Consider the following 919210-nt stretch of genomic DNA (forward strand, 5'->3'; position numbering starts at 1 on the left):
CACGGCTTCTTCTCCTGCTATGAGGCCTTCATCCACATCGTGGATTCGATGTTCAACCAGCATGCCAAATGGCTGAAGGTCTCGCGGGCGCTACCCTGGCGGCGGCCGATCGCGTCGTTGAACTATCTCCTTACCTCGCATGTCTGGCGTCAGGACCACAATGGATTCAGTCACCAGGATCCCGGCTTCGTCGATCTCGTCACCAACAAGAAGGCCGACATCGTCCGCGTCTACTTCCCGCCTGATGCGAACACCCTGCTCTGGGTCGCAGACCACTGCCTGCGCACCTATGACCGCATCAATGTGATTGTCGCCGGCAAGCAACCCGCCCCGCAATGGCTTTCGATGCGCGATGCGATCACCCATTGCGAAGCGGGCATCGGCATCTGGAAATGGGCCGGCACCGAAGCAGTCAACGCTGAGCCAGACGTAGTGATGGCCTGCGCCGGCGACGTTCCGACGCTGGAGACGCTCGCCGCCGTCGACCTGCTCCGCAAGGCGCTGCCGCAGTTGAAGATCCGCGTCGTCAACGTGGTCGACCTGATGACGCTGCAGCCGACGGAGCAGCATCCGCACGGCCTGTCCGAGCGCGACTTCGACAGCCTGTTCACCCGCGACAAGCCTGTCATCTTCGCCTATCACGGCTATCCCTATCTGATCCATCGCCTGACCTACAGCCGCATCAATCACAACGGAATGCACGTGCGGGGCTTTGCGGAGGAAGGCACCACCACGACGCCGTTCGACATGGTGGTATTGAACGGCCTCGACCGCTTCCATCTCGCCATCGAAGCAATCGAACGCGTGCCGGGGCTCGACATCGCGGCCGCCCACGTCAAGCAGCAGCTCCGTGACGTCCTGATCGAGCATACGCGCTACGTGCGCGAGCATGGCGAGGACATGCCGCAGATCCGTGACTGGGTCTGGCCCTACGGCACGACAGGCCATAAATCCGTTGACTGAGGCAGCGAATACGCGAGAGAGGCCGTCTATGTGCGACAGCGTCCTGGTTCTCAACGCCGGCTCGTCCAGCATCAAGTTCGGCCTGTTCGACGTCGCGCCGGCCGAGCCAAAGCTGCAATGCAAGGGCCTGCTTGACGAGCAGGAGAAGGTCCCGCGCATCGTGGTGAGCGATGCCTCGGGCAACCAGCTGTTCGAGAAGCGCCGCGCAAGCGGCACGTTGGAAGGCAACGGTCTGTTCGGCGATATCTTTGCCTGGATCGAGGACTATCTCGACGGCGGCAGGCTCGCCGCGGTCGGCCATCGCATCGTCCATGGCGGGCGCGAGTTCCACGGGCCGGTCGTCGTCGCAGGGCAGACTCTCGCTGCGCTGGAGGCGTTGACGCCGCTGGCGCCGCTGCACCAGCCGCGCTGTCTGGCGCCGGTCCGGGCCGTGCTCTCGCTGCAGCCGGAGCTGACGCAGATCGCCTGCTTCGATACGGCTTTCCATCACCGCCTGGCGCCGCCAGTGAGCCGCTTTGCCATTCCGCGGCAATTTGAGGAGCGCGGCATCCGCCGCTACGGCTTCCACGGCCTCTCCTTCGAATACGTCGCCAGCCGGCTCGCCGCGATCGCGCCGCAATCGGCCGACAAGCGCGTCGTCGTGGCACACCTCGGCAATGGTGCGAGCCTCTGCGCCTTGCGAAAGGGCGACAGTGTCGACACCACAATGGGATTGACCCCACTCGACGGTCTCGTGATGGGGACCCGCTGTGGAACGATCGACCCCGGCGTGCTGCTTTATCTCATGCAGGAAGAGAAAATGTCGGTCCACGACGTGCAGCACCTGCTCTACGAACGTTCGGGTCTGCTCGGCGTCTCCGGGGTGTCAGCCGACATGCGCGCCCTGCTGGCGAGCCACGATCCTGCGGCTCGCGAAGCCGTCGATCTCTTCACATTTCGTGTCGCCGCAGAAGTCGCCGTGATGGCAACTACCCTCGCCGGTCTCGATGGCCTGGTATTCACCGGCGGAATCGGTGAGCACGCCCCGGAAATCCGTCAGAGCATCTGCGATCGCCTCTCCTGGCTCGGGGTCAGCATCGATGCAGCCGCAAATTCTCAGGGCGCGCAGCGTATCGCCGCGAAGGGCAGCCCGGTCGATGTTCTGGTCATTCCGACCAATGAGGAAGTCAGTATTGCCCGCCATTGCCGCAGCCTGCTGGTCACAGTTCGCTAGGTCGCGACGACCTTGTGGCAGCAGCCGCGAGCAAATCTGATCCAGGACGTTCGTTGTGGGGCCCTGCAACGATCTGGCTCAGTCTGTCGCCGCAACCCACATCACGAGCTCCCTTGCGAGGGCGCCGAAAGCCTTATCGAAGGCAGCGGCCGCCTCGGACGGTGTCAGCGAGCTAATTGCTTCGGATCCTTCGAGAAGCTTTGCAGCCTTTACCTGACCATTTCGATCCACGATCTTCGCGGACAAAGAGATCGTCGCGCGCGGTTGAGGCCCCTGCACAATTTCGAACCGGCGCAGGTCGATCAGCAGACGCGGCGCACCTTCTATGCCGCTGTCGGCGCGCAGTGGCGCATGCTCGACGTCATAATTCTCGAAGCTCTGCAGCAACCGCGCCTGCACCAGCACCGGGAGACTGTCGCTCCACTGCGCACCTTCGAATCCCTGGGTTTCCTCATCGGGCGTGAACAAAAGGCGCTGAGTCTGGAGGCGGGCGATCGCGGTCGGCTCCGCCATCACCAGCTGCACAGGCAGATTCGCATGGCGTTGCGCGCCGAAGCCGTCCACCGCGTGAAGGTCGTACGCCACCTTGCGCGGCGCGGGCGCACCGCCGGTCATGCGCTCAAGTCCGGCAACGATTCCATCGAGCTTCGGCGTGTTGCGCGCGAGGCCTTCGGCAAACGTGCTGAGGTTGTCGATCGTGCTGTGCAGCGGCGCGGCGTTGTCGGACAGGACGGCATCGACCCTGCGTAGCGCATCGCGGGCGGCCTGCGTCATGCTCCGCCCGGCGCCCTTTTCGGCCACCAGCGGTTCGCGTGCCGGCGGCGCCTGGGGGTCATCTCCGCCTTCCAGCGCAATCACCGGAACACCGGTCAATCCCTGGAAATCGAGGCCGACACGCGTGTCGGTGTGCACGGGCGTGCGCTCGGCGACGGCGATCCTGGCGCGAACCTCGCGCGGGCGTTCCGGAACCAGTTCAAGGGCTGTGACCTCACCGACGCGGATGCCATTGAAGAGAACGCCTGCCCCGACGAGCAGACCCGGCACTGGGTCGGTAAAGACGAGCTGATATGTCTCCCGCTTTCCGATTCCACCGAAATTGTTCAGCCAGTAGACGAAGCCGAACACGGCGACGATTGCCGACAATACGAATGCACCGACGATAATGTAGGGCGCGCGGATTTCCATTTTGCGTCTCTCTCTGCCTAGTTGCCGAGGCCCAGCTTCTGTGCCCGGGCTCCGTGAAAATAGGCCTGGACCCAGGGATGATCGGACTTGAGTACCGATGACAGCCGCCCGATTGCTGCGATCCTGCCGTCGGCAAGCGCGGCGACGCGGTCGCAGATGGCTTGCAGACTGTTCAAGTCGTGCGTCACCATGAACACGGTGAAACGCAGCGTCCGATGCAGCGTCCGGATCAGGGTATCGAATTCGCCCGCAGCGATGGGATCGAGACCGGACGTTGGCTCATCGAGAAACAACAGCGAGGGGTCGAGCGCCAGTGCCCGCGCGAGCGCAACCCGCTTGGTCATGCCGCCCGAGAGCTCGGACGGATACTTGTCCCCGTCTTCGCGCGTCAGGCCGACCATCTCGAGCTTGGCGTCCGCAATTTCGTCCAGCAGCCCTGGCGACAGCCGCGCGCACTCGCGCAGCGGAAACTGGATGTTCTGGCGAGCCGTCAAGGCCGAGAACAGCGCCCCCTGCTGGAACAGCACGCCCCAGCGGCGTTCGTGTTCGCTTGCGCCCGCGAAATCGATCTGCCCGCTCCGCTTCGGAAGCAAACCGACCAATGTCCGCATCAGCACCGACTTTCCGCCGCCGGACGCGCCCACGAGGCCGAGAATTTCGCCGTCGTTCACGTCGAGATCGAGATGATCGAGAATGATCTTCTCGCCGAAGCCGACCACGAGGTCGCGGATATGGATCGCTGGCGCGTCGACCATTGCTACATCCCGATCGAAGCAAAGAAGACCGCGAACAACCCGTCGAGCACGATCACCAGGAAGATCGATTTCACGACCGACGCCGTCGTCTGCTGTCCGAGCGACTCCGCGCTGCCCTTGACGCTCAATCCCTCCACCGCCGCGACAAGCCCGATCACGAGTGCCATGAATGGCGCCTTGATGATGCCGACCTCGAAATGAGTGACTGAAACCGCGTCGTGAAGGCGTGCGATGAAGATCGCTGGACTCATGCCACCATAGAGCCAGGCGATGAGCCCGCCGCCATAGAGCGCTGCGAGCGAGCCGATAAAGGCGAGAATCGGCAGCGCCACCACCAGTGCCAGGATCCGCGGCAGGATCAGGACTGCGATAGGATCGAGCCCCATGGTGCTGAGGGCATCGATCTCCTCGCGCATCTTCATCGCACCGATCTCGGCGGTATAGGCACTGCCAGAGCGTCCGGCGACCATGATGGCCACGATCAGCACGCCAATCTCGCGCAGCACGAGGATGCCAACCATGTCGACGACGTAGGATTCCGCACCGAAGCGGCGAAAATGGAAGATGCCTTGCTGAGCAATGATGGCGCCGATCAGGAACGTGATCAGCACCATGATCGGCACCGCTTGCCAGCCCACCCGGCCGAGCTGATAGACGGTCGACGTCAGTCGGAACGATCGCGGATGCCTGAGAATGCCGAGCAACGCTGCGCTGAGGGCGCCGAGCATATGCAGGAATGCCGCCGAATCGGACGCCAGCCGCCTGCTGCCGCGGCCAAGCTGATCGAGCCTCTGCAGCACGGGATTGACCGATCTGCGTTCGGCGAGGCCGGAACGGTTCAGTCCTCGTACCTCTTCCAGCAGGTCGCCATATGGACCATCGGCACCGGTGAGCGCTGCCCTGGTGCCACCGCCGCGGGCCAGCCTTTCGAGCAGCCAAGCCCCCACCGTGTCGAGCGCAGTGACGCGACGCAGATCAATCGCCCCAATGTCGGCGCGCGCCGCCCCCTCGCACAGCCGCTCCAGCCGCTCGACATTGGCAACGTTCCAGGCCCCACATGCGGTAAACACGCGCGGATCGTCCGCATTCGCTGAAAGTGCCGGGGCGTTGAGCAAGATTCGGACTCCAATTTACAGGTCACCTTAGGCTGCTGGAGACGGCTGTGTTTGACCCAGCGCAACCGGCCTCACCGTGTGCTCCCAGACATGCGCTTGACCCAAATCAACGGCTTGGCGAGCCGCAGGACTAGAATTGAATAGGTTGCCGGGCAGCCTCGGACATGTTCAGGGAGATTTCTGATGAATCGCGCCGCCTTCACGCCTCTCCAAAACACTGCGTTGCCGCACTCGTTCAGGCAGGTTCGGCTCGAACGCGCGCGCGAGCACGATCACCCCGAGGGCGCGTCCGCGATCGGCTATATCATCGTCGCCCCGCTCGACACGGCGTCGCGGATCGATGTCGAAGCCTGGAAAGCCCACCGCGAGGCCTGCCGCGTCGTTCGCCAGCGCCCCGCGGAAGACGATCAGCTCGGTCACCTCGTTCATGGTCCGGGCGGCAACTGGCGCTTCCACTACGACGTGGCTGCTTCGACAGCCGATGAAGCCGGCCATCATTTCGGCAATGAGCGCTTCCGACTCGGCGAGTATGTCTCCGTCCGCGAGGCGGATGGCATGCATCCCTATCGTGTCGTTGCCGTCACGCCGCTTTGATCGCGACTGCGCCGGATCAGAATGTCGGCCCCCAAGGCATCCACCACCGGAAGGGAGAGGTCGAGGACGACATTGACAATCCGGTGGTCGGTCGGCTCTGTCACGGCCGTGAACCCGAGCTCGTGGCACATGTTCAGCATGGTGGTGTTCTCGGCCAGCACTTCACCTGACAGCCGCTTCAGCCCTTCCGACCGCGCATACTGAATCAGAAGCTGCATCAGCGCCCACCCAAATCCTCTGCCCTTGAGATCGGACTGCAACAGGATAGCGTACTCGGCATTCTCGTAGAGCGAGTCCGAATGAAGCTGGACTGCTCCCACCATAGCGCCGGTGCTCGGATCCAGCGCCGCAAAGGCCATCGCACGCGCGTAGTCGAGTTGGGTCAGCCGCGCAATGAACGCGTGCGAGAAATTCTTCATCGCCTGAAAGAAACGAAGCCTGAGATCCTCGGCGGTCACTCGCTTGAAGAAGCTCTCCACCATGGGCTCATCCTCCGGCCGCAACGGCCGCACCACGACGCGCGAGCCATCCCTCAGGGCAAGCTCACCCTCCCACTGCGACGGATAGGGCCGCACTGCGAGACGGGTCTGGCCGGCAAACAGCCGCGCGGGCTTACGGATTGCGACGCGCGCGTCGAGCGCCAGCACGCCGGTTTCATCCGCCAGCAGCGGATTGATATCGAGCTCTGCGACTTCCGGAATATCGGCCGCCATCTGCGCCAGCTTGACGAGGGTAAGCGGGACGACATTTTCCGGAACGGCAGGTACGTCGCGGTAGGCGGCAAGCAGCCGCGAGACCCGGGTGCGGCCCACGAGGTCGCATGCCAGGTTCATGTCGAGGGGTGGCAGCGCCAACGCCTTGTCGTCGATCACCTCGACCGCGGTTCCACCGCGGCCAAACACGATGACCGGGCCGAAGGTCGGATCGTCGGCAATGCCGAGGATCAGCTCACGTGCCGCCCGCCGCTCGATCATGGGCTGGATCGTCACACCTTGCAGGGCAGCATCCGGACGCGCGGCATGAGCGCGCGCCAGCACCGATCTGGCCGCCTCTACGACGCTCTCGCGAGTCCGCAAGCCGAGAATGACACCGCCGATGTCCGACTTGTGCCTGATGTCGCGAGAGAACAGCTTCACCACTACGGCAAGCCCTTGCGCAAGAAAGGGCGCGGCCTTGTCCACGGCTTCGTCGGCATCACGGGCCACAACGGTCGGAACAATCGGAATCTCGTACGCCTCGAACAGGGCCACGATTTCAACAGGGTCAAGCCATCCTCGCCCCTCGGACAGCGCTTTCGCAATCACGCGCCGTGCCGCTACCGTCTCCGGCGCAAACGTCGCGGCGATACTGGGCGGAGTTGCGGCCAGCGCGATGGAGGCCTCGCGATATCTCACCAAGTACATGAAAGCGCGCACCGCGTCATCTTCGGTGGGAAATTGCGGGACGCGGGCAGCCTCGAAGGTTGTCGCGGTGCGCTCATCGGCACCATCCCACGATGCAAGCACCAGCGCGGCAACGTCACTCTTCCTGGTCCGACGTTCACGAACACATTGTGCCACCGCTTCGGCGATTCCTTCGGTCGGCGCGACCGCCGTTTCCACGTTCATGACCAGCACGGCGTCGCTGTTAGTGTCCTCGAGCAATGCGTCGAGTGCAGACACGTAGCGGGCAGCATCGGCGTCACCGGAGATATCAACGGGGTTGGCGCGAGACCAGCCCTGTGGCAGAACCCGATCGAGCGCCGCAATCGTCTCCGCCGACAAGCTCGCCGGAACGCCCCCGAGCTCAACGAGCCGGTCGATCGCGAGGATGCCGAGCCCACCGCCATTGGTCAGGATCGACAGCCGGTTGCCGCGCGGAACGAAGCCGCGGCCAAGCAATTCGGCGCAGTCGAACAATTCCCGAAGGTCGTACACGCGCAGCATGCCGGCCCGGCGGAACGCCGCGTCATAGACTGCGTCCGAACCGGCCAGCGCGCCGGTATGGGTGGCCGCGGCCTTGGCGCCCTGCGCCATCCGGCCTGCTTTCACGACAATCAGCGGTTTGAGCCGCGCCGCGGCACGGGCGGCCGACATGAACTTGCGCGCATCCTTGATGGCCTCGATGTAGAGCAGGATCGCGCTGGTGTGATCGTCCTGCGCGAAATAGTCGAGCAAATCAGCGACATCGACATCGAGCTGGTCTCCGATCGATACAATGCCGGAGAAGCCGAGCCGCCGCTCTGCCGCCCATTCAATCATCGCGGCAGCAACGGCGCCGGACTGCGAGATCAGGGCAAGACGCCCGTCGGCAGGCTGATGCGCGGCAAAGCTCGCGTTGAGCTTCGCGCGCGGCACCATGACGCCGAGGCAGTTCGGCCCGATCAGGCGCATGCCGTGCATGCGCGCGGTCCGCGCGACCGTCTCGGCAAGCGAGCCGGCGCCGTGCCCTAGACCGGCGGTCAGGATCACCGCAGCGGCGACACCGACCGCAGCAGCGTCCGAGATGATTCCGGGAATCGCGGCCGCGGGCGCCGTGATCGCGAGGAGATCCGGAACGAACGGAAGTGACTTGAGATCGAGGGACGTAGTCTCGCCGTCGATCGCGGCGTAGTTCGGATTGACCACGGCGATGCGGCCGGAAAAGCCGCACGCCTTGAGGTTCATGAGCACCGCCAGACCGAGAGAAGATGGACGCGAACTGCCACCGACAAGCGCGATCGTTCGAGGCGAAAGAACCCGCTCTAGACCAAACGTAGACATCGGGCAGTCTCGCAAGGAACGAGCGGAGGCGCCCGCCGCTTCGTGCAGCGCGCCAGAGCCCGCATGACATCCTCACGAGCAATGATCCCGACCAGGTGGCGATACTTATCAATCACGGGGAGGCTCTTGAGCCGATGTGCGACCATCAGCTGTAGAACGCGCTGCAGACTTGTCTCCGGCTCAACCGCGATGACGTCGGACGACATGATCTCATCGACCGTCGTTCCCATCCGATCGTCGTAACGTGGCAAGATGTGATCTGTCGGACACGCGAACACCTTCAGGGCATCGAGTTTGGTGACGAAACCGACCACGGCATCGTCGCGGAGCACGGGATAGGCGTCATAGTCGTCTTTCGCGAACAACCGGTACAGGTCGCCCACGGTCATTTCGGGAGCGACACTTCGTACCGACCTCGTCATGTTGCTCGCAACCGTTTCCTGAAGAAATTCGTACATGGCTGATCCCCTTGGATGGATGACTATTTCGCGGACGCGTCGCTGCCTGATGAGCGACGCGCTCAGCAAGGCGGCTACGCCGCCGTCTTGATGTCGATCTGCCTGCTTTGCTTGGGAGCCGGCTTCTTGACGGTGACCTTGAGCACGCCCTTGGCGATTTCGGCGCTGACGTCCTCCGCCTTGATGCCCTCGGGCAATGCAACGGAGCGTGAGAACGCGCCGAAGCTGCGCTCGATCAGGTGATAGTCCTTGTCCTTCTCCTGGCGCTCGCTTTTCTTCTCGCCCCGGATCGTGAGCACGTTGTCGGCGAGGTTGAGCTGAACGTCCTTGGTCTCGAGGCCGGGCAACTCGGCGGAGATCTCGACGGTCTTGTCGGTCTCGCTGACGTCCATGCGCAGCATCATCGCCTGCGGCGCGGCGAACGCCGGGAAATTGCGGCCGAAACCGTCGAACAGCCGGTCGATCTCCTGCTGCAAAAACGTGAAGGGGTTGTTTTCCCGCCGCGCCATGGCGCGCTCGGCTCCAACGGGGATCACGTCGTTAGCCATCAGTACCTCCTGTTTGAGTGTTGCAAACTAAAGTTAGTCAGGAACGGCCACCTGGCCGTTGACCAGGATCAAAACCGGACCAATGTCATGTGATCAAAGGAGCGGCACATACCCAAGCGAGTTCCGTCATGCACGCCATGATCCTTCCCGCGCGCGGCGCGCGGCTGCAATATACCGAGCGACCCGATCCGATTCCCCGCCCGCGCGAGGTGCGCGTCAAGATCAACGCCTGCGGCGTTTGCCGCACCGACCTGCATGTCGTCGACGGAGAACTGCCCGACATCGCCTATCCGATCGTTCCGGGCCATGAGGTGGTTGGCCGTATCGATGCGATCGGTGACGGCGTAGACCATGCGCATCTCGGCACACGCGTCGGCGTTCCCTGGCTTGGATCGACCTGCGGGCATTGTCCCTACTGCCGGGAGGGCAAGGAAAACCTCTGCGACGCTCCCCTGTTCACCGGCTATACGCGGGACGGCGGCTTTGCCGCGCACCTGGTGGCAGACGCGCGTTACTGCTTTCCGCTCGGCGAAGACGGCGAGGATGCGGAGCTGGCACCGCTGCTCTGCGCCGGTCTGATCGGCTGGCGGTCCCTGGTGATGGCTGGCGACGGCCGCAAGCTCGGCATCTACGGTTTTGGCGCGGCCGGACATATCGTGGCGCAAGTGGCGTGCTGGCAAGGGCGGGATGTGTACGCTTTCACCCGCGCGGGCGACGCCGAGGCCCAGCACTTGGCATTATCGCTCGGCGCACGCTGGGCCGGCGCTTCCGAAGATCGGCCGCCGGCCGAGCTTGATGCCGCAATCATCTATGCCCCGATCGGGCCGCTTGTCCCGCTCGCCCTGCGCACGCTGCGTAAAGGCGGACGCGTGGTTTGCGCCGGCATTCACATGTCGGATATTCCGAGCTTTCCCTACGACATCCTTTGGGGCGAACGGCAGATCGTTTCTGTCGCCAACCTGACGCGACAGGATGGCGTCGACTTTCCTAAGACGGCGGCAAGCGCTGAAGTCCGAACACACGTCACCGTCTTTCCCTTGGAACAGGCGAATGAAGCACTGGCGCGCTTGCGGGACGGCAGGCTCGTCGGCGCAGCCGTTTTGAAACCATGACAACGCCGACATCAGCACCCGACGCGGCCACAGGCGAGACTGGCCAAGCCGCTGTATTGTCGTTCCTGGCCAGGTCTGACCAGCCGGCCGTGCCGGTAAAGCGGATCGACACCCATTGTTCGATCGTCCTTCTCGAACCCTCGCGTGTCCTGAAGATCAAGCGAGCGGTCAAGCTGCCCTATCTCGACTTCTCGACATTGGAGAAGCGGCGGCGCGCTTGCGAAGATGAGATTGCGGTCAACAAGCGCCACGCCCCCGCCATCTATCGCAGGGTGGTTCCGATCACGCGCCAGCGCGATGGGCTTGTGGTCGGGGGGACCGGTCCGGTTGTCGAATGGGCCGTCGAAATGGCTCGCTTCGACGAGAACAAGACACTCGATCATCTCGCAGAGCGGGATGAAATCCGCCCGGAGCTTGGCGAGAGACTGGCCGCCATCCTGCTCGAATCCCATCGAACCGCAACGGGACGCGAAGGATCCCCATGGCTTGCCTCGCTGCCGGTCATCATTGACCGAAATACGGAGCAGTTTTGCGCCGCGCCGGCTCTGTCCCGGGAGGAAATCGATCGATTGCACGAACTGAGCCATCGGCCCTCGCGCGCAACCTCCAACCGTTGCGCCGCCGCGCCGCCGCTGGGCAGGTCCGGCACTGTCACGGCGATGCACATCTCGGCAACATCGTCCTGCTCGACGGCGAGTTCATTCTGTTCGATGCGATCGAGTTTGACCCCAATATCGCGACAACCGACGTCCTCTATGACCTCGCATTTCCACTGATGGACCTGCTGCACTTCAAACGGGAGACCGTGGCCGACAGGCTATTGAATAGCTACATGCAGACCGCCTGGGACACGCAATCGGGCGCGTTGCGTTTGCTACCGCTGTTCCTATCAATGCGCGCAGCGATCCGGGCCAACGTGCTCTTCACCAAGGCACGGCAACATCAGCTCGATCAAGCGATCGACGCCCAAGCGAGGCGCTATTTCGAGCTTGCACGCCGGCTCATCGAACCGGAGCCGCCCCGCCTAATTGCAGTTGGCGGGAAGTCCGGTACCGGCAAGAGCGTGCTGGCGCGCGACATGGCGCATCTGATCGCGCCGCCCCCGGGCGCCTTGGTTCTGCGATCGGATGTCATTCGCAAGCAGCTCTATCACGTCGCCGAGCACGCCACATTATCGGCGGAGACCTATACTCCCGAAGCATCGAACCGCGTATACGAGACCATGCTCAAGCATGCCGCGCACACATTAGGCCAGGGAGCTTCGGTAATACTCGATGCGGCCTTTCTGAAGCCGGTGGAACGTGGTGCAGCTGAAGCCGTTGCTCGCGACGCAAAAGTTGACTTTCGCGGCATTTTCTTGACCGCCGGGCGCGCCACACGGCTGCACCGCGTGGCATCGCGGCAGAACGACGCGTCGGACGCGACGTCCGATGTAGTCCTGATCCAAGACAACATTGAAACCGGAATGATCGATTGGCATATTGTAGACGCTTCCGGCACGCCCTCCACCACGCTTGAACGCAGTATTTCCCGCCTGCTGGCGCCCCCAACGGACGGGGCGAGCGGTACATCGCCTAAGGGAAACTCCTGAATTGGCCGATGCCGTCAGGTCTGGCAACATTCTCCCATTGACAGGAGGAGTTCCATGAAACGGCGATTAACCTTCGTCTTTGTCGGTAGTGCGATCCTCGCGGTCGTGCTCGCTCTATTCTGCAATTGGTACTTTCCGGATGTGGTACCGCTTGCCTCGACGGAGCCGGTACCCACAAGCTGGCGGCTTGACGCCGCCTTTGCCGTCTCCACCGTCAGATGGACCGCGGCATTTCTTGCTGCTGCATCTGCAATAGCCCTGATGTTCATGAACATCACCAAGGGCTCTTCCGGGCTCGAAGGACGATAGACGTTTCCATTCCGGACGCGTCGACGAAATCCGCCATCTGCTTTCCGAGGGCCGGCCTTGAACAGCCGGCCCTCGGCGCGCTCAGTCGTTTCAAGCCCTACTGCATCACCGATTCAGCGCGTACGTGAAGTGCAATATTAGCGGGGAATGGCGGATACCGGCGAACGATGGCGGACGCCCAAATCCTAAGGCCATCGACCGAGCTCGAGCTGTCACGTTTGCCGCCACAGGCTCCAGAGGCTACCGGCCAACAGGAGCCCGATCACCAGCAGGATAGCCACGAACATTTGCATGACATCAAAGTTCAGAGAATCGCGCGCGACGAACAACGCGGTGATGGCTCCCGCTAGTATGAAGAAAACGCGGAGGATCAGACTCATGGCTTCCTCGCTGCAACCTGATGCGACCTTTTCATCGTAACGGCTCGCGGCGGTGAGGATTTGCGACAGATCAAGCCGGTGCGACGTTCAATGCTGGAGGACGTACTGTCCCGGCGCATCACCAAGCGACGATACGCCTTCGGGCGCGTGAAGCACCGATTGCGCCGGCACCCACACACCGGAATGCGCCGTGAGGAAGCGAACCCACTCCAGCCACCAGGATCCGTCGCGATTCACCGCCGTCCGCAGCCACTCGTCGGGGCCGACATAGGGTTGATCCGCCTTCTTCTCCAATAACTGATAGCTGTGCCCCTCCTCCGACGGTGGAGCAACGATGCCGGCGTTGTGACCGCCGCTCGCCAGCACGAAGGTGATATCGGCATCGGCCAACAGGTGAATTTTGTGAACCGACCGCCAGGGCGCGACGTGATCGCGGACAGTGCCGACCGCGAACATGGGGGCACGAAGATCGGAAAGCGCCACCGGCTGTCCGTCCACCGAATAGCGGCCTTCGGCAAGGTCGTTGTTGAGAAACAGCTTGCGCAGATAGTCCGAATGCATCCGGTAGGGCATGCGGGTTGCGTCCGCGTTCCATGACATCAGGTCACTCGGCGCAGCGCGCTCGCCCATGAGATAATCGCGGACCAGGCGCGACCAGATCATGTCGTTCGACCGCAGCAACTGGAACGCCCCGGCCATCTGCGCCGTATCGAGCACGCCGCGCTGCCGCATCATATCCTCGAGGAACGCGATCTGGCTTTCATTGATGAAGAGCGTCAGTTCGCCGGCGTCGGTGAAATCGACCTGGGCTGCCAAGAGCGTTACCGAGCGCAGGCAGCCGTGCCGCTCCCTCTGCAGCCGAGCTGCTGCGATTGCGAGCAGCGTCCCACCGAGGCAGTAGCCAGCGGCATGGATCGGACGTTCGGGAACAAGCTGATTGATCACGTCGATCGCAGCGTCGATCCCAAGCTTGCGATAGTGATCGAGACCAAGTTCACGATCGGCCGGCTCCGGATTTCGCCACGAGATCATGAACACGGTGAAGCCGCGCTCGACCAGGAACCGTACGAGCGAATTCTGCGGCGAGAGATCGAGGATGTAATATTTCATGATCCAGGCCGGCACGATCAACACCGGCTCGGGGCAAACGTCGGCTGTTGCGGGCACGTATTGGATGAGCTCGATCAGCTCATTCCGGTAGACAACCTTGCCCTTGGTCGCGGCGACGTCCTTGCCGACCACAAATGGGGCCGGTCCGGACGGCTTGGCACTCAACAGATCCCTGCAGTCTTCCAACCAGTTATGCCAGCCCGACACGAAGTTGCCGCCACCCGAATCCATGGCCTCGCGCAGGACGTCGGGGTTGCTGAACGGAAAGTTGGACGGCGAAACAACATCGAGGCATTGCCGGACGGTAAAATCTACGACCGCTGCATTTGCCTTTGAGACGCCGTGCAGGCCGCTGGCCGCCGAATGCCACCCTTGCTCACCCAGCAGGAATGCCTGCGCCATGACGTTGAAGGCCGGCAATGTCCAGTCCTGGCCGGCAAATCGGTTGTCACCCGGTTGAGGCTTGACCATGAACCAGGGCTGCCAGGCAGCATGCGGCGTCGACACCATGCGCGCGAAGCGCGCGCCGTCAGCTAGCGCATTCAGCGCGAGTTGAAGCCGTTTGCCGGGTGAGGCCGCAAGGTGGAGTTGCCAATCGGCGAAGGCGAGCGCGAGGCCGGCCGGTGAAAGCCCCCCGGTCCATCGCGCCATCGCCGCGTGAACGAGTTGGTCGAGCGATTCGGCACCGGTCAACGGCCCGACTGCGGGTTGTACTAAAGCAGGCGTTCCGACACCCGTCACATCGTCATTGGCAGGAGTTGTGGGCTGGTCGAGAATTGCATGGACTGTCATCGCTCGCCTCCTTGCTCGAGCTGGATGAGCTCGGGCGCAATCTATCTTTCGGTCTGGCATCTGCTCAGACGCCGGCGCTTGCCGCTCAGCCGAGGCGGGATCGCTTGCGACCCAGCGCCACGATCTCGGCGTCGGTGGGATGATCGCTCGGCTCGACATGCAAATTGAGGTCGGGCCGCTCCGCCTTGAGATATTGCGTCAGCTCGGCCTTCTCGATACCTGGACCGATGACGAGCAAATCGCTGCAACCGCTTACGGCCGCGCCCACCCTGGCAAGAAATGTCGCATCGACCTGGACGCGACCATCGCCGATCGTGTTGGCCTTGTGATGCAGATGCTGCGACGGCAACTGCGCATAGACGGCCGTCGCGCTGACGCCGGTCAACCCAACGCCGAAAACCTTCGCAACAAGGTGATCGATCCAGACGACAGCATGCGCATGTGATTGCAGGGTCATCTCGCTCATGAAGTAACTCCGGTGCTAGCCTTTTCTACTTCTCTCAATCGGCGCGCCAATGCCGCAAGCAGCTCCCTGCGACTGACAATACCAACGACCGTTCTGGCGCAAAGCACCGGAATCTGGGCGACATTGTAGACATCCATCTGCGCGACGACGTCCTCGATCGATGCCTCGAGATCGACGGTAATCGGTGAACAACTCATGAGCGAGCCGACCTGCACGGTGCGCATGCGCTCGCGTTCGGGTGAATTCTCCGCAATGCCAAGCAGAGCCTCCAGCCAGTTTCCTGACGGCGGGCTGATACCAAGCTCGTCTCGGTGGAGGAAATCGCCCTCCGACACCATGCCGACGAGGTCGCCGACGTCGTCGATCACCGGCAGGCCGCGCTGATCGGTTTCAAGCAGCAGCTCGACGGCACTGAGCACTGTGGTGGTCGGCTTGATCGACGCGAATGAACTGCGCATCACATCGGTTGCGAGCATTGTCATCTCTCCCATTCAGCACATGTGTTGGCCGCCATTGATCGACAGCGTCGAACCCGTGATGAACCCTGCTTCGTCGGCGGCAAGAAACGCAACGGCACGGGCAATTTCTTCCGGCTGTCCTAGCCGCCCGACCGGGATCTGCGGCAGGATGGAGTTCTGCATGACATCGGCGGGCACGGCGGCCAGCATCTCGGTATTGATGTAGCCCGGACAGATCGCATTGACCGTGATTCCGAACCGCGCGCTTTCGAGCGCGAGCGCGCGGGTGAAGCCAAGCTCGGCCGCCTTCGCCGCGGCATAGTTCGTCTGGCCGATCTGACCCTTCTGCCCATTGATCGACGAGATGTTGATGATCCGCCCGAACTTGCGCGCCCGCATGCCCTCGATGAGGGGCCGGCACATGTTGAACAACGAATCGAGATCGGTTCGGATCACCGCGTCCCATTGCGGCTTGGTCATTCGGTGTAGTGTGGCGTCGCGCACGATACCGGCGTTGTTGACCAGGACGTCGATTGGGCCCAGCGCCGCCTCCACCTCACGGACACCGGCTGCGCAGGCCTTGAAGTTCGCGACATCCCATTGGAATAGGGGAATTCCGGTCTGATCCTGAAACGACCATGCGGCCCCTGCGTTTCCGGCATAGCAGGCCGCAACCCGACATCCGGCAGCAGCGAGGGCCCGCGAGATCGCGGCGCCAATTCCCCTGCTTCCACCCGTAACCAATGCGACGCGCACCATGCCGGCTCCTCCAAGCTGGACGTAACGTTTGCGCGAAGTGCGCGTGCGATGAATTGATCTCGCTCAATCAGAATCCACGAACGCGCATGAGGCAGATCAAATTGGCCAGCCTCGATCCGTGCTCTGATGGCACTTGCTTTTCCACCCCCTTGGAGAACGGCCATGTTCAAGAACATCCTCGTCCACATTCCGACGGAGCTGTCGCCACGTCCAGCGGTCGACGGATCAGTCTCGCTCGCGCTCGGCACGAGCGCGCATCTCGACGCAATGGCGATCGGCTACGAAACTGCCAGCGTACCGTTCGTCGTCGAAGGGAGCGTGGCGGTAGCCTCGCTGTTCGACGCTGAACATGCACAGGCCCTGGAACGCGCCGAGGCAGCGCTGCGCGTCTTCGAGATCGAGGCGCGAAATGCTGGGATATCCTACGCAACCCGCGCCGTAGGGGCGCTCCCCATCGATGCGCGCGAGATGATCTGCGCCAGCGCGCGACTGCATGACCTGACCGTGGCGGTGCAGCCGCAGGGCGAGTACAACAGCTACGACAACGTGATTCCACGGGAGCTATTATTCCAGGCCGGTGGTCCCGTCCTGTTCATGCCCTACACGTTCCATGGCGCATTCTCGGCGAAACGAATCGGGATCTGCTGGGACGGCAGCCGGCTTGCTGCCCGCGCCCTCCATGACGCGATGCCGTTGCTGCGCGCGGCTGATGCTCTCGCTATCATCACCATCGATGGCACCGATCCAATTCCCTCAGAAGCCTCCACCGATCATCTGGTGCGGTATCTCGCAAAGGAAGGGCTGCCGGCCAAGATCACGTCGTTGGCGGCGTCCAGGTCAGAAGTTCAGTCGATCCTGGTGTCGATCGCGGCGGATGAGAGCCTCGACCTTCTGGTGATGGGCGGATACGGCCACTCCCGCTTGCAGGAAACTCTGCTCGGCGGTGTGACGCGCAACATGCTCCGCGCAATGACCATTCCCGTCCTGATGTCCCACTAAGCGCGAGCCGTCTCGTGAAACATCCTGCCAGGACATTTCTGCGTCATGTCGCTCGCGGCCTCGCCGTTATCGGCGCGATCTGCGCCGCGCTGACCTCGGCCGCTGCCGACGAGGCACAAGGCCGGCGCCTGGCGCAGTTTTACTGCGCCCGCTGCCATTCGATCGACCGGGTCAGCCCGAGCCCGCTGAAGATAGCTCCGCCGTTCCGGACCTTGCACGAGCGCTATCCGGTTGAGATGCTGCAAGAGTCGCTGGCGGAAGGAATCATCACTGGCCATCCGACCATGCCCCAGTTCAGCTTCGAGCCGGACCAAGTGGGCGATTTCATCCTGTTCTTGAAATCTCTGGAGCGCGGCCCGGCAGAGCGTTGAGCCAGGTCAACGTGCGGGACACGCGAAGCTTTATTGTTCATTTCTCAACACGGAGGTCCAAACATGCGTGCGCATCAGATCATGACCAAGCACATCATCGCCGTCAGCCCGCACACGAAGATCCTGGATGCGGCCAACATCATGCTGCGATGCCATCTCAGCGGTCTGCCGGTGATGGACGAAGACGGCACCCTCAGGGGCATGGTGTCCGAGGGAGATTTCCTGGAACGCAGCGAGATCGGCACAGGACACAAGCGCTCAGCATGGCTGGAACTGTTCACGGGGGCGGGTCGCGCCGCGACCGATTTCGTGCATGAGCGCGGCCGCAAGGTCGAAGATGTCATGACGGCGACCCCGATCACCGTAGAGGAGCAGACGCCGATTGAGGAGATCGTGCATCTGATGCACAAGCATGGCGTGAAGCGGGTACCGGTCGTGAACGGCAAGACCATGGTCGGAATCGTCACCCGGGCGGACATCCTGCAGGCTGTCGCATCGCTGGCGCGCGAAGTTCCCGACCCGACCGCCGACGACAGCCATATCCGCGAACGGATCCTGCGCGAAATCAACGCCACCGGCTGGCGCCCGGCCGGCTTCCAGGTCTGGGTGCGCAACGGCGTCGTGCATCTGAACGGTCTGATCTTCGATGACCGCGCGCGTCAGGCCGCGATCGTGCTCGCCGAGAACACCTCGGGCGTCAAGGAGGTCCATGATCACCTCTGCTTCGTCGACGGTTATTCCGGCTACTACGTGGAGTCGCCGGAGGACATCAAGGCGGCAGGTTGATTCAAGTCGAGGAGCCCAACATGGCAATGAGCACACTGCTTGTCGTCTCTGCCGTCTGTCTCATCTTCGGGATCTTTGCGCTCGCGCTCGCGCTGACCGATCGCAGCACGACGCGCTGGCTTCGGGAAGAGGACGGGAATCGAGCCACCACACGCGCTGCCCATCCCGACAAGAACGGCCGCTAGCCTCTCCTCTTGAGCGACGCGCCGCGCGACCGATGTCTCGGCGCGCGGCGGCTACTTTGTCCGGCACCTACGTATAAATACGTAAGTGACTTCTACTTAGGGGAAATATCCAAATTTCCCGATCCAGGAGATGCGATCAATCTGCCTCCATCGATCTTCCCATCCATGGAGTGCCGCCATGCAGACCCAGAACGCCATTTCTATCGAGAACAGCCGTCACCCGACCAGCATCCTCAACCGACAGGCGCGCGTTGAAGGGCCCTTCGGCATGATTGGGACGCCGATGCGGTTCGCACGCAACAGCGAGATTTACGGCGAGGATGAGGCCTCGGAATATCTCTACCAGGTCGTCTCCGGCGCCGTCCGAACTTACAGTATTCTGGAAGACGGGCGTCGCCAGATCGGCGCTTTTTATCTCCCCGGCGATATCTTCGGCTTCGAGGCCGGCGAGACGCATATCTCCTCGGCTGAGGCCGTCTCCGAGGCCCGGATCATCGTGGTCAAGCGCGCCGCGCTCATGGTCCGTGCCGGCAACGAAAAGGATCTGGCACGGCAGCTGTGGGATGCGACGGCCCAGGAGCTGCGCCGTTTCCAGGAGCATCTGATGCTCCTGATCTGCAGCGCCGAAGATCGGGTCGTCGGCTTCCTTCATGACATGGCGCGCCGCGCCTTCAAGAATGCCGCCATCGAGCTTCCGATGTCGCGCCAGGATATCGCGGACTATCTCGGTCTGACGATCGAAACGGTGTCACGCACCTTTACCCAGCTCGAGCAGAACGGCGTGATCTCACTTCCGACCTCGCGACGGGTGGAACTGCGCAAGTGTGCGATGTCGAACCGGATCATGGCGGCGTGAGCGAAGGGCGCTCCAGACTCCGATGACCGGCCGCGAGTAAGAGGCAAGGAATCGAATGCGGTCGAACCTGGCGATCACCTATGGGCAGGACAAGCTGCCGCGCTACACCAGCTATCCCACGGCTCCGCATTTTTCTGCGGAGGTCGGCGAGACTGATTACAGGTCATGGCTCAGGTCGGTTCCAGCCCGCCGGCCGGCTTCGATCTACCTGCATGTACCGTTCTGCCGGTCGATGTGCTGGTACTGCGGGTGCCACACCTCCATCACCAATCGCGACGAACCGATCGCCCTCTACGCCGCCGGCCTTCGCACCGAGGCGCACCTAGTCGCGGAAGCGATCGGCCAGCGACTGCCCGTCTCCCACATCCATTTCGGTGGCGGCACCCCGACGATCATGACGCCCGAAACCTTCGCTGATCTCGTCGGCGCGCTGCGTTACTCGTTCTTCGTGCAGCCCGACACCGAGATCGCCGTCGAGATCGATCCGCGCACCCTGACCGAGCCGATGGCGGAGGCATTGGGCTACAGCGGCGTCAACCGCGCGAGCCTTGGCGTCCAGAGCTTCGATCCTGTCGTTCAGCACGCCATCAATCGTTCGCAGAGCCTTGAGCAGACCGCGGAAGCGCTCGAGCGGCTGCGCCGCGCCGCCGTCAGCCGCATCAACTTCGACCTGCTCTACGGCCTGCCCTCTCAGACTGTCGCCTCCTGCCTGGATACTGTCGACAAATGCGTCGCGCTTCGGCCTGACCGGTTTTCCGTGTTCGGATATGCCCATATTCCCTCCTTCAAGAAGCACCAGCGCACGATCGACGAAGCGTCGCTTCCGGATAGTCTCGAGCGGCATTGTCAGTCCGAAGCAATCGCGCAGGCGCTTACCGATGCCGGATACATCCGCATCGGCCTCGACCACTTCGCGCTCCCTGGCGACAATCTGGCCATGGCAAAGCGCGAGGGCCGGCTGCGGCGTAACTTCCAAGGCTATACGGACGATTCTGCCGAGACCCTGATTGGTCTGGGCGCCAGCGCAATCGGCCGCATGCCGCAGGGCTTCGTGCAGAATGCTGTCGCGACACGCGACTACCTTGCGCGCATCGCCGAGGACCGGCTTGCCACCGTCAAGGGCTACATGCTGACCGCAGAGGACCGTTTCCGTGCCGACATCATCGAACGCATCATGTGCGACATGGCCGTCGACCTGCCGGGTATGTGCCGCCGGCACCGCTGGGATCTTGGTTCAGCCGTCGTTGATCGTTCCCGGCTCGACAGGCTGATCTCTGACGGCGCCGTGACGATGATGGGTGATCGCCTCTCGATTAACAATGACGCGGAATTCCTGGTCCGAAGCGTCGCCTCGGCGTTCGACGCTCACCTTGGCCACGCCGCGGCCCGGCATAGCCGAGCGGTCTAGATTGCGACCATGGCGGGGGTTGAACAATCAGAAATCACGGACCGTCACCAACTGTGGGCGGCTTGCCCAACTCGATTGCCTGCCCAATGCCGGGCATATCAGCGCAATTGCACGATCGTCCGGTTGATAAGGATCAACACACGTTGCTCCTTCCAGGAGTTAGCTGGGGTTTGTCAGCTCATGTCGGAGGATCTACGTCGTGCGCGTACGGGAGATCATGTCACGGAACGTCATCACAATCGATGCCGATGCATCGGTGATCGATGCCATCAAGACGATGCTGTCCCATCACATCAGCGGCCTTCCTGTCGTCGATCGCGATGGAACCCTCGTCGGGATCCTGTCCGACGGTGATTTCATCCGGCGCGTGGAAGTGGGAACGGTGAAACACCGCGGCCGCTGGCTTGCGATGCTCGCGGGCACGAACCAGGTCGCGCTCGACTTCGCCCGCCAACACGGCCGCACGGTCAATCAGATCATGTCGCCCAACCCGATTACTATCGAGGAGGACACCCCGCTCGAGCAGGTCGTTCAACTCATGGAATCGCACGGCGTCACGCGATTCCCGGTCGTGCGTGATACAAAGCTGGTCGGGATGGTCACACGCACGGATTTCATGACCGCCATCGCGAACCTTCGCCTCGACCTATCCTCCTCTTCCGGCAACGACGACCAGATTTGCGCATCCGTCATTGCGGCACTGGCGCATGCGCCCTGGCGGCCCGCTGCACTGAACGTGAGTGTGCGCGACGGGGTCGTCAGCTTGCGCGGTAACATCCGGAACGACAATGCGCGCAACGCCACGACCGTTGCGGTGGAGAACGTTGCGGGCGTGAAGCGGGTCGACGACCAATTGGTGAAAATCACCTACCCGCCGCCGGAGGAGGACTATGGCGGCGGCGACTTTGTCTCGTTGGAGGAAGAGCCTTCGACGGAAGACGATCAGCCCCTGTAGGCCGGCGCCCCGATGACCGTGCCCATGGTGCCTTGGGGGTCACCAGATTAGGCGCCAGCTCGGTTTTCAGGCACGATAGATCGCCTCCCGGTGAATTTCCTTACCCCACTCGTCGATGACCACCACGTGCCGATCGACGTCGCCAGAGGGGTTCTCGCTTCGAAGCCTGCTCGCCATCTGCTTGCTGTGCGTGATCGCGGCGTCGACGTTCGCGAATTCAAGTCCGACCCGATCACGGACCGGGATACCGTCCTTCGTGTCGAAGTAGTAGGTTCTCATCAGGATCTACAGGCCTCGACCAAACACCCCCGCCCAAAGAAGCTGCCAGCTTACGCCTGCCAGCAGCTTCAGTGGGGCTGGCTGTGCGCAGTTAGGGGTGAATCTGCGCGACCCAAGCAAAGCGGATTCCGGGCGTGTCGGACTTGATCTCCATCAACCCGGCTTGCGATTTTCTGTCGCGCCTCGCGACGCAATCTCCCTCGATGCAGGCGGGAGCGGCCCGGCCCCGCAGTCGCCCAATAAGGCCACCCAGTGCCGCGCCCATCATCGTGACCCGGTCCTTATTCCGCGGCCTTAGCCTTTGGGTTTTGCTTGCGCCACTCGGCCAGCTTGGCCTCTTCCTCAGCCAGCAGCTTGTGAAGCATTTCGATCTTCCGTGCGTCAGCCTCTGTGGCCAGCAGGTCCTTGTAGTGGGCGATGTTCGCCCTGAATACGAAATCAGCCATGGCTCATTCCCCTCCCACAGGAGCCAAAAACGACCTTGTCGAACTGACACGTGCATAACAACATACGTTACTGTGTACACCGTGGAGCTACGGTGTCCCTATCGAATTCGCTGTCGGACAAACGTCAGCAATTCCGCCCCACTGAGACCGCCCTGCCAAGTAATTCGAGCCATTGCGGTCGAAAACAGGCCAGAAACGACAAAGGGCACTCCGGGACGGTCAAGGCGCGAGCGTGCTGCCAGATTCTGGCTTCGCCTCCATCGAATCGCGAGTTTCAATACTTAGCCAATGGATTACCGGCAATGCGTGTCTTGGCCGGGCCGGCTTGAGCCACATCAATCCCGGACCCAACCGGCCGCACTAGGTTGCGTTGCCAATCCTTCCAGTACCGCGAGATCCTCATGCCGCTCAAGCCGTCTGCGTATGGCCCAGCCGTTGAAGCGTTCTGGCGGGAGCCAACCAATTCGCTCTTGCGCAGTCTCGACACCGAACGGTGCGGTCTGCGCCAACAGGAGGCCGAAAAGCGGCTCGCCCTGATCGGCCCGAACCTCGCAGAGCCATCGGGCACGCGATCGATCCTGCAGAAGATCGTACATCGTTTGGTCAATCCGCTGATTGCCATCCTGATCGTGGCGGCAGCCGTGTCGGGGTTCAGCGGCGACCTCGCGAGCTTTGTGATCATCACGCTCGTGGTGGGCCTGTCACTGACGCTGGATATCGTGCAGGAGCACCGCGCGGAGGTCGCCGCCGAAGCGTTGCGGCGCTCGGTTGCCATCCAGGCCGATGTCATTCGCGACGGCGCAATCGTCGCGTTGCCGGTGAGCGAGCTCGTCCCCGGAGACGTCGTGGAGCTGCGGACCGGTGACCTCGTACCAGCCGACGGGGTCGCGCTTATGGCCCGCGATTTCCAGCTGAACGAGGCCCTCATGACCGGTGAACCGTTTCCGGCCGCCAAGACCACCGAGCCATGTGCTACCAATCTGCCTGCGGAAGCGAGCAATGCCCTGTTCGCCGGCACCAGCGTCGTTGGCGGTAGCGGGGTAATGCTCGTCGTCGAGACCGGGCGTCGTACGCGCTTCGGCATGATCAGCGCCGAGCTGTTGGCGAACGATCCCCCAAGCGCCCTCGAGCAGGGCGTCCAGAAGCTTGGCCTGCTCATTCTCAAGCTGACGCTTTTCTTGACGCTGTTCGTGCTGCTCGCCCACCTCGTGGCGCATCGGCCGGCCGTGGAATCATTCCTGTTTGCCGTCGCGCTGGCCGTCGGCCTGACACCCGAGCTCTTGCCGATGGTGATGACCGTGACGTTGGCGCGCGGGGCGCAGCGGATGGCGAAGCGGCACGTGATCGTCAAGAGACTGTCCGCGATCCACGATCTCGGTGCGATGGATACGCTATGCGTCGACAAGACCGGCACGCTGACCGAAGCCAAGATCACGCTCGCGGCACATCTGGATCCTGCGGGACGCCCCAGCGATCGGGTGCTCGAGCTGGCCCGATTGAACAGCGCGTTCCAGATCGGCATCCACAGCCCGCTGGATGAGGCGTTACTTGCCGCAGACAGCCCGCCGGGAAGCAGCGCCTGGACCCGGCTCGCCGAGATTCCCTTTGACTACGAGCGGCGCTGCCTCTCGGTCCTTGCGGCGCGAGACAACCACCGATTTCTGATCGTCAAGGGCGCGCCGGAAGCGATCGTGGCCCGCGCGGTCGCGGTCGAGGTCGATGGCTTGGCCCGACCGCTGGATGATAGCCACCGTGCTCAGCTCGTTCGTCTGGAGGATGACCATGCCCGGCAGGGCTTTCGGCTGCTCGGCGTCGCTATCCGAACCATGCCGCCGGACCGCGTCAATGTCACGACCGAGGACGAAGCTGTCCTGACGGTGGTCGGTTTCTGCGCCTTCGCGGACCCTCCCAAGCGCGATGCGGCCGACTCGGTCCGGGATCTGAGGGCACGCGGCGTCGGCATCAAGGTGCTCTCGGGAGACCACGCTGCGGTGGTCGCGCATGTCGCGGATGCCGTCGGTCTCCCCTCCGGTCGCATCCTGACCGGCGGCGAGATCGCCGATTTGAGCGATCAGGCGCTCGCCGCGCAGGTCGAGGATGTCGACTTGTTTGCCAGGATCGATCCCGAGCAGAAGAGACGGATTATCCGGGCCTTGCGTCAACGCGGTCACGTCGTCGGCTTCATGGGCGACGGCGTCAACGACGCTCCGGCGATTCACGCAGCCCATGTCGGAATTTCTGTCGCCGGCGCGACTGAAGTGGCACGCGCCGCCGCGGACATGATCCTGCTGGCTCCTGACCTCTCGGTGCTGGGTGCAGGCGTGATTGAGGGACGGCGAACGTTCGCAAACATCTCCAAATATGTGCGCATGGGAACCAGCTCGAATTTCGGCAACATGCTATCGATGGCGCTGGCATCCATTGCCCTGCCGTTCCTGCCGCTGTTGCCGCTGCAGATCCTCCTGAACAACCTGCTCTACGATCTCTCCGAGATCGGCATTCCATTCGATGAAATCGACGAGGAGGATGCCGAGAGACCCCAATCATGGAATATGGCGGATATCCTGCGGTTCACCTTCGTCATGGGCTCGATTTCATCGCTGTTCGACGTTGCGACTTTCACCATTCTCCTGAAGGTCTTCCACACCGACGCGGCCGCATTCCAAACCGGCTGGTTCCTGGAATCCATTGCTACCCAGATCCTCGTGATTTTTCTGATCCGCACGCGGCGGCCGCCATGGCGCGCCAGCCGCCCGCATCGCATCCTGGCGTTGGGCTCGCTGGGCGCACTTGCTTTCGGCATCTTCCTGGCGCTGGGACCGTTCGGTTCCTTGTTCGGTTTCGCGGACCTGCCGCCTCTGCTCCTCGGCACGATTGCTTTGATAACGATCAGCTACCTCGCCATGGCCGAGGCTGGAAAGCATCTTGCGCTCCCAGCCGCGGCACAGCCAAATCGCGCTATGCTGGCGCGACAGCATCCCGCCAGCGATGCCGCACTGAATGGATGACCCACAGACACGACCCATTAGCGGGAGCGCGGATCAGAGTTGATCCGCATCAAGGCCATTCTTCCTCCCAAGAGCGATCCTTGCACTGGTATGACAAATGGCTTTGACCACAAATGGATCGATCACGGCAACGGAACGCACAGAGACTTGACGACACGAGCGATAGCAATGCTCGGGCCGCTACAGCCTCTACACCGGCCCCAACATTCAACCAGCTGATCCGACGCCGCCAGCGTCGAAACGGCCAGACCGTCTCATGGTACGGCCGTTTGCTGATCGTTGGAGCATTGCTGGTCGCCGCCGGCTGGCAGATCTTCCAGCTGCTTCTGACTATCGTCACTCTCGACTGAAAGTTCGTTGAACGGATTGCGGGCTCAGCGGGACATCGGGGGCGCGTCCTGCACCAATTCGACCGAACGATACGCATCGGAGTTCGATTTTCGGAAGTACACCGAGCCGTCTCCCGGAACGCTCACGCAATGGTGCTTCTTGGCAAATTGTGCGGACTTGGCGGCAGCGACCTCGTTGATCCCAAACAACCGCTCATAATCATGATCGGAGATTCTCAACACAGCGCCAGCGCCGAGACGATCGAGCCGCGATCGCAACTCGGCAAAGGTCAGGTCTTTATTCATGCGCTATCTCTAGATCGAGCTGGACTTCTGCCGAGTGTTGATTCCCAGCAATGTGTAGAGCGGACAGTACGAAAAGAATGCTGTCGCGATCAGAACGAATCCGAGCGTGCCGGCAACCAGCCACCCCGCTCCAAGCGAGCCGTCCTTGAGCGTATATGCGATCACAGCCAGGCCGATGATGATCCGGGCGTACTGATCAATGAGTCCGACGTTGCGTGTCATGGCGATGTGCCTCCTTTGATACAGCTTCATTTTGAACGCATTCCGGCTCACGGCTCTTGATCGTGATCAATTCACACGGTGCAGACCACCAACGAGCGCCAGACCGGGCGGACACAGCCGGTCTGGCAATTGACACTGTGCCGTTCGAGATAGCTCGCGACATCTCGCAAGCGGCGGGTGGCTGCGTCCCTGCTTGTCAGACGTCGGTCGCCTGCCTAATCTGGACCCCGCCGGACGCTGCGAGCCGAGCACGCGAGCGCCTCATATCCGGCCGCGAAGTGATCGCCGGTCGCCTGGTCCTGATGTCGTGCAACGGGGCGCTTCGTCCGCTCGGCGCGGCACGCCCAATATGAAGTGTCGTCCTGAGGCTTTCCGGCACGCGGCTTCTTCTGCGCGACCTCAACAGCATCCTTCGCCGCCTGACGTGGGGGCTGCGCTTCGGTCCTGTGTTGCTGCGACGGCCGCTGCTTGGCATTTCCAGAGCACATCGTGCAACTCTCCGGGCTATCGAAGTACGACGGCTCCGGTCCCTTCCGGTAGTTCGCCAACCGCCTCGCCGCGCATGGCCTCGATCGGGATCAGTCCATCGCCGGCTCGGCAACCCTCGCGCGCTCCTGAAACTGGTCGTACGCCCCCAGAGCGTCAGCGGCATACATCAAGGACGGCCCACCGCCCATGTAGACCGCAATTGCGAGCGCCTCCTCGATCTCCTTGCGGCTGACCCCAAACTTGACCAGGGCCTCGGCGTGGAAGCCGATGCAGCCGTCGCAATGAGCGGCAACGCCCAGCGCGAGCGCGATCAATTCCTTTGTTCGTGCATCAAGCGCGCCATTTCTGGTTGCCGCCTGCGCCATCGCCGAGAACGCTCGCATGGTCTCCGGAATGCCCTTGCGGAGCTGGTCCAGATTGCTGGAGATGTGCTTGCAGACGTCGGCATAGTCCTTTTGCATGCGACCCTCGGTCTTCGAGATTGGAACGGTCCAGGAAAAGGGCGGCTTTACCGACGGGGATGCACCGGCGAACGCCGCCCTTCATCCCAGCAGCCCGGCAACACGAACTGGCCTCTCTGAAGGACCTGCGCGTTCGGCCTGCAAGGACCCGCACTTTGTAACGCAGCGATCACGCGTGACATTGCGCCAGATCAAACCGCGCCTAGTTTGCCGCTTGCCTCAGATCAACACGTCCAACCATCAGAAACTAATCGCGGGCCGCCTAGAGATCGAACACGTCACCCAGACGCGGCAGCTCGACCCGCTGGCCCGGCAAAAGCGTTGCGAGCGCCTGCATTGCGGGCTCTTCGCCGTGGACCAGGAACGTTGCCTCGCATCCCTCGATCGCGCTTCGCCATGCGAGCAGCTCCTGCTGGTCCGCATGAGCCGAAAATCCGTTTATCGTGTAGATCGTGCTGCGCACCGCAATGTCTTCGCCGAACAGCCGCACGGACTTGGCCCCATCGATGATCTGTCGCGCAATCGTTCCCGAGGCGGCGTATCCGACAAATACGACCGCCGATTCCTTGCGCCAGATATTGTGCCGGAGATGATGGCGAATTCTGCCGCCGGTGCACATGCCGGACCCGGCCATGATGACGGCACCGCCGGTTACCCTGTTGATGGCGACTGAATCGGCGCTCTCGCGGACCAGATGCAGGTTTGCCGGTTGCAGTGGATCCCGCCCATCCCGAAACATGGAAGCGGCCTCGGAGCTGAGACATTCGGAATGCCGCTTGAATATCTCGGTCGCCGAGATCGCCATCGGCGAATCCAGAAAGATTTGCATCGCCGGTGGCAGCCTGCTGCGCTCCATCCCCTGGCGCAGCACATTGAGGATCTCCTGGGCGCGCTCGAGCGCGAAAGTCGGGATGATGACGTTACCGCCACGCGCCAGCGTGCTGCTGATCGCGCCGTAAAGCTCCTCGATGGAGTCGTTCAGCGATCGATGGCGCCTGTCTCCATACGTCGATTCCATGACGACAATATCGGCGCGAGCGGGGGGACTGGGGGTGCGCAGCAGGGGGCGATCGGCATTGCCAAGATCGCCCGAGAACAAGACCGAACGCGCGCGGCCATGCTCGGCAGCCTCGATCAGGATGCTCGCAGAGCCCAGGATATGGCCGGCATCGAAGAAAGTCGCTCGGAGTCCCTCCGCGAGTTGCAGCGGTCGTCCATATTCAGCCGTCCTTCCAAACCGGTCGAAGCAATCGAGTGCATCGACGACAGTGTAGAGCGGCGACGGCATATCCTCTTCGCCGCGCCTGCGCCGTTGACGGGCTCTCCGCTGCGCGTCTTCTTCCTGGAGATGCGCGGCGTCGACAAGCACGAGGCGAGCCAGCTCGCGACTGGCCGCAGTCGTGATCACTTCACCCCTGAACCCTCGCTTGGCGAGCAATGGAATCCTGCCGCAGTGATCGAGATGAGCATGGGTCAGGAGCACATAGTCGATGGTTGCTGGGTCGAACCCGAAGGCGGCAATATTGTCTTCCACCAGGTCGAGGCCTCCCTGAAAAAGACCGCAATCGATCAGAATGCGTCGGTTCAGGCATTCGACCAGGTGACAGGATCCGGTCACCGCTCGATGGGCGCCATGAAACGATAACTTCACGATCCGACCTCTTGACTGATCGACTTGCCCCGTGAGGCGACTTCTCCAACCGGAAGCAGCGGCTGGCCAGCTACCTCGTACCACCGCAGGATACCCTGCCAGGCTTCCTCGGCGGTCTCTGCAAACCAAAACAGTTTCCTGTCTTCCGGATCGATGACCCCCTCCTCGACAAGGAAGTCCGGATCAAACGCGCGACGCCAATACGACTCGCCAACCAGCACGACCGGCACCGGCGCAATCTTTCGGGTTTGCGCCAACGACAACACTTCGAACAGCTCGTCCATCGTTCCAAAGCCACCCGGGAATGCCACCAGCGCCCGCGCACGCATCAGGAGATGCAACTTTCGCATCGCAAAATAGTGAAACCTGAAGCAGAGCTCGGGCGTGACATACGGGTTAGGGCACTGCTCCTTCGGCAAGGTGATGTTCAGTCCAATCGACTGGGCCCCGACATCGTGCGCCCCCGGTTGGCGGCTTCCATGATGCCCGGGCCGCCGCCTGTCATGATCATGAGGCGGCCGCCGATGGCCTTTTCACTTGAGACACCGACGATTTGTCCGAACTCGCGCGCGATTCCGTAATAATTGCTCTTCGCCGCAAGGCTCCGTGCCGTCTTGAGACGGCGCTGCAAGCCGTCATCGTCGGGATTCAGCGCGAGCGCATCAGCTATCGAGGCGACGGCCCGGCGCGCCGCCTTTGCTTCGCAAATGCGAGTGCTGCCAAAGACAACGATCGTATGAGCGATCTGATGCTCCCGGAGCAGGGTCTCCGTCTTGAGGAAATCGAGTTGGAGGCGAACGCCGCGCGTGGCTTCACTCTGCAGGAAATCTTCGTCCTGATCCGCCTCCCGATAGCTTGGCGATTGCAGGATGCTGCGCGGAACGCCAGGCGCGCGGCTGTCCTCTTCGGCGCCCTTGGGCTGCCCACCCGGAAGTACCGCAGCCCTGTCGACACGGTGAGCCAATTTCGTGCTCGGACGAATCGATGGCAGATCGTCAGCCATGCGTCGGCATGCCGTCCGCCTCGGAGGATGTGAGCGCCGCATCGTGCTTCAGCGCCTCCCGAACCTCGTCGTCTTCCAACGCATCCAGTAGCCAGCGGCGATCGACCGGCTTCGCGCAACCAATATCCGATCCAGATTTCACAGGTTGCTCGACGGCCGGCAACTTCATTCGGTCAGTCATGGCGAACCTCGTCAGCATTCGATGGCTATCGCCTACTATCCGCGATCGATTGCACGGATTCCTTGAGCAAAGTCAATTCAGCGATAGCTTTCTTTGATGGTGAGGCGCGGAATTGAGCCGACCTTCTCGCTGTTATTGCACTCGATCAGAGGCGCGCTCGGATCAATCGCACGCTCTACAATTGCCTGCCGTGGCTTCCGCGTCAGTCGCCCTCGGATCGCGCGAGTATTCGCTCAAGCGCGATGATCAGCTGCACGCGGCCAACGATGCCAACGACCCGCGCATCCCGGAGAACCATGACTTGCGATATCTGATGCTTGTCCATTTCGGCGACGATCTCGTCCACGGTCGCGCATTCGTCGACGCAAACGGGCTTGTGGCTCATCACAGCATCGACGCTCAGGGCCCGAGTCCGCTCGCGGAGCAGCCGCCCTTCCTCTCTGCTCAGCATCCATTCGAGCCAGAATCCCTCTGGCCAATGCACGCCGAGTTCGCGACGGTGCAGGAAGTCACCTTCTGAGATAACACCGACCAGCGCCCCCGAGCCTTCGAGCACAGGCAAGGCGCGCTGGCCAGTTTCCAACAGCGAACGGACAGCATCGAGCAATGGCGCGCCCGGTTTGATTGTCGCGAAAGAAGTGCGCATTACATCTAAAGCCAACATGGCAAACTCCCGGAGCTTCGTGTACGCGATGATCTGCCAGCATCGGTCAAAACACGACGGGCCAGACTGACCTGGATCAACGAAGCCGTGCAGTTTTTCTAGCCGCTGGTTTCGCCGCAGGACCATTAGGCGACTCTCAGCTCATATGGCGATCGCCGTCGAGGGTGAGGTCGTCGCCTGAATGGCCACGTCGGAAGCTACTCGCAGAAGCTCGCGGCTGTTGCGGTGCCTACCGGCAACGCGCCGCATCCATGTTAACTCGCGATCGGAGGAGCGGCGGCATACCAGGGAATATTTGACCCAGATCAAGCCGTTAGACCGATAGCTAGGTAACCTTGCATTGGGAGCGCACGAATCGAGCTATGAGCGAAAACTCTCTATTTGCTTTCGCACTAACGGTCACGCTCATCGAACTGACACCGGGGCCTAACATGGGCTATCTCGCGGTGCTGGCCGCGTCGGCTGGTCGTAGGGCCGGTCTTGCCGCAACAGCCGGTGTCGCTTTCGGCCTGTTAGGAGTTGGAATCGCATCGTCGCTCGGCCTTGCAGCTATCGTCGCTGCCTCCACCCCGCTTTACGAAGCCCTTCGTTGGGGCGGCGCGCTCTACCTGTTTTGGCTTGCCTGGCAAGGATGGCGCGATGCGCCGCAAGTGATCACCAAGCCAATCGAAGCGGCGGAGAATACCAAATTCTTCATCAGGGGCTTGATTACCAATCTACTCAATCCCAAGGCCGGTGTTTTCTATCTATCGATTTTTCCGACTTTCATCGATGAGGCACGTCCGTTGCTGCTGCAAACAGCGGTTCTGCTGACGGTATACGTCACGATAGCGACTGTAATTCACACGGCTGTCGTGATTTCAGCGAACGCCATCCAGCCAAGCATCGAAAAGCGGGCAAACACAATGCTCATCAGGCGGATAATGTCAGTGTTACTGGCCGTTGTCGCAATCTGGCTGTTCTATACGACAAGACGGACTTACGCTTGAACTCGCTCTTGAAACACTGTCGGCCGCACAGTGCCTATCGTGCAGGCGACGCAAGCGCGTCCATAATATGCTCTTCAATTTCCCCGACGGGACGCTTGGTCAGATCCTTGGGAATTTCCGCAATGATATAGCGTCTCACGTCGGGTGCGAGTGTCGCCCGAAGCTGTGCCAGCGTGCGCGGTGGAGCGACGATGACAAGCGCTATGGCCTTTCCGCTCCGGACAATCTCCTCCGCAGCCCGCGCAACCCGTTTTGTGAACCGATACTCCTCGAGCTCGTGCCAGTCCGTCGGTTCGACAGCTCCTCGTTGACCGGAGACGATCCCCTTGACGAAGTGTCCCGGGCGGTCCGTGCCTTGCAGATACGTTGCCGGGTTCTGATCTTCGAAGACAATCTCCGCCTTCAGGTTGGGGAACCGTTCGTCGCCTTCGTTGCGAAGCATCAACGCCTTGCGCCCGTCTCCCACAAGCACGAGCGCGTTCTGTGGAATTCCCGCCATCTCGACATCCTCCGCTTCAACGAAGCCTCTCTAATGCCGGGAGGCGCCAGATCGATTGATCGGGGTCAAATCACGCATGCGTGCGATCCCGCAGAATAAGACATCTTACCGTCTACAGAGAGCACGATCATGCAAGCACGCGACGTCATGGTGTCACCCGTCATCACGGTGCACTCCAACGCAACGGTGCAGCGGATTGCTTCCCTGCTGCTCCGGCACCGCATCAGCGCCGCTCCCGTTGTGGGCAGGGACAGCGAACTCGTCGGGATCGTCACGGAAAGCGACTTCATGCATCGGACCGAAGCCGGCACCGAGCGCCCGTATTCGTGGTGGCTGCGGCTTCTGCTCGGAGACGCCCAAATGGGGTCGGACTACGTGAAATCCCATGCGGTCAGGATCGCGGACATCATGACCCGTAAGGTCGTGACCGCGGCGCCGGACACACCTCTACACGAAATTGCGATGCTACTCGAGAAACGTGACATCAAGCGTGTCCCCATCGTCGATGAAGCCGGCCAACTCCTCGGCATCGTCAGCCGGGCCAACCGGCTCCAGGCCGTCCCGAGCGCCCGGCCGAAGCTGGAGATATCACCGACCGATTCCATCATCAGGAAGAAATTGCTCGGCGAACTTCGCGAGCAACCATGGGCACACACCTTCAATCTGACCGCGACCGTTCAGAACGGCGTCGTCGACCTGTGGGATATGCGCCATCCGCCGCAGAGCGCGCGGCGATCCGGATTGCCGCCGAAGCAATCCCCGGTGTCGTTGCTGTGAACGATCACCTGCTGGAAACACCGACCATGGTCTACTGATCCCGGTGCACGATCATCGAGCAGCCACCATTCGGTAGTCAAGTCGGTCGCACTTCGAAAAGATCCGCGATCCCGCGGAATGCCTAAATTCATTCTGATGTAGAGGCGATCGATGGCATCCGAGGGAATCGCAAAGGCGCGCTCGGATTCGGTCTCGACGGTGGTGGCGGCAACAATGCCGATCACTTCGCCCCGCAGATTGAACAGCGGCCCGCCTGCACTGCCGCGATCCAGTAACGCGTCGGTCTGAATGAGATCCTGGCAGGGAATACCAGGCAACGAACGATGCAGAGCGCTGACGATGCCGAAACTAATGCTTTGAGTGAACCTCGAGGAGCCACTGACCGCAACAACGAAATCCCCGGGCTCTGCGTCGATCGATCGACCGATGCGAGCCGCGGTCAGGCCGGAGGCTGAAATCCTCAGCATCGATCTTGGCGATGCAGCGTGCGGTCCAGGGGTTGGCGTCGACGCCGCAACATCTGCTGATCGACGCGAAGCGGCTGAAGGAAATCGACATCCCGCAGCAGGCGATCATAAAAGGCGACGCCAAGTCCGCCAGTATCGCCGCCGCGTCAATCCTCGCGAAGGTCGAGCGCGACGCGGTGATGCGGATGCTCGACACGCGCCATCCCGGTTATGGGTTCGCCGACCACAAGGGGTATCCGGTCAAAGAGCATTATGCGGCGCTTGATCGGCTCGGCGCGTGCGCGGCCCATCGGCGGTCGTTCGGGCCGGTGCGCAAGGCTCTCGGTTTGCCGCCTCTGCCGCCGTGGCCCTCCGCATCCGAACGCGCGGCCAACTAACGTAGTACGAGGCGTCGCCTCGGCGTTATTTTCGCGACCGTGACCTTTCGCGCACGACATCGCCCGGCTTCTTGTCGGAACGAAGCCCGAGATAGACCGGCTGGCGGAGCTCGCCCTTGCTCGTCCATTCCGCAAACTTCACCTCGGCGACAAGTGACGGCCGGACCCAGGTCGTTACGGCTTCGTCCTTCACTTTTATAGGAAAAGGCGACTTCGACGTTTTCAACTTTGCGAGCTTCCCGTAAAGTTCCTCGAGGGTTGCGTGACTGAAGCCTGTGCCGACGTGCCCGATGTATCTCCATGCATTTTCTTCGCGCACCGCCAAAGTCAACGCGCCGAAGAATGGCCGAGTGCGACGCGGAGCGGTGAAGCCCGCGATCACGACCTCCTGCCGCTGGGCGGTCTTCACCTTCAGCCAGTCGGCGGTCCGGCTGCCAGAGGCGTACGGGCTGTCAGCGCGCTTGGCCATGATGCCTTCGAGATGCCTGCGTTCGGCTTCGGCGAAAAACTTCTTTCCGTTGCCTATGCGGTGCGCGCTGAACGCGATCAGCTTGTGGTGCGGCAGGACGGCCTTGAGCCGTTTCTTCCGCTCGAGCAACGGCAGCTTTCGCAGATCCTCGCCGTCCGCGTACATGAGGTCGAACGCGCAATACAGGAGCTTGGCTTCATGGCGTAGCGCGTTCTGCAGCAGTTGGAAATGCGAGACGCCGTCCTTGCCGATGGCGACGAGCTCGCCGTCGATGACCGCGTCGGCCTTCACGCCTTCAAGCGCTCTCGCGACCTCCACGTAGGAATGACTGATGATCTTTCCGTTGCGGCTATAGAGCGCGACCTTGCCGCCGCGGATCTCCGAGACCATCCGGAAGCCGTCATACTTGTCTTCGAATATCCAATCGGGATCGTCAAAGGGGGCATCCGTGAGCGTAGCCAGCATAGGCTGAAGGCGCTTCGGCAGCTTCGATTCTCGGCTCATGGGCGCTGCCGGTCTAGGGGCAAGGTCGCCGCCGCAGGCGCCGGTGCTGCGGTCAGCTTCAACGTGAGCAGCACTGACCATTTGATCGACGGTCTCAAGGGCATACGGAAGGTCTCCAGACGGTTAACCGCAACGATCGCCTGGCGTTCCGGAGGTGGAACATAGCTCCGCTCCGGCAGTTTTATGCACGCGGGCCAGGAAAAAGGAATGAAATGCGCACTGACGACCGAGCTCCGGAATCCGCCGAATCCCCGAGCTTAGAGGCCGAAGCGGCCGCCTGGCGCAGCAGACGCATCGGAAATCCAGACTCCGTCGCCGGCAAAATCCCTGTTGTTCGCATCCGCCGACGTGCGTTGATGACAGCTCGGGCCGCGTCGGTCGACCGTCCGTCCGCAGCCGAACCGCGATAGCGGTCTTTCTCGCGGCGCCATCATGGAAACAAAAGCAAAAGAGGGCGCAAAGCAACCAACGGGGGGCAAACCACGTCTGGCGGCGGCCAGGACGGCGGCGCAGAAGCCGCTTCCGCTTGGCGCGAGTGCACGCACAAACGCCCGGGTCGTGTTCGCCCTGGTCCTGGTAGCGCTTGCGTTGTGGACGGCCTCCAGCTTTTTGCCGCCATTGATGTGGGCGACCGTACTCGCCGTATCATTATGGCCCGTGTATCTGAAGTTTGCGACGCGGTTCATGGACGGTCCGTCAGCGACGGCAGCGTTCGTGTTCACTGTGCTCGTCGCGCTGATCCTGGTCACGCCGATATCGCTTGCGGTCTATACGATCGCAGAGCAGAGCGACATGCTCCTCGACTGGTTCAAGCGCGCGCGCGAGGGAGGGATCGAGGTGCCGGACTGGGTCGCCCGCCTGCCTATCGCCGCCGAAAGCACGCAGCAATGGTGGCGTGCCAATCTGTCGGACCCGAAAGCGGCCTCGGCCTGGCTGAAGTCGCTCAACGCGGAGAACGTGTCCGATCTCTTCACGACGTTCGGCGGTCAGCTCATCCATCGCCTATTCATGTTGTTCTTCTCGCTATTGGCTTTGTTCGCGCTACTGCGGCATGGACGCGCGGTGGCCAGCCGCGTGCTGGAAACCTGCGATCGTCTCTTTGGCGAAGCTGGAGAGGGCCTCGTCGAAAAAATGGTGGACGCGACGCGGGCGACCGTGAACGGGACAGTGCTGGTCGCCGTCGGCGAGGGCGTCGCAATCGGCCTCGTCTATTTCGTGGCCGGCGTTCCTAACGCGCTGACCTTTCTGATCCTTACGACCGCGTTCGCCATGATCCCGTTCGGCGCGTGGGTGGCGTTCACCGTGGCGGCGATCGTAACGATATCGACGGGCGGCAGTGGATTCTCCGCGGCGGTGGTATTCGTCTGGGGTTCGATCGTCATGCTCGCAGGCGACCACTTTGTGTGGCCGACCTTGGTCAGCGGCTCCGCAAGACTGCCCTTCCTGCTCGCCTTCGTCGGGATCTTCGGCGGCTTGGCCGCGTTCGGCCTGATCGGATTGTTCGTTGGCCCGGTCATCATGGCAGCTTTCCTGGCGATGTGGCGTGAATGGATTTTCCGACCGGTGCCGCAAGCTTAGGATAGCGCGTCCCAAACATCACGGCACTTCGGTATCGAACGAAGTTCGGCCCGCGCCGGACAACTATTGGAAATCCCGCGTCTTCACCTTGATCGAGTCGATATGCAGGTCGGGTACGTAGATGTCGCGCGGCTTCGGCGGCAGGCTCCGCGGATCGATGCCGGGACTGCCGTTGTGGAATTTGTCGCCGCGTCCGTGCGGCAGCGGGAAGCCGTCGTCTCGGTCACCGACCCCGGCAAGTTCAGAGGAGAGATCGGTGAGATGGTTGGCGACGAGATGCACGACCTCGCCCTCGCGCTGGATACGACCCTTTACGCTGATCATGCCGGCTGCAAGATGATGCGGCGCTGGCGCTCATAGAGCGATGGCCAGATCACCAGGTTGGCGACGCCGGTCTCGTCCTCGATGGTGATGAACATGACGCCCTTGGCGGACCCCGGTTTCTGACGCACCAGCACCAGGCCCGCGTGGTCATCCGTTTTCCGTCGCAGCGTTCATCGCCTCGTGACACGTGACGATCCGGCGGCTTGCGAGATCGGGACGCAGGAAGCTAGCCCGGGTGCTGCCGAAGTGTGAGGCCGACATGCCAGTAGTCTTCGACGACCTCAGTGCTGGACATCATCGGGCGCAGCGTCACCGCCGGCTCCCGGACCTCCTCGACGGTCCGGGCCTCGCGCCGCGAGGCCGCGGCGAACAGTTCCAGCGGTTCGTCGCGGAGCGCCTTCAGCGCCCAGAGGGCTTCCGGCCGAGCCACTTTCGTTCATGGCGTCGGCCTCGGCCAGTTGACCAGCGAAGCGACCGGAACGTCGGACCGGCGCCAAAGATCGTCGATCGAAGAGAACGAATCGTCGGCGCGGGACGCGACGATCTCGGCGCCGTCCTTGTTGGCCAGGCCGCGAACGATTTCAGTCACCTCGTGATGCTCGCGGACCGGCCGTAAGCGACCCGAAGGCGCCTCGCGGAAACTGTCAGGCGGCTCGGCGCTTCTTCGGAGACGTTGCCTTGGACTTGCGTGCCGGCTTCTTTTCGACGGCAGTTACGCAGGCGACGTCTCCCAGTGATGCGGCCAGGACATCGCGCTGCGCTTCGAGCCAGAACGCGTCGGCCCTGCCATCCGGACAACCCGCTTCCATCCACATGTGGTAGGCGTGCTCTCTGACTTTTTGTTCCAAATCCTGCATCTCGCTGCTCCATTCCAAGGACGGGATAGTGATGGCGCCCGACAGTTAAAAAGGTTCAAAGAGGTCGCCCTGATACCGACATCCAGGTCCCGCATACGGCTTCGAACCTCCGCCGGGCCAACGCGTTGTCAGCCGGTTGCCTTCCGTTTCGGCTGTCGACCCGAACCGCGACCGAAGGTGATCCGGATGACCCACACGCTGCAATCTCCGGCCATGATCCGGACCAACATCCCGTTTCGCCTCGACCGGCTCCCCTGGAGCCGGTTCCACCTGCTGGTCGTCATCGGGCTCGGCATTACGTGGATCCTCGACGGGCTGGAGGTCACCATCGTGGGTTCGCTGGGGCCGGCTCTGCAGAGCGCCGACACCCTGCACCTCAGCAGCGCAAACCTCGGCGCGATCGCTTCCTTCTACGTCGTGGGTGCGGTGGTGGGCGCGCTGGTCTTCGGCTGGATCACGGATCGGCATGGCCGCCGGCTGGTGTTCTACGTCACCTTGATCGTCTACCTGACCGGCGTGCTGCTCAGCGCATTCGCCTGGGATTTCTGGAGCTTTGCAGTCTTCCGGATGATCACCGGGCTCGGCATCGGCGGCGAGTACGCCGCGGTGAATTCGGCGATCGACGAGCTCATTCCGGCAAAATACCGCGGCCGCGTCGACCTCCTCGTCAACGGCAGCTTCTGGCTTGGCGCGGCCGGTGGCGCGCTCGCCGCCCCGTTCCTGCTCGATCATCGCCTTTTCGCGCCGGATGTCGGTTGGCGGCTGGGCTTCGGTATCGGAGCCGTGCTCGGCCTCGGCATCCTGCTGCTCCGGCGCTTCGTGCCTGAGAGCCCGAGATGGCTGGTAACGCATGGACAAAACGAACTCGCCGAGAAGACGGTCGGCGACATCGAGAAGGACGTCGAGACGGCGACGGGACAGCATCCGCCGATGCCAACGGAAACCATCGAGGTCCATCCCAAGAAGGTCTTCGGGATCGGACTGATCCTGTCGTCGATGGCCGGACAATACCGCAAGCGGAGCATTCTCGCGCTGGTGCTGATGGTCGCCCAGTCGTTTCTCTACAACTCCGTATTCTTCACCTTCGGCCTGGTGCTGTCTCATTTCTACAAGGTGCCGAGCGGGCGCGTCGGCCTGTATCTTCTCCCGCTCGCACTCGGCAACTTCTGCGGACCGCTGTTTCTCGGACCACTGTTCGACACGGTAGGCCGGAAGGTGATGATCGCGGGCACGTTCGCGGCCAGCGGGCTGCTGCTCCTGGCCACCGCGTACCTGTTCGCTGCCGGATTCCTCACGCCGCTCACGCAGACGATCGCCTGGTTCTCAATCTTCTTCTTCGCCTCGGCGGCCGCGAGTTCGGCCTATCTGACCGCAAGCGAGATATTTCCGCTTGAGACGCGCGCGCTGGCGATTGCATGCTTCTATGCGCTCGGCACCGCCATCGGCGGCAGCACGTCGCCGCTTCTGTTCGGCTGGCTGATCGCGTCAGGTTCGGCCTGGCGGGTGAGCGCCGGATACGCATTGGCCGCTGCCCTGCTCCTGGCCGCCGCCGCGACCGAGTTGGTGCTGGGAATCGACGCGGAGGGGAAGTCGCTGGAAAGCATCGCAGATCCGCTGTCCAGCTAGGAACGGCGACCAACCCAAACGCGCGAGCTTGTCGTGCGAAGGGGGAGAAAAATGACGCCACCGCGCCGAAAACCGGGTGAGGCCTGGCTTGGTTTGCGGGCCGTGCGGCTGCCGCCACAACGGCCTAATCCCTCGACGGCTTTGGTTGCGTTTCACTGACCGGATCAGGAGCGGGAAAGTGTCCTCAACCCTCTTCGAGCTTCTTGTTTTCTATCGGCCTGTGCGGCCCGCTTCGGATCTCGCGTGCTTGTCGTGGGGCGCCGCGTTGAAGCGCCTTCAAAGAGCGATGGGGCGGATATATGCGCGGCCAAAGAAGAGCCGTGCGCCAAGCGTCGATCATCTCGACGACTTCAGAACGGCCCGGCGGCTCGAGAAGTCGATTGGTTTACCTGCAGATTAAAGTGAAGCGGGGCTGACTCCCGATTTGTCCCTCGTCAGTGCTGTGCCGGGATCTTCGTTGGTCTCAAACGGAACGAATTATCGAGTGCGGATTCAATCGTCAGGAAACATACGATGGCACTGACGAAAGAACGACGTTCCGATTTCAGGACAGTGGATAGATGGGCGACCCGAATTCTTTTCGAGGATTGAGACGAGCTACTCGGTGGCGCGCATCTGTCGCTAGTGATCTCGGCCTGCCTGCGGTAGCTACGAGGGAATCCAAAGCTTCGGTAATTTCGCTAACTGCTTGATTTATCTGGTACAGTTGGGTGGGCTCGAACCACCGACCTCCTGTTCCACAGGGAGCGGTTCTATCCGGCGGACCTCCAGCCCGCCTTGGCCGAGAGCAGTTCACAATGTCGAGAGCCGGATCGTTGCCTGGGCGACAAAAACACCGTTTGAAAAACCGTTTTAGTTCGGCCGTCTCAAACGGTTTTTCCCGCTAAGTCCTTGAGGGTCATGGTGGGCGCACCAGGGCTCGAACCTGGGACCCGCTGATTAAGAGTCTGCTCCCTTGCGGGTCAACACAGGTACTTAACACCCTGAGTGATCAGATTCCCAACTGATGGGATCTTATTCCTGAATATTCAGATCCTCACCATATTGAATATTGTATTCAAAAACGCTAATAGCCGTCAGGGTTGGAAACTGACGGGAAGGGGCGCTCACCATGCTGTGGCAAGGCAGCTCGAGGTTCACGATGGCAATTGTCTTGCTGCTGCCAGCAGTCACGACATTGCCGGCAGCGGCACAGACCCCGGCAGGCAACAAGGCCGTTCACCTCATAATCCAGCCAGAGCCGCCGATCCTGATGCAGGGGCTGAGCCAGAACACCCCCACGAACATGGTCGCGGGCAACATCTACGAGTCATTGTTGCGCTTCGATGAGACGTTCAACCCGCAACCGTCCCTGGCCAAAAGCTGGAGCGCCTCGGCGGACAAGACGACCTACACGTTCCACCTCCAGGAGGGCGTCGTCTGGCACGACGGCAAGCCGTTCACCGCTGACGATGTTGTTTTCACGCTCGACAAGTTCCTGCGCGACGTCAGCCCGCGCTGGCGGCCAGTGGCCAATACCCAGGTCGCCAAGATTGAGAAGATCGATGATCTCACCGTGGCAATCCAGCTGAAGCAGCCATTCTCCCCGCTTCCGCTGGTGCTTGAGGTGTCGTCGACACCGATCGTGCCGAAGCACATCTACGATGGCACCGACTACCGCGCCAATCCGGCCAACAACACCCCGATCGGCACCGGCCCGTACGTCTTCAAGGAATGGAAGAAGGGATCCTTCATCCATCTCGTCAGGAACAAGCAATACTGGCTGAAAGGAAAGCCGTATTTCGACGACATCTATTGGGAGATCATCCCGGATGCGGCGGCGCGGGCGGTGGCCTATGAGACTGGCAAGGTCGACGTGTTGCCCGGCGGCGCAGTCGACATCTACGACGTGAAACGGCTGTCAAAACTGCCGAACACCTGCACGACCACCAAGGGCTGGGAAATGTTCGCACCCATCGCCTGGGTCGCAATCAACGTGCGCAACGGTATCCTTGCCAACAAGCAGTTCCGCCAGGGTTTGATGTATGCCATCGACCGCGAGTTCGGCAGGGATACGGTGTGGGACGGCATCGGCAAGCTTCCGACCGGCCCGATCTCCTCGAAAACGCGGTTCTATTCCTCGGACGTCGCCAAATATCGCTACGATCCCGACAAGGCAAAGCAGCTGATCAAGGCCTCCGGCTACAAAGGCGAGAGACTGAAGCTGCTCGGCATTCCCTATGGGGAAATCTGGAATCGCTGGGCGGAGGCTGTAAAGCAGAACCTGCTCGATGCCGGTGTCAACGTCGAGATCGAGGCAACCGATGTTCCCGGCTGGACCCAGAAGCTCTCGAACTGGGACTACGACCTCGCTTTCAACTTCGTTTATCAGCTCGGCGACCCCGCGATCGGCGTGGCCCGCAACTACATCACAAGCAACATCGTCAAGGGCAACCCCTTCGCCAATGTCACGGGTTACTCCAATCCGGACGTCGACAAGCTGTTCGCTGATGCCGCCGTGGCGCCGACCGACGACGAGCGCCAGAAGCTTTATACCAAGGTGCAGCAGCTCATCGTCGACGACGTGCCGATCCTGTGGCTCCTGGAACTGGAAAGCCCGACGATCTACCGCTGTGACATCAAGGATCTGGTGACGACCGCGGTCGGCGTCGATGACGGATTCCGCGACGCGCGAAGGGACTGAGGTGTTCGTGGGCCGCTACAACGAACTCCTGAAGTTCCTGGGCCTGCGGCTCATCAAGGGCTGCATGGTGCTGTTTGCGATCGCGATCCTGAACTTCTTTTTGATTCATGCGGCCCCCGGTGATCCGGCGACAGTGCTTGCCGGCCAGTCGGGCGCCGCCGATGAGGAGGTGCTGCGGCAGCTTCGGGAGCGCTTCGGCCTCGACCAGCCCCTGACGCACCAGCTTTGGATCTATCTGAAGGGCTACGCGACCCTTGACCTCGGTTTCAGTTACCGTCAGCAGCAACCGGTTCTGACTCTTGTGCTCGAGCGTTTGAGCGCGACGTTGCTGCTCACCGGGGCCGCGTTCACAATCTCGCTGATATCGGGTGTGATAATGGGCATGCTGGCGGCACGCCGCGTCGGCAGTTGGACGGATAGCGCCATCACGACGCTGGCGCTGGTTTTCTATGCGACACCGCTATTCTGGGTCGCGCTGATGAGCCAGATCGTGTTCTCGCTCAAGCTCGGCCTGTTGCCCAATGTCGGTTACGAGACGATTGGCGCGGGCTATACCGGCGTTGCGCGGGTCGCCGACATTGGCACGCATCTCATCTTGCCGGCGTTAACCCTCGGCCTGTTCTTCACTGCCCTCTACGCCCGGATGATGCGCGCCTCGATGCTGGAGATCGCCGGCGCCGACTTCGTCAAGACGGCGCGCGCCAAGGGGCTCGCACCGTTCGTGATCCTGCGCCGCCACATCGCACGCAACGCCGTGCTTCCGGTAGTGACACTGGCAGGGCTTCAGGCGGGCCAGCTGGTCGGCGGCGCGGTGCTGACGGAAACGGTTTTTGCCTGGCCGGGAATGGGCCGGTTGATGTTCGACGCGCTGGTGCAGCGCGACTATGCCGTGCTGCTCGGCGTGTTCTTCGTATCTTCGGCAATGGTGGTGCTGTTCAACATCATCACCGACATCCTTTACCGGATCGCGGATCCGCGCATCGAGGCAGCCTAGATGAGCTTTGTCAGTCGCTTCGCGCAGAACCGCGGCGCGGTGATCGGGATCCTGCTTCTCTTCGTCCTGATCGCCTTCGCGATCGTCGGCCCCTACCTCTATCCGCAGTCGCCCTGGCGCGTGGTAGGCCGGCCGTTCCTGGCGCCGTTCACGATCGAACGCTTGCCGCTCGGCACTGATACGCTCGGCCGCGACATCGCCGCTGGCCTGGTCCATGGCGCCGGCGTGTCGCTGACGATCGGTGTGGTGTCGACGCTGGTAGCGCTTCTGATCGGCGTTCCGCTCGGGGCCTTCGCCGGCTATGCCGGCGGCATTGTCGATGATATCCTGATGCGCTTCACCGAGTTCTTTCAGACGATTCCGAGCTTTGCGCTCGCGATCGTCCTCGTGGCGATTCTTCAGCCGACACTCGGCTCGATCGTGCTTGCGATCGGTCTCGTTTCCTGGCCGCCGGTGGCGCGGCTGGTGCGCGGGGAGGTCCTGTCGCTGAAGACCCGCGAATATGTGCTTGCCGCCGTGACGCTTGGCCAGACCACGCCGCGCATCATATTCAGCCAGATCCTGCCCAACGCTGTCGCGCCGATCGTCGTGATGGGTTCACTGATGATCGCGTCCGCCGTGCTGCTCGAATCCGCACTCTCGTTCCTCGGGCTTGGCGACCCCAACCGTATGAGCTGGGGCTACATGATCGGCGCCGGACGCGCCCGATTGCTCGATGCCTGGTGGATCAGCTTCTTTCCCGGCGTAGCCATCTTCCTGACCGTGCTGGCGCTCAATCTCGCCGGCGAAGGCCTCAATGACGCGCTCAATCCGCGGCTCGCGCGAGAACGATCTTGACCCCGCCGCTGCTCTCCATCGAGCGACTGACACTGTCGCTGCCTGCTTACGCCGATCGCACCCATGCGATCGATAACGTCTCGCTGTCGATCGCGCCGGGCGAAACCGTGTGCGTCGTCGGCGAGTCCGGCTCCGGCAAGTCGATGCTGGCCCATGCCGTGATGGGCTTGCTGCCCAAGGCGGTGAAGCCCGCCGGGGGCAGCATCACGATCGAGGGGTGCGATCTGCTGTCGCTTGACGAGCGATCGATGCGAGATGTCCGCGGCCGCAAGATCGGGATGATCTTCCAGGAGCCGATGACCTCGCTCAACCCGATCATGCCGATCGGACGGCAGATCGAGGAAACATTCGAGGCGCACGGCTTGCTGGATCCGTCGCATCGCCGTGCGCGCGTGATCGAGCTTCTCACTGAGGTCGGCCTGCCCGACCCCGCCCAGATCGCCCGGGCCTATCCGCACGAACTGTCCGGCGGTCAACGCCAGCGCGTCATGATCGCGATGGCGCTGGCACTCGAACCGCGGCTTCTGATCGCGGACGAGCCGACCACCGCGCTCGATGTCACGACGCAAGCGCAGATCCTCAAGCTGATCGCCGAGCTGCGCCGCAAACGCGGCACGGCGGTGCTCTTCATCACCCATGATTTCGGGGTGGTCGCCGACATCGCCGATCGCATCGTCGTGCTGCAGCAGGGGATGCTGGTCGAACAGGGCAGCGCAGACGCGGTCCTCAATCAGCCGCAACATCAGTATACGCAGCGGCTGATCGCGGCCGTGCCGTCGCTGCGACCGCCTGCGCGCGCCGCAGCGCCCACCCGCGCGCCAGTTCTGGTGGTCGAGAATCTCGGCAAGACGTATCGTAAGCGCGGCCTGTTCCAGTCCTCCCGTACTGTGGCGGCCGCCGATGACATATCCTTTGTGCTGACACGCGGCGAAACGCTCGGCCTGGTCGGGGAATCCGGCTCGGGCAAATCCACGATCGGCCGCTGCTGCATCCGCCTGATCGAGCCCGATCGCGGCCGCGTCCTGCTCAACGGAGTGGCGCTGAGCGATCTGAAGCCTGCCGAGCTTCGCACGCAACGCAGCCGCATCCAGATGGTGTTTCAGGACCCCTACGCCTCGCTCAACCCCCGCCAGACCATCGGGCGGATCATCGCCGACGGGCCGCTTGCGCATGGCACTAGATTCGATGAAGCGACGCGGCGCGCCAGAGAGTTGCTCGAGCTCGTGGGCCTCTCAGCCGGCGCGATTGACCGCTATCCCCATGAATTCTCGGGTGGTCAACGCCAGCGTATCGGACTTGCGCGCGCGTTGGCGCTCGAGCCCGATGTACTGGTCGCGGACGAGGCGGTATCGGCGCTCGACGTTTCGGTGCAGGAGCAGATCCTGGCCTTGATCAAACGTGTCCAGGACCAGCTTGGCCTCGCCATTCTCTTCGTCACGCACGACTTGCGTGTCGCAGCCCAGATTTGCGACCGCGTCATCGTCCTGCAGCGCGGGCGCATCGTTGAGAGCGGCCCGACGGCGACGCTGTTTACAAGCCCCAAGCATCAATACACCCAACAACTGCTCGCCGCCATTCCGGGCGGGACCCGCTTCAGGAACTGACAGAAACAACACCAACCTGATGGGGACAGACGTGAGCAAAGCCCCGCCACATCACGAGTGACCAGCCATGGCAATCCAGCGCGAAACGACGTTTGAAGGCATCCCAGTCGCTTATTGGGAAGGTGGCAGCGGCTTCCCGCTGCTGCTGATCCACGGTTCGGGTCCGGGCGCGTCCACTGCAGGCAACTGGCGGCTGGTGTTGCCGATACTGGAACAGCATTTCCACGTCATCGCCGTCGACCTCATCGGGTTTGGGCAGAGCGGCCGCAAGCCGGCGCCGCCCTATTTCGATCTCGATCTTTGGCGCCGCCAGGCGGCCCACGCGCTCGGACTGTTCGACAATGGCCTGGTGGGCGTGCTCGGCCATTCGCTGGCCGGCTCGATCGGCCTGTGGCTTGCCGCTCATGATCGGCGCGTTTCGCATCTGATGACCACGGGCACGATGGGCACCGTCTTCCCGCTCAACGAGCACCTGGTCAGGACGTGGTCTTTTCCCGCGACACGAGACGCAATCAGACAGGCAGCGCGGTCGCTGATATTCGACGAGGAGGTCATCACCGACGCCTATGTCAATGGCCGCGTCGAGGTGCTGCACAAAGGTGATTATGGCGATTATTTCGCGGCCATGTTCGAGGGCGACAAGCAGCGCTACATCGATGCCGCGGCACTTGATGGCCGCCTGCTGCGCGACATCAGCGCGCGCATTTGCATGGTGCATGGACGCAATGATCTGCCCATTCCCTGGCAGGCCACCACGTCCCGCCTCGCCGAGTTCATGCCGCAGGCGGACGTCTCGCTGTTTGCCCGCTGCGGGCACTCACCGGCGCTCGAGCACCCGGGAAAACTGGTTGCGCTGGCGCGCGATTTCTTCAGATAGCCCTGATCAGGCGCGTGGCGGTGTTCTCACAGTGCTGCCGGCACAGCTTGCGCAATCGCGCAGCATCGCCTGCCTGCAGGGCGTCGAACATCGCGCGGTGCTCGATTTCCGCCTCGTCCACATCCTTGGTCAGGTTGATCTCGACGCGGATATAAGGCTCGACCTGGTCACGCAGCATCGAGGCAAAGCGGCTGGCATGGCGGCGATGCGCTGACGACAGCAGCAGGGTGTGAAACTCGGAGTTCGCATCGAGCCATTTGTCGGTCCGGCTCGGCGAGCGAGCGGAAATTCTCTCCATCCGTGCGAGCGCCTGCGACACCGCCAGAACATCCTCATCGGTTCGCGTCTTCGCAGCGACGCCAGCGAGATGTTCCTCGACCGCGGCGCGAAGTTCGAAGATCTCCTGGATTTCGGAGCGGTCGAGCGAGAGTACGGCATAGCCGCGACGAGGCCGCAGCACGACGAGGCCTTCGACCTCGAGCCGTGTCATCGCCTCACGCAAGGGAACACGGCTGGCGCCAAGCCTTTGCGCCAATTCCTCCTGGCGCAGCACCACGCCGGGCGGAAAGACACCCGTCAGGATTCCCTCGCGGAGCCGGCCATAGAGCGTCTCCGACACCGACGGGAGTGCTTCCTGGAGTGCGACCTTCGGCATTAGCCCCTCTCTCGATCTTGAATATTGTATTCAAAAATGCTTTGCTCGTCGTATGCCGTTGTGGCGTGGCGCGAAGGGAAAAGTCAACATGCGACCGAACTTGCGAGGGGCTCCGAGCGGAAAATCCGTCCCTTGCGGATGTCACGTCCACCCCGCAGCCGCAGTTGAAGACACCTCCCCGGACAGCGGCTTCCCGATCTGGCTCAACCGCCCTGCCCTCGTATCGGGATGGTCGCGTCAGGAGGCGCGATCACACACCATGGTGGGAAGCACCCAATGAGGCTCATCACTTTCAGAAAAGACGGCACCGATCGCGTCGGAGCTCTCACGCCCGGCGATGCAACGGTCATCGACCTCACGGCAGCAGGCATCGCTGGTTCGATGCTCGATCTGATCGACCGATTCGACGCTCTGCGCGACCGCATCGGGACCGCGGTCAAATCGCTTCCGGAACATCCATTTGACGGTACCCGCGAACTGCTCGCGCCGATTCCCCAACCACGACGCAACATCTTTTGCGTCGGCAAGAACTACCACGAACACGCGGTGGAATTCGGCTCCAGCGGTTTCGATTCCGGCTCGGTCGGCGGCAGCGAGGTGCCTGACTATCCGATCATCTTCACAAAGCCACCCTCATCGGTGGTCGGTCCGGGCGCGAGCATCGACAGCGCGCTCGATCCTTTTGCCTCGGTCGACTATGAAGCCGAGCTCGCTGTTGTCATCGGCCGTGGCGGCCGCGTGACCGCTGCGCACGATCCGATGGAATTCGTATTCGGCTACACCATCCTCAATGACGTCACATCCCGCGAGTTGCAGAAGCGCCACAAGCAGTGGGTGCTTGGCAAGGGCATCGATACATTCGCCCCGATGGGGCCGACGATCGTCACGCGGGATGCGATTGCCAATCTCGCCGACCTCAGGATCGAGCTCTCCGTCAACGGCGAACGCCGTCAGTCGGCGCAGATCCGCGAGCTGATCTTCGACATTCCAACCCTTGTCAGGACGATCGGACGATCAATCAGCCTTGTGCCCGGCGACATCATCGCGACGGGCACACCGGTCGGGGTCGGCATCGGATTCAAGCCGCCGCGCTACCTCAAGCCAGGCGACACGGTCCGCATCACGGTCCCGGGGATCGGCGTGCTAGAAAATCCGGTGATTTGACTGCGCTTGCAATAAGGACGGAGAACGACAATGGCGGCGGACATCAACATTTACAACCCAGAAGAGCTCGGCCCTCCAATGGGCCAATACACCCATGTGACGCGGGTGAAGGCCAACGAGTTTCTGTTCATCGCCGGCATGCTGTCCGGCGATTCCGGCGGCAACATCATCGGCGCCGGCGACTTCGACCGGCAAGCCACCCAGGTCTTCAAGAACGTCGAGGCAGCCCTCAGATCGGCAGGCGCCTCCTGGAGCAATGTCGTGCAGTTCACGACCTATCTCGTGCACTCGCAGGACATCCCGAAGTTCATGGAATTCCGCCTGCGAGAATTCCCGAAGATGTTCCCGGACGGCAAATATCCGCCAAACACACTTCTGATCGTCGACCGACTGGTGCAGGAGCCGTTCCTTGTCGAGGTGCAGACCATCGCCGCGATCTGAGCCATGACGACATTGGCCGGCTGCGCGCCAGCCATAACCCTTCTCAATCGGAGGCCAGTGTATGGACAAGACACGTTCGCCGGAGCGCCAAGAATTTCGCATCGAGGGGCTACCCGCGCCGCTCAGCCACTACACCGACGCCGTCAGGCACGGTGACATTCTGTTCGTCTCCGGGCTAACCGCGCATGACGGAGACGGCAAGCTTGTCGGCGGCACCGACAGCGCCGCGCAGACCCGCCAGATCCTGACCAATCTCGGCAAGGTACTGGACGCGGCAGGAGCGACCTTCTCCGACGTGCTCAAGGTGACGGTGTTTCTGACCGATATCAATGATCGGGCTGCGATCAACCCGGTACGGCAGGAGTTCTTCGGCCAAAGCCGCCCGGCGAGCACGCTGATCGAGGTGAGCCGGCTCGCGTTGCCCGAGATGAAAGTCGAGATCGAGGCCGTGGTCGGACTGAGTTCGTAACAAAGGATCGGCCAATCCATTTGCGCCAGCTGTGAGAGAAGGCTCTGACAATGCGTCACAACGTGCTCGCCCTCTTCGCCGCGCTCCTCCTTGGATTGGTCTCGACAGCTCGTGCAGATCCGGACAAACCGATCAAGATCGGCGTGCTGAGCGACATGTCCGGCCCCTATGCCGACCAGGCCGGTCCCGGATCGGTCCAAGCAGCGCGCATGGCGATCGAGGACGCGGGCGGCAGTGTCAGCGGACGTCCGATCGAGCTCGTCTTTGCCGATCACCAGCACAAGACCGATATCGCGACCGCGATCGTCCGGCGCTGGATCGACGTCGATGGCGTCGATGTCATCGTCGACATGCCGAATTCCGCGGTCGCGCTCGCCGTGCAGCAGATTGTCAGGGAAAAGAACAAGATCGCCCTCTACGCGACCGCGGCTACGACCGAACTGACCGGCAAACAATGCTCGCCGAACGGCATTCAGTGGGTCTATGACGCCTATTCCAATGCAGCGGGTCTCGTCAAAGCGCTCGCTGCCAAAGGCGAGAAGAGCTGGTTCTTCGTTACTGTCGACTATGCGCTCGGAATTTCCCTGCAGGCCGAAGCCGCAAAGGCGCTCGCCGCGTCTGGCGGCACGGTGGTTGGCAGCGTGCGGCATCCACTGAACAATGCCGATTTCAGCTCGTTTTTGCTGCAGGCTCAGGCCTCGAACGCGCGGGTGATCGCATTAGCCAATGCCGGCGCGGATACGATCAATTCGGTCAAGCAGGCCGCGGAATTCGGTCTCAACAAGGACCACATCATCGTAACGCCGCTGGTCTACATTTCCGATATCCACAGCATGGGCCTGCAGGCGACCCAGGGCCTGACCTACATTGAGGGCTTCTATTGGGATCAGAACGACGACACGCGAGCCTTCGCGAAGCGCTTCTTCGAAAGGCGGAAGGCGATGCCGACGATGACCCATGCCGGCGTCTATTCTTCGATCGCGCACTATCTCAAGGCGGTAAAAGCGGCGGGCACGTCCGACACCTCGACGGTGCTGGCCAGGATGCGCGCAACACCGGTGGACGATTTCTTCGTCAAAGGCGGGATTGTTCGCGCCGATGGGCGGATGGTCCATGACATGCTGCTTGTGCAGGTCAAGTCACCCATCAGAATCCAAATTCCCCTACGACTACTACAAGGTGCTGGCGACCATTCCGGGTGACCAGGCATTCCGGCCGCTTTCCGAAAGCGAGTGTCCGCTGATCAAGTAGAATTGCCTCTCGCCTGCCGGAGTTGTTGCATCGCCACGGGAAACGCTAACGCGTAGCCAGGCCGCGCGCATTTGCGACCTGCATCGGCTCGAATTCGTGGACTTTCTCGGGCCGCAGCCTGCGATAGACCGGCGCCACACTGCGATCCTCATCCACTAACGTCAAGCGGTCGATCTCGGTCAGATCCTCGGGCGTAAACTCGATCTCCAGTGCCCCGAAGTTCTGGGAAATGTGTTCGGGTTTGTCCGCTCCGGCGATGATCGTCGACATCGCCGGGCGCGACAACAGCCAAGCCAGCGACATCTGTGGCAGCGTCCACCCCCTCGATTCGGCGAACGCCTTGAGCTTTTCCTGGACGTCCCAGTTGCGTCGGCTGTTCCATGCCGCGTAGCTCGGGCTCGCGGCGGCACGCGTGCCGGGAACGGCCGGCGCATCTCGCCGGTACATGCCGGTCAGCAACCCTCCTGCCAACGGAAAGTACGAGTTCATGCCGATGCCGTATTTGACGCAGAACGGCACCATGCGCTTCTCGATGTCGCGGTAGAGCAGGCTGTAGTGATCCTGCGTCGAGATGAACTTCTGAAGATTGTGTTTCTCGGCGATCCACAACGCCTCGCAGATTTCCCATTCGAAGAAATTGGCGACGCCGAGATACCGCACCTTTCCGGCATGGACCAGATCGTCCAGCGCGCCGAGCGTCTCCTCGATCGGTGTGCGGCGGTCCGGCCAGTGCACCTGGTAAAGATCGATGTAGTCGGTCTTGAGCCGCCGCAGGCTTGCTTCGCAGGCCCGCACGATGTGAAGCCGCGACGTCCCGATATCGTTTGGACCGTGATCCATCCGGTTGCTGAACTTGGTGGCGATCACCGCGCGTTCCCGGCGGCCGGACAGCGCCGCGCCGAGCCTCTCCTCGGACGTGCCGATGCCGTAGCTGTCGGCTGTGTCGAAATAGTTGATTCCGCGGTCCATCGCGTGGTGCACCACGGCTTCGGCACCCTTCGCATCGACGAACTCGCCGAAGGAAAAGCAGCCGATACCCATCTCGGATACAGTTAGTCCGGATTTGCCGACCCTGCGGTACTTCATGCCGCCGGCGCTTTGCACCTCAAGCCCGATCGCGGTGACTTTCGCACCTGCACGTGTCGATTCGGATGCTGAGACGGTCATTGGAGCCTCCCGTTTTTCTTGCGCTATTTGTTGTTGTCCTGCCAGACGAACAGGCGCCCACCCAGCGCGAGCAACAGCCGGTCAACGGCAAATCCCATGCCTGCGATGACCAGGATGCCGCTCCACATCAGCGCGGGATCGAACGAGCGTTCGGCAAACATGATGAGATAGCCGAGGCCGTCATTGGCCGCGATCAGCTCGGAAGCGACGATCAACAGGAACGCCGTCGACGTCGCGACGCGAAGGCCGGCAAACACGATGGGCAGCGCGGCCGGCAGGACAACATGCCAGATCAATTGGCGCTGGCTGGCGCCCTTGGTCAGCGCGTTCCAGATGAAGAACTTGTCGACATTCTTCACACCGGTATAGGTGTTGATCACGATCGGGAAGAAGCAGCCGAGGAAGATCAGTCCGATCTTTGAGGCATCGCCGATCCCGAGGAAGATCATCATCAGCGGGAATAGCGCGAGCTTGGGTGTCGGAAACAGCGCCGAGATCAGCGGGTCGAGAAAGCTTTCGATGACGCGGACGCGCCCCATCAGGACGCCGGCGCCGATGCCGGCGACCGCGGCCAGGCCGAGCCCGGCACCGGCCCGCATGAAGCTGACCCCGATGTGATGCAGGAGCTCATGCGTGACGAAGACCTCCTGGTAGAAAGTCCTGGCGACATCCTCGAGCGGCGGCATGAACATCGGATCGAGCAGATCGAGGCGCGACAGGATTTCCCAGATCAGGAAGATCAGGAACACGGGATAGTAGCGGAGGACCGCCGCAATCTTGATCCGGCGAAGCTCGCCGGCGGGCGACCCCGGCGCACCCGGCCCCTCGCCTTCAGCACGCGAGGCGGAATCGGATACCGTCACGATCGTCATCCGATCACCTCCATGGTTTCCTTGCGAATGGCCGACCAGATATGGCCGCGCAGCCTGCCGAATTCCGGCAGCATGCGCGTCTCCTGCCGCGGACGTGGCAGATCAACTTGGACGACCTCCTTGCCCCGTCCCGGCAGTGGCGACATCACGACGATCCGGTCCGAGAGCAGCACCGCCTCATCGATGCTGTGGGTCACGAACAGCACGGTCTTGCGGTCGCGCTCCCACAGTTGCAGCAACTGATCCTGCAGAACCTCGCGCGAGAGCGAATCCAGCGCGCCGAACGGCTCGTCCATCAGGAACACACTCGGGCCACAAGCGAGCATCTGGGCGATCGCGATGCGTTGCTTCATGCCGCCGGAGAGCTCCCGCGGATAGAAGTTTGCGAATTTGCTCAAGCCGACCATGTCGAGATAACGCGCCACCAGCGAACGCCGCTCGTTCTCCGCGACGCCGCGCATCTGCGGACCGAATGCGACGTTTTCGGCAACCGTCCGCCACGGAAAGATGCTGGAATTCTGGAGCACCAGCCCCCGGTCCGGGTCAGGGCCGACGATCGGCTTGCCGTCTACCAGCACCTGACCGTCGCTGGATCGGAGCAGGCCTGCGATGATGTAGAGCAAGGTCGACTTGCCGCAGCCCGAAGGGCCGACGATGCTGACGAATTCGCCGCGATGTGCCTGCAGATCGACCCGGTCGAGCGCCAGGTAGGTCGCGGCCTCGGCCTGAGCTGAAGCGCTGGCTGATCCGCCGCACATCAACGTGAACGGCAGTCGCATCGGGGTGAGTGACGGCCACGCTCGTCATTGGCTGACCACCTTGTCCTCGTCCCATTTCATGCCGAGCCGCTCATAGGCTTTGCGCAGGTAGCTGATGTCGACGATCTGCTCGTAGGTCACCACCGGCTTGCCGCGAAGCTGGCCGGACTCGGTCAGGATCTTGCCGTAGGCCACGAACGTCGCCTTGGGCAGATCGAGAGGGTTCAACAGATCCCGTTCGCGGCCGGTCGACGCGATGCGCAGCTTGTAGAAGGCCTCATTGGTCTCGGTATCGAGCTTCAACGCCTTCGCCATGATTTCCTTGACCTTCACGCCACCATTTTGCGTGACGTCGTCCTCGATGAATTTCCGCGTCGCCAGCATACCCATCAGGAACCGCACGGCCTCCTCCTCGTGATCCCTGAGCCAGTCGGCGCGCGCGGTGATGACTTGCGACATATCGATCGCGATTTGCGTGATCTCGTCGCTGGTCATCAACTGCGTGGTTGGTATGCGTTGCGACACATGATAGGCGCCGATCGCCGTCATGACGGCGGCATCCACCTCGTTGTGAACCAGCGCGCCCTCCATCTGCGTATACGGCATGCTGAGGAACTTGACGCTGTTCAGGTCCACGCCGGCTCCGCGGAACCTGTCGCGCAGGGCGAGGTACCAGTTCGACGACAGGCCGAACACCGCGATCCGCTTGCCCGCCAGGTCCTTGAGTGATTGCACTCCGGTGTCCTTGCGAGCGGTCAGATTGACCGCCGACCAGCGGTTTCCCTGCTTGTCGGTGAACGCATATTCGACGGCCGCGATCACCTTGAGCGGTGCGCCGAGTGAGGTCATCTGTAACGTCGGGACAGGCGCGACGGCTGCAAGATCGACCTGTCGTGCCGTCAGTGCTTCGAGTTCCGGCGCATTGTCGTTGAAACTCTGGAGGTCCAGTTTCAGCCCCTGGGCTTCGTAGGTCCGCTGCTCGAAGCCGACCCAGAACGGCGCAACCGGCGTCGAGGCCTGCCACCCGAAGCGCAGCGGCCTGGGCTTGAGGTCTTGCGCCTGAACTGCGGCCGCGGCGAACAGGGTCAGCGCAAGTGCCGTCAGTGCCGTTCTAAACATCGCTCCCTCCCTTGGTTCGGCGATTTTCTCGCCTTCTTGATCATCGGCCGCGGCAAGGCCCCAATGCTGGTCCGCCGCGCGATTGCATGCGCCGATACGCCAGCGCATACGGTTTCACTGCGCTCAGGATCAGCAGCAGGATAACCGGGCCGACCATGAGGGTGAATCCGGCCATCGCGTATCGCAGCATGGCCTCGTCGTGAAAGAACCTGTCGGTAATCAGCGCGATCGCGGTGGGACCGAAGCCGCCGCCGACCACGCTGATCGCGAACAGATAGAGCGCGCTGATCTGGCCGCGCATCTCGTTCGGCGTAACGATCTGGATTGCCGCGTTCTGGCCGGGAGCCGTCATGCTCAAGGCGGTAAAGCCGAGAAAGCCAAGCGCAAGCGACAACCATGGATCCGGCATCAACGGCATGGCAACGAACATCGGCAAGGTCAGGCCGTAGGCGAGCAGGCACGACACCACCAGCGCGTCCTGTGGTCGCCGCTTGTTGAGATATTCCGCCAGCAGCGTGCCGAGACACAGCCCGAGCGGCGTCGCGATCAGGATGGCACCGCCGAGCAGCGGGCCGACCCGTTCCGGTCCCCAGCCATAGGTCCGCTGGAAGAAGGCCGGCCGCCATGCCTGCAATCCGTAACTCTCGACCGAGGCGATGGCGATGCTGAGAAACAGCGGCGCGTAGAACTTCCAGTTCAGACGGAGAAAGCGCACGACGTCACGCAGCCGCACTGCGCTGTTGGATCTCCGGTCGCGCCGCTCCGGCTCGTGCACGGTCCCCCACATCACGAGCGCGAGCAGCAGCCCTGGCAATCCGGTCGCGAGCAGCACGAGATGCCAGTCGCGCACGACGATACCGCCCGGTAGCGACAAGGGCGGCAGGCCGGCAAAGGCAGCGAGCAGAACCCCGCCAAGCGCGAGCGCGCCGGCCATGCCGCCGGTGATGCCGAGTTGAAAGATCGCAAACGCGCGCGGCAGCTTGTTGTGCGGCACGAGGTCCGCGATCATCGACATCGAGCACGGCCCCTTGACCGACTCGGCGGCCCCGACAAGCGCGCGTGCCGCGAACAGCTGCCAGAGCTGCTGAGCGAGGCCGCATAGCACGGTGGCAAGGCTCCACAGCGTCAAACCCGTGGTCAGGATCACCTTGCGGCTTCGGGTATCGGCAAGCCGCGACAACGGAAAGCTGAACAGCACATAGGCGAACGAAAAGGTCAGGCCGATCAGAAGACTGATCTCGGTGTCGGACAGATGCAGATCGCGCTTGATCGGTCCGACCAGCAGGTTGACGATACCGCGATCGATGTTCGACATCATCGAGACCAGAGAAAGCACGACGACGCTGTACCAGGCGCGCGACGACGCCGGTAACGTATAAGTCCGCTCAGCGGCCTGATGCGCTACGACTTCGCTTTCCAACGCCAAGATCGTCTCCCTGCCAACAATCCGAGTTCTTGTCACGATCGGTCTGCAGATACCGAATTGCCGAGATCGCGGCCGTCGCGGCGTCGCCGGCGACCGACGCAAGCAGGCGCACGGAACGGCTTCGAATGTCGCCAGCAGCGAACAGGCCCGGCAGCGAGGTCCGCATCATCAGGTCGGTCTCGATGTGGCCGTCGTTGTCGAGCGCAACGAGGTCCCGCAGCAAGGCGCTGCGCGGCTCGTGCCCAGGATAGACGAACACTGCGCCGCACGGTTTGCGTTCGATCTGCTCGCCGCGACGGATGACGATCACCCTCACCTGCCGATCGCCTTCGATCGCAACGACGTCTGCGTCGCTGACTATGCTGACGTGGGGCAGCGCTGCGAGTTGTGCGACCGCGGGGGAACGAGCGGACGGCGATCGTCCGCGGTGAACAAGCGTAAGCTCGGACGCATGGCCCGCGAGCACCAGCGCCTCATCGACTGCCGAATCGCCTCCGCCGACCACGGCGACCGCCTGGCCCGTGAACAGCGGGCCGTCGCAGGCCGCGCAGTGCGAGACGCCGCGGCCAGCAAACTCCGCTTCACCCGCGACCCCCAATTGGCGCAGTGACGACCCGGCGGCCATGATCACGGCGCGGGCTACGACTTCATCTTCGCCGCAAACCACGCGAAAGGCGCCGTCGCCGGGAATGAGCGCAGACACGCGGTCGAGCCGAACGGCAGCGCCGACCGCCTCCGCCTGCTGCTGCAGCAGAGGACCGAGCTCATATCCTGCGACACCGTCCGGATATCCCGGAAAGTTTCGGATCCTCTCGATCGTCGCAACCTGGCCGCCCGGCATCGATTGTTCGATGACCAACGTATTTGCGCCATGCCCCGCCGCAATCATGGCTGCGGTCAGGCCGGCTACGCCCGCTCCGATGACGACGACGTCTGCGTCTTGCATGACGGTTTGTGCCTGCGGATGTTTGCTCAGCGCCAGTCGTCGACCGATACGGTGGCGCGGTTCTTTGCGCCCATGATCTGCCAGTAGCCGTTGGTCTCACCGCCCACCACGACGACGTTGATCTCCTCCTCGAGGAACATCGGGATCAGTGCATCCGGCGCAGCCTTCAGCCGCGTCGCCAGCGGCTCGACGCCGAGCGTGGCGTTCGGATAGATGTAGTTCTGCACGAGTTGCATGTCCCAGTAGCGGCCGGCGGGCATTTGCGCCGTCTCGTGAACAAAGCGGATCAGCTTGTCCTTGGTGTCAAAGCCGCCACGGTCGATGAATTGGCGCGCCGTGATCGGATCCAGCAGCAGCACCGGCGCCGTCACGGCATCGACGGCGACGAGCATGTCGCGCACGTGCTCGCGCCAATATTCCTTGCGCAAGCCGAGACCGAAAGTCGTCGAGCGGCAGCCAAAGAACACGCTGACGACGCTGTCTTCCGCCTTGAAGCCGCGCTGCACATGCAGCGGCTCCCAGGGGCTGCGCTCCTCGTTTTCGGCAAAGGTGATGCTGTTATAGGTATAGGCGTTGCCGAGCGATCCCATGAACGTGTCGCCGGGGACCGATCCGCCTTGCAGGTTTTGCGACAACAGCCCGTAGGCGCGCCCGATCGTCGCGTTGGCGTGATTGTACGGCCCCATCGCGCCGATGCCGCAATTCATGCCGATTGCGTGGCGGATCGGACCATTGACGATCGCCATCGCCGAGCCCGAGCTCGATGTGCTGCCACGCGCCGTCACTTGCGAGGCGGCGAGCGCCAGGATCACCGGAAAATACTCCGGGCGGGCTCCCGCCATCACGGCGTTCACGGCGACTTTCTCGACGGTGTATTCCCACGCGCCACGATTGTGCGTCGGCTGCATACGGCCAACGACCTTGTCCGCGGGCTGGCTGGTGCCGGCGAGCATCGCCGCGACCCGCTCCTCGGTCGGCAGCACGATCGGCAGCTTGTCCGTCCAGTGATTGCGCAGAAAGATCTCGTGCAACTCGGCTTCGGTCGCGGGCTCGACGAGGCGAGGCGTCGATCGGTCGGCCTCGACCGGGTGACGGTACGCCGCATGGCTGGTCAGAGCCTCGATGATCTCGCGCATCACCGGACGACCCGTCACGGGATCTTCGCCTTCGACATAAGAACGTAATTCAGTCGCGCTCTTTCCCATCACCGGTTGCGGCACGAACACCGTCGCCGCATCGGGCAGGCCGGCCATCCTGGTCACCGAGCGCACGACCTTGTCGAAGGTCGCCGTATGAAGCGCGACCGTCGGAATGCCGAATTTGGTCTCGAGGGTTACCGCGTGGGTCGAAACTGCCGGCGAGCAAGTGCTGCAATGGCCGACGCCGATGATCGCGGCGTGTCCGTTTGCCTTGATCTCGGTCCACAATTCCTGGTCGTCGCGGCCATAATAGCCGGCAAGCGAGACGAGCCTGACCGTGACTGAGGGCATGTTGCCGGCAAACCAGTTGGCGACCTCCTTCAGAAGTTCGATGGAGTCATCGAAGCGGCTGTCGACCAGATAGAGCGTCTTTCCGTCGAGGCTTTCGAGCCGGGGCGCCAGCGACTTGCTGGTGATCTTCGGCGGATAGCCTACCGGATTGTGACAGATGATCTTGTTCTGGATGATGGTAGGCGCGGAAACAGCGATATTCATGACGCTACGAATCCTTCCCTTGCCGCTGGGCGGCGCGCTCTTTTGCTCAGTTTCGGACTGTCACCGTCCGAATTGGGCCCAATTCTGCCTCAAAAAAATTAGTTGTCAATAAGATCGTCTGAAATGAGATCATTTATCGACCTTGAGGCGGCCCGAGATGGCGGGCATAACGAGCCACGCGCCCTCTTAAGGAACGGACCACGACGTTGAGCACCGTTGAACTGCCGGAAACGCCGCCGCGCGAGGACATCAAAGAAGAGGAATTACAGCTTGGCCTGCACAGCCAAAGGCTCGGATTCCGCGTGCGCCGGTTGCATCACCTGCTGAGCCAGCGCGTCGAGGACGCCTTCGTGCCCTACGGCCTTCGCCCCGGCTCCCTCACGATGATGGTGCTGATATCGGCTAATCCCGGCTATTCGCAGGTCGAGTTGTCGCGGATCGGCAACCTCGACAAGTCGGCGATCGTGATGATCGTCGACGAACTTGAAAAGCGCGGATTGGCGATCCGCGGCCGATCCTCCAGCGACCGGCGACGCAATTCGTTGTTTCTGACGGCGCAGGGCGAAAAGCTGATGAAGGAAATGCACGAGATCGCGATGGCGACGGAGCAGCCGCTGCGTGACGGCCTGTCGGCGGAAGAATACGATCAGTTGTTCGAGTTGCTCGAGAAGGCCCGCACCATTGTTGCAGCATCGACTTGATGAGCGACCGCTCACGTCGACGATGACGATCGCTGCCCTACGCCGAATAGCGTCCCCTCAGCACGTGTTTGAGAACCTTGCCGGAGCCATTGCGCGGTAGCGCATCGATGATTTCGAGACGCTTGGGAATCTTGAAGCCGCCGAGCTTGCCCTGGCAGTGTGCCCGAACCCCATCGAGCGTGATCGTGCGGCTGGCTCGCGGTGCGACAATTGCCAGGACGGCTTCGCCCCAGCGAGGATCAGGCACGCCCACGACTGCGACCTCGGCAACATCGGGATGTTGCGCGAGCACGTTTTCGACCTCGAGCGCATAGACGTTCTCGCCGCCGGAGACGATCATGTCGACCTTGCGATCGACAATGTAGAAATACCCCTCTTCATCGCGTGTCGCGACATCTCCGGTTCGCAACCAGCCATCGACGATGGTCTTCGCCGTGGCTTCAGGCCGGTTCCAGTAGCCGGTCATCAGGGCATTCGACCGGACGCACAACTCGCCAATGGCCCGGTCGAAGCCGTTCTGACCGAGAAGGGCGACATCGTATCCGAGCAGCGGCCGGCCGCAGGACCGCAGCAGATCTTCATTCCCGCTGACACGGGCGCGCCGGTGGGTCGCGGCATCGAGCACGGTAACGATCACAGCCGCCTCGGTTTGCCCATAGGTCTGAAGGAAATCCACCGCGAACAGACCCATCGCCTTTAGCAGCGCGTTCGATGCGATCGACGATCCGCCATACATGATCTGGCGAAGGTGCGGCAGCGATCCGCCGATGCCGGCTGCATTCTCGCAGACTGCATTGAGCATCGCGGGAACGAATCCAGCCGCCGTCACGCCCTCCTCACGAATGAGCCTCAACGCCATGGCGGGATCGAACGTCGGCAGCACGACGATTGTTGCCCCGGCCAGCATATAGGCCATTTGGTAAATGGCGCCGCCTGCGTGGAATTGCGGTATCGCCTGCAGCTTTCGGTCATCGGATTTGGCACCGAGGGCCGCCAGAAAATAATAGGTCCCGCTCAGGAATTGGCGGTGGGTCAACAGGACGCCTTTCGGGCGCCCCGTGGTACCGCTGGTGTACATCAGTGCGAAAGGATCGTCCGCAAACAAAAGCGATCTCGCCGACGGCCGTGCCTCACGCACGAGCGCTTCGTAACGGCCGTCGGCGCTCTCACCCAGAGGAAACAGCGTCAGCTCGGCGCCGAAGACGTCGCGCAGATGATCCGCAACCGCGCCGAACCCCGACGAGTAGAACAGGAACCTGGCGCCGCTGTCGCGCACGATGAACTCGACCTCGGGCGGCGCGAGACGGAAATTGACTGGGACCCAGGTGGCCCCGAGCTCAGCAAGAGCGTAGACGATTTCGACATGTTCTGCGGAGTTCACCGACAACACGCCGACCGCCGTGCCTCGCGAGACGCCAAAGGCCGCAAGCGCGCTCGCAAGCCGACCGACCCGGTCGGCAAGCTGACCATAAGTGACGCGTTTCTCGCCGCAGACCACGGCAAGGTGATCCGGCTGCGCGACGGCATGGTGCTGGACGATATCCGCGACATTCATGTCGGCATCCCCGCTGGTTCAGATCGGACTGCCAGGATCGAACTTCGGCGGCCGCTTCTCGAGGTGCGAAGCGAGGCCCTCGCGGACTTCCGATCCGGCAAAGCCCAGGAATTCCAGCGCAACCGAGGTATCGAAGACCGGGCCCATCATCCGCAGCCAGTTGTTGAGCGCATATTTGGTCCATCGTACCGCGGTCGGCGCTCCCTCGGCCAGCCGCTGTGCAACCTTGAGCGCCGTGGCCTGCAGCTCGCTATCGTCGACGACCAGCGACACGAGGCCGAGCCGTTCGGCAGTCTCGCCATCGATCGGCTCGCAGGTCATCAGGTAATATTTCGCCTTGGCCATTCCGCACAGCAGCGGCCATATCATCGCGGCGTGGTCGCCGGCGGCGACGCCGAGTCGGGTATGTCCGTCGATGATCCTTGCAGAGCGCGCCGCGATCGAGATGTCCGCCAGCAATGCCGCCGCAAGCCCTGCGCCGACGGTCGGACCATGGATTGCGCTCACGATCGGTTTCGAGCAGTTGATGATATTGTAGACGAGCTTCGTTGCGCCCTTCCAGTTACGTGCTCGCGTTTCCGGATCATTGATGTTTCGATCCAGCATCTTGAAATCACCGCCGGCGGAAAAGGCGCGTCCAGCGCCGTTGAGGATGACCACCGACACGTCGTCGTCGTCTTCCACATCGAGCCAGATCCGGACGAGCTCGTGATGCAGCAGCTCGTCGGTGGCGTTGAGCCGCTCCGGCCGGTTGAGCGTGACCTTCAGCACGCGCTCAGCCACGTGCTCGCAAATCAGATGCTGATACTTGAAATACTTGTTTGCCATCTTGCGTTCCCTGTTAGGCGTTCAGCGGCAGGCTGCCATCGTCGTGAACGATCGAGCCATCGAACACGGTCCGCAGCACCTTCGTTCCGGCGATATCGTCGACGGGGCACAAGAGTGGATTTCTGTCGATGATCGTGAGGTCCGCCCGATCGCCCGGACGAAGCCGGCCAATGCCCTGCCACTGCAGCACGCGGGCGGCGTCCCAGGTCCACATGCCGATTGCTTCCTCGCGCGTGATCCGCTGCCCTTCGCCAAGGTTGCGATGGCCCGAGCCGCAAAATTCGTGGGTCAGCGCGAGCTGGATCTGCTCGAACGCATTCTTCGGACCCCAGTCGGTCGAACCAGCGACCGCAAAGCCGGCATCGAAGAAGCGACGTAGCGGCATCAGGTCCCCGAGCCTGCCGTCGCCGATCTTTTCACGGAACAGGTCGCCCTTGCCCCAGCAGAACGACATCGACGTCGTGAGATCGAAGTTCAGCCTGCGGTAGCGCTCGATCTGCTCCGGCCGGATGAAGACCGAGTGCACCAGAATCCATTTCAGCGGAACGATGTCGAACTGCTTTGCCAGGCGCTCGAGCATGGCGAGGTTTTCCTCGTTGGCCTGGTCGCCCATGCACATCGTGTTCAGCCGCAGCCGGTGCTCGGCGCAAAACCGCATCGCGCGTTCAGCCTTCTCGGGTGCGATATTGTGAAAGCCGCAGGTGTGCTCGCCATAGGGACCGATGTAACTCGACGACATCATCATTCCGCCGGGAAAGCATGTGCCGTCCCACATGATCGTCACGCCGTTGAACCGGAAGTACGGATCCTCGAGCTCGATGGCCTGCGCCGCGTCGGCAAGACGGCGGTCGAACTCCTCCGCGCTCCTCGGCCTGCTCCACGGCATGCCGTAGGATTCGGCCTCCTGCGACACCATCACGCGCATCCGCAACTCACCCGATGCCCGCAGCTCGCGGTAGGCATCGATCAGCGGCTTGTCCATCATGTGATTTTCATAGACTGCCGTCACGCCCATGCGGTTATAGGCGGCCATTGCGGTTTTGGTGCCCGGGACCAGATACTCGTATTTCAGGAACGGGATCTTCATCCAGAGATCATTGGCGAACGGATCATAGGAATAGTAGTTCGTCACCGATCCACGCAGCCGCCCTGTGGGGTTGCCGTCCTGTTTTTCGATCCAGACGTTGCCGACACGGTCCGGTGTCTGCGTCGTGATATCGAGCTTGGCCAGCGCCAGACTGTTGAAGGCAATGACGTTCGGGACCCGCGGGGCCCATGCCTGGATCACGACCGGATGGAGCGAGGAAGCCCGGTCCAGAACTTCACGGGTCGGAAGGTCCCCCTCCGGCAGATCACGGTGCGATCGGCGGATGAAATAATGCGGCTCGCCGACCGGCGTCGTCATGATCCATTGTCCGGGCGGCGTCACCTTCGCCCGGGCAGCGATCCGCGCCACGATGTCCTCGTGCGACCTGGCGTTCTGGATGTCGACCAGCGGCTCATGCAGTGAGCCATAGTGCAGCAGATGCGGGTGCGCATCGATCAGGCCCGGCAGCAACGTCGCCCCGTCGAGGTCGGTGCGGTCGGCGTCCGCGGCGGCGAGCGCCGCCACGTCGTGCTTCGATCCCACAGCGACGACCCGCGTGCCCTCGGTGAGAAGCGCTTCGACCGCCTCACCGGAATTGTGTGCAAACGGAATGATCTCGCCGTTGGTGTAGAGGGTCTGCTTCTTGGTGCGAGGTGACACGCTGGTTCTCCGGCCAATCTGGCGCGCGCTGGGAGCTGATGCGGTGGAGTTCCGCGAGACCTATTTGGCGGCCTCGCGCAGCAGCGGGCATTCGCTTTCAGAAAGCGGACGAAACGCGTCCTTGCCTTCGATGGTGCCGAGGATCTTGTAGGCATCCTGGGGAAAGGCGGATTCCGCTGGTGTCTTGACCTGCGCCAGATACATCTTGACGAGCGCGCGGCCGTCGGGACGGATCGCGACGTTGTCGTTGAAGAAGTCGCTCACCGGGAGCTCCCGCATCTTGGCGGCAACCTTGTCGGCATCCGTCGTGCCTGCCGCTTGCACCGCCTTGAGGTAGTGAAGCGTGGCGCTGTATGCGCCGGCATGGGTCATGGTCGGGTACTTGCCCTTCAGCGCGCTGCGGAAGCGCTTGGTCCAGGCGCGGGTCTTCTCATCGAGATCCCAGTAGAAGGATTCGGTGACTACAAGACCCTGCGCTGCCTTGATCCCGAGCGCCTCGATGTCAGGCAGCAGGACGAGAAGCCCGGCGAGTTGCTGACCGCCTTGCGGCAGCCCGAACTCGGCGGCCTGCTTCAGCGCATTGACCGTATCGGCACCGGCGCTTGCAAACGCGACTACGTCGGCCTTGGAAGCCTGCGCCTGCAGCAGGAACGAGCTGAAATCGTTGGTCCCGAGCGGAAAGCGCGCACGCCCGAGCACCTTGCCGCCGGATGCCTCGACGAGCGCGGAGGCCTCCTGCTCGAGCACACGGCCGAAGGCGTAGTCGACGGTCAGGAAGAACCAGGTCTTCTTACCTTGACCGAGCACGGCACGCGCGGTCCCGTTCGACAGCGCATAGGTGTCGTAGCTGAAGTGAAAACCGTATGGCGAGCAGGCCTTGCCGGTGAAGTCCGATGAACCGGGATCGGTGATCAGGAAAATGCGTTTCTGGTCGCGCGCGATGCCCTGGATCGCCAGCCCGACCGCGGACGTCGATCCGCCGGCAATCGCTTCGACGCCCTCCCATTCATACCATTTGCGGGCCAATGCCGAGCCGACGTCGGGCTTGTTGAGCGTGTCGGCACTGATCACCTCAATGGGACGTCCGAGGACCTTGCCTCCAAAATCCTCGACGGCAAGCTTGACCCCGATCACGTCGCCTTCGCCATCATAGTCCGACAGCGGACCACTCATGTCGGACAGTACGCCGATCTTGAGCACTTTCGAATTCTGGGCCTTCGGGCTCTGCGCGTTGGCCGGCGCGATCGCCAGCATCGCGGCAAGCACGCCGAACGTGATCGCCTTCATGTCCACCTCCCCCTGATTTGCCGTTCACCACGCAGTCAGTTGCTGCATGGCCCGCCCCCCGAAAACTTCCATCGCCCTTGCCCCATGTCAAGAAAAATGATTTGTGAGTCACAAATCGCAAATGGCGGTACTATAGTGAGTTATTGCCCGTTGCCGCGTGCTATGGCACCGCAGACACGACGATTTGGGAGACATGAGAATGAGCGCTGCGGATCAGGATGGGCCGCAATCCCGCCAGCGGACGGCTAAGAAGTCCCGCAGCGAGCGGGTGAAGGAGAACCGAAGGGCCCTTGTCCAGGCGGCGGCCGAGATCGTCGGCGAACGGGGGTATGAGGCAACCTCGATCGCCAAGATCACCGAGCGCGCCGGCCTCGCGCATGGCACGTTCTATCGCTACTTCGAGTCACGCCAGGATCTGTTCGACCAATTGCTTCCCGACGTCGGCGACGAGTTGATCGACTTTCTCAAGGGCCGCGCCTCCGGAGCCAGCAACCTGATGGACGTCGAAGAGCGCGGCCTCCGCGGCTTCTTCGACTTCCTGCTGGAGAATCCCGGCTTCTACCGGCTACTGAACGAGGCAGAGGTCTCCGCGCCCTCCGCATTCGATCATCACGTCACTAATCTCGCCGCCCACTATGTCACGGCGCTCGAACGGAGCCGTGCGCGTGGCGAACTTGTGGGCTACGAGCCGCGTGAGCTCGAGGTCCTCGCCTATATTCTGATGGCCGCCCGGTTCTACATGTATCTCCGTTTCTCGAAGACTGCCTCAGGCCCGCAACCAATTCCGGATTGGGTGGTTGCGACCTATATGAAGTTCATCACCCACGGGCTTCGGAGACCAGAGCCGAAGTCCGGCGACAAGGCTTAATCTTCGCGCGAATGCGGTGCTACACGCGACTAGGCAGAATAGCGTTGCCTATGAGAACTCGATGACGCAGTGTCGCAGCTCAATGGAGTCCTGCGTGATGAATTCCGTCTGGCGCGATGCAGGGGAATGCGCGCCTCACCACAGCGGAGCTGGCCGAACGGGCTGGGCTCTCCACGACGCCCTGCTGGAACAGACTGAAGCGGCTAGAGACGCAGGGCTATATCGACGGCTATGTCGCGCTTCTCAATCAACAAAAACTCGGACTGCCGGAAACGGTCATTATCGAGATCACGCTCGATCGCCACGACGAAGAAGTTTTGGAGCGCTTCGGACAACTGCTCGCTGACCTCCCCGAGGTGATCGAAGCCTACCTCACCACAGGGGATTACGATTATCTCGTGAAAGTCGCGGTTGAAAGTACTGCCGGTTATGAACGCTTCCTGCGCGAGAAGCTCTATCGGATTCCCGGTATACGCCACAGCCGATCGTCGTTCGCGCTGCGCTGCCTCAAGAAGCTGACTTCGGTTCAGATGTGATCAATTCATAGCATGCACTTCGCAAGCTAGCAGAATGTCCCTCGCCAATTTCGTGATAAAGGCTACGGCTCCACTTCCGGTAATTGCCCCCATCAAAAGAACTTGTACTACCCGCAATGCCTGCGGGAGCTCTGCTCAAGTCCGTAATGGACAAGACCGAGCGGCGAAGCCCCCTCATTCTGACCAATTCCTACGGCCGCCCCCGGACATCCGACGGCTTCCGCACGTCGTGGTCGAAGGCCTGCGACCGCGCGGGGATCGATGAGTTTACCTTCCATGATCTGAGAGGAACCGCGGTGGTCAGGTTGGCCGTCGCCGGCGCGATCATGCCGCAGATCGCGACCTTTGGGGCGTCGAGTTTTTGTGTCTGTCCGTTCAACGATGATGCTACTCATCTGAAACCCAACCAAGCTGTTGATTTTAAAGAGGCAAATTTGGGCGTTTTGTCTAAGCGCGTTGAAATCATTGCATAATCAAGCAGGTTGTTGATTTCGCCAGTCGCAATGGGCGGAGGCGAGGCTTTAGGCCAAAGATTGCGGATGCTACCGCAGATTCCCTCCGTGTGGGGAGAGGCCGGGCGGCCTCCTGACCGCCCCTCATCCTCTCGAGCTGAGCGTCCAAACAGCCGCCTTTTGGTTCAAATTCGCTGCCGCTCCATTCCGACAAACGGAAAACCCAGTGTGGGTTCAATGCGGGTTGGGCGGCCCAGTTATCGGAATGAGCGTTGATTTTGCAGCGAAATCATACGCGTCCTAATCAGCGGCTGTGTAGGCCCATGGTCAGAGCTTAGTCAGGGCGCTATGCGGAAGATTGAAGCTGATACCGTAGATCCGTCGAGTGTGGGGAAAGGCGGTAGCGCTCTCCTGACTCGACCCCCGGCGCCTCATCTTGTAGGTTCTCGCGAGGTGCGCGCATTTGCTACCGGGCCATTCCGACAATTGGAAATCCAATTGTGGGTTCAATGCACCTTCAACGAGGCGTTTGTCGGAATGGCCCTTGGTCTTACAGAGAAATCATTCGCCTCTTAATCAGCGGGTCCCAGGTTCGAGCCCTGGTGCGCCCACCAAGCTTTTCAATGACTTAGCTGTCTTGATCAGTTTGCGATCTCTCGCCGTTTACACCGCCGTTGACAGTTTTGTTCTGGCTTCGAGCTTGAGCACGGCAGCTTCAGCCAGCTGAATGTTGCGGCCGAGGTAATGCGCGTCGAGAATCGCCTCGACATCCTTCAGGCTGTGCCCGGTAATCCCTCATGGTGAAGCGGCAGATCGTCTGTGAGAACGGTGAGGCGCAATAGACGATATGCCCAAATCGAACGGACCGAGCGCGGATTTTGTCAGTGGGTGGCTGCAAGCTAGAGCTGTCCAGCTACCTACAGGCGTTCCTCGACAACGACATCGGTGCTGGCGATTTGGCACATCTGACATCGACAGATCTTGTCGAACTCGGAGTTACGTCGGTCGGTCATCGCCGCAGGCTGCTCGACGCGATCGCAAGGCTTGCGGTGGAGGTGCAGCGACCGGAGCCGAAGGAAAAGCCTGCCCCGCGCGTCCCCGCGGCCCTACCGCAGCCACTTGCCATCGCCGAACGACGGCAAGTGACGACGCTGTTCTGTGACCTCGTCGGCTACACTAGAATTTCCTCTGATTTCGACCCCGAGATCGTGCTGGAGCTCCTCACCAGCTACAAGGACACTTGCGCCACTTTGATCGAGAGCTATGGCGGACACGTGCTGCGCTATGTCGGGGACGGCGTGCTCGCGACCTTCGGTTATCCGCGTGCACACGAGGACGATGCGGCGCGTGCCGTCACCACCGGGCTGATGCTCGCCGAGGGGATCGGCAAGCTGGTCACACCGAACGGAGATCGACTAGAAGCTCGGATCGGGATTGCGACCGGGTTGGTAGTCGTCGGAGACCTGATCGGGGATGCCGCCGTTGAGCGGGACTCGCTGGTCGGCCAGGCACCCAACCTTGCCGCACGGCTGAAAGGCGAAGCTTTGGCCGGCGACGTACTCATCGCGGAAACGACCGCAAAACTCATCGGCGGACAATTCCGCCTGCACAATCTCGGCCCGCGAAGCCTGAAGGGCTTCGACGCGCCGCTCAACGCCTACCGCGTACTCGGCGAGCACTGGGGAGCGACCCGCTTCGAAGCCGTGCACGGCGCGATCAACCTGCCGATGATCAGTCGCGAGGATGAGGTCTCCCGACTCGTTGACTTCGCCGCCATTGCTCTGCTCGGCCAAGGCCAGATCGTCGTCATCACTGGCGAGGCCGGCATCGGCAAGTCCCGGCTGATCGAGGAGATGCACCGCCGGCTCGAGATCCGGCCGGAACAACGTGTGGTGCTGCAATGCTCGCCGATCCACACAAACCGGCCATTCCATCCGATCGCCCGCTATTTCGACTACATGACCAGCGTCGAAGCGCCCGATGCCGATGTGCGCCAGTTGGACAAGCTCGACAAACTGCTGCGCGGCCTCGGCCAGGCAACGCCCGAACGGCTGGCGCTGATCGCCGAGCTGTTGCGGCGCGAAAGCAGCGACCGCAAGCTGTTGCTGCGGCTTGCGCCCACGGAAATCCGCGCGCGCACCATCGCGGCGCTGCTTGATATCGTTGAGGCGATCTCGCACGACAGTCCCATTATCGTCATCGAGGACGTGCACTGGGCGGATCCCTCGACCAACGAATGGCTGGAACAGCTGGCCGGCATGATCCGCAGTCTCCCGGTACTGTTGGTTGCGACCATGCGTCAGGAGCGGATCCCGCAATGGGCAGAGCGTTCGGGCGCGAGCATGATGCAGTTGGTGCGGCTGCAGCCCGACGAGATCCGGAGGATCGTTAACTGCATTGCAGCCGAGCGCAGAATGCCAACGAGTGTAGTCGATGCGATTGTGGCGCGCTCGGACGGCATTCCGATCTTTGCCGAGGAATTGGCCCGCAGCCTCCAGGCGATGGAGGACGCGTCCCCCGGCACGACGAATGCGACTGACATTCCGGTCACGCTGAACGAAATCCTGCTCGCGCGGCTCGATCTGCTCGAGAATGGCCGCGAGACCGCACAGCTTGCAGCCGCGATCGGGCGCGATATCCCGCTCGATCTCTTGATCGCTGTGTCACCTTTCGGCGCGGACGTTACGCGGGCGAGCATTGAGCGGCTGGTCGGAAGTGGCATTTTCGTCCTGCGCCCCAGCGGCTTTGGCGATGCCGTCGATTTCCGCCACGCGTTGCTCCGCGACGCCGCCTATCATCTGCTGCTGCGGCGCGACCGGGTGCGCGTCCACAAGCTAATTGCCAACACGATCGAGGCGGAATTTCCCGCGATTGCCGACAGCATGCCGCACGTGCTGGCGCACCAGTTCGCGGAAGCCGGCGACCATTCCGCCGCCATCATCTATCTGGAAAGGGCGGGCCGCGATGCCGCGCGGCGTTCGGCAGCCATGGAGGCGGTCGCACATTTCACGGCGGCGCTGGAGCAGACCTCAAAACTCCCAGCTGGCCGCGAGCGTGACGTCCGCGAATTCGACTTGCGCCTCGGCATTCTGGGACCGCTCATCGCAGCACGAGGCTACGGCGCACGCGAGGTCGAGCGGCAAATAGCGCATGCCGTCGAACTGTCGGCGCGCATTGGCGGCGGCGATCGCATCGTTCCGGCGCTGTTCCTGAACTGGATTGCCCGCTTCAACGAGACCGACGTGCGGCTCGAAGTAGCGCGCCAGATCGCGCAAATAGCAGCGCATGGTAGCATGCTGGATAGGCTGATCGCGCATCGCTGCATGGGCACGACCTTGCTGTTCCGCGGCGAGTTCGCGGCAGCGATCGCCGAATTCGACCAATTTCAAGGAATATTCGATCCCGAATTGCACAACGATGCGCTGAACAAGATCGGCGCCACGGTTCATGCCGTCATCATCAAGGTCGGGCTTGCCGAAGCCTGGACTATGCTTGGCGACGCTGAACGGGCCAGCATGTGGCGAAAGGCTGCGCTCGACGACGCCGAAGCGAGCGGTCACTACCAAACGATCTGCCATACAACCGCTTTCGCCGGCGGCCTGCTCGCCGCGTTGATGGAGGACGCCGACAATCTTGCCTTCCACGCCACGCGGTTGCGGGACCTGACGCTCCAGCATGACCTGCCTTACTGGCGGCCACACGCCGATCTGCTGGCGGGCGTAGCCGAGATTCGTCGGGGGATGGTCGAAAAGGGTTTCCGTCTGGCGCAGCACGGCATGGAACGAATGATCGCCGAGCGTTTGCCCTCGCTGTCGGCGTGGTGCGTGGTGTTTGCCGGCGGTTGTGTCAGGGCAAACCGTCCGCAGGACGGACTGGCGGCGCTCGCGGGCATCGCCGAGGAGATCGATACCGGCGAGCGCTGGACCGCTGGCGAGTTTCCCCGGTTGCGCGGCCTGTTACGGCTGCAGTCCGGCGACAGCACGGGCGGACTTGAGGACCTCGCGGAAGCACAGCGGACCGCCGCTCAGCAAGGTTCGGTGCTGGTTCAACGCCGCATCATGGCTGATCGCGAGCGGCTGGCGAAAGCCGGGTGAGCTTGCGCCTGATCTGCCGCAAGCGGGTGCCTCTCACCGGGGTAAGCTTTTCGCGCGCCGTCTGGCGCAAGAACAATGGCCGGCGTTGCTGGTGACCTCAGCATCTCGGAGCGAGCGCTGCGTGTGGTTTGCAAGAGGCATAGGATCCCGATGCCAACGCGCGGACACTTCAACCACAAGAACGCGAAGGATCGTCCGCCGAACCCGAAACTGCCGCCACTGAGGCGTGAACAACCCGTCGATATCGGATCGCGCTGACTTGGCGACGCGCGACGAGTCCATCGCATTCTCATTTTATTATATCTGCCAATACCTTAGCCGCCTTATTCTGAGCAAAACTCGGCGAATGGCTGCGGTTTTTCGGAAGCTTTGCCGTTCATTGCGTTGGTCAGGAGCCATTCGTGTGGATCCGAATTCTAGCGGTTGGAGTAATTGGCCTGGTCGGAATGGGTGCGGTTGCAGCACTCGGGAGAAATCCTGCGCCAGAGCCTCGCGCCGATGACTATCCAGTCGCTGAGACCGCCGGGAAAGCCGATCGGCTTCCGCTCATCGCCGAACAAGAAACAGTCATGAGCGCAGTGAAGGTTCCGCCTGCGCAGCCCGCCTCGCCTCCGCTTCCCGCCTCGATCGCTTTGGTAGCGCCACCGTCGCCTCAAGTAGCAAAACCGGAACCGGCTCCGCCCATCATCCCTCGACACTGGCACGATCCGACGGATCCCAAACTTAAGTCACGAAAACAGGCGGTGACCGGCAAGCAGTATCAAACCCTCCAGGACGAAGGCCCGGGACGAGCTGTCGAAGCAAAAAACTGCAGCGGGAACGGACTGGACAGCCTGCTACAGTCGATCAGGCTAAAGCCACGCTGCGAATAGCGGCTCGCCCCGGGCGTGACGCCTTTATGAGGTGCAGCAACGGCCCCAGCATTACGGTTGCTGGAGCCGTCATTCTGTCTGGTGGGGGCGCTGGCGCCAGTAAACAGGCCGCCTCGGTTCAGCACTGCACCGGTACATCCGCGGCAGCTGGAACTGTGTCCGACGTCGTAGCGTTCCTGCCGGGGTCTGGCGCATCCGGCTTGCGCCATCCAGTGAGGATGGCATTCCAAATCGGGGCCGCCGCCAATCCGTCATCGCCTACTGGCGACGTGCACGGACGAATTTGAGCTCGGCTGCGGCGGTCCCATGGTAGCCCAAACGGCAGTGGCAATGGCCAATGCAGCCAGCACGGTCTTTGTCGCGATCTTCTCGCGCCTTATGCCTAAAAGCCCTCCGACCTTTGTGCTGCGCATCTTTAGAAACTTGCCCGTGAATGTTCATCACCCGATAGGGTGAATTCTCACAATCAACTGACGGCGTTCACTCGAGCGGAAGAGAAAGCGCCGTAGTCGACCTTTGCTCACAACCTGTTCGTCCCCTGAGTGGTAACTTAGCAGCAGCCACCTCGGTCGTCCGGCCTATGAATTGGGCCAGGTTGGCGTCCGACGACCACTCCACATAACCAACGAGCGCAGAGCCAAGCGTCGCTACGATAAGCACTCCGCACATCGAAGCTGCGGCCGTTCCCGACCAGTTTTCGTTGCTGAATAATGGCATCGCGATTCTCCGACACCGGGGTTGCCTAGGTAGATAGATCGACACGCGATTTTCGATTGTGATCGGCCTCACATCTCACGCGCACTTGATGCCGTGACACAGCTATCGGTGGCGGGGCGTAAGCGGACAGCGACCCCTGCGGGGAGCGCCAGGGTCGCCAAGAACCTCCCGGACGGGGCAACCCGATCGCGGGAGCAGATGCATGACATTTCCAGCTTGGCGGCTTAGTTTAAGTGGGTCGCCCGATAACCTCCGCGTGAACGAAACATCGTTCCTGACCGATCGAAGTGAGCGCGAAACAATCCGCGCTCACCATTCCGGTGCGTTGTTCCTTTGACCTGACAATTTTTGGGGTAAAGCATTGAAGCGAGAGACAGGTATTCAATTTCAGGATCTCGATCAGGTTTTACGAAACGCACAACTTCGACGGTCCGCTGATCTGGTTCGCTGGATTCGACAATACTCCCGTGAACGACGGCTTGCCCGCCAACAGCAGGAGACGGAGCGCCGCCCGAATGCGAAATCAATTTCCAAGGAGCACGAAGCCGGCCTGAAACAATCCCGTCCTAACCTGCCCTTGTTGAACCATTGTGGATTTGGTCATGTGGGTTTTTATCAACGTCCTCTATCGCAGCTTTTGCCTCGCACGCCTTCATGAGATGCGCCGATTGGCGCATTGAAGAAGACCGCGGAAGATGGAAGGCGAAAAACTCGAGACGAAGACTGTGTTCGCCGCGCGAGCGATCGGCATTGCATATGGGTGGCTTTAGGACCGCCATCGCCAAGCACCAATTCGTCTGTGGGCAGCGTTGCGTCCTGAATCTCCGTGGCGGCTATATCAGCCCGGCCCGAAAATCATATAGAGCAGCATCGTGCCCACAACGGCTGTCCAGCCGATCGAAGTGGCTAGCGCCCACACCTGTATCGGCATTGGAGTGTTCCTCCTGCAATGAAAATCAAAAATGAAGAGGCCGCTGGCCGCCGACAGCGGCCTCTTGGACCCGATCTCAAATGAACGTCTTGGAAATAGAAATTGCCGCCGAAGGTCCGACGTTCTTAAACGACGAATTTCCAGCCCCGTGAAGTCCGAACAGGTATATCCACAAAAGGAACTGTCGTGACGTTGCGGGGCCGACACAGTTCTGTGACCTTGGAGCTAGCGCGTCGGGCTGCTTCCTCCGCAAGAAGTCGGTCAAGGTGCCGGCAACCCCAACCCGACTGGCTGGCGGCCGTGGTGCTTCTATTCACGGTATAACGGAGTTCGCCAAACCGATGCCGGGTGCCTATATTTCTGACCATGCCCGTCACCCAAAACTCGCTCGAGATCCCGCCAGACCTCGCCCGCCAGTTTGCCGCGGATGGGCCTTCCATGCCGAGCGCGCCCCTCTCAAGCGTGACGAGATCGCGGCCGATAGCCGGCACTCCTCCTGCAACACATGCCAAAGGGCACGAAGCTCCGACTCGCCGATGTCCTCAAGCTATTTGAATGCGATGATTAAGCCAGCACGCCATCCTCTTACTGTGGCAATCGCAGTTTGGCTCGTGCCTTACGTGCTCGCCGCGAACGCGAACGCACAAAGCTGCCTCACCGGCCCCATCAAAACGAAGGACGGCTCGTTGCAAACGTGGACTGTCGATAATCGCTGCGGCTCACCCGTAACGATGCGCTATTTTGTGAAGGGCTCTCTCGACAGCGTTGCAAGAATCGCGGTCGTCCCGGCCTGCAGTAAGCAACGAATCGTTCAAACCTTCGAGACAGATCAGATCGAGTTCCTGGACACGGCATACAATCCCGGCTGGGAGAAGGTCTGCCCACCACTGGACAAGGAAAGTCGTTCCCAAAAACGACCGGACAAATCGACCAACGATGCAGATCAAATCCATTTTCCACCCATAAGCCCCGCACCCTTGGCCGGTCCAAAGCCAGTAGGCCCTGCGGGAGATAAGCCTGGTCCGAGAGGATGACGCGAGTATCTCCGTCTGTTGAGAATTGGCCGCTGCGTCCAAGGGAACTTACCATTCTGCCGATAGCGGCAGCCTGCGTTGGCCCGGTTGAGAGCATGAAATGAATTGGGTTAAAGCGTTGCTGTTGCTCTCCGTGCTTTTGCTCGGATGCGCCGATTTCGCGACTACTAACAAGATTCTGGAACTCGGCTTCAGCGAGGCCAATCCGTTTATGCAGATGGCCCAGACCTGGTTAGGTGTCTGGTGGTTAGTCCCAAAATTGAGCTTTACGCTCCTCCTCATGGCGTTGCTTTGGCGCAGCAAGAACGTTTTCAACATTGCTCTGGTAGTAGCGTTTTGCGCGCCCCCCGTAATCAACAACCTCCTCATCATCGCAGGCACGAACTGATTTCCGCTGAGGGGACGTGGCGCACCCACGAGCCTTTCATCAGGCCGGCGTCAACTCTCCGATGCTCGGCATGAATTGTGCTGTTGTTTGGCTGCCGGGAATTTCAATGTCCCGGTTTGGGAATAAACGGTCACTCGGTGTGTGTTTTTGAGACCGGGGCCGCCATTTTGGGAGGTATCGTTGCATTACACAGCGCTTCAACAAAACAGGTTCCTCGTGCGGAGAGGAAGCAGTGACGACTGGATGGTTTATGATCGAGAGCTGAGGGGGCCAGCGCAGCCAACAAAAAATGGCCCGTTCGCCGAGAGGCTGACCAAGGAACAGGCCGAACAACTAAAGCAGATGCTGACCGACAGTCTGCGCGGAGCCGAGGCGATATAGTCATATTGGATACTGGTCCGTAGCAAAAACAGAAACGGACCCCGAACAGACGACAGTTTTGTAACTACTAAGGCTTATGAACAGAATTGGGCATGGCGAACGCGGCGCGGCTAGAAAGCGGCGACGCGATGGAGGAACTAAGGTCCGTCTGAAAATTCGACTTTGACTGCTGGACCTTAACGCGCGTGCCCTTCCGCGCTTACCAGGAACGATCGAGCAACACCTCGAAATGCCGGCGCGAGTGCAAAGGGGGTCAAGCACCTATCCCGCACATCCGCGTCCAGCCCGATGATCGCGTCCTGAAAACGGCTTTTTCCGATCGCGACATCCAGTTGATCGGGGTCAAGCTCGAGGCGATGCGTCAATTCTCTAAAGGTTTCCGCACTACCGTAAGCGCTGTTCCGAACACACAGCTTCGAGACGTTAGCTGATCTCTACGTTTTTCGTTTGTGGAGGGCTGCCAGCCGTTCCGCCTCAGCTAGTGCTGCTGCCTTGGTTTTAAATGGACCAACGTCGTGTTCTTGCGTGTCGGGTAGCCAAGCAGGCAAGAACCACCAACCACCCGGGCGGTAACTCGTGCTGTTCCTAATCGACCCGATATGATCGGCTGTAAACCAACCGGGATCGACCCCGTCCTGTTGCCACAAGATGTTCTTGTCGCTCACCGGCGCGCCTCAAGAATGTTGGTTCGTCGATTTTCTTCGCTTAGGCCGGATTCTAGCCGCTTCCGTAGTTCCATGGCAACAAACTGTCGAGCTGGCGGTTCGGGTGACCATTGACGATTCTGGTGAGGACATCGGTGATATAGGTCAGCGGGTCAATGCGATTCAGCTTACAGGTTTCGATCAACGAGGCGATGACGGCCCAGTGCTGAGCACCGCCGTCGGAGCCTGCGAACAGCGCATTTTTCCGGTTCAGCGTGATCGGGCGGATCGAGCGCTCGACGATGTTGTTGTCGAGCTCGATACGGCCATCATTGATGAAGCGCGTCAGGCCCTCCCAGCGTGAGAGCGCATAGCGGATGGCGTCGGCCAACTTGCCCTTTTGGCTGATCAACGCGAGCTTTGCGCGGAGCCACCGCTCGAAGGATTCCGCCAGCGGGCGGCCTTTCTGCCGCCGAACGAGACAGCGTTCCTCGGCGCTGCGGCCACGGATGTCCTTCTCGATGGCATAAAACTCGGCGATATGCTGAAGCGCCTCGCTCGCAATGGGCGCGGGGCCAGGAGCGGCAAGTTCGTAGAAGTTACGCCGCATATGCGACCAGCAGAATGCAAGCTGAACGTCGCCACGTTCGGCCAGCTTGCCATAGCCGGCATAGCCATCGACCTGCAGGATCCCACTGAAGCCTGCCAGATGGGCGATCGGTCGGTCGGCCTTGCGGTCGGGGGCATAGACATAGGCGACGCCCGGCGGATCGGCACCGCCCCATGGCCGGTCGTCCGCCGCATAGGCCCAGAGCTGACCGGTCTTGGTGCGCCCCCGGCCGGGATCGAGCACCGGCATCGTCGTCTCGTCAGCGAACAGCTTTGCCCGTTGCTTAAGTTTGCCAAGGAGGCGCTCATGCAACGGACGCAAATGGAAGGCTGCCTGCCCGACCCAGTCCGCCAGCGTCGAACGGTCGAGCTCAATGCCTTGGCGGGCGTAAATCTGTGCCTGCCGATAGAGCGGCAGGTGATCGGCATATTTGGACACCAGCACCTGGGCGACGGTGGCCTCGGTCGGCAATCCGCTCTCGATCAGCCGCGCTGGGGCCGGCGCCTGCATGATGCCGTCCTCGCAAGTCCGGCAGGCGTATTTGGGTCGCCGGGTTACAAGGATCCGGAACTGCGCCGGGACCAGGTCCAGCCGCTCAGTTCTATCTTCGCCGATCCGATGTAACTCACCCTGGCAGCAGGGACAGGTCCTATCCTCGATGTCGACGACGACCTCAATCCGGGGCAGGTGCGCCGGCAAGGCACCACGGTTGCCGCGGCGCTTACGAACCCGCACCTCACGGCCTTCAGGTGCGCTGACGTCCTGCGCCGTCTTGCCGTACGCGGCCACCTGCTCGACGTCTTCCAGGCCCAGCAGCATCTGATCTTCAGGCAGCGTCTCGGCTCGCGGGCCAAACCGATGCCGCTGCAATTCCTTGATGATCTGGCGCAGCCGTTCGCTCTCGCACCGCTCGGCAAGCAGCATCGCTTTCAGCATCTCGGGATCGTCAGGCAGGGCGTCGCTCACACCCAATTCAGAGCATATTCATCGCCATCTGGCGACGCGTCCGACGCTCCTGATTCACTTCGCCGCAGCGCTGCCAGCAACTATCCCGCTTGCGTTGGCGCCGACGTCTCCCGTGCCTCATGCACAAGCCGCCAGTCGAGCCCTTCCAGCAGCGCCGACAACTGCGCCGCCGACAGACGCATCACGCCGTCCTCGATCTTCGGCCAGCGGAAGATCCCTTCCTCGAGCCTCTTAGCGAACAGACACAGACCCGTTCCGTCCCAGAACACCAGCTTGATGCGATCCGCTCGCTTGGCCCGGAACACATAGACCGCACCCGAGAAGGGGTCAGCCCGCATGCTCTCACGCACCAGGGTCGCAAGCCCTTCCATCCCCTTGCGGAAGTCTACCGGTTTGGTCGCCACCATCACCCGGACAGCACCCGATGGGCCGATCACCGGTTTGCCTTCAGCGACTGCACGATCGACGCAATCATAGTCGCGTCCGCGCCACGACCGGCTCGGATCGTTATGCCGTCAACTTCGATCTCGATGATCCCGGAATCCGCCTTGGGCTTACAGCGCACCACCTTGCGCTCTCGGCTAAAGTCAGGTGTCGGCACCACGGCATCCACCACCGCCGGCACAAACTGTACTTCTTCTGTCCCGGATTGACCGCCCACGGCTTCTCTCAACTGGCGTCGCCAGCCAAACAATTGCTGCGGCGACAATCCATGCCGTCGCGCTACCGAGCAGACCGAGTCGCCACTCGTCACGATCTCTGCAACAATCCGTGCCTTGTCCTCGTCGCTCCACTTCCGCCGACGACCGGCTCCGGTGAAGACCTCCAGCCGCCGCGCCGGCTCGGTGATAGCATTATGCACTGTGTCCATTCTAAGCCTAACGGTCCAAACCGACCGCAGACTCGCAGATCACCCCCTCATCTGGTAGGTGGCCCCTGAACAGCGCTTACGCACTACCGAGGGCAACACGCTTTCATCCGCAGTCAACGCGTGTGGCGTCGATCATCCGAGCAATAGAGCGCCCCCGCCGACGACGAAGAACACTATCGCCAAGCCTATGAGGCTGTACTCAACGCCATCCACCTCGATCGACCTTTCGAACGAGTGACCCGGTGGGCCCCAGCCCAGGGGGTGAGCTGGGGCTACCGGGGCTAGGAAGCTGTGGCGGCACAGCCTCTGCGCACAACGTTACGGCTTTCCCGAACTTCATCCACAAGGAACCGCAATTGCTGCGGCGCGCTACTACTATTGCCCCACGCACACGGTCACATACTTCTCATACAGCGCACCGGCGCGGGTTACGGCGCTGCCGTTTAGCTCATTTTGATCAAGCCCATTGGCACAATTCGCATAACGCAAACAGAACTGCTGGAGCCTGTTACTGGTCGCTCCGCTAGCGCACCCGGGATAGCCTCGCTCAGCCGGTGAGAAATGCCTTGGCCGCCAGAAGGCGGAGAAGAGCGTGGAGGATCTGTTCGACAGCCGAAGGACCCGAAAGCAACGCCGGTAATCCCTGCCACCAGGGAGGAGCGTGACGTTTGGGTGCGCGCCCCTTGGGATGAAGCGAACGCCTTGCAGCGGCCGCTGTCGAATGACGCCGTCCAAATCCTCGCCCGCGGCGACACGAAGGAAGACGTCTCTGTATCGTCATGACGCAACTGGGCCGAGCGCAGCTTTGAGATCGAGCATTGCACGAAATGGTACGCTCGCCTTTCCTACAAGCGCCGTTCCGTCGACTGTGGCCGAATTATCACCGTAGGTTCCTGTAAAGCCGCAGGTGACTTCGCGGCCACCGAACAGAAAATTGACACCGATCGCATCGGTGTGCTGGACCGTTGTCAGTTCGCCGCGCCATTTGCCGTTTTTGAACGTGTATGTCCCGGAGTAATAGAAATTGCTATCGCCGCCCATGATGCGGCCGTCGAGTAGAACTATGACGCCGCTAGCATGCGCGTTGGATCCGTCCTGCATGATGATTTGGATCGAATACAAGCCATTCCTGACATCCGACATCCGGCGCCCTCCCCGCGACCAAAATAACGTCGTCTGACTACAGGGGCGATGACTTCTATCGTCGCATCGAGCGGATTACAGAACCGTCTCGATCAAACCCAACGTCATCGCCTCCTGCGCCTCCAAATACCAGTTTGACGGCGCCTTCTGCATGACCTCGTCGATCGTCACGTTCGATCCCAGGATGAGATTCTGAAAGCCCTCGTTCTGCATAGCGATCGAGCATTCGATTTCGTTGAGCGTTGCCCTTACAACTGCGATGCACGTCGTTAAAGGGCCATCGATCACCAAGCTCTTCGAAAGCTTGCGTTCGTGAATCATCAGACGCGTGCCGCGCGCAAGGTATCGGTTCGGCCGCGCGAAGAAGCTCATGAATGTAACGCCAGCCGAATAAATCATAGCCTTACCAAGGAAGACAAAGCGCCGTTGCGGCTCAGTCTCGCTCGCGAACCGCACGTCCTCCCCCATCATTCGGGCGACCTCCGGATCCCCACCTAAGGTCGACAGTTCGATGACAACAAGGTCTTTATCGGCCGCGTTGTCGAACTGCGTTCGAAAAGCGGTGTACATGTTATAGTCGACGACGCCAGAAAGGCTGATCGCCGGCGACTTAAAGGCGGTGGTCGGAAGGGTTGCGAGTTCCATCTAACAACCCCATCACGGCTTTGGTCTCTGACCACATGCAGGTGCCGTGCCGGACGGGATTAGCCTTCAGGGTCGCCATACAGCGCCCGATCGCGCCAGGCGACTGATTGCAACATTCGACAGGCGATCTGCGATGGATCGCCACAACTATCCGTCAAAAACTCCGCTGACGTCCGGCTTTTCAATCCCTGCGTCGATATCATCCGATCGGTTGCATTCGCAGCGCATTGCGGCGCCGCACTGGCAGCCGTTGGGTCACCCGTCCACGCGAGATGCGGATGGTCCTCGCACACCAGCCAAGGCCGTGCGCGCCGCCACTGCTTCGTCAATCCGTCTGTTCATTGGACCTCTCCTGCCTCTTAAACCGAGAGGAACTTCAGGCGTTCCTTCGGTTATGCGCCCCACCATGAGACCTTCGGAGAAAGACTGCCGCGACAGGCTCCGTACCAGGCAGACAATGCATGATTGGAACGAATATCCGTGAAGAAAGTCGATCTTCTGCACTTTATCGAAAGAGCAAACGATGACAAACGAGCCGGTGCAAGACACTGGTGGCCCAAGCACGATCAATAAGGCCACAGAGGCCGTTCAGGCCGTGACGAATACCGTCAGGGATACCACTCGGACCTTAGCCAACGCGATCGAAAGCGGGCGGCAGCCGGGTCGACCGCTCGACCGACTGGCGCATTGGGCGCGCGAGGCTCCTTTGCAAGCGCTTAGCGTCGCATTCCTCTTCGGCGTCCTGTTCGGCCGCCGGCGCGGCTGAGGGCAAAGTAGGAAATTATGACGAAGGCTAGTCACTGAAGACACCCCCTGCGCAAACTCGAATTGCACGAGAAATGTTGCGGCTGTGGCCGGACCAACTGTAGCCCGGAATCTACTGGACTTGTATCGATCGCGGCACCATCTCAGAGATATGGTTGTGGGTTGGTACGAGGGCATGAAGGATGGCGGGGCGATACGTTGGTCGCCGCTATCTCAACTGCCGTTGACGATCTCTGAAACCCCACCGCAACGCGCTTGGCAGGCAGTCACGATCGCTGTATCGGCGACCCCGCCGCCGGAAGATCAGCGCGATCTCGTTCGATGCGTCGTTCGTAGTGGGCCGCCAGTTGCAACAGCCGCAGCTTGATGAGGGGATCGGCCTGTTCAGCTAGCGCACGAACAGTCCGCGCTCTTTCCTTGCAAAACTCGTCGTCCATGGCGTCCCGCCAAAATCACCGCGGGATACTGCCAGTCAAACTGTCGGGTTGACTGTGACGTAGGTTACATTGCTGTCGCGCTTTCCCCGCAATTCACCGCGTCGTGATAGTCGGCTCGGTAACGAATGCAACGCCAATCCATGCGCCTTTTCGCCAAACGACGTTGCACGCGTAGGTCTTGCTAGGCGGAACGACAAGCGTGAATTGGTCAGGAAGGGGCGACGGCGGATCATCCACTTTCAGCGCCGCGCCGTTCTCTGTGATGTTGCCAACAACACAAGACAGTGACAGATCACCAACCCTGATCAACGCATTGTCCAACGATGGATTACGCACAGACTTTCGTCTGTCAGGAAGACCTATCATCTCCGAGCCCATCAATAACTAATGCAAATTCGACCGATGCTGCGCGAGAAGGATTGCGTTTCTGCTAACGATCGTAGTGCTGGGCTAAAGCTGGCGATGCGGCTCACGCCGTCTGCCGATTTGATCGGCCTTTGCCGCGACGACGCCGCGTTCGTTGACGACGGTTTCGAGGAGGGTCAGACAGCTTCGGCGCATCTGTCGCCTCCGGCGCGGCGGCTTCGGTGGCTGGCAGATCGTCCACTGACCGAAGTGGCGACCTTCGAACTGCGACGGCGGTTTCGAGCGCGGCGAGGAATAGCCGCCCCTGCTCCGTGATCTCCCAACCCGCGTCATCGCGCACCACGAACTTGGCCAAGAAGATGTTCAGGTCCGGCGCATGCTCCGCCAACCGCTTCATGCGATCGGTCCAGTCCTTGCCGCTATTCATCAGGATCGCAACAGCCTGCCGCAGGTCGGCAACGGAGGCTCGCCCGGCGGACTGGCCGGCCAGCACTTTCAAGACGGTCAGTTGGAAGGACACTTCCACGTCTCCGGTCTGGCTGGCCGTGCAGTATGACGGAGATTCGTTAATCGCCAGTCAAGAAGCCGGTGCGCGAAAGCTTCGCGATGAAAGCCGATGATGACTGTCGTTACCCGGATTTGGGCGTGTACGCATAAATCGGGGACGACCGCTTCGAGAGGTACGCGGACAGGTGGTCCTGCCGCAGAAGCGACCACGCCTCTTTGCACCGCCGGCGTAGAGGTGGGACAGTTTTTGCCATCTACGAGACACATTTCCAAGAGAGCTTCGCGATGCGCGAGGCTGCACCAAATGTCCGCACCTCGTTCATTTGCACATTCCCGTCGCCGGTCGCCCCCCAGCATCTCGGACAGCTTTTCTTGTCGCCCGCATTGCTCACCCAGGGAGCATTTTTGGCGCGGCGTAATGCTCGCGTTGGAGAACCGATGTCCATGCTATCGACGAGCCAAACATACTCCTAGCAGGAATGCGAGAGCGAGTGATCGAAGCGGAGCCGCTCTCGTCGCTTCAGTCATATGGCGGAGCCACCGGTCCTGCTGCGGTAGAGGTTCGAACGCGGCGTCTTCAGCCATTCGACGGATCGCTTCCGAGGCCTGATCTATTCGTTGTTCAGGCGTAGCAGCATGTGCAATGGGGTTTCCATCTGTCATGTACGCTTCCTCGCGGCCGGTCAAAGCGCTGGCCATTGTCCGTCATCACACGCACCAACGGACATCTCGCAGGAGCACCAACGTGCCGTGAACGCTGACTGTTCCTGTCGTTCGGGGTTCGCTCCCGGATATTCGCCTCAGGCCGATTCCGAGCCCGCAGTTGGGGCCGTCCGTAACTTGGAAAAACGGACGGCCCCTGCCGGCCACTTCCAATTGCCCTGCCTCAAAACAGAAGCGATAGCCGACCAACCAGAAACGTAAATGAGGCTGCCCCAGTTTCGCGCCGCAACGCGGCCATTCGTTTTCATCTGACCCATTTGAGTTAAGGTCGCTTCCGTTCGCCCAAGACTTGGAAGCCAAGAGGCTTCAGATGCACCGACGTTGAGCCCGCGCCTCAACTCTCTCTGCCTGGCCAGTATTTCGCCTTGGTGGCGATCCAACGCTCCGCATCGGCCAGTCTTGACCGCCACAAACCAACGACCATCCCTCGCCTTTTCAGGCTGAAAATAAGGCGTCTTGACCGTCATGCCGATGGATATGCGACGCTGACCATCAACATTCCAGAGCGTTGCGGCTGCGCGTGAGCATAGTCCATTTGGAGCATGACCTTATTGCACGAACTGTATGACCCAAACGGACTATCAGGTCGCAAGCACAACGTGCATGAAATTGGCCAGCTCCGTACTCGCACGGATACAACAAAAATGCATTTCAGGCCCATCATCGCTCGGCGAATAGCGTTTGGGGGACTTCGCTATGCCAACGATGTCCAGGCAAGAGACAGAAGCGCTCGCATGCAAATGTGAGGTTTGCGGTCGCCACATGGCCTTGTTGGCTGAGCTACCGTCTGTTGGCAAGTATGAAGCCGTCCACGTATTTCGTTGCTATGGCTGCAATTCGGTGAGGTCAGAGCATGACGTTCGGCGCTGGTTCGAATTGCTACGCCGATTGCGGATTGCGGCGCCAGGGCGCAATCGAGTCGCCCTACTGCAACTCTGCCTCCGCTGACGCGACCGATCTCTTCGCCAGGTTGCGGTGGTGGTAACCATACCGCCGCACGTCGTCGCGAATGCTTCGGCTGACGGACCGCACGAGACGCTTCCGTTTGCGCCATCGCCCGGAGATCGCCAACGGGATAGATCCGCCTCGAGCAACAACCAGAAGCTCGTTGCTCCTGCTCAGATAAACGTCATACATGGAATCCCCGCCTTTGTGCGCAAGCCCGGTAGTTGCGAGCAACTTCGATTGAGAAGCAGCAGATCCTGATTGGCCGATTATGCCGGACGGCCTTCCAGAAGTCCCCGCAGTGCCTGGCGGGCGACACGCTCGAGAGCTCCAAGCGTCTTCTTCCCTTGCGCGACTGCGCGCAGCAGCTTCCGCGCAATGAACTTCCTGGCCTCGTGGCCACCGCCGTTCGGGAGGTTGCGGCAGGCGTTTTCCAGAGCAACGTCGAGGTTAGCGGTCGTGCGCTCGTCAAACTTCTTCATGAAAATGCCCAATACGAAAAACAAACATACCGGCAAAGCACCAGGCGCTCGCTGCCTGTGGTGACACCGCCAGGTTCGACAACAGGTCCGCTAGCATGAGCCCGACGACGATTGGCTAGCCAGTTGGGAACGGCAGTTTTCCCCGCTCTCCCCATCATTCCCGCGCGGGGCAGCTTGGGGTATTGTTCCCGAATGAGCTCGTCGGACTGGGCGCGGAACAGCGGCGAGGCCCGCCAGCGCAAGATCATGCATATCGATATGGACGCGTTCTACGCGTCGGTGGAGCAACGGGACAATCCCGACCTGCGCGGCAAGCCGTTGGCCGTAGGCGGCTCCGCGGAACGCGGCGTCGTGGCCGCAGCGAGCTATGAGGCCCGAAAGTTCGGGGTTCACTCGGCGATGCCGTCGATCACCGCGAAGCGTCAATGTCCGGACCTGATTTTCGTGAAGCCGCGGTTCGAGGTCTACAAGGTCGTCAGCCGGCAGATCCGGGATATTTTCGCCGAGCACACGGAAATCATCGAGCCGCTGTCGTTGGATGAGGCCTATCTCGACGTTACCGAGAACATTCAGAATATCCCACTCGCAACCGAGATCGCGACCGCGATCAGGGCCAGGATCCTTGCCGAAACCGGTCTCACAGCCTCCGCCGGAATCTCGTACAATAAATTCTTGGCGAAGCTCGCCTCCGACCAACGCAAACCCGACGGCCAGTTTGTCATCTCGCCCAAGGTCGGCCCTGCCTTCGTGGAGGAGCTTTCGGTCGGCAAATTCCACGGCATCGGCCCGGCGACGACAGCCAAGTTCAACGCGCTCGGCATCTTCTCAGGGCTCGACATCCGCAATCAAACACTCGAATTCTTGAACGCGAACTTCGGTAAGTCGGGCACCTATTATTACTGGATCTCGCGCGGCGTCGACGATCGCCCGGTGCAGGCGAACCGGGTCCGGAAGTCGATTGGCGCCGAGAACACATTCTCGGTCGATCTGACCGCGTTCGATGCCCTGGCGGCGGAGCTACAGCCGCTCATCGACAAGATCTGGCGGCACTGCGAAAGCACCGGCGTCCGGGGGCGCACAGTGACGCTCAAGGTCAAGTTCTTTGATTTCGAGATCATTACGCGCAGCCGATCCGTATCAGCCCCGGTATCGAGCCGCGCTGACCTCGAGCGTCTGGCCATCGGCCTGCTGCAGCACGAAATGCCCTTCCCGAAGCCCGTCCGCTTACTGGGCGTCTCGCTCTCCGCGCTCCATGACCAAGATCAGGTGGGACCCCAACTGGACCTGCCAATTTGACGCGATCGATGAATGCGGTCGATTTCCTCGTGGTCACGCTGAATGTCGAACCATCGCGGCGTGGGACAGGCCGAGCATCGGGCCTTCACCCTGGATATCCCTGCGCCGCACAGTTCAACGGGCCACGAGTTCGTGGATGACCGGTCGCAGATTGTCAGACGTAACATCGAGCGTCGCAAGCGTGATCGGCAACTTGAAGCGCCCTGGCCCGGCGCTGCCGGGATTGACGTAGAGCACATTGTTGACCGTATCGACTTTCGGCACATGAGAATGGCCGGAGATGATGATGTCTATGCCGCGCTCAACGGGGTTGATTGGCAGCGTCTTGAGATCGTGCAATACGAAGATCGTCCGGCCCGCAAGCTCTATGAGCTCGGTGTCAGGGTATCCGCCGGCCCAATCGCCGTTGTCGACGTTCCCCCTGATCGCAGTGACCGGCGCGATCCGACGCAGCGCCGTGATGATGCCGGCCTGACCAATGTCACCGCCATGGATGATGCGGTCGACGCCAGCCAGCGCACGCTCCGCTTCCGGCCGCAACAGGCCGTGCGTATCCGAGATGATGCCGACCCTGAACGCTCTGGTGGTCGCCGGGATCGCGGTTTTCGCAGCGGGGGAGTCGATGTTGTTCAAAGGGATCGCCTAGATGGTAATGGTTGTGAAATCCGTCGCAATACGGCTATTTGGAAAGGCCCGCGATGCCTCCGCCAGGATCTCTTCATCCGGATAGCGTCCCGAGATGTGTGTCAGGACGAGTTGCTTCCTTCGCGCTGGACGGCCAGTTCGTCCATGTCCATCGAGTAAGAAACGTCAACAGCAATAACAAGCTCGAGATCCACCGACACGGAAGTTCCGCCGCCATCGCTTTGTTGAGAGCCGAGATTTCGCGGTCCGGCCGCGCCCGCCGAAATAGCTCCGACGATGAGGATAGCTCCGATTGACATCGCCCAGCGCATCGCAACCTCCAGCACGGGCCAATGGTGACACGGATGGCGGAACCATTCAAATCCGCCGTAAGGAAACCCAATCTCCAAGAAATGTGCGTCGCGCTTGTCTATTCGATGCGCCGCGAATTGCGCGCTCAGCGTACGAGAGACGTCGGCCGTTCATGCCGGACGAGAGCGCATGTATGGATATGACGAGACCGACGTTGATCCGCTCCGGTCTATTGCTGTTGTGATGACATTTTGGGTTCGCTACCAAGGGGATGGAACTTCACTGGCGACCCCGATCAGACGCCAGCACAGCCCCACATGAAGAAACGACATAAACTATAATTATTTCAATATCTTATTTCGATATCACATCGGGCGAGCCGTCCGTGGCTTTACACTCTTCCGTGTGCGGTTGAACGTGCTTGCCTCCCTGAACGACCATACTAGGAATGGATTGAACCTAAGATTGGTACCTGTGCTGAGGTTGGCCTTCCGACGCCCGCGGAGCTTAACGCGGCCGCATTTCTCCGGGGCCAACTTCGATTGAACTGGTTCGGGCGATTCTGGACGGTGGCCATGAGCTTGTACACGCACTTCAGAGTTCTTGTTTTACTTGCCGCTTCGCTTCTTCTGGTTTCGCAGCCTGCGTGGGCAACGAAGCGGGTGGCTCTGGTAGTCGGAAATTCGAGCTATCAAAATGCGCCCTTACTTCCGAATCCTGCCAATGATGCCACCGCTATCGCCGCGACCCTAAAGAACGCCGGGTTCGATTTGGTGGAGTCTCGTATCGACCTGACCTCGAGCGACATGCGGCGGGCACTGAGGGATTTCGCCGATCAAGCTCGCGATGCAGATATCGCCATCGTCTATTATGCAGGTCACGGAATCGAGATCGACGGGACGAATTATCTGATTCCGACGGATGCCAGACTTGAACGCGACACTGATATCTATGACGAGGCCTTCTCGCTCGATCGCGTCCTACTAGCAATCGAGCCCGCGAAACAGCTGCGCGTCGTGATCGTTGACGCTTGTCGCAACAATCCATTCGCCGACACCATGAAACGAACCGTCGCTTCGCGCGCGATCAGCCGCGGGCTCGCCCGGGTGGAACCCGCGGTATCCAATACGCTGATCGCATTTGCGGCCAAAGCCGGATTGACGGCACTCGATGGCAACAGCAAGAACAGTCCTTACGCGACGGCGCTAGTTAAATATATCGCAAAGCCTGGACTGGACTTGCGCAGGGCTTTCGGCTTCGTCCGGGATGATGTCTTGCAAGCTACAGGCAACCGACAGGAACCTTACGTTTACGGCTCACTTGGGGGCGACGACGTAGCGCTCGTACCAAAAGCAGAGGAGCAGGTGCCGCCGCCGATCAGCGCCTCGTCGGAAATTCGTCGCGACTACGAATTGGCTCTGCAACTCGGCAACAAGGCCGCTATGAGCGCGTTCCTCGCCCAGCATCCCGACGGCTATTACGCAAATCTTGCCAAGCTTCAGCTCAATCAGATCGACGCGGAGGACGCGCGCATTGCCGCGACCCAGAAATCGCAGGAAGCGGAGCAGCAGAAAGCTCGGCTTGCATCCCAAGGTGCCCAGCTGGCCGTGCAGGAAAAGGCAGCCGCAGATTTCAAAGCCGCAGAAGATGCCCGTATCGCGGCAGAAAGAACAAAGCTGGCAGCGCAGGAACAAGCTGCTGAGGCTGAACGGAATCGGACCGCATCCCAATCGTCGAAGGTTGCCATGCTTTCCGCTAATGGACCCGTCCCCGACGGTGCCAAGCCGGACAATCCTGCACCCGCTGTCCTATCCCCGAATAGCGAGGGCACGAAGGTTGCCGCCTTGAACACGGCGCCGCCGCAGGAGGATCTTGCCAAATCGGTCCAGAGCGAATTGAGCCGGGTTGGGTGTTTCACGGGCTCCATCGACGGTGAATGGAACGCCGCATCGCGTCGCTCCCTGAGCCTGTTCAACCGGCACGCCGGGACCAAATTTGACGTCAAGCTCGCAAGCCTCGATGCGCTCGATGCAATCAAGCTGAAACCGGCCCGGGTTTGCCCGTTGATCTGCGAGCACGGCTACAAGGCGGACGGCGATCAGTGCCGCAAGGTCACTTGTGCCGAAGGCTCGTTTCTGAACGACGATAACGAATGCGAGAAGCGCCGCGGGAAGAAGCCGCTGGCGAAGCGCAACATGGACGAGCGCCCTTCGCGCGCGGATCGTCCGGCACGCGATATCTCGGAGCCGCAAGCCGATTTCCCCAAGCGAAAGCAAGCGACTGCCAGGCCCGCTGGTGGCAGCGGCCAGATCGTGTGTGATGCTTATCTATGCCGCCCGGTCCGTCATGGGTGTCACCTCGATTACCGTGGCGGCGGAGGTCCTGGCGGCGGTACCGGTAATGTTGAGGTCTGCAACTAGGACAATGTGCACGGCGGCGCTCTCTCGAGACCCTGTACGGGCCGCCGTCTCCTCCGCAATTGATAATGCTGGCGGCAACAGAGCCAAACCGCAGGGCCCTGCACAGCAAGGAGCCGAACACCAGCTCGGCCACAAGAATATTCATCACATGATCGCGTGGGACGGTTTACTCAATCGCCCGAGTAAGCCGTATCGTCTCAACCGTTTAGCTACTTGATAGAGTATGATTTGATGTCGAACGACCAATTGTTCGCTACCAGTTTTCCGCTTCCGCTGTCCGGCACACGCAGCTGACTGGTCCAATCCGACAGATAGCTCAACGTATCGGCCGGCCCCTGAAGCTTGCGCTGAACATCTGGCAAATCAAGCAATTCCACGCGTCGCTCGCTCAGGATCGCAACGATCACAGCGGACCCGGCGGGCGGCGCGACGATATATTCAAATCCACGTTGCTGTGCCGCACGAGTCGGAACAATGAATTGGACACCAGGCCTCACAAGATTCATGTCGCGTTCGACCGACTGCGCCAATAGCTCGGCGGTCGGAAAGATCTGTGACATCCGGCCTTCTGCATCAACATCCACCAGCATCAGATAGCCAGGCCTTTTGGCGGTTACGCCGAACGACACCTTGCCGCCAATGTTAACGTTTGGACCCGGTAGGATTTCAAGCAACACGCTGGCAGCGTTTGCCGGGCCCCGGAGGGCCTGTACATGCCAGAGCAATGGAGTATCTCTCGCGGCAGATGGAAATATCGATGGCAGCGGCGCGGCGCCCGCTATGCCGCTTCCCGCCAGCGAGAGTACCAGCGCGAGCCATGATTGCTTCTGGAAAACCAGCTTCGCTGACGACATGACCTGCAGTCACAGTATTGTCAGGGAACGCTGAAAAAGCCGATAGACGCGATCCGCGCGTCCGCCGGCAGATAGCGCTCCAGACTCTTGATCATCTGCCCCGAGGCACGACGGCGGTTGAGCTGCATCAGGACCGTCTCCAGATCGACCATCCGCTGCTGCGAAGTCACAGCAACAATCTGCTCGGCACCGAACGGCTCGCCCACCCGGAGAGGCAGCCGCAGATTTGCCGATCGCGCCAGCGCGGCGTCAGAACCCACCGGATACAGCATTTGGATAGTTCCGTCACCGGACACGTTGAACAGCAGCACCGCTCGTGAACCGACGTCGGACAATTCGACCTCGACGGTCTGTCCGCTGCGCTGCTGACGATCATCCGGCCAAATGCGCATCACTTGCGGCGACTGCGTCGCCATGCGCTTAAGCTCCCGAATGGCTGCAGTTCGGTTGACTACCGTCGTCAAGCCGGCAACGTCAACACCATAGGCGACTACATCGCCCCACGCGATAACGTCATGCGATACGGGGTCCCAGATCAAGTCGGGATTATCGGTCGGTTGAACGGCCTGCACACTGGCATCCTGCGGCTTGACGCTGGCGAAATAGTTCATCTTGCCGTCAAGCGCCGCCAAACGGATCGGCGTGGTAAGGCAGAAGGGCGGCAGCGCGGCGCTCGGCGCGGCCGGACTGGCCGCGGCGACGCCGGTTGGAGCGGTTTGTGACGTGGCCGTAACGGCCGGCGGCGCGGAGGTTTGTTTGTCGACGGGCGTGACGGTAGCAGCCTGACCGGAGGCAGCTCTCGCGGCCGCCCCCTGGATCAGCACCACGCCGCGCGTCAATTCGAAGGCGACGTCGGTTTCCGGCCTCTGCGTCGGCGACGATACCGTCACGATGTTCTGGCGTTGGTCAGACAGTTGATAGACCACCTGCCGAACATTGCTGAAAAGCTCCTTCAGCGTCACTTTGCCATCATGATTGATGTCCGCATTGCCCTCCACTGCCCGCGCGACGGCATAACTCAGTGCGCCGCGCAGGCCATCGATCCCGGGGATCCGCACTTCCGGAGCCTTGGTGTTTCGATCGACGGCGGCAATGAATGCAGTGTGGTCGAGATCGAGTTCGGACTTCGGGTCGTCGCTGCTCGACACCGGCTTCAATTCATCAACCAGGAGCGTGTAGCGCGGCACCTGTCGAAAGCTCATCTCTGCCGCACGCGGATCGATGTCGCGCACCATTCCACCGCCGTGGCAGGTATCCGCAACGAAGATCACTTTCGCGCCACGCAATTCGAACTGCCGGATGAAATGGTTGAATTCGCTTCCCAGAATGCGCTCGGCTGATCCGGCCGGAGTGGTCGCGAATTCGGGCAGCAGGAACACGTTCTCCATTCCGTCCGGTTCGGAGCCCTTGACGCGCTCCGGCTCCTGCGTGCCGTGACCTGCGATAGACAGGAAGACGAGATCGTTGCTCTTTGTCCGCTCTACGAGTGAGCTGATCTCACGCAGCACGCTTGCCCGATCCGCTTGTGCATTGGTCAGTTCAACCACATCGCTGACGCCCATGGTCCTCAGGCTGGACACGATGTCATTGGCGTCGGCGACCGCGCCCTTTAATTTGCGTACATGCTGGTAGTCGTCGATGCCGATAACGAGCGCCCGAAGAGCCGCGCCGTCGGGATTGCTTATCGACAGTTCACCCGCCGCGTGTGCGCGCTGGAGTGGCAGGCCGATCAACGCTGCGAGCAGGATGGCTGCACACAGCCAACCGGTCCTTTGATCAAAGCCCCTGAGCCTTCGCATCGTGATCCACCTCGATATCAAGCAGGTCCGCCCTGGAACCGCATCGGCGTGGCAGAACGGCAGGATGCCGTCCGGACCTCCAGAAATCAGCACACAGGCGGTGATCCATGTTCATCTGTAGCCTTAGGGCGACCACAGGTTCAGCGCCGCTTGTTCGCCGTCTTGCGGCCCGTCGGCGCCTCAGTCTCCTGATAGGCGTTTGCGGAAACAGCGGTCTGATCATCTGCGAACGCGCGAAAACGGACCGGAACGTAACCGCGCGCGAGCAGGCTTGCGAGCGGATAGACGTTGCGGCAGACCCTGCCGTTGCAGCCACCCGTCGAGGATTCCATGACCTCCGCCTTGCGATCCGGCGTGAACCGCAGGAACAACATCACGTGGGAACCCGGCTTGTTCAGGGCGTCGCCAGGCTTGAGGTCCCAGGGGTTGGTCACGGGTGCGGCGATCGCGGGGATGGCGGCGGTCGTGTAGTGGACGGAAAGTCCCCATGTGGCGCTGACGAACGCCGAGCAGTCGACGCCCGCCACGTCCGGCCGCGGCTCGTTGCGGGTGCAGACATTGCCCGCAAGCGTCCCGCTTTCGATCCGCTGCCGGAAATTCGCGAGCGAACCATGGCAACCCCAGCAATAGGGCACGCCCCGCACTTCCTGATTTACCTTGCCCTGCAGATACCATGGCCGGCGAACCCGGCTGAAACCGGAGCACTGGCTGTCGGGATCGCTGCCGTAGTTCGCCGGGGTCAGCTTCCACTGAATGCCCTCAAAGGCGAAGGCCGTCTCGATCGCCTGCTGGCGATTGGACGGTCGCACGGCGACGGTTGCATTGAACTTGAAATCCGGCTGCGCCGCCGGCGCGGCCGCCGTGCGCGACGGCCTGACGTCAATGACGGACACTTTCACCAGCGGCCGGAAACCGACACCAACCACCTCGACACCTTCCGGCTTGGTGCGCAGAAAATAGACATCGCCGTCGCCCGAGATGGTGACGAACCGCCGGGTCACGGGCGTGTTCTCGAGTGGCAACTCGTAGATACCCTCAAGCCGTCCGTTCGCGGCATATCGCGCCACGAATGTGGAGGCATTCTTGCCCGATGGAGGAATGTCCTCGGCGAGCACGTAGAAGCGGTCACTGTTATCGATCTCAAGAAACTCCACGGTGCCGAGCTGGTTGCGGACACGCAGGCCAAGCTGACCTATGGTCTCGTTGGAGACCATGGTCTGGATTTCCACCCGAACGCTGTTATTCCCTTTGTCGGGAATGACATCGGCGATCACCGATCCCTTGCTGCGCGAGGCGATATACTGCCGGTCGGGCCGCCGCGTCGTCCTCACGATAGCCGCACGCGTATTCTGATCGAGCAGGTCGGTCGGGCTGCTCAACGCCTGCGAGCCCATCTGTGCGAAAGCCGAAATGGCGACCTGGTCGTCCGTTCCGCGAGATGAGACCTCCTCCAGCTGAATCACGTCCCCGCCCAGCCCGCGGGTGGACTGTCCTGGTGCGGCCTTCAGCATCCTCACGCCGCCGTCCCAAACCATGACGTCGTCATTGCGAACGACGAGGTCGGTGGGCTGGACATCCCTTGGCATCTTTAGGATGTCAGGAGCCGCGTTCGGCTGCTTAGGGTCGAACTGCAGAATGCGGCCGTTGATCTGATCAAGCACAAACAGGTTTCCCTGTCCGTCCGCGCTGAGCGCTTGCGGGCCTGCGAGTTCGACGTCTTGGCCGGCCGGGACGATCCCGACCATGGATGCAGCCGAACCGCCGGCAAAGCTTCGCACGACGGCATCGTCGGCCCTTGCCCCGCTAGCAACGCTGATCGCGCCGACGATAGAGAGCCAGATCCAGCTAGATCGACGAAGCATATCCGCCTCAATGTAACCGAACCGAATGCAGCGTCAGTCCGACTAATCCAAGACTGCGCGAGTGCAGCATCAATTAGTGGCGAGCAACCCCAATCCCGTTCAACTCTCTCACTGGACGGTGATAGTTCTAATCATTCAGCCTGCAGTGCAAAATCATGGCCAGAAACAGATTTGAGCAAGTCAGCGAAGTCCAGCCCGACGCGATTACTCTGGTTTTAAGGCGCGACGATGGAGGTGCCTCAGGGTCAATCGTGTTGTCGGCCGCTGCAAGCGGGGGACGCCTGAGCAGCGACCAGGTCAGCGCCCAAATGCCGGCCCAGGACGCCTTTCGCGGCGCAGTCCGGCTCGCCAATGACATGAAGCTAGCGATCGTGGTTTGCGACCAGGATGGCGTCTGGAAGCCGGAATGGGGAGACCTTTACCAGGCGATCGATTGACCCCACCCGGGCAGCCGCTGCGGCGCCGCAGGAGGCCGGCATGGCAAATGGAGCGTTAAGCGGGCGGTCGTTGAGGTCGCGAGCCTTGATGATCGCCCTGTTGGCCGCAACCAGCTGGCCCGCGCGAGCGAACGATTCCGCGGCCGAATTGTCCATCGGCGGGCTGCAATTCGTTCGCACCAAGGATGTGGCCATGGCGAGCGAGGAGCTTCGCATCGGGCTGGACAGGGTCAGCGTTCGCTACCAATTCGTCAACCAGGCGAGCAAGCCGGTTGCACTCACTGTCGCCTTTCCGCTGCCCGACATCGATTTGTCCGACGCCGAGAACATCGCTTTTCCATCGAACGATCCGGTCAACTTCGTGGATTTCGAGACCAGGATCGACGGCAACGCGGTGCTGCTGACCATCGACCAGCGCGCCATGGTCGGCAATAAGGATGTCACCGCCCTCCTCCGACAATTTAAGCTGCCTCTGCTGCCGCTCGGTGATCGGGATATCCGGATCGCCGACCTGCCGGCGGCAACTCGAACCAAGCTGATCGATGACGGCCTGCTGATGCCTGCCGGCATGAGCGACAACGGTCGCCAGCAATACATGGCTGGCTGGATAACCAAGACTTCGGCCGTTCGCGAGCAGGTGTTTCCGGCGGCGCGCACCGTCATCGTCGAACACCAATATCGCCCGAGCGTCGGTTCCAGCCCTGACACGGTCCTGCGCTCGGGCCTGCGTAGCAGCCCGGCGCTAGCTCCGGAAGTCGAGCGATACAGGAGAGATTATTGCGTTACGGATGCGTTCCTTGCCGAATTGGACAAGCGCACCGGTAACGGCCAGGCCAATACCTCAAAGCTGCAGGAGCGGCGTATTTCCTACGTGCTCAAGACGGGGGCGAATTGGGCGGGTCCAATCCGATCCTTCACATTGACGATCGATCCGGGCAGCGACGACAATCTGGTCAGTTTCTGCCCCGGGCGGCTCAAGCCGTCATCTGCCAACAACTCGCGTCAATTTTCGGCGAGCGACTTCAAGCCGGATGCCGACCTGAAGATCCTGATGATCGGCAAGTTCTGAAGAACGGCTCAGTTCGTGAGCATCACATAGCGAGCGGCCGCAGTCATGGTCACGTTGCCGCGCTGGGCTTCGCTCGTTGCCTGCAGGAAGAATGTGTCGGCGGCCATTGGTCGCGGCTGGCGCAACGAATCCAGAACCCGCGGGGTCGCAACGACCAACAGGAGTTGTGGACCGGTCGTACGCTCCATCGGCAGGGCAAAGGAAAGCGAATCGATGCCCGGCTTCAGGAGATAGGACAGGCTGCGCACCTCGCCGCGATCCGAGATCAAGAGCAGTTCCACCACCCGATTGGCAAAGTTCTCGACGGTCCCACTGAGGGTCTCGCCGGCTTTCAGCTCCGTCGCCGACAGGTTGATGCGCGGCGCACGCGCTTGATCGCTTCCGACCTGACTCAGGAACTTGACGGCCGGACATTGCGCCTGATTGACCTGCCTGACGCCGACCGAAGCCTCAAATCCCTGTTCCTTTCGAAACGCTTTGTCGAACGTATCAAACGGCGCGGTCGTAGCGCCGAAGCCTTCAATGACGGCTGCGCTTGAGCTCACTGCAACAGGTAGGATGAAGAAGCAATCGCCACCCGCATATTGGGCAACATATTTGCGGATGCGCTCGGCTCGACCCGGCCCATCGAGAGACGGAGACGGTGTCACCGCCGGCTGAGGCGGCAACTTCACCGGCTCCTGACGTGCCGGCTGTAGCGGAGCAGCCTCGCTCGGCGGCGCGGGGGTCCCGGCGAGTTTTGGAGGTGGCGGCAAGGCCGCCACGCCCGACGTCTTCCAGACAAATTTATAGAAGCTGTACCCGCCGCCTCCCAGCAGAAGCAGCAGCCCCGCGACGCCGGCGCCGAGCCAGATGCGGCGAGGCTTCCGCGTGGTTGGCGGCACCCGCTCCTGCTGCGCAGACGTCCCGGCTTCTAACTTCGCCAATGGATCGAAGCCGTAGAGCGGTGCGGCGGACGAATGAGCCGATGCCGATGGCATCCAGTTGGCGACCTCCGCCATGGTCGGGCGCAAGGCCGGGTCCGGCTGCAGCATCTTCTCGAGAAGCGGCCTGATACGCATGTCCACTGCGCCAAGATCGGGCACACGTCGACGCTTCTCGACCAGTTGAAACTGGCTCCCGCCCATATCGAGCTTCTGTCCGGTCAAGGCATGGAACAGCACGAGGCCAAAGCTGTAGACATCAGACTTCGCGGTGACATCGTTGCCGTACAAGCCGACCTGCTCCGGCGACGCGTAATTGTCCTTGCCGGCGAAGCCGGAACCGATGATGGTCTTGTCACCCATCTGCGTTGACCGGGCGATACCAAAGTCGATGATCTTCGCCCGCCTTACATCATCGAGCGGCACGATGATGTTGTCGGGGGAAACATCGCGATGGACAATACCGTGCTCATGAGCGGCCTGAAGGCCCAATGCGACCCGCTGCGCCAACTTGATCAGCGCTTCGAAGGTCAGCGGTCCATCGTCGAGCATGTTCGACAGCGAGCGCCCGTTCACAAATTCCATCGCGAGGTACGGGCGCTGCAGCACGGGTTCGACCGTGAACAGAAAGTAGCGAACGATTGCTTCATGCGGAAGATTGTGAAGTGCCGCTGCCTCCCGGCGGAACAGCGCAAGTGCCGCTTCATTGTCGACCATGTCGGGCAGCAACATCTTGACCGCAACAGGCGATCCGGTCTGGATCTCGCGGCATCGGTAGACCTCCCCCATGCCGCCTGACCCGATCATCGCTTCGATTTCGTAAATGCCGTTGAGCCGGGTGCCGGCCGGTACACCGCGGTAGTTTGACCGAAATGGACCGTTCGCGGTCATGGTCGCGGCTCCCGATCGAGCGGCGTCCTCGTGGGCTCCGAGGAGCGTGGCACGAGCAATCGCGCGATCACGATCGTAACGTTATCGAGCCCGCCGCGCTCGAGCGCGAGCGCGAGCATGTCTTCGCAGGCTGCCTGAGCAAGTCGACTCGCCGCGTACTGCTGGATCTCGTCATCCTGCACGTGTCGGGTCAAGCCGTCACTGCAAATCACGAAGACGTCTTCCGGTTCAGCCGGACCGGTCACCACCTCGAACTCGGGGTCGGCGACAACGCCGACTGCTCGGGTGATGGCACTGTTCGGCCAACCCTGGACCTCTTCGCGCGATAGCGCACCACCGGCGATCAGCTCCTCTAACTCGCTATGATCGTGCGACACCTGTTTGATGCCGCCGCGATTGATCCGGTATACCCGGCTGTCACCCGCCCATATACAGGCATAATGGCCGTCGCGTATGAGCAGAACTGCCGTTGTGGTCCCGACAATGGCGCCCTGCCTTGCATGGCTGAGTGCTAGGATCTGCTGGTTGGCGCTGAACAGACGCGCCTCGCATTGCGCCAACAGGTCCGCCGCCGAGTCCGGCGCGCCGATGGTATCAAGCGACTGCACCACGATGTTGCTGGCAAGATCGCCAGCCTCGTGACCGCCCATACCATCGGCGACGGCCCATAGGCCGATGTCGGTTCTTACGAGGCATGAATCCTCATTCCGCGCTCGCACCCGTCCGGCGTGAGTGACGCTACCGACATCGAACAGGGACGGGATGTGTACCATCGTGCGTCATCCCGTCTCGGATACTGCGCGGCCGATGTCACCGGTCAGCAGCGTGGAATAGTGAAACGGATCCGGTAATCCGCGGCAACAGAGCGCGGTCGGCGAGAACCCTTCGCCTCCGGCGGTCCACCAGAAACTGGCCGAGGCATAGACTTGAGGGTTCGCGCCGCAAAGCGTGCCGAACGAATCGGCGAACCCATCGACCGTCGAAACCATTCCAAGCGTCGCGCCGCTCGATGACACGTTTGACGGTCCATCAGTCCCCGGCGTCCGCAGACGCGGGAGCGCGAGACGATCGAGCACATCGGAGATCTGCTCGAACGTCGCAGCCCGGTCCAGGGTCGAGAGCAGGAACGTCTCCACTTGGCCAAACCACTCGTCCTGCGGATCGATGTGTGGTGGCGGCAGCGCGGTGTCGCCATCGGGCACCACATGCAGCGTCAACGGATAGTATCGTCCGACGCCGTCAAGCGACGGCATGATCGCTCCTGCGACGGTGGTACCGCAGATTGCGGCGCCAAGCCAGAATCGCCAAATTGGCGCGGTCAGGAATGCTTCCTGCCAGGCGGCGCCGAGTTGATGGCGGCTCGCTGAGATGGCAGCTTGCACCCACGGCTCCCAGGCTTCCAGGAAGCTCCGCGGCGTCGAGATCGCGATGAAATCACGCTTCGCTCCGATCTTGCCGAATAAGCCGCATCGCATGGTCATATTCCGGTCGGGCAACGAAACTCACGGAGCACTGACAAGTTTAGCGGATTGCGCAACGATCCGGTCGAAATCTGATAGTTGAGCTCACGTCCGGCGACAATGAAAGTTGCACTGGCGGTTTCCGCCTTGGCGACCAGCGAGCCGGCCTCCAGCATTCGGAACAATGACCAGGGGCCGATACGCTCAAGGACCGATGGCGAGCCGGTCTCGTTGCTGACCGAAATTGCCGTGCGCGGCGATGGGCCCGGCCAGAGCACCGTAGTCGGTGAATTGCTCTGCTGCGGCGGTGGAGCAGCGGGTTGCGGCGTACCGAACATGGAGGGAGCTGCGGCTGGTCCTTGCGTGGTGGGGCTGGTGATCGTCGTGCCACCGATCTCGGTCTTGACCGTGATGCCCGGTCCGGCCGCAGCCGGCGGCCGGATCGCAAAGGACACCGCCGGCACAGCGCCGCCAGTCTGGAAAAAGGCATCGCGGATATAGGCGGCACTCTGGAACTGCTTCAATGTGTCGGGCGAGAACGATCGGCCGACAGGACTCTCCTTTCGCCAAACCCAGTCCGAACGCGACGTATCTGCATAGGGCGCCAGGAATTGAGTGAAAAACTTGTCCATGATGCCGTTCGGGCTGAACAGCTTGGCGAAATCCGCGAGCGGCACTTCCTGACCGCTGCTCCGTACAAACGGATAGCGGTTGGTCACCGTCTGCTGACAGACCGGCGTGACTTGATCGCGCAACGACTGCAGGATCTGCCCGGCCGTGGAGGCGGCGATACTGCCTTCGAACTCCGCGGCCGCCGCCCGCAGCATATCGGAAAACGGTGGCGGCATGCGCGAGGCGTTGTTGCGCAGCGCTGCTACCTGGGTCTGAAGCCCCGCCGTTGCCTGCGCCGTCAGTTGCGGATTCTCGACCATCAGCGTCAGATTTTGCGCGATGTCGTTCAGGTTTGCGATTGTCGAGTCGATCGGTCGGCGGGTGCTCTCCCCTTCAAGCACTGCATGGTAGGGTTTGAACTGCGACTCGATCGCCGCGCCAGGCGTACCATCCTGGGCATTGTTGAAGAGCGCCGGCGTGGTCGCCGCAGGCGGCACGGCTGGCGTGCCTGCGCTCGCCGGCTTCGGGCGCTCCTTGGTCAGCATCGTCTCGTCACGCACCGACTCCAGGATTTGCCGCATTGGCGATGTGGGCGCCGAAAGCGCCCTCAGCACTTCGTATTTCGGCTTGTCCGCGAGCAATTTCTTCAGACGCAGACTACCAAGCGCAGTGCGCCACGTCGTTACGAACTCATTGGAGTAGATGCTGAGCAAATCGCCAGCCAGGTTGTCATACTGCTGGTCAATCGCCGACTGCTGGCCGGCGTCACCCAAGACCCACCGCTCCCGCTTCATGCGCTCTGACAATCCGGGCAGTCGAGCGATGAACTTCTGATTAAAGCCATTGTAGGTGAAGAACTCGGGTACCCGCACGTTGTCCAAGGGCTGTCCGGTCGTGGTTTCGAAGACAACTGCCACGTCCGGACCGCCTCGGCGGCTGACGATCCAGTCGCCGGCGGTCGATCCACGAGCCTCCGACTTCAAGAACTCGTAGGCACGTTGCGACACGCTGAGGCGCGCTAGCGAGTTCTGGGCCTGCTTGATCAACCGGCCGTCGAGCTCGACCAGCGGCGGCTGCTCGGTTTCAAGGTCGAACATCGCAGCAAGATTTTCATCGAGCAGACGCCGTCCTTCCGCATTGGTCGCGCCGGGATAGAGGTTGTCCGCCCAGTCGCGCTGCATCCAGGAGCGGATGAGCTCGCGGTCTGGGGATTGAAGGCCGCCGAGCATCAGGTAGACCTTCAGCGCCTCATAGACGAAGGCAGGCTCGCCGATCCGCGCATTGAGCTGCTCCTCCAAACGGTAGAGCAAGCGAGGCCTGAACATGCGCTCAAGCGCAGTGTGATAGGCTGCCTTTGCGGGCGACAACAGGCGCGCGTGCTGACTGAGCCCGTAACGCGCCGAGAGTGCTACCGGCTCGTTCCGTGAGGCATAGCCAGCCGGCGCGTTCCGCAGCCGATAAAGGAGCGGCAGCACCTTGTCGAGATCATGGTCGGCAATCAACGTTTGCTTGATCAGCGGCGCACCGGCGGCGGCATACTCGTTGTCCGCCTGCAAGCTCTGCTCGATCAGGTCGGAGTTGCGTTTGTAGCTGGTCAGCCACGCACCGATCAGTCCGATCGCCACCAAACCTATCACCGATAGTGCCGCGGTCTTGAGGATCAAGGCGCGGCGCACCGCGGCACGGTCGGTCGAGACCCAGTCGGCCTCGCCGATGATGACCTTCGAAATCAAATCGGCGAGGAAGTAGCTCTTGCCGGTCCCGGAATAGGCTCCAGCACCGACTTCTTCCGCACCGAATGTACGCGCCAACGATCCGATCAATTGATCGATCGGCGTACCCTGCTGGGTGCCGGACGTGAAATAGAACCCACGCAGATTGGCGTTCACGTGATATCGCGTCGGCTCAAATATCTGGTTGAGGAAATCGTGGATTTGCGGCTTGAGCCGCGCCATCTGCGCCGGGAAGCCAAACAACTGCACCCGGTGCTGCGGGGTCGGCTCGTCCTGCAAGCGGTCGAGCGTTTCCTCGCTCAGGCGCTCCAGCAGGCGATCGAACTCGACCGGGACCTGCCCCACCAGATTCTGGGTCTTGTCGGCGGTCTGGAAGGTGGCGCCCCATACCTGGCGCCGGCCGGCCTCGCCGAGATAGGCGAAATATTCGGTGAAACCGGCAACGAGATCGGCCTTGGTGAACAGCGCGTAAACCGGGAAGCTCACTTTCAGCCTTTGATGCAGTTCGAGCAGCCGCATCCTGATAGCATCGGCATGCAGCGCGAGTTCCTGCTTCGGCAGCGTCAGCACGTCCTCCAGACTGATCGCGACGAGAACGCCATTGATCGGCTGGCGCGACCGACTTTTTTTCAGGATGTCCAGAAAGGACAGCCAGCTCTCCTTGTCGGCCTTGCTGTTTGAGTCCTGGGTTGTGTAGCGACCGGCGGTATCGATCAGCACCGCTTCCTCGGTGAACCACCAATCGCAGTACCGGGTGCCGCCGACTCCGGCGATCGCCGCCGGCGTTGCCCCTCGCGCGAGCGGAAACTTGAGCCCCGAATTGACCAGCGCGGTGGTCTTTCCCGCACCGGGCGGACCGATGATGACGTACCAGGGCAGATCGTAGAGATACCCGGACTTGTTGCCGCTTGTGGTCTTGAGCGTTGCGAGCGCATCCTTCATGCGCTCCTTGAGCACCGGCTCGTCGCTGACAGCCTGGTCCGCACCGCTGACGCCGTCGGCGATCTCCTTAGCATTCTTGCGTCGCTTGAAGAAATGAAGACCGGTGACGCCTGCCGCCGCAGCGCCGAGCAGCAGAATCGCGATCTGGCGAATGATGTGATTCTCCAGCGGATGCCAGTCGCCGAAAGCAAGGAAGGGACCGGCAAGGTAGATCACCGCCCCAAGCGAGCTGAGCCCGACTCCATAGAGAACGATGCGTAGAATGTCCTTGGCGAGCATATTTGCCGGTACCTGTCGCTTACGCGTGAACTTGTGGCGTCCGCCTATTCGCTACGTTCGATGAAGATTTCGACCCGACGGTTCTTGGACCGTCCCTCCGGTGTCGAATTGCTGGCAATCGGTGAATCGAATCCCTTGCCGTCGACGTCGATGCGCGAACCATCCGCGAGGCCGGGTTTCAGCGCGGCGGCAACCGCCTTGGCGCGCTCGAGCGACAATTCGAAATTCGAGGGGAAACGGACGGTGCGGATCGGCGAGCTGTCGGTATGGCCAACCACTCGGATGCGGCCGGGCTCCTTGTCGAGCGTCGCCGCAACGCGGGCCGCGATCGGCTTGAAGCCATCCAGGATGGTTGCCTGGCCCGAGGCAAACAATGCGAGATCGCAGACCCTGATCACGATGAAGCTCGCCGTCTGATCCGCCGTCATGGCGCACGCCGTCTTCTCCTGTGCAAGCGCGTTGCGAATGCGCTGCAGCTGGGTAATGCGATCTGGGGGTGGCGGCGGCGGTGGAGGTGGCGGCGGCGCAACGACGCGGCGCTTGAGCTCGATTGGATCGCCGGGATGCAATGCCAGCGCGACTTCGGCGGCATTCTCTGCACGGCCAGCCAGCAATGTCCTCAGCACAAAATAGGATCCCGTCAGCAGCGCGGCGACCACGGCCGCCACCAGCCAAACCGGAATGCGCAGGTGCTTCCGCCGACCGGCCAAGGCCTGGCCGCGCCAGTGCGGCGACAAATCGTTGGTCGGCTTGGGGCGAACCCGGCGCAACGTCTCATAGAGGTTGCGCTGGATCACCTGGAGGTTCGCAAGCCCGCCCGGCGAGGTCCGGTGGATGCCCTGGAACCCGAGCGCAAGGCAGGCGTGCTGGAGTTCGAGCACCGGATAATTGACCAGCGGATCAGTCTTCAAATGGTCGAGAATCTCGAAGAAGCGTACGCCGCCGACGCGTTCGCCGAAGAACCGGCTGAGCATCGAGTATTGCGCCCAGACGTGCCGATCGTCGGTCGGAATGTGCTGCACGATATCGTCGGCGGTAGCGCACAGGATATACTTCGCGGTATTGGCTTGGTGTTCGGAAATGCCGGCCGAGCGGATATCCTTCTCGAAGAACTTGATGGCGTCGGCGACCTGCTCCATTAGGCTCGCGAATGACGCCCTCATCAGCGCTACTCGCAGCCGGCCAAGCAACTGCAGCAAGGGGCCGCCGGCGCGCATCACCGGATTGGCGTTTGGCGCGACCAGATCGTCGACACGCAAGGGCGGTCCGGGCGGCAAGATCGGTTGCTGCGCCGGAGCCTGCGCCGGTGTCGAAATCCATTCCTCCGAGGGCTGACTGGTCGGCGGGGCGGCGTAGGTTGCGCCCTGCGGTACGGGAGAAAATGAGGGCGGCGAAGGGCTACCCGGCGAGGCCACGGGCGATGGCGAGTACGCCGGACGGCTTGCAGGCCCCTCCCCTGCTGGAGGTTGAGGAGCCGGAGCAGGCGGCACCTTCCCGCCGGGGTTCGGACGGATGATGGTCCGCTCGCCCCGACCGAAAGGATTAACCGGCTTGTCCCTGTCGGTCATGGCCGCTCTTCCAGGATGGCCCAAAGGTACAACTCAAGCTCCGGCCAGTCGCCGGAGAAATGCATCCCGATCGAGGCAGCTGTGCTGAACTCCGGCCACAGCGGCGACTTGCGATCGAGATAGAAATAGACGTGGTCTGTGATGGCTCGGATGTGCCGGTGGCGGCGTCGGTAAATGCACCAAGGTCAAACCCGGCAGGTTTGCGTGTACGATCTCGGTCATCTTGGTGTTGGGCCCGACCTTGAACAGGTGCGGGAATTCATTCTGAATCTCGACGAGAGGCCGCCGCGCGGCAACCTCCAGAACCAAGGTAGCATTTCGGAACAACGCGCGATCACGGATCGGCGATACAAATGCGTTCTGGGCGCGTTCGATGATCTCCAGACGGATCGCCCGCCTGCCCAGCCGCGCGCTCAGGAAATCCTGGATGTCGCGCACCAGCGGCGTGAAGACGTATTCGAGGTTGTCGTGATCGTATGCCGGGTAGTCCCGCGCACGTCGTTCGGTGGTCGCGAAAGTCGCAAGCTCACCGGCAAACCTCAGCAGTTCTTCGTACAGCCGCTCGGGATGTACGCTGCCGGACCGCTTGAAATGAGTTAGCACGGGAATGGTCCGGTTCAGAACCTGCAGCACCAGGTAATCGACGCTCTGCAAGCCGCCGCCGGACGATGGATCGACCGCGTAGCGTGCAAGCTCGTCGAGTTTGGTCTCAACCCAGCCAATGATGCGATTGAGCCAACCATCGATAACCGGATGTGCGGCGCAGACCAGCATCGGCGGCACAAATTTGTCGTCGAACAGGATGTTCTTGTCGCGCACCTCGAGGATGCGGGCGATGCCGAGACCCATGTATCCCGGCTTGCTGGTTTTGCGCAGCTCGAACGACAGCCGCGGATAGACGATATCGATCTCTTCTTCGATGCGCAGCGCCGAGGTTGAATCGATAAACGTTTCGGAACTCCGAACGTAACGACTTGCGCTGTCAGTGCGATCCTCATCCACCTCCCGCGTATTGGGCGCTGCGACCGGCATCATCAGCCAGACGATCTGGCCTGCGGCCGAATCCGGCACTTCGATCGCTTCCGGGATCGGACTGTCGGCAGGGATATCGAAAGGCGTTCCATCGGGCATGACGCCGGCCGCACGGCGCACGGCGAATTTGCTCTGCTGAGTAAGATCGTTGTCGATCTCGAGCTGCGCAAAGCCCCATGGGTACGGTGTTGTGTAACGAACGCGCTTTTCCAGCAGATGCTCGAGATAGCGATCGCCCTGCTGCAGATGATGCGGCCGCAGAAACAGACCTTCCGACCAGAAAACTTTGCTGTACCAGGACATTCCTGCATCCACTTGGCAATGATCGGCGACGGCATCGTCACCGACAGTTCACTTTGACCCCGACTTGTCTGCGCGGTCGTAATATTCAGAGAAATGAAGCATGAAAGTATCGATCGGCGCGCTTTCGTCGCGACCAAGATGCGCCTTCCAGCGCGTCAAGAATTCATCCCACAACTTACTCTTGTTCGAGCCGAAAAAGGATCTTGCGCCGCGCTGAAGCTCGAGCTCGCGCGCCACCAGCGTTGGATCGATACTGGCGATCAGCCCCCCGACGGCATGCTGCATTGCCGCATAAGTCTTCAATTGATGGGATTTGAGATCTTTGAAGCCCTGCGCGAAGGCATGCGGCGCATCGAGGTAACTGCGCGTCGGCGGCCCGAACAGGATACGCATCGCGTCTTCCGCGGTCGGCGAGAATTTCAGCGGATTGTTCTCGATAGCCTGGATGGTGGTTTGACTGGTGCTGCGCGTCAGTTGCTTGGCCTGGGTCCGCGCCTGCAGCAGGGCCATCAGATTTTCCACGGTCATGCGCAGTATGATCCCCAGCTGCTCCGCGAGTTCGGCCTCGGTCTTGTCGGCAAAGAAATTCTCCGGCAGTCCGGCAGCACGGGCCACCAGGCGTGCGAATTCGGGATTGCCGATCGAGGTGGCCGAAGCCGGTACCGGCTCGGCCACCTGCGGCCGCGGCGCTCCCGCATGCCCTGCCGGTGGCGCCGACGGTGGCGGGACAGCTGCTTCATCGTCGACCCAGACCGATGGTCGGCGCGGCGTCGGCATCGCGCGCAGCACGTCGGCCGGCGGTTGAGGCGTGGCGACCGGACCGGCTGCCCAGCTCATGTCGTCGTGCGAAGGCGGCCCTCGTTGAGGCATCTGGGGCGAATGCCGGACGGGGTCGACGCCCGCCGGCGGAACGCTCGCCGCCCAGTCCAGGAACTCCGCATTGACGGGCCGCGCTGCTTCGCGCGGCTTTCTCAACTGCTGGGGGTCGATTGGCGGCGGCACGTCGCGGCCGGGAGCCCACAGCTCGTGGTAATCGGCGTGCTGCTGCGCGAGAGAAGCTTGCTGCTGCGTGCCATGGCTCGGAGTGCCCTCGGCACGCTCGTCCAGGTCCAGCGAAACGCCAATGACATAGTGGCCGATGACGAGGCGATCGCCATTGCGTAGCCGATGCGCTCCCCGCATGCGCTGGTCTGCGCCGTTAAGAAAGGTGCCGTTGGTCGAGACGTCGTGCAACCAGTAGCCGCCGTCGCGATAATGGACCTCACAATGCTTTCCCGAAATCATCCGAGACGGATCGGGCAAAGTCCAATCGAGATGACGATCGCGGCCTATATCGACCGAGCGCTGGCCGGTGACCGTAAATGAAACGGGTCCGCCATCGGGGAGGTTGGGCTCGTTCTCGATGTTGAAGCGAAGCACCATCACATCGTCTCGTCAGCGCAGAGGGCGCGGTTCGCCGCGGGCCAATTGAATACCATCCTCCAGGCAGGCCGTCATTATCCGGTCCCTGGACTCATGGGTAAGCCGGCAAAGTCCGATCAAAAGAGCCGCGCGAACCGCCCGCGCCGTCTGATCTGGCTTGGCTTCGACCGGGGCAAATTCCGCAGGGACGACGCTCCCGCCAGACCAGCCCGCCGCCAGCGCCAGCCAGGTCGCCGGCTGCTCGGGATCGTTGGCGTTGCCGACCGCCAACGCCTTGTTACGCGATTGCTCGTCTGGCTGCTGGACCCAGGTCTCGGCAAAGCTGAGTGACCTGCCTTCGTTGCCGTCGAAGTTGTCGAACATCTGCCGCAGCGAGCGACATCCCCAGGCGACGGCCACGCGCCTGGGGAGCAGGTACGCGCAGAAGGATACAGCCTGATGCCAGTTGCCTGCATCAGCGACCTCCTGCAGGAAATCCAACGAGAACTTGTCCGGGGTGGCGCTGCCGACGTCGTATCGCGCCAGCGGATAGGCTTCAAACAGATCGCGGACTGTGCTGAACCGAACTTGACCCATGGCCGTCAGCCGACAATGGTTGGTGTGCCGTGGGCAACCAACGGGCCGCCGGCCGCGAGCGTCATGGCGGCCTGCGCGGTCATGGTGATGGTCGGTGCGTTGATGACGATTCCGGCGGGGGACAGGATGATTTGGCTGGGACCAACCTGGAGGGTGATGTTGACATTGGCCGTGAGGGTGATGCTCAGCCCCGCGTTGACGGACTGATCCATCGCCAGCTTGATGTGCTGACCACCCAATTCGATATCAAGCTTGTCATTGCCGTTCTTGAGTGTGGTCTTGCGGGTATCGCCGCCGAACGCGGCTTCACCGATGGTCCTGGTCTCGGTGTCGCGGACCGTTACGTCGTAGTCCTTTTCGGCGTGCAGGGTGATCTTCTCGGACCCTTTCTTGTCCTCAAAGTTCCATTCGTTGTAACCGCCCCCTCCCTTGGTCGAGTCGGACTTCAACCCCGCGATCGTCTTCTTGGACGGTAGATCGTAGGGCAGCTTGTATTCATCGTTATACACCGTGCCGATCACCAAGGGCCGGTCGGGGTCTCCTTCCAGGAATTCCACGACGACTTCCTGGCCGACGCGCGGGATGATCTGACCGCCCCAGCGCTTGCCGGACCAGACTTGGGCCACGCGCAACCGGCACGACCGCTTCTTCTTTCGATCCCAGAAAAAGCGAACATAGATTTCGCCCAACGACTCGACGTCGATTTCCTCGCTCGAATTGTCGTCCTTGGTGACGACCTTGGCCGTCTGGATACCGTTGATCCTCGGCTTCGGCGTCATCATGGGAGATCGAAACGGCCGATCGCTTGGCAGAAATTCATAGCTGCCGAAGTAGACGTGCTGTCCGCCGTCGCCGGGACCGCCAGTGCGGTAGGACTCGATGGAAAACGAGTGAGCTGCTCGTACGACGAGATATTCAACGTTCTGCGAGTCTCTCGAATGCTTCTCGAGCTTGGTTAGTCCTCCCGGGAACAGGTTGACGGCGTCGCCGTTGCCGCGGCGGCGCCGATCCATCGCCTGCTCGGCCTGGAGCTGAATCTTGGCGTATCGCTCGCCGTCGGATTTCTCCTTGAACTTGCCGGGATAGTCGTAGAACTCCATCTCGGATCGCGTGTAGTGCTCAGAACCCTTGGCGTCGCTGATCATCTGCGCGTTGGGTTTCTGGTAGTTGTAGTCGTTGAGCTCGAACTTGCCGGTACGAAATCTGCGCTCGGAAACCCATTCATAAATATGCTGCTCCTCGCGGCGGTCGGATCCGGTCAGCGGGACATAAGGGATTTTTGCGAGACCGTTGATTGGGCTGTGCGAGGACTTGGAGTCAGCCAGCACCAGCGTATGCTTGCCACCCTCATGCTTGAAAAAGTAGTAGATGCCGTGCTGCTCCATCAGCCGGCATACAAAATCCAGATCGGTCTCGCGATACTGAACGCAGTACTCGAGCTTTGGACATGAGCCTTCTTCAGTAAGCTTGGACTCATAATCCGTGAAGCCGCGCTCGTTGAAGACCTCCTTGATGATGTCAGGCGCCTTTTTGTCCTGAAAAATCCTGCAATCGGTGGTGCGCGACAGCAGCCATAACCAGGGTCTCAGCACGATCCGGTAGTTGAAATAGTCGTTCTTGACCCCGAGCCACTGCGCTTCCGTGAGAATGCCACTAAACTCGCGCTCCTTCCCGTGCAACTTGATCGTAAGCGTGCACTGCTGGCCGATCGCGCGATCAAAGTCGAGATCGGCGTCCTCGCTGAAGCACTCGATACGATGTTCGAACAGTTCACTCAGACCTTCAGAGGACTCGAACCTGACAAAAACCAGAACGTCCTTGCCAAGGGGGGTCTTGAGCTCGCAAAGGCGGGTATCCTGGGTAAGCTGGCCCATGTGGGCGTTAAACTCCTTGGTTGACCGCACGATCCGCGCAACCGGCGCATCAGGTCGTCAAGCACGAAACAACCGAAATCCGAGCCAGCCATCGGTAGGACGACCGACCAGTCCGCCTGGGGTCGCCCGCTCCTGACGCGCCAAAGTACGCGCCCGATGGAACTATCCCGGCATTCATGTAGTCGGCTCCAAGAGCTTGTTGGTTCACGCGAAACGGTCCTGGCCGCCGGGAATGAACCGAGGTCATCGTTGATCTGACCAAACAGACGACGGGGTCATGATCCCCGTCCGATCCGCCACTTGTGACGGTCTTGGTAAAGGGGCTAGGGCCCGTAGACGGACCATCTTTGCATGCTCGATGTCACATCCCTGACCCAGCCCATAGCCCCGGACGATCCCTGCGGGCCTGACCTCGATGCGGCCGGGGATGTCCAGTACCTCAATTTCTTCGCAGGTGCGGAATCGCTGCTTCCGATGTCGTATTTCGAGGTCGTCAACGCCAATGGAGAGCGCGGACGATTCGACCCAAAGGCCATCGACATTGCCGGCCAATTCGCCGCTGCGCAGCCGCTCTTGGCACGCACCCGCGATCTGCGCCTGACCATGCTGCTCGCCAAATTCTCCATCTTGAACCGCGATCTCGACGGCTTTCTCAGCTGCCTGAAGGCGACCACCGTGCTGCTGCGTGAACAATGGGATGCGGTTCACCCGAGGGGCGAGGACGGCGACTATGCTTTTCGCGCCGTCACCGTCGAGGCGATCGACGTGTTTCCGACGGTGATCAACCCGCTCCAATTCCTTCCCCTGATCGAAAATCGCAGGCACGGCAGCCTCAACTACCGTGCCTATCAGATTGCCAAGGGCGAAATTCCCGCCGCTGAGGCCGACGTCGACATGCCCGATCTCGGAAGCATTGAACGCATCATCGGCGAGACCGAGCTCGACACCCTCAAAGCGGTGAGTACCCGCTGTTCCGCGGTCGCTGCCGAGATTGCCGGCATCAAATCGATTTGGCACGAGAAGTTGAATTCGGGGCAACCCATCAGTCTCGACAGGTTGGCGGGCGTCGCGAATGGCATGGCCAACTGGCTCGCGGCGCTGGTCACCGCACGCGATCCGGCAGCGGCCGCCCCCTCGCCGGACGAGGCTGCCCAAGACGGCCCGCAGCTTCCGATCGAAATCGCCGGCGCCGTGACCTCGCCCGGACAGGCATCCGCGGCGCTGGCGGCCGCTGCCGAATATTTCGCTCGAAGGGAACCGTCGAGCCCGGCACTCCTGCTGGTGCGGCAGGCACAGGACATGGTTGGCAAATCGTTTATCGAAGTGATGCGGATGCTGATGCCCGCCCACGTCGAGAGCGCCGCCATCAATATCGGTCGCGACAAGGTATTTGACCTGCCGATCGAGCGCATGGCGGAGTTCGCCACATCGCTCCCATCCACGACGGAAAACGACACCCAAGACGTTGTTTTTGCAACAGAAAACAGAGCCCAAGCGTTGGACTTGCTGAGCAAGGTAGCGTCTTTCTTCCGGACCGCGGAGCCGTCCAGCCCGATCCCCTTCCTGGTCGATCGTGCACGCGAACTCGCACAACGAGATTTCCTCAGCCTGCTGAACGAAGTCCTGCCAGAGGGCGCTCTGAAGGCGATCGACAAATCGAATTGAACCCGCCTTCCATTCGAAGGGACTAACTAAACGAAAGGAAGCTTTGCCGAAGAAGACCCGGGCACTTCCCTGCCTGCGTCGCGCAAGTCGGCTTCCGCAGAGATTTTTGTGAAGAGGGCACCCCAATGGCAACCGACAGCGGCCAAAAATTTATTCGCCGAAACCGCGCACCGCGCGTGCACATCACTTACGAAGATCCATACGACGCCGAACGCTTAATCGAACTGCCGTTTGTCATGGGCGTCCTGTCCGATCTTTCCGGCAACAACCCCGGCGTCGAGAAGGCGAAGGTCGAGGAGCGCAAGTTCCTTGAGTTCGACATGGACAATTTCGACAATCGCATGACGGCGATCCAGCCCGGCGTGACGACGCGCGTCGTCAATCGTCTGAGCGATGACTCTGACGAGAAGATCTCCGTCAACCTGCGCTTCAACAAGATGTCCGACTTCACGCCTGTGGCGGTCGCTCGCCAGGTGCCGGCGACGGCCAAACTGCTCGAAGCACGTGAACAGCTCGCCAACCTGCTGCGCTACATGGATGGCAAGGTGGGTGCCGAGGACCAGCTGAAGAAACTCCTCGCCGATCCTCAACTGATGGCCGCACTGCGCGAGCGCGCGGCCAGCCAGTCCACCGAACCCGACACCAACAGCTAAGGGAAGGATGGGGACCATGGCAAAAGAAGCTACCCATAAAGAGACCACCACCCAGGTCGGGACCGTCGAGGCTGACGAGTTTGCTGCCCTGCTGAAGCAAAGCTTCAAGCCGCGCACCGAACGTGCGGCGACCGAGGTCGAGAACGCGGTGTCCACGCTCGTTCAAGAGGCGCTCAAGGACACCAGCGTCATCAAGTCGGACGTGCTCGACACCATCGAGGAGATGATCGCGCGGATTGATCAGAAGCTGACCGCGCAGATGAACGAGATCCTGCACGCACCCGAATTCCAGGCGATCGAAAGTGCCTGGCGCGGCCTCCATTACCTCGTCTTCAGTTCCGAGACCGACGCCAACCTCAAGATCCGGGTGATGAACGTCTCCAAGAGCGAGCTGTATCGGAACCTGCGACTCTATCCCGATGCGCGCTGGGACCAGAGCCCGCTGTTCAAGCAGATCTACGAGTACGAATTCGGCCAGCTCGGCGGCGAGCCGTTCGGCTGCCTGATCGGCGACTACTATTTCAGCCACCTCCCGACCGACGTGCAGCTGCTCCGCGACCTCAGCAAGATCGCCGGCGCCGCGCATGCCCCCTTCTTCAGCGGCGCCGAGCCTACCCTGATGGGAATGGACTCGTGGACCGAACTGTCCAACCCTCGCGACATCGGCAAGGTGTTCGACACACCGGAATACGCCGCATGGAAGGGACTGCGCGATCAGGACGATTCCCGCTATCTCGGCCTTTGCATGCCGCGCGCGCTGGGTCGCCTCCCCTACGGCGCCAAATCGGAGCCCGTGGAAGAATTCGCCTTCGAAGAGGAGACGGACGGACACACCGGTGATAAGTACGGCTGGATCAACGCCGCCTATGCGATGGCAGTCAACATCAACCGCGCCTTCAAGGAGTTCGGCTGGTGCACGCGCATCCGCGGTGTGCAGTCGGGCGGCGAGGTCATCAACCTGCCGACGCACACATTCCCGACTGACGATGGTGGCGTTGACCTGAAATGCCCCACCGAAATCGCGATCAGCGATCGCCGCGAGCACGAGCTTGCAAAGGCGGGCCTTATCCCGCTGATCCACCGCAAGAACACCGACAAGGCCGCCTTCATCGGTGCCCAGTCGCTCTACAAGCCGAAGAAATACTTCGGCGAGAAGGGTGTGGACGCAACCGCATCCGACAACCTGTCGTCACGTCTGCCTTACATGTTCGCAGTGTCCCGCTTTGCGCACTACCTGAAATGCATGGTTCGCGACAAGATCGGATCCATGAAGGAAAAGGATGAGCTGACGGTCTGGCTGCAAACCTGGATCAACGAGTACGTTGATGCCAATCCGGCCCTATCGTCAGAGGCGCAGAAGGCGCGCAAGCCGCTGGCCGCTGCGAAGGTCGAGGTCATAGCAAACGAGGAGAACCCGGGATACTACAACGCGCGCTTCTTTCTCCGTCCACACTTTCAATTGGAAGCGATGGACGTCGGCCTCAGCCTTGTTTCCCGCCTTCCAGGCCCGAGCTCCTGACGCCGCGTTATCGCAACTGTCACTCATCCAGGTTTTTGAAAGGGCTATGATATGGCTGTCGATATCTTTTTGAAACTCGACCCGATCAAGGGCGAGTCGCTCGACGACAAACACAAGGACGAAATCGACATTTTGAGCTGGTCCTTTGGCGAGAGCCAGAGCGGCACCTTCCACAGCGGGTCAGGCGGTGGCGCCGGCAAGGTCAACGTTCAGGATCTCCACTTCACGCACTTCGTCGACAAGGCGACGCCTGAGCTGTTCAAGGTCTGCGCCAACGGCAAGCACATCGATACCGCGATCCTCACTGTCCGCAAGGCCGGTGAAAATCCGCTGGAGTATCTCAAGATCGAGATGAAGCACGTGCTGGTCTCCAGCGTATCGACCGGCGGATCCCATGGCGAAGATCGTCTCACCGAAAATGTGAGCTTGAACTTCGCGAAGGTGAAGATGACCTACAAGACCCAGACGGACAAGGGTGGCGCCGGCGCATCGCCGACCTTCGGCTGGGACGTTCCGGCCAACAAGGAATGGGCCTGATCGTAAGCTCCCTGTCTGGCGCCGGTTGCCAAGTATGGCAATCGGCGTTGGCCGTACGGAGATTGTCAATGACTGTTACGCCAAAGAAGGACCGGCTCTCTCCGCCATTGATGCTGGCCTTTCGTGCGGCTTATGACGCTCGTGATGCGCGCAAGCCACTCGAACTGCGCGATCAGTTCGGTGAGCGAGTCATAGCGGGACGGCGCAGCACTGGTCGTTTCCCGATCTCGGAGACGGTGCTACGGCGGGAGGTTTCGCATGACGTTGAAACGCTCCTTAATACCATTGCCCTCGAATCGACGCTCGATCTGACTGGCCGCGGCCACGTTCGCACCTCGATTTTAAACTATGGTTTTCCCGACATCGCAAACCGTTCGATCGACGAGGTCACGGACGAAGAGCTCAGCGACGCCCTGCGCATGTCACTTACGACGTACGAGCCGCGACTCGATCGCAGGTCCATCCGGGTGCGCCGTGACACCTCCGTGGGCCCCGAACAGCTCAAGCTGCGCTTTGTCGTGCAATCCGACCTGAAGTGCGAGCCGCTCAACGTGCCCGTAGAATTCGTCGCGGACGTTGACCTCGACAGCGGCGACATCCAGATCAATCGACTATAGCATGAATCGCGAATTCCTCGACTTCTACAACCGTGAACTGTCGCTGCTGTACGAGCATGCGGAAGACTTTGCCGAGGAATATCCTGGCATCGCCGAACGCCTCGGCGGGCTGATCCGCGATCGCTCAGATCCAATGATTTCGGGGCTGCTCGAAGGAGCTGCGTTCCTTGCTGCTCGCGTTCAGCTCAAGCTCAAGCACGAATTTCCGGAGTTCACGGCAAACCTGCTCGAACAGCTGGTTCCGAACTATCTCGCGCCAACTCCATCTGCCATGCTGGTCAAGGCACAGCCACCCTATGCCGATCCGGCATTGCGCGACGGCAGGAAAATCGCGCGGGGCGCCTACTTCGATGCGAGCTATCGCGAAAGGGAACGGAGCCTCGCCTGCCGATTCAGGCTTTGCCGCGATATCGTACTTTGGCCCTTTGACGTCACCGGTGCCGAATATTTTGCGACCGCGGGCGCATTGCAGGCCCTCGGGATTCCAATCGGCGGAGAGGTCATTGCGGGGCTCAGGCTCTCCATGACCCACCGTACCGCCGCGCGGCTCGACGAAGAGCCGGCGGACGCGGAGGCTCGCAACAAGCCGGAAACCTGGTTCGCGGGCTGCCGCACCAGCGAATTGCCCATCTATCTTACCGGCGCCGAATCCGACGCTGTCGCGCTCTACGAACAGCTGACCTCGAACTGCATCAGCGTCTACTTTCGCTATCTCGACGATTTCGGCGATCCGGTCGTCATCCGGGCCCCGAACGACTGTGTGCAACAGGTCGGCTTCGGCGAGAACGAATCCCTGTTTCCTAACGATAACCGGGTCTTTCGCGGCTCGGAGTTGTTGCGGGAGTATTTCGTGTTTCCGCGCAAGTTCCTTGGCATCAATCTGACGGGACTTCGCGCTGTGATGCCTCGGTTGCGCGGCAAGTCAATCGATATCGTCTTCGCGTTCGATGAGCACAACTCACGGCTTGCGGCCTACGTCCGGGCAGAGACTTTCAGTCTCTACACTGCCCCGGCAATCAACCTGTTCGAGAAAACCAGCGATCGCATCCCTGTCAAATCGAATACGCACGAATACCACGTGGTGCCCGACCGAAGCCGCTATCTCGAATACGAGCCGCACCAGGTACTGGAGGTTTACGCGCACTTCCCCGCAGAAAAAGACAAGCGGCAGGTGCGTCCGCTGTACTCCGCCGCAGTCGACCGCACGGCCACATCGGTCGAGGGACTTTATTTTACCGTTCGTCGGCTACCGCGGCGCCGCACCGTCGAGGAAAAGACATATGGCACGGCCTCCGACTACACCGGGACAGACATGTTCCTTTCGCTGCTCGAGCCTGGTGACCTGAGCGGCGACGGATCTGCCGCCGAACTGAGCGTCCGGGCGTTGTGCTCCAACCGGCATCTCACGGAACATCTGCCGGTCGGCCAAGGCGGAGCGGACTTTCGCCTGCTGGATGACACCTCGCTCGAGCTGATGTGCATCGCCGGGCCCACCCGGCCACGCGAGCCAGTGGTGGCGCAGTTGCGCAGTCGCAGTGAAATCGCCAATAGCGGTGTTGTCAGTTGGCGCCTGATCAACATGCTGAGTTTGAACTATCTCGGCCTCGTAGAACGCAGCGGCGGCAAGAACGCCGGAGCACTGCGGGAGATGCTGTCATTATTCGCCGACCAGTTCGACGACGCTACGGAACGAAAGATTCGTGGCGTGCGCAGCGTCGAGAGCAGGCCCGTGGTGCGGCGAGTGCGTGAGCGTACCGGCAGTGGCGCAGCGCGCGGCCTGGAGATCACCGTCACACTCGACGAGAAGGCATTCGAAGGCAGTGGCGTGTTCCTGCTCGGGGCGGTCCTGGAGCGCTTTTTCGCCGACTATTCGGGCTTCAACACTTTCACCCAAACGGTCATATCGACTTCGGAACGCGGCGAGATCATGCGCTGGCCGACCCGCATGGGCACCCGGAGGCCGCTGTGATGCTAATCGATCAAATGAAGGCCGAGCCCTGGCGGTTCGATTTCTTCCAGACGCTCCGCCAGCTCGAGCGATCCAATCCAGATCGACCGCGGATCGGCGACAGTGCCGCGCGTCGCGAGGAATTTGTTGACCTCGGTCAAACCCCCTATCTGGAATTTCCCGCGTCCAATCTGAGCTCAGTCGACGACCGCGATGGCAGGCTCAGAATCCTGGTCAAATTCCTCGGTCTCCTCGGACCGCAAGGCGCGCTGCCTCTGGCCACCACCGACGAGAGCGTCGGTTGGCAGTTGATGCGAGACGACGCCTTTCCGCGCTTTCTCGACCTTCTCAATGGACGCTTTCTGCAATTGTTCTTTCGTGCCTGGGCGGACGCGCGGCCGATCGCGCAGCATGACAGGCCATCGGATGACCGCTTCATCGCCTATGTGGGCTCCTTTGCCGGCCTTGGCTCTGATATCTTTACCAATCGAGACACGGTACCGGACATGGCGAAGCTCAGCTTCGCTGGACTGGTCGCACCCAGGGCGAAATCCGCGTCACGACTGGCCCGGCTGCTGCAGGGGCTGTTCGATGTCAGGGTTGAGATCGACGAATTTGTCGGCACCTGGCTCCCATTCGAGGCAAGCCACTGCAGCCGCCTCGGCGCGGCGCACGCCAGGCTCGGCCACGACGCGCTTCTGGGCTCGCGGGTGTTCAGCGTCGAAGACAAGATCAGGGTTCGCGTTTTCGTGAAGGATTTTGCTCAATACGAGCAGTTCCTGCCCACTGAAGCGCCTAACTTGTCCGAGCCCCTAGCTGACGCCGTGTACTTCTATATCGGCGACGAACTCGAGTGGGAGGTAGAACTTGCCATTCCGGCGGGAGCAGTCGTCCCGATGAAGCTTGGACAGAGCGGACGCCTTGGGTGGACCAGCTGGGTTTCACCGAACCGGGCCTCGACCGAGGAATATCGCCGCGATGCTCGCTTTCACCTTGCCGAGCGTCTGAGAGCCCGGCGAAGCACCGCGACAGACGCCCCGCCGATTTGAACCTAGGCACCGGTCCGACTGTCCTAACATCATGGAATTCGCGCCAATTTCCAAGATGAGCCGGGCATCGCCCCGGGGCAATTGAGCAGGAGGCCCACCGTGACCGACATCAGCCTCGAGGCCGTGACTGGAAAGCTGAACCGCGCCGGCTACGATGCTTTCATACAGGCCCTGCGTCACGCTAAGAGCGCGAGCAACCGCAACGTCGAGCTCGCACACTGGCTGTTTCACATCCTGCAACAGGAAAGGACCGACTTCAGCCTCGCGGCGGACCACTACAAGCTGGACCGCGCGCGGCTGCTGTCTGATCTCGCAGGCGTCATCAACGGCTTCCGCAAGAACGAAACCGATATGCCGGGGATCGCCAATTCGGTCATCGATATTCTCGACCGTGGCTGGCACTACGCCACGCTGTTCTTCGGCGAGACTCAGATCCGCACTGGCCATCTCCTGGTCGCCGGACTGAAATCGAATGAGATCCGTCGTGCCCTCAACAACATCTCGCAGGAGTTCGCCAAGATAAACGTAGACGCATTGGCAGCGGAGCACCGCGCCGTCTGCGGAGGCTCTGAGGAAGAAACGATGCGTCCGATGGACGGCACCGGATTGGCCGGTGCCGGCTCTGACGGTGCCGACCGGGCAAATCCCAAGGGAACAACGCCGCTCGACAGGTTCTCCCAGGATCTCACCGCCAAAGCCAGATCGGGCGAGATGGACCCAATCCTCGGGCGAGACGACGAAATCCGCCAATTGATCGACGTGCTGATGCGCCGGCGGCAAAACAATCCGATCCTCACCGGCGAAGCCGGCGTCGGCAAGACCGCCGTGGTCGAGGGATTTGCCCAGCGCATTGCCGCTGGCGAGGTGCCACCGCCACTGCGCAACGTCAGGCTCTGCGCGCTGGATATCGGCCTGATGCAGGCCGGCGCCTCGATGAAGGGTGAATTCGAGCAACGCCTGCGCTCGGTGATCGACGAGGTGCAGAACTCGCCGACCCCGATTATCCTGTTCATTGACGAAGCTCACACGCTGATCGGCGCCGGTGGCGCGGCCGGCACCGGCGACGCAGCCAATCTCCTCAAGCCTCCCCTCGCCCGCGGCACGCTGCGTACCATCGCCGCCACCACCTGGGCAGAATATCGCCAATATATCGAAAAGGATCCCGCGCTCACACGACGCTTCCAGCCGATCCAGGTCGATGAGCCGGATGTCGAGACCTGCTGCATCATGCTGCGCGGTCTCCTCGGCCCGATGGAAAAGCACCACGGCGTTCGCATTTCGGACGCTGCGATCGTGACCGCGGTCAACCTGTCGCATCGCTACATTCCGTCCCGACAGTTGCCGGACAAGGCGGTCAGCCTGCTGGACACAGCTTCGGCGCGAGTCGCCATCAGTCAAAGTGCGACGCCGGCTCTGATCGAGGACGCTCGCGTCGCTATCGCCGCTCGCGAAGCCGAACGGTCAGCGCTGGTCAGCGATGGTGACCTCGGGGACGAGAACAGCGAGCGGATTGCCGAGGTCGACGGCGACATAGCCGCGCTGAAGGACAAGCTGAGCGGCCTTGAAGCCGACTGGGCAATGGAACAGGAACTCGTCAAGGACATTCGCGGCATTCGCGAGATCCTCTCCGAGAACGGAGACGCCGATCGAGCAGCGAAACGCGTGGAGTTGCGTGGCAAGTTTGAGACACTGGAGGGCATCAATCCGGAAAAGCGGATGATCTATGCCCATGTCGACCAGCAGTCGGTCGCCTCTGTCGTGTCTGACTGGACCGGCATTCCGACCGGCAGAATGATGCGCGACGAAATCGAGACCGTCCTGAAGCTACCTGAAATTCTCAATCGCCGCGTCGTCGGCCAGTCTCACGGGCTGACGATGATCGCGAAACGAATTGAGACCAGCCGCGCCAAGTTGGACAACCCGTCCAAGCCGATTGGCGTTTTCATGCTGGCCGGACCGTCCCGGCGTGGGCAAGACGGAAACCGCCCTCGCACTTGCCGAAACCCTTTATGGCGGCGAGCAGAACATGATCACGATCAACATGTCGGAGTTCCAGGAGGCGCACACGGTCTCGACCTTGAAAGGCGCGCCTCCGGGCTATGTCGGTTATGGTGAAGGCGGTCGGCTCACCGAAGCGGTTCGCCGCAAGCCCTACAGCGTGATCCTGCTCGACGAGGTGGAGAAGGCCCATCCTGACGTCCATGAGATCTTCTTCCAGGTGTTCGACAAGGGGGTCATGGAGGACGGCAACGGCCGGCGAATCGACTTCAAGAACACACTGATCATTCTGACCACAAACGTCGGCACTGATCTCATCATGGGCCTGGCGCGAGACCCAAAGTATCGCAACGAGCCGGAAGAACTCGCCAGGCTGCTGCGGCCCGAATTGCTGAAGGTGTTCCCTGCCGCGTTACTTGGACGCATAGTTTCGATCCCGTACTTTCCGCTTTCGGACGAGATGCTTGCCGGAATCGTCAGATTGCAGCTCGACCGGATCGGACAGCGCCTCCGCGATAATCACAAGGCTGCCTTCGGCTACGACGATGCGGTCGTCGAGCACATCGTATCCCGTTGCAACGATCCGGACTCCGGCGGGCGGATGATCGATAACATCATCACCAACACGCTGTTGCCAGAACTGTCGCGTGAATTCCTCAGCAAGTCTCTCGCCAAGGAGGAAATCAAGCAGACGCGCGTCTCGATCGTGAACGACAAGTTTGCATACTCGTGGAACTGACTGCGATGAACATCCAGACCGAACACCGCCAGCCAACCACCGGCATCACACCATACGATGAGGTGTACTATCCCGGGCATGTCTACGGGCTCACTCACCCAAACCAACTGGCAACGATCGCGACCGTCTACGGCATGCAGCCGGCTCCGGTCGAGCACTGCCGGGTTCTGGAGCTCGGCTGCGGCGTTGGCGGCAATCTGCTGCCCATGGCCTTCCAATATCCGGATAGCGAGTTCGTCGGTATCGACCTGAGTGGCGTTACCATCGAACGCGGGCAGCGAAACATCGCCGCATTGGGCCTGAACAACATCAGGCTTCTGCATTGCGACATCATGGATGTCGACGCGGCCTTCGGACAGTTCGACTACATCATCGCTCATGGCGTGTATTCATGGGTACCGCCGATCGTGCGCGAGAAGATGATGACCATTTTCAAACGGAATTTGGCACCCGAGGGGCTCTGCTACGTCAGCTATAACGCGCACCCGTTCTCGCACCTTCGCGACATGGTTCGCGACATGATGCGCTACCACACCCGGAGCATAACGGGGATGAAGGAGAAGGTTGGACAAGCGCGCGCCATCGTGAAGTTTCTCAGCGAGGGGACGAAGTCCAACTCAGTGCACGGTGCGGTCATGCGCGATCAATGCAACCGTGTTCTCAAGGCTCCGGATGAATTGCTTTTTCACGACGATCTCGACCAGGGCGCGACAGCCTTCCTACTACACGAAGTCGTCGAAGATGCTGGCCGACATGGGCTGCAGTATCTGAGCGACGCCGATTTTTCACGACGCTATCTTGCGGGTTACACTGAAGAGGTGCGCGCCACGCTGCAGCGCTTTCCCGAAAACGAATTCATGGCGCGCGATCAATATCAGGACTTCATCGACGGCAACGGGTTTCGGCGTACGTTGCTCTGCCACGAGGGCATCTCCCTTCGCCGCCGGGTCGATCTCGACTTCATCACCCGGTTCTATCTGCTAAGCACCGCGAGCCAACGTCGACCCGACACCTGCCTGACCGACGATTCCGAAATGGAGTTTGAAAATCAGGACGGCAGCCAAATCACGGTGACCAATCCGCTCCTGAAGGCTGCACATCTTTGTCTCGGCCGGGCCTGGCCTCGCGCGCTCTCGTTCACTGAACTGCTCGATGGCGCCCGGGCGCTGTTGGAAGGCCGGCAAACAAGCGACGACCAACGGATATTGACGGATGCGCTCTATATCCTAGCTTGCAGCGGCGAGATCTCCTTTCTGAAATCACCGCCCTTTCTCGTGACGGAAGTCACGGATTGCCCGCAGGCGAGCCTACTCGCTCGCAGACAAGCGCAGACCGGACCGCTGGTCACCAACCTGCTCCACCAAACGGTGCAGTTGGAAGACGACAGGACGCGCCACTTCCTGCAACTGCTCGACGGCTCTCGAACGATCGAGCAAATCACGGCCGAAATGACCGAAACCTTCGGACCGACCATCCAGGTCAAGCAAGTGGATGATGCCGGGCAGCCCGCCGAGCCGTTGCTACTCTCAACCCGACAGAGTGTTGACCGCTCGCTGGCGACGGTCGGCAAACTAGGTCTGCTGGTTGCCTAACACCTTCAACGGCGGTTAACCTCGGCACGAACTGGCAGCGATTAGCCCGCCGGCCAGCAGTTTGTGGAGCGGATCCGGCCCCGTCCCATCAGCCGTCGTGGGTGTATTGTTGGCCGAGGAGCCATCCGGTGAGAATGCCGCCAGGCCCACTGGCATAGACCGAATTAAGGCCCACACCGGCGCGCAGCATCCGCCATTCATGTTCGCCGACCCAGGGAATGCCGGGATCACCTTTCTGATATTGTGATAGCAGCGTTCGGGCAACTTCGGCGGCGTTGGCGTAGATCGGGCCGTTCGCCCAGCGAGGTCGCGGTAGACCTGTCATGCGGCAATAAAGCGCAGTGCAGACATAGGCGGACGCCTCCTCCGCATTGGCGTCAAGGCCGGTGCGCAGCAGATCGTAAGCCGCATGCAAGGCCTCATGGACGATATAGGCTTCGTCCATCCGGCCCGTTGCCGACACCACCTCCAGCGTATTCGCCGCGACGACAGTACCGTCCGCTCGTGTTCGCGCGACATCGTTATATTGCGCCGCAACACCTGCCGCGAGGTCCGTCGGGACCCTGACGCTGACCTGTCCCAACCGGATCGCGCGCGCGACGTGATGGAACGTTTGCGGTGCAATCGTTACGTGGCTGCCACGGATCGGAAACCGGAAGCGCATGCGCGCGACCGCCGGGCCGTGGAGTACGTCTAGCACCCTGCTCCGAAGTGACATCGGATCGTCCTTGCTCTTTACACCGCTCCACGAATAGTGGTCGGCTTTTCCGGTTGGGAGGTTCAGTTGAACCCGGTCCCGTCCGGGCCAGACCAATCGGAGACAGGCTTTGCTCTGAGGATGGCCCCGTGACGACCACCGACCCGACAACGACCGACACCTACCGGAAGATCGCCGCGCGGCTAACCATGCTTCGGCCACAGATCGATCTGTCAAAATATTTCGCGGGGCCGAATCCCAATGTCCGCCTCTACGACGAAAAAGCCTATATCCGCCGTCAATTGGAGAAGTACGGCGTAGCGGCCGCGACGAGCACGCTCGACGGCGTCACGTTTCTGCCGAAGGATTGGGAAGACCTGGTCAAGGTGCTGCGGATTGCCAAGACGTCGGATGGATTCGACGCCTTCGCCGAAGGGAAAAGCCCGGAGAAACCGTCGCATTGGGCGCTCGATCTGTCGATGGCGGCCACGATCGGCAAGGGATTTCGGGAAATCTGGCGCCCAAAGCTGTCCGACCGGCCGCTCTCGGCGCGAGATCTTCCGGGCCGGCACGGCTTCGGGCTTGGGCGCGGCCGAGCGCAATGGAGCGACGACTACAGTGCGCAGTTCGGCAAGGACCCGCAGCCGCAAGACATCACATCGCTACATTTCGCGGTAGCGCCCGACCGCGTCAACGTTCACATCGACGAGACGGGCTTCGTGTTTGAGGGAGCAGACGGCGCTCTCACGGTCGGACCGAATTTCGGCCATCACGCCGTCAATGAGCTGTTCTGGAAGAGCAACCCCAATTTGCCGCGCTGGGCGATCGATCACATCGACCTGATCCTGCCGAACAGCGCCAATGACTTTTCGCGATTTGGCATATCGGTCGACCTGTATCAGCGCAAGGACCTGCGCGTCACCGTCACCGGTTCCTGCGGAATTTTCGGGGGCTTCGAGTGCTCGGGAACGTTGAGCGTCAGTGGGACGCACGATTTGCTCGGCTCCAAGCCGAGAGGCACGCGCTGACGCGGACCGTAGATCTGCGGTCCGGATCTGGGAGGCGATATGCCGCAGTTGAAAGACAAGGTCGGTCGGTTTGCGGCGACGGGTCGCAGCTGCCAGAACTGGAAGCAAGACCAGGAGCTGGTCATCTCGCTGCTCAACAAGATCGCCATTTCCGACGGGGGTGCGGAGACCACGCTCAAGCCGCAAGTGGTCGTGACAGGTCATGCCAGCGACAGCCTCTACACCTCAATTCTGTATTTCCAGCAAAAGAACTTCCCGGGCACGCCTGACGGCTATATTCGGCCTGGCGGGCCAACTTTCAGCAGGCTCGTTGACCTCTCGACGAAGGCGGCCGCCAAGCCTCCCTCTCCAAAAGGTCAATGGGATGGAATCACGACCCCATCCGTCGATGCCGCGCTTCGCAAGGGTTTGATCGACGATTCAAAGCTAGATTACGCGGAAGTGGTTGACATCATCAGGGCGACAGTCGCGGACGGCACGGTCACCGCATTCGAGCTGGACGACCTGATGACCATTGCGAGCACCTCCAGAACGCTCTCGCCGACTTCAAAAAAGCTCATCACGCTCTTCGTCGGCGACGAAAAGAAGAAGTGGCTGGGGGTTGGTCCGTACGACCTCAATTCGGATCAAAAGAAGCTCGCCGCGGAGATGGTCTGCGATTTCCTGAAGAACACGAGGACGACGTTCTTTCCGAAGCTCGACCCGCACCGCGTCGGGATAGGCATTCTCAGGCGCATTGCGAAGCCGAGCCTCATCGATCAGGATCAGGCAAGCCTGTGCGGACCGTCCGCATTGATGTTCAGCTACGCATCCGACAAGCCGGGGCAGTATGCGCGGTTCGCCATCGACATGTATCAGAAGGGGCAAGCGAGCCTCGGCCGCCTGCTGATCAAGCCTGGAAAGGACGTGAAGAACTACACGCCGCCCTACTCGCTGGACCACGTTGATTGGCTGACATGCGCCTCCATTCGCGACTCCGAAAATTGGTTCCTCGATTTTGACGACACCGGCAGAATAAGCGATGTCGCTGGAATCACCGTACCGAGCGAAATGGAGCAATGGTTCCGCAAGGCTGGATACCAGGACGTGCGCGAGGAGACCAATCTGAAATTCAGCAAGGGCATCGACAACGTCATGGAAGCCAACGCCCTGCTCGCCGGCGGATACCGCGTATGCCTATTCATAAGCGCCAATATGATCGAATATGACGACCAGTCTGACGAAGGCTCCGTGCTCACGCGGCACTGGGTCGTCTTGCGCGACAGGGTTCAAGTGTCGAACGGAAACGTGACGACAACGATCTTCACCTGGGGCAAGGGAGACTACGCGATCCCGCACCCGAGCAAGGGCGGGGCTCTGAAGCCCCTGCCCCTTGCGGATTTTCTGATGAATTATTACGGCTACGTTGCGGCCAAGGCGTAAGCGGCGCTCGCTGGCATTCGCCATCTACCGAGACGATTCCCTCAATCGTCCAGACCTCTCCAGGTGACATCGGATTCGCCGCGTAGCGCGGCGTCAGGCCTGCTGATCGGCAGCCTTGGTCGACGGCTTCGAGCCCGCGCGACGAGCCAATGGCCCGTTTATGTTGGAATCAGTCTTGCCGGGATCGCTCGGCCATAAACTCGCCGTCAACGTGGTGGCCCGGAGCGCCGTGACATTGCGGCTTCGATGGGAGATTTTTCACGGTCGACCGACCATCGGCCTGCGCGGCCGCGTCCGTCCTTTGATCCGGATTTGGTCGTACCAGTAAATCCAATTGTACTTCCTTACCAACCCGCCCATGGGTGGCAGATGGGCGAGCCTCCAGTACAGGTCGGGCTGGCTGAGCCTGAACCGCTCGATTAGCTGCACAGGCGATGGAGATGTGTTCTGCGGATTATCAAGGAAGACAGCCGCTTCCCACAACGCATCATCGGGCGCAGGATCCTTGCCTTTATAGGGGCCTTCGGTCGGCCCATAAAACGCTCTGAAGAGCGGGGGCCCGCCCTTATCGGACACGTATATGTTCGTCAAAATGACCGCGAGATACTCTTCAGAATCCTGGTACCAATGGTCTGCTGGGGCAAAGTTCATCACGCCGGCTATCATTCGTGAGGCGTGAACGAGTTCGTGGTACAGCACCTCGTCGGTTGCCATCGCGGGGGCATGGCCATGGTGAGCCTTCTTGAATTTCTTTCGAAGAAGCTCTGCTTTCTCGGGCGAAAACAGGACATCACAATTTGCGCCTCCGCCTTTCCCGACGACTTTGAACAGGTCCTTTTTCTTTGGATCGGCACTTAGGCGGGTACCGCGGGCAATAATATATTGCTGTTGATCAAGGTCGTCGGCCACCGTCAGTGCGTTGGCGTCATCCAGGTTATATGGGCGAATTCTCGCGAACGATGGTTTGCTGGTGCCGAATTCGTCAAGCAGGGCCCGGCCGGTCGGGTGGCTTTGTATTTGTTTCAGGAGACCGACAATCTGACGCCTGTAGCTGTTCTTGGCCGCCAAGTATTTCTGCTTCAGCGAATCGAATTTGCCGGCATGGCTGTCGGCAGTCTCATGGTTCACCACCATCCACGATCCCATGCTTCGGAAGGCGATGAGAATGCCGTTCGGCAGTCCTTCATCAACTTCGGGATCGCCTAGATCCCACTGCAACATCGAAGCATCGAGTGGCGATGCGTGCTTCTCGATATATTTGTTGAACTTTCTGTACTGCTCGTTCTGCTGAAAGGTAAAACCTAAGAAATCGTAATCCAGCTCCGTAAGATCAACATCGTCGGCCATGGCGGCTCTCCATATTATGCTTTCGACAACGCGATGGTCCGCCGAGAACTACGCTGAATAGTCGCAAATCAGACACCAACGGTTCGTCCGCTCACGAACACACGACCGTGATAGGCAACGACCCGGTTCCACGCCGGGTTGAACCGATTTGAACAAGGGCGAGACATAGATCTTAAGGACGTTGTATCGACCTTCTACGGGGGGCCGCATCGTGGCGTGTACGGAACCGGAGATTACGCCTTGGCCCGAACGGGTCCGGCGCACGGGTGAGCTAAAGATATTCCCTGGGCCGAGCTTCACCCCAAGCGTTTGGGTCAATGATCTCGATACAGCGATCACGACGATCAACGAGCTTCTCAAGCAGAACGGCGTCTATCTTGCGTTCAGAAAGGCTGACGGTGCAGCTGGCAGCCCGATCGTGGCCGAAACGTATCCGGGCTCCGGCCTCCACGGCAGCGCCGTACAGACCATCGTCGACTCCCGTAGTGGCCCTTCGATGAATTCAGTGAAGCTGCGGGTGCCTGCAACCCCGAAAGTCGGCCGCGCGGACGCTGGCCAGGCAATGCGGCTGCACATCCTTGTGCACGAACTCGTCCATTGTATTGGTCTCTCGAATTGCGCACATAGTAACGATGACGTCTTCATAGGGACACTGGTCATCGATAGCAGCGGCACGGTCCCGCCCCCGAAACTAGGCGGCCACACGATCTCAAGAATTAAGAAGGCGTGGCCAGAGACGTGGGTCAGCGTGCAAGGCGGCGCTCTCGCCAAACAATCGGCCGATGAGTTGAGAAAATCGATGGAAGGGATCAAACTCTAGTAGGAGTCACCGGTTCTGAGCTGGATGGCGAATTGGTACAGAGCAGCGTGCGGTCGAGGCTGCCCGAACCGGCAAAGCGACGGGCCGGAATGCGCATCAATCACGAGCTTAACGACAGGATCGGGCATGTTGGAGAACGGCAAGCCGATTGAGACATCGAAGTGGACCTGGCCTACATGGAGAGCCCGGTTATGTTGCGTCATATCGCCCAGGCTTTCTAACCCGTCTTATTCGTCAGAGGGCGCCTGAGAGGCTGGCGAGCGTGGTGTAAAGCGCTGATGAAGCGTAGGATTCGGTTGCGAAGCCAACCCCATCACCTTCCACCGCGAACGCCACGCCCGCCATGACCGATGATACGAGTCTACCCTTCTCGTTTCCAGCCGTTCACGCCAAGAAAGTCACAGCTGCCTTCGATGGCGGTCGGCTGACCTCGAACGGGGGCGTGATGCTTCTTGCGATGGCCGAGCGACGTCTCGGTTTGGCCAACAATTTGGCCCGGGTGTTCCCGGATCGGCGCGATCCGACGCGGGTCGTGCACAGCCTTGTCGATATGTTTCGCGCTCGCATGTTCGCGATCTGCTGCGGCTACGAGGACGCCGATGACCTCGATCATCTGCGGTCCGATCCCGCATTCAAGCTGGCCTGTGGACGGCTACCAGACAGCGGTCGCGATCTGTGTTCCCAACCGACGCTGTCGCGGCTGGAGAATGCTCCCCGCCTGCGCGACGTGATCCGACTGACCTACACTTTGGTCGACGCATGGATGGATAGCTACCCGCGCGAGCCTGCATCCGTCACGCTCGACATCGATGATACCTGCGATGTCGTCCACGGCCATCAGCAGCTCTCGCTGTTCAACGCTCATTATGACGAACGCTGCTTCCTGCCGATCCACGTCTACGACACGGAGAAGAGCCGGCCCGTGGCGGTCGTGCTGCGGCCCGGCAAGACGCCGGGCGGCGTCGAGGTGCGTGCCCATCTGCGCCGCCTGGTGCGGCACATCCGCACGCGATGGCACAAGACGCGAATTACGTTCCGTGGCGACGGGCACTATGCTCGGCCGGAGGCGATGACGTGGTGCGAGAACAACGGCATCGACTACATCTTCGGTCTGTCCGGTACCAGGCCGCTCGCCAGAAAAGTCGACGAGGTCGCCGACGATATCCGCACCCGACGCGCCATCGAGAACCTAGCTGTTCTGCGCGGCTATACCGAGACGCGCCACAAGGCAAAGTCCTGGGATCGCGAACGGCGCACCGTCGCCCGTATTGAGGCGACGATGCTCGGCCTCGACATCCGCTTCGTCGTCACCAGCCTCGATGTCGGCTCGGCCGAGTGGATCTACGACAGCCTGTATTGCGCGCGCGGCCAAGCCGAGAATCTGATCAAGCTGCATAAGACACAGCTCGCCTCCGATCGCACCAGCTGCCGTTCGGCGCTCGCCAATCAAGTCCGCCTCGTTCTCCACACCGCCGCTTATTGGCTGATGCTGACCGTGCGCGACGCGATTCCCAAAGCCCGGGAATTGGCCACAGCCGAGTTCGCGACGCTGCGTCTTCGTCTCTTGAAACTCGCTGCCCGTGTCGTCGAGACCACGAGCCGCATTCGCCTTGCGTTTGCCGCGGCATGTCCCGAAGCCGACCTGATCCGCGGCTTGCCAAGCGCGCTGCTGCCGCTCGGTCCTTGACCGGCGGGGCGTCCGCCCCCCGTTCGCCCAACCTACACCTCAAGCGCGTTGCAAAGTACCGGTCGTCAGGCGGTGAAAAGCCGAAGGCAATCCCGCGCGCCTCGTCAGAGCAGATGTGCGGCCACATCAATCGGACTAAAAAAACGCACTCTCACGAATAGGACGGGCTAAATATGCCCGCGGCTCAAGTGTCCGGATCGCCCTTCAGCACGTTTGCTGAAGCCGAGCGGGCCTGCAATGCGTTCCTGGGTCGCCTCATTATCGAGGGATAACTACCGGAGCCTCCCGATCACGGAAAAGGATCGGCGTTGATCGGGATTTCAGCGCCAATAGGATTGCGAGGCGAGAAAGCGAAGTGTGGCAGGATCACTGGCTTGTAGCGGGCCACCGTCGGCGCATAGTCCTCCGATGATCGAGCAGCGACCAGCCTTCATGGCTTGCAAAAATCCCGGCACCGGCTGGAGGATCGATATTCTGTGGCCCGATGGCGAAACGGAAGTTATCAAGGGTTTTGTTACGGAGCATGACGCGACCAGGTGGATTTCTGAGCACTCGACGACGTGGCAAGAAAATCCGAACCAACCGCGCTAGACGATTGACCCACCATTGGTGATCGCCACCCATAGGCGACCGATCCCTAGCGGCTTCTCTGCGAACGCGATCGACGCAGTCACCGGTAATTGCCGAGGTCCGGTCGATGATGAATGTTCAATGGCCCAGTGAGCTGACCGTTCCTACGCGGGTGATTCCGGGACAACACTGAGGCGGACCAGACAAAATTGCGCCGCCCGCTTGAAATAAATACGGACGGCGTTTCCCTAGCCCCGAGAGGGTACGAACAAAATCCCGGATAGTGCATCTTTCGAGTGCGATTACCTCTTTATTTGCGGAGCCTGTCCTTCTGTATCGCGGCAGAACTTCTGTCGGTCTGTCTGCTCCAGAAGTAATTCAGGACCGCCTTGATTGCCGTATCGCTCTTGTTCGCCCATCGCTTACGAAAATTGACTATCCTGCTCGCGCCGCTTTGCGCATTGGAATGGTATCGGCCCCTCATGTCGACGTTCGCAAAGCCGGCGACCGCAGCCAGTCGCTCAACTGTGAGCCGGTTTCGGCCAGACGAGCCTTGCGGATTAGGCGTTGGCGCTCGATGCCTGGGGGAGTTCCCCGAGCCTCCTTGCGGAGCCGCTCTGCCTGGATGCCAAGACGCTGTTCAAGTGATTGAGTGTGTATGAGATGTCGATTCATGGACATGGCGCACTCCATTCCGTTAGAGGAAGGCGGGAGCGCGATCGGGCGTTCTCGTCACCGACATAAGCCACGGGTTCGGGCGGTGATGGACTTACTGTCTGCCCGTCTAGAAGGAATAGCGAGTGTTTATTTCAGGCCTATTGTCGCAACTCGCAGAGCGAATGGCGCCCAAAGGAACTGGTGGGGCCGGAACATTTGCGGGGCTCTACGGTAAGGCCGCCAACTGAGGCGGCCTTAGGCGAGCAGCACGTAGACGAACCCGGCGGCGACTATCACCAGCCAAGCGAGCGAGAGACGGAAATAGAGTAGGTCGCAGTCCATGCCGCGCCCAGCCTAGATCGCTCGACTGACATGAGCCTTACGGGCTTGGATTTCATCCAACGCCCACGAGCCGTACATGTACGGATATGCAGCGCCAGAGTAAGAGCGTCTTATCTTCCATTGCTCGATAGGGATATATTCGCGTTCGCCCGGCGCTTTGGCAAAGGCGCCGGGCTTTCGCCCTCATTGCACGATAAAGGCGCCTGTGAGCGTTACTGCGGGCGAACAACGCCGCACCGACGATCGCGACGCCAAGACAGATGCGCGCCGGATCTTTCAACGATGCTGGCGAACTGCACGTCCGACAGCTTCAGGCGCCCGCGCAGGACCTTGACTTGCACTTTGTCTTTCAGATCAAGCGAATTACGACAATAAGTGAGATTGAGTCCGTTCCTGGGGCTACTCGCTCCTGGGGCTACTCGCTTATGGGTGGGGTACCGCCACCGGGCGGGCACCACGCCGCCTCAGTCGCTATATGGCGACCGTCCCGCTCCTCGCGAAGATCCCGTCGCCACGAAAGCAACAGCTGGTGGAGACCAAACGTTCCAGCCCATTTCGAAAGTATCTTCGCTCGAAAAGTGGACTGTCGGTGAGGCGGAAGGAATCAGCCGTGAAAGTTGTCAGGCCGAAGATGCGGCAAATAAAGCTGATTTGGCCGGCCCCCGCGCCTCGCAATTCGGCGAGCGGATACTTAAATTCCAAACATCACCGCCCGGCCCACGGCATTTACCGGTGACTGTGAGCTTCGCGCTCCCGCCTCACCCGAGCAGGCGGTTCGATGTCCGATACTCCAAAATTCAGTTTTCGTAGCTGGCTGGTACCGCCGGTTCTGCTGCCGATCTTGACGGCCCTGCTGGTCGCTATGTCGGTCATTTTGCACCGGGAGGCCGTCTTCAATTGATTGGCAAATCGCGAAGTACATCGCGGGACAGGAGACTGCATTGTCGAACACCGCAACGTTCAGGAACGCAAACGGACTTCCCGCGACATTCGCCGGATCAAAGACTGGGACGGATGATGCCCCATTTGTTTTTATCAAAGTCGGAGATGAAGAGCGACGCATGCGCTGGGCAGAATGGGACGCACTTCCCGCCTGGACCGGTCCACCTCCTCCACGAACTGTAAAGGACTGAAGCCAGCCGATTTTTCCTGCCATTCATCGCGCATACCCTATTCCGACGAACGGAGATACCAAGTTGGCAGTCGTAAATCGTATCGCGTTCATCGGAAACTCATTACCCCGGCGCTGTGGCATCGCGACCTTTACCACCGATCTGCAGTGCGCCGTTGCGGCCTCGCGAAGTGATCTGGAAACCGTCATCGTGGCGATGACCGATCACGGGCAGCTCTACGATTACCCGAGTACGGTCGGCCTTCAGATCAATGATGATCGGCCGGATGACTACGTCCGCGCCGCCGAATACCTGAACAGCGGTGGGTTCGGGGCGGTGTCTCTACAGCATGAGTTCGGCATTTTCGGCGGCGAAGCCGGCAGTCAGATCTTGAGCCTGCTGTCGCGCCTGACCATTCCGATCGTGACAACGCTACATACGGTCCTGCCCGAACCGACAAGGGCCCAGCGCGAGGTCATCGCACGGATCGTCGAGGCGTCATCCAAGGTCGTGGTGATGGCTGAGAAAGGCCGGGAGCTGTTACGCTCGGTCTATCAGGTCCCCGACGAGAAGATCGAATTCGTACCACACGGTATTCCGGAATTTGCATTCGCCGAACCCGACGCGGCCAAGGCGAGGCTCGGCTTCAGCAACAAGTCCGTCATCCTGACGTTCGGCCTGTTGTCGCCGAACAAGGGTATCGAAGTCATGATCGATGCGATGCCCGCGATCCTGAAAACCCGCCCAGATGCCGTTTACGTCGTGCTTGGTGCAACGCATCCGAATCTCGTGCGCGATCAGGGCGAGGCCTATCGCGAGAGCCTATTGGCGCATGCACGCCAAGCTGGCGTCGAGGATCACGTGATTCTTCTCAATCAGTTTGTCGACCAGAAGAGGTTGCTCGATTTTATCTCGATGGCCGATGTTTATGTGACGCCGTATCTGAACGAAGCCCAGATGACGTCGGGCACGCTCGCCTATAGTTTCGGGCTCGGCAAAGCCGTCGTTTCCACCCCGTATTGGCATGCCCGCGAACTGCTCGCTAATGGCCGCGGCATTCTGGTTCCCTTTGGCGACGCGGCCGCGATCGGCATCGAAATCGCAAAGCTCTTGACCAACGACGTGCTGCGGCAAGCGATGTGTAGGCGCGCCTATTCGACGAGCCGCTCCATGACTTGGGAACGGACCGCCGAACGCTACATGTCGGTGTTTGAAAATGCCGGCCGGAAGCATCGGCTGAAGACGATTGCGCGTTCGGATACCAGTTCGCTGTTGCGCGACAGCCGTGCTCCGCCGGAAATGCGAATCGACCACTTCCTGTCGATGTGCGACGACACCGGGCTGTTTCAGCACGCCATTCACAATGTACCGGACCGCACCCACGGCTACTGCGTCGACGACAATGCCCGCGCCCTGCTGGTCGCCTGTGCCCTCAACAACCCGGGTGAAGAGCGACTGCCAGAAGCCCTGACGGCCCGATTTGCCGCCTTCGTCCAGCACGCTTGGAATCCCGGCACACAACGTTTTCGCAATTTCATGGGCTTTAATCGCTGCTGGCTGGAGGACAAAGGATCCGAGGATAGTCACGGACGAACGCTTTGGGCCTTGGGCGTTTGCGCGCTTACGGACGCCAACCTGTCGCGGCGATCCTGGGCCGCATCGCTATTTTCTGAAGCGCTGACGGCGGCGGAGGGGTTTCGCTCACCGCGGGCATGGGCATTTGTGTTGCTTGGGCTCAATGCCTACTGCTCTGCCGTTCCGAATGATTTACGCGCGACCCGTCTGCGTACTGTCCTCGCCAATCAGTTGATCTTTATTTTCGATACCGTGGCAACTCATGACTGGGTCTGGTTCGAGGATGGGTTGGCCTACGATAACGCTCGATTGTCCCAGGCACTCATACTGACCGGTATGGCGAGCAAAACATCGCGGTATGTCAATATCGGACTGGAGTCGCTGCGCTGGCTTGTGCGCCAACAAACCTCACCGAAGGGGCATTTTCGCCCGGTCGGCACGGCGGGATTTGGTGATCGACGGCAGCCGCCGCAAGTCTTCGACCAGCAGCCGCTGGAGGCTGCGGCGACCATCGCGGCTTGCCTTGCCGCGTGGCGCGTGGATCATGATGTACAATGGAAAAACGAGGCGGCGCGGGTATTCGCCTGGTTTCTCGGCAGTAATGATTTGTCGGTCTCCCTGGTTGATCTGGAAACGGGAAGCTGCCGCGATGGCCTGCACCCCGATCGTCCGAACGAAAACCGGGGTGGAGAATCCGTGGTGTCGTATCTGCTCGGCCTTTCCGAGATCCGACAAATTGCCCGCTTGAGCGAAAGTCGCGGCAGGCCTGCCCCGCTGGTCGCGTGAGGGCGCGCTGCTAACCATTGCGCATTCAATCATTCGAGGACCTCTTGTCGAAAGTTCCTTTCCTAAACCGCCAAGCCATTCATCTGCGGCCTGATCCCGCACGTGTCATCGTTCGGTCTTTCAAGCCCGCAACGGAGCCGCGCGACCTTAATCCGACGGACAAAACCCGTGCCAACCATATCGTTGAACGGGTTCTCGCGCTGGCCCCCGACGCAGCAGACCGTCAATTGTCGGACGTTCTGGAGAACTTCCTCGGTCGTCACCGCAACCTCTTGCAGACCTTTGAGGCACGCGCCGCGGAGATGGAAGAAGCGTTGGCCGACCACGTAGCGTTCACGCAGATCCAGCGCCAACTCGTCGGCGCTTATTTCCTCAACGAATATTCGTTCGAAGCATCGGCCTTGTTCAATCCGAGCATCGTGGCACATCCCGATCAGTCAGCGTCGCCTGTTGGCAGTCTTCGCTTCATCCTCAGCCTTCGTGCCGTTGGCGAGGGTCATGTGTCCTCCCTGACATTCCGATCGGGGTTTGTCACGGCAGACGGCACCGTCAACATCGACCCGACGGCGCGTCTTGCGTCGAGCCCTGACGTCGTGAAGCTGACGTCGGGCGCAGGCAGCAACAATGTCGATGTCTCTTTCACGGTCGGAAACGACATCAGTGAGCGGGTGATCTTTCCAGTCACGGAAGCTCAATCAAACGGAATCGAGGACGCCCGCTTTGTGCAATTCGGCGGTGAACCGAAGATCTACTACGCGACCTACACCGCCTATAGCGGGCGGGCGATCCGATCAGAACTTCTCGAGACGTCCGATTTTGTATCGTTCCGGCTGACAAACTTGAAGGGTAGCGCCGCGCGCAACAAGGGCATGGCCCTATTCCCGCAGAAAATCGACGGAAAATACGCGATGATCGCGCGCCAGGACAACGAAAACCTATATCTGATCTACTCCGACGATCTTTATACTTGGGATGGCGGCCAACCAATCCTGAAGCCGCTCTACCCTTGGGAGTTCGTGCAGATAGGTAATTGTGGATCGCCGATCGAGCTCGATGAAGGGTGGCTGCTGCTCACGCACGGTGTCGGTCCGGTGCGCAAATATTCGATAGGAGCCGCGTTGCTTGACAAAAAGGATCCGTCGAAGGTGCTCGCGCGGCTGCGTGAACCGCTATTGCGTCCGCATCCTTCCGAACGCGAGGGTTATGTTCCGAACGTCGTCTACACATGCGGTGCGATGCGCCATCGTGACAAAATCATCTTTCCTTATGCCGTCTCGGACACCTTCTGCAATTTCGCGACGATCGATATTGCTTCTTTAATTTCAGCTATGGACAGAAGTGCACTGGGACAACGTTCCTCTTTCTTGAGCTTAGCTGGTCCGACGTGAGCCGGAGAACGCGTTGCCTTCGAGAAGCCTGCCTCGCTATCGGTCGATAGATCCGAATAGTCCCCGCCCCTTCTAAGTCAGCCTATCCCGAGACTGGTTAGTGCCAAGGGGCGAGGCGTCTCATGTCCGTTTGGGGTCAAACGGGTCGTTTTTGCAGTCGGCCACATACTTCCGGCCAACGCTCACTCTACCTGAGAAACTCAAGCTATCGTCAATATCGCGGGCGGAAGCCCTTGTGTCCCAGTGGCGCGGTCTTATGTGACGGGTGGCTAGCACTCGTCCATTGCGACTGCCAATCCAGAAAATAATCAAAAGGCCAAGGAGGATCGCATGCAATTCCGTCCGCTCCACGACCGCGTCGTGGTCAAGCGCATCGACGCCGAAGAGAAGACCGCAGGCGGCATCATCATTCCCGACACAGTCAAGGAAAAGCCCTCCCAGGGCGAAGTCATCGCCGTCGGCCCCGGTGGCCGCGACGAGGCCGGCAAGCTGATCCCGATCGACATCCAGGTCGGCGACCGCGTGCTGTTCGGCAAGTGGTCGGGCACCGAGGTCAAGATCGACGACCAGGAGCTCTTGATCATGAAAGAGAGCGACATCATGGGCGTGCTCACCGACGCTCCCGCCTCGAAGAAGAAGGCCGCCTAAGCGCGAAACTCGCCCTCACCCTGAGGAACCGGCGCAGCCGGCGCCTCGAAGGATGCGGCCGCAAGCTAAAATCTCATCCCTCAAGAGCTGGCGCGGTTGCGCGGCCCTTGGGATTGGGACAGCTGAAAACGGAGATCATTATGTCAGCCAAGGAAGTTAAATTCGGGGTCGACGCCCGCGACCGCATGCTGCGCGGTGTCGACATCCTCAACAACGCCGTAAAGGTTACGCTCGGTCCGAAGGGCCGCAACGTCGTGCTCGAGAAGTCATTCGGCGCTCCCCGCATCACCAAGGACGGCGTCACCGTCGCCAAGGAGATCGAGCTTGACGACAAGTTCGAGAACATGGGCGCCCAGATGGTGCGTGAAGTCGCCTCCAAGTCCGCAGACGCGGCCGGCGACGGCACCACCACCGCCACCGTGCTGGCGGCTGCGATCGTCCGTGAAGGCGCCAAGTCGGTTGCCGCCGGCATGAACCCGATGGACCTGAAGCGTGGTATCGACCTGGCTGTGGAAGCCGTGGTCGCCGACCTCGTCAAGAACTCGAAGAAGGTCACCTCGAACGAGGAGATCGCCCAGGTCGGCACCATTTCGGCCAACGGCGATGCCGAGATCGGCAAGTTCCTCGCCGACGCCATGAAGAAGGTTGGCCACGAGGGCGTGATTACGGTCGAGGAAGCCAAGTCGCTTGAGACCGAGCTCGATGTCGTCGAGGGCATGCAGTTCGACCGCGGCTACATCTCGCCCTACTTCGTCACCAACGCCGACAAGATGCGCGTTGAAATGGAAGATGCCTACGTCCTGATCAACGAGAAGAAGCTATCTCAGTTGAATGAATTGCTTCCGCTGCTGGAAGCCGTGGTGCAAAGCGGCAAGCCGCTTGTAATTGTCGCGGAAGACGTCGAAGGCGAAGCGCTCGCCACCCTCGTCGTCAACCGCCTGCGTGGCGGCCTGAAGGTCGCGGCCGTCAAGGCTCCGGGCTTCGGCGATCGCCGCAAGGCCATGCTGCAGGACATCGCGATCCTGACCGGCGGTCAGGCGATTTCGGAAGATCTCGGCATCAAGATGGAGAACGTCACGCTCGCCATGCTCGGTCGCGCCAAGAGGGTGATGATCGACAAGGAGAACACCACAATCATTAGCGGCGCCGGTAAGAAGGCCGACATCGAGGCCCGCGTGCAGCAAATCAAGGCGCAGATCGAGGAGACCACTTCGGACTACGACCGCGAGAAGCTGCAGGAACGTCTGGCCAAGCTCGCGGGCGGCGTCGCGGTGATCCGCGTCGGCGGTGCGACTGAGGTCGAGGTAAAGGAGCGCAAGGATCGCGTTGATGACGCGATGCATGCGACCCGTGCGGCGGTTGAAGAAGGCATCGTGCCGGGCGGCGGCGTCGCCCTGCTCCGTGCTTCCCAGCACCTCAAGGGACTTCGCACCAAGAACGACGACCAGAAGACCGGCGTCGAGATCGTCCGCAAGGCGCTGTCCTATCCGGCTCGCCAGATCGCGATCAACGCAGGCGAGGACGGCTCCGTAATCGTCGGCAAGATCCTTGAGAAGGACCAGTACGGCTACGGCTACGACTCCCAGACCGGCGAATATGTCAATTTGATCTCCAAGGGCATCATCGACCCGACCAAGGTTGTTCGCGTAGCCATCCAGAACGCGGCCTCCGTTGCCGCGCTCCTGATTACCACCGAAGCCATGGTGGCCGAAGTGCCGAAGAAGAACGCAGGCGCCGGCGGTATGCCTCCAGGCGGCGGTATGGGCGGTATGGATTTCTAACTCCAATCCGTTCAGTGCTTAAAAGAAAAAGAAAGGCCAGGCAGGGATGCCCGGCCTTTCTATCGTCGATGACGATAACGGGGATGGCAAGGTCTCAGGGGAGCAAGCCGAAATTTGAAAGCGCCCATTTTTCAAGGATGGTGCGGACAATGCAGACTGGACCATCAAGAAATGCGGGTGAAATCCTGGCGAGCGAGTGCGCCCCCTGCAACCCCTGCACTTCTTGGCGCTTCCGCGATCGTGCCGCCGGTCCGCTACCGATGCCGCTAACAGCTGGCAGCGGACAGAGTTTGCTTGCACCCGCTAGCCGACAGGATCGAAAGCCATATCTATGCGTTGACTCGTTAAGCCCAAATGGGAGGTCAACAATGACTAACGACCGAAGCCGACGGGCACCAACAGCTGCAGACCGCGAAGCCCATAAGATCTTCAAAACGGTCAGGGCGAAGGAAACTATGACCGAATACGCAAAAGCGCAAAAAGCACTCCACGACAATCGAGAGCGCCTAAAGGCGGAACGGCTGGCGCGGGATGCTGAAGCGGCCAACCGCACAAAAGCAGGTTAAGCGTCATCTGGATGACCGCGGAGGACCAAGCTTGGGCCCCTGCCTGGTGGAGGGTGAAAATGGCCCTGCACTTTCGCCGCGTGGAAACTGCTGAGGATCTGGAAATTTGGATCGCAAGCAGCGACGACTATTCATTCGTTATCAGCAGCGAGAGCCGAAGTGGACCTGGCCTACATGGAGAGCCAGGTTATGTTGCGTCATACCGCCCAGGCTTTCTGAATATGCCCGCGGCTCAAGTGTCCGGATGGCCCTTCAGCACGTTCGCTGAAGCCGAGCGGGCCTGCAATGCGTTCCTGGGTCGCCTCATTATCGAGGGATAACTACCGGAGCCTCCCGATCACGGAAAGGATCGGCGTTAATCGGGATTTCAGCGCCAATAGAATTGCGCGGCCAGAAAGCGAAGTGTGGCAGGATCACTGGCTTGTAGCTGGCCACCGTCGGCGCATAGTCCCCCGATGATCGAGCAGCGACCAGCTTTCATGGCTTGCAAGAATCCCGGCACCGGCTGGAGGATCGATATTCTATGGCCCGATGGCGAAACGGAAGTTATCAAGGGTTTTATGACGGAGCACGACGCGACCAGGTGGATTTCTGAGCACTCGACGACGTGGCAAGAAAATCCGAACCAACCGCGCTAGACGATTGACCCACCATTGGTGATCGCCACCCATAGGCGACCGATTCCTAGTGGCTTCTCTGCGAACGCGATCTGACATTTTCGGCCTTTTTTGCCTTTTGAGATCACTGCAGAATTTCCCTTGGTCAGAATGGGGGAGCAAGTGGTCGGGTTCCCCAAGGACAGCCGACAGAATCTAAAATCGATCACGGGCGCTGCGGCTGCAATGCGCCCGCAGTTTTGGCCGCGCGCACCAATTGAAGGAACTCGGAGCGATAGCCGTAAGGATCGTCGCCGCGTGCTGCCGAGGCGATGCGCAGCACGTCGTCATACCCGAACTGGCCGGTGTGCTTTCCGCCACGTAGAATCTCGCCGAACGCGGCCACACTGGTTGCAAAGCGGGCATCGAGTGGCGCGTTCTCGAAGCGAGCGTATTCGGATCCGCTATCGACGGGAGTGTTGATCAGCGCGCTTCGATCGGATCGCGGCAGCTTGTAACGAATCTTGACGAAAGCATATTCGGCCGGCGACGGCGAGCCGCTCGTCGGAGCTCGCGCACCGTATCGAAGATCGTCGACCAATCGAGGACCGCCGACAGGCACGACGTCGTAAAGCGCCGTCACGGTTTGTCCCGAGCCGACGTCACCGGCGTCGACCTTGTCGTTTGTGAAATCATCGCGATTGAGAAGTCGCGTCTCGTAGCCGATCAGTCGATATTCGGCGACGGTCGCAGGATTGAACTCAATCTGGATTTTCACATCCTTGCCGATCGGAAACAGCGTCGAACTCGCCTCTTCGACCAGCACCTTGCGGGCTTCGTTGATCGTATCAATGTAGGCAGCGACGCCATTGCCGTTCTGCGCCAGCGTCTGCGCCAACGCGTCGTTGTAGTTGCCGGCACCAACGCCGAGCACGGAGAGGAAAATGCCCTTTTCACGCTGACGCTCGACGAAGCCTTTCAATTCATCCTTGTTCGTAATCCCGACATTGAAGTCGCCGTCAGTGGCGAGGATGACGCGGTTGACGCTGCTGGCGTCAAAGTTCTGCTCGGCAAGCGCATAGGCTTTTCTGATGCCTTCGGCGCCGGCGGGGGTGCTGCCGCCTGCCTCGAGTCGATCGATCGCCGCCAGAATTTTCGCTTTCTCGGACACGGATGTGGGTTCGAGCGCCATGCCGGCATTCCCTGCGTAGGTCACAATCGCGATGCGATCCTCGGGCTGCAGCTGGGTCACGAGCATGGCGAGCGACTGTTTCACGAGCGGCAAGCGGTTCTGCGGCTCCATCGAGCCCGATGTATCGATCAGGAAAACGAGATTCGCGCGCGGTCGGTTTGTCTGTTGCAGCGCATAACCCTTGACGCCGATGCGAATGAGCTTGCGGCCTTCCGCCCAGGGGTTCGGAAACACGGCGACGTTGGCCCGGAACGGTTCGTCGGCCGATGTCGGCGCTTCATAGGCATAGGGAAAGTAGTTGATCAGCTCCTCGGTCCGAACGGACGCGGGTGGCGGCAGGATATTGCGGTTAAGCTGCGCGCGGACGAACGCGTATGACGCCGTATCGACATCAATGGAGAATGTCGAGACAGGTGTATCGCGCGCGACCTTGAACGCGTTTTCCGGCGCATTCGCAAACTGGTCGCGGCCGACAGGTTCCGAGGCGCCAGGAGCACGCTCGCGCTGGCTGCGCTCGCGCAAGACGTCGGCCGCTGCCGTCTGCTGCGCAGATGCTAACGGCGGCGCCCGCATGGCGCTCTGATCGATGTTGATATCCTCGCGGCTGCGCCAAGTGTAACCCTGCATGGGAGCGGGCGTCCGACCAGGCGCCGCCGCTGGAGGTGGAGGCAGCAGGCGCGTGACCTTGTCCTCCATGCGCGGCCTGACGGGAGCCGACGCAGCGGCCGCCGAAGGCAGGTTGCCCTGCGGGTCAAGCTTTCCAGCCTCGGTGACGGTTTGGATCTGCGTTTGCGGTGGGGCCTGGTTGTCGCTTTCCTTCTTCGCTTGCACCATTGACGCCGCTTGAGCGGCGTCGTTGCTCGCCGCCTTCTGTTCGACGGGTGCAGCGAAATGCGCCAATTGCGGTGACCGCGTGAGATGCAGATAGGCGCCCGATCCGGCAACAATGCAGGCCAGGCTGGCGGCCAGGAGATATCGCGTACGCTTCATGGAAGTCCTCTCGCGTGACGGCCGCAAGGACGCGGCGGTTCGCTCGATGAGACGGATGTCGGTCGACATTCCTTGGACGCTTCCGGCGTTTTTTTGATCGAAGCGCAGCAGCGCCTGTTGCACGGCCGCGGCATGCGCGTCCGGTGCAGGCGACGGTGGGTCGGGCAAACGCATGATGTTGTGATCAGAACTCATCGCTAATGTCCTTCACGAGGCTCGCCTGTCGTCTGACCTCGTGCATGCGGCCTGAGATCGTCGACTCGGAGACACCGAGGGCCGTGGCCGCCTCGGCATGCGTCATGCCTTCGCCCACCACAAGAACGACCGTCTCCCGCAGCAGCGGCGAAAGCCGCGCCAGTTCGCTCGCCAGCCAGCTACGACGAAAAAGATCCCGGCCATCTGGCGGCGCCGCTATTCCGGCAAGCACGGCGAGATGGCCTTTCAGGCGCATCAATGTCGAATGGCGCCGATGGTGGTCATGGCAGGCGTTGCGCACGATCCCGACCAACCAGGTTGTGAACTTCGCCTCACCCCTGAAAGAAGCGATCCGTTCCACCAGCGCGCAGCAGACATCCTGGCAAATGTCCTGCGCGTCGGTCTGCGAGCCGGTCATGCGCCACGCAACGCGGTGCATGAGGTCGTAGTGTCGCCGCAACACGGCTTCGAATGCGGCACGGTTGCCCTGCGCGGCCAGACTGACGAGGTCTTCATCCGTGGCGCCGCCATCCAGCGGCTCAGTCACCTCTGCGGTCATAAGCTGAACGACGTCCCCCATGCCCTTTCCTCAAGGTCGACGGGATTGAGCAAGAAAATTGGGACCGTTAGACGGTTCCTCGGCCAGTCCTGTCCGGGACCACGATCGCATGCGCCTTATCACGACCATAGTAACTCCCCCACGGACCGGGGCGCCGGGAAAGAGATTTTGCAAGCCTTCACCAATTGAGACGAACGAGGTGGCGGAATCCTTGGGCTAGATCAGAAAAAATTTCGGACGGCGCGACACCAGAGCCTTACGGCGCTCCGCGGACGTGGCAACCCAAGCGATCGCCCGCCGCATGGTCCCGTCGTTTCACCTGGCGGGCGGCTGAGTTTGGCCCGTCAATGTGGGATGCACGAAACAACCGATCGGAAAGCGAGCATCGGGGCATCTGGAGCAGCCCGCTTGTCAGAATGAATCCGCCTCTCGCTAACGCTATGAAGGAGCTTGGAGCGGGTGAAGGGAATCGAACGCTCGTATTCAGTTTCGAAGTCTTCGAATTTCCGCAATGTTTTCTAACGCCATTCCGACATCTTGCAGCCTGTCGGTCCGTTGAGATCATTAGAGATTTTCGCGTTGTCGGAATGCCTATGCGTGTCGGCAACAGGGATCGGACGATGCCCGCCAATCTCGGCGCGCGCGCCGAGCTCCGGATGGCGCCGACCCTCATCTTGGCAGCCACTTCATTGGGACGTGCCTCGCGACCCCCTTGTTAAGCTTTGATTAATCACGTGAGCTCCACGCTGCGCCCCGGCACAAGGAGTCGCAAATGGCAATGTTTCGAATTCAACTCGCCGATGGCAAAAAGAGCCTCAAGACCGACCTCAAGGCGCTTAACGAGGACGCGGCCCGCAGCGTAGCCGAGAAATGGTTCGACGGAGCGCGTTGGCGCATCGTCAAAATCCGGCGCTTGACCGACTAAGCAGCCTCCGTATCCGTCGCGCCAGGCCGAAAACCTTGCAGAGCGCCGGAAAATGAGGAGTCCGCCAACCGGGGCGGCGCGATTCTTTGATCTCAACGCGATCGGAGGTTCGCTAACTTCGCTCCGATTGCAGGTCAGCTTAACCCGGCTTGCTCATAACGGTCTGGTTGCAGGTTCGAGTCCTGCCGGGCTGACCAAGAAGATCAATATCTTACTGGGTCCTGGTAGCCGGCAGCGCGACTACCGCACCAGATACGTGCACTTTCCGTTCGCGCGCAGGTTCAGCACCGCAATCATTTGGCGGCGTCAGACAGATAGTCTGGGTGGACGATGAGTGTGCTGGGCGTCGGCCGAAATGGTCGACGCGTAGGTTCGAATCGGGGACGCGCAACCAACGATACCGACATCGTTGATAGTGGACGTTTGATCTTCGTGCTTGGTGGGGCGCACCGCGGCTCGAACCTGTGACCTGCCTCACTAAGAGTCTCGCGCTAGTGACGCTATTTGTCCTTATCGGTTGCGGCTTTGCTCAGAACTTGGCTGATACGTCGTGGTTTGACCTTTGCATGCGGTAGTTGCCCACCAAATCGCTTTTGATTGAAAGGCACGGCGCCAGAACCAGCAACGATCTCGACGTCTTCAAGCTGCAACGGCTCGCCGCGCGCCGACAGCAAGGCGGGATATTCGATCTTCTGCCCGCTCGTGCGATCCCTGAAGACCACCTGCGGTCCGGCCGGCTCCGCCAGCCAGTCGTCGCCCCATTTCTTGAGCGCGAGATAAGTCGGGAAAAAATCGCGGCCCTTCTCGGTCAATACATATTCGTACCGCCCGCCATGCTCCGGCAGCGGCCCACGCGTCATCATGCCGAGATCGACGAATTTCTTCAGCCGCGCGCTGAGAATGTTCGGCGCCACGCCGAGATAATTTTGAAACTCGTCGAACCGCTTGGTGCCATAATAGGCTTCCCGCAGCAGTAGGATCGACCAGCGGTCGCCCACCACCTCCATGGCGCGGGCGATCGAGCATTCCTTGTTGGTGGAACGGGAGCGCTTCACGATGTGTCTCGCAGTCTTTTGCTCCGGTGATTCCCGATCACTTATAGCAGGAGGGAAGTGCGGTCCGCCTCCCCTTCTTCGATCCTTAGGCCGTTGTGCCAGGGATCAAGCCGCCTGCCCAGCCGGCTGCGGTGGTTTGGCCGCGACTTCCGGCTCAAGGGCGCGACGGTGCGTCACGAGTACCCCGGTCTCAGAAAGCCTTTGCAGTTCCGCCTCGCTCACGCCGAGCTCGCGGAATACCTCCTTGTTGTGTTCGCCTTGGAAAGCCGGCGTGCCAATAGGTGTCAGTTCATCCCCGGAAAAGCGCCAGGGGCGGCCCGGCAATTTGTATTCGCCGCCGCTGCGATCCGGCACGAGCTGGACCGCTCCCCAGTAGTCGCTCCAGTCCGATTTCGTCAGCTCCTTGATCGAGCGAATTTCGCCCATCGCGATCTTCGCCTCGTCGAACTGTGCGTCGAGCGTCGCCATATCCGGGAATGTCAGCATCCAGGACTGGATGATCTGACGCAACGCGCCGAAATTCAGCCGCCGGGCCGCGGCGCTCGAAAACCGCGGGTCGTCCATCAGATCGACGCGCCGCATCGCACGCAGCCAGGACGGAAACGTCCGGCTGCCGATAATGCTGGTGGCGACGGTGAAATGCTCACCCCTCGGCCCCGTGAAAAAGGAGCAATCAGTGGCGCCGAGCACTGCAGGCTCTGCACCGATGTCCTCATCCGACAGATCGACATGCGCGCGTTCATTGACCGCAAGCAAGGTCGCTGCCATCGCCACGTCAATATACTGGCCCTGCCCGGTTGTCTGCCGACTGTGGAGTGCCGCGAGGATGGCGATCACCGCCTGCAATCCAGCATAGACGTCGGCATGCGACAGACTGTCCGTGCGCGGCTCTGTCAAGGCCTCGCCATAGTGCCGAACACTATTCTCGGTAAAGCCGGCCTCAGCCTGCACCGTCGGAGCATAGGCCATCCGGCTGCGCCAGGGGCCACCCTGGCCGTAACCAGTGATCGACGCGTAGATCAACCGCGGATTTCGCGTCGACAGGGTCGCGTAGTCAAGGCCGAAGAAGCCGAGCGTTCCCGCGCGAAAATTCTCCACCACGATATCGGCGCTATCGCAGAGCTTCAGCGCCAGATCATAGGCGCCAGGTACGTTCAGATTGATGCTGACGTTGCGCTTGCCGGCGTTCTGCTGCGCATAATAGCCCGACATGCCGTCGGTGGATGGAAACGCAAAGCGCGACACGTCCGGGCTTGGCGGCTCGACCTTGACGACCTCGGCGCCGAGGTCCTGCAAGGTCCGCGCGCACAGCGGACCTGCGAGCACACGGGAAAAGTCGACGACGCGAATTCCGCTGAGAGGACCACTCATGATCAGCGCCCCGCGAATTTGGCAAGGCCAGGGCCGTTCTTACGGAACGAGGCAAGGCCGGCTTTCAGATCATCCGACGCCCAGATCGGCGCCTGCACTCTTGCCATGGCCTCGTCGGCCGCGGCCACCCCGTCGTTGACGGCGATGTGGGCCAGCTCCTTGGTCGCCGCGTGGGCCAGCGTCGGACCTTGCGCGAATTCCTCGGCGACCGCCATGGTCGCCTTCTCCAGCGATTCTTCCGGAACGGTAAGATTGATCAGGCCCCACTTTTCCAGGGTTGGCGCATCATAGCGACGCGCCAGCATCGACATCTCCTTGGCGCGCAGTGCACCGATCCGCTGCACCTGACGCTGGATGCCGCCCAGCAATGGATGCAGTCCAAGCGTAGCCTCCACCGAACCGATCTTCGCCGACGACGCCGCGATGATGTAGTCGCAAGACAGCGCCAGCTCGAGGCCACCGCCGAGACAGACGCCATGGATGCTCGCGATCAACGGGATCGGCAGCAATTCCATGAAGCGGAGAAACTCGACACCGTTCAGGCGGCGGTTCTCGCTGCTTGATTCGCCACTGCCTTGCTCCACGCGCTTGTCGAAAATATCGAGATCGGCGCCGGCGGAAAAATGTCGAAGCCCGCTGCGAAGGACGATCGCCCGGCTACCGGCTTTTTGCGCCTCTTCGACCTGCTCGACGACGGCATTGATGAGCTTTGGTCCAAGCAAATTGTAGGGCCGATAGACCATGGTCAATACGGAAGTATTGCCGCGCTGCTCGCGCGTAATCAGTGCATCCTCGGACACCACACACCTCCCTGGTTGAACGCTACGATGCGCGCTGCTCTTTCGTTGCGGCGAGCTTACATCATGACTTTCAATTTGCAAGTCATGATGGCGAATTAAATGATACCAATCATTTCACAAAGGCTGTGCGGCGCGGCTTGCAGACCAGAGGCAGGTTCGCCGGCTCTTATTTCCGGAAATGGGTCAGGCGCCACCGCACCAGTTCATCGGCGCCGGGGCCTGCTTGCGGCTGCACGTCCTGAAGCCTGATGGCTTGCCCGGTCTCGCTGTCGACCCTCGCAAGCTTCACCGGGTGCCCGGTTTTTCGATCGACGAATTTGAGTGGCGGCCCCGCGTCCCCGGAAACCGCCCATTTGTCCCCCACCTGTAACAGCGCCTGCAGCACAAGGATGGTGTCCCGGCCCTTCGCAGTCAGACAGTACTCGTATCGCTCGGGATTGGTCTGGTATTGGCGCCGCTCGACCAATTCGTGGCCCTCAAGGTGCTTTAGCCGATCGGACAAGGTCGCGTTGGTTACGCCGGTGGAGCGGCGCAGGTCCTCGTACCGGCTGAGCCCGAGCGACAGATCGCGCAGGATCAAGACGGCCCAGCGATCACCGATCGCGTCCATGACGCCGGCGATCGAGCACGCCATCCCATCAAAGCTCTTCGACTTCATAAAACGCTTGCCTCTTATTAACTCTTATCATTAGAGTGACTAATTGTCGACGGCTATCTTCGCTTCCGCAGGCCAGCCCCCGTCTATGGGGGCCACCAATTTCGACGGAATGGAACCATGATCATGCGCGAGCTTCGCGACCTTGTCATCGATGCCCACGGCGGCATCGAACGCTGGAATAATGTGAAAGCCATCGAAGGCGACATGTCGATCAGCGGCGGCCTTTGGGCACGAAAGGGGTGGCCGGTGGCGCTGAAGAACGTCCGCGTCACGGCCGCCACCGGCAAACAATGGATCAGCTACCACCCCTTCCTCGGCGAAGGTATGCGCAGTTCATGCACCCCCGACCATACCGTCATCGAAACGCTCGACGGCAAATCCGTCAAGGATCGCAAAAATCCCCGCGCCGCGTTTGACGGCCATACCGTCGAGACCCGGTGGGACGAATTGCATCTTGCTTATTTCAGCGGCTACGCGATGTGGAATTACCTCAATACGCCCTTTATCTTCGCGCTGCCCGGATTTCGCGCTGAAGAAATCGAGCCCTGGGATGAGAACGGCGAAACACGCAGGCGGCTCAAGGTCACCTTTCCGGATCATATCGCGACGCATTGCGCCGAGCAGGTTTTCCACATCAATGGTGAAGGCTTGATCTGCCGGATGGACTACAGCGCGGCCGTTGCCGGTGGCGTACCGACGGCGCATTACCTCGACGACCATCGTGATTTTTCCGGAATCAAGGTGGCGACGAAGCGGCGAGCGGTCCGCCGGAATGCAGACGGCACCGCGGTTCCCGATCCGGTGTTCGTGGCGATAGATATCGCCGACGTCAGATTCTCATGATTGGACCGTCGGAGAAAACAATGACTGACCACACCGAAGAGCTTCACGTTGTGACAGTCGACGTGAATGGCGTACGCCGGACCGCTTCGGTTGAAGCCCGCAAGCTTCTGGTTCACTTGCTCCGCGACGATCTCGGCCTCACGGGAACCCATGTTGGTTGCGACACGTCGCAATGCGGTGCATGCACCGTCGATATCGACGGACAGGCCGTCAAATCCTGCACGGTTCTGGCTGTGATGACCAGCGGCTCGTCGATCACGACAATCGAAGGGCTCGCGCGCGGCGGCGGGGCGTTGCATCCGGTGCAGGCAGCTTTCCATGAGCACCACGCCCTGCAATGCGGTTTCTGCACGCCGGGGATGATCATGAGCGTCCGCCAGATGCTTGGGCAGAATCCGAATCCGACCGAAAGCGAAATCCGTCACGGCCTCGCCGGCAACATCTGCCGCTGTACCGGCTACAACAACATCGTTCGCGCGGTTCAATCCCTTGCCTCGGAGGCGCCTCGCCATGACTGACACAACCGCGATCAGATATGTCGGTCAGCCCTTGCGACGGCGTGAAGACTTCAAGTTCGTTACCGGCAAGGGACGTTACAGCGACGACATCAAGGCACCGGGCATGCTGCATATTGCCGTGCTGCGATCGCCGCATGCGCATGCAATCATCAAGCACGTCGATCTAATGGCGGCAAAAGCGGCGCCGGGCGTCCGCCTCGCCTTGTCAGGCACCGATCTCGCCGGCAAGATCGGCTCGATCGTTCCCAACTGGATCATACCCGGCACGAAGGTGCCAGACCGGCCCGTCGTCGCCATCGACCGGGTTCGTTTCGTCGGCGAATGCGTCGCACTCGTCGTCGCCGAAACCCAGGCGATGGCGCACGATGCCATCGGGCTGATCGATGTCGACTACGAAACGCTTCCCTCCGTCGTCGACGAGGAAGCGGCGATCCGCGACAGCGCGCCGCAACTCCACGACAACGTGCCCAACAATATCACCACGATCTACAAGATCGGCGGTGGCGACTATGGCAAGGCTGCGCGGGAGGCCGACCAGGTCATCACGCTTCGCGTCGCCAACAACCGCCTGATCCCGACCTGCATGGAGACGCGCTCCATCCTGGCCGAGCCAAATGTCGACGGTAGCCTGACAGTCTACCTCCAGAGCCAGGTGCCGCACATGCATCGCCGCTGGATCGCCGACACCGTCGGCATTTCCGAACATCAATTGCGGATCGTGGCGCCCGACATCGGCGGCGGCTTCGGCGCAAAAATGCACCTCTATCCGGAGGAACTCCTCTGCCCGTATCTGGCGCGGCTCCTCGGCGTGCCCGTCAAATGGTGGGAATCGCGCTCCGAAAGCCATCAATCCACCAACCATGGCCGGGCGCATACCGAGGCGCTTGAGATAGCCTTCCGCAACGACGGCAAGATCCTCGGTCTGAAGGTCGAGACACTGGGCAATGTCGGCGCCTATCTGTCGAACATGGCATCAGGCGGCCCCACCGTGAACACGATCAATTTCGGGACCGGCGCCTACAAGATCGAGCACTACGAGGCGCGCTCCAGGGTGGTTGTGACGAACACCGTGCCGGTTGATGCCTATCGCGGATATGGCCGGCCCGAGGGGGCCTACATCGCCGAACGCGCGATCGATGCGGTCGCACGCCATCTCAATCTCGACCAGGTAGAGGTGCGCCGGCTTAATTTCATTCAGCCCGCCGACTTTCCGTATCGGCCCTATAGCGGACCCGCCACGATCTACGACAGCGGCAATTATGAAGGCTGCCTCGTCAAAGCGATGGAAGCCTTCAACTACGACTTCCGCAGCGCCGAACGCGATCAATTGCGCGCCAAAGGCCGTTATCGCGGCATTGGCGTTGCGGCCTATACCCACATGTGCGGTATGGCGCCGTCACGCCGGCTCTCGCTGATCGGCTTCAACCGTGGCGGCTGGGAAAGCGCCCGGGTCAGCGTGGATTCAAGCGGCCGGGTGACAATCTTCTCGGGATCCATGAGTCAGGGCCACGGCCATGTCACATCACTGGCGCAGATTGCCGCAGACGTCCTGCAGATTCCGATCGAAGACATCGACGTGGTGCAAGGCGACACGCGGCAAGTCCAGGCCGGTCATGGCACTTTCAACTCGCGGTCGATGGCGGTGGGCGGATCCGGCGTTCACGTCTCCTCTACCCGCGTCGTCGCCAAGGCGAAAAAGATTGCCGCGGGCATGCTCGAAGTCGATGAAGCGGATGTTTCCTATCAGGCCGGCAAGTTCAGTGTCCCCGGAACCGACATCGCGTCTTTGAAGTTCGGCACAGTGGCGAGGATGGCGCATGTCGGCCATAAGCTTCCGGATGGAATGGAGCCGGGTCTCGACGAGACCGTGTTTTACGATCCGAAGGGCATGGGCGCGCCTTCGGGCGTCCACATGGCCTATGTCGACGTCGATCCGGAGACCGGAATCGTCGACATTCTCGATTATGTCGCCGTTGATGATGCCGGCACTATCATCAATCCGCTGCTTGCCGCCGGACAGATTCATGGCGGCGTCGTGCAAGGCATCGCGCAGGCGCTCTATGAAGAAGTCAGCTACGATGCCGATACCGGGCAATTGATGACGGGATCGCTGTTGGATTATGCAGTGCCCCGCGCGGAGCACGTTCCCAGCATACGATCGCTGTTTCAGGAGACACCCTCGCCGACCAACCCGATCGGCGTCAAGGGCATCGGCGAGAGCGGATCGATCGCAGCACCCCCATGCATGGTTCACGCCGTGCTCGATGCGCTTTCACCGTTCGGGATCAAACATCTGGATATGCCGATGACGCCGCCGCGAGTCTGGTCGGCGATCCAGAAGGCACGCGCCGGAGCAGACCGATGATCCCGGCCTCATTCGACTATGTCCGTGCAACGTCGCTCTCTCACGCCATCGGCCTGCTGCAAGACGACCCCGACGGCAACAAGCTCGTGGCCGGTGGCCATACGCTGATTCCGACGTTGAAATTGCGGTTGGCATCGCCCGCGCTGTTGATCGATATCAGCGGCATCGATGAGTTAAGAGGAATCGAAGTTGCCGACCGCATCAGGATCGGCGCCCTGACCACGCATGCCGAACTGCTGGCTTCAAAACCTCTGCGAGAGGTGCTGCCGATCTTCCATCAAGCCGCCGACATGATCGCCGACCCGCAAGTGCGTAATCGCGGCACGATTGGCGGTTCACTGGCAAACGCCGATCCTGCGGCCGACTGGCCGGCGGTCGTCATCGCGCTGAAGGGCGAACTGGAGCTGGCCGGCCCGACCAGACGCAGGCGTATCGCGGCAAGGGACTTCTTCGTCGATATCATGACCACCGCACTCGAGCCAGGAGAAGTGCTCGTTGCTATCCATATGCCACGTCCGAACCCCGGCGCGAAATTCCGGTATCGCAAGATACGCCATCCGGCCAGCGGCTATGCCGTGGTCGGTGTCGCCGCCACGCTGTGCTTGCGCGACGACATCGTTTCAGAAGCCATGATCGCCATCACCGGAGCGACTAGCCGGGCCTTTGCGGCCGATTCTGCGAGCACGCATCTGATCGGCAAGCCGCTATCGACTGAAAACATCGCAATGGCCGCATTGCTTGCCGGCGAACAGGCTGAGTGCCTGTCAGACCATTACGCCTCGGCGGATTATCGCAAGCATCTGGTTAAGACCGAGGTCAGCAGGGCGTTGGCATCGCTGAATGGTGCCTGAGCGGGCCGGCTGATCTGCGCCGTAGAAGTTGACGACAAGCGCAACTTGTCGGCCGAACGACGGTGTTACGTGCGAGCTCTTCGTGCGGCGTGAGGCGCAGTGAGACTAAACACCGTCCGGTCGATTCGCCCAGCGTGTCCTGGCGTCCTAGTGCTTTTGCCAGACGGTAGGAGAGAAAGTTTGATCCGCCGATACAACGCGCCTTTCCTGAGCGGACGATCGTATCCACGGGCCAGCGCATCGGCGCCTTTGAGATCGCGCACTATCGCCCCAAGGAGCGGTCCAATAGCGTGAAGATCGTGCACCCTAAGAATGGCGAGGAAGCCTGGTGGCCCCTGTTCGATGATCGGGGCGAAGCACTTTTCCCCGAACTGATGGCCGAGCTTGATGCCATCAAGCAGGTCACGGTTTCGGGTCTGGTCTTCAGGCGCGATCATGCGCACCGCAAGTCGCGTACTCCGCTACCGTGGATAACCGAGCGCAAGGATCTCCGATACCTGCGCAGCGTCGCGAAAGACATCGTCGCCGCGGCCGGCATTCGAGGTGAACTTTCATTCACCTCGTTCCGCCACGGCGGCTTCACCGAGGGGGCCGACAGCGACCTGACTGACGCGGAACTGCGCGCAGCCGGCCGCCACAGGTCTGCACGGCAATTGCCGACCTATGCAAAGCGAACCCGCAAACAGCTGATCTGGGGACCAGGAAGCGTCGCGAGGAGCGAACAAAAGCAGCCGGTTTGTCGGAATAACCGCGGCTGCTTGTCGGAATGACAACTACGAGGGCTAACCTAAGCTATTGAAAAGCTTGGTGGGCGCACCAGGGCTCGAACCTGGGACCCGCTGATTAAGAGTCAGCTGCTCTACCAACTGAGCTATGCGCCCGGAACTTGTCCGGAAATGACCCTCGCAAGAGAGGCCGTCGTTTAGCAAAGCGATTCCGCGATGTCCAGCAAGCTCAAGCAACTTTTCCCGACTTTCTGACAACCGAAAGGCCGTCGGATTCCGGCGGCCTTTCATAGGCTTGGCGAGGATGTCGGCGGCTGGCTCTCAGAGCCGGCCGGAGCGTTCCTGATCCGGACCGTCATCGCGGTCGAAATGATGGTCGCGGCCGCCATGCTCCCAGCGGTCCATGCCACGCTCGAGGCGATGGCGGCGCCAGCCCTCGGCGCCGAAGCCGCGTCCTTCCATGTGGGTGAGCATGGTCAGCCGCCGCTTCTGGTTGTCGTCGAGCGTCTTGTAGAGCGGATCGGCGGTATCGGCGATCTTCTTCAGCGACGTCGCGGTTGCGGCCATGTTGTCGGCACGCTCGCGCAGCCGCGTGATCGGATCATCCGGCTTGGCGGCCTTGTCCGCATCGCTCTTCTCCGCAGCCATCCGCGCGTTGGCGCGATCAAGCCGCATCTTGGCGAAGTCGCGCACCGCGGTTTCGACCGGCGGCCACAGCTTCTCCTGATCGGCGGTCAGCTTTAGCCCGGCGTGCACCGCGGCAATGCGCGCGTCGAGGAAAGCGGCCCGATCTTCGGGGCTCATCCGCGTCTGGCCATGGAACCACGGACGATGCTGGGCATAGACCGCGGTTGAACCGGCAATCGTGAGCGCCGCGATGCCGGCGAGCAGAACTTTCTTCATCCGAACCTCCTTTGAAGGTTGCTTGAAGATGCTGCCGCCGCCCCTCGCCTTCAACTTACGGATTGGACAGAGAGACCTTTCTTGCCAAGATGTAATCCGCTTCATTGCCCGTCAGAAACATCCAAAGCGCGAGATCGCGCTTTGGTTTCTTGTTGTCACTGGATCATTCCCAACAGCCGCGGCAGCCACAGCGAGATCTCCGGCACGTAGGTGATCAGGCCGAGGAACACCAGCATCGCGCATAGCCACGGCAGCACCGAGATCGTGATCTCGCTGATGCCCATCTTGGCGATGCTGCTCGCGATGTAGAGGTTGAGCCCGACCGGCGGATGGCACAGCCCGACCTCGGTGTTGACGATCATCAGGATGCCGAGATGCACCGGATGCACGCCGAGCTTGGTCGCCAGCGGAAACAGGATCGGCGCCATGATCAGGAGGATCGACGACGGATCCATCACGTTGCCGGCGAGCAGCAGGATGACGTTGACCACGAGCAGGAACATCCAGACCGAGAAATTCTTGTCGATGATCCAGGCCGCCATCTCCTGCGGGATCTGCTCATGCGTCATCAGGAACGAGAACAGCACCGCGTTGGTGATGATGTAGAGCAGCATCGAGCTCATGCTCGCCGCCTGCAGCAGCACCTTCGGCACCTCGGAGAGCTTCAGCTCCTTGTAGACGAACACGGTGATGAAGAAGGCGTAGGTGGCGGCGACCGCCGCCGCTTCGGTCGGCGTGAAGATGCCGCCATAGATGCCGCCGAGCACGATGACGATCAGCGACAGGCCCCAGATGCTCTCGCGGAACGCCTTGAATTGTTGGCCGATGGTCGCCTTCGGCATCTTCGGATAACCGTTGCGCTGGGCGACGAAGAAGGTCACCGCGGCCAGCATCAACGCCAGCAGGATGCCCGGCACGATGCCGGCCATGAACAGCGCGCCGATCGAGGTGTTGGTGGAGACGCCGTAGAGCACCAGGATGATCGAGGGCGGCACCAGGATGCCGAGCGCACCCGAGGTCGAGATCACGCCGACGCCGAACCGCTTCGGATAGCCATGATCGACCATCGCGGGCATCATGATCGAGCCGATCGCCACCACGGTGGCGACGCTCGAGCCCGAGATCGCCGCGAACATCGCGCAGGCCGCTACGCCCGCAAGACCGAGACCGCCCGGCAGATGGCCGACCAGCGAGGTCGTGAAATCGATCATCCGCCGCGCGACACCGCCGCGGGTCAGGAAGGTGCCGGCCAGGATGAAGAACGGGATCGCCATGATGCCGAAATTGTCCAACCCTGAGAACAATTTCAGGCCGACGCTCTCGATCGGCACTTCCGTCATCGTGAACAGGAAGGTGAGCACCGACAGGCCGAGCGAAATCGAGATCGGCATGCCCGTCAGCATCAGGGCAAACAGCAGTCCGAAAATAAGTGCGGCGCTCATCACGCTTCTCCAAGCGCGATCGGCGCGGTCTTGCTGGTCTCGACGCCATCGACATGGGCGGCGTCATGGTGCGGCAGCTCATTGGTCCGGATGTAATTCCAGCACACCTGCAGGAAGCGGAAAGACATCAGATAGGAGCCGAGCGGAATGCAGGCGTAGACGATCCAGCTTGGAATTTCGAGGTCGGGCGACACCTGGTCGGTGTGCATCAGCTCGTAGACGAACTTGGCGCCCATGGTGCCGACGATCCCGGTGAACAGCGCGCCGCCGAGCAGCCCGAACAGGATGACGATCTTACGCCAGCGGTCATTGAGGCGGTTGATCAGCACATCGACGCCGACATGGATGCCGGTGCGCACGCCATAGGCGGCGCCGAACTTCGCCATCCAGATGAACATGTAGATGCACAGTTCCTGCGACCATGCGAGGTTGATGCCGAACAGATACGGATAGAGAACCGGCACGTCGACCAGGAAGCGATGCACGACCGTGATGAAGGTCAGAAGCGTCGCAGCGCCCATCAGGCTCGCGATGATGATTTCCTCGAGCCGGTCCAGAATTTTCAGCAGCATTGATCTCCCCTGACATGGCCGCCCCCCGCGGCCAGAGCATTTGTCTCCCTCTCCCCGTTCTTACGGGGCCGGGACGAGCGAAGCTCGCCCTGAGAGGGTTGGGTGAAGGGTTCCCTCCGCGCGCACGTTGATAATTGCGTTCGCGGAGACTCCCCCTCACCCGAAATTCAAGCTGCGCTTGAATTTCGACCTCTCCCCGCACGCGGGGCGAGGTGCAAACACCGCCTTAGTTCATCGGGCTGCGGCCCGTTTCCTTCAGGAATTCGTCGATCAGCGGTTGGCCGACGCGCGAGGCCACATCCTTGTAGACCGGCATCATCGCCTTGCGCATCGCCTCGTCCTGCTCCGGCGTCAAGGTGATGATCTCGGTCTTGCCGGCCTTCTTGATCTCGGCGAGCGCGTCCTCGTTCTCCTTGGCCGACTGGTTGTTGCCGAACTCGGTGGCTTCCTTCATCGCCTTGTTGAGTTGGTCGCGGATGTCGGCCGGCAGGCCGTCCCAGAACTTCTTGTTCACGACCACGACGTAGCCGATGTAGCCGTGATTGGTGACGGTCGCGTACTTCTGCACCTCATGCATTTTCTGGGTGTAGATGTTCGACCAGGTGTTCTCCTGGCCGTCGACCACGCCGGTCTGCAGCGCCTGGTAGACGTCCGAGAACGCCATCACCTGCGGAATCGAACCGAGCGCGCGGAACTGGGCCTCCAGCACCTTCGACGACTGGATACGGAATTTCAGTCCCTTGTAGTCGGCGGGCGCGACCAGCTTCTTGTTCGCGCTCATCTGCTTGAAGCCGTTGTCCCAATAGGCCAGACCGGTCATGCCCTTGGAATCCAGCTTCTTGAGCAGCTGGGCGCCGAGCGGACCGTCGGTGACCTTGCGCAGCGATTTCAGGTCGGGGAGGATGTAGGGCAGATCGAAGACTTCGAATTCCTTGATGCCGATCGGGCCGAACTTCGAGTTCGACGGCGCCAGCATCTGCACCGCGCCGAGCTGCAGTGCCTCGAGCTCTTCCTTGTCCTTGTAGAGCGTCGAGTTCGGATAGACCTCGACCTTTACCTTGCCGCCGGTGTACTTCTCGGCGAGTTCCTTGAACTTGTCGGCCGCCTTGCCCTTCGGCGTATCCGACGCCACCACGTGGCTGAACTTGATGACGATCGGCGACTGCGCCGAGGCCTGCCCGACAAAGGTCAAAGCCGCGATCGATGCCGCAGCCAATATGAATTTACGCATGTTTCCTCCCGCGTATTGCGGAGCACGAATACCGGCCCCGAGACATCCGGTCGCACCATTACAGACAAGCAACGGTGATTGCCATTGCCCCTTTAGCAGGGGCTGATTTGCGCCATTGCTGCACTGCAAAATCCGATGCGGCGGTATCCCTTTCGGCTCTTGCGACCGTTCAATGACACCGCCCGCACGCTGTGCCCGGCCATGGCGGCGCGGTCAATGCGAGGTTTGGCAATGGCAAGTTCGCCGGGCGCGAATGCTGGTGCCCACGCTCACTGCGCGCGGTCATTAACTCCGTCACCCTGAGGAGCGCGCAGCGCGTCTCGAAGGGTCGACGGCCACCAGCCGGGCCGTGCATCCTTCGAGGCTCACCCAGCGGCGCAATTGCGCCGCAAGGCTCGCACCTCAGGATGACGGGACGGGTCAGTTCGCGTGATACGTTGCGTTCGCGGCAACAGCCGCCCGCATCCTCATTGCGTGATGGTGTTCGCGAGTTCCGTAAGAGGTCCCGGTTCGACCCGGACATCCCCAGCGAACGGACGCTCCTGCAGGCCAATGAGTCCCAGCGCCATCACCACGGCGATCGAGAACACGCTGAGCGCCGTGATCTGCGCACCGGCCTTGTTCAGATGCACCAGCCCGATCGCCATCTGCGTGACCACGCCGAGGACGATCACCAGGATCCATTTGGCATCGATCGTACGATCGGATGCCAGCGCAAGCCGTTCAGAGCGGGCGCTTCCTGCGCGAACCGCGGCATTGAGCAAGGCGGTCTGCACCGGTGCGCCCGCTTTCTGCGCGATCCTGGGATCGCTGACTTCCTGCAGCAGCGCGTTATAGGCGGACTCGGCTGTGCGGGCCTCATGGTCCTCCGTCATCGCCGGCCACTCATCGTTCACCAGGGCCGCGACGTATTTGGCAAGGACGGATCTGACGTTGCGCATGTCCAGGGCAGAGGCGATGCTGAGCGCATCGACGTTGCGCAACTCCCCCGCCTCCGCTTGCACCGCACGGGCCGCTTGACGGTTGCGATCGGCAATATCACTGGCGAGAAATCCGGTCAGCAGCGCAAACAGCACGCCGACCGCACCAAAGAACGGCGCCACGACGCCTTCGACGCGGCGCCTCGCCTGAGCGGTTGCCGGGCTGAAACTGGCGATGACGATGGCAGCGCCCGTCGCCGCATAGAGGACGACGAGAACGGCAAACAACTCGTATGTCGGAAAGTCCAGCCAGGCCTTGATCATCGTTGCGCGCAACGCCCCCCCGCGGCGACTGCGGCCAGAATAGGGTTGCGTGAAGCTCACGTCATCCAAGAACGCCAGCACCGGAAGGCGTACCCCTGAATGGAAGTGGCGATGTCCCGGCACCGTCTCCTCCAAGCCGAAGAAGACATCGGTCAGCATCGCCATAATGTCCGCGCCCTGGGCCACAAGCTGACATCGGAGGGCGCATAAAATGAAGCAGCCGTCAAACGATGCGACCTCGAGATGACTACTTCACTTCTTTCATCACGGGCTTGTCTTTGGCCTTGATGCGGATCACTAGCGTCTTTGAAGGTTTGTCCGTGGCGTTCCGACCGAAGTGCTTTGTGTTCGGTGGCGTGTACACAACCTCACCAGCCTTAACTATCTTGGTGCCGACGCCGTCGATTTCAAAAGTCTGCTCACCCTCGATCACGTAAACGAACTCGTGACCTTCCTCATGCTGGTGCAGTGGGAGCCGGAAGCCGGAAGGCCACTCCGATGCGTAGATGATCACCTCTTGCCCCGGTAGATTGACCAAGTCCGTCTTGAATACTTGCTTGGTCACGTATCCAGGCACCTGAGCACGGATGGTCTCGGGCAAGCCCAATCCAATGACGATGCCACCCACCAAAAGGCCAGCCGAGAGAAAAATGCGTTTCATTATGCGCTCCCGGTACGAGCCACCTCGTGCTGGCGCTTCCTGAAATTAGGACGCCCAAGAGTGGAACCTGAGACGCTAGTGCTCAAGGTGCCATTAAGCAAATCGGGCGAGCGTCCGGTGCGGGCACGGGCGATGTCCGTTCGGGGTCAAAAGCTGACATCGTTCAGTGCTGCCGCAACGTCCGCTTCGGGCCATCAAGCGACATAGAATTCGCCGGTGGAGCACTTTTTCCCCAATCATCCCGGGTTTTGCTGTCCGCTTCCCTTTAGGGCGCGTGCCAATTCGCGGACATCCTTCAGTTCTTCAAGGCCATCGACAAGTGACGCGACACGCTCCGCGCCTGCCTTACCAACGACAGGGACCGCAAGATTCATGAATTTGCGTTCGAGCGACGATCGCGATAGCGGGCGTACAGCGTCGCCTTCGGGAACTTCCACTGTCTCGCGCAAAGACTGACCGTCTGTGAAGATGATCTCTATGCTTGCGCCACGCCCCTTGGGGAGTTTGGCAATGAGCGCCTCTCCGGGCTTCACGGAAGTCTTCTCCACCAACGCCAATACGTCACGGGCTCGCCAGCGGTCCTTTTCGAATTGCGCTACCGTCACATCACCATCGAGGAGAGCCAGGGCGAGGCAAACGGGAAGACTGTGATCGGCGGTACCCTTCGTCTGCGGCCGAAATTTCGCGGCATCCGCGACGCGCTCGATTATCCCGGGATAGGTCTCAACCGTGATCGCCCGTATATCTTGTGCTCGACCTTTGATCCTCGCAGAGAGTGATGCGCCAGCTTCTGCCACGGCTTGCAACTCAATTTGGATCGGAAAGCGTTTGAATGCCACGCGCGGCAGACGGTATCGCGCAAGCTCAAGGTCGACGGCAAATCCCTCTTTGGCAGGCTTCATTTTCGACGCCAGCCACTCCAGCGTGCCGGACGGGCCGGTGAAGCCCTGCGCGGCAAGCCGCGTTGCGAAAACGCCGTCGGCCGCAGTGGCGGCGAGCCCCATGGCCTTCATCATGCTGATCGCGCCACTATTGACGACAAAGCTTGTGAAGCCACGGGCGCCCGAAATTCCAACCGCATTGGCGATGAGTTCCTGGGGAAGTCCCCAGGTCTTGCCCGCAATCACAGGGATCCCGTAGGAAGCCGCACACAAAGGATGAAAACCACGCTCAATGAAGGAAATGGCGTCATTGACGCGCATGCTGGTCTCATATCCAGCGACCATCGCCTCGATGAGATCACGGCCGCTTCGTCCGCTCTCCTCGCAAAGCGCAATGGCCGTCGGAAGCACCTCGCTCGGATGAAGTGGCTCAGTGCCTATATAGGTATCATTCAGGTCGAGGGAGCGAACAAGGACGCCGTTGACGAACAGTGCGCCTTCTGCGGTAGCGGATCGCGGATAGCCGATCACGGTGGCTGTATTGCCGTCTCCGAAAGTCTTGCGAATTGTCGCCTCGGCGATATTTGCGGGTTCGGATCCTACTGATCCAAGCGCGCAGCCGAGCGTGTCGAGAAGCACGCGCTTGGCCGACGTGATCACGTCCGTCGGGAGTGTTTCATATCTGATGGAAACTCCAAACTCGGCAAATTTCTGCTCAAGTGTTGCCTTCTGGTTATCGCCGTCGCCGGCGGCAAGTGCTGAACCGATAAGACTATAACTGTCGGACCGAACGCTCCCGAGAGAGAGACCGGCGGTAGCAGCAATTGTGGTTTGTTTCAGAAAATCACGACGTCTCATGAATGTCTCCATTCTGAAATTGCAGTCGCGGTAACGTTCAGCAAAACAGCGATTGATCTACCCGGGGAAGCCACCCCGATAAACGTCCAGTATGGGCACCTACCCCGAGTTTAGAAAGTCAAAGAAGTCGGCTATGGGTCAAACGGCGACGTCGAGCAGTGCCGCCCCGATATCCGGCCTGGGCCAACAACAGACGTGGCAACGGCTTCGGGCGAAGCAGTCCGCGTCCTCCCTGGCACCCATGTCAAGGGCGGTCATTGGCAGAAATTCTTTTGACCCTCAGTGGCCAAGTTCTGGAATTTCGGCTAGTTGAATCCACGTGGCAATGCAATTAGGACGGCATGTCTGTCATCGAGAGGACAAGGTCATGAAATTGTCGTCAAGGTTTGTCGCGCCCACCGCCGTCGCTTTCCTGTCAACTGTCTTGCTGTGCGGCCCTGCTGCGTCGCAAACCGCGACAGGCTCCAGCGCCCCGCTTCCCTCCATCACGGTCGACGCGCCGAAGCCGGCGGCAAGGCCAATCAGGCCGAAGGAAGTCGCAAGCAGCCGAGTGGCTGCTCGCCGGACATCGCTGGCCGGTCACTCGTCATCCCAAGGCGCGCGAACGCCGTCGCCTGCGCCGGATACAGTCTTGGGGAGGATCGCCAGTCTGGAGAAGGTCGCCAGCAACTGCAACGGTGGCTGCGAATCCAGCCTTCCCCACGGCAAAGACCCCTGGGTTGGGTGTAGCGAGTCGGGCGGCGGACAGACATATGGACCGTTCTCGGCAACGTGCCGAGACAACCTCACCTACAAATCCTACGTGGATTGCGTCGAGACCAAGGTGTTCCTGGGCGATTACCGAAATCGAGCTTACTGGGTTTGCAGCAGCCTGTCCGCCGCCGGGAAGTTTCAGGTCGCCGAGCTCAAGCGATCCAGACATCCGCGCTAGGCAACGCGCTCGCATGGACGCAGCGAACTTTGCTGCGTCCATGGATGCCGGACAGCAGGGCCGCCTCTCGGCTGGTCCTCAGCGCGACGCGGTGCTGATGTTCTCGCCAAAGAACTTCCATGTCTTGCCGTCGAACTTCGCGAGCTTGAACGTGTCGAAGGTGGAATAGTCGGTCGGCGACACCGAGACCGTGATGCCCGGCAGCAAGAGCGGCAGCGAGACCTTGCTCAGGTTGGTGGCCTGCCTCAACAGGTTCTCGCGCGTCAGCACGTCGCCGCAGTTCTTCAGGATGATAGCCGTGAACTGCGCCGACAGATAACCGATCTGGTTGCTGCCATCGATCGGATTGCCTTCCGGATACCACTGCTTCATGAATGCGAGATAGTCCTGCACGCCCTTGTCGGTGTCCCATGCGGGGTCGCCCACCACCTTGGTCGCCAGCGCCGTCATGAGGCCGGTGGATGCTTCGAGGCCTGCAGGCTCGAGCACACCGCCAATCGAGCTCGCGACGGAGACGATGAAGTGCGTCGGCTTCCAGCCGAGATCGGCAACCTTGCGGATCGCCTGCGCGCCGAATTTCGGCGTCGTGATCGTCATCAGCACGTCGGCGCCCGCAGCCTTTAGATTCACGATCTGGGAATCGATCGTGGGATCGGTCACCTCGTAGCTGAGCTCCTTGACGATGAGACCGGCCTTCGCTCCCAAGCCCTCCTTGAAGCCCTTCAGATAGTCCTTGCCGAAGTCGTCATTCTGGTAGATCACGCCGATCTTCGCGTTGGGCAGCTCCTTGAGGATGTACTTGGCGTAGATCTTCGCTTCCTGCGCATAGGGCGGATAGAACGGCGTGGTCCAGGGGAATTCCTTCGGATCGTTCCACTTGGAGGCCCCGGTGGAGATCAACAGATGTGGGATCTTCTTGCCGTTCAAATATTTTTGGATCGACGAGTTTGTCGGCGTACCCAGTGAGCCGATATTGGCAAGGATCTCATCCTGCTCCACGAGCTTGCGCGTCTGCTCCACCGTCTTCGGCGGGCTATAGCCGTCGTCCATGCTCAGCAGCGTGATCTTCCGGCCGTTGATTCCGCCCTGGCTGTTGATCATCTTCCAGTATGCGGCCTCGGCCCTGCCCTGCGTGCCATACGCCGAAGCCGGACCGCTGTAAGGCATGGTCTGCCCGATCTTGATTTCGGTATCGCTGGCGCCGGGATCGTATTTCTTGTCGGCAGAAAGAACCGCCGACGTGGAAACAAGGCTGAGCGCGGCGACGGCCGCGAGCGTGATGCAACGCATGTGTTCTCCCCATTCGCGTCGCTGTTTGCCGCGACGTCCGGCGAGATCATGAACATGCCGGCGCGAGATGTCGACCCCTGAAGTCGGGACATCGAACTGCCCTAACCGTCTGGTGTCACAGCCCCATCCAGTTCATCACCGCTCCGAACGTTGCCCAGAGCGTCCATCCGAGCCCAAGCAGGCAGATCATCGCCGCCGCCATCGCAATCGTCAGCAGCAGGCCGTCCTCCTGCAGGTAGGCGACTGCGATCAGGACGACCACCATTCCCGGAATGACGTTGACCAGAGGCAGCGGCCAGCCTGCCGAGAAGGCCAGCAGAAACACGACCAGTCCGACGAGGCGGTCGATCACGTCGCGACGCGCGTCCCAGCGCGGCCGGCTGATGCGCTCGATCGCTTGCAGCATCGGACGGACCAGGACGGTGAACCGCTTGAAGCGCTTGAAGTCGAACTGCCGCTTCGACAGGAAACGCGGAAACGACGGCGCGCTGCGGCCACGCATCATCTCGACCGCCGGAAACAGCAGCGCCAGCGTCGCAACCGTCGCAACGCCGGGGATGATCACCAGCAGCCCCAGAAGCAGCAGGAGCAGGCCGAACGACCGCTTATCCAGGTTGCTGAGGAGCCATTCGAGATCGACGGGGCCGTCCGGTGCTTGAGCGACGAGTTCCTCAAGAAGTTGGGACGTGTGCGTGGGCGCCAATGGGGCTCCGGACGAGGGGGACATAGCTGCCAAAGTGGTCAGACTCGGCATCGATTGCAACAGCTGCCGAAGCAGACTAGGAAGCATGGGTGACCAACGATTCCGATCAGGCATGGCAGCCCCATGCGCCGTCAAGCCCGATTCCCGCCACTCGCCGCCGCTGGCCGTGGTTCCTGCTGATCGTCATCATCGCCTGTGCGGGCGCCGGGGGCGTCTACGCCTGGCCCCAGATCGCGCCGCTGGTCCCGTCCCTGGGCAGCGCTGCGGCCAGCGACAGAGTGGCAGCAGGCGACAAGGAGACGTTGCCGGATCTGCTCGCGACCCAGCAGAAGCTCGAGGATGACATCGGCGCACTCGGCAAGTCGGTGGCGGACCAGCAGAAGCAGCTGAAGACCGTCGTCGACCAGCTGGCGGCCCTGACATCGAAGGTCGATGCGCTCCAGCGTCCCGCTCCGGCTCCCGTGCCACTGCCGGCCACGGCAGCGGCCGACCAGCCGCGTGCAGCACCGGTCGCACAGGCTGCCCCGAAGCCCCGAAAGCCGCCGCCGGTTCGGGCGCCGAAACCGGCAGGTCCGATTTCGACCGGTGGCGCGCCGCTCAACGTGGCGCCCGGTGCCGGGGCTCGCTGAGCCGCGCCGCGGTCAGCGGTACGATGAGATGCATCGGCGGCTCATTACCAAGAAGGTGAGCGCTGGACGTCAGCGCAAGGGCTGCCTATCCGCGCGGCCGCTCCATGCCCGCCCGCTTGATGGCCGCGCGCAAGATAGCGGTATCCGAGGAAAGGAAATCGATCAGGCGCCTGGCTGCGTCAGACGATTTTGGGTCGCTGACGATCGCGGCCGTGAAGGTCTGCACAAGCTGGAGATCCGGAGGCAGCAGACCGACAACCTCGATGCCGGTCTCCTGAACCAGTTCGCTGGTCGGCCCAATCGAGCAATTTGCCTTGCCCGCGCGCAGCGCTTCGGCGGCCTCGGTTCCACGCGCCTCGAGGGTGAGCCGCACCGTGTCCGGCAGGTTCAGCCTAGGGCAGACGTTGTCGCGGAAGAATTGTCCACTCGTGCTGCTTGGCGCCACCACCTGGCCCGCATCGATCAAAGCCTGCCTCAGCGCGACAGGCTTGCCGATGTCCGGCTTCGGAGCGCCTGAGCGAACCGCGGCCGCCAAAGGCGCCGTCGCGAGGCCGGCGTCGGATCCCGCACGAATCCGCCCGTCTTCGTTCAGCGTGCGAAGTCCCTCTCGCGACAGGATCACGACGTCCGCTTTGATGCCGTGCGCGAGCTGATGCCTGATCGTTTTCGGACCAGTGCCCTCCGATGCACCGGATCCGGTTTCCACCTTGATGCCGGTGTTGCGCTCGAATTCGGGCAGGACTTCCCGATAGACCGCTGCGAAGCCGCCGGAAATGATGACCCTGATCGTGTCCGGCGTATCGGTGCTTGCCGTCGTCAATGCTGCGGCACCCTGTCGGCGGCCCGTCTGCTCATTTCTGAAGGCTTGCGGCGAACAGCTTGGCCGCCTCGGCCTTCGATTCCTGATCGGCCTTGGCGTCGTACCGGAGCGGCAGGTTGAACTTCTTGCCGAGTTCGGTCGCTTCAGGGTTCGTGAATGCGTGCACGGCGCCCGGATACTCGATGATCCGGTAATCGGCCTTCGCTACGTCGAAATCCTTCTTCAGCGCATCGTACTGCTCGCGCTTCACGAACGGGTCGTCCGCGCCGTTCAGAATCAAGATCTTCGCCTTGACGGTACCCGGCGCCGGTGCGGGCGTATTGAGTCCGAGCGAAGCGTGAAAGCCCGCAACGGCGGCGAGATCGGCGCCGGTGCGCGCCATGTTCAGCACCACCGCGCCGCCGAAGCAGTAACCGACCGCGCCGATCCGCTGCGGATTGACCGAAGCCTGCTTGGCGAGCTGCTCGCGCGCGGCGTTGAAGCGCTGCTCCATCACCTTCGCATCCTTCATCACCGAGCCTGCGAGCGCGCCGGCGTCCTTCGGGTTGTCAGCGGTCTTGGCGTCGCCGTACATGTCCGCAATGAAGGCTGTGTAGCCCTGCTCGGCGAACTTCCGCGCCTCGTTGTGGATATGCGGGGTGATGCCCCACCATTCGTGCACCATCACGATGCCGGGCCGCTTGGCCTGGGTCGCGTCGTCATAAACGACGAAGCCCTTCATCGTGGTCTCGCCGTCGTTATAGGTGACCGGCTCTTCCTTGACTGCGGCGTGTGCGCTCGCGACCATTGCGATGGCGCAAAGGGCTCCGACGATGATCGTTCGCATGCTGATCTCCCTGCGGGTTGGCGTCGCCGCGTTGCGTTTGTTGTGGCCCAGACGGCTATTCCGCCGCCGTCCGGATATCGATCTTCTCGGCGCGGACGGCGCAGAACTTGAACTCCGGAATCTTTCCGAACGGATCGAGCGCCGGGTTGGTCAGCAAATTCGCCGCCGCTTCCGCGTAGCAGAACGGCATGAAGACCATGTTCTCGGGCACGTCGCGGTCGGCGCGCACCTTGACCTCGACCGCGCCGCGGCGCGTCTCGAGGCGGATGAAGTCGCCGGGCGCGAGCCCCTTCTTGCGCATGTCCTTCGGCGTCATGAATGCGACCGCTTCGGGCTCGATCTGGTCGAGCACTTGGGCACGGCGCGTCATCGAGCCGGTGTGCCAGTGTTCGAGCACGCGCCCGGTCGACAGCACCATCGGGTACTCGTCGTCGGGCAGTTCATCCGGCGGGATCACCTTGGCCGGCACGATCTTGCCGCGGCCGCTCTCGGTCGGGAAACCGGTGGTGAAGATGATCTCATTGCCCGGCTTGTCGGGATCGTCGACCGGATAGGTCACCGCGCCCTCACGGACCAGCCGCTCCCAGGTGATGTTCTTCAGCGACGGCATCAATTGCGCCATCTCGGTGAAGACCTCGCCCGGCCCGGCGTAATTCCAGGGCAATCCCATCCGCTTGGCAATTTCCTGGATGATCCAGAGATCCTGCCGCGCGTCGCCCGGCGGCTTGATCACCTCGCGCGCCAGCTGCACGCGGCGGTCGGTGTTGGTGAAGGAGCCGGATTTCTCGGCGAACGCCGAAGCCGGCAGGATGACATCGGCATGGAACGCCGTCTCAGTGACGAACAGGTCCTGCACGACGAGATGATCGAGCTTGGCCAGCGCCTGGCGCGCGTGCTGGAGATCCGGATCTGACATCGCGGGGTTTTCGCCCTCGACATACATGCCGTGGATTTCGCCGGCATGGATCGCGTTCATGATCTCGACCACCGTCAGCCCGCGCACCGGATCGAGCTCTTGCCCCCACAGCTTCTCGAACGCGCCGCGCATGTCGTCGCGGCCGACCGGCTGATAGTCCGGCAGGAACATCGGGATCAGGCCGGCGTCGGAGGCGCCCTGCACGTTGTTCTGGCCGCGCAGCGGATGCAGCCCGGTGCCGGGGCGGCCGACCTGACCGGTGATCAAAGCGAGTGCGATCAGGCAGCGCGCATTGTCGGTGCCGTGGACATGCTGGCTGATGCCCATGCCCCAGAAGATGATCGACGATTTGGCACGGGCGTAGGCACGCGCCACCTCGCGCAGCGTCTCGGCGGGAATGCCGCAGATCTGAGACATGCGCTCCGGCGTGAACTCCTGGATCTTCGCCTTCAGCTCGTCATAGCCCTCGGTATAGCCGGCGATGTACTGCTCGTCGGTCAGGCCTTCGGTGATGATCGTGTGGATCATCGCGTTCAGCATCGCGACGTCGCTACCCGGCTTGAAGGCGAGGTGCTGCGTGGCGTGGCGCGACAGCGTCTGCCGCCGCGGATCCATCACGTACAGCTTGGCGCCGCGCTTGGCGGCGTTCTTGATGAAGGTCGCGGCGACCGGATGGTTCACGGTCGGATTGGCGCCGATCACCCAGATCACCTCGGCGTCGGCGGCGGCCGAGAACGGCGCCGACACCGCGCCCGAGCTCAGTCCCTCGAACAAGGCCGCCACCGACGAGGCGTGACACAGCCGCGTGCAGTGATCGACATTGTTGGAGCCGAAGCCGGTGCGGACCAGCTTCTGGAACAGATAGGCTTCCTCGTTCGAGCCCTTGGCCGAGCCGAACCCGGCGAGCGCCTTGGCGCCCTTCTCGTCGCGGATTTTCTTCAAGCCCGCCGCGGCAAGATCGAGCGCCTCTTCCCAGGATGCCTCGCGGAAATGGGTGTAGGGATTGGCCGGATCGACCTGGTCGTTGGCATCCTTCTTCACGCCCGGCAGCCGCACCAGCGGCTTGGTCAGCCGGTTCGGATGATGGATGTAGTCGAAGCCGAAGCGGCCCTTGACGCAGAGCCGGTTGTGATTGGCGGGACCGTCACGGCCTTCCGCGTAGATCACCTTCTCGTCCTTGACCTCGTAGGTGACCTGACAGCCGACGCCGCAATACGGGCACAGCGAGTCCACCTTGCGGTCGGGATAGACGACGCGCGTTTGCTTGTCGTCGAGCATGACAGCCGGCATCAGCGCGCCGGTCGGACACGCCTGGACGCATTCGCCGCAGGCGACGCAGGTCGATTCTCCCATCGGATCGTCGAAGTCGAACACGATCTTCGAGCCGTGACTACGATAAGCCATGCCGATCACGTCGTTGACCTGCACTTCACGGCACGCCCGCACGCACAGGCCGCACTGGATGCAGGCGTCGAGATTGACGCGCATCGCCGGATGGCTGCTGTCGGCGTGCCAGCGTTCCGTGGCAGGGAAGCGGCTTTCGGTGACGCCGGTCTTCTCGGCCCAGTGCCAGAACTTCGAGTCCGGATCGTGCGAGGTCTCGCGCGCCGGCTGGTCGGCGACGAGCAGCTCCATCACCATCTTCTGCGCCGCGACGGCGCGCTGGCTGGCCGACTTCACTTTCATGCCGACCGAAGGCGTCCGCTTGCAGGACGCCGCCAGCACGCGCTCGCCTTCGATCTCGACCATGCAGGCGCGGCAATTGCCATCCGGCCGATAATCGGGCGCGGGCGAATAGCAGAGATGCGGGATCTCGGTGCCCTGGCGCTTGGCGACCTGCCAGATCGTTTCGCCGGCCCGCGCTTCGACCTGATGGCCGTCGAGCTCGAACTGGATCGTTGGGCCGGAGTTGTGATCGTTGCTCATTCAAAATCCTCGTCGAAGTTCGCCTGCTTGGTCCGCCTATTCGGCGGCTTGCTGCGGACGAAACCCGTCCGGAAAATATTTGATCACTGAGGTCAGCGGATTGGAGGCCGCCTGACCGAGGCCACAGATCGATGCATCGCGCATCGCCTGGCTCAATTGGTCGAGCAGCTCCTTGTTCCAGACCCGTTGCTGCATCAAGAGTGCCGCCTTCTCGGTTCCGGCGCGGCAGGGCGTGCATTGCCCGCAGCTCTCGTCCTCGAAGAACTTCATCAGGTTGAGCGCGGCGTCCCTGACGTCATCGGCCTGCGAGAGCACGACGACGGCAGCGGAGCCGATGAAGCAGCCGTATTTCTCCAGGGTGCCGAAATCGAGCGGGATGTCGTCCATCGAGGCCGGCAGGATGCCGCCGGACGCGCCGCCCGGCAGATAGGCCTGCAAGGTATGGCCGTCGGCCATGCCGCCACAGAACTCGTCGATCAGCTCGCGCACGGTGATGCCGGCGGGCGCGAGCTTGACGCCGGGATCCTTGACGCGTCCCGACACCGAGAAGCTGCGCAGGCCGTGGCGCTCGTTGCGGCCGTGGCTCTTCCACCAGTCGGCGCCCTTCTCGACGATGTCGCGCACCCACCACAACGTCTCGATGTTGTTGATCAGCGTCGGCAGGCCGAACAGCCCGACCTGGAACGGATATGGCGGCTTGTGTCGCGGCAGGCCGCGCTTGCCCTCGATCGATTCCAGCAGCGAGGATTCCTCGCCGCAGATATAGGCGCCGGCGCCGCGTCGCAGATGCAGCACAGGACCGCCGGGTGGAAGTTTTGCGATCTCGCGCGCGAGGATCTCGCGGCAGGCCGGGTACTCGTCGCGGATGTAGATGTAGACTTCCGGCGCCTCGACCACGTGGGCGCCGATCAGCATGCCCTCGAGGAAGCGATGCGGATCGCGCTCGAGATAGTAACGGTCCTTGATCGTGCCGGGCTCGCCTTCGTCGCCGTTCACCGCCATCAGCCGCGGACCGGGTTCGCCGAGCACGGCGCGCCACTTGCGCCCCGTGGGGAAACCGGCGCCGCCGAGACCTCGCAGCGAGGCATCGTCGAGCGCCTTCAACAGGTCTTCCCGCGGCAGCTCGCCCAAGCGCAGCCGCGTCAGCAGCTGGTATCCGCCGTCGGCGACATAGGCGTCGTAATCAACGTAAGGCGGGAGATGCACATGGGTGTCGCCGCTCTTCGCCGCAGCGAGCACGTTGCTGACCGTCGCATGATCGATGAAGTTGTGGCCGACCTCCGCAGCGGGTGCGGTGTCGCATCGGCCGACGCACGGCGCCCGCACGACGCGGATGCCGGGGCCGGCGCGGCTCTGGAGATCCTTCAGCAGCTTCTCGCCGCCGAGCATCGCGCAGGTGAGGGAATCGCACACCCGCACGGTGAGCGGCGCGATATCAGGCTCGCCTTCCTTCACGATGTCGAAATGCGCATAGAAGGTCGCGGTCTCGAACACTTCGGCGAATGACAGCTTCATCTCGTCGGCAAGCGCCGCAAGATGCTGCGCCGAGATCTGATGGTATTTGTCCTGGATCAGATGGAGGTATTCGATCAGCAGGTCGCGACGCCTCGGCCGGTCCGCGAGCAGCGCCTCGATCTCATGAGCGGCCGCGGGGTCGACCTGGCGTCCCTTGGGCGTGGCTTTCGCCCGCTTCCTGCCGGCTCCGGGATGCTCGAACGCGCGGACCTTGTGAACGTCGTCTCCACTCATGAAACCTCGCCTTGGAACCCGGCTTTGCGCAAGTTGCGCCGGTTCAACCCAACTCTATTCTCTGGCATGCCACAGGCAAGCAGATTTAGAACGCCTCTAGCAGCGTCGGGTTGCCGCGCAGGCCGTTGTTAATGTTTGCCTATCGATCGATCTGAATTCCCAATCACGCGAGCGGCCGGCTCGCGCGATCGCGACCGCATCTCGCGGCCTCAGAGCAGGTCGGCGTAGCCGAGAAAGCCGACCGTATCGCCCGGCTCGACCCGCACGATGGCTTCGCCGAGCTCGATCAGCCCATCCGTCTCGACCAGCGACGACAACAGGCCGGCCCCTTCGCGGGGAAACTTGGTCGCCTCCAGCGCGCCGTCCGCCGCCCGGCGCAGCGAGGCGCGGACATATTCACGGCGGCCGCTCTTCTTCTTGTAGCTGAAGGCGCCCCGGACCGGCATCGGCAGCAAGGCAGACGGCACGGCGCCCGACAGCGCCAACACCGTCGGCCGAACGACGTGGACAAAGGTGACGAAGCTCGCCACCGGATTGCCCGGCAGGCCGATCAGCGGCGTGCCGTCGATGATCCCCATCGCCACCGGGCGGCCCGGCTTGATCGCCATTCGCCATAGCACCAGCGAGCCGGCCTGTTCGATGCCTGCCTTGACGTGATCCTCTTCGCCGGTCGAGACGCCTCCGGTGGTCAGGATCAGGTCGTAGCGTTGCGCGGCCTGCTTGAGCGCAGCGGCGAGCCCGGCGCGCTCGTCGCGCAGGATGCCGAGATCGCCGACCTCGCAACCGAGCCGCCGCAACATCGCGATCAGCATGAAGCGGTTGGAATCGAACAGCTGCGCTTCGGCGCGCGGGCTCCCCGGCGCGGCCAGCTCGTCGCCGGTCGAGAACACCCCGACACGCAGGCGCCGCACCACATCGAGCGTGGTGAGCCCGAAGGCCGCGGCAACGGCGATGTCCTGCGGGCGCAGCCGCCGGCCCGCCGCCAGCGCGACATGGCCGCGCGCAATGTCTTCGCCGGCCGGACGCACATTGGCGCCGGCCTTCAGGCCTGACGGCAGGATCACGTTGCCCGCATCGTCGATCCGCACGTCTTCCTGCATGAACACGGTATCGGTGCCCACGGGCATCGGCGCACCGGTGAAGATCCGCACCGCACGGCCGGGCTGCGCGGGCGCTGCCGGCGCTCCCGCCTGCACGCGGCCGGCAACGGGAAACGCGCGCTCGCCGCTCGCCGGCAGGTCTGCACCTGACACCGCGTAGCCGTCGACGGCGGAATTCATGAAAGGCGGCAGCGGCAGCGGTGCGGCGACATCCTGGCTGAGGATGCGTCCATCGGCGTCGACCAGGGCAACGGTTTCCGTCTCGCCGACAGGCTTGACGCGCGACGCGATGATCGCGACGGCCTCGTCGACCGACATCATCGGTCCGCCGAACGCGAAGCAGTCGTCGGAAAGCTGCGCCATGATGTCCTCAGTCCTCGGCCATCGACAAGATTTGTTCGACCCACATCGCGAACTGCGGCGTTGTCCTCAAAGCCGGACCGTTCCTGACGAGTCCATGGCAGTTCCCGCAAGCCGGCGGAAAGTGGCCAGTCCGTCTCCGATCGTGCTTATATCCCCAGCTCCGTTGCCATGTGAACCCATTGGGACGCCGCCCTGTGACCGAGAAGACCACCGCTCCCCTTATTGTTCCTGACCCGGACGACCCGCGGCTGACGGAGCGCGTCACAGGCGTCGATCAGACCGGCGCGCCGACCGAGATCAGGGTACCGGTCGAGCGGCCGCTGACGCTGTACCTCAATGCGCAGGAGATCGTCACGATGATGACGATCAACGACTATCCCGAATACCTCGCGCTCGGCTACCTCCTGAACCAGAACATGCTCAAATACGACGACGCCGTCACCGAGGTCGAATATGACGACGATCTCCAGGTGGTGGTGGTCCGCACCGCGCACCACACCAATTTCGAGGCGAAGCTGAAGAAGCGCACCCAGACCTCGGGCTGCGCCCAGGGAACGGCGTTCGGCGACCTGCTCGAGGCCGTCGAGAAGGTTGCGCTGCCGAAGGCCGAACTGCGCACCTCGTGGCTCTACCGGATGACGCACACCATCAACACCATGCCGTCGCTCTATCTGGAAGCCGGCGCCATTCACGGCTGCGTGCTGTGCAAGGAGAGCACCCCGGTCTGCTACACCGAGGATGTCGGCCGGCATAACGCCGTCGACAAGATCGCGGGCTGGATCTACCGCCACAATGTCGATCCGGCCGACAAGATCCTTTACACCACCGGACGGCTCACCTCGGAGATGGTGATCAAGACGGTGCGGATGGGCATCCCGATCCTGGTCTCCCGCTCCGGATTCACCGCATGGGGCGTCGATCTGGCGCGGCAGGTCGGATTGACCTTGGTCGGCCGCGCCCGCGGCAAGCGCTTCATCGCGCTGTCGGGCCAAGAGCGGATCGTCTACGACCAGAACCTCGACTATGTCGAAGAGGAATCGATGCGGCACAAGCGCAAGGGCGAGGCCGACAATGACTGATATCCCGGGCGTGCTGCTGGCCGGCGGCCTCGCGCGGCGGATGGGCGGCGGCGACAAGCCGATGCGCAAGATCGCCGGCCGGACCATTCTGCAGCGGGTGATCGACCGTCTCGCCCCGCAATGCGGCGGGCTGATCATCAACGCCAATGGCGACCCCGCGCGCTTCGCCGCCTTCGGCCTTCCGGTCGTCGCCGACGATGTCGCCGATTATCCGGGCCCCCTCGCCGGCATCCTGGCCGCGCTCGACTGGACTGCGGCCAACCGCCCGGACGCGAAATGGGTGCTGAGCGCGGCGGGCGACTGCCCGTTTCTTCCGCGCGATCTTGTCGCACGCCTTGAGCAGGCGCGCGCCGCGCAGAATGCCGAGCTCGCGGTCGCCTCATCCGGCGGGCAAGTGCATCCGGTGATCGGTCTGTGGAGCGTGCGTCTGCGGAACGAATTGCGCCATGCGCTGGTCGAGGAGGATGTGCGCAAGATCGATCGCTGGACCGCGCGCTATCCGCTGGCCACGGTCGAATGGCCGACCGAGCCGCTGGACCCGTTCTTCAATGCCAACACCGTGGAAGACATCGCGGAAGCCGATCGCCTCGCCGCGCTGGACGGCGGATGACGACCGCCGCCCCGCTCAGCTGGGCCACCGCGTGTTGCGTATCCGGGTGCAGGCGTTCGGCCGGTGAAACGCGGGGTCACGCTCCGCGACAAAATCGAAATTGACCGTGCCGAACGTGGTCTGCGGCTTCTTCAGGGCCGAGCAGGTCTGGACCTCGATGAACTCGTTCTTGAAATCACCGCGCGGAAACGCGGCAATCACGCTGTCGCGCTGTTCGGCCGTGTAGTCGTCGTAGCCGACGCCGACGGCATCGACCAGAACGCCGGCATTAGTGAGCGCGATTTCCGGTCGCATGTATTGCGGGATGCCGGGCGTGGTGTGCAGCGCAATCGCTTCCCACACCAGATCGGCTTTCGGCTCGGGGATGCCGTGGCTCCTGAGAAATGCGCGCGCCGCATCGGCGCCGTCGACTTCAAACCGCTTGGTCTCGGTGTGGAAGTGATCGACCAGACCAAGGTCATGAAACAGCGCGGCGACATAAAGCAATTCAGGGTCGAACTTCAGATTCTGCCTGACGCCCTTGAGGGCGCCGAACACGAACACGCGAACCGAGTGATTGAACAGCATCTCGGTTTCGTATTGCCGCACCAGCTCGGCGGCCTCCCGCGCGATCTCGCTGTCCGGGATTCGAATGCCGGAAATCGTGTTCGTCATCGTCGCGCTCCTGTCCCCTCTGTCGCGTTGCCGGATGCGTGCCAACGGCGTCGCTGATCATGCGTACCGGCACTGCGCTGCAGTGCATCGTTGTCCAATACGTAACCCGCGAAGGAGCGACCGGAAGGCCCCTGCGGCATGAAGATTTTGCAGGGAGATAATGAGGCTGATGCAACGCCGAAGGCGCGATCGGGGATCAGCGGATCACGCGCGCTTTTGCGTTCAGTCCAGGCGGCGGCTGGCCAAGGCTCCGCCGGCTGTAGGCGATCGAAGCGCTAGCCGACCCGCCCGACCCGATCCGTTTCGACGGCGCGCAGATAGTCCAGCATCAGGCGGCCGGTCCCGGAAAGCCGCGCGGCATCGCGGACCACGATCTTCAGCTCGCGCCGCCCCCAATCGTCACGCAGCGGGATGGCACGAAGGCCCATACCGGCGCCGACCACCGCGAAGGCGCGATCCGGAATCAGGCCGAGGCCCATATTGGCCTGCACCATGCGGCAGACCGCATCGAAACCGGGCACGTTGATGCGCAGCCGCATCGTCTTGCCGGCCTGCGTCGCCGCGTATTGCGAACGCAGATAGATCGAGCTCGCGGTGTGCAGGCCGATATGGTCGAAATCGAGCGTCTCGGTGAACAGCAATTTCTCGCGACCGGCCAGCGGATGGTCCCCCCGCATCACCACCACCAGATTGTCGTAGCGATAATGGAAGGCTTCGAGCGCGCGGCTGTCGGCCTCGGCCGAGCAGATGCCGATCTCGGCCGCGCCCTCCTCGATGCCGCGGACCACCTGCCCGCTCGGCCGCTCCTGCAGATCGACGCGAAGCAGCTCGTGCGCCGCGAAGAAGGCGGAGAGGTCCTCGGGCAAATACTGCACGATCGCCGAGAGGTTGGCGAGCATGCGGACATGGCCGCGCACGCCTTGCGAATATTCCGACAGCTCGACCGCGATCTTCTCGACGTTGAGCAGCGTGACCCGGGCGTGATGCAGCAGCGCCTCGCCGGCCGGCGTCAACGCCATGCCCTTGGCGAGCCGCTTGAACAGCGTGACGCCGAACGCCAGCTCGAAATCATTCATCCGCTTCGACACTGCCGATGCCGCGATCCCCTCGCGCTGCGCGGCGCGGGTGAGATTCTGCTCGTCGCAGACCGCGACGAACAGGCGGAGCGTGGTGAGATCGACCCGGCGGGTGAGCGCGGTCTCCGCCGGCGTGGCGGCGCGCGGGATGTCGACGTCGATGGAGGCAAGCGGCATGGGCGGCGTCCCCGGGGAAGACCGCAGGGTAGCGCTGGAGGTGGCGCGGAAGATTCCAAAGCAGTGCGGGATAAAGCGGATTGTTGGGATGAGATTCCAACAATGGTCAAGTAAGGCGGATTTTATCCCAAGCAGATCACCCATAGCCGTCATTGCGAGGAGCGGAGCGACGAAGCAATCCATGCATCGGCAAGCCGTGAGATGGATTGCTTCGCTGCGTTCGCAATGACGGGAAAGCTCTGTTCCCCGTCACGTCCGCGCAAAGGCTTCGCCCTTGTCGCTTGAGGTGCGAGCGAAGCGAGCCTCGAAGGGCGACGGCGCGGGTCCTTCCGCGAAGGGATCGCGACGTGCTGAAGCAGTAGGGGCCGATTCATCCTTCGAGGCTCGCAAGAGCTCGCACCTCAGGATGACGGGTTTGAATGCGTGCGCCTCAAAACAAAAACGCGGCGCCAAAGCGCCGCGTTTCAACTTGTCGATCCTGCTCGCGTCGATCAGCCCACGACCTTGGCGGCCGGGACGTCGCGCTGGCGCTTCATCACGATCTTGTTCAGCGCGCCGAGATAGGCTTTTGCGGACGCGACCAGCGTGTCCGGATCGGCGGCACGCGCGGTCATCGAGCGGCCTTCGTGGGCGAGGCGGACCGAGACTTCGGCCTGCGCGTCGGTGCCTTCGGTCACGGCGTGAACCTGGTAGAGCTCCAGCTTGGCCTCGTGCGGCACCAGGCGCTTGATGCAGTTGAAGACGGCATCGACCGGGCCGTTGCCCTCGGCTTCCTCGATCTTGATCTGGCCGTCGACGTCGAGCTTCATGGTCGCGCGCTGCGGGCCATGGGTACCGGCGATCACGGTCAGCGAGGCCAGCTTGATGCGGTCGTGCGCGGCCGCCATCTCCTGGTCGACCAGCGCCTCGATGTCCTCGTCGTAGATGTCCTTCTTGCGGTCGGCCAGCGCCTTCATCCGTGTAAAGGCATCCTCCAGCTGGTTGGCGCCGAGCTTGTAGCCCATCTCCTCCAGCTTGTGGATGAAGGCGTGGCGGCCGGAATGCTTGCCGAGCACGAGCGAGGACTGCTTCAGGCCGACCATCTCGGGCCGCATGATCTCGTAGGTCGAGGCGTCCTTCAGCACGCCGTCCTGATGGATGCCGCTCTCATGGGCGAACGCGTTGCGGCCGACGATCGCCTTGTTGTACTGCACCGGGAACGAGGTGGCAGCCGACACCACCTTCGAGGCGCGGGTCAGCTGCGTGGTGTCGATCTTGTTCCAGTACGGAAACTTGTCGTTCCGCACATTGATCGCCATCACGATCTCTTCCAACGCGGCATTGCCGGCGCGCTCGCCGATGCCGTTGACGGTGCATTCGACCTGCCGCGCGCCGCCGACGATGCCGGCCAGCGAATTCGCTACCGCCATGCCGAGGTCGTTGTGGCAATGGACCGAGAAGATCGCCTTGTCGGAATTCGGCACCCGCTCGATCAAGGTTCGCATGAAGTGGGTGTATTCCTCCGGCACCGTGTAGCCGACGGTGTCGGGGATGTTGACCGTGGTGGCGCCGGCCTTGATCACGGCTTCGACGATCCGGCACAGATAGTCCATCTCGCTGCGGGTGCCGTCCTCGGCCGACCATTCGACGTCGTCGATCTGGTTGCGGGCGCGGGCGACCATCGCGACCGAGGTCTCGATGACCTCCTCGGGGGTCTTGTTCAGCTTCACGCGCATGTGCAGCGGCGAAGTCGCGATCACGGTGTGGACACGGCCGCGGCGGGCGAACTTGACGGCTTCGGCGCAGCGGTCGATGTCGGCCGGATGGGCGCGGGAGAGGCCCGCGATGACCGCGTTCTTGGAGCGGCGGGCGATCTCGCTGACCGCCTGGAAGTCGCCTTCCGAGGTGATCGGGAAGCCGGCCTCGATGACGTCGACGCCCATATCGTCCAGCAACTCGGCGACCTCGAGCTTCTCCTCGAAGGTCATGGTGGCGCCGGGGCACTGCTCGCCGTCGCGCAGGGTGGTGTCGAAAATGATGACGCGGTCCTTATCGGACTTATCAGCGGTGGCCATGTCAGAAATTCCTTTAAGCTTGGCGCCCGTCTCGTTGCTCCTTGAGCAATTACCTGGGCGATTGTCGGGGTCCGGTGATCTCGTACAAACCCCTGAGTGCCCAGGCGCAAATGCCCAGCCGGCCCTCAGGGGCAGGTAAGAAGCAGGCCGCCAATAAGCAGGGTGGGCCGTGCGGCCGGGAACGTGGCGGTAGCCTGGGCCACCTCCCCCGAAATCCCATCGATTTGGCCGCGAATCAGCATTGCCAGACCCTGTTGAGCGCCGAAATCCTCGGGCAAAACCGTTGACGGTTGGTTGCCGGGAGCGCTTGGACGCCGTCGTTCTAGACGATTATGGCAAGCTGCCGCAATGGGGAAAGATGGTCAGCGGGGTTGACCTATCGTGCCGCATGGCTCGGCCCTGTCCCCTCACCGCCGGCCGCGCGAGGACGCGCGCAGGCTCGACGGCGAGCGGCCGTAGAGACCGGCGAAGGCGGCGTTGAAACGGCGGACGCTGCCGAAGCCGGCACGGAAGGCGATCTCGGTCATCGCATCGTCGGTGGTGTCGATCAGCCGCTTGGCGCGCTGCACGCGGCGGGTGGTCGCGACCTGCTGCGGGCTGGCGCCGACATGGCGCTCGAACAGCCGCCCGAGGTGGCGCGAGGTGATGCCGAGCCGGTCGGCCAACGCAGCAACCGAGCCGCGCTCGAGCGCGCCGCCGTCGATCAGCTTCAGCGCACGCGCAACCGTGGAGCGGGTGCCGTTCCAGGCCGGACAGAACGGCGCGGTTTCGGGACGGCAGCGCAGGCACGGCCGATAGCCCGCCGCCTCGGCCGCGGCGGCAGTGGGGTAGTAGGTGACGTTGCGCGGCAGTGGATGCTTCACCGGACAGACCGGGCGGCAATAGATCCGGGTGGTCTTCACCGCGGTGAAGAAGCGGCCATCATAGCGCGCGTCGCGCCGCAGCCGCGCAGCGTTGCAGACCTCGAAGCTGAGCATGATCGGACACTAGCGCATCGCGCGATCAGGGAAAGTGGCCTGCGGTGATGAGGTCCGATTCCGGCCAGCGCGAACCGCAGCACTGACCTAGATCGAGCCGATCGATCACCCCCTGGAGACATCGCAATGACGAGCCCAACCAACAAGGAAATCGTCCTCAACGCCTGGCAGACGTTCAGGACCCGCGACGCCGACCTGATCGCTGCCGCCTTCGCACCGGATGCCGAATGGATCGCGCCGGCCCGCAACGCCACCGCGGTCGCGCTCGATCACACCGATCACATGATCGGCGCGGATGCGATCGCCCGCTTCATCGCAACCGAGATGCACCGCCTGTTCTCCGAGGTCGACATCGCGTTCCGTGCCGTTCATGCCGACGGCGACTGCGTGATCGTCGAGGAGCGCATGCGCGCGACGCTGCCGGGCGGCCGGCCCTACGACAACGACTATTGCTTCGTGTTCGTGGTCGAGGCGGGCCGCATCAAGCAGGTGCGGGAATACATGGATACGCGCAAGGGCTGGCAGATGGTGTTTGGAGAAGCCGCGGTGTGAGGACGGCCACTGCCGACCGGTGAGGGACGCGCTGCCGAAGGGCTCCCTCCCCTTTCGTTCCTGACATGGACAATCGGCGCCGGGGTAAAAGGCGGGGCGCGACCCGCTCGCAGCGAAACCTTTCCTACACCATGACTCCTCGCGTGGCTGCGGCGCCAACCGCAACACGTATGCGGCCGGGCAAATCAATCTTTGCTCAACTGGTTGCATCTAGTGTGCCGGCGGCGACCGGCTATTAGGGCGCGTCCTTTGGTTGGTTAAGGAGATATCAGGATCATGCCCACGACGAACCTGGCCGATGGGCCCAATCAGCGCCAAGCCGGCTTCAATCTCTTCCTGGTCGGATTCCTGATCCTGTTCCTCGAACTCGCCTGCATCCGCTGGTTCTCGGCCAAGGTCGTGTTCCTGCAATTCTTCACCAACATCGTGCTGCTCGCGGCCTTCCTCGGCATGTCCTGCGGCTGCCTTGCTGCGCGGCGGACCACCAACTGGCTTGCGCTGTTTCCGGGGCTCGCCCTCGTGACCTTCGCCGCCGTGGCCACGATCATGATGCTGTATTCCAACTGGGGCCAGTTCGCGGTCGACGTCGGCCATCAGGCCTCGCCGCAGGAAGTGTTTTTCGGCACCGAGTATCGCAACCCGGATCTCGCCAAATTCGTCGTGCCGATCGAGGCGATCGCCGGGCTGTTCTTCGTGCTGATCGCGCTGATGTTCGTCGGCCTCGGCCAGACGCTCGGCCGCGCCTTCGACGCCTACCCCAACCGCGTCGCCGGCTATTCGCTGAATATCGGCGGCAGCCTCGCGGGCATCGTCGGGTTCTCGCTGCTGTCGTTCGCACAGGCGCCGCCGGTGGTCTGGTTCGGGATCAGCTGCGCCGGCATCGTCTATTTGCTCTACCAGGACAAGGCGCTGTCACTGCTGCGCCTCGTGACGATCATCGTCGTGGTGGGATTTACCGCCTACTACACCGATCGCTCCGACAGCCACGACATCCGTTGGTCGCCCTACTACGCCGTCGACCTCAACAAATCGAACGGCGTGATCACCGTCAACAGCATCGGCCATCAGGAAATGATGCCGTTCAGCGAACGCGGCTCGTCCTATTCGTTGATCCATCTGCTGCAGCAGCACAGCGGCGGCGCGCCGTTCAAGGACGTCATGATCATCGGCGCCGGCTCCGGCAACGACCTCGCCCACGCCTTGCGCTTCGGCGTGGAGCGCATCGATGCGGTCGAGATCGATCCCGTGATCCAGAACATCGGCATCCACAACCATCCCGACAAGCCCTATCAGGATCCGAGGGTGGTGCCGCATCTCGACGACGGCCGGCATTTCCTTCGCACCACCGAACGCAAATACGATCTGGTGGTGTATGCGCTCGTCGACTCGCTGATCCTGCACAGCGGCTACGCCAACATCCGCCTCGAAAGCTATCTGTTCACCGAACAGGCGTTCCAGGACGTCCGCCGCGTGCTGAAGCAGGACGGCGTCTTCGTGATGTACAACTACTATCGGCAGGGCTGGATCGTGCAGCGCGTCGCCGAGATGGCGAAGCAGGTGTTCGGCTGCGATCCGCTGGTGCTGCCGCTGCCCTACAAGGAAACGCTGACCTCGTCCGAAGCGGTCGGCTTCACCACCATCATCGCGGGCTGCAATCCGCGCATCTCCACCGCGTTCCGCGACCGCGGCCAGTTCTGGCTGAACAGCATTCCGCCGGAGAATCTGGCGGTCGACGGCTTCGAGAAGCCACAGGACAAGGCAACCGCCCAGCACGGCGACTGGGTGCCGCTGGCGCCGGCGAAACTGGTGGTCGACAATGAAGGCGCCAAGCAATCGACCAGCGACGACTGGCCGTTCCTCTATGTCAGCGGCAGGCTGATCCCCGACCTGACCGTTCGCTCGATGATCCTGCTCGGCGTGCTCGGGCTTGGCCTGGTCTATCTGTTCAAGCCGAAGGGCGCCTGGCGGCCCAACAACCGGATGTTCTTCCTCGGCGCGGCGTTCATGCTGCTCGAGACCAAGGCAGTCGTGCAGATGGCGCTGTTGTTCGGCAGCACCTGGCTGGTCAACTCGGCGGTGTTCTTCACCGCGCTATTGTTGATCCTCGCCGCCAATTTGTACGTGATCAAGGTGCCGTCCACCCGGCTGGCGCGGCACTATGCCGGGCTGCTGGCGCTGCTGGCGGTCTCGGTGCTGGTGCCGCTGGACACGTTCCTCAGCGGCGGCATCGTCTGGCGCTACGTGATCCCGTGCGCGCTGGCGCTCGGCCCGATGTTCTTCGCCGGCGTGATCTTCGCCCGCTCGTTCCGCGACGAAGCCAATCCCGATCAGGCGTTCGGATCCAACATCGCGGGATCGGTCATCGGCGGCCTCGCCGAGTCGTGCTCGACCCTGCTCGGCTTCCGCTATCTCCTGATCGTCGCGATCGGCTTCTATCTTCTGTCCGCCTGGATGCCTTCGCGCAAGGGCTAGCGACTGGTGTGCTTGATGCCGTACGGGGGCGAGGGACCCGCCTAGGGTTGCCTCCCCCGTCGCAGGGGCGCATTGCCAAAATATCGAAAACAACCCCATGCACAGTAGCCGACGGCTGCCGGCGTTCGACATGGCAGCTTGACACGTCGGGCAAATCAGCAGTATTTTTCTATTATTCCGAAATCTTGCAAGCCCCGCGAGCGAGAGAAAAACGCGGCGCTACTTTTTCACCGCCTCCTTCTTCGCGGGCACCTTGTTTTCCACTGCGCCCTTGCCTTCGGCTTCCAGCGCCCCGCGGACGCGCTTGAATTCGCTCAGTTCGGCCTTGTCGACCTCGGGGAATTTCAGCTCGAGCCTGTCGAGCGCATTGACGATGGTCGAGCCGATCACGACGCGGGCGAACCATTTGTGGTCGGCGGGGACGATGTGCCAGGGCGCATCCCCGGTCGCGGTGTGGTGGATCATGTCCTGATAGGCCGCCTGGTATTTGGCCCACAGCGCGCGCTCGGTGACGTCGGCCATCGAGAACTTCCAGTTCTTGGCCGGCTCCTCGAGCCGGTCGAGGAAGCGCCGGCGCTGCTCCTCCTTGGAGACATGCAGGAAGAATTTCAGGATCATGGTGCCGTTGCGCGACAGATAGCGCTCGATCGCGGCAATGTCCTCGAAGCGCTCGCGCCAGATGTCCTTGGTCACCAGCTTCTTCGGGAGCTTCTGCTTGCCGAGCACCTCGGGATGCACCCGCACCACCAGGCATTCTTCGTAATAGGAGCGGTTGAAGATGCCGATGTGGCCGCGCTCCGGCAGCGCGATCATGGCGCGCCACATGAAGTCGTGGTCGAGTTCCTTGGCCGAGGGCTGCTTGAACGAGGAGACCTCGCAGCCCTGCGGATTGACGCCCTCGAACACGCTCTTGATCGCACTGTCCTTGCCGGCGGCGTCCATGCCCTGGAAGATCAGAAGCAGCGACCAGCGGTCCTGGGCGTAGAGCTTCTCCTGGAAGTCGTTGAGCCGCTTGCGGTTGGCCTCGATGATCTTGCCGCCGGCGTCCTTGTCGATGCCGCCCTTCTCGGCGGTCGGATACGACTTCAGGCGAAATTCGCCTGCGCCGTCGAAGCGGAACGGTGCGACAAAGGGTTTCAGTTCATCGGCGAGCGATGGGGACGGTTTGCTGCTCATGGCCTCTCGACGGCTTGCGTGGCGATTTGATCCGGTCGATCACGCTACCAAGAATGCCCTTGGGCAGGAAGATGATGAACAGCACCAGCAGCACGCCATAGACCAGATTGTCCCAGCCGACCGCCTTGGTGCCGAACGAGATGCGCAGCACCTCGGCCAGCACGATGGTGATGATGGCGCCGACCGTCGGTCCCAGCGCGACATAGACGCCGCCGACGATCGCGGCGAACACCATCTGCAAGGAGACCGCGATACCGCTCACGGTGTCCGGCGAGATGAACATCTGGTACTGGCAGTAGAGCGCACCGGCGAGCGCGGTCATCAGCGCACTGATCAGCGTGACCTTGAGCTTCTCGGCGGTGACATTGACGCCGGCGGCTGCCGCCGCATCCTCATCCTCCGAGATCGCCTCCATGGCGTGGCGGATCATGCTGCGGTCGATCGCGCGCCAGATCACGAGGCCTGCGACCCAGACCGCGAGCGCGATCAGATACCAGGTTATCTTGTCGTCGAATTGCAGCGCGAACAGCCCCTTGCCGCTCGGCGCGCGCTGCGGCGTATAGCCGAGCGAGCCGCCGGTATAGTCGCGGGTCGCGGTGATGACCTGCAGCACGATGCCGGACAGCGCCAGCGTCACCAGCACGAAATAGTGCCCGGTGATGCGGAAGCGGAAGCAGGGATAGGCGACGATCAGCGCGAGCACACCCGCGGTCGCCATGCTCAGGGGGATGCCGATCCAGGGCGAGACGCCGAGGTGATTCCACAGCAGCGCGGTGACATAGGCGCCGATGCCCATGAAGCCGCCATGGCCGAGCGAGACCAGGCCGAAGCGGCCCATGATCGACCACGACGTATAGGCGAACGACCAGATCAGGATCAGCACCAGCACGTGCAGGTGATAGGGATCACGATGCACGAAAGGCAGCGCGACGAGTGCGAGCAGCGCGATGATCCAGAAGGCCGCCTGCCTGTTCACGAGCGCCTCGCGAGCAGGCCCGCGGGCCGGATGAACATCATGACGATGAAGAAGGCGAAGGCCAGCACGTAGCCCCATTCAAGATCGGAGAACAGGCCGCCGAGCGAGATGATCTCGGCGAACACGAAGGCCGCAATGAAGCCGCCGATGAAATTGCCGAGACCGCCGAGCACACAGATCAGGAAGGTGATCGGTCCGAACGACAACCCGACGAACGGATGCACGTCATATTGGAGCACCAAGAGGCACGCCGCGAGCCCGGCGAGCCCGCCGCCGATCGCCGAGGTGACGAGATAGATGCGCCTGGGGTCGACGCCCATCAGCGGCATGATCTGGCGGTCCTGCGCGATGGCGCGGATCGCGGTGCCGGTGAAGGTGCGGGTCAGGAACAGATAGACGCCGACCATGCCGACCAGCGCTGCGCCGAACGATAATAGTCGCGCGTAGCTGAAATTCATCTCGCCGAGCGCCAGCACCGGCAGGCGGATGCCGAGATTGCGGAAGTCGATGCCGAAGGCGACGGTGGCGAAGCTCTGCAGGATGAAGAGCACGCCGCCGGTGGCGAGCAGCTGGTTGATCGGCGGCGCCGTCAACAGCGGCGCGATGACCAGGAAATGCAGCGCGGCGCCGAGCAGCGCCACAAGCAGGATGACGAGCGGCGCGGCGGCCCAGTACGGCAGATGAAAGACCTGCACGAGATAGTACATGCCGTACATGCCGATCATCACGAGCTCGGCGTAGCAGATCCAGGTGACGTCGATGACGCCGAAGATCAGGTTCAGCCCGAGCGCCAGCAGCGCCAGCACGCCGCCGAGCAGGATGCCGTTGATGATGGCCTCCAGCAGGTAGATGTCGAAGATGTCGAGGAAGGATTGCATGGCGGTTCTGCCCTACACCGTGACGTCGTCAGCTAGGTGAACCAGTACACCCGTCATCCTGAGGTGCGAGCGGAGCGAGCCTCGAAGGATGCACGGCCGCCAGCCGGGCCGTACATCCTTCGAGACGCCGCTTCGCGGCTCCTCAGGATGACGGGAGAATGAGTGAACGCACTTGCCCGCCAGTGTCATCATCCTACACCCCGAGATACGCCTGCTTGATGGTGTCGCTGGCCGCGAGCTCCGCCGCCGTGCCGGCGGCGCGGATGCTGCCGGCTTCCAGGAGATAGGCGCGGTCGACCACGCGCAGCACCTGCTGCACGTTCTGCTCCACGATCAGCACCGTCAGCCCGCTGGCGCGGATGCGCTTGACCAGCTCGAACACCTGCTGCACCACGACCGGCGCGAGCCCGGCCGAGGGCTCGTCGAGCAGCAGCAGTTTCGGGTTCGACATCAGCGCGCGGCCGATCGCGCACATCTGCTGCTCGCCGCCCGACATGGTGCCGGCCATCTGGTGACGTCGCTCCTTCATGCGCGGGAACAGCTCGAACACGAAATCGAGCCGCTCGGCGTAGTGCGCACGGGCGCCGGGCATGTAGGCGCCCATCTTCAGATTGTCGTCGACGGTGAGCCGCGGAAATAGCCTGCGGTTCTCCGGCACATGCGCAATCCCGAGGCTGACGATGCGATGCGCCGGCGTCCTGACGACGTCGACCCCCTCCATCGATATCTTGCCGTTACGCGGGCGGATCAGGCCGGAGATCACACGCATCAAGGTGGTCTTGCCGGCACCGTTCGGACCGATCACACCGACCGCCTCGCCCGCCTTGACGTCGAGGCTGACGTCGAACAGCGCCTGGAAGCTGCCATAACCCGCGTCGATCGATCGGAGCTCCAGCATGCTGGTCACGCCCCGATCCGGCGGCGCGCCTGCTCGGCGACGGCAGCAGCCAGGCTCGCATCCGCATCGGTGCCGAGATAGACCTCGATCACTTTTGCATCGCCGGCGACATCAGCCGGCAGGCCCTCGGCGATCTTCTCGCCGTGATCCAGCACCATCACGCGATCGACCACCCGCATCAAGACGCCCATGATGTGCTCGACCCAGATGATGGTGATGCCGAGCTCGTCGCGGATCCGGCGCAGCATGTCGGCGGCCTGGTCCATCTCGGTTTCGTCGAGCCCGCCGAGGCTTTCATCGGCCAACAACAATTTCGGTCCCGTGGCGAGCGCCTTGGCCAGTTCGAGCTTCTTCAGTCCGGCGGCGCCCAGGCCCTCGACGCTGGCGTGGCGATCGGTCGGCAGGCCGACCATCGCCAGCGCGCGTTCGGCCGCCTCCTCGGCCTTGCTGCGGCTGTGGCGACCCTGGCCGTAGAAGCCGGCGAGCACGACGTTCTCGAAAATGCTCAGCCGATGAAACGGCCGCGGGATCTGGAAGGTGCGGCCGATGCCGCCGACGATGATCCGGTGCGGGGCAAGCCCCGCGATCTCGCGGCCGTCGAACAGGATCGAGCCCTCGGTCGGCGGCAAGGTGCCCGAGAGCATGTTGAAGATCGTGCTCTTGCCCGAGCCGTTCGGGCCGATCAGGCCGAGGATCTCGCCCTGCTCGACGCGGAACGACACGTTGTTGACGGCGCGAAAGCCGCCAAACCGCTTGACCAGGCCTTCGACGGCGAGCACGGCGTCCCCTTCGCGAGCGAGCTATTTGTAGCTGTAGGTGGTGCCGGCCGGCAGCGGCAGCACGGTCTCGCGCTGCATCTGGCTCTTCGGCCACACCACATAGGATTTGTCATCGATATATTGCAGCACCACCGGGAACGAGCGCGCGTTCTGCCCGGCGTACTGCTCGCCCTCGCCGTAGAACTTCACACCGTAACCGAGCATGGTGCCGCCCTCTGGAATGTCGGTGTCGAGTGCCGCCTTGCGCAGGGCATCCGGATCGACGCCGCCATACTTCTTGATCGCGCGCGGCAGCACGTCGTCGAGGAACACATAGGCGTTGGCCGCGCCGATGCCGACATGGGCGGAGCGGATCGACACGCCGGGCTTCAGCCGGTCGAACTCCTCGCCGACCATCTTGATAACCGGCGGCAGCTTGGCATCCATGCCGCTCTGGTTGGCGAGCCAGATCGAGATCGGGTCGGTGTTGAAGAGATAATTGGCGTCGGCGCCGAGGCCTTCCTTCAGCTTCTCATAGACGCCGTAGCCCGCGCCGTGGCCGACGATGGCGCCGAACTTCAGCCCCTGCTCGCGCGCCTGGCGGAATAGGAGCGTAATGTCCGGATTGTAGCCGGTGTGGAAGATCACGTCAGGCTTGGCGCGCTTGAGCTTGGTGACCAGTGCCGACAGATCGGGCGCAGTCGCCGAATAGCCCTCCTTGAGCACGACGTTGAAGCCGGCTTTCTTCGCACCGGCCTCGTTGCCCTTGGCGACGTCGACGCCATAGGCGCCGTCCTCATGGATGATGGCAACACGGAGGTCCTTCGGCTCCTTGCCGAACTTGGACATGGAGTATTGCGCGATGAAGTCGGTCGTCATCATGCCGTACTGATTGCCTGCGGCCTGCGGACGGAACACATATTTGTAGTTCTTGCCGTCGAACACGCCCGAGGAGATGCAGGTCGTGATCCACATGAACTTCTTCATCTGGTCGACCCTCGCTGCCACCGGTACGCATTGCGCCGAGGAGAAGAAGCCCATCACCATATCGACCTTTTCCTGCTCGAGCAGGCGGACGGCCTCGTTGATGGCAATATCCGGCTTGCTCTGCGCGTCGGCATAGACCGCCTCGACCTTGTAACCCTCGACACCGGTCTTGGCGTAATGGTCGAGCATGATCTTGACGCCGGTATATTGCAGCTCGGAGCCGCCGCCGGCCAGCGGACCGGTCAAATCGAAGATCACGCCGATCTTGATCTTCTTGTCCTGCGCATGCGCGGCACCGACCACGCCCAACGCCGCAAGCGCGAGAGACAGACCCGCGAGCCAGCGGGCGGCCTTCCTGACCGGCATGAATCCCTCCCCAGAGATTGTGCACTGCATTTTTTGTTTTCGTTCGGCCCTATCACATGGGGAGCGGCCGATGATGTCAAGCGCGATGGCTGCGTCGCCACGGCGCAGGTGTGATCAAAGCTTCAGCAAATGGTTGCGGACGCATGGGCGGGTCGACAGCCGACCAGACCGAATACCAAGAGCGCCGCTCAGGGTTTCAGGGCTAGTCTACTGTGAAAAGAAAAGGACTGACTGAAACGAGCCGCGTTCCGTCGCTCGTTTGCTTCACTTGAAATTCTATCTCTTTTTCCGCGCTCGTATCCAGGACGCTAACGGACAGTATTGCAATGCAAGTGACTTCCCGCGTTGCCTTATCCTTGGACTTTACGAGTATCGTGCCGTCCAGGCTGTAGACAGCGCTTTTCTTTGCACCGTCCAAGATCGCCGATTTTTCGGTCTCCGATTTCGCAGCATTCATCATTGCTTCAAGCGAACTCGAGTATTTGAGAGTAAAAGTCACCAGCTTGTTGTTTTGATCGTCCGAAAATGTCCTGAGTACCGAACTGCGGGCATCCAAGGAACGACACTGCTGCTCCGCAATTTGATCCGCTTCGCCACAGCCGCTCAACAGCAGCAGCAGAACGAAGCGTGCCAGAAGCGCCTGCCCTTCCCTGATAGGTCTCATTGGACTGCCCGCGTCGGATTGCCCCGATACGCTTGCGCCAGACCGACGACGGAGCGTGACCGCGGGCAGATTGTTGTGCCGGAATTCCGGTCGGCCGTGCCATTGCACGGCCGCGATCCAAAGCGCGCCATCCCGGCGCCGCAACGGTCGGATTCCGCTTCGATCTGTGCCGAGCACCTCATCAAAGCGCCAGTCTACACTATTTGAATTCGGCGGCGTGGCGCTTCACGAAATCGCGCGTGTTCACCGGTACTTCGCCCGTGAGCGTGTATATGGTGTCCGTCATACGGTCGTAACGCCCCTGCCTGTTCAACTCGGTCATGGCCGAGAGATGGCTGACGACGTGCTCGGGAAATCCCGCCCGCCGAAGGCCTTCGCTCCACGCCGCGAGCGGGACGTCGCGATATCGGATGGGCCTGCCGAGCGCCTCGGAGAAAGCACGCGCATGGTGATTCAGATCGGCGGATTCGGGCCCCGTCAGATCGTAGATTCGTCCGATATGTGGTGCGGGATCGTCGAGGATCGCAGCGACCGCGCGCGCCACATCGACCGCCGAGATCGGCGAGGTCTTGCCATCGCCCATCGGACGCGCCAACTCGTCGGAGGCCCGCACGCCGGCGGCGGCGAGCATCAGAAAGAAGCCCTCAAGGAACACCGTCGGCCGCACCGTGACGACCGGCAGTCCCGACCAGGCCAGCGCCTGCTCCGCCAGCCAGTGCAGCCTCTGCTGCGGGCTGTCGGTGGTTTCGTTGATGCTCATCTGCGAGACCGTCATCTGCGACATGTTCACGAAAGCCTCAATGCCGTGGTGCCGCGCCACCGCGGCAGTGTTGATCGTGGCTTCCAGGTAAGCCGCCGAGACAGACATACCGAAATAGATACGCCGGCAACCTTCGATCGCGCGGTGCATCGAGGCGAGGTCCGTCAGGTCGCCCTTGACGACCTCGGCGCCGAGCCGCCGCAAGGCTTCGGCGCGCGCGTCCTCCCGCCGAACCAGGGCGCGCACCTTGTGGCCATTCCTGAGCAGGAATTCGGTGAGGCTACGGCCGATGCCGCCCACAGCGCCGGCTGCTCCGGTCACGAGAATCGGCTTGTCGTGCTTATGTTTCGTCGTCATGTTGCTGACCCTTGGGTTGCGTTCAAAGGACGAACTGCGTGATATCTGATGCCCGGGGGCTTGAACCGGGAGACGGTGCGCATTGTGCTGCGACCCGACCTCAGCGCGTCGACAACCCGGCCTGCCGCATGACGAAGCGCTGGATCCGCGGGATGACGATGATCAACATCGGGACGATCACGACGTAGCTCGTTGCTGCGGCCTTCAGCCAGCGCACGGCGAAATCGGGCTGGAACCCATAGTTCATAGCGAGACCGACGAACGACATGCTGGTCGACGTGATCAGGCCGGTGATCATGGAGATCGAGGGGCCAATCAGTTTCGGGGAAAGGGCCATTTGCCTGCTCCTGGGTTCGGGTTTATTATTTAGACGACGTATAACTTATACATTGTAAAAGCAAGAGAGCCAATGCCGAGAACTGCCGATCCGGAGCTGCCTCACAGGATCTTGAAGGCCGCCGACACGCTGTGGCAGTCGGGCGGCGAGGAGGCCGTGACGATCCGCGGCGTGGCCGCGGAAGCAGGCACGACGACGCCGACGGTCTATAGCTACTACGCCGACCGGGAGGCGTTGCTGACGGCGTTACGCACGCTGGCTTTTCAGCGCTTCTCGGCCTACCTCGCAAAATCCCGCGACTTTCAGGACACCTGCGTACGGCATCTCGAGTTCGGCAGCACCCACCCCCGCGACTATGAATTGCTCTACGGGCGCGGCTGGATGGAGCGTGTCACCACGGGTGCGCAGGCCGGCGAGATCGAGCGATACACCACCCATATCGTGCGCGCCGGTGTCGATGAAAACAGGGCCGCGCACATCGCCTATCCGATCATGATGATGCTGCACGGCGTGGTGATGCATCGGCTGTTGAACAAGAAGCCGGGTCCCCTCGGCCGGACGATTGCAGCAGCCTGCCTCGACGCCTGCATGACGCTGCTCGAAAGTGCGCGGCAGGGGAAATAGCGGAGCGCGGCGCCAGCCACGCCCAGCGCCGCAAGCGCGACAGACAGACCCGCAAGCCAGCGGGCGAAGGCCACAGCTCGGTGTGCCATTTCGGCAAGCGAGCTCCGGGCGGAGCCGGGTGCAGTGCGATCTCGGCGACTTGAGCCTATTCCGCGCTCGTACCGACTGCTGCGTGGATGGCACGGCAGTGCCGTACCAGCGCATCGTGCGAGACCACGAATTTCTTCAACGGCGTCTCGATGTCGTAGAAGTAGATGTTGGCCACGAAGCCATAGATGCTGGCGTCGATGCTCGTCGGTGTGTCGCCATGCACATAGCCTTGGCCCGGGATCAGGCTCGCCAGCGCGGCGAGATCGGCGAGCCCACGGGCCATCGCGGCGTCGGGCTCGAAGCGGCCAATGCCCTGGTAGTAATAGCGCTGCGCGTTGAACTCCTTGGCCTTCATCAACCCGTCATCGGTGAGGCCCGGATGCTCGCGCTTGAGCGCATCGCGAAACTGGGGCCAGTACCGCTCGTCCTGCCAGCGCGAATAGGACATCACCCAGTAGAGATCGTCGAGCGTGCGCGTGACGAGGAGATTGGTCGTGCGTTGCGCCGGCGTCAACGCCGCATCCAGCGTCACGCTATATTTGTCGGTGACATAGGCGAGGATAGTCTCGCTGTCGCCGACGGTGTCGTCGCCGTCGACGATATAGGGCAATTGCTGGCGCGGCGCCTTCGACGCATCAAAAATGTGCTCGTGCCGGAACGGCACGTCGGCGAGCTTCAGAAAGGCGAACACCTTTAAGCCGTAGCCGTTGTTGTCGGCGACGCCGAACAGCGGTGGATAGGAATAGAGCGTGAGCATGCTGGTTCGCCACGTTCGAGACGGCTAACGATACCCCAAGACTGGTTCGTTGGAAACGTCAGCCAGGTCCTGGCAACGACCGCCTCACCCCGGAAGCGGACCCCTATGCGCCTATGCCGGCAGCTGCGTTTCGATGAACGCGGTGACGAAGCGCGGCATTGCGGAGTTGAGATCGGCGCGGCTTCGGACCAGATGGATGCCGACAAGTTCGGGATTTTTCTGGTGCGCGAGGTTGGATTCGATGCGCGCACGCAGCGTGTCCGCGGGCATGTCGACGCGCAGGATCTGCATCATCGCGAGCGCAACGCCGGTGTAGATACAGTGCCAATCGGCATCCGCACGGCAATCCGCCGCGGTAAGCCCGGTCTCCTCCTCTAACTCGCGCATCACGCTTCCGGCGATATCGACGCTCTCGCCGCTGATGTCGTCGAGGTCGGGCGTGCCGGAAGGAAAATAGATGCGTCCGGCATTCGCGGTCCGCTCGCCCATCACGCCACACACGAAGGCGCCGTCGCTCGAGAGCAGCGCGCCCATGCCGAAGCCGTTGAAGACCTCAGTGTCCGGAAAGCCCCAGTCGCGCCAGGCGAGGAAGCTCGCGAAATCAGTCTCGAAATAGCGCGCGCTGAGCCGCTCGCCGGCAAACACGGGATCGCGCCCGAGCAGGACGCGGCCGTTCCACAGGTTCGGGTTGAGCCGCTGCTGCTCGGCGAAATGCGCGTCGATCTCGTCGCGCCGCTCGTCCGCGAACGGCCAGGGACGCTGCTGCAATGCCAGATCGAGCGTGGTGACGCGGCAAATCAGCGGAGACTGCATGTCGGGCACGTGCTCTTACTTCGCGCTTCCGGTCGTCTTCTTGACCTGATCCACGAACTTGTTGGTGTAGGTCTTGGTGACGTCGATGCCGGCCTTTGCGACCTCTGGCGAGCCCTCGCTGAACACCGCGAGCACCGCTTCGGCGCCCTTGGGATCCATCTTGCCGGTCTCCGAATACATCGGGATCGTGTTCTTCAGCGCGGCCAGATATTGCTCCTTGTTCTTGCCGACGAGTTCCTCCGGCATCTTGGCCATGATGTCCTCGGCCGAATGCGAATGGATCCAGGCCAGCGTCGCCATGATGGCATTGGTCAGCGCCTGCACTTCCTTCTCGTGGCCGTTGACCCAGGCTGTGGTCGAATAGAGCGCGCCGCCGGGATATTCGCCGCCGAACACCGCGAGCGTGTCGTGCTGGGTGCGGGTGTCGCTGAGAATCTTGAGGTCGGCGTGGCTGCCTTGCAGCACGGTGACAGAGGGATCGAGCATCACGGCGGCATCGATCTGGCCCTGCTCCATCGCGGCCACCGCGGTGGCGCCGAGGCCGACGCCGATCACGGCGGTGCCTTGAGGATCGAGGCCGTTCTTCTTCAAGAGATACTTCAGAAAGAAATCCGTCGAAGAGCCCGGCGCGCTGACGCCGACCTTCTTGCCGGCAAGATCCTTGATCGAGTTGATCTCGCCGGTGTGCTTCGGCGAGACCACCAGCACCAGGCCGGGATAGCGGTCATAGACCACGAAGGCCTGCATCTCCTGCTTCTTGGCGGCGATATTGACGCAGTGGTCGAAATAGCCGGAGACGACGTCGGCGCTGCCGCCGAGCACGGCCTTCAGCGCATCCGAGCCGCCCTTGAGATCGACCAACTCGACCGCAAGCCCGGCCTTGTCATATTCGCCAAGCTGCTTGGCCAGCACGGTGGGCAGGTAGCACAGGCAGGCGCCGCCCCCGACCGCGATGGTGATCTTGCTTTGCGCCGCGGCAAGGCCCGTGGACAGGGTCAGCGCGAGCAGCGTTCCGGCAAGCTTGCCCAGCAGTTTGTTCATGACGTCCTCCGTTCGCCTGGCCGGCAAGATAGAGGAGCAGGCCTGCCTTGAGAAGGCGACTTTCCGGTAACTGGTCAAGCCTGCGGCCACGGCATAGCATCGCGGATACAGGAAAACACCGAAGAATCGCCAAGAATATTTCAAGGGAAACACCAAGGGAGGTCTTCATGAATCGTGTTGCAACCGCGCTGTCGATTGCCACTGCCTTTGCGGCCGGCTGTGGCGTCACCCATTTGCTGCGGCCGGCGCTCGCGGCCGAGAGCATCACCGCGCAGGTCATCCACACCGGGGAAATGGAGGGCGACAAGCTCGGCGACGCCAACAAGGTCGGCTTCCGCTCCAAGACGTTCGTCTCCGCCGACGGCGCCACCGTCTCGATCCAGGACGGCAACGTGCCGAAGCACATGCACCCCAACACCAACGAGATGCAGTTCGTGCTCGAAGGCACCGGCACGGTCTGGCTCGGCGACAAGGAAGTGACGGTCAAGCCGGGCGATTTGATCGTGATCCCGAAGGGCACGCCGCATGGCGGCAACAAGCCGAACGGCCGCGCCATCAAGTCGATCGCGATCAAGACGCCGCCGCAGGCGCCGGATGATACCAAGCTGCTGGATTGAGGACGGCTTCGCCCGCCGTCATCGCGAGAAGGCTCCAACCATACAAAGCACCGTCACCCTGAGGTGGCCGCTTCTTCAGCGGCCCTCGAAGGGTCGACGGCCCGACTGTGGCCGATTCATCCTTCGAGGCTCGCTCCGCTCGCACCTCAGGATGACGGAGCTGAGATCGTTGCACGCTCAAAGCGTTCTCCAAGCATACGCCGATCTGTCACTTCGGCAGCGGCTTCCATTACATGATGCTTGACAGATAATTCACTTGCCTCATGTCCACTCTGAGGTGGTGCAGCCGCTGATCGACAAGGACGAGTTCGTCTATGTGATCCCGGATACCGATGCCGAGGACACGGTGACGCGGCGCTTTCCGCACAAGAAGGTCCAGCATGTCACGTCCGGCCGCCATACCGGCAGCATCCAGTCCTACATCTTCTCGCTCTCGCTCGGATTTCAGCGCGGCAGGGCGCGCGGCCTGGATTTCGTGACGCATCTGCGCTTCACCGGGGCAAACGCGCTGGACATGACGGTCGTGATCAAGGGCAAGGATCTGCAGGTGGTGCCGGGGCGTCATGTCGGAGATGCGGCTTTGAACATCACCGCCGACACCCAGGCATGGCTGCGCATCCAGAACCGCGACCTCGAACTGGCCGACGCGATTGCCTCAGAGCTGGTGAGCTATAGCGATGAGAAGCTGTTCGCGGCCTACATGCGGTGCTTCCCGCTCTGAGCCATTACGTGGGGCGATCTCCACGTCATTGCGAGCGAAGCGAAGCAATCCATCTGTCCGTGCACGCAGGTAGATGGATTGCTTCGTCGCTTCGCTCCTCGCAATGACGGCGTCGTGCGTCACACCAGCAGACCACCGCCATCCACCGCAAGAATCTGCCCGGTCACGTAGCTGTTCAGCATCAGATAGACATAAGCCGCGGCCGCCTCGCCCGGCGACGCCGCGCGCGGCAACGGCAAGCCTGCCACGTAGCCGCGCACCCTCTCCTCCGGCATCTGCTTGACGCGCTCGGTGAGAATGAGCCCCGGGCAGACGGCATTGACGCGGACCGGCGCAAGATCGACGGCAAGGCCGCGAGCCAGGCTCTCCATGGCACCCGCGGCCGCGGTAACAAACGGCATCCCCTTTTGCGGACGGTGTGCCAGCAGGCCGCCGGTCAGCGTGATCGATCCGTCGGCGGCGATCACACGGCTGGCGTGCTTGACCGCCGCGAGCGAGCCCCAGAAACGAAGAGTGAGAGCCTCGCGCGCCGCAACGAGATCGAGATCACGGGTGGCACCGAACGCCGGGAGGCCCTGATCGCCCGCCGTGATCGCGAGATGATCGAAGGCGCCGACCTGCTCGAAGAAGCGCGACACATCGGCTTCGTCGCGCAGATCGACGGTCATGCCCGCAGATCCCGGCAGCCTCGCGACCGCGGCATCGACATTGGCCGGCTTGCTGGAAGCAATCACCACCTCCGCGCCCTGCTCCCGCGCGAGCGCGGCGACGGCAAAGCCGATCCCCGACGATCCCCCGATTGCGATCACGCGCTTGCCGTCGAGCGACATCTTGGCGTCTGTCATGGTCGGAACTCCGGCGCGCTCACGCGAAATAAGCGGGGTGATCGATATCCGCGATCAGCCCGGGCTGCTGCGGCTGCCAGTCGAGCCGCGCGCGCGTCCGCGCGCTCGAGGTCGGCACATCGAAGGCGACGAACCTGCCGAACATGCCGAAATGCTCGGCCGCCTCCTCTGAAGACTTCGACACCAGGGGAACGTTGAGCCGGCGGGCGATGACCTCGGCGATCGCCTTGAACGGCACGCCCTCGTCTGCCACGGCATGGAACGGACCGCCGTCGACGCCGCGTTCGAGCGCGAGCCGGTAGACGCGGGCTGCATCGAGACGATGCACGCCGGGCCAGCGATTCTGTCCCTCACCGATATAGACAGAGATGCCCTTCTCGCGCGCAAAGGCGACAAGCCGCGGCACGAATCCGTGGTCGCCATGACCATGCACCGAGGGCGGCAGACGGACGACGGCGGCACGCACGCCACGCGATGCCACCGCCACCGTCGTCGCCTCGGACGCACGCGGATAAGCCTCGGAGACCGGAATCGGCGGATCGTCTTCGGTCGCGACGCGGCCCTGCGCCACCCGCGCGACGCCCGATGTCGTGATCAGCGGACGTCTCGAGCCTTCGAGTACGGCACCCAGCGTCTCGATCGCGCGCCGGTCGTCCGCGCAGTTCTGCGCGAACTTCGAAAAGTCGTGGTTGAAGGCGCAGTGGATCACGGCGTCCGCCTGCGCGGCACCGCTCCGCAGGCTGTCGTGATCCTCGAGCGTTCCGTAATGAACCTCGGCGCCGGCGGCAGCGAGCGCTCCCGCGCCCTTGTCGGAACGGGTCATGCCGAGCACCTGATGGCCGCCAGCAATCAGATCATTGGTAACAGCCGAGCCGACCCAGCCGGTGGCTCCAGTGACAAACACGCGCATCAGCAAGTCTCCAGGTTTTGCTGGAGACAAACCTGGGCGGTCCGGCTATCGTGGTAAAGTAGTGACCTTATCATGGTATAATGGCTAACAGGATGAGCGAACCGCTCGCGCATGAGAACCGGCTCGGCGCCTACCTCAAGGACCGCCGCAGCAAGCTCGATCCTGCGACGTTCGGTTTTCCGCCGGAGCGACGGCGCACGCCAGGCCTGCGCCGCGAGGAAGTGGCGCAGCGCGCCAACATCTCGGCGACCTGGTACACCTGGCTCGAACAGGGCCGCGGCGGTGCGCCGTCGGCCGATGTGCTCGACCGCATCGCGCGTGCACTGATGCTGACCGATGTCGAGCGCGAGCACCTGTTCCTGCTCGGCCTCGGCCGCACGCCCGAGGTGCGCTATCAAAAGAATGAAGGTGTCTCGCCGCGGCTGCAGCGTGTGCTCGACGCGTTGCTGCCGAGCCCCGCCGTGATCAGGACCGCGACATGGGACATCGTCGCCTGGAACCGGGCGGCGACCGTGATGCTGACGGACTACGGATCGCTGCCGCCGGGCGAGCGCAACGTGTTGCGCTTCATGTTCCTCGATCCGCGCGTCCGCGCCGCGCAGCACGACTGGGCAAGCGTGGCACGCTTCGTCGTCGGCGCCTTCAGGGTGGACGCAATGCGCGCAGGTGCTGCCGCCGAGGTGCAACCGTTTGTCGACGAGCTCTGCCGGCTCAGCCCGGAGTTCGCGGCGCTGTGGCGCGACAACGACGTGCGAACCCATGGCGAGGGCGTCAAGCAGCTCCGCCATCCGATCCTCGGCCCGGTCAAGTTCGAATATTCGGCGTTCGCGGTCGACGGCCGGTCCGACCTCAGCATGATCGTCTACAATCCTGTTGACGCCGACGTGACGGAGAAGATCCGCGGGCTGATGGATACCGCGCCGGCGGACAAACGCGCGTGACCGTCGCGCGCTTCTCACAAACCGAAACGCAAATTGCGTCGCTCCTCCGACACGACCTCAGGTATAGTCGACCCACCCACCGACCCAACGGTGGGATTTGGGAGAAGATAGCCATGAAAGCCTCGTTACTCGCCGCGGGCCTAGCTGTCGCAATCTTGTCGATTGCCCCCGCAATTGCTGAGAGCAAACCCAAACTCGCCAAGCAAGCGGCCTCGGGACCGGGCTGCTCAGTCTCCGGTACCTGGCCCAATCCTACGCCGGTGGTTTGCTGGCCAGCGGGCGTTAAACGTTTCCACAACTTCAACGAATGCAGGGAATCCTTTCTGAAGCTTGGCTTCGATACCGCCGGCATCTCGTGGTTCTGCACCAGCCAAGGATACAAGACCTGACGGTTTCGCGTCGAGAATACGTGGGGCCGCCAACGCTGGCGGCCTCTTCTGTTGCAGCTCGACATGATCAGCTCGCAGCGCCTGGGGCGATCGAATGAGATTGTTCTCGCACCGAGGTTGTTGCCCATGCGAGCGTTCACAATACACGCTCCCTTCGCGTCATGTCCAAATTGGGGATGTCGCACAACGAGGCCGACGATTTTGATCACCCGCGCGTCGCCGTATCAGATCCGCTCAGGCGGCAGGCGCTCTATCGTTTGAGGCGAAACGATTGGCTTGCCTTGGCCGGGCAACCACGACCGTCCACGACGTAGTGCGGAAGCGATTATGGCCTAGTCCCGCGCCACCGCAGTCGGCCGCCAGACCAGCAGCCGCTTCTCCACGGCAGTCACCGCCATGTCGATCAGGATGACGAAGGCCGACAGCACGAACATGCCGGCGAACACGCCGGCGACGTCGAACACGCCTTCGGCCTGCTGGATCAAATAGCCGAGGCCGGCGGCGGAGCCGAGATATTCGCCGACCACCGCGCCAACCACCGCAAAGCCGACCGAGGTGTGCAGCGAGGAGAACATCCACGACAGCGCCGAGGGCCAGTAGACGTGGCGCATCAGCTGCTGCTCGTTCATGCCGAGCATGCGGCCGTTGTCGAGCACGGTGGTCGGCACTTCCTTGACACCCTGATAGACGTTGAAGAACACGATGAAGAACACCAAGGTCACGCCGAGCGCGACCTTGGACCAGACGCCGAGCCCGAACCACAGCGCGAAGATCGGCGCCAGCACCACGCGCGGCAGCGCGTTGACCATCTTCACATAAGGATCGAACACCGCTGCGACGCGCGGCTGCCGTGCGAACCAGAAGCCGACTAGGATGCCGCTGCCTGAGCCGATCACGAAGGCCAGGATCGATTCCCATAGCGTGATCGCCAGATGCTTCCAGATCACCCCGCTCGAGAACCACTTTACGATTTGGCTGAAGACGTCGACCGGATTGGAGAAGAAGAACGGCGGCAGCAGGACCTTGCCGAAAACAGGCACGGTGGAAAACAACTGCCACAGCGCCAGGGTGACGACGGCGACCAGAACCTGCAGGGCCAGCAACGTGATGCGCGACATCAGGCGGCCCCCGCCTGCGTCGACTGCACATAGCCCTTCATCACCTCGTCCTTCAGCACGCCCCAGATCTCGCGATGCAGGGCATGGAAATCCTTCTCCATCCTGACTTCGGCGATATCGCGCGGCCGCGGCAGCGTGATGCGCCAGTCGCCGATGATGCGCGCGCTGGGCCCAGCCGACATGATCACGACGCGGTCGGCGAGCGCGATCGCCTCCTCGAGATCGTGGGTGACGAACAGCACCGCCTTGCGGTCGGCGGTCCACAATTCCAGCAGCAGATTGCCCATGATCTGCCGCGTCTGGGCGTCGAGCGGGCCGAACGGCTCGTCCATCAGCAGGATCTTCGGATCGCGGATCAGGACCTGCGCCAGCGCGACGCGCTTGCGCTGGCCGCCCGACAGCATATGCGGATAGCGGCCCGCGAAGGCGCCGAGCCCGACCGAGGTCAGCCATTGCTGTGCGCGCGCGAGCGCATCGGTGCGCGGCATACCGCGAATCTCGAGCCCGATCGCGACATTGTCGATCGCGGTCTTCCACGGGAACAGCGCATCGGCCTGAAAGAGATAGCCTGCGTCGCGGTTGAGGCCACTGAGCGGCCTGTCGAAAATCCGCGCCGACCCGGCGGCCGGTTTCAACAGCCCCGCGGTGACGTTGAGCAGCGTCGACTTTCCGCATCCGGTCGGGCCGACAATGGCGACGAACTCGCCATGATCAACCGTAAGATTGGCCTGCTCGACCGCGGTATAGACGCGTCCATCCGCCAACCGAAACGCCACCGTCGCACCATCAAGCGCGACCGCCGTCGGCTCAGTCATCGCCACCCATTCCTCCCGAACATCAGGCAGATGGCTTAGCGGTTCGCCCGGACAAGTTCAACGCAGGAAGAAGGCGCATGCTGCGGTCACGCAGTTTTCAGGCAGGCGGGGTTGCGCATCGCGCCGACATCGTCGAGGCTGCGGGCCAAAGCGTTGGACAAGGAGACAATCATGCGGATCGCAGTGGTCGGCGCCGGAGGCGTCGGGGGCGGTTTTGGTGCGGCACTGGCGCATGCCGGAGCCGACGTCACCTTTATCGCGCGCGGCGCGCACCTTGCCGCCATGCACAGCGAAGGTCTTAAGGTTCAGGGCGGCCGCGGCGAAACCCACCTGGTCCCGACCCAGGCGACCGACGACCCCGCAGGCGTCGGCCTGGTCGATATCGTGCTGTTCTGCGTCAAGCTGTGGGACGTCGAGAGCGCCGGCGCGCACATCAAGCCGATGGTCGGGCCCGACACTGCCGTGATCCCGCTGCAGAACGGCATCGATGCGCCCGACCGGCTGATCCCGATCCTCGGCCGCAACGCCGTGATGGGCGGCGTGGCGCAGATCTCCGCCTCGATCATCAAGCCCGGCATGATCAACCAGGTCGGCACCTTCATGCGGATGATCTTCGGCGAGCTCGACGGCCGCATCACGCCGCGCGGCAAGGCGCTGCTGGAGCTCTGCCTGAAGGCCGGCTTCGATGCCACGCTGAGCGAGCAGATCAACACCGAGCTGTGGATGAAGTTCGTCGGCCTCGCCACCAATGCCGGCATGACCGCCGTCACGCGCCAGCCGATCGGCAGGCTGCGCGACGATCCCGACCTGCGCCCGTTCTTCGTCTCGGCCTGCGAGGAGATCATCGCCGTCGCCTACGCCAGCGGCATCAAGCTGCCGCCGGACCCGCTTGCGAAGGTGCTCGACTTCATCGGGCACGCACCGCCGGCGATGAAAGCGTCGATGGCGCTCGATCTGGAGCGCGGCAACCGGCTCGAACTGCCCTGGCTAAGCGGCAAGGTGGTCGAGCTCGGCCGCAAGCTCGGCGTACCGACCCCGACGCACGATTTCCTCTATGCGGTGCTGAAGCCCTACGCGATGGGCGCGCCGTCGTAGGCAGCCGGCCGCGCGCCGGAGCAGCCGCGCCGCTCAGGCGTGTTGCGGCGGGGCAAGCGTGGCGACCTGATCGGGATGCACCGTGATGCTCGTGCCGCCATGTCCATCGCTCGCAGCGACGAAGGTGGAAGCCATGTAGTTTCCGAGCAGAGCGATGCTGGCGGCGTGCACGCCGTCAGAGACCGAGAGCGATCCGCCCGCGGTGTTGCCGGCAAAGCCCACGGTTTGCCCAGCCGCAAAACTGATATTGGCGAAATCGATCGCGTCGGCCCCCGTCATGCCGGCAACGGTGCCGGAGAAGCCGGCGGGGTCATCGAGCTTCAATGTGCCGGAGCTTGATGCAAAGGAGATTTGCGCCGAGCTCGAAGACGCAAGCTCGAGGGTCTGTCCGGCTGGAATGATCGAGGGATCGCTGATCGTGAAGGCGCTGGACCAGGCGCCCCAGACGGTTCCGTCATTGGCTTTGATCCAGAGCGTGTCGGTGCCCGATCCGACGTGATACGCGAGTTGGGAGAGCTGCGAGGCCGCGACGACGTTGTCCTGATTTGCTCCCAGCGCAACGCCGTTCAGCGTGAAGTAGCCGTTGCCGCCTCCGCTATTCCAGACATCATACGATGTCGCGGAACTGCCGAACGGATCCGAATAAGTGAAGAGCGAAGACACCGAAAACGTCTGGCCTTGAACGGACAGCGTGTTTGAACTGGTCGGAGTCAACACCGGACCCGTGTCCACCGGCGCAGTCACGGTGAAGGCACTTGACCATGCTCCCCAGACGGTGCCGTCGTTCGTGCGGACCCACAGCGTGTCCGCGCCCGAGCCGGATTGATAGCTCAGCGACGTCAGCTGGGCCGCCGTGACGTAGTTGTCCACGTTGGGCGCAAGCGCCACCCCGCTGAAGACAAAATGCCCGCCACCTGTGCCCGTGTCCCAGACGTCATGTTGTGTCGCGACGCTGTTGAACGGATCGCTGTAGGTGAACAGCGAGGAGGCCGCATAGCTCTGACCGTGACTGGCAACGATGCTCGACACCGTTTCAACGGGTCCGCTGTCGAAGGGACCATTGACGGTGAAGGCGCTCGACCACGCCCCCCAAACCGTGCCGTCATTGGCCCGGATCCAGAGCGTGTCGGTCCCCGAGCCGGATTGATAGGTCAATGACGACAGCTGCGCGGCCGAGATGTAATTGTCCTGATTGGCCGACAGCGCCCACCCGTTCAGAAGGAAGTGCCCGCCGCCCGTGCCCGTATCCCAGACGTCATATTGGGTCGCAGCACTGTTGAAAGGATCGCTGTAGGTGAACAGCGACGAGACCGCATAGCTCTGACCATGGATCGCAACGACGTTCGACACCGTCTCAACGGGTCCGCTGTCAAGCGGAGCATTGACGGTGAAGGCGTTCGACCACGCGCCCCACAAGGTACCGTCATTGGCGCGTATCCAAAGCTTGTCGATACCGGAGCCCGATTGATAGGTCAGCGACGACAGCTGGGCGGCCGTGATGAAATTGTCCTGATTGGCCGGCAGCGCCACGCCGTTCAGAACGAAGCTCCCTCCGACGGTGCCGCTATCCCAGACATCGTACTCGGTCGCGGCGCTATTGAACGGATCGCTGTAGGTGAACAGCGACGAGGCCGCATAGCTCTGGCCGTGCGGCGCGACGATGCTCGACACCGTCTCGACGGGCCCGGTGTCAACCGGAGCATTGACGGTGAAGCCGTTCGACCACGCTCCCCACACCGTGCCGTCATTGGCACGGATCCAAAGCTTGTCGATGCCGGAGCCCGACTGATAGGTCAGCGACGACAGCTGGGCGGCCGTGATGTAATTGTCCTGATTAGCCGGCAGTACCACGCCGTTCAGAACGAAGCTCCCGCCGACGGTACCGCTGTCCCAGACATCGTACTCGGTCGCGGCGCTGTTGAACGGATCGCTGTAGGTGAACAGCGACGAGGCTGCATAGCTCTGGCCATGAGCCGCGACAATGTTCGACACCGCCTCGACGGGCCCGGTGTCGACCGGCGCATTGACGGTGAAGGGGCTCGACCACGCCCCCCACACCGTGCCGTCATTGGCGCGTATCCAGAGCGTGTCGATGCCGGAGCCCGATTGATAGCTCAGCGAGGCCAACTGGGCGGGCGTGATGTAGTTGTCCTGGTTGGCGGCAAGAGCCACCCCGTTCAGAACGAAGTGTCCGCCACCTGTTCCCTTGTCCCAGACGTCATACAGCGTTGCAGGACTGTTGAACGGATCGCTGTAGGTGAACAAGGACGAGGCTGCATAACTCTGGCCATGAGCCGCGACAATGTTCGACACCGCCTCGACGGGACCGCTGTCGACCGGCGCGGTGACGGTGAAAGTAGCCCACTGTCCCCACACCGTGCTGTCGTTGACGCGGATCCAGAGCGTGTCCACACCGGAGCCGGATTGATAGGTCAATGACGATAGCTGCGCGGCCGTGATGTAATTGTCCTGATTGGCGGCAAGCGCCACCCCGTTCAGGACGAAGTGGCCGCCACCGGTGCCGCTGTCCCAGACATCGTATTCGGTGGCAGCGAGGCCGAACGGGTCGTAATAGGTGAACAGCGACGACACGGCAAAGCTCTGGCCGTGCGTTGCCGTAACGTTTGCGGCCGACACCATGGGCCCTTGCGGGGTTGCCGTAAATTCGGTCCAGGCGCTCCAGAATACGCCGTTGAACGCCTCCACCCACAGCTGGTCGCTCGCGGGACCGAACTGATAGGCAATGCTGAACCATTGTGAAGCGGCGACGTCGATCTCGACCCCGTTCGCCTGCGCCACCCCGCCTACGGTGAAGTGGCCGTTACCGGTGGAGTTCCAGAGCGCATATTCGATGATGGGTAGAGTACCGCCCGTCGTATAGAACATGGACGATGCTGTAACCGAGGTTTGCACGCGGCCGGTTATGTTTGACGCGACCACCGTCGGCGCGACGTCGACGGCGCCGGAATTGTCGATGACGAAGTCGCCGCCCTCGCTGGCGATCTGCGTCAGCGAGACTTCAAACTGCACATCCCAGTTTTGGCCGGGGTAGCTGTTTCCCCATGGATTACGGACGATGAAATTGCCCGTCGCGCTGTCATAGCCGACGACTCCGAAAGCATGGTCCGGGACCAGCTGGATATTTCCGGCGCTGTCATACGTGTACGGAGACGTTGACGGAATCTCGAGGATGACATCGTCGTGGTTGGAGAGTGCTGCGATATAGACGGACTTGTTGCTGTACCAGGAGGATGAACTGCTCAGATAATAGTTGACGCTCGTCGCGTCGGTCAGATTCTCGAAGACATCCGTCGGGGGATCGGCAGAGATGTTGTTGTAGCTATTGACGGCCGGGTGTCCAATCTGTCCCGACGAACTGAGCTGCGCGTAGGCCTTTTCCACCAGGGCAACCCACATCGCCGTGGGTTGCTCATTGTAGTTGTGGCCATAGTCAAGTTCGGTGCCCTTGACGACTGGAAACTCGTCATTGACGGTCTCCCATGTCTCCTGACCATTGACATAGAAGCGCACGCCATAGGTGCCGTTTCCATTGTCCACGATCATGGAGCTCATGACCTGAGGATGAAAGACGACGACGTCGATCAATCCCGACATCAGCTCGCAATCGCCGTCTGCTCCCTGACAGATGTCGTTGACGGTGGCTGCGCCCGCCGAAGAATACAGCGGTCCGGTAACCGTGCTGTAGCCCTGCAATGTCCAGCCGCTCGCGCCTGCATCGGGCGGCAAGGTTGGGTCCGGAAGATCGGTCCCCTGAAACCACTTTCCGATCAGTTCGGACATCTGCGTCGACGTCGTGCCGACCTGCAGATTGCCGAGCGTGACGTGAGCAGTGCCGCCCCCTGTCCAGGTGGCGTTCGCCGGATTCCCATCAACGAGCTGGTTGAAGAGATGGGAGACATAATCCGATGTGTAGAGGCCGCTGTTCAGATTGGCCGCAATCAGCTGCAGCGAGTTCAGCTCATTCGCGGTGACACTCCCGCGATTGGCGACATCCGCCAGCAACTGGATGGCTTCAGCATCGGTGAAAACGCCGTCCGCAGCAAAGTTGAGCATGTCGGACTTGAGGCCACTGTCGACCAGGGAATTGACCCAGCTTGCCGTCATAGAATTCCTTCGCAAATCATGACGCGATACGATTGCTGTCGGCCAGGACTGTCCTGGCATGGTTGCGCGCGTCCCGTCGCGACGAATGCAGCAATAGATTGCGTAACTATCGCCATAGTTGTGAACGAATTCGGGACGCGTGTCGATCTTGCCGACCGCTGCCGACAGGGAACCCGCATTATCGTGAAGATTCGTTAATGTCTGCCTGATACGGCGCCTACCATCGGAGATGGCGGCTGGGTCGGCTCCCCCGCCCCGCCACGGCAGGCGTTCGAGCTGCCTGGTGTTCCCGCATCAGTCAGCACGATGCCGTCCGCGATGCACCCGGCGCTTCGGAGGCGATGGCGGCGCAAAGAACGGATTCACCGAGCACATCGCACCCCGGCCCGACGCCGACACCTGGCACTGTGGGATCGAGGTGAAGCTGCAATCGATGTAGCTTCCGCCGAATTTGCCCTGAAAGACGTGCATGCACACCGGATAATTCGGGTCATAGGCCTGCCCGGCGGCAGGTCCGGCCAGGGCGACCGCAAATGCGGCGATCGCGAACAGTTTCAGGCGCATCGGTCTCTCCTTGTCGTTGCGAAGGTTTCCCCACAACTGCCGGAGTTAGTCAACTGTCCCTGCGACGCGACGGCCATGCAGGCCATCGCGGCTCGAAAACGCGCTAGTTGACAGGTTGACGCCGTCGTTGACCCCGCTCCCTGGTCGGCTTTTTTGGGCCTTTGTAGAACGGATTGACCGAGCATGTCGCCGATCGTCCCGACGCCGTTGCCTGGCATTGCGGAAGCGACGTGAAGCTGCAGTCGATGTACTCGGGCGTCAACCTGCCGCCGTAGACTTCCATGCAGACCGGATAGTTCGGATCGTACATTTGCGCGGCGGCGGGCCCGGCAATGCAGACGCCGATGGCGGCGATGATGGTGAGTTTCAAGCGCATCGAATTCTCCTCAAGCTTGGTCCGCAACGCGGCTATCGCTGTTCGCCGGCCGGCTTGCCGTCGTCCTCACCGAGACAACGGATCATGAAGGCCGTCGTGTCCCGCGGCAGAACCTGCGCGGCCCGCGCCTTGAGGCGGCATTCGAGCTGCGCGATCTGGCGTGCCCGCTGCCGCTCCGACGGCAGCGTCGATTGCCGCAGCCGGCGCAAGGTCATCGGCGAGCCATCCGACTCGAAGCTCAGCTCGTACCGCTTGCCGTTCTGGTCGGTGGCGGCGCAGGTGATGGTCGACACCTGCCGCGTGATGAAGCTTCCGACCTGACGGCAGGAGCCTGTCGACATCTCGACCAGCGGCACCGGCAGGCCATCGACACGCGGACGGTCGCTCGACTTCAGCAACATGCGGTCGACCGCGAGCTCGAACAGATTGTCCTGGGTGCGCTCGGTGCTCTCGCCTGAGAACGAGACGATGTGGCTCTTGTCGGCGGGATCGTCGAGCACCACGGTGAACTCGGAACGGCCGCGCAGGGTGTGGAAGTAGGCCACCGCCTTGCAGGTATAGCTGCGGCCGGCCACACTGACATTGCGGCAGGTGCCCGACATCAACGCATACAGGTCGACGTCGTAGACCGGGCCGGCGGCCACGGCGAGCGCGGGCCAGCACACGATAGCAATCGCAATCAATTGAGCGAAACGGGAGATCATGCTGAAACGATCGAGAACACGGTCAATGGAGAGGTCCATGGCGCAAGGTCGCCGATTTCCACGGACTGTGCAACGATGAAGCGGGCCGAAATGTGGACGCTCCGCAATCGACCGGGGAATGCAGGCGAGCCGTGCTGATAGGCCGCGTCGCTGCCGCCGTGCGTCAGATTTGCGGGCCGGACAGGGTGACCTCGCGCTCGGCGCGGAAGACGTTGCTGTAGAGGTTCGCGATCCACTGACGGCCGCTTGCCGTCATGTTCAGGCAGTTGATGGCGCCCTGGATGTGCGGCGCAACCATATTCCAGTAGAATTGCGGATAGCGGTCGACGATATCGGCCGGCGATTCATAGCCGAGCTGGCGGTTGATGCCGACCTCCTCGAACTCGTGATAGAGCGCGTTGGCTTTCCGGATGTAGTTGGGATCGCCGAGCTGACCGATGAAATCGGCGGCCCGGACGATCGCCGCCTCGTCGTCATATTGCTGGCCTTCGGGCGCCGGAAACCGCGTACCCTCGATGTTGCGTGCGACGCGCTCGCGATCGAGCGGAAGCACCGCCTCGAGCCTGTCGAGCACATAGAGCTTCGAGCGATCGACGTGATACGGCATCAGGCCGGCATCCGACGAGCCGCGCGGCAGCACCACCTTGTTGCCAGAGGCATCGATGACATAACCATCCGGTCCGTCGCCCTTCAGCAGGCCGCGCACATAGCCGATGTCGTGCGTCAGGCACGCGATGATCGTGTGAGTATAATCCTCCGCGGTGACATGGGTGTGCAGCGCGCGACCGCGGATGATGTCATGCCCGGCCAGCGTGACCAGCATCGTGTGCTCGACATTGTGATAGAGCGCATCGCTGTTGCCGATACATTCAAGCGCAATGCGGGCTGCGGCCGGCAGGAGTTCGCCAAAGCGGGCCTGCGAAGCCCCGAAGGTGCGGCTGACATGCGTGGCGAGAAACTTCTCCAAAGCGCCTGCCGCCAACTCAGGTAACGTCATCATCGATGCAGCCCCCGACAGCGCAACGTTCCTCACTCGCCCCCGATCTCACGTCGTAGTTGGGGAGAACTATAGCGTATCTGCGGGCGTGCGGCTACGCGCCGGCGAGCGCGTGATTCGGTTCGCCGTACTTTTCCGGTCTTGCCGGCTGTGACACCAAAGTCGCTGATAATGGCATGAACCGTGCATGATTCGGTTCAGACCGGGTTAATCCTACGGATAAAGACCATCATGCTTGTTACGCTCGTCGCCATCCTTTGCAATGCTCAGCTCTGCATGGAAAAGGTCGTCACCAACAGCGACCAATCCGGCATCACCATGGGCGCCTGCGCCGTGAACGCCCAAATCGGCATCGCCGACTGGCTCGCCAAGGGGCCGTATCACGATTGGCGCTTGCAGAGCTATAAGTGCATCATGGGCAAATACGTCCCCAAGAACGAAGTGTGATGTGTGCTCACAGCCCCCGAAGGGGCTGACCACTTCGCGCGCCCAACTGGAACAGCCTGCGAAACCGCGTGACGCAGCGCGTGCACCTCGAGTCAAAGTCCATTTTATGGGCTATCACTGTCGTTCACGATGGTGAGACGTGAGGTCGCCCAGGAATGGCCCGAGAATGCCTGCAACGCCGCTGATCGCCTACGCGCATGTCGGCAAGAGTTTTGACAATGGTCGCGTGGTGGCGGTCGACGACGTCTCGCTTGACGTCGCCGAGGGTGAATTCCTGGCTGTTGTCGGCGGCTCGGGCTCCGGCAAGACGACGCTGCTTAGGCTCGCCAACCGCCTGATCGAGGCCGACCGCGGCCGGATCGCCGTCGAGGGCGAAGACGTCAGCCGCATCGACCCGATCCTGCTGCGGCGCCGTATCGGCTATGTCTTCCAGAGTGGCGGACTGTTTCCGCATCTCACCGTCGCCGACAATGTCGGCATCACGCCAAAACTGCTCGGCTGGCCGCAGGCCGAGATCTCGGCACGGGTCGGCGAGCTGCTCGACCTCGTGCGGCTCGACCGCGCCCAACATCGCGACCGCCTGCCGCACGAACTCTCCGGCGGTCAGCGCCAACGCGTCGGCGTCGCGCGTGGGCTGGCTGCGAAGCCGCGCATCGTGCTGATGGACGAGCCGTTCGGCGCGCTCGATCCGCTGACCCGCGACGCGCTCGGCGACGATTATCGCACACTGCACCGCGAGCTCGGACTGACCACGGTCATGATCACCCACGACATGACCGAAGCACTGCTGCTGGCCGACCGTGTCGCGGTGATGCGTGGCGGCAAGCTGCTCGCTTTGGGCACGCCGGCGGAGCTCGCGGCCAACACCGACGCCTATGTCGGCGAACTCTTGCGGACGCCGCGGCGACAGGCGGAACGCCTCGGCGCGTTGCTGCCGCGGGACGGCACGGTATGAGCGATCCACGCTGGAGCGAGGCGCTTGCGCATCTGCCCGACTATCTCGGCAATCACGTCCGGGTCAGCGTCGCCGCGCTGGCGCTCGGACTTCTGATCAGCCTGCCGCTCGCGCTCATCGCGCGCAACCGGCCGGTGCTGCGCGGCACGCTGCTCGGGCTTGCCAGCATCGTGCAGACCGTGCCCGGTCTTGCGCTGCTCGCGCTGTTCTATCCGTTGTTGCTGGCGCTCACGGCGTTGACCGCGACGTGGCTCGGCTTCAGCTTCTCGCGCCTTCGGCTTCCTGCCGGCGGTGTTGGCGCTCGCGCTCTATTCGATGCTGCCAGTCTTACGCAACACCATCACCGGCCTCTCCGGCGTCGATCCGGCGGTGCTGGAGGCAGCCCAGGGCGTCGGCATGACGCCGCGGCAATCACTCACCATGGTCGAGCTGCCGCTGGCGCTGCCGGTGATGATGGCGGGCATCCGCACCGCGGCGGTGTGGGTGATCGGCACCGCGACGCTGTCGACGCCGATCGGCCAGACCAGCCTCGGCAACTACATCTTCGCCGGGCTACAGACCCAGAACTGGGTGTTCGTGCTGTTCGGCTGCTTCGCCGCCGCCGTGCTCGCACTCGTCGTCGACCAATTGCTGGCGCTGATCGAGAATGGCCTGCGCAATCGCAGCCGCGTCCGCACCGCACTCGGCGGGCTCGGCATAGCCGCCCTGATCGCGGCGACGCTGGTGCCCGCGATCGCACTGCCGCAAGCGCGCTACGTCGTCGGCGCCAAGACGTTCACCGAGCAATATGTGCTGTCGGCGCTGATCGCGCAGCGGCTACAAGCGGCCGGACTGCCGACGACGACCCGCGCCGGCCTCGGCTCCAATGTGATCTTCGATGCGCTCGCGGCCGGCGACATCGATGTCTATGTCGACTATTCCGGCACACTGTGGGCGAACCAGTTCCACCACACCGACATCAGGCCCCGTGCCGAGCTGCTGGGTGAACTGAAGACGACGCTGGCGAAGCAAGACATCACGCTGTTCGGCGAGCTCGGCTTCGAGAACGCCTATGCACTGGTGATGCCGAAGAAGCGCGCCGAGGAGCTCGGCATCCATTCGATCGCCGATCTGGCGTCGCACGCTGCGACGATGTCGATCGCCGGCGACTATGAAATCTTCTCGCGGCCGGAATGGGCCGGCATCCAGAAGGCGTATGGGCTGACGTTCCGCGCCCAGCGCCAGATGCAACCGGATTTCATGTATGCGGCGGTTGCCTCCGGCGAGGTCGACGTCATCGCGGGCTACACCAGCGACGGGCTGATCGCGAAATACGACCTGGTTGCGCTCGCGGACGACAGGCACGCGATCCCGCCCTATGACGCGATCGTGCTGCTGTCGCCGAAGCGGCGCGACGACGAGGTCCTCAAGGCGGCGCTGCGTCCGCTGCTCGGCAAGATCGGCATCGCCGAGATGCGCGAGGCCAACCTGCGCGCATCGGGCAACGACGCATCATCATCGCCCGACGCCGTGGCGCGCTGGTTGTGGGAGAAGGTCGGGGGAAAATAGCCTCTTGCCGTCATTGCGAGCGAAGCGAAGCAATCCACCTCTCCGCATGCGAGGAAAGATGGATTGCTTCGTCGCTACGCTCCTCGCAATGACGAAGTCTCAAAGTCCCTTGATGATCCCCCCATCGATCAACAGGCGATTGAAGCGGCGCGCTTCCGCGCCGTCCTTGCAGGAATAAAATGCGCCGTTGCAGCGAAGCATGATCGCCTTCTGCTCCTCGAACGACGGATCGAGCGGAATGCCCGCGGCTTCCTGGATCACCAGCGGCAGATAGGCGGCGTCGATCGTATCCATCACCGTCGGGCTCTTCACCGGTTCGAAGTTGACGGCGTCGATCGCGTAATATGTCGCGTAGTAGCGTGGATCGTAATCCATCAGCTTCTTGCCGATGCCGGCCTCGTCGAGCCCGGGATCGAGCAGCTGCGGCGAGAACTCCGGCTGATGATCGCCGTAGCGCACGATCAGGAACGGCTGCGCCGGAAACTTCTTCTTCAGCGCTGCAACGAAGCCAGCATAGTCGTTGGCGCTCATCGCCTGCCGCCGCAGATATTCGTCGACCGACGGCGTGTTACCCGGCCGCTTCCATGCCGGCAGCAGCTCGGGGCGGAATTTCGTCTCCCACGGGAAATGATTGGCGGCGAGATAGACGAAGGTGAACAGCGGCGTGCCTGATGTCTTCTGCTCGGCCATCAACTTCAGCGCCTTGTCGTAGAAGAAGCTGTCGGGCTCGACGTCCTTCGCGTGCAGATCATGCGCGTCGTAGAATTGCTGGATGCCGGTCGTGGTCTGGAAGCTGCGCGCGCTCATGAAGGCGCCGAACGCCGGATAGAGCGACAGCGTGTCGTAGCCGCAGCGGCGCAGCGCCAGCGGCAGGCCACGCGCGACGCGGCCCGATGCGATGCGGGTGACGAAATAGGCGAACCGGCCGAACGAGCGCGAGGACAATCCCGCCAGCACATTGTACTCAGTGAACCAGCTCGGCCCGCCATTGCTCTCGGCGAGGAATTTGCGCTCGACGCCGTCATAGGATTTGAACTGGCTGCCATAGCCCGGCGGGACCTTGACGCCGGACGCAGCGCGGATGTCGAAGCTCGATTCATCATGGATCATGATGATATTCGGCCGCCGCCCGGCGGGATGGCAGGCGTCGACCAGCGGCACCTTGAGCTGGTCGCTCGCACTCGGATCCGACTCCATGAAGCCATAGGCGACGAAGTCCGACACCGCAGTCACGCCGGAGCGCGCGAATTTCGACAGATAGCCGTCGTCGTAATAGCCGCGCCAGGCCTCGTCCGGCCAGGCGAAGGCATAGCCCGAGAGCGCCGCGGTGCAGGCAAGGCAGGCCGCTGCGGCCGGCAGGCGGCGGATGCGGAACGGATCGAGCCACCACAGCGCGTACATCAGCGGCAGCGTGACCAGGCCGGCGCCGATGATCGACCAGCGCAGGTTCGGAAAGATCGTGAGCAGAAACGACGCGGTGTCGCGATCGATCACCATCAGGTCGACGAAGTTCGCGGTCATCTGCACCACGTCGTGCTTGAACCGCGACAGCAGCACCAGCACCACGACCAGCGTCAGCGACAGCGCGCCCGACAGCGCCGGCCGGCGCAGCAGCGCGACGAACAGGAAGTTGAGGATTCCCCAGCTGAGCAGGAAGCAGAGCCGCGAACCGAAATCGGTCTCGGTCCGCAACATCAGGATCAGCGCGCCGAGATGGGGTGCGGCAACCGCCAGCAACCGCCAGATGCCGATCGCGGCGAGGCCACCGGCCAGCGCGGCAACGGAAGAGTTTTGCTGAGGCGCGGGCGCCATGGGTGGGACGCAATACAAACCCGGCGCAATGCCACGGCCTTGACTGGCAAAGGCCAGGAGGCACACCGCACAGCCGGAGTCTGCGCCGTGTCACAAAAACGTAATTGAATCGTCATGAACGCGCAATGAATTTGCCCGCCCGGAGCACGCCCGGCCGGCGCGGCGCGCCTCAGACCTTCGCAGCAGGCCTCGCGATGCCGGCGATGAAGAGGTCGACGACGTCAGCGGCCATCTGCTCGGCCTCCGCTTCGGCGACGCCCCAGCGCGGTAAATGGCCGTCGATATGCATCCGCGCAAAACCGTAGACAAGCGCGCGGCCGGCGATCTGGACCTGCTTCAGGTCGCGCGCCGCAAGCTGGCCGGCTGAAAAGGCCTCGGCCAGCGTCCGCTCGGTCAGGCCGATCAACTCCGCATTGTCACTGGAGACCCCAGCCGAGCGATCGTGGTCGAAGAAGCGGCGGCTGGAGATGATCTCGAAATGGGTCGGGTTCTTCATCGCCCAGCGCAGATAAGCGATCCCGAGGCAGCGGAAGCGGCCGAGCGGATCGCCGGGCGGTGCATCGGCCAGCGCCGCCACGATCTCGGCGCGGAAGCGGCGCTGCGCCTCCTCGGCCACCGCATTCATCAAGGCGTCCCGGCTCGGGAAATGACGGAACGGTGCACCCGGCGAAACCCCGGCGCGGCGGGCGGCTTCGCGCACGCTGACCGCCTCCGGCCCGCCCTCGCCGACCAGTTGCATGGCGGCCTCGATCAGGACCCGGCGGAGGTCGCCGTGGTGGTACGGCTTGGCCGCCGGCGCCCGCGCCGCAACGGCCGGACGCGGCTTGGCGGACCGGCGTCCGGCCGACGGGCTTTTGGCGGGCGGGGTTTTGGCGGGACGGCGCATGGCGCACCTCTAGCATCACCCGCTTGTGAATGTAAGCGGTGATTACACGGTTGACCACGCTCCACCGCGAAATGTAACTGGCGATTACATCAACGATGGGAGGCAGGATATGGCGACGCGTCGAAACTGGTTCGAGGGCTGGCGGCTGTTCGGCCTGCTCACACTGACCCTGATCGGGCTTTCGATCTGGATCGCCGCGATGCGGCAGTTCGAGGTCGAGGGCGTGCGGATGGTGATCCGCTTCACGGCGCGGACCTCGCTGCTATTCTTCTGCCTCGCCTTCTCCGCGGCGGCGCTGGCGCGGCTCTGGCCGAATGCCTGGACGCAGTGGCAGCGCCGCAACCGCCGCTATCTGGGCGTCACCTTCGCCGCCTCGCACGCCATCCACGCGGTCGCGATATCAGCGTTCGCAATGCTGGACCCGGCCGGCTTCGCCGCCGCCACCTCTATCGTCTCCTACATCTTCGGCGGCATCGGCTATCTCGTCATCATCGCGCTGACCGCGACCTCGTTCGATCGCACCGCTGCGCTGCTGGGCCAGCGCGCCTGGCGCAGGCTGCATCTGATCGGCGGCTATTATCTGCTGCTGCAGTTCATGGTTTCGTTCGGCAAGCGGATTCCCGAGATGCCGCTCTACGCGCTGTTCCTGGTGCCGCTCGCCGCGGTGTTCGCGCTCAGGATGATCAGCATGGCCGCGCGGCCTGCGCCACGTCAGGCACAGGCGAGCTGAAATCCGGCCGCTTCACACCAGGTGAAACTTGCGGCCGAGCCGGCGATGCACCGACAGCACCGCGCGGTCGACGTCGCTGATCAGGCTGTCGCCGAGCACGACGTTCGGGATCTCCCAGTTGCGGCCGATCTGCCCGTCGGGCAGCGCCGAGACCGCCCGCACGCGGGCGGTCTCGCAGCCGGGCTGGGCGCGCAGCGCCTCCTCGGCAAGCTGGGTCAATTCGTCCTGGCTCTTTCCGTCAGTCATGACCCCGGTCCTGACTCCGGAAGATGGCTCACTGATGGCCGAGGTTTTCCAGTTCCTTGGCACGGACTTCCGTCATGCTGCGCATGCATTCGCCGGCATCGAGCCGGGCGATGGTACCCTCGCCGAGGTCGTAATACAGGCAGTTGGCGTCGCGGTACTGGATCCATAACCGTTGCGCGGTGCGCAGCTGGTCGCGCTGCTTGTCGCCGGCGGCATCCTTCAGCGCCTGCTGATAGGCGACGTTCATCCGCTTGTCCCATTGCGCGGTCTTGGCCTTGAGGCACTCGACCATCAGGTAGGTGTTGCCGTCGCAGGACGGCTCGGGATCGCCCTGATCGCCGGCCCAGGCCGACGAGGTGGCGATGATGAAAGCGGCCGCAACCAAGCGCCCGAGCCTGCACAGGCCTGTCGTGAGAGCCGATTTCATGCCGCCTTCCCTTTCGATGGATGCCGTAGCTGGGCCATACGTTAGTGCGGCCGTAGCACATCCCGTTCATATCAGTCGCACCGCGGCTGGCCTTCCCGATCCGTGCAGGATATTTCATGGGCATGGAGGATTCATGCGGCGGACGGTGACGCCTGCAATCGTTTTGGCCGTGCTCGGCCTGCTCGTCGGCGGGCTGTTTCGCTACGTCTTCGACCAATCCGACGAGGCCTCGGTTGCGAACTATACGCGCAGCGCGCTCGAAGGCGCCGTCATCACCCTGATCGTCTGGGCCACGCATCTCTATCTGGCCGCGCGTGGCGGCTGGCTGCGGCGGCGGCCGCTCATCGTCGAGCTGATCGCCCGCTCCGTGATCCTCGCCGTTATCGTTGCGGTCGCTGCGATTGTGCTCGAGATCCTGCTGTACGGGCATGGGCTCGAGGCGAAGTGGATTCGTGAGACCTTCTTCAAGATCATCGGGGTCGGCCTCCTGCTGTCGATCCCGATCACGACGATCTACGAACTGGTCCGGATGATCGGTGGGCATACGCTGCTCAGCATCGTGCTCGGACGCTACCGCCAGCCGGTGCGCGAGGAGCGCGTGCTGCTGTTCCTCGACCTGGTCGGCTCGACGACCTTGGCGGAAGCGATGGGCGAGCTGCGTGTGCAAGAGCTCTTGACGCGCTTCTTCTTCGACATCGATGAGCCGATCGTGGCGCATGGCGGCGAGGTTCATGCCTATGTCGGCGACGAGGTCATCGTGACCTGGCCGGCCGGCACGGGCCAGCCGTCGCGGCGTTATCTCGACTGCGTATTCGCGATCGAGGACCGCCTCGCCAAGCGGGCCGATCGCTATCGCAAGGAGTTCGGCGTGGTGCCGGCGTTTCGCGCCGGGATGCATGCCGGCCCTGTCGTCATCAGCGAATGCGGCGACTCGCGGCGGCAGATCGCCTATTTCGGCGATACCGTGAACGTCACGGCGCGGCTGCAGGCGCATTGCAAGGAAGCCGGCCGGCCGCTGCTGATCTCGGGCGAGCTGCGGCGCCTGCTGCCCCGGGACCCGGATTTTGTCATCGAGCCGCTCGGCTCGACGCAGTTGCGTGGGCGCGCCGCTTCGATCGAGCTATTTGCCGTCGCGCGGCGCGCATCGTCCTAAATAATCTCTTAAGGCGCACCGCCATTGCGGCGAAAGCACCAATTGCGTCCTGTCCGGTCGCGCCCCGTTAAGGATGCGATGCGCCCGTATTTGCACCGGGTTCCACCTTAACGCAGGTGTAAGACGACGCCATGCATGGTGCACGGACAGGTGTCATTCAACAAAAACAAGGTCGCCCATCGATGGCGCAACAGGCGTCACAATCGATTATTGCCGAACTCGAGGATGCGGTCCGGGACGGGACGTCAGCCAAGCGCGTGCAGACGCTGCGGCAGGTCACCGATCTGTTCCTGAACGACGGCGACCGCCTCAACGATGAACAGGTCAAGGTATTCGACGACGTGCTTTGCCTGCTCGTCGCGCGCGTCGAGACGCGGGCGCGGGCCGAGCTCAGCAAGCGGCTCGCGCCGCTGGACTATGCGCCGTTTGAGGTGATTCAGCACCTCGCCTGGGACGACGACATCAGCGTCGCCGGCGACGTGCTGACCCACTCCAGCCGCCTCTCGAACGACGCACTGCGCGAGATCGCCGCCAGCAAAGGCCAGGACCATCTGTTCGCGATCTCGGCGCGGGAGAACCTGCCGGCGTCCGTCACTGACGTGATCATCGACCGCGGCGAGGACAAGGTGATCCGGCGTCTCGCCAAGAATGCCGGCGCGCAGTTCTCCGACAACGGCTATTCCTCGATCGTCGCCCGCGCCGAGGGCGACGACGAGCTGGTCGAGATCCTCGGGCTGCGTATCGATATTCCGGCCAAGCTGCTGCGCGACCTGCTGCAGCGCGCCAAAGATACGGTGCGCGCCCGTCTGCTCGCGATCGCATCGCCCAGGGCCCGCGAGGAGATCAGCCAAGTGCTGAACGACATCGCGCAGGAAGAGGCCGCCGCTCCGCGCCGCAACTACGGCATCGCCGAAGAGCTGGTCAAGCTGATGAAGCAGCTGAACGAGCTCGACGATGCGGCGGTCTACAAATTCGCCGAGGACGGCAAGTTCGACGAGGTTACAGTCGCGCTCGCCGTGCTCAACGACATGCCGATCGCGATGATCGAGCGCCTGATGCTTGGCTTGCGCTCCGACCTGCTCCTGATCCCCTGCCGCTCGGCGCGGCTCAACTGGCCGACGGTCGAAACCATCCTGCGCAAGCGGCCGCTGCCGCATCAGATCGACCATGCGACGCTCGAGATCGCGCACCGCGATTACCGGCGGCTGTCGCTGGAAACCGCACAGCGCACCGTGCGGTTCTGGCAGCTGCACAACAGGATCGAGAAGCAGCCGATGGCGGCCGGTTAGCTGCCGCTGCTTTGTCGTGACAAAGAAAGAAAAAGGGTGGGCAACGCGCCCACCCTTTTTCATCACAGCGTCATTCCGGGGCGCCTCGAAGAGGCGAACCCGGAATCTCGAGATTCCCCGATGCGCAATTGCGCATCTGAGGCTCGGTCCTGCGGACCGCCCCGGAATGACAGGCTTCGCCTGTCAGTTCTTGCTCTTGTCGACCAGCGCGCCCTTCTTGATCCAGGGCATCATGTCGCGCAGCTTGGCGCCGACTTCCTCGATCGGATGCTGGGCGAGCTTGGCACGGGTCGCCTTGAACGAGGTCTGGTTGACCTTGTTCTCCAGCATCCAGTCGCGGGCGAACTTGCCGCCCTGGATGTCGGCGAGCACGCGCTTCATCTCCGCCTTGGTCTCGGCCGTGACGATGCGCGGACCGGTGACATACTCGCCGTATTCGGCGGTGTTGGAGATCGAGTAGTTCATGTTGGCGATGCCGCCTTCATAGATCAGGTCGACGATCAGCTTCACTTCGTGCAGGCACTCGAAATAGGCCATCTCCGGCGCGTAGCCGGCCTCGACCAGCGTCTCGTAGCCGCCCTTGATCAGCTCGACCAGGCCGCCGCAGAGCACCACCTGCTCGCCGAACAGGTCGGTCTCGCACTCTTCCTTGAAGGTGGTCTCGATGATGCCGGCACGGCCGCCGCCGATCGCCGAGGCGTAGGACAGGCCGAGGTCATGGGCGTTGCCCGACGAATCCTTGGCGATCGCGATCAGGCAGGGCACGCCGCCGCCGCGCTGATATTCCGAGCGCACGGTGTGGCCGGGGCCCTTCGGCGCGATCATCAGCACGTCGAGGTCGGCGCGCGGATCGAGCAGGTTGAAGTGCACGTTGAGGCCGTGGGCGAACACGAGCGCCGCGCCCTTCTTCATGTTGTCGTGCAGGTGCTCGCGATAGATGTCGCCCTGCAGCTCGTCCGGGGTCAGCATCATGACGACGTCGCCCCACTTGGCGGCTTCGGCGACTTCCATCACCTTGAAGCCGGCGTTCTCGGCCTTCTTGGCCGAGGCCGAACCCTTGCGCAGCGCGATCGCCACGTCCTTGACGCCGGAATCCTTCAGGTTCAGCGCGTGGGCGTGGCCCTGGCTGCCGTAGCCGACGATGACGACCTTCTTGCCCTTGATCAGGTTCAGGTCGGCATCGCGATCGTAGTAAACTCGCATCGTGTTTTCCTCGTTTTGAAGGGGGCCAAAATCGGCCGATGAGTCAGGCTTTCGGAAGGTCAGAACCGCCGGGCGCCCGCGAATTTCCGGCGTTGTCTAGAGCATTTTTCCCCTCAGGGGAAACCCCCATCTCGCATGGCGCGGTGCGGCATCATGCGTCCATGAAGACCGGGTAGAGCGAGGCCAAGAGCAGGATGGCCATCAGCACATTGAAGACGCGGATCGCCCGGGGCGAGGTCAGGACCGGCCGCAGGGCGGTGCCGAACAGCGCCCAGACGATGCAGGACACCGTCCCGAGGGCAAGGCTCAGGCCGACCTGGATCGCGATGTTCCAGGGGAAGGCGGCAATCGCCGCATAGGCCGTAATGGTGCCGATCACCATCACCCAGCCCTTGGCATTGATCCACTGGAACATGGCCGCGCCCCAGAAGGTCATCGGGCCGCGGCCGGGCCTGTCGTCCTTGTCCGCCGAGGGCGGCTCGGCCATGGCGATGACGGCCGCCAGATACACCAGATAGGCGACGCCTCCATATTTGAGGATCGTCTGCAGCACCGGATAAGCGATGAAGACCGCCCCGAGCCCGACGCCGACCGCGCCGACCATGAAGGCGAAGCCGACCGTGATGCCGGCGATGTGGGGCACGGTGCGGCGGAAGCCGTAGGTCAGCCCCGACGACAGCAGCATGATGTTGTTGGGGCCGGGCGTGAAGAACATCACGACGGCAAACACGACAAAGGCGAACATCAGCGAATGCGACATGGTGCCCTCACGCGACTTTCGGCAGAGCTTTTGGCCGCTTCGACAGCAGCATCACGGCGATGCCGGCGATGACCGTGAGCATGCCGGCGAGCCGCAGCGGCCCGAACCTCTCGCCGAACACGATGCTGGAAGCGGCGGAGCCGACGAACGGCACCAGCAGCGCGAACGGCACCACCTGCGCCGCCGGATAATCCCTGAGCAGCCGGCCCCACAGCCAATAGGCGATGCTGGTGGAAACGGTGCCGACAAACAGCATCGAGACAATGCCGGCCGGCGACAGATGCGACAGCGCCTGCCACATCGGCTTCGCACCCAGCGTCAGCAGCGACAGGCCGAACAAAGGGATCGCGGCACACAGGCACAGCCATGCGAACAGGTCGAACATGCGTGCGCCCTGCGCCGGCCGCAGCAGCAGGTTTCCGATTGCGAACGAGATCGGCGAGATCATCAGGATGGCAAAGGCGGCGACGCTGAAATCGTATCCGACGGTGCCGCAGATCATCAGCAGGCCGATCGCGGCGATGGCGATGCCGACGGTCTGCAAACGCGACGGCAATTCGCCGAACAGCACCGCAGCAAAGCCGATGGTGAACAGCGCCTGGCTCTGCACGATCACGCTGGTCAGCCCGACCGGCATGCCATGGGCGATGGCGATGGATTGCGCAAGGAACTGGCCGAGGAACAGAGTGAGGCTGATTCCGACCAGAAGCGGCCACGACACCTGGCGAGGCCTGGGCAGGAACAGGCACGGCACCGCCGCTATACCGAAGCGCAGCGCCGTCATCAATTCGGGCGGCAGCTCATCGAGCGCGATCCGGCTCGCGACGAACGCAAGTCCCCAGATCACCGCGACCATGACGGCGATGCCAACATCGGCCCGCTTCATTGTTCTTCTTCTTTGGTTCGGTTTGGCTCTGTCGATGCAAGCTCTAGATCTGTTCGTCCGGCTTCGGCTTGCGCAGCAGATAGGTGCCGTGCAGCGGCGCATGATAGTCAGCGGCGACCAGGGTGAAACCGGTCTCGGTCAGCATGCGCTCCATCACCCAGCCGAAGGTCGAGTATTCGTCGCGCATATGGGTCATCACGCTTTCGCGCTCGAAATCGTGGTTCTTGATCGAGAAATCGGCCCAGCCCTCGACATCGCGATCGACCCCGTCGGGCATGCTGACGAACACCATGTCGCGCAGATAGAAATTCGCGCCGGGCTTCAGCGCGTTGAAGATCCGCGACAGCGCCACCGCCTTCCAGAAATCGGGCAGGTGGTGCAGCGTGAACTCGCTGACGATGACGTCGTAGGAGTTCGGCTGATAGGCAAAGGACAACAGCCCGGCCGGCTGGGTCCGGATCTTTGCCTTGCGGTCGCGCGCATAGATCTCGGCAAGCCCGATCATCGCCGGCGAGATGTCGATGGCGTCGACCTCGGCGCCCATCAGCGCCGCCTCGGTCGCCAGCACGCCGTTGCCGCAGCCGATATCGGCGATCCGCCAGCCCGGCTTGACGCCGAGCATGGTCAGCGCCTGTCGGGCACGGACATCGCTGTCCTCGCTGACGTCATAGATCGAGGCAACCGCAGTATCGAGACCGACCTGCCGCCGTTGCGTGTAGTACCAGTCGCGCGCCAACATGATTCACATCCCTTCCGGCCCACGCGTGATCGCGGCCACCCCGGTTCGTGACACCTCGACCAAGCCCAGCGGGCGCATCAGGTCGATGAACTGACTGATCTTGGACGAGTTGCCCGTGATCTCGAACACGAAGCTCTCGGTCGTGGCGTCGATCACCCGGGCACGGAACGCATCCGCCAGCCGCAGCGCCTCGACGCGGTGATCGCCGCCGCCCCTCACCTTGACCATCGCGAGCTCGCGCTCGATCGAGCTGCCGGTCAGCGTCATGTCGACGACGCGGTAGACCGGGATCATGCGGTCGAGCTGATGCTTGATCTGCTGGATCACCATCGGCGTGCCCGTGGTGACGATGGTGATCCGCGAGAGGTGTTTCTGGCTCTCGGTTTCCGAAACCGTGAGACTCTCGATGTTGTAGCCGCGGCCGGAGAACAGCCCGATCACGCGCGCGAGTACGCCGGGCTCGTTCTGCACGAGGACGGACAGCGTGTGCGTCTCGTTCGGATCGTGACGCTCTTCGAGGAAGTAGGCGGATGCGGGCTGGTTCATTGGTCGTCCCCTTGCATTCTTTTCACGCCACCGCCCGCTGGGCAGCCGGCGCAGCATCTGTCCCGATCCAGGTCCGGAACAGATCGAAATCGATATTGCCGCCGCTCAGGATCAGGCCGACCCGCTTGCCGGCGAGCTTGCTCTTTTCCTGCAGCGCGGCCGCGAGCGCCGCAGCACCTGCGCCCTCGGCGAGATTGTGGGTGTCGGTCCAGTAGGCACGGATCGCCTGCCCGACCTCGTCGTCGGTGACCTGCACGATGCGCGAGGCGCCCTTGCGGATCAAAGCGAATGCATCGGCGTCCGGAATCCGCGTCGCCATGCCGTCGGCAAGCGTGTTGCTGGTCTCGGTGGTGACGATCTTGCCGGCCGCGAACGACAGCGCGTAGGACGGCGCCTCGGTCGACTGCACGCCGACGATCTCGGTCTTCAGGCCGAGCAGGTCGCGCGCCATGATGCAGCCGGAGATGCCGGAGCCCTGCCCGATCGGCACATAGAGAATGTCGAGATCGGGCGCCGATCGAAACAGCTCCAGCGCGTAGGTCGCAACGCCCAGCACCAGGTCCGGGTGGAACGACGGCACCATGTGCAGGCCTGCGAACTGGGCGCGGCGTTCGGCCTCTTCGCGCGCGGCCTGAAAGTCCTCGCCGTGCTCGACGAGCTCGGCGCCGAATGCGTGCATGGCGCGGTTCTTCTCGACCGAGTTGCCGCGCGGCACGTAGATCACGGCCGGCACGCCGTGGCGGCTCGCGGCAAACGCCAGACTCTGGCCGTGATTGCCGCGCGTCGCCGAGATGATGCCGGGCACATCGGGCCGCTCGCGCTTCAGCCGCTCGAGATAGACCAGGCCGCCGCGCACCTTGAAGGCGCCGATCGGCGTGTGGTTCTCATGCTTGACCACGACCTCGGTGCCGAGCCGCTCGGCCAGCAGCGGCCAGGCATAAGCCGGCGTCGCCGGCACCGCGGTGCCGACGATCCTGTGCGCGCGCTCGAGTTCGCTGAGATCAAACATGATCCACCCTCACCTCACACCAGCGCCTTGCCGCCGGCGAAGGCCTTTGCGGTGGCCTCGTCGGTCGCTTCTTCCGGCAGCAGCATCTCGTTGTGCGCCTTGCCCGACGGGATCATCGGGAAGCAGTTCTCGAGCGCGGCGACGCGGCAGTCGAACAGCACCGGGCGCTTGATCGAGATCATCTCCTTGATCGCACCGTCGAGATCGGGCGGCTTGGTCGCCCGCAGGCCGACGCAGCCATAGGCTTCGGCGAGCTTGACGAAGTCCGGCAGCGCCTCGGAGTACGAATGCGACAGGCGGTTGCCGTGCAGCAGCTGCTGCCATTGCCGCACCATGCCCATGTACTGGTTGTTCAGGATGAAGATCTTGATCGGCAGCTCGAACTGCACCGCCGTCGACATCTCCTGGATCGTCATCTGCACCGAGGCGTCGCCGGCGATGTCGATCACCAGGCTGTCCGGATGCGCCACCTGCACGCCGACCGCGGCCGGCAGGCCGTAGCCCATGGTGCCGAGACCGCCTGATGTCATCCAGCGGTGCGGCTCCTCGAAGCCGAAGAACTGCGCGGCCCACATCTGGTGCTGACCGACTTCGGTCGTGATGTAGGTGTCCTTGCCGCGGGTCAGCTCGAACAGCCGCTGGATCGCGTATTGCGGCAGGATGATATCGTTGTTCTTCCGGTACGACAGCGAGTTGCGCGCGCGCCATTGCGCGATCTGCTGCCACCACGCCTTGATGTCGGGCTTCCTGGCTTCCGCCTTGAACACCTGCAGCAGGTCGCCGATCACGTTGCCGGCGTCGCCGATGATCGGCACGTCGACGCGGATGTTCTTGTTGATCGAGGACGGGTCGATATCGATGTGGATCTTCTTCGAGCCCGGCGAGAACGCATCGACGCGGCCGGTGATGCGGTCGTCGAAGCGCGCGCCGACGCACAGCATGACGTCGCAATCATGCATCGTCATGTTGGCCTCATAGGTGCCGTGCATGCCCAGCATGCCGAGCCAGTTCGGCCCCGACGCCGGATAGGCGCCCAGCCCCATCAGAGTCGAGGTGATCGGGAAGCCGGTCGCCTCCACCAGCTGACGCAACAGTTGCGAGGCCTCGGGACCGGAATTGATCACGCCGCCGCCGGAATAGATCACGGGACGTTTGGCATTGGCGAGCAGCGCCACCGCCTTGCGGATCTGGGTCGCATCGCCCTTGACGCGCGGCGTGTAGGAGATGTGAACGTCCGACTTGCGCGGCGGATGATAGGTGCCGGTCGCGAACTGCACATCCTTCGGCACGTCGACCAGCACCGGACCGGGGCGGCCGGTGGTGGCGACATAGAAGGCTTCGTGCAGCACCCTGGCGAGGTCGTTGACGTCGCGCACCAGCCAGTTGTGCTTGGTGGCGGGCCGCGTGATGCCGACCGTGTCGCATTCCTGGAAGGCGTCATTGCCGATCAGGTGGGTCGGCACCTGGCCGGTGATGCAGACCAACGGGATCGAGTCCATCAGCGCGTCGGTCAGCGGCGTCACCATGTTGGTGGCGCCGGGCCCCGACGTCACCAGCACCACGCCGGGCTTGCCGGTCGAGCGGGCATAGCCTTCGGCAGCATGGCCGGCGCCCTGCTCGTGGCGGACCAGGATATGCTCGACTTCGCTTTGCTGGAAAATCTCGTCGTAGATCGGAAGCACCGCGCCGCCGGGATAGCCGAAGACATGCTGCACGCCGTGATCGATGAGCGCGCGCACGATCATCGCGGCGCCGGTCATCTGATTGGGATCGTGGCTCTTGTCGGTCATGGTTCGCTCCGGATGCGCTTGTTTTTGCGCGGCTTTTGTCAGTTCTCGTCAGTTCTGTTTCGGGCAATAAAAAGGGGCCCCAGAGGCCCCATGCACACCGCCCGAATTTGGATGGCCGCTAGCCATCCCCGGCGGTGTGCCTGGGTACGACGGCGATAAGCAGTTTGGTAATAATGTTGCGCACGAGGTGACCCAGTCTTCCCAAAGGTTGCGCGAACATAGCGGCCAAAGCCCGAATGTCAAGGCAAGGCAAGCAGTTTCGCGATTTTTGAAGTGTAACGGGGTTCCAGCCGTTCGGCGAGTGTTTTTGCGCGGCGCAACGCGCATGGCAGACGGGCGCGCGGGCGGCGGCGCAGTCCGAGAGGCCGTAGCCCGGATGGGGGCCAACGGGGCTACGGGATTTGCGCCTCCAGCCACCCCTTCGCCGCCTCGGGCGCGACCCATTCGAATTCCGGGAGCTGGTGGCGAAACCAGGTGAACTGGCGCTTGGCGTAGTGGCGGGTGTCGGCCCGGCCGATCTCGGCGGCCTGCTCCCGGCTGATCTCCCCCTTGAGGTGCCGGATCAGCGCCGGGACGCCATGAGCCTTCATGGCCGGCAGCAGCGGATCGAGCCCGCGCGCCGCCAGCACCGCAACCTCGTCGAGCGCCCCGGAATCGAGCATCGCGCCAAACCGGGCGTCGATCCGCGCATAGAGCCGCTCGCGCTCCGGCGCCAGAAACAGCGCGTGGAATTGGCCCGACGGCAGCAGCGGCGGCAGGCCATCGCGATGCCAGTCCGGCAGCGGGCGGCCGGTGGCCTCGACGACCTCGAGCGCCCGCGCGATGCGGGTGCGGTCGCGCGGCTTCAGCCGTTCGGCCGACACCGGATCGCGCGCCGCAAGCTCGGCATGCAGCGCCTCGACGCCGTGCTGCTCCAGCCTTGCGCGCACGCCGTCGCGCACATCGGCCGGAATCGGCGGCACCGCCGACAGGCCGCGCGTCAGTGCCTTGAAATAGAGGCCCGAGCCGCCGATGAAGATCGGCAGCCGCTTGTCCGCCCGGGCCTCGCCGAGGACCCTGGCCGCGTCAGTCACCCAGGCGCCCGCGGAAAAATTCACGCCGGCGTCGACATGACCGTAGAGCCTGTGCGGAACCTGTGCCTCCTCGGCAGCGGTCGGCCGCGCGGTGATGATCCGGAGGTCGCGATAGACCTGCATGGAGTCGGTGTTGATCACGACCCCGCCGGTCCGTTGCGCAAGCTCCAGCGCCAGCGCCGACTTGCCGCTGGCGGTCGGCCCTGCGATAAGCACTGCCTTGTCCAACAATCCTGAATGCGCCTGCATGTCCCTCGTTGCCACGCTGATCTGCAATCCTGCAAGCCCCGCGCTCGACTCCACCATCGTCGACGGTGCGCGGGCCGTGCTGCCCTCACCGGGCCCGGCGCAGTGGCTGTTCAACGAAGTCGCCGTCGACATTCCGTTCGAGAGCCAAAATTCGAGCGGAGACGCCGGCAGGGACGAGATCAAGGCCATCGAGGAGCGGCTGCGCCAGGCCCGCGGTGACCTGCCGATCGACATTGTCGTGCAGCCTCGGCTCGGCCGGCGCAAGAAGCTTTTTCTGGCCGACATGGATTCGACCATGATCGGCCAGGAGTGCATCGACGAGCTGGCCGACTTCGCCGGGCTGAAAGCCCATGTGGCCGCCATCACCGAGCGCGCGATGCGCGGCGAGATCGAGTTCGAGTCGGCGCTGCGCGAGCGGGTGGCCCTGCTCAAGGGCCTGCCGGTCGGCGTCGTCGACGAGGTGCTGGAGAAGCGCATCACGCCGACGGCGGGCGGCCGCGCGCTGGTGATGACGATGCGCGCGCACGGTGCCTTTACCTGCCTGATCTCCGGCGGCTTCACCCTGTTCACCACGGTGGTCGCGAAGAAGATCGGCTTCCAGGAGAACCGCGCCAACCAGTTGCAGGTCGCGGACGGCAAGCTGACCGGCGAAGTGGTCGAGCCGATCCTCGGCCGCGCCACCAAGCTTGCCACCCTGGTCGAGCTGACCGAATCCTTCGACCTCGACGACATCGACACGCTGGTCACGGGCGATGGCGCCAACGATCTCGGCATGATCCAGGCCGCAGGTCTCGGCGTCGCCTATCACGCCAAGCCCGCAGTCGCAGCCGCCGCGGCGGCGCGGATCGATCACGGCGACCTCACCGCGCTGTTGTATGCGCAGGGCTATCGGCGGGATGAATTCGTCGAGGGGTAGTCTACGGTGTCGTCCCGGCGCAGGCCGGGAGGTGGATTCACACTCGAAGTGCAACACTTGATCGGCAAAGGACTCCGCAGGCGTGCGGTAGTCAAGGCATTTGCGTGGGGTGTTGTTGTAGGTGGCGATGAACTGGCGGAATCTGGCGGTCGAGAGGGTTACGAGATCCGTTTTGCGAGGGATGAAGCGGCGCATCCTGCCGATGGCGTTCTCGATACCACCCTTCTGCCAGGGCGCGTGGGGATCGCAGAAGAAGGTCTCGATCGAGAGGCGATGTAGCGCCAGGTGACCGGCAAACTCGGTGCCGTTGTCGAAGGTGACGGTCTGGCGCAGCTCTTGTGGAAGGGCAGCGAAGAAGCGGACGAGATGGCGTGCGACACCGCGCGCAACCTTGCTGGCAAGGCGGATGCCGAGCAGCAGGCGAGAGGTGCGCTCATGCACGGTCAGCACGGCCTGACCGTACTTCGAGAACATCATCAAATCGGCCTCCCAATGCCCGGCGACGCTACGGTCGGCAACCTCAAGGGGCCGATTTGCCAGGGAAACACGGCCTTCGATGAAGCTTGCGGGGCTGCCGCCTCGCTTGCCGCGGAGGCCGCGCTTGCTCTTGGCGCGCGGCAGGTAGCGTCGCCAGTTGAAGTCCGAGGTGCGCCTGAGTTGGCCATAGATGAAGCGGTAGATGGTCTCGTGGGAGATCACCTTGTGCCCGCACTCGCGCGCCAGCCGGCCGGCGATCTGCTCGGGCGACCAACCTCGGCGAAGGCGTTGCAACACCGCGCGGCGCAGGACGGGCTCCCGTTCGAGGCGTCCGCCCGTCCAGCGCCGCGCTCGCATCTGTTGCTGGGCATAATTTGGCTTGTAGCCAGCCTGAACGCTCCGATTACGGCTCAGTTCCCGAGAGATTGTTGATGGCGAGCGATCCAGAGCTGCCGCGATTTGCCGGACCGAGCTGCCATTGGCCGATAGACAGGCAATCTCGCATCGGTCGTCCAGAGAGAGCTGCTTGTAAGTCCGCCCCATGGCAACACCTCCTCAAGGAAGTGTTGCACTTCGTTTGTGAACTCAGGGGACCCATAACCACCGATGCAAGTTACTTGGAAAAGCCGTTGCCCACTTCCTCAACAAGAACGGCCCCGGCGTACTGGATCCCCCGCTTTCGCGGGGGATGACAGTGACGGGTGAGGCGTGAGCGCGCGCCTCTACTGCACGCCGAGCGCGACGAAGCGCAGTTCGCCGTCGCCGTTGGAAACCAGCAGCAGCACGGACTTCTTGCCGTCCTTCTTCAGCTGATCGAGGCGCTTCTTGATGTCGGCGGCGCTGGACACCGCCTCCTGCGCCACCTCGACGATGACGTCGCCGGCCGACAGACGCTTCTCGGCAGCATCGGAGTTGCTGTCGACGCCGGTGACGATAACGCCCTTCACGCTGTCCTTGATCTTGTACTTGGTGCGCAGATCCTTGCTCAGCGCGGCCAGGTCGAGACCGAGCGCCTTCTGGGTCACCGGCTTCTCGGCGGTGTCGTCCTTGGGCTTGGCGTTGGCTTGCTGAGCCTTGTCGTTGTCCTCGAGCCGGCCGAGCGTGACCTTGCGGGTCTCTTCGTTGCCCTTGCGGATGACGACGACGTCGACCTCCTTGCCGACCGCAGTGTCGGCGACGATGCGCGACAGATCCTTCGGATCCTTGACGTCCTTGCCGTCGAACTTGACGACGACGTCGCCCGGCTCGATGCCGGCCGGCTTGGCCGGACCCTTGTCGTCGACGCCGGCAACCAGCGCGCCGCGCGCCGGCTTGATGTTGAGGCTGTCGGCGATCTCGTCGGTGACCTGCTGGATGCGCACGCCGAGCCAGCCACGACGCAGCTCGCCGAACTTCTGCAATTGGTCGACGACGCCGGCCACCGTCTTCGACGGCACCGCGAAACCGAGACCGATCGAGCCGCCGGTCGGGGAGATGATCAGCGTGTTGACGCCGATCACCTCGCCATCGAGGTTGAACAGCGGACCGCCGGAATTGCCGCGGTTGATGGCCGCGTCGGTCTGGATGTAGCTGTCATACGGGCCCTGGCTGATGTCGCGGTTCTTGGCCGAGACGATGCCTGCCGTCACCGTGCCGCCGAGGCTGAACGGGTTGCCGATCGCGACCACCCAATCGCCGAGACGGATCTTGTCGCTGTCGCCGAACTTCACCGAGGTGAGCGGCTTCGGCGGCTTGAACTTTAGGACCGCGAGGTCGGTCTTCTTGTCGACGCCGACCAGTTCGGCCTTGATCTTGGTGCCGTCGTTGAGGATGACGTTGATCTCGTCGGCGTCGGCGATAACGTGGTTGTTGGTGACGACGATGCCCGCGGTGTCGACGATGAAGCCGGAGCCGAGCGAGTTGGTCTTGCGCGGCTGGAACTCGCCGCTCTTGTCGCCGCCCTTGCCGGGCGGGCCGCGGCGGTTCTTGAAGAAGTCGTCGAAGAATTCCTCGAACGGCGAGCCGGGTGGCAGCTGCGGCATCGTCCGGTCCTTGGCCTCGATCGTCTGCGACGTCGAGATGTTGACGACGGCGTCGATCACCTTCTCAGCGATGTCGGCGATGCCCTCGGGGCCGCGCGCGGACGCCGGCCCGGAGCTCAGCATGCTCGCAGCACCGATCGAGATCGCAGCTCCCATCATGCGGAGGCGACGGCTCAGGGCTGGTCTGGCAGCGATCATGTCGGAGTTTCTCCAGGCAAACGGGTTCAAATTAGTTGGTCGCAGTATGCGCCCGTGATCATAGAGTGCGCCCGAACGGGCATATGGCGCAAGCATCTCAGCCGGGCATTTCGGCGAAAAACCGGCCGCGAGAGGCTCACGATTATGTTCAGTCTTGTTTGTCATTCCGGGATGGTCCGAAGGACCAGACCTCAGGGGCGCAATTGCGCCCTGGGGAATCTTGAGGTTCCCCGGTGCGCAATTGCGCACCGGAGGTTCATGCTTCGCATGTCCCGGAACGACAGCTAAATCTAGCGCCGCACCAGCCAGATTAGGATCAGTCCCGCAACCGCCGAGCCGATGCCGACGATGCGCAGGATGTTGTCGGGCGTCGCCAGTGCGCTCTTCATCGCCCGGCGCATCCAGGCGGGGCTTGCCGCAAACAGGATGCCTTCGAGCACGAACAGGATTCCCAACCCGATGAGGAAGTCGCCGAACGCTATGGACTTCATCGGATGGCAGCCTCCCGCTCGATGCTTATTGTTGTTGAGTGGCGGCGACGCGTGTTCCGCATCGCCGCCAAATCGTTCAAGTCGTGATGTTCAGGTCGTGACGTTACTGTTTCGGCGCGGCGGCCGCCTCAGGCGACTTGCCGTTCGCATTGCCGAAGTATCTGAAGAATTCCGAGTCCGGCCGCAACAGGAAACGTGTATCGCCGGAGCGCAGACTATTCTCATAGGCCGTCATCGAGCGATAGAACGCGAAGAAGTCCTTGTCCTTGCCATAGGCTTCGGCGAACAGGCGGTTGCGCTCGGCATCGCCCGCACCGCGGGTTTGCTCCGCGGTCGAGTTCGCCTCGGCGACAATCACCGTTGCTTCGCGGTCGGCCTTGGAGCGGATCTCCTGCGCCTTCTGGTCGCCCTGGGCACGGAACTCGGCCGCTTCGCGCTGACGCTCGGACTTCATCCGGTCGTATACCGCCTGGCTGTTCTGCTCCGGCAGGTCGGCGCGGCGGATCCGGACGTCGACGACCTCGATGCCGTAGCCGTCGGCCTCCTTGTCGAGCTGCTCGCGAATCCGTGCCATCAGCTTCTCGCGCTCGTCACGCACCACCGTGATGAAGGTGACCTCGCCGAGCACGCGGCGCAGCGCGGCGTTCAAGAGCGTGGTCAGCTGCAGATTGGCGGCCTGGATAGAGCCGACGCTCGTGTAGTAGCGCAGCGCATTCTTGATGCGATAGCGCGCGAAGGCGTCGACCACCAGCCGCTTCTGGTCGGAGGCGATCACCTCCTGCGACGGGTTTTCGAGATCGAGGATGCGCTTGTCGACGTTGATCACCGAATTCCACGGCGCCTTGAAGTGCAGGCCGGGATCGGTGACGACTTCAACCGGCTCGCCGAACCGCAGCACGATGGTCTGCTCGGTCTGCGCCACGGTGAACATCGAGCTGTAGCCGACGGCGAGCACGATGAAGAGGACGATCAGGGACACAATGCCGGTGACAGGGGACCTCATCGGGTGGCTCCCTGCTGCTGGCCGGTCGTGGCCGGCGCTGCCGGCGGACGCCGCGGCGTCAGTTCGCCGAGCGGAAGATAGGGCACGATATTCTGGCCCTGGCCGCCGTCATAGACCAGCTTCTCGGAGCTACCGAGCACGCGTTCCATGGTCTCCAGATAGATGCGCTCGCGCGTCACTTCGGGTGCCTTCTTGTATTCATCATAGACTTTCAGGAAGCGTGCGCTCTGGCCCTTGGCCTCGGCGACCGCCTGCTCCTTGTAGCCCTCGGCGGCTTGCAGGATCTGCGCGGACCGACCACGCGCCTCCGGCACGATCCGGTTGGCGTAGGTCTGCGCCTCGTTCTGCTTGCGCTCGAGGTCGGAGCGCGCCGCCTGCACGTCGCGGAATGCGTCGATCACCTGCGCCGGCGGATCGACCTTCTGCATCTGCACCTGGGTGATCTGGATGCCCGCGCTGTAGTTGTCGAGCGTTTTCTGCATCAGCTCCTGGACGTTCTGCTCGGTGACGTTGCGCGCCCCGGTCAGGATCGGCTGGATCTGCGAGCGGCCGATCACCTCACGCATCGCGCTTTCGGCAACCGCCTTCACGGTGCCTTCGGGATTCTGGATGTTGAACAAATAGGCGCCGGCCCCGCCCGGCTTGATGCGCCAGAGCACGGTGAAGTCGACGTCGACGATGTTCTCGTCGCCGGTCAGCATCAGGCTCTCTTCCGGCACGTCGCGCATGGTGCGGCCGCGCCGTGCGGGATCGTCGATCAGGGTCATGCCGATCGAGATCGTGTTGACGCGCAGCGCCTTCGGCAGCAGCACCGTCTCGATCGGATACGGCAGGTGGTAGCGCAGGCCCGGCTGGGCATCGCGGACGTATTTGCCGAAGCGCAGCACGACGCCGAGCTCTTCGGACTGGACGCGGAAGATCCCGGTGGCGAACCAGATCGCCAGCGCGGCGACCAGCACCAGCGCGATGCCCATGCCGCTGAAATGACCGCCGGGCATCCACTGCTGCAGCCGGTCCTGGCCGCGCCGCAGCAGATCCTCAAGATCCGGCGGCCTCGGCCCGGCTGACTGCGGACCTGTGCCCCATGGTCCTTTCGGACCCGAGCCCCATGGCCCCCCGCCTTGATTTTTCCACGGCATCAAACATCTCCTCGACAAGTCCGGACGGGACGCCCGGCCTCGAATGTCCGGCCCGGTTATAGGGGACCGCTCAGGCCCTTACAACGCAAGCTTCCTTGCCGGACGAGCTATGCGCCGGGGCAAAATTGTCAATGCAAACATTGGTTAACCCCGGCCGCGCCGACGATATGTCACATAGGAGAAGTCCGCGCTGTCGTCCGGACCAGCCGGATTTCGCACGCGCGCGACCTCGTCCCACTCTTTCGCGTCGATAGTGTCGAACCGTGTATCGCCGTCGGGCCGGGCGTGAACCTCGGTGATCTCCAGCCGATCGGCCATGCCCATCGATTGCGCATAGATTTCCGCGCCACCGATGACGGCAATTTCAGTGGCGAAACGCCGCAGCGCGTCACCAAGCGCAATGGCGCGGGCATTTTCGAACGACGTAGTGACGATGGCGCCGCGCGCGCGATAATTCGTATCGCGCGTCACCACGATGTTGGTGCGCCCCGGCAGCGGCCGGCGCAGGGATTCGAACGTCTTGCGTCCCATCACGATGGGCTTGTTCAGCGTGATCGTTTTGAAGCGCTGCTGGTCGGATTTCAGCCGCCACGGGATTGCGTTGGCATTTCCGATCACGCCGTTCTCGGCGACCGCGACGACGAGCACGATCTCCATCAGCGCGCTCCTTGCGCGAGCGCCGACAGCGCCTCGCCGGAGACGCGGCAAATCGTCCATTCGTCCATCATCTCGGCGCCGAGCGACTTGTAGAACGCGATCGACGGCGCGTTCCAGTCGAGCACCGCCCATTGCAGCCGCGACCAGCCATTGGCGAGGCATTGCTTGGCCAGATGCACCAGCAGCGCCTTGCCGATGCCCTTGCCGCGCAGTGCCGGACGCACGAAGAGATCCTCGAGATAGATGCCGTGGCGGCCGGCGAAGGTCGAGAAGTTGACGAACCAGACCGCGAAGCCGGCCGGCTCGCCATTCCATTCCGCGATGTCGCAAGTCAGCCGCGGGTTGCCGCCGAATAGCGCCTCGGCGATATCGGCCTCGCTGGCGTGGACCTCGTGCAAAAGCTTTTCGTAGTCGGCGAGCTCGCGGACCAGCGAGAACACCAGTCCGGCCTCATTGGGCCGCGCGCGGCGGATGGTGAGCGACATCAGACCGCGACTTCAGCCTTGATGTGCGGATGCGGGTCGTAACCCTCGAGCTTGAAGTCCTCGTAGCGGAACGCGAAGATATCCTTCACGTCGGGATTGATCGCCATCGTCGGCAACGGCCGCGTCGGCCGCGTCAATTGCAGCCGCGCCTGCTCGAGGTGGTTCGAGTAGAGATGCGCGTCGCCGAGCGAGTGCACGAAATCGCCGGGCTTGAGGCCCGTCACCTGCGCGACCATCATGGTGAGCAGCGCATAGGAGGCGATGTTGAAGGGCACACCGAGGAAGACGTCGCCGGAGCGCTGATAGAGCTGGCAGGACAATTTGCCGTTCGCGACATAGAACTGGAACAGGCAGTGGCACGGCGGCAGCGCCATCTTGTCGACCTCGGCCGGATTCCAGGCGCTGACGATCAGCCGCCGCGAGTCCGGATTGCGCTTGATCATCTCGATCACGCCAGCGATCTGGTCGATGCTGCGGCCATCGGGCGCGGGCCACGAGCGCCATTGCGAGCCGTAGACCGGACCGAGATCGCCATTGGCGTCGGCCCATTCGTCCCAGATCGTGACGCCGTTGTCGTTGAGATATTTGATATTGGTGTCGCCGGCGAGGAACCAGAGCAGCTCGTGCACGATCGCCTTCAGCGGCAACCGCTTGGTGGTCAGCATCGGGAAGCCGGCCGACAGGTTGAAGCGCATCTGGTGGCCGAAGATCGACAGCGTACCGGTGCCGGTGCGGTCGTGCTTCTCGGCGCCATCGGCGAGGATGCGTTCGAGCAGGTCGTGATACTGGTTCATGGCGTTGGTTTCGGACCCTTCGGGGGAAGCGGCGAACTTAACGGTCGAGGCCGCCGGCCGACACGCTGATTCGGCTGATTGCACCGATTATACCCCGAAAAGTGAGCACCCTTGCGCCAAACGACAAGGGGCGGAACTTGTGTTCCGCCCCTGCCCTATCTGATTGATCGCGTTGGCTTAACTTGCCGGCTTGAGCACCGGGGTCCACTTCGCGATCTCGCTTTTGACGAGGGTCGCGAGCGCCTCCGGCGTGCGGTGGGTGGGCGCCGGGATCACACTGCCGAGTTCGAGCAGCCGCTTGCGCACGTTCTCGTCGTCGAGCGCCTTGATGACCGCGGCATTCAGCGTGGCGATGATCGCGGGCGAAGTTCCCTTCGGCGCGAAGATCGCGTTCCAGGCCTGGGCCTGGAACGCCGGCAGGCCGGCCTCTGCCGTGGTCGGGACATTGGGCAGCGACGGATTGCGCTCGGGGGTCGCGACCGCATAGGCCTTGATGGTGCCGGCGTTGATCTGCGGCACCGCGTTGACGATCTGGTCGCACATGTAATCGACCTGGCCGGCGACCAGTGCGTTCATGGCAGGGCCGGTGCCGTTGAACGGCACGCCGACCGGCTTGACGTCGAGGATCGAATTCAACAGCTCGCAGGAGGCGTGCGAGACCGAGCCGATGCCGGCATGCGCGGCGTTGACCTTGTCGGCATTGGCCTTCACGTAGGCGACGAATTCCTTCAGATCCTTCGGCGGGAAATCCTTGCGGGCAAGGATCAGGATCGGCGTGCCCGCGAGCAGCGCGACGGGCTCGAAATCCTTCTCCGGATGATAGGCAAGCTTCGGATAGAGCGGCACGGACGCCGCGTGCGTGCCCATATGTCCGGTGACCAGCGTGTAGCCGTCATTGGCGGCGCGTGCGGCGCGCGTCGTCGCCGTGGTGCCGCCGGCACCGACCACGTTCTCGATGACGATGCTCTGTCCGAGCGTCTGCGCCATGTGCGCGGTGACGATGCGCGAGATCACGTCGGTCGGACCGCCGGCTGCGAACGGCACGATCATGGTGATGGTACGGGTCGGATAGTTTTGCGCGGAGGCCGGCACGGCGAATGCGCCCAGCGCGGCAAATGCCGAAAGGCATGCGCCCGCAAGCGAGCGAACGGACATCATCTCAATTCCTCCCGGGAACGTTTTGACCAAATAAAAATGCCGGCCAAATCGGCCGGCATTTTCATTTCATGAGACGACATCGAGTGTCGATTCGACTTCCGCCTGCGGCGCGCCGACGCAGGCGAAGCACTCAGCCCTCGGACTCCACGAACACTTCGTCGCGCTTTGCACGCAAGGTCGGCAGCACGGCGAGCACCAGGAGACCCGCCGCGATCGCCAGCAGCACTGCCGACAGCGGCCGCGACAGGAACACGCTCCAGTCACCGCGCGAGATCAGGAGTGCACGACGCAGGTTCTCTTCCATCAGCGGGCCGAGCACCATGCCGAGCAGCAGCGGTGCCGGCTCGAAATCGTGCTTGATCAGCCAGTACCCGACCAGACCGAACGCGCCCGCGAGCACGACGTCGACCGGCGCGTTGTTCACCGAGTAGATGCCGATCGCGCAGAAGATCACGATCGAGGGGAACATCAGCCGGTACGGCACGCGCAGCAGACGGACCCAGATGCCGACCAGCGGCAAGTTGATGATGATCAGCATCAGGTTGCCGATCCACATCGAGGCGATCATGCCCCAGACCAGGTCCGGCTGCTTCACCATCACCTGCGGACCCGGCACGATGCCATGAATGGTCATCGCGCCGACCATCAGCGCCATCACCGCATTCGGCGGGATGCCGAGCGTGAGCAGCGGGATGAACGAGGTCTGCGCCGCGGCGTTGTTGGCACTTTCCGGCGACGCCACGCCCTCGATCGCGCCGCGGCCGAACCGCGACGGATCCTTGGCAATCTTCTTCTCCAGCGTATACGCGGCAAACGACGCGATCACGGCGCCGCCGCCCGGCAGGATGCCAAGGATCGAGCCGAGGATAGTGCCGCGCACGATTGCCGGCGCGGAATCCATCAGGTCCTTCCTGGTCGGCATCAGGCCGGTGATCTTCTGCTGCACCAGATCGCGGCTCATCCCGGCGCCGGCGTCGAGATTGCGGATGATCTCCGCGAAGCCGAACACGCCCATCGCAACGGTAGCAAAGCCGAGGCCGTCGGCAAGCTCGGGGATGTTGAAGGCCATGCGCGAGGCGCCGGTCTCGATGTCGGAGCCGACCATCGACAGCAGCAGGCCGAACACGATCATCGCGATCGCCTTCAGCACCGAGCCCTTGGCGAGCACCACCGCGAAGATCAGGCCGAGCACCATCAGCGAGAAATATTCGGCCGGGCCGAACGCCAGCGCGAGCTTGGTCAGCGGCGCACCGAGCACGGCGATCAGCACGGTCGCGACGCAACCGGCGAAGAACGAGCCGATCGCGGCAATCGCGAGCGCCGGGCCGGCGCGGCCTTGTCGTGCCATCTGGTGGCCGTCGAGCGCGGTGACCACCGAAGTCGCCTCGCCCGGAATATTGACCAGGATCGAGGTGGTCGAGCCACCATATTGCGCACCGTAATAGATGCCGGCGAGCATGATCAACGCGCCGACCGGCGGCAGGCCGAAGGTGATCGGCAGCAGCATCGCGACGGTGGCGATGGTGCCGATGCCCGGCAGCACGCCAACCAGCGTACCGACCAGTGCGCCGATCAGGCACATCAGAAGGTTAATCGGCGAAAGCGCGACGGCAAAACCGTGGGCGAGATTGGCGAACAGATCCATTGCGCCCTCACTGAATCAGGAAACGAGGGAACATCGGCATCGGAAGTCCCAGCACGTAAGGAAACAACAATGCGCAGCCCAGCGTCAGACAGGCGCCTACGATGGTCGCCTCCAGCCACTTCGTCTCCTCCGAGCCGAGTGCCGCAATCATGAAGCTGGCAAATGCCGTGACGACGAGCCCAAGCGGCCGGATCGACACCGCAAAGAACACGATCGCTGCCGATACGAACAGCGGCCCGCGCCATGAATAGGCCGCGATATGCGGGCCGTCGTTCAGGAGCCCCATCAGCGCGACAGCGCCGCCGAGCAGCAGCAGCAGCACGGCGAACATGCGCGGTGCGGTTCCGGCACCAAACGAGAATCCATGCATGCCCTGCAGATCGCTCGAAGCCCACAACGCAAACAGGGCAACCGCCATCATGACAAGCCCGCCGACAAAGTCCTGCGGACCGCGCACCCATTTCGGCAAGATCGATTTGACCGGCGCCTCACTTGGCGTATCGCTCATGACTGCGCTTCCCCCGTCAGGGCTGTCCCGCCCGTTGTGATTGAATGGCTTGGCTTGTGGTGCGTTGACCGAAAGCCTTGCTAGCGATTTTCGTCAGACAACGCCAGCAAAACCCAAGAGACCTCCGGCAAGCAGCATCCATAAGGGATTGATCCGTGTCGCAAAAGCAAGCGCGGCTGCGACAATGGTGATCAGGATCGCGATCCAACTTTGGTCTGATGTCTGCGCCACGATCAGGCCGGAGGCAGCCATCAAGCCGATCGACAGCGGAACCAATGCGGCCTGAATGATCGCCGGCCAGCGCGCGTCGCGCGAGCGATCGAGGAAACGGCTCACATAATAGGCAAGCAACGCGGTCGGTCCGCACATCGCGATCGTTGCGGCCAATGCCCCCGCGACGCCTGCGACAGAATAGCCTATCAGTGTCACGATCAGCACGTTCGGTCCCGGCGAGAGTTGCGAGATCGCGAACACGTCGGCGAACTGCTTGTCGGTCAGCCAGTGATGCACGTCGACGGCAGCGCGGTGCATTTCGGGGATCGCCGAATTGGCCCCGCCGACCGCAAACAGCGACATCAGACCGAAGGTCCAGACCAGCGCTGCGATCGGGCTGGGCTCCGAGCTCATGCCTTCACCATGCGTCGCACCAAAACTGTCGTCGCGATGCTGAGCGGGATCGCCGCCAGCAGCACGATCTGGAGCGGCCATCGGATCAGACCGATCGCGACGAAAACCGCCGCCAGAATGACCAGGCCTGTGACATCACGCCGCTTCAACAGCGGCATCATCATCTTGAGGACGACCGCGAACAGCAGACCGACCGCGGCACAGGCCACGCCGGCGAGCGTCCGGCGCAGGACGTCGATATCGCCGTAGCGGGCGTAGAGCGCGGCAAGGATTGTCGCGATCACCATCGGCGGCCCCACCAGTCCGGCGAAGGCCGCAAGGCCGCCGGCTATGCCGCGAAGGCGCGAGCCGAATACGACCGACAGGTTGACGATGTTCGGACCTGGCAGGAAATGGCACAGCGCGAAGGTCTCGTTGAACTCCTCCGCCGTCATCCAGCGGTGCTGCTCGACGATCGACCGCCGGGCCCAGACCAGGACCCCGCCAAAGCCGGCCAGCGACATCTTGGCAAAGGCCAGGAACAGCTCGAGCAGGCCGGGCTGGAGGGGCGCAGACGGTACGGAGGCATCCGGCGCCGGGGCGGCAACCGGCGGGGATTCCGGGGGCATGGCAAAATCTAGCCCGTCTTATTCATGATTGCCGGGCGGGGCAGCTGGAACATTTCCGGTCGGGGTGAAGGCGCGCGCGAACGCTTCGGCTTTTTCGCCGCTTTTCGACCCGACTTCGTGAACGCGTTGGAGGACGGCAGCGGGGTGACCGGGGCTCATGCCCCGCGCGTCAGGGTGCTTGCGGGACCAGAGCGTTTGCCAAGCCGCGGAACAGGTCGGCGTTGGGGCACGCCGCAGCGAAGGCGAGACGGACGCGGGTGGCGGTCTCGATGACGCGGGCTGCGATCTTGAGAAGCCTGAGCCTGATCGTGTTGAACTCGGCCGTTGCCAGATCGCGCGGCTTTGGGATGGCATCGCGCACGGCGAGGATGAGCCAATAGGCGGCGGTGTGGAAGACGAGGCGGACCTGGTTGGCGAGCGCCGAGCGGCAACTGGTGCGATCGGAGGCGAGCTGGGTCTTGTGCAGCTTGATCAGGTTCTCGGCCTGTCCGCGAGCGCAATAGAGGCTGTCATAGATCCACTCAGCCGAGCCGATATCCAGGCTGGTGACGACGTAGCGGACGTCGAGCCCTTGTTGGGTTGCCTCGATGCGGGCGACGACGCGGCGCTCACGATGCCAGGAGCCGGCCGCGTGGCGGGTCTCGGTGTAGCCGCGAACCACGATCTTGTTCTCGATCGCACGTTCGGTTCGAACTGCATCACAGACCTCGTCGACCTTTCTGGCGAGCGGCTTCGTGCCGGCTAGCGCGAAGATGTAATCGACGCCGTTTTGCTCGCAAAAAGTCATCGCCTCGGGGCCGGCGTAATGGCTGTCGCCGCGGAAGGTGATACGCGTATCGGGCCAGCGCCGGCGAATGCGCCGAACCAGGCGGCGCAGGTGTGCCCGCACCTCGCGGCCGCTCGGCGTCTTGCCGGGGCGCAGGATGACCGCAACAGGCCGGCTGTGCTCGGTGTCGTAGACGTGGATCGGCAGGAAGCAGTGTTCATCATAATGGGCGTTGAACAGCGAGAGTTGCTGACGGCCATGCACCACGTCGACCGTGTCGTCGATGTCGAGCGTGATTGCGCTCGGCGCTCGCGCGTAGCTGTCCATCCATAGGTCAACCAGCACAGAGCTCAGCCGGATCACCTCGCGCAGGTGTGGTGCATTCTCCAGGCGCGATAGGGTCGGCTGCGAACACAGATCCCGGCCAGTGTCCGGCAGTCGGCCGCAAGCCAGCTTGAACGCCGGATCGCCGCGTAAACGATCGAGATCATTGCCATCCTCGTAGCCACACGCGATGGCAAAGATGCGGGCGCGGATCATATCCGCAAGGCTGTGCACGATGCGTCCCGGATCGCGCCGCTCGGGGAATACGCAGGACAACTTCGCGGCCAAGCCGAGGCGCCGGTCCGCCATGGCCAGAAGCATGACGCCGCCATCCGACGTCAGCTTGCCGCCGTCGAACGAGGCTGTGATCTTCTTGCGGGAAACGGCTGGAAATGAGAACGGCAGACTCGTATCGTCGGTCATGGCGAGTGTGGCGGCCCGGATGCGCGGAGGGTGGGTGTCAGCAACCGAATCCTACGCCACCTCAGCGGCTTACGCCACGCTCGCCAGCCTCTCAACAAGCCGCTGATGAATAAGACGGGCTAGAACGGCGTCAGGACGCGGGCCAACCCAAATCGGCGTGTTTTCACACCTGAACAAGCCTGAATCGGCTCTATTTTTCTTCGTTCGTGCCGCCTATATTGGGGGTGCCGGTTCGCCGGCTATGGAAATAAATGGCCGTCGCAATAAACCATTCGGACCCGGGGGCGGTACCCGGCGCCTCCACCAAAACCCATCCGAGCCTCTAGCTTCGGTGGCTTTTGGCGGGGGCGAAATAGGATCGACGAGGGCGTAAAGGGCGTGTTTTTTCTCGGTATGGTTCCGCCGTTATCGGGCTAATGCAATAGTTGCCAACGACAACTTTGCTCCGGTTGCTCAGGCTGCGTAACGCAGTTTGAAAGACCATCTTAAAGTCCTAACGGGTTAAGCTCCGTTAGGCGGGGTTCGGAGGCACCTGGCAACAGAAGCCTCCACTTTATTTCCCGATCGGGCGTCCGCCCGCATTTTCCGCTGCCAGCCCTGCTGATTTCCGGGTCCCGGCGGGGTAGCATGGCCAAAAGGGCGAGTCGGACAGGTCCGACGAGGCCCTGCCGGCATTTTCGAAGCGACAGGAATACGATGGCGACCGATCACATCCGATATGACGTGCTGGCGCGCGACGCGCTGCGCGGGGTGCTGCGCCGGGTCTTGTCGGACGCAGCCGAACATGGCCTGCCGGGTGAGCACCATTTCTACATCACCTTCCTCTCGCACGGCGATGGCGTGAAGCTGTCGCCGCGGCTGCTCGCGCAGTATCCGGAGGACATGACCATCATCCTGCAGCACCAGTTCTGGGACCTGGTCGTGACCGAGGACCGGTTCGAGGTCGGCCTGTCGTTCGGCGGGATTCCCGAGCGGCTGAACGTGCCGTTCGCCGCGGTGACGCGCTTCCTCGATCCGTCCGCTCCGTTCGATCTGCGGTTCGACGTCTCGGAGGCGCTGTCCGAGGACGCCCCGCCCGCGACGGCACCGGCCTCTCCCCTTCCCGCGCCGGCCGCCCGGGCGGCCGAGCCCGAGACGGCCGAGACCGAGCAGGAGCCGGCGAAGCCCAGCGAAGGCGCCGAGGTCGTGCGGCTGGACCGCTTCCGCAAGAAATAATCTAAACACCGATCGATCCGCGACCTTGTAGGATGCTCGCGAGGGCCGGGATGACAGACCGTCATCCCGGACGATGTTCTGCATGAACGTGCCTCCGCGCGTCCGCTGTCGCGTGGCCGCGCCGGAAAGCTGGCACCCCGCCGGACCACGTTCTGATGACGCAATGGAGAGCATGCATGGCTCAATCGACGACACCGTCCAACGCCGCCACCCGCAGCGAGACCGACAGCTTCGGTCCGATCGACGTCGCCGCCGATCGCTACTGGGGCGCGCAGACCGAGCGCTCGCGGCAGAATTTCAAGATCGGCCACGACCGGATGCCGATCGCGATCATTCATGCACTCGCCATCGTCAAGCTCGCCGCAGCCGAAACCAATCGCGAACTCGGCCAGCTCGATGCACGCCGCGCCGACGCCATCACCGGCGCCGCCAGGGAAGTGATCGAGGGCAAGCTCGACGATCATTTTCCGCTGGTCGTCTGGCAGACCGGCTCGGGCACACAAACCAACATGAACGTGAACGAGGTGATCGCCAACCGCGCCAACCAGATGCTCGGCGGCGAGCTCGGCGCCAAGCAGCCGATCCATCCGAACGATCACGTCAACATGAGCCAGTCGTCGAACGACTCGTTCCCGACCGCGATGCATATCGCAGCGGCCGGCCGCATCATCGCCGACCTGATCCCTGCCCTCACCGAGCTGCATCAGGCGTTGCACCAGAAGCAGGAGGCGTTTGCCAGGATCGTGAAGATCGGACGCACGCATACCCAGGATGCGACACCGCTGACGCTCGGCCAGGAATTCTCCGGCTACGCCGCGCAGGTCGAGAGCGGCATCGCGCGGCTGCGCACTGCGGTGAAGGAGCTGTTTCCGCTGGCGCAGGGCGGCACTGCTGTTGGCACCGGCCTCAACTCGAAGCCGGAATTCGCCAACGCTTTCGCCAAGCACGTCGCCGAAATCACCAAGCTGCCGTTCACGAGCGCGGCAAACAAGTTCGAGGCACTCGCGTCCAACGACGCTTATGTGCTGGTGCATGGCGCGATCAATTCGGTGGCGACCGGCCTGTTCAAGATCGCCAACGATATCCGCTTCCTCGGCTCGGGCCCGCGCTCCGGCCTCGGCGAGCTGGTGCTGCCCGAGAACGAGCCGGGCTCCTCGATCATGCCGGGCAAGGTCAATCCGACCCAATGCGAGGCCATGACCATGGTCTGCTGCCAGGTATTCGGCAATCAGACCACGATCACCGTCGCCGGCAGCCAGGGCCATTTCGAGCTCAACGTGTACAAGCCCGTGTTGGCATATTGTATGATAAATTCCATTCAGTTGCTGTCTGATGTTGTCCGCTCATTTACTGAGCATTGCGTTGTCGGAATACGCGCCGACGAAAAGCGCATCAACGAGCTGATGCAGCGCTCGCTGATGCTGGTGACGGCGCTCGCGCCGAAGATCGGTTACGACAACGCAGCCAAGGTCGCCAAGTCGGCGCACGCGCACGGAACGACGTTGAAGGAAGAGGCTTTGCGGCTCGGATTCGTAACCGCCGACGAATTTGATCGCCTCGTGCAGCCGGACAAAATGACACACCCCGGCTGAAGTGAAGCGCGCAATGTCCGGATAATTACGGTCAGCGCGCGTGATATAATTATGGATCATAACGCCTAAAGGCTAAGGCTGTTTGCCTATCAGCTCTGCGCTGGCGCATGGTACAGACGTCTAGTTTTCGCAGAGCGAAACGGATTCTTTGATGCTATCACAAGCATCAAATGGGGATTCGGGATGGATATCGAGCCGGGCGCTTAGCGCGATCGCTCTTGCTTTCGTCACGATGCATCACCAATTCCGCTCTGGGGACGATGAGGACGACGAGCATGGGCGACGTGGTCAACCTGAAACGATTCAAGAAGCGCGGTGAGCGCGAACAAGCAGCAAAGCAGGCCGAAGCCAATCGTGCGCTATTCGGTCGCACCAAATCCGAACGAGCGCGTGACGAATTTCTCGGCGAGCGCAGTGAGCGCGTGCTCGATCAGCACCGCATCGAAAGTGGTGACGCATCATGAAGTCTCCGGTCGTCAAGCGGTCGATCGTCGTCGCCGGTCACAAGACCAGCGTCAGCCTCGAAGAAGCCTTCTGGAACGGCATGAAGGAGATTTCCGGTCTGCGGAACATGACGCTGTCGGAATTGGTCGGCGAGATCGACAGCAATCGTCAGCAGGGCAATCTGTCCTCCGCAATCCGGCTTTTCGTGCTCGACTATTTCCGCTCGCGCGCCACTCCTGCGGTACCGACGGATGTCAGGCCGCAACAGGTCGACACGCGCCAGCAAGCCTGATTGCCTTGCCGACCGTCGCTTCGGCAGACGGTCGTTCCGCCACGCGGACTTCAGCATGAAGGTCAATCGCATCGTCGCGAACGTTGCCGCATCAGATGTAGCGGCAGCGAAGTCGTTCTATCACGACATCCTCGGCCTCGACCCGCTGATGGATTTCGGTTGGATTGCGACTTACGGTTCATCCGAAACGATGCAGGTTCAAATCAGCTTCGCTTCCGAAGGCGGCTCCGGCACGCCGGTGCCCGATCTCTCGATCGAGGTCGACGACCTCGACGAAGCACTGCAGCGGATGAAGGGCGCCGGCATCGCGATCGAATACGGACCGGCGGACGAGCCATGGGGCGTACGGCGCTTCTACGTCCGCGATCCGTTCGGCCGGCTGATCAATATTCTCCAGCACCGATCGTAGGCTCTGGATTCCCGTTCCGACGCGTTTTCATCACGCGAACCGGGACCGATTTCGCCTGAAGACACTCGCTAGTTCTGCACCGCTGGCCGCGGCGGCGGATTGGCGACCTGCGGCGTCAGCGACAGCGGCGGCCGCAGCGGCCTCGACCTGGCTGCACCGGGCACCGGCTTGACCTCGATCGGCGGCGGCAGCGGCGCGAGCTGCGGCTGGCTCGCAACCGGCGCAGGCGGCGCAATGGCGGGCGCGGTGACGATCGGCGGCCGCGGCGCAACGACCTTCGGCTTCGCCGGCGCATGACGTGGATCAGGGCCCGGCACCGGCAGATTGGCAGAGGGCGCCCCCGCCGAATTTGGATTGGACGCATCCGGCGCCGGCGCGGCGGGCGGCGGAAGGGCAGCCGGGGTCGGCGGCGGCACTGGTTCGCCGCGCTCGATCGCGTCGAGCCGCTTGGTCTCCCGGTCGATCGCGCGCACCGCAAGCCATGACGACAACGCCGCAATGTCGATGCTGCGCGACAATCCGTCCGGCGTGCCCACCGCGAGCAGCTGGATTTCCGGGCGGCTGCTCGCAGTGCCGATCTGCGTCGGTGCCAGCGCGGCGCGGATGTCGGCCTGGTCGGCTGGAATATCATAGCCGCCGGACACGATGACGTTGGCACCGCTCGCCGCAAGCGTGGTGGTGCCGAACCGGACGCGGCCGTCACGGATGTTGAAGGGGATTTGCGCCGAAGCGACCGCCAGCCCGCCGGTTGCCAGCGCCGGTTCGACGATCTGCTTCAGCCGCGTGTCGTCGGTCGCCTGCCCGGAATCGCTGGCGCGGATCGCAACGTCGAACGCGCGCGGATCGAGCCCTGGAAGGTTCAGCCCCTCCAGCGTCACGGCGCCGCTGCCGGACAGCGCACCGATCAGCGCCGAGGCGCTGCGGCCTTGCGTCAACAACGTCATCTGCATCGAAGTGCGTGCCTTGGGCATCGCGAGGCTGCGATAGCGCAAGGCCGAGCCGTCGACACCCGAGAGCTGCACATTTGCATTCAAGGCAAGTCCGTTGACGCCCTGCCGCGCATCGATGGAGGCGGTCGCCTCGCCGCCGCCGATCTTGCCCTTGACGCCGTCGAAGGTCAGCGACTGGCCGTCCGACCTGATGGTGCCGCTGACCGGCTGCAGCTCGGCCCCGCCGGGCAGCAGGCCGTGCAGCGCTTCGAACGTGACCTTGCCGCGCCAGGCGCTCGTCAGGCCCTGGCCGAGCGGCTCCGTCGCATCGTGACCGGCCGCGCCGATCGCCGCCGTGAAAATCGGCGCCAGCGTGATCTGATCGAGGCCGACTTCGCCCTCGATGCTCTTCTGATCGGCGAGCGTCAGCGCCAGCCGGCCGCGCAGCCGCGAACCGGCGACGATGCTGTCGAGATCGTCGAAGGTCAGCCTGTCACCCGCAAGTGTGACCCGCGACGACAGGCGGATGTTTGCCGCCGGATCGGATGATTTCAGACCGAGCAGCGGACTGAGGTCGGCGCTGCGGACGCGGAGGCTGATGTTCGATTTGCTCTCCCCGGCCCCGTTCTTGGACCACGGCTCCGCGGTCCCTTCCGCATCCGCGTCGAGCCCGGCGCCCCAGAGCCGTGCCTTGAGCCGCAACGGCGCCTGCCACGCGCCGCTCACGTTGCCCTCGAACTGCGTCGTGCCCGCACCGGCTGCAACCGCACGGTCAAGCCCAAGCAGCGCCAGCAGTGCATTGCCCTCGCCGGCGGAGAATTTCGCCTCAGCCGTCACGTCGCTGCTGCGAAGTGCGTCGAAATCCAGCGCACGGATCGCAGTTGCCGGCGGCGTCGCCGAGATCACCGTATTGCCCTTGAGCTGCGGCGTGTCGAGATCGATCGTCGCGCGCGCGCTGACCCGATCGGCGGTCTTGCCTTTGCCGAGGTCGAGCGCAAGCCTGGCACGGACCGGACCGGCGTCCGCGCGCAGCACACCGAGCCGCGCGGCAAGCGCCGGCGCGAACGGCTGCACCACAGCGGTCAGCCGGCCGAGCGACGCGGCGGTCGCATCGACCGCGAGCTTGCCGGTCGCATTGGCGCGATCGAAATTGCCACTGCCGTCGAGCGTGACATTGTCGGGCTGACCGATCCTCACGCGCTCGAGCACGATGCTCTTCGGGCTGTAGGCGATCTTCGCAAGCAGCGGTCGCAATTCCTGCCCCGAAGAGATCGCGCGCCCGATATCGAGCGACAGTTGCGCTTCGTCCGGCCATTCGGCTTGCGGGCCGGCCAGCGAGCGGATGAAGGCTGCGGTCGCATCGAGATCGAGCCGCTCCGCCTTCAACTGCGCCTCGACCTTGGAGCCGCTCGCTCCCTCGCGATGCGCGACCGCGACGCGGCCTTCGATCGCGCCGCTCTCGATTTCCGCCTTCATCGCGTCGATCGAAAAGCCTGATGGCGACACCGTGACGTCGCCGCGCAACCGCAGCGGCTTCTGGCTGCGATAGGCGATGTCGCTCCGCCCCTGCAGCCAGCTCATCAGCGTATCGGGGTCGGACGATTCGATATTGAGCGCGGTCTTGAAGCTGTTGGCGACGCCGGTCTGCGCGCTGGCGCCGCTCATCGAGACCCGCGTCGATCCCGGCGCGCGAAACTCCAGCCGGCGCACGGTCCATGATTTCGCATCCGATTGCAGCTCTGCCGAGATGTCCTGCAACGGGCGGCCGCCGAGCATGATCTGCTCGGAGGTGAGCTCGACCTGCGCAGGGATCGGGCTTTGCGGAAGACCCGACAACACCGCGCGCATCGCCGGGAGCACGCGCACCGGCTCGACATTGCCGTTGCTGCCGTCCTTGGCGCTATCTTTGGCGGCGAACTTGTCGCCATCGAGCTGTCGTGCTGAAAGCGATGCGCGCAGCAGCGGCGACGCGCCGAACCGGAGATCGCCATTTCCTGCGAGCTTCAGCGCGCGGTCTTCGCCGCCATAGCTCACCTCGACCTGGTCGAGACGCGCCGCCGAATAATCCGATTTGATCCTGGCCGCGATACGCCAGGGCGGCATATCGCTGCCGCCGCGCTGGCCAGGTGTGCCCGCCAGCGTCACGCTCCCCTCGAACCGCGGCGCGCGGGCCTCGAAGGTCAGGATGCCGTCGAGATCGGCCGACACTGGCCGCTGCCCAGGATCGATGTTGAAGTGCAGGCGGGTGCCGCTGCCGTCGGCGCTTTGCCCGGACGAGATCCGAAACGGGTAGCGGTTGCCGTCGAACATGAAATTGCCGTCGCCGCGGATCGCGCCGGCAAGCGAACGAACATCGCCGCTGAAGGCAATGTCGTTCAGCTCGAGCGTGCTGCGGCTTGTGGCGTCATGCAGTGTGATGCGGCCGGTCAGATTGAGACGGTCGATCGCCAGCGAAGCCAGGTTGAAGCTCCCGCTCGACGGCGACCAGTCGATCCGCCCATTCGGATCGAGCCCGAGATCGAGCGACATGCCATTGACGGTGAGTTCGTTCGCGCGCCATTCGCCGCGCATCAGCGAGCTCAGGCTGAGCTCGACGTCGAGATTGGTGGCCCGGACCTTGCCGCGGTCGTTGGCGCCGCCGACGGTGACGTTTTTCAACCGCAGCGAAGGCGCAGGCAGCAGACGCGCGTCGAGATTGCCGGCGACACGAACCGGCATACCGATGATCTTGGACGCCTCCGTCTCGAACTGCGGCCTGAACTGGTTCCAGTCAACGAAATACGGACCGACCAGCGCGGCCACCAGCGCAAGAATGAAGGCGATTGCCAGGCCGAGCAGTGTCGTCTGCACGGTGTCTCCCTTTGAGCCCGCTCCGCGGCAGCCTCCTTATGCTGAACCCTTTGCCAACCCTTGGCCGGAGCAACCCAAATATAGAGACAAGTATGGCGAAGTCACAGCGGCTTTACCGCTGCGACGTCAAATGACGGTTTTCCGCTCAAGCGTGCGTGCACACCGGCCTTCCGCGGCAGGATTACTGCCCTGCCGCGCATCCCGGATGTCGCCACATCCCGGATGTCACCAGCTCGCAGGCAGCCGCTTCAACCCGCGCAGCACGAAGGTCGGCCGCCACTCCGGATTTTCCGCGTCATCGAGCCGCAGGTCGGGGATCCGGCGCAGCAGCGTCGAGATCGCGACTTCGGCCTCGATCCGCGCCAGCTGGGCGCCGAGGCAGAAATGGATGCCGCCGCCGAACGACAGCGGCCTCACGTTCGGCCGCTGGATGTCGAGCTTCTCGGGATGGTCGGGATAGACCGCCTCATCGTGGTTGGCCGAGCCCAGCAGACACAGCACGCTCTCCCCCTTCGGGATGCGCTTGCCGCCGAGATCCTCGATGTCTTCCAGCGCGACGCGGCCGGTCAGCTGCACCGAGGAATCGTAGCGCAGGAACTCCTCGATCGCATTGGTGATCAGGCCCGGATTGGCCTTCAGCAGCGCGAGCTGATCCGGGTTGCGGAACAGCGCGAGCAGGCCGTTGCCGATCAGGTTCACGGTCGTCTCATGGCCGGCGCCGAACAGCAGGATGATGTTGGCGGTGAGCTCCTCGTTGGTCAGCTTCTGGCCGTCCTCCTCGGCCTGCACCAGTTGCGTGGTGAGGTCGTCACCAGGCTGCTTGCGGCGCAGCTCGAACAGCTGGTGGAAGTACATCGCGGCCATCGCGTTGCCGGCGTTGCCCTGCTTGATCTCCTCCGCCGTCAGCGGCACCGGCTCGAGCAGGCGTCCGCCGTCGCGCGAGCCATTGTAGAAGGCATCGCGATGCTCCTCGGGGATGCCGAGCATGTCGCAGATGATCGTCACCGGCAGGCGGAACGCGAAATCCTCGATCAGGTCCATCTTCCCCTGCGGAATGATGCGATCGAGCGTTTCGTCGACGACGTGCTGGATGCGCGCGCGCATGTCCTCGACCCGGCGTGCGGTGAACGCCTTGACGACGAGGCCGCGCAGGCGGGTGTGGTCGGGCGGGTCCTGCTGCAGCATCCAGTGGCTCATGCTGCGGATGACCGGCTCGTCCATGATCTTGGGGCCGTAGCGGCGGATCGAGCGCTCGACATAGTCCTTGCCGAACCGCTTGTCGCGCAACACAAGGCTCGCCTCCGCGTGACGGCTGGCCACGAAGGCGCCGTGCGCGTTGACATGCATCGGATCGAGGCGGCGTAGCCGCTCATAGTACGGATAGGGATTACGAATGAATTCGGGCGCCAGGGGGTTGAAAAGCGGCTCGCCGCTGGCCGGCTGAACTTGCTCGTTCATGGTGACCTCGTTCGTGCGCTACGCCGGTGCCTGCACTCTGGCGCGCCTTGGTGTCATCCTCAAGACCGCACCAACACGGGTACGGCCATTCTGGTTTTAGCAACTCTCGTTTTATAAAGCGCAACTCGATACACTCTTGTATCGAGTTGCATTCTGCCCTAAAATGCGCCGATGTCAAGGGTTCGAACCAGACCGACACGCGACGACACCTGCGAGAAGCTGTTCGAGGCGGCGGCGCGGGTGTTCGAGGAACAGGGAATCGGCGGCGCCAGCATCGAGGCGATTGCGGCTGCGGCGGGTTTCACCCGCGGCGCGTTCTACTCGAACTTCAAGAGCAAGGACGAGCTGATCTTCGCGATGCTTGAGGATCACGTCGAGCAATCGATCCGGCGCAATCTCGATTTGCTCGCCAAGCACAAGGACCTGGCCGACTTCCTGGAGGCATTGCGCACCATGGACCGCAGCCGGCAGGATCCGCTCGGCCGCTCGCCTCTCCTGCACATGGAGATGATCCTGTTCGTGGCGCGCGCCGAGAAGCGTCGGCCCGAACTCGCCAAGCGCCTGCGCGCGCGGCGCAAGCTGATCGCCGACATCGTCGAGACCGCGCAGAAGAACAGCGGCAGGAACGCCAGGCTCAATCCGGACTGGACCGGCGCGATCGTGCTGGCGCTGGAAGATGGTTTCCGCCTGCACCGCCTGATCGATCCGGATACCACCCCCGCCGACAGTTGCCTGCGCGCGATCACCGACCTGCAGCGGGCGATCGGCGTTTCATCCGCCTGATGCGTCAGGCCGCGCTTGCGACCTTATGCATCTGGCCGGCGACGGCACGGACCTTGCGCGGCGAAGCCTGCCAGATCGCGAATGCCGACAGCAGGCTGACGGCAATGCCGAGCAGGAACGCGCTGGTATAGCTGCCGGAGAGATCGTAGAGCTGGCCCGTGATCCAGGGGCCGGCGGCTCCGCCGGCGAGCGCGGCCAGCATCACGGTGCCGAAAATGCTGCCGTATTGCTTGCCCTGGAAGATCTCCAGCACCACCGGTCCCATCACGGAGGTCAGGCCGTAGCCGAGCGCGCCCTGGGTGAAGACCATGAGATAGATCAGCGTCATGCTCGGCCAGTATTTCAAGGCGGCGAGCGCGGCAAAGCAGATCACGAAGCCCAAGCACGAGATCGCCCACACCCATTCGCGGCCGATGCGATCGGAGAGATGCCCGAGCCAGATCTGGCCGGGAATGCCGAGCAGGCTGACGACGCCAAGCGCCCAGACGCCGACATTGGAGCTGAAGCCGATGTCGAGCAGGAATTTGGTCTGGTGCACCTGCACGGCGTACCAGATATACAGGCCGCAGAAATAGCCGGTCGCGATCCACCAGAACCGCGCAGTGCGTAGCGCGCGCGACAACGTCCAGTCGGTGCCGGCCCACACCGGATCGACGATATTCGACGCCGGCCTGGCCGACGTCGCCGTCGGCGCCGCATCGCCGTCCGGCTGCAGCCCGATGTCCTCCGGCTTCTTGTGCAGCAACAGGTTGATCGGCGCGAGCACAACCAGCACCAGGATCCCCATGGCGGTGCAGGCGGTGCGCCAGCCGGTGTGCTCGATCATGTGCTGCACCCATGGCAGCAGCGTCACCGAGCCGATGCCGACACCGGCGAAGGCGAGCCCGATCGCGAGGCCACGGCGGCGCATGAACCAGTTCGGCACGAACAGCGATTGGCCGGAATAGCCGAGGCAGACGCTGCCGGAACCAACCAGCACGCCGATGGTGAGATAGAGATGCCAGGGTTGCGTCGTCAGCGGCGCCAGCAGCAGGCCGGAGCCCATCAAGAGCACACCGAGCTCCATCACCGCGCGCGGCCCGCCGCGATCCATCAGCCGGCCGATCAGCGGGCTCGCGACCGCGGAAGCGACAAAGCCGAACGAGAATGCGCCCGCGGTAACGCCGCGCTCCCAGCCGAATTCGGAGATGATCGGCGGATAGAACAGCGAGAATGCCGTCCTTGCGTTCACGCCGATCGCCATGGTGACGAAGGTCACCGCGACGATGATCCAGCCGTAGAAGAAGGGAAGTCGCATGGAGGCCTTCGTTACCAGGGTTGGAGGACGAATACCTGTTTCAGCCCGCGCCCGCTGACGGTCAAGTCCCATCGACCGGCAGGGTGGCTTCAAGGGCGAGTATTCCACCAGCCCGCGTCAATTCGCTCAATCAACGGTCCAAATTGTGTGAAGCAATTCATAGACAATCAGGCCTGGCGCGGCAGACTTGCGCGCGATGTCGAACGCCTCGGCCATATCAGTTGACCTTCTGTTGCCTGCGGGACTTCCGAGTACGCTCATCGGACGACTGGCAGCCCCGGATACGACGATGGCGATCGCTCCAGCGGTAACGCCGCGCTCCCGGCCAATCTCGCCCGTGATCGGCGGGAAGAAAGGAGAACACCGCTCCCGCATTGACGCAGATCAACGGAGACGAGTTTCGCCGCGGCGATGATCCAGCCATGAAGCCAAGGAACGCATTTGCGTGTTCAAGGCGCCAATGCCTGCCTGGTCCGCACCGTATCCACCCGTTGGGCGGATCGCGATTGCGCGCCCACGGACGCCCCCCTCAAAGGTTGCAAACATCACACTGTACCAGCGTACTTGGCTGGCACACCCATCCGGATGGAGCCTTCCTTTATGATCTTGATGAAGATATCCTTTTCGCGTTGGTGTTCTGTTTTTTTGTGCCGGATTTTAGTCGCCTATCAGTAAATTTTGCAGAAATATCAATCATATGATGACCCCATCGGTCCCGGAAGTTCGCCGACGCCTTGCGGCAATCCTCGCGGCAGACGTGGTCGGCTATACGCGCCTGATGGAGGCGCACGAGGAAAACACCCATACCCGGCTGATGCGTTTGCGCTCGGAAGTCCTCGACCCGGGCGTCTCGGCGCAAAACGGCAGGATCATCAAGAATACCGGCGACGGCTTCCTTGCAACCTTCGATACCGCGCGCGACGCGACGCGGTGCGCACTTTCGCTGCAAGAAGCTCTGGCCGTGAATACAGCCGGGATGCCCGCCGACGAGCGCATCAGCTTTCGCATAGGGCTGAATGCCGCTGACATCATCGTTGAAGAAGATGACGTCTATGGCGAGGGCGTGAACATCGCGGCGCGCCTTCAGAACTATGCGCAAGCGGGCGGCGTAGTGGTTTCGGGAGCCGTCGCGGAGCAGATCGGCCAGGACCTCGACGTCAGCGTGATTGATCTTGGCGATCTGCATCTTCGCAACATGGGTCGGCCAGTCCGCGTGTATGCGCTCCACCGCCCCATGCAGCCCGCGAAGCTTGTCGGCGAAGCCCCGGTGGGCTCGGAACCTCGCCCCTCGATAGCCGTTCTGCCGTTCCGAATGAACCTGGCCACTCCGGAAGAGGGGTATTTCGCCGATGGTGTTGTTGACGACATCATTCGCGGCCTTGCCGGGCTCAAGGAGCTTTTCGTCGTATCGCGCGGGTCCAGCCTTGGCTTCAGCGGCCGAAACATAGACGTGCGCGAGATCGGGCGTCGGCTCGGGGTTCGCTATGTCCTCTATGGAGGGATTCAGAGGACGATGACCTCGGTCCGTATCGTGACCGAGCTCAGCGACGCCGAGTCGGGCGAAGTCATTCGTTCGGATTTGCACGAAGGCGACCTTCGCGCACTCTTTGCGCTTCAGGATCGGATTGCCGTCAATGTCGTCAGGCAGATCGCGCCGCAGGTGCGCGAGCGTGAGCTGATGCGATCGATGCGCAAACATCCGCAGAACCTGACCGCCTACGATCTCGTACTACAGGCGCTCGATCTGTTGTTCCGGATGGACTACGATTCCTTCTCCAAGGCGCGGGGCCTGCTCGAGCAAGCCATTTCATACGACCCTAATTTTGCGCTGGCCTATTCCTACGTCGCGCTGTGGTATGTGTTCCGGATCGGGGAAATCGGATCGCCGGATCCCGAGGGTGATGTCATCGCCGGCGCCAGATATGCCAGGGAGGCTATCGATCGAGGCGGTGACGATGCATTCGCGTTGGCGGTGTATGGTCACGTCCAGTCATTTCTGCTGCATGACTTTCAAAGCGCAAGGATTGCCCTCGACCGCGCTGTTGCCGCCGGCCCGAGTTCAGCCATGGCCTGGACCATGGCGAGCGCAACATCCGGCTTTCTTGGTGATGGCCCTGCCGCCCTGCGCCAAGGTGAACAGGGCGTCCGGCTCTCGCCGCTCGACGCGCGCTCGTTCTGGCACGAGGGATTGTTCGCCCAGGCTCACTACGTGAATGGCGACTATGAGCAGGCATTGGAGTGGGTACGTGGCGCGCTGAACCGCAACGGACTTATTCGCTTCAATCATCGCCTGCTCATCGTCACGCTCGGTGCCTTGAGCCGTCGTGAAGAAGCAGCGGAGGCGGCGCGCCGCTACCTGGAAATTCAACCCGGATTCCGTATTTCGTCCTACGCGCCACGCTGCCCGTTTCGCGGCGAGGCATTGGAAAGCTGGCTCGGCCACCTGCGATCGGCGGGGCTTCCTGATTGACTGATACTGCTGACGACAACTGCCGAACAAGGGAGCGACGTCAATGACAGGCAACACAGGTAACACGGGCAATACCGGAAACACCGGCAATACGGGAAACACCGGCAACGTCGGAGGGGGCGGTTGGTTTATCTCAGACCGCGTCGACTTGCCGTTCGTGACGCGGCTCGATCCCTCCGGCACAAACGAGCTTGGCAGCCTGCGGCGGACGCCGCCGGCGCATTTCGGCAGCCGACAATGGTCGGCAAACTGGTATGCGTGGCGTGTCCTGCATCAGTTCATCGCCAATGCCCCCGGCTGGGCAACTACCATCGATGCTGACGCCACCCTCATACAGATTCGGACCGACCTGGTCACCGGCTATGCCGCCCAGATCGACAACCTCGTGCTCGCCGCGCGGGATGAACGGCCGGATGCCATGGGCCTGATCCTCTCGCAGGACGCTGAATTCTTCACGGATTTTCTGGCTGTGCTGACCGCGAGGCCCGGCTCGCATACGCAAACCTGGCGCCTGTTGAATATCGCGAGTTTGATTGGGTCCTTTGCGGCACTGTATTTCAAGGACAAGTACGATTTGCCTCGACCGTCACAGATTTGTCCCGCGTTGCTGCCGCCGATCCAGGTCCCCGGTCACTCATCCTGGCCGAGCGGGCATTCCACCCAGGCGCATTTCATGAAGAACTGCATGCTCAGGGTGTTCGCTGCGACGGCGATGTCTGCGGCAGACCAGACCGTCTGGAAATCCGACCTGTCCATCCTGGCGGATTCGATCGCCCGAAATCGCGAGATTGCCGGCGTGCACTATCCGAAGGATTCGGAAGGTGGCGCCAGAATCGCCGATCTGCTCGACACCGTCATTCTGACACCAAACGTCGTGCCGATGTTTGACGCCTCAATCGCGGCTGCCGCAGGCGAATGGCAATGAGCACCCGGGACGGGCGGAGCCCCACATACGACACCGAAGGCCTGAGGAAGGTCATCAGGGATTCGACGACCAGCGTGCTTCCTCCCACCGGATTTCGCACGATGGTCGCCTCGCAGGATGAGTTGAAGGCGCTCGGTTTTCCACGACGACCGGACCCGGTGCTGCAGCCGGCCGAGTATGCATTCTGGCAGAAGATGTTTAGTCCGACGGTGGCGTTCGAGGCGTTCGATTTCCAAGTGCTTTCCCCCGTCACGGCGGGCCTGCGCCGATCGTTCGACCAATCGCCACGGCGGGAAAGCAGCCTCAACTGGTCCGGTGCCTACATCACGCCGAGGGATGGCACGGTATTCTCGTCGGTCTGGGGAAAGTTTCAGGTGCCGACGCCAACCCAGCCGGCGAACGGCCGGGCCAGCGAGACCTATCACAGTTCGACGTGGATCGGCTTTGATGGACAACGTCGATATTACCGATCGACGTTGCCGCAAATCGGCACTGCGCAGAATATCGACCCCGCCACGGGCGCGGGCAGCCCGACGACCTCGTTCTCCGCGTGGTGGCAATGGTGGGTCAGGGGCGACCCCGCCCAGGCGCATCCGATCACGCTCGTGTCGCCGAAGATTCATGCCGGCGATCTGATCATGTGCCTCATGCAGGTGGCGCCGGATCGCACCGGCGTGTCGTTCGTGATCACGAACCTCACGACCAGTCGCTCTGTGCAGTTCTTTCAAACCGCACCCCTGACCCAGCTAGGGCAACCCTTCAGGATTCCCGGCGCAACGGCGGAATGGGTGATGGAGCGGTCGGCTCTCCCGGGAAATCCAACCCCGCTGCAGCTCCCGGACTACGGCACTGTGGTCTTCCACGACTGCGGCGCGTCGGCAATCAACATGGATACCGGAGCGACGGTGGAGCGCAATCTCTCCGGCGCGAAGCTCATCGACATGTACGTCGTGAAGGAGGGCCCGGAAAGAACCGAGAAGCCCTCGATTGCGAAACCGATCGATTCGACGGAGTTCCTTACCTACTTCCGCTAGCGCGGCGTTCGACACTGCGGGACTCGGCGCCGAAGAAATTGGAACTGCTACCTACCCCAACGCGTGGCTTTCATGGCCGAAATAAGCGCGCTCGAGCCGGCGTGCGAGGTCGCCCTCGCCGGTCACAGCCTCCAGCGCGATCGTCCCCTGCACCAGCGCGTAGACCCGATCGGCACACGCCAGCGCCTTCTCGAGCAGTTGCTCAACCAGCAGCACCGAGGTGCCCTGCTCGCGTAGCCTGCCGATGACGTTGAGGACGCGATCGACCAGCACCGGCGACAGTCCCGCGGAGGGCTCGTCGAGCATCAACAGCCGCGGCCGGCGGACCAGGCCCTGCGCCACCGTCAGCATCTGCTGCTGCCCACCCGAGAGTGCGCCGCCGCGCTCATGCCGCTTCTCGGCGATCGCGGGGAAGAACGACAACGCCTCCTCGATGCGCACGGCGCGTTCGGCGCGCGGCAGGTCGTAGCCGGCGAGCAGCAGATTGTCGGTGACCGAGATCTGCGTGAACACGCGATGGCCTTCGATCACATGCACGAGCCCGGCACGCGCGGCCTCGCGCGGCGTGGCGTTGGTCATGTCGCGTCCGCCGAACCGCACGAGCCCGGCAGTGACGGGCAACAGACCCGACATCGCGCGCAGCAGCGTGGTCTTGCCGGCGCCGTTCGGACCGAGCAATGCGACGACTTCGCCAGCGGCGATCGTCATGTCGATGCCGTGCAGCACTCGGATCTTGCCGTAGCCGGACTCCAGCGCGCGTACGTCAAGCAGAGGTTCAGCCGCCGAGGTAAGCACTGACGACCTCCTTGTGGACGCGGATCTCCGCCGGCGTTCCCGCCGCCAGGATGCGGCCGAGATTGAGCACGGTGACCTGGTGGCAGATGTCGAAGATCAGGTCGGCATGGTGCTCGACCAGCAGCACACCGGTGCCGCGGCCGCAGATCGCCTTGATCAGGCTGGCGAGCCGCTCGATCTCGTCATTGGAGAGGCCAGCCGCGGGCTCGTCGAGCAGCAGGAAGTCGGGATCGAGCATCAGGGCGCGTGCGATCTCGATGAAGCGCAGCTCGCTGTGCTGCAGGCGGTCGGCGCGGACATCGGCGAGCGCCTCGAGGCCGACGACGCCGAGCAGCGCCCGCGCCTTGGCGGCGAGCAGACGTTCGTCCGCGCCATTGCGCGGCAGTGCCAGCATCGCCTCGACGAAATTGGCCCTGCCTTCGATCGAGCCACCGATCATGACGTTCTCCAGCACCGAGGCTTCGCCGATCACGCGCGGCGTCTGGAAGGTGCGTGCGATGCCGCTGGCCGCGCGCTTGACCGGTGCGCCCGCGGGCAACATCGCGTCGCCTAGCGTCATGGTGCCGGCCTTCGCGGCGTAGTAGCCCGAGATCACGTTCAGCGTGGTGGTCTTGCCGCTGCCGTTCGGACCGATCAGGCCGTGGATCTGGCCGGGCGCGACGTCGAGGTCGAGGCCGTCGATCGCCTTCCACATTGCCGAAACTCAGCGCGATGCCGCGCAGCTGCAGCGGCTTGCCGCCATCGCGCCGGCGCACGATGTCGGCGAGCGCCGCCGGGCGCGGAACGATGGCGCGGTTGCTGGCGAGCGGCCGGCGGTTGCGGAAATCGAGCAGCGCCGCGATGCCGCCGGGCATCACCAGCACGATCAGCAGCAGCAGCACCGCGTAGAGGAAGGTCGACCACGCCGCGAGCGGCGCGGCGATTTCAGGCAGGATGGTCAGGATGATGGTGCCGAGCATCGGCCCGAGGATCGAGCCGCGGCCGCCGATCAGGATCGCGATGAAGAACAGCACCGAGAGATCGAAGGTGAAGGCATCGGGCGTGATGTAGGTCTGCAGGGTCGCGAACAATCCGCCGGCGATCGCCGCCAGCGCGCCGGCGAACAGGAAGATCGCAATCAGCATGTTCGGCTTGGAGATGCCGCTGGCTTCGGCGGCGACCTCGGCGTCGCGCACCGCGATCAAGGCGCGACCGAACCGGCTGCGCGCGACATTGGCGCTCATCCAGGTCGTGAACGCGGCGAACGCGATACAGAGCCCGTAGAACCCCCACGGGGTGTTGAATGGCGCCGGGAATTCCGGACCGGCAATGCCGATGCCGCCGCCGGTCACGCTCTGCCAAGCCAGCGCGATCTGGGTCACGATGGTCGCAAAGCCCAGGGTCGACATCGCGAAATAGAAGGTGCGCAGGCGCAAGGCCGGCAGACCGACGATCACGCCGAACATCGCGCCGATCAGGCCCGCGATCGGCAAGGCGGCAAACACCGGAATCGCCGGCATCACGTTGCCGGCGACCAGCACACTGGTCGTGTAGGCGCCGAGTGTCAGCAGCGCGACATAGCCGATCGCAAGATGCCCCGCGAAGCCAACGACCAGATTGAGGCCCGACACCAGCACCCAGTAGATCGCGGCGCGGGTGCCGATCAGCACCCAATAGTCGTTGCTGACGAAGGGCAGCAGCACCGCCACGACCAAGATACCGAGGAACGGCACGATATGCGGCAGCGCGGCGCGCCATGCACCGCTGTCGGGTCGGGGCGGCGTGGCTGCGACCGACGTCATCACACCCTCCGCGCGGTCGAGGCGCCGAACAGCCCTTGCGGCGCTGCGAGCAGCACCACGATGAACAGCGTGAACACCGCGACCGAGGAGAAGATGCCGCCGACCAGGAAGTTCGCCGCCTGCTGGAACAGGCCGAGCGCCAGCCCGCCGATGATCGCGCCTCGGTTATTGCCGAGTCCGCCCAGCGCCACCGGCACGAAGCCGTAGAAATTGAGCAGCGCGCCATTGGCGAAGAAGGCGAGCAGCAGCTGCCCGCCGGAGAATCCGGCGATACCGCCGACCACGCCGGCAAGCGCGTAGCTCGCGACGCGCAGATTGCGCTCGGGCAGACCGAGCGCCCGCGCCGCGAAATTGTCTTCGGCGATGGCCAGGAACGCGCGGCCCACCAGCGTGCGCCGGTAGAGATACTCAAGGCCGATGATGGTGATCGCGCAGGCAGCGACTGGCAGCCAGAATTTCTCGTCCCAAACGCCCTCGCCGAATCCGGCGATGCGCGGGAACGGCTGCGGCTCAGTGCCCCATTTGATCGCGGTGACCTGCTGGATCATCAGTGCGACCGCCAAGGTCGAGAGCACGTAGAGATGCTGGTCGAGGCTCTTGAGCACCGGCCGCACCGCGACGAATTCGGTGATGATCCCGATCACCGCGCAGCAGAGCAGCGTCAGCACGAAGCCGACAGCGATCGGCAGGCCGAGCTTCAGCGTGAACAGCGAGCCGAACACGCCGCCCAGCATGGCAAGCTGACCGGCGGTGAAGCTCATCACCCGCGAGGTCGAGAACATCGTGTTGTAGGTGACGCCGACCAGCGCGTAGATCGCGCCCGCCGCGAGACCGGATGCAAGGATAGAGGCCAGCATCGGCTGCGCCCTCGGCCTGCTATGTGTATCCTGGCGCCAGCGCGAAGGTGCCGTTCTTGGCGGTCGAGGATTCCGACATCACGATCTCTTCGGTCAAATAGCCGTTGTGCTGGGTCGGCGAGAAGCGGTAATTGCCGAAATAACCGGGATAGGTCGACAGCGAATTCCAGTAGTTGACGATGCCGGCGCTGTCGGTCGAGCCGCTTTCCGCGACCGCCTTCGCGATCAGCTCGATGCAATCGATGCCGCCCGCGACCCACCACAACAGCGTGTCGTTCAGCGCGATATTGGCCTTGGTCAGGCGCGCGACGAGATCCTCGCTCTTCGGCGGCAGCTTGCCGGCGCTGTCATAGCTGCAGCTCTTGTAGCCGATCGCGTAGACCTCTTCCAATTCTCCGGTTTTGCGACGAGGCTCGCAAGCTCCCCCGACGCCATCGAAGGGTGGCCGACGAACGGAACGTCCCAGTTCATCGCGGCGCGGGTGTTGAACATCCGCGCCTCCATGCCGGTCGAGACGCTCCACACCACGATCGCCTCGGCGCCGGCGTTCTTGGCGCGCAGCATGTCCGGCGTCATGTCGGGCTGGGTGGCGTCGATATTGGCCTGATAGACCACTTCGGCGCCGTCCTTCTTGAATGCCGCGACCGACGCCCCGACCGCGGTGACGCCATAGCCGGTGGTGTCGCCGATCACCGCGACCTTCTTCACCTTGAGGATCTTCAGGCAATAGTTGCGCACGGCGTCGTCCCACTGATTGTTCGACGGCGCGATGCGAAACGCATTGGGGAACTTGACCGGATCGATCAGGGTCTCGACGACGCAAGGGTGCAGGTCGGGCATCTTGGCGCGCGCCATGATCGGCGTCGTCGCCAGCGCCTCACCCGAATTCAGCGGCCCCCAGATCGCGTGAACCTTGGCCTGGCTGATCAGTTCCTGCGTGGCGTTCACCGCCTTGGTCGGATCGCCCTGAGTGTCGCGCATCACGAGCTCGATCTTGCGGCCCCTCACCCCGCCCGCGCCGTTGATGGCATCGACCGCGAAGTTGACGCCTCGGTTGAAGCCGACGGTTGGCGCCGAGCTCGGGCCGGTAATCGCCGCGAGGCAGCCGATCTTGATCGGTTCCGATTGTGCGATGGCAGGAGCCGGGAAGGAGAATGATGCGGCGCCGAGTGCGCCGGCGCTGCCCAATAAAACGTCACGGCGTGAAATGGCCATGTGATGCACTCCCTGTTTCCCTCTCGGCGCCCGTCGTTTGTTGCGGGACGTCCGTTGATTGATTGTCCGCGCGCTCTGGGGCCGCGGTTGACGGGCTCAAGTTTGAGCTGGATGTGAAGGTCTTGTCCAGCCCCTCCGCGACATTGAGATCAGCGGAACGTTCATGGCTTCGGTCGCCGCGTCCAGTGCTCGGCATTGACGGCGCCGACCGGGATCTCGCCGGCGATGATCTTCGCGACCTGGCGCACGGTCTCCGACGATTGATGCTCGATCGCCTGCGGCGTCAGGCCGCCGACATGCGGGGTTGCAATGACATTGTGCAGCTTCGCGAGCTCCGGCGCCGGCATCTGGTCGGGCGCACGGCCGACATCCATCGCCGCGCCCGCGATGCGGCCCTCGCGCAATGCGGCCGCCAGCGCCGCCTCGTCGACGAGGTTGCCCCGCGACAGGTTGATGAAGAACGCGTGCGTCTGCATCCGCGCCAGCGCAGCCTGCCCGATCAGGTTCTCGGTCGCTGCATTGGCGATCGCAAGGCAGACGACGTAGTCGGCACGCGCCAGGAGATCGTCGAGCGGGACATGCTCGATCGCCGCATCATCCGGCGTCACGAAGGGATCGGCGACCAGCACGTTCATGCCGAGCACCTTGGCGATTCCGGCAAGATAGCGCCCGATGCTGCCATAGCCGATGATGCCGATCGTACTTGCCGCGAGCTGACGGCCCATCACGACCTCGGGCGCCCTGCCCGCGTGATAGTCGGCGGTGGCGCGCGAGACACCGCGCGACAGATCGACCATGAAGCCGAGCGCGAGCTCGGCGACCGACTGGACGAAGCCGGCGCTGGCCTGCGTCACCAGCACGCCGGCGGCGGATGCCGCAGCCACGTCGATGTTCCGGATATCGACCGCACAGCGCACGAAGGCGCGCAGTTTTGGCAGCCTCGGAAATATTTCGCCGGGCCCCGGCGTCACGCGGTCGGCGACGATGATGTCTACATCGGCTGCGGCCGCGACCAGCGCCGCCGCGTCGAGCGCCTCGTCACCCTCGTGCAACGAGACGTCGGCGACCGCGCGCAACCGGGTCAGGCTGCGCTCGCCATAATAGTCGCGGCGCATCTGCGGCGTATGGGCGAGCAGGACCTTCACGTTTCCATCCCCCTAGTAGCCGAGCGCATGCGGCAAGGCCGTGCTGATGGCGGGTACGAAGGCGATCACCAGAAGGCACAGCAACAGCAGGCCGAGATAGCCCGAGATCGGCTTGATGGTCTGCTCGATCGGCACATTGCCGATCAGGCAGGCGCCGTAGAGGCCAAGACCAAGCGGTGGCGCAAACAGCCCGAGCCCCATCGCGATCACAAGCACGACGCCGAAATGCAGGGGATCGATGCCGAGCTTGACTGCAACCGGCAGCAGCAGCGGCCCGAAGATGATCAGCGCCGCGGCGCCCTCAAGCACCGAGCCCATCACCACCAGCACCAGGATCGACAGCAGCATGAACAGCCAGACGCCGTGGCTGCCCGAGATCGCCAACATGAGCTCGCCGACCGCGTGCGGCACCTGTTGCAGCGTCAGGATGAAGGCGAGCGATTGCGCCGCCGCAACGATGAACAGCACCAGTCCCGAGCGAACAGCCGATTGCACGAAGCAATGTGCGAGGCTCTTGGCGCCGAGTTCGCGGAACAAGAGGCTGCCGACGGCGATGGCGTAGACCGCAGCGAACGCGGAGATTTCGGTTGCGGTGGCAAAGCCGCTCTTGAAGCCGAAGAAGATCATGAAGATCAGCCCGAACGAGGCGATCGCGCCGGTCCAGAGGCCCGACACCGCGGCGCGCGGCTCGGCTTCCTCAATCGCGGCGGGACGCTTGCCGAACACGATCGACACCGCGATCAGCGCCAGCGCCATCAGCGCGGCGGGCAGCATGCCGGCGACGAACAATCCGCCGATCGACAGATTGGCGACGAAGCCGAGGATGATCAGGTTGATGCAGGGCGGAATGGTCTCCGCCATCACGGCGGACGCGGCGAGCAGCGCCACCGCGCCGCCCGGATTCTGCCGCGAGCGGCGCGCTGCCGGGATCAGCACCGAGCCGACGGCGGCGACGTCGGCCATCTTGGAGCCGGAGATGCCGGAGAACAGCACCATCGACATCACCATCACGACGTTGAGCCCGCCGCGCATGCGTCCGACCGCACGCTGCAACAGCTCGATCAGCCGGACCGACATGCCGTTGGCTTCCATCAGATAGCCGACCAGGATGAAGAACGGGATCGCCAGCAGCACGAAATTGTCGATGCCGCGCGCCATCTGCTGCGCGAAGATCACGCCGGGCAGCGTGCCCTCCACCCAGATGAAGATCAGCGCCGCCAGCGCCAGCGCAAAGCCGATCGGCAATCCGCCGAACAGCGTGAGGAAGAAGCCGATCAGCATCAACGCCTGCGACGACGGCACCGAGGATGGCGCCAGCGCATCCCAGGCCAGATAGAGGCCGGCGATGATTGCGGTCGCGACGATGCCGGCCACCATGTCGCGCAGCGGCCGGGCAAAGAACGTCTCGAACGCGAAGATCGTCATGAATGCCGCACCGACGCCCATCGGATAGAACGTCCATTCCAGCGGCAGGCCGGAGCCGGAGGTCTGGCCGGTGGTCAGCCAGCCCATCTTGACGGCGTTGAACGCGACGGTGGCTGCGACGATGGTGACGAGCAGCGCCCCGACCGCGTCGACGACCCGCCGCACGCCAGGCGGCAGCATGACGACGAAGAAGGCGACACCGAGATTCTCGCTGCGCGCCAGCGCGCTCGCCGCGCCGAAGAAGCTCGACCCGACCATCAGGCCGCGGGCGACGTCGTCGGACCACTCGACCGGCGCATTGAACAGGAAGCGGGCCAGCACCGAGACGCACACCACCACGAGATCGGCGGCGAGCAGGACCGCGGCGACCGTGTCACTGATGGCGAGCAGCGGCGCCGTGACCCGATCGGCGCTGCTTCTCGTCGCGACTGCGGCGACTGACATGCGCCGACCTCAGGCCTGGGTGGCGCGGATCAGCTCGACGACGGCCTTCGCCTCGGGCCGCGCCTTGATGAAATTGTCGGTCTGCGGCAGCACGCGCTTGCGGAACGCCTCCTTGTCGCACTCGACGACGGTGACGCCCTTCTCCACCAGGGTCGCCAGCGCCTCTTTCTCCACCGCAAGGCCGTGCGCGCGGGTGTCGGTTGCGGCCTGCTTCGCCGCGTCGAGAAAGCCGTCGCGCAGCTTGGGAGCCATGCGATTGAACGTGGTGTCGCTGAAATAGACCGCGAGCGGCGAGAAGATGTGCTGGGTCAGCGCGTAGTGCTTCGCCGTCTCGTAGAATTTGCTGGCCAGGATGGTCGGCGGATCGTGCTCGAGGCCGTCGAGCACGCCGGCTTGCAGCGCCGTATAGATCTCGCCGAACGCCAGCGGCGTTGCCGCGGCCCCCATCAGGCGCAAACATTCGGTGATGATCGGGTTGGGCAGCGTGCGGATCTTCAGGCCGGCGAGATCTTCCGGCGTCTTGACCGGCTTTTTCGACAGCACGCTGCGTGCGCCGAAATTGTAGGCCCAGGCGATGATGTGGATGCTGCCGCCCTTGAGCAATGCATCCTCGATCGGCTTCGCGGCGCCGGCGTCGAACGCCTTGGTCTGCTGCTGGTAACTGGTGAAGAGGTAGCCGAGATCGAACGTCCCGACCAACGGCACCAGGTTCGCCGAGATCGACGAGCCCGAGACCATCAGGTCGATCACCCCGAGCTTCACCGAGTTGATGACGTCGATCTCCTGGCCGAGCTGGTTGTCGGGAAAGAAGGTGATTTCGATCTGCTCGCCGAGCCCGTTCGCCTTCAGGCTCTTGACGAGGTTGTCGTAGTAGACGCGGCCGTTGGCATATTTGGGGTCGTTCGGAAGCGACGACGAGCAGCGCATCTTCATGGTCGCGGCCTGCGCGCGGCCGATGATCGCCGGCGCGGCGGCGAGCCACGCCGCAGCCGCGGCCGACGACCGCAGCACGATGCGGCGGTTCACGTGTTTCGAGATCATGATGGTGCTCCTCCCCAGGAACAGATCTTGTTGTCTCAGCTACCCGCCCTGTTGGTGCGAGCTTGGCAGCTCTTTTGTCATAATGTATGACAAAAGACATTCGATTGTGCAAGAGTGCCGCGGCGGCGGCGCAGACAACCAACCGCAGCGAGGCTTCCGATGTTCCAGACCTCCAACGCGTTGCGCCGGAGCGTGCACAGCCAGGTCGCCGACCGGGTCGGCAGCAGCATCGTGCGCGGCGAGATCGGCGTCGGCGAGACGCTGCCGCCGGAAATGCAGATCTGCGCGATGATGGACGTCAGCCGCACCGTGGTGCGCGAGGCGATGCGGACGCTGACCGGCAAGGGGTTGATCGAGTCGCGCCCCAAAAGCGGCACGCGCGTGCGGCCACCCGAGCAGTGGAATCAGCTCGATCCCGACGTGCTGCGCTGGCACCTCGAGACCGCAGAGATCGATCGCTATCTGGCCAAGCTGTTCCAGTTGCGCTCGGCGGTCGAGCCCGCAGCCGCGGCGCTGGCAGCGAGCCATGCCGAGGCTGACGACATCGCCCGCATCCGCGCCGGCTGCGACGGCATGGACGCGGCCAAGACCAACGACGACTTCGTCGCCGCCGACATCATGTTCCATCAGGCGATCTATTTCGCGACCCGCAACGAGTTCTTCTGGCCGATCGCGCAGATGTTCGAGATCACCCTGCGCCAGAGCTTTACGATCGCAGCGCCCGGCTCGCACCGCCCGCGCGCGCTGATCGAGCACCGCGCGGTGCTGGACGCGATCGCCGCGGGAGATGCCGAGGCTGCGCGCGAGGCCACGGTCGTGCTGCTGACGCATTCCGCCGACGATCTTGTGCGGATTCGGGGACGGGAGTTCGAGACGGCACCGGGCAAAGGCGCGCGCAAGCGACGATGATGCTGGTGATGGTGGTCGTGATGAACTCACTGCTTCGCCGTCGTCGTCCTGGCGAAAGCCAGGACCCATAACCACCGCAAGTGGTTGTGACCGGGATCGTGGCCCCAGTGTCGCGCAAGAACTGACATTCGGGGTAATGGGTCCTGGCTTTCGCCAGGACGACGATGAGGATGGCTCTCGATTCAAGTAGTCACACCATGCGGTGTCATCGCCCGGCTCGACCGGGCGATCCAGTATTCCAGAGGCGCCGGTGCTTGAATCGAGAAGCCGCGGCGTACTGGATCGCCCGGTCGAGCCGGGCGATGACAGTGTGCATTGGGACGCAGCTTTGCATTCTCGCACCTCACTACGGCTTGCACACGCCGCTGCGCGAGCGCGCTATTTCGACCGCGCCACCGTGGTGCCGTCCCAATCCTCATCGCTGGGGTTGGCGAGCTGATGCCTGCATCGCGCGATCATCTGTGTCGAGGCCACGTCCGTGCCGCGGAGTTGCAAGGACCTCTCGAACGCAGCGATCGCTGCGGCGAAATCGCCGGCGCGCCAGGCCGCAAGCCCGGCCTCATAGGACGCGATCCAGTCGCGCGCGACGGCGCCCTCGTCGGCCATTGCGATCAATTCGTAGATCTCGAGTCCGCCGGCGCGGCCGTAGACGGCGAGCCGGTCGAGCTCGCGGACGACGATGCGGTCACCGGCCAGACGCCGTGTCTCCGGACCAATGATGATGGTCGATCCATAGACCTTGTTGGTGCCCTCGAGGCGGCTTGCGATGTTCACGGCATCGCCGATCACGGTGTAGTTGAGCCGCACCTCCGAGCCGATATTGCCGACCAGCATGTCGCCGGAATTGATGCCGATCCGGATTCTGACCGCCTCTCCCTTGTCGTCGGCGAGACCGGCCTGCGCGACCGCGCGCTGGCAGGCGAGCGCCGCCCGGCAGCAATCCACGGCATGGTCCGGATTGGCGGCGGGCGCGCCCCAGAACGCCATCACGGCGTCGCCGATGAACTTGTCGATGGTGCCGCTCTCCTGCTGGATCGCCGCGGAGACGATGTCGAAATAGCGCGACAGCAAGGGGATGATGCGGTCGCCGAGCCGTTCCGACATACCGGTGAAGCCGGCGAGATCGACGAACATCACGCTCATCGGCCGCACCGCGCCGCCGAGCCGCGCACCGTTGCCGTCGCTGACCAGCCGCCGCACCAGATCGGCGGGAATGTATTTGCGGAACGCGGCGAGCCCCTGCGCCATATCGCCGATCGCACCCGACAGGTTCTCGATCTCGGCAAGGCGCGACGGATGCCGCTCGACCTTGTCGAGATCGAAGCGCTCGACATGTCTGATCTCGCCGACCACCTTGATCAGGGGCGCCGCGATCAGACGCTGCGCCAGCCAGGCCGACGACAGCCCGGCGGCCGCGATCAGCGCCGCGAGCCCGATCAGCAGGTTGCGGATCGTCATCCGCACCGGGCCGAGGAATTCGGATTCCGGCACCACCGTCACCAGCGACCAGCCCGGGAACGAGATCGGCGTCAGCACCGCCTGGTAGGCCTGCCCGTCGCGATTGACCTGGGACCGGAACGCCTCGCCCTCGCCGGGATCGTAGGCCTTGCCGGCCTGCCTGACTGCGGCGACCGCAACCGGCAGCAGCGGGTGGTCGGTCTTCAGCGCATTCAGCTCGTCGGCGTCAGCATCGGGAGAGGCGATTACGCTGCCGTCGCGATCGAGCAGGAAGGCGCCCGCCGACTTGCCTACCGTGAGTTGCGAGAGGAAGTTCGACACCCGGGTCAATTCGATGATGATGGCGAGCACGCCGGTGCGCTCGCCGTCGACATCGATCGGCACCGCCAGCATCGCGGCCAGCCGCTCGCCGCGGGGCAGCGTCGTCAGCGTCGACCATTGCTGGTCGCGGGAAGCGATCGCATCGCGAAACCAGGGCTGCTCCGTGACCAGGTATTTGCCGTCCTCGACGGTGCTGCCCTTCGGCTTGATGTCGATGCCGGCATAGTCGTATTCATCGGCCCGCAGCTTGCGGTCGGGCGAGATGGTCAGCATCTCGACTCCGGCGTCGCCGAGCTTGTGGGCGCCAAAAAACGAGCCGTCCGGCCAGCCGAACGCAACCCACGAGATGGTCGGTTGCGACTGCAACTGCGACAGGAACACGAACTGCCGCTTGCGCGCGTCGCGGGCGTCCAGCACCTTCTCGGTCAACAGCGTCCGCACCGCCGTCATCGACGAGCGCGCTTCGGTCGTGATCGACTGCAATTCGTCGCCGACCGCGGACACGATCTGGTCGTTGATGGTGTCGGCCAGCGTCTGGCTCACCCGTTGTGCGGTGCGCCACCACAACAGATGCACGCCGACGGCGCTGACCACGATCGAGGTCAGGACGAGGGCGGAGATGGCGCTGCGGATGCCGATGCGCATCGATGAGGTCCGGTTCAGCGGTTGCTTTACCGCATTACGGAACATATCCGCGATTGTTTCACCAGCGCCGGACGCAACGCGGCCCCCGGACACGGGCCTGTGACCATAGTTGAATGCATCTGCGACGAAACTTCTGGATTGTTGGCAGCGTACACGCCAAGACAAGACAGCTATCTTCGAAGGTTCCTTGATGCACGACGTCACGATCCCGGCCGCCTTGATCGCCGGTCTAGTCAGCTTCCTGTCGCCCTGCGTGCTGCCGCTGGTGCCGCCTTATCTGATCTATCTGACCGGTGCGACCATCGAGCAGGTCAATCAGGACGGCGCCACCGCGGCCTCCAAGCGCGCCGTGATGACGGCGGCGGTGATGTTCGTGCTCGGCTTCTCGACCGTGTTCGTGGCGCTCGGCGCCAGCGCCTCGATCGTCGGCGGGCTGGTGCGCGCCTGGTCGGCCGAGCTCTCGATCCTGGCCGGCATCGTCATCATCATCATGGGCCTGCACTTCCTCGGCATCACCCGGATCGGCCTGTTGATGCGCGAGGGGCGGCTGACCGCGCCCAAGCCGGTCGGTCTGTGGGGCGCCTATGTCATGGGGCTTGCGTTCGCGTTCGGCTGGACGCCCTGCATCGGGCCGATCCTGGCTGCGATCCTCTCGATTGCGGCCGCGGAGGCCACGGTGACCAAGGGCGCCGGCCTGCTCGCGGTGTATTCCGCCGGGCTCGGCATCCCCTTCCTGCTCGCCGCCTTCATGGTTAAGCAGTTCTCCTCGGTGTTCGCGCGGATGAAGCGCCATCTCGACACCGTCGAGCGCGTGATGGGCGTGCTGATGGTGGTCACCGGCATCGGCTTCCTGACCGGCGCGGTGTCCGGCGTCAGCGTCTGGCTGCTGGAAACCTTCCCGGCGCTGCAAAATATCGGCTAGGGCCCGTAACAAGCCCGCCTCCCCGGCGAAACTCCCACCATGACGCAGCCGTAGCTTTCGGCTGTTGCCGATTGACGTGCGTTCGCACTGAACGCCGGCGCCGGCTGCGTGGCGGAATATTGGGAGGGTTTCGCATGAACTCCATCGTCAACCTGCTGATTCTGCTGCCGGCGCGGATCGCCGCGCATTTTGCCTGGGCCGGGCCGCTGATCGTGCGGATCATCGTCGGCTACACCTTCATGCTGGCCGGCTGGGGCAAGCTCACCAACCTCGCCCAGGTCACCGAGAACTTCGTCGGCTGGGGCATTCCCTTCCCGACCATCCTCACTCCCTTCGTGTCCGGCGTCGAATGCTTCGGCGGCGCGATGCTCATCCTCGGCCTGTTCACCCGCATCCCCGCCGCGATGCTCGCGGTGGTGATGATCGTCGCGATCAGGTCGGCGAAATGGGGCGACGTCGACTCGCTGGAGACGCTGCTCGGGTTCGAGGAAGCGACCTACTTCGCCGCCTTCATGTGGCTTGCGATCGCAGGTCCCGGCGCCGCCTCGCTGGACCGCCTGCTGGTCAACGCGACCGAAGGCCGGAAGGCGCCGACCTGAGAGCAGCCCGGAAGGCCGGCTCACAATGCCGTGACATGGCGAGCCCCGATCCCGGCAGCCCCGTAGCTCAAACGACCCTCGCCTCCGGAGCGCGCCATGAGACTTGTCCGCAGCATCGCAATTCTCATGGCGTTGAGCGCGTCGCCCTCACTTGCGGCGGACGCCCCGGCATGGACCGGCTGGAGCCACGATCTGTTCGCGCGCGCCACGACCGAGCAGCGCTTCGTCATCCTCGATCTCGAAGCGGTGTGGTGCCACTGGTGCCACGTGATGGAGAAGACGACCTACGCCGACCCCAAGGTGCAGGAGCTGCTTGCAGCGAAATATCTCCCGGTCCGCGTCGACCAGGACGCCAATCCGGATCTGTCGAGCCGCTACGGCGATTGGGGCTGGCCCGCGACCATCGTGTTCGCGCCCGACGGCAGCGAGATCGCCAAAATCAGGGGCTATATCGAGCCCGAGCGGATGCAGGCGCTGCTCAAGGCTATCATCGACGATCCCTCGCCCGGCCCGTCGGTCGGCGAGGCGTTCGAGATCAAGCCTGCCACCTCGGCCTTTCTCGGCAAGGCGCAACGCGCTGAGCTGACCAGGACGTTCGACGAATCCTACGACGACAAGCTCGGCGGCTGGGGCGAGAACCAGAAATATATCGACGCCGACAGCCTCGACCTTGCGATCGGCCGAGCCGAAGCCGGCGACGCGACGGCAACAAAGCGCGCAAGGCAGACGCTCGATGCCGCGGTCGCGCTGATCGATCCGGTGTGGGGCGGCGTGTTTCAGTATTCGGAAGGCGGCTCATGGAGTCACCCGCATTTCGAGAAGATCATCTCGTTCCAGGCGCAATATCTGCGGCAGTACAGCCAGGCCTATGCGCAGTGGAAGGATCAGAAATATCTCGCGGCCGCGCGCAACGTCGCGCGTTACCTGACGGATTTCCTGCTGAGCCCCGACGGCGCCTTCTATGTCAGCCAGGACGCCGATCTCAATCACGACGTCGACGGCCACGCCTATTATGCGCTTGACGATGCCGCGCGCCGCAAGCTCGGCCTGCCGCGCATCGACAAGAACCTCTATGCGCGCGAGAACGGCTGGGCGATCTCGGGCCTCGTCGCCTATTACGACGCGAGCGCCGATCCCAAGGCGCTCGCGATCGCCGAGCGCGCAGCCAAATGGGTGCTCGCCCATCGCGCGCTGCCGGACGGCGGCTTCCGCCATGGCGACAAGGATCGCGGTGGCCCGTTCCTCGGCGACACCGTCGCGATGGGACAGGCCCTGCTCGATCTCTACGCGGCGACCGGCAATCGCGACTGGCTGACGTCGGCGGTGCGAGCCGGCGACTTCGCCGCGACGTTCCGCGACGACGCCGGCGGCTTCTTCACCTCGAAGACGTCGGAAGGCCAAGCCGGCGTGTTCGCCAAGCCCGCCAAGCTGATCGACGACCAGATCCAGGTCGCGCGCTTCATGAACATGCTCAATCGCTATGTCGGCAGCGACGGCACCCGCGAACTGGCCGCGCATGCGATGCGCTATCTCGGCGCGGCTTCGGCCGAGATGCCGCGGCCGATGCCCGGCGTGCTGCTCGCGGATGAGGAGCTGGCCACGGAGCCAACACATGTCACCATCGTCGGACACAAGGACGACGGCCGCGCGCAACGCCTGCATACGATCGCCCGCGCCCTGCCCGCCCGCTACAAGCGGCTCGAATGGCTCGACCCGCGCGAGGGCAAGCTGCCCAACCCGGACGTCGACTATCCGGACCTCGGCGAGCCCGCGGCCTTTGCGTGCAGCAACCGCATCTGCTCGTTCCCGGCGTTCAGTGCTGAGGAATTGCAGGCGAACGTGGCGCAGATGGCGAAGCTGAAGTCGGCACGCGCCGCGCAAAACTGATTAAAATGCGCACAGTGCGATGCAGCAAACCGATCGGCCCGGCGCAATGAAATACTCTTTGGCCGACGGTGTTTGACATGGAGCAGGCGTCAGACCCGGCCCAAACAAAATTTTCTTTTGAAACGCTGTAACCAAATCGCCTGATACCCCGTAGCTGATCTTGGACGAGCACTCAAATCGCGGGAAGCACCGCGCCGCGGACGCCCCTGCGATCTGATTGCTCTCCGAATATCCACCCGTTGTGCGGTCCGGGATCGAACGATCGAAGGATGCTCACGGGCCATGTTCTTTGCTTTCAAACAATCACCGAGGAGATCGTCATGAAGTTGAGTTCGAAGTCCGGCGCAACGCTCGCCGTCGCTGCGGCCACCCTGTTCCTCGCCGGCTCCGTGGTTTCGACCACCTCGACGCCCGCGAATGCCGCCATGGGCAAGTGCATGGCCGGCAATGCCTGCAAGGGCCAGAGCGCCTGCAAGGGCGGCGCGAATTCCTGCAAGGGCCTGAACGCCTGCAAGGGCACCGGCTTCTCGCTGAGCTCGGAAAAGCAGTGCAACGCGACGGGCGGCAAGTTCGTCAAGGGCTGATCGCATCGCCCCAGGAAGGCCCGGCGACCGCGCCGGGCCTTCTCACGCCAAGGCGCGGATAAATGATCCCGGCATTGGTAACCAAAGCGGGACCACATCCGTAGCTAACTTTGGGTGCAGCCTTCGGCCAACTCACACAGCTTGCGGGCGGCGCACCTTCAACCATCTTGCACAAGGAGACGCTCATGAAGCTTACAACCAAATCCGGTGCCACTCTCGCCGCCGCTGCAGCGACGCTTTTCCTGGCCGGAGCCGTGGTGTCGACGCAGTCCTACGCTGCGAGCGAAGGCAAATGCGTTGGCGCCAATGCCTGCAAGGGCCAGAGCGCCTGCAAGGGCGGCAACCACGCCTGCAAGGGTCAGAATGCCTGCAAGGGCCAGGGCTTTGCGGAGATGACGAAGGCCGACTGCACCGCGGCGAAGGGCAAGTTCAAGGCCGGGTGAACGGATCGGACCAAGCGGGGCCCGGTGTAGGCCGGGCCTCGTTTCCATGATAGTTTTGAAGTTGGGCGCCGCGATCCTGGCGCCGGAAGCGCGGAGCCGCCATGAACGTTGCGAGCCGATCACCGGACAAGTCGGTGCTCGCAGAGCGCCCGCTGCAATCGGCCAAGCCACCGTTCCTCGGCTTCGGCCTCGGCCTGCGCGCCCAGCACTACGACGAGATCCTGAACGGAAATCCGCCGATCGACTGGTTCGAGGTGATCAGCGAGAACTACATGCTGCCGGGCGGCCAGCCGCTGCGCATCCTGGACCGGATCTGCGCGTGCTACCCCGTGGTGATGCACGGCGTCTCGCTGTCGATCGCCTCCACCGCGCCGCCGAATTTCGACTATCTGCAGGGCCTGAAGGACCTCGCACAACGCGTGCAGCCGAAATGGGTGTCTGATCATCTGTGCTGGACCGGCGTGCACGGCAAGAACCTGCACGATCTGCTGCCGATCCCCTACACGCAGGAGGCGCTCGATCACGTCGTGAGCCGCGTGCAGCTGGTGCAGGACTTCCTCGGCCGCGCCATCGTGCTCGAGAATGTCTCGACCTATGTGCAGTTCAACAATTCCGAGATGACGGAGTGGGAATTCCTCTCCGAGCTGTCGCGCCGCTCCGGCTGCTGGCTGCTGTTCGACATCAACAATGTCTATGTTAGCGCCTTCAACCACGGCTACGATCCGATGGCCTTCCTCAACGGCATTCCGCCGGATCGCGTGGTGCAATTTCACATGGCCGGCCACAGCCACATGGGCACCCACATCATCGACACCCACGACCATCCGGTGTGCGAGGACGTCTGGGACCTCTATGTTGCGGCGTTGAAGCGGTTCGGGCGCGTCTCGACCATGATCGAGCGCGACGACAACATCCCGCCGCTCGACGAATTGCTGCGCGAGGTCGAGCGCACCCGCGAGATCGCCGGGCAGGTGCTGCCTGTGGGCGCGCCGGCGGCATGAGCGACTTCGCGCGCCAGCAAGGTGACTTCCAGCGCGCCATCCTCAGCGGCGACGACGGCATCCTGAGCGAAATCCTCGACAGCCCCAAGGAGACGCGCGCGACGCTGTTCGGCGTCTATCGCTATGCCTACGGCTCGCGGCTGGTCGAGGCGATGCGTAACGACCATGAGCTGCTGCATCGCTTTCTCGGTGACGAGATGTTCGACGAGATGGGCCATGCCTATGTCAAGGCACGGCCGTCCGAGCACCCGAACCTGCGCTGGTTCTCACGGGGATTGCCGGATTTCCTGAGGGCCACCGCCCCCTACAGCAACCATCCCGTGCTCGCCGACCTCGCCGCGCTGGAGAAGGCGTTGAACGACGCCTTCGACGCCGGTGAAGGCGCCGTGCTCGCGCTGGAGGCAATGGCCGGTTTCGCGCCCGAGCAGTGGAACGACCTGGTGTTCCAGCCGCATCCGAGCGCTGCGAGGGTCGACCTGTCGACCAATGCGGCTGCGATCTGGATGGCCCTGAAGAACGACGAGACGCCACCCGAGGCGGAGGCGCTCGCCGAACCCGCCCGCCTCCTGATCTGGCGTCAGGACACCACGCCGATGTTCCGCGAGCTGCCGACGGAGGAAGCGATGATGTGGGACGAAGCCTCCGATGGTGTTCCGTTCGGCGTGCTCTGTGAGATGCTCGCGACCTATGACGATCCCGACAATGCCGCGGCGCGCGGCGCCGGCTATCTGCATGGCTGGATCACGGCGGGACTTCTGACAGCGGCTTCCATCGGCAAATAGAGGGCCCGCGAAATGGGCGCCGACCTCTCCGGCCATTGCATCGAACGCCTCACCTGGGACGAGGTCGCGCGGCGCGTTGCGGCCAAGCGACCGGCGATCCTGCCGATCGGTGCCGCCGCCAAGCAGCACGGTTTCCATTTGCCGCTGAACACCGACCGCCTGCAGGCCGAGTGGTTTGCGACGCATCTCGCCGAACGCTTCGACGCGCTGGTCTGGCCGACCATCACCTACGGTCACTACCCCGCTTTCGTCGAATATGCCGGCAGCGCCAGCCTGTCGGCGGCAACGTTCGAAGCCATGGTGCATGAGATCGCCGCCGGCATCCTCGACAGCGGCATCGGCACCTTGTTCGTGCTCAACACGGGGATCAGCACGCTCGCTCCGGTCGAACGCGCGCTGGCGCCCTTCGAGCCGGCCCGCGTGAGACATCTGCGGCTCTACCAGGGCCCGCGCTTCCGCCGCACCGCCGAGCAGATCTCCGAGCAACGCCATGGCAGCCATGCCGACGAGTTGGAGACATCCCTGATGCTGGCGCTGGCACCGGACGTGGTCGATCGGGACCGCGCCGAGGCGAGCCCCGCCCTGCAGCACGAGGCGCCCGGCCGCCTGACGCTATCGGACAGCACTTCGCCGAACTACAGCCGCTCCGGCAGTTACGGCGATCCGACGCTGGCGACATCAGCCAAGGGCGAGACGCTGCTCGCGGCGATCCTCGACGATCTCGGCGAACTAGTGACCGCGGCGCTTGGCGAGAACGCCATGTCACAGCGGCACGGCACGCCGCGATGAAGAGCATCCCGACATATCGCGTGATCGCCGCCGCGATGCTGGTCGCTGCGATCCTGATCGGCATCGCATCATGTCATGTCGAGGCGCAGTCCGAGTTCATGCGCGGCGAAGGCATGCCCTACGACGCCTTCGACCGGCTGCCCAAGACCGATCTCGAGGTCGCCGGCGCCACAATCCATGTCGGGTTCGCACCCGGCGAGATGGCGCTGCCGAAGGACCGGATATTCGACTGGATCAAGGCGTCGGCCCGCGCGGTCTCGACCTATTACGGCCGGTTTCCCGTCAGCTCGTTGCGGCTCTTGATCGTGCCGGTCGACGGTTCGCGGGTTCGCGGCGGCACCACATGGGGTTATCGCGGCGCCGCAATCCGGCTTCCGATCGGCCGCGACGCAGGCGTCGACGATCTCAAGCACGACTGGGTGATCGTGCACGAGATGGTGCACACCGCCCTGCCCGATCTCGACGACCGCTATGCCTGGCTGTCGGAGGGGCTCGCGGTCTATGTCGAGCCGGTCGCGCGCGTGCAGGCCGGCGGTCTCACGGCGCGCGAGGTCTGGCTGGCGATGCTGCGCGACATGCCCAAGGGCCTGCCGCAGGCCGGCGATGAGGGCTTGGACAATACCGACACCTGGGGCCGGAAATACTGGGGCGGCGCGATGTTCTGCCTGTTCGCCGATGTCGAAATCCGCAAGCGCACCGGCAACAAGTTCGGCTTGCAGGATGCCATGCGCGGCGTGCTCGCGGCCGGCGGCAATCACGAGAAGGACTGGCCGATCGCGCGCGTGCTGTCGACCGCCGACAAGGCGGTCGGCGTCGACGTGCTGACGCGGCTGCACGGCGAATGGGGATCGAAACCCGTGACGCCCGATCTCGCCACGCTGTGGCGCGACCTCGGCGTCAAGCTCCAGGGCGACAGCGTCGAATTCGACGACCGCGCGCCGCTGGCCGATATCCGCAAGGCGATCACCGCAGCACGCGCGGGATAGCGACTTGCTTCGCGGCTGCACACGGCCCAACGCCGCTGGATTTTGCCGGCGCGATATCGGACTATCGGGGAATCGCCATAATCCTCACGGGAGACCGATGGCCGACGTTCATCAGACACGCGCCAACTGGCCGATCTTCCGTTCGCTGGCCAGCTTTCGGCCGGGCGACTTGCCGGGCGATTTGATCGCCGGGTTGACGCTCGCCGCGATCGCGATCCCGGAGCAGATGGCGACCGCCCGGCTCGGTGGCTTCTCGCCGCAGATCGGCTTCTTCGCCTTCATGGCCGGCTCGCTCGGCTTTGCGATGTTCGGCGCCAACCGCTTCCTGTCCTGCGGCGCCGATTCCACCATCACGCCGATCTTCGCGGCCGGCCTGGCGCTGATGGCGACCGCTGGCTCGCCTGACTATCAGTCGCTGGCGATGGCGCTGGCGCTGATGGTCGGTGCGATCATGATCGCGGGCGGCCTGTTCAAACTCGGCTGGATCGCCAATCTGCTGTCGACGCCGGTGACCGTCGGCTTCCTCGCCGGCATTTCCGTCCACATCCTGGTTTCGCAATTGCCGGGCGTGCTCGGCCTGACCACCCCGGACGGCCCGACGCTCTACAAGCTCGGCGTCCTCACCGAGAAGATCGGCCAGACCAATGCCTACACACTGGCGATCGGCCTCGGCGTGCTGGCGCTTGTTGCCGGATCGGAGAAGATCAGCGCGCGGATTCCGGGCGCACTGATCGGCCTTGTCGTGGCCACCATCGCCGTGATCGCCGGCCATCTCGAGAGCAAAGGCGTCAAGGTGGTCGGCACCGTGCCCGGGTCGCTGCCGACGCCATCGCTTCCAAACATCGCGCCGGAGCGGTGGATCAAATTGCTGTCGCTGGCGATCCTGATCGCCATCGTCGTCATGGTGCAGACCGCGGCGACGACGCGCTCGTTCCTGTCAGATCCGGACAAGCCGGCCGACGTCGATCGCGACTTCCTCGGCGCCGGAGCCGGCAGCGTGCTCGCCGGCCTGTTCGGCGCTTTCCCCGTCAACGCCAGCCCGCCGCGCACCGGCATCGTGTCGGAGACCGGCGGGCGCACGCAGGTCTCGGGGCTGTTTGCCGCGGCCATCGTGCTCGCGCTGCTGGCGTTCGGTGCGACGCTGCTGCAGCACGTGCCCGATGCGGCGCTCGGCGGCGTCCTCTTGTTCGTGGCGCTGCGCATCATCCGCGTGAAGCAGATCGTCGCGATCTTCCGCCAGTCGTTCTACGAATTCCTGCTGGTGGTGGCGACGGCCGCCGCGATCATCGTGCTGCCGATCGAGCAAGGCGTCGCCGTCGGCATCGCGCTGTCGCTGCTGCACGGCATCTGGACCACGACGCGCGGCCAGCTGGTGGAATTCGTCCACGTGCCCGGCACCACGATCTGGTGGCCGACAGGCCCGCATGTCACCGGCGAGCGCAAGCCCGGCATTGCCGTGGTCGGCCTGCAGGCCCCGTTGTCGTTCCTCAACGCGGAAGGTTTTCACGGCGGCGTGCTCAAGACCATCGGCCACGCGACACCCAAGCCGAAACTGCTGGTGATCGAGGCCAGCGGCATGATCGAGATCGATTTCACGGCGGCGCAGGCGCTGCGCGACCTGTTTCGCGAGTGCCGCGATGACGGTGTGACATTGGCGGTGGCGCGGCTCGAATCCTCCCGCGCCCAGGAGGCGTTCGAGCGCTTCGATCTCTACGCCGTGCTGCCGAGGGACCACGTCTTCCACAGCGTCGATGAAGCGGTCCGCACGCTCGGCGGGCAGACGTAGCCCGGGTGAGCGCAGCGATACCCGGGAAAATCGTTCCCGCATATCGCTTCGCTCATGCGGGCTACTGGCTCTCCACTCAGCCGGAACAACTCAGGCCTGCTCGCCCTCGAGCGTCGGATGCTCCTTCAGCACCTCTGCCTTGATCGAGTTGGCGTGGATGGCGCGGAACAGCGCCCGCCCGGTCTTGACGTTGTTAGCCTTCATGCAGAGGCAGACGATCTCGCGCACCGCGGAATCACGCACCAGCTCGTCGGATATCCTCATCGCGGTCTTCATCGCGACCTTGGCGGCACGCTCGTAGCGATCGCGCTCGATCTGCTGCTGCTCCTGCGAGCGTATGTCGGGCGAAGAGATCGCCTCGGCACAGCCGGCCGCATCGCGGCAGATCGCACGGATTCTCTGCGCAGCCTCGATGTCGCCGAGCGGCTGCGCGACGGGGTCGTCCCAAATATCCTTGCGCTTGGCCTTGCTGAACCACGACATCGCAACGTCCTGTGGCCCCGGAATATCCGATTCGTCAGGCCACAGGAACGATCTTGCCGGGATTGAAAATGTTCTGCGGATCGAGCGCGTGCTTCAGCGCCCGCATCGCGTCGAGCGCCTCAGGGCCGAGCTCGGCCTTCAGATATTTCTGCTTGCCCTGGCCGATGCCGTGCTCGCCGGTGCAGGTTCCGCCCATCGCCTGCGCCCGTTCGACCAGCCGATGCATGAACTCCTCGCCGCGCGCCATCTCGTCGCTGTTGTTGACGTCGCAGACCAGCGAGCAGTGGAAATTGCCGTCGCCGACATGGCCGACGATCGGCGACAGCAAATTGAGCCGCTTCAGATCGTCCTCGGTCTCGGTGACGCAGTCGGCAAGCCGCGAGATCGGCACGCAGACGTCGGTTGCGACGACGCCGATGCTGTCGCCGGGACGAATCGCCTTCACCGACCAATAGGCATCGTGCCGAGCCTGCCACAGCTTGGTGCGGTCCTCCGGCTTGGTGGTCCAGGTGAACTCGCCGCCGCCGCACTCAGCGGCGATGTCGCGGAAATTCTTCGACTGCTCGGCGACCTCGACCTCGCTGCCGTGGAATTCCAGCAGCAGCAGCGGCGTCTCCGGCAGCGACAGCTTCGAATAATTGTTGCAGGCCTTCACCTGCGCGGCATTGAGCAGCTCGATCCGAGCGACCGGAATGCCGGTCTGGATCGCGAGGATGGTGGCCTGGCAAGCGCCCCGCACGGTCTCGAACGAACAGGCGGCGGCCGCGATGGTGTCGGGAATGCCGCGCAGGCGGATGGTCAACTCGGAGATGATGCCGAGCGTGCCTTCGGCGCCTATGAACAGATGCGTCAGGTCGTAACCGGCCGACGACTTCTTGGCGCGCGTGCCTGTCGTGATGATCTCGCCGTCGCCGCGCACCACCTTCAGCGCCAGCACGTTCTCGCGCATGGTGCCGTAGCGCACCGCGTTGGTGCCGGAGGCGCGGGTCGAGGTCATGCCGCCAAGCGAGGCATCGGCGCCGGGATCGATCGGGAAGAACAGGCCCTGGTCGCGCAGATGCTCGTTCAGCGCCTTGCGGGTCACGCCGGGCTGGATCACACAGTCGAGGTCCTCGGCGTGCACCTCGAGCACCTTGTTCATGTCGCGCAGGTCGATGCAGACGCCGCCGGCGGGCGCGTTGACCTGGCCTTCCAGCGAAGTTCCAGTGCCGAAGGCGATGACGGGCACGCGATTGGCGGCGCAGATCCGCACCACGTCCTGGATGTCGGCCGTTTCCTGCGCCATCACCACTGCGTCGGGCGGCTGGGTCGGCAGCCAGGTGGTGGTATGGGCGTGCTGTTCGCGCACAGCTAAAGACGTCACGAGCCGGTTGCCGAACCGCGCCGCCAGCGCGTCGATCGCGCGCTTCAGGGCCTCCGGCTCAGGTCGCGTCACATTGCTCGAAATCGTTGTCGCCACGTCGAATTTCCTCCCGGCTTTAGCCGACCGTGGCAAAGCTTGTATAAGGGGTCAAGAGAGCCTGACTTGAAAAAGTGGACGCCGGAGTCACAGAAAAGTTCATGCTCGAACGCCAACGAACCGGGGATGGATGATGACTTCAGTGACTGCCACGAGCGAGATGCCACTACCGGCCGCCCCGTTCAAATCTTCCGTGATGCAGATCGATCCGCAATGGATCGACTATAACGGCCATCTCAACATGGCCTATTACAATGTGATGTTCGACCGCGCCATCGACGAGATGTGGCTGCAACTCGGCATCGGGCCGGCCTACATGAAGGCGCGACGCTGCTCGACCTTCACTGCCGAGTGCCACATCCGCTATCTGAGAGAGATTCATCTCGGCGATCCCGTGCAGGTCTCGGTCTTCCTGCTCGGCGCCGACGAGAAACGGCTGCACACGTTCGAGGAGCTGCGCCACGCCACCGAGGGCTGGCTCTCCGCGACTTCGGAGAACCTCACGCTGCACATCGACATGGAGGCGCGCAAGGTGGCGCCGTTTCCGCCTGATATTCGCGCCCGCACTCAGAAGATCGTGGATAGCTATGCGGGCGTGCCGCGGCCCGAGGGCATCGGCCGCAACGTGGCGATGCCCTCGAAGAAATAGCCAGCCTTTCGCTAGACCCAGCCCTTCGCTAGACCCTTGTGCGGCCGCGCGCCAATCCGACCACCGCCGACACCAGGAACAGGATGATGGCGATGAAGAAGATCGCCTTGGCGATTTCGATCGAGGCGCCGGCGATGCCGCCGAAGCCCAGAATGCCCGCGATCAGGGCGACGACCAGGAATGTGACGACCCAGCTCAACATGATCAAAACCTCTCGCTTCGTTTCCTTGTTCGATTTCCTGACGCGGGCGATTAGCCGGCGCCGCATCTGTTGAAACAATCCTGCGGGGAAACGCTGGTTCCTGAGCGCGAAACCGGGAAATTTTCGCCGATTTCAGGAACCGGGCCTGTTGTGCGCTGCTGCCAAAAGCGTTCCAAGCGGCCACGATAAAACCTGTCAAAACGGCCGATCAGGCCCTATATGGCCTTCAATCCCTGTTAAGAAGGCTCCCCTTCACCGTCCCACGGTGCCATCGTGGGGCCGAGACGATTCGCCAATGACCGAGCCAAGCAAACTGCCCCACCACGGCGTTCCCGAGCACCAGCCGGTGGCTGGCGGCATCGCTGCGCGTGCGCGGGCTGCGGCCGGCGCTCCGCAATATCTCAACGGCCTCAATCCGGAGCAGCGCGAGGCGGTCGAGACGCTCGACGGGCCCGTGCTGGTGCTCGCCGGCGCCGGCACCGGCAAGACCCGCGTGCTGACCACCCGCATCGCGCATATCCTGAGCCAGGGCCGCGCGCGGCCGCAGGAAATCCTGTCGGTGACCTTCACCAACAAGGCGGCGCGCGAGATGAAGCTGCGGCTCGGGCAGATGCTGGGCCAGGCGGTCGAGGGCATGCCGTGGCTCGGCACCTTCCACTCGATCGGCGGCCGTATCCTGCGCATCCATGCCGAGCTGGTGCAGCTCAAATCCAACTTCACGGTGCTCGACGTCGACGACCAGGTGCGGCTGTTGAAGCAGTTGCTGCAAGCCGAGAACATCGACGACAAGCGCTGGCCGGCGCGGATGCTCGCCGGCCTGATCGACAGCTGGAAGAACCGCGGGCTTTCGCCGTCGCAGGTGCCGGCGGGCGAAGCCGCCTCGTTCGGCAACGGCAAGGGCGGCAAGATCTACGCGACCTATCAGGAGCGGCTGAAGATCCTCAACGCGGCCGATTTCGGCGATCTCCTGCTCGAGAACATCAGGCTGTTCCGCGAAAATCCTGACGTGCTCCGGCAGTACCAGAACCGCTTCAAGTTCATCCTGGTCGACGAATATCAGGACACCAACGTCGCGCAGTATCTGTGGCTGCGGCTGCTGTCGCAGGCGCCGTCGCGGCCGGGGCGATCGCTCGCTGACGTCATTCCGGGCGACATCACCTCTCCCGTCATTCCGGGGCATGCCGAAGGCATGAACCCGGAATCCAGAGGTCATGAGGACTCATCTCGAGATTCCGGGTCTGCGCCTGCAGCGCATCCCGGAATGACCGAGAATGCGGCGCCACTGAAAAACATCTGCTGCGTCGGCGACGACGACCAGTCGATCTATGGCTGGCGCGGCGCCGAGGTCGACAACATCCTGCGCTTCGACCACGATTTCCCCGGCGCCAAGGTCATCCGCCTCGAGCGCAATTACCGCTCCACCGGCCACATCCTGGCCGCGGCCTCGCATCTGATCGCGCACAATGAAGGCCGGCTCGGGAAGACGCTGCGCACCGAGGATGTCGACGGCGAGAAAGTCACCGTTACCGGCTCCTGGGATTCTGAAGAGGAAGCGCGCGCGATCGGCGAGGAGCTCGAGGAGTTGCAGCGCGCGGGCGAAAACCTCAACAACGTCGCCATCCTGGTCCGTGCCTCGTTCCAGATGCGCGAGTTCGAAGACCGCTTCGTGACGCTCGGCCTGCCCTACCGCGTGATCGGCGGCCCCAGATTCTACGAGCGCGCCGAAATCCGCGATGCGCTGGCCTATCTGCGCACCATCAACTCGCCGGCCGACGATCTCGCCTTCGAGCGCATCGTCAACGTGCCGAAACGGGGGCTCGGCGATGCCACCGTGCAGCTGCTGCACGACCATGCGCGCAAGCGCCGCATTCCGCTGTTCGAGGCTGCGCGCGCCGTGGTCGAGACCGACGAGCTGAAGCCGAAGGCACGCGGCTCGTTGCGCGATCTCGTGATGCAGTTCGACCGCTGGCGCGCCCAGCGCGAGGTCACCTCGCATACCGAGCTCGCCGAGATCGTGCTCGACGAGAGCGGCTATACCGAGATGTGGCAGAAGGACCGCTCGGCGGACGCCGCGGGCCGACTGGATAACCTCAAGGAACTGGTGCGTTCGATGGAGGAATTCGAGAACCTGCAAGGGTTTCTCGAGCATATTTCGCTGGTGATGGACCGCGACGGCGAGGCCGGCGACGAAGCCGTGTCGCTGATGACGCTGCATTCGGCCAAGGGCCTCGAATTCGACAACGTGTTCCTGCCGGGCTGGGAGGAAGGCCTGTTCCCGAGCCAGCGCACGCTGGACGAACAGGGCCGCGCCGGGCTCGAGGAGGAGCGCCGCCTCGCCCATGTCGGGCTGACCCGCGCCCGCCGCCGCGCCAAAATCTATTTCGCGACCAACCGCCGCATCCATGGCACCTGGTCGACCACGATCCCGTCGCGCTTCCTCGACGAGCTGCCGGCGCACAATGTCGAGATCACCGAATCCAAGGGCGGCTCGGGTTGGGGCGGCAGCGGCGGCTACGGCGCCTCGCGCTTCGACAACCTCGAATCATTCGGCTCGAGCTATTCGACCCCGGGCTGGCAGCGCGCCCAGGCCAACCGCAATCGCGGCGGCGGGGGACGCAGCGGCGGCTTCGAGGAGCGGCAATCCTCCTTTTCCTCCGAAAGCTTCAATCGCACCAAGCGCGGTCCCATGGTGATCGAGGGCGAGCTGGTGGCGAAGTCCACGGGCACGACGTCGGAATTTTCGCTGGACGACCGGGTGTTTCACCAGAAATTCGGCTACGGCCATGTGGTGAAAGTCGACGGCAACAAGCTGACCATCGCCTTCGAAAAGGCCGGCGAGAAGAAGGTGGTCGACAGCTTTGTGGAACGGGCGTGACAGAGCGACCTTGCTTGGCGACCTTCCCTTCGCGACCTGCCTTGGCGGCCTTCTCTGTTCGTAGCTCTTGACCATCGCTGATTTCACGGGTTGAGATGGCCCCATGGTCCGGGGTGGGTTTTTCCTTTTTGTCATCGCGCTCACTGCGCCGTCGCTGGCGGTCGCGGAGACGGTCAACTTTGGCGATTCCGCAGCGCAGCTCGCCAAGGCCTGCGGCGCCGACATCACCGCCAATTGCCGTGGCGTCAATCTCGACTCCAACCGCCTCAAGGAGTGCCTGTCGCGCAACCGCGACGTGATCTCGCCGCAGTGCAAGGAGAGCTATTTCTCCACTCTCGATGCGATCCAGAAGCGGATCGCGGCCCGCGTGACGGTTGCCAACGTATGCACCCGCGAGATCGTCAAGGTCTGCGGCGGCTCGACCAAGGAGACCAGCAAATCGGTACCCTGCCTCGTCACCGCCAAGGGCCTTAGCCGCAATTGCGCCCAGGCGATCAATGACGCGGGGTATCAATGATGGGCCTGACGACGCGAGGCTTGCGCGATCCTGGCCTTCTGGGGGTGCTCGGCACGCTGGTCTTGCTGGCGATGCCGATTGCGCCGGCTCAGGCGCAAACCGCCATCACGCGCGACGACGTCATCGCCAAGCTCAATCACTACGAGACCGACGCAACGATCGACGTCCCCGCATTGCGCCAGCAAGTGCTGGAGCGATCGCGGTCGCGATCGAAGAACGAGCCGCCGCCGCAAAAGCGGCCGCCGATCGCCCCCGACCTGACCAACCTGCCGACATTCAACGCCGACATCCAGTTTGATGTCGACACGCCGATCGTGCTGCCCGACTCCTACCAGTCCGTCGGGCGCATTGCCGATGCGCTGACGCACTCTTCGCTGTTGCCCTACACCTTCCTGATCGTCGGTCACATCGAATCGACCGGACGGCGCGAGAACAACGTGCTGCTGAGCCAGCGGCGCGCCGACGCGATCCGTGACATCCTGGTCAACACCTTCAAGATCACGGCGAAGCGCCTGCAATCGGTCGGGCTTGGCGAAGAGCAATTGCTCGACCCCGCCCGCCCCAACGCGCCGGTCAACAACCAGGTGCAGATCATGCTGGTCGGCAAGGTCGCCGATACCGCGCCGCCCGCGCACCCAGCCCCGGCGGCAGCCGCCAAGAAGCCGGCGAAACCGGCGAAGCGGCACTGATTGGAGTGAACAGCGGGGCGTCGGAACTGCATCCCCTCCCGCCCGTATGCGATGGCCCCGGAGGGGGGCGCCTGCACGACTTCGGAATACTAGAAGAGTACCGCTGATTTGCCCGACAGTCGGGGCTTGCTCTGGCCGGCAACCCCGATCATGCGAATGGCTTAGGGACTGAGCGGCGTGAGGGCGTTGCGGAGTGGCGCGCTCGAAATTTGCATCAAACCCGCAAATGGCTGACCCAGTTCCAGGACTAGGTAGATAGCCCCGGCGGCCGACAGTGCAAAAACGAACAGCGAGACGAAAACGGTTGCGCTGGGCTTGGCAAACAGGCCGAAGCTTCCAAAGATGATGGTGAGCCAGAAAATCAGCACCACCAGGAACGGCATAGGGATCGAGTTGTTCGTCTGTGCGAACAGCAGCAGGCGGGTTTGCGCAATGTCGGTGGCGATCTGTATGGCCCTGGCTTGCAGGGAGCGCTGGGAATCGTTCTGCGGCGGAAGCTGCTGAAGCTCCGCAAAGAATGCCTCGCTTGCGACGCTCGCCTCGAAGGGGTTGGTCTTGGCAGCCTCCGAACTTTTCTCGCGCCACATTCGATCAGCCAAGGTAGTGATACTGCGCCTTAATAGATTGCGTACATTGTTCGTCTCCGGTCCGTACTGCGCCAGCAGATTGTCGAGCAGGACAACATTACTCGTCATCTGCGTGACTTGAGTGCTCTGCGTGTCGTAGGATCCCTTCGCCGAAGCGATAAGCAGGCCGAGGACAAGCGCGGCTATCGTCCCGATGAGGCCCGTGCCCAGCCTGACCACATCCTTGTCATCTGTGCTCAGGTGATGCCCAGGAAGGAACATACCAATCAGGGCGCCGCCTGAGATGCATATGAACGTGATGCACGATAACGCGATTGCATTCATGATTCACCAGTGGTCTCTGTCTCGTATCGTTGACGGGGCATCCTCATGCATCGTGGCCTGTCAGTACGCCCTGTGCCGAACAACGGGTGCCCGCGGCAACCGCACCGGAAGGATGGACGACCGGCGATGTCACCAATCGCGTTGCCACGGCGTGTCGAGCGGTGCGTCGCCTAGGCCGCGGAGGCAACTGCGGGTCTCTTGCCGATCAATGTGCGTCGATCGTGAATCAAGCTCTCCAGCCGGTGAGCTGCCGCGGTGAGTGTGGCATCATCCACCGCGCTCTCGTCCCCGGCAGCAGATTTGGCACGTTCCGCCCTTAGAATGCCGTCGATTTCCTCTTCGATATCCGACAGTTCAGCCTCAGCCTCGACTTTCCGGATCCGACGCGCCAGGGCATAGAGAGAATCCAGCGGGCCTTCGGACGTGCGGTTGCCGATGCCGAGGAATTTCCACGCCGCCGCGAGCATGGTGAAGGCACCGCCCAGCACCATCGGCGTCAAATAGATCCAATTGCCGTACTCATCCATGAAGCTCTGCGTGGTGCTGTTGTAAACGGCTGCCGCTCCAGGGTGCAGCGTAAGGTAGGCATCCTGGTCGGTGCTGGGTGCGGTTATCTGGGCGAAAATCGGCTGCTCGCGCAGAAGATCCCTGCGTACGCGCATGATCGCCTGCGTGAGGCGGGTTACCAGATCAGTGCCGAGTTTCTTGTGCGCAACCAAGTATAGCGAGGTCCTCAAAGTCGTCAGATCGTCTTCCGGAACCGGCGGCGCCCCCCGCAGCGTGCCCTTCGGGACGTCGAAACTTTCAAAGGCACGATCGGCCTCTGCAATTGCAGCCGCGGACTCGATGGGGATCAGCACCGGCATCTTTTTATGGTCGAGCTGAAAAAATCCGCGAACGAGCGAGAGGTATTTTTCGGCGAGCGGGATCGTGACAAGCAGCGCACTGACCTGTTTTGACTGAACGGCCTGCCGGACATCCGTCAAAGCAAGGTTCTTAAACGTAACTCTTGCGCTCGCCAGATCATATTCCTTGGTCAACGCATCGACGATTCTGGCGTTCGCCACTCCGCCGACCACGCCGACCGTGCGTCCCTTCAGGTTGTCCATGCTGTCGATGGACGATCCAGGCGGCACGATGATCAGTATGACCATATGGCTAACGACGACAACGGCCTGCGCCTGCGACAAGTCACCAACATCGCCGCGAACCACGGCGAGATCGACCTTACCCGCCGAGAAGGCGTTAGCGGCCTCAAGCGCGGTGCCGCTGTCGACGACCTTGAGCCGCACCGGCGCGTTCGTCGAAACGAACTCGTCTGCTATTGCGGACATTGCCTTGGCAGCCTCGCCGTCGACCGAGCCGACCGCCACGGTCAGCGTTACCGGACGAGTGAAGTACCGATAGCCAAGGAGACCTGCGCCTGCCGCAAAGACGACGACACCGATAAGCAGAAAAAAGCGAAGCCAGACAGGCAGTTTCGTCGACATCATGCTCGTCACTCCACATTAGCCCTTTCGGTCCGAAGCTACGGCGGTGTCTACACGGGCCTCAAAAAACTCTGAAAGTTGTTGTTATTCGCGTAGCACTCTCGTTTGGCGCTTCTTCACCTCGATGGTGCCACTAAGGCACCGCGCGGATCGCTCGTGCCTTTCGGCTGACGACTTCCGCGGGACATCGTGCGCGATTGATGCTGCCTACGGGCCTGCTGTCAGGTGTGGAGTTGCCCGTAACATCGAAATAGACCGCGTCGCTCTCTTCCGATGACAATTGTGAATCCCTTAGAAGTGTAAGCCTCGCAACGCTGTAGAATGGCGCCTCGGCTTCGCTCCAATCGACGCTGGCATTTTCGATCCAGAAGCTGGCATCGCGGCGCCTGCCCCAATACTTCATTCTGCCCGTGTCCAGAAATTGAATGGCAAAATCGAACCGGCTCATCCTGTCGTCTTCCCTGATGTGCCGCACTAATTCGTGCTGCAAACCTCTTGGATTATTCCTTTGCAGGGGATGCGCCGCATTATCCGGAAACGGTATGGCGGAGAACTTTACCACATCGTCAGGCCCGTGACGAAATGGGACGGTGCTCCAATAGCGGAGCTGCTGATAGGGTCGGATTGTCTGCCGGGCCTGCAATTCAGCCAAGGCAAGCGTCCTCACGACTTTCAATTTGTCCTTGAAAGGCAATGACCAAAGGCCGGCGGCCGGATTCGAAGCCGTCAGCACCTTCATGGTAGCCAGAAACGCGGGAGAATCATTGATCGGCAGCGTTGTCGCATTTTGCATCGAAAAATCCTGCCGAGAGCAACCGATGGCGGGCGATGTACCGAGGTCGACCCAAAACGACAACGACCTCACGTCGGGCTTGAAATCGGAATTGATTTTGGAGTCTGCGTTCGCAAAACGCACAACGGCAGGGTACGCGGCGGGCCTCGCGAAAATGCCTCTTGCGAGCCGCGCCCCGAGTTCGGCCGGGTGCTTGGTGACAGTATCAAATATTTCAAATTGAGCACGTACACTGACGCCACTTGCATGAGTTCCACGACATAGTGAACGGTGCTGCGCCGTTGCGGCGTTCTTCTGCATCAACAGAGATCGGTCGGCGATTTCGTCGATGTCAGCTTTTTCCCTGGCGGGGCAGCGCTGCGCATCGGTCTCGGTCACTCCGAACCACCTGGTCAGGGCCATCGTGGGGGAAGTCCTCTGGTAGGTCCCGACATCAGGTTGATCCCAGGCCGGCGATGAACTTGACCGCCGTAACGCTCGGCAGAAAGCAGTAGGCGGCGGCGCGGGTCGCCACGAAACTGGAAAATCCCGTGACCTTGATCGGAGGCCCGCCGTTGGCTTGGGGAATAACAAAAACACTTTCCGCGGGGTCCTGCGTCCCGATCATCGGATCCTTCGACTTGGGATCAAGCCTGACCGATCCGGCAAACTCGCTGTCATTGACCCAATGCCCGAGCACAAATTCGTACTGGTTCTCGACGCTCGAGTTGATGAAATAGCCAAGCAGACCCCGTTCGATTCCGTCGTATGGCTGGGTTGGATCGTAGACCGGCCCGTAAGGCAGGCCACGGCGGATCAGCCGATGCGTATTGTTGCTGCCACCGGGCCGCCCCTGGCCCGTGACCGGCTGGCCGCGTGGATTGATGCGGCGCATATGCGCGCCGACCGGACATCGCAGGCCCTTAGGGTCGCCAGATCCATCGGCGTTCACATATTCGAAATTATTGAATTGCTCGGCGGCAAGCCCGCCGTCCGGGTTATCGCTCTCCGGAGACAGTGCCATTGGAACGCCATTGCGCCAGCGCCCGCAGATTTTGGCGGCAAGCAATTCGGGATCGATCCTGTCCTTGTTCAACTGAAGAAAATTCTCAAACCCCACGACATCTGTCCTGATCATCTTGAAGACGGCGAAGCTGCCGTTCAAACCCAGCTCCCTGGGTTCCGGCATCAAGTAATTCTCGGCGTCGTCCCGCAGCACGAATAGCCAGGGTTCGCAGGGCTGTTGGTGATCCGCTGGATATCGCTCGGGGCCGCCGCGAATCGTGGTCATGCTGATGCCGTCGGTGTAGCCGAAGTGAACCTTGAAGGTGGGGACCGGCTCGCCGTCCTTGATTTCCATCAATGCCATTCCGTCGGCACGCCAGATCTCCCGGAACGCGCCGCCTTCGGCGAACAGCGCGGACAACCGGTCGCTGTAGGTTGCCATCGCTGCGGGACCGATGGCGTGCAGGGTCAGCAGGACGTGGTCGCCTCCGCCGCCGAAACCGCCGATCCAGTGTTGTGGGCCGCTTTCGCCGGTGTCGCCCACCAGTTCGGCCCGTTCGGCGGCCCCCGCAACGAATGCACCGAACGACTTGAAGGAAAGTGCGGGAACGCGATCCCATCACTTCGAGGGCGACCAGCCCGGGCCACGTAATGCCGAGGTTGAGGCAATAATCCGGCTTGCGGCGCGGCACGGCGGCTGGATTATCGCCAGGGCCAGGCTCGAACCCGACGTGCCAGTCTTCGGCAGTCGTGATCTGCGGCGCATCCGCTTCGTTGCCGCTCACCAACCGTCCGAGAAGCTTGCGGGATTCGGCGGGCGCACCCACGGTCAGCAGGAAATGCCGTACCATGGGCATACGATACCCGCGCAGGATGAACCCCTGGATATCGGCGAGATCCAAGGCGGTCTTCGTGTCCGTCCGCTCTTGCACCGCGCCGCGTCCAAACAACCGGCGGAAGAATCCTCCACTCTGCCTGGCCGCCGGTGCCGATCTGTTGTCGGTTTCGCTCAACGATATCATTCCCATTTAGTGTGCATTCACAACCCGTCGAGGCCTTGGTGTGAACGAACTTCATTACCCGGCCGCAGCTGACAAGGATTTACTGTCGGAAATCAGAGCATGAATGTCCTGGACAGAGAGCCCCGGATAGGCCTGGTAAAAGCCGATCGGGTTTCGGTTTGCACCGGCCGCAAAGTCGATAAATTCCTGCAGATATTTTCGGCACGGCGACGGGGGCGCGTTCTTGGTAAACTTGAAGATAAGATCGAAGACCTCACCGATATTCATGGTAAAATCCGCGATGTATTTTTCGAACGAGCCGTCATAGACGGTAAAGAAGCCGATCTGATTGTCCTCAAGCGGAATGAACTGCGCGAAGTGAGGCGTGCCGACCTTATCGAGGTCCTTTGTCGTGCCCTTGCCGCGCGCGATCAGGATCAGCTTCACGACGATGAAATGAAGATACGACTTGATCGGCAGGATCACCAGAAACGGATGCAGCTCGCCGACGCCGCTTACATCAGCCGCCGCCGCTAGAGCCCTTACTTCCTTGGCGGTCACGCTCGGGTAAGCCGTATAGAGATTCACCGCGGTGAGAAGATGGGCCTTGGTCCATTTGACGAAAGCGTCAGCGTTAAGAGCAACGGGAGTTACCGGCGGATCGTCGACATGCTGGAAGATGGCGTCGAAAACCGGTCCCGCAAGCCGGGCGAGATCGCCCATCAGCTGATCGAAGTCGCCGTCGAAGTCGCCAAGAAAAAGCAGGGTCTTTTCGCTCAGCACTGTGAAGCGCGAGTAGTGAACCGTGCCGATCGTATCGTTGGCTCGAAACAACACCGGCATCAGTGGCGGAAGCTGTTCCGCCAGCAGCGTCGCACCTGCCGCCGATTTCAAGGGAAAGCTCAGAGTGAAGTGGTTCTGGCTCATGTGTCTGCCCCTTCGCTCGTTTGTCTAGGGCTTCGCTTCGTCGATGGGGTCAGGGTCAGGCGCTGCCATCGGTCCCAATTCTGCCTTGGATTCCGGTGCGTAGCCCGGGAATCCCGTGGATACTTCGCCGATCACTCCGTTGCCTACAAAGTGATGGTTACGTCCCGTAATAATAGCCGCCCGCGTCGGCGAGCAGAGCGCGGTGGAATGAAAATCGGTGCAGCGCAGCCCCTGCGCGGCGATGCGATCCATTGCAGGCGTCGTGACCACGCCCCCGAAGGTGCTCGGTGCACCGAAACCCTGATCATCGGTCATGATGAGCAGGACGTTGGGCGCACCCTTCGGCGGCACGACGCGCGGAGCCCACCAGCTTTTGGAGTCGGTGGCCTTCTGCTTGATTATCCAGCCGAACTCTGGAGGCCGCGGCGAAAGCTGTTTTCCGTCGATCGTGGTGGTGGCGCCGGGCGAACCTGGGACACCTGTGACCTGCTGAGCTAATGCCGAACCGCAACTGAGGACGAGAACACTCGCGCCCGCAAGCATGATGCGACTTATTTTCATGGCGGAGAGCTCCCGTCGAGAGCAGCTGTGCCTTGCCAAAGATAAGGTCTCGCAATCTCGCAAGGTGGTCGCCTTGAGCGAGCGTACCTTGACTCAGATCAAACGTGCAGGTTGGACAAGGTCGGAACGATTTAACGGAGAGAGAAGATTTGTGAGGCCCAGCAGTGGGATGTCCGCGGTGGGTCACTCGCTACACGGGCGATCCAGCGAGAAATCCGGCCATGTCCGTTATTGCGCCGAAGCAGAAGCAAATTCATGGCGTTAGAGGCACCGCTGCCGACCATTAAGACTTGATGGCGGCTCGAAACGTGATTCAAGCTCCAAAACCGGAGCCTCGAACCATGCGCTACGAACTCAGCGACTATGAGTGGGCCGCCATTAAGCCGATGCTGCCGAACAAGCCGCGCGTCGTCCGACGGGTAAATGACCGCCGAGTGCTCAATGGCATCTTTTGGATTCTGCGCTCTGGTGCACCATGGCGCGACTGCCGGAGACCTATGGTCCTCGCACCACCTGTTACAATCGCTTCGTGACGCCGCCTGGATCAGGGAGCTTGCTCGTTAGCAGGGAGCATGGGCGAACATTCCGCCGAAACGAAATCGCAGAGACCCGATCTGCTTCAGCCCGTATCCGTATCGCGCACGCGATCTGGTCGAGCGCTTCTTCAACAAGATCAAGCAGTGTCGGCGTGTCGCGACCCGATACGTCAAACTCGCGGCCAACTACCTGGCGTTCGTCAAACTCGCATCAATCCGAGTTTGGCTGCGTGCTAATGAGTCCGCGCCCTGGTCAAATTGCGATGTCCGCCGCCAGCCGCCGGCTCCTTTGCATGGGGTTGTTTTCGATATTTTGGCAGTGCGCCCCTAAGGTGGCCGGCCACCAGCCTCGTTCGATAGCCCGGCCACGGTGGACACGTCAGTTGCATAAGCCGCAAGCGCCGTATGCGATGGCCCTGCCCGCAAGCGGGAGTGGTGCACACCGCAGAATAAATTTCTCCCTCGCCGACCGATTGCAGAACGGGCCGTGCGTTCCTATCTGGGCTGAACCCGCATCACGCCCCCGCCCGGGCTCCAATCCGCGCGCGCCCTTCCCTCACGCTTCCGATCCTCCATGTCGCCGATCATCTCCGTATCCAATCTTTCAAAGACCTATGGCTCCGGTTTCAAGGCGCTGAAGGGCATCAATCTCGATATCGTCAAGGGCGAGATCTTCGCGCTGCTTGGGCCGAACGGCGCCGGCAAGACCACGCTGATCAGCATCATCTGCGGCATTGCCAATCCGAGCGAGGGCCGCGTTTCGATCGGCGGACACGACATCATCGCCGATTATCGCGCGGCGCGGTCGATGATCGGGCTGGTTCCGCAGGAACTGCACACCGATGCCTTCGAGACGGTCTGGGCGACGGTCAGCTTCAGCCGCGGCCTGTTCGGCAAGCCGAAGAACCCCGACCATATCGAGAAAGTGCTCAAGGACCTGTCGCTGTGGGACAAGAAGGACAGCAAGATCATCACGCTGTCCGGCGGCATGAAGCGCCGCGTGATGATCGCCAAGGCGCTATCGCACGAGCCGCAGATCCTGTTCCTCGACGAGCCCACCGCCGGCGTCGACGTCGAGTTGCGCAAGGGGATGTGGGAAGTGGTCCGCACGCTGCAGGCGGCCGGCGTCACCATCATCCTGACCACGCATTACATCGAAGAAGCCGAGGAGATGGCCGACCGCATCGGCGTCATCAACAACGGTGAGATCATCCTGATCGAGGACAAGGCGACCTTGATGCAGAAGCTCGGCAAGAAGCAGCTGACGCTGCAGTTGCAGAGCAAGCTCGACGCCGTTCCGCCCGCGCTCGCCGCCTATAGCCTAGAACTCTCCGACGACGGCCACGCGGTGACCTACGACTACGACACCAAGGGCGATCGCACCGGCATCACCAGCCTGCTCAACGATCTGCGCAATGCCGGCGTTCGGATCTCCGATCTCGATACCAGGCAGAGCTCCCTCGAAGACATCTTCGTCAGCCTCGTGAGGGCGCCATGAACTACCGCGCAATCCGGGCGATCTATCTGTTCGAAATGGCGCGCACCTGGCGCACGCTGCTGCAGAGCATCGTCTCGCCTGTGGTTTCGACCTCGCTGTATTTCGTGGTGTTCGGCGCTGCGATCGGTTCGCGCATCACCGAGGTCGAGGGCGTCAGCTACGGCACCTTCATCGTGCCGGGGCTCGTGATGCTGTCGGTGCTGACCCAGAGCATCTCGAACGCCTCGTTCGGCATCTACTTCCCGAAATTCGCCGGCACGATCTACGAGATCCTGTCGGCGCCGATCTCCTATCTCGAGATCGTCATCGGTTATGTCGGCGCGGCCGCCACCAAGTCGATCATCCTCGGCCTGATCATCCTGGCGACCGCCGGACTTTTCGTACCTCTGCACATCCAGCATCCGGTGTGGATGCTGACCTTCCTGGTGCTGACGGCCGTCACCTTCAGCCTGTTCGGCTTCATCATCGGCATCTGGGCCGACGGCTTCGAGAAGCTGCAGATGATCCCGATGCTGGTGGTGACACCGCTCACCTTCCTCGGCGGCAGCTTCTATTCGGTGAACATGTTGCCATCGGGCTGGCGCACCCTCACGCTGTTCAATCCGGTGGTCTATCTGATCTCCGGCTTCCGCTGGAGCTTCTACGAGATCGCCGATGTCAGCGTCGGGCTCAGCCTCGGCATGACTGCGGGCTTCCTGATCGCCTGCATGGTGATCGTGGCCTGGATCTTCCGGACCGGCTACCGGCTGAAGAACTGACTTGTGAAGCAAGTCACTCCGGGGCGCGCCCTAGCGCGAACCTCAGATGCGCAATTGCGCATCTGGGAATCTCGCGCCATCACCTTGAGATTGCGGGTTCATGCTTCGCATGCCCCGGAATGACGATGCCGATCAATAGCAATGGAAATGGCCGTGGCGGTAGTAGCCGCGGCAGCGGTGTCCACGGCGGTAGCCGCGATCCGGGATGCCGAACACGCCCTTGACCGCGCCCATCGCGCCACCGACCCCGGCGCCGACGGCACCGCCGACCACACCGCCTATCGGACCAGCGGCCCGGTTGCCCTCATAGGCGCCTTCATGCGCCCCGCGGACGATGCCCTGGGCATGGCAGGCTTGGGGGACAGTCACCAGCGCCAAAGCGAGGGCTGCGGCCGCAAGCAGGAGCCGCGCGGAGAGGCCGGCTGGGACGACGGTCGCGGTCTTGACCTTGGTGTTGTTCATCTTGGTTCCTTGGTACGCGGCGCGAACGCGCCGCCGGGGCGGGACTGTGAAACGCCCATGCGGCCAAATGGTTGCGTAGCAATGACCGGTTGGAGCCACTGTCCCGGCCTGCTCGCGAAAATGTCAGTCCGCCGTGACAGGAGAGCCCGGCTTCGGCCTTGTTTGCGCCGCGCGCGGGATTAACGATGCACGGGTCCGCAACTGGAACCAAATTCGGATTCCGTGCATATTGGTTGCGGGGACGGAGAGCCGCTGCAGCGATCGGGCCTGGAGGCCAAAGGTAAAATGCGTTCGTTCCTCATTGCATTCACTTCCGTGATGCTTTTCACGGCCGGCGCCGCGCAGGCCAAGGTCGATATCACCATCGACAAGGACAACCAGCAGATGACCGTCGCGGTCGACGGCGTCGCCCGCTATCACTGGCCGGTCTCGAGCGGCATCCCCTCGCGCGAAACGCCGAACGGCACCTTCCGGGCCTTCCGCATGGAAGAGGACCACTACTCCAAGGAATTCGACGACGCGCCGATGCCGCACTCGATCTTCTTCACCAAGATCGGACACGCGATCCACGGCACCGACTCGGTGAACCGCCTCGGCACACCGGCCTCGCATGGCTGCGTGCGGCTGTCGCGCGACAACGCATCGACGCTCTACGCCCTGGTCCAGAAGGAAGGCGTGCTCAACACCACGGTGACGCTGACCGGCTCGGCGCAGGTCGCGCTGGCGCGCAATCCGCGTGGGCGCAACGGCACCGCCGTCGCCCGCCGCGCGCCGCAGCAGGACGAGCAATACGGCACCGCCGCCGCCGGCGACCCTGTCGTCCTGACGCCGCGGCCGCGCGAATATCCGGCGCAGGCCCGCCCCGACGACGGCTACATCTATCCGGCCGACGGCAGCTCGACCGCGCAGCGCTACCCGGCGCCACCGTCAAGCCGTCGCGTCTACGACGCGCAGGCCTACGGCCAGCAGCAATACTACGGCAACCAGGGCTACGCGGCGGCGCCGCAAGGCACCTATCAGCCGCGGTCCTACTACCAGCAGCAGCAGCGCGGCTTCTACGGCAACAACTATCAGGACTGACGCAATCTCCTGATCCGCTGACGGCGCCGCAGCTGGCGCGCCGTCAGTTCACGCCCCCCTCACCCGCTTGTGACCGCCGCAAAACGCCCGCGACGTCGTCCGCCGTGGCCCGTTGTCGCGCTGTCATCTGATTGTAAAATTAGCCCGATATTCGGCGGCAAGAGCGCCCGCCTTGGCCCCTGGAGGCCGATTCACGCGGAATGCCCCGTGAAGCCAGGGCGAGAAGCGCGGGTCGCGTAGGCAATATCAGAGGTCGACATGAAACGGGGCATCATTGTCCTTTGCCTGTGCATCGTGGCGATGGCCGGTTATTTCACGACGGACAGATGGGCCATCCGTCACACCACGCTGACGTTCCACGACGTTCTGCGCGACGACCGCAACGTCACGGTCGAGGTCGCGGTCCGGCGCGACCGGCAAATGCAGGCGATGGCCGAGATGATCGAGCTCCCGGTCGCAATCCTGAGCCACGGCAACACCGTCAGGAACACCGAGTACTCGTTCCTCACCAACGTGTTCGCGTCACGCGGCTATCTCGTGGTCAGCATCCAGCATGATCTCGACAGCGATACGCCGATGGTGACCAAGGTCGGCGAGGAATATGTCGGCCGCCGCATGCAATATAATCGCGGCGTCTTCAACATCATGTATGCGATCGACGAGTTGAAGAAGCTCTATCCGAACGCAAATTATCACGCGCTGACGCTGATCGGTCACTCCAACGGCGGCGACATCTCGATGTACTTCGCCAAGCAGCACCCTGACCTCGTCAAGAAGGTCGTGACGCTGGACAATCTGCGCGTCCCCTTCATCACCGACAGCAAGATCAAGATCCTGTCGTTCCGCTCCAGGGACCCGGTGTTCAAGGCCGACCCGGGCGTCGTGCCTGACGATGAGACCTGCGCCAGACTCGGCATCAAGGTGGTCAGAACCGAATTCCACCACAACGACCTCAGCGACCGCGGCCCGGACAGCGCGAAATCGTCGATACAGGCAGGCGTGGAGCAATTCCTCGACGAGGACGCCGGCGAGACCACGCCGACGATGCCGCTGCTCGCCGCTTCGACACCCGCCTCCGCGACGACAGCAGCAGAGAAGAAATAGCTACCGCGGTGACGTCGACTGGCGCTCTCCGATGCTGCCAGGCGGCGCCTACGCACGGGCGCTGCGATGGGCCCCGGCAACGAGCCAGATTGCCGAAAGCAGGAAATAGAACGCGCCGAATCCCGCATAGGGCGCGACGTCCAGAATCGTCGGCGCCACGGTGCCGATCGATCGGCTGATCATGTAACCGCCGGCCAGTGCCGACTGCGCACCACTGAGGATCATCGCCCATTGCGCGCCAACCTGACGCCAGCGCCTGACGCCGGTGGACAATTGCAGCACTCCGGCGAGGATCGCCCAAACCCCAAACACCGCCAGAACGGCATAGGTGTCACGGCTGACCGCCACGATCACGGCGAGCGCCGTGATGGTGCTGGCCACGACATTCAATGCCTGGGACGGGTTGGCCTTCAGCCCGCCGTTGACCCGCGCGTCGGCCAGATTGGCGATCGCGTCCCATGCCGGGTAGATCACGAGCAGGAACGCGGCGGGGCCCGCTTGCCCGCTGAAAAGTACGGCGGCGGCAACCCAGGCGCTCGAGAAGATCGCGCGCCCGAAATAGTAGGATTGCAGCCAGCTGGATTGGGCCGAAAGTCGGCTTTGCATTGAGTGACTCCCATGTTTATCTACCTACTAGTAGGTAGATAAACACTTCAGGTCAACCGAGCGCCGGGACACCTTCTTGTGTCGAACAGGAGCGCGGCCCCGCCTTGACAAGCTACCTACCGGAAGGTAGGCGCCGCTATGAACTCAGTGATTTCGACCTCGGACCGGATTCTCGATGTCGCGCAGTCCCTCATCGTGGCGGGCGGCTATAACGGGTTCAGCTATGCCGACATCTCGGATGCGATCGGCATCAGGAAGGCGAGCATCCATCATCACTTCCCGACCAAGGCCGAACTGGTTTCGGCGCTGGTCGATCGCTACCGGCAGGAGACGGAGCTGGGCCTGAGGTCTCTTCGGGAGCAGTCCGTCGACCCTGCCGACCAACTGCGGTCCTATGTGAACTTCTGGCAGGGGTGCATTCAAGACGCCTCGCTGCCGTTCTGCGTCTGCGCGATGCTTGCCGGCGAGATGCCGAGGTTGCCGGACGAGGTCGCCGCGCGCGTCCGCGCCCATTTCGATCATCTCGCGGGATGGCTTACGTCGGTGCTGAAGGCTGGCGCAGATCAGCACCTGTTCCGGCTGGGCAGGCGGCCGAACGAGGAGGCCCAGATGCTGATGGCATCGGTCCATGGCGCCATGCTCTCTGCGCGCGCTTTCGACGATCCCGGACTGTTTGCCGCAATCGTCAAGCCCCAGGTCGCAAGGCTGCTAATGGCAGACCGCTAGAGCAAGATCGCTCGCCCCTACTGCTCGCCGTCACGCAGGCGCCGGTACACCGCCCCCAGCACGTTCGAATAATCGTCGGTCCAGACCCGCTGCTTCTCGTTGGCGTCGGTCTCTGTCCACACGTCAGACGATGCGAGCTTGCCGACATCGGCGTCCTCGCGCGCGGAGACCACGACCGAGGTCGAGAAGATGTACTCGTTGTCGCGCCCGGAATCCTCGCTATAGACCCAGCTCTTCATGTCGTTTGCGTCCGCAATGCCGACCACGACGCTGGCAAGTTCGAGATGCCGGTTGGAGACGTGCATCACGACCGCGCCCTGCGGCGCGAGCTTCTCCTTGTAGATCGCCATCGCCTCCTCGGTCGCGAGATGGATCGGGATCGCATCAGACGAATAGGCGTCGACGATGATGAGATCGTAGACACCGTCCGGCTCCTTGGCGAAGGTCAGCCGCGCGTCGCCGATCACAGGCTTGAGGTCCGGTTCGCAGTTCTGGATGTAGGTGAAGTATTTCGGGTCGCGTGCGGTATCGACCATCGACTGGTCGATCTCGAAAAATCGCCAGTCCTCGCCGGGGAGCGATGAACAAGTCAGCGTCCCCGAGCCGAGCCCGATGACAGCTACTTTCAGCGGCGCACCCTTGCGCTCGCGGATTGCGGTGATGGCCCGCCCGATGCCGCCGTCCTTGTGATAATAGCTGATCGGTTCCGGCTTTCCGGTGACCGGCGTGCCGTCGTCGTTCTTGAACTTCTCGGCGCCATGGATCGTGGTGCCGTGCATCAGCACGTGATATTGGCCGTTCGGCGTCACCACGATCTTGTGCACGCCGAAGAAGCTGCGCACGGTTTCGACGCGGCCATCGTCGGAGGGATAGGCGCGCAGCACCACCAGCGCGACGGCGACGGTGGCGAAGATCTTCCAGCGATTGGCGTTCAGTGCGAGCGCGAGCAGCGCCGAGAGCACGCCGACCGCGCCGATCACCCACACCCGGTGGTCGTCGAACCAGTTGAAGATGTCGCCGGCAGAATAGCTCGGCGCGATCAGCGCCACCGCCAGCACCGCAAGGAACGGCCAGTACCAGGCGCCCCAGCGCGGCAGCCGCTCCGCGCCGCCGGGCGGACGGCACAGCGCCGCGAGCGCCAGCAGGATCGGATATTCGGCGATCCACGAGAAGGTGAACGGCGCGATCAGCCCCGCGAACAGGCCACCGACCATGCCGCCGAACGACAGCGCGACATAGAAGCCTGTGAGGTATTTCGCCGCGGGGCGGGTGCGCGCGAGCTCGCCATGGCAGGCCATTGCGATGACGAAGAAGCAGAGCTGATGGCCGCCGAGCGTGAGCAGCAGGTTCTGCTCGCCGCCGACCGCGAGCAGGATCACGACGCCGGCGATCGCCAGCGGCTGCGCCAGCAGCATCCATTTGTGCGGCAGCAGCGGTCGCGACTGGAACACCAGCACCCAGGTCAACAGATACAGCGACAGCGGCAGCACCCAGAGCAAGGGAGCGGCCGCGACGTCGGTCGAGATATGCGCCGTCACCGCGATCAAGAGGCCGGACGGCACGGCAGCCAGGAAGATCCAGCGCGCCCGCCGCGACCAGGACGGCGCCGGCGCATCGGCATCATCGACTTGCATATTGCGTGCGGCGGCATAGGCCGGCGAGCGCAACAGCAGCACGCCGCAGCCTGCGATCAGAACGATCAACAGCCCATAGCCGCCGGTCCAGATCAGGTTCTGGGTGCGCAATGTGAACATCGGCTCGAGCAGCACCGGATAGGACAGCAGCGCCAGGAAGCTGCCGATGTTCGACGACGCATAGAGAAAGTACGGGTCGGGCCCGTTGGGGTGTCCGGTGCGCACGAACCAGGCCTGCAAAAGCGGATTGTTGGCCGCGAGCGCGAAGAACGGCAGGCCGATCGAGACCACGAACAGGCCGAGCAGCCAGACCGCATACCCCGAGGTCGGCGGCTCGCCCCAGCCGCTTTTGATCGAGAGCGGCAATGTCAGCAGCGCGACGACGAGCAGCACGAGATGCGCCACGATCGACACCACACGGCTGTTCAGCTTCATCAGCAGATGCGCGTAGGCGTAGCCGCCGAGCAGCAGCGACTGGAAGAACACCATCGCCACCGACCACACTGCCGGCGAGCCGCCGAGCCGCGGCAGCACCATCTTGGTGAACAGCGGCTGCACCGAGAACAGCAACAACGCGCTGACGAAGATCGCGGCGGTGTAGACAACCAGCACCAGCCGGTTTCGCGAAGCGGACGGCTCAGACGACATGAATACTCCCGGTCACGATCCGGCAGATCAACACCGGGCACATGCATTGCATTGAATCATAGCGCCACGCAGCGGGCAACACGGCCACCGATGCCAATCGCTTGAGCGGTTCAGCCTCTCACGACATCATCGGCCGAACTTGCCGCGCCGGTGAGCGATGCGGTTTCGTCCATCTGCGGCCGGAACGGCGTCCGTCCCATCCACGGCTGCATTTCCAGATGTTGCAGCCAATCCTTGACCGAAGGGATCCAGCCGAGATCGTCCTTGACGTGCTGCTCGCCGACGGTCCGCACCGGCACCTGCTTCCCGGCGCTATTGGTCAGCGTCGCACCGAAGATCCTCTCGCAGAGGAAGATGCCTTCGCTGTGGTGACGCAGCGCACGGTGCCGCACGTCGGCGAGATGCGCCTTGCTCTCGTCGAACCAGTCGTGGATCGGCAGGTAATCCTCGGCAGCACCGCCGAACAGGCGCGCGGAACGCACGGCATGATGATAGGGATGCGCCATCGCAGGCTACCTCGTGATCTCGACGTTGCTTGTGACCGGATCGGCGGCGGGGTCGTCGATTACGGTGCAACTGTCGAGATCGACTGCGAAGGCGCCGTACATGACGTACTCGCCGGTGCCGAAGCCGCGGCCAAGCAGCAAGGTCGCCCATTCCGTGCACAACCAATCGCGGACGAAGGAAGCAACCTGGTCGCGTTCACTGGCGCCATCGACCCGCTTCATCACGCCGTGGTCCACCAGTCGATCGAGAAGTTTCTGCTCGGTGAGCCGCTGCGCCAGCGCATCGGCGTCGATGCGCGTGCCTTCGCGGAGCGCGGCGCTGTCGAGCCAGGCGAATCCTTCGTCGTTGCCGCCGTCATAGCGGCAATACAGCCGTTGCACGCCGAGTTCGCGGAGCGCCGGCACAGCGACCGCGATCAGACGCTGGCGGGTAAAGACCTCCCGGGCAGCCCGCGCCGTCGCGGCGGCCCTGACCGCCGGCGTGATCTGCGCGGTCGGATACCGTCGGCCCCGCAGGCGATCCCAAAGGCTCGGCGGCTTCATGACCGGCGTGATCAGCGCCGGCGCGGGCGGCTCGGGTGGAACGTCCAGCGAGAAATGCACCGGCTCGCGTTCCCCGCCGAAATCCGGCGGCGGCAAATACACGAACTGGTCGGCACGCGGCGGCGGCAGTTCGGAATCGTCGTCGGGCCACTCGATTTGAGTTTGATCAAAAACAAACGGGCATTTGCACTCCACGGCTTGGCAACACGGAACGAACGAGGCGCCCTGCCTGCCCCGCGGGGGGCTCACGGCCCGCACCATCGCGGTCGAATTATCGTATCCGGATCGGTACGGTTTTGTGACCCGCCGGATGCGAGCGCATCGCGGACGGTGGCCGGATGAGATCATCCGGCCTATAGAAGCACCATGTCCAATCATGAAGTCGACGTCGTCATCATCGGTGCGGGGCACAACGGCCTCACCTGCGCGGCCTATCTCGCGATGGCCGGGCTCAAGGTCAGGATCGTCGAGCGCCGCAAGGTGATCGGCGGCGCCGCCGTCACCGAAGAATTTTGTCCGGGCTTCCGCAATTCGGTCGCCGCCTACACGGTGAGCCTGCTCAATCCGCAAATCATCTCCGACCTGAAACTTGCCGATCACGGCCTCAAAATCGTCGAGCGCCGCGCGCAGAACTTCCTGCCCGCACCCGACGGCAGTTATCTGCTGACCGGCGAAGGCCGCACCCAGCGGTCGGTCGCAAAACTCAGCCAGCGGGACGCGGCGACAATCGGCGTGTTCTCGGGGGAGCTCGAAGCCATCGCCGATGTGCTGCGCCAGTTCGTGCTGCGCGCGCCGCCGAACCTGGTCGAGGGTTTTGGCCTCGGTGCCATGAGTGAAGCCTTCAACGCACTCGGCACCGCCAACATCCTGCGGCGGCTGTCGCTCGAGCAGCTGCGCAATCTGCTCGACCTGTTCACACGCTCGGCCGGCGAGATGCTCGACGAGCGTTTCGAGAACGACCTCGTCAAGGCGCTGTTCGGCTTCGACGCCATCGTCGGCAATTATGCCAGCCCTTACGCGGCCGGCTCGGCCTATGTGATGCTGCACCATGCGTTCGGCGAGGTGAACGGCAAGAAGGGCGTCTGGGGCCACGCGATCGGTGGCATGGGCGCGATCACCCAGGCGATGGCAAGCGCCGCGCGTAGCCATGGCGTCGAGATCGAAACCGATGCTGGTGTCCGCGAGGTGATCGTCGAAAAGGATCGCGCCCTAGGGGTCATCCTCGACAATGGCGAGACGGTGCGCGCCAGGTATGTCGTCTCCAACGTCAACCCGAAGCTGCTCTACACGCGCCTGGTGCCGGAGGGCGCGCTGGCAAGCGAATTCCGCACGCGCATCGGGCGATGGCATAATGGCTCCGGTACGTTCAGGATGAACGTGGCGCTTGATACCCTGCCCTCGTTCACCGCGCTGCCCGGCACCGGCGATCACCTCACGGCGGGCATCATCATCGCGCCTGGTCTCGGCTACATGGATCGCGCCTGGCGCGATGCGCGCGAGTCCGGCTGGAGCCGCGCGCCGGTCGTCGAGGTGCTGATCCCATCGACGCTCGACGACAGTTTGAGCCCGCCGGGCCAGCACGTCGCGAGCCTGTTCTGCCAGCACGTCGCGCCGCAATTGCCCGACGGCAAATCATGGGACGACCATCGCGATGAGGTCGCCGATCTCATGATCGCAACCGTCGATAGTTACGCCCCCGGCTTCGCGGGCAGTGTGATCGGCCGCCAGATCCTGTCGCCGCTCGACCTCGAGCGGCAGTTCGGCCTGCTCGGCGGCGACATCTTCCACGGTGCGCTGACCTTGAACCAGCTGTTCTCGGCGCGCCCGATGCTCGGCCATGCCGATTACCGCGGACCGCTGCGCGGTCTCTACCATTGCGGTTCCGGCGCCCATCCCGGCGGCGGGGTCACCGGCGCCCCCGGGCATAACGCTGCGCGGGCGGTGCTCGCCGACCATCGCGCGCTATTCGCATAGAGCGAACGGCGCATCGGGCGCGCCGATGGCGTGGCAAGCTGTGGACATGTCTGTTGAGAAGCTGTGGGTCAACCGGGGGCAGATCTGGTGTCCCCTGGCGGGACAATCGGTGAGTATCCCGGTGGACTGCCTGTGGAACAGAGGCCGACAACCCCGGGACGACTGGCTGTATGTCTTGTGGACAGGACTACGCGTGGCGCTGTGGACAACCTGTCAAAAGAAAACACCGGGCCTCGTTGCCCGGTGCTTGCTCGAGAACGCCGTCTCCGAAATTACTTGAGCGAGCTGGCGACGGTGTTGAACGTCCCGCTCAAGTTGGTGCCGACGCCATTCACCGCAGCGATGATGGCGATGGCGATACCGGTCGCGATCAGTCCGTATTCGATGGCGGTCGCGCCGGCTTCATTCTTCAAGAATCTAACGAAAAGAGTCTTCATTGCAGCCCTGCCCTGGGTTGTGATGCCTTGGAACCGGGGAGTTCCCTGTTCCGGAACCGGTACTACTACGGTGAAATCTAAAGTTGCCTGAATCGGGAACCTATCGATTCTCGCGAAATTCGATTGAATACGGGTTGAAATTTTAACAAAAACCGCGCTACCGGCCTCCGATGACCCCGTCCACACACCGCGCCAGCGTCACCCTTCCGGACGAATCGACCGCAAAGCGGGTGGTCGACACGCTGTCCGAGCTGTTTTTTGAGGATCAGGCGGCTTTTGCCGCCTTCGAGCGGCCGGATGGCCGCTGGGACGTCACCGTCCATTTTGCCCAGGCGCCGGACCAGACCTTGCTGCGCGAGCTGGTCGGCCAAGCCGTGCGGCAGAATGTCGCATCGACTTTGGTATTTGACACCATCGAGGCGAAGGATTGGGTCAAGGCCAGCCTGGAGGACCTGATTCCGGTCGCAGCCGGCCGGTTTATCGTCCACGGCCAGCATGACCGGCACAGGGTACCTCCCAACAAACTCGGGATCGAGATCGAAGCGGCGCTCGCCTTCGGCACCGGCCATCATGGCACCACGCGCGGCTGCCTGCTGCTGCTCGACCACGTGCTGAAGGCCTATCAGCCTCGCCGGGTGCTCGATCTCGGCACCGGGACCGGTGTGCTGGGGATCGCCGCCGCCAAGGCGCAGCATCACAAGGTGCTGGCGAGCGACATCGACCCACCGTCAGTCAAGGTCGCCGAGGAGAACGCCCGGCTGAACGGGGCAGGACATCTGGTGGATGTGATCTGCGCCACTGGCTTCGCCGCGCCGCGGTTTGCCGAGGACGGGCCGTTCGACCTGGTGCTCGCCAACATCCTCGCCAATCCGCTGCGCCAGCTGGCGGGGCCGATGGCCCGGCACCTCGCATCGTCGGCACAGGTCATCCTCTCGGGTTTGCTGACGCACCAGGCGCCGGCGGTCATTGCCGCCTATCGCGCCCGCGGGCTGGTGCCGCTGCGGCATCTGAAGATCGAGGGCTGGAGCAGCCTGCTGCTGCGCTCGGTCAGGTGACATGACCGCCGCGGGCAGACAGTGCGGCGACTGCACGCTCTGCTGCAAGGTGATGGCGATCGAGGCGCTGGCGAAGCCGGCCAACGCATGGTGCGCGCATTGCAGGCCGGGGCGCGGCTGCCGGATCTATCCAAGCCGGCCGGCGGAGTGCCGCGCGTTCGGCTGCGTCTGGCTGGTCAACGAGCTTCTGGAGGAGCACTGGAAGCCCTCGAGATCGAAGCTCGTCCTGACCACGTCGGACGACGGGCTCGAGGTCAGATGCGATCCGGGCTTCCCGGATGCCTGGCGCAGGCAGCCGTTTCGCAATGAGCTCAGGGAATGGGCGATATCCGGCGAGGCGCTCGACATGACCGTCGTCGTGATCGTCGGTCAGCGCATCACGCTGCTGACGGCGGAGCGCGAATTCGATCTGGGTGTCGTCGGCTCCGATGAGCGGATCGTGCGTGAACTCGACGGCACCAGAGTCGTCAATGTAACGGTGGCGAAGGCGTCCGACCTCGCGCCCTGAGCGCGATCTGTGGGCTGGCTATTCAGGTGCTGCGGAATCGCGGCCGGCCGCCTCGACCTTGGCCTGACCGGCAGCGCGCCTGGCACGCGCCTCGACCAAACGGTCGAGCATCTGCACGATGACGCCACGCTGCTTCTGTTCGATCGGAGGGATCGGGCCGCGGGGGACCGGCGGCGAGATCTTCTCAAACGTGAATGCAGGCATCGTGCTTCTCCTCACCGTTGAGTTGAGACACTCCTGGACACCCCCCGTACGCTTGACCGTCGATGGTGGACATCGTCCAGTCACTTCAACTATGCCATGATTCAAGCATAAGTAATGCCAAAAATGTGGTCATGCCTCAGCGCGTCGGCGCGAAGATCATGCTGCATCCGAAGAGAGTGCCAAGGCAATGTTCGAAGCCCATTTCCAGACGTTCGAAGAGCCCGAAGGCGGCGTGGCGCTGACCGCGCGCTTGAGTGCACTGCGCGAGGAATTGGCGCGGCGCAAGCTGACCGGGTTTGTGGTTCCGCGCGCCGATCAGCAGCAGAATGAGTATGTTGCGGCGTCCGAGGAGCGGCTTGCCTGGCTGACCGGCTTCACCGGATCGGCCGGGCTCGCGATCGTGCTGAGCAAGGAAGCCGCCTTGTTCGTCGACGGACGCTACACGCTACAGGCCGGCAAGCAGGTCGACCGCAAGGCCTGGCAGGTCGAGCCGCTGGTCGAGCCGCCGCCGGAGCATTGGCTGACCCGGCACCTGGCAGCCGGCGACCGCCTAGGATTTGACCCGTGGCTGCACACTTCTGCGGCAGCCGAACGGCTGGCGGCGGCCTGCGCCAAGGCCGGCGCCGAGCTGGTCGCCGTCGACGGCAACCCGATCGATACGGTCTGGCACGAACGGCCGGCGCCGCCGCTCGGCCCGGTCGCCATCCACGGCGCGCAGTTTTCCGGCGAGATCGAGGCCGAGAAGCTGAAGCGCATCCGGCTCGAGATCAACAAGCTCGGTGTCGATGCGCTGGTGCTCTCCGACAGCCACGCGGTGGCCTGGACCTTCAACATCCGCGGCGCCGATGTCTCGCATACGCCGCTGCCGCTGTCCTACGCGCTGGTGCCGAAGGAAGGCCGGCCGCTGGTGTTCATCGATCACCGCAAGCTGTCCAACGCGACCCGCGACCATCTCGAGCAATCCGCCGATGTCGAGGAGCCGGAGGCGCTGACCCCGAAGCTCACCGAGCTCGCCAAACGCGGCGCCTCGATCGCACTCGACAGCGCGACCGCGGCCGACGCGTTGAGCCGGCTGATCTCCGGCGCCGGCGGCAAGCCGGTGCGCGGCAGCGATCCGGTCAGCCTGCTGAAGGCGGTCAAGAACCTCACCGAGATCGACGGCACGCGCACCGCGCATCAGCGCGACGCGGCGGCGCTCGTGCGCTTCCTCGCCTGGGTCGACCGCGAGGCGCCCTCCGGCCACCTCACCGAGATCGACACCGTCGAGGCGCTGGAAACCTTCCGCCGCCAGACCGGCGCGCTGAAGGACGTCTCGTTCCCGACCATCGCCGGCACCGGGCCGAACGGCGCCAATCGTGCATTATCGCGTGACACGCAAGAGCAACCGCCGCATCGCGCCCGGCGATCTGCTGCTGATCGATTCCGGCGCGCAATATGAGGACGGCACCACCGACGTCACCCGCACCATCGCGATCGGCCAGCCGACCGACGAGATGCGCGACCGCTTCACCCGCGTGCTGCGCGGCCATATCGCGATCGCCCGCGCGATCTTCCCCGACGGCACCACCGGCGCACAGCTCGACAGCTTCGCGCGGCAACATCTCTGGCAGGCCGGGATCGATTTCGAGCACGGCACCGGCCACGGCGTCGGCAGCTATCTCAGCGTCCATGAAGGGCCGGCGCGGATCTCGAAGCTCGGCACCACACCGCTGAAGCGCGGCATGATCCTGTCCAACGAGCCCGGCTACTACAAGACCGACGCCTATGGCATCCGGATCGAGAACCTCGAGCTGGTGATCGGCACCGACATTGCCGGCGCCGAGAAGCCGGTCAACGCATTCGAGACGCTGACCCTGGCGCCGATCGATCGCCGCCTGATCGAGGTCAGCATGCTGAGCGAAGCTGAATTGAGCTGGCTCAACGACTACCACGCCCGCGTCGCCCGCGTGGTGCGCCCGCATCTCGACGACAACGCCACCAAGCTGTGGCTCGACGAGGCGACGGCGGCGCTGACGTAGCGGCGCGCTCAAGCGTCCACACATTCGGTGTCATCCCGGTACTCGGTGTCATCCCCCGCGAAAGCGGAGGATCCAGTACGCCGCGGCCCATCGGTTCAAACACGCCTGCCTCTGGAATACTGGGTCCCCCGCTTTCGCGGAGGACGACAGCGGTGCTTGTTGCGCGAGACGAAACATCACCGCTTCGCCTCCCGAAATGCATGGCCGTATGCCGAAACACCCGTATTCCGCGCGAACCGGCACGCTACAGTCGATCCACAATGCTGGATCGGACCTGAATGCACGGCGTGATGGGCAAGCCGCCCGGCGCGGCCACAAATAACATCGCGACATCGAAGGTCATGTTGCTGATGCTCGTCGTGATGACGGGCGTCGCGCCGATCTCGCTCTACATGCTGGTTCCGGCGCTGCCGGTGCTGGCGACGACGTTCGGCCGCGACATTTCAATCGCGCAGATGACCGTGTCGCTCTACATGGTCGGCATCGCGCTGTCGCAGCTGATCATGGGACCGCTGTCCGACAAGTTCGGCCGCCGCCCGGTGCTGCTCTCCGGCCTCGGCCTGATGGTGGTGGCCGGCATCGCCTCGGTGTTCGCCGAGACCCTGCCGCAGCTGATCGCGGCGCGCTTCTTCCAGGCGCTTGGCGGCGCCAGCGGCATGGTGATCAGCCGCGCCATCATCCGCGATCTCTATCCGCGCGAGCGGGTCGGCGCCATGATCAGCCTCGTCGTCGCCGCGCTGATGATCGCGCAGATGGTGAGCCCGCTGACCGGCGGCCTGCTGGAGACCACATTCGGCTGGCGCGCGATCCTCTATCTCATCACCGCGGCGTCGCTGATCACCACGATCTTCATCGCGCTGGCGCTGCCTGAAACCCGCCGCGACCGCGCCGACAGCTCGAGCTTCCGCGGCGACCTCGGCAAGCTGATGCGAAGCCGCGCCTTCGTCGGTTATCTGCTGTGCCAGGTGCTGGCCTCGCAGATCATCTTCGCCTTCGCCGGCGGCGGTCCCTATATCGTCGTCACCCAGATGGGCCGCAGCAGCGCCGAATACGGCGCGTGGTTCGCGATGACCGGCTTCGGCTATTTCATCGGCAATCTGCTGTGCGTCCGCTTCGCACCGCGTCACTCGCTGGAGAAGCTGATCTGGTTCGGCCTCGCGCTGCAGGTCGGCGGCAGTCTCTTGAACCTGATCTGGAGTTTCGCCGGGCTGAACCAGGCGCCGCTGTGGCTGTTCGGCACCCAGATGATCGTGATGATCGCCAATGCCTTCGTGATGGCCAATTCCGCTGCCGGCGCCATTAGCATTCGCCCCGAGGCGGCCGGCACTGCCTCCGGCGCCATGGGCTTCCTGCAGCAGGGCATCGGTTCGCTGATCTCGCAGTTCGGCGCCTATCTCGGCGGTCACTCCACCACGACGCTGCCGCTGACATCGGCGCTTTTCGCGATCTCGCTTGCCTGCGCCTGCACCATGATCTTCGTGGTGCCGCGGCGAACCGTGGTGGTCAGCGAAGAGCTGATCGCGCAGGCCGAGGAGGATGAGCAGGGGATGATGTGAGGCGTGCGCAGCACCCTCACCTCGTCATTCCGGGATGGTTCGAAGGACCAGACCCGGAATCTCGAGATTCCGGGTTCGCCTCTTCGAGGCGCCCCGGAATGACGACAAGCGTCACTCCTCGATCAGCTTCAGCCACTCGTCTTCGGTCAACACCGCGACGCCGAGCTCGCGTGCCTTGGTCAGCTTCGAGCCGGCCTCTTCGCCAGCGACGACGTAGTCTGTCTTCTTTGAAACCGAGCCCGCGACCTTGGCACCGAGACGCTCGGCCATCGCCTTGGCTTCGTCACGGGTGAATTTCGTCAGCGACCCCGTGAACACCACGGTCTTGTCCGAGACCGGCGAGCTGTTGCGCGGCTGCTCGGCGGGCTTCACCTCGATCTGGTGCAACAATTCACCGAGCGCCTTGACGTTGCGCGGCTCGGCAAAGAACTCGACCACCGCATCGGCGACGATCTCGCCGACGCCATCGATATCGTTGAGGTCCTGGTAGGCCTCGGTGGTGTTCTCCTCATCCGTGCTGCCCTTGGCGGCGGCCAGCATCGCGTCACGGAAATTCTCGATCGTGTGGTAGTGGCGCGCCAGCAGCTTGGCATTGCCTTCGCCGACATGGCGAATGCCGAGCGCGAAGATCAACCGATGCAGTTCGATGTTGCGGCGAGCATCGATCGCGTCGAACAGGTTGCGCACCGAGGTTTCGCCGTATCCTTCGCGCTCCATCAATTTGCGGGTCGATCGCGCGTCCCGCTCGCGAAGCGTGAAGATGTCGACCGGCGACATCACCAGCCCGTCCTCGTAGAATTCCTGGATCTGCTTCTCGCCGAGACCATCGATATCGAACGCAAGGCGCGACACGAAATGCTTCAGCCGCTCGACCGCCTGCGCCGGACAGATCAGCGCGCCGGTGCAGCGGCGCACCGCCTCGCCCTCCTCGCGAATCGCGTGACTGCCGCACACCGGGCAAGTGTCCGGAAACTTGTACGGCTTTGCACTCTTCGACCGCTTGTCCAGAACGACGCTGACGACCTGGGGGATGACGTCGCCGGCGCGCTGCACCACGACAGTGTCGTCGATGCGCAGATCGACGCCATCCCGGATCGGATTGCCGTCGTTGCCGATGCCCTTGATGTAGTCCTCGTTGTGCAGGGTCGCGTTCGAAACCACGACGCCGCCGACCGTCACCGGCTCGAGCCGCGCGACCGGCGTCATCGCTCCGGTGCGCCCCACCTGGATATCGATGCCCTTGAGAATCGTCGTTGCCTGCTCGGCTGCGAATTTGTGTGCGATGGCCCAACGCGGGCTGCGCGACACAAAGCCGAGCCGCTCCTGCCAGTCGAGACGGTCGACCTTGTAGACCACGCCGTCGATGTCGTAGCCGAGCGAAGCCCGCTCCTCGCCGATCTTGTTGTAGAATTTCAGGACATCGTCGACGCTCTTGCAGAGCGTGATCAGCGGATTGACCACAAAGCCTGCCCTGTCCATCCACTCCAGCATGCCGTGCTGGGTGTCGGCGGGCGGCTCGCTCATCTCGCCCCATGTGTAGGCGAAGAATTTCAGCGGTCGTGACGCGGTGATCGAGACGTCCTTCTGACGCAGCGAACCCGCTGCCGAATTGCGCGGATTGGCAAACACCGTGTCGTCGGCCGCGGCCTGTTTCTTGTTCAGCTCAAGGAAGTCCTTCTTGAGCATATAGACTTCGCCGCGCATTTCGCAGGCTGCCGGAACGTGGCGTCCCTTCAGGGTGTGCGGAATGTCCTTGATGGTACGGACGTTGGCGGTGACATCCTCGCCGGTGAAGCCGTCGCCGCGCGTCGCGGCACGGATCAGTTCGCCATTCTCGTAGCGCAGCGAGAGCGACAGGCCGTCGATCTTCGGTTCGGCGACCAGCGCCGGAATATGGTCGGCATCCAGCTTGAGAAAGCGCCTGATGCGTTCGACGAATTCGGTGACGTCCTCGTCGCTGAACGCGTTGCCGAGCGACAGCATCGGAACGACATGCTGCACCTTGGCAAAGCCGCGGGCCGGCGCTGCGCCCACCGTCTGCGTCGGCGAGTCCTTGGTGACGAGATCGGGAAACCTGGTCTCGATTGCTTCCAAGCGCTGCCGCAGGCCGTCGTAGGCCGCGTCCGATACGGTCGGCGCGTCCTTCTGATAGTAGCGCTCGTTGTGCCCCTCGATCTCGAGTGACAGCCGCATGTGCTCGACCTTGGCCTGGGCCTTGGTGAGCTTGTCGACGTCGACCAGCGCTTTCTTCGCCTTGGTGGCCATGGGCGCAACTAGCTCGCCGCCCTGAGCAGCCGTTCCGCAGCGGCGCGCGCCTCCGCGGTAATCTCGGCGCCGGCCAGCATGCGCGCGATTTCCTCGCGGCGGTGATCGGCCGCGAGCGCGTTGACGCGGGTGGCGACGCGCTTGCCCTTGTCGAGCGCATCCTTGGAGATCAAAAGATGCTGGCTGGCGCGGGCCGCAACCTGCGGCGCATGCGTCACCGCCATCACCTGCACCTTGCCGGCGAGACGCGCCAGCCGCGAGCCGATCGCATCCGCTACCGCACCGCCGACGCCGGTATCGATTTCGTCGAACACCAAAGTCGGCGCCGAGCCACGATCGGCCAGCACGACCTTCAGCGCCAGCAGGAAGCGCGACAGCTCGCCGCCGGAGGCGACCTTCATCATCGGCCCCGGCTTGGTGCCCGGATTGGTCTGGACCCAGAACTCGACGCGGTCGATGCCCTGTGGCCCCGGCGCGGCGGCATTTGCCTCGACCTGGGTCATGAATTTCGCACGCTCGAGCTTGAGCGGCGCGAGCTCGGCATTGACGGCCTTGTTGAGCTTCTCGGCCGCCTTGGTGCGCGCCGCCGACAGCTTTGCCGCCGCGGCAGCATAGCGCTTGTCGGCTTCAGCGGCGGCCGCTTCCAGCTTCTTCAGCTGGTCGGCGCCGGCATCGATCAGCGCGACGTCACCGGCGTATTGCGCGGCCAGCGCGGCCAGCAGATCGACCGGCGTCGAATATTTGCGCGAGGCGGCGCGCAGCGCGAACAGCCGCTCCTCGATGCGCTCGAGCTCGGCCGGATCGAAATCGGTCGCCGCCAGCGCCGCGTGGAGGTGCTGGTCGGCCTCTTCGAGCGCGTTGATCGCGATGTCGATCGCCTTGACCGCCGGCTCGATCAGGCCGGGCGCATTGGCGGCACGCCGCTCCAGCCGCCGCACTGCGGCCGACAGGGCCGACACCGGCGAATGCGAGCCGCCGATCGCCTCCTGCGCCTCGCGCAGATCGGTCGCGACCTTCTCGCCCTGCATCATGGTGGTGCGGCGGTTGGCGAGCTCGGTCTCCTCGCCCTCCTTCGGCGCCAGCGCCTTCAGCTCCTGGGAGGCATGGCGCAGATAGTCAGCCTCGCGCGCGGCGCGCTCCATGCCGGCGCGATGCGCGTCGAGATCGGCGTTGGCGGTCCGCCTGATATCCCACAACGCTTCCAGCGCCGTGACGTCCTTCTCATGGCCGGCGAAGGCGTCGAGCAGCTGGCGGTGGGTGGAGGCGTCGACCAAAGCGCGCTCGTCGTGCTGGCCGTGGATTTCGACCAGAACCGCGCCGACCGCCTTCAGGGTCTGCACGCTGATCGCCTGGTCGTTGATGAAGGCGCGGGTGCGGCCGTCGGCGAGCTGCACGCGGCGCAGGATCATCTCGCCGGTGTCGTCGAGGCCGTTCTCGGCGAGGATTTTTGCTGCAGGATGCCCCTTCGGGACATCGAACGTGGCGGTGACCTGGCCCTGCTCGGCGCCATGGCGCACCAGCCCGGCATCGCCGCGGCCGCCGAGCGCCAGCGCAAAGGCATCAAGCAGGATGGATTTGCCGGCGCCGGTTTCGCCGGTCAGCACCGCCAGGCCACGGGAAAATTCGATATCGAGCCGTTCGATCAGGACGATGTCACGGATCGACAGACGGGCCAGCATGCGAGGACAATTCCTAGCCGAGACCTATCTTCTTGAAGGTCCTGCTGATCCAGGATCCCTGATTCTCGCTCGGCTCGAGACCGCCGGACTTTACTAGATTATACGCGTCCTTGTACCAGCGGCTGTCCGGAAAATTGTGGCCAAGCACCGCGGCGGCGGTCTGCGCCTCGCCGGCGATGCCGATCGCCATATAGGCCTCGGTGAGCCGGTAGAGCGCCTCTTCGACGTGGCGGGTGGTCTGGTACTGGGTGACGACGGTCTTGAAGCGGTTGATCGCAGCGGTGAAGTCGCGCTTCTCGATGTAGTAGCGCCCGACCGCCATCTCCTTGCCGGCGAGCTGGTCGCGCGCAGCCTGGATCTTGTTCTTGGCCTGGGTGGCGTATTCGGAGGTCGGATATTTGCGCACCACCTCTTCGAGGGCCGCGATCGCCTTCTCGGTGCGGCTCTGGTCGCGCGAGATGTCCGGGATCTGGTCGAAATGCGATGCCGCGATCAGGTACTGCGCGTAGGAGGCGTCCGGGCTGCCGGGATGCAGCGTCACGTAGCGGGTGGCGGAGCCGATGCAGCTGTCGTAATCGCCTGCCTGATAGTACGAATAGGCCGACATCAGGAGCGACTTGCGCGCCCAGTCCGAATAGGGATGCTGACGGTCGACTTCCTCGAACTTCTTCGAAGCGGCCTTCAGGTCCTTCTTCTCGTTCATCATGTACAAGCCCTCATTGTAGAGCTTGTCCGCGGGCTCATCGACGAACGTGTCGTCCTTGGACATGAACTTGTCCCACAGCGCGCCGGTGCCGCAGCCTGAGAGTGGCAGTGCAAGCATGATCAGGCCCGCCGCGAAACGCAGCGTGCGCACGGCCTTGGTCAGGCCGGAGACGTCAGAAGAAGAGCGTGGTTCGAGCGCCATACGCATTGCCGACATGGATTGTAAAACCTGACGCCTTTGATGCGGTTAACGGCGACCCCACTCCACCCATGAACCGCGATCATGGATGCAATATCACTCGCGCCATTGGCGCCGTATCAAGGCAACCGCAGGCCTGTTTAACCGAAAAATGACCATCGACCAACCGAATAGGGAGCCAATCCGCCGGGAATAAGGCGACCCGGCGATGCTCACAGCCTGCTGTGGTTATTGCGGAAATCGGGCCGACCGACCAAGCGATCAGGACTTGGGCGGATCAGGACACGTCCGGGCCGTAGGCCGGGGCGACGAGGCCGCCCACCGCGCTTGCACCGGCCTCGACATGGCCGCGGACCGGCCGCCGGGCGGTTTCCGATTCGACCACGCGCCAAGCGCTGCGGTCGGCGAGCAGCGCTTTGAGCACCGCGTTGTTGAGCTTGTGGCCGCCGCGGACGGAACGGTAGCTGCCGAGCAGCGGGAGGCCGGCCAGCGCGAGATCGCCGATCACGTCGAGCACCTTGTGGCGGGCACATTCGTTGGCGTAGCGCAGGCCCTCGGCGTTGAGCAGGCGGGCCTCGTCGAACACCACGGTGTTGTCGAAGGAGGCGCCAAGCGCGAAGCCGGCGCCCCACAGCCGCGCCACGTCGTTCATGCAGCCGAAGGTACGGGCCCGCGCGACTTCGCGGCGGAAGCCTTCCGGCGACAGATCGAAGGCGTAGGTCTGATGACCGATCACCTTGTTGGCGAAATTGATTTCGACTTCGGCGCGGAACCCGCCGGCGAACGGACGCAGCTCGCCCATCGCATCGCCGATCTTGACCTGCACCGGCTTCAGCACCTGGATGAAGCGGCGGACGGCGGGTTGGGTCACGATACCAGCCTGATCGATGGCCGCGACAAACGCCGCAGCGCTACCGTCCATGATCGGAACTTCTGCCGCGTCGACTTCGATCGTGGCGTTGTCGACGCCCATGCCGCGCAGCGCGGCGAGAACATGCTCAGCAGTCGAGACCAGCGGTCCTTCGCGGTCGCCCAGCACCGTCGCGAATTCGGTCGCGATCACAGCGTCGGCGGTGGCGGTAACTTCGCGGTCGGCACCGTCGAGACCGGTGCGGACAAAAATAAAACCCGCATCGACGGGTGCAGGTCCCAGCGTGAGACTGACAGGAAGACCGGAATGAACGCCTACGCCAGTCACGGTGGCTTGCGACCGAAGCGTTGTCTGACGGCTGAACTTCATTCGATAATGCCCACTACCCGACTTCGCTCAACATCAAGTGGCCAAACTTCCCCAAGGCCGACTCGCATGAGCTCCCCAAGTCCCGGCAGACCATAGTCACAGCCCCAAACCGCGCCAACTCACGCTTCTTTACCGATTGTTACCCCATCTCCGCCGCATTCGCGCCCAAGGTTAACCCAATTGCGGCGGCGAAAACGGCCCTCGGCGAGTGACTATCTGACCACCGAAATAATAATTAATCATTTAAAATCAGTTGCTTGTTTACCCGATGCAACCGCCTGCCCGCCAAAAGGAGAAGGCCCCCGCGGTTCCCCGCCGAGGCCTTCTCTGTGGTCAAGGTTGTAACAAACTTCAGTTTGCCTGCCGGCGCAGGAAGGCCGGGATATCAAGATGGTCGTCACCCTGTGGCGCCGGGGCAACAGTCGCCTGACGGCCATGGGCGTCCAATCCCTGCGGTGCCGGGCGCTTCGCATATTCCGATACCGGCGATTCGTTCGCCGAGATCTGCTGGGCAACGCTGCGGGCCGGCTTGCGATCGGGCAGCGGCGGCATCGTCGGCATCGCCGGACCCGAGGCACGGGCCGCGATCGGCGGCTCGGTCTCTTCGTCGCGGCGGCCGAGGCCGACATTGGCTAGCCGCTGCAGCAGCGACAGCCGGGTCTTCTGCGGGTGCTCCGCCTCGCCGTCACCGCTGGCCTGGCGGATCTCCGCCTGCGCCGGCATCGGCAGATCCTCGAACTTCGGCATCCGAGGGGCACGGACCGGCGACCGCTCGGCCGCCTGCGGGATGAAGGTCTCTGGCGGCATCGGCTCGTGCTGCTCGGCCCGGGCTGCCTCGTGGTCCGGGAACAGCGTCGGCTTCTGGGCGATCGGCCGCACAGTGACGTCACCGTAGGACCCTGGCTGCATCGGCGCCTGAGCCGGTGCGCTGTCCGGGGCAACCGCGGCGGCGATTGCCGCGAGCGCGGCGCGCTCGACGGCCGGACGCTGCTGGGCTGCGGCGGGAGCTGCAATCGGAGCAACCGTCACGCCGGTCGGCGGTTCCAGCTTCTGGGCGCGCTCGGCCATGCGCTGATTGTCGGCACGCAGGCGAGCGGTCAGGTCGGCCAGCCGGCTCTCGGGCGAGCCGCCCGTCTGCTGCGCGGGAGCCTGGGCACGGGAGGCGATCGCGGCCTGCTCGATACCGGTGGCGACCACCGACACGCGGATGACGCCGTCGAGCGATTCGTCGAAGGTGGCGCCGACGATGATGTTGGCGTCGGCGTCGACTTCTTCGCGGATGCGGGTTGCCGCTTCGTCGACCTCGAACAGGGTGAGGTCCTTGCCGCCCGTGATCGAGATCAACAGGCCGCGGGCGCCCTTCATCGAGCTATCGTCGATCAGCGGGTTGGCGATCGCAGCTTCGGCGGCGGTCAGCGCGCGCTTCTCGCCGGTGGCCTCGCCGGTGCCCATCATCGCCTTGCCCATTTCCCGCATCACTGCGCGGACGTCGGCGAAGTCGAGGTTGATCAGGCCTTCCTTGACCATCAGGTCGGTGATGCAGGCGACACCCGAGTACAGCACCTGGTCGGCCATCGCGAAGGCGTCCGCGAAGGTGGTCTTCTCGTTGGCGACCCGGAACAGGTTCTGGTTCGGAATGATCAGCAGCGTGTCGACCACCTTGTGGAGCTCGGAGATACCGTGCTCGGCGGTGCGCATCCGGCGCTGGCCCTCGAAGTGGAACGGCTTCGTCACCACGCCGACGGTGAGGATTCCCATCTCGCGGGCGGCCTTGGCGATCACGGGCGCAGCCCCGGTGCCGGTGCCGCCGCCCATGCCGGCGGTGACGAACACCATGTTGGCGCCGGTCAGGTGATCGCGCAGCTCGTCCATGACTTCCTGCGCGGCCGCAGCACCGACATCGGGCTGCGATCCGGCGCCGAGGCCCTGGGTGACCTGGGTGCCCATCTGAATGATGCGCTGCGCCTTCGACATGGTCAGCGCCTGCGCGTCGGTGTTGGCGACGACGAAGTCGACGCCCTGCAACCCGGCGGTGATCATGTTGTTGACGGCATTACCACCCGCGCCGCCGACGCCGAAGACGGTGATCCGCGGTTTCAGCTCGCTGATGTCAGGGGGTGTCAGATTGAGTGCCATGGTTGCCTCTCTCGATTATGCGCGCGTTGGTTCGTCCCGGCCGCTGGCCGCAGGATCTGGTGAAAATGCAATGAGCCGGGGTGTGGTCATCAGAAGCCCTCGCGAAGCCATCGTCCGACCTTTCCGAAGTAACCGTCTGTCCCTGTCCTGAGCTGCCGCGTGCGCCGCGGTTCGACATGTTCAAGATGAGCGTATTGCGGATAGACCAGCAGGCCCGTCGGCACCGAGAACGAGGCGCCCTTCGCCTCGTTCGGCAGCCGGCCGAAGCCGAGCGGGCGGCCGATGCGGACCTGACGGTTCAGGATACGGGTCGCAAGCTCGACGGTGCCGGTGAGCTGCGACGCGCCGCCGCTCAGCACGACGCGCGCCCTCGGCTCTGCCGCAAAGGGAGAATCCGCGAGCCGGTCACGGATCATTTCGAAAATCTCCTCGGCGCGATGCCGGACAATGTTGGCGATCGTGGCGCGGGACACGATTTGCGGAGTCTCCCGATCGTCGCCTGCAGTGGGAACGGACATCAACTCGCGCGAGTCCGAACCGCCGGTCAGCACCGTGCCGTATAAAGTCTTGATTCGCTCGGCATCCGCAATGCACGCGCCGATGCCGCGCGCAAGATCCATCGTGATGTGTTGCCCGCCGAGCGCAAATCCGGATGCGTGCACGAGGCGGCCGCCGGAGTACGTCGCGATCGTCGTCGAGCCCGCGCCCATCTCGACGACGGCAGCGCCGAGATCGGCCTCGTCATCGGTCAGCACCGACAGGCCCGCAACGTACGGGCTCGACGCCATGGCTTCGACGTTGAGATGGCAGCGCTCGACCACCAGCATCAGGTTCTTGGCGACCGTCGCATCCGACGTCACCACGTTCATGTCGACGCCGAACTGGCGCGCCACCATGCCTTTGGGATCGCGGATACCTTTGACGCCATCGAGCGCGTAGCCGACCGGCAGCGCGTGCAACACGGTGCGACCGGCGCCGGCGGCGTGGCGCATGCCGGCCGAGGTGACGCGGCTGATATCGTCCGCGGTCACCGAGCCGCCGTGGATATCGGCCGCGGCTTCGACCAGTTGGCCATGCAGCCTGCCGCCCGAGACCGACAGCAGGACGGATTCGACACGGACCTTGGCCATGCGCTCGGCCAGCGCCACGGCATGGCGCACCGCCTTCTCGCATTCGGCGAGATCGACGACGGAGCCGGCCTTGACGCCGCGCGACTGGATCTGGCTGTAGCCGATCAGTTCGACCGCATGGGTGCGGCCGCGCAGCGCCTCGTTCGGCGGCGACGGCCTGAGCCGCGCGATCATGCAGGCGATCTTGCTGGAGCCGACGTCGAGCGAAGCCACCATCGCGGTGCGCTTCTGCATCGGGCGGGTCTTCGGGGTCAGATTGCGATCGAGGCCGGTCATGCGGAGTCACCCGGCTTCTTCTTGGACTTCTTGTCCTTGAACAGTTCGTCGCGCGCCTTGCCGGCTTCGTCGGACAATTGCACGATCAGCCGGTCGGGCAGGCGCATGTCGACGGCGACGATGTCGCGCGAGAACAGCTTCTCGTCCTTGTCGAGCCTGGAGAGCGCGGCCAGCGCGTTGCCGACGTCGTTCTCCGGCAGGCGGACGTCGAGGCCGTCCTTGAGGCGCAGGTTCCAGCGCCGCTCGCCGACGAAGATCGCGGCCTTGGTCACCGAACGCACCTGCGGATAACGGTCGAGCAGCGCCAGGAAGTCCTGGGCGCGGGTGTCCGCACCCTTGCCCACCACCAGCGGCAGATTGAGGAAGCGGCGCGAGACGTAGGGCTCGAGTACCGCGCCGTCGGAGGCGATCACCGACAGGCGGCCGTTCTGCTGCCACAGCGCGAAGGCGGTGCGCTCGACGATGTCGATCTGCAGCCGGCCCGGATAGAGCTTGAGGATCGTGGCGTCGGCAATCCAGGGATTGGCCTTCAGCTTGGCGCGCACGGTATCGGCATCGAGGAACAGCAGCGAGGAGCGGCCGTTGACGCCGCCGATCGCAAGCACCTCGTCCTGGCTCAGCTGCTTGCGGCCGTTGATGCCGACGGTGGTGATGCGGAAGCCTGCGGAATTGGCCAGCGCGTTGCGGGTGTCGCTGAGCGCGGTGGTGAATTCCTCGAGATGGCCGCCCTTGACGATGCCGAAGCCCAGGCTGCCGAACAGGATCGCGAGCGTCGCGACCAGGCCGATGCGGCGCGGCAGATAGCGTTCGACCAGCATGATGTAGCGGTTCGGCGGCTCGCGATCGATCACCTGCGGCCGCCTGGCGGGCCGCCGGCGACGGCGCGCGAGATGGGCGCCGACATACTCGCGCAGCAGCATTGCCGCTCCAATAGCGGCTGCTTTCAGGTCAGCTTGAGGCCCCAGCGATCGCAGCGATCGGGTGAGGCGTCCTGCACCATCCATTGCACGAGCTCGTCACATGTTGCGCCCGCAAACCCTGCGGGATCTCGGCACAAATGTCGTCTCGGCTAGACCGGTGGGATTAGAGAGGCCCCCTGTTCCCTGGTTGCGATCCTCGAAGCGGTAATCCGCGACAGCTCACGCCCCGGCAGCCAAGCGCTACATGCGCCGCCAGCGTTAACCTTCGGGCTTCCTGGTAAACAAATGGTAAAGGAGTTCAGCCTGGAGTGTATTTTGATCAACGCTCTGAATACTTTGCCGCGAACCCGTTAGCATTTTAGCAACAGCGCCCGGGTTCCATCCGGCCGAGTCTGGCGGGTTCCCCGCCCGGTCGGCCTTAACTCCCGGCGCGGCGGCGGCCGAGCTCGATCTGGTCGGCCAGGAAATCGGCAAAGGCGATGCCCTGTGCTTTCAAGGCCTTAGGGTACAGCGATGCCGCGGTGAGGCCGGGCAGCGTGTTGGTCTCGAGGTAGACCGGGCCATTGGCCGACACGATGAAATCGCTGCGCGAATAGCCGGTGCAGGACAATGCGCGGTGCGCCCGCAGCGCATGGTCCATGATCGCGGCGCTGATCTCTGGGGCGAAACGGCCGGGGCAGATCTCCTGGGTCGACTTCAGGAGGTATTTGGCTGTGTAGTCGAAGCCCCCCCTCCGCCGGCACGATCTCGATCGGTGGCAGCGCGAACACCGTGCCGTCGGACTGCTCGAGCACGCCGCAGGTCGCCTCCACGCCCGATACGAACGGCTCGATCAGATAGTCTTCATGCTTCGCAGCATTGCGGACCGCGACGAGGTCCTGCTTGGCGTTGACGAAGATCAGCCCGTAGCTCGATCCGTCCTTGGCGGGCTTTGCGATCAGCCTGCCGTGCTGGGCGAAGGCATCGTCGAGCTGTGCCACCGTTATGCCCAGCGGCGCGTTGAGGCCTGTGATCGCGGCGAAGCGTTTCGCCGAAGGCTTGTCGAACGCCAGATGCGACGACGCCGAGCCGGAGCCGGTGAACGCGACGCCGCGCATCTCGCACATCGCCTGCAATTCGCCGTTCTCGGCGCGGCCACCGTGCAATCCGAGCACCAACACGCGCTGCTCGGCGCCTGCTCTGTCGAGTGCCTGGTCGAGCGCGAGGCCGGGACCGCCGGGCTTGAAGTCGACCTCGAACGGCCGCGTGTGGCCGAGCAGCTGTTCGGACGTCACCGCATGCACGGTGTCGTCGACGTCCCAGAACCAGAGGTCAGCGTCGGGCAGCGCGCGGTGCAGCGCCTGCGCGCTCGCCACCGAGACCAGCCGCTCCTTGTTGGTGCCGCCGAACAGAATGGTCACCTGCATGTTCTTTGCCTGTCGCTCGCTACTTCTGTCATTCCGGGGCTCGCGAAGCGAGAGCCCGGAATCCATACTCCCGATCGTGGTTATGGATTCCCCGATGCGCAACTTGCGCATCTGAGGCCTGCGCCTTTCGGCGCATCCCGGAATGACGACTACAATGAATTCCCGATCCGCTTGATTTCCCAGTGCAGCTCAATTCCGCTGGTGTGCTTGACTCGCTCGCGCACCGTCTCGCCGAGCGTCTCGATGTCATGCCCGGTGGCGTTGCCGGTGTTGATCAGAAAGTTGCAGTGCATCTCCGACACCTGCGCGCCGCCGACCTTAAGGCCGCGGCAGCCGGCAGCGTCGATCAGCTTCCAGGCGCTGTTGCCGGGTGGATTCTTGAAGGTCGAGCCGCCGGTCTTCTCGCGGATCGGCTGCGCGGTCTCACGATGGATCTGCACTTCATTCATGCGTGCGCGGATCGCGTCCGCATCGGTTATCCTGCCGCGAAAGCGCGCTGAGGTGAACACGATGGACGGATCGACGCCAGAGTTGCGATAGACGAAATTCATGTCGGCATTGCCGAACGTGTGCTTGGTGCCGTCACGGCCGATGCCGGTGGCCTCCATCAGCACGTCCTTGGTCTCGCCGCCATTGGCGCCGGCGTTCATGCGCAGTGCGCCGCCGACCGTGCCGGGAATGCCGAAGAAGAATTCCATGCCGCCGATGTTTGCCGCTGCCGCCGTCTCGGCGACGCGCTTGTCGAGCGCCGCGGCGCCGGCGGTGACGACATCACCGGCCGCGCTGGTCTCGCCGAACGCGCGCGGCGCCAGCCGGATCACGACACCCGGCATGCCGCCGTCGCGCACGATCAGATTGGACCCGACGCCGACGACATAGACCGGCAATTCCTGCGGCAGGCGCTTCAGGAAATAAGCCAGATCATCCTCATCGGCCGGCGTGAACAGCACCTGCACCGGACCGCCGACGCGAAACCAGGTCAGCTCCGCCATCGACTGGTTTGCCAGCAGCCGCCCGCGCAGCGCCGGCATCGCGGCTTTCAGGTCGGGCACGATGTCGGGGAAGGTCACGATCACCCCAGCGCCTTCAATTCGTCCGGCAGTGCGTAGGCCCATTGCGTGATGTTGCCGGCGCCGAGGCAGACGACGAGGTCGCCGGACTTGGCAAGGCCGTGAACGATCTTCGCGAGCTCGCCTGCGTTCGGCAGCGGGACAACGTTGCGATGACCGTGGGCGCGCAGGCCGGCGGCGAAATGGTCGCGGTCGATGCCTGCGATCGGTGCTTCGCCGGCCGGATAGACCTCGGCGACCACGACCGCATCAGCATCGTTGAAGCAGGTGCAGAATTCCTCGAACAGCGACTGCAAGCGGGTGTAGCGATGCGGCTGCACCACGGCGACGATCTTGCCGTTGGTGGATTCCCGCGCAGCCTTCAGCACAGCCGCGATCTCGACCGGATGATGACCGTAATCGTCGATCACGGTGACGCCGTTGGTCTCGCCGGTCTTGGTGAAGCGCCGCTTGACGCCGCCGAAGCCGGCCATGGCCTGGCGGATCACATCGTCGGACACGCCAAGCTGATGCGCGACCGCGATCGCCGCCGTTGCGTTCGACGCGTTGTGGCGCCCCGGCATCGGCAGCATGATATCAGCGATCTCGTGCGTCGCTCCCGACTGGCGATCGCGGATCGCGACCGTGAATTTCGAGCCCCCGCCCATCGGCGTCAGGTCCAGCAGCTGCGCGTCGGCCTGCGGATTCTGCCCGTAGGTGATGATGCGGCGGTCCTCGATCTTGCCGACGAGGGTTTGCACCACGGGGTGATCGGTGCACATCACGGCAAAGCCGTAGAACGGAACGTTCTCGACGAAATTGCGGAACGCGTCCTGGATCGCCTCGAAGGTCTTGAAGTGATCGAGATGTTCAGGATCGATATTGGTGACGATGACGACATCGGACGGCAGCTTCAGGAAGGTGCCGTCGCTCTCGTCAGCCTCGACCACCATCCAGTCGCCGGCCCCGAGCCGCGCATTGGAGCCATAGGCATTGATGATGCCGCCGTTGATCACGGTCGGATCGAGCCCGCCGGCATCGAGCAAGGTCGCAACCATCGTGGTCGTGGTGGTCTTGCCATGGGTGCCGGCGATCGCGACGCAGCTCTTCAGCCGCATCAATTCCGCCAGCATCTCGGCGCGCCGCACCACCGGAATGCGCCGCGCGCGCGCCGCCATCAGCTCGGGGTTGTCGCGCTTGATCGCGGTCGAGACCACGACGACGTCGGCGCCATCGACATTCTCGGCGGCGTGGCCGACCGAGACCTTGGCGCCCTTCTTGCGCAGCCGGTCGAGATTGTAATTGTCCGACGCGTCGGAGCCCTGCACGGTGTAGCCGAGATTGATCAGCACCTCGGCGATGCCGCTCATGCCGATGCCGCCGATCCCGACGAAGTGAATGGGTCCGATCTCGCGCGGCAGTCTCATGATCCGGTTCCTGATATCATCGTCTTTGTGCGCCTCACATTGGTCGCGCAGACTACTGGATGCCCCGCTTTTCCCATGCGTGACAAGGGCTTTTTCCACCCCGCGGCCGAGGAAATGTCGCTGTTGTCAGCTACCGGCCAGTGCTGGTGATCTGACATCACGGACATCTCCATCCCGGCCCGGCGGCTACGCCGCTCCCGGCCGCACGGCGCGCGCCGCGAACTCATCCTGCATCTCGATGACGCGAAGATAATTGCGCAGCCGGTTGGTCTCGAGCGCGCGCAGCAGCTTGTTCTGGTGATAGGGCAGCACGAGCTCGGCCAGCTGTGCACTCCAGCTGGCGTTCATGTCGAACAGCACCCCTAAGCCGAACACGGCGGGGATCTCGGCAAAGCCGAACTCCCTGCCCTGCGCAAGCTCCTCAGCCAGGAAATCGTCGATCGCGGTCATCACGCCATTGCGCGCGCCGCCGGCAACATTTGCGAATGCGGCGAAGCCCGCGCCGCGAAATCCACGGCCCTCGACCAGCGCCGGGCGATCCAGCGTGGCGCCGGCGTCGAAACTGTGCGGGTGACGAAACTCGGCGGGAATCTGGCCGGGCGCGTAGTACATGTCGCGCCGCCCGCAGGGCCAGCCGACATCGTGGAGGAAGACGAGCACGGGCTTGCCGTCACGTTGGCTGATCGCCTCGATCTGCCGGAGTTCGTGATAGACCGTGTACCAATTGTGGTCGCCATCGACGATCCAGGCGTCGGCGGCATCGAGTTCGCCGAACGCGTCGCGGCTGGGCTTCGCGACGTGACGCACATCCGGATTGGCGCTCACCCAGTCGAGGAATTCGCGCTTCGGCGCGGGATCGACGCTGGTGAACTGGCCGCCGCGGGCCCGGCAGTGATCGGCGAGCAGCGCCGACATGCCGCCATACTCCGCACCGATCTCGACGATGTCTTGCGCATCCGACAGGCGCAGCGCTTCGAGGATCAGGTCCGAGAATTCCGAGACGGAGTGAATCAAAAGACCCGTCATGATCTAGTCTCCCCCGGCCTCCTGCCGGATTGGCGCATCAAATCCCGGCCACCTTGGCAACCAGATCGGCCAGCCGCTCGGCGGCATCGAGCCGGCCGATACTGCGTGCGGCGTCCGCCATCGCGGTCAATTTCGATGGCTCGGCGGCGAAGGCCGATATCTCGGCCGCGAGCCGTTCCGACGTGAAGTCGCCCTGCGTGATGCGCAGCGCGCCGTTCGCCTGCGACAGCACACCGGCGTTGGCGAACTGGTCCTGATCGATCGCGCCCGGCAGCGGCACCAGGATCGAGGGCCGGCCGATCGCGGCGAGCTCGGCGACGGTACCGGCGCCGGAACGCGAGATCACGAGCTGGCTCGAGGCCAGCCGTGCCGGCAGGTCGGCGAAGAACGGCGCGAGCTCGGCATCGATCTTGAGCCGGTCATAGATCGCGCGCACCCGCGCCATGTCCTCTTCGCGCACTTGTTGCGTGACGATCAGGCGGCTCCACAGCGCCGGCGCGAGCTTTTCGATCGCCGGCGGCACGATGTCGCTCATCACCCGCGCGCCCTGGCTGCCGCCGACGACGAGCAGGCGCAGCGGGCCGTTCAACTCGGGCCGGGTGTATTTCACCGCAGCGGCGGCGAGGATCGCCGGCCGCATCGGCGTGCCGACGGTGGTGGCCTTGCCGGCGAGCGCAGGATCGCGATCGAGCACGCCGGGCAGCGAGGTCGCGATCGCGTTGACGCGGCCGGAGAGGAAACGGTTGGCGCGGCCGAGCACCGCATTGGCGTCATGAATGATGCCGGGGACGCCAAGCATCCGCGCCGCCATCAGCGGCGGCAAGGTCGGGTAACCGCCGAAGCCGACGACGGCCGACGGCTTCAGCCGGCGCACCACATTGGCGGCCACCAGCGTGCCGTAGCCGAGCATCAGCACGGTGTGCGCCAGCGAGATCGGGTTGCGGCTGCGCACGGTGGCGCTCGGCACCAGCTCGATGCTTTCTTTGCCGAACAGGCCGGAGTAGCGCAGCGCGCGGCCGTCGGTCGCCAGCCGCACCCGCAGGCCGCGCCTGATCAGTTCCACGGCGAGCGCTTCGGCCGGGAACAGATGGCCGCCGGTGCCACCGGCCGCCAGCAGAATCAGGGGGGACTCAGCCATGGCAACAATTTATACCGTCATTGCGAGCGAAGCGACTTGTCCGCCGAAGCCTTGGCGAGGCCGGAGCAATCCATGGCGCTCCCCGCAATGCCAACGGGAAGCTTCATGCGTAGGCGCGCCGGGCGCTGGCGCCTTCCATCGATTCGATCTCGGTGCGCGGCCGCTGCCGCGTCAGCGCCAGCATCATGCCGACGCCATAGGCCAGCGAGACGAATGAGGAGCCGCCATAGGAGATGAACGGCAGCGTCATGCCCTTGGCCGGGATCAGTTGCAGATTGACCGCCATGTTGATGGTCGCCTGCACGCCGAACAGGATCGCAAGCCCCGACGCCGCAAAGCGCGAGAACATGTCCTCGGTGGCGTACGCTCGCGTCAGCGTGCGGATCACAATGAAACCGAACAGCGCGACCAGCATCAGGCAAAGGATGATGCCGAATTCTTCGGCCGCGACCGCGAACACGAAGTCGGTGTGGCTGTCCGGCAGGCTGCGCTTGGCGATGCCCTCGCCCGGCCCGAGCCCGAACCAGCCGCCGTTCCAGAACGCTTCCATCGCGGTGTCGACCTGGAAGGTGTCGCCGGAGGCGGGATTCATGAAGCGCTTGATGCGGCCCGCGACATGCGGCACCAAGAGATAGGCGCCGAACAGGCCGGCGCCGGCGGCGCCGGCGAGCCCGAACACCCAGATCATCCGCATGCCCGCGATGAAGAACAATGCGCCCCACACGGTGAGGATCAGCATGGTCTGGCCGAAGTCGGGCTCCATCACCAGCAGCGTCACCAGCATCATCAAGAGCACCAGCGCCATCGAAGTCGCCGGCATCTCCGGCCGCTTGGTGGATTCCGCGAACAGCCAGGCCGCGACGATGACGAACGAGGGCTTGGCAGCTTCGGAAGCCTGGATGTTGACGCCGAGCAACGTGATCCAGCGCCGCGAGCCCTTGACCTCGGGCCCGATCAGCAGCGTCAGCACGATCAGCACGATCGAGACCGCGAACACGATCAGCGCAGTGCGCCGGATCTGCCGCGGCGTCATGAACGACACCCCGATCAGCACGATCAGCGACGGCACCAGGAACATGACGTGGCGGTTGAAGAAGTGGAACGGATCGAGCCCGATCCGGGTCGCGACCGGCGGGCTCGCCGCCAGCGACAGGATGACGCCGGCCAGCATCAACGCGGCGATCGCGACAAGCAGCAGCTTGTCGACGGTCCACCACCAGTCCGAGAACGGGGTGCGTTGGTCACGGGCGAGCATGGGCGTCCCCAGATGGCAGAGATAACGTTCATTCGTGGCGCAGGATGGTTTCCAAGGGATTAACGGGATCGGTAACTTTTGAGGGAGGTGGATTGGGAGGCCCGCGGCGCCTCCGGTGTCGCCATCCGGGCATGCGGTCGCCTCACACAGCCGTCGTCCTGGCGAAAGCCAGGACCCATAACCACCGCATTCAATGATGAAGAGGATGGCGGCCCTAGCGTCGCGCAACAATTGAGATTTGGGGTAATGGGTCCCCTGAGTTCACAAACGAAGTGCAACACTTCCTTGAGGAGGTGTTGCCATGGGGCGGACTTACAAGCAGCTCTCTCTGGACGACCGATGCGAGATTGCCTGTCTATCGGCCAATGGCAGCTCGGTCCGGCAAATCGCGGCAGCTCTGGATCGCTCGCCATCAACAATCTCTCGAGAACTGAGCCGTAATCGGAGCGTTCAGGCTGGCTACAAGCCAAATTATGCCCAGCAACAGATGCGAGCGCGGCGCTGGACGGGCGGACGCCTCGAACGGGAGCCCGTCCTGCGCCGCGCGGTGTTGCAACGCCTTCGCCGAGGTTGGTCGCCCGAGCAGATCGCCGGCCGGCTGGCGCGCGAGTGCGGGCACAAGGTGATCTCCCACGAGACCATCTACCGCTTCATCTATGGCCAACTCAGGCGCACCTCGGACTTCAACTGGCGACGCTACCTGCCGCGCGCCAAGAGCAAGCGCGGCCTCCGCGGCAAGCGAGGCGGCAGCCCCGCAAGCTTCATCGAAGGCCGTGTTTCCCTGGCAAATCGGCCCCTTGAGGTTGCCGACCGTAGCGTCGCCGGGCATTGGGAGGCCGATTTGATGATGTTCTCGAAGTACGGTCAGGCCGTGCTGACCGTGCATGAGCGCACCTCTCGCCTGCTGCTCGGCATCCGCCTTGCCAGCAAGGTTGCGCGCGGTGTCGCACGCCATCTCGTCCGCTTCTTCGCTGCCCTTCCACAAGAGCTGCGCCAGACCGTCACCTTCGACAACGGCACCGAGTTTGCCGGTCACCTGGCGCTACATCGCCTCTCGATCGAGACCTTCTTCTGCGATCCCCACGCGCCCTGGCAGAAGGGTGGTATCGAGAACGCCATCGGCAGGATGCGCCGCTTCATCCCTCGCAAAACGGATCTCGTAACCCTCTCGACCGCCAGATTCCGCCAGTTCATCGCCACCTACAACAACACCCCACGCAAATCCCTTGACTACCGCACGCCTGCGGAGTCCTTTGCCGATCAAGTGTTGCACTTCGAGTGTGAATCCACCTCCTGGCTTTCGCCAGGACGACGATGAGTTATGGGTCCCCGTGCGCAATCGCGCACTAGGCCGGGACGACAGCGAATGCGTGGCGCGATCTGATGGGTTCGCTACGCTACCCATCCTACAATTCTGCAGGCTCTCACACCACCGGCTTCACACCCGGCAGCGCCTGGACGATGTCGCGGAAGGCGGTCCCGCGGATTTCAAAATTGCGGTACTGGTCGAACGACGCACAGGCCGGCGACAGCAGCACGACGGCCTCTGTCAGTCCCGACGCTTCGGCATCGCGCGCGGCGCTGGCGATCGCGACGTCGAGCGTGCCGGACATCTCATGCGCGACACGGTCGCCGAGCGTGCCGGAGAACTCCTGCGCCGCCTCGCCGATCAGATAGGCCTTGCGGATGCGCGGGAAATAGCCGGTCAGGCCCGTGATGCCGCCGGCCTTCGGCTTGCCGCCGGCGATCCAGTAGATGTCGGCGAACGACGACAGCGCATGCGCGGCGGCATCCGCGTTGGTGCCCTTGGAGTCGTTGACGAATAGCACGTTGCCGCGACGTCCGACCTGCTCCATGCGATGGGCGAGGCCGGGGAAACTACGCAGGCCGTTCTGCAACACATCGGTCGCGATCCCCATCGCCAGCGTGCAGGCCGAAGCGCAGGCTGCGTTCTGCGCATTGTGCAGGCCGCGGAGCGAACCGATGCCGCCGAGACGCGCGATCTCGCTGCGCGCCGCGCCTGACGCGCGCACGATGGTCTCGTGCTCGACATAGAGGCCGTCGGGCAGCGGGTTCTTCACCGAAATGCGCACCACGCGCTTGCCGGCGCGATCGAGCCGGTCGGCGATGTCGCGGCACCAGCCGTCGTCGACGCCGACGATCGCGGTGCCACCTTGCTGCACGCCCGCGACCAGCCGCTCCTTGACCGCGGCGTAATGCGCCAGCGTGCCGTGGCGATCGATGTGGTCCTCGCTGATGTTGATCAGGATGCCGACCGAGGGATCGAGCGACGGCGCGAGGTCGATCTGGTAGGACGACATCTCGATGACATGGACGCGGCCCATCCGCGGCGGCTCCAGCGACAGGATCGCGGTGCCGATATTGCCGCCCATCTGGGTGTCGTAACCGGCCACCTTCATCAGATGCGCGATCAGCGCTGTCGTGGTCGACTTGCCGTTGGTGCCGGTGATGGCGACGAACGGCGCGTTCGGCGCGTGGCGGCGCCGCTCGCGACAAAACAGTTCAACGTCGCCGATCACCTCGACACCGGCCTCGCGCGCCTTCAGCACGCTCCAGTGCGGCGCCGGATGGGTCAGCGGCGCGCCGGGGGTCAGGATCAGCGCGGCGAAATTCGCCCACGACACGGTGCGCAGATCAGCGGTGGTGAAGCCGGCCTGCGCCGCCTTGGCGACGTTGTCGGCACTATCGTCGGCCGCGATCACCTCCGCGCCACCGGCCTTCAGCGCGTGGCAGCTCGCGAGCCCGGAGCCGCCGAGCCCGAACACTGCGACCGTCTTGCCCGAGAAGGAGGTGACGGGGATCATGATTGCCCCCCAGTCATTCCGGGACGATGCGTTAGCATCGAACCCGGAATCTCGAGATTCCGGGTTCGTGCTTCGCACGCCCCGGAATGACAGTAGGCGGCTCTTTTTATCATCAGCGCAACTTCAACGTCGAGAGGCCGGCGAGTGCCAGCATCACCGAGATGATCCAGAACCTGATCACGATCTGCGGCTCGGTCCAGCCCTTCTGCTCGAAATGATGGTGCAGCGGCGCCATCCGGAACACGCGTTTTCCCGTGAGCTTGAACGAGGTGACCTGCACGATGACCGAGACCGCCTCCAGCACGAACAGGCCGCCGATCACGGCGAGCACGATCTCGTGCTTCACCGCAACCGCGGTGGCGCCCAACATGCCGCCGAGCGCGAGCGAGCCGGTGTCGCCCATGAAGATCGAGGCCGGCGGCGCGTTGAACCAAAGGAAGCCGAGGCCCGCGCCAAGCACCGCGCCGCATAGCACCGCCAGTTCGCCGGTGCCGGCGACGTAATTGATCTGCAGGTAATCCGAGAACACCGCGTTGCCGGTCAGATACGAGATCATGCCGAAGCTCGCGGCTGCGATCATGACCGGCACGATGGCAAGGCCGTCGAGACCGTCGGTCAGGTTTACCGCGTTGCCGGCGCCGACCATCACGAAGGCGCCGAAGATCACGAAGAACCAGCCGAAATTGATCACGAGGTCCTTGAAGAACGGAATCACGAGCGAGGTCGAGGACACGTCACGCCCGAGCCGGACCAGCGCGTAGGTGGCGGCGAGCCCGATCGCCGCCTCGATCAGCAGCCGCAGCTTGCCGGCGAAGCCGCTGTGCGATTGCTTTGTGACCTTCAGATAATCGTCATAGAAACCGACGAAGCCGAAGCCGAGCGTCACCGCCAGCACGATCCAGACATAGGGATTGAGCGGATTGGCCCAGAGCAGCGTCGAGACCACGAGCCCGGACAGGATCATCAGCCCGCCCATGGTGGGCGTGCCCTTCTTGGAGATCAAATGCGACTGCGGACCATCGGTGCGGATCGGCTGGCCCTTGCCCTGCCGCAGCCGCAAATGATCGATGATCCAGGGCCCGAACAGGAACACGAACAGCGCGCCGGTCACCATCGCGCCGCCGGTGCGGAAGGTGATGTAGCGGAACACGTTCAGAGCGCTGCGGAATGCCCCAAACCCCGGAACGGTGTTGGACAGTTCGATCAACCAGTAGAACATTCAAAAAGTCCTATACCGCTTCTTCGTGCGCGGCCTTGTCGGGGAAGCGTTTTTCCAGCGCGCTGACAATGAGCTTCATCTTCGATCCCAGCGAGCCCTTCACCATGATCACGTCACCGGCACGGACCGCGGCGACCGCCTGTGCTTCGAGCGCCGCCGAACTCTCGGCATAGCCTCCCCGCTTGCCGGTGGAAAGGGCATCCCACAGATTCCGCATCAGCGGACCACAACAATATACGAGGTCGATGCGGTTGGCGGTCACGGCTTCGTTGAGGCCGCGGTGCAGGTCGGGCCCGGTCGGCCCGAGCTCGAGCATGTCGCCGAGCACGGCGATGCGGCGGCCATGCGGTCCGGTCTGGGCCTGGCCAAGCACGTTGAGCGCGGCCCCCATCGAGGCCGGGTTGGCGTTGTAGCTCTCGTCGATCAGCGTCGCCTCGCCGTGGCCAACCTCGAGCGTGCGGCGAAGACCGCGGCCGGTCGGTGCCTCGAGCTGCGACAGCGACAGCGCCGCGCGCGCGATGTCGGCGCCGAGCAGCGAGGCGCCCGCGAGCACCGCGAGCGAGTTCATTGCCATGTGGCGACCAGGCATGCCGATCTTGTAGGTGATGTCATGGTCCAGGATGTCGGCATGCACCGCCGAGCAGGTCGCGTGCAGCGAGAGGTCGATCAGCCGCGCCTCGGCGCGCTTGTCGGCCCCGAACGAGACGATGCGCGAGATGCCGGCCTTCTTCGCCTGCTTCTGCAGCCGCGCGAATTGCCCATTGTCGCGGTTGAGCACGACCGCGCCATTGGGCTCCAGCCCTGCGAAGATCTCCGCCTTGGCGTCGGCGATCGCCTCGATGCCGGAGAAGAATTCCAGATGCACCGGCTCGATCGTGGTGATGACGGCGACGTGCGGCCGTACCATCTTGACCAGCGGCGTGATCTCGCCGGCATGGTTCATGCCGATCTCGAACACAGCAAAACGCGCGCTCGCCGGACAGCGCGCCAGCGACAGCGGCACGCCCCAATGATTGTTAAAGGATGCCACCGAGGCATGGGTCTCGCCCTGCGCCGACAGCACGCGGCGCAGCGCCTCTTTGGTCGAGGTCTTGCCGACCGAACCGGTCACCGCGATGATCTGCGCCTTGAGCCGCGCCCGCGAGGCATGCGCGAGCTCGACGAGGCCGGCGAGGACGTCATCGACCACCAGCAGCGGCGCGTCGGCCGGAAATTTTTTGCGTTGCGCGGTCTCGACCACGGCAAGCCCGGCGCCGGCCTTCAGCGCCGCCTCGACGAAGGCATGGCCGTCATGGACGTCGCCCTTGATGGCAAAATACGCATCGCCCTTTGCAATGGTGCGGCTGTCGATCGAAAGACCGGTGACGCCGTTTGGCAATGCGCCTTGGCTGACTGCGCGCATCGCTTGCGCCATCGCATCCGAGGTCCACAACATCGTGCTCATGCGCCCTCCTCGGCCAATGCACTCGCGACCGCCTCATGATCGCTGAACGGCAGCGTCGTGTTGCCGACGATCTGCCCGACCTCGTGGCCCTTGCCGGCCACGACCAGTGCGTCGCCCGGCTCGAGGCCGGCGATCCCGGCACGGATCGCGGCGGCGCGATCGCCGATCTCGCGCGCGCCCTTTGCGGTTGCCATGATCGCGGCGCGGATCGCCTCCGGCTTCTCGCTGCGCGGATTGTCGTCGGTGACAATGATGTGATCGGCATTCCCGGCGGCGATCGCGCCCATGATCGGACGCTTGCCGGCATCGCGGTCGCCACCGGCGCCGAAGATCACGACCAGCCTGCGTTTCGCATAGGGCCGCAGCGCCTGCAGCGCCTTGGCGAGCGCATCGGGCTTGTGGGCGTAGTCGACGAAGATCGGCGCGCCGTTGTGCTCGCCGACGAATTCGAGCCGGCCTTTGGCGCCTTCGAGATGTTCAAGCGTGCCGAACACGTCATCGGCGAAGCTGCCGGTGCCGATCGCAAGGCCCGCCGCGACCAGCGCGTTCTCGATCTGGAATTCGCCGACCAGTGGCAGCCGGATCGCGTGTTTGCGGCCGCGGTGCTCTATCACGAGCTTCTGGGCAAAGCCTTCGATCGCAGCGTCCGTGAGCCGGATGCCTTCGCCCGTATCAGCGTTGCGGCCGACCGTAATGATGCGCAGGCCGCGCGCCCGCGCCGCATCGACCACCTCGGATGAGCAATCATGATCGGCCGAGATCACCGCCGCGCCACCAGGTGCGACGAGATCACGGAACAGCCGGAGCTTTGCATTCAGGTAGTGCGCGACATCGGGATGATAATCCATGTGGTCGCGCGACAGATTGGTGAAGCCGCCGGCGGCGATGCGCACGCCATCGAGCCGATACTGGTCGAGGCCGTGCGAGGACGCCTCGAAGGCGAGATGAGTGACGCCGTCGTGCGCGATCTCGTCGAGCTGGCGATGCAGCGCGATCGGATCGGGCGTCGTCAGCGAGCCGTAGACGGTTCGCTTGTCCGAGACGAGACCGATGGTGCCGATGCTCGCGGAGGAGTGACCGAGCCGCTGCCAGATCTGGCGCGTGAACGCCGCCACCGAGGTCTTGCCGCTGGTGCCGGTCACCGCCGCAATCGTCGCGGGCTGGCGCGGATAGAATTTGGCGGCGGCAAGCGCCAGCGCGCGGCGCGGATTGGGCGTGATGACGAACGGAACACGGCCGTGGCCTTGCGGCAGATGGTCGCTGGCGACCGCGACTGCGCCGGCGGCAATCGCCGCATCGACGAAGCGCGCGCCGTCGGTCCTGCTGCCCGCCAGCGCGAAGAACAAGTCGCCCGGCTTCACCGCACGGCTGTCGACCGCAAGCCCTCCGACGAGGATCTCGTCGGCACTTGGATCGCCCTTTGGATCGATCGTGGCATCGGCGCTGAAGAGGTCGCGAAGTCTCATGATCTTCCAGTCTGGCCGGCGCCGTTCTGGCGCCATCGTCTGAGCATGATCTGGTCCGGAAAACCGCTACGCACTTTTCCGGATCATGCTGTGATTATACGCCTTACTGGGTTGTTCTGGATGCCGCAAGAATAAGGCGGTCGGACGGCGGCAGGTCGAAGCGCGGTTCAACGCCCAAAAGCGGCGCAATTCGGGCGATCACGTTGCCGCCGGTCGGCACCGCATTCCAGCCCGAGGTGATGAAACCGTAGGTCTCCTTCAGGGGCTGCGGCTCATCGAGCATGATCAGCAGCTGGTATTTCGGATTGTCGGCGGGCAGGATCGCGGTGAAGGCGTTCAGCACGCGCTTCTTGGCGTAGCGGCCGTTGATCACCTTCTCCGCGGTGCCGGTCTTGCCGCCGATGTAGTAGCCCTTGACGTCGGCCTTCTTCGCGGTGCCGATCTCGGCATTGAGCCGCATCAGATAGCGCATCTTGTCCGAGGTCTCGGGCTTGATGACGCGCTTGGCCAGCGCCATCGCTTCCTGCTCGGTGCGCTTCAGGAAGGTCGGCGGGATCAGGTAGCCGCCATTGACCAGTGCGTCGATGCCCATCACCGCCTGCAGCGGCGCCACCGCGATGCCGTGACCGAACGAGATCGTGACGGTGTTCAATTCGCCCCACTTCTTCGGCACGATCGGCGAGGCGCTCTCCGGCAATTCGGTGCGCAGCCGCTCGAGTTGCCCCATCTTGCGCAGGAACGCCTTGTGCGCGTCGACGCCCATCGCGAGCGCAATGCGCCCGGCGCCGATGTTGGAGGAATAGTAGAACACCTCCTTCATGTTGATCATGCGGCCCATGTTGTGATCGTCATGGATCGCGAACTTGCCGTAGTGCAGCGGGCCGCGCGCATCCCACATCGAGTTGAGATCGAACCGGCCGCTGTCCAGCGCCATCGCCAGCGTGAACGCCTTGAAGGTCGAGCCCATCTCGTAGACGCCGGTGGTCAGGCGATTGATGCGATCGGGATCGTGCGCTTCCTTCGGATTGTTCGGATCGAAATCCGGCAGCGACACCATCGCCACGATCTCGCCGGTGCGCACGTTGGAGACGAGGCCGGAAGCGGCCTTGGCCTTGAACTTCTCCTTCGCCTTGATCAGTTCGTCGCGCAGCGCGTGCTCGACGCGCAGATCGACCGACAACTCCACCGGCTTCTGCAGCCTGTCGGTGGCGAAGCCCGCGCGATGCAGATCGGCCAGACCGTTGCTGTCCAGCCACTTCTCCATGCCGGCGATGCCCTGGTTGTCGATGTTGACGAGGCCGATCAGGTGGGCGACCTCGTTGCCGGTCGGATAGACCCGCTTGTTCTCGCGCAGGAAGCCGACGCCGGGAAGGCCGAGGCGATGGATGTCGAGCTGCTGCTTCGGCGTGATCTCGCGCTTCAACCAGACAAATCCCTTGCGCGACGACAGGCGGTCGCGCACCTCGCTGGTGTCGAGATCGGGCAAGGCCGCAGTCAAGAGCTCGATCGCCTCGTCCTTGTCGATCAGGCGGCGCGGCTCGGCGAACAGGCTCGGCGCCTTGACGTCGGTGGCGAGAATTTCGCCGTTGCGATCGGTGATGTCGGGCCTGGCGGTGGCGATCGCGTCCTGCGAGGCGGTGCGCCGTGCGCCATGGCTGTCGGCACCGACGGCAAACAGCACCAGCCGTCCGGCCAGCACGCAATAAACGGCGGCGAAGGCGAGGATCGCAAGGCCGACGCGCGCGCGCGCCTTCGCGGCGCGGTCGACATTGCTTCCGTACAGCAGCGTGCGGATCAGCCGCGTGCGCCAGGGTTCGGCGGATTTCGCGGCCGGCGTGCTGGCGGGTGCCGGATCGGTCATGGCAGGTCCCGTCATTGCTGGTCTCCCCCGCCCTGCTCGGACTCTTCGGGCGCGGGCTGGTCGGCGGCCGGCTGGTCGGTCGCCGGCTTGCCGATCGATCCGGTCGTGCTGTTCGGGCGCGGCGGCGGCCTCGATGGTGTCGATCATCGCTCCGATCGGATCGCGCGAGCCGGGCCGCGTGAAGCTCGGCGGCCGCTCCGGCAGGTTCTTCAGGGAATCATACTGATTGGCGTTGACCGGCTTCAGCGGCAGATGGCGTTCGGCAAGCCCTTGCAGCCGCAGCGGCGCGTCGAGCTTGGCCCATTCGGCGCGCAAGGTCGCGATCGCGTTGCGCTGCTCGCGGATCTCGGCATTGAGCTGCAGCACGCGTTCGACGCGCGCGGTCGATTCCATCTTGATGCGGTAGACATAGGATGCCGCGAAGATCAGCATGCCGATGACGAGGAGATGGAGGAGGCGCATCGTCAGCCTCCCCGCTTCAGGTCAGCGAGATGCGGCCATGACGGCAGGTCGTCGTCCGCATGCGCGGGCGCTGCGGTGCGTTCGGCTGCGCGCAGCTTGGCCGACCGGGCGCGCGGATTGGCCGATATCTCGGCCTCGCCCGGCGTCACCGGGCGCTTGGTCAGGATCTGAAAGCTCGGCGCGGATTGCGCCACTTCCGGCAGATGCCGCGAGCCGCCGGAAACCTTGCCGCGTTCTGTGAGGAAATTCTTGACGATGCGGTCTTCCAGCGAATGGAACGAGACCACGGCGAGCCGCCCGCCCGGCTTCAGCACACGTTCGGCCGCAGCCAGCGCGCGATGCAGCTCATCGAGCTCTTCATTGACGAAGATGCGCAGCGCCTGAAAGGTCCGCGTCGCCGGATGAATTTCGTTCGGCTTGGCGCGCACGACTTTCCCGACGATGTCGGCGAGCGCCTCGGTCGTCGTGATCGGCGCGTCCTTGCGCGCGGCGACGATGGCGCGCGCGACGCCGCGCGAGTGTCGCTCCTCGCCGAAGATATAGATGATGTCGGCGAGCTGCTTCTCGGACGCGGTGGCGACCACATCGGCCGCGGTCGGGCCGCTCTGCGCCATTCGCATGTCGAGCGGACCACCGAGGCGGAACGAGAAGCCGCGCTCGGCCTGGTCGAGCTGCATTGAGGAGACGCCGACATCCATCACGACGCCGTCGACCTGATTCACCCCCTGCGATGCGCAGACGTCGGCAAGATTGGAGAAGCGGTCTTCGACCAGCGTCAGCCGGCCGGCCGCGCCGTCGACCAGATCGAAGCCACCGGTTATCGCGGTGCGGTCGCGGTCGATGCCGATGACGCGCGTATCGGCGACATCGAGAATCATGCGGCTGTAGCCGCCGGCGCCGAAGGTCGCGTCGACATAGATGCCGCCGGCGCGCGGATCGAGATAGGCGACCGCCTCGCGGCCCAGCACGGAAATGTGACGGGGAGCACGTTCGCTCATGCGCCGCCCCCGCACAGGGCCGCGTAACAGGCATGCAAGCTGGCTGCGCGCCGACTCATTGCGTCTCGAATCCTCGCGCTGGCTGTTCCGGCAAAAAGGCCGCTGCGTGATCCCAGCGCCAACTCCCGTCCTCGGCCGCAAATCCTGATATCCGACCGGAATTGGGAGGGTTTCCATGGGATTTCGCGCAACAGCGGACCTTGGCCGTCCCCCGAAACCGGTTCGGCACTTCACCTCTCAGTAACGGCACTTAACGTTAAGAAAACGTTGATGATCGGTTAGCGGAATCGCACGACTTTGATCCGCATTCGAGTGATATTCTCGGCCCTCGCTTCGGGCATCATTGCGCGGCCCGTCATGCAGACCCTGGAACCGGCAGGCCGATTGCGGCGGCCCTCACGGTAAAGGAATAGTAAACGCCTATTTGTTTATCCATATGTCAAAATGCTTTCTCCTGGTTCGGGTTTTGAGTGATTCGTATGGCTTCTGGTTCGTCCTCGTCCGGCAACGCTGATTCGAAGCGTCAGCGCGTCCTTCCTGTTCCGAAGGGCGTGGCCGACGTGGAGACGTTCACGCCGGATTCCTCGATCGCCTCCGACGTGATCCCGTCGGTGAATTTCGGCGACCGCGCCAACAACCGGCAGCCCGACATGATCGTGCTGCACTACACCGGCATGCCCGACGTCGAGGGCGCGATCGCCCAGCTCTGCACCGCCGGCACCGAGGTCTCGGCGCATTACATCGTGCTCGAGGACGGCCGCATCGTGCAATGCGTGCCGGAGAGCAAGCGCGCCTGGCACGCCGGCGTCGCCGCCTGGGCCGGCGAGGACGACATCAATTCCTGTTCGATCGGCGTCGAGATCGTCAACCGCGGCCACGATTGGGGCTATCCCGACTTCCCGCTGCGGCAGATCGCGGCCGTCATCGCGCTGTGCCGCGGCATCATGCTTCGCCGCAAGGTGGTCTCGCATCGCGTGCTCGGCCATTCCGACGTGGCGCCGGGGCGCAAGAAGGATCCCGGCGAGAAATTCCCCTGGCACTCGCTGGCCAATTCCGGCGTCGGGCACTGGGTGCAGCCGGCGCCGATCGTGCGCGGCGACGCGCTGCAGCTCGGCGCGATCAGCGACAGCGTCTCCAACATGCAGGCCGCGTTCTGGCGCTACGGCTACAACATCCCGACCAACGGCAAGTTCGACGGCCCGACCATGGAGGTCGTCACCGCCTTCCAGCGTCACTTCCGCCCCGAGCGCGTCGACGGGATCGCCGATCGTTCCACCATGGCGACGCTGCACGCGCTGCTCGAGAGCCTGCCGCCGGATGCGACGAAGTAGGTCTCTCCATCGTCATTACGAGCGAAGCGAAGCAATCCATTGCTCCGCCCATGGATAGATGGATTGCTTCGTCGCTTCGCTCCTCGCAATGACGCGGAGACGTTAGTGCGTCACCCCATCTCGGCGATCCGGCGCGCATAGAGCCGCCGCAGCGGCTCGAGTTGCGTCGCGGCGGTGGCGGCAAGATAGGCCTGCCGCGCCTCGTCCTTGCGGCCGAGGCGGCGCAGCAGGTCGGCGCGCACCGCGGGCAGCTGGTCGTATCCCTTCAAGCTGCCACGCGCGTCCAGCGCATCGATCAGATCGAGCGCATGCGCCGGGCCATCGACCATCGACACCGCGGCGGCATGATTGAGCTCGATCACCGGCGACGGGCTGATGCGGAGCAGCACCTCATACAGACCGGCGATCTGCGGCCAGTCGGTATCCTCATAGCTCGGCGCCCGCGCATGCAGTGCGGCGATCGCGGCCTGCACCGCGTAGGATTGCGGCCGACCCGGCATCTGCAGCGCCTCCTCGACCAGCCTCACACCTTCGGCAATCTGCTGAAAATCCCACAGCGAGCGGTCCTGCTCCTCGAGCAGCACGATGTCGCCGCCTGCGGTCTGGCGACCGGCGCGGCGCGCATCGTGCGACAGCATCAGCGCCAGCAGGCCCTTGATCTCGCCGCGCGCCGGAATCAATCCGTCGAGCAGCCGCGCCAGCCGGATCGCCTCGCGCGCCAGATCGGGCCGCATCAGATCCTCGCCGGCGGTCGCGGCATAGCCTTCGGTGAAGACGAGGTAGATCACCGCAAGCACGCCCTCAAGCCGCGGCTCCAGCGCCTCGCGCTCCGGCACTTCATAGGGAATCCCGGCGAGCTTGATCTTCTGCTTGGCGCGCAACAGCCGCTGCGCCATCGCGTCCTCGCTCACCAGGAACGCGCGCGCGACCTGCGCCGTGGTCAAGCCGCACACCGTGCGCAAGGTCAGCGCAACCTGGACCTCGGCGGCAAAGGACGGATGGCAGCAGGTGAAGATCAGCCTTAGCATGTCGTCATCGAGCGTCGCATCGGCCGGCTCGGGCGACGCCTCCGCATCCAGCAGCAATTGATGCGTCAATTCCTGCTGCTTGCCGCGAAACGAAACCGCGCGGCGGACGCGGTCGATCGCCTTGTTGCGGCCGACATTGACCAGCCAGGCGCGCGGATTGGCGGGGAATTCACCGATCGGCCAGCGCTGCAGCGCGACCGCGAAGGCCTCCTGCAGGGAATCCTCGGCCAGATCGAAATCGCCGACCAGACGGATCAGCGTGGCGAGCGCCCGGCCCGCCTCGTCGCGGAAGATTTTCTCGATCTGGCGGGGGGTCATGGCCATCAATCGGCGCTCAGCGGCCGCGCCAGGCGACGCGGCCGTTGCATTCGTGATGCGATAATGGCGTCATCGCGGGTTGTCGTAGATCATCACCGGCCTGACTTCGATCGAGCCGGTCTTGGCGCCGGGAATCCGCGCCGCGAGGCCGAGCGCGGTGTCGAGATCCTTGGCTTCGACCAGATAGTAGCCGCCGAGCTGTTCGCGGGTTTCCGCGAACGGCCCATCGGTCGTCAGCGTCTTGCCCTCACGGACCCGCACGGTGGTGGCCGTCGACACCGGCTGCAGCCCGTCGCCCGCCTTGAAGTGCCCGCTCTGGATGATCGACTGGGTGTAGGCGCCGTACTCCGCCGTCACGGCCTTGCGGTCGTCAGCGGTCATGTGGGTGTATTCCGCGTCGCTCCGGTAGATCAGCAGCAAATATTGCATCTCGTCTCTCCTCTTGATCGGCTGGATCGCCGACACCCAGTCGAACGGGCGGCATGCAGGACGACAGGGTCAGGATAAATTATTTTGGCCGGCCCGCGTGAGCGCATCTCCGGCGCGCGGACCCGGCCGATGCTTATATCTGATAATCCGATACCAACAGCCAATATTATTCGTTTGTTAAATTCATGGCCGCGCGTAGCCTTGGGTGGAATATCAGGAGGACTGGCCATGACATTACTGCCGCAGTCAGCAACACGCCTTTGGCGGCTCCTGCTGTGGACGCTGTATCGGATGCTGCGCGGCCAAATGGTGGCGCAACCGGGCCACCGTGCCAGCCAGGTCGCCGCTGCGATCGCCGCGGCCGGCCATCCGCTCGGCGTGTGAACAGGCGATGCAAGGGGGCATCACGCGCCTGAAGGCGCTGCGTCAGCTAGTCGCCGACGAAGGGCTGACCATCGCAATCCTTGCGGCAGTCGCCTCGGCGACGGCAATCGCGTTTGGCTTCGGGGCGGAAGCCGACATTGTCGCGTCGATGCTGATCATCGGCCTCGTGACGGCGTTGGCGGAAGCCCGCCTGCGATCAGGGAAATAGCTGTCGCTGCCAACTGCAGCCTTATCAGGATGGCCCGCCCTGCGCGGCGCGGCGCCGCAGCTCCTTGAGCTCCTCGAAGCGCTTGGTCACATCGCGCATCACGGCCACGGTGCCGGCGACGCGATGCTCCGCGTCATGCAGCAGCACGATGGTGAACTCGACGGAGATCCGCGCGCCACTCTTGGTCAGCGCAGGCACCGACAATAGATCACCCTGGCCGTAACGGCTCGTCCCGGTCGCCATCGTGTGGCGGAAGCCGGCCCAGTGACGCCCGCGCAAGGCTTCCGGAATGATCAGGTCGAGCGATTGTCCGACGGCTTCCTCAGCCGTGAAGCCGAATACCCTGACGGCGCCGGGATTCCACAGGGTGATGCGGCCTTCGGCGTCGGTCGCAACGATCGCATCCGACGCGCCGTTGAGCAACGCATCTCCCACCGCTGCCGCAATGTCCATCGCTTGACCTCCTGCTGATCCCGATCCTGCTCTGGACTCCGATGGCCACGCTGACAAGCGAAGAATCCCGATGCAACCGATCGGCGATGCCGATAGCAATCGCGGTCAACGCCGCCGCCGCGCGCCGGGTCTCGACCGCGGGACCTCGGTCGCGGCGTGGACCTGGGATGCGGCGAGGCGATGCATGATCGCGACCGCGCGCGCCAGATGGTCGTCCTGGCGATCAGCCGGATAGGCGACATAGGCCGGCATCGCAAAGCTGGGTGCGCCGGCGACGGCGTGCAGCCGCCGCGCCTTCAGGAGCGGCTCCACGATGCGGCGCGCGAAGAAGCCGGAGCCGCCATTCTCCAGCAGATGCTGCAATCCGAGCCAGCCGATATTCACAGTCAGCGCAGGGCCGGTGAAGTTCGGAAACAGCGTCGCGTGACGCGCATAGAATTCCGGTCCCCAATCGACATAGACATAGCCCTGCCCCGGCTCCGGTGCGCTCTTGGGATCGGTCGACACCAGGATGAGCTGTTCCTCGAACAGCTGCTCGACCCTGAGGCCCGGGCGGCTCTGCGGCGTGTACATCACGCCGATATCGATGCGTCCCTCGACCAGGCCCTGCATCAGCTCGGGCTCGAGCGCGCTCTCGGCGCGGATCGAGATGTCGGGATGCGCCCGCGTCATCTGCGGCAGCCAGCGCAGCAGATACTCTTCCCAAAGTCCGATGCGGCCGCCGACCACCAGCGTCGCGGAAAACCCCTTGGGGATTCCGACATCGTGGCGCGCCTGCTCGACGGTGCGGACCAGCACCGAGGCATGGCGCTGAAACTGCCGGCCGGCCGGCGTCAGCGTGGTGCCGGCCTTGTTGCGCACGAACAGCACGCAGCCGAGTTGCTGCTCGAGGGTGTGAATGCGGGTGCTGACGGTCGATTGGCTGACGTGAAGCCGTTCCGCCGCGGTGATGAAATTGCCGGCGCTCACCACCGTCAGGAACGTCCGGGCCAGTTCGGTGTCCATGGCGCCTCAACTTTTGGTTCGATCAAATCGATATCAAAGGCTCCTCCTTCGCGGATGTCAAAATCGAGCGCTGGCGACCGGTTAACCATCGCAACCGCTTGACGCGGGCGGCCAAAGCCCGCATGCACAGGCCGTCAGTCGGCCGGACGGCCGCTCCCGCTGGTGCCGAAAGGCCGCGGGGGAGGAAAGTCCGGGCTCCATCGACATGCGGTGCCGGATAACGTCCGGCGGGGGCGACCCCAGGGAAAGTGCCACAGAGAACGAACCGCTCCCTCCTCGGAGGAAGCAAGGGTGAAAAGGTGCGGTAAGAGCGCACCGCGTTTCCGGCAACGGAGACGGCATGGCAAACCACACCGGGAGCAAAACCGAATAGGGACGGCAACGCGGTTAGTTCGCGCACGCGCGATAACACCGCAGGGCGATGTCAGGCCCGCTGTCCGGGTAGGTTGCTCGAGGCAAGGTGCAAACCTTGTCCCAGAGGAATGGCCGTCGCGTACCATTCGCAAGAATGGTGCCCTACAGAACCCGGCTTACAGGCCGGCTGATATTTTGGAGTATGAGGGGCTCGGCGCAACACGCCGGGCCCTTCGCCATTTTCAGTAAACTTCGTTCCAGCTACGCGCGCCCGCGGCCGGTCGAGCCGACCCATCGTCTTGCGTCAGAACGACCCGAACGCGGTGCCGATTGCAATCACCGCGGCGAGAGCAATGACCGAACTCACAATGCCGACCATGACGATGTCGAGATAGCTGTCGCGATGTTTGAGCCCGCAGATCGCAAGCAGGCTAACGACCGCGCCGTTGTGAGGCAGAATGTCCAGTGTTCCCGAGCCGATCACCGCGACGCGATGCAGAAGGCCGGGATCAATACCCGCCTCCGCAGCAAGACCCATATAGGTCTTGCCCAGCGCGTCGAGCGCAATCGTCAAGCCGCCGGAAGCCGACCCCGTCAGCGCGGCAAGGATGTTCGTCGCAACTGCAAGCGACACCAATGGGCCGCCCTCAATTCGCAATACCCACTCCCGCACCACGTCGAAAGCGGGAAGTGAGGCGACAACGGCGCCGAATCCGACAAGGCTTGCGACGCTCAGCGCCGGCAGCACCGACGCATTGGCGCCGGCATCCATGGTTCGTCGCAATGCGGGCAGTCGCGTCCAGTTGCAGAGTATGACCGTTACGATCGCTCCCGCCAGCGCCACGACAACCGACCAGACACCGGCCACGGCAGCCAGTGATGTATTTCCCCATCGCTGTTCGGCCAGGAATGAGAAATCAAGCCGGGGCAGGACAACGAGCGACATCAGCAGATTGACTACGACCACGACGATCAGGGGAAGGATGGCGTTGAAGACCGGGACGGCGGCGTCGCTGTGATGTCCGTGGCGGATCTCCGCCGGGTCGAATTCTCGCGCCGTCGTCGCCCGCTCGCGCAACAACTCATCGTCGGCTGCATCCGCCGAAACCGGCGGCTCGTCGCCATAGCCTTCATTTGCGCGACGCGCCGCTTGCTCTGCGCGAAGGAGCCACCACAGCCCGACACCAAGCATGATCATCGATGCGACAACGCCAAGACCCGGTGCGGCAAACGGCGTCGTGCCGAAGAAAGGCATCGGTATCGCATTCTGTATCGACGGCGTGCCCGGCAGCGCCGACATGGTAAAGGCCGAAGTGCCGAGAATAACCGCCGCCGGCACCAAGCGACGCGGAATCCCTGCCGTGCGAAACAGCGACTGCGCCATCGGAACGATGACGAAGAACGCGACGAAGAGGCTGACGCCGCCGTAGGTGACCAGTGCACCCGCGAGCACGACCGCGAGGATGACACGGCGTTCGCCCAGACATCGGGAGATGAAGCCCGCGACCGCACCGACCGCGCCGCTGTCATCCATGAGTTTCCCGAACACGGCGCCAAGCAGGAAAATAGGAAAGAACTGCGCGAGAAAGTCCGACGCACTGCCCATGAAGGTCTGCGTCCAGTTGGCAAGCAACGGCTCGCCACCGAAGGCTGCGGCCACCAACGCACAGAGTGGCGCGAGCAACAGGACGCTCCAACCGCGGAACGCAAGACCGACCAGCAGTCCAAGCCCGACGAGAATGCCGAGTAGACCCATCGGCTCAGCACTCCGCCAGCAGAATATCCAGATCGGCGGTCGAGCGCTCACCGATATCGGCGCCATGCGCGTCGAGGAATTCGCCGGCGGCACGCCGCCCTTCCTCGTGCAGCTTGGTCACGAACGCCCATTCGGCATTGAGCTTGGATGATGAACCGAACGTCGCAAGCATGTCGCTCTTGATCCGATGCGTTTTCATCTGGGCCCAGCGGGCGCCCTCTCCGGTGCCGGGGTCGGCAACCTGACGAAGCAACGCGATCATCCGCAGCTCCTTTGCCAGCGGCGAATTGAATGAGATCTCGTTGAGCCGGTCGAGAATGTCAGCGGCCGTGCGCGGCTGCTCCGGCCGCTCGGTCGGGTTGATCTGGACCACGACCGTATCGTGTGCGTCAGTCTCGCGGACCAGCGGCGTGATCGTGGGATTGCCCACATAGCCGCCGTCCCAATAGGGCTCGCCATCGATCTCGATCGCACGAAACATCGTTGGCAGGCAGGCCGACGCGAGCAGGACATCCGCGGCAATCTCCGCGTTGCGAAAAATCCGCCCCCGCCCCGTACGAACCCGTGTGGCGGTTATGAAGAGCTTGATCGGCGCGCGCGCAAGACGCTCGAAATCGATGCTGTCGTTCAATATGTCGCGCAGCGGATTGAAGCCGAGAGGATTGAGGTCGTAGGGTGAAAGCATCCGCGACATCAAATCCGTGAAGAGATAGGCCGGAGAGCTGTCGAGCGACCAGCGTCCCATCAGACGGTCGAGCGGCGAGCGTTGCAACGGACTGAATGCGGCGGCGCGCGAGACGCTTCGCCAGTATTTTTCAAGCGCTTCGCGTGCGCCCGCAGCGCCGCCCGCGGTCCAGCCATCCGCCAGCACGGCAGCATTCATCGCTCCGGCCGATGTCCCGGATATGCCCGCGATCTGAAACCATGATTCTTCGAGGAGCCGATCCAGCACGCCCCATGTGAACGCGCCATGCGATCCTCCACCCTGGAGCGCCAGATCTACGAGCACGGGGCTGCGGTTCATGAGGCCATGTTCACCAGCACGTGAGACGCTGATTATGTCGCGGTTTGGTGGAACATGCGAGACAAAGTTGCGGTCACCGTCCGGTTTCGATGGCGGACTTAGCGAAGGATGTTGCCTCATCGTTGGCGGCACCAACGCGATTGGTTCGCTTCGCGGCGTAGGCGCACGTTTCTTAAAAGGCGACATAATGGGTTGGCGGGCGTAAGATGCGTGCCTCGCGGAGGATCGCAGATGGACCTTCAGAAAATCATGGCGAAGGCGCGGGATATCGCCAAGAGCACCGGCACGATCACGACCGAACAACTCAACGGAATGTGTCCCAACAATATGGAGCCCGGAGACATCGCGGCTCTCTTTGCGGCTCTGCGAACTGAGGGGATTCGTCTCAAGGACGACGAAGCAGAAAAGTAGGAGCCACCGTACTTTGACGCTATCGCAAGGCGATCGATCGCTGCGATCGAAGCACTGTCCCAGTTTGGATGGTGGCAGATTGGCCATCGGGCGGCATTGCAGCTATGATCCGCTCGAGTTGGGCGTGTCCTTCTGCCCCCAGATTCAAGAAAATCAAGAGGAGGAATGATAATGTCGGTTGCCTGCAAGTTCGAGCGCAGCATTCTCAGCCACGAAGAATATGAAGCAATCCGCCTGACGCATCATCCCGCAATCTATGGCGTCGAGGTAGCCGAGCTCGAGGCCATGCGCCCCCGCTTGCGCAAGATGCGCGACAAGGAACGAACGGTCGGCCGGCAAAAGCAGCGAGAGAGCCGCGGAAAAGCCGAGGCTCGCGGGACAAGCTTTCCGGGAACCGCCACGCATGCATCAGAACGAAAGCAAGTATTCGCAGCGGCGTTGAAGCGGGTGAACACGGAGCTCAAGCGTCAGCACAATCTGGCGACCCGGACCGCGCATGTCGAAGCGGCTCGAAAAGCCCTCGCGCTGCACCGAGCTGCAAACTTCACAACCCGTCCCTCGGCCGGACCAACCGCGAGCGAAGGCATGGCGCCGAAGCCAAGCGAACGTCGAAGAAAGATCATTGCAGGCGCGAAAATCGGACGCGTGTCGCAGGCGACGAAAGTCGCTCAGGCCGCGCGCGACGCGCGTGGCGCATGACGCCGGGTGAACACACGCACCCGATCGATTCCGGGACGATGCTTCGCGTCGCCCCGGAATGACGGCTCGTCAGGAACCGATCTCCTGCTGCGGGCCGTGGGCTTAATCGGACAACGGCCACCGCAGCAAGGCTGCGCTAGCGACGGATCATTCCGGTGATACGTGCTCCCCCATAGGGAAACGCATAGCGCCGTCCCAAACACCAGACCGCATGCAGCCACGAAACACGCTCATGCAGACATCTTCGGACCCGATCGGACCAATGCGAAACCGGTAGGCAACGCACCGATCGCGCTGATTGCTGCAAGTACGGGGGCCCACATCGACCCGCGCCGCGTTGGCATCAACACTCGACAGCAGCAGCAGTCCGACGATTGCCGCTTTCAGAGCCAAGGCTAGTTTATGCAGCGACAACCTCCAGCTGAAACAAGCCGATCGAGTTGTTATATAGGCCAAAGCTGGTTTGCAAGAGAGATGCGGCTGCCTCGCTCGGGTCGGCTGCGAAGCCTGTCTCGTGGTAGCGTCGCGCACAATCGGCGACAGAATTCGAGATGCCGGGTGCGATGCTCCGCATCGATCGCTACGCCACGATCTCCTGCAGCAGCGCCGTCAGCGCCTCCGGCGCGGTGACGTTCGGCGAGTGGCTCGCGTCGATCCCGAAATAGCGCCAGCCGGGTTCATTCTTGATGCGCCTGGCGAACTGGCCGAACGTATCGGCTTGGGTGGTGCGGGTGGCGTAGACGTAGCTGCGCGGCAAATTCGTCTCGCCGTGCTGCAGCTTCAGCTTCTGCTCGAAGCATTTGATCGGCATGTCGACGCGGCGCGCGGTGAGCCATTCGACATCTGCGGGAGACGTATCCGGCGGCGTCGGCATCGGCGGAATGCGCCAGCCGTCGCCGTCGCTTGCGAGCTCGCGCATCATCTCGATGGCCGGCTCGTTGAGGTCGAACAGCGACTGGCCGTCGCGCGGCACGAAGGCGTCGATATAGATCAACTGTGCGACGCGCTCGCGCACCCGGTCTGCGACGCCCGTCGCGACCATGCCGCCATAGGAGTGGCCGATCAGCACGATGTCGCGCAGATCTTCGTATGAAATGACGCTGAGCACGTCCTGGATATGCGCCTCCAGGTCGAGCCCTTGATGCGCAAGGTGCGCGCGCTCGCCGAGCCCGGTGTAGCTCGGCGTGACCAGCCGGTGCCCGGCGGCCTGCATCAAAGGATGCATCTTCTTCCACGCCCATCCGGCCGACCAGGCGCCGTGACAGACCAGAAAGGTTTTTTGCGAATTCGCAGTCATGGGCACGCTTCCATTCCGATTGTCGTTGATGAGCCGCGATTTTGAAGTGTACCCGCCGCGCGCGTCGTGTAAACGTCGCGGCAAAACATGATCGTCATTCCGGGATGGTCCGAAGGACCTGACCCGGAATCTCGAGATTCTCAGGCGCGCAATTGCGCGCCATTGTTCGATGCTTCGCATCGCCCCGGAAAGACGATCGAAAGGCCACGATGAACCCGGCAAGCTACGCGGTCCTGTTCTTCGGCGCGCTTGCCGGCGGATTCGTTTCCGGGCTGGCCGGCTTCGGCACCGCACTGATGGCGCTCGGCATCTGGCTCTATGTGCTGCCGCCGACACTTGCGGTGCCGCTGGTGCTGGTCTGCTCGGTGATCGCGCAGGTGTCGACTCTGCCGTCGATCTGGAAGACCATCGATTTCCGTCTGGTCTGGCCGTTCGTCATCGCGGGCCTGGCCGGCGTGCCAATCGGCATCCTGCTGATCGCCCGCGCCGACCCCGAGGTCTTCAAGCTGACGATCGGCGTCTTCCTGCTGGTGTTCCCGACCCTGCTGTTCCTGCAACGCAAGCCGATGTCGATCGCTTTCGGCGGCAAATGGGCCGATGGCGCGATCGGATTTGCCGGCGGCATCCTCGGCGGCCTCGCCGGACTGTCAGGCCCGCTCCCGATCCTGTGGGCGAGCCTGCGCGGCTGGGGCAAGCAGCAGCGCCGCGGCGTGTTTCAGATCTTCAACTTCACGATTTTGGCGGCCGCGCTTCTGGTCCAGATCGCGAGCGGCCTAGTAAAGCCCGAACTGATCTGGCTCGTGGCTTGCGCGTTTCCGGGAACGCTGCTCGGTGCCTGGCTCGGCGCGCGCCTCTACCACGCACTCAGCGACCGCAATTTTTCCGACATCGTGCTGGTGCTGCTGTTCCTGTCCGGCGTGGCGCTGGTGTGGAACGGGCTGGCGCCGAGATGACCGACCGCCACCGCAACATCGGCTGAGCCGGTCATCCCACCGGCTCGAGACCAACGCGTTCCGTCGCGACGTCGCGCGCCGGCGGCACGAGACGCTTGCTGAATTCGCGACGCAGCAACCACAGGCTCAATCCGGCCTGCAGCGTCGTCGTCGCGATCGACAAATACCACACATGCTCGATCCGGAAGCCGGGCTGTCTCGAGAGCCAGATCACCGGCACCGCATAGGTGAAGAGACGCACGGCCGAACTCAGCAACACCGGCCTGGTGTTGCCGAGGCCCTGGAACATGCTGTTGCAGGTAAAGATCACGCCCTGCGCGACGAGATTCATGGAGACGAAGTGCAGGAACCCTCCTGCGACCGCCATGGTCTGTTGATCGTTCGAGAAGCCGTCGAGCAACAGTCCCGGCTTCCACTGCGCGACAATAGTGAAGACGATCATGACGACGGTGCCGATCGACACCGCCTTGACGAAGGTCTCCTGCACGCGCCTGCCATTGCCCGCGCCATAATTCTGTCCGGCGATCGGGCCGGCGGCGAGCGCCACCGCCAATGCCGGCATCTGGATCAGGCCGAGCACGCGCGTCCCGATGCCGAACCCGGCCTGGGCCGCCGGGCCGAAATCGCGCAGCACATAATAGATCACGCCCATCCAGGCGAAGATCAGCGCGAACTCGCCGCCGGCAGGCAGGCCGACGCTGAGGATGCGCGCCCACTGCCGCAACCGTGGACGCCATTGCGCGGGATCGAATCCGACATAGCGTTCCAGCTTGCGGAAATACGCGAACAGCATCAGCACGCCGATGAGAACGGCGATCGAACTTGCCAGACCCGCGCCGGCAACGCCGAGCGCGTGACCGGTGCCCCAGCCCGCGATCAGGACCGGCGCTAGCGCGATGTTGATGATGACGGCCACCGCCTGCACCAGCATGCTGGGCCGCACGATACCGGTTGCCCGCAGCGCGGACCCCATCACCTGGATGATGAATTGCAGCGCCAGCGCCGGCATGAACCACAGAAGATAGGTGGTGCCCGCCTCGATGGTGGCCGGGTCGGCCGCGACCGAGCGCATATAAGGGCGCGACAGCAACGCCCCTGCGGCCAGCGTCAACAGCCCGCAAAGCACGGACAACACGACCGACTGATTGAACACGAGGTTGGCGTCGCCGCGGTCCTTGCGTCCCACCGCATGCGCGATCAGCGCGACGCTGCCGACGCCCAGCACCTGCATCAGCGCGTTGACGAGGAAGCCGGCATTGCCGGCTGCGGCCACCCCGGCGACGGCCGCGTCGCCGAGACCCGCGACAAAATACAGATCGACCAGCTGGCAGATCATGATCGTGATCATGCCGACCACGATCGGGGGAGCCATGACCAATATGTGGCTCACAATGGAGCCGCGCGTAAGGTCCTTCATTTCAATTCCATTCTCAAATCGTCTCGTGTCAATTCGGGCGCGCGGCTGCCGGAGATCAATCCGTCAGCCACGCGCCGCTGCCTTATTCCGCCGCCGCCTGGCCGAACTCGGTCGCCTGCCGCTCGAACAGGCCGCGGTAGATACCGCCCTGCCGCGCGGCAAGCACCTCATGGGTGCCCTGCTCGACGATCTCGCCACGATCGAACACCAGGATGCGATCCATGCTGCGCACGGTCGACAGCCGGTGCGCGATCACGATCGAGGTCCGGCCCTTCATCAGCCGCTCCATCGCCTGCTGGATCAGCGCCTCGGATTCCGAATCGAGGCTCGAGGTCGCCTCGTCCAGGATCAGAATCGGCGCATCCGCCAGGAAGGCGCGCGCCAGCGCCACACGCTGCCGCTCGCCGCCCGACAGCTTGACGCCACGCTCGCCCACCAGCGTGCCGTAATCCTTCGGCAGCCGCATGATGAAGTCGTGCGCATTGGCAAGCCGCGCCGCCTGCTCGATCGCCTCCATGCTGGCGCCCGGCCGGCCATAGGCGATGTTCTCCGCCAGCGTGCGGTGAAACAGGATCGGCTCCTGCTGCACGATCGCGATCTGGCTGCGCAGCGATTGCTGCGTCGCCTTGGCGATGTCCTGACCGTCGATCAGGATCTTGCCACTGGTGACGTCGTAGAGCCGCTGCACCAGCTTGACGAAGGTCGTCTTGCCGGAGCCGGAGCGCCCGACGAGGCCGACGCGCTCGCCGGCATCGATGTCGACAGACAGCCCGTCATAGAGCGGCAAGCGATGGCCGCCATAGTGGAACGTGACGTCGTCGAACACGATGCGGCCGCCCTGGATGTCGATCGTCCTCGCGTCATCCGCATCGACGATGCCGAGCGGCTCGCCATGGATCTGCACCAGCTCCTCCATGTCGTTGACCGAACGCTGCAGGTTGTTGATGTGCATGCCGACATCCCGCAGATACGCGTGGATGATGTAGTAGCTGGTCAGCACATAGGTGACGTCGCCCGGCGTGGCGTGACCCTGCGCCCACAGCAGGATCGCGCCGCCGATCACCGAAGCGCGGAAGCACAACAGCACCAGGAGCTGCGCCGTCGAGGTGTGGTTGTAGCGCAACCAGGTCCGCCGCACCCGCCGGCGCCAGCGACTGATGACGCCGTCTAGCCGCATGTCCTCGCGCGTCTCGGCGCCGAACGACTTCACCACCGCGTTGCAGGTCAAGGCGTCGGCCAGTGTGCCGCCAACCTTGGTGTCCCACGCATTGGAGACGCGCGCGGCCGGCGCGACGTAGCGCACCTGGAACACCATGGTCATCGCGACATAGATCACCGAACCGACAGCAATCACCGCACCGAGCGATGGCCAGTGCAGCCCGAGCAGGATCATTGAGCCGAGCAGCACGACGAGCGACGGCAACAGCGCCATCAGGATGGTGTCGTTCAACAGGTCGAGCGCCCACATGCCGCGCGTGATCTTGCGCACGGTGGAACCCGCGAACGAATTGGCGTGCCAGTCGGTCGAGAAGCGCTGCACGCGCATGAAGGCCTGCTGCCCGACATCGGACATCGTCTTCAGCGTGAACGGCACGATGGTCTGGATACCGACCAGCCGCAGCATCAGCGACAACGCGCCGAGGCCGACGATGGCGCCGAATGCCAGCATCGCCGCATGGCGCGCGGCGGCATCGGTGGCACCCGCGGTCAGCGCATCAACCAGATGGCCGGAAAACACCGGCATGAACAGGTCGGCCGCGGTCGCACCGAGGAAGCCCGCCGTCACGGCGAAGGCGCGCAGCGGCTGCTCCAGCCAGTGGCGGAACACGAATGGCAGGACGATCCGGATCGCGGCCGGTCGCTTGGTCGTCAGAGAGGTCATGGCACATTCCGGCCACGCTTCTGCAGCGCAAGCCGGCTCCATCTGAGGCGACAGGCGGACGGAATCCGGCCGCTAATGTCGCTGGAAATTGTAGATAACGTGTTGGGAGGTTTGGGTGATCGGGGATCAGGCCCGATCAGCGCCGGGAGCTAACGCGAAGCTGCGTCAAGCACCATCGAACGCGGGCGCGCGATCTGCGAAATAAACGACTTCATGCGCATCTCCCGGGTTCGAGTAAGGAATGCGCTGCTTATAAATGCATCACGCGCAATTGGCAAGATGACAAGAACGTGAGTGCGTCAATGTGTCGGCGATGCAACGCTCTGCACGCGACCGGGCGCACATCACGCAAAAGCCGATGCGCTCAATGCGCGTCGCCGCCGCCCGCGGTCATCGACGGCGGCTTGTTGACGAACAGCACCAGGAGGCTGAGGCCGACATAGAACAGCGACAGCATGAAGAATGCGTCGCCATAGCTCATCACCTGAGCCTGGCGATGCACGAGCTGCGAGAGCTGCTTCATCGCCATGGTCGTGGCATCGCCCATGCCCTGCAGGCGCTGGGTGAAGTTGTTGAGGGTCTCGACCGCGGTTGCGTTGCCCCAGGTCACGCGGTCCTGCAGCCGCGAGATGTGCAGATCCGTGCGGTCGTTGAGCGCCTCGTTGATCACGGCAAGCCCGACGGCGCCGCCGAGATTGCGCATCAGGTTGAACAGGCCGGAGGCGTTCTTGACGCGGTCCTGCGGCAGCGTCGCGAGCGCGATGTTGTTGGTCGGCACCATCGCGCACATCATGCCGATGCCGCGCAGGATCTGCGGCACCAGGAGTTCGTAGAAATCGTACTCGCGCGTGATCCAGGTCATCTGCCAGGAACCGAGCGCGAAGGTGACGAGGCCGAAGGCGATGATGTAGCGCAGATCGACCTTCTGCATGAGACGGCCGACCACCGGCGCCATGAAGAACATGGTGACGCCGGAGACGAACATGGTCTCGCCGATCATCAGCGCGCTGTAGCCGCGGATCTCGGCGAGATAGCGCGGATAGACGTAGGTCAGGCCGTAGAGCCCGATGCCGATGCAGAACTGCAGCACGCAGCCGACCGCGAAGTTGCGGTTGGAGAAGGCATAGAGATCGACGATCGGCTCCTCCGCGGTCAGCACCCGCCAGAAGAAGGCGACCGCCGAGACGAAACCGATCGCGGCGCAGATCGCCACCGAGGTGTCCTGCAGCCATTCATATTGCGGGCCTTCCTCGAGCACATATTCCAGCGAGCCGAGGAAGCCGCCCATGAAGATCAGGCCCCACCAGTCGAAGCGCTCGAGCAGCGCGAAGTTCGGCTGGTCGAAATCGACCAGCGCCAGCACGCCGACGGTGATGATGATTCCGGGCACGATGTTGATGAAGAACAGCCAGTGCCACGACATCAAATCGGTGATGTAGCCGCCGACGGTCGGCCCAACGGTCGGCGCCAGCGTCGCGACCAGGCCGATGATCGGCGCCACGATGTAGAACTTGGAGCGCGGGAAGATGGTGTAGGCCGAGGCGAACACCGTCGGGATCATGCCGGCGCCGAGGAAGCCCTGCAGCGCGCGCCACAGGATCATCTGCTCGATCGAGGAGGCGAAGCCGCACAGCAGGCTGGACACCGTGAAGCCGAACGCCGAGATCGCAAACAACAGCCGGGTGCCAAGCGCGCGCGACAGGAATCCCGACAAGGGGATCGCGATCACCTCGGCAATCAGATAGGCGGTCTGCACCCACGAGACTTCGGTCGACGACGCCGACAGGCCGGCCTGGATCTCGGTGAGCGAGGCCGAGACGATCTGGATGTCCAGGATCGACATGAACATGCCGAACACCATGATGATGAAGGCGACGACCCGCTTGGGCTGGAGCCGCTCGGTCTCCGAGGCGCCGGTCATCATCGAGGGCGAAGCAGTGGTCGCGTCGGCCATGGGCTCGTCAGGCTCCGCGCTTCGAACCTGCGGTTCGAAGCTTCAAGGCATCACTGCGGATGGATCATCATCGGCGCGTCGAGGTCGGTATCGGCGTCGGCGTCGGCCGCGCCCTCTCGCGTGTCGACGGTGGTGTAGACCGACATCCCGGCGCGCAGCATGCCCTGCTTCGCGACGCTGTTCGGCACCCGGATGCGGACCGGCAGGCGCTGCACGATCTTGGTGAAGTTGCCGGTGGCGTTGTCGGGCGGCAGCAGCGTGAACACCGAGCCTGCCGCCGGCGAAATGCTGTCGACGATGCCGGTGAACTTGCGGAAACCGTAGGCGTCGACCTTGATCGTCACCCGCTGTCCGGTACGGATGCGCTTGAGCTGGGTCTCTTTGTAGTTGGCGTCGATGAAGACGCCGTCGAGCGGCACCACATTGCCGAGCCGCTGGCCGACATTGATGTAGTCGCCGGTGTTGACCAGGCGGTTGGAGAAGGTGCCGTCGACCGGCGCGCGCACCTGGGTGAAATCGAGATCGCGCTCGGCCTTGGCGAGCTGGGTCTGCAACTCGGCGAGCTGGGCGCGGGCCTCGGCCTGCTGCGCCTTGGTGACATCGACGTTGCTCTTTGCGGCGTCGTAGGCAGCCTGCGCCGACCGCACCGCGGCCGCGCCCTGATCACGGCCGGCTTCGGAGACTTCGAAAGTGGCGCGCGAGGCAAAGCCCTTGGTACTCAGCGCTTGCTGGCGATCGAAATCGAGATCGGCGCGCTTCAGGCCGGCTTCGGCGGAGACGAGTTGCGCCTGCGCCTGCTCGACCGAGCTTTCGGCCGCCGCGACCTGGCGACCGATGCGCTCGATCGTCGCCTGCTGGGTCGCGATCCGCGTGCGCGCGGCATCGACCGCGATGCGATAGTCACCGTCATCGATCCGGAAGATCACATCGCCAGCGCGCACCAGCGCGTTGTCGCCGGGCAGGATCGCCGCGATATGGCCCGCGACGCGCGCGCCGAGCATGGTGTTGTTGGCCCGGACATAGGCGTCGTCGGTCGAGATGTAGAAGCGCCCGACCATCAGGTAATAGGCGGCATAGCTCGCGGCGGCGAGCGCGAGCAGCCCGACCACACCCATCATCACGAATCTGCGCTTGCCCGATTTCGGCGCTGCGGCCGCAGGCGACGCTCCCGGCTTCTCAGGCGCAGAAGCGGGCGGCGCCTCGGCTGGACGCTTGTCACCAGGACCTTTGTCGCCGGGACTCTTGGCCTCGTCAGTTCTGGCCTGCTCACCGAGATCGACGGATGCGTCGCGCGCCATCGCGTCCTCGGCCATGTCAGGCTCGGAACGAACAATGCGTGCAGCCTGATCTCGTGCTGCGGCCATAACCAAGGCTCCCCAGAAAAAATCTCGACGCCCGCAATGGCGGAAGAAAGGCCGTGCGGCGCATCGCCACTCCCATCAATACCATTGACCGAACGGTTCGGTCAATCTATATTCCCGTCCAGCGGATTATAAGGCTTCGATTCTTCCCGGACTGATTCTGGGTTGGGTTCTTTCGTGAGAAGCTAAATCAATGGTTGCAGCGCCCCTAAACCCCGTCCACCTCGTCGTCGGCGACGAGGAATCCTCGAAGCGCCGCCAGATCCTGGACGGCGCCCGCAAGGTATTCCTGGAGCTCGGCTTCGACGGCGCCAGCATGGGCGAGATCGCCCGCGCCGCCGCCGTCTCCAAGGGCACCCTGTACGTGTATTTCCCCGACAAGGCCGGGCTGTTCGCGGCGATCGTCGAGGAGGAAAAGCGCGAACAGGGCAAGGTCGCGTTCAACTTCGATCCGGCGCGCGACGTCGACACCACCCTCCCCGAATTCGGCCGCGCCTATGTCGCGGTGCTGTGTCGCCCCGGCGGCGGCTCGGCGATCCGCACCGTGATGGCGATCGCCGAGCGGATGCCCGAGCTCGGCAGCCGGTTCTACACCCATGTGATCGCCCACACCGTCGACCGCTTCGCCGCCTATCTCGAGGCACGCGCCGCGCTCGGCGAACTGGTGATCGACGACTATCAGCTCGCGGCCTGGCAATTCATGCAGATGTGCCAGGCAACGCTGTTCCAGGCGTTCATCTTCCAGGCCAATCCGTCGCCCTCGCCGGAGCGGATCGCTGATGTCGTCGACAGCGCGACACGGGTGTTCTTCGCCGCATACCGGCCAAAGCAGGCGGATTGAACCCCGCCGTCGCAAGACGGGCGAGTGACGATCCAATACGACTATTTCCTTTGGCAGGACCGCAACTTAGCGCTTGTCGCGCGACGCCACCTCGCGCAACACTTCCCTGCATGAACGGGGATATCGACCCAGATCGAATGTCCAGCGTGACGGCGCGGCTGGGGGACGCAGTGGTCGACCCGACGGCGTGGACCGGCATCATGACGTCGATCTGCGAAGCGGTGGGTGCAACCGGCGCCGTGCTGCTGCAAAGCGACGTGCGGACCCCGGACGTGCCGCGCACGGCGTCGACCGAAGAGATGGTGCAGCACTACTTCGCACACAACTGGCACGAGCAGGATTCGCGCGCTCCGGGCGTTCCGCGGGCAATGGCCGGCGAAGTGATCACCGATCAGGACTTGCTGACGCCCGAGCAGATCCGGTCCGATCCGATGTACAATGAGGTGCTGTATCCGTTCGGCTTCAAATGGTTCGCCGGCATCGGCTTCTGGGCCGACAGCGCACCGTGGGTGCTGACGTTGCAGCGCACCGGAGAGGAAGGCCACTTCGATACACGCGAGACGCGGCTGCTGGCGCAGCTCGGACCGCGCCTGACGGAGACAGCGACACTGTCGACTGCGGTCGGCCGCATCGCGCTCGCCTCCATCACCGGCATTCTCGACCGGGTGCGGCAGCCGGCCGTCATACTCGACCGCGCGGGCCTCGTGATCGATCGCAACGAAGCCGCCGATGCCGGCTTCGATGCGGAGATCAGGATCAGGGATCGCCGGCTGATCGTGCGCGACAAAGCGGCACAGGCGCGGCTTGATCAAGTCGTCGATCTGATCCGGGCTGCCCCCGAGCGCGCGGCGCTGCCGATCGAACCGATCGTGATCCACCGCATGCACAAGGGGCCCGTGGTGTTGCGCGTGTTGCCGATCGACGGTGCGGCACGCAACGTCTTCCTCGGCGCGCGGGCGATGCTGATCTTCGTCAATTTGACGCCACGCGCGATGCCCGAGCCCGGCATGATCGCGCAGGCATTCGGCCTCACGCCGGCAGAAGCGCGGCTGGTGGCGCTGCTCGCGGGCGGCCTCTCGATCGACGACGCTGCCGAACGGCTCGGGATCGTTCGGGACACGGCACGCAACCAGTTGAAGTCGGCCTTCGCCAAAACCGGCACGCACCGCCAGCCCGAACTGGTCAGCCTCGTGCTTCGGATTGCCTGAGCATGGCGCCGCACCGGCGCGGCGCTTACCCTTCGAGACGCGCTGCGCGCGCCGTAGCGTCACGGGAGAGAGAGAGATTCGACTCAATCCACAATGATGGTTACCCGCCCGATTTCGCCCAGCACGGCCGGGCGTTGACCGCCGTACGCGCCGCTCTTGAGCACGGCCGTATACGATCCAGCCGCGCGATAGACGTGCGTCCGCCGAAAGCCGCGGATCGGTGAGATCGTGTCATCGGTCCGGCCGTCGCCGAAATCGAGCACGACCACCCCCTCCAGCATCCCCGGCCCCATGCCGGTGAAGGTCACCTCAAGCGGCGCGGCGCCCGAGATCGGCGAAGCGGCAAGTGCACTTGTCGCGTTCATCTGCGTCGTCGCGGTCATGTCGATCACACCAAGGGTGATTGCGGAGATGGCAAATATCGGCAAACGCCACGTCATTTCGAATGTCCCGATCACCCACCCGCCGCAAGCAGATTGCGGCGGGTGGTTTTATGAATCAAGCCGCAGGACGCCCTCCTCCGGCTCAGACCAGATGGAAATCGCCTGCGTGCGCTTGCAGCTCCGCCGCCTTGATCCCGGCAAAGGTGATCGTATCGCCGAACGCGGCCGTTATGACAGCGCCGGCGGCGGTATCGGCCGTGTGATTGGATAGCATGTCGTTCACGCTGGCGAAGATCGACTTGTCGAGTTGCACGGCGTCATTGTGCGCAACGAAATCGGTGATCACGTTGGTGCCGAAATGCGGGCGGAACAGGAACGTGTCCGGCTCGTTGTTGCCGGTCAACGTGTCACCATCGCCGCCGATCAGCACGTCCGGGCCATTGCCGCCGATCAGGATGTCGTGCCCCGCCGAGCCGTCGAGCACGTCCTGGCCGTTGCCGCCGTTCAGTGTGGTATGGCTTCCGGCCTGGTAATTGACGCCGGGATTGAACACGACGATGCTCAGCGTCGACGACGCCGTTGCGCCATGCGGATCGGCAATCGTGTAGGCGAAGGTGTCCTGCGCGACGATCTGCGACGGCAAGCCCCCCTTGTTGGCGACGTAGACATAGCTGCCGTCGGCATCCAGCGTCAGCGAGCCGTAGGTGCCGGCTATGGTGTGCCCGACATTGCCGGCCGCCCCGTCGACGGCGCTGACCACCGAGTGACCCTGATCGTGGATGTCAGGATCGGTGTCGTTGGACAGCACACCGTGCAACGCGTCAACCGACAGCGTCGACTTCTTGGCCGTGCCGTTGCTGTCCGCGACCGCGATCGGCGCGTCATTGGCGCCGTTGATGGTGAGGACGACATCCTGGGTGACGGCCCCGCCATGCGCATCGTCGATGATGACGGGCACCGTGACGGTGAGGCTCTCGCCGACCGACAGGAAATCGAGATCCTTGTCGACGATGCTGTAGCTCCAGTCGATCTTGCCTGCGTTGGTGTTGCCGGCCTCGGGCATGATCGTAAAGGCTGCCTCGAGCGAGGCGATCTGCGTCGGCGTGAGTTCCGACGTGTAGTCGTGCGTCGAGTCCTGCCAGGTCACCGTCTCGCCGGCGGTATTGATCGTCGCAGTCGGCCGGTCGTTGAGGTCGGGATCGGTGAAGGCGATCGTGCCGGCGGTCGCATCCGGCGTCGAACTTCCTGTGACGCCGGGCAATTCGCTGATCGTCCCCGTCAAGTTGGACAGTGCCGGCACTACCGACACGGGATCATTGATGCCGGTGAAGACGACCGTGATCTGTTGGGTCGAAGAGTCACTGACGCTCGAGCCGGTGTGGTGGTCGGCCACCGTGACGTCGTAGACCACAGTCAGCGTCTCGCCAGCCGCCAGGAAGTCCAGATTCTTGTCTGCCAGGTCGAACTGCCAGTTGAGCGTCCCGCTGGTGCCGTCGACGCCAATCGAATCGGTCAGCGCCGTTGCGAGGGCTGCCTGCGTCGCGAGCGGAATCGTGGCGCCGCCGGACCAGGTCGCGGTATCAAACGCCTCACTCGCGGTGTGGGTGTCGCCGGCATTCGCATCGGTGAACGTCAGTCTGCCGAGAAGTTCCTGCAGCGAGGCGGAATTGGTGGTGTTGGCCAATTCGGTCAGCGGATGCGGCGATCCCGGATCGGGCGACAGCACCGGCGGACGGTTCAGCACCTCAGTCTCGTTGAATGTACCGTCGGCGAATTCGAATTTCTGGATGTTGGTGACGGTGTCGGTCCCGTCAGGTGACCCGCCGCGCTGGTCGGCGATCAGGATCGCACCGCTGCCGAGCAGGGTCGCGATGTATTGCAGCCGGGTGCCGCTGTAGACGACCGTATTGGTGCCGCCCCCGCCATCGATCGTGTCGTTGCCGCCATTGCCGCGAAGCACGTTGTCGGCGGCGTTGCCGACGATCGTGTCGTTGCCCGAGCCGCCATTGGCGTCCTCGATCAGCGACGCGGTCTCGGTCGGGTTGTTCGGATCGATCAACGCATTGGCGATGTTGCCGCGCGCGAAATACTCAGCGCCGCCCGCCCCGTTATTGCCGAGATCGGCACGCTGCGCGTGCGCCGCGCTGGTGTCCAGAATGGTCCAGGCGCCGGGATTGAGATCGATGGAGAGGTTGGTCGTGTAATTGGAGAAGTCGTAGGTATCGGTGCCGCCGCCATCCCACAGCGTCATCAGCACGAAATTGCTTTGCGGCGCGCCCTGCCCGACGCCATCGATGAACTCCTCGCCGGTGGTCGGGCTCCAGGTGTAGGTGGTGTTGCCGTTGTGCGCCGTCGCACCATAGTTCGCGCCGTACATGTACTGGAGCGCGGCGATGTCATCCTGCATGTAGGTGGTCGGATGATCGGGCGCGTTGTCGCCATTGGTCGCATTGTCGCCAGGAAACTGGCTGTAGGTCATCACCGAGTATTCGTAAGAATTGTGATCAGCCGGCAGCGCAGGGAACGTCACGCCGTGCCCGTCCTGCGTGATGTGGCCGTGCTTCAATCCGAGATTATGGCCGGTCTCGTGCATGATGCCGGCCGCATCCTGGAAGCTGCCGAGCACCGGATTGGTGTAGCCGCCGGTGACGAACCATGCGTCGCCTTGCGCGCCCATCGCGGAGAACGGCGCGTTGCCGTTGTAGCCCAGTTCGGGCGGATTGGCCTCCGCGGTGCCGGGCGCGTTGCCAGGCACGTGCAGTCCGGTGTGCTGGGCGACACTGCTGTCGTCGGTGTAGTCAATCTTGTCGGCATTGGCGTAGCGCAGCGTCGCGCCGGCGCTCGTCGTCTCGGTGAAGGTGAGATTGGTGAAACTTGCGACGTTGGCGAGCGCCGTACGCACCGCCGTCTGCTGTGACGCGGTGAACGCGCCGAAATTGTCGATCTCCTGATAGCCGTATTCAGCGCTGCTGGTGGGAAACGAAAACGTCAGATTCTGCGCGCCGCCCGACCCCCACTCCCATCCCCAGAGAATGCCATCGATATCTGGATTACCGGACAAATTAACAACTTGAGTCATGGGAAAACTCCGTTTTGGGTGAAATGAAAAACGTCCCCAATTCCGTTCAGTTGTCTTGCTGACGCGCGATGCAATCCTTTCTGCTGAGGGTGCTTCCGATTTCAAAATTTGCGGCGCTAAGGCCGCTTGATTCGGGATTCACGAGCACCGCACCTGAAATCCGCGGCGGCGCGCGAGATTGTTAGGCTTGTGGCAACTACAAGTCAAACGTGTTTCTAATTATATAAAAACCATAAATTGTTAGACGAATTCGTTGAAAATTTTGTTCGGTTCAAGCACCGTCTGTGGGCAGCCTCATTCTGTGAGGGTAGTGTGATCGTCACAAACATGGAGGCACAGTCCGTGACTCCAATCACACGGGATTATCGCCGATGAGCGACCTCATCATCCGACATATGCGACCCGACGAGATCGCGCTCGCGATCGACTGGGCCGCGGCGGAGGGATGGAATCCCGGTCTCGCCGATGCGCCCTGCTTTGCCGCCGAGGATCCGTCGGGATTTTTCATCGGCGAGCTCGACCGAGAGCCGGTCGCGGTGATCTCCTGCGTCAATTACGGCGCAGGTTTCTCCTTCCTCGGCTTCTATATCGTGCGCCCGGATCTGCGCGGCCGCGGCTACGGTCTGAAGATCTGGAATGCGGCCATCGCGCATGCGCATCCGCGCGTGATCGGGCTCGATGGCGTGGTGGCGCAGCAGGCGAGCTACCAAAAGTCCGGCTTCGCGCTCGCTTACGCCAATGTGCGCTACGGCGGCACGGTCACTGCACCACCAGCGCCGAACGCCGGCATCGTCGCGCTGACCGAGGTGCCTATGGCGCTGGTCGAGGCCGATGACGCCACGGTGTTTCCTGCACCGCGTCCGGCCTTCCTGCGCGCCTGGATCAATACGCCGGGCCATGTCGGATGCGCGCTGATGCGCAACGGCAGGCTGGCCGGCTGGGGGGTGATCCGTCCGTGCCGTACCGGCCGCAAGATCGGTCCGCTCGTCGCCGACGACCGCGCCGGCGCCAAGACCATCCTGTCCGCATTGCTCGCGAGCGCAGGCGGCGGCGAGATATTCCTCGATGTGCCCGCGGTCAACCGCGATGCCGTCGCGCTGGCGCAAGGCCTCGGGCTGTCGCCGGTGTTCGAGACCGCGCGGATGTACACCGGCGCGATCCCGCCATTGCGGATCGATCGCGTGTTCGGCGTCACGACGTTCGAGCTGGGCTAGAGAAGCCTCTGCGTTCAAATGCCGCACGATCGCGGAACCGGTTCCTGTGAAGCGGCTCATAACGCGATCATTCAATACAGGAATACACCTCTGGTTGAGCGAGAGAGCCAGTTCAAGGCACTTCCGCACGCGCTGCGCTCGTCCGCGACAGAAGGAGGTGTCGCATGGCGTTCCTGTTCTTCAACTTCCGCAGCATGGGCCTCAGCGAGGCTCTCGCCAATGTCGGCGAACTCAAAGGCGTCGTCGCCAACAAACTGAAGCAGAACGGCTTCACCGATGTCGTCAATACCCAGTCGGAGGTCGCCGGCAACAAGAACGGCGTTCGCGTGTCCATCCTGCATCTGCACAATGTCGATCGGCAGTTCTGGCAGGTCTTCATGGCCGGCGGCGATACCGCGGCCACCAAGCAGACGCTCGACGACGTCGTGCACAAGGTGGAGCATCTTGCCTTCCTCTAGAGCTTCCGGTTCTGATCGAACCGGAGCTCCGAAGTCGTGCGAAATCCCCGCGGGCAAGCCGCGGGGGTTTGCGCTCCCTAATTCGCCGCGGCGTTGACCCGCGGGGTGGCGACGTTGTCCTGCTCCAGCTCCTCGGGCAGTCCGGCGAAACGCCTTAGCGCCTTCGCCATTTTCACACGGCCGCTGACGCCGGTGATGATGACGTCGACCATCACGAACGACGAGTGGAAGTGGCCTTGCGCCTTGAGCTGCTCGACCTTGACGCCGGCTTTCGCGAGCGCGTCGCCATAGGCATTGCCCTCGTCGCGCAGCGGATCGAACTCCGCAGTCGCGATGAACGCCGGGGGCAGGCCTTCAAGCTTGCCGCGCAACGGCGCGACGCGCGGATCGGTGCGGTCGGCGGGCGAGCAGTACAGGTCCCAGAACCAGAACATCAGCCCGCGGGTCAGGAAGTAGCCGGCCGCGTTGTCGACATAGGACTGCCGGTCGAACGAGGAGTCGGTGACCGGGCAGATCAAGAGCTGGCCCGCGATCTCGGGCCCGCCGCGATCGCGCGCGAGCTGGCAGGTCACGGCCGCGATGTTGCCGCCGGCGCTCCAGCCCGCGACCAGCACCGGCCCTGCCCGGCCGCCGAGCTCGGCGGTGTGGGCTGCGATCCAGCGCGTCGCCGCATAGCCGTCCTCGGCCGCAGCCGGGAAGCGATGCTCGGGCGCGTGGCGATAGCCGACGCTGACGATGATCATGCCGGTGCGCCGGCACAGATCGCGGCAGAACGGATCGTCCGACAGCTCGTCGCCAAGCACCCAGCCGCCGCCGTGGAAATACACCACGATCGGATGCGGCCCCGGCGTCGCCGGGCGATACAGCTTGTACGGCAGCGGACCTTCAGCGCCCTGCAGCATGCCGGTGCCGACCTCGCCGACCGGGCGGCCGGCGGGACGGCCCTTGTTGAACTCGTTGAGGAAGTCGCGCGCGCCCTGCGCGCCCATCGTCTCGATCGGCGGCAGGTTCATCTCGCCGAGCATCCCGAGCACCAGCCGCACATCGGGCTGCAAGCGCACCACCTCGCCGTCATTGCACTGCTCGGCAACGCCGGGTCCTGTGAGCTTGAAGCCGAGCATGCCGCGCCCGACCACCTCGTTGCAGATGCTGCGATACGGACCGACGCCGCCGGTATAAGGCATCACACCCTGCGGCTTGCCGGGCACATTGGCGCCCGTGTACCAGGTGTTGGCGAGCCGGTGCAGCGTCAGCGTCGCGCAGTCGGCCATGTGCCGTTCCCAGCCGGCCTGCGCGGCCTCGGTTGCTTCCATCGTCGTGAAACCGGCGTCACGCAGCGCGGCGATGCGGTCGACCACCCAGTCGACATGCTGCTCGATCGAGACAGCCATGTTCGACAGCACCGACGGGCTGCCGGGACCGGTGATCATGAACAGATTGGGGAAGCCCGCGACGGTGACGCCGAGATAGGTCTGCGGTCCGTGCGCCCAGACATCCGACAGCGACTTGCCGCCGCGGCCGGAGATCGGATGCACGGCCATGATGGCGCCGGTCATCGCGTCGAAGCCGGTGGCGAACACGATGACGTCGACATCGAAGCTGCGCTTGTCGGTCGAGATGCCGCCGGCGGTGATTGCCTTGATCCGCTCCTGCCGCAGATTCACCAGGGTCACGTTCGGACGGTTGTAGGTCGCATAGTAGTTGGTATCGAGGCAGGGACGCTTGGCGCCGAACGGATGATCGTGCGGGGCTAGCGCCGCGGCGATCTCCGGATCCTTGACCACGGCACCGATCTTCTCGCGGATCAGATCGGCGACCAGCCGGTTGCCGTCGACATCAACCGCCTGGTCGGCCCAGAGCTGGGTCAGGATGTGGACGAGGTCGCCCGCCGCCCACGCCTTCTCGAACCGCTCGCGGCGTTCGGCATCGCTCAATTGCCAGCTCACCACGGTCTGCTGCGGATACGGCACACCGGCCATCGACCAGCGCGCCTGCTCGCGATAGGCCGCACGATCAGTCTCGAAGAAGGTCTTGCGATCCTCCGGCGCCGGACCGTTGCCGGCCGGCAATGCGAAGTTCGGCGTGCGCTGGAACACGGTGAGTTGCGCGGCCTGTTCGGCGATCAACGGGATCGACTGAATGCCCGACGATCCGGTGCCGATCACGGCAACGCGCTTGCCCTTCAGATCGACGCCCTGATGCGGCCAGCGGCCTGTGAAATAGATCTCGCCTTTAAAATCCTTGACGCCGTCGATCTCCGGCGGCTTCGGCGACGACAGGCAGCCGGTCGCCATGATGTAGTGGCGGCACGAGACATTGGCGCCGTTGTTGGTCGCAATCTGCCAGCGCGACGTCGCATCATTCCAGTTCGCCTGCGTGACCTTGGTGCCGAACCTGATGTCACGGCGCAGATCGTAGCGGTCGGCGACGAAGCCGAGATAGCGCAAGATTTCCGGCTGGGTCGCGTATTTCTCCGACCAGGTCCATGCCTGATCGAGCTCGGGATCGAATGTATAGCTGTAATCGATGGTCTGGATGTCGCAGCGCGCGCCGGGATACCGGTTCCAATACCAGGTGCCGCCGACGTCGGCGCCCTCTTCGAGCGCAACAACCGAGAAGCCCGCCTTGCGCAACCGATGCAGCAGATAGAGACCGGCGAAACCGGCGCCGACGACCGCGACGTCGACCTGCTGCGTGGTTCCGCTGTGCGTGGAGTCCGAAGCGCGTGCTGCAACTGCTGCGTCTGGCATGCCATTCCTCCCGTATGTTTTGATTTGACGGAAGGCTAGCGCTGCGCTTTCAGTTTGTCATCACGACAAACGCAATCTGAGGTCGCCGCAATTATGACGCGTGCAGCCTGGAGCACGATGCGTAGCGTGTGGACGCAAGTGGTGACATGAGTTGTGGCGACGCAACGAGTACGAATGGCGCCACACACTCATCGTCGTCCCGGCGAACGCCGGGACCCATACTCCGCGGCGGATGTTGTGGACGCAACTCGTCGTTCCGCCCACGCGCAACAATGACCATCGGTGGTTATGGGTCCCGGCTCCCGTGCGCAATTGCGCACTAGGCCGGGACGACACCGAATATTTGGTCCCGCTTGTGGATCACAAACTCACTTGTTCTCAGAATAACGGGACCCGCACTGTGCACTACACCGACCGCATCAAACCGCCATCAACCCGGATGTTCTGTCCGGTGATGTAGCCCGCACCGTCGGAGACGAGGAAGCTGATCGTCGCGGCGATCTCCTCCGCCTTGCCGTAGCGCTTCATCGGTACGCTGTCGCGGCGCGCGTCGGTGGCCGGCAGACTGTCGATCCAGCCCGGCAGCACATTGTTCATGCGGACGTTGTCGGCGGCGTAGCTGTCGGTGAACAGTTTTGTGAACGCGGCGAGCCCGGCGCGGAACACCGCGGAGGTCGGAAACATCGCGCTCGGCTCGAATGCCCAGGCGGTGGAGATGTTGACGATCGCCCCCGATTTCTGGGCCTGCATGTGAGGCGCGACGAGACGTGTCGGTCGGATCACGTTGATCAGATAGACGTCGAGGCCGGTGTGCCACTGCTCGTCGGTCAGTTCCAGCACACCCGCGCGCGGGCCGTGGCCGGCGCTGTTGACCAGCGCGTCGATGCGGCCCCAGCGCGCCATCACGCCGTCGACGGCGCGCTTCAGATCATCGTTCGAACGGTTCGAGCCGGTGAAGCCGATGCCGCCGAGCTCGGCGGCCAGCGCCTCGCCCTTGCCCGACGACGACAGGATCGCAACGCGAAATCCATCTGCGGCAAGCCGCCGCGCCGCCGCCGCTCCCATGCCGCTGCCGCCTGCGATGACGAGTGCGACCTTCTCCAAAGCCATGACCTGGTATCCCTGTTGATGACGAAGCTGGCGCAAGGTCTATCATCAGGGATCGCGCGGCGCGACACCCGGGGCGGCGCTCAGGACGAGGTCGCGGCGAGCGCGATCAAGACGACAAAGACGCCAAGTGGCACCAGGTGCGAAAATTCACGGTGGCGCAGAACGGTGAAAACCGCGGCCGCAATGATGACCGCCCCAAGCACGAGGCCAGGAACCCGACTGACGGGAATTGCAATCAGCGCAGCGCTTATCAGTTCCAGTCCACCGGTCAAAATGCCCCACCAGCGCGGGTAGCCCCACCGCGCGAAATCGCCTTGGGTCGCTGACGTGCTGATCGCGTTGAAGAGGCCTGCGCCAAGGAAGCCGGCCACGAGCAGCCAGATCGAAAGAGCGTGTATCATCTCAGGGCACACCAATGATCAGGGGCATTGCCGCAAGGACCATGATCACCGCTGTGAGACCGTGCATGCCGAGGGCGCTTTTGGTTGAGCCTTTCGCGGCAAGTATGAGCAGCATGTCGCCGACGGGGATGATGGCTTCAACCAGCAGGAGGATGCCGACCTCGCGCGGCGCGCCGAACACCATGAACGCCAATACGGCCAATCCCGCGGCAATGTCGCGCACCCCCTTGAGGCGAAGCCACCATGCGATGTTGGTGCCATTGTCAGGAAGCGGCAGCCCGAAACTGCGTGTCGCGGTTGTCGGGCTCGCGAGATAGCTGGTGCCGATCGCGATAATTCCCAGGGCCAGGAGCAATCCCGTTCCGAGCGCAAGCCAATGCATCACATCGTCCTCGTCTAGCTTTATAACAATATCTAGCAACGCTAGATATATAGCAACGCTAGAATGTCAAGCGCGGGTATGATATTGATGTATTTGGACCTTCCCGGTCCGGGAGATCGACGATTGGGTACCGCTGAGCGGAAAGGCAGGGACCGTGCCGAGCGCGAGCGTCGCATTGTCGCGGCAGCGCGGGCGATCGCAGAGCGCGAAGGATGGGATGGCGTTACAATCCGCCGCCTCGCCGACGAGATCGAATATAGCCAGCCCGTCCTCTACTCACATTTCAAGAACCGGGGTGCGATTGTTGCGGCAGTTGCAGTCGAGGGCTTCAAGGACCTCGCGGTCGCACTTCGCGAAGCAGCGAGCGGATCGACGGGACGAAACGCCCTCAAGAATGTCGCCCTGGCCTATCTCGCTTTTGCGCTGGATCGTCCCGCGCTCTACGACGCCATGTTTGTCCTGCCAACGGATTTGCGGTTCGCCGAAGCTGGCACCAGACCCGAACTGCGGGCCGGTTTCGAAGCCCTCGCGGCGGTCGTCGCGCCGTTTTGCGTCGACGTAGCTGATGTGACCGAGACTTTTTGGGCAGCCCTCCATGGGCTCGCTGCACTCGAACGTTCAGGCCGAGTTAGGCCCGGCGCGCGCAACCAACGCATCGCACTCGTGGTCCGGGCGATCGTCGTTTCCGGAAACAGCTCGCGTGCTCGCGGCTGAGACGTTCAGTTGAACGACTGCTTCGGCGCATCGAGACCGGCCGCTCGCTTGTCAGTCTGCGCGCTGGTCTGCCGCGCAGTGTCGCCCTACTTCCGGAACACCTGCTTCGAACAGGCGTCGAACCTGGCGACGGGCCGGTCCATCTGCCACAGCTCGACATCATGGCGGTCGACAAGACGGCTGGCCGATGTGACGGCCGCATCGTCGTCGCTGCAATCCATGTTGACCACGCCGATGGATCGGCTGTGCGGTCCGACAATATAGGCGCGATAGGTCGTCATCTTCGTTCTCCGGCTGGTGCGGCGAAGATGAGCGCGAGGGCGTAGGAATTCGAGAAGACCCGCGACGAGATCTTATAAAGACGGAATAGGTAAAGACGGAATAGGCGCCTGCCGCGAACAGCCCACCGGGCGCGGCAGACCGCTCCGAACCGCCGTCAGGCCGGCGCGCCGTTCTTGAGCAGCTTGGTCACGGCCGCGACCAGTTCGTCGGGCGAGAACGGCTTGTTCAGCAGTACGCTATCCGGCACACCCCGGGTCGGCCACTCGTCGCCGCCGCCGCCGGTGATGTAGAGCACCGGAAAAGATGGATCGATCTCGCGGGCGCCGCGCGCCACGCGCCAGCCGTCGAGCCGGCCAAGCAGGCGAATGTCGGTCACCAGCGCACTGTATTTGGTTCGGAACGCTTTCAGCAGCGTCAGGGCTTCCTCACCCGAGCCTGCGATCGCCGGCTCATAGCCGCCGTCCCTCAGGGCGTCCTCTACCATCATCTGAAGATCACGATCGTCTTCGATGACGAGAATGATCGGCACGTCTTGCAAAGCTATCCCCCAGAAATCAGCCGGGTGCGCCCGGCTCCGCGAGCATATGCAGCAAATAGTGGCTACCGTTTGCACGGCATCCCCAGTAAAAATACGGGTATCAGACGCGTCCTATTCGTCGGCGAATTCGTCTTCTTCGTTGACCCCCGCTTTACCCCGCGGGGCCGGCTTTCTGCCGCCAAGCGATCCTGTGACATAAGGTTCGCGCGCTGCATAGGGGCTACGGCCGCCGGCACGCGCCGCGACCTCGTCGCCGGAGACGGCAGCGGGCTGGCAGATCAGGCGCCGGCTGGCCCGGCGCATCAGATCCACATGGATGTGGTCGTAATGATAGACGTTGGAACCCGGCGCCAGCACCGTGGTGAATTGCTGGCAGGCGGCGGCCTGAACATCGCGCAGAAAGCCCTGCTCCTCCGGCAGGCCCTTCCAGCCGTCCTTCACCGAGATGCGCCGGCCGTCAGAGAGCGTGAAGGCCGCAATATCGAGCGCATTGCCGAAGGCGTGCTCGGAAATATGCGCGTGCGAATTGCCGTTCATGCCGCGGCAGGAATAGGCCGAGATCTGCTTGATCTCGACCACGCGCGCGCCGAACCAGCGTTGCGCCGCCGGCTGCACGGAATCGGCGAGCCAGCGCTCCAGCACCGAGACGATCGGACACGCCAGCGTTGCCGCAGGCTTCACTGCAACCGGGCCGACCGCCATCACCGGGTTGCCGTTCGACGGGCCGAGCCGCGGCGGCGGTGCTACGCCTGGCGGCTGCTGCGAATACGGCGCAGGTGAATAAAGCGCGGTCGCGCCCTCGCGCTGCGGATTACTGCGCAGGCCGGGATAATAAGGTCGCTCGCCGTTAGCATCGGGCGAGCCATCCGGCGGCAGGTCGATCTCGCCCTGCTGCGGCGGGACGCCGGGCGCCGACAGCGACACCGGTCCGCTCTGCTGGCCGCCATAGTTCGGCTGACCGACGGCTTGTTCGGAATACGGCGCCTGTGCGGGCGCCGGGCCCGGTTGACGATTGATCGGCCAACGCGGCTGGTTGCCGACCGACGCCGGCGGACGCAGGCTGTCGTCGGCAAATCCGTAAGCTGCACTGGCTTCGCCGAGCGCGGCGACCTTGAGCGGAAACTCGGCGCCGCAGACACCGGGGCCGGAAATCGGATCGATGCGGACGAGGTCCGGGCCTTCCTTGACCGCGCCTGATTTCAGGCATGCGGCCTCGGCCTCGGCCCGCCACGGTTCGCGCTCGGCAGTCTGAAACAGACCGCGGCCGCAACCAGCAAGCGACACAAGGACAAGGGAGCCGACGAGATACAAACGAACTCCACGCGTCATGGCGCGGAGGTTCTGCGAATTTGATTAAAGACTCTTCAACGCATTTCGATCGTTTGATTTCAGCTGTCTTTAACCATGCGGTGGAACCCGGCACGGCAATTCGCGCGACCGCATCGATCTCGTTGTCAGCAACTGTCGCGAATGCTCTGCGTCACGACACTGCAGCGCGAGGTGATTGCCACCGCGCTGTCGTGATCGAGAATGCATCGGGCTCAACATTCTGTGCCCGGCATCGTCATTCACCTTTGGATTGCGTTTCTAAACACCACAATCTTGCTGAGATCTGACAGACGGTATCCCGGGCCGGCGACCTGTCCGTAACCCGCAACGCAGCGGAATTTATTTGCGGACGCTTCAACATCTTGATTCGCCGCCTGTTTGAGCCAGACACCGCAATGCGGCATCACGCGGGAACATCGAGCTTGGCAGCAAGGCTGACTTTTTTGGCCAGGAACCACTTGCTAGCTTTTGTGTTAATGCGGGCAGCGTTGTGAACCAAGGGAGCGTCCCAATGGATTTCGCGAGTCCTCTGCTGAGCAAGCTGAGCATTGTGGCCGCGTACATCGCGTTCGCCTTCGTCGGCGCCATCGTCCTCGGCGTGTTCTAAAGTATTCGACTAGGCATGAGTTCAGCGCCCGGCGGCCGCCCCCGCCGAGCGCTTTTGCTTTTCTTGCGATAACTGATTCCGTCACCCTGAGGAGCGCGCAACGCGCGCGTCTCGAAGGGTCGACGGCCACCAGCCGGGCCGTTCATCCTTCGAGACGCCCGCAAGCGTGGGCTCCTCAGGATGACGGTGATAAGACGGTGATAGACTGCGCATCGCCTACATTCAAAAATTCGAACAGCTCGATCCGGTGATGCCGCCGATCGTAAAATCGTGGCAGACGAGGCCGGGATTATCAGGATGGGGATAGCCGTCGTCGCGCCGGCGCGGCTCACGGATGGTGTGGCTGAAGCGCCAGCCGCGGGTGCGCATGCAGCTCTTGTATTGCCGCGACGTCGGCGTGCCGTTCTGCGGCGCGCCGAGCTGCGCATCGCAGACCGCAGCGTCGGCATGCAGCGCGTCGTCGCCGCGCTTCTGTTTTGACATGTTGGTGTAGATGTCGTTGTCGGCATGGGCGGCGGCGACGCTGCCGGCGAGCAGCAGCGCGGCCAGGCTCAGGCGCTTCATATTTGCCTCCATCGCTTGCGAAGACAGTGTTGACCTCTATCGGTCGCGCGCGAGACCGCAAACGGTTCGACGGCGTCCGGTTACAAATTGGACAGCTGCGCGTTCAGGAGCGCGGCTCACTCCGGAGCTGCCCCTGCGTGATCACGCGGTGACGTGCGCGCGAGACGCGGACCCAATCGGCACCGGTGCAGTAGACGCGGCCGAGCGCGCAGGACAAGACCCGCAGTCTATCGGCCCCCTTCAACTCGAGCGTGCCGTAACGGATGGTGCCGCTGTCATGGCTGGTGACACCGCCATCCCAGCGCGCCTCCTGCTTAGGCTTCATGTTGATCAGCACCGCTTCACCGAGATCGCGCGTGGTCTTGTCGAGCGCATAGCCGCACAGCGCCGTGCCGCAGAGACGGATGCGCACCAGATCGTTGGCTTCGGTCTGCCAGTCGCCGATCGGACCGTCGTCGGGTTCGTCGGCCTCGCGCGAGACGCGCAGCACCGGCGGCGCCGGCACCTCGGCCGGCGGTGGAGGCGGTGCGGCGACAACCGGTGTTGACTGGGGCGTCATCACGCGAGGCGGCGATGGTGCTCACGGCGGCGGCGCGGCCGCGGGCGCAACTGGAGCGGGCTTGTACACGATGTTCGGCGGCGGCGCGGGAGGTGCTGCCGGCATAGGCGCGGGCAGCGCGCTCGCGGCCGGCGTGGCAGGGGTTGCCGCCGTCGCCGCAGGTGCGGGCACCGGCTTGATCGCGCGGCCGTTGTCAGCGTCGTCATCGCGCCTGGATGCGCCCGACACCGAGACGCAGGACAGCGAGCGGAACCGCGTCGAATCGAGATGGACGCGGTGGCCGCCAATCGAAAACGAGATGCCCTCGCCGGCATGGGCGAGCGGCATGAACAGCATCAGCGCGACGAGCAGGCAGAAGCGCTTCATCGAAACCACCAAACGTCCGATGACGCTAGGAGCGCGGCGTCCACGGCGCAGTGATCTCCGTCACCGTGGCGAACCATTCGGCTCTGCCTGGCAACGTGATGCACATCACCGAAACGGGAGCCGGCGGCGCGTAGCGTCCGGACCAATCGCTGCACCCCCGCTCAACGCCATGGAGACCAAGATGAAGAAGCTCGTTGCGATCGCCGCGCTGCTGATGGCCACCACATCAGCGCATGCCGGCGGAACCGGCATCACCTTCCAGATCGACGGCCAGCGCATCCATGTCGAGGCGCCGCGCAATTGCAGCGCGCTGTCCTGCATCCGAATCTCGGCGCCGGGCTATAACGGCACGATCGGCGGCATCAGCAAGAATCTGGGCTCGAAGTACGACGATGATGACGATGTCGCCCCGACGAACGCGCCACCGCCTGCCCCTGCACCCGCGCCGGTTCAGGCCACCGCGCCGCAGCCGGCTGCGCCGGTCGCAGCCGCCGTCCCGCCGCCCGCTCCTCCCGCCGCTTCGACGACGGTTGCCACCGCGGCTCCCGCGCCGGTCGACGCCGCACCCGCTGCGCCTGCCCCGGTCGCCGCACAGCCTGCGCCGCCCGCCGCAAGCCGCTCCGGTTGCCGTCGCGCCAGCTCCGGCGCCGACCGGACCGATCGGCGTCTGGGCCACCGAGGAGAACAAGGGCAATGTCCGCGTCGAAGCGTGCGGCGACAATCTGTGCGGCTACTCCGAGAAGACCAACGAGCGCATCCTGATCAACATGCGGCCCGACGGCAGCAAATGGAGCGGCCGCATCCACGATCCCGACTCCGGCCGCAACTACGACTCGACGATCGCGATGAAGGGCCCGAATGCGATGCGCGTGCAGGGCTGCGCCTTCGGCGGCATGTTCTGCGGCGGCCAGACCTGGAAGCGGGTCGGCTAGGACGTCAAAGCGGCACGGTCTGATGTCCGCTGCCGCGCAAACGGCGAGCGGACATCAGGTTTTCTACCGCCCGACGGTCGCTTCATGTCGATGACCGGACGCGCTATAAGCGTCGCAATGTCGAGGTTGAATCGAACCTGCAGGCGGCTTGCGATGGCGATGACGGCTCTTGAACTCGGTCTCCGGGGCGCGGTGGTCGCGCTGTTCCTGGTGGTTTGCGCGGTGCTGCTGCTGCGCTACGCGGCGGTGCATCGCGCTGCGCATCTCGGTGCCGCGATGGGCGTGGCCGGCGCGGCCTACGCGATCACGACCGCACCCTTCTTTCCCGCATCGTCATTCGGCTGGAGTTCTCCGTTCATCGCCTTCGCGATGGGCTCGCCGGTGATCTTCTGGCTGTGGGCGCGCGCGATGTTCGACGAGCGGTTTGCCCTGCGGCCCTGGCACGCGGCGGTGTGGACGCTGGTCGCAGGCCTCGGCGTCGTGAGCCACAATTGCTGGACGATCTGGCCCGATCTCGCCGGGCCGTGCGGCCGCGCCCTGGCGCTGGCAACGATCGGCTTCGCCGTGCTCGGGATCGCGCAAATTCCGAAGGGATGGCGCACCGCCGTGACGACCGCACGCGGCCGGATCCGGATCGCGCTGCTGATCGGCATTGGCCTTCAGATGATGTTCGCCGCGGCGGCCGGGCTCGCCGCAATGCCGACCCGGTCCATCGGCCTCAGCGCCGCACTCGCCCTTGCCGCATTCGCGCTGATCGCGATCTGGATGATGCTGTTCGATCCGCCCGAGAGCCAGCCGGCGGTAGCCAGCGTCGGCGGGCGGAGCCAGGCCGCGCCGGTCGCCGCGCGTTCGCTCGCCAATGCTGCTCCGCCGCCGTCCAGCCAAGCCGCGCTCAATCACCTCAAGCATCTGATGGCGACCGAGCGGACCTACCGGCAGGAGGGGCTGACCATCGGCGTGCTCGCGGTCAAGCTCGGCATGCCGGAATACCGGCTGCGGACGCTGATCAATGACGGGCTCGGCCATCGCAACTTTAACGCCTTCCTCAACCGCTACCGGCTCGACGAAGCCAAGGCGGCGCTCGCCGATGCCGGCCAGACCGAGGTGCCGGTGCTGACGATTGCGCTCGACGCCGGGTTCCAGTCGCTGGCGCCGTTCAACCGCGCCTTCAAGGTCGACACCGGGCTGACGCCGACCGAGTTTCGGCGCCGGGCGACGGCCGCGCAAACCACGGACGCTGCGGAAAACGCCCGGCCGGGGTGAGAATTCGCTCCTCGATTTCAGAAATCGATAGGCTTGCGGCCCCACAATCTGCCTAGCTGCGCCGACACGGGCGCAGATCGCGCTGAGGCGTGGCATGACAACGTGACCTGGCAACGTGACCTGGCAAGCGGAGTTCGACGGCCGATGAAGCATTTTTTCACTGCGGCAAAGTTGCTGGCCCTCGACCTGGCGTCGACCCTTGTCTTTCTCGTTCTGTTCCTGCTGACGCACAACACCGCGCTTTCGGTCGGCCTCGGCATCGCCTTCGGCGTCACGCAGATCGGCATCCAGATGGTTCGCCGGAGGCGGATCGACACCATGGAATGGCTGAGCCTGTTCCTGGTGGTCACCGCCGGCACCGCGACATTGCTAACGAATGACCCGCGCTTCGTGCTGTTCAAGCCGAGCGTGATTTACACCATCGTCGGCGTCGTGATGCTGAAGCCTGGCTGGCTCAACCGCTATCTGCCCGAGATCGCACAGACCGTCGTGCCCGATGTCGCCGTCATGGTCGGCTACGCCTGGGCAGCCCTGATGTTCACCTCCGCCGCCGTGAACGCCTTCGTCGCGCTGACCTGCGAGATCACGACATGGGCTGTGGTGATGCCGATCTTCGGTATCGTCAGCAAGATCGTGGTGTTCCTCGGCGGCTTTGCCGCGATCCGCTTCACCGCCAGGCGCCGCATCCGGGCCATGCCCGAGGCCCAGCGCGAGGCCGTGCTCGCGCTCGAGGGGGCTCCGGCGACGGCGACCCCGTAAGGGCTGACGTCAACCGCCCGCGTGTGGTTAACGAAACAAACCGGCGCGCGACGAAACCATTTTGCCGTGCGCACGAAGAATTGCCGAAACCAAGCCTCCCTACTGATGGCCTCGACGACGCGCTGCAACGGCGCGATCACCACAAGGGGGACATCATGGCTTTCACCGCTTCCGCGCTTCGTCACGGCAAACTGCTGGCGGCAACCGCGTTCACGATCGGCCTGTTGACCTCGGCGTCCTATGCTTACACCGACGAGCAGCAGCAGATGTGCACCGGCGATGCGATGCGGCTGTGCAGTTCGGAAATCCCCGACGTCGATCGCGTTACCGCCTGCATGGTGCGCCAGCGCGCGCTGCTCAGCGACGGCTGCAAGGCGGTGTTCCACTACGTGCCGCCCGCAACCGCCGCGCAGCCTGCAAGCTACGCTCCCGCGGCCAAGCCGGCGAAGCCACTCAACATCACTCCTCACAAGCGCGGCTAAGCAAAACCCCAACGACGACCAAGCACCGCGCCTCCTTCCGGAAGCGCGGTGCTTGATCGTTCGGGTCCGCCATGACAACAAGGCAGGACCGTTCATTCGGCATTCAGCCTGACGCGGCTCAATTGCCGATCCCCAATGCCTCCCGGGAATCGATGGTGATGCGCCGCGCCTTCCTTTATGCGCTTCTGCTTGGTGCCGGCGTGACCATCGGTTGGCATGCAGGGGCGAATGCCGCGCCGGACCTGATGCAGCTTGCGCAAGCACAGCCTGCAGCGGCCCCCTCGCCCACCCCGGCGCCGAGCGCGACACCGTCGACGCCGGCGCCTGCCACCCCCGCTCCGGCCGCCGCGCCGCAGGCGACGGCGCCCGAGCCGATCGGCAACGTCGCGACTCTGACCGGCACCGCCACCGTCACCCGCAACAACACCACGACGCCGCTGCAGATCCGCGACGACATCTTCGCCAATGACGACGTCGCCACATCCGCGACCTCCTCGCTCGGCATCACCTTCAACGACGGCACCACGTTCAACCTGCGGGCCAACGCCAGAATCACGATCGACAATTATGTCTACGAAGACGGCGGCCAGCAGAACAGCGCGCTGTTCAACGTCGCCAAGGGCACGGCGGCGTTCGTCGCCGCCGCCGTCGCCAAGACCGGCGACATGAAGATCTCGACGCCGACCGCGACGCTCGGCATCCGCGGCACCACCGGCCTTGTCGAGGTGCCCGAAGGCGCGACCGCGATCAGCAACAATGTCGGCATCAAGCTCTATCCCGACGCCGACGGACATGTCGGCCGCATCGAGGTCAACGACCGCGGCGGCACCTCGCTCGGCGTGCTGACGCACGGGGCGAGCGGGTTTGCGATTCGCCCCGGCACCGGCGGTGCCCGCTTCGCAGCCGTGCCGCTGACGATCTCGCCGCAACAGATGACGCGTGACCAGGGCTTTGTGCGCGCGGTGCATTCCGCGCAGACGCTGGGCCGCCAGGTGGTGACCGAGCAGCGTGACTTCCGCCGCGCCAATCCCGACTTCCGCAGGGCCAATCCGGCGGCGCCCTATCCGAATCGTGGCCAGCCGGTGCAGCCGAACCCGCAGCGCCAGAACGGCTTGCCGGGCCAGAACCGCAATGCGCCGCAGCAGCCGGGTCAGCAGAACCGTCCGGGCCAGTTGCAGCAGCCCGGCCAGCCGAACCGTCCGGGCCAGCCGCAGCAACCGGGCACGCAACCCGGCACACCTGGCCGGCAAGGCTCGCAGCAGCAGCCGGGCAAACAGCAGCAAGGCGGCGCGCAGCACGCGCTGCCCGGCCAGCCCGGCGGCACGACGCTGCCGCACGCGCCCGGCGTCCAGACGCCAGCCGGACAGCAGCCTGCGGGACAACCTGCGCGCCAAGAACCAACGCGCCAAGGCGGTGCGACGCCATCCGGCGGGCAACAATCACCTGCACGTCAAGGCGGCCTGCAGCCCGGACGCACACAGCCGCCGGGCGGCGTGCGCCAGCCAGGACAGCCCGGTCAACCAAGCGTGCCGCGACAAGGTGCGGTGCAGCCTGCGCCGCCGGCACCGGGCCAGGCGCGGCCCGGCATCCAGCAGGCCGCACCTGGCGTCCGCCCCGGCGCGCAACGGCCCGCAGTGCAGGCACGCCCCGCGTTCCAGCAACGGCGCGCACCGCCGCCGCGCGCCGCGAAGCCGCCGCCCAAGAACAAGCGTCAGTAACCGAACGAAGTGGCACCGGCGACAAGCGCCGGCGCCCCATTCCAAACTGCGAACCGCAGATCAGCGCTGCCTGGTGATCACCGCCTCCAGATATTCGCTGGGGATGACCAGCGTCCCATCCTTGGCGACATTGAACTGGTCCATCAGGCGGAACAGGTCGGCGGCGAGCAGTTGCTGCTTGACGGCATCGATCGCTCCGAAGGCTTTCAGCACTGGACCGTAATAGGTGCGGAAGATCTCAAGGAAATGCTCGCGCGACCTGTAACGGAAATTGAAGTGCTTGCGCTTGGCGTCGACCGTCGCCTGCGGGCCGAACAGCGCGGCGAGATGCGCCTCGGTGCCCCATAGCGCGGGAGACTTCACGCCCGGCGCCGGCGGCACATATTTGCCGATGGTCTTGAATACCTGGCCGATGAACCCCTCCGGCGTCCAGTTCGCAAGGCCGATCTTGCCACTGACGCGGCAGACACGGCGCAATTCATTCGCAGCCTGCTGCTGGTCGGCGGTGAACATGACGCCGAAGGTCGACAGCACGACATCGAAGCTCGCGTCGGCGAACGGCAACCTCTCCGCGTCCGCTTCCTGGAACGTGACGGGTAGACGCTCCGCGGCGGCACGCTCGCGGCCGCGCTCGAGCAACGCTCCGACGTAATCGGTCGAGACCACATCGGCAAAGCGCCGCGCCGCGGCCAGCGTCGCATTGCCGTTGCCGGCGGCGACGTCGAGCACCATCTGATTGCTGCGCAGGTCGACAGCCTCGCAGAGCGTCTCGCCGACGATCTGAAGCGTAGTGCCGACGATCGCATAGTCGCCCGAGCTCCAGGTGGCTTGCTGGCGTGCCTTGACGCCGGCGAGATCGACGGCCGGCATTTCGGTCTGAACGTTCATGTGCATCTCCTTTGAAAATGACGCGCGGCTCGCGGCGAAGCCGCTGGCTTCGCCTGAAGTCCGCGCGTTGCGCCAAAACGGCGTCATGCGGTGCAATGACTTCAATGTGCTGCGAACTATGTACGACGGTCGAGCAGGACCGGAATGCGAGACGCGGCAACCATGCTCCAATCCGAGCGATGCCTGCAGCCACTCTTGCTGCGCTGAGACCAAACGGCCTGCTGCGCCGGAGCTGCATGAAGCTCCCGAACCACAGGCTCCTCCGCTCGCGTGAACACGGGCGAGGACAAGCCCGCGATCATCAGCCCGAGCACAGCGCTTCGAATGATCGGCCGGGAGCAGCGGTTGCCGGCGTGCTTCAATCGCCGGTCGCCGGGCTCGCGCGGCATCAAGCGGGTGGCCTGCCGCTCGCGGTGTGCGAGCATGCCTGCGACCGATTGGTTGACGATCCGGCGGATGCGCAAGAGCAGGATGGAAAAATGTCTTCGTACCGGATTAGACACGGACTCCATGAATAAGATCGGCATAATCGTTTCCTTGATCGAAGTGTGATGGCGCCCCGGATAATGGTTGGGCCGGGATGCGCCATGCGACGCCTCGCAGGCGTCATTCGGCTGCAATGGGCGGTTCGACGGGATCAGCACGCACCACCACTGTGGTCGCGACCTTGTAGAATTCCTCGCCCGGCATGCCGACGCAGCGCGCATGATCCCGGATCGAGTCACCATCACGCGCCTCGTAGATGCAGAAAGTGCCAATGCGACCATCTGCCTCATGCACCACATAGCTTCGGATCCAGCGGACGCGGTCCGGCATCTGCTCGTCGCCGATCCTGGCTGACGTTGCGCCGGCGAGTTCCAGCTCGCCCATGTTTGCCCAGGCGCTCGGACGGCGGATGACATAGAGTTCCATCGAAATCTCCTCGGTTGCGACGGTTGAACGGCAGGCTGCGGCAATCGCGGCCATGCTCAGCTATAGGCGCGGTCAACGCCAACTGTCCTTACCGCGGGCTGATCATTGTCTGATCTTTGCCTGAACCTTTTCCGGCATCCCCGGACCCATACACATGGCATTCTCATTTGGACTGTTCGAGCTTGATGAAGCTGGACGCGTGCTGCTGTGCGCGCGGCAGGAAGTCGCTTTGCAGCCGCGTGTGTTCGATCTGCTGGTCTACCTTGTCCACCACCGCGAGCGGGTCGTCTCCAAGGACGAGCTGCTCGAAGGTGTCTGGCCGGATGTCACGGTCACCGACAACTCGCTGCAGCGGGCGGTGAGTTCGTTGCGCGCCGCGCTGCGCCAGGGCGGCATGGACGGCGCGATCCGGAATCTGCCGGGCAAGGGATATCGGTTCTTCGTTGATTCCAGGCAGCCGGAACGCATTGACCACAAGCAAGTCGATGGCACCGTCGGTGCAATCGGAGCAATCGGCCTCGCCCGACGTGCGGCGGTCGGACATCTATGGCTGCAGGCGGCAACGCTCTTTCAGAGCGCCGACGGAGACGGCCAGCTCAGCGCCGAAGATTTCCACGATTGGGCAATTGCCCTGCAATGCCTCGGCAGGACCGCGGCAGCGATTCCGGTTCTGGTTCGCGCAGTCGCCGCGCGCAGCGAGGCCGGCGACGCTGCCGGAGCAGCGGTCGACGCCATCGCGCTCTCGGGCCTGCATTTCGAGAGCGGTCAGGCCGCGATCGGAAAGGGCTGGCTCGCGCGCGCAGAAGACTGGGCCTCGATGCTCGACGATCCTCCGACGACGGCCCTGCTGTTATGGATGAAGTCGAAACTGGCTGCCTTCGATGGCGAGCCGGAACAGGCACTCGCATTGGCCGACGCGGCCTACACCGCCGTGAGATACAAGGACGCGCTCAACATCGAAGCGCTGAGCCTGGCCTATCGCGGCTTCTATCGGCTATGCCTCGGCGACACGCATGGCGGGCTGGCCGATCAGGACCATGCCGCCGCGGTCGCCCTGTCCAGCACCAATCTGGACCCGATCATGGGCGGCAGCCTTTTTTGCAACATTCTCTGGGCAGCCCGGATGTTCGGAGATTGGGCCCGGGCCGACCAGTGGACACGGAGCTACCAGAATTTCTGTTCGAGCAGCGGCATGGAACTGACAGGTTCATGCCAGTTGCATCGCTCCGAGGTGCTCGGCATCAGGGGCTCGCTCGACGAAGCGCTGGCTCGCATCCAGGATGCGCTCGCGCGCCTGACCAGCGATGCGCCATGGTCGATGGGCGATGCCAACCGGGTGCTGGGCGATATTCTTGCAGCGATCGGCAATGACGACGCAGCACTCGAAGCCTACGACAGGGCATACACGATGGGCTGGTGCCCGGAGCCGGGCCGCGCGATGTTGCTGCTCGCAAGAGGCGAAGCGGAAGCCGCCCATGCGAGCCTCGAACGGAGCTTGATCGGCAAGTCCTGGTGGACATTGCAGCGCCGGGGAATCCTGCTCGCGCACCTGGCGCTGGTCGCAGCACACACGCATCGGAGCGGCCAGGCGAAGGCATTGATCTGCGAACTTTCCGGAAGTGCGGATCGCTGGCCGATGCCCTCGATCCGCGCGCTCACCAACGAAGCGCAGGCGATCCTCGCTTTGTCTCGGCAGGATCACGAAGCAGCGATGCGGCATCTCCATCTCGCCCGCCAGCTCTGGTCGAGCATCGACGGGCGGGTCCAGATCGTACGGCTCAGACTTCAGATCTCCCGCCTCCAGCTCGAGCGTGGCGACATTCGCGGCGCCATGGCCGAGGTTCATGCGGCCCAGCTCGTGGCTGGTGAATTGGGTTCGCCCAAGCTCCGCGCTGACTGCACTGCCTTGCAGCATGACATCGACGGCTGGCAACCAGCCGTACGACGTCAAAGCATTGGCCGGTGATCAGGCTGCGCGGCGCAGCCAGTCGCGCACGCGATCGATCAGGTTCTTGCGCGGCTTAGGCCGAACGGCCATCGCAACCGGCTCGATCTGGCGCGCGGATGACGGCGGCGCTTCAGCGGCAGGCGCCGTCTCGACCACTTCGCCGGCGTCCGCAACGGAGTGTTCCGGCACCGTGGCGGGCGTATCGGATTCGCTCCGCGCCAACGCCGTCTCTTCGATGGCTGGTATCTCCGTCGGCACGGGCACATCAGCGACGTCAAGCGCGCTGGCGACCTCGCGCTCCTCGATAACCGGCGGCACCATCGCCGCGCGGCTGCGCCGTCGCTCCGCGGCCGCAACCCGCAACTGTGCACGCCGCTCGCGCTCGGCGTCCGCCGCAGCCTGCAACGCGATCGGGCCGACATTTTCCAGAAACGCACGCTCATAGCCGCGCGAGAGGCGATCGAGCGCTTCGTCGAGCGGCAGCCAGTCGACTTCCCTGACGTCGCTCATCAACGCACGCACCGGCTTGCCGCCGGCATCCATGCGCCAATAATGCACCACCTTCGAGCGCCCGCCTGAATCGTAGACCAGCGTGCCGAGGAATTCGTGCACCTCGACGTCGTGGCCGGTTTCCTCCAGCACCTCGCGTTCGGCGGCGTCGCGCGGCGTCTCGCCATCGTCGAGCTTGCCCTTCGGCAGCACCCACTCATTGCGCTTGCGCAGGCGCACGACGGCGAAGCGCTGCGGAGCGTCCCGCCGCAGCACAATGCCTCCCGCCGCCAGAACAGGCGTCCGCGCCATCTCGTGTCCATCAGGTTTGCGATTTAGGATCGTCGCGCGACGATCCCGGCTATTCTAAAGCATGATCTTGAAAAGTGGAAACCGGTTTTCCGGGCAGATCGTGCTCAAAGAAATGGCGCGAACGAGAAAGCGACATCAGAGTCCATATTTTGACGCGCTTTCTTCGCGCGAACCGGTGTCCACTTCGCTCGAAAGCGCTATGAGGACTTCCGCAACAACGGCTCGCCGCATTTGATCCGTGTTCCCTCCGCGACATTGTCGCAGAACTCGAAATTGCCGGGCGCGAGCACGATGATCGTCGAGCCATGCTCGAACCAGCCGAGCTCGTCGCCCTTCTTGACATGCGCGTCACAGGGGAAATCCACCGGGCCCCGCGACTGCGCGTTCAGCGTGACGTCGAGGAAATGCAGGCGGAGGCTGGCGACGAGGATCGCGGCGACCGGAACCAGCGTCAGCGCCTCGCCGGTCGGAAGCTTCGCGCGCAGCACCGCGCGCTCATTCTTGCAGAACAGCCGCTCGACCCGCTTCAGCGCGATCGGATTGACGTTCCAGACGTCGCCGTGAATGAACGTCACCTTGTCGATCGCAAGATCATAGGGCGCATGGAAGCGGTGATACATGCTCGAGGTCAGCCGCAGCGTGACGAAGCGGCCGTTGCTGTGCTGCTCCACCAGCGCGGGATCGCCGAGAAGATCGAGCAGCGAATAGGGCGCGCCCTTGACCTGGAACAACTGGCCATCCTCGATCCGTCCATGGGCGCCGATGATCGCGTCCGACGGGCTCGCGATGATGGCGGCATCGGCCACGGCCGGGCGCAGGCCGGGCTTGAGCTCGCGGGTAAAGCAATCGTGCAAACTCTTGAACTCGGTCTTCTTCGCCTCGGACAGATCGAGGTCGGAGAACAGCTTCCAGCAGGCAATCGAGGCGTCGCGCACCAGGGGGTTCTCGACCTTGGAGAACCAGCCCATGAAGCGAGTGATCGCCGCCCGCGGAATCCGGTTGGTTAGCAGGAAATTGAGGTCTTCCTGCTGGGTGAATGCCGAGATCAGCCCCTTGACTGTCATGAATTTGTTAGGTGCCGAGGCTAGCGCTTCTGTCATGGAAACATCCCTTCCGATTCTCTCGCTGTCCGCCGCCGCGCTTGCCGGCGCCGCCGCAGCATTCCCCAAAATTCAGGCCCGCCTCGCGCTGTCGCGCGCCAAGCACCGCTCGCTGACCGGACACTCCAAGATGTCCAAGATGGTGGCGCGCATGGTCCCGCACTACGAATTCGACATCGACGAGTTCTTCCGCTCCGACGGAGCCCCGAAGGACGTCGCGATGCAGCGCCAGGACGGCTTCTTCCGCCTCGCCGGCCTCTACGCGGATCGCTATCCCAAGGGCCGCGCGCTGACCGCCGAAGTGACCGAGCGGATCTCCGATCTGCAGTTCACCGAAACCTACCGCGTGCCGTTCCAGTATAGCCGCCTGGTGCGCGAGCATCTCGGCACCTCGGCCTTCGTCGAGGCCTCCAGCGGCGTCACCGTCACCGACCTCGACGGCAATGTGTCCTACGACCTGACCGGCTCCTACGGTGTCAACATCTTCGGCAACGACTTCTACAAGGAGTGCATCGCCGAGGGTGAGAAGCGCGCCCACGCGCTCGGCCCGGTGCTCGGCCCCTACCACCCGATCATCGCCGACAACGTCAAGCGCCTCTGCGAGATTTCCGGCCTCGACGAGGTTTCGTTCCACATGTCCGGCACCGAGGCCGTGATGCAGGCGGTGCGGCTCGCGCGCTACCACACCAAGCGGACCCATCTGGTCCGTTTCGCCGGCGCCTATCACGGCTGGTGGGGCGAGGTGCAGCCCGGCGTCGGCAATCCGGTGTCGCCGCACGAGACCTTCACGCTCGCCGAAATGTCGGAGAAGACGCTGCACGTGCTGCGCACCCGCAAGGACATCGCCTGCGTGCTGGTCAATCCGCTGCAGGCGCTGCATCCGAACGGCAACGCACCCGGCGATTCCGCGCTGGTCGATTCGTCGCGTTCCTCGAGGTACGACCGCGCCGCCTACACCGAATGGCTGAAGCAGCTGCGCGAGGTCTGCACCGAGCGCGGCATCGTCTTGATCTTCGACGAGGTATTCGTCGGTTTCCGCCTCGCCGCCGGCGGCGCCCAGGAATATTTCGGCGTCAAGGCCGACATGGCGACCTACGGCAAGAGCCTGGCCGGCGGGCTTCCGGTCGGCGTGGTGTGCGGCCGCAAGGACCTGATGCGCCGCTTCCGCGACGACCGGCCGGCCGATATCTGCTTCGCGCGCGGCACCTTCAACTCGCATCCCTACGTGATGACGGCGATGGACGAGTTCTTGAGCCGGCTCGCCAGCCCGAACTTCCGTTCGATCTACAACGGGCTCGAGGAGACCTGGAACGGCCGCGCCGAGGCGCTCAACGACCGGCTCAAAGCGCAAGACCTGCCGGTTCGCATCGGCAACATCTCGTCGATCTGGACGGTCTCCTACACCGAGCCGTCCCGCTACAACTGGATGCTGCAATACTATCTGCGGGCCGAAGGACTGGCGCTGAGCTGGGTCGGCACCGGCCGGCTGATCTTCAGCCTGAACTACACCGACGCTGATTTCGCCGAGGTCGCCGACCGGTTCGTCGCGGCAGCCGAGAAGATGAAGCGCGACGGCTGGTGGTGGCACCAGGAAGGCCTCACCAACAAGAACATCAAGCGGCAGATCCTGAAAGAGATGGTCGCCGTGAGGTTCGGGCGCTGAGCCCTCGTCGGCCCTGACGCATCCACGGCCTTCCGTCACCTCTCCCGCTTGCGGGGGAGGTCGGATCGCATCGAACGATGCGATCCGGGTGGGGGCTCTCTTCTCACGAAAATTGCCGCAAGCGGCGACACCCCCACCCCACCCCTCCCCCGCAAGCGGGAGAGGGAGCGCAGTCCCGTTGTTGCAAATTGCTCGGCCGAGTCTGTTCACAGGAACCCTAGAGACGTAGATGCCCGGGACAAGCCCGGGCACGACGCATATCGGAAAGATATTGGAGCAACGATCAGGCGTGCCTGACGTGCTTCTCCAGACCCGGATCGATCAGCTCACCCTTCATCAGGAACAGCGGCGCCTTGTGATAGAGCTTCAGGTCGTGGAAGGGGTCGGTGACGATCTTGGTCATCCAGACGAGGCCGGTCTCGACGTCACGGATGAAGAACAAATGGATGGTGCGGAACAGGAGGCCGCCGATGCCGACCACGAGCCAGACCTTGGCAACCTGACGGGTGAAGTCGCCCATGGTGACCCAGGGCTTGAACAGGCCGAACAGGGTCGGATCGAAGTACAGCACCATCGGCGACAGCGCCCAGATCGCCATCAGCACGACCTTGCGCTGCAAATTGTAGCCGACCTTGATGTCTTCCTTGTGCTCGTGGGTCGCCTGGTTGACGTGGTCATACCCCTTCGGCTCGAAGAAGAAGTGACCGGCCTGGCGCGAGGTCATCGAGACCAGCCAGCCGACCAAAGCCGACACGACCGGATCGAAGAACAGCATCACATAAGCGAACAGGAAGCTCAGCGCGCTGACGAAGTGCAGGCTCTGGTTGATCCGGCTGTGATGGTAGAAGCGATGGTCATCCCAGCGCTGGGTACGCAGCTCTTGCAGAAAATTCTTGATCATTGGTTCCCCCAACATCTTTCGGGACAGGATTTACAGGGATTCGATGTATCGCGTGTGACATCATCATAATGACATATGACAATGCGGAGCGACGCCTTGACGCAACCGGAGCAGGGTCTTGCCTCATCCCGGCGAGATTTGCGGGGATGAGGCGGAGGAAATCGTAGCCTCCTGGCTTGGGGGGCGCTGTGCGCCACCTCACCCGGGAGGACCGGCGGCTCTGGGCCGCCTTGGCCAAGCCGCCTCAGGCCGCCTTGGCGACGTCCGCCTTGCGGAAGCGGACCAGCGAGAAATGGCCGAGCGGCGGGATCAGGCGGCGCTCCGCGAGCTCCATGCCGCGCGCGCCGGCCAGCCACTTGGTGTAGCGCGACCAGGCGAATTCGGCGGTCCGGAACCCGAGCGGGCGCACCACCGGCTGCAGCTTCTGCTCGATGAAGCGGCGGACGCCGGCATCGGCGCTGACGCGGGTCAGGATGATCAATTCGCCGCCCGGACGCACCACACGCGCGAACTCGTCGAGCGCGGCTTCCGGATTCGGCACCGCCGACAGCACGTACTGCGCCATCACCACGTCGAACGAATCGTCGGGGAATTCGAGCTTCTCGGCGTCCATCACCGCGAGGCCCTCGACATTCTTCAGGCCCTGCTCGGTCACCCGCTTCTTGGCCTTCTCCAGCATCGCCTCGGAGATGTCGGTGCCGAAGATGCGCACGTTCTGGCTATAGAGCGGCAGCGAGATGCCGGTGCCGACGCCGACCTCGAGCACGCGGCCGCCGATCTTGTTGGTGGCCTGGATCGCGGCCTGCCGGCCCTTGCTGAACACGCCGCCGAATACGAGGTCGTAGATCGGGGCCCAGCGGTCATAGGCCTGCTCGACCGTTTCGCGGTCGAAGTCCATGGAACGGTCGGCGCCCAGCTTGATGATTTCAGCCATAGATTAGGTCTCTCGTCTTTCGTTCGTTTGAACCGTTAATTCGGAACCGCACTGCGGCTGGCGACGCGGCGGGCGGGCCGCGGCGCGCGGCTCGGCTGCAACGTGGCCAGATTGCCGATGAACTGACGCGCACTGTTTTCCCAGGAACGCTCCAACGCAAAATTGCGGCAGTCGGCGCGCGACATGTTCAGCGCGCGCAGGCAGGCGCTGCGCAGATCGTTGTCGATCGCGCCGATCGGATGATCCGCGATGACGTCCTTCGGGCCGGTGACCGGGAACGCCGCGACCGGCGTGCCGCAGGCCAGCGCCTCGAGCTGCACGACGCCGAAGGTGTCGGTCAGGCTCGGGAACACGAACACGTCGGCGGCGGCGAGGTGCGAGGTCAGATCCTGGCCCTTCTTCTCGCCGAGGAAAATCGCGTCGGGATATTTCTGTTCCAACGCCGCCCGTTGCGGGCCGTCGCCGACCACGACCTTGGAGCCCGGCAGGTCCAGCGACAGGAAGGCGTCGAGATTCTTCTCGACTGCGACGCGGCCCATGGTCATGAAGATCGGCCGCGGCAGATCGAGCAGCGCGGGCTGGTCCGGATTGAAAATTTTGGTGTCGACGCCGCGGGTCCAGAAGCCGAGCTTGCGGAAGCCGCGCTCGGCAAGCTCTGTGCGCAGCGAGTCGGTCGCGACCATCGTCATCGATCCGGACGCGTGGAAGTGGCGCAGCACGGCATAGCCGACGCTGTCGGGAATTCCGGTGCGCACCGAAACATATTCCGGGAAGCGCGTTGTATAGGAGGTGGTGAAGGCGAGCTTGTTGCGCTGGCAATAGCCGCGCACCGCCCAGCCGATCGGTCCTTCGGTCGCGATGTGGATCGCCTCGGGCGCGGCCTCCTCGATCCGGCGCGCAATCTCGCGGCGGTTCGGCAGCGCCATGCGCAGGCCCGGATAGGTCGGCACGCCGACCGAACGGAAACCGTCGGGGGTGAGGAATTCGATCTCGGCGCCGAGGGTCGCTGCGCTACGCGCAAGCGACGTCAGCGTCCGAACCACGCCGTTGACTTGCGGATGCCAGGCATCGGTCGCAACGAGTATGCGCATCGCAGGAGACCCAAATCGTTAATCTTGATTCTGCTCGCACGACGTTCTGACATGGATGTTTCAAACGTATGACGTCATCGAAATGTTAGGTTGTTTTTCACGGCGAACTGCCGGTTTTTCGTGTAACATGACAGTCAGATGTCAGAGCAGCAGAGTGAACATCCCGGCACCACGCGCCGCAGGCTCAAACGGCGAAACTCGTCGCTCCTGATCCTGGCGGCCGGCATCTTCGTGTTTGCCGTCGTCGCAGGCCTGCTGTTCTACGGGCTGCGTCCGGTGACGTTGAAGATCGCGGTCGGCCCGACCGGCAGTGAGGACGTCAAGCTCATCCAGGCATTCGCGCAGGCCTTTGCGCGTGACGGCCACTCGGTGCGGCTGAAGCCGGTCACGACACAGGGCGCCGCCGAAAGCATCGCGCTGTTCACCGCGAACAAGGTCGACCTCGCGGTCGTGCGCGGCGATCTCAGCCGGCCGGCGAGCGCCGAGGCGGTTGCGATCCTGCGCAAGAATGTCGTTGTGCTGTGGGCACCGTCGGGCGGCAAAGGCAAGCCGCGGTCTGCGAAGATCAAGAGCATCGACGATCTCCCGGGCCACAAGGTCGGTGTCATCGGCAGCACCCCGGCCAACGTCACGCTCTTGCGCGTGATCCTGACCGAGTCCGGCATCAACCCCGACAAGGTCACGATCAGCCAGTTCGCCGTCAACAAAGTTGCCGATCTCGCGCGCGATCCCTCGCTCGACGCCTACATGACCGTCGGGCCGCTCGACAGCAAGATCACGGCGGACGCGATCGCGGCGACGGCGGCTGCGCGCGGCGAACCGAAATTCCTCCCCGTCGATGTCTCGGAAGCGATCGCGCAGAAGCATCCGCTCTATGAGTCCGAGGAAATCGCCGGTAGCATCTTCTCCTCTTCGCCGGCCCGGCCCGAGGACAAGATCGAGACCGTCGGCGTCAATCACCTCATCATCGCGCAACATGCGCTGCACGAAGCAACCGTCGGCGCGCTCGACCGGCAGTTGTTCACGCAGCGGCTTCAGGTCGCGCGCGACGTGCCGGCGGCGGCCAAGATCGAGAAGCCGGACACCGACAAGGACGCCGCATTGCCGGCGCATCAGGGCGCGGCCGCCTACATCGACGGCACGGAGCGCACCTTCCTCGAAAAATACTCCGACTACATCTGGGGCGGCATCCTGCTGGTCTCCGGCCTCGGCACGGCGGGCGCCTGGCTGCGCCACTATGTGAAGCGCGACGAGCGCGAGCGTTACATCACCCATCGCGACGGTCTGCTGACGCTGATCTCGCGGGTGCGCGGCGCCGAGACGCCGGAGGAACTCGCGGCCATGCAAGGCGACGCGGACGCGCTGCTGCGCGAGGCGCTCGATTGCTACGACGACGGCGCGATCGAGGACGGCGATCTCTCGGCGATCGGGCTGACGCTCGAGCAATTCCATCACGCCGTCTCCGACCGCCGCGCGGTGATCAACGGCGACCGGCCGGGCGTGCCGAGGATACGCGCAAGCTAGGCGCACACGCCGATTGCACCGAGAGCAATATGCACCGAGAGCAATGTTTGGATTGCGCGTGCATGCGCGCGTGGCCATGTTGAGTACGACCACAACGCTCGGCACGACACCATGATCACGTCCATCATCGCCGACATGCCCGCGCCGTTTGTGTTCGCGGTCGCGCTGGCCGGCGTGTTCCTGATCGCCTTCATGAAGGGTGCGTTCGGCGGCGGCTTTGCCATCGTCGGCATCCCGCTGCTCTCGCTGGCGATGGATCCGATCGCGGCGGGCGCGCTGCTCGCGCCGCTGTTCGTCGTCATGGACATCACGGCGCTGCGGTTCTGGCGCCCCAATACGTGGTCGCGCGTCGACCTCGCGATGCTGCTGCCGGCGCTCGTCGTCGGCATCTGCCTCGGCTATTTCGTGCTGCGCGATCTCGACCGGCATGCCGTCGAGATCGTGATGGGCCTGGTGACGTTGGTGTTCGCCGCGCTGTGGTTCATCGGTGGCGGCGAGATCAAGCCGCGTCCGCGCTCGACGATCAAGGCAACGCTCGCCGGGCTGTCCTCCGGCGTCACCACGATGGTCGCGCATTCGGGCGGGCCGCCGCTTGCGATCTATCTGCTGCCGCTCGGCATGTCGAAGGCGTTCTACGCCGGCACCACCAGCCTGTTCTTCACGGTCGGCAATCTGCTGAAGGCCGGCCCGTGGCTGGTGCTCGCCACGCCGTCGCGCAGCCTGTGGATGCTGATGGCGTTGTGCGTACCGGCCGTGCCGGTCGGCGTCTGGGCCGGCTGGCGGCTGCACGAACGCCTCGACCAGCGCGCGCTCTACCGCCTCTGCTACGCCATTCTCGTCGTCACCGCAGCCAAGCTGCTGTGGGACGGACTGGCCGGATACGTTCAGCTCTGAGCGCGGCCGACGTTGTTGCTGCCCGTCAGGAAGATCGCGCGCTCCGGCTGCCGCTCACGCTGACGGCGAGTGGCCCGATCCCCTCGAGCGTTCGGGCCATATCGTCCGGCTCGAGCCGCTTGCGCGCCACGAACGAGAAATGGCGACGCAGCTTCAGGACCGGCTTCTCGATCCAGTGCCAGGAGAACGCCGCGAACGCCGTGATCAGCACCAGCGCGACGGCGAACTGGACAATCAGCGACGCGTACGGCAACCACACCTTCACCACCTGCTGCATCGGGAAACCGTACAGATAGATCCCGTAGGAATAGTCACCCCTCGAAAGCAGCGGCAGCCGCGGAAGCTTTGAGACACCGAGGAACACGGTGATGTAGACCAGCGCCGGAGCAATGACGGCATTGAGGACGGGCTGGGTCATCCAGGCCGCCGGCCCAAGCAGCACGGCGCCGAGGCAGAGCGCACAGCAGGCGGCGAGAATGCGCCCGTCATAGGGAATGCGGTCGCGGTAAAGGTAGACCGCGATTGCAAGCAGACAGGCGACCGGCAATTTCGCACCGCGCCCGAGGAACAACGCCGTGCTGAAGATCTTGTCATGCAGCGTGCCCGCGACGCCGGCAGGCAGCTGGGGCGGCGTTGCGGCATGCCCAGTGAACTGCACGGCAAAGCCGATAGCGACCAGCACGACGACACCGGTCAGGATCAGTGCCGGCTTGCGCAGCAGCCCGAGGCTCATGATGACTGCCATCACCGCGTAGCAGCCATATTCGAACGGCACGGTCCACAGCGAGCTGTTAACCTCCGGCGCGGGATTGTCGCTGAACACGCCCGGCAGGGTGTAGTTCACGAGGCCGACGACGTTCGTGAAATATTTCCAGGTGCCGGCGCTGGTGAAATAATCCCAGAGCGGCAGCGTCGTGAAAATCGGCCCGAGGATCAGCGCCGACAGCACGATCTCGACCGCCAGCGCCGGAATGATCCGCAATCCGCGATTGATCAGGAATTCCTTAACGCTGAGCCGCAGCCCGCTTGCGGCGATCAGGAATCCGCTCAATGCGAAAAACATCACGAGGATGGCAAACTGCGGAAACCAGAGGACCGACGTCGGATCGGTGTCACCGCGACCGGTGGCGACGTAGGGCGTATGGCCGGCGACGACGGCGATGGCGAGCGCAACGCGGAGAAAATCGAACCCGGGACCAAAGCCCTTCTGCTGATCCAGCATGCTCCCGATCGAAGGCGCTGGCATGACTTCCACTCCATTCCAAACCACGCCTTCGGACAGCAAGCCTCGTGCCGGGATAGATGTCCTGATGCGGTACAACCTACCCGGCAACGCTCCCTTAACCGTGCGACGAAACACCGACGAAACAAATCCCTAACGCCACGAAACCATTTTGGCGATTTCGTGCAAACGTCCTGAAACGCCTCACCTGTACTTGTTTGGCCCAACGACGCGCCGGAACCGGCGCGCAGGGCGCAAACAACAGGGGTCGACAATGTTCAATTCCATCAAGCTGAACGCACGTCTCGCTGCCGCCGCCTTCGGTGCGCTGGCGATCGGCGCCGTCGCTTTCTCGAATTCCGCCGCGGCCGCGCCGCTGCCGATGTTCCCCTTCATCCTGACGCCGCCGACCGAGGCGGTGCAGCCGCCGGTGCAGACGATGCCGCAGGCGCAGGAGGAAGACCGTTCCGTCGAATTGCCCGCCCGCCTGCGCCGCCAGGTCGTCGCCTATCCGACCCGCGAGGCGCCGGGCACCGTCATCATCGATACCCCGCACACCTACCTCTATCTCGTGCTGGGCAACGGCCAGGCCATGCGCTACGGCATCGGCGTTGGCCGCGACGGCTTCACCTGGTCGGGCACCCAGACCATCACCAAGAAGGCAGAGTGGCCGGATTGGACCCCGCCGCCGGAAATGATCGCCCGTCAGCCCTATCTGCCGCGCCACATGGCCGGCGGCCCCGGCAACCCGCTCGGCGCCCGCGCCATGTATCTCGGCGGCACCGTGTACCGCATCCACGGCACCAACGCGCCGGAGACGATCGGCACCCACGTCTCCTCCGGCTGTCTGCGCCTCACCAATGAGGACGTCACCGACCTCTATTCGCGGGTCAACGTCGGCACCAAGGTGATCGTGCTGCCGATGACCGACCGCCGCGCCGACCTCGGCTCGGCCGTCCGCTAGGTCCGACACATTCAGACATTGACGACGGCTCCGGCATCATGCCGGGGCCGTTGTTGCGTTCATAATCGTTAACGTCCGGGTCGTTAGCGTCCAGGTCGCTAACGTCCAAGTGATCTCGGGCGGCCGCCCCCGAAGCAGCTTGATCCCGCCACACTGGCGCCCTCGTCGGCGGGCCTGTACAACCCGTCAAGTTGATTTCATCCGGGGGAATGATGCGTCTACCGATGCATCCAAGAACGATCGCGCTCGGGCTCACGGTGGTGCTGGTCTCGTTCGCGATCAGCCTGAAGGCCATGGATTGGCTCGCGCCGAGCGTCACGGTGCAGGCGCCGCCGCTGGTGCAGCTGCCGCCGTTGCCGCAGGCGCCGCGGTCCTCGACGGTCGTGGCGCAGGTCTCGGTCGCGCTGTCGGCGATCCGCGATGCCGCCGAACGCGGCGCGCCGAAGACCTTCGGCGGCAAGGCCGACAACCCGGTCCAGCAAATCCTGCAAAATGCCGACATCGGCTGGACCGCCTCGCGCGGGCCGATCGCAGCCACCGGCGCGCAGGACGTGCTGACGCTGACGACGCCGATCAACGGCGCGCTGAAGGTCACCGGCTCGCTGTCGGCACAGGCGACCGGCGCGGTCAGCAACGCACTCGGCAGCCTGCTCGGCGGCAATGTCGCCAAGCAGATCGGCGCCGTGAACATCAAGAACATCAACGCCAATGCCGACATCAAGGGCAGCGTCACGCTGACCGCGCGGCCGAAGCTCGGCGCGTCCTGGCGGATCGAGCCGAACCTGCAGGCGCAGGTCAATCTCGGCGACACCAGCCTGTCGGCCGCCGGCGTCCGCATCAGCGTGCCGGCCCAGGTCAAGCCTGTCATCGACAAGGCGGTCGCCGACCAGATTTCCGTGGTCGAGGCGCGGTTGCAAAACAACCCGGTGTTCCAGAACGCCGCCCGCATGCAATGGGCCAAGGCCTGCCGCTCGATCCCGCTGCAGGGCACCGGCGGCACCGCGTCGATGCCGCCGATGTGGCTCGAGCTGCGGCCGACCCGCGCGATCGCCGCGCAGCCGAAGGTCGATGCATCCTCGCTGATCCTGACCATGGGGATCGAGGCCGAGACACGGATCACGGAGACGCAGACCACGCCGAACTGCCCGTTCCCCGATAAACTCGCGATCGTGCCGCCGATGCCAAGCAAGGTTTCGGTCGGCCTGCCGGTCGACATGTCCTTCACCACGCTGACGCAACTGGTCGAGGCGCAGTTGAAGGGCAAGACCTTCCCCGAGGACGGCTCCGGCCCGGTCGACGTGACCGTCAAGAGCGCGAGCATCGCCGCCTCCGGCGACCGGCTTTTGATCTCGCTTCTGGTGCGCGCCAAGGAGAAGAAGAGCTTCTTCGGCCTCGGCGCCGAGGCGAACGTGCACATCTGGGGCCGGCCACGGCTCGACCAGACGGCACAGACGCTGCGGCTGACCGACGTCGAGCTGGCGGTCGAGTCCGAGGCTGCGTTCGGCCTGCTCGGCGCCGCCGCGCGCGCGGCGATCCCGCATCTGCAGCAGGCGCTCGCCGATCGGCTGGTGGTCGACCTGAAGCCATTCGCGACCAACGCGCAGCGGAAGATCACTGCCGCCATCGCCGACCTGCAGAAGAACGAGGAAGGCATCCGCGTCGACGCCGACGTCAACAGCATCCGCCTTGCCGGCATCACGTTCGATTCGAAGACGCTCCGGGTGATCGTGGAGACCGACGGCACCATCAAGGCTGCCGTCAGCGCGCTGCCGGCGCTGTAGGGCGCGAATCCCGGCGTTCCATCCGCCCCGCACCCTACGCATGCCCAAAAAGTCGTCTTTGCGACAGCTTGCCGCACCGGATAGAAGGTGCCCCGTGGAAGCAACCTCGAACGAAAAATCAGGGAGAGAAACACGATGAAATCGCTCTTGGCCGCAGCAGCGGCCGGCCTCGCGCTGGCGGTCTCCGGCACCGCGGCGAACGCCCAGATCTCCGACGACGTCGTCAAGCTCGGCGTGCTCACCGACATGTCGAGCCTCTATGCTGACGCCACCGGCAAGGGCTCGGTCGCCGCTGTCGAGATGGCGGTCGCAGATTACGGCGGCAAGGTGAAGGGCAAGCCGATCCAGGTCGTCGTGGCCGATCATCAGAACAAGCCCGACGTCGGCGTCAGCATCGCACGCAACTGGTACGACAACGAGAAGGTCGATGCGATCCTCGACGTGCCGACCTCGTCGGTCGCGCTGCCGATCTCGGCGCTGACGCGCGAGAAGAACAAGATCCACATCAACTCCGGTGGCGGCTCCTCCGACATCACCGGCAGCGCCTGCTCGCCCAACACCGTGCACTGGACCTACGACACCTACGCGCTGTCGAACGTCGCCGGCAAGGCGATGGTCAAGCGCGGCGAGGACACCTGGTTCTTCGTCACCGCCGACTACGCCTTCGGCATGGCGCTGGAGCGCGACGCTGCCAACGTCGTCAAGGAGACCGGCGGCAAGGTGCTCGGCGACGTCCGCCATCCGCTCAACTCGTCGGACTTCTCGTCCTTCCTGCTGCAGGCGCAGGCCTCCAAGGCCAAGGTCGTGGCGCTGGCGAATGCCGGCGGCGACACCACCACCGCGCTGAAGCAGGCCGCCGAGTTCGGCCTGACCCAGGGCGGCCAGAAACTGATCGCGCTGCTGATGGAAATCACCGACACCCATGCGCTGGGCCTGAAGGCGACGCAGGGCCTGATCGTCACCGACGCGTTCTACTGGGACATGAACGACGAGACCCGTGCCTTCTCGAAGCGCTTCAACGAGAAGGTCGGCCACATGCCGACCATGATCCAGGCCGGCCTCTACTCGGCGACCATGCATTACCTGAAGGCGATCGAAGCGATCGGCACCGACGAGGCGCCGAAGGTGATGGAGCAGATGCGCAAGACGCCGGTCAACGACTTCTTCGCCAAGAACGGCCACATCCGGATCGACGGCCGCATGGTGCACGACATGTACCTGTTCGAGACCAAGAAGCCCGAGGAATCCAAGGGCGAGTGGGATCTCTACAAGCTGATCGCCACCGTGCCCGGCGACGAAGCCTTCCGCCCACTCGACAAGGGCGGCTGCCCGCTGGTGAAGTCGAACTAGCCAGCCGAGCGTCGAAGCATTCGCTCTGGGTGCGGCGGCCATCGAAGGTTGAATTTGGAGGATGCGGGTCGATCGATCCGCATCCTCTCTTTGTATGCGTAGCTGCGTGAGCCCTCAGCGCGGCGCACGATGCGCACTGCGGCGCGGTACATGAACGATGCCGATGCCGCTCTCCTGCGCCTGCAGCGCTTGCAGCACCCCGGGCGGCAGCAACACCAGCCTGGCGGCGGGGGTCGGCGCGCCGTTGTTGAGCACGTCGCGATACGGATACAGCGCCTGGTAGGCGGCCGGCTCGGAGATCGCGGCCTGGGCCGAGGCCGCCGTCGCCGTGATGGCCGACAGCACTGCTGCCAGCGCGACGGTTTTCAACGTCCTGGTCCTGAACGTCCTGGCGAGATGGGAAATCCTGGTAGTCATGGTAACGCTCCCGCGATTTACATCGCATACGATTAATTCGTTCGCGCCTGATAAAGGCATGGCACGACCGGGCTTCAAGTATCCCGATTTAATCGGATGCGATTTATTCGGACGCGGGGCTTCAAATATCCGTGTGAACCGGGTGATCCTGCGCGGCTTGCAGGACAGGTCTGATCGCGCGGCACGGCTGCAGCGTCGGCGACGCGCGCAAGTGCTTCAGCCGCGTTCCTTGGGCATCGCCCCGAACACCGTCTCGTCAACGAGGCGCCAATACGCCTCGACGACCTTCGGGTCCGCGGAGGACAGTCCGCCGGTCACCTGCATTTCCGGCCCGAACTCGGAAAGCGTCGCGGTCAGGCTGACCATCATGTAGTGAAACAGCATGGGGTCGACGGCGGGGAGCAAACCCTGCTTTTGAACCGCGATGATCTGTGGCAGCAATCGCTCCAGCAGCGGAGCCAGGATCGCTTCCGCCACCCATTTCAGCCGCGGATTGTTTGTCAGCGTCTCCTGCCGCATGAAGCGGTGAAATTCAGGAAATGCGACCGTGTACCGGAACAGTGTCGTGTATTCCTGGCGGAGCCGCTGCAGCGGCGACAAATCGGAGGTTTCGGGCGCAGAAATATCCCAACCGGCACGAATCTGGGCGAAGGCGTGCTCCGCTGCCGCCCGCCACAGGATGTCCTTGCTGCGATAGTGATAGGTGATCAGCGGATGCTGCAGGCCGAGCCGATCGGCGATGGCACGAATGCTTGCGGCTTCGAACCCGCGTTCGGCGAATTCGGCGATGGCTGCATCGAGGATCGAGGCTCGGGTCTCGATCGAACGTTGTTGTTCGGCTCTCTGCCGCGGGCGGCCGCGACGCGCAGCCGCCTGGCTCGCTTTCTTCGTCATGCGGCCTTGGCCTAACATGGTTTCCGGTCCGACGTCACCCGACGTGTCCACGAGCCCATCGCCAGCAGCCATGCCATCCTTGTTGCGCAGTCGGTCTATTTGCCTTCGAACACCAGCGTCGGCGGCTCGATGTCCTTGTCGAAGGCCGCGGCGGTGTTGACAAAGCCGCGCTGGGCGTCAGGACCGTCGTAGAGCTCCATCGCGACATCGAGCATCACGAGATCGGCGGCGGCGACGCCGCCGCTTGACCACGCCTTGAGCAGGGTGCGCGTCGCGGCATATGACCTGGTCGGCCCCGTCGCGAGCTGCCGTGCCAATGCAGTCGCCGTCGCCGTCAACGCACTTTCGGGCACCACATGGGTGGCAATTCCGAACGTGCCCGCTTCGGCTCCGGAGATCGGCTCGCCGAGCATCGCAAATCGCGATGCACGCGCCCGCCCGGCGCGCTCAGCGATGCGCTGCAACGCGCCGGCGATCGGCAGCATCGCCGTCGTGACCTCAACGCAACGGAAGGTCGCGTTGTCGGCTGCAACGAGGAAATCGCACGCCAATGCGAGCTCGAAGCCGCCGCCGAAGGCTATCCCCTGCACCACCGCGACCGTCGGGATCTTCAGCATCTCGATGGCGCGATAGGCGATGTTCACGTCGGCAACGAAGGTCCTGAACCAGTTGACGTCCTTGCCCGGCCATTCCCGCACCTCGCCGCCGAAGCTGAAATGCGGTCCCTCGGCGCGTACCACCAGCACGCGAATGTCGCTTTGACTCGCCTCACGCACCGCCGCGCGCAGGTTCTCCGCGAAACGTGCGTCGAGGCGGTTGAATGGCGGGTTGGCGAGGACAATGTTGCCGACGGCGCCATCTCTTTCAAATCGGATCGTCTTCATGGTCGCGTCTCCTTCTATGAGATGTCAGGCCGGACGCCGGTCAGCGGACGAGGGAATGATCGGCAGCAGCAGATGGGACGGCCGCTCCGCATCGCGATAGATCTTGTGGGTGACGGTCCGGCTGCTGCAAACGTGGTACGGGATGTACTCGACGTTGGTCATGGCTCCCGTGCCGGTCGGGACATCCATCGACGTGATATCGAGGCAGATGCGATGGCCCGCCTTGAACTGGTTCGCGGTGGCGAGGATCTGGATCTGGTATTCGACCACGTCTCCCGGCGTCACGGGGGCGATCGCATCCTGTGTCAGTCTGTGGAAAGGCTCCCAGGTTTTCGAGCGCTGCTCATCGAGCGCGCGATAGGACGCCTTCAGCCAGCCCCGGGTCAGCTCACGCTCCGGCAACGTCGACGGAACGTCGCGTTCGCCCTCGCGCGCGGTGCGCACCGAAACGTCCGGCCCGACGTCCTTGAGCACGATGATCCAGTTGGTGTCGTCCTGGTCGATCGCAGCATGCAGCGTCAGCGTGATCGGGCCGGCGATGGTGACGTCGTGCGGCAGGGGCTCGGTCATGTAGCGCAGCCGCTCCACCTTGGTCGTCCGCGTCACCGGCATCTGCGTGAAGACATCGGGCTCGCGCGCCGAAGCGCCGACCTCCGCGGCAGGCCGCGGCGGCTCGGTCGACAGCGTCTCCCAATGTGAGAGATAGTATTTGGTCCACTGCGTCTCCGGCAGCGGCCAGTTCGTCCCGGTCCGCCACTCGTTGGCGCCCATCAGCCAATAGCGCACCGGCGGCTCGTCCATGATGCCGGTGTCGTGCCCCTTCAGCCAGTGATCGTACCAGCGGATGATTTCATCGTGGTGCTGATGGAACGGCCGCTCGAGATGCGCCGGCCCGGTGAACAGCAGCTTCTTCGGCGCATCGACGTTCTGGAAATAGTGCTGCGCTCCGAGCCAGTGCAGCTTGTAGGCATACGCATATGCGCCCGAGCCCGTGTAGAACGGAATCTTGATCTTCCGGAAAGTCTCTTCCGCACGCTCGACGGTGCCATCCGCCTCCCAGGGATGCGTCATCATGAGATACATGATGAAGGTGCGCTGTCCCTTCTGGGTCAGGATGTTGTAGAGGTTGATGTACTGCTTGAAGTCCGGGTTGCGCATGGCCCGGCGCCAGAGCTCTTCCTCGGCGGGCGGCAGCTCGGCGGGGCGGTCGCGCGATTCATGGACGGTGCTGAAAACGTCGAGCAGATAGGGAAAGCTGTGCAGCACGCCGCCGGGATTGAAGTCGCGGAATCCGAACATGCCGCCATAGGCGCTGCACGCGTCATAGGGGAAGATGGCTTTCAGCGCGGGATGCCCCTGCGCGGCCGCGCGCCATTGCTCGCCGGCAAATCCCGAGATTCCGACCATCCCGACCTTGCCGTCGGACCACGGTTGCTGCGTGATCCATTCGATCAGGTCGTAATGGTCGGTGTCCTCGTGGCCGTAATGCCCTTCCGACTTGGCTGAACCGCGCGGCTGCGCGATCACGTGGACGTAGCCATTGGCGATGAAGCGACGCGTATCGCCCGCCTCGATCGGACCGAACCATAACGGCGTGTGGGCCGGCTGCGGCGGCAAGACGTCCGCGATGTCGGGGCCCTGGATGTCCTTGTTGTGCAGCGCCGAGGCGTACAGCACGGGGTATCGGCCGGCTGCGTCCGGACGGTAGACGTCGACCGCAAGACGGGTCCCGTCCCTCATGGCGACGCTGATGTCGCGTTCCTCGATCATCGTTTCATCCCGGTGTTCGCGACCATTTTCGGTCGATGGCCCGTGGCGGTGGAGGCACCCTGCCCGCCCGGTCGAAAATACCATGGCATAAAACTTTACTATCGTAAAGTATAATTCTCATGCCCTCGGAACGCGACGGAACGGCTCGATATTCCCCGACAGTTCGAAAATCCCGGAATGATCGTAGTGGCGGACGCGGCTGGAGGGTTCGATGCGCCCGCCATCTCCATCTGCGATGGACGCCATTCCGTGCGCCACGCGCCGCGTCGGCAGCAGCGGACGCGGTCGCTCCGGTCAAATTCGAGCCGGATCGGACAGGCTGGCGAGGTTGGCAGGATTTAACATCCACGCCATAGTGAATGACTATCCTGGTCGTGAGCCAATGTGGGGTCAGCTATGGACGTGTCACCTTCTGGTAGCGAGAGCCGAAGCACGTCGGAGCCACCACAAGCACCGCGCCAGGACGCGCACACGGCAACGCGCATGCCGGCGATCATTGTCGGCGTGATTGCCGCGATCATCGTTGCGCTGTCGATCTATTATCTGCTGCGGCCCGAGCCGCTGCTCGTGCAGGGCGAGGTCGATGCGACGCGGCTCGATATCGCCGCGCGCGTCGACGGACGGGTCAAGGACATCCCGGTCGAGCGCGGTCAGAACGTGGCGGCCGGCGCCGTCCTGGTGAAGATCGACAATCCGGAAACGCTGGCAAAGCAAGATCAGATGCGGGCCGCCAAGGCCGTTGCGGACGCTCAACTCGCCAACATCCTGGTTGGAACGCGGGTGGAGACCATCGCCGCGCGGAAGGCGGAAATGGAGCGCGCGGAGGCCGCGCAGGTGCTGGCGCAGAAGACCTTCGACCGCGCCAAGACACTGACCGAGCAAGGCAACGCGCCGCAGGCGCGCCTCGACCAGACCACCGATGCGCTGCACGAAGCCGAGCGCGGGCTCGATCAGGCGAAATCGGCCTATGAGCAGGCGGTCAACGGCTACACCAAGGAAGAGCGCGCGATCGCGAAAGCCAATGCCGAGAAGGCCGAGGCCGACATTCAGAGTGTCCAATCGGTGATCGATCAGCTCGCGGTTTACGCGCCCGTCGCGGCGCAAGTCTATCAGCGCAACGTCGAGCCGGGCGAGTTCGTCTCGCCGGGCGTGCCGCTGGTGACACTGATCAATCTCGGCGATCTCTGGATCCATTTCGATCTGCGCGAGGATCTGGTGAAGGGCCTGAAGGTCGGCGACAAGTTCGACGTCCGCATTCCGGCGCTCGACGACCGTCATGTCACGGTCGAGGTCAAGCTGATCGCCACCAAGGGCGAATATGCGAGCTGGCGGGCGACGCGCGCCACTGGCGATTTCGATTTGCGAACATTCTCGATCCGCGCCTATCCGGTGCAGCCGGTGCCCGAGCTGCGGCCCGGCATGAGCGCCTATCTCGACTGGCGGTCGCGCCAATGAGGCTGGCATCGCAGCCCGGATTCTGGCGGGTCGCACAGCGCGAGTGGCAGTGGCTGGTGCGCGACCGCGTGGCATTGCTCCTGATCTTCGGCGTGCCGCTGTTCGCCTTCGTGGTGCTCACGACCGTGTTCAGCCAACCGGTGATCCGCGGCCTCGGCGTCACCATCGTCGACACTGACAAGTCGGATACCTCGCGCGCGCTGACGCAACAGGTCGCGGCGTCGCCGAGTCTGCGGATCGTCGACGATTCAGGCTCGCTGGCGTCAGCCGTGCAGGACATCCGCTCCGGCAAGGCGATCTCGGCGATCTTCATTCCGCCGAATTTCGAACGCGACCTGAAGGCGGATCGCCGTCCGCAGGTCGTCGGCTTCTACAACCAGCAATTCCTGACCGCGGCCGGCATCGCCTCGTCGGGCCTGAACGATGTACTGTCCGCCGCCGCGAGCGCGGCCGCTCCCGCCAACCGCGCCGCCCCCGCCCCGGCATCGATGGGAACGATGTCGGCGGAGACCATCGCGCTGGTCAATCCGCAGAAGAACTACGCGCAGTTCCTGCTGCGCGCGCTGCTGCCGACGATCATTCACGTGGTGATCACGCTCGCCGCGGGCTATTCGGTCGGCTCCGAATTCCGCCGCCGCAATGCGCGCGAGTGGCTCGAAAGCGCCGGCGGCGATCCGATCGCTGCGCTCGCCGGCAAGCTGGCGCCGCTGTTCGTGATCTTCATCCTGATCATGCTGGCCCAGCCGCTGATCCTCGAGGGCGTGCTGCAGATTCCCTTCAAGGGCGACGCGCTGCTGATGATCGCGGCGGGCCTGCTGCTGACCATCGCTTATCTCTCGCTCGGTGCGCTGCTGCAGCTTTTGGTCGGCGACCTCGCGACCGGGCTCGGCCTTGCCGGTTTGATCGCCTCCCCCGCCTTCGGCTATGCCGGTGTCGGCTTTCCCACCATCGGTATGAACACGTTTGCGCAGGTCTGGAGCGCGATCCTGCCGCTGCGCTGGTACATGTCGGTGTTGATGGGACAGGCGGCGCGCGGATTGCCCGCCTCGGAATCGGCGATTCCCTTCGCGGCGCTCGCGGGTCTTACGCTGCTGTTTGCCGCGCTTGCCTTGCTGCGCATGGCGAGCCTGACGCGCAGGGGCTGGTTTGCGAGGGCGCTGCCGCCCGAACCGCCGGTCAGCGAGCAGACGCCGCCCGGCATCGGCGGCGCCTTCGTGGCGGAGTGGCGGCGTGTGCTCGGGACGCGCAGCGCCTTCAGCCTGCTGTTCCTCGCTCCGCTGGTCTACGGCATCTACTATCCGCAACCCTATCTGAACCAGATCCTGCGCAAGCTGCCGATTGCGGTCGTCGACAATGATCTCAGCGATCTTTCGCGCCAGATCGTCGAGACGCTCGATGCCAGCGGCACGTTGAGCGTGACGGTGCGCGCCCGCACCCTTGCGGAGGCAAGCACCGCGATCGACCGCGGTTACGCATTTGCCGCGGTGCAGATCCCGCCCGGCACCGAACGCGACGTGCTCAAGGGCCTCACCGCGCACATCCCGGTCTACGCCGACGCCACCTATCTGTTCATCTTCCGGTCGACCGCAGGGGCCGTCGCCACCGCGATCGGCACGCTGACATCCGAACTGGTGTCGCGTGGCGCCCGCGCCGACGGAAGCCTGGTCAAGGCGAAGCTCGCGAGCCTCAGCCCGGCCAATGTTCTGTTGCAACCGATCTTCAACCCGGTCGGCGGCTATGCGAGCTACATCGTCCCGGCGGCGTTCATCCTGATCCTGCAACAGACGCTGCTGATCGGCGCGGCGATGCTGACCGGCACGGCGCTGGCGAATTCCCGCAACACTGTTGCGAACTCTCGCAACTTGGTCGCGGGCGTGTTCGGGCGCGGCGTGGCCCACCTGACCATCTATCTGCCGGCGCTCGCGCTCTATCTGATCGTGCTGCCGCGGATCTATGGTTTCTCGACGCTCGGGCATCTGCCGCAGATCTTCGCGCTGGCGACCGTCTTCCTGCTGGCGACGAGCTTCCTGGGACAGGCGATCGGCGCCTGGTTCACGCGGCCGGAGAACGCCACCATCCTGCTGCTGGCGACCAGCCTGCCGCAATTCTTCACCGCCGGCTTCGCGTGGCCGCGCGAGGCCATCCCTCCTGCGGCGACCGCGCTCGGGCGGCTGTTTCCGGCCGACTCGGCGATCGACGGCCTCGTGCGTATCAACCAGCTCGGCGCCAGCATCTGGGAGGTCTCGCATGACTGGCTCAGGCTGTGGTGCCTGGCGCTGGGCTATTTCGTGCTCGCCGTGATCTCCGCGCTGGTGTTCAAGAGAGGACAGCAAGATGCCCAACGCTAGGCGCGCAGCCATTGTCGCGATCCCGCTTGTGCTCGTCGCGGGTGCGTTGATCTACGCCGAGAGCCGCGCGACGCCTGTCCCCGCAATCGTCGGCGTGGTCCGCTCGACCGAGGTCAGGATCGAGCCGGAAGTGAACGGCCAGCTGGTGTCGATCGCGGTCGAGAAAGGCGCCAAGGTGCGCGCGGGCGACGTCCTCGCCAAACTGTCCGCGGTCGAGTTGAGCGCACAGGCGGACCAGGCCCGGGCCGCGCTCGCCGCCGCGGTGGCGAACCGCAACAACGTCTATGCCGGCGTACGCCGCGAGCAGATCGACTCGCTGAAAGCCGCGATCTCCAAGGCCAATTCGCGGCTCGACTATGTGGAGACCCAACTCAAGCGGATCACGACGCTGGCGAGCCAGAGCTTTGAAACCCAGCAGGCGCTCGACCAGGCCGAGAACGACGTTGCCGCTGCGCGCGCCGGCGTGGCGGCGTCCCAGGCGAACTACGATGCCGCCGTGGCAGGGCCGACCAAAGAGGAGCGCGCCATCGCCGACGCACAGGTGCAGGCGGCCGCGGCCGCCGGCGCGGTGCTCGAGCGCCGTCTCGACAAGATGGTGCTGCGCGCGCCGGTCGACGGCGTGGTCACCGTGATCGCCGCGGAATTGGGCGAGAACGTGCGTGCGGGTCAGCCGATCCTGATGATCGCGGCGGCCGGCAAGCAATGGCTGTCGTTCAATGTGCGCGAGGACCATCTCGACGGCCTCGCGATGGGCAAGACCGTGAGCGTGATACCGAACGGTTCCGGCGCCGCCACCAAGGCTCCCATCACCGAATTGCGGCCGCTCGGGGTGTTCGCCACCTGGCAGGCCGAACGCGTGATCGGCGATCACGACCGCAACACGCTGCGTCTGCGTCTCGACCCGACAGGCGCCGCGGAAGGTCTCGAGCCCGGCATGAGCGTCCGGATCGAGCGCTGACGACGCGCCGCGCCCGGCCGCGAGCCGCAATGACGCGCGGACTGTCGCCCTCCGGCGCGTCGCGGAAGCTTGTGTCTGCCTTCCTCGCCGAATAGTCATCGGACTGTCAGAAGATTGCGACAAAGAAGACAACAGCGGCGGCCCTATGCGGCTCGGCCCTTACGGCATCGCCCGATGCCACGCAAAGATGGAGATTTGGCCGTGAGGCAGATTCGTTCGCGACGGAAGATGCATGTTGGCGCGATGCTGCTCGGCGCGGCGGCTTTGGCGATGCTGCTGCCGTCGATGGCATCAGCGCAAACCGGCCCGGCGCCGGCCGGCGCAAAACCCTTCCTGACCGTCGACGGCAAGCTGCCGCTCGTGATCGGGCATCGCGGCGTGCCGGGCCTCGTGCCCGAAGAGACCGAGGCCTCGTATGAGCTAGCTGCCGACCTCGGCACCGACGCGCTCGAAGAAGATCTGCATCTGACCAAGGATTGCGTGCTGGTGGCACGCCACAATCCATGGCTCGGCGACAACACCAACGTTGCCGAAGTGGCGAAGACCAATGCGGAAGTCGCGAAACGCAAGCGCACGGCGCCGGGCGTTGCCGTCAAGGTGAAATGGGCGCAAACACCGACCAGCGGGCCGGCCGAATATCCCACCGACCTGATCGATCCGGCCGATCCCAAATCGGTGCTGAAGGCGCTGATCGTCGACGGCGACGACCACACCAATGATTGGTCGATCACCGATTTCACCATGGTCGAGCTGAAGAGCTGGATCGCCGGCACCACCTATGATGCGGCCAACGAACGGCCAAAACTGTTCAACGGCAAGTTTCCGATCATCAGCTTCCAGGACATCATCGATATCGCCAAAGCCAAGAGCAAGGCGACGGGACGTTCGATCGCGGTCTATCCGGAAACCAAGAATCCGACCTGGAACAATGCGCAGGCCATCGCCAATGGCTGCGGCGCGCCCGGCAGCCACCCGCTCGAGGATGCCCTGATCAAGATCATCAAGGAGAACAGCCTCAATGCGAAGGACGCTCCGATCATCGTGCAGAGCTTCGAGCCCGGCAGCCTGAAATACATGCGAAGCCATGGGCTGGAGACGCGGCAGGTCCAGCTGATCGACGGCAACGGCGTCGACTTCAAGACCGGCAAGGTGCTGCTCAACAACATCGCCAATTCCCGCCCGTACGACTGGACGGTCGCGGGTGACAGCCGCACCTTCGATGCGATGCTGACTTCCGCAGGCCTCGCGGAGATCAAGACCTATGCCGACGGCATCGGTCCGTGGAAGGCTTACATCGTCCCCTACAAGATCTCACCGTGGAAGGACAGCAACACCGACGGCAAGCCCTACAAGGGATCGACGGCGGAGGCTACGACGCAAGAACCAACCAGCGTCATTGCCGACGCGCACAAGCTCGGCCTGTTCGTGCATGTCTTCACGTTCCGGAACGAGAAGAAATACCTGGCTGCCGACTATCGCGGCGACCCGGGCCTGGAATATCTGAAGTTCTTCCGTCTCGGCGTGGATGGGGTCTTCACGGATTTCACCCACACCGGCGTCGCCGCCCGCGCGGCGTACTTGCGCGAACTGGGCTGGTAAAAACAGGCGCAGATTTCTTGCACCTTGCGACAAAATGCGCCCGGCATCGCCGGGCGCATTCGTCTTTCAGGCAACGCAATGCGCGTTACTCGGTCGCGTATTTGAACTCGGGCATCGCCTTCAGCTCATCCTTGGTCGCGCTGAACACCGCGTGATCCGGATACCAGGGATTAGGCTTCGACGCCGCCGCCGCGGGCGCCGCGCCGGTGGTGGTCGTGGACTTGGTCGTGCTGCCGGTGTTCGAGGCGCCGGTGTAGGCGACCGGCTCGTTGACGAATTTCACCTTGTCGAGCGGCACGGCGACCAGATGCTCGCCGACGCCAAGGAAGCCGCCGACGCCGATCACGACAGCCTTGATGGCGCCGCTCTTGTCCATCAGGAGATCGTTGATCGAGCCGACGCTCTCGTTCTTGTCGTTGTACACGCTGAGGCCGACGACCTTCGACGCGCGCCAGTCGCCATGATACGAGGTCGCCGACGTGGTCGACGTTGTTGTCGACGCCGCAGGTGACATCTTGTCGCCCTTGTCGGTGGGTGTCTGTGCAATCGCGACGGTTGCAAGCAAGGCGGAGCCGGCCAAGCCGGCGATGATGGATTTAACCAACATTGTTGCGCTCTCCTCAGTTCGCAAAATCGATGCTGGGAGAACCCGTGATTTGCGTGACCGTTCCTAATGCGCCTGCGGTCAAAAGCCGCCCCGATGCTTGGGAACACCATGCTGGCAACGCGATGGAAGCGATGCGGCAAGCCCGAGGATTGCGCAACGCATGGAACGTTGCGGTCCTTGACGAAAACGACCGCGATCTCTCAAGTGGGTTGCGGTCGAGCCTCACGACTGCGCCGGACGCGCAGTCCCCGATGTGACGATGTTTGGCTCACTAAGTCGTCCCGCGAACCGCGCTTGCGCAAAATCATCCGCACGCGCATCTCGCAGCGCGCCCCGCATCACGAAAGCCGATCGAGCGCGATGTGCCGTTCAGAAGCCGCCCCAATAGGGCGGCACGCCGTAGAAGCGATGCAGCTCGACTTCCTGCGAGCGGTCGCCCCAATCGAATTCCTTGTCGGCACGGAACGACGGCGCGCGCTTCAATTCGTCATCCTCGATGTCGAGCTCGTAGGCCTCGAACTTCGTATTGTAGTGCAGCCGGCCCCACGGCAGCGGAAGCAGATTGGTTCCGATCCCGAGGAAGCCGCCGAAGCTCAGCACCGCGTACGACACCTTGCCCGAGATCTTGTCGATCATCAGCCGCTCGATATGGCCGATCATGTCGCCATTGGCTCGGCGCACCGCCGTCCCCTCGACGCGATCGCTTGCAATGAGCTGATGCGGCCTTGCCATGACCTCGACAGCCATCTCACCCTCCTGGCCTGAAAGAGAAACAACGCGTCGCCTGGGAACGGGTTCCGGCGCTGGATATAACAGCCGCCCTACCCTTTTCCGGGCGGCCCTGGCGCCACGGACCCGACGTGCGGCATCGGGAACTTCCGCTCGTATTTCAACGGATTAGGCTTGATGACAGAACGATAACTTTTCTCCACAGCGCCGACCTGTTAACTCGTTATGCTGGGCAAGATTCCAGAAATGCACTGAAACAAAATTCCTGAGCCGCTTCCCCCGAATCACGGACAAAAGAGTCGGTATGACCCAGGCTGCGCCCAATATCCTCGTCGTCGAGGACGACCGCGAAACGCGGTCTCTCATCGCCAAATATCTCCGCACCAATTCCTGCCATGTCACGACCGCCTCAGACGGCCGCGAGATGGCGAAGGCCATGACCGACCACCGCGTGGATCTGCTGGTGCTCGACGTCATGCTGCCGGGCGAGGACGGCCTCAGCCTGTGCCGCAAGGTACGCGCGGAGTCGCAGACGCCGATCATCATGCTGACCGCGCGCGGTGAGGACGTCGACCGCATCCTCGGCCTCGAGATGGGCGCCGACGACTATTTGGCCAAGCCGTTCAACCCGCGCGAGCTGCTGGCGCGGATCAACGCGGTGCTGCGTCGGCAGGCCGCGGCGCGCAACGCCAGCGCGATCGAGGGCGCGACCACGCTGACCTTCCTCGGCTGGCGCATCGACATCCGCCTGCGCGAGCTGCGCAACCCCGAAGGGGCGCGCGTCGCCATGACCAGCGCCGAGTTCGACCTGCTGCGCACCTTCTGCGAACGGCCCGGCCGCGTGCTGTCGCGCGACAGCCTGCTCGACCTGACGCAAGGCCGCAGCGCCGGCTCGTTCGAGCGTTCGATCGACGTGCTGGTCAGCCGTATCCGACGCAAGATCGAGCCCGATCCGCAGGAAGCCACCATGATCAAGACGGTGCGTTCCGGCGGCTATGTGTTCACTCCGAGGGTGGAGGCGGTTGCCGCCACGAGCAACTGACCATGAAGCTGCTGCGCGTGCTGAGTCTGCGGGGGATCGGCGCCCAGATGGCGGCGCTGGTCGTCGTCTCGATCGTCGCGCTGCACCTGATCATCACTGCCACTTTCCTGATCCATCGGCCGGACCGGCCGGAGCCGTCCGATCGCTGGCACACCCAGCTCGCCGCCGCCGCGCAACTGCTCGGGCATGCCCCGGCATCGGAGCGGCCGCGGCTCCAGGCCGACGTCATCAGAGCCTTCCCGCAGCTTGCCATCGCTGACTTCACGTCCGATACCGGCGCCCTCACCGAGACCGACCCGCCGAGCCTGCACGCGCTGCGCCGGCTCGGCGCCGGCTATCACGTCTACTCTCTGCCGCGCGAGGCGGGCGGCACGCCGCATGACAACGAGATTCGGCGCGTCGCGATCCGCCTGCCCGACGGCAGCATGTTCGCCGCGAACCTGATGCCCGACCAGCACATGCGGCCGTTCTGGGGCGGGCCGTGGATGATGACGGTGCTGTTCGCCGTCATCAGCGTCACCCTGCTCGGCCTGTGGGCGGCATGGGCGCTGACGGCGCCGCTGTCATCCTTCGTCAAGGCCGCGGAGACCTTCAGCCTGAGCGGCGCTGCCGCGCCGCTGCCCGAACGCGGGCCCGAAGAGATCCGCTCGCTGGCCAAGGCGCTGAACCGGATGCGCGAGCGCATCACGGCATTGATCGACGATCGCACCAAGATGCTGGCTGCGATCAGCCACGACCTGCGCACGCCGATCACGCGGATGCGGCTGCGCGCCGAATTCATCGAGGACGAGACTCATCGCCACCGCATGCTGCGCGACCTCGACCAGATGCGCTCGATGCTGGAATCGGTGCTGTCGTTCCTGCGCAACGACCGCAAGCTCGAGGAGATGACGCTGGTCGACATCGCGAGCACGCTGCACCTCGTCACCGACCAGTTCGCCGACATGGGACACAAGGTCAGCTACGAAGGTCCGCAGCACGCGATGGCGACCGCGCGGCCGGCCGACCTGCATCGCAGCATCACCAATCTCGTCGACAATGCCGTGCGCTTCGGCGGCGAAGTTGCCGTTCGCCTCGACGTCAGGCCGGATCGCCTCGTCATCGACATCGAGGATGACGGCCCCGGCATTTCGGACGCGCACAAGGCCAGCGTGCTGGAGCCGTTCGTGCGCGGCGACCAGGCGCGCAACATGGATGAGGCCGAAGGCTTTGGCCTTGGCCTGTCGATCGCCAACGCCATCGTGCTCGCGCATGGCGGCACGCTGTCGCTGCACGATCGCAAGCCGCACGGGCTCGTGGTCCGGATCGAACTGCCGGCGCGGCAGCAGCAATTGCAGCCGCGGAAATCCGCAGCCTGATCAGCTGGAGCTGATCGGCGACGAAGCGGACCGATAACCTAGAGCATCAGGCGGCGAGCGGCGTGAGCTGCGCTGTGTCGTAGATTGCGATGGCCTCGAAGCGGTAATTGCAGGCGCGGCAATTCCACAGGAACGACGTGCGCCCCTCGCTGTGCTCCACCCAATCGGGCCGGGCGATCGGCTTGCCGCATTGCGCGCAGGGATTTTCGCGAGGCATATAGCCGGTGTCCTGACGGACCATGGCGCATCTCCCGAATGTTGTTTCTTGCGTGCTTTTGAATGGACAGACGTGCTGACTCAACACGCTCGCTGTCGCCGACGAGTGTAAACCTTCATCGCGTCGTTTGCACGACAATCCGCTGTGGATAGTGTGCGGTAAAACGCGGGCGAGAAAATCGTAGAAGAAAATCGGACGCAAAAACAATTTTCAGCTGAGACGATTGAAGCAAACAATTTGAAGCATCTGTCTGCGCAAAAGCGTCGTCCGCTTCACCCGCACCCGAACAATCACGGACGCAGAACGTTTCGCTGATGCGAAGGTTTTGCCACATTCCTGCCTGCTCGCCGTACCAATGAGACCGCAGAACCGACGCGCGTTTGATCACCCGGGCAACCCGAGATGAATATCCTTCAGAGCCTTAGCTGCCTTGCCGCCGCGATTGCGGTGCTGGCGTCCTGCGCCGGTGCGCATGCACAATCGCGGGCGCAATATGAGGCGATGGTGGCGGCCGAGGCCCAGGCCAATTTGGTGCCGGAAGAGCTGGTGCATCGCGTCATCGTGCGCGAGAGCAAGTACCATCCGCAGCTGATCGGGCGCGGCGGCGCCATCGGGATGATGCAGATCAAGCTCGCGACCGCCCGTGGGGTCGGCTACACCGGTACCGCCGAAGGGCTGCGCGACGCCGCGACCAACCTCAAATACGGCGTCAAATACCTCGCCGGCGCCTATCGCGCCGCCAATGGCGATTTCGATCGAGCCGTGCGTTATTTCGCGGGCGGGTATTACTACGTCGCAAAGCGGCAGCGCGGCGGTCACCTCAAGGAGGCGACGCATGGCGGCGCAGGTGCGCCACCGAAGGAACTCGCCAAGCAAGACCAAATGTCGGCCGAGACCGCCGAGCCAAAGCTGGAACAGGCTCCCAAATAGCTGCTTGCGTGTCCCGGACGCGGCGCATCGCTATCGCGCTGCGCTGCGTCGGGGGGACGCGTGTTCTGCGCACGCCGCGGTGCCGCTCCTGGCATACAAGTTGACACATCCGCCCATCAGCCTACATTAAGGGTGTTCCGAGGGGTGCTCCGAAGGAGGAGCTGAGATACCGCAAGCTTGGACTTCGCCATCACGGCGATCAGTTCGGGACCGCGGTGACCCTTTGAACCTGATCCGGGTCATGCCGGCGAAGGGACAGGGATGTATCAGACGTCACAACCGCGGGGGGATTCCCCCGTCTCCATCATCGGCGCAGGCATAACCGGCGCCTGGCACGCGTTGTTGCTCGCACAGGCCGGACGTGCCGTCACCCTGCATGAGCGCAGTGACGCCGCGATGACGCAATCCACAAGCCACTTCGCCGGCGGAATGCTGGCGCCGTGGTGCGAGGCCGAGGCCTCCGAGCCGGTGATCTCGCGGCTCGGCATCCGCTCGCTGGACCTGTGGCGGCAGCATCTCCCGGAGACGGCGTTCAACGGCTCGCTGGTGGTGGCGCATCCGCGCGACCGCGCCGATTTCGAGCGCTTTGCGCGCCTCACGTCAGGTTATCGCCGGCTCGACGCCGAGGGCGTCCGCGAACTCGAACCGGCGCTCGAGGGCCGCTTCGGTAGTGGCCTGTTCTATCCCGACGAAGGCCATGTCGAGCCGCGGCGCGTGCTGCCGCGGCTGCATGCCGCGATCGCCAAGGCCGGCGGCGACATCAAGTTCGGTAGCGACGCCGAGGCTGATGATCTCGACGGCCTCGTGATCGACTGCCGCGGCCTCGCCGCGCGCGGCCGCGAGCCGACCCTGCGCGGCGTCAAGGGCGAGATGATCATCATCGAGACCGCGGAGGTCGAATTGTCGCGCCCGGTGCGGCTGATCCATCCGCGCTGGCCGCTTTACGTGATCCCGCGCGGCGACGGCCGCTTCATGCTGGGCGCGACCTCGATCGAGGCCGAGGACAACGGCGTCAGCGTGCGCTCGGCGCTGGAACTGTTAGGGGCCGCCTATGTGGTGCATCCAGCGTTCGGCGAGGCGCGCATCGTCGAATTCGGCGCCGGCCTGCGCCCGGCCTTTCCGGACAATCTGCCCAAGATCAAAATCGAGCAGGAACGCATCACGGTGAACGGGCTCTACCGTCACGGCTTCCTGCTCGCGCCGGCGCTGGCCGAGCTGACGCTCGCCTTTCTTTCGCGCGGCGAAATCGACAATGAGGTGATGCAATGCGCGTGATCGTCAACGGCGAGCAGCGGGAGATCAGCGCCGTCAGCGTCGACGCACTGCTGGCCGAGCTCGACTACGAGGGCACGCATTTTGCGATCGCAGTGAATTACGACGTGGTGCCGAAGGGGCGCTGGGCCGACACCGCGCTCAAGGCCGGCGACGAGATCGAGATCATCACGCCGCGGCAGGGAGGGTGATGTGATGACATTTCATGCAAGCTCTCTCCCCTCGTCGTCCCGGCGAAGGCCGGGACCCATAACCACGACCGGTAATAGTCGGAAAGAACGTCGCCCAGCGCGCCACATTGAAGGGCCGCGGCGTATGGGTCCCGGCCTTCGCCGGGACGACGGCATAGTGTGAGGAGACACATGGTCACCTTCTACGGCAAATCCTTCCCCTCGCGCCTCCTGATCGGCACGGCGCTGTATGCCTCGCCCGCGATCATGCAGGGCGCGATCCGCGCTTCCGGCGCCAGCATCGTCACCGTATCGCTCCGCCGTGAAGCCGCGGGCGGCAAGAGCGGCGATGCGTTCTGGTCGCTGATCCGCGAGCTCGGTGTCACCGTGCTGCCGAACACCGCGGGCTGCCGCAGCGTGCGCGAGGCGGTCACCACCGCCAAGCTGGCGCGCGAATTGTTCGGCACGCCCTGGATCAAGCTCGAGGTGATTGCCGACAACGACACGCTGCAGCCCGACGTGGTCGGCCTGGTCGAGGCCGCCACCATCCTGGTCAAGGACGGTTTTGAAGTGTTCCCCTATTGCACCGAGGATTTCTCGGTCGCCTCGCGCCTGGTCGAGGCCGGCTGCAAGGTGGTGATGCCGTGGGCCGCGCCAATAGGAAGTGCAAAAGGCATCACCAACCGCGATGCGCTGAAACTGCTGCGCGACCGCCTGCCCGACATCACGCTGGTGGTCGATGCGGGCTTGGGCGCGCCATCGCATGCCGCCGAAGCCCTCGAGCTCGGCTACGACGCCGTGCTGCTCAACACCGCGGTGGCGAAAGCCGCCGATCCGGTTGCGATGGCCAATGCCTTCCGGCTCGGCGTCGAGGCCGGCCGCACCGCCTATGAAGCCGGGCTGATGGAAGCCCGCGACTTCGCCTCCCCTTCCACCCCTGTCGTTGGGACCCCGTTCTGGCATGCCGTATCCTGATCCGTTCTATCCCGTCGTCGACAGCGTCAAATGGGTCGAGCGACTGACCAAACTCGGCGTCGGCACCATCCAGCTCCGCGCCAAAGAGCTCGACGATGCCGAGGCGCTGCAGATCGTCACCGACGCGCTGGCGGTGACCAAGGGCACGCCGACAAAGCTTGTCGTCAACGATTACTGGCGGGCGGCTGTTGTCGCCGGCGCCGAGCATCTGCATCTCGGCCAGGAAGACCTCGCCGACGCTGATCTCGCCGAGATCCGCAAAGCGAAACTCACGCTCGGCGTCTCCACCCATGACGATGCCGAGCTCGACGCCGCGCTCGCGGCGAAACCCGACTATGTCGCGCTCGGCCCGATCTTCTTCACCACTTTGAAGTCGATGCGGTTCGCGCCGCAGGGCATTCCGAAGATCACCGAGTGGAAGAAGCGGATCGGCGCCATTCCCCTTGTCGCGATCGGCGGCATCAAGTTCGAGCACGCGGCCGAGATCTTCGCCGCCGGCGCCGATTCGATCGCCGTCGTCACTGATGTCACCCAGAACGCCGACCCCGACGCGCGGGTGCGGCAATGGCGCGGCATCCGTGCGGAGGCCGCGTGATGGCCACCAATCTCACCACCGTCATTGCGAGGAGCGCAAGCGACGAAGCAATCCATTCCTCCGCTTGCGAGACCATGGATTGCTTCGCTGCGCTCGCAATGACGAATTCAACTGACACGAATTAAACCGGAGGATCCCATGAACATCCGCTCCAACCCCGACACCACGCTCCCCGCCGTCACCACCGGCTCGCTGCCCTCGTCGCGCAAGATCTTTGCGACGCCGGAGGCCGCGCCCGACATCCGCGTTCCCTTGCGCGAGATCATCCTGTCCGAGGGCGCCGGCGAGCCGAACCTGCCGGTCTATGACACCTCGGGCCCCTACACCGATCCCGCCGTGACGATCGACGTCAACAGCGGCCTGCCGCGCAATCGCCTCGCCTGGGTCAAGGAGCGCGGCGGCGTCGAGGAATATGTCGGCCGCGACATCAAGCCGGAAGACAACGGAAATGTCGGCGCATCCCACGCCGCCAAGGCCTTCACCGCGCACCACACGCCGCTGCGCGGCCTCGACGGCCACAAGATCACGCAGCTCGAGTTCGCCCGCGCCGGCATCATCACCAAGGAGATGATCTACGTCGCCGAGCGCGAGAATCTCGGCCGCAAGCAGCAGCTCGAACGCGCTGAGGCAGCGCTTGCCGACGGCGAGAGCTTTGGCGCGGAGGTCCCCGCCTTCATCACGCCGGAATTCGTCCGCAGCGAGATCGCGCGCGGCCGCGCCATCATCCCCTCCAACATCAACCATGCCGAGCTCGAGCCGATGATCATCGGCCGCAACTTCCTGACCAAGATCAACGCCAATATCGGCAACTCGGCGGTGACCTCGTCGGTCGAGGAAGAGGTCGACAAGATGGTATGGGCGATCCGCTGGGGCGCCGACACCGTGATGGACCTCTCGACGGGGCGCAACATCCACACCACCCGCGAATGGATTTTGCGCAACTCGCCGGTGCCGATCGGCACCGTTCCCATTTATCAGGCGCTGGAGAAGTGCGAAGGCGATCCCGTCAAGCTGACCTGGGAGCTCTACAAGGACACCCTGATCGAGCAGTGCGAGCAGGGCGTCGACTATTTCACGATCCACGCCGGCGTGCGGCTATCCTACATCCACCTCACCGCGAACCGCGTCACCGGCATCGTGTCGCGCGGCGGCTCGATCATGGCGAAGTGGTGCCTCGCGCATCACAAGGAGAGCTTCCTCTACACCCGTTTCGACGAGATCTGCGACCTCATGCGCAAGTATGACGTCTCGTTCTCGCTCGGCGATGGCCTGCGCCCCGGCTCGATCGCCGACGCCAACGATCGCGCGCAGTTCGCCGAACTGGAAACGCTCGGTGAGCTGACCAAGATCGCGTGGGACAAGGGCTGCCAGGTCATGATCGAGGGCCCCGGCCACGTGCCGATGCACAAGATCAAGATCAACATGGACAAGCAGCTCAAGGAATGCGGCGAAGCGCCGTTCTATACGTTGGGCCCGCTGACCACCGACATCGCGCCGGGCTATGATCACATCACCTCGGGCATTGGCGCCGCGATGATCGGCTGGTTCGGCTGCGCGATGCTCTGCTACGTCACGCCGAAGGAGCATCTCGGCCTGCCAGACCGTAACGACGTCAAGGTCGGCGTCATCACCTACAAGATCGCAGCCCACGCCTCCGATCTCGCCAAGGGCCACCCCGCCGCGCAGCTCCGCGACGATGCGCTCAGCCGCGCCCGGTTCGACTTCCGCTGGCAGGACCAGTTCAACCTCGGTCTCGATCCCGAGACCGCGAAGAACTTCCACGACGAGACCCTGCCGAAGGAAGCCCACAAGGTCGCGCATTTCTGCTCGATGTGCGGCCCGAAGTTCTGCTCGATGAAGATCACCCAGGACGTCCGCGACTACGCCGCGACGCTCAACGACCCGACCGGCGTCGGCGCGTCGATCTCAGGCACCATCGAGGACGGCATGGCGACGATGAGCGCCAAGTTCAAGGAGATGGGCGAGAACCTGTATCTCGATGCGGAGAAGGTGAAGGAGAGCAATCGGGTGTTGTAAGGGCTCCTCCTTACCGTTCGTCATGTCCGCGCAGAAGCGCGTTCTCGCACTAGATGAAAGGCCGGGCGAAAGCCCGGCCTTGCTTCGAGGGCCCGCGCTCATCAACGATGCATAAGGCCAAAGGGCAGACTCATGCTCGTGGTTTTGAGCTTGATGAGAGCACAGTCACAAATTGCACCTTACGGATTGCGTTGGCGCACCGTAATTATATCGCCAATTTCGAAGGACGTTAAGTCCTCACCAACCTCCAGCGGCCCGCTATAAGTCTCGCGGGTGCCCGCCACGATGTCGTCAACGGTTGCACGAGGGATCTTGTCGCTGCCGAGAAAGACGAGATGGGAATAAACCGCCAGCTTAGGCTTGGCCAAAGAAAACACCTGTCCTGCTTCCCTGGGATTAGTATGGTGGTCCATCACGCGCCGCATGTACGGATTTGAGGAAAGCAATTCGGGTCGAGCGGCACAGACTTCGTGAATGAGCAGGTCAACGCCGGCGCCATATTTTATGACGTTCTGGTCGTAGCGAGTGTCGCCCGAAATCACCACCGCGCGACCTTTGTATTCGATACGGTAACCTACGGCAGGCTTGATGGCAGCCCCGTGATCGACCGTGAAAGCAATGACCTTGACGTCGTCCCTCTCATAGACGACGCCGTCCTTCTCGAATTCCTCCACGACAGTTGCGATGCCCTCAGGCAGCAGTTTCTCGTCCTCCAGCCGGATCTTGATGTCGAGGGCATAAGCGGCCTCTAGGCCGGTCATCAGCGACTTCGCGCCAACCGGGCCGATCAATCGGAATGGCTCCTTTCGACTGTTATTCAGCCACCCAGTAAGCCATAGGTCGGGGATGCCCAAGGTGTGATCCGAATGATAGTGAGTAAGGAAGAGTGCATTGATCTTGCTCATGATCGTGTTTTGCGTCGGGTTGATTTGCCGCAAGCGGATCGTCGCGCCGCGCCCAGCGTCAAACAGCAATCTCTGATTTCCCGCTTCTACTAGCGTGCTCGGGCCGAACCGATCGGCATCGGGAATTGGCGTGCCGGTGCCAAGCAGCGTGACTCTAAAATCGCTATCAGCTTTGACCTGCGCACTGACCGTCGCACCGAGTAGGAAGGCCAACAATCCGAAGAATGAAGCGAGCGTCTTAGACATCGTCGCAACCTTTCGCTATCGGCGAAACCAAAAGGCTGATCTTTAATTGTGGCGCAGTCAACGTCTGCTTTGGGTCACAAGCCGACATTCCGAAGTCGTGGCCGCTCTCCGTCGAAAGCGGACATCTCAATCTATGTATTCGCACGCACGGGGGGTTAGCCGAAGGCGTAACCCGCCGGCTGCTCGACGAGACAATGGTGGGACACGCTGCGCTAACCAACCCTACGACGCCGACGCGCCAACCGCCGCCTGCGTACCGACGGCTGCCGCCGCACCAAACTCAATCTCCCGATACCCCTCCGCCGCCACACCGTTGATGATCCCCAAGAACTTCGGCGTACCGCCGTTGTAGACGAAGTAGCGGACGGTGCCCTCCTCGTGGCCGGCGACGTTGGAGTTGTAGCCGGTGAACCACGACTTGGCTTTGCGCATCAGCATGATCTCGTACATTTTGGCGACATGCGCGGTCCAGCGCTGCTGTGCCTCCAAGGTGGCATCGGCGCGGGTCAGGCCTCGGTCCCACATGTATTGCAGCAGGTTGGTGCACCAGTTGACGCCGTTCTCGATGCCGCGCGGGAAGTTGGTCGAGGCGGAGGCGCTTTGCGGGCCGGTCGGCATCAACAGGTTCGGGAAGCCGTACACGAGCATGCCGAGGAAGGTCGACGGCGCCTGTTTCCATTTGTCCGATAGCTTCGCGCCGCCGATACCTTCGATGTCGATCAGGTCGTAGGCGCCGGTGATGGCGTCGAAGCCGGTGGCGTAGACGATGATGTCGAACTCGTAGTCGCGCGCCGTGGTGCGCAGGCCTGATGCGGTGACGCGCACCAGCGGCGTCTCGCTGAGGTCGACGAGATGCACATTGTCGCGATTGTAGGCCTCGAAATACCGGGTCTCCAGCGGCAGGCGCTGCACGCCGAAGCCGTGATCGCGCGGGATCAGCTTTTCGGCGACTTTCTGATCCTTCACGCGGCGGCGGATGCGGTCCGCGATATATTCCGACAGTTCGGCATTGGCGGCCTCATCCATGAAGATCTCGCGAAAATTCGCCAGCCAGATGCCGAAGCCGGGCTCGTCGTAGAGTCTGTCCCACAGTGCCAGCCGCTCCTCGCGGCTCACCTCGTAGAAGCCGCGCTTGTCGGGGCCGTGCACGAAGCTGCCGGGCGTCAGCGCGCAGGCGGCGAAGATCTCGTCATAGCGCGCGCGGATGTCGGCCATTTCAGCTTCCGAGATCGCGGAGTTGTTGAGCGGCGCGCTCCAGTTCGGCCGGCGCTGGAACACCGTGAGTTGGCCTACCTTGTCAGCGATCTCGCCGATCACCTGAATTCCGGTCGCGCCGGTACCGATCACGGCGACCTTCTTTCCCGTGAGATCGACCGGCTCGTGCGGCCAGTAATAGGTGTGGAACGAGCGGCCCTTGAAGTCATCGATGCCAGGCACGCGCGGCATGGTCGGCGCCGAGAGCAGGCCGATACCGAGCACGACGAAGCGGCAGGTCATCGTGCAGCCGTCACTGATCCTGAGCTGCCAGAGATCGCGCGTTTCGTCGAACTGCATCGCCTCGACCTTGCAGTTGAACTGCATGTATTTGCGCAGGTCGAATTTGTCGGCGACGTAGTTGAGGTAGCGCAGATTCTCGGGCTGGGCGGAGAAGCGCTCCTTCCAGTGCCACTCGTCGAGCAGTTCGCGCGAGAACGAGAAGCCGTAGGTGTAGCTCTCCGAGTCGAAACGACAGCCCGGATAGCGGTTCCAGTACCAGGTGCCGCCGAGATCGGGCGCGGCTTCGAGCACGGTGGCGTCGATGCCGAGATCGGCGAGCCGCTTGATCTGGTAGATGCCGGCGACGCCGGCGCCGACCACGATCACCTCGTAATGGGTCTTCGGCTCTCCCGTCATGTCCTGCTCCCGAAATTCTTCTTGATCTGTTGGGCCGGATTACAGACCCTTTTGCCTGATCAGGCAACCGGGCGCGACGTGGAACGATCGCATTCGTCATGGCCGGGCTTGTCCCGGCCATCCACGTCTTTCTTCGGCAGCAACCAAGACGTGGATGCCCGGGACAAGCCCGGGCATGACGATGAGTAAGAGAACGACGCCTACTGGCGGCGGTCACGCGACTTGCGTTGAGGCGCTGCCTGCACCACATCGATCACTGCAATTCGACGCGCAATCCGGACGAGCACATGACCGACAATCTCACCGGCGTCTGGGACGGCAGCTATGTTCAGCCAAGCGGCATGGTCACCTTCCTGGCGACGCTGATCGACGCCGGCGGCGCACTCGGCGGCAGCGTGACCGAACCCTGCGTGAGGCCGGGCTGCCCGCTCAGCACCCACAATGCTTCGCTGTCTGGACACCGCTCCGGCAGCGCGGTGTCGTTCGTCAAACGCTACGAGCCGCCGGGCTACGGCTATGACACCGTGCACTATGAAGGCGCCGTCAATGCCGACGCGACCGAGATCGACGGCCGCTGGAGCATCCGCGGCACGGCGTTCTCGGGACGGTTCTTGATGGTGCGCGCGACGGGGCCGGCGCAAGCGGTCGCGGCGGAAGACGAGGTCAAGGAGCCGGCGCGCTAGCACCTGATGAGATCAGGGCAATCGAGTCGCGACCTCGCCCCGCTTGCGGCAAGGCACGTCCCGTCGCGGAGGGTGAGGCGCGCCTGCGTCATTTCGGAATAATAGAATAATGTCACTGATTTGCCCGACATGTCAAGTGGCCACGTCGAATGCCGGCACGCCGCCGGCTACTGTGCATGGGGTTGTTTTCGATATTTTGGCAATGCGCCCCTGCGGACGCAGGACATACGGTTGGAGCCCCTCACCCCAGCGCCGCGATCTCACGCACGAGGTTGTCGCGGGCGCGGCGGTCGTAGGTTGCGGCGAAACCGGCATCGGGGAAGATCACCTGGCGTGCAGCAAAGTGGCGCAGCACCTTGGCGCGGCCGGCGCGATAGTCGGCGTCGCCGACATGGATGAACTCCTGCCGGATCGCCGCGGCATAGGCATCGTAGCGCGCGGGCTCGGCGCCGAGAATGCTGAGGTCGATCGAGATCAGGATCGCGCCGAGGCGATCATCGGTCTCAACGTCGTGCGTCTTCGTCAGACGGATCAGGCGGCCGACCTCGTCGCCGATCGCGGCGCGAACGTGTTGTTCGGCGAGCTGCGCGCTGCGCTCCTCATTATCAGGCCGGGTCGGATCGTACACGACATCGTGCCACCAGATCGCTTCCGACAGGATCTCGCGTTCGGCCGCGGAAAGACCATCGACGCGCGCCAGCGCCGCGAGGCAGTCCTCGATATGCGCGAGGTCGTGATAGTGGCGGCCGGGCGCCGTGTAGGCGGCGACCAATTCTTCGCGGGTCATCGCCGAGGTATATGACGGGAGCGGCGGAAATGGTAGCGGTCGGGTCCGTCACACCGGCGGCACCTTCCACGATCTCTCAATGCCCGACAACGACACTCACCGCCTCCCCGACCAGCTCCGCGCCAATCTGCGGCTGGTGTTCGTCGGCACGGCGGCCAGCACGCGCTCCGCCGCCGTCGGACATTACTACGCGCATCCCGGCAACCGCTTCTGGCGCGCGCTGCACGAGGCAGGCATCACGCCGCGGCGCTATCGGCCGGACGAGTTCGCAGCGCTGCTCGCGCTCGGCATCGGCTTTACCGATCTCTCCAAGACCGGCGCCGGGATGGATCATGAGATCGCGCGCGGCTCGTTCGATGTCGTGGGCTTCAGGACGAAGATAGAGATGGTTCGGCCGAAGACCATCGCCTTCACCAGCAAGAAGGCGGCGAGCCTGTTTTACGACAGGCCGACCAGTGCGCTTGCGCTCGGCCGGCAGCCGGCGACGGGCGGCTTTCCAGATGTGTTCGTGCTGCCGTCGCCATCGGGTGCGGCATCCGGGCACTGGAGCTTGCAGCCGTGGCGTGAACTGGCGCAGTGGATTGCAGAATCGTAGGGCGGGTTAGCGCAGCGTAACCCGCCATCTTCAATCGCGGATATAAGTCGGTGGGTTACGCCTTCGGCTAGCCCACCCTACGCACCGCGCCCGTTACTCCTTCAGCGTGATCGCAAGCCCGCTGAGATCGACATTGGCCATCAGCCCGATCTGCTTGCCGCTCAGTTCGAGCACCGCGCCGTTCTGATTGGTCAAGAGGATGCCACGCACGCCGGCGCCGACCGCAACGCCCATGCCCGCCGCGGCATAGACGCCGGCGATATCCTGGGCGCGGCGGATGTTGCGCACCCGCCCCTGCAACGTGGTCTGAGAGCCGCCGAACACGAGGCCATAGTCCAGCCCGCCGGCAGTGAGCCCGTAGGTCTGGCCGTGGAAGGTCAGAACGCCCTTGCCGGCGGAGCCGCCGAAGATCCAGCCGCCCTTGAAGATGACGAGCGTCACCGCGCCCTCGTCGGCCAGTGCGGCGGACGAGCCGGTGAGCAGCGCCAGCGCGAACAGCACGGCGCGGGCGACGGATGACAATCTCATGGGGAGTTCTCCGGACGAAGTGAAGCGAATCGCGGCAATCCGACCGAGCGGCGGCACGTTGAAATGCCGGCAAAACACGCGGGATTGCGCTTGTTCCTGTTATTGCGGAGTCTATCATCGCCGACGCAGCCACGCGACCACTGGCGCATGCGCGCCCACCGCTTTGCGCCATCGCTGAGGAGTTTGCGCAACAGGGACCGGCACCGATGCACGATTTCACCCCAGTTTCCGGCCTTCTCGGCGGCGCGCTGATCGGCCTCGCCGCGGCGCTGCTGATGCTGCTGACCGGGCGGATCGCAGGGGTCACCGGCATCGTCGGCGGCCTGCTCCAGCCCGATACCGCCGACCGCAGCGCCGATCGTTCCTGGCGCATCGCGTTCATCGCCGGGCTGATCGCAGCGCCCCTGATTGCGGCATTGTTCGGCGCGCCGCTGCCGCGGCCGGCGATGCATGCGAGCCTTGTCGTGATCGCGATCGCCGGCCTCTTGGTCGGGTTCGGCACAAGGATGGGCAATGGCTGCACCTCAGGCCACGGCGTCTGCGGCTTCGCGCGGCTGTCCGGCCGCTCGATCGTGGCCACGTTCATCTTCATGACGGCGGCGATCGTCACAGTTGCGATCGTCAGGCACGGGATCGGAGGCTAGCCATGCCGGTTCTTGCAAGCTTCCTCTGCGGCCTGATCTTCGGCGCGGGCCTTCTGATCTCGGGCATGACCGATCCGCAGAGGGTGCTCGGCTTCCTCGATCTGTTCGGCGCCTGGGATGCGACGCTCGCTTTCGTGATGGCGGGTGCGGTTGCGGTCGCAGCATCCGGCTTTGCGATCGCGCGGCGGCGTGCGGCGCCCGCCTTCTCGGCGCGCTTCCTCTGGCCCGACCGCAATGACATCGATGCGCCGCTGGTCGGGGGCGCCGTGCTGTTCGGCATCGGCTGGGGCCTCGCCGGCATCTGCCCCGGGCCCGCACTGGTCAATCTCGCCGGGCTCTCGCTGCCGATCGTGGTGTTCGTCGTCGCGATGCTGGCGGGCATGATCGGCCAGAACCTGTTCGGCAAGAATCTCTGGCGGCGGCGTACGCTGGCGCCGCGCCTCGAAAATCCTCCACTTCCATCTCGCGCAGACGGGTGATCCCATGACAACGATCAAGCACTTCCCTCCTCCGCCCGGCGTCACGGCGCCACCGCTCTCGTTCGGCGCCCGCGTCGGCGATTTGCTGTTCATCTCGGGCATTCCCGGCTTCGACGCCAGCCGCGAGCTGCCCGATGGCTTCGAGGCGCAGTTCGCCAACGTCGTCACCAATTTCAAGCGCGTGCTGACCGAGGCCGGCGCAACGATGCGCGATCTCGTCAAGGTCAACGTGCTGCTGACCCGCGCCTCTGACGTCGCGACGATGAACGTGCTGTATGCCGGCGCGTTCGCCCCGCGCCCTATCCCGCGCGCACCACCTGCGTCGTGGTGGCGCTGCCCAATCCGAAGATGTTGATCGAGATCGAGGGCGTGGCGTCCGTGAAGGGGTGACAGCGCAAAGGGCGCCGTCGCTTATCAGCACGGAGAGCGGTGGCGCCGGACAGCGCGTTGCGGATGTTGGCGATGGCGGTCGACCGGCGGCGATTGCAGCAGGTCTCGCAGCTTCACAACTCCCAGCAGCTTTGCATCCGCCCCCCAGAACGATTGAGGCGTAAAATGCTCGGCTGCCCTGGCAGCGGGCGCTGGATGAACAAGCGCGCAGGCGATGGAGCCCCAGATCAACCAATTGCCGTCGCGCCGATCCTGAACCATGGGCATGACCTCCGGCCGCAAGAGTAATCGGATTGTCATCCGTGCGACACAACAACCCGAAGGGACCGGGCGATCGAGTACGCCGCGGTCTCTCGGCTCAAGCGCTGGCGTCTCTGGCATACTGGATCGCCCGCATGCGCGGGCGATGACACCGAACAAGCTGTTTGACAGGTTGGATCGAGGGCCATCTTCATCGTCGTCCTGGCGAAAGCTAGGACCCATTACCCCGCATCTCGATTGTTGCGCGACGCTGGGGCCGCATTCCCGTTCACAAGCAAATTCGGTGGTTATGGGTCCCGGCTTTCGCCGGGACGACGATGTGGAGAGAGCTGGGCGCAAATCCACGCTGCATCGCGCTCCCTCACTCAGCCCTCAAAACAACGACCCCTGCCCGTCGTCCTCACGCACCGGCGCCTTGCGCGCTGCGGCCTTCTTCGGCGCCGGCGCGTCCTCCGCGGCAATCTCTTCCGCGCTCATCGGCAGCAATAGTTGCGCATCGTCGTTGGCGACGGCATTCACGCGCATCGTCACCTGGTGCCAGGCGAACTCGCCGACATCGGGCCCCTTCAGCATCGGCATCACGTCGTCGACATCGTTGGGCAGGCAGTCGAGCCAGCGCGCGAATTGCTCGGGCCGGATCGTGACAGGCACGCGGTGATGCAGTTGCGCGAGGTCGGGGCTCGCGGGCGCCGTGACGATCGCGACCGTGTCCTGCTCCTCGCCGTTCGGTCCCATCCAGGTCTCGGCGAGCGCGGCGAAGGCGAGCGGATGGCCGTCGCGGCGATGGATGAAGAACGGCCGCTTGCGGCCGCCGGCATCCTGCCATTCGTAATAGCCGTCGGCCGGGATCAGCGCGCGGCGCCGCTTGATCGCGTTCTTGAAGGCCGGCTTCTCCCGCACCGTCTCGGAGCGGGCGTTGATTAACAGCGAGAACGTGCGGGGATCCTTGACCCAGGACGGGATCAGGCCCCAGCGCATCAGTTGAAAATGCCGGCCGCCATTCTGCAGCAGCACGACCGGGATCGGCTGGGTTGGCGCAACATTATACCGCGGCGGAAAATTCGGCTGCTCGATGTAGCCGAACATCTCTCGCAAGGCCGCCGGCGGCGAGGTAATGACAAAGCGTCCGCACATATCCTGTCCAGGGTGGTATCCGTTTATTCCGCCTTAACTTGGACCGTTAAAGACTGCGACCAATGACCTCAACGGCCGCCATAGCGGGCTCTTCCCCGCGACCGACGTACCCCGACGAGGCGCGGGCGGCGTTGTTGCGCGCCGCCAACATCAATCCCCGCACCGGGCTTGCGACCGACTACCTCAATCACTTCAACGAAGCCATCATGCTGCTGGAGATGGTGCCGGACCTGCCGGAATGCGCCAGCGATTTCCTTGAATGGCAGCCACTGTCCTATGCCGAGCATTTCACCGCGTCCAACTTCAAGGCGCGCGACCTCGCGATCGAGGCCTATGAGACCGCGGACGCTCGAATCCGGGCCGAATTCGACCAGCTCACCGCCAGCATGACCAGTATCCTGACCGAGGTCGGCGCCGCGATGAGGCAGTTGCATCAGGACAAGAGCCGGGTCGCGCTGGCCGAGCAGGCCATCGTCTGGGTCAAGCCGCTGGTGATGCAGACCGCCGGTGTCATCAACGGCGCGGCCGAGGCCGATGTCGACAGCATCATGGCGGGCGCCTGATTTATCGGGCATGATGGTCGTCAAAACTGGTTGTCGTCTTGAGCTCTCCCGAACCTCCGATCCGCCCGCAGCTCGCCGTCTCCGGCGTGATTTTCCGCGACGGCAAGGTGCTGCTGGTCCGCCGTGCCCGCTCGCCGGGCAAGGGCTTCTATTCGCTGCCCGGCGGCCGGGTCGAATTCGGCGAGACGCTGCACACCGCCCTGCACCGGGAGATCGACGAGGAGACCGCCTTGCGGGTCGAGATCCTGGAGCTGGCCGGCTGGCGCGAGGTGCTGCCGACCGGTCCCGGCACCGGGCACTATCTGATCATGACGTTCGCGGCACGCTGGGCCTCCCGCGAGCCTGTGCTGAACGACGAGCACGACGATTTCAAATGGCTGGCGCCGGAGGAGATCGGCGATCTCAAGGTCACCGGCGGGCTGCACGAGGTCATTGCGACCGCCCGGCGGCTGGTCTGAGGCCCGTTTGGGGACGGTATCGGAGCCTTGCCGCCTTGCCACCGGCGCATTGAGGGGGCATACCACGGCGATTCCGGAACCCCTGATGATCAGAGCCTTTCTCGCCGTTGTGATCCTGATGTCGGCATGCCTCGCGACGCCCGCCCGGGCGCAGGACGCGGCTGCGCCGTTCGACGGTGACCTGCAGCGGCTGGCCGAGATCCTCGGCGCCCTGCACTATCTGCGCGGCATCTGCGGCTCCAACGAAGGCGCCAAATGGCGCAACGAGATGCAGGCGCTGATCGACGCCGAAACTCCCTCCGGCGACCGCCGCGCCCGCATGATCGCGGGCTTCAACCGCGGCTACAACGGCTTCCAGCAGACCTACCGGACCTGCACCCCCGCGGCCTCGGTGGCGATCCGCCGCTATATCGAGGAAGGCTCGAAGATCTCGCGCGACCTGACGGCCCGCTATGCCAACTGACCGCGCGATCTTCTTCGACCTCGACGGCACCCTGACCGACCCGAAGCCCGGCATCACAGGCTCGATCCAGTATGCGCTGGCAAAGCTCGGCCGGCCGGTTCCGTCGCAGGATGAACTGACCTGGTGCATCGGGCCACCGCTGCGGGCGAGCTTTGCGATGCTGCTCGGCGGCGAGGAGCTCGCCGACCGCGCCGTCGAGCTCTACCGCGAGCGGTTCGGCGATGTCGGGCTGTTCGAGAACAGCGTCTATCCCGATATCGCCGACGTGCTGGCGGAGCTGCGGCAGGCGCCGGGGCGCATCTTCGTGGCGACCTCGAAGCCTCACGTGTTCGCGACGCGGATCGTCGCGCATTTCGGCCTCAGCGCGTATTTCGACCACGTGTTCGGCTCCGAGCTCGACGGAACCCGGGTCAACAAGGTCGACCTGTTGGCCTACGCCCTGGCGCAGACCGGGGTCGATCCGAGCAAAGCGGTAATGATCGGCGACCGCAGTCACGACGTGGTCGGTGCGAATCGCAACGGCATCCGCGCGATCGGCGTCACCTATGGTTACGGCACGCCGGAGGAGCTGGTCGCAGCCGGCGCCAGCCATCTGTGCGCCTCGCCGCGCGCGGTGCTGGACCATATCCACAGCTCATTTGGTTGATCGCGGCGGCGACGTCAGGAATTCCCCTTTAAATGCCGTCCCGGCCGTTAACCTTTTCGAAAGATGTGGGCTAGGCGGTACCCGCATGCGTGATACATCTCGCGGGCCTCGCAGTGGTTCGCTCCTCGGACCGCGCGCATTCATTTTGCAGAGTTTCATGCGCCATCCAGCGTCTTCCCCCCATCACCAAGACCCTCGTCCCGATCACGAACAGAAGCAGGCCGCGCTGGGCTACCTGAACGAAGCCTGGGCGGAAGCGCGTCACGACGGCGTCGATGGCGACTGCCTAGCGCAGGCGAGCCTGTTTGCGGCGCTCGCCGAGTTGGTCGGCACCTATGGCGAGGACGCCGTGGCGAAGTTCGCCGAGGGCCTCGCCGCGCGCGTGCGCAACGGCGAATTCTCGCTGGCATTGGCCCGGCAGTAATCCCGCAAAGCGCTTTCGAGCCAAGTGGGCACCGGTTCGCGTCAAGAAAACGCGTCAAACAAGAATCTAGCGCATTTGATGCGCTAGGCCTTCAGCGTCTCGAGGAACCGGACCGGCTCGCGCGGTCGACGGCGTCGTGACCTCGCCCTGCCACATCACCCGCTTGCCGCGCACGAAGGTGCCGACCGGCCAGCCCTGCACCCGCACACCGTCATAGGGCGTCCAGGCTGCGCGCGAGGCGATCCATTTGTTGGTGATGGTCTCGCTGCGCTTGAGATCGACCACGGTGAAGTCGGCATCATAGCCCGCCGCGATGCGGCCCTTGCAGGCCATGTTGAACAGCCGCGCCGGCCCCGCGCTGGTGAGGTCGACGAACCGTGCCAGCGACAGCCGACCCGCGTTGACGTGATCGAGCATCAAGGGCACCAGCGTCTGCACGCCGGTCATGCCCGACGGCGAGGCCGGATAGGTCTTGGCCTTCTCCTCCAGCGTATGCGGCGCGTGGTCCGAGCCGAGCACGTCGATGATGCCCTGCTCGACACCGTACCAGATGCCCGCGCGGTGATCGGCCGAGCGCACCGGCGGATTCATCTGCGCCAGCGTGCCGAGCCGCTCGTAGCACTCCGGCGCGGCCATGGTGAGGTGGTGCGGCGTCGCCTCGCAGGAGGCGACATCCTTGTGGTCGCGCAGATACAGAATCTCTTCCTTGGTCGAGATGTGCAGCACGTGGATGCGCTTGCCGGTCTCGCGCGCGAGATTGACCAGCCGTTCGGTCGCCATCAGCGCCGCGGTCTCGTCGCGCCACACTGGATGCGAGCGCGGATCGCCCTCGATCCGCAGCGGCTTGCGCTCGTTCAGGCGGTACTCGTCCTCGGCATGGAATGCGGCGCGGCGCCGGATCACCTGAAAGATCCGCCGCAGACTCTCGTCGTCCTCGACCAAGAGCGCACCGGTGGAGGAGCCGATGAACACCTTGACGCCGGCGCAGCCCGGCGCGCGCTCGAGCTCCGGCAGGTCCCGCACGTTCTCGCGGGTGCCGCCGATGAAGAACGCGAAGTCGCAATGCATGCGATGGTGGCCGCGCTTGATCTTGTCGGTGAACGCCTCTTCCGTGACGGTCAGCGGGTTGGTGTTCGGCATTTCGAACACGGCGGTGACGCCGCCCATCACGGCGCTGCGCGAGCCGGTCTCGAGATCTTCCTTCTGCGTCAGCCCGGGCTCGCGGAAATGCACCTGGGTGTCCATCACGCCGGGCAGGATGTGCAGACCCTTGCAGTCGATCACTTCGCCGGCCGAGGCCTGGCCGAGCGAGCCGATCGCGGCGATGCGGCCATTCGTGACGCCGATATCGCGCACGCCCTCGCCGTCCTGATTGACCACGGTGCCGGATTTTAGAATGGTGTCAAAATGCTGATTCATCGGTCCTCGGCGCCCGCTTTCGGGTGTCGCGCGGGCCTTGTTCGGTGCACTGTAGCGCCTTAGCTTGGCTGGGGATATCCGCGCGCCGCGCGTTTCCCAAGGAACTTGGAAAAAGAGCCAATTTTGCGAATGAAAGCAGCGTTTCTTCCAGATCGGGGCGTGATCAAGGTCTCTGGCGAGGACGCCCGCAACTTCCTCAACGGCCTCATCACGACCGATGTCGAGCAGCTGGCCCCGGGACAGGCCCGGTTCGGCGCGCTGCTGACGCCGCAGGGCAAGATCATCGTCGACTTCCTGATCACCGAGATACCCACAGGTCATGGCGGCGGATTCCTGATCGACGCGCCGCGCGCCCTCGCCAAGGGGCTTGCCGACAAGCTCGGCTTCTACAAGCTGCGCGCCAAGGTCGTGGTCGAGAACCTCTCCGACAGCCTCGGCGTGCTGGCCGCCTGGGATGGCGAGCCGCCGGCGATCCCCGATCTCGCTTTCGCCGATCCGCGCAACCCGGCGCTCGGCTGGCGCGTCCTGATCCCGGAAGATCTGAAGCAGAAGCTCGGCGACCTGATCGGCGCCGATCTCGTCGACAGCAGTGCCTATGAGGCACATCGCATCGCGACCGGCGTGCCGCGCGGCGGGCTCGACTTCATCTATGGCGACGCCTTCCCGCACGAGACCAACATGGACCGCCTCAACGGCGTCGATTTCGACAAGGGCTGCTATGTCGGCCAGGAAGTCGTGTCGCGCATGCAGCATCGCGGCACGGCGCGCACCCGCACAGTGAAGATCATTCTCGACGGCCCCTCCCCCGAGACTGGCGCGACGATCCAGGCTGGCGACAAGCAGGTCGGCACCATGGGCTCGACCGCCGGCGACAAAGGCCTCGCGCTGGTGCGCATCGACCGCGTCGCCGACGCGATCGACGCCGGCCTGCCGCTGACAGCAGGCGGACTTGCGCTTCACCTCGCCGAGCCGGACGCTGTCCGCATCACACCCAAACAGACCGTTGCATGAGCCGTACCGCACAACTGCATCCCGACGGCAAGACGCGCTGCCCGTGGCCGGGCGAGGACGCGTTCTACGTCGCCTATCACGACAATGAATGGGGCGTGCCGGAATACGACGACCGCGCGCTCTACGAGAAGCTGATCCTCGACGGCTTCCAGGCCGGCCTGTCCTGGATCACGATCCTGCGCAAGCGCGACAACTTCCGCAAAGCCTTCGACGATTTCCAGCCCGAGAAGATCGTGCGCTACACCGACAAGAAGGTGCATGCGCTGATGAACGACGCCGGCATTGTTCGCAACCGCGCCAAGATCGAGGGCACGATCGCGAGCGCGAAGGGCTATCTGGAGATCATGGACAAGGGTCCCGGCTTCTCAAAATTCCTATGGGACTTCGTCGACGGCAAGCCGAAGGTCAATCAGTTCAAGACCACCGCGAGCGTGCCCGCCTCGACGCCGGTCTCGATCAAGGTCTCCAAGGAGCTCGGAGCGCGCGGCTTCAAATTCGTCGGCCCCACCATCGTGTACGCCTTCATGCAGGCGACCGGCATGGTCAACGATCATCTCGTGACCTGCTTCTGCCACGAGGCCTGCAGCGGCAAGCTCCGTACACCGCGGCTCAAGAAGAAATGACTGCGCGTCGATCGACCGAGACCACCCGCGCTTGGCAGCGAATGTTGTCGGGGCGCCGGCTGGACCTGCTCGACCCGTCGCCGCTCGATATCGAGATCGTCGACATCGCGCATGGACTGGCGCGGGTCGCGCGCTGGAATGGCCAGACCTCTGGCGCACACATCTTCTCGGTGGCCCAGCACACGCTGCTGGTCGAGGCCGTGATGCGCCAGCAGACGCCGCGCGTCGATATCAGCCATCGCCTCGCCGCACTGCTGCACGACGCACCGGAATATGTCATCGGCGACATGATCTCGCCGTTCAAGGCGGTGCTGTCAGGCGAATACAAAGCGGTGGAGAAGCGGCTGCTGTCGGCGATCCATATCCGCTTCGGCCTACCGGCGGTGCTGGCAGACGAGATCACCCAGCAGATCAAGGCCGCCGATCGCGGCGCCGCCTATCTCGAGGCGACGCATCTGGCGGGGTTTTCGCAAGCCGAAGCCAGGCGGCTGTTCGGCCGCGATCCGGAATTGCCGGAAGCCACCGAGCGCGACTATCTGACGCCATGGAGCGCAGCAAGGGCCGAAAAGCAGTTCCTCGAGCGCTTCAAGGCATTGCACGCGCAGTAGCTTCGCGATGCGAGATACGGCTGGTTTTCTAGTTTGACGTTTCGCAACCAGACCAAGGCTTCGGCTCTGGCAGGGCGACGAGAAGGTGAACCATCTGCCGCCGATATTCGGAATCTTGGCTAGCGCGAACAAAAACCGCCCAGCCGGGGCATTCCATACACGTAACTTGCTCGCCGCTTTCGAGAGTCGCGTAGCTCTGCACTGTTTGCAGACAGAATTCGCAACGCCTTGGTTCTCTCTGACTCATCGCACCCGCCCGTGTTCGGCCAAGATCGCCGCCCCAACTATAAGCGCAGAAATGGCCAGCTCAACGACGCACCAATTCGGATACTAAGCGCGTCATCGGTTGCGCTGCAATACGAATCGCGCGCGCGACGCCACGTGCCTTTGCCGACCCGCAACCAGCCGTTATAATCGGGCGCACCGATAACCAAGGACCATCATGCTTCACGTTTGCTCGCTTGCCGCGCTCTCCGACACGGTTCGTGCCACCGGCGCCAGCCATGTGCTGACCGTGATGGCCAATGTCGACCAGGTGCAGCGGCCGCCCTCCGTGCTTCCGGCCAACCATCTGAAGGTGTCGATGGATGACATCGTCGAACAGATGGACGGGTTCGTGGCACCCAACGAGACCCATATCGAGCGAGTGCTGAGCTTCGTGCGTGGCTGGGATCGCCGCGCGCCGATGGTGGTGCATTGCTACGCCGGCATCAGCCGCTCGACCGCAAGCGCATTCGCCACCGTCTGCGCGCTCAATCCGCACCGCGACGAAATGTCCATCGCCCGGCTGATCCGCGAGGCCTCGCCGATCGCCGCACCCAACCGCCTGATCGTCAGCCTTGCCGACAAGGCGCTGGGGCGCGAGGGCCGGATGCTGCGCGCGCTCGATGCGATGGGCCCCGGCAGCATGAGCGTCGAGGGCCGGCCCTTCCACATCGATCTGGACTAACGCGGCCTACCACGCCCGAGCGCTTGAACTTCCAGTCCGCTCAACTGCACTACTAGGTTGCGACGGGCGGCCGGCTAGCCGATGGTCCGGCGCGTCCTGCCGGAGGCCCGATGTTCGATTCGCCGTTCGATTTCCTCACGCTCGTCATCGCCATTGTCGCGATCATTTTCGCGCGCAAGGCGCTGAGCCAGATTGCGGTGCTGCAGCGCCGGCTGGATGCGGTCGAGGCCGCGGGCGTGTCCGCCGCGCGGACGGCCGTGCCGCCACCGCTGGCGCCGCTCGAGGCGTTCGAACAGACGCTACCGGCGGCGCCTCCCATCGCGCCGCCGCCGCTGCCCGAAGCGGCCGCGAGCGAGCCGGATGCGCATGCAGAGACAGCCGCGGCAGGCGCCGCGCCACCGCCGCTGCCAGAACCACCCGCCCCGCCGCCCCCGGCGCCCGGCTTCGAGGAGACGCTCGGCACGCGCTGGGTGGTGTGGATCGGCGGCCTGACGCTTGCGCTCGGCGGCTTCTTCATGGTGCGCTATTCGATCGAGGCCGGGCTGCTCGGCCCCGGCGTGCGCACGCTGCTCGGTGGATTGTTTGCGCTCGCTTTGCTCGGCGCCGGCGAGTGGACGCGGCGCAAGGAAAGCATCTCCAACATCGCAGCACTGCCGATCGCCAACATTCCGGCGATCCTCACCGCGGCCGGCACCGCAGTGGCGTTCGCCACCGTCTACGCCGCCTATGCGCTGTATGATTTCCTCGCGCCGGCAACCGCCTTCATCCTGCTCGGCATGGTCGCGCTCGGCACGCTCGCGGCCGCGCTGCTGCACGGGCCAGCGCTGGCGGGGCTCGGCATCGTCGGCGCCTTCGTTACGCCGATCCTGGTCTCGTCCGACAAGCCGGACTTCTGGTCGCTCTACATTTATCTCGCCATCGTCACCGCGGCAGCGTTCGGCCTCGCGCGGATCCGGCTGTGGCGCTGGCTCGCGGTCACGACGATCGCGTTCGCGTTGTTGTGGACCTTCCCCTGCCTGCAATGCGGGCCGGAGATGATCGCGCCGCACGTCTTCCACGTCGTCGCGGGCTTCGTGCTGGCGGCGCTGCTCGTGGTCTGCGGCTTCATGTTCGGCCCCGACGGCGATGGCGAGGAGATCGAGCCGATCTCATCCGGCTCGCTCGCGGCCTATCTGTTTGGTGCGATGCTGATCGTGCTCAACAGCGCGCATGCCGACAGCGCGATGATCGGCTTCGCGCTGCTGACGGCAGGCAGTCTCTTCGTGGCCTGGCGCGCGCCGGCCGCTGCCGGCGCGATCGCCGCCGCGTCGGCCTTCGTCTTCATCGTATTCGGCGAGTGGGCTGTCCGGCGCAACGTCGACATGCTGGTGCTGCCGGGCGGTGCGATCCCGGGCATCGGCCCGTCCGCGACCGACGGCTCGGTCTCGCTGCATCTCGTCACCGCTGCGCTGTTCGCGTCCGCCTTCGGCATCGCCGGTTTCCTCGCGCAACTGCGCTTTGCCACCACGAAGATCACAGTGACCTGGGCCGCGGCGGCCGTGTTCACGCCGGTCGCGCTGCTGGTCGCACTCTATGCACGTATCGCGCATCTCGATCGCTCGATCCCGTTCGCGATCCTCGCCGTGCTGCTCGCAGCCGCCTACGCGGCCGCGACCGAAGCACTGACCCGGCGCGGCGAGCGACCGGAGCTGTCGCCCTCGATCGCGCTGTCGGCCACCGGCGCCCTCGCCTCGCTGGCGCTGGCGCTGACCTTCGCGCTCGACAAGGGCTGGCTCACCATCGCGCTGGCGCTGGTGTCGATGGGCACTGCATGGCTTTCGGTGCAACGGCCGATCCCGTTCCTGCGCTGGCTCGCCGCGATCCTGGCCGGCATCGTGGTGCTGCGGATCGGCTACGAGCCGCGCATCGCGGGCGACGCCGTCGGCACCACGCCGATCTTCAACTGGCTGCTGTGGGGCTATGGCGTTCCGGCACTGTCGTTCTGGGCGGCAAGCCATTTCCTGCGCCGCAATGGCGACGACGTCCCGCTGCGGATGGTCGAATCCGCCGCCATCCTGTTCACGGTGCTGCTCGCCTTCATGGAGATCCGCCACGCGGTCAATGCCGGCGACGTCTATCGCGACAGCGCCGGACTGACCGAGGTCGCGTTGCAGGTCGGCGTGACGCTTGCGATGGCGATCGGGCTGGAGCGGCTGCGGCTGCGCAGCGGCAGCATCGTCCACAATGTCGGCGCGGTGCTGCTGACCGCGTTCGCAGGGCTTGCCAGCCTGTTCGGGCTGCTGGGGCTGGAGAACCCGATGCTGTGGTGGCAGGACGTCGGCGGCAGCTTCATCAATCTGCTGCTGCTCGGCTATGCATTGCCGGCCGTGCTGGCGCTGCTGTTGTCCTACGCGGTGGCGGGGCATCGTCCCGCAAGCTACGCCAACACGATCGCCGCCGGCGCGCTGGTGCTTGCGCTCGCTTACGTCACGTTCGAAATCCGCAGGCTCTATCACGGACCGGTGCTGACGCGCGGCGAGACCACGGGCGCGGAGCAATACACCTATTCGATCGCCTGGCTGATGTTCGGCGTCGCGCTGCTCGGCATCGGCATCGTCGTCAACTCAGAGCGGGCGCGGCTCGCCTCCGCTGCGGTGATCGGGCTTACGATCCTGAAGGCATTCCTGGTCGACATGTCGACGCTGTCAGGTGTCTACCGGGCGCTGTCGTTCATGTGCCTTGGCATCGTGCTGGTCGCGATTGGCTGGCTGTATCAGCGGATCCTGTTCCGCAGGCGGGCCGCTCCGCCTGTGCCGCAGGCTGAGGGTTGAAGTTAGTCGTCCTGAACGGCGAACGCCTCAGTCGACGGATTCGGCAACCAGCCGAATCCTGAACACGGGCTTGTGGCTCTCGTCGAGCAGTTCCATGTGCCATTCGCTGTCTTGCTTCATGTTGCGCGAAATGCTGCCAAGGAAATTGCCGCAGACCTTGGTCATCTCGGCCCAGGCCACGTCACGGCTCTCAAACTCCGTCGCGTGGTCGGACGCACCAGCGTAATCGCCATCACTGATACGGAAAAAATACTGCGCCATATGACTACTCAAATCGGTGTCCTCGTCATCCCGCCTGTCGGCGAACGCTAAGGTATTGAGTAGCTATCAACGCGTGGCGACCGCCATCCGTATGACTACGGCTCGGCAGCTATTCCCGCTAGCGCGCAGATGAAACGTTAGTCAGTGGAGCGACGTAGTTCCGGCGCGCTCTCGACCTTGGCGGGCTCGGCCTTGACCGGCTCGAGCTTAGCCCTTTCGACCTGCGGCGTCTCAACGCGCGACACTTCGGTCGGCGAGGCATCCGCGGATCGGGTGCGCGGGTGCAGCGAGCGCGGACGCGCCACCGCGCGTGCCATTAGCATCTGCTGGCCGCCCTGGTGATGGAAATCGCAGTAGGCGAAGCCCATGCCGGAGACCGAGCCGCGGAAGGTGCGGTCGTCCTGCTTGTCGAGATTGAAGCACGGCTCGAACGGAATGCCCTTCAGCGAGGCGCACACGCTCTGACCGCGGATTTGCAGCGTATTGCCGGGCAGGCGCACGTGGCGGATCGGTCCGGAGCCGGAGAACTGGATCGAGCCTGTCGCGCCCAGATCGTCGAGGATACGGCCGGCACCCCTTGTGCCGTCGAAACAGGTGAAGGCGAACACCTTGCCCGCGACGAACTTGCGGGCCTCATCGGCGTTCATGCTGCCTGCGAATGCCGGCACGACCATCGCTCCGGCCGTGACGGCCCCCAACACCAAACGCGCAAGCATGAGCTACTCCACTTACGAGCGCGGGCACCCGCTCCTTGTTGAGCATGATCCCCGCACCGACGCTTCTCGACGTCTGCGCGAGGACACCCGGCCCCCCGGGATCATGCCGCAAGTCTCTTTACCCGCTGCTTACCATACCAACCGTGGCAACATTGGAGCAGCTTGGTTGGTAAAGTCTGAACGTCCTCAGACTATTTTTACCACGATGCGGCCGCGGACCTGGCCATCGAGGATTTTCGCGCCATAACCCATGACATCGTCCAAGACGATTTCATGAGTGATATCAGCCAGTTTTGCCTTATCCAGATCGCTGGCAATACGCCGCCAGGCGGTCCTGCGGAGCTCGATCGGGCACATCACTGAATCGATGCCGAGAAGGCACACACCGCGCAAAATGAAGGGCGCGACCGACGACGGCAGGTCCATGCCGGCGGCCAGGCCGCAGGCCGCGATGGCACCGCCATACCTGGTCATCGAAAGCAGATTGGCGAGCGTGGTCGACCCGACGCTGTCGACGCCGCCAGCCCAGCGCTCCTTGGCAAGCGCCTTGGGGGCACCCGACAGTTCGGCGCGGTCGATCACCTCGGTGGCACCGAGGCCCTTGAGATAGTCGGCCTCCGACATCCGCCCGGTCGAGGCGATGACGTGATAGCCGAGCTTCGACAGCACGGCGATCGCCACCGAGCCGACGCCGCCGGCGGCGCCCGTCACCACCACCGGGCCGCTCTTCGGCGTGAGACCGTGCTTCTCCAGCGCCAGCACCGAGAGCATCGCGGTATAGCCGGCGGTGCCGACCGCCATCGCGTCACGGGCCGAAATCCCGTCCGGCAGCCGCACCAGCCAGTCGCCCTTGACGCGGGCCTCTTCCGCATAGGCGCCGAGATGGGTCTCGCCCATGCCCCAGCCGTTGCAGACGACCTTGTCGCCCGCCTTCCAGTCGGGATGGCTGGATTGCTCGACGGTGCCGGCGAAATCGATGCCGGCGATCATCGGGAAGCGGCGCACCACCGGCGCCTTGCCGGTCAGCGCCAGGCCGTCCTTGTAGTTCAGCGTCGACCATTCGACGCGGACGGTGACGTCGCCGTCCATCAATTCCGCGTCGTCGAATTGGGTCAGTGCGGCGGTGGTACCCTTGTCCGCCTTGTCGATCCTGACTGCCTTGAACGTTGCCATGATGTGCACTCCCCGTAATTCTGGTCTCGGGGAGTGTTTAACCCATCAGGCAGGCTGCGCAACCGGGCGCACGACCGGCTTTTCGACGATCGGCAGGTTGATCAGCGCCGACAGCACGCCGAACAGCACCGACAGCCACCAGATCGGCGTGTAGGAACCATACTGCTCGAACACGACGCCGCCGAGCCAAACCCCGAGGAAGCCGCCCACCTGATGGCTGACGAAGGCGAAGCCGTAGAGGGTGGAGAACCAGCGGGTGCCGAACATCAGCGCGACCAGCGCCGAGGTCGGGGGCACGCTCGACAGCCACAGCAGCCCCGAGACCGCGCCGAATGCAATCGCCGAGAACGGCGTCACCGGGAACGAGATGAAGGCCACGGTCGCCAGCGCGCGCGAGAAGTAGATCACCGAGAGCAAATAGCGCTTCGGAAAGAAGTTCTGCAGCCAGCCGACGCTGAGCGAGCCCACGATGTTGAACAGGCCGATCGCCGCAACCACCCAACCGCCGGTGGTCGCCGGAATGCCGCGGTCGGCCAGATAGGCCGGCAGATGGATGGTGATGAAGGCGAGCTGGAAGCCGCAGGTGAAGAAACCGAGCACCAGCAGCACGTAGGAGCGATGGCCGAAGGCTTCGGCGAGTGCGGTCTTGAACGACTGCTGGTCGGCGGCCGGCACGTTACCGGTCGCGGCCGGCGGCGTCGCAAGCGCGAGCGAGAGCGGCACGATCAGCAGCATCAGCGCGCTGAACACGACGAGCGCGGTCTGCCAGCCGAAATTGTCGATCATCGCAACGCCGAACGGCGCGAACAGGAACTGGCCGAACGAGCCGGCGGCGGTGCCGGCGCCGAGCGCGATGCCGCGCTTCTGCGGCGGCAGCAGCTTGCTGAACGCCGCCAGCACCAGATTGAACGACGAGCCCGACAGGCCGAAGCCGATCAGCACGCCGGCGCTGATGTCGAGCGACAATGAGGTGGTCGAGTAGCGCATCAACAGAAGTCCGGCGGCGTACAGCAAGGCGCCGACGACCATGACGCGCAGCAGGCCGAAGCGGTCGGCAATGGCGCCTGCGATCGGCTGGCCGAGCCCCCACAACAGGTTCTGCAGCGCGATGGCGAGGCCGAACACGTCGCGGCCCCAGGCGAATTCGCGGCCCATCGGCTGCACGAAGAAGCCGAGGCTGGAGCGTGGGCCGAAACTCAGCAGCGCGATCGCACAGCCACAGACGATGATGACGAGCGGCGTGCGCCAGGTGCCGGACGTCGGTCGGAGATCCCCGCTGCTAACGGCCATGTTGTCTTCCCCCGCAACTGCTGCGGGGGAACCGCCCCGCGAAACATTACGCGGAGTTAATGCATCTGCATGAAAACCCCAAGAGGCGGCGGAGAAAAATATTCGCTCGCAAGGCAGCCTTGCAGATTATGCGACTGTCATTCCGGGGGCGCGAAGCGCGAACGCGGAATCCCGGAGTTGTTTTGATACTTTCGCCCACAACGTCGGGATTCCCCGATGCGCTGCGCGCATCTGAGGTCTGACCCTACGGGCCATCCCGGAATGACGTATCAGCTGCTATCGCTTGGCGCTGGCCTGCTCGGCCGAGCTCTGGGCGGCTTCGGCGAGTTGCGCCGAGATTTTGGCGGTCTCGGCCGGGTTGCCCCAGCTCGGGGCGTCGCTGCCGTCGCCCCAGGCGCGCGGGCGATAGAAGGTGTGGACGCCGAACTTGTACGTCTTCTTCATTTCGCTGACCCAGGACGGCCGCACCCAATAGGCGTGGTAATGGGTCGAGCGATCGACTTCCGGCAGCCACAATTTGCCGTCGAGGATCGCCTTCGAGATCTTCTTGGCGCGGTCCCACATGTCGGGCTCGCGGACGACGTCGGGGATGTTGTCGCAGGCGAAGGTGAACTGACAGGCGTAGTGGCGGTTCTTGTTCTGGTAGACCACGCCGCACACCGTCTCCGGATATTTGCCGGAGAATGCGCGGTTCAGCACCACCTGGGCGACCGCGATCTGGCCGCGCACCGCTTCGCCGCGCGCCTCAAAATAGACCGCCTCGGCGAGGCACTTCTCCGACTTGGCGCGCGATTTCTCGTCGAACAGGCCGAGCCGTTCCGCCGGCGTCTTGGTGTGCTGATCGTCGGCATTGACCTCGCCTTTCGGCGCGATGCTCTCGCCCATCTCACCGGCCTTGACCGGGCCATCGGCATCGACCGGCAGTGACGCCATCACCTTCAGGTCGGGATCGGGCTGCGCCACAGGCGCCACGACGACCGGCGCCTCGCCGGGCTGCCAGCGCTCGAGATTCTCCGGCGTGCCGAGCGACGAGCCAAAAAAGAGACTGGCGGTCTTGAACGCGAACGGGTCGCGCGCATGCGTTGCATCGACGGGCGGTGCAGCGGCAGGCTTCGCGGGCACAGGCTTCAGATCGTCGAGCGGGCTGGCCTCGAGCGACATCGACACGTCGTATTGCTGCGGCGACGGCTTGACATATTGCGGCAGTGGCGGCGCACGCAGCGCCTCCTGCAATTCGGGATCGAGCGGCGCGTTGTCGGCGGGCGCGGTCGCGGTCTTCATGCCCTTGACCGACGCATTCGATGTCGCGGGATCCTCGTTCGCCGGAGCCGTGTTGGCGGGCTGTGCGGGATCGACCTGGTCGGGCCGTCCGACGACGAGACGATCGCCCTTCAGCGTGCGATCGACCTTGGGAAAATCCGATGCCTGGTAGCGCGGCGGCGTTGCTGTGATCGGATTGCGCGTCACCGTGCCGGTGATGTCGACGCTCGAACTGTCCAGCCGTGCGAGCAGGATTTGCGGATCCTGCGGCGCGGAAGTTCCGATCGGACGGCCGAAGCTGTAGGTCGCGACCTGGATGGAGCCGACCGCGGAGGCGAAGACGCGCTTCTGCCAGCGCTCGGCAACGCCGGGCTGCCGGGCCAGGAGCGAGGCAATATCCTGATATCCGAGCTCGGTCGGCATCAAGGCGAAGATGCTGAGACCGAGACCGAAGAGCGCAAGACGTGCGCCCTTCGGCTGGTTACGCGACACAAACATCGTACGCTCACGCAACGCTTACTGAGTGCAATCGAACGCGGTACATCCGCGCAGTTCGACCTTTCCCGTTGCTAACTTGTTTAGGTTGCCGCGGAGTTAATCGGCGTTGCCCGCGCGCTACACTCAAGCGATCGCAGATGCGACGCGCGCGGCATCACGCGGCTTGGTAAATGCGCAGCGCATGAAAGTCGTAAACAACAGGTCAACGGAGATGGTGAACAAAGTGTTGCAGGCCCCCTTCATTGCGAGGTGCGCCAGCGGCGAAGCAATCCACGTCACCGCAAGCGGCGCGATGGATTGCTTCGCTCCGCTCGCAATGACGATGTCTTCCGGCGGTGCTCAAACGAAAATGCCCGGGACAAGCCCGGGCATGACTTTGTTGGCCGCTGCGCGATCGCTCACGCCTGGCTGGCGATCTCCTTGCCGAGCGCGGCCTGGGCGGCTGCGAGACGCGCGATCGGCACGCGATAGGGCGAGCACGAGACGTAATCGAGCCCGACCTCGTGGCAGAACGCGACCGAGGCGGGATCGCCGCCGTGCTCGCCGCAGATGCCGACCTTGAGGTTCGGCCGCGTCTTGCGGCCGCGCGTCACGCCGATCCTGACCAGCTCGCCGACGCCGTCGCGATCGACCGAGATGAACGGATCGATCTCGAGAATGCCCTTGGCGACATAGGTGCCGAGGAAGCTCGCGGCGTCGTCGCGGCTGATGCCGTAGGTGGTCTGCGTCAGGTCGTTGGTGCCGAAGGAGAAGAACTCCGCGGTCTCCGCCACCTGGCCGGCCATCAGGCAGGCGCGCGGCAGCTCGATCATGGTGCCGACCTGGTAACTGAGCTTGACGCCGGTTTCCTTCATTACCGCATTGGCCATGGCATCGATCCGCGCCTTGACCAGATCGAACTCGGCCTTGGTCGCGATCAGCGGCACCATCACCTCGAGACCGACCGGCTTGCCGGTGCGCTTGCCGGCTTCGACGGCGGCCTCGAAGATCGCACGCGCCTGCATCTCGGCGATTTCAGGATAGGCGATCGCGAGACGGCAGCCGCGGAAGCCGAGCATCGGGTTGAACTCGGACAGTTCGCGGGCGCGGTCGGCGAGCTTGCGCGGATCGGTGTTCATGGCGCGCGCCACTTCCTCGATCTCGGCCTGGGTGTGCGGCAGGAACTCGTGCAGCGGCGGATCGAGCAAGCGGATCGTGACGGGCAGGCCCTTCATGATCTCGAACAGCTCGACGAAGTCGGCGCGCTGCATCGGCAGCAGCTTCGACAGCGCAGCGCGGCGCGACTGCTCGTCCTCGGAGAGGATCATCTCGCGCACGGTGCGGATGCGGGTCTCCTCGAAGAACATGTGCTCGGTGCGGCAGAGGCCGATGCCTTCGGCGCCGAACTTCACCGCGGTGCGCGCATCATCGGGCGTGTCGCCGTTGACGCGGACGCCGAGCTTGCGGACCTCGTCGGCCCAGCCCATCAGCGTGCCGAACTCGCCGGACAGTTCCGGCTCGATCATCGGCATGCGGCCGGCCAGCACCTGGCCGACCGAGCCGTCGATGGTGATGACGTCGCCGGTCTTGAAGGTGCGCGAACCGACGCTCATCGTGCCGCGGCCGTAATCGACGCGGATGGTGCCGCAGCCGGAGACGCAGGGCTTGCCCATGCCGCGCGCGACCACCGCCGCATGCGAGGTCATGCCGCCGCGGGTGGTCAGGATGCCTTCCGCGGCGTGCATGCCGTGGATGTCTTCCGGGCTGGTCTCGATGCGGACCAGAATCACCTTGCGGCCGTCGGCCTGCAGCTTGGTGGCTTCGTCCGACGAGAACACGATCTCGCCCGACGCCGCGCCCGGCGACGCCGGCAGACCGGTCGCCACCACGTCGCGCTTCGCGGCCGGATCGATGGTCGGATGCAGCAGCTGGTCCAGCGAAGCCGGATCGATCCGCGTCACCGCGTCCTTGCGCGAGATCAGGCCCTCATTGGCGAGTTCGACCGCGATGCGCAGCGCCGCCTTGGCGGTGCGCTTGCCGCCGCGGGTCTGCAGCATCCACAGCTTGCCCTGCTCGACCGTGAACTCCATGTCCTGCATGTCGCGGTAGTGCTTCTCGAGCTGCGTGTAGATCCGCGTCAGCTCCTTGAACGCGACCGGCATCGCGGCTTCCATCGACAGCTTGTCGGAGCCGGATTCCTGGCGCGCCTCTTCGGTGATGTCCTGCGGCGTGCGGATGCCGGCGACGACGTCCTCGCCCTGCGCATTGATCAGGAACTCGCCGTACAGCTTGCTCTCGCCAGTCGAGGGGTTGCGGGTGAAGGCGACGCCGGTCGCCGACGTCTCGCCCATGTTGCCGAACACCATCGCCTGCACGTTGACGGCGGTGCCCCAGGATTCCGGGATGTCGTGCAGCTTGCGGTAGGTCACCGCGCGCGCGTTCATCCAGGATGAGAACACGGCACCGATCGCGCCCCACAGCTGGGCGTGCGGATCCTGCGGGAAGTCGTGGCCGGTCTCCTTGGCGACCGCCTCCTTGTACTTGCCGACCAGTTCGACCCAGTCGTCGCCGGTGAGGTCGGTGTCGAGCGAATAGCCCTGGCCGTCCTTGAAGGTGTCGAGGATGTCCTCGAAGTGATGATGCTCGAAGCCGAGCACCACGTCCGAATACATCGTGATGAAGCGGCGATAGCTGTCATAGGCGAAGCGGCGGTCGCCGGAGAGCTCGGCCAGCGCTTCGACCGTTCGGTCGTTGAGGCCGAGGTTGAGCACGGTGTCCATCATGCCCGGCATCGAGGCGCGCGCGCCCGAGCGGACCGAGACCAGCAGCGGGTTCTTGGCATCGCCGAAGGTCTTGCCGGTCAGCTTGCCGACATAGTCGAGCGCCTTCTCGACCTGTGCTTTCAGTTCCTTCGGATAGGTCTTGTCGTGGTCGTAGAAATAGGTGCAGACCGAGGTCGGAAGGGTGAAGCCGGGAGGCACCGGAAGGCCGAGATTGGCCATTTCCGCGAGGTTGGCGCCCTTGCCGCCGAGCAGATTGCGCAGGGTCGCCTGGCCCTCGGCCTTGCCGTCGCCGAACGTATAGACCCACTTGCCGGCCTTGATCGCGGGCGGAGCCGCCTTTTTCGCAGCGGTAACGGCCTTTACCGGCGCCTTGCTGGCGGGCTTTGCAGCCGGCTTCGCAGTCGATTTGGCGGCGGGCTTCGGCGCCGGCTTCGGGGCGCTCTTCTTCAGCGCCTTGCGCGCCGGCGCGGCCTTCCGGGCCGGTGCCGAGGACTTTGATTTCGCTGCGGTTTTCTCGGCAGTTTTCTTGGACTTCGCGACGGCTTTGGCCATGTCAGACAACAATCCGAAAAGAGGGGTCGAAGATGCGCGCCTTACACCATTTTGGGGGGTTCCGCGCAAGCCGCGAAACCCCGCTTTCCCGCTACAGGTGCAGCCAGCGCAGCAGGCCCATTCCCACGAGCCCGACGAAGATCAGGTAGATCGCGACGATGTAGTTGAGCAGCCGCGGCATGATCAGGATCAGGACGCCTGCGATCAGAGCGACAATGTGCGGCAAATGCCCAGCGGTGATGACCATTGAAGTGTTTCTCCGGCGGTTTTTGGAGGAGCGAATCGAGCGGCAGTTTATCCGCTGCGGGGGTTTCCACATCAAGACGTCCGTCACGGCCTGCGAGTTCCCGCAACTCACGAAAATTGCTCCAAATTGCCGCGTATGTGGCGGCGGTTTTTCCGGAACATCGCCACACCAGATGCATTGGCTCGCCGTGCGCATCGGCGAAGGTCGGCGCGCGCGTCAAATGAATGGAGCGAGCCATGCGAAACAGAATACTTGCCGTTGCAGCGGTTGCTGCTGCGATCACGGTGCCGGCTGTTGCCGCACAGGCCCAGACCGTCGGCATTGTCCGCGGTGGCCCGCCGGTTGCCGTCGAGGATGACGAGGGCATTGCGGTCGAGCAGCGCCCGGCGTTCCGCGAATACATCGTGCGCGAGCGCGTGCCGAACTACGCCGTTCCGGATCGCGTCGTGGTCGGCACCGTGCTGCCGGATGCCGGCGTAACCTATTACGACGTGCCGCAACGGTTCGGCGCGACGCCCTATCGCTACACCGTCGTGAATGGCGAGACCGTTCTGGTCGAGCCGCGTTCGCGACGGATCGTTCAGGTGGTCGAGTAGCTCAGCGTCAGCATGATCGCCTGAACGAACAGTCCGGGCGCCGCGCAAGCGGATGTGCGCGCAGATCGACCGGACCAGAAAGCCCCGCCCGGCCTCCCCTCCGGGCGGGGCTCTTCTGTTCTGTCGCTGGAAATTCCAGATTCTTCTTTTGACGCGTTTTCTTCACGCGAAGCGGTACCTACTTCGCTCGAAAACGCTCTGCTGGCTTACGATTTGAGGATCGAGAGCAGCGTCGAGGTCGATTTGTAGTTCTTGATCGCGGCGTCCTGGAAATCCTGCGTCCAGTTGGCGGCCTGGCGTTCCTCCGCGCTCATCGAGGAATATTGTTTGAGGATGCCGAGGCTGAACTGGCGCGGATCGCCGGCGGACTGGCTCTGCTTCAACGCATCGAGCACCGCAAGGCGCGTCCGCGTGTTGAGTTCGTGCTTGGCCGCGAAGATCTCCTCGCCTGAAAACTTCTTGTCCTGGTTCAGCGAGATCGCCGACAGCGAGCGGTTGTCGAGCGAGGACAGGTCGGCGAGCTGTCCGGTCTTGCGGCGAGAGTCGTACACCAGTTCCTTGCCGCTCTTCGCCGCCTCGCTCTTCTGCCGATCGAGGAAGGCGCGCGCATCGCTCGCCACGCTGCCGAAATCGCGTGGCTTGCCCGTCGTGGGCGACGTGGTCCCCGCCAGCGCGGCCGCGACCGGGTCGCCTGAAATTCCCGTCGGCGCCTTGTTCGGATCCTGCTGCGTCGCCTGATAGCCTTTCAGCACCGCGGCGCGCTGGTTGGCCCAGGTCGCGGTTGCCTTTTCCTCGTCGCTGGCGCCGTCGAGATAGTCGAGCGCCGACTTGTAGCTGACGCTGTAGTCGCCGGTCAGGCGCGTGGTCGCAAGCGACGGCGCCAAGGCCTTGTCGAAGCGCTGCTTCAGTTCGGTGGCGGCGACCGCCTGCTCGTCCGGCGAGAACTTGCCACCATTGTTGGTCGAGATCGCAAACAGCGAGCGGCGATCCAGCGTCGAGAGATCAATCGTGGTCTTGCCGTCGACGATCGGCTTCTTCACGCCCGCGACCGTGTAGAGCCGATCGAGCGTGACGCGCGCGTCATGGGTGACAGTTGCAAAATCCGGCAGCGGCGCCTTGGCGAGCTGCGCGCGGGCGGCGTCCGACAGCGTGAGGTTGGTTGCAGCGCTCGATGTCGCGGGCGCCGACAGGTCGCCGGCGGTGCCGTCACCTGACAAGGTCGCCGCCAGCGAGGGCGTCGCGGCGGCCCGCGCATAGGCCGAGCCATATTGGGCGTAGGGATTGGGCGTGGTGCCGATCGAGGTCATCGGGGAGGTCCCTGCATTGGCGCGAGGGGCGATTTCTTAAGAAATCGTTGACTCGCCAGGACCCTCGCAGGGCATGGTTAATAAATTGCAAATTATTTACAGATATTTCTGGCGCGACACATCTCGCGGCGGTGGCCGCTTACCTGTCGACGACCCAGGCGTGGCGGCGCTGCGTGAAGACCGACTGCGACGGCGCCGGAAAATCCGGGTCCGCGAAGGCGCCGACCGCAACGCCGATCAGATCCGGTGCACGACCGGGCTCCCAATAGACCGACGATCCGCAATTCGGGCAGAAATGAAACACCACCGCAGACCCGCTGCCGCCGATACGGCTGTATTCGCGCGCCTCGCCCTGCGGCTCGACATCGGCGCGCGGAAAGAACGCCGCGACGCCATAGGTGCTGCCGGTTCGCTTCTGGCACTCCAGGCAATGACACAGCGATACTACGACAGGCTCGCCCTGACAGGTGACGCGGAGCTGTCCGCAGGCGCATGTCGCGAGCCGCGCCATCATCCCCTGCCCTTGCTGCCAACCAGCCGGTGAATGACCTTGCCGGACGAGGCGCTGACGACTTCCGAATCGAGCAGCAATTCGGCCACCGCAAGTTCAGCCCGCACCAGCGCGGTATCGAACGCCGCGTAGAGCCGGCCATGCGCATCGCGCGCATCGTCGCCGGCCGTGACGCGCCAGCTCAGATAGAAGATACCGCTGGGCTTCACGATGTCGAACATCCGGCGCACCGACGGCGCGATCAGTGCGTGATCGAGATGCATGATCACGGTCTCGCACAGCACATTGTCGAAACTGTCGGCGGCGATGCCGGATAGCTCGGGCAGTTCAGCGTGGGTAAAGCGCAGCGCGGGATAGCGGGTGCGAGCTTCCGCGAGCAGGCCCTCGGAGGCATCGAAGCCTTCGGCCGGAAAGCCCTTGGCATTGAGCCACGCCACCTCGCGGCCGCTGCCGCAGCCGATATCGGCGGTCGCGCCGCCCTTGATGAAGAATTGCCCGACGATCTCCTGCAGATCGACCGGCGCGGGCTGGTCGTGCCAGTCCTGCGCAAACGCCGCCGCCTCCTTGTCGTAAGCGGCGAGCGTTGCGCGGTCCATCGGTCAGCCCTCGATCCGGGAGAAATCCGCCACCGCACGCGTCGCGGCCCGGATCTCGTTGAGCAGCTTCAGGCGGTTTTCGCGCACCTTTGGGTCGTCGTCGTTGACCTTGACCTTGTCGAAGAACGCATCGACCGCGGGACGCAACTTCGCCATCGCGCTCATCGCACCGGCGAAGTCTTCTTTTGCAACCGCGGCAGAGGCCTCGGCCTTCACCTGGTCGATCGCCTTCGCCAAGGTCTTCTCTTCGTCGAGCTTGTAGAGCGCAGCATCAGGCGCACCATCAAACGTACGCTTGTCCTTCTTCTCCTCGATGGCGAGGATGTTGCTGGCGCGCTTGGTGCCCGCGAGCAGGTTCTTGCCGTCATCGCTGTCGAGGAACTTGCCGAGCGCCTCGACGCGGCGCACCACGAGCAGCAGATCGTCCTGGCCGCCGAGCGAGAACACGGCGTCGACGAGATCGTGACGCGCGCCCTGGTCGCGGAGCTGGACCTTGAGGCGATCGGCGAAGAAGGCGAGCAGATCGTTCGGCAGCGTTTCGGCGTCGGTCTTGACCGACAGTCCGAGCAATGCGGATTTGGCCGCCTTCAGGATCGGCAGGCGCAACGTGTTCTCGACGATCAGCCTGATCGCGCCCAACGCCGCACGGCGCAGCGCGTACGGGTCCTTCGATCCCGTCGGCTTTTCATCGATCGCCCAGAATCCCGCCAGCGTGTCGAGCTTGTCCGCCAACGCCACCGCGACGCTCACCGGATCGGTCGGCACGCGATCGGTCGGCCCCTGCGGCTTCCAGTGCTCCTCGCTTGCGGCAGCAACCGACGCATCCTCGCCTTGCGCCAGCGCGTAGTACTTGCCCATCAGGCCCTGCAGCTCCGGGAATTCGCCGACGACCTCGGTCAGCAAATCCGCCTTCGCGAGCCGCGCGGCGCGCTTGGTCTTCTCGATATCGGCTCCAACCAGCGGCGCGATCTCGGCTGCGAGCCGTTCGATCCGCTTGATCCGCGCGGCCTGGGTGCCGAGCTTCTCATGGAACACGATCTGCTCGAACTTCGGCAGCCGGTCTTCCAGACTGGTCTTGAGATCGGTCTCGTAGAAGAACTTTGCGTCAGACAGCCGCGGGCGGATCACGCGCTCATTGCCGGCGACGATGGTCTTGCCGCCGTCGGGCGCCTCGATGTTCGCGGTCAGCACGAACTTGTTGGTCAGCTTGCCCGTCTTGGGGTCCTTGACCACGAAGCACTTCTGGTTGTTGCGGATGGTGGCGCGGATCACTTCATCCGGGATGACCAAGAATTCCTTCTCGAACGATCCCATCATCACGACCGGCCATTCGACGAGACCGGAGACCTCATTTAACAGCACCTGGTCCTCGACCAGCTCGAGGCCCTGCGCGAACGCCAGCTCCTTGGCGTCCTCGAGGATGAGGTCCTTGCGCGCCTGCGGATCGAGGATGACCTTGGCGGCCTTCAGCTTGGCCTCGTAATCCTCGAAGCGGCGCACGCTGATCGCACCCGGCGCCATGAAGCGATGGCCATAGGTGGTCTGCCCGGCCTCGATGCCGTCGACCGAGAATTTCACAATGTCCGGCTCTTCGGTCTCGAGCCCAAAAGTCGCGGTGATGGCGTGCAGCGGGCGCACCCAGGTGAGCGCGCCTGATTTGGCCGAGCGCGCGCCCCAGCGCATCGATTTCGGCCACGGGAAGGTGCGGATAATCACCGGGATCATCTCCGCGATCACGTCGATCGCGGCCCGGCCGGGCTTTTCGATCAGCGCGATGTAAAAATCGCCCTTCGGGTCTTTTTGGATCTTCGCTTCATCCAGCGACTTGAGACCAGTCGCTTTCAGAAAGCCCTGCACCGCCGCATCCGGGGCGCCCATCTTCGGGCCGCGACGTTCGGTCTTCAAATCGGGCTGGCGCGCGGGAATGCCGTGCACCGTGAGCGCAAGCCGGCGCGGGGTCGCGAACGCCTTGGCGCCTTCATAGACTAGGCCCTCGGCGACGAGCTTGTCAGTCACCATGCGGCGCAGATCGTCCGCCGCCTTCGCCTGCATGCGCGCGGGAATTTCTTCGGAGAACAGTTCGAGGAGGAGATCGGGCATCAGACCGCCCTGCCCGTTTCAGTGTGGATCCACGCCTCGCCGCAGGCCTTCGCCAGATCGCGCACGCGCCCGATATAGCTCTGCCGCTCCGTCACCGAGATGACCCCGCGGGCGTCGAGCAGATTGAACACGTGGCTCGCCTTGATGCACTGGTCGTAGGCCGGCAAGGCCATCAGATGTTCCTTTTGATTGCCACCCGGATTCTTAGAATTCTCTTGCCAGCCGGCGGCGAGATATTTGCGGCAGGCCTCTTCCGCCATCCTGAATTGCTCGAACAGCATCGCGGTGTCGGCGTATTCGAAATTGTGCCGCGAATATTCCTGCTCGGCCTGCAGGAAGACGTCGCCATAGGTCACCTTCTCGGCGCCCTCGCGGCCATTGAAGTTGAGGTCGTAGACGCGGTCGACGCCCTGCACATACATCGCGAGCCGCTCGAGCCCGTAGGTGAGCTCGCCCGCGACCGGCGCGCATTCGACACCGGCGACCTGCTGGAAGTAGGTGAACTGGCTGACTTCCATGCCGTCGCACCAGCATTCCCAGCCCAAACCCCAGGCGCCAAGCGTCGGGCTTTCCCAGTCGTCCTCGACGAAGCGGATGTCATGGACGGCGGCGTCGATGCCGATCGCGGCGAGCGACTTCAGGTACAGTTCCTGAAGGTTCGGCGGCGACGGCTTCATGATCACCTGGAACTGGTAGTAGTGCTGCATCCGGTTGGGATTTTCGCCGTAGCGGCCGTCCTTGGGGCGCCGCGAGGGCTGCACATAGGCCGCGTTCCAGGGCTTTGGCCCCAGCGCCCGCAGCGTGGTCGCAGGATGGAAGGTGCCGGCGCCCATTTCCATGTCGTAGGGCTGCAGGATGACGCAACCCTGCTCGGCCCAGAATCGCTGGAGAGCCAGGATGAAGCCCTGGAACGAACGTTCCGGGCGCATGTGGTCAGGCAGGGCGTCCATCGTCAGCACAGGTCTCGCGAGGGGGTTTGAAGCGCGCGGGACCGTATCGGCGGCAGCCAATGGAATCAAGGCGATGGGAGTGAGATGTCATTCCGGGATGGTGCGCAAGCACCAGACCCGGAATCTCGAGATTCCGGGTTCGTCCGCTTCCGCGTACGCCCCGGAATGACCCCGGTGCTAGCCCGTCTTATTCGTCAGAGGGCGCCTGAGAGGCTGGCGAGCGTGGTGTAAAGCGCTGATGAAGCGTAGGATTCGGTTGCGAAGCCAACCCCATCACCTTCCACCGCGAACGCCACGCCCGCCATGACCGATGATACGAGTCTACCCTTCTCGTTTCCAGCCGTTCACGCCAAGAAAGTCACAGCTGCCTTCGATGGCGGTCGGCTGACCTCGAACGGGGGCGTGATGCTTCTTGCGATGGCCGAGCGACGTCTCGGTTTGGCCAACAATTTGGCCCGGGTGTTCCCGGATCGGCGCGATCCGACGCGGGTCGTGCACAGCCTTGTCGATATGTTTCGCGCTCGCATGTTCGCGATCTGCTGCGGCTACGAGGACGCCGATGACCTCGATCATCTGCGGTCCGATCCCGCATTCAAGCTGGCCTGTGGACGGCTACCAGACAGCGGTCGCGATCTGTGTTCCCAACCGACGCTGTCGCGGCTGGAGAATGCTCCCCGCCTGCGCGACGTGATCCGACTGACCTACACTTTGGTCGACGCATGGATGGATAGCTACCCGCGCGAGCCTGCATCCGTCACGCTCGACATCGATGATACCTGCGATGTCGTCCACGGCCATCAGCAGCTCTCGCTGTTCAACGCTCATTATGACGAACGCTGCTTCCTGCCGATCCACGTCTACGACACGGAGAAGAGCCGGCCCGTGGCGGTCGTGCTGCGGCCCGGCAAGACGCCGGGCGGCGTCGAGGTGCGTGCCCATCTGCGCCGCCTGGTGCGGCACATCCGCACGCGATGGCACAAGACGCGAATTACGTTCCGTGGCGACGGGCACTATGCTCGGCCGGAGGCGATGACGTGGTGCGAGAACAACGGCATCGACTACATCTTCGGTCTGTCCGGTACCAGGCCGCTCGCCAGAAAAGTCGACGAGGTCGCCGACGATATCCGCACCCGACGCGCCATCGAGAACCTAGCTGTTCTGCGCGGCTATACCGAGACGCGCCACAAGGCAAAGTCCTGGGATCGCGAACGGCGCACCGTCGCCCGTATTGAGGCGACGATGCTCGGCCTCGACATCCGCTTCGTCGTCACCAGCCTCGATGTCGGCTCGGCCGAGTGGATCTACGACAGCCTGTATTGCGCGCGCGGCCAAGCCGAGAATCTGATCAAGCTGCATAAGACACAGCTCGCCTCCGATCGCACCAGCTGCCGTTCGGCGCTCGCCAATCAAGTCCGCCTCGTTCTCCACACCGCCGCTTATTGGCTGATGCTGACCGTGCGCGACGCGATTCCCAAAGCCCGGGAATTGGCCACAGCCGAGTTCGCGACGCTGCGTCTTCGTCTCTTGAAACTCGCTGCCCGTGTCGTCGAGACCACGAGCCGCATTCGCCTTGCGTTTGCCGCGGCATGTCCCGAAGCCGACCTGATCCGCGGCTTGCCAAGCGCGCTGCTGCCGCTCGGTCCTTGACCGGCGGGGCGTCCGCCCCCCGTTCGCCCAACCTACACCTCAAGCGCGTTGCAAAGTACCGGTCGTCAGGCGGTGAAAAGCCGAAGGCAATCCCGCGCGCCTCGTCAGAGCAGATGTGCGGCCACATCAATCGGACTAAAAAAACGCACTCTCACGAATAGGACGGGCTAGCCCGGCCGATAGGCCCCGGTCACGGGGTCGCGGCGCAGGGTCTTGATTTCGCTCGCACGCGTGGGCTCGGCCACGCGGGACAATCGCGCCTCTTCCAGTTCCTGGTTGATCCGAACGGCCGTCTTGTATGCCCAGCGGACCACGGCCAGGCCACCCAGGACGCCTGCGAATGCAATCAGCGGCGGCATCGGTCGATCCTTGTCGTTCACGTCTGTCAGGCCCCCAATGGAAGGTATTCTTGCGCAAGGCGGCCTGCGCCGCAATCGCGCTTTTGGGGCAAAATGGCGCGCTCAAATCCCCGTGTTCAGAGCCCGAATCTGGCCCAAATCGCCCTTGTTTCGACCGCTGAGATCAAATCGTCCGGCAGGCTTGCCAGCCCGTCCAGCGCCGCCATCGACCCTGCCCCCGGCGCCCGCCGGCCGAGTAGGCCGGACAGCATGCCGCTTGCGGGCGCGATCACCGGGGTCAGCACCTTCTCGCCATACCGGGCTCGCAGCGTCGCGCGCAGGTCGCCGATGCCGTCGGCAAGCCCGAGGCCAACAGCGGTCTCGCCGGCCCAGTATTCGCCGGTGAACAGCACGTCGTCGGCAGCCTTCAGACGGCTGCCGCGGCTCTGCTTTACAAGGTTGATGAAGGTTGCATGGATCTCGCGCTGGATCGACTTCAGCCGGGCGACGTCATCGGGGTTCTCGGGGAGAAACGGATCGAGCATCGCCTTATGGCTGCCGGCTGTGTAGAGCCGCCGCTCGACCCCGATCTTCTTGATCGCCTCCTGGAAACCAAAGCTGCCGCCGACCACACCGATCGAGCCGAGGATCGACGACGGGTCGCAGTAAATCTCGTCGCCGGCACAGGCGATCATGTAGCCGCCGGAGGCCGCGACGTCCTCCGCGAACACCAGCACCGGCAGCTTCTTCTCGGCGGCCAGTTGCCGGATGCGCAGATAGATCTGGCGCGACTGCACCGGCGAGCCGCCCGGCGAATTGATCACCAGTGCCACCGCCTTGGCATTCCGAGTGCCAAAGGCGCGCTCCAGCATCTTGGCGACGCCCGCGAGCGACATGCCGGGCCGCAGCGGCGTCACCGCGCCGATCACACCTGACAACCGCACCACCGGCACCACGGCCATGCCGCGCCGGAAACGTGCCGGCAATATTCCCTGCACGCGTTCGAGCCATCCCGAACGTCCTCCAGAATGCCCCTGGCGATCACTTGTTTGTTCACTCATGCCGTTACCTCGAATTAACCACTTTTTATCACGCCAGTGTCATTGGATTTCGTGGAACGCGTTTTGCATTTTGTCATTGGGGTTGCAACGCGCGGGCGGAGAGGAAACCATGAAGATCTACCTGCTGATTTTGCTGATCGGTACGCTCCTCACGGCGATCCACTTCACATCCAGGCCTGAACGCCAGTCAGAAACGGCCCCGCAGTAACTTTGTGCCAATGCCGATGCGGGCAGCGCCTGCCCGTTAGCGCCGCGCCAGCGGCAATTCTCCCTTTCCAGCCAAAATCTCCTGCACCCATTTATTGGGCACACCTGACTCTTCATTGAGCAACAGCGCGGCATGCAGCCGCGTCGGCGCCCGGCCACCCTTGGTGGCCCGGACCAGGATTCGGATCGCCGGCGACGTCGCCTCGCCGTGAACCGGCAGGATCTCGAGGCTGCCAAAGCCGCGATCCAGCGCAGCCAGCACCTCGGCAATCCCGTCGGCCCGCCAGATCATCGCAAGCTGCCCGTTCGACTTGAGGATCCGCCGCGCCACGTGAACCCAGGCTGCGAGCGTCGTCGCGGTCGCGACATGGGCGCGCTGCCGGACGCCGTCCGGCGAGCCACGGTGCCTGGTGGAATCGTTGAACGGCGGGTTCATCAGCACGACGTCGGCGCTGTCGGGCGCCAGTCCGGCGTCATCGAACGCTGAAGCGCCGGCCTCGACATCGAGCACGATCACCTCGGCCATGATCGCGTTGGCGCCGGCGTTATTCCGGGCAAGCTCGGCCAATGCGGGGTCGATTTCGACCAGAACCAGATCGATCCCGCTGACCCGCCGCGCCACCGAAAGCCCGGCGGCGCCGACGCCGGAGCCAAGATCGACGACCCGGTCGCCTGATCGCGCCGGCGTCGCCGCGGCCAGCAGGATCGCGTCGTGGCCGGCGCGGTGGCCGCTGCGCGGCTGCCGCAGCCGCAATTGCCCGCCGAGGAATCCGTCTTCGGTGATCTCGGCGGCCGGAGACTGGTTTCTTGACGCGTTTTCTTGACGCGAACCGGGGCCCACTTCGCTTGAAGACGCCCTAGTCATCGGCCCGCAATTCGTGGCCCAGGCCGGCATCGGTCAGGAGCTGGCGGGCCTCGTGGTTGTCGTCCTCATGCACCAGAATCCGCCGCGGCAGCACGCCGAGCGAGCCCTCGATGATGCTCATGTTCTGGTCCAGCACCAGATGATGGATGTTAGCGCTGTCGAGCAGCGCTCCGACGGCGGAGACCAGCACCACGTCATTGGTCCGTACCAATTCCCGCAAAACCCACTCTCCTCTCCGCCCGGCTGTGCGGCCAATGCGTCACATGTCAACAACTTCGTGGCCTTGCCGCTGCACCGCGCAGTTTCTATTGTTATAGCTGAGCTAGTGCGAATTCGGCAAAATTGGAGACCAGCGTGGCGGTTATTGTACCCTTCGAAAGCCCGTCCAATGCTTCGATCGACGGGCTGGTGGGACTTGTCGCCGCCGACATGGAGCGCGTCAACGCGACCATCCTTTCGCGGACCGGCTCCGAAGTCACCATGATCCCCGAGGTCGCCAATCATCTGATCTCCTCCGGCGGCAAGCGGTTGCGCCCGATGCTGACCCTGGCAATGGCGCAGCTCGCCGACTACACAGGCGACGGCCATATCAAGCTCGCCGCCGCGGTCGAGTTCATGCACACCGCGACCCTGCTGCACGACGACGTGGTCGACGAGAGCGAGCTGCGCCGCGGCAAATTGTCCGCGCGGATGCTGTGGGGCAACGAGGCCAGCGTGCTGGTCGGCGACTTCCTGCTCGGCCAAGCATTCCGGATGATGGTCGAGGTCGGCTCGCTGCGCGCGCTCGACATTCTCTCCGCGGCCGCCGCCACCATCGCCGAGGGCGAGGTGATGCAGCTTGCCGCCGCCAAGAACACCGCGACCACCGAGGACGAGTATCTCGCCGTGATCCGCGGCAAGACGGCGGAGCTGTTCGCCGCCGCCTGCGAGGTCGGTCCCGTGATCGCCAACCGGCCCAAGGCCGAGCAGACCGCCTGCCGCTCGGTCGGCATGAATCTCGGCATCGCCTTCCAGCTCGTCGACGACGTGCTCGACTATGGCGGCAAATCCGCAAAACTCGGCAAGAATGTCGGCGACGATTTCCGCGAGGGCAAGATCACGCTTCCCGTGGTGCTCGCCTTCCGCCGCGGCAACGACACCGAGCGCCAGTTCTGGATCCGCGCACTGGAGCGCGGCGAGATCGGAGCAGCCGATCTCGATCACGCGATCGGGCTGATGACCAAGCACCGCGCACTGGAAGACACCATCAGCCGCGCCCACCACTACGGCGCCATGGCGGTCGACGCGCTGGCGCTGTTCCCGTCCTCGCCGATGAAGACGGCGCTGGAACAGGTCGTGGCGTTCTGCCTCGCAAGATCGCACTGATCTAGGCACTTTCGAGCACCAAAGACAGTGTCGTCCTGGCGAAAGCCAGGAGGTGGATTCACACTCGAAGTGCAACACTTGATCGGCAAAGGACTCCGCAGGCGTGCGGTAGTCAAGGGATTTGCGTGGGGTGTTGTTGTAGGTGGCGATGAACTGGCGGAATCTGGCGGTCGAGAGGGTTACGAGATCCGTTTTGCGAGGGATGAAGCGGCGCATCCTGCCGATGGCGTTCTCGATACCACCCTTCTGCCAGGGCGCGTGGGGATCGCAGAAGAAGGTCTCGATCGAGAGGCGATGTAGCGCCAGGTGACCGGCAAACTCGGTGCCGTTGTCGAAGGTGACGGTCTGGCGCAGCTCTTGTGGAAGGGCAGCGAAGAAGCGGACGAGATGGCGTGCGACACCGCGCGCAACCTTGCTGGCAAGGCGGATGCCGAGCAGCAGGCGAGAGGTGCGCTCATGCACGGTCAGCACGGCCTGACCGTACTTCGAGAACATCATCAAATCGGCCTCCCAGTGCCCGGCGACGCTACGGTCGGCAACCTCAAGGGGCCGATTTGCCAGGGAAACACGGCCTTCGATGAAGCTTGCGGGGCTGCCGCCTCGCTTGCCGCGGAGGCCGCGCTTGCTCTTGGCGCGCGGCAGGTAGCGTCGCCAGCTGAAGTCCGAGGTGCGCCTGAGTTGGCCATAGATGAAGCGGTAGATGGTCTCGTGGGAGATCACCTTGTGCCCGCACTCGCGGGCCAGCCGGCCGGCGATCTGCTCCGGCGACCAACCTCGGCGAAGGCGTTGCAACACCGCGCGGCGCAGGACGGGCTCCCGTTCGAGGCGTCCGCCCGTCCAGCGCCGCGCTCGCATCTGTTGCTGGGCATAATTTGGCTTGTAGCCAGCCTGAACGCTCCGATTACGGCTCAGTTCTCGAGAGATTGTTGATGGCGAGCGATCCAGAGCTGCCGCGATTTGCCGGACCGAGCTGCCATTGGCCGATAGACAGGCAATCTCGCATCGGTCGTCCAGAGAGAGCTGCTTGTAAGTCCGCCCCATGGCAACACCTCCTCAAGGAAGTGTTGCACTTCGTTTGTGAACTCAGGGGACCCATAGCCACTGAATTTGATTGTGAAAGAGATCGCGGCCCCAGCGTCGCGCAACGATTGCCATTTGGGGTAATGGGTCCTGGCTTTCGCCAGGACGACGATGAAGATGGTCCTCCGCTCAACCTTTCAAACAGCGCGGTGTCATCACCCGCGCATGCGCATACGGGTGATCCAGTATTCAGAGACGCAAGTGCTTGAGCGAGCGGCCGCGGCGTCCCGAGGCTCACGATATCCGCTTTCGCTCGGTAGCAGACACGCGAGCCGCCACCGAGAGCTAGTTGAAGGCAAACCAGGCCTTCGCAACGAACGTCGCGCCGCACCAATTCGAGACGAGGCCGTCAGGGTTGGTGACGGGATTCACGTGGCCACCCGAACGCGCATTCGGATCGCCCGTAAAGACAAAGCAGTTCTCCTTCGACAGATTGGTGTCGTAGTAGCGCAGATCGAGATTGAAGGCCTTGTGTGTGAAGGTCACACCCGCCTGCCAGTTGAGATAGGCAGGTAGCGGGAAGCCGCCGAGTTGCGCGGCCTGATTGCCGAACCAGGAATAGCCGGCAGCAGCCGTGAACGACACGGCCAGGTCCTGCGGCAGCAGCCGGCCCGGCACATCGTAGCCGATGCCGGCCGCGGCATACTGGCTCCAGGCGCCGGTGTTCGAGACGTCAGGCGAATAGGCGTAGCCGGCCGCAATATGGATGTCTTCGGTGATGCGACGATCGCCGCGAATAACCGCTTCCCAATAGTTGATGCCGTTCGTCTCACCGGGAAGCCGTTCACTGGGATAAGCGAAATAGGTGACGCCAAGATCGAAATCGATGTTTGCGATCTTCGGGCGGACCCCGCCGGCAAACGTCAACTCGGCGGCCGGCTGGGTCGGTAGCTTGACGGTGGCCACGGTAGTTCCTGCGTATACCGCACCAAATCTCGTTTCGAAGGCAGCACCTGCCGCGGGCCCATGATCGGAAAGCGTGGTCCCGCGATAGATGTAGTCGGATGCAACGCCCGCGCGGGCGCTGAATTCGAGTTCGTTTGTCGAGGTATCACGGTTGGTATCGGCCGCCGACCATCCGCGGTTACCAAGACCGATCGCATTGCCTGAACCTGGGGGATTGGCTTGTGCGAGAGCGCCGGTCACTGGTGCAAGGCACATCCCGACCAACGCGGCGCATGAGGCATCGCGTAACCGCCGAATCAATGCAGCACCGGGCCGCCTCACCGTCGCTATCCTCCAAGAGCCACCGCTATGCCAACCAGCGCACCACCAACTGCCACCATCGCAAGGCCAGCAGCCCAGGGCCGTAACCCGCTTTGAATTCCGAACACGTAACCACAGCAAAACAGCATGATGATAGCGACGGCGTAGGAGACGCGCAGCGCCAATCTGGCGTCGCTCAGGAATAGAAACGGGATGACCACCGGGAAGGTCGAAAGGAAGCTCAGCAAGCAAAGAACCAGTGCCCCGATCCAATCACGCTTCGTCAGTTTCGGGCCGCCGGACGTCTCGGGCAAACCTTGCAGTCTCTGCCGTATCGCTTCCAATTGCTGCGCAGGCAAGACCGCCGCCAATTCCGGTGGCAGTGCGTCAGCGATGACGCTGCGCGCGGTCTCGGAATCCGGCGCCTGCCGCACTGCCTGGAGCATTCGAAGCTTGCCTCCCCGACTGTTGATCCGGCCCAGCAGATAAAGACCGCCGTCAACGATACCCCAGGCAAGGTTGCAGCCGAGCGCACCGATCAGCATGGTCTTGAGATTGATGTTTGTCCCGGTTGCGATACCGAGCGAGCAGATAAAGGTGAGAGCCATGATCAGGCCGAACAGGGTTTCGGAGATCCGTTCCATCGGATCCAGCACGCTCCCGAATAGGGAATCCGAAGCCTCCGACATCTCAGCCCGCCGGTTCCGAGCCATCTGCCGAAATGAGAATATGCCGATCCATGCCCCACCTCCCGATCGCCTGGACGTATCGCTGGCTTGCGAGCAAGGCTGGGTCGGCATTTCGAATGGAGATTGAGATAGATCAATCCATCGGCCCATCGCGCTGAACGGAGGTCCGCAGTGCAGCAGTCCCAGTTGTTTCGGTTGGTTTCCGTGGCACAAAGTGCACTAGCTCGCCGAGTTCCACCGGGTGTAGGTTCCAGTCCCAACGCAGGAGTTGCGTCATGGACAGTGACATACTTGAGAGCGTTTGCATCGTTCTGATGGGGCTAAGCCCGCTCGTCATTATCGGCATTGCGATGTTCGTGTCGTGAAGGCGTCCTGTGCTGCTCCTGAGCCCGCGTGAAAAGAAGCTCCTGAGGCGCATGGCCCTCGGGCGGTGCGATGCTCAGATTGCCGCGCAGATCGGTGGGACCGAAGCGCAGATATCGGTCCAGCGCGTTCGTTTGCTCAGGAAGCTGCAAATCCACTCACATATTCAGATCAGGGATGCGGCCAAAAGATTGGCTCGGTGGCCCGCGTCGCAACAGCCGCCATAGCCTTGATCCAAGTGGAGCCCTCGCGAACCTGGCTCGGCGCATCGGGCCGGTAGATGGCCCCAGCAGCCGCCGCATCAGGCCCCCAAAGGCTGCTGGGGTCGCTCGAATGGCAACCGTTCCATGCTTGGAGAAAGCGCCCTACCCTTCGACGGGCACCCAGATCTCGAGCCCGCCGTTACCGCTGTTCTTGTCAAACTTCTCGTCATAGCGCTCGAAGTCCGGCCCGCCCGCGACCTTCGTCTACACCTCCTGCACGCAGTCGAGCACGGCGTTGAACACGGCTCCGGGAATACGCACCCGCTCATCACGATCAAGCGCACCGAGTTCATCGACGTGAGCATCGGGCTCGCGACTGACGCTTGCCAGCCGGTCGAAGAAGGCGAGGTCCAGTTCGTTGTCCTGCATGCGCATGGCGCCCCAAACGTCCCACGGCAGCATCTCGCGATTGTTCAGCGCGCCGATGTCGCGGACAAGATTGCCGGCGATGAACCAAAGTCCGTGCATGTCGAGGATGCCGAAGGCGCCGGGATCGCGGCTCCCCTCGCGGCAGAGCGACCAGGCATCGCCGGCGACCAGGAACTGATCTCGCGGCACATCCGCCGCATCGAACCCGACCCTGAACAGCTCGCGCTGCCGATCGTCGATCTGGGAATCGAACAAGACCCAGCATTTCCTGTCTTCGTTCCAGTACTCCGTCACCCAATGGTCGAGATATTTTCCCGCTTCGAAATAGCCGCCGAACCCGCAACGGGCACGCGCCGGAATGCCCTGGGTGCGCAACATCGCCACGTGAAGCAGCGTGAAGTGCCTGCACACGCCGACCTGCCGTTCGTTGACGGCACGCGCCACCGCAAGCGGCCGCGCATCACGCGTCACAATTTCATCCAGCATCGTCTCGACGGCACGGACCTGCGATTGCGCTTGCCGGTCACCGCCGAGCGTAACCCCATAGGCCGGAGCGATGTGCTGATGGATCAGCAGACCCTGCACGGTCGTCGCAAGCGCGCCGGCGCCCCGCGGCAGGCCATCGAATAGAGCGGCATGACGCCCCGGATCGCTCATGGCAACCGGCTTTTCATATCTGTCGACGTTCATCTGAAAGGTCTCCCGCAAGTCTCGCCTCCCGCGCAACCACCACACCAGCCGCTACTCCTCGACCGGCACCCAGATCTCCAGCCCGCCATTACCGCTGTTCTTGTCGAACTTGTCGTCGTAGCGCTCGAAGTTCGGCGCGTCGGCGACCTTCATGCCGGATTGCGGCAGCCAGCGATTCCAGATCGTGTTGACGGTGCGGCGGATGGTCGAGATGTGGTCGGCGTGGGTGAACACCACGTATTTCTGCGCCGGGATCCGGACCCGCGCGAACTCGCGCGGCAGGTCGGAGAAATCGGCGACCTCGACACCTGCGATGTAGTCGAAATTGCCGGCATCGTCGCCGTTGCAGCCGACACCATAGGCAACGTCACCGGCCTGGCGGGGAATATGCGCGAATTGCTGGTGGAAGCCGTGCCACTGGTTCGGAATGCCGGCCGTGCTGTCATTGGCGTGATTGTAGCGCTCGCCAACCCCGGCAACGAGAAAGGCCTTGCCGATCGCGATACGCGGCGGATCGATGTGATCGAGAGCGGTCGAGATCATGGTGATCGGCTCCTGCAGCTTGAGCTTGGTCAGACACGTCGTCGCGCGCACCGTCTCCGGCGTGACGCCGAAATGGTCGCGAAACGCCCGGGTGAATGCCTCGTGGGAGCCGTAATCCGCATCCAGCGCGAGCGTGAGAATGTCGGGCGCACCGGCCGCAAGCTCGCGCGCGGCCTCGCTCAACCGCCGGGCCCGCACGTAGCGCATCACCGAGAACCCGGTCGCCTCCGCGAACGCCCGCACCAGATGGAAGCGCGAGACCCCGGCCACAACAGCAATATCATCCAGCGTCAGCGACGTGCGCAGGTGGCTTTCGATGTACCAGAGCGCCTTCTGGGCTGGATTCATGGACGACGGCCTTCCTGCAAAGCTCGGGCATCATGCATGGCCGCAGCGCACGGCATTTGACAGTCCTTGCTGCGCAACGGCGAAACAATGGTTCCGCTCTGCGAAATTTTACCGCAAAGCCGTCGCTGGCAACACCGTTGCAATCGTGCATACTCGCGATTGCATCGATCCGACGGCTCACCAAGCTGCCCGAAAATCAAGACTGCACGAGCCGCGGCCAGCATGTCAGGGAGGACAATGATGCACCACCATCGCCTGAGCTATGTCAACTGCGTCAAGTCTGCGGCGCTTGCGGGCCTTTTGACGATCGCCGTCGCCAGCGCCGCCAACGCCCAGAAGAAATACGATCCGGGTGCGACCGACACCGAGATCAAGGTCGGCAACATCATGCCCTATTCGGGCCCGGCATCCGCCTACGCCACGATCGGCAAGACGGAAGCGGCCTATTTCAACAAGCTCAACAGCGAGGGTGGCATCAACGGCCGCAAGATCAACTTCGTCTCCTACGACGACGGCTACAGCCCGCCGAAGATGGTCGAGCAGGCCCGCAAGCTGGTCGAGAGCGACGAGGTGCTCTTGATCTTCAATCCGCTGGGCACGCCGGGCAACACTGCGATCCAGAAATACATGAACGCCAAGAAGGTGCCGCAGCTGTTCGTCTCCACCGGCGCCGCCAAGTGGAACGATCCGAAGAACTTTCCGTGGACCATGGGCTGGCAGCCGAGCTACCAGGTCGAGGCCCGCATCTATGCCAAATACATCCTGCAGAAATATCCCGGCAAGACCATCGGCGTGCTCTATCAGAACGACGATTTCGGCAAGGACTATCTGATCGGCCTGCATGACGGGCTCGGCGATGCGGCCAAGAAACTGATCGTCGTCGAATCCTCCTACGAGACCACGTCGCCGACGGTGGATTCGCAGATCGTGCAGATCAAGGGCGCCAACCCCGACATCTTCGTCAACATCGCAACGCCGAAATTCGCGGCACAGGCGATCAAGAAGGCCGCCGAGCTCGATTGGCATCCGGTCCAGTTCCTGACCAACGTCTCGGTCTCGATCGGCGGCGTGATGAAGCCGGCCGGCTATGAGGCGAGCCAGGACATCCTGTCGACCCAGTATCTGAAGGATCCCGCGGATCACGAGTGGAAGACCGATCCGGCCATGAACGAGTGGCGCGCCTTCATGACCAAGTGGTATCCCGAGGGCGACCAGAACGACGCCTCGACCGTGTTCGGTTACGGCGTCGCCAAGGGGCTCGAGCAGGTGTTGCGGCAATGCGGCGACAACCTCACCCGCGAGAACCTGATCAAGCAGGCCGCGAGCCTCAACTTCGCGATCGGCATCTATCTGCCCGGCACCAAGATCAAGACCGGGCCGGACGACTATGCACCGATCGAGCAGTTGCAGATGATGCGCTTCAAGGGCGAGAGCTGGGAGCGGTTCGGCCCCGTCATGAGCGGCGAGAAGAGCTCGTAACAGCCTTCTCCACAGGTCCGGAGTTCGTGATGCCCGGCGACTACGCCGGGCATCCACGTCTTCGACACGATTGACGCGCAAGACTTGTCAGGAGCAAGACTCGTCACAAGCAAGCCTGCGATCGGAAGGACAACAACAATGAAGATCACCGACGTCCGCGCCCACCACATCCGCATTCCCTATGACGCCGGCCCTGCGAGCTTCCGCCAGGGCGCTTCCGCGATCTCGGCGCTCGACATGGTGCTGGTCGAGGTTTCGACCGATGCCGGCCTGACCGGCTGGGGCGATGCCTTCGCCTATGTCTGCCCGAAGACGAGCTGCGCGGCGGTGGCCGAGATGATCGCGCCGCAGGCCCGCGGCCTCGAGGTGCCCAATGCGGCCAGCATTCCCGCCGCGATGGAGCAGATCCAGCGCAATCTGCATCTGTTCGGCCGCTACGGCATCACGATGTTTGCGATTTCGGCGCTCGACATCGCGCTGTGGGACCTCGCCGGCAAGGTGAAGGGCGTGCCGCTGCATCAATTGATCGGCGGCGCCAAGCGCAGCACGATTCCGGCCTATGCCAGCCTGATGCGGATCGGCAATCCCGCGCACATCGCCTCCGAATGCAAGAAGGCGATCAAGCTCGGTTACGCCGCGATCAAGCTGCACGAGACCACCGTGCCGGCCGTTGCCGCGGCGCGCGAAGCGATCGGCCCCGGCTTGCCGCTGATGGTCGACATGAATTGTCCGCTGGATGGGCCGGCGGCGATCCAGTTCGCCCGCGACTGCAAGCAGGCCGCGCCGATGTTCCTGGAGGAGCCGGTCTGGCCGCCGGAGGATTTTGCGACGCTCGCGGAGGTGCGCAGAGAAGGCCGGCTCGATATCGCCGCCGGCGAGAACGCCTGCACCGTGCATCAATTCCGCCAGATGATGACTGCGGGCGCAGTCAGTCACGCCCAGCCGTCGGTGATCAAGGTCGGCGGCGTCACCGAATTTTTGCGCGTGGCGGTGCTCGCCGACGAGTTCGGCGTCCAGGTGATTCCGCACTCGCCCTATTTCGGGCCGGGTTTCCTCGCCACGCTGCATCTGATGGCGATCCGCGACGAAGGCCTGATCGAAATGTTCTTCATGAAGCGCCCCGCCTGCCTGTGGGGCGACCGCATCGATGTCGACGCCAATGGCCATGTCGCCGTGCCGCAAGGCCCCGGGCTCGGCTACGAGCCGGATCGCGATGTGATGGAGAAATACCGGGTGGCGTGACGAGCCACACTCTCTGCCGTCATTGCGAGCGAAGCGAAGCAATCCACAGTACCGCACGTGCTGAAGCATGGATTGCTTCGTCGCTTCGCTCCTCGCAATGACGAAACTACTTCGTCCCGTCCTTCGCCGCAGGCGCCCCATCCTTGGCCGGTGGCGCGTCGGCTTTCTTCTTCATATCTTCGGTCAGTTTGACCTGCGCGGCCTGCAGGTCGGTGACGAGCTTCTGCAAGCCCGCGATTGTGCCCCTCAAGCTCTCGATCTGCCGGTTGGCGGCGTCGAGCTTCTGCTGGTGATCCGATGTGAGCTTGCTGATCGTCTTCTGCAGGAAATCGACATTGCTCTGCAGGCAGCTGGTGCGCCGCTCCATGGTTTTCTCGACGGTGCAGATCTCGATACCGGGAACGTCCTGCGCATGCGCGGTTCCGACGACGCCGAGTGCAAGCGGCACCAGCAAGGCAACAACGAAACGCGCGATCATCGGCATCCCCCAATCACATGCGTCATTCACAGATTTGTGCTCGCGACGCTGAAAGCCGGGCAGACATACCACACTGAAACCGCATTCGAGCGGTGTGCTTCACCCATTACGGGGACTACTCGTGGGGACGGGGGCCTTCGGAACTTGTTTGGTTCGACCCCTTTTGGCTCGACCTTGGGCAGTGGAGACAGATCGTATGGCTACGCGCGAAAAACGGCTGGCGCAATTCGACGGCAATGGCGAACCTTCGCCGGAACAACGCGTGGAAGTGCTTTGTGAGGATCACAGCGGAACGTATCAGCTGCCGTTCGCCTGCCGATTCATCGACGGCCAGTGGCGCAATGACACGACCGGTGGCCCGCTGGAGGTCAATGTCATCGCCTGGCGCACGCCGCGCGAGAAGCGTGCGGGCGTGGCCTGAGGGGTGCATTGGCGCGCGCTGTTTCAAAACGCGACGCGCGCACGCAGGCGCTTTAAGATTTGGAACGCGGATGGAACGAACCGCGTCCGAATCACTGATTGAGCGACGTACTCCGTTGTTCACGGCTAGATGTGGTCATCAGCCCGAGTCGGCGCACCACATACAGAAGCATGACGATCGGCCGCAGCCAGCGGCCGACGACAAAGGTTAATTCCTCCGCAGACGACATTTGCGCTCCCTCCTCTGATCCTCCTTGGCGATCATTTCCACGGCGTCACCGGCGGCACCGTCTCGGTTGCCGGCGGCACATCCACGGTCTTGAAATCGGCGGGGCTGACGATCTCGAGGTATTCCATGTCCTTCGAGTAATCGAACAGGTAGTGGGTGATGCCCGGCCGCTGATGGATCACGTCGCCGGCCTCGACCAGCGTCTCCTTGTCCTCGTACATGAAGCGCGCCCAGCCCTTGGTCATGATGACGATCTGAAAATCGCACAGATGCTTGTGCCAGCCGGTGCCCTCCTCCGGCGGCAGGTCGGGATTGGCCTTGACCAGATGGCAGATCACCTGCCCGCCGGTGGCATCGGCGATGCCGAGATCGCGATACAGGAAGAAGTCGCGCAAACCTCCGCCCTTGAACTCGGTGTCATCGGGTTTGACGTGGGAAAATTTGCTGACGATGGCGTGCTGGTTCATTTCAAGCCTCCACGGTTCTCGTGTTCGCGAGATCGCGGCGCGGGCTCAGCGTCCAAATTTTCGGCAGCGTCGCATCGTCGCGGTCACAGCTCGCTTGTTGCTATGCGAAATCCTTGCCAGCCCGATTGTGCTGCGGCATTCGGCTTCGCCATGCGTCGCCATCGCAGCGGAAGCATTTGGAGCAAGGCCTGAATTTGCGTTCGGCGCGGGTCGCGCCCGATCGCCGCGCGGCGCTCATGCCCGACGCCGACGGCACGTCCATTGAGCAAGGCTTGCCTGGAGCTTGAGCCGCCCGCGCCGGCAGGACCCGGCGCGCGCTGCCTAATATTCGACCTCGAGCTCCTCGACGTCGGCAGGCTCGGCCTTCGCGGCCTCGATCCATTGCTGCATCTCGGGCATCGCCATGATGGTCCTGGCGTATGCAGCGAGAACCGGGTCGAGCTTCACGTCATAGGTCATGAAGCGGGTCACGACGGGGGCATACATCGCGTCCGCCATGGTGCGGCGTTCGCCGAACAGGAACGGTCCGCCTGACAGGCTAAGGCAATCGCGCCAGATGGTGCAGACACGGTCGATATCGGCCTGCGCCCGCGACCAGATCTTGAAACCGGGAAAATGACCCTTGAGGTTGACCGGCAGCGATGAGCGCAGCGTGGTGAAGCCGGAATGGATTTCGCCCGAGATCGAGCGGCAATGCGCGCGCTGGATCCGGTCCTCCGGCAATAACCCGGCATGCGGCATGATCTCGTTGAGATACTCGCCGATCGCCAGCGTGTCCCAGACGGTCGCGCCCTCGTGGCGCAAACAGGGCACCAGGATCGACGACGACAGCAGCAGCAGCTCGGCCCGCGCCGTGGGGTCATCGGGCGCGGTGACCACCTCCTCGAACTCCAGCCCGGCGAATTTCGCCAGCAACCAGCCGCGCAGCGACCAGGACGAATAATTCTTGCTGCTGATGGTGAGTGTCGCCTTCGCCATGCCAGTCCCTCACGCCCTGAACGCGTCCTTACCCCCGGGCAGCGCGCGCCGGCCCAAGCCGCCGCGCCCCCGAAGCCGTTCATTTTTGCAGCAAGCCACGTGCCAATTTGCCGGGCAGCCCGCCCTCTCTCTGGCGTCGATATTGCATATCCATCCCTGCCAGAGGCGGATGCGTATGATGTCAATGATGTACCAAGCCTATCAGAACCACATGGACCTCACGGCGCCATGGCGGACCGGGGCTGCAGCGGCGCTGAAATACCTCAATCTGGTGCCGCAGGGCGCCGCCGACCGGGTGTACGGCCGGCTCGCGGCGGCGCTCGAGCTGATCTCGCGCTCCACCCTGACCTACGCCCGTCCCGACTACGCCATCGGCAGCGTGTCCTCCGGCAACCGGGAATACCAGGTGACCGAGGAGGTCGCCTATGCGACGCCGTTCGGCTCGCTGCTGCATTTCAGGAAGGTGGACGGACCGGAGCAGCCGCGGCTGCTGCTGGTGGCGCCGATGTCCGGACATTTTGCCACGCTGCTGCGCGGCACCGTGAAGACGCTGCTGCAGGACCACGACGTCTACATCACCGATTGGCACAATCCGCGCGACATTCCGCGCAAGGAGGGCCGCTTCGGACTCGAAGACTACACCGACCACCTGATCGACTTCCTCGGCCAGCTCGGCCCGCGCGCGCATATGGTAGCGATCTGCCAGCCTTCGGTGTCGGCGCTAGCGGCTGCCGCGATCATGTCGGAGGACAATCATCCGGCGCGGCCGGCGTCGCTGACCCTGATGGCCGGGCCGATCGACACGCGGATCCTGCCGACCAAGGTGAACGAATTCGCCAAGAGCAAGCCGATCAAATGGTTCGAGGACAATCTGATCAACTACGTGCCGATGCAGTGCAAGGGCGCGCTGCGTCAGGTCTATCCCGGCTTCGTGCAGCTGACGGCGTTCGTCTCGATGAACCTCGAGCGTCACATCAAGCAGCACATCGACCTCGCCGACCATCTCGCCAAGGGCGAGACCGCCAAGGCTGAGCTGATCAAGACCTTCTACGACGAGTATTTCGCCGTGATGGATCTGCCCGCGGAATTCTACATCGAGACGGTGCGCGACGTGTTTCAGGAGCATCTGCTGCCGCAGGGCATGCTGATGCATCGCGGCCGCCCGGTGAACCCGGCGGCGATCCGGCGCATGGGCCTGATGACGGTGGAGGGCGAGAAAGACGACATCTGCTCGATCGGCCAGACGCTCGCCGCCCAGGATCTCTGCACCGGCGTGCGCACCTATCGCAAGGTGCACCACATGCAGGCCGGTGTCGGCCATTACGGCGTGTTCTCCGGCAAGCGCTGGAACAACGAGATCTACCCGCTGCTGCGCGATTTCGTGCATGTGAATTCGTGAGAGACGCCCCGACGCTCTTTCCCCGTCATTGCGAGGAGCGCAGCGACGAAGCAATCCATCGTTCCGCGTATCTGGCGCGATGGATTGCTTCTCGGAGCCTGTCATCGGGCGCGCGTTCGCGCGACCCGTTGGCTCGCAATGACGGCGGCGCAATCCTAGCCACGCATCCCCTCGCGCAGTAGTCTCCCCAGCCAAGACGACCCGTTTCCCAAGAATCGTCCAGGGAGAAACTCGATGCGCGCCACCTTCCGCACCCTTACGCTCGCCGTCATCGGCGCCCTCGCCCTCGCGTCAGCCGCATCCGCCGCCGAAGTCCACGTCATGATCTCGGGCGGGCTGACCGCGGCCTACAAGGCGCTGGTGCCGGAGTTCGAGCGCAAGACCGGGCACAAGGTGGTGACCGCCTTCGGACCGTCGATGGGCACCACGACCAACGCCATTCCGGTGCGGCTGGCGCGCGGCGAGCCGGCCGACGTGCTGATCATGGTTGGCTATGCGCTGGGTGACCTGATCAAGCAGGGCAAGGTGGTGGCCGACAGCCGCGTCGACCTCGTGAAATCGCCGATCGGCATTGCGGTGAAATCAGGCGCACCGAAGCCGGATATCAGCTCGGCCGACACCGTCAAGCAGGCGCTGCTGGCAGCAAAGTCGGTCGCCTATTCCGACAGCGCCAGCGGTGTCTATGTCTCGACCGAGATGTTCCAGAAACTCGGCATCGCCGACCAGATGAAGGACAAGGCGCGGATGATTCCGGCGACCCCGGTCGGCGAGATCGTGGCCAAGGGCGAGGCCGAGATCGGCCTGCAGCAAATCTCCGAGCTGAAGCCGGTTGCCGGCATCGACATCATAGGTCCCCTGCCGGAGCCGTTGCAGAAGATCACGGTATTCTCCGCCGGCATCGCGACCGCCTCGAAGGAGCCCGACGCCGGCAAGGCGCTGATCAGCTTCCTCGCCTCGCCGGATGCGCGCGACGCGCTGATCAAGAGTGGGCTGGATCCGATTGGAGCAGGCGCGACGCATTAGGCGCAGCGGACTCAACTCTCCTCCCGTCATCCTGAGGTGCGAGCGCAGCGAGCCTCGAAGGATGAATCGGCCACCAGCGGGGCCGTCGACCCTTCGAGACGCGCTGCGCGCTCCTCAGGGTGACGGGAAAGGCCGGCGGATTTGGCCCTGCTACCGCCAATGATGCGCGCCGTAGGCGAGCAGCAGCACCACGACGAGCGCCAGCACCAGCGTGGTCGACTTCCAGAACAGCACCGGGTTGCGCTCGATCAGCGGCGTCGATGACGTCGTCAGATATCTCGCACTGGGATTGCGCAGGTCGAACAGAAACTCGGAGAAGCTGTCGTAGCGCTTGAGCGGATTGACGTGCACGGCGCGCTCCAGCGTGCCGTCGACCCAGTTCGGAATCTCGCGGCCGCCATGTGCGGCCGGACGATAGACCAGCCGGTTGAAGTCGGATCGGGTGCGGGCGCGCGCGATCTGCGCGCCGTAGGGCAAGCGGCCCGTCAGCATCTGATAGGTGACGACACCGAGCGAGAACAGGTCCGAGCGCGCGGTGCCGCCCTCGCCCAGGAAATATTCCGGCGCGGTGTATTGCTGGGTGCCCAGGATGTCCTCGACACCCGCCGGCACCGCCTCGGCGACGCCGGAGATCCGCGTCGAGCCGAAATCGATGATCTTCACCGTGCCGGTCCGGTCGATCATGATGTTGTCGGGCCTGACGTCCTGGTGCAGCATCTCCTTGCGGTGGAAGGCGCGCAGCCCTTTTGCGATCTGCTCGGTGATGCCGCGCACCGTCTCCAGCGACGGCGCAGGATCGTCGATCATCCACTGCGTCAGGGTCTGGCCGTCGATGTACTCCATTGCGACATAGAGGAAGTTGCGCTTGCGCTGCGGCAGAAACGGCTTCAGCACATGCGGGCTGTCGATCCGCCGCGCGACCCATTCCTCCAGCATGAAGCGCTTCAGGTAGGCGCCATCGTCACGCAGGTCGATCGAGGGGATCTTGATCGTGACCGTGGTGCCGCTCTCCTCGTCGACCGCGAGATAGATGTGGCTGCGGTGCGATGCATGCAACTCGCGGACGATGCGGTAGCCGTCGAACAACATCCGTGCATCGAGCAGCGGCGGCAGCGGCAGCTCGGTGGGCTGGCCGAACACCTCGCTGGCATCGCCGTCGGGCAATTCGTCGATCCGGATGATCTGCGCGGTGAGATTGTCCGGGCTTCCGTTCTCATAGGCCTGCGCGACGATCGACTTCGCGGCAGCATCGAGATCGGCAGCGCCATCTCGGATCGTCTTCGCCAGCTGCCGCGCGGCAACGTGCTCGTAGATGCCGTCGGTCACCAGCAGGAAGACATCGCCCCCCTCCAGCGGGAGATTCTGGTAGTCGATCTCGAGCTGCGGGTTCACGCCGAGCGCGCGGCCGAGATAGCTCTGCTGCGACGACAGCACGACGCGGTGGTCGTTGGTCAATTGCTCGAGGCTGTTGCCCGCGACGCGGTAGATCCTGGAGTCGCCGACATGGAACAGATGCGCCGTGGTCGAGCGGATGACCAGCGCGCTCAGTGTGCAGACGTAACCCTTGTCCTTGTCGTAGGGGTTCTGGCTGCGCCTGGTCTGCGCGTGCAGCCAGGAATTGGTCGCCTCCAGCACCCGCTGCGCCGAGGTCTTCACCGACCAGGATTCCGAGGTGCAGTAGTAATCGGTCAGGAAGCTCTTGACCGCAGACTCGGCCGCGATGCGGCTGACGCTGCTCGAGGAGATGCCGTCGGCAAGCACCACGGCGATACCCTTCAGGCCGAGCAGCGGCTCGTCGGGGATCAGCACGCCGTGGAAATCCTGATTGGTGTCCTTGCGGCCCTGATCAGAGAATTGCCCGACCGATATTGTCAGCGCGCGCGGCATCGACCGTCCCAATGCGAATGGGGCCCTCCGTGACAGGAGAGCCCCATAAGCCGCCCGGGATCAAGCCGCGAGGCGCTGGCGCTTCGGCGCCGTCTTCACATGCGTCGTGTAGAGCGTGAGCCCGGTGAAGGCGAGGCCGCCGGCGAGGTTGCCGAGCACGGTCGGGATCTCGTTCCAGATCAGATAGTCCATGATCGAGAACTTGGCATGAAGCATCAGTCCCGACGGGAACAGGAACATGTTCACGACCGAATGCTCGAACACCATGTAGAAGAACACCAGGATCGGCATCCACATCGCGATGACCTTGCCGGGCACGGTCGTGGAGATCATGGCGCCGACGACGCCCGTGGAAACCATCCAGTTGCAGAGCATGCCGCGGATGAAGAGCGTGGCCATGCCCGCCGCGCCATGCGCCGCATAACCCAGCGTTCGCGCTTCACCGACGTTGGCGATGGTCATGCCGACCTTGTCGGGCTCCTGCGTGAAGCCGAAGGTGGTCACGAACGCCATCATGAACGCGACTGTCAGCGCACCGGCGAAGTTGCCGACGAAGACGAGGCCCCAGTTGCGCAGCACGCCGCCGAGCGTGACGCCGGGGCGCTTGTCGAGCAGCGCCAGCGGCGAAAGGACGAAGACGCCCGTCAGCAGGTCGAAGCCCAGCAGATACAGCATCACGAAACCGACCGGAAACAGCAATGCGCCGACGAGCGGCTGACCGGTGTTGACGTTGATCGTCACGGCAAACCAGGCCGCCAGCGCGAGGATCGCACCGGCCATGTAGGCGCGGATCACGGTGTCGCGCGTCGACATGAAGATCTTGGATTCGCCGGCGTCCACCATCTTGGTGACGAATTCGGACGGTGCGAGATAGGCCATTCGTAAATTCCCCTTGCGCAATTCGGCCGCGCCGGCTGCCTGCCGGAAGCGGCGCGGGTTGGTTGAAATGCTCGTCCGTCGGGGAGATTGGGGTGCAACGATTGCTCGCGGCGCCCGAGCGGGGCGCCTTGATCCCCTCGCCGCGGCCAGCACTGGCTTCGGCGATCCGGAAGACGGCAGTCGTCATTGACTGGTGCTATCAAAAGCAATGGATGTGCCAACCGGAGACGCCCGCGGATGGCAGTAAATCCATGTGAATACAATGAGTTAGATAGACGACGTAGGAGCTGCCCCGCGCGATGGCGCGGAATTATGCAGCATGCCCAGATGTCACCCACGCCGGATGCGCGCCTCCACGTCATCCTGAGGAGCCGCGGAGCGGCGTCTCGAAGGATGGACGGCCCAGCTGGTGGCCGTCGACCCTTCGAGACGCGCTACGCGCTCCTCAGGGTGACGGGACAGGATGTGCGCTACTTCACCTCGGTGCGGACCGGGGAGCCCTTCAGCCCGTTATTGTCATAGGCCTTCCGCAGCGTGCCGTTGGCGATCGCATCGGTCATGAACCTGGTGGCGAACGCCGCAGCCAGCGGATGGTCGAGCGGCACCGCAACCGCGGTGACGGTCTGCTTGAAGGTCTCGTCCAGCACGCGGGTGCCCGGAATCTTTTTGGCCATCGCATTGAGCTGATCGCGCGACAACGCGAACGCGTCGATCTCGCCGCTCTTCAGGAGATTGAAGATCTCGTCATAGGTCTGATAGCCCGTGACCTTGGCGTGCTTGAGATGCGCGATCGCGCCACGCATCGTGGTGGTGGCGTTGACGGCAGCGACCTTGACGCCGTTCTGATCCAGTGCCGCGAAATTCGCGATCATCGATCCCGGCTTGACGATGTAGGTGGCGTCGGCGACCTCGTAGATCGGCCCGAACGTCATCCTGGACTCGCGCTCGGGATCCTTGGGCAGGAAGGTGATGTCCCAGGTGCCCTTCGCCGCCGCGTCGGTGATCTGGCCGGAATTCTGGTGCACGACATAGTCGACGGGAACGCCAAGCTGCGCCGCCATCTCGCGGCCGAGATCAACGGGAACGCCGGCATAGCCATTCTCGGTCCGGGTCGACCAGAACGCGCCGCCGGCCGGGCTGATCGCAATCGCGACCCGGAGCTTTCCGGTCGGCGCGATCTGATTCTTCAAGGCGTCGGCGTTGGCGGATACGGCCATGACAATCACTCCCAGAACGAGGCCAGCCAGACGCAGCAGTCGAGACAACATCGGACGTCCTCCACGCCGGGCCTTGCGCCCGGCGGCGCGCAACAAACCGCACGAGGCCGCTTTGCGCAAGCGGCGGTTCGCGCAAGGGAGCTATCCGTATCGGGCTATTTGACCCGGATGGTGATCTTCTCGGAGACGACCGGTGGGTTGAATGGATAGTGTTTGGCGTCGCCCAGCACCAGCTGCAAGGTATGCTTGCCGGGCGCCAGATCGAGCTGCGTCTCGGTCTGGCCGGCACCGAAGTGCTGGTGAGACTTGTCCGACGGGATCGGCTCATTCGGATTCAACGGCTCATTCACATCGATCAGAAGGTGGTGATGGCCGCTGTTCGGATACTCGTCGCCGGCATGGGTGACGCCCATGTTGCGCAGCCCAAAGCGGCACCAGAACGGGCTTTTGAGCCTGGCCCCGTCGTGCGGCCAGATGAAATACAGCTTGGTGTCTTTCCCCGCCGGTTTGTTTTGCGCGCCGGCCGGACCGGCGAGCAATGTCAGCGCCGCAGCGAGCGCGATCAAGCCTGCACTTTTCATAACCCCTCCAAACCTGGCGAATGCTCAGGGCGACAGCGCGACCCGGAAACCGTGGGTCGGGTAGCGAACATTGGTGTCGTAATTGTCGCGATTGGCCGGACGGACATAGCGCGCATCATTCTTCCAGGAGCCGGAACGAATGACATGGGAGCCGCAGTCGCCGCCCGACCACACCGCGCCGTCGGCCGGAGCGCCCTGGTAGTTCCTGTGCCAGCAATCCTCGACCCACTGATCGACACCGCCGCCCATGTCGTAGAGACCGAACGGATTCGGCTTGAGGCTGCCGATCTTGACCGGCTGTTCGGCGGCATCACCGCCGCCGCAATCCTTGCAACCGACGTTGCCCGATTGCATCTGGTCGCCCCACCAGTATTTCGATTGCGTGCCGCCGCGCGCCGCATATTCCCATTCGGCTTCGCTCGGCAGCCGGTAGGCCTTGCCGGTGCGCTTGGCCAACCATGCCACATACTGCTTCGCGTCGCTCCAGCTCACATTGGTGACCGGCACGTCGTCCTTTCCGCCGGCCGTGAAGCCGCACGCCTTGGCCGCCGCGCAGGCGTTCCATTCCAGCACCGTGACCGGATATTTGCCCATCGCGAACGGCTTGACCGTCACCCTGCGGATCGGCCGTTCCGAGGGATCGTCATTGCTGCCCATCGAGAAGCTGCCGCCCCGCAGCGAGACCATTTCGGGCTCCGGTACCGACGCGGCCGGAGCCGCAGAGGGTGCGGCTTGAGGCGAGGCTTGCTGCGTCGGTGCGGCACTCGGGACCGGACTTGCAGCTTGGCCTGGAGCCGGCGCCGGAGCCGGGCTCGGCGCGGGCTGCTGAACGGCCGGCGATGCGGCCGGTGACGGAGGCGCCCGCGCCACGTCGATCGGCTTGCTGCGCGGTTGCGCCAGCATGTACCAGAGCACGCCGCCAGCGATGATTGCGACCGCCAGTCCGAGCAGCGTAAGCAGGATGGACTCACGGCGCCGGCGCGTCCTCTGGTATGCGGCAGCGTCCGGCAACACGCGATAGACCCGGACCGGATCGGTGATGTTCTTGACCTTCTTGTCGCCGAGCGATTCGTACCCGCAGACCATCTTGTGCTTGATCTGCTCGTAGATGCCGCCGGAGATGAAGACATCACCCGGCGCCGCGATCCCTTCCAGGCGCGAGGCCACGTTGACGCCGTCGCCATAGATGTCGTCGGGCTCGATGATGACGTCGCCGAGGTTGACGCCGATCCGGTACTCGATCCAGTTATCTCGCGCGACCGCCGCGTTGCGGCCGATCATGTTCTGTTGAATCACGATGCTGCACCGAACGGCCTCGACCGGGCTGTCGAACATCGCGATGAAGCCGTCGCCGGTGGTCTTGACCAGCTTGCCGTGGTGTTCTGCAATGGTCGGTTCGATCAGATCGCGCACGGTCCGCTTGACGCGGCCATGGGTGCCTTCTTCGTCAAGTTGCATCAGCCGGCTGTAGCCGGCGATATCGCCGGCAACGATCGCAGCCAGGCGCCGCGGCACTGAATTGCCGGGAGGCTGTGTATTGTCGGACTGTGACCGACCTGACTTGAAGTCGCGAATCTCGCCCATGGCGCTCCGGCTGCTCCAAAATACGTGCAAAGAGGCGCAACCGACGCCTTCGTCCCCGAGGCCCAGCTAAAGGTACCACACCTGCGGGTTGGAACAAAGTTCGCGAAGCGTGACCAAGTCACGAATGCCGGCAGGCGCCGATCAGCGCACCCGCTCGCCGCCGGGTGCGCTTTGACTCGACCGCAAACGGCGCAAGACACCCGGAATCACCCCCCTTGCGCGGCCGGGGTACGGATCTCGCGCGGCAGGATGATCGCGGCCGCGATCGCCAGCAGGCACAGCGCGGCAAAGGCGCGCAGCATCATCGAGAAGCCGCCCTGGTCGTACAGCCAGGCCACCAGGCCGACGGAGGCGCCCGCCGCGGTGAAGCCGACGAAATAGCGCACCGCGTAGGCGCGCGAGCGCCATTCCTCGGTGGTGTACTTGCCGACCATGGCATCGTTCACGGTGACCTGGCCGAATGCACCCATCACGATGCCGATCGAGACCACGATCAGCGGCAGGTTGGACAGGCTCGCCGCCAGATAGAGGAACGGCGCCAGCATGAACGACAGCGGCAGCGCCACCGTCTTCAGCGAGTGTCTGTCGAGCAGCTTGCCGATCGTGTACTGCGTCATCGCGCCGAACACATAGACCCCGGCCGCGATCACGCCGAGCAGCGCCGGGCTCCTGGTCAGATCGGCGAGCCGTTCGGCGAACAGTTTTGGCAGTGCCACCGTCACCGCGTTGAATGTGGTCGAGATCGCGATCACCACGATCAAGAGCGACAGCACCACGCGCCACATGTCCTCCTTGGCAACGCGCACCTGGGCTGCGGCCTGTTTGGAGCCCTTGCGGTCCTCATGCACCACCGTCATCGCAAACGCGATGCCGACCAGCACGGTGACCGTGCCGGGCACGATGAAGGCCCAGCGCCAGCCGAGATACTGGCCGATCACGCCGGTGACCAGCGCCGAGGAGGCGACGCCGAGATTGCCCCAGACGCCGTTGATCCCCATCTGGGCGCCGAGCTTCTCGGCATAGGACACGATCATCGCAGTGCCGACCGGATGGTAGATCGAGGCGAAGATGCCGATCGCGAGCAGCGCGGCGCCGAGTTGCAGCGGCGTCTGCACGAAGCCGACCGAGATCATCGACAGGCCGATGCCGACGAAGAAGATCACCATCATGTGGCGGCGGCTCCAGCGGTCGCCGAGCCAGCCGGTGATCAGCGAGCCGGCGCCGAAGGCGATGAAGCCCGGCGTCGCATAAGGCAGCAGCTCCGAATAGGCCATGCCGAGCGCCGGGCCCATGATGATGACCGCGGCGGCGAAAATCAGCATCGCATAGTGGTCGATGAAATGGCCGGCGTTGACGAAGCTGATCACCCGGCTTGGATTGTTGCTTGGGCTGTTCGTTGGGCTGCTCATGAGGCACGTCTCTCGCGCGATTCTTCAATTGCTCGAAAATAGGTTATAGATGCTTGTCCTGACGGGATGTCGCCAATGACTATCGCTGAGCCGCCAATAAGAGCCCTCCACAAGGACCGGCGCGTCACCGGCGATGGCGTGCACATGGTCGCGCGCAGCTACCAGAAGGGCGTCCGCCTCGACCCGCACATGCACCGCGAGGCGCAGCTGGTCTATGCCGCGAGCGGCACCATGCAGGTGACGACGCCGAAGGGCCGCTGGCTGGTGCCGCCGGACCGCGCGGTGTGGGTCCCGGCGCTGCTCCCCCACGCGATCGACGTGCTCGCCGATATCGAGATGCGCACGTTGTACTTTGACCGGGCCTGGCTCGCGGGCGAGAAGCGCAGTGACAGCCTCGGCCATGAATTCGTGGTGCGGGTGTCGCCGCTGGTGCACCAGGCGATCCTTGCGCTGTTCGACGCTTCATGCGGACGCGAGCGCACCGATCTCCTGATCAGGCTCGTGATGCTGGAACTGCACCAGGCCGAGGATTCCGCGACCTTCGTCCCGCTGCCGCAGGAGCCGCGCTGCCGCCGCGCCGCCGACATCGTGCTGGCCGATCCGACCAGGGACCACGAAATCGATGCGCTGGCGCGCACGGTCGGCACCTCGGCGCGGACACTCTCGCGCCTGTTCTCGGCTGAGACGCAACTGTCCTTCAAGAGCTGGTGCCAGCGCGCCCGCATCGCGGCCGCGATCGAACGCCTGTCGACCAGCGCAAACGTTTCGGTCAAGCAGGTCGCCTCCGACCTCGGTTATGCCAGCGTGCCGGCATTTTCCCATGCGTTCCGCCAGGTCACCGGCAAGACACCGACCGCGTTCGCGGAGAAAACGTGAACCCGATTGGTCACCGGCGACGAATTATACCGTTGTCGTCCTGCGACATATTTCCGTACGATCCATGCGCTTGACTGCAGTCCTCCCGACCTTAAATCCCGTGTAAGGTCCGGCTTCACTGAATACGACCCGCTGGATACGAACTGCCCATGGCCAACGCCTTCTTCTCCGACCTGCTCTCGACGATTTCCGAACGCGGCCGCGTCCTGCTCGGCCGCGCCAGCCCGGCCGACGACAAGCAGGATGCGTCCGAACTGCTGGAATTGTGCGAGGCGCTGCTGTCCGGCCGCGGCGAAGCCTCCGGCACCGCGATGGCGCGCGAAGTGCTCGACCGCTACCACCACCTCGATGCCGCCGGCCGCCTGTCGTTCTTCCAGACGCTGGCGCGCGATTTCGGCCCCGATCACGCCAGACTGGCGCAGGCGATCGAGAGCTGGCGCGCCAAGGCCAATGGCGACGACGCCAGCGACCTGCATTTCGCCTCCGAGCCGCGCCGCCAGGAATTGATCCGCCGGCTCAATCGCGCGCCGGGCGGCACCGGCGAGCTGGTGTCGATCCGCTCGGATCTGCTTTCATTGATGAAGGGCAACAAGGACCTCGCCGCGCTCGATCGCGACGTGGTGCATCTGCTCTCGTCCTGGTTCAACAGGGGATTCCTCGTGCTGCGCAGGATAGACTGGTCGTCGCCGGCCAATATTCTGGAAAAGATCATCCGCTATGAGGCCGTGCACGAGATCCGCGACTGGGACGATCTGCGCCGCCGCATCGATCCGGTGGACCGCCGCTGCTATGCGTTCTTCCATCCGGCGCTGGCCGACGAGCCGCTGATCTTCGTCGAGGTCGCGCTGACCGAAGCCATTCCGGGCGCGATCGCGCCGCTGCTTGCCGAAGAGCGCGAGCCGGTGCCGGTCGAGCGCGCCCGCACCGCGGTGTTCTATTCAATCTCCAACACCCAGCGCGGGCTCGGCGGCATCTCGTTCGGCAGCTTCCTGATCAAGCAGGTGGTGGAGGAACTGCGCCGCGAGTTGCCCAAGCTCGACAATTTCGTGACGCTGTCGCCGGTGCCGGGCTTCATGCAGTGGGTGAAGCAGGCCGATGACGTGCCGCTTACCGATGAAGACCGTCAGCTCCTGGAGAGCCTCGGCAAGCCCGACTGGTTCGAGAACGCCGAGCTCGCCACGCAGCTCCGCGCCGTGCTGGAGCCGCTCGCCGCCTACTACTTCCTGAAGGCGCGCACGCCGAAGGGACGGCAGATCGATTCGGTTGCGCGCTTCCATCTCGGCAACGGCGCGCGGCTGGAGCGGATCAACTGGCTCGGCGACCTCTCGCCGAAGGGCCTGCGCGAATCTGCTGGCGTCATGGTCAACTACCTCTACCGCCTCGACGACATCGAGAAGAACCACGAGGCCTACGCCAACACTGGCGAGGTGATCGCCTCGAGCGCGGTGAAGAAGCTGTTGAGGGGCGAAGGCCGGCGGCTGCTGGACATGCGGCTGGGGTAGCGAGACCCAGTTCCATCCCGTCATAGCCAGAGAGTGTTCGCATTCCAACACCGTCATCCTGGGAGACCGTGAATGTATGACGGTCGGTGACGCAACATACTCGATGTCGTCCCGGCGAAGGCCGGGACCCATAACCACCGAAGGTCATTGTTGCACGACGCTGGGGCCACAGCCTTTTCTAACAACTCACCCCTGTGATTATGGGTCCCGGCCTTCGCCGGGACGACGAGGGGAGAGATTACACTGCATCCCCGTCATCCTGAGGTGCGAGCGGAGCGAGCCTCGAAGGATGCACGGCCCGGCCGGTGGCCGTCGATCCTTCGAGACGCCGCTTCGCGGCTCCTCAGGGTGACGGGGCGACAGCGAAGTGACCGCATTCATCATGGCCGGCGCCTAAAACCTCGCCCTTGCCATCAGCTTCACCGTTCGCCCCTGCCCCGGTGAGATATTGTTGTTGCCGTCGGCGGAGGCCCAATAGCCCTTGTCGAAGATATTCTCGACATTGAGCTGAGCGCTCCAGGTCTCGTCGATCTTGGCATAGACCGCCGCGTCGAAGCGGAGGAAGCTCGGCAGCCGCACGGTGTCGTCGGACGAGGCGAAGGAATCGCCGAAATAGATCACGCCGAGCGCGGCCGCCCACATCGGCGTGAACTGATACTTATTCCACCAGGCAAACTGATTGTAAGGCACGAGCTGGACGCGGTTGCCGGGAACGACCGTCGGAGAGGTGGCGCCGGTGATCCTGGCATCGGTATAGGCATAGGCCAGCGACGACTGCCACTGCTCGGTGACATGGCCGGTCAGGCTCGCCTCAACGCCGCGGGTCAATGTGCTGCCCGAGGGGAAGAAGAAGCCGGGATTGTTGCCGTCGGCGATCGGCTGGTTGGTGCGGTTCAGATTGTAGACCGCGGTCGAGAACAACAGCTTCGGATTGACGTTCCACTTCATGCCGAGCTCGACATTCTCGAAGCGCTGCGGCTGCAGGATCAGCGTGCCGTCGGTCAGCGAGCTGAACTGGTCGCCCGAGGCCGGCAGATAGGAGATGCTGTAGGCGGTGTAGACCGACATCTGCTCGATCGGCTTGATGATCAGGGCGGCCTGCGGCGACACCAGATTGTCGACGCGGCCGCGATTGGTGTTGGTGTTCATGTCGGTCGCCGACATGTCGAAGCGATCGAACCGCGCGCCGGCGATAATCTGCACCGCGCGGGAAATCTCGATGGTGTCCCTGACATAGCCGGACTGGATGTTCAGCGCATAGCGGCTGTTCGAGTCCGGCGTGGTGACGCCGTCGGTGTTGGTGCCGGTGAAATGGTGAAGGAACGTCACCGCGCCGAAATAGGTCGGCCCGAACGGGTTCTGCACGATGGTGTTGGTGCCGTTCGGGAACACGCCGGTGTTGCGGATGTCGACGCCGCTCTGGCGGCCGAATTCAGTGCCGAAGCCGACGGTATGGAACAGCGGACCGGTCCAGGTCTTGTAGGTGAAATCGGTCTGGTTGAAGACGTTGTCGCGGTTGGTGGTGTGCTGATAGGCGCCGAGATTGACCGCGGTGTCCGCCGGGTTGACCGCGCCCGCGAGCGCGCCGCCGGTCGGATAGATGTTCTGGTAGAACTTCTGGTAGTCGGCGGCGATGGTGCCGTTGCGCACCGTCAATCCGTTCTCGAAATCGTGCTCGATGATGGCCATGCCGGTCTGCACCGTCGCCTGCGCGGTGTTCAGGCGCGGGCTGCCGAAGAAGGTCGAGAAGTCGCCATTCGGCGCGAACGGCGCCGTCGGGTTGAAGCGGGTCGCGCCGCCGGGCACACCCTGCGAGGGATTGCCGCGGTCGGCGGTGCGCTCGTCGTGGAAATACTCGTAGCTCAGCTTGATTTTGGTGTTGTCGTCGGGCTTCAGCGTCACCGTCGGATTGATGCCGTAGCGCTCGAGATGGTTGAAGTCGCGGAAGGCGTCGGCGCCCTCGTAGAACACGTTGAGCCTAGCTGCGACGTTCTCGTTGATCGCCTGCCCGGCATCGAGGGTGACGCGGCGATCGCCCCACGAGCCGGTCTGCGCCGTCGCCTCGTAGACGCGGTTGCCGTCGGCCTCCTTGAGCGTGCGGTTGAGCAGGCCGCCGCCGGCGCCGCGGCCGAAGGTCAGCGCGCTCGGCCCCTTCAGCACCTCGATGCTCTGGGCGTTGTACATGTCGCGGAAATACTGCACGTCGTCGCGGAAGCCGTTGACGAAGAAGTTGGCGCTGGAATCGACGCCGCGGATCACGAGCTCGTCGCGATTGCCCTCGCCCTGGTGCACGGCAACGCCGGGAACGTAGCGGGTGACGTCGGTGACGCCCTGGTAGTTCTGGTCGCGGATCTGCTCGCGCGTGATCACATTGAGCGATTGCGGGATGTTGACGATGGCGGTGTTGGTCCTGGTCGCAACCGATGTGCTGTTGGCGAAATAGCCTGATGTGCCGGTGCGGGCATCCTGCGATTCCGTGAACGGTTTTGCCGCGGCCGCAGGCTCGATCCGCCGCGCGGTCTGGGTGCGGCGGCCTCGCGCGGCCGTCGTGCTGCGCGATGTCGATGGCGCGCTGCGGCGGCGTTGCGCGGCCGGCGGCGTGATGGTCACCGGCGGCAGCGTCGAGGCGCCGGCTTGCGAGGGCGTCGATTGTGCCTGCGCGGGCGACGTTGCGAGCGGTACGCCGAGTGCGAGATAACTCGCCGTGAGCAGCGACAGCCTCGCGAGCAAAACAGCGCGACGGCTGGTTTGTGATCCTGATGTCATGACTCATCCCCAAGCAACTGTCGCCTTGCGTGAAGGCGATGCGCCGTCCTCTAGAGAGGTGAGGCGCGGTGCGTCCAGACGATGGGCTTCAGAAAATTTTTGCGTGAGGCCGGAATAAAATCGCGACGAAAGCGCGCAGGCGCTGCGCGGAGCGCGCGCAGGGTTGGAAAAGTCAAGGATGCAAATGGTTTCTGTCGGCTTCCGGATTTGCGCCGGGAAACGAAGAACGGCGCTCACGCGCCGTGCTTCTTGTAGGAATTCCAGATTGTACCGGTTCTAAAACGACCTTTGATGCGCAGCCGCGTCACGCGGTGGCGGACCGCGGACGCAGCCCCGTCGGCAGATACACCTCGAGCAAGGCGGCGATCGCACGCTCGTTGCGATGGTAGAGCAAGCCTGCGGCGATCACGGCGATTCCGATCAGCGACAGCGAGAACGGAAACCACAGTGAATCCTTGAAGACGACGTCGGCGAGATGTCCGAGATAGATGCAGATGCCGAACGCGCCGAACACCGCATAGGCGCGCCGCATCAGGATCACCGCAATCGCGACCAGACCGACGTTGAGCAGGCAATAGACCGCTTTCGAGAGTTCGGTTGAACCTTCCGACGCGGTAATGCCGCCCCAGAACGCCATCAGGCCGAACAGATGCAGCCAGAACGCAAAGTCACCGTTGCGGCTGCGATAGTCGACGATCCAGGCCACCGCGAGCACGGCCAATCCGAACCACACCGACACCCGGCGCCGCGTCTCGAAATCGGCATAATTCGTGCCGCTGAACCACGGCGCCAGATCCATCGACATGAACCACAGCGCGAACGCAATGATCGCGACGATGAAGGCGAAGCGAAAATAGCGCAGCGCGACGACGCCGGCGACGACGGTCGCGATCTCCATGAAGATCCAGCTGCCCTTCACCCAGATGTAGAAGTCCTGCACGGTTCCCGGCTTGCCGAACTTGCCCCACCAGCCGAGCTCGTCCTGGATGCCGTAGACCGCAAGCGGCGCCATCGAGACCGCGATCGCGATCATCAAGCCGCCGGGAACCCGCAAATTCTTGCCGTACCAGAGGTGGTGACCGGCCACGGCGAAGGCGGTGGCGTAGGCGATCGCGCAGGCCGTCAGCGCCCGGCCGCCCATTTGCGTGAAGGCCAGGGTCGAGAGCAGGCCCATGGCGCCGATCACGATCAGCGCGCCGGCGTACCAGAGCACATGGGCGGCATCGAACCTGGCCGCCGGGCTTGCGTCGCCCACCGCGCCTTGCCCGTCATGGCTCGCCAGGAAGGCGAGAAGCCGATCCAGATCAGCGGCGCTGATCACCCCGGCATCGGCGGCGTCCCGGAGATTCTTCGCTGAATATGGCATGCGGTAATCCTCATGTCCGGTTGGGGCGCCTCCCCGGGGATCCGCGGAAGACGCCACTCCCGTATGAGTATATCGGAACGTGAGCAACGTTCAATATTTTATTGAGCAACGCTCAAAATATTTCGCAAGCGGACTCGAGCCTGCCGGGCTGGCCGGACGAGCGCCGCTTACGCCGCCAGCGCCTTCATTTCCGAATAGAGATCCGACTTGCCCTCGAAACCGATGCCGGGGAGATCGGGCATGACGATGTGGCCGCCCTCGACGCGCACGCCGTCCGGGAACCCGCCATAGGGCTGGAACAGGTCGGGATAGCTCTCATTGCCGCCGAGGCCGAGGCCGGCCGCGATGTTGAGCGACATCTGGTGGCCGCCATGCGGGATGCAGCGGCTCGGCGACCAGCCGTGGGTCTTCAGCACCGCGAGCGTGCGCTGATATTCGCAGAGCCCGTAGGACAGCGCGCAGTCGAATTGCAGCCAATCACGATCCGGCCGCATGCCGCCGTAGCGGATCAGGTTCCGCGCATCCTGGTGGCTGAACAGGTTCTCGCCGGTCGCCATCGCGCCCGGATAGAACTCGGCCAGCGCAGCCTGCAACGCATAGTCGAGCGGATCGCCGGCTTCCTCGTACCAGAACAGCGGATACTCCCGCAGCATCTTGGCATAGGCGATCGCTGTCTCCAGATCGAAGCGGCCGTTGGCGTCGACCGCGAGCTGCGCCTCGCGGCCGATCTCCTTCAGCACCGCCTCGATGCGTTCGCGATCCTCGGCGAGCGGCGCGCCGCCGATCTTCATCTTCACGACGTTGTAGCCGCGGTCGAGATAGCCGCGCATCTCCTTGCGCAATGCGCCGAGGTCCTTGCCCGGATAGTAGTAGCCGCCGGCGGCATAGACGAAGACGCGCGGATTGGCGGTCAGGCCATGACGCTCGGCAAGCAGCCGGAACAAAGGCTTGCCCGCGATCTTCGCCACCGCGTCCCACACCGCCATGTCGATGGTGCCGACCGCGACCGAACGCTCACCATGGCCGCCCGGCTTCTCGTTCGACATCAGCGTCGACCAGACCTTGTCCGGATCGAGGTTGGTGCCATCAGCATCGAGCAGCGATTTCGGATCGGCCTCGAGCAGCCGCGGCGCAAAGCGCTCGCGGATCAGCCCGCCCTGCCCGTAACGTCCGTTGGAATTGAAGCCGTAGCCGACCACCCGCCTGCCGTCGCGCACCACATCGGTGACCACGGCGACCAGGCTCGTGGTCATCTTGGTGAAGTCGATATAGGCGTTGCGGATCGGCGAGGAGATCGGCTTTGTGACCTCGCGAACGTCGACGATGCGGACGGACATGGTGCTGCTTTCAGAGTTGCTAGGCGCGTCATTCCGGGGCGATGCGAAGCATCGAACCCGGAATCTCGAGATTCCGGGTCTGGTCCTGACGGACCATCCCGGAATGACGGTCAGGATGGTTTCTTATCCCGGAAATACGGCTCGACCGGCCCGTGCACCTTGATGGTCAGCGGATTGCCGTAACGGTCCTTGGCGTTGCCGGCGGTGACCCGCACCCAGCCTTCGCTGATGCAGTACTCCTCGACATTGGTCTTCTCGGCACCCTTGAACCGGATGCCGACGTCACGCGACAGGATCGCCTCGTTGTAATAGGGGCTTTTCGGATCGATCGAGAGACGGTCCGGAAATTGATCGTTGGTGGTGTCGTTGTCGTCGCTCATAGCAGCGCCTCGATTTCCTTCTTCAATCCTTCGGGCCGGGCAGTCGGCGCATGCCGCGCCACGACCTTGCCGGTGCGATCGACCAGAAACTTGGTGAAGTTCCATTTGATCGCCGGCCCGAGCAGGCCCGACTTCTCACGTTTCAGGTGCTCATACAATGGATGCGCGCCTGAGCCATTGACGTCGATCTTGGCGAACATCGGAAACGTCACGGCGTAGTTGGTCTCGCAGAACGTGGCGATCTGCTTCGCATCGCCCGGCTCCTGCGCGCCGAACTGGTTGCAGGGAAAGCCGAGCACGGCAAAGCCGCGCGGCGAGAGACCGGCGTGCAGCTCCTGCAGGCCCTTGTATTGCGGCGTGAACCCGCAGGCGCTCGCCGTGTTCACGATCAGCAGCACCTGCCCCTCGAACCGCTGCAGCGGCACCTCGTCGCCGACCAGCGACTTTGCGGTGAAATCGTAGACGGTCGCCATTTTAAATCACCGGATCGATCGGCGCCGACGGCGTGCCGCCGGCTTCCACCGCCTCGCCCGCGGCAAGGCAGAGATCCTCGCGATAGCGCCCGGCCACCAGCTGCACGCCGACCGGAATCCGCCCGACGAGCCCCGTGGAGACGACAAGCCCGGGAAGCCCCATGAACGGGATCGCGATCTGCGGCAGCTGCGCGTGCCACACCCGCGCGAACGACGCCTCGTCCTTGCGATCGAGATGATCGGGGAACGGCAGTTCGCCGGAGACCGGCATCAGCAGCACCGGATATTTGTCGAGGAAGGCAAACCATTCGCGGGTCAGGGTCGCACGGCGGGTCAGCGCCTGCGACAGGTCGAACGGATGTACTTTCGAGCGGACGCCGCGCAGGCAGGCCAGCGCGCCGGGATCGCCCTCGCGCTCGGCGAACGCAAGCTGGGCCTCGTAGCCGTCACCGAGCCAGAGCCGGGTCTGGATCTCGGCCGCTTCGCGCAACGACGGCGTGTCGGCGATCTCCTCGACGATCCAGCCAGCCGCGCGCAAGCGCTTGCCAGCATCGGCCACCGCGGCGACCACTTCCGGCACCGGGTTGAGGCCATCGGGATTGAGGCACATCGCAACGCGCTTCTCGCGCGGCGGTCCCTCGAGCGGCACCGGCGCGTACCAGGGATCGCGATAGTCGGGCGCCGACATCGCCGCGAGCGAGATGCGCAGATCGTTGACGGTGCGCGCCAGCGGGCCCGACACCGCGCTGATCTGCGGGCCGATCGGACGCTCCGGCAAAGCCGCGTTGAAGGCGGGGATGCGGCCCAGGCTCGGCCGCAGGCCGTGCACGCCGCAGGCATAGGCCGGATAGCGGACCGAGCCTGCGATATCGGTGCCATGCGCAATGTGGCCGATGCCGGCCGCGACCGCGGAGCCCGCGCCGCCCGACGAGCCGCCCGGCGTGATGCCGGGATCGCGCGGGTTCTTGGTGTCGCCGTGAATGAGATTGGTGGTGAACCAGCGATAGGAGACCGCCGGACAATTGGTGCGGCCGAGCAGCACCGCGCCGGCCTTGCGCAGGTTGGCGACTACCGGATTGTCGACCTTGGCGATGAGGTCGCGCTGCGCCTTCAGCCCGTTGGTGGTGGCGTAGCCCTCCTGGTCGACATTGACCTTGATCGTGATTGGCACGCCGGCCAGCGGCCCGACCGCCTCACCGCGCGCAATGGCCCCATCGATCTTGGCGGCCTGTGCCAGCACGTCGTCCGGCCGGTGATCGACCACCGCGTTGATCTTGGGGTTGACCGCGTCGAGCCGGGCGAGCCCGGCCTCGGCCGCCTCCTTCGCCGATACCTTCTTGGATTTGATAAGGGAGGCGAGTTCAGCCGCCGACAGACGCCAAAGATCCTGCATGTGCTACTCCGTATGACGGAGGCGTTTTAGCGCCGCACGAAGGCCAAGACCAGCCGCCTGCCGCCCGATGTTTCAGCGGACATGCGCGATGTAATAGGCAAGGTCGCCGATCTGCTCCTTGGTGACCGTCTGCATCACGTCCGCCATGGTGGCGTCGTAGCCGTGGCGGCTGTTGTCCTTGTATTCGGCCAGCGTCTTGGCGAGGTAATCCTCGCGCTGGTTGGCGATGCGGGGGACGTTCTCCTTGCCCGAAAAATCGGTGTTGTGGCAGGTGTTGCAGCGGTTCTGCTGCGCCAGCGCCTGGCCACGCGCCATCCGCGCCGGATCGCCGGCCTCCGCGGGCGGCGCAGGCTTCGGCAAGGTAGCGATGAAATCCGAGAAGGTGCGCAAATCGTCGTCGGTCATCGACTTCGCGATCTCGTTCATCGGGTCGAATACCCGCAGTTTCTCGCGAAACATGAAGAGCTGGATCAGCGCATAGGGCGCCTGCTGGCCGCCGAGCGAGGGCGTGTTCTCGGTTTCCGACGTGCCATGCTCGCCATGGCAGGCAAAGCACGCGACAGTGCGTGCCTGGATGGTCTCGGCGTTTGCGGAGAATGCGATGAATGCAAACAAGAGCGCTGGAATCATGATCTTACGCATCGGTCGCTCCTGCCAATTCCGTCATTCCGGGGCGCCCGAAGGGCGAACCCTCAGGTGCGCAATTGCGCACCGAGAATCTCGAGACTCCGGGTCTGGTGCTGCGCACCAGCCCGGAATGACACTGTTGTCGTTACTGGTTGGCGACCTTCGGCTTGCCGTAGCTGATGCGATAGACCGCGCCGTTCCAGTCGTCGGAGACCAGCAGCGAGCCATCCTTCAGCAGCATCACGTCGACCGGGCGGCCGACATACTTGTTGTCCTCGAGGAAGCCGGTCAGGAACGGCTCCATCGACTTCACGGTGCCGTCCTTGTTCAGCTTGACGACGACGACGTCACCGCCCTGCTTCTGCGACTTGTTCCAGGAGCCGTGACGCGCGACGAAGATCGCGTTCTTGTAGGTCTTCGGGAACATGCTTCCGGTGTAGAAGCGCATGCCGAGCGAGGCGGTGTGCGGACCCATCAGGCCCACCGGCGCGGTGTAGTCCTTGCAGGACTTACCCCAGCCGAGCTCCTGGTCGATGATGTTGCCCTGGTAGCAGAACGGCGCGCCGAAATCCTCGCCCGCCTTGGTGACGCGGTTGAGCTCGTCCTCCGGCACAGTCTCCGACAACCAGTCGCGGCCATTGTCGGTAAAGTACATCTGCTTGGTCTCGGGATTCCAGTCGAAGCCGACCGAGTTGCGCACGCCGAGCGCGTAGACCTCGGCGCCGGAGCCGTCGAGATTCATGCGGCGGATCTGGCCGTGGTCGGCGTCATGCAGCACGTTGTTGCCGGGCTGGCCGACCGGGACATAGAGCTTGTTGTCCGGACCGATGGCGATGAATTTCCAGCCATGCGCCTCGTCCTTCGGCAGCTTGTCGTAGATGACGGTCGGCTTCGGCGGGTTGTCCAGATTGTCCTCGATCTTGTCGATCTTGGAGACCTTCGACAGCTCGGCGATGTAGAGCGTGCCGTCCTTGAAGGCGACGCCGTTCGGACGGTAGAGGCCGGAGGCGATCACCTTGACCGAGCGTTTGCCGTCCTTGTTGACGATCGCATAGACCTTGTCGACGAGCCGGCTGCCGACGAACACGGTGCCCTTGTCGCCGAGCGCCAGTGAACGCGCATTGGCCATGCCGGCGGCATAGACCTCGACATTGAAGCCGGCCGGCACTTTGAGCTTGGCGAGCGGCAGCTTGTCGGGCGCGGACGGCAGCGGCGGCGGCGCCACCGGCGCGAGCTTGGCGGCGGCTTCATTGTCCGGACGCCCGATCATGGGCGAGCCCGGCGGCAGCGGCTGGGCGGCCGGTGCGGCACCTGCGGCCGGCGCGGCCGCCGGCTGTTGCGCCGCAGCAGAGAGCGTGAACGCTCCCAGCATGGCCCCCGCGAGCAGCAGGCTGCGCGGAGCGAACGAGTGTTTTTTCATGATGATCTCCCCTGGGTGGAAGCCGTCGTTGATTGCGCCATTGACGTCGGCCGGCGCTATTCGGCTTTCCGTTCATAGTCTTGCGAATTTGTCCGGACAATTGCAATCGGAAACATGCTGACATCGGCCAACGCATGGTTGTGGCCACGAGACCGTGTCGGTGTGCCTCTGTCTCGGTGTCTCTCAGTGCCTTGTCATCGAGTGATCCGGGCGATCGAGAATCGCCTCGGTGAATGGAAACTCCAGCACGATCTCGCCCTCGTCGTCGGTCACCTCGATCACCGCGCTGAGCAGCGCGCCGTCGGCCCCCTCGGTCTTCAGCAGTTCGCGAATCATCGCCCGCGCCATCTCCCACGCGCGATCCGGGTCGCGCAGGATTTCGCCGTCGGGGTCGGAGATCAGCTCGTCGCCGATACGGGTATTGAAGAAATAGCGTGGCATCGGCAGAACTCGGCTCGGTTAGTCGCGTCCCGTCACCGGGAAGCACAGAATCGTCATCAGGACCTTCGGAGGATCACGTGGCCCCCACTCTTAGTCCAAGATCACCATTCACCGTGTGGCGAACAACAGTAAAAAGGTCTGATGCCACCGGGTTTTGACCGGAAATGCGCGCACAAATTTGTGAGTGGGCCGGATTTCTTCCCGCAGTGCAGCATGCGCTTCCGCAGGGCAGCTTGCGAAAAATTTAAGTGGCGAACTTTTCGAACCGCAGTAGTTTAACTGTAGGGCGGAAAGTTCGTCCGGTTGCAACAAGGAGAGCCTAATGGCCTGGAAAGCACCGAAGATCGTCGAAGTGTCGGTCGGCATGGAAATCAACATGTATATGTGCGCCACCAGCAAGTAAGCGGCAGCGCTCTATACACGTTTAGCGTTTTAGCGCAGGTGGACATCCGGGCGTAACGCGCTCCCGAGCATGGGGCTGTGTTCCAAGCCGGGGTCCACCTCGTAACGTTTCTGGGTCCAGGTTATTGGGCCGAGTTGATGGGTCCGAGTTAAACGTCTCCAGGGGACGGATCATGCTTCGTGTCGTCGTCCTGGGTGCCGCGGCGGGTGGCGGCGTTCCGCAGTGGAACTGCGGCTGTGCCGTCTGCAGGACGGCGCGAAGCGACCATCCCGAATCGCAGAGCACGCAAGCCTCGATCGCCGTCAGCGGCGATGGCGCGCACTGGTTCCTGGTCAACGCTTCCCCGGATCTGCGCCAACAGCTGATCGCGACGCCGCAGTTGCATCCGAAGCAAGGCGCGTTGCGCCACAGCCCGATCGCGGGCGTCATCCTCACCAATGGCGAGATCGATGCCGTCGCCGGACTGCTGTCGATGCGCGAGGGCTCGCCGTTTGCGATCTACGCCCATGAGCGGGTGTTGGCGATCCTGCGCGCGAACAGCATCTTCAACGTGCTGAGCGAGAAGAACGTTGCCCGCCGGCCGATCGCGGTCGACCAGCCCTTCGAGCCGGCCCTGCCCGACGGATCGCCGTCCGGTCTCGAGGTGCTGCCGTTCGAGGTTCCCGGCAAGGGCGCCTGGTATCTCGAGGGCAAGGCGCACCCGGCGGGCGCCGACGGCGTCGGCGATACGCTCGGCCTGCGTATTGCGGACAAGCGCAGCGGCAAATACTTCTACTTCCTGGCCGCCTGCGCCCGGGTGACCGACGACCTGAAATTGCGGCTCAAGGGCGCGCCGCTGGTGTTCTTCGACGGCACGGTGTGGCGCGACGACGAACTGATCGCAGCGGGGCTTGGCAACAAGACCGGCCAGGGCATGGGACATATCGCGATGTCGGGCGATCAGGGCGCGATCGCAAGCCTCGCCGGGCTCGACATCGGACGAAAAATGTTTTTGCATATCAACAACTCCAACCCGGCGCTGCTTGGGACCTCGGCCGAACGCAAGGCGGCCGAACAGGCGGGCTGGCAGATTCCCTCCGACGGAACGGAGATCGTGCTGTGAATGCCGTGCCTACCTCTGGAATGACCGCGCTCTCGATCGGCAAGGGCATTACGCTCGACAGTGCCGAGGCGATGGAATCCGTGCTGCGCACGATCGGCGCGACGCGCTATCACAGCCTGCATCCGTTCCACCGCCTGCTGCACGGCGGCAAGCTCAACAAGGGCCAGGTTCAGGCCTGGGCGCTGAACCGCTATTACTACCAGAGCACGATCCCGCTGAAGGACGCGATGGTGATCTCGCGCTTCCGCGACCGCAACACACGGATCGAATGGCGCCACCGCATCGAGGATCACGACGGCGATCTCGGCAACGAGGGCGGCATCGAGCGCTGGCTGAAGCTGACCGAAGGCCTCGGCCTCGACACGGCCTATGTCGAGTCCACCGAAGGCATCCTGCCGGCGACGCGCTTTGCCGTGGAAGCCTATGTGCATTTCTGCCGCGACCGCACGCCGCTGGAAGCGATTGCCTCCTCGCTCACCGAATTGTTCGCGCCGAACCTGCACGAGGAGCGCATCTCGGGGATGTTGAAGCACTACGACTTCGTCAATCCCGACATCATGAGCTATTTCAGCCGCCGACTGACCCAGGCGCCGCGCGACGCCGGCTTTGCGCTCGACTACGTCAAGCAGCACGCCAAGACGCCCGCCGAACGCGAGGCGGTCTGCAACGCGCTGATCTTCAAGACCAATGTGCTGTGGGTGCAGCTCGACGCGCTGTATCACGCCTACGTCGATGGCCAGATCCCGCCCGGCGCCTTCGTGCCGAAAACCAGCTAGAGACGTAACATGGCCAGCCGCAACATCAGCGTCAGCGAGACCAGCCGGCCGAAACTGCCGCGCCACACCAAGCTGAAATTCGACGAGACGCGGCAGGTGTGGGTGATCCTGGCGCCGGAGCGCGTGCTGGCGCCGGACGAAATCGCGGTCGAGGTGCTGCAACTCTGCGACGGCGTGCGCAGCGTCGCCGAGATGGTGGACCAGCTCGCCGAAAAATACGCCGCGCCGCGCGATGCGATCGCGACCGACGTGATCGCGATGCTGCAGGATCTGGCCGACAAGGGCTTTCTCACTGAAGCGCGCGAGAGCACAGCATGAGTGACACGCTCGCCGGCAACAAGACGACGACAGCCGGCCCGACCGACGGGCTCGCGGTGCTCGAGCAGACGCGCTCGGCGGCCGAGACCTACGGCATCCCGCTCGCGGTGCTGCTCGAGATCACCCACCGCTGCCCGCTGCAATGTCCGTATTGCTCGAACCCGGTCGAGCTCGACCGCGGCTCGACCGAGCTCACCACCGAGGAATGGAAGAAGGTGCTGAGCGAGCTTGCCGAGCTCGGGGTGCTGCAAGTTCATTTCTCCGGCGGTGAGCCGACCGCGCGCAAGGACATCGTCGAGCTGGTGCAGCACGCGACCGATGTCGGGCTGTATTCCAACCTGATCACCTCGGCGGTGCTGCTGACGAAGGACAAGCTGTCGGCGCTGGCCGATGCCGGCCTCAGCCATGTGCAGATCAGCTTCCAGGGCAACGAACCCATGGTTGCCGATCGCGTTGCGGGCCTCAAGGACGCGCATCGCAAGAAGCTCGAAGTCGCGAAATGGACCCGCGAGCTCGACATGCCGCTCACGGTGAATGCCGTGATGCATCGGCAGAACCTGCATCAGCTGTCCGACATCATCCAGATGGCGGTTGACCTCGACGCCGACCGGCTCGAGGTCGCCAACGTGCAGTATTACGGCTGGGCGCTGAAGAACCGTGCGGCGCTGATGCCGACCATCGCGCAGATCGAGGAGACCAGCCGTATCGTCGAGGAAGCGCAGGTACGCCTGAAGGGCACGCTCGCGATCGACTATGTGGTGCCGGACTATTACGCGCTGCGGCCGAAGAAATGCATGGGCGGCTGGGGCCGTCAGTTCTTCAACATCTCGCCGGCCGGCAAGGTGCTGCCGTGCCACGCCGCCGAGAGCATCACCGGACTGGAATTCGAGTCGGTGCGCTCGAACCATTCGATCGCCTGGATCTGGAAGAACTCGGAGGCCTTCAACCGCTATCGCGGCACCGGCTGGATGCCGGAGCCGTGCAAGTCCTGCGAATTCCGCGAGGACGATTTCGGCGGGTGCCGGTGCCAGGCCTTTGCGCTGACCGGCGATGCCGGCAACACCGACCCGGCCTGCGCGCTGTCGCCGCGGCATGAGGAGATCTTCAAGCAGGCCGAGCAGGAATCCGCCGGAACGCAGAACCGTTTCCTCTACCGCAACTTCGCCGGCGGCACGCTGGAGACCGAAGCCCCCCAGGAAAAAATCAATGGCGCCTGACGCCGATGCCGGCAAGGCCGCAAGGCGCGCCGATCCGTTCGCTCCGCTGACATCGGAATGGCTCGATGTCGGCGATGGCCACGAACTCCATGTCGAAAGCGTCGGGTCCGAGGGCGGCATCCCCGCGGTCTATCTGCATGGCGGCCCTGGCAGCGGCTGCCAGCCCGATCATCGCCGGCTGTTCGATCCCGAGCGCTTTCACGCCGTGCTGTTCGACCAGCGCGGCTGCGGCCGCAGCCGGCCGAAGGGCAGCCGCGACCACAACACGACGCAACATCTGATCGCCGATCTGGAAAAGATCCGCGAGCGTTTCGGCTTCGCGCGCTGGATGGTGGTCGGCGGCTCCTGGGGCGCGACGCTGGCCTTAGCCTATGCGCAAGCCCACCCTGACAGGGTCAGCGGACTGGTGCTGCGCGCGACGTTTCTCGGCACCCGCGAAGAGCTGGAAGACGTCTTCCTGCGTGCCCTGCCGCGCTTCTATCCCGGCCTCTCGGAGGATTTTCTCAACTTCCTGCCCGAGAACGAGCGTGCCGCACCGCTTGCGGCTTATTACCGCCGCATCCTCGATCCTGATGTGGCCGTGCATGGACCGGCCGCGCGGGCCTGGCACGACACCGAACGCACGCTGTCGGAGCACACGCCGAAGCAGACCCGGCTCGATCTCAAGGCATCAGGCGCCCTGCCCTCGACGCCGTTCATGGAGGCGCACTACTTCGCCAACAATTGCTTCATGCGGCCGCACCAACTGATGGACGAGGCCAATAAGCTCGCCGGCATTCCCGGCATCCTGGTGCAGGGCCGCTACGATCTGCTGTGCCCGCCCGCCACCTCGCACGCGCTCGCCGCGCGCTGGCCGGGCAGCGAGGTCCGCATCATCGATGGCGCCGGCCACATCCTCTACGATCCCGGCATCCGCAACGCCGTGATGAAGGCGATCGCGGATTTGGCGGCGAAGGCGAGATGAGATTTGGCCAGATAGCGGTCGCGATAACACGGCATTAAGCGGAGCCACTATTGGACACCTTCTTTGCCATATGGTTCGCGGTCGGATGGATGGTTTTTGCGTTGACCCTGCTAAGGATGCTTTGGGCGGCCTTTCAGGCAGGCGACCTGAAAGTGTCTTCATATCTGGGCGGCACTTTTTTGCTGGCCGACTACAACCGCAGACATCTTCGTATTCTTCTTTGCGCTTTCGCTTGGTGCTTGATCGGCGTTTTCCTCTACGATGTGATCTTCAGCGTAATATATCCCGACGGAAGGATTCGAGCGGCGGCAAATAGGACTCAGATCCTTCAGATTTGATGCCGGCGAAGATGCGCTCGAGGCTGGCCTGCTCTCCCCGCCGGGGCGAGGTGAACCTTCGATGCCGCCCAGCTCAACCTAATCTCATCATGCTTTGGCGGTCAGCGCAGATAGTCGAGGTTATGGAACAGGGTCTGCCGCGACCTGGATTTGCTCGCCGGTCATGCGGCCGCCGCTGCACAATTTCTGAATAATAGAAGAATACCGCTGAGTTGCCCGACGTGTCAAGTCGCCGTGCCGAATGCTGGCGACCAGCTACTTTGCATGGGGTTGTTTTCGATATTTCGGCAGCGCCCCTTCAAACCAGGTTCAGGTCCTTCGGCTTGATGCCGGTGAAGATGCGTTCGAGGCTCGCCTGCTGCAGGCCGTAGACGTGCTGGATCAGACCGGCGAAGAACGCCTTGTAGTCGGTCAGAACCGGGAAATCGCGGTTCTGGAACAGCGTCGCCTGTGCGACCTGGACCTGCTCGCCGGCCATGCGGCCGCCATTGATGCCACCGCCCATCACCCAGTACACGCTGCCATGGCCGTGATCGGTGCCGCGGTCGCCATTCTCGCGGAAGGTGCGACCGAATTCGGAGATCACGACCACGACGGTGTCGCGCCACATCGCGGGACCGATCTCCTCGGAGAAGCCGGCGAGGCCCCTGCCGAGTTCGCCGAGACGATCGGCGAGATAGCCGGTCGCAGCGCCCTGGTTGACGTGGGTGTCCCAGCCGCCGACGTCGACGAAGCCGAGGTTGAACTGCTCGCGCATCAGCCGGCCGATCCGCCGTGCCGACAGCTCGAAGCCGCGCGGCGACACGGCGCCGCGGTTGGCCGCCATCATCTCCTCGGAGACCGACTTGTAGACGTCGTCGCGGACCCGAAAACCTTCCGACACCGAATTGGCGAGATCGCCCTTGGCATACATCTCCCGGATCAGCCGCGCCTGCCGATCGTCGACACCCGGCTTGCTGACGCTGGCGATGCCGATGTTCGGGATCTGGTTCTGGCCGCGGAAGATCAGCGGCAATTGGTCGGTGAAGGAGATCGGCTTCACCCGCGTCAACTCGGTCGCGAGCCGACTCATGAAGCCGGATCGGTAGTCGCGGCTGCCGCCGACCGCCTGCCCGAGCTCGATCGTGTCCTGGGTCTCGAAATGGCTGCGCGAGAGATCGTCGCTGGTGCCGGCGAACGGGACGAACGCGATCTCGCGCTTGGCCCACAGCGGATAGATCGAATCGCGCAGCGCCGGATGCAATCCCCATCCGGCGTCGAGCGCCAGCGCCGCATTCGGATTGCCGGCATCGGGCCGCGCGACCGCAAGCGTCGGGCGCGAGGCGTAGTAGAACTCGCTGCCGACCGGCACCACCACATTGGCGGCGTCGTACGCGCCGCGCAGAAATACGACAAGCAGGCGCGCGTCGGTCGCGGGTGCAGCCCAGACCCGGCCGGCAAGGGTGAGCGAAGCGGAAGCGGCGAAGGCCTTGATCAGTTCGCGGCGGTTCATTGGCGAACCTCCCTTTCAGTGCATGAACTCGGGGGACGACAAAAACAGCGTATTCCAGTCCTGCGGCGAGACGGCCTGCTCGAGCGCGGCGAGCGTGGTCGGGCTCAGCGTCTGCCTGATGTTGCTGAAATAGAGCCCGTTCATGACCAGCGGAAACGCCGGCTGGTCGACGGCGTTGGGCTCGTTCGGCTTGAACAATCCGGCCGATCCCGAGCCGATCGCGCGCGCGATCTCGAAACGCAGCATCATCTGCCCGGGGCCGTTCCAGGCCGCCGACAGCATCGAATAGCCGTCGGGCGTCTCGTGGTTGAACAGGCCCTCGGACAGGCGGTTGAGCCAGCCCTGGATCGGCAGCGTGTTGAGGACGACCTTGCTGTCGTAGGCGAGCCGCACCGACGACATCACATAGAGCATCGGGTCCTTGAATTTGGCGCCGCCCTTCAGGCTGGCTGCGAATTCCGGCGCATGAACCAGCGTCGACATCACGGCCGCGATATCGCCGTCGGTCTTCTGGAAGGTCTGCGCCATCTGCTGCACCAGTACGGCCGGCGGATTGTCCGACACGAAATAGGTCGCCAGCTGCTTTGCGACGTGCGTGGCGGTCGCGGGATGATGACAGAGGATGTCGAGAGCCTCATCGACCTCGGCAAGACCGCGGCCCTTGATCTGATGGCCGAGGAAGGTCTTGTCGCCGAAATCGTGGCGCGCCGGATTGAACTCGAAGGCGCCCTCGCGGACCAGCTGGGATTGCTGCTCGGGCTTCAGCTTCGGGTCTTCCGACTTGAAGTCGATGCCGACGCCAGTGAGGATCCGCGCCAGCGCCTCGACATCGGCCTGGGTATAGCCGGAGCCGACGCCCATGGTGTGCAGCTCCATGATCTCGCGTGCGTAGTTCTCGTTGAGATGACCGGCGGCGTTGTCGGCATTGTCGAGATAACGCAGCATCACGGGATGATGCAGCGTCGCCGACAGCAGGTTGCGGAATTTGCCGAGCGCGTTGGCGCGGATCGCGCGATCCTCGTAGTCGCCGACCAGCACGCGGATGTTGGCCTTGTACTGGTGAACATTGAAGTGGTTGAACCAGAACCAGGTCAGGCGTTCGCGCAGTTGATCCGGCGCGTAGAGCGCGTGCAGGATGGTGCGGGCCGCGGCCTGCCTGGCGCGGTCGTTCATGGCCTGCTGATAGACCTGTTGCGCCGCTTTCTTCTGCTCCGGATCGGCGACCTGGTTGGCGGATTTGCCCTGCTGGTCGAACGAGGCGGCAATGTCGAACGGGAAGCGATGCACGTCCGGCATCGCCTCGATCTGCTTCTGGACGGCGGCCGGCAGTGCGGTGTTGGCCGGATGCAGCTGCTCCTGCAACCAGCGTTCGGTGTCGACCTCGCGCAGATGCGCCGCGCTCGAGGCGCTGACACCCCAGGTGAGGCGATCGAGCAGCGCGATGTCCTGCGCTGCGAGTTCGGCCGCCCGCGCCGGCTGGTGGAACACCACCAGCCCCACGATCGTGCCGATCATCAGTTTCGCTGATGTCCGCGATCCGAGTGTGGCCGTGATGCTCATGAAGGCTGACCTGCCCGGCTCATGGTGTCATGCCCTCAGTGTTTGCATTTGCCGGGAGGGCATGCCGGCGCTGCCCGTGCTGCTGCTGCGGGCCTTGGCGGCGGTGCCGGCCGAGGCGGCGGCGGTGCTGCGCGTTGCGCCTGCACAGCCGGCCGTGGTGGCGGCGGCGCGGCACGCGGGACCGGTGCCGGATGCGGCGCAACGGCTGCGGCGCGGGGTGGCGGGGGAGCCGCGCGGGGTGGAGCTGCAACCCGCGCCGGCGCGGGCCGGGAGACCGGTGCCGGCGACACCGCGGCATGCGCGGGCGCCGAACGCGCAGCCGGCGTCTGCCGTGCCGGCAGCGTGCGGTTCGCCGGCGACGGCGCCGCCGCGGGCTTCACGTTCGTGGTCGGCGCGGTCGCGGCATGCGAGAGCGGTTGCGCGCCCGGCTTGCCGGCGGTCGCGGGCGAGGCCGGCGCGTTTGTCGTGGGGGCAGCGCCGGGCTTGGTCGGTGGAGCAGGCTGCGCGTTGGCAGGCGCCATGGCTGTTGCCGGCTTGCCTGGTGTCACCGCGTTCGGCTTTGCACCCGGCTGCGCTGCGCCAGGTTGCACGGTGCCCGGCTGCGCGGCGCCCTGCTGCTGCGCGGGATTGGCCGGCGCGGTCGCCGACTGCGGCAGCGGCGGTCCATTCTTGGCGCCCGGCAGAGTGTGGGCACCCGGCGCACCCATCGCGTTCGGCACGGCAGGAGCATTCGGCGCAGCGCCGGGCGCTCCCATGGCCGCGCCTTGTGCCGGCGTGACGCCGGCCGGCGTCAGATTGGCGCGCTGCATCGCCGCGGCCGGCAGCTGCGGTGCCGCCGTGACCGGTGCGCCGCCCATCGCCGCCGTCACCCCGGCCGCATGGAGCTGCGCCGGCGTCGGGTTGGGATTGTTGATCACAGTGTTGATCACTGTCGTGTTGTGGATGTTGTTGAACACGATGTTGTTCTGCGGCGGCACGACATAGGCCGGTGCGGCGACATAGGCCGGTATCGCCACGAAGAACGGCGTCGGCAGCACGAACAGGCCGATCGGCGGTGACGGCGGCGGCAGCACGACGAAGTCCGGCGGCGGCGGCGGCAGGAAGAAGATCGGCGGCGGCGGCGGTGGCGCGAAGGCGAACACCGGATCGCTGTAGTACAGCACCGGACGGTCGACATAGACGATCTCGTCGGGCGGCGGCGGCGGCACGTCGTAGTCGATTGCCGCGAACTGCGGCGGCGGCTCCAGCGCGGCCGACAGATAGGCGAGCCGGCGTCGGGCGTCATATGAATGCGGCCCGCGCGGATAACGGTGCAGATACGACCAATACGCATCAGGCGTGTCGGCGCTGTAGGTGCGCCGCCAGGTGATGGCCTCGCGCCGCGCCGCCACGATCGCGCGCACGCGCTTGGCCAGCGGATCGGTCGGATAGGCCTGCAGATAATCCTCGTAGCCCTGCAGCGTGTCGCGCTCCAGCGCCGCGGCATAGGCGTCCTGCGCCGGGAAATCGCGGATCGGCTTGGTGCGCAGTCCGGCATCGACCTGCTGCGGCGGCGCGTCCGGCTTGCGCTCGAAGAACATGAAGGGCGCGTCGACCTTCTGGGCATTCCACGGGATCTCGGCGCCCTTGGTCATCTCGTTGACGCGCAGGCGAACGCGGTCGAACACCTCGGGCAAGGTCAGGCCGCCGGCGCGAATCATCTCCGCCAGCGCCTGCGCGTAGGGTCCGTAAGGCGGCGCACCGTCAGGGGCGACGGTGCCAGGCGCCGAATTGAAGGCAATCAGCAGTTTCGGATCGGGATCGACCAGCGCAAGGCCGCCGGCCAGCGGCTGGCCGTCCTTGGCGAAGGGATTGCTGCGCGCCGCATCGAGCACGATGACGCCAGCCTTGATCGGCAATGCCGAGAGCTGATGGCTGTAGTCGGAGAGGCGGATCGCCTCGACCGGGATGTCGGTGTCGCGGGCGATCTTGGCGTCAACAGGCACGAAGTAGTTCTCGCCGGTGAGCTGCACGCCGTAGCCGGCGAGATAGACGAACGCCACCGCATTGGGCCCTGCATCCTGCACCTTCTGGATGAAATCGCGGAACGACTTGCGCAGCGTCTCGCTATCGAGATCGCGCGCCCCGACCACGTCGAAGCCGGCGGCCTGCAATGTCTGCGCGATCAGGCCGGCATCGTTTGCGGCGGTCTGCAACGCACCGGCCTGATAGGCGCCGTTGCCGACCACCAGCGCGAGGCGTTTCTCCTGATCCTGCGCATGGACGGGAAGCGACGAGAGCGACACCAGACCGACGATCAATGCCCACAGAATGCGCGTCATAGTGGTCGTCCCTTTTCTTCTCGAGAGTTGGCGTAACGGATGGAAAGGCTACTTCCGTGAATGCGCGCTGAACAGGATTGCGGCAATTGTGGCAATCCTTGGTCTGCACGGTCGCGGGCACCCCGGAATCGGCTTCCCGGGCGCGCGCGATCAGGCGATATTGCGCAGATAAAACAGGCAAAAAAGGAGCACTCGATGCCAATCGCCGGACAAGGCATGCTGCTGACCTCGATGGATATCGACAGCTTACACGAAGCTGAATTCAACCGCTGGTACGATCGCGAGCATCTCGAAGAACGAGTCGCGATCGACGGCTTCCTGGAGGCCCGCCGCTACGTCGCCCATGACGGCAAGCCGAAATATCTCAGCCTCTACTCGACCGCGACCTTCGAGGTGCTCGAGAGCCCCGCCTACCGCAAGGCGCTCGCCAACCAGACCGACTGGTCGAAGGCCAACATCGCCCGCTTCCAGAACATGATCCGCGGGGTCGCGCGCATCACCATCAGCCGCGGCGTCGGCAGAGGCGCAGCGCTCGGCATCATACGCTTGCGCCCGCAGGCCGACGCGGCCGAAAAGCTCCGCGCTGCATTGCGGGAGCAACTCGATCCAGCCGCGCGCGACGGCATCATTTCGATGCATCTGCTCGAGAATGACCCCGTGCTGTCGAAGCCGCTGACGCCGGACGCCGCGAAAGCCGATCCCGGTGCCGGTGACTGGTTCGTCCTGATCGATGCCACCGACGTCAGCGCGGTGCCTGCGGCCGCAGCAAGCATCACCGGCAACGCAGCCTTGAAGCCGCTGGTGGTCAGCAGCGGCGTCAACCGGCTGTTGTGGGATGTCGCGAAGAGCGATCTTCCGCGCGTTTGAAGCAAACGCGCACCGCTTGCGCGGAGATCATGCTCAAACACGAGCGGTATGCGGTGCAGATCATGCTGCACCGCCGCATAACGCAAACGAGATTAACGCTACACGCGCATCAGCCGCGCGAAAGCTGATGATCGGACAATTTAGCCTTTGCGTTCTCTGGAACGGCTCTAATAAGATAAGCCTATGATCCAATTCAAAAACCAGAACAACGCCACGTGAGCGTTTGTCGTCAACGATAAGGCCGCGCGGGCAGGCATTTTTCGCGCGGGTCAAAGGTAGGAATGAAACCGACTGATATCTCGGCGCCGGATTACTTTCATAAAGTAGTCGATTGCCAATGGGCTTGCCCCGCACACACTCCCGTTCCCGAGTACATCCGGTTGATTGCTGAGGGGCGTTATAGCGACGCCTACATGATCAATTGGCAGTCCAACGTGTTCCCCGGGATTCTTGGGCGCACCTGTGACCGTCCCTGCGAGCCAGCGTGCCGCCGCGGGCGGGTCGAGGACACTCCGGTCGCGATCTGCCGCCTGAAGCGCGTCGCCGCCGACTTCAAGGACGACATCAAGGACCGTCTGCCGAAGCCGGGACCGAAGAACGGCAAGCGCATCGCGCTGGTCGGCGGCGGCCCCGCCTCGCTTGCGGTGGCGCGCGATCTTGTGCCGCTCGGCTATCACTGCACCGTGTTCGACGGCGATCCCAAGGCCGGCGGCATGATGCGCAGCCAGATTCCAAAATTCCGCCTGCCCGACAACGTGATCGACGAGGAGACCGACTACATCCTCAACCTCGGCGTCGAGTTCAAGGGCGGCCAGCGCGTCGACAGCCTGAAGCAGCTGCTATCCGAGAACTATGACGCGGTCTTTGTCGGAAGCGGCGCGCCGCGCGGCCGCGAGCTCGACATTCCCGGCCGCAAGGAGGCCGCCGCCAACATCCATATCGGCATCGAGTGGCTGTCCAACGTGTCGTTCGGCCATGTCGACAAGATCGGCCGCCGCGTCATCGTGCTCGGCGGCGGCAACACCGCGATGGATTGCTGCCGCACCGCGCGCCGCCTCGGCGGCGAGAGCGTCAAGGTGATCGTCCGGTCCGGCTTCGAGGAAATGAAGGCGTCACCGTGGGAGAAGGAAGACGCGCTGCACGAGGACATCCCGATCCTCAACTTCATGGTGCCGGTGGCGTTCAAGCATGTGGCCGGCAAGCTGATCGGCGTCACCTTCCAGAAGGTGAAGGCGGAATACGACGCCAAGGGCCGGCGCAATCTGGTGCCCTCGGGCGAGCCTGACGAGACTGTGTCCTGCGACGATGTGCTCGTTGCGGTCGGCCAGGAGAATGCGTTCCCCTGGATCGAAGCCGATTGCGGCATCGAATTCGACAAGTGGCACATGCCGAAGGTCGACCCCAAGACGTTCGTCTCGACCAACCCGAAGGTGTTCTTCGGCGGCGATGCGGCGTTCGGGCCGAAGAACATCATCTGGGCGGTGGCGCACGGCCATGATGCCGCGCTGTCGATCCACCGGATGCTGTCCGGCGAGGACATCACCGAGCGCCCGCTGCCCGAGGTGCACGTCTCCTCGCAGAAGATGGGCATCCACGAGTGGAGCTATGACAACGACATCTCCGCCGACAAGCGCTTCAAGGTGCCGCATCGCGACAAGGTGATCGCGCTGAAGGACATCCGCGCCGAGGTCGAGCTCGGTTACGACCTCAAGCTCGCGCTCGGTGAGGCGCAGCGCTGCCTGAACTGCGACGTGCAGACGGTGTTCGCCGCGCCGCTCTGCATCGAATGCGACGCCTGCGTCGACATCTGTCCGATGGACTGCATCAGCTTCACCGAGAACGGTGAAGAGGATGATTTGCGGCAACGTCTGAAGGCGCCCTCGCCGCATCACGACCAGGCGCTCTACGTCTCCGGCGACCTGAAGACCGGCCGCGTCATGGTGAAAGACGAAGACGTCTGCCTGCATTGCGGACTGTGTGCCGAGCGCTGCCCGACCGGCGCCTGGGACATGCAGAAGTACCTCATCGATATGGTTCAAGCGGGATCAACATGTCAGTCCAAAGCCCGATCAGCAGCGTAAACGACTTCGTCGTCCGCTTTGCCAACGTCAACGGTTCGGGCTCGGCCTCCGCCAACGAACTGTTCGCGCGCTCGATCCTGCGTCACGGCGTGCCAGTTTCACCACGCAACATCTTCCCCTCCAACATCCAGGGCCTGCCCACCTGGTATGAGGTGCGCGTCACCGAAGACGGCCATCTCGGCGCCCGCGGCGGCGTCGACATGATGGTGGCGATGAACCCGCAGACCTGGGACAAGGACGTCGCCTCGATCGAGCCCGGCGGCTATCTGTTCTACGATTCGACCAAGCCGATGCCGACGTCGAAATTCCGCGAGGACATCACGGTGATCGGCGTGCCGCTGACCGCGATCACCAACTCGACTTACACCGATCCCAGACAGCGCCAACTGTTCAAGAACATCATCTATCTCGGCGCGCTCTGCGCCCTGCTCGACCTCGATCCCAAGGTCGTCGAACAGCTGATCGGCGAGCAGTACAAGGGCAAGGAGAAGCTGCTCTCCTCCAACGTCCATGCGCTGCATCTCGGCCGCGACTGGGCGCTGCAGAACCTGAAATGCCCGGTCGGGCTGCGGGTGAAGAAGTCCGACAAGGTCGGCGATCGCATCTTCGTGGAAGGCAACAGCGCCGCCGCGCTCGGCGCGGTCTATGGCGGCGCCACCGTGTGCGCCTGGTATCCGATCACGCCGTCATCGTCGGTGGCGGAAGCCTTCACCAGCCACTGCAAGAAGTACCGTCACGATCCCGAGACCGGCAAGGCGAAATACGCCATCGTGCAGGGCGAGGACGAGCTCGCCTCGATCGGCATCGTGATCGGCGCGTCCTGGAACGGCGCGCGGGCCTTCACCGCGACCTCGGGTCCGGGCATCTCGCTGATGACCGAGTTCATCGGCCTGTCCTATTTCGCCGAGATCCCGGCCGTGATCATGAACATCCAGCGCGCCGGCCCCTCGACCGGCATGCCGACCCGCACCCAGCAATGCGACGTGATCGCCTGCGCCTATGCCTCGCATGGCGACACCAAGCACGTGCTGCTGTTCCCGGAAGACCCGGCCGAGGCGTTCGAATTCGCCGCCGCCGCCTTCGATCTCGCCGAGCGGCTGCAGACCACGATCTTCCTGATGCTCGATCTCGACATCGGGATGAATCATCGGCTGTGCCGCCCGCTGAAGTGGGACGACGCCAAGCAATACGACCGCGGCAAGGTGATGACGGCGGAGATGCTCGAGGAAGGCCGCGACTTCGGCCGCTATCTCGACGTCGACGGCGACGGCATCCCGTATCGCACCTATCCCGGAACGCATCCGACCAAGGGTTCCTACTTCACCCGAGGCACCTCGCGCGACCGCTACGCGCGCTATTCCGAGGAAGGCGCGGTTTACGCCGACAACATGCAGCGCCTGGTGCGCAAGTTCGAGACCGCGCAGGACATGGTGCCGCGGCCGCTGCAGGCCAATGCGGCGAAGCCGACCAAGGTTGGCGTGCTGTATTTCGGCTCGACCTCGCCCGCGATGGACGAGGCGATCGGAATCCTGGAGGCGCGCGGCCATCAACTCGACCGCATGCGCATCCGCGCCTTCCCGTTCCACTCCAGCGTCGCGAGCTTCATCGCCGATCACGACTTCGTCTATGTGGTCGAGCAGAACCGCGACGCGCAGCTCCGTCAGCTGATCGTCAACGAGAACGGCATCGACCCGGTGCGGCTGGTGCCGATCCTGCACTATGACGGCACGCCGATCACCGCGCGCTTCATCGCCAACGCGATCGGCGACCACCAGGATCATCTCAAGGTGACCCCTCTCCGCAAGGCCGTGACATGACCTACATTGCAAAGCCGAAGTTTCATCATCCCGGCCTGAAGAAGAACGAGCTGGGCTATACCCATCGCGACTACGAGGGCAAGATCTCGACCCTGTGCGCCGGCTGCGGCCACGATTCGATCACCGCCTCGATCATCGAAGCCTGCTACGAGCTCTCGATCGAGCCGCATCGCGTCGCGAAGATTTCCGGCATCGGCTGCTCGTCGAAGACACCGGACTATTTCCTCGGCAATTCGCACGGCTTCAACTCGGTGCACGGCCGCATGCCGTCGGTGCTGACCGGCGCCAACCTCGCCAACCGCGACCTGATATATCTCGGCGTCTCCGGCGACGGCGATTCCGCCTCGATCGGCTTCGGCCAGTTCGCGCATTCGATCCGGCGCGCCGTCAACATGACCTACATCGTCGAGAACAACGGCGTGTACGGTCTGACCAAGGGCCAGTTCTCGGCGACCGCCGACCGCGGCTCGAAGTCCAAGAAGGGCGTCACCAACACCGACAACGCAATCGACCTGGTCGCGATCGCGCTGCAACTCGGGGCCACCTTCGTCGCGCGCAGCTTCTCCGGCGACAAGACGCAATTGGTTCCCTTGATTGCCGCTGCGATCCGCCACAAGGGCGCCTCCTTCATCGACGTGATCAGCCCCTGCATCGCCTTCAACAACCACGCCGGCTCGACCAAGAGCTTCGACTATGTGCGCGAGCACAATGACGCGGTGAACCGTCTCGACGTGCTGGTCGGTCGTGAGCCGATCAGCGTCGACTATGCGCCCGGCACCGTGCAGGTGGTCGAGCAGCATGACGGCTCGCGGCTCGCGTTGCGCAAGCTCGACGCCGACTACGATCCGCACGATCGGCTCGGAGCACAGACCTTCCTGCAGAAGCATGCGGCCAAGGGCCAGATCGTCACCGGACTGCTTTACGTCGATCCGGATGCCGAGGATCTGCACACCTATCTCGACACCGTCGAGACGCCGCTCAACACGATGGACGAGCAGGCGCTCTGCCCCGGCTCGGCCGTGCTGGACAAGATCAACGCCAGCCTGCGCTGACGGTCAATTCGGTTTCGAATCGGGCCTCCTGGCACTGCCAAGAGGCCCGATTTCTGTTTGGAGCTACTTGTCGCTCAGGACGTCGCCGAACAGCGCCCAGGACTTGCCGTCGAACCGAGCCATCTGGATCTGGCGGATCGGCGTCACATTGTCGGGCTCGGTCTGCACCTTGATGCCCGGCAGCAGCATCGGCAGTTCGAGCGCCTTCAGATTGGTCGCCTGCTTGATGATGTTGTCGCGGCTGTAATCGCCGTTGCAGTTCTTCAGCACCGCCGTCATGACCTGCGCGACGGTGTAGCCCTGCACGTTGAAGAGGTCGCCCGGGCTCGCATTCGGCTGATACTTCTTCATCCAGGCCGAGAACTCCTGCTGCGCCGGATCGTCGGCCCAGCGCGGGTCAGTCGGGTCCTTCAGATAGAGCCCGGTCACGACACCGATGACGTTCTCGAGCCCGGCCGGCTCGAGCACCGCAGAAACGGAGTTGGAGACGGTCGGCAGGATGGTGAGCGGCTTCCAGCCCATGCTCGCCGCCTTGCGCAGCGCTTGCGCCGCGAATTTCGGCGTCGCTTCGGCGAAGAACACGTCGGCACCGGACTCGCGCATCGTCACCATCTGGGAATCGATGGTCGGATCGGTCGTCAGGTAGGTAGTCTCCGCAACGATCTGGCCGACATGCTCGCCGAGCCCGTCCTTGAAGCCCCTGAGATAGTCCTTGCCGGCGTCTTCGTTCGGCGTGATGACGGCGATCTTCGCGTCCGGCTTGGTCTTCAGGATGTACTTTGCATAGAGCCGGCCTTCGAGCTCGTAGGTCGGATTGAAGCCGACCGTCCAAGGGAACTGCTTCGGATCGTTCCAGCGCGTCGCGCCTGACGACACGAACAGCTGAGGCACGTGCTTGATGTTCAGATATTTCTGCACCGAGATGTTGGGCGCCGTGCCGACCGCGCTGAAGATCGCGAGCACCTCGTCCTGCTCGACCAGCTTGCGGGTCTGCTCGACGGTCTTCGACGGCGAATAGGCGTCGTCGAGACTTTCGAAATCGATCTTGCGGCCGCTGATGCCGCCCTGGTCGTTGAGCATCTGGAAGTACGCGGCTTCGGCGCGTGCGATCGTGCCGTAGGCGGACGCCGGGCCGCTATAGGGTGCGGTGTTTCCGATTCTGATCGCGGGATCGGCTGCAACGGACGACGAGATCGACAAGGCCGTGAACGCGGTGAAGGCGAGAAAGCCCGCCAGGCGGGAGCGAGTTGACAAGGGCATATCCTTTTCTTGGTTTTCTTGACGCGGCGCACCTTATCAATCGCTCCCGCGCAGGCAATCACCAAGAGGACTGCAATGAGATTTCCGCATGCCGGCAATCACGTTCGCGCGTGGAACATGATGCGATTCAAAATCCGGAATGTTGCCGGGATGTTCGCGATGCGGGCCTTCGATGGACACGAAGGTTCATCATGCAAGACTCGCCTTCCGCGCGGCGGTGTACGCCGCGCTCATGTCAGCGAGAACGTTATCCTCAGGCAGCGACCGCAGCCGCGCGCGGGCTGACGACGTATTCCTTCAGCACCTTGTCGGTGCCGTCGAGTTCGGTGAGTGCCACGTCGTAGGACCACAGATCGGCGAGATGCTGCAGCACGCGCCGCGTGTCGGTCTCGTTGAGCTGCGCGCCCTTCACGGTGGTGTGACGCAGCATCAGGCGGCGGTCGCCGTCGAGATCGACATCCACGACCTCGATATTGGCATCGACGAAGCCGACATCGTATTGCCGCGCCAGCTCGCGGCGCACCCGGCGGTAGCCACGCTCGTCATGGATCGCATCGACCTTGATGCCCTGGCTTTCGGCGGGGTCGTCGTGCAGATGGAACATGCGGAAGCGCCGGATCAGCGCCGGGCTGAGGAACTGGTTGATGAAGCTCTCGTCGCGGTAGTTGCTCCAGATCTCGCGCAGCACGCCCTCGACGTCGCCCTTGCCGGCGATATCGGGGAACCAGGCGCGGTCCTCATCCTCCGGAGTCTTCACGATCCGCTCGATGTCCTGCATCATGGCAAAGCCGAGCGCGTATGGATTGAAGCCGGAATAGCGGCGATCGTCGAACTCGGGCTGAAACACCACATTGGTGTGCGACTGCAGGAATTCGAGGAAATTGCCGTCGGTGATCCGGCCCTGCTGATGCAGCCGGCTCATGATGCGGTAATGGACGTAGGTCGCGGTGCCCTCGTTCATCACCTTGGTCTGGCCCTGCGGGTAGAAGTACTGCGCGATGTGACGCACGATGCGAATGAGCTCGCGCTGCCAGCCTTGCAGCCGCGGCGCGGTCTTCTCGAGGAAGTAGAGGATGTTCTCCTGCGGCAGGCCGAGCAGCGCGCGGCGCCGCTCGGCAGTGAGCGTCGCCTTGCTCTTGGCCTTGGTGTTCGGCACCGTCCGCCACAGATCGTTGAACACGGCTTCCTCGTGCTGCCGGCGCTCGCCGGCGCGCTTCTCCTCGGCACGCAGGTCGAGCGTCTTCTTTCCGGGATAGCGGTCGACGCCATGCGACATCAGCGCATGGGCGGCATCGAGCGTCCGCTCCACCGTCTCGCGGCCATGACGATCCTCGCAGACCGCGATGTAGCCCTTGGCGAATTCGAGATAATCGAGGATGCCTTCGGCGTCGGTCCACTGCTTGAACAGATAGTTGTTCTTGAAGAAATGATTGTGCCCGAACGCCGCGTGCGCGATCACCAGCGTCTGCATCGTCGCCGTGTTCTCCTCCATCAAATAGGAGATACACGGCGAGGAATTGATCACGATCTCATAGGCGAGGCCCATCAGGCCCTTGCGATAGGACGCTTCCTGGAAGGCGAACTGCTTGCCGAACGACCAGTGCTTGTAGAACAGCGGCATGCCGACCGACGAATAGGCGTCGAGCATCTGCTCGGCGGTGATCACCTCGATCTGGTTGGGATAGACGTCGAGCCCGAGTTCCTTGCGCGCGACCTCCTCGCAGGCGTCGTGAATTCGCTGCAGCGTCGGGAAATCCCAGTCGGCACCATCGAACAGCAGTTCGCCGGAAGACCCCATTAAACTATACCCTTTCCTGACTGGTGCGCCGCTTGAACAGGTCCTGGAACACCGGGAAGATCTCGCCGCGCTCGCTCACCTTGCGCATCGACAGCGGCTGGCCCTCGTTGCGCAGCCGCTCATAGAGCGTCCAGAGCGAGGAGTCCGGCATGTCGAAGGTGTAGTTGGCGGCCTCACCGACCTCGAGATAGGCGAAGAACTGGCAGACCGGCAGGATCTTGTCGGTCAGGAGATGCCCGGTCACCCCACTGTCGGAGGTCATGTTGTCGCCGTCCGAAGCCTGCGCGGCGTAGATGTTCCAGTCGGCGGGACGGAAGCGGGTTCGAACGATGTCGTGCATCGCAACCAGCGCGCTCGACACCAGCGTGCCGCCGGACGCCGGTCCATGGAAGAACGTATCCTCGTCCACCTCCTCGGCGCGGTCGGTGTGCCGGATGAACACGATCTCGACGTGCTTGTAGCGCCGCTTCAGGAAGACGTAGAGCAACATGTAGAACCGCTTCGCCAGGTCCTTCATGTGCTCGGACATCGAACCCGAGACGTCCATCAGGCAGAACATCACGGCCTGCGCCACCGGCTTCGGCACCGTCTCGAAGCGGCGATAGCGGATGTCGATCGGATCGATGAACGGGATCCGCTTGACCTTGGCCTTCAGCGCTTCGAGCTGCGCCAGCAGTTCGCGACGCCGCGTCTCGTCGTCGCATTCCGCAAGCTCGGCCTCGAGCGCCTCGACCTCGTCCTTGCGCGGCCGGCGCAGCGCCACGCGTCGCGCCAGCGCCCGGCTTACCGTGCGGCTGATGGAAATGTTGGCGGGCGAGCCCGATGTCGCATAGCCCGCGCGCCGGATGCCCTCGCTCTCGGTTTCTGCGAGCTTGCGTTTGGCAAGATCAGGCAGTTCGAGGTCGTCGAGGAAGAGGTCGACGAACTCCTCGCGGCTGAGCACGAAGCGGAAGGCGTCCTCGCTGTCGCCCTCGCCAGCGCCGGAGCCCTTGGCGCCGCTCTGGTTCGGGCGCTGCAGCCAGTCGCCCTCGACGAATTTCTTGTTGCCGGGCAGCACCATGTCACGTGTGCCGCCCTCGCGCCGGAACCGCGGCTCATCCATGCCGTCCAGCGGGATGGTCACCTCGCCGCCCTCCAGGACATCCTTGATGTCCCGGTCCTGTGACGACTTCTTGACGGCTCCCTGCACCAGCGCCTTGGCGCGCCGCAGGAAGCGCTGGCGATTCTCCAGGCTCTTGCTACCCGGATTCAACCGCCGATCGACGATATGCATGACCACGTTGCATCTGCCTCACGCCGGATGCGATCATGACAGTCGCATCGCATTTTTATTAGACGGAACGAGACGAGACGGAAAGCCGCTGCCGGCTTTCCGGATCGTGCACTAGCCGGCCTGCTTCACCCGCATGTACCACTCGACGAGCCGTCGGACCTGGCGCTCAGTATAACCGCGCTCCACCATCCGCTCGACGAACTCGCCGTGCTTCTTCTCGGTCTCGCCGTCCTTCTTGGAGCCGAACGAGATGACCGGAAGCAGATCCTCGACCTGCGAGAATATCCGCTTTTCGATCACGTCGCGAACCTTTTCGTAGGAGGTCCAGCTCGGGTTCTTGCCGTTGTTGTGCGCCCGCGAACGCAGCGAGAACTTGACGACCTCGTTGCGGAAATCCTTCGGGTTGGCGATGCCGGCCGGCTTCTCGATCTTTGTGAGCTCCTGGTTCAGTAGCTCACGGTTCATCAGCTGGCCGGTGTCGGGATCCTTGAAATCCTGATCCTCGATCCAGGCATCGGCGTAGTCGACATAGCGGTCGAACAGGTTCTGGCCGTAGTCGGAGTAGGATTCCAGATAGGCCTTCTGGATCTCGTTGCCGATGAACTCGGCATAGCGCGGCGCGAGGTCGGCCTTGATGAATTCGAGATAGCGCTTCTCGGTCTCGTCAGGCAGCTGCTCGCGGCGGATCGCCATCTCCAGCACATACATCAGATGCACCGCGTCGGCGCCGACCTCGGTGGTGTCGTGATTGAAGGTCGAGGCCAGCACCTTGAAGGCAAAGCGGGTGGAGACGCCGTCCATGCCCTCGTCGACGCCGGCGGCGTCCTTGTATTCCTGCACGCTGCGCGCCTTCGGATCGGATTCCTTGAGGCTTTCGCCGTCATAGACCCGCATCTTGCCGAACAGCGTCGAGTTCTCGTGCTTGCGCAGCCGCGACATCACCGAGAAGCGGGCCAGCGTTTCCAGCGTTGCAGGCGCGCACGGCGCGGCGGCAAGCTCGGAGGTCTGGATCAGCTTCTCGTAGATCTTCTGCTCCTCGGTAACCCGCAGGCAGTACGGGACCTTGATGACGCAGATACGATCGATGAAAGCTTCGTTGTTCTTGTTGGTCTTGAAGCTCTGCCACTCGGCTTCGTTGGAGTGCGCGAGGATGATGCCGGTGAACGGGATCGCACCGATGTTCTCGGTGCCGATGTAGTTGCCCTCCTGCGTCGCCGTCAGCAGGGGGTGCAGCATCTTGATCGGCGCCTTGAACATTTCGACGAACTCGAGCACGCCCTGGTTGGCGCGGTTGAGGCCGCCGGAATAGCTGTAGGCGTCGGGGTCGTTCTGGGCGTAGGTCTCGAGCTTGCGGATGTCGACCTTGCCGACCAGCGAGGAGATGTCCTGGTTGTTCTCGTCACCGGGCTCGGTCTTGGCGACCGCGATCTGGCGCAGCCGCGAGGGCTGGATGCGCGCGACGCGGAATTGCGAGATGTCGCCGCCGAACGCCTCGAGCCGCTTGTAGGCCCACGGCGACATCAGCCCGCTCAGCCGGCGGCGCGGAATGCCGTACTTCTCCTCGATCATCGGCCCGAGTTGCTCGGGGTCGAACAGCCCGAGCGGGCTCTCGAACACCGGCGACAGCTCGTCGCCCGCCTTCAACACGTAGATCGGATGAATTTCCATCAGCGCCTTGATGCGCTCGGCGAGCGATGACTTGCCGCCGCCGACCGGTCCGAGCAGATAGAGGATCTGCTTGCGCTCTTCGAGGCCCTGTGCGGCATGGCGGAAGAAGCCGACCAGGCGCTCGATCGTGTCCTCCATGCCGAAGAAGCCGGCGAAGGCCGGATACGACCTGATCGTACGGTTCAAAAAGATACGGCCAAGGCGTGGGTCCTTGGCCGTGTCGATCATCTGGGGCTCACCGATTGCCGCTAATAACCGCTCGGCCGCATTGGCATATCGCATCGGATCGCTTCGACACGACTCCAGATACTCGGCCATCGACATGTCGGTCTGGCTTCGCGCTTCAAACGACCTTGCGAAGGCGTTGAACAAAGAATCGTTGTACATGATCCCTCTCTCCACGATATGTATCGCCGCACGACTGACACGAGTCGCAACCAGAGCATCCTAGGATCGAATCAGCGTCGGCACGCTGGGCTCATTGGACACTCGACCGACTCATTTCGGCAATGCACGGCGCGTGCAGCCTCTGCCTTATCAACAGGCAGGAAGCTTAATGGTTCATCAATATCCCCTTGTTTTTGGTGTCTGTAACCCCCTCGCCACATCCGTGGTTTACCGGGGCCCAGGCTTCCGAAGCGGACATCCGACCGGGGCAACTTCCCCGTCCGGCGATGAACGTTGGCTTCCCTGAAAAGGTGTGACTGTCCTGCCTTGGCGTCAAGATGTGCACGTCACAGACTCGCATGAACAAACTGTCAGGCAAGGTTGAACGTGCCTCCTTGTCGCCGCGACTAAGGCAACGAGCCCGCGCAGTTCCACGCGGCACCATTGCCGCGCTGTAAAGATGACACCTTGAAGGCGCGGGCTATTCCCGGGGCGGTCATGAAGCAGACGTTCCTTGTTGTCGCACTTGCCGCCGCAGCCTGCGCCAGCGCGGCGTTAACTGTTCAGGCGCAGGAAGGCATCGACAAGGCCAAGGCGGCCGCCTTCAACAACAGGATGTTCGCAGGCCCGCCCGGCGCGAAAGCCTATGCCTGCTTCGTGCGGCGATACGATGCAAATCATCTGGCGCAGCATCCGAAGCAGAAGGTCAACGCGATGAAGCTGCTCGTCGCCGCGGAAGATGCGCCGGAGGACAAGACCACCAACTACTCGTTCCGGCTCGGCGTCTCCTACCGCCATCGTCCCGGCAATTTCGACTCCAGCGGCTACTGCAACCATGCGATCGCGACCGAATCCGGACCCGAGATACGCTTCGAATGCAGCGTGGATTGCGAGGGCGGCGGTATCAGCGTGGCGTTGTCGAAGGACGACAAATCCGCGATCGCGCGCCTCAGCAGCATCAGGATGTGGAATCGCAACAAGCCCGACGATGACGCGGCCGAAGCGCTGCTCGCCGGCGCCGACGACAAGATCTTTCGCGTCGATCGGGCGGCCTTGAGCGGATGCGCCGAACTTGTGACCGACCGCAAGGAACTCGCTGCGCTCCGCCACAAGTGATAGGTTTTGCGCCGATCAACAATCATTGCGCGAGGGACGCCATGCACCGACGCAGCATCCTGTGGGGCACGCTCTCGGCGATCGGCGCGGCCTTCGCAGCATCGCGGGCGAACGCCGCTACCGAGACCCCACCACCGGGAAAGCTGACGGTGGTCTATCACCTCGACGACCTCGGCAAGGTCAATTTCGTGATCGGCAACATCCAGAACCATCTCGACGGCGTCGGCGGCCCCGGCAATGTGACGATCGCGCTCGTGGTGCACGGCCAGGCGTTGAGGGCGTTTCATACGGCAGCCGCCAATCCCGACCTGTCGAAACATGTCAGGCAGCTCACGAAGGACGGGATTGAACTCGCCGCCTGCGCCAACACCATGAAATCGCAGAACATCGGCCTGAAGGACCTGCTCCCGGGCTTCGTCGCCGCCGAACGCGGCGGCGTGGTCCACCTCGCCGAGCTGCAATCCCAGGGCTACCTCTACCTGCGGCCCTGACGCGCGGTCGCGCGCCGCAACGCGTCATAAAAATGTGCCGAGATCGAGGTCTGCTTGGACACGTTCCGAGGGGATCGAACTGTTGTGAATGGCGTTATCCCTTTGGAATGCTGATAGTCCGCCCCGGGCCCCCAGCCATGTTGACAATCCCCCTCCACCCCCGAAAGCTGCCCGGGAACCCAAAAATCGACCCTCGATCGAACGAGAACAGGCACCCATGAACCCCGTCAAAGCACTCGAAAATCACCGCCAGGCCGTCTGGCTGGACTTCCTTGCCCGCGGCTTCGTCGCCAACGGCGACCTGAAGCGGCTGATCGAGACCGACGGCGTCAAAGGCGTGACGTCCAACCCCTCGATCTTCGAGAAGGCGATCGGCAGCTCGGACGAGTATGACGGGGCGATCGGCCAGGCGCTCAAGAAAGGCGACCGCTCGGTCGCCGACCTGTTCGAACACCTTGCCGTCGTGGATATCCAACATGCCGCCGACGTGCTGCGCCCGGTCTATGACCAGAGCCATGGCGGCGACGGCTTTGTCAGCCTCGAAGTGTCGCCCTATCTGGCGATGGACACCAAGGGCACGATCGTGGAGGCCGAGCGGCTCTGGAAGGACGTCCACCGCAAGAACCTGATGGTCAAGGTGCCGGCGACGCCGGAGGGCCTGCCGGCGATCGAGTACCTGATCGGCGAAGGCATCAGCATCAACATCACGCTGCTGTTCTCGCAGAAGGTCTATCGCCAGGTCGCGGAAGCCTATCTCAAGGGCCTGGAGAAGTACGTCGCCAGGGGCGGCGATCCCTCCCATGTGGCGAGCGTCGCCAGCTTCTTCGTCAGCCGCATCGACTCGGCTGTCGACAAGCAGCTCGACGAGAAGATCGCCAAGGCCAACGATCCGCACGAGAAGGAGCGGCTCGCAACCCTCAAGGGCAAGGTCGCGATCGCGAATGCAAAGCTCGCCTACCAGGACTACAAGCGGCTGTTCTCGGGCCCGCGCTGGGACAAGCTCACGGCCAAGGGCGCCAAGCCGCAGCGGCTGCTGTGGGCGTCGACCGGCACCAAGAACAAGGACTACAGCGACGTGCTCTATGTCGAGGAGCTGATCGGCCCCGACACCGTCAACACCGTGCCGCCGGCAACGCTCGACGCGTTCCGCGACCACGGCAAGGTCCGCGATAGCCTCGAGGAGAATGTCGAGGACGCCCGCCACGTGCTGGAGGAGCTGGAGAAGTCCGGCATCTCGCTCGATGCGATCACCGAAGAGCTGGTCAAGGACGGCGTCAAGCTGTTCGCCGACGCGGCCGACAAGCTGTACGGCGCGGTCGCCCACAAGCGCGCGACCTCGCTCGGCGGTGGCATCGACCATCAGAAGCTTGCGCTCGGCGCCGGCATCGAGAAGGCGGTCGAGAAAAGCACCGAGGAATGGCGCGCGTCGGCCAAAATCCGAAGGCTCTGGCACAAGGACAAGTCGGTCTGGACCGGCGATGACGAGGACAAATGGCTGGGCTGGCTCACCAGCGCCGCCTCTGCCGACGTCGCCGACTACGAGGATTTCGCGGCGCGCGTGAAGGGACAGAACTTCACCGACGCCGTCGTGCTCGGCATGGGCGGATCGAGCCTCGGGCCGGAGGTGCTGGCGCAAACCTTCCCGCACAGATCCGGCTTCCCGCGGCTGCACGTGCTCGACTCCACCGACCCGGCGCAGGTCCGCGCGATGGAGGAGTATGTCGACATCGCCAAGACGCTGTTCATCGTCTCCTCCAAGTCCGGCGGCACCACCGAGCCGAACGTGATGAAGGACTATTTCTTCGACCGGGTGGCCAAGGCGATCGGCAAGGACAAGGCCGGCCACCGCTTCATCGCGGTGACCGATCCCGGCTCATCGCTGCAGAAGGTCGCGATCAAGCAGGGCTTTGCCCGCATCTTCTACGGCGACCCTGCGATCGGCGGCCGCTATTCCGTGCTGTCGCCATTCGGCCTGGTTCCGGCCGCGGCCGCGGGCATCGACGTCCGCAGCCTGCTCGGCCATACGCTCGCCATGGTGCGCTCCTGCGGCGCCGACGTGCCGCCTCAGGAAAACCCGGGCGTCCAGCTCGGGCTGGCGATGGGCATCGCGGGGCTCGAAGGCCGCGACAAGGTGACGATCTTCGCCTCGCCCGACGTCGCCGATTTCGGCGCCTGGGCCGAGCAATTGATTGCGGAATCGACCGGCAAGGACGGCAAAGGCCTGATCCCGATCGAGGGCGAGACGATCGGCGACGCCGCGGTCTACGGCAACGACCGCTTCTTCATCGACCTGCGCACCGAGGGCGAGCTCGACGCCGCGCATGAGGCAAAGCTCGCCGCGCTCGAGGCCGCCGGCCATCCCGTGGTCCGGATCGTGATGAAATCGATCGACCATATCGGCCAGGAGTTCTTCCGGTTCGAGATCGCAACCGCGGTGGCGGGCTCCATCCTCGGCATCAACCCGTTCAACCAGCCCGACGTCGAGGCCGCCAAGATCAAGACGCGCGAACTGACGGCGGCCTTCGAGAAGACCGGATCGCTGCCGGCCGAGCAGCCGGCGGTGTCGGCGGATGGAGTCGAGCTCTACACCGACGCGCAGAACGCCGTGGAGCTGCGCAAGGCCGGCGCCAATGGCGACCTCAATTCCTGGATCAAGGCGCATCTCTCGCGCTCCGGCCGCGGCGACTACGTCGCCCTGCTCGCCTATATCGAGCGCGACGGCGACACCATCGACGCCATGCAGGCGATGCGGCTCAAGGTGCGCGACGCGAAACACCTTGCGACCTGCGCCGAATTCGGCCCGCGTTTCCTGCATTCGACCGGACAGGCCTACAAGGGCGGGCCCGACAGCGGCGTGTTCCTGCAGGTCACGACCGACGATAGCAAGGACCTGGCCGTACCCGGCCAGAAGGCGAGCTTCGGCGTCATCAAGGCGGCGCAGGCGCGCGGCGATTTCGACGTGCTCACCGAGCGCGGCCGGCGGGCGTTGCGCGTTCATCTCAAGGGCGACCTCACCTCCGGGCTTGCGGCACTCGATGCCGCGATCTCGGCCGCACTGAACTGACGGAGGCGAGCAATGCAACTCGGCATGATCGGCCTCGGGCGGATGGGCGGCAACATCGTCCGCCGCCTGATGACCCAGGGTCACACCACCGTGGTCTACGACAAGGATCCGAAGGCGGTCGCGGCGCTCGTCGCCGACAACGCCACGGGTTCCTCGTCGCTGGAGGATTTCGTCCTCAAGCTGGAAGCGCCGCGCACCGCCTGGGTGATGCTGCCGGCCGGCAAGATCACCGAAGCGACCATCGAGGCGCTTTCAAAGCTGATGTCGCCCGGCGACGTCATCATCGACGGCGGCAACACCTTCTGGCAGGATGACGTCCGCCGCGGCAAGGCGCTTCGTGAGCGCGGGCTGCATTATGTCGACGTCGGCACCAGCGGCGGCATCTGGGGCATCGAGCGCGGCTACTGCATGATGATCGGCGGCGACAAGCCCGTCGTCGATCGGCTCGACCCGATCTTCAAGACGCTGGCGCCGGGCATCGGCGACATTCCGCGCACCTCCGGCCGCGAGGGCCGAGATCCGCGCATCGAACAGGGCTATATCCACGCCGGTCCTGTTGGCGCCGGGCACTTCGTCAAGATGATCCACAACGGCATCGAATACGGCCTGATGCAGGCCTATGCCGAAGGCTTCGACATCCTGAAGAACGCCAATATCGAGGCGCTCCCGCCCGAGCATCGCTTCGATCTCGACATCGCCGACATCGCCGAAGTCTGGCGGCGCGGCAGCGTGATCCCGTCCTGGCTGCTCGACCTCACCGCCTCGGCGCTGGCGCAGAACCACACGCTCGACAATTACTCAGGCTTTGTCGAGGATTCCGGCGAAGGCCGCTGGACCGTCAATGCCGCGGTCGACGAGGCCGTGCCGGCGGAAGTGCTGACCGCTGCGCTCTACACCCGCTTCCGTTCGCGCAAGGATCATACCTTCGCCGAGAAGATCCTCTCGGCGATGCGCGCAGGCTTTGGCGGCCACAAGGAGCCGCCGAAGAAAGCTTAGAAGCGTTTTCAAGCGAAGGTGGGCACCGGTTCGCGTGAAGAAAACGCGTCAAAACAAGAATCGAGAGCTCGGTTCCGATACAATCGGAACGGAGCTCGAGAGATAACCGCGGAAGGTCACGTGCAGAAGAAACCCGATCCTTGCTCTTTCATCATCTTCGGCGCCACCGGTGATCTGACACACCGGCTGGTCGTCCCGGCGCTCTACAATCTCGCCGCGTCGAATCTGCTACCGGAAAAATTCTGCGTGGTCGGCATCGCTCGCAAGGGCATGTCGAACGCGGAGATGACCGACAGCCTGATGCAGGGGCTTCGCAAGTACGCCACCCGCCCCGTGGACGAGGCGATCGCGAAGCGGCTGTTCGCATGCGTCACATCGATCGAGGCTGACCCGAGCGATCCTGCATCCTTTGATGCGATGGACGAGCAGCTCGACAAGCTTGAAAAGGCGCGCGACACCGGCGGCAATCGCCTGTTCTATCTCGCGACCCCACCGAGTGCGTTCCAGCCGATCAGCGAACAGCTCGGCCGCACTGGCATGCTAAAGGAGAACGGCGCCTGGCGGCGGCTGATCATCGAAAAGCCGTTCGGCACAGATCTCGCGTCGGCCAGGGCGCTGAACGCCGCGCTGCTGAAGCTGATGGACGAACACCAGATCTATCGCATCGATCATTACCTCGGCAAGGAAACCGTCCAGAACATCCTGGTGCTGCGCTTTGCCAATGGCATGTTCGAGCCGATCTGGAATCGCAATCATATCGACCACATCCAGATCACGGTCGACGAGAAGCTCGGCGTCGGCCATCGTGGCAGCTTCTATGATGCCACCGGCGCGTTGCGCGACATGGTGCCGAACCATCTGTTCCAGCTGTTGTCGCTGGTGGCGATGGAGCCACCGGCCCGTTTCGACGCCCATGCGGTGCGCTCTGAAAAAGCGGAGGTGCTCAGCGCGATCCAGCTCCAGAGCGAAGCGGAAGCGCTGAACAATTCGGTACGCGGCCAGTATCGCGCCGGCAAGATCGGCGATACCGAGATCGGGGACTATCTGAAGACCGAGGACGTCAAACCTGACAGTACCACCGAAACCTATGCCGCGCTGAAGCTGACGATCGACAACTGGCGCTGGGCCGGCGTCCCCTTTTATCTCCGCACCGGCAAGGCGCTCGCCGCCAAGCGCACCGAGATCGCGATCAAGTTCAAGCAGGCGCCGATTGGAATGTTTCGCGACACGTCGGTTGATCGGCTGTCCCAGAATTTCCTGATCATCTCGACCGAACCGACCGAAGGCATCGAGCTACAGTTCAACACCAAGGTGCCTGGCCCGGCCATCAACATCGACGGCGTCGAGATGAAGTTCCGCTACAAGGACTACTTCAAGGCCGAACCGTCCACCGGCTACGAGACCCTGATCTACGACTGCATGATCGGCGACAATCTGCTGTTCCAGCGCGCCGACGGCGTTGAGGCCGGCTGGCAGGCAGTGCAGCCCTTTTTCGACGCCTGGAAGACTGCCGGCGGGCGCGGCCTGCAACCCTACAAGGCCGGCAGCGAAGGCCCGGAGGCGGCCAACGCGCTGTTGACGCGCGACGGCCGCAGCTGGCGGAAGCTCAGCTGACCATGACCGCGAGCGGCGAGCGCGCAATCATCACGGTCGCCGATCCGGCCGCGCTGGCGCAAATGGCCGCCGAGCGGGTGATCGCCAGGATCGACCAGAACAGCGGCCGGATCGCGGTCTGCCTCACCGGCGGCTCCAGCCCCAAGGCGCTATACCAGCTGCTGGCGACGCCGGACTATCGCCGGAGAATTCCCTGGGATCGCATCGACTGGTTCATCGGCGACGAGCGCCTGGTGCCGCGCAAGGACGCGCTGCACAATATGAGCATGGCGCGCCAGGCCTTCCTCGACCGCTGCGCCCCGGCTGCGAATGTCCACCCGATCGCGACCGACACCGCCGATCTCAGGGATCCCGACGTCAGCGCCGCGCTGTACGAGAACGAGCTGATGGCCTTCTACGGCGCCGAGCAGCTCGATCCGAAGCGGCCGCTGTTCGACCTGGTGCTGATGGGCATCGGGCCCGACGGCCACACCGCCTCGCTGTTTCCCGGCTTCCCCGCGGTCGAGGAGACGCAGCGCTGGGTAGTCGGGGTGCCCAAGGCCAATGTCGAGCCGTTCGTGCCGCGAGTCTCCCTGACCCTGCCTGCGCTCGCCTCCTGCCGCGAGATGCTGTTCGAGGTGGCGGGCGAAAACAAGCGCGCGATCTTGACGCGCCTGTTCGCAGGCGAGAACCTGCCGGCAAACCGCGCGCGATCGCTGGGCGAAACCGTCTGGCTGATCGATCAGGCCGCGCTGCCGGAGGATTTTCGTGGATGATTTTCTTAGGTATTTTCTTGGGTGACTTTCTTGGGTGACGGGCAAAACCCCTGCGCACTAGTCGTGATGGGCGTCTCCGGCTCGGGCAAGAGCACCATCGCCGACCGCCTCGCGATCAGGATCGGCTGGCGTTTCGAGGATGGTGACAGTTTTCACCCGCCGAGCAATGTCGCGAAGATGCATTCCGGCCAGCCGCTCACCGACGAGGATCGCTGGCCCTGGCTGCGCGCGATCGCCAATGAGATCGACCGCACCTGCGGCGTCCGCGAACGGGCGGTCATCGCCTGCTCCGCCCTGAAGCGCGCCTATCGCGACACCCTGGTGCACGGCCGCAACGACATCCGCATCGTCTTCCTCGACGGCACAGAGGAGCTGATCGCCGCGCGGCTCGCCGCGCGCAAGGACCATTTCATGCCGCCGGGCCTGCTCGCCAGCCAGTTCAAAACGCTGGAGCCGCCGACGCCGGACGAACGCCCGATCACGGTTGCGATCGACCGTTCGGTCGACACCATCGTCGAAGACATCGTCAATCAACTGAGGCTGGACCTCTCATGACCCGCATCGCCCTTGTCGTATCCGATGTCGACGGCACGCTGCTCACCAAGGACAAGACCTTGACCGACGGCGCCAGCACAGCCGTGCGCAAGCTGCAGGAGGCCGGCATCGGCTTCACCATCGTCTCCAGCCGGCCGACCATCGGGATGGGTTTCCTGGTCGCGCCGCTCGCGATCACGCTGCCGATCGGCGCCTTCAATGGCTCCTCGATCGTCGATCCGCAATTGAAGCCGATCGAACAGCATGCGATCCCGCCGGCAGTCGCCAAGCGCTGCGTCGACCTGCTCCGCGAGCGTGGCATCGACATCTGGCTGTTCACCAACGACCGCTGGCTGACCCGCAGTCCCGACGGCGAGTACAACGCGCACGAGAAACGCGCGATCAAGCATGATCCGACCATCGTTGACGATTTCACGCCCTATCTCGACCAGGCCTGCAAGATCGTCGGCGCGAGCTCGGATGCACCCCTGTTGCAGCGCTGCGAGGCGGAGATGCAGCAGATGGTCGGCAATGATGCGACCGCGGTCCGCTCGCAGACCTATTATCTCGACGTCACCCCGCCCGGCCACGACAAGGGCACCTTCGTCGAGGGCATCGCGAAGCGTCTCGGCGTGTCGCTCGAGAATGTCGCCACGATCGGCGACATGCAGAACGATCTGCCGATGTTCGCCAGAAGCGGCGTCTCGTTCGCGATGGGCAATGCCAGCGACGACGTGAAGGCGCGCGCCACGCATGTCACCGAAACCAACGAGCATGACGGCTTCGCGCGCGCGATGGAGACGGTGCTGACGATGGGCCGCTAGACCGCGATCAGGTCGACCGCTGCACCGCCGGCTTCTCGGCGTCGGCCTTGGCGGCGCTGAGATTGTGCGCCGTGTTGATCAGCGCGATATGAGTCAGTGCCTGCGGAAAGTTGCCGGTCTGCCGGCCGGCGCCGGAGTCGAACTCCTCCGCCAGGAGCCCGAGATCGTTGGCGACCGCGACGACGCGGTCGAACATGGTTTGCGCCTTGTCGAGATCTCCCGCCAGCACATGGGCGTCGGCGAGCCACAGGCTGCAGGCCAGGAAGGCGCCCTCGATCGGCTGGATTTCGTCGGACACCTCGCGCGGATCGTGCCGCAGCACGAACCCGTCGCGCATCATGTGCCGCTCGACCGCAGCGATCGTACCGCGGATGCGCGGATCGGACGGCGGCAGGAAGCCGACCGACGGCAGCAGCAGCAGGCTGGCGTCGAGCAGCTTTGACCCGTAGCTCTCGACGAAGCTGTTGAGATCGGGATCGAAGCCCTGCCGGCAGACGTCGCGATGGATGGCCTCGCGCAGCACCCGCCATTTGACCAGCGGCCCCTTGAAGCCGAACCGCTCGGCGCTCTTGATGGCGCGGTCGAAGGCGACCCAGCACATCACCTTGGAGAACACGTAGTGTCTGGGCGTGCCGCGGCGCTCCCAGATGCCGTGATCCGGCTGGTCCCAGACATCGGCGAGATGACTGACGACGGTGCATTCGAGCGACCAGCTCTCATCATCGAGCTTCAGCTTGGCCATGCGGGACTGGTGGAAGGCGTCGATCAACTCGCCGTAGACGTCGAGTTGCAGCTGCGCATGTGCGGCATTGCCGACGCGGACCGGTTGCGCCCCCTCATAGCCGGGCAGCCAGCCGGCTTCCCATTCCAAGAGACGCCGCTGCCCCAGGATGCCGTACATGATCTGCATGTCGGCAGGAGCGCCGGCCGCGGCCCGCAGCAGCCAGTTGTGCCAGGCGGCCGCTTCCTCGGTGTAGCCCGAATTCATCAGTGCCAGCAGCGTGAAGGTGGCGTCGCGCAGCCAGCAGAACCGGTAATCCCAGTTGCGCGCGCCGCCGAGCTTTTCCGGCAACGACGTGGTCGGGGCCGCGACGATGCCGCCGGTCGGCCTGAAGGTCAGTGCCTTCAGCGTGATCAGCGAGCGCATCACGAGGCTGCGCTGATAGCTGCCGTCATAGGTCGAACGGCTGCACCATTCCTTCCAATAGTCCTCGGTATCCTTCAGCGCGGCCTCGGGATCGATCGGCTCCGGCACCGGCTGATACGACGCTCCGTAGGTCAGGACAAAGGGCACGGTGTCGCCCTCGCCGATCTCGAAATCGGCGATCGTGGTCAGGTCCTTGCCCGATGTCTTCACTGGCGTGCGCAGCAGGGTCATGTCCTGTCCGCTGATCGCCAGCAGCCCCTCGCCGTCCGGGTTCTTCTTCACCCAGGGAACATCGACGCCGAAGCCGAAGCGGATCACCAGCTCCATGTGCATCTTGACGCGGCCGCTGATGCCGCGAACCAGGCGGACCACGTCGGAGGCATTGCCGCGCGGCGGCATGAAGTCGATCAGCGCGACCACGCCGTCCTCGGTCTCGAACCGCGTCTCCAGGATCAGCGTATCGTCCCAATAGCGGCGGGAGATCCGCTTGATCTCGCCAGCGGGCGCCAGCAGCCAGCGGCCATTCCGCGACGTGCCGAGCAGCGCCGCGAAGCAGGCGTCGGAATCGAACGCCGGCCAGCACAGCCAGTCGATCGAGCCGTCGCGACCGACCAGCGCTGCGGTTTCGCAATCGCCGATCAGCCCATAGTCTTCGATTCGAGAGGCCACCGCCGTGCTCCGCGTTGTCAGGCGTGCGACCGCTCGCGGGTTGCACGCTTGAGCGCGTCGACGTCGATCGCCGATGCGAGATGCTCGATCGAGACCGGCAGCCGCCGTTTCCAGTTCGGATGCTCGTAGACGGTGCCGGGGATGTTCGGCTGCTCGACGATGCCGAGCAAATCCTCCATCGAGACCGCCATCATCCGCGATCGCGTCCGCGCCATAAAGCTCACCACCGAATAGAAATCATTGTGGTGAATGTCGTGACGGCGCAGCACGTCGTCGAGATGGCCGAGCGCATCCCAGCGCCCCTGGTCGGTCTCGCCGGGATCGATCCCGAGCGCGCGCTTGGTCTTGAGGTCGCTGAACGAGCGCCAGCCGGCATAGGTCGACAGGTCGTGGGTGTTGAACGTCACCAGCGCGTTCGGCAGATAGTAGTCGGCGTTGCGGAACACGCCCTGGTCGTCGGTCTCGAACATCATCACCAGATAAGACCAGATGCCCCAGCCGTTCATCTGCTCGCGGAAGCCCGGAGGCACGGTGCCGAGGTCCTCGCCGATCACGACGCAGTGGTTTGCTGTGCTCTCCTGCGCGGTCGCCGCCAGCAACGCCTCGAACGGCATCAGCACGTAGGCGCCATTGGCCGGACCGAATCCGCGCGGCACCAGATAAAGCCGCTTCAGCCCGAAAGCGTGGTCGAGCCTGATCGCGCCGGCATGGTGCATCGAGGCGCGCAGCATCTGCCTGAAAGGCTCGAAGGAACGCTGCTCGAGGCCCGCAGCGTTGAAGCCGGCGAGCCCCCAGTCCTGGCCGGCGGTATTGAGCGGGTCCGGCGGCGCGCCGACGCCGAGATGGCGCGAGATCGCGGTCTGTTCATTCCAGGCGTCGAAGCCGTCCGACTGCACGCCGACGGCGACGTCGAGATAGAGCCCGACCCGCATGCCCAGCTTGTGCGCGAGCGCCTGGCAAGCTCCGAGCTGCCGGTCCGCGGTCCATTGCACGAACTCAACGAACTCCACCTCGGCGGCGGTGTCGCGCGCCCGGCGCAACTTCGTGCACGCAGCATCATTGGGCTGCCGCCACTCGTCCGGCCATTCCCACCACGGAGAGTTGAATTTGTGCCGCATCACCTCGAAGCAGGCGAAGCGCGACAGCAGCACGCCCTGCTCCTTGCGATAGGCCTCGAAATCCTGCCAGCGGCCGAGGCCGGGATTGGCCTTGAAGGCGGCGAAGGCTGCACGCAGCGCCGGCCATTTCAGCGCCGCGGCACCGACATAGTCGACCATGTCGCGGCTGCGCAGCTGCGCCAGCGTGGCTTGCGCCTCGGCACCGACGTGGAATTCGGGAATCTTCGCGACGTCGATGTAGAGCGCGTTGAGGAACAGCCGGCTGTTCGGCGAATACGGGCTGCAATCGCCGGGCCGATCGTCGAACAGCGCGTGCAGCGGATTGAGTCCGATGCCGTCGGCGCCGAGCCTATGGGCGAATTCGAGCAGGCCCTGCAGATCGGTGAAGTCGCCGATGCCCCAGTTGCGCGCGGACCGCACGCCATAGAGCTGGACCGCGATCACCCAGCAGCGGTCGAACGCGCCGCCGAACGCAGCTTCCGGCGCCACCAGAAACGGCAGCTCCTCGCTGCCCGATGCGTCCTTGAGCTGCAACCGGTGCACGCCCTCAGGCAGGCCGGACGGCCACGTCACACTCCGTTCATGCGCCTCGCCTTGCGCGAGCAAGGTAGTGCCGCTGATGAGCTTCCATTGCACCGGTAGCCGGGCCGCCTCGGAGAGCTGCGTCTGCCCGCCATGGCCGCCTCTGACGACCACGGGATCGGCGACGATCCGCCGCGGCGTCTGGGGCGGCAGCGCCGCGAGGATCGCCGTCAGCGCCTCCGGGGTTGTCACACGGCGGTGACCGCTCCCATCGATATACTCGGTCTGGATTCCCAGGGTCTGGGCTTTGGCGTAAAGGTCCATTCGGCACGCTGCCTGCTCGCAACGGTATTGGGATCGTTGCTAAATTGTACAGATACGGGAAAGGGATAGTTGATGTTCAACGCTCTACCCTATCCGGCGTTCCCACCGGGAACCATTGCCCGGCGAGCGGCTTTCTATATGGGTCTGGCGTGCCTCCTTCCCGGCGCCGGGACTTCATTTGCCTATTCAATGGCGGCATCACCGTGAACAAAACCGCCCGGCCTGTCGAGAGTGCCAACGGCACTTTTCATATTACCGATGTCTATCCGTCGGTCGATGGCGGCCGCTTTGCGGTCAAGCGCATCGCGGGCGAGCCCGTCGAGGTGTGGGCCGACATCTACCGCGACGGACATGATGTGATCGCAGCGGCGTTGGTGTGGCGGCATGAGGGCGACGGCGAATGGCAACACGCGCCGATGATGCTGCACAGCGACGACCGTTGGGGCGGCGCCTTCGTGCCAGAGCGGCCCGGCCGCTACAGCTTCGCGATCGAGGCCTGGACCGACGAATTCGCCAGCTGGCGGCATCGCTTCGAGCAGAAGCAGCGCGACGGCGGCGACCACACACTGGATGCTGTCGAAGGCGCGGGCATGCTGACCCGGGCGCAAGCGGGGGGACCTGCCGCAGCCGCAATCATCATCAGGCAGTGCGAAATCTTCCTGCAGACCGGTGAGCCGGGCGCGCTGCTCGCACCGGAATTGCGGGAGGCGATGGCCGGCAGCCAGTTTCGCCGCGACCTGGTGCGATCGCAGCTCTATCCCCTCATCGCGGACCGGCCGCGCGCTCGCAGCGGCGCCTGGTACCAGATGTTTCCGCGCAGCCAGGGCAAGACACCGGGCGTGCACGCGACCTTCAACGACTGCATCGCGCGGCTGTCCGATATCGCGGCGATGGGCTTTGACGTCGTGCTGTTGGCGCCGATTCATCCGATCGGGCGGACCCATCGCAAGGGCCGCAACAATGCCGCCATCGCGCAGCCCGGCGATCCCGGCAGCCCCTATGCGATCGGCGCGGCGGAGGGCGGCCACGACGCCGTGCATCCGGAATTCGGCACGCTCGACGACTTCCGCGCTTTCGTGGCGGCATGCCAGGCCCACGGCCTCGAGGTCGCGCTCGATTTCGCCGTGCAATGCTCGCCCGATCATCCCTGGCTGACCGCGCATCCGGAGTGGTTCAAGCGGCGTCCGGACGGATCGATGCGCACCGCCGAACATCCGCAGCAGCGCTGGGACGATGTGGTCAATCCGGATTTCGGATCCGAGGATGCCGCCGCGCTGTGGCGCGCGCTGCGCGATGTGGTGCTGTTCTGGGTCGAACAGGGCGTCAAGATCTTCCGGGTCGACAATCCGCACACCAAGCCGCTGGCATTCTGGGAATGGCTGATCCGCGAGGCGCAGGACCGCGATCCGGACGTGCTGTTCCTCTCGGAGGCCTTCGCGCGGCCGAAGCTGATGAAGGGCCTCGCCAAGCTCGGCTTCACGCAGTCCTATACTTACTTCACCTGGCGCACGCAGCGCTCCGAGCTCGAAGCGTATCTCGGCGAGTTGATATCCTATCCCGATCGCGACTTCTTTCGGCCGAATTTCTTCGTCAACACACCTGACATCCTGCCTTTCCACCTGCAAAGCGGCGAATCCTGGATGTTCAAGTCGCGTCTCGCGCTGGCCGCGACGCTTTCAAGCAGCTACGGCATCTATGGCGGATTCGAACTGCTCGAGCACACGCCGGTGCCTGGCCGCGAGGAATATCTCAACTCCGAGAAATACGAGATCAGGGTTCGCGACTGGGATCAGGCCGGGAACATCAAGCCCTATATCGCGGCCCTCAACCAAATCAGGCGCGGCAATCCGGCCCTGCAACAATTCGCCGATCTGCGCTTTATCAATGTCGATGACGGCGGCGTGATCGGCTTCGTCAAGGAGGCGGCCGATCAGGGCAATGTGATCGCGGTCGCGATTGCGTTGTCGTCCGAGCCGCGCGACGTCTGGCTTCCGCTCGGCGACGTCACGGTCGGCCGCGGCGATGCCCGCCGCCCCGTCACGGCCGTGGAAGACCTTGTCACCGGCGAGCGTCATGCGCTCGAATGGGGAGGCATCCGCCTGCATCTAGATCCTGCGCGCGATCCCGCGTTGCTGCTACGCTGTGTCGCCTGAAGGAGCCGCCATGAACGTATTTTCCTCCGTCGACAGCGAGGTGAAGGTCGCGACCGAGACCGCGGACCAGCTGTGGTACAAGGACGCCATCATCTACCAGCTGCACGTCAAGGCGTTCGCCGACAGCAACAATGACGGCATCGGCGATTTCACAGGCCTGACGGAGAAGCTCGGCTATCTGCAGGAGCTCGGCGTCACCGCGCTGTGGCTGCTGCCGTTCTATCCCTCGCCGGGCCGCGACGACGGCTACGACATCGGCGATTATGGCGACATCAATCCCGATTTCGGGACGATGAAGGACTTCAAGCGCTTCATCCAGGAGGCCAAGCGGCGCGGCCTGCGCGTCATCACCGAGCTCGTCGTCAACCACACCTCGGACCAGCATGCCTGGTTCAAGCGGGCGCGCCGCAGCCCGCCGAATTCGAGCGCGCGCAGCTGGTACGTCTGGAGCGACACCGACCAGAAATACCTCGATACCCGCATCATCTTCACCGACACGGAGAAGTCGAACTGGACCTGGGATCCGGAAGCCGGTCAGTTCTACTGGCACCGCTTCTTCTCGCACCAGCCGGACCTGAATTTCGACAATCCGCGCGTGGTGCGCGCCATCGTGCAGGTGATGAAGCGCTGGCTCGACACCGGCGTCGACGGCTTCCGGCTCGACGCCATTCCCTATCTGTGCGAGCGCGACGGCACCAACAATGAGAACCTGCCGGAGACGCATGCCATCATCAAGCGGCTGCGCCAGGAGCTCGACGCCTATGCCAAGGGCAAGATCCTGCTGGCCGAGGCCAACCAATGGCCGGAGGACGTGCAGGCATATTTCGGCCATGGCGACGAATGCCACATGGCCTACCACTTCCCGCTGATGCCGCGCATCTACATGGCAATCGCCCAGGAAGACCGCTTTCCGATCACAGACATCCTCAGGCAGACGCCCGACATTCCGGCAGCTGCCCAGTGGGCGCTGTTCCTGCGCAACCACGACGAGCTGACCCTGGAAATGGTCACCGACGTCGAGCGCGACTATCTGTGGTCGACCTATGCCAACGACCCGCGCGCCCGCATCAACGTCGGCATCCGCCGCCGCCTTGCGCCGCTGATGGACAATGACCGGCGCAAGATCGAGCTGATGAACTCGCTCTTGCTGTCGTTCCCCGGCACGCCGATCATCTATTACGGTGACGAGATCGGCATGGGCGACAACATCTATCTCGGCGACCGCAACGGCGTGCGGACGCCGATGCAATGGTCGCCGGACCGCAACGGCGGCTTCTCGCGCGCCGACCCGGCGCGGCTCTACGCGCCGATGATCATGGACCCGGTCTACGGCTACGAATCCGTCAATGTCGAGGCGCAGTCGCGCAGCCTGTCGTCGCTGCTGTCGGCGACCAAGCGGCTGATCGCAGTGCGCAAGTCGACGCTTGCGTTCGGGCGCGGCACCATGACCTTCATCCGCCCGGAGAACCGCTCGGTGCTCGCCTATGTCAGGCAGTACCAGGGCGAGACCATCCTGTGCGTCGCCAACCTGTCGCGCTCGGCGCAGGCGACCGAACTCGACCTCTCCGCCTTCAAGGACCGCATTCCGCTCGAGATGCTCGGACGCACGCGCTTCCCGGCGATCGGCGAGCTGCCTTACATGATCACGCTGGCGCCTTACGGCTTCTACTGGTTCCAGCTGCAGGAGCGCGACAAGTCCGAGCCGGTGAAGCCGCGGGCGGTGCCGGAGTTCGAGACGCTGGTGGTGCCGCTCGGTTCGACCTGGACTTCGCTGGCGCGGGAGCGCGGCGTATTCGAGCACGACGTGCTGCCCGGCCATCTCGCCCGCACCCGCTGGTACCCGGAGCATTCCCCGAAGGCGATCCAGCCGACGCTGGTGTCTGCGATCCCATTCTGCGACATCGGCGACAACCGGCCCTGGCTGATCTTCTTCGAAACCACGGAGCGCGGCACCACCAGCCGCTACGTGCTGCCGATGCAGATCGAATGGGTGCGCTTCGACCGCGAGCGCTACAACCCGCGCGCCTTTGCCGCGGTCCGTCAGGGCGCGCGCGAGGGCACGTTGCTCGATGTCTCCACCGACCAGATCTTCACTGGCCTGTTCCTGCGAAACTTGCGGGAAAACCTCACCGTCGACGAGGGCGAGCAACGCCTGAAGCTCGAATTCCGGCCGACCAGCCGCTTCTCCGATCGCCCGGTCCGGCAGCCCGAACGGATCCGCGTGTTCGAGAACGATCAGCCGCATTCGACCGCGCTGGTCGACAATGAGTATGTCACCAAGATCTACCGGAAGCTCGAGGTCGGCATCAATCCAGAGATCGAGATGGGCCGCTTCCTCACCGAAGTGGTCAATTTCCCCAACACACCGGCATTGCTCGGCACATCGGAACTGGTGGAGGGCGACAATCGCAGCGCGATCGCAGTGCTGCACGCCATGGTGGTGAACCAGGGCGACCTTTGGACCGTGGCCGCTGCGCACCTTGATCGCCTCGTCGAGCGGCAGCGCCTGCTGGCGGTGAGCGAAAATCCCGATGAGAACGGCGATCATGCGACTTATCTGCGCCACCTGTCGCACAGCGGAAAGCGCCTCGCCGAGCTGCACATCGCGCTCGCCAGCAACCGCGACCTGCCGGACTTCGCGCCGGAACCGACCAGGCCCGAGGACCTGCAGCGCTGGAGCGATGAGATCATGGCGCGCGCCGAACGCGTGTTCGATACGCTGAGGCAGCGGCGCGGCTCCCTGCGAGAAGCCGACCGGCTGCTGGCCGATCAGTTGCAGGCCCAGCACGACATGCTGCCGGAGCGGCTCAAGGCGCTGCTGCCGCGCGAGACCGACGGGCTCAGCATCCGCCATCATGGCGACCTGCATCTCGGCCAGCTGCTGGTCGTCAAGGACGACGTCTTCATCATCGATTTCGACGGCGGGCCGGGCCGCACCATCGCCGAGCGGCGCCGCAAGGCGCCCGCGGCCCGCGACGTCGCCGGCCTGATCCGCTCGATCGACTATGCCGCGACCACCGCGCTGGAACGGGCACTCAAGGTCGCACCCGACGAGAGCGGCAGGCTGAGCCTCGCTTTGGCCGAATGGCGCGACCAGGCCGCGGATGCCCTGCTGGCGGCCTATCGCGAGACCGTGGCCGGCCAGCGGCTGTGGCCCGCCGACGCCAAGGCGGCCGACCGCCTACTCAACTTTTTCCTGCTTGAGAAAGCCTTCTACGAGATCGAGTATGAGCTGGCCAACCGGCCAGATTGGCTCCGCGTCCCACTGACTGGCCTGTTGAGACTCCTGGCCCAACAGCCGCACGAGGTTGCATGAATAAATTGCCCGCCGAGGCCTATGCCATCATCGAGGGCCGCCACTCCGATCCCTTCCACTATCTCGGCCTCCACGCCGAGGGGGATCGCAACGTCGTGCGCGCCTTCCTGCCTGACGCCAGCAATGTCGAGGCGATCGGGGAGCATGGCGAGGCGGCGCCGCTGGCCAAGATCCATGACGCCGGCCTGTTCGCAGGTCCCTTGCCGAACGGCTCGACGCGCTACCAGCTCCGCGCCCGCTTCGGCGACAACGTCGTCGAACTGGAGGATGCCTATCGCTTTCCGCCGATCCTGAGCGATTTCGATCTCTATCTGCTCGGCGAGGGTACGCATCTGCGGGTCTACGACACGCTCGGCGCCCATCCGATGACGCTCGACGGCGTCGACGGCATCGGCTTCGTGGTGCTGGCGCCGAATGCGCGGCGGGTCAGCGTGGTCGGCGACTTCAATTTCTGGGACGGCAGGCGTCATCCGATGCGGGTGCGCGGCCCGGGCTATTGGGAGCTGTTCATCCCGCGCGCCCGCGTCGGCGACCACTACAAGTTCGAGATCATCGGGCGCAACGGCCAGCATCTGCCGCTGAAGTCCGATCCGCTGGCGTTCGCCGCCGAGGTGCGTCCGAAGACCGCCTCGATCGTGCTCGACGAGCGCAAGATCCCGCATCCGCGCCCGGCGCCCGATCGCGTCAATGCGCTGAGCTCGCCGATGTCGATCTACGAGATTCATCTCGGATCGTGGCGCCGCAAGGGCCGCAATGAGTGGCTGACCTATCGCGAAATGGCGGAGCAGCTTCCGGCCTACGCCAGCGACATGGGCTTCACCCATATCGAATTCCTGCCGATCACCGAGCATCCGTTCGACGGCTCCTGGGGCTACCAGCCGACCGGCATGTTTGCCCCGACCAGCCGCTTCGGCTCGCCCGATGATTTCGCCGCGCTGATCGACGCCTGCCACGGCGCAGGCCTCGCCGTGCTGCTCGACTGGGTCCCGGGGCATTTCCCCGACGACCCGCACGGTCTCGGCAATTTCGACGGCACCGCGCTCTATGAGCACGCCAATCCGCTGCAGGGCCGTCACCTCGACTGGGGCACGCTGATCTACAATTACGGGCGCACCGAGGTCACCAACTTCCTGGTGTCGAACGCACTGTTCTGGCTCGATCGCTACGGCATCGACGGACTGCGCGTCGATGCGGTCGCCTCCATGCTCTATCTCGACTACAGCCGTCCCGCCGGCGGCTGGATCCCGAACAAATATGGCGGCCGCGAGAACATCGAGGCGATCGACTTCCTGCGCCGCTTCAACACCGAGCTGTTCGCACACTTCCCGCAGGCAACGACGGCGGCGGAGGAATCCACCGCGTGGCCGCAGGTGTCGCGTCCGGTCGAATATGGCGGGCTCGGCTTCGGCTACAAGTGGAACATGGGCTGGATGCACGACACGCTGAAATACATCGGCAAGGATCCCATCCACCGCAAGCACCACCACGGCGACATCCTGTTCGGCCTGCACTACGCCTTCTCGGAAAATTTCATCCTGCCGCTGTCCCACGACGAGGTGGTGCACGGCAAGCGCTCGATCCTCGGCCGCATGCCCGGCGACGACTGGCAGCGCTTTGCCAATCTGCGCGCCTATTACAGCTTCATGTTCGGACATCCCGGCAAGAAGCTGATGTTCATGGGCTGCGAGTTCGGCCAGGAGCGCGAATGGAACCACGACCACTCGCTCGATTGGCATTTGCTGCAACAGCCGAGGCATAGCGGCATCCAGAACCTGGTCCGCGACCTCAACCAGCTCTATCGCGCGCTGCCCGCGCTGCATGAACTCGACTGCGACCAGGCCGGCTTCGAATGGGTCATCACCGACGACGCCAGCAACAATGTGTTCGGCTGGATCCGCAAGGGCAACGATGCGCGCGCCCGCTGCCTCGTGGTCCTGAACTTCTCGCCCAACGTCTATCGCAACTATCGCGTCCGGGTGCCGCTCGCGGGCAAGTGGCACGAGGTGTTCAACTCGGATTCCTCCCATTACGGCGGCACCAATGTCGGCAATATCGGCGAGGTCCGTGCCTCGGAGGGCGCCACGCCCGAGCTGAGCCTGACCATTCCGCCGCTGGCAGCGATCTTCCTCGTACCGGAAAGCTGATTGATGCGACTGACCGGAGGTACGTCCGCACGGCTCGGTGCAAGCTGGGACGGCAGAGGCACCAACTTTGCGCTGTTCTCGGCGAATGCGGAGAAGGTGGAGCTGTGCCTGTTCGATGGCCAGGGCCGCCGCGAGCTCGAGCGGATCGAGATGCCGGAGCGCACCGAGGACGTCTGGCACTGCTATCTCAACGACGTCTCGCCGGGCCAGCTGTACGGCTATCGCGTCTACGGGCCCTACGCGCCGGAGCGCGGCCACCGCTTCAACGCCAACAAGCTGCTGCTCGATCCCTACGCCAAGCGGCTCGCCGGCCGGCTGGTGTGGAGCGATGCGCATTTCGCCTACCGTACCGGCAGCGCGCGCGAGGATCTCTCCTTTGACCGGCGCGACAATGCCCGCGGCATGCCGAAGGCGGTGGTGGTCGACGAGACCTTCAACTGGGGCCGCCGCGAGATCCGGCCGCACGTTCCCTGGCAAGACACCATCATCTACGAGGCCCACGTCAAGGGCCTGACCCAGAAGCGCGAGGATGTGCCGCCGAACCTGCGCGGCACCTATGGCGGGCTGTCGTCGCCCGCGATGATCGATCACCTCAAGCGGCTCGGCGTCACCACCATCGAGCTGTTGCCGATCCACGGCCTGATCGACGACCGCGTCCTGGTCGAGAAGAAGCTCGCCAACTACTGGGGCTACAACACCATCGCCTTCTTCGCGCCGGAGGCACGCTACGCCCAGGACAATGCGCTCGACTCGTTCCGCACCACGGTGGCGCGGCTGCATGATGCCGGCATCGAGGTGCTGCTCGACGTCGTCTACAACCACACCGCCGAGGGCAACCATATGGGCCCGACGCTGTGCTTCCGCGGCATCGACAACGCCTCCTATTACTGGCTGAACCGCGAGAACCCGCGCTTCTACGACGACTTCACCGGCTGCGGCAGCTCGGTCAACCTCACCCATCCGCGCGTGCTGCAGATGGTGATGGATTCGCTGCGGTACTGGGTCGAGGTCTGCCATGTCGACGGCTTCCGCTTCGATCTCGCCACGACCCTGGCGCGCGGACCGAACGGGTTCGATCGCAACCATCCCTTCCTCACCGCGATCCGCCAGGACCCGGTGCTGGCGACCGCCAAGATGGTCGCCGAGCCCTGGGATCTCGGTCTCGGCGGCTACCAGGTCGGCGCGTTTCCGTCGCAATGGTCGGAGTGGAATGACCGCTATCGCAGCGCTATGCGGCGCTACTGGAGCGGCGAAGGCAGCCTGATCGGCGACATCTCAGGCCGCATGACGGCGTCCTCGGACTTGTTTCACCACGACAACCGGGCGACCCGCGCCAGCGTCAACCACATCACGGTGCATGACGGCTTCACGCTCGCCGATCTCTTCAGCTACAACGAGAAGCACAATGAGGCCAATGGCGAGGACAATCGCGACGGCTCCAACGACAATCACAGCAACAATTGCGGCCATGAAGGCCCGACCGATGATCCCGCCATCATCGCGCTGCGCCGCCAGCTCAGGAAGAATGCGCTGGCCTGCCTGCTGCTCGCACAGGGCACGCCGCTGATCCTCGCCGGCGACGAGGTCGCCAACACGCAAGCCGGCAACAACAACGCCTATTGCCAGGACAATGAGACCGGCTGGATCGGCTGGGAGAACCTCGGCACCGACGACGACGCCATCGCCTTCATCGGTCATCTCACCGCGCTACGCCAGCGCTTCGGCCAGATCCGCTGCCAGAGCTGGCTCGACGGCCGCCGCGCCGACGGCAGCTATGGTGTGATCTGGCTGACGCCCGCTGCAGAGGAGATGAAGGAGTCCGACTGGAAATTCCCGGAAAGCCGGTTCCTGGCCTACGTGCTGGGCCCGATGGAACAAGGGCAGGCGCCGATCTTTATCGTGCTGAATGCCGCGCCGCAGGAGATCGTGTTCAGGATGCCGCGGATGGCGGAATACAGGAGCTGGCGGCAGGTCTTGAACACGACCAAGGCAGAACAGACGGCCGAGCAGTTTGCAGCCGGCGCCGACACCACGGCACCGCCGCGCTCGGTGCTGGCATTCGCAGGCTCCGCATGAACAGTGCGCAGCACTTCGGACCCGAATTGACCGCTGATGGCGCGCGCTTCCGGCTCTGGGCGCCGGCAGCCAAGCGCGTCGACCTCCTGCTCGACAAGCCGCATGCGCTCACGCGCGATGCCGCCGGCTGGTACGTCGCCGAGATCGCCGGCGCGCGCGCGCGCACGCGTTACAAATTCCGCATCGATGACGAAGTTGATGTGCCGGATCCAGCCTCCGCGTTCCAGCCGGACGACGTGTTCGGCCCGGGCGAGGTGATCGATCACGCAGCCTTCAAATGGCGCGCGACCGAGTGGCGCGGCCGTCCCTGGCATGAGGCCGTCATTCTCGAGGCCCATGTCGGGACCTTCACGCGCGAGGGCACCTACCGCGCTATGATCGACAAGCTCGATCATCTGGTGGCAACCGGCATCACCGCGCTCGAACTGATGCCGCTGGCGGATTTCGCAGGCAAGCGCAACTGGGGCTATGACGGCGTGCTGTGGTATGCGCCCGACAGCGCCTACGGCCGTCCCGAAGACCTCAAGACCCTGATCGACGAAGCGCATCTGCGCGGGCTGATGGTGATGCTCGACGTGGTCTACAACCATTTCGGGCCGGAAGGGAATTACCTCGGCCGCTATGCGCCTTCCTTCTTCAGCGACGCGCATACCCCGTGGGGCAGCGCGATCGATTATCGCGTGCCCGAGGTGCGGGCGTTTGCGATCGGCAGCGTGGTGAGCTGGCTGCGCGACTATCGCTTCGACGGGCTGCGCTTCGACGCGGTCAACACCATCGTCGAAGCCGGCGAAATCTCCATCCTGCATGACTTCAGCAAGGCTGCCGGCCAACTCGCCACGGAAACCGGCCGGCACATCAACCTCGTGCTCGAGAACGGCGACAACATCGCAAGCCTGCTCGATGCCGCCGAGGACCCACCGCACGGCAAATTCCGCGGCCAGTGGAACGACGATTATCATCACGCCTGGCATGTGCTGCTGACCGGCGAAACCCAGGGCTATTACGGCGACTACAAGGCGCCGAAGCAGGACCTCGCGCGGGCGCTGTCGTCCGGCTACATCTATCAGGGCGAAGTCTCGGCGTTCTGGGGCGGCAAGGCCCGCGGCGAGCCGAGCGGTACGCTGTCGCCGACCTGCTTCATCAACTTCCTGCAGAACCACGACCAGATCGGCAACCGGCCGCTGGGCGACCGGCTCGAGAGCATCGCAAAGCCGCAGGCGATCGAGGCGGCGCTGGCGGTCACGTTGATCGCACCGACCACGCCGATGCTGTTCATGGGCGAGGAATGGGGCGCGACAACGCCCTTCCCGTTCTTCTGCGATTTCAAGGGCGACCTCGCCAACGCCGTCCGCGCCGGCCGGCGCAAGGAATTCGCCTGGGCCTATGCCAAATATGGCGACGACATTCCCGATCCGCTCGCCGAGGAGACGGCGCGGTCGGCCGTGCTCGACTGGGCGGCACTTGACCACGATCCCGCCCGCGTGCGGCTGACGCTGGTGCGTGACCTGCTCGCCGTGCGCCGGCGCAAGATCACGCCGCGGCTCGTCGGGGCACGCTTCGGCGGCGACCGCATCACGGGTGATCTCTTGACCGCGCATTGGCGGATGGGCGACGGCCGCACGCTATGGCTGACGGCCAATTTGTCGGATCGGGATGTCACTGGCGCGCCGGAAGCGAAGGGAACTGTGATCTGGGGCGGCGCGTTGTCGAGCGACCTCCCCGGCTGGGCGGTGCGCTGGCACATCGGATAGCACAATGCCTCCGGCGATCCCGATCGCGACCTACCGACTGCAACTCACTGCCGATTTCGACTTCGATGCCGCCGCCGCGGTGGCGCCGTATCTGAAGGCGCTCGGCATCAGCCATGTCTATGCCTCGCCGTTCATGAAGGCGCGCAAGGGCTCGACCCATGGCTATGACGTCGTCGACCACACCAAATTCAATCCGGAACTCGGCGGCGAAGAAGGCTTTGCGCGGTTCAGCGATGCGCTGAAGCGCCATGACCTCGGCCTGATCCTGGATTTCGTGCCGAACCATGTCGGCGTGCACTTCGCCGACAATCCCTGGTGGCTCGACGTGCTGGAATGGGGACCGGTGTCGCCGCACGCGGTCTCCTTCGACATCGACTGGGACCTCTTGCCCTATCGTGCGCGCGGCGGTGTGCTGCTGCCGATCCTCGGCTCGTCCTATGGCCAGGCGCTGGAACGCAGCGAGATCGAGCTGCGTTATGACGCGAGCGAAGGCAACTTCTCTGCCTGGTATTTCGAGCATCGCCTGCCGATCGCGCCGGAGCGCTATGGCGAGGTCCTGAGAACCCTCGTCCGCGAAGCCGGTGCGGAAGACAGTCCGGCCGGTCGCGCGCTGCTCGAACTCGCTGCCAAGTATCGCGGGCTGCGTCACCCGAACCGGCAGGAGGCGCCGACGCTGAAGGCGGCGATCCAGACGATCGAGGGCAGCGCCGAGATCATCGCGCGCGGGCTCGATGCCTATCGCACCAGTGAGGACCGACCGACCCAGACACTGGCGCTGCATCATCTGCTGGAGCGCCAGCACTACAAGCTCGGCCACTGGCGGCTTGCGTCAAGCGACATCAACTATCGCCGCTTCTTCGACGTCAACACCCTGGCCGGCCTCAGGGTCGAGGACGCCGCCACGTTCGAAGCAAGCCACAGTCTCGTGAAGCGACTGATCGCAGAGGACCGGCTGCAGGGTCTGCGGCTCGACCATATCGACGGCCTGCGCGATCCCGCCCAATATTTCCAGCGGTTGCGCCGCCTGGTCCGCACCGCGCAGGGCGCCAAGGCCAAGCCGTTCTACATGGTGGTCGAGAAGATCCTCGGCGAGGACGAGAGACTGACGAAATTCAGCGGCGTCCACGGCACCACCGGCTACGAATGGATGAACACGATCAGCCAGGCGCTGGTCGAAGGCCGAGGCCTCGATCCGCTCAACGAGATCTGGCGCCAGGTCAGCAACCAGTCGCCGAACCTGACGCCGGTGCTGCGCGAGGCCAAGCGGCGCGTGCTGGAAACCTTGCTGACCAGCGAATTCACCGTGCTGGCACGGCTGCTGGCGCGCATCGCCAGCGGGCACTACTCGACCCGGGACTTCTCCGCCGACAGTCTGCGGCAGGCGCTCGAGCTCTATGTGCTGCACTTTCCGGTCTATCGCACCTATCTCACCGCCTCTGGCCCGACGGCGCATGATCGCGCGCTAATCAGCGCGACCATCGAGCGCGCCCGCGCCGACTGGTTCGCTGCCGATGAAGGCATCTTCGACTTCCTGCGTGATACCCTGACCATGGACCTCCTGAAGCCCGGCCGGCCACCGCATAGCGCGCCGCGGGTGCGACGCTTCGCGCTGAAGGTGCAGCAATTCACCGGGCCGATGATGGCGAAGTCGCTGGAGGACACGACGTTCTATCGCTACCACCGCCTGCTGGCACTCAACGAGGTCGGCGGCGATCCGGCGGCCGGCGCGATCGCGCCCGAGACCTTCCACAGCATGATGCAGGTCCGCGTCCGTGAATGGCCGCACGGCATGACGTCGACCGCGACCCACGACACCAAGCGCGGCGAGGACGCCCGCACCCGCATCATGGCGCTCGCGGAAATCCCCGGCGAATGGACCAGCGCGGTGGCGCGCTGGAAGGTGCTGAACGCGCCGCATCTGGTGCTCGACGGCGAGACGCGCGCCCCGTCGGCGACATTCGAATACATGCTGTATCAGGCCCTGCTCGGCGCCTGGGACCCGGACGATGCGTCACTGGTCGGACGCATCCAGGCCTATGCCCTGAAGGCCGCGCGTGAGGGCAAGCAGGAGACGAGCTGGCTCAATCCGCACGAAGCGTACGAGGCGGGCGTGAAGACCTTCATCGCGCGGATCCTCGATCGCAAGGCCTCGCCGGAATTCCTCGATGCGCTGGAGACGCTGGCAGGGCGCACCGCGCTGATCGGGGCACTGAACTCGCTCAGCCAGATCACCCTGAAGGCGACGATGCCGGGCGTGCCGGATTTCTACCAGGGCACCGAAAGCTGGGATCTTTCGCTGGTCGATCCCGACAACCGCCGTCCGGTCGACTTTGCAGGACGCGCGGACATGCTCGCGGCACTGGAGACGCCGGACTGGGATGCGCTAGCGCAAAGCTGGCGCGACGGCCGCCTGAAGTTCGCATGGACGCGGCATCTGCTGCGGCTGCGCAACGAGCTGCCCGAGATCTTCACCAGCGGCGACTACCAGCCGCTCACGGTCAATGGCCCGCATCGCGATCATGTCCTCGCCTTCGCACGGCGGCATGGCCGCGAGGCGGTCATCGTCGCGGTGGCGAAATCATTTGCCCCGTTTACGCAGGGCGGACGGAGCTGGCCGCGCGCTGAAGCCTTTGAAGGCGAGATCGACCTGGCTGGCTACGCGCTCCCGGGCGGCGACAGCAGGATTCCGCTCTCGACGCTGTTCGCCAGGCTGCCGGTCGCGGTGCTGAAGGCGAAGACCACGGCGGGCGCGAAGCACGCCCCAAAACGCGCACGCGCACACGGCTAGCACTACGCGTCAGCGCTTGGTCAGCAGCAACTGCCCGCTCTTCTGAATGGCGGCCTGCGCGACCTCAGCAAAGCGTTGCAGCAGCCACGGCAGTGTCACCTCCAGGCGCACATGGCTATCCTCGACATCGAGATGTCCGGCCGCGACCTGCCCCAGCGCGCGGACGCGGAAGCTCATGCGGTTGTTGTCCCAGCGCTCCTCGTCGACGCTCATGACCGGAACGTTCGCCGCTGCGCGCGACAGGCCTGTCTTCAGGCGGCGCATCGCTTCGTCGCGGCCGAGGCTGTGGGGAATCGAGACGATCAGCGGAGCCGACATCGCGGTGCACTCCTCCATGGATTCCGTTGATGTAGTTCTGTTCCACCGCAAATGGAAGGACCACACAGGTTTATCACGTCGCCGAATCCGGAACCTTCGTAGTTCCCACGTGTTTCCTTTCCCGAAGGGCAGAGATCAATGGGCCCACGGGCTGAGGAGAGACTCAATGTCACTTGGAACGATCATTCTCATTATTCTGGTCATCGCGCTGCTCGGCGGCTTCAGCGGCATCGGCGGCGGACCGTTCTACGGCACCGGCTATTACGGCGGCGGCGGTCTCGGCCTCGTGATCGTGATCCTGCTGATCCTGCTCCTGCTGGGACGCCTGTAGCGCCCGGACGCGTGTTGCGCACCATCCGCATCAACAACTGTCATCACCCGCGAAAGCGGGTGATCCAGTATTCCAGAGGCGTTCGTGATTGAACGGATCAGCCGCGGCGTACTGGATACCCCGCTTTCGCGGGGTATGACGACCAAGCCAGCGGCACAAGCCTTCCTAAACGTTTGCTACTGCGCCGCGAGCTTGTTCATCGACGCCTTGATCGACGAGGCCGCATCCTCATAGCCGTCCCATGCCTTGCTCTTGGCGAGCAGCGCCGGCACCGACCGCACCGTATATTTCTTCGGATCGAGGTCGCCGCGCACCTGAGCCCAGGTCAGCGGCATCGACACCGTCGCGCCCGGACGCGCCCGCGGCGACAGCACCGCGACCGCGGTCGAGAGCCGGTCGTTGCGCAGATAATCCAGGAAGATCTTTCCGGTGCGCTTGGCCTTGGACATATTGATCAGATAGCGCTCGGGATCGTCCTGCGCCATCCACTGGCAGATCGCTTGCGCGAACGCCTTGGCCTCCTTCCACGTCACCTTGTCCTTCGCACCTAAGAGCAGCGGCGCCACGACATGAAGGCCCTTGCCGCCGGTGGTCTTGCAGAAGCTTTCGAGACCGACCGCAGTCAGCCGCTGGCGCATGTCCTTGGCCGCGTCGACCACGTCGGAGAACGCGACGTCGAGCGCGGGATCGAGATCGAACACCAGCCGACCCGGCGTGTCATAGGCATCCGGCGCGCAATTCCAGGGATGCAGCTCAAGGCCGCCGAGTTGCGCGACCGCAGCCAGGCCCTCGACCTGGTCGATCTGCAGATAGGGCTTGCGGTCGCCGGAGACCTTGGCGAGCTTGAGGAGCTTCGACGTGCCGGCCATCGGGTGGCGCTGGAAGAAGGTCTCGCCCTTGATGCCGTCAGGCGCGCGCACGATCGAACATGGTCGGCCCTTGAGGTAGGAGATCATCCAGGCGCCGACCGCCTCGAAATAATTGGCGAGATCGAGCTTGGTCACCGGCGCGCCGTCGCCGGCATCGGGCCACAGCGCCTTGTCCGGGTGCGAGATGACGACGCCCATGACCTCGCCGGATTTTGCTTTCGCCATCGGCTTCACCACTTTGGTTACGACCGGCCGTTCGGCCTCGACCTCGTGTGCCGGCTTGTCCTGGCGTAGGCCCTTGAACGCCGCCTGGCGGATGTTGCCGGCGTCGGTCCAGCCGGCGAACTCGATCTCTGCGACCAGCTCCGGCTTCAGCCAGTGCACGTCGCGGCCCTTCTTCGGCGCGTCCTTGCCACCGAACGGGCTGGTGTCGGACGCTGCCGCCTTCAGCGCCGGCATGATACGGCGGACGGTGTCCTGGCCGAAGCCGGTGCCGACGATGCCGACAAACTCCAGTTGGCCGCCGCGATAGACGCCCGCCATCAGCGAGCGAAATTTGCCGTTGGTGGTCTTCCAGCCGCCGATCACCACCTCATGGCCGGCGCGGATCTTTGCTTTGGTCCAGTCGTCCGAGCGGCCGGAGCGATAGGCGCCGTCGAGCCGTTTGGAGACGATGCCTTCCAGCCCGAGCTTGCGCGCGGAATCCAGCACGGCGTCGCCGCGCTCCTCGAAATGCTCGACATAGCGGATCAGTCTGCCCTTGCGCGCCGCGAGCAGCGCCTGCAGCAGCGCCTTGCGTTCGGCGAGCGGCAGCGGGCGGAGATCCTCATTGCCGGCAAACAGCAGGTCGAACGCGTAAAAGATCAGCTGGTCGGTCTTGCCGTCGGATAGTGCCGCCTGCAGCGTCGAGAAATGCGGCATGCCGTTCTCGTCGAGCGCGACGATCTCGCCATCGATCAGGGCATCCGGCAGCTTGCCGGCCTCCCTCACGATCGCACCGAACTTGTCGGACCAGTCGAGCCCCTTGCGGGTCTTCACCACGGCCTCGCCGTCCTCGACGCGAAGCTGCACGCGGTAGCCGTCGAACTTGATCTCGTGGCACCAGCCCGCGCTATTGGGCGGACTCTCGACCGCGGCGCAGAGCTGCGGCGAAACGAAGTCCGGCATCTCCGTTACCTGCTTCGGCAGGGCCTTCGGCCTCGTCTTCAATTGGGCCTTCAATTTTTCCTTGGGCGCCGGCGCCTTGGTCCGGGCGCGCGCGTCGGCAGCCATGCCGTGGTTGGATTGCCAGACCGCATCTGCTTTGGCTTTGCCATTGCCCTTCGCGAGCATGAACGGCTTCGGCGCCCGGCCCTTGCCGGCTGCGATCTCTGCCATCGAGCGGCCGGAGGCGACCGAGCGGTCCTCGTCGAGGACCGCCTCGCCATTGCCATCAACGGCGTATTCATCGCGGTGCTTGATCAACAGCCAGTTGGTGCGCTTGCCGCCAAAGCGGTCGTTCTTCATCCGCACCAGCACCCAGCTGCCGTGCAGCTTGTCGCCATGCAGCGTGAACTTGAGGTCGCCCTTCTTGAAGCCGCGTTCGGGATCGTCCGATTCCCAGGTGCCGCGATCCCAGAGCTGCACCGTGCCGCCGCCATACTGGTTTTCGGGAATCGTGCCTTCGAAATCGCCATAGTCGAGCGGATGATCCTCGACCTCGACCGCGAGCCGCTTGTCGTGCGGATCGAGCGAGGGCCCGCGCGTCACCGCCCAGGACTTGAAGACGCCGTCGAACTCCAGCCTGAAATCATAGTGCAGCCGTGTCGCGTCGTGCTTCTGGATCACGAAGCGCCGTTGCTTGCCAGGTGCCACCTTGACGTCGCCCGACGGCTCATTGGTCTTCTCGAAGTCGCGTTTCTTGCGATAGGTGGTGAGATTTCTCAGCGGCACGTGCAGGCCTCGGCGCAAACCACGGCCGCCGCAACCGTGCGGCCGTCAGGAACCAAAACCTACGGTATCCGTTCAAGTTCCAAACTCAAGCTGTTTGGAGACGATCATGGCCGCTCCCCGCGCCTATTGGAAAGGCACGCTCAAACTGTCGCTGGTGTCGTGCCCCGTGGCGCTCTACCCGGCCTCGACCACGGTCGAGAAAACCCGTTTTCACATGATCAACCGGGAAACCGGCAACCGGCTGAAGCAGCAGATGGTCGATGCCGAGACCGGCGACGTCGTCGAGGGCGACCAGAAGGGCCGCGGTTACGAGGTAACCAAGGGCAAATATGTCGAGATCGAGAAGGACGAGCTCGAGGCGGTCGAGATCGAAAGCAACCACACCATCGACATCGACAGCTTTGTGCCCGAGGGCGAGATCGACAAACGCTATCTCGATCACCCCTATTACATCAGACCCGACGGCAAAGCCGGCGCGGACGCATTCGCTGTCATCCGCGACGCCATGAAGGACCAGGACCGTGTCGCGCTGGCGCGCATCGTGCTGACCAATCGCGAGCACGTGATCGCGATCGAGCCGCTCGACAAGGGCATGCTCGGCACCACCCTGCGCTACCCCTACGAGGTACGCGATGCCGGTGACTATTTCGACGATATCAAGAGCCCGAAGGTGACCAAGGACATGATCGAGCTCGCCAGCCACATCCTCGAAAGCAAGGCCGCGCATTTCGATCCGTCGAAATTCAAGGACGAGTACGAGACCGCGCTGAAGGCGCTGGTCCGCCGCAAGGCCGCCGGCAAGCCGATCAAGGCGGCCGCGCGCGAGGAGAAGCCGAGCAATGTGGTGAACTTGATGGACGCGCTGAAGCAGAGCCTGAAGGACCGGAAAGGTGGCGCCAGGCGCTCAGGCTCCGCCGCACGACGCCCGGCCTCGCATCGCCGTACCGCCAAGAAGGCGCACAGGTCGAGCGCGCGGTCGCGCAAGGCCGGGTGAACTCCCGCTCCCGTCATTGCGAGCGGCGAAGCGACGACTTTGTCCGCCGAAGCCTCGGCAAAGGGCGGAAGTAATCCATCTTTCCGCAGTCGAGGAGAGATGGATTGCTTCGCTTCGCTCGCAATGACGATGGGAACGGCTGCCCCTACCTCTACTTCGCGGCCTTCCGCTTCTTGGCCGCCTTGCGCTTCGCCGTCTTCTTCTTGGAAACCTTCTTCGGTACCTTCCGCCCCTTGGCACGCGCCTCCGACAGACCGATCGCGATCGCCTGCTTGCGGCTCGTCACCTTCTTCTTGGAGCGGCCACTGCGTAGCGTGCCGGCCTTGCGCTTCTTCATCACACGCTCGACATCGCTTGATGCATTTCGCGAGTACTTTCTTGCCATGATTTCTCTCCCGCTAACGGAAAACAAGCCTCGATGGGAGTGAAAGTTCCGACGGTGCCGTCGCCCGGCTCGACCGGGCGACCCAGTATTCCAGAGACCGTAGCGATTGAGCCGAGAGGCCGCGGCGTACTGGATGCCCCGCTTGAAGCGGGGCATGACAACGCCTAATCCGCCGCGCGCAGCCGATAGCCGATGCCGGTCTCGGTCAGCACGAACTGCGGACGCTCGGGGTCGGCCTCGATCTTCTGGCGGAGCTGGCGCACATAGACGCGCAGATACTGCGCGTCGGTCAATTCGTCCCACAACTCCTTCAGCAGGAAGCGATGAGTCAGCACCTTGCCGGCATGCTGCACCAGCACGCGCAGCAGGTCGTACTCCTTCGGCGACAGCTTGATCTCCTTGTCGCCGACCTTGACGATCCGGCGCACCAGATCGACCGAGAGATCGCCGGAGCGGAACACCGGCCGCTCGCCCTGGACCTGCAGCTGGTGGCGCAACGCCGCGCGCAGCCGCGCCAACAGTTCGTCCATGCCGAACGGCTTGGTCAGGTAGTCGTCGGCGCCGAGATCGAGCGCCTGCACTTTGCCGGCCTCGTCGCCGCGGCTCGACAGCACCACGATCGGGACGCTCTCGTTGCGGCCACGGATCATGCGCAAGAGATCGTGGCCCTGGATGTCGGGCAGACCGAGATCGAGGATGATCAGCGCCGGCCCCTCGCCCAGCATTTCCAACGCAATTTTTCCGTTGGAGGCTTCGAGGATGTCGTAGCCCTGCGTGCTCAGCCCCATCCGCAGGAGCTTGCGGATCGGCGGCTCGTCGTCGATGACCAGGACTTTGATCGGCGTGGCGTTCATGCAGCAGTGTCCAGCGCGTTGGTGTCGGCCGGGATCGGCAGGCGGATGGTGATGACGGCGCCGGTCCGGTCGGAGCGGTTGGCCGCCGCGATGGTGCCGCGCATCGCCTCGACGAAGCCGCGCGAGATCGCAAGCCCGAGGCCCGTGCCGGGGCGGACATGGTCGCCCTTCTCGGCGCGGTAAAACTTGTCGAACACGCTTTCGAGCTCGGCGGCCGGAATGCCGTTGCCCTCGTCGAGGATCTGCAGCGCGATGGTGTCGCGGTCGCGCGCGCCGCGGATCGAGATCGTGGTGTCCGAGGGGGCGTATTTGGCGGCGTTGTCGAGCAGGTTGAACAGCACCTGCTCGAACAGCACGGCGTCGAGCTCCAGCATTGGCAGGTCGGCCGCAAGCTCCAGCGACACCCGGTGATGTACCAGGATCTTGGCGGCACGGCGCAGCGCGCTGCCGACGATCTCGCTGACATCGTGGCGCGCGGTATTCGGCACGATCGCGCCGGATTCCAGCTTGGTCATATCAAGGAGATTGGCGATGAAGCGATTCAGCCGCTCGGATTCGTCGATCACGGTCGCGAGCAGATCATGCTTCTGGGCATCGCTCAGGCTGGTGCCGAGATCGCGCAGCGCCGAGGCCGAGCCGAGCACCGAAGCCAGCGGCGTCTTGAGGTCGTGCGAGATCGAGGTCAACAGCGCGCCGCGCAGCCGGTCGGACTCCACCGTACGCTTGACGCGATCCATGTCCTCGACCAGCAGCACGCGCTCGATCGCGAGCGCGCCCTGGTCGACCAGCGCATCGAGCAGCCGGCGCTGGTCGGGCGTCAGCAGCGGTCCGGTGCGGTCGTCGTCGATGCCGATCACGCCGATCGGGCCGCGGCCGGTGCGCATCGGCAGGAACAATCGCTTGCCACCCGGCAGCGTGTCGGAGCCGCGGCCGGCCGGGCGATCATTGCCCCAGGCCCAGTTGGCGGCGGCGAGATCGGCCTGATCGAGCTGGTCCTCCGGCGGATAGCCGCTCTTGACGGTCAGCATGCCGTCCTCCGGCAGCAGCAGCACCACGCGCACCTTCAGCATCAAGGCGATCTGGTAGGCGGTCGCCCACAGCACGTCGTCGAGCGTCGCGGTGCCGGCGAGCTTGCGGCTGAACGCATAGAGCGACTCGGTGGTGCGAACGCGGCCGATCGCGGCGTCGGCCTGGACGCGTACCCGCGCCGCGACGTTGGAGACCAAGAGCGCGATCAGCATGAAGAAGAAGAACGCCGCGACGTTGGTCGGGTCGGTGATGGTGAAGGTATAGACCGGCGGCAGGAAGAAGAAATTGTAGCACAGCGAGGCGGCGACGCTGGCCAGCAGCGACGGCCACAGCCCGTAGCGCGCCGCGGCGCCGACCACCGCGGTGATGAACACGAGGTCGACATTCTCGATGCCGAAGAACGGCTGGATCAGCTTGGCCGCGCCGAGCCCGATCGCCGTCAGCAGCAGCGCCATCAGATAGGGCCGCGGATTGAACGGCTCCTGACGCTGTGCGGTCTGCACCGCCGCCTTGCCGACCGGCAGCTCGTCGCCGGCGATCACGTTGACGCTGATATTGCCGGCGCGGCGCACCAGATCGTGCACCACCGAACCGCGCGTCAACTCGAACCAGCGCGACCGCGTCGACTTGCCGATGATGATCTGGGTAACATTGTTGGCCTGGGCGAAATTGATGACGTCGTCGGCGATGCGGCGGCCGACACCGGGAAGCGTCAGCGCCTCGCCGCCGAGCGATTCCGCAAGCCGCATGGTGTCGGAAAGCCGGTCGCGCTGCTCGTCGCTCAGTTGCAGGCTGCGCCGCGTTTCGATGCTGACCGCGGTCCATTGCGCATGCAGCCGGTCGGCCAGACGCTTGGTGTAGCGCACAAGGCCGGCCGCGCGCGGATCCTCGCTCAGGCACACCAGGATGCGCTCGCCCGCGGCCCAGGGCCCCTGGATCGCATTGGCCTGCATGTGGGTGAGCAATTGCTCGTCGACCCGCTCGGCAGTACGCCGCAGCGCCAGCTCGCGCAGTGCGGTGAGATTGCCGGGCGAGAAATAGTGCTCCAGCGCCCGCTCCGCCTGCTTGGGCACATAGACCTTGCCCTCCTTCAGCCGCTGGATCAGGTCGTCGGGCGTGAGGTCGATCAGCTCGATGGCATCGGCGCGATCGACCACCGAGTCCGGCACCGTCTCGCGCACCCGCACATGGGTGATCTGCGCGACGACGTCGTTGAGGCTCTCGATGTGCTGGATGTTGATCGCGGTGTAGACGTCGATGCCGTGCGACAGCAATTCCTCGACGTCGAGATAACGCTTGGGATGCCGGCTGCCCGGGGCATTGGTATGGGCGAGCTCGTCGACCAGCGCGAGCTGCGGCCGTCGCGCGATCAGGGCGTCGAGGTCCATCTCCTCGAGCGTCTGGTCGCGATAGGCCAGCCGCTTCCGCGGTATCACCTCGAGACCCCTGAGCAGCGCCTCGGTCTCCACCCGCCCGTGGGTTTCGACGACACCGACCACGACGTCGACGCCCGCCTTGAGGCGGGCGTGGGCGCTCGAGAGCATCTCGTAGGTCTTGCCGACGCCGGGTGCGGCGCCGATGAAGATCTTCAGCCGCCCCGATCGATCGGTCTCCCGGCGCGCCGCTTCCAGCAGCGCATCCGGCGAGGGTCGTTTATCGAGGTCACGCTGATTGGCCATACCGCAATATAGTCATCCTGCGAGAGCGGGCCTACTCCCCTATTTCGCCTTTGCCGCGTCGAGCGCCAGGTTGAGTGCAAGAACGTTAACGCGGGGTTCGCCGATAATGCCGGCGAAGCGGCCCTGCGTGTTCTGCGTCACCAGCTCGCGCACCGCGTCCTCGGACATGCTGCGCGCCTTGGCCACCCGCGACACCTGGAACAGCGCGGCGTCCGGCGAGATATCGGGATCGAGGCCGCTGGCGGACGTAGTGACGAGATCGACCGGCACGCTGGCGGTCGGATTCTCCGCCTTCAGCTTCTCGACATCCTCCTTGACCCGGTCGTTCAACGCCTTGCTGGTCGGGCCGAGGTTGGAGCCGCCGGAATTGGCCGCGTTGTAGGGCGCCGGCACGGTCTTGGAGGCATCGTTCGGATCGGGCGCGACGGTCGCCGACGGCCGGCCGCGGAAGTATTTATCCTCCTTGAACTCCTGCCCGATCAGGGCGGAGCCGATCACCTTGCCGTTTTTCTCGATCAGGCTGCCTTGCGCTTGCTTCGGAAAGATGACGCCGGCGATCGCCGTCATGGCGAGCGGATAGGCAAGGCCCGTGATCGCGGTCAGCAGCACCAGCACGAGGATAGCGGGGCGGATTTCTTTCAACATGATAGGTCTCCTAAGTCTCTCTCGTCATTGCGAGCGAAGCGAAGCAATCCATGGCTCAGCACGGGGATCGATGGATTGCTTCGTCGCTTCGCTCCTCGCAATGACGGTTGTGGTTACGCAAGGCCCAAGGCGGCGACGATGAGGTCGATCGCCTTGATACCGATGAACGGGATGATGATGCCGCCGAGACCGTAGATCATCAGGTTGCGGCTGAGCAGCGCGCCGGCACCGACCGCGCGGTACTTGACGCCCTTCAGCGCCAGCGGAATCAGCGCGATGATGATCAGCGCGTTGAAGATGATCGCCGACAGGATCGCACTCTGCGGGCTCGCAAGGTGCATGACATTCAGCACCTGGAGCTGCGGGTAGAACGCGAGGAACATCGCCGGGATGATCGCAAAGTACTTTGCGACGTCGTTGGCGATCGAGAACGTGGTCAGCGCGCCGCGGGTCATCAAGAGCTGCTTGCCGATCTCGACCACCTCGATCAGCTTAGTCGGGTTGGAGTCGAGATCGACCATGTTGCCGGCCTCGCGGGCCGCCTGCGTGCCGGTGTTCATGGCGACGCCGACATCGGCCTGCGCAAGCGCCGGCGCGTCGTTGGTGCCGTCGCCGCACATCGCGACCAGCTTGCCCTTGGACTGCTCGTCGCGGATCAGCTTGAGCTTGTCCTCGGGGGTTGCCTGCGCCAGGAAGTCGTCGACACCGGCCTCGGCTGCGATCGCAGCCGCGGTCATCGGGTTGTCACCGGTGATCATCACGGTGCGGATGCCCATGCGGCGCAATTCGGCGAAGCGCTCGCGGATGCCGCCCTTGACGATGTCCTTGAGGTGCACAACGCCGAGCAGCTTGCCGTCCTTGGCGACCGCCAGCGGCGTGCCGCCGGCCTTGGCGATCTCGTCGGCGATCGCCTGGATCTCGCGGGCTTCCGCGCTCATCGTCGCTGCGACCGCGCGGACGGTGTTGCCCGATGCGACGGTGCGGGGCGAGCCGCCGTCGACATAGGCAAGGATGGCGTCGACCGCACCCTTGCGGACCGACGAGGTGCCGGCATCGATGCCGCTCATCCGGGTCTGCGCGGTGAACGGCACGAAGGTCGCCGCAAGCTCGTGCATGTCGCGGCCGCGGATGCCGTATTTCTCCTTGGCCAGCACCACGATCGAGCGGCCCTCCGGCGTTTCGTCAGCGAGCGAGGCGAGCTGTGCCGCATCGGCGAGGTCCTGCTCGGTGACGCCACGGATCGGACGGAACGCGGTCGCCTGGCGGTTGCCGAGCGTGATGGTGCCGGTCTTGTCCAGGAGCAGCGTATCGACGTCGCCGGCGGCTTCCACCGCGCGGCCGGACATCGCCAGCACGTTGAAGCGCACCAGGCGGTCCATGCCGGCGATACCGATCGCCGACAACAGCGCACCGATCGTGGTCGGGATCAGCGTGACGAACAGCGCCACCAGCACCACGACCGAGATCGAGCCGCCGGCATAGGCCGCATAGCTCGGGATCGTTACCGTCGCGAACACGAAGATGATGGTGAGGCCCGCCAGCAGGATGTTGAGCGCGATCTCGTTCGGCGTCTTCTGCCGCTCAGCGCCCTCCACCAGGCGGATCATGCGATCGATGAAGGTCGAGCCCTGCGCCGCGGTGATGCGGACGCGGATCCAGTCGGACAGCACCTGGGTGCCGCCGGTGACCGCCGAACGGTCGCCGCCGGACTCGCGGATGACAGGCGCGGATTCACCGGTGATGGCGGCCTCGTTGACCGAAGCAACGCCTTCGATCACCTCGCCGTCGGACGGGATGTTGTCGCCGGCCTCGACCAGCACGATATCGCCAACCTTCAGCGAGGTGCCGGGCACCATGCGGTAGGTCCGGTCGGTGCCGGTCAATAGCTTGGCCTGGCTCTCGGTGCGGGTCTTCTTCAGCGACTCCGCCTGCGCCTTGCCGCGGCCCTCGGCGACGGCTTCGGCGAAGTTGGCAAACAACACCGTGAACCAGAGCCAGAGGATGATCTGGAAGGTGAAGCCGAGGTTGGCGCCGCCGGTGACGAGATCGCGGACGAAGATGATTGTGGTCAATGCGGCCACGACCTCGACCACGAACATCACCGGGTTCTTCATCATCAGCCGTGGATCGAGCTTGACGAAGGCCGACCAGATCGCCGGCACCAGGATCTTCGGGTCGAGCATGGTCGACGCCGTCACCTGTTTCTGCAGTTTCATGGTTTCCATGGATGTCACTCCGGACGTATTCAATCAGAACAAGGTGTTGGCGTTCATGGCGAGGTGTTCGACAATCGGCCCGAGCGCCAGCGCCGGGAAGAACGTGAGACCGCCGATGATCAGGATCACGCCGATGACGAGGCCGACGAACAGGCCGCCGGTGGTCGGGAAGGTGCCCGCCGAGGCCGGGATCGACTTCTTCTCGACCAGCGATCCCGCGATCGCCATTGCCGGCACGATCATGAAGAAGCGGCCGACGAACATCGCCGAGGCGAGCGTCAGATTGTAGAACAGCGTGTTGCCGGTGAGGCCCGCGAACGCCGAGCCGTTGTTGCCGGTCGCGGACGTGTAGGCATACAGCACCTCGGTGAAGCCATGCGGACCGGCATTGGCCATCGAAGCCACCGCCGACGGCAGCACGACGCCGACCGCGGTCCAGCCGAGATACATCAGCGGCAGCACCAGGATCGCGAGCATCGCCATCTTGACCTCGCGCGCTTCGATCTTCTTGCCGACATATTCCGGGGTGCGGCCGACCATCAGGCCGGCGACGAAGATCGCCAGCACGACAAACAGCAGCATGCCGTAGAAGCCGGCGCCGACGCCGCCGATGATGACCTCGCCGAGCTGCATGTTGATCAGCGGGATCATGCCGCCGAGCGCGGTGAAACTGTCATGCATGGCGTTGACCGCACCGCAGGACGCAGCCGTGGTGACAACGGCGAACAGCGAGGACGCGACGATGCCGAAGCGGACCTCCTTGCCCTCCATGTTGCCGCCGGTGAGACCCAGCGCCTGTAGCGCCGAGGTGCCGTTGGCTTCCGCCCAATAGGTGACGGTGACGCCGGCGACGAACAGGATGCCCATCACGGCGAAGATCGCCCAGCCCTGGCGCTCGTTGCCGACCATGCGGCCGAACACGTTGGTCATCGCAGCGCCCAGCGCGAAGATCGATATCATCTGCACCAGGTTCGACAGCGCGGTCGGGTTCTCGAACGGATGCGCGGCGTTGGCGTTGAAGAAGCCGCCGCCATTGGTGCCGAGCATCTTGATCGCAACCTGCGAAGCGACCGGCCCGAGCGCGATGGTCTGCTTGCCGCCCTCCAGCGTGGTGGCGTCGACATAGGCACCTAACGTCTGCGGCATGCCCTGCCAGACCAGGAACAGCGCATAGACGATGCAGATCGGCAGCAGCACGTAGAGCGTGCACCGCGTGACGTCGACCCAGAAATTGCCGACCGTGCGCATCGACGAGCGGGTGAAGCCGCGGATCAGCGCCATCGCCAGCGCGATGCCGGTTGCCGCCGACAGGAAGTTCTGGTGGGTCAGGCCGAGCATCTGGACCAGATAGGACAACGTGCTCTCGCCACCGTAGTTCTGCCAGTTGGTGTTGGTGATGAAGGAGATCGCGGTGTTGAAGGAGAGATCCTCGGCAACCGCCGTCTGGCCGGCCGGGTTGAACGGCAGCACCGCCTGCAGCCGCATCAGGCCGTAGATGAGCGCGAAGCCGCCGACATGGAACAGCAGCATGGCGACCGTGTAGGTCAGCCAGTGCTGCTCGCGCCGCTCGTCGACGCCGCCGACCCAGTAGATGCCGCGCTCGACCGGGCGCAGCACGGGTGAGAGGAAGGTGCGCTCGCCGTTGAACACGCGGGTCATGTACCAGCCGAGCGGTTTGACCAGCGCGACCACGATCGCGCAGAACAGAATAATTTGAATCCAACCGATGACGGTCATTGCGTCAAACCTTTCGAATGGGGGCGAAGCGCAGCAGCGACGCGAACATGCCGAGCAACAGCCCGGTCAGCACCGCGTCGGCCAACAGAATTGTGCAGAGCGCTGACATCGCGAACCGCCTAGAAGCGTTCGGGTCGCAGCAGTGCGTAGGTGAGGTAGAACAGCAGGCCGAGCGAGACGAGGCCGGCGAGCGAGTAATCGAAGATCATCGCCGCCTCCCCTAAAGCCGTTCGCAGGCGTAGGCGTAGCCTATGCCGGCCGCGAAGAAGCCGATCGCGAGCGCCGCCATGAGAATGTCCATCATGAGAGACTCCTATGCGTCCGAGGGGCGCGGGCGACCGTATATGCGCTCCGCGCCGGATGACCGTGAGGTGCCATCCGGGGCATAGGTTTTCGAGATGTGACGCATAAGGACGTTATAGGAATCCTATAAGTGGCAAAGTGCCGGCCACGTTCTCAGCCGTCGTCCCGGCGAAGGCCGGGACCCATAACCACAGGGCGAAATTTTGCGATGGCTGAGGCCCCAGCGTGACGCAACAACCAAATTCGGTGGTTATGGGTCCCGGCCTTCGCCGGGACGACGGTTTGGTCTTTATGGAATCCCTATATCTCCGTCCCTCGGCTCATCTCGTTTTCAAATGGCTATCCGGCCATTTTGGGCCTGCGGCCAATATCTTCGGCCCGCATCTTCGACGAGATGACGCCATGTCCGTGCTATCCCAACCCACCTCCACCGATCTCGGCGAACGGCTGCGCGACGCCTATGCAGTCACCGCCGAGTTCATGGCCGACATCGTCAGCCAGACCTGCCGGCGGTTTCCGTCGGCCGGACAGAGCGGCAAGAGCGCCCGTGTCGAGCGCCTGATCCAGTCCGGCGCATGGACTGATGCAGCGATCGCGCTGCTCGACCTCGAGCTGCCGCAATGGCAGATCCGCCGCCTGGTCTATGACGAGGGCGAGTGGCACTGCGCGCTGTCGCGCGAACGCGAGCTGCCCGACTGGCTCGACCAGTCGATCGAAACCCACCATGCGGATCTCGCGCTCGCAATTCTCAGCGGCTTCGTCGAGGCGCAGCGGATCTCGACGCCCGAGAACCGCACCAGCGTCCCGACCGTCCATCGTAACACCAGCTCGCTTTACGAGCCGCTGCTCGTCGATAATATCGGCTGATGGCGGCGCCGTCGTGAACGCGAAACAACTGCCGCAGCAGCTGCAGTCGGTCCAGGTCATGGTCCGGTTCGGTTTCCGGCTTGCCATCATGATCGGCTTTGCCGTGTTCGCCGGCGCGGGCTTCGGCAGGGGTCTCGTCACGCTGCTGTGGATGTCGGCGCTGATCTGCGCGTTCGCCGGGCTCGTCAAGCGCGAGATGCCGTTCGCCGCAAATCTCAATCACTGGGACGAGATGACCGCCTATGTCGCGCTGTGCGCGCTCGGCACCGGCATCGTCCAGCACGTCTAAGCCCACCCCTCAAATCCTATGCCGCTCCTATGAAGTCGGCCGTTCGCCGCGCTCGATTTCATATCCGGCAATACAGACATTGAACGCGTGATTTCCACCTGAAGGACTGCAATCGTGAAACTCGTCGAACCTCCCTCGTGCAGCGCAGCGTCCACCATCGTCTTCATCGGCCGCAACCACCGCGGCCAGTGGGTCGCCCAGCAGCAGAACGGCCTCTATGGTGGTCTGTTCGTCAACCGCGCCCAAGCCGTCAAATACGCGCTGTTCGAGAACGGCCAGCACCCCGAAATGATCGTTGAGCTGTCGCGCGAGCTCGAGCTCGATATGCGCGGCGAGACCGCGCCCCTCTCCGCAAGCGGCGTGGCCTGAGCCACCCCCATGACTGCGAAAGCGACTGCGAAAGTCACCTTGAAAACGGCGGCGAAAGCGGATTCGGCGGCATGGCTGTCGGGCTTCATCCCCGATCTTCCGACCCCCTTCAACCATCGAGACGAAATCGACACCGATGCGTTCGGCCGGCTGTGCGAGCGTCAGATCGCGGCCGGCGCCTCGGCGCTGGTGGTCGGCGAGACCGCGGGCGAAAACTCGACGCTGGAGCCCGCGGAGCGCGCCCAGCTGGTTGGCATCGCAGCCCACGTCGCGCGCAGGCGGGTCCGCATCATCGCCGGCGCCGGATCGAACGCGACGGGTCGCGCCGTTACGTTCACCCGGGCCGCCGAGGCGGCCGGCGCTGACGCCATCATGTCGGTCGTGCCCTATTACAACAAGCCGATGCCACAGGGCATGGCGGCGCATTTCCGCGCCGTCGCCGCCGCTACGACACTGCCCGTGGTCCTGCACGACATCCCGTCGCGGACGGTGAAGGGGCTGGCCGACGAGACGCTGGTCGAGCTCGCAGCATCGCCACGCTTCATCGGATTGCGCGACAGCAGCAGCGACGTCGCCCGCCTCAGGCGCCTGCGTCCACGCCTGCCGTCGACGTTCCGGATGCTGACCGGCGACGACACGGTGTCGCTCGCCTATATGGCCGCCGGCGGTGATGGCTGCATCTCATCGGTATCGAACGTCGCGCCCGATCTATGCGTGGCGATGGCCCGGCATCTGCGTGAGGGCCGCCTGTATCAGGCGCGTGAGCTGCATCAGCGCCTGGTGCCGCTCGCGACCATGCTGGAGCGCGAACATCCCGCCGCCCTGAAATTCGCACTGGCGTTGTTGGGCTTCATGCAGCCGGCGACGCGACTGCCGATCGTCCAGCTGGGTACAACGGCAAAGGCGGAGGTCGCGCAGGCCATGGCTGAGCTTGCCGACGAGTACCTCGCCGCCGCGCAGTGAGCCTTACCGACCCGACGCCAGCCATCGCAACGCACAATGGAATCAACCCACCGCGTCCGTGACACCGCGCCGTATTGAGGTTCCGGAACGGCATCCCATATCCACGGCAAGGGAGTGCTTGCCGTGCAGACCTTCAAGGCGGCTCTCGTTGTGGCGATCGCCCTGGTCGCTCTGGTTGTTTCCATTGGTCCCGGTACGGCCGCGGACAACAACCGTCTTGCCCTGACCATTTCGATCGATGGAGCGATCGGGCCGGCATCGGCCAGCTACGTCAAGGATGGTCTGGCGAACGCCGCCGAGCGGCACGCCGAGATCGTCATTCTGCGGCTAAATACGCCGGGCGGTCTCAGCACCAGCATGCGCGAGATCATCACCGACGTGCTGGCCTCACCCGTCCCCGTCGTCGGCTATGTTGCGCCCTCCGGCGCCCATGCCGCGAGCGCCGGGACCTACATTCTCTATGCGACCCATCTCGCGGCGATGGCGCCCGGCACCAATATCGGCGCCGCGACGCCGGTGCAGATCGGCCCGATGCCGAGTCTGCCGGGCGGCACCCCGGACAAGGACGGCAAGGACCAGAAGGACGGCGGCAACCCGCCCACAACCAAAGACGCCATGACGGCGAAGATGACGAATGATGCCGTCGCCTTCATCCGCAGCCTCGCCGAACTGCGCGGCCGTAATGCCGACTGGGCCGAGAAGGCGGTCCGCGATGCCGCCACCCTCTCCGCCAATGCCGCGCTGCAAGCCCATGTCATCGAGTTCACCGCGCATGATCCGGCCGACCTGCTCAGGCAGATCGACGGCCGCACGGTGGAGCTCGCCGGCGGCAAGACGCAACGGCTGGCGACCAAGGATGCCGTGATCGAAGCCCTCGATCCCAACTGGATCTCGCGCGTGCTTGCTGTGATCACCGACCCCAATATCGCATTCGTGCTGCTGATGGTCGGCATCTACGGCCTGATCTTCGAATTCATGTCCCCCGGTGCCGTGGCGCCCGGAGTGGTCGGCACGATCTGCCTGCTGCTCGGGCTCTATGCGCTCAACATGTTGCCGATCAACTATGCCGGTTTCGCCTTGATGCTGGTCGGGATGGCCCTGCTCGCGATCGAAGCCTTCAACCCGACCGTCGTGATCGGCCTCGGAGGCATCGTCGCCTTTGTCCTCGGAGCCGCCATGCTGTTCCGGATCGAGGCGCCCGGATACCAGCTGTCATGGCCGCTCATCGGCATTGTCGCGGCGATGTTCGCAGGCCTCATTCTGGTCGTGCTCGGGGCGCTGCGCCGCGCGCGCAACGGTCCGCTCCGCACAGGTGCGCAAGCCATGCGCGGGCTACCGGCCGAGGTGCTCGACTGGTCCGAGACATCAGGTCACGTCTTCACCAACGGCGAACGCTGGCAGGCGCGCGGCACCGAGGCGTTCAAGGCCGGAGAGACGGTCCAGGTGGCCAACATCGTCGATTTGACGCTGGTGGTGCGGCGTGCGCCGGCTTCCGCCGGCGAAGGAGGTACAGCATGATGCTTGATTATTTCACCTATGCGGCGGTCGTATTGCTTGTCATCATCTTCCTGACCCAGGCCGTGCGCGTGCTGCGCGAATACGAGCGCGGCGTCATCTTCACGCTCGGCCGCTTTACCGGGGTGAAGGGCCCGGGGCTCATCATCCTGATTCCGGTGGTGCAGCAGCTCGTGAAGGTCGATCTCAGGGTGATGGTGCAGGTCGTGCCGCCGCAGGACGTGATTTCCCGCGACAACGTCTCGGTCAAGGTCAACGCCGTCCTCTACTTCCGCATCGTCGATCCCGAACGCGCCATCATCAAGGTCGGCGACTACATGGCTGCGACCAGCCAGCTTGCCCAGACCACGCTGCGCTCGGTGCTCGGCAAGCACGAGCTCGACGAGATGCTGGCGGAACGCGACAAGTTGAACGCCGATATCCAGGAGACCCTCGACAAGCAGACCGACGCCTGGGGCATCAAGGTCACCGCGGTCGAGATCAAGGATATCGATCTCAACGAAACCATGGTGCGGGCGATCGCCAAGCAGGCTGAGGCGGAACGGTTGCGGCGCGCCAAGGTGATCAATGCGATGGGCGAGCAGCAGGCCGCCGAGAAGCTCGTCGAGGCCGGCCGGATCCTCGCCCAGGAGCCGCAGGCGATGCAGCTCCGCTATTTCGCGGCGCTCCATGACATCGCCGGCGAACGCTCATCGACCGTGGTCTTCCCGCTCCCGATGAATCTGCTCGATCACCTGATGCGGCGAAGCGAAGCCACCTGACCCGGCTGATGCTTGGCCCGCCACGCCGGTCCTGGGCCGCGCATGTAATGCGCCTCGGGCCGGTAGCCTCTGATCGGCTCCTCGCCGATCCAGGCGAGGAATTTGAGCAGTCCCTCCGCGGCGCGACACAGCAGGGCAGAGATGAATGAAGCCGCGCGCATCTCAATAGTCCCACTTCTCGCCGAGCACGACCGGCGCGCGGGGATATTTCTCGGCATCGCCGCCGAGCATGCCGACATGGAGATGGGTGCGTGCCCAATCCTCATGGCCGCGATGCAGCAACAGCTCGTTGCGCAGCCGGTGGATCTTGGCGGCGGCGATGGCGCGGTGAACGGTCCTGAAGGCGAGGCCGATCCGCCGGATCGCCCGCCGCAGCGTCGCCGGCATGGCGCCGACCGAACCATGCGACCGGGCATCGTGGTAATGGAGCAAGGTCATGTCCCACCTTCCTGTTGGAGGCGCGCGAGCGCACCGCGTCAGGCCAAACATGCTGGCAAGACCGTAGGAATTCGAGAGGGCCCGCCGCGGTGCGGCATAGGCGCCGTATAAAGACCAGCCGCGCCGCCTGCTGTGACGGGGTGCCCATGGACCGTCGGAACAGGACGGACCCGCGCGTGTTGACCAGCGCCCATTCGGTGCTAGCCTTTTTGATCACGAATTGTCGTCAAGCGGATTCGATAACCGCGTCGAGGGTGGAGACCATGAACCTCGCATCGCCAACTGTCGCAACCGCCGGGCCCGTCCACTCCGATGGCGTCATCGCGGCAGGCGTCTACGTCGAGGGACGGCGCGTTGCCAATATCGCGATCGATGAAGCGGCGGACTGGCGCAACAAGCCGGATCACGTCGTGTGGATCGGCCTGCGCGAACCCGATATGGCAATACTCAGCAGCTTGCAGCGGCAATTCCAGCTGCACGACCTCGCCATCGAAGATGCGGATCACGCGCATCAGCGGCCGAAGATCGAGCAATACGGCGATGCGCTGTTCATCGTGGCCCGCACCGCGCAGCTCGACGGCGAAAGTATCGCATTCGGCGAGACGCACCTGTTCGTCGGCGAGGGATACATCGTCTCGGTCCGACACGGCGCCTCGACGTCCTACACGCGGGTCAGGGAGCGCTGCGAGAGCTGCCCGCGCGCGCTCGCCCGGGGCGAGGACTACATTCTCTATGCCATCCTCGATTTCATCGTCGACAACTACTCGCCGGTGCTCGAGACGATCCAGGACGAGGTCGAGGCGATGGAGGCGGAAGTGCTGGCGAGCGCGATGACGCGGGCGCAGATCGAGCGGCTCTATCTGCTGCGGCGGGATCTGCTGCGGCTGCGCAACGCGATTGGACCGCTGGTGGAGGTCTGCCGCAGGCTGGAACGCGACGATTTGCCGATGGTGCGCGACACGATGCGGCCCCTGTTCCGCGATGTCACGGATCACGTCCGCACCATCCAGGAGCGGATCGACTCGCTGCGCGAGGTGCTCGCCTTTGCGTTTGAGGCAAGCCTGTTGGTCGGTCAGGCGCAGGAAACGGCGATCTCCAAGAAGCTCGCCTCATGGCTTGCGATCGTTGCGGTGCCGACCGCCGTCGCCGGTATCTACGGCATGAATTTCAAGTACATACCGGAGCTACAATGGGAGTACGGCTATTTCGTCGTGATGGGCCTGATGCTGGTCGCATGCGGCGGGCTGTTCTGGCAATTCCGACGTTCCGGCTGGCTGTAGGCGGCGATCCGAACATCGAGCCATTCCGGTCCGGGCAGAGTGCGGCGGCGCATCGCGCGCTATGCCGCAAATCGCGAGATTTCGGACAATTTTACCCTCGATCGGCGGCGCGAAGGGCCGGTTCGAAGGGCCGGTTTACGGTCGGCGGCAAGACCGGTAACCTCGCCTGCCAATGCGACGTGGAGACTGCCGATGCGCCCCAAGGATCAGATCAACTGGATGCTGACCGATGCGATCGAGGCGCTCGCCCGCGCCGAACGGTTGCACCAGAGCTTCCTCAATTTGCACCCGCGCGCGGGCGGCAGCGAGCCGAGCTGGGAACCGCCGATGGACGTGATCGAGACCGAGGAGGAGATCCTGATCCTGGTCGCGCTACCGGGGGTCGACCCCGACGAGGTCGAGGCCGCGCTCGACGGCGGCACGCTGGTGATCTCCGGCCGCCGCATCCTGCCCGCTGAACTCCGCAACGCCCGCATCCTGCGCCTCGAGCTGCCGCAGGGCCGCTTCGAGCGCCGCATCACGCTGCCGACCGGCCGCTACACCATCAGCCGCTTTGCCGCGCATGGCTGCGTCGGCCTGCGGCTCGGAAAATCGAGCTGAGGGATTTCGACATGGCCGCTTCAGACATTTCAAATCCGGCGAGCTCGGCGCCGATCCCGAGCGACGCGACGATCATCGTCCCGGTGCGCAACACCGTGCTGTTTCCGGACGTCATCATCCCGATCACGATCGCGCGCGCGACCTCGATTGCCGCCGCCCAGCAGGCGGTGCGCGAGCAGCGGCCGATCGGCATCCTGCTGCAGCGCGATCCCGAGGCCAACGATCCCGGCCCCGACGGTCTCTATCGCGTCGGCACCGTCGCCAACATCGTGCGCTACATCACCGGCGCCGACGACAGCCATCATCTGGTCTGCCAGGGCGTGCAGCGCATGCGCGTGCTCGACTATCTGCCCGGCACGCCGTTCCTCGCCGCCCGCGTGCTGCAGATTCCCGAGCCGACCACCACCTCGCCGGAGATCGAGGCGCGCTTCCTCAATCTGCAGCGCCAGGCGCTGGAGGCCGCGCAATTGCTGCCGCAGACGCCGCCCGAGCTGATTGCCGCGTTACAGGGCACGACGTCGCCGGCGACGCTCGCCGACCTCGCGACCTCCTATATGGACATCAAGCCGGCGGAGAAGCAGGACATCCTGGAGACCGTCGATCTCGTGGCGCGGATGGACAAGGTCTCGCGGCATCTCGCCGAGCGCATCGAGGTGCTGAGGCTGAGCCAGGAGATCGGACAGAAGACCAAGGCGGTGTTCGACGAGCGGCAGCGCGAGGCGATCCTGCGCGAGCAGATGGCGACCATCCAGCGCCAGCTCGGCGAGGGCGACGGCAAGGCCGCCGAGGTCGCCGAGCTGACCAAGGCGATTGCGGATGCCAAGATGCCGCCGGAGGCCGAGAGCCAGGCGCAGAAGGAATTGCGCCGCTACGAGCGGATGCCGGAGGCCGCGGCCGAATCCGGCATGGTGCGCAGCTATCTCGACTGGCTGATCGACCTGCCCTGGAGCATTCCGGAGGAGAAGCCGATCGACATCGCCGAAGCGCGCAAGATCCTCGACCAGGACCATTATGGCCTGGAGAAGATCAAGAGCCGCATCATCGAATATCTCGCGGTGCGCAAGCTCGCGCCCGGCGGCAAGGCACCGATCCTCTGCTTCCTCGGCCCGCCCGGCGTCGGCAAGACCTCGCTCGGTCAATCGATTGCGCGCGCGATGTCGCGGCCGTTCGTTCGTGTCTCGCTCGGCGGCGTGCATGACGAGGCCGAGATCCGCGGCCATCGCCGCACCTATATCGGCGCGCTGCCCGGCAACATCATCCAGGCGATCAAGAAGGCCGGCGCGCGCAATTGCGTGATGATGCTGGACGAGATCGACAAGATGGGCCGCGGCATCCAGGGTGATCCGTCGGCCGCGATGTTAGAGGTGCTCGACCCCGAGCAGAACGGCACGTTCCGCGACAATTATCTCGGCGTGCCGTTCGACCTTTCGCGCGTCGTCTTCATCGCCACCGCCAACATGCTCGACGGCGTCCCCGGGCCGCTGCTCGACCGCATGGAGCTGATCAGCCTTCCCGGCTACACCGAGGACGAGAAGCTCGAGATCGCCAAGCGCTACCTGGTGCGCCGACAGCTCGAGGCCAACGGAATCAAGGCCGAGCAGGCCGAGATCGAACCGGACGCGCTGCGGCTGATCATCAAGAGCTACACCCGCGAGGCTGGCGTCCGCAATCTGGAGCGCGAGATCGGCAAGGTGCTGCGAAACGTCGCGGTGCAGATCGCCGATGGCAGCACGAGCCATGTCACGATCGCACCGAAGGATATCGTGTCGCTGCTCGGCCAGCCGAGGTTCGAGAACGAGATCGCGATGCGCACCAGCATCCCCGGCGTTGCCACCGGGCTTGCCTGGACGCCGGTCGGCGGCGACATCCTGTTCATCGAGGCCTCCCGCACGCCGGGCCGCGGCGCGCTGATGATCACCGGACAACTCGGCGACGTGATGCGCGAGAGCGTGCAGGCCGCGTTGACGCTGGTGAAGAGCCGCGCCGCCCAGCTCGGCATCGATCCCGCGGTGTTCGAGAAGAGCGACATCCACGTTCACGTTCCCGCCGGCGCCACGCCGAAGGACGGCCCGAGCGCAGGCGTCGCGATGTTCACCGCCCTCACCTCGCTGTTGACCGATCGTACCGTGCGCAGCGACACCGCGATGACCGGCGAGATCTCGCTGCGCGGCCTCGTGCTGCCGGTCGGCGGCATCAAGGAAAAGGTGGTCGCCGCCGCGGCCGCCGGCCTGACCCGGGTAATGCTGCCGGCGCGCAACAAGCGCGACTATGACGACATCCCCGCCGGCGCCCGCGCCAAGCTGGAGTTCATCTGGCTGGAGCGCGTCGACGAGGCGATCGCCGCGGCGCTCGAGCCCGCCAAGGCGACACCCGCGGCTGCGGAGTGAGGCCATCGCCGGCGGGCTAGGGGATGATCTGGAAGAGTGGAAACCGGCTTTCCCTCGCGACAGACGCGAAGGTGTTAGCGCGAGATCATGCTCAAAGAAGAAGATCGAGTGCGATGACGATTCAAAGAGAAGTCATCACGCCCCTCTCCAACGCCAGCAGTGCTTCGGCCAACTACTTGACCCTACGCCCCTTGAAAAAACCGGCGTTGGTTGTGTTCTGCTTGACGTTGGCGGTGTCGCCTTGCTCCGCAAAGTTATCGACCGCCTTCTTCGATGAGGTATCCTTCTTGACGTCCGCTTCGCCGCCCGTTCCCCTGTTGCTGCGATTGGCGGGCGGGATCGGCGGCATCTTGTTGTGACGTGACATGGCTAGGCCTCCATGTGTTGCCTGCTTCTGGGTGTAGTAGTCGCCGCGACTTCTCGCATGCGGACAGCACAGCCATAACGCCTTCCTGATGTCCGACGCCTCAACCTTATTCGCAGTAATGCGACAGCGTTACTGACTTGATTTTCGTATTGGCTCTCTCGTCGGCCGAGCCGCACGCCGTGACGGCGAACCGGACGGGGTCAGCTCTTGGCCATGCAGTCCGAGATATAGAACCAGCGGTCGTCGCCGGTCAGTCCCTTCTGCTTCACCTCTTTGCGGCAGGCCTTGAGCTTGGGCTTGTTGGCGCGCCACTGCTCCTTCATGGCTTTCAATTTCTCCATCGTCAGCTTGATCTTCGACGGCTTGGCCGTGGTGGTGGCGGCCGGTGCCGGCGCTGCCGGCGCCGCGGTCTGGGCCGACGCGGCATGCAGCCCTAGGGCGAGCAGCGCGGCGGCAAGGCAAATCCGGGTACGAAACATTGAAATCCCCCAATCCGATTTCTGTTCATGAAATAGAGCGAATGCCGCGGGCGCCGGGAATCGGCGGCCCGCGGCGATGATGGTCGCGATCAGAGGATTTTGACCGCGCTGAGCAGCGTCATGTAGATGCCCCAGGCCAGCGGAATGCCGACGAACAGCCAGAACAGCGCCGCCCTGCCGTCCAGACCGCCCTTGCCGATGCCGAACGATCCGGTCGCGCCGTTGCCGCCGGTCGCCGTCGCAGCCTGCAGTTTCGCCACCTCGGAGTCGCTCATGTGCCATTTCGGATCGACCGGCTTGATCATGTAGTTGCAGATGAAGCCGGCGATCAGCATGCCGCACAGGATGTACATCGTGGTGTTGTAGAGCTGATCGCGCGGCACGCCGGCAGCCAGCTGGAATTCACGGATGTAGTTCACCACCACAGGACCGATGATGCCCGCGGTCGACCACGCCGTCAGCAGACGGCCATGGATCGCGCCGACGAACTGGGTGCCGAACATGTCGGCGAGATAGGCCGGCACGGTGGCGAAGCCGCCGCCATACATCGACAGGATGATGCCGAAGCCGAGCACGAACAGGAGCTTCGAGCCCATCGCAGCGAAGGTCGGCGCCAGCGCGTAAAGCACGATGCCCAGCACGAAGAACGTGTAGTAGGTGTTCTTGCGGCCGATCTTGTCCGACAGCGACGCCCAGAAGAAGCGGCCGCCGATGTTGAACAGCGACAGCAGGCCGGCGAAGCCGGCGGCGATCGCCGCGATCTGCGCCTTCTGCGACACGTCGAGCGCGTTGAAGCCGACATTGGGCAGTCCGATCAGCTTGCCGGCGAAGATCTCCTGCAGCATCGGCGAGGCCATGCCGATCACGCCGATGCCGGCCGAGACGTTCAAGCACAGCACCCACCAGATCAGCCAGAATTGCGGCGTCTTGTGCGCATTGTCGAGATGGACGTTCTTGGTCGAGATCATCGCGTTGGTCTTGGCGGGGGGCGTCCAGCCGTCCGGCTGCCAGCCAGACGGCGGCAGACGGTAGCGGAACGCGCCGATCATCATGAACACGAAATAGATCGCGCCCATGGTGAGGAAGGTCTCCCAGACCCCCACCGAGGTCGGGGTCTTGAAATAGTTCATCAGTTTGTCGGCCAGCGGCGCGCCGATCATCGCACCGCCACCGAAGCCCATAATGGCCATGCCGGTCGCCATGCCGCGCCGATCCGGGAACCATTTCACCAGCGTCGATACCGGCGAGATGTAGCCGAGGCCGAGCCCGATGCCGCCGATCACGCCGGAGCCGAGCCACATCAGCCACAGCTGATGGGTGATGATGCCGATGGCGCCGAGCACGAGGCCGCCGCACCAGCACAGCGCGGCGACGAAGCCGGCCTTGCGCGGTCCGACTTTCTCGAGCCAGCCGCCCCACACCGCGGCGGATACGCCGAGCACGACGAAGAACAGGGTGTACATCCACCCCAGGCTCGCGACCTTCCAGTCGCAGGTCGTGGTGAACAATTCCTGCACCAGCGAGATGTCGGGGCACGCCTTCGGCGCGGTCAGCCCGATCGCGCGCGACAGCGGCAGCCAGAACACCGAGAAGCCATAGGCCATGCCGATGCACAGATGGATGCACAGTGCCGCCGGCGGCACCAGCCAGCGGTTGAAGCCGGCGGTCGCGATCGTGTGCTCCTTGTCGAGGAAACCTGCGCCTGCCGCGGATACGCGTTCGGCGCTGCTCACTGTGGTCATTGACTCCTCCCCTGCAGCCGCCGTTACGTCAGGCGCATCTGCGTCTTCGATCCCGTCTCAGCCCTTTCGGCCGCCGTCAGGCCGCTGCTCCGCACATTTCCTCGATGCGCCGGGACCAACCACGCGCATTCCGCAAATGCTAACCCCCAATACGACCCGATATGCCCAGCCGTGCAGCCCGTGATCCGGACGCAGGCCGACCGCCGTCCGTCGGTATGCCCACATCCGGGCACACCTCCATCTCCGCAACCCGGCGGAGATTATCAATTCGCGCAGAATGGAAAATAGGTGTCGATTGGCAAAAGGTAGATATTAAGCCGGATCTAGCGCATACGCGGCGCTGCAGCATTTGGGTTATCTATCGTTCCATTCGCCTTTTCGATCAGGAAAACGATCCGGACATCGCTTCGTTCGGTGATCTCGACCTTGTCGCCGGTCTCCTGGATGAGGGCCGGGATATCGATCACCGAAAGCGGATCGGTGCAGTGCACTTCGAGGAAATCACCCGCCGTCACGCTCTTCAGGGCCTTGCGCGTCTTCAGCGCGGGGAGCGGGCATTTCAGGCCGGTGAGATCGAGCTTTGTCGTGGTCATGGTTCGACCATGGCGAAGCCGTCATTCATCGTCAACGGCGGCACTTTCTCGTCCTGTTCAGCTTTCCGCCGCGGCCGAAGCCAGCACATCGTCGACCGCAATAGCCGAGCGCAGCATCAATTCGGCGACGTCCTCGATGTCATCGAGATGCACGACCGGCAGCCTGGTTTCGACCGCGACGTCGCTGGCGATCCCGACCACGCGCGGGTCGTCGGGGAACAGCAGCGGCTTGCCATTGGCGGCGCGATACACCTCGATCTTGTTGACCGGCTCGCGCTTGAAGCCCTCGACCACGACCAGATCGACTTGCGCCATCTTGGCGAGCAGTTCCGGCAGCCGCGGCTCGCTCGCGCCGCGCAGCTCGTGCATCAGCGCCCAGCGCCGCGTCGAGGATACCAGCACCTCGGTCGCGCCGGCCTGCCGGTGCACCCAGGAGTCCTTGCCGGGCACGTCGACATCGAATTCGTGATGGGCGTGCTTGATCACGGAGACGCGCAAGCCCCGGCCAAGCAGATAGGGGATCACCCGCGACAGCAGGGTGGTCTTGCCGGCTCCGCTCCAGCCCGCGAGGCCTATCACCTTCATACGCAATCTCCGCAGACATATAACGTCCAATGCTGCTTATATCAGCCTTGACGCAATGTCATGCCAGCCCCGCCGGCGGATGGCGATCGATCAGGCTCCCGAGAGGAGCGCCTTGGGAGCCGCCTTGGGAAGCTCCTGGAGCAGCTGCGCCCGCGGCAGCGCAAACGCCAGTAGACCGCCCCATAAGGGCAATATTAACGGCATTTGCCGTACCAGTTCTCCCGATCAATGGGAGGCCTGTCCAGTGCCCAATCGTGATGGTGTTCGAGACGCCATAAGCCTGAAGAACCGGGTTCTGGTCACCACGATCTTCCTGGCATCGGGCGCGGCATCCCTGATCCTCCAAGTTCTCTGGTTCAAGCAACTGCAATTCGTGCTGGGAAGCGCGACCGTCTCCGTGAGCGTCACGGTGGCGAGCTTTTTCTTTGGCCTCTCGCTGGGCAGCGCTGTCGGGGGCCGGATCGCCGACACCGTCAGCCGCCCCCTGAAAATCTACGGCTTTCTCGAACTCGCGCTCGCGGTCGTTTCCCTGGCGGTGACCGCGTTCCTGTCGCACTGGTCGACATGGGTGGGCTGGCTGTCGCCCATGCTGGACCTGGAGTCTCCGCTCCGGTTGCCGCTCATGGTCGCGCTGTCGCTCGCCATCCTGTCGCTGCCGACGATGCTGATGGGAGCGACCCTGCCCTTCCTCGTGAAATTCCTGACCCGCACGCAAACCGACCTCGCCAATCGCATCGGCCTGCTCTACGGGTTCAACACCCTGGGCGCCGCGATTGGCACCCTGGCCGTCGGCTTTGTCCTGATGGGCCTTTGGGGGATCACGGGATCGAGCCTGGTCGCGGCAGGCCTGTATGTCTGCGTCGGCGGCGTGGCCCTGCTCCTCGCGCGCGACGCAAGCCCCCTGTCGCCGGTCGCGGCCGAAGCGCCGATGCAGACCGCCGGGCCGGGGCATCGCGGGACGTCCATCCTCATCGCGATCTTCGCCTGCTCCGGATTCGTGTCCATCGCCTATGAAGTCGTCTGGTTCCGCTTCCTGACCAACGTCAGCACCTCGAGTGTCTACGCCTTCTCGGGCATGCTCGGCGTTTACCTGCTTGGGCTGGTGATCGGCGCCCTGATCTGCGCGAGGCTGCTCGCCCCGCGCAAGGATCAATTGCTGCGATACTTCGCCGTGACGCAGTTGCTCATCGCGGTTGCGGCCACGCTGACCATTGGAATCCTCGGCAAGGCGCGCACGGTGGAAGCGGTGCTGTCTCCCATCGTATCAGGCCTCGTTCCGGTACCGGCGCAGGAGCTTTTGGGAGGTGACGTCTCATTCTTCCTGATCTGTGCCGTTGCGCTGTTGCTGCCGACCACGCTGATCGGCATCAGCTTTCCCTTGGCCAGCGAACTGACCGTGATGCAGATGAGCGCGCTGGGCCGCCGGATCGGCACGCTCTACGCCTTGAACACGATTGGCGGCGTGGTGGGCTCCCTGTCGGCAGGGTTTCTTCTGATCCCCTATCTGGGCAGCCAGGGGGCGCTCACCGCCCTGATTGTTCTGAACGTCCTGCTCTTTGTCGCGACCACCGTATCGCAACCGGGTCTTCTGAAAGAAAGCAGCCTGTGGCGGCAAGGGGCAGTCGCCGCAAGCATCATCACTGCAGCGCTGTTGCTCTTCACCCCGCACTATCTGGAACGGGTCCTGACCGCGATCGAAGGCGGTAATGTCCTCGAGTTGCGCGAAACCAAACAAGCAACATTTGCAGTGGTCGAGTATCGCGAGAAGGCGGCGGGCACTTATCAGCAACTCGTGGTGAATTCGAAGAGCTATGCCAACAACCGTCCCGAGGGCCGACGCTACATGGCCGCGATGGGGCACTATCCCGTTCTGCTGCACCCGGGCCCGGTTGAAACGGCTGTTGTGATTTGCATCGGCACCGGCACCACGGTGGGTGCGGTCAGCACCCATCAGGAACTAAAATCCATCGACGCGGTCGATCTGGCCCCGACGGTTTTTGAATTCGCGCCTCACTTCGTGCCGATCAACAAGCAGTTCTATCAGAATCCCAAGGTCCATCAGATCGTAGCGGACGGACGCCACTTCCTGCTGGGAACCAACGAGACATTCGACGTCATCACCCTCGAGCCCCCGCCGCCCCATGACGCCGGCGTCATCAACCTCTACACAGAGGAATTCTATGCGCTGGCAAAGCAGAAGATGCGGCCCGGCGCCGTTCTCGCGCAGTGGGTGCCGCTGGACTTCAACCGCGGCATTCTTCCGAAGATGATCCTCAAGGCCATGATGGGCCAGTTCAAGCACGTCTCCCTGTGGTTGCCGTCCAGAATGGAAGGCGTGGCCATCGGCTCCGATGAACCGCTGACAATCGATCCTCGCGTGCTCGCCACGCGCATGTCGAAGCCGGGCGTGGCTGAAGACCTGACAGCCAACGGCCTGCGCTCGCCCGAGGATTTCCTGGCGACGTTCATCGCCGCTGATGAAAAGCTCGCGGCCTTTGTCAGGGATGTGCCGAGCCTCACGGATGATCGGCCGCGCCTCGAATATTACAACTGGTATCCGCTGAGTTCGGTCAGCGTGGACGAACTGAAGCGTCTCCGCGAGCCCGTCGAAACTTATCTTGCCGACAAATCCATCGACGAGGCCCGTCTCGACACCGCGCGCACGGTGGCCAATGCGATTCTGGATGAGCACCAGGCCACGGCCGAGGGCGACAAGTCCGCCGCCCGTGCCGCGCTTCGCCTGGCCGTCAAACTCGATCCGGATAATTCCTATGTCGGCTTCCTGGACCGCAAGCTGCGCGAGTGATCGGGCAACCTGCTCGCGGAGCGCCGTCGGAGACTTATCCAGCGGATATACCTCGAAGTTTCCAATGCACCGGGCGCCCGGAACACGATATTGTGGCGTACCGGAGCACCACCTATGCCTCGCTCGCCTTCGATCGTGCCGCACCAAATCGACCATGACACCTATCTGGTGCTAAACGATTTTGGCCGGCTTGGCCGTGCCTGGTGCGAAACCGATGAAGGCACCGACAGGAAAACGCTGATCCGCCGTCTGCTGGATGACCACTACAACCATCCGGTCCGCATCGTGGCCTTCAATACCAGCGAAGGATGGTCGCGCGACGTCACAACCGATATTGCCGATGAGCTGCGGCGCCGTTTCGTCGAATACGACGAGGTCCCGCGCTCCGTGCTGGAGTTCGTCGAGATGGCCATGCGGCACTGAGCCGGATCCGCGGGCGCAGCAAAGCTCGGCAATTAATGTCGCGAGATTGCGGGGCTGCATACCCACCACAACTGTCATCGCGTGGCGGGCAACTTGGATTGCGAACGATCCTCATCGTCGTCCTGGCCTTCGCCGGGACGACAGCGGTGGAGCTGGCGCGGACCGGCTACGCCGGCCTGAACCCCGCCTCCGTCAACGCGGCGCGGCCTCTATCCGATGCCAGCGCGTCGAGAAAGGCCTGCACCGCGGGCCGCTGCTTGCGCACTGTGACCAACGCGAAGTCGTAATGTTCCTCGGCCAGCGGAATGAAACCGAGCCCGGACGCACGGGCAACCGGCGCGATCGTCATGCCCCAGTCGGCGCGATGCTGCGCCACCGCGGCCGCGACCGCATTGTGCGAGCGCGGCTGATTCCAGTAGCCGTCGGGCCGGCTGCCCGCCAGCAACCGATCGATCAGGATGCGGGTGCCGGCACCCTGGTTGCGGTTGACCATGATGCAGGCGGGATCGGCGAGCGCGGCGCGCACCGCCGCTTCTGCGCTCAAGCCGGCAAAGCGCGTGTCGTCTTTGCGGAACACGATGCCCTGCATACGCCGCCAGCCCGGCACGAGCTCGAGACCGTCGGCCAGATACGGCGTGTTGTAGGTCTCGGTCTTGTCGTCGAACAGATGGATCGGAGCGAGATCGCATTCGCCGCGCCTGGCGGCGGCGAGCCCGCCGAGACTGCCGACCGCGATCGAACGCACCACAAGGCCCGCATGCGCCAGCGGCGCGGTGACGAGATCGAGTCCGGTACAATGGCTGCCGACGATCACGAGATCGGGCACCCGCACATGCGGCGTGAACAGCGTCACCTCGGCGTCGCTGCCGGCCGGCAGCTGGTCGGCGAGCGCCTCGATCTTCAGGAAGCCGTCGGCCTGCGCGAACGACGTGATCGCGCCCGAGCCCTTGCCGCCGGGATAGGCGATCAGGCCGTCGGCGCCTTCGACCAGCGACACCATCACGAACTCGGTACGCCCGAGCTCGGAGGCGATCCGCACCGGCACCTTCGCCGCCACCTTGGCATCCGACCGCGGCGGCAGCCCGGCCATCCGCCGCAGCACCGGCACGATCATGTCGTGGAAGGTGAACATCGCCGAGGTCGGAAAGCCCGGCAGGATGACCACCGGCTTGCCGTCGCAGACCGCAAGGCACAGCGGCTTGCCCGGCTTCAGCGCCACGCCATGCGCGATGATGCCGGGCTTGCCGAGCCGGGCAATGATCCGGTGCGAGACGTCGCCCGCGCCCTTGGAGGTGCCGCCCGACAGCACCAGCATGTCGCTGTCCGCCAGCGCCTTGCGCATCGCGGCCTCGAGCATCGCCTCATTGTCAGCGATCGCGCCGAGGAACGACGCGTCAGCGCCGTTCTCGGCAATCGCCGCGGTGACGATCGCACCATTGGTGTCGTAGATCGCGGCCGGCCGCAACGTCTCACCGGGCTGCACCAGTTCGTCGCCGGTCGAGAGGATCGCAACACGCGGACGCCGCACCACCGCGACTTCGGCGATGCCGCAGGCCGCGAGCATGCCGATCTCGCGCGACCCGATGATCGTTCCTGCGCGCAACAGCGCCTCGCCGCGCGCGATGTCGGAGCCGGCATAGGACACGAACTGCCCGGGCGACGCTGCGCGGCGGACCTCGATGGCGCCATTTCCGGCCGGCTGGGTGTGCTCGACCATCACGATCGCATCCGCGCCGCGCGGCACCGGACCGCCGGTCGCGATTGCGGTCGCGCTGCCCGGGAACACAGGCCGGGTCGGCGCGGTGCCGCACGAAATGATCTCGTCGTTCAGCGCGAGGTGCACCGGAGCGCCCTCGCCAGCGCTTGCGAGATCGGCGGAGCGCACGGCAAAGCCGTCGACATTGGAGCGATCGAACGGCGGCACGTCGATCGGCGCGACCACGTCCTCCGCCAGCGCACGCCCGAGCGCGTCAGCGAGCAGCCGCGTCTCGGATTGCAATTGGCGCGGGAACAGCGCCGCCTCGAAGCGCGCGATCGCCTCCTCGCGCGACAGGATGGTCAGGAATTGGTCCTGCTCGACGGATGGGTTGGGTTTCGGCGTGGAGATATTGGTCATCTCGGGAACTCACTCCCGCAACATATAGGCATCGACAACCGTGCCCGCAGCGAAGCCCTCCGCGGCGCCGGGCACGATCAGCAGGCCTTCGGCACGCGCGATGGCATCGAGCGACAGGTCGCCGATCGCAAGCGGGGTCCAGGAACCTTGCTGAGGACCCTGCTGACGCGTCAGCAGCACGACCTCAGCGATACCGACGCCGGAGGCGATCTTGCGTTCCAGCGGCAGCGCCAATGTCTGACGCGGCCGTCGGCCCGACAGGCGGTCGAGCAGTGGAAGCGCAATTGCCCACCAGGCCGCGAAAGCCTGATCCGGCGCGCCCGGCAAGGCAACGACCGGCGTCGCATCGACCCGGCCGACCGCTGCGGTGCGCCCGGGCTGCAGCGCAATGCCGTGCGCGATCAGCGTGCCGCACCTCGCCAGCGCATTCACCGCCGCATCGGTGTGACCAACGCCGGTGCCACCGATCGTGATGATCAGGTCGCCGCCCGCGGTCTCGAGTGCATCTGCAATTGCCGTCACATCGGGCGTCGCCTCGGCATAGACGATCTCAGCGCCCGCGAGGCGCGCGATGTCGGCGACCAGTTGCGCGGTCAGCTGACCGTTGCAGATGTTGACGATGCGAAGCCGAGGCCGCCGGACGCGCAACAGCTCCAGTCCGGCCGCGCGTGCGAGCAGCAGACCGCGCGGCAGCAGCGGTTCTCCCGCCGGCATCACGGCACGCCCGGCGGCAATGTCGCTGCCGGCACGCCGGACGCCCTGCCTCGGAATGGCTTCGGCGAGCACCTGCGGCAGCGGACCGGATGTGTCGACGGCATCGGCATCGACCACGCAGTCGGTGCCATCGGGCATCGCCGCGCCGGCCGCCACCCAGACCGGCAGCCCGGCCGGCGGCAGCGGCGCATAGGACGACGCGCCGACCAAATCATTGGCGCGCATCGCCCAGCCGTCAGCGACAGCGACATCGTGCAACGGGTATGCGCGCAGCGCCGGCATCTCGGCTGCAACGCAGCGCAAGGCGTCGGCCGGCGGCAGCTCGACCGGCTGGACCGGTGCGAGGTCACGCAGCACGGCGGCCAGCACCGCATCGAGCGGGGTGAGCGAAGCCGGAAGGCGCTGGGCGGTGACCATGGCCCGCTATGGACTGAATCGGCCCCGAAAGAAACCGCCTCGGGCCGGTCCGGCCCTCCGTCATTAGACCGATGGCGCGTTGACGCGGACCCCAAACTAGTTGCAAAAGAAACCAATATGACCGGGTCCTGGAGGCCCGGCACAAACAAAATGGCCAATGCGCCAATTCAGGAGGGAGACAGAATGATCGCCACCAGACTAGCCATGTTCGGGACGCTCGCAGCCGCGCTGCTGGCCTCCTCGGCCGTATCGGCGCAGGTATCCGACGACGTCGTCAAGATCGGCGTGCTGACCGACATGAACGGCCCGGCCTCGACGCCGACCGGACAGGGCTCGGTCACCGCCGCACAGATGGCGGTCGACGATTTCGGCGGCAAGGTGCTCGGCAAGCCGATCTCTGTGATCGTCGGCGATCACCAGCTCAAACCGGACATCGGCGCGACCATCGCGCGGCGCTGGTATGACGTCGATCAGGTCGATCTGATCGTCGACGTGCCGGTGTCGGCGGTCGGGCTCGCGGTGCAGAACATCGCCAACGAGAAGAAGAAGCTGTTCATCACGCATTCGACCGGCGCGACCGATTTCCATGGCAAGTTCTGCTCGCCCTACGCGATGCAGTGGGTGTTCGACACGAGGGCGCTCGCGGTCGGCACCGCCCAGGAGGTGGTGAAGCGCGGCGGCGACAGCTGGTTCTTCATCACCGACGACTATGCGTTCGGCCATTCGCTGGAGAAGGACGCCTCCGCGATCGTGACCAAGAACGGCGGTAAGGTGCTCGGCGCGGTGCGGCCGCCGTTTGCGACGCCCGATCTGTCGTCCTTCATTCTGCAGGCCCAGGCCTCGAAGGCCAAGATCATCGGCATTGCCGGCGGACCGCCGAACAACACCAACGAAATCAAGACCGCCGCCGAGTTCGGAGTGTTCGCCGGCGGGCAGCAGATGGCGGCGCTGCTGGCCTTGATCACCGACATCCACTCGATCGGGCTGTCGGCCGCGCAGGGCCTGTTGCTGACCACCTCGTTCTACTGGGACATGGACGACAAGACGAGGGAATGGTCGAAGCGCTATTTCGCCAAGATGAACCGGATGCCGACGATGTGGCAGGCCGGCGTCTATTCCTCGGTGACCGCCTATTTGAACGCGATCAAGGACAGCGGCACCGACGATCCGCTCAAGGTCGCGGCCAAGATGCGCGAGAAGCCGGTCGAGGATTTCTTCGCCCGCAACGGCAAACTGCGCGAGGACAATCTGATGGTGCACGATCTCTGGCTGGTGCAGGTCAAGACACCGGCCGAGTCGAAGTATCCGTGGGACTATTACAAGATCCTGGCCAAGATCTCCGGCGAAGACGCATTCGGGCCGCCGGACCCGGCGTGTTCGATGATCAAGAAGTGACGACCGAAGGTCGTCATTTCGGGGCGATGCGTCAGCATCGAACCCGGAATCTCGAGATTCCGGGTTCGCGCTTCGCGCGCCCCGGAATGACCTCTGCATAGACGCGACGACGCGCCCATGCAGAGATCATTTCGCCACACCGATCTCCCTGAAATACTTCAGCACGCCGGGGTGGATCAGATTGATATCGGGCGCGGCAGCGACGGTGTTCGCTGCCGTCGTCTCGCACGCCTGGGCGAGCTTCTTGCAGAAGTCAGCCTCGACGCCGTGCAACGTCTTCGCCAGCCGGTAGGCGACATCATCGGGCAGGCTCTCGCGCACCAGGATGTAGCTCCAGGATCCGACCGAAGAAATCGCTGCGGTCTGCTTCGGGTAGCTGCCGGCCGGGATCGTCAGCGGCTTGAGGAAGGTGTGCTTGGCGCGGATGCGGGCGATCTCGTCCGCGGTCGGCGCGATGAAACGCGCTCCACTTGCGCTCTCGGCCATCTTGCTGAAACCGGGCCAGCCGATGCCGGCACCCCACAGCGCCGCGGCGCGGCCGTCCTCGACCATCGCAGGGCCATCGCCGGCGCGATCGAGATAGATCGACTTGAAGTCCTCGTCCTGCTTCAACCCGATGCCGTCGAGGATGTAGCGCGACAGGATCGGCAGGCCGGAGCCCTTGGCGCCGAACGCGACGGGCTGGCCGACCAGGTCCTGGATCGTCTTGTAGGGGCTGTCGGCCCGCACCATGAACATACCCGGGCTCGAATACATCGCGGTGAGGATCTTCAGCCTGGTCGCCTTCGGCCGGCCGATGCCCATGAAGGCCTCGTAGGACGGCTCGCCGGCAACGGTTGCGATATCGACGCTGCCGGCCTCGAGCAACGGAATGTTCTCGTTGGAGCCCTTGGTGTTGCGCGGCTCGATCGACAGCGTCGCATCGGCCGCGTTCATCACCTCGGCGAAGGCGTTGCCATAGAGCGGAAAGCCGCCACCCGGCGTCGCCGTGGCGAAACTGATCGTGGTCTTGGAAATGGTCTTGCTCCCCTCTTGCGCCGCCGCGCCGCCCGCGAGCAGCAGCGCGCCGGCGCAAATCATAACAGCGAATTTCATCCCGAGCCTCAAGCATTGCACGTGAGCGCGACTATCGTCGCACGGGCGTGGTCGTAGGCAAAGCCAGCGTTTTGTGAAACCATGAAGGCAACAGTCACAAGAAAATGACGGGAGAGACGATGTTCCGGTTCGCACGTGCCGCGTTGCTTGGTTTGATTTTCTGCCTTGCCTCGATTGCCCCCTCCTCCGCATCCGACTATCCGAACCGTCCGGTGCGTTGGCTGATCGGCTTTGCCGCAGGCGGCCCGGTCGACATCGTGGCGCGCATCATGAGCCAGTGGCTGTCGGATCATCTCGGCCAGCAATTCGTGGTCGAGAACCGCGCCGGCTCCGGCGGCAACATCGCAGCCGCTGCTGCAATCAACTCGCCGGCTGACGGCTATACGCTGTTGTTCGTCGCGCCCAACAACGCGATCTCGACCTCGCTCTACAAGAAGCTGCCCTACGACTTCCTGCGCGATACCATCCCGGTCGCCAGCATCATGCAGCTCACCAACATGCTGGTGGTCTCGAACGCGATGCCGGTGAAGACGGTTCAGGAATTCATCGACTACTGCAAGGCCAATCCGGGCAAGATCGCCTACGCCTCGTCCGGCAACGGCACCTCGGTGCACATGTCGGCCGAGCTGTTCAAGGCGATGACCAAATGCGACATGCAGCACGTGCCGTATCGGGGATCCGCGATCGCCTTCCCCGACATCATCTCCAACAAGGTGCAGCTGATCTTCGACAACCTGCCGTCGGCGCTCGAGCAGTCGCGCGGCGGCAGCGTCCGCGCGCTCGGCGTCACCTCGCCGCAGCGCTGGCCCGGCGTGCCCGACGTGCCGGCGATCGCCGAGACCGTGCCGGGCTTCGAGGCGGTCGGCTTCTACGGCATATCGGCGCCGAAGGGCACCCCGCCGGAAGTCATCGATACCCTCAACAAGGCGGTCGGCGAGGCCCTGAAGGACCCCAAGCTGGTGGCGCGGCTCGCCGAGGTCGGCGGCATCCCGAAGCCGATGACCCCGGCCGAATTCGGCAGACTGGTGACCGACGAGACCGAGAAATGGCGCAAGGTGGTCGAGTTCGCCGGCGTCTCGGTGGACTGAACTGCCGATGGTGCGGCGGCGCCGGGGCCTCGCGGCGGCATTGCCGAAACCCCACGCACCCTGTAAACGGAGCCCGCACCGTTGCCGGCCGCGCCTCGCGGCCCGCAAGGCGGCGGGGCCTGTAGCTCAATGGTTAGAGCCGGCCGCTCATAACGGTCTGGTTGCAGGTTCGAGTCCTGCCGGGCCCACCAACGGGATCAATGGCTTACTTCGTTCTAATTGCCTGCAGTGCGACTGCCGCACCAGAAACCGCACCAGATACGTCCACTTTTCGTTCGTGGGCGGTTTGCACTTCGCCCGCGATTAACCAAACTAAGAGGGGATGAACGAGCTAATTGCTGGTGAGAGCTCTGCGCTTCATCGCGGTGAAGAATCTCGCCTCGGGAAGATTGGCGGTTCCCAGCACCGCGATGTCGATCAGGATTTCGCTGGTGCCTGCCTGATGCAGAATCGCGCCCCGTCGGGCCGGCTCATCGCTTGCGATGCATCGCTCGGTGGCGCGAGCCTGCGTGCGGACAAGCTTGCATGGCCGCTTGGTGTGGTCGTTTCCAGCGACGGCAATGAGGTGTGGGTCGCCGAATCCTGGGCTCATCGCCTGACCGCTTTTCCACGCACCGGCGGTGACAGGCGCCAACCGCGATTCAGGCCAGCCCTCTGGGTCGAGCTCTATCAGCGGACAAGGCGAATAGACTTTCATTGATGAAAATATGAGAGCGTAAAATTTCTCCTGGCCGAATGCTGCGATGGCATTTTCGTAGGAGTCAGTTTTGGTGTCCGCGCTATAGTGTCCCGGCGCCCCAAAGCAACGACGGGTCTGATCCTCAAGACTGGGTCCCTCGGCTTCTTGTTGTTTCTTTAAGTCGCGCGCGAATTTGACCACCTGTGGAAAACAGACTTCAAATTCTGCGGCGGTCAGTTTTTCTACCACATCTTTTATTTCATCGGCGGTCTTATGACCGTTGGCCGTGGAGTACCGCGGATCAAAGTTGGCGAAATCGCGGATAAAATTCACGAAGTCATTGATGAAGGCTGCCGTTTTCTCGTTTGTGTATGTTCTGCCGACGTTGCGCTTTGCCTCGGCGAATGCGGTAGCCGCAAAGCCTTGGACCTCTGGGCGAATTAGGATGCCCTTGCATGATGGAGCTTTTGCTTCTTCGGAGCCGTCCGGTGCTTGATTGATCTCATCCGATTCTTGCTGCGAGATATGACATTCCGTATCGCCGATTGCTGCGCATTTTTCAATTTGGGCGATGATGAGATCCCATTGTGGAGCGCATTCCTTGATCTGTACGCGAGTGAGGTTGCGCAGCGATAATTCGTCTGAAGGGCCTCCAGCCATCTCGAAGGACCAGGACCATCCCGCTTCCAGTCCCTGCTACTAACAACAAAAGCCTCAAAGACGCTCCGGCAGTCAGTAGGAGCTTCGCGAGTGCGTGAGATGCGGTGACGAGAGCACCCGACGGTCTATCAGACTTCAACGCCCTGCGGGGCCGCGCCGCGACCGCGAGGTGGTACTGGTGGCGTTCGACCTGATCGAGCATGACGGCAGCGACTTGCGCGATCTACGCTTAATCGACCGCAAGCAGCGGCTGGCCGACCTTCCCCAAGGCGCATATCTAGCCACACGCAAAAACCCGCCAAGGTCTCCCTCGACGGCTCGTGCCGTTGCATTTGCGTAGAGGTACTGCGTCGAGCGGTGCTCGAACGCAGCCCGTGCTTACTCTTATTGGACGCACGCGCCTTCAATGAGGCGGTGGGTGCGTTGCCAGTGTGTCGGGCCAACGATCCCCGATACCCGTGACATGTGACTGGCGGCGATGCTCTTCAAGCCAGCGCTGCTGTCCCATTCGATGAAATGGCAATCGCTTTAATCACTCCACTGGTTTACTCGCTACCAGAGCGATAAACTTGAGAACTCTTTCAACGATTTGGTTTGGCGTTCCGCCGCGCTTCAATGCCATCAGTGCAGTCTTCAAACCCCGCACCCTAGGGAAATAATTGTCCAAGTCCGCCAAAACCTTCTCGTGGATCGTCTGCGCAACATGACCGGTCGAGCCTACGGGCACAACAAGCAATCCCTTGTTGTAGGCAATTTTGAATTCCTCAAGAACGCCATCGGCCGGCACCAAGCGTCCCGAAGCGTCAGTCCTGTTTCCAAACACGAAAATTGCAACTCCGGCTTTCGAGATCATTTCATCTCGATAACCCGCCCACCTCGCTTGCCGCTTCTCGGGATCGGAGATTGAGTATGGGAATGGCCTAAGCGTGAGGCGATCGCTTAGAGTTCGTGTTCCTTCGCGCTCCAACTCATCAAGAACTCCGTTGATCACGTGTGGGCCGACCCCTAGCCCAAATCCCGTGATAACATTCATGCCCCTTTGGGCAAGATGCATTCCAAGCAGAGTCAGGAATTTGTGGGCGTCGTCCTCAGACCAAGGTGCGTAAGAACTCGCGCTCCCAGAAATGAATACTTGCTGCCTTCGATAGCTCTTCTCCAAACGCCTCAGCGTCTCCGTGTGCTGAGCAAAACTGTCGAGCATGACGGCCATGATGCCGTACCGGCGCAAGTCCTTTACCTGCAATTCCTGCTTTGTCCGGGCATACTGATAGTCACCCCGCGTTTTGAAGTCGCTTCTCTGTACACTGCGCATCAAACAATAGTGCTCTCGCCGATTGCCTTCTAAGAGCACTCTTACTCGACCCAAAATGTAATCGACATTCGGATCACTGAAGCTGAACCCAAGGAACAGAAAGGTCTTCGAAACGAGGTCACCCCTCAATGTCGTCGAGAAGAGCTGACCGCGACGGCTGAAGCCATAAGATTCATAGTCGTCCTTCGAAACGACTGCGTTAGCGGCATCAGAAATATCACCGTGCATCTTATAAACAACAACATCGCGACGCGGTAAAGTGGTCGCGAGATTTTCTGCTGTTATCTTTACATCTACCCTTTTGCCCGACTCCCGCAGCGCGCTCTCTATCAACGTATCGTAATTAGTGGTCCAAAATACATCGATCGGAAGCCGGGCTAAAATGCGATGGTTGTCGGATATCTTTGCGCGCTCCGAGAATTCGCTAACGAGCGTCTGGTTTATTCGTTGGCGGCCGCCTCGTTCGTTTAGATGATATTGCGCAACCGCAACAAGATCACTTTCCTTCTCAACATCGAGCCCAATTTCGCGCGCAACAGATCGCATCAATCCCTTCCAATTTACCAGACCAGCAGGGATTGATAACCCAGCTCCCGCCAAGACGGCGGCATTGCGATCGGAAAGAGCTTGCGAGTAGGTACTGATAAATTCCTCAACGGTTGCCATTTGAATTCTCGAAAAGATCGGCCGGCCTATTTTCCTGCGGCTGATGCAGCTTCTTCTATGCGCGCCGCCAACTTCTCTTTGTCCACATACTTGTACACGTTGGCACCAGCGGCGGTAAGCTTCCCTGGGGTTTTGCCGACGGCATCAGTATTCCCGTCTTCATCCTTCAAGTGATGTATCTGAATTCCGACGAGGCCGTTTCCTCGGGCGATAGATTTCTCAATCTCATAGTCGATATACTTGCGACCAGCGGTGTTTGCGCCGATGAAAACGACGGTGACGCTGGTGTTTTTTAGTCCTTCATCAATCAATTTCTTGATCTCTGCGTCGCCTTTTTCCTTGGCCTCTTCCCACAATGACGCGTCATGAAAACCGGCAGCCGCTGACCCTGTGATGTTCGGTATGTTTCGAATCTGGTTTACGCGCCAAACGTCGCGTTGATAGTGAAAACTGAAAAATACCCGGCGGGCCATGCGTGTTTCCCCATTTCCAAAACAGCATTTAAAACAATTGTTACTTGCTGAGGGTATCCCGTCGCGCAGGTTTTGAATAAATGCCCGCCGCTAGCCGATCCAAGAACTGAAGTTCTCATAGCCGTTGTTGCTTACCCAATCGTACCGGGCGTACCACTGACTGAAGTTGAAACCCTTACCTCGATATTGCGGCTCAACGCCACCGGTTCTGTACGACGCGCTGCCATCGATCTCTGAGTATTCTTTCCACTCGCCCTTCACCTTCTCCCACAGAGTCCCTGTGTCACCGCTCTCCGAGAAAGTCACGCCAACGTACTCAAGAGGATTAGCACCGCTTGTCTTTGTCTTCTGATCCCGTCCCTTGATGGAATTGATGTCCACCGCGAGCAACTTATTGCCCTTTCGGAAGCTCTTCAGAATCTCGTAGCGAACCCAAGGTCGCTCGCACGTTTCGGAGCCGATCAACACACATGTCACAGACGTTCCTTCGAGCCCCGAATTGACGAGTCTCTTTACCGCGACCGATCCTGTGCGCTTTGCGCTTTCCCAAATTGAAGCGTCGAAAAAACCCGCATCTTCGCGATCCGGCTTCAACTGCCAATGCTGCCGAACCACATTTGCGCGGAAATCAATTACATCCTGATAGTGAAAACTAAAAAATACGCGTTTAGCCATTCTTGCCTTCGGACAGATTGCCGTCCCAGTGTTCGCACGCGCCAATGCGCGGGTATCCAAGATGGAACCTATGGGCGGGCTTAGAGGGGGTCAACCAGAAGTTGGAGGCGGACCACAGCACATTTGCTGATGCTGATTATTGATTTGCCGGCGGTCGAGGGGTGACGCAGCGCGCTTCAAGAATTAGGCGATAGCACCTGCCGACACGGCCCACTAAGTCCAACTTAAATCCGGGCTAGGAGGGGCCTCGACAGCCCGGAACGGTGCTGCCCGCGCGTTCTACACGAGCTAGCCGCGCGGCTCCGGGCTTCCCTACGGGCTTCCAATCGCCTAAGCGTCTCCGGGGGTTTTAGCCGAGAAGGCCTAAACGCTAAATAAAATCAATGTTTATGGCGGAGGGAGAGAATCTAGAAAAAGAATTGCTCGACAACAGCTGCAACTCGGGCCCTCTCCCTAGGCGAGGGTACCTTGCTCCAGGATGCAGCTTGAGCTCTCTCGGTCTAACTATGACGCTCGACCAGATCAGTTCTCCAAGCTTCTCCGTCTCCTCCGTTCGGACGACAAATCGGACGCAAGCCGCATTGCCGCAGCGCAAAAAGCCATAGGACTTGGCGTAACAGCGCCGTTGGGGCTCCTCGGCGGCCCAAGCCAAGGCCCCCGCCGTGGAAGGATGGATGCCTTTGACCGACAGCGCCTTGTTCGCATCCCGCTCAGTCTAGGTATCGGCAAGCGAGAACAAAAAAGCTAGGCCATTATCCGGTTGCGCGCGCCTATAAAGCACGTTATGGTCGAGATATTCAGAGCGGTACGAGGCCTACTTACTTATTTTCAGATGTGCGACACGGGGCGACGCTATAGCCCAGGGTGATGACCGCGAAATTATCGAACGATCACAAACAACCTAATCCGATTGAGCAAATACGGCTTACTGACAGGTCGGCCGGATCATAAAATCACAGACCATCAATTGACGGCAGACGTCTGGGTTATGTTTGCTGCCAGGGGATCAATCACGCGCCGTCGTTGATACGAGTTCGCTTCACGCATGTCGCCCGTCTCTGCCGCTGATACTATCGGAGAAGACACTTGGGCTTCTTGGTATGGACTGTGAAATCCCGAGCGGCGAACTGTTGACAAAACAAGCCAACTGCAAAGATGGCGGCTCAGGAGCGCCGAAAGAAGTGATCATCTAGCTTTGTCAGTGCAATGGGCCGCCCCGAGAAAGGGATGTCGATCATGCGCTTCCGTCTATCATCTACGACTGAGTTCGTCACTTCGACCGGCCTGATCCTGCTCCTGGCTCTTCCTGCCGGGTCGATTGCTCAGACGGCAGTTAACCCGACCGGCTCGCAAACCGCGAGCCTTCAATGCAACGGCACACAATTGTTCGATCCCTTCAAGGGCAAGCTAACTGGTTCCTCTCTCCCCCCAGAAGTCCTTGCGAGCGCAATCGCAAACAAAGACAGCATCTTGAAATCGGGGCTGCCTTGTCAGGAAAACGTGCGCACGGGTGCGCAAGGGGATCAAGCTGGAATTGAAGACTCCGGTCTGGAAAATCTGCAACGAGGCTTCGATTTTTATTCGTGGCGCACTTTTCTCGCGCTGAATGCGCCGGACGATGGAACGCCTATCGAGAACGCACGGGCGGACACGCCGACGCTTTGGGAGCATATGAACAACTTCAAGCAGCTGCTTGACGTCATGCTTCCGGCCGACTTGCAACCCCCGATATGGCCAACCGACACGGACGGGATGAAGGCGGAACGCGTGAGATTGATGCCAGAGGCATGCCGCGAACTCCTCAACAACAGGCCCGATCTGAAGGCAGATGAGTCCAATCGAATGATCGTGAAGATGATCGAGGAGAGCTTCAACGAGCCGTTCAAGACCGGTCCGTTGATCGATCAACAGGGGCGTTACGCCATTTTCGACATCCTGATGAACCGGCAGATGTTCGACTACATCAACGCGAACCATCTGAACACAAAAGCCGGTCAAGCCGCGAATGCGGACCTGGCGATCGACTTTCCACCGGGCCAGAATGCCCAGCCAGCCCAGGGCGGCAAGCCTGCCCAACCCGCCGCGTTCGGCTCCTTCATGCTCAAGGTCTCTTGGAAGATCCTGACGCCCGAAGAAATTGCGGCGAAGACGTACCACATGCGGAGAGCGCTCGTCCTGATGCCGCCGGGCGAGAAGCGGCCGTGTCTCGACAGGACCCTGGGTTTGATCGGCTTTCATGCAGTCCACAAGACCGCAGCTCGTCCGCAGTGGATCTGGACTTCCTTCGAGCACGTGAAGAACGTGCCGGACAGGAATGAAGTCTCGGCGAACAAGCTGGGTGCTTCGTACAATTTTTTCAGCGTCAAATGCAAGACGGACTGCCCGATTGAGAACGCAACACCGCCATTCCCGTGGGATCCCGATCCAGCGCTGGAGCTGCGTTTCAGAAAGGATGACTCGTTCAAGAGCCAGATCGTTCGCGAAACGCCGTTGACCGATGCGGCCAAGAACATGAACGCGGCTTTTCACAGCGTGCTTCCGACCAACAGCGTCTGGCAGAATTACATGCTGCTCAGCACGCAATGGCCGAGCGCGTTTGCCATTCACTGCACGGGGCTACGCTCGCAAAATCCTGGCGCTCCGGCTCCCGGGACCGATTTCGACAAGCAACCCGACATGACCTGCTCGCCGGCGCCGACTTACCTCGCAAATTCGACGCTGGAGACATACAGCCAGGCAGAAAAGCCAGGCAGTGATGCAGCCTTCCCGGATTCTCCGGCGGTTCCTCTCGCCACGTCCAGTTGCATCGCCTGTCATAGCAACGCCGTGGGCTTCCAGAGAACCGCCTCGAATCGAGAAGGCGGTAGGCCGAACCTGAACCAGTCTGATTTCACGTTCATGCTGGAAAAGGCGCAGTAAACGGGCCGGCGTCATCAACCACTATCAGTTGAACTCTTATGGTAGGGAGCATTATGGGCACACTACCGAATGATCATCAGAACGATCGACCGGGCGCGATGTCCTCGGAGCACGACGGCTCATTTTCACGCCGCGCCATGCTCGCCGCTGCGGCGGCGACGAGCGCCATAGCGGCCGTCGCTCCCATTTCCGGTACGGCCTATGCCGCAGGACCGGACGTGAATTCGCCGCAAGACATGATGGCGTTTCTGTTGCTTTCCGAAGCGCTCACCGGAGTCGACAAACTGCTTCTCGCGCCCGAGTTGGAGCTCAACCAGAACGATGCAATGAGTTCAAAGCCAGGTATCGATCCGATCAATATCAAGAATGACTATTTCAGCTGGATTAACTTGAAAGACACGACGCCGTCGTTCACCACATTGTTGAAGTTCGTGAGGGACAATCCCAAATCATCACGAAGTGACATCATCGCCTTTGTGAACGCGGGCAACGACGATATCAAATTCCTGGCACGGAGCATCGTCCTGCTGTGGTATCTCGGCTCGTGGTACGAGCCGAAGGATCTGCGAGCGCAAGCCGCCACGGCCAAACCCGACCGCGTTTCCTCGGAAGTCGTTTCCCCAAAGGCGTACACGCAGGGGCTGGTTTGGCAAATCGCGGGAGCTCACCCGATGGGCTACAGTAATTTGCAGTTCGGCTACTGGTCGCGCAATCCCCACGATCCCAATGATAAAAAACCCCTTCTACCCACCCCAACGGCTCTTTAAGGGAGGGATTCATGGCAGACAATTGCATAGAGTGCGATGTCGTGATCGTCGGATCGGGATTTGCCGGGTCTTTGATCGCAAAGGAATTGAGTCAGAAGCCCATCAATACCCCCAATGGGAAGCGACGACTCAATGTCGTTATTCTCGAGGCCGGTCCTGGCGTTCAGCCGAATATCAACGGCTTCATGAGGAATTTTTACAAGGCCAGCGCCAAGATCCCGGAAAGTCCATATCCCCCCGCGCTCTCGCGTGCTCCAACCGCCGTCGCCGCGGGCCGGCCGAGTTTCTCCGGGGCAACCTGGAAGGATCCTGACAAAGCCTACTTCGATCAGACGGACAGCACGCTTCCCTTCAAGAGCACCTACGAGCGTCTCGCCGGCGGGACATCGCACTGGATGGGCCTCACACCGAGGCTCGTGCCGAACGATTTCCGCATGAACGAGCAGTACAAGCTTCCGTTCCCGGATTGGCCAATCAGCTATGAAACGCTGATGCCATGGTACGAGAAAGCGGAAGCCGAGCTCGGCGTTTCCGGCGACGTGGCGGACCACAGTTTCGCCGGCCTGACGTTTTCCCCCGGCTACGCCTTTCCGATGCCGAGGATCCCGCCGTCGCTTTTCGACCAGCACGTGAACGAAACGCTTGCGAATTTCACCGACGACGAAACCGCATCTCTCGATTTTCTCGGAACGGCGGCGCCGGTGACCTCGCTCACGGTGCGGAGCCAGCCTGCGGCGCGAAATTCCCAACCCTACCGGAATCGCCGCGCCTGCGCGGGCAATACCAGCTGCATTCCGATTTGTCCGATCCAAGCCAAGTATGATCCGACCATTACGCTGAACGAGGCAACCAACAGCGGGGCGACGCTGATGGATCATACGGTCGCCAGCAAGATTTTGCTCGACGCAAATAATCGTGTCAGTGGAATCGAGTTCATCACCTACGAGGACGAGGCTGGTCCAGCCAAGGGAACTGGTTGTATCAAGGCCAAGGTTTACATCATCGCTGCAAACGGCATCGAGACCCCTCGGCTCCTGCGGATGTCGGACAACGGAGGCCGAACTCCAAACGGCGTGGCCAACAGCAGCGGTATGGTCGGACGGAATTTGATGGACCACCCCCAATTTCTCTCCTGGGGGCTACTGCCGGTGCAAGTATTCCCCTATCGCGGACCGCTCGTCACTTCGGCGATCGGAGACCTCTGCGACGGTCCGTTCCGCACACAGCGTGCAGCCTTCCGGATCAGCTTGGGCAACGAAGCGTGGAGTGCGACCGTCGGCGGCTCGGGTGGCGATCCTCACGTGACGACCATTGATTTTATCAACGGGGTGAACCTCAGCGGCCTCAACAATAAGGCCTCCAACAAACTGGCGGACAACAGCGCGCTCCTTGGCGACCAGTTGCGCGCCACTCTAGGCAATCTGATCTCACGGCAGTTCCGGATCGCGTTCGCTGTCGAGCAAAGTCCCGACGCCAACAATCGCGTGACGTTGTCTTCGGCCAGGGACTCTCTGGGTTTGCCGCGTCCCAAGATCGAATACAATATTTCGGATTATACCAGGCAGGGTATTGCCGCTGCGTTTCGCCTGAAGAACGTGATCTTCAAGAAGCTGGGCGCTGAGGACTTCACACATACCGCTGAGAGCGATCCCGGAGGCTTTGACCAGGTGGTCGACGGCAAGACGGTGCGCCTTACGTACGGCGGCGCAGGTCACGTCATGGGTACTTACCGTATGGGCAATGACCCCAAGACGTCCGTCGTCGATTCCTTTCAGCATTCACATGATCACGCCAACCTTTACCTGGTTGGAAGCGGCACCTTCCCGACCGTGGGGACCGCTAATCCGACCATCACTCTTTCGGCGCTGGCGCTGCGGACTGCGGACAGCATCAGCCGCAATTTCAAGGACATGTGAAAGCATCGCGGCCAAAATTTGCGGGAGTCTTTGCTCGATGACCTAGTGCTTTGCGGGTTCCACATGAAATATTCTCGTGGCACTCCATCGTTAGTGGAGCGCGTTAATAGAGCGGTCGACAGTTCAGTCCTGACTGGCAGCTCCATCCGGCCCCTGGACTTTCCCAGGAACAGCCGCGAGCTCCCCGTGACCGGATATTTTGGCAAGGACTGTGAACTCCCGCGTTGACTTAACTAATGGTTGTGCCAGCATCCCGTGACATTCTTAGCTATATTTGTATTTTTCGTCCGCATATTCAAAACCATAGCGTGCATTTCGCGAGTTTAACCGTGATAGGCAACCGAAGTCGGCGTCAAAACGCGAGCAGGTCCGTCGATCCCGCGAAGGCAAGCATCATGCATGGCTCCGGCGTCGTCGCACCGCCCGCAACTACCGCCCCCGTGCAAGCGGCATCGACGCAGGCTGCAGCCGTCCAGGCCGTACCCGCTCCAGCAGCGCCGAGCCGGCCGGACTTGACTCAAGGTGCTCCCAATGAAGCGGGAGCCAATGCCCGATCCTCGACCGCTGCGTCCGAGATCGAAGTCCGCATCACGCTTGTCTGCGGCAGCCTGACCAAGGTCAGGGCTCCGGTTGTAATCGGGGCCCGCTATGACGGGCTGCCTTTCGCTGGACCAACCAAGCAGTTCGACCGGGCGCTCGATATGTGGCTGACACGCGCGGTCGATCTAGGAATCATCGGTTCCGCATTAGGACAGATGTATCCGATCGAGCTGAAGCAATTTCACAAAGCGAGGAAGCTGCGCGCAAAGACGTTGCTCTTGGCGGGGATGGGAGAGCCAGGCCGCTTCGCCCAGGACAGCCTTCGATTCATCTTCTCCAACATCTTCCTCGTCATCAAGGCGATCGGCGTGAATGAATTTGCCTGCAGCATGCTCGGCACACGCAGGAACGAACTTCCGATCAGTGAATCAGTTCGCGGCATGCTGCAGGGCATCAGCGACGGTTACGAGCGCATCCAGGCGATCGTGGAGGGAGTAACCGAAGACAAGGAGAGTTTTCGAGCTGTCATTCATGCGCCGCTCTCGCTTGTGCTGGTCGATTCCGATCAGGACAAGATCAACTTGATCAGGAACGAGCTCGATCAGGCCAGGAAAGAGCTCGAACAGGCGGTGGGCCAGAAGCCAGAGCGGATCGTGAAGTTTACGGTCGATGTCGGCAAGCCCGTGAAGCCCGATCCGAAACCCAAGGATCATCCGCTCGCCGTCGAACCCGACGCGCATGTCAACTACCTGCGCGTCACTGCAGGCAAATCCGACGCGGCAATCGTACCCGTTCACCCGGCCGGCGCGCCGGCCTCGGCCGGGAAAACAGCGACCCCGCAGACGGCCGATCTATTCGATCTATTCCCCACCAGTGTGTTTGAGTTCTCGGCACTGGCCGAATTTGCCGTGGTTCCGCAGCGCGAGCAGGAAGTTAACACGCGGTTATTGCGCGACCTGGTCGATCGGATGACGAAGACCTGCACACCGCAGGAGCGCGCGCAGCAGAGCGATTACTTCACCAATATCATTATCCCGGACGACTTCCGCAAACTGATCGAAGGACCGGCAAGCGTCACGCTCGAGGTCGACGCCACCACGGCCGTCTATCCCTGGGAAATGGCAGGCTACAAGAAGATATCGAACGCATTCTTTCTCGGAACGAATATCGCGATCTCCCGTCAATTTCGTACCTTGCTATCGCCCCCGCCGACTTCACCTCCGGCGCTCAACAGCAAGCTCAAGGCTCTCATCATTGCCGATCCCGCGCCCGGCACCTGGTCGCTGCCCGGCGCCCGGGCCGAGGGCGCGGCGGTGGTCGAAGTGCTGCAACAGGCGCAGGTCGCCTGGGGCGACCAATATCAGGTGGAAGCCACCGTGCGCATCGGTTCAAAGGACGATCCGGCAAACCAGCGCGCCCAACAGATCCTGCAGGAGCTGCGCAAGAACTCGATCGTGAAGAGCGCCGAGCTTTGCGACCCGCTGCAACTCGCGATGCTGTTGGTGAACGATCAATACGATCTCGTCCACTACGCTGGTCACGGAATTTGCGATTCCGAGTCCGGACGGACCGGCTGGGTCTTTGCGGCGGATTGCGTGCTCTCGGCAAAAGATATTTTCAGCATCCGCCAGGTGCCGCGGCTGGTGTTCGCGAACGCGTGCTTCTCGTCCGTCGCCATCGACCGCAATGAAGAACGAGCGCATATGGCCGGCCTGGCGCAGGCGTTCTTCGGACGCGGTATTCCCAATTACATTGGTGCCGGCTGGAAGGTCGACGATCTTTGCGCGGTGGAATGCGCGCGATGGTTCTACGCCACCCTGATGGGCTTGAACGGTCCTCGCGCCGGCGACGGCATCGCGCCCAGCTGGTCCGAGGCCACGATCGGTAAGGCGCTGAAAAAGGCGCGCGAGATGGCGCAGAAGGCCAATCCCGGCTCCTCGAGCTGGGGAGCTTATCAGCATTATGGCCACGTCAGCGACCGGCTGGTTTCGACTGCCGATACCACGGACGCCAGCGCGACGCCCGGGACAACCGCCTCAACCGCCACCTCCACCCCCGATATCCAGCCCGCGACAACCAGTTCCGGAGTCACGCAAATGGCGCTCAACGGAGACAATGCGACCGCCCGTCCCGGTGCCGACGATCCGAACTTCATTTTTGTAAACGGCATCGACTTCAACACGGGCGACTACGCTTTCAAGCCGAGGACGATCGACGACATCGCTGCGTCGGTATCGGGCCGTCCGGGCCTGGAGAGATTCGACAAGACGCGGGGCGACGCGCCAAAGCCGTTTGCGCTCCCATCCGACAAGCTGGAGAATATCGGTTGGGGCATCGTTTTCCCCGCCGATATTGCCGCGCCGATCAAGGAAGCGCTCCGTCCCTTGATCGAATTTCGTCGTAACCGGGCCGGCGCCCGCCTCAAGGAGCTCGACTACAACCCAGGCGAACAGTTGCGCGATTGGTATACACGTCACGGAATTGCGCCGGCCGATCCCAGTTTCAGCAAAGTCCCCTACTATCTGCTCCTGGTCGGCCAGCCCGACCAGATCCCGTTCGAATTCCAGTATCTGCTCGGCATCGAGTACGGTGTCGGCCGGCTCGCGTTCGACAGCGTCGATGACTACAAGCGCTATGTCAGTTCGACGATCGATTATGAGGAGGCGGGATCCGTCCCCAACGCCAAGAAAATCTCGTTTTGGGGAACCCGTCATCCCGGCGACGGCGCCACCAAGCTCAGTTCGACGTTCCTGCTCGACCCCCTGATCAACGGCATTCCGGACGAGGACCCGGACCCCGTCAGCAAGCTGGCCGGTTACGATCAGGAGCTCTTCCTCGCCAAGAACGCAACCAAGGCAAATCTGCTCGCGACGATGCATGCCCCGAAGCCGCCCGCCGTGCTGTTCACGGCCTCGCACGGCATGGCGTTCGACGCGGGGCAAGCCGAGCAACTTTCCAGTCAGGGCGCGCTGCTATGTCAGGATTGGCCGGGCTTTGGCAGCGTGAAAGCGGACCATTTCCTGGCCGCTACCGATATCGCCGACGATGCCAACGTCAAGGGAATGATCGCATTCGTGTTCGCCTGCTTCGGGGCGGGCACGCCCGACAAGGATCAATTCCTGATGGACCTGTCGCAAGCCGGTACGGCGCCGCCGCTGGCCGCGAAGCCGTTCATTGCGGCGCTTCCGCGTCGCCTGCTCGCCCATCCCAAAGGCGGTGCGCTGGCCGTGATCGGACATATCGATCGCGCGTGGGGGTTCTCGATGCAATCCCCCGGTGTCGCGACGCCGCAGATCGCTCCGTTCCGCAACAGCATCGGTTCTATTCTGGAAGGAACGGCGGTCGGGCGTGCCGTGTGCGGAGAATTCGGCCCGCGGTTCGCGGAATTATCCGCGCTTCTGCTGAGCGCGACGTCACCGACGGCACCGGCTGCGATGAAGCTTCAAGACCGTGCGCTGGTCAACGCCTGGATCGAACGCAACGATGCGCAGAATTACGTGCTGCTGGGAGATCCGGCGGTGCGTATCCGTAACGATATCCTCACCTGATCGTCACCGAGCAGTCACCTCGTACGTCAAATATTACATTTCATCATCGGGAGACCAATCATGGACGACACAGACACTCCCCAAATCTCCGACGCCACGAAGGCTTCATTTCAACCGATCATGAAAGCGATCGGTGCGGCGCGCGCACAGCTGACGGACGTCAAGGACGTCATCGCGATCCGCCCGGGATATCGATATCCGCCGCAAGGAAAGCCGGTGCCTGCCATCGTCGTAGCGATCCGGCCCGGCACCTCGCCGGTGGTGGCGAGCGAATTAGAGGCCAAGTTCGGCGTCCCGTTCACGGTGATCGACGCCACCGTGGAAGAACAGGTGGCGGCTGTACAAAAAGCCCCGGTCTCGTTCGGCACGCCCGGCGGGTCGATGGTGTCTGCGCTCGAAACGCTGCTTGAGGGAAACGCGGTGCTGGATTTCCTGCCGCCCAAAACCGGCAGCTACAAGGAGCCGGACGAGCCGAATCTCCCGCTCGTAAAGGAGAGCATGGAGATGACGATCTGCGTCAGTCCGGAAGCCGGCTGGAGTGAACTCGAGACGTTCCTCGGCGAGACCGAATCGACGCTGACGGTTGCGATGTATCAGTTCACGGCGCCGCATATCTTCGATGCGATCAAGGAGGCCGTCACCCCCGCCAAGCGCAAGTTCGAGTTGATCCTGCACCCGGTTCCCGAAAAGCCGCCAAAGAACGGTGTCAAGAAGGACGACCTTAACGAACAAGACGAGGTGATCGATCCGCTCGACGCGAAGATGAAACAGCGCTTCGAGCAGACCTGGGCCACGCTGATATCGAAGAAGAATCCCCAAGGTCTTTGGGCCTCTGCCTATCATATCAAGGTTGCGGTGCGCGACAGCAACGCCGTGTGGCTCTCCAGCGGCAACTGGCAATCGTCAAACCAGCCGAACGTGCATCCGTTCGTCGATAACCCGGCCCCTCTGCCCGCCGGTTTCCAGCGCAAATATAACCGCGACTATCACGCGATTATCAAGAACGACAAGCTCGCATCGACCTATGAATTCTACATCAAGCGGGACTTCGAGCTTTCCGCCGCCCAGGCCGATCAGAACGTCAGCTTCGCGCTGCCGGATATGTCCCCTGCACCCGATCTCTTTGTTCCGATCGACGAGCCTGTCGACTTCGTCGTCAAGGCGCCGAAAATGTTTAAGCCGCTGGAGCTGAACCGCGTGGTGAGCGTTCAACCGTTGCTGACTCCGGACAACTATGCGGAAAATGCACTAAAGCTGATCAAGTCGGCCAAGAAGAGTGTCTGGTTTCAAAACCAGTATATCAACTTCCGAGGCACCGACGACGATTTCGACGAGTTCAAGCTGCTGGTTGGGGCGCTCAAGCAGAAAATCGACGACGACAATATCGAAGTCCGCATCATCTGCCGGGACATGATGAAGCAGGAGAGCCTCGACGTTCTGATCGCGCTGGACTTTCCAAAGGAAGTATTCCGCTTCCAGCCGGCCTGTCACAACAAGGCGATCATCGTCGATGGCAAGGTCGTCATGTTCGGCAGCCACAACTGGTCCAACGAGGGCGTTAAAACCAACCGTGACGCCAGCCTCATCTTCGACGACCAGGAGATCGCGGAATATCTTGCCAAGGTCTACGACTACGACTGGACCACGCTTGCGACAGCCCATCCTACCCAGTCACGTCCGCGCGTCGCACAGGCAGGTGAGGCGACGCCGGCTGGCTTCCAGCGCGTCCCGGCATCCTCGGTTTCTGACGACGACGGCGAAGGCTGACGGCAACGGATGCTCTGCGGCACCGGTGACCCGGCTGAGAACAATGACGGAGGGAGAAAATCTAGAATAAATTTGCTCAACCACCGCAACTGGGTTTCTCTCGCTAGGAGGGTAAAGCTGAGAGTTTCGGGCCCTCTCCGTCCATGCTCCGGTACTCGAAGGTAGCCAACCTGACCTTCAGACGCGCCCGACGAGTGTGCATTGGCCGACAGCCACGTCGAGCAGCTCACGAGGGTTTACAACCATCGGAGCGCTCAACGCTCGACGGAATCATAGGTGGCATGCCGGCGATCAACGCGGCTTCCACAGCACCTCGCGTAAGATAATCCAGATCGCTCGCCCCGATGCGACCACGGAGCACAGCTTCTAGCCCGCCACGTCGGGCCGACTAGGCCGACTGGCAGCGGCAGGCACGCTCGAAGGCGTGTCGTAAGCGATCATCACCGCGCCTTCGGGAAGGTGGTGCTCGAGCTTGCCCTCGCACCTGCCGACCCGATTGGGTGGAGGCGCGATTTCCTTCACGAGGTCGTCTAAATCCATCCGGTTCTCCATCGGTCGGCCGAGTCGGTCGCGGCGTTCGCCGGAACGGTGTAGCATGCGGCATGGCGAAGAAGGCCGATGGCTTCGAACTGAAATTCACTCATCGCGGAAGTTGGATGGTTGAGCGGATCGTCGCCGGCCGCGCCATCGACGTGATCCCCGTCGCTTGGGCGCGCGACTTCCGCCCGGATTCCGGGACCGGGCGCAAGTATCAGAAGGTGAACTATCAAGACGCCGGCGACATGGAGGCGCGCCCGCAGGATCCGTCGCCGTTGGTGTTTGCGCTGGCGGAAGCCAAGGACTATAGCATCATCCCCCATTCGGTGAAGGCGTTCCAGGGCGTCTACGAAGGCGTGGTCACGGGGCGGACATTCTCGGACCGCAGTCTCGAAGTGGAAGTCCTGAGAAGACTGAAGGCAAGCTGAAGGATGCGATACGGTCCTATCGCAAATCCTCGGGAAGCTTTCCGGCGGGAGGAAGCGGCAGCGATTGTTTCCCGTCGCCTTCCCTCCGCCATTCCGACGGCCGGAGATCCTGAAGGTTCACCTTCTTCAGGGATGATGACGGGTCGTCGGACATGACCACTGGCATCCAGCCACGCTCGGCCAGGCCCAGAAGCCGCTGGTACCAGCCTGCATAAGTGTAGCTCCAACCCTCGCCCTCGTCAGCGAGCCTGGTGAACCGGGTCACGAACTTGTCGGCCAGGAATCTCGCGTCGTCGTTCTCCGCATCCTGCCAACCGAAGTAATGGTTCTCGTCTCCCGAGGTGTAGCGCGCGCTCAAGCTTTCCGACTGCACCTCGCTGAAATCCGAATCCCGAAGGCGGGCGCCGTGATTCCGATAGAAGAGCGTGTCGGGTCCGATCCAGCATCGCCAGTGATTTCCGCTCGGTGACATGAACGGCATGACCCTCAGTTTCTGGAAACCGCGTCGATGGAGCTCGCCGACCATGGCGAGGACTCGCACTGCGCGTCGGACGTGGGCCTCGGGGTGCTGCTGCATGTCTGCTTCTCCGGATCTTTCGGCGGTGATGTCCGTGCCTGTCGGTGCGGTTCGGTCCTATTCGGGCGGACCGAACATCCCGAGCGCCGCCGAGCGATGCTTGGCGTCCGGAGCCGCGAAGTGCAGGCACTCTCCGGTCTTGGCATCGATCCACAGGAAGAGGTCGATCTTTCGCGCGGCATCGCAGACCTAACTTTGCATCTTCCTGCCCAACATGAAGAGCGGCTTCCGACCGGGGACGGGTAGGCCGGCGATCGTGGCTATCAGATCCTTCCGCTCGATGTCGGGCGAGTGGCTGACGAAGACCATGACGTTCGGCTTCTCGCGCGCGCCGTTCACCGCGTCGAGCTGCTGGACCGCGCCGCGCAAGTGTTGGCCGAGCTTGCGGTAGTAGGGCAGGTTCTTCCTAACGGCCATCTCCCCTTCCGGCGGGTCTTCTATGACTCCCGGATCGAAGAGCGATTTGATCTCGCAGTAGCCGACGAGTTGACCGTCCTTCATCAGCTTGAAGTCGGGCGTTTTGCCCCGGTTGAGTTCGGCCTTGTCGTACGCTTCCAGCACGACACCGTTCTTGTCGCAGATCAGGGCGCGCAACCGCTGAACGTCGGCCGCCTCGTCCGGCGCCGGCGCGGCTGCTGCGGCCCTCGGCGCGGCCGGGTCGTGAGTGATCCTCACCAGGTGCCGTACATTGTCGATCATGCCGCGCGTGGCTGGCGTGTCGGGCAACCACGACACACGGCCGATCTTGTTCAGCTTGAGCCCGATCAGGGTCCGTCGCTGGTCTCGGTGCCGCCGGATCGGACTGCCTATCTGTTCGACCTCGATGTATCGCACGTGGATCCCCCCGAAGTGGCTTCAAGCCCTCGACGAAAATCGCGTGAAGGCGGTCAATGTCTGGAGTCGCTGGGCAACGTCGCGTTGGTTGACCTCCGATCTGAGGAATGCGATCTCCTCATCGGCCGAGGTCTCGCCGAGGTCGATGTACCATGACCTCGGGCGACCGTCGCTTCCGTCGGACCAGCGGTAGCCGCGCCGTTTCAACAAGTCCTTGACATCGAAGGGTGACTGCTCCGCCCAAATGCGCACCGTCGGCTTGCGGGCGGTTTCCAGCAGGAGCGCCAGCGCCCGACGCGCCCGTGGTCGGAAGTTCGAGCGCGAGGACCTCAAGCAGAGCATGGCAGTCGTGAAGCATCATCTTCCGGCGAAGATCGGGGCGATCCGGCGAATCCGGTGGAGTCGCACCATACCCATGGCGTCGGTCGCGAGGTACCGAAAAACGGTACGGTTTTTGGGACTTTCTGCGCCGGTCCATGGATTTCGGTCGCCTTGCGGGTCGCTCGCGTGCCGACGTCGACCTAAGTTGAAGGCGAACGGCGAAAAGGGGATTTCCGGCCGGCATTGTTTCGCACCATCATCGCCATCGACTCGAACTCGGAGCAGTCTTCGAGTCTTACGTACAGCCCGAAGAAGACGCCGGAACGATTGAGGACGAGCGGACGATAGCCTTCGTGAAAAGGTCTATTGTCGAGTTTCGCGACGATACGGAATCCGGCCAAGCCGAAGCCGTAGGCGTTCAACTCGCCGAACGGCTGCCGCGCCGGCTGGAAGTACCACTTCGTCGTGTCCATGTGGTCGCTGCGGTAGCGTTGAATGATCACTTCGTACGCGCGCAGGCTGGACAAAGGCGTCGGCCCGAACAGTACGTCCCTCGCCCGGTCCTCATAGGGCCCGAGATCAATCGCGGAGAAACTTCGGCGCCGACTGATCGATGCGCGCCACAGCACGGACAGAACGAATTTGCAGAAGCGCTCGCAATCGACGCCAGGAAGTTCGAAAATGCCCTGATCTAGCTTTCGGTGATCGGCCTCGAAGCGTTCGCAAATGCTCAGCGCGTATTCGTCATCGCGGCCCAGGAATCGGTCGCATGTTTCGCAAAGTATGTCGGGATCGAATTCTCCCAGTTGCGGCGTCGCCACGCCGACCCGTTTTGGCGTCATCTTCACGTTGGCGTCGGTGCCTCGGATGAATCGACCGAAACCGGCGGGTATGATGTGCGCCTTGATCAGTTCCTTGCTGGTGCAGTTCAACCCGTGGCAGGACATGGAAGCGAGCTCGTCTTTCTAAGCGTTGCCGTCCCACTCTATATAGGGAGATCGAATTGCGCGCCTGCCCGATCCTCGCCCTGCAACGACGAGAGCGAGACCCCCAAGAGCCGGACTGGCTTGTGAACGGGCATCTCTTTCTGAAGCAAGGCGACCACCTGCCGTTCGAGTTCGCTGCGCTCTGCGACCGCGACGGGCGCGGACCTGCTGCGGGTGATGATCTCGAAGTCGTTGAACTTCATCTTCAACGTCACCGTGCGTCCCCGCGTCCCCTTGTCCTCGCAGTGACGCCAGACCTTATCGATCAACGGTCGCAGTTCCGCGGCCGTGGCGTCGAACTCGGTCAAGTCGCCGGCGAACGTATTTTCCGCGCCGACCGACTTCCGGGTGCGGTTCGCTCGGACCTCGCGGTCGTCGACCCCGCGCGAGATCCAGTAATAGTACCTACCGGCCTTGCCGAAGTTGGCCTGCAGGAACTCGAGCGTCTGGCTGCGCAAGTCGAGCCCGGTGTGAAGACCTAGCGCATTCATCTTCGCGCTCGTCGCTGGGCCGATGCCGTGGAATTTTCCGACGGGCAGCGGCTCGACGAAGGCCGACCCCATCTCGGGCGAGATGACGTACTGGCCGTTCGGCTTGCGGTAATTGGATGCGAGCTTTGCCAGAAACTTGTTGTAGGAGATACCGGCGGAGGCATTCAGCCCTGTCACTTCCTTGATCTTGACCCGGATCGCCAGCGCCACGTCCCGCGCCAGCGGAATGTTCTGCAGGTTCTCGGTGACGTCGAGATAGGCCTCGTCCAGCGATAACGGCTCGATGATCGGCGTGTGCTCCTCGAAGATCCCGCGGATCTGCTGAGAGACCGCCCTGTAGATCTCGAATCGCGGCTTCACGAAGATCAGGTCCGGGCACTGCCGCTTGGCGGTGACAGACGGCATCGCCGACCGCACGCCAAATTCCCTGGCTTCGTAACTCGCGGCCGCGACGACACCCCCGCTCGCGGGATCCACCGACGGCGACCGGCTTCCCCCGAAGCTCGGGATTGTCCCTCTGTTCGACCGAAGCGTAGAACGCATCCATGTCGACGTGGATGATCTTCCGCTGGCGCGATGAAGGACCGGCTGTGTTTCGGCATGGAATAAGGACCCCGTTTCGGGGTGATCGGCATCCAATCGGGACCCCGGGATAAGGGTCCACAGTGGCTTCCATCGAGTCATGGAAGCCGAGGTTGGGATGCTGGTGGTGGAGACGATTGGTAAGATCCGTCGCGCCTACTTTGTTGATGGTCGTCCGATCAAGGCGATCTGCCGAGAACTTGGCGTATCGCGGAAGGTGGTTCGCAAGGTCATTCGTTCTCAAGCGACGGAGTTCCGGTACGAGCGCGAGACGCAGCCGCTCCCGAAGATGGGTGCCTGGAGTGCCGAGCTTGATCGGTTGCTGGCAGGGAATGAGAGCAAGGCGGCGCGGGAACGGCTGACGCTGATCCGGCTATTCGAGGAACTCCGCGGCCTGGGTTATGCCGGCGGCTATGATGCGGTTCGTCGATACGCCCGACGGTGGACCAAGGAACGCGGCACCTCGACAGCGTCGGCTTATGTGCCGCTGAGCTTTGCACCAGGCGAAGCCTACCAGTTCGACTGGAGCCACGAGGTGGTCCTGCTGAGCGGCACCACGGTGATGGTGAAGGCTGCTCATGTTCGGCTCTGTCACAGTCGCATGCTGTTCGTGCGGGCCTATCCGCGGGAGACGCAGGAGATGGTGTTCGACGCCCACGACCGGGCATTCGCCCTGTTCAAAGGCACCTGCACCCGCGGCATCTACGACAACATGAAGACCGCGGTGGAGACGATCTTTGTCGGTAAAGGCCGTCTCTACAATCGCCGCTTCCTGCAGATGTGCAGCCACTATCTGGTCGATCCGGTCGCCTGTACGCCAGCGTCGGGCTGGGAGAAGGGGCAGGTCGAGAACCAGGTCGGGCTGGTCCGGGAGCGCTTCTTCACGCCGCGGCTGCGGTTCAAAAACCTCGACGAGTTAAACGCCTGGCTGCTCGACAAGTGCATCGCCTACGCCAAGGCTCATCGCCATCCGGAGCTGGTCGATCAGACGATCTGGGACGTGTTCGAAGCCGAACGCCCCAAACTCGTTCCCTATGCCGGCCGCTTCGACGGCTTCCATGCGGTGACAGCATCGGTCTCGAAGACCTGCCTGGTGCGCTTCGACAACAACAAGTACTCGGTCGCAGCCAGTGCAGTCGGACGACCGGTCGAGGTTCAAGCCTATGCCGATCGCATCGTGATCCGTCAGGATGGACGTATCGTTGCCGAGCACCCGCGATCCTTTGGCCGCGGCGATACCGTCTACGACCCCTGGCATTATGTGCCGGTGCTCGCCCGCAAACCCGGCGCCTTGCGCAACGGTGCTCCCTTCAAAGACTGGGTGCTGCCGGCCGCGATCGAGCGGATCCGGCGCAAGCTGGCCAGCACCGACGATGGCAATCGGCAGATGGTCGACATCCTCACCGCGGTGCTGACTGACGGTCTGTCCGCGGTGGAAGCGGCTTGTGCCGAAGCGCTCAGTCACAGCGTCCATTCCGCCGATGTCGTTCTCAATATCCTGGCCCGTCAACGTGAACCCGCCCCACCGGCCAACATCATGACGCCGGCCGCACTGACGCTCCGTCATGCACCGATCGCCGATTGTGCCCGCTACGACAACCTCCGGAGGACCATCTGATGGAACGAACCCAAATCTTCGACCTCATGGGCGAACTTAAGCTCTACGGCATGAAGGCTGCCTTCGACGAGATCATGGCAACTGCCGTCAAGCGCCAGCACGAGCCTCAACGCATTGTCGGCGACCTGCTCAACGCCGAGATCAACGAGAAGCAAGCCAGGTCGATCAAATACCAGCTCACCATTGCAAAGCTGCCGCTCGCCAAGGACATCGCCGACTTCCAGTTCGACGGCACGCCGATCAATCAGACTCTCGTCAATGATCTCGCTGGCGGCGGCTTCATCGCCCAACAACGCAACGTCGTGCTGGTTGGCGGCACCGGTACAGGCAAAACCCACCTGGCGATTGCCATCGCCAGAAGTTGCATCCGCGATGGCGCCAGAGGACGCTTCTACAACGTCGTCGACCTCGTCAACCGGCTCGAGACCGAGACCCGCAACGGTCGGCAGGGACGGCTCGCCGAGCATCTGACCCGCATGGACTTCATCGTTCTCGACGAGCTGGGCTATCTGCCGTTCGCGCAATCCGGCGGTCAGCTCCTGTTCCATCTCATCAGCCGGCTCTACGAGCGCACCTCCATCATTGTCACCACCAATCTTGCGTTCGGCGAATGGCCCAGTGTGTTCGGTGATGCCAAAATGACCACCGCGCTACTCGACCGATTGACCCATCACTGCGACATCGTCGAGACCGGCAACGACAGCTGGCGATTCAAAAGCCGCGACGATGTTCAAACAACCCGCGCTCGCGCCGTCTCCGCAACCCCGACCAGCTCCGACGACCCGAGCGCTACCAGCAGAGCACGCCGATCAAAGGGGTCCCTTTTGGATGCCGATAGGGGGTCCCAGTCGAACGCCGATTGACACCCTTGGCGGCGATACTCGCCGCATAGCCCTCAATCGCCGCCTCACTATGCGGCGTCTTGCGCGCATTGTTCGGGGATTTCTTCAGCTTGTTGAGCGGAATGAGAACCTCCGTCCCGCTCGCGAGAACGACTTCAACTGTTTTGGCCGACATGATCATTCTTCCTTTTGCTTCCATGGGTGCAAGGCGCACCACGCGCCTGCACCCCTGCCCGTCGGCGAGACCGGGGGTAGCAAGTGCCAGGGCGACCCGAGCGGAGGGGTATCTCCCGCCCGTAAGGGCCGCTCGTGAGAGGCGGGTCTGCACAAGCGCGAGCCATGCAGTCCGAAGTCGGCAGATTGAAACGCGCGCGGAAGACCGGGGAGACCGCTCGGGGCGGCGCCGGCGACAGCCGGCGCTTTACCCTGGTGCGCGCGAGGGGCGGAGCCCCTTAGATCTCAAGCGTAGAATGTTGAGCAAGTCAGCGCAGGCCAAAGCAAGACCTCAAAACAAGAGCAAGAGTGAGAAAATCAAAAGAGGCACCCGCAAGAGGGTCAGCATAGCGCCGACGCGGAACGCGGCGGGACCCGGGACCGAGTGCAGTCGCGAGACCGGTTAACAAGGCACCCGCGCGACGGGCAGTGATAGCGGTGCCGCGAAGCGGCAGCCCTTCGTGCGAGTGCCTCCGGCGAGCGACACATTATATATCTCGTACTTGCGCGAGAGATCGACGCCGGAGGCCGAGACGCGACGCGGCTCGGTTCATATGTGGACGGCCCCCGACTTGCAAGGATTGGCTCGGGCAACATGCTCGGATCGCTTGCGCTCATATGTCCGGCCTGTTTATGGGTCTTGCGACCACCGGCCAAGATGGGCTTCGCGGACAGTGAGATCCAAACACAAGAGCGGCATTCTCTGCCGGTAAACCGAGCGGAGCATCTCACATGACCGGCTCGCGCCGAACGTACCACCCCTTCCTATCCTGCAAGTTCCGCCCTCAGCGTCAAACCTGCCGGTCTGGCGCCAAGCTCTGTATTTCGTTTGGGTCTATGTCGGCACTACGCTGCTTGCGGGTCGGTATCGCTCGCCGCTGATCATCAGCTTCCAGGCAATCCGCGCCAATTTGTTTGCTAACGCTATTGCCACAAGCTTTGGCGGCTTGCGCGTGATAATGTCTGTCAGCCAAGGCCAAGAGCGGCTCCCCCGTCGTCGCACATCCGCAATCACAGCCGTCGCGCCAGCTACCAAGACGGTTCGCAACATGCCGTCACCGGCGCGCGTTATGACGCCGAGCCGATTCTTGCCGGCCGTAGAGTGATTCTTTGGCGTCAGGCCAAGCCAGGCGGCAAAGTTTCTTGCCGATTTGAACCCATGCGCATTCACAACCTTGATTGACAGCAGCGTCGCACCGATCGGCCCAATTCCCGGAATGGTTGCCAGTCTTCGGCTCATCTCGTTGCTCCGATGGATTTGCGTGAGCTTCTTGTCCAACGTAATGATCTGACCGTCGACGCGCGCCAGTTCTGCAGCCAACGCCTCTATCAACTCTATCGCCAAGTCCGGCACTGTCGCATCAGCCTTGATATCGATCAGCAATTGCGGAAGCCGCGAAAGCCCTTTGGGCGCGATAAATCCGAACTCAGCGGCGTACCCGCGGATCGAATTGGCTAGCTGGGTTCGCCTACTGATGAACTGAGCCCGCACGCGCGTCAGCATCTGTGCGCCCTGCTGCTCGGGACTTTTGATCGGCACGAAGTTCTTGCGCAATTTTGGCCGGCTTGCTGCCTCGCAAATCGCTTCGGCGTCCGCAGCGTCGGATTTCCCTCGCTGCACATACGGCTTGACATATTGTGGTGGGATCATCGCCACCTCGTGCCCGAGCGATTGTAGCTCCCGCGCCCAATAATGCGACGCGCCGCAAGCTTCCATCGCGACAAACGCCGGCGGCAAACGACGAAAAAACTCCAGAACCTGGCCGCGCCTCAACTTGCGCCGCAAGACTGGCTGCTCCATCCCGTCAACGCCATGCAGCTGAAATACGCTCTTGGACGTGTCCAAACCGACTCGAACAATAGTTCCCACGGACGGCTCCTTCGTTTGAGGTCATCGACGCCCCCATCCTGCCACGCATACCGGCGGAAGGGGGCCGTCCACCCCAACACGAGAGCCGTGCCGGAGGCCGCATCCGTAATTTGCTTAATCTAGGTTTGCTTGAAGCGATTCGGGCTGATGCTTCTTGGGTGGCACGAACGCAAGAAAGTTCTTCAACAGGTAACTTGAGTTTCCATATATCTCCTGGGCCATTGCATCTTTGCTCAAGAGGCCATCGAAACTCAGCGCCTGCGCCGCAATACTCGCATCAACAATGTCGTTGCGAATTCGATCCTTACCCGCCTTTTTCGCGCCGCCGACCGCGATCCAGCGTAGCGCGTGCATGGTTGCAGAGATCGAGAAGCGGAATATGTAGCTGTGCATCAAGTCTTCCCAAGGCGGAATGGGCTTGCCAAGCGCTTCAAAAAAGCCGTTCGCAAAGTGGAAAACACGGTCCAATAGCTTGCCGACCATCTCGTCGGTAAAGGGCTCCTTGTTTCGAATGCGGCGAAGCTCCTCGTCTGTGAATTGCTTGGCCGCTTCTTCGAGGTCGACTGCAAACGTTTCGCTTCCCTGTTTGATCTCCTCCAAGCGAGCTTTCGCGTGTTTGCTCATACGTTCGAAATGGGCGATTTCGGCGGGTCGGCCTGCAACTAGTTTTGGTCGGGAATGCCGCAACCACCGCCGAAAAGTCCTCGTTCGCTTACCGTCCGAAAAGCGCTTCTTCGTCCCCTTGCGTCGCCCCCGTAGCGCTGCAAGCCGGTCCGCGGGTTTTGCGACAATGACCTGATTGGGGAATTCGGCGAGAATATTCGTCGATTGAATGACGTTCTCGCGCCCGGCGGCCATGATTTCCAGCTCCACTAACTCTGGAACGACAGAGCGATTCTTGGGCGAAGCAGCGAGGTACGCGCGCAGGTCGTCGTCCTGCAGCATATTCGTATCCACAACCTTCCGCATAAGGTTCTCCTTTGGCGCAAGTCGGAGCATCTAGAACTGAAACTTGAGCAAGCTAACCTCGGCGTGTTCGATAGCGCTCGTCTTGCGCGAATAAACGCCTGATGCGAAATAAATTCTCTGGTTCTGAAGCTAGTTCTTCTCAAGAAGGCGATCGGAGCCGAAATTGGTAGAGGAAATCCACTGCGGTCTGTCCCTTCAGTCTAGTGTCTTGACGGCGAAACCAGAAGTTTGCCGTGTCAAATCATTCCGTACTTCTTAAGAAGAGTCTCCAACCGGCTGATGTGCGGCTGGATACTCGGAAGCGTTGGAACGGCGTACCCAACCTGCGTGTGGTGCGCTGGGTCGCAAAAGTGAACCGTATCACGCAGCCCGGCATGCTCGGAAGGCAAGGTGCCGGTGATCATCTGGAAGAGCGGCAGTAATTCCTTGGCGCTTGCACGGTCGTAGGTCGGCGATGACGCGGGTACGCCCATGATTTGCAAGTGCAGCTCCCGAATGAATCGCTCCGACAACACGCGGATGCGATCGACGGCATAAGCGCGATTCTCTTCGTTGCCCTTTGCTGCGCCCTTGATCTCAGTCAAGAGCTTCTGTACCGCAATTTGCTCAGTGATGGCCGGGCCGCCCCGTGCGTAGCTATCGTAGTGATAGACCTTCATTGCACGAGCACCGTTTAATTCGCGAAGGCGCTCCGTGATACGCTTGACGTGCGAAAGGACGATCACTTGCTTGCCGTGATCATCGAGAAGATGCGGTACAACATCGGCAATAAATGCCTCGGTATGATCGTCATCCATGGATTGGACCGGGTCGTCCAGAAGCACAAAACCAAAGGGCGATGCAGCGGTGGTTGCTCGCATCAGCCACATGGATAAGCCGAGACAATTCAGTTGACATTCGCTCAAGTTTGCGGCGGCTGGCATCTTTGTGCCGAAGCTCGTTGCGTTGAGCTTCATCGAATCCGTTCCGGGCTCCATGCTGTCGAACACGACATCCGCGCCACGGTTAAGGCGGTCATAGAGCGCCTTTACCTCCGCGCCGCGCGTGGTGAGAAGCGCGGCTTGGCGGGTCTGCATCTCGGACTCGACGGAACGGATAAGTTCTTGACTTTCCTCCAGTACCTTTTCGTAACGGTCGAGCAAGTGCATTTTAGGTTCAAGCTTCAACGTCTTGCCGACGGCGTCGATGCGGGCGACAAAAGCGTCGGAAGAAATGAGCGACGAAAGCTTGGGCTCGAATTCTTTCCATGCTTGCTCATAACCCTGAAAGGCTTGAAGTGTCCCCGTGGCTGCGCCGTTGACGCTATCTTTGACAGTCGCTGCTTGGGCGACGACAGCGGCGATTCTGTCGGGGATTTCGAGTAGCGCAACGCTCGTGTCGAGAAACTCGATTGCTTTCTCCAAAAGGGTCTTGTCCGCTTCCCTTGCCGCCTTGAACGCCTCCAGCTCGGTTAAAAACGTCGCCAGTTCCTCGGGCTTTTGCGCGAAAAGACGGCGGAGTTGTTCAAGGTCTTTCTCCGCAAGCTCATCGACGCCGAACTCGCTCACATGGGATCGATAACTGGCAGTCCGTGCCTTGGCCGCTGCAACCGCTGCGACCAGCGCGTCATTCTTCTGCATGCGGTCGACATTGTCGGCCAAGCGCTTGGACAATTCCTCGCGCTTTGCGGTTGTCAGCGTATCCGCTTCGCACACGGGGCACTGATCACTGGACGGCGAAAGCTCAAGACCTGCTTTCCACAGTTCGAGGAACGCAGATTTATAGGTCGAAGCGGTCGTCGCTGCCGTGATCGCGATGGTGCGCTCAACTTCGGTCAAGGCATCCACAACGGCCTTCATTCCCACGTCCAAAGGTGAGGCCTTGCCGTCGTTGGGCGCGAGCTTACCCGCATCGAACACGGACCGACTGGCTTGTTGCCGTGTTTCACGCAGCGCTGCCAGCGCCTCATCGACCGTCGGGCAGGGCGCGCCGGTTAGCGCTTTCGCGGCATCGAGCAAGGCTTGAGTATCTTCGGCCGTTTTCGCCTGCACGGGCGAGAGTAACCAGCGCCGGGCGAGGTCTTGGGTTTCGGGGATCTCCGAGAGCGTCCCTGCTTGTGCAGCCAGCTCGCGGCGGGCATCTGAAACGCTGCGGGGTGGCGTGCGCTGGAAGGATGCGCGTGCGCTGTCGAGCGCATTTTTCAACGCCGTCAGCTCGTCTAGCCCGAAGGCGGCGCAGATGGCGTCGCGCCGGTCCTTCGGCTTGGAATGGATAAACGTCTGCAAGCCGTGCTGGGCGACAACGGGATAAAAGGCTTCAATCGGCGAAACATTGATCGAGGAAAACGCGGCGGGCGTGCCGTCGACAAACGTTGTCGACGCTTCTCCAGGCCCAAGTTTGCGCGAAAGTACGACTCGGCGGCCGGCGATTTCGACCGTTGCGCTGACTTCGGTCGGCGTGCCGCCATGGATGTTGGCAAACGAATTCGAATATTCGCTGCGGCTGTAGCCCTCGCCTTGCTGGCGGCGCTTTGTCATCCCGTAGAAAAGCCATTCAATGGCCTCGGCGAGGCTGGTCTTGCCAAAGCCGTTCGGCCCGAAAAACAGCAACAAGTCGCCTTCGAGCGGGATTGTCTCTCCGGTGGCACCAAAGCCCCGGAAATTACGGATTGTCAGGTTGACGAGCCGCATCGGGCTGCTCCTCGTCTAATGCGGCTTCCATCTCGTCCTTTAGGCGTTGAATGTGATCGGCCTTCGTAAGTGCGGGATCGCGTATTGCATCGCGAAACGTTTCCACGAGCCTGCGGGAAAGCGGCTTGCCAGTAGTCGAATGGATTTCGTCCAAATGCGTTCGATCGGTCATAGACTCTTAGATCAGCTCAGCGCGACGAAAATTGTCGCGGTTGTCGATGGCCATATGTCTTGCATATTTCCCACGACGCCTCAACTATAGGTTATCAATCCCGGTTGGACTATCCCTGTGCGACTGCCAGCGATAGTGGCGGTAAAGGCAAGAAAAGCGTCCTTCTCGCACGGGCTATTTCAGCGAGCGATGCCGTATGTACATATGAGATGATTATTGTCGTATGGCCGAGACGTTTCGGTGCGGCTGTGCAAGCCTCATGGCATAGCCCCGGCTCGTATTGGCCCCGATTCGCTCTATGATCTGTTTGCCTCGGTTGCCGCCGTAGCAAATCTGCTGATAAGTTCGTCGGTTGCGGCTATTGATGCTCGAAAGCGGGTGCTGTTGTAGAGTTTTCGGCATGGATAAAGAAAACGCACGCGCGCAACTGGTCGACGAAGAAAAGGCAGCCTACAGCCCGTCGGCATTTATGAGGGCGAGAAGGCCAGAGCAATTTTCTGATTCGCGCATGGCGGATGCTCCCCCACTCGAAAAGAGTTTCTTTGAATATCATCTTGAAACGCTAACGAGCCGGAGTGACGAAAAGCCCTTTGAACTTTTCTGTCGACGGCTTGCGCAAAAAGAACTCTGCCCGAACCTCATTCCTCAAACGGGGCCTACGGGAGGTGGCGATAGCAAAGTAGATACGGAAACATATCCCGTCGCGGCGGAGGTCGCCGAGCGCTGGTACGAAGGCAATCCAAGCGCCGCCTCCGAGAGATGGGCATTCGCTTTCAGCGCCAAGAAGGACTGGCGCGGCAAAGTCCGCTCCGACGTTAGAAAGATAGCCGAGACGAAGCGCGGCTATTCGTTGATCTACTTCTTTTCGAGCCAGTTCATCAAAGACCGGGATCGTGCAGCCACGGAAGATGAACTTACCAAGACCGTCGGCGTGCCGGTTCGAATAGTCGATCGTAGCTGGATCGTGGAGAAGGTATTCGAACGAAAGCATTTCGCTCTGGCTATTGACTCTCTCAATATCAACGTTTCCGCCCCGAAAGAGAGGGTAACGGGTCCGCGCGATGCCGGGAAGCGAGCGGAATTTGATGAGCTGGAACGACAAATTGCCGATCAGGATCGTTATACTGGCGTCGAGTACCAACTCGCCGAAGATTGCCTCGATGCCGCTATCCTCGCTCGTGAACTCGAATTGAGCCGTACCGAGATTGAAGGCTTGTTCGACCGTGCCAGCCGGATCGCCGATAAGGTGGGATCGGCGCAGCAACGCCTTCGCATCGGGTATCAACGCGCATGGACCGCGTTCTTTTGGTTCGACGACTTCGATACCGCGAATGACTTGTACGATGAAATTGAGGACCTCGCACTCAAGAGCGACCAGGCCGACGATCTAGAATATCTGTCGAACATATGGACCAACCTCGTAACCGGCGTGCGGGTTGGCGCATTAGCAGATCAAGCGGCGAGACTGATGGAGCGGTCGGATCGGCTGAAAGCGCGATTGAGCGATCTCATCAGCCAGACCGCTCGGCCCAACAACGTGGCTTTGGCTAGGACGTTGTTGTGTACGACGCGTCTCACAGAGGAAGGGCCGCTCGACGACAAGGTCGTGGCGGAGGCCTTGACGGAGCTGGCCGATATTTGCAGCGATGCTGAACATATGGGTGGCTACCCGTTTGATCGGTTCGCTCAATTGTTCGAAGAGATGGGGGCACTATTTGGATCGAATCCGGCCTACGACAAGGCCTTTGAGATCGTTCTGCCGATACTAGAGCGCCGCCGCAGTGAGGGGGTCGCAGGTCTGGCATTATTGACCCGTGGTCGCCAGAAGCTTGATGCGGATGACAACTATAATGCAATTCGCTTGCTCGGGCGGGCGCAGCAAAAGCTGATCAAGTATGAGCATCGCCATGATCTTGTTCATTGCTTGATGATTTGCGCCCTCGCGTATCAGAAAGTCGGCCTTCTTTGGGCGGCTCATTCGACGCTCTTGGCGGCTGCTTCACATTCACTATCAGAGTTCGTTCGCGAGGGCCGGGTCGAACTGGCCGCTCTACGCTGCGTTCAGCAGCTCGTATGGATCGAATTGCAACTCGGTCGGTTACCGCTCGTTCTCAATTACGCGAATTTCGGCCAGATGCTCGGCGACCTCCTGCAATTGGACGGTGAGCGGAAGGAATCGTTTGTCGCGCAATTTCGAGACCAAGACCGCATGCTGGCGATGCTTCTGTTTCGATCTTCCCTCCCGCAGCTTGCCGCGATGGATCGTCTGCCCAAGACCTTCGAAAAGATGGGGCTATTCGGCGCGTCAATGACGCTGCTCTATTTGCTCGGTGACAGTAAGGCGTTGGTTGCTGAAGGCTACGTGAAGGAAGGCACTTCCGACGATGAGCTAGACGAGACCTTCGGGCGTCTCGCACAGATGCCAGATAGTACCTATCTGCCATCGGCCGTCGAACTGTTCGACACTGAGACCGTTCCATTGAAATCCTCGGTACTGGGATGTCAATGGACAATAGCAGTCGACGCAAACGAAACTGGAATTCGGATTGGCGAAGCCTTCGTTGGGTTCATTGAGACGTTCTTCGCAACCAGCCTTGACTACGATGCTGTCGCACATCGGCAGCGCATCAATATCCGCATCGCAGGAAAGCCGATTGCAGACGGCCCAGACTTCCAAATCGCTGTAGATGACCGCGACTATCTGGCGCGGATCAGTTATTCAAATTCCTATGACGCGACGCGAGAAGCCGTCGATGGGAAACTCCGAAGCTTTTTGCGGGACGCGCTCGCCGTCCTGATACCGCGTGTTCTCTATGTGCCCGATCTTACGAAGTACTTCGAGCGGATCGCCGTCACAGAGGAAGGCTTTGGCCGTTCGCTTAGCTTTGCCGATGTGTTCACGAGTGCGAGTAATGTCGTAGGGACGACTCCCGTCTATGACCTTTCGGCGTGGCTCGATGAGAATTATCAGTTCCCGCTGAAACGCACGTCAATGCCTGTCTTCAGGAAGCAGCCCGAGCCAGCAATGACCCCCGAAGAGGTCAAATACGGCGCGGGAGAGCCTCCCCCGGAATTGCGCAGTACAGACAGGTTGAGGCATGAGCAACGCCGCATCCTGTCGGTGATCGAAGTGGAGCTCTGGGATGCGGCTCGATGGCGAGGTATGGCGGTTGGCATCTATGAGGATTTTCCGCCGGGTCTGCTCTTGCTGTTCGAGAAAGAAGAACCCGCTCGAAAGATCTTCGAGAACTGGCGAAAGGAGTTTGGTAATAAAGATGAGAAGGGAATTTTGCGTATCGGCCTCATAACGGGCGTCGACAAGCGCAAGCCGTCGTCATACTCGATCGTTGTAAGCACGGATGTCGAGAAGGCGCTCAAGGATCCAAAGCCATTTGAGCAGGCCGTTGTTGTGACTCGTGCAAAGCGGATGGATATGGCTGATCCAAAGAACTTAGAAAGGTTCTTTGCCGCTCATCGCGCATTTCGCTGCTATTTTCTCGCTCCCGGGATCCTACAAGGCGGAGGTCAGCCCCCTAAGATCATACACGACCTGCCGCTCTTTAAGGACGATATGACTGTTCGGGAGGCGTGGCGCGTTGGTGATCACGACCCAGACTTCATTGCATTGTATCCAGATGATGATCCGGTCATTCCGGAGGGAGTTGCCGACGCACCCGTTCTCCGCGCGCTTGAACGCCACCGACGAAGCCGAAAGCGGCGAGATTGATCGTGGGCGCGTGGCGACGATTAGTCCATCAAGACCGGGCTGACATTAGTGCGCAGCGTCGTGAAATCGTTCAGCGAAAGACCAACTTCTGCGGCGCGGTCTTCCTTATTGAAAGCCCCTTTGGCTTTTTTGTTGCCGCCCAAGAAAAAAGGGAAGAATAGAGTGAGGTTGGTTGACAGGTAATTTAGACTAGGCTTCCGAACAACCGGCGTACGTCATCTTCGTTCTCCGGCTCAATCGTTTTACCCTTCGAAACAGGTTGGTAGTCATCGTCCTCGTCAGAGTCGTCCGATAGGTCCTTTTTGAGCTCTTCGATTGCAACGCGTATCTTCTTGATCACGCGCTTAAATACCTGGCGATGTGATTTCTGGATGTCCTGCAACCCGTCTCTCATGCTCTCCAGATCGGACAGTTCTTCGCATTCCTCGACCTCGGCATAGACGCCCCGTCTTCGATACTCCTGAAAGTCGAGCGTGAACTGTGTTTCATCATCGCTGGACCATTGCTTTGAATCTGCGCGATAATTAAGGACCGTTCGCCAATCGTAAGCCCGAGCGCGAGGTAGGTTCTCGAACATCTTGTCGAGCATTTTGCGTCGAAGCGTTTCGCCGCCGTGAGCGCGTACCCACGGGCTATCTTCGAGCGTCTTCACAGCATTCAAGAGCCCGGGGATGAAGACTAATAGTTGCTGCCAGTACTTTTCGGCGTACTCATACGCCAACGCCACAACTTCCAGAAGATCGTTGGATTTCTGCTCCTCCGCCCACTCAATGATCGTGCGCAAGCGAGAATCCGGCGCATCGTCTATGTGCGTGCCAAGATAGCGCCCATCGGGTTCGATTCGCCACCGGACATGCGTTTGGGACAAGGTTCGTTTCAGCCCGTCTATGACTTGAGGGGTTAAGGCTAAGATGGCCGACAAGGCATCGGACGGCTCAGCATCGTTGAAGTCATGCAGCCTCCTGATTTGCCCGAAATGGACGGCAGCTTCTATCGTATCGAGAGCAAATTCTCCGTTACTGCGATAAAGCCCTTCCATAAAGTCCCGAATTGACGGATTGAGGAAAGCCACCCGCTGCTCTGCAATCTTTACGAATGATCCCTCCAAATCGTTCAACGCGCGACGAAAATCGAGGGCTGTCGTCGAAAAGTTATACTTACGGGATTTCAACTGATGAAGCGCGCGCCAGGCTGACTCAAGCAGTTCGACTTCCGGATTCCACAGCACGACCGCCAACGTGAAGAGGATGTTCCGTGCGGCCTCTGAGATTTGCTGTTCGAAGGCATGCGACCAGATCTCCTCCGGCGAGTCGAGTAGCTTGGTGACGTGATCCTGATACTCACTCGCGGGGACGGTTTTCACGCGATTAAAGCCTGATAACCATTCGATCAATCGCGGATTAAAATTCCGATGTCGGATGATGCGAAAATAGAACTCATGCGCAATGATTGCCGCCTTGTACTCAGTTGGCAGGTCGCTGAAGTAAAGATGATTGTAAAGGATTCGTGCCTTCTGTCCGAATGAATAGTCGTGCAATTCGAGGATGCAGCGATGGTCGAGGAGAGAACCGCCACGTAGCTTCTCTGAAGTGCTCAGGGCTTTGCGTAAGATATGTTCTCGCGTGGTCAAGATAAAGCGGCTCGCGTGCGACGAACGAATGGCATCGATGAAATGAATTAGCGCTGCGTCCTGGTTCTTGGCGAGCAGCTCAGGTCGCTCCTGCAAAAAGGTTTCGCCAAGAAAGTCGTCAAAGTAGAAGAGTTGCTTTTGGTTGCGATCGAAAAGACGCTTTGCTTCTTCAATTCCACCCTCGACAACAACGGGCGCGAAGCCCTGTTCGAGATGAGCGAATAGCAACATTTCGGCGAGCGTGGTCTTGCCGATGCCTGGCTCTCCTGAGATTACAACAACGCGGCTATCCTCCAAGATTTTTTGAGCGCGCGGAAAGGCATCGTTCTGGACGAAGAGCGGAACCTTCCGCGTGACCCGATCAATCTCGAATTGCGTTCGCGAGTGCTCGGCATTATGTAGCACGCGCTGGAGAACGGCGGTGCTGGTGAGCCACAGCTTGAAATTGTTGGTCTCAACGTCCTTGTGGCGTCGGAGCAAACCATTTATCCGGCTGCGGCCATACACGTCTGATTGCCGCCTCAGGAAGGGCTTGAATAGTTGAACAAGCGCCTTCGTATTCTCGGGCGTCAACCCGAGCGATGTCACGAAGACATATCGCTTTGGTGCCAACGCGCGAACCTTCGGATGCTCTACTTTCCGGAGGTGTGAAAGAAGCTTCGAGAAGCTCGTGTTTGGCATGTGCTTGCATTGGACGATCGTTTCTTTCTGCGTATCGGCAAAGGCGCGCAGATCGATGCCGCTATCACGGCCGGGCGTAAATACTTCCAGATCAACATTCCACTCTGCTCGAAGCAAGTCGGCAACAAGCTCTTCGAAATCGAAGCTGGAGAGGCGGCTGAAGTCGTAGGTGGGCATAGAGTACCGACAGCGGGAAGGTATGACGACAAATCAATAAGCAAATAGATAACACAGCGCGCACGACGGAGAAACAGCCCCAGAGCCTGTGCAACAGCTCTAACCGACGGGCATCTGGATGACCGGGGATGGGGACAGATCAACTCTTATAAGAGTGTTTGCATTTGAAAGCCTGTCCCTCCGTTTGGCTATATCTCGCTTCATAGCGAGAGCGAGGATTTTAAGAGCATCAACGATTAGTGGCGGGAAATAACCTGCCCTCCGCGAATTCCAATGGTTGCCGCTAATTGTTGCTTAGAAATTCGCGTATCCGAGTACGACTTGTTAAAAGAAAGCCAAGAACGCTGATGAATGCACCAAACGTGAAAGTGATTGTTGTGTTCTTCCATAACCAGTGAAGAAGGCTCGGCGTAAGAGTCGATTTAGTGCCTCGAACGTCTACGGCGTCGCCGTGAAATGCCGTAGTCAGCGTCGTAGCCTTAGCACTCAGCTCAAAAGCCCCGGTTGCTTCAATTAGCGAAAGTGCCTGCCCGCCGAAGGGGGACGTCTTTTCGTCGCCGAAGTCCAAGAATGCGACGGTCGCTGACTGGAGAAGGTTGTTGCGGCCATTCAGTGTACCATTAACGGGCGTCCGCTTATCGAACGCGACTAGGCCAATTTGACCGCTATATTGAATGACGGGCAGGCGTTCAATAGCTTTTGGCCGTCTCGTCAACAGCACTTCAAGTGTTGATCCACCCCGAAACTGGACATTCCTCTTTGCCGAGAGCGCCCCGGCTTGGACGGGCTTATCATCGTTATCGAGTAATCGAACAGCGGTACCATTGAGCGACAAGTCGATGCTGGACCCCGGACCTTGCAAGGACAGCCGCATTAGATCGGAACCGAAGAGCTCCACGGAAAGTTCGCTATTCTTCGCGATGCTGATCTCGGCGATAGCTGCGTCTGCCTCAACCTTAAGCCGCTCGTTCTTTACGCTTAGCGGTAACATGGTCCCATCTCGTGAGTCCATGACAGCTGCGGCTCCAGATATTTCGGTGATGTCGTACCCGACAAATGCAAGTTCTTCCCCCCTCAGCTTAACGTCTTTCTCGAAAGCGAGGCGAACGCCTCGGGACGACGCTTCCATTGAAATCAGTCCGGCGGTGGGATGAATGCTGAGCAACAGTGCAATTATCGCACATGCTATCCCGATAAGAAGAAGCCAACCCCTTAGTCCTAACTTGCTGTCGCTCGAACCCGGCGCTTCGTCACTCAGAGCAACTGCGAACTGGTTGAGGCGTATGAGTCTGGTGGCAGCTTCTTCAATCGCGTTGGCATCGTTGGCTCGACGGGCAGAATCGAATTCGGAAAGTGCCATTTGCGTCTGGCTTCGGGCCCAGTCCTTTGTGGCCTCCAGACCCATGCCGCGCCTCCCTTACTTTCGAAAGGACAAGTAGGAACTACTTTCGACGAACTTCCCGTCGAGATTCTTGGTGCTGAAGGTAACCTCGATACAAAACACTCGGGGAATGGCGGCGGGAAGCGTCAATTCTATGGGCGTTGAAGGCGACGATGATGCCAGGGTCAGAAGCCCGCGATCAACGGTGCACTTATTGGAGACGTCGGAGTGACCGACGCTGACAGATACATTTCGGGCCGGGGCTGTAAGCATCATCCGTAGCGCAATGTCTGACTGTTCGGAGGGATCAGCTGACTGTGGTTGGCGCAGAGCTACCGGGAAAAAGATCGTCTGCCCAGGTTGCGCCGGGTCTTGGAGACGTCCAAATAGGTCTAGGTTGGACAGAGAGACCCCAAGTGGTTTGGCAACACTGTCGAGCGGCCAAGCAACAGCCTTAGCCTTATCAAGCGCCGCGTCGAGACGATAGAAGTGTTGTGCTGTCCTCTCCGAAACGGTTGCAATTGCGCTTGCACCTTTTGGGATATCAGTGGTGCGAGTAATCGTAACGGTCGTGGCCGAACTAAGATCTGCCCTTGGTAAGACTTCCAGACGCAGAATTGCGACGCCAACCGAGCCGGCCTGATCTTCCCGAATAGTCCCCTCACATCGGTCCTCAGAGCGCCGTTCGTACGAACTCGCACCGTGTGCTGGTGATTGGTTGTCCTTCGTAAGCACGGCCCCACAATCCATGGCAGCTTGCGACCGCTGAATGGACACTGAGCTAATGATCGCGACCAACAACATGGTCACTAAGCGTGATCCTGTGACGCAGGTGGTCATAGATTCCCGCAATTCCGCTGCTGAATTTGAAAGTCGCGTGCTTGGCTGAACTGATTTTGTCTTAGTTTACTGCAGTAGTCCGTAGCGAGCTCTATTACCAAGCTCTTTGCCTGCTGTTGCTGGGCGTCTGTCAATCTATATAGGATAAGATCGTTGAAAATACGCTCCTTGCCGAAGCGGTACCCCAGCGGGCTGCCTCCTCGCTTGGCAAGCAGCCTTGCAATTTGGAAGTTGCCCCCAAAAATGGCCGATTCAAAAGGCGTCGGGCCATACAGCCCGCCCTGATCGTCGCGGAGGTCCACGGGCACCCCCATCGCGAGCAATCGCTCAACCAGTTGCGAGTTACCCACAAAGGCTGCGGCATGAAGTGGACTTCCCGTCGCGTCATTGCCAACTAACCCCTTTCCAGCGCCGCTGCTCAAGAGTTTTTCGACCATGCTCGACTGTCCCTTGAGAATAGCAGAGACAAGCAGCTTGTCCTCATCACCCAAACTGGCTGGCCTTAACTTGAACAAGCTCGCCGCGACATCTTCCCTCCCCGCCTTGATCGCTGCATTTGCCGGCGTGAGCCCTTCGCAGTTTCCCGTCACGAGCTCGGGGGAGTTTGCTGCGAGCATCATCTTGATTGAAGTTTGATCTCCATTGCTGAGCGCGGAGTTGAACGGGCAGGCGGTGCCCATGCCAGCGTCGAGCATGACCTTCAGGGCATCGTAGCGGCGCGCTGCCATTGCCGCGCCAATAGCGGGACCGTAGTGAGCACGTGCGCCGGACTTGATCAAGGTCACGGCCATGTCGATCTGGTTCGCCCAACCGGCAACAGCAAGCGGTGGGTACGGGCTATTCTGATCGTTGAACTTATATGATCGATCCAGATTGATGCGCTTGGCCACAACCGCTTTGAATGTTTCCCGGTCGCCAGTATTGATGGCCCGTCCCAACCTCTCGCCGAACTTGAGTTCCTCTGCGTCCGTGTAAACGTTCCACGGCACCCTGGCTTTCTCTGCAATTCTCCGAATCTCATCTAGCCTAAGTGCAACCGCAAGTGATTGATCACGCTCACCTAGAATGTTCAAGCCAACGACGTGTCCTTGCTCGTTGAAGACGACTGCGCCAGACGTCCCGACTTGGGTCGGCAGTCGTTCAACCAGCACTCCGCACACTTTGGTCGTATAGGCAGTATCGCAGGCATCAACCACGACGCCTAACTGTTGGGGGATGATCGGCCGCTCCAGATAACCAAGAAACGTCACAGCCGTACCGTTCGTTAATTCGGCCGCGTCCGCCATCAGGGTATGCTTCGTCGTCCAGGTTTGAGGCTTGGATACTGATAAGAAGGCGATATCCTCGGCGTCAGCGTTATCCGCCGCGGGTAATGCAATCGGGTCGGCGCGGCCAAGCCTGAATGACCTCCCGTCGCTGGAGTACCCTCCCAGTTGGACAGCTTCGGCAATCGGTGGAGTAAATACCTGACAGTGGATTACGTGATCCGGTACTGCCAAAAAAACCTTGTCGTCGCTTTCGCCGATAACAAATGCAAAGCCCTTCTTTCCGCCGCAGCTCGCGAAGCTCGCGTTTACCTGAATAAAGCTTGGTAGCAGAGAGGCGGCTGATGCCCTGAATGTGTCAGATGGTCGCTCCTGCGCGGCGGCACGGTCGCAAGAGGCTGACCAACTGGCAGCGAGGACCAGCGCAACAATAACTCTCTGGCGCAATAATTCGCTCAACAGCACAGCTTCTCCCCAAGTCAAATTGGGACAATCAATGCTCGGTACAAACTAGGCATTCAAGTCTATGAAATATCGTCGTATTTTAGCTTCTTGCCCTTGTTTGAGCCGCGACGTGGTCGTCTAATGTGGAGCTAAGCAAGCAAAGGTAGCATGTCCTATCGGCGTCAACCTTATTGCATTTTTGCGTGCCCGTCACGATTCGAACGCGTGACCCTTGTCTTCGGAGGATGGGCTAACGATTAGAGTGGTTGGTTCTACTGGCTTTCCGCTCGTTAGTCGTTTGATAGCGGCGGATAGATCGGCCGCGGAACGGATTGATAATTGAACTTGAGGCCGTAACTCAAGCCGTGGTTCTTTGCGCGGCGAGATCGAAAATACCTTATATCTCATTGGGTTCTATTAACGCGCTCTCTCCACTGAGGACAAGGCCCCCTGGGATCTCGTGTGAAAGCGTCCCGGCCGCACCTAACAATCCAAGTCCCTGCGAAACACATCTACTATTTGCGTAGTGGCAGCACCGAACCCAAGCTGCCACGATTTTCTTCGGTCTTACTCCCTCGCTTGGCAATCTTCTCGACGGCATCCGAGAGATAGTCGGGGTGATGATGGCCGTACGTATTGAGCAGAACGTCAAGCGACATGCCTAAGTAGCCCGCTGCTTGCCACGGATCGGCGCCACGCTGCATCAACCAAGTCGCTGCTGTATGCCGGAGCGTATGGGGCGAAATGCCCATGCCGAGGCCGGCGAGTCGCACGGCGCTTTTGAAGGCTGTCTTTACAGAAGTTACCGGCATTCCGTTGAACTCAACGAAGTGCCTGGCATGTGAGTCGAGCCGATGCCAACGCCGGAGGTGCACGAGCAGGCGCGGCGGGATTGGCACTGGTGGTTGCCGCTTATTCGTCCGTGCGTCACCTTGGCGGCGGCGATAATAAATGCCGCGATCGAGATCGACAAATGAACGACCGACGGCCGGGATCGGTGAGGCCGCCGCGATGGCGCCGGCCCGGGAGCCGCTATAGATCCCAATTAGGATGAACCTTGCCAAGTGTCGCAAGGGTCGCTTGTCCGTCGGCATCCTCAGACCTTTCATCGGCCCTCGCGACATCTTTTGGATCTCTCGATAACGCCAGCAAGTCCAGATCAGCTTCGCTGCGTCGGATCTCGTCAACCATTTGTCGCGAGGCTCGCCCTTGGCAGGCAATGTGATCTTGATCAGCCCTCGGTGGTAGCCTTCCGCAGAATGATGGTTGATGGCTGCGCGCAGATCCTCAAGATCGCGCCTCGAACCGCCTTTATTGCCGCGCTCCTTCGCGTATCGACGACACTGCTCGCCATCCACGTCGGCGAGCATTTTCGTGCCCCACCAGTCGTTCAGTCGGCCAATTCGCTTCTTGAATTTGCGTATGCCTGGAATGGTATCTTCGTCGTCTTCCGTGACCTTGAACCTGTCACGAAGCTTGGCAAGTTCTGCGTCGAGATAGATCGAAAGCACGTCCCCGATCGGGATCGATTCAATGTCCTGGGCCTTGCGTTTGGGAGTGTATTTCGATGCGATATAGTCCCTTAGCTTTTGTTCCGCGGCCGTAATTTCATCTGAAGTGCAGCCTGTGCTGATATCCCTGCCGTTATCCCGGATGATCCAGGTTGCTCGGTGGGTAACCCTGCAGGCCTTGTCTCGTCGAGCGGCTTTGAGTTGCAGCCTGGCTCCTTTGCTTTGACGCGGCATAATTCCCTCATTCTCTCTATATGAAAGAGTGTCGTGTAATCCTTGCCCGCAATTCGCTCGATGATGAGTCTTCCGCGTGCGCTCTCTCTGCGCAGCCCGGAAGCGGTCATCGAGCCATCGGGAAAAGCCACAGCCGCCGCTACGGCAAGACGGAGTGGATCGTGCGGACCAACGCCGTTTGGGCGCTTTGATACATCGATCATGTGAGCAACATCGCGATCTGCGAAGCGCTAACGGCGATCGAGTTCTTATACGGGCGGCATCGGCGCGATTCTATTCGTCCGGGAAATGCGCTTGCCGCGAAGTGTGGAGCGGGTGTGGAGATTCGAAGTGTCTGGCAGCGCTGAGCAAGGACAACACTCTGCTCACGGCGGCTGTCTTCGAGAATCCTTCCAGTTGCGCTATCCGCCTCGAGACCGTCAGTGCCCATTGGCACATACAATCAACGTGCGGGCGATAGCTCAATTGCGACGAGTGGCTGTTTGGGCCGACATGGGCCGACGCGGAGAATGTCTGGGTTGGCCGCGCCAGCGTCATCCTAACTGGGGGTATCGATCACTTTTGCGATATGCTCCATTTGCTTTTCGGTCCAACAGGGCGTTGTTGTTTACCGCTAGCGTTAGCCACGGCGCACGTGTTTGTGCGAAGCGGGACTATTGGTTTTGCTACTGATAGCGACCCAGCTGCTGAAGCGGCCAGCCCAACGATGTTCGCCGGTCGCTCGACATAGCTCCCGGATTCTAATGGGTCGGACGTCTGGCCGATACTGTAAGATTTAACAGGTTATGGATTGCCTCGGCGAGCCGGCTGGAGTCTTGGGTCTGGATCTCAAAGCCCGCGTGGCCTCGTGTTTCTGCATCTACGGCGCGCGCGGCAATAGCCGCACCGGGCTCTCGTGTTGGGGTGGACGGCCCCCTTCCGCCGGTATGCGTGGCAGGATGGGGGCGTCGATGACCTCAAACGAAGGAGCCGTCCGTGGGAACTATTGTTCGAGTCGGTTTGGACACGTCCAAGAGCGTATTTCAGCTGCATGGCGTTGACGGGATGGAGCAGCCAGTCTTGCGGCGCAAGTTGAGGCGCGGCCAGGTTCTGGAGTTTTTTCGTCGTTTGCCGCCGGCGTTTGTCGCGATGGAAGCTTGCGGCGCGTCGCATTATTGGGCGCGGGAGCTACAATCGCTCGGGCACGAGGTGGCGATGATCCCACCACAATATGTCAAGCCGTATGTGCAGCGAGGGAAATCCGACGCTGCGGACGCCGAAGCGATTTGCGAGGCAGCAAGCCGGCCAAAATTGCGCAAGAACTTCGTGCCGATCAAAAGTCCCGAGCAGCAGGGCGCACAGATGCTGACGCGCGTGCGGGCTCAGTTCATCAGTAGGCGAACCCAGCTAGCCAATTCGATCCGCGGGTACGCCGCTGAGTTCGGATTTATCGCGCCCAAAGGGCTTTCGCGGCTTCCGCAATTGCTGATCGATATCAAGGCTGATGCGACAGTGCCGGACTTGGCGATAGAGTTGATAGAGGCGTTGGCTGCAGAACTGGCGCGCGTCGACGGTCAGATCATTACGTTGGACAAGAAGCTCACGCAAATCCATCGGAGCAACGAGATGAGCCGAAGACTGGCAACCATTCCGGGAATTGGGCCGATCGGTGCGACGCTGCTGTCAATCAAGGTTGTGAATGCGCATGGGTTCAAATCGGCAAGAAACTTTGCCGCCTGGCTTGGCCTGACGCCAAAGAATCACTCTACGGCCGGCAAGAATCGGCTCGGCGTCATAACGCGCGCCGGTGACGGCATGTTGCGAACCGTCTTGGTAGCTGGCGCGACGGCTGTGATTGCGGATGTGCGACGACGGGGGAGCCGCTCTTGGCCTTGGCTGACAGACATTATCACGCGCAAGCCGCCAAAGCTTGTGGCAATAGCGTTAGCAAACAAATTGGCGCGGATTGCCTGGAAGCTGATGATCAGCGGCGAGCGATACCGACCCGCAAGCAGCGTAGTGCCGACATAGACCCAAACGAAATACAGAGCTTGGCGCCAGACCGGCAGGTTTGACGCTGAGGGCGGAACTTGCAGGATAGGAAGAGGTGGTACGTTCGGCGCGAGCCGGTCATGTGAGATGCTCCGCTCGGTTTACCGGCAGAGAATGCCGCTCTTGTGTTTGGATCTCACTGTCCGCGAAGCCCATCTTGGCCGGTGGTCGCAAGACCCATAAACAGGCCGGACATATGAGCGCAAGCGATCCGAGCATGTTGCCCGAGCCAATCCTTGCAAGTCGGGGGCCGTCCACATATGAACCGAGCCCTAAGGTCTCGGCCATTCGGCTTCGATCCTCTCACTATATACAAGATGTCGCTCGCCGGAGGCACTCGGGCGAAGGGCTGCCGTTCCGGCACCGCAATCACTGCCCGTCGCCCGGGTGCCATTTTAGCCCGGTCTCGCGACTGCACTCGCCTTCGGGTCCCGCCGTTCCGGCGTCGCTATCACTGCCCCTCAGCGGGTGCCTCCTTTTCGAAACGTGGCAATCCGAGCGAAGCGCTCTCGATAACTAATTAGGACTTCGTTCCCGCCAAAATGCCATCGTCGGCGCTTTCGTCCAGCCAATCGACGATCGCATCTAGCCGACGAACCGCCTCCACGAACCCACTATGCCAGATCGCAACTCGATTGGGCGAACACACTTCGAAGCCGTTCTTAGCAATTAGTTCGGCGATGTCAGGCGAGGCGGCATGACCTGGCTCGCGATATTGCGCGGGAGCGTGCAAGACAAGTCCAACCTTGAATCCCCATTCGTCGCGCCTCAGCTCCATTGGCAGGGTATCGGAAGAGGATCGCGTTAGCACCATAACTGGCGGGCGAGGATCGGAGCCCTCAAGCCGATTTTGCAATGCGCGATTCACATGCACGTCGCCGAAACCGTAACCACCAATCAGAATCGCGTCGGCTTCGTAAACGCGCCGGATCAGGGCCGCATAGAGTGATTGAAACGGCTCGGCCAGCAGTTGATCGAGCTTGAATCCGCCAGCGATTAGGCTCGTCTTCGGAAATGCCCGATTGTCCGATCGTATGTCGTTGCTGTTCCCGACATGCCCATCGAAGAACGTCGCATCAAGGTCGGAGCGCCAACCGATCCGATTTCCGAAGGGCTGCTCAAGATCGTGATAAATGCTGCCGTGCAGGTGGTAGGCGAAATTCCAAGCTGATCGCCGATGTACTTCGGCGGCATCAAAGCGCCCGTCTGGGCCAAAGCCAGTTGATACGCCAGGCATCGCAGTCAGTGCGGCGTCATCATAATTCAGATTGAGCACGCCGATCTCGAAGCGCCCTCGGAGACCGTCAAAGACCGCCTTGTAGTCCCCGAAATTGGCGTGCCGCGCGACAGCTCCGCCCTTGCACTGCGAGCGCATATGCTTTGCCAGTTGGATGAGCAGGTGTGTGAGCTGGTCATTCACACTGACCGTCGCGGCATAGCGCCCATCGTGGAAGGTCATTCCGATGGGCGCGCCCGATGGCGAAATGAGCTGCCTGAGCGCATTCCCGAGTGGGGAAGGCGTCATCCAATGCGCGAGACCCACCATCTCGCCCAAGACCTTCTCGAAATTCGGCCATGGCTTGATGCTGTCGGGGCTGGACGCGTAATATTTCTCGACCCCGTTCCAGACTGCTCGGTAATAATTTTCCAATCCGGGCGCTGGCGACCAAGCATCGCTCCACTCGAACATTTTCTTGTCAAAATCGGAGACCGAGGGCATCCCGACCGGAATGCTACTGCCAGCGCCGAGAATGATCAGGAGCTTTTTCATGCCGTTGGACCCACCAATGAATTGGCCTGGATGCCATATATAAGTGTACGGGCCTGCGGCCCCCGCCCGTCAAGGCCAAGGCGAGCGCCGCAAGAGCGGCGACCTTGACGGCCTATCCCCGCTCATTTGCGCTAGCCTAGTCGGGTTGCAGCGCAACCCTCTTGAAAAAGATTAGCTCTTATCCTGCTTCGAGCGCCGCGCTACTTCGATGGGCGCGAATTGCGGAGGGCCGAAACCTTCCGTAGCCATGGTCTGCCGTGCGTCTTTGAATTGTTCAGCCAATTTCGCAACCGCATCGTCATTCCGATCGACGAACAAGTAGCGATCTGCATGGACGGCGCGAATTGCGTTTACATAGGCGACGCGATCTGCGTCAAGCACCGCATGCTCGGGCGCTTGTTCGTCCATGTGAGAATCAGGCAGCGCGAGGGCGAAATCGGACACGTTATCTCCGCCGTCTTGTTGAGAAAGCCGTGATCCCCAAGAGCGGGGTGCCTCGTTTTAGGATCAACCTCACGAGCGACCGGATTGTCGCTTGTGATGAAGGTCAAGCCAGCTTGAGCCTCTGCTAGCGACCATTTCATCTTCTGAAACACCTGGTCAGGGCGTCGGCGATCTTCAATACACCCAGCGTGCGCTGCTGCGGAATCTCCATGACGTAGCCGGTTGGATTCAGCATGCGTTGCCGGATTTCCTCCTTCACAGCGGGATCAATCGGGCCGCCCTTCGCGGCTTCCGCACGACGGGTTAGCGCCTCGAAAGCTTCGGGGTCGCTGGCATAGGCAAAGTGAAGAATTTGCGCGCTTTGGCCGTGAACTTGCGCAGCCATGCGGCGCATCGCTGTCGTACGGCAGTATAGGAGAGCAAAGAACCGCGCCAAGTCTGCGCGCTCTGCGTCGCTCGTTGGTTGACGCCCTTCAGACAACGTTTGATAGACCGGCGCTGCTTGGCTCTCGATCTTCGACAAGAAACTTCCAACTGGGTATCCATCGAGCCATCGCCGCGCTCGACGGAATAGAAGTGCGTTTGTTTGCACGTCTCTTCGGGGACAGCCGACCATCTCCGGCCGTTAGCGGAATCGTAGGTCCAGACCTGACCGGCAGGCTGCGCTCCAGCAAAGTGCTGGAGAGGAAGGCGCGGAATCGTGTGTTGGCCTTTGGCTGCCATAGCCGCTCTTAGATGGCATTCCGTCAGAAAGGTGAAACTCTGCGAGGAGCGGAATTACACACTTTCTTACACACAAATTCGAATTATACTTTGGAACTTCAATACGTTACGGCATCAACCACGGGACTCAAAATCGAGTTCCGCAAGGAGTGTGCTGGTTCGATTTGGCCAAGGACAGATCACGGCGTTGAAGTACAATAGAATTCCAGCAGTTGGTATCAAATGCGTTCCTAATCAGACCGCGGCCACCGCAGGAATCGAATTGCAATGCAAGAGGCCGACGCCCTCAAGTCTTGCACCGGGTAACCTTCGTAAGCGACTTTGCAGGTGATCAGCTGCGGCCTAGACGCGAAACGCGCACTGGCCAACCGCACCAGTTTCGCACCAGAAACGGCGTGAACGAAGCGCAACAAACGCGATCGAAATCGAACGAAAGCTTAGGAAAATCAACGAAGCTGATCGATAGTCTGCCGCTCATAACGGTCTGGTTGCAGGTTCGAGTCCTGCCGGGCCCACCAATGAGTTCAGAGGGAGGCAGGCTAGGCCCAAGCGCGGCCAGAGCCGGCGTGCCCCGAATCCGCCGGCCGACTTTGCTAGCCATTATAGCTTTTGATGGGGCCATAGTTCTCGATAGTTCGATCAGGCATGGCGAAGCTTTTGCTCATGCAAAATTTACCCAATTTTGATTTTTTGGTTGACGACGACGGCCTGCGTGTTCGGGCACAATTGGCGATGAAAAAGAATTCATTGGAAGATATCGAAGAAGTTTGCCGGCTGACCACGAGAGCGGCCTGCCGGGCTTTCGATTCTTGTCGAACGATTCGCATTCGCGACGACCGTGGACCATTGCTGAAGCGACGAATCGGGCAGGCTTCGCGAATGGGAGCGGTCGCACTCTTCGTTGCCGTGGCATCCAGCTATCAAACGTTCGCCCAGGCCGGCACATCGACCGCAAACTTGACCGTTCAGATCACCATCACGGCGGCTTGCACAATCAACGCTGCTACGCTCAATTTCGGGAGCGTGTCCGGAACAACGCTCGCGACCACCTTGCAGTCGGGCAGCACAACCGTCTCGGTCACCTGCACCAATGGCAGCCCGTACTCCATCGCCATGGACAACGGAGCAAATGTGTCCGGCAGCCAGCGGCGGATGACGAATGCCGGGAATTTCATCAACTACAATCTCTATACTGATTCAGCCCATACCAACCCCTGGACCACGGCCACCAGCAGCACCACCTGCACGACCACGAACGGCTGCTTTCTCGGCACCGGTAACGGATCGGCGCAGACGGTCAACATTTACGGCACCGTTCCCGCGACCGGCACCGCACCGAGCACCGGCACCTACACGGACACGGTGGTCATGACCATCACCTATTGAAGAAGGGGCCGCGGCAGCGGCCCGCTGTACCGTTGCATCTGCGTATCGACGAAACGCCTTCTTGGCGCACGATTTCGAAATCGATTGGGCATCGCGATGCATCAAAATTCGACTCTACTGGCCGCGTTTGCCGCAAGCCTGGCATGCATGGAGGTTGCCCATGCCACCGCGCTTCGCGTTGAACCCGTTCTCCTGGAACTGAATGCGCCGGCGGCGGCGGCTTCCCTGACGCTACGCAATGACGAAGATGCCGACGTCGAGGTCCAGACCCGCGTGCTTCGCTGGTCGCAGTCCGACGGCAAGGAGAGTCTTGAACCGACAACCGATGTGGTGGCATCACCTCCGGCCGTCAGGATGGCACCTCATTCAGACTACGTCGTGCGGGTTGTGCGGGTGTCGAAACAGCCGGTCAATGGCGAAGAAAGCTATCGTGTCATCGTCGACCAATTGCCGCGAGCGGGCGGCAGCCAGGGTCGCAGCGTCAATCTTTTGGTACGACAGTCGATCCCGGCGTTTTTTCGTAGCCGCGAGTTCAGTCGGCCACAAGTTAACTGGGCGCTCCGTACCGAAGCTGGCCAACTAACCGTCGTGACCAGCAATGCCGGCGACGAGCGGCTACGCATCGCAAACCTGCGGCTTAAGGATTCATCGGGAGCTACCTTGTCCTTTGGCAACGGTCTCCTCGGCTATGTCCTCGGACATTCCTCAATGAGTTGGGCCACGCCGAAATATCCTCGCGGCTTTGGATCTGGCGGATCCATCTCCGTCACGGCGGAAACGGACAAGGGCCAGACTCATGCGGTTATTGAGTCGCCGACTCGGCGGTAGACGAGGCTCCGCGCTTGTGTCCATCCTAGCACTCCTCGGCATGGTCCTCTGTGTCGGGCGTTCGCGCGCGGGGGAAAACCAGACAAATCTGCAACTCGATGTCGTGATCAATTCCATGCCCGCCCGAACAATCGGATCATTCGTACGGTTCGACGACGGTCGTATCGGCGGAACGGTAGAGGAACTCGAAAGCCTCGGCCTGCAACCGGGCCCGTCGCATCGACCGGGCGAGATCATCGCACTGGATGATATCCCGACCCTAAAGTATCGATATGAGGAGAGAACACAGCGGATATTCATTGCCGTCGACGGAGCCGGACGCAAGCCGCAGCTCTTTGACGCAGGCGGCTCCAGCGGGAACCTGCCAAGGGCGCGGGCCGATCCCGGTGCGGTACTGAATTATGACCTGTTGAGTTCAACCAGCAACGCAGCGACCCCGAGATTGATCGGGCTCGGTAACACATCGCTCTTGCTCGATGCTCGGGCGTTTTCGCCTTACGGCACCGCCGAACAGTCCGCGATCGTCCGCACTGGTCCGCAGCAGCCTGCGCAGGCGACACGGCTGAATTCGTCTTTCCAGTATTCCGACCAGGACCGGATGATCGGCTACGTTGCTGGGGATACGATCAACGGCGGACTGGCCTGGTCACGGCCGATCAGGATCGGTGGCCTCCAGGCTCAACGCGATTTTACCCTGCGGCCCGACCTCATCACTGCGCCGCTCGCGACCATCGGCGGTAGCGCGGCAGTGCCGTCAACCGTCGATGTCTATGTCAACAACATCAAGACATTTTCTCAGGACGTCGCGTCCGGCCCTTTCAGCGTGAACAACGTACCGCTGATTTCCGGCGCCGGTACGACGCAACTCGTGGTGCGGGACTCGGCAGGTCACGAAATCCAGACGTCGGCGCCGTTCTATGCGACCTCGAGCCTGCTTGCGCCCGGGCTGAGCAGCTGGTCCGTGGAGGGCGGATTGCCGCGGCTGTCCTACGGCTCGAGCAGTGACGTCTACGTCGGCTCGCCGGTCGGCTCTGCAACCCTGCGACGAGGTATCTACGATGGCTTGACGGCGGAGGCGCACGTCGAAGGCGGAGCCGGCGTCATCAACGGTGGCATCGGTGGTATCTTCAGGACCGGGACGATCGGTGTCGCCGCCGTGGCCCTGGCCGGCAGCGGAAGCGGCACGAACCGCGGTCTGCAGAGCTACGCTTCCTATGAGACCCGGCTCTTCGGCGTGAGCATTTCGGCGAGTTCGCAACACACCTTCGGCACCTATGACGACCTTGCCTCGGCGACCGCAAGATTGCAAAGCATCGTGACGTTGAACGGCGGCCTGCAAAACCTGAACGGTCTGTTCAACTACCTGCCCGGCAGTATCGCTTCGTTGTCGAACTCGTTTGCCTACGTGACCGGCATCTATGGCAGCGCCCGTGCGCCGGTCGCACTCGATCGCATCACTTTCAGCGCTCCGATGCCGTTCGACCCCCGGGCCAGCCTGAGTGCAAGCTTTGTCGGTCTGCGCGATGACTCAGGCCATCGTTCCAATATCGTGACGGCCTCTTACTCGCGTTCGTTGCCCTATAATGCGTCGATATTCTCCACCGTCTTCCACGATTTCCGCTCCAAGAAGAATACCGGCGTGTTTGCCGGTTTGAGCATCCCTTTTGGCGACTCGGCATCGATCACGACCGGGGTTTCCAGAGGACGGAGCGGTACAACCGGTAGCGTTGATGCCGTCAAGTCGCTTGGTCCGGAGCCCGGCAGCTATGGCTGGCGCGTCCACGATTCCGAGGGATCATCGAGGTACCGGGAGGCCACGGCTTCCTACAGGTCGAGCTACGGCACCATCCAGGCAGGTGCAAGCCAGGCCGGATCCGGCAGCATGGGATCACTGGAATTGCGTGGGTCGATCACGACCATGGGAGGTGGCGTTTTCCTTTCGAACTGGATCGACGACAGTTTCGCGGTGGTCGCGACTGGCGTGCCGGATGTCGAGGTCCTCAGCGAGAACCGCCGGGCGGGTGTCACCGATTCCAGCGGCATGCTGCTGATCCCGACGCTCCGGTCCTACCAGAAGAACAAGATTGCGATCGACCCGACGAACCTTCCGGTCGACGACGAAGCAGCAACGACGCATGACATCGTCGCTCCGGCTGATCGCGCCGGGATGCTCGCCAGATTCGACGTCCGCAAGGAGACGACGGCAGCGCTGGTTACCTTTGTCGGGCCTGACAATCGCATTCTGCCGGCCGGGGCCGTCGGCCACATGACCGGCGGAGGCGAGTTTGTCGTCGGCTACGACGGACAAGCCTATATCAAGGGGCTATCGTCACTGAACGAAGCCGAAATCGAGTTGGCTGACGTCCGCTGCCACGCAACGTTTGCGTTTGTTCCGAGGCCTGGCGAACAGGTCCGGATTCCTGGCGTCGCGTGCCGATGATGCAGTCATTCATACGTAAACAGTGTCTTCGTACATCAATCTCGTCGATCATCCATTCCGACCAACGCGCATTGTGAGATCGAAATCGTGGTCATCGGCTCAAAGCGAACATTGCTCGTCGCCTTGCTCCTGCAAGCGGCATCGTTTTCGGCCCACGCCCAAAGCTGCTCCGTTACCTCGGCGTCCGGCAACTACGGATCTGTCGACATTCTGGCGGGCAGCGCCGTCGATACGACCTCGACATTCACCGTAACATGCAGCGGCTGTGCGCTCGGCTGTACGGTCAATGCGTGTGTGCAATTCAACCAGGGGGCGCCCAACAGCAGCAGCTCGGTTCGATCGCTGGGAAGTGGAGCGAATACGGCAATACACGAGCTCTATTCGGATTCCGGGCGCACGCAGGTCTGGGGATCCTGGGGATACGGAACCACCGCGTACGGCTCCGGTGGCGTCAGCATCAATCTCAGCCTTCCTCTTTTGGGTGGGCCCGCGCAACAAAGCCTGACCGTCTATGGGCGCTTCCTTGCCAATCAGCAGGCAACGATACCTGGGACCTACATCTGGAGTACGACCTCTCCGGTCGTCGCCTACGCGGCCTATCTTCTTACAAGCCCGAATTGTTCGTCGAACCCGGGAACGACGACAAATGCGGGCTCCTCGCCGTGGACGGCGACAATCGCCGGAAATTGCATCGTTTCGACCACGCCGCTCAACTTCGGTAACGCTTCGCTGTTGACGTCGAATATTGACGGCGTTGGAACGATTTCGGTGAAGTGCACCAATACGACCCCCTACTCGATCGGCCTCGACAACGGACTACACGCAAGCGGCAGCCAGCGGCGCATGCAGGCAAGCTCCAGCTTCATCAATTATAATCTTTATACGGACGCGGCGCGGACCGGCGCCTGGACGAGTACGACATCCGCTACGACCTGCACGTCCGGCGCCAATACCTGCGTGCTTGGCACAGGAACAGCGTTGAACCAGAACGTTTCAGTCTATGGGCGCGTTCCACCGCAAATCTCGCCCCCTCCAGGAGCCTACGCCGACACCATCGTCGTCACCGTGACCTTCTAGCCCGATCTTCCCGGACCAGCGGTTTGAAAATTCGAAAGATAAAATCGACACGCCCGCTGCATCGAAGCAGCCGTTCGGCATCGCCGGCCAGAATCATCGCTGCGGTCAACTCACTCCCAAGCCGCCTGGAAAATGGCGCGGTAGCCGTCGGCATCCACAGGACGCGGATTGGTGGCGGTGGAATGATCCCTCGCCGCCTTCTCCGCCATGTCGTCCAGTACCGAGGCCGGCACACCCATGGCGCGCAGGCCGCGCGGCAGATTGAGCTCGGCATTGAGCGTATCGAAGAACGCGGCGACGTCAGCATCATCGGCCAGACCTAGCGCCAGCCGCAGCCGCGGCAGCTTGGCCGCGATCGCCGGACCATTGTAGCGTATCACGGCCGGCATCAGCACGGCATTGAGTGTGCCGTGATGCAGGCTCGGCGACGCAAGGCTGCCAAGCGCATGCGACAACCCGTGCACCGCACCCAGGCCTTTCTGAAAGCACAGGCCGCCCTGCAGCGCGCCCATCATCACTTCGGCGCGGGCGTCGCGGTCGTCGCCCGCCGTCACGGCATGCTTGAGATGGCCGACGATGCGCGCCGCGCCATCGAGGGCGATCGCATCCGCCGGCGGATTGAAGCGCGGCGACAGATAGGTCTCGACGCAATGCGACAGTGCGTCCATGCCGGTTGCGGCCGTCAACGCCAGCGGCAGGCCGAGCGTCAGCAACGGATCGCAGATGGCCCGCGCCGGGATCAGATGCGGACTGATCAAGCCGACCTTGCGGCCGTCCTCGAGCGTGATGAGGGCAGCGCGGCCAACCTCGCTTCCGGTGCCGGCGGTGGTCGGAATCGCGATCACCGGCGCGACGGCGGCGGTGATCCGCGCGACACCGCCGTCGATCGCGGCGTATTGCGCGAGCGGGCCTTCATGGGTGGCGAGCAGCGCCACCGCCTTGGCGAGATCGATCGGCGAGCCGCCGCCGAGCGCGACGAGGCCGTCGCATCCGGCCTCACGATAGCGTGCGAGCGCCTGCTGCGTCGCACGCTCGGTCGGATTCGGCGGCGTCGCGTCGAACACCACCGGCGCAGTGCCGAGCGAGGCGGTCACGCGCGCCGCCAGGCCGGCCGCGACAATGCCGCGGTCGGTAACGAGCATCGGCCGACGGATACCGAGCGCTGCGATCTCATCGCCGAGCGCGTCCGCCTCGCCGAAGCCGAAGCGAATGGTGGTGAGATAGGTGATCAGCGCCATGGCCTGTCGTCCGTTGCGTCGATCGATCAGAGATCGGTGCGTTCTTCGGCGATGTCGCGACGCTGCTCCATGTTGAAGCGCCCCGCATAGATCGGCCGCCCACCGGTGGTCGGACCGGGATATTGCACGATCAGGATATCGCCGCCGGTCGCGGTCTCGAACCTGCCTTCGAAATGCGGGTCCGGATGAAAGATCATCGTGCCCGCCGTGTAGAGATTGTCGTCGATCCTGAATTCGCCGCGGAGGATGTACCAGACCTGCGCGAACTCGTGATTGTGGATCGGGTGATGTGCGCCAGGCTCCAGCCGCAGGATGCCCGCGTTCGGTTCGGTCGGCCGCTCCGGCCGCGGGTGGAACAGCATCTTGCCGGTCTCGCCAGGCCAGCGGATCGTCTCCCACTCCACATCGTCGATGTGCTTCGCCTCATACGGCAGGTGCCTGCCAGTCGCGGTTGCAGTCTGCATGGATCAGTCTCCTTGGGGCTTGCTCTTGGGTGATCGAGGTGGAGCGGCGGCGCTCGGCACGCGCCACCAGTCGAAATGCTCGGCCTTCTGCGGCGACTTCGCGACCACCATCAGGATGCGCGCTTCGTCCTCGCTGATGTTGTCGGCGCGGTGCGGCAGCTCGGAATTGAGGAAAATGCCTTCACCGGGCGCGAGATCGAACACCTCGGCGCCGACGTGGAAGCGGATGCGACCGCTGATCACGTAGCAGTATTCCTGTCCCGGATGCGACACCATGAGGTCCATCCGGTTCTTGCGCGGGAACGAGAGGTGAAACACCTCCAGATCATCGTTCGGCATGCCGCCCGCGAACAATCGCCAGCGATAGCCGGTGCTCGGGATGCTCTGGTCCTCACCATCGTCGCCATGGCGATGCAGCGTGACGTGGCTGCGCGACTGGTCCTGCGGTGCGGCGAACAATTCGCTGACGCCAATGTCGAGCGCCTGCGCGATCTGGATCAGGTTGGCAACGGAGCTCGACACCTGGCCGCGCTCGAGGCGCGACACGAAGGCGTCGGACAGCCCGGTGCTGTCGGCCAGATCCTTCAGCTTCATGCCACGTTCCTCCCGCAGCGAGCGAATGCGTGCTCCAAGCCTCGCCAGCGTCTCGTCCTGCGTCTTCATTGCTCCGACCCTCTCTTCAATTTGCTTCCTTGTCAATAAAAATTGCTCTACAAGCAATTTTTATTGCGCCCGATGTTGAGACTGTCGCAAATCCCGGTGGTTCTCCGCATCGATACACAAGCGAATTGCGTATCACGCAACAAAAGCAAACCGCAAACAACACGACCACCGGAGGAGCACCCGACCATGACAAGCACTCTCAGGATCCTATGCGCGGCAATGAGCGCGACGTTGCTACACATTCACATCGCGCACGCCGCGATGTCCGACAATGTGATCCGCATCGGCGTTCTCAACGACCGCTCTGGCGCCTATGCCGACCTCGGCGGCGAAGGCTCGGTCATCGCGGCGAAGATGGCGGCCGAGGAATTCGGCAACAGCATCGGCGGTGTGCCGGTCGAGATCGTCTCGGCCGATCACCAGAACAAGCCGGACATCGGGCTCGGCATCGTGCGGCGCTGGTTCGACACCGAGAAAGTCGATGCCGTTGCCGACATTTCCAATTCCGGCGTCGGTTTCGCGGTGACCGCGCTCGCCAAGGAACGCAACAAGATCGTGCTGAACGCGTCGGCCTCCTCGGACTTCACCGGCAAGGCTTGCACCCGCACCTCGTTCCAGTGGGTCTACACGAGCTATACCAATGGCTACGGCCTCGCACGGGCGCTCACCGCGCAGAAGCTCGACAGTTGGTTCCTGATCACGGTGGACTATTCGTTCGGCCACGCCTTCGCCGCCGACATGCGCCGCGCGGTCGAGAGCGGCGGCGGCAAAGTGATCGGCGAGGTGCGCCACCCGCTCAACACCGCCGACTTCAGTTCGGTGCTGCTGCAGGCGCAGGCGTCCGGCGCCAAGGTGATCGCGTTGGCCAACGCCGGCGCCGACATGACCAACTCGGTGAAGCAGGCCGCCGAGTTCGGCATCACCCGCGGACAGGCATTGGTGGCACCGACCGTGTTCCTCACCGACGTCGACGCGATGGGCCTCGCGGCCGCGCAGAACCTGCAATTCGTCACCGCGTATTACTGGGACCGCGATGCAGAGTCGCGGGCGTGGGCCAACAGGTTCTTTGAGAAGGTTGGGCGGATGCCGACCATGACCCAGGCCGGCGTCTATTCAGCCGTGCGTCACTACTTGCGCGCGGTGCAGGCCGCAAATTCCGACGATGGCCTCGCTGTCGCGGCCAAGATACGCGAATTGCCGGTAGCCGACGCGTTCGCGCGCGGCATGGTCCGTACCGACGGCCAGTTCGTGCACGACATGTACCTGGCGCGCGTCAAGACACCGGCGGCCTCGAGCCGACGATGGGACTACTACGACATCGTCGCGACGATTCCCGCCGAGCAGGCCTTCCGCCCGCTCGGCGAGGGTGGCTGCGAGCTGGTCTCGCAGTAACGACGCAGGCGGACGGTGACAAACGCCATCGTCCGCCATCATGGACTCAATCCAACGGACGACCACGCGTCTCCGGCACGAAGCAGATCGCGACAACAAATGCGAAGCCGGACACGATCACGGGGTACCACAATCCGAAGTACGGATTGCCGGAGTACACATTCATTGCCGTGACGACGAAGGACAGCATGCCTCCGACCCAGCCGGCGCCCACATGGAACGGAAACGAGAGGGACGTATATCGAATGCGCGCCGGAAACAGTTCGACCATGAAGGCCGCCATCGGGCCGTATACCATCGCCAGATAGAGCACGAGCACGAACAAAAGCCCGAATACCGCGGGGCGGTTGATCTTCGAAAGATCGGCGGACGACGGCCATCCCGCCGAGACCAACGCCTGCCTGAGGCTGTCAGGGTTGAAGCCTTCGACCACCTGTCCCGCGATCTTGACCGTGGTCGGTGTGCCGGGGGCTGCTGGCTCCGATCGATATTGGACACCAAGATCGGTCAGAAAGCCGGTGACCTTGTCGCATTCCGTGGTCGCCTCGGCAAACAGACGGAAATTGCAGTCGCGCGCCGTGACGACGATATCGGTGCTCTCGAGGAAGCGCTCCAGGGCCGGGTTTGCATAGTGGGTCAGACCTTTGAAAATCGGCTGGATGGTGACAGCCGCGAGCAGGCAAGCCATCGCCATGATGGGCTTGCGGCCGACGCGATCGGACAACCAGCCGAAGAAGACATACAGCGGCGTGACCACCACGAGGGCCGGCCCAATCAGCAATTGCACGTCATCCATCGGCACTTTCAGGGTCTTGTTGAGAAAGAACATCGAATAGAAGTGTCCGGTACCGAAGATAGCGCCAAGACCTGCAGCAACGACGAACAACAGAACGACGTATTTGAGGTTCGCGGCGCGCGTAAAGCTCTCCGTGACCGGCGCCTTGGACGTTGCGCCGGCAGCCTTCATGCGCTGGAACGTGGGCGATTCATTCAATTTCGCCCGGAAATAGACCGACACGACCAGCAACAGCAGCGACAGCACGAATGGCAGTCGCCAGCCCCAACCGTGGAACTGCGCATCGGAAAGAATGAGCTTCAACCCGAAGACGACGATAATGGAGCTCAGAAGCCCAAGCGTCGCTGTGGTCTGAAGTGAGCTGGTGTACGCGCCACGCCGGTTCACCGGCGAGTGCTCCGCGACATAGGTCACGGCTCCGCCAACTTCGCCGCCAAGCGCGAGACCCTGCAGCAAGCGGCAAAGCACGAGCCCGTACGTCGCGGCTATTCCGATTTGATCATAGGTCGGGAGCAATCCCACGCCGACCGTGGCGACGCCCATGAGGATGATGGTCACCAGAAACGTCTTCTTGCGTCCGACCATGTCCCCCAGGCGGCCGAAGAACAGCGCCCCGATCGGGCGAATGAGGAAGCCGGCGCCAAACGTTACGAGGCTTGCGAGGAATGCCGCCGTCTCATTGCCCTTCGGAAAGAAGAGGTGCCCGAGCTGAACGGCAAGGGCCGCGTAGATGTAGAAGTCGTACCATTCGAGCAGCGCGCCAAAGGACGATGCCAGTACGACCTTCTTCTCCTCGGCGGTCATTGCGGAAGTCGCGCGAATAGTGCTCGCAGAATGCAGCGTGTCCGTCATCGTCCCCTCACCTCTCATCTTATGTTGTGTAATTGAGATGTATACTGAGCATATCACTTTTGCGAAAGCAGACAATACGGAATCAACGCAGGTTTTATTCAGCTGAAATAAGCATATATTCCGCGACATAACCCGATCAGAACAAGTTGGATGCACCAATATTTCATCAGTATACAAACGAATTACAGACCCTGATCGACGCCTGACGACTGACCTCTGCGTCAAACCTCGACAGCGCGGGCAAAAAAAATCCGCGGAGACGCGGGATAGGCAGGGAGTTTGTCGTCGAAACGTGCGGGCACGATCGGCGGCTATTGCGCAGTCGATTCTGCCGCCGAGCGGGCGTCGATATCGCTAGCTGATGCCTGCGCTGCCACTCACAACGGCAGAACCAGCAGTCCTGGCTTCCACGAGCTTCAAGGTATCGGCCAGGTCCATGACGACCGCGTACTTCTCCGACATGTCGAACAGGTTCGCCTCGTGCGGACCGATCGCGCGGTCCCCGACGCAATCCCTGACCACGAGCGGAAGGAAGCCCAGCGACATCGCGTCAACGACGCTTGAGCGGACGCAACCGCTGGTCACGCAACCGGCGATCACAAGCGTGCGGACGCCACGCTGCGTCAGCCATGGTCCCAGTCCTGTCGCAAAGAATGCCGACGGCACGGTCTTTCGGACGACCAGCTCACCCGACTTCGGCGCAAGCTGCGGAACGATCGCACTGTTGGAGGACGACTCCTTCAGCGTGAGCAGCCCCGGCACCTTCATCGCGAACACGTTGCGGTCGGCATCGTCGTCGACGAATACGATCCTCGAATGCGCAACCGGCCACCTTCGCCGACGCGCTTCGCCCAGCAATCCGACCGTCCTCTCCATCGCGGCAGCGATGTTGCCGCCGCCGAAAACGGCGGGATCGAGGAATCCGTTGACGAAATCGACGATCAGCAACCCGAACGGTGCCTCGAGGTCCAGATCCTGACCGAAGCCCTGCCGGCGATATGTCGACGTGTCGTCGGTCATTCGGCGGCCTCACGAACCGGTCCGCCATCGAGCACCTTTCCGTTTCGGACGACCTCCTCCCCGTCGAGCGCAATCGTGCAATTCCGCATCGGAATATCGATGTGGCAGGCCGTCGTCCGGCTCCCGCCGGCCTCGTTGTTCGGCCCGAACGAGAACAGGAAATTGCCCTCGAACGCCCGCGCGTCCATGCCGATCGTGGCCTCCCGGTCATAGAGACCGAGCGTCGACCACTTGGCTCTCGGCTGCAGTCCCCAGCCGATATGCGACATCGCATATGCGTCTCGATCGTTGTACGAGGCCATGTACTCGCTCAGAATCTCGGCATCGACGCCGCCCTCGATCGAGGTCACAAAGCCCTTCTCGATCCCAAAGTGGATACGATCCTGGATGTAGGACTTCATCGGGAGCAGGATATCGCCCCGCTCCATCACGATCGTTCCATCGGCCTCGCCCTCATTGGCCCAGGTCAAGGCGAAACCGCTCGGCCAATGATCCCACCGCCCGGGCTCGTCGACGAAGCCATATTCGCTGATGGCCGGGAACTGACCGAGCTTGAAGCGGACGTCCGTGCCGGCCGGCGACGTCACATGCATCTCCTTCGCTTTGCCGAGCTTGGCACTCGCGGTGGTGACGCGCGCACGGTCGGCCATTGTCGGCACCATCCGAACCAGGACTTCCGGTGGTTCGACAGCCAGCAGGATTTTCGTGCCCGCCTTCAGGATGTCGTGCTGCTCGGGCGAGAACAGCAGGGTCATGAGGTCCAGGACGAGGTCGCTCTCCTTCAGTGCAGCGATCGCCGCGCGATTCCCGGTCAGGGGTGTCGTCCCGAGATAGGCCAGCGAGTCGCGGCTCAGAGCCTTCTCGCCGTTGACCGGAAGCAGATCGAGCCGGTTGACGATTGCACCCATCGATGCAGCCGCGAGAATCGCGGTCGACAGGGTCTGCGGATGCGTCGACGAACTGGTGAGCACAGTGACGAGTTGGCCTCGCTCCAGCTTGGACAACGAGAGAACCTGCTTCCAGGCCTGTATCAGATCGTGATCACTGACCGACATGTTGCTTCTCCTTGCTGATTGCGGCGTCCAGGCGGGCGCCAAGAAACTCCTCGAAGGCAGCATAGAATCCCGCCTCGTCATCCCATGGAATCATATGTCCTGCGTCGACGACGCGCGTGGCCGAAGCGCTCGGCAACAGCCGCTGGATTTCGGCGATGTCCTCATCGCGAATGACGTCACCACGTCCTGCAGCGATCAGTCGGACGGGAACGTTGATCCTCCCGAGATCGCTGTGAATGTCGTCATTGTGGAATCCGTCAAAGCTCTCGCGCACCGCGCGCTCGTCGCAGGTGTGCAGCCACTCCGCACGCAGCCTCAATTGATCCTCGGTCCAGGTCGGGCAGAACGCCCGCATCTTTTCAGCGTTGCAACCGGCGACCGCGAGCCGGATGGAATCGATGTACCAATCGAGCTTCGCCGGATAGGCGCGCCGGCCCGGTCCCGAGACCGGCGGATCCACCAGGACGAGTCCGGCCAGTCCGGGCAATCCGCTGCGTGCCGCACGTACGGCAATGCGGGCCCCCATCGAGTGGCCGACCACGGTATATCGCCGCAGTTTCAACGCCGCAGCCAGCGCGGCCAGATCGGCGGCCTGCGCGTCCAGGCTGTAGTCGAGCATGGGGCCAGATTGCGACAGCCCCCGGCCCTTGATATCGAGAACATAGGTCTCGAACTCGCGTCCAAACCGCTCGCCGACGAACCCCCAGGTGATGGCTGGACTGGTGATGCCCGGCAGGATGATGACCGGATTACGTCCCGCTCGCGCCTGCCCGTAGAGCAGATAGTGCAGCCGCACGCCGTTGGCCTCGACGTTTGCGCCGTATCGGAATGTACTCATCCGGCGACCTGCAACTTTGCGTTGGGAGTGGCCGCTGCATTGTTGCCAAAGGCGCCCGAGAGCAATGCGCCGGCACCCGGCACTCGCGTGTTGAGGTCGAGCGCCGTCAGCATGGCGTAAGTGGTCGCCACCGCTGCGGTGATCACGGGTCTGCCGGTTCTTGCCTCGACCTCGGCGATCGAAGGCAACGACGGCATCTGCACGCACGCCGACAAGACGACCGCGTCGGCATCCTTGAGGTCCATCCCCGCCACGATCTTCGGCAGGTTCGCCGGGTCGTGCCGACCGACCATGATGTTGTCCGGAATCTCGAGCGCGCGGGAATCGCAGACCTTGACCCCCTCATGCTCGATGTAGTCGATGACGAGTTGCGTCAGCGGCTTCATATACGGCGCGACGACGGCAATACGTTTGGCGCCGATGACATGCAGCGCATCAACCAGGGCGCCGGCGCTGGTCACAACGGGAGCCGGCGCGCCGTTCTCGACCGTGCGACCATGGAGCCGCTGCTGCGAGACGCGGTGATACGACTTCCCCATGCTCATGATCGCGACCAGACAGGCGTAGCCGAGGACGTCGACACGCGCATCCGAGAGCTCGAGCGCGCAGCGATCGGACTCGCTGTCCATCGCCGCGAGCTCTTCCTTCTTGACCGTCTTCATCCGCATCCGGCTCGAATGGAAGGTGAAGCGCGTGCCATGCGCGAGCGAATGCGCATTGAGCATCGTGGGAATTTCAGTCTCCATGGTCGTGTTCGAGCTCGGAACGATCTGACCGATGCGATAGACCTTGTGCATGTGGTGTCTCCTCGGCCGATCAGGCCAGCTTCAGAATGCGTTCGGCGTTGCGCGAGCAGACCTGCACGCGGACGTCCTCGGATATCGGTGCCCGTTCGATGAAATCCGCGGCAATTGCCGTCGACTCGTAGGGGTAGTCGACCGAAAACATGACGGCGTCGTTGCCCATCTCGGCAAGCGCGCAGGCAAGCGCCGCAGACGAGCAGACGCCTGACGTCGTGATGAAGATATTGCGTCCGAAGTATTCGGACGGCTTGTGCGCAAGCCGAACGCCATGCGGGTAAACGGCGAACCGGCTGTCGAACCGCCAGAGCAGCATCGGCAGCCCCTCACCCATATGGCCGAGGATGATCTTCAACCGCGGAAAGCGATCGAAGATTCCCCCGAACAGCAATCTGAGCGCATGGGTCGCGGTTTCGACGCCCCACCCCCACACTGCGCCGGTGAGTTCAGGATGGCCGTCATAGGCTTTCGGAACCGGGCTTGGGTCCGTCGGATGCAGGTAGAGCGGCACGTCCAAATGTTGCATCCGCTCCCAGAACGCATCGTAGGCCGGATCATCATAGTAGATCCCGCCGGTATGGCCGTTGACCAGAGCTCCCTTGAAGCCGAGAACTTCGACGGCACGGGTCAGTTCGCTCGCAGCCGCCTTCGGGGAATGCATCGGCAGCGATGCGAAGCCGGCATAACGAGCCGGATGCCGCTGAATCTGCTGCGCCAAATAGTCATTGCCTTCGGCAGCGCGCCGGATGGCAACGTCTATGTTGGTTTCGCCCTGAACGCCTGGTCCGGTCTGCGACAAAACGACCTTGTCGATTCCGGCCCGGTCCATCTCGCCCAGCCGCAAATCTTCGAAGTCCCTGAGTTGGGACGACAGCTTTGATTGCGCCGCGGAGTCCATGTGCTTGGTGAAGACCTTCGAGTATTCCTCGAAGCCCGGCGCCGTGAAGTGCTCCTCAAGCGCGATCTTGCGGATTCTGGACGACATGAATTGCTCCTTGCGGATCTCGACATACGCGGATCCCGGTCACGGTTGGGACGGACGCGACCGGGACGGCCCTGACTGTTACTTCACCAGCGGGCATTCGCTTTCAGCCAGAGGCTTGAACGCCTCGGCCGCGGGAATGGTCGCCAGAACCTTGTAGTAGTCCCACGGCGCCTTCGACTCCGACGGCTTCTTCACCTCGACGAGGTACATGTCGTGGATCATCCGTCCGTCGGCTCGCACCGAACCGGTCTGCGTAAAGGCATCGCGCACAGGCAGCTCGCGCATCTTTTCGGCGACCGCCATTCCGTCGTCGGTGCCGGCCTCCTTCACCGCCTTCAGGTAGTGGAGCACGCCGGAATAGACGCCAGCCTGCGCCATCGTCGGCATCGCTTTACGCTTCTTGTAGAATTTCTCCGCGAACGCGCGGGTCTGGTCGTTCAGATCCCAGTAGTAGCCGGTCACGAAGGTAAGCCCCTGAGCGACCTGAAGACCGAGACTGTGCACGTCGGTGATGAACGTGACCGGCGTGACGATCGTCTGCCCGCCTTGCACGATCTGGAATTCATTGGCTTGCTTCACGGCATTGACCGTGTCGCCTCCGGCGTTGGCGAACGCGATGACTTTTGCCTTGGAGGATTGAGCCTGGAGCAGGAAGGAGGAGAAATCCGGTGTGTTCAGCGGATGGCGCGCGGCGCCGACCACCTTGCCGCCGGCGGCCTTGACGGCTTTCGAGGCTTCCGCCTCGAGCGAAAGACCGAACGCATAGTCGACCGTCAGGAAATACCAGGTGTCGAACCCCTTCTTCACGAGCGCAGAGGCGACGCCCGCAGCATTCGAATAATTGTCGTAGGTCCATTGAAACCCGGTCGGCGAACAGGCCTTGCCGGTGAGGTCCATGGTTGCAGCCGTGGAGTAGATCGCGATCTTCTTCTTTGCTCTTGCGACCTCCTGCACGGCCAGCGCCACGCCCGAGTTGGGGAAGTCGATCACCATGTCGACGTGGTCAACGTCGAACCATCGACGCGCCAACTGCGAACCGACGTCGGCCTTGTTCTGGTGATCTCCCGACATCAGCTTGATCGGCTTGCCGATCACGGTTGGCCCGAACTCCTCCACCGCGATTTCCGCGGCCGCAACGGAGCCGGGCCCACCGAGATCCGAGTACACGCCACTGAGGTCGTTGAGGACACCGATCGTCACGGCGTCCGGGCCAGCCTTGGCCGGCCCCAGACTAGATATGAGTGTCAGCGCGAGAATTGATGATGCGAGCCTGTTCATGAGCCATCCTCCGTTTGCCTCGCGCGCCGCCATCTTATTGTTGTTATTCTCAGGTCAATCCTGGAATCGGCAGTACCGTTCGCGATAAAGAGATGTATACTGAGTAATTAAGCCGCCCGTCAAGGGGCCTTCGGCTCATTTGCTGACCGCGGACGGCTTAAAGAATGGAAGGAATGCACGTTGAAGAAGCAATCATCCACCAATTCCACGAGGTCCGAGGTCAAGGTGGAGATGGCGCGGATGCCACTGGCATCGCGCCCAGGCTACCTGGTCCGCCGCCTGCATCAGATCCACTCAGCAATCTTTCTTGAGGAGTGCCAGGAATTCGGCATCACGCCGGTGCAGTACGGCCTGATCACGACCCTGCTCAACAACCCCGGGATCGATCAGGTCACGCTGGGTGGTGAAGTGGGCATCGATCGCACGAATGTAGCAGATGTTCTGAACCGCCTGTCGGAACGCGGCTTGGTGAGGCGCGAACGCAGCCAAACCGACCGGCGTTCGATGGTGGCCTTCCTGACCAAGGAGGGCGAGGCGGTCGCCGACAAGATGTACGACAGCATGCGCCGTGCGCAGGATCGCTTCCTCGCGCCCCTGCGGCCCGAGTTCAGGGCCGCGTTTCTGGCGATGGTGACCGAATTGATCGAGGGCAACAGCAAATACAGCCTGCCCGAGAGCAACTCAGCATCCGGACGGCGGAAGTCGACGGCCGACCGGGATGAATAGCCGGAAGCGACTCAATTTTAATCAGTATACATCGTTATTACAGGAGTAAGCCTGGCAGTTGTACGGTCGCTAGGGCCGCCTCGGCGGTCCTAGCTCCCTGAGAACAGGCGCGCCTTGATGACGGACCAGATCAATCCGAGGCCACCGAGCGCCTTTCGGCGAGGCGGAGCCGCCCCGGTAATGGCGGCTTCGAGATTCTCGGCGAATGTCGCCGCCAACCGACGCACAACGTCATGCACCAGTCCGGCTCGGTTGAATTGCGCGAGCGGCCCGCTCAGCTTCCAGGTCAGGACGACCGCAATCACAGACGCGCTTGCCCCGTCAGCGACGACGGTCCAGCGCGCGCTGCCCTCCGCGGACGAGCCCTGCCCGGCATCACGCCCGCGGCCGGTCAGCCATCCCTCCCGCTTGGAGGGATCCATCCCGACCTTTGCCTGGCCGTTGAAAGTGACCTTGATCGGGCCCAGTGCGATCCTGACCTTGCCGACAAGATCTTCTCCGTCGAGCGACGTGATCTCGGCTCCGGGCACACACGGGGCCACCCGTTGGAGGTCCGAAAGCAGGCTCCAAACCTTTTCGGCCGGCGCAGCAACCCGCACCCGTTCCTCAATTGAGGTGCCGCCTGCGGATTCACCAACCGATGCCGCCATGGCTGGAACAGGCGTCCGCGTCACCGGGCCATTTGTCTGTGGAGACGACGGCGCCGGCGGCGACCTTGGGCCGTCGAGCCTGCTGATTACCGGAGCCGCAGCCGCCGCGACGTCGGGCTTCTTCCCAGCGGCGACTTTCTTGACCGCGGCGACGATCCCGACATAACCGGTGCATCGGCAGAGATTGCCGGAGAGTTCCTCACGCAGGGCGCGCTCATCGATATCGCCGAGCCGAAGCACGATATCTCGTGCCGTCGTCAACATTCCCGGCGTGCAAAAGCCGCATTGCAGGGCGTGGTGCTCGGAAAACGCCTCCCGCAGTTCCTGCATGGTTGGATCATCGTCGAAGCCTTCGATCGTGGTGACGTCGGCGCCATCGCAATCGGCGGCAAATGTGATGCACGACCGCTGGACCCTGCCGTCGAGCACAACGGTGCAGGCGCCGCAGACACCCTGCTCGCATCCGAGATGCGTTCCGGTGAGTTGCATCTCGCCGCGCAAGAAGTCCGCCAATAGCGTGCGCGGTTCAACGTCCGCCACGACGGCGCCTCCGTTGACCGTCATCGACACCTGCGTCATCGGCGCTGTCCTTCACCCAAAGTCGCCAGAGCCCGGCGAACCGCGACCGCATGCAATTCCTGCGTGTCGAGATCAAGATTCGGCAGAACGGCGCGGATTTCCTCTGCGACGATCTCGCATGCCGCACGCGGCCCCGCCTCGGCGAGACGTGCGGCGGTATTAGGCAGCAGCACCGGTGAACCGCTGGTCGCTCCGGCAAGCACCCGCTGCAGGCCTGCCTTCAGATCGAGAACGACAACGCCGATCGCATTGGCGAATTCACCGGTTTTGCGGCAGATCTTGTGATAGGCCCAGGATGCATCCGCCGACAGCCGCGGGACCTCGATTGCGGAAATGATTTCGCTCTCGCCGAGCTTGGTCGCAAACGCTCCGTCGACGAAGCTCTCGGCGGCATGGCGCTTCGGCCGTTCGCCGCCGCCGTGAACGACGATCGTTGCCCCCAGCGCCGCCAGCGTCGAGACCCAGTCGGCGGCCGGATCGGCATGCGCCAGGCTTCCGCCCATGGTGCCGCGATTGCGCACGGCTCTGTAGGCAATTCCGTGTGCGACCGATCGCAGCATCCCGCGCGTCGGATCCTCCAGGACACCATCCTCGATTTCGGCATGAGTCCATCCGGCGCCGATCGAGAACACCCTGTCGTCGGCCGCAAGCTCGCGAAAGCCGGATGCGCGCTTGATGTCGACCAATAGTTTGGGCCGGGCCAGCCTCAGGTTCAGCATCGGCACCAGCGACTGGCCGCCAGCCAGCACCTTGGCGTCGCCATCGGCCGCGGCGAGGAGTTCGGTTGCCTCACCGAGGGTCCGTGCATGCTTGAGCTCGAACGCCGACGACTTCATCGCGCGACGCCCGCCTCAGGAGCTGTCGCACGCGACGGACGCGCGCGCCGAATTGCCTCGCGAATCCGCCGTGGGCTTGCAGGCACCTGCCGTATCGCAGCGTTGAGCGGCGACAAGGCATCGTTGATCGCATTGACGATCGCAGCAGGCGGCGCGATCGCGCCGCCCTCGCCGACGCCCTTGATCCCGTGAGCCGAGTAAGGCGATAGCGTCTCGCGATGGTCGATGCGGAAGCTCGGCAGCTCGGTCGGACCAGGCAGAATATAATCGAGCAGCGTCGAGGCGAGCGGTTGAGCGTTGTCGTCGTACGGGCTCTCTTCGAACAGCGCGGTGCCGATACCTTGCGCCGCCCCTCCATAGGTCTGCCCCTCGACAATCATCGGATTGACCATGCGTCCGCAATCCTCGACGATCGCATAGTCGAGGATCTCGACGAGACCGGTCTCGGCGTCGACCGCGAGCCGCACGGCGTGCGTGGCGTAAGAAAACACGCCCGTATCGACGTCCGGCTTGTATCCTTCGGTCGCCTCGAGGCCTGCCGTGTTCACGGTCTCGGGAAGCTGATCCGGCCGAAGATACCAGGCGCGTCCGACATCCTCGTAGGAGACACTGGCGTTCGCCGCAAAGATCCGCCCCTCGGCAAATCCGACGGCGGCCGGCTCGACTTGCAGCAAATGCGCGGCAATCGACTTGATCCGGCCCGCAACGACCTCGGCCGCCCGCGAGACCGCACCGCCCGACATGACGATCCCGCGCGATGCGTAGGCACCGGTCGAGAACGGCGTCATCGCCGTATCGCCGAGCGTGACCCTGATGTGCTTGAGCGGAACACGCGTCTGTTCGTGAGCAATCTGTGCCAGCGTGGTTTCCAGGCCCTGCCCGATGGTATGGATGCCCGCCGCGACTTCCAGCGCACCGTCCGGCGTCAGCTTCACATGCGCCTGATCGAACCCCGGCACCAGCGGCAATCCCCAGGATGCAAACACCTTGGTACCGTGCGCTGACTGCTCCGTGAAACTGGCGAACCCGATGCCAAGGTAACGTCCCTTGTCGTCGCGCTTCGGTCCTGCGCGGAATGCCTCGAGACCGATCATGTTCTTGGCGGCAACGAGCGCCTCCGGGTAGTCACCGGAGTCGTAATGCTTGTTCGTGATGTTGGTGTAGGGCATCGCCGAAGCCGGGACCAGATTATCCCGGCGGACCTCCCATGCTTCGCGACCGACCTTCTGCGCGATCGCGTCAATGACCTGCTCCATCGCAAAGCAGACGCCCGGCCGCGCGACACCGCGATACGGCGCGAAAGGCGGCTTGTTGGTCGCAACCGAATAGGTACGGCACCGGTACGCAGCCAGATGATACGGTCCGGGCAGGTTTCCTCCAGCCTGCGCAGCTTCCAGGCAGGCGGTGAATGGCCACACCGAGTAAGCGCCGGTGTCGACGGACACTTCCGCGTCCAGCGCGAGAAGTCGCCCCTGCGTGTCAGCATAGGCCTTGATATGGTATTCGTGCTGCCGTGCGTTGGCGCCGGCGACGAGATGCTCCCTGCGATCCTCGGTCCAACGGAATGGCTTCTTGAAGGTCGCAGCCAGCCAGGCGACCGCAACCTCCTCGGGCTGCAACAGGCACTTGTAGCCGAAGCCGCCTCCGACGTCCGGCGGGGCGACCCTGATTTGCGCCTGCGCAATCCCGAGACACTCGGCGAGCCCGGCTCGTATCAAGTGCGGCACCTGGGTGGAGGTGTGCACCACGAGCTGATCGGCGCGATCATCCCACCAGGCCAGCACGCCCTTGCCCTCCATGGGATGCATCGCCTGCCGGGCGCACGACATCTCGAGCTCGACCGAGACCGGCGCGGTGGCGATGACCTGGTCGACGCCGCTGTCGAAGAAAGTCTCCAGGAACAGGTTGTCGCCCCACTCCGGATGCAGAAGTTCCGCGTTCTCGCGACGACCGCCCGCGCAAGAAGCGATCGCCGGCAGTTCGTCGTAGCCGATCTCGACTTTCTCGATCAGGTCTTCCGCGATCGCGCGATTTTTTGCCACGCACATGGCAACGGGCTCGCCGACGAAGCGCACCTTGTCGGTGGCCAGGATCGGATATTGCGAGACCTTGTAGCCGGGAATGGACGATCGCGTAACGATCGGCGCGACCCCGACGAGATCGTCGGAGAAGAAGGTATCGACGGCGTGATCCGGCGATTTTGTCTTCGACAGTATCCTCGCATGCGCGACTGGACTGCGCAGGAATGCCACTTCCCGCAGCCCCGGCATGTGGATGTCACCGACGAACCGGCCCCGGCCGCGCAAGTGCCGGGCATCCTCCTTGCGCCGCGCTCGCGCCCCGATACCTTCACCGACCGCCCCGTCCCCGCTCATGATGATCCTCTCATGCGCTCTGCCAAAACGTTCCCGACGTCACAAAGGTCACAGTGATTGTCCCCTGATCGCAAGCGGCTCTACACCGGAATGCAAAGCGCGTTGGGAACGAGCAGATTGTCGTAAACGCAGCGCCGTTGCTTGAGCTTGAGGCCCTCGTCGGAACGCCGAAACACGTCGTGATAGGTTCCGACCTGGTGAATGGTCGCGTCAGGGCGATCGAACAGGACCTGCAGGACGATATAGTTCGCCCGGGCCTTGATGTTTCCGTGCTCATCTTCGCCGAGCAGCTGCAAATTGCTGATCAAGTGACGAAGGTACCGCGGCGCAAACATGGCGGTCTTCTCCAGCGCGAACGCCCGATCGCGAATCATGCCCCTATTCTCGCAATAGATGAGACCGACCGGATGGCCGCGATCTTCATTCTCGCGCGACAAAACGACATAGCTGGCGTCCGGCGTGAACATCTCGCTCCAGTCCGAGAGCCGCTGCTGGTCGAGGGCGGCCGCATATTCGCAGTTGAACTGCTCGATTGCGCTCCGAAGCAGCAGCTGGTGAATTTGTGCCGTGTAGGTGGGATCGGTGGCCAACATCTGAATAGCCCGCATCTCTCGTTAGAGTTCCATCGCGCTGCGCCAATGCTGATACATCGCGCGTATCGACGCCTCGGAGATCAAGGTGTTTGCGGTGCCGATGACCCCGGGGTCCAGTTCGACCACATGTTGGCCATCGGGGACCGCAAGCATGCCGTCCTGCACGAACTTGATGGCTTCATTGTCTTCGAGGCCAAGGAAGCCTGCCGGCCCCATCAGATTGCCTTGCCGCAACCGATGACGGGTCATTTCCTCATCGTCACCCTCGAAGCCGAACATGGTCCACTTCATGATGAACTCGTTCGGTCCCGTCGGGACGATCTGCCGAACGCCCAGGGTGTTCATCTCCCGTTGCACGATGAGATTGGGCCAGATCGTCGTCATGGTCACCGACCAGGGACTGTCGAACTCATTGACGAAATCCATGAAGCGCGGCTCCTCGAGCTGCATGCCTTCCTTGTAGGCGCGCATCTCCTTCTTGGTGTTGTCGTCGAGCTTGCTGACGTCCGACTTTGCCGACGCCATCACGCCATGCCGGCCGGAGGGGTCGGCGATCATGGACGACTTGTTGCCGGCCACCAGCAGGCCGAACGTCACCAGAAACGTGTGCAGCAGCGTTGCGTGATACGGGTCCTTGAGGTTCTCGTGATAGAGCTTCCAGTTTCCCGGAAGACTGTGGCGATAGTGACCGAGCACCTTGGGCTTCCGCCCGTCGAAGGTCGCCTCGAACTCGCGCAGAATCTCCGGTCCAAGATATTCGGCCAACGGCTCCATGTCGTCGCAGTACGACGCGAACACCACACCACGATGGGTCGTGACTTTCAGCTGCCTCAGCCCATGGTCTGCATTCTTGAAATCGCGCGGCATTCCGCCCTTGCCGTCGACCCCCCGGCGGAACGGCACCCCCGCCAGATTGCCCTTCAGGTCGTAGGACCACTGATGATAGGGACAGACGAACTCCTTGGCGTTGCCGCTCAGTTCGCGACAGAACTCGGCCGCGCGATGAGCACAGCGATTCTCGAAGACGTTGATCGAACCGTCCTCGGCGCGCGATACGACGACGGGCGTCGGTCCCACATTCGACCGGATGAAATCGCCAATTTCGGGAATCTCGCTCTCCAGCGCGACGTAATTCCATGTTCGCCCGTGAAAGATCTTTTCGACTTCGCGCCGGTAGATGTCGTTGTCCGTGTAGACCCAATCAGGCACCCTGGTGAGTCCCTCGGATGGCCAGACGAATTGCTTCGACGTCGTCGTCACCGACCTCTCGTTCACCACCTGGGTATTCTCCTCTTTGCCGTCACTCGTGAGCAGAGCAGCGGAAACCTTGGCGATATCGAACATGTCAGGGTTTTCGAGCTCCTTGCGCGCCTGCCGTATCGCGGCGGGATTGGAAAACGCGACCACGCTGGTAAGCCGTCCGGTGTCCGGATCAATCGTGCGGTAGACGGCGCCGGGTTCGCCATCGCGACCTGTGAGCGCGACCTTGTCGCCCGGTGACGAGACCCCGAGTATCTGAATGTTCAGGCCGAACTGGTCGGTCCAGAACCAGGGAGCCTGCGCATCCGTGTTCGGCGGCGCCCCGGCGATCGATTGTCCCGCGGCTGCACCTTGCTGCTCCGCATTGTGCCAACTCTCAAAACGGCGGGAGCGCCCCCTGACCGGACGGCAATGCAGCGCGCAGTCGCCCGCTGCCCAGATTCCCGCGATGCTGGTCCTTTGCTCGGCGTCGACAACGATCCCGCCATCCACCGCGCAGCCGGCCGCGGCTGCCAGTTCCGTCTCGGGGGCCAACCCGACACCGACGCAGATGGTATCTGTAGCGAAGGCGCCGGTGGAGGTATTGACCACCAGACCCTCACCGTCGTGGCGGATATCCTGAACCTGCACGCCCCGCAAAACGGTAACCCCATGGCGCTCGGCAAGAGAACGAAAACTCCGCCCCAACGATGGAGGCAGCACGCGGGCCATCAGTTCGGTTTCGCGTTCGAGGAGGACGGTGGCGACCCCGAGCGTCGCAGCGACCGAAGCAAGTTCAAGACCAATGAAGCCGCCGCCGACGATGACGAGACGCTTCGCGCCTGCAAGCGATTGCCTGATGTAGTTGGCATCCTCGATCGTGCGCAGATAGTGCACTCCCGGCAGATCGGCGCCAGCAATGGAAAGCCGCCGCGGAACGCCGCCGGTCGCCAGCAGAAGCGCATCATATCGAAGCTCGGTCCCGTTACTCAGGAATGCGATCCTGGCGGCCGGATCGATCCGGGCAACGGAGCACCCGAGATGGGTCTTCACGTCGAGAGAACCAACATCGGCCTCAGCCAGACGCCGGCAGGATTCGATCGCCGCTTTTCCAAGCAGAATATCCTTTGAAAGCGGTGGACGTTCGTACGGCAGATGCTCCTCTTTGCCGACGAGATTGATCGTGCCGGTGAAACCACTGGCCCGCATGCTGCGAATCGCCACTGCAGCCGCCTGACCGGCGCCCACAACGACGACCGCCCCGCGGGACGGCGCCCCCCTGTGGGTGTAGGCCTCCGCCTGATCCTTCGGCGCAGCCTTCTTGTTTCCATCGAGATCGACAAATACCTCGCCATCCCTGACCTTGACCGCATAGGTCTCGAGGTCCTGCGTGACCGGCGAGCACAGCGCCTTTCCCGATCTGATATCAAAGATGCCCTGGTGCAGCGGACACTCGATCGTGCCGCCGTCGACGAATCCATCGGCAAGAAAGGCGAGCGCGTGCGTGCATATGCCGTGCGTGGCGAACACTTCGCCATCAAGCAGATAGAGCGCAACCGGCTTGCCGTCGATCTCGACGCGCGCGACTCCGCCGGGCTTCAACTGGTTCACAGCAATTGCTTTTCGCCACGCCATCCCGCACCTCGGAACCGTCTCTGGATTTTAGTCAGTATACATCTCTTTATAGAGGATGCAAGGAGAGATCAGCTCTTCCAAGTCAGGCGCAGAAAATCGGCATTTTTGCTTTGTTTTACCGCGTGAATATTCAATCAACCGACGGAGAAAATCGCCACTATGTGGCGTGCATATAAAGAGCTATACTGATTATGTAGGCCTAGCCAACGGAGACCAACGCCCGAGCGTCTTGACCGCAGCCGGGGTTACCGCACCGAGCTATATGCGCTCGTCATTCGTGGGGTAGGTTCGCGCTCGGTGCCATCAACTTGACAGCGAGCGGCGCCTCCTCGGCTACGTCAGGCGTGCGTTCGCCATCGAAGCCCAAATTCGATAGACCGGCATCCAGCGTTCAACTGCCGAAGTCAGTTGCGCGCGTCGCGCCGCAAAAATTGTGCAATCGGCGTCAAAGCATCGATCGACGGCAAACCTGTGCGCGCCTCACCGTATGATGACCAGGGATAGGGGATCGCCGAAAGCCATTGCAGGACAGGCGCCTGATAGCTCGCTGGCAGCACACACATGAACTCAATCTTGATCAGCAGCCGCTTGACGCGACCGTCTCCGGCTGCATCAAAATCCCAGGTGTACTCACCGCAACCGACACGTACGTCACCATCGGACTTGTTTGACATCCCCACCAGCCAGTCGCATTGAAAGCGCGGGAGGCGATTGAACTCGGGGCGCGACAGGCAGAAGGTGCGCACATTCTCATACTGCAATCCAAAGTTCCGCACGAGAACATCGGTCACGCTCTCCAATCCATGAGCGGAGCTTGGAAACGAGATCGCTTCGGTCAGGAGCTCCATCTGAAGCTCACACTCCTGTACGAATGCACGCTTCATGAGCTGGGGCCGGTTTCGGTCCTTTGCCTCGATGTACGTGCTGATCGCCTCGGCCGCCGTGATCGATTGGGACTGACTCAAGCATTCTCTCCAGAGTTGCGCGACCAGATGCCAGGTGATGCCGCAGGAAACAGCAAGGTAGGCATCGCTAAGCCGTGCGTCACGATACATCGCAAGCTTGATGCTGTAACCCTTACAGCTCCGCGAAGACGATTGCGATCAGCCTACCGGAAATACCGAGCACCGATCTGCTTGAATAGCAATGCCGACAGGCGCCCCCATGGGCCAGCGCAGAACGGCCTGCTCCCCCGGGGATCGCACCAGCAACCGATCCCCGCCGCCTCCGGAGCACTCGATCTGAAGATCAACGTGGCCACCCTGGTAGATCTGGGCAACAACGCTCCCCTTGATCGCGCACGGCTCCTCGGGCGCCACAATACTGAACTGCTCGGGGCGGACGTAGAGGTCAACCGCCGCAGACTTCTCCAGCCCGGACAGGCTCTCGCCCGGCACCTTCACCAGGGCATCGCCGAGTGCGACGATCGCTTGCTTCGCGTGCACACTCACAAGCTGGCCGCGCAGCCTGTTGTTGTCGCCGACAAAGCTGGCCACGAATGGGTCCGCCGGGCTGCGATAGACGTCGACAGGGCTTCCGAGTTGCCTGATACGCCCCTCGGACATGACAGCCACGCGGTCGGACATGCTCAAGGCTTCGCCTTGGTCATGTGTCACGAAGATCGTGGTCAGACCCAGCTTGCGCTGAATTTCCCGCAGCTCCACCTGCATCGAGGTCCGCAGGCTCTTGTCCAGCGCCGAGAACGGCTCGTCGAGCAGCAGGACGGTCGGATTGATGACGAGTGCGCGCGCAAGCGCAACGCGCTGCTGCTGGCCGCCGGACAATTGCCGGGGCTTGCGGTTCTCCATGCCCTTCAGCTTGACCAGCTCCAGGGCATCGGCGACGCGCTTGTCCCGCTCAGCCCTGGGGACCCGTCGCGTCTTCAGGCCGTAGGCGACGTTTTCCGCCACGCTCATGTGCGGAAACAGCGCGTAGTTCTGAAACATCATGCCGATGCCGCGCTGGTAGGTCGGAATGTCATTCACGCGCTTGCCTTCGATTGAAATCGAACCGCCATCCGGCCCCAGAAAGCCCGCGGCCAGCTTGAGCAGCGTTGTCTTGCCGCATCCGGATGGACCAAGCAGCGTCACGAACTCGCCGCGGCCAACGCCGAGCGTAACGGCGCTCAGGGCCACGACATCATCAAATCGCTTGGTCACGGCGTCGAAATGGACCGCCGTTTGTTCACCTTCAGCACTCGCAGACGGCTTCAAGATCCGTGCCCCCTAGTGAGACTGCTCGATATTGAGAACCTTGCCGAGACCCAGGAACGCATTGGCAAAGGCGATCAAGGCGGCGGTGCCGACGATGTACATGACCGACAATGCCGCCATCGACGGATCGGCGAACTCGCGTACGTAATTGTACATCGCGACGGGAAGCGTTTGGGTACGCTGCGAAGTCACGAACAGCGAGGCCGTGAACTCGTTGAATGAGAGGATCGCCGCGAACAGCCAGCCGCTGACCAGCCCAGGCAGCAGCAGCGGCAGGGTGACGGTGGTCAGGACGCGAAGCGGTCCGGCGCCGAGGCTCGCTGCAGCGTGTTCGTAACTCTGATCGAGATTCCTCAGCGACACATACACACTGCGCAGCACGAACGGCAGCACCAGGATGACGTGGCAGATGACGACGACCGCAAAACCACGGCTCAGGCCGACTTGCGCCGCGAGGATGAGAAAGCCGAGCCCTACCGTGAAGTGCGGAATCACCAAAGGCGAGATGAGGATTCCCTCGATGGCGGACTTGAGCGGAAACTTGTAGCGGTCGATGACAAACGCAAACATGCCGCCAACACACAGCGCGATCGTCGAGCTCCAGGTCGTGACGATCAGGCCGTTGAGGAACCCTTGCCGGAAGTCTTCATAGGCGAGGGCTCGACCGAACCATCGCCACGACCAGGTCTGCGGCGGAAACGACAGGATCGGCTTGTCGTTGAACGCGGCGATCGTCACGACCGCCGCAGGCAAGACGAGAAAGGCGACGATGGCGAGCACCGTCAGTAGCCCGACCCAGCCGAGCACTCTTTGGTAGGTCGAGCGCGGCATCATCAATGCACCTCGATCTTCTGAAGCGGGCGGGAGGCGAGCTGAAGAAAGCCCAGCACCAGGGCCGTCAAAGCCAGCCCGGCCACACACAATGTCGCGGCGAACGGGAAGTTGAAGCTCGAGAACCCAAGCTGGTAGACCAGATTGGAGATCATATTGACGCGACCGCCGCCGATCAGCTGCGGCGTGGCGAATGCCGAGAACGTCCAGGCGAATGCCGTCGTGGTGCCGGCGACCACGCCGGGCAAGGACAGCGGCAATGTCACGGTCAGGAACACGCGAATGGGACCGGCTCCCAGGCTTTCAGCCGCTCGGGAATAGTCGCGGTCGATATGGGATAATCCGGCAGCCAGCATGATGACCATGACCGGCAGCGTGACGTGGACAAGAGCAACCACAACGCCGAATGGCGTGAACATCAGCTGGAGCGGCTTGCCGATGAGGCCGAGCGACATCAGCAACGAATTGATGAAGCCGTTGTTGCCAAGGACGATGATCCACGCATAGGTGCGAACGACCTCGCCCAGAAACAGCGGCGTCACGACAATCACGAGGAGAATGGAGCGCAGGATCGGTTGTTCGACACGCACAAGCGCATAAGCCAGCGGATACCCGACGATCAACGTCACGACCGCGGTCATCGCACACACGACGACGGTATCGAGAAACACGCGCGCGTAGAGCGGCTTGAGAAGGTCGGCGAAATTCGCCAGCGTGAACCCGCCGGGATCCAGCGATCCCGGCACGTAGGCCCTGAGGCTGTACTGCAGAACCGCAACCATCGCCGCGACGAATCCGACGGCACACAACGTCGCCGGCGCCGTGAAGATGCGCAGAAATGGCTGCTGATTCATGATGCGAGGCCGATCTGGCAACGGATCAGTTCATGATGTTTTCGGCGAACCATTTGCGCCATTCCGCCGTCTTGTTGGCGCGCAGCTTGGCGTCGATGTTGATCTGCTGCTTCCATTGCTCCGCCGACGTGAAGACGCCCGGAAGCTTGGCGATTTCAGGATCGATCTTCGCGTTGAGGACCGCCGGGCTCCCCTTCTTCTGCTTCGAGATCTCGGCCTGGATGTCGGGGTCGTAGAGCGCGTTGATGAACTTGTATGCGAGGTCAACCTTCTTTGACCCCTTCATGACCGCGACGGTGTCGATTCCCAGCACCGCGCCCTCTTTCGGCATCGCGAGCGTGATCGGAATGCCCTGCCCGATCATGTAGTAGGCGTTCATCGAAAGCACGATCTGCACCGGCGTCTCGCCGCTCGCGAGCAGTTGCTGGCTGTTGGCGTCATTGGTGTAGAACGCCTTGAAGTTTGGCTTGAGCGCCTTGAGCTTCTCCTCGCCCTTTTCCCAGTGGGCCGGGTCGGCGCCGGCAAGAATGGCGGAGACCGCAATGATGTGGCCGGGATCGAAATCCGGCGCGGCAAGCTTGTCTTTCAGCTCCGGTTTCCAGAGGTCATTCCAGCTCTCGAACTTGGTGTCCTTGATCAGATCGGGGCGGTAGCCGATCGTGTAGACATAGGCCCAGGCGCCGAGGTGGTAGGGACTGATCCGCGCCTCGTCCGCGAGATTCTTCGCATTGGGGATCTTCGAGGTATCGATCGTCTCGAACAACCCGTCATTGGCATAGAGCCACCCGACATGCGACGTCGTGAACGTCACGTCGCTTTCGGGATTTCCCTTGGCGAGCTTTTCCTTGTTCAGCCGATCGATAGTGCCGCCGGTGATGAATTCGACTGGGACGCCGGTTTCGGCGGTGAATTTCCTGGCAACCGTCTCGGCCACCAGATCACGCCAGCTGCCGCCCCAGATACTGACAACGAGCTTGTCTTGTGCGTGAGCCGGCAACGCAATCAGAACAGCGATCAATACAGACCAAAGGCGAAGCATAGGTGCAGTCTCCCTCCAGCGACGAAATGCAGTGGCCGGCTCCAGCTGCAATCCTCAGTCATGAAATTAAACTTATCATCTGCTTAATAGTACCTTTTATCAGGCACCTCATCGGCCTGCAATAGGTTTGTCTTATCGACAATAGTACCTTTTGCGATTAGCCTGCGTCGCACGTTGGTTGAAATCACGGAGGCAGTCGATGACGACATCGGCGGAATCTCTAGAGGCCCATCGGCCGTCTGCCGTTCTCAATACGCTCAAGCGTCTTGGTTTCGGCACCGTCGTCTCCGTCCCCGACAGCTGGCTGGGCGAAATCCTTATTCGCATCGACCAGGAGCCGGGCATGACGCTGGTGCGCGCAACCCATGAAGAGGAAGCGCTCGCAATCGCTTGTGGAAGCCGGCTCGGTGGCGTTCGCACCGCCCTGCTCGTGCAGAATGCCGGCGTCCTCAGCATGGGCGCGGGCATGGTGTCGCTCGCGCAGCGTTATCAATTTCCGCTTCTGATGCTGGTGTCCTACCGGGGCACGCCCGATGATCCGGTGTTCTATCATGTGCCGAAGGGCCGAGCGACAGAGCCGGTCTTCCGCGGCATCGGCCTCGCCCATGCCTGCACCGATCGATACCGTCCGATCGGTCCCCAGGTCGAACATGCCGCAACCTATGCGGAAGAAGCTTCGTGTCCGTTTGCCCTGCTGATGGGTCGGGAGGATATCCAGTGGTGACCAATGCACGACCGACCCGGGCGGATCACTACAGGGCGCTTGCCGGCAGTCTGCCTCCCCGCGCGCTCGTCGTGACGTCGCTCGGCAATGCTTCGTATTTGTGGGCATCGCTGCACCACGCGCCGGAGAGCTTCTACTTCGAAGACGCCATGGGACTGACACTCCCCCTGGCGCTGGGCCTCGCCATCGCTCAACCGGACCGTCCGGTCATTGCGGTCGAAGGCGATGGCGCCCTGCTCATGCATATGGGTGCGCTCGTTACGATTGGCGCGATGAACCCGTCAAATCTCACCATCCTCCTGATCCAGAACGGTGTTCACGCAGCTTCGGGCGGCCAAGCCTTGACCAACGCCACGCTCGATCTGGCACAGCTGGCGCGCGCCTCGGGAATCAAGCACGCCGAGAACCTGAATGCGCCGAGCGTACTCGCCGCCCGCATCGCCGCGGCGGAAAAGCGAGACGGCGTCGGAGTCCTGGTTCTGGCGACGGAGCCCGACATCGAAGTCGTGCGGCCGCCGATTTCGCTCGATCCGGTCGCGACAAAACATCGCTTCATGGCTGCGATTGAGGCGCCACGTTACATCCCGACAATGTTCGGCGGCGGGATGCTCGAGCAACCCTAGCCGACCAGCATTTGCATTGTGCAAATCCATGCCGGTCCGCTTCGTTGCGGATGCGGACCGCTTTTTTTAGTCACTCCGACATACCGCTAGGCTTTCGGACCACGCTGCGATCTTAGGCACGGGACGTCGAAATTTTGAACTTGTCGGTCGTTCGTCACATAGTACGATGTGTAGGACCATGGACGGTGGCTCGCTCGATCTTGATGAGGACGACGACAACGATGCATCGCAACCACGACGCCCTGCGGATCGATGTGGCCGCGTCGATTTCCGTCGGCATGCCCGTTATTCACTTCAATGATGGCGGCTCCCCGGTCCAGACGAATGAGTTTGGTGAGACAGCGGCTACGGGTCAACCGCAACACGGCGAGCCTCGAATGCCGGTGTCTCAGGCCTTGCTGATGTGGATTTGCTCGTCATCCGGTGAGGCATGGCCTTCTCTCGAGCTCATCCTGGGCCGCACTCTGTCGACGCGGAACCCGGTCGGATCCGGCGCTTCATAGGCCATCTGCTTCCGGCTTAACCAGCCGCTAGGCTCTGGCACAGGCGAGCACCATCCGCCGCCAGCCCTACATCGCCTTGACGATGTTCTCGGTGACCTTCTTGGCGTCGCCGAGCAGCATCATGGTGTTGTCGCGGTAGAACAGCGGATTGTCGATGCCGGCATAGCCCGAGGCCAGCGAGCGCTTGATGAACATCACGGTGCCGGCCTTCCAGACCTGCAGGACCGGCATGCCGTAGATCGGCGAGGTCTTGTCCTCTTCCGCCGCCGGGTTGGTGACGTCGTTGGCGCCGATCACAAACGCGATGTCGGCCTGGGCGAACTCCGAGTTGATGTCCTCGAGCTCGAACACCTCGTCGTAGGGCACGTTGGCTTCGGCCAGCAGCACGTTCATGTGGCCGGGCATGCGGCCCGCCACCGGGTGAATGGCGTACTTCACCTCGACGCCTTCCTTCTTCAGGATGTCGCCCATCTCGCGCAGCGCGTGCTGGGCCTGCGCCACCGCCATGCCGTAGCCGGGCACGATGATGACCTTGGAGGCGTTCTTCATGATGAAGGCGGCATCGTCCGCCGAGCCGAGCTTGGCGGGTTTCTGCTCGCCCGAGCCGCCGCCGGCCGCCGCGGTCTCGCCGCCGAAGCCGCCGAGGATCACCGAGATGAACGAGCGGTTCATCGCGTGGCACATGATGTAGGACAGGATCGCACCCGACGAGCCGACCAGCGCGCCGGTGATGATCAGCGCCGAGTTGCCGAGCGTGAAGCCGATGCCGGCCGCGGCCCAGCCCGAGTACGAGTTCAGCATCGAGATCACGACCGGCATGTCGGCGCCGCCGATCGGGATGATCATCAAGACGCCGAGCGCCAGCGCGATGATCGTGATCAGCCAGAAGTCGAGCGCGCTGCCCGACATCACGAGGCCGACGATGAAGAACACCAGCGCCAGCGCCAGTGCGATGTTGATGACGTGGCGGAACGGCAGGATGATCGGCGCGCCGCTCATCCGCGCCGACAGCTTCAGGAACGCGATCACCGAGCCGGTGAAGGTCAGGGCGCCGATCGCAACGCCGAGCGACATCTCGACCAGGCTCTGCGGATGGATGTTGCCGGGCGTGCCGATGTCGAACGCCTCGGGCGCATAGAACGCGCCGGCGGCGACCAGCACCGCGGCCATGCCGACCAGCGAGTGGAACGCAGCGACGAGCTCCGGCATCGAAGTCATCGGCACCCGGCGCGCGATCACGGCACCGACGCCGCCGCCGATCGCGACCGCGAGGATCACCAGCAGCCAGGCCACGCCGTCGGCCGGCGGATGGCTCGCCAGCGTGGTGCCGACCGCGATCGCCATGCCGATCATGCCGAACATGTTGCCCTGGCGCGACGATGCCGGGCTCGACAGGCCGCGCAGCGACAGGATGAACAGCACCCCCGCCACGAGGTACAGAACAGCAGCCAGATTGGCGTTCATCTCAGGTCCCCCTTTGTCTTCGTCACCCCGAGGTGCACGCCGCTCACTTGGCTTTCTTCTTGTACATCGCCAGCATGCGCTGGGTGACCAGGAAGCCGCCGAAGATGTTCACGCAGGCGAAGATCAGCGCCACGAAGCCGAAGCCGCGGGCCCAGCCCGAGCCGCTCGACACCATGCCGACCCCGACCGCGAGCAGCGCGCCGACCACGATCACCGAGGAGATCGCGTTGGTCACGCTCATCAGCGGGGTGTGCAGCGCGGGGGTCACCGACCACACCACGAAGTAGCCGACGAACACGGCAAGAACGAAGATCGACAGCCGGAACACGAACGGATCGACGGCCTGCGCGAGATGCTCCATGGCTTCTCTCCTTACTTCGGCTGGAAGTTGGGATGGATGACGGCGCCGTCCTTGGTCAGCGCGGTGGCCTTCACCAGCTCGTCGTCCCAATTGACCGCGAGCGCCTTGCTGGCCTTGTCGACCATGGTCTCGATGAACGAGAACAGGTTGCGCGCGTAGAGGCTGGAGGCCGAGGCGGCGACGCGGCCGGCGACGTTGGTGTAGCCGACGATCTTGATGCCGTCGGTCTCGACCACCTCGCCGGGCCTCGCCCCCTCGACATTGCCGCCGCGCTCGACCGCGAGATCGACCAGCACCGAGCCCGGCTTCATCGACTTCACCATCTCGCCGCTGACGAGCTTCGGCGCCGGACGGCCCGGGATCAGCGCGGTGGTGATCACGATGTCCTGCTTCTTGATGTGCTCGGCGGTCAGCGCGGCCTGCTTGGCCTGGTACTCCTTGGACATTTCCTTGGCGTAGCCGCCGGCGGTCTGGGCGTTCTTGAACTCCTCGTCCTCGACCGCGAGGAACTTTGCGCCCAAGCTCTCCACCTGCTCCTTGGTGGCGGGGCGCACGTCGGTCGCGGTGACAATGGCGCCGAGACGGCGCGCGGTCGCGATCGCCTGCAGGCCGGCGACGCCGACCCCCATCACGAACACCTTGGCGGCCGGAATGGTGCCGGCGGCGGTCATCATCATCGGGAAGGCCCGGCCGAACGCTTCGGCGCCCTCGATCACCGCGCGGTAGCCGGCCAGATTGGCCTGCGAGGACAGCACGTCCATCACCTGGGCGCGGGTGATGCGCGGCATCAGCTCCATCGCGAAGGCGGACATGCCGGCATCGGCCATCGTCTTCAGCGCGGCCTCGTTGCCGTAGGGGTCCATGATCGCGATGACAAGCGCACCGCGCTTGTACTTCGCAAGCTCCGAGGCCTCGGGCCGCTTCACCTTGATGATGATGTCGGCATCCCTGAGCGCATCGGCGCTGACGATGGCGCCGGCGGCCGTGAGCTCCGAATCGGGCAGGCCCGACTTGACGCCCGCGCCCGGCTCGACCGCGACCTCGGCACCCAGCGCCTTGAACTTCTTGATGGTATCGGGCGAGACCGCAACCCGCGGCTCGGACGCATCGATTTCCTTGGCAACGGCGATCTTCACACTCACAGCACCACTCTTTGAGAACCCAACGAGGTCATTTACCAAATCGGCGACGCGAGCACGGCATTGCCCAGAGGATCGTCCTCGATCCAGGGTAACCGCCTGCGTCGCAGAATTTTTCGGCTTGCCAACGCCGACGCATCAATCGCGCGGCGTCTCGAGCCCAAAGGAGACAATTCCGCCGGATTCGAAATAGGCGCATCGTTGCGCGAACTTGACGATCTCAGCGCGAGCCTTGCGATCCCGCACCCTCATGAAAGACGCGAGGAGTGCCAGGCATTCGTCGGAATGCACCTCGCCCTTCGCTCGCGCCGCATCCTCCATGAGGGCCGCATCATCCTTGCTCACGTCTCGTCATCCACCCAAGTAAGCGGATCGCACATGCTCATCGTCGATGAGATCTTTGCCGCTGCCGGAAAGAACGATCGAACCGGTCTCCAAAAGGTAGGCGTAGTCGCACATCTCGAGCGCCGAGTAGGCGTTCTGTTCGACCATCAGGACCGTCGTCCCGGATTTCCTGATGCTATCGATGATCGAGAACACCTGTTCGACGATGTTGGGCGCCAGGCCGAGTGATGGCTCGTCGAACATCATGAGCCTGGGCTTGGACATGATCGCGCGGCCGATCGCCAGCATCTGCTGCTCACCGCCGGATAGCGTCCCGGCAACCTGATGCCGGCGCTCGGCCAACCGCGGAAACATCCCGAATATCCGCTCCCGATCCGCCGCGATCTCCCGACGGTCGGTCCGCAGATACGCGCCCATGTCGAGATTCTCGTCGACGGTCATGTCAGGAAATACTCGTCGCCCCTCGGGGCAATGTGCGATTCCCTTGCCCAGGATCTCCCGCGCCGAGCACTTCGTAATGTCGTGCCCATCGAACGTAATCCGTCCGGCGGCCGAAGGCAGGATGCCCGAGATCGCCCGCAACGTCGTGCTTTTGCCGGCACCGTTCGCTCCGATCAGCGCGACCAGCTGCCCCTGCCCGATCGACAAGGTGACGCCCTTGAGGGCTTCGACCTTGCCATACCGGCAAACAAGACCGTTAATGTGCAGCATGCCGGCTGGCTCCTTCACCCAGATAGGCACGAATGACCTCGGGATTGCCGCGGATCGCCGCGGGCGGCCCTTCGGCGATGATGCGGCCGTAGTTGAGCACGACGATGCGATCGGAAACGCCCATGACCATGGGCACATCGTGTTCCACCAGCAATATCGACATACCGCGGCCGTGCAGCTTGTTGAGCAGCTCCATGAACCGGGCGGTTTCCGTCGCGTTCATGCCCGACACCGGCTCATCCAGCAGAAGCATCGACGGGTCGGTCGCGAGGGCAAGGGCAACGCCGAGCAGGCGCTGGTCGCCGTAAGACAGCGACCCGGCGAGTTCGTCGGCACGGCGCGCGATCCCGACGGTCTCGAGCAGTTCGTGCGCAAGGCTCCTCAACTCCGCCTCCGCCCGCCCTTCGCGCGGCAGCGCCAGCAGCGTATCCAGCAGCGTCGACCGGCTGCGTCGATGCAAGCCGATCATCACGTTCTCGAAGACGGTCACGCTCTGGAACACGCTGGTACGCTGAAAGGTCCGCGCCAGGCCGAGCGAGGTGACTTCATGCGGCTTGAGGTTGCTGAGCGAGGTATTCTTATAGCGCACCTCGCCCTTGGTCGGCCGCAGAAAGCCGGTGATGACGTTGAAGGCCGTCGTCTTGCCGGCGCCGTTCGGTCCGATCAGGCTGACGATTTCACCCTGGTTGACGACGAAGCTCATGTCGGTGATCGCAATCAGTCCACCGAAATGCACGGCGATATGCTCAACGGACAGAACCGGCTGCGAAGCGTTGGAGGGCATGGTGCTCATGGCGTGTCGTGCATCTTGGCTTGGAGAGGCTCCGGATCAACGCTGGTATTCGGCGCGGAGAACCACTTCTCGACGGCGGGGACAATTCCCTTCGGCAACACGAAGACGATGATGATCATCAGCAGGCCATAAAGAATCCACTGAATCTCGGGGGTGGCGAAAGATCGAGCGGCGACGGGAATGAAGCCGAAGATGAGACCGCCAACGATGGGTCCCGCAAGGGTCCCCTTGCCGCCCGAGATCACCATGATCACCATCGTGACCGTGTAAAGGAACGCAAACACGTCAGGGTCGATGATCTTGAGGTAATGTGCGTAGAGGCTGCCGGCGGCCCCCGCGATGCCGGCCGAAAAGATCGCGGCCAGCACCAAATAGCGGGTCACGTCGATCCCGACCGAGACTGCGAGCGACTCGTTCTCCTTGAGCGCGATCATTGCGCGCCCGACGCGGGAGTAAACCAGACGCTGGATGACGATGTAGGACACCACAAGGACGGCAAGCACGAGATAGTAGTTGGATTGCTTGCTGTAGAAGTCGAGATAGCCGACTCCCGGGAATCCCAGCGTCATCGGCGGGATCGAGGTCAAGGCGAGCGGGCCTTGGGTCAACTCGACCCAGTTCAGCGCGACCAGCCGGACCACTTCCGCAAAGCTGATGGTCACGATAACGAAGTAGGCACCCCGCACCTTGAAGGACAGCTTCCCGACGGCATAGCCGCAGAGCGCTGCCACCAGTGTGCCGATCACGAACCCGGTCCAGACCGGCCAGGGCTCGTGAACCACGCGGATACCGCCGATCAACTCGACATCGAAGCCCAGCGATACCAGCGCGCTGGTGTAGGCTCCGATGCCAAAGAAGGCGACGTGACCGAGGCTCAGCTGCCCCGTGTACCCGAGCAGGAGATTGAGGCTCATCGCCGCAACAATGAGGATACCCGTCGTGATGAAGGCGTTCAGCAGATACGGATCGTGCAGCCAAAGCGGGACGGATGCGAATGCTGCGAGCGCGATATAAGGGACCAAGCGCTTCATCCGATCCGCTCCGCGCGTGCAAACAGGCCGGTCGGCTTGAAGAGGAGAACGACGATGATGATCAGAAAGCCCATGGCATCGCGGTAGCCCGACGAAACGTAGCCGGCACCAAGCTCCTCGGCCAACGCCAGCAGGAAGCCGCCGATGGTGGCCCCGCCGATGCTGCCGAGGCCGCCCAGGATGACGATGGCGAAAGCCTTCAGCGAAGCGAGATTGCCCATTTGCGGGGAAATGACGTAGACGGGCCCGAGCAGTGCACCCGCCGCTGCCGCGAGGCTCGAGCCGATCGCGAACGTCGCCATGTAGATGAACTGGATGTTGACGCCCATGAGCGAAGCAGCGTCACGATCCTGGAAGGTGGCGCGCATCGCCTTACCGAGCTTTGTGCGGTTAATCAGGAGATAGGACACGCCGATCAGGGCAAGGGCCGCGCAGAAGACGAACAGGCGCAACCAGGACACCGAAATCGAGCCAATAACGAGCGGAAGCTCCGGGAACGGTGTCGAAACCGACTTCGCGACACCACCCCAGACGAACTGCTCGCCATTCTGCATCACAATCATGGCGCCGATCATGACCAGCATGGTCGTATCGATGTCCGCGCCACGCATCGGGCGCAGCAGGACGACCTCGATCAGCGCACCGGCAAAGCAGCCGAGGACGACCGCGACGATCAGCGCAAGAAAGAAATTGAGGCCGAGCATCACGCCGACGAAATACAGCGCATAGGCCCCGAAAGAGTAAAGCTCACCGTGCGCAAAATTGACGACGCGCATGATGCCAAAGATGAGCGTAAGCCCAATGCCCAGCAGGGCGTAGGTGCTGCCCAGAATGAGCGTGTTGACGATGTGTTGCAGAAGCTCGGTCATGCTGATTTTTTCGGCCGGAAGACCGCTGATCCTCTCTTCAGAGCATGTTCAATGGGCGAGGCAATGCCAAGGCGCCACCAATTATGGTGGCGCCTTCCGCAATCGTCGAGCTCAGGAGCCCGACAGGACGATCTTTTCGTTCACGATCTTGATCAGATAGAGGTTGGGCATGCTCTGGGCCGCTTTCCTTGCCGGCCGGCCCCTGCTTCTGGAACTTGATCTGGCCATTCAGGCCGGGAAAGTCGGTCGTCCAAAGCGCATCGGTGATCGCCGCGGGCTCTGCCTTGCCGGCCCGCTGGATCGCATTGGCGATCGTGCGAATTCCGTCGTAGCCGCGGAAGCTTTCAGTCGCGCCGGCGATCGCGTAGCCACGCTTCTTCCACTCGCCGAGGAAATACTTCGTTGCCGCCGGGTCCGGGGTCTTGTCCGGATACCAGGGCGCGAAGGTCGTCAGATGCATCGAGCCGTTCGCTGCGGCGCCGGCCTGCTCGATCAGCTGATCCGGATTCTGCGAGCCGCCGGTGGTGACGATCCGCTTGGTGATGCCGAGCGCCGCGGCCTGCTTCAACACCAGGGTAAGCTGCTCGACCGCGGTCGTGACCATAATCGTGTCCGAGTCGGTTGCCTTGATCTTGGCAAGCTGTGCGCTCATGTCCTGGGCGGCCTGATCCATGATCTCGACGAGGCCGACCTGAATGTTCTGGGCCTTCATGATCTTGCCGAAGTCCTCGGCCGATCCACGGCCCCAGTCATTGTTGATGACGAGGAAGTCCGCTTTCTTGATGCCGAGCGACGGCATGATGGCCTTGAACTCGGTCGCCTCGACCGACGACGGCGGCGAGATGCGGAAGATGTAGGAATTGCCCGACGTCGTGATCTTGCTCGAGGAGGAGGTCTCAACCACCATCGGGACCTTGTATTCCATGAGCTTCGGCATCACCGCGAGCGTCAGGCTCGAGCCCCAGGCGCCCATGATCACGGGTACCCTGTCGCCGGTGATCAACTTCTCGGCGACGGCGGCAGCCTCCGTCGGATTGCTCTTGTTGTCCTCGATGACCAGCTCGATCTTGCGACCGAGCAAGCCGCCCTTGGCGTTGATTTCGTCGGCGGCAATCTTGGCGCCGTTCACGACATAGGTACCGGAGGCGGCGAACGGACCGGTGAGCGGCTCATTGACACCGATCTTGATGGTCTGTGCCGCGGCGCCCGTCGCCAGTGCGGTCGACATTGCCGCGGCAAGGGCCGCGCCCGTAATCAATCCGTGTGCTCGCTTCATCTTTCCTCCTGTGCTCGCTTGAGCCATGCCTAGGGAACGAAACACCAGTGCAGCGCGCCAGCTTATGGTTGCTGGCCATTCGTCACCGCCGGGATGATCCTATCATCCTATTCTTAGTATCTTAGAGATACTTCTAATCCGTCGTCAAGCAGGCGCCCTGCTCTATTTTTGTTTTCGCAGTGCCCTCATTTGACGCAGCCGCTCATCATTTGCGCGATTGCTTTCGCCTAGACCAATTTCGAAACTCCTTCGACGGACACGATGCCGCGCGTGCCGATCAGGCGTTCGCCAAACTCGCTTCCTTGTTGAACTCGATGGTGAGTTGGTCCCATTCGCCCAGGCTGTCCTGAATTTTGCACCAGAAGGACTGCGAGCGGCGCCGCTCGAAATCGGCAACTGAAACGCCCTGCTGCTCGACCCAGGTGTAGTAGCCGAGGTTGAAGACGGCCCGGCGCGACAGCTCCGTCAGCTCGACGACATTGTCGGAGGCGGCCCCGAGCAGGCAGGCGCCGAATATTTCGGCGGCGTTCACCTGATCAAGGCCACGCGCATAGTACTTCTCTTCGAATTGCCTGCGTTCGCTGCCGTACATGGCAGCACTGTCCGTCGCCACGGTGACGATGGCCTTTTCGGGCCCGTAATTCATCTGCTTTGCGAGCTTGATCGAGGCGATGGTGTTGGCTAGCCCGGAGATGCCGATATGGTCAAAGGCGCGCACCAGCGTGGGGTCGAGACCGCGGCGCGTCTCGAGATAATCCCGGCCCGCCGTCGAGCCAAACAGCAGATTGAGTTGGTCCGTACTTCGGTCCGAGACCCCGACAACGAAGTCGAGGTTCATGACATTGTGGATGAGCGGGATGTGCTTGTCGCCGATCCCCTGGATGTTGTGCTCGCCATAGCCGTTGTTGAGCATCGTCGGACACTCGAGCGCCTCGACGGCAACGACTTTCGAGCCCCAACGTCTCTTGAGGAAATCACCCGCGGCGATCGTTCCCGACGACCCGGTTGCCGAAACGAAGGCCGCCAGTTCGTGGTTATCGTCCTGATTGAACGCCTTGAAGGCGTCTTCCGCCGCGCGCCCCGTGCATTCATAGTGGATGAGATAGTTCGAGAACGACGAGAACTGGTTGAGAATGACGTTGCTGTCGTCCCGCCTGAGCTCCGCGCACTTGTCGTAGATCTCCTTGACGTTGCTCTCGGTGCCGGGCGTCCGGATGATGTCGGCTGGATCCGTCACCCACTTCTCGAGCCATTCGAAGCGCTCGCGGCTCATCCCTTCGGGCAAGACGGCAACGCCGCGGCAGCCGAGGATCCGTGAAACGGCGACACCGCCGCGACAGTAATTGCCGGTGGAAGGCCAGACCGCCTTCTGCTCGGACGGATCGAACCGCCCGGTCACGAGCTGCTCGATCAAGGCGGCATAGGCCGGCAGGACCTTGTGCGCGCCGATCATCGGAAAGCGATCACCGAGCAGCACGATGATCTTGGCATCGACGCCGGTGATCTCCTTTCGCAGCACGATATGGCCCGGCACCAGGTCCCTGCCCCTGCGGTTTTCCGCATTGTACCAGTGCATCCGCCAGAGGTTCGCGGCGCTCGGCTCATCCGGCCCGACCGCCGCGATGTCCTCCCATACCTTGGCCGACGGAAGCGGTGGATGCGCGAGCTGAGAGAAGGTCGGCAGCGTCAGGTTAAGTTTGCGCGCTTGCGCCGCGGCCCGCCGCCAGCCTTTCCTGTCGACAACACTCGGCTCGATTACAAACGCCATCTTCAAATATCCCTGTTGGAGAGTTCTCTGCTCTCTTGGCCTCGCCCGGGGGTCCTTTAGCACCCCGCGGATCGCATCCCCGTGCCTGCCTGCCGCTCGCGGACCGCGTCAAATGAGCGCTGACGCCGAACGTCATCCGCGACGCCGTACGTCGTCGTGCGCTGACGCGGCACACGGCCTGCAGAAATGATGATCGATTCGAGCTCCTGCGGCGTCATTTCCTGACCGTGCGACGCACCGGCTGAGCGGGAGATGCTCTCATCCATCAGCGTGCCGCCGAGGTCGTTGACGCCGGCCGAAAGGCAGTGCCGCAGCCCTTCCGCTCCCATCTTAACCCATGACGCCTGGATATTGGTGATGTGTGGATTGAGGACGAGCCGCGACACCGCATGCATCAGGACCGCCTCGCGGAAGCTTGGCCCCGGACGGGCCCGGCCCTTGAGATAGACCGGCGCTTCCATGTGGACGAACGGCAACGGCACGAGCTCGGTAAATCCGCCGGTCTCGGCCTGCAAGCGCCGCAGCCGGAGCAGATGCCGCGCCCAATGATCGTAGCGCTCGATATGGCCGAACATGATGGTGGCCGTCGACCGGAGCCCGATCGAATGCGCCGTGCGCATCACGTCGAGCCACTGCTGGGTCCTGATCTTGTCCGCGCAAAGCGTCTCACGCACCTCGTCGTCCAGGATCTCAGCAGCCGTTCCTGGCAAGGTGCCGAGGCCTGCCGCCTTCAGCTCCTGCAGGAATTCGGCGACAGAAATGCCAAGCGTGTGCGCGCCTTGATGGATCTCGAGCGGCGAGAACGCATGGAGATGCATGGCCGGGACGGCGCCCTTCACGGCCCGGCAGATATCCAGATACTTCTGCCCCGTATAGGAAGGATGGATGCCGCCCTGCATGCACACCTCGGAAGCGCCGCGGTCCCAGGCCTCGGTGACCCGCTGCGCAACTTCGGACATTTCGAGGTCGTAAGGCCGGCCGCGCAAATTCTCGCTCATCTTGCCCTTCGAAAAGGCGCAGAACTGACATTTGAAGGAGCAGATGTTTGTGTAGTTGATGTTGCGGCATACGACGTAGGACACCACGTCGCCGTTGACGCCGCTCCGCAATTCGTCGGCTGCCCGGCAAATGCTGGTAAAGTCGCTCTCGTGAGCGCGGAACAGCCTGACGATCTCGCCCTCCGAAAGCTCGTCGCCGCGCTGAGCCTTGGCAATGACGGATGTGACCTCGCCGCCATGCGCGGTGCGCGGAGCGGATTTCAGCCATCCGAGCTCGCGCGACGGAACCCCGCCGATGTGACCGGGATGCCAATCGTCTGTGCGCGGAAATCCATCCCCGTCGATGCGATCGAGGACCGACTTCAACAGCTTGTTATCGAGCCAGCGCGAGGGATAGCGCGCGAAACTCGGATAGATCGGCAACCGCTTCTCGAGCCGCTTGCCGGTTGACCGAGTTGCAGCCTCCAGCAGCCGCAGATGCGGCCATGGTGCTTCGGGATTGACGTGGTCGGGCGTGACAGGCGACACGCCGCCCCAATCGTTGATCCCTGCCGCAACGACGCGCCCCAAAGCCGCCGGGCTCAAGTTCGGCGGCGCCTGAATGTTCATCTCCGGCTCGAAGATCAAGCGGGCGACAGCGATGGTCCAGAGATGATCGTCCACGGAAGGCGCCGGCGCATCGGCCATACGCGTCCCAACCTTCGGCCGGAAGTTCTGGACGATGATCTCCTGCAGATGTCCGTGCGTATCATTCAGGTCGCGCAGCGCGAGCAATGCATCGATCCGTTCGGCCCTGGTCTCCCCGATGCCGATCAGGATTCCGGACGTGAAGGGAATGGCCAGCTCACCGGCAGTCTTGATCGTCTGAAGCCTGACGGCCGGCACCTTGTCCGGCGATCCGAAGTGGGGGCCGCCCTTCGCGCAAAGCCGATCGGAAGCGGATTCCAGCATGATCCCCTGCGAGACCGATACCTTGCGCAGCATGGCAAGATCGAGCGCGCTCATGATCCCGGGATTGACGTGAGGCAGCAGGCCGGTTTGCTCGAAGACAGCCCTGGCGACCTCGGCGAGATACGACAGCGACGATTCGTAGCCCAGCCTTGTCAGCTCCTCACGCGCGACGCGGTAGCGAAGCTCGGGCTTGTCGCCGAGCGTAAATAGCGCCTCGTGGCAGCCGGCCTCCTTGCCGGCCTTCGCGATGGCGACCGCTTCCTCGATCGAGAGATACGGCTTCACGTTCGAACGCGGCGCGTGAGCGAACGTGCAGTAGTGACAGACATCGCGGCAAAGCTGGGTGAGCGGGATGAACACCTTGGGTGAATAGGTGATGACATCGCCGTGCGCGGCATCCCTTCGGCTGGCTGCGGCCGTCAGGAGCACGCCAGTATCAGCAAGATCGATCAGCTCGTAGGCTTCGCTTCGCGACAGGCGACGGTCGAACGGGAGATTCAAGACGGACGTCATCAGAACAGCCTCACGGGAACGGGATGGTCGTCGCTGCAGAAGCGCTCGGCAATCTTGAGCTCATCAAGAAACGAACCTGTCGTTCCGAGGTTCTGCGACGAGATCAGATACGGACCAAAATCGATTGGGCAGTCGATGTCCTTGCCGATGCCATGGGACTTGAACACGCTGCAGCTCAGTTGCCGCTGCCGCGCCAGGGCACGGTGCGCGCGGAAACTCTCTTCGCCAAATCGAGGCTCCAGCATGTCCGGCGACCGCATCGCCAGAGCATTTGTGCCACCGTCGTAAAGCGCCGGCACGAGCACGATCGGCGTGTGGTCCAGCAACCGGATGACGTGCTCGAAGTCCTCCGGACGAGCGAACGGAATATCGGCAGGGACAACAAGAACCCGCCGCTCATACGGTTGGAACGCATCGAGACCGCGCCGCACTGCGGCGTTAACGCCGGTCTCGACCTCATCAAAGATCATGGCCGCGCCAAAGCGCTTGGCGATCGCGAACGCTTCCGGATCGGCGCTCACCACGGCGATGCCAGCCAGCGAGCGCGTATCGCGGAGATTTCCGAGGACATCGCACAGCATGGCTTGCGCCAGCTTTGCGCGCTCGGTCGCCACCAGGATGTCGCCCAGCCTGCTCTTTGCCTGACTGAACCGTTTGACAGGCACCAGGGCCCAGGTTTCGGAATCGTCCATCGCTTCGCTCAGCTTTTTAGTCGATCAAGAAATCGGAGACACTCGCGTGCCAACTGAACACGCTCATCCTTCGAGCGCATGATCGTGTTCGTGACATGCACGGGAATGCCGACCGCATCGGCGGCGGCCTGGTCTTCGTGATCCATCACCAAACCATCGAGGAAGCCATAGTGCCTGACAATCGAGGCGCAGTTCGTCGCGACGCCGAGCTCGTTCATGATCTTTGCGGTCGGCCCCTTGATGGCGCGGCCGCCGACCAGCGGCGAGACGGCAACGATCGGCGCCCTGGTCGCATCCAGGGCCGCCCGGATACCGGGTACAGCCAGGATCGGATCGATGCTGAGATACGGATTTGACGGACAGACAATGATGGCATCAGCCGCGCCAATGGCCGCCAATGCGGCGCTGGTCGCCGTTCCACCGCTGGGGCTCTGGAATTCGATCTTCCTGACCTCGGGCCGCGCCTGCTGCTCGACGAAATAGCGTTGAAACGCGAGCTTCTGATCGGCCGTCACCACGATGGTGGCAAACGGATCGTCGGTCATCGGCAAGATGCGCGCTTCAATGCCGAGATGCGATGCAATCCTACCGGTGAAATCGGTCAAAGTTACGCCGGCGCTCAGCGCGCGCGAGCGCAAGACGTGCATGGCAAGGTCGCGGTCTCCCAAACGAAACCACGTCTCGCCTTTCAGGCCGCCGAGCGCCTCCATGAAATTCCAGCTTTCGCCGGCTCGCCCCCAGCCACGCTCTTCGTCGGCAAGCTCGCCCAGCGTATAGACGACCGTATCGATGTCCGGCGAGATCGTGAGACCGAGATGCTCGAAGTCGTCACCTGTGTTGACGATGACGGCGAGCCTGGTGCCCAACAAGCGATTGAGGCCATAGGCAAGCTTGCCGCCGCCGACCCCGCCGCAAAGCGCAACAACGTTGAGGTCAGCGCCGCTCATCGGAACATATCCTGGCTCTTGGGTCGCGCGAGCGCGGCCGCGGGTGAGGCCGCTCCATCAAGCGTCAGGCCACGGACGAGGATGATCGGCATCCCTTCGCCCGCCTGACCCATCAGGAGCGAAGCGGCGCCGGCGATCTCATCGGCGATGGCGATCTCGGTGACGCGCATTGCCCGGCCGAACATGTCGGGGACGCCGATCTGGCTCAGCAGCGAGGGAACGCCGGCAGCACCGATCGCCACGCCGACGACACCATTGCGCCAGGGGCGGCCAAAACTGTCGTTGATGATGATTCCAAGATTGAGGTCGCCGGCAGCGTCCAGCGCGAGCTTCAGCTTCTGCGCTGATCCGTCGGGATCTTTGGGCAGCAGCAGCACGCGCTCTTCGCCTTCACCGTGCTCGATGTTCGATTGATCGATGCCGGCGTTGGCCATGACGAAGCCGAGCCGGTGCGCGGCGATGACGACGTTCGGCCGTGTCTTGACCACTTCGGTGGATTCGCGCAGCACGACCTCAAGGAAGCGCGGGTCCTTGCCGATCGTCACCGCCAGTTCGAGCGCCTCCGGGGACGGCTCGACGTCGTTCAGCCGTACGTACCGCCCTTCCGATTTCGAGACGATTTTCTGCGCAATGACGAGGATGTCGCCGCGCTGCAGCTCGAGCGACATCCCGGCGAGGCTCTGCCCGATGAGCGCGGCAAGATCCTCGCTCGGCTCGACGCGCCGAATGTCCTGCAGGGCGATGTATTCGACTCGCGTCCCCACAGGCATGGATCAGACACCCGGGCTAGTGGACAGGCCGGTGATGCGGATGCCGGCGCCGGGCACCTTGTAGCGCCGGTTGATCCCGATCAGCACGGATGTGAGCGCCTCGGCCGCCGCCGAGTTTGCCAGCACGCCGCCGTCGATACCGGCGGATGCGACTTCGTTGGCGAGACCGATGACGACGTCGCGCGCTGCCTTGTCGTCGCCGAAGACCAGAACGTCGCAATCCGCCCGGCTGCCTTGATGCAGCTTGGTCGCGCCCACATTGTGGAAAGCGGAGACGACCCGCACGCCGGGTCCCAGCAACTGCTGCGCGATCTGCGCGGCCGAGCCGGCGGACGGAAGCTGGACGACGGACACTTTCGGCGGCACCAGCGGGACCGCGGCATCCACGACGATCTTGCCTTGAACCACGTCCTTGACTTCGTTCAACGTCGCATCATGGCTTGCGAACGGCACCGCAACGACCACGATGTCGGCGGCCCGGGCGGCGGCGGAATTGTCGTCGCCTGCGACGTCGCCGGTCATGGTCGCGGCCGTGCTCCTGGCCTTCTCCGCAGAGCGTGAACCGAGAATGACCTTGTAACCGGCCGCAAGCCAGCATTTCGCGAGGCCGGATCCCAAGTCGCCGGTTCCTCCAAGGATGGCAATCGTCGGTTTCGTGTTCATGTCTCGGTGGCCTTTCCAGGATTAGTCGAGGGGCATTTCGGTGAGCGGCACGAGCTTGACGCCGGCCTTCTCGAGGCCTTCCCGCACCGCACGGGCCGTGGCGACGCCCGTGGGCTCGTCGCCATGGACGCACAGCGAGTGGACCTTGCATGAGATCTTCTTGCCGTTGCGGGAGGTGATGGTGTTGTTCAACACCATGTCGAGCACCTGCCGGGTGGCGACCGCCGCGTCCTTGATGACCGAGCCCGCGATCTTGCGCGATGTCAGATTGCCGTCGTCGTCGTACTGGCGATCGCAGAAGCCTTCGATAGCGACGGGAAGTCCGAGCTTGCGGCCGGCCTTCTCCATCTCGGACCCCGCGAGAGCCACATAGATGATGCGCGGATCGACGGCCTTGATGGCACGGCCCATGGCCAGCGCATATTCGGCGTCTTCGGCGGCCATGTTGTTGAGTGCGCCGTGCGGCTTGAGGTGGGTGACCCGCTCGCCTTCGTAGGCCGCCATCGCCTGCAGCGCGCCAATCTGATAGGCGACCATGTATTCGAGGTCATCGGGACGCATATCGATGCGCCGGCGCCCGAAGCCCCAAAGATCGTTGAAACCGGGATGGGCACCGATCGTGACGCCGAGGCGCTTGGCTTCGCGCACGACGTTGCGCATGACCCGCGGGTCACCGGCGTGAAAGCCGCAGGCGATATTCGCCGATCCGATGATCTTGAGGATTCCGGCATCGTCGCCGACGTCGTAGGCGCCGAACCCTTCGGCCATGTCGGCGTTCAAGTTGATCGATATGGTCATCCGTCACCTCGTCTGCTTGAGCTATAATGTCCTATCATTAGTACGACAATCCCTTTTGCAAACAATTTTTCCCGCTTTTCCGAAGGTCGTTTTGCAGCGGCGACAGCAGGCGGCCGTTTCACGAGATCCGTATTGAACCATCATCCCAATGATAGTATGTATCCCCAACCCTGGCAAGCTACGCTGCCCAATGACGACACGTCCGATCGGCGGCGGCAGCTCCCACCAAACAACTCATCGCGAAGGCCGGTTCGAATGTTCCTGTCGAATACAAGTTCATCTCACGACCAACCGCTTGACCCGGCGGATGCCGCCACGCTGGCGCGTGAAGAAGCCAGCGAAGTCGAGCGCTTTCTCACCTTCCGACCGAACCACGCGGAAACGCCGCTGCGATCGCTGCCGGCGCTCGCCCGCGAATTCGAGGTGAAGTCCATCCACATCAAGGACGAATCGCATCGGCTCGGCCTCGGCAGCTTCAAGGCTCTGGGCGGATCCTACGCCGTCGTCAGGCTACTGCTGGAGCATGCCGGCAACAAGCTGGGGCGCGCGGTGGATATCAGCGAGATCGGGACGCCTGCGATACGCGAGATCGCGCGCGGCCTGACGGTCGGCTGCGCCACCGACGGAAATCACGGGCGATCGGTCGCGGCCGGTGCGCAGATGGTCGGAGCCAAGGCGGTCATCTTCGTGCATTCCGGAGTTACCGATGAGCGCGTGCAGGCAATTGCCCGGTTCGGTGCGGAAATCGTGCGGGTGCCCGGCACTTACGACGACTCCGTCGCGGTCGCCGACAAGGTCTGCCAGGACAACCATTGGATCGTCGTCTCTGATACGTCCTGGCCCGGCTATGAGCGCATCCCCGGACTGGTCATGCAGGGCTATACGGCGATGCTGAACGAGATCCTCCGGCAGCAGCCGGAGACGCCCACCCACGTCTTCATCCAGGCCGGCGTCGGCGGCCTCGCAGCCGCGGTCGCCGGTTACTTTGATGTCGTCTTCGGCAAGAGCCGGCCGACATTCGTGGTCGTCGAGCCCGAACGGGCTGCCTGCCTCTATCAAAGCGCCATCGCGGGCGCGCCGATCAAGATCGCGCATGGCGAGCCGACGATCATGGCCATGCTCGAATGCTACGAGCCTTCTCTGGTTGCGTGGCGTATCCTGTCGCGGAAAGCGGACGCGTTCATGATGGTCGGCGAGGAAGGTGCTGCGGCAGCGATGCGCCGGCTCGCACATCCGACGGGCGACGATCCGGCCATTGTGGCCGGCGAAAGCGGTGCTGCCGGATTGGCCGGCCTTTGGCGCACCGCCAAGAGCAGTGCCGCGCGTGAATCGCTGGGCTTGAACCAGGCGTCGCGCGTGCTGCTGATCAACACTGAAGGTGCGACCGACCAGAAGCGCTACACGGAAATCGTGGGCGCTTCGCCGGCCAGCATCCTCGCCTAGAGCATTTTCGGTTCTGATTACATCAGAACCGAAGCTTTGGATTCTTGTTTTGACGCGTTTTCTTCACGCGAACCGGTGGCTACTTCGCTCGAAAACGCTCTAGCAAGGATCGGGAGCGGGCCTCCCGCCCGCTCCATCCTCAGGCCTTCGTTCGCTTCTTCGACTTTTCGAGAAGATCGGAACGGAGCGCGAAGCAACTGCGATGATAATGGATATTGGCGACATAGATGGCGATGTCGTTGCTGTCGACCAACACCAGGCGACAATCGGCCGTTGGTTCGCCGAGACCGATCTTGAGCAGCTCGGCCGTCTCGGGATCGGCCACGCCGATCGTCACGACCTGATGAGCATGGGCGAGCGTGATGTCGTCCATCTCCATGATCTTCGTCAGCGCAGCGGTGTGGGTGAAGCGCTTGCGGTCCTTGAGATAGAGGTTGCGCGCCAGATGGAGGTTGACGACCGAAAACGGCTCGTCCTCGTTGTATTGAACGCTTCTGAGAAACGCGTAGTTGGCGGCGGGCTGCCCTTCATGCGCAGCGAGCCGGGGTGGCTCCGCGTTCTCCTCGACGTAGACGCGCTTGAGGACGTTGTTCCTGACGGAGTCGACCATCGACTCAAAATCATTGGCGAGGTTCAGCCAGTGACGATTCTTGGGTCTTCCGGACACGAACGTCCCGCGTCCCTGCTGCGCGTCGAGCAGACCCTCGTTCCGCAACATCTCGATCGCCTGCCGAACCGTAACGCGCGCGACGCCGAATTCGGTTTCCAGCTCCTCGATGGTCGAGATCTTGTCGCCCTCTTGCCATCGCCCGGACTCGACCCGTTGACGCATGACCGATGCAACCTGCACATAGAGGGGGACCCGGCTGCGCTCGTAATTTGGGACTAGCTTATTCATGATAGTAAGATAGTCCATTTCATCGCTGAAGGCGAGTTTTTATCGCCGAACAACTAAGGTCGTCGCAAGAGCCATCGCAGCGCTCGTCTCATATAATCCAACGCCATCGATCGCATGAGCGCGCCGGCGTCGAATTCCCTGACCATGGCCGGCTCGCCCTCGCCGCCTCCCGATCGATGGGAGAGCCGCGTCTCAAGGTTCTGGACAAAAACAGCGATGATTCGTCCGGCCACGTCCTGGATCAAGCCCGAGCGGCTGAACTGCGCCAGGGCCCCGGTCAAGGTGAAGCCGATGCTGAGATCGACCCTGGTTTGGTTTTCCACGTCACCCGGCTTGACGGCATAACCGATCAGACCGCGGGTTGAGGAGTTGCTGCGCTTATCCTTGCCTGCGCCGACAATCGTGCCCGTGCGGGTCGCATCGTCGCGCGCCACATCGGCGACGCCTTGAAATTCGGCAGAGATCGGCCCGACCTTGATCTTGATCTGGCCATCGACGTGACCGTCGACCGGCTCTCCCGCCAACGATGTGCCCGGCAGGCAGGCGGCGACCGCGCCGATGTCGGAGAAGAAATGCCAGACGTCATCGACCGGATGTCCGACGGTGAAGCTCTGCGTGAAGGTCGTTTGCGGCTTCCAACTCGTATCCCTGAGCGAGGCCGCCGCTGCCGGAGCTTCGGCCTTTTTCACAGCTGGTGCGGCGTTTGCCTTGGGCCGAACGGGGGCCGCGGCAACCGCGGTCGCGTTGCCGGAGCCCGACGGTCCAAGACGCGTCCGGTTTCCATTGGGAATCGCCGCGAGCCCTCGCCCCCTGCGGTCGGCGATCACACCCTGGATGGCGCGGACGATGCCGACATAGCCGGTGCAGCGACAGAGGTTTCCGCTCATGGCCACGCGGATATCGCGCTCGCTGGGGTCCTGCATGCGCAGCACCACATCGCGCGCCGACACAACCATCCCCGGCGTACAATAGCCGCATTGAAGGCCGTGTTCCCTCGTGAACGCCGCACGCAATTCGCACGTGATCTCGTCGTCGTCGAGTCCTTCGATCGTCGTGACGTCGGCCTGCTGGCAAGCCATCGCGAAGGTGATGCAGGAGCGCGTGGGCACGCCGTCGACGAGGAGAGTGCACGCGCCGCAGACGCCGTGCTCGCAACCCAGATGGGTGCCGGTCAGATTGAGCTTCTCGCGGAGAAAGTCCGCAAGATGCGTCCGCGGCTCGATCTCCGCGCTGACGGCGCTCCCGTTGACATTGAGGTTGCAGGTGCTCATTGCGGCCGTGCCTGCTCGATCGCGCGGCGCAGCGCGACGACATGGGTTTGCTTGTCCAGGGGATCGACCATCCCTGCCTTCTCCAGAATCTCGTCGACGGCCCCGCCGTCGAAACTATCGCTTAGCCGCGGAGCGCGGCCGTCTCCGATCACGTTGCCTGCCTTGGCAATGACGATCGGACGGCTCTCCGTCGCGCCGATCACCGCACGGCTGATGCCGCGATCGGGGTCGGTCACGAAGGCGCCGATCGCGTGAGCAAATTCGCCGGTCTTGCGGCAGCTCTTGTAGTAACCCCAGCGCGCCGATTTGCTCAGTCGCGGCACCATGACGCGAACGAGAACTTCGCCGGGGCGCAGGTCGGCTTCAAGCGCGCCCACCATGTAGTCCTCAACGGCCACGGTCCGCTCGCCGGCCGGGCCGCGCAGCACGACCTTTGCTCCAACCGCGGCGAGGATAGAGTGCCAGTCGGCCGACGGATCGGCATGCGTCAAGCTGCCACCGATGGTGCCGCGATTGCGCACCGCGCGATACGCGATGCCGTTGGCCACCGTCGGTAGCGCACCGCGCGTGACGTCGGTGACGCGGAGGTCCTCGATATCGGCATGCGTGACGCAAGCCCCGATCGAGATCTCGTCGGCCCTGTCACTGGAACAACGGAGCTCTTCGATCCCGGTCAGGTCGACGATCAGATCGGGCTGCACCAGCCTGAGATTCAACATCGGCCCGAGCGACTGGCTCCCGGCCATCATCTTGACGGTCCGGCTGTCGTCCGCGATGAGCCTGATCACCGCATCGACCGCATCGGGGCGTGCATAGTCGAAATTGACAGGTTTCACGCCGGCAACCCTTCCGCCAGTTCGGGCGCCTTCGCCTTGCGGCTCCCGGCTGCGGCCCGAATGGCTTCGAGAACACGCCGTGGCGTCATTGGCGTGTGCAAGACCTGGGCTCCGAGAGGCCGCAATGCGTCATTGACCGCGTTGCCGATCGCTCCGGGAGGCGCAATGGCACCGCCCTCGCCGATGCCTTTGACACCGAACTCCGTATAGGGCGCCAACGTCTCCATGTGGCCGAGCTTGGGCGCCGGCACCTCGGTCGGGCCCGGCAGCAGATAATCGGCAAAGGTCGATGCGAGCGGCTGCCCCGACGTATCAAAGTTCATTTCCTCATACATTGCGGTGCCGATGCCTTGCGCCAGCCCGCCATAGATTTGCCCATCGACGACCATCGGGTTGATCAGCTGGCCGCCGTCTTCGACGACCACGTAGTCGATCAACTCGATATCGCCCAACTCCGGATCGACGGCGACCACCGCGATATGGGTCGCATAGCTGAACGTGCCGGAATCACGCGCCGGCTTGTAGCCGATGGTGACCTCGAGGCCCCTCGGATCGACAGTCGCCGGCAGATCCTGCGGCCTGCGATACCAGGTGTGCGCAATTTCATCGATCTTCACGCTGTTGGACGGACCAACGACCGCGCCGTTCTCGAGCTTGACGTTCTCAACTTCGGTCTGCAGCAGATGCGCGCCTATGCCTTTGATGAGCTTGGCGAGTTCGCGCGAGGCCGTCGCAACCGCGCCGCCGGACATCACCGCGCAGCGCGATCCCCAACTGCCCGTCGAGTAGGGCGTGTACTCGGTGTCGCCGTGAACCAGCTTGATGCGCGCGACGTCGATGCCAAGGATCTCGTGCGCGACCTGCGGAAGCGTGGTCTCCATGCTCTGACCATGCGAATGCGCGCCGATCCGCAGCTCGAGGCCGCCGTCGGGGGTCATGCGGGCGGTTGCCTGTTCGTGCCCCGGAACCATCGGGATGCCCCAGCCCGCGTAGACCGACGTGCCGTGCGCGCCCTGCTCGCAATAAACTGATAGACCGACGCCGATCAAACGACCGTCCGGCTCGCCCGCTTTCTGGCGCGCACGGAGACCGGCCAGATCGATCTTTGCCAGAGCCTGCCGCAACGACTCCGGATAATTTCCGCTGTCGAAATGCTTCTTGGTGATGTTGTCGAACGGCATCTGCTCCGGCCGCACCAAATTCTTGAGCCTCACCTCGTACGGCTCGAGACCGCATTCGTGTGCGATGGCGTCCATCATCAGTTCGATCGCGTAGCAAACGCCAGTGCGGGCAACGCCGCGGTAAGGCAGGATCGGGCACTTGTTGGTGGACACCGACCAGGTGCGGCAGCGATAGGACGGGAAATCGTACGGGCCAGGCAGGATGCTCGCGATCTGCGCAGCCTCCAGACAGGCCGAAAACGGATACGACGAATAGGCGCCGGAATCGACCGAGGCCTCGCACTCGACACCGCGCAATTTCCCGTCGCGATCGGCATAGACGGTGATGTTATAGTGATGCTCGCGGCAATTCGCGCCCGCCGTCAAATGCTCGCGGCGATCCTCGATCCAGCGCACCGGATAGCCGCAGCGCATGGCGAGCCAGCCAAGACAAACATCCTCCGTCAGCACGATCCCCTTGTAGCCGAATCCGCCGCCGACATCGGGCGAGACGATACGGATCTTCAGCTGCTCGAGATTGAGGCACTCCGACAGGCCGTTGCGCACGATGTGCGGTTGCTGATTGCCGGTGTAGAGGACGAGCTGGTCCATCCGCTTGTGCCAGACCGCAACCGTGCCGCGGCCTTCCATCGGCGCCATGCTCTGCCGCGCGGTCGATATCTCGCGCGTGATCTTGATCGGAGCGTCGTAGGCCGCTTCCATGTTGATGTCGACAAACGTCTCGAGGAAGACGTTGTCGCCCCACTCCTCGTGCACCAGGGCGGAGTCCGGACGCCGCGCCAGCAGCATGTCATGCACGGCCGGCAATTCCTCGAAATCAACTTCGACGGCGGCCGCAATGTCCTCGGCTTCCGCGCGGGTATCGGCGACGCACATCGCGATCAATTCGCCGACTTGTCGGACCTTCTCGAACGCAAGGATCGGCTGATCGGAAGGCTTGAAGCCTGGCAGTCCGGAAACGGCGCGAATCGGACGCGTATCGGCCGCGATATCCGACGCGATGAACACGCTGCTGCGAAGATGTGGCGGGATACGGATGTCCTTGATCCGCGCATGGGCAAGCGGGCTACGGACGAACGCAACGTCGCGCATGCCGGGCAAACGAATATCGCCGACATATTCGCCCCGTCCGCGGAGAAAGCGATCATCTTCCTTTCGGGGAACGGAAGCTCCAACGCCCTGCTTTGCCACTCCGTCTCCCCTCTTGTCGCCCGTGTCCGGAGCGATCGACGGCTCGAACACAAATTCATTCTATTATCGCAAAGATAGCATCACTAGAATTGAGCGTCGAGTCTCGAGAACCCTCCCGCGTGCGACAATAGCGAGTTCGCACCACCGACGCCGCCAAAAAAGCAGGGGCCCAAACCTTGGGCCCCTTCCCGATCGATCCGGCCCTTGATTACTTGGCTGGGGCGGAATTGCACCAGTCGTAGATGCTGAGCGCCATGACCTTGATGGCCGTCAGGTAATCATCGATCGAGACATACTCGTCGTTCGCATGCATGACCGCCGTCGAGCCGGGCCCGAAGATCACGGTCGGCGTATTCGCGTACTTGTTCAAGAACCGCGTATCCGCCGCACCCTGGCGTCCCGAGATCGTCGGCTTCTTGCCGGTCACTTCGGTATAGACATCGCAGACGGTGCGCACGATCGGATGCTGGACCGGAATCTCGGAAGCCTCGGCGTCGTAGCCGACGAACTTCACCACGGGCGGATGGTCCTTCATCCAGGGATCCTGCGACGCAACCTCGGCAATCTTCTTGACGAGGCTCTGCTTGACGCCCTCGTGGTCCTCGCTCGGCACGGTACCGATCGATCCCTTCAGAACTGCGCTCGCCGGGAAGGCGCTCGGATAGTTGCCGGCCTGGAAGCTGCCGATGATGCAGGGCAAGGAGTCGATGGCGCTCGGGTAGAGTGCGTGCTTGACGTTCGCAACGCGCTCGTCTTCCAGCTCCTGCACGGCCTTCACGATCTTGTTGCCGAGCTCGATGGCGCTGATGCCGAGGTAGCGCTGCTGGATACCGGCGGGCTTGCCTTCGATGTCGATCTGGAACCAGATGCGCCCGATGCAGGCCGGCTGCACATAGAGGTCGCTGGTCTCGCCGGAAATGCCGGCGTCCGCCTTGTAGCCGCGGATCACGGTGTCGAGCGTGCCGTGCCCGCTGACCTCCTCGTCGATGACGATGTTGATCATCACATCGCCCTTCGGCGTGAGCCCAAGCTCCTTCAGGTACTGGACCGCGAGCACGTGACTGGCAACGCCGCTCTTCATGTCGCACGAACCGCGGCCATAGATGCGCCCGTTCTTGATCGAGGCCGACCATGGATTGTCGCTCCACCCCTCGCCGTTGCCGACGGGGATCACGTCCGTATGACCGTTGAGAAGCAGCGAGCGGCCGCCGCCGGTGCCCTTCAGGGTCGCAACGATGTTGGGACGGTTCTCGTAGCCGCGGTCGACCGGGCGATAGCCGGGATGTTTCTTCAGCTCGTCCCAATTGGTCTCCCACATGTCGACCTCAAGACCGACCTCGGTCAGGTAGCCGTGCATATGCTTCTGGATCGCGGCTTCGTCGCCGGTCACGCTCGGGATCGCGACCATATCCTGGAGGAACTTGATCGCGTGATCTTTCGAAGCGTCGACCTTGTCGATGATCTTCTTGCGTACGGGGTCAGTCATCTGCTTGTCGCCTGTGTTGTACGTTTTCCGGTTTCGTTACTTGGCGCGCAGGCGCGGGATGATCTCACGCGCGATGGTCTCGACCTGGTCCGCCTGATACTTGTACGGAACGAAGATGATCTTCTGGACGCCCAGCGCGATATGCTCGCGAAGCTGGGCGACGCACTCATCGACCGAGCCCATGATGGCGCTCTCGCGGCTGCAATCGCTGTGAGCCGGGAAATCCCACTCCTTGTTGAGCCAGTCCATCATGTCGGCTTCGACTGCCTGCCGCGATTTGCCGATCATGATCGGCAATTGCGAGGCATTCTTCAGAGTCGACGGGTCCTTGCCGCCCTCCTTGGCGAAGTTGATGATCTTGTCCCAGGACTTCTTGAAGTCGGCAGGACGATAGAAGTAGGTCAGCCAGCCATCCCCGTTCAGGGCGGCGCGCTTCAGCACGGGATCGGCGTATCCGCCGATCAGCAGCGGAATTTGCGGCTGCGCCGGCTTGGGGTACATCACCGCCTTCGAGATGTTGTGGCGCATGTATTCGCCCGAAACCGACTCTTCGGTCCACAGCCGGCGCATGATCTCAAGATTTTCATCCATGATCTTGCCGCGCTTCTCGAAGGGAATGCCGAGCGCGTCGAACTCGCGCTTGTACCATCCGGACGCCATGCCCATGATCAGACGGCCCTCGGACAGCTGATCCATGCTCGAGAGCTGCTTGGCGAGCGCCACGGCGTTGCGGAGCGGCAGCACCAGGATGCCGGTGCCCATCTTGATCCGCTTGGTGCGCGCGGCGATGCCCGTCAACGTCGTCAGGGAGTCGATGATCGGGAAATTCGGATCCACGCCGAGAAGCATGTGATCCCAGACCCAGACCGAATCGTAGCCGAGCTCCTCGACCCGAACGCCATACTCGACGAGCGCCCGGGCGTTGGGCATTTCGGGATAGGCAGTGAAGTTGCGCGCGGCAATACCAAACGTGTTGGCGAGCGTGGTCATCAATAGATCTCCGGACTTGGTGTAGCTTTAAGCGGTGAAGAGACGGTCGGGATCGAGCATCCGCAGCGTCTCGAGTTCGTGATCGGTCGGCGGCGACGTGACGTGGAGCATTTCGTCGAAGTCGAGCCTGAAGCCGGTATTGTCCTGCACTTCCTCGCGGCTGACGCCGGGATTGAGCGCCAGCACCTTGATGCGACGGGTCCTGTCGTCGAAGCCGAACACGGCGAGCTCGGTAATCACGCGCCACATGCCGCCGCTGGGCAGGCCGGAGTCGCGCCGGCTGGTGCCGCCGCGGATGAATCCGGGGCTGGTGATGAAATCGACCTTTTCGACGAAGCGACGCTTCTCGTGCTTCATCGCGACGATCATGTTGGTCAGACTGGAGATGTCGTTGCCGCCGCCGGTACCAGGCAGGCGCGTCTTCGGCTTCGCCGGATCGCCGATGAACGACGAGTTCAGATTGCCGAACTGATCGATCTGGGCGCCGCCCATGAAGCCGACATCGACATAACCGCGCTGGAGCAGCAGCAAGACATCGGCGCTGCCGAGGACCATGTTGGCGCGCTTGGTGCAGCGCTGGTCGTTGGTCGACGGCGGCAATTTGCCCGGCTCGACGAAGGCGCCGACCACGCCGCCCTCGAACAGGATGGTCAGGGCCGGACAGCGGGTGCGCTGGGCCAGGGTTGCAGCGAGCAGCGGCACGCCGATGCCGGCGAACACCACCTGCCCGTCCTGCAGCTGGCGCGCGCTCAAGATCGCGAGGATTTCGCTTGCGGTGTAGCGCTGCGCCTCAGTCATTATAGATGCTCCTGCCCTTCTGCGTTGCCTCCAACACCTCATCCATGCCGATCAGCGAGAGATATTCGTTCCAGGACTTCGGGCTGTAGAAATAGCGGTCTAGATATTCCTGCATGCCCTTCACGGGATCCGCGTTGACCTGCGCGACATAGGCTTCCATGTGCCGCATCATCGGCTCATAGAGGCCGTAGCACTCGTGCGGCGCCGACCCGTAGGGAACCTCGACCACGGCGTCGACGCAGAAGAACGGGATCTTCGTCTGGTCCGGCGCGCGCCTGATCTGGTCGTTCGAGACGATCCGCTCGGTCGTGAGGATCACGCTGTTGGCAGCGAGCGCGAGATCGATGTCCATGAACTGCAGGCCGTCGATCTGGGCGTTGCCATAGGGGTCGCAGCGCTGAACATGGATCAGCGCGACGTCGGGATTGAGCGCGGGAACCAGCAGCAGCTTCTCGCCCGTGAACGGGCAGTCGATTTGCTTGGCCTCGGGACGCTGACCAACGATATCCGACCCCAGCATGGCGCGGGTCGGCAGGAACGGAACACCCATGCCGCCGGCGCGAAAGCGCATGCCGACCGCCATGTGGCTCCATTCCTCATAGCGCTTGCCGCCATTTTCCACGTGATGCCGCATCACCTTGGACAGGCCCCAGAGAATCCCCTGGGCGAACCAGCTGGTGACGACGTGGTTCGCGATGCCGGACCCGAACACGAGGTCGCCGTCCGTCGAGACGATGCAGCGCGAGATCGAAAGATCCTTGCGATGCTGGCGGATCAGCTCCCAGAGCATCGCCATCGGCGTGCGGGACATGGTCGACCCGCCAATTCCCACCTTCATGCCGTCTTGGACGAAACCTGCCGCTTCCTCGAGCGACACCACCTTCTCGCGCAGGCTGCGGTCGCGCTGCGCCATCTTCTCTCTGAGCCGCGTGTACGGCTCCACCAGGGTATCCGGCAAAACATCCTCCTTGTCGGCAACCGGCAGCGGCTGAGGAGCGAACCGCAGGCCCTTCCTGCCAATTGAACCTATCGTACTAATGTTAGTCCCATACGTCTAGCGGAATCTTCGCACCGTCCAATCGTGACGGATTCAGCCTCCGCGAGATGCCTTGGGTTTGCGATCGCCAGGCGCACAGTAAAGCGACGAGCAATGCCTACCTTTGCAGCCTGATCTTCCCGACTTTCACGGCTCTCGCTATCCGCTGTGCGAGCTGCCGGAGCCGCCGCAGTGCTGACCTGGTCAGCACCGGATGCGGGCTCGAAATGACGGCATAAGGACCATAACCCGATAGATAGGATGTCCTGCCCTGCATCGCGGCCATTGGCACAGATCATGCTTATGAGCCAGCGTCGCTTTCGAGAGCGTCGCATGCAGCGCGCTGCTTCGATGGCGATCGCCCGGTTGAAGCGACCGCGTGGCGCGGCAGCGAGCGCAGAGGCGTCAACAAGAACCAATAAGAAAGGATGGACCGTGGAGCACTATCTTACCTCGACACCTGATCATCTTCATTGGGGACTGTGGGATGGCCGACTCAGCCCCGTCATCAGAATTGCGTCTGGTGATCGGGTGACGATCGAGACTCTATCGGCCGAGCCGGACGAAGCACTCGATCTCGCGAGCGATCTCGCCGGACCGCTTGGTCGCAGCGACATCCCCGCTTCCCACGGAACAGCGCCGCAGTTGCTGACCGGGCCGATCCATGTCGAGGGGGCCGAACCGGGTGACGTGCTGGAGGTTCGTGTCCTCGATGTCCGCCTGCGATCGGACTGGGGTTGGAACATGAGGGCCCCGACGAGTGCCGCGCCGGAAGCGTCATTGGACTTCTGCTGCCGGCATGTCCCGCTCGATCGCACGCGCAATATCGCGCGCTTGCCCTGGGGACGGGAGCTGAGGTTATCGCCGTGTTTCGGCGATTTTGGTGTCGCGCCGCCGGCGAACTGGGACCCCCGCGAGCCTAACGAAGCGAATGGTTTCAGCGGGCGCATCGACGACAGGGATCTCGGCGTCGGATGCACCGCCTATTTCCCGATTTTCGTGGCAGGCGCACTGTTCTCGGCGGGCCATGGCCATGCGTTGCTCGACGATGGAGCTGCACAGCTCTCCGCCATCGAAACGGCGCTCGCCGGCACGCTCGAGTTTCATATTCGCCGCAATCTGCGTCTTGCGACCCCGCAGGTCGAGATCACATCCGCGTCGGTCGGCTCATCGATCGTCAATACGCATGCACCGCAAGGCCGCAGCCGCCGCGCGAACTAGTGCTGCGCGCCGCGCACAGCGTCTCGGCTCAGCGCCGCCAGCGCCATGACACCACCGTCTATTGTTGCTGCAACGCCCGCTCAACGATGGTCACGGCTTCCGGAGGTGCCTTGGCCTTCCACATTGCGATGGGCGCCGACGCGCCTTGCTTGAGCGCGGCGAGAACAGGAGCCGGCGCCGGCTCCGTGATCTGAACCCCGTTGGCCCGCATGCGTGCGTAATTCTCGGCCGTGCGATTGGCCAGGAGCTGGAACTGGCTTTGTTCCGTCTCGGCAGCCACCTGCATCACCTGCCGTTGAACCGATTCCGGGAGCGCTTCAAACGCATCGGCCCTCACGAAGGCAATCGAGATCGGGATCGCGTAGTTGATTGCCGTGAAATGGGTGAGATCCTCCCAGAGCTTTCGGCCGGCACCGCCGTCGCCCGACGTCAGGATGGCATTCAGCAGATGGCTTTTTACCCTGGCGATTGCCTCGTTGAACGGAAGGTACTCCGCCGTTGCACCGACCGCACGCATCACCTCGGCCGAATTGTAGTCATACGTCCGCGCGGCAATGGATCGCAGGTCCGCGGGCGTCGAGATCGGCTGGGCACTCCAGAGGCCGGTGGACGGCCAAATGGTGATGTACAGGAGCTTGAGGCCATGCGCGGCCAACGCCTTCTCATAGAGTGGCCGCGCCCGCTCGTTGATGGACCGCGCCGCCTCGATGGACTGGACCACAAACGGCAGCGACGGCAGGCCAAACACCGGATCGGACGCTTCGAGCGGCCCGGCAAATGCGTCGCCCCCGGCAATCCTTCTCTCCTGAGCCGCACGCAACATTTCGCCGGAGCTGATCTTCAGCTCATTATCGAATGCATTGCGGACCGCAACATATCCGTTCGTCTGCGCGGACACGAGCTCCGCGAATTTTGCCAGACCGACACCGGAGATATTGCTTCGAGGATATTCCGTCGCCATTTGCCACGTCACTTGAGCGGACGCAGGTACGCTGAAGATGACCGTCGACGCGACAAGAAGCGCCGCCATGACAGAGCGCACGCCTGCCCAGTTGGTCGACGAAGGCAAAGCAGAATCCGAATTGAGCACCGGAATGTCCCGCGAGCACGGTTTGACTTCGATCAGTCTTGCCTATGCCGCCGGTGCCGTCAAATGACCCAGCTATCTGCGGCTCGTCGCGCGCTCGTTCCGTTCAATCGGTGCCGGCTTTCTCGCCACTCTGCACATGCCGTCCTAGATAAAACTCTCGAAGGCAAGCCGCTCCGCCGGCGTCAAATGCAGGCCATGCTTGGTGCGCCGATCCAGGAAATCGGCCGACCTCCTGGCCCACTCCTTGTCGCGCAGATACACCGCTTCGCATTCATAGAAGTCGCCGCCGAAATGCCGGCCCAGATCGACCGAGCTGCGGGCCGACCCCAGCAGCTCACGCGCACGCGTCCCGTAGAGGCGCGCATAGTGATGGATGAGCCTCTGCGGCAGATCGGGATAGTCGCGCGCCAGCCCATGCGAGAAATCATCGAAGCTGCTGCCGATGTCGCCGCCCGGCAGCGGCCGTTCCGCGGTCCAGGCCGGCGACAGCTTTGGAAACCACGGCGCGATGCGCTGCATCGCCTGCTCTGCCAGCCGGCGATAGGTCGTGATCTTGCCGCCGAAGATCGAGAGCAGCGGCGGTGTATCCTGTGCGCCATGAACCTCGAACACATAGTCGCGCGTCACCGCCGACGGATTGTCGGCGTTGTCGTCGTAGAGCGGCCGGACGCCGGAGAAGGCGTGCACGATCTCGCCCTGCTGCGGCGGCGTCCGGAAATAACGGCGCAGCACCTGCAACAGATAGTCGGTCTCGTCCTCGCCGATCGCGACGTCCTCGGCGCGGCCTTGATAGGGAATGTCGGTGGTGCCGATCAGCGCGAGATCGTTTTCATACGGGTTGACGAAGATCACCCGGCGGTCGGTGTTTTGCAGCAGATAGGCCTGCGGCCCGCTCCAGAATTTCGGCACCACGATGTGGCTGCCCTTGACCAGCCGCACGCTCTGGGCCGAGTTCAGTCCCGCCACGCCCTGGATGACGTCCTGCACCCATGGCCCGGCGGCGTTGACCAGCGCGCGCGACCGCACGATTTGCGCGGTGCCGTCGTCACCCTGCATCTCAAGCAACCAGACCTCGCCGTCGCGGCGCGCGCGCACCGCCCGCGTGCGCGGCAGGATGCGCGCACCGTTCTGCGCAGCATCGATCAGATTGAGGATCACCAGGCGGGCGTCATCAACCCAGCAATCCGAATATTCGAAGCCTCGGCGGAATTCTCGATGCAGCGGCGCGCCCTCGGGAGCCCGCGACAGATCCAGGCTGCGGCTCGCCGGCAGCTGCTTGCGGCCGCCGAGATGGTCGTAGAGCAACAGTCCGGTGCGGACCAACCAGGCCGGCCGCTGCTCCGGCGAATGCGGCAGCACGAAGCGCATCGGCCAGATGATATGGGGCGCCGACGCAAGCAGCACCTCGCGCTCGATCAGCGCCTCGCGGACCAGGCGAAACTCGTAATATTCGAGATAGCGCAGCCCGCCATGGATCAGCTTGCCCGAACGCGACGAGGTGCCCTCGGCAAAATCGTCCTTCTCGCAGAGCAGCACGTTCAGGCCGCGGCCGGCTGCATCGCGGGCGATGCCGGCGCCGTTGATGCCGCCACCGATGACCGCGATATCGACCAGCCCGTGATCCCTGCCTGCGACCGGCGCAGTGCCCGTCATCGCTTGCTGCTACGCCGTTTCTCGGCGCGGCGCGGCGCCGCCTTTGCCGTGGCGCGGGCCTTGCTCGGCTTTGGCGCCTGCAGCCCGTAGGTGGAGAACCCCTTCGCGGTGTCGGCGATCTCCTCGTCGCTCAGGATGATCCGCGAGTCGAGCGCAAGCGAGAGGTAGTATTGCCGCGCGATGGTCTCGAGCTCGACCGCGAGCAACATCGCCTTGTCGAGATTGGCGCCGAGCGCGATCATGCCGTGATTGGCGAGCAGGCAGCCGTTGCGGCCTTCCAGCGCGGCGATCGCATGATCAGACAATTCCTTGGTGCCGTAGCGCGCGTAACCGGCGCAGCGGATGTCGGTGCCGCCGAATGCCGCCATCATGTAGTGGCAGGCCGGGATCGGCTTGCGCGCGATCGCAAGCACGGTCGCATAGGTCGAGTGGGTATGGACGATGGCGCCGACATCGGGGCGGGCGCGCGTGATATCGAGATGGAAGCGCCATTCGGTGGACGGCTGCAACGGCCCCTCCCACGTCCCGTAGTCGCCTTCGAGCGGCATCGACGCGATCATCTCCGGTTTCATCGAATCATACGGGGTCGCCGAGGGCGTGATCAGCATCCGGTCCTTGTAGCGGACGGAGATGTTGCCTGATGTGCCCTGGTTGAGACCCGACGCATTCATCCATCGGCACTTGGCAATGATCGCCTCACGCAATTGTCGTTCCTCACGGGTCATACGGACTGCCTTTCTTCTTCAGCACGGATTGCGTGGCGGCTCGCCGGCCAGGAAGCGGCGAACCTCTTCGGCCGCCTGCTCGGCGGCCACGGTGACGGTACGCACGGAGGCGCCGGCGATATGCGGCGTCAGCGTGACGTTGGGAAGTCGCAAGAGCGGCCAGTCCGCCGGGACCGGCTCCACTGCGAAAGTGTCGAGCATGGCGCCGCCGAGATGTCCCGATGCCAGCGCATCATGCAGCGCATCGTAATCGACCAGCGGACCACGCGCGGTGTTGATTAGGAACGCGCCCTGCTTGATTTGCGTCAGCGCGTCGCGCCCGATGAAGCGGGTGGTCTCGGGCGTGACCCGCGCATGCAGCGTGACGACGTCGGCGCGGCCGAGCAGTTCGCCGAGCGCGACATGCTCAACGCCGTCATTGCGGTCCTGGGCGCTGAGCTGGACATAGGGATCGGCGACCAGGATCTTGCTGCCGAAGGCTTTCAGCAGCTTCACCACACGGCTACCGATCGCGCCGTAGCCGATAATGCCCACCGTCATCTCGCCGAGCTCGCGCCCGGTGCGGTCGGCGCGATAGAGATCGCCGCGCCATTCCCCGCCGCGCAGTGCTTCATGGCCGCTGCGGAGCAGCCGGGTCTCGGCGAGAATCGCGCCGATAGTGAACTCCGCCACCGCGCTCGCATTGCGGCCGGGCGTATTGACCACCAACACGTTGTGGTCGCGCGCCGCCTGCATGTCGATGTTGACCGGACCGCCGCGCGACACCGCGACGAACTTCAGCTTCGGCAGCCGCTCCAGCATCGACCGCGAGATCGGCGCCAAATGGGTGACGAGCAGCTCAGCATCGCCGACAAAGCCGATGATCTCGTCAGGCTGTCCCATGAATTCCTTCAGGCCATCGAGCTTCGAGCCGGCGTAACCGTGTTCCATCGGCTCGTCCGGCCAGGGCTGCTCCAGGGTGCGGATGTTGACGCCGTTGCCGCAGGCTGTCCGGATGTGCTCGGCGAACACCGAAGGCAGCATGAAGCGGTCGCCGACGATAGCGATGGACTTAGACATGGTCGCCTCCGGCACGCAGCGCGGCGAGTTGCTTCCAGACCGGCCGCGACGCCAGCCTCGCATCGAGATAGGTCGGGAAGATGCTGGCGTAGCGCTTCGCCAGCGCGGCGTCAGGCGATTGCGGCGCGCTCAGATGCGGCGCAACCCACTGCTCCGCACAGGCGCGCATGTCGGGATAGGCATCGATGGTGACGGCCGCGATCATCGCCACGCCCGCGGCGCCGGCCTCGCCGCGGCTACAGATCCGGACGTCGCAATCCAGTGCGGCTCCGAGGATGGCGCCAAGCGCGCGGCTCTTTGCCGCGCCGCCCGTGATCCTGACATCGCGCGGCAGCGCCCCCATCGCGGCGTAGCAATCCCGTGCGGCGAAGGCCAAGCCCTCCATCACGCCGCGCATCAAATCTCCGTAGCGGTGGCGCGAGCGCAGGCCGAAGAATTGCGCGCTGGCCTCATGCGAGACGAACGGACCGCGCTCGCCGGCATCGGAGATGAACGGATGGAACAGCACCTCGCCCGGCCTGGCCCGCAGCACCTGGTCATCGAGCCGCCGGATCAGTTCGGCGCGCGTGCGCGTCACGCCCTCCGCCGCCAGCAAGTCGCATGCGAGATCGAGCATCCAGTCGATGTTCAGCGTCGCCGCCATGTTCGACTGCATCTGGGCATAGTGACCCGGCACCGGGAACGGCATGGTGTAGCCGGTTGCTTCCCGATTCAGCGTCACCGCATCTGCGCTCGAGACCAGCCGCATGTGCATGCCGGTCGAGCCGATGATGGTGCAGCCGACATCGGGTGACGGATCGTAGAGCCCGGCACCGAGCGCATTGCAGATCACGTCCACATAACCAAGGCAGACCGGCACGCCTTCCGGCAGGCCGATCTCGATCGCAGCAGCAGTGGTGAGCGGATGCGTCATGACCGCGCCGTCAACCACCGGCGGGAACAGCCGTGTCAGGTCGGCGATACCGATCAACCGCGCGGTCTCCGCATCGAAGCCTCGCTTGCGGAAATCGCCGCAGGAGAACGTGGCCTCCGACGGATCGGTTGCCCGCTCGCCGGTGAGCAGGAAATAGAGCCAGTCCTTGCAATGGAAAGCTGTGCTCGCGTTGGCGATCGCCTCAGACCTGTGCGCATGCAGCCACGCCAGCTGCGGCCCCTGCTGACAGGCGTTGAGCCCGGAGCCGGTGCGGCGGTAGAGCGGCGTGTTGCGCTCGCTGGCGCGAATCTCCTCGACCAGCCGGCCGGCGCGCGAGTCGAGCCACAGCAGCGCCGGCGCCACCGGCCGGCCGTCGTCATCGATCAGCCAGGTGCCGTCGCCCTGCCCGGTCACCGCAATCACCGCGATCCGTGCGGACAAGTCAGGCACTGACTTCGCCAGCGCACGAATGACCGCGACCGTATCGGTCCAGGTCCGCGCCATGTCCTGCTCGACATGTCCGCCGGTCAGGCTGTTGTACGCATTCGGCTGCGAGACATCGGCAAGTTGCTCGCCGGTGAGCGTAAACGCCACCGCCTTGATCAGCGAGGTGCCGGCGTCGATGCCGATGATGACGTCGCGGCTAGCGGAAGCGGTCATCGTCAGGACACCTCCGCATGGCGGATGCAGGATCCGTCGCGGCCGAAGATGTGCAGGTGACGCGGCTCCAACGCGAACGGGACACTATCGCCCGGCCGCGCGGCGACCCGCCCCGGCATCACCGCGATCAGCATGCGGCCGCCGCAATCGCCGGCGACGTGCGACTGATCGCCGAGCCACTGGTTGGAGACGACCTTGACCCTGACGTCGCCGGTCCCGACCGCGATCTTCTGCGGACGAATGCCGATCCGCACCTGTGGTGTGCTGGCGAGCGCTTTCGCCGCCTCGCCGTCGAGCCCGGCGCCATCGATATCGAAACGCATATCCGTTCCGACCGATAGGCGGTAACCGCCATCCGACCGCGCGACGCCCGCCTCGAGCAGGTTCATCGGCGGCTCGCCGATGAAGCTCGCCACGAACAGATTGGCGGGCCGGCCCTTCAATTCCTTTTCGCTGGCGAACTGCTGCAGCACGCCGCCTTCCATCACCGCGATACGGTCGGCCAGCGCGCTGGCTTCGGTCTGGTCGTGGGTGACGAAGATCGCGGTCATGCCGCGCTCGGCGAGCAGGCTCTTGATCCGGCCGCGCAGCACCGCGCGCAGCTGCGGTTCGAGCTGGCCCATCGGCTCATCGAGCAGATAGAGATCGGCATCGCGCACCAGCGCCCGCGCCAGAGACACGCGTTGCTGCTGGCCGCCGGAGATCGCGCGCGGATAGCTGTCGAGGATGTCCTCGATCTCGACCAAACGGGCAATCTCGTCGACACGACGCGTCACTTCGTTGCGCGATAGCTGGGTGGATTTCAGCGCGAACGCGATGTTCTCGCGCACCGTAAGCGGTGGATAGAGCGAATAGCCCTCGAAAGCCATCGCGACCTTGCGCCGCGCCGGCGGCAGTTCGTGAATTCGACGCCCGCCGAGCGCAATCGACCCGGCCGAGACGTCCTCGAACCCCGCGATCATGCGCAAGGTCGAGGTCTTGCCGCAACCCGACGATCCCAACAGCGCGACGATCTCGCCCTTCTCGACCGCCATGTCGAGCGCGCGCACGGCATGCACCGGCGGCTTGCCGCGGCTGCGGTAGACCTTGTCGATGCCTCGAAGCTCGAGCATGTCCATGACCATCTGCTCCTATGCCGCCTTGAGCCGGTGCGACGGCCCGATCCGAAGCCCGGTCGCGCGATCGAACAGCATCGCCGCATCGGGCGCGAAGCGGACGAAGACGGTGTCGTCGGCCGCACCTTGCGGTGCATCCGGCGGCAGCGCCGCCAGCCATTCGGTCCCGTCGGCAAGACGGAGCAGCAACACCGCCTTCTCGTGCATCGGCGTGATCGCAAGGATGCGCGCCGGGATGGCGTCCTCCGTGGATGCGGACGAGACCGCGAGATCCTCCGGCCGGACGCCAAGCCAGCACGCACCGGCAGGCGCGGCGCCATCGGCAGCGCCGAGCCGCATTTTCGCGCCAGCAACCACGGCAGACTGCATGCCGTGCTCCGCGACCGGCGAAACCTCGGCGAGGTTGATGGTCGGATCGCCGAACAGTCGCGCGACCGCAACCGACGCGGGCTGGGCATAGATATCGGCTGGCGTCGCGACCTGCGCGAGCCGGCCATCGATCAAGACCGCAATGCGGTCGGCGATCGCCATCGCCTCGCGATAGTCCTGGGTCACGTAGAGCACCGCGGCAGTGCCGCGCCTCAGCAGGTTCGGCAATTCGAGCCGCATCTCGTAGCGCAGCTTGGCGTCGACGTTGCGCAGGGGATCATCCAGCAGCAGCACATCCGGATTGCCGATCAACGCCCGCGCCAGCGCGGTCCGTTGCTTCTGTCCGTTCGACAATTCGCGCGGCGTGTGGCCGAGCACGTGCTCGATCTTGAGCAGCTTGCTGATCGAGGCAACCCGGCCCGCGACATCGCCTCCGCCAGCCCGAGCGCGCAGGCCGCTCGCAATGTTGTCGCGGGCGGTCATGTGCGGGAACAAGGCGAAATTCTGGAAAGCCATGCCGATGCCGCGCCGCTCCGGCGGAGCACCGACGACCGAGCGGCCGCCGACCAGGATGTCGCCGTCGTCGGGCTCGAACATGCCCGCGATCATACGCAGCAACACGGTCTTGCCGCTGCCGGACGGCCCGAACACCGCTACGATCTCGCCGGGCTCGACGGCCAGCGACAGCCCGTCGGCGGGCCGCGCCGCACCGAATGCCTTGCTCACCGAATTGATCTCGAGACGTGCCATCCGATCAGCCTTTCACCGCGCCGAGCGAGAGACCCTCGACCAGATAGCGCTGCGCGTAGAGCGCGAGCAACAGCGTCGGCGTCACCGACAGCACGATCGCCGCAGCGATCTGGCCGTACTGGATTCCCGACGCGGTGACGAAGGCGAGCGCGCCGACCGTCACCGGCTGCTTGTCGGCGGAGGCCAGGATCAGGGCAAAGACGAAATTGTTCCAGCAGAAGATGAACGACAGCAGCCCGGCGGCTGCGATCCCCGGCCCCGCCAACGGCACCGCGATCCTGGTGAAGGCCTCGCGCCAGGAATGCCCGGCCAACCGGTAGGCATGCTCGATATCAGGGCTGATGTCCTCGAAATAGCCGCGCACGATCCACAGGATCAAGGGCAGCGCGATCAACTGATAGACCCAGACGATGCCGAAGTAGGTGTCGTTGAGGCCGAGCTCCTGGTAGTACAGCGACAGCGGCAGCAGCACGAGCAGCGGCGGCGCGAAGCGGAACGAGAGCAGCGTGAATGCGATGGTCTCGCCGAGCCGAAACTTGAAGCGCGCAAAGGCGTAGGCTGCCGGCACCCCGAGCAGCAGCGCCAGCAGCACCGCCGCGCTCGACAGCACGACGCTGTTGAAGAGGTTGCGCATGAAGGAGATCTGCAGATTACCGGCCGCGGTGCGCAGCTGGCCGGAGATCAGCGCCTCGTAATTCGCAAGCGTCGGCTCGAACAGGATCCGCGGCGGAATCCGCAATATCTGATCGTTGCTCTGGAACGACATCAGGAAGATCCAGACGATCGGAAACATGAAGAAGATCAGGATCAGCGAGAGCGCCACGCCGCGGAAGATGCGACCGGCAAGGCTTGAATGTTCCATCGCGCCCTCCCCCTCACGCGTGGCCGTGCGCACGCGCGCGCAGCCGCAGCCAGTTCTTGATGAAGATGTTGGACAGGATGTTGGTGATCAGCCAGAGGATCATCAACAACGCCGCCGACCTGCCGACATTGGTGTACTGGAAGAACTCCAGATAGGCCTGCACCTGGAACACCATCAGCCGGTCGCCCGGCCCGCCCTGCGTCATCGCATAGATGATGTCGAACTGCTGGATCGAATCGAGCAGGCGAAACAGCGACGCCGTGATGATGTAGGGCGCAAGCATCGGCAGCGTGATGCGGAAGAAGACGAAGCTCGCCGGCACGCCGTCGAGCGCCGCGGTCTCGAACGGCTGCCGCGGCAACGAGCGCAGGCCGGCCACCAGCAGGATCATGATGAAGGGCGTGTAGACCCAGACGTCGACCAGCACGACCGTGAACAGCGCGCTCGACGGGTCGGAGGCCCATTTGAAGTCGGTGACGCCGAACAGGCTGACCAGATAGGACAGGATGCCGAAGCTCGGATTGGTCATCAGCTTCCACATCAGCGCGGCAATCGCCGGCGCTGTCATCAGCGGCAGCAGCAGCATGATCGACACCGCATTGTGGAAGCGGCTCGGCCGGCGCAGCAGCAGCGCGATGCCGAGGCCGAGCAGGAGCTCGACCACGACCGTCACCGCGGTGTAGGTGATCGAGATCCGGAGCGTATTCCAGAATGCCGGATCGGACAGGAAGTCGATGTAGTTGCCGAGGCCGATGAAGCCGCGCAGGTAAGGCAGGTTCAGCCGGTAGCGCTGCAGCGAATAGACCGCGGCAGTCACGAACGGAACCAGGATCGCCACGCAGACCAGCAACGCCGGCAGGCTCAGCAGATAGGGCAAGAGGCGCACGCGCGGCCTTGGCTTGGCCGGCGCCGCCTGGGCGTTCGTCTGGAGAAGTTGGACCATGCTCATGATGATAAGAGATCGCGTTCGGCTGGCAAACGCCGCCGGCTCGGATGGGACAAGGCTCCGAGCCGGCGGATGGGTGCGGTGCGGGGGATCAAGCACCGCACAGTTGATCCATCAGCCGAGACCAGCTTGCTTGAGCTGGCGGTTGATGCTGTCGGCGAGCTTGTCGAGCCCCTCGTCGACGCTGACCTCCTTCGCGACCATCTTCTGCAGCGAGGCGGCCCATTCCGTCGTGAGATCGAAGAACAGCGGTTGCGCCGTGAAGTAGATCTTGGCGCCGGGCGACGACATGTCGTGCTGTTCCAGATAGCCGGGATAGGATTTCGCGATGCGGTCGCGGAACTCGCTGTCCTTCCACACCGAGGTGCGCACCGGATTGACGAAGTCCATCTTGCGCGCACCGAACAGATCGTGCTCGACCGAAGCCGCCCACTGCATGAACAGCCATGCGGCGTCCTTCTGCTTGGAGAAGGTCGACATCGCGAGCGACCAGATCCAGACGTTCGGGGTCGGCGCCTTGGCGGCCGGGTTGGCGGCAAACGGCGCGTAGCCGAGATTCCCCTTCTCCTTGTTGTCGCCGCCATTCATGAAGTAGCCGAGGATGTCGGCGTCGAAGATCATGCCGGAGGCGCCGGCGCCGAGATCGGTGCCGACCTGGTACCAGGTGTAGGTCGACCAGTTCTTCGGGCCCGAGGTCTGGATCATCTTGACCCATTTGTCGTGGAAGTCCTTCGAGGCCTTGGTGTTCATCGCGGCCTTCAGCTTGCCGCCCTCCATCACAAAATCCTTCTGGCCGAAGTTCGAATAGGCCGACAGGAAGCCGGGATGGATGGTCGCCCAGGAGCGCGAGCCGCGCACACCGACGCCGTAGGGGCCGCCGGCGTCCTTGGTGATCTTGGCAGCGACGTCCAGCATCTCGTCGAGGTTCTTCGGCGGCTTGACGCCGACCTTGTCGAAGACGTTGCGGTTGTAGGTGATGTTGTTGAGCTCATAGCCCCAGGGGATGCACCACTGCTTGGCCTTGCCCGAGCCGAGCTCGGAGCCGGCGACGCCATCCCACGCCGTGGAGGCGCGCAGGCCCGGCAGCACGTCGTCCCAGGCGAAGGCCGGATTGGTCTTGGCGGGATCCTTGATGTAGGTGTTGAGGTCCTCGATCCAACCCGCCGGACCGTAGGTCCAGGTCATGTAGGCGCCGGTCATGAAGGCGTCGTACTGGTCCGACTTCGACGACAGCGCTGCCGTCACCTTGTCGAAATAAACGTCCTCCGGGAAGATGTCGTAGGTGACGTTCATGCCGGTCAGGGTCTTGAACGCCTCAATGTCGCCGATCATGGCGTCGACGTAAGGGTGCTTGTTGAGCAGCAGCTTGACGCTCTTGCCGCTCTGGGCCTTCCAGTTGAAATCCGCGGCCATCGCCTTCGACATCGAGGAGGCGAAGGCGGCGTTGGCGGCGATGCCCGCGATGCCGAGCTTGGCGGCGCCGTCGAGGAGATCGCGGCGGCTGATGCGTTTGGCAGCGTAGGAGTCGAACAGATTCTTCTCGCGATCGAACATGTATTTCCTCTCCTTGTTGACGCTTGTTTTATGTGTCCTTCCGGGTCTTGCTTCTTGGCTTGCCGGATGTGGTCTCCGGCTTGTCTGTTGCGAGCGCCTTTGCGGTCACCTCGTCGATGATGAGGCCGTGCAGCACGCCGCTGCGCAGCACGCCGCGCAGCGCGGTCACCTTGGCCGGCCCGCCGGCGATGGCGACGATCCGGTGCTTCCTGAGATCGGCCATGCTCATGGAGGTGGCGCGAGCCGACAGATCGGTGTCCAGCACCGTTCCGTCGGCACTGAAGAAATGCCCAAGCAGATCGGCGCAGGCGCCGACACGCTTCAGCTCGGCGACCTCGTCGGGCTTGATCATGCCGCTCGACACCAGGAAGCCGTCGCGGCTGACTTGTCCGATGCCGACGAACAGCAGCGAGGCCTTGCGCGCCAGCGCGAACACGTCGGCGATGCCGAACTGCTGCATCAATACGGCGCGATCGGCGACCGAATTGGCGAACACCGGCACCGGCAGCAAATAGGCTTCTGCGCCGGTGCGCTCGGCGAGGCGATGAATCACGTCGAACGGATTGGCGGCGAATTTCCGCGTCAGTCCGCCGAGCAGCGAGACGAATTGCGCGTCGCGTGCCGGCGTCTGCGGCATCTGCTCGACCACGGCGGCGAGCGTACGGCCATGGCCGACGCCGATCACCTTGTCATCGCCGCGCTCGAGGGTCTGGCGCAGGAAGCTCGCGCCTTCCAGCGCCAGCGCCTTCAGCGGCAGGTCGCTCTCGCCGAGATCGGGCGCGACACGGCAGAACGAAAGGCCAAAGCGCTGCGTGAGGTCGTTCTCCAGCGCGACGCATTCGGCGACCGGCCCCTCGACGAAAACACGGATCATGCCCTCGCGGCTGGCGCGCGCGATCAGGCGGTGCGCCTTGGTGCTCTGGATGTTGAGGCGATCGGCGACCTCCGACTGCGTCAGCCCCGCCGCGAAATACAGCCACGCCGCGCGGGTCGCGAGCGACGCCTCGCCGTCGATGATCGGCAGCCTGTCGGGCGGTGTGGCCATGTCCGGAAAAGTCCGCTTGCAAAATTCTTCACGTCCTGCAAAAAATTGCAGAGGCCGAACGGGGCGTCAATCCCCCAAACGTGCTGCAGCGCAACCAACGTCGATGCGCGCGCACCAGAGAACGGTGAAGTCGGATGGGAGGTTTGTATCTCGGCATCGATGTCGGAACCGGCGGTGTCCGCGCCTGTGCGATCGATCCGCAGGCCGGCATTCGCGGCTTCGCTTCCGTTGCGCTGCCCGCACCGCGCGTCGACGGCAACGCCATCGACCAGACACCGGAGCTCTGGTGGCAAGCGGCAGTCGCTGCAATCGGCAAGCTCGGCGAGACCGTCGCTCTCGGCGACATCACGCGCATCGTCGTCGACGGCACGTCGGGCACGCTGCTGCTGGTCGATGCGGCCGGCCGCCCCTGTTCGCCCGGGCTGATGTACAACGATGCGCGCGCCACGCATGAGGCCGCGCGCGTAGCTGCAATCGCTCCGCTCGAAAGCGGCGCGCATGGTGCGAGCAGCGCGCTCGCCAAGCTGCTCTATCTGCTGAACCACGGCTATATCGGCGATGCGCGCCACGCCGTTCACCAGGCGGACTGGATCGCGGGCCGGCTCGCGAACCATCACGGCATCAGTGACGAGAACAACGCGCTGAAGCTCGGTTACGACCCGGTCGCGCGCGCCTGGCCGCCGTGGCTCGACCAGCTCGGCGTGCGCGACGATCTGCTTCCCGAGGTGCTGGAGCCGGGAACGCCATTCGCCGAGCTGGATCCGCAGGTCGCGCGGTCGCTGGGACTGCCGCCCACAGCGCAGGTCGCAGCCGGCACCACCGATGGCGTTGCGGCATTCATCGCGACGCGGGCCGACCAGCCGGGCGATGCCGTCACCTCGCTCGGCACCACGCTGGTGGTGAAGCAGCTTGCGACCCAGCCGATCTTCGCGGCCGACCAGGGCGTCTATTCGCATCGGCTCGGCGCGCGCTGGCTCGCCGGCGGCGCCTCGAACTCCGGCGGCGCCGCGCTTCTGGTGCACTTCACCGCCGACGAGATGGAGCGCCTGACGCCGCAGGTGACGCCGGAGGCGCCGACCGGGCTCGACTATTATCCGCTTCCGAAACCCGGCGAACGCTTCCCGATCGCCGATCCACAGCTGGCCGCACGAATCACGCCGCGCCCGGCGGAAGATTGCCGCTTCTTCCAGGGCCTGCTCGAAGGCATCGCCTCGGTCGAAGCCCTCGCCTACCGGCAGCTGGCGCGGCTCGGCGCACCACGCTTGCGGCGCGTCATCGGGATCGGCGGCGGAGCGAAAAACGATGCATGGACCAGGATCAGGCACCGCCTGCTCGGCGTTCCCGTCTCGGTCGCCGAACAGACCGAAGCGAGCTATGGCGCCGCGTTGCTCGCGCTGAACGGAGGTCCGCCATGAAGGCCGATGCGACCGCGATCGCCGGCCTTCACGCCATCGTGGACCACTTCGACCACGTGCTGCTCGACCAATGGGGCACGCTGCACGAGGGGCTGGCGGTGTTCCCTGCAGCGCTGGATTGCGTGGCAAGGCTGCGCGAGGCCGGCAAGCGGATCCTGATCCTCTCCAATTCCGGCAAGCGCGCGAGCAGCAACCAGCGACGGCTCGCCGCGCTCGGCCTGCCGCCGGAGGCCTATGACGGCGTGTTGTCATCGGGCGAGGTGACCTGGCGCGGGCTGCATGCGCGCGAGCAGGCCCCCTTCGCAGATCTCGGACGCGCCTGCTTGCTGATCTCGCGCGACGGCGACCGCTCGATCGTCGAAGGCGCCGATCTCACGATCGCTTCGACCGTGTACGAGGCTGATTTCATCCTGCTCGGCGGGCTCGACGATGATACGGCGGAGCCCGAGCGCTGGCGTGCGCTGCTGACGGCCGCCGCCGCGCGGCGACTGCCGATGCTGTGCGCCAATCCGGACCTGGTCATGTTCGGCGCTGCGGGCCTGATCCCCGCTCCGGGCGCGCTTGCCGCGTTCTATCAATCGCTCGGCGGCACGGTGCTGTTCGTCGGCAAGCCGTATCCGCCGATGTTTGCCGCCGCGCGCGAGCAATTGGGGCATCCGCCGCCGGAACGGATCCTCGTCATCGGCGATTCCCTCGATCACGATATCGCCGGTGGACGTGCCGCCGGGATGCTGACCTTGCTGATCGGCTCCGGCGCGCACCGCGCGACGCTATCGCAGGCGAGCGATCTGCCGCAGGCGGTCAAGACCGCGGCCGGCGCAGCGGCGCGGATGCCGCACTGGACGATGGACCATCTGACCTGGTGAGAACAGCCCGATGCGACCGCCTCAAACGCTGAACGAACTGCGCCGCATGTCGGCACGCGTCGGCAACAATATCCTGCTGGTGCAAGGCGCCGGCGGCAATTCGTCGGTCAAGGATGGCGACGTGCTGTGGGTGAAGGCGTCAGGCACCTGGCTGGCGGACGCAGAGGAGAAGGACATTTTCGTGCCGGTCGCCTTGTCGGCCGCGCGCACAGCACTGACGCAGGGCGACGAACGCGTGCCGCTTGCGCCGAATGCCGCAACGACGCTGCGCGCCTCGATCGAGACCTCGCTGCATGCTCTGATGCCGCACCGGATCGTGCTGCATGTCCATTCCGTCAACACCATCGCATGGGCAGTGCGAACCGACGCCCGCACCGAATTTGCCCGGCGAATGGACGGACTGGCCTGGCGCTACCTCACCTATCACCACCCGGGGCTGCCGCTCGCACGCGCGGTCAGCGAGGCGATCGCAGAGGATGCGGTCGACGTCCTGATCCTCGGCAATCACGGCCTGGTGGTCGGCGCGGACACCTGCGACGCGGCGGAGGCTTTGGTCGCCGAAATCGAGCAACGCCTCGCGCTGGAGCAGCGTCCGGCGCCGGCTCCCGATCACAATGCGCTCCGCAACATCTGCGCAGGCACGAACTATCGCCTGCCCCAAGATCCGCGAGCCCACGAAACGGCCACCGACCGCTACAGCCGCGCGATCGCGACCAGCGGCTCGCTTTATCCGGATCACGTCGTCTTCCTTGGCCCGGGCCTGCCGGTGCTGGAGCATCGCGAGAAGCTGAGCACCATGATTGCGCAAAGCACCGCGAGCGGGCTGCCGCCGCCGGTTGCGCTTCTCGTCCCTGATATCGGCAGCCTCATCCGCGAGGACGCGAGCGACGGCGCGGAAGCCATGCTGAGCTGTCTCGCATTGGTCACCTGCCGGTTGCCTTTGACCGCACGCGTCAACTATCTGACGGCAGAGAATGAGCATGCACTGCTGAACTGGGACGCCGAGCGATATCGCCAACAGCTGACAGCGGACCGCTGATGCGAGACGCGCGCTGCGTCATCCCTTCTCGGCGGAGAGGAACAGCCGATAGGCCGGATTCTCGCTCTCGTTCCAATAGGGATAACCGAGTGCGTCGAGCGCCTGAACGAACCGCGCGCGCTCCTGCGGCTTGACCTCGATGCCCGCCAGGATGCGTCCGTAGTCGGCGCCGTGATTGCGGTAGTGAAACAGCGAAATGTTCCAGTCGGGCGCCAGGCTCTCGAGGAATTTCAGCAACGCGCCGGGTCGCTCCGGAAACTCGAAGCGGTAGATCACCTCGTCCCTCAGAAGCGGCGCGCGGCCACCCACCATGTAGCGCACATGGTCCTTGGCCATCTCGTTCTCGCTCAGATCCAGGATCGGATAGCCCTCGCGCCGCAGCAGCCCCATGACTTCCCGCTTCTCGGCCTCGCCGCGGCTCAGCGCGATGCCGACGAAGAGCTGCGCCGGCGCGGTCGTCTCGGCAAAGCGGTAGTTGAATTCCGTAATCGCCCGCGAGCCGAGGATGCGGATGAAGTGGCGATAGCTGCCCGGTTTCTCCGGCACGGTCACCGCAAGCAGCGCCTCCCGATGTTCGCCGACCTCGGCGCGGTCGGCAATGGTGCGCAGCCGGTCGAAATTCAGATTAGCCCCACTGTTGACAGCAATCAGGCTGCCGTCGCTCAGCGCGCCGCGTTCGGCATAGGCCTTGAGGCCGGCGAGCGCCAATGCCCCGGACGGCTCGGCCACCGATCGCACGTCATCGAAGATATCCTTGATCGCCGCGCACATGGCGTCGGTGTCCACGGTGACGACCTCGTCGAGCAGGTCGCGGCAGAGCCGGAACGTCTCGGTGCCGACCTTGCGGACCGCGACACCGTCGGCGAACAGCCCGACCTGATCCAGCGCAACAACGTTGCCCTTGGCGAGCGCGGCCGCCATCGACGCTGCGTCGGCGGGCTCCACGCCGACGACCTTGATCGAGGGATTGAGGAACTTCACGAAGGCGGCGACGCCGGCCGCAAGCCCGCCCCCGCCGATCGGCACGAAGATCGCCTCGATCGGATCGGGATGCTGGCGCAGGATTTCCATCCCGACGGTCCCTTGACCGGCAATCACGTCCGGATCGTCGAACGGATGCACGAAGGTCAGGCCGCGGGCGACCTCGATCTCCCTTGCCTTGGTTTGCGCGTCGTCGAACGTGTCGCCATGCAGCACAACGTCGCCGCCCAGACGCCGGACGGCTTCGACCTTGATGGCGGGCGTCGTCCGCGGCATCACGATCGTCGCGGGAATGCCGAGCTTGCGCGCCGACAGCGCCACGCCCTGCGCGTGATTGCCCGCCGACGCGCAGATGACGCCCTGTCTTCGCTGCGCGTCCGGCAGCCTGACGATCTTGTTGTAGGCGCCGCGAAGCTTGAAGGAAAAGATCGGCTGAAAATCCTCCCGCTTCAGCAGGACGGCGCGCGACAGGCGCTCGGAGAGCCGCGGCATCGGATCGAGCGGCGTCTCCACCGCCACGTCGTAGACACGGGCGGTCAGGATGCTTTGGGCGTAGTCGCGGAGCGCGTTGGCGGCAGCGGTCATCGGGTCGCTTCTGTCGATGGGGAGGCAATCCATATCGGTTGCACCTGCCCATCATCGGCGCCGACCTGGCGAGCAGACGGCACGGAGCCGCCGCTACATCCAGCGCGAAGCATCGCATGGCCGGAGGCTCGCGTGAAGCAAAGACCGCCGGATCAATCGCCTGGCCGAGCGCATATGAAGTCGTCCGGGCCGTCGCAGGGGGCGCTGCCAAAATATCGAAAACAACCCCATGCAAAGTAGCCAGCGGCGGCCGGCGTCGACCGCACCACTTGACACGTCGGGCAACTCAGGAATATATTTCTAATATTCCGAAATTGACCGACGAGCGCCTCCAGCACCGCAGTTGAATTGGTGACCCAGCCAAAAATGCCGCCTTGGCGGTGACCGCTTCACGCCATGAGACGCGACGAATTCCATCCCCTGCCATGGTCACCGGGCGCTTCCCAGCCCACCTCGGAGACGAGCAGCGTATCCTCCAGCTTGATGTAGCCGCGCGCCGGATGCAGCAGCGCGGTTTCGATCGAGATCACCATCCCGGATTCGAGCGGCCGGTCGGCGTCATAGGGCGCGTATGGTACCGGGCCGGTCGCGGTCAGGCGCGGCGCTTCGTGACTGACAAGCCCAATGCCGTGGGCGGTGAAGTCGAGCACCGCGCGATGCGGCGAGGTTTTGACGGCAGCTTCGCCCGCCGCGATGATGTCGCCACCCATGGCGCCCGGCCGGATCGCGCGTCGGGCCACCTGCTGAATCTCCTCGACTCCTTGCAGCAACTCGCGGAGCTCGTTGTCGGGCTCACCTAGAAGTCCCATGCGGCTGAGATCGCCGATATAGCCCCGGTAGTTTCCGCCGGAATCGATCGAGATCACGTCGCCCTCCGCAAGAAGCTGGTTCGACGGAGCGCGGTTATGGCTCTTGCCCGCGGCAATCAGGCAATACTCGAAGACAAGATCGCGTTCCTGCTCCTCACGGCGCAGACGAGCGACGACATCGTTCTTGGTCATGCCCGGCGTGCAGCCCTTGAACGTGGCCATCATCGCATCGACGACCCGTTCGGAAGCCTTCTTGATGAGATCCAGTTCGGCCGGAGACTTGACGGCGCGAAGCCGCTCCAGCGTGAAATGGGCCTCGCGGACCTCGACGTCGCCAAGCCCGGCAAGCAGATGATCTCTGGCGTCGGCCGGCAGGAAGCCCGCCTCGATGCCGACGCGCCTGGCGGCGCCCCCGAGCTTTCTCACATGATCAATGGCGAGGCCGATCGCATCGATCGTTCCCCATGCGCCGGCTTTAACGTTCGGCGCCGATATCCGTCCGAGTTCATGCTCGAACTTTTCCATGCAGTTGCCGATATAGGCGGAATTTTCAGGATGCCCCTTCTGATAGACGAACACCGGCAGATAGCGGCTGGTGCCGATCGCCTCCATGACGTCGAAGAAGAAGAAGCGATATCCACCGAGCAGGTACTGCACATTGTGACGCGAGGTGACGATCAGGACGTCGAGCCCCGCCTCATCCATCAGCCGGTCGAGTTTTGCAGTATCGAACGGCGCCGTTGTTGCGACCACGTCGTGCGCATTGTCCATGGTAAAACCTTCCGTCTTTCACTGTCCCGCGGCCGCTTTTGCGGCCAGCGGCGTCGGTGCGGCGCTCGAGCCCGCGTTTTCACCAAACAGAGCCACCGGGCGGCCGTGCGGCTCGACGCCGAGGAACGTAAAGGCAAGTCCGATCAGGAGGCCCGCGCCGGCAAGAAAGAAAAACGCCGGCATCACCGCCGCTGCGGTCGCGCTGGGATGCACGACATTATCCGCGCCGGCGATCAATGCGAGACATAAGGGACCTACGATCTTGCCGACCCCGTTCGAGAGCTGGGCAAGGCCGACCGCGCGTCCCGAAAGCTGGACCGGAAAGATCTCGGCGGGATAGGGCCCGATGTTCGAAAATCCACCGTCGAAGAACACGGCGCCGATGATCAGGAAGACCAGAAACAACGGGACCGAGGCGGCAAAGTCGGCGTGAAAATAGGCCGCCAGCGCCAGCGATACCGCGGTGCCATAGCCCATCAACTGGCCGCACGGCTTGCGGCCGATCCGATTGGCGAGAAAGGCAAAGCCGGTTCGGCCAACAACGCCGGCGAGGCTGACATAGATGAACATCTTCGCCGCGTCCTGGGGCGCGACGCCAAGCAGTAGCGCCACAATCGTCGGTCCCCACAGGAAGACGCCGTAATTCGCTGTGCTGGCGCCGAACCAGACCAGGACCGTCAACCAGAAGCGCCGCTGCTCTGCAAAGAGATCGGCGAATGTCGCCGGGTTCGCTGGCGGCAGCGTGGGCAGTACAAATGACTCGCCGCCGACCCGGTAGAGCTTTCGGATGGCCGCCTGCGCCTCGCGCACGCGGCCCTTGCTGATCAGCCAGCGTGGCGATTCCGGCATGATGATCATGGTCAGAACCGCGAGGATGATCGGCAGAAAGCCGACCGCCGCCAGGCCGCGCCAGCCGACCAGCGGCAACAGGAAGCTCGCCGTCACCGAAGCCGACAGTACGCCGAAGGCGACTGGAACGACGACGAGGCTCGTGACCAGCGTGCGGTGACGGGTCGGTGCGAACTCAACGATGGCAGGAACTGCCGCCGCCGCACCCGCGGCAAGGCCGAAGCCGACGAAAAAGCGCAGGATCGCAAATGCAACCCAGCCGTCTTCCGGAATGAACGCGATCGCGCCGGAAGTCAGGCCGCACAGCAGAACGCCGGCAACCGCCAACGGCTTGCGCCCGAAGCGATCGGCGAGGACCCCCGCGGCGAATGCTCCCAGCATCGCCCCGATGCCGGCGCTCATCAGCATGATCGAGGTCTGCCCGAACGTCAGGTGCCATTTCGGCGCCAACACCGAGACCAGAAACCCGACCACGAAGAAATCGAAGAAATCGACCACGCCGGAGATGGCGAAGATGATGATCGATAGCCAATAGCGCGTCGTCACCGGCGCTTCGTCGAACGGCACTGCGCTCGCTTGCTCTGCCATGGTCTCCCCCTGTTGTTGTCAAGCCGCCTTCTTTTTTGAATTCAGAAATGTCGCCACCGCTTCCGCGACCCGCTCGGGGGCCTGGATCGACGCGACATGGCCGACGCCTGCGATGGTCCTGGTCTCGACGTGCGCAAGGTCGCGGGCGAGCGCAAATGTCTCCGCGTTCGGGATCAGCCGGTCGTCGCCGCCCGCGAGCAGCAGCGTCGGGCGATCAAAGCCGGTCAGATCGGCGGCGACAGGCTGTGCGAGCAAGGCGCCGCGTCGTGCCTTCTGGCCGTCGTCGCGGTTGGAGCCACGAAAGATGTCGATCAGTTCGGGCCGAACGCGCAGATACTCAGGCGGAAAGAAGAACTCCGCGATCTTCGGCGCGTTGCCTGCGGTGTCCGCGCGAAACGACGCAAGTGTGCGGAACACATCCGCATTGACCTCCAGTGGGCTCCTGTTGACCTTCCAGGTGCTGCTCAAGATCAGGCGATCGATGCGGCCGGGATGGCGGGCCGCCAGCACTTGCGCGATCTGGCCGCCCAGCGAGGTCCCGAAGACATGGGCACGATCGTAACCGAGCCCCCTGATCAAGGCCGCGGCATCATCAGCCAGGTCGGCCAGCGAATAGGACGACGGAGTATTCCTGGTGGCGCCGGAGTCGCGCTGGTCGTAGGCGATCACGGCGAAGTTCGCCGCGAGGACAGGCGCAAGGCCGTCGAACATCGAATGATCGGCCTCGCCGCCGTGCAGCAGCACGATCGGTTCGCCGCGTCCGCTCTTCTCAAATGCCGTGACGACGCCGCCAGATTCGAACGATTGCATGGGAGCCTCCGCTAGTGCAGCAACGTCGAAAGCGCGCCGGCCAATTCCTTCGCCGGATCCGGCGGCACCCACGGCATCCGCCACGCCACATGTCCATCAGGGCGCACCAGCACGGCGCCGCGCATACCCAGCTGGAATCCGTCTGCCGGGTCGGCTGACGGCAGTTGTTTGAGCGAGAGCGGCAGGCCGGTCTTCTTCGACACCTGCTTCCCCGCCTCCAGCCACTCGCTGCCGAGCGGACCGGTGACGACGGTGAATTCCTTGTCGAACCAGTCGAGCGTGGATTTCTTGCGCGAAGGCTCGAGCCACATATGCGGAAAGCGCGCGCCGGGACGGTCGGACGGCGTGTAGTAGCGGGAGTTCAGCGCCTTCGCGACGGTGCCATCGGGGATGACAGCGCCCTCCTCGTAATTGTGTCCGAGGTTCTGCCCGATGCTGTGCAGGTGATTGTCCATATCGTTGATCCAGAACCTGATCCGGTCCGGATTGCGCGATCGCACGGCATCATCCGTCAGCCCAAATCGCAGCCGATTGCCGTAGCTGAAACTGGCATTGGATTGCGCGATCGGGCGGCGTTCGCTGGAATAGCTGTCGAGCAGCTTTTCGTCCGCACGGCCCTTCAGCACGAAGGCGAGCTTCCAGGCGAGATTGTGCGCGTCCTGAACGCCGGAGTTCAGGCCGAAGCCGCCGGTGGGTGGAAAGCGGTGCGCGCAGTCGCCGACCAGAAACACCCGGCCCTTTCGAAAGGTCTCGGCCACCTGCATGCTGACGCGCCAGATCGAACGGTTGAGAAGCGTGACGTCGAGGTCCGGGATGCCAACATGGCCGCGCGCGATCTCGATGAACTCCTGGTCGGTCCACGGCCGCTCGCGATCGTCCTTGGTCAGGCCGATTTGCGTCACGGTGAGCCAGCGATCCCGGCCGTTGGTGTTCAGGATGCCGGCGCGCGGCAGATCGGGCCTATCCGGGATGATGATGAAACCGGCAGCCTCGCGCGCGATCGGCAACCGCGACAGATCGGCCCGCCAATACTCGTTCGACATCACCGCCAGCGTGGACGGCCCGACCATCTCGATCCCCGCGCTGCGCCGCGTCTGGCTGCCCGCGCCATCGGCGGCGATCAGGTAGGTCGCCGTCCACTGCGTCACCTCACCGGTCTTCTCGCAACGTGTCGTGACGTTGACGCCGCTGTTGGTCTCCTCGAACGATTCACAGGCCGTGTTGAACAGGACCGTGGCGTGTTTGGACTTCTCGACCACCCGCAGAATTTCCTCCTCGACGGCGTCTTGGGCGACCAGGCTCTTCCAGGCAGGGTATGCCCGACATTCGGCTCGGGACGGGTGCGGCCGAACTCGTGACCCGCGATGCTGTCGAGGAACACGAACATGTCGGAGTTGTCCTGCAGGCCGCGATCGCGGATCGCCTGCTCGATCCCCCACTGCCGGAAGATCTCCATGGTGCGGACCCAGCAGCCGCGCGACTTGGGATGATCCGTCGTCGTCGGGCTCTTCTCGACCACGACGCAGTCGATGCCGAAGCGATCGAGCAGCAATGACATCGCAAGGCCGACCGGGCCGCCGCCGGCGATGAATACGGACGTCTGGCGTGCCTCATCGGTGGCGATGCCCATGCTCGTCTCTCCTCCGTTTGATCGTTGGGGAGAGACTGCTCTCTTTTTGGTATCTCACAAGAATATGTTTGATATGGTATCCATCTCGAATTGAGATGGAGCGCCCGTCATGGACCTGCGGCAGATCCGCTATTTCGTTGCCGTCGCCGAGCGTGGCGGCTTTGCCGCCGCAGCGAGCACGCTGAACGTCGCCCAGTCGGCGCTCAGCCGCCACGTCAAGGAACTCGAAGACGAATTGGGCGGCGCCCTGCTCGAACGCGGCGCGCGCGGAGTCTCGGTTACGGAATCCGGCAAGGTGCTGCTCGCGCGCGGGCGCTGGCTGCTCGGCACGATCGACGACATCAAGGCCGAGGTGCGCACGGAAAATCGCGAGCCCAGCGGCACGGTGCGGATCGGCGCGCCGCCAAGCCTCGGTGATATCCTCTACCCGCCGCTGGCCCAGACATTCGTGAAGCAATTTCCACGCGTGCGGCTCGAGCTCAGTGAAGGCTTGACGGAAAACGCATCCGAACGCCTGCTGCGCGGTGAGCTCGATCTGGCGATCGTGACGACGCCGCCTCCCAACGATCACCTCGACTATGAACTGCTCATGGTCGAGCAGGTGTTCCTGATCGGACCGGCGCGCGATCCGCTGCTGAAGCGTGGCAGGCTGACCCGCAAGGAGTTCGACGCCCTGCCATCCGCCGTGGGCCCGCTCAGCCGCAACCCGTTCCCATCGACCATGCTCTGCGCGGTACGGGTCGACAACAGCACGCCGATGAAGCGCATGGTGGCATCGGGCCTCGGCTATGCATTGCTACCGTTCTCCGGCATTCACCAGGAAGTCGCTGCCGGTACGCTGGCGGCAGCGCTGTTGCCGTGGATGCGCGCCGACCGCATCCTGGCACTGCCGCGTGGACGGCCGGTGAGCCGGGCAACGCGTGAAGCGATTGCAACGTTGAAGAATATCTGCCGCGCTTTGATCGATGACGGGATTATCCTGACCGCGCCGGCGCGCAAGAGCTGAGCATGATTCCGCGCTGCACGCGCGGGCTCAATTCGCGGCATCCCGCCGCCCGTTCCAGGCGGCCCGGCCTAACCGCGTCCGCTGCGGGCCACCAATCGCCTTGACCATAGTTGTCATGACAACTATAGAGTCGTTCCAAGATTGGCGATCAAGCCGGCTGTTCCCGCCGTGGAACGCGCCTTGCAGCCGGCGGCAAGTCGAAGGGAGGACGTGATGAACGCTGCTTCGCAGAACCACGCGACACGGCTGCGGGAGATTTCCCGGCTGATTGATGACCGCCCCAGCGAACGCATCTTCCAAGTCGATCGCCGGATATTCAGCGATCCCGACGTGTTCGACGCCGAGCTGCGGCATATCTTCGAGGCCACTTGGAATTTCATCGGCCTGGAATCCCAGGTCGCCCGACCCAACGACTTCTTCACCACCCATATCGGCCGGCATCCGATCCTGGTGATGCGGAGCGCCGACGGCAAGGTCGGCGCATTCCTCAACACCTGCCGGCATCGCGGCACGATGGTCTGCCCCTTCAAGCAGGGCCGGCAGAAGTTTCACGTCTGCCGCTATCATGGCTGGGCCTACGACTCGAGCGGGCGCAACATCTCGGTGACGGAGGAAGCCAGCGGGCAGTATCCGCCGTCCTTCTCGAACCAGAATCACGACCTGCTCCCGGTCGCCCGGCTCGGCTCGTACCGCGGATTCCTGTTCGCAAGCCTCTCAACCGACGTTCCGCAGCTGGAGGAGTTTCTCGGCGACACCCGCGCCTTCCTCGACCTCATCATCGATCAGAGCGACAGCGGTGAAGTCGAGTTCGTGCCGGGCGCCAGCACCTACACGTTCGATGCAAACTGGAAACTGCAGTTCGAGAATGGTCTCGACTATTATCATTTCGCGACCACCCACAGCTCCTACGTCGATATCCTGAAAAAGCGCAACGCTAGCGCCGGGCCGAACGCCGGCTTCACGGTGGAGCCGGAAGGCGAACAGGAAGGGCAAGGCAGCTTCAGCTTCGACTATGGTCACGCCGTCAACTGGTCGATCAAGCGCACGCAGCTCTATGGCCGTCCGCTCGGCATGGATCCGGCGCGTCTCGATGCCGTGCGGCAGCGCGTCGGCAGCACCCGTGCCAAGTGGATGCTTCGGCAACGCAACCTCACGATCTTCCCGAACCTGCAGGTCATCGACATCCTGTCGGCGCAGGTGCGGACCTGGCGGCCGCTGGCGCCCGACAAGACCGAGATGGTGTCGCATTGCCTCGCCCCCGTCGGCGAGAGCGCTGCGGCGCGCACGCTTCGGATCCGCAACTACGAAGACTTCTTCAACGCCTCGGGGCTCGCGAGCTCCGACGACAACGTGATGTATGAATTCTGCCAGACCGGCTACGACGCGACGTCGGCCGCACCCACGCAAGGCTATCTGCGCGGCCTCGCCGACGTCGGCCACGGCAAAAGCGCGCATACGCGCGAGCTCGGCATAACGGCGTCCGAATGGTCGTTCGGCCCCACCAGTTTTGGCGGCGAGACCAATTTCCACCCCGGCTATCGTGAGTGGCGCAGGCTGTTGCAGCACGCCGCGGGGGAGACGGCGTGATGGCTGAAAGCGTAATCAAGCAAACGGATGCTCACGCGGTCGCCGCCGCTGTCACCTTCCGCGAGGCCCGCCTGCTCGACACCGGCGAATGGACCGACTGGGTCGCGATGTACAGCGAGGATGCCGTCTATTGGGTGCCGGGATGGCTCGATGAATACACCACCACCAATGATCCCGATACGCAGGTCTCGCTGCTCTACCACGATGCACGGCGCGGACTGGAAGAGCGGATCGCTCGCATCGAGTCGCGCAAATCGATCACCGCGCTGCCGTTGCCGCGCACCGTGCACCAGATCTCGAACCTGGAGGCGTCCGAGAGCGGACCTGACGAGATCACCTGCCAGTCGGTGTTCTCGGTCCACGTCTACGACCCGCGCGTCGCCAAGGAACATCTGCGCCACGGGCGCTATCAGCACACGCTGCGGCGTGAAGGCGACACCTGGAAGATCGCACGCAAGGTCATCACGCTGGTCAATGACCGCGTTCCGACCGTGCTCGATTTCTACAGCATTTGAGAAGACACATGACGGATCAGGGAATCTGGCACGACGCTGCCGCGCTCGGCGCGTTGAACGAGGGCGAGCCCCACGGCATCGAGATCGCCGGCCACCACATCGCGCTCTATCGCGTCGGCAATGAGTACTACGCCACGAGCAATATCTGCACCCATGCGGAGGCACTGCTGTCCGACGGCATTCTGGACGGCTGCGAGATCGAGTGCCCGCTGCATATGGGCCGTTTCGACATCAGGACCGGCGAGGCGCTGACCAGTCCGGTCGAGATCGACATCCGGACCTATCCCGTCCGCGTGGCGGGCGACCGGCTGGAAGTCTGCGTGTCCGAATAAGGCCACCATCAAAAATCAAGAATCGGGGGAAGCTGGGATGACCGAAGTCGTGATGGACAAGGCGGTGAGTGCGACCGCCGATCCGGAGATCGAGCGCAGCACGGTCCGCAAGGTCGCGCTGCGCCTGATGTGGTTCGTGATGGCGATGTACTTTCTCGCCATTCTCGACCGTGGCAACATCTCCTTTGCCGCGTTGCAGATGAACAAGGAGCTCGGGCTCAATGCCGAGATGTTCGGCATCGCGGTCGGGATCATGTATTTCACCTATTCCATCTTCGAGATCCCGAGCAATCTGATCCTCGCCAGATACGGCGCACGCGTCACGCTGACGCGGATCGCGATCCTGTGGGGCATTGCCACGGTGCTGATGGCTTTCACGCAGGGTCCGCTCAGCCTCTATGCATTCCGCGGCTTCCTTGGCTTTGCCGAGTCCGGCCTGTTTCCCGGCGTCATGCTGCTGCTGAGCCTCTGGTTTCCGTTCAGCTACCGCGCCCGCTACAATGCGATGTTCAACTATGCGGTGCCGATCTCCTACATCTTCGCCTCGCTGATCTCCGGCGTCATCCTCGAGCTGAACGGAACGTTCGGGATTTCCGGCTGGAAGTGGCTGTTCATCCTCGAAGGCGTGCCGCCCATCATCCTGGGGATCGTCGGCATCTTCTATCTGACCGACCGCCCGCAGCAGGCGACGTGGCTGTCGACGGCGCAGCGCAACTGGCTGACCGGCGCGCTGGAGCGCGACGCCAAGGCGACCGGGGTGGTGCATGCCGAGGGCGTGCTCAGGACCATCACCAAGCCGATGGTGCTGCTGTTCGGCCTGTGCAATTTCGGCCTGTTCTGTGGGCTGGCTTCGCTGTTTCCCTGGCTGCCGCAGATCATCAAGTCGTTCGGCCTGCCGAATTCGCAGGTCGGCTTCGTCACCGCGATCCCGCCGATCGCCGGCCTGATCGGCATGATTGCATTGTCGCGGCACTCCGATCATGTCGGTGAGCGCTTCTACTATGCCGCGACGACCTTCGTGATCGCCGCAGCGGGCTTCGCGATCGCTGCCTTCTCCACATCGCCGGTCTGGATCATCGTCGGATTCATGGTTGCCAATGTCGGCGTCTATGGTACGCAGGCCGTGTTCTGGACCATTCCGCAGTCCTACATGTCGCGGCAGAGCGCGCCGGGAGCGATCGGTCTGGTCAGTACCATCGGCAGCATCGGAGGTGCGACGATCCCGATCGTGATCGGACGCGCCAAGGATGCCTCCGGCAGCTTCACCACCGGCTTCCTCGTGGTATCAGGCGTTCTCCTCGTCGCGGCGGTCCTGGTCTTGATCGCGCGCACACAACTCGTGAAAGAATGAAAAGCCGGACTGCTCCAAGTCGTACCAAAGTCGCTGACGCGCGCCGCGCCCAACAGGAGGACGCGCGCTCGGAACTGGTGGTCGATTTCGAACGCTATGTGCCGACGGTGCTGTCGAGCCTGGTCGCGAAGTTGCGCGCCAACGCCAATGCCTTCTTCCCGCAAGCCTACGGCGTCTCGCTCGCGGAATGGCGGGTGCTGTCCTTTCTCAGGGAGCATGAGCCCGCCAGCGCCTACGACATCTGGACCAACGCGCAGCTGGACAAGGCCGTCGTCAGCCGCGAGACGACGTCGCTGAAGAAAAAGGGGCTGATCGAGCTGACGCCGGTCCGAGGCAGCGCCCGGAACCGGAGCGAGATCCGCCTGACGGCTCAGGGCGTGGCGCTGCTCGACCGCAGCCTTGACGAAATCCTGCGCCGGCACAGCAACCTCACGGCCGGCCTCGATGCCAGGACGCTGGACACCTTCTTCCGTGTCGTTGATCACATCGAGCACCGCATTCCTCACATGGCCGATCGGTCCGAACATGCCGCGCCGGCGCATGCGCCGGTCAAGCGCATTGCGAAGCGGAGATCGCCGAGCGGCGGCTGAAAGCGGCAGACCGGGAAGCGATTCGATTCACGGTGCGGTGAGCGCGTGAAGGAACCGGGCGTAATTTAGGTTTCAGTAAGCAAGTTGTAGCTAGAGTCGATCAGCGCGTTGCGTATAGGAGACTTCCAGTGATCGACTTTGACGAACTTCGTAGTATCGCCGCGGATGTTCGTATCTTTATCGATGCCTCGGAAGACAAGGGCAGCGCCCTGAAGGCCATCGTCGAGGCCTACGATGTCGTCCTCGGCATTTTCCCGGCCGGCCCCGGAATGGACCTTCACGTGGTCAAGGGCACCGAAGTCCTCAATCACATCGCGCAGACCCAGGCCTCGTCGGGTTTCACGCACACCGCCATCGCATTCCAGACCCGCGAGCAGGCTGTTGCGCTCGAGCACCTGATGGCGGCCTAGCGACCGGCGCAGACGCCTGGCGGCTGCGCAATTTGCTTTAAGATCAACCGATTGCCCGCCATGCGGCGGGGACGATATGCACTTTGTGCCAGTCTCGTCTCAGGGCGCGCGGCCCTGGCAAAACGACGTCCCGACCCATCAATTCCGTGCCGTCGTCCACGTTGCCTTCTCGAGCAAAACCGGCAAAAATCCCGCCGACGATTCCGCCGTGGGACGCATGGATATGGGCCAGCACCTGACGGTTCACAGCGGCGAGCTTGACGGCTTCGAGGGACTCCACGACGCCGTCAAGGGCTCGCATGTCGAGGTCATGCAGCTTGAGCGCGGCAAGCTGCGCGGAACGTTGTCCCATGTCGGGATCGGCGATTTTTCGCTCAGCATCGGCGCATTCAACGTCGGGGTCCGCACCCAGCGTACTTCGGCCGACAACAAGCTGATCATCGGAATGCTGCTGAACGCCACGGATCGCGTCACGCATTGGGCATTCGACATGCAGCCGGCCGACGTGCTGGTGATCCCACCGTCGGTCGAGCATGACGGCGTCTTTCACAAGGCCTCGTCCTATGCCGCCATTCGCTTCGACATGGCCGATCTGCCCGACATATTCGGCGGCGAGCCGCGGCTCGCCGATGCCGAAACCTGGCAGGCAAAGAACCACTTTCGCGCCGACCCCGCGCTCGGCATGGCCGGGGCGGCCAGGCTGCCGCAGATCGTCGCGCATCTCGCCCGGTATCCGGACGCGCTGTCGGACTCCTCGTCCGAGTTCTGGAAGCGCGCGATCATCGAATGCGTCAGGCCGACGGCCATCACATCGCTGCCGTCAGACGGAACCAGCTATCTGCCGTCGGCGATGAGGCTGGTGCGCCACGTCGAGGACTATCTGCACGCCGCGGGCGCTCGCCCGGTCCATGTCTCGGAAATCTGCACCGAGCTCCGGCTGTCGCGACGCAGCCTGCACCGCGCCTTCCACGAGGTGTTCGGCGTCGGCCCGGTGACGTTCCTGCGCTACAAGCGGCTCTGCATGATCCGTTCGATCCTGCGCGAAAGCACGCCGGAGCAGACCACCGTTTCCAAGGTCGCGATCGAACAGGGCTTCATAGAGCTCGGGCGCTTCTCGCAATACTACCGCGCGATGTTCGGGGAGTACCCGTCGCAGACGCTCGGCTACGCCGGCTAAAGCAAGCTCATTTCGAGCGTCCCGGATCGCCATTGCCCGACAGCACCTGGGCGGCGCCGCCGACGCCACGCCGGAAGGCCTCATCGAAGGTGACGCCGCGGAACCGCCATGTGTAGTCCTTGCCGCGCCACGCCATCCGCCATTGCGTGACCCAGCCGAGATCCTTGTCATCCCAGACCAGTTGCCCGACCAGGATGGCCTCGCCGCCCTGCGGCGCCACGATCGCACTGAGCTGCGCGGGCTGCATCTTCAGGAGCCCGGCGGACGTGACATTGGCGCGTGTCAGCGCCGCCGTATCAGGCAGCACGAAGCGTATGCCGCGCTTGCCCGCCGCAGCCGCGAGTGCATCCCGCTGCAGATCGGACTGCGTCCCGTCCGATGTGACGATGAAGTCCTTTGGGCCGTGCAGCATCTCGACGAACACGCCGAGCGCCGGCCGCTGCGATCGCCACGGCTTGAGGCCGAGCTTGGCGAGAACGCCGTCGATCTTGCTCTGGTCGAAAGCGACCGTCAGGTCGTAAGGCCGGTCGCGGGTGCCCTGCTCGTCATGATGCGGCTTGCCGGCATACTGGTCGTGATAGTCGAAGCTGCTGACGAATTCTCTGGCGCTGGATTTGTAGCCTGCGAGACGGCGATCGCCTGCCAGCATCGGCTGACCTGACACCTTGATCAGCACGTCCTCCAGACATGCACCGAAGCCGATGATGCGATTCGGCTCGCCCTGGCCGGTGACGACGGTCTGCGCGCGATAGAGGCTGTCGTCCACCGCCATCGCAGCGCTGCAACAGATCAATGCGGCGGCAAGCAGCGTTCGGGCCACACCACGCGCGAACGCCGCGATCGGATTGGGTTTCGCCTCAAGCAAGGCAGCCATGGTCACCTCCGCTCGCTCACTCTATCAACGGTACATTGGCGGTATTTTACGGCAGCGCCAACATGTTCGGACATGGGCGCCATTCCATCGGCCGCACTGCACGCTATGGCCACGCGCGGCAGGCCTGACATATGCTCGGTGAATGCGCGGCGGCGCCCGGAGCGCCGCCCATGACAACAAGCCCCGGCAGGAGACGTCCCGTGAAATGCTATGAGTTGCAAGGCCCCGGCGGCGTCGACGCGCTTGCGCTGGTCGACAAGCCGGTTCCACAGGCCGGCCCCGGCGAGGTCCTGGTACGGCTGAAGGCGGCGACGCTGAACTATCGTGACCTGCTCACGGTCAAGGGCGGCTACGGTTCGCGGCAGAAATTTCCGCTGGTGCCGGTGTCCGACGGCGCCGGCGTCGTCGAGGCAGTCGGCGCCGGGGTCGGGAGTTTCGCGGCCGGCGATCGCGTGATCGGCAGCTTCTTCGAAAGCTGGCTCGGCGGCGAGCCCAGCGAGGCGCGGATGCGCGCGGCGCTCGGCGGCAGCGTCGACGGCGTATTGACCGAATACCGCGTGTTCCCGGCGCACGCGCTGGTGCGCACACCGGAGCATCTCAGCGACATCGAGGCCGCGGCGCTGCCGTGCGCCGGCCTCACGGCATGGAGCGCGGTGGTCAAGCTCGGCGACATCAAGCCGGGACAGACGGTGCTGACCCAGGGCACCGGCGGCGTTTCGCTGTTCGCGCTGCAGTTCGCCAAGATGTGCGGCGCCCGTGTCATCGCGACCTCGTCCAGCGATGCCAAGATCGTGCGGCTGAAGCAGCTCGGCGCCGATGTCACGCTCAACTACAAGACCACGCCCGACTGGGGCAAGAAGGCGCGCGAGCTGACCGGGCGCGGCGTCGATCTCGTCGTCGAGGTCGGTGGCGTCGGCACGCTGAACGAGTCGATCCGCGCGACGAAAATCGGCGGCACCATCGCCTTCATCGGCGTGCTCGCCGGTCCCGCCTCGTCCGACACCAGGTTGCCGCTGATGGTGATGCAGCAGCAGCGGCTGCAGGGTGTCACCGTCGGCTCGATCGAGGATTTGCAGGCGCTGTGCGACGGCATCAGCATGCACGGCGTCAAGCCCGTGATCGACAAGGTGTTCGCGTTCGACCAGGTCAAGGACGCGTTCGCCCACATGGCGAGCGGCGCGCATTTCGGCAAGATCGCGATTGCGATCGGCTGACTTGCCCACCGGCAAGGCCTAGCGCCCCGTGAACTGGGCCTTGCGCTTCTCGACGAAGGCCTGACGGCCCTCCTTCGCGTCGGCGCTTTCGCGGATCACCATCTGCAGCTCGATTTCACGGCGGAACTGATCGGCGTAGCTGGCGTGCTCGCTCTCTTCGAGCAGCTGCCGCGTCGCGACCAGCGCGTGCGTCGGGCCATCGGCGAGGCGGCCGGCGAGTGCTTTCGCCTCGTCGAGCAGCCTTGCGTCATCGACCACGTCGCGCACCAATCCCCACTCTTTGGCCCGCTCAGCCGACAACGGCTCGTTCAGCAGCATCAGCTCGAGCGCGCGCTGGCGCCCGATCAGGCGCGGCAAGAGCCAGGTCGAACCGAGGTCGGGCACCAGGCCGATCCGGCTGAACACCTGGATGAAGCTCGCCGAGCGCGCGGCCAGGATGATGTCGCCGGACATCGCAAGGCTGAAGCCGCCGCCGGCCGCGACGCCGTTGACCGCGACCACCACCGGCATCCGGCATTCGCGCAAGGCCTGCATCGCTGGCCAGTAATGCTTCATCACTCCGGTGTAGATATTGTCGCCGAGCGAGTTGAACGCCTTGAGATTCTGCCCGGAGCAGAAGCCGCGCCCCTCCCCGGTCAGGACCAGCGCACGGATGCCGGGCTCGACGCCCATCTCGCCGATGGCGCGTGCGAGATCGCCGAGCAGTTCCGGGGTCATGGCGTTCAGGCTGGCGGGATCGTTGAGCGTCAGAATGCCGACCTTGCCGTCCCGCTCACGCTTCACACTGCTCATTTTCCGCTCCCCGAAATTGGTTCTTGTTGCACTGACAGTGCCATGCTTGGCATGCTACGCCAACGCGACCCGCCCGCAACAAGAACAGCGAAAGCAACGCCATGTCCGACCAGTTCTCCAACTCGCAAGTGATCCGCAAGCCGGCCGTCAGCGCCAAGGGCGGCATCGTCGCCGCGCAGTCGCGCAAGGCGGCCGAGGTCGGCGCGGAGGTATTGGCAGCGGGCGGCGATTGCGTCGACGCCGTGATCGCAACCACCTTCGCCCTCGGCGTGCTGGAGCCGTGGATGAGCGGCGCCGGCGGCGGCGGCGCGATGGTGCTGTATCGCGCCAAGGAGAACCGCGTCGAGGTGATCGACTACGGCATGCGCGCGCCGGACGGCCTGCGCCTCGAGGACTATCCGCTGACCGGCGGCGCGGCCTCCGACCTGTTCCCCTGGGCGCGGGTCAAAGACGACCGCAATCTGCACGGACCGGGTTCGATCGCGGTGCCCGGCGTCGTCGCCGGCATGGAAGAGGCGCATCGCCGCCACGCCAAAATGCCGTGGAAGGACCTGCTGGCGCCGAGCGTCAAGCTCGCCGGTGAAGGCCTGCTGGTGGATTGGTGGACCACCGACATGGTCGCTAGCTCCGCCGCGGATCTGCGGCGCTATCCGGCCAGCGCCGCGGCGTATCTGCTGGACGGCCTGCCGCCGAATGCGCAATGGGGCATCAAGTCGGTGGTCCGCATGCCGCAGGACAGGCTGCAGGCGACGATGGCGCAGCTTGCCGCGGCCGGCCCGCGCGATTTCTACGAAGGCGATCTGGCGCGCAGCATCGCCGACGACATCCAGGCCGCTGGTGGCGCACTGTCGGTGCGCGATCTCGCTGCCTTCCGCGCCCACCTGCGCGAGCCGCTCAAGATTCCCTATCGCGGCGGCACGGTCTACGCGACGCCGGAGCTGACCGCGGGTCCGACCATGGCGCGCACGCTCGGCCTGCTGCAGAAGGCGCTCGCGCCCGCGCAGGGCGGCCCGGATGCGACCGCCTATGCTGCCTACGCCGAGGCGCTGCAGGCCGCCTATCGCGAGCGGCTGAAGGACATGGGCGACGTCGACGGCCGCCGCGCGCTCGGTGCCGAGGCGATCGCCCCAAGCTGCACCACGCATTTCTCGGCGGTCGACCGCGACGGCAACATGGCCGCGGTGACGCAGACGCGGCTCTCGACCTTCGGCTCCAAATTCGTGACGCCGAACACCGGCCTCACCATGAATAACGGCATCATGTGGTTCGATCCGACGCAAGGCAATCCGAACTCGCTCGCGCCCGGCAAGCGCTGCCTGACCAACTACACGCCAGTGGTGGCTGAGGCCGCCGACGGCCGCCGTCTTGCCGCCGGCGCATCCGGCGGCCGCCGCATCCTGCCCGCGGTGTCGCAGCTGCTCTCCTTCGTGATGGATTTCGGCATGGATCTCGACGCCGCGATCCATCAGCCACGCATCGACGCCAGTGAAGGCAATGTCGTGATCGGCGATGTCCGTCTGCCGCAAGCTGTGCGTGAGGTGCTGCGCGGCAGCTTCGACTATGCGGAGGCGCGCATCCAGACCCAGCCGAAGAAGTTCGCCTGCCCCAGCATCGTGCTGCGCGACGGCACCACAAACAGCGGCGCCACCGAGCCGTTTCATCCGTGGAGCGATGCAATCGCGGAGGCGTGAACCGATCACGGCGCGCATAACAACAAGCATCCCGGGGAGGCCGTCATGAGTTACGAACACATCACGTGCGACATCGACGGCTCCCTGATGATCGTCACGCTCAATCTGCCCGACAAGCTCAATGCCTACACCGGCACGATGGGCGTGGAGATCGCCGACGCGTTTCAGCGCGCCGATGCGGACGACGGCGTCCGTGCGATCGTCGTCACCGGCGCGGGCCGTGCGTTCTGTGCCGGCGCCGACGTCTCCGGCGGCGCCAAGAGCTTCGACACGTCCGGCAGCCACGGCGCAGGCGTGTTCGCAAGCGCCGGCCAGCGCAGCGGCCGCTTCGTCGAGGCGATCTTCAACTGCCGAAAGCCCTCGATCGCCGCGATCAACGGCGCTGCAGTCGGCGTCGGCATCACCATGACGCTGCCGATGGATATCCGCATCGCCGCTCGCGGCGCCAAGATCGGCTTCATCTTCGCGCGCCGCGGGCTGGTGCCGGAGGCCGGCAGTGCGTGGTTCCTGCCAAAGCTCGTCGGCCTGCCGCAATCGCTGCGCTGGTGCCTCTCCGGCCGCACCTTCGATGCGGACGAGGCGCTGGCGGGCGGCCTCGTCAGCGAGGTGGTCGAGCCTGACGCCCTGCTCGAGCGGGCGCGGCAGATCGCCCACGAGATGACGGCCGAGACGTCGGCCGTGTCGGTCGCGCTGACCCGCCAGATGCTCTGGCGCTTCGCCGGCGCGCCCGATCCGTTCGAACTGCTTGCGATCGACAAGCCGATGTCGGTCGAGCGCGGCGGCCACGCCGACGTGCGCGAGGGCGTGCAGTCCTTCATCGAGAAGCGGAAGCCGGCCTTTCCGGGCAAGGTCTCGCAGGACATGCCGAGCCAGTATCCGTGGTGGCCGACTTCGGAATGACGCGTTGTCGCGGCGCGGAAACCGTCGTGCTTCGAGACGGCCGCTGCACGGCCTCCTCAGCATGACGGTGCTAGAGTCGAGCACGTGATTCTCCCGATCGTCGTCCTGGCGAAAGCCAGGACCCATAACCACCGCATTCGCTGATAAACGGGATAGCGGCTCCAGCGTCGCGCAACGATTGAGATCTGGGGTAATGGGTCCCTGTGTCTTGGAAGTCTGTCATGATGGGGTGGGCGGGAAGCCGTTGGGTCCTTGGCGCTTGACGCCGTGAGCCGGCTCGGTCTCCCGCCCGTTCCATCTACAAACCTGAACAGTTGCACGAGGCTGCGCCAACAGACCTCGCATCACAGGGACAGGCACCGTGATCTTAGCTCTTCGTTACGTCGGAATCGACATCTCCAAAAAATACCTCGATATCTTTGATGAAGCTGACGGCGTGCCGAGGCGCATTGCCAACGCGACACAGGCCATCACACAGCAGGTGGCGCGTTGGCAATGCGATGCGCTGGTCGTCTTCGAGGCGACGGGTATCTATGACCTCGCGCTTCGCGAGGCGCTACGTCAGGCCGGGATCCGGTTCGCACGGATCAATCCGGCCCGTGCCCGCGACTTTGCGCGGGCTAGCGGCCTGCTCGCCAAGACCGATCCGATCGATGCGCGGATGCTGGCAGCCTTTGCGCGGGCCATGCAGCCCGCCCCCGAGCAGGTCGCCGATCCTGCACGCAACGCCTTGGCGAGGCTTGCAAAACGGCGGGATCAGCTGGTCCTGATGCGCGCCCAGGAGAAGAACCGGCGCAGCGAGGCCGACGATCGCGCCATGGCCGAACGCATTGGCCGCCTCATCGAGGTCCTCGACAGCGAGATCGCCGAGATCGAGGCCGACATCAGCGCATTGATTAAAGCCGAAGCGGAGATCGCGGACGATGCGAAGTTAATGCGTTCGCTGCCCGGCGTGGGTCCCGTGGCCTGCATGCAGCTCATCGCGCAGATGCCGGAACTCGGGCGGGTCGGACCGAAACAACTCGCAGCGCTCGCTGGCCTTGCTCCCTTCAACGTCGACAGCGGCACCTTCCGCGGCAAGCGCAAGATTGCGGGCGGCCGAAAGCGCGTTCGTGACGCCCTTTATATGGCGGCCCTCAACGCAGTCCGCAGAGCTGATCCGTTCAAGGCCTTCTATGCACGACTGCGACAGGCCGGAAAACCAGCCAAACTCGCCCTCATCGCCGTCGCCAGGAAGCTGCTGACGGTCCTCAATGCCATCATGCGAGACCGAAAGCCGTACCTGCAAACCAAACCAACATAACAGTTGCCGGCCTTCGCCGGGACGACGACGAGGATGGTTCTCGATTCAAGTCGTCACATCACGCACCACCGTCGTCCCGGCGAAGGCCGGGACCCATAACCACAGGACTGTGTTGGCGAATGAGCTGTGGCCACAGCTCCGCAAGACAATTCGCATTTGTGGTCATGGGTCCCGGCTCCGTGCGCAACCGCGCACTAGGCCGGGACGACACTGAAGATGTGGCACGGCTGGTGAGTCATATGTAGGCACTCTCGCGACACACGAGCGCGGTCAGATCAGCAGCGCGGGATCCGAAAGGTGAACCGTGTTTCGGCAGCGGAGGACGTCACCTCGATCTTGCCGTTGTGGGCGCGCGCAATTTCCGCGGCGATGTAGAGGCCCAAACCCAGGCCTTCGTAGGTCGACTGGTGCGCAACGCGAAAGAACGGCTGGAACAACCTCTCGATCACCGCCGGAGAGATCGGCGCCCCGCCATTGGCGACCGACAATTCAAAGCCCTCGCTGTCGGTTACCGCAGACACCCTGATCGGCGAACTGCCATCGCCGTGCTTCAGGGCATTGCCGAGCAGGTTGGACAGCAGTTGCGCGATCCGGGCCGGATCGGAATTGATGCCGCGATCGATGGCGAAATCGGTCTGGATCACGCGATCGGGCCATGCCGCACGCAATTCATTCACGACCTGCTCGAGCGCCGGCAGCAATTGCGCGTCGGCACTGCGCTTCAGTTTGAAGCCGCCGCCCAGACGAGCGCGCGCGAAGTCCAGGACATCGTCGATCAGGGTCGCCATGCGCTTCACGCTGTTCTGAAGCAACCCGACATAGGTTATCGACTTTTCGTTGAGCGGCTCCTTCAGCAGCAGCCTCATGCCCGCGTCGATCGAGGCGAGCGGATTGCGCAAATCGTGCGCGAGCACCGCGATGAACTGCTCGCGAAGCTCGTCCGCCTGCTGGTGGTTGAGCAGCGCGGCCTCGCTGCTTGCGACCCGCTCCTGCGCCTCCAGATGAAACGCGATCAGCGACGCGAACAATTTGAACATATTGACGACTTCCAGCGTGTTCAGTTTCGCCGGGTGCGGATCGATCGCGCAGAGCGTCCCGAAGAATGTGCCATCGGCGAGCACGATCGGAATCGAGATGTAGCTCTGAAATCCGTACATCGCCGGCGTGCGGTGGTCGCGAAAGGCCGGGTCCTCGGCAACGTGGTCGATGACGACACCGTGTCCGCGCGCCCGGATTTCGTCGCAGATCGTGGTCTCGACCTTCAGCTCGCCGCCGGGCTTCAGTCCGAACGAGATGTTGTCCCGAACTGCGCAGGCAATCCAGCGGCTTTCCGTGACCCTCGCCACCGCGGCAAAGCCCATGCCTGTGCTGCGGCACACGACGTCGAGGATAGTCGGAACTGCATCGATCCGGCTAATCGCCAGGATGTCAGCCTTCAGGTCAGCGGGGAGCTCTGTCGTCGCGGCGGCCGACGAGCCTTCCAAGTCCGTGGCAATCAAATCGGGAATTCGGATTTACCTCACGCAAACACCGGGAGCAAAAAAGCCCGATCTTGGGTCACACACGATGCGGATCGTCAATGATCTCAGGATGGCCCTAAACGTCGACAGCTGTCCACATCAAAAGATGGTTCCCGGATTTCCCCGCCTCGGATCGCACCGACGCCGCAGGGGCTTGTCGGTCAAATCAGTGATTGACGCTTTCGCGATGGCGCGCCGGGGACATTGCAGGACGCAAACAGGCTGATACATTTCGACGCAACAACGGACAATGGTGACCGGCTTGAGCGATGCAAGCGCAGACGTGCCGCCCGGCGCCCAGCTCCTTGGACGCGAGTGGCTGGGCTTCGACGGCGAAATCGCCTCGATCCGCTTCGCGGCGCAGCCGCTATTCACCAACCGGCACGGAACGATCCAGGGCGGCTTCCTTGCGGCGATGCTGGATTCGGCCACGGGCCTCGGCGCCCTCGCTGCGCTCCCGTCAACGAAGACCGTGGTGACCAGAACCCTCACCACCCGGTTTCACAAGCCGGCGCGCGTCGGTCCGATCACGGCCAGGGCCAAGGTCGTCTCGCAGACCAACCGCGACATGATCGTCGAGGCCGATCTGATCGACGCCGACAATGTGACGGTTGCCAGCGCCACGGCCGAATTGCGGATTCTGGACAAGCGATAGCCATGCGTTGTGCTCCCTTCGTGTTGTCAGCCCTGTTGCTGCTTGCGGCCTCTGCCGCGCACGCGGCTGGACTGCGGCACTTCGACGTTCCCGCCGGTCCCGACGGGCCTGCGATCAGAGGGGTGGCCTGGCACCCCTGCGCCGAGCCCCCGCACGAGATCGATGCCCGCGGCGGCAGAACGTTCTTCGGCGTCAACGATTGCCCGATCGTGGGCGACAAGCTGCCGCTGATCGTGATCTCGCATGGCCGGCGCGGCTGGCTCGGCGGCCATCACGACACCGCCGCGGCGCTGGCGGATGCCGGCTTCATCGTCGTGACGATCAACCACCCGACCGATACCGAGCGCGACACCAGCGGCACCGACAGCCTTGCCGTCACGGTCGAGCGGCCCGTCGACATCAAGCGCGCGATCGACTATGCGCTTCAAGGCTGGCCCGATGCGGTTCACATCGATGCCGGACGCATCGGTCTCTATGGTTTCTCCTGGGGCGGCTATACCGGCCTCGCGGCGATCGGCGGTGAGCCCGATCTCCGCAAGGGCCTGCCGAACTGCCAGACATCGAGCTTGCGTGCCTGCAAGGAGCTCGAAGGCGGAGAGAAGCCGAACGGACCGGTCGTCCACGATCCGCGGATCAAGGCCGCGATCATCGTCGATCCCTTTCCCGTGCTGTTCTTTGCCACCGAGAATCTGAAAGCCGTGACGATCCCGATTCAATTGTGGAGCTCGGACCCCGCGCAGAATGGCGACGGTCTCTCCGGGTGCTGTGCGGCTGCGATCAACGACAGGCTTCAGTCCAAACCGGAATTTCACCTGGTGAAGGATGCCAAGCACTTCTCCTTCCTCGCGACCTGCACGCCTGAGGAGACAGCCAAGATGGCCGCCATCTGCACCGACGCGCCGGGCTTCGACCGCGTCGCGTTTCATCAGCGCTTCCACGCCGCCGCCATCGCGTTCTTCAGAACTCACCTTGGCGAAGCCGGAACGCGATAGCGGCAGCTAGACCCCGAGCTTGTCCCTGACCCGCCCGGTCAGCACCGCCGTGGTGACGCCGACGCGCCAGAAGGCGTGCATCGGGATCGGCTTGATGCCGGTCACGGGCATGTCGATCTCCGCTTTGGGACCTCCGATCAGGCGGCGGGCGAGTTGTGCGCCCATCGCGGTCGAGAGCGCGACGCCGCGGCCGTTGCAGCCGAGCGAGATCAGCAGATTCTCCTCGGGAGCGTGGACATGCGGATAATGATCGGCGGTGATGGCGAGGCGGCTGTTCCAGCCATGGGTCCAGCTGACGCCCTTGAGCTGCGGCCACAGCCGCTCGGCGTAGCGGATCAGATAGGCGACGTCGGTCGGCTTGCTGATCCACCGCATCGGGCCACGGCCGCCCATCAGCAGCCGGTTGTGCTGGTCGATACGGTAGTAGACCGTGATGTGGCCGCTCTCGTAGAGCACCGGACGGCCCGGCATGATCGAACGCGCGACCTCGTCGGACAGCGGCGCGGTCGCCGCGATCGAGGAGAACACCGGCACGATGGTGCGGCGGAGCGCCGGCCAGAGATCATCGGTAAAGCCATTGGTCGCGAGCAGCACCTTGTCGGCATGCACGATCGCGCGCGGGGTTTCGATCCGCCAGCGATTGCCGTCACGGCGCAGAGATAGCGCCGGCGTCTCGCCGTGGACGGCAACGCCGGCCCCGATCGCGGCGCGCGCCAGGCCGCGCGCGTAACTCAGCGGATGCAGATCGCCGCCACGCGCATCCAGCATGGCGCAGAGGTAACGGTCGCTGCCGGTCATCTCACGCATCTCGGCGGCGTTGAGCAGTTTCACCGGCATGCCGCGCCGGATGCACTGCTTCGCCGTGGTCTCGATCGCCGCCGCGCAGGCCTCATTGTAGGCGGCGCGCAGCGTACCATTCTGCCGCGCCTCGCAGGGGATCTGGTAGCGGCGGATCAGGTCGTGCGTGAAATTGGTGGTGCCGTAGGAGAATTCGATCATGCGGCGGCCGAGATCGGCGCCGAAATCCGCTTCGATCTGATCGGGGTCGTGCTTCAACCCGGGATTGGTCTGCCCGCCATTGTTGCCGGAGGCGCCCCAGCCCGGCTCCTGCGCTTCCAGCACGGTCGCGAGCACGCCTTGCTCGGCGAGATGCAGCGCGGTCGACAGGCCGGTGAAGCCGCCGCCGATGATCGCGACCGGCACGCTCCTGTCTGACGTCAGCGGTGGTGTCGGCGTCGCCTCCACCGCGGTGTCGGCGTAGAGACTCGGTGGCAGCGGAAGGCGGGTGGGCGCGTTCATTGGGCGGGACCGGATCAAAGCGGATGCAGCACGCGGCGCAGGAAGTCCTGGGTGCGCGGGTGCTGCGGTTGGTTGAGGACGGATTTGGCGGCGCCCTGCTCGACGATGACGCCGCCGTCGATGAACAGCACGCGGTCGGCGACGTCGCGGGCAAAGCCCATCTCATGGGTGACGACGACCATGGTCATGCCGTCGTCGGCGAGCTTGCGCATCACCGACAGCACCTCGCCGACCAGTTCCGGATCGAGCGCCGAGGTCGGCTCGTCGAACAGGATCGCCTTCGGCTGCATCGCCAGCGCCCGCGCAATCGCGACGCGCTGCTGCTGACCGCCGGAGAGCTTTGGCGGATGCACCTCGGCCTTGTCGGCGAGCCCGACCTGCGCGAGCAGCGCACGGCCACGGGCGATCGCCGCCTCGCGCGGCTCCTTCTTCACATAGAGCGGCCCCTCGATGACGTTCTCGAGCGCGGTGCGATGCGGAAACAGGTTGAAGCGCTGGAACACCATCGAGACCTGGGTGCGGATCGCGACGATCGAGCGATTGCCCTGATCGACACGCGCGCCCTCGACGCTGATCTCGCCGCGATCGTAGCTCTCGAGCCCGTTGATGCAGCGCAGGATGGTCGACTTGCCGGAGCCCGACGGGCCGATGATGCAGACCACCTCGCTCTTGGCGACTGACGCGGTGATGCCCTTCAGCACTTCGACCTTGCCAAAACTCTTGTGGACGTCGTTGAGCTCGATCATTTGCGGTTCGCCTTGTTCTCGAAGTGCCGAACCAGCAGGATGAGCGGAATGCTCATGGTGAGATACATCAGCGCCACCAGGGTGAACACGCTGGTGTTCTTGAAGGTCGAGGAGGCGATCAGCTTGCCTTGCAATGCGAGCTCGGCCACCGTGATGGTGGAAGCCTGCGAGGAATCCTTCAGCATCATGATCATGATGTTGCCGTAGGGCGGCAGGATGATCCTGACAGCCTGCGGCAGCACCACGCGGCGCATGGTGAGCCACCAGCCCATCCCGATGGTCTGCGCCGCCTCGATCTGCCCCTTGTCGATCGCCTCGATACCGGCGCGGAAATTCTCCGCCTGATAGGCCGAATAGGCGATGCCGAGCCCGATGATCGCGGCCTGCAGCGCCGACAGCGCGATGCCGAAATCAGGCATCACGAAATAGATGTAGAACAGCAGCACGATGATCGGGATGCCCCGGATCACATTGATCACCGCAGCGCTGAGGCCTGTGAGGACGCGAATTCCGGACACCCGCATCAGCGCCCACACCAGCCCGAGCACGGTCGAGAGCAACAGCGAGCCGACGGTGACGACGATGGTCAGCCAGACACCCTGCAACAGGATCGGCACGAACTCGACGGCATCATGGAAGAATTTTTGCATCGGCTAAATGCTTCCAGTCCAGTCACTTGTTCGAATGCAGTCACCGTCACCCTGAGGAGCGCGTAGCGCGTCTCGAAGGGTCGACGGCCACCAGCCGGGCCGTGCATCCTTCGAGACGCGGCGAAGATGCCGCTCCTCAGGATGACGGATCACCTCGGGGCGCACGCTCAGGACGCGCTGGCCTTCTGGCCCCATTTCTCCAGGATCTTCGCGATCGTGCCATTGGCCTTGAGCTTCGCCAGCGAGGCGTTGATCTTCGCCAGCAGCTCGTCATCGCTCTTGCGGATGCCGATCGCGACCGTGCCGACGGTGACGGGCTTGTAGCCATCGACCAGCCGCACGTCGGCGAAATTGCCCTGCTGCAGATTGTAGGCGAGGATCGGATAATCGGCGAAGCCGGCCTTGAGGCGGCCCGCATTCACGTCGCGCAGGATGTCGGGAATGGTGTCGTAGACCTTGACCTCGCTGAACAGCCCGGTCTTCTTCAGCGCATCGACGAACGCGGTACCGACCTGGGCGCCGACCACCGTGCCTTTCAGGTCCTCCTGCGAGGTGTAAGCCTTGGTGTCGGCCTTCGGAACCACAAGGCCCTCACCATAGGTGTAGACCGGCTCGGAGAAGTCGATCACCTCCTTGCGCGCGGCGGTGGCGAACATCGCGGCCGCGATGATGTCGATCTTGTTCGCGGTCAGCGAGGGGATTAGCGCAGAGAACTGCATCGGCTCGATCTGCACCGAGAAGCCGGCGTCCTTGCCGATCTCGGTGGCGAGATCGACCATGATGCCCTGGATCGAATTGGTCTTGGTGTCGAGGAAGGTGAAGGGGATGCCGGTCGGCGTCGAGCCGACCTTGAGCACCTGCTGCGCCCCTGACGGTGCGCTCAAGGCAAGGGCAAGCGCCGCGACGGCGGCCTGAACGAGACGCTGAAAGGACATCGCACACCTCCCAAGAACTGATGCCAAACTGGAGCCGGCGCCACCTCGCCCGCTGTGTCAGCGCTTTTGGTTGCGGGCGACGCCGTTCCGGCCTATTTTCACCAATATGAAATTGTGGTCACGAAACCGCGGCCAATGCAAGCGGTTTTCATGCACATGAAGGAAGCGGACTGACGTGAGCGGCGGCAAGAGAATGCGCAAAGGCGCGGCAGCGAAGCCCGTGACGCCACGCCGCGCGGCCAAAGAGCCCGTGAAGAAGCCGGCCGAGCCGGCGATGGATCTCGCGGTCGGACGCCGCATCCGCGACCTGCGCCGCACCAAGCAGATGTCGCTGGAGGTGGTCGCTGCGCGCACCGACCTGTCGATCGGCTTCATCAGCCAGATCGAGCGCGGCCTGTCGTCGCCCTCGCTGCGCGTGCTGGCGACGCTGGCCGACGTGCTCGGCGTCGGCATCGCCGCGCTGTTCGGCGCGACGCCGCGGGATGACAACACCAATGGTGTTGTCACCCGGGAGGTGCAGCGCGCCGAGCTGAAACTGTGGCGCACCGGGATTTCAAAGCAGTTGTTGAGCCCAGCCGGCAGCGAGAGCCGGCTCAATCTGTTCCTGGTGCATCTCGAACCCGGCGGCAACACCGGCGACGAGTTCTATACCCATGACGGCGAAGAGGCCGGCCTCGTGCTGTCAGGCGAGATGATTCTGACGGTGGACACCGAGACCTGGACGCTGAAGCAGGGCGACAGCTTCCGCTTCGCCAGTCGGCGTCCGCATCGGTTTTCCAATCCGGCCACGGATGCGAAGGCCATGGTGCTGTGGGTGAATTGCGTGACGGCGGCGGGGTAGTAGCACCACCCATCCAATGTCGTCCCGGCGAAGGCCGGGACCCATAACCACAGGGTTGTGTTGTTTAAGAAAGCTGCGGCCCCAGCGTCGCGCAACAACTCCCATTCGTGGTTATGGGTCCCGGCCTTCGCCGGGACGACACCGTGGATAATTTGTCGCGAAACGTCAGCTAGCCTCCCAATCCCATCACGATCTCCTCGATCTTGATCGGGAAATTCCGCACGCGGATGCCGGTGGCGTGGAAGACGGCGTTGGCGACTGCGCCGGCGCTGCCGGTGATGCCGATCTCGCCGACGCCCTTGATGCCGAGCGGGTTCACATGCGGATCGTGCTCGTCGACCGTGATCACCTCCATCGGCGGCACATCGGCATTCACGGGCACATGATATTCGGCGAGATTCGCATTCAGGATGCGGCCCGAACGATAGTCCATCACCGCCTCCTCATGCAGCGCGAACGACAGGCCCCAGATCATGCCGCCGTAGAGCTGGCTCTGCACCATCAACGGATTGACGATGCGCCCTGCGGCGAATGCGCCGACCAGCCGCGTGGCGCGGATCTGGCCGAGTTCCGGATCGACCTTGACCCCGGCAAAGACAGCGCCATGCGCATGCATCGCGTATTGCGACTGCGCCGCCGCATCAGCTGCGCCGCTGCCTGTCGCGTCGACCTCGGCGAGGCCGGCGCGCGCCAGGATGTCGGCGTAGCTTTCGCTGCGCGCATCGTCGTCGCGGCGATGCAGCCGCCCGCCCCGCGCCACCACGCCGGCATTGCCGGCGCCGAACAGCGGCGAGCGCTGGTCCGAGGTCGCAAGCTCGGCGAGCTTTGCGATCACGGCCGCACCTGCGTTGTGGATCGCGGCACCGACGGTTGCGGTATGCCCCGAACCGCCGGCGATGCCGGCATCGGGCAGATCGGAGCTGCCGGAGCGGAACGTCAGCTGATCGAAATCGAGACCGAGCGAGTCGGCCGAGATCTGCGCCAGCGCGGTCCAGGCGCCCTGCCCCATGTCGTGCGCGCCGGTCTCCATCACGCCCTTGCCATCGGCGCGGATCACCGCACGCGCATTGCCCTGGAACATGATGGCCGGGAAGGTCGCGGTGCCGACGCCCCAGCCGACCAGAAAGCCGTTCTCGTCGCGCATCTGCTTGGGCTGCAGCGGACGCCCCGCCCAGCCGAACCGTTCGGCGGCCTTTGCGTAGCACTGGCGCAGCGCCTTGGAGGAAAACGGCTTGCCGGTGGTCGGCTCGACCTCGGCGTAGTTCTTGAGCCGAAATTCCAGCGGATCGATGCCGCAGGCGAACGCCGCCTCGTCGATCGCGCTTTCCAGCACGATCGATCCGGTGGCCTCGCCCGGCGCGCGCATGAACAGCGGCGTGCCGGTGTCGACGCGCACCGCCTCATGCGCGGTGCGGATCGCAGGGCTGGCATAGAGCGTGTGCGAGGCGTCGGCGGCGGGCTCGTAGAAATCGTCGAAGCTCGACGTCGTGACGCGCGCCTCATGGTTGATCGCGGTCAGCGCGCCCGCATCGTCGGTGCCGATCCGGATGCGCTGGCGGGTCGGCGGACGATGGCCGACCGGGCCATACATCTGGCTGCGGCGCAGCACCAGCTTGACCGGACGGCCGATCAGTTTAGCGGCCATGATGCCGAGCACCTGCGGCCCGGAGATCAGCCCCTTGGAGCCGAAGCCGCCACCAAGGAACGGGCTGTTGATGTGGATATTCGCCGGCGGAATGCCGAATAGCCCGGCGATCCGCATCTGCGCGAACCCCATGCCCTGGCTCGGCGTGTCGATGAACAGGCGGTCGCCGTCCCACACCGCGACGATCGCATGCGGCTCCATCGCATTGTGATATTGCGCCGGCGTCTCGTAGGTCGCATCGGTCAGCTTCGCGGCCGCAGCCATGCCGGCGTCGATGTCGCCGTGGCAAACTTCGGCGGGATTGCCGATGCCGACCGCCGGCGGCGCATAGGCCTCGCCGGCGTCGAGGCCGACGCGCGCGATCTCGACCTGGTAGCGCGGCGACAGCAGCGCTGCGCCTTCGGTCGCGGCTTCCAGCGTCTCGGCGATCACGACCGCGATCGCCTGGTTGGCGTAGCGCACCTCGTCGCTCTGCAACAGCTCCATGCGGAAGGCGAACGGATTACCCTTGGCGTCCGGGTCTTCCGCCAACTCAGGCTTGTGCGCCGGCGTCATCACGTCGATGACGCCGGGATGGCGCTTGGCTGCGGCAACGTCTAGCGCGGTGACGCGGCCGCGCGCGATGCAGCTCGTCGCAATCACGGCATAGACCATGCCGGGCGGATGATTGTCGGCGGCATAGCGCGCCTTGCCGGTGACCTTCAGCACGCCATCGGTGCGGGTCATCGGCTGGCCGATGTTCGAGCCGTGCCTGATATGGGCGGGGTCGCGGGTCAGACTGAGTTCAACCGTCATGCGTTACGCTCCTGCAACGGACGAGAAGGGAGAGCCGGGCAACGCGGGAATACGATCCGGCGTGCCTGCGGCGGCAAGGGTGAGCGCGCGCACGACGATGCGCTGCGCGAGCTCGATCTTGAAGGCGTTGTCACCTGACGGTTTTGCGTCGGCGAGCGCGGCGCGCGCCGCCTCGCGATAGACCGCTGCATCGGGCGCGGCGCCGGCGAGCACCTGCTCGGCCTCCCGCGCCCGCCACGGCTTTGCCGCGACGCCGCCGAGCGCGAGCCGCGCCTCGCGGATCTTGCCATCCTCGATGCGCAGGCTAGCTGCGGCCGAGACCACGGCGAAGGCATAGGACGTGCGCTCGCGCACCTTGATGTAGCGTGCATGCCCGGCAAAACCTTGCGCCTCGGCCGGCAGCTGCAGCGCGACGATCAGGTCGCCCCGCTCCAGCGCGGTCTCGCGCTCCGGCGTCTCACCGGGCAGCCGATGCAGCGCATCGAGCGGCAACTCGCGCCGGCCGCCCTTGCCCTCGATCTCGACGATTGCATCGAGCGCAACCAGCGGCACGCAGAAGTCCGACGGATGGGTGGCGATGCAGCCCTCGTTCCAGCCGAGCACCGCGTGCAGGCGGTTCTCGCCTTTCAACGCGTCGCAGCCGGCGCCCGGCCAGCGCCGGTTGCAGGCGCTGCCGGCATCGTAGAAATAGTCGCAGCGCGTCCGCTGCATCAGATTGCCGCCGACGGTCGCGGCATTGCGCAGCTGGGCGGAAGCGCCCGACAGCAGCGCCTCGGCGACCGCCGGATAGTTGCGCGCGAACTCCGTGTCATGCGCCAGATCGGCGTTGCGCACCAGCGCGCCGATGCGCAGGCTGCCGTCGGAAAGATGCTCGATACGATCGAGCCCGGGCAGGCGCGTGACGTCGACGAGACGGCTCGGCCGGCTGACGCCACCTTTCATTAGATCGAGCAGGTTGGTGCCGGAAGCGAGATAGCTTGCGCCCTTTTCGGAAGCGGCCGCGATCGCATCCGCGACGCTGGCCGGCCTGACATAATCAAAATTCATCATGCGGAGCGCCTCTGCTTGCTGGCGGTCATGTTGGATTGTGCCTCGAGCACGGCTTCGGTGATGCCCTGATAGGCGCCGCAGCGACAGAGATTGCCGCTCATGCATTCGCGCACCCGCTCCGGATCGTCGCCGGCCTGCCCTTCCTCGATAAGGCCGATGCCGCTCATGATCTGCCCCGGGGTGCAGAAGCCGCACTGGAAACCGTCATGGGCGATGAAGGCGGCCTGCACTGGATGCAACTCGCCGCCGCGCCCGACGCCTTCGATGGTGGTGATCTCGGCGCCGTCATGGCTGACGGCGAGCGCGAGGCAGGAATTGATGCGACGGCCGTCGACCAGGATGGTGCACGCGCCGCACTGGCCGCGGTCGCATCCCTTCTTGGTTCCGGTGAGGTCGAGCCGCTCACGCAACAGGTCGAGCAGGGTGACGCGGGGGTCGTCGAGGGCAATGTCCCGGCGGACACCGTTGATGGTGAGGCTGATGGGGAGATTCATGCAAGGCGCTCCGATCCGTGTATGGTCGGGTGGAATCGAGGCAACGCGAACCCGTGGCCGCCGATGCATGATCGGCGCGCCTTGTCAGGCCCGGTGCTGGTCGCCATATACGGAGGCATCCTCCGTTTACAAGGGAGGGTGAAAAGAAAAAGGAATGGCCGGTTCATCACCAGAAATTGTCCGCAAGCCGCGCGCCGACGCCGTGCGCAATCGCGAGCGCGTGCTGGAAGCGGCCAAGGCCGTGTTTTCGGCCGGCGGCAGCGAGGCGAGTCTGGAGGCCGTCGCGCGCCATGCCGGCGTCGGCATCGGCACGCTCTATCGCCACTTCCCGACCCGCGAGGCGCTGTATGAGGCGGTCTATCGCCGCGAGGTCGAGCAGCTCGGCGATCTTGCCGAGCAACTGCAATGCGCCCCCGAGCCGGTCGAGGCGCTGCGGCGCTGGCTGCGCGCCAATGTAGAATTCGTCGCGACCAAGAAGGGCATGGTCGCCGCACTCGCGCTGGTCGCGCACGGCTCGACCGAGCTGCACGCCTATTCGTTCGACCGCCTCACCAAGGCGATCGGCACCCTGCTCGCGCGCGCCGTCGCCGCCGGCGCCATCCGCAACGACATCAGCGCCGAGGACGTGCTGCGCGCGCTGATCGGCATGTGCTACATGCACGACCAGCCGGGCTGGCAGACCACGGCACTGCGGCTCCTGGATGTGTTCGTGGATGGCTTGCGGGTGCAGCCGACCGACAACACGACGGAATCGCGCAAGCCAAAACCGGCTCCAAAGAAAGCCAGCTCCAAGCCGTCACGCTAGCCGGCGGTGTGAAGTAGCCCGCATGAGCCAACGGGTCGCGCGAATGCGCGCCCGATGACAGGCTCCGCGACATGCGGGACCAACTGCCCCGGATATCGCGGTGCTGATCCAGGCTACGCCATCGAGGCCGATCGCCGACCGCCGCAGTGAAATCAGGGACGTCCGGTGCGTGGGCTCAGCCACCGCATGATGATCATGTGTGGTGTTCGCCGGCTGCGCGGCAGGCCGTGGCGCTGCAGCGCAGCCTTGGCAAAGGCTGCTGCCTGCTCGCTGGAAGACCGCTTCTCGCGCGTCAGCAACATCCATTCGCGAATGACGGCGCGCCGGACCTTGGACATGAGAATTTCCTTTCAGGACGAGCGACGTTCGCCGTTGCGTACAATCAGCAGCGCTGTCAGGCCGCCAGCCGCAGCGGATGAGCCTGCGATCGGCGAGCCGACAGCGCACAACCGCATTCATGCACGATGCCCTGCTCGACGACGAAGCCGCGCCGCTCCAGCGACGCCCGCAGGCTCTGGTTGGCCGAGGCCTTCTGCGCATCGACCCAGACCACCAGCACCGCGCGGGCATTAAGGAAGGTCGTCAACCAGTCCAGCGACGGTTCGAGTGCGAGAAGCGTGCGCCGCCGCCAATCGACCAGCGCGACGTCATACTGACCGGCCGGGCGACCGCAATTGCCCGATGACGCCGCGCGCGAAAAGCCGCGCCGGTGCAATTCGAACATCAATTCCGTGCTCTTCGCGCCGACCACGACGATGCGCTGCTGGGTCGAACAACCGGCCAGCGCAATCATCGGGTTAATAATTCTGTCACCGGCGGCAACCTGAAGCGAAGACATGACATCACCTGTACCCGTTTGCTCTCGCGCGTCCGGCCGAGCCTCAGCGGCTTGCCGTTCGCGGGAACGTTTGCATGGGGCTCAATATCTTCAGGACGGGATATGAATTCGAGAGCGCTGCCGGCGCCGCGGCATATGAGCGGCATAAGCCCGCGCCAATCTGCCGGTGGAGATACCGGACCCCTCGCCGGCCGAGCCCATTGCCACAAACATATCGCAATCAGATATTCTTCGCGCAGAGGACACGTTTCGGGCGTGCGAATTCCGGCCATTGAACGAAGGTCGAATGGGCGATCCGGTGTTTCCATTCGCGCGCCGTCCCCGGGAATGAGTATGCTGGCAAAAAACAGGTAGACGCGAACTCCGCGATCTGCCGATTGGCCATGGCGAGGAAACGCGCGTTCGCGCTCGAACTTTTCGAGCACGAGTCCCGGCATTCGGGAAAAGATGCGCCTGCCGTTCATTTGGATTGCAGAAATGAACGAGAGCATCTCATCTCCGTTTATCCGCTACCCTATTGGCACCTCGCTGCTGATGGCCGGCATTCTGTTCGTCGGCATGGTGGCCTATCCATTGCTGCCGGTCGCACCGCTGCCGCAGGTCGACTTTCCGACCATCCAGATCTCGGCAAGCCTGCCCGGGGCCAGCCCCGAAACCATGGCCTCCTCGGTGGCGCAGCCGCTGGAGCGGCAATTCGCGCAGATTCCCGGCATCGCGCAGATGACCTCGACGAGTTCGCTCGGGTCGACGGCGGTCACCATCCAGTTCGATCTGAACCGCAACATCGACGGCGCCGCCAACGACATCCAGGCGGCGATCAATGCCGCCGGCGGCCAGTTGCCCAAGAACCTGCCGTCGCCGCCGACCTATCGCAAGGTCAACCCGGCCGACTCGCCGATCCTGCTGCTGTCGGCGACCTCGGACACCTTGCCGCTGATCCGGGTGAGCGATGCGGTCGACGCCCAGCTCGGGCAGCAGATCAGCCAGATTTCCGGCGTCGCCCAGGTGTTCATCGGCGGCCAGCAGAAACCCGCGATCCGCGTGCAGATCGATCCCGCCAAACTGGTCGCCAAGGGGCTCTCGCTGGAAGACATCCGCAGCCAGATCGCCATCACGACGGTCGACAGCCCGAAGGGCAACATCGACGGCGCCAGCCGCGCCTACACGATCTACGCCAACGATCAGCTCCCGGATGCCAACGACTGGAATGACGTCATCGTCGCTTACCGCAACGGCGGTCCGTTGCGGATTCGCGACATCGGCCGGGCCATCGCCGGGCCGGAAGACATGAAGCAGGCGGCCTGGGCAGACGGCAAGCGCGGCGTATTCCTCGTCATCTTCAAACAACCCGGCGCCAATGTCATCGGCACGGTCGACAGGATCAAGGCGCAGCTTCCGAGACTGATTGCCGCCATTCCGCCCTCCATCAAGATCAAGATCATCAGCGACCGGACATTGACCATCCGCGCCGCCGTCGAGGACGTGCAGATCACGCTGCTGATCACCATCGTTCTGGTCGTCATGGTGATCTTCATCTTCCTGCGCAGCTTCTGGGCCACGGTGATTCCTGCCGTCACCGTGCCGCTCGCGCTGCTCGGCGCCTGCGCGCTGATGTGGGTGTTCGGCTACACGCTCGACAACCTGTCGCTGATGGCGCTGACGATTGCGGTCGGCTTCGTGGTCGACGACGCCATCGTCATGCTGGAGAACATCACGCGCTACGTCGAGCAGGGCGAGCGGCCGCTTGCCGCGGCCCTCCGAGGCGCCGGCGAGATCGGATTCACGATCCTGTCGATCAGCATTTCATTGGTCGCGGTGCTGATCCCGCTGCTGCTGATGGGGGGCGTCATCGGCCGGCTGTTCCGCGAGTTCGCGGTGACGCTCGCGATGGCGATCTTCGTCTCGCTGGTGGTGTCGCTGACGCTGACGCCGATGATGGCGTCGCGCTTCCTGCGCGCGCATGGCGAAACCAGGCACGGCCGACTCTACCAATGGAGTGAGGCGGCATTCGACCGGATGCTGCATGGCTATGAGCGCGGGCTCGATCTGGCGCTCGGCTGGAGCCGGACCACGCTGTGCATCTTCTTCGCGACGCTGGCGCTGTCGGTCTATCTGTTCGTGATCATTCCGAAGGGATTCTTTCCGCAACAGGACAACGGCTTCCTGAACGCCGTGTCGGAGATGGCCCAGGACATCTCGTTTGCCGACATGAAGCAGCATCAGGAGGAGCTCAGCCGGATCGTTCGCGCCGATCCGGCGGTCGACAGCATGGCCGAGTTCATCGGCGGCGGCGGCACCGCGCTGAATTCCGGCCGCATGTACATCACGCTGAAGCCGCACGAGGAGCGCGATGCGGACGCGCAGCAGATCATCGCGCGGCTGCGGCCGAAGCTCGAGGCGGTCGAGGGAGCCCGGCTCTACATGCAGGCCTCCCAGGACGTCCGGCTCGGCGGCCGCGCCACCCGGACGCAATTCGAATACACGCTGCAGGATGCCAACCTCGCCGAGCTGAACCAATGGGCGCCGAAGATCCTGGCCAGCATGAAGACCCTGCCCCAACTGCGCGACGTCGCCACCGACCAGCAGACCGAGGGGACGACGGTGACGATGACCATCGATCGCGACACCGCATCGCGCTACGGCATCCAGCCGCAGCTGATCGACGACACGCTGTATGACGCGTTCGGCCAGCGCCAGGTGACCCAGTACTTCACCCAGCTCAACAGCTATCACGTCATCCTGGAGATCCTCCCCGAATTGCAGGGCAAGCTCGACACGCTCAACAAGCTCTACATCAAGTCACCGACGACGGGCGACGAAGTGCCGCTCTCGGTGTTCTGCAAGTGGACGACGGTTCCGGTGCGTCCGCTCGCGATCGCCCACCAGGGGCAGTTTCCCGCAACCACGATCAGCTTCAACCTCGCGCAAGGGGTCGCGCTCGGCCAGGCCACCGATGCGATCCAGGACGCCGTCGCCAATCTGGGGGCGCCGGCCACGCTCAGCTCGAGCTTCCAGGGCACCGCGCAGGCCTTCCAGCAGTCACTGAGCTCGGTGCCGCTGCTGATCCTGGCCGCACTGGTCGTGGTCTATCTGATCCTCGGCATGCTCTATGAAAGCTACATCCATCCGCTCACGATCCTTTCCACGTTGCCGTCGGCCGGCGTCGGTGCGCTGGCGATCCTGATGGCGTTCGGGTTCGACTTCAGCCTGATCGCGCTGATCGGCATCATCCTCCTGATCGGGATCGTGAAGAAGAACGGCATCATGATGGTCGATTTCGCGATCGCCGCCGAACGCGAGGAGCATCTGTCGCCGCGTGAATCGATCCGGAAGGCGGCGCTGCTGCGTTTCCGCCCGATCATGATGACGACGATGGCCGCCCTGCTCGGCGGCGTCCCGCTGATGCTGGGCACCGGAACGGGATCGGAAATCCGTCAGCCGCTCGGCTATGCGATGGTCGGCGGCCTGATCGTGAGCCAGGCACTGACGCTGTTCACGACGCCGGTCGTATATCTCTATCTCGACAGATTCTCGAACGCGCTTTCGAACTGGACGGCGACGAAGCGGCACGACGATGCCGAACCGCCGTTTAAGAACGCCGCCGAATAGCCATTCGCGTGCGCCGACGAGACCTACCCGAAGCGGTGATCGTAACGGGTGATCGACAGCTCCTTGGTGTCGATCTCGGGCTTCTTGCCGGAGAGCATGTCGGCCAGCACCCGGCCCGAGCCGCAGGCCATGGTCCAGCCGAGCGTGCCGTGGCCGGTGTTGAGGTGCAGATTGGCAAACCGCGTCGCGCCGATCACCGGCGGTCCGTCCGGTGTCATCGGGCGCAGGCCGCACCAGAAGGTGGCCTTGGGCAGGTCGCCGCCGCGCGGAAACAGATCGGTCAGCGAATGGTCCAGCGTCGCGCGGCGCGCGTCGTAGAGCTTGGTCGAATAGCCCGAGATCTCGGCGGTGCCGCCGACCCGGATGCGATCGCCGAGCCGGGTGATCGCGACCTTGTAGCTCTCGTCCATCACGGTGGATTCCGGCGCGCCGCTCGCGTCCTTGATCGGCACCGTGATCGAATAGCCTTTTACAGGATAGACCGGCAGCGAGATGCCGAGCGGCCGCACCAGATGCGGCGAGTAGCTGCCGAGCGCAAGCACATACGCGTCCGCGGTCATCAGACCGGCGCTGGTCGCAACGCCGGTGATCCGGGTGGCATCTGCGTTCAGGCCGTCGATGCCGACATTGAAGTTGAAGCGCACGCCGATCTTCTCGGCTTCCAGCGCTAAGGCCTGCGTGAACATGTGGCAATCGCCGGTCTCGTCATGCGGCAACCGCAGCCCGCCGGCGAATTTCTGCTTCACGCCGGCCAGCGCCGGCTCGGCTTTGATGCAGCCCTCACGGTCGAGCACCTCGAACGGCACGCCGTATTGCTTCAGCACCGCGATGTCGTCGCCGGTGTGATCGAGCTGGGCCTGCTCGCGAAACAGCTGCAGTGTGCCCTGCGCACGTTCGTCGTAGCGGATGCCGATCTCGCTGCGCAGCGCCTGCAGGCAGTCGCGGCTGTATTCCGCGATCGGGATCATCCGGCTCTTATTCACCGCGTAGCGCGACGTGGTGCAGTTACGCAGCATCTTCAGCAGCCACAGCCACATCACGGGATCGAGCCTCGGGCGGATCACCAGCGGGCCGTGCTTCATCAAGAGCCACTTCACCGCCTTCACCGGCACGCCAGGGCCGGCCCAGGGCGACGAATAGCCGGGCGACACTTCGCCGGCATTGGCAAACGACGTTTCAAGCGCAGGCTTCGGCTGGCGGTCGATCACCGTCACCTCATGGCCGGCACGCGCAAGATAATAGGCCGAGGTGACGCCGATCACGCCACTGCCGAGAACAAGGACCTTCACTTTTCCTCACATCCTGCAGCGAAAACGCAATCGCCGCTGCGAAACCACTCTGCTTCGCAACGGCGACAGCAATTTGTAGAGCTAGCTAAAGTTTAGCTAGCAATTATCAGGCCACGCGCTTGATGGCGTCGCCGAGGATCGAGACGATGTCGTCGATATGCGACTTCTCGACGATCAGGGGCGGCGACAGCGCGAGCGAATCGCCGCTCATGCGGAAGTAGAGGCCGCGATTGAAGCAATCGACCATGACGTCGTAGCCGCGCGCACCGACGGCACCATCGCGCGGCGCGAGCTCGACCGCGCCCATCAGGCCCTGGTTGCGGATGTCGACGACGTTCGGCAGACCCTTCAGCGAATGCAGGCCATCGCGCCAGTAATCGGAGAGCGAGGCACCGCGAGTCAGGAGCCCCTCGTCCTTGTAGATGTCGAGCGTGGCAAGACCCGCCGCGCAGGCCCACCGGATGCGCCGAATAGGTGTAGCCGTGGAACAGCTCCATGGCGTTGTCCGGGCCGACCATCAGCCCGTCATGGACCTGGCGGCTGGCGAACACCGCACCGCACGGCACGGTGCCGTTGGTGATGCCCTTGGCGGTCGTCATCATGTCCGGCGTCACGCCGTAGAAGTTGGCGGCGAACGGCGTGCCGAGGCGGCCGAAGCCGGTGATGACCTCGTCGAAAATCAACAGGATGCCGTGCTTGGTGCAGAGCTCGCGCAGGCGCTGCAGATAGCCCTTCGGCGCCGGCAGCACCGCGGTCGAACCGGGCACCGGCTCGACGATCACGGCGGCGATGGTGTCCGCGCCATGCAGCGCGACCATCCGCTCGACATCGTCGGCGAGTTCGGCGCCATGGTCCGGCTGGTCCTTGGCGAAGGCGTTGCGGGCGAGATCATGGGTGTGACGGATGTGGTCGACACCCGGCAGATGGGTCGCGAACTGGCGGCGGTTGGCGACCATGCCGCCGACCGACAGACCGCCGAAGCCGACGCCGTGATAGCCGCGCTCGCGGCCGATCAGGCGGGTGCGGGTCCCCTGCCCGTTGGCGCGATGATAGGCCAGCGCGATCTTCAGCGCAGTGTCGACCGATTCAGAGCCCGAATTGGTGAAGAAGATCCGATCCAGCCCCTTCGGGGCGATCTCGGCGAGGCGCTCGGCGAAATCGAACGCCAGCGGGTGGCCCATGTTGAAGGAGGGCGCGAAGTCCAGCGTGGAGAGCTGGCGCTCGACGGCGGCCGCGATCTGCGGGCGGCCATGACCGGCGTTGACGCACCAAAGACCGGCGGAGCCGTCGATCACCTGCCGGCCGTCGACCGAGGTGTAGTACATGCCCTTGGCGGAGGAGAACAGCCGCGGCGCTTTCTTGAACTGCCGGTTGGCCGTGAAGGGCATCCAGAACGAATCGGTCTTGATGGTGTTCGGAATCTGATGAACGGTCACGGCGCACTCCATGGGCTGGGGATGCGTAGTCGGACCACTCTTCAGGGCACTCAACAAGTCCTTTTCTGTCGCAGCGCAAGCCATTGATCTTGTTGGGGCGCTCTGCCAAGATTTGTTCTATCCGCAACACCTGCAACAGGGATTTGTGATGAGCGTCGATATCGGCGGACGGCTGCGATTCATCCGCGCGCGGCACAAGCTGTCGCAGCGCGAGCTCGCCAAGCGCTCCGGCGTCACCAATTCGACGATTTCGCTGATCGAATCCAACCAGATGAACCCGTCGGTCGGCGCGCTGAAGCGGATCCTCGACGGCATCCCGATGGGGCTCGCCGAATTCTTCGCGATCGAGCCGGAGCGGCCGCGCAAGGCGTTCTACCGCGCCGATGAGCTGACCGAGATCGGCAAGAAGCCGATCTCCTACCTCCAGATCGGCGACAGCCTGTTCGGACGTGCATTGCAAATCCTGAAAGAGCGCTACGAGCCCGGCAGCGACACCGGCCGGGTGCCGCTGGTGCATGAAGGCGAGGAAGGCGGCATCGTGGTCTCGGGCCGGCTCGAGGTCACGGTCGACGACGAGCGCCGGGTGCTCAACACCGGCGACGCCTATTACTTCGAAAGCCGCCGCCCGCACCGCTTCCGCTGCATCGGCGCCAAGCCGTGCGAGGTGATTTCGGCCTGCACGCCGCCGACATTTTGAACCCGCAGCAGGCGGCGGGCGACCCAAGCCGCAAGGGCCGCATGCCGCGGCCTCGCGGGTGACGTCGATGCCTTGCTCCCCACGGCTTGCGGCCGCCGTCGCGGCCATCTCGGCCCTCGCCTCCGGGCCGTCTCTTGCGATGGACGATTTCCTGCGCGCATCGAGCAGCGCGCCGACCGCGATCAGCCTGTGCGGCGACGGCGGCGATAACAAGATCAAGACCGCCGACTGCAGGAAGGCCGGCACCGACAGACTGGTGGCGCAGATCGACAAGGCGTTCGACGCGGCGCTCGGCAGGCTGCCGGCCAACGTCAAACCGCTGTTGAAGCGCGACCAGGCCTGGTTCAACGAAATGATCATCGACGCCGCGGACGTGCTCACCGAAACCGATGAGGACGAGCTGAAAGCAAACTTTGCCGCAGCCTTGCGCCGTCGCGCGGCCGCGCTTGACGGCATCGCATCGGGCCGTCCGGGCCTGTCGGGCAACTGGGTCAATGCCTTCGGCAGTATCACGCTGACACCAACAGAGGGCGGCGCCTATCGCCTCGCCGCCGACCTGCGCGGCGACTATGGCGGCGACCGCCGGCGAACCTGCAAGCTGAGCGCCGACCTGAAGCCTTCCGGGACTGGCTGGCTCTGCGGCCCCGTGGCGATCGAGGCGGACGCATCCACCGACAAGCCCAAATCCGACGCGGCTGCTGCTTCCGCCAAGCCGCCGTCGATAAAACTCCGCCGCCAGGGCGAGACGTTGCGGATCGTCGGCACCATCGATGACGAGGAGTTCGGCGGGCTCAACGACTGCTCGTCGATGTGGCAGGTCACCGGCAGCTACTTTGCCGCCGGCAAGGATGCGGCGCCCGACAAGGCCGACACTGCGTTCGTCGCGCCGACCTTCGACTGCACCAGGCCCGAGACCGCGACCGACGAGGAGATCTGCGCCGATCCTGATCTCGCCGACAACGACCAGCGGCTGAACCGCGCCTGGAAGGCGTTGCAGCCGCGGCTCGACGAGGCGACGCGGCGCGCGCTGATCGACGACCAGCGCAACTGGGTGAAAAGCCAGACCGAACAATTCCCGGAATTCCTGCATCCGGCCTGGAACAAGCAGAGCTCGCAGGTGCACTTCACCGTCGATGCGCGCGATCATGTCAACGGCTTGCAGCGCGAGCGCCTGGCGCTGCTCGAGGGCTTTGACGACAGGCGCAGCGGGCTTCCCGGCGTCTGGCTGGCCTATAATGCCATCATCAAGGTCACCGCAGAGAAAGACGGCACGCTGAAGGCTGTCGGATGGAAGTGGGACCAGGGCGACTGGAAGGCCGGCTGCGACTACGAGATGACGGGCAAGATGGTCGGCGGCGCGTTCCGCTCCGACGAGCAGCGCAAGAATCCGGATACGCTCGAGCGCGACCATGCGATGCTGATCGTCAACCGGCAGGACGATGCCTTCGCCAAGAAGCGTACCGGGAAGGACGGCACCGAAGACAGCGACGACGAGGCGAAATGCAAGCGCCGGCTCGATAACTCCTCGACCGCGCGGCTGTTTCCCGCACGCCCCTCGCCCGACATCGACAAGTTCAAAGGCTCGATCAGATAGAGCGCTCTCAAGCGAAGTGGGTGCCCCGTTTCGATTCAAATCGGAGCGGAAAGGCTCTGGTCACACGACGCTATCACAAATCGCGGGTCTGCCGGTCGCCCCACGCAATAACGGCGGCAATGGTGGCGAACATCGCGGTGACTGCGATCATGACGAGGATGGTGTCGAGAGGCATGGGTCGTCTCCTTATCGTGGAGAGACCTAGCGCGTCTGCGTGCGGATCGCCTTGTGCTGGATCAAAAGCCGACGCCGTAGCGTCAGCTCGCGCCGCTCAGCCGGAGCCGTTCGAGATCGAGCAGCCGCACACCATCGGGCACGATCAACACCACCTTCTCGCGCGCAAGGCGGGTCAGGGTGCGGCTCACCGTCTCGATGGTGAGACCGAGATAGTCGGCGATGTCCTGCCGGCTCATCGGCAGCGGCACGGTGACGGACACGCTTCCGATCCGGGCGTATCGCGTCTGCATGTTGAGCAGGAATGCGGCGATCTTCTCCTCGGCAGTGCGCCGCCCGAGCAGCAGCATCTGGTCCTGCGCCAGGCTCAGCTCGTGCCCCGCGAACTCATGCAGGCGGCGCAGCAGATGCGGCTTGCCGTCGACATAGGTGAGGAACGCCGATCGCGCGAAACGGCAAACCGCGACCGCGTTGACCGCCTCCGCGGTGACGCCGTAGCGGTCCTGCAGCGCCAGCCCGAGGAAATCGCCCGGCAGCGCGAAACCCACGATCTGGCGGCGACCATCGGGCAATGATTTGTAGAGCCGCACTACCCCATCGGTAACGTTGAACACGCTCCCCGCCAGCGCACTCTGCTCGAACAGCGTCGTTCTTGCCGAAACCTGCTTCGCCTGGCTGATCCGGTCGAGCTCCTCGAGCTCGGACGAATCAAGCGCGGCGCAGACGCTGAACAGCCTGACCTTGCAATCCTCGCAGCCGTTCGTGGCATGGCCGTGCCTGCAGTCGCACGGAGTCGCGCCGGCGCACGAATCCAGCAGTGGTTCGGCAATGCTCATGGCTTCGGGGGTCCGCGAGGTTAGAATCTCGACACTATCAACCAACCCCGATTTGATCTGGATCAACCGCCGGCCGCATTGATGCAGATCAATGCTGCGCCGCCGTTTCCCCAGCAGTAGTGCCCATCATCGGGGAAATCCGGCGATGAATGAGCAATTCCAAGCACTTCCGATCGACCATCAGCATGCGATCGCGGCCTATCCGCTGGTGTTCATGCATGATGCCAGTATTACCACGGAGCAATGGCTGCGGTTCGTGCGCCGGCGCTCCCGTGGCAGCTCGCCCGAGACCGGGCTGATCGCGATCCGCGATCGCCGTGGCGTGATCCATGCCCTGTTCAGTTACCGCATCGACAACGACCTGCGCGTCCGCAAGCGGCTCAGCATCAGCGACCTGATCGTCGCGCATCTGCCCGGCTCGCGGATCGACGACGCGGTCTCGAACGTCATCGCCGAGGTATCGGCGCAATATGGCTGCCAGAACGTCACCATCGAGCAGCCATTCGCAGCCCGCTATCCGCGGCGCGCGCGGTGCCCGACTGCCGAGGCGCTGCGGCATCGCCACCGGCGCGTCAACTGAGATCGCGCGGCTCGATCCGGTTCGGCCCACGCGGCCGGATACGTGTTCGGACTTGGCCGACGAACGCGCCCTGCTCCGTTGCCGCCACAGCTGCGCGGGAGTAGCCTTGCGGCGGCTGGAAGGTCCGATTGCCGACGGAGCCATCGCATGCGCATCATCCTGCTGTTGGTCGCCATTCTGCTGGGCTCGTTCGCTCCCGCAGCAGCCGATGACGTCGCCACGGCGCAAGGCGTGATCCGCGCCCAGGAGCAGGCGTTCGGCCGCGACGACGCCGCGACGGCCTATTCCTATGCCGCACCCGCGATCCGGCAGATCTTTCCGCAGGCCGATATCTTCATGTCGATGGTGCAGAACCAATACGCGCCGGTCTATCGCCACAGGAGCTTCGAGTTCGGCGCGGCGCAGAGCGCTGGCGACCGGATCGCGCAACGCGTTCAGATCGTCGACGCCAATGGCGAGGCGTGGGAGGCGCTCTACACGCTGGAGCGACAGGCCGACGGCAGTTTGAAGATCACCGGCTGCTCGTTGCTGAAGGCCGGTCAATCGGTGTGACCGCACGGATCGGGTCCGCAACCTGAAGACAGCCGCTTCAGGCCAAGCCCTTTCTCGGCCGGAGCCTGTCTTCAAGCCAGTCGAATATGACTTCATTGGCCAAGGTCGGGTTATCGATGTGTCCCTGCATCGACGCGGTTTCAGCGCGCCGGAACAGGATCAGCCGGGCGTCACGATGAATGCTGCTCAACTGGTCGCCGAATTTGGTCAAGGCGCCTGGCAGAAGCCAGCCGGCTTCGCCGGCAGTGACGAGCAACGGACATTCGATGCTTCGTGAAATAGGGTTGGCTTCTTCAATCCAGCAGATTTGCGCGTCGTCGCCCGCTTGCCGATGGAAGAAGCTTCTCTCGTGCGAGTCCCAAATTCCGGCGTCGCAAACCGCCGCGGCAAACCGGGCATCACTTGCGGCCGCCCGGGCGACCAGGGACGAGTTGCAGGCGTCCGCCACGATGGCGATCCGCGTGCTGTCGACACCGGGCTTCTCCGAAAGAAAGTCGAGGATGCGGCTCATGGCCGCTTCGAACTTGTGGCCCTCGAGCCGTTCCGGCGACAAGGCCGTCTCAGTCCCCAGCAGATCCACGGCGAGCAACGAGAATCCGCGCTCGTTGGCATGACCCGCGTATTTGGTGATCAACTCTTCCTTGTAGGAACCCGGCTCGCCTATGCACACGATGACGGGTCCATCGTCGCGCAAGGCTAACGGCAAATAGTAGGCCTGCAGCGACAGGTCTTCCGTCCAGGGAATCGAGAGCACCTGGCCGGCCGGAAGGCGGGTCTTCAGAAAGCTGGTCGCGCATCGCCGCATGCCGGCGACGGCGCGGTTCAGCAAATCGTTGGCGTATCCGGGAGGCCTTACCGCGGCGTGAAAGTAAGTGGTCGCCCGGAGCCAGTTGCGACGGGCCGTGACCAGATTGTTGTTCAGCAACGAAAGCTCAGCTCTTGCCTCGTTCAGCTCGGCGGTCTTGATCCACTCTTCCGACCACGAGCTCTCCGATGCGAGGTTGATCTTGCTCAAAGTCAGCCAGCATTCGGAGACCGTCGAACCGCCTTCCTGTGCGGCGGCCAGAAGCTTGATGAACTCCGCGGACAGATCCTCGCGATCCGGCCAGGCAGGCCAGCCCTTGTCATCGAACTCGACGCTGCTTGACGAGGCTCCACGCGCCCCAAAATGGTCATGCATGTTTCGTCAACTCGTTCGCACCCGGCTTCGCCGCCGGTACGCGTGAAAAGTACGAGTCCGCCCGTTGAGGTCGACGAGCCGCCGCTTCGGTCGCCGCGCAAAATTGGCGCCGAAATCGCAAACGCCAACCACGCGGCTCTCCCAAGAAAATATTCCAATTCGGCTTCATATAATTGAAGTAATTCGGCGGCGGCAAATGTTGATATGGCGGCGCAGGAATGCGTTGCGCTTATGCCTGAGGGCCGAATGTTGCTGCAGCAATCGTTGCCGAGCAAATGCTCGGAAATGTTCCGGATGCCGCCAACTTGCCTATCTCGCGTGGCGAACGTGCTCACGGAATCGCGAGAACCGGCATGCAGCTGCTCACTCGGCCGTGACTTCGTGAGGATGGTCGGCTTGAGCGCGCGCTAGCTTATCCCCGCACCGCTAAATGGGTGCGCTGTCGCCGCTTCAAATGAAGAACCTCCGGCAGGGCATTGCCGGAGGTTCTGGAGGTTAGTTCATGAAGAGTCTGATATCTCCTCGTCATGGTCGGCAGAGCAACCGACATCCGGTTTGTACATGATAGACTAATATTAGTAAATCATACAACAGACTCTTCTTTCAAAATCAAAGCCTCGACAGTTTCCCGTCGAGGCTTTGGGTCGCGATCAGGTCCGGATCAACCGGGCTTTACCAGTTGCGCTGCGCGCGCAGCAGCAACATGTAGGTGTCCTGGTTGCTGAGCGAGTAGACGGCGGCCGGCTTGCCGATCGCAGCGCTACCCGGGTAGGTGATCGTGCCCGCGTAGTTCTGATCCAGATGGGTGTAGGTGAAGTCAGCCGAGAAGGTCAGGTTCTTCACCGGGGTCCACTGGGTCTGCGTGCCGATCTGAGCAATGCTGTAGTCGGGGTTGCACGAGGTCAGATTCGACGTTGCGCCGATCAGGACGCCGAACGATCCGCCCACGCCAGTCCCGCCCGGGCCGCAGATGTAGCCTTTGGCGGTGCTGTTGTAGTTAACCTGGGCCCACGCGCCGTAGACACTGGTGTTCCAATAGGGATTCCAGTTGTGGACGTATGCACCGCGCACACCGTACGTCGTGATCAGCTGCTGCGAGCCGCCGCTGACGAACACGCTGTCCGGCGCGATGCCAAAGCCGATGCTCTGGTAGGCACCGGGAACGCTGGTGTTGCCGAAGTAGGTGAACGCACCGGCACCCGAGAGATCCTGGATGTTGTAGCGCGTTGCGCCGTTGGTGTAGACGCCCTGGACGTTGATGGTGTCGCCAGGTCCGGTCGGGATGTTCTTGATCGACAGGGCCAGCTGACCGGCCCAGCCCCACTTGTCGTCCGGATGACCGGTCAACTCGGTGGCGCCGTAGTAGGCCGCATGATTGTCATGCGCCGCGAACGACGCCTGGAACAGACCCCAGGCCTGGTCGACGCGGAGTGACGCGACCAGATCCGGAGCAATCGTGCCGGCATAGTCGCTCGCGCCGTAGGGACCGAGAGCGCCGGTACCGACCACACCGAGATTCTGCACGCCGGCCTGATAGTAGGCCGACTGATCCTGGGCCGACAGGGCCAGCGACACGCCATTGCCGAACTGCGCGGTGTAGGTGAACTGGTTCACACCGGTGATCGTGCCGCCACCGCCGACGAGACCGTCGAAGTTGTTGCCCGGATAGTTGGCCCACGGCGCCGAGAACTGCGACACCGCCTTACCCATGGTGAAGCCGGCGAACTGGACGAAGGCGTAGTAGACGCCGACCGTGCCGGCGGCGACACCGCCTGCACTGGCGTTGTTCGGGGCGGCAGACGTTCCGATCGGCGAGTAGACCGTCGAGCCTGCTGCGGCGCCCGCACCATAGCTGTCCGAGGTCCAGCTGAAGGTCGCATCGAAGAAGGTACGAACCACGCCGTATTCGGTCGCGGTGCGGGTGTCGACGTTGAGGTCTTCACGCGAGCGCCAGGTGTAACCGTTGGTGAAGCGGTTCTGTGCGCCGCCCGCGCCGGCGTAGTTGCCGGTGTGGTCCGAGTTGGTGTTCGCCAGAACGTCCATGCGCAGGTAACCGCCCAGCTTGATGCAGGTGTCGGTGCCCGGAATAAAGTAGAAGCCCGGACCATAGAGCGAGCAGACCTTCACGTACTCGACTGCCTTGGCCTTGACCGGAAGGTCGGCCGCCATGGCTCCGCTGCTCGCGGCGAGAGTTGCCACCGAGCCCAACAAAAGGCCCTTTACGATTTTCATGCTATCCTCCAAGTGATGCCTTGCACTGCTGGCAAAGCGACAAACGTTCCCCTCCCGAAAACCGCTGCGGCGCAGCCATTTTCAAGATGCTCGTGGTCAACTCGGCCACTGCAGGCGTGAGATGGTGGATGCCCCCCATCTACGATGCGGAACAATGCAATCGGGTAGTCACATATTCAACTTATATTAGTTAGTCATTCGATGTTTGCGCAGCCATGTGTCATTCAGGCAACGCATCGACGAACATTTTCGTCACGGCGCCCGCTTCAAAAATTGCTCGATATCTGTGAAGATGAATTTTTGTTAAGGTGCGTCATGACCGAGCGCAAATCGACCGACAAACTCCAGGACGCGGCTGAGCGATTGGCTTGGGAGATCGTGTCGACCAGCGTTCGCCTGGACGAGTTGCGCAGCATCTGGGCCAAGATGATCGGAATCACCGGCCCGCAATGGATGATCATGACGGTCCTGGCGAATGCCGAGGACCGCAGCGTCGGCTTGCCCGTCGGGGCGGTGTCGAGGGCACTGCGCGTCGACCAGTCGTTTGTGGTGACGCAGTCGAAGCTGCTCGAAAAGAAGAACCTGCTGCGCCGCAAGAGTTCGACCGAAGATGCCCGGGTCGTGAACCTGTCGCTGACCGAGCACGCCAAGAAGCAGATGGCGAACCTGTCCGCGCAGCGCAAAGAGCTCAACGAGTTCGTCTATGCCGACCTCGATCTGCGGGAGCTGCTGCAACTGACCGGCAAGATGGATTCCATCAAGAACCGCCTGGAAAAGGCGATCGCCAGAATCTCGGTCGATCTTTAGGAGGTTACCGAACCCGCAATCCGGGATCAGGCCATGGCGAGCCGCTGCCGCGACCGCATCATGAGCAGCAGGATGATGCTGACATTGAGCAGGTTCCACGCCAGGCCATTGGCGAAGGCTGCGGCATAGGAGCCGGTGGCGTCGAAGATCACGCCCGAGATCCAGCCGCCGAACGACATGCCGAACACCGAGGCGAAGATCACGATGCCGATCCGGGTCGCGGCCTCGGCGGCCGGCATCGCCTCGCGCACGATGATGGCGTAGCTCGGCACGATGCCGCCCTGGAACAGGCCGAACATCGCCGAGATGACGTAGAGCGAGGTCAGGCTGTCGAAGAACAGGTAGAACAAGAGCGCCGCGCCCTGCGCGATCGAGCCGATCAGCAGCGTGCGGATGCCGCCGATCCGATCGGCGAGGAAGCCGGAGCCGATCCGGCTGATGATGCCGAAGCCCAGCATCAGCGACAGCATCTCGGCGCCGCGCGCCACGCCGTAGCCGAGATCGCCGCAATAGGCGACGATGTGAACCTGCGGCATCGACATCGCCACGCAGCAGGAGATCGACGCCAGCGACAGGATCGCGGTCAGCGCATTGGTGGAGAGCCGCATGTCGACCCGCGGCGGCGCCGCGTTGACGTGGCTGCGCCGGGTCGCCACCCCCATCAGCAGACGCAGCACCACGAGCGCAAGCGCCATTGCGATCGCAGTGAAGATGCCGATCGCGATATGGGTGGTGCGCCAGCCGACGCTCTGCATCCCGAAATTGACCAGCGGCGGCCACACCGTGCCGCCGACATAATTGCCGCTGGCGGCGATCGCGACCGCCAGGCCGCGGTAGCGCTCGAACCAGTGCGAGGCCTCCGCCATCAGGGGGCCGAAGGTCGCAGCCGACGACAGGCCGATCGCGAAATGCACCAGGATGAAGGCCCAGATCGACGTCGCGTAGCCGGCGCAGATATAGCCGAGGCCGAGAATGCCGATCCCGGCGCCGATCGCCGTGACGATGCCGTAGCGATCGCTGATCTTGCCGGTCACGACCTGGCCGAGGCCGAAGCCGAGCATCACCATCGTGAAGGCGAGCGAGGCCGTTCCACGAGTCGCGCCGAAATCGGTCTGCACCGCCGGCAACGCCACCACGACCGACCACATGCCGACGCTGCCGAGCGAACCGATGACCACGGCTATGGCAAGGCGCAGCCATGCCCGGCGCGAGTCGGGAATGAACACTGCGGCTTCAGGGGAAAATTCAGAAGAAATTACCACGGCACGCGGAACTTCGTCGGCATTTGCCTTCGGGTCAAGCCACATTGCCGAGAGATTAGGCATGCGCCAGCAAGGGGGCGCACCACTCCGCGTGAGGCGGCTCAATTGCCGTAGTTCGGATCCTGCGCCTGGAACGGACCGCACTTCGCACCGATGCCGAAGCGCTGATCGAAATCCACGGTACCGCCGCCGACCGGTATGCGGGTCGGCGGCAAGCCGCGTGTGTACTGGTCGACGGTGACGGACTTCTTGTCCGCACTCATTGTCACATGCACCGGCTCGAGGTCCTTGCCCTTGTTGAGCTCGGTCAGATCGAGCGTGTAGTAGCCGTCCGCCGTCTTGCCCGCGGCCATGCCGCCATGCGGCGCGAAGACGACGGATTGCGGCAGGTAGACCTCCATCAGGACACTGTTACCCTTGCAGGCGATCATGCGGATCATCCAGGCCCGGTCGTCCGGCAACGTCACGGCGGACGCCGGCACCGACAGCAGCGCGATCGCGGCAGCAAACCCTGCTGTCATGGTTCGACCTGCCCGGTTCGACATCGATGCCTCGAATGGCTGACTGGCGTTGCTGCCGTTTGGTCGAAGGCCGGGCCGCGAAAGTTCAATCAGCATCGTGCACCGCAGCGATCGCAGCGGACCGATCGAGCGGGAATATCGTCCGTCGAGCCGTGATCCATGCTGATGAGAAAAACTGCTACAATGCGAGCCGGTTCACATTGGCGGCTCGCCGTCCGGACCTATCATCCCGCCCGGATGGCGCGCAGCTCGCAAGGTTAAAGGATCGAAGCGCACATCGTCGGAGGATCGTCATGCATTCGTCGTCAGCAGAGTGGTTGCCCGTTGCGTCAGCGCCGTCGGACCGGGAGCTCGAGGTCTGTGTCCTCGACTATGACGGCATGGTGCACGCGCTGATGTTCCCGTGCCACCGGGACGGTGCCGAATGGATCGACCATGCCGGCAGCAGGCATCTCGACATCCAGCCGACGCATTGGCGCAAATGGATGCTCTCAACCAATTGACGCCGCCATGATCGGTCTCGGGCAGCCGACACCGATCTCGCGCCGGTCGGAATATTGAGCTAGACTTGCCACGTGAGGTTCAAGGGTGGGCCAGGAGGCTCGTCATGGAATCACACGTGATCCCCTTCGAAAATCGCTGGACCAACGGCCGGCATGCCTGGGAGTGGCATTGCGAGCTCGAGCGGCTGGGCGTGCCTGCGGTCCGGACGATGTACTGCGAGCATGAGACGCACTATCGCGACGAGCCTGCCGTGGTGTTCGACATCCCCACGGGCTTTGTCCACGACTGGCTGGCCTTCCACGACCGGCGCGCTGCCCGGCAGCAATTGCTGTGGCGCGCCAGCGTCATCACGCTCGGCCTCATCGCCGCATCGGGCGCCGTGCTCGGCGCGCTGAGATAGAGGCCGCGAACCCGCCCCGAAGCACAGCCGGGCGCTCCGACCCGCCCACCCCGGCCGGGAATCTCCATGCCCGACCGCCTGCGACGACCCGCGCACCCCGCAAAACGCACCTGTTAACCCTTTGCTAACCATACACCCGGCAAGAATTGCCGAGTGAAGTCGAGTGTCGTCGAACGCGTATAGCGGGTGGAGATCCCCGTGGACGCCAGCGCGGTGCCTCACTTTCGGAACGGCGGCCCTGCGGCCGTCGCGCAGACGCTTGGCGGCCGTAGCCGCCAGTCGCGGGGGGGAGCGGCTACCATGGTCGACGTCACGGCGGGTCAGGGCACGGCAGGCAAAGGCGGATTGCCTGGTCTCGGCGAGATCGGCGACATCCTCAAGCGCGGCGATCTCGCGCTGGCGCTCGGCGTCCTCACCATCCTGGTGGTGCTGATCCTGCCGCTGCCCTCGATCGTGCTCGACCTCTTTCTGGCGGTCTCGATCACGATCTCGATCCTGATCCTGATGACCTCGCTGTTCATCCAGGCGCCGCTGGAATTCTCGTCGTTTCCGACCATCCTGCTGATCTCAACCATGATGCGGCTGTCGCTGAACATGGCCTCGACCCGGCTGATCCTGAGCCACGGCCACGAGGGCACGGCTGCTGCCGGCCATGTCATCGAGGCGTTCGGCAACTTCGTGATGGGCGGCAACTTCGTGATCGGCATCATCGTGTTCGCGATCCTGGTGATCGTGAACTTCGTGGTCATCACCAAGGGTTCGGGCCGTATCGCCGAAGTCGCGGCGCGCTTCCAACTGGACTCGATGCCCGGCAAGCAGATGGCGATCGACGCCGACCTGTCCGCCGGCCTGATCGACGAGAAGGCCGCCAAGGAGCGCCGCAAGGCGCTGGAAGACGAAAGCGGCTTCTTCGGCGCGATGGACGGCGCCTCGAAGTTCGTCCGCGGCGACGCCATCGCCGGCCTCCTGATCGTCGGCATCAACATCGTCGGCGGCATCATCATCGGCGTCGCCCAGCAGGGCCTCTCCTTCGGCGAAGCCGCCCGCACCTACACCGTGCTGACGGTCGGCGACGGCCTCGTCACCCAGGTGCCCGCGCTGATCGTCTCGACCGCCGCCGGTCTGCTCGTCTCCAAGGCCGGCATCACCGGCGCAGCCGACAAGGCGCTGATGCGCCAGCTCTCCGGCTATCCACAGGCGCTCGGCATGTCGGCCGGCGTCATGCTGGTGCTGGCGCTGCTGCCGGGCATTCCGACGCTGCCGTTCATGGCGCTGGGCTCCGGCGCCGCGGCGCTGGCCTGGAACGCGCGCAAGAAGAAGCGGGTCGCCAACGCCGCCGAGGCCGCCGCCGCTGCAGCCCCCGCTGCAGCCGCTGCCGCTGCCGCCGCTGAGGAGCCGATCGCCGCCGCGCTGAAGATCGACGACCTCAAGATCGAGCTCGGCTACGCGCTGCTGCCGCTGGTCAACGGGCCCGACGGCACCGACCGCCTCACCGAGCAGATCAAGGCGCTGCGCCGCTCGCTTGCGATCGAGATGGGCTTCGTGATGCCGGCGGTGCGTATCCTCGACAATGTCCAGCTCGAAGCCAACAGCTACGCCATCAAGATCAAGGAAGTCGACGCCGGCACCGGCAAGATCTGGCCGAGCCAGTTCATGGTCATGGACCCCGCCGGCAACCAGGTGCAGCTGCCCGGCATCCACACCATCGAACCGACCTTCGGCCTGCCCGCGACCTGGGTCGATGCCGGCCTGAAGGAAGAGGCCGCGCTGAAGGGCTACACCGTGGTCGATGCCGCGACCGTGCTGTCGACGCACCTGACCGAGCTGCTCAAGACCAACATGTCGGACTTGCTGTCCTACGGCGAGGTGCAGAAGCTCTTGAAGGACCTGCCGAAGGAGCAGGGCGAGCTGATCAAGGACATCGTGCCGAGCCAGGTCACGGTGTCGGGTATCCAGCGCGTGCTGCAATTGCTGCTCGCCGAGCGCATCTCGATCCGCGATCTCTCCACCATTCTCGAGGGCATCGCCGACGCGCTGGCGTTCTCGCGCAATCCAGCCACCATGGTCGAGCATGTCCGCGCCCGGCTGGCGCGGCAGATCTGCGCCCAGAACACCTCGCCGAACGGCTATCTGCCGCTGATCGCGCTGTCGGCGCGCTGGGAGCAGGCGTTTGCCGAATCGATCGTCGGTCAGGGCGACGATCGCAGCCTGGCGATGCAGCCCTCCAAGCTGTCGGAATTCATGACCGCCGTGCGCAACGCCTTCGAGCAGGCGGCGCGTGAAGGCGAGGCGCCGGTGCTGGTGACCTCGGCCGCGATCCGGCCGTTCGTTCGCTCGCTGGTGGAACGGTTCCGCTCGCAGACCACCGTCTTGTCGCAGGCCGAGATCCATCCGCGGGCCCGGCTGAAGACCGTCGGCAGCGTGTAGAGCTTCTCGTTTGGGCGCGTTTTCTTCACGCGAACCGGCGTCCATCCCGCATCGGGTGCGGGACAGGCTTCGCTCGAAAACGCTCTAGCCGTCGCAAATCATTTGCGTTTTCGCCTGTGCTTTCTCGCAACAGGCAACTGATTTGTGTGGAACAGTCCGGAACGGCCCTATCTCGGGTAACATGATCCGGATTTCAAGCAAGTGGCTGATATTACGTCCAGTTAATGTAGATTTCAGGAGCCGGAGGCGGTTTTTGATCGCGCCCGATCACGTCTCATCACGCCCTTGTGATGACCTCTAGGGAACGGAATCGGCAAATCCTACGTTGGTGGGGCACGAGACGTTGAACCGGGCAAGAGACCAAACCGACAGATTACTGAGAGCAGGAAGGCGGCAGGAGACTTCCATGAACCACTCGATCTACAGCGCCGATCGTATGACGCACCTGAAGATTGTGGTTGTGGCGTTGTTCGCCGGTATCCTGGTCGCGGGCTTCGGCATCGCGGCACACAATTCGTCGGACGAGGGTTACACCCAGACGGCACGTGTCATGAAGGCCGGCAAGCCGGTCGCGATCACGAGCACGAGCAACTCGCTGGTCCGCTAACAGGAGAGTTTCACGAATTCACGTAGTGTTCTTTACAGCCCCCCAAAGTCGCTGCGTGGATATTTAAGACCCCCAACTACCCCCAAGTTGACTATCGAAAACGCCCGCTCCCCACGGGCGTTTTCTTTTTGTGCGGGTGGTGCGGCTTAGCTGCGCAGGTGACAGGCCCGCGCGCATTCCGGCGTCATTGCGAGCGAAGCGAAGCAATCCATGTCACCGAGCATGCGGAATGATGGATTGCTTCGCTTCGCTCGCAATGACGGTGAATGCCGGCCATTCACGGCCCCTAACGACGGGGCGCAAACGCCTATCGTGGCGTCGAACCCGACGCGGGCGGCACGGTCTCGATCAGCTTGCCGGTGAAGATCGGCGCCGAGGTCGGCTGGCCGTTCGGCGAACCGCCGGCCTGCTCGACCGTCACCGCGTAGGTGGCGCCGTTGATCACGTCGGGATCGTAGCCCGATAGCACCGGACGCGCGGTGAAATCATCGGCGCCGATCACGCCGAGCGAACGCGGCTGCGGCAGCCTGTCGGAGATCAGCCAGAGCTCAAAGCTCTTGCCGGGCTCGGACGGAGCGCCGACCTTGCGCACGGTGAAATTCTTGGTCGCGCCGTCGATGGTCATGATGAAGGCCGGCCCGCCATTCTGTCCCTGCAGCAGCGCGACATATTGCGCCGACGGCGCGAGCGCCGGCGCCGGTGTCTTGACTTCCACGGTCTGGATGCGCGGCTTCGGACGGATTGCATTCGGCAAGGCGTCGGGCCGGTAGATCTGCAGGCCGAGCGTGACCAGCAGCGCGGCTGCGATCGCGGTCGCGGCCGACGCAATGCCGCGCCAGCGCTTCACGCGGCCCGCAAGCGCGATCATGTTGGTGCTGTCGTTGACGCCAAAACGTGGCTGGATTGGTGGCCGCCGAATCTCGGCCGGCTGTGGGATTTCTGATGGCTGCGACGGCTCCGGATCGAAGGCCGAGCCGAATTGCGGATCGTCGGTTATCGGCGGTGCCACAGTCGCTTCCGGCGTCTCGGGCAGCACCAGCGGCGCCTGCGGCGCGCCGGCATGGCCGATCGCCGCCTTGATGTTTTCCCAGACCACCGGGCGCGGCTCGACCAGGCCGACCATCTGGTTCAGCGGCCCGAGCCTGAACTCCCAGGCTTGCACGAGCGCGGCGAACTCGGTGTCCACGGCCATCATGGTCTCGACCTGCGTGCGCTCGTCGGCATCGAGCGTACCGAGCGCATATTCCGCGGCGAGCGCGATATGGTCTTCGCTATAGGCCATCAATCAGAGTCCAAGACACTCCCGGATATCCATCAGGCTGCGGCGCAGCCAGGTCTTCACCGTGTTCACCGGCGTCTCGAACTTTGCGGCGAGCTGCTCGCGGCTCCAGCCGTTGTAATAGGCGAGCAGCACGAGCTTCTGACGATCGGGCTCCAGACGACCGACGCACTCCAGCAACCGATTCAACTCTTCCGTCATTTCCCGCCGCGCCAGCGGATCGGGCGAGTCGGCGGCGACTTCCATCGCCGCAGGCTCATCTTCCAGCGAGGTTTCGCCTCGCTTGCGCACAACATCGATGGCGCGGTTGCGCGCGATCGACGCCATCCACGTGATCGGGGACGACAGGGCCGGGTTGAACTGCCCCGCGCTGTTCCAGATCTTGACGTAAGCCTCCTGAATGACCTCCTCGGCGAGGTCCTGACGCCGCAAGATACGGAGCACGACGCCAAAGAGTTTCGAGCGGGTCGCGGCGTACAGCCGCTCAAAGGCGGCCTGATCGCCCTTCGCGACGGCGGCGATCAGCCAGACGAGCTCAGCCGGCGTCAGCATTCAGCGCCCTCCAAGCCTGCATCCCCCAATCGCCCCATTGCCACCGCGCCGCCGATCATCATCTGGTCCGCACCGGTGGTAGCATATTTTGGGACAGCACGATCCGCCAAGTGGCCGACGAGAGGCCGGCTTGTGGACAGCGCCCAACAAAAAGCCCGGGCGATCGGCCCGGGCTCTCAAGACGGTCAGCGAAGGGAGCGAGAGTTCAGGCGATGACGCCGAGGCGGGCCCGCATCAGGCCGATCGAATCCATGTCGGCTTGCTCGCGGGCGCTCTCCTCCGCGCGTTCGCGCGCCTGGTCGCGCTCGTCGAGCAGCTCGACCTTCTTCAGTTCCTCGAAGGCTTCCGACAGCAGCGCCTTGGCGTCGTCGAGCTGGGCGCGCAGTTCGTCGGCCGAACGGGTCAGGTTCTCGCGGCGCTGGATCGCGGCCTTGGCGTAGGTCGGATAGGCGAAGTGCGAGGGATCATTGATCCCGGCGCGCTCCTGCTCGGTCTGGATCTCGCGCTCGAGCTCGACGGACATGCGCTGGAAGTCCGCGATCATGCCCTCGATCTGGGTAACCCGACGGCGCTTTTCATCGACCTGAAACTTCTTCAGGCGGATCAGCGTTTCACGTGACTTCATCGACTCATACTCCCCAGAAGTCCCAATTCTGAACGCGGGACAGAACCGGCTCCCCCCTGGGCCCCGCCGGCATAGCTATGGTGTGCCGGGGATGATGGCCTGACAAAGTTAGCGTTCCGTTTCCAAACCCGACAGGATTTGAGCGAGTTGCCGGTAGCCGTCGCCCAGGCTCGTGGCCTCGTCCTTGGCCTGGCGCAGGAAGCTTTCCAAGGGCTCGTGCAGCCGGATCGCCTCGTCGACCTCCGGGCTGGAACCCGGCCGGTAGGCGCCGAGCCGGATCAGTTCCTCCATGTCGGCATAGGTCGCCATCACCTGCCGCGCCTTGTTGATGAAGGGCAGGAAGTCGGGGTCGGCGGACCGCGGCATGGTGCGCGAGACCGACTTGAGGATGTTGACCGCCGGATAGCGGCCGCGCTCGGCGATCGCCCGCTGCATCACGATATGGCCGTCGAGGATGCCGCGCACCGCGTCCGCGATCGGCTCATTGTGATCGTCGCCATCGACCAGCACGGTGAAGATCGCGGTGATGGTGCCGACGCTGGTGCCCGGCCCTGCCCGTTCCAACAGCTTCGGCAATTCGGTGAACACGGTCGGCGTGTAGCCCTTGGCGGTCGGCGGCTCGCCGGCCGAGAGGCCGATCTCGCGCTGCGCCATCGCAAAGCGCGTCACCGAGTCCATCAGGCACAGCACGTCCTGGTCCTCGTCGCGGAAATACTCGGCGATGGCGAGCGTCAGATACGCCGCCTGGCGCCGCATCAGCGCCGGCTCGTCCGATGTGGCGACCACCACGACCGAGCGCGCCAGCCCCTCCTCGCCGAGATCCTCCTGGAGGAATTCCTGCACCTCGCGGCCGCGTTCGCCGATCAGCCCGATCACCGAGATCGCGGCATCGACATTGCGCGCCAGCATCGACAGCAGCACCGACTTGCCGACGCCGGAACCCGCGAAGATGCCGAGCCGCTGGCCGCGGCAGCAGGTCAGGAAAGTATTAAGTCCGCGCACACCGAGATCGAGCGGCGCACCGACCCGCTTGCGCGAATGCGCCGGCGGCGGCGAGTTGCGGTAGGACATCGGCGAGGCGCCCTGTTGCAGCGGCCCCTTGCCGTCGATCGGTTCGCCCATCGCATTGACGACGCGGCCGAGCCAGGCCGGCGACGGCCGCACCTGGCTCGCCGCATTGGCGATCACCGCGCGGCAACCGCGCCTGACGCCCTCGAGCCCGCCGAACGGCATCACCACCGCGTTCTCGCCGGAGAAGCCGATCACTTCGGCCGGGATGAAGCGGCCGGCGCCGACATCGATCACGATGCGGGCGCCGACCGACATCGCGTGAATGGGGCCGGCGATCTCGACCATGAGCCCGCGGACGCCGACCACACGGCCATAAATATTGACGCCGTCGATGTCCCCGATCTGCTCCGCGAGCGCCTTCATTGCGAAAACCTTAAGTTTCGGCAATTTTGCGCCGGCCGCTTAACTTCGTGTTTACCCGCATCATTAATCATTGCGTCACTGTCTTTGGTGACTGAGGTCGCTCGCCCATCAGAAGAAGGGCGAGTCGCGAGAGTCGGTTAGGCCCGGCTCTTAATGTGGAGACTGAACGAGCGCGGTTAGGAAAAGCTTCTTCTACGCAATATCTTAGGGCGATTCGACAAAAATTGCACGGTTAGAGCTTGCGTCGATGAATCAGTTTTTGTTAACCATATCTCGTCAGGATCCGAATCAGTTGTTCAAAGGCGTTTTGAGTGCCGCAAGTGCGGCCGACCTGACGCCCGGAGCGGCGACTATAGGGGACTGGCATGCGCGTTTTGCTGATTGAAGATGATAGCGCCGTCGCGCAGTCGATCGAATTGATGCTTAAATCCGAGAGTTTCAACGTCTACACGACGGATCTCGGTGAAGAAGGCGTCGATCTCGGCAAGCTTTACGACTACGACATCATCCTGCTCGACCTCAACCTGCCCGACATGTCCGGCTACGACGTGCTCAAGCAGCTCCGGGTTTCGAAGATCAAGACTCCCATTCTGATCCTCTCCGGCCTCGCCGGCATCGAGGACAAGGTCAAGGGTCTCGGCGTCGGCGCCGACGACTACATGACCAAACCCTTCCACAAGGACGAGCTGGTCGCCCGCATCCACGCGATCGTGCGCCGTTCCAAGGGTCACGCCCAGTCGGTCATCCAGACCGGCGATCTCGTGGTCAATCTGGACACCAAGACGGTCGAGGTCGGCGGTCAGCGCGTGCACCTCACCGGCAAGGAATACCAGATGCTGGAGCTGCTCTCGCTCCGCAAGGGCACCACGCTCACCAAGGAAATGTTCCTCAACCATCTCTACGGCGGCATGGATGAGCCGGAGCTGAAGATCATCGACGTCTTCATCTGCAAGCTCCGCAAGAAGCTCGCCAACGCCTCCGAGGGCCGCAATTTCATCGAGACCGTGTGGGGCCGTGGCTACGTGCTGCGCGAGCCGCACGAGGCCGACGAACGCATTCCCGCCTGACACTTCGCTTTCTGCAGCTAACCTCCTGGACCCCGCCGCAAATGGCGGGGTTTTTGTTTTTGGGAGGTTACGCTACCGGGATCGCAGTCAAAGCGGCGAGGAGATCCGCGCCCTTCGGGACGCCGAGCCCGGTGCAGGCGCTCCAGCCGGGACCGGCATCGTAGCCTTTGCCGCCGACGCGGTTGTTGCCCTGCACGACCGCACGGAATGCGCCGGGGTTGGAATAAAGCGCGGCGTTGAGCAAGCCGATCTGCTCGCCGCGCGCGGCGATCGCAATCGCGACCAGAGCGGCCCATAGCGGCGTCGCGGCGCTGGTCCCGCTCATCGCCATCGCCTCTCCGTTGACGATGATGCGGTAGCCCGGGCTCGCCGCGGCCGCGCAGGCGACATCAGGGACGCCGCGCCTGATCGCGCCGTCGTTCTGCGACTTCGGCAGCGTCAAATGCGACTGATAATCGGGGACCGGAAACGCGTCGCTGATGCCGCCGCCGGTGCCGATCGCGCCGGCGTTCCAGACCGCCTCCGCTGCAGCCGACCCGTTACCCGCGGCAGGCACCGGCTGGGTGCCGCCGCAGCTCGTCGCATAGGGGCTCGAGGCGGGAAACCAGACATGGAGCTTGCCGTCGGTCAGGCCGCTCGTCGCGAGCTGATCACCTGAGGCGAACAGCACGCTGACACGCAGCCGCGCGGCATCGGCCAGCACCGCCTGCATCGCGTCACGGCCCGGCTCGGTCCAGTATTTCTCGGCACTGCCCCAGCTGACGGAGACCACCTGCGGCGCATGCTCTTCATCGAACACCGCCTGATGGATCGCGTCGGTGAGACCCGCGGCGGAGTTCTCGGCAAAGTAGACCACGATCTTGGCCTTCGGCAGCAGGCCGGCGAGCACCTGGAGATCGAGCGCGATCTCCTGATCGGCGACATCGTTGCTGCCGAAGCTGCCGTCATTGCCGGTCGGCGGCACGTTGACGACAACCGGCGGCGGACGGTTCATGCCGGCGACCGCCATGGCGAGATCGCTGGCGAGATAGCCGCCGCCGAGCGCGATGATGCCGACGCAGATGGACGACACGTCGCGATCCAGCGGAATGCCATAGAGCGCCGCGATGTCGGTCGGCCACAGCCCATTGCCATCGCCCGGCTCAGCCTGGGCCTGCACCAGCGGCGTCCTGGGCCGCAGCGGCCGCTGATCGAAGCCGAGAATTGCGCGGGTCCATGGCGCGATCTCGGCCGGCACCGTCAGGCCGCCGACGCGGGCGCGAAACGCGCGCTCGCCGTCGCGGTAGGTGCGCAGCGTCGCGCCGAAGATCTCGGCCATCTGCCGCGCGGTGCCTTCCAGCTCGACCGTGCGTGCGACCGGATCGCTGCGGCCGACGGTCAAGCCCCGCTCCGCCGCCAGCCGCACCACGCGGGCGATGGCGCGGGCATGGCTGCGATGGCGCTGGGTCGCGAGCTGGTGCCGCGTGATCGGCGCGGCGAGCCGAGCCAAATCACCGGCGCTGCCCGGCACAAACTTGTCGGGGGTGCGCCGCTTCACATAGACCACGATGGGGATCCGCTCGTCGGGATCGACATCGCCGACCAGCGTCGCGCCAACAGGCGCGGCACGGTTGCTGCCAGCAAGCGGAACCCTGCGCTCGGAGGTGCCCGCCATCAGTGCGGTCTCACTTTCCGGCGCACGGGCTCGGCTGCGCCGGATTCTGTGTATCGTCGTAGGCGCAGAACGGGATCGACCACACGAAGTCGGCCGCGGTCGCGATGCGCGTGAGACCCGGCTTGCCTTCGAAGATCGGCGGCTGGCCCGCGAACTTCCAGTACCATTCGGGCAGCAGCGGCCCGAGCGGAGCAACCGGGCCATTCGGACCGAACGACAGGAATCCCGCCTGCGACGCCGGCGTGCCGTCCGCCTTGAAGGCCGCCCGGCCGTGGCAGGTAATGCAGGACGATGTCGCGACGAAGCCGTCCTCGGTGACGGAATTGCCGACCCTGATGTCGAGCCCGACATTGTCGACGAAATCCACCTGCGACCCTTTCAGGCAGTAATTGTTGTAGACCGGATCGATGTCCGCGCTCGACAGCATCGTCGTCAGCGCGGCCGTCTTCACGCAATCCGGATAGCCCTGGCCGGCGGTCCGGTTCGACGGCACGAACGCGGTCTGCGCGCCGAAATTGTCGCGGCAGCCGATGATGTCGCAGCGGCCTGGATTGAACCGGTGCTCGAATGTCGCCCAGGTCCAGTTCGGCACCTGCTTGCTGATCACATGCATCGAGACCAGGGCGTACTGCACACCGGCCGCGCTGTTGACGTGATAGAGTTGCGGCACCTGCGCCAGCGTCACCTTGTTGTTGGTGAATTGCGGAATGTCGCTGACCGGCAGCCAATTGCCCTTCACCTCGATGGAATCGACCGGGAACGACAGCGCCTTGCCGAAGGCGGCCTTCACGCCCGACAGCTTGTAGAGGTTGTTCTGGACGATGAAATCGAACGTCGGCTTGTTGTGACGCGTCTCCTCCATCTGCCCCTGCGCGGCGCCCGGCGGCAGCGCCGGCAGCAATCCGCCGCTCTGCTGCACGCCTTCCCGTGCCACCTGCGGCAGGATCGGCGGGCGCAGCGACGGCGGCGTCGGAGCCGCCGGGAACTGCGGATTGGGCTGGAACAGATCGGTATCGCTCGCCCAGGTCTCGAACGTCGAATTGCTGCCGCCGGCGCGGGTGTTGGCCTGAATGAAGAGCTGCCAGGCGACCTGATCGGGCGCGGTCATCGCCGGATTCGGCGGCGATTGCGCCGCGGCCGGAAGCGCGGGAAGCACAAGCAGACCACAGACGAGCAGCGTGTCGATCGACCTTCTCATCTTGCTCTCCACATCGGGTTCATGGTTGGAATCCGTCCCCCATCCAGCTCGCATAGACATCGAGCGAGTCCTGCGACCACCGGTGACCGGGCGGCATGAAGCCCGACGACAGCGCAGCGAAGACGCGGCGTGCATTGGCGTGATCGGCAAAGTCGTCATTGCCCGCCGGGTCGCAGATCCAGTCGGCGTCGCCGAGCCGAACGCCCTTTGGGTCATGCAGGCGACGTCGCCCGGTCGAAACATCGGCAGGATGTCGTTGCCAAAACTGGTCGTCATCGGGATCACCGAACCCATTCGCGACATGCACTTCTGGTTGCATACCGTATAGACGGCTATCGCGAAGGCCGCTGTGAAGCGGCTCACACCGCCGCGCAGCAATTTTCCGCCGGCCGTCCGCGGCCACCGGAGCCCACAGCTCAGATCGAACCGAAGCTTCGCGAACCGCGACCAATCAGCTATAGGATGACGATCTAGGGCTGTTCGGGCGCATCACATGATCCTGCAATCCCTCGCCGGCCTGCCGGCGTTCCTGGTCTATTTCTGCACGGCGCTGATCGCCGTGGTCGCCTACCTCTTCGTCTACACCCGCGTCACCCCGCACGACGAATTCCAGCTGATCCGCGACAACGATCCGGCGGCGGCAATCGCGCTCGGCTTGAGCCTGCTCGGCTTCGTGCTGCCGGTGGTCAGCGCCATCGCCCATTCCGCCAATGTGGTGGACTGCCTGATCTGGAGCATCATCGCGCTGATCGTGCAGATCATCGTCTATTACATCGTGAAGATCCCGGTGCCGAACCTGTCGGCGCGGATCGCCTCCGGCGAGATGGCGGCGGCGATCTGGCTCGGGCTGTCCTCGCTGGCCGCAGGCGCGCTGAACGCCGCCTGCATGATCTACTGAGCCATTGAGCCGAACCATGGCGCGCAAACCAAACCCGGAATTCGGCAAGCGGCGACCAAGCGTGCCAGCGGTGGCGACGCGGCCGGAGCCGCCTTCCAAGCGCTCCAATCATGTCGCGCTGCTGATGATGGGCACGCTCGCGGTCGGCGGCGGCGCCTACGCGGTGATGCCGCGGCAGAATTGCCAGCCCGTCCCGCCACCGCCTCCGGGCGTGACCGCGCCGGCCCCCCTGCAACCCGGCGCCGATTGCGCGCCGCGCAGTTCGTCGTCGGGGTCGGGCAGCGGCGGTGGTGGCGGCGGCTCGTCGCGCAGCAGCTTCTACAGCAGCAGCTCCTCGTCCGGCGGCTCTTCATCCTCGTCGAGTTCATCGTCAAGCTCGTCGGTCAGCCGCGGCGGCTTCGGCTCGTTCGCGCATGCGTTCGGCTTCGGCGGTGGCTGACACGCACTTTGCCGTGTCGTCATGCGCTTTCGCTTGCCCGGCGATCGGCGCTGATGGACACTCGGCGCGGCTCCGCAGAAGGCAAGGATCGCGTCCATGAAACGCTCGCGACGGGTCTGGCTGAAAATGATGGGAAGCGTCGCGATCGGCGCAGCCTCGATGGGCCTGTCGCCAAGCCAGGCCCGCAGTCATCACCATGCCGGGCACAAAGCCAAGCGGAAGCCCGAGCAGTTATCACCCTCCGGTGGCTTCGGCGGCACGCCACGCACCATTGCCCGCTACGACAACGCACATAGCGGCGGCTGACACCGAGCTGACACGCATCGTCTGAAGATCACGGACCCCTTCATGCAACGCATCGCATGTTCCGAGCGCGACGATTGGCAGGCAACCGCCGAAAGCGCCGGCTTCACCTTCCACACCATCGACGGCGAACGCTACTGGGACGAGCGCGCCTATTACGCCTTCACGCTCGACGAGATCGAACGCGATATCGAGGCGCCGAGCGGCGAGATCGACGCGATGTGCCTCGAGCTCGCCGGACGCGCGCTCAAGGACGAACAATATCTGCGCCGGCTGAAGATACCGGAAGCGTTCTGGGACCTGATCGCAGCAAGCTGGCGCCGCAACGAGCCGAGCCTCTACGGCCGGCTCGACCTCAAATTCAGCGGCAGCGGCCCGGCCAAGCTGCTCGAATACAATGCCGACACGCCGACCTCGATCTTCGAGGCGGCGGTGTTTCAATGGACCTGGCTCGAACAGGCGATCGAACGCAACATCATCCCGAAACGCGCCGACCAGTTCAACTCGATCCATGAGGCGCTGATCGAGGCCTGGAAGACGATCGGCGCGACCCAGCCGCTGCATCTCACCGGACTGACCGGCAATGCCGAGGATGCCGGCACGCTCGCCTATCTCGAGGACACCGCGGCGCAGGCCGGGCTGAAGACCACGCTGCTCGACATCGAACAGATCGGACTGCGCAATGACGGCCAGTTCGTCGACCTCGACGAAAGCCCGATCGCGCTCGCGTTCAAGCTCTATCCATGGGAGTGGATGTTCCACGACGCGTTCGGCAAGAACCTCGCGACGGCGCCGACGCAATGGATCGAGCCGCCGTGGAAGGCGATCCTGTCCAACAAGGGCATCCTGCCGCTGTTGTGGGAGCTGTTCCCGAACCACCCCAATTTGCTGCCGGCCTATTTCGAGGACGACCCGCAGGCCGCGCAGCTCGGCACCTCGTTCGTGCGCAAGCCGATCTATTCGCGCGAGGGCGCCAATGTCGAACTGGTCAGCGCCGGCATCACGCTGGTCGCGGAAGAAGGCCCCTACGGAGCCGAGGGCTTCATCCGGCAGGCCCTCGCACCGCTGCCGAATTTCTCCGGCCAGTACCCCGTGCTCGGCAGCTGGCTGGTCGACGGCACGCCCTGTGGGCTCTCGATCCGCGAGGACGAGAACCCGATCACCGGCAACACATCGCGCTTCCTGCCGCACGCGATTTTGTAGCGCGTCGACGCGGTTGCGGTTTCATCCGTCATCCTGAGGAGCGCGTAGCGCGTCTCGAAGGATGAACGGCCCGGCTGGTGGCCGTCGATCCTTCGAGACGGCCGCGTTGCAGCCTCCTCAGCGACTGTGTTCTTCGTCAAGCGGGTTGCCATGGTTTTTGGTCCCTGAGCATGGCGTTGAGGGTGGTGAGAACTTTGCGCGCGACGGCGATGAGGGCGACCATCTTGGGCTTTCCAGCGGTCACCAGGCGCCGATAGAAGACCTTGAGCTGCGGATGGTATCGGCTGGCCGACAGAGCGGCCATGTAGAGCCCGGCGCGCAGCTTGGCTCTTCCGCCGCCGATCATGCTCTTGCCCTTCCAGCGGCCCGACTGGCGGGTGAACGGGGCAAGACCGGCGAGGCTCGCGATCTGGCGCCGATTGAGTGCGCCGAGCTCCGGCACCTCGGCAAGGAAGGTCCGCGCGAGGGTGTTGCTCACGCCAGGAAAGCTGACCAGCAGTTCCTCCTTAGCGCGCCAGACTGGCGAGCCGCGCACCAGCGTGTCGATGTCGTTGTCGATCTCCGGCAGCTCCTTCTCGAGGACCTTGATATGGCGGGCAAGGCTCTTGCGGACGCGGACATTCTCGGCCCGCTTCTCGCGCTGACGCTCGGCAACGATCATCTCGATGATCTGCCGTCGGCGACTGACCAGTTCAGCCAGCAGCCGGGCTTCCTGATCCGGCATGGCACGTGGCTCCGGCTTTACGGCCTCGACAAACCGCGCGATGACTGCCGCATCGATCGGGTCCGTCTTGGCACGCTGACCAACCGCCTGCGCGAAGTGCCGGATCTGGGCCGGATTGACCACCACCAGCGGCAGCTGAGCGCCCGCCAGCGCAGCAGCGACGATGGTCTCGAAGCCGCCGGTTGCCTCCACCGCAATCAGCGCTGGCGAGATCACCTGCAAGCGCGCAACGAGCTCTTCCAAGCCTTTGCCGTCACGCGCCACGGCAAAGGCTTCCCCGCTCGGACGCACATGCACGTCCAGCCGGTCCTTCGACACATCAATGCCAACGTAGATCGCGTCCATCTGCACCCCTCCTTGCGCAACCGGGCTCGCCAGGCGGCCCTCGCGACTGTTCGGGTTCAATGGAACAACGGACGGGGCGCCGCGCTGAGGATCGGGCTTCAAAGCCCTGGGATGAAGCGGTCTCCCGTCCGCTACCGCACCGGACACTCTATCCGATCCGGCGATTCGAGACTTACAAGGATGACGGACCAAGCAGTATCGCGCTGCTAATCGGAGAACTTCAGCTAGCGCGCAGCGGACGCGACCGCCTTCAGCACATGCGCGGCGCCGGCGCGCGCGACTGGTGCGGTGCTGGGCTGATAGAGCCCGCGGCGGTCGGGATAGGGCCTGAACAGATTGGTGATGCCGACCACGGATTCCGCCGCACCAAGCGCCAGCACGCCGTCGGGCTCGAGCATCCGGGAGATCTTGCCGAAGATGCCTGCCTTGGTCTGCTGATCGAAATAGATCAGCACGTTGCGGCAGAAGATCACGTCGAAGGTGCCGAGATGCGAAATGTCCTGCAGCAGATTGAGCTGGCGGTGCTGCACCATGCCGCGGATATCGGCGTTGAGCTGCCAGAGCTCGCTCTTCTGCACAAAGTGCTTGACCAGCAGCTGGATCGGCAGGCCGCGCTGCACCTCGAACTGGCTGAACAGACCGGCCTTGGACTTTTCCAGCACCGCCTGCGACAGGTCGGTGGCGATGATCTCGATGCGCCAGCCGGTGAACAGCGCGGTCATTTCCTTCAGCAGCATCGCGATCGAATAGGGCTCCTGCCCGGTCGACGAGGCCGCGCACCAGACGCGCAAGCTGCGGCGCGCGGCGCGCGCCTGCGCCAGCGCCGGCAGCACCGCTTCCTTCAGATGATCGAACGGGATCTTGTCGCGAAAGAAGAAAGTCTCGTTGGTGGTCATCGCCTCGACCACCTCCGACGTCAGCATCTCGGCGCCGCCCTTCATCTTCTGGACGAGCTCGGGAATGCCGGCGAGGTTCGACCGGCGCGCCAAGGGCAGCAGGCGGCTCTCGACCAGATATTGCTTGTCGGCCGACAGATCGAGGCCGGAACGTTCCTTCAGCAGCTTACGCAGATACTCGTAGTCCAGCGGCGTCACGAACGGTCTCCCGCAAACACGCGAACAAGCTTCGATGCGATCTGGTTGAGCGGCAATACGGCGGCGCAGATGCCGGCATTGACGGCCGCACCGGGCATGCCCCACACCACGCTGCTCGCTTCGTCCTGGGCGATCACGCTGCCGCCGGCGGCGACGATGTCCTTGCCGCCGCGCATGCCGTCGGAGCCCATGCCGGTCAGGATCACCGACATGATGCTGCCCTGCCAGACGTCGATCGCGGAGGTGAACATCGGATCCACCGCAGGCTTGCAGAAATTGACCGGCGGCCCGTCGTCGAGCGCGATCGTGGCATCGATGCCGTGGCGGGCGATCCGCATATGGCGTCCGCCCGGCGCCAGATAGATCTGACCCGGCCTGATGCTCTCGCCGTCGATCCCCTCATGCGCCGGCCGCTTGCTGGTGCGCGCCAGATGCTCGGCGAGAATGGTGGTGAAGGTCGGCGGCATGTGCTGGGCGATCAGCACCGGGACGCGGTCGATCACCGGGCCGATCTCTGCGACCAGCGACATCAGCGCCTGCGGGCCGCCGGTGGAGGAGCCGATCAGCAGCACCTTCGGCTGGAGCAGGCCGAACGAACGGCGCGTGATCTGAGCGGGCGCCGCGGGCGCTGCGACGGGGGCCAGCCCCGTGCGCGGCTTGTCGTGCCCGGGCGCGAGCGGCGGGCTCGCCGTCGTATGCACCGGGCTGCGCCGCGCCTTGGCGCCGAGATGACGGATCTTCTGGATCAGGTCGTGGCGGAAGGTTTCCGCGGCGGTCGCCTCGCGCGTGCTCTCCGGCTTCGGAATGTAGTCGGACGCGCCAAGCGACAACGCCTTCAGGCTGATCTCCGCATTGCGGCGGGTCAACGTCGAGGCCATGATGATGACGAGGTCGCGTTTCTTCGCCAAGAGCTGCGGCAGCGCCGAGATGCCGTCGAGGTCGGGCATCTCGATATCGAGCACCGCGACGTCGGGGTTGAAGCGCTCGAGCTGGTTGACGGCGTCGAGGCCGGTGCGCAGCGAGGCCACAACCTCCATGTCGGGCTCGGCGCCGATCCAGCGCGAGATCATCCCTCGGATGACCACGGAATCGTCGACGACCATCACCCGCACCTTGTCGGAACGGGTCGATGTCGGGACCGCAGCACTTGTCAACGCAACACTCATGACTTCACCAGCAACGCAACACGACGCACAACAACAACCGTTGAGCCGAAGGCTTCTGCCGCCGGATCGAAGGTAGACCTTAAATGAGCCCGACTTCCTGGAACTTCGCGGTGACGATGTCCCGGTCGAACGGCTTCATGATGTATTCGTTGGCACCGGCATGCAGCGCGCGTGCGATATGCGCGACGTCATTCTCGGTGGTGCAGAACACGACCTTGGGCTGATCGCCGCCGGGCATGCGGCGGAGATTGCCGAGGAACTCGTAGCCGTCCATGACAGGCATGTTCCAGTCGAGCAGCACGGCCTCGGGCATCGCGCGCTTGCAGGCCTCGAGCGCCTTGGCGCCGTCCTCGGCCTCGACGATCTGGAAATCGAGCCCTTCCAGGATACGGCGGGCGACTTTGCGAATGACGCTTGAGTCATCGACAACAAGACACGTTCTCATTTGCGACCTCTACTTCCTCATCCCCGGTGGGATGTTTCAGTTCTTCGATTCTGTCGGCCCGTCTCAGGCCGCTTTGGCATCAGGCACCAGTTCGAGCACGCGATCGACATCGAGGACGACCATGAGCTGTCCGTCGAGGCGGTGAACGCCGCCGGCGAGCCTGGCCATGCGGGGATCGAGGTTGACCGGGTTGTCCTGGCGGCTGTCGTCGGACAGCCTCAAGACCTCGCCGATCTGGTCGATCAGCAGGCCATAGGATTCACCGCGCTGGTCGACGCCGACCGCCATCGGCGGCTTGCCGTCGTCGGCCTTCGGCAGGCCGAGCCGGGCGCGCATGTCGACCACGGTGACGATGCGGCCGCGCAGATTGAGCACGCCGGCGATCTCGCTGGAGGCCAGCGGCACCCGCGTCAGCCGCTCCGGCATGAACACGTCCTGCACCCGCGAGATCGGCAGGCCGAACAGCTGTCCGCCGATCACCGCGGTGACGTATTCGGCCATCGCGCCTTCACTGGTCTCGGTCTTGCTGGTCATCAATTCGTTTCCTTGCATCCGGTCACGCGGCGCGGCGCAGTTCGGCGGTCTGCTCTTTCAGCGCCGCGATCAGCCCGGGACGGTCGAACTTGGCGACATAGTCGTGGAAGCCGGCCTGCCGGCCGCGCTCGATCGCCGCCGGCGACACCATCGCCGACAGCGCGATGATCGGCAGCCCGACGAGGTTGTGGTCAGAGCGGATGTTCTCGGCGAACTCAAAGCCGTTCATCTCGGGCATCTCGATGTCGGTCAGCACGACGTCGAAGGCCTGCCCCGAGCGCAGTGCGGCGAGCCCTTCCTGCGCATTCGGCGCGGTCCGCACCTTGTAGCCGGCGGCCTTGAGCACCGGCGCCAGCATGTTGCGGAAGAACGCACTATCGTCGACCAGCAGCACCGACTGCGCCGACGCCGACGGGCGCATCTCCTTGCGCGAGAACCAGTCGGCAAACGCCATCGGCAGGAAGTGGCCGACGTCGATCACCTCGGTGGCCTGGCCCTTGATCACGGCCGAGCCGAGGATGCCGTCCTGGGAGCCCGCGACCTCGATGTTGAGCCGCTCCTCGACGATGTCGATGATCTCGTCGACCACGAGCCCCATCGAACGGCCGTCGTCGGCGAACACCAGGATCGGCTGCGCGCCTTGGGTCTGCACCTCGACGCCTATCATCTGCACCAGCGGCATCAGCTGCTCGCGGTACTGCACCATGTAGCGGCCGTTGGAGAGCTCGATCTTGTCGGTTGCGATCTCCTCGAGCCGCGTGACGAGGCCGAGCGGCACCGCCTTGGGCTGGCTGGAACCGGCGCGGAACACCAGCAGCGAGGTCAGCTGCTCGCCGCTTGAGGCATGCGCCGCGGCATTGTCGTCGGCCATGTCATGGGCCGAGGAGCCGGAGGCGCCGAGCGCTTTTGCAATGCCGTTGGGGTCGATGATCATGATGACGGCACCATCGCCCAGGATGGTGTTGCCGGAGAACATGTCGATGTGGCGCAGCTTGGTCGACATCGGCTTGACCACGATCTCCTCGGTGTGGAACACGCCGTCGACCACGATGCCAAAAGTCTGGCTGCCGACTTGCGTGACCACGATGAAGCTGTTCTCGGCATCGGAGGTCGCGCCGTCGTCGATCTTGAGCAGCTTCTTGAGATGGATCAGCGGCAGCAGCTTGTTGCGCAGCCGCAGCACCGCGGTGTCCTTGATCCGCTCGATGCGGTGCTCGGAGTTGGCGCGGGCCCGCACCAGCTCGACCACGGACAATTGGGGAATCGCAAAGCGGTCGCCGCCGGCTTCCACGATCAAGGCGGAGACGATCGCCAGGGTCAGCGGGATCTTGATGGTGACCGAGGCGCCCTCGCCGGCCACGCTCTTGATGTCGATGGTGCCGCCGATCTGGTCGATATTGGTGCGCACCACGTCCATGCCGACGCCGCGGCCGGACACCGAGGTCACTTGCGCTGCGGTCGAGAAGCCCGGCGCGAAGATGAACTTGTGGATCTGGGCTTCTGTCATCTTCTCCAGCTCGGCCTCGGTGACGAGACCGTTCTGGAGCGCCTTGGCCTTGATCCGCTCGGTGTTGAGCCCGCGGCCATTGTCGGCGATGCAAATGATGATGTGGCCGCCTTCGTGATAGGCGGACAGGCGAATGGTGCCCTGCTCGGGCTTGCCGCTGGCGACCCGCTCGGCGGTGGTCTCCAGGCCATGATCGGCGGAGTTGCGCACCATGTGCGTCAACGGATCCTTGATCAGGTCGAGCACCTGGCGGTCGAGCTCGGTGTCGGCGCCGTGCATCTCCAGCTCGATCTGCTTGCCGAGTTCGCCGGAGAGATCGCGGACGATGCGCGGCAGCTTCTGCCAGGCATTGCCGATCGGCTGCATGCGCGTCTTCATGACGCCTTCCTGCAGCTCGGCGGTGACGTTGGAGAGCCGCTGCAGCGGCACCTTGAACTCGGTATCCTCGTTGCGCCGGGAGATCTCGAGCAGCTGGTTGCGGGTCAGCACCAGCTCGGAGACCATGGTCATGAGGTGTTCGAGGGTATCGACATTGACCCGGATCGACTGGTTGGCGATCTTGTCGCCTTCCTGGACAACATCCTCGGCGGCGGCCTTGCGGGCCGGCTTCTTCGCGGCCTCGGCCGGCTCGGCTGCGGGGGCAGCGGCGACGGGCTTCGCGACCGGCGCAGGTGCCGGTGCAGCCAGTTCGGTCTCGGTCTCGCGGAAGGCGCGCTCGAGCTCGTCGAGCGAGACCTCGCCCGGACGCAGCGGACGCTCCAGCGTCTGCACCACCAGCGTGCCTTCGGTCATTGCCGCCTGCACGGATGGAGATTCAACGACTGGCATATCTTCAGCAGCAGTCTCGCCGGCAGCCATCGCGGCCATGCCGCGCTCGACCATCGCCTCGAGCTGATCGATCAGATCGCGGTCGTTACCCTCGGGCTCGGCCTCGGTCGCCTCGAGCCCGCCGAGGATCTCCTTGATGCGGTCGATCGAGGACAGGATCAGCGTCACGGCTTCCGCTTTCACCGGCATGCCGTCGCGGAATTTGCCCATCAGGGTCTCGCCGGCATGCGCCAGCGCTTCCAGCCGCGGCAGCCCGAGGAAGCCGCAGGTCCCCTTGATGGTGTGCACAAGGCGGAAAATGTTGTCCAGGATCTTCGCGTTGTTCGGATCCTGCTCGAACTGCACCAGCTGGTTGTCGACCGTATCCAGGCTCTCGCTGCTCTCCGTCAGGAACTCGCGCAACAGATCGTCCATGAAACCAACCTTCGAAAAACGCCGAAAACACTGCGGCGCGCGACATCGACGCGCCGGCCGGAACTTAGGTCAGCTTCTCCGCAAAGCGTTTAAGTTTGGTTGAGTAATTGGAAAAGAACGGGATCAACAAAGAGATAAGACCGCACGATCGAATCGTGCGGCCGGTCGTAACCTTTGCTTAATGATGTTCCCGCAGCCGCGTTCAGGACGCCAGGATAATGACCTTGTCGCCGTCGAGCGCGAGCGTCACTTTCAACCCGCAGGCATCAGCCAAGAGCCGCGTGTAATGCGGCTGCACGGCATGTGCATCGACCGTGTTCGACGAGCTTGCATTGAGCAGGTCGACGATGTTCTGCGGCACCCGCGCATGGAGGCCCGCGGCCAGGATGCGGAAGCTCATCGTCTCGCCCTCGCCGACCGGATCGATGGTTAGCGTGCCGCTACGCGGAATCGTCTGCTGCGCGATGACCAGCATGTTCAACAGCAGCTTGACCCGGTTCTTGGGCAGCAGCAGCCGCGGCAAATTCCAGGTCAGCGTCACCTTGCCGTCCTCGATATGCCCCTTCGCCATGTTCTGGGCATCGCCGAGGTCGATCTGCGCGCCGGAGGAACCGGCCGCACCGAACGCCAGCCGGCAGAACTGCAGCCGCGCCGAAGCGGTCTTGGCGCTCTTGCGGATCAGATCGAGCGCGAACTCGCGGTCTTCGGGCTTGGGATTGTCGTCAAGGACCTCAAGCCCATTGACGATCGCGCCGACCGGGCTGATGAGATCGTGACAGACCCGCGAGCACAGCAACGCTGCGAGTTCGAGTGCATCGGGAGCGGGAGCGGGAGACGAAGTGCCAGACATCAATTGTTTCCTGGAAAGCCGCACGCCGCGGGAGGAGTGCGAATCACGCATGCCTGTGGGCTTGATACACCGCTCAGACGGATGCTGCCAGCTTGCGGCGGGACTGATAAAGCATGATCCGGAACAGCGGAAACCGGTTTTCCGAAAAGATCATGCTCAAACAAGGGGATGAGATCGCGATGCGATGCCTTGCATCGCATCGTGATCTCAGGGAATACAAACAGGATATGAGACCCGCCCATGAATAAGGCACAGCCGTCCCTGATCGGCTGCGAAGCTGCCGCCACGCTGCTCGAATCGCTGACCGAACTGGTGATCCAGGCCGGCGAGGCTATCCTTGCGGTCAACCGATCCGCGATGAATGTCACCGGCAAGAGTGACGGATCGCCGGTCACCGAGGCCGATCTCGCCGCCGACCACATCATCGTCGAAGGGCTGACGCGGCTGACGCCGCATGTGTCGCTGCTGTCGGAGGAGCGCGTTCATCTGGCGACGCCGCCCTACAAGGACAGTTTCTTCCTGATCGATCCGCTCGACGGCACCAAGGAGTTCGTCGCCGGCCGCAACGAATTCACCGTCAATGTGGCGCTGGTCACGCAGGGCGTGCCGCTGCTCGGCATCGTCGGCGCGCCCGCGCTCGGCTTGATCTGGCGCGGCATCGTCGGCAAGGGTGCGGAGCGGTTGACGCTGCAGAATGGCGCGGTTTCGCAGGCGATGCCGATCAATAGCCGTCCGTGCCCGCCACGCGGCGCGCCCTGGACCGTTGCGGTCAGCCGCTCACATGGCGATGCGCGCACCGAAGCCTTCATCGACGAACGCAGCGGCGCGGTGCGCGCCGTGCTGGGCTCGGCCGTCAAGTTCGGCCGTGTCGCAGAGGGCGAGGTCGATATCTATCCCCGCCTCTCGCCGACATCAGAATGGGATGTGGCGGCCGGTCACGCGGTCGTCGTTGCCGCCGGCGGCAAGGTGACCGATTCGAACGGGCGCCCATTGCATTTTGGGTTAGGTCGCGAAGACTTTCTGGTGCCCGAATTCATTGCGTGGGGCGACCCGTCCGCGGCGGCGTGATTATTGCGCGAGACTTTCTTCCAGCTGGGGCCAGCGCGCCGCAGCTTCCTTCAGGAAGCGCGCGGGATCGGCGGCGAAGGCATCGCGGCTATGTTCCCGGTTGAACAGATAAAGCCTGTTGCCGACGACGGCCCAGAATCGCGGATTGCCGGCGCAGGTCACGCCCCGCACCAGATCGGTCGGATCGTAGCCGCCGAACTGCGGGCCGTAGACTTCAGGATGCGCGACGAACGAAGCGCGGTTGCCTTCGTTGCGGAAGCGCCAGACCGCGCCGCTGACGGCGGCCTCGTATTCCTGCCGCCCCTGGGTGGCGGCAGCATCGGTGAAATAGGCAACGGGATCGAATCCCTCGATCGCAAGACCAGAGTAGCGGTTCGTCACCACGCGCTCGGTCGTCGTGGCCTGAACAGGCAAAGAGGGCCCGATGGCCGTCAAAATGCCCGCCAACAGGCCGAAAAAGGCCATGCCCCGGCACGATCCATATCTTTCCTGCCGTTGTGCCGTCATAGTTGATACCGATAACATCCGAGTCGAGGGGACACCGGGCGCAACCTAGAGCCGTGCCTGTTGGCATCAGGTTAAAGGGCAGCGCCCGGATTTCGATAGCAGGGGTTCTTTATGACTTTCGCATCACGCCTTGCCGCGGTCGCGTTCGCCGCGCTGATGTGCTGGAGCGCAGGGGCGTCCGCGCAGCAGGGCCCACCACCGCAATATCCGCCGCCGCAGCGTGAGCCGACACCGTATACTTACGGGCCCGACGAACTGGTCGGCGCCGGACACAAGTTCTTCGGCAACGTCTCGCGCGGGCTCGCCTCGGTGATCGAGCGCGCGGTCAGCCAATGGGGCCTGCCCAACGGCTATGTGCTCGGCGAGGAAGGCTCAGGTGCTTTCGTGGCCGGGCTGCGCTATGGCGAAGGCACGCTCTACACCAAGAACGCCGGCGACCTCCGGGTCTATTGGCAGGGTCCTTCGGTCGGCTTCGACTGGGGCGGCGACGGCGCCCGCACCATGACGCTGGTCTACAATCTGCCCTCGACGCAGGCGATCTATCAGCGCTTCGTCGGCATCGACGGTTCGGCCTATATCGTCGGCGGCTTCGGCATGACGGCGCTGACCGCCAACAACATCGTGCTGGTCCCGATTCGCTCGGGCATCGGCTTGCGGCTCGGCGCCAGCGTCGGTTATCTCAAATTCACCCCGCGCGCGACCTGGAACCCGTTCTAGATCGCTGCGCCGATCGGGTGATTGCGCCGGGCGCTCCGGGACGGTTAGCGATTCAGGTTAACGCGGCAAACGGGCTGGCCTTTGGCCGGCCCGCCGTGGCATTGTGATTAACAAATCCTTCTTTCCTTCTGCTTTCTTTGGAGTGACCCTTCATGATCGAGCCGATCATGTACGCGGCGATCGGTTTCCTGATCTCGATGCTGTGTGGCCTGATGATCGTTCCGCTGGTGCATAACCGGGCGGTGCGGCTGACCACGCGCCGCATGGAGGCGGCGACCCCGCTGTCGATGGCCGAGATCCAGGCCGACAAGGACCAGCTCCGCGCAGAGTTCGCGATGTCGGCCCGCCGGCTCGAGATGAGCGTCGACCAGCTCAAGAGCAAGACCACGAGCCAGCTCGCCGAGCTCGGCAAGAAGACCGATGCGATCAACCGCATGAAGATCGAACTCGGCGAGAAGAACGCCGCGATCTTCGCGCTGGAAGCGCGCGAGAAGGCGATGAAGGAGCAGCTTCGCGCCACCGAGGAAGAGTTTTCCGCCAAGACCGAGCTGTTGCGCAACGCCGAGCAGGCGCTGACCGACAAGCAAAGCGAGCTTGGCAAGATCAACGCCGAGCTCAACGACCGCGCGATGACGGCGGACAGCCGCCAGGTCGAACTGGTCGCGGTGCGGACCCAGGTCGAGGAGTTGAAGAACCGTGTCGGCGATGCCGCCAGGGAGTTCGCGGCAACCGAAGCCCGCCTCGCCCAGGAGCGCAACCAGTCGGAGACCGCAACGCGCGATCTCACCGACGCGCGCGGACGGGTCGAGAATCTGAGCCAGCGGGTCACCGATCTCGACCGCCAGCTGATCGTCCAGGTCAAGGAAGCCGAGATGCTCGGCAACCGCGTCACCGACCTCGAGACCCGGCTTGCGACCCAGGGCAAACTGCTCGCCGAGCGCGAGTTCGAGAACGGCCAGCTCAAGCAGGCCAACGCCGCCGCCGAGCGGACGCTGCAGGAGCTGCGCGAGGAGGTCGCCGCGACCAGCGGCGGCAAATCGTCCGTGCTCGAGAAGCTGCGCCAGGAGAAGGCTGCCGTCGAGGAGCAGCTGCGCATCGCCCGCGACGATCGCGGCAAGCTGCAGCGCGACATCAACGCGATCCAGCAGCAGGCCGAGAGCTCCTGGGCGACCGAGCGGATGGAGAACGCGCTGCTGCGCGAGCGCATCAACGACATCGCCGCCGAGGTGGCCAAGCTCGCGATCCAGCTCGAAGGCCCCAATTCGGCGATCGAGGCGATGCTGGCCGCGGAGCCGACCGTGCCGGCCAAGGCGGCGGCCAAGCCCGCAAACGGTGCCGCAAATGGCGTCCCGCCGGGCAGCGGGATGCCGGAAGGCGGCGGCACGCTCGCCGAGCGCATCCGGGCCCTGCAGTCACACGCCTCCCGCGCCCGCCAGCAAGGTGCCTGATTCCCGCAGGGTTTGGCTTGACACCCCTACCCGGCACTTCGTAAATCGCACGCTCTGACGAAGCGCCCATTTTCGATCGGCCGGCAACGGCCCTTGGTACGTCAGATCCCGGACGCATAGCTCAGCGGGAGAGCGTTCCCTTCACACGGGAGAGGTCCAAGGTTCGATCCCTTGTGCGTCCACCATTCCCCTTTCTGAAGCGCCGGGTGCGAACGATTGTCGACATTCTGGCGCCCTTCGGGGACGCCTCATCAAAAATGTCGAAAACAACCCCATGCAAAGTAGCTGACGGCCCGGCCAATCCGGCTCACTGCCGGCGGCGCTGCGGCGCAGATGATGGATTGGTGTTGCGCCGGCCGAGTTCGCCGAGCAGGTCGCGAACCGCGCCGTCGAGTTCGTCCGGCGGCGGGGTGGCTTGATCGGCGGATTGCGTGACGGTCGGCCGATACCAGCCGCGGGCGGAGATGTCGTCATTCGCGGCCCGGACCGTCGGTGCGTGCACGCGTAGCGGCGACCGCCGTCTGCGGCGAGAGATCAGCTCGCGCACGCCGTACCCCGATACGAAGCCGATCCCGGTGACCAGCACGACAATCAGCAATTCCAGCATTGTGTCGTCCCACCATCGCCCTGCCGCAATGCAATAAGCGCGACAATGCGGCGGCGGCTTGACCGGGCCGGTTCCTTTTCACTGTGCCGAGCACAACGCTGACCCTCGGAGTCGTACGGGGTTTTGTTTGCAGGCCTCCTCGGCTACCTTCCCGGAACTCGCGGAGGCCGGGACGTCTCGATGCGCAAGGGCAACGACTACATTCTGAAGCTGCGGCCTTGGTCATTGTCGACATTCGTCGTCGCCCTGCTGGCCGTGGTGTTCGCCACCGCGACGCAGGAGATGTTCGCAAGCTTCGGCATGCAGTTCTATTTCGCGGCCTTCGTGCCGGCGATCCTGATCGCCGGGCTGATGGGCGGCGCGCCTGCCGGCGCCTTCGCCACCATCATCACGGTACCGATCGTGTGGTGGGTGTTCATGCCCCCCTATTTCGAGTTCGCCTGGCCGACGGCCGACGACTATGACAGCATCGCGACGTTCCTGCTGTCGAGCGCGCTCCTGCTCGGCTTCTCGCAGCTCTACCGGGAAGCGCTGGCCATTCTGCGGAAATAGCTGACCGTCGCAGGCCGCGACCGCCCCGCCAGCGCCGGCAAGCCGGTTGCCTGCACCGATCGTTTGCCCTCAGATCCCGAACATCCAGACCGCGACGACGGTGGCCAGTGTCGCCAGCCCGCTGATGGTCCAGCCCACCGTGTAGAACGTATCCTCGGGGGCGGTGTCGAGCACCGTATTGGTGGTTTCCGTCACTGATCGCCAACGCATGGCGCCTCTCCTCGGAACTCCTGCCCAGCGACATAACGCGGCTCGCGGTTCCCGGTTCCGGCCCTTTCGCGGCGACTGCGCCGTTCACGCACAGCTCACGGACTGCTGATCGCCGCCGCGGAACCTGCGACATTCTGTCCCGTTGAGGGGCGCCGGAAACCAACTTGGGAGAACCATCCGATGCGAACACTGATCCTCGCCGCCACGGCGCTTGCCTTCGTCTCGTCCACCGCGCTCGCGCAGGACAAGGCCGCCAGCCCGGCACCCGCAGCGCAAAGCGGCGACACGGCGACCAAGGGCGAGACGACCAAAATGGCGCCGAAGAAGAAAGCGAAGACCGCCAAGAAATCGAGCGCCAAGGGGGGCACCAAGGCTGGCGCCGCCACGACCGGCGACGACGCGGCCAAGCAATAAACAGAAACAATCGCGGTGGCCGGTCACGAATCTGGCGATCACGGAAAAGGCCGCCCGAAGGCGGCCTTTTTGTTGCTGTCTCGGTGCGGATGCCGCCTCGCCCATCGCGTCGCGATCAAATGCGCCGGCCGCTTGGGGCAGTGAGTGTTGGGGCCGTGAGAACTGAATTCAAGTGCGGGAGAGGGAGCGAAAGAGGCGCAGAGCCGATAATCCGCACCGCCATTGGATCGTTCTGAAAATTGACCACCAGCTCCAGAAATTGCTCCACCTCCCGCACCTTCTGTTGTGACGCGCGTGCAGCGGCAACGCATGATCCAAACGGGCTATCACTGCGGTGCGTTGGAAGATTCATCGACAGGCCTAATGCTGAGCGCCGTCGTCGCGCCTGCCTGCGAGCCCGCTCTCGCGTATCCGCGCCGCAAACCAGCGCGACGTGGCGCTGTCGACGGCGCCGCCGGCATAGATTTCGGAAAAGCTCACGCCGTTCTGTCCGACGATCACCAGAATGCCCATCGCATAGGCAAACCACACATTCGGATCGGTCAGCGCCTGCAGCTTGCGTTGATCGTGCTCGAGCGGCTGGTGGTTGCTGTCCTTGCGCAGCTCAATGGCCAGCAGATTGTTCGGGATGTCGCGCTGATGCACGACGATATCGGGATAGATCGACTTGCCGAGATGGTCATCGGTCGAGCTCCCCGAGCCACGCGGCAGCCGCAGCGTGCGCTCGCCGAGCCGATCATAGTTGCAGTCGATCTGCCAGCCGGGAAACTGCCGCTCGACATAGACCGCCAGCCGGTGAGTGAGCGTTCGCTCGCCGAGATCGCGCTCCAGCAGGAATGTCTCCTGCGCGTAGAATTCCTCGATCGCGGCGATCACCTTGTTCAGCTCGGTCTGCATTGGCGCCTCCGACTGGACTAAAGCGCGATGAGGTCAGGTTGATCCATCATCGCGCTTTGGCTCTTTTGTTTGAGCATGATCTCCGCGCAAACGCATCGCGCTTGTCGCAGGGAGAACCGCTTCGCACTTTGCGCTAACGCGGCCGTTCCGGTCCGGATCCTTCTCGGCCGCCGCCGCGGCCCCGCAACAGCGCTGCTACACCTGCACTTCGATCAGCCGCGGGCCCGGCTCGGCGATGGCTTCCGCCAAGGCCTTGTTGAACTCGTCCGCGGTGGTCACCGCCCGGCCCGGCACGCCCATGCTCTTGCCGAGCGCGACGAAATCCAGCGTCGGGCTGTCGATCCTCAGCATGTCCTGCGCCCGCTTGCCCGGTTCGCCGGCGCCGACGCCATCGAACTCGCCGCGCAGGATCTGGTACATGCGATTGGCGAACACGATGGTGACGATGTTGAGCCCTTCGCGCGCCTGCGTCCACAGCGACTGGATCGTGTACATCGCGCTGCCGTCGCCGACCATGCAGATCACCTTGCGGTCCGGACAGGCGATCGCGGCGCCGGTCGCGACCGGCGTCGAATAGCCGATCGAGCCGCCCAGGTTCTGAATCCAGTCGTGCGGAGCGGCGCTCGCCGTCAGCGGAAAGAAACCGCGCCCGGTCGTGATGGATTCGTCGACCAGGATGGCATTGTCAGGAACCGCAGCCGCGATCGCCTGGGCGATCGACGCGTGGTTCAAGGCACCCGTCGGCTTCACCAGTTCGACGGTAGCCTGCGGCTTCACATCGGCCGGCTTGGCGCCAACCGCCGAGGCCAGCGCCTGCAGCGCCGCCACCGAATTCTCCCCGCTCGAGGTCATGCGATGCACCTCGCATCCCTCCGGCTTCAGCAGGCTCGGCTTGTTCGGATAAGCGAAGAACGCGACAGGTTCGTTGGCTTCGACGAGAACGATGTGCCGAAAGCCCTTCAGCGCCGCGAGCGCCAGCTCGACCACGTAAGGCACCCGCTCGATCGAAAACCGCCCGCGTCCGCGCGCCATCCGCGGGCTCGCCAGCTGACCCATGACCTTGCAGCCAGTCTTGCCGGCGATCTGCGCCGCCAGCGCCAGCCCCGGCTCTGTCACCGCGCTGCCGGTCATCAGCAGCAATGTCGGTTCACCGCTGCGCAGCACCTTGGCGGCGCTCTCGACGGCCTGTGGCGAATAGTTCCGGCGCTGCGATTCCACAGGCACCTGGGCCACCTCGTCGGCCTCATTCCACGCGGTGTCGGCAGGCAGGATCAAGGTCGCAACCTGCGGCGGTGCGCCGCTGGCGGCGGCGATTGCGGCCGCGCCATCACGGGCGACCGACCTGGCGTCCGGCGAGGTGCGCACCCAGGCCGACATCGGCCGTGCCAGACCTTCGATGTCTGATGTCAGCGGTGCGTTGTATTCGATGTGATAGGTGGCGTGCTGGCCGACGATGTTGACGATGCCGGAATGCGCCTTCTTGGCGTTGTGCAGATTGGCGAGGCCGTTGGCAAGGCCGGGCCCGAGATGCAGCAGCGTCGAGGCGGGCGTTCCCTTCATGCGGAAATAGCCGTCGGCCGCACCGGTCACCACACCTTCGAACAGGCCGAGCACGCAGCGCATGCCGGGCACCTTGTCCAGTGCTGCGACGAAATGCATCTCCGAGGTGCCCGGATTGGTAAAGCAGACGTCCACGCCGCCCGCGACCAACGTCCGCACCAGACTTTCCGCACCGTTCATGCTCACGCTCCCGTTTCGAGATGTTCTTGAGGTCGCTTCAGAGCATGATCCGATTGAAGCGGACCATGCTGGTATCCCTTGTTTGGTCGCGTTTCTTGACGCGAACCGGTTTCCACTTCGCTGGAAAACGCTCCAGATCAACCATTCTTCGTCCGCTTCGTCAAAGGTTTGGCGGGACAATGCAGGTATCGCTTCCGGTCTGTTGCCTTTTTAAACCGTCTTGCTCGAAAGTGCATAAAGTCACGGCTTCGTCGCTTGCGAAAGGCCGGCGATTGTGGCCTTTTTGGCTGCATATTTGATTGTTCGCGAGGACGATGACGATGCGCCCGATTGCCTTGATGTTTGCCGCGCTCACGATCCTGGCAGGTGCCGGCCAGGCCCAGGCCCAGCTCTTCGACTCCCGGGGCTACCAGTCCGAAGCCCCAAGCTTCTTCGGCGGTGGCGGCGCCAGCCCGATCCCGCGCACCACCGTCAACTACGAGACCAACTATGCCCCCGGTACCATCGTGGTGAACACCGCCGAGCGCCGGCTTTATCTGGTGCTGGCCAACGGCCAGGCGCTGCGCTACGGCATCGGCGTCGGCCGCGATGGCTTCCGCTGGGGCGGTGTCCATCGCATCAGTGCGAAGAAGGAATGGCCGTCCTGGACGCCGCCGTCGGACATGCTGCGTCGCCGCCCCGATCTGCCGCGCCACATGGCCGGCGGCATCGAGAACCCGCTCGGCGCGCGCGCGATGTATCTCGGCTCGACGCTGTATCGCATCCACGGCTCGAACGAGCCCGAGACGATCGGCCAGGCGGTCTCGTCGGGCTGCTTCCGCATGACCAATGAGGACGTCAAGGACCTCTATGATCGCGTCTCGGTCGGCGCCACCGTGGTGGTGAAGAACTGATCGCGTCGATTTCGACGGAACCAGGCGCTGCCACCCGGCAAGATCGCTGATCTTGCCTTGCGCTGCCGGGCGCATTGCGGCAGCGTGGTTCGAATGCGCCAACCTTGCTCGCCGATCCTGCTGCTGCTCGCCGCGGCGCTCACCACTTCGCTCACCGACGCCATCGTACCGGCGACGGGTGCAGAGATTCCGGCCATCACCTCGCGCCAGCGCAACGAGAAGAAGGTCTTTACCGACGCCGAGATCCTCGAGGGCTTTCTGAAAACCGCGTTCGGCGCCGAATATCATCTCGCCGGCCGAGTCGACCGCATCCGCAAATACGACAGACCGGTGCGCGTGTTCGCCGACGGCAACCGCGCCGACCGCAAGGTCCAGCTCGCCAAGGTCATCGCCGACATCCGAGCCAAGGTACAGCATCTCGACATCGCGATGACCGAGGACAACGACGCGGCCAATGTCGTGGTCAAGCTGGTGCGCGACCGTGAGCTCTATCGCACCATCGCGACCTTCTACGGCCAGGAGCGCGCCAAGGAGATCCGCACCTCGCTCGACCCGCAATGCCTGTCCGGCTTCCGCAAGAACGAGAACTACGAGATCGAGCATTCCGACGTCATCCTGACCGTCGACAATGGCGATTTCGTCTTCCTCGACTGCGCCTATGAGGAGCTGCTGCAGTCGCTCGGCCCGATCAACGACACTGCGACCGTGCCGTGGACCATGTTCAACGACAGCGTCTCGATGGGCTTTTTCGACGTCTACGACCAATACCTGCTCAACCTGCTCTACGACCCCCGCATCAAGCCCGGCATGAACGTGCAGGAGGTCAAGGCCGCTCTGCCCGAAGTGCTCACCGACGTCCGCGCTTGGGTGGCGAAGGTGAACCATCTGGAGTGAGGGTGGCTGTCATCGGTGCATTGTGCTCGCCAGGAACACCGCTGTCGTCCTGGCGAAGGCCAGGACGACGATGAGGATAGGTCTCGACTCCACCGGTCAAACAGCTTGTTCAGTGTCATCACCCGCGCATGCGGGTGATCCAGTATTCCAGAGACAGCCGTGCTTGAGCCGAGAAGCCGCGGCGTACCGGATCGCCCGGTCGAGCCAGGCGATGACAGTTGTGGATGAGGACGCAGCTTCGCATTCTCGCGCAACGCGCGCGTAAGAGACGCACCAGCGGCAGGGTTCCCTCCCCCTTGACCTTGCCCCTGCGGCCGCCTCCATAGAGGTGCGGTCAGACCATGCGAGGTGATTCGATGAATGCTCCTGCTGCCCGTTTCCTCAGCCCGTCCGAAGCTGCAAGGCAGCTCGGAATTTCGGCGAAAGCGCTGCGCCTTTACGAGGAGCGCGGCCTGATCGCGCCCGGCCGCACGCCGGCTGGATGGCGTGCCTATGGTGTGGCCGAGATGGCGCGCGGCGCCGAGATCGTCGCGCTCCGCGCGCTCGGCCTCAGCATCAATGAAGTGGCGCGAATCCTGAGCGGCGACGCCGTCATCCTCGATCGCGTGCTGGCGGCGCACGAGGCCTCGCTCGAAGCGAGCATTCGCCAATCCGGTGACAGCATCGCCAGGGTGCGCCAGCTGCGCGCCGACCTCGGCAGCGGCAAGGTGCCCGAGACGAGCGATCTCATCGGGGCGGTCAGGGCGCGGCCGGCGATCGGCATCGCGTTCGATCTGCCGTGGCCGTGGGGCGGCGAGCGCTTCGAGTTGCGCGACATCAAGCTGCTGAACTACATCGTCGGCCCGCTCGGCAGCGGCAAGACGCGCCTCGCGCAGCGGCTCGCCGAAGTGCTGCCCGACGCCAGCTTCATGGGGCTGGAGCGCACCGCCGACGGCGGCGCGGCGGTTCGCGCGCGGCTCGCTGCCGACCCGGCGCACAAGGCGAGGGTCGAGGCCAGTCTTGCCGGCCTCCTCGCCGACGGCGCGGTGGACTCGGCCGCGCTGACCACCCTGCTCGCCGCGCTCGAGGCCGACGGCGACGCGATCCTGGTGATCGACATGCTCGAGCACGGGCTCGATGCCGCCAGCCAGGAAGCCGTGATCGCGCATCTGCGCCGCCGCGGGCCCGAGGCGCGGCCGCTGTTCTTCCTGACACGCTCCAGCGCGATCCTGGACCTCGACGCGGTCGGCGACGATGAAGCGATCATCCTGTGCCCCGCCAATCACAGCCGGCCGATCTGCGTCACGCCCGTGCCCGGTGCTCCCGGCTATGAAGCGGTCGCGACCTGTCTCGCCTCGCCGGAGGTGCGCGCGCGCACCGCAGGCATGGTTGCGTGGCGGCCATCCTGATTTCTCGCATTGGTTGTATTATAATCACGCGACAAGGTCGGATGCACGGCAGGAAAAGTGTGCTATAAGCTCACACAATGACCGAGCTTCCCCGTACCCAGGCCTTGCGTTGCTTCATCACGGTTGCCCGTGAGGGCACTGTATCGCGCGCTGCAGCGATGCTGAAACTGACCCAGCCGGCGGTCAGCCTGCAACTGAAGGCGCTGGAGGAAAGCACCGGACTGCAGCTGTTCAACCGCACCCCCAGCGGCTTCACGCTGACCGAGGCCGGCGCGGCGCTGCTGCCGCTGGCGCACCGGGCGGTGGCCGCAGCATCCGACTTCAAGGCGATGGCGGATTCGCTGAACGAGGCGCAGCGCGGAACGCTGCGCGTCGGCACCATCCTCGACCCCGAATTCACCCGGCTCGGGCCGTTCGTGCGCAGCCTTGCGATGTCCTCGCAGCGCACCGAAGTGTTTCTGCGCCATGGCGTCAGCGACGACGTGCTGGCGCAGATCGGCCGCGGCGAGCTCGACGTCGGCTACTATGTCGACGCCACGCCGCCGGAGCAGCTCAACCATCAGAGCTTCACTGAGCGGACCATCGCCGACGGCCGCTACCAGTTGGCGCCGCTGCTCAGCTACCACTACCGCGTCATCGCGCCGATCGGCTGGCGGGACCGGGTGATCGGCAAGGACTGGGCGGAGCTTGCCGAGCTGCCCTGGCTTGCAACACCGCCGCATTCCGGCCACCGCCGGCTGCTCGACGACATCTTCCGTCCGCTCGGCGCCTTGCCAAAGCGGGTCGGCTACACCGATCAGGAAGAGGCGATGATCGACTTCGTCGAATCCGGCCTCTGCCTCGCCCTCGCGCGCGACAGCGTGCTGGCGCCGCGGATGGCACGCCCGCATCAGTTCGTGGTCTCCGACAAAGTGAAGCTCAGCTGCGATCTCTCGTTCGCCTGCCTCGCCGCCCGCCGCCAGGAGCCGGTGATCGCCCACGCCTTCGCAGCCGTGCGCGCGGTGTGGAATATCAAGCCGGCGATCGCCGGCGCCGGCGCGACCCGAACGCGCAAGGTCGCGAAGAACGTGTGACGCGAACGCTCGAAGAACCGCGCTCCCCGGTTCGAGCTTGCTTAGAAGCGGTAGTCGAGAATTGCCGGAAACAAATCATCCAGGCATCGTCGGCCTTATAACCTTGGATTTTGAGCCGGCAAGTCGTGCTATTCACGTACCTCTGATCAACGCGGCCGCCTTGGAAAGGGCTACGGCATGACGTCGTTAGTAGAGAAAATCACACTCGCGATTGCCGCATTGCTGATATCGATCCCGATTGCTGCGCGAGCTCAGTCGACTGATCCAGCCACTGAGAGGAACGCAATCGACAAGCTGATGCATGAATATTTTGAGACGTACAGCCGCGGCGACATGGCTGCAGTGGCACAAGACATCAGCATTCCCTTCGTCATAGCAGGATCGCAGGGCTTCACCGCCTTTTCGACGAGGGATGAGGCGATGGATTGGTACAAGAAGTATCGCGAAGCGGCGGTCAAGCAGGGATATGCAAAGACGGAGTGGATTGATTTCGGAGTGAAGCTCCTTGGCCCTACGCATGCCATCGCAGGTGGTACATACGTGCGTTACAAGTCGGACGGTAGCGAGCTTAACAGATCAGGCGGGACCTATTTGTTGAGCAAGATAGATGGCGCCTGGAAGATTGGTGTGAATTTGGGTTATCCCGCGAAAGATGCCTTTCGACTCGAGTAGCTGTGATCGCCCGCAGGATACAGTCAGCAACATGGCTTGAGCAGGACCGGTCGGAGATATTGGCCGTTACGGCCCGTCACACTATGGTGTGACGCTGGGGGTTGTTGCCCGGCGTGGACGGCAGCGGAGCGAGAGACGGTTTCGTGAGAAGATATCGAAGCTCGCGCATCACCGCGTTCTGCGCCGCGCTTGCGATGCTGGCGCTGGATCAGCTGACCAAGCATTGGGCCCTTCGATCGCTGGAAACCGGCGCCACCGTCAAGCTGCGCGGTCCCGTTGATCTCACCCTCGTGTTCAATCGCAGCAACGCTTTCGGTCTCGTTCCCGACTACGGTGCGTTGTCGCGGTGGGTGCTCGCGTCCATCGGCCTTGCCGCAGCGGCGGCCCTGCTCGGATCCATCCTGCGGCGATCGACGTCGACCATCAACGCCTTCGGATTCGCCTTGATCGGCGCCGGAGCCGCCGGAAATGCGATCGACCGTCTTCGATTGGGTGCCGTCGTCGATCTGTTCGATGCCTCGAAACTTCGATTTGTCTGGATCTTCAACGTCGCCGACGTTTCAATCGATTTGGGAATCGCGCTTATTTTGCTTGCTGTGCTGCTGCCGCCGCCGGAAGCGCCCAAGGCAGAGGCAGCAGGCCTCGGCGACAGCTAGGCTGAAACCCTAGGCTGCGGCGACCAGCGGCCGAATCATCTCCGCCATTGCCGGCACCAGCGACGGCGCCTCGCAATCCTGCAGAGCAAGCTCGTTGACGAGTTGGCGCAGCTTTGGCGGCAAATCGGCGTAATCGTCGCGCAGCACGTAGCGCAGCCGCTCGCCGATCTCTTCGCAGATGGCGCGCGCGTGCTCCGCCGCGATCGGATGATGCTCAATCATGGACGTGCACCGCTTGCGACGAGCGCGCGCCGTCCAACTGCACGCCTGCAACCACGGATCCCGCATGCCGAGATGCGATCAAGACGAGGATCCGAACAATGCTGAACATGGTTCGTACTCCCTTTTCCCGCTCTTCATTAACAGGAGGACGTTGCCGCCCGATTAGGGAAACTGGTTCCCGCGACCTTTACGGGATTGGTAAACGCGAGGTTCAGAAGTGCGCCGCAGCCGCTAGTGGCGCCGCCATCCGGGCCTGGCGGCGCGTGCCCTTCCAAGGCGCAGCCCGGATGTCCCCAATCAGGGGGACAGACGCATCAGGCGGAATCAATATGATGCGAAACCGGACGCCGGTCGGCTATCATCCGCCGCACTGACACAAAAAGAACCTGCTGGGAGGAATTGCAATGAAGCTGGCCATGGCCGGACTCTGGGTACTCGCGGGCGCGCTGCTGGTTGCGCCGGACGCGCGTGCCGACATCAAGGTCGGCGTCGTGGTGTCCGGATCCGGGCCGGGCTCGGCGCTCGGCCAGCCGCAGATGCGCACCATCGCCGCACTGCCGAAGGAGATCGGCGGCGAGAAGGTGGTCTATATCGCGCTCGACGACGAGTCCGATCCCACCAAGGGCACGCAGAATGCCCGCCGCCTCGTGATCCAGGACGGCGTCGACATCCTGATCGGCTCCTCGCTGACCCCCGTGACCATGCCGATGCTCGACGTCGCCTTCGAATCCAAGACGCCGATCATCTCTCTGGCGGCAGCGACCGCGATCGTGCGGCCGATGGACGAGCGCCGCCGCTGGGCGTTCAAGGTGGTCCCCAACGACGACCTGATGGCGGCGGCGATCCTGAAATACATCGCGAAATCCGGCATCAAGACGCTCGGCTATATCGGCGTGTCCGACGGCTATGGCGAAGGCTACTACAGTGAGGTGTCGCGGCTGGCACCCACGCTCGGCCTCACCGTCACGACGCATGAGGTCTATGCGCGCGCCGACACCAGCGCGATGGGCCAGGCGCTGAAGGTGATCGCGACCAACCCGGAGGCGGTGTTCATCGCGTCCGCAGGCACGCCGGCCGTGCTGCCGCAGGAGGCGCTGCGCAGCCGCGGCTATGCCGGCAAGATCTTCCAAACCCATGGCGTTGCGTCGGAGGAGTTCATCAAGCTCGGCGGCGCCAATGTCGAAGGTGCGATCTTCACCGGCGAGGCCTTCACGATCGCCGACGATCTACCGGCGGGCGATCCGTTCCGCCAGGCGCGCGACGAGTTCGTGTCGTCCTACGAGAAGGTCAACGGGCAAAAGCCGAACATCTTCGGCGCCCACCTGTGGGACGCCGTCACGCTGTTCAAGCGGGCGGCGGCGAGCGCGCTGAAGACGGCAAAGCCCGGCACGCCGGAATTCCGCGCCGCGCTGCGCGACGAGCTCGAGCGCGGCAAGGACGTCTATCTGAACAACGGCCTCTCGACGATGAGCCCGACCGATCATAATGGCTATGACGAGCGGTCGGCGTTCCTGATCAAGGTCGAGGGCGGCAAGTTCAGGCTGGTGAAGTAGCGGTTGGAAAATGGGTCAGTCGCCGCCCCAGCGCCAGCGCGGCGGCTCGCCCTTCCACCAGCACACCGCGATGAGCAACAGGCTCAGCACGACCACGCAGGCGATGAAATGCGCCGGAGACTGCGGCAGGTTCATCGCGCCGCCGACCGCGACCAGCGCCACGAATCCTGCCAGAACCGACCAGCCCTGCCAATTGTTCGGAGGTCCCCAGCCCCAGCCGTAGCGCTTGGCGGGAAACCAGTATCCGTCGTTACGCGGCATGGGAATTGCTCCAGTCTCGAAATCCCAATTCCGAAAATCGTTGGCTTCACACCTTGCCCTTGCCCGATCCGCAGATGCTCTTCAGCGCCTGCCATTCGGCTGATGACAGCAGCGGCTGGCCGTTGGCCGGGCCGGCGGCATCGGCCTTGTCCATGCGCGCGAGGCGGTCCTCGGTCAGTGGATGGCTGGAGACCAGCGAGAGCCCCTTGCCGCCTTCCTTGCCGGTGACGCGGAACATCAGTTCACCCATCGGCTTGGCCGGACGGCCGAGCTTGTGCATGGTTTCGATCGCAAAGGTGTCGGCATCGGTCTCGGCGTCGCGCGAATAGGATGACGTCACCAGCGAGCGCGAGGCGAACACCAGCGCGCCGGACCCGGTGATGTCGCCGAACAAGAGCCCGATCAGGAACGAGGTGCCGCCATTGTGGATCAGTTCGCGCATGCTGTCGCGGTGGCGGAGATGGCCGAGTTCGTGCGCCAGCACGCCGGCGATCTCGTCGGGGTTCTCGGCCTTCTCCAATAGCCCCTCGAACAGATAGACCTTGCCGCCCGGCAGCGCGAAGGCGTTCGGCACCGAGGTCGCCAGCACGCCCGACTGCACCGAATTGTCGAGGCCCGCGGTCTCCCGCAGCTTGCCGACCAGCTTCTCGAATGCCGCTTGTCCTGCCACGTTGCTGCACGGCTTGCCGTCGAACACCACCTTGACCTGCGCCTCCGCGACGTCGCCGAGCCGTCGCTCGAAGGAATCCGGCACCAGCGGCGTCAGCCGCTCGGCGGCGAGCGGCACGCCGAACAGCACCACCATCACGATCGACACCGCGGCCGCGAGCGACCAGCCGACGATGCCGGCGACGCCCTTGCGGTTCGGCAGGTCCTGCTCGAGCCTGTCGCAGCGCGCGACCAGCGCCGCCATCAGCTGCGCGTCGCGGATTTCGAGCCGCGCCAGACTAGGCGCGGTCAGGCAGCTCAGCCGCAACAGACCGGATGGGCTGTCGGCGCGGCGGATGTCGGCAAACGCCCAGCGCGCGAGCAGCGTTCCGTCTTCCCTGATCTCCAGCGCATCGGACAGTTTGAGCGCGACGAAGCGCCGGCGGCTCGATGCACCGTCGAAGAACACCGCGCCCGGGACCGGCGGCGCCGCGGAATTGGCCTGGCTGACGTCGGCTTCCATGGCGCTAGAATCCCGCGACGTCGAGGCCGTCGGCGAAACCTTCGCCGAGCGCATTGGCGAGCTCGCCGCGCGCGGTGACGTTGGCGGCCGCCTCGATGTTGTGCACGATGGTCGACGACAGCACCCGGACCCAGAGGTCGCGCATCAGATAGACCCGCATCACCACGTTCATCGCGAGCGCAAGGGCAAGATAGCCGATGCCGAGCAGGGCCATCAGGGGAATGCTCCTGGCAAACGCCTCGGTCCTGAAGAAGTCCGCGATCGAGGAGCCGTTGATGCTGGCGGCCAGGAAGATGCAAAGCGCGAGATAGGCCGAGAACAGCGTGCCGAGCATTATGGCCCAGCCGATCACCTTCCAGTACAGCCCGATCAGCGCGCTGCGGCGCATGGTGGATTCCAGCCTGACCTCGCCGAAGCGGATGCCCGACAGCCACCAGCGCCACTCGATCGCCTTGAACGCCGCATAGGCGAACGGGCCGAACACCGAGACCAGCGCGAACGGCATCAAGAGCCAGAGCCACCAGCCGCGCTTGAAGAAATCCCAGCCGCGGCCCTCGAACGAGCCTTGAAGATCGCCGTAATAGGAATGCCGCATCTTGTAGCGCTCGAGCGCCGCCTCGCGCCACGGCAGCGCCAGGCCGAGCGTGATCACGACCAAGAGGCCCCACAGCGAGGCCTTCAGCGCATAGATCCAGCCCGAGCCGCTCATCCAGAAGCGGACGCCCCGCCACACCGTGCGGGTCAGCCGATAGCGCCGCGCGCGATAGATCGCGAACTGGCCGAACAGATAGAAGAAGGCGACCAGCGGCAACGAGGCGAACGCCTTGAGATGCTCGGCCTCGATGCCGATCAGGAAGTATCCGAGATAGATCGGCATCAGGATCGCCAGCGCGACCAGAAAGCCGATCAGGAGCTCCTTGCCACGGCCGGTATATTCCGGCGCGTCGCCGTCGATCACAGTGTTCGACCAAAGGTGACGGCGGATGTCGGTGGTGAGCCAGAACCGGTAGAAGCCGAGCGTGACGAGTTCGAGCCCTGCGCCGCGCGCGACCAGGCGGAAGAACTCGTTCCGGGTCCCTGAAAACGCCACCGGCATCGGCGGCGGAACCGGTTGCGGGGGCGGCTGCGGCGGCCCCGGCGGGGTCCAGCTCATGTCGTTCACGGGATAGCTCCAGGACGGGACAATCTCTGCGCATCAAAAGCACAGGTTTGTCGCTGCGAGTGTGATCCAGGTTTCACAGGAGGTCGAGAGCGCGGGCGCCGGATTTGGCGGGTTGCGGTTGGCGTTGCCTTAAAGGGACTGCTGGAGATCGGCCGCTAGCCGAACTGCCGCCCCTTTCCCGTCCCCGGGTCACGAGCTTCGAACCCAAAGCGGCAATTTGCCGACTTAACCGACAGGCCGAACGGCCGCCGCAGGAGCGAGGAAATCCCAGCGATGATCAAATGGATATTGTCGGCGTGCTTTTTGGCGCTGACCGCAGCTCCCGCCGCTGCCGTCGACGTGCGGCTGGATTCCTATCGCAATCCGAAGAATGAGAACTTTCGCATCTTCAATCATATGTACCTGGATGGCGTCAGGGGCGGCCTGATGGCCTCCAATGCCTGGTTGACACGGCACGGCGGACAATTGCTGTTCTGCATGCGGGGCGACCTCGCGCTGAGCAGCGAACAGACCGAAGAGATCATGCTCAAGTCGGCCGACAAGCGGTCCGCGAAAGGCGAGATGGTGGTCGCTCTCCTGCTGCTCTGGGGCCTGCAGGACACCTACCCCTGCGAAAAGCCCGCCAGCCAACAGGCGGCGCCCGCACCGGCCGATTAAATCAAACGCCGTTTCAAACGGCGTTGGCCGCCGCCCCGCCCGTCCATCGCGGGAAAAGCCCGGATTCGGCCGCTTTGACCTGACATCAATGCGGCCAAATGCGCGTTGAGAGCCCTTGCGCAAACCACGGAATGAGAATGTAATTCGGTAAAACATGCCGCGCCGGCGATGCCCGGCAGCGAAACGGTTGAGGAGCCGCTCATGCACGGGACCATCGATCTGGTCGACGACACCAATCTGGATGCCGCACGCGAACGCGCCAACACGCTTCCGCTCGCGGACTACGATCCCGGCCATCCCGAGCTGTTCAAGACCGATACCTTCTGGCCGTATTTCGACCGGCTGCGCCGCGAGGATCCGGTGCATTACTGCAAGGATTCGATGTTCGGTCCGTACTGGTCGATCACCCGCTACAACGACATCATGGACATCGAGACCAACCATTCGGTGTTCTCCTCGGCCGCCTCGCTCGGCGGCATCACCATCCGCGACGTGCCGCCGGACCTGCGCCGTGAAAGCTTCATCGCGATGGACCAGCCGCGCCATTCGGCGCAGCGCAAGACCGTGGCGCCGATGTTCACGCCGACGCACCTTGACGAGCTCGCGACCAACATCCGCAACCGCTCGACCGAGTGCCTCGACAATCTGCCGCGCGGCGAGGTGTTCGACTGGGTCGACAAGGTCTCGATCGAGCTGACCACGCAGATGCTCGCGGTGCTGTTCGATTTCCCCTGGGAGGACCGCCGCAAGCTGACGCGTTGGTCCGATGTCGCGACCACCCTGCCCGGCGCCGGCGGCCTCGTCGCCACCGAGGACGAGCGGCAGGCCGAACTGATGGAATGCGCGACCTATTTCGCAAGGCTGTGGAAGGAACGAGCTGACCAGCCGCCGAAGAGCGATCTGCTCTCGATGATGGCGCACAGCGACGCCACGCGGAACATGGACCCGAAGAATTTTCTCGGCAACCTGATCCTGTTGATCGTCGGCGGCAACGACACCACGCGCAACACGCTGTCCGGCAGCATCTACGCGCTCAGCAAGCATCCGGAGCAGTACCGCAAGCTCAAGGAGAACCCGGCGCTGATCGACAGTTTCGTGCCCGAGGTGATCCGCTGGCAGACGCCGCTGGCCCATATGCGGCGCACCGCGCTCGCCGACTTCGAGTTCCGCGGCCGCCAGATCAAGAAGGGCGACAAGGTCGTGATGTGGTACGTCTCGGGCAACCGCGACGAAGAGGCGATCGAGAAGCCCTACGAGTTCCTGATCGACCGCGCCCGGCCGCGCACCCACATCTCGTTCGGCTTCGGCATCCACCGTTGCGTCGGCCTGCGCCTCGCCGAGCTGCAGCTCAAGATCATCTGGGAGGAGATCCTCAAGCGCTTCGACACGATCGAGGTGGTCGAGGAGCCGCAGCGGGTGTATTCCAGCTTCATCAAGGGCTACGAGACGCTGCCGGTGCGCATTGCCGCCTGACGCCTCGCCAGCCAACCGGGATCAAGAATCATGAACGTCCAAACCGCCATCCGTGCCGACAAGGCCGAGTTGCAGCGCCTCGCCCGCGAGGAAGCCTATGCGACGCCGCTCAAGGATTTTCACCCCGGCGCGCCGCGGCTGTTCCAGAACGACACGTTGTGGCCGTGGTTCGAGCGGCTACGCAAGGAAGAGCCGGTGCACTACTGCACCAACTCGCCGATCGAGCCCTATTGGTCTGTCGTCAAGTACAACGACATCATGCATGTCGACACCAGCCACGGCATCTTCTCCTCGGACTCCACGCTCGGCGGCATCTCGATCCGTGACGTGCCGCCCGGCTACGACTATCCGAGCTTCATCGCGATGGACCAGCCGAAGCACGCCCATCAGCGCAAGACCGTGTCGCCGATGTTCACGCCCAATCATCTCGACGAGCTGGCGAAGCTGATCCGCCAGCGTTCGGCCAGCGTGCTCGACAATCTGCCGCGCAACGAGACCTTCAATTTCGTCGAACGTGTCTCGATCGAATTGACCACCCAGATGCTGGCGACGCTGTTCGACTTCCCCTGGGAAGAGCGGCGCAAGCTGACGCGCTGGTCCGACGTTTCCACCGCGCTGCCGAAGAGCGGCATCGTCAATTCGCCGGAAGAGCGGCGGCAGGAAATGGACGAGTGCTACGCCTATTTCTCGAAGCTCTGGAACGAGCGCGTCAACTCAGCCCCGCGGAACGACCTGCTGTCGATGATGGCGCATAGCGACGCCACCCGGCACATGGACCCGGACAATCTGATGGGCAACATCATCCTGCTGATCGTCGGCGGCAACGACACCACGCGCAACACCATGAGCGGCTCGGTGCTGGCGCTGCACGAGCATCCCGACCAGTTCCAGAAGCTGAAAGAGAACCCCGCGCTGATCGACACCATGGTGCCGGAGGTGATCCGCTGGCAGACGCCGCTCGCGCATATGCGGCGCACCGCCCTTCAGGACACAGAGGTCGGCGGCAAGACGATCAGGAAGGGCGACCGCGTCGTGATGTGGTACGTCTCCGGCAACCGCGACGACGAGGTGATCGACCGTCCCGACGAGTTCATCATCGATCGCGCCCGGCCGCGCATCCATCTGTCGTTCGGCTTCGGCATTCACCGCTGCGTCGGCATGCGGCTCGCCGAGTTGCAGCTCAAGATCGTCTGGCAGGAGATGCTGAAGCGCTTCGACCGCATCGAGGTGGTCGGCGAGCCGAAGCGGGTCTATTCCAGCTTCGTCCGCGGCATCGAGAACCTGCCGGTGCGGATTCCGGGCTGAGCCTCGCCCTAGTTGCGCTAGTCCTGTCAGGTACTAGTGACCGTGCTGGCCTTGCTGGTCGGCAGCGGGCAATTGGTGCAGACCCGGTCGTCGCACATCCGGCAGATCGTGAAGCGATCCATCTCTGACGTGTCCTGCCTTGCCAGCAGTTCGCGGATCAATGTCGCGAGCTGCTTGCGTTCGGCCGGTGACAGCACGTCGAGCAGCGACGTCACGGCCGAAATCCGCGACGCCAGCAGTTCGTTCCGGGATGCAGCGCCTGATGCCGTCAGGTGCAAGGCGACCTCGCGGCCGTCCTTGCCCGGACGGCGTTCGACCAGCCGATCCGAAACCAGACGATCGACCAGCCGGACCGTTCCGGAATGCGACAGGCCGAGGATCCGCCTCAGCTTGTCATTGGTCATGCCCTGGCCATAGCCGATGACGATGAGGGCGGCAGGCGTCTCGCCGCCGCGGCCGACCACCTCGCGCGCGCCATGCTCGATCCGATCCATGACGGCGAGCGACAGCGCGCCCAGCAGATTGGCGATTCCGTTTTCCATGCCGGGAATAATATGTGCGCTGCGCACAAAAAACAACTTGACCTGATATGTGCGCTACGCACATATTTATCCGGGAGAGCAACAAACGACGAAAAAGATGGAGAGAACGATGACGATCCGAAGCGCCGCACTGGCCACGCCTGACGCCGCCAGCAGCGAGCCCACCCTGAAATACGTCCACGCCAACGGCGTGCGGTTTGCCTATCTCGAACAGGGCAGCGGACCGCTCGTCATGTTCATGCACGGCTTTCCCGACAACGCCTGGTCGTATCGCAAGCAACTGCAGGTGTTCGCGGATGCCGGGTATCGCGCGGTCGCGCCGTTCCTGCGAGGCTATGCGCCGACCGAGATTCCGGCCGACGGCATCTTCGATCCGATCGCGCTGGGCCAGGATCTCGAAGCGCTGATCGCGGCGCTCAGTGACGACGGACAAGCGTGTGTCGTCGGCATGGACTGGGGCGGCACGTCGACATTTCAGGTGCTGGCTACGGCGCCGTCGGCGATCAAGGCTGCGGTTGTCATGAACACGGCGCACCCGATCACGATCGCGAGCCTCAGGAGTGATCCCGATGCCGTTCGATCGGTCTTCCATGTCTATTTCTTTACGGTGCCCGGCGCTCACTCGGCGGTCAACATCGAGGGACTTCCCTTCGTCGACTACCTTTGGAAGTTGTGGTCGCCAGCCTTCGAGAACGACGCGCATCTCCGCTCTGTCAAGGAGACGCTCAGTTCTCCCGGCACCATGAAGGCGGCGCTGAAATATTACAACGGCCTGGTCGATGCGGGAGTTGCGGGGCGGCTGCCGATCAATGACATGCATACGCCGACGCTGACGATCTATGGCGGCAACGATCCGACAGCGCGGTATTCGCTAAAGGAAGAACCGCTCTTCAAGGGGCCCCATCAGCGCGTTGTCCTGCCCGATGTCGGACACTTCCCGCACCTCGAGCGTGAGGCCGAGGTCACCGGTCTGATCATGGACTGGTTCAAGACCCACGCCGCCGGCTGAACAGCCGTGCCGCAACCAGCCGCCACGTCACGACGTCTTTCAAATTTTCTCTGAACAGGAGTGCGCGCAATGGACGCCACGACACAGCAGCAATACGCCGAAGCGTTTCACGGTCTTCACAGGACAGGCGATCCACTGGTCCTGTTCAACGCCTGGGATGTCGCGACCGCCAAGGCGATCGCGAAGACCTCGCCGGCCATCGCGACCAGCAGCGGCGCGGTGGCGTCCGCGCTCGGCTTTGCCGACGGCGAAAATGCCCCGCTCGACATCGTGGAAGGCCTGGTCTCGCGAATGACCGCTTCGGTTTCCGTTCCGGTCTCGATCGATCTGGAGGCGGGATACGGCGACACTCCAGATGCCGCCGCGCATTCGGCGGCGAGGATCCTGAAGGCCGGCGCGATCGGCATCAATATCGAGGACGGGCTTGCCGGCGGAAAGCGGCAGCTCGTCGATCCCGAGCAGCATGCCGCGAAGATCAGGGCCGTGCGCAACGCCGCGCAGCAATCCGGAGTTCGTCTCTTCATCAATGCCCGTACCGATCCGTTTCTGCTGAAATTCGGCTCGCCGGAGCAATGCCTGGATGAAGCGGTGCGGCGCGCGAAGCTCTATGCCGATGCCGGCGCCGATGGCATCTTCGTACCGGGCTTGACCGACCTTCCGCTGATCGAGCGGCTCGTTCAGCTGACGCCGCTGCCGGTCAACATCATGGTGACGCGGGGCGTTCCCGAAATCGGCGAGCTCGCCCGCGCCGGGGTGCGCCGGGTCAGCCTTGGGCCGTGGCCGATGATGGCGGCGATGCGCGTCATCGGAGAGGCAGCCGCCGCTGTGGTCGCGAGCAAGCAGTACGGCACGTTCCTGCAGCCGAACGCGTGACACCGGACGTTGCCAGGCCGAACAGGGGCTGACCGTCCGGCCGTCCTGTTCGGCCATGGTGGCTTACTCGATCACTTCGTCTGCGCCGCTGACGACTGAAGCAGAGAATTCGCGGCCAAGCAGCTTGGCGGTCTTCAGGTTGATGACGAACTCGACCTTGGTCACCAGCTGCACTGGGAGATCGGCCGGCCTTTCGCCCTTCAGCACCCGGCCGACGTAGATGCCCGTCCGCCGATGCGACTGCATGAAATCTCCTCCGTAGCTCATCAACCCTCCGGCCATCGGGAAGTCTCGGGTTTGCGTAATTGCTGGAACGCCATATTCCATCGCGAGGTCGGCCAACCGCCTACTGCGAAACGCAAAATACGGATCGGAGGTGAAAACGAGTGCGTTTACCGACTCCTTCGCCACGGAAGCGAAAACGGATTCGAACTCATCCTCCTTGCTTGCACTCATGATCTGCAGACGGACTCCCAGGGTTTCCGCAGCGGAGCGAAGCCTCTGCAATTGTGAAGGCGCGGTTGGACTTGTCGGGTTGGCAACGACTCCCAATGTGGTCGCCGCCGGCAGGAGTTCGTGCATCAACTCGAGCCGCTTCGGCGACACGTCGACGCTCAGGCTCGAGACTCCCGTGATATTGCCTCCCGACCGCGACAGGCTGTCCACCACACCGAGTTGAACAGGATCGCCGCCCATCTCAAAGACGATTGTCTTGGTGACACCGGCGGCTTTCGCGGCGAGCGCAACCGGAGCGCCGCCGGGCGCAACCACCAGATCGACATTGCGCTCGATCAATTCGCGGGCCAATGCCGGAAGCCCTGCATATTGCCCGTTGGCCCATCGGTACTCGATCGCAACATTTTGGCCTTCGACGAAGCCAGCTTCGCGAAGTCCCTGGTGAAAGGCCCTCAGCCGGCTGCCAAACAGATCCGGCGATTCCGGGCAGAGATAGCCGATGACCGGCAAAGACGGCTTCTGCGCGTGCGAAGATGTGGTCCACGCGGCCGCACTCGCCATCATCAGAAGGAAATCACGCCGCCTGGCGCGTCCGTGCGACGTTGCTGCACTGGAATGAGCGTAACTCATGCGCTGCCAACCCGCTGCCGTTCCGCATCTGGCACAGCATATCGCACGATGCTGGGCCAGTCGTCGGCGGATTGCGCCAAGTACCCCCGGTCGCCTCGGCTAGAGCGCGCCACAGGAAATTCCAAATACCGGAATTGCCTCGTCGAAGCCCTTGATTTGTCGGCTCCCGATATCCTCCAGGGCACGCTTGTCTCTCACGCTGCCGGCGGTGCCGGCATCCATCAGGATTTCCGCATCTGCGGCAGATGCGCACAGGCGCGCCGCGAGATTTACGACGCTGCCGATGGCTGTGTAATCGAGCCGATCATCATAGCCGATCCGGCCGACGGTCGCCGGTCCGCTGGCGAGCCCAACTCCGAAGCCAACATTGTAGCCTCGCGACCGCCAACCGCCGATCAGCCCTTGCACGCGCTTCTGCATTTCGATCGCAAGGTCGACGGCTCTCAACGCAGGCTCCTCAACGGGAACGGGCGCGTTCACCAGCACCATCAGCCCGTCTCCGGAGAAGCTGATGAGCGTCGCTTCAAACTGCGCAATGACCCTGCCCAGAACCTCATAATATTCGGACAGCACGCTCATGACTTCCTCAGGTGCGACGCCCGCGGAAAACGCGGTGAACCCTCGCAAATCGCAGAACACCACGACGACATCGGTACGGCGGCCATCCAGCACGCTGTCGTCACCGGTCCGATCGACGAGATCGGCGACCTGAGGCGCGAGAAACCGCTTGAGCTTCGCGATACGCTCCTGGTGTTGCTGTGCAAGCGCAAGCTCACCGGCCATCCTGTTGAAGCTGTTTGCGAGCCGCTGAAACTCGTCTCCGGTCTGAATCGAAATGCGGTGCTCGAAGGACCCGGCGCCGATCCGTTCCGTCCCTTCCTCAAGCAGCTTGATCGGCTCCGTCATCCGGTGCGCAAACGCATAGGCGAGAAGTCCTGCGAATATGGTACTGCCTGCGAGAAGCACTGTGGTCCGCCGCAACGCGGCGTAGATCGGGGCGTAGGCCTCGGAGAGCGGCTGTGCCACCACAACGGTCCAATCGGGCCCCGCCACAGGAGCCTCACTGGCAGCAACTTGACGCCCCTGTGCGTCACGGCTCGTTGCAAAACCGGCTCTGGGGCCGATCGCGTCGCGTATGGCGCGAAATGGCTGCGAAGTCGTCTCCTCCACGCCGCGGAGGACGAGGCTGATGTCAGGATGGGCGATGAGACGGCCCGGCCGGTCCAGGACAAAGGCAAGGCCGGTCTCTCCGACCTTGATCGCCGAGACAACATCCCAGATCAGCTTGAGATTGACTTCGGCGATGACTGCGCCGACCGCGGACCGGTTACCCACCAGCGCAATCGTCAAATAAGGTTCTGAGCCTCGGTTATAGCTGACATCGCTGAACCAGACCTGGCGCGCGTGAGCACCGACCAGCGCAGGTTCAGCCGAGCGGTCGGTACGGCTTTCAATGCGATTGAGGCCGACCCGCGAGACGTGGAGGCGCTCCAATCCATTGTTGTCGACGAGTGTCACGCTGACGATGGCAGGCGCCTGGCGAAACAGACGTAAGGCATCGGTCCGCCGCTCCTCGTCCACCTCGTCGGACCATGGCTGTTGGACCAGCCAGCCAAGCTGACTTGCTATGTCGGAGATGAAGTTATGAATTTCAGCGGCAGCGGACGCCGCCTGAACGCCGAGCAGTTGGTCGAGCCTCGCGCGCTGATCGCGGTAACCGAACCAGGCTTCAATCGTCCCATTGATCACAAGCGGAAACGCGACGGCCAGGAAGAGCGCGAGAAAATATTTGGGAAAGAGGCCACGAAATCGATCTCGGACAATCATGCTCCGATACCTGAAAATGCGACTGAAATATCAATAAGCCCCAAATGAAGGCTTGAAATGAAGCCTTGCCTTGCGGCCCGGCACTGCCACTATCTGCGCCCTGACACATAGGAAGCCGGGTTTAGGCTGCAATGCGGTCGTTGCCGATCCGGCCAAAAGACGCAGTTGCTCCAGCCGCCATTCGTTCACTTTGGCGTGTGCTATAGAATTCCGGCATAGCTGCGCAAGACAGATGCGAAGAGAGCCAGGTCCGTTCGCACGCTAATGCTCTTGGTGAGGACGCGCCAATGCGCGTCCCTTGTTTGACGCGTTTTCTTCACGCGAACCGATACCCCCTTCGCTCGAAAACGCTCTAGCCGAGGCCATGATGGACCAGATTGCCGCCCACCAGGACAGCGCGACCAGCCAGGACTGGCCGGTCGCGATCTACCGCACGCTGAAGGATTTTGGCGTCGCGCAGGTGTCCTACGTCCCCGACGCCGGCCATTCCAAGCTGATTAAGCTTTCGCACGCCGATGCCGACATCAAGACCACGGTGCTGACGACCGAGGAGGAAGGCGTCGCGTTGTCCGCCGGCGCCTGGCTCGGCGGCGATCGCGCGGTGCTGTTGATGCAATCGAGCGGCGTCGGCAATTGCGTCAACATGCTGTCGCTGATGGCGAGCTGCCGCTTCCCGCTGCTGACGCTGGTGACGATGCGCGGCGAATGGGCCGAGTTCAATCCCTGGCAGATCCCGATGGGCCGCGCGACGCCGCAGGCCTTCGAGATCATGGGCGCCACCGTGCTGCGGCTCGAGAACCCCGACGACACCGAAGAGGTGATCTCGGCCGCTGCCTCGCTCGCCTATGACGGCGACCAGCAGGTCGCGGTGCTGATCTCGCAACGGATGATCGGCCGCAAGAAGTGGACCAAGGAGACGCATTGATGTCAGCGCCAACAGGCACTCTCGATCGCCGCACCGCCGTGAAGGCGCTGCTCGCCGACCGCGGCGATTTGCTCGTGATCTCCGGGCTCGGCTCCTCGTCCTACGATCTGTTCGACGCCGGCGAGCACCCCGGCAATTTCTATCTCTGGGGCGCAATGGGCGGCGCCGCGATGGTCGGGCTCGGCCTCGCGCTGGCGCAGCCGAAGCGCCCGGTGCTTGTTGTCACCGGCGACGGCGAGCAGCTGATGGGCATCGGCAGCCTCTTGACCATCGCCACCAAGCAGCCCGGCAATCTCTCGATCGCTGTGCTCGACAACGGCCATTTCGGCGAGACCGGGATGCAGCTCAGCCATTCCGGCTTAGGGGCGAAGCTCGAGGTGATCGCAAGCGGCGCGGGCATCGGCAATGTCTCCGATATCGCCGACATGGCCGGCATCGAACGCTTCCGGAATAGCTTGCGCGATCTCGCTGGCGGCCCGCGGCTGGCGCGGATCCGCATCGCAGCCGGTGAAGTCGAGCGCGCCCTGCCGCCGCGCGACGGCACGTACCTGAAGAACCGCTTCCGCGGTCATCTCGGCTTCAAGGTGAGCTGAGAACGTACAATGTATGCGCCACCGTCATTGCGAGCGAAGCGAAGCAATCCATCGCGCAGCATTCGCGGACGCATGGATTGCTTCGTCGCTATCGCTCCTCGCAATGACGGAAATGGTTTCAGCCGCGCTCAGGCGAGCTGGATATCCCAGAGCCCTTCGGCGCGGCACGCGGTGACCTCGTCGCGCAGCAATTTGGCGATCAGTGTGATGGCATTCGAGCCGGGATGCTCGACCGGCGAGGCCAGCGTCAGCTCGCGCCGCGGCGCCGGCCGCGCGATCGGCGCGGTCTCCAGCCGGCCGTCGGCGACCTCGCCGCGCACCGAGGACGGCGGCAGCATGGTGTATCCGAGCCCCTCCTCCACCAGGCTCGTCAGCACCCGGAACGAATCCGCCTCGAGCTTGACGTCGAGCGTGACCTTCTTCTTCGCCGCCGCATGCTCGATCATGGCGCGGAGCCCGTGCGAATGACTTGGCAGCACCAGGCGCTGGCGCAGCAGCCATCCGATATCGACCTGCTTCTTCTGCTTCAGCCCACTGCCGCGCGGGCCGACCGCGACGATCGAGTCGCGGCCGAGGCTCTGCACCGCCAGATGCAGGTCGACCGACGGGCCGTAGATCACCGCAATATCCATCTCGCCGCGATGCAGCCACTCGATCAGATGGCCGCTGTAGCTTTCGACGATGCAGAGCGAAATGCCGGGATAGCGTTCCACCGTGCGCCGCGCCAGCCGCGCCGAGATCACGCAGCTCACCGTCGGCACCAGCCCAAGCACGACGCGCCCGGACGGCGCGCCGCCCGCGGACTGGATGTCGTCGCGGATCTGGTCGATCTGCCGCACGATACCGCCGGTGCGCGCCAGCAGCAGCCGGCCGGCATCGGTCAGCACCATGCCGCGCCCGTTGCGCGTGAACAATTCGGTGCGCAGCTCGTGCTCCAAGAGCTTGATCTGCCGGCTCAGCGCCGGCTGCGCGACCCGCAAGGTATCAGACGCCTTGCTCAGACTCCCGAGTTCCGCGACGCACGCAAAGGTCCTAAGCTGGCGGAAATCCATACTTGCCAATCCTGGAAGGCAGGTTCATACGCTATAACAAAACAGCATAGGGAGTTTACCGGGACCCCACAACAGCGGGAGTTTTCTTCACGCGAACCGGTTTCCGCTTCGCTCGAAAACGCTCTGGCGCAACCTCTCGGCAAAACGAAATCATGACCGCACACGAACAGCACACCGACGACCACACCGACATCCGCGACGCCGTCGCAAAGCTCTGCGCGCAGTTTCCCGGCGAATACTGGCGCAAGCTCGATCGCCAGATGGCTTATCCGAAGGAGTTCGTCGATGCGCTGACGGAGGCCGGCTATCTCTCGGTGCTGATCCCCGAGGAATATGGCGGCGCGGGCCTGAAACTGTCGGCTGCGGCGGCGATCCTGGAAGAGATCCAGCGTGCCGGCTGCAACGGCGGCGGCTGCCACGCCCAGATGTACACGATGGGCACCGTGCTGCGGCACGGCAACGACGCGCAGAAGGCGAAATATCTGCCGAAGGTCGCGACCGGCGAGTTGCGGCTGCAGGCGTTCGGCGTCACCGAGCCGACCAGCGGCACCGACACCTCGTCGCTGAAGACTTTTGCGCGCCGCGACGGTGATCATTACATCGTCAACGGCCAGAAGATCTGGACCAGCCGCGCCGAATATTCCGACCTGATGGTGCTGCTGGCGCGCACCACGCCGAAGGAACAGTCGAAGAAGCGCACCGACGGGCTGTCGGTGTTCATCGTCGACATGCGCGAGGTGAAGGGCAAGGGGCTGGAGATCCGCCCGATCCGCACCATGATGAACCATGCCACCACCGAAGTGTTCTTCACCGACATGAAGGTGCCGGCGGAGAATTTGATCGGCGAGGAAGGCAAGGGCTTTCGCTACATCCTCTCCGGCATGAATGCCGAGCGCATCCTGATCGCCGCCGAATGCGTCGGCGATGCCAAGTGGTTCATCCAGAAGGCGACCAACTACGCCAAGGAGCGCAGCGTGTTCGGCCGGCCGATCGGCCAGAACCAAGGCATCCAGTTTCCGATCGCGAAGGCCTACGCCTCGATGCGTGCGGCCGAATTGATGGTGAAGGAAGCGACCCGCAAATATGAAGCCGGGCTCGACTGCGGCGCCGAGGCCAACATGGCCAAGATGCTGGCGGCGGATGCGTCCTGGGAAGCGGCCAATGCCTGCGTGCAGACCCATGGCGGCTTCGGCTTCGCCGAGGAATACGACGTCGAGCGCAAGTTCCGCGAAACGCGGCTCTATCAGGTGGCGCCGATCTCGACCAATCTGATCCTGTCGTTCGTCGCCGAGCACGTGCTCGGCATGCCCCGCTCCTACTGAGTTCTCAGATCATGCTGCCGCTTGAGGGATTGACCGTCATCGCCGTCGAACAGGCCGTTGCCGCGCCGTTCTGCTCGTCACGCCTCGCCGATGCCGGCGCTCATGTCATCAAGATCGAGCGGCCCGAGGGCGATTTCGCCCGCGGCTACGACGCCGCGGCGAAGGGCCAGAGCAGCTATTTCGTCTGGCTCAACCGCGGCAAGGATTCTGCCGTGGTCGACCTCGCCACCAAGGAAGGCCGCGCGCAGCTCGAGGAGCTGATCGCCGGCGCCGACGTGCTGCTGCAGAATTTGAAGCCGGGCTCGATGGACAAGCTCGGCTTCTCGCGCGAGCGGTTGCGCAAGGAATATCCAAAGCTGATCATGTGCACGATCACGGGCTATGGCGACACCGGCCCGTACGCCGACCGCAAGGCCTATGACCTCTTGATCCAGGCCGAGAGCGGCCTCGCCTCGATCACCGGCGGTCCCGAGGGTGCCTCGCGCGTCGGCATGTCGATCGTCGATGTCGCGACCGGCGCCACCGCGCATGCGTCCATTCTCGAGGCGCTGATCGGCCGCGGCCGCACCGGCCAGGGCGCCGATATCCGGATCTCGATGTTCGACGTGATGGCCGATTGGCTCACCGTGCCGCTGCTCAATGCCGAGGACGGCAAGTCGCCCAAACGCATCGGCCTCGCCCATCCCTCGATCGCGCCTTACGGCGTGTTCCGCTCGAAGGACGGCAAGGAGATCCTGATCTCGATCCAGAGCGAGCGCGAGTGGAAGACGCTGTGCGCCAAGGTGCTGGGCCAGCCCGGCCTGCCCGACGATTCGCGCTTCGCCAATATGGTCGAGCGCGTGCGCAACCGCGCGGTTACGGACCAGATCGTCAGCGACAGTTTTGGCAGGCTCACGCGCAAGGACTTGCTGGCGAAGCTCGCCGAGGCCGACATCGCCTTCGCCGAGGTCAACAGCATGGACGACCTCGCCGGGCATCCGCATCTGCGCCGCATCGAGGTCGACACGCCGAACGGCAAGGTCAGCTATCCGGCGCCGGCCGCGATCGTGGTCGGCGAGAACAGGCACTACGGCAAGGTGCCCGCGATCGGCGAGCGCATCAAACGATCCTGAGATCCCTCCTGCCCGGACAACCCAGTCATGACCGATAAACTCGACCTCGATCATCTCCGCCAGTGGATCGGCAAGACCACGGAGGCCTCGGACGTCGTCACCAAGTATCTCGTGATGGGACTGCGCGGGACGCTGTTCCAGGAGATCGGCGAGCCGAAGGCCGGCGACGCCGCGCCGTGGACCACACATTGGTGCCTGGCGCAGCCCGGTGTTTCCGATGTCGCAGCTTGGCCCCGACGGCCACCCGACCCGCGGCGGCTTCCTGCCGCCGGTGCCGCTGCCGCGCCGGATGTGGGCCGGCGGCGAGCTCGAATTCTTCGACGCGCTGCGCATCGGCGATGAAGCCAAACGCAGCTCGAAGATCGCCGACGTCACGGTGAAATCCGGCTCGACCGGCACGCTGTGCTTCGTCTCGGTCAATCACGAGGTGACGACCTCGCGCGGGCTTGCGGTCCGCGAGCGGCAGGACATCGTCTATCGCGAGATGACGACCACGCAGAGTTCGGCGCCGGCCAAGGCACCGCCGCCTCCCCCGGTCGCGCAGCATCGCGAGAGCCACGTCTCCGATCCCGTGCTGCTGTTTCGTTATTCGGCGCTGACCTTCAACGGCCATCGCATCCATTACGATCGCGACTACGTCACCAAGGTCGAGGGCTATCCGGGCCTGATCTTCCACGGCCCGCTGCAGGCCTCCTTCATCGTCGAGCTCGCCGCGAAACTCCGTGGCGGCAAGCCGCCGAAGAAGCTCAGCTATCGCGGTGTGCAGCCGCTGTTCGAGGGCAGCGAGTTCTCGATCAACGCCAACGACAAGGATGGCGGCCTGGAGCTGTGGACCGCGAATGCCGAGGGCCAGCCGACCATGAAGGGCACGGCGACCTGGTAAGTCGCGAGCGCGAAACACATCAGAATGCGACGGGACAACGAGGCGCTTTCATCAGCGCCTCGTTTTCCGTATTGTGATCGCATTCATCCTTGGACCTGAGATCATGAGTCGCTTCTGGAGTTCGGTCGTCCACAATCTGTCGCCCTACGTGCCCGGCGAGCAGCCGAAGATCGATGGCCTGATCAAGCTCAATACCAACGAGAATCCCTACCCGCCGTCGCCGCGCGCGGTAGCGGCGATCACGGCGACCACCGATCGGCTGCGGCTCTATCCGGACCCGCGCGCGACCGCCCTGCGCGAGGCGATCGCGGCGCGCTATGGCGTCACGGCAGACGAGGTGTTCGTCGGCAACGGTTCGGATGAGGTGCTGGCGCACGCCTTTCCGGCGCTGCTGAAGCACGACAAGCCGCTGCTGTTTCCCGACATCACCTACAGCTTCTACCCGGTCTATTGTCGCCTCTATGGTGTCGGCTACGAGACGATCCCGCTCGATGCCGCGATGCGGATCAACCTCGCCGACTATCGGCGACCCGGCAGCACCATCCTGCTATGCAATCCCAACGCGCCGACCGGCATCGCGCTGCCGCGTGCCGCGATCGAGGCGCTGGTCACCGAGCATCCCGACCGTCTCGTGGTGGTCGACGAGGCCTATGTCGATTTCGGCGCCGAGAGCGCCGTGCCGCTGGTCGCGCGCCACGATAATCTCCTGGTGATCCAGACGCTCTCGAAGTCGCGCGCGCTGGCGGGCCTGCGCGTCGGCTTCGCCATCGGCCAGCGCCCGCTGATCGAGGCGCTGGAGCGCGTCAAGGACAGCTTCAACTCCTATCCGCTGGATTGCTTCGCGATCGCAGGCGCAGTCGCCGCGATCGAGGACGACGCGTGGTTTGACGAGACCCGGCACCGCATCATCGCCAGTCGCGAGGCGCTGGTCCGCGGCCTCACCGAGCTCGGCTTCGAGGTGCTGCCGTCGCACGCGAATTTCGTGTTCGCCCGCCATGGCGCCCATCGCGGCGCGGATCTCGCCGCAAAACTGCGCGAGCGCGGCGTCCTGGTTCGGCATTTCCAGAAGCCGCGGATCGAGGATTTCCTGCGCATCACGGTCGGCACGGATGACGAGTGCGGCCGCCTGATCAGCCTCCTGCGCGGCATGGTCTGAAAGCTGTCGGCAAACCACGCAACTTGCGATCGATGCTCCCAACCTGCATAGTGACCGCGCGGCAAGATGCACGGTTCTCCGGGAAGGAGTGGTCATGCGATTTGCGATCGGCGACGCCACGGTCGACGTCATCGTCGACGACGATGATTTCGGGCTTCCGCTGTCTGAATTCCTGCCCGGATACGATCGCGGCCTGATCGAGGCACATCGGAACACACTGGAGCCGGTGTTCATCGATCTCGCGCGGGACGTCGCGAAGCACGCGATCCAGAGCTTTGTGGTGCGAACCGGCGTGCGAACGCTGCTGATCGACGCCTGCATCGGAGAGCACAAGGACATCCCGGAGATCCCGGCCTGGCATCGGCGGCGCGGCAGCGACTTCCTCGATCGGTTGCATGCGTGCGGTGTCGATCCGGCCGACATCGATCTGGTGTTCTGCACCCATCTGCATGTCGATCACGTCGGCTGGAATACGCGCCAGGACAATGGCCGCTGGCGGCCGACCTTTCCCAACGCGCGCTATCTGTTCGGCCGCCGCGAGCTTGCCGACTGGATTGCGCAGCATGACGCCGGCCGCGCGCCGCCGATCCACGCCCGCGCGCTGGAGCAGAGTGTCATTCCGATCGTCGAGGCCGGCCGCGTCGATCTGGTCGACGATGGCCATGAGCTCGGTCCCGGCTTGCGGCTCGTGCCACTGCCGGGCCACACCAGCGGCCAGATGGGACTGTCGGTGGACTACCCGCAGCACCGCGCGATCTTTTGCGGCGACGCCGTGCACAATCCGGTGCAGATCTTCCAGCCCGGCCTGTCGACGTCATCCTGTACCGACCCGCAGTTGGCGTGCGAGACGCGCACGAATATCCTGGCAGAGGCCGCCGACAGCGGCCGCCTCGTCATCCCCGCCCACTTCCGCGGCTCACGCTGCGCCCATATCCGCGCGGACGGTGGCGGCTACGCGCCAGTGTTCGACGCCGGACCTCGGTGAGGCTGCGATGCGCGGCCATGTGACTTGCCACAATGATGAGGATACTCCTGTTTGACTGTTCACTCCGGCAGCGGCTTGCCGGCCTGCTCGCGGACGATGTAGTCGGCGTACCAGTCCGGCCAGTTCGCATCGTGGCCACCGGTCCGCTTCTCGTGCTCGCCATGCGCGGCCGCCGCGCGGCGGAGTGCGGCGGCGAGATCGGCTGGTGAAGAAAAATTGGTGCTGTTTCCGTCGACGCGGCCCGGCAGGCGCTGCGTGACCTGCTGGAGCAGCCAGACATTGCCGTCGGGATCGCCGAACGTCGCGAGCGAGCCGTAGCTCGGCCGCTCCGGATCGGGCCCCTTGATGCGGCCTTCCGCGCCACGGTGAAACACCTCACTGACATCGGCGCCGCGCGCAATCAGCTCGGCGCGCGCCGCTTCGATATCATTGACGATCAGGAAGCGCGGCAGCGCGGATCCCGAGCCGAGATGGATCGAGGTCGGCGAACCCGGCGGCGTCAGCTGCACCGCGCGCGAACCGTCGGCCCTGACGAAGTCGGCATCAAGCCGCCAGCCCAGGTCCTGGTAGAAGCGCTTGGCGCGGTCGACGTCCGACACCGGAATGACGACGACCTCGAGCTTCAGATCGACTTTGGCCGCTGTCGGCCCCTGTTCGGTGGTCATGGCTCGCTCCGCGATGATGAGAGACCGGGCCAAATTCGGCCCATTGCAATTGCGCTGGTGCTCGGCCATATTTACTATGAAATTCATAGTTACAAGTCCGATGAAGAAATCGTGATGACCAAAATGATAGACAACACGCCTGACCAGACGCTGTGCCCTGTCGCTCGCGCCGAAACCGTTGTGGGCGACCGCTGGACAGTACTTGTTCTGCGCGAACTATTCGCGCGGAATCATCGCTTCGAGGAGATCCAGGTGCAGTCCGGGGGCACGCCGCAGATGATCACGGCACGGCTGAAAAAGCTGGAAGCGGACGGTCTGGTGAGGCGGCGCGTCTACAACAAGCGCCCGTTGCGCCACGAGTATCACCTCACCGAGAAGGGCGAAGCGTTCTTTCCGGTGTTGATGGCGCTGCGCGCCTGGGGCGAGACCTGGTGCAAGTCACCGCGAGAAGGCCGCGCGATGAACTACACCCATCTCGTCTGCGGCAAGCCGGCCGGGCTCGGTCCGATCTGCGAGTCCTGCGGCGAGCCGGTCCGTCGCGCCGACATGGTGGGCGAGCGAACGCCCAAATATCAAAGAGAGCGCGACGCGCGATGGGAGGCCTTCAAGGCGACCCGCTGAATTCCCGACGCCGCCGGCGCAAGCGGACGAGGCGAAAGCATTCGCACCGTCGCAGCGTCTCGATCCCACGGGGCCGATCCGGCTGAGCCCCGCACAAAAACGGAGACCACCATGCCATTCGTTCGTATCGACCTGAAGCGCGGCAAGTCCGCCGAATATCGCAAGACCCTGGGCGAGATCGTCTACAAGGCGATGCGCGAGCTGATCAACGTGCCCGAAAATGACAAGTTTCAGGTCATCACCGAGCACGACCGCGGCGACCTCAACTACGCCGACAACTATCTCGGCAACAATTACAGCGACGATCTCATCTTGATCCAGATCACACTGAATGCAGGGCGCACGGTCGAGATGAAGAAGGCGTTCTACAAGCGGATCGTGGATGATTTCCAGAGCCAGCTGCAGGGACGTCCGGACGATATCTTCATCAACCTGGTCGAGGTCGCCAAGGAAAACTGGTCGTTCGGCAACGGCATCGCACAATACGCGAGCTGAACGCGGAACAGGCATGCGCCGGACAGGCAGTGGCATGTCCGGCGGCTAGCCGTCCGTGGCTTGCGATCGGCGTTGCCGACACGCATAGTGCGCTCCCACAAACAACAACAAATGGGGAGGCAACCATGAGGACGATCGCAGCCGTGCTGTGCGCACTCGCGCTGATCACAACCGGGGCGCGAGCACAGACGCTCAAGGATTTCATGGCTGTTGTCATGAAGAAATGGACTGCGCCGTTCGAACCGTACGAGCTGATCGACAATATCTATTACGTCGGCACTGACGGGATCGCGGTCTACATCATCAAGACGTCGCAAGGGCTGATCCTGATGGATACGGCGATGCAGCAGTCGACCGGCATGATCAAGGACAACATCGCGAAGCTCGGCTTCAAGGAAGGCGACATCAAGATCATCCTCAACACCCACGCCCATCTCGATCACACCGGCGGCTTTGCCGAGATCAAGCAAGAGACCGGCGCACAGCTGATCGCGGGCGAGCGCGACAAGCCGCTGCTCGAGGGCGGTTACTATCCGGGCGACGAGAACAACGCCGATCTTGCCTTTGCGCCGGTCAAGGTCGACCGCACCGTCAAGGAAGGCGACAAGGTGACGCTCGGCGACGTGACGCTGACCGCGCACACCACGCCCGGCCATTCGCCCGGCTGCACCAGCTGGGAGATGACGGTGAAAGACGGCAGCCAGCAGCGCAATGTGCTGTTCTTCTGCAGCGGGACAGTGGCGCTGAACCGGCTGGTCGGCCGCCCGACCTATTCTGGTATCGTCGACGACTACCGCTCGACCTTCGCCAAGGTCAAGGCGATGAAGGTCGACGTGCTGCTCGGACCGCATCCGGAGGTCTACGACATGCAGGCCAAGCGCGCGGAGATGAAGGACGGCGCGCCGAACCCGTTCGTCAAGCCGGGCGAAAACGCCACCTATGTGGCGGGGCTGGAGCAGGATTTCGACAAGCAGCTCGCCAAGCAGACCGCCGCACTGCAGAAGGCGAATTAGAGGGTACGGCAAAAGGTCGTACCGTCATCCTGAGGAGCCGCGAAGCGGCGTCTCGAAGGATAAACGGCCCGGCCGGTGGCCGTGCATCCTTCGAGACGCGCTACGCGCTCCTCAGGATGACGGGATAGCCGCCCACGCAAATTTCAGCCGTTGCCGCGGCAACTATGGGCGCAGCGCGGCTTGACATCGCCAGGCAATCCATCGAGAGGTGGATTGCCTTTCCGCTTTTCCGCCCGCAATGACGGAACGTAACAAGACAGAAATGGGAGCCGCCCGATGTCCTCGCGCAAACCCGCCGCCGGCAAAAGCAAGACCGTCACCGTCAAGGACGCCACCTTCGGCCTCCTGCGCGCGTGGGGCATCAAGAAGGTGTTCGGCAATCCCGGTTCGACCGAGCTGCCGTTTCTAAGCGACTGGCCCGACGACATCGACTACGTGCTCGGCCTGCAGGAGGCTTCCGTCGTCGGCATGGCCGACGGCTATGCGCTGGCGACGCGCAATGCCGGTTTCGTCAACCTGCATTCGGCGGCCGGCGTCGGCAATGCGCTCGGCAACATCTACAATGCTTATCGCAACCAGACCCCGCTGGTGATCACCGCCGGCCAGCAGGCGCGTTCGATCATGCCACTGCAGGCCTTTCTCTATGCCGAGCGCGCCTCCGAATTCCCGCGGCCTTACGTGAAATTCGCGGTCGAGCCGGCACGCGCCGAAGACGTGCCCGCCGCGATCGCGCGCGCCTATTACGTCGCGATGCAGCCGCCCTGCGGGCCGACTTTCGTCTCGGTGCCGATCGACGACTGGGCGCATGCGACGCAGCAGCTCGACGCGCGCCAGGTCAGCCGCGAAGTCGGCCCTGATGCGACCGCGATGCAGGCGCTGGCGGCCGCGCTCGGCGAGGCCAAGCGCCCTGCCCTCGTCGTCGGCCCCGCCGTCGATCGCGCCGAGGCTGTCGACCTCATGGTGAAGCTCGCCGAGAAGACCAAGGCCGCGGTCTGGGTCAGCCCGTTCTCGGCGCGCTGCTCGTTCCCCGAGCGGCACCCGCAGTTTGCCGGCTTCCTGCATGCCGCACCGGGCCAGCTCTCCGATGCGCTGCGCGATCACGATCTTGTCGTCGTGGTCGGCGCGCCGGTGTTCACCTTCCATGTCGAGGGCCATGCCGCGATCTTCGACGGCGCGACCACGATCTACCAGATCACCGACGATCCCGACGCCGCCGCGATGACGCCGACCGGCCACAGCATCATCGCCACCATGAAGCCGGCCCTGTCGGCACTGCTCGAGCTGCTGCCCGAGACCAGGCGCACCGCATCGCCGGGCCGCGTCCTGCCGCCGGCGCCTGCGGCCGGCGACCCGATCCCCGCCGAATACGCGCTGCATGCCCTCGCAGCCGCGATGGGACCGCACGATGCGCTGGTCGAGGAGGTGCCGTCGCATCGCCCACTGATGCAGAAGGCGATGCCGATGCGCGGCCAGGACAGCTTTTACACCATGGCAAGCGGCGGCCTCGGCTACAGCCTGCCGGCAGCGGTCGGCATGGCGCTCGGCCGCAGCACAGGGCGCACAGTCTGCCTGATCGGCGACGGCTCGGCGATGTATTCGATCCAGGCGCTGTGGACCGCCGCGCAGCGCAAGCTGCCACTGACGGTCGTCGTGATGAACAATTCCGGCTACGGCGCGATGCGTTCGTTCAGCCAGGTGATGCAGGTGCGCAACGTGCCGGGCCTCGACCTGCCCGGCATCGATTTCGTCAAGCTCGCCGAAGGCATGGGCTGCGACGCAGTACGGGTGACGAAATCGGTCGAGCTTCCGGGCGCCTTCAAGCGCGCGCTGTCGCATCACGGCGCCAGCCTGATCGAGGTGATGGTGGATTCCGCGGTGCCGCTGCTCTACGCGCAGAAGGAGTGAAGTCGGGTCTCGCCAGGTCATTGCGAGCGAAGCAATCCATCGTGCAGCAAGCGGAAATATGGATTGCCTCGTCGCTGTCGCTCCTCGCAATGACGGCTGGATAGCCTCACGCCCGTTACTGCGAGGGCACTGGCTCCAGTTCCGGCGCCGCCGCTGACGGCATCGGCACCTCGCAGCCGGTGGCGCAGCAGCGGCCGGGCTGCTTCGAGACCCGCTGTCCTTCATCAACAAGACCGCGGCCGAGCAAATTCTCGACCAGCTCGGCCTTCTCCATCACCGGATAGTTGCGCCAGATCTCGCGCTTCATCGCTTCCGGCGAGCCGCCGCCGTGCAGCGAGATCACCGAGTACCAGCCTGCTTCGTGCGACACCGTGAGGTCCTCGATCAGCCGCGCCACCTCGGCGCGCTGCTCCGCCGGAATATCGGGCCGTCCGCCCATGACGGCGGCGAGCGAGGCGCCCGTCTCTGGATTGTGGTCCTCGTCGGGGCCCGGCAGCGCGACGATCAACCCGCCCGAGACGTAATGCGCGACGCGGTGCATGTCGTAGATCTTGGTCGCCAGCAGCAGCTTGCCGATGTTGGAGAATACCGCATCCGGCATCACCGAGCCCGCCGAGTCTCTGGTGCAGTACACAGATGAGGCGACGCCGCAGGCGTAGAAACTCTCGGTGATGGTGATCAGCTCGACCATCGCCTCGCGGATATGCGCGTGCTTCTCGGCATCGAGCCCGTTGGCCTCGATCATCAGCGCGCCGGCGCCGATCAGGAGATCACCGAAGCCGGCGCGCGCACCGATGCAGGAATGGCGATGATGCGTGGCGTAGGACGTGGTGAGGACACCGCCCTCCTCGGTCTCGCCGGCGAGGAAGACGCGGTCATGCGGCACGAACACGTCGTTGAACATCACGACGCCGACCGACTGGCCATACTTGGCCGAGAATTTCGCCGACGCATCGCCGGGCCGGCCCGCCGGGCGCGCGATGATGGTGACGCCGGGTGCATCAACCGGCACCGCACAGCAGACCGCAAAATCCTTGTCGGCGGGCACATGGGTGCGGCACGGCATGACCAGGAATTCGTGCATGTAGGGCGCGCCGGTCACGATCGCCTTGGTGCCGCGGATCACGATGCCGTCGGGGCGGCGCTCCTTGATGTGGACATAGACGTCCGGATTGGCCTGCAGGCCCGGGCGCTTGGAGCGGTCGCCCTTGGCATCGGTCATCGCGATGCCGAGCGTCAGGTCCTGGTCCTGCACCTCGTGAAGATAGTTGAGGAAGCGCTGGCTGTAATCAGTGCCGTGGCGATCGTCAGTCAATCTGGTCGCCTGATAGAGGCCGTTGAGCGCATCGTGGGTGAGGTAGCGCTGGGCGCAGCCCGATGTCCTGCACACCAGCCGCACCGCCTCCAACTTGTAGAGCAGGTCCTGCGAGCTCTCATTGATGTGGAGCATCCGGTTGACGGTCTTGCCCGAAGTGCCCTGCCGCGCCGTCATGATCGGCACATGCTCGGGCCGGTGCGCGAAATCGTAGGTCACGCCGACACCCGCCACGCCCGGCGCCAGCAGCGGCTCGTCCGCGACACACGCCACGGCCGTGCCGTCGACGAACACCCGCGGCTTGTAGCGGCGCAGGGATTCCCGGTAGTCCGCAGCCGTCATCAGCATGGCGCTTCTCCCTTGCTCATTTATTCTAACAGCGTTAAATTATCTGACGCTGTTGGAATTGAGTCAAGAACGGATTCGCCGATGCAGATGCGCGAGAGCAGGAAGGAAGCGGTCAGCCGCCACAAGCGGGAGCTGATCCTCGATGCCGCGCGCAGCGTGTTCGCCGAGGAAGGGCTCGAGGGCGCAAGCCTGCGGGCGATCGCGACGCGGGCCGGCTACACCCCGGCGGCGCTGTATTTCCACTTCGACTCAAAGGAAGCGATCTATGCCGAGGTACTGCGGCAATCGCTGGCCTCGCTCGGCGAAGCCGTCAGCGCTTCGGTCGCGACGACGCGCGGCGCCAAACAGAGGCTGCACGCCGCCGGCATGGGCTTCTTCCGCTATTACGCGGACCATCCGCGCGATCTCGATCTCGGCTTCTATTTGTTCCGCGGCGGCATGAAGCCGGCCGGGCTCGGCCACGACCGCGACCATGAGCTGAATGCGGCGCTGGAGGCCGCGCTACACCCGATCGCCGAAGCCGCCGAGGCACTCGGCGCGTCGAGGCAGAAGGCGAACACGGTGATGGTGGACTGCTTCGCGCACGCCACCGGTCTGTTGCTGTTGCTGCACACCGGCCGCATCAGGATGTTCGGCGCTTCCGCACCCGATCTGATGGACGCCTATCTGCGCGACAGGATCGCGCAGATAGGCAAGGCATAGGCAGTTGCGAGAGGCGATCGCGCGGATCAAGTGACGGTAGGTTACCTCCACGTCATTGCGAGCCAACGGGTCGCGCGAACGCGCGCCCGATGACAGGCTCTGCGAAGCAATCCAAGTCTCTGCGTGCGCGGACAGATGGATTGCTTCGTCGCTGCGCTCCTCGCAATGACGGCGAGAGCAGCGTTCGTTGCCTGCTGCCGACACTCCGGGACGGTCCGAAGGACCAGGCTCGGAATCTCGAGATTCCGGGTTCGGTCCTTTGGACCGCCCCGGAATGACCTTCGGTCACTTCCCCTGCGCTTCCCGCATCTTGGCCTGGATCTTGGCCATGCCGCCGATCCAGCGGTCGTAATTCTCGGTCTTCTTGCGCATGTAGCCGAGCACCTGCGGGTGCGGCAGGATCAGGAACGTCTCCTGCTCGATGCCCTTGAGCGCATCCTGCGCGACCTGATCCGCGGAGAGGTCGCCGTCGCCGGATTGCGGGCCCCTCGGGATCGAGCGCAGCATATTGGTGTCGACGCCCTGCGGGCAGAGGATCGAGACCTTGATGTTGTCGGCGCGGTGCGAGATCGCGAGGTTTTCGGCAAAGCCGACCGCGGCATGCTTGGTGGTCGAGTAGGCCGGGCTGCCGACCTGCGACAACAGGCCCGCGGCCGAGATCGTGTTGAGGAAGTAGCCGCCGCCGCGCGCCTTCATCCGCGGCACCAGATGCCGCGCGGCATAGACATGCGCCATCACATGGATCGCCCAGCTCCGCGACCACGGCTCGTCCGAGGTGCCGCCGGCATTTTTCGACAGCGGGTCGAAGCCGCCGCCGATGCCGGCATTGGAGCAGAACAGCGCGATCGGGCCGAACATGCGTTCGCTCTCCTCGATCACGTGCAGGATGTTCTTCTCCTGTCCGACGTCGCATTTGAAGGCGGCGCCGCCGACCGAGGCCGCGACGTGCTCGGCCGCCGCATGATCGAGATCGACCACCACGACCTTGGATGCGCCCGCGGCGTGGAACGCCTCGCACAGCGCCCTGCCGATGCCATTGCCACCGCCGGTGACCACCACGACTTTACCTGCCACCTGCATGGCTATCCTCCCGATATCTTTGCTTGCACACTGTCGCTTTGCTCACCCTGCCCCCTATATCCCGTCATCCTGAGGAGCGCGAAGCGCGTCTCGAAGGATGCACGGCCCGGCTGGTGGCGTCGACCCTTCGAGACGCGCGTGCCGCGCTCCTCAGGGTGACGGGAGAGAGCAGGACCGGCTTACGGGCTTATGATAGCCCATCCGCCGCGGATGGCGAGAACTTCAGCTCGCCAGCACCACGTCGAACACCGCCGTATAGTGGCAGGCGGCCCCGAGCAGCACGAAGCCGTGCCAGATCGCGTTCTGGAAACGCAGCCGCCGCCAGGAGTGGAAGATTACCCCGAAGCTGTAGAGGATGCCGCCGGCCAGCACGAAGCCGAGCGCCTTCGCCGGCAGCGCCTTGACGACGGCGTCGTAGAGCATGATGCCGCTCCAGCCCATCGCAAGATACAGCCCGACCGCGAGCCGGTCGAACCGGCCGGGATAGGCGAGCTTCAGCCAAATCCCGACGATCGCCACGCACCACACGCCGATCAGCAGCGCGATGGCAAAATAGCTGTCCTTCAGTTCCACGATGAACGGCGTGTAGGTCGCGGCAATCAGCAGGTAGATCGCGGAGTGATCGAAGCGCCGCAGCACCCATTTGGCGCGCGACACCGGCCAGAGATTATAGGTCGCCGACAGCGTCAGCATCGCGAGCAGGCCCGCGACATAGACCGACACCACGGCAACGTCGAACGGGCCGGCATAGACCGCGGTCAGCACGATCAGCGCGGTGGCAGCAACCAGCCCGAAGCAGACGCCGACCAGATGGACGACGCCGTCGGCGATCAGCTCGGCGCGGTCGTAGTTCCACAGCGCGGCGCCGGCCGCGTGAATCGAGGACGAGGCAAGTTGCTTCAGGCGAAAGACCGTCATGCAGGGCTTTCCTGTAGGCCGATGAACTATGGGTAACGCGGGTGGCGTGGCGCGTTCAATCCCCTTGGTATTCCACTCGCCTGCAAAGGCGCCGGAAATGTGAAACTTGATTTTGGCCCGATAATCGCCACCTTGCGGGTGATCGCCCGCCTCTTTTGGCTCCTCCTGCCGGACCTTTTCGTTAACCCTCCATGCCCCCTCGCTTCTCTGATATCGTCGAGGAAGCGCGTCTCTCGGCGCGGGCGCTGCTCGACTATAGCGAGGGCCTTTTCAAGCCGACGGTGCGGCTCGGCGTCACCGGCCTGTCGCGCGCCGGCAAGACCGTGTTCATCACCGCGCTGGTGCATGGCCTGACCCGCGGCGGCCGCTTCCCGGTGTTCGAGGCCTATAGCTCGGGACGGATCGCGCGCGCCTATCTCGCCCCGCAGCCCGACGATGCGGTGCCGCGCTTCGCCTACGAGAACCACGTCCGCACCCTGATCGAGGAGCGGAGCTGGCCGAGCTCGACCACCGACATCTCCGAGCTCCGCCTCGTGATCGAGTATCAGCGGCAAAATGGCGCGGACCGCAAGCTGACGCTCGACATCGTCGATTATCCCGGCGAGTGGCTGCTCGACCTGCCGTTGCTCAACAAGAGCTACGAGCAATGGTCGGCGGAGAGCCTTGCGCTGTCGCGCGAGCCGTTGCGTGCAAAGCTCGCGGCGCCCTGGCACGCCCATCTCGCAACGCTGAAGCCCGAGGCCAAGGAGGACGAGCAGGCCGCGCGCACCGAGGCAAGACTGTTCACGGATTATCTGCGCGCCTGCCGCGACGAGCGTTTCGCGATGAGCCTCCTGCCGCCCGGCCGCTTCCTGATGCCGGGCAACCTCGCCGATACGCCGGCGCTGACCTTTGCGCCGCTCGACGTGCCGGCGGACGGCAGCGCGCCCGACGGCTCGCTGTGGGCGATGATGCGGCGGCGCTACGAGGCCTACAAGGACGTCGTGGTGCGGCCGTTCTTCCGCGACCACTTCGCGCGGCTCGACCGCCAGATCGTGCTGGCCGATGCGCTTGCCGCATTCAACGCCGGCCCCGAGGCGCTGCACGACCTCGAGGCGGCGCTGGCCGGCATCCTCGACTGCTTCCGGATCGGCCGCGGCACGATCCTGAGTTCGCTGTTCCGGCCGCGCATCGACCGCATCCTGTTCGCGGCGACCAAGGCCGACCATCTGCATCACCAGAGTCACGACCGGCTGGAAGCCGTGCTACGGCGGATCGTGGCCAGGGCCGCCGAGCGCGCCGAATACGCCGGCGCCGCCATCGACGTGGTGGCGCTCGCCGCGGTGCGTGCCACGCGCGAAGCGCAGGTCGCACGCGGCCGCGACAAGCTGCCATCGATCCTCGGTACACCGGCGCCGGGCGAGGTGGCCAATGGTGAGACGCTGGACGGCAAGACTGAGGTCGCGACCTTTCCGGGCGACCTGCCCGACAATCCGGAGGAGCTGTTCAACGGCGGATTCCGCGGCCTCTCGAGCTCAGGCGCCGAGGCCGCCGACTATCGTTTCCTGCGCTTCCGCCCGCCGAAACTGGACCGAAACGGCGATGCGGAGCCGGCGCTGCCTCACATCCGCCTTGACCGCGCCCTCCAGTTCCTGATCGGAGACAAACTGCAATGAACGAGAAGACGCCCCCGCGGCGGCCGGCGACGTTCAAGCTCGACGATCCCGGCGTGGTCGTGATGGATCCGGACGACAGCGGCCGCCTCACCCGCGGCACGATCCAGATCGTGCCCGAGGCCGAACCCGCGCAGCTACCGGTGCCGGCCGATACGCCGCTGCTGCCGGCGCGCCGTGGCTTCCGCTGGGGCACCCTGTTCTGGAGCGCGGTCGCGGGCCTCGTGGTGCTCGGCACCGGGCTTGGCGTCCTCAACCTGGTCGAGGATCTGTTCGCGCGCAACGAAGGTCTCGGCGTGCTCGGGCTCGGGCTCGCGGTCATCGCCACGGTGGCGCTGGCGGTGATGACCACGCGCGAGCTGGTCGGCCTGGCGCGGCTGGCGACCATCGAGAAGCTGCACCAGCGCGCCGACGAGGTGCTGATCAGCGACGACCGCGCCGCGAGCCGAGCGATCGTAGCCGACCTGCTCAAGCTCGCGCACCAGACCCCGCAGCTCGCACGCGCCCGCAGCGCGTTGCAGAGCCACACCGACGACATCATCGACGGCGCCGACATGATCCGCCTCGCCGAGCGCGAATTGATGACGCCGCTCGACGAGGAGGCGCGGCGGCTGGTGTCGACGGCCGCGCAGCGCGTCTCGGTCGTCACCGCGGTCAGCCCGCGCGCGATGATCGACGTGCTGTTCGTGTTCGTGGCGAGCCTGCGGATGATCCGGCAGCTGGCGCGGCTCTATGGCGGCCGGCCCGGCGCACTCGGCATGATCCGCCTGCTGCGCCACGTCATCGCGCATCTGGCGATCACCGGCGGCATGGCCGCGAGCGACAGCCTGATCCAGCAGATGCTCGGCCACGGCATCGCGGCAAAACTCTCGCAGCGCCTCGGCGAAGGTATGCTCAACGGCCTGTTGACCGCCCGCCTCGGCCTCGCCGCGATCGATGTCACCCGCCCACTCCCCTTCAACGCTTTGCCGCGCCCGGCGCTGACCGATCTGGCGAAAGACCTGATCCGCAAGCGCGAGGAAGAGGAATAGCTTTGCTTTCCATGTGGGTCACGAGCACTTCGACGCGGGAAGCGCCCAACGGTCATTGTTGGTTCGGACGGATACATCATCCTCGCGACCATACATAGTCGCAGATCGACCTGATCTACTGCTGAGAAAGGTCAAGGCTCTGGAAAGAGCCTCGACAAAGGTCGATGTCGGATAGCCCGCCATCTTCGCCGAGCGCGGTCAGGCACTTGCGAGCTCGGCCGACCGCATATAGCGGCCGTTCTCGTACAGAAGGGGAGCGATCTTCTCCGAGACCAGAACTCGATCGACTGCGCCAATAATCACCGAGTGAGTTCCAAAAGGAACGACCTTCTGCGCGGACGCCACTATGTTGGCTTGAGCGTCCGTCAGAATGGGAATTCCGTCGAACGAGAGGCTCCAGTCCCCCACACCGAAGCGGTCCCGCCCCTTCAGCTTTCCGCCAAAAGTCGCGGATATCTCCTGTTGGTCGATCCGGAGTACGTTGACGCAAAAGCGTCCACTCTCAACCAGGGGATTGTGGATGGCCGCCGCTCCGTTCACGCAGACCAGGACAGTCGGAGGATCCGCGCAGACGGAAGTGATTGCAGTCGCAGTCATGCCGAACCACTCGCCGTCTCGTGTGCAGCTCACGACAGATACGGTTGCGGTCAGTCGCCGCATGGCTGATTTGAAATCGACCAGAGGTGCGTTCATGTCGTCCTCCCAATCGCACCGCCAACAAAATCCGGTTCGAGTGGAAACGTGATGATCGTTACGCCGGCGGTCGCATAGTTGGGCACATCGGCCGCCGCCGCCTCTCCTTCCGGAGAGGCGAGCGCCGCCCGCAGCGAGGCCTCGTCGTCGAATTCGCACTCAACGACCGCATAATATGGCGATGGCTGGGATCCGGCTTCGACGCCGAATCCGTACCGAAGAGATCGAAGTTTGGGGAACTTGGCGACCAGCGGAAGATGAACTTTCACGAGGTGACTTCGAAAGTCCACTTCCGACTTTGGCGGATGATAAAGCGCGATGAGCTTATGCATTGAATCCCCCTGCTAGTACGGCTGGATCAGTTCTTCGATGCCGAACAGCGCGCGGCCATAGATAAGGCTGGCCATTTCCGGGTGGACGAACGCGTGCCTGCTGGCGATCTCGCTGTCCCGCCAGATCCGCTGTAGCGGGTTCGCAAGGGCAAAGCTTCCTGCACCGTTCACGCTGAGGAGTTTATTGATGGACTCGCGGCACAGCTTGGCGGCGTGACCCGTATCCATACGGACCCGTGCGCGTGTCATCAGGTCGAGCTTCTCGCGCCGGAGCGCGGCGCCGTCAATGTCGGCGCAGGCTCGTGCGACGAGCAGATAGGCGGAGTCGATGTCGCACATTGCTTCCGCCAATTTGATCTGGTGCGCCGGGGATTGGCGGGCTTCGCTGAATACCGTGTACGCGACGGGCTTCCCGGCCCCCTTCTGGAGGGTCAGATCTACCGCATGTCGCGCCAGCCCGATTTAAACAGCCACGAGAACGATCTCGGCAACCGGCACGAACGAAGCATGGTAATTCGGCTCTTCGGCCCACTCGCGCGCATAGTTCTCGGCTGCCATGTCAGCGAAAGCTTGTACCCGGTGGTCGGGGACAAACACGTTATCCGCAACCAGCGTATTGCTGCCCGACGCCCGCATTCCGGCCACATGCCAGGTGTCGCGAATTGTGAGGTCGCTTAGCGGTATGAGGGCGAGCGCAGTGATCGGCGAACCATCGGCGTTCTCTCCGATCTTGATGCCCAAGGTACCCCATTGTGCATGCAGAGAACCTGAGCCGTACCACCATTCGCCACTCACGCGATATCCGCCATCAACGCGCTCCGACTGCACCGGCATCGTAAACACACCGCAAACCCTGGCGCCAGGCGTCTTGCCAAACACCTCTGCTTGGGCGCGTTCAGAGAACAACGTCGCGAACCACGTACAGACATTCAGAAGCGCGACAGCCCAACCGGTGCCGCCGTCCGCCCGACCGATCTCCGAAACGGCATCGATGAAGGTTCGGAAGTTCGCGCCGGCGCCTCCGAGACGCTCCGGCACCGCGATGTGGAACAGGCCTTCGCGTTGCAACGCAGCAATGGTCTCATCACCTACGCGGCGCGCGTCCTCGGCGGCTTGCGAGTTCGCCTTGACCAAGGACTGCAATCGCGTGGCGCGCTCGACGATTGACTTTTGAGGTCCTAGCGGATCGATATACGAGGCAGTTGGCTCGGAAACATTCGACTTTTGAGCGACTGATTGCACAGGCATCTCCTCCTGATGTTGCTTTGATAGTGGCGCGACCCGTCGGCGTGACGATGCGCACAACTCTCGTAAGCAGAAGGTGTGCCAACACTGAAAACTGTTCGTACTCGTTTGAGTTTACTAAGCGATTCGAAATGTGGTCCCTTGGACTGTCGACGGATGGTGGTTGAAAATAGCCAATCTCAACGGCTCGATCGGCTGAAGTCAGCCATGTTGGAGATCGATCATGGCGAGATACCTGGCGGCTAGTGCGTAAATGTCGGGAGAAGGGAGAACGTAGTGTCGCGGTTCACAAGCTTCGCGTTGAAAGAGAACATCGCTGATCGGACTGGCACCGGTTCATCCGCGCGAAGCAGCGTCTTGCCCGACATCTCCGATCTGAGTGCGTGCGTCCACTTCTCGCCTCACGACGGGCAGATCTGGTTGGCTGACCAAAGAGCCGTGCTTCTGAATCTGGACGCCATGGTGGCGCTGCGCCGCGAACTGATCGAGGCCAACGGCCCCCTGAAAGCCAGGCAAATTCTGTTTCGCATGGGGCATGCTGCGGGAACGCGGGAAGCGCAGGTCGCGATGAAGGTTCGCGTAGATCGCCCGCAGATTGACGCGTTTCTTGTAGGGCCACAACTTCACGCGTTGCGTGGCGAAGTCTTCGTTGAGCCAGTCAACATAGAAGCAAACGTCGAAACCGGAGAATACTTCAGCGAACTTACATGGCGCAATTCTGCCGAGGCTGAAGCTCATGCTGCCTCGTTTGGTGGAAGCTCTGAACCGGTTTGCTGGATGCAGATTGGCTACGCGTCCGGCTATACGAGCGCCATCATGGAACGGGCGATCTTGTTCAGAGAGGTGGAGTGTATCGCCTGTGGGTCCCCACAATGCCGGATCGTTGGAAAGCCTGTCGAGGAGTGGCCGGAAGATTATGCGTCACAATTCATGCCTCGCGATCATTTACGGGAAAGCGGGTGGGCCCCTCGATCGACGCGAAGGCAGCGGAAAAGCCGGTCAGCTCCAACGTCGTAGGTACTTCGCCCGGATTCCTCGGCGCGTGGCATCTTCTACGGTGCGTCGCGCCTCTGGACACAACCGTGCTCCTTCTTGGCGAAACGGGCGTAGGAAAGGAGATCTTCGCGCGCGCCTTGCATAGCGCGAGCTCGAGGTCAAAAAAGCCTCTCTACAGCATCAATTGCGCGGCTTTTCCTGAAACGCTGATCGATGCGGAGCTCTTCGGCGTGGAGAGAGGTGCGTACACCGGCGCGCACCAGGCGCGAGAAGGGTGGTTCGAAGCCGCCGATGGAAGCACGCTTTTTCTGGACGAGATCGGGACGCTAAGCCCAACTACCCAAGCGAAGCTCCTGAGAGTGCTGCAGGAGGGACAACTGAGCCGTATCGGGGGCACCAAGACCAAGCAGGTCAACGTGCGTGTGGTCTGCGCGACAAATCTGGACCTTGATGCCGAAGTGGCAAAGGGCACGTTTAGGGCGGATCTGCTGCACCGATTGAATGTCTTTCCGATAAAGCTCCCGCCTCTCAGGGACAGGCGGGACGACATCCCCCTGCTTGTCAGTCATTTCCTCCATAGGTTCAACAAGAAGACCGGGAGGCACGTGACCGGCTTTACGGCCGAAGCGATTGAGGCACTTCTGGTCTACGAATTTCCTGGCAACATCCGCGAGCTTGAGAACATGGTGGAGCGTGCCGCGATCTTAACTCATGACGAGGAGCCCATAAGTCTATTTCATCTCTTCAGTCACTCGCAGATATCCAATCGAACGGTCTTCAAGCCCCAAACTACGGGGAAGCTTGGCGCTCTTTCGTACGCAGACGAGCAGATCGCAACCGGCGATCCAACCGAGTTGGTGATTCCTCGCAAACTGTCTCTTGGAGAAATCGAAAAGTTAGCAATCCAGAAAGCGCTGGCCTCATGTAAAGGAAATATCTCAGAAGCGTCCCGAACCTTGGGAATCTCTCGGTCGAAGCTGCGCTACTACATTCAAAAGCAGCAGAGCCGGTCTCAGTGATTCCGGGTGAGCGGGAGCCTCCGCGTCACCGTCTCTCGCCGTCCGCGCGGAAGCTCCCTCTTATCCCAACCTTCTTCCCGCACGCGGGGACAAGGAGAAGGCCAACACGCGCCAGCGGAAGAATGTGGTGTCCGGCGGCGGCGACAGACTGGGGTGTCCAGCCGCTGATCTTCTCCAGCGCATAGGCGTCCATCACCATGCCGCGCCAGCCTCGCGTCACGCGCTCCAGTGGCTGGCGCACCGCTGATGTCTCGCTCCATAGCGGCAGGTTGTTCTCGGGCTCGCGCCCGACATAGATGCCGACGTGATCGCGGATCTTGCTCATGCCTGGATCGCCAAAGCCCTGGAAGCGGCCGCGCTCATTGACCTCGATGACAGGCACCCGCCCGCGCAGCATCCAGCGCAGCATGGCATAGGTGCGATAATCCGTGGTCGCGACCCAGGTCGCGCCAGTCGCCTGCACCTGGGCCAGGGTATGCGCAGCCACCACATCATAGCCCGCCTCGGTGCCGATCGGATCGGTGCGGCCGATCAGATTCCATGGCGCGAACATGTAATAGAGGAAGACGCAGACGACGAACACGATGCCCGATGTGATCGCGCTCCGCGCCCACGAGACGGTCGATTTGATCAGCCCGAGCGACCAGCCCTCGAACGGCATCCGGGTGACGTTGATGGCAACCGCCGCGAATCCCGCCGGCCACAGGAACATCGGCCAGGTGTCGCCGACCCGCAACGTCAGCGACTTCCAGAGGAAATAGACGAACGGCACCAGCACCGCGGTTGCCAGCAGGATCGCGACCGGCTCGCGCCTGAGATAGCCACGCCATGCCGTCAGCACTGTCCCGAACAGCGTCACCGGCAGCAGCACGAAGCCGACCAGGCCGAACTGCATGCCGATGAACTCGCCGAGCGTGCGGAAGGTGAGATCGCGTTCGGCAGTGGCGCGCACCGCCTGGAAGCGGAACGAGGCCCAGTCGTGCTCGGCGTTCCAGATCAGCACCGGCGAGAACACGACGATCGCGATCAGCGCGGCGAGGTAGGGATACGGGCTGCGCAGCCAGCGCCAGCGCCAGTCCGGCACCAGTGCGAAGGCGAGCACCGCCGGCGCGAACATGATCGCGGTGAATTTCGACAGCAGCGACAGCCCGGCAAACAGCCCCGCGGCGAGCCACCAGCGCCCGTCATTGCTCTGCGCGAGCCGCACCAGCGACCACAGCATCGCAACCGAAAACGGGATCAGCGCAGTGTCCGGCGCGACCTTAGCCATTAACAATCCGTAATACAGCGCCGCTTCCGGCAGCAGCAGCGCGAGCATCACGGCGCGGACATTGTTCGATGTCACGCGGCGGACGATGTCGGCGAGCAGGAGCTGGGTCGCGAGCATCGCCACGATGCCACCGAGGCGGACGCCGAGATTGGTGTCGCCGAGAACAGCTGTGCCAAAACGGATGAACCAGGCGACCATCGGGGGATGGTCGAGGAACGACAGCACGTTTTCCTTCGACCAGGTCCAGTAATAGGCCTCGTCGGTGCGCAGATCGAGCGCATGGGCATAGACCAGCCGCATCGCGGTCATGGCGACGATCACGGCGACGACGCCACGCCAATCCGGCGCGCGCGAACGGGCCGGCTTGACGCTGATGTTATCGGCTCCGGATTGGGCTGGGGCTATCGTCACGGCGCTTTTTGTTCGACTCTTAACGGAGTGTCAACGTGCCGCACGGCCAGCTACCGCGGCCCGCCCGGACCCGCGGTGGTGTTCAGCGCGGGAATTAAGCACTAGAATTGCTGATATGAATCACATGGCCTCCCCCTCGCGCGAACATTTGCAGGACATGGCCCGCGGCATCGGCCAGCGGCAGGTTCGCCTTGTCACGGGGGCGATCATGTTCGCCTACCTGATCAGCCATTTCCTCAACCACGCGCTCGGCAATATCTCGACCGAGGCGATGGCGATCGGGGTGCATTACCACACCGAGTTCTGGCAGTTCCTGCCGGTCGCGATCGTGTTCTATTCTGCGTGCCTGGTGCACACCGGCCTCGGGATCTGGGCGCTGTACCAGCGCCGCGAGTTCCACTGGAAGGCGATCGAGCCGCTGCAACTGACGCTCGGCCTCAGCATTCCGATGCTGATCGTCGCGCACGTCGTCGGTGTGCGGCTCGGCCAGACCCTGTACGGGCACGAAAAGCTCTACCCGCAGGAGCTGTACACCTTCTTCATCGCCTCGCCGAACCGGCTCTGGACGATGCTGGCGGTGCTGGTAATCGCCTGGGTGCATGGCTGCATCGGCCTGTATTTCTGGCTGCGGCTGCGGGCATTCTTTACGCGCGCCGCACCGTTCCTGCTCGCGACGGCGGTGCTGATCCCGACACTGGCGATACTCGGCATCTATCAGGCCGGCCGCGCCACCATCGCCGACTATCAGGATCCGGACTGGCGGCGCGAGGAGCTCTCGGTGCAGAAGCTCGGAACGGCGGCCCAGGGGAGCACGCTCGAGAGGATCACCGATGACCTGACGATCGGCTATCTCGGCCTGCTCGGCCTCGTGCTGCTCGCGCGCTGCGCGCGTGCGCTGCTGGAACGCCGCGGCGGCATGATCGCGCTGTCCTACGGCAACGGCCGCACGCTGCGGGTACCCAAGGGGCTGAGCGTGCTGGAAGCGAGCCTGCGCTACAACGTGCCGCACGCGAGCGTCTGCGGCGGCCGCGCGCGCTGCTCGACCTGCCGCATCCGGATCATCGGCGATCACGCCCAACTGCCCGAGCCGTCGCCGCGCGAAGCCTTCGTGCTGCACCGGGTCGGCACCGACGATCCGTCGATCCGGCTGGCCTGCCAGCTGCGGCCCACCGGCGACCTGACCTTCTTCCAGCTGTTCCTGCCGCACACGATGTCGGCGAACGCGCACGCCGCCAATCCGACGCGGGTCGGCCAGGAGCGCTATCTGGTCAGCATGTTCGTCGACATGCGCGGCTCGACGCAGCTTGCCGAGAAGCGGCTGCCGTTCGACACCGTGTTCATCGTCAACCGCTTCCTCGGCGCGGTGTCGCAGGCGGTGCTGGAAGCCGGCGGACGGCCCAACCAGTTCATCGGCGACGGCATGCTGGCGCTGTTCGGGCTCAGCACCGACCGGCAGGTGGCCTGCCGCCAAGCGCTGCGCGCGGCGGCGCTGATCGCAACCAATATCGACGAGCTGAACCAGTTCCTCAGCCACGATTTGCGCGAGCCGATCCGATTCGGCATCGGCATCCATGGCGGCGAGGTGATCGTTGGCGACATCGGCTATCGCGACCACATGGTGTTCACCGCGCTCGGCGACGCCGTCAACGTCGCGGCACGGCTGCAGGATATGACGAAGGCGCTGGCCTGCGAGGCGGTGATCTCCGACGAGGTACGTGCCACCGCAGGGCTCGCCGACGATGCCCTGCCGGCGCAAGAGGTCGCGATCCGCGGCCGCAACGAGCCGATGACCGTGCGTACCGTCGAGGCGACGCGCGTCCTATCCGCGCTGGTCGACGACCGGCGTGCCGTCGCCGCCTGACCGGGTTCACCTTCCCCTTCACTCAATGTGACCTGCCGCACATCCGAAGCTGCGTTCAGCAGAGATGCTCGAACGTGCCCGGTGCCGGATGCGACTGACTGGCGATGGGTAACACTGCAACCGCGCCGCGACAGAGTTCAACGCGCATCTGAAGGAGACGACCATGCTTCGCAAAGTCACGCTTGCTCTCGCGACTGCCGCAACGCTTGCTGCCGCCGCGCTGGCGCCGACCTCGGCTTCGGCCAAGCCGTTCTTCTGGCATCCCTACCACCACCACTTCTGGGGCGGCCCGGGCATCTCCGTCGGCTTCGTCGACTCCGGCTGCTACGTCACCCGCCTGGTGATGACGCCCTACGGCTATCGCTATCGCACCGTGAACGTCTGCTACTGATCGCACCTTCGATCCGGATGGAAATGCCCCCGGTCGCCTGACGCGGCCGGGGCTTTTCGTTGTTGCGTCGCAACGCTGGTGGACGCTGCGAAAGCTCAATTGACTTGAAGTTGCCCGATGCGACATTTGTCGCCGCGCGCATTCCATGATGCGAAGGCGCGCAAGGCAGAGTGAGCCTGGTGATGACCAGCTCACAACAGAACAGCTTCGGAGGAAGCGGAATGCTCGATCGACGAGACTTGATGAAGCGCGCCGGGTTGGCCGCTTTGGTGACGGGGCTGGGATCAAGGGGCGCATTCGCCCTCGACACCGTGACGATGCCCTTCGGCAACGGCGAACGGCCGCTGGTGCGCTACCCGCAGAAGCGCCCGATGATCGGCCTGACCGCCCGGCCGCCGCAGCTGGAAACGCCGTTTGCGGTCTTCAACGACGGGCCGCTCACGCCGAACAACGCGTTCTTCGTCCGCTATCACCTCGCCGGTGTCCCCTACGATCTCGATCCGGACAAATTCACGCTGGAGATCAAGGGCAAGGTCGACAAGCCGCTGAAGCTGTCGCTGAAGGAGATCCGGAAGCTGAAGGCGACCGAACTCGTCGCCGTCAACCAATGCTCCGGCAACAGCCGCGGCTTCTTCAATCCGCGCGTCGCCGGCGGCCAGCTCGGCAACGGCGCGATGGGCTGTGCGCGCTGGCACGGTGTGCCGCTGAAGACCGTGCTCGACATGGCCGGCGTGCAGGCCGGCGCCAAGCAGGTCACCTTCAATGGCATGGACGGTCCGGTGATGGACACCACGCCGGACTTCGTGAAGGCGCTCGACATCGAGCATGCGCGCGACGGCGAGGTGATGCTGGCCTGGGGCATGAACGGCGAGGACCTGCCGTTCCTCAACGGCTTCCCGCTCCGCCTCGTGGTGCCCGGCTATTACGGCACCTATTGGGTGAAGCACCTCAACGAGATCACCGTGATCGACAACGTGTTCGAGGGCTTCTGGATGAAGTCGGCCTACCGGATTCCGGATACGCCGAACAATGCGGTCGAGCCCGGCACCGCACCAAAGGCGACGATCCCGATCAATCGATTCACGGTGCGCTCGTTCATCACCAGCGTTGCCGACGGCGCCAAGCTGAAGGCCGGCCGCACCACGCTGCGCGGCTTCGCCTTCGACGGCGGCAAGGGCATCAAGGAGGTCGTGGTCTCGACCGACGGTGGCAAGAGCTGGACACCGGCCAAGCTCGGCAAGGACCTCGGCAAATACGCCTTCCGCGAATGGAAGCTGAAGGTCGCGCTCGCGGCCGGCGCCTCGGAGCTGAAGGTGCGCGCCACCAACAACGCCGGCGACACTCAGCCGATGGATCCGTTGTGGAATCCGGCCGGCTATCTGCGCAACGTCGTCGAAACCGTGCGCGTCACCGCGGCCTGAGGAGAAGCATCATGACCAGCAAGCTGCTTGCCTCCCTCGCCGCGATCGCCGTGCTCTCGATCGGAGCTACGATGGCCGCGCCCGTCAACTACACGCTTCCCGAAGAGACCGCGGCCTTCAAGCCGGGTCCCAACCTCGAATTGGTGCAGAACAACTGCACCGCCTGCCACTCGGCCGACTACATCAAGACCCAGCCGCAAGGCGAGAAGTTCAAGAAGGACTTCTGGCAGGCCGAGGTGACCAAGATGATCAAGGTCTACGGCGCGCCGATCGACCAGGCCGACGTCGGCAAGATCGTCGAGTATCTTTCCGCGACCTATTGAGACGCGGCCGATCGATCCCCCCGCGCGCTGACAGAAGGCCCGCGCGCGGGGGCCCTTAATCCAATTCGGTTCACTGGAACCGATCTTTTTTGCAGCGCATCAATTGACCACGAAACAGGCAATCCGGCAGCAAAACCCTGCAAAGCAGGTTGTTTCCGGGCAAAAACACACCGCGGTTTGATCTACCCAGCTTTTTTCAAACTGCTATCCTGTGCGGTACGGACAAGCCGGTTTGTGCGGGGACCGACTGGTCTGTTTTCGATTGATTCCGCGGAGACGACTGGAATGCCCAAAGGTACAGTGAAGTGGTTCAACCCGACCAAGGGTTACGGATTCATCCAGCCCGCATCGGGCGGCAAAGACATTTTCGTGCATATTTCAGCAGTTCAGAAGGCCGGTCTTCAAAGCCTCAACGAAGGCCAGTCTGTTGAATACGAAGAAATTGCCAATCGCGGCAAGACATCAGCCGAAAACCTCAAGGTCTAGCGCACCGCGCCGGATCCAGCGGCGCACTCTCGGACACGATCCGGGAGTGAGGGCCGATCCAACATCACACGACGTGACGTTCGGCGGGGCGGGCACGGCGCCCGCGCGCCACGGCGTTGAACTTTTTTCGGTCGCCTTGGACGCGCGCGGCACGAGCGCTCAGCCGTTCAGTCTTCCGTCACCCATTTGGCGACGGTCATGACGTCAGGCGGTTGCAGATAGCCGCGGGGCCAGAGATCGACGGCCCATTCCACCTTGGTGGCGCGTTCGAGCAGAACGGCGGTGTTGTGCGGCGTTTGCCCCAACGAAAATCCACGATAGTGGGGATCGCCGACGTCGTGGAACTTGAACAGGTTCCACGACTGCATCACCAGCATCAAGCTGGTCGTGTTGCGCGTGGTGTCCCAGCAATCGAAATTGTGCTTGTCGTCATTGGCGCGGAAGTCCGCTTTCGCCACGCGCTTGTCGGTGCCGAGGATCGGCCCCATCCGGCGATCGAACCAGATCACGGCCTTTTGCACGGCCGCACGTTCGGCGGCGGCGTTGGCGCGGCCCGTGGCCATGATCCTGGCCAGGGCCGCCCTGTCGGCCGCACCGAAGTCGAGCATCTCGCGGCGCCGGCAGACGAAGCCGTAGCACACCGTCATCGCCGAGGCTGACGGCGGATAGATCGAAACCGACGTATAGAGCTGCATGATGCCGGAGCTGAACTCGGCCGCGTGGGACGACGTGATCGCAGACAGAGACAAGACGGCTGCGCATATCGCGCCGGCAGCCCCGGTTCGCTTCCCACGTATCGGCTGATTGACATCCATGTCGCGGCCCCCAACTGTGCGCAGAATTATCGCGGCTGCGCCGCGATGCCAATACATCCTGCGCATGGCTGTGGATCAAATCGGAGCCTATCAGCCGACCGGCAGCGGCGCGTCGCGCTTGACTTCCTCCATCACCGCGTAGGTTCGCGTCTCGCGCACGCCCGGCAGCGCCAGCAGGGTCTCGCCGAGAAACCTGCGATAGGCGGTCATGTTGGCGACGCGGGCCTTCACAAGATAGTCGAAGCCGCCGGCGACCATGTGGCACTCCAGTACTTCCGGAGCGTTCTGCACCGCCTTGGCGAAGCGCTCGAACACATCTGGCGTGGTCTTGTCGAGCAGCACCTCGACGAACACCAGGAGGCCGAGGCCGAGCCGGTGCGGGTTGAGCCGCGCGCCATAGCCCTCGACGAAGCCGTCGCGCTGCAGCCGCTTCAGCCGTTCGCCGACCGAGGTCGGCGACAGGCCGATCCTCTCGGCCAGTTCCACATTGGCAATCCGGCCATCCCCTTGCAGGATCGAGAGGATTTTGCGGTCTATCTTGTCTATCTCTGTCATATCCACGGCAATATATGAGACGATCCGGATTTTCTAAGGCAAATGGGCTAATTTGTCTATCGAACTGCGGTCCACGGGCGCGTAGGAGATCCCGTGCAACCCTCGAGGAACCGCCATGCCAGACCCGTCCCCAGACCCGTCCCTGTTCCCGCCCCCGTTCAGCGCGCCCTACGCCCCCGATGACGTCGCAATCGCCGGCCGCCTGCGCCAGGACGCCGGGCTTGGCGACGACCAGGAGGTGAGGGTCGACCGCACCGCGCGACGCCTGATCGAGGCGATCAGGGCCAACGACGATCCGCTCGGCGGGGTCGAGGACATGCTGCGCGAGTTCGCGCTGTCGACCAAGGAGGGCCTGGCGCTGATGGTGCTGGCGGAGGCGCTGCTCCGGGTGCCCGACGCGCGCACCGCCGACCAGTTCATCGAGGACAAGCTCGGCCAGGGCGACTTCGTCAACCACGAGACCAGATCGAGCGCCTTCATGGTCAACGCATCGGCCTGGGCGCTCGGCATGTCGGCCCGCGTGATCCAGCCCGGTGAAACACCGCAAGGAACGATAGGTCGGCTGACCAAGCGGCTCGGCGCGCCGGCGGTGCGTGCCGCAACCCGGCAGGCGATGCGGCTGATGGGCAGCCATTTCGTGCTCGGCGAGACCATTGAGGCGGCGCTGTCGCGGGCGCAATCACATACGGCGCGCGGCTCGCGCTATTCCTTCGACATGCTTGGCGAGGGCGCCCGCACCGCCGACGATGCCCGCCGCTATTTCGAATCCTACGCCCGCGCGATCGACGCGATCGGCAAGGCCGCCGGCGATCAACCCCTGCCCGACCGGCCCGGCATCTCGGTCAAACTCTCCGCGCTGCATCCGCGCTTCGAGGCGGTCAGCCACGCTCGGGTGATGACCGAGCTGGTGCCACAGCTGATCGATCTCGCGCGCCGCGCCAAGGCGTTCGACCTCAACTTCACCGTCGATGCCGAGGAAGCCGACCGGCTGGAGCTGTCGCTCGACGTCATCGCCGCGGCCTTCGCCGATCCATCGCTTGCCGGCTGGAGCGGCTTTGGGCTTGCGGTCCAGGCCTATCAGAAGCGTGCCGTTGACGTGATCGATTATATCGATGCGCTCACGCGCGCGCTCGACCGCAGGATGATGGTGCGCCTGGTCAAGGGCGCCTATTGGGACACCGAGATCAAGCGCGCGCAGGAGCGCGGGCTCGACGGCTATCCGGTGTTCACCCGCAAGGCGATGACCGATCTGAACTACGTCGCTTGCGCGCGAAAGCTGCTGGCGCTGCGGCCGCGGCTGTTTCCGCAATTCGCCACCCACAACGCGCTGACGGTCGCGACCATCCTCGAACTGTCAGACGATCCCACGAGCTTCGAATTCCAGCGGCTGCACGGCATGGGCGAAGCGCTCTACGCACAGCTCGGCGACGACAGGCCGGAGATCGCCCATCGCACCTATGCGCCGGTCGGCAGCCACCGCGACCTGCTCGCCTATCTGGTGCGCCGGCTGCTCGAGAACGGCGCCAACTCGTCGTTCGTGGCGCTGGCGGCTGACAATCGCGTCTCCATCGTGGACCTGTTGCGCCGCCCGGCCGAGATCATAGGCACCGACAACAACGCGGCTCACTCCGGAATTCCGCTACCGGCCGATCTCTACCGGCCGCAGCGCGAGAATTCGCACGGCATCGAGTTCGGCGAGCGAAAGGCGCTCGACGCGCTGACGTCTTCGATTGCCGTCGAACCCAAGGCGGCGTCCGGCATGGTCGCGACATCGACGGTCGAACAGGCCAATGCAGCGGTCGCCGCTGCCCGCGGTGGCTTCAAGGCTTGGAACGGCACGCCGGCCGCCCAACGCGCGGCGATCCTCGACAAGGCCGCTGACCTACTCGAGCAGCGCCGCGCGCACTTCCTCGCTCTGCTGCAGAGCGAAGGCGGCAAGACGCTCGACGACGCACTCTCCGAGGTGCGGGAGGCGATCGACTTCTGCCGCTACTATGCGGCGCTCGGCCGGAAACTATTCGGGCAAGGCGAGGCGATGCCCGGGCCGACCGGTGAAAGCAACATGCTCGAGCTACGCGGCCGCGGCGCCTTCGTCGCGATCTCGCCATGGAATTTCCCGCTCGCGATCTTCCTCGGCCAGGTGACGGCGGCGCTGATGGCCGGCAATGCGGTGATCGCGAAGCCGGCCGAGCAGACCCCGCGCATCGCAGCCGAAGCCGTTGCGCTGCTGCATCAAGCGGGCGTGCCAAAATCGGCGCTGCATCTGGTTCAGGGCGACGGCACGGCCGGTGCCGCGCTGGTCAGCCATCCCGGCATCGCCGGCGTGGTCTTCACCGGCTCGACGGAGGTGGCGCGCGCGATCAACCGGACGCTGGCGGCCAAGGATGGCCCAATCGTGCCGCTGATCGCCGAGACCGGCGGCATCAATGCGATGATCGTCGACGCCACCGCGCTGCCCGAGCAGGTCGCCGATGATGTCGTGACCTCGGCGTTTCGCTCCGCCGGCCAGCGCTGCTCGGCACTGCGGCTGCTGTTCGTGCAGGACGACGTCGCCGACCGCATGATCGAGATGATCGCGGGCGCCGCGCGCGAACTGAAGATCGGTGATCCCATGCAACCGTCGACGCATATCGGCCCCGTGATCGATGCCGAGGCCAAGCAGCGGCTCGACGCGCATATCGCGCGGATGAAGCAGGAAGCACGCGTGCATCTCGCCGGCGACGCGCCGGCCGGCAATTTCGTCGCGCCGCACATCTTCGAGCTGTCGGCGGCAAGCCAGCTGCGTGAGGAGGTGTTCGGCCCGATCCTGCATGTCGTGCGTTACCGCGCCGAGCGGTTCGGCGACGTGCTGGCGGCGATCGAGGCGACTGGATTTGGGCTGACGCTCGGCATCCACTCCCGCATCGACGACACGATCGAGCACGTGATCGACCGCCTCCAGGTCGGCAACATCTATGTCAACCGCAATATGATCGGCGCGGTCGTCGGCGTGCAGCCGTTCGGCGGCAGCGGCCTCTCCGGCACCGGCCCCAAGGCCGGCGGCCCGCATTACCTCACGCGCTTCGCGACCGAGCAGACGGTAACGATCAACACCGCCGCCGCGGGCGGCAATGCCGCGCTGATGGCGGGCGTGGAGTAAGCGCTTCACCCTCCCCTGGAGGGGGAGGTTCGGCTCACAATGAGCGAAGCGAATGTGAGACGGGGTGGGGTGATCTCTCAACACAGGCACTGTTCACGTGGAGAGACCGTCACCCCACCCCGTATCGCATCTCGCTTCGCGCGATGCGATACGACCCTCCCCCTCCAGGGGAGGGTGAAGCGAGGGTAAGAAAGTGCCGTTGCATCGTGCCCCTGACATGGGTCAAATGGCGGTCCGATCGGGATCATCGCTTGCGATTATTCCAGCTACCGGAAAAACACCAACAAGCGCCACGGGAGCGACGGCACGATGGAAAAAGGCATTTTTGACGGGCTCAAGGTCCTGGATTGCGCGAGTTTCATCGCGGCGCCCGCGGCCGCCACCGTGCTGTCCGACTTCGGCGCCGACGTCATCAAGATCGAGCCGCCCGGCGCCGGCGATCCCTACCGCAATCTGCCCAATTTGCCCGGCTATCCCGCGAGCGAGCACAATTTCGCGTGGATGCTGGAAGCCCGCAACAAGAAGAGCCTCGCGCTCGACCTCACCAAGCCTGACGCGCGCGAGGTGCTCTACAAGCTCGTCGCCGAGGCCGACGTGTTCATCACCAACATGCCGCCGCAGGTGCGGGCGAAGCTCGGTATCACCCACGATCACCTCGCCCATCTCAACGACCGGCTGATCTATGCCTCGTTCACCGGTTACGGCGAGAAGGGCGAAGAGGCCAACAAGCCCGGCTTCGACTCGAACGCCTATTGGGCCCGCTCCGGCCTGATGGATCTGGTGCGCGCCGACGAGGACACCACGCCGGCCCGTTCGGTGGCCGGCATGGGCGATCACCCCTGCGCGATGGCGTTCTACGGCGCGATCGTCACCGCGCTGTTCCAGCGCGAGAAGACCGGCAAGGGCTCGCATGTCTCGACCAATTTGATGGCCAACGGCGTCTGGGCTAACGGCGTGCTGGCGCAGGCCAAGCTCGCCGGCGCCAAGTTCAAGAAGCGCAAGCCGCGCGAAGAGGCGCTCAACGCCGTCACCAACCACTACAAGTGCAAGGACGGCCGCTGGCTGATCCTGTCGCTGCTCAACGAGGACCGGCAGTGGCCGACCCTGGCGCGCTGCATGGGCCGCGAGGACCTCGTCGCCGATGCGCGCTTCGCCACCAAGGCGGATCGCCATGCGCGCTCGGTCGAGCTGATCAAGATCTTCGACGAGGTGTTCGCCGGCAAGGACCTCGCCGAATGGCGCAAGATCCTCGACGGCAACGGCCTGGTGTTCGGCGTCGTCGGCATCCTCGACGACATCCCGAACGACAAGCAGATGATCGAGAACGAGGTGCTGGTGCGCTTCGAGAACGACACCATGCTGACCGTCAACAGCCCGATCTTCATCGATGGCGCCAAGAAGGTGCAGCCGCGCAAGCCGCCCGAAGTCGGCGAGCACTCCGACGAGATCCTGCGCCAGGCCGGCTACGACGAGGCCACGATCCAGAAGCTGCGCGCCTCCGGCGCGGTGGCGTAAGGCCGCCCGACGCGACGGCCTGCTAGGCCCTTGCGCCGATCAGGCTCCTGATCAGCGCAAGCAGGCTCGCTGCCATCTCTCGCCGAAATCCGCGGCGGGGGTTTGCGAGTTGTTGCAGCAGCATTCCGATCAGCGCGGACACGAACAATTCCGCATGCCGGCGCGGCTCTGCTGAGCCGCCCGCGCGCAAGGCGAGCTCGGCGCTTTGCCGCCAGACGTCGAACCACGCCTCGACCACGGTCCGGTAGCGCTCGCTGCGCGCTGCGGCCAGGAAGGCTTCGTAGCAGGCGATGTGGATCTCGGCCCGCGTCTTCAGCTCGTGATCGTACCAGCCGACCAGGGATTCCAGCCACGCCTCGACATCGAACGCCTTGCCTTGCAGGCTGAGCGCCAGCGCCTGCAGGCGGCCGGTCTCGCGGGCCAGGGCGAAACGAAGGGCGCCATCGATCAGCGCGTCGCGCGTCTTGAAGTGATGGGTGATCGCGCCGAGCGACAGGCCCGCCTCCGCCGCCACCGCCCGGTGGGTCACGCCGTCGAGGCCCTTGCGCCCGATGATCCGAAGCGTCGCTTCCATCACCGGACGCTCTCGGCCTCCGCTCTCCGGTTCGCTGCGCTTCATCGATTGCCGCTCAGTCCTGCCATGCAAAATCGACCGAACAAATGTTCTGTTTTGCGGATTATACGTATCGTCGAGTAAATCGACAAGCGTCTGAGGACCTCGACGATGCCCCGTTACCGCCTGCATTACTTCCCGGAATCCGGCAACAGCTACAAGCTCGCGCTGATGCTCACGCTGTGCGGCGAGACGTTCGAGCCGGTGTGGACCGATTTTGGCGGCGGCGTGACCCGGACCGCGCAATGGCGCGCCACCGTCAACGAGATGGGCGAGATTCCGGTGCTCGAGGTCGACGGTGAGCGCCGCACCCAGACCGCGCCGATCCTGCTGCAGCTTGCCGAGCAATACGGAAAATTCGGCGGCGAAACGCCGGCGGAGAAGTTCGAGCTGCTGCGCTGGCTGTTCTGGGACAACCAGAAGCTCTCCGGCTACATGGCGACCTATCGCTTCATGCGCACCTTCACGGCGTCAGCCGATCCGAAGGTGCTGATGCATTTTCGCGCGCGGCTCGACGATTTTCTCGGCATCCTCGACCAGCATGTCGGCAACAACGCCTTCATGATCGGCGCGAGGCCGACGGTGTCGGATTTCTCGATGATGGCCTATCTGCACTATCCCAGCGACGAGACCGGCTACGATTTCGCGACCAGCCATCCCAACATCAGCGCCTGGCTCGGCCGTATCGCCGCCCTGCCCGGCTGGAAGTCGGCCTATGACCTGCTGCCCGGTCCGCGCCTGAAGCACTATGCTTAAGTCTTGACGCGTTTTCTTCACGCGAACCGGTGCCCACTTCGCTTGAAAACGCTATGGCGGATCAGCGCTTCAGCCAGGACCAGACAACGGCCACAACGACGATGCCGATGATGACCGCGAGCCCGATCGCCCAGCTGCTGACGCGGACGGCGCTCACCGCCTGACGCTCGGCCTCGTTGGCCGCGATCTCGCGGTTGCGCTGCTTGTCCTGCTCGGGAGCACTCATCGGCCGGTCTCCGCTCAAGGGCTGGGCTGTTCGGGTCGTGGTCGCGAACCGCAATGTAGCATCAAATAATGACGCGCAACCGCTTCGGTTCCAGCTGGAATCACCGCCCCTTCACGAAGCACATCCCCATCCGTGAGGTCTTCCCCGCGACCTGGCAGGCGAGGCCTTCGGCGCAGGTCCAGCCGCGAAAGCTTCGGTCGGTCTCGGCCGGCCTTTCGCCCGGCAGGTAGCAGTGCGCGCCCCAGCCGTTGCTGTACTCGGTGCCGGCAAGCTCGGCGCTGGCGCGCAGTTGCGGCCGGTTGGAGAAGCCGCGCGAGAAGTCCGGCGCCTTGCCGTCGCGGAAGCTCTTGAGAATGTCGCGGCGGCGTGGCTGATCGCCGAAGAAATGCGGCGAGGCCGGCACCACGGTGGAGTTCGACGGCTTTGCCGCCATCCAGTCGACGCCGGGGAAATGGAAGCCGCCAATGCCGCGGGTCTGGTGGCAGCCGGCGCAGGTGACGTCGTTGAGGCGCCGCTCGAAGCCGGCCAGCGACTTGATGTTTTGCAGATTCGTCCCGTCCGCCGCGGCCTTCTGCAATGCGCCGACAACATCACTCTCCGAGAACACCGCCGTGCCGGCCGAGCCCTCGCCCTGCACCATCCCGAACTCCGGCTCCAGGTCGCCGACGTCGAAACCGGTCGGCGTCGGCGCGACCGCGCCGCGCGCGAGGAATTTGTCGGGAATCAACACGGTGCCGCGATCAAGCTCGGCAAAATGCCTGGGATCGAGCAGCCACGCCTTGAAGTCACGCTTCAGCGCCTCGTCGGCCAGAATGCGATCGCGATCGATCTGGTTCTCCAGCGGCGCCTCGGCAAAGCGTTTTGTCGTGCCATCATAGTCGAACACCTTCAGGAGATAGTCGGTGCGGAAGTCGCGCACCGCGGATTTCGGCGCGTGAGCGATCTGCAGATTGGTCTCGATGCGGTCGATATTCCGGGCATCGATCAGGTCGAGCGGGCCGTCCTTGCCGAACAGCCTGTCCATCGCCGGCGGTGCGCTTGCGGTCGCGAGCCAGCGCCGCGCGAGGTCGCGGCAGGTCAGCGACACGTCGTTGCCGTCACCCTTCGCCTTCAGCACCAGGTTCAGCGTCATCGGCAGCCGCTGCGACACCGCGTTCTCGCCGATCAGCGGCACGTCGGTGCGGGTCAACCGATAGATCAGCCGGATCTCGCCGCAATCTTTCGGCGCCACATAGGCGCGATCCATGCGGTTGACGATGCCTGACAGCACGAAGCGAACGTCAGCGGATTCAAACAGCGCGCGATCGAACAGCTGGAACGCAAAGCCGTCGCCGACGCCGATGCTCTCGTTCGGCAGGCCTGCCTTGTGCTTTCCGACATAGCCATTGAACTCGCGATCGAGCGCCTCGCGCACCGGCACCATCGCAGGCAACCCGAACAGATCGCGGTTCGACAGCGGCGTGGCGGCGGAACGTTCCGGCGCGAGCATCCGGCCGAGGCCAAAGCGGTCATGATCGAGCTCGCGCAGGATCGCGGGATCGATCACCGCCGCGCCGCGCTCGAGCGCGCGATCATCCGCGGCGCGTACGGGCACGGCGCCACCGAGCAGAACGGACATCACCAGGAGGCATTTCAGCACGCGGCTCATGCCCCACTAACACCGCACGGCAAACCCTATTCAAGAAAAAAGGCGCTTCGCATCGCGGTGAAGCGCCTTGGTATCGTCGCGTTCCGCAGATCAGCGGGAGACGATCAAGCCTTTGCTGGTGACCACCACCCAACGGCCGTCCTGCTTGCGGATCGCGTCGACGCGGCCGAGGCCGGGGACGGGATCGCCGGCGTAAACCTCGTAGATGCCGCCGCGGCCTTCGATCAGTGCGCCGCCATTGCCGACGTCGCGCAGCGACCAGCCGTCGACCACCGGCATACGGCCGACCTCCGGCCTGGGGGCGGCCGGTGCTGCCGCGGCAGTCGCCGGCGGGATCGAGCCGGTCACCTCGCGGACCGGCGTCGCGGCGGCGACGGTCGTCTGCGGGGCGCGGAGCTTATCGACGGTCTCGCTGAGCTTGTTGAGCCTGGCGATCGGCTCGGCCTGGGCCTTCTCGACCTTCTCGATCCGGTCGCTGGCCTTGCTGAACTGGGCCTGGCCGGCCTTGGCGGTTTGCTCCACGCTGGCCTTCAGCGCCGTGATCTCGGATTCGATCCGGGCGAGCGCGGCATCGGCCGCTTCCTTGGCGGCGGCGTCCTTGGCAGCGTCGTTGGCAGCCACATCCCTGACGGAGGCAGCGGCGGGGGCGGCGAGATGGCCGAGCCCGGCGGTCGCGAGCGCGCCGCCGATGGCCCCTGCCACGGTCGCCAGCGCAATTACGGCGGCCATGGCCCCGAACCGGCGGGTGCCGGCCGGTTTGCCTGCTGTCTTGGCGCCCTGCTCGGCGCCCGGCTTGGAGGCGGATGCCTCGTGGTCCCAGGTCCGGTCACCGGGCGCCATGATCATCAGCTTGCCGGGGAAACGCGGCTCTTCCCGCTTGCCGGTCTCGACCTTGGGCACGTCCATGTTGGTCGGGTCGATCTTCGCGTCGATCTTGGCCTCGATCATGGGATCGAGCTTGGACGGCTCAGCCTTCGGGGATTCAACCTTCGGCGCGTCCATCCTGGGCGCGTCGGCCTTTGGCGAGGTCTCTTCCTGCTCGGGCGCAAGCCTGGGAGCCTCGACACCGGCCGCCGCCATCACGGGCTCGCTCTTCGCCGCCGTCTCGGCGCCGGCTTGACCGCTGACCGGCTCGCTCTGCTGCTCACTCACGTTCAAAGTCTCCAGACTGGGTTGACAATTCGGTAACTTTTATTGCTTGCGAAATGGTTACCCCGCTCCGCCATTACCTAAATTTTAGGGAGTTTTCCGGGCCGGATTTGGGCGATGTTGCCATGCGGCAATCTGCGTCAGCTCCGTTTGCGCGCGGCGTTTTCCCGACTAACATACCGCCGTCTTCCAGCCAGAAGGCAGGAGAGCGCCATGACGATCGAGAAGTGCATCAACGAATTTGATGTCGATGACGTCATTTTTGAGGAAGGATCGACCGGCCGCGAGCTGTTTGTCGTGCTCGACGGCACCGTCGACATCGCCAAGATCGATGGCGGAAACAAGACGGTCATCGTCAGCCTCGGCAAGGGCGAGTTCTTCGGCGAGATGGCCGTGATCGACGGCTCGGCGCGCTCCGCAACCGCGATTGCCTCCGCGCCCGCGACGCGGGTGATGCGGATCAACCACGCCCGCTTCGTCTATCTGGTCAGCCAGCAGCCGGCTTTCGCGCTGATGGTGATGGATGCGCTCTCGAAACGCCTGCGCGCGTCCAACGCCGTCACCTACCGAGCGGCGGCCACCCCATGAGCGAGCGCAAGCCGAGCCCGTTCAAGACGCTGTTCGAGGCCGACGTCGCCACGCTGATCCAGGCGGCCGACGACGTCTACCAGATCCGCTTCAAGAACCGCGCGGCGAACGCCTATCTCGTGCGCGGCAGCAGGCGGACCATCATGATCGACGTCGGACTGTCGACCAACTATCCGTCGCTGGTCGCCTGTCTCGACCATCTCGGCATAACGCCCGGGATGATCGACATGGTGGTGCTGAGCCACGAGCATCTCGATCATATCGGCGCAGCCTATCATTTCCATGGCTCAGCCTACATCGCCGCGCACCGGCTCGCCGCCAACAAGATCATGCTGCGCGACGACTTCTCGATGCTGCGCAAGATGTTCAACGAGCCGAACGTGCCGATCGACATCGACATCTGGCTCGAGGAAGGCAATCTGATCGACCTCGGCAATTTCCGTCTCAACGTGATGTACACGCCGGGCCATACCTCGGCCTGCATCTCGCTGTTCGATCAGGACAAGGGGCTGTTGTTCGCCGCCGACACGCTGATGCCCGGCGGCGTGATGGGCGGCGTGTTCGGCTCCGGCTCGATTGCCGACTACATCCAGTCGCTGGAGCGGCTGAAGGGCCTCAATTCGAAGATCCTGCTGTCGGGTCATGGCCGGCTGTCCGACACGCCGCAGGACGACGTGCGGATCGCGCTCCAGCGCTCGCATGCCCTGCTGGAAGACACCGCGCAACTGTTCGACGCGCTCGATGCGCGGTCGAATTTCGAGCCGATCATGCAGTCGGTGCGCGATCTCAACAAGCTCGACGATTGACGCCCGGCCCCGGCAAGCCGCCCGTTGTAGCCCGCCATCACTTTGCATTAGGATCGGCTCAACGACAAAAAATCATGGGCTCGGCGATGCAAGCCGTTGCCGACAGCGGGGAGACGAAACCAATGCAGGCTGACACGATGGCGCAGATGCGCCGCCGGGTGGTGATCTCCTCCACGATCGGCAACGCGCTCGAATGGTTCGACTTCACCGTTTTTGGCCTGTTCGCCGGCATCCTGAGCAAGCTGTTCTTTCCGGCGGACAATCCGCATTCCTCGCTGCTGCTGACCTTCGCGACATTCGGGATCGCCTTTGCGGCCCGGCCGTTGGGTGGCCTGGTGTTCGGGCTCTATGCCGACAAGCACGGCCGCAAGAAGGCGCTGGTCGTGATGATATCGCTGATGGCTGTCGGCACTGGCCTGCTCGGCTTACTGCCGACCTACGGCGCGATCGGAATCGCGGCGCCGCTGCTGCTGCTGCTCGCCCGGCTGATCCAGGGCTTTTCCGCGGGCGGCGAGTTCGGCAGCGCCAGCGCGATGCTGATCGAATTTGCGCCGCCCGGCCGGCGTGGCTTCTACGGCTCGTTCCAGATGGTGTCGCAGTCGCTGGCATTCGGCCTTGGTGCCGCGATGGTGATCGGTCTCAATCTCGGCCTGACGCCCGACGCCTTCGCGAGCTGGGGCTGGCGTGTGCCGTTCATCCTCGGCATTTTGATCGGGCCGACGGGATGGTATCTGCGCCAACGGTGCGACGAGTCACCCGAATTCAAGGCGTATCTTGCCGAGAAGGCTGCGACGGCGCAGCCGAGCAAGCAGACCACGCTCGGCCAATTGTTCTCCGAACATCCACGCGAGTTGATTGCCTCGTTCTGCCTGATCGCGGCCGGTACGGCGATCAATTATGTCAACGCGATCTTTCTGCCGACCTATGCGGTCGCCGAGCTGAAGCTGCCGATCCTGAATGCACAGCTCGGCCTGCTCGTCGTCAGCCTCATCAATGCGGCGGTGGCGGTGGCCAGCGGCGCGCTCTCCGACCGGATCGGTCGCCGCGCAGTGCTCGTTCCGGCGCTGATCGTCTACAGCCTGCTGTTCTATGTGATCCTGCAGCGGCTCGTCGCCGCCCCGACCACCGCGAACCTCTGGCAGTTGCAGATCGTCGCAGTCCTGCTCGGCGCCCTGGCCGGGCCGATGCCGGCCTTCATGACCGAGATATTTCCCGTCGGCGTGCGCTCGACCGGAGCATCGCTGATGTACAATCTCGCCGTGATGCTGTTCGGCGGACTGGCGCCGTTCATCAACACTTGGCTGGTCCAGGCGACGGGCGACAAGGCTGCTCCCGTCTACTACATCCTGTTCGCCGCGGCAGTGGGTCTCGTGGGTCTGGCGGTCTATCGCGGGCGGCCGTCCGTGCCGGGGATCGCAACTCAACCGGCGCAATGATCTCCACGTGCGCGACCGCACATACGCCGCTGCATTTGACAAATCCGCGCGTGGCCTGTTCAACAACGGCAACAACAACGCTGAAGAACAGGGAGCGAGGACCATGAAGCTTTACGACTCGATCGGACCCAATCCGCGCATCGTGCGCATGTTCATGGCGGAGAAGGGCATCGAGGTACCCAAGGAGGCCGTCGACCTGCGCAAGGGCGAGAACCGCGAGGAAGCGCATCTGAAGCGCAATCCGCACGGCCAGATGCCGGCGCTCGAGCTCGACTGCGGCAACTACCTCTCGGAGATCACGGCGATCTGCGAATATCTCGAGGAGAAGCACCCTTCGCCCGCCATGATCGGCAGCACGCCGGAAGAGCGCGCCGAATGCCGGATGTGGACGCGCCGCGTCGATCTCAACATCGCCGAGCCGCTCGCCAACGGCTATCGCTTCGGCGAGGCGCTGAAATTCTTCGAGAAGCGCATTCCGGTCGCGCCCGAGGCCTCGCCCGGGCTTAAGATGATCGCCGCCAACCGCATCAAATGGCTTGATAGCCAGATGGCCGACGGCCGCGACTACATCTGCGGCAAGCGCTTCACGCTCGCCGACATGCTGCTGTATTGCTGGCTCGATTTCGGCAACCAGGTCGGCCAGCCGGTGGACCAGTCGAACGCCAACATCGTGGCCTGGTTCAACCGCGTCGGCGCGCGGCCGTCGGTGAAGGCGTAAGGCTCTTCTTATCCTCCCCTGGAGGGGGAGGATCGGTTCGCATGAAGCGTAGCGCAATGCGAACCGAGGTGGGGTGATCTCTCCACTCGGGCAGCGTTCACGCGGAGAGACCTTCACCCCACCTCGCCGCTCATTGCATTCGCGTCGATCCTCCCCCTCCAGGGGAGGATGAAGACCACCGGACCCAATCGTTGATCGCTTAAATCACCACCGGCTTGTCCGGCAGCTCGTTCGGACCGCCGGCGACATGCGGGAAATATCGCGCCAGCTCGCGCGACACCGCCTCGATCCCTTTGATCACGCCCTGCTCGAACCGGCCGGCCCGAAAGTCCGTTTCCATTGCGCGGCAAATCGCTTCCCAGCCGGCGTGGCCGACCTTCGCGTCGATGCCACGATCGGCGACGATCTCGACGTCGCGGTCGGCAAGCAAGAGATAAACCAGAACGCCGTTGTTATGATGGGTGTCCCAGATCCGCAGATGCGCGAATACGTCGAGCGCCCGCTCCCGCGCCGGCTGATTGCGGAACAGCGGCACGCCGTCCAGCGCACCCTCAACGACGAAGCGGATCTGGCCCGAATGCGTGGCCTCGCCGGCCTTGATCGCCTGCTCGATTGCATCGAGCACGCGCGGCGGAAACTCGCGCCGCACGCGCCAGCGGTGTTCGAGCAGATGCTTGCCGATGCGCTTGATGCTCATATGCCTACCAGCTCCCCGAAGCGCCGCCGCCGCCGAAGCTACCGCCCCCGCCGCTGAAGCCGCCGCTGTCGCTCGAGCTCGAGCCGCTGCTCCAGCCACCACCACCGCCGCCCGACCAGCCGCCGGAATAACCGCCGCCACGCCGGTACGGTCCCGAGCCGGCCGCCGGACCGCCGAAATTCAATCCGCCGAAAATCAGCGCTGCAACGGCAGCGAATAGCCCGATCACCATGGCGGTCGCGAGCGAGCCGGCGACCATCCAGGTGAAGACACCGACGATGCCGCCGGTCGCCGCCGAGCCCAGCAGCCGCCCCAATATCGCGCGCAACACGCTGGCCACGATGATGACGACGAAGATCACGACCGGATTGGCAAAGTCGACTAGGTTCGGCCCCTGCCAATGTTCGGGCTCCGGCGCCGGCAGCTGCTCGCCATTGATCAGGCGGATCATGCGGTCGACGCCGGCCGAGATGCCGCCGGCGAAATCGCCGGCCTTGAATTTCGGCGTGACGTCCTCGTCGATGATGCGGTGGGTGACGACGTCGCTCAGCACGCCTTCGAGGCCGTAACCGACCTCGATGCGCAAATGCCGGTCGTTCTTGGCGACGACGAATAGCGCGCCGTCGTCGATCTTCTTGCGCCCGATCTTCCAGGCCTCGGCAACGCGAATCGAGAACTGCTCGATCGTCTCTTCGCCGGTGGTCGGCACGATCAGGACCGCGATCTGGCTGCCCTTGCGGGTCTCCAGATCCTTCAGTCTGTCGTTCAGCGATGCCACGTCACTCGCCGACAGCGACCCGGTCTGATCGACGACGCGGCCGGTGAGCTGAGGCACCGCGACCTCGGCCCACGCCGGGCACACGAAGCCCAGCAGCAAGGCGAGCAGGATGATGCGTGCGGCGGTCATCGCGCTGGTGGGCACGCCGACGCTATTTCGACGGCGCGGGCGCCGGCGCCGGATTGAAATCGACCTTCGGCGCGGTCGAAATCTCCTTCTCGTTCTCGACCGAGAAGTTAGGCTTCTCCTTGTAGCCGAACACCATCGCGGTCAGATTGTTCGGGAAGGTGCGGATGCCGACATTATAGTCCTGCACCGCCTTGATGTAGCGGTTGCGCGCCACCGTTATGCGGTTCTCGGTGCCTTCGAGCTGCGCCATCAGATCGCGGAACAGCGCATCCGATTTCAGCTGCGGATAATTTTCGGTGACGACCAGGAGCCGTGACAGCGCGCTGGTCAGTTCGCCCTGCGCCTGCGTGAACTTCTGGAACGCGGCCGGATCGTTCAGCACCTCGGGCGTCGCCTGGATGCTGCCGACCTTGGCGCGCGCGTTGGTGACGCCGAGCAGCACGTCCTTCTCCTGCTGCGCAAAGCCCTTCACCGAGTTGACCAGGTTCGGCACCAGATCGGCGCGCCGCTGGTACTGGTTCACCACCTCCGACCAGCTCGACTTTACCGTCTCGTCGTTGGTCTGGATCGCGTTGTAGCCGCAGTTCGTCAGGCTCAATGTCGCCAGCGCTGCCAGCACGGTCCAAAGCTTGCGCATGAAGATGGTCCTCCCGGTGGATTCTCGTTCAGAGTAACAGATTTTCGGCCGACAATCCCGTGTGGCGGGATTCGCGGCCGGTTTTGCAGATGATGGCCCTTGCCTATCCCTCCCTGCGCCGTTCATCATGCCAAGAAAATCGATCCTGGGAGGATCCATTGGCGTCTGAACAATTCGAGACGATTGTCGTCGAACGGCCTGATCCTGCGATTGCGCGGATCGTGATGAACCGGCCCGAGGCGCGCAACGCCCAGAACCTGCAGATGACCTACGACCTCAACACCGCCTTCGACCAGGCGGTGCAGGACGACGCAATCAAGGTCATCATCCTCGCCGGCAACGGCCCGCATTTCTCGGCCGGTCATGATCTCAGGCCTGGGGCCAAGAACCAGGCGGGCGTCGATTTCCCGCCAGTCGGAAATTGGGGTGGCTTCGCCGAACCAAACGCCCATGGGCGCTTCGCGCGCGAGCAGGAGATCTACCTGCAGATCACACGGCGCTGGCGCAATCTCGCCAAGCCGACGATCGCCGAAGTGCATGGCAAGTGCATCGCCGGCGGGCTGATGCTGGCCTGGGCTTGCGACCTGATTGTCGCCAGCAGTGATGCCGAGTTCTGCGATCCCGTGGTGACGATGGGCGTCTGCGGCGTCGAGTGGTTCGTACATCCCTGGGAGCTTGGCGCGCGCAAGGCCAAGGAGATGCTGTTCACCGCCGACGTCTGGAGCGCCGACGAGGCGCATCGCCTCGGCATGGTCAATCACGTGGTGCCGCGCGGCGATCTCTCCTCCTTCACGCTGGCGCTGGCGGGCAGAATTGCAGCCAAACCCGCCTTTGCGCTGAAGCTGTCCAAGGAGGCGGTGAACCGCTCGATCGACATCATGGGCCAGCCGGCGGCGATCGATCAGGCCTTCGCGCTGCATCAACTCTGCCACGCACATAATCTTCAGGAATTCGGAATGGTGGTAGACCCCGCGGGTCTGCATCCCTCCGTCAAGAAAAACGCCAACGTGAAGTGACCAGATGGACCTTACCCTCAGCGACGAGCAGCGCCTGCTGCGCGAAAGTGCCGACCGCTTCGTAGCGGAGACCTTTACATCAGAGCATCGCAAGAAGGCGGCGAACGATCCGCTGGGCTATTCGCCCGCGATCTGGAAACAATTTGCGGAGCTCGGCTGGCTGGCGCTGCCGATCAGCGAGGCCCATGGCGGGCTTGGCGGCGGCGCGATCGAGATCGGGCTGTTGATGGAGGCATTCGGACGCGGACTGGTGTCCGAACCGTTCCTCTCTACCGTCGTGATCGGCGCCGCGCTGGTTGCCGAATGCGGCACCGAGGCGCAAAAGCAGGCGATCCTGCCCAAGGTCGCCGAAGGCGCGCTCACGCTCGCCTTCGCGCATTCGGAGCGCGCCGCGCGCTTCGACCTCGGCCATGTAGACACCACCGCGACGAAAAACGCCGACGGTTGGCGGCTGAGCGGCAGCAAGATCGCGGTGCTCGACGGCGCTGCGGCGAGCCAGATCATCGTCGCGGCCCGCGTTGCCAATGCCAACGGCGCATCCGGCAAGCTTGGCCTGTTCCTGGTGCCGGCCGGTGCGCCTGGACTTGCTTTGCGCGACTATGCGCGGCTCGGTGGCGGCCGCGGCTGCAATCTCGATCTCAGGGATGTGCAATTGCCGGCCGACGCGCTGCTCGGCGACGGCAAGGATGCGCTGCCCGCGATCGAGACCGTGGTCGACCGCGCGATGGCCGCGCTCGGCGCCGAGGCGGTCGGCATTATGCAGACGCTGCTCGACACCACGCTCGAATACGCAAAAATCCGCAAGCAGTTCGGCCGGCCGCTGTCGGCCAATCAGGTGATCCGCCATCGCCTTGCCGACGTCGCGATGCAAGTCGACGAGGCGCGCTCGATGGCACTGCGCGCCGCGCTGATGGCCAATGTCGAGCCGATGGCGCGCAGCCGCGCGGCGTCCGGCGCCAAGGCGAAGATCGGCAAATGCGCGCGCTTCGTCGCCGAGCAGGCGGTGCAGCTGCACGGCGCCATGGGCGTCACCGAAGAGCTCGACATCGGCGCCTATTTCAAGCGGCTGCTCGCCTTCGACACGCTGTTCGGCGGCAGCGCCCATCATTATCGCCGCCACGCCGCGCTGAGCGGCCGCGCCCACGCGTAGACGGAGAGCGCACCATGGATCTCACTTTCAGTGCCGAGGAACGCGCTTTCGAAAAGGAAGTTCGCGACTACATCGCCGAGAGCCTGACGCCGGAAATGAAGCGCGCCACCGCGCTGACGCCGTCGGTGTTCTCGGATCCCGATATCGGCATGGCCTGGCAGCGCGCGCTGCACGCCAAGGGCTGGGGCGCGCCGGGCTGGCCGGTCGACCATGGCGGGCCGGACTGGACGCCGGCACAGCGCTGGATCTTCGAGGCCGAATGCGCCCGTGCCGGCGTGCCCAATGTCAACGTGATGGGCGTCAAGATGGTCGGCCCCGTCATCATCGGTTTCGGTTCCCCGGAGCAGCAGAACTTTTATCTCCCGCGAATCCTCTCGGGTGAAGACTATTGGTGCCAAGGCTATTCCGAGCCGGGTTCGGGCTCCGATCTTTCGTCGCTGAAGACCCGCGCGGTCCGCGACGGCGACGACTACATCATCAACGGGACCAAGATCTGGACCACGCATGCGCACCACGCCAACCGCATGTTCGCGCTGGTGCGCACCAATGACGGCGAGCGGCAGCAGGATGGCATCAGCTTCATCCTGATCGACATGAAGACGCCGGGCATCACCACGCGCCCGATCCTGACCATCGGCGGCGACCACGAGGTCAACCAGGTGTTCTTCGACGACGTCCGCGTGCCCGTCGCCAACCGCGTCGGCGAGGAAGGCAAGGGCTGGACCTACGGCAAATACCTGCTCGAATTCGAGCGCGGCTCCGGCATCGCGTCGGCCAAGCTGCGCGAGGCACTGAAGACGATCTCCGATCTCGCGGAGTCTGACGTCACCGGCCGCGCCATCGAGGATCCTGATATCGCGATGCGGATGTCGGAGGTCGAGGTCGATATCGATGCGCTCGAGATGACCGAATTGCGGGTGCTGTCGGCGCTGCAGACCGGGCAGAATCCCGGCGCGGTGTCGTCGCTGATCAAGCTGCGGGTCAGCGAGATCCGCCAGGCCGTGACGCGGCTTGGCGTCGACGTGATCGGCCAGGACGGTCTCGCGGTCGAGCCGGCGCGGCCGTTCTATCGGCTCAACCACGAGCCGGCGGTCCCGGAAGAGCTGCTGCCGGTGGTGCCGGAATATCTCAACGGGCGGGCCTATACGATCTTCGGCGGCTCGTCGGAGATCCAGCGCGACATCATCGCGAAGATGGTGTTGGGGCTGTAGGCCGCGTTTGAGCGAATTCGCCGTTCCCCATACCCTCCCCTGGAGGGGGAGGGTCGACGCGACTGAAAGGAGCGGCGGGGTGGGGTGAAAGTCCCTCCTCGCGAGCACTGCCTCAGTTGAGAGATCACCCCACCCCGTCACGCATCTGACGATGCGTGACGACCCTCCCCCTCCAGGGGAGGGTGACGGCATCGGCGCGCTTAGGTCCCCGCCTTCGCGTCCTGGATCGCCTGCCAGATCTTCACGGGCGTCAGCGGCGTGTTGAGCTGGGTGATCCCGACCTCGCTCAACGCATCCATCACGCCGTTGGTGATGCAGGGCGGACCGCCGATCGCACCCGACTCGCCGCAACCCTTGGCGCCGAGCGGATTGGTCTTGCACGGCGCGGAGGGATCGAGCGTCACGGTGATGGGCGGAACGTCGGAGGCGCGCGGGATGCAATAGTCCTGATAGCTCGCGGTCAGTAGCTGGCCTTCCTCGCTGTAGGCCACGCCTTCGTACAGGGCCTGGCCGATGCCCTGGACGACACCGCCATGCACCTGCCCGGTCACCAGCATCGGATTGACCGCGACGCCGACGTCATCGACCGTGGTGTAACGCACCACGCGCGTCACGCCGGTCTCGGGATCGATCTCGACCTCGCAGATGTGGGTGCCGTTCGGCCAGCTCGGGCCGTCGACATTGCCCTCGCTCTCGACCGAGAGCTTGGCGCCGCTTTCTTTCTTCGCGATCTCGAACAGGCTGATGCGCCTGTCGGTGCCGACCACGGTGAGGAAGCCGTCGCGATACTCAATGTCGCCGACGGAGGCTTCGAGCAGGTGGGAGGCTTTGTCGCGCGCCTTGTTGATCATGTCGTTGGTGGAGACCGCAACCGCGGTGCCGCCGACGAACAGCGAGCGCGAGCCGACGCTGCCGAAGCCGGTGGCAAGATCCGTGTCGCCCTGGATGACGTCGATCTTGTCCATGGCGATGCCGAGCGTATCCGCGATCATCTGGGTGTAGGTGGTGGCGAGGCCCTGCCCCATCGCCATGGTGCCTGAATGCAGGACGATGCGGCCTTCGGCGGTCGCATGCAGCGAGACGTTTTCGGTGTGGGCGCGGCCGCCGGTCCATTCGATGTAGCTGGTCAGCCCGCGGCCATAGAGCAGGCCCTTCTTCTTCGCCGCCTTCTTGCGCGCGGCAAAGCCGTTCCAGTCAGCCAGGTCAGACGCGCGTTCCAGCATGTGAGCGAAGGCGCCGGAGTCGTACACCTGTCCGACCGCGTTGGTGTAGGGCAGTTGCGCCGGCTTGATGTAATTCACCTTGCGGATGCTGCGCGGATCCATGCCGATCTGGCGCGCGGCAGCATCGAACAGCCGCTCGACGATGAACACCGCCTCGGGCCTGCCGGCGCCGCGATAGGCGCCGACCGGCGCGGTGTTGGTCATGACAGACTTCGCCTCGAAATGCACCAGCGGCAGATCGTAGACGCCGGTCTGCACGAACGGGCCGAGCACCAGCGGAATGATGTTGGCGGTGCCCGACGAGTAAGCGCCGGTGCCGCCGATCGAACGCACGCGGTAGGCCAGCACGCGGCCCTTGGCGTCGAGCGCGAACTCGCCGGTCGAGGTGAGGTCGCGGCCGTGGGTGCCGCCGACGAACTCGTCGGTGCGGTCGCCGCGCCAGCGGATCTTCTCGTTCAGCTTGGTCGCGGCATAAGCGACGATGCCGTCTTCGGGATACAGGCTGGTCTTCTGGCCGAAGCCGCCGCCGATATCGCCGACCAGCACGCGCACGCTGTCCTTCGGCCGCTTCAGGATCGATTCCGCCAGGAGATCGCGGGTCGAGCCCGGGGTCTGCGACTGCACATGGAGAATCAGCCGGCCGGTCTTCTTCTCGATCTCGGCAATCGTCGAGCGCGGCTCCATCGCCGACGGCACCAGGCGCTGGCTGACCAGGTCGAGCGACACCTTGTGCGCGGCGCTGGCAAAGGCTGCCTCGACCTTGGCGGCGTCGCCATAGCTCATCGCGGCCACGATGTTGTCGGGCGCCTCCGGCCAGACCGCCGGCGCGCCCGGCTTGATCGCCTCGACCGGATCGACCACCGAAGGCAGCACCTCGTAATCGACCTCGATCGCCTCGGCCGCGGTCTGCGCCAGCACCCGCGAGGTCGCGACCACTGCCGAGACTCCCTCGCCGGCGTAGCGCACAACCTCATGCGCCAGCAGGCGCCGCGGCGGCACAGTCATCGGCGAGCCATCGGGGCGCTTGAAGATCGCGAGCGTCGGCAGCGTGCCGATATCGTCCTTGACGAGGTCGGCGCCGGTATAGACCGCCTTGACGCCCGGCATCTCGAGCGCCGCCTTGGCGTCGATCGACTTGATGTTGGCGTGGGCATGCGGCGAGCGCAGCACGTGCAGCCAGAGCGCGCCGTCCTGCGGCTTGTCGTCGATGAAATGCCCCTTCCCGGTGAGCAGCCGCTGGTCTTCCAGACGCTTGACCGGCTGGCCCGCACCAAAACGCATATTGCCGGGAAGAATGTTCATCGGAGGGTCCTTGATTTCAGAAATTTCGGCGGGTTTTAACGGATTTTCGGAGCTTCACAACTGGCTGTCATTCCCCGATGCGCAATTGCGCATCTGAGGGCGCGCCCTTCGCGCGAGCCCGGAATCCATACTCCCGATGGTGGTTATGGATTCCGGGTTCGATGCAAACGCATCGCCCCGGAATGACGAGATGGTTAGAGCCGATGCAACGCGCAAGCCGGCTTCAACCGAGATCGCGCAGCGCGTCCTCGACCACCTTGCGCTGCTCGGCCGTGAGCGGCGCCTGCGGCGGCACGGGGTCGCCGACATCGTAGCCCTGGATCGCGAGCCCGGCCTTGATGCAGGCCGCCAAGTTGAAGCGGGCGAACGCCTCGTTGATGCGCCAGAGCTTGCGCTGCAGGGCCATCGCCTCGTCCCAGCGGTTGCGCCGGCACAGATTGTAGAGCTCGACGCTCTGGCGCGGGATGATGCAGGCAGGTCCCGCCATCCAGCCATGGCCGCCGATCAGCATCACCGCGGCCGGAATATGGGCGGAGGCCGCGAACACTTTCAGGCTGTCGCCGCAGCGGTTCATGATCGACAGCAGCCGGCCGGTGTTGGTCGACGCATCCTTGATGTAGCCGATGCGCGGATGCGCGGCGAGCCGCGCGATGACGTCGAGCGTGAGGTCGGAGCGCTGGAAATTCGGATTGGTGTAGATCACGACCGGAATGTCGACGGCGTCGGCGATGGCGCGGAAATAGGATTCCACCTGCGCGTCACCGAGCGGGAAATACGCCTCCAGGATCGCGAGAATCCCGGCAGCACCGCGCTTCTGGTAGGCCTTGGCCTGCGCCACCGCATCGGCCGTCGAGGTCGAGGCGACCCCGGCGACCACAGGCACGCGGCGCTGCGCGGCCTCGATCGTGGTTGCCACCACCTGCATGCGCTGCGCATTGTTGAGATAGGCGAATTCGCCGGTCGAGCCGAGCGGCGTCAACCCATGGACACCGGCCTTGACCAGGTCGTCGCAGAGCCGGCCCAGCACCTCGGTGCGGACATGGCCGGCGGGATCGACCGGGGACACCAGATACGGAAAGACGCCGTGGAAATCAGCCATTTGCAAGCCTCGCTGACGGCGAGACATAATCGGGATCGTGCGCAAAGGGAAGCGGCTCGCCGCTGCGCAGGGCGCCGAGCACCGCTGCAAAGTCGGTTACCGCGCGGAAACCGAGCAGCCGCTCGGCCTTGCTCGCATCGTAGATCCGGCCGATCGATTTCGGCAAATGCCAGCCTTGGCGCTCGAACAGCGCCGAAGCATCGGGGAAATGGCGCGCGATCACGCCGGCCGCGTCCGTCTTCAGGTCGGCCACATCGCTGCGCGCAAACGGCGTCGGCGCGCTGATCACGAACACCTCGAAGCCGCGGATCTTTTCCAGCGCCACGACATGGGCGTCAGCGGCCTCCTCGACCGTGAGGCGGCGATACAGCAGCTCGGTCGCCTTCAGGTTCTCGCCGTGGATGTCGCGGATGGTGTCGTCGTCCTCGGGAAAGAAGCGGCTGGTGCGCAGCACCGCGCAGTTCAGCCCGTGCTCGCGGCTGTAGAGCCGGCACAGCCCTTCGGCGGCGAGCTTTGTCACCCCGTAGATGTTGCGCGGCTCGAGCGGACCCGTCGTCTCGTCGAGCCACACTGCCGCATGGCCTTCCTCGTCGCGAATGGCCTGCGAGATCATCAGCGAGGTCGTCGAGGTGAAGACGAAGCGATCATGGCCGGCCGCGGTGGCCGCCTGCAGCAGATTGAGGGTGCCTGACACGTTGACGTCGACAAAGGCCTGCGGCGCGAACCGCGCGATGTCAGGCTTGTGCAGCGCGCCGCCATGAATCACGGCCTCGATGCCGTGATCGCCGAACACGCGATCGACCACCGATCGCTCGGCGACTGACCCTATGACATCGGTCGCCTCGCCCGGGACAACATCGAGGCCGGTCACGTCATGGCCGGCCTGTCGAAGCCGCGGCGCAAGGAAACGGCCGAGCCAGCCGGAGGAGCCGGTCAACAATACGCGCATGTATCCCGCCCGGCCCTGTGCCCCTCAGAACACCTTGGCGATCGCGGCCTGCGCGTCGCCCTGGATCTTTTTCAGATGATCCGGCCCGCGGAAGCTCTCGGCGTAGATCTTGTAGACATCCTCGGTGCCGGAGGGACGCGCGGCAAACCAGCCGGCCTCGCTCTCGACCTTGATGCCGCCGAACGGCTGATCGTTGCCCGGCGCCTTGGTCCTGACCGCGCGCACCGGATCGCCGGCGAGCTCGGTCATGTTGAGCTGCTCGGGCCCAAGCGCCTTCAGCGCATTCTTCTGCTTCGGCGTCGCCGCGACATCGATGCGCTCATAATAGGGAACGCCGAGTTCGGCGGTCAGCTCGTTGAACAATTCGCTAGGATCGCGACCGGTCTTGGCGATGATCTCCGCGGCCAGCAGGCCGAGGATGATGCCGTCCTTGTCCGTGGTCCACGCCGAGCCGTCGCGCTTCAGGAACGATGCGCCGGCGCTCTCCTCGCCGGCAAAGCCGAAGCCGCCGCTGCCGAGCCCTTCGACGAACCATTTGAACCCGACCGGCGTCTCGACCAGCTTGCGGTTCAGCTTCTTCGCCACGCGATCGATGATCGAGCTCGACACGATGGTCTTGCCGATCGCCGCGCTCCCGCTCCATTGCGGCCGGTGCGCAAACAGATAGGCGATCGCGGTGGCGAGGAAGTGGTTCGGGTTCATCAGCCCGTTCGAGCGCGTCACGATGCCATGGCGGTCGGCGTCGGTATCGTTGGCAAAGGCAACGTCGAACCGGTCGCGCATCCCGATCAGGCTCGCCATCGCATAAGGCGACGAGCAGTCCATCCGGATCTTGCCGTCCCAATCCGCGGTCATGAAGCGGAAGGTCGGATCGACCGCCTCGTTGACCACTGACGCGTTGATGCCGTAGCGCGCAATGATCGGCTGCCAGTAATGCACCGCGGCGCCGCCGAGCGGATCGATGCCGATCCTGACGCCGGCGGATTTGATCAGCGCGAGATCGACGGTGTTGCCGAGATCGGCGACGTAGGGCGTGATATAGTCATGCAGATGCGTGGTCGCGGCCTTGCGCGCGCGATCATAGGGCATTCGCGCGACGCCCTTGAGGCCGGCCTCGATGGTGCGGTTGGCATTCTTCTCGACCACGGCCGTGACATCGGTGTCGGCCGGGCCGCCATGCGGCGGATTGTATTTGTAGCCGCCGTCCTCCGGCGGGTTGTGTGACGGGGTGATGACGACGCCATCGGCAAGGCCCGCGCTGCGACCCTTGTTGTAGCTCAAGATCGCGTGCGAGATCACAGGGGTCGGAGTGTAGCCGCCCTGCGCATCGATCATGATCTCGACGCCGTTCGCCGCAAACACCTCCACCGCGCTGGCCAGCGCCGGCTCGGCCAGCGCATGGGTGTCGATGCCGATGAACAGCGGCCCGGTGAGCCCCTTCTCGCGCCGGTAATCGCAGATCGCCTGCGTGGTGGCGAGGATGTGGTCCTCGTTGAAGGAATTCTTCAGCGACGAGCCGCGATGGCCTGAGGTGCCGAAGGCAACCCGCTGGGTGGGATCGCTGGCATCGGGCTTGCCGGCAAAATACGCCGTGACCAGCCGCGGCACATTGGCAAGCGCGGAGGGATCGATGGGTTTGCCGGCGGCAGGATTTGGTGCAGTCACGTGACCTCTCAGATCTGGTATCGCCGACCATCAGCACAACGAGTGATGCTCATTGCGTAACATCTGGGCGTGCTACCATGGCGGCTTACGTTCAATCAAGCCGACGGCATTTCGTTCCGTGCCGTCTGCGGCAATCCGCTATTCGACGTCGATCTGCTTTACTTTCTCGCGCAGCTCGTCGACCAGCACCCGCTTGTTCTCGGTATAATCGACCGGCACCACGACGAGATGCACGCCGCCGCCGGAGAAGGCGCGCTCCAGGGTCGGGACGATCGCCTCCGTGCTCTCGATCCGCGAACCCTTGGCGCCGTAGCTCTCGGCGTACTTGACGAAATCCGGGTTGCCGAAGGTGAGGCCGAAATCCGGGAAGTTGTCGACCGCCTGCTTCCAGCGGATCATGCCGTACGCGGAATCCTCCAGGATCAGGATCACCAGATTGAGCTTGAGGCGGACCGCGGTCTCGAGCTCCTGCGAGTTCATCATGAAGCCGCCGTCGCCGCAGACCGCGAGCACGCGGTTCTTCGGATACAGCATCGCCGCCATCATCGCCGACGGCAGGCCGGCGCCCATGGTGGCGAGCGCGTTGTCGAGCAGCAGCGAGTTCGCGAGCAGCGTGCGGTAGTTGCGCGCGAACCAGATCTTGTACATGCCATTGTCGAGCGCGACGATGCCGTCCTCGGGAATCACCTGGCGCACATCGTGCACGATGCGCTGCGGCGTCGGCGGCCAGCGGCCCTCGGTGGCGCGATCGGTGATCTTCGCCAGGATGCTTTCACGCAGGCTGAGCAGCGCGCTGGCCGACGGCAGCTTTCCCGCGACGCGGTCGGCCAGCAGTTCGAGGCTCGGCCCGACATCGCCGATCACCTCGCATTGCGGGAAGTAGACCTGTTCGACATTTGCCGCCGTGTAGCTGACATGGATCACCTGCGGGCCCTTCGGCCCCATGATGAAGGGCGGCTTCTCGATCGTGTCGTGACCGATCGCGATGATCAGGTCGGCGCGGTCGATCGCCTCGTGCACATAGTCGCGCTCGCTCAGCGCGGCCGTCCCCATATACTGGTTGGTGCCGCCGGAGACCGTGCCCTTGCCCATCTGTGTGGTGAAGAACGGGATCTTGGTTCGCCGCACGAAGTCGCCGATGCCGGCGGTCGAGCGCGGGCGCGATGCCGCAGCACCAAGCATGATCAGCGGGCGCTGCGCCTTCAAAATCATGTCGGCGGCGCGGTCGAGCGCGGCGGCATGCGCGATTGGAATTTCGATCGGATGCGGCGGCACGATTTCGACCGGCGCGATCTCCTCGCGCGCTATATCCTCCGGCAGTTCGAGCAGCACCGGCCCCGGCCGCTCCTGCGTCGCGATCCGGAACGCGTCGCGGACCAACGTCGGAATGGTGGCGCCGCTGACGATCTGCAGCGACAGCTTGGTCAGCGGACGGAAGGTGTTGACGATGTCGACGATCTGGAACTTGGCCTGCCTGCTGCTCAAGATGCCCTTCTGCCCCGTGAGCATCACCATCGGCATCGCGCCGAGCAGCGCATAGGCCGCACCCGTGGTCAGGTTCAGCGCGCCGGGGCCGAGCGTCGTCATGCAGACACCGGGCTTTCCGGTCAGCCGGCCATAGGTCGCCGCCATGAACGCCGCCGCCTGCTCGTGGCGGGTCACGATCAGCTTGATCGAAGATTTGCGCAGGCTCTCGACGACGTCGAGATTCTCCTCGCCGGGAACGCCGAACACCCTTTCCACGCCCTCGTTCTCGAGGGCCGCGACCAGCAAATCGGAACCTTTGACCATCTCAGCCTCGCATTGTTGATTGCATGCCGCGCACGGAGCATAGCCGCATCGCGCGCCGCCGGAAACTCTCTTGCGATGTCACGGCTTGTGCGCCCTGATCCAGGCGTCGGCGGCGGGTAGCACACGTGCGGCAAGATCGGCCGAGATCGCGATCGCTTGCAAGGAGCGCGCCACCGTCACCCGCCCGCCGCTGGTCGATTGCGACGGGGCAAACGCGGCGAGCTGTGCCGCGTGGTCCTGATCGGTAAAATTGATCATGAAGTTCGGCACGAACTGGTCGCGGAAATTCGGCCCTTGCCTGGCCAGCAACGTATCGAAATTCGCCTGGACGAAGTCCCAGGCGAGCTGCGGATGCTCGCCTGTGGACGCAACCGAATTGATCATCCCTGTGACGATCGTGTCGGGCAATTCGTTGGTCAGCGTCAACGCCAGCGTTGCGCGCGCCAGCTCAGCATCGCGGGCGCTGGCCGCCGCGAAATAATAGCGCAGCCGCTCATTGGTCGCCGTGCTGTTGCGCGCGAGCGCCAGCAGCTTGTCATACGTCGCCCGATCGGCCGTGATGCCGACGACATGGGTGACCGCATCGCGCAGCGAGGTCGGCAGCGATTTGGGATCTTCGAGGAACGCAGCAAAGCGTCGCTTCGCCTCGGCGACGATTGCCGCGTCGCCGAGGTCGCCGAGCGTCGAGATCAGGCTCGCGCGGAGCAGCGCGGTGTCGTCGTCGCCCGAGCCGCCGCCATGCCATCCGATCCGGTCGAACACCGGGCGCAGCTTGGCGCGGGCATAGGCCTGGATCACACCCCGCTCGCTGCGGTCGCGCGACAGGCGGTTGAGCGCAGCGAATGTCGAGATGACCTGATCCCACACCGCGCGATGGTCGCCGGTATCGAGCGCATCGAGCAACGCGAGATAGGACGGTGCTTCAGCCCGGCCCGCTTGCACCAGCGCCCAGCTGTCGGTGACGACATTGAGCCGGTCGACGACCTGCATTTGCGGGAATGCGTTCAGCAGCGCAGCACGGTTCTTCGGCCCGTATTCGACCCTGAAGTAACCGACGTCGCCGAGATTGACCTTGATCGCATCGCCGCATGCGCCGGCCGGAATATCTGTACTGCCTTTCAGCAGGATCTCGTCAAACGGCTTGCCCTGCGCGGGTCCAGCCGCAACCGGGATCTGCCAGTCGTGGGTCGGCAGCGGCGGATCGTTGGCCGGGGCGATCACGAAGCGGTCCTGCCGCAACATCAGGCGCTGCGCGACGCCATCGCAGGCCGTCTCGGCCACGACCAGCGGCACGCCATCCTGCTCGGTGAAGGAGGCGGCGATGCCGGTGATCGCCTTGCCGCCGGACGCCTCGAGAGCCTGCCAGAGATCGACCGTGGTGGAATTGCTGTAGGCATGCGCGGCCATGTATTTGCGGATGCCGTCGCGGAACGCCTGCTCGCCGAGATAGGTCTCGAGCATGCGGATCAGCGCCTGGCCCTTGTTGTAGGTGATGGCATCGAACGCCGTGACCGCTTCGCTGTGATCGGCGATCGGCTGCTGCACCGGGTGCGAGGTGCGGCGCGCATCGAGCGCCATGGCAAACTGTTTCGCGCTGGTGCCGTTCAACCAGCTCTGCCATTGCGGATAGAACTGCTCCGAGGCCTTGGTCGCCATCCAGCTGGCAAAGCCCTCGTTGAGCCAGAGATTGTCCCACCACGCCATGGTGACGAGGTCGCCGAACCACATATGCGCCATCTCATGCGCGATGATGGCGAAGATGCCGCGCCTGGCGGTCTCCGCGTTGGTCGCGGGGTCGAACAGCAGCCGGCTCTCGAAGAAGGTGATGCCGCCCCAGTTCTCCATCGCGCCGCCGAACCCGCCGGGGACGGCGATCAGATCGAGCTTCGGCAGCGGATATTTGACGCCGAAATAGTCGTTGTAGTAGGCGAGCAGCTTCACCGCGCTGTCGAGCGCAAACCGGCCCTGCCCGCTCTTGCCCTCCGTCGTCACCACGCCGACGGTGACGCCGCCGGCATCCGCCGTGACGCGTTCGAGCTCGCCGACGGTGAGCACGAACAGATAGCTCGACATCTTCGGCGTCGGCGCGAACGTGACCTTCTTGCGATCGCCGGCTGCCGGCTCCTCGCTCGCCACAGGCATGTTGCCGACCGCAAGCAAATTGCGCGGGATCACGACGGTCAGCGCAAAGCTCGCCTTGAACGACGGTTCGTCCCAGCACGGAAAGATCCGCCTTGCATCGGCCGGCTCCAGCTTGCTGGAGATCAACCGCTTGATCCCGGTCGGGGTCGGATAGTCAACCGAGAACAGGCCGGTCCCGAATTTGTTGATCTGCGCCGTGAAGGCGATGCGCAGCCTGTGCCGGCCCACCGCAAGCGGCTTGGCGAAGGTCAGCATCGCGGTCTGCGCGGCGGCGTCGGTCACGACCTCCGCGCGCTGTGCGCCGTCATCGATCGTGGCCTCGGCAAACGTCGTGCTGATCGCATTCAGCGTCAGCTGCGCCGTCGGCTCACGCACCTCGATGTCGACGGTCTCCACGCCAGGCAGCGCCAGGCCGGTGATATCGGGCGTCAGCTCGATCGCATAACTCAGCGGAACAACCGTCTTCGGCAACTTCCCGGGTGTGCTGTCGAACGAAAATGTCTGCTCGGCCAGCGCTGCAGTGGCCGTCGCCAGCAGCAAGCCGATTGCCGTGGCAAGACGACGCAGCAGCGCGGTTCGGACATGGGTTGCAGGCTTGTTCATCGCGCAGCTCACCGGGATCTCGGGATTTTCTGATGTCGTTGCGGAGGGACTTAGCAGGCAATCTAGTAGAGAACATGTCGCCACAGAACTGACAACTCCGCGACATCTGACATCGCAACGGCCCGCGTCGATTGGTGCGCCGCTTGCTACGGCCTCTCGGCTCTTGTTGCTCAACGGCAGGACGGAAGGTTAACTTATGGCTGGCATTCCAGCCGAAGCGTCCGGCCACGGGAGACAATGATGTTCGGAAAGTTCTCGCGCCGGCAGTTTGCGGGCCTTGCTGGCCTCTCGGCGCTCGGTTTGACCGGCCCAGCCGAGACCGCGAACCACGCTCAGCGGCCGAATGGCACCAGCTTTCCCCCGGGCTTCGTCTGGGGCACCGCGACCTCGTCCTACCAGGTCGAGGGCGCGGTCAATGAGGACGGCCGCGGCCCGTCGATCTGGGACACATTCACCCACACATCGGGCAAGATTGAGGACGGCTCGACCGGCGATCGCGCCAACGACCACTACCACCGCTACAAGGAAGATGTCCGCCTCATCAAGGATCTCGGCGCCAGGGCCTATCGCTTCTCGATCGCCTGGTCGCGGGTGTTTCCCGATGGCACCGGCACACCGAATCCGAAGGGCCTCGACTTCTACAACCGCCTGGTCGACGAGTTGCTCGCCAACGGCATCGAGCCCTATGCCACGCTCTATCACTGGGACCTGCCGCAGGCGTTGCAGGACCGCGTCGGCGGCTGGCGCTCGCGCGACACGTCGAAGGCTTTCGGCGACTACGCCGGCTATGTGGCGCAGCGGTTGACCGACCGGGTGAAGAACATCTTCACCCTCAACGAGGTCGGGCGTTTCCTCCCCTTCGGCCATGCGCTCGGCGTCGACGCGCCGGGGCTGACGCTGCCGCCGGCCGAGGTGAACCAGGCGGGCCACCACGTCGCGCTGGCGCACGGTCTCGCGGTGCTGGCGATCCGCGCCAAGGGCCGCGCCGGCACGCGGGTCGGTCCCGCCGAAAACATCACCGCCTGCGTGCCCGCGATCAACACGCCGGAGAACATCCGCGCTACCGAGATCGCGACCCGCGAGCTCAATGCGGGCTTCCTCGGCGTCCTCCTCGAAGGCAAGTACACCGAGGCCTTCCTGCAATATGCCGGTGCGGACGCGCCCAAATTCACCGCCGAGGAGCTGAAGATCATCGCGCAGCCTAACGATTTCGTCGGGCTCAACATCTACGCGCCGCACTGCTATGTCCTCGCTACCGACACCGCTCCCGGCTGGAAACCGCTGCCGATGCCGGGCTCGTTCCCGCATATGAGTTCGGACTGGTTGCGGATCGCGCCGGAGACAATCTACTGGGCGCCGCGGATCGCCGCCAAGCTGTGGAACATCAAGAGCATTTACATCAGCGAGAACGGCACCTCCGGCGAGGACAAGGTGCAGCCGGACGGGCAGATCTACGACCTCGACCGCATCATGTTCCTGCGCAACTACCTCGCCCAATTGCAGCGCGCGACCGCCGACGGCGTCCCGATCCACGGCTATTTCCTGTGGAGCCTGATGGACAATTTCGAATGGATCTTCGGCTACGCGAAGCGCTTCGGCCTCTATCGCGTCGATTTCGAGACCCAGGCGCGCCTGCCGAAACTGAGCGCGGCGTTCTATCGCGACGTGATCGCGCGCAACGCCATCGGGGTGTGATCTATCCGGCCTGCGGCCGCGCGCCCGACCACGCCCGCCGGAGCAGGTCGCAGATCGCGCGCTCCTCGATCGGCCGCGGATTCCAGTAAGGATTTTTGGTGGCGAGTGCGGCCGCTTTTGCGATGCCGTCTTCGGGCATGCCGATTTCGGCGAGCGAACGCGGCGCGCCGAGCCGTTCCGACAGATCGAACAGGCCATCGGCCGCATCGGCAACCCCGAGCGCCCGCGCGGCGCGGCCGATCGCCTCGCGCGCGGCCGGCGTGTTGTAGGCGATGGTGTGCGGCAGCAGCACCGCATGGGTTTCGGCATGCGGCAGGTCGAACAGCGCGCCGACGGTGTGGCAGAGCTTGTGATGCAGCGCCATGCCGACCGTACCGAGACAGACCGCGCACAGCCACGCGCCGTAGAGCGCGTCGGAGCGCGCGTCGAGATCGTGCGGCCGCGCGATTACCTCCGGCAGCGATGACGCGAGTTTTGCAATCGCCTCTTCGGCCATCAGCGAGGTGATCGGATTGCCGTCCCGCGCATACAGCGCCTCGGCCGCATGGGCGATCGCGTTGAGGCCCGAGATCGCCGAGAACTTAGCCGGCATCGAGATCGTCAAATTGACGTCGTAGATCACGGCTTCGGGCAATATCTTCGGCGACGATTGCGTGGTCTTGACGCCGTCTACGGTCTCGCCGAGTACCGGCGTCATCTCGGAGCCGGCATAGCTGGTCGGCACGATCAGTTGCGGCAGGTCGGTACGCAGCGCAATCGCCTTGCTCAGGCCGGTCGCGGCACCCGCGCCGATCGCAACCACGCCGTCGGGCTTCAACTCGCGAACCATCTGCATCGCACGTTCGGTGACTGCGACCGGCGTGTGCACCACAGCGCCGTCGAACGCGCCGGCCATGCGGCCGCCGGTCAAACCTCCGAGATCGCCGAGCTCGGCCTGCTGCCGCCGGCTCGCCAGCACCAGCACGCGGCCGATGCCGAGCCGGCCGAGTTCGTCCGCCAGCTGTGCGACCGTGCCGGTCCCGAACACGACCCGCATCGGGCTGACTTGATAGGTGAATGATTGGGGCATGACGATTTCCAGAACGGTTGGTCAGCCGCGGCGCCAGTCGCGCGGCGTGCAGCCGAAGCGATGGCGGAAGCGCCGGGTGAAATGCGACAGATCGGAGAAGCCCCAGTCGAACGCGATGTCGCCGATCGCCCGCCCGGCGATCGCGGGATCCTTCAAGTCGCGCGCCGCACCATCGAGGCGACGGTCCATCACATGGCTGGCGAATGTGGTGCCGGCGCGCTCGAACAGCTTGTGGACGTAGCGCTCGCTGATGCCGATCCCGGCCGCGATGGCGGCTACGCCCAAGCCGGGCTCGCGCAGCCTGCGGTCCACGGCACGGCGCAGCGCGAGCCACGTCGCATCAGCAAGACCCGCGCTCTCGGCTACGCCCGCGCGACCGGTCCGCGACAGGCTGAGCGCGACAAGGTCAAGCAGCACGCCGAACAGCCGAGCGTTATCCGTGTCAGACGCGCGGAGCGCCGAATTGTTCAGCACCTGCGCCGTCTCCGCGATGAGATGGCCGACGAACGGGTCGTCTGATACCCGCGCCGGGGCGACCTCCGGCGCCGACGGCAGCCGCTCATCGAGCGCCTCGGCCGGCACCCAGAACGAGGCGACCTGCAGCGCGGGGCCGCGGTCGTGCAGCAGCGAGAAGCGCTGTCCGCTGTCGAAGATTCCGACCTGGCCCGGCGACAGGCTGACCTCGCGCCCGGCCTGCTGGATGCGGCAGCGGCCGGCCAGCTTGAGATTGAGGTAGTAGCAGCGCCGTGTGGACGCGGCGATATCGGCGGCCGAGCGCCGCACGACATGCTCCGGGAAACTGACCCGGTTGACCGCGCCGTCGCCGAGCCCAACGGTCTCGACCCGGGCCACGAAGCCCGGCGTCGCCGGCGGCTCCGGCGTCAGGTTCATGAAGGCCTGGCAGATCGCCTCGCGATAATAAGCGAACTGCTCGCCCGGCCGTGTGTCCGCGGTATTCCAGCTCAGCCTGCGCCAGCGATCCGCGGCGGCGATTTGCTGCATCAGTTCACTCCGAGCCCAATCCGGTTCGGTTACAGCCAAGCGCGTTCCGTGGCCCCGGGTCAATATCCATCAGGAATTGCATGACGTCAGCGCGTATGGCCGACCGTCCGAACCGCGCAATCGATCTAACCAAACCACAGAGAGAGGTACAACATGTCGACCTATGTTCTCGTCCATGGTGCCTGGCATACCGGCGCCGAGCTTGAGCCGATTGCGGCTGCGATCCGCAAGGCCGGCCATGTCGTCCACACCCCGACCATCAAGGGCAACCGGCCCGGCGACCGCAAGGACTCCGGCCTTGCCGAGGCCATCCAGTCCATCGTGGATTATCTCGCCGAGCACAATCTGAATGACATCGTGCTGGTCGGGCACAGCTATGGCGGCATGGTCATCACGGGCGTTGCCGATGCCGCCGCCAACCGCATCCGCCGGCTGGTGTACTGGAACGCCTTCGTGCCCAACGATGGCGAATGCCTCAACGACATGGTGCCGCCGCACTATCGCGGCCTGTTCGATGCCATCCATGCCGAGCGCGGCGACGGCTCGGTGGTGCTGCCGTTCCCGATCTGGCGCGAGGCCTTCATCAACGACGCCGACCTCGAGACGGCGCAGCGGGCCTATGACAAACTCAACCCGCATCCGCTGAAGACTTTCCAGGACAAGATCGCGTTGCGGACCAATCCGGCCGAGATGCCGATCGCAAAGTCCTACGTCAACTGCACCGAGGATACCGCGATGCCGCACGGCCTGCCCTGGCATCCGCGGCTGTCGGAGAAGCTCGGGCTATTCCGCCTGGTCCAGGTGCCGGGCAGCCACGAGCTGTGCTTCTCCAATCCGGAGCGCCTGGCGCAGGCCTTCCTCGACGCCGGCCGCGATTAAGCCACGGCCTTGTACTCCGGCGCGGTCGCAAGGAAGCGCGCATAAGCGTCCGCGTCCGGCGGCGTGAACTTTTCGACGAGCGGGTTGCGACGCGACGCCTTGGTGCCGATGTCCGCCAACAGCTCGTCGAAATGCTTGAAGTGGTAGGGCGCGACGCACAGCCCGCCATAGACGCCCGCCGCCGGACGCTCGACGCGCTTGAAGTTCAGCATCATCGCGATGTTGTCGTGCATCTCGGCCGCGCTCGGCTGCCGTGCGAGCTGGCCGTCGGCGTAGCGCACCAGCCAGTTCGCGGCGAGATCCGCGCACAGCACGGTGCAGAAGCTCGAATTGAACCCGACAAATCCCATGTCGGGCAAATCGGGATTGGCGATCAGCCGGTAGAGCCGATATTGCCCGTCGGGCTCGACCAGCTTGGTCTGATACTCCTGAGGCAGGAACGGCACACCGAGCTTGTAGCCGATCGCGAGCACCGCGACGTCGGCCGCGACGCGCTGGCCGCCGCTCATCACGATGGTCTTGCCCTCATAGTGATCGAAAGTACCCTGCACCGCCTTGATCCGGCCATCGGCAACCATCGGATAGAAGCCGGGGGTCGCGATCGGCACCGAGCAGTTGACGCCGTCCTCGATCCGCTCCTTCGGCACCATGCCGCACTGCTTCAGCTTGAGCTGCATCTTCAGCATGCTCTCGAGCCCGCGCCAGTTCGCCCAGACGAAAGGTTTCGCCACGACATGGGCGAGGCGCGCCATCGGACCGATGCCCCAGCTTGCGAACATCTGCTCCTGGGCGCGGATGTAGAGGATGCGCTTGAAGTTGACGAGGCCGCCGACGAAATAGGGAATTCGCCAGACCGGCTCGCGAAACACGATGGTGACTTCGCTGGCGCCCGAATTGACTGCATTCACAGCGATGTCGGTCGCCGATTTGGAGCCGCCGAGCACCACTACCTTGCGGCCCTTGGCGAGATCAGGATCGCTGTACTGCGACGAGTGCAGGATGTGGCCGCCCTGCGCCTTGAACCCGTCCTCGCCGGAAAGCGGCAGCGACTGCGGCTCGTTGAATTGTCCGGTGCAGACCGCGACGAAATCGAAATCCTCGTGCCCCGTAGCGCCGTCGGTCGAGCGTAGTTCGAGCGTCCAGCCGGGTTTGCCGTCGGCGCGACGCTTCATGTCTTCGACCCTGGTGTCGAACCGCATTGCGCCGTCGAGCCCATGGCTGCGCGCGTAGTCGCGCAGGTAGGCATGGACCTGCGGACCCTTCGGCCATTCCGGATAGGATTCCGGCATCGCCTTGTCGGTGTAGCGATAGAGTTCCTTCGGGCTCTGGGTCTGCACGTCGGGATAAGAGCGCGCCGGCTCCCAGACCCCGCCGAGATCGCCGCTGCGCTCGATGATGGTCACCTTGTGGCCGCGACCGGCAAAGGCCTTGCCGGCGGCGAGCCCGGAAATGCCGGCGCCGATGACGCACACATGCTTTTGCTTGACCATGAAACGTCTCCGCGATGAATGAACAAGCCCATTTCCCTAAGCGCACGTATCCCCGTCATCGCCGGAGCCAACTCCGGCGATTGCCGCCTCACGTGCGTATTGTGTTTAGTCGGCCTACTCGTTGGCTTCCGGCGGCAGGAAGTCCACCTCGTGCTCGGCGGAAATGCGCACCACTTCGACCGGGTCCTGCAGATTGTGCAGCTTCTCGAACAGCGCCTCGAGCTTCTGCATCGGCGACACCCAGAACAGCGCCCGCGCCGGCTTGTCGGACTTGTTGAAATAGCCGTGCGGGATGCCGCGCGGCATGCGCACGAGGTCGCCGGCCTTGGCCTGCACCCAGACGCCGTCGAGCTTGAGGTCGAGCACGCCTTCCTGCACCAGGATGAATTCGTCCTGGGTCGGGTGGATGTGGACCGGCACGAACTGGCCGGGATCGCTGTTGGTCTCGAACGCGAAGGTCGAGTCGGTGATCGCCTTCGGATAGTAGACCTGGCCCAGGATATTCCAGGTCTTGCCGCCGTAGCCGGTGCCGGTTCGGGTAATGCCTTTTTCGAGCGTGCCCATGTCAGCCTCTCCAGTTTTGGATGCGTATTGCCGACACGGAGCCTGTCGCCAGCCGGTGAGGCTGTCTAGCCGATAAACGAATCCGCAGCCGGCGCGACCATGCTGCAATGCGGGAGCGCCGGGCCGGCGACATCTGCCCAATGCCTTCGCATCTTCCTGACTGTCGATCGGGCAGATTGCGCGACGAAACGGCGTTCCCCTTTGCCGGCGGATGCACTAGGCTGCCTGATATTTTAGACCTCAAACAACTCCGGACGGCCGGCGTGACAGCTGTTGGCAACGAGGTTTCGGCAAGGACAAGCTCGACAAGGGCAAGGCTCAAGGATTTCGCGCGCGTCGCGACTGATCGCGTCGACGACGCGGCTGAAGCGATCGGCCGCATCTTCTGTCCGCACGATCTGACGCCGGTCGATCGTTCGGAGCGCGATTTTTCCGCGCACCACAATTGCGCCGGGTTCGACGGCTTCTCGATCAACTATGTAGCCTATGGTGGATCGGTCGCGATCAACCCGGGTTGCCTCGACCGCTTCTTCCTGTTGCAGATGCCGTTGTCCGGCTCGGCCGCGGTGCGGACCGCCGCGCGCGAGCTCACCACCGGGCCGCAACACTGCGCCTCACTGCTGTCGCCGACGATTCCGACCGAAATGACCTGGCGCGACGACTGCGCCCAGCTCATCCTGCTGCTCGATCGCAAGCTGGTCGAGCATCGCGCGGCAGCGCTTGGCGGCGTCGCGGTCCAGCCGGTCGAGTTCGATCCGGCCGTCGCGCTGAGCGGGCAGCTCGGCGAGACGCTCTCCGCCAGGATCGAGGCGCTCGTGGCGACAGCCGAGCAGCTCGAGCCGCACAAATCCTTATCCGCGGTCGCGGCCGCCGATTGGCGCGAGTCGTTCCTCAATGTTTTGCTCAACGAGCAGCGGCACAGCCTGAGTTCGGCGATCGACGTCTTCAACGGCCGCACCGAAGCCCAGCCGGCGGCGCTGAAGCGCGTGCGGGCTTACCTCGAGACCCGCGCGACCGAGCCGCTGGATCTCGTCGAGCTTGCGGAAATCGCGGGCACCGGCGTCCGCGCGCTGCAACTCGGCTTCCGCCGTCACTTCGGCACCACCGTGTCCGAGATGCTGCTCGACATCCGCCTCGCCCATCTCAGCGCACGTCTCAAGACGGCACGGCCGGGCGAACGCATCGTCGATATTGCGTTCGATCTCGGCTTTACCCATCTGAGCCGGATGGCAAGCGCCTACCGCGCCAAGTTCGGCGAAAGCCCGAGGGCAACGCTGCGCCGGCTGAGTTGAGCGGCGGTTCCGATCGGCAGGGCCGCGCCCTGCCCATCCGGCCAGTTTCATCGCCGGCCGCAACATCCCAGATTGGGGGAAGCCAACGGAGTTTCCCATGACCGAACCGACCACACTCGCCTCGCTGTCATCAGCCCTTTCCGAGACCATTGCGCGCGCGGCGCCTGCAATCGTCTCCGTACATTCGCATCGCGCGCGCGCCTCCGGCTTCGTCTGGAAGACCGGCCTGATCGTCACTGCGGACGAAGCGCTCGCCGACGAGGGCGAGGTCGAAATCCAGTTTGCCGACGGTAGCCGCAGGCAAGCCGTTGTCGCCGGACGCGACCACACCACCGACATCGCGCTGCTGCGCGTCGATGGCGACGTCGCGCCGATCAAGCTGTCGACCGAAATCCCAGCGCTCGGATCGCTCGCGGTGATCGTCGCAGCCGACCGCGGCGCGCCGATTGCGCGGCTCGGCATGGTCTCCCGGTCCGGCGCCGCCTGGCGCAGCCTGCGCGGCGGCGAGATCGACGCGCGGATCGAGCTCGACGTCCGGCTGCGACACAGCCAGCAGGGCGGGCTGGCGCTGAACGCCGCAGGTGCGCCGTTCGGCATGGCGGTGCTCGGCCCGCGCCGCGTGCTGACGATCCCTGCCGCGACCATCGAGCGGGTCGCGGCCCAGCTCGAGAAGAGCGGCCGCATCGCGCGCGGATATCTCGGCGTCGGGCTGCAGCCGGTCCGTCTCGACGACGGCCTCGGCGCAATGGTGATGAATGTCGACAAGGCCGGCCCCGCGGCCGCCGCCGGCATCCGCCAGGGCGACGTGATCATTGCCGTCAACGGCGAGAAACTGTCGGGCGTGCGGGCGCTGTCGCGCGGTCTCGGACCGCAGAGCGTCGGCAGCGTCGTTGAGCTCACCGTGCATCGCGGCGGCGAGCCATTGAACTTCAAGGTGACGGTCGGCGAAAGGCCTGAGACGTGAGCAGCGAGCCTGCCTCCGACATCGTCATCGCACTCGAGATCGACGATCCCGCCCTCGCCGACCGGCTGGCGACGTTGCTCGGCAGCGTCGCCGGCCTGCGGCTTGCCGCGCCGGGTGAACAGGCGACGGCGACGATCGTCGCACGCAACCGGGACACCGCGGGCGGCGGCGACTTCGAGCTGACGCCGCGCGAGCTCGACGTGCTGGCGCTGCTGGCCGAAGGCGCATCCAACAAGATGATCGCACAGCGGCTCGGGATCTCGGTCCACACCGCCAAGTTTCACGTCGGCTCCCTGAGCGACAAGCTCGACGCCACCGGCCGCACCGACGCGGTGGCGCATGCGGCGCGGCGCGGGGTGATCAATTTGTGAGTTCTCACGTTCTGCTGTCATTGCGAGCGAAGCGAAACAATCTATTCACCCGCGTGCGTTGAGCGATGGATTGCTTCGCTTCGCTCGCAATGACGATTGGATCTCAAGCCACTCACCTCCGGTGTCATCACCCGCGCATGCGGGTGATCCAGTGTTCCAGAGACGCCAGCGATTGAGCCGAGAGGCCGCGGCGTACTGGATCGCCCGGTCGAGTGTTCAGCCCGGGGACATGACCGACGGGTGTTCGGAGACATAGCCGACACTTTTTCCGCTCGCCAAATCAATGATAGCGACCTGGTGGGCGGCGAAGAAGACCCCGTATTGCGCACTGTTTGGCGAGGGGCGAATGGCAAGGCGCTCACCGCGGAAGGCCTGCGGGACCTTCCAAAGGCATCCCTTGAAGCTGATGTAGGCCTTGGTCGTGGAGACGTGGCGCACGATCTCGTGGCTGTCATATTCGACCTCCGGCAAGCGATCGGGCATGGCCCGCTGGCTCGGCCGGTATCGACTGGCCGGCACCTGCTGTCCAAGCGCCTCATGCGGCCGTTCGAAGTTGTAGACCTCCCGCCAGGCGTCAAAGGCGCGCTGTGTCTCCGCGAGATCACGGAACTGCCGTAGCGCGAAGACCTCAGCGGCGAGCGTGCGATGGAACCGTTCGTTCTTGCCACGGCTTTGCGGGTGATAGGGGCGACTGTGGATGACCGCGATGCCGAGCTTGAGCAGCCAGACCGAGAACCGCGTCCACCGCTCGCCAGAAGGGTCGCCCCACGGTGAGCCATTGTCGACGAAGAAGGCCTCCGGCAGACCGTAATGACGGAAGGTCTTCTCCAGGCGACTACGCACCGTATCGGTGCGTTGATCGGCGCAGGCCTGCAGGCACAGATCATAGCGCGAGTGGTCGTCGACCACGGTCAGAGGATGGCATTGAGCGTCATTGCCGAGCCGAATCCAGCCTTTGAAGTCCATCTGCCACAACAGATTGGGGGCCGGCATCTCGAAACGCTGGCTTGCCACTGCGCCGCCGAGCGGAGGCTTGATGCGGCCTGCTCGACGCAAGATCTCATGGACCGTCGAAACTGCTGGCGCATGATAGCCTTCCCGTTCCAGACAGCGAGCGATCTTGCGAGCTCCCCACGCCGGATGAGCATCGCGTACTGACAAAATGCGCTCTTCGAGCTTGCAATCGGTTCGTCCTGGGCTCGAATGCGGCCGGCGCGATCGGTCCGCGACGGACTGATCCGCCTGCCATCGTGCGAGCCACTTGTAAGCCGTGTCGGGATGAATGTTGAACCGACGGCAGAGCTCGCGTCGGTTCGCGCCCTCCTGCATCGCAAGCCGTACAAACTCGCGCCGTTGATCCATCACCGACACCTCACGCCATGGCATGGACTTGGCCTCCCACTTTGCCAAATCCCTGCACTATGATGTGTCGGCTATGTCTCCGAACACCCGTCGGTCATGTCCCCGGGCTGAACATCGAGCCGGGCGATGACAGTTGAGAATGGGAAACAGTTCCGCGTTCTCGCGACAAGATTTGCCCGAGCTTGCGTAACCACTGGACAAGGCCCCAACTCAGTGAGTGCGAAAAATTCCGTCGCGCGGACACTTAGACCAATTGTGTAAGTAGTCGTCCGGATACAGACGCCTTCTTGATCTCGCCATGCAATCTTCAGCCAACAAGAAGAAACGGCATGAAGAAGCTGATCGATCGTCATCGGGACATTCAATACACGCTCACCAACATCGAGCCTGACCTCTGGAGCTGGTCATTCGAAATCAACGGCAAGATCAAGCACGGCACCACGCGCGCGCGGCTCGGCTTGCTCGCGCAGCGGCGGGTCTGCACGCTGATCGATCGCGAATTGAAAAGCGCAGAACGCGACAAGCCGAACAAGCCTGACTAATCCACCCGCTTCCTTGCTCCGCGTATCAGCCGGGCGGTCGCCGCCGACTTTGGCTCAAGGCCATGGCTCAAGACAAAGCGATCACGGTCGCAGCGACGTCGAGCCGTGGTCCGGCATATCGCCTGTCGTCCGGTCCACGCTCGCCGCACCCGACGCTCCAGAGCGCGGGCCACGACAACCGCTCGAGCCCCGTCGCCGATATCGCCGCGAACGACGTCCAGCTGATGTCGCCGCGGCGTCGCCACAGTACGCCACCCGGCCCCATATCCGGATAGAAGGCGATGTCGAGGTCGAAATCCCGCTCGTCACCGAGATCGGGACCGACCCAATAGTGCGGGCTACGCCCGGGTTCACGCCCGAGGATCAAGGTGAGCGTCTGGTTCGGCCCACGCAGGCCGAGCCAGAGCGGTGCGATGGTGTCAGGCACCGGCGTACAGAGCAGCGTCTGCGGCGCGGCGCTTCCCGCGGCGGTGCGGCCCGACAATTTCAGGGCGACCACCGTCGCAGGCGCCGGCATTCCGGATAGTGGCGCGGGGCTGGTCCCGTGCGGCAATGGCGACCACGCGAGGTGGTCGAGCGACGGCAGCGGCCACGCGAACTGCTCGCGCACGACGCCCTCGGTGTCGAGCACCTGATAGCGAAGGCCGTCCTGATCGAGCGCCGCCTGCACGCAATGCAGATACTCGACGCCCTCGGGCATCCGGTGCGCGGTGCCCGCGCCCGCGGTGCAGATCTGCAGCACGCCGCGATGGATCTGAACATCGAATGCGAGGATGTGGCTGCACAGATAGGCGGTCACGCCGGCGCGGACCAGGAGATCCCAGAAGCGCGCGCTGTATTCGTGGCCGATCTCGCGCTGATAGCTGCCGCTGAAGCCGTTGATCGGGTACACGGGATGATGACCCAGCACCAGTTTGTGCCTGGCATCCCTGTGCTGTGCGAGGACTGCTTGCAGCCAATCGGTCTCGACATGGCCCTCGCCGCCCAGCCCGCTCCACAGCGTGTGCACGAACACCATCAGGAGATCGTCGCGGCGGACCCAGTAGGACAGACCCTCCTGACCGGGCGGACCATTGCGCGGCAGCTTGAGCACCTCGCGAAACACCGCCTCGCTCATCTCGTCGTAAGTCGTGTGGTTGCCGGTCGTGTGCCACAACGGCACCGCACGCCGGTCGAGCCAGGCCATCTCAACCTCAAGCCAATGCCGCCATTGCGCACGCAATGCGTCGGCATCGGCGGTGAGGCCGATGATCTCGTCGCCGGGAAAGAGGATGAATTCGGGTGCAGGATTGAGCCGGCGGACTACATTATTGACCGAGGCGAAGGTGCGCTCATGCAGCGCGCCGGGAATGCCGGAGCAGGCGTCGGCATAGATCACGAACTGGTGGCCCGGATTTCTCGGCAACAGAGACGGAATTGCATCATGCATGGTCGGACCACGTCCTCGCGAGCCATATCATAGAGGAAGGCAGGCCGATCGCTCAAGGCAGACACTTGTGCGCAAGGTCGTGGCGGAGTGGCGCCTCTATATGCATTGCGTCCATCCAACGAGAGCAGTTTTGGCGCGGCAGACATGTTTCTCGCACACCGAGACGTGACGCTGCCGAAAAGCTGGTCTGCCGCGACAAGCTAGGCGGCGTCGCGCCAAGCTGCTAGCCTTTCGTGCTTCAGATTGCTTTTTAAGGATCGGAGCAAATGGACAACCGTAATGATGTTTGGCGCGGCGTCGACACGATCAAGCCGCGTTTCATCGAATTGAGCGACCGGGTCTGGGCGATGCCCGAGGTCTGCTACACCGAGGCGCGCTCATCCGCCGAACATCTGGCCGAACTGCGCCACCAGGGTTTCCGCATCACCGAGAACCTCGCCGACATCCCGACCGCTGTCATGGGCGAATGGGGCGAGGGCGGACCTGTGATCGCCTTCCTCGGCGAATATGACGCCCTGCCCGGCCTCAGCCAGGAGGCCGGCATCGCCGAACCTCGTCCGGTCGAGAGCGGCGGCCACGGCCATGGCTGCGGCCATAATCTGCTCGGCTCCTCCGCGCTGCTCGCCGCGACCGCGGTGAAGGACTGGCTCGCCGCCAACAAGGTGCCGGGCCGGGTGCGTTATTACGGCTGTCCCGCCGAGGAAGGTGGCGCGGCAAAGGCCTTCATGGTGCGCTGTGGCGCGTTCGAGGACGCCGACATCGCCATCACCTGGCATCCGCACAGCTTCTGGGAGGTGGCGGTGACGCCGTCGCTCGCCAACACCCGTGCCGATTTCATCTTCACCGGCCGGACCTCGCATGCGGCGGCCTCGCCGCATCTCGGCCGCAGCGCGCTCGATGCGGTGGAATTGATGAATGTCGGCGTCAACTATATGCGCGAGCACATGCCGAGCGATGCCCGCGTGCATTACGCGCTGCTCGACACCGGCGGCATTGCACCCAATGTGGTGCAGGCCCATGCCCGCGTGCGCTATTCGATCCGCGCCCGCGACCTGCCCGGCATGAACGAACTGGTCGAGCGCGTGAACAAGATCGCGCAGGGCGCAGCCCTGATGACCGAGACCAAGATGGAGATGAAGATCATCTCCGCGGTCTCCAACATCCTGCCCAACACCCCGCTGGAGCAGACGCTGCACCGGATCATGGAAGATCTCGGCCCGCCGCATTTCGACGATGCCGACAAGGATTTCGCCGGCAAGATCCGCGCGACCCTGACCGACAAGGACATCGCCTCGGTCTACTACGCGATCGGCATGGATCCGACCGAGCGGCCGCTGGCCGATTTCCTGGTGCCGATCGACGCCAAGCGCAATCCGCTGGTCGGCTCGACCGATGTCGGCGACGTCAGCTGGGTGGTGCCGACGGTGCAGGTCCATGCACCGACGGTTGCAATCGGCACGCCGTTCCACACCTGGCAGGTTGTGGCGCAGGGCAAGACGCCGGCCGCGCACAAGGCGATGGTGCAGGCCGCCAAGGCGATGGCCGGCCTCGGCGTCAAGGCGTTGATGGAGCCTGAGCTGATCGCGGCCGCCAAGGCCGACCTCAAGAAGCGGACCACCCGAACGCCCTATGTCAGTCCGCTGCCGGCGAATGTTGCACCGCCGTTGGACATGTCGGTCGCCTAAGCGCCGCATCTAACAGGCCGGGCCTGCGCTTCGATGCGCGGCCCGGCGAGCGCCTTTCCCGCTCCGATTTTGACCGGAGCGGGGCACGGGATTCTTGTCTTGGCGCGGTTTCTTGACGCGTGCCGGCATTCACTTCGCGCGAAAGCGCGTCCGTGTGGCAAGAAAGCATCTCGGAACAAAGGATAACGAACAAATTTTCCGCACTGCGAGGCGCGCGCAGCCGCGCTTTGGCACCGAAATGCCGAACCGATGTGCGGCCCGGCGCGGTTCTGCACAAGCGATAGCCAAAAGACCTAGGCCCTGTGGCGTTGGAGACGTTGACCTTCGCGGTCATTCGGTGTGGCATCTGCCGCCAGCACGGCGGCCGGTTCCAAGGCCCGCCGCAATCACACGTGAGCCGGACCGAGGGGACAATGTTCGATAACAATCTGCGCGGGATGATCGACGACGTAAGGGACGGACGGATGGACCGCCGCGCCTTCGTCAAGCGAATGATTGCCGTCGGCGTCACCGCGCCGTTGGCGAACCAGATTCTGGCGACCGGCGGCGTCGCGATGGCGCAGAGCCCCAACCCCTACAAGCCGACCAAGCGCGGCGGCGGCGGTCCGCTGAAGCTGTTGTGGTGGCAGGGCCCGACCCTGCTCAATCCGCATTTCGCTACCGGCACCAAGGACCAGGACGGCTCGCGCATCTTCTACGAGCCGCTGGCCAGCTGGGACGTCGACGGCCATCTCAACCCGATCCTCGCCGCCGAGATTCCCTCGCTCCAGAATGGCGGGCTCGCCGCCGACGCCAAATCGGTGGTCTGGAAGCTCAAGCCCGGTGTCAAATGGCATGACGGGAAACCGTTCAGCGCCGACGACGTCGTCTTCACCTGGGAATATGCCAGCGATCCCGCGACGGCCGCGGTCTCGAGTGCGACTTACGCCGGCATGACCGTGGAGAAGGTCGACGACCTCACGATCCGCATCAAGTTCAAGGATCCGACACCGTTCTGGGCCAACGCGTTCGTCGGCGCCTATGGCTGCATCATTCCGAAACACCTGTTCGCGGAATTCAAGGGCGGCAAGTCGCGCGAGGCGTCGACCAATCTGAAGCCGGTCGGCACCGGACCCTACAAGTTCATCGAATTCAAGCCGGGCGACCTGATCCGCGGCGAAATCAATGCCGACTACCACATGGCGAACCGGCCCTATTTCGACACGATCGAGATGAAGGGCGGCGGCGACGCGGTGTCGGCGGCGCGCGCGGTGATTCAGACCGGCGAATATGATTTCGCCTGGAATATCCAGGTCGAGGACGAGGTGCTGCTGCGGCTGGAGAAGGGCGGCAAGGGCAAGACGCTCTATGCCGTCGGCGGCGATATCGAATTCATCGCCATCAACTTCACCGACCCCAACACTGAGGTCGATGGCGAACGCTCGTCGATGAAGACCAAGCATCCGATCCTGTCCGACCCGCGCGTGCGCCAGGCGCTGGCGCTGCTGGTCGACCGCGAGTCCATCAAGAAGGTGATCTACGGCCGCGCCGGCCGCGCCACCGCCAACTATCTCAACGGCCCCGAGGAGTTCGTCTCCAAGAACACCAAATGGGAGTTCTCGGCCGAGAAGGCGAGCGCGCTGCTCGAGCAGGCTGGCTGGAAGGTGGGCTCCGACGGCATCCGCGAGAAGGACAGCAAAAAGCTGAAGCTGCTGTACCAGACCTCGATCAACGGACCGCGGCAGAAGACCCAGGCGATCGTCAAGCAGGCCTGCCAGAAGGCCGGCATCGACGTCGAGCTGAAATCGGTGGTGGCCTCGGTGTTCTTCTCCTCCGACGTCGCCAATCCCGACACCTACGCGCATTTCTATGCCGATATCGAGATGTTCCAGATCCCGATGACGCAGCCCGATCCGGCCCTGCACATGCGCCGCTATCATTCGCGCAACGTCTCTACCAAGGAGAACAAGTGGCAGGGACCGAACTTCCCGCGCTGGGTCAACAAGGATTTCGACGCCGCCGTCGATGCCGCCGATACCGAGACCGATCCGATCAAGCGCGCGGATCTCTACATCAAGTGCAACGATCTGATGTGGCAGGACACGGTGATGATCCCCGTGATGCATCGGCTTGCGGTGGAAGCCTGCTCCAACACGCTGCGGCCCGCGCTGTCTGGCTGGGCCAACCAGACCGACAATCTGCAAGACTGGTATCGCGAAACCTGAGACACGGGGACAGGTTCGGAGTTGAGTGGGTGCATGTTCTCCCTCTGCCCGTTCTTACGGGGAGAGGGGCTCCAACCGAAAATACCGTGCGAGATGAGTTCTTGGAGAGTCCCCCTCACCCGGAATTCAAGCTGTGCTTGGATTCCGACCTCTCCCCGCACGCGGGGCGCGGGGTGAAGCTCGCCTTTCGACTGGAAGCAAGATCAACGTGCTCAAGGTGCGAGCGTTAGTCAGATGATCTCTCGATGAGTCAGTATATCCTGCGCCGTCTGATGATCGCGATCCCGAGCCTGCTCGGGATTTCGGTCGTGCTGTTCGTCGTGCTGGCGCTCGCGCCGGGCGATCCGTTCAGCGAGCTCGCGACCAATCCGAACGTGCCTCCCGAGGTGCAGGCCGCGCTGCGCACCAAGTTCGGTCTCGATGATCCGATCTATCTCCGCTACCTGCATTGGCTTGCGGCGATGGTGCAGGGCGACTGGGGCTTCTCCTTTGTCAGCCGGATCAACGTCGACACGCTGATCCTGCAGCGGCTGCCGACCACGCTCTACGTGATCGGCTCGGCGCAGCTGCTGGCGCTGCTGATTGCGATCCCGGTCGGTGTCTATGCCGCCACCCGGCCGTATTCGCTGTTCGACCAGCTTGCCAATACCTTTGCCTTCATCGGCTTCTCGCTGCCGACCTTCTTCACTGGCATCCTGTTCATCCTGGTGTTCTCGGTGAAGCTGGACTGGCTGCCCTTCGTCTACACCGACGTGCCCGGCAGCGGCATCCCCTGGCTATTGGAGATGATCCGGCAGGCCATCATGCCGGTGATGGTGCTCGGCCTGTTCCAGGCGGCGTCGATGACCCGCTTCGTGCGCTCGGCGATGCTCGACGTGATCCGGCTCGACTATGTCACCACCGCGCGCGCCAAAGGGCTCGGGCAGGCCAAGGTGATCGTCAAGCATGTGATGCGCAATGCGATGATCCCGGTGGTCACGTTGATCGCGCTCCAGATGCCCGCGGTGTTCGGCGGCGCCATCGTCACCGAGCAGATCTTCCGGATTCCCGGCATCGGCTCGCTCCTGATTTCCTCCATCCTCGCCAACGATACGCCGGTCGTGATGGCCGTGACCTTCGTCTTCGCGTGTCTCGTGGTGCTCTTCAACCTGATTGCAGATGTCCTCTATGGCTGGCTTGACCCTCGCATCTCCTTCCGCTGAGCGGCGCGGCTACTCGCCCTGGCGCGAAACCTGGCGGCGCTACCGCCGGCACCGGCCGGCCGTGGTCAGCGCCGTGCTGCTGCTGTTGCTGATCGCGGCCGTGGTGATCGGCCCGTTCATCTGGCGCGTCTCGATGAGCGACATCGACGTGGTGGCAGGCATGCAGGGCCCCTCGCTGGCGCATCCGTTCGGCACCGACGATCTCGGCCAGGACCTGCTCGCCCGCATGATCTATGGCGGCCGCATCTCGCTTGCGGTCGGCCTCGCCGCGATGCTGGTCTCGGTGTTCGTCGGTACGCTGATCGGCGCGCTCGCCGGCATGTCGCGCGGTCCGCTCGGCTACGCGCTGATGTGGCTGACCGACCTGTTCCTGTCGCTGCCGCAACTGCCGCTGCTCTTGATGCTGATCTATCTGTTCCGCGACGGGCTCAAGGCCATGTTCGGTCCCGAAGGCGGCATCTTCATCCTGATCGTGCTTGTCATCGGCGGCCTGCGCTGGATGCCGGTCGCCCGCCTGGTGCGCGCCCAGTTCCTGTCGCTGCGCGAGAAGGAATTCGTCGAGGCGGCGCGCGCGCTCGGCGCGAGCCCGGTGCGGCAGGTAGTACGCCACATCCTGCCCAATGCGCTGGGACCCGTGATCATCGCCGGTACGATCGACGTCGCCGCCGCGATCATCGCGGAATCGACGCTCTCGTTCCTCGGCCTCGGCTTCCCGCCGGATACGCCGACCTGGGGCCGCATCCTCTATGACGCCAAGGACTTCCTCGACATCGGCCCGCACTGGGCGCTGTTTCCGGGCGGCGCGATCTTCATCGCGGTCGTCGCCATCAACTTCATCGGCGACGGGCTGCGCGACGCGCTCGACGCCCGCAAGGTGATCTGATGGCGCTGCTCGACATCAAGGGCCTGAAAACCCATTTCACCACCGACGACGGCATCGTCCAGGCGGTCGACGGCGTCGACATCAGCATCAACCGCGGCGAGACGCTCTGCGTGGTCGGCGAATCCGGCTGCGGCAAGACCGTCACCGCGATGTCGATCCTGAAGCTGATCGCGATGCCGCCGGGCAAGATCGTCGCAGGCGAGATCATGTTCGAAGGCCGCGATCTGGCGCCGCTGACCAGCCATCAGCTCGACGACATCAGGGCCAAGGAGATCGGCTTCATCTTCCAGGAGCCGATGACCTCGCTCAACCCGGTGCTGACGATCGGCGAGCAGATCGCCGAGAGCCTGCGCCGCCACGAGGCGGTGACCAGGAAGCAGGCGCTCGAGCGCACCATCGAGATGCTGACGCTGGTGCAGATCCCCAATGCCGCGGGCCGCGTGCATCACTATCCGCATCAGTTCTCCGGCGGCATGCGGCAGCGCGTGATGATCGCGATGGCGCTGGCCTGCCGGCCCAAGCTCGTGATCGCCGACGAGCCGACCACCGCGCTCGACGTCACCATCCAGGCGCAGATCCTCGACCTGCTGCAGGACATGAAGGAGCGCCTCGGCATGGCGGTGATGCTGATCACCCACGCGATGGGCGTGGTCGCGGAGACCGCGCAGCGCGTCGTCGTGATGTATGCCGGCAAGGTGGTGGAAGAGGCGGCGGTCGACGAATTGTTCGGTAATCCGAGCCATCCCTACACCCAGGGCCTGATCCGCTCGATCCCGCGCATCGATCTCGACGCCGAGCACAAGACCCGGCTGGAAACGATCGGCGGCTCGGTGCCGATCCTGATCAACCCGCCGCCCGGCTGCCGGTTTGCTTCCCGCTGCAAACACGCCATGAGCATCTGCACCGAGCAGGAGCCGCGGCTGCGCCAGATCGCGCCCGGCCATCGCATGGCCTGCCACCTCGGAGACGCGTCATGAGCGAGCCGCTGCTGCGCGTCAGCAATCTGAAGAAGCACTTTCCGGTGCTCGGCGGTCTCCTGTCGCGCGAGGTCGGGCAGGTCTATGCGGTCGACGGCGTGTCGTTTGCGGTCAACCGCGGCGAGACGCTGGGGCTGGTCGGCGAATCCGGTTGCGGCAAGTCGACCACCGGCCGCTGCGTGCTGCGGCTGATCGAGCCGACCTCAGGCGAGGTCGTGTTCGACGGCCAGAACGTGATCGGGCTCGGCGGCGGCGACCTGCGCGCCATGCGGCGCAACATGCAGCTCGTCTTCCAGGACCCGTTCGCCTCGCTCAATCCGCGCATGACGGTCGGCGCGATCCTCGCCGAGCCCTTCATCATCCATAATCTCGTGACGTCAGCCAGCGAGCGCGAGGACCGCGTCGCGCGCCTCCTGGTCAAGGTCGGGCTGAAGGCCGAGCACATGCGGCGCTATCCGCATGAATTCTCCGGCGGCCAGCGCCAGCGCATCGCGATCGCCCGCGCGCTGACCCTGGAGCCGAAGCTGATCGTGTGCGACGAGCCGGTCTCGGCGCTCGACGTCTCGATCCAGGCTCAGGTCATCAACCTGCTCGAGGATCTGCAGGCCGAGCTGAACCTCACCTATCTGTTCGTGGCCCACGATCTCTCTGTCGTCGAGCACATCTCCGACCGCGTCGCCGTGATGTATCTCGGCCGCATCGTCGAGCTCGCCAAGGCCAGCGATCTCTACCGCAACCCGCAGCATCCCTACACCAAGGCATTGTTGTCGGCCGTGCCGGTGGCCGATCCCAAGGCGAAAAAGCTGCGCATCCGTCTGAAGGGCGACGTGCCGAGCCCGATGAATCCACCGAAAGGCTGCCACTTCCACACCCGCTGCCCGATCGCCGAAGAGCGCTGCCGCCAGACCGCACCTGAGCTGCGTGAAGGCAGCAACGGGCATTCCGTGGCGTGCCATCTGGCGTAGGTGGCGGCGCCCCTGCTCGATCAGGTCGAGCACGTAGCTGGCTGCAGCGCTCTCTGCTCCCTCACCGTCACCCTGAGGAGCGCGAAGCGCGTCTCGAAGGGTCGACGGCCACCAGCCGGGCCGTACATCCTTCGAGACGCCGCTTCGCGGCTCCTCAGGATGACGGGGCTAGATGAACTTCGACTAGCGTTGCCGCTTCTTCGCAGTCTTTGTCTTGGCCTTTGCTTTGGCTTTCCGCTTGGGTCGCGCGGCAGGCACGTGCGGCGCATCCTTCACCTCTTCGCTCTCACTCACCTCCGCCCGCAACACCTCCAGCAGCCAATCCCGAAACGCGCGCATGCCGGGCGTGACCTCACGCGACTTCAGCCAGGTCAGCCAATAGGACCCCGCCGGCACTTCGGCCGCGAACGGCCGCACCAGCCGGCCGGACACCAACTCGTTGTTGAACATCGCAATCGGCACCAACCCGACGCCGACGCCGCGCGCCGCGGCCTCGGCCATCGCAACCGAACTGTCGAAGATCGGTCCCTGGATTTTCGGGCACGGCGCGCCTGCGACCGCAAACCACAGCGGCCATTCCTCGGCGCGGTAGGAGCGCAGCAAGAATTCCTGCGTGAGATCGGACGGCTTGCGCAATCGGCCCGCCACGTCAGCGCAGCACACCGGCGAGAGCGGCGCGGACAGCAGGTGGATCGCCTCGGTGCCATGCCAGGAGCCGTCGCCAAAGCGCAGCGCAAGATCGAGCCCGTCGCCCGCGATGTCGACGCGGTTGTTGTTGGTGAGCAGGCGCAGGTCGATATAGGGATGCGCGCGCTTGAAGCGATCGACCCGCTGCAGCAGCCATCCGGTCGCAAACGTCGTGACGCAGCCGACGGTGACGACCTCGCGCGTGCCCTTGGCCTCGATGCGGTCGATCGCCGCACCGATCCGTTCGAGCGCGTCTGACAGCACCGGCAGCAGCGCCAGCCCTTCGTCGGTGAGCACCAGTCCGCGCGGCAGGCGGCGGAACAGGCTCGCGCCGAGCGTATCCTCGAGCTGCTTGACCTGGTGGCTGATCGCAGTCTGCGTCACGCGCAGCTCCAGCCCCGCGCGGGTGAAGCTCAACAGCCGCGCGGAGGCCTCGAAGGCGCGTAGCGCGTTCAGCGGGAGGTGCCGGCGCATGGCGTCATGACCAAGTTTTCCTCATGCCTCGTTGTATAAATGATTGTTTGTGCTCCGTCACGCCGCCCGGCAGGTTCGCGCCGCCAACGGAGACGAGAAATGCTGACGAGACGGACATTCGGATTGCGCGCGCTGGGCCTTGCGGTTTCCTGCACTTTGCCGCGGCCAGGCGCCGCGGCAGGACAGAGCGCCGTAGCAGGACAGAGCGCCGTAGCAGGACAGAGCGCGGCGGCGGGACCAGGCGAGCCGGCAAAGCGGCTGCAGGAAGAATTTGCACGCATTGAGCTCGCGACCAGCGGCCGGCTCGGCGTCGCCGCGCTCGACATGGAGACCGGATTGCGCGCGAGCCGGCGCGGTGACGAGCGGTTCCCGATGTGCAGCACCTTCAAGGCGCTGGCTTCGGCCGCGGTGCTGCACCGGGTCGACCGCGGCGAATCCAGCCTCGACCAGCGCGTGCAGGTTGAGGCCAAGGATATCTTGGCCTACGCGCCGGTGGCCAAGCAACACGTCGGATCGAGCATGACGCTGTCCGAACTCTGCGAGGCCGCCATCACGCTCAGCGACAATACCGCCGCCAACCTGCTTCTGCGCGAGATCGGCGGGCCTGCCGGCTTCACCAGCTTCTTCCGCACCATCGGCGACAATGTCAGCCGCCTCGATCGCTGGGAGGTGGCGCTGAATGAAGCCGTGCCGGGCGATCTGCGCGACACCACGAGCCCGGTTGCGATGCTGAAAAGCTTGCAGCGCGTGGCGATCGGCGATGTCCTGCAACCCGCCTCGCGCCAGAAACTCGTCGACTGGATGGTCGCCAACAAGACCGGCGACACGAGGCTGCGCGCCGGCGTGCCGCGGGATTGGCGGGTTGGCGACAAAACCGGCACCGGCGATCGCGGCACCTATAACGACATCGGCGTGTTCTGGCCGCCCGGCCGCAAGCCGATCGTGGTGACGGTCTACCTGACCGGGGCAAGTGCTCCGATGGAGAAGTGCAACGAGGTGATCGCCAATGTCGCGCGCGCCGTTGCGAATGCGAGCACCGGGCAGACCGGCTAGAGCTGGATAACGCCGCGCGGCATCCCGTCGCCGCGCGGCTCGACTTCGCTGCGCGGCTTCAAAATCGCTGCGCGGCTTGGCAGCATCCAAGGATCATGCGACGCTCAATCCAAATGGCTGACCTGTCAGCAGGCCATACGGAGGACACGTCTTGTATCGCCGCATCGCCCTCGCCGCGCTGTTTGTTGCGGGCCACGCTCACAGCAGCTCTGCTGCGGCCGACCCGGCACGCTGCCGCGAGCTGACCCGCAAATACGAAACCGACAAGGCCCAGCTCAGCGCAGTCGAGATCTCGCTGACGCTATTCTCGGCCGCCAATGCCGATTGCATAAACCTCGCCACCGCGCTGCTCGATGGCGGCGCTTCGGTCGATGCGCGGGACCGGCTCGGCGCAAGGCCGCTGAGCCATGCCGCCCGCTCCGGCCATCTCGACATGGTCGACCTGCTGCTGGCCCGCGGTGCGCCGGTCGATGCGCGCAACCTCGCGGGATCGACCGCGCTGTATCTTGCCGCCGAGCGCGGCCATGTCGCGATCGTGCAGCGGCTGATCGATCGCGGCACCGACGTCAATCTCACCGGACGCAGCGGCGCTTCGGCGGTCGCGGCCGCCGCCTATGCCGGCCGGGACATGGTGGTGCGCATGCTGCTGGCGCACGGCGCCGACGGCCGCAAGGCCGACGACACCGGCAAGCCGCCGGTCGTGTATGCGGCCGCCGGCGGCCAGCTCGGCATCGTCAAGCAGCTGCTCGCACTCGATATCGACATCAACACGCGCTACGCCAACGACCTCACGCTGCTGATGTGGGCGGCCGGACCGGATGAGACCGTGCCGGAGGCGCAGGCGCTCGAGGTCGTCGCGTATCTGCTGGACGCAGGCGCCAGGGTCGACGATCGCGACGCGCGCGGACGCACGGCGCTGATGATCGCCGCCGAAGGCAACCACCCGGCGATCGCGAAGGCGCTGCTCGCCCACGGCGCCGATGCGGCGCTGGCCGACAAGGCCGGCAAGCACGCCGCCGATCTCACGATCCTGTCCGCGCTGCGCGAGGAGCTGACGCCGCGCTGAAGCTTGACGCGATGGACTCATTGGTTGCGGAAGGTCCGCAGGTCGGCTAAATTCTCCTTTGCGAAGAGTCTCCGTGCTCATTCGTCCTATCGCGCGACTGGCGAGCTAACGTGGAATAGACCACGGGGAAGCGCGAAGGGTTCCGACGCCGATCGCCTGGGCAACCAATCTGCTGGAAAAACAGCGTGTTGAGGAGCCCGATCATGCCGTCGTTTCGCAACGAACTGTCCATCAACGATCAAGAGATCGCCGCTGCCCTTGTCGGGGAAGAGCGCCGTCAACAGGACGGCGTCGAACTGATTCCGTCCGAGAATTACACCTATCCGGAGGTGCTTGAACTGCTCGGATCGGTCTTCACCAATAAATACTCCGAGGGATATCCGGGACGCAGATACTACGGCGGCCAGCAGTATACGGACGACGTCGAGAACCTCGCACGCCAGCGGGCCTGCTCGCTTTTTCGTGCCGAGCACGCCAACGTTCAGCCGCTTTCCGGATCACCGATGAATCAGGCCGTCTACCTCAGCCTGTTGCAGCCCGGCGACACGATCCTCGCCATGGACCTGTCCCACGGCGGTCATCTCACCCACGGCGCGCCGGTGTCCCACATGGGGCGTTTGTTCAACTTCGTTCGCTACAAGACGGCACCGTCAAACGGCGCGATAGATTTCGATGGACTGCGCGCGATTGCGCGTGAAGCGCGTCCGAAGATGGTGTTGTGCGGCTACAGCTCCTATCCGCGCGACCTGGACTATGCGGCGTTCAAGAATATCGCCGACGAAGTTGGCGCGCTCACGATGGCTGACGTGAGCCACTATGGAGGGTTGGTTGCCGCGAATGTCATGCGCAATCCGCTTGATGCCGGCTTCGACGTCATGACGACGACATCCCACAAGACACTGCGCGGCCCCCGCGGCGGGATCATCCTGTGCCGGAAGGAAAATGCCGGTCGGATCGATGCTTCCGTCTTTCCCGGGTTGCAGGGCGGACCTCACATGAACGTCGTGGCCGGGACTGCCGTGACGCTCAAGAAGGCGGCGACCTCGGATTTCCAGCTTTACGCGCGACAGGTTCTGCGCAACGCGAAGGTTCTTGCCGGCGCGCTGATGGAACGCGGGATGAAGCTGGTCACGGACGGGACGGACAATCACATGATGGTCGTCGATACGATAGCGTCCGTCGGGCTGGACGGGCGAGCAGCCGAGGACGTGCTCGATGCCATCGCCATCACCACAAACAAGCAAGTTATTCCAGACGATCCGCGTCCGCCGCTCAGGCCAAGCGGTATTCGAATTGGGACACCGGCAGCGACCACGCGTGGCATGGGAGATTCCGAAATGCGCCGTATCGGCGAGTTCATTGCGGGGGCTCTGCAGGCGAACGGAGACGATGCGATCCTCGCGCGTCTCAGGTCGGAGTGCATCGAGATGTGCCGAGCTTTTCCTGTTCCAGGCGTGGTGTCCGGGTCTCGACCGAACTGACCGGAACTTTGACGCTCAGATACGCGGAACGGGGTCGGGCGCTCGCGCCCGACCCGACCGCCAAAAACGCATATGCGACAGCCCTGCGCGCGCGTGAGGGTCAACCTGCCCGCCGCTACAACCCCGCCAGGTAGTCCACCAGCGCGTCGAGGTCGTCCGGCGACGTCGCTATCATGAGGTCCGACATGCCGGGATTGTTGCCGCGGGCGCGGGTGCGGAAATCGGCGATGGTCTTGGCGAGGTAGTCCCGTCCCATCCCGGCGAGCCGCGGCACCGTGCCGTCGCCCTGGAAGCGATCGAGGTGGCAGGCCGGGCAACCGACCGAAGCGCTGGCGCTGAGTGCCTTCGCTGCGACGTCCTTGGGCGCGCTCGGCTGGCCGAGATTCGGCCACGGCTTCTGCGAAAAATATTCCGCGATCGCCAGCATGTCGTCGCGCTCGAACTGGGTCGCGATCGGCTGCATGATCTCGCTCTTGCGATCGCCGCGCTTGAAATCGCGGAGCTGGATATAGAGATAGCCGGCCTGCTGGCCCCAGATCGTCGGAATGGTCTTGTCGACGGGCTTGCCGTCCTCGCCGTGGCAACCAGTGCAGACCTGCACCTTCTCCTCGATCGTCTCCGCGCGCGCATGCGCCGCAATCAGCAGCAGCGCGGCGCCGCACATCATCAATTTACCAAGCATCTGCTCATCCTAAGGCGCAGTATCCGTCCACCTGCGTCATTGCGAGGAGCGATAGCGACGAAGCAATCCATGCTTCCGCATAGGTGACACGATGGATTGCTTCGCTTCGCTCGCAATGACGCGGTTAGAACTTTCATCAAACAAAGCGAAGGCGGGACCGAACCGGTCCCGCCAATGCTTGCACGTGCGATTATGCATCCCGTCTCGGCTCAGTCGAGCGTGAAGGCGATGATGTTGTTGCCGCGCTTGTAGTCGAGCTGGGTGTTTCCGCCGGCACCGACCACGACATATTGCTTGCCGCCGATCATGTAGCTCGACGGCGGCGCGTTGACGCCGGCGCCGGCGCGGAAGCTCCACAGCTCCTTGCCGCTCGACGAATTGTAGGCCGCGAACTTGCCGTTGCCTTCACCGGTGAACACCAGGCCGCCGGCCGTGGCGAGGATGCCGCCGATCATCGGCTCGGGCGTCTTGACCTGCCATTTGATCTTGCCGGTGTTGTAGTTCACCGCGGTGATGTTGCCCGACTGCTTCTCGCTCGGGATCACCTTGAAGGCGCCGCCCAGCCACAGCTTGCCGTTCGGATAGGCGGAGCTTTCGACGTGGTAGGTCATCGGCTGGTGCAGGTTGATGGCGTAGGCCAGCTCCTGTCCCGGATCGGTCGCGATCGGCGACCATTCGACGCCGCCATTGGCGCCGGGCAGCATGCGCGCACCTTCCTTGGTCGGCAGCACCCACATGTTCTCCTGCGGCACCATCGCCTCGGAGAAGCGGATCAGGCTGCAGTCCTTGCGATCGTGCACATAGATGTGCCCGGTCTTGCCGGCATGGATAACACCGGGAATCGTCTTGCCGTCCTTGTCCTTGACGTTGACCAGCACCGTCGGGCTGACCGCGTCGAGATCCCAGACGTCATGGGCGATATACTGGAAGTGGCAGACATACTTGCCGGTGTCGAGATCGAGCGAGACCAGCGAGTTGGTGTAGAGGTTGTCGCCGGGCCGGTTCGAGCCGTCGAGGTCGGGCGACGGATTGCCGACGACGAAGTAGATCCGGTTGGTTGCGAGATCGACCGACGGGTTCTGCCACACGCCGCCGCCGAGCTTGGCATAGGGATCGCCGATCTTGGCGAGCACGTCCTTCTCGGCCTGGATATTGCGATGCATGTCGCGGCCGGTGGCATCCTTGGTCGCCCAGACGCCGACGGAGTTCTCCGGAATGGTGTTGAAATTCCAGAGCTGCTTGCCGGTCTTGGCGTCGTAGGCGCGCACGAAGCCGCGGATGCCGTATTCGCCGCCATTGGTGCCGATCAGCACCTTGTCCTTGACCACGGTCGGCGCCATCGTCTCGCTGTAGCCGAGCTCGGGATCGGCGATGTTGGTGGTCCAGACCACCTCGCCGGTCTTGGCATTCAGCGCCATCAGCTTGGAATCCAGCGTCGCCAGATAGACCCGGTCGCCGAGCACCTGGACGCCGCGATTGTTGGGACCGCAGCAATAGACGGTGATCGGGCCCATCTTGTGGGCATAGTGCCAGAGCTGCTGGCCGGTCTTGGCGTCGAGCGCATAGACATGGCTGAACGACGTCGTGACATACATCACGCCGTCGACCACGATCGGCGATGTCTCGAGCGACTCCTTGCCGTCGGTCTGGAAAATCCAGGCGACGTGCAGGTTCTTCACATTGTCCCGGCTGATCTGCTTGCCTGGATAAAACCGCGTCTGGGCGTAATTTCCGTTGGTGAGCAGGAAGTCCTTGGCGTTCTTGTCAGCGGCGTTGAGCTGCTCCTGGGTCACCGGAGGCACATTGGCGTTCCCAAGGACCGACTGCTTCTCCTGCTTGACTTCTTGTGCGATGGCGGCACCGGACAACAGGCCAACGCCGACCGCTGCGGCAAATGCCGCAAGCCCTTTCACGTACATAGTCTCCCCCGTTATTTCTTGGTTGCAGTATCAGGGATGGTGTTTGCTACTTCCCCCTCGAGGCCTGGCGTAGCCAGCGCGTACCGTGGTGGCCTTGGTTGCGCTGCAATAGGTGATCAAAAAAGACAACGACAGGTATCGATGGACGGGTTCCATGTTAGCGCTGTCGTTCACAAAGACAACCGATGCGCTCAATGCGAAGCCGGAACCGCATGCGTTCGCGCGCCTGAAGTGCTGCGACCGCGGGCTTGCATCAATGTAAGCAATATCGGTGGCTTCCGACGTCCTCGCGCATCGCCGGACACATTCGCCTTCGCAGGCGCAGCACGCAAAATGAGACTAAGCGTCAAGCGGCAGCGACGCGCGAGGTGCGGCGCCGGCTGAGGCCATTGCTCTCCGCCGGCGCGATCGCCTGCTCCCGGGTTACTCCCAAGTTACTCCCAAGTTACTCGCAAGTTACTCCCAAACCCAGGTCGAGAAATCATTCTCGAACTGCGGCACGTCCTTCCAGACGCCCTTCAGCTTCTTGTTGGCGATCGTGATCAGTTGCGGCTGGAACAGGAAGCCGGCGACGGCATCGGTTGCCAGCATCCGCTGCGCGTCGCCGAGCAATTTTGCCCGGCCGGCCTCATCAGGCGTCGCCATGATCTGCTGATAGAGCGCATTGAACGCCTCGGATTTGTAGCCGAGATAATAATCCGGCTCGGTCATTTTCACGAGGTCGAACGGCTCGACATGCGCGACGATGGTGAGGTCGTAATTGTGCGGGCCGGTGAAGACCTGCGACAGCCACTGCGCCCATTCGACGTTCTCAATCTTGGCAACGATGCCAATTTTTGCGAGCTGGGCCGCGAGCACCTCGCCGCCCTGCCGCGCGTAGGACGGCGGCGGCAGCTTGAGGCTGAGCTCGAGCGGCGTCTTGACACCGGCCTCGGCCAGCAGCTTCTTGGCGAGTTCCGGATCATAGGGGTTGATGCCGGTGGTATCGACATAGCCGAGCGATCCCGGCGTGTAGAAGCTGCCGATCGGCGTGCCGAAGCCGTCGACCGCGCCGTCGATCATCGCCTTGCGGTCGATCGCGGCCAGGATGGCGCGGCGAACGCGGACGTCGTCGAGCGGCTTCTTGCGCTCGTTGATGCCGACGATGGTTTTCGTTCGCGAGCCGCCGATCAGCACGTTGAAGCGCGGGTCGGCCTTGAACTGCGCCAGACTGCGGGCCGCGGCAACCCGCGGAAAGGCGTCGACGTCGCCCGACAACAGCGCCGCGACCTGCGCGGCGGGATCGCCGATGAAGCGGATCGTCACCTTGGAAAGCTTGATCGCAGCGGCGTTACGATACTCCGGCCATTTCACCAGCGTGATCGACGAGCCCTTGGCCCAGCTGCCGAGCGTATAGGGCCCGGTGCCGACCGGCTGCGTCACATCGGTCGGCGCGCTCTTCGGCTCGACGATCGAGCCCGATGCCTGGCCGAGCAGGAACGGCAGGTTCGGTTCGGAGTACTTCAACGCGACGACGATGGTCTCCGGGTCGGGCGCCGTCACCGACGCGAACGCCTGGTACAGGCTCCTGTCCTTGTTGGTCGAGGTCGGCGCCGCGGCACGGTCGAACGTGAACTTGACCGCCGCGGAATCGAACGGCTCGCCGTTGTGGAATTTGACGCCCTTGCGGAGCTTGAACGTATAGGTCTTGAGATCCGGTGAGGCTTGCCAGCTCTCGGCGAGCAGCGGCGATACCGAGCCGTCCTCGTTGATCTTGGTCAGCGTCTCATAGACGTTGTAGAGCGTGACTTCGGCGATCGCTGCGGCCGCCGCGTTGGTGGGATCGAGTCCCGGCGGCTCCAGCGTCATGCCCATCACGACGCTGTCCTTCTTGCCCTGCGCGAGGCTCGGCAGCGGCGCTGCGGCGAGTGCGGCAGCAGCCGCGATGACGCACAATTTCCTCAACATTGGTCTGCTCCCCGGACGTGCTCTTTCATCAGCCTGGGCTGGTCCCGCACAATAGACTAACCGGCCTTCGCGACCACTGGCGGCAGCGTCATCACGGATTCGGCATAATGGCAGGCAGCCAGATGGGCGTCTCCCACGCTGCGTAGCGCAGGCGCGGTCTCGCGACAATGCTGGTCGGCGAGCGGGCAGCGCGGCGCGTAGGGACAGCCGGTCACAGCGGACGCCTGCGAGCCGATCGCCTGCGCGCCGCGGCGGCGCCGGACGCCACCTGCCCGGGCGCGCGGAACCGCATCCAGCAGCGCGCGCGTGTAGGGATGGGCGCTGTGGGCGAACAGATCGGCGGGCCGCCCTTGCTCGACGATCCGCCCGAGATACATCACCGCGATCTCGTCGCAGAGCAGATCGACCACGGCGAGGTCATGGCTGATCAGGATGTAGCTCAGACCGAACTCGTCCTGCAGATCCTGCATCAGATTGAGCACCTGCGCCTGCACCGAGACGTCGAGCGCCGAGACCGGCTCGTCGGCGACGATCAGCTTCGGCTGGGTGATCAGCGCGCGTGCAATCGCGATGCGCTGGCGCTGGCCGCCGGAGAATTCGTGCGGGAACTTGTCCATGTCGGCATCGCGCAGCCCCACCTGCCGCAGCACCGTGGCGACGCGCTCGCGCAGGCCGGCACGATCCATGCGCCCGAGCGCAGTCAGCGGCTCGGCCACGATCCGCGCGATGGTCTGCCGCGGATCGAGCGAGCCGTAAGGATCCTGGAACACCATCTGGAAATCGCGGCGCGCGCGGCGCAGCTCGTCGGGCGGCATTCGGTTGAGGTCGCGGCCCATCATGACGACCTGCCCCGATGTCGGCCGCTCCAGCGCCATCACCAGCCGCGCAAGGGTCGATTTGCCCGACCCGGATTCGCCGACGACGCCGAGGCTCTTGCCCGGCATGACTTGCGCAGTGACGCCATTGAGCGCGTGCACCTGCGCTGCGGGCTTGAACAGGCTTTCACGCGGCAGGGTGTAACGCTGCGCGAGGTCCTTCACCTCGAGCAACGGCGTTGCGGATGATGGCTGTTCCAGTACCGTCATGCGCCGACGCCCCCGGCGGACATCGAGACGTCGGTCCTGATGCAGCGCACGCCATGCCTTCCGCCGACATCGACCACAGCCGGCAGCGCCGCGCGGCAACGCGCCTCGACGATCCCGCAGCGGTCGGCGAAGGTGCATCCCGCGGGCAGGTCGGCCAATTCCGGCACGGTGCCGGCGATGGTGGTGAGCCGCGTCCCCTTGCGCGCGCCGAGCCGCGGCCGGGCGCGGAACAGGCCCTGCGTGTAGGGATGGCCCATCCGCGTGAACACGGCATCGGTGGCGCCGCTTTCGACGACGGTGCCGCCATACATCACCATCATGCGCTCGACATTCTCGGCGATCACGCCGAGATCGTGCGAGATCAGGATCATCGACATGCCGCGCTCCGCAACGAGATCGGCGATCAGATCGAGGATCTGGCCCTGGATCGTGACGTCGAGGGCCGTGGTCGGCTCGTCGGCGATCAGCACATCGGGCTGGCAGGCCAGCGCCATCGCGATCGTGATGCGCTGGCGCTGGCCGCCGGAAAACTGGTGCGGATAGGCATCGACCCGCTTCGCGGCATCCGGCAGGCCGACGCGATCGAGCAAGGCGATGGCTTCGCCGCGCGCCTCCGTTGCCGAGATGCCGGTGTGACGCCGCAGCGGCTCGGCGACCTGGTGCCCGATCGTGTGCATCGGATTGAGCGCCGTCATCGGCTCCTGGAAGATCATGCTGATGCGATTGCCGCGCAGCTTGCAATAGGCCGTATCGGGCAGGCCGACGAGCTCTGCACCATCGAGCCGGATGCTGCCGCTGATCACGGCGCTGTCCGGCAACAGCCCCATCAGGGCCAGCGCCGTGACCGACTTGCCGCAACCGGATTCGCCGACCAGCCCGAGCGTCTCGCCGCGGCGAAGCGCGAAGCTGACGCCGCGGACGGCCTGCGCCGGGCCGCGGCTGGTGTTGAGCCGGACGCCCAGGTCCTTCACCTCGATCAGCGGCGCGTCACTCATGCTCAACGCTCCCGCGCCAGACGGGGATCAAGCAGGTCGCGCAAGCCGTCACCGAGCAAATTGAGCCCGAGCACCGCGATCGCGATCGCAACGCCGGGATAGACCGCGAGCATCGGCGACTGGAACAGCAGGGTCTGCGCGTCGTTGAGCATGCGGCCCCAGGACGGTTGCGGCGGCTGGGTGCCGAGCCCGAGATAGGACAGCGCGGCCTCGGCGAGGATCGCCAGCGCGAATTGGATCGTCGCCTGCACGATCAGGATCGACAGGATGTTCGGCAGCACGTGCTCGATCGTGATGCGGAATGCGCCCTTGCCCGCGGCGCGCGCGGCCAGCACGAATTCGCGGGCCCAGATCGCATTGGCCGAGCCGCGGGTGACGCGGACGAAGGTCGGGATCTGGAAGATGCCGATCGCGGTGATCGACGTCACCATGCCGGGGCCCGCGACCGCGGCCAGCATGATGGCCGACAGCACGGCCGGGAAAGCGAAGGTGAAGTCGCTCATCCGCATGATGAGCTCCTCGGTCCAGCCCTTGCGGGCCGCCGCGATCAGGCCGAGGCCGACGCCGAAGGTCAGGCCGATGCCCACCGCGATGACGCCGACCATGATGGTGGAGCGCGCGCCGACCAAAAGCAGCGAGACGATGTCGCGGCCGAGCACGTCGGTACCGAGCCAATGCGCCGCCGACGGCGGATGCAGCTTCGATGCGACGTCGATGTCGTAGGCCGACCACGGCGTCCAGACCAGCGACAGCAGCGCCGCGACGAGCACAACGAGGCTGAGCACCGCGCCGAGGACGAAGCTGCGATGACGCAGCGCGCGGCGCCAGAAGCCGGTCGCAGGCGTTTCGCCGGGTGCGAGTGCCGGCGCGCCGGCGGATGCGGTCAGCGGCGCGCTCACAGGTTGGCCACCTTGATGCGCGGATCGATGAAGGCATAGAGCACATCGACCACGAAGTTGACTGTCACGACCATTGCAGCCAGCAGCATCACGCAGTTGCGCACCACGATCAGGTCGCGGTTGGCGATCGACTGGAAGATCAGCCGGCCGAGGCCCGGCAGATAGAACACATTCTCGATCACGATGGTGCCGGCGAGCAGATTGGCGAATTGCAGGCCCATGACCGTCATGACCGGGATCATGGCGTTGCGCAGCACGTGGCGCCACAGCACCTCGCGCTTGCCGAGCCCTTTTGCACGCGCGGTACGCACAAAGTCCTCGCGCAGCACCTCCAGTACGGCGGAGCGGGTGACGCGGGCGAGGATCGCGGCCTGCACCACGGCGAGCGAGATCGCGGGTAGCAGCAGCGACTTGATCCCGGCCCAGACGCCGTCATCCCAGCCGGCAAATCCGCCGGCGGACAGCAATTGCAGCTTCACCGAGAACAGCAGGATAAGGAGGATCGCGAACCAGAAATTCGGCAGCGCGATGCCGATCTGAGTCAGCGACATCACGCCGACATCGCCGATCTTGTTGTGATTGGCGGCGGTGTAGATGCCGGCGGCGAGCGCCAGCACCACCGTGATCAGCATCGACATGATCGCGAGCGGGATCGTCAGCACCAGTCGCTCCGCGATCAGGCCGGCCACCGGCGTGCCATAGACATAGCTGTTGCCGAGATCGCCGACCGCCATGCCCTTGATCCAGAGCAGATAGCGAACGGTGAGCGGCTGGTCGAGGCCGAGCTTGACGGTGAGCGCGCGCACCGCATCGGGCGAGGCGTCGGCGCCCATCAGCATCTGCGCCGCATTGCCCGGCAGCGCGTCGAGCACCAGGAAAATGATCAGCGAGGCCGCGAACAGCGTCGCCACCAAGGTCAGGATCCGCCGCAGGAAGAATACGCTCATGCCCGCCCGAAGGGTTGGGAACAGGCCGCAGGTTTCAACATGTTCGCGGACGAATGCAAGCCCTTCGCCGCGCCATTCATCATGTCAGCGCCGGCCAACGGCCGAGCAGATCGCTCGCCTCTTCGAACAGCGCGGCGACGCGCAGCAGTTCCGCATCGGCCCGGAAGCGACCGACCAAATGCAGGCCGATCGGCAGGCCGTCGCGGCCGAAGCCGGAGGGGATGCTGACCGCGGGATGTCCAGTCATGTTGAACAGCATGGTCCAGGGAAACCAGTGCGGCCGCACGCTGTCGAAGCTCTGGCCGTCGATGTCGATGCTGCCGAACAGATCTTGCTCGATCGGCAGCGCCGTGCGGGTCAGGGTCGGCATCGCCAACAGATCGCCGCGCGCGAACAGCGCCTGCACCCGGCGGAACAGCGCGGTGCGGTCGAACATCGCCTGCTGGTACTCGACGCCGCTCACCTTCGCGGCCAGCGCGAGTTGCTTCAGGAAGGTCGGGCTGAGGTCATCGGGATGGTCGGCGGCGAGCTTCCCGAAACGGGTGCGCCAGACGGTGTGATTGATGGCGCGCCAGATCGGCTCGATGTCGAAGCCATCACCGGAGAACTCCTCGAGTTCGGCGCCGAGGCTGGCCAGCCGGTCAAGGCTCGCCTTGAAGTTTGCGGCGACATCTGATGTCACCGGGCGGCCCGGTGGCGACAGGCAGTACAACACCCGCCTGCCCCGGAGATCACCGCGCGGCGCCGCGCGATCGAGATAATCGGGCACCGGCACGCCGATCGACCACGGATCGGACGGATCCTCGCCGGCCATCGCCTGCATCATCAGCGCGGTGTCGGCGACCGTGCGCGTGGTCGGCGTGACATAGGTCTGGTTGCCGAAGGCGTCCTGCACCTGGCTGTGCGGGATCACGCCGTTGCTCTGCTTGATCCCGACCACGCCGTTGCAGGCGGCGGGAATCCGGGTTGAGCCGCCACCGTCGGTCGCAACCGCCAGCGGCGCGATCCCGCTCGCGACCGCCACCGCCGCGCCGCCGCTCGAGCCGCCGCTGGAACGCGCGGCGCTCCACGCATTGCGGGTGCGGCCGAACAGCGGCGAGTCGGTCAGGCACTTACTGCCGAACTCCGGCGTCGTGGTCTTGCCGAGCAATATTCCGCCCTGCGCACGGAGCCGGGCCACCGCCACGGCATCATGGTTCGGCACATTGTTCCGGTAAGGCACCGCGCCGAAGGTCGTGCGCACGCCTTTGGTGCTGACGATGTCCTTCACGGTGAACGGGATGCCGTGCAGCAGGCCGAGCGGCTCGCCGGCCATGACCTGCCGCTCCGCGGCCTTCGCCTGCGCCATCGCCTCGTCGGCGCAAAGCGTGATGAAGCAGTTCAGCTCGCCCTGCAGGCGCTCGGCGCGGGCGAGCACCGCGGCGGTGAGTTCGACGGGAGAGATTTCCCTGGCGGCGATGCGCGCGCGCAATTCGGTCGCCGGCAGAAGACACGGATCTCCACTCATCCCCAAACACGCTCTCTAAAGGGCCGGACGACACGTTCGACCGCATTGACAGCCAGAATGCCTCCCATGTTAACTCGGCGTCCAATACGAATTTGAAGGCCAACCCATACGTTTTCGGTATGCCTATGGATTTGCGTCGGCTTCGTTACTTCGTCGCGGTGGCTGAAGAGCGTAGCGTCGGCAAGGCCGCCGAGCGGCTGCGGATGGCCCAGCCGCCGCTGTCGGTGCAGATCCGCAAGCTCGAGGCCGAGCTCGGCACGCCGTTGTTCCGGCGCGGCACGCGCGGCATGGATTTGACCGAGGCCGGCCTCGCTCTGCTGTCGCGCGCGAGCGAGGCGCTGGCGCTGGCCGAGGAAGGCATCGAGGCGGCGCGCGCGATCGCTTCCGGACAGCGCGGCAGGCTCGCGGTCGGCTACATGTTCGTGCTGGCGAGCGCGGTGCTGCCGCGCCTGGTGCCGGAGCTGCGCCGGTCGCTGCCCGGCGTCGATCTCGATTTCGTGGAGCTTTCCGCTTCCACCCGCGAGACGCTGCTGCTCGACCGCGCCGTCAGCGTTGCCTTGTGCATGCCCGCGATCCATCACCCGGAAATCCAGGTCGCCCAGATCGGCACGCAGCCGCTGATGCTGGCGATGCCCGCGCGCTCGCCGCTCGCCCGCCTCCCTGCGGTACCGGTCAGCAGATTGCAGGGGCGTCCGCTCATCGCTTTGCCACGGCCGGAGGAGCCCACCTCGTCGGCGGTATCGGCGATGCTGCGGCGGCATCAGGTCGTGATGCCGGTTGTCAGCCGGGTGGAGACCGTGCACTCGGCGCTCAGCCTCGTGCTCGCCGGCGAAGGGCTCGCGATCCTGCCGGCCTGCGCCAAGCTCGGCGCGCCGCCCGGCATCGCGTTCCGGCGCTTCGTCGACATCGCCGACACGATCGAGATCGCGGCCTGCTGGCGGCGCGATTCCGCCAGCCCATTGATCCGAAGTTTCCTCAAGTGCGCCGAGAAGGTCGTTGCACATTTGTGACGCGCGGTGTTTGCCGCTGCCGAGCAACTACCAGGTGTCCGCAGGCAACTCCCGGCTCCGCGGCGGATCGGCGCCGGCGCGCGTGCAGGTGAAAGCGGCGCATTGGCAGGCAAACGACAGCGCACGCGTGAGCTCGGCCGCGTCGACCTCGCGCAGTTGCTGCCGCGCGATCCGATCCAGCCGATGCAATGCGGCGAGCAGCGCGGCCTGAAAACTGTCGCCGGCGCCGATCGTATCCACGACATTCACCACGGGCGACGCGACCTCGATCGGTCCGGCCTGGCGATGCCAGGCAGAGGCGCCATCATTGCCGCGCGTGATGACGACGAGCGATGCGCCGCCCGACAGCAGCGCCTCGGCCCTCCCCGCATAGGCCTGATCGCCGAACAGATAGGCGAAGTCGACGTCGGACATCTTGACGATATCCGCCTTGCCGCAGAACGCCAGCATGCGGGCGCGATAGGCGTCCTTGTCCTTGACGAGGTTCGGCCGGCAATTCGGATCGAGCGAGATCGTCACAGTCGCCCGCGCATCCTCGATGAAGGCCAGCGTCTCGGCCGCGCCCTTGTCATGGACCAGCGTGGTCGAGCCGGTGTGCAGGCATGTGATGCCGTCGAGCGCAATCGCCTCGCGCCGATAGGCCCAGTTCCGCGACGCCGTGTCGGCGTCGTAGAAAGCGTATTGCGTCTCGGTGCCGGTGACGCGCGCAAAGGCGAGCGTGGCCTGATGGTCGCTGCGCGTCGCGCGGCTGAGATCGACACCGGAGGCCGCGGCATGATCGGCGATCATCCGGCCAAAAGTGTCGGTCGAGATGCCGCCGACGAAGCCGGTGGGAACGTCGAGCCGGGCGCTGCCGATTGCGATGTTGAGACAGGAGCCGCCGACGGCGGGCGACAGGGCCTCGCGTCCGTCCGCCGTCCGCGACGGCAGGAAATCGATCAGCGCATCTCCGCAACTCAGCAGCATGCAAACACCTCAACCCGGCGCCGCGCCGGGAGCCCGCTTCATCGCCTCGCGGCTGTCACGATCGAGCTGGCGCAGCATCTTGTGCACGCCGCGCTTCTTGCGATGGAAATCGGCCAACTCGGGCCTGGTCGGCTCGCTCAACCGCCCGAGCGCCGACATGCCGGCCATCGCCGCATTGATCGAGCTATGCGCACCACTGGCGACCGCGCCCAGCATCGCGGCGCCGAGCAAGACGGGTTCTTGCGTCTGCGGCAGCGCCACCGTGTAACCGGTGGTGTCGGCCATGATCTGGCGCACCAGGGGGCTGCGGCTCGCGCCGCCGCCGATCACAATGGTCTTGCCGCTGACGCCGTGGGCCTGCAGCGCCTCGATGACGTCGGCAAGGCCATAGGCCAGCCCGCACAGGCCGGCGATGAACAACCGCTCCAGCGCCGACACGTCGGTGTCGAGATCGAGCCCCGCGATCACGGCGCGCGAGCCAGGATCGGCATAGGGCGACCGGTTGCCGAGGAATTCCGGCAGGACATGAACGTTGCGTGCAAGCAGCGCCGCGGCCCCGGCATTGCCGCTGCGCGCCAGGATGCGCTTTTCGAGATACTCGATGACATCGACGCCGTCGTGCTTCGCAGCCAGCAAAACCTCGGCATGCGCCGGGTGCGATTTGAGCAGATGATCGATCGCGGCACCGGCCGCAGATTGACCGCCCTCGTTCAGCCAGAAGCCCGGCACCATGCCTTCGAAATACGGGCCCCAGACCCCGGGCACGAAGCAGGGATCGACCGTCGTCGCCATGATGCAGGCCGACGTTCCCATGATGTAGGCCAGTCGCTGGCAGACATCGACATCGGTGCCTGAGCCGTCGCGGCCGCCGATCGCGCCGACGCCGCCGGCATGGGCATCGATCAAGGAGGCGCCGACCGCGGTTCCCGGCACAAGGCCAAGATCGCGCGCGGCATCTTCCGACAGCCCGCGGCCGAGCGGCGAGCCGGGCGGAACGATCTCGGTACCGATGCGGGCGAAGCGATCGGCGGCGAGCGCCTCGAGCCCGACTCGCTTCAGGAACGATTCGCTCCAGCCGCCCTCACCGGCCACATAGGTCCATTTGCAGGTCACCGTGCAGGTCGAGCGTGCCAGCGAGCCGGTAGCGCGGAACGAGAGATAGTCGGCGAGATCGAAGAAATGCCCGGCGGACTCGAAGGTCGCGGGCAGATGCCGCTTGAGCCAGAGGATCTTCGGGATCTCCATCTCCGGCGAGATGGCGCCGCCGACATAGCGCAGCACGCGGTCGCCGGTCGCGTTGACGAACTCCGTCTCATCCATCGCGCGGTGGTCCATCCAGACCACCACATTGCGCGCGGGATCGCCGGACGGGCTGACGGTGAGCGGCCGGCCGCCTCTGTCGAGCACGACCAGCGAGCAGGTCGCGTCAAACCCGATGCCCTTGACGTGCTCGGCGGCGACCGCCGCCTCCCGCATCGCGTTGCGCACGGACGTCACGCAGGCCGCCCAGATGTCATCGGACGATTGCTCGACGATATCGCGGGGCTCGTGCCAGACCCGGATCGGATGCCGCGCCGAGCCTAATAGCTTACCGGCCTCGTCGAATACCCCCGCCCGGGCGCTGGTGCTCCCGACGTCCACCCCGATATAGGCTTGCCGCATGGCCGCTCCGCTATTTCCGGCGCGATCCTACCAACAAGTGTAGCCGCCATCGACCAGAACGATGCTTCCGGTCATCAGGCTCGCCGCCTCGGAGGCCAGGAACAGCACGACGGAGGCGATCTCGTCGACCTGCCCCATCCGCGCCATCGGGGTTCCACCGATCCAGGCGTCGTACATGCGGGGGCTGTTCTTCACGAAGGCGTTCAGCGGCGTCTCGATATAGGTCGGCGCCACGGCGTTGACGCGAACCCCGCGCGCGCCCCATTCGGCGGCGAGCGATTTGGTCAAATGGTGCACCGCGGCCTTGGACGCATTGTAGAAGCACTGTTCCTGCGGCTTGTTGACGATGAAGCCGGACATCGAGCCGACATTGACGATGGTGCCGGACTTCGCCTTCAGCATGTGATTGCCGAACGCGCGGCAGCACCAGAAGGTGCCGTTCAGGTTGACGTCGATGACGTTGAGCCAATGCTCGTCGGTCACGGTTTCGGCCGGCGTCTCGCTGCGCGCGATGCCGGCATTGTTGACGAGGATGTCGACCTTGCCGTACTTGCGGACCAGTTCGTCGGCGACTGCCGAGACGCGGCCGGAATCGGTCACGTCCATCAGCGCGATATCGGCGTCGAAGCCCTTGGTCTTCAGCTCCGCCTGCGCGTCATGGGCCGCCTTGGCGTCGCGGTCGCCGATGATGACCTTGGCTCCGGCCTCCGCCAGTGCCTCGGCGCAGGCGAGCCCGATGCCCTGACCGGCGCCGGTGATGATGGCGGTCTTGCCGCCGAGCCTGAATTTCTCGAGATACATTTTCTTCTTCCTTACGCGTGAATCGACTTTCCGCTGTCGTCGAAACGATGGATGCGCGCCGGATCCGGGATCAGCGACACCTTGTCGCCGGGATGCAGGTCGAGCTCGCCGACATAGCGCGCGGTCAGCATCCCGAGCGGTCCGGCATCGACATAGAGAAAGGTGTCGCTACCGAGATGCTCGGCGACCGCGACCGTGCCGTGCCAGCCGCCCAGCCCGTCGCGCTCGACCTTCAAATGCTCGGGCCGCACGCCGATGGTGGCAGCGCCCTGCTGCTTGGCGAGTTCCCCGGTGACGAAGTTCATCTTCGGCGAGCCGATGAAGCCGGCGACGAACAGGTTGTTGGGCTTCTCATAAAGCTCGAGCGGCGAGCCATATTGCTCGATCTTGCCGCCGTTCAGCACCACGATCTTGTCGGCCATGGTCATGGCCTCGACCTGGTCGTGGGTGACGTAGATCGCCGTGGTGCCGAGCTGCTTCTGCAACCGCGTCACCTCGAGCCGCATCTGCACCCGCAGCGCGGCGTCGAGGTTCGACAGTGGCTCGTCGAACAGGAAGGCCTTCGGCTCGCGCACGATGGCGCGCCCGATCGCGACCCGCTGGCGCTGGCCGCCGGAGAGCTCGCGCGGCTTGCGCTCAAGATAGGGCGTGAGATTGAGCGTCGCCGCGGCGGCCTCGACCTTGCGATTGATCTCGTCCTTGGCGATCCCGGCCATCTTCAGGCCGAAGGCGATGTTGCCGCGCACGCTCATGTGCGGATAGAGCGCGTAGGACTGGAACACCATCGACAGGCCGCGCTTGGCCGGCGGCACGTCGACCACATTGCGGCCGTCGATCAGGATGGCGCCGCCGGTGACGTCCTCGAGCCCCGCGATCAGCCGCAGCAGCGTGGTCTTGCCGCAGCCCGACGGACCGACGAAGACGACGAAGGAGCCGTCGGTGATCTCGAGGTCGGCGCCCTTGATGATATGGACCGGCCCGAACGATTTTTGCACACCCTGCAGCGTAATCTGACCCATGGGACAAGCCTTTCTGCTACTTGACCGCGCCGAAGGTCAGGCCGCGGACGAGTTGCCGCTGACTGAACCAGCCGAGCACGAGAATGGGCGCGATCGCGAGCGTCGACGCCGCCGACAATTTCGCCCAGAACAATCCTTCCGGGCTGGAATAGGACGCAATGAACACGGTGAGCGGCGCGGCCTCGAGCGTCGACAGATTGAGGGTCCAGAATGCCTCGTTCCACGCCAGGATCAGGTTGAGCAGCAACGTCGAGGCGAGCCCCGGCACCGCCATCGGGGTCAGCACGTAGATCAACTCGCGCCCGATCGTGGCGCCGTCCATCCGGGCCGCCTCAAGAATGTCCTTCGGGATCTCCTTGAAATAGGTGAACAGCATCCAGATCACGATCGGCAGATTGCCGAGGCACAGGATGAAGATCAGGCCGCTTCTTGTGTCGAGCAGGCCGAAGGTCCGGTAGATCAGGTAGATCGGCACCAGCACGCCGACCGGCGGCATCATCTTGGTGGAGAGCATCCAGAGCAGCACATCCTTGGTCCGCTTGGTCGGCGAGAACGCCATCGACCACGCCGCCGGAATCGCGATCAGCATCGCGATCAAGGTCGAGCCGCCGGCGATGATGATCGAGTTGAGCGCGTGGTGGAGGTAGTCGCTACGCTCCTGCACCGTGACGTAGTTCTCGGTCGTCCAGTGGAAGAACAGGAACGATGGCGGGATCGCGAAGGCCTCAAGCTCGGTCTTGAAGCTCGCCAGCACCATCCAGAGGATCGGGAAGAAGATCAGGAAGCCGACCAGCCAGGCCGCCGCCGTCGAGATCACCTTGTTCCGGGTCGTGACCATCCGCGCCATGACGTTACGCCTCCAGATTCCGGCCGACGATGCGAACGAGGAAGAACGCGACGATGTTGGCGAGCACCACTGCGACCAGGCCGCCCGCCGAGGCGCTGCCGACGTCGTACTGGATCAGCGCCTGCGAATAGATCAGGAAGGCGATGTTGGTGGTCTGCAGCCCGGGGCCGCCGCCGGTGGTGACGAAGATCTCCGCGAACACCGTGAGCAGGAAGATGGTCTCGATCAGGATCACCACCGTGATCGGGCGCGCGAGATGCGGCAGCGTGATGTAGATGAAGGTCGAGATCGCGCTCGCGCCGTCCATCTCGGCGGCCTCCTTCTGTTCCTCGTCGAGCGATTGCAGCGCGGTGAGCAGGATCAGGGTGGCAAACGGCAACCACTGCCAGGAGATGATCAGGATCACCGAGAACAGCGGCGCGTCGTTGAACCAGTCGATCGCCGGCAGGCCGAACAGTTGTGCGATCCAGGCGAACAGGCCCGACACCGGATGCATCAGGAGATTCTTCCAGACCAGCGCGCTCACCGTCGGCATCACGAAGAATGGTGCGATCACCATCAAGCGGACAATCGAGAGCCCGACCACCTGCTGGTCGAGCAACAGCGCCAACGGCACGCCGAGGATGATCGTGATCGCGAGCACCGAGCCGACCAGCACCAGGGTGTTCTGCAACGAGGCGAGGAAGGCCGGATCGGTGAGGAAGTAGCGAAAGTTCTCCAGCCCGACGAAGGATTCAGAGCCGGGATCGAGCAAATTGTAGTGCAGGGTCGCGAAGTAGATCGTGAGCGCCAGCGGCACGATCATCCAGATGAACAGCAGTGCCACGGCGGGCGTGAGCAGCGTGCGTGCGAGCAGTTGGGTCTGCTGGGTCGCCATCCCCGCCTCCTTCTCTCGAAAGGAGCGACCATCCCGCTGCGGGACAGGATGGTCGCAGTGATCCAGCTCGGGAGGTTTGAGCTGGTCGGGCGGCCAGGGCGCGTGCTGCGCCCTGGCTTTGTCTGGGCGTGGATTATTTGATGTAGCCCGCGCGCTTCATCTCGCGCTCGGTCGCGGACTGCGCAGCCGAGAGCGCCGCATCGACGGTGGTCGAACCGGACAGCGCGGCCGAGAACTGCTGGCCGACCTGGGTGCCGATGCCCTGGAATTCAGGGATCGCCGCATACTGCACGCCCACGTAAGGCACCGGCTTGACGGTCGGATGGCTGGGGTCAGCCGCATCGATCGAGGCCAGCGTCATCTTGGCGAACGGTGCCGCCTTCAGATAGTCGGGATTCTTGTAGAGCGAGGTGCGTGTTCCGGGAGGTGCGGCGGCCCAGCCCTGCTTGTCCGCGACGAGCTTGGTGTAATCCTTGCTGGTCGCCCACGCGATGAACTTCTCGGCCGCATCGACCTTCTTCGAGCCGGCGGGGATCGCGAGGCTCCATGCCCACAGCCAGTTGGCGTTCTTGCCGAGCCCGGTGTTCGGGGCCAGCGCGAAGCCGACCTTGTCGGCGACCTTGGAATCCTTCGGGTTGGTCACCATGGACGCCGCCACCGTGGCATCGATCCACATCGCGCATTTGCCGGCGCTGAACAGCGCGAGGTTCTCGTTGAAGCCGTTGGAAGAGGCGCCGGGAGGTCCGGCCTGCTTCATCAGGTCGACATAGGTCGTGAGCGTCTTCTTCCATTCCGGCGAATTGAACTGCGGCTCCCACTTCTCGTCGAACCAACGCGCGCCGAACGAGTTGGACATCGCGGTCAGGAACGCCATGTTCTCGCCCCAGCCGGCCTTGCCGCGCAGGCAGATGCCGTAGACGCCGCCAGCCTTGTCGGTCAGCTTCTTGGCTGCATCGACCACGAAGTCCCAGGTCGGGCTTTCCGGCATCTTCAAGCCGGCCTTGTCGAACAAATCGGTGCGATACATCACCATCGAGCTCTCGCCGTAGAACGGTGCGGCATAGAGCTTGCCGTCGACCGAGACGGCATCCTTGATCTTCGGCAGCAGGTCACCGACGTCGTAGTCGGCGCCGAGCTTGTCGAGCGGCACCAGCCAGCTCTTCTTGGCCCAGATCGGTACCTCGTAGGTGCCGATGGTGAGCACGTCGAACTGGCCGCCCTTGGTGGCGATGTCGGTGGTCACGCGCTGGCGCAGCACGTTCTCCTCGAGCGTCACCCATTTCACGGTGATGTCGGGGTTCTTCGCGGTGAATTCGCTGGTGAGCCCCTGCATGCGGATCATGTCGCTGTTGTTGACGGTCGCCACCGTCAACGTGGTCTGGGCGATCGAGGGGGCAGAGATCAAAAGAGCAGCCGCGCCCGCAACGGCGCAAAGGACGTTTTTCAAGGTGACCTCCCTTATGTCACGTTGAGCATATGCCCACGTGTTGGGCGTATGTTCAACCTGTCGCTAAAATTTGTCAAGCACGCGGGTGCGCCGTCCCGCGCGATCGCGGGTTCCATCACAGCCTGGGAGGGAGGTGTTTGCGGAGGCGACCGGGAAACGGCTGGCAGTGAAATGGATGAGCTGGATCGGCATCGAAGGTTCACCCCTCCCGCTTGCGGGGGAGGGAGCGCACCCAATTCGTGACTGCTAGCGATCCAGCACCGCGCGCGCGGTGGCCTCATCCGTGATGAGGCCGTTGATCACCCGGCCTGCCAGCGCAGCCTTGATCGACGGCACCTTGGCGGCGCCGACGGCTGCGGCGATCGTGGTCGATACCGCAGGGATCTGCGGCGGAATGCTGGTCAGGCGCTTGTTGGTGCCGCCCTTGATCAGTTTGCCCCTGGCGTCATAGGCCCAGCCGGTCACCTCGCCGATCGCGCCGAGCCGCATCATCTCCAGCAACTCCTCGCGGGTGACGAAGCCGTCGACATGGACCTGGGCCTTCTGGTCCATCTGGCCGATGCCGATCAGGCGCAGATCGGCCTTGGCGGCGACCGCCCTCACCCGCGCGATCGGATCGATCCGGATCATGCGGTTGCGCTCATCCTCGCTCGACATCAGGAACGGCAGCGGCATCGGGTAATGCCGTGCACCGGTGCGGTCGGCGAGCCGTCCGACCGTGTCGTAGAAGCTCGCCGAGCCGTCGGCGGAGATGTTGCCGACCAGCGAGACGATCTGATGATCGGGCCGCTCGATCGGCGAGACCCGCTCGACCGCGGCGCGCACCGCGCGGCCGGTGCCGAGCGCCACGATGACCGGCGTCTCCGAGCGCAGCGTCAGCTCCAGCAGATTGGCGCTGCGCTCCGCAATCCCGGCATTCGACAGCGGCGCCGCCGGATCAGTCGGCACGACGTCGCAATGCACCAGATCGAACCGCTCCTTCAGCCGGGAAGCGAGCTCCATGCAGGCCGCAATGGGGTGCTCGAGGCGAAACGTGATCAGCCGCTCGGCAAGGCACAGCGACACCAGGCGCTGCGCCGAGGCGCGCGACACCTGCAGCATTTTCGCAATTTCGTCCTGGGTGTGGCCCGCGATGAAATACAGCCAGCCGGCGCGCGCCGCATCGTCGAGGCGAGACTTTTCGTTATCGGGCGCAGCCATGATTGTGCGTCAGCCTTCGTTCCAGAAATCCGTCATCGCGCCGAAGATTCGATCCGCCCCAGCCTGCTTCAGCAGAGCACTGCCGTCCGCCAACCGATAGTGGGCGCCGCCGACAAATCCCCACACTTTCATGCCCGCGGCCTTTGCCGCCGTTACCCCGCTGACGCTGTCCTCGATGACCAGCGTGCGGCGCGGATCGGTTGCCATTTTGCCGGCGGCAAACAGGAAGAGATCCGGCGCCGGTTTGCCGTGCAAGACCATCTGCGCGGTGTAGAGCCGCGGTCCGAAGCTCGCGGCAAGACCGGTCAGCTCCAGCGAATACTTCACCCGCTCGAGATCACTCGATGAAGCGACACAATACGGCAGCTGCAATTCCGCGAGCACGGCGGCGATGCCCGCAATCGGCTCGAGCTGCGATCGGAAGGTCTCGCGCACCTGCTGCGCCAATTCAGGCAGGAAGGTCGCCGGCAACGGCTTGCCCACGCCCCGGCAATACGCGACCAGGGCCGTGGTGCTGCGCCCGAGGAAGAGTTCGAGCGCCCGCTCGGTGCTCATCGCGATGCCGGCCTTCGTCATCGCCTCGGCGAGACAGCGGCAGCTCAATTCCTCGCTGTCGACGAGCACGCCGTCACAGTCGAAGATGACCAGATCGGTCTGGGGCAGCCGCAGATCCATCCCGACATGAGATCATATGCTCACGTCATGAGCAATAGATCACAGTTCCGCGCGCGGAATGCCGCGCCTCAAATGGTCGCGGTGCACCGCCAACCATGCTGTGCGACAAGGCGAAATGCCGCATGACACACCTCTGATCGCGACCATCGTCGCGGGCCTTGGACTCGCTTTCGTCTTCGGAACCATCGCGCAGCGCTTTCGGGTTCCGCCACTGGTCGGTTATCTCATCGCGGGCGTCGCCGTAGGTCCGTTCACGCCGGGCTTCGTCGCCGATCAGGCGCTGGCAACCGAGCTCGCCGAGCTCGGTATCATTCTCCTGATGTTCGGCGTCGGCCTGCATTTCTCGCTGAACGACCTGCTGTCGGTGCGCGCGATCGCGGTGCCCGGCGCGATCGCGCAGATTGCGGTCGCCACACTGTTGGGCCTCGGCCTCGCGCTGTTGATGGGCTGGACCGTCGGCGCCGGCCTGGTGTTCGGGCTCGCGCTGTCGGTCGCAAGTACCGTGGTGCTGTTGCGCGCGCTGCAGGAGCGCCGGCTGATGGACACCGAACGCGGCAAGATCGCGGTCGGCTGGCTGATCGTCGAGGACCTCGCCATGGTGCTCGCGCTGGTGCTGTTCCCGGCGGTGGCGAGCTTCCAGGGCGGCGATGGCGCCGGGCTCGTCTCCGATCCGCTCGCCACCCGCTTCGGGCTTGGGCTGACCGGCGTGCTGGTGCTGACGCTGGTCAAGATCGCCGTGTTCATCGCGCTGATGCTGGTGGTCGGACGCCGGCTGATCCCGTGGGCCCTGCACTACATCGCACACACCGGCTCGCGCGAGCTGTTCCGGCTGGCCGTGCTCGCAATCGCGCTCTGCATCGCGTTCGGCGCGACCAAGCTGTTCGGGGTTTCGCTGGCACTCGGCGCCTTTTTCGCCGGGATGATGCTGCGGGAATCGCCGCTGAGCCAGCGCGCCGCCCAGGAGACCCTGCCGCTGCGCGACGCATTCGCGGTGCTGTTCTTCGTCTCGGTCGGCATGCTGTTCGATCCGCTCAGCGTGGTGCGCGAACCCTGGCCGTTTCTCGCGACGCTGTTCGTCATCGTGGTCGGCAAGTCGCTCGCCGCACTTTTGATTGTCGTGCTGTTCCGTCACCCGATGGCGACCGCCCTGATGATCTCGGCGAGCCTTGCCCAGATCGGCGAATTCTCCTTCATCCTGGCCGAACTCGGCGTTGCGCTCAATCTGCTGCCGAAGGCCGGCCGCGACCTGATCCTGGCCGGCGCGATCTTCTCGATCATGCTCAACCCGCTGGTGTTCGCGGTGGTCGACTGGCTGACCTCGCGGCTCGAGAAACCGCAGGCCGCCTCGCCGACCGTTGCGACCGCCGAGGCGATCCCGGTCACCGACTTGCAGGATCACACCATCCTGGTCGGCTACGGCCGGGTCGGCAGCCTCGTCGGCGACGCCCTGCATCAGCGCAATGCGCCGTTCCTCGCGGTCGAGGCGTCCGACGACATGGTCGCAAAGCTGAGGCAGCGCGGCTTCGAGGCCCTGATGGGCAACGCCGCGCGCGCCAGCGTGCTGCGCGCGACCAATCCGGCCGGCGCACGATCGCTGGTCATCGCCATTCCCGAAGCCTTCGAGGCCGGACAGATCGTCGAGCAGGCGCGCGCCGCCAATGCCGATATCCGGATCATCGCACGCGCGCATTCCGACGCCGAGGTCGATCATCTGAAGGGCCTCGGCGCCGACATCGTGATCATGGGCGAGCGCGAGATTGCCCGCGGCATGATCGAGGAACTCGACCGCAGGCACGCTGGCATTGCCGTGCAGACTGCGACGACCGCGAGGGAAGATTCTGCGGCTTGAGATAACGGCGTCCACTGCGCGACGAAAGGAGATCAAGACGTGGCATTCAAGAGCCCGCACGTTTCACTGGTGTCGTTCTCGATCGAGATCGGCGCCGAGGCCACGACCAATGTGATGCAGATCGAGACCGACCTGCATCTGAACACCCGCCATCCGAGCTATGACGCCGCGGCAATAGAGCGTCTGGTGCGCGACGCGCAGGCCTATCTTGCCGGCAATGCCTACCAGATCACGCAAATCCGGCTGGTCTCCAACCGCAGCGGCCAGACCTGAAGAAATCAGCCGCCGAGGAATGCGGGCGCCAGATCTTCCTGCACGATGATGTTGGCGGCCTCCGTCGTCAGCTCGCTGCCGACGAGGTCCAGGTTTTTCGCGGCCTCGAACAGCATCGCGCGGACGTCGTCCGGCGTCAGCACGCCCTTTGCGATCAGCTTGCGCACCAGCGCCTGCAAGATCAGAACGTCGATCTCGCCATGGGCCAGCGGCGTCGGCTTGTCCGTCATGATCGTCTCCCGGGACTGAGGTTCGCGGCTAGCGCGGCGATGACGCGATATCCTTGTGCAACTCCTCGAACGCACGGCGCAGGCCGTGCAGCTGGTCGACCAGATGCAGGATGACGTCGATCCCCTCGTCGTTGACGCCGAAATCGCCCTTCAGATCCCGGATCAGATGCGCGCGCGCCACGTCGGTGTCGGAAAAGCTGATCTCGTGCGTGGTCTCGTCCGGAACCAGCCATTGCTGCTCGATCCAGAACTCCAGGGTCTGCACCTCGAGACCCGCATCGATGAGGAACTGCTGCCTGTTCATGATGCACCATCATCGCGTGGATTGAATCCCTTGCGATCCCAGCTCGACACGAACGCCTCGAGCGCGGGATCGGGTCCCTTGGGCAGGACCACCTTGAGCTTGACGAACTCATCGCCGTGACCGCCGCCGACCTTGGGCGCGCCCTTGCCGCGCAACCGCATCGTCGTGCCGGTGTTCGATCCCTTCGGAACGGTCATGGTGACCGCACCCGTCGGGGTCGGAACGTTGACCTTGCCGCCGAGCACAGCCTCCGACAGCGAGATCGGCAATTCGAGCGAGATATCGTCGCCCTCGCGGGTGAAGCGCGGATCGGGGCGCACCTCGACCTCGATCAGCGCGTCGCCGGGACCGCCTTTGCCGCTGCCCGGCATGCCCTTGCTGCGCAGACGAATGACCTGGCCGTCGATGAGCCCCGGCGGGATCGTCACGTCGAGCGTGCCGCCGTCGGGAAGCGTCAGGCGCTTGCTCGCGCCGGTGATCGATTCCGCGAAATCGATCGAAAGGCTGTAGTGCAGGTCGCGGCCGCGCCGGTTGGCGCGGGCCTGCTCGCTGCGCCGGAGCAATTCGGCGAACGCATCGTCCTGGTCCATGTAATCGGCGTAACCGGAACTGTCGGCATAGGGATGCCCCTCACCTGCGGTGGCGAAATCCCGGTAGTAGCGATGCTCTGGCCGCTCGGCGCCGCTTTCATCGATCTCGCCGGCGTCGAAGCGCTTGCGCTTGTCGGCATCCGAGAGCAAATCGTTCGCCGCAGCGACTTCCTTGAACTTTTCTTCGGCCGCCCTGTCGCCCGGATTGAGATCCGGATGCAGCTTCTTCGCCAGCTTTCGATAGGCCTTCTGGATATCGGCCGAGGACGCCGTCGGGGCAACGCCTAGAACCTCGTACGGATTTCTCACAACCTGCTCCGCAACACCGTGAGGGCACCTGCAATCATGAGGGCGCAAAAGCAGCCGATTTGCAAGTGCGCTCGCACATCGCCCGGCAATGAGCGACGCAGCACGCGCTCAGATCGCGGCCCGCTATGACGTATGTCCGGGATCGAGATAATTCGGAATGTTCTTTTTCTGCTGCGGCGTCATCCTGGCGGGATCCGGCTTGCCCGGTACGCCCCGCGGACCGAGCAGGGCTCGCTGCATATCGTCTTCGCTCAGGCGTGGCTTGCCGTCGTCAAGCTGTCCGCTACCACCGTGACTCTGTGCCATGACCGACCTCCTGTGATGATCGCTTGCGCACGGGCGGAAGAGAGTGCGCGCTCCGCCGGGACGAGCCGGCGGAGCGCGATCTTACCTCAACGTTGCTCCCCCCGCTTCTCCTCTGCAGGGTGACCTGCGGCCGGCGCAGCATGCGGCGGCGCCTGAACGTGCGGCGCGGCCTGAACGTGCGGCTCCGGCCGGGCTTCCGGCCTTGCCGCAGGCTCCGGTCGTGCTTCGGGCCGTGCTGCCTGCTCCGGCCGTGCGACAGGCTCCGGCCGCGGTTCCTCCTTGCGCACCTCCTCGGGCCGCCTCTCCGGCGCGGCAGGCCGCGCCGCTTCCGTTGCAGGCCGCGGCTCGACCTTGGGCTCGGCGGCGGGCGCTGCGCGCTTCTCCTCGACCGCAGGCTTGCTCACCTCGGCGGGCGGATGTCCCGCAACGCCCTTCTCGGGGACCGGAAGCGCATGGGATTCGGCAGGCGCCGGTGCAGCGGGATGCGGCTCAACCTTCGTCTCGGGAGCCGGAGCTGCGCGCTTCTCCTCGGCTGCCGGCTTGTTCTGCTGCGCCGCCGGAAGCTCCTTGCCCGGCACCGGAAGCGCGTGCGAGTCGGCCGGTGCAGCTGTGGTTCCCGGGCGCGCAGGCTCCCCGGCCGCCGGCCGTGCAGCGTTGGCCGGCACCGCCTCGCCGGCCGGCCGCGCGCGGACCACGCCCGGCCCCTTCAACTCGCCGGGACGCGCCGTTGCGGCGACCGCGGGCACGCCGTTGTTGGCCCGCTTGAACAGGCTCGGATCCTGGCTTGCGGTCTCGACCTGCTTGCGTTGCAGCGGCGTCGCCGCGAAATGCTGCTCCTTGGCGATCGTACGTTCGGCGGGAGTCGGCCGTACCTCGATGCCGCCGCGGCCGCCATTGTAGCTGACGTTGTTGATGGCGGTCTGATTGATCGTGACATTCTTCTCGTAGACGTTGGTGATCCGCGCGCCCTGCAGATTGTTCACGGTGCGGTTGTAGAAGAAGTTGCCGTGATCCCAGCGGCCGCCTTCGTAGCCTGAACCGCCGTAGCCGAAGCCGTAATTGACGCCGCCGTAGAAGCCGACGCGATCGCCCCAATAGCCCTGATGGAAAATGAAACCGCCGCCGAACGCGCCCCAGTAACCGGGGGTCCAGAGCAGTCCGACCCGCGGCGGCTGCACCCAGGTGCCCGGCACCCAATAGTAATCGCCGCGATCCTCGTCCCACGACCAATTGCCCGGTGACCACATGTAACCCGGCCCGGGCACCGGCGGCTGATCGTAGGTCGGCAGCGGCGGCGGCGCGGTGTCGACGGCAGAGACCGGCGCGCATGCCGCATCCTGCGCGATTGCCGGCACGGCAGTCGCAGTGAACAGCGCCGTGGCGATCGCGGCGCACGACGCGGTCGAAAGAAGACGAGTGATCATTGGGAGCCTCTTCGATGAGCACGTTCAACGTGAGAACCGGAACAAAAGTTCCGGTGCATCGGCAATGCACCGACACACTTCATCGCTAGCGCCTTGACCTTACATCAACCTGAAACAGCGCCAAACGCATCGCGCAGCTATTCATCGACCGTTCAGAGTGTGCAGGGACTCATCATCGCGCGATTCAGCGGAACAGCGCGCGATGCACGTCTGCATCATCGCGTGCATTCCGCGAGGTGCGAGACGACAGTTACTGAAATCGCAAACATGACTTCGGCTCTCGCACGATTGCAACGATCCGGGATCGTCGCGCCGCTCGCTTCGCAAGCACCGCGATCAGCCGAGCCACCACCGGCGTGATGCGGACCCCGATTTGTCGGCGCGTCCGTAGCATTGCCGCCGATGAGTGCCAGAAGCGAACACCGGCAGTCGCAACACCTCGAAAGCGGTATGCCGGCGGCCGCGCTCCGCGATTGACACACCCCTGAAACGACCACACGATACGACCTGCGACAGCGTCAGGCCCGCGGTTTTCCGCCGGCGCGATTGCAACTCGGCTGCCGCATGATGGATGTCATCGTTCCGCCATCTGTCGCCGGCGGCAATGCGTGGCGTGACTTGATCTCGACGAGCCTGTGCTGCCTTGAGGTGCCACCATGAACATTGAAAAATATACCGATCGCCTCCGCGGCTTCATTCAATCGGCACAATCGTTGGCGATGCGCGAGGGGCATCAGCAGTTCTCGACGCTCCATATCCTGAAGGTGCTGCTGGACGACAATGAGGGCCTCGCGGCCGGCCTGATCGACCGGGCCGGCGGCAACTCGCGCGCGATCCTCAAGGCGACCGAAGACGCGCTGGCGAAGGTGCCCAAGGTCAGCGGCGCCGGCTCCGGACAGATCTATATGGCGCCCGAGACCGCGCGTACCTTCGCCGCCGCGGAACAGGCCGCCGACAAGGCCGGCGACAGCTTTGTCTCGGTCGAACGCATGCTGCAGGCGCTGGCAGCCGACAAGGACAGCGAAGCCGGCAAGCTGCTCGCCAAGGGCGGCGTCAATCCGCAGAACCTGAACGCGGCGATCAACGCGCTGCGCAAGGGCCGCACCGCCGACAGCGCGTCGGCCGAGAATGCCTATGACGCGCTGAAGAAATACGCCCGCGACCTCACCCAGGCCGCGCGCGACGGCAAGCTCGACCCGGTGATTGGCCGCGACGAGGAGATACGCCGCACGATTCAAGTTCTGTCACGCCGCACCAAGAACAATCCCGTCCTGATCGGCGAGCCCGGCGTCGGCAAGACCGCGATCGTCGAGGGCCTGGCGCTGCGCATCGTCAATGGCGACGTGCCGGAAAGCCTGCAGGACAAGGCGCTGCTCGCGCTCGACCTCGGCGCGCTGATTGCCGGCGCCAAGTATCGCGGCGAGTTCGAGGAACGGCTCAAGGCGGTGCTGCAGGAGGTGACGTCCGCCGAGGGCGGCATCATCCTGTTCATCGACGAGATGCACACCCTGATCGGCGCCGGCAAGGGCGACGGCGCGATGGATGCATCGAACCTGCTGAAACCCGCGCTGGCCCGCGGCGAGTTGCACTGTATCGGCGCCACCACGCTCGACGAATACCGCAAGCATGTCGAGAAGGACGCGGCGCTGGCGCGGCGGTTCCAGCCGGTGTTCGTCTCCGAACCGACGGTCGAAGACACCATCTCGATCCTGCGCGGCCTCAAGGACAAATACGAGCAGCATCACGGTGTGCGCATCGCGGATTCGGCGCTGGTCGCCGCCGCCACGCTGTCGAACCGCTACATCACCGACCGCTTCCTGCCCGACAAGGCCATCGACCTGATGGACGAGGCCGCAGCGCGGCTGAAGATGCAGGTCGATTCCAAGCCTGAGGAACTCGACTCGCTCGACCGCGAGATCATCCGCCTCAAGATCGAGCAGGAGGCGCTGAAGAAGGAGACCGATCTCGGCTCCAGGAGCCGCCTGCAAACCCTCGAGAAGGATCTCGTGGATCTCGAGAAGAAGTCGGCGGACATGACGTCGAAATGGCGGTCGGAGAAGAGCAAACTCTCCGACGCGCAGAAGATGAAGGGCGAGCTCGAGCAGTTGCGCACCGAGCTTGCCAATGCGCAGCGCAAGGGCGAGTTCCAGAAGGCCGGCGAGCTGGCCTATGGCCGCATTCCCGAGCTCGAGAAGAAGCTCGCATCGGTCGAGGCCAGCGAGACCTCGTCCGCCAGCGAGACCGTGACCGCCGACAATATCGCGCAGGTGGTGTCGCGCTGGACCGGCGTCCCCGTCGACAAGATGCTGGAAGGCGAGAAGGACAAGCTCCTGCGCATGGAGGAGATGCTCGGCAAGCGCGTCGTCGGCCAGGCCGAGGCCGTGCGTGCGGTGTCGACCGCGGTGCGCCGCGCCCGCGCCGGCCTCCAGGATCCGAACCGGCCGATCGGCTCGTTCATGTTCTTAGGTCCGACCGGCGTCGGCAAGACCGAGCTCGCAAAAGCGCTCGCCGAATATCTGTTCGACGACGAGACCGCGATGGTCCGTCTCGACATGTCCGAGTTCATGGAGAAGCACTCGGTCTCGCGGCTGATCGGCGCGCCGCCCGGCTATGTCGGCTACGACGAGGGTGGCGCACTGACCGAAGCCGTTCGGCGGCGGCCGTACCAAGTGGTGCTGTTCGACGAGATCGAGAAGGCGCATCCCGACGTCTTCAACGTGCTGCTGCAAGTGCTCGACGACGGCCGCCTGACCGACGGCCAGGGCCGCACCGTCGATTTCCGCAACACGCTGATCATCATGACATCGAATATCGGCGCCGAGTACCTCGTCAACCAACCGGAGGGACAGCCGACCAGCGCGGTGCGCGAGCAGGTGATGAACATGGTGCGGGCGCACTTCCGCCCCGAATTCCTCAACCGCATCGACGAGATCATCCTGTTCCACCGGCTGCAGAAGAGCGACATGGGCCGCATCGTCGAGATTCAATTCTCGCGCCTGCGCAAGCTGCTCGAGGATCGCAAGATCGATCTCGAACTCGATCCGAAGGCGCGCGACTGGCTGGCCGAGAAAGGCTGGGATCCGGCCTATGGCGCCCGCCCGCTGAAACGGGTGATCCAGCGCAGCGTGCAGGATCCGCTCGCCGAAATGATCCTAGCCGGCGACGTCCGCGACGGCTCGCAGGTGAAGCTCTCCGCCACCAAGGCCGGCCTCACCTTCAACGGCAAGAAGCCCGAGAACGCCGCGGCGGACGAATTCGAACCGGTGTGAGAGAAGCCCGGATGGCCAACGACGCGCCGTCATCGCCGCGTCGTCCAGGCGCATCATATGCAAGCTGAATGTACAAGCCGACCTGCAACCAGGGAGAGCGTCATGACGCAGCAGAACATCAAGGACAACATGGAGGTCATCGGCGCCGACGGCGTGCATGTCGGCACCGTCGATCACGTTGAAGGCAACCGCATCAAGCTCAAGAAGAGCGAAAGCGACGGCTTCCACAAAGGCCATCACCATTATATCGAACTCGGCTTCGTCGCCGGTGTCGAAGGCTCCAAGGTCCGGCTCTCCGCCAACGCCGCCATCGCGGTGACCCTCGAGGAGGAGAAGTCCGGAAAGCCGGTTGGTCCGTCCGCGGAAGCCTAGCAATCCGGGCTCTTGTAAAGGCTCCGATGGCATGCTCCTCTGCCCTGTCTGGACGTCGATCCGGCGTCCGGTCCAGACCTTTTTCGCGTGAAAGTGCCGTTAGTTAAGGAGAGATGCGTGCCATCAGCCGTTCCGCAACCGGTCGCTGCGAAGCTGACGCGCGCGGCCATCTTCCTTGCGGTCACGATCAAGCCCAATCCGGAATTTGATTCCGTGGTGCGGTCGCTGTGTGCGGACGTGGCTGCGCTGGTACGCGCGGTCGGCTTCCGCGATCTCGAGGGCCGGCTGTCCTGCGTCATGGGCATCGGCTCGGATGCATGGGACCGGCTGTTCGGCGCGCCGAAGCCGCAAGGCCTGCATCCGTTCCGCGAGATCAATGGCGTCCACCACGCCGTCGCGACGCCGGGCGACCTGCTGTTTCACATCCGCGCAGTGCCGATGGACCTGTGCTTCGAGCTCGCGACACAGATCATGTCGCGGCTCGGCGATGCGGTTGCGACCTCGGACGAGGTGCACGGCTTCAAATATTTCGACGAGCGCGACCTGCTCGGCTTCGTCGACGGCACGGAGAATCCGGAGGACCAGGCGGCCACTGACGCCACCATCATCGGCGACGAGGACCCGGCCTTCGCCGGCGGCAGCTATGTGGTCGTGCAAAAATACCTGCACGATCTGAAGAAGTGGAACGAGCTGCCGGTCGAGATGCAGGAGAAGATCATCGGCCGCACCAAATTGTCCGACATCGAGCTCGACGATGCCGTGAAGCCGAGCTACGCGCACAATGCCCTGACGACGATCGTCGAGAACGGCGAGCAGCTCGATATCGTCCGCGACAACATGCCGTTCGGCAACATCAGCAAGGGCGAGTTCGGCACCTATTTCATCGGCTATGCCAAGTCCCCGCACCGGATCGAGCAGATGCTGGAGAACATGTTCGTCGGCAAGCCGCCGGGCAATTACGACCGCCTGCTCGACTTCAGCCGCGCCGTGACCGGCACGCTGTTCTTCATCCCGTCGGCGACCTTCCTGGAAGATGTCACCAACGAGCCACTCGCGGCGGCTGAGCCGTCGCTGGATGACGCCGGGGCTGACGAGGCACCTGCACAAAAAATACCGCCGTCCGACGGCTCGCTCGGGATCGGCTCACTCAAAGGAGAGGCTGGACATGAATAATCTTCATCGGGGACTGGCCCCCATCTCGGACGCGGCATGGGCCCAGATCGAAGAGGAAGCCTCGCGGACGTTGAAGCGCCATCTGGCGGCGCGCCGTGTCGTCGATGTCGATGGCCCGAAGGGAACGGACTTCTCCGCGGTCGGCACCGGCCATCTGAAGAAAATCGCGACACCCGGCGACGGCGTCGAGGCAACGCAACGCGACGTCCGCGCGCTGGTCGAGCTGCGCGTGCCGTTCGAGCTGTCGCGCCAGGCGATCGACGATGTCGAACGCGGCTCCAATGATTCCGACTGGGATCCGCTCAAGGACGCCGCGCGCAAGATCGCCTTCGCCGAGGATCGCGCGGTGTTCGATGGCTACACCGCCGCCGGCATTCAGGGCATCCGCCAGGGCACCAGCAACCCGGTGCTGACGCTGCCGTCGAGCATCAAGAATTACCCCGCTGTGGTCGCGCAGGCGGTCAGCCAGTTGCGGCTCGCCGGCGTCAACGGTCCCTACACGTTGCTGCTCGGCACCGAGCCCTACACCGCGATCGGCGGTGCGACCGACGATGGCTATCCTGTGCTGCAGCACATCCAGCGCCTGATCGACGGCAAGATCATCTGGGCGCCTGCGATCGCGGGCGGCGTCCTGCTCACCACCCGCGGCGGCGACTTCCAGCTCTCGATCGGCCAGGATCTTTCGATCGGCTATCTCAGCCACTCCGCGACCTCGGTCCAGCTGTATTTCCAGGAGACCATCACCTTCCTGATGCTGACCAGCGAAGCGTCGGTGGTGCTTGCGCCGGAGGCGAAGAAACCCGCCTAGTCGTACCGGCGTTGACTCTTCCAGGAAGCCTCCGGCCGATCTGTGCCGGAGCTTCCGTTGAACTTCAACGAAGAGGAGGCGCGCAATGGACTACGATCTCTACATCAACCCGAAGAAGGCGTCGGTCGGCCTTTATGTTCGCAAGGGCGCCGGCCTGCCCGATCTCGGCGACGCCAAGGACTGGGTGTTCGACGGCACCTCGGCGCAGGCCAACCTGCCGCCACAGCTCGTGAAAGAGATCGAGGCCAACGGCCACGCCTTTCGCGACATGGACTGAGTTCAGCGGTTACTTCTCGCCGACCTTCACCGGGGCGGTCTCGGGCATCAGGCTCATGGCCACGATGCCGACCGCCGCCGCGAGCAGCAGATACCAGGACGGCGCCAGCGGATCTCCGGTCACGTGCAGCAGCCACGTGACCACGAGCTGCGCAGTGCCGCCGAAGGTCGCGATCGCGACCGCGTAGATCGTCGCGAACACACCGCCGCGGATATTCTGCGGCAACGCTTCGGTGAAGGCGGCGTAGAACGCCGTGAACGGCAGCGATCCGATGAATGACAGGATGCCGAAGCCGAACAGCAGCGACCACGCGCCGGGGTCCCGGACGATCCACAGGAAGGCCGGATAGGTCAGCACCAGCACGACGAGCTGCGGCCAGATCATGATCGGCTTGCGTCCGAGCCGGTCGGCAAGCCAGCCGCCCAGCACCGCGCCGATGATCTGAAGTCCGTTGCTCACCAGCGATACGGTGAACGCCAGCGACGGCGACACATGCAGCGTATTCTTGGCGTAGGTCGTCATGTACTGCGTCACGTAGGTCGAGATCGTGCCGCTGGCCAGGATCATCACGGCCAGCAGGATCACGCGACTGTGCCGGCGCGCCAGCGTGATATGGTTCGCGCGCTCAACGCCCGCCGCGGCGCGGTCGCTGTGAGAAACCGTCTCCGGCAGCGTTCGACGCATCCAGATGCCGAACGGCAGGCAGACCGCCCCGAGCAGGAATGCGACCCGCCATCCGTAAGCCTGCAGCATGTCGGGCGCCATCGTGCTGCTCAGGATGACGCCGACAAGGGCACCGACGGTCGCCGCGATCTCCTGACTGGCCGGCTGCCAAGCCACCACCAGGCCGCGATTCCTGGGTGCCGCGATTTCGATGAGATAGGCCGTGGTCGGTCCAACCTCGCCGCCGAGCGCGAATCCCTGCACCATCCGCGCCAGGATCACGATGATCGGCGCCACGACGCCGATCGCGGCATAGGACGGCGTCAGCGCGATGGTCAGGATCGCGCCACCCATCAGCGCAAAGCTCAGCAGCATCGCCGGCCGCCGGCCGACCCGGTCGGAGAAGATGCCGAGCACGACGCCGCCAATGGGGCGCGTCAGGAAACCGGCGCCGAAGGTCGCAAGCGACAGCATGAGGCTGCCGTATTCGCTATGCGCGGGGAAGAAGGTGCGCCCGATCTCGGTCGCAAAGAAGCTGTAGGTGATGAAGTCGTAGAACTCCAGCATGTTGCCGATGGTCGCGGCAAAGGCTGCGCGCTTGACATCGAACTGTTCCGTGCTCGCAATGTCCGGCAACGCTCTCGGTTCCCTGGGGCTGGCTGTCCGGAGCGAGTATCATTCCTCAGGCCATGCAAGGCAAGCCATGGCCTATCGCGCGTCCGCGTGCAACGCGAGCGATGATATCTTGTGCTGCGCGCATCGAATGGGCTTGCAACGGCGGAGGATCGGCCCGGAACGCAGCTTGCGCGCGCTAGCGAGTTCAGTCCCTTGTCGACGAGGACCCGGTACCGTTGAACAGCAGATACAGGGCGTGTGGGTTGGTCGTCAGATAGCGCCAGAACAGCCGGCGCGGCTCGAGCCAGACACGCCAGGCCCATTCGAGCCCGACGATCTGCATCCATCTCGGCGCACGCGGCCGCGATCCGGACAGGAAGTTGAACAATCCGCCCGATGTCTTGATGACGCCGACATTGCCGAGCCGCGACATGAATTCGTCGACGAAGGCCTGCTCGTAGGGCACGCCAAGCGCGACCCAGAGAAAGTCCGGCGCCAGGGCATTGATCTCATCCACCTTGGCGCGAAGCGCGTCGCCGCGCAGATAGCCGTGCGAATGGCCGACGATCTTGAGCGCCGGATAGGCTCGGCGGACATTGGCGATTGCCGCCTTGTTTTCGGCCTCGTTCGCGCCGAACAAATAGAAGGTCAGCCCGAGTTCTTCCGCCTTGCGCGCGACGTCGTGAAACAGATCCGTGGTCGCAACGCGCTCGGGAAGCGGGTTCGGCGACCGCAGCTTCGACACCATCACCAGCGGCTGTCCGTCGGCATTGATCAGGTCGGCGGCACGGAACAGCCGGTCGGTCATCGGCTCGGTGGAGCAGCGCGACAGCACCTCGCCATTGGCTGATGTCAGATAAAGCGGCCGATTGATACGCCGGTTCGGATGCACCGCCTCGACCATGAAGTCCGCGGTCTGCTCGCGATCGAGCACGGCGAGCCGCAGCCCGCCGATAGTCGCCCGGAGAACGCCGGCAGTCGCAGCCCTGCCGACAGGATTGATGCGACGCTCCACGCCGCTCGATGATCCGGCTGGCACATCCGAGGAGGAAACCGGTTGCCCGGCGCTCGAAGTGTCGCAAATCCGGACAGATGGAGCAGCCACATCCGAATTGAGACGCCGGGGCCGCTCGCGATCGGCCTGTGGGGGCGAAATCGCGTCGGAAACGCGGGCGTTTTGGCTGTTAGTCAACATTTCGGCAGGGCTCCAGTCCTTACGAGCCCTAAACTGCAATATCCGGTCCAGACCGCTTGCGATCTCGCGTGGCAGTTTGATGTAAGACGAGCCGCAAGAGATTGTTAACGAAATCTGGCGGCACCGCGACAGCATCACACTGGATCCTGCCAGGCCGGCGACGTTCGAGCAGCAACACTGCGCAAAGGTCGAGGGACCGCATTAATACAAATCGCATTCTCCCGGTGCCCGAGGTCGTCAGCCTTTGCTATAAGGAGATCACGGCGGCTCGACCGACGCTTTTGAAAACCCGTTTGTTTGGTTTCACATGAATAAGAATGATGACGCGTTCGATGTCTGCATCGACGACGCATTCGACTTCCTGTCTCAAGAATACGCGACATTGTTCGAAGGCTCGGACGCGACCGCCTTTCAGCATCCGCTGTGGCTCGACAGCCTCTATCGCAAGCTCGCTCCCGCCGCGGCGGCGAAGCCGCTGGTCGTCGTCGTCCGTCATCGCGCCAACAAGGCGCTGGCGGCCGTGCTGCCGCTGTTGCGCGTGCGCCGCGGGCCGATGCGGACGATCGAATTCGCCGACCTTCGCGTGTCCGACTATTTGTCGCCGGTTTGCGCCGCGACGACGTTCGCCGAACTGCTGCAGGACCGCCAGGCCTGCGAGAAGCTTCGCAAGCTGGTCCGGCCGTTCGACCTGCTGCGCATTCCCAAGCTGCTCGATGCCAGGATGCCGATCGAGAATCTGCTCGGGGCGCCTCACCGCAGTCTGATGGATACCAATGCCTACGCGACGGTCCTGTCCGCGCCGTTCGAGCAATGGCAGATCAACGCGCTGGGCAAGTCCTATGTGAAAGAGCTGGCGAAGAAGTGGCGCCAGATCCACAAGAAGGGCACACTCACCTTCGCATGTTGCACCGACAGCGCTTCGATCGGCGAAGCCATGGACGTGATGAGGAAGTTTCGCGGTCCGCGGTTCCACGCACACGGCGATGGTGACCTGCTGCAGCGACCGGAATATTTCGATTTCTATTCGAGCGTGGCGCTTCGCGGCATGGGCGCCTTTACCCGGCTCTACACCATGAAGATGGATGGCGAGGTCATCGCCACGGCACTTGGCCTCGCCCACAGCGGCCGCCTGCTCATCGTCATGACGGCTTTCGACATCGAGGGATACAAGAGCCAGTCGATCGGCGCGCTGACGTTCGAAAGTGTTGCCAAGGATTGCATCGAGCGCGGAGACCGGGTGCTGGATTTCACCATCGGTGACGAGCCCTACAAGATGCAGTTCGGAGGCCAGCCCACGCCGATGTCGAGCGTGACGCAGGCCGGCAGCGCGGCCGGATCGCTTGCATTGTTTGCGCTGAAGCAGGCGCCCTGGATCAAGCAGGCGGCGAAGCGGGTGACCGACCTCAGGCCGATCCGCACTTCGACCGGTACACGCTAGATCGTGATGAGATCAGATTGAGCTGGACCGCGTCGAAAGTTCACCCCTCCCTTGGGAGAGGTGAACCGAGACCGCACCAAGCCGATTTCAATCAAAACTCATCCGGCCTTAGAGCCGTTTGAGACGCGCGCCCCCTTAGCGGAGTGCGCTGCGGACGCGCATGACCCATCCCGGATGAATCCGGTCCACCTGATGCGTGACCATGCGGCGCAGGAAGTGCAGCTTCCGCTGCATGGTCCAGCGTACATCGGTGTTGGAGGTCAAAGCCTCGCGGAAGCGCGCCAGCTGCAGCGAATGCCGGTCGGCGGCGAGCTTGTCGTGATCGGAATAGAACTGCGCGATCTTCTCCGTGCCCATCCCGTCTGTCTCGAGCCAGCGCGGCACATATTCGGTGCAGAGACGCTCGACATCCACCAGGAGCCGGCTCACGCCGGTACCGGCCGCGGGACAATTGGTCTGGTAGGCATCGCCGATCAGCACGACGCCGGGCTGCAGATGGCCCTCGGTCACCGACAGGTCCATGACCCAATTGTGCACCTGGCCGACGATCTGGAAATCGCCGAGGTAGCGCTCCAGTCCCGGCATCAGGCGGAACAGCGTCCGCCTGGTGTCGCGGCGCAGCTCGCGCATGATCGGATCGGTCGGATCGCGGAACATGAACAGGTTGGCGCGCATGCCGCCCGACATCGGAAACATGCTGAGATAGTCGACGCCGTCAGCCGCCTGCTTGCCGTAGCAGGTCAGCGCGTCGAAGCCGAAAGGCGCGTTGTCCGGCTTTGCAATGGTGAACCCGAACGAAATCGAGTGGCGCTCGGCAAGCATTTGGCGGCGCATTCCGAGATTATAGCCAAGCGCGCCCGCCATGCCGGTCGCCAGGACGACCAGGCGCGAGACGACGCGCTTTCCGGAGGCCAGCGTCAATTGCTGGCGATCCTCGCTGCAGCTGACATTGGTCACCTGGTCGAGCAGGAAGCTGGACGCATCCGGCGTCAGGCCGCGGGCCATATTGACGAGGTTGGCGTAGGAAATCCCGTAGGACCGGCCGACACCGATATCGACCAGTCTGCCGTCCCTGATGTTGAGCACGCGGTCATAGGGCGCGGCGACCGCCTCGACGTCATCGATGAAGCCCAGGCGTCGGAAGATATCGATCTGCCGCCCGGCGATCTTTTCGACCCGAAATTCATCCGGCGGGATCGAGCGCTTGTCGATCAGGACGACGCGATAGCCGGCCCGGGAGAGGACGGCACGCGCGAGCGAGCCCGCCAAACCGGCGCCGACAATGGCGACATCCGCTTCGATCGTTTCAGCCTCGCAGGTTGCGATCGGCTGGGTCATGCTTTCCTCGGCAATCATCTTTGTCCGCTCCGACGGCTAATTGGTCACGGAACTGCAATTTCCTTGCCTGCCCTGCCGCTGCGCAGAACGGACACGACGAGTTCCAGTATTGAGGTTAACGACACCGCCCGTACCGCGATCAGCCCCTTCCCGGCACGTGGCTTGCAGCCACAGAGGTCGTGAAACTGATGTTTTGGACGCTCCACAGCAGGCTGGCGGGACGATCGGCTGGCCGTGGAGCTTCGGCGGGTGCGGTTGACGCGCTAACGCGGTTTCAACCAGCAGGGTCCACGCTGTTGAACCGAGCGGCGGGGAACAATCCAATCTGCACCGTTTGGACACAGCAAGGACGGCAGCGTTCCAGAATGGAGCAGCGCGACATATTGGCCAGGTTCACGGCTGCGTGGCGCCTGAAGGCTGAAAGGAACGGAATTTTAGCAAGAGAACATTAACACTCCTGACCTCACCGATTGCTAGGGTCAGCAGCCTGACAGGATATTGAGACCTCACTTGTGATTGCCTCTGTTCTTCAAATGCTACGGCGCGATGTCACGCGCGGCGTTGCCGGCACCATCCTCCTCAAGGTTGGCAGCGGCGGACTCGCGTTCGCCCTGTTCTCGCTGGCGGCGCGGACGATGACGCCCGACGCGTTCGGAGACTTCGCAACCTTGCTCTCCGTCGCCCAGATCGCGGCGGTCGTGGGCCTGGTCGGTCAGGAGCTGCTGCTGGTTCGCTTCCTCAATGAGTACGAGGTGCGCGGCCAGGCCGAGCTCACCAAGGGTGTGCTGCTGTCGAGCCTGAAGTACTCGGCGATCGGGATGCTGATCTCGATCGCCGCGATCGCCGCGGTGGCAGGCATTCGCGGCGAATGGTGGCTCTTGATCCTCTCGGTCTCGGCGTTCACCGCCGTCAATGCCGGGCTGATGCTCGGCAGCCAGATCGCACGATCACTGGTCAGCATCCTGATGGGCGAAGGCAATCGCGAATTCTTCTGGCGGGTTGCCGTCGTCCTGGTCCTGATCGCGGTGCTGTTCAGCCACCGCCAGCTCACCCCCGCCGAACTGTTCACCGCGATGACGGTCGCGATGGCGTTGGGGCTGGTCGTGCAGATCGTGTCGATCATGCGCGTGCTGCCGAACCTGCGTACGGTCACGGCGCGCTTCGAGACGTCGCGCTGGAACCGCAGCGCGTTCCGCTTCTGGCTCGCCTCGATTCTCGAAGCAGCGAATCAGTATTTCGACGTCATCCTGGTCTACTGGATGCTGGATCCGGCCACTGCCGGCGTCTATTTCGCCGCCTCGCGCCTGGCGAACATCTTCGCGATGCTTTCCGCTGCGCTCTACACGTTCGGCGCGCGCCGGCTGCCGTCGCTGTATTTCAGCAAAAATCACCGCGAGCTCGAACATACGCTGAAGCTGATGGCCGAGGTGACCGCGCTCTGCGTGCTCAGCGGGCTCGTCATCGTCTGGGTCGGCGCTCCCTACCTGCTCGGCCTGTTCGGACCGCACTTCGCCGCGCAGCAGTGGGTGTTGATCGTGCTCGCGATCGGAACGGCCTTCCAGGCGGCAGGCGGGCCGTCGGCCGCGGTCCTGCAACTGACGGGGCATGAGCGCGATTATGTTCCTGTGGTCGCCGCCAACGTGGCGTTGCGGCTGGTCGGATTTGTTGTGCTGATCCCGTGGCTCGGCGTGCTCGGGGCGGCGATCTCGGCGACGGTTTCCCTGGTGCTCGCCACCATCGCGCTCAATGTGCTGTGCCGCCGGCGGACCGGCGTCGACCCCTCAATTCTGG

General features: G+C 63.7%; 804 protein-coding genes, 4 tRNA genes, 2 other RNA genes, 30 pseudogenes and 2 riboswitches (2 of these 842 cut by a window edge). Of the genes and pseudogenes, 353 read left to right on the plus strand and 487 right to left on the minus strand.

What is annotated here, in order from left to right; all coding sequences use genetic code 11:
• Together ACVIGA_RS08515 and ACVIGA_RS08520 are read left to right on the plus strand one after the other, a co-directional pair.
• Positions 1-963, plus strand: the 3' end of a protein-coding gene (locus tag ACVIGA_RS08515) for a phosphoketolase family protein (RefSeq protein ID WP_456666026.1). It extends 1449 nt beyond the left edge of the window; only the last 963 of its 2412 coding nucleotides appear in the window; its start codon lies off the left edge, out of view; the stop codon is at positions 961-963.
• 28 nt (positions 964-991) lie between these two features.
• Positions 992-2176, plus strand: coding sequence for an acetate/propionate family kinase (locus ACVIGA_RS08520; RefSeq protein ID WP_456666027.1), 1185 nt, complete (start codon positions 992-994; stop codon positions 2174-2176).
• 78 nt (positions 2177-2254) lie between these two features.
• Here ACVIGA_RS08520 and ACVIGA_RS08525 read toward each other — a convergent pair whose 3' ends face one another.
• From ACVIGA_RS08525 to ACVIGA_RS08535, 3 genes are read right to left on the minus strand one after another with little or no spacing between them, the layout of a single operon-like run.
• Positions 2255-3361 carry an ABC-type transport auxiliary lipoprotein family protein gene (locus ACVIGA_RS08525; protein WP_456666028.1) on the minus strand — a complete coding sequence of 369 codons (1107 nt, stop codon included), beginning with the start codon at positions 3359-3361 and terminating at the stop codon, positions 2255-2257.
• A 17-nt stretch (positions 3362-3378) separates the two neighbouring features.
• The gene (locus ACVIGA_RS08530) at positions 3379-4116 is read right to left on the minus strand and encodes an ABC transporter ATP-binding protein (RefSeq protein WP_456666029.1); all 738 of its coding nucleotides are present in this window, start codon (positions 4114-4116) and stop codon (positions 3379-3381) included.
• Positions 4117-4118: 2 nt separating this feature from the next.
• Positions 4119-5186: an MlaE family ABC transporter permease gene (locus ACVIGA_RS08535; RefSeq protein WP_456666030.1), complete on the minus strand. Its 1068-nt coding sequence runs from the start codon at positions 5184-5186 to the stop codon at positions 4119-4121.
• Between the two features lie 228 nt (positions 5187-5414).
• Between ACVIGA_RS08535 and ACVIGA_RS08540 the strand changes: the two genes are divergently transcribed.
• On the plus strand, positions 5415-5825 hold the full coding sequence (locus ACVIGA_RS08540; protein ID WP_456666031.1) for a hypothetical protein: 411 nt from the start codon (positions 5415-5417) through the stop codon (positions 5823-5825).
• Here the strand turns inward: ACVIGA_RS08540 and ACVIGA_RS08545 are convergent.
• The 3 genes from ACVIGA_RS08545 to ACVIGA_RS08555 all read right to left on the minus strand — a co-directional run bounded on the left by ACVIGA_RS08545 (position 5795) and on the right by ACVIGA_RS08555 (position 9572).
• Complete coding sequence (locus ACVIGA_RS08545; RefSeq protein ID WP_456666032.1) at positions 5795-8566, minus strand: bifunctional acetate--CoA ligase family protein/GNAT family N-acetyltransferase; 2772 nt, start codon at positions 8564-8566, stop codon at positions 5795-5797. The two genes, ACVIGA_RS08540 and ACVIGA_RS08545, sit on opposite strands and share 31 nt — an antisense overlap.
• Entirely contained in the window at positions 8548-9024 is a 477-nt protein-coding gene (locus tag ACVIGA_RS08550; RefSeq protein WP_456666033.1) for a CBS domain-containing protein, read from the minus strand. The genes ACVIGA_RS08545 and ACVIGA_RS08550 overlap by 19 nt, the downstream gene beginning before the upstream one ends.
• A 74-nt stretch (positions 9025-9098) precedes the next feature.
• Positions 9099-9572: an Hsp20/alpha crystallin family protein gene (locus ACVIGA_RS08555; RefSeq protein WP_456666034.1), complete on the minus strand. Its 474-nt coding sequence runs from the start codon at positions 9570-9572 to the stop codon at positions 9099-9101.
• A gap of 128 nt (positions 9573-9700) precedes the next feature.
• Here ACVIGA_RS08555 and ACVIGA_RS08560 point away from each other — a divergent pair, with 128 nt between their 5' ends.
• Positions 9701-10684, plus strand: coding sequence for a zinc-dependent alcohol dehydrogenase family protein (locus tag ACVIGA_RS08560; RefSeq protein WP_456666035.1), 984 nt, complete (start codon positions 9701-9703; stop codon positions 10682-10684).
• Positions 10685-10695: 11 nt separating this feature from the next.
• Here the strand turns inward: ACVIGA_RS08560 and ACVIGA_RS08565 are convergent, their stop codons facing one another.
• Positions 10696-11271: a hypothetical protein gene (locus ACVIGA_RS08565; RefSeq protein ID WP_456666036.1), complete on the minus strand. Its 576-nt coding sequence runs from the start codon at positions 11269-11271 to the stop codon at positions 10696-10698.
• Positions 11272-11297: 26 nt separating this feature from the next.
• Here ACVIGA_RS08565 and ACVIGA_RS08570 point away from each other — a divergent pair, with 26 nt between their 5' ends.
• On the plus strand, positions 11298-12275 hold the full coding sequence (locus ACVIGA_RS08570) for an AAA family ATPase (protein WP_456666037.1): 978 nt from the start codon (positions 11298-11300) through the stop codon (positions 12273-12275).
• Between the two features lie 54 nt (positions 12276-12329).
• Positions 12330-12584, plus strand: coding sequence for a hypothetical protein (locus tag ACVIGA_RS08575; RefSeq protein WP_338692175.1), 255 nt, complete (start codon positions 12330-12332; stop codon positions 12582-12584).
• A gap of 212 nt (positions 12585-12796) precedes the next feature.
• Here the strand turns inward: ACVIGA_RS08575 and ACVIGA_RS08580 are convergent, their stop codons facing one another.
• The 5 genes from ACVIGA_RS08580 to phbB all read right to left on the minus strand — a co-directional run bounded on the left by ACVIGA_RS08580 (position 12797) and on the right by phbB (position 16549).
• Entirely contained in the window at positions 12797-12964 is a 168-nt protein-coding gene (locus ACVIGA_RS08580; protein WP_456666038.1) for a hypothetical protein, read from the minus strand.
• Positions 12965-13051: 87 nt separating this feature from the next.
• A complete protein-coding gene (locus ACVIGA_RS08585; protein ID WP_456666039.1) occupies positions 13052-14866 on the minus strand; it encodes a PHA/PHB synthase family protein in 1815 nt (604 codons plus the stop codon).
• A gap of 85 nt (positions 14867-14951) precedes the next feature.
• A complete protein-coding gene (locus ACVIGA_RS08590) occupies positions 14952-15332 on the minus strand; it encodes a hypothetical protein (protein WP_456666040.1) in 381 nt (126 codons plus the stop codon).
• The gene (locus tag ACVIGA_RS08595) at positions 15329-15808 is read right to left on the minus strand and encodes a CBS domain-containing protein (protein WP_456666041.1); all 480 of its coding nucleotides are present in this window, start codon (positions 15806-15808) and stop codon (positions 15329-15331) included. Before ACVIGA_RS08595 ends, ACVIGA_RS08590 begins: the two co-directional genes overlap by 4 nt.
• A gap of 15 nt (positions 15809-15823) precedes the next feature.
• Positions 15824-16549: an acetoacetyl-CoA reductase gene (gene phbB / locus ACVIGA_RS08600; RefSeq protein WP_456666042.1), complete on the minus strand. Its 726-nt coding sequence runs from the start codon at positions 16547-16549 to the stop codon at positions 15824-15826.
• A 162-nt stretch (positions 16550-16711) separates the two neighbouring features.
• Here phbB and ACVIGA_RS08605 point away from each other — a divergent pair, with 162 nt between their 5' ends.
• From ACVIGA_RS08605 to ACVIGA_RS08635, 7 genes are all read left to right on the plus strand, one after another.
• Positions 16712-17548 (plus strand): universal stress protein, encoded by an 837-nt coding sequence (locus ACVIGA_RS08605; protein ID WP_456666043.1) that lies wholly within the window; start codon positions 16712-16714, stop codon positions 17546-17548.
• 77 nt (positions 17549-17625) lie between these two features.
• Positions 17626-17919: a c-type cytochrome gene (locus ACVIGA_RS08610; RefSeq protein ID WP_456670767.1), complete on the plus strand. Its 294-nt coding sequence runs from the start codon at positions 17626-17628 to the stop codon at positions 17917-17919.
• A gap of 63 nt (positions 17920-17982) precedes the next feature.
• On the plus strand, positions 17983-18705 hold the full coding sequence (locus ACVIGA_RS08615) for a CBS domain-containing protein (protein WP_456666044.1): 723 nt from the start codon (positions 17983-17985) through the stop codon (positions 18703-18705).
• A gap of 20 nt (positions 18706-18725) precedes the next feature.
• Positions 18726-18890: a hypothetical protein gene (locus ACVIGA_RS08620; RefSeq protein WP_456666045.1), complete on the plus strand. Its 165-nt coding sequence runs from the start codon at positions 18726-18728 to the stop codon at positions 18888-18890.
• Positions 18891-19068: 178 nt separating this feature from the next.
• Positions 19069-19746: a helix-turn-helix domain-containing protein gene (locus ACVIGA_RS08625; RefSeq protein WP_456666046.1), complete on the plus strand. Its 678-nt coding sequence runs from the start codon at positions 19069-19071 to the stop codon at positions 19744-19746.
• 55 nt (positions 19747-19801) lie between these two features.
• Positions 19802-21154 carry an oxygen-independent coproporphyrinogen III oxidase gene (gene hemN, locus ACVIGA_RS08630; RefSeq protein WP_456666047.1) on the plus strand — a complete coding sequence of 451 codons (1353 nt, stop codon included), beginning with the start codon at positions 19802-19804 and terminating at the stop codon, positions 21152-21154.
• Positions 21155-21371: 217 nt separating this feature from the next.
• Positions 21372-22109, plus strand: a complete 738-nt coding sequence (locus ACVIGA_RS08635; protein WP_456666048.1) for a CBS domain-containing protein — start codon at positions 21372-21374, stop codon at positions 22107-22109.
• Between the two features lie 66 nt (positions 22110-22175).
• Here the strand turns inward: ACVIGA_RS08635 and ACVIGA_RS08640 are convergent, their stop codons facing one another.
• Positions 22176-22388 carry a DUF6894 family protein gene (locus ACVIGA_RS08640; protein WP_456666049.1) on the minus strand — a complete coding sequence of 71 codons (213 nt, stop codon included), beginning with the start codon at positions 22386-22388 and terminating at the stop codon, positions 22176-22178.
• Positions 22389-22669: 281 nt separating this feature from the next.
• Positions 22670-22834, minus strand: coding sequence for a hypothetical protein (locus ACVIGA_RS08645; RefSeq protein ID WP_456666050.1), 165 nt, complete (start codon positions 22832-22834; stop codon positions 22670-22672).
• A 401-nt stretch (positions 22835-23235) separates the two neighbouring features.
• On the opposite strand from ACVIGA_RS08645, the gene mgtA reads away from it, so the two are divergent.
• On the plus strand, positions 23236-25842 hold the full coding sequence (gene mgtA, locus ACVIGA_RS08650) for a magnesium-translocating P-type ATPase (RefSeq protein ID WP_456666051.1): 2607 nt from the start codon (positions 23236-23238) through the stop codon (positions 25840-25842).
• A gap of 374 nt (positions 25843-26216) precedes the next feature.
• Here the strand turns inward: mgtA and ACVIGA_RS08655 are convergent, their stop codons facing one another.
• The 8 genes from ACVIGA_RS08655 to ACVIGA_RS08690 all read right to left on the minus strand — a co-directional run bounded on the left by ACVIGA_RS08655 (position 26217) and on the right by ACVIGA_RS08690 (position 31274).
• Positions 26217-26477, minus strand: coding sequence for a hypothetical protein (locus tag ACVIGA_RS08655; protein WP_456666052.1), 261 nt, complete (start codon positions 26475-26477; stop codon positions 26217-26219).
• Between the two features lie 9 nt (positions 26478-26486).
• Positions 26487-26699, minus strand: coding sequence for a YgaP family membrane protein (locus tag ACVIGA_RS08660; RefSeq protein ID WP_249131875.1), 213 nt, complete (start codon positions 26697-26699; stop codon positions 26487-26489).
• Between the two features lie 578 nt (positions 26700-27277).
• Complete coding sequence (locus tag ACVIGA_RS08665; protein WP_456666053.1) at positions 27278-27649, minus strand: carboxymuconolactone decarboxylase family protein; 372 nt, start codon at positions 27647-27649, stop codon at positions 27278-27280.
• A gap of 262 nt (positions 27650-27911) precedes the next feature.
• Positions 27912-29300 carry an MBL fold metallo-hydrolase gene (locus ACVIGA_RS08670; protein ID WP_456666054.1) on the minus strand — a complete coding sequence of 463 codons (1389 nt, stop codon included), beginning with the start codon at positions 29298-29300 and terminating at the stop codon, positions 27912-27914.
• Positions 29297-29719, minus strand: coding sequence for an LOG family protein (locus ACVIGA_RS08675; RefSeq protein ID WP_456666055.1), 423 nt, complete (start codon positions 29717-29719; stop codon positions 29297-29299). The genes ACVIGA_RS08670 and ACVIGA_RS08675 overlap by 4 nt, the downstream gene beginning before the upstream one ends.
• 8 nt (positions 29720-29727) lie before the next feature.
• Positions 29728-30303, minus strand: a complete 576-nt coding sequence (locus ACVIGA_RS08680; RefSeq protein ID WP_456666056.1) for a hypothetical protein — start codon at positions 30301-30303, stop codon at positions 29728-29730.
• Positions 30296-30484 carry a hypothetical protein gene (locus tag ACVIGA_RS08685; RefSeq protein WP_456666057.1) on the minus strand — a complete coding sequence of 63 codons (189 nt, stop codon included), beginning with the start codon at positions 30482-30484 and terminating at the stop codon, positions 30296-30298. Before ACVIGA_RS08685 ends, ACVIGA_RS08680 begins: the two co-directional genes overlap by 8 nt.
• 202 nt (positions 30485-30686) lie before the next feature.
• On the minus strand, positions 30687-31274 hold the full coding sequence (locus ACVIGA_RS08690; protein ID WP_456666058.1) for a CBS domain-containing protein: 588 nt from the start codon (positions 31272-31274) through the stop codon (positions 30687-30689).
• A 236-nt stretch (positions 31275-31510) separates the two neighbouring features.
• On the opposite strand from ACVIGA_RS08690, the gene ACVIGA_RS08695 reads away from it, so the two are divergent.
• Entirely contained in the window at positions 31511-32137 is a 627-nt protein-coding gene (locus tag ACVIGA_RS08695) for a LysE family translocator (RefSeq protein WP_456666059.1), read from the plus strand.
• Positions 32138-32171: 34 nt separating this feature from the next.
• Here the strand turns inward: ACVIGA_RS08695 and ACVIGA_RS08700 are convergent, their stop codons facing one another.
• The gene (locus ACVIGA_RS08700; protein ID WP_456666060.1) at positions 32172-32636 is read right to left on the minus strand and encodes a baeRF12 domain-containing protein; all 465 of its coding nucleotides are present in this window, start codon (positions 32634-32636) and stop codon (positions 32172-32174) included.
• A gap of 186 nt (positions 32637-32822) precedes the next feature.
• On the opposite strand from ACVIGA_RS08700, the gene ACVIGA_RS08705 reads away from it, so the two are divergent.
• Entirely contained in the window at positions 32823-33413 is a 591-nt protein-coding gene (locus ACVIGA_RS08705; protein WP_456666061.1) for a CBS domain-containing protein, read from the plus strand.
• Here ACVIGA_RS08705 and ACVIGA_RS08710 read toward each other — a convergent pair.
• Positions 33314-33877, minus strand: coding sequence for a S1C family serine protease (locus tag ACVIGA_RS08710; protein WP_456670768.1), 564 nt, complete (start codon positions 33875-33877; stop codon positions 33314-33316). The genes ACVIGA_RS08705 and ACVIGA_RS08710 overlap by 100 nt on opposite strands.
• On the opposite strand from ACVIGA_RS08710, the pseudogene ACVIGA_RS08715 reads away from it, so the two are divergent.
• Positions 33877-34257: pseudogene (locus ACVIGA_RS08715) on the plus strand (ribonuclease HII); the annotation flags it as partial. The gene ACVIGA_RS08710 and the pseudogene ACVIGA_RS08715 overlap by 1 nt on opposite strands.
• A 25-nt stretch (positions 34258-34282) precedes the next feature.
• Here ACVIGA_RS08715 and ligD (ACVIGA_RS08720) read toward each other — a convergent pair.
• Complete coding sequence (ligD, locus tag ACVIGA_RS08720; RefSeq protein WP_456666062.1) at positions 34283-35230, minus strand: non-homologous end-joining DNA ligase; 948 nt, start codon at positions 35228-35230, stop codon at positions 34283-34285.
• Between the two features lie 432 nt (positions 35231-35662).
• Here ligD (ACVIGA_RS08720) and ACVIGA_RS08725 point away from each other — a divergent pair, with 432 nt between their 5' ends.
• A complete protein-coding gene (locus tag ACVIGA_RS08725; RefSeq protein ID WP_456666063.1) occupies positions 35663-36808 on the plus strand; it encodes an AI-2E family transporter in 1146 nt (381 codons plus the stop codon).
• 63 nt (positions 36809-36871) lie between these two features.
• Here the strand turns inward: ACVIGA_RS08725 and ACVIGA_RS08730 are convergent.
• Positions 36872-37712: pseudogene (locus ACVIGA_RS08730) on the minus strand (OB-fold nucleic acid binding domain-containing protein); the annotation flags it as partial.
• 64 nt (positions 37713-37776) lie between these two features.
• Positions 37777-37989, minus strand: coding sequence for a DUF2934 domain-containing protein (locus ACVIGA_RS08735; protein ID WP_456666064.1), 213 nt, complete (start codon positions 37987-37989; stop codon positions 37777-37779).
• Between ACVIGA_RS08735 and ACVIGA_RS08740 the strand changes: the two genes are divergently transcribed.
• Positions 37957-39615, plus strand: a complete 1659-nt coding sequence (locus ACVIGA_RS08740) for an MFS transporter (RefSeq protein WP_456666065.1) — start codon at positions 37957-37959, stop codon at positions 39613-39615. The two genes, ACVIGA_RS08735 and ACVIGA_RS08740, sit on opposite strands and share 33 nt — an antisense overlap.
• Before the next feature lie 901 nt (positions 39616-40516).
• On the opposite strand, the gene ACVIGA_RS08745 is transcribed toward ACVIGA_RS08740, so the two are convergent.
• Positions 40517-40599: transfer RNA gene (locus tag ACVIGA_RS08745), tRNA-Lys, on the minus strand.
• Between the two features lie 157 nt (positions 40600-40756).
• Between ACVIGA_RS08745 and ACVIGA_RS08750 the strand changes: the two genes are divergently transcribed.
• The 5 genes from ACVIGA_RS08750 (at position 40757) to ACVIGA_RS08770 (ending at position 46610) form a co-directional block, all read left to right on the plus strand.
• Positions 40757-42298: an ABC transporter substrate-binding protein gene (locus tag ACVIGA_RS08750; RefSeq protein WP_456666066.1), complete on the plus strand. Its 1542-nt coding sequence runs from the start codon at positions 40757-40759 to the stop codon at positions 42296-42298.
• Positions 42267-43292: an ABC transporter permease gene (locus ACVIGA_RS08755; RefSeq protein WP_456666067.1), complete on the plus strand. Its 1026-nt coding sequence runs from the start codon at positions 42267-42269 to the stop codon at positions 43290-43292. The genes ACVIGA_RS08750 and ACVIGA_RS08755 overlap by 32 nt, the downstream gene beginning before the upstream one ends.
• Positions 43293-44129 carry an ABC transporter permease gene (locus ACVIGA_RS08760; protein ID WP_456666068.1) on the plus strand — a complete coding sequence of 279 codons (837 nt, stop codon included), beginning with the start codon at positions 43293-43295 and terminating at the stop codon, positions 44127-44129.
• A complete protein-coding gene (locus tag ACVIGA_RS08765; RefSeq protein WP_456666069.1) occupies positions 44126-45733 on the plus strand; it encodes an ABC transporter ATP-binding protein in 1608 nt (535 codons plus the stop codon). The genes ACVIGA_RS08760 and ACVIGA_RS08765 overlap by 4 nt, the downstream gene beginning before the upstream one ends.
• 67 nt (positions 45734-45800) lie before the next feature.
• On the plus strand, positions 45801-46610 hold the full coding sequence (locus ACVIGA_RS08770; protein ID WP_456666070.1) for an alpha/beta fold hydrolase: 810 nt from the start codon (positions 45801-45803) through the stop codon (positions 46608-46610).
• Here the strand turns inward: ACVIGA_RS08770 and ACVIGA_RS08775 are convergent.
• A complete protein-coding gene (locus tag ACVIGA_RS08775) occupies positions 46603-47265 on the minus strand; it encodes a GntR family transcriptional regulator (protein ID WP_456666071.1) in 663 nt (220 codons plus the stop codon). The genes ACVIGA_RS08770 and ACVIGA_RS08775 overlap by 8 nt on opposite strands.
• Positions 47266-47541: 276 nt before the next feature.
• Between ACVIGA_RS08775 and ACVIGA_RS08780 the strand changes: the two genes are divergently transcribed.
• The 4 genes and pseudogenes from ACVIGA_RS08780 to ACVIGA_RS08795 all read left to right on the plus strand — a co-directional run bounded on the left by ACVIGA_RS08780 (position 47542) and on the right by ACVIGA_RS08795 (position 50590).
• The gene (locus ACVIGA_RS08780) at positions 47542-48429 is read left to right on the plus strand and encodes a fumarylacetoacetate hydrolase family protein (protein WP_456666072.1); all 888 of its coding nucleotides are present in this window, start codon (positions 47542-47544) and stop codon (positions 48427-48429) included.
• 30 nt (positions 48430-48459) lie between these two features.
• The gene (locus ACVIGA_RS08785) at positions 48460-48870 is read left to right on the plus strand and encodes a RidA family protein (protein ID WP_456666073.1); all 411 of its coding nucleotides are present in this window, start codon (positions 48460-48462) and stop codon (positions 48868-48870) included.
• 61 nt (positions 48871-48931) lie between these two features.
• Positions 48932-49339 carry a RidA family protein gene (locus tag ACVIGA_RS08790; protein WP_456666074.1) on the plus strand — a complete coding sequence of 136 codons (408 nt, stop codon included), beginning with the start codon at positions 48932-48934 and terminating at the stop codon, positions 49337-49339.
• Positions 49340-49389: 50 nt separating this feature from the next.
• Positions 49390-50590, plus strand: a pseudogene (locus ACVIGA_RS08795) (ABC transporter substrate-binding protein).
• Positions 50591-50635: 45 nt separating this feature from the next.
• Here the strand turns inward: ACVIGA_RS08795 and ACVIGA_RS08800 are convergent.
• The 7 genes from ACVIGA_RS08800 to ACVIGA_RS08830 are packed head-to-tail and all read right to left on the minus strand — an operon-like array spanning position 50636 to position 58572.
• Positions 50636-51757: an aldo/keto reductase gene (locus tag ACVIGA_RS08800; RefSeq protein WP_456666075.1), complete on the minus strand. Its 1122-nt coding sequence runs from the start codon at positions 51755-51757 to the stop codon at positions 50636-50638.
• Between the two features lie 23 nt (positions 51758-51780).
• Positions 51781-52629, minus strand: a complete 849-nt coding sequence (locus tag ACVIGA_RS08805) for an ABC transporter permease (RefSeq protein WP_456666076.1) — start codon at positions 52627-52629, stop codon at positions 51781-51783.
• Positions 52626-53408 (minus strand): ABC transporter ATP-binding protein, encoded by a 783-nt coding sequence (locus ACVIGA_RS08810; RefSeq protein ID WP_456666077.1) that lies wholly within the window; start codon positions 53406-53408, stop codon positions 52626-52628. Before ACVIGA_RS08810 ends, ACVIGA_RS08805 begins: the two co-directional genes overlap by 4 nt.
• Before the next feature lie 24 nt (positions 53409-53432).
• A complete protein-coding gene (locus ACVIGA_RS08815) occupies positions 53433-54506 on the minus strand; it encodes an ABC transporter substrate-binding protein (protein ID WP_456666078.1) in 1074 nt (357 codons plus the stop codon).
• 40 nt (positions 54507-54546) lie between these two features.
• Positions 54547-55932, minus strand: coding sequence for a spinster family MFS transporter (locus ACVIGA_RS08820; RefSeq protein ID WP_456666079.1), 1386 nt, complete (start codon positions 55930-55932; stop codon positions 54547-54549).
• On the minus strand, positions 55892-56878 hold the full coding sequence (locus ACVIGA_RS08825; RefSeq protein ID WP_456666080.1) for an NAD(P)/FAD-dependent oxidoreductase: 987 nt from the start codon (positions 56876-56878) through the stop codon (positions 55892-55894). Before ACVIGA_RS08825 ends, ACVIGA_RS08820 begins: the two co-directional genes overlap by 41 nt.
• 26 nt (positions 56879-56904) lie before the next feature.
• On the minus strand, positions 56905-58572 hold the full coding sequence (locus ACVIGA_RS08830; RefSeq protein ID WP_456666081.1) for a UGSC family (seleno)protein: 1668 nt from the start codon (positions 58570-58572) through the stop codon (positions 56905-56907).
• Positions 58573-58778: 206 nt separating this feature from the next.
• Here ACVIGA_RS08830 and ACVIGA_RS08835 point away from each other — a divergent pair, with 206 nt between their 5' ends.
• Complete coding sequence (locus ACVIGA_RS08835) at positions 58779-59273, plus strand: MarR family winged helix-turn-helix transcriptional regulator (RefSeq protein ID WP_456666082.1); 495 nt, start codon at positions 58779-58781, stop codon at positions 59271-59273.
• A 37-nt stretch (positions 59274-59310) separates the two neighbouring features.
• On the opposite strand, the gene ACVIGA_RS08840 is transcribed toward ACVIGA_RS08835, so the two are convergent.
• The 4 genes from ACVIGA_RS08840 to ACVIGA_RS08855 are packed head-to-tail and all read right to left on the minus strand — an operon-like array spanning position 59311 to position 64690.
• Entirely contained in the window at positions 59311-60828 is a 1518-nt protein-coding gene (locus ACVIGA_RS08840; protein WP_456666083.1) for a long-chain-fatty-acid--CoA ligase, read from the minus strand.
• A gap of 18 nt (positions 60829-60846) precedes the next feature.
• The gene (locus tag ACVIGA_RS08845; protein ID WP_456666084.1) at positions 60847-61656 is read right to left on the minus strand and encodes an enoyl-CoA hydratase/isomerase family protein; all 810 of its coding nucleotides are present in this window, start codon (positions 61654-61656) and stop codon (positions 60847-60849) included.
• Between the two features lie 13 nt (positions 61657-61669).
• Complete coding sequence (locus ACVIGA_RS08850) at positions 61670-63403, minus strand: amidohydrolase (protein WP_456666085.1); 1734 nt, start codon at positions 63401-63403, stop codon at positions 61670-61672.
• A 60-nt stretch (positions 63404-63463) separates the two neighbouring features.
• The gene (locus tag ACVIGA_RS08855) at positions 63464-64690 is read right to left on the minus strand and encodes an ABC transporter substrate-binding protein (RefSeq protein WP_456666086.1); all 1227 of its coding nucleotides are present in this window, start codon (positions 64688-64690) and stop codon (positions 63464-63466) included.
• A gap of 199 nt (positions 64691-64889) precedes the next feature.
• On the opposite strand from ACVIGA_RS08855, the gene ACVIGA_RS08860 reads away from it, so the two are divergent.
• From ACVIGA_RS08860 to ACVIGA_RS08890, 7 genes are all read left to right on the plus strand, one after another.
• Positions 64890-65558 (plus strand): TetR/AcrR family transcriptional regulator, encoded by a 669-nt coding sequence (locus tag ACVIGA_RS08860; protein ID WP_456666087.1) that lies wholly within the window; start codon positions 64890-64892, stop codon positions 65556-65558.
• Positions 65559-65674: 116 nt separating this feature from the next.
• Positions 65675-66094 carry an Lrp/AsnC family transcriptional regulator gene (locus tag ACVIGA_RS08865; protein ID WP_456666088.1) on the plus strand — a complete coding sequence of 140 codons (420 nt, stop codon included), beginning with the start codon at positions 65675-65677 and terminating at the stop codon, positions 66092-66094.
• Between the two features lie 116 nt (positions 66095-66210).
• A complete protein-coding gene (locus ACVIGA_RS08870) occupies positions 66211-66567 on the plus strand; it encodes a tyrosine-type recombinase/integrase (RefSeq protein WP_456666089.1) in 357 nt (118 codons plus the stop codon).
• An 863-nt stretch (positions 66568-67430) separates the two neighbouring features.
• Positions 67431-70640, plus strand: a complete 3210-nt coding sequence (locus tag ACVIGA_RS08875) for an adenylate/guanylate cyclase domain-containing protein (protein ID WP_456666090.1) — start codon at positions 67431-67433, stop codon at positions 70638-70640.
• A gap of 3056 nt (positions 70641-73696) precedes the next feature.
• Complete coding sequence (locus tag ACVIGA_RS08880) at positions 73697-74194, plus strand: hypothetical protein (protein ID WP_456666091.1); 498 nt, start codon at positions 73697-73699, stop codon at positions 74192-74194.
• Positions 74195-74294: 100 nt separating this feature from the next.
• Complete coding sequence (locus tag ACVIGA_RS08885; protein WP_456666092.1) at positions 74295-74582, plus strand: DUF5658 family protein; 288 nt, start codon at positions 74295-74297, stop codon at positions 74580-74582.
• A 180-nt stretch (positions 74583-74762) separates the two neighbouring features.
• Entirely contained in the window at positions 74763-74963 is a 201-nt protein-coding gene (locus ACVIGA_RS08890) for a hypothetical protein (RefSeq protein WP_456666093.1), read from the plus strand.
• Between the two features lie 717 nt (positions 74964-75680).
• Here ACVIGA_RS08890 and tnpC read toward each other — a convergent pair.
• The 9 genes from tnpC to ACVIGA_RS08935 all read right to left on the minus strand — a co-directional run bounded on the left by tnpC (position 75681) and on the right by ACVIGA_RS08935 (position 84067).
• Positions 75681-77153 carry an IS66 family transposase gene (gene tnpC / locus ACVIGA_RS08895; RefSeq protein ID WP_224925014.1) on the minus strand — a complete coding sequence of 491 codons (1473 nt, stop codon included), beginning with the start codon at positions 77151-77153 and terminating at the stop codon, positions 75681-75683.
• Between the two features lie 110 nt (positions 77154-77263).
• Positions 77264-77620: an IS66 family insertion sequence element accessory protein TnpB gene (gene tnpB, locus ACVIGA_RS08900; protein ID WP_224925012.1), complete on the minus strand. Its 357-nt coding sequence runs from the start codon at positions 77618-77620 to the stop codon at positions 77264-77266.
• The gene (gene tnpA, locus ACVIGA_RS08905) at positions 77617-78054 is read right to left on the minus strand and encodes an IS66-like element accessory protein TnpA (protein WP_224925010.1); all 438 of its coding nucleotides are present in this window, start codon (positions 78052-78054) and stop codon (positions 77617-77619) included. The genes tnpB and tnpA overlap by 4 nt, the downstream gene beginning before the upstream one ends.
• Before the next feature lie 777 nt (positions 78055-78831).
• A complete protein-coding gene (locus tag ACVIGA_RS08910) occupies positions 78832-79197 on the minus strand; it encodes a GrlR family regulatory protein (RefSeq protein WP_456666094.1) in 366 nt (121 codons plus the stop codon).
• 75 nt (positions 79198-79272) lie between these two features.
• Positions 79273-79842 (minus strand): peptidase S14, encoded by a 570-nt coding sequence (locus tag ACVIGA_RS08915; protein WP_223968851.1) that lies wholly within the window; start codon positions 79840-79842, stop codon positions 79273-79275.
• Positions 79843-80873: 1031 nt separating this feature from the next.
• Positions 80874-81044, minus strand: a complete 171-nt coding sequence (locus ACVIGA_RS08920) for a hypothetical protein (protein ID WP_223969790.1) — start codon at positions 81042-81044, stop codon at positions 80874-80876.
• Between the two features lie 93 nt (positions 81045-81137).
• Positions 81138-81422, minus strand: a complete 285-nt coding sequence (locus tag ACVIGA_RS08925) for a PilZ domain-containing protein (protein ID WP_456666095.1) — start codon at positions 81420-81422, stop codon at positions 81138-81140.
• A 91-nt stretch (positions 81423-81513) separates the two neighbouring features.
• A complete protein-coding gene (locus ACVIGA_RS08930) occupies positions 81514-81903 on the minus strand; it encodes a hypothetical protein (RefSeq protein WP_456670769.1) in 390 nt (129 codons plus the stop codon).
• A 1951-nt stretch (positions 81904-83854) separates the two neighbouring features.
• A complete protein-coding gene (locus tag ACVIGA_RS08935; RefSeq protein ID WP_456666096.1) occupies positions 83855-84067 on the minus strand; it encodes a hypothetical protein in 213 nt (70 codons plus the stop codon).
• A 192-nt stretch (positions 84068-84259) separates the two neighbouring features.
• On the opposite strand from ACVIGA_RS08935, the gene dinB (ACVIGA_RS08940) reads away from it, so the two are divergent.
• A complete protein-coding gene (gene dinB / locus ACVIGA_RS08940; protein ID WP_456666097.1) occupies positions 84260-85363 on the plus strand; it encodes a DNA polymerase IV in 1104 nt (367 codons plus the stop codon).
• A 114-nt stretch (positions 85364-85477) separates the two neighbouring features.
• Here the strand turns inward: dinB (ACVIGA_RS08940) and ACVIGA_RS08945 are convergent, their stop codons facing one another.
• The 3 genes and pseudogenes from ACVIGA_RS08945 to ACVIGA_RS08955 form a co-directional block, all read right to left on the minus strand.
• Positions 85478-85987, minus strand: a complete 510-nt coding sequence (locus ACVIGA_RS08945) for a metallophosphoesterase family protein (RefSeq protein ID WP_456670770.1) — start codon at positions 85985-85987, stop codon at positions 85478-85480.
• Between the two features lie 18 nt (positions 85988-86005).
• A pseudogene (locus ACVIGA_RS08950) lies at positions 86006-86122 on the minus strand (ribonuclease Z); the annotation flags it as partial.
• A complete protein-coding gene (locus tag ACVIGA_RS08955) occupies positions 86110-86319 on the minus strand; it encodes a DUF1194 domain-containing protein (RefSeq protein WP_456666098.1) in 210 nt (69 codons plus the stop codon). The gene ACVIGA_RS08955 and the pseudogene ACVIGA_RS08950, both read right to left, overlap by 13 nt.
• Positions 86320-86874: 555 nt before the next feature.
• Here ACVIGA_RS08955 and ACVIGA_RS08960 point away from each other — a divergent pair.
• Entirely contained in the window at positions 86875-88719 is a 1845-nt protein-coding gene (locus ACVIGA_RS08960; protein WP_456666099.1) for a caspase family protein, read from the plus strand.
• Between the two features lie 209 nt (positions 88720-88928).
• Here ACVIGA_RS08960 and ACVIGA_RS08965 read toward each other — a convergent pair whose 3' ends face one another.
• The 3 genes from ACVIGA_RS08965 to ACVIGA_RS08975 form a co-directional block, all read right to left on the minus strand.
• A complete protein-coding gene (locus tag ACVIGA_RS08965; RefSeq protein WP_456666100.1) occupies positions 88929-89573 on the minus strand; it encodes a DUF4384 domain-containing protein in 645 nt (214 codons plus the stop codon).
• A 20-nt stretch (positions 89574-89593) separates the two neighbouring features.
• The gene (locus tag ACVIGA_RS08970) at positions 89594-91372 is read right to left on the minus strand and encodes a caspase family protein (protein WP_456666101.1); all 1779 of its coding nucleotides are present in this window, start codon (positions 91370-91372) and stop codon (positions 89594-89596) included.
• A gap of 140 nt (positions 91373-91512) precedes the next feature.
• Entirely contained in the window at positions 91513-93234 is a 1722-nt protein-coding gene (locus ACVIGA_RS08975; RefSeq protein ID WP_456666102.1) for a hypothetical protein, read from the minus strand.
• Between the two features lie 155 nt (positions 93235-93389).
• Between ACVIGA_RS08975 and ACVIGA_RS08980 the strand changes: the two genes are divergently transcribed.
• Positions 93390-93671, plus strand: coding sequence for a hypothetical protein (locus ACVIGA_RS08980; protein ID WP_223975681.1), 282 nt, complete (start codon positions 93390-93392; stop codon positions 93669-93671).
• An 88-nt stretch (positions 93672-93759) separates the two neighbouring features.
• Complete coding sequence (locus tag ACVIGA_RS08985) at positions 93760-94740, plus strand: DUF4424 domain-containing protein (RefSeq protein WP_456666103.1); 981 nt, start codon at positions 93760-93762, stop codon at positions 94738-94740.
• Between the two features lie 8 nt (positions 94741-94748).
• Here the strand turns inward: ACVIGA_RS08985 and ACVIGA_RS08990 are convergent, their stop codons facing one another.
• The 9 genes and pseudogenes from ACVIGA_RS08990 to ACVIGA_RS09030 all read right to left on the minus strand — a co-directional run bounded on the left by ACVIGA_RS08990 (position 94749) and on the right by ACVIGA_RS09030 (position 108355).
• A complete protein-coding gene (locus ACVIGA_RS08990) occupies positions 94749-96554 on the minus strand; it encodes a serine/threonine-protein kinase (protein WP_456666104.1) in 1806 nt (601 codons plus the stop codon).
• Positions 96551-97327, minus strand: a complete 777-nt coding sequence (locus tag ACVIGA_RS08995; protein WP_456666105.1) for a PP2C family protein-serine/threonine phosphatase — start codon at positions 97325-97327, stop codon at positions 96551-96553. Before ACVIGA_RS08995 ends, ACVIGA_RS08990 begins: the two co-directional genes overlap by 4 nt.
• Positions 97328-97333: 6 nt before the next feature.
• Positions 97334-98035, minus strand: a complete 702-nt coding sequence (tagF, locus tag ACVIGA_RS09000; RefSeq protein ID WP_456666106.1) for a type VI secretion system-associated protein TagF — start codon at positions 98033-98035, stop codon at positions 97334-97336.
• The gene (gene tssM, locus ACVIGA_RS09005) at positions 98032-101580 is read right to left on the minus strand and encodes a type VI secretion system membrane subunit TssM (RefSeq protein WP_456666107.1); all 3549 of its coding nucleotides are present in this window, start codon (positions 101578-101580) and stop codon (positions 98032-98034) included. The genes tagF and tssM overlap by 4 nt, the downstream gene beginning before the upstream one ends.
• 44 nt (positions 101581-101624) lie before the next feature.
• A complete protein-coding gene (tssL, locus tag ACVIGA_RS09010; protein WP_456666108.1) occupies positions 101625-102839 on the minus strand; it encodes a type VI secretion system protein TssL, long form in 1215 nt (404 codons plus the stop codon).
• 305 nt (positions 102840-103144) lie between these two features.
• A pseudogene (gene tssK / locus ACVIGA_RS09015) lies at positions 103145-104483 on the minus strand (type VI secretion system baseplate subunit TssK).
• A 48-nt stretch (positions 104484-104531) separates the two neighbouring features.
• On the minus strand, positions 104532-105905 hold the full coding sequence (tagH, locus tag ACVIGA_RS09020; RefSeq protein WP_456666109.1) for a type VI secretion system-associated FHA domain protein TagH: 1374 nt from the start codon (positions 105903-105905) through the stop codon (positions 104532-104534).
• 12 nt (positions 105906-105917) lie between these two features.
• Positions 105918-106481, minus strand: coding sequence for a DUF6931 family protein (locus tag ACVIGA_RS09025; RefSeq protein ID WP_456666110.1), 564 nt, complete (start codon positions 106479-106481; stop codon positions 105918-105920).
• Between the two features lie 5 nt (positions 106482-106486).
• Positions 106487-108355, minus strand: a complete 1869-nt coding sequence (locus ACVIGA_RS09030) for a type VI secretion system Vgr family protein (RefSeq protein ID WP_456666111.1) — start codon at positions 108353-108355, stop codon at positions 106487-106489.
• 351 nt (positions 108356-108706) lie between these two features.
• On the opposite strand from ACVIGA_RS09030, the gene ACVIGA_RS09035 reads away from it, so the two are divergent.
• The 9 genes and pseudogenes from ACVIGA_RS09035 (at position 108707) to ACVIGA_RS09075 (ending at position 120672) form a co-directional block, all read left to right on the plus strand.
• The gene (locus ACVIGA_RS09035; RefSeq protein ID WP_456666112.1) at positions 108707-110020 is read left to right on the plus strand and encodes a type VI secretion system protein TssA; all 1314 of its coding nucleotides are present in this window, start codon (positions 108707-108709) and stop codon (positions 110018-110020) included.
• A gap of 125 nt (positions 110021-110145) precedes the next feature.
• Complete coding sequence (tssB, locus tag ACVIGA_RS09040) at positions 110146-110673, plus strand: type VI secretion system contractile sheath small subunit (protein WP_223975665.1); 528 nt, start codon at positions 110146-110148, stop codon at positions 110671-110673.
• Positions 110674-110689: 16 nt separating this feature from the next.
• Complete coding sequence (gene tssC / locus ACVIGA_RS09045; RefSeq protein ID WP_375776696.1) at positions 110690-112192, plus strand: type VI secretion system contractile sheath large subunit; 1503 nt, start codon at positions 110690-110692, stop codon at positions 112190-112192.
• Between the two features lie 51 nt (positions 112193-112243).
• Positions 112244-112729: an Hcp family type VI secretion system effector gene (locus ACVIGA_RS09050; RefSeq protein ID WP_223975663.1), complete on the plus strand. Its 486-nt coding sequence runs from the start codon at positions 112244-112246 to the stop codon at positions 112727-112729.
• 68 nt (positions 112730-112797) lie between these two features.
• Positions 112798-113346 (plus strand): type VI secretion system baseplate subunit TssE, encoded by a 549-nt coding sequence (gene tssE, locus ACVIGA_RS09055; RefSeq protein WP_456666113.1) that lies wholly within the window; start codon positions 112798-112800, stop codon positions 113344-113346.
• Position 113347: 1 nt separating this feature from the next.
• Positions 113348-115315, plus strand: coding sequence for a type VI secretion system baseplate subunit TssF (gene tssF / locus ACVIGA_RS09060; RefSeq protein WP_223975661.1), 1968 nt, complete (start codon positions 113348-113350; stop codon positions 115313-115315).
• Positions 115279-116343: a type VI secretion system baseplate subunit TssG gene (tssG, locus tag ACVIGA_RS09065; protein ID WP_456670771.1), complete on the plus strand. Its 1065-nt coding sequence runs from the start codon at positions 115279-115281 to the stop codon at positions 116341-116343. The genes tssF and tssG overlap by 37 nt, the downstream gene beginning before the upstream one ends.
• A 99-nt stretch (positions 116344-116442) precedes the next feature.
• Positions 116443-119080 (plus strand): annotated as a pseudogene (gene tssH, locus ACVIGA_RS09070) (type VI secretion system ATPase TssH).
• Between the two features lie 5 nt (positions 119081-119085).
• Positions 119086-120672 carry a methyltransferase regulatory domain-containing protein gene (locus ACVIGA_RS09075; RefSeq protein WP_456666114.1) on the plus strand — a complete coding sequence of 529 codons (1587 nt, stop codon included), beginning with the start codon at positions 119086-119088 and terminating at the stop codon, positions 120670-120672.
• Between the two features lie 88 nt (positions 120673-120760).
• Here the strand turns inward: ACVIGA_RS09075 and ACVIGA_RS09080 are convergent, their stop codons facing one another.
• A complete protein-coding gene (locus tag ACVIGA_RS09080; RefSeq protein WP_223975657.1) occupies positions 120761-121336 on the minus strand; it encodes a hypothetical protein in 576 nt (191 codons plus the stop codon).
• Positions 121337-121518: 182 nt separating this feature from the next.
• On the opposite strand from ACVIGA_RS09080, the gene ACVIGA_RS09085 reads away from it, so the two are divergent.
• Both ACVIGA_RS09085 and ACVIGA_RS09090 read left to right on the plus strand, forming a co-directional pair.
• Positions 121519-122397, plus strand: a complete 879-nt coding sequence (locus ACVIGA_RS09085; RefSeq protein WP_456666115.1) for a hypothetical protein — start codon at positions 121519-121521, stop codon at positions 122395-122397.
• A gap of 39 nt (positions 122398-122436) precedes the next feature.
• Positions 122437-123819 carry a hypothetical protein gene (locus ACVIGA_RS09090; RefSeq protein WP_456666116.1) on the plus strand — a complete coding sequence of 461 codons (1383 nt, stop codon included), beginning with the start codon at positions 122437-122439 and terminating at the stop codon, positions 123817-123819.
• Positions 123820-124077: 258 nt separating this feature from the next.
• On the opposite strand, the gene ACVIGA_RS09095 is transcribed toward ACVIGA_RS09090, so the two are convergent.
• The gene (locus ACVIGA_RS09095; protein WP_456666117.1) at positions 124078-125166 is read right to left on the minus strand and encodes a M91 family zinc metallopeptidase; all 1089 of its coding nucleotides are present in this window, start codon (positions 125164-125166) and stop codon (positions 124078-124080) included.
• A 211-nt stretch (positions 125167-125377) separates the two neighbouring features.
• Between ACVIGA_RS09095 and ACVIGA_RS09100 the strand changes: the two genes are divergently transcribed.
• From ACVIGA_RS09100 to ACVIGA_RS09130, 7 genes are all read left to right on the plus strand, one after another.
• Positions 125378-125986 (plus strand): hypothetical protein, encoded by a 609-nt coding sequence (locus tag ACVIGA_RS09100; RefSeq protein WP_456666118.1) that lies wholly within the window; start codon positions 125378-125380, stop codon positions 125984-125986.
• Positions 125987-126329: 343 nt separating this feature from the next.
• On the plus strand, positions 126330-127673 hold the full coding sequence (locus ACVIGA_RS09105) for an IS1380 family transposase (RefSeq protein ID WP_456666119.1): 1344 nt from the start codon (positions 126330-126332) through the stop codon (positions 127671-127673).
• Between the two features lie 2765 nt (positions 127674-130438).
• Entirely contained in the window at positions 130439-132715 is a 2277-nt protein-coding gene (locus ACVIGA_RS09110) for a glycosyltransferase family 4 protein (RefSeq protein WP_456666120.1), read from the plus strand.
• A gap of 44 nt (positions 132716-132759) precedes the next feature.
• Positions 132760-134103 (plus strand): glycoside hydrolase family 130 protein, encoded by a 1344-nt coding sequence (locus ACVIGA_RS09115; RefSeq protein WP_456666121.1) that lies wholly within the window; start codon positions 132760-132762, stop codon positions 134101-134103.
• Between the two features lie 330 nt (positions 134104-134433).
• Positions 134434-134751: a co-chaperone GroES gene (locus ACVIGA_RS09120; RefSeq protein ID WP_456666122.1), complete on the plus strand. Its 318-nt coding sequence runs from the start codon at positions 134434-134436 to the stop codon at positions 134749-134751.
• A gap of 140 nt (positions 134752-134891) precedes the next feature.
• Positions 134892-136532: a chaperonin GroEL gene (gene groL, locus ACVIGA_RS09125; RefSeq protein ID WP_456666123.1), complete on the plus strand. Its 1641-nt coding sequence runs from the start codon at positions 134892-134894 to the stop codon at positions 136530-136532.
• A 368-nt stretch (positions 136533-136900) separates the two neighbouring features.
• Entirely contained in the window at positions 136901-137098 is a 198-nt protein-coding gene (locus ACVIGA_RS09130) for a hypothetical protein (protein ID WP_456666124.1), read from the plus strand.
• An 822-nt stretch (positions 137099-137920) separates the two neighbouring features.
• On the opposite strand, the gene ACVIGA_RS09135 is transcribed toward ACVIGA_RS09130, so the two are convergent.
• A complete protein-coding gene (locus ACVIGA_RS09135; protein WP_456666125.1) occupies positions 137921-140071 on the minus strand; it encodes a vWA domain-containing protein in 2151 nt (716 codons plus the stop codon).
• The gene (locus tag ACVIGA_RS09140; RefSeq protein WP_456666126.1) at positions 140061-140651 is read right to left on the minus strand and encodes an RNA polymerase sigma factor; all 591 of its coding nucleotides are present in this window, start codon (positions 140649-140651) and stop codon (positions 140061-140063) included. Before ACVIGA_RS09140 ends, ACVIGA_RS09135 begins: the two co-directional genes overlap by 11 nt.
• Positions 140652-141402: 751 nt before the next feature.
• Here ACVIGA_RS09140 and ACVIGA_RS09145 point away from each other — a divergent pair.
• Complete coding sequence (locus ACVIGA_RS09145; protein WP_456666127.1) at positions 141403-141555, plus strand: hypothetical protein; 153 nt, start codon at positions 141403-141405, stop codon at positions 141553-141555.
• 500 nt (positions 141556-142055) lie between these two features.
• Here the strand turns inward: ACVIGA_RS09145 and ACVIGA_RS09150 are convergent, their stop codons facing one another.
• The 4 genes from ACVIGA_RS09150 to ACVIGA_RS09165 all read right to left on the minus strand — a co-directional run bounded on the left by ACVIGA_RS09150 (position 142056) and on the right by ACVIGA_RS09165 (position 145439).
• Positions 142056-142562, minus strand: coding sequence for a winged helix-turn-helix transcriptional regulator (locus ACVIGA_RS09150; protein ID WP_456666128.1), 507 nt, complete (start codon positions 142560-142562; stop codon positions 142056-142058).
• Positions 142563-142715: 153 nt separating this feature from the next.
• A complete protein-coding gene (locus tag ACVIGA_RS09155; RefSeq protein ID WP_456666129.1) occupies positions 142716-143981 on the minus strand; it encodes a CaiB/BaiF CoA transferase family protein in 1266 nt (421 codons plus the stop codon).
• Between the two features lie 2 nt (positions 143982-143983).
• Positions 143984-144784, minus strand: coding sequence for an enoyl-CoA hydratase/isomerase family protein (locus ACVIGA_RS09160; protein ID WP_456666130.1), 801 nt, complete (start codon positions 144782-144784; stop codon positions 143984-143986).
• Between the two features lie 163 nt (positions 144785-144947).
• The gene (locus tag ACVIGA_RS09165) at positions 144948-145439 is read right to left on the minus strand and encodes a winged helix-turn-helix transcriptional regulator (protein ID WP_456666131.1); all 492 of its coding nucleotides are present in this window, start codon (positions 145437-145439) and stop codon (positions 144948-144950) included.
• A 117-nt stretch (positions 145440-145556) separates the two neighbouring features.
• Between ACVIGA_RS09165 and ACVIGA_RS09170 the strand changes: the two genes are divergently transcribed.
• From ACVIGA_RS09170 to ACVIGA_RS09190, 5 genes are all read left to right on the plus strand, one after another.
• Complete coding sequence (locus ACVIGA_RS09170) at positions 145557-146282, plus strand: hypothetical protein (protein ID WP_456666132.1); 726 nt, start codon at positions 145557-145559, stop codon at positions 146280-146282.
• Between the two features lie 20 nt (positions 146283-146302).
• Complete coding sequence (locus tag ACVIGA_RS09175; RefSeq protein ID WP_223975644.1) at positions 146303-146800, plus strand: (2Fe-2S)-binding protein; 498 nt, start codon at positions 146303-146305, stop codon at positions 146798-146800.
• Entirely contained in the window at positions 146793-149165 is a 2373-nt protein-coding gene (locus tag ACVIGA_RS09180; protein WP_456666133.1) for a xanthine dehydrogenase family protein molybdopterin-binding subunit, read from the plus strand. Before ACVIGA_RS09175 ends, ACVIGA_RS09180 begins: the two co-directional genes overlap by 8 nt.
• Positions 149162-150016 (plus strand): FAD binding domain-containing protein, encoded by an 855-nt coding sequence (locus tag ACVIGA_RS09185; protein WP_456666134.1) that lies wholly within the window; start codon positions 149162-149164, stop codon positions 150014-150016. Before ACVIGA_RS09180 ends, ACVIGA_RS09185 begins: the two co-directional genes overlap by 4 nt.
• Positions 150017-150306: 290 nt before the next feature.
• Entirely contained in the window at positions 150307-150786 is a 480-nt protein-coding gene (locus tag ACVIGA_RS09190; RefSeq protein ID WP_456666135.1) for a hypothetical protein, read from the plus strand.
• Positions 150787-150821: 35 nt separating this feature from the next.
• Here ACVIGA_RS09190 and ACVIGA_RS09195 read toward each other — a convergent pair.
• The 10 genes from ACVIGA_RS09195 to ACVIGA_RS09240 form a co-directional block, all read right to left on the minus strand.
• A tRNA-Lys gene (locus tag ACVIGA_RS09195) sits at positions 150822-150897 on the minus strand.
• Between the two features lie 165 nt (positions 150898-151062).
• The gene (locus ACVIGA_RS09200; RefSeq protein WP_223975640.1) at positions 151063-151644 is read right to left on the minus strand and encodes a Spy/CpxP family protein refolding chaperone; all 582 of its coding nucleotides are present in this window, start codon (positions 151642-151644) and stop codon (positions 151063-151065) included.
• 155 nt (positions 151645-151799) lie between these two features.
• Positions 151800-153086, minus strand: coding sequence for a TRAP transporter large permease (locus ACVIGA_RS09205; RefSeq protein ID WP_456666136.1), 1287 nt, complete (start codon positions 153084-153086; stop codon positions 151800-151802).
• On the minus strand, positions 153086-153658 hold the full coding sequence (locus ACVIGA_RS09210) for a TRAP transporter small permease (protein WP_223975637.1): 573 nt from the start codon (positions 153656-153658) through the stop codon (positions 153086-153088). Before ACVIGA_RS09210 ends, ACVIGA_RS09205 begins: the two co-directional genes overlap by 1 nt.
• A 226-nt stretch (positions 153659-153884) precedes the next feature.
• Positions 153885-154889 carry a TRAP transporter substrate-binding protein gene (locus tag ACVIGA_RS09215; RefSeq protein WP_456666137.1) on the minus strand — a complete coding sequence of 335 codons (1005 nt, stop codon included), beginning with the start codon at positions 154887-154889 and terminating at the stop codon, positions 153885-153887.
• Positions 154890-155356: 467 nt separating this feature from the next.
• Positions 155357-156298 carry a bestrophin-like domain gene (locus ACVIGA_RS09220; protein WP_456666138.1) on the minus strand — a complete coding sequence of 314 codons (942 nt, stop codon included), beginning with the start codon at positions 156296-156298 and terminating at the stop codon, positions 155357-155359.
• A gap of 82 nt (positions 156299-156380) precedes the next feature.
• On the minus strand, positions 156381-156794 hold the full coding sequence (locus ACVIGA_RS09225; protein ID WP_456666139.1) for a cupin domain-containing protein: 414 nt from the start codon (positions 156792-156794) through the stop codon (positions 156381-156383).
• Positions 156795-157030: 236 nt separating this feature from the next.
• On the minus strand, positions 157031-158533 hold the full coding sequence (locus ACVIGA_RS09230) for an MmgE/PrpD family protein (protein WP_456666140.1): 1503 nt from the start codon (positions 158531-158533) through the stop codon (positions 157031-157033).
• A gap of 1009 nt (positions 158534-159542) precedes the next feature.
• Entirely contained in the window at positions 159543-160754 is a 1212-nt protein-coding gene (locus tag ACVIGA_RS09235; protein WP_456666141.1) for an ABC transporter substrate-binding protein, read from the minus strand.
• A 115-nt stretch (positions 160755-160869) separates the two neighbouring features.
• Positions 160870-161457, minus strand: a complete 588-nt coding sequence (locus tag ACVIGA_RS09240) for an exopolysaccharide biosynthesis protein (RefSeq protein WP_456666142.1) — start codon at positions 161455-161457, stop codon at positions 160870-160872.
• Between the two features lie 89 nt (positions 161458-161546).
• Here ACVIGA_RS09240 and ACVIGA_RS09245 point away from each other — a divergent pair, with 89 nt between their 5' ends.
• Positions 161547-162086: a hypothetical protein gene (locus ACVIGA_RS09245; protein ID WP_456666143.1), complete on the plus strand. Its 540-nt coding sequence runs from the start codon at positions 161547-161549 to the stop codon at positions 162084-162086.
• Positions 162087-162171: 85 nt separating this feature from the next.
• Here the strand turns inward: ACVIGA_RS09245 and ACVIGA_RS09250 are convergent, their stop codons facing one another.
• The 5 genes from ACVIGA_RS09250 to ACVIGA_RS09270 all read right to left on the minus strand — a co-directional run bounded on the left by ACVIGA_RS09250 (position 162172) and on the right by ACVIGA_RS09270 (position 169786).
• Positions 162172-162906, minus strand: a complete 735-nt coding sequence (locus tag ACVIGA_RS09250) for a substrate-binding domain-containing protein (RefSeq protein ID WP_456666144.1) — start codon at positions 162904-162906, stop codon at positions 162172-162174.
• Between the two features lie 31 nt (positions 162907-162937).
• Positions 162938-163732 (minus strand): dienelactone hydrolase family protein, encoded by a 795-nt coding sequence (locus ACVIGA_RS09255; protein ID WP_456666145.1) that lies wholly within the window; start codon positions 163730-163732, stop codon positions 162938-162940.
• A gap of 55 nt (positions 163733-163787) precedes the next feature.
• Positions 163788-166574, minus strand: coding sequence for a formate dehydrogenase subunit alpha (fdhF, locus tag ACVIGA_RS09260; RefSeq protein WP_456666146.1), 2787 nt, complete (start codon positions 166572-166574; stop codon positions 163788-163790).
• 36 nt (positions 166575-166610) lie between these two features.
• On the minus strand, positions 166611-168323 hold the full coding sequence (locus ACVIGA_RS09265; RefSeq protein WP_456666147.1) for an NADH-ubiquinone oxidoreductase-F iron-sulfur binding region domain-containing protein: 1713 nt from the start codon (positions 168321-168323) through the stop codon (positions 166611-166613).
• Between the two features lie 209 nt (positions 168324-168532).
• On the minus strand, positions 168533-169786 hold the full coding sequence (locus tag ACVIGA_RS09270; protein ID WP_456666148.1) for a molybdopterin molybdotransferase MoeA: 1254 nt from the start codon (positions 169784-169786) through the stop codon (positions 168533-168535).
• Between the two features lie 194 nt (positions 169787-169980).
• On the opposite strand from ACVIGA_RS09270, the gene ACVIGA_RS09275 reads away from it, so the two are divergent.
• Both ACVIGA_RS09275 and mobA read left to right on the plus strand, forming a co-directional pair.
• A complete protein-coding gene (locus ACVIGA_RS09275; RefSeq protein WP_456666149.1) occupies positions 169981-170865 on the plus strand; it encodes a formate dehydrogenase accessory sulfurtransferase FdhD in 885 nt (294 codons plus the stop codon).
• Positions 170858-171475: a molybdenum cofactor guanylyltransferase MobA gene (mobA, locus tag ACVIGA_RS09280; RefSeq protein ID WP_456666150.1), complete on the plus strand. Its 618-nt coding sequence runs from the start codon at positions 170858-170860 to the stop codon at positions 171473-171475. Before ACVIGA_RS09275 ends, mobA begins: the two co-directional genes overlap by 8 nt.
• A gap of 15 nt (positions 171476-171490) precedes the next feature.
• Here mobA and ACVIGA_RS09285 read toward each other — a convergent pair whose 3' ends face one another.
• From ACVIGA_RS09285 to ACVIGA_RS09300, 4 genes are all read right to left on the minus strand, one after another.
• Entirely contained in the window at positions 171491-172129 is a 639-nt protein-coding gene (locus ACVIGA_RS09285) for an HD domain-containing protein (RefSeq protein ID WP_456666151.1), read from the minus strand.
• Between the two features lie 275 nt (positions 172130-172404).
• Positions 172405-173382 carry a LysR family transcriptional regulator gene (locus ACVIGA_RS09290; RefSeq protein WP_456666152.1) on the minus strand — a complete coding sequence of 326 codons (978 nt, stop codon included), beginning with the start codon at positions 173380-173382 and terminating at the stop codon, positions 172405-172407.
• Between the two features lie 491 nt (positions 173383-173873).
• Entirely contained in the window at positions 173874-175436 is a 1563-nt protein-coding gene (locus tag ACVIGA_RS09295; protein WP_223975611.1) for a 2-isopropylmalate synthase, read from the minus strand.
• 407 nt (positions 175437-175843) lie between these two features.
• Positions 175844-176413: a bifunctional transcriptional activator/DNA repair enzyme AdaA gene (locus tag ACVIGA_RS09300; RefSeq protein WP_212310436.1), complete on the minus strand. Its 570-nt coding sequence runs from the start codon at positions 176411-176413 to the stop codon at positions 175844-175846.
• Positions 176414-176539: 126 nt separating this feature from the next.
• On the opposite strand from ACVIGA_RS09300, the gene ACVIGA_RS09305 reads away from it, so the two are divergent.
• Entirely contained in the window at positions 176540-176965 is a 426-nt protein-coding gene (locus ACVIGA_RS09305; protein WP_456666153.1) for a nuclear transport factor 2 family protein, read from the plus strand.
• A gap of 276 nt (positions 176966-177241) precedes the next feature.
• On the plus strand, positions 177242-179437 hold the full coding sequence (locus tag ACVIGA_RS09310; protein ID WP_375776055.1) for a spermidine synthase: 2196 nt from the start codon (positions 177242-177244) through the stop codon (positions 179435-179437).
• A 219-nt stretch (positions 179438-179656) separates the two neighbouring features.
• Here the strand turns inward: ACVIGA_RS09310 and ACVIGA_RS09315 are convergent, their stop codons facing one another.
• The 9 genes from ACVIGA_RS09315 to ACVIGA_RS09355 form a co-directional block, all read right to left on the minus strand.
• The gene (locus ACVIGA_RS09315; protein WP_456666154.1) at positions 179657-180613 is read right to left on the minus strand and encodes a polyphosphate kinase 2 family protein; all 957 of its coding nucleotides are present in this window, start codon (positions 180611-180613) and stop codon (positions 179657-179659) included.
• Positions 180579-181589, minus strand: coding sequence for a branched-chain amino acid ABC transporter permease (locus tag ACVIGA_RS09320; RefSeq protein WP_375776057.1), 1011 nt, complete (start codon positions 181587-181589; stop codon positions 180579-180581). The genes ACVIGA_RS09315 and ACVIGA_RS09320 overlap by 35 nt, the downstream gene beginning before the upstream one ends.
• Entirely contained in the window at positions 181586-182467 is an 882-nt protein-coding gene (locus ACVIGA_RS09325) for a branched-chain amino acid ABC transporter permease (protein WP_456666155.1), read from the minus strand. Before ACVIGA_RS09325 ends, ACVIGA_RS09320 begins: the two co-directional genes overlap by 4 nt.
• A gap of 193 nt (positions 182468-182660) precedes the next feature.
• Positions 182661-183365 carry an ABC transporter ATP-binding protein gene (locus ACVIGA_RS09330; protein ID WP_456670772.1) on the minus strand — a complete coding sequence of 235 codons (705 nt, stop codon included), beginning with the start codon at positions 183363-183365 and terminating at the stop codon, positions 182661-182663.
• A gap of 5 nt (positions 183366-183370) precedes the next feature.
• Positions 183371-184144, minus strand: coding sequence for an ABC transporter ATP-binding protein (locus tag ACVIGA_RS09335; RefSeq protein ID WP_375776059.1), 774 nt, complete (start codon positions 184142-184144; stop codon positions 183371-183373).
• 21 nt (positions 184145-184165) lie between these two features.
• A complete protein-coding gene (locus ACVIGA_RS09340; protein ID WP_456666156.1) occupies positions 184166-185476 on the minus strand; it encodes an ABC transporter substrate-binding protein in 1311 nt (436 codons plus the stop codon).
• 202 nt (positions 185477-185678) lie between these two features.
• A complete protein-coding gene (locus ACVIGA_RS09345) occupies positions 185679-186140 on the minus strand; it encodes a hypothetical protein (RefSeq protein ID WP_456666157.1) in 462 nt (153 codons plus the stop codon).
• Positions 186141-186339: 199 nt separating this feature from the next.
• A complete protein-coding gene (locus tag ACVIGA_RS09350) occupies positions 186340-187257 on the minus strand; it encodes an SDR family NAD(P)-dependent oxidoreductase (protein ID WP_456666158.1) in 918 nt (305 codons plus the stop codon).
• Between the two features lie 100 nt (positions 187258-187357).
• Complete coding sequence (locus ACVIGA_RS09355) at positions 187358-187594, minus strand: DUF2798 domain-containing protein (protein WP_456666159.1); 237 nt, start codon at positions 187592-187594, stop codon at positions 187358-187360.
• 72 nt (positions 187595-187666) lie between these two features.
• Here ACVIGA_RS09355 and ACVIGA_RS09360 point away from each other — a divergent pair, with 72 nt between their 5' ends.
• Positions 187667-188218: a TetR/AcrR family transcriptional regulator gene (locus ACVIGA_RS09360; protein WP_456666160.1), complete on the plus strand. Its 552-nt coding sequence runs from the start codon at positions 187667-187669 to the stop codon at positions 188216-188218.
• Between the two features lie 145 nt (positions 188219-188363).
• Here the strand turns inward: ACVIGA_RS09360 and ACVIGA_RS09365 are convergent, their stop codons facing one another.
• The 3 genes from ACVIGA_RS09365 to ACVIGA_RS09375 all read right to left on the minus strand — a co-directional run bounded on the left by ACVIGA_RS09365 (position 188364) and on the right by ACVIGA_RS09375 (position 190919).
• Positions 188364-189065, minus strand: coding sequence for a glutathione S-transferase C-terminal domain-containing protein (locus tag ACVIGA_RS09365; RefSeq protein ID WP_456666161.1), 702 nt, complete (start codon positions 189063-189065; stop codon positions 188364-188366).
• 111 nt (positions 189066-189176) lie between these two features.
• A complete protein-coding gene (locus ACVIGA_RS09370) occupies positions 189177-189878 on the minus strand; it encodes an NUDIX hydrolase (protein ID WP_456666162.1) in 702 nt (233 codons plus the stop codon).
• A gap of 15 nt (positions 189879-189893) precedes the next feature.
• Positions 189894-190919, minus strand: coding sequence for an ABC transporter substrate-binding protein (locus ACVIGA_RS09375; RefSeq protein WP_456666163.1), 1026 nt, complete (start codon positions 190917-190919; stop codon positions 189894-189896).
• Positions 190920-191086: 167 nt separating this feature from the next.
• Between ACVIGA_RS09375 and ACVIGA_RS09380 the strand changes: the two genes are divergently transcribed.
• Positions 191087-191536: a cupin domain-containing protein gene (locus tag ACVIGA_RS09380; RefSeq protein ID WP_456666164.1), complete on the plus strand. Its 450-nt coding sequence runs from the start codon at positions 191087-191089 to the stop codon at positions 191534-191536.
• Positions 191537-191792: 256 nt separating this feature from the next.
• On the plus strand, positions 191793-192257 hold the full coding sequence (locus tag ACVIGA_RS09385) for a hypothetical protein (protein WP_456666165.1): 465 nt from the start codon (positions 191793-191795) through the stop codon (positions 192255-192257).
• 119 nt (positions 192258-192376) lie between these two features.
• On the opposite strand, the gene ACVIGA_RS09390 is transcribed toward ACVIGA_RS09385, so the two are convergent.
• Complete coding sequence (locus ACVIGA_RS09390) at positions 192377-193102, minus strand: SDR family oxidoreductase (protein ID WP_456666166.1); 726 nt, start codon at positions 193100-193102, stop codon at positions 192377-192379.
• Between the two features lie 19 nt (positions 193103-193121).
• Positions 193122-194012, minus strand: a complete 891-nt coding sequence (locus ACVIGA_RS09395) for an SDR family oxidoreductase (RefSeq protein WP_456666167.1) — start codon at positions 194010-194012, stop codon at positions 193122-193124.
• Positions 194013-194104: 92 nt separating this feature from the next.
• Here ACVIGA_RS09395 and ACVIGA_RS09400 point away from each other — a divergent pair, with 92 nt between their 5' ends.
• Together ACVIGA_RS09400 and ACVIGA_RS09405 are read left to right on the plus strand one after the other, a co-directional pair.
• Complete coding sequence (locus tag ACVIGA_RS09400) at positions 194105-194953, plus strand: helix-turn-helix transcriptional regulator (RefSeq protein WP_456666168.1); 849 nt, start codon at positions 194105-194107, stop codon at positions 194951-194953.
• A 113-nt stretch (positions 194954-195066) separates the two neighbouring features.
• On the plus strand, positions 195067-195342 hold the full coding sequence (locus ACVIGA_RS09405) for a hypothetical protein (RefSeq protein WP_456666169.1): 276 nt from the start codon (positions 195067-195069) through the stop codon (positions 195340-195342).
• Between the two features lie 332 nt (positions 195343-195674).
• Here ACVIGA_RS09405 and ACVIGA_RS09410 read toward each other — a convergent pair whose 3' ends face one another.
• Together ACVIGA_RS09410 and ACVIGA_RS09415 are read right to left on the minus strand one after the other, a co-directional pair.
• Positions 195675-196460: an ABC transporter permease gene (locus ACVIGA_RS09410; RefSeq protein WP_223975579.1), complete on the minus strand. Its 786-nt coding sequence runs from the start codon at positions 196458-196460 to the stop codon at positions 195675-195677.
• A complete protein-coding gene (locus ACVIGA_RS09415; protein ID WP_456666170.1) occupies positions 196460-197275 on the minus strand; it encodes an ABC transporter ATP-binding protein in 816 nt (271 codons plus the stop codon). Before ACVIGA_RS09415 ends, ACVIGA_RS09410 begins: the two co-directional genes overlap by 1 nt.
• Positions 197276-197446: 171 nt before the next feature.
• Between ACVIGA_RS09415 and ACVIGA_RS09420 the strand changes: the two genes are divergently transcribed.
• Positions 197447-198370 (plus strand): ketopantoate reductase family protein, encoded by a 924-nt coding sequence (locus ACVIGA_RS09420; protein ID WP_456666171.1) that lies wholly within the window; start codon positions 197447-197449, stop codon positions 198368-198370.
• Positions 198371-198403: 33 nt separating this feature from the next.
• Here ACVIGA_RS09420 and ACVIGA_RS09425 read toward each other — a convergent pair whose 3' ends face one another.
• The 5 genes from ACVIGA_RS09425 to ACVIGA_RS09445 form a co-directional block, all read right to left on the minus strand.
• A complete protein-coding gene (locus ACVIGA_RS09425) occupies positions 198404-202495 on the minus strand; it encodes a C2 family cysteine protease (RefSeq protein ID WP_456666172.1) in 4092 nt (1363 codons plus the stop codon).
• 294 nt (positions 202496-202789) lie between these two features.
• Positions 202790-203059, minus strand: a complete 270-nt coding sequence (locus ACVIGA_RS09430; protein ID WP_456666173.1) for a DUF3551 domain-containing protein — start codon at positions 203057-203059, stop codon at positions 202790-202792.
• Between the two features lie 103 nt (positions 203060-203162).
• Positions 203163-203435, minus strand: coding sequence for a DUF3551 domain-containing protein (locus ACVIGA_RS09435; RefSeq protein ID WP_456666174.1), 273 nt, complete (start codon positions 203433-203435; stop codon positions 203163-203165).
• A gap of 32 nt (positions 203436-203467) precedes the next feature.
• A complete protein-coding gene (locus tag ACVIGA_RS09440; protein ID WP_223975565.1) occupies positions 203468-204178 on the minus strand; it encodes a hypothetical protein in 711 nt (236 codons plus the stop codon).
• Positions 204179-204302: 124 nt separating this feature from the next.
• The gene (locus ACVIGA_RS09445) at positions 204303-205139 is read right to left on the minus strand and encodes a metal-dependent phosphohydrolase (protein WP_223975563.1); all 837 of its coding nucleotides are present in this window, start codon (positions 205137-205139) and stop codon (positions 204303-204305) included.
• Between the two features lie 228 nt (positions 205140-205367).
• Here ACVIGA_RS09445 and ACVIGA_RS09450 point away from each other — a divergent pair, with 228 nt between their 5' ends.
• The 3 genes and pseudogenes from ACVIGA_RS09450 (at position 205368) to ACVIGA_RS09460 (ending at position 208086) form a co-directional block, all read left to right on the plus strand.
• A complete protein-coding gene (locus ACVIGA_RS09450; RefSeq protein ID WP_021077148.1) occupies positions 205368-205583 on the plus strand; it encodes a hypothetical protein in 216 nt (71 codons plus the stop codon).
• A gap of 166 nt (positions 205584-205749) precedes the next feature.
• Positions 205750-206538, plus strand: coding sequence for an ATP-binding cassette domain-containing protein (locus ACVIGA_RS09455; protein WP_456666175.1), 789 nt, complete (start codon positions 205750-205752; stop codon positions 206536-206538).
• Positions 206535-208086: pseudogene (locus ACVIGA_RS09460) on the plus strand (ABC transporter permease/substrate-binding protein). Before ACVIGA_RS09455 ends, ACVIGA_RS09460 begins: the two are co-directional and overlap by 4 nt.
• 99 nt (positions 208087-208185) lie before the next feature.
• On the opposite strand, the gene ACVIGA_RS09465 reads toward ACVIGA_RS09460, so the two are convergent.
• Both ACVIGA_RS09465 and ACVIGA_RS09470 read right to left on the minus strand, forming a co-directional pair.
• Positions 208186-209898 (minus strand): sulfatase-like hydrolase/transferase, encoded by a 1713-nt coding sequence (locus ACVIGA_RS09465; protein WP_456666176.1) that lies wholly within the window; start codon positions 209896-209898, stop codon positions 208186-208188.
• A 169-nt stretch (positions 209899-210067) separates the two neighbouring features.
• Complete coding sequence (locus ACVIGA_RS09470; protein ID WP_456666177.1) at positions 210068-210784, minus strand: TetR/AcrR family transcriptional regulator; 717 nt, start codon at positions 210782-210784, stop codon at positions 210068-210070.
• A gap of 109 nt (positions 210785-210893) precedes the next feature.
• On the opposite strand from ACVIGA_RS09470, the gene ACVIGA_RS09475 reads away from it, so the two are divergent.
• Positions 210894-211514, plus strand: a complete 621-nt coding sequence (locus tag ACVIGA_RS09475) for a hypothetical protein (RefSeq protein ID WP_456666178.1) — start codon at positions 210894-210896, stop codon at positions 211512-211514.
• 12 nt (positions 211515-211526) lie between these two features.
• On the opposite strand, the gene ACVIGA_RS09480 is transcribed toward ACVIGA_RS09475, so the two are convergent.
• The gene (locus ACVIGA_RS09480) at positions 211527-211760 is read right to left on the minus strand and encodes a hypothetical protein (protein ID WP_456666179.1); all 234 of its coding nucleotides are present in this window, start codon (positions 211758-211760) and stop codon (positions 211527-211529) included.
• 28 nt (positions 211761-211788) lie between these two features.
• A complete protein-coding gene (locus ACVIGA_RS09485; protein ID WP_456666180.1) occupies positions 211789-212187 on the minus strand; it encodes a lysozyme inhibitor LprI family protein in 399 nt (132 codons plus the stop codon).
• Positions 212188-212320: 133 nt separating this feature from the next.
• Between ACVIGA_RS09485 and ACVIGA_RS09490 the strand changes: the two genes are divergently transcribed.
• Together ACVIGA_RS09490 and ACVIGA_RS09495 are read left to right on the plus strand one after the other, a co-directional pair.
• The gene (locus tag ACVIGA_RS09490) at positions 212321-213340 is read left to right on the plus strand and encodes an adenylate/guanylate cyclase domain-containing protein (protein ID WP_456666181.1); all 1020 of its coding nucleotides are present in this window, start codon (positions 212321-212323) and stop codon (positions 213338-213340) included.
• A 182-nt stretch (positions 213341-213522) separates the two neighbouring features.
• Positions 213523-214629, plus strand: coding sequence for a DUF2336 domain-containing protein (locus tag ACVIGA_RS09495; RefSeq protein WP_420965561.1), 1107 nt, complete (start codon positions 213523-213525; stop codon positions 214627-214629).
• Between the two features lie 183 nt (positions 214630-214812).
• Here the strand turns inward: ACVIGA_RS09495 and ilvC are convergent, their stop codons facing one another.
• The 8 genes from ilvC to miaA form a co-directional block, all read right to left on the minus strand.
• Positions 214813-215832, minus strand: coding sequence for a ketol-acid reductoisomerase (gene ilvC, locus ACVIGA_RS09500; RefSeq protein ID WP_456666182.1), 1020 nt, complete (start codon positions 215830-215832; stop codon positions 214813-214815).
• A 151-nt stretch (positions 215833-215983) separates the two neighbouring features.
• On the minus strand, positions 215984-216592 hold the full coding sequence (locus tag ACVIGA_RS09505) for a LysE family translocator (protein WP_223975544.1): 609 nt from the start codon (positions 216590-216592) through the stop codon (positions 215984-215986).
• 7 nt (positions 216593-216599) lie between these two features.
• On the minus strand, positions 216600-217478 hold the full coding sequence (locus ACVIGA_RS09510) for an EamA family transporter (protein WP_456666183.1): 879 nt from the start codon (positions 217476-217478) through the stop codon (positions 216600-216602).
• A 43-nt stretch (positions 217479-217521) separates the two neighbouring features.
• On the minus strand, positions 217522-218217 hold the full coding sequence (locus ACVIGA_RS09515; protein ID WP_212310478.1) for a class I SAM-dependent methyltransferase: 696 nt from the start codon (positions 218215-218217) through the stop codon (positions 217522-217524).
• A 3-nt stretch (positions 218218-218220) separates the two neighbouring features.
• The gene (gene ilvN / locus ACVIGA_RS09520) at positions 218221-218763 is read right to left on the minus strand and encodes an acetolactate synthase small subunit (RefSeq protein WP_016841057.1); all 543 of its coding nucleotides are present in this window, start codon (positions 218761-218763) and stop codon (positions 218221-218223) included.
• 22 nt (positions 218764-218785) lie between these two features.
• A complete protein-coding gene (locus tag ACVIGA_RS09525) occupies positions 218786-219772 on the minus strand; it encodes a threonine dehydratase (RefSeq protein ID WP_229168674.1) in 987 nt (328 codons plus the stop codon).
• A 14-nt stretch (positions 219773-219786) separates the two neighbouring features.
• Positions 219787-221562, minus strand: a complete 1776-nt coding sequence (locus ACVIGA_RS09530) for an acetolactate synthase 3 large subunit (protein ID WP_456666184.1) — start codon at positions 221560-221562, stop codon at positions 219787-219789.
• A 392-nt stretch (positions 221563-221954) separates the two neighbouring features.
• The gene (gene miaA / locus ACVIGA_RS09535) at positions 221955-222884 is read right to left on the minus strand and encodes a tRNA (adenosine(37)-N6)-dimethylallyltransferase MiaA (protein ID WP_456666185.1); all 930 of its coding nucleotides are present in this window, start codon (positions 222882-222884) and stop codon (positions 221955-221957) included.
• Between miaA and serB the strand changes: the two genes are divergently transcribed.
• Complete coding sequence (gene serB, locus ACVIGA_RS09540) at positions 222883-223800, plus strand: phosphoserine phosphatase SerB (RefSeq protein WP_456666186.1); 918 nt, start codon at positions 222883-222885, stop codon at positions 223798-223800. The two genes, miaA and serB, sit on opposite strands and share 2 nt — an antisense overlap.
• Before the next feature lie 30 nt (positions 223801-223830).
• On the opposite strand, the pseudogene ACVIGA_RS09545 reads toward serB, so the two are convergent.
• From ACVIGA_RS09545 to ACVIGA_RS09610, 14 genes and pseudogenes are all read right to left on the minus strand, one after another.
• A pseudogene (locus ACVIGA_RS09545) lies at positions 223831-224820 on the minus strand (IS30 family transposase); the annotation flags it as partial.
• A 179-nt stretch (positions 224821-224999) separates the two neighbouring features.
• Positions 225000-226496: a Do family serine endopeptidase gene (locus ACVIGA_RS09550; protein WP_223975535.1), complete on the minus strand. Its 1497-nt coding sequence runs from the start codon at positions 226494-226496 to the stop codon at positions 225000-225002.
• A 290-nt stretch (positions 226497-226786) separates the two neighbouring features.
• Positions 226787-226987, minus strand: a complete 201-nt coding sequence (locus ACVIGA_RS09555) for a DUF2065 domain-containing protein (protein WP_092115850.1) — start codon at positions 226985-226987, stop codon at positions 226787-226789.
• A gap of 103 nt (positions 226988-227090) precedes the next feature.
• On the minus strand, positions 227091-227990 hold the full coding sequence (hflC, locus tag ACVIGA_RS09560) for a protease modulator HflC (RefSeq protein WP_456666187.1): 900 nt from the start codon (positions 227988-227990) through the stop codon (positions 227091-227093).
• Positions 227987-229129 carry an FtsH protease activity modulator HflK gene (hflK, locus tag ACVIGA_RS09565; RefSeq protein WP_375776097.1) on the minus strand — a complete coding sequence of 381 codons (1143 nt, stop codon included), beginning with the start codon at positions 229127-229129 and terminating at the stop codon, positions 227987-227989. Before hflK ends, hflC begins: the two co-directional genes overlap by 4 nt.
• 144 nt (positions 229130-229273) lie before the next feature.
• Complete coding sequence (locus ACVIGA_RS09570) at positions 229274-229786, minus strand: dihydrofolate reductase (protein WP_375776098.1); 513 nt, start codon at positions 229784-229786, stop codon at positions 229274-229276.
• Positions 229786-230271, minus strand: a complete 486-nt coding sequence (locus tag ACVIGA_RS09575; RefSeq protein ID WP_456666188.1) for an N-acetyltransferase family protein — start codon at positions 230269-230271, stop codon at positions 229786-229788. The genes ACVIGA_RS09570 and ACVIGA_RS09575 overlap by 1 nt, the downstream gene beginning before the upstream one ends.
• A complete protein-coding gene (locus tag ACVIGA_RS09580) occupies positions 230271-231065 on the minus strand; it encodes a thymidylate synthase (protein WP_092115855.1) in 795 nt (264 codons plus the stop codon). The genes ACVIGA_RS09575 and ACVIGA_RS09580 overlap by 1 nt, the downstream gene beginning before the upstream one ends.
• A gap of 177 nt (positions 231066-231242) precedes the next feature.
• Entirely contained in the window at positions 231243-232223 is a 981-nt protein-coding gene (locus tag ACVIGA_RS09585; protein WP_456666189.1) for a tripartite tricarboxylate transporter substrate binding protein BugD, read from the minus strand.
• A 130-nt stretch (positions 232224-232353) separates the two neighbouring features.
• The gene (locus ACVIGA_RS09590) at positions 232354-233868 is read right to left on the minus strand and encodes a tripartite tricarboxylate transporter permease (RefSeq protein WP_456666190.1); all 1515 of its coding nucleotides are present in this window, start codon (positions 233866-233868) and stop codon (positions 232354-232356) included.
• A gap of 7 nt (positions 233869-233875) precedes the next feature.
• Positions 233876-234325, minus strand: a pseudogene (locus ACVIGA_RS09595) (tripartite tricarboxylate transporter TctB family protein); the annotation flags it as partial.
• A 144-nt stretch (positions 234326-234469) separates the two neighbouring features.
• Positions 234470-235003: a chromate transporter gene (locus tag ACVIGA_RS09600; RefSeq protein WP_456666191.1), complete on the minus strand. Its 534-nt coding sequence runs from the start codon at positions 235001-235003 to the stop codon at positions 234470-234472.
• A complete protein-coding gene (locus tag ACVIGA_RS09605) occupies positions 235000-235611 on the minus strand; it encodes a chromate transporter (RefSeq protein WP_456666192.1) in 612 nt (203 codons plus the stop codon). The genes ACVIGA_RS09600 and ACVIGA_RS09605 overlap by 4 nt, the downstream gene beginning before the upstream one ends.
• A gap of 169 nt (positions 235612-235780) precedes the next feature.
• Complete coding sequence (locus ACVIGA_RS09610) at positions 235781-237124, minus strand: IS1380 family transposase (RefSeq protein ID WP_456666193.1); 1344 nt, start codon at positions 237122-237124, stop codon at positions 235781-235783.
• Between the two features lie 187 nt (positions 237125-237311).
• Between ACVIGA_RS09610 and ssrA the strand changes: the two genes are divergently transcribed.
• From ssrA to ACVIGA_RS09640, 6 genes are all read left to right on the plus strand, one after another.
• Positions 237312-237677, plus strand: a transfer-messenger RNA (tmRNA) gene (gene ssrA / locus ACVIGA_RS09615).
• Between the two features lie 143 nt (positions 237678-237820).
• Positions 237821-238339, plus strand: coding sequence for an SspB family protein (locus ACVIGA_RS09620; RefSeq protein WP_456666194.1), 519 nt, complete (start codon positions 237821-237823; stop codon positions 238337-238339).
• 176 nt (positions 238340-238515) lie between these two features.
• Positions 238516-239931 carry a class II fumarate hydratase gene (fumC, locus tag ACVIGA_RS09625; RefSeq protein ID WP_456666195.1) on the plus strand — a complete coding sequence of 472 codons (1416 nt, stop codon included), beginning with the start codon at positions 238516-238518 and terminating at the stop codon, positions 239929-239931.
• A 275-nt stretch (positions 239932-240206) separates the two neighbouring features.
• Positions 240207-240395: a DUF4169 family protein gene (locus tag ACVIGA_RS09630; protein WP_097674527.1), complete on the plus strand. Its 189-nt coding sequence runs from the start codon at positions 240207-240209 to the stop codon at positions 240393-240395.
• Positions 240392-240667, plus strand: a complete 276-nt coding sequence (locus tag ACVIGA_RS09635) for a ribbon-helix-helix domain-containing protein (RefSeq protein ID WP_021077181.1) — start codon at positions 240392-240394, stop codon at positions 240665-240667. Before ACVIGA_RS09630 ends, ACVIGA_RS09635 begins: the two co-directional genes overlap by 4 nt.
• 55 nt (positions 240668-240722) lie before the next feature.
• Complete coding sequence (locus ACVIGA_RS09640; protein ID WP_456666196.1) at positions 240723-241076, plus strand: VOC family protein; 354 nt, start codon at positions 240723-240725, stop codon at positions 241074-241076.
• A gap of 68 nt (positions 241077-241144) precedes the next feature.
• Here ACVIGA_RS09640 and ACVIGA_RS09645 read toward each other — a convergent pair whose 3' ends face one another.
• Positions 241145-244855 (minus strand): AsmA family protein, encoded by a 3711-nt coding sequence (locus tag ACVIGA_RS09645; protein WP_456666197.1) that lies wholly within the window; start codon positions 244853-244855, stop codon positions 241145-241147.
• A 225-nt stretch (positions 244856-245080) separates the two neighbouring features.
• Positions 245081-246313, minus strand: a complete 1233-nt coding sequence (locus ACVIGA_RS09650) for a cytochrome P450 (protein WP_375776106.1) — start codon at positions 246311-246313, stop codon at positions 245081-245083.
• Positions 246314-246484: 171 nt separating this feature from the next.
• On the opposite strand from ACVIGA_RS09650, the gene ACVIGA_RS09655 reads away from it, so the two are divergent.
• The gene (locus tag ACVIGA_RS09655) at positions 246485-247096 is read left to right on the plus strand and encodes a TetR/AcrR family transcriptional regulator (protein ID WP_456666198.1); all 612 of its coding nucleotides are present in this window, start codon (positions 246485-246487) and stop codon (positions 247094-247096) included.
• Between the two features lie 4 nt (positions 247097-247100).
• On the opposite strand, the gene ACVIGA_RS09660 is transcribed toward ACVIGA_RS09655, so the two are convergent.
• Positions 247101-248393 carry an MFS transporter gene (locus ACVIGA_RS09660; RefSeq protein ID WP_456666199.1) on the minus strand — a complete coding sequence of 431 codons (1293 nt, stop codon included), beginning with the start codon at positions 248391-248393 and terminating at the stop codon, positions 247101-247103.
• 700 nt (positions 248394-249093) lie between these two features.
• Between ACVIGA_RS09660 and ACVIGA_RS09665 the strand changes: the two genes are divergently transcribed.
• The 3 genes from ACVIGA_RS09665 to ACVIGA_RS09675 are packed head-to-tail and all read left to right on the plus strand — an operon-like array spanning position 249094 to position 252822.
• Positions 249094-250863 (plus strand): adenylate/guanylate cyclase domain-containing protein, encoded by a 1770-nt coding sequence (locus ACVIGA_RS09665; RefSeq protein ID WP_456666200.1) that lies wholly within the window; start codon positions 249094-249096, stop codon positions 250861-250863.
• Positions 250864-250906: 43 nt separating this feature from the next.
• A complete protein-coding gene (locus tag ACVIGA_RS09670) occupies positions 250907-251788 on the plus strand; it encodes a phosphatase PAP2 family protein (RefSeq protein WP_456666201.1) in 882 nt (293 codons plus the stop codon).
• A complete protein-coding gene (locus ACVIGA_RS09675; protein WP_456666202.1) occupies positions 251785-252822 on the plus strand; it encodes an A4/G1 family peptidase in 1038 nt (345 codons plus the stop codon). The genes ACVIGA_RS09670 and ACVIGA_RS09675 overlap by 4 nt, the downstream gene beginning before the upstream one ends.
• A gap of 51 nt (positions 252823-252873) precedes the next feature.
• On the opposite strand, the gene ACVIGA_RS09680 is transcribed toward ACVIGA_RS09675, so the two are convergent.
• The 10 genes and pseudogenes from ACVIGA_RS09680 to ACVIGA_RS09725 form a co-directional block, all read right to left on the minus strand.
• Positions 252874-253617, minus strand: a complete 744-nt coding sequence (locus tag ACVIGA_RS09680) for an ABC transporter ATP-binding protein (RefSeq protein WP_456666203.1) — start codon at positions 253615-253617, stop codon at positions 252874-252876.
• Complete coding sequence (locus ACVIGA_RS09685; protein WP_456670773.1) at positions 253598-253855, minus strand: ABC transporter ATP-binding protein C-terminal domain-containing protein; 258 nt, start codon at positions 253853-253855, stop codon at positions 253598-253600. The genes ACVIGA_RS09680 and ACVIGA_RS09685 overlap by 20 nt, the downstream gene beginning before the upstream one ends.
• Before the next feature lie 21 nt (positions 253856-253876).
• A pseudogene (locus ACVIGA_RS09690) lies at positions 253877-254311 on the minus strand (ATP-binding cassette domain-containing protein); the annotation flags it as partial.
• 229 nt (positions 254312-254540) lie between these two features.
• Positions 254541-255398, minus strand: a pseudogene (locus ACVIGA_RS09695) (branched-chain amino acid ABC transporter permease); the annotation flags it as partial.
• The gene (locus ACVIGA_RS09700) at positions 255398-256255 is read right to left on the minus strand and encodes a branched-chain amino acid ABC transporter permease (protein WP_223975500.1); all 858 of its coding nucleotides are present in this window, start codon (positions 256253-256255) and stop codon (positions 255398-255400) included. The pseudogene ACVIGA_RS09695 and the gene ACVIGA_RS09700, both read right to left, overlap by 1 nt.
• A 19-nt stretch (positions 256256-256274) precedes the next feature.
• A complete protein-coding gene (locus tag ACVIGA_RS09705; protein WP_456666204.1) occupies positions 256275-256646 on the minus strand; it encodes a hypothetical protein in 372 nt (123 codons plus the stop codon).
• Entirely contained in the window at positions 256553-257470 is a 918-nt protein-coding gene (locus tag ACVIGA_RS09710; protein ID WP_456666205.1) for an ABC transporter substrate-binding protein, read from the minus strand. The genes ACVIGA_RS09705 and ACVIGA_RS09710 overlap by 94 nt, the downstream gene beginning before the upstream one ends.
• A gap of 161 nt (positions 257471-257631) precedes the next feature.
• Positions 257632-258615, minus strand: a complete 984-nt coding sequence (locus ACVIGA_RS09715; protein WP_456666206.1) for an NAD(P)-dependent oxidoreductase — start codon at positions 258613-258615, stop codon at positions 257632-257634.
• Positions 258616-258627: 12 nt separating this feature from the next.
• Entirely contained in the window at positions 258628-260484 is a 1857-nt protein-coding gene (locus tag ACVIGA_RS09720) for a TRAP transporter large permease (RefSeq protein ID WP_456666207.1), read from the minus strand.
• A 9-nt stretch (positions 260485-260493) separates the two neighbouring features.
• Entirely contained in the window at positions 260494-261525 is a 1032-nt protein-coding gene (locus ACVIGA_RS09725; RefSeq protein WP_456666208.1) for a TRAP transporter substrate-binding protein, read from the minus strand.
• Positions 261526-261684: 159 nt separating this feature from the next.
• Between ACVIGA_RS09725 and ACVIGA_RS09730 the strand changes: the two genes are divergently transcribed.
• A complete protein-coding gene (locus tag ACVIGA_RS09730) occupies positions 261685-262434 on the plus strand; it encodes a FadR/GntR family transcriptional regulator (protein WP_456666209.1) in 750 nt (249 codons plus the stop codon).
• A 378-nt stretch (positions 262435-262812) separates the two neighbouring features.
• Here ACVIGA_RS09730 and ACVIGA_RS09735 read toward each other — a convergent pair whose 3' ends face one another.
• Positions 262813-264858 (minus strand): adenylate/guanylate cyclase domain-containing protein, encoded by a 2046-nt coding sequence (locus ACVIGA_RS09735; RefSeq protein ID WP_456666210.1) that lies wholly within the window; start codon positions 264856-264858, stop codon positions 262813-262815.
• Positions 264859-265048: 190 nt separating this feature from the next.
• On the opposite strand from ACVIGA_RS09735, the gene ACVIGA_RS09740 reads away from it, so the two are divergent.
• The 10 genes from ACVIGA_RS09740 to ACVIGA_RS09785 all read left to right on the plus strand — a co-directional run bounded on the left by ACVIGA_RS09740 (position 265049) and on the right by ACVIGA_RS09785 (position 274637).
• Complete coding sequence (locus ACVIGA_RS09740) at positions 265049-265780, plus strand: cytochrome c biogenesis CcdA family protein (protein ID WP_092115881.1); 732 nt, start codon at positions 265049-265051, stop codon at positions 265778-265780.
• A 134-nt stretch (positions 265781-265914) separates the two neighbouring features.
• Positions 265915-266379 carry a DoxX family protein gene (locus tag ACVIGA_RS09745; protein ID WP_456666211.1) on the plus strand — a complete coding sequence of 155 codons (465 nt, stop codon included), beginning with the start codon at positions 265915-265917 and terminating at the stop codon, positions 266377-266379.
• Positions 266380-266475: 96 nt separating this feature from the next.
• Positions 266476-268266, plus strand: a complete 1791-nt coding sequence (locus tag ACVIGA_RS09750) for a thioredoxin domain-containing protein (RefSeq protein ID WP_456666212.1) — start codon at positions 266476-266478, stop codon at positions 268264-268266.
• A gap of 320 nt (positions 268267-268586) precedes the next feature.
• Positions 268587-268850 (plus strand): BufA2 family periplasmic bufferin-type metallophore, encoded by a 264-nt coding sequence (bufA2, locus tag ACVIGA_RS09755; RefSeq protein ID WP_342712391.1) that lies wholly within the window; start codon positions 268587-268589, stop codon positions 268848-268850.
• 185 nt (positions 268851-269035) lie between these two features.
• Positions 269036-269293, plus strand: coding sequence for a BufA2 family periplasmic bufferin-type metallophore (gene bufA2 / locus ACVIGA_RS09760; RefSeq protein ID WP_021077200.1), 258 nt, complete (start codon positions 269036-269038; stop codon positions 269291-269293).
• A gap of 101 nt (positions 269294-269394) precedes the next feature.
• Complete coding sequence (gene bufB / locus ACVIGA_RS09765) at positions 269395-270294, plus strand: MNIO family bufferin maturase (protein WP_456666213.1); 900 nt, start codon at positions 269395-269397, stop codon at positions 270292-270294.
• Positions 270291-271076, plus strand: coding sequence for an HvfC/BufC family peptide modification chaperone (locus ACVIGA_RS09770; protein WP_456666214.1), 786 nt, complete (start codon positions 270291-270293; stop codon positions 271074-271076). Before bufB ends, ACVIGA_RS09770 begins: the two co-directional genes overlap by 4 nt.
• A gap of 12 nt (positions 271077-271088) precedes the next feature.
• Positions 271089-271865 carry a creatininase family protein gene (locus tag ACVIGA_RS09775; RefSeq protein WP_456666215.1) on the plus strand — a complete coding sequence of 259 codons (777 nt, stop codon included), beginning with the start codon at positions 271089-271091 and terminating at the stop codon, positions 271863-271865.
• Entirely contained in the window at positions 271862-272851 is a 990-nt protein-coding gene (locus ACVIGA_RS09780) for a hypothetical protein (protein ID WP_456666216.1), read from the plus strand. The genes ACVIGA_RS09775 and ACVIGA_RS09780 overlap by 4 nt, the downstream gene beginning before the upstream one ends.
• A gap of 97 nt (positions 272852-272948) precedes the next feature.
• Positions 272949-274637, plus strand: a complete 1689-nt coding sequence (locus ACVIGA_RS09785; RefSeq protein WP_456666217.1) for a SulP family inorganic anion transporter — start codon at positions 272949-272951, stop codon at positions 274635-274637.
• Positions 274638-274727: 90 nt separating this feature from the next.
• On the opposite strand, the gene ACVIGA_RS09790 is transcribed toward ACVIGA_RS09785, so the two are convergent.
• Both ACVIGA_RS09790 and ACVIGA_RS09795 read right to left on the minus strand, forming a co-directional pair.
• A complete protein-coding gene (locus ACVIGA_RS09790) occupies positions 274728-275120 on the minus strand; it encodes a hypothetical protein (protein ID WP_456666218.1) in 393 nt (130 codons plus the stop codon).
• A 34-nt stretch (positions 275121-275154) separates the two neighbouring features.
• Positions 275155-276579: an FAD-binding oxidoreductase gene (locus ACVIGA_RS09795; RefSeq protein WP_456666219.1), complete on the minus strand. Its 1425-nt coding sequence runs from the start codon at positions 276577-276579 to the stop codon at positions 275155-275157.
• 130 nt (positions 276580-276709) lie between these two features.
• Here ACVIGA_RS09795 and ACVIGA_RS09800 point away from each other — a divergent pair, with 130 nt between their 5' ends.
• Positions 276710-277228 (plus strand): thioesterase family protein, encoded by a 519-nt coding sequence (locus ACVIGA_RS09800; protein ID WP_456666220.1) that lies wholly within the window; start codon positions 276710-276712, stop codon positions 277226-277228.
• A gap of 28 nt (positions 277229-277256) precedes the next feature.
• On the opposite strand, the gene ACVIGA_RS09805 is transcribed toward ACVIGA_RS09800, so the two are convergent.
• Positions 277257-277430, minus strand: coding sequence for a DUF1328 domain-containing protein (locus ACVIGA_RS09805; protein ID WP_212310518.1), 174 nt, complete (start codon positions 277428-277430; stop codon positions 277257-277259).
• Between the two features lie 295 nt (positions 277431-277725).
• On the opposite strand from ACVIGA_RS09805, the gene ACVIGA_RS09810 reads away from it, so the two are divergent.
• The 3 genes from ACVIGA_RS09810 (at position 277726) to ACVIGA_RS09820 (ending at position 281511) form a co-directional block, all read left to right on the plus strand.
• The gene (locus tag ACVIGA_RS09810) at positions 277726-280305 is read left to right on the plus strand and encodes an ATP-dependent helicase (protein WP_375776131.1); all 2580 of its coding nucleotides are present in this window, start codon (positions 277726-277728) and stop codon (positions 280303-280305) included.
• Positions 280306-280408: 103 nt separating this feature from the next.
• Entirely contained in the window at positions 280409-280822 is a 414-nt protein-coding gene (locus ACVIGA_RS09815) for a hypothetical protein (protein ID WP_456666221.1), read from the plus strand.
• Positions 280819-281511: an OmpA family protein gene (locus ACVIGA_RS09820; protein WP_456666222.1), complete on the plus strand. Its 693-nt coding sequence runs from the start codon at positions 280819-280821 to the stop codon at positions 281509-281511. Before ACVIGA_RS09815 ends, ACVIGA_RS09820 begins: the two co-directional genes overlap by 4 nt.
• Before the next feature lie 161 nt (positions 281512-281672).
• On the opposite strand, the gene ACVIGA_RS09825 is transcribed toward ACVIGA_RS09820, so the two are convergent.
• The 6 genes and pseudogenes from ACVIGA_RS09825 to ACVIGA_RS09850 all read right to left on the minus strand — a co-directional run.
• Complete coding sequence (locus tag ACVIGA_RS09825) at positions 281673-282422, minus strand: bestrophin-like domain (RefSeq protein ID WP_456666223.1); 750 nt, start codon at positions 282420-282422, stop codon at positions 281673-281675.
• 170 nt (positions 282423-282592) lie between these two features.
• On the minus strand, positions 282593-283915 hold the full coding sequence (locus tag ACVIGA_RS09830) for a TAXI family TRAP transporter solute-binding subunit (RefSeq protein WP_456666224.1): 1323 nt from the start codon (positions 283913-283915) through the stop codon (positions 282593-282595).
• A 130-nt stretch (positions 283916-284045) separates the two neighbouring features.
• Positions 284046-285083: a hypothetical protein gene (locus tag ACVIGA_RS09835; RefSeq protein ID WP_456666225.1), complete on the minus strand. Its 1038-nt coding sequence runs from the start codon at positions 285081-285083 to the stop codon at positions 284046-284048.
• A gap of 55 nt (positions 285084-285138) precedes the next feature.
• Complete coding sequence (locus ACVIGA_RS09840; protein WP_456666226.1) at positions 285139-286233, minus strand: hypothetical protein; 1095 nt, start codon at positions 286231-286233, stop codon at positions 285139-285141.
• Positions 286234-286765: 532 nt separating this feature from the next.
• Positions 286766-287617, minus strand: a complete 852-nt coding sequence (locus ACVIGA_RS09845) for a hypothetical protein (RefSeq protein WP_456666227.1) — start codon at positions 287615-287617, stop codon at positions 286766-286768.
• Between the two features lie 72 nt (positions 287618-287689).
• Positions 287690-288178, minus strand: a pseudogene (locus ACVIGA_RS09850) (sulfatase-like hydrolase/transferase); the annotation flags it as partial.
• Between the two features lie 341 nt (positions 288179-288519).
• On the opposite strand from ACVIGA_RS09850, the pseudogene ACVIGA_RS09855 reads away from it, so the two are divergent.
• The 3 genes and pseudogenes from ACVIGA_RS09855 to ACVIGA_RS09865 form a co-directional block, all read left to right on the plus strand.
• A pseudogene (locus ACVIGA_RS09855) lies at positions 288520-288949 on the plus strand (transposase); the annotation flags it as partial.
• Between the two features lie 339 nt (positions 288950-289288).
• Entirely contained in the window at positions 289289-290212 is a 924-nt protein-coding gene (locus ACVIGA_RS09860) for an ABC transporter ATP-binding protein (protein ID WP_456666228.1), read from the plus strand.
• Positions 290209-290970 (plus strand): ABC transporter permease, encoded by a 762-nt coding sequence (locus ACVIGA_RS09865; protein WP_223975475.1) that lies wholly within the window; start codon positions 290209-290211, stop codon positions 290968-290970. Before ACVIGA_RS09860 ends, ACVIGA_RS09865 begins: the two co-directional genes overlap by 4 nt.
• Before the next feature lie 132 nt (positions 290971-291102).
• Here the strand turns inward: ACVIGA_RS09865 and ACVIGA_RS09870 are convergent, their stop codons facing one another.
• Positions 291103-291432, minus strand: coding sequence for a hypothetical protein (locus tag ACVIGA_RS09870; RefSeq protein WP_456666229.1), 330 nt, complete (start codon positions 291430-291432; stop codon positions 291103-291105).
• Positions 291433-291717: 285 nt separating this feature from the next.
• On the opposite strand from ACVIGA_RS09870, the gene ACVIGA_RS09875 reads away from it, so the two are divergent.
• Together ACVIGA_RS09875 and ACVIGA_RS09880 are read left to right on the plus strand one after the other, a co-directional pair.
• Positions 291718-292512 (plus strand): L,D-transpeptidase, encoded by a 795-nt coding sequence (locus ACVIGA_RS09875; protein WP_456666230.1) that lies wholly within the window; start codon positions 291718-291720, stop codon positions 292510-292512.
• A gap of 258 nt (positions 292513-292770) precedes the next feature.
• Positions 292771-293616 (plus strand): alpha/beta fold hydrolase, encoded by an 846-nt coding sequence (locus ACVIGA_RS09880; RefSeq protein ID WP_456666231.1) that lies wholly within the window; start codon positions 292771-292773, stop codon positions 293614-293616.
• A 48-nt stretch (positions 293617-293664) separates the two neighbouring features.
• On the opposite strand, the gene ACVIGA_RS09885 is transcribed toward ACVIGA_RS09880, so the two are convergent.
• Positions 293665-294222, minus strand: coding sequence for a DUF308 domain-containing protein (locus tag ACVIGA_RS09885; RefSeq protein ID WP_456666232.1), 558 nt, complete (start codon positions 294220-294222; stop codon positions 293665-293667).
• 138 nt (positions 294223-294360) lie between these two features.
• Between ACVIGA_RS09885 and ACVIGA_RS09890 the strand changes: the two genes are divergently transcribed.
• Positions 294361-294948: a TetR/AcrR family transcriptional regulator gene (locus tag ACVIGA_RS09890; RefSeq protein ID WP_456666233.1), complete on the plus strand. Its 588-nt coding sequence runs from the start codon at positions 294361-294363 to the stop codon at positions 294946-294948.
• 17 nt (positions 294949-294965) lie between these two features.
• On the opposite strand, the gene ACVIGA_RS09895 is transcribed toward ACVIGA_RS09890, so the two are convergent.
• From ACVIGA_RS09895 to ACVIGA_RS09905, 3 genes are all read right to left on the minus strand, one after another.
• Positions 294966-297230 carry a spermidine synthase gene (locus tag ACVIGA_RS09895; RefSeq protein WP_456666234.1) on the minus strand — a complete coding sequence of 755 codons (2265 nt, stop codon included), beginning with the start codon at positions 297228-297230 and terminating at the stop codon, positions 294966-294968.
• A gap of 110 nt (positions 297231-297340) precedes the next feature.
• Positions 297341-297736, minus strand: coding sequence for a DUF6915 family protein (locus tag ACVIGA_RS09900; protein ID WP_456666235.1), 396 nt, complete (start codon positions 297734-297736; stop codon positions 297341-297343).
• A gap of 6 nt (positions 297737-297742) precedes the next feature.
• Positions 297743-298540, minus strand: coding sequence for a hypothetical protein (locus ACVIGA_RS09905; RefSeq protein ID WP_456666236.1), 798 nt, complete (start codon positions 298538-298540; stop codon positions 297743-297745).
• A gap of 105 nt (positions 298541-298645) precedes the next feature.
• On the opposite strand from ACVIGA_RS09905, the gene ACVIGA_RS09910 reads away from it, so the two are divergent.
• Positions 298646-300253, plus strand: a complete 1608-nt coding sequence (locus ACVIGA_RS09910; protein ID WP_456666237.1) for a phytoene desaturase family protein — start codon at positions 298646-298648, stop codon at positions 300251-300253.
• 272 nt (positions 300254-300525) lie between these two features.
• Here ACVIGA_RS09910 and ACVIGA_RS09915 read toward each other — a convergent pair whose 3' ends face one another.
• Positions 300526-300690: a Flp family type IVb pilin gene (locus tag ACVIGA_RS09915; protein ID WP_223975461.1), complete on the minus strand. Its 165-nt coding sequence runs from the start codon at positions 300688-300690 to the stop codon at positions 300526-300528.
• A 170-nt stretch (positions 300691-300860) separates the two neighbouring features.
• Between ACVIGA_RS09915 and ACVIGA_RS09920 the strand changes: the two genes are divergently transcribed.
• Together ACVIGA_RS09920 and ACVIGA_RS09925 are read left to right on the plus strand one after the other, a co-directional pair.
• On the plus strand, positions 300861-301745 hold the full coding sequence (locus ACVIGA_RS09920; protein ID WP_456666238.1) for a 50S ribosomal protein L11 methyltransferase: 885 nt from the start codon (positions 300861-300863) through the stop codon (positions 301743-301745).
• A 1-nt stretch (position 301746) separates the two neighbouring features.
• Positions 301747-302253 carry a hypothetical protein gene (locus ACVIGA_RS09925; RefSeq protein WP_456666239.1) on the plus strand — a complete coding sequence of 169 codons (507 nt, stop codon included), beginning with the start codon at positions 301747-301749 and terminating at the stop codon, positions 302251-302253.
• Positions 302254-302271: 18 nt separating this feature from the next.
• Here the strand turns inward: ACVIGA_RS09925 and ACVIGA_RS09930 are convergent, their stop codons facing one another.
• Complete coding sequence (locus ACVIGA_RS09930; RefSeq protein WP_456666240.1) at positions 302272-302457, minus strand: hypothetical protein; 186 nt, start codon at positions 302455-302457, stop codon at positions 302272-302274.
• 187 nt (positions 302458-302644) lie between these two features.
• Here ACVIGA_RS09930 and ACVIGA_RS09935 point away from each other — a divergent pair.
• Both ACVIGA_RS09935 and ACVIGA_RS09940 read left to right on the plus strand, forming a co-directional pair.
• Positions 302645-304475 (plus strand): annotated as a pseudogene (locus tag ACVIGA_RS09935) (aminopeptidase P family protein).
• Positions 304476-304753: 278 nt separating this feature from the next.
• Complete coding sequence (locus ACVIGA_RS09940; protein WP_456666241.1) at positions 304754-306031, plus strand: multidrug effflux MFS transporter; 1278 nt, start codon at positions 304754-304756, stop codon at positions 306029-306031.
• Between the two features lie 111 nt (positions 306032-306142).
• On the opposite strand, the gene ligA is transcribed toward ACVIGA_RS09940, so the two are convergent.
• The 14 genes and pseudogenes from ligA to ftsW form a co-directional block, all read right to left on the minus strand.
• Complete coding sequence (gene ligA / locus ACVIGA_RS09945; RefSeq protein ID WP_456666242.1) at positions 306143-308296, minus strand: NAD-dependent DNA ligase LigA; 2154 nt, start codon at positions 308294-308296, stop codon at positions 306143-306145.
• Between the two features lie 8 nt (positions 308297-308304).
• Positions 308305-309975 carry a DNA repair protein RecN gene (gene recN, locus ACVIGA_RS09950; protein ID WP_456666243.1) on the minus strand — a complete coding sequence of 557 codons (1671 nt, stop codon included), beginning with the start codon at positions 309973-309975 and terminating at the stop codon, positions 308305-308307.
• A 13-nt stretch (positions 309976-309988) separates the two neighbouring features.
• On the minus strand, positions 309989-310897 hold the full coding sequence (locus ACVIGA_RS09955; RefSeq protein WP_375776149.1) for an outer membrane protein assembly factor BamD: 909 nt from the start codon (positions 310895-310897) through the stop codon (positions 309989-309991).
• A gap of 259 nt (positions 310898-311156) precedes the next feature.
• Entirely contained in the window at positions 311157-312119 is a 963-nt protein-coding gene (lpxC, locus tag ACVIGA_RS09960) for a UDP-3-O-acyl-N-acetylglucosamine deacetylase (RefSeq protein WP_456666244.1), read from the minus strand.
• A 351-nt stretch (positions 312120-312470) separates the two neighbouring features.
• On the minus strand, positions 312471-314255 hold the full coding sequence (gene ftsZ, locus ACVIGA_RS09965; protein WP_456666245.1) for a cell division protein FtsZ: 1785 nt from the start codon (positions 314253-314255) through the stop codon (positions 312471-312473).
• 89 nt (positions 314256-314344) lie between these two features.
• On the minus strand, positions 314345-315661 hold the full coding sequence (gene ftsA / locus ACVIGA_RS09970; protein WP_375776152.1) for a cell division protein FtsA: 1317 nt from the start codon (positions 315659-315661) through the stop codon (positions 314345-314347).
• On the minus strand, positions 315658-316665 hold the full coding sequence (locus ACVIGA_RS09975) for a cell division protein FtsQ/DivIB (RefSeq protein ID WP_456666246.1): 1008 nt from the start codon (positions 316663-316665) through the stop codon (positions 315658-315660). The genes ftsA and ACVIGA_RS09975 overlap by 4 nt, the downstream gene beginning before the upstream one ends.
• A pseudogene (locus ACVIGA_RS09980) lies at positions 316605-316873 on the minus strand (hypothetical protein); the annotation flags it as partial. The gene ACVIGA_RS09975 and the pseudogene ACVIGA_RS09980, both read right to left, overlap by 61 nt.
• 126 nt (positions 316874-316999) lie before the next feature.
• Positions 317000-317987: pseudogene (locus ACVIGA_RS09985) on the minus strand (D-alanine--D-alanine ligase family protein).
• 149 nt (positions 317988-318136) lie between these two features.
• Positions 318137-319057 (minus strand): UDP-N-acetylmuramate dehydrogenase, encoded by a 921-nt coding sequence (gene murB / locus ACVIGA_RS09990; RefSeq protein WP_456670774.1) that lies wholly within the window; start codon positions 319055-319057, stop codon positions 318137-318139.
• Between the two features lie 2 nt (positions 319058-319059).
• The gene (gene murC, locus ACVIGA_RS09995) at positions 319060-320463 is read right to left on the minus strand and encodes a UDP-N-acetylmuramate--L-alanine ligase (RefSeq protein ID WP_456666247.1); all 1404 of its coding nucleotides are present in this window, start codon (positions 320461-320463) and stop codon (positions 319060-319062) included.
• Positions 320464-320649: 186 nt separating this feature from the next.
• Positions 320650-321489: a class I SAM-dependent methyltransferase gene (locus tag ACVIGA_RS10000; protein ID WP_456666248.1), complete on the minus strand. Its 840-nt coding sequence runs from the start codon at positions 321487-321489 to the stop codon at positions 320650-320652.
• Positions 321490-321526: 37 nt separating this feature from the next.
• A complete protein-coding gene (gene murG, locus ACVIGA_RS10005) occupies positions 321527-322627 on the minus strand; it encodes an undecaprenyldiphospho-muramoylpentapeptide beta-N-acetylglucosaminyltransferase (RefSeq protein ID WP_456666249.1) in 1101 nt (366 codons plus the stop codon).
• A gap of 103 nt (positions 322628-322730) precedes the next feature.
• A complete protein-coding gene (gene ftsW / locus ACVIGA_RS10010) occupies positions 322731-323882 on the minus strand; it encodes a putative lipid II flippase FtsW (RefSeq protein ID WP_223975432.1) in 1152 nt (383 codons plus the stop codon).
• Positions 323883-324183: 301 nt separating this feature from the next.
• Between ftsW and ACVIGA_RS10015 the strand changes: the two genes are divergently transcribed.
• Positions 324184-325200 (plus strand): IS30 family transposase, encoded by a 1017-nt coding sequence (locus ACVIGA_RS10015; protein WP_456666250.1) that lies wholly within the window; start codon positions 324184-324186, stop codon positions 325198-325200.
• Between the two features lie 106 nt (positions 325201-325306).
• On the opposite strand, the gene murD is transcribed toward ACVIGA_RS10015, so the two are convergent.
• The 7 genes and pseudogenes from murD to rsmH form a co-directional block, all read right to left on the minus strand.
• Entirely contained in the window at positions 325307-326707 is a 1401-nt protein-coding gene (gene murD, locus ACVIGA_RS10020) for a UDP-N-acetylmuramoyl-L-alanine--D-glutamate ligase (RefSeq protein ID WP_456666251.1), read from the minus strand.
• Between the two features lie 112 nt (positions 326708-326819).
• Entirely contained in the window at positions 326820-327926 is a 1107-nt protein-coding gene (gene mraY, locus ACVIGA_RS10025) for a phospho-N-acetylmuramoyl-pentapeptide-transferase (protein WP_016846578.1), read from the minus strand.
• Between the two features lie 10 nt (positions 327927-327936).
• Positions 327937-329370, minus strand: a complete 1434-nt coding sequence (locus tag ACVIGA_RS10030) for a UDP-N-acetylmuramoylalanyl-D-glutamyl-2,6-diaminopimelate--D-alanyl-D-alanine ligase (protein WP_456666252.1) — start codon at positions 329368-329370, stop codon at positions 327937-327939.
• On the minus strand, positions 329367-330836 hold the full coding sequence (locus ACVIGA_RS10035; RefSeq protein ID WP_456666253.1) for a UDP-N-acetylmuramoyl-L-alanyl-D-glutamate--2,6-diaminopimelate ligase: 1470 nt from the start codon (positions 330834-330836) through the stop codon (positions 329367-329369). Before ACVIGA_RS10035 ends, ACVIGA_RS10030 begins: the two co-directional genes overlap by 4 nt.
• Positions 330837-330939: 103 nt before the next feature.
• The gene (locus ACVIGA_RS10040; RefSeq protein WP_456670775.1) at positions 330940-332697 is read right to left on the minus strand and encodes a peptidoglycan D,D-transpeptidase FtsI family protein; all 1758 of its coding nucleotides are present in this window, start codon (positions 332695-332697) and stop codon (positions 330940-330942) included.
• Positions 332698-332985: 288 nt separating this feature from the next.
• Positions 332986-333159, minus strand: a pseudogene (gene ftsL / locus ACVIGA_RS10045) (cell division protein FtsL); the annotation flags it as partial.
• A gap of 2 nt (positions 333160-333161) precedes the next feature.
• Positions 333162-334157 (minus strand): 16S rRNA (cytosine(1402)-N(4))-methyltransferase RsmH, encoded by a 996-nt coding sequence (gene rsmH, locus ACVIGA_RS10050; RefSeq protein ID WP_456666254.1) that lies wholly within the window; start codon positions 334155-334157, stop codon positions 333162-333164.
• A 479-nt stretch (positions 334158-334636) separates the two neighbouring features.
• Between rsmH and ACVIGA_RS10055 the strand changes: the two genes are divergently transcribed.
• Positions 334637-335488, plus strand: a complete 852-nt coding sequence (locus tag ACVIGA_RS10055; RefSeq protein ID WP_456666255.1) for an N-acetylmuramoyl-L-alanine amidase — start codon at positions 334637-334639, stop codon at positions 335486-335488.
• Between the two features lie 110 nt (positions 335489-335598).
• Here ACVIGA_RS10055 and ACVIGA_RS10060 read toward each other — a convergent pair whose 3' ends face one another.
• Together ACVIGA_RS10060 and ACVIGA_RS10065 are read right to left on the minus strand one after the other, a co-directional pair.
• Positions 335599-336834 carry an RNA polymerase sigma factor gene (locus tag ACVIGA_RS10060; protein WP_456670776.1) on the minus strand — a complete coding sequence of 412 codons (1236 nt, stop codon included), beginning with the start codon at positions 336832-336834 and terminating at the stop codon, positions 335599-335601.
• 69 nt (positions 336835-336903) lie between these two features.
• Positions 336904-337263 (minus strand): YciI family protein, encoded by a 360-nt coding sequence (locus tag ACVIGA_RS10065; protein WP_456666256.1) that lies wholly within the window; start codon positions 337261-337263, stop codon positions 336904-336906.
• 228 nt (positions 337264-337491) lie between these two features.
• Between ACVIGA_RS10065 and ACVIGA_RS10070 the strand changes: the two genes are divergently transcribed.
• Both ACVIGA_RS10070 and ACVIGA_RS10075 read left to right on the plus strand, forming a co-directional pair.
• Positions 337492-337647 carry a hypothetical protein gene (locus ACVIGA_RS10070; protein ID WP_456666257.1) on the plus strand — a complete coding sequence of 52 codons (156 nt, stop codon included), beginning with the start codon at positions 337492-337494 and terminating at the stop codon, positions 337645-337647.
• A 7-nt stretch (positions 337648-337654) separates the two neighbouring features.
• On the plus strand, positions 337655-337855 hold the full coding sequence (locus tag ACVIGA_RS10075; protein WP_456666258.1) for a hypothetical protein: 201 nt from the start codon (positions 337655-337657) through the stop codon (positions 337853-337855).
• Positions 337856-337879: 24 nt separating this feature from the next.
• Here the strand turns inward: ACVIGA_RS10075 and ACVIGA_RS10080 are convergent, their stop codons facing one another.
• Together ACVIGA_RS10080 and ACVIGA_RS10085 are read right to left on the minus strand one after the other, a co-directional pair.
• A complete protein-coding gene (locus tag ACVIGA_RS10080; protein ID WP_456666259.1) occupies positions 337880-338308 on the minus strand; it encodes a PAS domain-containing protein in 429 nt (142 codons plus the stop codon).
• Positions 338309-338413: 105 nt separating this feature from the next.
• Positions 338414-339313, minus strand: coding sequence for a LysR family transcriptional regulator (locus ACVIGA_RS10085; RefSeq protein WP_456666260.1), 900 nt, complete (start codon positions 339311-339313; stop codon positions 338414-338416).
• A 134-nt stretch (positions 339314-339447) separates the two neighbouring features.
• Here ACVIGA_RS10085 and rnpB point away from each other — a divergent pair.
• Positions 339448-339862: RNase P RNA component class A (gene rnpB / locus ACVIGA_RS10090), an RNA gene on the plus strand.
• A 109-nt stretch (positions 339863-339971) separates the two neighbouring features.
• On the opposite strand, the gene ACVIGA_RS10095 is transcribed toward rnpB, so the two are convergent.
• Both ACVIGA_RS10095 and ACVIGA_RS10100 read right to left on the minus strand, forming a co-directional pair.
• On the minus strand, positions 339972-341423 hold the full coding sequence (locus ACVIGA_RS10095; RefSeq protein ID WP_456666261.1) for a GntP family permease: 1452 nt from the start codon (positions 341421-341423) through the stop codon (positions 339972-339974).
• Positions 341424-341427: 4 nt separating this feature from the next.
• Positions 341428-342447, minus strand: a complete 1020-nt coding sequence (locus ACVIGA_RS10100; RefSeq protein WP_456670777.1) for a patatin-like phospholipase family protein — start codon at positions 342445-342447, stop codon at positions 341428-341430.
• Between the two features lie 231 nt (positions 342448-342678).
• Between ACVIGA_RS10100 and ACVIGA_RS10105 the strand changes: the two genes are divergently transcribed.
• Both ACVIGA_RS10105 and ACVIGA_RS10110 read left to right on the plus strand, forming a co-directional pair.
• Complete coding sequence (locus tag ACVIGA_RS10105) at positions 342679-342858, plus strand: hypothetical protein (RefSeq protein WP_223975416.1); 180 nt, start codon at positions 342679-342681, stop codon at positions 342856-342858.
• Between the two features lie 171 nt (positions 342859-343029).
• On the plus strand, positions 343030-343557 hold the full coding sequence (locus ACVIGA_RS10110; RefSeq protein ID WP_456666262.1) for a hypothetical protein: 528 nt from the start codon (positions 343030-343032) through the stop codon (positions 343555-343557).
• 580 nt (positions 343558-344137) lie between these two features.
• Here ACVIGA_RS10110 and ACVIGA_RS10115 read toward each other — a convergent pair.
• Positions 344138-344854, minus strand: coding sequence for an alpha/beta fold hydrolase (locus tag ACVIGA_RS10115; RefSeq protein ID WP_456666263.1), 717 nt, complete (start codon positions 344852-344854; stop codon positions 344138-344140).
• Between the two features lie 209 nt (positions 344855-345063).
• Here ACVIGA_RS10115 and ACVIGA_RS10120 point away from each other — a divergent pair, with 209 nt between their 5' ends.
• Positions 345064-345807: a sulfite exporter TauE/SafE family protein gene (locus tag ACVIGA_RS10120; RefSeq protein ID WP_223975413.1), complete on the plus strand. Its 744-nt coding sequence runs from the start codon at positions 345064-345066 to the stop codon at positions 345805-345807.
• A 31-nt stretch (positions 345808-345838) separates the two neighbouring features.
• On the opposite strand, the gene ACVIGA_RS10125 is transcribed toward ACVIGA_RS10120, so the two are convergent.
• The 4 genes from ACVIGA_RS10125 to ACVIGA_RS10140 all read right to left on the minus strand — a co-directional run bounded on the left by ACVIGA_RS10125 (position 345839) and on the right by ACVIGA_RS10140 (position 352424).
• Positions 345839-347224, minus strand: a complete 1386-nt coding sequence (locus tag ACVIGA_RS10125; RefSeq protein WP_456666264.1) for an MATE family efflux transporter — start codon at positions 347222-347224, stop codon at positions 345839-345841.
• Positions 347225-347306: 82 nt separating this feature from the next.
• The gene (locus tag ACVIGA_RS10130) at positions 347307-349106 is read right to left on the minus strand and encodes an ABC transporter ATP-binding protein (RefSeq protein WP_456666265.1); all 1800 of its coding nucleotides are present in this window, start codon (positions 349104-349106) and stop codon (positions 347307-347309) included.
• A gap of 364 nt (positions 349107-349470) precedes the next feature.
• The gene (locus ACVIGA_RS10135; protein ID WP_456666266.1) at positions 349471-351060 is read right to left on the minus strand and encodes a DHA2 family efflux MFS transporter permease subunit; all 1590 of its coding nucleotides are present in this window, start codon (positions 351058-351060) and stop codon (positions 349471-349473) included.
• A gap of 50 nt (positions 351061-351110) precedes the next feature.
• On the minus strand, positions 351111-352424 hold the full coding sequence (locus tag ACVIGA_RS10140) for an HlyD family secretion protein (RefSeq protein WP_456666267.1): 1314 nt from the start codon (positions 352422-352424) through the stop codon (positions 351111-351113).
• A gap of 190 nt (positions 352425-352614) precedes the next feature.
• On the opposite strand from ACVIGA_RS10140, the gene ACVIGA_RS10145 reads away from it, so the two are divergent.
• Positions 352615-353262: a TetR/AcrR family transcriptional regulator gene (locus ACVIGA_RS10145; protein WP_456666268.1), complete on the plus strand. Its 648-nt coding sequence runs from the start codon at positions 352615-352617 to the stop codon at positions 353260-353262.
• 137 nt (positions 353263-353399) lie between these two features.
• Complete coding sequence (locus tag ACVIGA_RS10150) at positions 353400-354470, plus strand: helix-turn-helix transcriptional regulator (protein ID WP_456666269.1); 1071 nt, start codon at positions 353400-353402, stop codon at positions 354468-354470.
• An 83-nt stretch (positions 354471-354553) separates the two neighbouring features.
• On the opposite strand, the gene ACVIGA_RS10155 is transcribed toward ACVIGA_RS10150, so the two are convergent.
• Together ACVIGA_RS10155 and ACVIGA_RS10160 are read right to left on the minus strand one after the other, a co-directional pair.
• Positions 354554-354910: a hypothetical protein gene (locus ACVIGA_RS10155; protein WP_375776176.1), complete on the minus strand. Its 357-nt coding sequence runs from the start codon at positions 354908-354910 to the stop codon at positions 354554-354556.
• Positions 354911-354995: 85 nt separating this feature from the next.
• Positions 354996-357932: an Ig-like domain-containing protein gene (locus ACVIGA_RS10160; protein ID WP_456666270.1), complete on the minus strand. Its 2937-nt coding sequence runs from the start codon at positions 357930-357932 to the stop codon at positions 354996-354998.
• A gap of 371 nt (positions 357933-358303) precedes the next feature.
• On the opposite strand from ACVIGA_RS10160, the gene ACVIGA_RS10165 reads away from it, so the two are divergent.
• Both ACVIGA_RS10165 and ACVIGA_RS10170 read left to right on the plus strand, forming a co-directional pair.
• Complete coding sequence (locus tag ACVIGA_RS10165) at positions 358304-359146, plus strand: GNAT family N-acetyltransferase (RefSeq protein ID WP_456666271.1); 843 nt, start codon at positions 358304-358306, stop codon at positions 359144-359146.
• A 164-nt stretch (positions 359147-359310) separates the two neighbouring features.
• Positions 359311-359604 carry a hypothetical protein gene (locus ACVIGA_RS10170; RefSeq protein WP_456666272.1) on the plus strand — a complete coding sequence of 98 codons (294 nt, stop codon included), beginning with the start codon at positions 359311-359313 and terminating at the stop codon, positions 359602-359604.
• Between the two features lie 77 nt (positions 359605-359681).
• On the opposite strand, the gene ACVIGA_RS10175 is transcribed toward ACVIGA_RS10170, so the two are convergent.
• From ACVIGA_RS10175 to ACVIGA_RS10190, 4 genes are all read right to left on the minus strand, one after another.
• Complete coding sequence (locus ACVIGA_RS10175) at positions 359682-362354, minus strand: flavin-containing monooxygenase (RefSeq protein ID WP_456666273.1); 2673 nt, start codon at positions 362352-362354, stop codon at positions 359682-359684.
• Between the two features lie 405 nt (positions 362355-362759).
• Entirely contained in the window at positions 362760-363464 is a 705-nt protein-coding gene (locus ACVIGA_RS10180) for an SDR family oxidoreductase (protein ID WP_456666274.1), read from the minus strand.
• Positions 363465-363544: 80 nt separating this feature from the next.
• The gene (locus ACVIGA_RS10185) at positions 363545-363865 is read right to left on the minus strand and encodes a DoxX family protein (protein ID WP_456670778.1); all 321 of its coding nucleotides are present in this window, start codon (positions 363863-363865) and stop codon (positions 363545-363547) included.
• 1 nt (position 363866) lies between these two features.
• Complete coding sequence (locus ACVIGA_RS10190) at positions 363867-364247, minus strand: DUF4267 domain-containing protein (RefSeq protein WP_456666275.1); 381 nt, start codon at positions 364245-364247, stop codon at positions 363867-363869.
• 123 nt (positions 364248-364370) lie between these two features.
• On the opposite strand from ACVIGA_RS10190, the gene ACVIGA_RS10195 reads away from it, so the two are divergent.
• Positions 364371-364961 carry a TetR/AcrR family transcriptional regulator gene (locus tag ACVIGA_RS10195; protein ID WP_456666276.1) on the plus strand — a complete coding sequence of 197 codons (591 nt, stop codon included), beginning with the start codon at positions 364371-364373 and terminating at the stop codon, positions 364959-364961.
• Between the two features lie 86 nt (positions 364962-365047).
• On the opposite strand, the gene ACVIGA_RS10200 is transcribed toward ACVIGA_RS10195, so the two are convergent.
• From ACVIGA_RS10200 to ACVIGA_RS10230, 7 genes are all read right to left on the minus strand, one after another.
• A complete protein-coding gene (locus tag ACVIGA_RS10200) occupies positions 365048-365242 on the minus strand; it encodes a hypothetical protein (protein ID WP_342727590.1) in 195 nt (64 codons plus the stop codon).
• A 155-nt stretch (positions 365243-365397) separates the two neighbouring features.
• On the minus strand, positions 365398-365781 hold the full coding sequence (locus ACVIGA_RS10205) for a response regulator (protein WP_050403215.1): 384 nt from the start codon (positions 365779-365781) through the stop codon (positions 365398-365400).
• Positions 365782-365892: 111 nt separating this feature from the next.
• Positions 365893-367110 (minus strand): extensin-like domain-containing protein, encoded by a 1218-nt coding sequence (locus ACVIGA_RS10210; RefSeq protein WP_456666277.1) that lies wholly within the window; start codon positions 367108-367110, stop codon positions 365893-365895.
• Positions 367111-367939: 829 nt separating this feature from the next.
• On the minus strand, positions 367940-368281 hold the full coding sequence (locus tag ACVIGA_RS10215) for a hypothetical protein (protein ID WP_456666278.1): 342 nt from the start codon (positions 368279-368281) through the stop codon (positions 367940-367942).
• Positions 368282-368384: 103 nt separating this feature from the next.
• Positions 368385-368840, minus strand: coding sequence for a DUF2147 domain-containing protein (locus tag ACVIGA_RS10220; protein ID WP_456666279.1), 456 nt, complete (start codon positions 368838-368840; stop codon positions 368385-368387).
• Positions 368841-368861: 21 nt separating this feature from the next.
• On the minus strand, positions 368862-369206 hold the full coding sequence (locus ACVIGA_RS10225; protein WP_456666280.1) for a hypothetical protein: 345 nt from the start codon (positions 369204-369206) through the stop codon (positions 368862-368864).
• Between the two features lie 105 nt (positions 369207-369311).
• Complete coding sequence (locus ACVIGA_RS10230; RefSeq protein ID WP_456671016.1) at positions 369312-369527, minus strand: hypothetical protein; 216 nt, start codon at positions 369525-369527, stop codon at positions 369312-369314.
• Here ACVIGA_RS10230 and ACVIGA_RS10235 point away from each other — a divergent pair.
• From ACVIGA_RS10235 to ACVIGA_RS10255, 5 genes and pseudogenes are all read left to right on the plus strand, one after another.
• Positions 369469-370138 (plus strand): annotated as a pseudogene (locus ACVIGA_RS10235) (DUF2147 domain-containing protein). The gene ACVIGA_RS10230 and the pseudogene ACVIGA_RS10235 overlap by 59 nt on opposite strands.
• A 153-nt stretch (positions 370139-370291) precedes the next feature.
• Entirely contained in the window at positions 370292-371401 is a 1110-nt protein-coding gene (locus ACVIGA_RS10240; protein WP_456666281.1) for a helix-turn-helix domain-containing protein, read from the plus strand.
• Positions 371402-371545: 144 nt separating this feature from the next.
• Entirely contained in the window at positions 371546-372160 is a 615-nt protein-coding gene (locus ACVIGA_RS10245; protein WP_456666282.1) for an inner membrane-spanning protein YciB, read from the plus strand.
• Between the two features lie 155 nt (positions 372161-372315).
• Positions 372316-372642, plus strand: a complete 327-nt coding sequence (locus tag ACVIGA_RS10250; RefSeq protein ID WP_456666283.1) for a hypothetical protein — start codon at positions 372316-372318, stop codon at positions 372640-372642.
• Between the two features lie 71 nt (positions 372643-372713).
• Positions 372714-374360: a FecR domain-containing protein gene (locus tag ACVIGA_RS10255; RefSeq protein ID WP_456666284.1), complete on the plus strand. Its 1647-nt coding sequence runs from the start codon at positions 372714-372716 to the stop codon at positions 374358-374360.
• Between the two features lie 60 nt (positions 374361-374420).
• On the opposite strand, the gene ACVIGA_RS10260 is transcribed toward ACVIGA_RS10255, so the two are convergent.
• The 3 genes from ACVIGA_RS10260 to ACVIGA_RS10270 all read right to left on the minus strand — a co-directional run bounded on the left by ACVIGA_RS10260 (position 374421) and on the right by ACVIGA_RS10270 (position 376214).
• Complete coding sequence (locus ACVIGA_RS10260; protein WP_456666285.1) at positions 374421-375248, minus strand: class I SAM-dependent methyltransferase; 828 nt, start codon at positions 375246-375248, stop codon at positions 374421-374423.
• Between the two features lie 116 nt (positions 375249-375364).
• Positions 375365-375775, minus strand: a complete 411-nt coding sequence (locus ACVIGA_RS10265) for a hypothetical protein (protein WP_456666286.1) — start codon at positions 375773-375775, stop codon at positions 375365-375367.
• A 79-nt stretch (positions 375776-375854) separates the two neighbouring features.
• Complete coding sequence (locus tag ACVIGA_RS10270) at positions 375855-376214, minus strand: nickel-binding protein (RefSeq protein ID WP_456666287.1); 360 nt, start codon at positions 376212-376214, stop codon at positions 375855-375857.
• 145 nt (positions 376215-376359) lie between these two features.
• Here ACVIGA_RS10270 and ACVIGA_RS10275 point away from each other — a divergent pair, with 145 nt between their 5' ends.
• Positions 376360-378126 (plus strand): winged helix-turn-helix domain-containing protein, encoded by a 1767-nt coding sequence (locus ACVIGA_RS10275; protein ID WP_456666288.1) that lies wholly within the window; start codon positions 376360-376362, stop codon positions 378124-378126.
• Here the strand turns inward: ACVIGA_RS10275 and ACVIGA_RS10280 are convergent, their stop codons facing one another.
• Together ACVIGA_RS10280 and asd are read right to left on the minus strand one after the other, a co-directional pair.
• Positions 378127-378909: an NUDIX domain-containing protein gene (locus ACVIGA_RS10280; protein WP_456666289.1), complete on the minus strand. Its 783-nt coding sequence runs from the start codon at positions 378907-378909 to the stop codon at positions 378127-378129.
• 197 nt (positions 378910-379106) lie between these two features.
• Positions 379107-379973 carry an archaetidylserine decarboxylase gene (gene asd, locus ACVIGA_RS10285; RefSeq protein ID WP_456670779.1) on the minus strand — a complete coding sequence of 289 codons (867 nt, stop codon included), beginning with the start codon at positions 379971-379973 and terminating at the stop codon, positions 379107-379109.
• A 34-nt stretch (positions 379974-380007) separates the two neighbouring features.
• Here asd and ACVIGA_RS10290 point away from each other — a divergent pair, with 34 nt between their 5' ends.
• On the plus strand, positions 380008-381672 hold the full coding sequence (locus ACVIGA_RS10290; protein WP_456666290.1) for an aminotransferase class III-fold pyridoxal phosphate-dependent enzyme: 1665 nt from the start codon (positions 380008-380010) through the stop codon (positions 381670-381672).
• Between the two features lie 283 nt (positions 381673-381955).
• Here ACVIGA_RS10290 and ACVIGA_RS10295 read toward each other — a convergent pair whose 3' ends face one another.
• The 3 genes from ACVIGA_RS10295 to ACVIGA_RS10305 all read right to left on the minus strand — a co-directional run bounded on the left by ACVIGA_RS10295 (position 381956) and on the right by ACVIGA_RS10305 (position 384598).
• Positions 381956-382573 (minus strand): hypothetical protein, encoded by a 618-nt coding sequence (locus ACVIGA_RS10295; RefSeq protein ID WP_223975376.1) that lies wholly within the window; start codon positions 382571-382573, stop codon positions 381956-381958.
• A gap of 244 nt (positions 382574-382817) precedes the next feature.
• Positions 382818-383507 carry a class I SAM-dependent methyltransferase gene (locus ACVIGA_RS10300; RefSeq protein WP_223975375.1) on the minus strand — a complete coding sequence of 230 codons (690 nt, stop codon included), beginning with the start codon at positions 383505-383507 and terminating at the stop codon, positions 382818-382820.
• A gap of 35 nt (positions 383508-383542) precedes the next feature.
• Positions 383543-384598, minus strand: coding sequence for a glycosyltransferase family 4 protein (locus ACVIGA_RS10305; RefSeq protein ID WP_456666291.1), 1056 nt, complete (start codon positions 384596-384598; stop codon positions 383543-383545).
• A gap of 138 nt (positions 384599-384736) precedes the next feature.
• On the opposite strand from ACVIGA_RS10305, the gene ACVIGA_RS10310 reads away from it, so the two are divergent.
• Both ACVIGA_RS10310 and ACVIGA_RS10315 read left to right on the plus strand, forming a co-directional pair.
• Positions 384737-386122: a TAXI family TRAP transporter solute-binding subunit gene (locus tag ACVIGA_RS10310; protein ID WP_456666292.1), complete on the plus strand. Its 1386-nt coding sequence runs from the start codon at positions 384737-384739 to the stop codon at positions 386120-386122.
• Between the two features lie 111 nt (positions 386123-386233).
• Positions 386234-387016, plus strand: a complete 783-nt coding sequence (locus ACVIGA_RS10315; protein ID WP_456666293.1) for a sulfite exporter TauE/SafE family protein — start codon at positions 386234-386236, stop codon at positions 387014-387016.
• A gap of 25 nt (positions 387017-387041) precedes the next feature.
• Here the strand turns inward: ACVIGA_RS10315 and ACVIGA_RS10320 are convergent, their stop codons facing one another.
• Positions 387042-388262, minus strand: a complete 1221-nt coding sequence (locus tag ACVIGA_RS10320; protein ID WP_456666294.1) for an acyltransferase family protein — start codon at positions 388260-388262, stop codon at positions 387042-387044.
• Positions 388263-388512: 250 nt separating this feature from the next.
• Here ACVIGA_RS10320 and ACVIGA_RS10325 point away from each other — a divergent pair, with 250 nt between their 5' ends.
• From ACVIGA_RS10325 to ACVIGA_RS10335, 3 genes are all read left to right on the plus strand, one after another.
• Positions 388513-389202 carry a L,D-transpeptidase gene (locus tag ACVIGA_RS10325; RefSeq protein WP_456666295.1) on the plus strand — a complete coding sequence of 230 codons (690 nt, stop codon included), beginning with the start codon at positions 388513-388515 and terminating at the stop codon, positions 389200-389202.
• Between the two features lie 212 nt (positions 389203-389414).
• A complete protein-coding gene (locus tag ACVIGA_RS10330; protein WP_456666296.1) occupies positions 389415-390983 on the plus strand; it encodes a DUF4403 family protein in 1569 nt (522 codons plus the stop codon).
• Positions 390984-391118: 135 nt separating this feature from the next.
• The gene (locus tag ACVIGA_RS10335; protein WP_456666297.1) at positions 391119-392333 is read left to right on the plus strand and encodes an ABC transporter substrate-binding protein; all 1215 of its coding nucleotides are present in this window, start codon (positions 391119-391121) and stop codon (positions 392331-392333) included.
• 114 nt (positions 392334-392447) lie between these two features.
• On the opposite strand, the gene ACVIGA_RS10340 is transcribed toward ACVIGA_RS10335, so the two are convergent.
• The 4 genes from ACVIGA_RS10340 to ACVIGA_RS10355 form a co-directional block, all read right to left on the minus strand.
• Positions 392448-392750, minus strand: a complete 303-nt coding sequence (locus ACVIGA_RS10340) for a hypothetical protein (protein WP_456666298.1) — start codon at positions 392748-392750, stop codon at positions 392448-392450.
• Positions 392751-392966: 216 nt separating this feature from the next.
• Entirely contained in the window at positions 392967-393644 is a 678-nt protein-coding gene (locus ACVIGA_RS10345) for a TetR/AcrR family transcriptional regulator (RefSeq protein WP_456666299.1), read from the minus strand.
• A gap of 95 nt (positions 393645-393739) precedes the next feature.
• Positions 393740-394528, minus strand: coding sequence for an enoyl-CoA hydratase/isomerase family protein (locus ACVIGA_RS10350; protein ID WP_456666300.1), 789 nt, complete (start codon positions 394526-394528; stop codon positions 393740-393742).
• A 24-nt stretch (positions 394529-394552) separates the two neighbouring features.
• A complete protein-coding gene (locus tag ACVIGA_RS10355) occupies positions 394553-396298 on the minus strand; it encodes a CocE/NonD family hydrolase (RefSeq protein WP_456666301.1) in 1746 nt (581 codons plus the stop codon).
• 483 nt (positions 396299-396781) lie between these two features.
• Here ACVIGA_RS10355 and ACVIGA_RS10360 point away from each other — a divergent pair, with 483 nt between their 5' ends.
• From ACVIGA_RS10360 to ACVIGA_RS10375, 4 genes are all read left to right on the plus strand, one after another.
• Positions 396782-397753: an HlyD family secretion protein gene (locus ACVIGA_RS10360; protein ID WP_456666302.1), complete on the plus strand. Its 972-nt coding sequence runs from the start codon at positions 396782-396784 to the stop codon at positions 397751-397753.
• Complete coding sequence (locus tag ACVIGA_RS10365) at positions 397750-400101, plus strand: ABC transporter permease (protein ID WP_456666303.1); 2352 nt, start codon at positions 397750-397752, stop codon at positions 400099-400101. Before ACVIGA_RS10360 ends, ACVIGA_RS10365 begins: the two co-directional genes overlap by 4 nt.
• On the plus strand, positions 400088-401059 hold the full coding sequence (locus ACVIGA_RS10370; RefSeq protein ID WP_456666304.1) for an HlyD family secretion protein: 972 nt from the start codon (positions 400088-400090) through the stop codon (positions 401057-401059). The genes ACVIGA_RS10365 and ACVIGA_RS10370 overlap by 14 nt, the downstream gene beginning before the upstream one ends.
• 201 nt (positions 401060-401260) lie before the next feature.
• On the plus strand, positions 401261-402658 hold the full coding sequence (locus ACVIGA_RS10375) for a glycerophosphodiester phosphodiesterase family protein (RefSeq protein WP_456666305.1): 1398 nt from the start codon (positions 401261-401263) through the stop codon (positions 402656-402658).
• 85 nt (positions 402659-402743) lie between these two features.
• Here ACVIGA_RS10375 and ACVIGA_RS10380 read toward each other — a convergent pair whose 3' ends face one another.
• Complete coding sequence (locus ACVIGA_RS10380; protein WP_456666306.1) at positions 402744-403265, minus strand: PRC-barrel domain-containing protein; 522 nt, start codon at positions 403263-403265, stop codon at positions 402744-402746.
• 369 nt (positions 403266-403634) lie between these two features.
• A complete protein-coding gene (locus tag ACVIGA_RS10385) occupies positions 403635-404012 on the minus strand; it encodes a PRC-barrel domain-containing protein (RefSeq protein ID WP_456666307.1) in 378 nt (125 codons plus the stop codon).
• Positions 404013-404298: 286 nt separating this feature from the next.
• Between ACVIGA_RS10385 and ACVIGA_RS10390 the strand changes: the two genes are divergently transcribed.
• Positions 404299-405036 carry a response regulator gene (locus ACVIGA_RS10390; protein WP_021079973.1) on the plus strand — a complete coding sequence of 246 codons (738 nt, stop codon included), beginning with the start codon at positions 404299-404301 and terminating at the stop codon, positions 405034-405036.
• A 2-nt stretch (positions 405037-405038) separates the two neighbouring features.
• Positions 405039-406394: an ATP-binding protein gene (locus tag ACVIGA_RS10395; RefSeq protein WP_456666308.1), complete on the plus strand. Its 1356-nt coding sequence runs from the start codon at positions 405039-405041 to the stop codon at positions 406392-406394.
• Positions 406395-406440: 46 nt separating this feature from the next.
• Here the strand turns inward: ACVIGA_RS10395 and ACVIGA_RS10400 are convergent, their stop codons facing one another.
• Positions 406441-406635, minus strand: coding sequence for a hypothetical protein (locus ACVIGA_RS10400; RefSeq protein ID WP_050403193.1), 195 nt, complete (start codon positions 406633-406635; stop codon positions 406441-406443).
• A 378-nt stretch (positions 406636-407013) separates the two neighbouring features.
• On the opposite strand from ACVIGA_RS10400, the gene ACVIGA_RS10405 reads away from it, so the two are divergent.
• From ACVIGA_RS10405 to thiC, 6 genes are all read left to right on the plus strand, one after another.
• On the plus strand, positions 407014-407541 hold the full coding sequence (locus ACVIGA_RS10405) for a transglycosylase SLT domain-containing protein (RefSeq protein ID WP_456666309.1): 528 nt from the start codon (positions 407014-407016) through the stop codon (positions 407539-407541).
• 130 nt (positions 407542-407671) lie between these two features.
• Positions 407672-407815, plus strand: a riboswitch (TPP riboswitch).
• The gene (locus ACVIGA_RS10410) at positions 407803-408816 is read left to right on the plus strand and encodes an FAD-dependent oxidoreductase (protein WP_456666310.1); all 1014 of its coding nucleotides are present in this window, start codon (positions 407803-407805) and stop codon (positions 408814-408816) included. (Overlaps the previous riboswitch by 13 nt.)
• The gene (gene thiS / locus ACVIGA_RS10415) at positions 408807-409004 is read left to right on the plus strand and encodes a sulfur carrier protein ThiS (protein ID WP_194459578.1); all 198 of its coding nucleotides are present in this window, start codon (positions 408807-408809) and stop codon (positions 409002-409004) included. Before ACVIGA_RS10410 ends, thiS begins: the two co-directional genes overlap by 10 nt.
• A 171-nt stretch (positions 409005-409175) precedes the next feature.
• Positions 409176-409958 carry a thiazole synthase gene (locus ACVIGA_RS10420; protein ID WP_456666311.1) on the plus strand — a complete coding sequence of 261 codons (783 nt, stop codon included), beginning with the start codon at positions 409176-409178 and terminating at the stop codon, positions 409956-409958.
• A complete protein-coding gene (locus ACVIGA_RS10425; RefSeq protein WP_456666312.1) occupies positions 409945-410553 on the plus strand; it encodes a thiamine phosphate synthase in 609 nt (202 codons plus the stop codon). Before ACVIGA_RS10420 ends, ACVIGA_RS10425 begins: the two co-directional genes overlap by 14 nt.
• Positions 410554-410691: 138 nt before the next feature.
• Entirely contained in the window at positions 410692-412590 is a 1899-nt protein-coding gene (thiC, locus tag ACVIGA_RS10430) for a phosphomethylpyrimidine synthase ThiC (protein WP_456666313.1), read from the plus strand.
• A gap of 179 nt (positions 412591-412769) precedes the next feature.
• Here the strand turns inward: thiC and ACVIGA_RS10435 are convergent, their stop codons facing one another.
• On the minus strand, positions 412770-413741 hold the full coding sequence (locus ACVIGA_RS10435) for an MBL fold metallo-hydrolase (protein WP_456666314.1): 972 nt from the start codon (positions 413739-413741) through the stop codon (positions 412770-412772).
• A 222-nt stretch (positions 413742-413963) separates the two neighbouring features.
• A complete protein-coding gene (locus ACVIGA_RS10440; RefSeq protein WP_456666315.1) occupies positions 413964-415634 on the minus strand; it encodes a flavin-containing monooxygenase in 1671 nt (556 codons plus the stop codon).
• Positions 415635-415921: 287 nt separating this feature from the next.
• Between ACVIGA_RS10440 and ACVIGA_RS10445 the strand changes: the two genes are divergently transcribed.
• Complete coding sequence (locus ACVIGA_RS10445; protein WP_456666316.1) at positions 415922-416317, plus strand: hypothetical protein; 396 nt, start codon at positions 415922-415924, stop codon at positions 416315-416317.
• Positions 416318-416558: 241 nt separating this feature from the next.
• Here the strand turns inward: ACVIGA_RS10445 and ACVIGA_RS10450 are convergent, their stop codons facing one another.
• Positions 416559-417104 carry an HD domain-containing protein gene (locus tag ACVIGA_RS10450; RefSeq protein WP_456666317.1) on the minus strand — a complete coding sequence of 182 codons (546 nt, stop codon included), beginning with the start codon at positions 417102-417104 and terminating at the stop codon, positions 416559-416561.
• 79 nt (positions 417105-417183) lie between these two features.
• On the opposite strand from ACVIGA_RS10450, the gene ACVIGA_RS10455 reads away from it, so the two are divergent.
• Positions 417184-417699 carry a mismatch-specific DNA-glycosylase gene (locus tag ACVIGA_RS10455; protein ID WP_456666318.1) on the plus strand — a complete coding sequence of 172 codons (516 nt, stop codon included), beginning with the start codon at positions 417184-417186 and terminating at the stop codon, positions 417697-417699.
• A 93-nt stretch (positions 417700-417792) separates the two neighbouring features.
• Here the strand turns inward: ACVIGA_RS10455 and ACVIGA_RS10460 are convergent, their stop codons facing one another.
• Entirely contained in the window at positions 417793-418227 is a 435-nt protein-coding gene (locus tag ACVIGA_RS10460) for a hypothetical protein (protein ID WP_375776227.1), read from the minus strand.
• A 206-nt stretch (positions 418228-418433) separates the two neighbouring features.
• Between ACVIGA_RS10460 and ACVIGA_RS10465 the strand changes: the two genes are divergently transcribed.
• From ACVIGA_RS10465 to ACVIGA_RS10475, 3 genes and pseudogenes are all read left to right on the plus strand, one after another.
• Complete coding sequence (locus ACVIGA_RS10465) at positions 418434-418871, plus strand: YeeE/YedE family protein (RefSeq protein WP_456666319.1); 438 nt, start codon at positions 418434-418436, stop codon at positions 418869-418871.
• A gap of 2 nt (positions 418872-418873) precedes the next feature.
• On the plus strand, positions 418874-419350 hold the full coding sequence (locus tag ACVIGA_RS10470) for a DUF6691 family protein (RefSeq protein WP_456666320.1): 477 nt from the start codon (positions 418874-418876) through the stop codon (positions 419348-419350).
• A 4-nt stretch (positions 419351-419354) separates the two neighbouring features.
• A pseudogene (locus ACVIGA_RS10475) lies at positions 419355-419740 on the plus strand (RidA family protein).
• A 633-nt stretch (positions 419741-420373) separates the two neighbouring features.
• Here ACVIGA_RS10475 and ACVIGA_RS10480 read toward each other — a convergent pair.
• Positions 420374-421135 (minus strand): SOS response-associated peptidase, encoded by a 762-nt coding sequence (locus tag ACVIGA_RS10480; protein ID WP_456666321.1) that lies wholly within the window; start codon positions 421133-421135, stop codon positions 420374-420376.
• 62 nt (positions 421136-421197) lie between these two features.
• Here ACVIGA_RS10480 and ACVIGA_RS10485 point away from each other — a divergent pair, with 62 nt between their 5' ends.
• The 5 genes from ACVIGA_RS10485 (at position 421198) to ACVIGA_RS10505 (ending at position 423689) form a co-directional block, all read left to right on the plus strand.
• Positions 421198-421698 carry a hypothetical protein gene (locus ACVIGA_RS10485; RefSeq protein ID WP_456666322.1) on the plus strand — a complete coding sequence of 167 codons (501 nt, stop codon included), beginning with the start codon at positions 421198-421200 and terminating at the stop codon, positions 421696-421698.
• A gap of 38 nt (positions 421699-421736) precedes the next feature.
• Complete coding sequence (locus ACVIGA_RS10490) at positions 421737-422156, plus strand: NUDIX hydrolase (protein WP_456666323.1); 420 nt, start codon at positions 421737-421739, stop codon at positions 422154-422156.
• 85 nt (positions 422157-422241) lie between these two features.
• Positions 422242-422619: a TIGR02301 family protein gene (locus tag ACVIGA_RS10495; RefSeq protein ID WP_342727539.1), complete on the plus strand. Its 378-nt coding sequence runs from the start codon at positions 422242-422244 to the stop codon at positions 422617-422619.
• On the plus strand, positions 422609-423265 hold the full coding sequence (locus ACVIGA_RS10500; protein WP_456666324.1) for an HAD family hydrolase: 657 nt from the start codon (positions 422609-422611) through the stop codon (positions 423263-423265). The genes ACVIGA_RS10495 and ACVIGA_RS10500 overlap by 11 nt, the downstream gene beginning before the upstream one ends.
• A 157-nt stretch (positions 423266-423422) precedes the next feature.
• On the plus strand, positions 423423-423689 hold the full coding sequence (locus ACVIGA_RS10505) for a hypothetical protein (RefSeq protein ID WP_097675200.1): 267 nt from the start codon (positions 423423-423425) through the stop codon (positions 423687-423689).
• 83 nt (positions 423690-423772) lie between these two features.
• Here ACVIGA_RS10505 and ACVIGA_RS10510 read toward each other — a convergent pair.
• A pseudogene (locus tag ACVIGA_RS10510) lies at positions 423773-425108 on the minus strand (dihydroorotase).
• Between the two features lie 129 nt (positions 425109-425237).
• Here ACVIGA_RS10510 and ygfZ point away from each other — a divergent pair.
• The 5 genes from ygfZ (at position 425238) to ACVIGA_RS10535 (ending at position 431109) form a co-directional block, all read left to right on the plus strand.
• Positions 425238-426119 carry a CAF17-like 4Fe-4S cluster assembly/insertion protein YgfZ gene (gene ygfZ, locus ACVIGA_RS10515; protein WP_456666325.1) on the plus strand — a complete coding sequence of 294 codons (882 nt, stop codon included), beginning with the start codon at positions 425238-425240 and terminating at the stop codon, positions 426117-426119.
• Complete coding sequence (locus ACVIGA_RS10520; RefSeq protein WP_456666326.1) at positions 426116-426742, plus strand: DNA-3-methyladenine glycosylase I; 627 nt, start codon at positions 426116-426118, stop codon at positions 426740-426742. Before ygfZ ends, ACVIGA_RS10520 begins: the two co-directional genes overlap by 4 nt.
• Positions 426739-427350, plus strand: a complete 612-nt coding sequence (locus tag ACVIGA_RS10525) for a YfbR-like 5'-deoxynucleotidase (protein ID WP_456666327.1) — start codon at positions 426739-426741, stop codon at positions 427348-427350. Before ACVIGA_RS10520 ends, ACVIGA_RS10525 begins: the two co-directional genes overlap by 4 nt.
• Positions 427351-427792: 442 nt before the next feature.
• Positions 427793-428299: a tyrosine phosphatase family protein gene (locus tag ACVIGA_RS10530; RefSeq protein WP_106320504.1), complete on the plus strand. Its 507-nt coding sequence runs from the start codon at positions 427793-427795 to the stop codon at positions 428297-428299.
• A gap of 110 nt (positions 428300-428409) precedes the next feature.
• Positions 428410-431109 (plus strand): DUF2339 domain-containing protein, encoded by a 2700-nt coding sequence (locus ACVIGA_RS10535; protein ID WP_456666328.1) that lies wholly within the window; start codon positions 428410-428412, stop codon positions 431107-431109.
• Between the two features lie 27 nt (positions 431110-431136).
• Here the strand turns inward: ACVIGA_RS10535 and ACVIGA_RS10540 are convergent, their stop codons facing one another.
• From ACVIGA_RS10540 to ACVIGA_RS10570, 7 genes are all read right to left on the minus strand, one after another.
• Positions 431137-431370, minus strand: coding sequence for a DUF6894 family protein (locus tag ACVIGA_RS10540; protein WP_223975311.1), 234 nt, complete (start codon positions 431368-431370; stop codon positions 431137-431139).
• Positions 431371-431507: 137 nt separating this feature from the next.
• Entirely contained in the window at positions 431508-432086 is a 579-nt protein-coding gene (locus ACVIGA_RS10545) for a hypothetical protein (protein ID WP_223975309.1), read from the minus strand.
• Positions 432087-432272: 186 nt separating this feature from the next.
• Complete coding sequence (acuI, locus tag ACVIGA_RS10550; RefSeq protein WP_456666329.1) at positions 432273-433259, minus strand: acrylyl-CoA reductase (NADPH); 987 nt, start codon at positions 433257-433259, stop codon at positions 432273-432275.
• Positions 433260-433304: 45 nt separating this feature from the next.
• On the minus strand, positions 433305-434549 hold the full coding sequence (locus ACVIGA_RS10555) for an MFS transporter (RefSeq protein ID WP_456666330.1): 1245 nt from the start codon (positions 434547-434549) through the stop codon (positions 433305-433307).
• Between the two features lie 276 nt (positions 434550-434825).
• Positions 434826-436307, minus strand: coding sequence for a cell wall hydrolase (locus ACVIGA_RS10560; RefSeq protein WP_456666331.1), 1482 nt, complete (start codon positions 436305-436307; stop codon positions 434826-434828).
• A 398-nt stretch (positions 436308-436705) separates the two neighbouring features.
• Positions 436706-439621: a pyruvate, phosphate dikinase gene (gene ppdK, locus ACVIGA_RS10565; protein ID WP_456666332.1), complete on the minus strand. Its 2916-nt coding sequence runs from the start codon at positions 439619-439621 to the stop codon at positions 436706-436708.
• A gap of 91 nt (positions 439622-439712) precedes the next feature.
• On the minus strand, positions 439713-439868 hold the full coding sequence (locus ACVIGA_RS10570) for a DUF3096 domain-containing protein (RefSeq protein ID WP_080891118.1): 156 nt from the start codon (positions 439866-439868) through the stop codon (positions 439713-439715).
• Between the two features lie 236 nt (positions 439869-440104).
• On the opposite strand from ACVIGA_RS10570, the gene ACVIGA_RS10575 reads away from it, so the two are divergent.
• A complete protein-coding gene (locus tag ACVIGA_RS10575) occupies positions 440105-440464 on the plus strand; it encodes a DUF1236 domain-containing protein (protein ID WP_223975299.1) in 360 nt (119 codons plus the stop codon).
• A 206-nt stretch (positions 440465-440670) separates the two neighbouring features.
• Here the strand turns inward: ACVIGA_RS10575 and ACVIGA_RS10580 are convergent, their stop codons facing one another.
• The 5 genes from ACVIGA_RS10580 to ACVIGA_RS10600 form a co-directional block, all read right to left on the minus strand.
• A complete protein-coding gene (locus ACVIGA_RS10580; RefSeq protein ID WP_456666333.1) occupies positions 440671-441771 on the minus strand; it encodes a hypothetical protein in 1101 nt (366 codons plus the stop codon).
• 139 nt (positions 441772-441910) lie between these two features.
• Positions 441911-442282 (minus strand): GFA family protein, encoded by a 372-nt coding sequence (locus tag ACVIGA_RS10585; protein ID WP_456666334.1) that lies wholly within the window; start codon positions 442280-442282, stop codon positions 441911-441913.
• Positions 442282-442878 carry a class I SAM-dependent methyltransferase gene (locus tag ACVIGA_RS10590; protein ID WP_456666335.1) on the minus strand — a complete coding sequence of 199 codons (597 nt, stop codon included), beginning with the start codon at positions 442876-442878 and terminating at the stop codon, positions 442282-442284. Before ACVIGA_RS10590 ends, ACVIGA_RS10585 begins: the two co-directional genes overlap by 1 nt.
• A 3-nt stretch (positions 442879-442881) precedes the next feature.
• On the minus strand, positions 442882-444978 hold the full coding sequence (gene glyS / locus ACVIGA_RS10595; RefSeq protein WP_456666336.1) for a glycine--tRNA ligase subunit beta: 2097 nt from the start codon (positions 444976-444978) through the stop codon (positions 442882-442884).
• A complete protein-coding gene (locus ACVIGA_RS10600) occupies positions 444978-445928 on the minus strand; it encodes a glycine--tRNA ligase subunit alpha (RefSeq protein WP_456666337.1) in 951 nt (316 codons plus the stop codon). Before ACVIGA_RS10600 ends, glyS begins: the two co-directional genes overlap by 1 nt.
• A gap of 303 nt (positions 445929-446231) precedes the next feature.
• Between ACVIGA_RS10600 and ACVIGA_RS10605 the strand changes: the two genes are divergently transcribed.
• On the plus strand, positions 446232-447575 hold the full coding sequence (locus tag ACVIGA_RS10605; protein WP_456666119.1) for an IS1380 family transposase: 1344 nt from the start codon (positions 446232-446234) through the stop codon (positions 447573-447575).
• A gap of 167 nt (positions 447576-447742) precedes the next feature.
• Here the strand turns inward: ACVIGA_RS10605 and ACVIGA_RS10610 are convergent, their stop codons facing one another.
• The 4 genes from ACVIGA_RS10610 to ACVIGA_RS10625 all read right to left on the minus strand — a co-directional run bounded on the left by ACVIGA_RS10610 (position 447743) and on the right by ACVIGA_RS10625 (position 450266).
• Positions 447743-447934: a hypothetical protein gene (locus tag ACVIGA_RS10610; protein WP_223975290.1), complete on the minus strand. Its 192-nt coding sequence runs from the start codon at positions 447932-447934 to the stop codon at positions 447743-447745.
• A 116-nt stretch (positions 447935-448050) separates the two neighbouring features.
• Entirely contained in the window at positions 448051-448974 is a 924-nt protein-coding gene (locus tag ACVIGA_RS10615) for a S49 family peptidase (protein WP_456666338.1), read from the minus strand.
• 244 nt (positions 448975-449218) lie between these two features.
• Positions 449219-450022 (minus strand): tRNA1(Val) (adenine(37)-N6)-methyltransferase, encoded by an 804-nt coding sequence (locus ACVIGA_RS10620; RefSeq protein WP_456670780.1) that lies wholly within the window; start codon positions 450020-450022, stop codon positions 449219-449221.
• Positions 450023-450038: 16 nt separating this feature from the next.
• Positions 450039-450266 (minus strand): putative signal transducing protein, encoded by a 228-nt coding sequence (locus tag ACVIGA_RS10625; RefSeq protein ID WP_092116072.1) that lies wholly within the window; start codon positions 450264-450266, stop codon positions 450039-450041.
• A 134-nt stretch (positions 450267-450400) separates the two neighbouring features.
• Between ACVIGA_RS10625 and ACVIGA_RS10630 the strand changes: the two genes are divergently transcribed.
• Positions 450401-451411: a polyprenyl synthetase family protein gene (locus ACVIGA_RS10630; protein ID WP_173638096.1), complete on the plus strand. Its 1011-nt coding sequence runs from the start codon at positions 450401-450403 to the stop codon at positions 451409-451411.
• 51 nt (positions 451412-451462) lie between these two features.
• On the opposite strand, the pseudogene ACVIGA_RS10635 reads toward ACVIGA_RS10630, so the two are convergent.
• The 3 genes and pseudogenes from ACVIGA_RS10635 to ACVIGA_RS10645 all read right to left on the minus strand — a co-directional run.
• Positions 451463-452452 (minus strand): annotated as a pseudogene (locus ACVIGA_RS10635) (IS30 family transposase); the annotation flags it as partial.
• 324 nt (positions 452453-452776) lie between these two features.
• Entirely contained in the window at positions 452777-453652 is an 876-nt protein-coding gene (locus ACVIGA_RS10640) for a TorF family putative porin (protein WP_456666339.1), read from the minus strand.
• A 71-nt stretch (positions 453653-453723) separates the two neighbouring features.
• Entirely contained in the window at positions 453724-454341 is a 618-nt protein-coding gene (locus tag ACVIGA_RS10645) for a VIT1/CCC1 transporter family protein (RefSeq protein WP_456666340.1), read from the minus strand.
• A gap of 461 nt (positions 454342-454802) precedes the next feature.
• Between ACVIGA_RS10645 and ACVIGA_RS10650 the strand changes: the two genes are divergently transcribed.
• Positions 454803-454976, plus strand: coding sequence for a hypothetical protein (locus ACVIGA_RS10650; RefSeq protein WP_456670781.1), 174 nt, complete (start codon positions 454803-454805; stop codon positions 454974-454976).
• A gap of 138 nt (positions 454977-455114) precedes the next feature.
• On the opposite strand, the pseudogene ACVIGA_RS10655 reads toward ACVIGA_RS10650, so the two are convergent.
• From ACVIGA_RS10655 to ACVIGA_RS10665, 3 genes and pseudogenes are all read right to left on the minus strand, one after another.
• Positions 455115-455213 (minus strand): annotated as a pseudogene (locus tag ACVIGA_RS10655) (AraC family transcriptional regulator); the annotation flags it as partial.
• Between the two features lie 3 nt (positions 455214-455216).
• A complete protein-coding gene (locus tag ACVIGA_RS10660) occupies positions 455217-456071 on the minus strand; it encodes a transglutaminase-like domain-containing protein (RefSeq protein ID WP_456666341.1) in 855 nt (284 codons plus the stop codon).
• Between the two features lie 51 nt (positions 456072-456122).
• Positions 456123-456962, minus strand: a complete 840-nt coding sequence (locus tag ACVIGA_RS10665; RefSeq protein WP_456666342.1) for an AraC family transcriptional regulator — start codon at positions 456960-456962, stop codon at positions 456123-456125.
• Positions 456963-457199: 237 nt separating this feature from the next.
• On the opposite strand from ACVIGA_RS10665, the gene ACVIGA_RS10670 reads away from it, so the two are divergent.
• The gene (locus tag ACVIGA_RS10670; RefSeq protein ID WP_456666343.1) at positions 457200-458441 is read left to right on the plus strand and encodes an ABC transporter substrate-binding protein; all 1242 of its coding nucleotides are present in this window, start codon (positions 457200-457202) and stop codon (positions 458439-458441) included.
• Positions 458442-458579: 138 nt separating this feature from the next.
• Positions 458580-459683, plus strand: a complete 1104-nt coding sequence (locus ACVIGA_RS10675) for a mandelate racemase/muconate lactonizing enzyme family protein (protein WP_456666344.1) — start codon at positions 458580-458582, stop codon at positions 459681-459683.
• A 106-nt stretch (positions 459684-459789) separates the two neighbouring features.
• Here ACVIGA_RS10675 and ACVIGA_RS10680 read toward each other — a convergent pair whose 3' ends face one another.
• Positions 459790-460161, minus strand: coding sequence for a hypothetical protein (locus tag ACVIGA_RS10680; protein WP_456666345.1), 372 nt, complete (start codon positions 460159-460161; stop codon positions 459790-459792).
• A 196-nt stretch (positions 460162-460357) separates the two neighbouring features.
• Between ACVIGA_RS10680 and ACVIGA_RS10685 the strand changes: the two genes are divergently transcribed.
• Positions 460358-460582: a hypothetical protein gene (locus tag ACVIGA_RS10685; protein ID WP_456666346.1), complete on the plus strand. Its 225-nt coding sequence runs from the start codon at positions 460358-460360 to the stop codon at positions 460580-460582.
• 91 nt (positions 460583-460673) lie between these two features.
• Here the strand turns inward: ACVIGA_RS10685 and ACVIGA_RS10690 are convergent, their stop codons facing one another.
• The 3 genes from ACVIGA_RS10690 to ACVIGA_RS10700 form a co-directional block, all read right to left on the minus strand.
• Positions 460674-460811: a hypothetical protein gene (locus tag ACVIGA_RS10690; protein ID WP_223975277.1), complete on the minus strand. Its 138-nt coding sequence runs from the start codon at positions 460809-460811 to the stop codon at positions 460674-460676.
• 31 nt (positions 460812-460842) lie between these two features.
• Positions 460843-461277: a cupin domain-containing protein gene (locus ACVIGA_RS10695; RefSeq protein ID WP_456666347.1), complete on the minus strand. Its 435-nt coding sequence runs from the start codon at positions 461275-461277 to the stop codon at positions 460843-460845.
• A 321-nt stretch (positions 461278-461598) separates the two neighbouring features.
• Complete coding sequence (locus tag ACVIGA_RS10700; RefSeq protein WP_456666348.1) at positions 461599-462255, minus strand: glutathione S-transferase; 657 nt, start codon at positions 462253-462255, stop codon at positions 461599-461601.
• A 175-nt stretch (positions 462256-462430) separates the two neighbouring features.
• Here ACVIGA_RS10700 and ACVIGA_RS10705 point away from each other — a divergent pair, with 175 nt between their 5' ends.
• Positions 462431-463654, plus strand: coding sequence for a polyhydroxyalkanoate depolymerase (locus tag ACVIGA_RS10705; protein ID WP_456670782.1), 1224 nt, complete (start codon positions 462431-462433; stop codon positions 463652-463654).
• Between the two features lie 234 nt (positions 463655-463888).
• Entirely contained in the window at positions 463889-464677 is a 789-nt protein-coding gene (locus tag ACVIGA_RS10710) for a substrate-binding domain-containing protein (protein WP_456666349.1), read from the plus strand.
• Positions 464678-464827: 150 nt separating this feature from the next.
• Here the strand turns inward: ACVIGA_RS10710 and ACVIGA_RS10715 are convergent, their stop codons facing one another.
• The 6 genes from ACVIGA_RS10715 to ACVIGA_RS10740 all read right to left on the minus strand — a co-directional run bounded on the left by ACVIGA_RS10715 (position 464828) and on the right by ACVIGA_RS10740 (position 472234).
• Entirely contained in the window at positions 464828-466564 is a 1737-nt protein-coding gene (locus tag ACVIGA_RS10715; protein ID WP_456666350.1) for a protein kinase domain-containing protein, read from the minus strand.
• 60 nt (positions 466565-466624) lie between these two features.
• Complete coding sequence (locus tag ACVIGA_RS10720; RefSeq protein WP_456666351.1) at positions 466625-467443, minus strand: formate/nitrite transporter family protein; 819 nt, start codon at positions 467441-467443, stop codon at positions 466625-466627.
• 470 nt (positions 467444-467913) lie between these two features.
• Positions 467914-468660, minus strand: a complete 747-nt coding sequence (locus ACVIGA_RS10725) for a transporter substrate-binding domain-containing protein (protein ID WP_456666352.1) — start codon at positions 468658-468660, stop codon at positions 467914-467916.
• A gap of 155 nt (positions 468661-468815) precedes the next feature.
• Positions 468816-469241, minus strand: a complete 426-nt coding sequence (locus ACVIGA_RS10730; RefSeq protein WP_223975267.1) for a DUF4399 domain-containing protein — start codon at positions 469239-469241, stop codon at positions 468816-468818.
• A 24-nt stretch (positions 469242-469265) separates the two neighbouring features.
• Positions 469266-470825, minus strand: coding sequence for an SUMF1/EgtB/PvdO family nonheme iron enzyme (locus ACVIGA_RS10735; RefSeq protein WP_456666353.1), 1560 nt, complete (start codon positions 470823-470825; stop codon positions 469266-469268).
• 206 nt (positions 470826-471031) lie between these two features.
• Complete coding sequence (locus ACVIGA_RS10740; protein ID WP_456666354.1) at positions 471032-472234, minus strand: MFS transporter; 1203 nt, start codon at positions 472232-472234, stop codon at positions 471032-471034.
• A 75-nt stretch (positions 472235-472309) separates the two neighbouring features.
• Between ACVIGA_RS10740 and ACVIGA_RS10745 the strand changes: the two genes are divergently transcribed.
• Both ACVIGA_RS10745 and ACVIGA_RS10750 read left to right on the plus strand, forming a co-directional pair.
• A complete protein-coding gene (locus ACVIGA_RS10745) occupies positions 472310-473110 on the plus strand; it encodes a helix-turn-helix domain-containing protein (protein WP_456666355.1) in 801 nt (266 codons plus the stop codon).
• Positions 473111-473259: 149 nt separating this feature from the next.
• The gene (locus ACVIGA_RS10750) at positions 473260-474612 is read left to right on the plus strand and encodes a malonyl-CoA decarboxylase (protein WP_456666356.1); all 1353 of its coding nucleotides are present in this window, start codon (positions 473260-473262) and stop codon (positions 474610-474612) included.
• A gap of 393 nt (positions 474613-475005) precedes the next feature.
• Here the strand turns inward: ACVIGA_RS10750 and ACVIGA_RS10755 are convergent, their stop codons facing one another.
• The 9 genes from ACVIGA_RS10755 to ACVIGA_RS10795 form a co-directional block, all read right to left on the minus strand.
• Positions 475006-477378, minus strand: a complete 2373-nt coding sequence (locus tag ACVIGA_RS10755; protein ID WP_456666357.1) for a TonB-dependent siderophore receptor — start codon at positions 477376-477378, stop codon at positions 475006-475008.
• Between the two features lie 304 nt (positions 477379-477682).
• Positions 477683-478744 (minus strand): hypothetical protein, encoded by a 1062-nt coding sequence (locus tag ACVIGA_RS10760; protein WP_456666358.1) that lies wholly within the window; start codon positions 478742-478744, stop codon positions 477683-477685.
• A gap of 167 nt (positions 478745-478911) precedes the next feature.
• Positions 478912-480081, minus strand: coding sequence for a mandelate racemase/muconate lactonizing enzyme family protein (locus tag ACVIGA_RS10765; RefSeq protein ID WP_456666359.1), 1170 nt, complete (start codon positions 480079-480081; stop codon positions 478912-478914).
• A gap of 110 nt (positions 480082-480191) precedes the next feature.
• Positions 480192-480461 carry a DUF3297 family protein gene (locus tag ACVIGA_RS10770; protein ID WP_456666360.1) on the minus strand — a complete coding sequence of 90 codons (270 nt, stop codon included), beginning with the start codon at positions 480459-480461 and terminating at the stop codon, positions 480192-480194.
• Positions 480458-480934: a glutathione peroxidase gene (locus tag ACVIGA_RS10775; RefSeq protein ID WP_375776270.1), complete on the minus strand. Its 477-nt coding sequence runs from the start codon at positions 480932-480934 to the stop codon at positions 480458-480460. The genes ACVIGA_RS10770 and ACVIGA_RS10775 overlap by 4 nt, the downstream gene beginning before the upstream one ends.
• Position 480935: 1 nt before the next feature.
• Positions 480936-482327, minus strand: a complete 1392-nt coding sequence (locus tag ACVIGA_RS10780; RefSeq protein ID WP_456666361.1) for an amidase family protein — start codon at positions 482325-482327, stop codon at positions 480936-480938.
• 72 nt (positions 482328-482399) lie between these two features.
• Entirely contained in the window at positions 482400-482969 is a 570-nt protein-coding gene (locus ACVIGA_RS10785) for a c-type cytochrome (RefSeq protein ID WP_456666362.1), read from the minus strand.
• Between the two features lie 130 nt (positions 482970-483099).
• The gene (locus ACVIGA_RS10790) at positions 483100-484374 is read right to left on the minus strand and encodes a PQQ-dependent sugar dehydrogenase (protein ID WP_456666363.1); all 1275 of its coding nucleotides are present in this window, start codon (positions 484372-484374) and stop codon (positions 483100-483102) included.
• A 183-nt stretch (positions 484375-484557) separates the two neighbouring features.
• The gene (locus ACVIGA_RS10795) at positions 484558-484815 is read right to left on the minus strand and encodes a DUF6894 family protein (protein ID WP_021080047.1); all 258 of its coding nucleotides are present in this window, start codon (positions 484813-484815) and stop codon (positions 484558-484560) included.
• A 322-nt stretch (positions 484816-485137) separates the two neighbouring features.
• Here ACVIGA_RS10795 and pqqA point away from each other — a divergent pair, with 322 nt between their 5' ends.
• The 7 genes from pqqA to ACVIGA_RS10830 all read left to right on the plus strand — a co-directional run bounded on the left by pqqA (position 485138) and on the right by ACVIGA_RS10830 (position 489933).
• Positions 485138-485218 (plus strand): pyrroloquinoline quinone precursor peptide PqqA, encoded by an 81-nt coding sequence (gene pqqA, locus ACVIGA_RS10800; protein ID WP_456670783.1) that lies wholly within the window; start codon positions 485138-485140, stop codon positions 485216-485218.
• 172 nt (positions 485219-485390) lie between these two features.
• Complete coding sequence (gene pqqB, locus ACVIGA_RS10805; RefSeq protein ID WP_456666364.1) at positions 485391-486320, plus strand: pyrroloquinoline quinone biosynthesis protein PqqB; 930 nt, start codon at positions 485391-485393, stop codon at positions 486318-486320.
• Positions 486321-486340: 20 nt separating this feature from the next.
• A complete protein-coding gene (gene pqqC, locus ACVIGA_RS10810; RefSeq protein ID WP_374708074.1) occupies positions 486341-487096 on the plus strand; it encodes a pyrroloquinoline-quinone synthase PqqC in 756 nt (251 codons plus the stop codon).
• A 9-nt stretch (positions 487097-487105) separates the two neighbouring features.
• Positions 487106-487414 carry a pyrroloquinoline quinone biosynthesis peptide chaperone PqqD gene (pqqD, locus tag ACVIGA_RS10815; RefSeq protein WP_223975246.1) on the plus strand — a complete coding sequence of 103 codons (309 nt, stop codon included), beginning with the start codon at positions 487106-487108 and terminating at the stop codon, positions 487412-487414.
• The gene (pqqE, locus tag ACVIGA_RS10820; protein WP_456666365.1) at positions 487411-488631 is read left to right on the plus strand and encodes a pyrroloquinoline quinone biosynthesis protein PqqE; all 1221 of its coding nucleotides are present in this window, start codon (positions 487411-487413) and stop codon (positions 488629-488631) included. Before pqqD ends, pqqE begins: the two co-directional genes overlap by 4 nt.
• A complete protein-coding gene (gene pip / locus ACVIGA_RS10825) occupies positions 488621-489595 on the plus strand; it encodes a prolyl aminopeptidase (RefSeq protein WP_456666366.1) in 975 nt (324 codons plus the stop codon). The genes pqqE and pip overlap by 11 nt, the downstream gene beginning before the upstream one ends.
• Before the next feature lie 50 nt (positions 489596-489645).
• Positions 489646-489933 carry a hypothetical protein gene (locus ACVIGA_RS10830; RefSeq protein WP_456666367.1) on the plus strand — a complete coding sequence of 96 codons (288 nt, stop codon included), beginning with the start codon at positions 489646-489648 and terminating at the stop codon, positions 489931-489933.
• A 298-nt stretch (positions 489934-490231) separates the two neighbouring features.
• Here the strand turns inward: ACVIGA_RS10830 and ACVIGA_RS10835 are convergent, their stop codons facing one another.
• The 3 genes from ACVIGA_RS10835 to ACVIGA_RS10845 are packed head-to-tail and all read right to left on the minus strand — an operon-like array spanning position 490232 to position 495306.
• Positions 490232-491425, minus strand: coding sequence for a DUF1501 domain-containing protein (locus ACVIGA_RS10835; RefSeq protein WP_342712509.1), 1194 nt, complete (start codon positions 491423-491425; stop codon positions 490232-490234).
• Between the two features lie 15 nt (positions 491426-491440).
• Positions 491441-492985, minus strand: a complete 1545-nt coding sequence (locus ACVIGA_RS10840) for a DUF1800 domain-containing protein (RefSeq protein ID WP_456666368.1) — start codon at positions 492983-492985, stop codon at positions 491441-491443.
• 35 nt (positions 492986-493020) lie between these two features.
• Positions 493021-495306, minus strand: a complete 2286-nt coding sequence (locus ACVIGA_RS10845; RefSeq protein WP_456666369.1) for a caspase family protein — start codon at positions 495304-495306, stop codon at positions 493021-493023.
• 195 nt (positions 495307-495501) lie between these two features.
• On the opposite strand from ACVIGA_RS10845, the gene ACVIGA_RS10850 reads away from it, so the two are divergent.
• From ACVIGA_RS10850 to ACVIGA_RS10865, 4 genes are all read left to right on the plus strand, one after another.
• Entirely contained in the window at positions 495502-496173 is a 672-nt protein-coding gene (locus tag ACVIGA_RS10850) for a hypothetical protein (RefSeq protein WP_456666370.1), read from the plus strand.
• Between the two features lie 281 nt (positions 496174-496454).
• Positions 496455-498254 carry an FAD-dependent oxidoreductase gene (locus ACVIGA_RS10855; protein WP_456666371.1) on the plus strand — a complete coding sequence of 600 codons (1800 nt, stop codon included), beginning with the start codon at positions 496455-496457 and terminating at the stop codon, positions 498252-498254.
• Entirely contained in the window at positions 498224-500071 is a 1848-nt protein-coding gene (locus ACVIGA_RS10860) for a 2-oxoacid:acceptor oxidoreductase subunit alpha (protein WP_375776286.1), read from the plus strand. The genes ACVIGA_RS10855 and ACVIGA_RS10860 overlap by 31 nt, the downstream gene beginning before the upstream one ends.
• Positions 500068-501123, plus strand: coding sequence for a 2-oxoacid:ferredoxin oxidoreductase subunit beta (locus ACVIGA_RS10865; RefSeq protein WP_456666372.1), 1056 nt, complete (start codon positions 500068-500070; stop codon positions 501121-501123). The genes ACVIGA_RS10860 and ACVIGA_RS10865 overlap by 4 nt, the downstream gene beginning before the upstream one ends.
• 63 nt (positions 501124-501186) lie before the next feature.
• Here ACVIGA_RS10865 and ACVIGA_RS10870 read toward each other — a convergent pair whose 3' ends face one another.
• The 4 genes from ACVIGA_RS10870 to ACVIGA_RS10885 all read right to left on the minus strand — a co-directional run bounded on the left by ACVIGA_RS10870 (position 501187) and on the right by ACVIGA_RS10885 (position 507509).
• Positions 501187-502383: an ABC transporter substrate-binding protein gene (locus tag ACVIGA_RS10870; protein ID WP_456666373.1), complete on the minus strand. Its 1197-nt coding sequence runs from the start codon at positions 502381-502383 to the stop codon at positions 501187-501189.
• A gap of 253 nt (positions 502384-502636) precedes the next feature.
• Entirely contained in the window at positions 502637-504181 is a 1545-nt protein-coding gene (locus ACVIGA_RS10875) for a SpoVR family protein (protein ID WP_375776289.1), read from the minus strand.
• Between the two features lie 4 nt (positions 504182-504185).
• Complete coding sequence (locus ACVIGA_RS10880) at positions 504186-505454, minus strand: YeaH/YhbH family protein (RefSeq protein WP_223977052.1); 1269 nt, start codon at positions 505452-505454, stop codon at positions 504186-504188.
• 111 nt (positions 505455-505565) lie between these two features.
• Complete coding sequence (locus ACVIGA_RS10885) at positions 505566-507509, minus strand: PrkA family serine protein kinase (protein ID WP_092116153.1); 1944 nt, start codon at positions 507507-507509, stop codon at positions 505566-505568.
• A gap of 498 nt (positions 507510-508007) precedes the next feature.
• Here ACVIGA_RS10885 and ACVIGA_RS10890 point away from each other — a divergent pair, with 498 nt between their 5' ends.
• The 8 genes from ACVIGA_RS10890 to ACVIGA_RS10925 all read left to right on the plus strand — a co-directional run bounded on the left by ACVIGA_RS10890 (position 508008) and on the right by ACVIGA_RS10925 (position 516903).
• Entirely contained in the window at positions 508008-508625 is a 618-nt protein-coding gene (locus tag ACVIGA_RS10890; RefSeq protein WP_456666374.1) for a hypothetical protein, read from the plus strand.
• 41 nt (positions 508626-508666) lie between these two features.
• Positions 508667-509116: a DsrE family protein gene (locus ACVIGA_RS10895; RefSeq protein WP_456666375.1), complete on the plus strand. Its 450-nt coding sequence runs from the start codon at positions 508667-508669 to the stop codon at positions 509114-509116.
• A gap of 217 nt (positions 509117-509333) precedes the next feature.
• Complete coding sequence (locus ACVIGA_RS10900) at positions 509334-512180, plus strand: bifunctional transaldolase/phosoglucose isomerase (RefSeq protein WP_456666376.1); 2847 nt, start codon at positions 509334-509336, stop codon at positions 512178-512180.
• Between the two features lie 12 nt (positions 512181-512192).
• A complete protein-coding gene (gene gnd, locus ACVIGA_RS10905; RefSeq protein WP_223977013.1) occupies positions 512193-513176 on the plus strand; it encodes a phosphogluconate dehydrogenase (NAD(+)-dependent, decarboxylating) in 984 nt (327 codons plus the stop codon).
• Between the two features lie 120 nt (positions 513177-513296).
• Complete coding sequence (zwf, locus tag ACVIGA_RS10910; protein WP_456666377.1) at positions 513297-514790, plus strand: glucose-6-phosphate dehydrogenase; 1494 nt, start codon at positions 513297-513299, stop codon at positions 514788-514790.
• Positions 514791-514792: 2 nt separating this feature from the next.
• Complete coding sequence (pgl, locus tag ACVIGA_RS10915; protein ID WP_456666378.1) at positions 514793-515545, plus strand: 6-phosphogluconolactonase; 753 nt, start codon at positions 514793-514795, stop codon at positions 515543-515545.
• 66 nt (positions 515546-515611) lie between these two features.
• Positions 515612-516100 carry a gluconokinase gene (locus tag ACVIGA_RS10920; RefSeq protein WP_456670784.1) on the plus strand — a complete coding sequence of 163 codons (489 nt, stop codon included), beginning with the start codon at positions 515612-515614 and terminating at the stop codon, positions 516098-516100.
• Positions 516097-516903, plus strand: coding sequence for a Cof-type HAD-IIB family hydrolase (locus tag ACVIGA_RS10925; protein WP_456666379.1), 807 nt, complete (start codon positions 516097-516099; stop codon positions 516901-516903). Before ACVIGA_RS10920 ends, ACVIGA_RS10925 begins: the two co-directional genes overlap by 4 nt.
• A gap of 7 nt (positions 516904-516910) precedes the next feature.
• Here the strand turns inward: ACVIGA_RS10925 and ACVIGA_RS10930 are convergent, their stop codons facing one another.
• Together ACVIGA_RS10930 and malQ are read right to left on the minus strand one after the other, a co-directional pair.
• Entirely contained in the window at positions 516911-518719 is a 1809-nt protein-coding gene (locus ACVIGA_RS10930; RefSeq protein ID WP_456666380.1) for a glycoside hydrolase family 15 protein, read from the minus strand.
• Positions 518720-518736: 17 nt separating this feature from the next.
• Positions 518737-520683, minus strand: coding sequence for a 4-alpha-glucanotransferase (gene malQ / locus ACVIGA_RS10935; RefSeq protein ID WP_456666381.1), 1947 nt, complete (start codon positions 520681-520683; stop codon positions 518737-518739).
• A 203-nt stretch (positions 520684-520886) separates the two neighbouring features.
• Between malQ and ACVIGA_RS10940 the strand changes: the two genes are divergently transcribed.
• The 6 genes from ACVIGA_RS10940 to treY are packed head-to-tail and all read left to right on the plus strand — an operon-like array spanning position 520887 to position 534911.
• Positions 520887-522836 carry an alpha-1,4-glucan--maltose-1-phosphate maltosyltransferase gene (locus ACVIGA_RS10940; RefSeq protein WP_456666382.1) on the plus strand — a complete coding sequence of 650 codons (1950 nt, stop codon included), beginning with the start codon at positions 520887-520889 and terminating at the stop codon, positions 522834-522836.
• 10 nt (positions 522837-522846) lie between these two features.
• Positions 522847-526152 carry a maltose alpha-D-glucosyltransferase gene (gene treS / locus ACVIGA_RS10945; RefSeq protein WP_456666383.1) on the plus strand — a complete coding sequence of 1102 codons (3306 nt, stop codon included), beginning with the start codon at positions 522847-522849 and terminating at the stop codon, positions 526150-526152.
• A complete protein-coding gene (gene glgB, locus ACVIGA_RS10950) occupies positions 526149-528296 on the plus strand; it encodes a 1,4-alpha-glucan branching protein GlgB (protein WP_456666384.1) in 2148 nt (715 codons plus the stop codon). Before treS ends, glgB begins: the two co-directional genes overlap by 4 nt.
• Before the next feature lie 3 nt (positions 528297-528299).
• A complete protein-coding gene (gene glgX, locus ACVIGA_RS10955) occupies positions 528300-530372 on the plus strand; it encodes a glycogen debranching protein GlgX (RefSeq protein ID WP_456666385.1) in 2073 nt (690 codons plus the stop codon).
• Positions 530369-532123, plus strand: coding sequence for a malto-oligosyltrehalose trehalohydrolase (gene treZ / locus ACVIGA_RS10960; RefSeq protein WP_456666386.1), 1755 nt, complete (start codon positions 530369-530371; stop codon positions 532121-532123). The genes glgX and treZ overlap by 4 nt, the downstream gene beginning before the upstream one ends.
• 4 nt (positions 532124-532127) lie before the next feature.
• Positions 532128-534911 (plus strand): malto-oligosyltrehalose synthase, encoded by a 2784-nt coding sequence (gene treY / locus ACVIGA_RS10965; RefSeq protein WP_456666387.1) that lies wholly within the window; start codon positions 532128-532130, stop codon positions 534909-534911.
• A gap of 9 nt (positions 534912-534920) precedes the next feature.
• On the opposite strand, the gene ACVIGA_RS10970 is transcribed toward treY, so the two are convergent.
• The gene (locus tag ACVIGA_RS10970; RefSeq protein ID WP_456666388.1) at positions 534921-535229 is read right to left on the minus strand and encodes a polyhydroxyalkanoic acid system family protein; all 309 of its coding nucleotides are present in this window, start codon (positions 535227-535229) and stop codon (positions 534921-534923) included.
• Between the two features lie 166 nt (positions 535230-535395).
• On the opposite strand from ACVIGA_RS10970, the gene ACVIGA_RS10975 reads away from it, so the two are divergent.
• Complete coding sequence (locus ACVIGA_RS10975) at positions 535396-535560, plus strand: DUF3309 family protein (RefSeq protein ID WP_076865768.1); 165 nt, start codon at positions 535396-535398, stop codon at positions 535558-535560.
• 176 nt (positions 535561-535736) lie between these two features.
• On the opposite strand, the gene ligD (ACVIGA_RS10980) is transcribed toward ACVIGA_RS10975, so the two are convergent.
• On the minus strand, positions 535737-538361 hold the full coding sequence (ligD, locus tag ACVIGA_RS10980; protein WP_456666389.1) for a DNA ligase D: 2625 nt from the start codon (positions 538359-538361) through the stop codon (positions 535737-535739).
• A 106-nt stretch (positions 538362-538467) separates the two neighbouring features.
• Between ligD (ACVIGA_RS10980) and ku the strand changes: the two genes are divergently transcribed.
• The gene (gene ku, locus ACVIGA_RS10985; protein WP_375776306.1) at positions 538468-539355 is read left to right on the plus strand and encodes a non-homologous end joining protein Ku; all 888 of its coding nucleotides are present in this window, start codon (positions 538468-538470) and stop codon (positions 539353-539355) included.
• A gap of 151 nt (positions 539356-539506) precedes the next feature.
• Here ku and ACVIGA_RS10990 read toward each other — a convergent pair whose 3' ends face one another.
• The 7 genes from ACVIGA_RS10990 to ACVIGA_RS11020 form a co-directional block, all read right to left on the minus strand.
• Positions 539507-539740, minus strand: coding sequence for a DUF6496 domain-containing protein (locus ACVIGA_RS10990; RefSeq protein ID WP_456666390.1), 234 nt, complete (start codon positions 539738-539740; stop codon positions 539507-539509).
• Between the two features lie 164 nt (positions 539741-539904).
• A complete protein-coding gene (locus tag ACVIGA_RS10995) occupies positions 539905-540594 on the minus strand; it encodes a response regulator (protein WP_097675280.1) in 690 nt (229 codons plus the stop codon).
• The gene (locus ACVIGA_RS11000; protein WP_456666391.1) at positions 540591-543302 is read right to left on the minus strand and encodes a DUF4118 domain-containing protein; all 2712 of its coding nucleotides are present in this window, start codon (positions 543300-543302) and stop codon (positions 540591-540593) included. The genes ACVIGA_RS10995 and ACVIGA_RS11000 overlap by 4 nt, the downstream gene beginning before the upstream one ends.
• Before the next feature lie 39 nt (positions 543303-543341).
• Positions 543342-543947 carry a K(+)-transporting ATPase subunit C gene (locus ACVIGA_RS11005; RefSeq protein WP_456666392.1) on the minus strand — a complete coding sequence of 202 codons (606 nt, stop codon included), beginning with the start codon at positions 543945-543947 and terminating at the stop codon, positions 543342-543344.
• Between the two features lie 113 nt (positions 543948-544060).
• Positions 544061-546172 (minus strand): potassium-transporting ATPase subunit KdpB, encoded by a 2112-nt coding sequence (gene kdpB, locus ACVIGA_RS11010; RefSeq protein ID WP_456666393.1) that lies wholly within the window; start codon positions 546170-546172, stop codon positions 544061-544063.
• 24 nt (positions 546173-546196) lie between these two features.
• On the minus strand, positions 546197-547900 hold the full coding sequence (gene kdpA, locus ACVIGA_RS11015) for a potassium-transporting ATPase subunit KdpA (RefSeq protein WP_456666394.1): 1704 nt from the start codon (positions 547898-547900) through the stop codon (positions 546197-546199).
• A 119-nt stretch (positions 547901-548019) separates the two neighbouring features.
• Positions 548020-548109: a K(+)-transporting ATPase subunit F gene (locus tag ACVIGA_RS11020; protein ID WP_016846764.1), complete on the minus strand. Its 90-nt coding sequence runs from the start codon at positions 548107-548109 to the stop codon at positions 548020-548022.
• Positions 548110-548605: 496 nt separating this feature from the next.
• Between ACVIGA_RS11020 and ACVIGA_RS11025 the strand changes: the two genes are divergently transcribed.
• The 6 genes from ACVIGA_RS11025 (at position 548606) to ACVIGA_RS11050 (ending at position 552967) form a co-directional block, all read left to right on the plus strand.
• Positions 548606-549070 (plus strand): hypothetical protein, encoded by a 465-nt coding sequence (locus tag ACVIGA_RS11025; protein WP_223976964.1) that lies wholly within the window; start codon positions 548606-548608, stop codon positions 549068-549070.
• Positions 549071-549083: 13 nt separating this feature from the next.
• A complete protein-coding gene (locus tag ACVIGA_RS11030; RefSeq protein WP_456666395.1) occupies positions 549084-549359 on the plus strand; it encodes a hypothetical protein in 276 nt (91 codons plus the stop codon).
• 114 nt (positions 549360-549473) lie between these two features.
• A complete protein-coding gene (locus ACVIGA_RS11035; protein WP_456666396.1) occupies positions 549474-549728 on the plus strand; it encodes a hypothetical protein in 255 nt (84 codons plus the stop codon).
• Positions 549729-549737: 9 nt separating this feature from the next.
• Positions 549738-550691 (plus strand): 4-hydroxy-tetrahydrodipicolinate synthase, encoded by a 954-nt coding sequence (gene dapA, locus ACVIGA_RS11040; RefSeq protein WP_456666397.1) that lies wholly within the window; start codon positions 549738-549740, stop codon positions 550689-550691.
• A 123-nt stretch (positions 550692-550814) separates the two neighbouring features.
• A complete protein-coding gene (locus ACVIGA_RS11045; RefSeq protein ID WP_456666398.1) occupies positions 550815-552209 on the plus strand; it encodes an NfeD family protein in 1395 nt (464 codons plus the stop codon).
• The gene (locus tag ACVIGA_RS11050) at positions 552206-552967 is read left to right on the plus strand and encodes a slipin family protein (RefSeq protein WP_456666399.1); all 762 of its coding nucleotides are present in this window, start codon (positions 552206-552208) and stop codon (positions 552965-552967) included. The genes ACVIGA_RS11045 and ACVIGA_RS11050 overlap by 4 nt, the downstream gene beginning before the upstream one ends.
• Here the strand turns inward: ACVIGA_RS11050 and ACVIGA_RS11055 are convergent.
• Positions 552937-553128 (minus strand): hypothetical protein, encoded by a 192-nt coding sequence (locus tag ACVIGA_RS11055; RefSeq protein WP_456666400.1) that lies wholly within the window; start codon positions 553126-553128, stop codon positions 552937-552939. The two genes, ACVIGA_RS11050 and ACVIGA_RS11055, sit on opposite strands and share 31 nt — an antisense overlap.
• A gap of 1 nt (position 553129) precedes the next feature.
• Positions 553130-553405: a hypothetical protein gene (locus ACVIGA_RS11060; protein ID WP_456666401.1), complete on the minus strand. Its 276-nt coding sequence runs from the start codon at positions 553403-553405 to the stop codon at positions 553130-553132.
• 263 nt (positions 553406-553668) lie between these two features.
• Here ACVIGA_RS11060 and corA point away from each other — a divergent pair, with 263 nt between their 5' ends.
• The 3 genes from corA (at position 553669) to lon (ending at position 557672) form a co-directional block, all read left to right on the plus strand.
• Positions 553669-554685 carry a magnesium/cobalt transporter CorA gene (gene corA / locus ACVIGA_RS11065; RefSeq protein WP_456666402.1) on the plus strand — a complete coding sequence of 339 codons (1017 nt, stop codon included), beginning with the start codon at positions 553669-553671 and terminating at the stop codon, positions 554683-554685.
• Between the two features lie 192 nt (positions 554686-554877).
• Positions 554878-555285, plus strand: coding sequence for an Hsp20/alpha crystallin family protein (locus tag ACVIGA_RS11070; RefSeq protein ID WP_456666403.1), 408 nt, complete (start codon positions 554878-554880; stop codon positions 555283-555285).
• 11 nt (positions 555286-555296) lie between these two features.
• A complete protein-coding gene (gene lon, locus ACVIGA_RS11075) occupies positions 555297-557672 on the plus strand; it encodes an endopeptidase La (protein ID WP_456666404.1) in 2376 nt (791 codons plus the stop codon).
• A gap of 172 nt (positions 557673-557844) precedes the next feature.
• Here lon and ACVIGA_RS11080 read toward each other — a convergent pair whose 3' ends face one another.
• The 5 genes from ACVIGA_RS11080 to mobB all read right to left on the minus strand — a co-directional run bounded on the left by ACVIGA_RS11080 (position 557845) and on the right by mobB (position 561438).
• Positions 557845-558039 carry a hypothetical protein gene (locus ACVIGA_RS11080; protein WP_456666405.1) on the minus strand — a complete coding sequence of 65 codons (195 nt, stop codon included), beginning with the start codon at positions 558037-558039 and terminating at the stop codon, positions 557845-557847.
• A 200-nt stretch (positions 558040-558239) separates the two neighbouring features.
• On the minus strand, positions 558240-558518 hold the full coding sequence (locus ACVIGA_RS11085) for a hypothetical protein (protein WP_342727451.1): 279 nt from the start codon (positions 558516-558518) through the stop codon (positions 558240-558242).
• A gap of 89 nt (positions 558519-558607) precedes the next feature.
• Positions 558608-560260 carry an OFA family MFS transporter gene (locus tag ACVIGA_RS11090; RefSeq protein WP_456666406.1) on the minus strand — a complete coding sequence of 551 codons (1653 nt, stop codon included), beginning with the start codon at positions 560258-560260 and terminating at the stop codon, positions 558608-558610.
• 323 nt (positions 560261-560583) lie between these two features.
• A complete protein-coding gene (locus tag ACVIGA_RS11095) occupies positions 560584-560853 on the minus strand; it encodes a sulfurtransferase TusA family protein (RefSeq protein WP_173638168.1) in 270 nt (89 codons plus the stop codon).
• A 57-nt stretch (positions 560854-560910) separates the two neighbouring features.
• Complete coding sequence (gene mobB, locus ACVIGA_RS11100; RefSeq protein ID WP_456666407.1) at positions 560911-561438, minus strand: molybdopterin-guanine dinucleotide biosynthesis protein B; 528 nt, start codon at positions 561436-561438, stop codon at positions 560911-560913.
• A 244-nt stretch (positions 561439-561682) separates the two neighbouring features.
• Between mobB and ACVIGA_RS11105 the strand changes: the two genes are divergently transcribed.
• Both ACVIGA_RS11105 and ACVIGA_RS11110 read left to right on the plus strand, forming a co-directional pair.
• Positions 561683-564244: a fused MFS/spermidine synthase gene (locus ACVIGA_RS11105; protein ID WP_456666408.1), complete on the plus strand. Its 2562-nt coding sequence runs from the start codon at positions 561683-561685 to the stop codon at positions 564242-564244.
• A 135-nt stretch (positions 564245-564379) separates the two neighbouring features.
• Positions 564380-564667 (plus strand): hypothetical protein, encoded by a 288-nt coding sequence (locus tag ACVIGA_RS11110; RefSeq protein ID WP_375776326.1) that lies wholly within the window; start codon positions 564380-564382, stop codon positions 564665-564667.
• A gap of 166 nt (positions 564668-564833) precedes the next feature.
• Here ACVIGA_RS11110 and ACVIGA_RS11115 read toward each other — a convergent pair whose 3' ends face one another.
• The gene (locus ACVIGA_RS11115; RefSeq protein WP_456666409.1) at positions 564834-566783 is read right to left on the minus strand and encodes a molybdopterin biosynthesis protein; all 1950 of its coding nucleotides are present in this window, start codon (positions 566781-566783) and stop codon (positions 564834-564836) included.
• A 9-nt stretch (positions 566784-566792) separates the two neighbouring features.
• Positions 566793-567914, minus strand: coding sequence for a molybdopterin-binding protein (locus ACVIGA_RS11120; protein WP_456666410.1), 1122 nt, complete (start codon positions 567912-567914; stop codon positions 566793-566795).
• Between the two features lie 183 nt (positions 567915-568097).
• Between ACVIGA_RS11120 and ACVIGA_RS11125 the strand changes: the two genes are divergently transcribed.
• Positions 568098-569309 (plus strand): ABC transporter substrate-binding protein, encoded by a 1212-nt coding sequence (locus tag ACVIGA_RS11125; protein ID WP_456666411.1) that lies wholly within the window; start codon positions 568098-568100, stop codon positions 569307-569309.
• Positions 569310-569435: 126 nt separating this feature from the next.
• On the opposite strand, the gene ACVIGA_RS11130 is transcribed toward ACVIGA_RS11125, so the two are convergent.
• Positions 569436-570404 carry a TAXI family TRAP transporter solute-binding subunit gene (locus ACVIGA_RS11130; protein WP_456666412.1) on the minus strand — a complete coding sequence of 323 codons (969 nt, stop codon included), beginning with the start codon at positions 570402-570404 and terminating at the stop codon, positions 569436-569438.
• A 119-nt stretch (positions 570405-570523) separates the two neighbouring features.
• On the opposite strand from ACVIGA_RS11130, the gene ACVIGA_RS11135 reads away from it, so the two are divergent.
• The 3 genes from ACVIGA_RS11135 (at position 570524) to ACVIGA_RS11145 (ending at position 572192) form a co-directional block, all read left to right on the plus strand.
• A complete protein-coding gene (locus ACVIGA_RS11135) occupies positions 570524-571492 on the plus strand; it encodes a Bug family tripartite tricarboxylate transporter substrate binding protein (protein ID WP_456666413.1) in 969 nt (322 codons plus the stop codon).
• A gap of 115 nt (positions 571493-571607) precedes the next feature.
• Positions 571608-571683: transfer RNA gene (locus ACVIGA_RS11140), tRNA-Ile, on the plus strand.
• A 251-nt stretch (positions 571684-571934) separates the two neighbouring features.
• On the plus strand, positions 571935-572192 hold the full coding sequence (locus ACVIGA_RS11145) for a hypothetical protein (RefSeq protein ID WP_456670785.1): 258 nt from the start codon (positions 571935-571937) through the stop codon (positions 572190-572192).
• A gap of 1171 nt (positions 572193-573363) precedes the next feature.
• Here ACVIGA_RS11145 and ACVIGA_RS11150 read toward each other — a convergent pair.
• From ACVIGA_RS11150 to ACVIGA_RS11160, 3 genes are all read right to left on the minus strand, one after another.
• Positions 573364-574809, minus strand: coding sequence for an SIR2 family protein (locus ACVIGA_RS11150; protein WP_456666414.1), 1446 nt, complete (start codon positions 574807-574809; stop codon positions 573364-573366).
• A 26-nt stretch (positions 574810-574835) separates the two neighbouring features.
• Positions 574836-575282, minus strand: coding sequence for a TIR domain-containing protein (locus tag ACVIGA_RS11155; protein ID WP_456666415.1), 447 nt, complete (start codon positions 575280-575282; stop codon positions 574836-574838).
• Positions 575283-575372: 90 nt separating this feature from the next.
• A complete protein-coding gene (locus ACVIGA_RS11160) occupies positions 575373-575957 on the minus strand; it encodes a TIR domain-containing protein (RefSeq protein WP_456666416.1) in 585 nt (194 codons plus the stop codon).
• A 1227-nt stretch (positions 575958-577184) separates the two neighbouring features.
• Between ACVIGA_RS11160 and ACVIGA_RS11165 the strand changes: the two genes are divergently transcribed.
• From ACVIGA_RS11165 to ACVIGA_RS11185, 5 genes are all read left to right on the plus strand, one after another.
• Entirely contained in the window at positions 577185-578876 is a 1692-nt protein-coding gene (locus tag ACVIGA_RS11165) for a hypothetical protein (RefSeq protein WP_456666417.1), read from the plus strand.
• 53 nt (positions 578877-578929) lie between these two features.
• Positions 578930-579643: a hypothetical protein gene (locus tag ACVIGA_RS11170; RefSeq protein WP_456666418.1), complete on the plus strand. Its 714-nt coding sequence runs from the start codon at positions 578930-578932 to the stop codon at positions 579641-579643.
• A gap of 11 nt (positions 579644-579654) precedes the next feature.
• Entirely contained in the window at positions 579655-581559 is a 1905-nt protein-coding gene (locus ACVIGA_RS11175; RefSeq protein WP_456666419.1) for a GMC family oxidoreductase, read from the plus strand.
• Between the two features lie 395 nt (positions 581560-581954).
• Positions 581955-585647, plus strand: a complete 3693-nt coding sequence (locus ACVIGA_RS11180) for a CHAT domain-containing protein (RefSeq protein ID WP_456666420.1) — start codon at positions 581955-581957, stop codon at positions 585645-585647.
• Between the two features lie 60 nt (positions 585648-585707).
• Complete coding sequence (locus ACVIGA_RS11185; protein ID WP_456666421.1) at positions 585708-587414, plus strand: phospholipase D-like domain-containing protein; 1707 nt, start codon at positions 585708-585710, stop codon at positions 587412-587414.
• 366 nt (positions 587415-587780) lie between these two features.
• Here ACVIGA_RS11185 and ACVIGA_RS11190 read toward each other — a convergent pair whose 3' ends face one another.
• Positions 587781-587954: a hypothetical protein gene (locus tag ACVIGA_RS11190; RefSeq protein WP_456666422.1), complete on the minus strand. Its 174-nt coding sequence runs from the start codon at positions 587952-587954 to the stop codon at positions 587781-587783.
• A gap of 62 nt (positions 587955-588016) precedes the next feature.
• Between ACVIGA_RS11190 and ACVIGA_RS11195 the strand changes: the two genes are divergently transcribed.
• On the plus strand, positions 588017-588379 hold the full coding sequence (locus ACVIGA_RS11195; protein WP_456666423.1) for a hypothetical protein: 363 nt from the start codon (positions 588017-588019) through the stop codon (positions 588377-588379).
• 16 nt (positions 588380-588395) lie between these two features.
• Here ACVIGA_RS11195 and ACVIGA_RS11200 read toward each other — a convergent pair whose 3' ends face one another.
• The 5 genes and pseudogenes from ACVIGA_RS11200 to dinB (ACVIGA_RS11220) form a co-directional block, all read right to left on the minus strand.
• A complete protein-coding gene (locus ACVIGA_RS11200) occupies positions 588396-588956 on the minus strand; it encodes a hypothetical protein (RefSeq protein ID WP_456666424.1) in 561 nt (186 codons plus the stop codon).
• Positions 588957-589613: 657 nt separating this feature from the next.
• Positions 589614-589796 (minus strand): annotated as a pseudogene (gene rpmD, locus ACVIGA_RS11205) (50S ribosomal protein L30); the annotation flags it as partial.
• Between the two features lie 15 nt (positions 589797-589811).
• Positions 589812-590139, minus strand: a pseudogene (locus ACVIGA_RS11210) (3'-5' exonuclease); the annotation flags it as partial.
• Between the two features lie 172 nt (positions 590140-590311).
• The gene (locus tag ACVIGA_RS11215) at positions 590312-591058 is read right to left on the minus strand and encodes a hypothetical protein (RefSeq protein ID WP_456666425.1); all 747 of its coding nucleotides are present in this window, start codon (positions 591056-591058) and stop codon (positions 590312-590314) included.
• A gap of 38 nt (positions 591059-591096) precedes the next feature.
• Positions 591097-592135 (minus strand): annotated as a pseudogene (dinB, locus tag ACVIGA_RS11220) (DNA polymerase IV).
• Positions 592136-592288: 153 nt separating this feature from the next.
• On the opposite strand from dinB (ACVIGA_RS11220), the gene istA reads away from it, so the two are divergent.
• The gene (istA, locus tag ACVIGA_RS11225) at positions 592289-593788 is read left to right on the plus strand and encodes an IS21 family transposase (RefSeq protein ID WP_166309211.1); all 1500 of its coding nucleotides are present in this window, start codon (positions 592289-592291) and stop codon (positions 593786-593788) included.
• Positions 593788-594651 (plus strand): IS21-like element helper ATPase IstB, encoded by an 864-nt coding sequence (istB, locus tag ACVIGA_RS11230; protein WP_166107168.1) that lies wholly within the window; start codon positions 593788-593790, stop codon positions 594649-594651. Before istA ends, istB begins: the two co-directional genes overlap by 1 nt.
• A gap of 1027 nt (positions 594652-595678) precedes the next feature.
• Here istB and ACVIGA_RS11235 read toward each other — a convergent pair.
• The 4 genes from ACVIGA_RS11235 to ACVIGA_RS11250 all read right to left on the minus strand — a co-directional run bounded on the left by ACVIGA_RS11235 (position 595679) and on the right by ACVIGA_RS11250 (position 600523).
• Positions 595679-596713 carry an IS110 family RNA-guided transposase gene (locus ACVIGA_RS11235; protein ID WP_456666426.1) on the minus strand — a complete coding sequence of 345 codons (1035 nt, stop codon included), beginning with the start codon at positions 596711-596713 and terminating at the stop codon, positions 595679-595681.
• Between the two features lie 114 nt (positions 596714-596827).
• Entirely contained in the window at positions 596828-597658 is an 831-nt protein-coding gene (locus ACVIGA_RS11240; RefSeq protein ID WP_456666427.1) for a hypothetical protein, read from the minus strand.
• A gap of 260 nt (positions 597659-597918) precedes the next feature.
• The gene (locus tag ACVIGA_RS11245) at positions 597919-600351 is read right to left on the minus strand and encodes an AAA family ATPase (protein WP_456666428.1); all 2433 of its coding nucleotides are present in this window, start codon (positions 600349-600351) and stop codon (positions 597919-597921) included.
• Entirely contained in the window at positions 600323-600523 is a 201-nt protein-coding gene (locus ACVIGA_RS11250) for a hypothetical protein (protein WP_456666429.1), read from the minus strand. The genes ACVIGA_RS11245 and ACVIGA_RS11250 overlap by 29 nt, the downstream gene beginning before the upstream one ends.
• A gap of 400 nt (positions 600524-600923) precedes the next feature.
• On the opposite strand from ACVIGA_RS11250, the gene ACVIGA_RS11255 reads away from it, so the two are divergent.
• Positions 600924-604250, plus strand: coding sequence for a hypothetical protein (locus ACVIGA_RS11255; RefSeq protein WP_456666430.1), 3327 nt, complete (start codon positions 600924-600926; stop codon positions 604248-604250).
• A 184-nt stretch (positions 604251-604434) separates the two neighbouring features.
• Here ACVIGA_RS11255 and ACVIGA_RS11260 read toward each other — a convergent pair whose 3' ends face one another.
• From ACVIGA_RS11260 to ACVIGA_RS11275, 4 genes are all read right to left on the minus strand, one after another.
• The gene (locus ACVIGA_RS11260) at positions 604435-606738 is read right to left on the minus strand and encodes an nSTAND3 domain-containing NTPase (RefSeq protein WP_456666431.1); all 2304 of its coding nucleotides are present in this window, start codon (positions 606736-606738) and stop codon (positions 604435-604437) included.
• Between the two features lie 283 nt (positions 606739-607021).
• Positions 607022-608143 (minus strand): hypothetical protein, encoded by a 1122-nt coding sequence (locus ACVIGA_RS11265; protein ID WP_456666432.1) that lies wholly within the window; start codon positions 608141-608143, stop codon positions 607022-607024.
• Positions 608144-608955: 812 nt separating this feature from the next.
• Positions 608956-610689: an ankyrin repeat domain-containing protein gene (locus tag ACVIGA_RS11270; protein WP_456666433.1), complete on the minus strand. Its 1734-nt coding sequence runs from the start codon at positions 610687-610689 to the stop codon at positions 608956-608958.
• A 494-nt stretch (positions 610690-611183) separates the two neighbouring features.
• Entirely contained in the window at positions 611184-612413 is a 1230-nt protein-coding gene (locus ACVIGA_RS11275; protein WP_456666434.1) for a tyrosine-type recombinase/integrase, read from the minus strand.
• Positions 612414-613388: 975 nt separating this feature from the next.
• Here ACVIGA_RS11275 and ACVIGA_RS11280 point away from each other — a divergent pair.
• On the plus strand, positions 613389-614423 hold the full coding sequence (locus tag ACVIGA_RS11280) for an IS110 family RNA-guided transposase (protein ID WP_456666426.1): 1035 nt from the start codon (positions 613389-613391) through the stop codon (positions 614421-614423).
• A gap of 541 nt (positions 614424-614964) precedes the next feature.
• On the opposite strand, the gene ACVIGA_RS11285 is transcribed toward ACVIGA_RS11280, so the two are convergent.
• The 4 genes and pseudogenes from ACVIGA_RS11285 to ACVIGA_RS11300 all read right to left on the minus strand — a co-directional run bounded on the left by ACVIGA_RS11285 (position 614965) and on the right by ACVIGA_RS11300 (position 617382).
• Positions 614965-616215 carry an SIR2 family protein gene (locus ACVIGA_RS11285; RefSeq protein ID WP_456666435.1) on the minus strand — a complete coding sequence of 417 codons (1251 nt, stop codon included), beginning with the start codon at positions 616213-616215 and terminating at the stop codon, positions 614965-614967.
• A 171-nt stretch (positions 616216-616386) separates the two neighbouring features.
• Positions 616387-616659, minus strand: a complete 273-nt coding sequence (locus ACVIGA_RS11290; protein WP_456671017.1) for a hypothetical protein — start codon at positions 616657-616659, stop codon at positions 616387-616389.
• On the minus strand, positions 616566-616799 hold the full coding sequence (locus tag ACVIGA_RS11295) for a DUF4238 domain-containing protein (protein WP_456666436.1): 234 nt from the start codon (positions 616797-616799) through the stop codon (positions 616566-616568). The genes ACVIGA_RS11290 and ACVIGA_RS11295 overlap by 94 nt, the downstream gene beginning before the upstream one ends.
• Positions 616796-617382, minus strand: a pseudogene (locus ACVIGA_RS11300) (DUF4238 domain-containing protein). Before ACVIGA_RS11300 ends, ACVIGA_RS11295 begins: the two are co-directional and overlap by 4 nt.
• A 645-nt stretch (positions 617383-618027) precedes the next feature.
• Between ACVIGA_RS11300 and ACVIGA_RS11305 the strand changes: the two are divergent.
• From ACVIGA_RS11305 to ACVIGA_RS11320, 4 genes are all read left to right on the plus strand, one after another.
• The gene (locus ACVIGA_RS11305; RefSeq protein ID WP_223976923.1) at positions 618028-618768 is read left to right on the plus strand and encodes a Csu type fimbrial protein; all 741 of its coding nucleotides are present in this window, start codon (positions 618028-618030) and stop codon (positions 618766-618768) included.
• 84 nt (positions 618769-618852) lie between these two features.
• Positions 618853-619596, plus strand: a complete 744-nt coding sequence (locus ACVIGA_RS11310) for a fimbrial biogenesis chaperone (protein WP_456666437.1) — start codon at positions 618853-618855, stop codon at positions 619594-619596.
• Between the two features lie 40 nt (positions 619597-619636).
• Positions 619637-622036, plus strand: coding sequence for a fimbria/pilus outer membrane usher protein (locus ACVIGA_RS11315; protein WP_456666438.1), 2400 nt, complete (start codon positions 619637-619639; stop codon positions 622034-622036).
• An 87-nt stretch (positions 622037-622123) separates the two neighbouring features.
• A complete protein-coding gene (locus tag ACVIGA_RS11320) occupies positions 622124-623113 on the plus strand; it encodes a Csu type fimbrial protein (protein WP_456666439.1) in 990 nt (329 codons plus the stop codon).
• A gap of 110 nt (positions 623114-623223) precedes the next feature.
• Here ACVIGA_RS11320 and ACVIGA_RS11325 read toward each other — a convergent pair whose 3' ends face one another.
• The 3 genes from ACVIGA_RS11325 to ACVIGA_RS11335 are packed head-to-tail and all read right to left on the minus strand — an operon-like array spanning position 623224 to position 625478.
• A complete protein-coding gene (locus ACVIGA_RS11325; protein ID WP_456666440.1) occupies positions 623224-624351 on the minus strand; it encodes an iron-containing alcohol dehydrogenase in 1128 nt (375 codons plus the stop codon).
• A 26-nt stretch (positions 624352-624377) separates the two neighbouring features.
• Positions 624378-624815: a cupin domain-containing protein gene (locus ACVIGA_RS11330; RefSeq protein WP_456666441.1), complete on the minus strand. Its 438-nt coding sequence runs from the start codon at positions 624813-624815 to the stop codon at positions 624378-624380.
• Positions 624816-624818: 3 nt separating this feature from the next.
• Positions 624819-625478 (minus strand): helix-turn-helix domain-containing protein, encoded by a 660-nt coding sequence (locus tag ACVIGA_RS11335; RefSeq protein ID WP_223976913.1) that lies wholly within the window; start codon positions 625476-625478, stop codon positions 624819-624821.
• 186 nt (positions 625479-625664) lie between these two features.
• Between ACVIGA_RS11335 and ACVIGA_RS11340 the strand changes: the two genes are divergently transcribed.
• On the plus strand, positions 625665-626870 hold the full coding sequence (locus ACVIGA_RS11340) for an ABC transporter substrate-binding protein (RefSeq protein WP_456666442.1): 1206 nt from the start codon (positions 625665-625667) through the stop codon (positions 626868-626870).
• Between the two features lie 46 nt (positions 626871-626916).
• Here ACVIGA_RS11340 and ACVIGA_RS11345 read toward each other — a convergent pair whose 3' ends face one another.
• The 7 genes from ACVIGA_RS11345 to ACVIGA_RS11375 form a co-directional block, all read right to left on the minus strand.
• Positions 626917-628518 (minus strand): MFS transporter, encoded by a 1602-nt coding sequence (locus ACVIGA_RS11345; RefSeq protein ID WP_456666443.1) that lies wholly within the window; start codon positions 628516-628518, stop codon positions 626917-626919.
• Positions 628519-628872: 354 nt separating this feature from the next.
• Entirely contained in the window at positions 628873-629538 is a 666-nt protein-coding gene (locus ACVIGA_RS11350; RefSeq protein ID WP_456666444.1) for an isochorismatase family protein, read from the minus strand.
• Positions 629535-630593, minus strand: coding sequence for a 2,5-dihydroxypyridine 5,6-dioxygenase (locus ACVIGA_RS11355; RefSeq protein ID WP_456666445.1), 1059 nt, complete (start codon positions 630591-630593; stop codon positions 629535-629537). The genes ACVIGA_RS11350 and ACVIGA_RS11355 overlap by 4 nt, the downstream gene beginning before the upstream one ends.
• The gene (locus tag ACVIGA_RS11360; protein ID WP_456666446.1) at positions 630580-631431 is read right to left on the minus strand and encodes an alpha/beta fold hydrolase; all 852 of its coding nucleotides are present in this window, start codon (positions 631429-631431) and stop codon (positions 630580-630582) included. The genes ACVIGA_RS11355 and ACVIGA_RS11360 overlap by 14 nt, the downstream gene beginning before the upstream one ends.
• Complete coding sequence (locus tag ACVIGA_RS11365; protein WP_456666447.1) at positions 631428-632228, minus strand: maleate cis-trans isomerase family protein; 801 nt, start codon at positions 632226-632228, stop codon at positions 631428-631430. The genes ACVIGA_RS11360 and ACVIGA_RS11365 overlap by 4 nt, the downstream gene beginning before the upstream one ends.
• A gap of 19 nt (positions 632229-632247) precedes the next feature.
• Positions 632248-633216, minus strand: a complete 969-nt coding sequence (locus ACVIGA_RS11370) for an amidohydrolase family protein (protein ID WP_375776342.1) — start codon at positions 633214-633216, stop codon at positions 632248-632250.
• Positions 633217-633294: 78 nt separating this feature from the next.
• Positions 633295-634494 (minus strand): ABC transporter substrate-binding protein, encoded by a 1200-nt coding sequence (locus tag ACVIGA_RS11375; RefSeq protein WP_456666448.1) that lies wholly within the window; start codon positions 634492-634494, stop codon positions 633295-633297.
• A 180-nt stretch (positions 634495-634674) separates the two neighbouring features.
• Between ACVIGA_RS11375 and ACVIGA_RS11380 the strand changes: the two genes are divergently transcribed.
• Positions 634675-635220 carry a MarR family winged helix-turn-helix transcriptional regulator gene (locus tag ACVIGA_RS11380; RefSeq protein ID WP_223976900.1) on the plus strand — a complete coding sequence of 182 codons (546 nt, stop codon included), beginning with the start codon at positions 634675-634677 and terminating at the stop codon, positions 635218-635220.
• Between the two features lie 89 nt (positions 635221-635309).
• On the opposite strand, the gene ACVIGA_RS11385 is transcribed toward ACVIGA_RS11380, so the two are convergent.
• The 10 genes from ACVIGA_RS11385 to ACVIGA_RS11430 all read right to left on the minus strand — a co-directional run bounded on the left by ACVIGA_RS11385 (position 635310) and on the right by ACVIGA_RS11430 (position 648064).
• The gene (locus ACVIGA_RS11385) at positions 635310-636449 is read right to left on the minus strand and encodes a xanthine dehydrogenase family Fe-S subunit (protein ID WP_456666449.1); all 1140 of its coding nucleotides are present in this window, start codon (positions 636447-636449) and stop codon (positions 635310-635312) included.
• Positions 636446-637285, minus strand: a complete 840-nt coding sequence (locus tag ACVIGA_RS11390; protein ID WP_456666450.1) for an FAD binding domain-containing protein — start codon at positions 637283-637285, stop codon at positions 636446-636448. Before ACVIGA_RS11390 ends, ACVIGA_RS11385 begins: the two co-directional genes overlap by 4 nt.
• On the minus strand, positions 637282-639660 hold the full coding sequence (locus ACVIGA_RS11395) for a xanthine dehydrogenase family protein molybdopterin-binding subunit (protein ID WP_456666451.1): 2379 nt from the start codon (positions 639658-639660) through the stop codon (positions 637282-637284). The genes ACVIGA_RS11390 and ACVIGA_RS11395 overlap by 4 nt, the downstream gene beginning before the upstream one ends.
• 80 nt (positions 639661-639740) lie before the next feature.
• The gene (locus tag ACVIGA_RS11400; protein WP_456666452.1) at positions 639741-640253 is read right to left on the minus strand and encodes an aromatic-ring-hydroxylating dioxygenase subunit beta; all 513 of its coding nucleotides are present in this window, start codon (positions 640251-640253) and stop codon (positions 639741-639743) included.
• Between the two features lie 21 nt (positions 640254-640274).
• Complete coding sequence (locus ACVIGA_RS11405) at positions 640275-643127, minus strand: FAD-dependent oxidoreductase (RefSeq protein ID WP_456666453.1); 2853 nt, start codon at positions 643125-643127, stop codon at positions 640275-640277.
• Positions 643128-643531: 404 nt separating this feature from the next.
• Positions 643532-644182, minus strand: a complete 651-nt coding sequence (locus ACVIGA_RS11410) for a hypothetical protein (protein ID WP_456666454.1) — start codon at positions 644180-644182, stop codon at positions 643532-643534.
• Positions 644183-644230: 48 nt separating this feature from the next.
• Positions 644231-645340, minus strand: coding sequence for an ABC transporter ATP-binding protein (locus tag ACVIGA_RS11415; RefSeq protein ID WP_456666455.1), 1110 nt, complete (start codon positions 645338-645340; stop codon positions 644231-644233).
• A gap of 12 nt (positions 645341-645352) precedes the next feature.
• Complete coding sequence (locus ACVIGA_RS11420; protein WP_456666456.1) at positions 645353-646174, minus strand: ABC transporter permease; 822 nt, start codon at positions 646172-646174, stop codon at positions 645353-645355.
• Positions 646174-647025 carry an ABC transporter permease gene (locus tag ACVIGA_RS11425; protein WP_456666457.1) on the minus strand — a complete coding sequence of 284 codons (852 nt, stop codon included), beginning with the start codon at positions 647023-647025 and terminating at the stop codon, positions 646174-646176. The genes ACVIGA_RS11420 and ACVIGA_RS11425 overlap by 1 nt, the downstream gene beginning before the upstream one ends.
• 25 nt (positions 647026-647050) lie before the next feature.
• Complete coding sequence (locus ACVIGA_RS11430; protein ID WP_456666458.1) at positions 647051-648064, minus strand: ABC transporter substrate-binding protein; 1014 nt, start codon at positions 648062-648064, stop codon at positions 647051-647053.
• Between the two features lie 199 nt (positions 648065-648263).
• On the opposite strand from ACVIGA_RS11430, the gene ACVIGA_RS11435 reads away from it, so the two are divergent.
• Together ACVIGA_RS11435 and ACVIGA_RS11440 are read left to right on the plus strand one after the other, a co-directional pair.
• Entirely contained in the window at positions 648264-648788 is a 525-nt protein-coding gene (locus ACVIGA_RS11435; RefSeq protein WP_456666459.1) for a thiamine pyrophosphate-binding protein, read from the plus strand.
• On the plus strand, positions 648785-649411 hold the full coding sequence (locus ACVIGA_RS11440; RefSeq protein ID WP_456666460.1) for a thiamine pyrophosphate-dependent enzyme: 627 nt from the start codon (positions 648785-648787) through the stop codon (positions 649409-649411). Before ACVIGA_RS11435 ends, ACVIGA_RS11440 begins: the two co-directional genes overlap by 4 nt.
• Positions 649412-649980: 569 nt before the next feature.
• On the opposite strand, the gene ACVIGA_RS11445 is transcribed toward ACVIGA_RS11440, so the two are convergent.
• From ACVIGA_RS11445 to ACVIGA_RS11520, 16 genes and pseudogenes are all read right to left on the minus strand, one after another.
• Complete coding sequence (locus ACVIGA_RS11445) at positions 649981-651378, minus strand: NAD(P)(+) transhydrogenase (Re/Si-specific) subunit beta (protein WP_456666461.1); 1398 nt, start codon at positions 651376-651378, stop codon at positions 649981-649983.
• Positions 651379-651421: 43 nt separating this feature from the next.
• Entirely contained in the window at positions 651422-651739 is a 318-nt protein-coding gene (locus ACVIGA_RS11450; RefSeq protein ID WP_016841609.1) for a proton-translocating transhydrogenase family protein, read from the minus strand.
• 11 nt (positions 651740-651750) lie between these two features.
• The gene (locus tag ACVIGA_RS11455) at positions 651751-652875 is read right to left on the minus strand and encodes a Re/Si-specific NAD(P)(+) transhydrogenase subunit alpha (protein WP_456670786.1); all 1125 of its coding nucleotides are present in this window, start codon (positions 652873-652875) and stop codon (positions 651751-651753) included.
• Between the two features lie 141 nt (positions 652876-653016).
• Complete coding sequence (locus tag ACVIGA_RS11460) at positions 653017-653199, minus strand: hypothetical protein (RefSeq protein ID WP_456666462.1); 183 nt, start codon at positions 653197-653199, stop codon at positions 653017-653019.
• Between the two features lie 30 nt (positions 653200-653229).
• Positions 653230-653934 (minus strand): ABC transporter ATP-binding protein, encoded by a 705-nt coding sequence (locus ACVIGA_RS11465; RefSeq protein WP_456666463.1) that lies wholly within the window; start codon positions 653932-653934, stop codon positions 653230-653232.
• Positions 653921-654718 (minus strand): ABC transporter ATP-binding protein, encoded by a 798-nt coding sequence (locus ACVIGA_RS11470; RefSeq protein ID WP_456670787.1) that lies wholly within the window; start codon positions 654716-654718, stop codon positions 653921-653923. The genes ACVIGA_RS11465 and ACVIGA_RS11470 overlap by 14 nt, the downstream gene beginning before the upstream one ends.
• A 5-nt stretch (positions 654719-654723) precedes the next feature.
• Positions 654724-655758: a branched-chain amino acid ABC transporter permease gene (locus ACVIGA_RS11475; RefSeq protein WP_223976860.1), complete on the minus strand. Its 1035-nt coding sequence runs from the start codon at positions 655756-655758 to the stop codon at positions 654724-654726.
• Positions 655755-656627 carry a branched-chain amino acid ABC transporter permease gene (locus ACVIGA_RS11480; protein WP_092116278.1) on the minus strand — a complete coding sequence of 291 codons (873 nt, stop codon included), beginning with the start codon at positions 656625-656627 and terminating at the stop codon, positions 655755-655757. Before ACVIGA_RS11480 ends, ACVIGA_RS11475 begins: the two co-directional genes overlap by 4 nt.
• 111 nt (positions 656628-656738) lie before the next feature.
• Positions 656739-657903, minus strand: a pseudogene (locus ACVIGA_RS11485) (ABC transporter substrate-binding protein).
• A gap of 277 nt (positions 657904-658180) precedes the next feature.
• Positions 658181-659671 (minus strand): pyridoxal-phosphate dependent enzyme, encoded by a 1491-nt coding sequence (locus ACVIGA_RS11490; RefSeq protein ID WP_456666464.1) that lies wholly within the window; start codon positions 659669-659671, stop codon positions 658181-658183.
• Positions 659672-659727: 56 nt separating this feature from the next.
• On the minus strand, positions 659728-662133 hold the full coding sequence (gene cofH, locus ACVIGA_RS11495) for a 5-amino-6-(D-ribitylamino)uracil--L-tyrosine 4-hydroxyphenyl transferase CofH (protein ID WP_456666465.1): 2406 nt from the start codon (positions 662131-662133) through the stop codon (positions 659728-659730).
• Entirely contained in the window at positions 662133-662825 is a 693-nt protein-coding gene (cofC, locus tag ACVIGA_RS11500; protein ID WP_456666466.1) for a 2-phospho-L-lactate guanylyltransferase, read from the minus strand. Before cofC ends, cofH begins: the two co-directional genes overlap by 1 nt.
• An 8-nt stretch (positions 662826-662833) precedes the next feature.
• Positions 662834-663772 carry a 2-phospho-L-lactate transferase gene (cofD, locus tag ACVIGA_RS11505; protein ID WP_456666467.1) on the minus strand — a complete coding sequence of 313 codons (939 nt, stop codon included), beginning with the start codon at positions 663770-663772 and terminating at the stop codon, positions 662834-662836.
• The gene (gene cofE / locus ACVIGA_RS11510; RefSeq protein ID WP_456666468.1) at positions 663769-664542 is read right to left on the minus strand and encodes a coenzyme F420-0:L-glutamate ligase; all 774 of its coding nucleotides are present in this window, start codon (positions 664540-664542) and stop codon (positions 663769-663771) included. Before cofE ends, cofD begins: the two co-directional genes overlap by 4 nt.
• A gap of 3 nt (positions 664543-664545) precedes the next feature.
• The gene (npdG, locus tag ACVIGA_RS11515; protein WP_456666469.1) at positions 664546-665205 is read right to left on the minus strand and encodes an NADPH-dependent F420 reductase; all 660 of its coding nucleotides are present in this window, start codon (positions 665203-665205) and stop codon (positions 664546-664548) included.
• 21 nt (positions 665206-665226) lie between these two features.
• Entirely contained in the window at positions 665227-666003 is a 777-nt protein-coding gene (locus ACVIGA_RS11520; protein WP_456666470.1) for a LamB/YcsF family protein, read from the minus strand.
• A 255-nt stretch (positions 666004-666258) separates the two neighbouring features.
• Here ACVIGA_RS11520 and ACVIGA_RS11525 point away from each other — a divergent pair, with 255 nt between their 5' ends.
• Complete coding sequence (locus ACVIGA_RS11525) at positions 666259-667446, plus strand: diaminopropionate ammonia-lyase (protein WP_456666471.1); 1188 nt, start codon at positions 666259-666261, stop codon at positions 667444-667446.
• A 139-nt stretch (positions 667447-667585) separates the two neighbouring features.
• Here ACVIGA_RS11525 and ACVIGA_RS11530 read toward each other — a convergent pair whose 3' ends face one another.
• The 8 genes from ACVIGA_RS11530 to ACVIGA_RS11565 form a co-directional block, all read right to left on the minus strand.
• Positions 667586-668344: a GntR family transcriptional regulator gene (locus tag ACVIGA_RS11530; protein ID WP_456666472.1), complete on the minus strand. Its 759-nt coding sequence runs from the start codon at positions 668342-668344 to the stop codon at positions 667586-667588.
• Positions 668345-668397: 53 nt separating this feature from the next.
• Positions 668398-669615 (minus strand): xanthine dehydrogenase family Fe-S subunit, encoded by a 1218-nt coding sequence (locus tag ACVIGA_RS11535; RefSeq protein ID WP_456666473.1) that lies wholly within the window; start codon positions 669613-669615, stop codon positions 668398-668400.
• Positions 669612-670451 (minus strand): FAD binding domain-containing protein, encoded by an 840-nt coding sequence (locus ACVIGA_RS11540; protein WP_456666474.1) that lies wholly within the window; start codon positions 670449-670451, stop codon positions 669612-669614. Before ACVIGA_RS11540 ends, ACVIGA_RS11535 begins: the two co-directional genes overlap by 4 nt.
• A complete protein-coding gene (locus tag ACVIGA_RS11545) occupies positions 670448-672823 on the minus strand; it encodes a xanthine dehydrogenase family protein molybdopterin-binding subunit (RefSeq protein WP_456666475.1) in 2376 nt (791 codons plus the stop codon). The genes ACVIGA_RS11540 and ACVIGA_RS11545 overlap by 4 nt, the downstream gene beginning before the upstream one ends.
• A 208-nt stretch (positions 672824-673031) precedes the next feature.
• Positions 673032-674309, minus strand: a complete 1278-nt coding sequence (locus ACVIGA_RS11550) for an ArgE/DapE family deacylase (RefSeq protein ID WP_456666476.1) — start codon at positions 674307-674309, stop codon at positions 673032-673034.
• 36 nt (positions 674310-674345) lie between these two features.
• Positions 674346-675299 carry an LLM class flavin-dependent oxidoreductase gene (locus tag ACVIGA_RS11555; RefSeq protein WP_050401073.1) on the minus strand — a complete coding sequence of 318 codons (954 nt, stop codon included), beginning with the start codon at positions 675297-675299 and terminating at the stop codon, positions 674346-674348.
• Positions 675300-675326: 27 nt separating this feature from the next.
• The gene (locus ACVIGA_RS11560; protein ID WP_375776373.1) at positions 675327-676097 is read right to left on the minus strand and encodes a CoA-transferase subunit beta; all 771 of its coding nucleotides are present in this window, start codon (positions 676095-676097) and stop codon (positions 675327-675329) included.
• Positions 676090-677010 carry a CoA transferase subunit A gene (locus tag ACVIGA_RS11565; RefSeq protein ID WP_223977041.1) on the minus strand — a complete coding sequence of 307 codons (921 nt, stop codon included), beginning with the start codon at positions 677008-677010 and terminating at the stop codon, positions 676090-676092. The genes ACVIGA_RS11560 and ACVIGA_RS11565 overlap by 8 nt, the downstream gene beginning before the upstream one ends.
• Before the next feature lie 456 nt (positions 677011-677466).
• On the opposite strand from ACVIGA_RS11565, the gene ACVIGA_RS11570 reads away from it, so the two are divergent.
• The gene (locus ACVIGA_RS11570) at positions 677467-678354 is read left to right on the plus strand and encodes an acetamidase/formamidase family protein (protein WP_456666477.1); all 888 of its coding nucleotides are present in this window, start codon (positions 677467-677469) and stop codon (positions 678352-678354) included.
• A gap of 58 nt (positions 678355-678412) precedes the next feature.
• Here ACVIGA_RS11570 and ACVIGA_RS11575 read toward each other — a convergent pair whose 3' ends face one another.
• Positions 678413-679384 (minus strand): TRAP transporter substrate-binding protein, encoded by a 972-nt coding sequence (locus ACVIGA_RS11575; protein ID WP_456666478.1) that lies wholly within the window; start codon positions 679382-679384, stop codon positions 678413-678415.
• Between ACVIGA_RS11575 and ACVIGA_RS11580 the strand changes: the two genes are divergently transcribed.
• Complete coding sequence (locus ACVIGA_RS11580; RefSeq protein ID WP_456666479.1) at positions 679383-679511, plus strand: hypothetical protein; 129 nt, start codon at positions 679383-679385, stop codon at positions 679509-679511. The genes ACVIGA_RS11575 and ACVIGA_RS11580 overlap by 2 nt on opposite strands.
• A gap of 77 nt (positions 679512-679588) precedes the next feature.
• Here ACVIGA_RS11580 and ACVIGA_RS11585 read toward each other — a convergent pair whose 3' ends face one another.
• From ACVIGA_RS11585 to ACVIGA_RS11630, 10 genes are all read right to left on the minus strand, one after another.
• On the minus strand, positions 679589-681097 hold the full coding sequence (locus tag ACVIGA_RS11585) for a glycerol-3-phosphate dehydrogenase (protein ID WP_456666480.1): 1509 nt from the start codon (positions 681095-681097) through the stop codon (positions 679589-679591).
• Entirely contained in the window at positions 681094-681822 is a 729-nt protein-coding gene (locus tag ACVIGA_RS11590; RefSeq protein WP_456666481.1) for a class II aldolase/adducin family protein, read from the minus strand. The genes ACVIGA_RS11585 and ACVIGA_RS11590 overlap by 4 nt, the downstream gene beginning before the upstream one ends.
• 18 nt (positions 681823-681840) lie before the next feature.
• On the minus strand, positions 681841-682881 hold the full coding sequence (locus ACVIGA_RS11595; RefSeq protein ID WP_456666482.1) for a 2-hydroxyacid dehydrogenase: 1041 nt from the start codon (positions 682879-682881) through the stop codon (positions 681841-681843).
• Entirely contained in the window at positions 682874-684454 is a 1581-nt protein-coding gene (locus tag ACVIGA_RS11600) for an FGGY-family carbohydrate kinase (RefSeq protein ID WP_223976820.1), read from the minus strand. Before ACVIGA_RS11600 ends, ACVIGA_RS11595 begins: the two co-directional genes overlap by 8 nt.
• Positions 684455-684456: 2 nt before the next feature.
• The gene (locus tag ACVIGA_RS11605; RefSeq protein ID WP_456666483.1) at positions 684457-685572 is read right to left on the minus strand and encodes an ABC transporter ATP-binding protein; all 1116 of its coding nucleotides are present in this window, start codon (positions 685570-685572) and stop codon (positions 684457-684459) included.
• A 12-nt stretch (positions 685573-685584) separates the two neighbouring features.
• Positions 685585-686688 carry an ABC transporter ATP-binding protein gene (locus ACVIGA_RS11610; protein WP_456666484.1) on the minus strand — a complete coding sequence of 368 codons (1104 nt, stop codon included), beginning with the start codon at positions 686686-686688 and terminating at the stop codon, positions 685585-685587.
• A 4-nt stretch (positions 686689-686692) separates the two neighbouring features.
• Entirely contained in the window at positions 686693-687550 is an 858-nt protein-coding gene (locus tag ACVIGA_RS11615) for a carbohydrate ABC transporter permease (protein ID WP_223976814.1), read from the minus strand.
• 13 nt (positions 687551-687563) lie between these two features.
• Entirely contained in the window at positions 687564-688493 is a 930-nt protein-coding gene (locus tag ACVIGA_RS11620) for a carbohydrate ABC transporter permease (protein ID WP_456670788.1), read from the minus strand.
• 117 nt (positions 688494-688610) lie between these two features.
• Complete coding sequence (locus ACVIGA_RS11625) at positions 688611-690050, minus strand: extracellular solute-binding protein (protein ID WP_375776382.1); 1440 nt, start codon at positions 690048-690050, stop codon at positions 688611-688613.
• Positions 690051-690078: 28 nt separating this feature from the next.
• On the minus strand, positions 690079-691095 hold the full coding sequence (locus ACVIGA_RS11630; protein ID WP_456666485.1) for a sugar-binding transcriptional regulator: 1017 nt from the start codon (positions 691093-691095) through the stop codon (positions 690079-690081).
• A 134-nt stretch (positions 691096-691229) separates the two neighbouring features.
• Here ACVIGA_RS11630 and ACVIGA_RS11635 point away from each other — a divergent pair, with 134 nt between their 5' ends.
• The 3 genes from ACVIGA_RS11635 to ACVIGA_RS11645 are packed head-to-tail and all read left to right on the plus strand — an operon-like array spanning position 691230 to position 694415.
• Positions 691230-692510, plus strand: coding sequence for an FGGY-family carbohydrate kinase (locus ACVIGA_RS11635; protein ID WP_456666486.1), 1281 nt, complete (start codon positions 691230-691232; stop codon positions 692508-692510).
• Positions 692507-693376 (plus strand): TIGR01459 family HAD-type hydrolase, encoded by an 870-nt coding sequence (locus tag ACVIGA_RS11640; protein ID WP_456666487.1) that lies wholly within the window; start codon positions 692507-692509, stop codon positions 693374-693376. Before ACVIGA_RS11635 ends, ACVIGA_RS11640 begins: the two co-directional genes overlap by 4 nt.
• A gap of 10 nt (positions 693377-693386) precedes the next feature.
• The gene (locus tag ACVIGA_RS11645) at positions 693387-694415 is read left to right on the plus strand and encodes a class II aldolase/adducin family protein (RefSeq protein WP_456666488.1); all 1029 of its coding nucleotides are present in this window, start codon (positions 693387-693389) and stop codon (positions 694413-694415) included.
• 18 nt (positions 694416-694433) lie between these two features.
• On the opposite strand, the gene ilvA is transcribed toward ACVIGA_RS11645, so the two are convergent.
• From ilvA to ACVIGA_RS11675, 6 genes are all read right to left on the minus strand, one after another.
• Entirely contained in the window at positions 694434-695981 is a 1548-nt protein-coding gene (gene ilvA / locus ACVIGA_RS11650) for a threonine ammonia-lyase, biosynthetic (protein WP_456666489.1), read from the minus strand.
• Positions 695982-696370: 389 nt separating this feature from the next.
• Positions 696371-697561 carry a M24 family metallopeptidase gene (locus ACVIGA_RS11655; protein ID WP_456666490.1) on the minus strand — a complete coding sequence of 397 codons (1191 nt, stop codon included), beginning with the start codon at positions 697559-697561 and terminating at the stop codon, positions 696371-696373.
• Between the two features lie 18 nt (positions 697562-697579).
• Complete coding sequence (locus ACVIGA_RS11660; RefSeq protein ID WP_456666491.1) at positions 697580-698998, minus strand: MFS transporter; 1419 nt, start codon at positions 698996-698998, stop codon at positions 697580-697582.
• Between the two features lie 18 nt (positions 698999-699016).
• The gene (locus tag ACVIGA_RS11665; RefSeq protein ID WP_456666492.1) at positions 699017-699808 is read right to left on the minus strand and encodes an alpha/beta fold hydrolase; all 792 of its coding nucleotides are present in this window, start codon (positions 699806-699808) and stop codon (positions 699017-699019) included.
• Between the two features lie 11 nt (positions 699809-699819).
• The gene (locus ACVIGA_RS11670; protein ID WP_456666493.1) at positions 699820-701067 is read right to left on the minus strand and encodes an FAD-dependent monooxygenase; all 1248 of its coding nucleotides are present in this window, start codon (positions 701065-701067) and stop codon (positions 699820-699822) included.
• The gene (locus ACVIGA_RS11675; RefSeq protein ID WP_456666494.1) at positions 700953-701438 is read right to left on the minus strand and encodes an FAD-dependent monooxygenase; all 486 of its coding nucleotides are present in this window, start codon (positions 701436-701438) and stop codon (positions 700953-700955) included. Before ACVIGA_RS11675 ends, ACVIGA_RS11670 begins: the two co-directional genes overlap by 115 nt.
• A 109-nt stretch (positions 701439-701547) precedes the next feature.
• Here ACVIGA_RS11675 and ACVIGA_RS11680 point away from each other — a divergent pair, with 109 nt between their 5' ends.
• From ACVIGA_RS11680 to ACVIGA_RS11715, 8 genes are all read left to right on the plus strand, one after another.
• Entirely contained in the window at positions 701548-702444 is an 897-nt protein-coding gene (locus ACVIGA_RS11680) for a LysR family transcriptional regulator (RefSeq protein ID WP_456666495.1), read from the plus strand.
• A 213-nt stretch (positions 702445-702657) separates the two neighbouring features.
• Positions 702658-704031 carry an aromatic ring-hydroxylating oxygenase subunit alpha gene (locus tag ACVIGA_RS11685; protein WP_456666496.1) on the plus strand — a complete coding sequence of 458 codons (1374 nt, stop codon included), beginning with the start codon at positions 702658-702660 and terminating at the stop codon, positions 704029-704031.
• Positions 704031-704546, plus strand: coding sequence for an aromatic-ring-hydroxylating dioxygenase subunit beta (locus ACVIGA_RS11690; protein WP_456666497.1), 516 nt, complete (start codon positions 704031-704033; stop codon positions 704544-704546). The genes ACVIGA_RS11685 and ACVIGA_RS11690 overlap by 1 nt, the downstream gene beginning before the upstream one ends.
• 8 nt (positions 704547-704554) lie before the next feature.
• Entirely contained in the window at positions 704555-704878 is a 324-nt protein-coding gene (locus ACVIGA_RS11695) for a non-heme iron oxygenase ferredoxin subunit (RefSeq protein WP_456666498.1), read from the plus strand.
• Positions 704879-704915: 37 nt separating this feature from the next.
• Positions 704916-706229 carry an MFS transporter gene (locus ACVIGA_RS11700; protein WP_456666499.1) on the plus strand — a complete coding sequence of 438 codons (1314 nt, stop codon included), beginning with the start codon at positions 704916-704918 and terminating at the stop codon, positions 706227-706229.
• Positions 706230-706306: 77 nt separating this feature from the next.
• On the plus strand, positions 706307-706819 hold the full coding sequence (locus tag ACVIGA_RS11705) for a MarR family winged helix-turn-helix transcriptional regulator (RefSeq protein WP_456666500.1): 513 nt from the start codon (positions 706307-706309) through the stop codon (positions 706817-706819).
• A gap of 128 nt (positions 706820-706947) precedes the next feature.
• The gene (locus ACVIGA_RS11710; RefSeq protein WP_223976780.1) at positions 706948-707229 is read left to right on the plus strand and encodes a hypothetical protein; all 282 of its coding nucleotides are present in this window, start codon (positions 706948-706950) and stop codon (positions 707227-707229) included.
• 223 nt (positions 707230-707452) lie between these two features.
• Complete coding sequence (locus ACVIGA_RS11715) at positions 707453-708406, plus strand: helix-turn-helix domain-containing protein (protein WP_223977035.1); 954 nt, start codon at positions 707453-707455, stop codon at positions 708404-708406.
• A gap of 7 nt (positions 708407-708413) precedes the next feature.
• Here ACVIGA_RS11715 and ACVIGA_RS11720 read toward each other — a convergent pair whose 3' ends face one another.
• Complete coding sequence (locus ACVIGA_RS11720; RefSeq protein ID WP_456666501.1) at positions 708414-709280, minus strand: DUF2066 domain-containing protein; 867 nt, start codon at positions 709278-709280, stop codon at positions 708414-708416.
• A gap of 200 nt (positions 709281-709480) precedes the next feature.
• Here ACVIGA_RS11720 and ACVIGA_RS11725 point away from each other — a divergent pair, with 200 nt between their 5' ends.
• Positions 709481-710494 (plus strand): zinc-dependent alcohol dehydrogenase family protein, encoded by a 1014-nt coding sequence (locus ACVIGA_RS11725; protein ID WP_456666502.1) that lies wholly within the window; start codon positions 709481-709483, stop codon positions 710492-710494.
• Between the two features lie 18 nt (positions 710495-710512).
• Here the strand turns inward: ACVIGA_RS11725 and ACVIGA_RS11730 are convergent, their stop codons facing one another.
• The gene (locus ACVIGA_RS11730) at positions 710513-711286 is read right to left on the minus strand and encodes an enoyl-CoA hydratase-related protein (RefSeq protein WP_456666503.1); all 774 of its coding nucleotides are present in this window, start codon (positions 711284-711286) and stop codon (positions 710513-710515) included.
• Positions 711287-711387: 101 nt separating this feature from the next.
• On the opposite strand from ACVIGA_RS11730, the gene ACVIGA_RS11735 reads away from it, so the two are divergent.
• From ACVIGA_RS11735 to ACVIGA_RS11745, 3 genes are all read left to right on the plus strand, one after another.
• Positions 711388-712977 (plus strand): gamma-glutamyltransferase, encoded by a 1590-nt coding sequence (locus ACVIGA_RS11735; protein WP_456666504.1) that lies wholly within the window; start codon positions 711388-711390, stop codon positions 712975-712977.
• A gap of 45 nt (positions 712978-713022) precedes the next feature.
• Positions 713023-713877, plus strand: coding sequence for an enoyl-CoA hydratase-related protein (locus ACVIGA_RS11740; RefSeq protein ID WP_456666505.1), 855 nt, complete (start codon positions 713023-713025; stop codon positions 713875-713877).
• Positions 713878-714238: 361 nt separating this feature from the next.
• The gene (locus tag ACVIGA_RS11745; RefSeq protein ID WP_456666506.1) at positions 714239-715180 is read left to right on the plus strand and encodes an IS110 family transposase; all 942 of its coding nucleotides are present in this window, start codon (positions 714239-714241) and stop codon (positions 715178-715180) included.
• A 275-nt stretch (positions 715181-715455) separates the two neighbouring features.
• Here ACVIGA_RS11745 and ACVIGA_RS11750 read toward each other — a convergent pair whose 3' ends face one another.
• The gene (locus ACVIGA_RS11750) at positions 715456-716679 is read right to left on the minus strand and encodes a GAF domain-containing sensor histidine kinase (RefSeq protein WP_456666507.1); all 1224 of its coding nucleotides are present in this window, start codon (positions 716677-716679) and stop codon (positions 715456-715458) included.
• Between the two features lie 274 nt (positions 716680-716953).
• On the opposite strand from ACVIGA_RS11750, the gene ACVIGA_RS11755 reads away from it, so the two are divergent.
• Entirely contained in the window at positions 716954-717355 is a 402-nt protein-coding gene (locus ACVIGA_RS11755; protein ID WP_456666508.1) for a PaaI family thioesterase, read from the plus strand.
• Positions 717356-717357: 2 nt separating this feature from the next.
• Positions 717358-718347 (plus strand): alpha/beta hydrolase family protein, encoded by a 990-nt coding sequence (locus ACVIGA_RS11760; RefSeq protein ID WP_456666509.1) that lies wholly within the window; start codon positions 717358-717360, stop codon positions 718345-718347.
• A 6-nt stretch (positions 718348-718353) separates the two neighbouring features.
• On the opposite strand, the gene ACVIGA_RS11765 is transcribed toward ACVIGA_RS11760, so the two are convergent.
• The 4 genes from ACVIGA_RS11765 to ACVIGA_RS11780 all read right to left on the minus strand — a co-directional run bounded on the left by ACVIGA_RS11765 (position 718354) and on the right by ACVIGA_RS11780 (position 721977).
• A complete protein-coding gene (locus tag ACVIGA_RS11765) occupies positions 718354-719646 on the minus strand; it encodes an NAD(P)/FAD-dependent oxidoreductase (RefSeq protein WP_456666510.1) in 1293 nt (430 codons plus the stop codon).
• A gap of 14 nt (positions 719647-719660) precedes the next feature.
• Positions 719661-720392, minus strand: a complete 732-nt coding sequence (locus tag ACVIGA_RS11770; RefSeq protein ID WP_097676801.1) for an amino acid ABC transporter ATP-binding protein — start codon at positions 720390-720392, stop codon at positions 719661-719663.
• Entirely contained in the window at positions 720389-721042 is a 654-nt protein-coding gene (locus ACVIGA_RS11775; protein ID WP_223976753.1) for an amino acid ABC transporter permease, read from the minus strand. Before ACVIGA_RS11775 ends, ACVIGA_RS11770 begins: the two co-directional genes overlap by 4 nt.
• A gap of 167 nt (positions 721043-721209) precedes the next feature.
• On the minus strand, positions 721210-721977 hold the full coding sequence (locus ACVIGA_RS11780; RefSeq protein WP_456666511.1) for an ABC transporter substrate-binding protein: 768 nt from the start codon (positions 721975-721977) through the stop codon (positions 721210-721212).
• Between the two features lie 193 nt (positions 721978-722170).
• Between ACVIGA_RS11780 and ACVIGA_RS11785 the strand changes: the two genes are divergently transcribed.
• Positions 722171-722818: a cupin domain-containing protein gene (locus ACVIGA_RS11785; protein WP_456666512.1), complete on the plus strand. Its 648-nt coding sequence runs from the start codon at positions 722171-722173 to the stop codon at positions 722816-722818.
• A gap of 169 nt (positions 722819-722987) precedes the next feature.
• Here ACVIGA_RS11785 and ACVIGA_RS11790 read toward each other — a convergent pair whose 3' ends face one another.
• Genes ACVIGA_RS11790 through ACVIGA_RS11800 form a run of 3 tightly spaced genes read right to left on the minus strand, consistent with a single transcriptional unit; the run spans position 722988 to position 726802 of the window.
• Positions 722988-725258 (minus strand): xanthine dehydrogenase family protein molybdopterin-binding subunit, encoded by a 2271-nt coding sequence (locus tag ACVIGA_RS11790; protein ID WP_456666513.1) that lies wholly within the window; start codon positions 725256-725258, stop codon positions 722988-722990.
• Positions 725259-725261: 3 nt separating this feature from the next.
• The gene (locus ACVIGA_RS11795) at positions 725262-726308 is read right to left on the minus strand and encodes an FAD binding domain-containing protein (RefSeq protein WP_456666514.1); all 1047 of its coding nucleotides are present in this window, start codon (positions 726306-726308) and stop codon (positions 725262-725264) included.
• Complete coding sequence (locus ACVIGA_RS11800; protein ID WP_456666515.1) at positions 726305-726802, minus strand: (2Fe-2S)-binding protein; 498 nt, start codon at positions 726800-726802, stop codon at positions 726305-726307. Before ACVIGA_RS11800 ends, ACVIGA_RS11795 begins: the two co-directional genes overlap by 4 nt.
• A gap of 154 nt (positions 726803-726956) precedes the next feature.
• Between ACVIGA_RS11800 and ACVIGA_RS11805 the strand changes: the two genes are divergently transcribed.
• Entirely contained in the window at positions 726957-727607 is a 651-nt protein-coding gene (locus ACVIGA_RS11805; protein ID WP_456666516.1) for a TetR/AcrR family transcriptional regulator, read from the plus strand.
• A 152-nt stretch (positions 727608-727759) separates the two neighbouring features.
• Here ACVIGA_RS11805 and ACVIGA_RS11810 read toward each other — a convergent pair whose 3' ends face one another.
• The gene (locus tag ACVIGA_RS11810; protein ID WP_456666517.1) at positions 727760-727945 is read right to left on the minus strand and encodes a hypothetical protein; all 186 of its coding nucleotides are present in this window, start codon (positions 727943-727945) and stop codon (positions 727760-727762) included.
• Positions 727946-728001: 56 nt separating this feature from the next.
• The gene (locus ACVIGA_RS11815) at positions 728002-728445 is read right to left on the minus strand and encodes a hypothetical protein (RefSeq protein ID WP_456666518.1); all 444 of its coding nucleotides are present in this window, start codon (positions 728443-728445) and stop codon (positions 728002-728004) included.
• 477 nt (positions 728446-728922) lie between these two features.
• Between ACVIGA_RS11815 and ACVIGA_RS11820 the strand changes: the two genes are divergently transcribed.
• Positions 728923-732054, plus strand: coding sequence for a multidrug efflux RND transporter permease subunit (locus ACVIGA_RS11820; protein WP_456666519.1), 3132 nt, complete (start codon positions 728923-728925; stop codon positions 732052-732054).
• 23 nt (positions 732055-732077) lie between these two features.
• Here ACVIGA_RS11820 and ACVIGA_RS11825 read toward each other — a convergent pair whose 3' ends face one another.
• Both ACVIGA_RS11825 and ACVIGA_RS11830 read right to left on the minus strand, forming a co-directional pair.
• On the minus strand, positions 732078-733343 hold the full coding sequence (locus ACVIGA_RS11825) for a D-amino acid dehydrogenase (RefSeq protein ID WP_456666520.1): 1266 nt from the start codon (positions 733341-733343) through the stop codon (positions 732078-732080).
• Between the two features lie 106 nt (positions 733344-733449).
• Positions 733450-734791: pseudogene (locus tag ACVIGA_RS11830) on the minus strand (aminotransferase class III-fold pyridoxal phosphate-dependent enzyme).
• A gap of 136 nt (positions 734792-734927) precedes the next feature.
• Here ACVIGA_RS11830 and ACVIGA_RS11835 point away from each other — a divergent pair.
• Complete coding sequence (locus ACVIGA_RS11835; protein WP_456666521.1) at positions 734928-735476, plus strand: cupin domain-containing protein; 549 nt, start codon at positions 734928-734930, stop codon at positions 735474-735476.
• Positions 735477-735543: 67 nt separating this feature from the next.
• Entirely contained in the window at positions 735544-737070 is a 1527-nt protein-coding gene (locus ACVIGA_RS11840) for a lysozyme inhibitor LprI family protein (RefSeq protein ID WP_456666522.1), read from the plus strand.
• Positions 737071-737327: 257 nt separating this feature from the next.
• On the opposite strand, the gene ACVIGA_RS11845 is transcribed toward ACVIGA_RS11840, so the two are convergent.
• Entirely contained in the window at positions 737328-738080 is a 753-nt protein-coding gene (locus ACVIGA_RS11845; RefSeq protein ID WP_456666523.1) for a helix-turn-helix domain-containing protein, read from the minus strand.
• Between the two features lie 145 nt (positions 738081-738225).
• Between ACVIGA_RS11845 and ACVIGA_RS11850 the strand changes: the two genes are divergently transcribed.
• Together ACVIGA_RS11850 and ACVIGA_RS11855 are read left to right on the plus strand one after the other, a co-directional pair.
• On the plus strand, positions 738226-738660 hold the full coding sequence (locus ACVIGA_RS11850) for a hypothetical protein (protein WP_456666524.1): 435 nt from the start codon (positions 738226-738228) through the stop codon (positions 738658-738660).
• Positions 738661-738807: 147 nt separating this feature from the next.
• A complete protein-coding gene (locus ACVIGA_RS11855; protein ID WP_456666525.1) occupies positions 738808-739212 on the plus strand; it encodes a DUF4864 domain-containing protein in 405 nt (134 codons plus the stop codon).
• A gap of 37 nt (positions 739213-739249) precedes the next feature.
• Here ACVIGA_RS11855 and ACVIGA_RS11860 read toward each other — a convergent pair whose 3' ends face one another.
• The gene (locus ACVIGA_RS11860; RefSeq protein ID WP_456666526.1) at positions 739250-740392 is read right to left on the minus strand and encodes an alpha/beta hydrolase family protein; all 1143 of its coding nucleotides are present in this window, start codon (positions 740390-740392) and stop codon (positions 739250-739252) included.
• Positions 740393-741064: 672 nt separating this feature from the next.
• Entirely contained in the window at positions 741065-742624 is a 1560-nt protein-coding gene (locus tag ACVIGA_RS11865; RefSeq protein WP_456666527.1) for a porin, read from the minus strand.
• A gap of 315 nt (positions 742625-742939) precedes the next feature.
• Between ACVIGA_RS11865 and ACVIGA_RS11870 the strand changes: the two genes are divergently transcribed.
• Entirely contained in the window at positions 742940-743431 is a 492-nt protein-coding gene (locus ACVIGA_RS11870) for a MarR family winged helix-turn-helix transcriptional regulator (protein WP_456666528.1), read from the plus strand.
• 26 nt (positions 743432-743457) lie between these two features.
• Here the strand turns inward: ACVIGA_RS11870 and ACVIGA_RS11875 are convergent, their stop codons facing one another.
• Entirely contained in the window at positions 743458-744657 is a 1200-nt protein-coding gene (locus ACVIGA_RS11875) for an MFS transporter (protein ID WP_456666529.1), read from the minus strand.
• A 137-nt stretch (positions 744658-744794) separates the two neighbouring features.
• On the minus strand, positions 744795-745214 hold the full coding sequence (locus ACVIGA_RS11880; protein WP_456666530.1) for a hypothetical protein: 420 nt from the start codon (positions 745212-745214) through the stop codon (positions 744795-744797).
• Positions 745215-745507: 293 nt separating this feature from the next.
• Between ACVIGA_RS11880 and ACVIGA_RS11885 the strand changes: the two genes are divergently transcribed.
• The 4 genes from ACVIGA_RS11885 (at position 745508) to ACVIGA_RS11900 (ending at position 749152) form a co-directional block, all read left to right on the plus strand.
• Positions 745508-745717 (plus strand): hypothetical protein, encoded by a 210-nt coding sequence (locus tag ACVIGA_RS11885; RefSeq protein ID WP_223976716.1) that lies wholly within the window; start codon positions 745508-745510, stop codon positions 745715-745717.
• 104 nt (positions 745718-745821) lie between these two features.
• Positions 745822-746118, plus strand: a complete 297-nt coding sequence (locus ACVIGA_RS11890) for a hypothetical protein (protein ID WP_223976714.1) — start codon at positions 745822-745824, stop codon at positions 746116-746118.
• Between the two features lie 300 nt (positions 746119-746418).
• On the plus strand, positions 746419-748545 hold the full coding sequence (gene flhA / locus ACVIGA_RS11895; RefSeq protein WP_456666531.1) for a flagellar biosynthesis protein FlhA: 2127 nt from the start codon (positions 746419-746421) through the stop codon (positions 748543-748545).
• A gap of 406 nt (positions 748546-748951) precedes the next feature.
• Positions 748952-749152: a hypothetical protein gene (locus ACVIGA_RS11900; RefSeq protein ID WP_092090232.1), complete on the plus strand. Its 201-nt coding sequence runs from the start codon at positions 748952-748954 to the stop codon at positions 749150-749152.
• Positions 749153-749459: 307 nt separating this feature from the next.
• Here ACVIGA_RS11900 and ACVIGA_RS11905 read toward each other — a convergent pair whose 3' ends face one another.
• The 4 genes from ACVIGA_RS11905 to fliI form a co-directional block, all read right to left on the minus strand.
• Positions 749460-750434, minus strand: coding sequence for an anti-sigma factor (locus ACVIGA_RS11905; RefSeq protein WP_456666532.1), 975 nt, complete (start codon positions 750432-750434; stop codon positions 749460-749462).
• A gap of 3 nt (positions 750435-750437) precedes the next feature.
• On the minus strand, positions 750438-750983 hold the full coding sequence (locus ACVIGA_RS11910; RefSeq protein ID WP_456666533.1) for a sigma-70 family RNA polymerase sigma factor: 546 nt from the start codon (positions 750981-750983) through the stop codon (positions 750438-750440).
• Between the two features lie 205 nt (positions 750984-751188).
• Entirely contained in the window at positions 751189-751608 is a 420-nt protein-coding gene (gene fliJ / locus ACVIGA_RS11915; protein ID WP_021081901.1) for a flagellar export protein FliJ, read from the minus strand.
• 108 nt (positions 751609-751716) lie between these two features.
• A complete protein-coding gene (gene fliI / locus ACVIGA_RS11920) occupies positions 751717-753042 on the minus strand; it encodes a flagellar protein export ATPase FliI (protein WP_223976707.1) in 1326 nt (441 codons plus the stop codon).
• A 365-nt stretch (positions 753043-753407) separates the two neighbouring features.
• On the opposite strand from fliI, the gene ctrA reads away from it, so the two are divergent.
• On the plus strand, positions 753408-754109 hold the full coding sequence (gene ctrA, locus ACVIGA_RS11925; protein ID WP_016848562.1) for a response regulator transcription factor CtrA: 702 nt from the start codon (positions 753408-753410) through the stop codon (positions 754107-754109).
• Positions 754110-754176: 67 nt separating this feature from the next.
• Here the strand turns inward: ctrA and ACVIGA_RS11930 are convergent, their stop codons facing one another.
• Both ACVIGA_RS11930 and ACVIGA_RS11935 read right to left on the minus strand, forming a co-directional pair.
• Positions 754177-755763, minus strand: coding sequence for a S53 family peptidase (locus tag ACVIGA_RS11930; RefSeq protein WP_456666534.1), 1587 nt, complete (start codon positions 755761-755763; stop codon positions 754177-754179).
• Between the two features lie 10 nt (positions 755764-755773).
• Positions 755774-756961, minus strand: coding sequence for a hypothetical protein (locus ACVIGA_RS11935; RefSeq protein ID WP_456666535.1), 1188 nt, complete (start codon positions 756959-756961; stop codon positions 755774-755776).
• Between ACVIGA_RS11935 and ACVIGA_RS11940 the strand changes: the two genes are divergently transcribed.
• From ACVIGA_RS11940 to ACVIGA_RS11960, 5 genes are all read left to right on the plus strand, one after another.
• Complete coding sequence (locus tag ACVIGA_RS11940) at positions 756942-757289, plus strand: hypothetical protein (RefSeq protein ID WP_456666536.1); 348 nt, start codon at positions 756942-756944, stop codon at positions 757287-757289. The two genes, ACVIGA_RS11935 and ACVIGA_RS11940, sit on opposite strands and share 20 nt — an antisense overlap.
• Positions 757290-757454: 165 nt before the next feature.
• Complete coding sequence (locus ACVIGA_RS11945; RefSeq protein ID WP_024583958.1) at positions 757455-757859, plus strand: DUF350 domain-containing protein; 405 nt, start codon at positions 757455-757457, stop codon at positions 757857-757859.
• A gap of 16 nt (positions 757860-757875) precedes the next feature.
• The gene (locus ACVIGA_RS11950; protein WP_456666537.1) at positions 757876-758298 is read left to right on the plus strand and encodes a hypothetical protein; all 423 of its coding nucleotides are present in this window, start codon (positions 757876-757878) and stop codon (positions 758296-758298) included.
• A gap of 96 nt (positions 758299-758394) precedes the next feature.
• The gene (locus ACVIGA_RS11955) at positions 758395-758604 is read left to right on the plus strand and encodes a hypothetical protein (protein ID WP_223976697.1); all 210 of its coding nucleotides are present in this window, start codon (positions 758395-758397) and stop codon (positions 758602-758604) included.
• A gap of 42 nt (positions 758605-758646) precedes the next feature.
• Entirely contained in the window at positions 758647-759804 is a 1158-nt protein-coding gene (locus ACVIGA_RS11960; protein ID WP_456666538.1) for a glutathionylspermidine synthase family protein, read from the plus strand.
• A 136-nt stretch (positions 759805-759940) separates the two neighbouring features.
• Here ACVIGA_RS11960 and ACVIGA_RS11965 read toward each other — a convergent pair whose 3' ends face one another.
• The 7 genes from ACVIGA_RS11965 to chpT all read right to left on the minus strand — a co-directional run bounded on the left by ACVIGA_RS11965 (position 759941) and on the right by chpT (position 767711).
• A complete protein-coding gene (locus ACVIGA_RS11965) occupies positions 759941-760873 on the minus strand; it encodes an IS110 family RNA-guided transposase (protein ID WP_375777642.1) in 933 nt (310 codons plus the stop codon).
• 224 nt (positions 760874-761097) lie between these two features.
• Positions 761098-761967 (minus strand): CheR family methyltransferase, encoded by an 870-nt coding sequence (locus ACVIGA_RS11970; RefSeq protein WP_456666539.1) that lies wholly within the window; start codon positions 761965-761967, stop codon positions 761098-761100.
• Positions 761964-763133 (minus strand): protein-glutamate methylesterase/protein-glutamine glutaminase, encoded by a 1170-nt coding sequence (locus tag ACVIGA_RS11975; protein WP_456666540.1) that lies wholly within the window; start codon positions 763131-763133, stop codon positions 761964-761966. Before ACVIGA_RS11975 ends, ACVIGA_RS11970 begins: the two co-directional genes overlap by 4 nt.
• Positions 763134-763212: 79 nt before the next feature.
• A complete protein-coding gene (locus ACVIGA_RS11980; RefSeq protein ID WP_018273268.1) occupies positions 763213-763578 on the minus strand; it encodes a response regulator in 366 nt (121 codons plus the stop codon).
• A gap of 63 nt (positions 763579-763641) precedes the next feature.
• The gene (locus ACVIGA_RS11985; protein ID WP_456666541.1) at positions 763642-764112 is read right to left on the minus strand and encodes a chemotaxis protein CheW; all 471 of its coding nucleotides are present in this window, start codon (positions 764110-764112) and stop codon (positions 763642-763644) included.
• 22 nt (positions 764113-764134) lie between these two features.
• On the minus strand, positions 764135-766861 hold the full coding sequence (locus tag ACVIGA_RS11990) for a hybrid sensor histidine kinase/response regulator (protein ID WP_456666542.1): 2727 nt from the start codon (positions 766859-766861) through the stop codon (positions 764135-764137).
• A 202-nt stretch (positions 766862-767063) separates the two neighbouring features.
• Positions 767064-767711 carry a histidine phosphotransferase ChpT gene (chpT, locus tag ACVIGA_RS11995; protein ID WP_456666543.1) on the minus strand — a complete coding sequence of 216 codons (648 nt, stop codon included), beginning with the start codon at positions 767709-767711 and terminating at the stop codon, positions 767064-767066.
• A gap of 240 nt (positions 767712-767951) precedes the next feature.
• On the opposite strand from chpT, the gene cysQ reads away from it, so the two are divergent.
• On the plus strand, positions 767952-768779 hold the full coding sequence (gene cysQ, locus ACVIGA_RS12000; protein WP_456666544.1) for a 3'(2'),5'-bisphosphate nucleotidase CysQ: 828 nt from the start codon (positions 767952-767954) through the stop codon (positions 768777-768779).
• Here cysQ and ACVIGA_RS12005 read toward each other — a convergent pair whose 3' ends face one another.
• A complete protein-coding gene (locus tag ACVIGA_RS12005; protein ID WP_456666545.1) occupies positions 768780-769244 on the minus strand; it encodes a YHS domain-containing (seleno)protein in 465 nt (154 codons plus the stop codon). It lies immediately after the preceding gene.
• 153 nt (positions 769245-769397) lie between these two features.
• On the opposite strand from ACVIGA_RS12005, the gene ACVIGA_RS12010 reads away from it, so the two are divergent.
• The 3 genes from ACVIGA_RS12010 to ACVIGA_RS12020 all read left to right on the plus strand — a co-directional run bounded on the left by ACVIGA_RS12010 (position 769398) and on the right by ACVIGA_RS12020 (position 771636).
• On the plus strand, positions 769398-770003 hold the full coding sequence (locus ACVIGA_RS12010) for a DUF1134 domain-containing protein (protein ID WP_223977581.1): 606 nt from the start codon (positions 769398-769400) through the stop codon (positions 770001-770003).
• A 152-nt stretch (positions 770004-770155) separates the two neighbouring features.
• Positions 770156-771451, plus strand: coding sequence for a hypothetical protein (locus tag ACVIGA_RS12015; protein WP_456666546.1), 1296 nt, complete (start codon positions 770156-770158; stop codon positions 771449-771451).
• Between the two features lie 110 nt (positions 771452-771561).
• A tRNA-Val gene (locus tag ACVIGA_RS12020) sits at positions 771562-771636 on the plus strand.
• A gap of 122 nt (positions 771637-771758) precedes the next feature.
• On the opposite strand, the gene ACVIGA_RS12025 is transcribed toward ACVIGA_RS12020, so the two are convergent.
• The gene (locus tag ACVIGA_RS12025) at positions 771759-772058 is read right to left on the minus strand and encodes a hypothetical protein (RefSeq protein ID WP_456666547.1); all 300 of its coding nucleotides are present in this window, start codon (positions 772056-772058) and stop codon (positions 771759-771761) included.
• Positions 772059-772238: 180 nt separating this feature from the next.
• Between ACVIGA_RS12025 and ACVIGA_RS12030 the strand changes: the two genes are divergently transcribed.
• Entirely contained in the window at positions 772239-772610 is a 372-nt protein-coding gene (locus ACVIGA_RS12030; RefSeq protein WP_223977575.1) for a DUF4118 domain-containing protein, read from the plus strand.
• Positions 772611-772679: 69 nt separating this feature from the next.
• Here ACVIGA_RS12030 and ACVIGA_RS12035 read toward each other — a convergent pair whose 3' ends face one another.
• Positions 772680-772820, minus strand: coding sequence for a hypothetical protein (locus ACVIGA_RS12035; protein ID WP_456666548.1), 141 nt, complete (start codon positions 772818-772820; stop codon positions 772680-772682).
• Between the two features lie 180 nt (positions 772821-773000).
• Between ACVIGA_RS12035 and ACVIGA_RS12040 the strand changes: the two genes are divergently transcribed.
• Positions 773001-773234 (plus strand): hypothetical protein, encoded by a 234-nt coding sequence (locus tag ACVIGA_RS12040; protein WP_456666549.1) that lies wholly within the window; start codon positions 773001-773003, stop codon positions 773232-773234.
• 360 nt (positions 773235-773594) lie between these two features.
• On the opposite strand, the gene ACVIGA_RS12045 is transcribed toward ACVIGA_RS12040, so the two are convergent.
• Positions 773595-774131: a hypothetical protein gene (locus ACVIGA_RS12045; protein WP_456666550.1), complete on the minus strand. Its 537-nt coding sequence runs from the start codon at positions 774129-774131 to the stop codon at positions 773595-773597.
• Positions 774132-774326: 195 nt separating this feature from the next.
• Entirely contained in the window at positions 774327-775871 is a 1545-nt protein-coding gene (locus tag ACVIGA_RS12050) for an acetolactate synthase large subunit (RefSeq protein ID WP_456666551.1), read from the minus strand.
• Between the two features lie 320 nt (positions 775872-776191).
• On the opposite strand from ACVIGA_RS12050, the gene ACVIGA_RS12055 reads away from it, so the two are divergent.
• The 6 genes from ACVIGA_RS12055 to lspA all read left to right on the plus strand — a co-directional run bounded on the left by ACVIGA_RS12055 (position 776192) and on the right by lspA (position 781447).
• Positions 776192-776764, plus strand: a complete 573-nt coding sequence (locus ACVIGA_RS12055) for a L,D-transpeptidase (RefSeq protein WP_374708099.1) — start codon at positions 776192-776194, stop codon at positions 776762-776764.
• A gap of 93 nt (positions 776765-776857) precedes the next feature.
• Positions 776858-777658 carry a DUF2927 domain-containing protein gene (locus ACVIGA_RS12060; RefSeq protein WP_456666552.1) on the plus strand — a complete coding sequence of 267 codons (801 nt, stop codon included), beginning with the start codon at positions 776858-776860 and terminating at the stop codon, positions 777656-777658.
• 356 nt (positions 777659-778014) lie between these two features.
• Positions 778015-779046 (plus strand): MerR family transcriptional regulator, encoded by a 1032-nt coding sequence (locus ACVIGA_RS12065; protein ID WP_456666553.1) that lies wholly within the window; start codon positions 778015-778017, stop codon positions 779044-779046.
• Between the two features lie 77 nt (positions 779047-779123).
• Positions 779124-780119 carry a LysR family transcriptional regulator gene (locus ACVIGA_RS12070; protein ID WP_456666554.1) on the plus strand — a complete coding sequence of 332 codons (996 nt, stop codon included), beginning with the start codon at positions 779124-779126 and terminating at the stop codon, positions 780117-780119.
• A gap of 177 nt (positions 780120-780296) precedes the next feature.
• On the plus strand, positions 780297-780791 hold the full coding sequence (locus tag ACVIGA_RS12075) for a DUF6841 family protein (protein ID WP_456666555.1): 495 nt from the start codon (positions 780297-780299) through the stop codon (positions 780789-780791).
• A gap of 143 nt (positions 780792-780934) precedes the next feature.
• Positions 780935-781447 (plus strand): signal peptidase II, encoded by a 513-nt coding sequence (gene lspA, locus ACVIGA_RS12080; protein WP_456666556.1) that lies wholly within the window; start codon positions 780935-780937, stop codon positions 781445-781447.
• Positions 781448-781456: 9 nt separating this feature from the next.
• Here the strand turns inward: lspA and ACVIGA_RS12085 are convergent, their stop codons facing one another.
• Positions 781457-781669 carry a hypothetical protein gene (locus ACVIGA_RS12085; protein WP_456666557.1) on the minus strand — a complete coding sequence of 71 codons (213 nt, stop codon included), beginning with the start codon at positions 781667-781669 and terminating at the stop codon, positions 781457-781459.
• A 404-nt stretch (positions 781670-782073) separates the two neighbouring features.
• Here ACVIGA_RS12085 and ACVIGA_RS12090 point away from each other — a divergent pair, with 404 nt between their 5' ends.
• Positions 782074-783222 (plus strand): ABC transporter substrate-binding protein, encoded by a 1149-nt coding sequence (locus tag ACVIGA_RS12090; RefSeq protein ID WP_456666558.1) that lies wholly within the window; start codon positions 782074-782076, stop codon positions 783220-783222.
• Positions 783223-783237: 15 nt separating this feature from the next.
• Here ACVIGA_RS12090 and ACVIGA_RS12095 read toward each other — a convergent pair whose 3' ends face one another.
• Genes ACVIGA_RS12095 through ACVIGA_RS12105 form a run of 3 tightly spaced genes read right to left on the minus strand, consistent with a single transcriptional unit; the run spans position 783238 to position 785807 of the window.
• A complete protein-coding gene (locus ACVIGA_RS12095) occupies positions 783238-783483 on the minus strand; it encodes a hypothetical protein (protein WP_456666559.1) in 246 nt (81 codons plus the stop codon).
• 46 nt (positions 783484-783529) lie between these two features.
• The gene (locus ACVIGA_RS12100) at positions 783530-784654 is read right to left on the minus strand and encodes a M48 family metallopeptidase (RefSeq protein WP_456666560.1); all 1125 of its coding nucleotides are present in this window, start codon (positions 784652-784654) and stop codon (positions 783530-783532) included.
• Between the two features lie 4 nt (positions 784655-784658).
• Positions 784659-785807 (minus strand): DUF898 family protein, encoded by a 1149-nt coding sequence (locus ACVIGA_RS12105; RefSeq protein WP_456670789.1) that lies wholly within the window; start codon positions 785805-785807, stop codon positions 784659-784661.
• Positions 785808-786119: 312 nt separating this feature from the next.
• Here ACVIGA_RS12105 and ACVIGA_RS12110 point away from each other — a divergent pair, with 312 nt between their 5' ends.
• From ACVIGA_RS12110 to ACVIGA_RS12120, 3 genes are all read left to right on the plus strand, one after another.
• Entirely contained in the window at positions 786120-786473 is a 354-nt protein-coding gene (locus ACVIGA_RS12110; RefSeq protein WP_456666561.1) for a hypothetical protein, read from the plus strand.
• Between the two features lie 201 nt (positions 786474-786674).
• On the plus strand, positions 786675-787946 hold the full coding sequence (locus ACVIGA_RS12115; protein ID WP_223977545.1) for a cytochrome P450: 1272 nt from the start codon (positions 786675-786677) through the stop codon (positions 787944-787946).
• Positions 787947-787976: 30 nt separating this feature from the next.
• Complete coding sequence (locus ACVIGA_RS12120) at positions 787977-789251, plus strand: cytochrome P450 (RefSeq protein WP_456666562.1); 1275 nt, start codon at positions 787977-787979, stop codon at positions 789249-789251.
• Between the two features lie 26 nt (positions 789252-789277).
• On the opposite strand, the gene ACVIGA_RS12125 is transcribed toward ACVIGA_RS12120, so the two are convergent.
• Positions 789278-789793 (minus strand): MarR family winged helix-turn-helix transcriptional regulator, encoded by a 516-nt coding sequence (locus ACVIGA_RS12125; protein ID WP_456666563.1) that lies wholly within the window; start codon positions 789791-789793, stop codon positions 789278-789280.
• Between the two features lie 109 nt (positions 789794-789902).
• Between ACVIGA_RS12125 and ACVIGA_RS12130 the strand changes: the two genes are divergently transcribed.
• Together ACVIGA_RS12130 and ACVIGA_RS12135 are read left to right on the plus strand one after the other, a co-directional pair.
• On the plus strand, positions 789903-790802 hold the full coding sequence (locus ACVIGA_RS12130; RefSeq protein ID WP_456666564.1) for an alpha/beta fold hydrolase: 900 nt from the start codon (positions 789903-789905) through the stop codon (positions 790800-790802).
• Positions 790803-790871: 69 nt separating this feature from the next.
• Entirely contained in the window at positions 790872-791675 is an 804-nt protein-coding gene (locus tag ACVIGA_RS12135) for an isocitrate lyase/PEP mutase family protein (protein WP_456666565.1), read from the plus strand.
• Between the two features lie 63 nt (positions 791676-791738).
• On the opposite strand, the gene ACVIGA_RS12140 is transcribed toward ACVIGA_RS12135, so the two are convergent.
• Together ACVIGA_RS12140 and ACVIGA_RS12145 are read right to left on the minus strand one after the other, a co-directional pair.
• The gene (locus ACVIGA_RS12140) at positions 791739-792692 is read right to left on the minus strand and encodes an ABC transporter substrate-binding protein (protein WP_456670790.1); all 954 of its coding nucleotides are present in this window, start codon (positions 792690-792692) and stop codon (positions 791739-791741) included.
• 168 nt (positions 792693-792860) lie between these two features.
• Positions 792861-794588, minus strand: coding sequence for an adenylate/guanylate cyclase domain-containing protein (locus ACVIGA_RS12145; protein ID WP_456666566.1), 1728 nt, complete (start codon positions 794586-794588; stop codon positions 792861-792863).
• Positions 794589-794952: 364 nt separating this feature from the next.
• Between ACVIGA_RS12145 and ACVIGA_RS12150 the strand changes: the two genes are divergently transcribed.
• Together ACVIGA_RS12150 and ACVIGA_RS12155 are read left to right on the plus strand one after the other, a co-directional pair.
• Entirely contained in the window at positions 794953-795513 is a 561-nt protein-coding gene (locus ACVIGA_RS12150; RefSeq protein WP_456666567.1) for a phosphonopyruvate decarboxylase, read from the plus strand.
• A complete protein-coding gene (locus ACVIGA_RS12155; protein ID WP_456666568.1) occupies positions 795513-796106 on the plus strand; it encodes a thiamine pyrophosphate-dependent enzyme in 594 nt (197 codons plus the stop codon). The genes ACVIGA_RS12150 and ACVIGA_RS12155 overlap by 1 nt, the downstream gene beginning before the upstream one ends.
• Before the next feature lie 128 nt (positions 796107-796234).
• Here the strand turns inward: ACVIGA_RS12155 and ACVIGA_RS12160 are convergent, their stop codons facing one another.
• Positions 796235-797158 (minus strand): LysR family transcriptional regulator, encoded by a 924-nt coding sequence (locus ACVIGA_RS12160; protein WP_456666569.1) that lies wholly within the window; start codon positions 797156-797158, stop codon positions 796235-796237.
• A gap of 152 nt (positions 797159-797310) precedes the next feature.
• Here ACVIGA_RS12160 and ACVIGA_RS12165 point away from each other — a divergent pair, with 152 nt between their 5' ends.
• From ACVIGA_RS12165 to ACVIGA_RS12185, 5 genes and pseudogenes are all read left to right on the plus strand, one after another.
• On the plus strand, positions 797311-798480 hold the full coding sequence (locus ACVIGA_RS12165) for an acyl-CoA dehydrogenase family protein (RefSeq protein WP_456666570.1): 1170 nt from the start codon (positions 797311-797313) through the stop codon (positions 798478-798480).
• A gap of 11 nt (positions 798481-798491) precedes the next feature.
• A complete protein-coding gene (locus tag ACVIGA_RS12170; protein ID WP_456666571.1) occupies positions 798492-799592 on the plus strand; it encodes a CaiB/BaiF CoA transferase family protein in 1101 nt (366 codons plus the stop codon).
• A 27-nt stretch (positions 799593-799619) separates the two neighbouring features.
• A pseudogene (locus ACVIGA_RS12175) lies at positions 799620-800475 on the plus strand (FAS1-like dehydratase domain-containing protein).
• Between the two features lie 103 nt (positions 800476-800578).
• The gene (gene hisC / locus ACVIGA_RS12180) at positions 800579-801631 is read left to right on the plus strand and encodes a histidinol-phosphate transaminase (RefSeq protein ID WP_456666572.1); all 1053 of its coding nucleotides are present in this window, start codon (positions 800579-800581) and stop codon (positions 801629-801631) included.
• A 94-nt stretch (positions 801632-801725) separates the two neighbouring features.
• Positions 801726-802616 (plus strand): MBL fold metallo-hydrolase, encoded by an 891-nt coding sequence (locus tag ACVIGA_RS12185; protein ID WP_456666573.1) that lies wholly within the window; start codon positions 801726-801728, stop codon positions 802614-802616.
• Between the two features lie 59 nt (positions 802617-802675).
• On the opposite strand, the gene ACVIGA_RS12190 is transcribed toward ACVIGA_RS12185, so the two are convergent.
• Entirely contained in the window at positions 802676-803281 is a 606-nt protein-coding gene (locus ACVIGA_RS12190) for a VOC family protein (RefSeq protein WP_456666574.1), read from the minus strand.
• A gap of 114 nt (positions 803282-803395) precedes the next feature.
• Between ACVIGA_RS12190 and ACVIGA_RS12195 the strand changes: the two genes are divergently transcribed.
• From ACVIGA_RS12195 to mdlC, 4 genes are all read left to right on the plus strand, one after another.
• Positions 803396-803902 (plus strand): winged helix-turn-helix transcriptional regulator, encoded by a 507-nt coding sequence (locus tag ACVIGA_RS12195; RefSeq protein ID WP_456666575.1) that lies wholly within the window; start codon positions 803396-803398, stop codon positions 803900-803902.
• A gap of 111 nt (positions 803903-804013) precedes the next feature.
• Positions 804014-804397 carry a tautomerase family protein gene (locus tag ACVIGA_RS12200; RefSeq protein WP_223977514.1) on the plus strand — a complete coding sequence of 128 codons (384 nt, stop codon included), beginning with the start codon at positions 804014-804016 and terminating at the stop codon, positions 804395-804397.
• 125 nt (positions 804398-804522) lie between these two features.
• Positions 804523-805410: a BJP family subclass B3 metallo-beta-lactamase gene (blaBJP, locus tag ACVIGA_RS12205; protein ID WP_456666576.1), complete on the plus strand. Its 888-nt coding sequence runs from the start codon at positions 804523-804525 to the stop codon at positions 805408-805410.
• Positions 805411-805686: 276 nt separating this feature from the next.
• The gene (mdlC, locus tag ACVIGA_RS12210; protein WP_456666577.1) at positions 805687-807315 is read left to right on the plus strand and encodes a benzoylformate decarboxylase; all 1629 of its coding nucleotides are present in this window, start codon (positions 805687-805689) and stop codon (positions 807313-807315) included.
• A 115-nt stretch (positions 807316-807430) separates the two neighbouring features.
• On the opposite strand, the gene ACVIGA_RS12215 is transcribed toward mdlC, so the two are convergent.
• Positions 807431-808978, minus strand: coding sequence for a 4-hydroxyphenylacetate 3-hydroxylase family protein (locus tag ACVIGA_RS12215; RefSeq protein WP_456666578.1), 1548 nt, complete (start codon positions 808976-808978; stop codon positions 807431-807433).
• An 81-nt stretch (positions 808979-809059) separates the two neighbouring features.
• On the opposite strand from ACVIGA_RS12215, the gene ACVIGA_RS12220 reads away from it, so the two are divergent.
• The gene (locus tag ACVIGA_RS12220) at positions 809060-809680 is read left to right on the plus strand and encodes a TetR family transcriptional regulator (RefSeq protein ID WP_456666579.1); all 621 of its coding nucleotides are present in this window, start codon (positions 809060-809062) and stop codon (positions 809678-809680) included.
• A 285-nt stretch (positions 809681-809965) separates the two neighbouring features.
• Here the strand turns inward: ACVIGA_RS12220 and ACVIGA_RS12225 are convergent, their stop codons facing one another.
• Entirely contained in the window at positions 809966-810760 is a 795-nt protein-coding gene (locus ACVIGA_RS12225; RefSeq protein WP_375776742.1) for an SDR family oxidoreductase, read from the minus strand.
• 222 nt (positions 810761-810982) lie between these two features.
• Positions 810983-811678, minus strand: a complete 696-nt coding sequence (trhA, locus tag ACVIGA_RS12230) for a PAQR family membrane homeostasis protein TrhA (protein ID WP_456666580.1) — start codon at positions 811676-811678, stop codon at positions 810983-810985.
• 191 nt (positions 811679-811869) lie between these two features.
• Here trhA and ACVIGA_RS12235 point away from each other — a divergent pair, with 191 nt between their 5' ends.
• Together ACVIGA_RS12235 and ACVIGA_RS12240 are read left to right on the plus strand one after the other, a co-directional pair.
• Positions 811870-813333: a YcjX family protein gene (locus ACVIGA_RS12235; RefSeq protein WP_456666581.1), complete on the plus strand. Its 1464-nt coding sequence runs from the start codon at positions 811870-811872 to the stop codon at positions 813331-813333.
• A complete protein-coding gene (locus ACVIGA_RS12240) occupies positions 813330-814361 on the plus strand; it encodes a YcjF family protein (RefSeq protein WP_456666582.1) in 1032 nt (343 codons plus the stop codon). Before ACVIGA_RS12235 ends, ACVIGA_RS12240 begins: the two co-directional genes overlap by 4 nt.
• Positions 814362-814559: 198 nt before the next feature.
• Here ACVIGA_RS12240 and ACVIGA_RS12245 read toward each other — a convergent pair whose 3' ends face one another.
• The 4 genes from ACVIGA_RS12245 to ACVIGA_RS12260 are packed head-to-tail and all read right to left on the minus strand — an operon-like array spanning position 814560 to position 816628.
• Positions 814560-815054 (minus strand): flavin reductase family protein, encoded by a 495-nt coding sequence (locus tag ACVIGA_RS12245; protein WP_342726859.1) that lies wholly within the window; start codon positions 815052-815054, stop codon positions 814560-814562.
• A complete protein-coding gene (locus ACVIGA_RS12250; RefSeq protein WP_456666583.1) occupies positions 815051-815386 on the minus strand; it encodes an EthD family reductase in 336 nt (111 codons plus the stop codon). The genes ACVIGA_RS12245 and ACVIGA_RS12250 overlap by 4 nt, the downstream gene beginning before the upstream one ends.
• 12 nt (positions 815387-815398) lie before the next feature.
• Positions 815399-815848 (minus strand): acyl-CoA dehydrogenase family protein, encoded by a 450-nt coding sequence (locus tag ACVIGA_RS12255; protein WP_456670791.1) that lies wholly within the window; start codon positions 815846-815848, stop codon positions 815399-815401.
• Positions 815849-816628 carry an acyl-CoA dehydrogenase family protein gene (locus ACVIGA_RS12260; protein ID WP_456666584.1) on the minus strand — a complete coding sequence of 260 codons (780 nt, stop codon included), beginning with the start codon at positions 816626-816628 and terminating at the stop codon, positions 815849-815851.
• Positions 816629-816907: 279 nt separating this feature from the next.
• Between ACVIGA_RS12260 and ACVIGA_RS12265 the strand changes: the two genes are divergently transcribed.
• Positions 816908-817648, plus strand: coding sequence for a XylR N-terminal domain-containing protein (locus ACVIGA_RS12265; protein WP_456666585.1), 741 nt, complete (start codon positions 816908-816910; stop codon positions 817646-817648).
• Positions 817591-818646: a sigma-54 interaction domain-containing protein gene (locus ACVIGA_RS12270; protein ID WP_456666586.1), complete on the plus strand. Its 1056-nt coding sequence runs from the start codon at positions 817591-817593 to the stop codon at positions 818644-818646. The genes ACVIGA_RS12265 and ACVIGA_RS12270 overlap by 58 nt, the downstream gene beginning before the upstream one ends.
• A gap of 60 nt (positions 818647-818706) precedes the next feature.
• On the opposite strand, the pseudogene ACVIGA_RS12275 reads toward ACVIGA_RS12270, so the two are convergent.
• A pseudogene (locus ACVIGA_RS12275) lies at positions 818707-820225 on the minus strand (glycosyltransferase family 39 protein).
• A 217-nt stretch (positions 820226-820442) separates the two neighbouring features.
• On the opposite strand from ACVIGA_RS12275, the gene ACVIGA_RS12280 reads away from it, so the two are divergent.
• From ACVIGA_RS12280 to ACVIGA_RS12300, 5 genes are all read left to right on the plus strand, one after another.
• The gene (locus ACVIGA_RS12280) at positions 820443-822188 is read left to right on the plus strand and encodes an adenylate/guanylate cyclase domain-containing protein (RefSeq protein ID WP_456666587.1); all 1746 of its coding nucleotides are present in this window, start codon (positions 820443-820445) and stop codon (positions 822186-822188) included.
• A 163-nt stretch (positions 822189-822351) separates the two neighbouring features.
• Complete coding sequence (locus ACVIGA_RS12285; protein ID WP_176529489.1) at positions 822352-822579, plus strand: hypothetical protein; 228 nt, start codon at positions 822352-822354, stop codon at positions 822577-822579.
• Positions 822580-822800: 221 nt separating this feature from the next.
• Positions 822801-824000, plus strand: coding sequence for a SorA family sulfite dehydrogenase catalytic subunit (gene sorA, locus ACVIGA_RS12290; protein ID WP_456666588.1), 1200 nt, complete (start codon positions 822801-822803; stop codon positions 823998-824000).
• Positions 824001-824011: 11 nt separating this feature from the next.
• The gene (gene sorB / locus ACVIGA_RS12295) at positions 824012-824323 is read left to right on the plus strand and encodes a SorB family sulfite dehydrogenase c-type cytochrome subunit (protein WP_456666589.1); all 312 of its coding nucleotides are present in this window, start codon (positions 824012-824014) and stop codon (positions 824321-824323) included.
• Positions 824324-824608: 285 nt separating this feature from the next.
• The gene (locus tag ACVIGA_RS12300; protein WP_163149424.1) at positions 824609-824809 is read left to right on the plus strand and encodes a cold-shock protein; all 201 of its coding nucleotides are present in this window, start codon (positions 824609-824611) and stop codon (positions 824807-824809) included.
• Positions 824810-824976: 167 nt separating this feature from the next.
• Here ACVIGA_RS12300 and ACVIGA_RS12305 read toward each other — a convergent pair whose 3' ends face one another.
• Positions 824977-825624: a hypothetical protein gene (locus ACVIGA_RS12305; RefSeq protein WP_456666590.1), complete on the minus strand. Its 648-nt coding sequence runs from the start codon at positions 825622-825624 to the stop codon at positions 824977-824979.
• A gap of 90 nt (positions 825625-825714) precedes the next feature.
• Positions 825715-826179: an Lrp/AsnC ligand binding domain-containing protein gene (locus ACVIGA_RS12310; protein WP_456666591.1), complete on the minus strand. Its 465-nt coding sequence runs from the start codon at positions 826177-826179 to the stop codon at positions 825715-825717.
• Between the two features lie 115 nt (positions 826180-826294).
• Here ACVIGA_RS12310 and putA point away from each other — a divergent pair, with 115 nt between their 5' ends.
• Together putA and ACVIGA_RS12320 are read left to right on the plus strand one after the other, a co-directional pair.
• Complete coding sequence (putA, locus tag ACVIGA_RS12315) at positions 826295-829318, plus strand: bifunctional proline dehydrogenase/L-glutamate gamma-semialdehyde dehydrogenase PutA (RefSeq protein WP_456666592.1); 3024 nt, start codon at positions 826295-826297, stop codon at positions 829316-829318.
• Between the two features lie 309 nt (positions 829319-829627).
• Positions 829628-830833: a CaiB/BaiF CoA transferase family protein gene (locus tag ACVIGA_RS12320; RefSeq protein ID WP_223977463.1), complete on the plus strand. Its 1206-nt coding sequence runs from the start codon at positions 829628-829630 to the stop codon at positions 830831-830833.
• 22 nt (positions 830834-830855) lie between these two features.
• Here ACVIGA_RS12320 and ACVIGA_RS12325 read toward each other — a convergent pair whose 3' ends face one another.
• Positions 830856-831407 (minus strand): TetR/AcrR family transcriptional regulator, encoded by a 552-nt coding sequence (locus ACVIGA_RS12325; protein ID WP_456666593.1) that lies wholly within the window; start codon positions 831405-831407, stop codon positions 830856-830858.
• Positions 831408-831557: 150 nt separating this feature from the next.
• Here ACVIGA_RS12325 and ACVIGA_RS12330 point away from each other — a divergent pair, with 150 nt between their 5' ends.
• Complete coding sequence (locus ACVIGA_RS12330; RefSeq protein WP_456666594.1) at positions 831558-832202, plus strand: glutathione S-transferase family protein; 645 nt, start codon at positions 831558-831560, stop codon at positions 832200-832202.
• 61 nt (positions 832203-832263) lie between these two features.
• Here ACVIGA_RS12330 and ACVIGA_RS12335 read toward each other — a convergent pair whose 3' ends face one another.
• From ACVIGA_RS12335 to ACVIGA_RS12345, 3 genes are all read right to left on the minus strand, one after another.
• The gene (locus tag ACVIGA_RS12335) at positions 832264-832428 is read right to left on the minus strand and encodes a hypothetical protein (protein WP_198964611.1); all 165 of its coding nucleotides are present in this window, start codon (positions 832426-832428) and stop codon (positions 832264-832266) included.
• 100 nt (positions 832429-832528) lie between these two features.
• Positions 832529-834076, minus strand: coding sequence for a hypothetical protein (locus ACVIGA_RS12340; RefSeq protein ID WP_456666595.1), 1548 nt, complete (start codon positions 834074-834076; stop codon positions 832529-832531).
• Positions 834077-834166: 90 nt separating this feature from the next.
• On the minus strand, positions 834167-835234 hold the full coding sequence (locus tag ACVIGA_RS12345) for a hypothetical protein (RefSeq protein ID WP_456666596.1): 1068 nt from the start codon (positions 835232-835234) through the stop codon (positions 834167-834169).
• A gap of 204 nt (positions 835235-835438) precedes the next feature.
• Here ACVIGA_RS12345 and ACVIGA_RS12350 point away from each other — a divergent pair, with 204 nt between their 5' ends.
• From ACVIGA_RS12350 to ACVIGA_RS12365, 4 genes are all read left to right on the plus strand, one after another.
• Positions 835439-835813: a Crp/Fnr family transcriptional regulator gene (locus ACVIGA_RS12350; RefSeq protein ID WP_375776758.1), complete on the plus strand. Its 375-nt coding sequence runs from the start codon at positions 835439-835441 to the stop codon at positions 835811-835813.
• Complete coding sequence (locus ACVIGA_RS12355) at positions 835810-836619, plus strand: MBL fold metallo-hydrolase (protein ID WP_456666597.1); 810 nt, start codon at positions 835810-835812, stop codon at positions 836617-836619. The genes ACVIGA_RS12350 and ACVIGA_RS12355 overlap by 4 nt, the downstream gene beginning before the upstream one ends.
• Positions 836620-836741: 122 nt before the next feature.
• On the plus strand, positions 836742-838055 hold the full coding sequence (locus ACVIGA_RS12360) for an MFS transporter (RefSeq protein WP_456666598.1): 1314 nt from the start codon (positions 836742-836744) through the stop codon (positions 838053-838055).
• A 103-nt stretch (positions 838056-838158) separates the two neighbouring features.
• A complete protein-coding gene (locus tag ACVIGA_RS12365) occupies positions 838159-838773 on the plus strand; it encodes a glutathione S-transferase family protein (protein WP_456666599.1) in 615 nt (204 codons plus the stop codon).
• 199 nt (positions 838774-838972) lie between these two features.
• Here the strand turns inward: ACVIGA_RS12365 and ACVIGA_RS12370 are convergent, their stop codons facing one another.
• The 3 genes from ACVIGA_RS12370 to ACVIGA_RS12380 are packed head-to-tail and all read right to left on the minus strand — an operon-like array spanning position 838973 to position 841014.
• Entirely contained in the window at positions 838973-839470 is a 498-nt protein-coding gene (locus ACVIGA_RS12370; RefSeq protein ID WP_456666600.1) for a TPM domain-containing protein, read from the minus strand.
• Between the two features lie 4 nt (positions 839471-839474).
• The gene (locus ACVIGA_RS12375; protein ID WP_456670792.1) at positions 839475-840377 is read right to left on the minus strand and encodes a TPM domain-containing protein; all 903 of its coding nucleotides are present in this window, start codon (positions 840375-840377) and stop codon (positions 839475-839477) included.
• A gap of 22 nt (positions 840378-840399) precedes the next feature.
• Complete coding sequence (locus ACVIGA_RS12380) at positions 840400-841014, minus strand: LemA family protein (protein WP_223977437.1); 615 nt, start codon at positions 841012-841014, stop codon at positions 840400-840402.
• Positions 841015-841172: 158 nt separating this feature from the next.
• On the opposite strand from ACVIGA_RS12380, the gene ACVIGA_RS12385 reads away from it, so the two are divergent.
• Genes ACVIGA_RS12385 through ACVIGA_RS12395 form a run of 3 tightly spaced genes read left to right on the plus strand, consistent with a single transcriptional unit; the run spans position 841173 to position 844391 of the window.
• Positions 841173-842030 carry an enoyl-CoA hydratase gene (locus ACVIGA_RS12385; protein ID WP_456666601.1) on the plus strand — a complete coding sequence of 286 codons (858 nt, stop codon included), beginning with the start codon at positions 841173-841175 and terminating at the stop codon, positions 842028-842030.
• Between the two features lie 4 nt (positions 842031-842034).
• Entirely contained in the window at positions 842035-843180 is a 1146-nt protein-coding gene (locus ACVIGA_RS12390) for an acyl-CoA dehydrogenase family protein (protein WP_456666602.1), read from the plus strand.
• A 14-nt stretch (positions 843181-843194) separates the two neighbouring features.
• Entirely contained in the window at positions 843195-844391 is a 1197-nt protein-coding gene (locus ACVIGA_RS12395; RefSeq protein WP_456666603.1) for an acyl-CoA dehydrogenase family protein, read from the plus strand.
• Between the two features lie 200 nt (positions 844392-844591).
• Here the strand turns inward: ACVIGA_RS12395 and ACVIGA_RS12400 are convergent, their stop codons facing one another.
• The 6 genes from ACVIGA_RS12400 to ACVIGA_RS12425 form a co-directional block, all read right to left on the minus strand.
• On the minus strand, positions 844592-846916 hold the full coding sequence (locus ACVIGA_RS12400) for a xanthine dehydrogenase family protein molybdopterin-binding subunit (protein ID WP_456666604.1): 2325 nt from the start codon (positions 846914-846916) through the stop codon (positions 844592-844594).
• A gap of 223 nt (positions 846917-847139) precedes the next feature.
• Positions 847140-848015, minus strand: a complete 876-nt coding sequence (locus tag ACVIGA_RS12405) for a dihydrodipicolinate synthase family protein (RefSeq protein ID WP_456666605.1) — start codon at positions 848013-848015, stop codon at positions 847140-847142.
• Complete coding sequence (locus ACVIGA_RS12410) at positions 848008-848964, minus strand: NAD-dependent epimerase/dehydratase family protein (RefSeq protein WP_456666606.1); 957 nt, start codon at positions 848962-848964, stop codon at positions 848008-848010. Before ACVIGA_RS12410 ends, ACVIGA_RS12405 begins: the two co-directional genes overlap by 8 nt.
• A 24-nt stretch (positions 848965-848988) precedes the next feature.
• The gene (pgm, locus tag ACVIGA_RS12415; RefSeq protein WP_456666607.1) at positions 848989-850629 is read right to left on the minus strand and encodes a phosphoglucomutase (alpha-D-glucose-1,6-bisphosphate-dependent); all 1641 of its coding nucleotides are present in this window, start codon (positions 850627-850629) and stop codon (positions 848989-848991) included.
• A gap of 138 nt (positions 850630-850767) precedes the next feature.
• Entirely contained in the window at positions 850768-852420 is a 1653-nt protein-coding gene (locus tag ACVIGA_RS12420; protein ID WP_456666608.1) for an acetolactate synthase large subunit, read from the minus strand.
• Between the two features lie 78 nt (positions 852421-852498).
• The gene (locus ACVIGA_RS12425; RefSeq protein ID WP_456666609.1) at positions 852499-855165 is read right to left on the minus strand and encodes a M1 family metallopeptidase; all 2667 of its coding nucleotides are present in this window, start codon (positions 855163-855165) and stop codon (positions 852499-852501) included.
• Between the two features lie 240 nt (positions 855166-855405).
• Here ACVIGA_RS12425 and ACVIGA_RS12430 point away from each other — a divergent pair, with 240 nt between their 5' ends.
• A complete protein-coding gene (locus ACVIGA_RS12430) occupies positions 855406-856860 on the plus strand; it encodes a GH1 family beta-glucosidase (RefSeq protein ID WP_456666610.1) in 1455 nt (484 codons plus the stop codon).
• Between the two features lies 1 nt (position 856861).
• Here ACVIGA_RS12430 and ACVIGA_RS12435 read toward each other — a convergent pair whose 3' ends face one another.
• On the minus strand, positions 856862-857929 hold the full coding sequence (locus tag ACVIGA_RS12435; RefSeq protein ID WP_456666611.1) for a maleylacetate reductase: 1068 nt from the start codon (positions 857927-857929) through the stop codon (positions 856862-856864).
• Between the two features lie 21 nt (positions 857930-857950).
• Complete coding sequence (locus tag ACVIGA_RS12440) at positions 857951-858931, minus strand: helix-turn-helix domain-containing protein (RefSeq protein WP_456666612.1); 981 nt, start codon at positions 858929-858931, stop codon at positions 857951-857953.
• Positions 858932-859084: 153 nt separating this feature from the next.
• Between ACVIGA_RS12440 and ACVIGA_RS12445 the strand changes: the two genes are divergently transcribed.
• A complete protein-coding gene (locus ACVIGA_RS12445; protein ID WP_456666613.1) occupies positions 859085-859810 on the plus strand; it encodes an alpha/beta hydrolase in 726 nt (241 codons plus the stop codon).
• Here ACVIGA_RS12445 and ACVIGA_RS12450 read toward each other — a convergent pair.
• Both ACVIGA_RS12450 and ACVIGA_RS12455 read right to left on the minus strand, forming a co-directional pair.
• A complete protein-coding gene (locus ACVIGA_RS12450) occupies positions 859807-861300 on the minus strand; it encodes a flavin-containing monooxygenase (protein ID WP_456666614.1) in 1494 nt (497 codons plus the stop codon). The genes ACVIGA_RS12445 and ACVIGA_RS12450 overlap by 4 nt on opposite strands.
• A 114-nt stretch (positions 861301-861414) precedes the next feature.
• Complete coding sequence (locus ACVIGA_RS12455) at positions 861415-861864, minus strand: cupin domain-containing protein (protein WP_456666615.1); 450 nt, start codon at positions 861862-861864, stop codon at positions 861415-861417.
• A gap of 263 nt (positions 861865-862127) precedes the next feature.
• On the opposite strand from ACVIGA_RS12455, the gene ACVIGA_RS12460 reads away from it, so the two are divergent.
• From ACVIGA_RS12460 to ACVIGA_RS12470, 3 genes are all read left to right on the plus strand, one after another.
• Positions 862128-863156 (plus strand): AraC family transcriptional regulator, encoded by a 1029-nt coding sequence (locus ACVIGA_RS12460; RefSeq protein ID WP_456666616.1) that lies wholly within the window; start codon positions 862128-862130, stop codon positions 863154-863156.
• Between the two features lie 97 nt (positions 863157-863253).
• Positions 863254-864120, plus strand: coding sequence for a S1C family serine protease (locus tag ACVIGA_RS12465; RefSeq protein ID WP_456666617.1), 867 nt, complete (start codon positions 863254-863256; stop codon positions 864118-864120).
• Complete coding sequence (locus ACVIGA_RS12470; RefSeq protein WP_456666618.1) at positions 864117-864491, plus strand: response regulator transcription factor; 375 nt, start codon at positions 864117-864119, stop codon at positions 864489-864491. The genes ACVIGA_RS12465 and ACVIGA_RS12470 overlap by 4 nt, the downstream gene beginning before the upstream one ends.
• 216 nt (positions 864492-864707) lie before the next feature.
• Here the strand turns inward: ACVIGA_RS12470 and ACVIGA_RS12475 are convergent, their stop codons facing one another.
• Positions 864708-865877: an IS481 family transposase gene (locus ACVIGA_RS12475; protein ID WP_456666619.1), complete on the minus strand. Its 1170-nt coding sequence runs from the start codon at positions 865875-865877 to the stop codon at positions 864708-864710.
• A gap of 305 nt (positions 865878-866182) precedes the next feature.
• Between ACVIGA_RS12475 and ACVIGA_RS12480 the strand changes: the two genes are divergently transcribed.
• Positions 866183-866395 (plus strand): hypothetical protein, encoded by a 213-nt coding sequence (locus ACVIGA_RS12480; RefSeq protein WP_456666620.1) that lies wholly within the window; start codon positions 866183-866185, stop codon positions 866393-866395.
• Positions 866396-866462: 67 nt separating this feature from the next.
• On the opposite strand, the gene ACVIGA_RS12485 is transcribed toward ACVIGA_RS12480, so the two are convergent.
• A complete protein-coding gene (locus ACVIGA_RS12485) occupies positions 866463-867824 on the minus strand; it encodes a metallophosphoesterase family protein (protein ID WP_456666621.1) in 1362 nt (453 codons plus the stop codon).
• A gap of 266 nt (positions 867825-868090) precedes the next feature.
• Between ACVIGA_RS12485 and ACVIGA_RS12490 the strand changes: the two genes are divergently transcribed.
• The 6 genes from ACVIGA_RS12490 to ACVIGA_RS12515 all read left to right on the plus strand — a co-directional run bounded on the left by ACVIGA_RS12490 (position 868091) and on the right by ACVIGA_RS12515 (position 875740).
• Positions 868091-869509, plus strand: a complete 1419-nt coding sequence (locus tag ACVIGA_RS12490; RefSeq protein WP_223977379.1) for a M20 family metallopeptidase — start codon at positions 868091-868093, stop codon at positions 869507-869509.
• Positions 869510-869922: 413 nt separating this feature from the next.
• Positions 869923-871713, plus strand: coding sequence for a peptide ABC transporter substrate-binding protein (locus ACVIGA_RS12495; RefSeq protein ID WP_456666622.1), 1791 nt, complete (start codon positions 869923-869925; stop codon positions 871711-871713).
• A 245-nt stretch (positions 871714-871958) separates the two neighbouring features.
• The gene (locus ACVIGA_RS12500; RefSeq protein ID WP_342726821.1) at positions 871959-872915 is read left to right on the plus strand and encodes an ABC transporter permease; all 957 of its coding nucleotides are present in this window, start codon (positions 871959-871961) and stop codon (positions 872913-872915) included.
• Positions 872881-873798 (plus strand): ABC transporter permease, encoded by a 918-nt coding sequence (locus ACVIGA_RS12505; protein ID WP_223977373.1) that lies wholly within the window; start codon positions 872881-872883, stop codon positions 873796-873798. Before ACVIGA_RS12500 ends, ACVIGA_RS12505 begins: the two co-directional genes overlap by 35 nt.
• Positions 873795-874775, plus strand: a complete 981-nt coding sequence (locus ACVIGA_RS12510; RefSeq protein ID WP_456670793.1) for an ABC transporter ATP-binding protein — start codon at positions 873795-873797, stop codon at positions 874773-874775. The genes ACVIGA_RS12505 and ACVIGA_RS12510 overlap by 4 nt, the downstream gene beginning before the upstream one ends.
• Positions 874772-875740, plus strand: coding sequence for an ABC transporter ATP-binding protein (locus ACVIGA_RS12515; protein ID WP_342709510.1), 969 nt, complete (start codon positions 874772-874774; stop codon positions 875738-875740). The genes ACVIGA_RS12510 and ACVIGA_RS12515 overlap by 4 nt, the downstream gene beginning before the upstream one ends.
• Positions 875741-875923: 183 nt before the next feature.
• On the opposite strand, the gene ACVIGA_RS12520 is transcribed toward ACVIGA_RS12515, so the two are convergent.
• Positions 875924-876901 (minus strand): LysR substrate-binding domain-containing protein, encoded by a 978-nt coding sequence (locus ACVIGA_RS12520; RefSeq protein WP_456666623.1) that lies wholly within the window; start codon positions 876899-876901, stop codon positions 875924-875926.
• Between the two features lie 99 nt (positions 876902-877000).
• Here ACVIGA_RS12520 and bla point away from each other — a divergent pair, with 99 nt between their 5' ends.
• The 3 genes from bla to ACVIGA_RS12535 all read left to right on the plus strand — a co-directional run bounded on the left by bla (position 877001) and on the right by ACVIGA_RS12535 (position 880501).
• Positions 877001-877954, plus strand: coding sequence for a class A beta-lactamase (bla, locus tag ACVIGA_RS12525; RefSeq protein WP_456666624.1), 954 nt, complete (start codon positions 877001-877003; stop codon positions 877952-877954).
• A gap of 151 nt (positions 877955-878105) precedes the next feature.
• A complete protein-coding gene (locus ACVIGA_RS12530) occupies positions 878106-879020 on the plus strand; it encodes an ankyrin repeat domain-containing protein (RefSeq protein WP_456666625.1) in 915 nt (304 codons plus the stop codon).
• 83 nt (positions 879021-879103) lie between these two features.
• A riboswitch (ZMP/ZTP riboswitch) is annotated at positions 879104-879189 on the plus strand.
• A 34-nt stretch (positions 879190-879223) separates the two neighbouring features.
• On the plus strand, positions 879224-880501 hold the full coding sequence (locus tag ACVIGA_RS12535) for a serine hydroxymethyltransferase (protein ID WP_456666626.1): 1278 nt from the start codon (positions 879224-879226) through the stop codon (positions 880499-880501).
• 115 nt (positions 880502-880616) lie between these two features.
• Here ACVIGA_RS12535 and ACVIGA_RS12540 read toward each other — a convergent pair whose 3' ends face one another.
• The 8 genes from ACVIGA_RS12540 to ACVIGA_RS12575 all read right to left on the minus strand — a co-directional run bounded on the left by ACVIGA_RS12540 (position 880617) and on the right by ACVIGA_RS12575 (position 890482).
• Entirely contained in the window at positions 880617-881183 is a 567-nt protein-coding gene (locus ACVIGA_RS12540; protein WP_456666627.1) for a c-type cytochrome, read from the minus strand.
• A gap of 209 nt (positions 881184-881392) precedes the next feature.
• A complete protein-coding gene (locus ACVIGA_RS12545) occupies positions 881393-883102 on the minus strand; it encodes an outer membrane protein assembly factor BamB family protein (protein WP_456666628.1) in 1710 nt (569 codons plus the stop codon).
• A 456-nt stretch (positions 883103-883558) separates the two neighbouring features.
• Positions 883559-885049, minus strand: coding sequence for an ABC transporter substrate-binding protein (locus ACVIGA_RS12550; protein WP_456666629.1), 1491 nt, complete (start codon positions 885047-885049; stop codon positions 883559-883561).
• Between the two features lie 56 nt (positions 885050-885105).
• Positions 885106-886134, minus strand: coding sequence for an ABC transporter ATP-binding protein (locus tag ACVIGA_RS12555; RefSeq protein WP_456666630.1), 1029 nt, complete (start codon positions 886132-886134; stop codon positions 885106-885108).
• Positions 886131-887129 carry an ABC transporter ATP-binding protein gene (locus ACVIGA_RS12560; protein WP_456666631.1) on the minus strand — a complete coding sequence of 333 codons (999 nt, stop codon included), beginning with the start codon at positions 887127-887129 and terminating at the stop codon, positions 886131-886133. Before ACVIGA_RS12560 ends, ACVIGA_RS12555 begins: the two co-directional genes overlap by 4 nt.
• 2 nt (positions 887130-887131) lie before the next feature.
• Positions 887132-888028 (minus strand): ABC transporter permease, encoded by an 897-nt coding sequence (locus ACVIGA_RS12565; RefSeq protein ID WP_456666632.1) that lies wholly within the window; start codon positions 888026-888028, stop codon positions 887132-887134.
• On the minus strand, positions 888025-888975 hold the full coding sequence (locus ACVIGA_RS12570; protein ID WP_375776796.1) for an ABC transporter permease: 951 nt from the start codon (positions 888973-888975) through the stop codon (positions 888025-888027). Before ACVIGA_RS12570 ends, ACVIGA_RS12565 begins: the two co-directional genes overlap by 4 nt.
• Positions 888976-889054: 79 nt before the next feature.
• On the minus strand, positions 889055-890482 hold the full coding sequence (locus ACVIGA_RS12575; RefSeq protein ID WP_456666633.1) for an amidase: 1428 nt from the start codon (positions 890480-890482) through the stop codon (positions 889055-889057).
• Positions 890483-890607: 125 nt separating this feature from the next.
• Between ACVIGA_RS12575 and ACVIGA_RS12580 the strand changes: the two genes are divergently transcribed.
• Positions 890608-891492, plus strand: a complete 885-nt coding sequence (locus tag ACVIGA_RS12580) for a LysR family transcriptional regulator (protein ID WP_456666634.1) — start codon at positions 890608-890610, stop codon at positions 891490-891492.
• Between the two features lie 27 nt (positions 891493-891519).
• On the opposite strand, the gene ACVIGA_RS12585 is transcribed toward ACVIGA_RS12580, so the two are convergent.
• From ACVIGA_RS12585 to ACVIGA_RS12625, 9 genes are all read right to left on the minus strand, one after another.
• Entirely contained in the window at positions 891520-892458 is a 939-nt protein-coding gene (locus ACVIGA_RS12585) for a carbohydrate kinase family protein (protein ID WP_456666635.1), read from the minus strand.
• Positions 892459-892467: 9 nt separating this feature from the next.
• Positions 892468-894120 (minus strand): FGGY-family carbohydrate kinase, encoded by a 1653-nt coding sequence (locus ACVIGA_RS12590; protein WP_456666636.1) that lies wholly within the window; start codon positions 894118-894120, stop codon positions 892468-892470.
• A gap of 27 nt (positions 894121-894147) precedes the next feature.
• On the minus strand, positions 894148-894921 hold the full coding sequence (locus tag ACVIGA_RS12595; RefSeq protein WP_456666637.1) for an SDR family NAD(P)-dependent oxidoreductase: 774 nt from the start codon (positions 894919-894921) through the stop codon (positions 894148-894150).
• An 11-nt stretch (positions 894922-894932) separates the two neighbouring features.
• On the minus strand, positions 894933-895940 hold the full coding sequence (locus ACVIGA_RS12600; protein ID WP_456666638.1) for an ABC transporter ATP-binding protein: 1008 nt from the start codon (positions 895938-895940) through the stop codon (positions 894933-894935).
• Positions 895941-895956: 16 nt separating this feature from the next.
• Positions 895957-896787 (minus strand): carbohydrate ABC transporter permease, encoded by an 831-nt coding sequence (locus tag ACVIGA_RS12605; protein ID WP_092116645.1) that lies wholly within the window; start codon positions 896785-896787, stop codon positions 895957-895959.
• Between the two features lie 4 nt (positions 896788-896791).
• The gene (locus tag ACVIGA_RS12610; RefSeq protein WP_223977332.1) at positions 896792-897664 is read right to left on the minus strand and encodes a carbohydrate ABC transporter permease; all 873 of its coding nucleotides are present in this window, start codon (positions 897662-897664) and stop codon (positions 896792-896794) included.
• A 133-nt stretch (positions 897665-897797) separates the two neighbouring features.
• A complete protein-coding gene (locus tag ACVIGA_RS12615; RefSeq protein WP_223977330.1) occupies positions 897798-899111 on the minus strand; it encodes an ABC transporter substrate-binding protein in 1314 nt (437 codons plus the stop codon).
• A gap of 246 nt (positions 899112-899357) precedes the next feature.
• Entirely contained in the window at positions 899358-900311 is a 954-nt protein-coding gene (locus tag ACVIGA_RS12620; RefSeq protein ID WP_456666639.1) for a sugar-binding transcriptional regulator, read from the minus strand.
• A gap of 9 nt (positions 900312-900320) precedes the next feature.
• Positions 900321-900986 (minus strand): HAD family hydrolase, encoded by a 666-nt coding sequence (locus tag ACVIGA_RS12625; RefSeq protein ID WP_456666640.1) that lies wholly within the window; start codon positions 900984-900986, stop codon positions 900321-900323.
• Between the two features lie 115 nt (positions 900987-901101).
• Between ACVIGA_RS12625 and ybaL the strand changes: the two genes are divergently transcribed.
• Positions 901102-902835, plus strand: coding sequence for a YbaL family putative K(+) efflux transporter (gene ybaL / locus ACVIGA_RS12630; protein WP_456666641.1), 1734 nt, complete (start codon positions 901102-901104; stop codon positions 902833-902835).
• Between the two features lie 39 nt (positions 902836-902874).
• Positions 902875-903108 carry a hypothetical protein gene (locus ACVIGA_RS12635; protein WP_456666642.1) on the plus strand — a complete coding sequence of 78 codons (234 nt, stop codon included), beginning with the start codon at positions 902875-902877 and terminating at the stop codon, positions 903106-903108.
• A 5-nt stretch (positions 903109-903113) separates the two neighbouring features.
• Here ACVIGA_RS12635 and ACVIGA_RS12640 read toward each other — a convergent pair whose 3' ends face one another.
• The 5 genes from ACVIGA_RS12640 to ACVIGA_RS12660 all read right to left on the minus strand — a co-directional run bounded on the left by ACVIGA_RS12640 (position 903114) and on the right by ACVIGA_RS12660 (position 906271).
• Positions 903114-903338: a hypothetical protein gene (locus ACVIGA_RS12640; protein WP_021081495.1), complete on the minus strand. Its 225-nt coding sequence runs from the start codon at positions 903336-903338 to the stop codon at positions 903114-903116.
• A gap of 28 nt (positions 903339-903366) precedes the next feature.
• On the minus strand, positions 903367-903642 hold the full coding sequence (locus tag ACVIGA_RS12645; RefSeq protein ID WP_456666643.1) for a chaperone modulator CbpM: 276 nt from the start codon (positions 903640-903642) through the stop codon (positions 903367-903369).
• On the minus strand, positions 903639-904541 hold the full coding sequence (locus tag ACVIGA_RS12650; protein ID WP_456666644.1) for a DnaJ C-terminal domain-containing protein: 903 nt from the start codon (positions 904539-904541) through the stop codon (positions 903639-903641). Before ACVIGA_RS12650 ends, ACVIGA_RS12645 begins: the two co-directional genes overlap by 4 nt.
• Positions 904542-904664: 123 nt before the next feature.
• Complete coding sequence (locus ACVIGA_RS12655) at positions 904665-904847, minus strand: hypothetical protein (protein WP_223977317.1); 183 nt, start codon at positions 904845-904847, stop codon at positions 904665-904667.
• An 86-nt stretch (positions 904848-904933) separates the two neighbouring features.
• Positions 904934-906271, minus strand: a complete 1338-nt coding sequence (locus ACVIGA_RS12660) for a hypothetical protein (protein ID WP_456666645.1) — start codon at positions 906269-906271, stop codon at positions 904934-904936.
• A 656-nt stretch (positions 906272-906927) separates the two neighbouring features.
• On the opposite strand from ACVIGA_RS12660, the gene clpB reads away from it, so the two are divergent.
• The 5 genes from clpB to ACVIGA_RS12685 all read left to right on the plus strand — a co-directional run bounded on the left by clpB (position 906928) and on the right by ACVIGA_RS12685 (position 912170).
• The gene (clpB, locus tag ACVIGA_RS12665; RefSeq protein WP_456666646.1) at positions 906928-909540 is read left to right on the plus strand and encodes an ATP-dependent chaperone ClpB; all 2613 of its coding nucleotides are present in this window, start codon (positions 906928-906930) and stop codon (positions 909538-909540) included.
• A 102-nt stretch (positions 909541-909642) separates the two neighbouring features.
• The gene (locus tag ACVIGA_RS12670) at positions 909643-909912 is read left to right on the plus strand and encodes a DUF2171 domain-containing protein (protein ID WP_050628119.1); all 270 of its coding nucleotides are present in this window, start codon (positions 909643-909645) and stop codon (positions 909910-909912) included.
• A 117-nt stretch (positions 909913-910029) separates the two neighbouring features.
• Positions 910030-911085, plus strand: coding sequence for a Dyp-type peroxidase (locus ACVIGA_RS12675; RefSeq protein ID WP_456666647.1), 1056 nt, complete (start codon positions 910030-910032; stop codon positions 911083-911085).
• Positions 911078-911893, plus strand: a complete 816-nt coding sequence (locus ACVIGA_RS12680; protein ID WP_456666648.1) for a family 1 encapsulin nanocompartment shell protein — start codon at positions 911078-911080, stop codon at positions 911891-911893. The genes ACVIGA_RS12675 and ACVIGA_RS12680 overlap by 8 nt, the downstream gene beginning before the upstream one ends.
• A gap of 85 nt (positions 911894-911978) precedes the next feature.
• Positions 911979-912170: a hypothetical protein gene (locus ACVIGA_RS12685; RefSeq protein ID WP_097672779.1), complete on the plus strand. Its 192-nt coding sequence runs from the start codon at positions 911979-911981 to the stop codon at positions 912168-912170.
• Between the two features lie 9 nt (positions 912171-912179).
• Here ACVIGA_RS12685 and ACVIGA_RS12690 read toward each other — a convergent pair whose 3' ends face one another.
• Together ACVIGA_RS12690 and ACVIGA_RS12695 are read right to left on the minus strand one after the other, a co-directional pair.
• Positions 912180-913469, minus strand: coding sequence for an MFS transporter (locus ACVIGA_RS12690; RefSeq protein ID WP_456666649.1), 1290 nt, complete (start codon positions 913467-913469; stop codon positions 912180-912182).
• A 184-nt stretch (positions 913470-913653) separates the two neighbouring features.
• The gene (locus ACVIGA_RS12695; RefSeq protein WP_456666650.1) at positions 913654-914463 is read right to left on the minus strand and encodes a WecB/TagA/CpsF family glycosyltransferase; all 810 of its coding nucleotides are present in this window, start codon (positions 914461-914463) and stop codon (positions 913654-913656) included.
• A 487-nt stretch (positions 914464-914950) separates the two neighbouring features.
• On the opposite strand from ACVIGA_RS12695, the gene ACVIGA_RS12700 reads away from it, so the two are divergent.
• Positions 914951-916081: a GNAT family N-acetyltransferase gene (locus ACVIGA_RS12700; protein WP_456666651.1), complete on the plus strand. Its 1131-nt coding sequence runs from the start codon at positions 914951-914953 to the stop codon at positions 916079-916081.
• Positions 916082-916216: 135 nt separating this feature from the next.
• Here the strand turns inward: ACVIGA_RS12700 and ACVIGA_RS12705 are convergent, their stop codons facing one another.
• The gene (locus ACVIGA_RS12705; protein ID WP_456666652.1) at positions 916217-917437 is read right to left on the minus strand and encodes an FAD-dependent oxidoreductase; all 1221 of its coding nucleotides are present in this window, start codon (positions 917435-917437) and stop codon (positions 916217-916219) included.
• A 515-nt stretch (positions 917438-917952) separates the two neighbouring features.
• Here ACVIGA_RS12705 and ACVIGA_RS12710 point away from each other — a divergent pair.
• On the plus strand, positions 917953-919210 hold the 5' portion of the coding sequence (locus ACVIGA_RS12710) for a lipopolysaccharide biosynthesis protein (protein ID WP_456666653.1). 68 nt of this gene lie beyond the right edge of the window; the window shows 1258 of its 1326 coding nt (coding positions 1-1258); its start codon is at positions 917953-917955; its stop codon lies beyond the right edge, outside the window.

It is taken from the genome of Bradyrhizobium sp. USDA 3240 (assembly GCF_054063295.1).

What these genes read in the sequence shown, in the direction of transcription:
- ACVIGA_RS08520 (WP_456666027.1), top strand. Translation starts at nt 992, where the DNA reads ATGTGCGACAGCGTCCTGGTTCTCAACGCCGGCTCGTCCAGCATCAAG.
- ACVIGA_RS08525 (WP_456666028.1), bottom strand. Translation starts at nt 3,361, where the DNA reads ATGGAAATCCGCGCGCCCTACATTATCGTCGGTGCATTCGTATTGTCG.
- ACVIGA_RS08530 (WP_456666029.1), bottom strand. Translation starts at nt 4,116, where the DNA reads ATGGTCGACGCGCCAGCGATCCATATCCGCGACCTCGTGGTCGGCTTC.
- ACVIGA_RS08540 (WP_456666031.1), top strand. Translation starts at nt 5,415, where the DNA reads ATGAATCGCGCCGCCTTCACGCCTCTCCAAAACACTGCGTTGCCGCAC.
- ACVIGA_RS08545 (WP_456666032.1), bottom strand. Translation starts at nt 8,566, where the DNA reads ATGTCTACGTTTGGTCTAGAGCGGGTTCTTTCGCCTCGAACGATCGCG.
- ACVIGA_RS08550 (WP_456666033.1), bottom strand. Translation starts at nt 9,024, where the DNA reads ATGTACGAATTTCTTCAGGAAACGGTTGCGAGCAACATGACGAGGTCG.
- ACVIGA_RS08555 (WP_456666034.1), bottom strand. Translation starts at nt 9,572, where the DNA reads ATGGCTAACGACGTGATCCCCGTTGGAGCCGAGCGCGCCATGGCGCGG.
- ACVIGA_RS08560 (WP_456666035.1), top strand. Translation starts at nt 9,701, where the DNA reads ATGCACGCCATGATCCTTCCCGCGCGCGGCGCGCGGCTGCAATATACC.
- ACVIGA_RS08565 (WP_456666036.1), bottom strand. Translation starts at nt 11,271, where the DNA reads ATGGCTCAGTTCGTGCAATCGATCGATTTCCTCCCGGGACAGAGCCGG.
- ACVIGA_RS08575 (WP_338692175.1), top strand. Translation starts at nt 12,330, where the DNA reads ATGAAACGGCGATTAACCTTCGTCTTTGTCGGTAGTGCGATCCTCGCG.
- ACVIGA_RS08580 (WP_456666038.1), bottom strand. Translation starts at nt 12,964, where the DNA reads ATGAGTCTGATCCTCCGCGTTTTCTTCATACTAGCGGGAGCCATCACC.
- ACVIGA_RS08585 (WP_456666039.1), bottom strand. Translation starts at nt 14,866, where the DNA reads ATGACAGTCCATGCAATTCTCGACCAGCCCACAACTCCTGCCAATGAC.
- ACVIGA_RS08590 (WP_456666040.1), bottom strand. Translation starts at nt 15,332, where the DNA reads ATGAGCGAGATGACCCTGCAATCACATGCGCATGCTGTCGTCTGGATC.
- ACVIGA_RS08595 (WP_456666041.1), bottom strand. Translation starts at nt 15,808, where the DNA reads ATGCTCGCAACCGATGTGATGCGCAGTTCATTCGCGTCGATCAAGCCG.
- phbB (WP_456666042.1), bottom strand. Translation starts at nt 16,549, where the DNA reads ATGGTGCGCGTCGCATTGGTTACGGGTGGAAGCAGGGGAATTGGCGCC.
- ACVIGA_RS08605 (WP_456666043.1), top strand. Translation starts at nt 16,712, where the DNA reads ATGTTCAAGAACATCCTCGTCCACATTCCGACGGAGCTGTCGCCACGT.
- ACVIGA_RS08615 (WP_456666044.1), top strand. Translation starts at nt 17,983, where the DNA reads ATGCGTGCGCATCAGATCATGACCAAGCACATCATCGCCGTCAGCCCG.
- ACVIGA_RS08620 (WP_456666045.1), top strand. Translation starts at nt 18,726, where the DNA reads ATGGCAATGAGCACACTGCTTGTCGTCTCTGCCGTCTGTCTCATCTTC.
- ACVIGA_RS08625 (WP_456666046.1), top strand. Translation starts at nt 19,069, where the DNA reads ATGCAGACCCAGAACGCCATTTCTATCGAGAACAGCCGTCACCCGACC.
- hemN (WP_456666047.1), top strand. Translation starts at nt 19,802, where the DNA reads ATGCGGTCGAACCTGGCGATCACCTATGGGCAGGACAAGCTGCCGCGC.
- ACVIGA_RS08635 (WP_456666048.1), top strand. Translation starts at nt 21,372, where the DNA reads ATGTCACGGAACGTCATCACAATCGATGCCGATGCATCGGTGATCGAT.
- ACVIGA_RS08640 (WP_456666049.1), bottom strand. Translation starts at nt 22,388, where the DNA reads ATGAGAACCTACTACTTCGACACGAAGGACGGTATCCCGGTCCGTGAT.
- ACVIGA_RS08645 (WP_456666050.1), bottom strand. Translation starts at nt 22,834, where the DNA reads ATGGCTGATTTCGTATTCAGGGCGAACATCGCCCACTACAAGGACCTG.
- mgtA (WP_456666051.1), top strand. Translation starts at nt 23,236, where the DNA reads ATGCCGCTCAAGCCGTCTGCGTATGGCCCAGCCGTTGAAGCGTTCTGG.
- ACVIGA_RS08655 (WP_456666052.1), bottom strand. Translation starts at nt 26,477, where the DNA reads ATGAATAAAGACCTGACCTTTGCCGAGTTGCGATCGCGGCTCGATCGT.
- ACVIGA_RS08660 (WP_249131875.1), bottom strand. Translation starts at nt 26,699, where the DNA reads ATGACACGCAACGTCGGACTCATTGATCAGTACGCCCGGATCATCATC.
- ACVIGA_RS08665 (WP_456666053.1), bottom strand. Translation starts at nt 27,649, where the DNA reads ATGCAAAAGGACTATGCCGACGTCTGCAAGCACATCTCCAGCAATCTG.
- ACVIGA_RS08680 (WP_456666056.1), bottom strand. Translation starts at nt 30,303, where the DNA reads ATGGCTGACGATCTGCCATCGATTCGTCCGAGCACGAAATTGGCTCAC.
- ACVIGA_RS08685 (WP_456666057.1), bottom strand. Translation starts at nt 30,484, where the DNA reads ATGACTGACCGAATGAAGTTGCCGGCCGTCGAGCAACCTGTGAAATCT.
- ACVIGA_RS08690 (WP_456666058.1), bottom strand. Translation starts at nt 31,274, where the DNA reads ATGGTCCTGCGGCGAAACCAGCGGCTAGAAAAACTGCACGGCTTCGTT.
- ACVIGA_RS08695 (WP_456666059.1), top strand. Translation starts at nt 31,511, where the DNA reads ATGAGCGAAAACTCTCTATTTGCTTTCGCACTAACGGTCACGCTCATC.
- ACVIGA_RS08700 (WP_456666060.1), bottom strand. Translation starts at nt 32,636, where the DNA reads ATGGCGGGAATTCCACAGAACGCGCTCGTGCTTGTGGGAGACGGGCGC.
- ligD (WP_456666062.1), bottom strand. Translation starts at nt 35,230, where the DNA reads ATGAGCCGAGAATCGAAGCTGCCGAAGCGCCTTCAGCCTATGCTGGCT.
- ACVIGA_RS08725 (WP_456666063.1), top strand. Translation starts at nt 35,663, where the DNA reads ATGGAAACAAAAGCAAAAGAGGGCGCAAAGCAACCAACGGGGGGCAAA.
- ACVIGA_RS08735 (WP_456666064.1), bottom strand. Translation starts at nt 37,989, where the DNA reads ATGCAGGATTTGGAACAAAAAGTCAGAGAGCACGCCTACCACATGTGG.
- ACVIGA_RS08750 (WP_456666066.1), top strand. Translation starts at nt 40,757, where the DNA reads ATGGCAATTGTCTTGCTGCTGCCAGCAGTCACGACATTGCCGGCAGCG.
- ACVIGA_RS08755 (WP_456666067.1), top strand. Translation starts at nt 42,267, where the DNA reads ATGACGGATTCCGCGACGCGCGAAGGGACTGAGGTGTTCGTGGGCCGC.
- ACVIGA_RS08760 (WP_456666068.1), top strand. Translation starts at nt 43,293, where the DNA reads ATGAGCTTTGTCAGTCGCTTCGCGCAGAACCGCGGCGCGGTGATCGGG.
- ACVIGA_RS08770 (WP_456666070.1), top strand. Translation starts at nt 45,801, where the DNA reads ATGGCAATCCAGCGCGAAACGACGTTTGAAGGCATCCCAGTCGCTTAT.
- ACVIGA_RS08775 (WP_456666071.1), bottom strand. Translation starts at nt 47,265, where the DNA reads ATGCCGAAGGTCGCACTCCAGGAAGCACTCCCGTCGGTGTCGGAGACG.
- ACVIGA_RS08780 (WP_456666072.1), top strand. Translation starts at nt 47,542, where the DNA reads ATGAGGCTCATCACTTTCAGAAAAGACGGCACCGATCGCGTCGGAGCT.
- ACVIGA_RS08785 (WP_456666073.1), top strand. Translation starts at nt 48,460, where the DNA reads ATGGCGGCGGACATCAACATTTACAACCCAGAAGAGCTCGGCCCTCCA.
- ACVIGA_RS08790 (WP_456666074.1), top strand. Translation starts at nt 48,932, where the DNA reads ATGGACAAGACACGTTCGCCGGAGCGCCAAGAATTTCGCATCGAGGGG.
- ACVIGA_RS08800 (WP_456666075.1), bottom strand. Translation starts at nt 51,757, where the DNA reads ATGACCGTCTCAGCATCCGAATCGACACGTGCAGGTGCGAAAGTCACC.
- ACVIGA_RS08805 (WP_456666076.1), bottom strand. Translation starts at nt 52,629, where the DNA reads ATGACGATCGTGACGGTATCCGATTCCGCCTCGCGTGCTGAAGGCGAG.
- ACVIGA_RS08810 (WP_456666077.1), bottom strand. Translation starts at nt 53,408, where the DNA reads ATGCGACTGCCGTTCACGTTGATGTGCGGCGGATCAGCCAGCGCTTCA.
- ACVIGA_RS08815 (WP_456666078.1), bottom strand. Translation starts at nt 54,506, where the DNA reads ATGTTTAGAACGGCACTGACGGCACTTGCGCTGACCCTGTTCGCCGCG.
- ACVIGA_RS08825 (WP_456666080.1), bottom strand. Translation starts at nt 56,878, where the DNA reads ATGCAAGACGCAGACGTCGTCGTCATCGGAGCGGGCGTAGCCGGCCTG.
- ACVIGA_RS08830 (WP_456666081.1), bottom strand. Translation starts at nt 58,572, where the DNA reads ATGAATATCGCTGTTTCCGCGCCTACCATCATCCAGAACAAGATCATC.
- ACVIGA_RS08840 (WP_456666083.1), bottom strand. Translation starts at nt 60,828, where the DNA reads ATGAATGTCGCGGATATCGTCCAGCACCATGCCGTCGCGCAGCCGGAT.
- ACVIGA_RS08845 (WP_456666084.1), bottom strand. Translation starts at nt 61,656, where the DNA reads ATGGCAAACAAGTATTTCAAGTATCAGCATCTGATTTGCGAGCACGTG.
- ACVIGA_RS08855 (WP_456666086.1), bottom strand. Translation starts at nt 64,690, where the DNA reads ATGAAGGCGATCACGTTCGGCGTGCTTGCCGCGATGCTGGCGATCGCG.
- ACVIGA_RS08860 (WP_456666087.1), top strand. Translation starts at nt 64,890, where the DNA reads ATGAGCGCTGCGGATCAGGATGGGCCGCAATCCCGCCAGCGGACGGCT.
- ACVIGA_RS08865 (WP_456666088.1), top strand. Translation starts at nt 65,675, where the DNA reads ATGCAGGGGAATGCGCGCCTCACCACAGCGGAGCTGGCCGAACGGGCT.
- ACVIGA_RS08870 (WP_456666089.1), top strand. Translation starts at nt 66,211, where the DNA reads ATGCCTGCGGGAGCTCTGCTCAAGTCCGTAATGGACAAGACCGAGCGG.
- ACVIGA_RS08880 (WP_456666091.1), top strand. Translation starts at nt 73,697, where the DNA reads ATGTCCTCAAGCTATTTGAATGCGATGATTAAGCCAGCACGCCATCCT.
- ACVIGA_RS08885 (WP_456666092.1), top strand. Translation starts at nt 74,295, where the DNA reads ATGAATTGGGTTAAAGCGTTGCTGTTGCTCTCCGTGCTTTTGCTCGGA.
- tnpC (WP_224925014.1), bottom strand. Translation starts at nt 77,153, where the DNA reads ATGCTGAAAGCGATGCTGCTTGCCGAGCGGTGCGAGAGCGAACGGCTG.
- tnpA (WP_224925010.1), bottom strand. Translation starts at nt 78,054, where the DNA reads ATGGACACAGTGCATAATGCTATCACCGAGCCGGCGCGGCGGCTGGAG.
- ACVIGA_RS08910 (WP_456666094.1), bottom strand. Translation starts at nt 79,197, where the DNA reads ATGTCGGATGTCAGGAATGGCTTGTATTCGATCCAAATCATCATGCAG.
- ACVIGA_RS08915 (WP_223968851.1), bottom strand. Translation starts at nt 79,842, where the DNA reads ATGGAACTCGCAACCCTTCCGACCACCGCCTTTAAGTCGCCGGCGATC.
- ACVIGA_RS08920 (WP_223969790.1), bottom strand. Translation starts at nt 81,044, where the DNA reads ATGGACGACGAGTTTTGCAAGGAAAGAGCGCGGACTGTTCGTGCGCTA.
- ACVIGA_RS08925 (WP_456666095.1), bottom strand. Translation starts at nt 81,422, where the DNA reads ATGGGCTCGGAGATGATAGGTCTTCCTGACAGACGAAAGTCTGTGCGT.
- ACVIGA_RS08935 (WP_456666096.1), bottom strand. Translation starts at nt 84,067, where the DNA reads ATGAAGAAGTTTGACGAGCGCACGACCGCTAACCTCGACGTTGCTCTG.
- dinB (WP_456666097.1), top strand. Translation starts at nt 84,260, where the DNA reads ATGAGCTCGTCGGACTGGGCGCGGAACAGCGGCGAGGCCCGCCAGCGC.
- ACVIGA_RS08955 (WP_456666098.1), bottom strand. Translation starts at nt 86,319, where the DNA reads ATGCGCTGGGCGATGTCAATCGGAGCTATCCTCATCGTCGGAGCTATT.
- ACVIGA_RS08960 (WP_456666099.1), top strand. Translation starts at nt 86,875, where the DNA reads ATGAGCTTGTACACGCACTTCAGAGTTCTTGTTTTACTTGCCGCTTCG.
- ACVIGA_RS08965 (WP_456666100.1), bottom strand. Translation starts at nt 89,573, where the DNA reads ATGTCGTCAGCGAAGCTGGTTTTCCAGAAGCAATCATGGCTCGCGCTG.
- ACVIGA_RS08970 (WP_456666101.1), bottom strand. Translation starts at nt 91,372, where the DNA reads ATGCGAAGGCTCAGGGGCTTTGATCAAAGGACCGGTTGGCTGTGTGCA.
- ACVIGA_RS08975 (WP_456666102.1), bottom strand. Translation starts at nt 93,234, where the DNA reads ATGCTTCGTCGATCTAGCTGGATCTGGCTCTCTATCGTCGGCGCGATC.
- ACVIGA_RS08980 (WP_223975681.1), top strand. Translation starts at nt 93,390, where the DNA reads ATGGCCAGAAACAGATTTGAGCAAGTCAGCGAAGTCCAGCCCGACGCG.
- ACVIGA_RS08985 (WP_456666103.1), top strand. Translation starts at nt 93,760, where the DNA reads ATGATCGCCCTGTTGGCCGCAACCAGCTGGCCCGCGCGAGCGAACGAT.
- ACVIGA_RS08990 (WP_456666104.1), bottom strand. Translation starts at nt 96,554, where the DNA reads ATGACCGCGAACGGTCCATTTCGGTCAAACTACCGCGGTGTACCGGCC.
- ACVIGA_RS08995 (WP_456666105.1), bottom strand. Translation starts at nt 97,327, where the DNA reads ATGGTACACATCCCGTCCCTGTTCGATGTCGGTAGCGTCACTCACGCC.
- tagF (WP_456666106.1), bottom strand. Translation starts at nt 98,035, where the DNA reads ATGACCATGCGATGCGGCTTATTCGGCAAGATCGGAGCGAAGCGTGAT.
- tssM (WP_456666107.1), bottom strand. Translation starts at nt 101,580, where the DNA reads ATGCTCGCCAAGGACATTCTACGCATCGTTCTCTATGGAGTCGGGCTC.
- tagH (WP_456666109.1), bottom strand. Translation starts at nt 105,905, where the DNA reads ATGGTGCTTCGCTTCAACATCGAGAACGAGCCCAACCTCCCCGATGGC.
- ACVIGA_RS09025 (WP_456666110.1), bottom strand. Translation starts at nt 106,481, where the DNA reads ATGGGTCAAGTTCGGTTCAGCACAGTCCGCGATCTGTTTGAAGCCTAT.
- ACVIGA_RS09030 (WP_456666111.1), bottom strand. Translation starts at nt 108,355, where the DNA reads ATGGGCCAGCTTACCCAGGATACCCGCCTTTGCGAGCTCAAGACCCCC.
- ACVIGA_RS09035 (WP_456666112.1), top strand. Translation starts at nt 108,707, where the DNA reads ATGCTCGATGTCACATCCCTGACCCAGCCCATAGCCCCGGACGATCCC.
- tssB (WP_223975665.1), top strand. Translation starts at nt 110,146, where the DNA reads ATGGCAACCGACAGCGGCCAAAAATTTATTCGCCGAAACCGCGCACCG.
- tssC (WP_375776696.1), top strand. Translation starts at nt 110,690, where the DNA reads ATGGCAAAAGAAGCTACCCATAAAGAGACCACCACCCAGGTCGGGACC.
- ACVIGA_RS09050 (WP_223975663.1), top strand. Translation starts at nt 112,244, where the DNA reads ATGGCTGTCGATATCTTTTTGAAACTCGACCCGATCAAGGGCGAGTCG.
- tssE (WP_456666113.1), top strand. Translation starts at nt 112,798, where the DNA reads ATGACTGTTACGCCAAAGAAGGACCGGCTCTCTCCGCCATTGATGCTG.
- tssF (WP_223975661.1), top strand. Translation starts at nt 113,348, where the DNA reads ATGAATCGCGAATTCCTCGACTTCTACAACCGTGAACTGTCGCTGCTG.
- ACVIGA_RS09075 (WP_456666114.1), top strand. Translation starts at nt 119,086, where the DNA reads ATGAACATCCAGACCGAACACCGCCAGCCAACCACCGGCATCACACCA.
- ACVIGA_RS09080 (WP_223975657.1), bottom strand. Translation starts at nt 121,336, where the DNA reads ATGCGCTTCCGGTTTCCGATCCGTGGCAGCCACGTAACGATTGCACCG.
- ACVIGA_RS09090 (WP_456666116.1), top strand. Translation starts at nt 122,437, where the DNA reads ATGCCGCAGTTGAAAGACAAGGTCGGTCGGTTTGCGGCGACGGGTCGC.
- ACVIGA_RS09095 (WP_456666117.1), bottom strand. Translation starts at nt 125,166, where the DNA reads ATGGCCGACGATGTTGATCTTACGGAGCTGGATTACGATTTCTTAGGT.
- ACVIGA_RS09105 (WP_456666119.1), top strand. Translation starts at nt 126,330, where the DNA reads ATGACCGATGATACGAGTCTACCCTTCTCGTTTCCAGCCGTTCACGCC.
- ACVIGA_RS09120 (WP_456666122.1), top strand. Translation starts at nt 134,434, where the DNA reads ATGCAATTCCGTCCGCTCCACGACCGCGTCGTGGTCAAGCGCATCGAC.
- groL (WP_456666123.1), top strand. Translation starts at nt 134,892, where the DNA reads ATGTCAGCCAAGGAAGTTAAATTCGGGGTCGACGCCCGCGACCGCATG.
- ACVIGA_RS09130 (WP_456666124.1), top strand. Translation starts at nt 136,901, where the DNA reads ATGACTAACGACCGAAGCCGACGGGCACCAACAGCTGCAGACCGCGAA.
- ACVIGA_RS09135 (WP_456666125.1), bottom strand. Translation starts at nt 140,071, where the DNA reads ATGAGTTCTGATCACAACATCATGCGTTTGCCCGACCCACCGTCGCCT.
- ACVIGA_RS09140 (WP_456666126.1), bottom strand. Translation starts at nt 140,651, where the DNA reads ATGGGGGACGTCGTTCAGCTTATGACCGCAGAGGTGACTGAGCCGCTG.
- ACVIGA_RS09145 (WP_456666127.1), top strand. Translation starts at nt 141,403, where the DNA reads ATGGCAATGTTTCGAATTCAACTCGCCGATGGCAAAAAGAGCCTCAAG.
- ACVIGA_RS09150 (WP_456666128.1), bottom strand. Translation starts at nt 142,562, where the DNA reads ATGGAGGTGGTGGGCGACCGCTGGTCGATCCTACTGCTGCGGGAAGCC.
- ACVIGA_RS09155 (WP_456666129.1), bottom strand. Translation starts at nt 143,981, where the DNA reads ATGAGTGGTCCTCTCAGCGGAATTCGCGTCGTCGACTTTTCCCGTGTG.
- ACVIGA_RS09165 (WP_456666131.1), bottom strand. Translation starts at nt 145,439, where the DNA reads ATGAAGTCGAAGAGCTTTGATGGGATGGCGTGCTCGATCGCCGGCGTC.
- ACVIGA_RS09170 (WP_456666132.1), top strand. Translation starts at nt 145,557, where the DNA reads ATGATCATGCGCGAGCTTCGCGACCTTGTCATCGATGCCCACGGCGGC.
- ACVIGA_RS09175 (WP_223975644.1), top strand. Translation starts at nt 146,303, where the DNA reads ATGACTGACCACACCGAAGAGCTTCACGTTGTGACAGTCGACGTGAAT.
- ACVIGA_RS09180 (WP_456666133.1), top strand. Translation starts at nt 146,793, where the DNA reads ATGACTGACACAACCGCGATCAGATATGTCGGTCAGCCCTTGCGACGG.
- ACVIGA_RS09185 (WP_456666134.1), top strand. Translation starts at nt 149,162, where the DNA reads ATGATCCCGGCCTCATTCGACTATGTCCGTGCAACGTCGCTCTCTCAC.
- ACVIGA_RS09200 (WP_223975640.1), bottom strand. Translation starts at nt 151,644, where the DNA reads ATGAAGAAAGTTCTGCTCGCCGGCATCGCGGCGCTCACGATTGCCGGT.
- ACVIGA_RS09205 (WP_456666136.1), bottom strand. Translation starts at nt 153,086, where the DNA reads ATGAGCGCCGCACTTATTTTCGGACTGCTGTTTGCCCTGATGCTGACG.
- ACVIGA_RS09210 (WP_223975637.1), bottom strand. Translation starts at nt 153,658, where the DNA reads ATGCTGCTGAAAATTCTGGACCGGCTCGAGGAAATCATCATCGCGAGC.
- ACVIGA_RS09215 (WP_456666137.1), bottom strand. Translation starts at nt 154,889, where the DNA reads ATGCGTAAATTCATATTGGCTGCGGCATCGATCGCGGCTTTGACCTTT.
- ACVIGA_RS09220 (WP_456666138.1), bottom strand. Translation starts at nt 156,298, where the DNA reads ATGGCGATGCTGACCGATGTCTTCTTCGGCTTGGAGGAGACGGTGCCG.
- ACVIGA_RS09225 (WP_456666139.1), bottom strand. Translation starts at nt 156,794, where the DNA reads ATGAAACGCATTTTTCTCTCGGCTGGCCTTTTGGTGGGTGGCATCGTC.
- ACVIGA_RS09230 (WP_456666140.1), bottom strand. Translation starts at nt 158,533, where the DNA reads ATGAGACGTCGTGATTTTCTGAAACAAACCACAATTGCTGCTACCGCC.
- ACVIGA_RS09235 (WP_456666141.1), bottom strand. Translation starts at nt 160,754, where the DNA reads ATGCGTTGCATCACGCTCGCGGCCGTCGCCGCGCTCAGCCTTGTTTCC.
- ACVIGA_RS09255 (WP_456666145.1), bottom strand. Translation starts at nt 163,732, where the DNA reads ATGCGAACGATCATCGTCGGAGCCCTTTGCGCCATCGCAATGGTCGCG.
- fdhF (WP_456666146.1), bottom strand. Translation starts at nt 166,574, where the DNA reads ATGAGCAACGATCACAACTCCGGCCCAACGATCCAGTTCGAGCTCGAC.
- ACVIGA_RS09265 (WP_456666147.1), bottom strand. Translation starts at nt 168,323, where the DNA reads ATGAGTGGAGACGACGTTCACAAGGTCCGCGCGTTCGAGCATCCCGGA.
- ACVIGA_RS09270 (WP_456666148.1), bottom strand. Translation starts at nt 169,786, where the DNA reads ATGGCGCAGCTTTCCGACGACTGCTTCGCGTTCGGCGGACCGATGATG.
- mobA (WP_456666150.1), top strand. Translation starts at nt 170,858, where the DNA reads ATGACTGATATCCCGGGCGTGCTGCTGGCCGGCGGCCTCGCGCGGCGG.
- ACVIGA_RS09285 (WP_456666151.1), bottom strand. Translation starts at nt 172,129, where the DNA reads ATGACGAACACGATTTCCGGCATTCGAATCCCGGACAGCGAGATCGCG.
- ACVIGA_RS09290 (WP_456666152.1), bottom strand. Translation starts at nt 173,382, where the DNA reads ATGCCGCTTGCCTCCATCGACGTCGACATCCCGCGCGCCGCCACGCCG.
- ACVIGA_RS09295 (WP_223975611.1), bottom strand. Translation starts at nt 175,436, where the DNA reads ATGGCCACCGCTGATAAGTCCGATAAGGACCGCGTCATCATTTTCGAC.
- ACVIGA_RS09300 (WP_212310436.1), bottom strand. Translation starts at nt 176,413, where the DNA reads ATGCTCAGCTTCGAGGTCTGCAACGCTGCGCGGCTGCGGCGCGACGCG.
- ACVIGA_RS09305 (WP_456666153.1), top strand. Translation starts at nt 176,540, where the DNA reads ATGACGAGCCCAACCAACAAGGAAATCGTCCTCAACGCCTGGCAGACG.
- ACVIGA_RS09310 (WP_375776055.1), top strand. Translation starts at nt 177,242, where the DNA reads ATGCCCACGACGAACCTGGCCGATGGGCCCAATCAGCGCCAAGCCGGC.
- ACVIGA_RS09315 (WP_456666154.1), bottom strand. Translation starts at nt 180,613, where the DNA reads ATGAGCAGCAAACCGTCCCCATCGCTCGCCGATGAACTGAAACCCTTT.
- ACVIGA_RS09325 (WP_456666155.1), bottom strand. Translation starts at nt 182,467, where the DNA reads ATGCAATCCTTCCTCGACATCTTCGACATCTACCTGCTGGAGGCCATC.
- ACVIGA_RS09330 (WP_456670772.1), bottom strand. Translation starts at nt 183,365, where the DNA reads ATGCTGGAGCTCCGATCGATCGACGCGGGTTATGGCAGCTTCCAGGCG.
- ACVIGA_RS09340 (WP_456666156.1), bottom strand. Translation starts at nt 185,476, where the DNA reads ATGCCGGTCAGGAAGGCCGCCCGCTGGCTCGCGGGTCTGTCTCTCGCG.
- ACVIGA_RS09345 (WP_456666157.1), bottom strand. Translation starts at nt 186,140, where the DNA reads ATGAGACCTATCAGGGAAGGGCAGGCGCTTCTGGCACGCTTCGTTCTG.
- ACVIGA_RS09350 (WP_456666158.1), bottom strand. Translation starts at nt 187,257, where the DNA reads ATGACGACGAAACATAAGCACGACAAGCCGATTCTCGTGACCGGAGCA.
- ACVIGA_RS09355 (WP_456666159.1), bottom strand. Translation starts at nt 187,594, where the DNA reads ATGGCCCTTTCCCCGAAACTGATTGGCCCCTCGATCTCCATGATCACC.
- ACVIGA_RS09360 (WP_456666160.1), top strand. Translation starts at nt 187,667, where the DNA reads ATGCCGAGAACTGCCGATCCGGAGCTGCCTCACAGGATCTTGAAGGCC.
- ACVIGA_RS09365 (WP_456666161.1), bottom strand. Translation starts at nt 189,065, where the DNA reads ATGCTCACGCTCTATTCCTATCCACCGCTGTTCGGCGTCGCCGACAAC.
- ACVIGA_RS09370 (WP_456666162.1), bottom strand. Translation starts at nt 189,878, where the DNA reads ATGCAGTCTCCGCTGATTTGCCGCGTCACCACGCTCGATCTGGCATTG.
- ACVIGA_RS09375 (WP_456666163.1), bottom strand. Translation starts at nt 190,919, where the DNA reads ATGAACAAACTGCTGGGCAAGCTTGCCGGAACGCTGCTCGCGCTGACC.
- ACVIGA_RS09380 (WP_456666164.1), top strand. Translation starts at nt 191,087, where the DNA reads ATGAATCGTGTTGCAACCGCGCTGTCGATTGCCACTGCCTTTGCGGCC.
- ACVIGA_RS09390 (WP_456666166.1), bottom strand. Translation starts at nt 193,102, where the DNA reads ATGACAGACGCCAAGATGTCGCTCGACGGCAAGCGCGTGATCGCAATC.
- ACVIGA_RS09395 (WP_456666167.1), bottom strand. Translation starts at nt 194,012, where the DNA reads ATGCGCGTGTTTGTCACTGGAGCCACCGGCTGGGTCGGCTCGGCTGTT.
- ACVIGA_RS09400 (WP_456666168.1), top strand. Translation starts at nt 194,105, where the DNA reads ATGAGCGAACCGCTCGCGCATGAGAACCGGCTCGGCGCCTACCTCAAG.
- ACVIGA_RS09405 (WP_456666169.1), top strand. Translation starts at nt 195,067, where the DNA reads ATGAAAGCCTCGTTACTCGCCGCGGGCCTAGCTGTCGCAATCTTGTCG.
- ACVIGA_RS09410 (WP_223975579.1), bottom strand. Translation starts at nt 196,460, where the DNA reads ATGTCGCGCATCACGTTGCTGGCCCTGCAGGTTCTGGTCGCCGTCGTC.
- ACVIGA_RS09415 (WP_456666170.1), bottom strand. Translation starts at nt 197,275, where the DNA reads ATGACTGAGCCGACGGCGGTCGCGCTTGATGGTGCGACGGTGGCGTTT.
- ACVIGA_RS09420 (WP_456666171.1), top strand. Translation starts at nt 197,447, where the DNA reads ATGCGGATCGCAGTGGTCGGCGCCGGAGGCGTCGGGGGCGGTTTTGGT.
- ACVIGA_RS09425 (WP_456666172.1), bottom strand. Translation starts at nt 202,495, where the DNA reads ATGACGGCAAGCTGGGTCAATTCCCTGGTCGACAGTGGCCTCAAGTCC.
- ACVIGA_RS09430 (WP_456666173.1), bottom strand. Translation starts at nt 203,059, where the DNA reads ATGCGCCTGAAACTGTTCGCGATCGCCGCATTTGCGGTCGCCCTGGCC.
- ACVIGA_RS09435 (WP_456666174.1), bottom strand. Translation starts at nt 203,435, where the DNA reads ATGCGCTTGAAACTCACCATCATCGCCGCCATCGGCGTCTGCATTGCC.
- ACVIGA_RS09440 (WP_223975565.1), bottom strand. Translation starts at nt 204,178, where the DNA reads ATGGACCTCTCCATTGACCGTGTTCTCGATCGTTTCAGCATGATCTCC.
- ACVIGA_RS09445 (WP_223975563.1), bottom strand. Translation starts at nt 205,139, where the DNA reads ATGATGACGTTACCTGAGTTGGCGGCAGGCGCTTTGGAGAAGTTTCTC.
- ACVIGA_RS09450 (WP_021077148.1), top strand. Translation starts at nt 205,368, where the DNA reads ATGCTTGTTACGCTCGTCGCCATCCTTTGCAATGCTCAGCTCTGCATG.
- ACVIGA_RS09455 (WP_456666175.1), top strand. Translation starts at nt 205,750, where the DNA reads ATGCCTGCAACGCCGCTGATCGCCTACGCGCATGTCGGCAAGAGTTTT.
- ACVIGA_RS09465 (WP_456666176.1), bottom strand. Translation starts at nt 209,898, where the DNA reads ATGGCGCCCGCGCCTCAGCAAAACTCTTCCGTTGCCGCGCTGGCCGGT.
- ACVIGA_RS09470 (WP_456666177.1), bottom strand. Translation starts at nt 210,784, where the DNA reads ATGCGCCGTCCCGCCAAAACCCCGCCCGCCAAAAGCCCGTCGGCCGGA.
- ACVIGA_RS09475 (WP_456666178.1), top strand. Translation starts at nt 210,894, where the DNA reads ATGGCGACGCGTCGAAACTGGTTCGAGGGCTGGCGGCTGTTCGGCCTG.
- ACVIGA_RS09480 (WP_456666179.1), bottom strand. Translation starts at nt 211,760, where the DNA reads ATGACTGACGGAAAGAGCCAGGACGAATTGACCCAGCTTGCCGAGGAG.
- ACVIGA_RS09485 (WP_456666180.1), bottom strand. Translation starts at nt 212,187, where the DNA reads ATGAAATCGGCTCTCACGACAGGCCTGTGCAGGCTCGGGCGCTTGGTT.
- ACVIGA_RS09490 (WP_456666181.1), top strand. Translation starts at nt 212,321, where the DNA reads ATGCGGCGGACGGTGACGCCTGCAATCGTTTTGGCCGTGCTCGGCCTG.
- ACVIGA_RS09495 (WP_420965561.1), top strand. Translation starts at nt 213,523, where the DNA reads ATGGCGCAACAGGCGTCACAATCGATTATTGCCGAACTCGAGGATGCG.
- ilvC (WP_456666182.1), bottom strand. Translation starts at nt 215,832, where the DNA reads ATGCGAGTTTACTACGATCGCGATGCCGACCTGAACCTGATCAAGGGC.
- ACVIGA_RS09505 (WP_223975544.1), bottom strand. Translation starts at nt 216,592, where the DNA reads ATGTCGCATTCGCTGATGTTCGCCTTTGTCGTGTTTGCCGTCGTGATG.
- ACVIGA_RS09510 (WP_456666183.1), bottom strand. Translation starts at nt 217,478, where the DNA reads ATGAAGCGGGCCGATGTTGGCATCGCCGTCATGGTCGCGGTGATCTGG.
- ACVIGA_RS09515 (WP_212310478.1), bottom strand. Translation starts at nt 218,217, where the DNA reads ATGTTGGCGCGCGACTGGTACTACACGCAACGGCGGCAGGTCGGTCTC.
- ilvN (WP_016841057.1), bottom strand. Translation starts at nt 218,763, where the DNA reads ATGAACCAGCCCGCATCCGCCTACTTCCTCGAAGAGCGTCACGATCCG.
- ACVIGA_RS09525 (WP_229168674.1), bottom strand. Translation starts at nt 219,772, where the DNA reads ATGTTTGATCTCAGCGAACTCGAGCGCGCGCACAGGATCGTCGGCACC.
- ACVIGA_RS09530 (WP_456666184.1), bottom strand. Translation starts at nt 221,562, where the DNA reads ATGACCGACAAGAGCCACGATCCCAATCAGATGACCGGCGCCGCGATG.
- serB (WP_456666186.1), top strand. Translation starts at nt 222,883, where the DNA reads ATGTCCCTCGTTGCCACGCTGATCTGCAATCCTGCAAGCCCCGCGCTC.
- miaA (WP_456666185.1), bottom strand. Translation starts at nt 222,884, where the DNA reads ATGCAGGCGCATTCAGGATTGTTGGACAAGGCAGTGCTTATCGCAGGG.
- ACVIGA_RS09550 (WP_223975535.1), bottom strand. Translation starts at nt 226,496, where the DNA reads ATGATCGCTGCCAGACCAGCCCTGAGCCGTCGCCTCCGCATGATGGGA.
- ACVIGA_RS09555 (WP_092115850.1), bottom strand. Translation starts at nt 226,987, where the DNA reads ATGAAGTCCATAGCGTTCGGCGACTTCCTCATCGGGTTGGGAATCCTG.
- hflC (WP_456666187.1), bottom strand. Translation starts at nt 227,990, where the DNA reads ATGAGGTCCCCTGTCACCGGCATTGTGTCCCTGATCGTCCTCTTCATC.
- hflK (WP_375776097.1), bottom strand. Translation starts at nt 229,129, where the DNA reads ATGCCGTGGAAAAATCAAGGCGGGGGGCCATGGGGCTCGGGTCCGAAA.
- ACVIGA_RS09570 (WP_375776098.1), bottom strand. Translation starts at nt 229,786, where the DNA reads ATGGAGATCGTGCTCGTCGTCGCGGTCGCCGAGAACGGCGTGATCGGA.
- ACVIGA_RS09575 (WP_456666188.1), bottom strand. Translation starts at nt 230,271, where the DNA reads ATGTCGCTCACCATCCGCCGCGCGCGGCCCAATGAGGCCGGACTGGTG.
- ACVIGA_RS09580 (WP_092115855.1), bottom strand. Translation starts at nt 231,065, where the DNA reads ATGAACCAGTATCACGACCTGCTCGAACGCATCCTCGCCGATGGCGCC.
- ACVIGA_RS09585 (WP_456666189.1), bottom strand. Translation starts at nt 232,223, where the DNA reads ATGATGTCCGTTCGCTCGCTTGCGGGCGCATGCCTTTCGGCATTTGCC.
- ACVIGA_RS09590 (WP_456666190.1), bottom strand. Translation starts at nt 233,868, where the DNA reads ATGGATCTGTTCGCCAATCTCGCCCACGGTTTTGCCGTCGCGCTTTCG.
- ACVIGA_RS09600 (WP_456666191.1), bottom strand. Translation starts at nt 235,003, where the DNA reads ATGAGCTCGGAGCCCAGCCCGATCGCAGCGCTGGTCTGGACCTTCGGT.
- ACVIGA_RS09605 (WP_456666192.1), bottom strand. Translation starts at nt 235,611, where the DNA reads ATGCCCCCGGAATCCCCGCCGGTTGCCGCCCCGGCGCCGGATGCCTCC.
- ACVIGA_RS09610 (WP_456666193.1), bottom strand. Translation starts at nt 237,124, where the DNA reads ATGACCGACGATACGAGTCTGCCGTTCTCATTTCCAGCCGTTTCCCGC.
- ACVIGA_RS09620 (WP_456666194.1), top strand. Translation starts at nt 237,821, where the DNA reads ATGGCGACCGATCACATCCGATATGACGTGCTGGCGCGCGACGCGCTG.
- fumC (WP_456666195.1), top strand. Translation starts at nt 238,516, where the DNA reads ATGGCTCAATCGACGACACCGTCCAACGCCGCCACCCGCAGCGAGACC.
- ACVIGA_RS09630 (WP_097674527.1), top strand. Translation starts at nt 240,207, where the DNA reads ATGGGCGACGTGGTCAACCTGAAACGATTCAAGAAGCGCGGTGAGCGC.
- ACVIGA_RS09635 (WP_021077181.1), top strand. Translation starts at nt 240,392, where the DNA reads ATGAAGTCTCCGGTCGTCAAGCGGTCGATCGTCGTCGCCGGTCACAAG.
- ACVIGA_RS09640 (WP_456666196.1), top strand. Translation starts at nt 240,723, where the DNA reads ATGAAGGTCAATCGCATCGTCGCGAACGTTGCCGCATCAGATGTAGCG.
- ACVIGA_RS09650 (WP_375776106.1), bottom strand. Translation starts at nt 246,313, where the DNA reads ATGAACGAGCAAGTTCAGCCGGCCAGCGGCGAGCCGCTTTTCAACCCC.
- ACVIGA_RS09655 (WP_456666198.1), top strand. Translation starts at nt 246,485, where the DNA reads ATGTCAAGGGTTCGAACCAGACCGACACGCGACGACACCTGCGAGAAG.
- ACVIGA_RS09660 (WP_456666199.1), bottom strand. Translation starts at nt 248,393, where the DNA reads ATGCGACTTCCCTTCTTCTACGGCTGGATCATCGTCGCGGTGACCTTC.
- ACVIGA_RS09665 (WP_456666200.1), top strand. Translation starts at nt 249,094, where the DNA reads ATGACCCCATCGGTCCCGGAAGTTCGCCGACGCCTTGCGGCAATCCTC.
- ACVIGA_RS09670 (WP_456666201.1), top strand. Translation starts at nt 250,907, where the DNA reads ATGACAGGCAACACAGGTAACACGGGCAATACCGGAAACACCGGCAAT.
- ACVIGA_RS09675 (WP_456666202.1), top strand. Translation starts at nt 251,785, where the DNA reads ATGAGCACCCGGGACGGGCGGAGCCCCACATACGACACCGAAGGCCTG.
- ACVIGA_RS09685 (WP_456670773.1), bottom strand. Translation starts at nt 253,855, where the DNA reads ATGCTCGATCCCGACTTCCTGCTGCTCGACGAGCCCGCGGCTGGCCTC.
- ACVIGA_RS09700 (WP_223975500.1), bottom strand. Translation starts at nt 256,255, where the DNA reads ATGCTGGCCTCTATCCTTGCATCCGGTCTCGCGGCGGGCGCGATCTAC.
- ACVIGA_RS09710 (WP_456666205.1), bottom strand. Translation starts at nt 257,470, where the DNA reads ATGGCCATTTCACGCCGTGACGTTTTATTGGGCAGCGCCGGCGCACTC.
- ACVIGA_RS09720 (WP_456666207.1), bottom strand. Translation starts at nt 260,484, where the DNA reads ATGTCAGTCGCCGCAGTCGCGACGAGAAGCAGCGCCGATCGGGTCACG.
- ACVIGA_RS09725 (WP_456666208.1), bottom strand. Translation starts at nt 261,525, where the DNA reads ATGATCTCGAAACACGTGAACCGCCGCATCGTGCTGCGGTCGTCGGCC.
- ACVIGA_RS09730 (WP_456666209.1), top strand. Translation starts at nt 261,685, where the DNA reads ATGTTCCAGACCTCCAACGCGTTGCGCCGGAGCGTGCACAGCCAGGTC.
- ACVIGA_RS09735 (WP_456666210.1), bottom strand. Translation starts at nt 264,858, where the DNA reads ATGCGCATCGGCATCCGCAGCGCCATCTCCGCCCTCGTCCTGACCTCG.
- ACVIGA_RS09740 (WP_092115881.1), top strand. Translation starts at nt 265,049, where the DNA reads ATGCACGACGTCACGATCCCGGCCGCCTTGATCGCCGGTCTAGTCAGC.
- ACVIGA_RS09745 (WP_456666211.1), top strand. Translation starts at nt 265,915, where the DNA reads ATGAACTCCATCGTCAACCTGCTGATTCTGCTGCCGGCGCGGATCGCC.
- ACVIGA_RS09750 (WP_456666212.1), top strand. Translation starts at nt 266,476, where the DNA reads ATGAGACTTGTCCGCAGCATCGCAATTCTCATGGCGTTGAGCGCGTCG.
- bufA2 (WP_342712391.1), top strand. Translation starts at nt 268,587, where the DNA reads ATGAAGTTGAGTTCGAAGTCCGGCGCAACGCTCGCCGTCGCTGCGGCC.
- bufA2 (WP_021077200.1), top strand. Translation starts at nt 269,036, where the DNA reads ATGAAGCTTACAACCAAATCCGGTGCCACTCTCGCCGCCGCTGCAGCG.
- bufB (WP_456666213.1), top strand. Translation starts at nt 269,395, where the DNA reads ATGAACGTTGCGAGCCGATCACCGGACAAGTCGGTGCTCGCAGAGCGC.
- ACVIGA_RS09770 (WP_456666214.1), top strand. Translation starts at nt 270,291, where the DNA reads ATGAGCGACTTCGCGCGCCAGCAAGGTGACTTCCAGCGCGCCATCCTC.
- ACVIGA_RS09775 (WP_456666215.1), top strand. Translation starts at nt 271,089, where the DNA reads ATGGGCGCCGACCTCTCCGGCCATTGCATCGAACGCCTCACCTGGGAC.
- ACVIGA_RS09780 (WP_456666216.1), top strand. Translation starts at nt 271,862, where the DNA reads ATGAAGAGCATCCCGACATATCGCGTGATCGCCGCCGCGATGCTGGTC.
- ACVIGA_RS09785 (WP_456666217.1), top strand. Translation starts at nt 272,949, where the DNA reads ATGGCCGACGTTCATCAGACACGCGCCAACTGGCCGATCTTCCGTTCG.
- ACVIGA_RS09790 (WP_456666218.1), bottom strand. Translation starts at nt 275,120, where the DNA reads ATGTCGTGGTTCAGCAAGGCCAAGCGCAAGGATATTTGGGACGACCCC.
- ACVIGA_RS09800 (WP_456666220.1), top strand. Translation starts at nt 276,710, where the DNA reads ATGATGACTTCAGTGACTGCCACGAGCGAGATGCCACTACCGGCCGCC.
- ACVIGA_RS09805 (WP_212310518.1), bottom strand. Translation starts at nt 277,430, where the DNA reads ATGTTGAGCTGGGTCGTCACATTCCTGGTCGTCGCCCTGATCGCGGGC.
- ACVIGA_RS09810 (WP_375776131.1), top strand. Translation starts at nt 277,726, where the DNA reads ATGACCGAGCCAAGCAAACTGCCCCACCACGGCGTTCCCGAGCACCAG.
- ACVIGA_RS09815 (WP_456666221.1), top strand. Translation starts at nt 280,409, where the DNA reads ATGGTCCGGGGTGGGTTTTTCCTTTTTGTCATCGCGCTCACTGCGCCG.
- ACVIGA_RS09820 (WP_456666222.1), top strand. Translation starts at nt 280,819, where the DNA reads ATGATGGGCCTGACGACGCGAGGCTTGCGCGATCCTGGCCTTCTGGGG.
- ACVIGA_RS09825 (WP_456666223.1), bottom strand. Translation starts at nt 282,422, where the DNA reads ATGAATGCAATCGCGTTATCGTGCATCACGTTCATATGCATCTCAGGC.
- ACVIGA_RS09830 (WP_456666224.1), bottom strand. Translation starts at nt 283,915, where the DNA reads ATGATGTCGACGAAACTGCCTGTCTGGCTTCGCTTTTTTCTGCTTATC.
- ACVIGA_RS09845 (WP_456666227.1), bottom strand. Translation starts at nt 287,617, where the DNA reads ATGAGCCAGAACCACTTCACTCTGAGCTTTCCCTTGAAATCGGCGGCA.
- ACVIGA_RS09860 (WP_456666228.1), top strand. Translation starts at nt 289,289, where the DNA reads ATGTCGCCGATCATCTCCGTATCCAATCTTTCAAAGACCTATGGCTCC.
- ACVIGA_RS09865 (WP_223975475.1), top strand. Translation starts at nt 290,209, where the DNA reads ATGAACTACCGCGCAATCCGGGCGATCTATCTGTTCGAAATGGCGCGC.
- ACVIGA_RS09870 (WP_456666229.1), bottom strand. Translation starts at nt 291,432, where the DNA reads ATGAACAACACCAAGGTCAAGACCGCGACCGTCGTCCCAGCCGGCCTC.
- ACVIGA_RS09875 (WP_456666230.1), top strand. Translation starts at nt 291,718, where the DNA reads ATGCGTTCGTTCCTCATTGCATTCACTTCCGTGATGCTTTTCACGGCC.
- ACVIGA_RS09880 (WP_456666231.1), top strand. Translation starts at nt 292,771, where the DNA reads ATGAAACGGGGCATCATTGTCCTTTGCCTGTGCATCGTGGCGATGGCC.
- ACVIGA_RS09885 (WP_456666232.1), bottom strand. Translation starts at nt 294,222, where the DNA reads ATGCAAAGCCGACTTTCGGCCCAATCCAGCTGGCTGCAATCCTACTAT.
- ACVIGA_RS09890 (WP_456666233.1), top strand. Translation starts at nt 294,361, where the DNA reads ATGAACTCAGTGATTTCGACCTCGGACCGGATTCTCGATGTCGCGCAG.
- ACVIGA_RS09895 (WP_456666234.1), bottom strand. Translation starts at nt 297,230, where the DNA reads ATGTCGTCTGAGCCGTCCGCTTCGCGAAACCGGCTGGTGCTGGTTGTC.
- ACVIGA_RS09900 (WP_456666235.1), bottom strand. Translation starts at nt 297,736, where the DNA reads ATGGCGCATCCCTATCATCATGCCGTGCGTTCCGCGCGCCTGTTCGGC.
- ACVIGA_RS09905 (WP_456666236.1), bottom strand. Translation starts at nt 298,540, where the DNA reads ATGGTGCGGGCCGTGAGCCCCCCGCGGGGCAGGCAGGGCGCCTCGTTC.
- ACVIGA_RS09910 (WP_456666237.1), top strand. Translation starts at nt 298,646, where the DNA reads ATGTCCAATCATGAAGTCGACGTCGTCATCATCGGTGCGGGGCACAAC.
- ACVIGA_RS09915 (WP_223975461.1), bottom strand. Translation starts at nt 300,690, where the DNA reads ATGAAGACTCTTTTCGTTAGATTCTTGAAGAATGAAGCCGGCGCGACC.
- ACVIGA_RS09920 (WP_456666238.1), top strand. Translation starts at nt 300,861, where the DNA reads ATGACCCCGTCCACACACCGCGCCAGCGTCACCCTTCCGGACGAATCG.
- ACVIGA_RS09925 (WP_456666239.1), top strand. Translation starts at nt 301,747, where the DNA reads ATGACCGCCGCGGGCAGACAGTGCGGCGACTGCACGCTCTGCTGCAAG.
- ACVIGA_RS09930 (WP_456666240.1), bottom strand. Translation starts at nt 302,457, where the DNA reads ATGCCTGCATTCACGTTTGAGAAGATCTCGCCGCCGGTCCCCCGCGGC.
- ACVIGA_RS09940 (WP_456666241.1), top strand. Translation starts at nt 304,754, where the DNA reads ATGCACGGCGTGATGGGCAAGCCGCCCGGCGCGGCCACAAATAACATC.
- ligA (WP_456666242.1), bottom strand. Translation starts at nt 308,296, where the DNA reads ATGGCCACCAAGGCGAAGAAAGCGCTGGTCGACGTCGACAAGCTCACC.
- recN (WP_456666243.1), bottom strand. Translation starts at nt 309,975, where the DNA reads ATGCTGGCCCGTCTGTCGATCCGTGACATCGTCCTGATCGAACGGCTC.
- ACVIGA_RS09955 (WP_375776149.1), bottom strand. Translation starts at nt 310,897, where the DNA reads ATGTCGGCAATGCGTATGGCGCTCGAACCACGCTCTTCTTCTGACGTC.
- lpxC (WP_456666244.1), bottom strand. Translation starts at nt 312,119, where the DNA reads ATGAAGTTCAGCCGTCAGACAACGCTTCGGTCGCAAGCCACCGTGACT.
- ftsZ (WP_456666245.1), bottom strand. Translation starts at nt 314,255, where the DNA reads ATGGCACTCAATCTGACACCCCCTGACATCAGCGAGCTGAAACCGCGG.
- ftsA (WP_375776152.1), bottom strand. Translation starts at nt 315,661, where the DNA reads ATGACCGGCCTCGATCGCAATCTGACCCCGAAGACCCGCCCGATGCAG.
- ACVIGA_RS09975 (WP_456666246.1), bottom strand. Translation starts at nt 316,665, where the DNA reads ATGGATGGTGCAGGACGCCTCACCCGATCGCTGCGATCGCTGGGGCCT.
- murC (WP_456666247.1), bottom strand. Translation starts at nt 320,463, where the DNA reads ATGAGACTGCCGCGCGAGATCGGACCCATTCACTTCGTCGGGATCGGC.
- ACVIGA_RS10000 (WP_456666248.1), bottom strand. Translation starts at nt 321,489, where the DNA reads ATGACGGGTCTTTTGATTCACTCCGTCTCGGAATTCTCGGACCTGATC.
- murG (WP_456666249.1), bottom strand. Translation starts at nt 322,627, where the DNA reads ATGGCTGAGTCCCCCCTGATTCTGCTGGCGGCCGGTGGCACCGGCGGC.
- ftsW (WP_223975432.1), bottom strand. Translation starts at nt 323,882, where the DNA reads ATGCTCGCCCGTGACCAACGCACCCCGTTCTCGGACTGGTGGTGGACC.
- ACVIGA_RS10015 (WP_456666250.1), top strand. Translation starts at nt 324,184, where the DNA reads ATGGGGCGGACTTACAAGCAGCTCTCTCTGGACGACCGATGCGAGATT.
- murD (WP_456666251.1), bottom strand. Translation starts at nt 326,707, where the DNA reads ATGATCCCCGTCACCTCCTTCTCGGGCAAGACGGTCGCAGTGTTCGGG.
- mraY (WP_016846578.1), bottom strand. Translation starts at nt 327,926, where the DNA reads ATGTTCTACTGGTTGATCGAACTGTCCAACACCGTTCCGGGGTTTGGG.
- ACVIGA_RS10030 (WP_456666252.1), bottom strand. Translation starts at nt 329,370, where the DNA reads ATGAGCACGATGTTGTGGACCTCGGATGCGATGGCGCAAGCGATGCGC.
- ACVIGA_RS10035 (WP_456666253.1), bottom strand. Translation starts at nt 330,836, where the DNA reads ATGAGACTTCGCGACCTCTTCAGCGCCGATGCCACGATCGATCCAAAG.
- ACVIGA_RS10040 (WP_456670775.1), bottom strand. Translation starts at nt 332,697, where the DNA reads ATGACCGATCCGGCACCCGCCAGCACGCCGGCCGCGAAATCCGCCGAA.
- rsmH (WP_456666254.1), bottom strand. Translation starts at nt 334,157, where the DNA reads ATGAGCGAACGTGCTCCCCGTCACATTTCCGTGCTGGGCCGCGAGGCG.
- ACVIGA_RS10055 (WP_456666255.1), top strand. Translation starts at nt 334,637, where the DNA reads ATGGCTTCTGGTTCGTCCTCGTCCGGCAACGCTGATTCGAAGCGTCAG.
- ACVIGA_RS10060 (WP_456670776.1), bottom strand. Translation starts at nt 336,834, where the DNA reads ATGACCCCCCGCCAGATCGAGAAAATCTTCCGCGACGAGGCGGGCCGG.
- ACVIGA_RS10065 (WP_456666256.1), bottom strand. Translation starts at nt 337,263, where the DNA reads ATGCAATATTTGCTGCTGATCTACCGGAGCGACGCGGAATACACCCAC.
- ACVIGA_RS10070 (WP_456666257.1), top strand. Translation starts at nt 337,492, where the DNA reads ATGACATTACTGCCGCAGTCAGCAACACGCCTTTGGCGGCTCCTGCTG.
- ACVIGA_RS10075 (WP_456666258.1), top strand. Translation starts at nt 337,655, where the DNA reads ATGCAAGGGGGCATCACGCGCCTGAAGGCGCTGCGTCAGCTAGTCGCC.
- ACVIGA_RS10080 (WP_456666259.1), bottom strand. Translation starts at nt 338,308, where the DNA reads ATGGACATTGCGGCAGCGGTGGGAGATGCGTTGCTCAACGGCGCGTCG.
- ACVIGA_RS10085 (WP_456666260.1), bottom strand. Translation starts at nt 339,313, where the DNA reads ATGGACACCGAACTGGCCCGGACGTTCCTGACGGTGGTGAGCGCCGGC.
- ACVIGA_RS10095 (WP_456666261.1), bottom strand. Translation starts at nt 341,423, where the DNA reads ATGGGTCTACTCGGCATTCTCGTCGGGCTTGGACTGCTGGTCGGTCTT.
- ACVIGA_RS10100 (WP_456670777.1), bottom strand. Translation starts at nt 342,447, where the DNA reads ATGAACCGCAGCCCCGTGCTCGTAGATCTGGCGCTCCAGGGTGGAGGA.
- ACVIGA_RS10105 (WP_223975416.1), top strand. Translation starts at nt 342,679, where the DNA reads ATGGACCTTCAGAAAATCATGGCGAAGGCGCGGGATATCGCCAAGAGC.
- ACVIGA_RS10110 (WP_456666262.1), top strand. Translation starts at nt 343,030, where the DNA reads ATGTCGGTTGCCTGCAAGTTCGAGCGCAGCATTCTCAGCCACGAAGAA.
- ACVIGA_RS10115 (WP_456666263.1), bottom strand. Translation starts at nt 344,854, where the DNA reads ATGACTGCGAATTCGCAAAAAACCTTTCTGGTCTGTCACGGCGCCTGG.
- ACVIGA_RS10120 (WP_223975413.1), top strand. Translation starts at nt 345,064, where the DNA reads ATGAACCCGGCAAGCTACGCGGTCCTGTTCTTCGGCGCGCTTGCCGGC.
- ACVIGA_RS10125 (WP_456666264.1), bottom strand. Translation starts at nt 347,224, where the DNA reads ATGAAGGACCTTACGCGCGGCTCCATTGTGAGCCACATATTGGTCATG.
- ACVIGA_RS10130 (WP_456666265.1), bottom strand. Translation starts at nt 349,106, where the DNA reads ATGACCTCTCTGACGACCAAGCGACCGGCCGCGATCCGGATCGTCCTG.
- ACVIGA_RS10135 (WP_456666266.1), bottom strand. Translation starts at nt 351,060, where the DNA reads ATGGCCGACGCGACCACTGCTTCGCCCTCGATGATGACCGGCGCCTCG.
- ACVIGA_RS10140 (WP_456666267.1), bottom strand. Translation starts at nt 352,424, where the DNA reads ATGGCCGCAGCACGAGATCAGGCTGCACGCATTGTTCGTTCCGAGCCT.
- ACVIGA_RS10145 (WP_456666268.1), top strand. Translation starts at nt 352,615, where the DNA reads ATGGTTGCAGCGCCCCTAAACCCCGTCCACCTCGTCGTCGGCGACGAG.
- ACVIGA_RS10150 (WP_456666269.1), top strand. Translation starts at nt 353,400, where the DNA reads ATGTCCAGCGTGACGGCGCGGCTGGGGGACGCAGTGGTCGACCCGACG.
- ACVIGA_RS10155 (WP_375776176.1), bottom strand. Translation starts at nt 354,910, where the DNA reads ATGACGTGGCGTTTGCCGATATTTGCCATCTCCGCAATCACCCTTGGT.
- ACVIGA_RS10160 (WP_456666270.1), bottom strand. Translation starts at nt 357,932, where the DNA reads ATGACTCAAGTTGTTAATTTGTCCGGTAATCCAGATATCGATGGCATT.
- ACVIGA_RS10165 (WP_456666271.1), top strand. Translation starts at nt 358,304, where the DNA reads ATGAGCGACCTCATCATCCGACATATGCGACCCGACGAGATCGCGCTC.
- ACVIGA_RS10170 (WP_456666272.1), top strand. Translation starts at nt 359,311, where the DNA reads ATGGCGTTCCTGTTCTTCAACTTCCGCAGCATGGGCCTCAGCGAGGCT.
- ACVIGA_RS10175 (WP_456666273.1), bottom strand. Translation starts at nt 362,354, where the DNA reads ATGCCAGACGCAGCAGTTGCAGCACGCGCTTCGGACTCCACGCACAGC.
- ACVIGA_RS10180 (WP_456666274.1), bottom strand. Translation starts at nt 363,464, where the DNA reads ATGGCTTTGGAGAAGGTCGCACTCGTCATCGCAGGCGGCAGCGGCATG.
- ACVIGA_RS10185 (WP_456670778.1), bottom strand. Translation starts at nt 363,865, where the DNA reads ATGATACACGCTCTTTCGATCTGGCTGCTCGTGGCCGGCTTCCTTGGC.
- ACVIGA_RS10190 (WP_456666275.1), bottom strand. Translation starts at nt 364,247, where the DNA reads ATGCATTGGCTTGCGCTCGGAACGGGATTGCTCCTGGCCCTGGGAATT.
- ACVIGA_RS10200 (WP_342727590.1), bottom strand. Translation starts at nt 365,242, where the DNA reads ATGACGACCTATCGCGCCTATATTGTCGGACCGCACAGCCGATCCATC.
- ACVIGA_RS10210 (WP_456666277.1), bottom strand. Translation starts at nt 367,110, where the DNA reads ATGACGCGTGGAGTTCGTTTGTATCTCGTCGGCTCCCTTGTCCTTGTG.
- ACVIGA_RS10215 (WP_456666278.1), bottom strand. Translation starts at nt 368,281, where the DNA reads ATGAAGCGCCTGAGCCTGGCCGCGCTGCTGCTCGCCGGCAGCGTCGCC.
- ACVIGA_RS10220 (WP_456666279.1), bottom strand. Translation starts at nt 368,840, where the DNA reads ATGACGCCCCAGTCAACACCGGTTGTCGCCGCACCGCCTCCACCGCCG.
- ACVIGA_RS10225 (WP_456666280.1), bottom strand. Translation starts at nt 369,206, where the DNA reads ATGAAGCGCTTCTGCCTGCTCGTCGCGCTGATGCTGTTCATGCCGCTC.
- ACVIGA_RS10230 (WP_456671016.1), bottom strand. Translation starts at nt 369,527, where the DNA reads ATGCAGGACAGCGCGCTGCAATTGCGCGGCGCCTCGACATGGATGCGC.
- ACVIGA_RS10240 (WP_456666281.1), top strand. Translation starts at nt 370,292, where the DNA reads ATGGCGATGACGGCTCTTGAACTCGGTCTCCGGGGCGCGGTGGTCGCG.
- ACVIGA_RS10245 (WP_456666282.1), top strand. Translation starts at nt 371,546, where the DNA reads ATGAAGCATTTTTTCACTGCGGCAAAGTTGCTGGCCCTCGACCTGGCG.
- ACVIGA_RS10250 (WP_456666283.1), top strand. Translation starts at nt 372,316, where the DNA reads ATGGCTTTCACCGCTTCCGCGCTTCGTCACGGCAAACTGCTGGCGGCA.
- ACVIGA_RS10255 (WP_456666284.1), top strand. Translation starts at nt 372,714, where the DNA reads ATGACAACAAGGCAGGACCGTTCATTCGGCATTCAGCCTGACGCGGCT.
- ACVIGA_RS10260 (WP_456666285.1), bottom strand. Translation starts at nt 375,248, where the DNA reads ATGAACGTTCAGACCGAAATGCCGGCCGTCGATCTCGCCGGCGTCAAG.
- ACVIGA_RS10265 (WP_456666286.1), bottom strand. Translation starts at nt 375,775, where the DNA reads ATGCCGATCTTATTCATGGAGTCCGTGTCTAATCCGGTACGAAGACAT.
- ACVIGA_RS10270 (WP_456666287.1), bottom strand. Translation starts at nt 376,214, where the DNA reads ATGGCCGCGATTGCCGCAGCCTGCCGTTCAACCGTCGCAACCGAGGAG.
- ACVIGA_RS10280 (WP_456666289.1), bottom strand. Translation starts at nt 378,909, where the DNA reads ATGGCGCGGACGCCTGTTCTGGCGGCGGGAGGCATTGTGCTGCGGCGG.
- asd (WP_456670779.1), bottom strand. Translation starts at nt 379,973, where the DNA reads ATGACAGTCAAGGGGCTGATCTCGGCATTCACCCAGCAGGAAGACCTC.
- ACVIGA_RS10290 (WP_456666290.1), top strand. Translation starts at nt 380,008, where the DNA reads ATGGAAACATCCCTTCCGATTCTCTCGCTGTCCGCCGCCGCGCTTGCC.
- ACVIGA_RS10295 (WP_223975376.1), bottom strand. Translation starts at nt 382,573, where the DNA reads ATGATCAAGAATTTTCTGCAAGAGCTGCGTACCCAGCGCTGGGATGAC.
- ACVIGA_RS10300 (WP_223975375.1), bottom strand. Translation starts at nt 383,507, where the DNA reads ATGGCTGAAATCATCAAGCTGGGCGCCGACCGTTCCATGGACTTCGAC.
- ACVIGA_RS10305 (WP_456666291.1), bottom strand. Translation starts at nt 384,598, where the DNA reads ATGCGCATACTCGTTGCGACCGATGCCTGGCATCCGCAAGTCAACGGC.
- ACVIGA_RS10310 (WP_456666292.1), top strand. Translation starts at nt 384,737, where the DNA reads ATGTCAGAGCAGCAGAGTGAACATCCCGGCACCACGCGCCGCAGGCTC.
- ACVIGA_RS10315 (WP_456666293.1), top strand. Translation starts at nt 386,234, where the DNA reads ATGATCACGTCCATCATCGCCGACATGCCCGCGCCGTTTGTGTTCGCG.
- ACVIGA_RS10320 (WP_456666294.1), bottom strand. Translation starts at nt 388,262, where the DNA reads ATGCCAGCGCCTTCGATCGGGAGCATGCTGGATCAGCAGAAGGGCTTT.
- ACVIGA_RS10325 (WP_456666295.1), top strand. Translation starts at nt 388,513, where the DNA reads ATGTTCAATTCCATCAAGCTGAACGCACGTCTCGCTGCCGCCGCCTTC.
- ACVIGA_RS10330 (WP_456666296.1), top strand. Translation starts at nt 389,415, where the DNA reads ATGCGTCTACCGATGCATCCAAGAACGATCGCGCTCGGGCTCACGGTG.
- ACVIGA_RS10335 (WP_456666297.1), top strand. Translation starts at nt 391,119, where the DNA reads ATGAAATCGCTCTTGGCCGCAGCAGCGGCCGGCCTCGCGCTGGCGGTC.
- ACVIGA_RS10340 (WP_456666298.1), bottom strand. Translation starts at nt 392,750, where the DNA reads ATGACTACCAGGATTTCCCATCTCGCCAGGACGTTCAGGACCAGGACG.
- ACVIGA_RS10345 (WP_456666299.1), bottom strand. Translation starts at nt 393,644, where the DNA reads ATGACGAAGAAAGCGAGCCAGGCGGCTGCGCGTCGCGGCCGCCCGCGG.
- ACVIGA_RS10350 (WP_456666300.1), bottom strand. Translation starts at nt 394,528, where the DNA reads ATGAAGACGATCCGATTTGAAAGAGATGGCGCCGTCGGCAACATTGTC.
- ACVIGA_RS10355 (WP_456666301.1), bottom strand. Translation starts at nt 396,298, where the DNA reads ATGATCGAGGAACGCGACATCAGCGTCGCCATGAGGGACGGGACCCGT.
- ACVIGA_RS10360 (WP_456666302.1), top strand. Translation starts at nt 396,782, where the DNA reads ATGCCGGCGATCATTGTCGGCGTGATTGCCGCGATCATCGTTGCGCTG.
- ACVIGA_RS10365 (WP_456666303.1), top strand. Translation starts at nt 397,750, where the DNA reads ATGAGGCTGGCATCGCAGCCCGGATTCTGGCGGGTCGCACAGCGCGAG.
- ACVIGA_RS10370 (WP_456666304.1), top strand. Translation starts at nt 400,088, where the DNA reads ATGCCCAACGCTAGGCGCGCAGCCATTGTCGCGATCCCGCTTGTGCTC.
- ACVIGA_RS10380 (WP_456666306.1), bottom strand. Translation starts at nt 403,265, where the DNA reads ATGTTGGTTAAATCCATCATCGCCGGCTTGGCCGGCTCCGCCTTGCTT.
- ACVIGA_RS10385 (WP_456666307.1), bottom strand. Translation starts at nt 404,012, where the DNA reads ATGGCTGTCGAGGTCATGGCAAGGCCGCATCAGCTCATTGCAAGCGAT.
- ACVIGA_RS10390 (WP_021079973.1), top strand. Translation starts at nt 404,299, where the DNA reads ATGACCCAGGCTGCGCCCAATATCCTCGTCGTCGAGGACGACCGCGAA.
- ACVIGA_RS10395 (WP_456666308.1), top strand. Translation starts at nt 405,039, where the DNA reads ATGAAGCTGCTGCGCGTGCTGAGTCTGCGGGGGATCGGCGCCCAGATG.
- ACVIGA_RS10400 (WP_050403193.1), bottom strand. Translation starts at nt 406,635, where the DNA reads ATGGTCCGTCAGGACACCGGCTATATGCCTCGCGAAAATCCCTGCGCG.
- ACVIGA_RS10405 (WP_456666309.1), top strand. Translation starts at nt 407,014, where the DNA reads ATGAATATCCTTCAGAGCCTTAGCTGCCTTGCCGCCGCGATTGCGGTG.
- ACVIGA_RS10410 (WP_456666310.1), top strand. Translation starts at nt 407,803, where the DNA reads ATGTATCAGACGTCACAACCGCGGGGGGATTCCCCCGTCTCCATCATC.
- thiS (WP_194459578.1), top strand. Translation starts at nt 408,807, where the DNA reads ATGCGCGTGATCGTCAACGGCGAGCAGCGGGAGATCAGCGCCGTCAGC.
- ACVIGA_RS10420 (WP_456666311.1), top strand. Translation starts at nt 409,176, where the DNA reads ATGGTCACCTTCTACGGCAAATCCTTCCCCTCGCGCCTCCTGATCGGC.
- ACVIGA_RS10425 (WP_456666312.1), top strand. Translation starts at nt 409,945, where the DNA reads ATGCCGTATCCTGATCCGTTCTATCCCGTCGTCGACAGCGTCAAATGG.
- thiC (WP_456666313.1), top strand. Translation starts at nt 410,692, where the DNA reads ATGAACATCCGCTCCAACCCCGACACCACGCTCCCCGCCGTCACCACC.
- ACVIGA_RS10435 (WP_456666314.1), bottom strand. Translation starts at nt 413,741, where the DNA reads ATGTCTAAGACGCTCGCTTCATTCTTCGGATTGTTGGCCTTCCTACTC.
- ACVIGA_RS10440 (WP_456666315.1), bottom strand. Translation starts at nt 415,634, where the DNA reads ATGACGGGAGAGCCGAAGACCCATTACGAGGTGATCGTGGTCGGCGCC.
- ACVIGA_RS10445 (WP_456666316.1), top strand. Translation starts at nt 415,922, where the DNA reads ATGACCGACAATCTCACCGGCGTCTGGGACGGCAGCTATGTTCAGCCA.
- ACVIGA_RS10450 (WP_456666317.1), bottom strand. Translation starts at nt 417,104, where the DNA reads ATGACCCGCGAAGAATTGGTCGCCGCCTACACGGCGCCCGGCCGCCAC.
- ACVIGA_RS10455 (WP_456666318.1), top strand. Translation starts at nt 417,184, where the DNA reads ATGCCCGACAACGACACTCACCGCCTCCCCGACCAGCTCCGCGCCAAT.
- ACVIGA_RS10460 (WP_375776227.1), bottom strand. Translation starts at nt 418,227, where the DNA reads ATGAGATTGTCATCCGTCGCCCGCGCCGTGCTGTTCGCGCTGGCGCTG.
- ACVIGA_RS10465 (WP_456666319.1), top strand. Translation starts at nt 418,434, where the DNA reads ATGCACGATTTCACCCCAGTTTCCGGCCTTCTCGGCGGCGCGCTGATC.
- ACVIGA_RS10470 (WP_456666320.1), top strand. Translation starts at nt 418,874, where the DNA reads ATGCCGGTTCTTGCAAGCTTCCTCTGCGGCCTGATCTTCGGCGCGGGC.
- ACVIGA_RS10480 (WP_456666321.1), bottom strand. Translation starts at nt 421,135, where the DNA reads ATGTGCGGACGCTTTGTCATTACCTCGCCGCCGGCGGCCTTGCGAGAG.
- ACVIGA_RS10485 (WP_456666322.1), top strand. Translation starts at nt 421,198, where the DNA reads ATGACCTCAACGGCCGCCATAGCGGGCTCTTCCCCGCGACCGACGTAC.
- ACVIGA_RS10495 (WP_342727539.1), top strand. Translation starts at nt 422,242, where the DNA reads ATGATCAGAGCCTTTCTCGCCGTTGTGATCCTGATGTCGGCATGCCTC.
- ACVIGA_RS10500 (WP_456666324.1), top strand. Translation starts at nt 422,609, where the DNA reads ATGCCAACTGACCGCGCGATCTTCTTCGACCTCGACGGCACCCTGACC.
- ACVIGA_RS10505 (WP_097675200.1), top strand. Translation starts at nt 423,423, where the DNA reads ATGCGCCATCCAGCGTCTTCCCCCCATCACCAAGACCCTCGTCCCGAT.
- ygfZ (WP_456666325.1), top strand. Translation starts at nt 425,238, where the DNA reads ATGAAAGCAGCGTTTCTTCCAGATCGGGGCGTGATCAAGGTCTCTGGC.
- ACVIGA_RS10520 (WP_456666326.1), top strand. Translation starts at nt 426,116, where the DNA reads ATGAGCCGTACCGCACAACTGCATCCCGACGGCAAGACGCGCTGCCCG.
- ACVIGA_RS10525 (WP_456666327.1), top strand. Translation starts at nt 426,739, where the DNA reads ATGACTGCGCGTCGATCGACCGAGACCACCCGCGCTTGGCAGCGAATG.
- ACVIGA_RS10530 (WP_106320504.1), top strand. Translation starts at nt 427,793, where the DNA reads ATGCTTCACGTTTGCTCGCTTGCCGCGCTCTCCGACACGGTTCGTGCC.
- ACVIGA_RS10535 (WP_456666328.1), top strand. Translation starts at nt 428,410, where the DNA reads ATGTTCGATTCGCCGTTCGATTTCCTCACGCTCGTCATCGCCATTGTC.
- ACVIGA_RS10540 (WP_223975311.1), bottom strand. Translation starts at nt 431,370, where the DNA reads ATGGCGCAGTATTTTTTCCGTATCAGTGATGGCGATTACGCTGGTGCG.
- ACVIGA_RS10545 (WP_223975309.1), bottom strand. Translation starts at nt 432,086, where the DNA reads ATGCTTGCGCGTTTGGTGTTGGGGGCCGTCACGGCCGGAGCGATGGTC.
- acuI (WP_456666329.1), bottom strand. Translation starts at nt 433,259, where the DNA reads ATGGCAACGTTCAAGGCAGTCAGGATCGACAAGGCGGACAAGGGTACC.
- ACVIGA_RS10555 (WP_456666330.1), bottom strand. Translation starts at nt 434,549, where the DNA reads ATGGCCGTTAGCAGCGGGGATCTCCGACCGACGTCCGGCACCTGGCGC.
- ACVIGA_RS10560 (WP_456666331.1), bottom strand. Translation starts at nt 436,307, where the DNA reads ATGTTTGTGTCGCGTAACCAGCCGAAGGGCGCACGTCTTGCGCTCTTC.
- ppdK (WP_456666332.1), bottom strand. Translation starts at nt 439,621, where the DNA reads ATGGCCAAAGCCGTCGCGAAGTCCAAGAAAACTGCCGAGAAAACCGCA.
- ACVIGA_RS10570 (WP_080891118.1), bottom strand. Translation starts at nt 439,868, where the DNA reads ATGGTCATCACCGCTGGGCATTTGCCGCACATTGTCGCTCTGATCGCA.
- ACVIGA_RS10575 (WP_223975299.1), top strand. Translation starts at nt 440,105, where the DNA reads ATGCGAAACAGAATACTTGCCGTTGCAGCGGTTGCTGCTGCGATCACG.
- ACVIGA_RS10580 (WP_456666333.1), bottom strand. Translation starts at nt 441,771, where the DNA reads ATGACCTCGATCGGCACCACGCCCAATCCCTACGCCCAATATGGCTCG.
- ACVIGA_RS10585 (WP_456666334.1), bottom strand. Translation starts at nt 442,282, where the DNA reads ATGGCGCGGCTCGCGACATGCGCCTGCGGACAGCTCCGCGTCACCTGT.
- ACVIGA_RS10590 (WP_456666335.1), bottom strand. Translation starts at nt 442,878, where the DNA reads ATGGACCGCGCAACGCTCGCCGCTTACGACAAGGAGGCGGCGGCGTTT.
- glyS (WP_456666336.1), bottom strand. Translation starts at nt 444,978, where the DNA reads ATGCCCGATCTCCTCCTCGAACTGTTCTCCGAAGAAATTCCCGCGCGC.
- ACVIGA_RS10600 (WP_456666337.1), bottom strand. Translation starts at nt 445,928, where the DNA reads ATGGACGCCCTGCCTGACCACATGCGCCCGGAACGTTCGTTCCAGGGC.
- ACVIGA_RS10605 (WP_456666119.1), top strand. Translation starts at nt 446,232, where the DNA reads ATGACCGATGATACGAGTCTACCCTTCTCGTTTCCAGCCGTTCACGCC.
- ACVIGA_RS10610 (WP_223975290.1), bottom strand. Translation starts at nt 447,934, where the DNA reads ATGCCGCCGCTGATTGCATTCGCAGGCGTCCTGGGTGGCCTGGCCGTG.
- ACVIGA_RS10615 (WP_456666338.1), bottom strand. Translation starts at nt 448,974, where the DNA reads ATGAGTGAACAAACAAGTGATCGCCAGGGGCATTCTGGAGGACGTTCG.
- ACVIGA_RS10640 (WP_456666339.1), bottom strand. Translation starts at nt 453,652, where the DNA reads ATGTGCCTTGCACCAGTGACCGGCGCTCTCGCACAAGCCAATCCCCCA.
- ACVIGA_RS10645 (WP_456666340.1), bottom strand. Translation starts at nt 454,341, where the DNA reads ATGGAACGGATCTCCGAAACCCTGTTCGGCCTGATCATGGCTCTCACC.
- ACVIGA_RS10650 (WP_456670781.1), top strand. Translation starts at nt 454,803, where the DNA reads ATGGCCCTCGGGCGGTGCGATGCTCAGATTGCCGCGCAGATCGGTGGG.
- ACVIGA_RS10660 (WP_456666341.1), bottom strand. Translation starts at nt 456,071, where the DNA reads ATGAACGTCGACAGATATGAAAAGCCGGTTGCCATGAGCGATCCGGGG.
- ACVIGA_RS10665 (WP_456666342.1), bottom strand. Translation starts at nt 456,962, where the DNA reads ATGAATCCAGCCCAGAAGGCGCTCTGGTACATCGAAAGCCACCTGCGC.
- ACVIGA_RS10670 (WP_456666343.1), top strand. Translation starts at nt 457,200, where the DNA reads ATGATGCACCACCATCGCCTGAGCTATGTCAACTGCGTCAAGTCTGCG.
- ACVIGA_RS10675 (WP_456666344.1), top strand. Translation starts at nt 458,580, where the DNA reads ATGAAGATCACCGACGTCCGCGCCCACCACATCCGCATTCCCTATGAC.
- ACVIGA_RS10680 (WP_456666345.1), bottom strand. Translation starts at nt 460,161, where the DNA reads ATGATCGCGCGTTTCGTTGTTGCCTTGCTGGTGCCGCTTGCACTCGGC.
- ACVIGA_RS10685 (WP_456666346.1), top strand. Translation starts at nt 460,358, where the DNA reads ATGGCTACGCGCGAAAAACGGCTGGCGCAATTCGACGGCAATGGCGAA.
- ACVIGA_RS10690 (WP_223975277.1), bottom strand. Translation starts at nt 460,811, where the DNA reads ATGTCGTCTGCGGAGGAATTAACCTTTGTCGTCGGCCGCTGGCTGCGG.
- ACVIGA_RS10695 (WP_456666347.1), bottom strand. Translation starts at nt 461,277, where the DNA reads ATGAACCAGCACGCCATCGTCAGCAAATTTTCCCACGTCAAACCCGAT.
- ACVIGA_RS10700 (WP_456666348.1), bottom strand. Translation starts at nt 462,255, where the DNA reads ATGGCGAAGGCGACACTCACCATCAGCAGCAAGAATTATTCGTCCTGG.
- ACVIGA_RS10705 (WP_456670782.1), top strand. Translation starts at nt 462,431, where the DNA reads ATGATGTCAATGATGTACCAAGCCTATCAGAACCACATGGACCTCACG.
- ACVIGA_RS10710 (WP_456666349.1), top strand. Translation starts at nt 463,889, where the DNA reads ATGCGCGCCACCTTCCGCACCCTTACGCTCGCCGTCATCGGCGCCCTC.
- ACVIGA_RS10715 (WP_456666350.1), bottom strand. Translation starts at nt 466,564, where the DNA reads ATGCCGCGCGCGCTGACAATATCGGTCGGGCAATTCTCTGATCAGGGC.
- ACVIGA_RS10720 (WP_456666351.1), bottom strand. Translation starts at nt 467,443, where the DNA reads ATGGCCTATCTCGCACCGTCCGAATTCGTCACCAAGATGGTGGACGCC.
- ACVIGA_RS10725 (WP_456666352.1), bottom strand. Translation starts at nt 468,660, where the DNA reads ATGGCCGTATCCGCCAACGCCGACGCCTTGAAGAATCAGATCGCGCCG.
- ACVIGA_RS10730 (WP_223975267.1), bottom strand. Translation starts at nt 469,241, where the DNA reads ATGAAAAGTGCAGGCTTGATCGCGCTCGCTGCGGCGCTGACATTGCTC.
- ACVIGA_RS10735 (WP_456666353.1), bottom strand. Translation starts at nt 470,825, where the DNA reads ATGGGCGAGATTCGCGACTTCAAGTCAGGTCGGTCACAGTCCGACAAT.
- ACVIGA_RS10740 (WP_456666354.1), bottom strand. Translation starts at nt 472,234, where the DNA reads ATGAGCAGCCCAACGAACAGCCCAAGCAACAATCCAAGCCGGGTGATC.
- ACVIGA_RS10745 (WP_456666355.1), top strand. Translation starts at nt 472,310, where the DNA reads ATGACTATCGCTGAGCCGCCAATAAGAGCCCTCCACAAGGACCGGCGC.
- ACVIGA_RS10750 (WP_456666356.1), top strand. Translation starts at nt 473,260, where the DNA reads ATGGCCAACGCCTTCTTCTCCGACCTGCTCTCGACGATTTCCGAACGC.
- ACVIGA_RS10755 (WP_456666357.1), bottom strand. Translation starts at nt 477,378, where the DNA reads ATGACATCAGGATCACAAACCAGCCGTCGCGCTGTTTTGCTCGCGAGG.
- ACVIGA_RS10760 (WP_456666358.1), bottom strand. Translation starts at nt 478,744, where the DNA reads ATGCCATATTCAGCGAAGAATCTCCGGGACGCCGCCGATGCCGGGGTG.
- ACVIGA_RS10765 (WP_456666359.1), bottom strand. Translation starts at nt 480,081, where the DNA reads ATGTCCGTCCGCATCGTCGACGTTCGCGAGGTCACAAAGCCGATCTCC.
- ACVIGA_RS10770 (WP_456666360.1), bottom strand. Translation starts at nt 480,461, where the DNA reads ATGAGCGACGACAACGACACCACCAACGATCAATTTCCGGACCGTCTC.
- ACVIGA_RS10775 (WP_375776270.1), bottom strand. Translation starts at nt 480,934, where the DNA reads ATGGCGACCGTCTACGATTTCACCGCAAAGTCGCTGGTCGGCGACGAG.
- ACVIGA_RS10780 (WP_456666361.1), bottom strand. Translation starts at nt 482,327, where the DNA reads ATGCAGGATCTTTGGCGTCTGTCGGCGGCTGAACTCGCCTCCCTTATC.
- ACVIGA_RS10785 (WP_456666362.1), bottom strand. Translation starts at nt 482,969, where the DNA reads ATGCGTAAGATCATGATTCCAGCGCTCTTGTTTGCATTCATCGCATTC.
- ACVIGA_RS10790 (WP_456666363.1), bottom strand. Translation starts at nt 484,374, where the DNA reads ATGAAAAAACACTCGTTCGCTCCGCGCAGCCTGCTGCTCGCGGGGGCC.
- ACVIGA_RS10795 (WP_021080047.1), bottom strand. Translation starts at nt 484,815, where the DNA reads ATGCCACGCTATTTCTTCAATACCCGTATCGGCGACGAGCTGATCTCC.
- pqqA (WP_456670783.1), top strand. Translation starts at nt 485,138, where the DNA reads ATGGCCTGGAAAGCACCGAAGATCGTCGAAGTGTCGGTCGGCATGGAA.
- pqqB (WP_456666364.1), top strand. Translation starts at nt 485,391, where the DNA reads ATGCTTCGTGTCGTCGTCCTGGGTGCCGCGGCGGGTGGCGGCGTTCCG.
- pqqC (WP_374708074.1), top strand. Translation starts at nt 486,341, where the DNA reads ATGACCGCGCTCTCGATCGGCAAGGGCATTACGCTCGACAGTGCCGAG.
- pqqD (WP_223975246.1), top strand. Translation starts at nt 487,106, where the DNA reads ATGGCCAGCCGCAACATCAGCGTCAGCGAGACCAGCCGGCCGAAACTG.
- pqqE (WP_456666365.1), top strand. Translation starts at nt 487,411, where the DNA reads ATGAGTGACACGCTCGCCGGCAACAAGACGACGACAGCCGGCCCGACC.
- pip (WP_456666366.1), top strand. Translation starts at nt 488,621, where the DNA reads ATGGCGCCTGACGCCGATGCCGGCAAGGCCGCAAGGCGCGCCGATCCG.
- ACVIGA_RS10835 (WP_342712509.1), bottom strand. Translation starts at nt 491,425, where the DNA reads ATGAACCGCCGCGAACTGATCAAGGCCTTCGCCGCTTCCGCTTCGCTC.
- ACVIGA_RS10840 (WP_456666368.1), bottom strand. Translation starts at nt 492,985, where the DNA reads ATGAGCATCACGGCCACACTCGGATCGCGGACATCAGCGAAACTGATG.
- ACVIGA_RS10845 (WP_456666369.1), bottom strand. Translation starts at nt 495,306, where the DNA reads ATGACGCGCATTCTGTGGGCATTGATCGTCGGTCTGGTGTCGCTCTCG.
- ACVIGA_RS10850 (WP_456666370.1), top strand. Translation starts at nt 495,502, where the DNA reads ATGCCAATCGCCGGACAAGGCATGCTGCTGACCTCGATGGATATCGAC.
- ACVIGA_RS10855 (WP_456666371.1), top strand. Translation starts at nt 496,455, where the DNA reads ATGAAACCGACTGATATCTCGGCGCCGGATTACTTTCATAAAGTAGTC.
- ACVIGA_RS10860 (WP_375776286.1), top strand. Translation starts at nt 498,224, where the DNA reads ATGTCAGTCCAAAGCCCGATCAGCAGCGTAAACGACTTCGTCGTCCGC.
- ACVIGA_RS10865 (WP_456666372.1), top strand. Translation starts at nt 500,068, where the DNA reads ATGACCTACATTGCAAAGCCGAAGTTTCATCATCCCGGCCTGAAGAAG.
- ACVIGA_RS10870 (WP_456666373.1), bottom strand. Translation starts at nt 502,383, where the DNA reads ATGCCCTTGTCAACTCGCTCCCGCCTGGCGGGCTTTCTCGCCTTCACC.
- ACVIGA_RS10875 (WP_375776289.1), bottom strand. Translation starts at nt 504,181, where the DNA reads ATGGGGTCTTCCGGCGAACTGCTGTTCGATGGTGCCGACTGGGATTTC.
- ACVIGA_RS10880 (WP_223977052.1), bottom strand. Translation starts at nt 505,454, where the DNA reads ATGCATATCGTCGATCGGCGGTTGAATCCGGGTAGCAAGAGCCTGGAG.
- ACVIGA_RS10885 (WP_092116153.1), bottom strand. Translation starts at nt 507,509, where the DNA reads ATGTACAACGATTCTTTGTTCAACGCCTTCGCAAGGTCGTTTGAAGCG.
- ACVIGA_RS10890 (WP_456666374.1), top strand. Translation starts at nt 508,008, where the DNA reads ATGAAGCAGACGTTCCTTGTTGTCGCACTTGCCGCCGCAGCCTGCGCC.
- ACVIGA_RS10895 (WP_456666375.1), top strand. Translation starts at nt 508,667, where the DNA reads ATGCACCGACGCAGCATCCTGTGGGGCACGCTCTCGGCGATCGGCGCG.
- ACVIGA_RS10900 (WP_456666376.1), top strand. Translation starts at nt 509,334, where the DNA reads ATGAACCCCGTCAAAGCACTCGAAAATCACCGCCAGGCCGTCTGGCTG.
- gnd (WP_223977013.1), top strand. Translation starts at nt 512,193, where the DNA reads ATGCAACTCGGCATGATCGGCCTCGGGCGGATGGGCGGCAACATCGTC.
- pgl (WP_456666378.1), top strand. Translation starts at nt 514,793, where the DNA reads ATGACCGCGAGCGGCGAGCGCGCAATCATCACGGTCGCCGATCCGGCC.
- ACVIGA_RS10920 (WP_456670784.1), top strand. Translation starts at nt 515,612, where the DNA reads ATGGGCGTCTCCGGCTCGGGCAAGAGCACCATCGCCGACCGCCTCGCG.
- ACVIGA_RS10925 (WP_456666379.1), top strand. Translation starts at nt 516,097, where the DNA reads ATGACCCGCATCGCCCTTGTCGTATCCGATGTCGACGGCACGCTGCTC.
- malQ (WP_456666381.1), bottom strand. Translation starts at nt 520,683, where the DNA reads ATGGACCTTTACGCCAAAGCCCAGACCCTGGGAATCCAGACCGAGTAT.
- treS (WP_456666383.1), top strand. Translation starts at nt 522,847, where the DNA reads ATGAACGTATTTTCCTCCGTCGACAGCGAGGTGAAGGTCGCGACCGAG.
- glgB (WP_456666384.1), top strand. Translation starts at nt 526,149, where the DNA reads ATGAATAAATTGCCCGCCGAGGCCTATGCCATCATCGAGGGCCGCCAC.
- glgX (WP_456666385.1), top strand. Translation starts at nt 528,300, where the DNA reads ATGCGACTGACCGGAGGTACGTCCGCACGGCTCGGTGCAAGCTGGGAC.
- treZ (WP_456666386.1), top strand. Translation starts at nt 530,369, where the DNA reads ATGAACAGTGCGCAGCACTTCGGACCCGAATTGACCGCTGATGGCGCG.
- treY (WP_456666387.1), top strand. Translation starts at nt 532,128, where the DNA reads ATGCCTCCGGCGATCCCGATCGCGACCTACCGACTGCAACTCACTGCC.
- ACVIGA_RS10970 (WP_456666388.1), bottom strand. Translation starts at nt 535,229, where the DNA reads ATGTCGGCTCCGCTGATCGTCTCGATTCCCCACAGCCTCGGCCGCGAC.
- ACVIGA_RS10975 (WP_076865768.1), top strand. Translation starts at nt 535,396, where the DNA reads ATGTCACTTGGAACGATCATTCTCATTATTCTGGTCATCGCGCTGCTC.
- ku (WP_375776306.1), top strand. Translation starts at nt 538,468, where the DNA reads ATGGCCGCTCCCCGCGCCTATTGGAAAGGCACGCTCAAACTGTCGCTG.
- ACVIGA_RS10990 (WP_456666390.1), bottom strand. Translation starts at nt 539,740, where the DNA reads ATGGCAAGAAAGTACTCGCGAAATGCATCAAGCGATGTCGAGCGTGTG.
- ACVIGA_RS10995 (WP_097675280.1), bottom strand. Translation starts at nt 540,594, where the DNA reads ATGAACGCCACGCCGATCAAAGTCCTGGTCATCGACGACGAGCCGCCG.
- ACVIGA_RS11000 (WP_456666391.1), bottom strand. Translation starts at nt 543,302, where the DNA reads ATGGCCAATCAGCGTGACCTCGATAAACGACCCTCGCCGGATGCGCTG.
- ACVIGA_RS11005 (WP_456666392.1), bottom strand. Translation starts at nt 543,947, where the DNA reads ATGTTGAAAGAAATCCGCCCCGCTATCCTCGTGCTGGTGCTGCTGACC.
- kdpB (WP_456666393.1), bottom strand. Translation starts at nt 546,172, where the DNA reads ATGGAAACCATGAAACTGCAGAAACAGGTGACGGCGTCGACCATGCTC.
- kdpA (WP_456666394.1), bottom strand. Translation starts at nt 547,900, where the DNA reads ATGACCGTCATCGGTTGGATTCAAATTATTCTGTTCTGCGCGATCGTG.
- ACVIGA_RS11020 (WP_016846764.1), bottom strand. Translation starts at nt 548,109, where the DNA reads ATGATCTTCGATTACTCGCTCGCCGGCCTCGTCTCGCTCGGCCTGCTG.
- ACVIGA_RS11025 (WP_223976964.1), top strand. Translation starts at nt 548,606, where the DNA reads ATGTCCGTGCTATCCCAACCCACCTCCACCGATCTCGGCGAACGGCTG.
- dapA (WP_456666397.1), top strand. Translation starts at nt 549,738, where the DNA reads ATGACTGCGAAAGCGACTGCGAAAGTCACCTTGAAAACGGCGGCGAAA.
- ACVIGA_RS11050 (WP_456666399.1), top strand. Translation starts at nt 552,206, where the DNA reads ATGATGCTTGATTATTTCACCTATGCGGCGGTCGTATTGCTTGTCATC.
- ACVIGA_RS11055 (WP_456666400.1), bottom strand. Translation starts at nt 553,128, where the DNA reads ATGCGCGCGGCTTCATTCATCTCTGCCCTGCTGTGTCGCGCCGCGGAG.
- ACVIGA_RS11060 (WP_456666401.1), bottom strand. Translation starts at nt 553,405, where the DNA reads ATGACCTTGCTCCATTACCACGATGCCCGGTCGCATGGTTCGGTCGGC.
- corA (WP_456666402.1), top strand. Translation starts at nt 553,669, where the DNA reads ATGAACCTCGCATCGCCAACTGTCGCAACCGCCGGGCCCGTCCACTCC.
- ACVIGA_RS11070 (WP_456666403.1), top strand. Translation starts at nt 554,878, where the DNA reads ATGCGCCCCAAGGATCAGATCAACTGGATGCTGACCGATGCGATCGAG.
- lon (WP_456666404.1), top strand. Translation starts at nt 555,297, where the DNA reads ATGGCCGCTTCAGACATTTCAAATCCGGCGAGCTCGGCGCCGATCCCG.
- ACVIGA_RS11080 (WP_456666405.1), bottom strand. Translation starts at nt 558,039, where the DNA reads ATGTCACGTCACAACAAGATGCCGCCGATCCCGCCCGCCAATCGCAGC.
- ACVIGA_RS11085 (WP_342727451.1), bottom strand. Translation starts at nt 558,518, where the DNA reads ATGTTTCGTACCCGGATTTGCCTTGCCGCCGCGCTGCTCGCCCTAGGG.
- ACVIGA_RS11090 (WP_456666406.1), bottom strand. Translation starts at nt 560,260, where the DNA reads ATGACCACAGTGAGCAGCGCCGAACGCGTATCCGCGGCAGGCGCAGGT.
- ACVIGA_RS11095 (WP_173638168.1), bottom strand. Translation starts at nt 560,853, where the DNA reads ATGACCACGACAAAGCTCGATCTCACCGGCCTGAAATGCCCGCTCCCC.
- mobB (WP_456666407.1), bottom strand. Translation starts at nt 561,438, where the DNA reads ATGAAGGTGATAGGCCTCGCGGGCTGGAGCGGAGCCGGCAAGACCACC.
- ACVIGA_RS11115 (WP_456666409.1), bottom strand. Translation starts at nt 566,783, where the DNA reads ATGACCAATATCTCCACGCCGAAACCCAACCCATCCGTCGAGCAGGAC.
- ACVIGA_RS11120 (WP_456666410.1), bottom strand. Translation starts at nt 567,914, where the DNA reads ATGGTCACCGCCCAGCGCCTTCCGGCTTCGCTCACCCCGCTCGATGCG.
- ACVIGA_RS11125 (WP_456666411.1), top strand. Translation starts at nt 568,098, where the DNA reads ATGATCGCCACCAGACTAGCCATGTTCGGGACGCTCGCAGCCGCGCTG.
- ACVIGA_RS11130 (WP_456666412.1), bottom strand. Translation starts at nt 570,404, where the DNA reads ATGAAATTCGCTGTTATGATTTGCGCCGGCGCGCTGCTGCTCGCGGGC.
- ACVIGA_RS11135 (WP_456666413.1), top strand. Translation starts at nt 570,524, where the DNA reads ATGTTCCGGTTCGCACGTGCCGCGTTGCTTGGTTTGATTTTCTGCCTT.
- ACVIGA_RS11145 (WP_456670785.1), top strand. Translation starts at nt 571,935, where the DNA reads ATGCAGAATCGCGCCCCGTCGGGCCGGCTCATCGCTTGCGATGCATCG.
- ACVIGA_RS11150 (WP_456666414.1), bottom strand. Translation starts at nt 574,809, where the DNA reads ATGGCAACCGTTGAGGAATTTATCAGTACCTACTCGCAAGCTCTTTCC.
- ACVIGA_RS11155 (WP_456666415.1), bottom strand. Translation starts at nt 575,282, where the DNA reads ATGGCCCGCCGGGTATTTTTCAGTTTTCACTATCAACGCGACGTTTGG.
- ACVIGA_RS11160 (WP_456666416.1), bottom strand. Translation starts at nt 575,957, where the DNA reads ATGGCTAAACGCGTATTTTTTAGTTTTCACTATCAGGATGTAATTGAT.
- ACVIGA_RS11165 (WP_456666417.1), top strand. Translation starts at nt 577,185, where the DNA reads ATGTCGATCATGCGCTTCCGTCTATCATCTACGACTGAGTTCGTCACT.
- ACVIGA_RS11170 (WP_456666418.1), top strand. Translation starts at nt 578,930, where the DNA reads ATGGGCACACTACCGAATGATCATCAGAACGATCGACCGGGCGCGATG.
- ACVIGA_RS11175 (WP_456666419.1), top strand. Translation starts at nt 579,655, where the DNA reads ATGGCAGACAATTGCATAGAGTGCGATGTCGTGATCGTCGGATCGGGA.
- ACVIGA_RS11180 (WP_456666420.1), top strand. Translation starts at nt 581,955, where the DNA reads ATGCATGGCTCCGGCGTCGTCGCACCGCCCGCAACTACCGCCCCCGTG.
- ACVIGA_RS11185 (WP_456666421.1), top strand. Translation starts at nt 585,708, where the DNA reads ATGGACGACACAGACACTCCCCAAATCTCCGACGCCACGAAGGCTTCA.
- ACVIGA_RS11190 (WP_456666422.1), bottom strand. Translation starts at nt 587,954, where the DNA reads ATGGATTTAGACGACCTCGTGAAGGAAATCGCGCCTCCACCCAATCGG.
- ACVIGA_RS11195 (WP_456666423.1), top strand. Translation starts at nt 588,017, where the DNA reads ATGGCGAAGAAGGCCGATGGCTTCGAACTGAAATTCACTCATCGCGGA.
- ACVIGA_RS11200 (WP_456666424.1), bottom strand. Translation starts at nt 588,956, where the DNA reads ATGCAGCAGCACCCCGAGGCCCACGTCCGACGCGCAGTGCGAGTCCTC.
- ACVIGA_RS11215 (WP_456666425.1), bottom strand. Translation starts at nt 591,058, where the DNA reads ATGTCCTGCCACGGGTTGAACTGCACCAGCAAGGAACTGATCAAGGCG.
- istA (WP_166309211.1), top strand. Translation starts at nt 592,289, where the DNA reads ATGCTGGTGGTGGAGACGATTGGTAAGATCCGTCGCGCCTACTTTGTT.
- istB (WP_166107168.1), top strand. Translation starts at nt 593,788, where the DNA reads ATGGAACGAACCCAAATCTTCGACCTCATGGGCGAACTTAAGCTCTAC.
- ACVIGA_RS11240 (WP_456666427.1), bottom strand. Translation starts at nt 597,658, where the DNA reads ATGCTGCAGGACGACGACCTGCGCGCGTACCTCGCTGCTTCGCCCAAG.
- ACVIGA_RS11245 (WP_456666428.1), bottom strand. Translation starts at nt 600,351, where the DNA reads ATGCGGCTCGTCAACCTGACAATCCGTAATTTCCGGGGCTTTGGTGCC.
- ACVIGA_RS11250 (WP_456666429.1), bottom strand. Translation starts at nt 600,523, where the DNA reads ATGACCGATCGAACGCATTTGGACGAAATCCATTCGACTACTGGCAAG.
- ACVIGA_RS11255 (WP_456666430.1), top strand. Translation starts at nt 600,924, where the DNA reads ATGGATAAAGAAAACGCACGCGCGCAACTGGTCGACGAAGAAAAGGCA.
- ACVIGA_RS11260 (WP_456666431.1), bottom strand. Translation starts at nt 606,738, where the DNA reads ATGCCCACCTACGACTTCAGCCGCCTCTCCAGCTTCGATTTCGAAGAG.
- ACVIGA_RS11265 (WP_456666432.1), bottom strand. Translation starts at nt 608,143, where the DNA reads ATGGGTCTGGAGGCCACAAAGGACTGGGCCCGAAGCCAGACGCAAATG.
- ACVIGA_RS11275 (WP_456666434.1), bottom strand. Translation starts at nt 612,413, where the DNA reads ATGCCGCGTCAAAGCAAAGGAGCCAGGCTGCAACTCAAAGCCGCTCGA.
- ACVIGA_RS11285 (WP_456666435.1), bottom strand. Translation starts at nt 616,215, where the DNA reads ATGAAAAAGCTCCTGATCATTCTCGGCGCTGGCAGTAGCATTCCGGTC.
- ACVIGA_RS11295 (WP_456666436.1), bottom strand. Translation starts at nt 616,799, where the DNA reads ATGAAATGGTCGCTAGCAGAGGCTCAAGCTGGCTTGACCTTCATCACA.
- ACVIGA_RS11305 (WP_223976923.1), top strand. Translation starts at nt 618,028, where the DNA reads ATGGCGAAGCTTTTGCTCATGCAAAATTTACCCAATTTTGATTTTTTG.
- ACVIGA_RS11315 (WP_456666438.1), top strand. Translation starts at nt 619,637, where the DNA reads ATGGTCCTCTGTGTCGGGCGTTCGCGCGCGGGGGAAAACCAGACAAAT.
- ACVIGA_RS11325 (WP_456666440.1), bottom strand. Translation starts at nt 624,351, where the DNA reads ATGGCGCTGATCACCTATCTCACCACCATTCGCTTCGGCTTCGGCGAG.
- ACVIGA_RS11330 (WP_456666441.1), bottom strand. Translation starts at nt 624,815, where the DNA reads ATGCAGACTGCAACCGCGACTGGCAGGCACCTGCCGTATGAGGCGAAG.
- ACVIGA_RS11335 (WP_223976913.1), bottom strand. Translation starts at nt 625,478, where the DNA reads ATGAAGACGCAGGACGAGACGCTGGCGAGGCTTGGAGCACGCATTCGC.
- ACVIGA_RS11340 (WP_456666442.1), top strand. Translation starts at nt 625,665, where the DNA reads ATGACAAGCACTCTCAGGATCCTATGCGCGGCAATGAGCGCGACGTTG.
- ACVIGA_RS11345 (WP_456666443.1), bottom strand. Translation starts at nt 628,518, where the DNA reads ATGACGGACACGCTGCATTCTGCGAGCACTATTCGCGCGACTTCCGCA.
- ACVIGA_RS11350 (WP_456666444.1), bottom strand. Translation starts at nt 629,538, where the DNA reads ATGACCGACGACACGTCGACATATCGCCGGCAGGGCTTCGGTCAGGAT.
- ACVIGA_RS11355 (WP_456666445.1), bottom strand. Translation starts at nt 630,593, where the DNA reads ATGTCGGTCAGTGATCACGATCTGATACAGGCCTGGAAGCAGGTTCTC.
- ACVIGA_RS11360 (WP_456666446.1), bottom strand. Translation starts at nt 631,431, where the DNA reads ATGAGTACATTCCGATACGGCGCAAACGTCGAGGCCAACGGCGTGCGG.
- ACVIGA_RS11365 (WP_456666447.1), bottom strand. Translation starts at nt 632,228, where the DNA reads ATGCACAAGGTCTATCGCATCGGTCAGATCGTTCCGAGCTCGAACACG.
- ACVIGA_RS11370 (WP_375776342.1), bottom strand. Translation starts at nt 633,216, where the DNA reads ATGTCGTCCAGAATCCGCAAGATCGCGCTTGAGGAGCACTTCACGGCG.
- ACVIGA_RS11375 (WP_456666448.1), bottom strand. Translation starts at nt 634,494, where the DNA reads ATGAACAGGCTCGCATCATCAATTCTCGCGCTGACACTCATATCTAGT.
- ACVIGA_RS11385 (WP_456666449.1), bottom strand. Translation starts at nt 636,449, where the DNA reads ATGACGCAGGTGTCGATGACGGTCAACGGAGGCGCCGTCGTGGCGGAC.
- ACVIGA_RS11390 (WP_456666450.1), bottom strand. Translation starts at nt 637,285, where the DNA reads ATGAAGTCGTCGGCGTTCGAGCTCAAGCATGCACGGACCCTCGGTGAG.
- ACVIGA_RS11395 (WP_456666451.1), bottom strand. Translation starts at nt 639,660, where the DNA reads ATGAGCGGGGACGGGGCGGTCGGTGAAGGTATCGGGGCGCGAGCGCGG.
- ACVIGA_RS11400 (WP_456666452.1), bottom strand. Translation starts at nt 640,253, where the DNA reads ATGTTGGCCACCGATCCCACCTACACGGCACAAATTCACCAGCTGCTG.
- ACVIGA_RS11405 (WP_456666453.1), bottom strand. Translation starts at nt 643,127, where the DNA reads ATGGCGTGGCGAAAAGCAATTGCTGTGAACCAGTTGAAGCCCGGCGGA.
- ACVIGA_RS11410 (WP_456666454.1), bottom strand. Translation starts at nt 644,182, where the DNA reads ATGTATCGTGACGCACGGCTTAGCGATGCCTACCTTGCTGTTTCCTGC.
- ACVIGA_RS11420 (WP_456666456.1), bottom strand. Translation starts at nt 646,174, where the DNA reads ATGATGCCGCGCTCGACCTACCAAAGAGTGCTCGGCTGGGTCGGGCTA.
- ACVIGA_RS11425 (WP_456666457.1), bottom strand. Translation starts at nt 647,025, where the DNA reads ATGAATCAGCAGCCATTTCTGCGCATCTTCACGGCGCCGGCGACGTTG.
- ACVIGA_RS11430 (WP_456666458.1), bottom strand. Translation starts at nt 648,064, where the DNA reads ATGCTTCGCCTTTGGTCTGTATTGATCGCTGTTCTGATTGCGTTGCCG.
- ACVIGA_RS11435 (WP_456666459.1), top strand. Translation starts at nt 648,264, where the DNA reads ATGACGACATCGGCGGAATCTCTAGAGGCCCATCGGCCGTCTGCCGTT.
- ACVIGA_RS11445 (WP_456666461.1), bottom strand. Translation starts at nt 651,378, where the DNA reads ATGAACGCCAATCTGGCTGCTGTTCTGTACCTCGTGGCGGGGGTGCTG.
- ACVIGA_RS11450 (WP_016841609.1), bottom strand. Translation starts at nt 651,739, where the DNA reads ATGGAGCATCTCGCGCAGGCCGTCGATCCGTTCGTGTTCCGGCTGTCG.
- ACVIGA_RS11460 (WP_456666462.1), bottom strand. Translation starts at nt 653,199, where the DNA reads ATGGAGGATGCGGCGCGAGCGAAGGGCGAGGTGCATTCCGACGAATGC.
- ACVIGA_RS11465 (WP_456666463.1), bottom strand. Translation starts at nt 653,934, where the DNA reads ATGCTGCACATTAACGGTCTTGTTTGCCGGTATGGCAAGGTCGAAGCC.
- ACVIGA_RS11470 (WP_456670787.1), bottom strand. Translation starts at nt 654,718, where the DNA reads ATGCCCTCCAACGCTTCGCAGCCGGTTCTGTCCGTTGAGCATATCGCC.
- ACVIGA_RS11475 (WP_223976860.1), bottom strand. Translation starts at nt 655,758, where the DNA reads ATGAAGCGCTTGGTCCCTTATATCGCGCTCGCAGCATTCGCATCCGTC.
- ACVIGA_RS11480 (WP_092116278.1), bottom strand. Translation starts at nt 656,627, where the DNA reads ATGACCGAGCTTCTGCAACACATCGTCAACACGCTCATTCTGGGCAGC.
- ACVIGA_RS11490 (WP_456666464.1), bottom strand. Translation starts at nt 659,671, where the DNA reads ATGGCGTTTGTAATCGAGCCGAGTGTTGTCGACAGGAAAGGCTGGCGG.
- cofH (WP_456666465.1), bottom strand. Translation starts at nt 662,133, where the DNA reads ATGACGTCCGTCTTGAATCTCCCGTTCGACCGTCGCCTGTCGCGAAGC.
- cofC (WP_456666466.1), bottom strand. Translation starts at nt 662,825, where the DNA reads ATGGACGATTCCGAAACCTGGGCCCTGGTGCCTGTCAAACGGTTCAGT.
- cofD (WP_456666467.1), bottom strand. Translation starts at nt 663,772, where the DNA reads ATGAGCGGCGCTGACCTCAACGTTGTTGCGCTTTGCGGCGGGGTCGGC.
- cofE (WP_456666468.1), bottom strand. Translation starts at nt 664,542, where the DNA reads ATGCCTGTGGGGACGCGAGTCGAATACATCGCCCTGCAGGACATTCGG.
- npdG (WP_456666469.1), bottom strand. Translation starts at nt 665,205, where the DNA reads ATGAACACGAAACCGACGATTGCCATCCTTGGAGGAACCGGCGACTTG.
- ACVIGA_RS11520 (WP_456666470.1), bottom strand. Translation starts at nt 666,003, where the DNA reads ATGACCATATCGATCAACTTGAACGCCGACATGGCCGAAGGGTTCGGC.
- ACVIGA_RS11525 (WP_456666471.1), top strand. Translation starts at nt 666,259, where the DNA reads ATGTTCCTGTCGAATACAAGTTCATCTCACGACCAACCGCTTGACCCG.
- ACVIGA_RS11530 (WP_456666472.1), bottom strand. Translation starts at nt 668,344, where the DNA reads ATGAATAAGCTAGTCCCAAATTACGAGCGCAGCCGGGTCCCCCTCTAT.
- ACVIGA_RS11535 (WP_456666473.1), bottom strand. Translation starts at nt 669,615, where the DNA reads ATGAGCACCTGCAACCTCAATGTCAACGGGAGCGCCGTCAGCGCGGAG.
- ACVIGA_RS11550 (WP_456666476.1), bottom strand. Translation starts at nt 674,309, where the DNA reads ATGACTGACCCCGTACGCAAGAAGATCATCGACAAGGTCGACGCTTCG.
- ACVIGA_RS11555 (WP_050401073.1), bottom strand. Translation starts at nt 675,299, where the DNA reads ATGACCACGCTCGCCAACACGTTTGGTATTGCCGCGCGCAACTTCACT.
- ACVIGA_RS11560 (WP_375776373.1), bottom strand. Translation starts at nt 676,097, where the DNA reads ATGACTGAGGCGCAGCGCTACACCGCAAGCGAAATCCTCGCGATCTTG.
- ACVIGA_RS11565 (WP_223977041.1), bottom strand. Translation starts at nt 677,010, where the DNA reads ATGGCGCAGCGCGACCGCAGCCTGCGCGAGAAGGTGGTGTCGCTCGAG.
- ACVIGA_RS11570 (WP_456666477.1), top strand. Translation starts at nt 677,467, where the DNA reads ATGCAGCGCGCTGCTTCGATGGCGATCGCCCGGTTGAAGCGACCGCGT.
- ACVIGA_RS11580 (WP_456666479.1), top strand. Translation starts at nt 679,383, where the DNA reads ATGACAGAGCGCACGCCTGCCCAGTTGGTCGACGAAGGCAAAGCAGAA.
- ACVIGA_RS11575 (WP_456666478.1), bottom strand. Translation starts at nt 679,384, where the DNA reads ATGGCGGCGCTTCTTGTCGCGTCGACGGTCATCTTCAGCGTACCTGCG.
- ACVIGA_RS11585 (WP_456666480.1), bottom strand. Translation starts at nt 681,097, where the DNA reads ATGACGGGCACTGCGCCGGTCGCAGGCAGGGATCACGGGCTGGTCGAT.
- ACVIGA_RS11590 (WP_456666481.1), bottom strand. Translation starts at nt 681,822, where the DNA reads ATGACCCGTGAGGAACGACAATTGCGTGAGGCGATCATTGCCAAGTGC.
- ACVIGA_RS11595 (WP_456666482.1), bottom strand. Translation starts at nt 682,881, where the DNA reads ATGTCTAAGTCCATCGCTATCGTCGGCGACCGCTTCATGCTGCCTTCG.
- ACVIGA_RS11600 (WP_223976820.1), bottom strand. Translation starts at nt 684,454, where the DNA reads ATGACCGCTTCCGCTAGCCGCGACGTCATCATCGGCATCGACGCCGGC.
- ACVIGA_RS11605 (WP_456666483.1), bottom strand. Translation starts at nt 685,572, where the DNA reads ATGGACATGCTCGAGCTTCGAGGCATCGACAAGGTCTACCGCAGCCGC.
- ACVIGA_RS11610 (WP_456666484.1), bottom strand. Translation starts at nt 686,688, where the DNA reads ATGGCACGTCTCGAGATCAATTCGGTGAGCAAGGCATTCGGTGCGGCG.
- ACVIGA_RS11615 (WP_223976814.1), bottom strand. Translation starts at nt 687,550, where the DNA reads ATGGAACATTCAAGCCTTGCCGGTCGCATCTTCCGCGGCGTGGCGCTC.
- ACVIGA_RS11620 (WP_456670788.1), bottom strand. Translation starts at nt 688,493, where the DNA reads ATGGTCCAACTTCTCCAGACGAACGCCCAGGCGGCGCCGGCCAAGCCA.
- ACVIGA_RS11625 (WP_375776382.1), bottom strand. Translation starts at nt 690,050, where the DNA reads ATGTTCGATCGCGAGAAGAATCTGTTCGACTCCTACGCTGCCAAACGC.
- ACVIGA_RS11630 (WP_456666485.1), bottom strand. Translation starts at nt 691,095, where the DNA reads ATGGCCACACCGCCCGACAGGCTGCCGATCATCGACGGCGAGGCGTCG.
- ACVIGA_RS11635 (WP_456666486.1), top strand. Translation starts at nt 691,230, where the DNA reads ATGGGAGGTTTGTATCTCGGCATCGATGTCGGAACCGGCGGTGTCCGC.
- ACVIGA_RS11640 (WP_456666487.1), top strand. Translation starts at nt 692,507, where the DNA reads ATGAAGGCCGATGCGACCGCGATCGCCGGCCTTCACGCCATCGTGGAC.
- ACVIGA_RS11645 (WP_456666488.1), top strand. Translation starts at nt 693,387, where the DNA reads ATGCGACCGCCTCAAACGCTGAACGAACTGCGCCGCATGTCGGCACGC.
- ilvA (WP_456666489.1), bottom strand. Translation starts at nt 695,981, where the DNA reads ATGACCGCTGCCGCCAACGCGCTCCGCGACTACGCCCAAAGCATCCTG.
- ACVIGA_RS11655 (WP_456666490.1), bottom strand. Translation starts at nt 697,561, where the DNA reads ATGGACAATGCGCACGACGTGGTCGCAACAACGGCGCCGTTCGATACT.
- ACVIGA_RS11660 (WP_456666491.1), bottom strand. Translation starts at nt 698,998, where the DNA reads ATGGCAGAGCAAGCGAGCGCAGTGCCGTTCGACGAAGCGCCGGTGACG.
- ACVIGA_RS11665 (WP_456666492.1), bottom strand. Translation starts at nt 699,808, where the DNA reads ATGCAATCGTTCGAATCTGGCGGCGTCGTCACGGCATTTGAGAAGAGC.
- ACVIGA_RS11675 (WP_456666494.1), bottom strand. Translation starts at nt 701,438, where the DNA reads ATGGGCATCGCCACCGATGAGGCACGCCAGACGTCCGTATTCATCGCC.
- ACVIGA_RS11680 (WP_456666495.1), top strand. Translation starts at nt 701,548, where the DNA reads ATGGACCTGCGGCAGATCCGCTATTTCGTTGCCGTCGCCGAGCGTGGC.
- ACVIGA_RS11685 (WP_456666496.1), top strand. Translation starts at nt 702,658, where the DNA reads ATGAACGCTGCTTCGCAGAACCACGCGACACGGCTGCGGGAGATTTCC.
- ACVIGA_RS11690 (WP_456666497.1), top strand. Translation starts at nt 704,031, where the DNA reads ATGGCTGAAAGCGTAATCAAGCAAACGGATGCTCACGCGGTCGCCGCC.
- ACVIGA_RS11695 (WP_456666498.1), top strand. Translation starts at nt 704,555, where the DNA reads ATGACGGATCAGGGAATCTGGCACGACGCTGCCGCGCTCGGCGCGTTG.
- ACVIGA_RS11700 (WP_456666499.1), top strand. Translation starts at nt 704,916, where the DNA reads ATGACCGAAGTCGTGATGGACAAGGCGGTGAGTGCGACCGCCGATCCG.
- ACVIGA_RS11715 (WP_223977035.1), top strand. Translation starts at nt 707,453, where the DNA reads ATGGGCCAGCACCTGACGGTTCACAGCGGCGAGCTTGACGGCTTCGAG.
- ACVIGA_RS11720 (WP_456666501.1), bottom strand. Translation starts at nt 709,280, where the DNA reads ATGGCTGCCTTGCTTGAGGCGAAACCCAATCCGATCGCGGCGTTCGCG.
- ACVIGA_RS11730 (WP_456666503.1), bottom strand. Translation starts at nt 711,286, where the DNA reads ATGAGCAGTGTGAAGCGTGAGCGGGACGGCAAGGTCGGCATTCTGACG.
- ACVIGA_RS11735 (WP_456666504.1), top strand. Translation starts at nt 711,388, where the DNA reads ATGTCCGACCAGTTCTCCAACTCGCAAGTGATCCGCAAGCCGGCCGTC.
- ACVIGA_RS11740 (WP_456666505.1), top strand. Translation starts at nt 713,023, where the DNA reads ATGAGTTACGAACACATCACGTGCGACATCGACGGCTCCCTGATGATC.
- ACVIGA_RS11760 (WP_456666509.1), top strand. Translation starts at nt 717,358, where the DNA reads ATGCGTTGTGCTCCCTTCGTGTTGTCAGCCCTGTTGCTGCTTGCGGCC.
- ACVIGA_RS11765 (WP_456666510.1), bottom strand. Translation starts at nt 719,646, where the DNA reads ATGAACGCGCCCACCCGCCTTCCGCTGCCACCGAGTCTCTACGCCGAC.
- ACVIGA_RS11770 (WP_097676801.1), bottom strand. Translation starts at nt 720,392, where the DNA reads ATGATCGAGCTCAACGACGTCCACAAGAGTTTTGGCAAGGTCGAAGTG.
- ACVIGA_RS11775 (WP_223976753.1), bottom strand. Translation starts at nt 721,042, where the DNA reads ATGCAAAAATTCTTCCATGATGCCGTCGAGTTCGTGCCGATCCTGTTG.
- ACVIGA_RS11780 (WP_456666511.1), bottom strand. Translation starts at nt 721,977, where the DNA reads ATGTCCTTTCAGCGTCTCGTTCAGGCCGCCGTCGCGGCGCTTGCCCTT.
- ACVIGA_RS11785 (WP_456666512.1), top strand. Translation starts at nt 722,171, where the DNA reads ATGCGCAAAGGCGCGGCAGCGAAGCCCGTGACGCCACGCCGCGCGGCC.
- ACVIGA_RS11790 (WP_456666513.1), bottom strand. Translation starts at nt 725,258, where the DNA reads ATGACGGTTGAACTCAGTCTGACCCGCGACCCCGCCCATATCAGGCAC.
- ACVIGA_RS11795 (WP_456666514.1), bottom strand. Translation starts at nt 726,308, where the DNA reads ATGATGAATTTTGATTATGTCAGGCCGGCCAGCGTCGCGGATGCGATC.
- ACVIGA_RS11800 (WP_456666515.1), bottom strand. Translation starts at nt 726,802, where the DNA reads ATGAATCTCCCCATCAGCCTCACCATCAACGGTGTCCGCCGGGACATT.
- ACVIGA_RS11805 (WP_456666516.1), top strand. Translation starts at nt 726,957, where the DNA reads ATGGCCGGTTCATCACCAGAAATTGTCCGCAAGCCGCGCGCCGACGCC.
- ACVIGA_RS11810 (WP_456666517.1), bottom strand. Translation starts at nt 727,945, where the DNA reads ATGTCCAAGGTCCGGCGCGCCGTCATTCGCGAATGGATGTTGCTGACG.
- ACVIGA_RS11815 (WP_456666518.1), bottom strand. Translation starts at nt 728,445, where the DNA reads ATGTCTTCGCTTCAGGTTGCCGCCGGTGACAGAATTATTAACCCGATG.
- ACVIGA_RS11820 (WP_456666519.1), top strand. Translation starts at nt 728,923, where the DNA reads ATGAACGAGAGCATCTCATCTCCGTTTATCCGCTACCCTATTGGCACC.
- ACVIGA_RS11835 (WP_456666521.1), top strand. Translation starts at nt 734,928, where the DNA reads ATGAGCGTCGATATCGGCGGACGGCTGCGATTCATCCGCGCGCGGCAC.
- ACVIGA_RS11840 (WP_456666522.1), top strand. Translation starts at nt 735,544, where the DNA reads ATGCCTTGCTCCCCACGGCTTGCGGCCGCCGTCGCGGCCATCTCGGCC.
- ACVIGA_RS11845 (WP_456666523.1), bottom strand. Translation starts at nt 738,080, where the DNA reads ATGAGCATTGCCGAACCACTGCTGGATTCGTGCGCCGGCGCGACTCCG.
- ACVIGA_RS11850 (WP_456666524.1), top strand. Translation starts at nt 738,226, where the DNA reads ATGAATGAGCAATTCCAAGCACTTCCGATCGACCATCAGCATGCGATC.
- ACVIGA_RS11855 (WP_456666525.1), top strand. Translation starts at nt 738,808, where the DNA reads ATGCGCATCATCCTGCTGTTGGTCGCCATTCTGCTGGGCTCGTTCGCT.
- ACVIGA_RS11860 (WP_456666526.1), bottom strand. Translation starts at nt 740,392, where the DNA reads ATGCATGACCATTTTGGGGCGCGTGGAGCCTCGTCAAGCAGCGTCGAG.
- ACVIGA_RS11865 (WP_456666527.1), bottom strand. Translation starts at nt 742,624, where the DNA reads ATGAAAATCGTAAAGGGCCTTTTGTTGGGCTCGGTGGCAACTCTCGCC.
- ACVIGA_RS11870 (WP_456666528.1), top strand. Translation starts at nt 742,940, where the DNA reads ATGACCGAGCGCAAATCGACCGACAAACTCCAGGACGCGGCTGAGCGA.
- ACVIGA_RS11880 (WP_456666530.1), bottom strand. Translation starts at nt 745,214, where the DNA reads ATGACAGCAGGGTTTGCTGCCGCGATCGCGCTGCTGTCGGTGCCGGCG.
- ACVIGA_RS11885 (WP_223976716.1), top strand. Translation starts at nt 745,508, where the DNA reads ATGCATTCGTCGTCAGCAGAGTGGTTGCCCGTTGCGTCAGCGCCGTCG.
- ACVIGA_RS11890 (WP_223976714.1), top strand. Translation starts at nt 745,822, where the DNA reads ATGGAATCACACGTGATCCCCTTCGAAAATCGCTGGACCAACGGCCGG.
- flhA (WP_456666531.1), top strand. Translation starts at nt 746,419, where the DNA reads ATGGTCGACGTCACGGCGGGTCAGGGCACGGCAGGCAAAGGCGGATTG.
- ACVIGA_RS11900 (WP_092090232.1), top strand. Translation starts at nt 748,952, where the DNA reads ATGAACCACTCGATCTACAGCGCCGATCGTATGACGCACCTGAAGATT.
- ACVIGA_RS11905 (WP_456666532.1), bottom strand. Translation starts at nt 750,434, where the DNA reads ATGGCCTATAGCGAAGACCATATCGCGCTCGCCGCGGAATATGCGCTC.
- ACVIGA_RS11910 (WP_456666533.1), bottom strand. Translation starts at nt 750,983, where the DNA reads ATGCTGACGCCGGCTGAGCTCGTCTGGCTGATCGCCGCCGTCGCGAAG.
- fliJ (WP_021081901.1), bottom strand. Translation starts at nt 751,608, where the DNA reads ATGAAGTCACGTGAAACGCTGATCCGCCTGAAGAAGTTTCAGGTCGAT.
- fliI (WP_223976707.1), bottom strand. Translation starts at nt 753,042, where the DNA reads ATGAAGGCGCTCGCGGAGCAGATCGGGGACATCGACGGCGTCAATATT.
- ctrA (WP_016848562.1), top strand. Translation starts at nt 753,408, where the DNA reads ATGCGCGTTTTGCTGATTGAAGATGATAGCGCCGTCGCGCAGTCGATC.
- ACVIGA_RS11930 (WP_456666534.1), bottom strand. Translation starts at nt 755,763, where the DNA reads ATGGCGGGCACCTCCGAGCGCAGGGTTCCGCTTGCTGGCAGCAACCGT.
- ACVIGA_RS11935 (WP_456666535.1), bottom strand. Translation starts at nt 756,961, where the DNA reads ATGAGAAGGTCGATCGACACGCTGCTCGTCTGTGGTCTGCTTGTGCTT.
- ACVIGA_RS11945 (WP_024583958.1), top strand. Translation starts at nt 757,455, where the DNA reads ATGATCCTGCAATCCCTCGCCGGCCTGCCGGCGTTCCTGGTCTATTTC.
- ACVIGA_RS11950 (WP_456666537.1), top strand. Translation starts at nt 757,876, where the DNA reads ATGGCGCGCAAACCAAACCCGGAATTCGGCAAGCGGCGACCAAGCGTG.
- ACVIGA_RS11955 (WP_223976697.1), top strand. Translation starts at nt 758,395, where the DNA reads ATGAAACGCTCGCGACGGGTCTGGCTGAAAATGATGGGAAGCGTCGCG.
- ACVIGA_RS11960 (WP_456666538.1), top strand. Translation starts at nt 758,647, where the DNA reads ATGCAACGCATCGCATGTTCCGAGCGCGACGATTGGCAGGCAACCGCC.
- ACVIGA_RS11965 (WP_375777642.1), bottom strand. Translation starts at nt 760,873, where the DNA reads ATGGACGCGATCTACGTTGGCATTGATGTGTCGAAGGACCGGCTGGAC.
- ACVIGA_RS11975 (WP_456666540.1), bottom strand. Translation starts at nt 763,133, where the DNA reads ATGAGTGTTGCGTTGACAAGTGCTGCGGTCCCGACATCGACCCGTTCC.
- ACVIGA_RS11980 (WP_018273268.1), bottom strand. Translation starts at nt 763,578, where the DNA reads ATGAGAACGTGTCTTGTTGTCGATGACTCAAGCGTCATTCGCAAAGTC.
- ACVIGA_RS11985 (WP_456666541.1), bottom strand. Translation starts at nt 764,112, where the DNA reads ATGACCAGCAAGACCGAGACCAGTGAAGGCGCGATGGCCGAATACGTC.
- ACVIGA_RS11990 (WP_456666542.1), bottom strand. Translation starts at nt 766,861, where the DNA reads ATGGACGATCTGTTGCGCGAGTTCCTGACGGAGAGCAGCGAGAGCCTG.
- chpT (WP_456666543.1), bottom strand. Translation starts at nt 767,711, where the DNA reads ATGTCTGGCACTTCGTCTCCCGCTCCCGCTCCCGATGCACTCGAACTC.
- cysQ (WP_456666544.1), top strand. Translation starts at nt 767,952, where the DNA reads ATGAATAAGGCACAGCCGTCCCTGATCGGCTGCGAAGCTGCCGCCACG.
- ACVIGA_RS12005 (WP_456666545.1), bottom strand. Translation starts at nt 769,244, where the DNA reads ATGGCCTTTTTCGGCCTGTTGGCGGGCATTTTGACGGCCATCGGGCCC.
- ACVIGA_RS12010 (WP_223977581.1), top strand. Translation starts at nt 769,398, where the DNA reads ATGACTTTCGCATCACGCCTTGCCGCGGTCGCGTTCGCCGCGCTGATG.
- ACVIGA_RS12015 (WP_456666546.1), top strand. Translation starts at nt 770,156, where the DNA reads ATGATCGAGCCGATCATGTACGCGGCGATCGGTTTCCTGATCTCGATG.
- ACVIGA_RS12025 (WP_456666547.1), bottom strand. Translation starts at nt 772,058, where the DNA reads ATGCTGGAATTGCTGATTGTCGTGCTGGTCACCGGGATCGGCTTCGTA.
- ACVIGA_RS12030 (WP_223977575.1), top strand. Translation starts at nt 772,239, where the DNA reads ATGCGCAAGGGCAACGACTACATTCTGAAGCTGCGGCCTTGGTCATTG.
- ACVIGA_RS12035 (WP_456666548.1), bottom strand. Translation starts at nt 772,820, where the DNA reads ATGCGTTGGCGATCAGTGACGGAAACCACCAATACGGTGCTCGACACC.
- ACVIGA_RS12040 (WP_456666549.1), top strand. Translation starts at nt 773,001, where the DNA reads ATGCGAACACTGATCCTCGCCGCCACGGCGCTTGCCTTCGTCTCGTCC.
- ACVIGA_RS12045 (WP_456666550.1), bottom strand. Translation starts at nt 774,131, where the DNA reads ATGCAGACCGAGCTGAACAAGGTGATCGCCGCGATCGAGGAATTCTAC.
- ACVIGA_RS12050 (WP_456666551.1), bottom strand. Translation starts at nt 775,871, where the DNA reads ATGAACGGTGCGGAAAGTCTGGTGCGGACGTTGGTCGCGGGCGGCGTG.
- ACVIGA_RS12055 (WP_374708099.1), top strand. Translation starts at nt 776,192, where the DNA reads ATGCGCCCGATTGCCTTGATGTTTGCCGCGCTCACGATCCTGGCAGGT.
- ACVIGA_RS12060 (WP_456666552.1), top strand. Translation starts at nt 776,858, where the DNA reads ATGCGCCAACCTTGCTCGCCGATCCTGCTGCTGCTCGCCGCGGCGCTC.
- ACVIGA_RS12065 (WP_456666553.1), top strand. Translation starts at nt 778,015, where the DNA reads ATGAATGCTCCTGCTGCCCGTTTCCTCAGCCCGTCCGAAGCTGCAAGG.
- ACVIGA_RS12070 (WP_456666554.1), top strand. Translation starts at nt 779,124, where the DNA reads ATGACCGAGCTTCCCCGTACCCAGGCCTTGCGTTGCTTCATCACGGTT.
- ACVIGA_RS12075 (WP_456666555.1), top strand. Translation starts at nt 780,297, where the DNA reads ATGACGTCGTTAGTAGAGAAAATCACACTCGCGATTGCCGCATTGCTG.
- ACVIGA_RS12085 (WP_456666557.1), bottom strand. Translation starts at nt 781,669, where the DNA reads ATGATTGAGCATCATCCGATCGCGGCGGAGCACGCGCGCGCCATCTGC.
- ACVIGA_RS12090 (WP_456666558.1), top strand. Translation starts at nt 782,074, where the DNA reads ATGAAGCTGGCCATGGCCGGACTCTGGGTACTCGCGGGCGCGCTGCTG.
- ACVIGA_RS12095 (WP_456666559.1), bottom strand. Translation starts at nt 783,483, where the DNA reads ATGCCGCGTAACGACGGATACTGGTTTCCCGCCAAGCGCTACGGCTGG.
- ACVIGA_RS12100 (WP_456666560.1), bottom strand. Translation starts at nt 784,654, where the DNA reads ATGGAAGCCGACGTCAGCCAGGCCAATTCCGCGGCGCCGCCGGTCCCG.
- ACVIGA_RS12105 (WP_456670789.1), bottom strand. Translation starts at nt 785,807, where the DNA reads ATGAGCTGGACCCCGCCGGGGCCGCCGCAGCCGCCCCCGCAACCGGTT.
- ACVIGA_RS12115 (WP_223977545.1), top strand. Translation starts at nt 786,675, where the DNA reads ATGCACGGGACCATCGATCTGGTCGACGACACCAATCTGGATGCCGCA.
- ACVIGA_RS12120 (WP_456666562.1), top strand. Translation starts at nt 787,977, where the DNA reads ATGAACGTCCAAACCGCCATCCGTGCCGACAAGGCCGAGTTGCAGCGC.
- ACVIGA_RS12125 (WP_456666563.1), bottom strand. Translation starts at nt 789,793, where the DNA reads ATGGAAAACGGAATCGCCAATCTGCTGGGCGCGCTGTCGCTCGCCGTC.
- ACVIGA_RS12130 (WP_456666564.1), top strand. Translation starts at nt 789,903, where the DNA reads ATGACGATCCGAAGCGCCGCACTGGCCACGCCTGACGCCGCCAGCAGC.
- ACVIGA_RS12135 (WP_456666565.1), top strand. Translation starts at nt 790,872, where the DNA reads ATGGACGCCACGACACAGCAGCAATACGCCGAAGCGTTTCACGGTCTT.
- ACVIGA_RS12140 (WP_456670790.1), bottom strand. Translation starts at nt 792,692, where the DNA reads ATGGCGAGTGCGGCCGCGTGGACCACATCTTCGCACGCGCAGAAGCCG.
- ACVIGA_RS12145 (WP_456666566.1), bottom strand. Translation starts at nt 794,588, where the DNA reads ATGATTGTCCGAGATCGATTTCGTGGCCTCTTTCCCAAATATTTTCTC.
- ACVIGA_RS12150 (WP_456666567.1), top strand. Translation starts at nt 794,953, where the DNA reads ATGATGGACCAGATTGCCGCCCACCAGGACAGCGCGACCAGCCAGGAC.
- ACVIGA_RS12155 (WP_456666568.1), top strand. Translation starts at nt 795,513, where the DNA reads ATGTCAGCGCCAACAGGCACTCTCGATCGCCGCACCGCCGTGAAGGCG.
- ACVIGA_RS12160 (WP_456666569.1), bottom strand. Translation starts at nt 797,158, where the DNA reads ATGGATTTCCGCCAGCTTAGGACCTTTGCGTGCGTCGCGGAACTCGGG.
- ACVIGA_RS12165 (WP_456666570.1), top strand. Translation starts at nt 797,311, where the DNA reads ATGACCGCACACGAACAGCACACCGACGACCACACCGACATCCGCGAC.
- ACVIGA_RS12170 (WP_456666571.1), top strand. Translation starts at nt 798,492, where the DNA reads ATGCTGCCGCTTGAGGGATTGACCGTCATCGCCGTCGAACAGGCCGTT.
- hisC (WP_456666572.1), top strand. Translation starts at nt 800,579, where the DNA reads ATGAGTCGCTTCTGGAGTTCGGTCGTCCACAATCTGTCGCCCTACGTG.
- ACVIGA_RS12185 (WP_456666573.1), top strand. Translation starts at nt 801,726, where the DNA reads ATGCGATTTGCGATCGGCGACGCCACGGTCGACGTCATCGTCGACGAC.
- ACVIGA_RS12190 (WP_456666574.1), bottom strand. Translation starts at nt 803,281, where the DNA reads ATGACCACCGAACAGGGGCCGACAGCGGCCAAAGTCGATCTGAAGCTC.
- ACVIGA_RS12195 (WP_456666575.1), top strand. Translation starts at nt 803,396, where the DNA reads ATGACCAAAATGATAGACAACACGCCTGACCAGACGCTGTGCCCTGTC.
- ACVIGA_RS12200 (WP_223977514.1), top strand. Translation starts at nt 804,014, where the DNA reads ATGCCATTCGTTCGTATCGACCTGAAGCGCGGCAAGTCCGCCGAATAT.
- blaBJP (WP_456666576.1), top strand. Translation starts at nt 804,523, where the DNA reads ATGAGGACGATCGCAGCCGTGCTGTGCGCACTCGCGCTGATCACAACC.
- mdlC (WP_456666577.1), top strand. Translation starts at nt 805,687, where the DNA reads ATGTCCTCGCGCAAACCCGCCGCCGGCAAAAGCAAGACCGTCACCGTC.
- ACVIGA_RS12215 (WP_456666578.1), bottom strand. Translation starts at nt 808,978, where the DNA reads ATGCTGATGACGGCTGCGGACTACCGGGAATCCCTGCGCCGCTACAAG.
- ACVIGA_RS12220 (WP_456666579.1), top strand. Translation starts at nt 809,060, where the DNA reads ATGCAGATGCGCGAGAGCAGGAAGGAAGCGGTCAGCCGCCACAAGCGG.
- ACVIGA_RS12225 (WP_375776742.1), bottom strand. Translation starts at nt 810,760, where the DNA reads ATGCAGGTGGCAGGTAAAGTCGTGGTGGTCACCGGCGGTGGCAATGGC.
- trhA (WP_456666580.1), bottom strand. Translation starts at nt 811,678, where the DNA reads ATGACGGTCTTTCGCCTGAAGCAACTTGCCTCGTCCTCGATTCACGCG.
- ACVIGA_RS12235 (WP_456666581.1), top strand. Translation starts at nt 811,870, where the DNA reads ATGCCCCCTCGCTTCTCTGATATCGTCGAGGAAGCGCGTCTCTCGGCG.
- ACVIGA_RS12240 (WP_456666582.1), top strand. Translation starts at nt 813,330, where the DNA reads ATGAACGAGAAGACGCCCCCGCGGCGGCCGGCGACGTTCAAGCTCGAC.
- ACVIGA_RS12245 (WP_342726859.1), bottom strand. Translation starts at nt 815,054, where the DNA reads ATGAACGCACCTCTGGTCGATTTCAAATCAGCCATGCGGCGACTGACC.
- ACVIGA_RS12250 (WP_456666583.1), bottom strand. Translation starts at nt 815,386, where the DNA reads ATGCATAAGCTCATCGCGCTTTATCATCCGCCAAAGTCGGAAGTGGAC.
- ACVIGA_RS12280 (WP_456666587.1), top strand. Translation starts at nt 820,443, where the DNA reads ATGAATCACATGGCCTCCCCCTCGCGCGAACATTTGCAGGACATGGCC.
- ACVIGA_RS12285 (WP_176529489.1), top strand. Translation starts at nt 822,352, where the DNA reads ATGCTTCGCAAAGTCACGCTTGCTCTCGCGACTGCCGCAACGCTTGCT.
- sorA (WP_456666588.1), top strand. Translation starts at nt 822,801, where the DNA reads ATGCTCGATCGACGAGACTTGATGAAGCGCGCCGGGTTGGCCGCTTTG.
- sorB (WP_456666589.1), top strand. Translation starts at nt 824,012, where the DNA reads ATGACCAGCAAGCTGCTTGCCTCCCTCGCCGCGATCGCCGTGCTCTCG.
- ACVIGA_RS12300 (WP_163149424.1), top strand. Translation starts at nt 824,609, where the DNA reads ATGCCCAAAGGTACAGTGAAGTGGTTCAACCCGACCAAGGGTTACGGA.
- ACVIGA_RS12305 (WP_456666590.1), bottom strand. Translation starts at nt 825,624, where the DNA reads ATGGATGTCAATCAGCCGATACGTGGGAAGCGAACCGGGGCTGCCGGC.
- ACVIGA_RS12310 (WP_456666591.1), bottom strand. Translation starts at nt 826,179, where the DNA reads ATGACAGAGATAGACAAGATAGACCGCAAAATCCTCTCGATCCTGCAA.
- putA (WP_456666592.1), top strand. Translation starts at nt 826,295, where the DNA reads ATGCCAGACCCGTCCCCAGACCCGTCCCTGTTCCCGCCCCCGTTCAGC.
- ACVIGA_RS12320 (WP_223977463.1), top strand. Translation starts at nt 829,628, where the DNA reads ATGGAAAAAGGCATTTTTGACGGGCTCAAGGTCCTGGATTGCGCGAGT.
- ACVIGA_RS12325 (WP_456666593.1), bottom strand. Translation starts at nt 831,407, where the DNA reads ATGGAAGCGACGCTTCGGATCATCGGGCGCAAGGGCCTCGACGGCGTG.
- ACVIGA_RS12330 (WP_456666594.1), top strand. Translation starts at nt 831,558, where the DNA reads ATGCCCCGTTACCGCCTGCATTACTTCCCGGAATCCGGCAACAGCTAC.
- ACVIGA_RS12335 (WP_198964611.1), bottom strand. Translation starts at nt 832,428, where the DNA reads ATGAGTGCTCCCGAGCAGGACAAGCAGCGCAACCGCGAGATCGCGGCC.
- ACVIGA_RS12340 (WP_456666595.1), bottom strand. Translation starts at nt 834,076, where the DNA reads ATGAGCCGCGTGCTGAAATGCCTCCTGGTGATGTCCGTTCTGCTCGGT.
- ACVIGA_RS12350 (WP_375776758.1), top strand. Translation starts at nt 835,439, where the DNA reads ATGACGATCGAGAAGTGCATCAACGAATTTGATGTCGATGACGTCATT.
- ACVIGA_RS12355 (WP_456666597.1), top strand. Translation starts at nt 835,810, where the DNA reads ATGAGCGAGCGCAAGCCGAGCCCGTTCAAGACGCTGTTCGAGGCCGAC.
- ACVIGA_RS12360 (WP_456666598.1), top strand. Translation starts at nt 836,742, where the DNA reads ATGCAGGCTGACACGATGGCGCAGATGCGCCGCCGGGTGGTGATCTCC.
- ACVIGA_RS12365 (WP_456666599.1), top strand. Translation starts at nt 838,159, where the DNA reads ATGAAGCTTTACGACTCGATCGGACCCAATCCGCGCATCGTGCGCATG.
- ACVIGA_RS12370 (WP_456666600.1), bottom strand. Translation starts at nt 839,470, where the DNA reads ATGAGCATCAAGCGCATCGGCAAGCATCTGCTCGAACACCGCTGGCGC.
- ACVIGA_RS12375 (WP_456670792.1), bottom strand. Translation starts at nt 840,377, where the DNA reads ATGACCGCCGCACGCATCATCCTGCTCGCCTTGCTGCTGGGCTTCGTG.
- ACVIGA_RS12380 (WP_223977437.1), bottom strand. Translation starts at nt 841,014, where the DNA reads ATGCGCAAGCTTTGGACCGTGCTGGCAGCGCTGGCGACATTGAGCCTG.
- ACVIGA_RS12390 (WP_456666602.1), top strand. Translation starts at nt 842,035, where the DNA reads ATGGACCTTACCCTCAGCGACGAGCAGCGCCTGCTGCGCGAAAGTGCC.
- ACVIGA_RS12395 (WP_456666603.1), top strand. Translation starts at nt 843,195, where the DNA reads ATGGATCTCACTTTCAGTGCCGAGGAACGCGCTTTCGAAAAGGAAGTT.
- ACVIGA_RS12400 (WP_456666604.1), bottom strand. Translation starts at nt 846,916, where the DNA reads ATGAACATTCTTCCCGGCAATATGCGTTTTGGTGCGGGCCAGCCGGTC.
- ACVIGA_RS12405 (WP_456666605.1), bottom strand. Translation starts at nt 848,015, where the DNA reads ATGGCTGATTTCCACGGCGTCTTTCCGTATCTGGTGTCCCCGGTCGAT.
- ACVIGA_RS12410 (WP_456666606.1), bottom strand. Translation starts at nt 848,964, where the DNA reads ATGCGCGTATTGTTGACCGGCTCCTCCGGCTGGCTCGGCCGTTTCCTT.
- ACVIGA_RS12420 (WP_456666608.1), bottom strand. Translation starts at nt 852,420, where the DNA reads ATGGTCAAAGGTTCCGATTTGCTGGTCGCGGCCCTCGAGAACGAGGGC.
- ACVIGA_RS12425 (WP_456666609.1), bottom strand. Translation starts at nt 855,165, where the DNA reads ATGAACAAGCCTGCAACCCATGTCCGAACCGCGCTGCTGCGTCGTCTT.
- ACVIGA_RS12430 (WP_456666610.1), top strand. Translation starts at nt 855,406, where the DNA reads ATGTTCGGAAAGTTCTCGCGCCGGCAGTTTGCGGGCCTTGCTGGCCTC.
- ACVIGA_RS12435 (WP_456666611.1), bottom strand. Translation starts at nt 857,929, where the DNA reads ATGCCCCAATCATTCACCTATCAAGTCAGCCCGATGCGGGTCGTGTTC.
- ACVIGA_RS12440 (WP_456666612.1), bottom strand. Translation starts at nt 858,931, where the DNA reads ATGCAGCAAATCGCCGCCGCGGATCGCTGGCGCAGGCTGAGCTGGAAT.
- ACVIGA_RS12445 (WP_456666613.1), top strand. Translation starts at nt 859,085, where the DNA reads ATGTCGACCTATGTTCTCGTCCATGGTGCCTGGCATACCGGCGCCGAG.
- ACVIGA_RS12450 (WP_456666614.1), bottom strand. Translation starts at nt 861,300, where the DNA reads ATGGTCAAGCAAAAGCATGTGTGCGTCATCGGCGCCGGCATTTCCGGG.
- ACVIGA_RS12455 (WP_456666615.1), bottom strand. Translation starts at nt 861,864, where the DNA reads ATGGGCACGCTCGAAAAAGGCATTACCCGAACCGGCACCGGCTACGGC.
- ACVIGA_RS12465 (WP_456666617.1), top strand. Translation starts at nt 863,254, where the DNA reads ATGACCGAACCGACCACACTCGCCTCGCTGTCATCAGCCCTTTCCGAG.
- ACVIGA_RS12475 (WP_456666619.1), bottom strand. Translation starts at nt 865,877, where the DNA reads ATGCCATGGCGTGAGGTGTCGGTGATGGATCAACGGCGCGAGTTTGTA.
- ACVIGA_RS12480 (WP_456666620.1), top strand. Translation starts at nt 866,183, where the DNA reads ATGAAGAAGCTGATCGATCGTCATCGGGACATTCAATACACGCTCACC.
- ACVIGA_RS12485 (WP_456666621.1), bottom strand. Translation starts at nt 867,824, where the DNA reads ATGCATGATGCAATTCCGTCTCTGTTGCCGAGAAATCCGGGCCACCAG.
- ACVIGA_RS12490 (WP_223977379.1), top strand. Translation starts at nt 868,091, where the DNA reads ATGGACAACCGTAATGATGTTTGGCGCGGCGTCGACACGATCAAGCCG.
- ACVIGA_RS12495 (WP_456666622.1), top strand. Translation starts at nt 869,923, where the DNA reads ATGTTCGATAACAATCTGCGCGGGATGATCGACGACGTAAGGGACGGA.
- ACVIGA_RS12500 (WP_342726821.1), top strand. Translation starts at nt 871,959, where the DNA reads ATGAGTCAGTATATCCTGCGCCGTCTGATGATCGCGATCCCGAGCCTG.
- ACVIGA_RS12505 (WP_223977373.1), top strand. Translation starts at nt 872,881, where the DNA reads ATGGCTGGCTTGACCCTCGCATCTCCTTCCGCTGAGCGGCGCGGCTAC.
- ACVIGA_RS12515 (WP_342709510.1), top strand. Translation starts at nt 874,772, where the DNA reads ATGAGCGAGCCGCTGCTGCGCGTCAGCAATCTGAAGAAGCACTTTCCG.
- ACVIGA_RS12520 (WP_456666623.1), bottom strand. Translation starts at nt 876,901, where the DNA reads ATGCGCCGGCACCTCCCGCTGAACGCGCTACGCGCCTTCGAGGCCTCC.
- bla (WP_456666624.1), top strand. Translation starts at nt 877,001, where the DNA reads ATGCTGACGAGACGGACATTCGGATTGCGCGCGCTGGGCCTTGCGGTT.
- ACVIGA_RS12535 (WP_456666626.1), top strand. Translation starts at nt 879,224, where the DNA reads ATGCCGTCGTTTCGCAACGAACTGTCCATCAACGATCAAGAGATCGCC.
- ACVIGA_RS12540 (WP_456666627.1), bottom strand. Translation starts at nt 881,183, where the DNA reads ATGCTTGGTAAATTGATGATGTGCGGCGCCGCGCTGCTGCTGATTGCG.
- ACVIGA_RS12545 (WP_456666628.1), bottom strand. Translation starts at nt 883,102, where the DNA reads ATGTACGTGAAAGGGCTTGCGGCATTTGCCGCAGCGGTCGGCGTTGGC.
- ACVIGA_RS12550 (WP_456666629.1), bottom strand. Translation starts at nt 885,049, where the DNA reads ATGTTGAGGAAATTGTGCGTCATCGCGGCTGCTGCCGCACTCGCCGCA.
- ACVIGA_RS12555 (WP_456666630.1), bottom strand. Translation starts at nt 886,134, where the DNA reads ATGACGGTACTGGAACAGCCATCATCCGCAACGCCGTTGCTCGAGGTG.
- ACVIGA_RS12560 (WP_456666631.1), bottom strand. Translation starts at nt 887,129, where the DNA reads ATGAGTGACGCGCCGCTGATCGAGGTGAAGGACCTGGGCGTCCGGCTC.
- ACVIGA_RS12570 (WP_375776796.1), bottom strand. Translation starts at nt 888,975, where the DNA reads ATGAGCGTATTCTTCCTGCGGCGGATCCTGACCTTGGTGGCGACGCTG.
- ACVIGA_RS12575 (WP_456666633.1), bottom strand. Translation starts at nt 890,482, where the DNA reads ATGAGTGGAGATCCGTGTCTTCTGCCGGCGACCGAATTGCGCGCGCGC.
- ACVIGA_RS12580 (WP_456666634.1), top strand. Translation starts at nt 890,608, where the DNA reads ATGGATTTGCGTCGGCTTCGTTACTTCGTCGCGGTGGCTGAAGAGCGT.
- ACVIGA_RS12585 (WP_456666635.1), bottom strand. Translation starts at nt 892,458, where the DNA reads ATGCTGCTGAGTTGCGGAGATGCGCTGATCGATTTCCTGCCGTCGCGG.
- ACVIGA_RS12590 (WP_456666636.1), bottom strand. Translation starts at nt 894,120, where the DNA reads ATGCGGCAAGCCTATATCGGGGTGGACGTCGGGAGCACCAGCGCCCGG.
- ACVIGA_RS12595 (WP_456666637.1), bottom strand. Translation starts at nt 894,921, where the DNA reads ATGTATCTCGAGAAATTCAGGCTCGGCGGCAAGACCGCCATCATCACC.
- ACVIGA_RS12600 (WP_456666638.1), bottom strand. Translation starts at nt 895,940, where the DNA reads ATGGGTCAGATTACGCTGCAGGGTGTGCAAAAATCGTTCGGGCCGGTC.
- ACVIGA_RS12605 (WP_092116645.1), bottom strand. Translation starts at nt 896,787, where the DNA reads ATGGCGCGGATGGTCACGACCCGGAACAAGGTGATCTCGACGGCGGCG.
- ACVIGA_RS12610 (WP_223977332.1), bottom strand. Translation starts at nt 897,664, where the DNA reads ATGGCGACCCAGCAGACCCAACTGCTCGCACGCACGCTGCTCACGCCC.
- ACVIGA_RS12620 (WP_456666639.1), bottom strand. Translation starts at nt 900,311, where the DNA reads ATGGCTGCGCCCGATAACGAAAAGTCTCGCCTCGACGATGCGGCGCGC.
- ACVIGA_RS12625 (WP_456666640.1), bottom strand. Translation starts at nt 900,986, where the DNA reads ATGGATCTGCGGCTGCCCCAGACCGATCTGGTCATCTTCGACTGTGAC.
- ybaL (WP_456666641.1), top strand. Translation starts at nt 901,102, where the DNA reads ATGCCGCATGACACACCTCTGATCGCGACCATCGTCGCGGGCCTTGGA.
- ACVIGA_RS12640 (WP_021081495.1), bottom strand. Translation starts at nt 903,338, where the DNA reads ATGACGGACAAGCCGACGCCGCTGGCCCATGGCGAGATCGACGTTCTG.
- ACVIGA_RS12645 (WP_456666643.1), bottom strand. Translation starts at nt 903,642, where the DNA reads ATGAACAGGCAGCAGTTCCTCATCGATGCGGGTCTCGAGGTGCAGACC.
- ACVIGA_RS12655 (WP_223977317.1), bottom strand. Translation starts at nt 904,847, where the DNA reads ATGGCACAGAGTCACGGTGGTAGCGGACAGCTTGACGACGGCAAGCCA.
- ACVIGA_RS12660 (WP_456666645.1), bottom strand. Translation starts at nt 906,271, where the DNA reads ATGATCACTCGTCTTCTTTCGACCGCGTCGTGCGCCGCGATCGCCACG.
- clpB (WP_456666646.1), top strand. Translation starts at nt 906,928, where the DNA reads ATGAACATTGAAAAATATACCGATCGCCTCCGCGGCTTCATTCAATCG.
- ACVIGA_RS12670 (WP_050628119.1), top strand. Translation starts at nt 909,643, where the DNA reads ATGACGCAGCAGAACATCAAGGACAACATGGAGGTCATCGGCGCCGAC.
- ACVIGA_RS12680 (WP_456666648.1), top strand. Translation starts at nt 911,078, where the DNA reads ATGAATAATCTTCATCGGGGACTGGCCCCCATCTCGGACGCGGCATGG.
- ACVIGA_RS12685 (WP_097672779.1), top strand. Translation starts at nt 911,979, where the DNA reads ATGGACTACGATCTCTACATCAACCCGAAGAAGGCGTCGGTCGGCCTT.
- ACVIGA_RS12700 (WP_456666651.1), top strand. Translation starts at nt 914,951, where the DNA reads ATGAATAAGAATGATGACGCGTTCGATGTCTGCATCGACGACGCATTC.
- ACVIGA_RS12705 (WP_456666652.1), bottom strand. Translation starts at nt 917,437, where the DNA reads ATGATTGCCGAGGAAAGCATGACCCAGCCGATCGCAACCTGCGAGGCT.